At 56.4% G+C, this 922,746-nt stretch carries 822 protein-coding genes, 15 tRNA genes, 9 rRNA genes, 1 other RNA gene, 10 pseudogenes, 2 riboswitches and 2 other annotated features (2 of these 861 cut by a window edge); of the genes and pseudogenes, 360 read left to right on the top strand and 497 right to left on the bottom strand.

Translation table 11 applies throughout. The features are described 5' to 3' along the window. Window positions 1-162: the 5' portion of a DUF2625 domain-containing protein gene (locus BFV67_RS23200; protein WP_071965067.1), read on the bottom strand. Its footprint begins 528 nt before the window's first position; the window shows 162 of its 690 coding nt (coding positions 1-162); the start codon lies at window positions 160-162; the stop codon falls past the left edge of the window. A 625-nt stretch (window positions 163-787) separates the two neighbouring features. Between BFV67_RS23200 and BFV67_RS05295 the strand changes: the two genes are divergently transcribed. Beyond that, entirely contained in the window at window positions 788-1,222 is a 435-nt protein-coding gene (locus BFV67_RS05295) for a hypothetical protein (protein ID WP_235610622.1), read from the top strand. A 181-nt stretch (window positions 1,223-1,403) separates the two neighbouring features. Here BFV67_RS05295 and BFV67_RS05290 read toward each other — a convergent pair whose 3' ends face one another. Together BFV67_RS05290 and BFV67_RS05285 are read right to left on the bottom strand one after the other, a co-directional pair. Beyond that, window positions 1,404-1,787, bottom strand: a complete 384-nt coding sequence (locus BFV67_RS05290; RefSeq protein WP_023326846.1) for a SecDF P1 head subdomain-containing protein — start codon at window positions 1,785-1,787, stop codon at window positions 1,404-1,406. A 173-nt stretch (window positions 1,788-1,960) separates the two neighbouring features. Next, window positions 1,961-2,851 carry an oxidoreductase gene (locus BFV67_RS05285; RefSeq protein ID WP_032656089.1) on the bottom strand — a complete coding sequence of 297 codons (891 nt, stop codon included), beginning with the start codon at window positions 2,849-2,851 and terminating at the stop codon, window positions 1,961-1,963. Between the two features lie 104 nt (window positions 2,852-2,955). Here BFV67_RS05285 and BFV67_RS05280 point away from each other — a divergent pair, with 104 nt between their 5' ends. Next, window positions 2,956-4,077 carry a YbdK family carboxylate-amine ligase gene (locus tag BFV67_RS05280; protein WP_021242649.1) on the top strand — a complete coding sequence of 374 codons (1,122 nt, stop codon included), beginning with the start codon at window positions 2,956-2,958 and terminating at the stop codon, window positions 4,075-4,077. On the opposite strand, the gene BFV67_RS05275 is transcribed toward BFV67_RS05280, so the two are convergent. From BFV67_RS05275 to BFV67_RS05265, 3 genes are all read right to left on the bottom strand, one after another. Beyond that, entirely contained in the window at window positions 4,007-7,162 is a 3,156-nt protein-coding gene (locus BFV67_RS05275; protein ID WP_069597952.1) for an efflux RND transporter permease subunit, read from the bottom strand. The genes BFV67_RS05280 and BFV67_RS05275 overlap by 71 nt on opposite strands. A gap of 9 nt (window positions 7,163-7,171) precedes the next feature. After that, a complete protein-coding gene (locus BFV67_RS05270) occupies window positions 7,172-8,233 on the bottom strand; it encodes an efflux RND transporter periplasmic adaptor subunit (RefSeq protein ID WP_069597951.1) in 1,062 nt (353 codons plus the stop codon). Between the two features lie 105 nt (window positions 8,234-8,338). Beyond that, window positions 8,339-11,047, bottom strand: a complete 2,709-nt coding sequence (locus BFV67_RS05265) for a cation-transporting P-type ATPase (protein WP_069597950.1) — start codon at window positions 11,045-11,047, stop codon at window positions 8,339-8,341. Between the two features lie 488 nt (window positions 11,048-11,535). Here BFV67_RS05265 and BFV67_RS05260 point away from each other — a divergent pair, with 488 nt between their 5' ends. Continuing rightward, window positions 11,536-11,784, top strand: a complete 249-nt coding sequence (locus BFV67_RS05260; RefSeq protein ID WP_013097677.1) for a DUF1158 domain-containing protein — start codon at window positions 11,536-11,538, stop codon at window positions 11,782-11,784. Window positions 11,785-11,838: 54 nt separating this feature from the next. Here the strand turns inward: BFV67_RS05260 and BFV67_RS05255 are convergent, their stop codons facing one another. Next, window positions 11,839-12,180 carry a RamA family antibiotic efflux transcriptional regulator gene (locus BFV67_RS05255; protein WP_010428317.1) on the bottom strand — a complete coding sequence of 114 codons (342 nt, stop codon included), beginning with the start codon at window positions 12,178-12,180 and terminating at the stop codon, window positions 11,839-11,841. A gap of 32 nt (window positions 12,181-12,212) precedes the next feature. Then, a complete protein-coding gene (locus BFV67_RS05250) occupies window positions 12,213-13,316 on the bottom strand; it encodes an MBL fold metallo-hydrolase (RefSeq protein ID WP_021241583.1) in 1,104 nt (367 codons plus the stop codon). 190 nt (window positions 13,317-13,506) lie between these two features. On the opposite strand from BFV67_RS05250, the gene BFV67_RS05245 reads away from it, so the two are divergent. The 3 genes from BFV67_RS05245 (at window position 13,507) to nfsB (ending at window position 15,229) form a co-directional block, all read left to right on the top strand. Beyond that, a complete protein-coding gene (locus BFV67_RS05245) occupies window positions 13,507-14,097 on the top strand; it encodes a TetR/AcrR family transcriptional regulator (RefSeq protein WP_008499387.1) in 591 nt (196 codons plus the stop codon). Beyond that, window positions 14,087-14,455 (top strand): MmcQ/YjbR family DNA-binding protein, encoded by a 369-nt coding sequence (locus BFV67_RS05240; protein ID WP_023293103.1) that lies wholly within the window; start codon window positions 14,087-14,089, stop codon window positions 14,453-14,455. The genes BFV67_RS05245 and BFV67_RS05240 overlap by 11 nt, the downstream gene beginning before the upstream one ends. A 120-nt stretch (window positions 14,456-14,575) precedes the next feature. Then, window positions 14,576-15,229 (top strand): oxygen-insensitive NAD(P)H nitroreductase, encoded by a 654-nt coding sequence (gene nfsB, locus BFV67_RS05235; RefSeq protein ID WP_021241586.1) that lies wholly within the window; start codon window positions 14,576-14,578, stop codon window positions 15,227-15,229. Between the two features lie 27 nt (window positions 15,230-15,256). Here nfsB and BFV67_RS24580 read toward each other — a convergent pair whose 3' ends face one another. Then, the gene (locus BFV67_RS24580) at window positions 15,257-15,418 is read right to left on the bottom strand and encodes a hypothetical protein (RefSeq protein WP_223861895.1); all 162 of its coding nucleotides are present in this window, start codon (window positions 15,416-15,418) and stop codon (window positions 15,257-15,259) included. Window positions 15,419-15,547: 129 nt separating this feature from the next. Then, complete coding sequence (locus BFV67_RS05230) at window positions 15,548-16,417, bottom strand: helix-turn-helix transcriptional regulator (RefSeq protein ID WP_008499383.1); 870 nt, start codon at window positions 16,415-16,417, stop codon at window positions 15,548-15,550. A 107-nt stretch (window positions 16,418-16,524) separates the two neighbouring features. On the opposite strand from BFV67_RS05230, the gene BFV67_RS05225 reads away from it, so the two are divergent. Next, the gene (locus BFV67_RS05225; RefSeq protein ID WP_069597949.1) at window positions 16,525-17,961 is read left to right on the top strand and encodes an MFS transporter; all 1,437 of its coding nucleotides are present in this window, start codon (window positions 16,525-16,527) and stop codon (window positions 17,959-17,961) included. Window positions 17,962-18,026: 65 nt separating this feature from the next. After that, window positions 18,027-19,271 carry a mechanosensitive ion channel family protein gene (locus BFV67_RS05220; protein ID WP_021241588.1) on the top strand — a complete coding sequence of 415 codons (1,245 nt, stop codon included), beginning with the start codon at window positions 18,027-18,029 and terminating at the stop codon, window positions 19,269-19,271. Here the strand turns inward: BFV67_RS05220 and BFV67_RS05215 are convergent, their stop codons facing one another. The 13 genes from BFV67_RS05215 to BFV67_RS05155 form a co-directional block, all read right to left on the bottom strand. Continuing rightward, window positions 19,272-20,243: a LacI family DNA-binding transcriptional regulator gene (locus tag BFV67_RS05215; protein WP_069597948.1), complete on the bottom strand. Its 972-nt coding sequence runs from the start codon at window positions 20,241-20,243 to the stop codon at window positions 19,272-19,274. It lies immediately after the preceding gene. Window positions 20,244-20,318: 75 nt separating this feature from the next. Next, entirely contained in the window at window positions 20,319-21,461 is a 1,143-nt protein-coding gene (locus tag BFV67_RS05210) for a Gfo/Idh/MocA family protein (protein ID WP_069597947.1), read from the bottom strand. Next, window positions 21,454-22,479: a sugar phosphate isomerase/epimerase family protein gene (locus BFV67_RS05205; protein WP_008499378.1), complete on the bottom strand. Its 1,026-nt coding sequence runs from the start codon at window positions 22,477-22,479 to the stop codon at window positions 21,454-21,456. The genes BFV67_RS05210 and BFV67_RS05205 overlap by 8 nt, the downstream gene beginning before the upstream one ends. Window positions 22,480-22,494: 15 nt before the next feature. Continuing rightward, window positions 22,495-23,730: an MFS transporter gene (locus BFV67_RS05200; RefSeq protein WP_069597946.1), complete on the bottom strand. Its 1,236-nt coding sequence runs from the start codon at window positions 23,728-23,730 to the stop codon at window positions 22,495-22,497. A 244-nt stretch (window positions 23,731-23,974) separates the two neighbouring features. Further along, a complete protein-coding gene (pheP, locus tag BFV67_RS05195; RefSeq protein WP_003858894.1) occupies window positions 23,975-25,363 on the bottom strand; it encodes a phenylalanine transporter in 1,389 nt (462 codons plus the stop codon). 103 nt (window positions 25,364-25,466) lie between these two features. Further along, window positions 25,467-27,440, bottom strand: a complete 1,974-nt coding sequence (locus BFV67_RS05190; RefSeq protein WP_069597945.1) for a PhoX family protein — start codon at window positions 27,438-27,440, stop codon at window positions 25,467-25,469. Between the two features lie 126 nt (window positions 27,441-27,566). Next, on the bottom strand, window positions 27,567-29,750 hold the full coding sequence (locus tag BFV67_RS05185; protein ID WP_069597944.1) for a TonB-dependent receptor: 2,184 nt from the start codon (window positions 29,748-29,750) through the stop codon (window positions 27,567-27,569). Between the two features lie 185 nt (window positions 29,751-29,935). Next, a complete protein-coding gene (yahO, locus tag BFV67_RS05180; RefSeq protein ID WP_021241596.1) occupies window positions 29,936-30,211 on the bottom strand; it encodes a DUF1471 family periplasmic protein YahO in 276 nt (91 codons plus the stop codon). A gap of 149 nt (window positions 30,212-30,360) precedes the next feature. Next, complete coding sequence (locus BFV67_RS05175) at window positions 30,361-31,392, bottom strand: ABC transporter ATP-binding protein (RefSeq protein ID WP_023343527.1); 1,032 nt, start codon at window positions 31,390-31,392, stop codon at window positions 30,361-30,363. A gap of 1 nt (window position 31,393) precedes the next feature. Continuing rightward, window positions 31,394-32,968: an ABC transporter permease gene (locus tag BFV67_RS05170; protein WP_069597943.1), complete on the bottom strand. Its 1,575-nt coding sequence runs from the start codon at window positions 32,966-32,968 to the stop codon at window positions 31,394-31,396. A gap of 24 nt (window positions 32,969-32,992) precedes the next feature. Beyond that, complete coding sequence (locus BFV67_RS05165; RefSeq protein WP_069597942.1) at window positions 32,993-34,009, bottom strand: iron ABC transporter substrate-binding protein; 1,017 nt, start codon at window positions 34,007-34,009, stop codon at window positions 32,993-32,995. 356 nt (window positions 34,010-34,365) lie between these two features. Beyond that, window positions 34,366-35,196: a CPBP family intramembrane glutamic endopeptidase gene (locus tag BFV67_RS05160; RefSeq protein WP_023343525.1), complete on the bottom strand. Its 831-nt coding sequence runs from the start codon at window positions 35,194-35,196 to the stop codon at window positions 34,366-34,368. 102 nt (window positions 35,197-35,298) lie between these two features. Then, window positions 35,299-35,375, bottom strand: a tRNA-Arg gene (locus BFV67_RS05155). A gap of 278 nt (window positions 35,376-35,653) precedes the next feature. Here BFV67_RS05155 and BFV67_RS05150 point away from each other — a divergent pair. The 3 genes from BFV67_RS05150 (at window position 35,654) to fimZ (ending at window position 38,538) form a co-directional block, all read left to right on the top strand. Continuing rightward, complete coding sequence (locus BFV67_RS05150) at window positions 35,654-36,352, top strand: EAL domain-containing protein (protein ID WP_023343524.1); 699 nt, start codon at window positions 35,654-35,656, stop codon at window positions 36,350-36,352. Window positions 36,353-36,376: 24 nt separating this feature from the next. Then, window positions 36,377-37,105 (top strand): helix-turn-helix transcriptional regulator, encoded by a 729-nt coding sequence (locus tag BFV67_RS05145; protein ID WP_023326829.1) that lies wholly within the window; start codon window positions 36,377-36,379, stop codon window positions 37,103-37,105. 800 nt (window positions 37,106-37,905) lie between these two features. After that, window positions 37,906-38,538 carry a fimbria biosynthesis transcriptional regulator FimZ gene (fimZ, locus tag BFV67_RS05140; RefSeq protein ID WP_008499339.1) on the top strand — a complete coding sequence of 211 codons (633 nt, stop codon included), beginning with the start codon at window positions 37,906-37,908 and terminating at the stop codon, window positions 38,536-38,538. Window positions 38,539-38,589: 51 nt separating this feature from the next. Here the strand turns inward: fimZ and sfmF are convergent, their stop codons facing one another. The 6 genes from sfmF to fimA form a co-directional block, all read right to left on the bottom strand. Beyond that, the gene (gene sfmF / locus BFV67_RS05135) at window positions 38,590-39,111 is read right to left on the bottom strand and encodes a fimbria assembly protein (protein ID WP_008499338.1); all 522 of its coding nucleotides are present in this window, start codon (window positions 39,109-39,111) and stop codon (window positions 38,590-38,592) included. Between the two features lie 9 nt (window positions 39,112-39,120). Continuing rightward, window positions 39,121-40,128, bottom strand: coding sequence for a type 1 fimbria D-mannose specific adhesin FimH (gene fimH, locus BFV67_RS05130; protein ID WP_069597941.1), 1,008 nt, complete (start codon window positions 40,126-40,128; stop codon window positions 39,121-39,123). Beyond that, window positions 40,121-42,682 (bottom strand): fimbrial biogenesis usher protein, encoded by a 2,562-nt coding sequence (locus tag BFV67_RS05125; protein WP_008499336.1) that lies wholly within the window; start codon window positions 42,680-42,682, stop codon window positions 40,121-40,123. Before BFV67_RS05125 ends, fimH begins: the two co-directional genes overlap by 8 nt. A 14-nt stretch (window positions 42,683-42,696) precedes the next feature. Beyond that, window positions 42,697-43,389: a type 1 fimbria chaperone FimC gene (fimC, locus tag BFV67_RS05120; protein ID WP_023326827.1), complete on the bottom strand. Its 693-nt coding sequence runs from the start codon at window positions 43,387-43,389 to the stop codon at window positions 42,697-42,699. A 34-nt stretch (window positions 43,390-43,423) separates the two neighbouring features. Further along, window positions 43,424-43,969, bottom strand: a complete 546-nt coding sequence (gene fimI / locus BFV67_RS05115; protein ID WP_025912648.1) for a type 1 fimbrial protein subunit FimI — start codon at window positions 43,967-43,969, stop codon at window positions 43,424-43,426. Window positions 43,970-44,037: 68 nt separating this feature from the next. Further along, complete coding sequence (gene fimA, locus BFV67_RS05110; protein ID WP_008499333.1) at window positions 44,038-44,601, bottom strand: type 1 fimbrial major subunit FimA; 564 nt, start codon at window positions 44,599-44,601, stop codon at window positions 44,038-44,040. A 309-nt stretch (window positions 44,602-44,910) separates the two neighbouring features. Here fimA and folD point away from each other — a divergent pair, with 309 nt between their 5' ends. The 5 genes from folD to BFV67_RS05085 all read left to right on the top strand — a co-directional run bounded on the left by folD (window position 44,911) and on the right by BFV67_RS05085 (window position 49,468). After that, window positions 44,911-45,777, top strand: a complete 867-nt coding sequence (folD, locus tag BFV67_RS05105) for a bifunctional methylenetetrahydrofolate dehydrogenase/methenyltetrahydrofolate cyclohydrolase FolD (RefSeq protein ID WP_008499332.1) — start codon at window positions 44,911-44,913, stop codon at window positions 45,775-45,777. 1 nt (window position 45,778) lies between these two features. Then, window positions 45,779-45,991 (top strand): ribosome-associated protein YbcJ, encoded by a 213-nt coding sequence (gene ybcJ, locus BFV67_RS05100; RefSeq protein ID WP_004143016.1) that lies wholly within the window; start codon window positions 45,779-45,781, stop codon window positions 45,989-45,991. 282 nt (window positions 45,992-46,273) lie between these two features. Next, window positions 46,274-47,773, top strand: a complete 1,500-nt coding sequence (locus BFV67_RS05095) for a PTS transporter subunit EIIC (RefSeq protein WP_008499331.1) — start codon at window positions 46,274-46,276, stop codon at window positions 47,771-47,773. Between the two features lie 83 nt (window positions 47,774-47,856). Then, the gene (gene malI, locus BFV67_RS05090; RefSeq protein WP_008499330.1) at window positions 47,857-48,873 is read left to right on the top strand and encodes a Mal regulon transcriptional regulator MalI; all 1,017 of its coding nucleotides are present in this window, start codon (window positions 47,857-47,859) and stop codon (window positions 48,871-48,873) included. 73 nt (window positions 48,874-48,946) lie between these two features. Next, window positions 48,947-49,468 (top strand): metal-dependent hydrolase, encoded by a 522-nt coding sequence (locus BFV67_RS05085; protein WP_023326825.1) that lies wholly within the window; start codon window positions 48,947-48,949, stop codon window positions 49,466-49,468. An 86-nt stretch (window positions 49,469-49,554) separates the two neighbouring features. Here the strand turns inward: BFV67_RS05085 and cysS are convergent, their stop codons facing one another. Beyond that, on the bottom strand, window positions 49,555-50,940 hold the full coding sequence (cysS, locus tag BFV67_RS05080; protein WP_023293119.1) for a cysteine--tRNA ligase: 1,386 nt from the start codon (window positions 50,938-50,940) through the stop codon (window positions 49,555-49,557). Window positions 50,941-51,114: 174 nt separating this feature from the next. On the opposite strand from cysS, the gene ppiB reads away from it, so the two are divergent. The 6 genes from ppiB (at window position 51,115) to mnmH (ending at window position 55,581) form a co-directional block, all read left to right on the top strand. Further along, window positions 51,115-51,609 carry a peptidylprolyl isomerase B gene (gene ppiB / locus BFV67_RS05075; RefSeq protein WP_008499327.1) on the top strand — a complete coding sequence of 165 codons (495 nt, stop codon included), beginning with the start codon at window positions 51,115-51,117 and terminating at the stop codon, window positions 51,607-51,609. Between the two features lie 3 nt (window positions 51,610-51,612). Beyond that, the gene (lpxH, locus tag BFV67_RS05070) at window positions 51,613-52,335 is read left to right on the top strand and encodes a UDP-2,3-diacylglucosamine diphosphatase (RefSeq protein ID WP_069598941.1); all 723 of its coding nucleotides are present in this window, start codon (window positions 51,613-51,615) and stop codon (window positions 52,333-52,335) included. A 135-nt stretch (window positions 52,336-52,470) separates the two neighbouring features. Next, on the top strand, window positions 52,471-52,680 hold the full coding sequence (locus tag BFV67_RS05065; protein WP_008499325.1) for a YdgH/BhsA/McbA-like domain containing protein: 210 nt from the start codon (window positions 52,471-52,473) through the stop codon (window positions 52,678-52,680). Window positions 52,681-52,851: 171 nt separating this feature from the next. Next, the gene (purE, locus tag BFV67_RS05060) at window positions 52,852-53,361 is read left to right on the top strand and encodes a 5-(carboxyamino)imidazole ribonucleotide mutase (RefSeq protein WP_021241611.1); all 510 of its coding nucleotides are present in this window, start codon (window positions 52,852-52,854) and stop codon (window positions 53,359-53,361) included. Further along, entirely contained in the window at window positions 53,358-54,425 is a 1,068-nt protein-coding gene (gene purK / locus BFV67_RS05055; protein WP_008499323.1) for a 5-(carboxyamino)imidazole ribonucleotide synthase, read from the top strand. The genes purE and purK overlap by 4 nt, the downstream gene beginning before the upstream one ends. 85 nt (window positions 54,426-54,510) lie before the next feature. Further along, window positions 54,511-55,581: a tRNA 2-selenouridine(34) synthase MnmH gene (mnmH, locus tag BFV67_RS05050; protein ID WP_069597940.1), complete on the top strand. Its 1,071-nt coding sequence runs from the start codon at window positions 54,511-54,513 to the stop codon at window positions 55,579-55,581. Between the two features lie 87 nt (window positions 55,582-55,668). Here mnmH and BFV67_RS05045 read toward each other — a convergent pair whose 3' ends face one another. The 3 genes from BFV67_RS05045 to ybbA form a co-directional block, all read right to left on the bottom strand. After that, window positions 55,669-56,814 carry a porin gene (locus tag BFV67_RS05045; RefSeq protein ID WP_021241614.1) on the bottom strand — a complete coding sequence of 382 codons (1,146 nt, stop codon included), beginning with the start codon at window positions 56,812-56,814 and terminating at the stop codon, window positions 55,669-55,671. A gap of 182 nt (window positions 56,815-56,996) precedes the next feature. After that, a complete protein-coding gene (gene ybbP / locus BFV67_RS05040) occupies window positions 56,997-59,411 on the bottom strand; it encodes a putative ABC transporter permease subunit YbbP (protein ID WP_069597939.1) in 2,415 nt (804 codons plus the stop codon). Beyond that, window positions 59,408-60,094 (bottom strand): putative ABC transporter ATP-binding protein YbbA, encoded by a 687-nt coding sequence (gene ybbA, locus BFV67_RS05035; protein ID WP_008499319.1) that lies wholly within the window; start codon window positions 60,092-60,094, stop codon window positions 59,408-59,410. The genes ybbP and ybbA overlap by 4 nt, the downstream gene beginning before the upstream one ends. On the opposite strand from ybbA, the gene tesA reads away from it, so the two are divergent. Genes tesA through BFV67_RS05020 form a run of 3 tightly spaced genes read left to right on the top strand, consistent with a single transcriptional unit; the run spans window position 60,062 to window position 62,400 of the window. Beyond that, window positions 60,062-60,688 (top strand): multifunctional acyl-CoA thioesterase I/protease I/lysophospholipase L1, encoded by a 627-nt coding sequence (gene tesA / locus BFV67_RS05030; protein ID WP_122008371.1) that lies wholly within the window; start codon window positions 60,062-60,064, stop codon window positions 60,686-60,688. The genes ybbA and tesA overlap by 33 nt on opposite strands. A gap of 28 nt (window positions 60,689-60,716) precedes the next feature. Then, a complete protein-coding gene (locus tag BFV67_RS05025) occupies window positions 60,717-61,487 on the top strand; it encodes an SDR family oxidoreductase (protein ID WP_023343514.1) in 771 nt (256 codons plus the stop codon). 58 nt (window positions 61,488-61,545) lie between these two features. Beyond that, window positions 61,546-62,400 (top strand): co-chaperone YbbN, encoded by an 855-nt coding sequence (locus tag BFV67_RS05020; RefSeq protein ID WP_023293125.1) that lies wholly within the window; start codon window positions 61,546-61,548, stop codon window positions 62,398-62,400. A 49-nt stretch (window positions 62,401-62,449) separates the two neighbouring features. Here the strand turns inward: BFV67_RS05020 and fetB are convergent, their stop codons facing one another. Next, window positions 62,450-63,232 carry an iron efflux ABC transporter permease subunit FetB gene (gene fetB, locus BFV67_RS05015; protein ID WP_023293126.1) on the bottom strand — a complete coding sequence of 261 codons (783 nt, stop codon included), beginning with the start codon at window positions 63,230-63,232 and terminating at the stop codon, window positions 62,450-62,452. Further along, window positions 63,225-63,896 carry an iron efflux ABC transporter ATP-binding subunit FetA gene (gene fetA / locus BFV67_RS05010; protein ID WP_046091596.1) on the bottom strand — a complete coding sequence of 224 codons (672 nt, stop codon included), beginning with the start codon at window positions 63,894-63,896 and terminating at the stop codon, window positions 63,225-63,227. The genes fetB and fetA overlap by 8 nt, the downstream gene beginning before the upstream one ends. A 143-nt stretch (window positions 63,897-64,039) precedes the next feature. On the opposite strand from fetA, the gene BFV67_RS05005 reads away from it, so the two are divergent. The 3 genes and pseudogenes from BFV67_RS05005 to BFV67_RS04995 all read left to right on the top strand — a co-directional run bounded on the left by BFV67_RS05005 (window position 64,040) and on the right by BFV67_RS04995 (window position 66,298). After that, complete coding sequence (locus BFV67_RS05005) at window positions 64,040-64,891, top strand: hypothetical protein (protein WP_023326818.1); 852 nt, start codon at window positions 64,040-64,042, stop codon at window positions 64,889-64,891. 44 nt (window positions 64,892-64,935) lie between these two features. Next, on the top strand, window positions 64,936-65,850 hold the full coding sequence (locus BFV67_RS05000) for an SPFH domain-containing protein (protein WP_008499312.1): 915 nt from the start codon (window positions 64,936-64,938) through the stop codon (window positions 65,848-65,850). Continuing rightward, a pseudogene (locus tag BFV67_RS04995) lies at window positions 65,847-66,298 on the top strand (NfeD family protein). Before BFV67_RS05000 ends, BFV67_RS04995 begins: the two are co-directional and overlap by 4 nt. Here BFV67_RS04995 and cueR read toward each other — a convergent pair. Continuing rightward, the gene (gene cueR / locus BFV67_RS04990) at window positions 66,295-66,705 is read right to left on the bottom strand and encodes a Cu(I)-responsive transcriptional regulator (protein WP_008499310.1); all 411 of its coding nucleotides are present in this window, start codon (window positions 66,703-66,705) and stop codon (window positions 66,295-66,297) included. The pseudogene BFV67_RS04995 and the gene cueR sit on opposite strands and share 4 nt — an antisense overlap. A 108-nt stretch (window positions 66,706-66,813) precedes the next feature. On the opposite strand from cueR, the gene copA reads away from it, so the two are divergent. The 3 genes from copA to ybaK all read left to right on the top strand — a co-directional run bounded on the left by copA (window position 66,814) and on the right by ybaK (window position 70,835). Continuing rightward, entirely contained in the window at window positions 66,814-69,312 is a 2,499-nt protein-coding gene (gene copA / locus BFV67_RS04985) for a copper-exporting P-type ATPase CopA (protein ID WP_069597938.1), read from the top strand. Between the two features lie 50 nt (window positions 69,313-69,362). Beyond that, on the top strand, window positions 69,363-70,157 hold the full coding sequence (locus BFV67_RS04980; RefSeq protein ID WP_008499308.1) for a TraB/GumN family protein: 795 nt from the start codon (window positions 69,363-69,365) through the stop codon (window positions 70,155-70,157). A gap of 198 nt (window positions 70,158-70,355) precedes the next feature. After that, window positions 70,356-70,835: a Cys-tRNA(Pro)/Cys-tRNA(Cys) deacylase YbaK gene (ybaK, locus tag BFV67_RS04975; protein WP_021241623.1), complete on the top strand. Its 480-nt coding sequence runs from the start codon at window positions 70,356-70,358 to the stop codon at window positions 70,833-70,835. 92 nt (window positions 70,836-70,927) lie between these two features. Here the strand turns inward: ybaK and ushA are convergent, their stop codons facing one another. Then, on the bottom strand, window positions 70,928-72,580 hold the full coding sequence (ushA, locus tag BFV67_RS04970; protein ID WP_069597937.1) for a bifunctional UDP-sugar hydrolase/5'-nucleotidase UshA: 1,653 nt from the start codon (window positions 72,578-72,580) through the stop codon (window positions 70,928-70,930). Window positions 72,581-72,749: 169 nt separating this feature from the next. Here ushA and BFV67_RS04965 point away from each other — a divergent pair, with 169 nt between their 5' ends. Both BFV67_RS04965 and ybaL read left to right on the top strand, forming a co-directional pair. Then, window positions 72,750-73,958, top strand: a complete 1,209-nt coding sequence (locus tag BFV67_RS04965; RefSeq protein WP_045407951.1) for an MFS transporter — start codon at window positions 72,750-72,752, stop codon at window positions 73,956-73,958. Window positions 73,959-74,190: 232 nt separating this feature from the next. Then, the gene (ybaL, locus tag BFV67_RS04960) at window positions 74,191-75,867 is read left to right on the top strand and encodes a YbaL family putative K(+) efflux transporter (RefSeq protein ID WP_008499303.1); all 1,677 of its coding nucleotides are present in this window, start codon (window positions 74,191-74,193) and stop codon (window positions 75,865-75,867) included. Between the two features lie 93 nt (window positions 75,868-75,960). On the opposite strand, the gene BFV67_RS04955 is transcribed toward ybaL, so the two are convergent. The 9 genes from BFV67_RS04955 to BFV67_RS04915 form a co-directional block, all read right to left on the bottom strand. After that, the gene (locus tag BFV67_RS04955; protein ID WP_021241626.1) at window positions 75,961-77,265 is read right to left on the bottom strand and encodes an inosine/guanosine kinase; all 1,305 of its coding nucleotides are present in this window, start codon (window positions 77,263-77,265) and stop codon (window positions 75,961-75,963) included. Window positions 77,266-77,327: 62 nt separating this feature from the next. Beyond that, window positions 77,328-78,290 (bottom strand): ferrochelatase, encoded by a 963-nt coding sequence (gene hemH / locus BFV67_RS04950; protein WP_008499301.1) that lies wholly within the window; start codon window positions 78,288-78,290, stop codon window positions 77,328-77,330. Between the two features lie 124 nt (window positions 78,291-78,414). Then, window positions 78,415-79,059 carry an adenylate kinase gene (adk, locus tag BFV67_RS04945; protein WP_006809841.1) on the bottom strand — a complete coding sequence of 215 codons (645 nt, stop codon included), beginning with the start codon at window positions 79,057-79,059 and terminating at the stop codon, window positions 78,415-78,417. Window positions 79,060-79,254: 195 nt separating this feature from the next. Further along, window positions 79,255-81,129 (bottom strand): molecular chaperone HtpG, encoded by a 1,875-nt coding sequence (htpG, locus tag BFV67_RS04940; protein ID WP_021241627.1) that lies wholly within the window; start codon window positions 81,127-81,129, stop codon window positions 79,255-79,257. Window positions 81,130-81,239: 110 nt separating this feature from the next. Then, a complete protein-coding gene (gene recR / locus BFV67_RS04935; protein WP_008499298.1) occupies window positions 81,240-81,845 on the bottom strand; it encodes a recombination mediator RecR in 606 nt (201 codons plus the stop codon). Beyond that, on the bottom strand, window positions 81,845-82,177 hold the full coding sequence (locus BFV67_RS04930; protein ID WP_003858972.1) for a YbaB/EbfC family nucleoid-associated protein: 333 nt from the start codon (window positions 82,175-82,177) through the stop codon (window positions 81,845-81,847). The genes recR and BFV67_RS04930 overlap by 1 nt, the downstream gene beginning before the upstream one ends. A 53-nt stretch (window positions 82,178-82,230) precedes the next feature. Then, window positions 82,231-84,159, bottom strand: a complete 1,929-nt coding sequence (gene dnaX / locus BFV67_RS04925; RefSeq protein ID WP_069597936.1) for a DNA polymerase III subunit gamma/tau — start codon at window positions 84,157-84,159, stop codon at window positions 82,231-82,233. Next, window positions 82,837-82,901, bottom strand: a sequence feature (DnaX frameshifting element). Its footprint overlaps the gene before it by 65 nt. Window positions 84,160-84,247: 88 nt before the next feature. Then, complete coding sequence (apt, locus tag BFV67_RS04920; RefSeq protein WP_000127359.1) at window positions 84,248-84,799, bottom strand: adenine phosphoribosyltransferase; 552 nt, start codon at window positions 84,797-84,799, stop codon at window positions 84,248-84,250. Window positions 84,800-84,950: 151 nt separating this feature from the next. Beyond that, window positions 84,951-85,328: a DUF454 family protein gene (locus tag BFV67_RS04915; RefSeq protein WP_032664007.1), complete on the bottom strand. Its 378-nt coding sequence runs from the start codon at window positions 85,326-85,328 to the stop codon at window positions 84,951-84,953. Window positions 85,329-85,378: 50 nt separating this feature from the next. Here BFV67_RS04915 and priC point away from each other — a divergent pair, with 50 nt between their 5' ends. After that, on the top strand, window positions 85,379-85,906 hold the full coding sequence (priC, locus tag BFV67_RS04910) for a primosomal replication protein N'' (RefSeq protein WP_047074565.1): 528 nt from the start codon (window positions 85,379-85,381) through the stop codon (window positions 85,904-85,906). A gap of 14 nt (window positions 85,907-85,920) precedes the next feature. Beyond that, window positions 85,921-86,103 carry a pleiotropic regulatory protein RsmS gene (gene rsmS / locus BFV67_RS04905; RefSeq protein WP_008499294.1) on the top strand — a complete coding sequence of 61 codons (183 nt, stop codon included), beginning with the start codon at window positions 85,921-85,923 and terminating at the stop codon, window positions 86,101-86,103. Here rsmS and mscK read toward each other — a convergent pair. Together mscK and acrR are read right to left on the bottom strand one after the other, a co-directional pair. Further along, window positions 86,100-89,447, bottom strand: a complete 3,348-nt coding sequence (gene mscK, locus BFV67_RS04900) for a mechanosensitive channel MscK (protein WP_008499293.1) — start codon at window positions 89,445-89,447, stop codon at window positions 86,100-86,102. The two genes, rsmS and mscK, sit on opposite strands and share 4 nt — an antisense overlap. Before the next feature lie 113 nt (window positions 89,448-89,560). Next, complete coding sequence (acrR, locus tag BFV67_RS04895) at window positions 89,561-90,214, bottom strand: multidrug efflux transporter transcriptional repressor AcrR (RefSeq protein WP_008499291.1); 654 nt, start codon at window positions 90,212-90,214, stop codon at window positions 89,561-89,563. A gap of 140 nt (window positions 90,215-90,354) precedes the next feature. Here acrR and acrA point away from each other — a divergent pair, with 140 nt between their 5' ends. From acrA to BFV67_RS04865, 6 genes are all read left to right on the top strand, one after another. Next, entirely contained in the window at window positions 90,355-91,548 is a 1,194-nt protein-coding gene (acrA, locus tag BFV67_RS04890) for a multidrug efflux RND transporter periplasmic adaptor subunit AcrA (protein ID WP_008499290.1), read from the top strand. A gap of 22 nt (window positions 91,549-91,570) precedes the next feature. After that, window positions 91,571-94,717 carry a multidrug efflux RND transporter permease subunit AcrB gene (gene acrB / locus BFV67_RS04885; RefSeq protein ID WP_008499289.1) on the top strand — a complete coding sequence of 1,049 codons (3,147 nt, stop codon included), beginning with the start codon at window positions 91,571-91,573 and terminating at the stop codon, window positions 94,715-94,717. Window positions 94,718-95,226: 509 nt separating this feature from the next. Next, complete coding sequence (gene tomB, locus BFV67_RS04880; protein ID WP_008499288.1) at window positions 95,227-95,601, top strand: Hha toxicity modulator TomB; 375 nt, start codon at window positions 95,227-95,229, stop codon at window positions 95,599-95,601. A gap of 27 nt (window positions 95,602-95,628) precedes the next feature. Beyond that, window positions 95,629-95,847 carry an HHA domain-containing protein gene (locus BFV67_RS04875; RefSeq protein ID WP_008499287.1) on the top strand — a complete coding sequence of 73 codons (219 nt, stop codon included), beginning with the start codon at window positions 95,629-95,631 and terminating at the stop codon, window positions 95,845-95,847. A 206-nt stretch (window positions 95,848-96,053) separates the two neighbouring features. Further along, entirely contained in the window at window positions 96,054-96,605 is a 552-nt protein-coding gene (maa, locus tag BFV67_RS04870) for a maltose O-acetyltransferase (protein WP_069597935.1), read from the top strand. Window positions 96,606-96,722: 117 nt separating this feature from the next. Beyond that, window positions 96,723-97,190 carry a YlaC family protein gene (locus BFV67_RS04865; RefSeq protein WP_008499285.1) on the top strand — a complete coding sequence of 156 codons (468 nt, stop codon included), beginning with the start codon at window positions 96,723-96,725 and terminating at the stop codon, window positions 97,188-97,190. Here the strand turns inward: BFV67_RS04865 and pdxR (BFV67_RS04860) are convergent. Further along, window positions 97,162-98,622, bottom strand: a complete 1,461-nt coding sequence (pdxR, locus tag BFV67_RS04860) for a MocR-like pyridoxine biosynthesis transcription factor PdxR (protein ID WP_063453152.1) — start codon at window positions 98,620-98,622, stop codon at window positions 97,162-97,164. The two genes, BFV67_RS04865 and pdxR (BFV67_RS04860), sit on opposite strands and share 29 nt — an antisense overlap. 101 nt (window positions 98,623-98,723) lie before the next feature. Between pdxR (BFV67_RS04860) and BFV67_RS04855 the strand changes: the two genes are divergently transcribed. After that, complete coding sequence (locus BFV67_RS04855; protein WP_045352701.1) at window positions 98,724-99,434, top strand: GNAT family N-acetyltransferase; 711 nt, start codon at window positions 98,724-98,726, stop codon at window positions 99,432-99,434. Here BFV67_RS04855 and ykgO read toward each other — a convergent pair. Together ykgO and BFV67_RS04845 are read right to left on the bottom strand one after the other, a co-directional pair. Beyond that, the gene (gene ykgO, locus BFV67_RS04850; RefSeq protein WP_003859006.1) at window positions 99,431-99,571 is read right to left on the bottom strand and encodes a type B 50S ribosomal protein L36; all 141 of its coding nucleotides are present in this window, start codon (window positions 99,569-99,571) and stop codon (window positions 99,431-99,433) included. The two genes, BFV67_RS04855 and ykgO, sit on opposite strands and share 4 nt — an antisense overlap. Before the next feature lie 2 nt (window positions 99,572-99,573). After that, window positions 99,574-99,834 carry a type B 50S ribosomal protein L31 gene (locus BFV67_RS04845; RefSeq protein ID WP_006176933.1) on the bottom strand — a complete coding sequence of 87 codons (261 nt, stop codon included), beginning with the start codon at window positions 99,832-99,834 and terminating at the stop codon, window positions 99,574-99,576. A gap of 219 nt (window positions 99,835-100,053) precedes the next feature. Here BFV67_RS04845 and BFV67_RS04840 point away from each other — a divergent pair, with 219 nt between their 5' ends. Then, window positions 100,054-101,619: an EAL domain-containing protein gene (locus BFV67_RS04840; RefSeq protein WP_008499281.1), complete on the top strand. Its 1,566-nt coding sequence runs from the start codon at window positions 100,054-100,056 to the stop codon at window positions 101,617-101,619. Here the strand turns inward: BFV67_RS04840 and BFV67_RS04835 are convergent. Further along, complete coding sequence (locus BFV67_RS04835) at window positions 101,612-101,884, bottom strand: metal-sensing transcriptional repressor (RefSeq protein ID WP_008499280.1); 273 nt, start codon at window positions 101,882-101,884, stop codon at window positions 101,612-101,614. The genes BFV67_RS04840 and BFV67_RS04835 overlap by 8 nt on opposite strands. Before the next feature lie 131 nt (window positions 101,885-102,015). Between BFV67_RS04835 and BFV67_RS04830 the strand changes: the two genes are divergently transcribed. Further along, window positions 102,016-102,843: a nickel/cobalt efflux protein RcnA gene (locus tag BFV67_RS04830; RefSeq protein ID WP_039265850.1), complete on the top strand. Its 828-nt coding sequence runs from the start codon at window positions 102,016-102,018 to the stop codon at window positions 102,841-102,843. 39 nt (window positions 102,844-102,882) lie between these two features. Here BFV67_RS04830 and BFV67_RS04825 read toward each other — a convergent pair whose 3' ends face one another. From BFV67_RS04825 to yczE, 3 genes are all read right to left on the bottom strand, one after another. Next, on the bottom strand, window positions 102,883-105,972 hold the full coding sequence (locus BFV67_RS04825; RefSeq protein WP_069597934.1) for a beta-galactosidase: 3,090 nt from the start codon (window positions 105,970-105,972) through the stop codon (window positions 102,883-102,885). A gap of 103 nt (window positions 105,973-106,075) precedes the next feature. Next, window positions 106,076-107,146 (bottom strand): LacI family DNA-binding transcriptional regulator, encoded by a 1,071-nt coding sequence (locus BFV67_RS04820; protein WP_069597933.1) that lies wholly within the window; start codon window positions 107,144-107,146, stop codon window positions 106,076-106,078. Between the two features lie 78 nt (window positions 107,147-107,224). Beyond that, on the bottom strand, window positions 107,225-107,836 hold the full coding sequence (gene yczE / locus BFV67_RS04815) for a membrane protein YczE (RefSeq protein WP_021241642.1): 612 nt from the start codon (window positions 107,834-107,836) through the stop codon (window positions 107,225-107,227). An 86-nt stretch (window positions 107,837-107,922) separates the two neighbouring features. On the opposite strand from yczE, the gene yczR reads away from it, so the two are divergent. Then, entirely contained in the window at window positions 107,923-109,344 is a 1,422-nt protein-coding gene (gene yczR, locus BFV67_RS04810) for a MocR-like transcription factor YczR (RefSeq protein ID WP_069597932.1), read from the top strand. An 83-nt stretch (window positions 109,345-109,427) separates the two neighbouring features. On the opposite strand, the gene BFV67_RS04805 is transcribed toward yczR, so the two are convergent. From BFV67_RS04805 to ffs, 3 genes are all read right to left on the bottom strand, one after another. Continuing rightward, window positions 109,428-109,643: a hypothetical protein gene (locus tag BFV67_RS04805; protein ID WP_008503298.1), complete on the bottom strand. Its 216-nt coding sequence runs from the start codon at window positions 109,641-109,643 to the stop codon at window positions 109,428-109,430. Then, the gene (locus tag BFV67_RS04800; protein ID WP_021241644.1) at window positions 109,640-109,891 is read right to left on the bottom strand and encodes a hypothetical protein; all 252 of its coding nucleotides are present in this window, start codon (window positions 109,889-109,891) and stop codon (window positions 109,640-109,642) included. The genes BFV67_RS04805 and BFV67_RS04800 overlap by 4 nt, the downstream gene beginning before the upstream one ends. Before the next feature lie 262 nt (window positions 109,892-110,153). After that, an RNA gene (ffs, locus tag BFV67_RS04795) (signal recognition particle sRNA small type) lies at window positions 110,154-110,250 on the bottom strand. Window positions 110,251-110,420: 170 nt separating this feature from the next. On the opposite strand from ffs, the gene BFV67_RS04790 reads away from it, so the two are divergent. Further along, window positions 110,421-110,732 (top strand): MGMT family protein, encoded by a 312-nt coding sequence (locus tag BFV67_RS04790; RefSeq protein WP_032674266.1) that lies wholly within the window; start codon window positions 110,421-110,423, stop codon window positions 110,730-110,732. A 32-nt stretch (window positions 110,733-110,764) separates the two neighbouring features. Here BFV67_RS04790 and BFV67_RS04785 read toward each other — a convergent pair whose 3' ends face one another. Further along, window positions 110,765-111,292 carry a YbaY family lipoprotein gene (locus BFV67_RS04785; protein ID WP_008503301.1) on the bottom strand — a complete coding sequence of 176 codons (528 nt, stop codon included), beginning with the start codon at window positions 111,290-111,292 and terminating at the stop codon, window positions 110,765-110,767. Window positions 111,293-111,495: 203 nt separating this feature from the next. Between BFV67_RS04785 and tesB the strand changes: the two genes are divergently transcribed. Then, entirely contained in the window at window positions 111,496-112,356 is an 861-nt protein-coding gene (tesB, locus tag BFV67_RS04780) for an acyl-CoA thioesterase II (protein WP_023293157.1), read from the top strand. A gap of 95 nt (window positions 112,357-112,451) precedes the next feature. On the opposite strand, the gene amtB is transcribed toward tesB, so the two are convergent. The 5 genes from amtB to BFV67_RS04755 all read right to left on the bottom strand — a co-directional run bounded on the left by amtB (window position 112,452) and on the right by BFV67_RS04755 (window position 118,371). Then, the gene (gene amtB, locus BFV67_RS04775; protein WP_008503303.1) at window positions 112,452-113,741 is read right to left on the bottom strand and encodes an ammonium transporter AmtB; all 1,290 of its coding nucleotides are present in this window, start codon (window positions 113,739-113,741) and stop codon (window positions 112,452-112,454) included. A 35-nt stretch (window positions 113,742-113,776) separates the two neighbouring features. Further along, window positions 113,777-114,115, bottom strand: a complete 339-nt coding sequence (gene glnK, locus BFV67_RS04770) for a P-II family nitrogen regulator (RefSeq protein ID WP_008503304.1) — start codon at window positions 114,113-114,115, stop codon at window positions 113,777-113,779. 220 nt (window positions 114,116-114,335) lie between these two features. Then, complete coding sequence (locus tag BFV67_RS04765; protein ID WP_059360286.1) at window positions 114,336-116,117, bottom strand: SmdB family multidrug efflux ABC transporter permease/ATP-binding protein; 1,782 nt, start codon at window positions 116,115-116,117, stop codon at window positions 114,336-114,338. Further along, window positions 116,110-117,882 (bottom strand): SmdA family multidrug ABC transporter permease/ATP-binding protein, encoded by a 1,773-nt coding sequence (locus BFV67_RS04760; protein ID WP_069597931.1) that lies wholly within the window; start codon window positions 117,880-117,882, stop codon window positions 116,110-116,112. Before BFV67_RS04760 ends, BFV67_RS04765 begins: the two co-directional genes overlap by 8 nt. Window positions 117,883-117,912: 30 nt before the next feature. Continuing rightward, the gene (locus tag BFV67_RS04755) at window positions 117,913-118,371 is read right to left on the bottom strand and encodes an Lrp/AsnC family transcriptional regulator (RefSeq protein WP_008503307.1); all 459 of its coding nucleotides are present in this window, start codon (window positions 118,369-118,371) and stop codon (window positions 117,913-117,915) included. Window positions 118,372-118,486: 115 nt separating this feature from the next. On the opposite strand from BFV67_RS04755, the gene BFV67_RS04750 reads away from it, so the two are divergent. Continuing rightward, on the top strand, window positions 118,487-119,533 hold the full coding sequence (locus BFV67_RS04750) for a PLP-dependent cysteine synthase family protein (RefSeq protein ID WP_008503308.1): 1,047 nt from the start codon (window positions 118,487-118,489) through the stop codon (window positions 119,531-119,533). Window positions 119,534-119,573: 40 nt separating this feature from the next. Here the strand turns inward: BFV67_RS04750 and cof are convergent, their stop codons facing one another. Then, window positions 119,574-120,392 carry an HMP-PP phosphatase gene (cof, locus tag BFV67_RS04745; protein WP_025912629.1) on the bottom strand — a complete coding sequence of 273 codons (819 nt, stop codon included), beginning with the start codon at window positions 120,390-120,392 and terminating at the stop codon, window positions 119,574-119,576. A gap of 101 nt (window positions 120,393-120,493) precedes the next feature. Between cof and BFV67_RS04740 the strand changes: the two genes are divergently transcribed. Together BFV67_RS04740 and queC are read left to right on the top strand one after the other, a co-directional pair. Further along, window positions 120,494-122,194 (top strand): SgrR family transcriptional regulator, encoded by a 1,701-nt coding sequence (locus tag BFV67_RS04740; RefSeq protein WP_069597930.1) that lies wholly within the window; start codon window positions 120,494-120,496, stop codon window positions 122,192-122,194. A 66-nt stretch (window positions 122,195-122,260) separates the two neighbouring features. Further along, on the top strand, window positions 122,261-122,956 hold the full coding sequence (queC, locus tag BFV67_RS04735; RefSeq protein WP_025912627.1) for a 7-cyano-7-deazaguanine synthase QueC: 696 nt from the start codon (window positions 122,261-122,263) through the stop codon (window positions 122,954-122,956). 61 nt (window positions 122,957-123,017) lie between these two features. Here the strand turns inward: queC and BFV67_RS04730 are convergent, their stop codons facing one another. The 9 genes from BFV67_RS04730 to bolA form a co-directional block, all read right to left on the bottom strand. Next, entirely contained in the window at window positions 123,018-123,416 is a 399-nt protein-coding gene (locus tag BFV67_RS04730; protein WP_021241651.1) for a YbgC/FadM family acyl-CoA thioesterase, read from the bottom strand. A 99-nt stretch (window positions 123,417-123,515) separates the two neighbouring features. Then, window positions 123,516-123,896, bottom strand: coding sequence for a helix-hairpin-helix domain-containing protein (locus BFV67_RS04725; RefSeq protein WP_023343490.1), 381 nt, complete (start codon window positions 123,894-123,896; stop codon window positions 123,516-123,518). A 148-nt stretch (window positions 123,897-124,044) separates the two neighbouring features. Next, window positions 124,045-125,916, bottom strand: a complete 1,872-nt coding sequence (ppiD, locus tag BFV67_RS04720) for a peptidylprolyl isomerase (protein ID WP_023326792.1) — start codon at window positions 125,914-125,916, stop codon at window positions 124,045-124,047. Window positions 125,917-126,128: 212 nt separating this feature from the next. Continuing rightward, a complete protein-coding gene (gene hupB, locus BFV67_RS04715; RefSeq protein ID WP_002444653.1) occupies window positions 126,129-126,401 on the bottom strand; it encodes a nucleoid-associated protein HU-beta in 273 nt (90 codons plus the stop codon). Between the two features lie 210 nt (window positions 126,402-126,611). Next, the gene (lon, locus tag BFV67_RS04710; protein WP_008503315.1) at window positions 126,612-128,966 is read right to left on the bottom strand and encodes an endopeptidase La; all 2,355 of its coding nucleotides are present in this window, start codon (window positions 128,964-128,966) and stop codon (window positions 126,612-126,614) included. A gap of 182 nt (window positions 128,967-129,148) precedes the next feature. Beyond that, a complete protein-coding gene (gene clpX / locus BFV67_RS04705; RefSeq protein WP_008503316.1) occupies window positions 129,149-130,423 on the bottom strand; it encodes an ATP-dependent protease ATP-binding subunit ClpX in 1,275 nt (424 codons plus the stop codon). A 126-nt stretch (window positions 130,424-130,549) separates the two neighbouring features. Continuing rightward, on the bottom strand, window positions 130,550-131,173 hold the full coding sequence (gene clpP, locus BFV67_RS04700; protein WP_008503317.1) for an ATP-dependent Clp endopeptidase proteolytic subunit ClpP: 624 nt from the start codon (window positions 131,171-131,173) through the stop codon (window positions 130,550-130,552). A 260-nt stretch (window positions 131,174-131,433) separates the two neighbouring features. Continuing rightward, a complete protein-coding gene (gene tig / locus BFV67_RS04695) occupies window positions 131,434-132,732 on the bottom strand; it encodes a trigger factor (RefSeq protein ID WP_008503318.1) in 1,299 nt (432 codons plus the stop codon). 330 nt (window positions 132,733-133,062) lie between these two features. Then, on the bottom strand, window positions 133,063-133,380 hold the full coding sequence (bolA, locus tag BFV67_RS04690) for a transcriptional regulator BolA (RefSeq protein ID WP_021241655.1): 318 nt from the start codon (window positions 133,378-133,380) through the stop codon (window positions 133,063-133,065). Window positions 133,381-133,685: 305 nt separating this feature from the next. Between bolA and BFV67_RS04685 the strand changes: the two genes are divergently transcribed. The 8 genes from BFV67_RS04685 (at window position 133,686) to BFV67_RS04650 (ending at window position 142,561) form a co-directional block, all read left to right on the top strand. Continuing rightward, on the top strand, window positions 133,686-134,264 hold the full coding sequence (locus tag BFV67_RS04685; RefSeq protein WP_023310568.1) for a lipoprotein: 579 nt from the start codon (window positions 133,686-133,688) through the stop codon (window positions 134,262-134,264). A gap of 46 nt (window positions 134,265-134,310) precedes the next feature. After that, a complete protein-coding gene (gene ampG / locus BFV67_RS04680) occupies window positions 134,311-135,786 on the top strand; it encodes a muropeptide MFS transporter AmpG (RefSeq protein WP_023343488.1) in 1,476 nt (491 codons plus the stop codon). Between the two features lie 479 nt (window positions 135,787-136,265). Beyond that, on the top strand, window positions 136,266-137,213 hold the full coding sequence (cyoA, locus tag BFV67_RS04675; protein WP_008503322.1) for a cytochrome o ubiquinol oxidase subunit II: 948 nt from the start codon (window positions 136,266-136,268) through the stop codon (window positions 137,211-137,213). A gap of 16 nt (window positions 137,214-137,229) precedes the next feature. Next, window positions 137,230-139,221, top strand: a complete 1,992-nt coding sequence (gene cyoB / locus BFV67_RS04670; protein WP_008503323.1) for a cytochrome o ubiquinol oxidase subunit I — start codon at window positions 137,230-137,232, stop codon at window positions 139,219-139,221. Beyond that, a complete protein-coding gene (locus BFV67_RS04665) occupies window positions 139,211-139,825 on the top strand; it encodes a cytochrome o ubiquinol oxidase subunit III (protein WP_008503324.1) in 615 nt (204 codons plus the stop codon). Before cyoB ends, BFV67_RS04665 begins: the two co-directional genes overlap by 11 nt. Beyond that, window positions 139,825-140,151 (top strand): cytochrome o ubiquinol oxidase subunit IV, encoded by a 327-nt coding sequence (locus BFV67_RS04660; RefSeq protein WP_006176899.1) that lies wholly within the window; start codon window positions 139,825-139,827, stop codon window positions 140,149-140,151. The genes BFV67_RS04665 and BFV67_RS04660 overlap by 1 nt, the downstream gene beginning before the upstream one ends. An 11-nt stretch (window positions 140,152-140,162) precedes the next feature. After that, window positions 140,163-141,050 (top strand): heme o synthase, encoded by an 888-nt coding sequence (cyoE, locus tag BFV67_RS04655; RefSeq protein WP_008503325.1) that lies wholly within the window; start codon window positions 140,163-140,165, stop codon window positions 141,048-141,050. Between the two features lie 149 nt (window positions 141,051-141,199). Continuing rightward, window positions 141,200-142,561 (top strand): MFS transporter, encoded by a 1,362-nt coding sequence (locus tag BFV67_RS04650; RefSeq protein WP_032656550.1) that lies wholly within the window; start codon window positions 141,200-141,202, stop codon window positions 142,559-142,561. Between the two features lie 31 nt (window positions 142,562-142,592). Here the strand turns inward: BFV67_RS04650 and BFV67_RS04645 are convergent, their stop codons facing one another. After that, window positions 142,593-143,084: a YajQ family cyclic di-GMP-binding protein gene (locus BFV67_RS04645; protein WP_008503327.1), complete on the bottom strand. Its 492-nt coding sequence runs from the start codon at window positions 143,082-143,084 to the stop codon at window positions 142,593-142,595. 121 nt (window positions 143,085-143,205) lie between these two features. Here BFV67_RS04645 and panE point away from each other — a divergent pair, with 121 nt between their 5' ends. The 3 genes from panE to BFV67_RS04630 all read left to right on the top strand — a co-directional run bounded on the left by panE (window position 143,206) and on the right by BFV67_RS04630 (window position 145,990). Further along, the gene (gene panE / locus BFV67_RS04640) at window positions 143,206-144,117 is read left to right on the top strand and encodes a 2-dehydropantoate 2-reductase (RefSeq protein WP_008503328.1); all 912 of its coding nucleotides are present in this window, start codon (window positions 143,206-143,208) and stop codon (window positions 144,115-144,117) included. After that, window positions 144,080-144,673 carry a protein deglycase YajL gene (yajL, locus tag BFV67_RS04635; RefSeq protein WP_008503329.1) on the top strand — a complete coding sequence of 198 codons (594 nt, stop codon included), beginning with the start codon at window positions 144,080-144,082 and terminating at the stop codon, window positions 144,671-144,673. Before panE ends, yajL begins: the two co-directional genes overlap by 38 nt. Window positions 144,674-144,856: 183 nt before the next feature. Next, window positions 144,857-145,990: an integrase core domain-containing protein gene (locus BFV67_RS04630; protein ID WP_235610620.1), complete on the top strand. Its 1,134-nt coding sequence runs from the start codon at window positions 144,857-144,859 to the stop codon at window positions 145,988-145,990. Between the two features lie 74 nt (window positions 145,991-146,064). On the opposite strand, the gene thiI is transcribed toward BFV67_RS04630, so the two are convergent. After that, window positions 146,065-147,513: a tRNA uracil 4-sulfurtransferase ThiI gene (gene thiI, locus BFV67_RS04625; protein WP_045335394.1), complete on the bottom strand. Its 1,449-nt coding sequence runs from the start codon at window positions 147,511-147,513 to the stop codon at window positions 146,065-146,067. 191 nt (window positions 147,514-147,704) lie between these two features. Here thiI and xseB point away from each other — a divergent pair, with 191 nt between their 5' ends. The 4 genes from xseB to BFV67_RS04605 all read left to right on the top strand — a co-directional run bounded on the left by xseB (window position 147,705) and on the right by BFV67_RS04605 (window position 151,773). Further along, window positions 147,705-147,947 carry an exodeoxyribonuclease VII small subunit gene (xseB, locus tag BFV67_RS04620; protein WP_008503331.1) on the top strand — a complete coding sequence of 81 codons (243 nt, stop codon included), beginning with the start codon at window positions 147,705-147,707 and terminating at the stop codon, window positions 147,945-147,947. Then, a complete protein-coding gene (gene ispA, locus BFV67_RS04615) occupies window positions 147,948-148,847 on the top strand; it encodes a (2E,6E)-farnesyl diphosphate synthase (RefSeq protein WP_008503332.1) in 900 nt (299 codons plus the stop codon). It begins immediately after the preceding gene. 24 nt (window positions 148,848-148,871) lie between these two features. After that, on the top strand, window positions 148,872-150,734 hold the full coding sequence (gene dxs, locus BFV67_RS04610) for a 1-deoxy-D-xylulose-5-phosphate synthase (RefSeq protein WP_008503333.1): 1,863 nt from the start codon (window positions 148,872-148,874) through the stop codon (window positions 150,732-150,734). Window positions 150,735-150,798: 64 nt separating this feature from the next. Next, a complete protein-coding gene (locus BFV67_RS04605) occupies window positions 150,799-151,773 on the top strand; it encodes an aldo/keto reductase (protein WP_023293167.1) in 975 nt (324 codons plus the stop codon). Between the two features lie 61 nt (window positions 151,774-151,834). Here BFV67_RS04605 and thiL read toward each other — a convergent pair whose 3' ends face one another. The 5 genes from thiL to nrdR form a co-directional block, all read right to left on the bottom strand. After that, the gene (gene thiL / locus BFV67_RS04600; protein ID WP_021241664.1) at window positions 151,835-152,806 is read right to left on the bottom strand and encodes a thiamine-phosphate kinase; all 972 of its coding nucleotides are present in this window, start codon (window positions 152,804-152,806) and stop codon (window positions 151,835-151,837) included. Window positions 152,807-152,883: 77 nt separating this feature from the next. Continuing rightward, complete coding sequence (gene nusB / locus BFV67_RS04595) at window positions 152,884-153,303, bottom strand: transcription antitermination factor NusB (protein WP_006809908.1); 420 nt, start codon at window positions 153,301-153,303, stop codon at window positions 152,884-152,886. A gap of 21 nt (window positions 153,304-153,324) precedes the next feature. Then, window positions 153,325-153,795, bottom strand: a complete 471-nt coding sequence (gene ribH / locus BFV67_RS04590; RefSeq protein ID WP_003859098.1) for a 6,7-dimethyl-8-ribityllumazine synthase — start codon at window positions 153,793-153,795, stop codon at window positions 153,325-153,327. A gap of 87 nt (window positions 153,796-153,882) precedes the next feature. Continuing rightward, window positions 153,883-154,986 (bottom strand): bifunctional diaminohydroxyphosphoribosylaminopyrimidine deaminase/5-amino-6-(5-phosphoribosylamino)uracil reductase RibD, encoded by a 1,104-nt coding sequence (ribD, locus tag BFV67_RS04585; RefSeq protein WP_069597928.1) that lies wholly within the window; start codon window positions 154,984-154,986, stop codon window positions 153,883-153,885. Between the two features lie 4 nt (window positions 154,987-154,990). Then, window positions 154,991-155,440: a transcriptional regulator NrdR gene (gene nrdR, locus BFV67_RS04580; protein WP_008503337.1), complete on the bottom strand. Its 450-nt coding sequence runs from the start codon at window positions 155,438-155,440 to the stop codon at window positions 154,991-154,993. A gap of 152 nt (window positions 155,441-155,592) precedes the next feature. Between nrdR and BFV67_RS04575 the strand changes: the two genes are divergently transcribed. After that, complete coding sequence (locus BFV67_RS04575; RefSeq protein WP_008503338.1) at window positions 155,593-156,132, top strand: SadB/YajI family lipoprotein; 540 nt, start codon at window positions 155,593-155,595, stop codon at window positions 156,130-156,132. 270 nt (window positions 156,133-156,402) lie between these two features. Further along, window positions 156,403-157,287, top strand: coding sequence for a nucleoside-specific channel-forming protein Tsx (locus BFV67_RS04570; RefSeq protein ID WP_031275068.1), 885 nt, complete (start codon window positions 156,403-156,405; stop codon window positions 157,285-157,287). Window positions 157,288-157,374: 87 nt separating this feature from the next. Here the strand turns inward: BFV67_RS04570 and BFV67_RS04565 are convergent, their stop codons facing one another. The 7 genes from BFV67_RS04565 to queA form a co-directional block, all read right to left on the bottom strand. Beyond that, window positions 157,375-158,055 carry a helix-turn-helix transcriptional regulator gene (locus tag BFV67_RS04565; protein WP_023616119.1) on the bottom strand — a complete coding sequence of 227 codons (681 nt, stop codon included), beginning with the start codon at window positions 158,053-158,055 and terminating at the stop codon, window positions 157,375-157,377. A 14-nt stretch (window positions 158,056-158,069) separates the two neighbouring features. Next, window positions 158,070-158,435 (bottom strand): VOC family protein, encoded by a 366-nt coding sequence (locus BFV67_RS04560; RefSeq protein WP_008503341.1) that lies wholly within the window; start codon window positions 158,433-158,435, stop codon window positions 158,070-158,072. A 141-nt stretch (window positions 158,436-158,576) separates the two neighbouring features. After that, the gene (gene secF, locus BFV67_RS04555) at window positions 158,577-159,548 is read right to left on the bottom strand and encodes a protein translocase subunit SecF (RefSeq protein WP_063618520.1); all 972 of its coding nucleotides are present in this window, start codon (window positions 159,546-159,548) and stop codon (window positions 158,577-158,579) included. Window positions 159,549-159,558: 10 nt separating this feature from the next. Beyond that, entirely contained in the window at window positions 159,559-161,406 is a 1,848-nt protein-coding gene (gene secD, locus BFV67_RS04550; protein ID WP_021241665.1) for a protein translocase subunit SecD, read from the bottom strand. A 27-nt stretch (window positions 161,407-161,433) separates the two neighbouring features. Then, the gene (yajC, locus tag BFV67_RS04545) at window positions 161,434-161,766 is read right to left on the bottom strand and encodes a preprotein translocase subunit YajC (protein ID WP_000007630.1); all 333 of its coding nucleotides are present in this window, start codon (window positions 161,764-161,766) and stop codon (window positions 161,434-161,436) included. 22 nt (window positions 161,767-161,788) lie between these two features. Beyond that, window positions 161,789-162,916: a tRNA guanosine(34) transglycosylase Tgt gene (tgt, locus tag BFV67_RS04540; RefSeq protein WP_003859110.1), complete on the bottom strand. Its 1,128-nt coding sequence runs from the start codon at window positions 162,914-162,916 to the stop codon at window positions 161,789-161,791. 53 nt (window positions 162,917-162,969) lie between these two features. After that, window positions 162,970-164,040 (bottom strand): tRNA preQ1(34) S-adenosylmethionine ribosyltransferase-isomerase QueA, encoded by a 1,071-nt coding sequence (gene queA / locus BFV67_RS04535; protein WP_023326778.1) that lies wholly within the window; start codon window positions 164,038-164,040, stop codon window positions 162,970-162,972. A 92-nt stretch (window positions 164,041-164,132) separates the two neighbouring features. Here queA and acpH point away from each other — a divergent pair, with 92 nt between their 5' ends. Together acpH and BFV67_RS04525 are read left to right on the top strand one after the other, a co-directional pair. Then, window positions 164,133-164,714 (top strand): ACP phosphodiesterase, encoded by a 582-nt coding sequence (gene acpH / locus BFV67_RS04530; protein WP_021241667.1) that lies wholly within the window; start codon window positions 164,133-164,135, stop codon window positions 164,712-164,714. 127 nt (window positions 164,715-164,841) lie between these two features. Further along, window positions 164,842-165,444, top strand: a complete 603-nt coding sequence (locus tag BFV67_RS04525; RefSeq protein WP_008503347.1) for a peroxiredoxin — start codon at window positions 164,842-164,844, stop codon at window positions 165,442-165,444. Window positions 165,445-165,487: 43 nt separating this feature from the next. Here the strand turns inward: BFV67_RS04525 and BFV67_RS04520 are convergent, their stop codons facing one another. The 7 genes from BFV67_RS04520 to phoB all read right to left on the bottom strand — a co-directional run bounded on the left by BFV67_RS04520 (window position 165,488) and on the right by phoB (window position 176,748). Next, on the bottom strand, window positions 165,488-166,873 hold the full coding sequence (locus BFV67_RS04520) for a DUF3999 domain-containing protein (RefSeq protein WP_069597927.1): 1,386 nt from the start codon (window positions 166,871-166,873) through the stop codon (window positions 165,488-165,490). After that, window positions 166,870-169,491: a DUF2339 domain-containing protein gene (locus BFV67_RS04515; protein ID WP_069597926.1), complete on the bottom strand. Its 2,622-nt coding sequence runs from the start codon at window positions 169,489-169,491 to the stop codon at window positions 166,870-166,872. Before BFV67_RS04515 ends, BFV67_RS04520 begins: the two co-directional genes overlap by 4 nt. A gap of 86 nt (window positions 169,492-169,577) precedes the next feature. Continuing rightward, on the bottom strand, window positions 169,578-171,395 hold the full coding sequence (gene malZ, locus BFV67_RS04510; RefSeq protein ID WP_069597925.1) for a maltodextrin glucosidase: 1,818 nt from the start codon (window positions 171,393-171,395) through the stop codon (window positions 169,578-169,580). 162 nt (window positions 171,396-171,557) lie between these two features. Further along, complete coding sequence (proY, locus tag BFV67_RS04505) at window positions 171,558-172,931, bottom strand: proline-specific permease ProY (RefSeq protein ID WP_008503261.1); 1,374 nt, start codon at window positions 172,929-172,931, stop codon at window positions 171,558-171,560. 81 nt (window positions 172,932-173,012) lie between these two features. Next, window positions 173,013-174,332: a branched-chain amino acid transporter carrier protein BrnQ gene (brnQ, locus tag BFV67_RS04500; RefSeq protein WP_008503262.1), complete on the bottom strand. Its 1,320-nt coding sequence runs from the start codon at window positions 174,330-174,332 to the stop codon at window positions 173,013-173,015. A 409-nt stretch (window positions 174,333-174,741) separates the two neighbouring features. Then, the gene (gene phoR / locus BFV67_RS04495; RefSeq protein ID WP_045371764.1) at window positions 174,742-176,037 is read right to left on the bottom strand and encodes a phosphate regulon sensor histidine kinase PhoR; all 1,296 of its coding nucleotides are present in this window, start codon (window positions 176,035-176,037) and stop codon (window positions 174,742-174,744) included. A 21-nt stretch (window positions 176,038-176,058) separates the two neighbouring features. Further along, on the bottom strand, window positions 176,059-176,748 hold the full coding sequence (phoB, locus tag BFV67_RS04490) for a phosphate response regulator transcription factor PhoB (protein ID WP_008503265.1): 690 nt from the start codon (window positions 176,746-176,748) through the stop codon (window positions 176,059-176,061). A 187-nt stretch (window positions 176,749-176,935) separates the two neighbouring features. On the opposite strand from phoB, the gene sbcD reads away from it, so the two are divergent. Together sbcD and sbcC are read left to right on the top strand one after the other, a co-directional pair. After that, window positions 176,936-178,141, top strand: a complete 1,206-nt coding sequence (gene sbcD / locus BFV67_RS04485) for an exonuclease subunit SbcD (RefSeq protein ID WP_045371761.1) — start codon at window positions 176,936-176,938, stop codon at window positions 178,139-178,141. Then, window positions 178,138-181,269 (top strand): exonuclease subunit SbcC, encoded by a 3,132-nt coding sequence (gene sbcC / locus BFV67_RS04480; protein ID WP_069597924.1) that lies wholly within the window; start codon window positions 178,138-178,140, stop codon window positions 181,267-181,269. Before sbcD ends, sbcC begins: the two co-directional genes overlap by 4 nt. Window positions 181,270-181,379: 110 nt before the next feature. Here sbcC and mak read toward each other — a convergent pair whose 3' ends face one another. Then, window positions 181,380-182,285: a fructokinase gene (gene mak, locus BFV67_RS04475; RefSeq protein ID WP_059363687.1), complete on the bottom strand. Its 906-nt coding sequence runs from the start codon at window positions 182,283-182,285 to the stop codon at window positions 181,380-181,382. Between the two features lie 123 nt (window positions 182,286-182,408). Between mak and rdgC the strand changes: the two genes are divergently transcribed. After that, entirely contained in the window at window positions 182,409-183,323 is a 915-nt protein-coding gene (rdgC, locus tag BFV67_RS04470; RefSeq protein ID WP_008503269.1) for a recombination-associated protein RdgC, read from the top strand. A 48-nt stretch (window positions 183,324-183,371) separates the two neighbouring features. Here the strand turns inward: rdgC and ppnP are convergent, their stop codons facing one another. From ppnP to BFV67_RS04445, 5 genes are all read right to left on the bottom strand, one after another. Next, window positions 183,372-183,659: a pyrimidine/purine nucleoside phosphorylase gene (gene ppnP / locus BFV67_RS04465; RefSeq protein WP_008503270.1), complete on the bottom strand. Its 288-nt coding sequence runs from the start codon at window positions 183,657-183,659 to the stop codon at window positions 183,372-183,374. A gap of 71 nt (window positions 183,660-183,730) precedes the next feature. Then, the gene (locus tag BFV67_RS04460; protein ID WP_008503271.1) at window positions 183,731-184,408 is read right to left on the bottom strand and encodes an AroM family protein; all 678 of its coding nucleotides are present in this window, start codon (window positions 184,406-184,408) and stop codon (window positions 183,731-183,733) included. A 237-nt stretch (window positions 184,409-184,645) separates the two neighbouring features. Then, window positions 184,646-184,837 carry a protein YaiA gene (gene yaiA / locus BFV67_RS04455; protein ID WP_008503272.1) on the bottom strand — a complete coding sequence of 64 codons (192 nt, stop codon included), beginning with the start codon at window positions 184,835-184,837 and terminating at the stop codon, window positions 184,646-184,648. A 44-nt stretch (window positions 184,838-184,881) separates the two neighbouring features. Next, window positions 184,882-185,406, bottom strand: coding sequence for a shikimate kinase AroL (aroL, locus tag BFV67_RS04450; protein ID WP_008503273.1), 525 nt, complete (start codon window positions 185,404-185,406; stop codon window positions 184,882-184,884). A 141-nt stretch (window positions 185,407-185,547) separates the two neighbouring features. Further along, on the bottom strand, window positions 185,548-186,009 hold the full coding sequence (locus BFV67_RS04445) for a YaiI/YqxD family protein (RefSeq protein WP_021241674.1): 462 nt from the start codon (window positions 186,007-186,009) through the stop codon (window positions 185,548-185,550). Window positions 186,010-186,106: 97 nt separating this feature from the next. Between BFV67_RS04445 and proC the strand changes: the two genes are divergently transcribed. Beyond that, window positions 186,107-186,916 (top strand): pyrroline-5-carboxylate reductase, encoded by an 810-nt coding sequence (gene proC / locus BFV67_RS04440; RefSeq protein WP_021241675.1) that lies wholly within the window; start codon window positions 186,107-186,109, stop codon window positions 186,914-186,916. Between the two features lie 16 nt (window positions 186,917-186,932). Here proC and adrA read toward each other — a convergent pair whose 3' ends face one another. The 6 genes from adrA to BFV67_RS04410 form a co-directional block, all read right to left on the bottom strand. Beyond that, complete coding sequence (gene adrA, locus BFV67_RS04435; RefSeq protein ID WP_069597923.1) at window positions 186,933-188,036, bottom strand: diguanylate cyclase AdrA; 1,104 nt, start codon at window positions 188,034-188,036, stop codon at window positions 186,933-186,935. A 102-nt stretch (window positions 188,037-188,138) separates the two neighbouring features. Further along, on the bottom strand, window positions 188,139-188,459 hold the full coding sequence (gene psiF, locus BFV67_RS04430; protein WP_008503278.1) for a phosphate starvation-inducible protein PsiF: 321 nt from the start codon (window positions 188,457-188,459) through the stop codon (window positions 188,139-188,141). An 89-nt stretch (window positions 188,460-188,548) separates the two neighbouring features. Next, window positions 188,549-189,964 carry an alkaline phosphatase gene (phoA, locus tag BFV67_RS04425; protein WP_045408001.1) on the bottom strand — a complete coding sequence of 472 codons (1,416 nt, stop codon included), beginning with the start codon at window positions 189,962-189,964 and terminating at the stop codon, window positions 188,549-188,551. Window positions 189,965-190,063: 99 nt separating this feature from the next. After that, complete coding sequence (gene iraP / locus BFV67_RS04420) at window positions 190,064-190,324, bottom strand: anti-adapter protein IraP (RefSeq protein ID WP_023293178.1); 261 nt, start codon at window positions 190,322-190,324, stop codon at window positions 190,064-190,066. A 209-nt stretch (window positions 190,325-190,533) separates the two neighbouring features. Beyond that, window positions 190,534-191,748: a multidrug efflux MFS transporter gene (locus tag BFV67_RS04415; RefSeq protein WP_008503282.1), complete on the bottom strand. Its 1,215-nt coding sequence runs from the start codon at window positions 191,746-191,748 to the stop codon at window positions 190,534-190,536. 167 nt (window positions 191,749-191,915) lie between these two features. Beyond that, on the bottom strand, window positions 191,916-192,599 hold the full coding sequence (locus tag BFV67_RS04410) for an extensin-like domain-containing protein (RefSeq protein ID WP_069597922.1): 684 nt from the start codon (window positions 192,597-192,599) through the stop codon (window positions 191,916-191,918). 103 nt (window positions 192,600-192,702) lie between these two features. Between BFV67_RS04410 and ddlA the strand changes: the two genes are divergently transcribed. Then, window positions 192,703-193,803 carry a D-alanine--D-alanine ligase gene (ddlA, locus tag BFV67_RS04405; RefSeq protein ID WP_021241680.1) on the top strand — a complete coding sequence of 367 codons (1,101 nt, stop codon included), beginning with the start codon at window positions 192,703-192,705 and terminating at the stop codon, window positions 193,801-193,803. On the opposite strand, the gene BFV67_RS04400 is transcribed toward ddlA, so the two are convergent. Then, entirely contained in the window at window positions 193,800-194,036 is a 237-nt protein-coding gene (locus BFV67_RS04400) for a DUF2754 domain-containing protein (protein WP_008503286.1), read from the bottom strand. The two genes, ddlA and BFV67_RS04400, sit on opposite strands and share 4 nt — an antisense overlap. A gap of 247 nt (window positions 194,037-194,283) precedes the next feature. Here BFV67_RS04400 and BFV67_RS04395 point away from each other — a divergent pair, with 247 nt between their 5' ends. Next, window positions 194,284-194,583 (top strand): DUF2755 family protein, encoded by a 300-nt coding sequence (locus tag BFV67_RS04395; RefSeq protein WP_021241681.1) that lies wholly within the window; start codon window positions 194,284-194,286, stop codon window positions 194,581-194,583. Here BFV67_RS04395 and BFV67_RS04390 read toward each other — a convergent pair. The 3 genes from BFV67_RS04390 to BFV67_RS04380 form a co-directional block, all read right to left on the bottom strand. Beyond that, complete coding sequence (locus BFV67_RS04390) at window positions 194,580-195,677, bottom strand: DUF1615 domain-containing protein (RefSeq protein ID WP_045408005.1); 1,098 nt, start codon at window positions 195,675-195,677, stop codon at window positions 194,580-194,582. The two genes, BFV67_RS04395 and BFV67_RS04390, sit on opposite strands and share 4 nt — an antisense overlap. A 14-nt stretch (window positions 195,678-195,691) precedes the next feature. Beyond that, a complete protein-coding gene (gene sbmA, locus BFV67_RS04385; RefSeq protein ID WP_069597921.1) occupies window positions 195,692-196,912 on the bottom strand; it encodes a peptide antibiotic transporter SbmA in 1,221 nt (406 codons plus the stop codon). 114 nt (window positions 196,913-197,026) lie between these two features. Further along, the gene (locus BFV67_RS04380) at window positions 197,027-197,560 is read right to left on the bottom strand and encodes an isochorismatase family protein (RefSeq protein WP_069597920.1); all 534 of its coding nucleotides are present in this window, start codon (window positions 197,558-197,560) and stop codon (window positions 197,027-197,029) included. A 204-nt stretch (window positions 197,561-197,764) separates the two neighbouring features. Between BFV67_RS04380 and ampH the strand changes: the two genes are divergently transcribed. Further along, on the top strand, window positions 197,765-198,925 hold the full coding sequence (gene ampH / locus BFV67_RS04375; protein WP_008503291.1) for a D-alanyl-D-alanine-carboxypeptidase/endopeptidase AmpH: 1,161 nt from the start codon (window positions 197,765-197,767) through the stop codon (window positions 198,923-198,925). A gap of 2 nt (window positions 198,926-198,927) precedes the next feature. On the opposite strand, the gene BFV67_RS04370 is transcribed toward ampH, so the two are convergent. After that, on the bottom strand, window positions 198,928-199,551 hold the full coding sequence (locus BFV67_RS04370; RefSeq protein WP_008503292.1) for a helix-turn-helix domain-containing protein: 624 nt from the start codon (window positions 199,549-199,551) through the stop codon (window positions 198,928-198,930). Window positions 199,552-199,644: 93 nt separating this feature from the next. Continuing rightward, the gene (locus tag BFV67_RS04365) at window positions 199,645-202,419 is read right to left on the bottom strand and encodes an autotransporter outer membrane beta-barrel domain-containing protein (RefSeq protein ID WP_069597919.1); all 2,775 of its coding nucleotides are present in this window, start codon (window positions 202,417-202,419) and stop codon (window positions 199,645-199,647) included. Between the two features lie 453 nt (window positions 202,420-202,872). Here BFV67_RS04365 and hemB point away from each other — a divergent pair, with 453 nt between their 5' ends. Both hemB and olsF read left to right on the top strand, forming a co-directional pair. Then, window positions 202,873-203,847, top strand: coding sequence for a porphobilinogen synthase (hemB, locus tag BFV67_RS04360; protein ID WP_021241687.1), 975 nt, complete (start codon window positions 202,873-202,875; stop codon window positions 203,845-203,847). A 127-nt stretch (window positions 203,848-203,974) separates the two neighbouring features. Then, the gene (gene olsF / locus BFV67_RS04355; protein WP_069597918.1) at window positions 203,975-205,675 is read left to right on the top strand and encodes a bifunctional ornithine lipid synthase OlsF; all 1,701 of its coding nucleotides are present in this window, start codon (window positions 203,975-203,977) and stop codon (window positions 205,673-205,675) included. A gap of 106 nt (window positions 205,676-205,781) precedes the next feature. On the opposite strand, the gene tauD is transcribed toward olsF, so the two are convergent. The 6 genes from tauD to mmuP all read right to left on the bottom strand — a co-directional run bounded on the left by tauD (window position 205,782) and on the right by mmuP (window position 211,735). Continuing rightward, the gene (gene tauD, locus BFV67_RS04350; RefSeq protein ID WP_069597917.1) at window positions 205,782-206,630 is read right to left on the bottom strand and encodes a taurine dioxygenase; all 849 of its coding nucleotides are present in this window, start codon (window positions 206,628-206,630) and stop codon (window positions 205,782-205,784) included. After that, window positions 206,627-207,454 carry a taurine ABC transporter permease TauC gene (gene tauC, locus BFV67_RS04345; protein ID WP_032656513.1) on the bottom strand — a complete coding sequence of 276 codons (828 nt, stop codon included), beginning with the start codon at window positions 207,452-207,454 and terminating at the stop codon, window positions 206,627-206,629. Before tauC ends, tauD begins: the two co-directional genes overlap by 4 nt. Next, the gene (gene tauB / locus BFV67_RS04340) at window positions 207,451-208,218 is read right to left on the bottom strand and encodes a taurine ABC transporter ATP-binding subunit (RefSeq protein ID WP_023343464.1); all 768 of its coding nucleotides are present in this window, start codon (window positions 208,216-208,218) and stop codon (window positions 207,451-207,453) included. The genes tauC and tauB overlap by 4 nt, the downstream gene beginning before the upstream one ends. 10 nt (window positions 208,219-208,228) lie before the next feature. Further along, window positions 208,229-209,191, bottom strand: coding sequence for a taurine ABC transporter substrate-binding protein (gene tauA, locus BFV67_RS04335; protein WP_023293188.1), 963 nt, complete (start codon window positions 209,189-209,191; stop codon window positions 208,229-208,231). Between the two features lie 224 nt (window positions 209,192-209,415). Then, complete coding sequence (mmuM, locus tag BFV67_RS04330) at window positions 209,416-210,348, bottom strand: homocysteine S-methyltransferase (protein WP_069597916.1); 933 nt, start codon at window positions 210,346-210,348, stop codon at window positions 209,416-209,418. Then, window positions 210,335-211,735 (bottom strand): S-methylmethionine permease, encoded by a 1,401-nt coding sequence (gene mmuP, locus BFV67_RS04325; protein WP_008503244.1) that lies wholly within the window; start codon window positions 211,733-211,735, stop codon window positions 210,335-210,337. Before mmuP ends, mmuM begins: the two co-directional genes overlap by 14 nt. A 363-nt stretch (window positions 211,736-212,098) precedes the next feature. Here mmuP and BFV67_RS04320 point away from each other — a divergent pair, with 363 nt between their 5' ends. Both BFV67_RS04320 and BFV67_RS04315 read left to right on the top strand, forming a co-directional pair. Next, complete coding sequence (locus BFV67_RS04320; protein WP_069597915.1) at window positions 212,099-213,208, top strand: AI-2E family transporter; 1,110 nt, start codon at window positions 212,099-212,101, stop codon at window positions 213,206-213,208. 119 nt (window positions 213,209-213,327) lie between these two features. After that, window positions 213,328-215,112: a diguanylate cyclase gene (locus BFV67_RS04315; RefSeq protein WP_069597914.1), complete on the top strand. Its 1,785-nt coding sequence runs from the start codon at window positions 213,328-213,330 to the stop codon at window positions 215,110-215,112. Here BFV67_RS04315 and BFV67_RS23175 read toward each other — a convergent pair. Then, complete coding sequence (locus BFV67_RS23175) at window positions 215,109-215,402, bottom strand: hypothetical protein (RefSeq protein ID WP_071965065.1); 294 nt, start codon at window positions 215,400-215,402, stop codon at window positions 215,109-215,111. The two genes, BFV67_RS04315 and BFV67_RS23175, sit on opposite strands and share 4 nt — an antisense overlap. Window positions 215,403-215,677: 275 nt before the next feature. Between BFV67_RS23175 and BFV67_RS04310 the strand changes: the two genes are divergently transcribed. The 6 genes from BFV67_RS04310 (at window position 215,678) to catA (ending at window position 221,689) form a co-directional block, all read left to right on the top strand. Next, window positions 215,678-216,289 (top strand): flavin reductase family protein, encoded by a 612-nt coding sequence (locus tag BFV67_RS04310; protein ID WP_069597913.1) that lies wholly within the window; start codon window positions 215,678-215,680, stop codon window positions 216,287-216,289. 162 nt (window positions 216,290-216,451) lie between these two features. Beyond that, entirely contained in the window at window positions 216,452-217,525 is a 1,074-nt protein-coding gene (locus tag BFV67_RS04305) for a catalase family peroxidase (protein ID WP_045353590.1), read from the top strand. Beyond that, window positions 217,522-218,103, top strand: coding sequence for a cytochrome b (locus tag BFV67_RS04300; protein WP_069597912.1), 582 nt, complete (start codon window positions 217,522-217,524; stop codon window positions 218,101-218,103). The genes BFV67_RS04305 and BFV67_RS04300 overlap by 4 nt, the downstream gene beginning before the upstream one ends. A gap of 401 nt (window positions 218,104-218,504) precedes the next feature. Further along, on the top strand, window positions 218,505-218,999 hold the full coding sequence (locus BFV67_RS04290; RefSeq protein WP_008503255.1) for a putative pterin-binding protein: 495 nt from the start codon (window positions 218,505-218,507) through the stop codon (window positions 218,997-218,999). Window positions 219,000-219,016: 17 nt separating this feature from the next. Continuing rightward, window positions 219,017-220,948, top strand: coding sequence for a putative bifunctional diguanylate cyclase/phosphodiesterase (locus BFV67_RS04285; RefSeq protein ID WP_069597911.1), 1,932 nt, complete (start codon window positions 219,017-219,019; stop codon window positions 220,946-220,948). 63 nt (window positions 220,949-221,011) lie between these two features. Then, on the top strand, window positions 221,012-221,689 hold the full coding sequence (gene catA / locus BFV67_RS04280; RefSeq protein WP_032664042.1) for a type A chloramphenicol O-acetyltransferase: 678 nt from the start codon (window positions 221,012-221,014) through the stop codon (window positions 221,687-221,689). A gap of 51 nt (window positions 221,690-221,740) precedes the next feature. On the opposite strand, the gene BFV67_RS24860 is transcribed toward catA, so the two are convergent. The 6 genes from BFV67_RS24860 to BFV67_RS24120 form a co-directional block, all read right to left on the bottom strand. Then, window positions 221,741-221,923, bottom strand: a complete 183-nt coding sequence (locus tag BFV67_RS24860; RefSeq protein ID WP_071965063.1) for a thermonuclease family protein — start codon at window positions 221,921-221,923, stop codon at window positions 221,741-221,743. Window positions 221,924-222,004: 81 nt separating this feature from the next. Next, the gene (locus tag BFV67_RS04275) at window positions 222,005-222,304 is read right to left on the bottom strand and encodes a DUF6966 domain-containing protein (RefSeq protein ID WP_069597910.1); all 300 of its coding nucleotides are present in this window, start codon (window positions 222,302-222,304) and stop codon (window positions 222,005-222,007) included. A gap of 66 nt (window positions 222,305-222,370) precedes the next feature. Beyond that, window positions 222,371-223,363: a hypothetical protein gene (locus tag BFV67_RS24575; protein WP_235610618.1), complete on the bottom strand. Its 993-nt coding sequence runs from the start codon at window positions 223,361-223,363 to the stop codon at window positions 222,371-222,373. A gap of 687 nt (window positions 223,364-224,050) precedes the next feature. Next, on the bottom strand, window positions 224,051-226,057 hold the full coding sequence (locus BFV67_RS04265) for an AAA family ATPase (protein WP_069597909.1): 2,007 nt from the start codon (window positions 226,055-226,057) through the stop codon (window positions 224,051-224,053). A gap of 657 nt (window positions 226,058-226,714) precedes the next feature. Beyond that, window positions 226,715-227,224 (bottom strand): hypothetical protein, encoded by a 510-nt coding sequence (locus BFV67_RS04260; RefSeq protein WP_069597908.1) that lies wholly within the window; start codon window positions 227,222-227,224, stop codon window positions 226,715-226,717. A 34-nt stretch (window positions 227,225-227,258) separates the two neighbouring features. Beyond that, window positions 227,259-227,837 (bottom strand): hypothetical protein, encoded by a 579-nt coding sequence (locus BFV67_RS24120; protein WP_157888814.1) that lies wholly within the window; start codon window positions 227,835-227,837, stop codon window positions 227,259-227,261. A 214-nt stretch (window positions 227,838-228,051) separates the two neighbouring features. Here BFV67_RS24120 and BFV67_RS24570 point away from each other — a divergent pair. Both BFV67_RS24570 and BFV67_RS04245 read left to right on the top strand, forming a co-directional pair. Then, window positions 228,052-228,294: pseudogene (locus BFV67_RS24570) on the top strand (site-specific integrase); the annotation flags it as partial. 349 nt (window positions 228,295-228,643) lie between these two features. Then, window positions 228,644-229,450 (top strand): DUF4225 domain-containing protein, encoded by an 807-nt coding sequence (locus tag BFV67_RS04245; RefSeq protein ID WP_069597906.1) that lies wholly within the window; start codon window positions 228,644-228,646, stop codon window positions 229,448-229,450. Here BFV67_RS04245 and BFV67_RS04240 read toward each other — a convergent pair. The 4 genes from BFV67_RS04240 to proB all read right to left on the bottom strand — a co-directional run bounded on the left by BFV67_RS04240 (window position 229,447) and on the right by proB (window position 232,894). Then, entirely contained in the window at window positions 229,447-229,761 is a 315-nt protein-coding gene (locus tag BFV67_RS04240) for a hypothetical protein (protein WP_041911130.1), read from the bottom strand. The two genes, BFV67_RS04245 and BFV67_RS04240, sit on opposite strands and share 4 nt — an antisense overlap. 577 nt (window positions 229,762-230,338) lie before the next feature. After that, window positions 230,339-230,414 (bottom strand) — tRNA-Thr (locus tag BFV67_RS04235). A 111-nt stretch (window positions 230,415-230,525) separates the two neighbouring features. Then, window positions 230,526-231,779: a glutamate-5-semialdehyde dehydrogenase gene (proA, locus tag BFV67_RS04230; RefSeq protein WP_069597905.1), complete on the bottom strand. Its 1,254-nt coding sequence runs from the start codon at window positions 231,777-231,779 to the stop codon at window positions 230,526-230,528. 11 nt (window positions 231,780-231,790) lie between these two features. Beyond that, window positions 231,791-232,894: a glutamate 5-kinase gene (proB, locus tag BFV67_RS04225; protein ID WP_008501877.1), complete on the bottom strand. Its 1,104-nt coding sequence runs from the start codon at window positions 232,892-232,894 to the stop codon at window positions 231,791-231,793. 304 nt (window positions 232,895-233,198) lie between these two features. Here proB and phoE point away from each other — a divergent pair, with 304 nt between their 5' ends. Then, complete coding sequence (gene phoE / locus BFV67_RS04220; protein WP_069597904.1) at window positions 233,199-234,251, top strand: phosphoporin PhoE; 1,053 nt, start codon at window positions 233,199-233,201, stop codon at window positions 234,249-234,251. Window positions 234,252-234,387: 136 nt separating this feature from the next. On the opposite strand, the gene crl is transcribed toward phoE, so the two are convergent. The 3 genes from crl to gpt form a co-directional block, all read right to left on the bottom strand. Next, entirely contained in the window at window positions 234,388-234,789 is a 402-nt protein-coding gene (gene crl, locus BFV67_RS04215; protein WP_008500249.1) for a sigma factor-binding protein Crl, read from the bottom strand. Between the two features lie 57 nt (window positions 234,790-234,846). Beyond that, window positions 234,847-236,091 (bottom strand): esterase FrsA, encoded by a 1,245-nt coding sequence (gene frsA, locus BFV67_RS04210; protein WP_008500250.1) that lies wholly within the window; start codon window positions 236,089-236,091, stop codon window positions 234,847-234,849. Window positions 236,092-236,197: 106 nt separating this feature from the next. After that, window positions 236,198-236,656 (bottom strand): xanthine phosphoribosyltransferase, encoded by a 459-nt coding sequence (gene gpt, locus BFV67_RS04205; RefSeq protein ID WP_003863205.1) that lies wholly within the window; start codon window positions 236,654-236,656, stop codon window positions 236,198-236,200. Window positions 236,657-236,916: 260 nt separating this feature from the next. On the opposite strand from gpt, the gene pepD reads away from it, so the two are divergent. Continuing rightward, entirely contained in the window at window positions 236,917-238,374 is a 1,458-nt protein-coding gene (gene pepD, locus BFV67_RS04200; protein ID WP_069597903.1) for a cytosol nonspecific dipeptidase, read from the top strand. Between the two features lie 76 nt (window positions 238,375-238,450). On the opposite strand, the gene dinB is transcribed toward pepD, so the two are convergent. The 8 genes from dinB to BFV67_RS04160 all read right to left on the bottom strand — a co-directional run bounded on the left by dinB (window position 238,451) and on the right by BFV67_RS04160 (window position 245,658). Then, window positions 238,451-239,509, bottom strand: coding sequence for a DNA polymerase IV (gene dinB, locus BFV67_RS04195; protein ID WP_008500252.1), 1,059 nt, complete (start codon window positions 239,507-239,509; stop codon window positions 238,451-238,453). Between the two features lie 108 nt (window positions 239,510-239,617). Then, a complete protein-coding gene (gene nqrM, locus BFV67_RS04190) occupies window positions 239,618-239,821 on the bottom strand; it encodes a (Na+)-NQR maturation NqrM (protein ID WP_023615899.1) in 204 nt (67 codons plus the stop codon). Next, complete coding sequence (gene nqrF, locus BFV67_RS04185) at window positions 239,821-241,044, bottom strand: NADH:ubiquinone reductase (Na(+)-transporting) subunit F (protein WP_008500254.1); 1,224 nt, start codon at window positions 241,042-241,044, stop codon at window positions 239,821-239,823. Before nqrF ends, nqrM begins: the two co-directional genes overlap by 1 nt. Window positions 241,045-241,054: 10 nt before the next feature. Continuing rightward, entirely contained in the window at window positions 241,055-241,651 is a 597-nt protein-coding gene (gene nqrE, locus BFV67_RS04180; protein ID WP_008500255.1) for an NADH:ubiquinone reductase (Na(+)-transporting) subunit E, read from the bottom strand. Window positions 241,652-241,657: 6 nt separating this feature from the next. Then, complete coding sequence (locus BFV67_RS04175; protein WP_008500256.1) at window positions 241,658-242,296, bottom strand: NADH:ubiquinone reductase (Na(+)-transporting) subunit D; 639 nt, start codon at window positions 242,294-242,296, stop codon at window positions 241,658-241,660. Then, entirely contained in the window at window positions 242,289-243,083 is a 795-nt protein-coding gene (locus BFV67_RS04170) for a Na(+)-translocating NADH-quinone reductase subunit C (RefSeq protein ID WP_008500257.1), read from the bottom strand. The genes BFV67_RS04175 and BFV67_RS04170 overlap by 8 nt, the downstream gene beginning before the upstream one ends. Then, window positions 243,076-244,311: an NADH:ubiquinone reductase (Na(+)-transporting) subunit B gene (locus BFV67_RS04165; RefSeq protein ID WP_023293211.1), complete on the bottom strand. Its 1,236-nt coding sequence runs from the start codon at window positions 244,309-244,311 to the stop codon at window positions 243,076-243,078. Before BFV67_RS04165 ends, BFV67_RS04170 begins: the two co-directional genes overlap by 8 nt. A 3-nt stretch (window positions 244,312-244,314) precedes the next feature. Further along, window positions 244,315-245,658 carry a Na(+)-translocating NADH-quinone reductase subunit A gene (locus tag BFV67_RS04160; RefSeq protein ID WP_069597902.1) on the bottom strand — a complete coding sequence of 448 codons (1,344 nt, stop codon included), beginning with the start codon at window positions 245,656-245,658 and terminating at the stop codon, window positions 244,315-244,317. 298 nt (window positions 245,659-245,956) lie between these two features. Between BFV67_RS04160 and dpaA the strand changes: the two genes are divergently transcribed. Beyond that, window positions 245,957-246,697, top strand: coding sequence for a peptidoglycan meso-diaminopimelic acid protein amidase (gene dpaA / locus BFV67_RS04155; RefSeq protein ID WP_008500261.1), 741 nt, complete (start codon window positions 245,957-245,959; stop codon window positions 246,695-246,697). On the opposite strand, the gene BFV67_RS04150 is transcribed toward dpaA, so the two are convergent. Together BFV67_RS04150 and lpcA are read right to left on the bottom strand one after the other, a co-directional pair. Next, window positions 246,668-247,435, bottom strand: a complete 768-nt coding sequence (locus BFV67_RS04150; RefSeq protein ID WP_008500262.1) for a class II glutamine amidotransferase — start codon at window positions 247,433-247,435, stop codon at window positions 246,668-246,670. The genes dpaA and BFV67_RS04150 overlap by 30 nt on opposite strands. Window positions 247,436-247,482: 47 nt before the next feature. Then, window positions 247,483-248,061, bottom strand: coding sequence for a D-sedoheptulose 7-phosphate isomerase (gene lpcA / locus BFV67_RS04145; protein WP_021242877.1), 579 nt, complete (start codon window positions 248,059-248,061; stop codon window positions 247,483-247,485). Between the two features lie 239 nt (window positions 248,062-248,300). Here lpcA and fadE point away from each other — a divergent pair, with 239 nt between their 5' ends. Continuing rightward, window positions 248,301-250,745 (top strand): acyl-CoA dehydrogenase FadE, encoded by a 2,445-nt coding sequence (gene fadE / locus BFV67_RS04140; RefSeq protein ID WP_032664056.1) that lies wholly within the window; start codon window positions 248,301-248,303, stop codon window positions 250,743-250,745. A gap of 108 nt (window positions 250,746-250,853) precedes the next feature. Further along, the gene (locus BFV67_RS04135) at window positions 250,854-251,624 is read left to right on the top strand and encodes an amidohydrolase (RefSeq protein ID WP_021242875.1); all 771 of its coding nucleotides are present in this window, start codon (window positions 250,854-250,856) and stop codon (window positions 251,622-251,624) included. A 58-nt stretch (window positions 251,625-251,682) separates the two neighbouring features. On the opposite strand, the pseudogene BFV67_RS04130 reads toward BFV67_RS04135, so the two are convergent. The 9 genes and pseudogenes from BFV67_RS04130 to dnaQ form a co-directional block, all read right to left on the bottom strand. Next, a pseudogene (locus tag BFV67_RS04130) lies at window positions 251,683-253,283 on the bottom strand (gamma-glutamyltransferase family protein). Window positions 253,284-253,292: 9 nt separating this feature from the next. Next, entirely contained in the window at window positions 253,293-254,168 is an 876-nt protein-coding gene (locus BFV67_RS04125) for an ABC transporter permease (protein ID WP_021242873.1), read from the bottom strand. Between the two features lie 2 nt (window positions 254,169-254,170). Continuing rightward, complete coding sequence (locus tag BFV67_RS04120; protein WP_069597901.1) at window positions 254,171-255,112, bottom strand: ABC transporter permease; 942 nt, start codon at window positions 255,110-255,112, stop codon at window positions 254,171-254,173. A gap of 18 nt (window positions 255,113-255,130) precedes the next feature. Continuing rightward, the gene (locus BFV67_RS04115) at window positions 255,131-256,645 is read right to left on the bottom strand and encodes an ABC transporter substrate-binding protein (RefSeq protein WP_023343412.1); all 1,515 of its coding nucleotides are present in this window, start codon (window positions 256,643-256,645) and stop codon (window positions 255,131-255,133) included. A 2-nt stretch (window positions 256,646-256,647) separates the two neighbouring features. Beyond that, complete coding sequence (locus BFV67_RS04110) at window positions 256,648-257,730, bottom strand: ABC transporter ATP-binding protein (RefSeq protein WP_047748032.1); 1,083 nt, start codon at window positions 257,728-257,730, stop codon at window positions 256,648-256,650. Next, entirely contained in the window at window positions 257,727-258,740 is a 1,014-nt protein-coding gene (locus BFV67_RS04105; protein ID WP_055321984.1) for an ABC transporter ATP-binding protein, read from the bottom strand. Before BFV67_RS04105 ends, BFV67_RS04110 begins: the two co-directional genes overlap by 4 nt. Further along, on the bottom strand, window positions 258,737-259,456 hold the full coding sequence (locus tag BFV67_RS04100; RefSeq protein ID WP_021242871.1) for a FadR/GntR family transcriptional regulator: 720 nt from the start codon (window positions 259,454-259,456) through the stop codon (window positions 258,737-258,739). Before BFV67_RS04100 ends, BFV67_RS04105 begins: the two co-directional genes overlap by 4 nt. A 386-nt stretch (window positions 259,457-259,842) precedes the next feature. After that, window positions 259,843-259,919: transfer RNA gene (locus BFV67_RS04095), tRNA-Asp, on the bottom strand. A gap of 132 nt (window positions 259,920-260,051) precedes the next feature. Beyond that, entirely contained in the window at window positions 260,052-260,783 is a 732-nt protein-coding gene (gene dnaQ / locus BFV67_RS04090; RefSeq protein ID WP_025912581.1) for a DNA polymerase III subunit epsilon, read from the bottom strand. A 64-nt stretch (window positions 260,784-260,847) separates the two neighbouring features. Here dnaQ and rnhA point away from each other — a divergent pair, with 64 nt between their 5' ends. After that, complete coding sequence (gene rnhA / locus BFV67_RS04085) at window positions 260,848-261,315, top strand: ribonuclease HI (protein WP_069597900.1); 468 nt, start codon at window positions 260,848-260,850, stop codon at window positions 261,313-261,315. On the opposite strand, the gene BFV67_RS04080 is transcribed toward rnhA, so the two are convergent. Continuing rightward, window positions 261,316-262,032, bottom strand: coding sequence for a class I SAM-dependent methyltransferase (locus BFV67_RS04080; protein WP_008500277.1), 717 nt, complete (start codon window positions 262,030-262,032; stop codon window positions 261,316-261,318). A gap of 32 nt (window positions 262,033-262,064) precedes the next feature. On the opposite strand from BFV67_RS04080, the gene gloB reads away from it, so the two are divergent. Next, complete coding sequence (gene gloB, locus BFV67_RS04075) at window positions 262,065-262,823, top strand: hydroxyacylglutathione hydrolase (RefSeq protein ID WP_021242868.1); 759 nt, start codon at window positions 262,065-262,067, stop codon at window positions 262,821-262,823. 68 nt (window positions 262,824-262,891) lie between these two features. Beyond that, on the top strand, window positions 262,892-264,256 hold the full coding sequence (gene mltD, locus BFV67_RS04070) for a murein transglycosylase D (protein WP_023293221.1): 1,365 nt from the start codon (window positions 262,892-262,894) through the stop codon (window positions 264,254-264,256). Between the two features lie 52 nt (window positions 264,257-264,308). Here the strand turns inward: mltD and BFV67_RS04065 are convergent, their stop codons facing one another. The 3 genes from BFV67_RS04065 to BFV67_RS04055 form a co-directional block, all read right to left on the bottom strand. Then, entirely contained in the window at window positions 264,309-265,082 is a 774-nt protein-coding gene (locus BFV67_RS04065; RefSeq protein WP_069597899.1) for a class I SAM-dependent methyltransferase, read from the bottom strand. A 76-nt stretch (window positions 265,083-265,158) separates the two neighbouring features. Next, the gene (locus tag BFV67_RS04060; protein ID WP_069598940.1) at window positions 265,159-265,959 is read right to left on the bottom strand and encodes an endonuclease/exonuclease/phosphatase family protein; all 801 of its coding nucleotides are present in this window, start codon (window positions 265,957-265,959) and stop codon (window positions 265,159-265,161) included. A 136-nt stretch (window positions 265,960-266,095) separates the two neighbouring features. Further along, window positions 266,096-267,271, bottom strand: coding sequence for an MFS transporter (locus tag BFV67_RS04055; protein ID WP_032674203.1), 1,176 nt, complete (start codon window positions 267,269-267,271; stop codon window positions 266,096-266,098). Between the two features lie 104 nt (window positions 267,272-267,375). Here BFV67_RS04055 and yafC point away from each other — a divergent pair, with 104 nt between their 5' ends. Beyond that, complete coding sequence (gene yafC, locus BFV67_RS04050; RefSeq protein ID WP_021242864.1) at window positions 267,376-268,281, top strand: DNA-binding transcriptional regulator YafC; 906 nt, start codon at window positions 267,376-267,378, stop codon at window positions 268,279-268,281. Between the two features lie 29 nt (window positions 268,282-268,310). On the opposite strand, the gene dkgB is transcribed toward yafC, so the two are convergent. The 8 genes from dkgB to gmhB form a co-directional block, all read right to left on the bottom strand. Next, window positions 268,311-269,114 carry a 2,5-didehydrogluconate reductase DkgB gene (dkgB, locus tag BFV67_RS04045; protein ID WP_045335355.1) on the bottom strand — a complete coding sequence of 268 codons (804 nt, stop codon included), beginning with the start codon at window positions 269,112-269,114 and terminating at the stop codon, window positions 268,311-268,313. A gap of 160 nt (window positions 269,115-269,274) precedes the next feature. Further along, a tRNA-Asp gene (locus BFV67_RS04040) sits at window positions 269,275-269,351 on the bottom strand. A 56-nt stretch (window positions 269,352-269,407) separates the two neighbouring features. Continuing rightward, a 5S ribosomal RNA gene (gene rrf, locus BFV67_RS04035) occupies window positions 269,408-269,523 on the bottom strand. Window positions 269,524-269,589: 66 nt separating this feature from the next. Further along, window positions 269,590-272,494 (bottom strand): 23S ribosomal RNA (locus tag BFV67_RS04030). Between the two features lie 170 nt (window positions 272,495-272,664). Further along, a tRNA-Ala gene (locus BFV67_RS04025) sits at window positions 272,665-272,740 on the bottom strand. A gap of 43 nt (window positions 272,741-272,783) precedes the next feature. Beyond that, window positions 272,784-272,860, bottom strand: a tRNA-Ile gene (locus BFV67_RS04020). 69 nt (window positions 272,861-272,929) lie between these two features. After that, window positions 272,930-274,469: ribosomal RNA gene (locus tag BFV67_RS04015) — 16S ribosomal RNA — on the bottom strand. Together the 16S, 23S and 5S rRNA genes with 3 tRNA genes alongside form the textbook arrangement of a ribosomal RNA operon. Window positions 274,470-274,837: 368 nt before the next feature. Next, window positions 274,838-275,404, bottom strand: coding sequence for a D-glycero-beta-D-manno-heptose 1,7-bisphosphate 7-phosphatase (gene gmhB, locus BFV67_RS04010; protein ID WP_008501879.1), 567 nt, complete (start codon window positions 275,402-275,404; stop codon window positions 274,838-274,840). Window positions 275,405-275,592: 188 nt separating this feature from the next. Between gmhB and metN the strand changes: the two genes are divergently transcribed. From metN to proS, 6 genes are all read left to right on the top strand, one after another. Further along, window positions 275,593-276,624: a methionine ABC transporter ATP-binding protein MetN gene (metN, locus tag BFV67_RS04005; protein WP_008501880.1), complete on the top strand. Its 1,032-nt coding sequence runs from the start codon at window positions 275,593-275,595 to the stop codon at window positions 276,622-276,624. Then, window positions 276,617-277,270 (top strand): methionine ABC transporter permease MetI, encoded by a 654-nt coding sequence (locus BFV67_RS04000; protein WP_003856130.1) that lies wholly within the window; start codon window positions 276,617-276,619, stop codon window positions 277,268-277,270. The genes metN and BFV67_RS04000 overlap by 8 nt, the downstream gene beginning before the upstream one ends. A gap of 40 nt (window positions 277,271-277,310) precedes the next feature. Beyond that, on the top strand, window positions 277,311-278,126 hold the full coding sequence (gene metQ / locus BFV67_RS03995) for a methionine ABC transporter substrate-binding lipoprotein MetQ (RefSeq protein WP_014168729.1): 816 nt from the start codon (window positions 277,311-277,313) through the stop codon (window positions 278,124-278,126). 106 nt (window positions 278,127-278,232) lie between these two features. After that, on the top strand, window positions 278,233-278,637 hold the full coding sequence (rcsF, locus tag BFV67_RS03990) for an Rcs stress response system protein RcsF (RefSeq protein WP_008501883.1): 405 nt from the start codon (window positions 278,233-278,235) through the stop codon (window positions 278,635-278,637). After that, the gene (tsaA, locus tag BFV67_RS03985) at window positions 278,634-279,341 is read left to right on the top strand and encodes a tRNA (N6-threonylcarbamoyladenosine(37)-N6)-methyltransferase TrmO (protein WP_069597898.1); all 708 of its coding nucleotides are present in this window, start codon (window positions 278,634-278,636) and stop codon (window positions 279,339-279,341) included. The genes rcsF and tsaA overlap by 4 nt, the downstream gene beginning before the upstream one ends. A gap of 112 nt (window positions 279,342-279,453) precedes the next feature. Further along, on the top strand, window positions 279,454-281,172 hold the full coding sequence (proS, locus tag BFV67_RS03980; RefSeq protein WP_069597897.1) for a proline--tRNA ligase: 1,719 nt from the start codon (window positions 279,454-279,456) through the stop codon (window positions 281,170-281,172). 47 nt (window positions 281,173-281,219) lie between these two features. Here proS and nlpE read toward each other — a convergent pair whose 3' ends face one another. From nlpE to BFV67_RS03965, 3 genes are read right to left on the bottom strand one after another with little or no spacing between them, the layout of a single operon-like run. Next, on the bottom strand, window positions 281,220-281,918 hold the full coding sequence (gene nlpE / locus BFV67_RS03975) for an envelope stress response activation lipoprotein NlpE (protein ID WP_069597896.1): 699 nt from the start codon (window positions 281,916-281,918) through the stop codon (window positions 281,220-281,222). Between the two features lie 34 nt (window positions 281,919-281,952). After that, window positions 281,953-282,375, bottom strand: a complete 423-nt coding sequence (gene arfB / locus BFV67_RS03970; RefSeq protein ID WP_069598939.1) for an alternative ribosome rescue aminoacyl-tRNA hydrolase ArfB — start codon at window positions 282,373-282,375, stop codon at window positions 281,953-281,955. Further along, window positions 282,372-282,917, bottom strand: a complete 546-nt coding sequence (locus BFV67_RS03965) for a YaeQ family protein (protein ID WP_023293228.1) — start codon at window positions 282,915-282,917, stop codon at window positions 282,372-282,374. The genes arfB and BFV67_RS03965 overlap by 4 nt, the downstream gene beginning before the upstream one ends. 196 nt (window positions 282,918-283,113) lie before the next feature. Here BFV67_RS03965 and BFV67_RS03960 point away from each other — a divergent pair, with 196 nt between their 5' ends. Continuing rightward, the gene (locus tag BFV67_RS03960) at window positions 283,114-283,314 is read left to right on the top strand and encodes a YaeP family protein (RefSeq protein WP_008501889.1); all 201 of its coding nucleotides are present in this window, start codon (window positions 283,114-283,116) and stop codon (window positions 283,312-283,314) included. Then, entirely contained in the window at window positions 283,301-283,561 is a 261-nt protein-coding gene (gene rof, locus BFV67_RS03955; protein ID WP_008501890.1) for a Rho-binding antiterminator, read from the top strand. The genes BFV67_RS03960 and rof overlap by 14 nt, the downstream gene beginning before the upstream one ends. Window positions 283,562-283,589: 28 nt before the next feature. Here rof and tilS read toward each other — a convergent pair whose 3' ends face one another. The 20 genes and pseudogenes from tilS to rpsB form a co-directional block, all read right to left on the bottom strand. Then, complete coding sequence (tilS, locus tag BFV67_RS03950) at window positions 283,590-284,879, bottom strand: tRNA lysidine(34) synthetase TilS (RefSeq protein WP_069597895.1); 1,290 nt, start codon at window positions 284,877-284,879, stop codon at window positions 283,590-283,592. Window positions 284,880-284,937: 58 nt separating this feature from the next. After that, window positions 284,938-285,327, bottom strand: coding sequence for a VOC family protein (locus BFV67_RS03945; RefSeq protein ID WP_069597894.1), 390 nt, complete (start codon window positions 285,325-285,327; stop codon window positions 284,938-284,940). Window positions 285,328-285,392: 65 nt separating this feature from the next. Next, on the bottom strand, window positions 285,393-287,525 hold the full coding sequence (locus BFV67_RS03940) for a lysine decarboxylase LdcC (protein ID WP_069597893.1): 2,133 nt from the start codon (window positions 287,523-287,525) through the stop codon (window positions 285,393-285,395). A gap of 100 nt (window positions 287,526-287,625) precedes the next feature. Then, a complete protein-coding gene (gene accA / locus BFV67_RS03935; RefSeq protein WP_008501895.1) occupies window positions 287,626-288,585 on the bottom strand; it encodes an acetyl-CoA carboxylase carboxyl transferase subunit alpha in 960 nt (319 codons plus the stop codon). 12 nt (window positions 288,586-288,597) lie between these two features. Next, the gene (gene dnaE, locus BFV67_RS03930; protein ID WP_008501896.1) at window positions 288,598-292,080 is read right to left on the bottom strand and encodes a DNA polymerase III subunit alpha; all 3,483 of its coding nucleotides are present in this window, start codon (window positions 292,078-292,080) and stop codon (window positions 288,598-288,600) included. A gap of 38 nt (window positions 292,081-292,118) precedes the next feature. Continuing rightward, window positions 292,119-292,715, bottom strand: coding sequence for a ribonuclease HII (gene rnhB, locus BFV67_RS03925; RefSeq protein ID WP_008501897.1), 597 nt, complete (start codon window positions 292,713-292,715; stop codon window positions 292,119-292,121). Beyond that, complete coding sequence (lpxB, locus tag BFV67_RS03920) at window positions 292,712-293,860, bottom strand: lipid-A-disaccharide synthase (RefSeq protein ID WP_069597892.1); 1,149 nt, start codon at window positions 293,858-293,860, stop codon at window positions 292,712-292,714. Before lpxB ends, rnhB begins: the two co-directional genes overlap by 4 nt. Then, window positions 293,860-294,648: an acyl-ACP--UDP-N-acetylglucosamine O-acyltransferase gene (gene lpxA, locus BFV67_RS03915; protein ID WP_008501899.1), complete on the bottom strand. Its 789-nt coding sequence runs from the start codon at window positions 294,646-294,648 to the stop codon at window positions 293,860-293,862. Before lpxA ends, lpxB begins: the two co-directional genes overlap by 1 nt. Window positions 294,649-294,651: 3 nt before the next feature. Further along, complete coding sequence (gene fabZ / locus BFV67_RS03910) at window positions 294,652-295,107, bottom strand: 3-hydroxyacyl-ACP dehydratase FabZ (protein WP_010426706.1); 456 nt, start codon at window positions 295,105-295,107, stop codon at window positions 294,652-294,654. A gap of 102 nt (window positions 295,108-295,209) precedes the next feature. Next, complete coding sequence (gene lpxD, locus BFV67_RS03905; RefSeq protein ID WP_008501901.1) at window positions 295,210-296,235, bottom strand: UDP-3-O-(3-hydroxymyristoyl)glucosamine N-acyltransferase; 1,026 nt, start codon at window positions 296,233-296,235, stop codon at window positions 295,210-295,212. A gap of 3 nt (window positions 296,236-296,238) precedes the next feature. Then, window positions 296,239-296,733: a molecular chaperone Skp gene (gene skp / locus BFV67_RS03900; protein WP_008501902.1), complete on the bottom strand. Its 495-nt coding sequence runs from the start codon at window positions 296,731-296,733 to the stop codon at window positions 296,239-296,241. 122 nt (window positions 296,734-296,855) lie between these two features. Continuing rightward, window positions 296,856-299,273, bottom strand: a complete 2,418-nt coding sequence (bamA, locus tag BFV67_RS03895; protein ID WP_008501904.1) for an outer membrane protein assembly factor BamA — start codon at window positions 299,271-299,273, stop codon at window positions 296,856-296,858. A 31-nt stretch (window positions 299,274-299,304) separates the two neighbouring features. Further along, a complete protein-coding gene (gene rseP / locus BFV67_RS03890; RefSeq protein WP_008501905.1) occupies window positions 299,305-300,657 on the bottom strand; it encodes a sigma E protease regulator RseP in 1,353 nt (450 codons plus the stop codon). An 11-nt stretch (window positions 300,658-300,668) separates the two neighbouring features. Beyond that, a pseudogene (cdsA, locus tag BFV67_RS03885) lies at window positions 300,669-301,525 on the bottom strand (phosphatidate cytidylyltransferase). Between the two features lie 12 nt (window positions 301,526-301,537). Then, entirely contained in the window at window positions 301,538-302,296 is a 759-nt protein-coding gene (ispU, locus tag BFV67_RS03880) for a (2E,6E)-farnesyl-diphosphate-specific ditrans,polycis-undecaprenyl-diphosphate synthase (protein WP_032635546.1), read from the bottom strand. A gap of 186 nt (window positions 302,297-302,482) precedes the next feature. Next, entirely contained in the window at window positions 302,483-303,682 is a 1,200-nt protein-coding gene (ispC, locus tag BFV67_RS03875; protein WP_063616201.1) for a 1-deoxy-D-xylulose-5-phosphate reductoisomerase, read from the bottom strand. 93 nt (window positions 303,683-303,775) lie between these two features. Next, window positions 303,776-304,333, bottom strand: coding sequence for a ribosome recycling factor (gene frr, locus BFV67_RS03870; RefSeq protein WP_008501909.1), 558 nt, complete (start codon window positions 304,331-304,333; stop codon window positions 303,776-303,778). 167 nt (window positions 304,334-304,500) lie between these two features. Further along, on the bottom strand, window positions 304,501-305,226 hold the full coding sequence (gene pyrH, locus BFV67_RS03865) for a UMP kinase (RefSeq protein ID WP_008501910.1): 726 nt from the start codon (window positions 305,224-305,226) through the stop codon (window positions 304,501-304,503). A gap of 150 nt (window positions 305,227-305,376) precedes the next feature. Beyond that, a complete protein-coding gene (gene tsf / locus BFV67_RS03860; RefSeq protein ID WP_014830708.1) occupies window positions 305,377-306,228 on the bottom strand; it encodes a translation elongation factor Ts in 852 nt (283 codons plus the stop codon). A gap of 117 nt (window positions 306,229-306,345) precedes the next feature. Then, window positions 306,346-307,071 carry a 30S ribosomal protein S2 gene (gene rpsB / locus BFV67_RS03855; protein WP_003856207.1) on the bottom strand — a complete coding sequence of 242 codons (726 nt, stop codon included), beginning with the start codon at window positions 307,069-307,071 and terminating at the stop codon, window positions 306,346-306,348. A 321-nt stretch (window positions 307,072-307,392) separates the two neighbouring features. Here rpsB and map point away from each other — a divergent pair, with 321 nt between their 5' ends. The 4 genes from map to BFV67_RS03835 all read left to right on the top strand — a co-directional run bounded on the left by map (window position 307,393) and on the right by BFV67_RS03835 (window position 312,283). Next, the gene (gene map, locus BFV67_RS03850; RefSeq protein WP_008501913.1) at window positions 307,393-308,187 is read left to right on the top strand and encodes a type I methionyl aminopeptidase; all 795 of its coding nucleotides are present in this window, start codon (window positions 307,393-307,395) and stop codon (window positions 308,185-308,187) included. A gap of 62 nt (window positions 308,188-308,249) precedes the next feature. Beyond that, the gene (gene glnD / locus BFV67_RS03845) at window positions 308,250-310,925 is read left to right on the top strand and encodes a bifunctional uridylyltransferase/uridylyl-removing protein GlnD (protein ID WP_023345458.1); all 2,676 of its coding nucleotides are present in this window, start codon (window positions 308,250-308,252) and stop codon (window positions 310,923-310,925) included. Between the two features lie 32 nt (window positions 310,926-310,957). Beyond that, window positions 310,958-311,782, top strand: coding sequence for a 2,3,4,5-tetrahydropyridine-2,6-dicarboxylate N-succinyltransferase (dapD, locus tag BFV67_RS03840; RefSeq protein WP_008501915.1), 825 nt, complete (start codon window positions 310,958-310,960; stop codon window positions 311,780-311,782). Window positions 311,783-311,893: 111 nt separating this feature from the next. Next, a complete protein-coding gene (locus BFV67_RS03835) occupies window positions 311,894-312,283 on the top strand; it encodes a DUF3461 family protein (RefSeq protein ID WP_008501916.1) in 390 nt (129 codons plus the stop codon). A gap of 89 nt (window positions 312,284-312,372) precedes the next feature. Here the strand turns inward: BFV67_RS03835 and cdaR are convergent, their stop codons facing one another. From cdaR to dgt, 3 genes are all read right to left on the bottom strand, one after another. Next, entirely contained in the window at window positions 312,373-313,530 is a 1,158-nt protein-coding gene (gene cdaR / locus BFV67_RS03830) for a DNA-binding transcriptional regulator CdaR (RefSeq protein ID WP_008501917.1), read from the bottom strand. A gap of 147 nt (window positions 313,531-313,677) precedes the next feature. Then, window positions 313,678-315,114 (bottom strand): serine endoprotease DegP, encoded by a 1,437-nt coding sequence (gene degP, locus BFV67_RS03825; protein ID WP_008501918.1) that lies wholly within the window; start codon window positions 315,112-315,114, stop codon window positions 313,678-313,680. Window positions 315,115-315,244: 130 nt separating this feature from the next. After that, a complete protein-coding gene (dgt, locus tag BFV67_RS03820; RefSeq protein ID WP_008501919.1) occupies window positions 315,245-316,759 on the bottom strand; it encodes a dGTPase in 1,515 nt (504 codons plus the stop codon). Between the two features lie 82 nt (window positions 316,760-316,841). On the opposite strand from dgt, the gene mtnN reads away from it, so the two are divergent. The 3 genes from mtnN to BFV67_RS03805 are packed head-to-tail and all read left to right on the top strand — an operon-like array spanning window position 316,842 to window position 318,984. Beyond that, a complete protein-coding gene (gene mtnN / locus BFV67_RS03815; protein ID WP_008501920.1) occupies window positions 316,842-317,540 on the top strand; it encodes a 5'-methylthioadenosine/S-adenosylhomocysteine nucleosidase in 699 nt (232 codons plus the stop codon). After that, on the top strand, window positions 317,533-318,333 hold the full coding sequence (gene btuF, locus BFV67_RS03810) for a vitamin B12 ABC transporter substrate-binding protein BtuF (protein ID WP_008501921.1): 801 nt from the start codon (window positions 317,533-317,535) through the stop codon (window positions 318,331-318,333). Before mtnN ends, btuF begins: the two co-directional genes overlap by 8 nt. Window positions 318,334-318,360: 27 nt before the next feature. Beyond that, window positions 318,361-318,984: a TRIC cation channel family protein gene (locus BFV67_RS03805; protein WP_008501922.1), complete on the top strand. Its 624-nt coding sequence runs from the start codon at window positions 318,361-318,363 to the stop codon at window positions 318,982-318,984. 58 nt (window positions 318,985-319,042) lie between these two features. On the opposite strand, the gene erpA is transcribed toward BFV67_RS03805, so the two are convergent. Both erpA and clcA read right to left on the bottom strand, forming a co-directional pair. Next, window positions 319,043-319,387, bottom strand: coding sequence for an iron-sulfur cluster insertion protein ErpA (gene erpA / locus BFV67_RS03800; RefSeq protein WP_008501923.1), 345 nt, complete (start codon window positions 319,385-319,387; stop codon window positions 319,043-319,045). A gap of 79 nt (window positions 319,388-319,466) precedes the next feature. Further along, entirely contained in the window at window positions 319,467-320,867 is a 1,401-nt protein-coding gene (gene clcA / locus BFV67_RS03795; RefSeq protein ID WP_021240492.1) for a H(+)/Cl(-) exchange transporter ClcA, read from the bottom strand. A 177-nt stretch (window positions 320,868-321,044) separates the two neighbouring features. Here clcA and hemL point away from each other — a divergent pair, with 177 nt between their 5' ends. Further along, entirely contained in the window at window positions 321,045-322,325 is a 1,281-nt protein-coding gene (gene hemL, locus BFV67_RS03790; RefSeq protein WP_008501925.1) for a glutamate-1-semialdehyde 2,1-aminomutase, read from the top strand. Window positions 322,326-322,409: 84 nt separating this feature from the next. Here the strand turns inward: hemL and fhuB are convergent, their stop codons facing one another. The 6 genes from fhuB to hrpB all read right to left on the bottom strand — a co-directional run bounded on the left by fhuB (window position 322,410) and on the right by hrpB (window position 333,660). Then, window positions 322,410-324,392, bottom strand: coding sequence for a Fe(3+)-hydroxamate ABC transporter permease FhuB (fhuB, locus tag BFV67_RS03785; RefSeq protein WP_065102057.1), 1,983 nt, complete (start codon window positions 324,390-324,392; stop codon window positions 322,410-322,412). Then, complete coding sequence (fhuD, locus tag BFV67_RS03780; protein WP_023345453.1) at window positions 324,389-325,279, bottom strand: Fe(3+)-hydroxamate ABC transporter substrate-binding protein FhuD; 891 nt, start codon at window positions 325,277-325,279, stop codon at window positions 324,389-324,391. Before fhuD ends, fhuB begins: the two co-directional genes overlap by 4 nt. Further along, a complete protein-coding gene (fhuC, locus tag BFV67_RS03775) occupies window positions 325,279-326,076 on the bottom strand; it encodes a Fe3+-hydroxamate ABC transporter ATP-binding protein FhuC (RefSeq protein ID WP_008501928.1) in 798 nt (265 codons plus the stop codon). Before fhuC ends, fhuD begins: the two co-directional genes overlap by 1 nt. 50 nt (window positions 326,077-326,126) lie before the next feature. Next, a complete protein-coding gene (gene fhuA, locus BFV67_RS03770; protein ID WP_021240495.1) occupies window positions 326,127-328,337 on the bottom strand; it encodes a ferrichrome porin FhuA in 2,211 nt (736 codons plus the stop codon). 231 nt (window positions 328,338-328,568) lie between these two features. Then, complete coding sequence (mrcB, locus tag BFV67_RS03765) at window positions 328,569-331,088, bottom strand: bifunctional glycosyl transferase/transpeptidase (protein ID WP_069597891.1); 2,520 nt, start codon at window positions 331,086-331,088, stop codon at window positions 328,569-328,571. 142 nt (window positions 331,089-331,230) lie between these two features. Then, window positions 331,231-333,660, bottom strand: a complete 2,430-nt coding sequence (gene hrpB, locus BFV67_RS03760) for an ATP-dependent helicase HrpB (RefSeq protein WP_069597890.1) — start codon at window positions 333,658-333,660, stop codon at window positions 331,231-331,233. Window positions 333,661-333,733: 73 nt separating this feature from the next. On the opposite strand from hrpB, the gene thpR reads away from it, so the two are divergent. The 9 genes from thpR to panD all read left to right on the top strand — a co-directional run bounded on the left by thpR (window position 333,734) and on the right by panD (window position 340,673). After that, the gene (gene thpR, locus BFV67_RS03755; RefSeq protein WP_023293244.1) at window positions 333,734-334,288 is read left to right on the top strand and encodes an RNA 2',3'-cyclic phosphodiesterase; all 555 of its coding nucleotides are present in this window, start codon (window positions 333,734-333,736) and stop codon (window positions 334,286-334,288) included. Beyond that, a complete protein-coding gene (sfsA, locus tag BFV67_RS03750) occupies window positions 334,278-334,982 on the top strand; it encodes a DNA/RNA nuclease SfsA (protein WP_069597889.1) in 705 nt (234 codons plus the stop codon). Before thpR ends, sfsA begins: the two co-directional genes overlap by 11 nt. A gap of 176 nt (window positions 334,983-335,158) precedes the next feature. Beyond that, window positions 335,159-335,614: an RNA polymerase-binding protein DksA gene (gene dksA / locus BFV67_RS03745; RefSeq protein ID WP_001155232.1), complete on the top strand. Its 456-nt coding sequence runs from the start codon at window positions 335,159-335,161 to the stop codon at window positions 335,612-335,614. Between the two features lie 59 nt (window positions 335,615-335,673). Continuing rightward, window positions 335,674-336,564 (top strand): tRNA glutamyl-Q(34) synthetase GluQRS, encoded by an 891-nt coding sequence (gluQRS, locus tag BFV67_RS03740; protein ID WP_008501938.1) that lies wholly within the window; start codon window positions 335,674-335,676, stop codon window positions 336,562-336,564. A gap of 42 nt (window positions 336,565-336,606) precedes the next feature. Then, the gene (pcnB, locus tag BFV67_RS03735; RefSeq protein ID WP_072203850.1) at window positions 336,607-338,004 is read left to right on the top strand and encodes a polynucleotide adenylyltransferase PcnB; all 1,398 of its coding nucleotides are present in this window, start codon (window positions 336,607-336,609) and stop codon (window positions 338,002-338,004) included. After that, on the top strand, window positions 338,001-338,480 hold the full coding sequence (gene folK, locus BFV67_RS03730; RefSeq protein WP_023345448.1) for a 2-amino-4-hydroxy-6-hydroxymethyldihydropteridine diphosphokinase: 480 nt from the start codon (window positions 338,001-338,003) through the stop codon (window positions 338,478-338,480). Before pcnB ends, folK begins: the two co-directional genes overlap by 4 nt. A gap of 123 nt (window positions 338,481-338,603) precedes the next feature. Continuing rightward, on the top strand, window positions 338,604-339,395 hold the full coding sequence (panB, locus tag BFV67_RS03725) for a 3-methyl-2-oxobutanoate hydroxymethyltransferase (protein ID WP_008501941.1): 792 nt from the start codon (window positions 338,604-338,606) through the stop codon (window positions 339,393-339,395). 11 nt (window positions 339,396-339,406) lie between these two features. Next, on the top strand, window positions 339,407-340,258 hold the full coding sequence (gene panC, locus BFV67_RS03720; protein ID WP_008501942.1) for a pantoate--beta-alanine ligase: 852 nt from the start codon (window positions 339,407-339,409) through the stop codon (window positions 340,256-340,258). 34 nt (window positions 340,259-340,292) lie between these two features. Next, the gene (panD, locus tag BFV67_RS03715) at window positions 340,293-340,673 is read left to right on the top strand and encodes an aspartate 1-decarboxylase (protein WP_006173750.1); all 381 of its coding nucleotides are present in this window, start codon (window positions 340,293-340,295) and stop codon (window positions 340,671-340,673) included. A gap of 5 nt (window positions 340,674-340,678) precedes the next feature. Here panD and BFV67_RS03710 read toward each other — a convergent pair whose 3' ends face one another. The 4 genes from BFV67_RS03710 to BFV67_RS03695 all read right to left on the bottom strand — a co-directional run bounded on the left by BFV67_RS03710 (window position 340,679) and on the right by BFV67_RS03695 (window position 344,229). Beyond that, window positions 340,679-341,926: a polysaccharide deacetylase family protein gene (locus BFV67_RS03710; RefSeq protein WP_069597888.1), complete on the bottom strand. Its 1,248-nt coding sequence runs from the start codon at window positions 341,924-341,926 to the stop codon at window positions 340,679-340,681. Between the two features lie 64 nt (window positions 341,927-341,990). After that, a complete protein-coding gene (locus BFV67_RS03705; RefSeq protein ID WP_008501944.1) occupies window positions 341,991-342,431 on the bottom strand; it encodes a PTS sugar transporter subunit IIA in 441 nt (146 codons plus the stop codon). A gap of 104 nt (window positions 342,432-342,535) precedes the next feature. After that, window positions 342,536-343,306: an ABC transporter permease gene (locus BFV67_RS03700; RefSeq protein ID WP_008501945.1), complete on the bottom strand. Its 771-nt coding sequence runs from the start codon at window positions 343,304-343,306 to the stop codon at window positions 342,536-342,538. Next, entirely contained in the window at window positions 343,303-344,229 is a 927-nt protein-coding gene (locus BFV67_RS03695; RefSeq protein WP_069597887.1) for an ABC transporter ATP-binding protein, read from the bottom strand. Before BFV67_RS03695 ends, BFV67_RS03700 begins: the two co-directional genes overlap by 4 nt. Before the next feature lie 107 nt (window positions 344,230-344,336). Between BFV67_RS03695 and can the strand changes: the two genes are divergently transcribed. Then, window positions 344,337-344,999: a carbonate dehydratase gene (can, locus tag BFV67_RS03690; protein WP_008501947.1), complete on the top strand. Its 663-nt coding sequence runs from the start codon at window positions 344,337-344,339 to the stop codon at window positions 344,997-344,999. A gap of 91 nt (window positions 345,000-345,090) precedes the next feature. Here can and hpt read toward each other — a convergent pair whose 3' ends face one another. Continuing rightward, window positions 345,091-345,627: a hypoxanthine phosphoribosyltransferase gene (gene hpt, locus BFV67_RS03685; RefSeq protein ID WP_008501948.1), complete on the bottom strand. Its 537-nt coding sequence runs from the start codon at window positions 345,625-345,627 to the stop codon at window positions 345,091-345,093. 208 nt (window positions 345,628-345,835) lie between these two features. Here hpt and BFV67_RS03680 point away from each other — a divergent pair, with 208 nt between their 5' ends. Next, a complete protein-coding gene (locus tag BFV67_RS03680; protein ID WP_069597886.1) occupies window positions 345,836-348,226 on the top strand; it encodes a glucose/quinate/shikimate family membrane-bound PQQ-dependent dehydrogenase in 2,391 nt (796 codons plus the stop codon). Between the two features lie 74 nt (window positions 348,227-348,300). On the opposite strand, the gene cueO is transcribed toward BFV67_RS03680, so the two are convergent. Continuing rightward, the gene (gene cueO / locus BFV67_RS03675; protein WP_069597885.1) at window positions 348,301-349,869 is read right to left on the bottom strand and encodes a multicopper oxidase CueO; all 1,569 of its coding nucleotides are present in this window, start codon (window positions 349,867-349,869) and stop codon (window positions 348,301-348,303) included. A 145-nt stretch (window positions 349,870-350,014) separates the two neighbouring features. Between cueO and BFV67_RS03670 the strand changes: the two genes are divergently transcribed. The 3 genes from BFV67_RS03670 to speD all read left to right on the top strand — a co-directional run bounded on the left by BFV67_RS03670 (window position 350,015) and on the right by speD (window position 352,141). Beyond that, on the top strand, window positions 350,015-350,362 hold the full coding sequence (locus BFV67_RS03670; protein ID WP_069598938.1) for a YacC family pilotin-like protein: 348 nt from the start codon (window positions 350,015-350,017) through the stop codon (window positions 350,360-350,362). Window positions 350,363-350,476: 114 nt separating this feature from the next. After that, entirely contained in the window at window positions 350,477-351,346 is an 870-nt protein-coding gene (gene speE / locus BFV67_RS03665; RefSeq protein WP_069597884.1) for a polyamine aminopropyltransferase, read from the top strand. Continuing rightward, entirely contained in the window at window positions 351,347-352,141 is a 795-nt protein-coding gene (gene speD, locus BFV67_RS03660) for an adenosylmethionine decarboxylase (protein ID WP_008501953.1), read from the top strand. Between the two features lie 31 nt (window positions 352,142-352,172). On the opposite strand, the gene yacL is transcribed toward speD, so the two are convergent. Both yacL and acnB read right to left on the bottom strand, forming a co-directional pair. Then, a complete protein-coding gene (yacL, locus tag BFV67_RS03655) occupies window positions 352,173-352,535 on the bottom strand; it encodes a protein YacL (protein WP_039024350.1) in 363 nt (120 codons plus the stop codon). Between the two features lie 207 nt (window positions 352,536-352,742). Next, window positions 352,743-355,340 carry a bifunctional aconitate hydratase 2/2-methylisocitrate dehydratase gene (gene acnB / locus BFV67_RS03650; protein ID WP_069597883.1) on the bottom strand — a complete coding sequence of 866 codons (2,598 nt, stop codon included), beginning with the start codon at window positions 355,338-355,340 and terminating at the stop codon, window positions 352,743-352,745. Between the two features lie 398 nt (window positions 355,341-355,738). On the opposite strand from acnB, the gene BFV67_RS03645 reads away from it, so the two are divergent. After that, the gene (locus BFV67_RS03645) at window positions 355,739-357,292 is read left to right on the top strand and encodes a DUF3300 domain-containing protein (protein ID WP_069597882.1); all 1,554 of its coding nucleotides are present in this window, start codon (window positions 355,739-355,741) and stop codon (window positions 357,290-357,292) included. A 10-nt stretch (window positions 357,293-357,302) separates the two neighbouring features. Next, complete coding sequence (locus tag BFV67_RS03640) at window positions 357,303-358,094, top strand: DUF2950 family protein (RefSeq protein ID WP_069597881.1); 792 nt, start codon at window positions 357,303-357,305, stop codon at window positions 358,092-358,094. Between the two features lie 53 nt (window positions 358,095-358,147). Here the strand turns inward: BFV67_RS03640 and lpdA are convergent, their stop codons facing one another. The 4 genes from lpdA to pdhR form a co-directional block, all read right to left on the bottom strand. Beyond that, entirely contained in the window at window positions 358,148-359,572 is a 1,425-nt protein-coding gene (gene lpdA / locus BFV67_RS03635; protein WP_003856313.1) for a dihydrolipoyl dehydrogenase, read from the bottom strand. A gap of 175 nt (window positions 359,573-359,747) precedes the next feature. Further along, window positions 359,748-361,643 (bottom strand): pyruvate dehydrogenase complex dihydrolipoyllysine-residue acetyltransferase, encoded by a 1,896-nt coding sequence (gene aceF / locus BFV67_RS03630; RefSeq protein ID WP_008501958.1) that lies wholly within the window; start codon window positions 361,641-361,643, stop codon window positions 359,748-359,750. A gap of 14 nt (window positions 361,644-361,657) precedes the next feature. Then, window positions 361,658-364,321: a pyruvate dehydrogenase (acetyl-transferring), homodimeric type gene (gene aceE / locus BFV67_RS03625; protein WP_008501959.1), complete on the bottom strand. Its 2,664-nt coding sequence runs from the start codon at window positions 364,319-364,321 to the stop codon at window positions 361,658-361,660. Between the two features lie 123 nt (window positions 364,322-364,444). Further along, window positions 364,445-365,209 carry a pyruvate dehydrogenase complex transcriptional repressor PdhR gene (pdhR, locus tag BFV67_RS03620; RefSeq protein WP_008501960.1) on the bottom strand — a complete coding sequence of 255 codons (765 nt, stop codon included), beginning with the start codon at window positions 365,207-365,209 and terminating at the stop codon, window positions 364,445-364,447. A gap of 263 nt (window positions 365,210-365,472) precedes the next feature. Here pdhR and BFV67_RS03615 point away from each other — a divergent pair, with 263 nt between their 5' ends. The 4 genes from BFV67_RS03615 (at window position 365,473) to BFV67_RS03600 (ending at window position 369,640) form a co-directional block, all read left to right on the top strand. Then, window positions 365,473-365,700, top strand: a complete 228-nt coding sequence (locus tag BFV67_RS03615) for a hypothetical protein (protein ID WP_023293274.1) — start codon at window positions 365,473-365,475, stop codon at window positions 365,698-365,700. A 46-nt stretch (window positions 365,701-365,746) separates the two neighbouring features. Beyond that, entirely contained in the window at window positions 365,747-367,117 is a 1,371-nt protein-coding gene (gene aroP, locus BFV67_RS03610) for an aromatic amino acid transporter AroP (protein ID WP_008501961.1), read from the top strand. Window positions 367,118-367,281: 164 nt separating this feature from the next. Beyond that, window positions 367,282-368,679: a glycoside-pentoside-hexuronide (GPH):cation symporter gene (locus BFV67_RS03605; protein WP_069597880.1), complete on the top strand. Its 1,398-nt coding sequence runs from the start codon at window positions 367,282-367,284 to the stop codon at window positions 368,677-368,679. 10 nt (window positions 368,680-368,689) lie between these two features. Then, window positions 368,690-369,640 (top strand): glycoside hydrolase family 43 protein, encoded by a 951-nt coding sequence (locus tag BFV67_RS03600; protein ID WP_045335685.1) that lies wholly within the window; start codon window positions 368,690-368,692, stop codon window positions 369,638-369,640. Window positions 369,641-369,658: 18 nt separating this feature from the next. Here BFV67_RS03600 and ampE read toward each other — a convergent pair whose 3' ends face one another. Together ampE and ampD are read right to left on the bottom strand one after the other, a co-directional pair. Then, entirely contained in the window at window positions 369,659-370,513 is an 855-nt protein-coding gene (ampE, locus tag BFV67_RS03595) for a beta-lactamase regulator AmpE (protein ID WP_023326702.1), read from the bottom strand. Window positions 370,514-370,522: 9 nt separating this feature from the next. Next, window positions 370,523-371,074, bottom strand: a complete 552-nt coding sequence (gene ampD / locus BFV67_RS03590) for a 1,6-anhydro-N-acetylmuramyl-L-alanine amidase AmpD (protein WP_021240513.1) — start codon at window positions 371,072-371,074, stop codon at window positions 370,523-370,525. An 87-nt stretch (window positions 371,075-371,161) separates the two neighbouring features. On the opposite strand from ampD, the gene nadC reads away from it, so the two are divergent. The 4 genes from nadC to hofC all read left to right on the top strand — a co-directional run bounded on the left by nadC (window position 371,162) and on the right by hofC (window position 375,234). Further along, window positions 371,162-372,055, top strand: coding sequence for a carboxylating nicotinate-nucleotide diphosphorylase (gene nadC, locus BFV67_RS03585; RefSeq protein ID WP_021240514.1), 894 nt, complete (start codon window positions 371,162-371,164; stop codon window positions 372,053-372,055). Window positions 372,056-372,229: 174 nt separating this feature from the next. After that, window positions 372,230-372,667: a prepilin peptidase-dependent pilin gene (ppdD, locus tag BFV67_RS03580; RefSeq protein WP_023293279.1), complete on the top strand. Its 438-nt coding sequence runs from the start codon at window positions 372,230-372,232 to the stop codon at window positions 372,665-372,667. 10 nt (window positions 372,668-372,677) lie between these two features. Further along, window positions 372,678-374,060 (top strand): type II secretion system protein GspE, encoded by a 1,383-nt coding sequence (gene gspE, locus BFV67_RS03575; protein ID WP_069597879.1) that lies wholly within the window; start codon window positions 372,678-372,680, stop codon window positions 374,058-374,060. Beyond that, window positions 374,050-375,234, top strand: coding sequence for a protein transport protein HofC (gene hofC, locus BFV67_RS03570; RefSeq protein ID WP_069597878.1), 1,185 nt, complete (start codon window positions 374,050-374,052; stop codon window positions 375,232-375,234). Before gspE ends, hofC begins: the two co-directional genes overlap by 11 nt. A 41-nt stretch (window positions 375,235-375,275) precedes the next feature. On the opposite strand, the gene BFV67_RS03565 is transcribed toward hofC, so the two are convergent. Continuing rightward, window positions 375,276-376,319 (bottom strand): GMP reductase, encoded by a 1,044-nt coding sequence (locus BFV67_RS03565; protein WP_023293282.1) that lies wholly within the window; start codon window positions 376,317-376,319, stop codon window positions 375,276-375,278. Between the two features lie 228 nt (window positions 376,320-376,547). On the opposite strand from BFV67_RS03565, the gene coaE reads away from it, so the two are divergent. The 3 genes from coaE to yacG are packed head-to-tail and all read left to right on the top strand — an operon-like array spanning window position 376,548 to window position 378,115. Beyond that, on the top strand, window positions 376,548-377,168 hold the full coding sequence (coaE, locus tag BFV67_RS03560; RefSeq protein ID WP_008501971.1) for a dephospho-CoA kinase: 621 nt from the start codon (window positions 376,548-376,550) through the stop codon (window positions 377,166-377,168). Continuing rightward, window positions 377,168-377,911, top strand: coding sequence for a cell division protein ZapD (gene zapD, locus BFV67_RS03555; RefSeq protein ID WP_008501972.1), 744 nt, complete (start codon window positions 377,168-377,170; stop codon window positions 377,909-377,911). Before coaE ends, zapD begins: the two co-directional genes overlap by 1 nt. Window positions 377,912-377,920: 9 nt before the next feature. Then, window positions 377,921-378,115 carry a DNA gyrase inhibitor YacG gene (gene yacG / locus BFV67_RS03550; protein ID WP_021240519.1) on the top strand — a complete coding sequence of 65 codons (195 nt, stop codon included), beginning with the start codon at window positions 377,921-377,923 and terminating at the stop codon, window positions 378,113-378,115. Between the two features lie 25 nt (window positions 378,116-378,140). Here yacG and mutT read toward each other — a convergent pair whose 3' ends face one another. From mutT to leuO, 23 genes are all read right to left on the bottom strand, one after another. Then, window positions 378,141-378,542, bottom strand: a complete 402-nt coding sequence (mutT, locus tag BFV67_RS03545; RefSeq protein ID WP_069597877.1) for an 8-oxo-dGTP diphosphatase MutT — start codon at window positions 378,540-378,542, stop codon at window positions 378,141-378,143. A gap of 57 nt (window positions 378,543-378,599) precedes the next feature. Continuing rightward, entirely contained in the window at window positions 378,600-381,305 is a 2,706-nt protein-coding gene (gene secA, locus BFV67_RS03540) for a preprotein translocase subunit SecA (protein ID WP_021240521.1), read from the bottom strand. A 58-nt stretch (window positions 381,306-381,363) separates the two neighbouring features. Then, window positions 381,364-381,867 carry a secA translation cis-regulator SecM gene (secM, locus tag BFV67_RS03535; protein ID WP_072207144.1) on the bottom strand — a complete coding sequence of 168 codons (504 nt, stop codon included), beginning with the start codon at window positions 381,865-381,867 and terminating at the stop codon, window positions 381,364-381,366. Between the two features lie 278 nt (window positions 381,868-382,145). After that, window positions 382,146-383,063, bottom strand: coding sequence for a UDP-3-O-acyl-N-acetylglucosamine deacetylase (gene lpxC / locus BFV67_RS03530; protein WP_008501977.1), 918 nt, complete (start codon window positions 383,061-383,063; stop codon window positions 382,146-382,148). Window positions 383,064-383,164: 101 nt separating this feature from the next. Next, on the bottom strand, window positions 383,165-384,316 hold the full coding sequence (gene ftsZ / locus BFV67_RS03525; RefSeq protein WP_008501978.1) for a cell division protein FtsZ: 1,152 nt from the start codon (window positions 384,314-384,316) through the stop codon (window positions 383,165-383,167). A gap of 63 nt (window positions 384,317-384,379) precedes the next feature. After that, window positions 384,380-385,636 carry a cell division protein FtsA gene (ftsA, locus tag BFV67_RS03520; RefSeq protein WP_006173845.1) on the bottom strand — a complete coding sequence of 419 codons (1,257 nt, stop codon included), beginning with the start codon at window positions 385,634-385,636 and terminating at the stop codon, window positions 384,380-384,382. After that, window positions 385,633-386,475, bottom strand: coding sequence for a cell division protein FtsQ (gene ftsQ, locus BFV67_RS03515; protein ID WP_008501979.1), 843 nt, complete (start codon window positions 386,473-386,475; stop codon window positions 385,633-385,635). The genes ftsA and ftsQ overlap by 4 nt, the downstream gene beginning before the upstream one ends. Before the next feature lies 1 nt (window position 386,476). Then, window positions 386,477-387,397: a D-alanine--D-alanine ligase gene (locus BFV67_RS03510; protein ID WP_021240523.1), complete on the bottom strand. Its 921-nt coding sequence runs from the start codon at window positions 387,395-387,397 to the stop codon at window positions 386,477-386,479. Then, window positions 387,390-388,865: a UDP-N-acetylmuramate--L-alanine ligase gene (gene murC, locus BFV67_RS03505; protein WP_059365092.1), complete on the bottom strand. Its 1,476-nt coding sequence runs from the start codon at window positions 388,863-388,865 to the stop codon at window positions 387,390-387,392. The genes BFV67_RS03510 and murC overlap by 8 nt, the downstream gene beginning before the upstream one ends. A gap of 56 nt (window positions 388,866-388,921) precedes the next feature. After that, window positions 388,922-389,986 carry an undecaprenyldiphospho-muramoylpentapeptide beta-N-acetylglucosaminyltransferase gene (gene murG / locus BFV67_RS03500; RefSeq protein WP_021240525.1) on the bottom strand — a complete coding sequence of 355 codons (1,065 nt, stop codon included), beginning with the start codon at window positions 389,984-389,986 and terminating at the stop codon, window positions 388,922-388,924. Next, window positions 389,983-391,227 (bottom strand): cell division protein FtsW, encoded by a 1,245-nt coding sequence (gene ftsW / locus BFV67_RS03495; RefSeq protein ID WP_008501983.1) that lies wholly within the window; start codon window positions 391,225-391,227, stop codon window positions 389,983-389,985. The genes murG and ftsW overlap by 4 nt, the downstream gene beginning before the upstream one ends. Continuing rightward, window positions 391,227-392,543 (bottom strand): UDP-N-acetylmuramoyl-L-alanine--D-glutamate ligase, encoded by a 1,317-nt coding sequence (gene murD, locus BFV67_RS03490; RefSeq protein ID WP_023345434.1) that lies wholly within the window; start codon window positions 392,541-392,543, stop codon window positions 391,227-391,229. The genes ftsW and murD overlap by 1 nt, the downstream gene beginning before the upstream one ends. Window positions 392,544-392,545: 2 nt before the next feature. After that, window positions 392,546-393,628, bottom strand: coding sequence for a phospho-N-acetylmuramoyl-pentapeptide-transferase (gene mraY / locus BFV67_RS03485; RefSeq protein ID WP_008501985.1), 1,083 nt, complete (start codon window positions 393,626-393,628; stop codon window positions 392,546-392,548). Continuing rightward, complete coding sequence (gene murF, locus BFV67_RS03480; RefSeq protein ID WP_023326693.1) at window positions 393,622-394,980, bottom strand: UDP-N-acetylmuramoyl-tripeptide--D-alanyl-D-alanine ligase; 1,359 nt, start codon at window positions 394,978-394,980, stop codon at window positions 393,622-393,624. The genes mraY and murF overlap by 7 nt, the downstream gene beginning before the upstream one ends. Further along, the gene (gene murE, locus BFV67_RS03475; RefSeq protein ID WP_023326692.1) at window positions 394,977-396,464 is read right to left on the bottom strand and encodes a UDP-N-acetylmuramoyl-L-alanyl-D-glutamate--2,6-diaminopimelate ligase; all 1,488 of its coding nucleotides are present in this window, start codon (window positions 396,462-396,464) and stop codon (window positions 394,977-394,979) included. The genes murF and murE overlap by 4 nt, the downstream gene beginning before the upstream one ends. Next, complete coding sequence (locus BFV67_RS03470; RefSeq protein WP_008501988.1) at window positions 396,451-398,217, bottom strand: peptidoglycan glycosyltransferase FtsI; 1,767 nt, start codon at window positions 398,215-398,217, stop codon at window positions 396,451-396,453. The genes murE and BFV67_RS03470 overlap by 14 nt, the downstream gene beginning before the upstream one ends. 15 nt (window positions 398,218-398,232) lie before the next feature. After that, window positions 398,233-398,598: a cell division protein FtsL gene (gene ftsL / locus BFV67_RS03465; protein WP_008501989.1), complete on the bottom strand. Its 366-nt coding sequence runs from the start codon at window positions 398,596-398,598 to the stop codon at window positions 398,233-398,235. After that, the gene (gene rsmH, locus BFV67_RS03460; protein ID WP_021240527.1) at window positions 398,595-399,536 is read right to left on the bottom strand and encodes a 16S rRNA (cytosine(1402)-N(4))-methyltransferase RsmH; all 942 of its coding nucleotides are present in this window, start codon (window positions 399,534-399,536) and stop codon (window positions 398,595-398,597) included. The genes ftsL and rsmH overlap by 4 nt, the downstream gene beginning before the upstream one ends. Window positions 399,537-399,538: 2 nt before the next feature. Further along, a complete protein-coding gene (gene mraZ / locus BFV67_RS03455) occupies window positions 399,539-399,997 on the bottom strand; it encodes a division/cell wall cluster transcriptional repressor MraZ (RefSeq protein WP_021240528.1) in 459 nt (152 codons plus the stop codon). 600 nt (window positions 399,998-400,597) lie between these two features. After that, on the bottom strand, window positions 400,598-401,605 hold the full coding sequence (gene cra / locus BFV67_RS03450; protein ID WP_008501993.1) for a catabolite repressor/activator: 1,008 nt from the start codon (window positions 401,603-401,605) through the stop codon (window positions 400,598-400,600). Window positions 401,606-401,784: 179 nt separating this feature from the next. Beyond that, on the bottom strand, window positions 401,785-402,276 hold the full coding sequence (gene ilvN, locus BFV67_RS03445) for an acetolactate synthase small subunit (RefSeq protein WP_008501994.1): 492 nt from the start codon (window positions 402,274-402,276) through the stop codon (window positions 401,785-401,787). A 1-nt stretch (window position 402,277) separates the two neighbouring features. Continuing rightward, window positions 402,278-404,002: an acetolactate synthase 3 large subunit gene (ilvI, locus tag BFV67_RS03440; protein WP_008501995.1), complete on the bottom strand. Its 1,725-nt coding sequence runs from the start codon at window positions 404,000-404,002 to the stop codon at window positions 402,278-402,280. Window positions 404,003-404,382: 380 nt separating this feature from the next. Then, window positions 404,383-405,327 carry a transcriptional regulator LeuO gene (leuO, locus tag BFV67_RS03435; RefSeq protein WP_025912169.1) on the bottom strand — a complete coding sequence of 315 codons (945 nt, stop codon included), beginning with the start codon at window positions 405,325-405,327 and terminating at the stop codon, window positions 404,383-404,385. A gap of 606 nt (window positions 405,328-405,933) precedes the next feature. On the opposite strand from leuO, the gene leuL reads away from it, so the two are divergent. The 5 genes from leuL (at window position 405,934) to leuD (ending at window position 410,793) form a co-directional block, all read left to right on the top strand. Next, window positions 405,934-406,020, top strand: a complete 87-nt coding sequence (gene leuL, locus BFV67_RS24855) for a leu operon leader peptide (RefSeq protein ID WP_071530973.1) — start codon at window positions 405,934-405,936, stop codon at window positions 406,018-406,020. A 91-nt stretch (window positions 406,021-406,111) separates the two neighbouring features. After that, a complete protein-coding gene (leuA, locus tag BFV67_RS03430) occupies window positions 406,112-407,683 on the top strand; it encodes a 2-isopropylmalate synthase (protein WP_069597876.1) in 1,572 nt (523 codons plus the stop codon). Next, window positions 407,683-408,774 carry a 3-isopropylmalate dehydrogenase gene (gene leuB / locus BFV67_RS03425; RefSeq protein WP_021240531.1) on the top strand — a complete coding sequence of 364 codons (1,092 nt, stop codon included), beginning with the start codon at window positions 407,683-407,685 and terminating at the stop codon, window positions 408,772-408,774. Before leuA ends, leuB begins: the two co-directional genes overlap by 1 nt. 2 nt (window positions 408,775-408,776) lie before the next feature. Next, window positions 408,777-410,177 (top strand): 3-isopropylmalate dehydratase large subunit, encoded by a 1,401-nt coding sequence (leuC, locus tag BFV67_RS03420; protein ID WP_008501999.1) that lies wholly within the window; start codon window positions 408,777-408,779, stop codon window positions 410,175-410,177. 10 nt (window positions 410,178-410,187) lie between these two features. Further along, complete coding sequence (gene leuD, locus BFV67_RS03415) at window positions 410,188-410,793, top strand: 3-isopropylmalate dehydratase small subunit (protein ID WP_023616037.1); 606 nt, start codon at window positions 410,188-410,190, stop codon at window positions 410,791-410,793. A gap of 58 nt (window positions 410,794-410,851) precedes the next feature. Here leuD and BFV67_RS03410 read toward each other — a convergent pair whose 3' ends face one another. Both BFV67_RS03410 and sgrT read right to left on the bottom strand, forming a co-directional pair. Beyond that, complete coding sequence (locus BFV67_RS03410) at window positions 410,852-412,030, bottom strand: sugar efflux transporter (RefSeq protein ID WP_025912167.1); 1,179 nt, start codon at window positions 412,028-412,030, stop codon at window positions 410,852-410,854. A gap of 120 nt (window positions 412,031-412,150) precedes the next feature. After that, the gene (sgrT, locus tag BFV67_RS03405) at window positions 412,151-412,303 is read right to left on the bottom strand and encodes a glucose uptake inhibitor SgrT (protein ID WP_008502002.1); all 153 of its coding nucleotides are present in this window, start codon (window positions 412,301-412,303) and stop codon (window positions 412,151-412,153) included. An 88-nt stretch (window positions 412,304-412,391) separates the two neighbouring features. On the opposite strand from sgrT, the gene sgrR reads away from it, so the two are divergent. The 4 genes from sgrR to thiQ all read left to right on the top strand — a co-directional run bounded on the left by sgrR (window position 412,392) and on the right by thiQ (window position 417,467). Beyond that, window positions 412,392-414,047, top strand: a complete 1,656-nt coding sequence (sgrR, locus tag BFV67_RS03400; protein WP_025912166.1) for an HTH-type transcriptional regulator SgrR — start codon at window positions 412,392-412,394, stop codon at window positions 414,045-414,047. A 36-nt stretch (window positions 414,048-414,083) separates the two neighbouring features. Then, window positions 414,084-414,184: riboswitch (TPP riboswitch) on the top strand. A gap of 31 nt (window positions 414,185-414,215) precedes the next feature. Further along, the gene (thiB, locus tag BFV67_RS03395; protein WP_023293298.1) at window positions 414,216-415,199 is read left to right on the top strand and encodes a thiamine ABC transporter substrate binding subunit; all 984 of its coding nucleotides are present in this window, start codon (window positions 414,216-414,218) and stop codon (window positions 415,197-415,199) included. Beyond that, window positions 415,175-416,785 (top strand): thiamine/thiamine pyrophosphate ABC transporter permease ThiP, encoded by a 1,611-nt coding sequence (gene thiP, locus BFV67_RS03390; protein WP_069597875.1) that lies wholly within the window; start codon window positions 415,175-415,177, stop codon window positions 416,783-416,785. Before thiB ends, thiP begins: the two co-directional genes overlap by 25 nt. Beyond that, complete coding sequence (thiQ, locus tag BFV67_RS03385) at window positions 416,769-417,467, top strand: thiamine ABC transporter ATP-binding protein ThiQ (protein ID WP_063435572.1); 699 nt, start codon at window positions 416,769-416,771, stop codon at window positions 417,465-417,467. The genes thiP and thiQ overlap by 17 nt, the downstream gene beginning before the upstream one ends. Before the next feature lie 28 nt (window positions 417,468-417,495). Here the strand turns inward: thiQ and BFV67_RS03380 are convergent, their stop codons facing one another. Continuing rightward, window positions 417,496-418,263 carry a DedA family protein gene (locus BFV67_RS03380; protein WP_069597874.1) on the bottom strand — a complete coding sequence of 256 codons (768 nt, stop codon included), beginning with the start codon at window positions 418,261-418,263 and terminating at the stop codon, window positions 417,496-417,498. 128 nt (window positions 418,264-418,391) lie between these two features. After that, on the bottom strand, window positions 418,392-419,237 hold the full coding sequence (gene araC / locus BFV67_RS03375) for an arabinose operon transcriptional regulator AraC (protein WP_023293301.1): 846 nt from the start codon (window positions 419,235-419,237) through the stop codon (window positions 418,392-418,394). A 337-nt stretch (window positions 419,238-419,574) separates the two neighbouring features. Here araC and araB point away from each other — a divergent pair, with 337 nt between their 5' ends. From araB to BFV67_RS24565, 7 genes are all read left to right on the top strand, one after another. Further along, a complete protein-coding gene (gene araB, locus BFV67_RS03370) occupies window positions 419,575-421,284 on the top strand; it encodes a ribulokinase (RefSeq protein ID WP_069597873.1) in 1,710 nt (569 codons plus the stop codon). 10 nt (window positions 421,285-421,294) lie between these two features. Beyond that, window positions 421,295-422,797: an L-arabinose isomerase gene (araA, locus tag BFV67_RS03365; RefSeq protein WP_021240541.1), complete on the top strand. Its 1,503-nt coding sequence runs from the start codon at window positions 421,295-421,297 to the stop codon at window positions 422,795-422,797. 86 nt (window positions 422,798-422,883) lie between these two features. Next, window positions 422,884-423,579 carry an L-ribulose-5-phosphate 4-epimerase gene (gene araD / locus BFV67_RS03360; RefSeq protein WP_025758012.1) on the top strand — a complete coding sequence of 232 codons (696 nt, stop codon included), beginning with the start codon at window positions 422,884-422,886 and terminating at the stop codon, window positions 423,577-423,579. Between the two features lie 74 nt (window positions 423,580-423,653). After that, complete coding sequence (gene polB, locus BFV67_RS03355) at window positions 423,654-426,011, top strand: DNA polymerase II (protein ID WP_069597872.1); 2,358 nt, start codon at window positions 423,654-423,656, stop codon at window positions 426,009-426,011. A 128-nt stretch (window positions 426,012-426,139) separates the two neighbouring features. After that, the gene (gene rapA / locus BFV67_RS03350) at window positions 426,140-429,046 is read left to right on the top strand and encodes an RNA polymerase-associated protein RapA (protein ID WP_069597871.1); all 2,907 of its coding nucleotides are present in this window, start codon (window positions 426,140-426,142) and stop codon (window positions 429,044-429,046) included. A gap of 12 nt (window positions 429,047-429,058) precedes the next feature. Then, complete coding sequence (gene rluA / locus BFV67_RS03345; protein WP_008502014.1) at window positions 429,059-429,718, top strand: bifunctional tRNA pseudouridine(32) synthase/23S rRNA pseudouridine(746) synthase RluA; 660 nt, start codon at window positions 429,059-429,061, stop codon at window positions 429,716-429,718. Between the two features lie 308 nt (window positions 429,719-430,026). Beyond that, window positions 430,027-433,539 carry an autotransporter outer membrane beta-barrel domain-containing protein gene (locus BFV67_RS24565; RefSeq protein WP_071965059.1) on the top strand — a complete coding sequence of 1,171 codons (3,513 nt, stop codon included), beginning with the start codon at window positions 430,027-430,029 and terminating at the stop codon, window positions 433,537-433,539. Window positions 433,540-433,599: 60 nt separating this feature from the next. On the opposite strand, the gene djlA is transcribed toward BFV67_RS24565, so the two are convergent. Further along, window positions 433,600-434,415 (bottom strand): co-chaperone DjlA, encoded by an 816-nt coding sequence (gene djlA / locus BFV67_RS03330; protein WP_008502016.1) that lies wholly within the window; start codon window positions 434,413-434,415, stop codon window positions 433,600-433,602. Between the two features lie 239 nt (window positions 434,416-434,654). Between djlA and lptD the strand changes: the two genes are divergently transcribed. The 6 genes from lptD to apaH are packed head-to-tail and all read left to right on the top strand — an operon-like array spanning window position 434,655 to window position 441,384. Further along, window positions 434,655-437,006, top strand: a complete 2,352-nt coding sequence (gene lptD / locus BFV67_RS03325; protein WP_008502017.1) for an LPS assembly protein LptD — start codon at window positions 434,655-434,657, stop codon at window positions 437,004-437,006. 53 nt (window positions 437,007-437,059) lie between these two features. Continuing rightward, complete coding sequence (surA, locus tag BFV67_RS03320; protein ID WP_008502018.1) at window positions 437,060-438,346, top strand: peptidylprolyl isomerase SurA; 1,287 nt, start codon at window positions 437,060-437,062, stop codon at window positions 438,344-438,346. Continuing rightward, window positions 438,346-439,332, top strand: coding sequence for a 4-hydroxythreonine-4-phosphate dehydrogenase PdxA (gene pdxA, locus BFV67_RS03315; protein ID WP_069597868.1), 987 nt, complete (start codon window positions 438,346-438,348; stop codon window positions 439,330-439,332). Before surA ends, pdxA begins: the two co-directional genes overlap by 1 nt. Further along, window positions 439,329-440,150: a 16S rRNA (adenine(1518)-N(6)/adenine(1519)-N(6))-dimethyltransferase RsmA gene (gene rsmA, locus BFV67_RS03310; RefSeq protein ID WP_008502020.1), complete on the top strand. Its 822-nt coding sequence runs from the start codon at window positions 439,329-439,331 to the stop codon at window positions 440,148-440,150. The genes pdxA and rsmA overlap by 4 nt, the downstream gene beginning before the upstream one ends. A gap of 3 nt (window positions 440,151-440,153) precedes the next feature. Then, window positions 440,154-440,531 (top strand): Co2+/Mg2+ efflux protein ApaG, encoded by a 378-nt coding sequence (gene apaG, locus BFV67_RS03305; protein WP_069597867.1) that lies wholly within the window; start codon window positions 440,154-440,156, stop codon window positions 440,529-440,531. A gap of 4 nt (window positions 440,532-440,535) precedes the next feature. Further along, the gene (gene apaH, locus BFV67_RS03300) at window positions 440,536-441,384 is read left to right on the top strand and encodes a bis(5'-nucleosyl)-tetraphosphatase (symmetrical) ApaH (RefSeq protein ID WP_069597866.1); all 849 of its coding nucleotides are present in this window, start codon (window positions 440,536-440,538) and stop codon (window positions 441,382-441,384) included. 41 nt (window positions 441,385-441,425) lie between these two features. Here the strand turns inward: apaH and folA are convergent, their stop codons facing one another. From folA to BFV67_RS24560, 4 genes are all read right to left on the bottom strand, one after another. Further along, a complete protein-coding gene (gene folA, locus BFV67_RS03295) occupies window positions 441,426-441,905 on the bottom strand; it encodes a type 3 dihydrofolate reductase (RefSeq protein ID WP_008502023.1) in 480 nt (159 codons plus the stop codon). A gap of 114 nt (window positions 441,906-442,019) precedes the next feature. After that, complete coding sequence (gene kefC / locus BFV67_RS03290) at window positions 442,020-443,885, bottom strand: glutathione-regulated potassium-efflux system protein KefC (RefSeq protein WP_023345417.1); 1,866 nt, start codon at window positions 443,883-443,885, stop codon at window positions 442,020-442,022. Next, window positions 443,878-444,408, bottom strand: coding sequence for a glutathione-regulated potassium-efflux system oxidoreductase KefF (gene kefF, locus BFV67_RS03285; protein ID WP_045353204.1), 531 nt, complete (start codon window positions 444,406-444,408; stop codon window positions 443,878-443,880). The genes kefC and kefF overlap by 8 nt, the downstream gene beginning before the upstream one ends. 335 nt (window positions 444,409-444,743) lie before the next feature. After that, window positions 444,744-445,313, bottom strand: a complete 570-nt coding sequence (locus BFV67_RS24560) for a hypothetical protein (protein ID WP_235610616.1) — start codon at window positions 445,311-445,313, stop codon at window positions 444,744-444,746. 10 nt (window positions 445,314-445,323) lie between these two features. On the opposite strand from BFV67_RS24560, the gene BFV67_RS03280 reads away from it, so the two are divergent. Continuing rightward, window positions 445,324-447,537 carry an autotransporter family protein gene (locus tag BFV67_RS03280; RefSeq protein WP_235610614.1) on the top strand — a complete coding sequence of 738 codons (2,214 nt, stop codon included), beginning with the start codon at window positions 445,324-445,326 and terminating at the stop codon, window positions 447,535-447,537. Window positions 447,538-447,585: 48 nt separating this feature from the next. On the opposite strand, the gene BFV67_RS03275 is transcribed toward BFV67_RS03280, so the two are convergent. The 10 genes and pseudogenes from BFV67_RS03275 to BFV67_RS24555 all read right to left on the bottom strand — a co-directional run. Continuing rightward, on the bottom strand, window positions 447,586-447,819 hold the full coding sequence (locus BFV67_RS03275; protein ID WP_069597865.1) for a YgdI/YgdR family lipoprotein: 234 nt from the start codon (window positions 447,817-447,819) through the stop codon (window positions 447,586-447,588). A 139-nt stretch (window positions 447,820-447,958) separates the two neighbouring features. Continuing rightward, window positions 447,959-451,183 carry a carbamoyl-phosphate synthase large subunit gene (gene carB, locus BFV67_RS03270; protein WP_008502028.1) on the bottom strand — a complete coding sequence of 1,075 codons (3,225 nt, stop codon included), beginning with the start codon at window positions 451,181-451,183 and terminating at the stop codon, window positions 447,959-447,961. An 18-nt stretch (window positions 451,184-451,201) separates the two neighbouring features. Beyond that, window positions 451,202-452,350, bottom strand: coding sequence for a glutamine-hydrolyzing carbamoyl-phosphate synthase small subunit (carA, locus tag BFV67_RS03265; protein WP_010427050.1), 1,149 nt, complete (start codon window positions 452,348-452,350; stop codon window positions 451,202-451,204). A gap of 454 nt (window positions 452,351-452,804) precedes the next feature. Further along, window positions 452,805-453,626 carry a 4-hydroxy-tetrahydrodipicolinate reductase gene (dapB, locus tag BFV67_RS03260; RefSeq protein ID WP_008502030.1) on the bottom strand — a complete coding sequence of 274 codons (822 nt, stop codon included), beginning with the start codon at window positions 453,624-453,626 and terminating at the stop codon, window positions 452,805-452,807. Between the two features lie 205 nt (window positions 453,627-453,831). Further along, window positions 453,832-454,782, bottom strand: a complete 951-nt coding sequence (ispH, locus tag BFV67_RS03255; RefSeq protein WP_032654909.1) for a 4-hydroxy-3-methylbut-2-enyl diphosphate reductase — start codon at window positions 454,780-454,782, stop codon at window positions 453,832-453,834. A 1-nt stretch (window position 454,783) separates the two neighbouring features. Next, the gene (fkpB, locus tag BFV67_RS03250) at window positions 454,784-455,233 is read right to left on the bottom strand and encodes an FKBP-type peptidyl-prolyl cis-trans isomerase (RefSeq protein ID WP_008502033.1); all 450 of its coding nucleotides are present in this window, start codon (window positions 455,231-455,233) and stop codon (window positions 454,784-454,786) included. A gap of 117 nt (window positions 455,234-455,350) precedes the next feature. Next, a complete protein-coding gene (gene lspA / locus BFV67_RS03245) occupies window positions 455,351-455,851 on the bottom strand; it encodes a signal peptidase II (RefSeq protein WP_069597864.1) in 501 nt (166 codons plus the stop codon). After that, complete coding sequence (ileS, locus tag BFV67_RS03240; protein ID WP_069597863.1) at window positions 455,851-458,667, bottom strand: isoleucine--tRNA ligase; 2,817 nt, start codon at window positions 458,665-458,667, stop codon at window positions 455,851-455,853. The genes lspA and ileS overlap by 1 nt, the downstream gene beginning before the upstream one ends. Before the next feature lie 45 nt (window positions 458,668-458,712). Further along, complete coding sequence (gene ribF, locus BFV67_RS03235) at window positions 458,713-459,639, bottom strand: bifunctional riboflavin kinase/FAD synthetase (protein WP_069597862.1); 927 nt, start codon at window positions 459,637-459,639, stop codon at window positions 458,713-458,715. 7 nt (window positions 459,640-459,646) lie between these two features. Further along, a pseudogene (locus tag BFV67_RS24555) lies at window positions 459,647-459,853 on the bottom strand (DUF2575 domain-containing protein); the annotation flags it as partial. 115 nt (window positions 459,854-459,968) lie between these two features. Between BFV67_RS24555 and rpsT the strand changes: the two are divergent. Then, a complete protein-coding gene (gene rpsT / locus BFV67_RS03230; RefSeq protein WP_008502037.1) occupies window positions 459,969-460,232 on the top strand; it encodes a 30S ribosomal protein S20 in 264 nt (87 codons plus the stop codon). Between the two features lie 59 nt (window positions 460,233-460,291). On the opposite strand, the gene nhaR is transcribed toward rpsT, so the two are convergent. From nhaR to dnaK, 4 genes are all read right to left on the bottom strand, one after another. Next, a complete protein-coding gene (nhaR, locus tag BFV67_RS03225) occupies window positions 460,292-461,191 on the bottom strand; it encodes a transcriptional activator NhaR (RefSeq protein ID WP_008502038.1) in 900 nt (299 codons plus the stop codon). Between the two features lie 58 nt (window positions 461,192-461,249). Next, window positions 461,250-462,425: a Na+/H+ antiporter NhaA gene (gene nhaA, locus BFV67_RS03220; protein WP_023326672.1), complete on the bottom strand. Its 1,176-nt coding sequence runs from the start codon at window positions 462,423-462,425 to the stop codon at window positions 461,250-461,252. A gap of 173 nt (window positions 462,426-462,598) precedes the next feature. Further along, on the bottom strand, window positions 462,599-463,744 hold the full coding sequence (gene dnaJ, locus BFV67_RS03215) for a molecular chaperone DnaJ (RefSeq protein ID WP_008502040.1): 1,146 nt from the start codon (window positions 463,742-463,744) through the stop codon (window positions 462,599-462,601). A gap of 87 nt (window positions 463,745-463,831) precedes the next feature. Next, entirely contained in the window at window positions 463,832-465,745 is a 1,914-nt protein-coding gene (gene dnaK / locus BFV67_RS03210; protein WP_008502041.1) for a molecular chaperone DnaK, read from the bottom strand. 296 nt (window positions 465,746-466,041) lie between these two features. On the opposite strand from dnaK, the gene satP reads away from it, so the two are divergent. Next, entirely contained in the window at window positions 466,042-466,608 is a 567-nt protein-coding gene (gene satP, locus BFV67_RS03200) for an acetate uptake transporter (RefSeq protein ID WP_008502042.1), read from the top strand. Here satP and BFV67_RS03195 read toward each other — a convergent pair. The 3 genes from BFV67_RS03195 to tal all read right to left on the bottom strand — a co-directional run bounded on the left by BFV67_RS03195 (window position 466,585) and on the right by tal (window position 469,681). Continuing rightward, window positions 466,585-467,907, bottom strand: coding sequence for an MFS transporter (locus BFV67_RS03195; RefSeq protein WP_025912146.1), 1,323 nt, complete (start codon window positions 467,905-467,907; stop codon window positions 466,585-466,587). The two genes, satP and BFV67_RS03195, sit on opposite strands and share 24 nt — an antisense overlap. Before the next feature lie 122 nt (window positions 467,908-468,029). Then, entirely contained in the window at window positions 468,030-468,617 is a 588-nt protein-coding gene (mog, locus tag BFV67_RS03190; protein WP_008502044.1) for a molybdopterin adenylyltransferase, read from the bottom strand. Window positions 468,618-468,727: 110 nt separating this feature from the next. Continuing rightward, on the bottom strand, window positions 468,728-469,681 hold the full coding sequence (gene tal / locus BFV67_RS03185; protein ID WP_008502045.1) for a transaldolase: 954 nt from the start codon (window positions 469,679-469,681) through the stop codon (window positions 468,728-468,730). A 262-nt stretch (window positions 469,682-469,943) separates the two neighbouring features. On the opposite strand from tal, the gene BFV67_RS03180 reads away from it, so the two are divergent. Next, complete coding sequence (locus BFV67_RS03180; RefSeq protein WP_021240561.1) at window positions 469,944-471,374, top strand: alanine/glycine:cation symporter family protein; 1,431 nt, start codon at window positions 469,944-469,946, stop codon at window positions 471,372-471,374. A 66-nt stretch (window positions 471,375-471,440) separates the two neighbouring features. Next, on the top strand, window positions 471,441-472,214 hold the full coding sequence (gene yaaA, locus BFV67_RS03175; protein WP_008502047.1) for a peroxide stress protein YaaA: 774 nt from the start codon (window positions 471,441-471,443) through the stop codon (window positions 472,212-472,214). Window positions 472,215-472,246: 32 nt separating this feature from the next. Here yaaA and BFV67_RS03170 read toward each other — a convergent pair whose 3' ends face one another. The 7 genes from BFV67_RS03170 to yjjY form a co-directional block, all read right to left on the bottom strand. After that, window positions 472,247-472,528 carry a DUF2502 domain-containing protein gene (locus tag BFV67_RS03170; protein ID WP_023293318.1) on the bottom strand — a complete coding sequence of 94 codons (282 nt, stop codon included), beginning with the start codon at window positions 472,526-472,528 and terminating at the stop codon, window positions 472,247-472,249. Between the two features lie 308 nt (window positions 472,529-472,836). Next, complete coding sequence (gene thrC / locus BFV67_RS03165; RefSeq protein ID WP_023326668.1) at window positions 472,837-474,123, bottom strand: threonine synthase; 1,287 nt, start codon at window positions 474,121-474,123, stop codon at window positions 472,837-472,839. A gap of 3 nt (window positions 474,124-474,126) precedes the next feature. Then, window positions 474,127-475,056, bottom strand: a complete 930-nt coding sequence (gene thrB, locus BFV67_RS03160; protein WP_021240567.1) for a homoserine kinase — start codon at window positions 475,054-475,056, stop codon at window positions 474,127-474,129. Between the two features lies 1 nt (window position 475,057). After that, a complete protein-coding gene (gene thrA / locus BFV67_RS03155) occupies window positions 475,058-477,520 on the bottom strand; it encodes a bifunctional aspartate kinase/homoserine dehydrogenase I (RefSeq protein WP_069597861.1) in 2,463 nt (820 codons plus the stop codon). 24 nt (window positions 477,521-477,544) lie between these two features. Then, window positions 477,545-477,662 (bottom strand) — a sequence feature (Thr leader region). Further along, window positions 477,601-477,669, bottom strand: a complete 69-nt coding sequence (gene thrL, locus BFV67_RS23125) for a thr operon leader peptide (RefSeq protein WP_015572623.1) — start codon at window positions 477,667-477,669, stop codon at window positions 477,601-477,603. (Overlaps the previous feature by 62 nt.) Before the next feature lie 211 nt (window positions 477,670-477,880). After that, window positions 477,881-478,567, bottom strand: coding sequence for a tRNA/rRNA methyltransferase (locus tag BFV67_RS03150; protein WP_069597860.1), 687 nt, complete (start codon window positions 478,565-478,567; stop codon window positions 477,881-477,883). Between the two features lie 399 nt (window positions 478,568-478,966). Further along, window positions 478,967-479,107 (bottom strand): YjjY family protein, encoded by a 141-nt coding sequence (gene yjjY / locus BFV67_RS24100; RefSeq protein WP_085928893.1) that lies wholly within the window; start codon window positions 479,105-479,107, stop codon window positions 478,967-478,969. 95 nt (window positions 479,108-479,202) lie between these two features. On the opposite strand from yjjY, the gene arcA (BFV67_RS03145) reads away from it, so the two are divergent. Further along, a complete protein-coding gene (gene arcA, locus BFV67_RS03145; protein WP_003856501.1) occupies window positions 479,203-479,919 on the top strand; it encodes a two-component system response regulator ArcA in 717 nt (238 codons plus the stop codon). A gap of 46 nt (window positions 479,920-479,965) precedes the next feature. Here the strand turns inward: arcA (BFV67_RS03145) and creA are convergent, their stop codons facing one another. Next, a complete protein-coding gene (creA, locus tag BFV67_RS03140) occupies window positions 479,966-480,439 on the bottom strand; it encodes a protein CreA (protein WP_023293322.1) in 474 nt (157 codons plus the stop codon). Between the two features lie 211 nt (window positions 480,440-480,650). Between creA and robA the strand changes: the two genes are divergently transcribed. Next, window positions 480,651-481,520 carry an MDR efflux pump AcrAB transcriptional activator RobA gene (gene robA, locus BFV67_RS03135; protein WP_008502056.1) on the top strand — a complete coding sequence of 290 codons (870 nt, stop codon included), beginning with the start codon at window positions 480,651-480,653 and terminating at the stop codon, window positions 481,518-481,520. Here robA and gpmB read toward each other — a convergent pair. Next, entirely contained in the window at window positions 481,517-482,164 is a 648-nt protein-coding gene (gene gpmB / locus BFV67_RS03130; RefSeq protein WP_008502057.1) for a 2,3-diphosphoglycerate-dependent phosphoglycerate mutase GpmB, read from the bottom strand. The genes robA and gpmB overlap by 4 nt on opposite strands. Before the next feature lie 50 nt (window positions 482,165-482,214). Here gpmB and yjjX point away from each other — a divergent pair, with 50 nt between their 5' ends. Then, window positions 482,215-482,730: an inosine/xanthosine triphosphatase gene (yjjX, locus tag BFV67_RS03125; protein ID WP_008502058.1), complete on the top strand. Its 516-nt coding sequence runs from the start codon at window positions 482,215-482,217 to the stop codon at window positions 482,728-482,730. Here the strand turns inward: yjjX and trpR are convergent. Both trpR and sltY read right to left on the bottom strand, forming a co-directional pair. Next, window positions 482,727-483,053: a trp operon repressor gene (trpR, locus tag BFV67_RS03120; RefSeq protein WP_021240574.1), complete on the bottom strand. Its 327-nt coding sequence runs from the start codon at window positions 483,051-483,053 to the stop codon at window positions 482,727-482,729. The genes yjjX and trpR overlap by 4 nt on opposite strands. A 55-nt stretch (window positions 483,054-483,108) precedes the next feature. After that, the gene (gene sltY, locus BFV67_RS03115) at window positions 483,109-485,046 is read right to left on the bottom strand and encodes a murein transglycosylase (RefSeq protein ID WP_058657703.1); all 1,938 of its coding nucleotides are present in this window, start codon (window positions 485,044-485,046) and stop codon (window positions 483,109-483,111) included. Window positions 485,047-485,273: 227 nt separating this feature from the next. Between sltY and ettA the strand changes: the two genes are divergently transcribed. Next, window positions 485,274-486,941: an energy-dependent translational throttle protein EttA gene (gene ettA / locus BFV67_RS03110; protein WP_028015858.1), complete on the top strand. Its 1,668-nt coding sequence runs from the start codon at window positions 485,274-485,276 to the stop codon at window positions 486,939-486,941. A gap of 92 nt (window positions 486,942-487,033) precedes the next feature. On the opposite strand, the gene BFV67_RS03105 is transcribed toward ettA, so the two are convergent. Continuing rightward, the gene (locus tag BFV67_RS03105; protein WP_047747960.1) at window positions 487,034-487,933 is read right to left on the bottom strand and encodes a LysR family transcriptional regulator; all 900 of its coding nucleotides are present in this window, start codon (window positions 487,931-487,933) and stop codon (window positions 487,034-487,036) included. Window positions 487,934-488,041: 108 nt separating this feature from the next. On the opposite strand from BFV67_RS03105, the gene BFV67_RS03100 reads away from it, so the two are divergent. Continuing rightward, window positions 488,042-489,043: a zinc-binding alcohol dehydrogenase family protein gene (locus BFV67_RS03100; protein ID WP_069597859.1), complete on the top strand. Its 1,002-nt coding sequence runs from the start codon at window positions 488,042-488,044 to the stop codon at window positions 489,041-489,043. A 53-nt stretch (window positions 489,044-489,096) separates the two neighbouring features. Here BFV67_RS03100 and nadR read toward each other — a convergent pair whose 3' ends face one another. The 3 genes from nadR to serB all read right to left on the bottom strand — a co-directional run bounded on the left by nadR (window position 489,097) and on the right by serB (window position 492,793). Then, entirely contained in the window at window positions 489,097-490,329 is a 1,233-nt protein-coding gene (gene nadR, locus BFV67_RS03095) for a multifunctional transcriptional regulator/nicotinamide-nucleotide adenylyltransferase/ribosylnicotinamide kinase NadR (protein WP_006810194.1), read from the bottom strand. A 35-nt stretch (window positions 490,330-490,364) separates the two neighbouring features. Further along, complete coding sequence (radA, locus tag BFV67_RS03090; protein WP_003856523.1) at window positions 490,365-491,750, bottom strand: DNA repair protein RadA; 1,386 nt, start codon at window positions 491,748-491,750, stop codon at window positions 490,365-490,367. Between the two features lie 74 nt (window positions 491,751-491,824). Then, window positions 491,825-492,793 (bottom strand): phosphoserine phosphatase, encoded by a 969-nt coding sequence (gene serB / locus BFV67_RS03085; protein ID WP_021240580.1) that lies wholly within the window; start codon window positions 492,791-492,793, stop codon window positions 491,825-491,827. A 117-nt stretch (window positions 492,794-492,910) separates the two neighbouring features. On the opposite strand from serB, the gene BFV67_RS03080 reads away from it, so the two are divergent. Further along, entirely contained in the window at window positions 492,911-493,555 is a 645-nt protein-coding gene (locus BFV67_RS03080) for a YtjB family periplasmic protein (RefSeq protein WP_008502067.1), read from the top strand. A 39-nt stretch (window positions 493,556-493,594) separates the two neighbouring features. Beyond that, entirely contained in the window at window positions 493,595-494,611 is a 1,017-nt protein-coding gene (gene lplA, locus BFV67_RS03075) for a lipoate--protein ligase LplA (protein WP_069597858.1), read from the top strand. Window positions 494,612-494,696: 85 nt separating this feature from the next. Here the strand turns inward: lplA and deoD are convergent, their stop codons facing one another. The 4 genes from deoD to deoC all read right to left on the bottom strand — a co-directional run bounded on the left by deoD (window position 494,697) and on the right by deoC (window position 499,000). Further along, complete coding sequence (gene deoD / locus BFV67_RS03070) at window positions 494,697-495,416, bottom strand: purine-nucleoside phosphorylase (RefSeq protein WP_003856538.1); 720 nt, start codon at window positions 495,414-495,416, stop codon at window positions 494,697-494,699. A 103-nt stretch (window positions 495,417-495,519) separates the two neighbouring features. Next, window positions 495,520-496,743 carry a phosphopentomutase gene (gene deoB, locus BFV67_RS03065; protein WP_025912138.1) on the bottom strand — a complete coding sequence of 408 codons (1,224 nt, stop codon included), beginning with the start codon at window positions 496,741-496,743 and terminating at the stop codon, window positions 495,520-495,522. A 53-nt stretch (window positions 496,744-496,796) separates the two neighbouring features. Beyond that, window positions 496,797-498,119, bottom strand: a complete 1,323-nt coding sequence (deoA, locus tag BFV67_RS03060; protein WP_069597857.1) for a thymidine phosphorylase — start codon at window positions 498,117-498,119, stop codon at window positions 496,797-496,799. A 101-nt stretch (window positions 498,120-498,220) separates the two neighbouring features. Next, window positions 498,221-499,000, bottom strand: coding sequence for a deoxyribose-phosphate aldolase (deoC, locus tag BFV67_RS03055; RefSeq protein ID WP_003856543.1), 780 nt, complete (start codon window positions 498,998-499,000; stop codon window positions 498,221-498,223). 262 nt (window positions 499,001-499,262) lie between these two features. Here deoC and BFV67_RS03050 point away from each other — a divergent pair, with 262 nt between their 5' ends. Together BFV67_RS03050 and BFV67_RS03045 are read left to right on the top strand one after the other, a co-directional pair. After that, window positions 499,263-500,810 (top strand): YjjI family glycine radical enzyme, encoded by a 1,548-nt coding sequence (locus BFV67_RS03050; protein WP_069597856.1) that lies wholly within the window; start codon window positions 499,263-499,265, stop codon window positions 500,808-500,810. Beyond that, the gene (locus BFV67_RS03045) at window positions 500,785-501,645 is read left to right on the top strand and encodes a YjjW family glycine radical enzyme activase (protein WP_069597855.1); all 861 of its coding nucleotides are present in this window, start codon (window positions 500,785-500,787) and stop codon (window positions 501,643-501,645) included. Before BFV67_RS03050 ends, BFV67_RS03045 begins: the two co-directional genes overlap by 26 nt. Here the strand turns inward: BFV67_RS03045 and BFV67_RS03040 are convergent. From BFV67_RS03040 to BFV67_RS03005, 8 genes are all read right to left on the bottom strand, one after another. Continuing rightward, window positions 501,640-502,422, bottom strand: coding sequence for a TatD family hydrolase (locus tag BFV67_RS03040; RefSeq protein WP_157888812.1), 783 nt, complete (start codon window positions 502,420-502,422; stop codon window positions 501,640-501,642). The two genes, BFV67_RS03045 and BFV67_RS03040, sit on opposite strands and share 6 nt — an antisense overlap. Beyond that, window positions 502,419-503,471: a patatin-like phospholipase family protein gene (locus BFV67_RS03035; RefSeq protein ID WP_008502074.1), complete on the bottom strand. Its 1,053-nt coding sequence runs from the start codon at window positions 503,469-503,471 to the stop codon at window positions 502,419-502,421. The genes BFV67_RS03040 and BFV67_RS03035 overlap by 4 nt, the downstream gene beginning before the upstream one ends. Window positions 503,472-503,591: 120 nt before the next feature. Beyond that, window positions 503,592-503,753 (bottom strand): DUF1328 domain-containing protein, encoded by a 162-nt coding sequence (locus tag BFV67_RS03030; protein WP_003856556.1) that lies wholly within the window; start codon window positions 503,751-503,753, stop codon window positions 503,592-503,594. A 127-nt stretch (window positions 503,754-503,880) separates the two neighbouring features. Further along, window positions 503,881-504,498, bottom strand: coding sequence for a molecular chaperone OsmY (osmY, locus tag BFV67_RS03025; protein WP_008502075.1), 618 nt, complete (start codon window positions 504,496-504,498; stop codon window positions 503,881-503,883). A 299-nt stretch (window positions 504,499-504,797) separates the two neighbouring features. Continuing rightward, entirely contained in the window at window positions 504,798-506,387 is a 1,590-nt protein-coding gene (prfC, locus tag BFV67_RS03020; protein ID WP_008502076.1) for a peptide chain release factor 3, read from the bottom strand. 91 nt (window positions 506,388-506,478) lie between these two features. Further along, window positions 506,479-507,156, bottom strand: coding sequence for a pyrimidine 5'-nucleotidase (gene yjjG / locus BFV67_RS03015; RefSeq protein ID WP_008502077.1), 678 nt, complete (start codon window positions 507,154-507,156; stop codon window positions 506,479-506,481). A 20-nt stretch (window positions 507,157-507,176) separates the two neighbouring features. After that, window positions 507,177-507,620 (bottom strand): ribosomal protein S18-alanine N-acetyltransferase, encoded by a 444-nt coding sequence (gene rimI / locus BFV67_RS03010; protein WP_008502078.1) that lies wholly within the window; start codon window positions 507,618-507,620, stop codon window positions 507,177-507,179. Next, window positions 507,589-508,002, bottom strand: a complete 414-nt coding sequence (locus BFV67_RS03005) for a DNA polymerase III subunit psi (RefSeq protein WP_045907736.1) — start codon at window positions 508,000-508,002, stop codon at window positions 507,589-507,591. Before BFV67_RS03005 ends, rimI begins: the two co-directional genes overlap by 32 nt. A gap of 102 nt (window positions 508,003-508,104) precedes the next feature. On the opposite strand from BFV67_RS03005, the gene rsmC reads away from it, so the two are divergent. The 4 genes from rsmC (at window position 508,105) to BFV67_RS02985 (ending at window position 509,634) form a co-directional block, all read left to right on the top strand. Continuing rightward, a complete protein-coding gene (gene rsmC / locus BFV67_RS03000) occupies window positions 508,105-509,133 on the top strand; it encodes a 16S rRNA (guanine(1207)-N(2))-methyltransferase RsmC (RefSeq protein WP_069597853.1) in 1,029 nt (342 codons plus the stop codon). Window positions 509,134-509,305: 172 nt separating this feature from the next. Continuing rightward, window positions 509,306-509,392: transfer RNA gene (locus BFV67_RS02995), tRNA-Leu, on the top strand. A 28-nt stretch (window positions 509,393-509,420) separates the two neighbouring features. Continuing rightward, a tRNA-Leu gene (locus BFV67_RS02990) sits at window positions 509,421-509,506 on the top strand. Window positions 509,507-509,548: 42 nt separating this feature from the next. After that, window positions 509,549-509,634, top strand: a tRNA-Leu gene (locus BFV67_RS02985). Window positions 509,635-509,674: 40 nt separating this feature from the next. Here the strand turns inward: BFV67_RS02985 and BFV67_RS02980 are convergent. Next, window positions 509,675-509,944: a DUF1435 domain-containing protein gene (locus tag BFV67_RS02980; protein WP_072207143.1), complete on the bottom strand. Its 270-nt coding sequence runs from the start codon at window positions 509,942-509,944 to the stop codon at window positions 509,675-509,677. 215 nt (window positions 509,945-510,159) lie between these two features. Here BFV67_RS02980 and BFV67_RS02975 point away from each other — a divergent pair, with 215 nt between their 5' ends. Next, window positions 510,160-511,224 (top strand): GGDEF domain-containing protein, encoded by a 1,065-nt coding sequence (locus BFV67_RS02975; RefSeq protein WP_023293335.1) that lies wholly within the window; start codon window positions 510,160-510,162, stop codon window positions 511,222-511,224. A gap of 95 nt (window positions 511,225-511,319) precedes the next feature. Then, the gene (gene fhuF / locus BFV67_RS02970) at window positions 511,320-512,108 is read left to right on the top strand and encodes a siderophore-iron reductase FhuF (protein ID WP_069597852.1); all 789 of its coding nucleotides are present in this window, start codon (window positions 511,320-511,322) and stop codon (window positions 512,106-512,108) included. Between the two features lie 83 nt (window positions 512,109-512,191). On the opposite strand, the gene BFV67_RS02965 is transcribed toward fhuF, so the two are convergent. Then, complete coding sequence (locus tag BFV67_RS02965; protein WP_008502084.1) at window positions 512,192-513,538, bottom strand: PTS cellobiose transporter subunit IIC; 1,347 nt, start codon at window positions 513,536-513,538, stop codon at window positions 512,192-512,194. A 328-nt stretch (window positions 513,539-513,866) separates the two neighbouring features. On the opposite strand from BFV67_RS02965, the gene BFV67_RS02960 reads away from it, so the two are divergent. After that, a complete protein-coding gene (locus tag BFV67_RS02960; RefSeq protein ID WP_008502085.1) occupies window positions 513,867-514,325 on the top strand; it encodes a YbaK/EbsC family protein in 459 nt (152 codons plus the stop codon). 38 nt (window positions 514,326-514,363) lie between these two features. On the opposite strand, the gene bglJ is transcribed toward BFV67_RS02960, so the two are convergent. Next, window positions 514,364-514,999, bottom strand: coding sequence for a DNA-binding transcriptional activator BglJ (gene bglJ, locus BFV67_RS02955; RefSeq protein WP_032622978.1), 636 nt, complete (start codon window positions 514,997-514,999; stop codon window positions 514,364-514,366). Further along, window positions 514,996-515,733 carry a helix-turn-helix transcriptional regulator gene (locus BFV67_RS02950; RefSeq protein ID WP_008502087.1) on the bottom strand — a complete coding sequence of 246 codons (738 nt, stop codon included), beginning with the start codon at window positions 515,731-515,733 and terminating at the stop codon, window positions 514,996-514,998. The genes bglJ and BFV67_RS02950 overlap by 4 nt, the downstream gene beginning before the upstream one ends. Before the next feature lie 410 nt (window positions 515,734-516,143). Here BFV67_RS02950 and BFV67_RS02945 point away from each other — a divergent pair, with 410 nt between their 5' ends. From BFV67_RS02945 to BFV67_RS02865, 17 genes are all read left to right on the top strand, one after another. Further along, window positions 516,144-516,920 (top strand): threonine/serine exporter family protein, encoded by a 777-nt coding sequence (locus BFV67_RS02945; RefSeq protein WP_021240591.1) that lies wholly within the window; start codon window positions 516,144-516,146, stop codon window positions 516,918-516,920. Further along, window positions 516,911-517,384, top strand: coding sequence for a threonine/serine exporter (locus BFV67_RS02940; protein WP_020885295.1), 474 nt, complete (start codon window positions 516,911-516,913; stop codon window positions 517,382-517,384). Before BFV67_RS02945 ends, BFV67_RS02940 begins: the two co-directional genes overlap by 10 nt. Before the next feature lie 67 nt (window positions 517,385-517,451). After that, window positions 517,452-518,093, top strand: a complete 642-nt coding sequence (locus BFV67_RS02935) for a TetR/AcrR family transcriptional regulator (RefSeq protein WP_008502090.1) — start codon at window positions 517,452-517,454, stop codon at window positions 518,091-518,093. A 41-nt stretch (window positions 518,094-518,134) separates the two neighbouring features. Beyond that, window positions 518,135-518,587: a MarR family winged helix-turn-helix transcriptional regulator gene (locus BFV67_RS02930; RefSeq protein ID WP_023293337.1), complete on the top strand. Its 453-nt coding sequence runs from the start codon at window positions 518,135-518,137 to the stop codon at window positions 518,585-518,587. An 84-nt stretch (window positions 518,588-518,671) separates the two neighbouring features. After that, window positions 518,672-519,100 carry an organic hydroperoxide resistance protein gene (locus tag BFV67_RS02925; protein WP_008502092.1) on the top strand — a complete coding sequence of 143 codons (429 nt, stop codon included), beginning with the start codon at window positions 518,672-518,674 and terminating at the stop codon, window positions 519,098-519,100. 148 nt (window positions 519,101-519,248) lie between these two features. Next, window positions 519,249-519,794, top strand: coding sequence for a primosomal protein DnaT (dnaT, locus tag BFV67_RS02920; protein WP_069597851.1), 546 nt, complete (start codon window positions 519,249-519,251; stop codon window positions 519,792-519,794). After that, window positions 519,791-520,528 (top strand): DNA replication protein DnaC, encoded by a 738-nt coding sequence (gene dnaC, locus BFV67_RS02915; RefSeq protein ID WP_008502094.1) that lies wholly within the window; start codon window positions 519,791-519,793, stop codon window positions 520,526-520,528. Before dnaT ends, dnaC begins: the two co-directional genes overlap by 4 nt. Window positions 520,529-520,611: 83 nt before the next feature. Further along, a complete protein-coding gene (locus BFV67_RS02910) occupies window positions 520,612-521,094 on the top strand; it encodes a YjjA family protein (protein ID WP_021240596.1) in 483 nt (160 codons plus the stop codon). A 270-nt stretch (window positions 521,095-521,364) separates the two neighbouring features. Continuing rightward, on the top strand, window positions 521,365-523,656 hold the full coding sequence (gene opgB, locus BFV67_RS02905; protein ID WP_045409234.1) for a phosphatidylglycerol--membrane-oligosaccharide glycerophosphotransferase: 2,292 nt from the start codon (window positions 521,365-521,367) through the stop codon (window positions 523,654-523,656). Between the two features lie 180 nt (window positions 523,657-523,836). After that, entirely contained in the window at window positions 523,837-524,475 is a 639-nt protein-coding gene (locus BFV67_RS02900; protein ID WP_049121601.1) for an EAL domain-containing protein, read from the top strand. A 178-nt stretch (window positions 524,476-524,653) separates the two neighbouring features. Then, on the top strand, window positions 524,654-525,148 hold the full coding sequence (locus BFV67_RS02895; protein WP_023293340.1) for a Csu type fimbrial protein: 495 nt from the start codon (window positions 524,654-524,656) through the stop codon (window positions 525,146-525,148). A gap of 2 nt (window positions 525,149-525,150) precedes the next feature. Next, window positions 525,151-525,927 carry a fimbrial biogenesis chaperone gene (locus BFV67_RS02890; RefSeq protein ID WP_045371563.1) on the top strand — a complete coding sequence of 259 codons (777 nt, stop codon included), beginning with the start codon at window positions 525,151-525,153 and terminating at the stop codon, window positions 525,925-525,927. Then, window positions 525,908-528,136, top strand: a complete 2,229-nt coding sequence (locus BFV67_RS02885) for a fimbria/pilus outer membrane usher protein (RefSeq protein ID WP_069597850.1) — start codon at window positions 525,908-525,910, stop codon at window positions 528,134-528,136. Before BFV67_RS02890 ends, BFV67_RS02885 begins: the two co-directional genes overlap by 20 nt. Continuing rightward, on the top strand, window positions 528,127-529,083 hold the full coding sequence (locus BFV67_RS02880) for a Csu type fimbrial protein (RefSeq protein WP_025912122.1): 957 nt from the start codon (window positions 528,127-528,129) through the stop codon (window positions 529,081-529,083). The genes BFV67_RS02885 and BFV67_RS02880 overlap by 10 nt, the downstream gene beginning before the upstream one ends. Before the next feature lie 126 nt (window positions 529,084-529,209). Next, window positions 529,210-529,950: a winged helix-turn-helix domain-containing protein gene (locus tag BFV67_RS02875; protein WP_047747953.1), complete on the top strand. Its 741-nt coding sequence runs from the start codon at window positions 529,210-529,212 to the stop codon at window positions 529,948-529,950. Between the two features lie 2 nt (window positions 529,951-529,952). After that, window positions 529,953-530,426 carry a hypothetical protein gene (locus BFV67_RS02870; RefSeq protein WP_032635519.1) on the top strand — a complete coding sequence of 158 codons (474 nt, stop codon included), beginning with the start codon at window positions 529,953-529,955 and terminating at the stop codon, window positions 530,424-530,426. 29 nt (window positions 530,427-530,455) lie between these two features. Continuing rightward, window positions 530,456-530,962 carry a GNAT family N-acetyltransferase gene (locus BFV67_RS02865; RefSeq protein WP_069597849.1) on the top strand — a complete coding sequence of 169 codons (507 nt, stop codon included), beginning with the start codon at window positions 530,456-530,458 and terminating at the stop codon, window positions 530,960-530,962. Window positions 530,963-531,054: 92 nt separating this feature from the next. Here BFV67_RS02865 and tsr read toward each other — a convergent pair whose 3' ends face one another. After that, window positions 531,055-532,719: a methyl-accepting chemotaxis protein gene (tsr, locus tag BFV67_RS02860; protein WP_023293346.1), complete on the bottom strand. Its 1,665-nt coding sequence runs from the start codon at window positions 532,717-532,719 to the stop codon at window positions 531,055-531,057. Between the two features lie 83 nt (window positions 532,720-532,802). Next, entirely contained in the window at window positions 532,803-533,243 is a 441-nt protein-coding gene (hpaR, locus tag BFV67_RS02855) for a homoprotocatechuate degradation operon regulator HpaR (RefSeq protein ID WP_008502106.1), read from the bottom strand. Between the two features lie 269 nt (window positions 533,244-533,512). Here hpaR and hpaG point away from each other — a divergent pair, with 269 nt between their 5' ends. The 14 genes from hpaG (at window position 533,513) to yjiA (ending at window position 548,442) form a co-directional block, all read left to right on the top strand. Continuing rightward, complete coding sequence (hpaG, locus tag BFV67_RS02850; protein ID WP_063616340.1) at window positions 533,513-534,790, top strand: 4-hydroxyphenylacetate degradation bifunctional isomerase/decarboxylase; 1,278 nt, start codon at window positions 533,513-533,515, stop codon at window positions 534,788-534,790. Beyond that, the gene (gene hpaE, locus BFV67_RS02845; RefSeq protein WP_069597848.1) at window positions 534,787-536,253 is read left to right on the top strand and encodes a 5-carboxymethyl-2-hydroxymuconate semialdehyde dehydrogenase; all 1,467 of its coding nucleotides are present in this window, start codon (window positions 534,787-534,789) and stop codon (window positions 536,251-536,253) included. Before hpaG ends, hpaE begins: the two co-directional genes overlap by 4 nt. 2 nt (window positions 536,254-536,255) lie before the next feature. Continuing rightward, window positions 536,256-537,107: a 3,4-dihydroxyphenylacetate 2,3-dioxygenase gene (gene hpaD, locus BFV67_RS02840; protein ID WP_008502109.1), complete on the top strand. Its 852-nt coding sequence runs from the start codon at window positions 536,256-536,258 to the stop codon at window positions 537,105-537,107. 9 nt (window positions 537,108-537,116) lie between these two features. Next, complete coding sequence (locus BFV67_RS02835; RefSeq protein ID WP_008502110.1) at window positions 537,117-537,497, top strand: 5-carboxymethyl-2-hydroxymuconate Delta-isomerase; 381 nt, start codon at window positions 537,117-537,119, stop codon at window positions 537,495-537,497. 106 nt (window positions 537,498-537,603) lie between these two features. Next, on the top strand, window positions 537,604-538,407 hold the full coding sequence (gene hpaH, locus BFV67_RS02830) for a 2-oxo-hept-4-ene-1,7-dioate hydratase (RefSeq protein WP_021240607.1): 804 nt from the start codon (window positions 537,604-537,606) through the stop codon (window positions 538,405-538,407). Window positions 538,408-538,416: 9 nt separating this feature from the next. Further along, the gene (hpaI, locus tag BFV67_RS02825) at window positions 538,417-539,214 is read left to right on the top strand and encodes a 4-hydroxy-2-oxoheptanedioate aldolase (protein WP_045409209.1); all 798 of its coding nucleotides are present in this window, start codon (window positions 538,417-538,419) and stop codon (window positions 539,212-539,214) included. 21 nt (window positions 539,215-539,235) lie between these two features. Beyond that, window positions 539,236-540,588 (top strand): 4-hydroxyphenylacetate permease, encoded by a 1,353-nt coding sequence (gene hpaX, locus BFV67_RS02820; protein WP_063436326.1) that lies wholly within the window; start codon window positions 539,236-539,238, stop codon window positions 540,586-540,588. Beyond that, window positions 540,560-541,450 carry a 4-hydroxyphenylacetate catabolism regulatory protein HpaA gene (hpaA, locus tag BFV67_RS02815; RefSeq protein ID WP_039023937.1) on the top strand — a complete coding sequence of 297 codons (891 nt, stop codon included), beginning with the start codon at window positions 540,560-540,562 and terminating at the stop codon, window positions 541,448-541,450. The genes hpaX and hpaA overlap by 29 nt, the downstream gene beginning before the upstream one ends. 195 nt (window positions 541,451-541,645) lie before the next feature. Beyond that, window positions 541,646-543,208 carry a 4-hydroxyphenylacetate 3-monooxygenase, oxygenase component gene (gene hpaB, locus BFV67_RS02810; protein WP_014168483.1) on the top strand — a complete coding sequence of 521 codons (1,563 nt, stop codon included), beginning with the start codon at window positions 541,646-541,648 and terminating at the stop codon, window positions 543,206-543,208. Window positions 543,209-543,225: 17 nt separating this feature from the next. Beyond that, on the top strand, window positions 543,226-543,738 hold the full coding sequence (locus BFV67_RS02805; RefSeq protein WP_044597195.1) for a 4-hydroxyphenylacetate 3-monooxygenase reductase subunit: 513 nt from the start codon (window positions 543,226-543,228) through the stop codon (window positions 543,736-543,738). Window positions 543,739-543,915: 177 nt separating this feature from the next. Continuing rightward, window positions 543,916-544,833 (top strand): helix-turn-helix transcriptional regulator, encoded by a 918-nt coding sequence (locus tag BFV67_RS02800; protein WP_045335597.1) that lies wholly within the window; start codon window positions 543,916-543,918, stop codon window positions 544,831-544,833. A gap of 191 nt (window positions 544,834-545,024) precedes the next feature. Continuing rightward, complete coding sequence (locus BFV67_RS02795; RefSeq protein ID WP_008501310.1) at window positions 545,025-547,178, top strand: carbon starvation CstA family protein; 2,154 nt, start codon at window positions 545,025-545,027, stop codon at window positions 547,176-547,178. A 96-nt stretch (window positions 547,179-547,274) separates the two neighbouring features. Then, the gene (locus tag BFV67_RS02790) at window positions 547,275-547,478 is read left to right on the top strand and encodes a YbdD/YjiX family protein (protein ID WP_003856610.1); all 204 of its coding nucleotides are present in this window, start codon (window positions 547,275-547,277) and stop codon (window positions 547,476-547,478) included. Between the two features lie 10 nt (window positions 547,479-547,488). Next, on the top strand, window positions 547,489-548,442 hold the full coding sequence (gene yjiA / locus BFV67_RS02785; RefSeq protein ID WP_069597847.1) for a GTPase: 954 nt from the start codon (window positions 547,489-547,491) through the stop codon (window positions 548,440-548,442). A gap of 69 nt (window positions 548,443-548,511) precedes the next feature. Here the strand turns inward: yjiA and BFV67_RS02780 are convergent, their stop codons facing one another. After that, complete coding sequence (locus BFV67_RS02780; RefSeq protein ID WP_069597846.1) at window positions 548,512-549,870, bottom strand: esterase-like activity of phytase family protein; 1,359 nt, start codon at window positions 549,868-549,870, stop codon at window positions 548,512-548,514. A 411-nt stretch (window positions 549,871-550,281) separates the two neighbouring features. On the opposite strand from BFV67_RS02780, the gene BFV67_RS02775 reads away from it, so the two are divergent. Together BFV67_RS02775 and BFV67_RS02770 are read left to right on the top strand one after the other, a co-directional pair. Further along, the gene (locus BFV67_RS02775; RefSeq protein WP_008501313.1) at window positions 550,282-550,827 is read left to right on the top strand and encodes a YfaZ family outer membrane protein; all 546 of its coding nucleotides are present in this window, start codon (window positions 550,282-550,284) and stop codon (window positions 550,825-550,827) included. Then, the gene (locus BFV67_RS02770; protein WP_008501314.1) at window positions 550,827-551,147 is read left to right on the top strand and encodes a hypothetical protein; all 321 of its coding nucleotides are present in this window, start codon (window positions 550,827-550,829) and stop codon (window positions 551,145-551,147) included. The genes BFV67_RS02775 and BFV67_RS02770 overlap by 1 nt, the downstream gene beginning before the upstream one ends. 45 nt (window positions 551,148-551,192) lie before the next feature. On the opposite strand, the gene BFV67_RS02765 is transcribed toward BFV67_RS02770, so the two are convergent. Continuing rightward, on the bottom strand, window positions 551,193-552,563 hold the full coding sequence (locus tag BFV67_RS02765) for an NAD-dependent succinate-semialdehyde dehydrogenase (RefSeq protein WP_069597845.1): 1,371 nt from the start codon (window positions 552,561-552,563) through the stop codon (window positions 551,193-551,195). A gap of 151 nt (window positions 552,564-552,714) precedes the next feature. Between BFV67_RS02765 and BFV67_RS02760 the strand changes: the two genes are divergently transcribed. Further along, a complete protein-coding gene (locus BFV67_RS02760; RefSeq protein ID WP_069597844.1) occupies window positions 552,715-553,458 on the top strand; it encodes a helix-turn-helix transcriptional regulator in 744 nt (247 codons plus the stop codon). A 47-nt stretch (window positions 553,459-553,505) separates the two neighbouring features. Further along, window positions 553,506-554,144 (top strand): LysE family translocator, encoded by a 639-nt coding sequence (locus tag BFV67_RS02755; RefSeq protein ID WP_069597843.1) that lies wholly within the window; start codon window positions 553,506-553,508, stop codon window positions 554,142-554,144. 30 nt (window positions 554,145-554,174) lie between these two features. Here BFV67_RS02755 and BFV67_RS02750 read toward each other — a convergent pair whose 3' ends face one another. Together BFV67_RS02750 and BFV67_RS02745 are read right to left on the bottom strand one after the other, a co-directional pair. Then, window positions 554,175-554,477 carry a BrnA antitoxin family protein gene (locus BFV67_RS02750; protein WP_025912101.1) on the bottom strand — a complete coding sequence of 101 codons (303 nt, stop codon included), beginning with the start codon at window positions 554,475-554,477 and terminating at the stop codon, window positions 554,175-554,177. Beyond that, on the bottom strand, window positions 554,464-554,751 hold the full coding sequence (locus BFV67_RS02745; RefSeq protein WP_025912099.1) for a BrnT family toxin: 288 nt from the start codon (window positions 554,749-554,751) through the stop codon (window positions 554,464-554,466). Before BFV67_RS02745 ends, BFV67_RS02750 begins: the two co-directional genes overlap by 14 nt. A gap of 168 nt (window positions 554,752-554,919) precedes the next feature. Between BFV67_RS02745 and BFV67_RS02740 the strand changes: the two genes are divergently transcribed. Then, window positions 554,920-556,191 carry a DUF445 domain-containing protein gene (locus BFV67_RS02740; protein ID WP_069597842.1) on the top strand — a complete coding sequence of 424 codons (1,272 nt, stop codon included), beginning with the start codon at window positions 554,920-554,922 and terminating at the stop codon, window positions 556,189-556,191. On the opposite strand, the gene BFV67_RS02735 is transcribed toward BFV67_RS02740, so the two are convergent. From BFV67_RS02735 to BFV67_RS02710, 7 genes and pseudogenes are all read right to left on the bottom strand, one after another. Further along, window positions 556,188-557,264 carry a DUF2955 domain-containing protein gene (locus BFV67_RS02735; protein ID WP_069597841.1) on the bottom strand — a complete coding sequence of 359 codons (1,077 nt, stop codon included), beginning with the start codon at window positions 557,262-557,264 and terminating at the stop codon, window positions 556,188-556,190. The genes BFV67_RS02740 and BFV67_RS02735 overlap by 4 nt on opposite strands. After that, window positions 557,254-558,321: an HlyD family secretion protein gene (locus BFV67_RS02730; RefSeq protein WP_088728436.1), complete on the bottom strand. Its 1,068-nt coding sequence runs from the start codon at window positions 558,319-558,321 to the stop codon at window positions 557,254-557,256. Before BFV67_RS02730 ends, BFV67_RS02735 begins: the two co-directional genes overlap by 11 nt. Then, on the bottom strand, window positions 558,318-558,788 hold the full coding sequence (locus BFV67_RS02725; protein WP_008501325.1) for a MarR family winged helix-turn-helix transcriptional regulator: 471 nt from the start codon (window positions 558,786-558,788) through the stop codon (window positions 558,318-558,320). The genes BFV67_RS02730 and BFV67_RS02725 overlap by 4 nt, the downstream gene beginning before the upstream one ends. A gap of 145 nt (window positions 558,789-558,933) precedes the next feature. Next, window positions 558,934-559,629: an ArsR/SmtB family transcription factor gene (locus BFV67_RS02720; protein WP_069597840.1), complete on the bottom strand. Its 696-nt coding sequence runs from the start codon at window positions 559,627-559,629 to the stop codon at window positions 558,934-558,936. Beyond that, window positions 559,622-559,738, bottom strand: a pseudogene (locus BFV67_RS23115) (amino acid-binding protein); the annotation flags it as partial. The gene BFV67_RS02720 and the pseudogene BFV67_RS23115, both read right to left, overlap by 8 nt. Then, entirely contained in the window at window positions 559,717-560,046 is a 330-nt protein-coding gene (locus BFV67_RS02715) for an antibiotic biosynthesis monooxygenase family protein (RefSeq protein ID WP_069597839.1), read from the bottom strand. The pseudogene BFV67_RS23115 and the gene BFV67_RS02715, both read right to left, overlap by 22 nt. Window positions 560,047-560,197: 151 nt before the next feature. Then, window positions 560,198-561,613, bottom strand: a complete 1,416-nt coding sequence (locus BFV67_RS02710) for an aldehyde dehydrogenase family protein (protein ID WP_069597838.1) — start codon at window positions 561,611-561,613, stop codon at window positions 560,198-560,200. Window positions 561,614-561,713: 100 nt separating this feature from the next. Here BFV67_RS02710 and BFV67_RS02705 point away from each other — a divergent pair, with 100 nt between their 5' ends. Then, complete coding sequence (locus BFV67_RS02705) at window positions 561,714-562,616, top strand: LysR family transcriptional regulator (RefSeq protein ID WP_069597837.1); 903 nt, start codon at window positions 561,714-561,716, stop codon at window positions 562,614-562,616. Here BFV67_RS02705 and BFV67_RS02700 read toward each other — a convergent pair. After that, on the bottom strand, window positions 562,603-563,082 hold the full coding sequence (locus tag BFV67_RS02700) for a carboxymuconolactone decarboxylase family protein (RefSeq protein ID WP_008501331.1): 480 nt from the start codon (window positions 563,080-563,082) through the stop codon (window positions 562,603-562,605). The genes BFV67_RS02705 and BFV67_RS02700 overlap by 14 nt on opposite strands. 102 nt (window positions 563,083-563,184) lie before the next feature. Here BFV67_RS02700 and pdxR (BFV67_RS02695) point away from each other — a divergent pair, with 102 nt between their 5' ends. Further along, window positions 563,185-564,573, top strand: a complete 1,389-nt coding sequence (pdxR, locus tag BFV67_RS02695) for a MocR-like pyridoxine biosynthesis transcription factor PdxR (protein WP_069597836.1) — start codon at window positions 563,185-563,187, stop codon at window positions 564,571-564,573. Between the two features lie 86 nt (window positions 564,574-564,659). Here the strand turns inward: pdxR (BFV67_RS02695) and BFV67_RS02690 are convergent, their stop codons facing one another. Further along, window positions 564,660-564,821, bottom strand: coding sequence for a DUF1127 domain-containing protein (locus BFV67_RS02690; protein WP_069597835.1), 162 nt, complete (start codon window positions 564,819-564,821; stop codon window positions 564,660-564,662). A gap of 176 nt (window positions 564,822-564,997) precedes the next feature. Here BFV67_RS02690 and BFV67_RS02685 point away from each other — a divergent pair, with 176 nt between their 5' ends. After that, window positions 564,998-566,413, top strand: a complete 1,416-nt coding sequence (locus tag BFV67_RS02685) for an aminotransferase-like domain-containing protein (protein ID WP_069597834.1) — start codon at window positions 564,998-565,000, stop codon at window positions 566,411-566,413. 90 nt (window positions 566,414-566,503) lie between these two features. Here BFV67_RS02685 and BFV67_RS02680 read toward each other — a convergent pair whose 3' ends face one another. Both BFV67_RS02680 and BFV67_RS02675 read right to left on the bottom strand, forming a co-directional pair. Beyond that, window positions 566,504-567,625 carry a ribosomal protein uL16 3-hydroxylase gene (locus BFV67_RS02680; RefSeq protein ID WP_023326636.1) on the bottom strand — a complete coding sequence of 374 codons (1,122 nt, stop codon included), beginning with the start codon at window positions 567,623-567,625 and terminating at the stop codon, window positions 566,504-566,506. A 136-nt stretch (window positions 567,626-567,761) separates the two neighbouring features. Then, window positions 567,762-568,370, bottom strand: a pseudogene (locus tag BFV67_RS02675) (ATP-dependent Clp protease proteolytic subunit); the annotation flags it as partial. An 82-nt stretch (window positions 568,371-568,452) separates the two neighbouring features. On the opposite strand from BFV67_RS02675, the gene BFV67_RS02670 reads away from it, so the two are divergent. Continuing rightward, window positions 568,453-568,839 carry a VOC family protein gene (locus BFV67_RS02670; protein WP_023293372.1) on the top strand — a complete coding sequence of 129 codons (387 nt, stop codon included), beginning with the start codon at window positions 568,453-568,455 and terminating at the stop codon, window positions 568,837-568,839. A 179-nt stretch (window positions 568,840-569,018) separates the two neighbouring features. Then, window positions 569,019-569,636: a response regulator transcription factor gene (locus BFV67_RS02665; protein ID WP_045353149.1), complete on the top strand. Its 618-nt coding sequence runs from the start codon at window positions 569,019-569,021 to the stop codon at window positions 569,634-569,636. A 3-nt stretch (window positions 569,637-569,639) separates the two neighbouring features. On the opposite strand, the gene BFV67_RS02660 is transcribed toward BFV67_RS02665, so the two are convergent. From BFV67_RS02660 to BFV67_RS02640, 5 genes are all read right to left on the bottom strand, one after another. Beyond that, entirely contained in the window at window positions 569,640-575,228 is a 5,589-nt protein-coding gene (locus BFV67_RS02660) for a trifunctional serine/threonine-protein kinase/ATP-binding protein/sensor histidine kinase (protein ID WP_069597833.1), read from the bottom strand. 9 nt (window positions 575,229-575,237) lie between these two features. Continuing rightward, a complete protein-coding gene (locus BFV67_RS02655) occupies window positions 575,238-575,618 on the bottom strand; it encodes a response regulator transcription factor (protein ID WP_008501346.1) in 381 nt (126 codons plus the stop codon). A 20-nt stretch (window positions 575,619-575,638) separates the two neighbouring features. Continuing rightward, entirely contained in the window at window positions 575,639-575,902 is a 264-nt protein-coding gene (locus BFV67_RS02650) for a XapX domain-containing protein (RefSeq protein ID WP_069597832.1), read from the bottom strand. Continuing rightward, entirely contained in the window at window positions 575,899-576,120 is a 222-nt protein-coding gene (locus BFV67_RS02645) for a DUF1427 family protein (RefSeq protein ID WP_069597831.1), read from the bottom strand. Before BFV67_RS02645 ends, BFV67_RS02650 begins: the two co-directional genes overlap by 4 nt. Window positions 576,121-576,181: 61 nt before the next feature. Beyond that, a complete protein-coding gene (locus tag BFV67_RS02640; RefSeq protein ID WP_069597830.1) occupies window positions 576,182-576,868 on the bottom strand; it encodes a hydrolase in 687 nt (228 codons plus the stop codon). 218 nt (window positions 576,869-577,086) lie between these two features. Between BFV67_RS02640 and BFV67_RS02635 the strand changes: the two genes are divergently transcribed. From BFV67_RS02635 to BFV67_RS02620, 4 genes are read left to right on the top strand one after another with little or no spacing between them, the layout of a single operon-like run. After that, a complete protein-coding gene (locus tag BFV67_RS02635) occupies window positions 577,087-578,958 on the top strand; it encodes an amidohydrolase (RefSeq protein ID WP_069597829.1) in 1,872 nt (623 codons plus the stop codon). Then, complete coding sequence (locus BFV67_RS02630) at window positions 578,958-579,365, top strand: DoxX family protein (RefSeq protein ID WP_069597828.1); 408 nt, start codon at window positions 578,958-578,960, stop codon at window positions 579,363-579,365. The genes BFV67_RS02635 and BFV67_RS02630 overlap by 1 nt, the downstream gene beginning before the upstream one ends. Further along, the gene (locus BFV67_RS02625; RefSeq protein WP_069597827.1) at window positions 579,362-580,981 is read left to right on the top strand and encodes an MFS transporter; all 1,620 of its coding nucleotides are present in this window, start codon (window positions 579,362-579,364) and stop codon (window positions 580,979-580,981) included. Before BFV67_RS02630 ends, BFV67_RS02625 begins: the two co-directional genes overlap by 4 nt. A gap of 30 nt (window positions 580,982-581,011) precedes the next feature. Then, window positions 581,012-581,833, top strand: a complete 822-nt coding sequence (locus tag BFV67_RS02620) for an alpha/beta fold hydrolase (protein WP_039023958.1) — start codon at window positions 581,012-581,014, stop codon at window positions 581,831-581,833. A 39-nt stretch (window positions 581,834-581,872) separates the two neighbouring features. Here the strand turns inward: BFV67_RS02620 and BFV67_RS02615 are convergent, their stop codons facing one another. Both BFV67_RS02615 and BFV67_RS02610 read right to left on the bottom strand, forming a co-directional pair. Further along, window positions 581,873-583,267: an MFS transporter gene (locus BFV67_RS02615; protein WP_069597826.1), complete on the bottom strand. Its 1,395-nt coding sequence runs from the start codon at window positions 583,265-583,267 to the stop codon at window positions 581,873-581,875. A gap of 50 nt (window positions 583,268-583,317) precedes the next feature. After that, window positions 583,318-584,406, bottom strand: coding sequence for a cellulase family glycosylhydrolase (locus tag BFV67_RS02610; protein ID WP_069597825.1), 1,089 nt, complete (start codon window positions 584,404-584,406; stop codon window positions 583,318-583,320). A gap of 185 nt (window positions 584,407-584,591) precedes the next feature. Here BFV67_RS02610 and BFV67_RS02605 point away from each other — a divergent pair, with 185 nt between their 5' ends. After that, on the top strand, window positions 584,592-585,599 hold the full coding sequence (locus tag BFV67_RS02605; RefSeq protein ID WP_069597824.1) for a LacI family DNA-binding transcriptional regulator: 1,008 nt from the start codon (window positions 584,592-584,594) through the stop codon (window positions 585,597-585,599). On the opposite strand, the gene fosA is transcribed toward BFV67_RS02605, so the two are convergent. Further along, window positions 585,585-586,010: a FosA/FosA2 family fosfomycin resistance glutathione transferase gene (gene fosA / locus BFV67_RS02600; RefSeq protein ID WP_069597823.1), complete on the bottom strand. Its 426-nt coding sequence runs from the start codon at window positions 586,008-586,010 to the stop codon at window positions 585,585-585,587. The genes BFV67_RS02605 and fosA overlap by 15 nt on opposite strands. A 199-nt stretch (window positions 586,011-586,209) precedes the next feature. On the opposite strand from fosA, the gene trpS reads away from it, so the two are divergent. After that, window positions 586,210-587,211: a tryptophan--tRNA ligase gene (trpS, locus tag BFV67_RS02595; RefSeq protein ID WP_069597822.1), complete on the top strand. Its 1,002-nt coding sequence runs from the start codon at window positions 586,210-586,212 to the stop codon at window positions 587,209-587,211. A gap of 43 nt (window positions 587,212-587,254) precedes the next feature. Here the strand turns inward: trpS and BFV67_RS23825 are convergent, their stop codons facing one another. Beyond that, window positions 587,255-587,710, bottom strand: coding sequence for a SymE family type I addiction module toxin (locus tag BFV67_RS23825; protein WP_084833284.1), 456 nt, complete (start codon window positions 587,708-587,710; stop codon window positions 587,255-587,257). A 301-nt stretch (window positions 587,711-588,011) separates the two neighbouring features. Between BFV67_RS23825 and BFV67_RS02585 the strand changes: the two genes are divergently transcribed. Then, window positions 588,012-588,962 (top strand): HNH endonuclease, encoded by a 951-nt coding sequence (locus BFV67_RS02585; RefSeq protein WP_069597821.1) that lies wholly within the window; start codon window positions 588,012-588,014, stop codon window positions 588,960-588,962. Window positions 588,963-589,032: 70 nt separating this feature from the next. On the opposite strand, the gene BFV67_RS02580 is transcribed toward BFV67_RS02585, so the two are convergent. Beyond that, complete coding sequence (locus tag BFV67_RS02580; RefSeq protein WP_069597820.1) at window positions 589,033-592,551, bottom strand: AAA domain-containing protein; 3,519 nt, start codon at window positions 592,549-592,551, stop codon at window positions 589,033-589,035. Window positions 592,552-592,785: 234 nt separating this feature from the next. Here BFV67_RS02580 and BFV67_RS02575 point away from each other — a divergent pair, with 234 nt between their 5' ends. Then, window positions 592,786-594,180, top strand: a complete 1,395-nt coding sequence (locus BFV67_RS02575; protein WP_069597819.1) for an MrcB family domain-containing protein — start codon at window positions 592,786-592,788, stop codon at window positions 594,178-594,180. After that, complete coding sequence (gene mcrC / locus BFV67_RS02570) at window positions 594,180-595,226, top strand: 5-methylcytosine-specific restriction endonuclease system specificity protein McrC (RefSeq protein ID WP_069597818.1); 1,047 nt, start codon at window positions 594,180-594,182, stop codon at window positions 595,224-595,226. Before BFV67_RS02575 ends, mcrC begins: the two co-directional genes overlap by 1 nt. Before the next feature lie 135 nt (window positions 595,227-595,361). On the opposite strand, the gene brxL is transcribed toward mcrC, so the two are convergent. The 8 genes from brxL to BFV67_RS02530 are packed head-to-tail and all read right to left on the bottom strand — an operon-like array spanning window position 595,362 to window position 610,499. Next, window positions 595,362-597,437, bottom strand: coding sequence for a protease Lon-related BREX system protein BrxL (gene brxL, locus BFV67_RS02565; RefSeq protein WP_069597817.1), 2,076 nt, complete (start codon window positions 597,435-597,437; stop codon window positions 595,362-595,364). A gap of 10 nt (window positions 597,438-597,447) precedes the next feature. Further along, window positions 597,448-600,045: a BREX-1 system phosphatase PglZ type A gene (gene pglZ, locus BFV67_RS02560; RefSeq protein ID WP_069597816.1), complete on the bottom strand. Its 2,598-nt coding sequence runs from the start codon at window positions 600,043-600,045 to the stop codon at window positions 597,448-597,450. 2 nt (window positions 600,046-600,047) lie between these two features. Continuing rightward, a complete protein-coding gene (locus BFV67_RS02555; protein WP_069597815.1) occupies window positions 600,048-600,881 on the bottom strand; it encodes a DUF4435 domain-containing protein in 834 nt (277 codons plus the stop codon). Then, window positions 600,878-601,921, bottom strand: a complete 1,044-nt coding sequence (locus BFV67_RS02550; protein ID WP_069597814.1) for an AAA family ATPase — start codon at window positions 601,919-601,921, stop codon at window positions 600,878-600,880. Before BFV67_RS02550 ends, BFV67_RS02555 begins: the two co-directional genes overlap by 4 nt. Then, window positions 601,921-605,607: a BREX-1 system adenine-specific DNA-methyltransferase PglX gene (gene pglX, locus BFV67_RS02545; protein WP_069597813.1), complete on the bottom strand. Its 3,687-nt coding sequence runs from the start codon at window positions 605,605-605,607 to the stop codon at window positions 601,921-601,923. Before pglX ends, BFV67_RS02550 begins: the two co-directional genes overlap by 1 nt. 48 nt (window positions 605,608-605,655) lie before the next feature. Then, a complete protein-coding gene (gene brxC, locus BFV67_RS02540) occupies window positions 605,656-609,270 on the bottom strand; it encodes a BREX system P-loop protein BrxC (RefSeq protein WP_069597812.1) in 3,615 nt (1,204 codons plus the stop codon). A gap of 12 nt (window positions 609,271-609,282) precedes the next feature. After that, a complete protein-coding gene (locus tag BFV67_RS02535) occupies window positions 609,283-609,885 on the bottom strand; it encodes a DUF1788 domain-containing protein (RefSeq protein ID WP_058675377.1) in 603 nt (200 codons plus the stop codon). Then, window positions 609,882-610,499 (bottom strand): DUF1819 family protein, encoded by a 618-nt coding sequence (locus BFV67_RS02530; protein WP_069597811.1) that lies wholly within the window; start codon window positions 610,497-610,499, stop codon window positions 609,882-609,884. The genes BFV67_RS02535 and BFV67_RS02530 overlap by 4 nt, the downstream gene beginning before the upstream one ends. Before the next feature lie 216 nt (window positions 610,500-610,715). On the opposite strand from BFV67_RS02530, the gene BFV67_RS24095 reads away from it, so the two are divergent. Next, complete coding sequence (locus BFV67_RS24095; RefSeq protein WP_131775249.1) at window positions 610,716-611,117, top strand: hypothetical protein; 402 nt, start codon at window positions 610,716-610,718, stop codon at window positions 611,115-611,117. 213 nt (window positions 611,118-611,330) lie between these two features. Here the strand turns inward: BFV67_RS24095 and BFV67_RS02520 are convergent. The 4 genes from BFV67_RS02520 to rraB all read right to left on the bottom strand — a co-directional run bounded on the left by BFV67_RS02520 (window position 611,331) and on the right by rraB (window position 613,505). Next, window positions 611,331-611,415 (bottom strand) — tRNA-Leu (locus BFV67_RS02520). 106 nt (window positions 611,416-611,521) lie between these two features. Then, window positions 611,522-612,244: a topoisomerase II gene (locus tag BFV67_RS02515; RefSeq protein ID WP_069597809.1), complete on the bottom strand. Its 723-nt coding sequence runs from the start codon at window positions 612,242-612,244 to the stop codon at window positions 611,522-611,524. A 30-nt stretch (window positions 612,245-612,274) separates the two neighbouring features. Continuing rightward, a complete protein-coding gene (gene miaE / locus BFV67_RS02510; protein ID WP_003862942.1) occupies window positions 612,275-613,033 on the bottom strand; it encodes a tRNA isopentenyl-2-thiomethyl-A-37 hydroxylase MiaE in 759 nt (252 codons plus the stop codon). A 46-nt stretch (window positions 613,034-613,079) separates the two neighbouring features. Then, window positions 613,080-613,505 (bottom strand): ribonuclease E inhibitor RraB, encoded by a 426-nt coding sequence (gene rraB / locus BFV67_RS02505; RefSeq protein WP_008501374.1) that lies wholly within the window; start codon window positions 613,503-613,505, stop codon window positions 613,080-613,082. Between the two features lie 99 nt (window positions 613,506-613,604). Here rraB and argL point away from each other — a divergent pair, with 99 nt between their 5' ends. The 3 genes from argL to xynR all read left to right on the top strand — a co-directional run bounded on the left by argL (window position 613,605) and on the right by xynR (window position 615,624). Further along, window positions 613,605-613,700 (top strand): putative translational regulatory protein ArgL, encoded by a 96-nt coding sequence (gene argL, locus BFV67_RS24550; RefSeq protein WP_213014347.1) that lies wholly within the window; start codon window positions 613,605-613,607, stop codon window positions 613,698-613,700. After that, window positions 613,670-614,674: an ornithine carbamoyltransferase gene (argF, locus tag BFV67_RS02500; protein ID WP_069597808.1), complete on the top strand. Its 1,005-nt coding sequence runs from the start codon at window positions 613,670-613,672 to the stop codon at window positions 614,672-614,674. Before argL ends, argF (BFV67_RS02500) begins: the two co-directional genes overlap by 31 nt. Before the next feature lie 191 nt (window positions 614,675-614,865). Further along, window positions 614,866-615,624 carry a DNA-binding transcriptional repressor XynR gene (gene xynR / locus BFV67_RS02495; protein ID WP_069597807.1) on the top strand — a complete coding sequence of 253 codons (759 nt, stop codon included), beginning with the start codon at window positions 614,866-614,868 and terminating at the stop codon, window positions 615,622-615,624. 4 nt (window positions 615,625-615,628) lie between these two features. On the opposite strand, the gene BFV67_RS02490 is transcribed toward xynR, so the two are convergent. The 5 genes from BFV67_RS02490 to BFV67_RS02470 form a co-directional block, all read right to left on the bottom strand. Next, a complete protein-coding gene (locus tag BFV67_RS02490; protein ID WP_069597806.1) occupies window positions 615,629-617,239 on the bottom strand; it encodes a glycoside hydrolase family 43 protein in 1,611 nt (536 codons plus the stop codon). An 11-nt stretch (window positions 617,240-617,250) separates the two neighbouring features. After that, window positions 617,251-618,633: an MFS transporter gene (locus tag BFV67_RS02485; protein ID WP_069597805.1), complete on the bottom strand. Its 1,383-nt coding sequence runs from the start codon at window positions 618,631-618,633 to the stop codon at window positions 617,251-617,253. Window positions 618,634-618,859: 226 nt separating this feature from the next. Further along, window positions 618,860-620,827: a xylonate dehydratase YagF gene (gene yagF, locus BFV67_RS02480; RefSeq protein ID WP_069597804.1), complete on the bottom strand. Its 1,968-nt coding sequence runs from the start codon at window positions 620,825-620,827 to the stop codon at window positions 618,860-618,862. 14 nt (window positions 620,828-620,841) lie between these two features. Further along, window positions 620,842-621,750, bottom strand: coding sequence for a 2-keto-3-deoxygluconate aldolase (gene yagE / locus BFV67_RS02475; RefSeq protein ID WP_069597803.1), 909 nt, complete (start codon window positions 621,748-621,750; stop codon window positions 620,842-620,844). Window positions 621,751-621,973: 223 nt separating this feature from the next. After that, a complete protein-coding gene (locus tag BFV67_RS02470) occupies window positions 621,974-622,426 on the bottom strand; it encodes a YhcH/YjgK/YiaL family protein (protein WP_069598936.1) in 453 nt (150 codons plus the stop codon). A gap of 674 nt (window positions 622,427-623,100) precedes the next feature. On the opposite strand from BFV67_RS02470, the gene arcA (BFV67_RS02465) reads away from it, so the two are divergent. The 5 genes from arcA (BFV67_RS02465) (at window position 623,101) to BFV67_RS02445 (ending at window position 628,285) form a co-directional block, all read left to right on the top strand. Further along, window positions 623,101-624,321, top strand: a complete 1,221-nt coding sequence (gene arcA / locus BFV67_RS02465; protein WP_008501384.1) for an arginine deiminase — start codon at window positions 623,101-623,103, stop codon at window positions 624,319-624,321. Window positions 624,322-624,331: 10 nt separating this feature from the next. Next, window positions 624,332-625,243 (top strand): carbamate kinase, encoded by a 912-nt coding sequence (gene arcC, locus BFV67_RS02460; protein WP_023293410.1) that lies wholly within the window; start codon window positions 624,332-624,334, stop codon window positions 625,241-625,243. 26 nt (window positions 625,244-625,269) lie between these two features. After that, window positions 625,270-626,274: an ornithine carbamoyltransferase gene (gene argF, locus BFV67_RS02455; RefSeq protein WP_008501386.1), complete on the top strand. Its 1,005-nt coding sequence runs from the start codon at window positions 625,270-625,272 to the stop codon at window positions 626,272-626,274. Window positions 626,275-626,321: 47 nt separating this feature from the next. Beyond that, entirely contained in the window at window positions 626,322-627,725 is a 1,404-nt protein-coding gene (locus BFV67_RS02450) for a YfcC family protein (RefSeq protein ID WP_008501387.1), read from the top strand. An 80-nt stretch (window positions 627,726-627,805) separates the two neighbouring features. Then, on the top strand, window positions 627,806-628,285 hold the full coding sequence (locus BFV67_RS02445) for an arginine repressor (RefSeq protein ID WP_025912003.1): 480 nt from the start codon (window positions 627,806-627,808) through the stop codon (window positions 628,283-628,285). Window positions 628,286-628,288: 3 nt separating this feature from the next. On the opposite strand, the pseudogene BFV67_RS24090 reads toward BFV67_RS02445, so the two are convergent. Next, window positions 628,289-628,406 (bottom strand): annotated as a pseudogene (locus BFV67_RS24090) (hypothetical protein). Between BFV67_RS24090 and BFV67_RS23110 the strand changes: the two are divergent. The 4 genes from BFV67_RS23110 to ridA all read left to right on the top strand — a co-directional run bounded on the left by BFV67_RS23110 (window position 628,386) and on the right by ridA (window position 630,391). Next, entirely contained in the window at window positions 628,386-628,490 is a 105-nt protein-coding gene (locus BFV67_RS23110; RefSeq protein ID WP_022646880.1) for a pyrBI operon leader peptide, read from the top strand. The pseudogene BFV67_RS24090 and the gene BFV67_RS23110 sit on opposite strands and share 21 nt — an antisense overlap. Before the next feature lie 34 nt (window positions 628,491-628,524). Further along, window positions 628,525-629,457 (top strand): aspartate carbamoyltransferase, encoded by a 933-nt coding sequence (gene pyrB, locus BFV67_RS02440; protein ID WP_023326589.1) that lies wholly within the window; start codon window positions 628,525-628,527, stop codon window positions 629,455-629,457. A 12-nt stretch (window positions 629,458-629,469) separates the two neighbouring features. Then, window positions 629,470-629,931, top strand: coding sequence for an aspartate carbamoyltransferase regulatory subunit (gene pyrI, locus BFV67_RS02435; protein ID WP_008501390.1), 462 nt, complete (start codon window positions 629,470-629,472; stop codon window positions 629,929-629,931). Window positions 629,932-630,004: 73 nt separating this feature from the next. After that, on the top strand, window positions 630,005-630,391 hold the full coding sequence (gene ridA, locus BFV67_RS02430; protein WP_008501391.1) for a 2-iminobutanoate/2-iminopropanoate deaminase: 387 nt from the start codon (window positions 630,005-630,007) through the stop codon (window positions 630,389-630,391). Between the two features lie 52 nt (window positions 630,392-630,443). On the opposite strand, the gene BFV67_RS02425 is transcribed toward ridA, so the two are convergent. Together BFV67_RS02425 and mgtA are read right to left on the bottom strand one after the other, a co-directional pair. Then, the gene (locus tag BFV67_RS02425; protein WP_069597802.1) at window positions 630,444-632,828 is read right to left on the bottom strand and encodes a beta-N-acetylhexosaminidase; all 2,385 of its coding nucleotides are present in this window, start codon (window positions 632,826-632,828) and stop codon (window positions 630,444-630,446) included. 202 nt (window positions 632,829-633,030) lie between these two features. Then, window positions 633,031-635,739: a magnesium-translocating P-type ATPase gene (gene mgtA, locus BFV67_RS02420; RefSeq protein ID WP_025911996.1), complete on the bottom strand. Its 2,709-nt coding sequence runs from the start codon at window positions 635,737-635,739 to the stop codon at window positions 633,031-633,033. Between the two features lie 391 nt (window positions 635,740-636,130). Between mgtA and treR the strand changes: the two genes are divergently transcribed. From treR to nrdG, 5 genes are all read left to right on the top strand, one after another. Then, window positions 636,131-637,078 carry a trehalose operon repressor TreR gene (gene treR / locus BFV67_RS02415; protein ID WP_021240675.1) on the top strand — a complete coding sequence of 316 codons (948 nt, stop codon included), beginning with the start codon at window positions 636,131-636,133 and terminating at the stop codon, window positions 637,076-637,078. 129 nt (window positions 637,079-637,207) lie between these two features. Beyond that, window positions 637,208-638,626: a PTS trehalose transporter subunit IIBC gene (gene treB, locus BFV67_RS02410; RefSeq protein ID WP_023326583.1), complete on the top strand. Its 1,419-nt coding sequence runs from the start codon at window positions 637,208-637,210 to the stop codon at window positions 638,624-638,626. Between the two features lie 51 nt (window positions 638,627-638,677). Continuing rightward, window positions 638,678-640,321 carry an alpha,alpha-phosphotrehalase gene (treC, locus tag BFV67_RS02405; RefSeq protein WP_069597801.1) on the top strand — a complete coding sequence of 548 codons (1,644 nt, stop codon included), beginning with the start codon at window positions 638,678-638,680 and terminating at the stop codon, window positions 640,319-640,321. Between the two features lie 375 nt (window positions 640,322-640,696). Further along, a complete protein-coding gene (nrdD, locus tag BFV67_RS02400; protein WP_069597800.1) occupies window positions 640,697-642,835 on the top strand; it encodes an anaerobic ribonucleoside-triphosphate reductase in 2,139 nt (712 codons plus the stop codon). Between the two features lie 105 nt (window positions 642,836-642,940). Then, window positions 642,941-643,405 (top strand): anaerobic ribonucleoside-triphosphate reductase-activating protein, encoded by a 465-nt coding sequence (nrdG, locus tag BFV67_RS02395; RefSeq protein ID WP_008501398.1) that lies wholly within the window; start codon window positions 642,941-642,943, stop codon window positions 643,403-643,405. A 32-nt stretch (window positions 643,406-643,437) separates the two neighbouring features. Here nrdG and BFV67_RS02390 read toward each other — a convergent pair whose 3' ends face one another. The 12 genes from BFV67_RS02390 to pmbA form a co-directional block, all read right to left on the bottom strand. Beyond that, window positions 643,438-645,348: a BglG family transcription antiterminator gene (locus BFV67_RS02390; protein WP_069597799.1), complete on the bottom strand. Its 1,911-nt coding sequence runs from the start codon at window positions 645,346-645,348 to the stop codon at window positions 643,438-643,440. Between the two features lie 19 nt (window positions 645,349-645,367). Next, a complete protein-coding gene (locus tag BFV67_RS02385; protein ID WP_025911980.1) occupies window positions 645,368-646,504 on the bottom strand; it encodes a lactonase family protein in 1,137 nt (378 codons plus the stop codon). Window positions 646,505-646,529: 25 nt separating this feature from the next. Further along, window positions 646,530-647,270, bottom strand: a complete 741-nt coding sequence (dagF, locus tag BFV67_RS02380) for a 2-dehydro-3-deoxy-phosphogluconate aldolase (RefSeq protein WP_025911978.1) — start codon at window positions 647,268-647,270, stop codon at window positions 646,530-646,532. Beyond that, window positions 647,267-648,385: a DgaE family pyridoxal phosphate-dependent ammonia lyase gene (locus BFV67_RS02375; protein WP_025911976.1), complete on the bottom strand. Its 1,119-nt coding sequence runs from the start codon at window positions 648,383-648,385 to the stop codon at window positions 647,267-647,269. The genes dagF and BFV67_RS02375 overlap by 4 nt, the downstream gene beginning before the upstream one ends. Further along, complete coding sequence (locus BFV67_RS02370; protein WP_025911974.1) at window positions 648,369-649,502, bottom strand: amidohydrolase/deacetylase family metallohydrolase; 1,134 nt, start codon at window positions 649,500-649,502, stop codon at window positions 648,369-648,371. Before BFV67_RS02370 ends, BFV67_RS02375 begins: the two co-directional genes overlap by 17 nt. Before the next feature lie 42 nt (window positions 649,503-649,544). After that, entirely contained in the window at window positions 649,545-650,186 is a 642-nt protein-coding gene (locus BFV67_RS02365; protein WP_008501407.1) for a DUF4310 family protein, read from the bottom strand. A gap of 13 nt (window positions 650,187-650,199) precedes the next feature. Next, the gene (locus BFV67_RS02360) at window positions 650,200-650,976 is read right to left on the bottom strand and encodes a DUF4311 domain-containing protein (protein WP_008501408.1); all 777 of its coding nucleotides are present in this window, start codon (window positions 650,974-650,976) and stop codon (window positions 650,200-650,202) included. A gap of 22 nt (window positions 650,977-650,998) precedes the next feature. Then, window positions 650,999-651,298: a DUF4312 family protein gene (locus BFV67_RS02355; protein ID WP_006810338.1), complete on the bottom strand. Its 300-nt coding sequence runs from the start codon at window positions 651,296-651,298 to the stop codon at window positions 650,999-651,001. A gap of 2 nt (window positions 651,299-651,300) precedes the next feature. Next, on the bottom strand, window positions 651,301-651,663 hold the full coding sequence (locus tag BFV67_RS02350) for an SFCGS family glycine-rich protein (protein ID WP_006810339.1): 363 nt from the start codon (window positions 651,661-651,663) through the stop codon (window positions 651,301-651,303). Between the two features lie 10 nt (window positions 651,664-651,673). After that, on the bottom strand, window positions 651,674-652,012 hold the full coding sequence (locus BFV67_RS02345) for a glycine dehydrogenase (RefSeq protein WP_025911967.1): 339 nt from the start codon (window positions 652,010-652,012) through the stop codon (window positions 651,674-651,676). Window positions 652,013-652,327: 315 nt separating this feature from the next. Then, a complete protein-coding gene (gene cybC, locus BFV67_RS02340; RefSeq protein WP_008501412.1) occupies window positions 652,328-652,714 on the bottom strand; it encodes a cytochrome b562 in 387 nt (128 codons plus the stop codon). A gap of 38 nt (window positions 652,715-652,752) precedes the next feature. Beyond that, window positions 652,753-654,105: a metalloprotease PmbA gene (gene pmbA, locus BFV67_RS02335; protein ID WP_069597798.1), complete on the bottom strand. Its 1,353-nt coding sequence runs from the start codon at window positions 654,103-654,105 to the stop codon at window positions 652,753-652,755. A gap of 95 nt (window positions 654,106-654,200) precedes the next feature. Between pmbA and yjgA the strand changes: the two genes are divergently transcribed. After that, window positions 654,201-654,752: a ribosome biogenesis factor YjgA gene (yjgA, locus tag BFV67_RS02330; protein WP_008501414.1), complete on the top strand. Its 552-nt coding sequence runs from the start codon at window positions 654,201-654,203 to the stop codon at window positions 654,750-654,752. A gap of 77 nt (window positions 654,753-654,829) precedes the next feature. On the opposite strand, the gene mpl is transcribed toward yjgA, so the two are convergent. Continuing rightward, entirely contained in the window at window positions 654,830-656,209 is a 1,380-nt protein-coding gene (gene mpl, locus BFV67_RS02325; RefSeq protein WP_025911962.1) for a UDP-N-acetylmuramate:L-alanyl-gamma-D-glutamyl-meso-diaminopimelate ligase, read from the bottom strand. 197 nt (window positions 656,210-656,406) lie between these two features. On the opposite strand from mpl, the gene fbp reads away from it, so the two are divergent. After that, window positions 656,407-657,405: a class 1 fructose-bisphosphatase gene (gene fbp, locus BFV67_RS02320; RefSeq protein ID WP_008501416.1), complete on the top strand. Its 999-nt coding sequence runs from the start codon at window positions 656,407-656,409 to the stop codon at window positions 657,403-657,405. Between the two features lie 150 nt (window positions 657,406-657,555). Next, complete coding sequence (locus BFV67_RS02315; protein ID WP_008501417.1) at window positions 657,556-657,912, top strand: helix-turn-helix domain-containing protein; 357 nt, start codon at window positions 657,556-657,558, stop codon at window positions 657,910-657,912. Here BFV67_RS02315 and BFV67_RS02310 read toward each other — a convergent pair. The 5 genes from BFV67_RS02310 to ytfQ form a co-directional block, all read right to left on the bottom strand. Then, window positions 657,884-659,455, bottom strand: a complete 1,572-nt coding sequence (locus BFV67_RS02310) for a methyl-accepting chemotaxis protein (protein WP_021240693.1) — start codon at window positions 659,453-659,455, stop codon at window positions 657,884-657,886. The two genes, BFV67_RS02315 and BFV67_RS02310, sit on opposite strands and share 29 nt — an antisense overlap. An 84-nt stretch (window positions 659,456-659,539) precedes the next feature. Continuing rightward, window positions 659,540-660,541 (bottom strand): galactofuranose ABC transporter, permease protein YjfF, encoded by a 1,002-nt coding sequence (gene yjfF / locus BFV67_RS02305; RefSeq protein WP_023293434.1) that lies wholly within the window; start codon window positions 660,539-660,541, stop codon window positions 659,540-659,542. Further along, window positions 660,528-661,553 carry a galactofuranose ABC transporter, ATP-binding protein YtfT gene (ytfT, locus tag BFV67_RS02300; protein WP_021240695.1) on the bottom strand — a complete coding sequence of 342 codons (1,026 nt, stop codon included), beginning with the start codon at window positions 661,551-661,553 and terminating at the stop codon, window positions 660,528-660,530. The genes yjfF and ytfT overlap by 14 nt, the downstream gene beginning before the upstream one ends. Window positions 661,554-661,563: 10 nt before the next feature. Beyond that, a complete protein-coding gene (gene ytfR / locus BFV67_RS02295; protein ID WP_008501421.1) occupies window positions 661,564-663,066 on the bottom strand; it encodes a galactofuranose ABC transporter, ATP-binding protein YtfR in 1,503 nt (500 codons plus the stop codon). A gap of 105 nt (window positions 663,067-663,171) precedes the next feature. Continuing rightward, the gene (ytfQ, locus tag BFV67_RS02290) at window positions 663,172-664,128 is read right to left on the bottom strand and encodes a galactofuranose ABC transporter substrate-binding protein YtfQ (RefSeq protein WP_021240696.1); all 957 of its coding nucleotides are present in this window, start codon (window positions 664,126-664,128) and stop codon (window positions 663,172-663,174) included. Window positions 664,129-664,437: 309 nt separating this feature from the next. Here ytfQ and ppa point away from each other — a divergent pair, with 309 nt between their 5' ends. Then, window positions 664,438-664,968, top strand: a complete 531-nt coding sequence (gene ppa / locus BFV67_RS02285) for an inorganic diphosphatase (RefSeq protein ID WP_008501423.1) — start codon at window positions 664,438-664,440, stop codon at window positions 664,966-664,968. Between the two features lie 54 nt (window positions 664,969-665,022). Here the strand turns inward: ppa and BFV67_RS02280 are convergent, their stop codons facing one another. From BFV67_RS02280 to tamA, 3 genes and pseudogenes are all read right to left on the bottom strand, one after another. Then, window positions 665,023-665,367 (bottom strand): gamma-glutamylcyclotransferase family protein, encoded by a 345-nt coding sequence (locus BFV67_RS02280; protein ID WP_008501424.1) that lies wholly within the window; start codon window positions 665,365-665,367, stop codon window positions 665,023-665,025. A 2-nt stretch (window positions 665,368-665,369) separates the two neighbouring features. Then, entirely contained in the window at window positions 665,370-669,146 is a 3,777-nt protein-coding gene (gene tamB / locus BFV67_RS02275) for an autotransporter assembly complex protein TamB (protein WP_069597797.1), read from the bottom strand. Further along, window positions 669,143-670,875, bottom strand: a pseudogene (tamA, locus tag BFV67_RS02270) (autotransporter assembly complex protein TamA). Before tamA ends, tamB begins: the two are co-directional and overlap by 4 nt. 224 nt (window positions 670,876-671,099) lie before the next feature. On the opposite strand from tamA, the gene msrA reads away from it, so the two are divergent. Together msrA and paeA are read left to right on the top strand one after the other, a co-directional pair. Further along, window positions 671,100-671,741 carry a peptide-methionine (S)-S-oxide reductase MsrA gene (gene msrA, locus BFV67_RS02265; RefSeq protein ID WP_008501428.1) on the top strand — a complete coding sequence of 214 codons (642 nt, stop codon included), beginning with the start codon at window positions 671,100-671,102 and terminating at the stop codon, window positions 671,739-671,741. 211 nt (window positions 671,742-671,952) lie between these two features. Continuing rightward, window positions 671,953-673,290 carry a polyamine export protein PaeA gene (gene paeA, locus BFV67_RS02260; RefSeq protein WP_008501429.1) on the top strand — a complete coding sequence of 446 codons (1,338 nt, stop codon included), beginning with the start codon at window positions 671,953-671,955 and terminating at the stop codon, window positions 673,288-673,290. Between the two features lie 71 nt (window positions 673,291-673,361). On the opposite strand, the gene BFV67_RS02255 is transcribed toward paeA, so the two are convergent. Beyond that, window positions 673,362-673,568: a DUF1107 domain-containing protein gene (locus BFV67_RS02255; RefSeq protein ID WP_008501430.1), complete on the bottom strand. Its 207-nt coding sequence runs from the start codon at window positions 673,566-673,568 to the stop codon at window positions 673,362-673,364. 324 nt (window positions 673,569-673,892) lie between these two features. Here BFV67_RS02255 and BFV67_RS02250 point away from each other — a divergent pair, with 324 nt between their 5' ends. After that, window positions 673,893-674,450, top strand: coding sequence for a YtfJ family protein (locus BFV67_RS02250; RefSeq protein ID WP_069597796.1), 558 nt, complete (start codon window positions 673,893-673,895; stop codon window positions 674,448-674,450). Here BFV67_RS02250 and cysQ read toward each other — a convergent pair. Continuing rightward, entirely contained in the window at window positions 674,444-675,184 is a 741-nt protein-coding gene (gene cysQ, locus BFV67_RS02245; protein WP_069597795.1) for a 3'(2'),5'-bisphosphate nucleotidase CysQ, read from the bottom strand. The two genes, BFV67_RS02250 and cysQ, sit on opposite strands and share 7 nt — an antisense overlap. 190 nt (window positions 675,185-675,374) lie before the next feature. Between cysQ and BFV67_RS02240 the strand changes: the two genes are divergently transcribed. After that, window positions 675,375-677,318, top strand: a complete 1,944-nt coding sequence (locus tag BFV67_RS02240) for a bifunctional 2',3'-cyclic-nucleotide 2'-phosphodiesterase/3'-nucleotidase (protein ID WP_069597794.1) — start codon at window positions 675,375-675,377, stop codon at window positions 677,316-677,318. 91 nt (window positions 677,319-677,409) lie between these two features. On the opposite strand, the gene BFV67_RS02235 is transcribed toward BFV67_RS02240, so the two are convergent. After that, a complete protein-coding gene (locus BFV67_RS02235; RefSeq protein WP_008502885.1) occupies window positions 677,410-677,796 on the bottom strand; it encodes a winged helix-turn-helix transcriptional regulator in 387 nt (128 codons plus the stop codon). A gap of 84 nt (window positions 677,797-677,880) precedes the next feature. Here BFV67_RS02235 and BFV67_RS02230 point away from each other — a divergent pair, with 84 nt between their 5' ends. The 3 genes from BFV67_RS02230 (at window position 677,881) to BFV67_RS02220 (ending at window position 680,676) form a co-directional block, all read left to right on the top strand. Next, window positions 677,881-678,729, top strand: a complete 849-nt coding sequence (locus BFV67_RS02230) for an SDR family oxidoreductase (RefSeq protein WP_023293439.1) — start codon at window positions 677,881-677,883, stop codon at window positions 678,727-678,729. Between the two features lie 81 nt (window positions 678,730-678,810). Then, window positions 678,811-679,635 carry an AraC family transcriptional regulator gene (locus BFV67_RS02225; protein ID WP_008502887.1) on the top strand — a complete coding sequence of 275 codons (825 nt, stop codon included), beginning with the start codon at window positions 678,811-678,813 and terminating at the stop codon, window positions 679,633-679,635. Between the two features lie 75 nt (window positions 679,636-679,710). Further along, window positions 679,711-680,676 (top strand): DMT family transporter, encoded by a 966-nt coding sequence (locus BFV67_RS02220; protein ID WP_023326558.1) that lies wholly within the window; start codon window positions 679,711-679,713, stop codon window positions 680,674-680,676. An 87-nt stretch (window positions 680,677-680,763) separates the two neighbouring features. Here the strand turns inward: BFV67_RS02220 and BFV67_RS02215 are convergent, their stop codons facing one another. After that, complete coding sequence (locus tag BFV67_RS02215) at window positions 680,764-682,413, bottom strand: methyl-accepting chemotaxis protein (RefSeq protein ID WP_069597793.1); 1,650 nt, start codon at window positions 682,411-682,413, stop codon at window positions 680,764-680,766. 244 nt (window positions 682,414-682,657) lie between these two features. Here BFV67_RS02215 and ytfE point away from each other — a divergent pair, with 244 nt between their 5' ends. Beyond that, window positions 682,658-683,320: an iron-sulfur cluster repair protein YtfE gene (gene ytfE, locus BFV67_RS02210; protein ID WP_008502890.1), complete on the top strand. Its 663-nt coding sequence runs from the start codon at window positions 682,658-682,660 to the stop codon at window positions 683,318-683,320. An 86-nt stretch (window positions 683,321-683,406) separates the two neighbouring features. Here the strand turns inward: ytfE and cycA are convergent, their stop codons facing one another. After that, on the bottom strand, window positions 683,407-684,816 hold the full coding sequence (cycA, locus tag BFV67_RS02205) for a D-serine/D-alanine/glycine transporter (RefSeq protein ID WP_069597792.1): 1,410 nt from the start codon (window positions 684,814-684,816) through the stop codon (window positions 683,407-683,409). Between the two features lie 312 nt (window positions 684,817-685,128). Then, window positions 685,129-685,749 (bottom strand): FKBP-type peptidyl-prolyl cis-trans isomerase, encoded by a 621-nt coding sequence (gene fklB / locus BFV67_RS02200; protein WP_008502892.1) that lies wholly within the window; start codon window positions 685,747-685,749, stop codon window positions 685,129-685,131. 233 nt (window positions 685,750-685,982) lie between these two features. Between fklB and BFV67_RS02195 the strand changes: the two genes are divergently transcribed. Continuing rightward, window positions 685,983-686,627: an OapA family protein gene (locus tag BFV67_RS02195; RefSeq protein WP_008502893.1), complete on the top strand. Its 645-nt coding sequence runs from the start codon at window positions 685,983-685,985 to the stop codon at window positions 686,625-686,627. A 68-nt stretch (window positions 686,628-686,695) separates the two neighbouring features. Here BFV67_RS02195 and rplI read toward each other — a convergent pair whose 3' ends face one another. Genes rplI through rpsF form a run of 4 tightly spaced genes read right to left on the bottom strand, consistent with a single transcriptional unit; the run spans window position 686,696 to window position 688,135 of the window. Continuing rightward, entirely contained in the window at window positions 686,696-687,145 is a 450-nt protein-coding gene (gene rplI, locus BFV67_RS02190) for a 50S ribosomal protein L9 (protein WP_008502894.1), read from the bottom strand. 41 nt (window positions 687,146-687,186) lie between these two features. Continuing rightward, window positions 687,187-687,414 (bottom strand): 30S ribosomal protein S18, encoded by a 228-nt coding sequence (rpsR, locus tag BFV67_RS02185; protein WP_000135199.1) that lies wholly within the window; start codon window positions 687,412-687,414, stop codon window positions 687,187-687,189. A gap of 4 nt (window positions 687,415-687,418) precedes the next feature. Beyond that, on the bottom strand, window positions 687,419-687,733 hold the full coding sequence (gene priB, locus BFV67_RS02180; protein WP_008502895.1) for a primosomal replication protein N: 315 nt from the start codon (window positions 687,731-687,733) through the stop codon (window positions 687,419-687,421). A gap of 6 nt (window positions 687,734-687,739) precedes the next feature. Further along, entirely contained in the window at window positions 687,740-688,135 is a 396-nt protein-coding gene (gene rpsF, locus BFV67_RS02175) for a 30S ribosomal protein S6 (protein WP_008502896.1), read from the bottom strand. Window positions 688,136-688,476: 341 nt separating this feature from the next. Here rpsF and yjfY point away from each other — a divergent pair, with 341 nt between their 5' ends. Further along, window positions 688,477-688,752 carry a DUF1471 family protein YjfY gene (gene yjfY, locus BFV67_RS02170; protein WP_008502898.1) on the top strand — a complete coding sequence of 92 codons (276 nt, stop codon included), beginning with the start codon at window positions 688,477-688,479 and terminating at the stop codon, window positions 688,750-688,752. Window positions 688,753-688,892: 140 nt separating this feature from the next. Here yjfY and BFV67_RS02165 read toward each other — a convergent pair whose 3' ends face one another. Genes BFV67_RS02165 through ulaA form a run of 6 tightly spaced genes read right to left on the bottom strand, consistent with a single transcriptional unit; the run spans window position 688,893 to window position 693,300 of the window. Continuing rightward, on the bottom strand, window positions 688,893-689,579 hold the full coding sequence (locus tag BFV67_RS02165) for an L-ribulose-5-phosphate 4-epimerase (RefSeq protein ID WP_045335503.1): 687 nt from the start codon (window positions 689,577-689,579) through the stop codon (window positions 688,893-688,895). After that, window positions 689,572-690,432, bottom strand: coding sequence for an L-ribulose-5-phosphate 3-epimerase (locus BFV67_RS02160; protein WP_069597791.1), 861 nt, complete (start codon window positions 690,430-690,432; stop codon window positions 689,572-689,574). The genes BFV67_RS02165 and BFV67_RS02160 overlap by 8 nt, the downstream gene beginning before the upstream one ends. A gap of 9 nt (window positions 690,433-690,441) precedes the next feature. Further along, a complete protein-coding gene (ulaD, locus tag BFV67_RS02155; RefSeq protein WP_008502901.1) occupies window positions 690,442-691,092 on the bottom strand; it encodes a 3-keto-L-gulonate-6-phosphate decarboxylase UlaD in 651 nt (216 codons plus the stop codon). Window positions 691,093-691,104: 12 nt separating this feature from the next. After that, window positions 691,105-691,572 (bottom strand): PTS ascorbate transporter subunit IIA, encoded by a 468-nt coding sequence (gene ulaC, locus BFV67_RS02150; RefSeq protein WP_069597790.1) that lies wholly within the window; start codon window positions 691,570-691,572, stop codon window positions 691,105-691,107. A 9-nt stretch (window positions 691,573-691,581) separates the two neighbouring features. Beyond that, complete coding sequence (ulaB, locus tag BFV67_RS02145) at window positions 691,582-691,887, bottom strand: PTS ascorbate transporter subunit IIB (RefSeq protein ID WP_003856022.1); 306 nt, start codon at window positions 691,885-691,887, stop codon at window positions 691,582-691,584. Between the two features lie 12 nt (window positions 691,888-691,899). Further along, window positions 691,900-693,300, bottom strand: a complete 1,401-nt coding sequence (gene ulaA, locus BFV67_RS02140) for a PTS ascorbate transporter subunit IIC (RefSeq protein WP_021240705.1) — start codon at window positions 693,298-693,300, stop codon at window positions 691,900-691,902. Between the two features lie 359 nt (window positions 693,301-693,659). Here ulaA and ulaG point away from each other — a divergent pair, with 359 nt between their 5' ends. Further along, window positions 693,660-694,724 (top strand): L-ascorbate 6-phosphate lactonase, encoded by a 1,065-nt coding sequence (gene ulaG, locus BFV67_RS02135; protein WP_010427455.1) that lies wholly within the window; start codon window positions 693,660-693,662, stop codon window positions 694,722-694,724. 109 nt (window positions 694,725-694,833) lie between these two features. After that, window positions 694,834-695,589 carry an HTH-type transcriptional regulator UlaR gene (gene ulaR / locus BFV67_RS02130; RefSeq protein ID WP_008502904.1) on the top strand — a complete coding sequence of 252 codons (756 nt, stop codon included), beginning with the start codon at window positions 694,834-694,836 and terminating at the stop codon, window positions 695,587-695,589. On the opposite strand, the gene yjfP is transcribed toward ulaR, so the two are convergent. Then, complete coding sequence (yjfP, locus tag BFV67_RS02125) at window positions 695,586-696,308, bottom strand: esterase (RefSeq protein WP_069597789.1); 723 nt, start codon at window positions 696,306-696,308, stop codon at window positions 695,586-695,588. The two genes, ulaR and yjfP, sit on opposite strands and share 4 nt — an antisense overlap. Before the next feature lie 137 nt (window positions 696,309-696,445). Between yjfP and bsmA the strand changes: the two genes are divergently transcribed. The 3 genes from bsmA to BFV67_RS02110 all read left to right on the top strand — a co-directional run bounded on the left by bsmA (window position 696,446) and on the right by BFV67_RS02110 (window position 699,303). Beyond that, on the top strand, window positions 696,446-696,775 hold the full coding sequence (bsmA, locus tag BFV67_RS02120) for a biofilm peroxide resistance protein BsmA (protein WP_023616161.1): 330 nt from the start codon (window positions 696,446-696,448) through the stop codon (window positions 696,773-696,775). Window positions 696,776-696,911: 136 nt separating this feature from the next. Beyond that, the gene (gene yjfN, locus BFV67_RS02115) at window positions 696,912-697,199 is read left to right on the top strand and encodes a DUF1471 family protease activator YjfN (RefSeq protein ID WP_021240708.1); all 288 of its coding nucleotides are present in this window, start codon (window positions 696,912-696,914) and stop codon (window positions 697,197-697,199) included. Window positions 697,200-697,371: 172 nt separating this feature from the next. Next, entirely contained in the window at window positions 697,372-699,303 is a 1,932-nt protein-coding gene (locus BFV67_RS02110) for a methyl-accepting chemotaxis protein (RefSeq protein WP_069597788.1), read from the top strand. On the opposite strand, the gene BFV67_RS02105 is transcribed toward BFV67_RS02110, so the two are convergent. Then, on the bottom strand, window positions 699,300-700,922 hold the full coding sequence (locus BFV67_RS02105) for an isovaleryl-CoA dehydrogenase (RefSeq protein WP_069597787.1): 1,623 nt from the start codon (window positions 700,920-700,922) through the stop codon (window positions 699,300-699,302). The genes BFV67_RS02110 and BFV67_RS02105 overlap by 4 nt on opposite strands. A 194-nt stretch (window positions 700,923-701,116) precedes the next feature. Here BFV67_RS02105 and BFV67_RS02100 point away from each other — a divergent pair, with 194 nt between their 5' ends. Further along, a complete protein-coding gene (locus tag BFV67_RS02100) occupies window positions 701,117-702,391 on the top strand; it encodes an MFS transporter (RefSeq protein ID WP_023293450.1) in 1,275 nt (424 codons plus the stop codon). A 91-nt stretch (window positions 702,392-702,482) separates the two neighbouring features. Here BFV67_RS02100 and rlmB read toward each other — a convergent pair whose 3' ends face one another. The 14 genes from rlmB to nnr all read right to left on the bottom strand — a co-directional run bounded on the left by rlmB (window position 702,483) and on the right by nnr (window position 718,257). Further along, a complete protein-coding gene (gene rlmB / locus BFV67_RS02095) occupies window positions 702,483-703,214 on the bottom strand; it encodes a 23S rRNA (guanosine(2251)-2'-O)-methyltransferase RlmB (RefSeq protein WP_021240712.1) in 732 nt (243 codons plus the stop codon). Between the two features lie 66 nt (window positions 703,215-703,280). After that, window positions 703,281-705,722, bottom strand: coding sequence for a ribonuclease R (gene rnr, locus BFV67_RS02090; protein WP_069597786.1), 2,442 nt, complete (start codon window positions 705,720-705,722; stop codon window positions 703,281-703,283). Between the two features lie 38 nt (window positions 705,723-705,760). After that, the gene (nsrR, locus tag BFV67_RS02085; protein WP_023293453.1) at window positions 705,761-706,186 is read right to left on the bottom strand and encodes a nitric oxide-sensing transcriptional repressor NsrR; all 426 of its coding nucleotides are present in this window, start codon (window positions 706,184-706,186) and stop codon (window positions 705,761-705,763) included. A 192-nt stretch (window positions 706,187-706,378) separates the two neighbouring features. Further along, the gene (locus tag BFV67_RS02080) at window positions 706,379-707,677 is read right to left on the bottom strand and encodes an adenylosuccinate synthase (protein ID WP_006178975.1); all 1,299 of its coding nucleotides are present in this window, start codon (window positions 707,675-707,677) and stop codon (window positions 706,379-706,381) included. Window positions 707,678-707,781: 104 nt separating this feature from the next. Next, a complete protein-coding gene (locus BFV67_RS02075) occupies window positions 707,782-707,979 on the bottom strand; it encodes a DUF2065 domain-containing protein (RefSeq protein WP_003855996.1) in 198 nt (65 codons plus the stop codon). 71 nt (window positions 707,980-708,050) lie between these two features. After that, window positions 708,051-709,055 (bottom strand): protease modulator HflC, encoded by a 1,005-nt coding sequence (gene hflC, locus BFV67_RS02070; protein ID WP_008502916.1) that lies wholly within the window; start codon window positions 709,053-709,055, stop codon window positions 708,051-708,053. Between the two features lie 2 nt (window positions 709,056-709,057). Then, window positions 709,058-710,317, bottom strand: coding sequence for an FtsH protease activity modulator HflK (gene hflK, locus BFV67_RS02065; RefSeq protein WP_032675814.1), 1,260 nt, complete (start codon window positions 710,315-710,317; stop codon window positions 709,058-709,060). A gap of 56 nt (window positions 710,318-710,373) precedes the next feature. Continuing rightward, complete coding sequence (gene hflX / locus BFV67_RS02060) at window positions 710,374-711,654, bottom strand: ribosome rescue GTPase HflX (RefSeq protein ID WP_008502918.1); 1,281 nt, start codon at window positions 711,652-711,654, stop codon at window positions 710,374-710,376. Between the two features lie 74 nt (window positions 711,655-711,728). Further along, window positions 711,729-712,040 carry an RNA chaperone Hfq gene (hfq, locus tag BFV67_RS02055; protein WP_008502919.1) on the bottom strand — a complete coding sequence of 104 codons (312 nt, stop codon included), beginning with the start codon at window positions 712,038-712,040 and terminating at the stop codon, window positions 711,729-711,731. 85 nt (window positions 712,041-712,125) lie between these two features. Continuing rightward, window positions 712,126-713,076, bottom strand: a complete 951-nt coding sequence (gene miaA, locus BFV67_RS02050; protein ID WP_008502920.1) for a tRNA (adenosine(37)-N6)-dimethylallyltransferase MiaA — start codon at window positions 713,074-713,076, stop codon at window positions 712,126-712,128. Further along, a complete protein-coding gene (gene mutL, locus BFV67_RS02045; RefSeq protein WP_032655264.1) occupies window positions 713,069-714,913 on the bottom strand; it encodes a DNA mismatch repair endonuclease MutL in 1,845 nt (614 codons plus the stop codon). Before mutL ends, miaA begins: the two co-directional genes overlap by 8 nt. Before the next feature lie 9 nt (window positions 714,914-714,922). After that, window positions 714,923-716,263, bottom strand: a complete 1,341-nt coding sequence (gene amiB / locus BFV67_RS02040; RefSeq protein ID WP_069597785.1) for an N-acetylmuramoyl-L-alanine amidase AmiB — start codon at window positions 716,261-716,263, stop codon at window positions 714,923-714,925. Window positions 716,264-716,279: 16 nt separating this feature from the next. Next, complete coding sequence (gene tsaE, locus BFV67_RS02035; protein ID WP_008502923.1) at window positions 716,280-716,741, bottom strand: tRNA (adenosine(37)-N6)-threonylcarbamoyltransferase complex ATPase subunit type 1 TsaE; 462 nt, start codon at window positions 716,739-716,741, stop codon at window positions 716,280-716,282. Continuing rightward, a complete protein-coding gene (gene nnr / locus BFV67_RS02030; RefSeq protein WP_069597784.1) occupies window positions 716,734-718,257 on the bottom strand; it encodes a bifunctional ADP-dependent NAD(P)H-hydrate dehydratase/NAD(P)H-hydrate epimerase in 1,524 nt (507 codons plus the stop codon). The genes tsaE and nnr overlap by 8 nt, the downstream gene beginning before the upstream one ends. Here nnr and queG point away from each other — a divergent pair. Continuing rightward, complete coding sequence (gene queG, locus BFV67_RS02025; protein ID WP_021240717.1) at window positions 718,256-719,395, top strand: tRNA epoxyqueuosine(34) reductase QueG; 1,140 nt, start codon at window positions 718,256-718,258, stop codon at window positions 719,393-719,395. The two genes, nnr and queG, sit on opposite strands and share 2 nt — an antisense overlap. 270 nt (window positions 719,396-719,665) lie before the next feature. On the opposite strand, the gene BFV67_RS02020 is transcribed toward queG, so the two are convergent. The 4 genes from BFV67_RS02020 to orn all read right to left on the bottom strand — a co-directional run bounded on the left by BFV67_RS02020 (window position 719,666) and on the right by orn (window position 720,707). Further along, window positions 719,666-719,741 (bottom strand) — tRNA-Gly (locus tag BFV67_RS02020). Window positions 719,742-719,777: 36 nt separating this feature from the next. After that, window positions 719,778-719,853 (bottom strand) — tRNA-Gly (locus BFV67_RS02015). Between the two features lie 36 nt (window positions 719,854-719,889). Next, window positions 719,890-719,965 (bottom strand) — tRNA-Gly (locus tag BFV67_RS02010). Between the two features lie 196 nt (window positions 719,966-720,161). After that, window positions 720,162-720,707, bottom strand: coding sequence for an oligoribonuclease (gene orn / locus BFV67_RS02005; RefSeq protein ID WP_069597783.1), 546 nt, complete (start codon window positions 720,705-720,707; stop codon window positions 720,162-720,164). A 107-nt stretch (window positions 720,708-720,814) separates the two neighbouring features. Between orn and rsgA the strand changes: the two genes are divergently transcribed. From rsgA to mscM, 3 genes are all read left to right on the top strand, one after another. After that, window positions 720,815-721,867, top strand: a complete 1,053-nt coding sequence (gene rsgA, locus BFV67_RS02000) for a small ribosomal subunit biogenesis GTPase RsgA (RefSeq protein WP_008502927.1) — start codon at window positions 720,815-720,817, stop codon at window positions 721,865-721,867. Between the two features lie 97 nt (window positions 721,868-721,964). Beyond that, window positions 721,965-722,933 carry an archaetidylserine decarboxylase gene (gene asd / locus BFV67_RS01995; protein WP_021240718.1) on the top strand — a complete coding sequence of 323 codons (969 nt, stop codon included), beginning with the start codon at window positions 721,965-721,967 and terminating at the stop codon, window positions 722,931-722,933. 19 nt (window positions 722,934-722,952) lie between these two features. Next, window positions 722,953-726,276, top strand: coding sequence for a miniconductance mechanosensitive channel MscM (gene mscM, locus BFV67_RS01990; protein ID WP_008502929.1), 3,324 nt, complete (start codon window positions 722,953-722,955; stop codon window positions 726,274-726,276). Between the two features lie 37 nt (window positions 726,277-726,313). Here the strand turns inward: mscM and yjeM are convergent, their stop codons facing one another. Both yjeM and epmA read right to left on the bottom strand, forming a co-directional pair. After that, entirely contained in the window at window positions 726,314-727,813 is a 1,500-nt protein-coding gene (yjeM, locus tag BFV67_RS01985; protein ID WP_045337296.1) for a glutamate/gamma-aminobutyrate family transporter YjeM, read from the bottom strand. Window positions 727,814-727,990: 177 nt separating this feature from the next. Then, window positions 727,991-728,968 (bottom strand): elongation factor P--(R)-beta-lysine ligase, encoded by a 978-nt coding sequence (gene epmA, locus BFV67_RS01980; protein WP_008502931.1) that lies wholly within the window; start codon window positions 728,966-728,968, stop codon window positions 727,991-727,993. A gap of 310 nt (window positions 728,969-729,278) precedes the next feature. On the opposite strand from epmA, the gene frdA reads away from it, so the two are divergent. The 4 genes from frdA to frdD are packed head-to-tail and all read left to right on the top strand — an operon-like array spanning window position 729,279 to window position 732,572. Continuing rightward, entirely contained in the window at window positions 729,279-731,069 is a 1,791-nt protein-coding gene (gene frdA, locus BFV67_RS01975; protein WP_008502932.1) for a fumarate reductase (quinol) flavoprotein subunit, read from the top strand. After that, window positions 731,062-731,796, top strand: a complete 735-nt coding sequence (locus BFV67_RS01970) for a succinate dehydrogenase/fumarate reductase iron-sulfur subunit (protein WP_021240721.1) — start codon at window positions 731,062-731,064, stop codon at window positions 731,794-731,796. Before frdA ends, BFV67_RS01970 begins: the two co-directional genes overlap by 8 nt. 10 nt (window positions 731,797-731,806) lie before the next feature. After that, on the top strand, window positions 731,807-732,202 hold the full coding sequence (frdC, locus tag BFV67_RS01965; protein ID WP_008502933.1) for a fumarate reductase subunit FrdC: 396 nt from the start codon (window positions 731,807-731,809) through the stop codon (window positions 732,200-732,202). Between the two features lie 10 nt (window positions 732,203-732,212). Further along, window positions 732,213-732,572: a fumarate reductase subunit FrdD gene (gene frdD, locus BFV67_RS01960; RefSeq protein ID WP_008502934.1), complete on the top strand. Its 360-nt coding sequence runs from the start codon at window positions 732,213-732,215 to the stop codon at window positions 732,570-732,572. A gap of 29 nt (window positions 732,573-732,601) precedes the next feature. Here frdD and ampR read toward each other — a convergent pair whose 3' ends face one another. Further along, the gene (gene ampR, locus BFV67_RS01955) at window positions 732,602-733,477 is read right to left on the bottom strand and encodes a LysR family transcriptional regulator AmpR (protein WP_069597782.1); all 876 of its coding nucleotides are present in this window, start codon (window positions 733,475-733,477) and stop codon (window positions 732,602-732,604) included. Between the two features lie 132 nt (window positions 733,478-733,609). Between ampR and blaMIR the strand changes: the two genes are divergently transcribed. Together blaMIR and BFV67_RS01945 are read left to right on the top strand one after the other, a co-directional pair. Continuing rightward, window positions 733,610-734,755 (top strand): MIR family cephalosporin-hydrolyzing class C beta-lactamase, encoded by a 1,146-nt coding sequence (blaMIR, locus tag BFV67_RS01950; protein WP_084833283.1) that lies wholly within the window; start codon window positions 733,610-733,612, stop codon window positions 734,753-734,755. Window positions 734,756-734,885: 130 nt separating this feature from the next. Beyond that, complete coding sequence (locus tag BFV67_RS01945; protein WP_021240724.1) at window positions 734,886-735,416, top strand: lipocalin family protein; 531 nt, start codon at window positions 734,886-734,888, stop codon at window positions 735,414-735,416. Here the strand turns inward: BFV67_RS01945 and sugE are convergent. Beyond that, a complete protein-coding gene (sugE, locus tag BFV67_RS01940) occupies window positions 735,413-735,730 on the bottom strand; it encodes a quaternary ammonium compound efflux SMR transporter SugE (protein ID WP_008502938.1) in 318 nt (105 codons plus the stop codon). The genes BFV67_RS01945 and sugE overlap by 4 nt on opposite strands. Before the next feature lie 261 nt (window positions 735,731-735,991). Here sugE and BFV67_RS01935 point away from each other — a divergent pair, with 261 nt between their 5' ends. Then, window positions 735,992-736,591 carry a helix-turn-helix transcriptional regulator gene (locus BFV67_RS01935; RefSeq protein WP_021240725.1) on the top strand — a complete coding sequence of 200 codons (600 nt, stop codon included), beginning with the start codon at window positions 735,992-735,994 and terminating at the stop codon, window positions 736,589-736,591. 37 nt (window positions 736,592-736,628) lie between these two features. Here the strand turns inward: BFV67_RS01935 and ecnB are convergent, their stop codons facing one another. The 3 genes from ecnB to efp all read right to left on the bottom strand — a co-directional run bounded on the left by ecnB (window position 736,629) and on the right by efp (window position 737,640). Continuing rightward, a complete protein-coding gene (gene ecnB / locus BFV67_RS01930) occupies window positions 736,629-736,775 on the bottom strand; it encodes a lipoprotein toxin entericidin B (RefSeq protein ID WP_003025482.1) in 147 nt (48 codons plus the stop codon). A 108-nt stretch (window positions 736,776-736,883) separates the two neighbouring features. After that, entirely contained in the window at window positions 736,884-737,015 is a 132-nt protein-coding gene (locus BFV67_RS01925; RefSeq protein WP_024907352.1) for an entericidin A/B family lipoprotein, read from the bottom strand. 58 nt (window positions 737,016-737,073) lie between these two features. After that, window positions 737,074-737,640: an elongation factor P gene (efp, locus tag BFV67_RS01920; protein ID WP_008502940.1), complete on the bottom strand. Its 567-nt coding sequence runs from the start codon at window positions 737,638-737,640 to the stop codon at window positions 737,074-737,076. Window positions 737,641-737,680: 40 nt separating this feature from the next. Here efp and epmB point away from each other — a divergent pair, with 40 nt between their 5' ends. Next, window positions 737,681-738,709, top strand: a complete 1,029-nt coding sequence (epmB, locus tag BFV67_RS01915) for an EF-P beta-lysylation protein EpmB (protein ID WP_008502941.1) — start codon at window positions 737,681-737,683, stop codon at window positions 738,707-738,709. Window positions 738,710-738,774: 65 nt separating this feature from the next. Here the strand turns inward: epmB and BFV67_RS01910 are convergent, their stop codons facing one another. Further along, window positions 738,775-739,128 (bottom strand): DUF4156 domain-containing protein, encoded by a 354-nt coding sequence (locus BFV67_RS01910; RefSeq protein ID WP_008502942.1) that lies wholly within the window; start codon window positions 739,126-739,128, stop codon window positions 738,775-738,777. A gap of 234 nt (window positions 739,129-739,362) precedes the next feature. On the opposite strand from BFV67_RS01910, the gene BFV67_RS01905 reads away from it, so the two are divergent. From BFV67_RS01905 to iadA, 3 genes are read left to right on the top strand one after another with little or no spacing between them, the layout of a single operon-like run. After that, entirely contained in the window at window positions 739,363-740,028 is a 666-nt protein-coding gene (locus BFV67_RS01905) for a nucleoside recognition domain-containing protein (protein ID WP_069597781.1), read from the top strand. After that, a complete protein-coding gene (locus BFV67_RS01900; RefSeq protein WP_069597780.1) occupies window positions 740,009-740,470 on the top strand; it encodes a YjiG family protein in 462 nt (153 codons plus the stop codon). The genes BFV67_RS01905 and BFV67_RS01900 overlap by 20 nt, the downstream gene beginning before the upstream one ends. Window positions 740,471-740,480: 10 nt before the next feature. Then, window positions 740,481-741,644: a beta-aspartyl-peptidase gene (gene iadA / locus BFV67_RS01895; protein ID WP_045418078.1), complete on the top strand. Its 1,164-nt coding sequence runs from the start codon at window positions 740,481-740,483 to the stop codon at window positions 741,642-741,644. Between the two features lie 65 nt (window positions 741,645-741,709). Here iadA and groL read toward each other — a convergent pair whose 3' ends face one another. Both groL and BFV67_RS01885 read right to left on the bottom strand, forming a co-directional pair. After that, window positions 741,710-743,353 (bottom strand): chaperonin GroEL, encoded by a 1,644-nt coding sequence (gene groL, locus BFV67_RS01890; protein ID WP_008502946.1) that lies wholly within the window; start codon window positions 743,351-743,353, stop codon window positions 741,710-741,712. 31 nt (window positions 743,354-743,384) lie between these two features. Further along, a complete protein-coding gene (locus tag BFV67_RS01885; RefSeq protein WP_003855929.1) occupies window positions 743,385-743,678 on the bottom strand; it encodes a co-chaperone GroES in 294 nt (97 codons plus the stop codon). A 179-nt stretch (window positions 743,679-743,857) separates the two neighbouring features. Between BFV67_RS01885 and yjeH the strand changes: the two genes are divergently transcribed. Then, window positions 743,858-745,078 (top strand): L-methionine/branched-chain amino acid transporter, encoded by a 1,221-nt coding sequence (gene yjeH, locus BFV67_RS01880; RefSeq protein ID WP_059364613.1) that lies wholly within the window; start codon window positions 743,858-743,860, stop codon window positions 745,076-745,078. A 36-nt stretch (window positions 745,079-745,114) separates the two neighbouring features. Here yjeH and BFV67_RS01875 read toward each other — a convergent pair whose 3' ends face one another. Then, a complete protein-coding gene (locus BFV67_RS01875; RefSeq protein WP_023616652.1) occupies window positions 745,115-745,579 on the bottom strand; it encodes an FxsA family protein in 465 nt (154 codons plus the stop codon). 334 nt (window positions 745,580-745,913) lie between these two features. On the opposite strand from BFV67_RS01875, the gene aspA reads away from it, so the two are divergent. The 6 genes from aspA to BFV67_RS01845 all read left to right on the top strand — a co-directional run bounded on the left by aspA (window position 745,914) and on the right by BFV67_RS01845 (window position 751,699). Continuing rightward, complete coding sequence (aspA, locus tag BFV67_RS01870; RefSeq protein WP_003855923.1) at window positions 745,914-747,350, top strand: aspartate ammonia-lyase; 1,437 nt, start codon at window positions 745,914-745,916, stop codon at window positions 747,348-747,350. 115 nt (window positions 747,351-747,465) lie between these two features. After that, on the top strand, window positions 747,466-748,767 hold the full coding sequence (locus tag BFV67_RS01865) for an anaerobic C4-dicarboxylate transporter (protein ID WP_008502949.1): 1,302 nt from the start codon (window positions 747,466-747,468) through the stop codon (window positions 748,765-748,767). A 113-nt stretch (window positions 748,768-748,880) separates the two neighbouring features. Then, on the top strand, window positions 748,881-749,204 hold the full coding sequence (cutA, locus tag BFV67_RS01860; RefSeq protein ID WP_046092104.1) for a divalent cation tolerance protein CutA: 324 nt from the start codon (window positions 748,881-748,883) through the stop codon (window positions 749,202-749,204). Continuing rightward, window positions 749,180-750,871: a protein-disulfide reductase DsbD gene (locus BFV67_RS01855; RefSeq protein WP_023293470.1), complete on the top strand. Its 1,692-nt coding sequence runs from the start codon at window positions 749,180-749,182 to the stop codon at window positions 750,869-750,871. The genes cutA and BFV67_RS01855 overlap by 25 nt, the downstream gene beginning before the upstream one ends. A 49-nt stretch (window positions 750,872-750,920) precedes the next feature. After that, entirely contained in the window at window positions 750,921-751,496 is a 576-nt protein-coding gene (locus tag BFV67_RS01850) for a transcriptional regulator (protein WP_069597779.1), read from the top strand. Between the two features lie 127 nt (window positions 751,497-751,623). Beyond that, window positions 751,624-751,699, top strand: a tRNA-Phe gene (locus tag BFV67_RS01845). Window positions 751,700-751,938: 239 nt separating this feature from the next. On the opposite strand, the gene rrf (BFV67_RS01840) is transcribed toward BFV67_RS01845, so the two are convergent. The 4 genes from rrf (BFV67_RS01840) to BFV67_RS01825 form a co-directional block, all read right to left on the bottom strand. After that, window positions 751,939-752,054 (bottom strand): 5S ribosomal RNA (gene rrf, locus BFV67_RS01840). A 69-nt stretch (window positions 752,055-752,123) separates the two neighbouring features. After that, window positions 752,124-755,027 (bottom strand): 23S ribosomal RNA (locus BFV67_RS01835). A 183-nt stretch (window positions 755,028-755,210) separates the two neighbouring features. Beyond that, window positions 755,211-755,286 (bottom strand) — tRNA-Glu (locus tag BFV67_RS01830). A gap of 85 nt (window positions 755,287-755,371) precedes the next feature. Next, window positions 755,372-756,911 (bottom strand): 16S ribosomal RNA (locus tag BFV67_RS01825). A 493-nt stretch (window positions 756,912-757,404) separates the two neighbouring features. Between BFV67_RS01825 and BFV67_RS01815 the strand changes: the two genes are divergently transcribed. Next, window positions 757,405-758,358, top strand: a complete 954-nt coding sequence (locus BFV67_RS01815; RefSeq protein ID WP_069597778.1) for a nickel/cobalt transporter — start codon at window positions 757,405-757,407, stop codon at window positions 758,356-758,358. Window positions 758,359-758,390: 32 nt separating this feature from the next. On the opposite strand, the gene proP is transcribed toward BFV67_RS01815, so the two are convergent. Next, window positions 758,391-759,893: a glycine betaine/L-proline transporter ProP gene (gene proP, locus BFV67_RS01810; protein WP_008500072.1), complete on the bottom strand. Its 1,503-nt coding sequence runs from the start codon at window positions 759,891-759,893 to the stop codon at window positions 758,391-758,393. 650 nt (window positions 759,894-760,543) lie between these two features. On the opposite strand from proP, the gene kdgT reads away from it, so the two are divergent. Then, window positions 760,544-761,536, top strand: coding sequence for a 2-keto-3-deoxygluconate transporter (gene kdgT / locus BFV67_RS01805; protein ID WP_008500071.1), 993 nt, complete (start codon window positions 760,544-760,546; stop codon window positions 761,534-761,536). A gap of 57 nt (window positions 761,537-761,593) precedes the next feature. Here kdgT and BFV67_RS01800 read toward each other — a convergent pair whose 3' ends face one another. After that, on the bottom strand, window positions 761,594-762,469 hold the full coding sequence (locus tag BFV67_RS01800) for a diguanylate cyclase regulator RdcB family protein (RefSeq protein WP_008500070.1): 876 nt from the start codon (window positions 762,467-762,469) through the stop codon (window positions 761,594-761,596). After that, entirely contained in the window at window positions 762,466-764,811 is a 2,346-nt protein-coding gene (gene crfC, locus BFV67_RS01795) for a clamp-binding protein CrfC (RefSeq protein ID WP_069597777.1), read from the bottom strand. Before crfC ends, BFV67_RS01800 begins: the two co-directional genes overlap by 4 nt. Window positions 764,812-765,405: 594 nt before the next feature. On the opposite strand from crfC, the gene BFV67_RS01790 reads away from it, so the two are divergent. The 16 genes from BFV67_RS01790 (at window position 765,406) to phnP (ending at window position 777,337) form a co-directional block, all read left to right on the top strand. After that, on the top strand, window positions 765,406-765,741 hold the full coding sequence (locus tag BFV67_RS01790) for a zinc ribbon domain-containing protein YjdM (protein WP_008500067.1): 336 nt from the start codon (window positions 765,406-765,408) through the stop codon (window positions 765,739-765,741). A gap of 122 nt (window positions 765,742-765,863) precedes the next feature. Then, complete coding sequence (gene yjdN / locus BFV67_RS01785; RefSeq protein ID WP_045335202.1) at window positions 765,864-766,304, top strand: VOC family metalloprotein YjdN; 441 nt, start codon at window positions 765,864-765,866, stop codon at window positions 766,302-766,304. Window positions 766,305-766,477: 173 nt separating this feature from the next. Then, complete coding sequence (phnC, locus tag BFV67_RS01780) at window positions 766,478-767,266, top strand: phosphonate ABC transporter ATP-binding protein (RefSeq protein WP_048030283.1); 789 nt, start codon at window positions 766,478-766,480, stop codon at window positions 767,264-767,266. A 24-nt stretch (window positions 767,267-767,290) separates the two neighbouring features. Then, window positions 767,291-768,307 carry a phosphonate ABC transporter substrate-binding protein gene (gene phnD / locus BFV67_RS01775; protein ID WP_008500064.1) on the top strand — a complete coding sequence of 339 codons (1,017 nt, stop codon included), beginning with the start codon at window positions 767,291-767,293 and terminating at the stop codon, window positions 768,305-768,307. 102 nt (window positions 768,308-768,409) lie between these two features. Next, window positions 768,410-769,189, top strand: a complete 780-nt coding sequence (gene phnE, locus BFV67_RS01770; protein WP_008500063.1) for a phosphonate ABC transporter, permease protein PhnE — start codon at window positions 768,410-768,412, stop codon at window positions 769,187-769,189. A 20-nt stretch (window positions 769,190-769,209) separates the two neighbouring features. Beyond that, a complete protein-coding gene (gene phnF / locus BFV67_RS01765) occupies window positions 769,210-769,935 on the top strand; it encodes a phosphonate metabolism transcriptional regulator PhnF (RefSeq protein ID WP_008500062.1) in 726 nt (241 codons plus the stop codon). Then, the gene (phnG, locus tag BFV67_RS01760; protein ID WP_045407285.1) at window positions 769,936-770,388 is read left to right on the top strand and encodes a phosphonate C-P lyase system protein PhnG; all 453 of its coding nucleotides are present in this window, start codon (window positions 769,936-769,938) and stop codon (window positions 770,386-770,388) included. Next, entirely contained in the window at window positions 770,385-770,969 is a 585-nt protein-coding gene (gene phnH / locus BFV67_RS01755) for a phosphonate C-P lyase system protein PhnH (RefSeq protein WP_008500060.1), read from the top strand. The genes phnG and phnH overlap by 4 nt, the downstream gene beginning before the upstream one ends. Further along, a complete protein-coding gene (locus tag BFV67_RS01750; protein ID WP_032655331.1) occupies window positions 770,969-772,033 on the top strand; it encodes a carbon-phosphorus lyase complex subunit in 1,065 nt (354 codons plus the stop codon). Before phnH ends, BFV67_RS01750 begins: the two co-directional genes overlap by 1 nt. Next, a complete protein-coding gene (locus BFV67_RS01745; RefSeq protein WP_021242919.1) occupies window positions 772,026-772,871 on the top strand; it encodes an alpha-D-ribose 1-methylphosphonate 5-phosphate C-P-lyase PhnJ in 846 nt (281 codons plus the stop codon). The genes BFV67_RS01750 and BFV67_RS01745 overlap by 8 nt, the downstream gene beginning before the upstream one ends. Then, window positions 772,868-773,623: a phosphonate C-P lyase system protein PhnK gene (phnK, locus tag BFV67_RS01740; RefSeq protein WP_069597776.1), complete on the top strand. Its 756-nt coding sequence runs from the start codon at window positions 772,868-772,870 to the stop codon at window positions 773,621-773,623. Before BFV67_RS01745 ends, phnK begins: the two co-directional genes overlap by 4 nt. A gap of 157 nt (window positions 773,624-773,780) precedes the next feature. Then, on the top strand, window positions 773,781-774,461 hold the full coding sequence (phnL, locus tag BFV67_RS01735; protein ID WP_069597775.1) for a phosphonate C-P lyase system protein PhnL: 681 nt from the start codon (window positions 773,781-773,783) through the stop codon (window positions 774,459-774,461). Further along, entirely contained in the window at window positions 774,458-775,594 is a 1,137-nt protein-coding gene (phnM, locus tag BFV67_RS01730; RefSeq protein ID WP_023293497.1) for an alpha-D-ribose 1-methylphosphonate 5-triphosphate diphosphatase, read from the top strand. Before phnL ends, phnM begins: the two co-directional genes overlap by 4 nt. Then, window positions 775,591-776,142 carry a ribose 1,5-bisphosphokinase gene (gene phnN, locus BFV67_RS01725; protein ID WP_028015958.1) on the top strand — a complete coding sequence of 184 codons (552 nt, stop codon included), beginning with the start codon at window positions 775,591-775,593 and terminating at the stop codon, window positions 776,140-776,142. Before phnM ends, phnN begins: the two co-directional genes overlap by 4 nt. After that, on the top strand, window positions 776,135-776,569 hold the full coding sequence (gene phnO, locus BFV67_RS01720; RefSeq protein ID WP_069597773.1) for an aminoalkylphosphonate N-acetyltransferase: 435 nt from the start codon (window positions 776,135-776,137) through the stop codon (window positions 776,567-776,569). The genes phnN and phnO overlap by 8 nt, the downstream gene beginning before the upstream one ends. A gap of 9 nt (window positions 776,570-776,578) precedes the next feature. Beyond that, window positions 776,579-777,337 carry a phosphonate metabolism protein PhnP gene (phnP, locus tag BFV67_RS01715; RefSeq protein WP_028015957.1) on the top strand — a complete coding sequence of 253 codons (759 nt, stop codon included), beginning with the start codon at window positions 776,579-776,581 and terminating at the stop codon, window positions 777,335-777,337. Window positions 777,338-777,419: 82 nt separating this feature from the next. Here the strand turns inward: phnP and yjdP are convergent, their stop codons facing one another. The 3 genes from yjdP to BFV67_RS01700 all read right to left on the bottom strand — a co-directional run bounded on the left by yjdP (window position 777,420) and on the right by BFV67_RS01700 (window position 780,843). Then, entirely contained in the window at window positions 777,420-777,743 is a 324-nt protein-coding gene (gene yjdP / locus BFV67_RS01710; RefSeq protein WP_021242926.1) for a DDRRRQL repeat protein YjdP, read from the bottom strand. Window positions 777,744-777,818: 75 nt separating this feature from the next. Then, the gene (locus tag BFV67_RS01705) at window positions 777,819-778,445 is read right to left on the bottom strand and encodes a GNAT family N-acetyltransferase (protein WP_008500049.1); all 627 of its coding nucleotides are present in this window, start codon (window positions 778,443-778,445) and stop codon (window positions 777,819-777,821) included. A 121-nt stretch (window positions 778,446-778,566) separates the two neighbouring features. Beyond that, window positions 778,567-780,843 (bottom strand): ATP-binding protein, encoded by a 2,277-nt coding sequence (locus BFV67_RS01700; RefSeq protein ID WP_069597772.1) that lies wholly within the window; start codon window positions 780,841-780,843, stop codon window positions 778,567-778,569. 181 nt (window positions 780,844-781,024) lie between these two features. On the opposite strand from BFV67_RS01700, the gene BFV67_RS01695 reads away from it, so the two are divergent. The 7 genes from BFV67_RS01695 to lpxO all read left to right on the top strand — a co-directional run bounded on the left by BFV67_RS01695 (window position 781,025) and on the right by lpxO (window position 788,172). Then, the gene (locus BFV67_RS01695) at window positions 781,025-782,545 is read left to right on the top strand and encodes a sugar ABC transporter ATP-binding protein (protein WP_069597771.1); all 1,521 of its coding nucleotides are present in this window, start codon (window positions 781,025-781,027) and stop codon (window positions 782,543-782,545) included. Further along, window positions 782,542-783,537 (top strand): ABC transporter permease subunit, encoded by a 996-nt coding sequence (locus BFV67_RS01690; RefSeq protein WP_045407271.1) that lies wholly within the window; start codon window positions 782,542-782,544, stop codon window positions 783,535-783,537. Before BFV67_RS01695 ends, BFV67_RS01690 begins: the two co-directional genes overlap by 4 nt. A 30-nt stretch (window positions 783,538-783,567) precedes the next feature. Then, window positions 783,568-784,509 carry an ABC transporter substrate-binding protein gene (locus BFV67_RS01685; RefSeq protein WP_008500045.1) on the top strand — a complete coding sequence of 314 codons (942 nt, stop codon included), beginning with the start codon at window positions 783,568-783,570 and terminating at the stop codon, window positions 784,507-784,509. A 49-nt stretch (window positions 784,510-784,558) separates the two neighbouring features. Further along, on the top strand, window positions 784,559-785,245 hold the full coding sequence (locus tag BFV67_RS01680) for a D-lyxose/D-mannose isomerase (protein ID WP_069597770.1): 687 nt from the start codon (window positions 784,559-784,561) through the stop codon (window positions 785,243-785,245). A 10-nt stretch (window positions 785,246-785,255) separates the two neighbouring features. Then, window positions 785,256-786,116: a ketose 1,6-bisphosphate aldolase gene (locus tag BFV67_RS01675; protein WP_025912336.1), complete on the top strand. Its 861-nt coding sequence runs from the start codon at window positions 785,256-785,258 to the stop codon at window positions 786,114-786,116. Beyond that, window positions 786,116-787,120: a carbohydrate kinase family protein gene (locus BFV67_RS01670; RefSeq protein ID WP_032655361.1), complete on the top strand. Its 1,005-nt coding sequence runs from the start codon at window positions 786,116-786,118 to the stop codon at window positions 787,118-787,120. The genes BFV67_RS01675 and BFV67_RS01670 overlap by 1 nt, the downstream gene beginning before the upstream one ends. A gap of 143 nt (window positions 787,121-787,263) precedes the next feature. Next, window positions 787,264-788,172: a lipid A hydroxylase LpxO gene (lpxO, locus tag BFV67_RS01665; protein ID WP_023293507.1), complete on the top strand. Its 909-nt coding sequence runs from the start codon at window positions 787,264-787,266 to the stop codon at window positions 788,170-788,172. Window positions 788,173-788,175: 3 nt separating this feature from the next. Here the strand turns inward: lpxO and BFV67_RS01660 are convergent, their stop codons facing one another. Beyond that, the gene (locus BFV67_RS01660) at window positions 788,176-788,907 is read right to left on the bottom strand and encodes a response regulator (RefSeq protein WP_021242940.1); all 732 of its coding nucleotides are present in this window, start codon (window positions 788,905-788,907) and stop codon (window positions 788,176-788,178) included. A gap of 256 nt (window positions 788,908-789,163) precedes the next feature. Here BFV67_RS01660 and fdhF point away from each other — a divergent pair, with 256 nt between their 5' ends. From fdhF to BFV67_RS01620, 6 genes are all read left to right on the top strand, one after another. Continuing rightward, complete coding sequence (gene fdhF / locus BFV67_RS01650) at window positions 789,164-791,311, top strand: formate dehydrogenase subunit alpha (RefSeq protein WP_084833282.1); 2,148 nt, start codon at window positions 789,164-789,166, stop codon at window positions 791,309-791,311. 293 nt (window positions 791,312-791,604) lie between these two features. Beyond that, window positions 791,605-792,980 (top strand): IS3 family transposase gene (locus tag BFV67_RS23820; protein WP_418251751.1). Its coding sequence is split into 2 segments (ribosomal slippage): window positions 791,605-792,094 and window positions 792,094-792,980, totalling 1,377 coding nucleotides; the frame shifts between segments, so codons are not numbered across the junction. 156 nt (window positions 792,981-793,136) lie between these two features. Further along, the gene (locus tag BFV67_RS01635; protein WP_069597767.1) at window positions 793,137-794,177 is read left to right on the top strand and encodes an AAA family ATPase; all 1,041 of its coding nucleotides are present in this window, start codon (window positions 793,137-793,139) and stop codon (window positions 794,175-794,177) included. Continuing rightward, window positions 794,155-796,665: a S8 family peptidase gene (locus BFV67_RS01630; protein ID WP_071965055.1), complete on the top strand. Its 2,511-nt coding sequence runs from the start codon at window positions 794,155-794,157 to the stop codon at window positions 796,663-796,665. Before BFV67_RS01635 ends, BFV67_RS01630 begins: the two co-directional genes overlap by 23 nt. 383 nt (window positions 796,666-797,048) lie before the next feature. Continuing rightward, window positions 797,049-797,201 carry a Hok/Gef family protein gene (locus tag BFV67_RS01625; RefSeq protein WP_032650616.1) on the top strand — a complete coding sequence of 51 codons (153 nt, stop codon included), beginning with the start codon at window positions 797,049-797,051 and terminating at the stop codon, window positions 797,199-797,201. 121 nt (window positions 797,202-797,322) lie between these two features. Further along, window positions 797,323-797,997, top strand: coding sequence for a tetratricopeptide repeat protein (locus BFV67_RS01620; protein WP_023293510.1), 675 nt, complete (start codon window positions 797,323-797,325; stop codon window positions 797,995-797,997). An 83-nt stretch (window positions 797,998-798,080) separates the two neighbouring features. Here BFV67_RS01620 and gltP read toward each other — a convergent pair whose 3' ends face one another. Next, window positions 798,081-799,394 (bottom strand): glutamate/aspartate:proton symporter GltP, encoded by a 1,314-nt coding sequence (gene gltP, locus BFV67_RS01615; protein WP_008503398.1) that lies wholly within the window; start codon window positions 799,392-799,394, stop codon window positions 798,081-798,083. A gap of 423 nt (window positions 799,395-799,817) precedes the next feature. On the opposite strand from gltP, the gene acs reads away from it, so the two are divergent. The 3 genes from acs to actP all read left to right on the top strand — a co-directional run bounded on the left by acs (window position 799,818) and on the right by actP (window position 803,819). Next, the gene (gene acs / locus BFV67_RS01610; protein ID WP_008503397.1) at window positions 799,818-801,776 is read left to right on the top strand and encodes an acetate--CoA ligase; all 1,959 of its coding nucleotides are present in this window, start codon (window positions 799,818-799,820) and stop codon (window positions 801,774-801,776) included. Between the two features lie 82 nt (window positions 801,777-801,858). Then, complete coding sequence (locus BFV67_RS01605; RefSeq protein WP_008503396.1) at window positions 801,859-802,173, top strand: DUF485 domain-containing protein; 315 nt, start codon at window positions 801,859-801,861, stop codon at window positions 802,171-802,173. Next, window positions 802,170-803,819: a cation/acetate symporter ActP gene (gene actP / locus BFV67_RS01600; RefSeq protein WP_021242771.1), complete on the top strand. Its 1,650-nt coding sequence runs from the start codon at window positions 802,170-802,172 to the stop codon at window positions 803,817-803,819. The genes BFV67_RS01605 and actP overlap by 4 nt, the downstream gene beginning before the upstream one ends. A gap of 32 nt (window positions 803,820-803,851) precedes the next feature. On the opposite strand, the gene BFV67_RS01595 is transcribed toward actP, so the two are convergent. Then, entirely contained in the window at window positions 803,852-804,541 is a 690-nt protein-coding gene (locus BFV67_RS01595; RefSeq protein WP_032664712.1) for an LrgB family protein, read from the bottom strand. Next, window positions 804,534-804,944: a CidA/LrgA family protein gene (locus BFV67_RS01590; RefSeq protein WP_021242769.1), complete on the bottom strand. Its 411-nt coding sequence runs from the start codon at window positions 804,942-804,944 to the stop codon at window positions 804,534-804,536. Before BFV67_RS01590 ends, BFV67_RS01595 begins: the two co-directional genes overlap by 8 nt. A 102-nt stretch (window positions 804,945-805,046) precedes the next feature. Here BFV67_RS01590 and BFV67_RS01585 point away from each other — a divergent pair, with 102 nt between their 5' ends. After that, entirely contained in the window at window positions 805,047-805,934 is an 888-nt protein-coding gene (locus tag BFV67_RS01585; protein WP_069597765.1) for a LysR family transcriptional regulator, read from the top strand. 81 nt (window positions 805,935-806,015) lie between these two features. Here BFV67_RS01585 and BFV67_RS01580 read toward each other — a convergent pair whose 3' ends face one another. The 4 genes from BFV67_RS01580 to soxR all read right to left on the bottom strand — a co-directional run bounded on the left by BFV67_RS01580 (window position 806,016) and on the right by soxR (window position 810,961). After that, a complete protein-coding gene (locus BFV67_RS01580) occupies window positions 806,016-807,662 on the bottom strand; it encodes a Na+/H+ antiporter (RefSeq protein WP_008503391.1) in 1,647 nt (548 codons plus the stop codon). Between the two features lie 150 nt (window positions 807,663-807,812). Then, window positions 807,813-809,162, bottom strand: a complete 1,350-nt coding sequence (ghxP, locus tag BFV67_RS01575; RefSeq protein WP_008503390.1) for a guanine/hypoxanthine transporter GhxP — start codon at window positions 809,160-809,162, stop codon at window positions 807,813-807,815. Window positions 809,163-809,456: 294 nt separating this feature from the next. After that, entirely contained in the window at window positions 809,457-810,128 is a 672-nt protein-coding gene (locus tag BFV67_RS01570; protein ID WP_008503389.1) for a glutathione S-transferase family protein, read from the bottom strand. Window positions 810,129-810,502: 374 nt separating this feature from the next. Next, window positions 810,503-810,961 (bottom strand): redox-sensitive transcriptional activator SoxR, encoded by a 459-nt coding sequence (gene soxR, locus BFV67_RS01565; protein ID WP_008503388.1) that lies wholly within the window; start codon window positions 810,959-810,961, stop codon window positions 810,503-810,505. 98 nt (window positions 810,962-811,059) lie between these two features. On the opposite strand from soxR, the gene soxS reads away from it, so the two are divergent. Continuing rightward, entirely contained in the window at window positions 811,060-811,386 is a 327-nt protein-coding gene (gene soxS, locus BFV67_RS01560) for a superoxide response transcriptional regulator SoxS (protein WP_008503387.1), read from the top strand. 6 nt (window positions 811,387-811,392) lie between these two features. Here soxS and BFV67_RS01555 read toward each other — a convergent pair whose 3' ends face one another. Next, window positions 811,393-812,958 (bottom strand): EAL domain-containing protein, encoded by a 1,566-nt coding sequence (locus tag BFV67_RS01555; RefSeq protein WP_023293514.1) that lies wholly within the window; start codon window positions 812,956-812,958, stop codon window positions 811,393-811,395. 635 nt (window positions 812,959-813,593) lie between these two features. On the opposite strand from BFV67_RS01555, the gene BFV67_RS01550 reads away from it, so the two are divergent. Next, on the top strand, window positions 813,594-813,875 hold the full coding sequence (locus BFV67_RS01550) for a YjcB family protein (RefSeq protein WP_008503385.1): 282 nt from the start codon (window positions 813,594-813,596) through the stop codon (window positions 813,873-813,875). A 62-nt stretch (window positions 813,876-813,937) separates the two neighbouring features. Here BFV67_RS01550 and ssb1 read toward each other — a convergent pair whose 3' ends face one another. Then, the gene (ssb1, locus tag BFV67_RS01545) at window positions 813,938-814,462 is read right to left on the bottom strand and encodes a single-stranded DNA-binding protein SSB1 (RefSeq protein WP_008503384.1); all 525 of its coding nucleotides are present in this window, start codon (window positions 814,460-814,462) and stop codon (window positions 813,938-813,940) included. 251 nt (window positions 814,463-814,713) lie between these two features. Here ssb1 and uvrA point away from each other — a divergent pair, with 251 nt between their 5' ends. Next, on the top strand, window positions 814,714-817,536 hold the full coding sequence (gene uvrA / locus BFV67_RS01540) for an excinuclease ABC subunit UvrA (RefSeq protein WP_069597764.1): 2,823 nt from the start codon (window positions 814,714-814,716) through the stop codon (window positions 817,534-817,536). A gap of 3 nt (window positions 817,537-817,539) precedes the next feature. Here uvrA and BFV67_RS01535 read toward each other — a convergent pair whose 3' ends face one another. The 8 genes and pseudogenes from BFV67_RS01535 to dnaB form a co-directional block, all read right to left on the bottom strand. Further along, on the bottom strand, window positions 817,540-817,893 hold the full coding sequence (locus tag BFV67_RS01535) for an MmcQ/YjbR family DNA-binding protein (protein ID WP_008503382.1): 354 nt from the start codon (window positions 817,891-817,893) through the stop codon (window positions 817,540-817,542). Window positions 817,894-817,895: 2 nt separating this feature from the next. After that, on the bottom strand, window positions 817,896-818,312 hold the full coding sequence (locus BFV67_RS01530) for a secondary thiamine-phosphate synthase enzyme YjbQ (protein WP_008503381.1): 417 nt from the start codon (window positions 818,310-818,312) through the stop codon (window positions 817,896-817,898). 113 nt (window positions 818,313-818,425) lie between these two features. Next, window positions 818,426-819,139 carry an acid phosphatase AphA gene (aphA, locus tag BFV67_RS01525; protein ID WP_023293517.1) on the bottom strand — a complete coding sequence of 238 codons (714 nt, stop codon included), beginning with the start codon at window positions 819,137-819,139 and terminating at the stop codon, window positions 818,426-818,428. Between the two features lie 253 nt (window positions 819,140-819,392). Beyond that, window positions 819,393-820,586: an aromatic amino acid transaminase gene (gene tyrB, locus BFV67_RS01520; RefSeq protein WP_069597763.1), complete on the bottom strand. Its 1,194-nt coding sequence runs from the start codon at window positions 820,584-820,586 to the stop codon at window positions 819,393-819,395. Between the two features lie 75 nt (window positions 820,587-820,661). Then, window positions 820,662-821,672 carry an AAA family ATPase gene (locus BFV67_RS01515; RefSeq protein ID WP_032675779.1) on the bottom strand — a complete coding sequence of 337 codons (1,011 nt, stop codon included), beginning with the start codon at window positions 821,670-821,672 and terminating at the stop codon, window positions 820,662-820,664. After that, window positions 821,669-822,226, bottom strand: a complete 558-nt coding sequence (gene pnuC / locus BFV67_RS01510) for a nicotinamide riboside transporter PnuC (RefSeq protein ID WP_023293520.1) — start codon at window positions 822,224-822,226, stop codon at window positions 821,669-821,671. The genes BFV67_RS01515 and pnuC overlap by 4 nt, the downstream gene beginning before the upstream one ends. 22 nt (window positions 822,227-822,248) lie before the next feature. After that, window positions 822,249-823,327: pseudogene (alr, locus tag BFV67_RS01505) on the bottom strand (alanine racemase). Window positions 823,328-823,343: 16 nt separating this feature from the next. Beyond that, window positions 823,344-824,756, bottom strand: a complete 1,413-nt coding sequence (gene dnaB / locus BFV67_RS01500) for a replicative DNA helicase (RefSeq protein WP_008503375.1) — start codon at window positions 824,754-824,756, stop codon at window positions 823,344-823,346. 60 nt (window positions 824,757-824,816) lie between these two features. Here dnaB and BFV67_RS01495 point away from each other — a divergent pair, with 60 nt between their 5' ends. After that, window positions 824,817-825,800, top strand: coding sequence for a quinone oxidoreductase (locus BFV67_RS01495; RefSeq protein WP_008503374.1), 984 nt, complete (start codon window positions 824,817-824,819; stop codon window positions 825,798-825,800). Window positions 825,801-825,984: 184 nt separating this feature from the next. On the opposite strand, the gene pspG is transcribed toward BFV67_RS01495, so the two are convergent. The 4 genes from pspG to BFV67_RS01475 form a co-directional block, all read right to left on the bottom strand. Beyond that, window positions 825,985-826,227 carry an envelope stress response protein PspG gene (pspG, locus tag BFV67_RS01490; protein WP_008503373.1) on the bottom strand — a complete coding sequence of 81 codons (243 nt, stop codon included), beginning with the start codon at window positions 826,225-826,227 and terminating at the stop codon, window positions 825,985-825,987. Between the two features lie 136 nt (window positions 826,228-826,363). After that, on the bottom strand, window positions 826,364-827,359 hold the full coding sequence (gene dusA / locus BFV67_RS01485; protein WP_023293522.1) for a tRNA dihydrouridine(20/20a) synthase DusA: 996 nt from the start codon (window positions 827,357-827,359) through the stop codon (window positions 826,364-826,366). A gap of 82 nt (window positions 827,360-827,441) precedes the next feature. Further along, window positions 827,442-828,752 carry a conjugal transfer protein TraF gene (locus tag BFV67_RS01480; protein ID WP_021242754.1) on the bottom strand — a complete coding sequence of 437 codons (1,311 nt, stop codon included), beginning with the start codon at window positions 828,750-828,752 and terminating at the stop codon, window positions 827,442-827,444. 172 nt (window positions 828,753-828,924) lie between these two features. Continuing rightward, window positions 828,925-829,413: a cupin domain-containing protein gene (locus BFV67_RS01475; protein WP_069597762.1), complete on the bottom strand. Its 489-nt coding sequence runs from the start codon at window positions 829,411-829,413 to the stop codon at window positions 828,925-828,927. A gap of 115 nt (window positions 829,414-829,528) precedes the next feature. Here BFV67_RS01475 and zur point away from each other — a divergent pair, with 115 nt between their 5' ends. After that, the gene (gene zur, locus BFV67_RS01470; RefSeq protein WP_008503369.1) at window positions 829,529-830,041 is read left to right on the top strand and encodes a zinc uptake transcriptional repressor Zur; all 513 of its coding nucleotides are present in this window, start codon (window positions 829,529-829,531) and stop codon (window positions 830,039-830,041) included. A gap of 69 nt (window positions 830,042-830,110) precedes the next feature. Here zur and BFV67_RS01465 read toward each other — a convergent pair whose 3' ends face one another. The 4 genes from BFV67_RS01465 to BFV67_RS01450 form a co-directional block, all read right to left on the bottom strand. After that, a complete protein-coding gene (locus BFV67_RS01465; protein ID WP_014830284.1) occupies window positions 830,111-830,320 on the bottom strand; it encodes a CsbD family protein in 210 nt (69 codons plus the stop codon). A 120-nt stretch (window positions 830,321-830,440) separates the two neighbouring features. Further along, on the bottom strand, window positions 830,441-831,778 hold the full coding sequence (gene dinF / locus BFV67_RS01460) for an MATE family efflux transporter DinF (protein WP_069597761.1): 1,338 nt from the start codon (window positions 831,776-831,778) through the stop codon (window positions 830,441-830,443). Window positions 831,779-831,841: 63 nt separating this feature from the next. After that, a complete protein-coding gene (lexA, locus tag BFV67_RS01455) occupies window positions 831,842-832,450 on the bottom strand; it encodes a transcriptional repressor LexA (protein WP_008503366.1) in 609 nt (202 codons plus the stop codon). Window positions 832,451-832,558: 108 nt separating this feature from the next. Beyond that, on the bottom strand, window positions 832,559-832,927 hold the full coding sequence (locus tag BFV67_RS01450; protein ID WP_008503365.1) for a diacylglycerol kinase: 369 nt from the start codon (window positions 832,925-832,927) through the stop codon (window positions 832,559-832,561). A 154-nt stretch (window positions 832,928-833,081) separates the two neighbouring features. Between BFV67_RS01450 and plsB the strand changes: the two genes are divergently transcribed. Then, window positions 833,082-835,502, top strand: coding sequence for a glycerol-3-phosphate 1-O-acyltransferase PlsB (plsB, locus tag BFV67_RS01445; protein ID WP_008503364.1), 2,421 nt, complete (start codon window positions 833,082-833,084; stop codon window positions 835,500-835,502). Window positions 835,503-835,604: 102 nt separating this feature from the next. On the opposite strand, the gene gntU is transcribed toward plsB, so the two are convergent. The 5 genes from gntU to BFV67_RS01420 all read right to left on the bottom strand — a co-directional run bounded on the left by gntU (window position 835,605) and on the right by BFV67_RS01420 (window position 840,556). Beyond that, window positions 835,605-836,945, bottom strand: coding sequence for a gluconate transporter (gntU, locus tag BFV67_RS01440; protein ID WP_014833577.1), 1,341 nt, complete (start codon window positions 836,943-836,945; stop codon window positions 835,605-835,607). A gap of 3 nt (window positions 836,946-836,948) precedes the next feature. Beyond that, on the bottom strand, window positions 836,949-837,476 hold the full coding sequence (gene gntK / locus BFV67_RS01435; RefSeq protein ID WP_008503362.1) for a gluconokinase: 528 nt from the start codon (window positions 837,474-837,476) through the stop codon (window positions 836,949-836,951). A gap of 126 nt (window positions 837,477-837,602) precedes the next feature. After that, window positions 837,603-838,598: a gluconate operon transcriptional repressor GntR gene (gntR, locus tag BFV67_RS01430; RefSeq protein ID WP_021242747.1), complete on the bottom strand. Its 996-nt coding sequence runs from the start codon at window positions 838,596-838,598 to the stop codon at window positions 837,603-837,605. 101 nt (window positions 838,599-838,699) lie between these two features. Then, window positions 838,700-839,395 carry a pirin family protein gene (locus BFV67_RS01425; protein ID WP_008503360.1) on the bottom strand — a complete coding sequence of 232 codons (696 nt, stop codon included), beginning with the start codon at window positions 839,393-839,395 and terminating at the stop codon, window positions 838,700-838,702. A gap of 123 nt (window positions 839,396-839,518) precedes the next feature. Further along, on the bottom strand, window positions 839,519-840,556 hold the full coding sequence (locus tag BFV67_RS01420; RefSeq protein ID WP_069597760.1) for an oxidoreductase: 1,038 nt from the start codon (window positions 840,554-840,556) through the stop codon (window positions 839,519-839,521). Between the two features lie 256 nt (window positions 840,557-840,812). On the opposite strand from BFV67_RS01420, the gene yhhY reads away from it, so the two are divergent. Next, window positions 840,813-841,301 carry an N-acetyltransferase gene (gene yhhY / locus BFV67_RS01415; protein ID WP_069597759.1) on the top strand — a complete coding sequence of 163 codons (489 nt, stop codon included), beginning with the start codon at window positions 840,813-840,815 and terminating at the stop codon, window positions 841,299-841,301. Between the two features lie 86 nt (window positions 841,302-841,387). On the opposite strand, the gene ggt is transcribed toward yhhY, so the two are convergent. Further along, window positions 841,388-843,133: a gamma-glutamyltransferase gene (gene ggt / locus BFV67_RS01410; RefSeq protein WP_201258622.1), complete on the bottom strand. Its 1,746-nt coding sequence runs from the start codon at window positions 843,131-843,133 to the stop codon at window positions 841,388-841,390. A gap of 123 nt (window positions 843,134-843,256) precedes the next feature. Here ggt and BFV67_RS01405 point away from each other — a divergent pair, with 123 nt between their 5' ends. Continuing rightward, on the top strand, window positions 843,257-843,634 hold the full coding sequence (locus BFV67_RS01405; RefSeq protein WP_032664701.1) for a DUF2756 family protein: 378 nt from the start codon (window positions 843,257-843,259) through the stop codon (window positions 843,632-843,634). Here BFV67_RS01405 and ugpQ read toward each other — a convergent pair. The 10 genes from ugpQ to livK form a co-directional block, all read right to left on the bottom strand. After that, window positions 843,618-844,364 carry a glycerophosphodiester phosphodiesterase gene (gene ugpQ, locus BFV67_RS01400; RefSeq protein ID WP_055321158.1) on the bottom strand — a complete coding sequence of 249 codons (747 nt, stop codon included), beginning with the start codon at window positions 844,362-844,364 and terminating at the stop codon, window positions 843,618-843,620. The genes BFV67_RS01405 and ugpQ overlap by 17 nt on opposite strands. Then, complete coding sequence (locus BFV67_RS01395; protein ID WP_008503354.1) at window positions 844,361-845,431, bottom strand: sn-glycerol-3-phosphate import ATP-binding protein UgpC; 1,071 nt, start codon at window positions 845,429-845,431, stop codon at window positions 844,361-844,363. Before BFV67_RS01395 ends, ugpQ begins: the two co-directional genes overlap by 4 nt. 1 nt (window position 845,432) lies before the next feature. Continuing rightward, window positions 845,433-846,278 (bottom strand): sn-glycerol-3-phosphate ABC transporter permease UgpE, encoded by an 846-nt coding sequence (gene ugpE, locus BFV67_RS01390; protein ID WP_013099125.1) that lies wholly within the window; start codon window positions 846,276-846,278, stop codon window positions 845,433-845,435. After that, window positions 846,275-847,162, bottom strand: coding sequence for a sn-glycerol-3-phosphate ABC transporter permease UgpA (gene ugpA / locus BFV67_RS01385; RefSeq protein ID WP_021242739.1), 888 nt, complete (start codon window positions 847,160-847,162; stop codon window positions 846,275-846,277). The genes ugpE and ugpA overlap by 4 nt, the downstream gene beginning before the upstream one ends. A 106-nt stretch (window positions 847,163-847,268) precedes the next feature. Then, on the bottom strand, window positions 847,269-848,585 hold the full coding sequence (gene ugpB, locus BFV67_RS01380) for a sn-glycerol-3-phosphate ABC transporter substrate-binding protein UgpB (RefSeq protein WP_008500103.1): 1,317 nt from the start codon (window positions 848,583-848,585) through the stop codon (window positions 847,269-847,271). Window positions 848,586-848,832: 247 nt separating this feature from the next. Next, window positions 848,833-849,546, bottom strand: a complete 714-nt coding sequence (gene livF, locus BFV67_RS01375; protein ID WP_008500102.1) for a high-affinity branched-chain amino acid ABC transporter ATP-binding protein LivF — start codon at window positions 849,544-849,546, stop codon at window positions 848,833-848,835. Window position 849,547: 1 nt separating this feature from the next. Then, window positions 849,548-850,315: a high-affinity branched-chain amino acid ABC transporter ATP-binding protein LivG gene (livG, locus tag BFV67_RS01370; RefSeq protein ID WP_008500101.1), complete on the bottom strand. Its 768-nt coding sequence runs from the start codon at window positions 850,313-850,315 to the stop codon at window positions 849,548-849,550. Further along, window positions 850,312-851,589, bottom strand: a complete 1,278-nt coding sequence (livM, locus tag BFV67_RS01365; protein WP_008500100.1) for a branched chain amino acid ABC transporter permease LivM — start codon at window positions 851,587-851,589, stop codon at window positions 850,312-850,314. Before livM ends, livG begins: the two co-directional genes overlap by 4 nt. Continuing rightward, entirely contained in the window at window positions 851,586-852,512 is a 927-nt protein-coding gene (livH, locus tag BFV67_RS01360; RefSeq protein WP_008500099.1) for a high-affinity branched-chain amino acid ABC transporter permease LivH, read from the bottom strand. The genes livM and livH overlap by 4 nt, the downstream gene beginning before the upstream one ends. Window positions 852,513-852,558: 46 nt before the next feature. Then, a complete protein-coding gene (gene livK / locus BFV67_RS01355) occupies window positions 852,559-853,668 on the bottom strand; it encodes a high-affinity branched-chain amino acid ABC transporter substrate-binding protein LivK (RefSeq protein WP_069597758.1) in 1,110 nt (369 codons plus the stop codon). Between the two features lie 424 nt (window positions 853,669-854,092). Here livK and panM point away from each other — a divergent pair, with 424 nt between their 5' ends. Further along, on the top strand, window positions 854,093-854,476 hold the full coding sequence (gene panM / locus BFV67_RS01340) for an aspartate 1-decarboxylase autocleavage activator PanM (RefSeq protein ID WP_008500097.1): 384 nt from the start codon (window positions 854,093-854,095) through the stop codon (window positions 854,474-854,476). Between the two features lie 64 nt (window positions 854,477-854,540). Here panM and livJ read toward each other — a convergent pair whose 3' ends face one another. The 6 genes from livJ to ftsY all read right to left on the bottom strand — a co-directional run bounded on the left by livJ (window position 854,541) and on the right by ftsY (window position 861,526). Beyond that, window positions 854,541-855,641, bottom strand: coding sequence for a branched chain amino acid ABC transporter substrate-binding protein LivJ (livJ, locus tag BFV67_RS01335; RefSeq protein ID WP_072163886.1), 1,101 nt, complete (start codon window positions 855,639-855,641; stop codon window positions 854,541-854,543). A 197-nt stretch (window positions 855,642-855,838) separates the two neighbouring features. Beyond that, a complete protein-coding gene (locus BFV67_RS01330; RefSeq protein ID WP_069597757.1) occupies window positions 855,839-857,104 on the bottom strand; it encodes a 4-aminobutyrate--2-oxoglutarate transaminase in 1,266 nt (421 codons plus the stop codon). Window positions 857,105-857,240: 136 nt separating this feature from the next. Next, window positions 857,241-858,098, bottom strand: a complete 858-nt coding sequence (rpoH, locus tag BFV67_RS01325; protein WP_008500093.1) for an RNA polymerase sigma factor RpoH — start codon at window positions 858,096-858,098, stop codon at window positions 857,241-857,243. Window positions 858,099-858,349: 251 nt separating this feature from the next. Next, window positions 858,350-859,405 (bottom strand): permease-like cell division protein FtsX, encoded by a 1,056-nt coding sequence (gene ftsX, locus BFV67_RS01315; protein WP_023326488.1) that lies wholly within the window; start codon window positions 859,403-859,405, stop codon window positions 858,350-858,352. After that, window positions 859,392-860,063 (bottom strand): cell division ATP-binding protein FtsE, encoded by a 672-nt coding sequence (ftsE, locus tag BFV67_RS01310; RefSeq protein ID WP_008500091.1) that lies wholly within the window; start codon window positions 860,061-860,063, stop codon window positions 859,392-859,394. Before ftsE ends, ftsX begins: the two co-directional genes overlap by 14 nt. Before the next feature lie 2 nt (window positions 860,064-860,065). Then, a complete protein-coding gene (gene ftsY, locus BFV67_RS01305) occupies window positions 860,066-861,526 on the bottom strand; it encodes a signal recognition particle-docking protein FtsY (protein ID WP_039266986.1) in 1,461 nt (486 codons plus the stop codon). Window positions 861,527-861,653: 127 nt separating this feature from the next. Here ftsY and rsmD point away from each other — a divergent pair, with 127 nt between their 5' ends. Next, window positions 861,654-862,256: a 16S rRNA (guanine(966)-N(2))-methyltransferase gene (rsmD, locus tag BFV67_RS01300; RefSeq protein WP_008500089.1), complete on the top strand. Its 603-nt coding sequence runs from the start codon at window positions 861,654-861,656 to the stop codon at window positions 862,254-862,256. Next, entirely contained in the window at window positions 862,240-862,521 is a 282-nt protein-coding gene (locus BFV67_RS01295; protein ID WP_008500088.1) for a DUF1145 family protein, read from the top strand. The genes rsmD and BFV67_RS01295 overlap by 17 nt, the downstream gene beginning before the upstream one ends. A gap of 82 nt (window positions 862,522-862,603) precedes the next feature. On the opposite strand, the gene BFV67_RS01290 is transcribed toward BFV67_RS01295, so the two are convergent. Beyond that, complete coding sequence (locus tag BFV67_RS01290) at window positions 862,604-862,963, bottom strand: DUF2500 domain-containing protein (protein ID WP_008500087.1); 360 nt, start codon at window positions 862,961-862,963, stop codon at window positions 862,604-862,606. Window positions 862,964-863,092: 129 nt separating this feature from the next. Between BFV67_RS01290 and BFV67_RS01285 the strand changes: the two genes are divergently transcribed. Beyond that, window positions 863,093-863,719, top strand: coding sequence for a lysoplasmalogenase (locus tag BFV67_RS01285; protein ID WP_008500086.1), 627 nt, complete (start codon window positions 863,093-863,095; stop codon window positions 863,717-863,719). A 76-nt stretch (window positions 863,720-863,795) separates the two neighbouring features. Beyond that, window positions 863,796-865,967, top strand: coding sequence for a Zn(II)/Cd(II)/Pb(II) translocating P-type ATPase ZntA (zntA, locus tag BFV67_RS01280; RefSeq protein ID WP_069597756.1), 2,172 nt, complete (start codon window positions 863,796-863,798; stop codon window positions 865,965-865,967). A gap of 89 nt (window positions 865,968-866,056) precedes the next feature. Here zntA and ubiA read toward each other — a convergent pair whose 3' ends face one another. From ubiA to malK, 5 genes are all read right to left on the bottom strand, one after another. After that, a complete protein-coding gene (gene ubiA, locus BFV67_RS01275; protein WP_063436176.1) occupies window positions 866,057-866,926 on the bottom strand; it encodes a 4-hydroxybenzoate octaprenyltransferase in 870 nt (289 codons plus the stop codon). A gap of 12 nt (window positions 866,927-866,938) precedes the next feature. Next, a complete protein-coding gene (gene ubiC, locus BFV67_RS01270) occupies window positions 866,939-867,436 on the bottom strand; it encodes a chorismate lyase (RefSeq protein ID WP_021242729.1) in 498 nt (165 codons plus the stop codon). Between the two features lie 180 nt (window positions 867,437-867,616). Then, the gene (malM, locus tag BFV67_RS01265; protein WP_025912217.1) at window positions 867,617-868,570 is read right to left on the bottom strand and encodes a maltose operon protein MalM; all 954 of its coding nucleotides are present in this window, start codon (window positions 868,568-868,570) and stop codon (window positions 867,617-867,619) included. Window positions 868,571-868,682: 112 nt separating this feature from the next. Further along, entirely contained in the window at window positions 868,683-870,008 is a 1,326-nt protein-coding gene (locus tag BFV67_RS01260; protein WP_008500081.1) for a maltoporin, read from the bottom strand. A gap of 71 nt (window positions 870,009-870,079) precedes the next feature. Continuing rightward, window positions 870,080-871,189, bottom strand: coding sequence for a maltose/maltodextrin ABC transporter ATP-binding protein MalK (gene malK / locus BFV67_RS01255; RefSeq protein ID WP_008500080.1), 1,110 nt, complete (start codon window positions 871,187-871,189; stop codon window positions 870,080-870,082). A 369-nt stretch (window positions 871,190-871,558) separates the two neighbouring features. On the opposite strand from malK, the gene malE reads away from it, so the two are divergent. The 3 genes from malE to malG all read left to right on the top strand — a co-directional run bounded on the left by malE (window position 871,559) and on the right by malG (window position 875,320). Beyond that, complete coding sequence (malE, locus tag BFV67_RS01250; protein WP_008500079.1) at window positions 871,559-872,749, top strand: maltose/maltodextrin ABC transporter substrate-binding protein MalE; 1,191 nt, start codon at window positions 871,559-871,561, stop codon at window positions 872,747-872,749. A gap of 121 nt (window positions 872,750-872,870) precedes the next feature. Further along, window positions 872,871-874,415, top strand: coding sequence for a maltose ABC transporter permease MalF (gene malF, locus BFV67_RS01245; protein ID WP_021242728.1), 1,545 nt, complete (start codon window positions 872,871-872,873; stop codon window positions 874,413-874,415). A 14-nt stretch (window positions 874,416-874,429) separates the two neighbouring features. Then, the gene (gene malG, locus BFV67_RS01240) at window positions 874,430-875,320 is read left to right on the top strand and encodes a maltose ABC transporter permease MalG (protein WP_008500077.1); all 891 of its coding nucleotides are present in this window, start codon (window positions 874,430-874,432) and stop codon (window positions 875,318-875,320) included. 97 nt (window positions 875,321-875,417) lie between these two features. Here the strand turns inward: malG and psiE are convergent, their stop codons facing one another. The 6 genes from psiE to pgi all read right to left on the bottom strand — a co-directional run bounded on the left by psiE (window position 875,418) and on the right by pgi (window position 881,782). Then, on the bottom strand, window positions 875,418-875,828 hold the full coding sequence (psiE, locus tag BFV67_RS01235) for a phosphate-starvation-inducible protein PsiE (RefSeq protein WP_021242727.1): 411 nt from the start codon (window positions 875,826-875,828) through the stop codon (window positions 875,418-875,420). Between the two features lie 162 nt (window positions 875,829-875,990). Next, window positions 875,991-878,087, bottom strand: coding sequence for a YjbH domain-containing protein (locus tag BFV67_RS01230; RefSeq protein WP_008503426.1), 2,097 nt, complete (start codon window positions 878,085-878,087; stop codon window positions 875,991-875,993). Further along, window positions 878,087-878,824, bottom strand: a complete 738-nt coding sequence (locus BFV67_RS01225; protein ID WP_008503425.1) for a capsule biosynthesis GfcC family protein — start codon at window positions 878,822-878,824, stop codon at window positions 878,087-878,089. Before BFV67_RS01225 ends, BFV67_RS01230 begins: the two co-directional genes overlap by 1 nt. Next, window positions 878,821-879,459: a YjbF family lipoprotein gene (locus BFV67_RS01220; protein WP_069597755.1), complete on the bottom strand. Its 639-nt coding sequence runs from the start codon at window positions 879,457-879,459 to the stop codon at window positions 878,821-878,823. Before BFV67_RS01220 ends, BFV67_RS01225 begins: the two co-directional genes overlap by 4 nt. Before the next feature lie 63 nt (window positions 879,460-879,522). Beyond that, window positions 879,523-879,765: an exopolysaccharide production protein YjbE gene (yjbE, locus tag BFV67_RS01215; RefSeq protein ID WP_008503423.1), complete on the bottom strand. Its 243-nt coding sequence runs from the start codon at window positions 879,763-879,765 to the stop codon at window positions 879,523-879,525. A gap of 367 nt (window positions 879,766-880,132) precedes the next feature. Next, window positions 880,133-881,782 (bottom strand): glucose-6-phosphate isomerase, encoded by a 1,650-nt coding sequence (gene pgi / locus BFV67_RS01210; protein WP_008503422.1) that lies wholly within the window; start codon window positions 881,780-881,782, stop codon window positions 880,133-880,135. Between the two features lie 373 nt (window positions 881,783-882,155). Here pgi and lysC point away from each other — a divergent pair, with 373 nt between their 5' ends. Then, the gene (gene lysC / locus BFV67_RS01205) at window positions 882,156-883,505 is read left to right on the top strand and encodes a lysine-sensitive aspartokinase 3 (RefSeq protein ID WP_008503421.1); all 1,350 of its coding nucleotides are present in this window, start codon (window positions 882,156-882,158) and stop codon (window positions 883,503-883,505) included. 41 nt (window positions 883,506-883,546) lie between these two features. Here the strand turns inward: lysC and BFV67_RS01200 are convergent, their stop codons facing one another. Genes BFV67_RS01200 through BFV67_RS01190 form a run of 3 tightly spaced genes read right to left on the bottom strand, consistent with a single transcriptional unit; the run spans window position 883,547 to window position 886,698 of the window. Next, a complete protein-coding gene (locus BFV67_RS01200; protein ID WP_023293546.1) occupies window positions 883,547-884,335 on the bottom strand; it encodes a nucleotidyltransferase domain-containing protein in 789 nt (262 codons plus the stop codon). Window positions 884,336-884,339: 4 nt separating this feature from the next. Further along, a complete protein-coding gene (locus BFV67_RS01195; protein ID WP_032664694.1) occupies window positions 884,340-885,566 on the bottom strand; it encodes an RtcB family protein in 1,227 nt (408 codons plus the stop codon). A 4-nt stretch (window positions 885,567-885,570) separates the two neighbouring features. Next, window positions 885,571-886,698, bottom strand: a complete 1,128-nt coding sequence (locus tag BFV67_RS01190; protein WP_032654618.1) for a slipin family protein — start codon at window positions 886,696-886,698, stop codon at window positions 885,571-885,573. Window positions 886,699-887,140: 442 nt separating this feature from the next. On the opposite strand from BFV67_RS01190, the gene rtcR reads away from it, so the two are divergent. The 3 genes from rtcR to BFV67_RS01175 all read left to right on the top strand — a co-directional run bounded on the left by rtcR (window position 887,141) and on the right by BFV67_RS01175 (window position 890,088). Further along, window positions 887,141-888,715 (top strand): RNA repair transcriptional activator RtcR, encoded by a 1,575-nt coding sequence (gene rtcR, locus BFV67_RS01185; RefSeq protein WP_069597754.1) that lies wholly within the window; start codon window positions 887,141-887,143, stop codon window positions 888,713-888,715. Between the two features lie 105 nt (window positions 888,716-888,820). Continuing rightward, window positions 888,821-889,765 (top strand): ketopantoate/pantoate/pantothenate transporter PanS, encoded by a 945-nt coding sequence (gene panS / locus BFV67_RS01180; protein WP_023293551.1) that lies wholly within the window; start codon window positions 888,821-888,823, stop codon window positions 889,763-889,765. Between the two features lie 50 nt (window positions 889,766-889,815). After that, window positions 889,816-890,088 (top strand): YjbD family protein, encoded by a 273-nt coding sequence (locus BFV67_RS01175; protein WP_014830263.1) that lies wholly within the window; start codon window positions 889,816-889,818, stop codon window positions 890,086-890,088. On the opposite strand, the gene rluF is transcribed toward BFV67_RS01175, so the two are convergent. Continuing rightward, window positions 890,089-890,961, bottom strand: a complete 873-nt coding sequence (gene rluF, locus BFV67_RS01170; protein ID WP_008503414.1) for a 23S rRNA pseudouridine(2604) synthase RluF — start codon at window positions 890,959-890,961, stop codon at window positions 890,089-890,091. Between the two features lie 197 nt (window positions 890,962-891,158). On the opposite strand from rluF, the gene BFV67_RS01165 reads away from it, so the two are divergent. Then, window positions 891,159-891,476: a type II toxin-antitoxin system RelE/ParE family toxin gene (locus BFV67_RS01165; RefSeq protein WP_069597753.1), complete on the top strand. Its 318-nt coding sequence runs from the start codon at window positions 891,159-891,161 to the stop codon at window positions 891,474-891,476. Then, window positions 891,469-891,756, top strand: coding sequence for an addiction module antidote protein (locus tag BFV67_RS01160; protein WP_021242718.1), 288 nt, complete (start codon window positions 891,469-891,471; stop codon window positions 891,754-891,756). The genes BFV67_RS01165 and BFV67_RS01160 overlap by 8 nt, the downstream gene beginning before the upstream one ends. Here the strand turns inward: BFV67_RS01160 and BFV67_RS01155 are convergent. Both BFV67_RS01155 and metH read right to left on the bottom strand, forming a co-directional pair. After that, window positions 891,753-893,384, bottom strand: coding sequence for a Na/Pi cotransporter family protein (locus tag BFV67_RS01155; RefSeq protein WP_008503411.1), 1,632 nt, complete (start codon window positions 893,382-893,384; stop codon window positions 891,753-891,755). The genes BFV67_RS01160 and BFV67_RS01155 overlap by 4 nt on opposite strands. A 217-nt stretch (window positions 893,385-893,601) precedes the next feature. Further along, window positions 893,602-897,285 (bottom strand): methionine synthase, encoded by a 3,684-nt coding sequence (metH, locus tag BFV67_RS01150; protein ID WP_063436169.1) that lies wholly within the window; start codon window positions 897,283-897,285, stop codon window positions 893,602-893,604. Between the two features lie 193 nt (window positions 897,286-897,478). Between metH and iclR the strand changes: the two genes are divergently transcribed. Continuing rightward, window positions 897,479-898,309, top strand: a complete 831-nt coding sequence (iclR, locus tag BFV67_RS01145) for a glyoxylate bypass operon transcriptional repressor IclR (protein WP_023293555.1) — start codon at window positions 897,479-897,481, stop codon at window positions 898,307-898,309. Window positions 898,310-898,346: 37 nt separating this feature from the next. Here the strand turns inward: iclR and aceK are convergent, their stop codons facing one another. The 7 genes from aceK to BFV67_RS01110 form a co-directional block, all read right to left on the bottom strand. Next, window positions 898,347-900,083 (bottom strand): bifunctional isocitrate dehydrogenase kinase/phosphatase, encoded by a 1,737-nt coding sequence (gene aceK / locus BFV67_RS01140; RefSeq protein ID WP_032664690.1) that lies wholly within the window; start codon window positions 900,081-900,083, stop codon window positions 898,347-898,349. Window positions 900,084-900,134: 51 nt separating this feature from the next. After that, on the bottom strand, window positions 900,135-901,439 hold the full coding sequence (gene aceA, locus BFV67_RS01135; protein ID WP_008503407.1) for an isocitrate lyase: 1,305 nt from the start codon (window positions 901,437-901,439) through the stop codon (window positions 900,135-900,137). Window positions 901,440-901,470: 31 nt separating this feature from the next. Next, the gene (gene aceB / locus BFV67_RS01130) at window positions 901,471-903,072 is read right to left on the bottom strand and encodes a malate synthase A (RefSeq protein WP_069597752.1); all 1,602 of its coding nucleotides are present in this window, start codon (window positions 903,070-903,072) and stop codon (window positions 901,471-901,473) included. Window positions 903,073-903,342: 270 nt separating this feature from the next. Then, window positions 903,343-904,272 carry a homoserine O-acetyltransferase MetA gene (gene metA / locus BFV67_RS01125; protein WP_008503405.1) on the bottom strand — a complete coding sequence of 310 codons (930 nt, stop codon included), beginning with the start codon at window positions 904,270-904,272 and terminating at the stop codon, window positions 903,343-903,345. Window positions 904,273-904,454: 182 nt separating this feature from the next. Then, window positions 904,455-904,570: ribosomal RNA gene (gene rrf, locus BFV67_RS01120) — 5S ribosomal RNA — on the bottom strand. A gap of 69 nt (window positions 904,571-904,639) precedes the next feature. Next, window positions 904,640-907,543, bottom strand: a 23S ribosomal RNA gene (locus BFV67_RS01115). Between the two features lie 199 nt (window positions 907,544-907,742). Next, window positions 907,743-909,282, bottom strand: a 16S ribosomal RNA gene (locus tag BFV67_RS01110). Between the two features lie 559 nt (window positions 909,283-909,841). On the opposite strand from BFV67_RS01110, the gene purH reads away from it, so the two are divergent. Then, entirely contained in the window at window positions 909,842-911,431 is a 1,590-nt protein-coding gene (gene purH, locus BFV67_RS01105) for a bifunctional phosphoribosylaminoimidazolecarboxamide formyltransferase/IMP cyclohydrolase (RefSeq protein WP_069597751.1), read from the top strand. A gap of 15 nt (window positions 911,432-911,446) precedes the next feature. Further along, window positions 911,447-912,739 carry a phosphoribosylamine--glycine ligase gene (gene purD / locus BFV67_RS01100; protein WP_045409542.1) on the top strand — a complete coding sequence of 431 codons (1,293 nt, stop codon included), beginning with the start codon at window positions 911,447-911,449 and terminating at the stop codon, window positions 912,737-912,739. 90 nt (window positions 912,740-912,829) lie between these two features. Here the strand turns inward: purD and BFV67_RS01095 are convergent, their stop codons facing one another. The 6 genes from BFV67_RS01095 to nudC all read right to left on the bottom strand — a co-directional run bounded on the left by BFV67_RS01095 (window position 912,830) and on the right by nudC (window position 917,182). Next, a complete protein-coding gene (locus tag BFV67_RS01095) occupies window positions 912,830-913,522 on the bottom strand; it encodes a DUF1481 domain-containing protein (protein ID WP_084833281.1) in 693 nt (230 codons plus the stop codon). Between the two features lie 11 nt (window positions 913,523-913,533). Then, the gene (hupA, locus tag BFV67_RS01090; RefSeq protein ID WP_002445246.1) at window positions 913,534-913,806 is read right to left on the bottom strand and encodes a nucleoid-associated protein HU-alpha; all 273 of its coding nucleotides are present in this window, start codon (window positions 913,804-913,806) and stop codon (window positions 913,534-913,536) included. A gap of 186 nt (window positions 913,807-913,992) precedes the next feature. Next, window positions 913,993-914,583, bottom strand: a complete 591-nt coding sequence (locus tag BFV67_RS01085) for a YjaG family protein (protein WP_008503468.1) — start codon at window positions 914,581-914,583, stop codon at window positions 913,993-913,995. 41 nt (window positions 914,584-914,624) lie between these two features. After that, window positions 914,625-915,296, bottom strand: coding sequence for a deoxyribonuclease V (gene nfi / locus BFV67_RS01080; protein WP_021242964.1), 672 nt, complete (start codon window positions 915,294-915,296; stop codon window positions 914,625-914,627). A 9-nt stretch (window positions 915,297-915,305) separates the two neighbouring features. After that, the gene (hemE, locus tag BFV67_RS01075; protein ID WP_008503466.1) at window positions 915,306-916,370 is read right to left on the bottom strand and encodes a uroporphyrinogen decarboxylase; all 1,065 of its coding nucleotides are present in this window, start codon (window positions 916,368-916,370) and stop codon (window positions 915,306-915,308) included. Window positions 916,371-916,408: 38 nt separating this feature from the next. Beyond that, window positions 916,409-917,182: an NAD(+) diphosphatase gene (nudC, locus tag BFV67_RS01070; protein WP_008503465.1), complete on the bottom strand. Its 774-nt coding sequence runs from the start codon at window positions 917,180-917,182 to the stop codon at window positions 916,409-916,411. A 95-nt stretch (window positions 917,183-917,277) separates the two neighbouring features. Between nudC and BFV67_RS01065 the strand changes: the two genes are divergently transcribed. From BFV67_RS01065 to thiH, 7 genes are all read left to right on the top strand, one after another. Continuing rightward, window positions 917,278-917,763 (top strand): Rsd/AlgQ family anti-sigma factor, encoded by a 486-nt coding sequence (locus BFV67_RS01065; RefSeq protein ID WP_008503464.1) that lies wholly within the window; start codon window positions 917,278-917,280, stop codon window positions 917,761-917,763. 54 nt (window positions 917,764-917,817) lie between these two features. Continuing rightward, window positions 917,818-917,926, top strand: a riboswitch (TPP riboswitch). Window positions 917,927-918,005: 79 nt separating this feature from the next. Further along, entirely contained in the window at window positions 918,006-919,901 is a 1,896-nt protein-coding gene (gene thiC, locus BFV67_RS01060; RefSeq protein ID WP_045354606.1) for a phosphomethylpyrimidine synthase ThiC, read from the top strand. Next, a complete protein-coding gene (gene thiE / locus BFV67_RS01055; protein WP_021242961.1) occupies window positions 919,901-920,536 on the top strand; it encodes a thiamine phosphate synthase in 636 nt (211 codons plus the stop codon). Before thiC ends, thiE begins: the two co-directional genes overlap by 1 nt. Further along, window positions 920,529-921,284 carry a HesA/MoeB/ThiF family protein gene (locus BFV67_RS01050; protein WP_008503461.1) on the top strand — a complete coding sequence of 252 codons (756 nt, stop codon included), beginning with the start codon at window positions 920,529-920,531 and terminating at the stop codon, window positions 921,282-921,284. Before thiE ends, BFV67_RS01050 begins: the two co-directional genes overlap by 8 nt. Then, complete coding sequence (thiS, locus tag BFV67_RS01045) at window positions 921,268-921,468, top strand: sulfur carrier protein ThiS (protein ID WP_021242959.1); 201 nt, start codon at window positions 921,268-921,270, stop codon at window positions 921,466-921,468. The genes BFV67_RS01050 and thiS overlap by 17 nt, the downstream gene beginning before the upstream one ends. 1 nt (window position 921,469) lies before the next feature. Beyond that, the gene (thiG, locus tag BFV67_RS01040; protein ID WP_021242958.1) at window positions 921,470-922,240 is read left to right on the top strand and encodes a thiazole synthase; all 771 of its coding nucleotides are present in this window, start codon (window positions 921,470-921,472) and stop codon (window positions 922,238-922,240) included. After that, window positions 922,237-922,746, top strand: the 5' end (the start) of a protein-coding gene (gene thiH / locus BFV67_RS01035) for a 2-iminoacetate synthase ThiH (RefSeq protein ID WP_069597749.1). The gene runs 618 nt beyond the window's last position; only the first 510 of its 1,128 coding nucleotides appear in the window; its start codon is at window positions 922,237-922,239; its stop codon lies beyond the right edge, outside the window. The genes thiG and thiH overlap by 4 nt, the downstream gene beginning before the upstream one ends.

The following is a 922,746-nucleotide window of genomic DNA, read 5'->3' as shown; positions in this document are numbered from 1 at the left end:
AAGCGGAGAGAAAGTAGTTATCTGAAGCTGATGTAAATCAGCGCGAGCTTGCGCAAGGTTACAAGGTAAGGCTTCATAGCTATTGCTTGCTTCTTGCAGCCATTGTTTCACTGAATGCCAGCCAGATCTCTTTTTATCAATTAATTCAGCTAGTTCCCTCATCCTTTTCCCTCATTCAAACTACGCTAGTTTACATTATTTATCGGACGCTAAACCGATAACATGAGCATGAAATCAGAGAATTTGGTCGGCAACGGCCGTTATGTTTGAAGAGCGGACACGATCACCAACTTCAGCTATTATGGTTTACGAAGTTTTATTTGAGGCGCTCTTTCCCCTTCAGGTAGAAGCTCGCAAGAAACATCAGTTTTTTTCTTATCGCATCATGCCTGATTGGACAGCAATTTCGATTAAAGGAGGAATCAATGTCACATTCATCATCAAAAAGAAAAGTCTTAGACATAGAAGCTCCTCTTGCGCATAGAGCATCACACGCACGGAGTTGCGCAAACCACGTAGCGAATAGATTGGGAATCACCCGCAGCGAGCTACTGATGAAGGTTGAGAGTGATACAGGCGCAAGTCTGATATCGCCACTCACAGAAGATGAGTTAATGAATGCGTTTTATTATATGGAAAACCTTTAAGAGCGACAGCTATGAGCGAAAAACGGTCCTTTAATCCATTCTGTATCAGATGCAGGACTAACACTAGCATGTGATAATCAACAGGGGATAGGTCATCGCATCCGGTCAGGTAGTGGCGATGTGATTCTACGTTGTGAGAAATGAAAAAAGATATTTGGTGTAAAAAAATGACGAAAATGGACGATGACTTTTTACAATATGATCTGGACTGGTTTTTATCCAGCCAGGAAGGGTACTTAGCGCATTTTGCAACAGCAGGTCAGGGGCCGATTCCTGAAAGGATCAAGTCATCTGTCGAGGACTATAATTTTATTTTTGATTATATTTACTCGCTGGAACCCTTGTCAGAGGTGTATGTCATAGAAGGCAATTTGCCTGCATTTTCAAATGACAATCAGCGTTCTTGCTATCTGCGCTCATTTGTTGAGATGTCAAGTAAAGGATTGTTCAGCTACGACTATGAACAAGGTGGATATAAATTAATTTCGAAACCAAAAACACCATTGAAATATGAAATATTGCCAAATGAAGTGAAAGGCGTGATTTATGTTGCAGAAAGAGAAATTGACTTATAGATATGATGTGCTGATGCGACCTGTGCTCAATTTTTTGACAAATAATAGCCATAGAAAGTCCGATCTTGTCACAGCGCGGATCGGCTCGAAGATCGATGTCCGCTGTGAGCGTAGAGCGGAAATTGTCTTTATGAATGACTTTTACATTGCCAAATAAATTATTATTTTCCGCTTTTTCTGGTTAATCACGAACACCATCATAATCGTTAAGTATTTGCATTAACATTATTCTTGGTATGTCTTTTGTGGATATTCTGAAACTGGTACTCAGGCGCGAGGCAATCATAGCGGAAGTAATTTTATTATCATCGTAGGCGATGGTCATATGCTTTCCGATATTCTGTCGGGTCATGTCCGACAACCTTTTGCCACATTCATCGGAAAATCTAAAGACTAAATTCTCTGCACCTATCTCATCCTTCTCTACATAATCAATTGTCTTTACACATCCAGAATCAAACAAAGTTTTCTCATTACCGACCGAAAAAATAAAACTCCCTTTTGCTGCAGTCGATGTCAATGGCACAAGCACCACGAGTAACAACACCCCAAATTTGATTTGCATCTTCTTCTCCTTTTATTTGTTGACCTGCTCCCCATAAATTAACATATCTCAACATTATCCACGTCTGCTTTTGGCACAAAGCAGACATTCATATTCACATCTATCATCTTCCCCCTCTTTCGCCCCACAGCCACGCTAGCCCATTACTTTGCCGAACGGAAAAACAGTGGCCGTTAACCCGGCCCCTCGCTCCCCGCCGCCAGCAGCGGCACCACCACGTCGCTGATGGGCACCGCAATGCCGTGTTTGCGGCCGTAGCGCTGGATCACGCCGTTGCGGATGTCCCACTCCATCGGGCGATCCGCCTGACGGTCAGCGAGAATCGACGTGCCGAGGTCCTCAGGCGCGCGCTGAAAGTTCGCCAGAATCTCCTGCGCCACGTCATCGGCCAGCTTCGCCCCCTCGGCGCGGGCGACAGTAAGCCCTTCCCGCAGATAGGCCAGCGAAAGTTCGCTGATATCCTCGCGCCTGAACATCCCGGCACGGCGGTTAGCGAGCACCATGAGCCCGGCGACCGCGTTTTGCAGCAGCTTGCGCCAGGCGACGGTGGGGAAATCAGCCGAGAGTTCAACTTCACAGCGCGTACCGCGAAGCGCCTCGACCACCCGCTGCGCCTGCGGCACGTCCGGCAGCGTCAGGCGCGGCTTCGCCCGTAGCCAGACGGAGGCATCCGGCTCGCGCTGCGCCGGGAACCAGACCACCGACGGCAGCACCGTTGCGCCACTGACCAAAGGCTCAAGCTGCGCCTTCTGCTCTACGCCATTTTGCAGCGCGCAGACCACGGTATTTTCATCGCAAAGGGCGCGCAGCCACCCGGCGCTGTCGGCATTTTGCGTCGTTTTTACCGCGATAAACACGAGGTCAACGGGGCGCGTGATGGCCGCTGGATCGGTTAATACCGGACCGGGCACCACCGTTTCACCCTCATCGTGACGCAGGCGTAATTCCGGATGCGCGGTGCGTCCGCAGAGCAGCGGCGTGCGGCCCGCGTCATGCAACACCGCGGCAATGGTGGTGCCAATCGCACCGGGACCAATCAGCGCAATGGTTGGATAGTCAGACATGAGTCGCTCCCCTTTTGCTAAGCCTGCTATCAGTTATACCACCCTGAGGCGAGCGCGCTACACCCGTTGTCTATACTCAACATTCACAGACAACGGAGTGCGCCATGCCTTTACCCGATTTTAAATCCTCTGAACCGTTCACCCTTGGCATCGAGCTCGAACTGCAGGTGGTTAACCCGCCGGGGTACGATCTCAGCCAGGACTCCTCCGCGCTCATCGCCGCCGTCAAAGACGACATCAAAGGCGGTGAAGTCAAACACGACATCACCGAAAGCATGCTCGAAATCGCCACCGGCGTGTGTCAGACCATCGATCAGGCGGCGGCGCAGTTCTCGGTGATGCAGCAGAGCATCCTGCGCGCGGCGGCGGAGCAGCACATTCAGATCTGCGGCGGCGGGACGCATCCGTTCCAGAAATGGCAGCGTCAGGAGGTGTGCGACGACGAGCGCTATAACGTCACGCTGGAGCGCTTTGGCTATCTGATTTTGCAGGCGACGGTGTTCGGCCAGCACGTGCACGTCGGCTGCCGGACCGGGGATGACGCCATTTACCTGCTGCACGGCCTGTCGCGCTTCGTGCCGCATTTTATCGCCCTGGCGGCAGCCTCGCCGTACATGCAGGGCACGGACACGAAGTTCTCCTCGTCGCGGCTCAACATCTTTTCAGGGTTCCCGGATAACGGACAGATGCCGTGGGTCAACAGCTGGCAGGAGTTCGAAGGGCTGTTCCGCCGCCTGAGCGCCACCAGCATGATCGACAGCATCAAAGATCTGCACTGGGATATTCGCCCCAGCCCGCATTTTGGCACCGTGGAGGTGCGGGTGATGGATACGCCGCTGACGCTCGGCCACGCGATTAACATCGCCGGGCTGATTCAGGCCACGTCGCACTGGCTGCTGACCACGCGGCCGTATAAGCATCAGGAACGGGATTTTCTGCTCTACCGTTTTAACCGTTTTCAGGCGTGTCGCTACGGGCTGGAGGGGATCCTGACGGACGTGCACACCGGCGAGCACAAAACCGTGGCGGAAGATATCGCCTGGCTGCTGGAGCAGGTGGCGCCGTCGGCCGAGAAGCTCGGCGCGACAAGCGCAATCAATGAAATTGCCCTGCTGTTAAAGCAGGGCAAGAGCGAGGCGCAGCGCATGCGGGACTTTATCGCCGACGGCGGCTCGCTGATTTCTCTGGTGCAGAAGCACTGCGAGCTGTGGGCGACGAGTCCGTAAGGCCGTGGCCCCACTCCCGCAGGCGCTGGAACAGCACGAACAGGGCCGGGATGAACAGAATCCCCATCACGGTCGCCACCAGCATGCCGCTGAAGACCGTGGTGCCGATGATGCGGCGGCTCTGGGCACCCGCCCCGGTCGCCAGCATCATCGGCAAAACGCCGATAATGAACGACACGGCGGTCATCATCACCGCCCGGAAGCGGCGCGAGGCCCCTTCCCGCGCGGCATCGACAATCGCCATTCCGTCCATGCGCCGCGCGCGGGCGAACTCGACGATAAGAATCGCGTTCTTGGCCGCTAACGCGATCAGCAATACCAGACCAATCTGCACGTACACGTCGTTGGCGTAGCCCGCCAGCCACAGCCAGACCAGCGCCCCACCGAGGGCGAACAGCACCGAGAGCATCACGCTTGCCGGGAGCGTCCAGCTCTCGTACTGGGCGACGAGGAACAGCCACGCCATCACCACCGCCGCCAGCACGATCCAGATCGCCTGATTGCCGGTCTGCTGTTCCTGGTACGACATGCCGCTCCAGGCGTAGTCGTAGCCGGCTGGCAGGCTCTGCGCCAGAATCTCGCCCATCGCCGCCATGGCGGTGCTGCTGCTCACTCCAGCCGCTGCCGAGCCGCTCACCGACACGGACGGGAACTGGTTGTACTGCTGCAGGAACGGCGCGCCGACGGTTGGCGTGATGGTGACGAGGTTGCTCAGGCGCACCCGCTCGCCGCTGTTGCTGCGCACGAACAGCTCGCCGATCTGCTCGGCGCGCTCGCGCCACTGCATCTCGTTCTGCATCACCACGTGGTAGACGCGGTTGTTGATGCTGAAATCCCCGGCGCGGGTGCCGCCAAAAGCGGTTTGCAGGCTGCTGAAGATGCGCGATACCGGCACGTCGAGGCGGGCGGCGCGCTCGCGGTCAACGGTCAGCGTCAGCTGCGGCACGTTGCTGCTCCAGGTGGTGAACACGCGGCTCAGCTGCGGGTGCTGGTTGGCTTTCATCAGCACCTCGCGGGTGACGCGCTCCAGCTCCGCCGGGCTCTGCCCCGCCTGAGACTGGATACGCAGGTCGAAGCCCGAGGCGTTGCCCAGCCCCGGCAGCGTCGGCGGCGCGAAGGTCATGATGGTCGCTTCCGGCAGGGCAAGCAGCTGGCGCTGCAGGGTACCCATCACCTCATCCAGCGGCGGACGCGCGCTCCAGTCTTTGAGCATGATGGAGATAAACCCGCCGTTGGAGGCGCTGGTGCCGTTGAGGATGTTAAACCCGGAGACCTGAATCACGTCTTCCACCGCCGGATTTTGAGCGATCAGCTCCCGCGCGGTGGTCATCACCGCTTCGGTGCGCTCCAGCGAGGCCGCTTCCGGCAGCTGAACGCTGGCGAAGAAGTAGCCCTGATCCTCCTGCGGCAGGAAGCCTTTTGGCATCGACGTAAAGCTGAACAGCACGACGGCCGCCGCGCCTGCGGTGGCCAGCAGCGCCAGCCACGGACGCAGGTTTAAGACATGCACGAGGCTGGTGTACAAACCGCGCGTGGCGTCCAGCCCGCGGTTGAAGGCGCGATAAACGGCCGCCGGTTTCTCCGGGCGCGGACGCAGCAGCATCGCGCACAGCGCGGGCGTCAGGGTCAGCGCCACCAGGCTTGAGAGCGTCACGGCCGTCGAGAGGGTCACCGCGAACTGGCGGTACAGCTCGCCAACAATCCCCGGCAGCAGCGCCACCGGCACAAACACCGCCAGCAGCACCAGCGTCGTCGCGATGACCGGCCCGGCAATCTGGCGCAGCGCCAGCGCGGTCGCCGCCGTTCGGCTCTGCCCTTCCGCCATCAGCGTTTCGACGCTTTCCACCACCACGATGGCGTCATCCACCACCATGGTCAGCGCCAGAATAATGGCAAACAGGCTGAGGGTGTTGGCGGTGTAGCCGAGCGTATAGAGCACCGCGAAGGTCCCCACCAGCGACACCGGAATGGCAAGCGCGACAATCAGCGTCGCGCGCCAGCTCTGCAGGAACAGGGAAACGACCACCACCACCGCCAGCATCGTCAGCGCCAGCGAGACGCCGATCTCTTTAATGGTGGCGGCGACAAAGGTGGTGGTGTCGAATTTCACCTCATAGACCAGGTCGTCCGGGAAGCGCGTCGAGAGGCACTCCAGCTCCCCGCGCACCGCGTCGGCCACGCGCAGGGCGTTGGCGGACGGCGTCGGGTAGATACCCAAATAGGCGGAGTCGTGCCCGTTCAGCTGCGCGCCGGAGCTGTAGCTGCGCGAGCCGAGCTCGATGGTGGCGACGTCCTTCAGGCGCACCAGCTGGCCCATTTCCCCCGCGCGGATGATGATATCGGCAAACTCGTCGGCCTGGCTTAAGCGCCCCAGCCCGTTGATGGTCAGGGTCTGCTGCTGGCCGTTAAACACCGGCGGGGTGCCCACCTGGCCGGCCGCGCCCTGTACGTTCTGCTCGCGCAGCGCCTGCGCCACGTCATCGGTGGTGACGTTCAGGGCGTTCATGCGGTCCGGGCGCAGCCAGATGCGCATGCTGTAGTCGCGCGCGCCGAACATCTGCACCTGCCCCACGCCGGGCAGACGCGACAGCGCCTCGCGCACCTGGGTGCTGGCGTAGTTGCTGACGAACAGCGGCGTGTGGGTGTTATTCGGTGAGTAAAGACTTACCCCCATCATCAGGTTGGTGGCGCGCTTGCGCACCTGCACGCCGTTTTGCTGCGCCTCGGTGGGCAGCTGCGCCACGGCCTGCGCCACGCGGTTTTGCACGTCGATGGCGGCGAGATCCGGATCGGTCCCCGCCGCAAAGGTGATGTTCAGGCTGTAAGTGCCTTCGTCCGAGCTGGTGGACTCCATGTAGAGCATGTGGTCCACGCCGTTCAGCTGGGTCTCCAGCGGCGTGGCGATGGCCTCCGCCACGTCGGCCGAGCTGGCGCCCGGCCAGCTGGCAGAGACGTTCACCACCGGCGGCGCGATCTGCGGGTACTGCTCCACCGGGATAATCCTCAGCGCGATGGCCCCCAGCAGGGTGATGACCAGCGCAATCACCATCGCGAAGCGCGGGCGTTTGATGAAAAACGTCAGCATGATGGCTCCTTAATTGAGTATCTGGACGGCAGCGCCGGGCTGCACGCGCTGCGCGCCGTCAGTAATCGCTCGCTCGCCGGGCTTCACGCCAGAGGCAATCTGGAACTGCTGGCTAATCTGACCAGCCACGTTCAGCGGGCGCATTTCGGCGTTGCCGTCGGCATTAACCACCCAGGCAAAGAAGCCGTCGCCGTTCTGCTGGACTGCGGCGGCGGGGAGGGTCAGCACCGGCTGCTCGCTTGCCGGGCGCAAAAACACGTTCACATTGCCGCCGGGCAGGAGCTGATGGCGCGGATTGGCAAACTCGGCGCGCAGCATCACGCTGGCGGTGCGCGGGTCAACGCGGTTATCCACTGACGTCAGCTCGCCGCTGACGCGCTGGCCGTTGCTGTCGATCAGCGCCTGCCAGGCACGCTTCATGGCGTTGATATCCGCATGCTGTCCGGCTTTGGCCGCAAACGCCCTCTCTTCCAGCGCAAAGGCGATGCGGATCGGGTCAAGCTGCACCACCTCCACCAAAACGCCGCTCGCCGGGTTGACCAGGCTACCCACGTGGAAGCTGCTGTGCCCCACGCGGCCGTCAATCGGCGAGGTGATGCGGGTGTAGCCCAGGGTGACGCGGCGGGCGTCGAGCCGGGCCTTCGCCTGCTCGAGGGCTGCGCTGGCGACGTCGCGCTGCATGCGGGCGTTGTCCACGTCGTGACGGCTGATGGCGTTGCTGCTGCCGAGACTTTCAAAGCGGGAAAGCTGCTGCTGCGCCTGGCGCAGCGTGGCTTCGGCGCTTTTCACTTCGGCCTGCGCCAGGCGCAGGGCGGCACGCGGCTCGGCGTCGTCCAGCTCAAACAGCACGTCGCCCTTTTTCACGTACTGCCCGTCGCGGAAGTGGATTTTGGCAATCGTGCCCTCCGTGCGTGCGCGTAGCTCAACGGTGTGAATGGCTTCGATACGGCCCGGGATTTGGCGCTCGGCGGCGTGGGCGGTTTGCTCCACGGTGGCGACGCGAACGGGAATGGCGGCGAATGCGGGTTGCAGGGTACTGACAAGAAGTGCTAACAGGACCGGGAATTTCATGGGAGTACCTCAGGATTGTTGCCCTCACCCCGGCCCTCTCCCACAGGGAGAGGGCGGTCAGAGTCCCCTCTCCCCGTGGGAGAGGGTTAGGGTGAGGGCAAAAGGTTATGCAGCCTTACGGAACCTGCGGGTCAGTCGCTTCTCGATTTCGACGACGAAGAACATCACGCCTGCAACGGCCAGGGTCACAAACCAGTAGCGCAGCGGCAGGGCTTCGGTACCGAACAGCATCTGCATAAACGGCAGGTAGATAATCGCCGCCTGGAGCAGGAACAGCACGCCCGTCACCAGCCAGATCCCTTTGTTCGCCAGCAGGCCGCGGTTGAGGGAGAACCCTTCGGTGTTGCGGCAGTTAATCATGTACACCCACTGGGCGCAGACCAGCATCTGCAGCAGCACGGTGCGGATGAACTCCGCGCTGTGGCCGCGCGGGGCCAGCCAGGCTTCCAGCGCAAAGGCGGCGATGGCAATCATGGTGCCGACGAAGGCCACGCGCCAGACGGCGTAGGCGTCCATCACGTGCTGGCCGGTCTGACGCGGCGGACGGCGCATGATGTTGCGCTCGGCGGCTTCAAAGGCCAGGCCGAAGGAGAGCGTGGCGGAGGTCGCCATGTTCATCCACAGGATCAGCACCGGCGTCAGCGGAATGATGTTCCCCGCCAGCAGCGCAATCACAATCAGCAGCCCCTGCGCCAGGTTGGTCGGCATGATGAACAGGATGGTCTTCTTCAGGTTGTCGTAAACGCGACGCCCCTCTTTCACCGCGCTGGCGATGGTGGCGAAGTTATCGTCCGTCAGGACCATGTCCGCCGCCTCTTTGGTCACTTCCGTGCCCTTAATGCCCATCGCAATGCCCACGTCCGCCTGACGCAGCGCCGGGGCGTCGTTCACGCCGTCACCGGTCATGCCGACAATTTCACCTTTGTCCTGCAGCGCTTTCACCAGGCGCAGCTTATGCTCCGGGCTGGTACGGGCGAAGATGTCATACTTCACCGCGGCTTCCGCCAGCGCGGCGTCGTCCATCTTCTCCAGCTCATAGCCGGTGACCGCCTGCTCGCTGTTGCTGATCCCCAGCATCTGCCCGATGCTCATTGCCGTCTGCGGGTGATCGCCGGTGATCATCTTCACGCGGATCCCCGCCTGCTGGCAGGCGTTAATCGCGTCAATCGCTTCCGGGCGCGGCGGATCCATCATCCCGGCGATGCCGAGGAAGATCAGGCCGTGGCTCAGGTCATCGTGCGTCAGTTCCTGCTCGCCGTTCGCCGGCTTGAACGCCGCGGCGACCATGCGCAGCCCCTGACGCGCATAGCGCTCCATCTCACTTTCCCAGTACGCGCGGTTGAAGGCTTCCGCACCGTGACGGGTCTGCTGCTCGGCGCACAAGGCGAAAATGACGTCCGGCGCCCCGGTAATCAGGATCTGCTCTTCACCGCCAATCTGGTAGTGGGTGCTCATGTACTTGTACTGCGAGTCGAACGGGATTTTGTTAACCAGCGTGGTCGTGACCGGCTCAAGGTTGGCCTTCGCCGCCAGCACCTTCAGCGCGCCCTCGGTCGGTCCACCGGTGATGCCCCACAGCCCGCGATCGTCCTGAATCAGCTGGCTGTCGTTACACAGGTCGATGGTGCGCAGGTACTGCTCCAGCACGGTGCCCGGCTGGATGTGGACCGGCTCGTCGCTGCCTTCCAGGTAGAGGTTGCCCACCGGCTCGTAGCTGTTGCCGTCCACGCGGTAGCAGGCGTCGGCGGTGATGATAGCTTTGACCGTCATCTCGTTCATGGTCAGGGTGCCGGTTTTATCCGAGCAGACCACGGTCATCGCGCCAAGCGTTTCCACCGTCGGCAGCTTGCGGATGATGGCCCGCTTGCGCGCCATCGCCTGCACGCCCAGGGAGAGGATGATGGAGATAATCGCCGGCAGACCTTCCGGTACGGAGGCGACCGCCAGGCTGATCAGGGAGAGCAGCAGCTCGCCCATCGGGATCTCGCGGAACGCCAGGCTGAAAACAAACAGCGCGGCCATCATCGCCAGAATAATCGCGAAGATCGCCTTACCCAGCTTGTCCATCTGCACCAGCAGCGGCGTACGGTGCTTCTCGATACCCGCCATCATCTGGTTGATGTGGCCGAGTTCCGTATCCTGACCGGTGGCGGTGACCACGCCGACGCCGCCGCCCGCGCTGACGGTCGTCCCGGAGAAGACCATATTGGTGCGATCGCCCAGCGGTAATTCGCCGCTCAGCGGATTAACGTGTTTATCCACCACGGTGGATTCACCGGTCAGAATCGCCTCTTCCACGCGTAAATTATGCGCTTCAATTAAACGCATATCCGCCGGAATACGATCTCCCGCGCGTAATACAATAATATCGCCCGGGACTATTTCAGTTGTGGGAATTGTATCATGGTTGCCGTTACGAATAACGCGCGCCTCGCTGGCGAGCATATTACGAATACTCTTCAGGGATTTTTCCGCGTTGCTTTCCTGAATATGACCAATTAAGGCATTGATTACCGCCACGCCCAAAATAACCAGCGTATCAACCCAGTGGCCCATAACTGCCGTTAATACGGCGGCGGCCAGCAGGACATAAATCAGGACATCATTAAAATGGGCCAGGAAACGCAGCCAGGCGGGTTTGCCTTTTTTTTCCGGCAGCGCGTTCGGCCCTGTTTTTTGCAGACGCGCCTGCGCCTCTGCACGGTCCAGACCGCTGGCCTGGCTCTGCGCGTGAGTAAGCACCTGCTCTACGGTCTGCTGGTATGCCAGCCCGCCGGAAGGCGGCACGTTCGGAATCACTTTTTTTTCAGTCATCGTATTTTTCCTTCAATTTCCGGTGAACAGAAGCCTGAATTCCTTTCGGGCTTAAATAAATTCATTTTAAAGTCTTGCGGGTAAAATTGATCTACCGCAATATAATGACTTCTCGGTTATTCAAAACTGATTAAAACTATTTCGACGATCTGATTTTTACAAAATATTTCTAAACCAAAACTAAACGAGGGGGAACCATGTGGGGTATTTATCGCGGGCGCAGACTGGTGTTATACGTTATCGCGGCCATTGTTATTGCCACGTTAATTGGTTATAGCACCTATACATTTGTAAAATTATTTTCCTGATGCGGACGTTTATTTACACTACGCGATAATTATTTAATCGCGTCTGGGATATTTATCTTTTTCTGTTAATTATTCACAGAATAGCGCATTCGTTTTATCCGTAAACGTGCGCCGTGTTTATATTGCTTTACGTTCCGGGATGCCGGACAATGACATTTTTAACTGACGATTAACATTACGATGAAACACCCGCTAGAATCGCTGCTCACCGCAGGCGGCATTTTATTGCTGGCACTGCTTTCATGCCTGCTGCTCCCTGCGCCTTCGCTTGGGCTGGTACTGGCGCAGAAGCTGGTTCAGACCTTTCACATGGTCGATCTTAACCAGCTCTATACCATTCTGTTCTGCGTGTGGTTTTTACTGCTCGGGGCGATTGAATTCTTTGTGCTGCGTTTCGTCTGGCGACGCTGGTTTTCACTGGCGTCATGAGCCCATAAAAAGGCCGGGTGGCGGCTACGCCTTACCCGGCCTACACGCGACAAGTTAATGTGTCTGGCTATGGTTCTCTTTACGGTACGCGCCAGGCGGCTGGTTGAACGTGCGGGTAAAGATGCGGGTAAACGTCTGCTGCGAGTCAAACCCGTAACGCAGGCAGATGTCGTAGACCCGGGCGTCGGATTCACGGAGATCGCGCGCCGCCAGCAGCAGCTTGCGTTCACGGATATAGCGCCCCAGACTCTCCCCTTTGTACTGCATAAACAGCCGCTGCAGGTGCCACTTCGAGTAACCCGCGTGGCGGGCAATCTCTTCTATTCGTAATGGCTGGTGCAGATTGTCGTCGATCCATTCGACGATAGTGTCGATGACTTGAGCGGAAATGGTCATACTGCTGTCCCCCTCTGCTTCTCGCTTAAACATTATTCCCACCACGCACGAAAGGTTTGCGCGGTGTCGCTTACCCGGACGGGCTCGCCCAGTTCCGGCGTCAGCAACCGATAATTTTTATCCTGGCTGGCTTTTGCCAGCTGGATCAGCGGATCGTTCCAGGCGTGTTTCGCCAGCACGAAGCGTCCGTTATGCCCGGGCACCACGGCTTTCGCGTTCAGATCCGCCGAGGCCTGCGCCGTTTCCTCCGGCAGCATGTGGATGTACTTCCAGTCCTGGTCGTACTGGCCGTTTTCCATGATGGCGACGTCCACTTCGCCAAACTGTTCACCGATGGCCCTGAAGTGCGGGCCGTAACCGGAATCCCCGCTGTAGTAAACCTTCTGCTCTGGCGTGACGAACATGAAGCTGCCCCACAAGGTGCGATCGCGTTTGATGCCGCGGCCGGAGAAGTGACGCGCCGGCAGAACGTGCACCGTCAACGCATCGCTGATGCGCACCGACTGGTTCCAGTCGCGTTCGTCAATAATCTCGGGCTTCATCCCCCAGTAACGCAGGTGGGAGCCGACGCCCAGCGGCGTCACCACCCGCTTCACCTTCGGCAGTAACGCCCTGATGGTGGCGTAATCCAGATGATCGTAGTGATCGTGCGAGATAATCAGCAGGTCGATCGCCGGCATAATTTCTGCCCGCCACGGATACTCGCCGGCAAAGGCCTTATTGAGGAACGAGAACGGCGCGGCATAGTTGCCAAGAACCGGGTCAATGAGGATCCGTTTACCCGCGAGCTGCAGATACCACGAGGAGTGACCGAGCCACACCAGGGTGTCCTGCTCCAGCGGCAGGCTCGCAAGATCGGTTTTCACCAGCGGCAACGGCTGGGCCGGGCGAGCGTTTTCGGTTTTTTTGGTCAGAAACTCCCACATCGCGACCAGCATATTTTTGTCACCGTTATAACCCGGCGTCGGCAGCGTATTGTGGAATTTCCCCTCGCGATACTGTGGAGAGGCCTCCACTTCAGTAAGCCGTTCACCCTGCGGCGGCTGGCCGAATCCGGCATTCAGAACAAACGGTAAACTCGCGGCTGAAGCAATAATCATGATTAACACCACGCAGATGAAGAGAGGTTTTTTCATATCCTGACCCGAAAACGCGCCCCATCCGATAGCGTGCGCAGGGTAAACTTGATTATGAGTGAGTAAGCACTCATTATAGATGTGATGATAAAGTCGTCAAGACGTTTTCGATCTTTGACATTCCGCGTTGCAGCGTGTCAAAGCACGTGTTTCAATCAGGGTTTTTATAATTGACAGGAGGAAAAATTTAGTGGCACGTCCGAAGAGTGAAGATAAAAAACAGGCCTTACTGGACGCCGCAACCACGGCGTTTGCACAGTCAGGTATTGCCGCCTCAACGGCGCTCATTGCCCGTAAGGCGGGCGTCGCCGAAGGCACCCTGTTCCGCTACTTTGCTACGAAAGACGATCTGCTGAATGCCCTCTATCTGCACCTGAAGCAGGATCTCTGCCAGACCATGCTGGCGAACCTCGATCGCACCATCACGCTGCCCAAAGAACATACCCGCAATATCTGGAACAGCTATGTGGACTGGGGTATTCGTAACCCCGTTGCCCATGCGGCGATCCGCCAGATTGGCGTCAGTGAAAAGCTGAGCGCCGAAACGGAACAGGCGGTGAAAGAGATGTTCCCGGAGCTGCATGAGCTCTGCCGCCGCTCGGTGCGTCAGGTGTTTATGTCTGATGAATTTAAAACGTTTGGCGATGCGCTTTTCTTATCGCTGGCCGAAAGCACGATGGAATTTGCCACCCGCGATCCGTCCCGCGCCGTTGAGTTTAAAGCGCTCGGCTTTGAGGTAATGTGGCGCGGGCTTGCCCAGGAAGAGAGCGATGGACAGTAAAACGTTGCAGGAACACGCAAAACGCGTGGCGCTGGAACTGCCGTTCACCGAACACTGCTGGCCGTTTGGGCCGGAGTTTGACGTGTTTAAAGTGGGCGGGAAAATTTTCATGATTGTGGCCGTCGCGCACGGGCGGCCGCACGTTAGCCTGAAGTCAGACCCGGAAAAATCGCTGTTAAATCAGCAGATTTATCGCGGCGTTGAACCGGGCTATCACCTCAACAAAAAGCACTGGATTTCCCTTTACGGTACGGACGACGTGACGCCGGAACTGGTTACCGATCTCATCAATGATTCCTGGCATCTGGTGGTGGATAAACTGCCGAAAAAAGACCAGAAGTGGATCCGGCCGGTCTGATTGTTCGTCTGAGACGAACAGATTAAGCGCTCGAATTGCCCTTATCTTTTTCCGCGTCCCGCTGTAATCTGCTCACCTTTCGCGCCCGCACGCGGGCGAATTTCATCATCAGGAGTTGTTATGGATATCATTTCTGTTGCGCTGAAACGCCACTCCACCAAGGCGTTCGACGCAAGCAAAAAACTGACCGCTGAAGAAGCGGAAAAAATCAAAACCCTGCTGCAGTACAGCCCGTCCAGCACCAACTCCCAGCCGTGGCACTTTATTGTCGCCAGCACCGAGGAAGGAAAAGCGCGCGTGGCGAAGTCCGCGGCGGGCACCTATGTGTTCAACGAACGCAAAATGCTGGATGCTTCTCACGTGGTGGTGTTCTGCGCGAAAACCGCGATGGACGACGCCTGGCTGGAGCGCGTTGTCGATCAGGAAGAGGCCGATGGTCGCTTTAATACCCCGGAAGCGAAAGCGGCAAACCATAAGGGCCGTACCTACTTTGCCGACATGCACCGCGTGGATCTGAAAGATGACGACCAGTGGATGGCGAAGCAGGTTTACCTGAACGTCGGTAACTTCCTGCTGGGCGTGGCTGCGCTGGGCCTGGACGCGGTACCGATTGAAGGTTTCGACGCCGCGATCCTCGACGAAGAGTTTGGCCTGAAAGAGAAAGGCTTCACCAGCCTGGTGGTGGTGCCGGTTGGGCATCACAGCGTGGAAGATTTCAACGCCACGCTGCCGAAATCTCGCCTGCCGCTGAGCACGATTGTGACCGAGTGCTAAACAAAACGGGCCGCTCTGTGCGGCCCGTTACGCTTTACTGATGACTAACCTGCGATGTGGGTGCACATCACGATCGTGTCCCCAGGCAAACGCAATCCAGCGCTCTTCCAGCTCGGCATATGAGCTTACCGGCGTTAAGTGCCACTCTTCTCCTACCGTACCGTCAGCCACGCTTATCCGATAATTCATGCTGAACGCCCAGTCTATCATGCGTAACCAAAACCGCTGTCCGTCGCCGGTTTGTTCGCTGTCAGACACAACAATGTCGTATTCGCTTAGCAGAGACGGCTCTTATTCCCTGAAAGCCCCTCGCAAAAATTATTTCCCCTGCGCCGCCAGCCACGCCATCGCCCGCTCTCCCGCCTCATCCACCGGCAGATACACCAGCAGCCGCGATCCGTTTCGCGGCGCGGAATACCAGTACATCTGCTGCAGCGTAAAATCCCCCAGCTCGGGATGGGTAAACAGCTTGAGCTGGTTCTCCACGCCGCGCACGTCGTTGCGCTGGTGCCACAGGGTTTTAAACTCTTCGGACACTGCAAAGAAGCGCGCCAGCTTGGCCTCCCACAGCGGATCGCCCCGGTGTTCGGCCATCGCCGCGCGGAAATAGGAGACAAAGATGGGCAGCACGTCGTCGCGTCTGCCGAGGCGCGCGCGCCACGCCGGATGCGTGAGGAACAGATAAATACAGTTGCGATCTTCGGGAGGGATGTCATTGAAATCGACGCCCATCAGATGCCCGAAGCTGTCGTTCCACGCCACGATATCGAAGTTCGGTTTCTGAATGCTGGCGGGTTTCGGCATCAGCGTATCCAGCAGGCGTCGGGTGCCTTCGCTAATGCCCTCGCAGCAGACCGCCTGCGGCGCTTCACCCGGCGGTAAACCTGCTAACACAAACAGGTGCCGGGCCTCGGTCGGGGTACATTGCAGCGCTTTTGCCACGGCCGCCATCACCGCGCTGGACGGATTGACGTCCCTGCCCTGCTCAAGCCAGGTGTACCAGGTGACGCCCACATCAGCGAGCATCGCCACCTCTTCCCGGCGCAGGCCCGGCGTGCGGCGGCGACCGCTGCGCGGCAAACCTAAGCGCTGCGGATCGAGACTTTCCCGCCGGGCGCGTAAAAATGCCCCGAGCTGTTTTCGGGTGTCATCCTGACGTGAAACGACCGGTTCAGACATCAGCGCCATAAATCCCCCTGCATGGTAGTGCCAGTACCAGTATAAGCAAGAACTGGTACCCGTTTATCTGATGGTAGATGCTACGACCATCTGTTGAATGACGCAATGGAGTTACCATGAATACGTCAGTTGTTTCACCGGGTCGCGCTGGCCTGATATTGCTGTTGACCGGCCAGATGCTGCCGATGATTGATACCTCAATCACCAACGTGGCGCTGGACGCCATCACCCATTCACTGCATGCGACCGCTACCGAACTGGAGCTCATCGTCGCGCTCTACGGCGTGGCCTTTGCCGTCTGCCTCGCGCTCGGCAGCAAGCTGGGGGATAACTTTGGCCGTCGTCGTCTGTTCATGTGGGGTGTGGCGAGCTTTGGCCTGGCCTCGCTGCTGTGCGGAATGGCGGGGAACATTGAACAGCTGCTCGCCGCGCGCATCGTTCAGGGCGCGGGGGCCGCACTGATCGTGCCGCAAATTCTTGCCACGCTGCACGTCACGCTTAAAGGCACCGCCCACGCCAAAGCCATCAGCCTGTTCGGCGGCATCGGCGGGATTGCGTTTATCGTGGGACAAATGGGCGGCGGCTGGCTGGTATCGGCGGACATCGCCGGGCTGGGCTGGCGTAACGCCTTCTTTATCAACGTGCCGATTTGTCTGGTGGTACTGGCGCTGAGCCGCCGCTTCGTACCCGAAACCCGTCGCGAGACGCCGTCACGCATCGACTGGCCGGGTACCGCGCTGCTGGCGGTCATGCTTTGCTGCCTGCTGTTCCCGATGGCGCTCGGCCCCCAGTGGCACTGGTCCTGGCCGCTGAAGGCGATGCTGCTCGCCCTTGTCCCGCTGGCCTGGCTGATGGCGCTGAACGCGCGCAAAAAAGAGCGTGAGAATGCCCGCCCGCTGATCCCGCCGCGCCTGCTTGCGCTTCGCAGCGTGCGCTTTGGCGTCCTGATTGCGATGCTCTTTTTCAGCGCCTGGTCCGGGTTTATGTTCTGTATGGCGCTGACCATGCAAACCGGTCTGGGGATGGCGCCGTGGCAGTCCGGGAACAGTTTTATCGCCCTGGGCGTGACCTACTTTGTTTCGGCGTGGTTCGCGCCGCGGCTGATTGCCCGCTACAGCACCAGCACTATTCTGCTGACGGGTCTGGCGATCCAGATTACCGGCCTGCTGGCGCTGATCGCCACGTTCCGCGTTTGGGGCATGGAGAATACCACCCTGACGCTGGCACCCGCGACCGGACTGGTTGGCTACGGGCAGGCGCTGATCGTGAACAGTTTCTATCGCATCGGGATGCGCGACATTCAGCCTGACGACGCGGGAGCCGCGAGCGCCATTTTGAGCACCCTGCAGCAGGCCGCGCTGGGCCTTGGCCCGGCCATTTTTGGCGCCATTTTGCTGCACGCGCTTCAAAACCATCACGGGGATTACACCCAGGCGGTGAACGTCTTCCTGATGGTGGAAACAGCTATGATGGTGGTACTTGCTCTGGCGACGCTGCGTATCCGCCATAGCCTGTGCCTGCCGGTGGCGAAGATCTGTCAGGCCGCCAAATAAGTTCGTGAATTTGCATAATAGATCCGCAGCCGCCATTATGGGGCTGCAAAAATACAGGAGACGTTATGCAGGAATTGATTGCTCAGGTTGAAGAGTTAGGCATTGAAATTAATCACACCACCTCTTTAGTGATTATCTTTGGTATTATTTTTCTTACCGCCATCATCGTTCATTTTATTCTGCACAAAGGGGTACTTCGCGCATTCGAAAAGCGCGCGCAGGCCAGCAGCCATTTATGGCTGCAGATCATCACCCAGAATAAATTATTTCACCGTCTGGCCTTTACCCTGCAGGGGATAATCGTCAACGTCCAGGCGGTACTGTGGCTGCAAAAGGGCAGCGAAGCGGCGGAAATACTCACCACCTGCGCGAAGCTGTGGGTGATGGTCTATGCCCTGCTCTCCTTCTTCTCGCTGCTGGACGTGATTTTCAATCTGTCGCAGAAAATGGCCACCGCGTCGCAGCTGCCGCTGAAGGGGATTTTCCAGGGCATCAAGCTGGTGAGCGCCATTCTGGTGGGGATATTGATTATCTCCCTGCTGATTGGCCAGTCTCCGGCGATTCTGATCAGCGGTCTGGGCGCCATGGCCGCCGTGCTGATGCTGGTGTTTAAAGATCCGATACTTGGACTTGTAGCGGGTATCCAACTTTCCGCCAACGATATGCTCAAGCTCGGCGACTGGCTGGAGATGCCGAAATACGGTGCCAACGGCACGGTGACGGATATCGGCCTGACCACCGTGAAAGTGCGCAATTTCGATAATACGATTACGACCATTCCGACGTGGGCGCTGGTCTCCGACGCCTTTATCAACTGGAGCGGCATGTCTGCCTCCGGCGGACGACGCATTAAGCGCAGCCTGAACATTGATACCACCAGCATTCATTTTCTCGACGAGCAGGAGCAGCAGAAACTCATTCAGGCGAAGCTGCTGAAGCCTTATTTGGCCGCACGCCATGAGGAAATTAGCCTGTGGAATCAGAAAAACGGTGAAGGGGAATCGGTATTAAACCTGCGCAAGATGACCAATATCGGCACTTTCCGCGCCTACCTGAACGAATATCTGCGCAACCACCCGCGCATTCGTAAAGATATGACGCTGATGGTGCGTCAGCTCGCGCCTGACGCCAACGGCCTGCCGATTGAAATATACGCCTTCACCAACACGGTGGTCTGGGCAGAATATGAGGAGATTCAGGCCGACATCTTCGACCATATTTTCGCGGTGGTGGATGAATTTGGTCTGCGCATTCACCAGTCGCCAACCGGGAACGATATTCGCTCCCTGGCTGGCGTCATCGCGCAATAATCAGGCGCTGGCGCGGGAAATAAAGCGCCAGTCCATCATCACCCTTTCCGTGGGCGCGTCCGGGTTGTCGATCTTATTTAAGAGCAGATCGACCGCCTTGCGCCCGATATCCCGCGACGGCTGTTCGATGGTGGTGAGCGAAATCATGTCCGCCAGCTCCGTACCGTCAAAGCCGACCACGGCAATATCCTCCGGCACCCGAAGACCTGCCTGCTGAATGGCGCGCAGCGCGCCCGCCGCCAGCGTATCGGAAACGGCAAATACCGCATCCGGCGGATTATTTTTTAACAGGTTTTGCATCGCCGCCATGCCCGCCCCGGAGCTGAGATCGCTGGCATACTCCACCGCCTGATAGTCCAGATCCCGCAGGTGGATCACGCTCTTGTAGCCGCGTTCGCGCAGGCGGGCATATTTGTAGCTGAGATCGTGGTTGATCATCGCGATACGCTTGCGGCCGCCGTCGGCCAGCTGGCTGACGGCATGCTGTGAAGCGTCCACATCATTGATGCCGACGCAGGAGACCGCGCCCGCATCGGCATATTCGGCGCACTGCACCCACGGTGCAGAACCAATCAGCGCGGCAAGTTCCGGCAGCTTCGAGAAGGCGTCCATGGTGATAATGCCGTCGACGATTTTGCCGGAGAGCAGGCTTAAGCCCGAGCGGGAGCGCTCGATGTCCGAGCCGGAGTTGCACAGCAGAATGCGGTAGCCGTTTTTCTCCGCCTCGGCTTCGATGCCCTTCACCACTTCGGCGCAGAACGGGTTGGCAATGTTGGACACCATCACCAGGATCATATAGCTGCGAGCGGTGCGCAGCTGACGGGCGAGCAGGTTTGGCTGGTAGTTGCTCTCCTGAATCGCCCGCAGAACGCGCTCGCGGTTTTTCGCCTTCACGGTGTCGCTGTTATTCAGCACGCGGGAGACCGTCGCCACGGAGACCCCGGCCAGCTGAGCGATTTTCTGAATTGACATAGCGACGACACATCCTGCGGTTAGCGTTTTGTGCAGGCTACCATAAATTTATTGCCCGGCGAACCGGGCAACGCGTTATTGTTCCACGCGCACCCAGCGCTGCTGCTGATGGCTTTTCACAATGGCATCAATGATATACATCACGTTTGCGCCATCGTGAAACGTCGCAAACTGCGGCGTATCCGGCATCGCGCCCGCCTGCACGGCGCGGTAGAACTGCGCCATCATATTTTTGAAGGCGTCCGGCCAGCCTTCGATATGTCCGCCGGGGAAGTGGGCGCTGTCGGCCACGTCAGGGTTCATCAGCCCCGGATCGTCGGTAAGCGTCTGGTTGGCCTGCGCGCGATGGCCGATCCACAGCCGCTGCGGCACCTCCTGGTCCCACGCCAGCGAGCGCTCGCTGCCGTTGATCTCAAACGTCAGGCGGTTTTTACGCCCGGCGCTCACCTGCGAGATGCTAAAGCAGCCCTTGCTGCCGTCGTCAAAGCGGAACAGCACCGAGCCGAAGTCTTCGGTCGTGACCGGTTTGTCTACATACTCCGCCTGCTCGTCGTGGGAGAAGGTTTGATTCCCGACCTTGCTGGCCCTGCGCGTCGGCCAGACGATGGATAAATCAGCCATCACCTCGATAATGCGCCGCCCGGTAACGAACTGCACCGTGTCGCACCAGTGGGAGCCGATATCCGCCACCGCGCGCGACGCGCCGCCGAGCGCGGCATCCACCCGCCAGTTGTAGTCGGTTTCCAGCAGCATCCAGTCCTGCAGATAGCTGCCGTGCGAGGCAAACAGCCGCCCGACGCTGCCCGCACGCATCATGCTCGCCGCCTGGCGCACCATCGCAAACTGGCGATAGACAAAGCTCACGCCATGCACCACGCCCGTCTGATCCGCCAGCGCCACCAGCTCGCGCGCCTCGTCCGGGGTCATGCACAGCGGTTTTTCGGAAAACACGTGCTTGCCCGCGCGCAGGATCTGGCGGTTAATCTCCGCGTGCAGGTGGTTAGGCGTGCAGTTGTGCACCACGTGCAGATCGGGGTGTGCGAGCAGCTCCTCAACGCTGCCGTACGCGTGCGTCACGTTAAGCTGACGCGCTTTTTCCTGCGCTTTGGCAAGCGTGCCGTCGCAGAGGGCCACAACCTGCACGTATCCGAGACGCCGCAGCGCCTCGATATGCGCCGGGCCGATAAACCCGCTGCCGATAATTCCGACGTTAATCATGCTTGCCTCCAGCGGCGAAATCATCAAACGCGCGTCCGGAGACCGGAATGATGTGGCGGCGGATAAACTCGCTGCCTTCACTCGCCCCGGTATCGCCATCCTTCAGGCAGCACTCCCACTCCAGCACCGCCCAGCCGTCGTAGTCGTACTGGGTCAGCTTGCTGAAAATGCCCTTAAAGTCGATCTGCCCGTCGCCGAGCGACCGGAAGCGTCCGGCGCGGTTGATCCACGGCTGGTAGCCGCCGTACACGCCGCTGCGCCCGTTCGGGCGGAACTCCGCATCCTTCACGTGGAACGCCCTGATGCGCGCGTGGTAGATGTCGATAAAGGCCAGGTAGTCCATCTGCTGCAGCAGCATGTGGCTCGGATCAAAGAGAATGTTGCAGCGCGGGTGGTTATCCACCAGCGCCAGAAAACGCTCGAAGGTGACGCCGTCGTGCAGATCTTCCCCCGGATGCAGCTCAAAGCAGACGTCCACCCCCTGCTCGTCGAAGGTATCCAGAATCGGCCGCCAGCGGTTTGCCAGCTCCCCGAACGCTTCTTGAAAACGCTGTTCGTTATGCGGCGGCCACGGGTAGAAAAACGGCCAGGCCAGCGAGCCGGAGAAGGTGGCGTGCGCTTTCAGGCCTAATCTGGCCGAGGCGACCGCCGCCTGTTTCAGCTTCTCCGTGGCCCACGCCCGGCGCGCCGCATCGTTACCGCGCACGGACGTGGGCGCGAAGTGATCAAACGCGTCGCTGTAAATCGGGTTTACCGCGACAAGCTGCCCTTCCAGATGGGTCGACAGTTCGCTGATAACCAGCCCGTGCGCGGCCAGCTTAGCGGTGATGTCATCGCAGTAGGCCTGGCTCTCAGCCGCTTTCTCGACGTCAAAAATATGCGGATGGTTGCAGGGGATCTGCACCGCTTTATAGCCCTTTGAAGCCGCCCACCCTGCAAGCCCGTCGAGCGTGTTGAACGGTGCTTCCTCGCCGATAAACTGCGAGAGAAAAATGCCGGGTCCTTTTATCGTCCTCATACCACCTCCTGAACATTACGCCTTGTCATCGTCATACTTAAACGTGAGAAGGAAAATCAGCGCGATCGCCGCGGCAGCCACCGCCGGGATCCACCAGAATGTCACCCACGCCTGCGGCACGGTCTGCCCTGCCACCAGGCGGTTATAGAGCGCGCCGGAAATCTGCGAGCCGAGCAGCATGCCGATGCCGTAGGTGAACATCACGATCATGCTCTGGGCCTGGCCTTTCACCTTTTCGCCCGCCACGCGGTCGGTGTAGATAAAGCCGACGACAAAGAAGAAATCGTAGCAGACGCCGTGCAGCAGGATGCCGAGATACAGCAGAATGCGCCCCTCCTCGCTGACGCCCAGCGCGAACATGGCGTAACGCACAAACCACGCCAGCATGCCGATCAACAGCATGACCTTCACGCCCAGACGGCGGAACAGCAGCGGAATAACCAGCATGAAGACGATCTCGGACATCTGCCCGAAGGACATGGCGGTGCTGACGTCGGCAATTCCCGCATCCGCCAGATACGAGGCGGTGTAGGCGTAATAGGTGCCGAGCGGGACGGAGATCAGCATCGCGCAGACGGAGAAGACGAAAAAGTGGCGGGTTTTGAGCAGCGCAAAGGCATCCGCGCAGAAAAGATCGCGCACCTTCACCGGCAGGCCTTTCGCCGGAGCAGGCGTGTGCGGCAGCGTCAGGCTGTAAAGCGCCAGCAGCACGGAGCTGGCCGCCGCCACCTGAAAGATGGTAACGCTGGACGCCACGCCGGTGACGCCGATGAAAATGCCCGCCGCGATCCAGCCGATGGTGCCGAACACGCGCACCACCGGGAAGGTTTTATCCACGTTTGCCAGGCTGTGAAACGCGATGTTGTTGGTCAGCGCCAGCGTCGGCATGTAGCAGAGCGTGTAGCCAAACAGCAGGCCAATCAGCAGCGCGCCGTTCTCGGCAATCAGCGCCCCCGGCACGAACCAGAGGATCGCCGCGCCCGCCAGGTGCATCACCGCCATCACCTTCTGCGAGGCGAAGAAGCGGTCCACCAGCATGCCGAGCACGAACGGCGAGAGAATGGAGGCGATAGGCCCGGCGGAGAACGCATCGCCAATCAGCAGAGACATGTTGTGCTGGGTCATCACCAGGCCGAGCGTAACCGACCAGCTACCCCAGATAAAAAACTGCAGAAACATCATCAGCGACAGCCGCGGCACCAGCAGCCGATGCTGCGCTATCGTCTTTTCACTACTTTCAGTTGACACCATAATAAGCCTCACTCGGAAAAAGTAATCGATTACAAAATGATTCAAATAAAAAGTAATCGATTACAAAATAAAGATCCTGTGGATCGAAACAGATTTGGGAGGGGGGTCACGATAAAGATGAAGCAGTGTTTTGTAGGCCCGGTAAGCGCAGCGCCACCGGGCGTGAAGGCAGGTGCGGTCTGGTTTGGTGCGGTCTGTTGCCCTCACTCCGGCCCTCTCCCACAGGGAGAGGGAGAAAAACGGGCTACTTTTTACGTGAGAGCTTAAATGCGATAAACAGGAACACCACCCACACCGGCAGCAGCATCGCCGAGAGGCGCATCTCATCCATGGTGCACATCAGCACCAGAATCAGCCCCAGGAACGCGATACAGAGGTAGTTCCCCGCCGGGTAAAGCAGCGCCTTGAACTGCGTTTCGCGCCCCTTGCGGCGCATCGCGGCGCGGAATCGCAGGTGCGCGAGGCAGATCATGATCCAGTTCAGCAGCAGCGTAGCGACAACCAGCGCCATCAGCAGGCCGAAGGCCTCTTTCGGCAGCAGATAGTTGATCAGCACCACCAGCGAGGTAATCGCCCCGGAAAGGAACAGCGAGTTCACCGGCACGCCGCGACGGCTGACGCGGGTGAGGAATTTCGGCGCGTTACCCTGCACGGAGAGACCAAACAGCATGCGGCTGTTGGAGTAAACGCCGCTGTTATAGACCGACAGCGACGCCACCAGAATGACGAAGTTCAGCGCAGAAGCCACCACGTTGCTGTTCAGATCGTGGAAAATCATCACGAACGGGCTGCTGTCTGACTTCACTTCCACCCACGGGTAGAGCGCCAGCAGCACCACCAGCGAGCCGATATAGAACAGCAGGATACGGTACACCACCTGGTTAACCGCTTTCGGAATGCTTTTGTGCGGGTCGCGCGCTTCCGCGGCGGTGATGCCAATCAGCTCCAGCCCGCCGAAGGAGAACATGATCACTGCCAGCGAGAGGATCAGCCCTTTCCAGCCGGTCGCCAGGAAGCCGCCGTGCTGCCAGAGGTTATCGATCGTGGCGCGCTCGCCGCCGTGGCCGGAGAACAGCAGCCACAGGCCAAAGCCGATCATGCCGATAATTGCCAGCACCTTGATCAGCGCAAACCAGAACTCGGTTTCACCATACAGGCGCACGTTGACGAGGTTAACGGCGTTAATGATGATGAAGAAGGCCGCCGCCCAGATCCACGTCGGGACATCCGGCAGCCAGTACTGCATATAGATGCCTGCGGCGGTCAGCTCCGCCATCCCGACCAGCACGAACATCACCCAGTAGTTCCAGCCGGAGAGGAAGCCTGCGAACGGGCCCCAGTATTTATAGGCAAAATGCGCGAAGGAGCCTGACACCGGCTCTTCAACGACCATCTCGCCAAGCTGGCGCATGATCAGGAAGGCGATAATCCCGGCGATACCGTAACCCAGCAGCACCGCCGGACCGGCCATCTGAATAGCGGGGCCGATGCCGAGAAAGAGCCCGGTACCGATTGCGCCGCCAAGGGCAATTAACTGAATATGTCGATTTTGCAAACCACGTTGCAGCGTCGGATTCTGATCCGACGAGGCTTCAGCGCTACCATGGCCTGAAGCGGATGACGCGTCTTTCACGTCCTACCCCTGTCTCTTTTTTAGAAGGGGCACGTTTTAACACTTCATGCTGGCGGTAGCAAGTTTAACGCCGGGAGCACGGCATGCCCCCGGCGATGCAAGGTTATGAGCCGATGATCCCGCCGTCCGCTTTGACGATGACCACCGTTGAGGAACGCGGGCGTCCGTTCGGGTTCACGTCTGGCCAGTTGGAAACAGCGCGAGGGTTAGCAGGGTCGGTGATATCATCCCCGCCCTCCCCCGGATGCTGAATGTTGATGAACAGCGTCCGGTTATCCGGCGTAAACGCAATCCCGGTAATTTCACACCCGCGCGGTCCGGTCAGGAAACGGCGGTACTCGTTGGTGCCCGGAATGGTGGCCACCATCTGGTTATTGCCCATCCCCTCGTAGGCTTTCTTATTGATGGTGCTGGAAGAGACGTCGGTCTGGATCCACAGCACGCCCTGATGATCGAACGACAGGCCATCGGGGCTGCCGAAAGCCGCCCCCTGCATGGAACCTTTAGCCTTTGGATCGTCGCTGTCGGTCCGCCCGCCCATCACCAGAATATCCCACTTAAAGCGAGCGGCAGCAGGATCGGCCCCCTCTTCGTGCCAGTGCATAATATGACCAAACACGTTATTAGCGCGCGGGTTGGCGGCATCAACCGGTGCCTTACCCTCCTTCCCGCGATCGCTGTTGTTGGTGAGCGTACAGTAGACGCTGCCGCTGGCGTGCGGGTCGACCGCTATCCACTCGGGGCGATCCATCTTCGTTGCCCCCACCGCGTCTGCCGCCAGGCGGGTTTTAATCAGCAGATCGCCCTGGTTTTCAAACCCGCTGCTCTTATCCAGACCATTTTGCCCGAAGATCAGCGGCAGCCAGTCGCCGCTCCCGTCTTCGTTGAAGCGGGCAACGTACAGCGTGCCGGACGTCAGCAGCTGCATATTGGCTTCACGGTTAGCGGGATCGTATTTTTTGTCCGAGACAAACTTATAGATGTACTCGAACTTCTGGTCGTCCCCCATATAGACCACCACGCGGCTATCGGCGGCAAGCGTGACGGCCGCCCCCTCATGCTTGAAGCGGCCCAGGGCGGTGTGCTTGCGCGGCGTGGAGGTCGGGTTGTAGGGATCGATCTCCACGACCCAGCCGAAGCGGTTAGGTTCGTTAGGAGTTTTATCAACGCTGAACCGCTCGTCCACCTCGTTCCAGCGGTAGGATTCATCGCTGTCGCTGATCCCGTAGCGTTTTTCCAGCGGGTTGAGATCGGTTTTTTTGACAAAAATATCCGACCAGTTTTCCTCGCAGGTGAGATAGGTGCCCCATGGCGTATGGCCGTTGGCGCAGTTCTGCATGGTGCCCAGCACGCGCTCCCCCTGCGGGTCGGCGGCGGTTTTCATTAAGTCCTGATGCCGCGCCGGGCCGGTAAGCTGCATCGGCGTATTGACGGTAATGCGGCGGGCATACGAAGACGGGCGAACCACCTGCCAGTCGCTGCCCGATTTTTTCACTTCCACCACCGACACGCCCATCGCGTTCTGCCCCTTGCGGGCCTTGTCGAGGCTCCAGTTCGCCGTACCGTCGGTAAACAGCATCCCGTTGTCGATGTATTCATGGTTCATTGCCAGCAGGCCATGCTCCGGGTTTTGCTCCCCCTGCGGCAGGCTAAACCACGCCATGCCGTCGTGGTGCATGCCCGCCTGCGCAGCCTGTTCGTCTGCGGTGTTGCTGGCATCCGGCTTAAAGGCCGGCATGTTGTTTTTGAGCCCCGTCGGATCCCCCCAGCGATAAAACGGGCGGGCGATATAGCCTTCCGGCACCCTCACCGTATCTTCCGTGGAGACGTCGATGCTGGTAAAGCCCAGGGAAACCGCTTTTGCCAGTGCAGAAGGCTTTGATACCGCGGCAATCGCATTTTCGGGTTTGATCAGAAAGGGGAATGAAACGGCAGCGCCCGCCACGGCGCCCATCTGGAGAAAACGACGGCGGGAGAGGAACACCTCTGCCACCTCGGAGAATACCGGGTTCGCGCTGCGGTTAGCGATGTCGTCGCGATGTTCTTTTTTAAAAACGGATTTGAGGGGTCTGCCCATAGCGGCTTCCTGTCATTGGCCAAGAGGTAAGGAGTCGGCGACCAGTCTAAGAAGCTTTTATTACAATTTTATAACACAACGGCGGAGGTGTGGGGCGTCCCTGCCCCGGATAACGAGGTGGAACGCTTAGAACTCGTAGCCAACCGAGACCTTAAAGGTACGCGGCTCGCCCTGCGTGATGTAGGTGCCGGAATCGTCCACGCTGGCCCAGTAGTTTTCATTGGTCACGTTGTCGATGCCCGCGCGCACCGTCATCTGGTTTGCATTGTGGTTCACCGCGAAGCGATAGCGCATCCCCAGATCCAGCGTGGTGTAGCTGTCGATCTTTTTGGTGTTGGCAAGATCGGCGTACTGCGCGCCAGAGTGGTTGACGCGGGCGGTCGCCGTCAGGCCATCAATCGGCTTGATGTCATACTCTGCCCCCAGCACGGCGTAGACGTTCGGGACACCAATGGCATCGTTGCCCTGATTTACGCCGTTTTTGGTTTTGGTCAGCTCCGCCTGCAGCCAGGTGGCGCTGGCGTTGAGGCGCATCCCGAGCATCGGCTCGCCGAAGACGTTTAGCTCCACGCCGCGGTTACGCTGCTCGGCATCCAGGCCATAGTGATTGTTAGCATCGAGGATCGCCGACGGCATCTTGATCTCAAACAGCGCAAGCGATCCGCCCACGCGGCCAAAGTCCGCCTTCACGCCCACTTCGTTCTGCTTAGAGTGAACAATGCCGGTGCTCTGGCCGTAGTTGGTGGCGGTGTTAGGTGCGGTTTTGCCCGGCTGCAGCGCTTCGGTGTGGTTGGCGTAGAGGGAAATTTCCTCCCACGGCTTGTAGACCACGCCGTAGGTTGGCATCCAGCGGCTGCCGTCGAAACCGTCTGCCGCGTTTTCCGCACCGGTAACTTTGTTATACCCGCGAACGACCACCTTCTGATGGCGCGCGCCTGCGGTGAACAGCAGCTTGTCGTCAAGCACGCCCAGGGTATCGCTCAGCAGCCAGCCCTGGGTGCGGGTGCGCCCGCTGGTCAGCGGATCGCTGTATTTGCCGCCGGAGCCGTTGAAGTTAGTGCTGTCCGGCATATCGACGCCGGTGTTGTGGTAGATGTTGGTGGTCGGGTTATCCTTCGTCGCCGACATTTTCCACGCGATCTTTTCATTTTTGGTCATCGCAGAATAGCCAACGTTGACCTTGTGCGAGACGAAGCCGGTATTGAAATTACCGCGAATGCCCGCCATGCCGCTGACGGAATCGCTGATGCGGTTGGTATCAAGGCGGCTGACCGTTGCTTTACCGCTTTTATCCAGCAGCTTCGGCGCGCTGTAGATCCCTTCCTCGTGCGCGTGCTGCGCGCCCAGGCCGGTATAGGCGGTCCAGCCGTCGGTGATGTCGTACTCGCTGCGCCACATCCCAAATTCGTTTTCGATGTTGCTGTAGGCCCACTTCTGCGAGAAGTTGCGATCGTTTTTCGGCGGCTTGGGCACGAAATCCACCGCCGAAATATTGACGCTGGTCGGGCTGCCGTGGAAGGTTTTCTTCTGATAACCCAGATCCAGCGAGGTGCGGAAACGGTCGCCTTTGTAATCCAGACCGGTGGAGAGCAGCGTGGTGCGGCGGCGGTCGTTCGGTATGCCGGTTTCCCCTTCGCGGTGGACCAGGTTCACCCGCGCGCCAAACTGGTCGCTGTCGCCGTAGCGACGGCCCGCATCCAGCGTGGTGCCAATCTGGGAGTCCGAGGTGTAGTCGACGCCCACTTTCGCCTGCGGGAGTTCGCCCGCGTGTTTTGGCTCAAGGTTGATCATCCCGCCCACGCCCGAGCTCGCCGCGCCGTTCATCAGGGCGTTTGCCCCTTTGAAGATCTCAATGCGCTCAACCATCTGCGTATCCACCACCTGACGCGGCAGCACGCCGGACAGTCCGCCAAAGGTCATGTCGTCGCCGTCGAACTTCAGGCCACGGATGCGGTAGGTTTCCGCGCTGTTGCCGTACCCCTGAACGAACTGTACGCCCGCGTCGTTGGCGACCACATCAGCAATGGTTTTCGCCTGCTGATCTTCCACCAGCTTCGAGGTATAGCTGATGATGTTGAACGGCACGTCCATGGCGTTCTGCTGACCGAGCATCCCCATACGCCCGCCGTTCGCCACCTGTCCGTCAAGGAAGGCCGGTACCAGCTGGTCCCCACCGGGTTTGAAATCGCTGACCGGTGCAGAGTGCACAACGAGGGTATCTTCTTTTTGATCGTCCGCCGCGAAGGCGGAATGCGTTACCGCGCCAACGGCGAGCGCCAGCAGCGTTTTGTGTATTCTGGTGTTGTTCATCGTTAACTCATTTGAAAGTGCGCGCAAAAATAGCCCGTTGTCAGGCCTTAGAATGTATTGATAGCAATGCAAATGAGAACTATACGCATTATCCGTGCGTTAGCAAGCGTAACCGCGAACAACAGGAAGAGGTGGGGAGACAGGATGAGGAACAACCACCCCAAAATGGGGTGGCTGCAGTGACGTTATTTTTTCTTGTAGATATTAGCCGTACCGTGAATTTTATTGTTGGTGTTCCCTGAGGTGAGCACCAGAACATCCGCGCCTTGCTTATCGGCTTTCTCAATCAGTTCTTTTTTTGCATCATCAACCGATACTTCATTTGAGGTGCTTACCGTACCGATTTTTTGATACTGAGACTCGACTTTCTTGAACTCATTTTTAGTCAGCAGTTGGGCAGCAAAAGCATTGGTCGTAAACAGTAACGCCGTTCCCAACAAAATAGCAGTCGTCTTTTTCATAACCTTTTTCCTTGAGATTAATCAGCAACTACGAAAAACCTCACACATGATGGTGAGGTTTTATGAGCATGGTAGAGAATCTCAGGAAATGCCATATATTCTGGAAAATTCTTTTATAACAGTCCATTGCATGAAATTATTAATGAATATTAAGAATAGTCGAATACACGCGCGGTGCCAGCAATATCAATGCGAACCGCCGTGCCCGGGTTCCATCCTGGCTGGCTGACGGTCTTGAGGGTGACGGGCTGCGGCTGTCCGGTAAGCCCAAGGGTGAGCGTCGACAGGTGACCGGTAAAATCCACATCAAGAATGGAGATCGGGCTTTCATGTGAGGCGCATGCCGTCACGCTCAGCTGCTCCGGGCGCAGCATCACTCTGCCCTGCCCTGTCGCCAGCGGGTTGTCTGTGGGCACCTTACCCAGCGCGCAGAGGGCGTAGCCCGCGGTGAGCTGCGCAGGCAGGATCAGCGCATCACCAAGAAACAGCGCCGTCTCTTCGTCAACGGGACGGGTGTAAACCTCATAAGGCGTCCCGACCTGCGTGAAGCGTCCGGAACGCATGACGGCAACCTGAGTGGCAAAGGAGAGCGCTTCGTTCTGATCGTGAGTAACCAGAATCGAGGCCACGCCCGCTTCGGCCAGCAGATCGGCCGTGGCCTTACGCGTCATGGCGCGCAGGCCAGTATCCAGCGCCGAGAACGGTTCATCCAGCAGCATCAGTGAAGGACGCTGGGCCAGCGCACGGGCAAGGGCAACGCGCTGCTGCTGTCCGCCGGAAATCTCGTGAGGCCAGTGCGTGGCGAGCTGCCTGTCCAGCGAAACCATCTCCATCAGCGCCTCAACGCGCTGGCGTTTTTCGTGGCGGGTCCCGTCCAGCCCCCAGGCAATGTTGTCTGCCACGTTGAGGTGGGGGAACAGCGCGCCCTCCTGCGGCACAAAACCGATCCCGCGCTGGTGGGCAGGGACAAAACGGTTTTCATCAAACAGGGTTCTCCCCTGCATAACAATACGACCGGTGTCGGGCGTCTCAAACCCGGCAAGAATACGCAGCAGCGTGGTTTTACCTGACCCCGACGGCCCGACAATGGCCGTTCTGCTCCCCGGCGCAACGCTCAGGTTTAAGCTGTCGAGCACCTGCACATCAGCAAATGATTTAGAAATGGCGGTTAATTCAAGCATGTCATAGCCCTGCAATTTTCTTCGACTGCATATAGAGAATGGCGGTCAGCGGGAGGGAAATCAGGATCATCAGCATCGCGTAAGGCGCGGCGGCGACATAGTCAATTTCGCTGGTCAGCGCCCAGAATCCGGTAGAGAGCGTGCGCGTGCCCAGGGGAGAGAGTAACAGCGTGGCAGTCAACTCGTTGCTGACGCCGAGGAACACCAGCGCGGCCCCCGCCGCCGCACCCGGCGCGGCCAGCCGCATCGTGACGCTCCAGAGCGCCTTCGCGGGCGTGCTGCCAAGGCTGCGCGCCACGTTTTCCAGCTCAACCGGCGCCTGCGCAATCCCCGCCCGCAGGTTGATGAGCGCACGGGGCATAAACATCAGCAGGTAGGCAAGGAACAGGGTAATTTCCGTCTGGTAAATGGGACGGGCGTAATGAATGGTGACGCTGACCAGCGCCAGCGCCGTGACAATGCCCGGCAGCGAACTGGTGATATAGATGCACCCTTCCAGCATCCGGAAGATACGGTGCGGGTAGCGGATACCGAGCCACGCAATGGGGATCACGCACGTCGTCGTCAGCAGCGCGCCGCCCACGCCGAGCATCAGCGTCTGGCGCAGCGAGTGCCAGAGATCGGCGCTCATCCAGTTTTCCACCCCACCGAGCCAAATCCAGCGACACAGAACAGCTAACGGCACGCCCAGCGCCAGGACGATCAGCACCATGAAAAACAGCTGCCCCAGCGCGGCAGCCGCAGGCTTCAGCGGCCAGCGTTTCTGCTCGCGCGCAGCCCCGGCGCCAATGCGCGCGTAGCGTGCTTTTCCACGCGTCACGCCTTCCAGCACCAGGATAGCGAGGCAGCACAAAGCCAGCACGCCCGCCAGCATGTTTGCTGCCGGGCCGCTGAAGGTAGACTGAAACTGGTCATAAATGGCCGTGGTGAAGGTATCAAAGCGGATCATCACGTACAGACCATATTCCGCCAGCAGGTGCAGCGCCACCAGCAGCGCGCCGCCGCAGATAGCCAGCTTGAGCTGGGGTAGCACCACGCGGAAAAAGACCTTCCACGGCGGGGTGCCGAGCGACGCGGCGACATCTTCGAGCGTCGGGTCAAGGCGGCGCAGCACCGCCGCAACCGGCATGTAGATAAAGGGATAGTAGGCCAGAACGGAGAGAAACACGCCCGCGGAGAGCCCGTGCATGGACGGAACAACGCTCACCCAGGCATAACTTTGCACAAACGCGGGGATCGCCAGCGGGGCGACCGCCAGCGCGGACCAAATTCCACGACCGGCAAGCTGCGTGCGCTCTGTGAGCCAGGCTATCGCCACGCCCGTCACGATACACAGCGGAACCGCTAAAGCCGTCAGCCACAGCGTGTTGCTGAGCAGCTCAGCCACACGCGGGCGAAACACCAGCGCCTTTATCGTTTCCCAGCCCGTCTCAATGCCAATGGCAATGATAAAACCCAAAGGCAGAAGCGCCAGTAATGAAAACAAGACAGCTAACGCAACCATCGGCAGTGCAGGACGCCTGCGGGCAGGCTCCTGCACTCTGTTTTTTCCGATGTCGAGACTCAGACCAGACATAAGACGTTCACTTCACTCTCAGGATCACAGCAGACCGGCTTGCGTCATCAGCTCGATAACTTTCTTACTGTTGAGCGTTGAAGGTTCAACTTTCGGCGCATCAAGATCTTTCAGCGGAACCAGTTTCGGGTTAGAGGCCGCGTTCACACCCACGGCGTATTCAAAGGCGTTGTTGGTACGCAGACTTTCCTGACCTTCTTTGCCGGTAATGTATTTGATGAAGGCCTGCGCCTGCGCTTTGTGTTTGCTGGACGCCAGCACGCCACCGCCAGAAAGGCTTACGAACGCGCCCGGGTCCTGGTGTTTGAAGTAGTAGAGCTGGGTGTTTTTGCTGTTTTCACCGGTTTTGGACTGATCGACAAAGCGGTAGTAGTGATAAATCACCCCGCCATCAATCTGACCCGCATTGACCGCTTTCATCACGGTGCTGTTACCTTTATAGGCAACGAAGTTGGCTTTCATCGCCTTGAGCCATTCCAGAGTGGCTTTTTCGCCTTTCAGGGCCAGCATCGCGCTCACGATGGCCTGGAAATCCGCGCCTGACGGTGATGCCGCCCAGCGGCCTTTCCACTCGGGTTTCGCCAGATCCATCAGCGATTTAGGCAGCTGCTGTTCGCTCAGTTTCGCCGGGTTATAGACGAACACCGTGCTGCGGGCAGCAATGCCGATCCAGCGGCCATGCGCCGGACGATACTCTGCCGGTACCTGCTTCAGGGTGTCTGAATCCAGCGGGGCAAACAGGTTGGCGTTATCCACCAGCACCATGGACGGCGAGTTTTCCGTCAGGAACACGTCTGCCGGCGATGCGCTGCCTTCCTGCACCAGCTGGTTACCCAGCTCGCTGTCATCACCATTACGCAAAGTGACTTTAATCCCGGTTTCTTTGGTAAAACCGTCAACCCACGACTTCACCAGGTTTTCATGCTGCGCGTTATAAATAACGATACCGTCGTTGTTATCGGCGGCAACCGACTGTGTGGAAAGGAAAAGGGATGATGACAACAAGGCAAGCGAGAAGCAGGACAGCAGGCGAGAATTCATGAACATATCCTTAATAGACCAACGGGAGTAACCACTCATAGCTTTGTGGGACAGGATTAAAGCATACAACAACGCTAATGATAATTAGTATCAATCCAGTTTACGCGTAAAAGTGTAAAATTTCTTTTTAGCCGATTTTGTAATAATAAAAATCCAAATTTTAATGCGAGATAATTTCTAGATTAAGAAAACCTTAAGCCTGCCAACAACGAAATTCATTAGCCTTCTATTCATTATAGCGCGAAGGTAAAACTGTTATTCGCGCCCGGCAGATATAAAAAAGCCCCGATATTGCGGGGGCTTTTTATGCTTATCCGGAGGTAGCTAAATTTATTAGGCTACTCATTTAAAAAGCATCACATAGCCGCATGAGGGGCATACACAGGATAGGTGAAGAACAATAAATGCACGCAGTTCAGCCCAAAATGGAATAACGTTGCAACCCAGAGCCTGCCGCTCCACATCCACGCCAGGCCGTAAATAATGCCGGAGAGGCTGGCAAAAATAATCAGCAGTAAACCGCCGCTATAATGCATCAGCCCAAAGAGGACTGAGGCCATCAACAACGCGACAACAGGATGAACGATCCGGGACAAGCGCTGCTGCAGGTAGCCTCTGAACAGGGCTTCCTCGGCCAAAGAGACGAAGAAAATATTCGCAAGGGCAAATTGCGCGAACCATTCTGGCGCATGTGGCTCAATTCTCAGCCCGCCCAACGCCACAGCCAGAAGTAACAGCGCGGGTACCGCAAGTACCAATATTACCCAGCCGAGCTTGCCCATTTTATAGAGGGGTTTTGCTACGAATAGCGTTGGCATGCACGTAATTAAAAAGAACGGCACCACCGCCTTGTCCATATTAAAGTACATACTGAACGGTATGCTTTGCGGACCAACGACGACAGCATCCAGCACTTTGGGATTATGGAAGCCCGGGAGCACATGCATAACCAGGGCAACGGCGATGATCACACACAGGCCTTCAATCAGATAAGTATATTTATCATCCTTATTACGTAGCCATTCAACAACAGACCAGCCAATAACGATTGACGCAATAACCAGCAGCGCCGGGGCGTCAAGAATGCTCTGTTTCCAGCCGAGAAATGCCGTTAATCCCAGCAGCAGGTAAGCCAGGCTTTTATTAAGGGAAAGTGCGGCAAGCGAAATTGCGAGTAGATACCACATAAATGTCCTTCATGACCGATAAATTTTAGGGTCGATGTCCCAAATATGTCCCACAACGGAAATCAGGAGGATGTGAGTGAGGCGTAACTCTATGAAATGAAATGGCACGCCCTGTAGGATTCGAACCTACGACCTACGGCTTAGAAGGCCGTTGCTCTATCCAACTGAGCTAAGGGCGCACTGAGAAGCGTGTACTTCGCGGCGGTGAAACGCGAAGAATTATACGGTCAATGGCAGGTGAGTCAATGCCTTTTCCGTTTTCAGGGCCAATTACCGCTAGCCGATTGTAAATACGGCTATTTTCTCAACATTCCTCCCTGTTTTACCGTAAAATTTAGCGCTGCGAAAAGGCTTAGTTGCATTTAAGTAACGCCTGCTGTTTTCCTGAACGTCAGCTCGTCACACTAGAGCCAAGTATCCCGGCCGCCTGGAGGCTGACAGACAACAGGACAATGGAGTGACAGCGCAAAACCTGATCGATACGCCCCCCCGGTTACAGTACCTCTCTCAGGACATCGTCGGCATTAAGCTTGAGCCTATCGTCGCCCTCGCCTCTTTGCGTCAGGTTGGCGTCGAGGTCCTTAGCGTCCTGGCCGATACGCGGCACAGTGAGGATTTTTTTTGCGATCGGTCCGCTGGCTGGTCGCTAACGCTGCTTGAGGCGCAGCTTGCTGCGTTAAAAAATACGCCGCACGGTCATAACCTTTTTATTAATCTGCCGATAACCGTCCTGACAGAGCCTGCGTCCTTCCAGCGGCTCATCAGACTCCCCTACGTGCCGCTCAATATTGAGTTTGTCGACCTTGCGGCTTTTTTGGCGCTGTCCGTCGCGCAGAAGCAGCGCGTGGTTCAGAATCTGCAGCAGCTGAGCAGACAGGGGCACGCTATCTGGCTGGATGACATTGATGATGTCTTAGTGCAGTCGTTTTTATCCTGTCGACTTCCGTTAAGCGGCATCAAAATAGATAAGGAAGCATTCTGGCGTTTACGCGACACCCCTGCGCTGAGGCAACTGGTTTCCCTTTGCTTTCAGCTTGCCGGGAAAGTGCTTATCGAAGGTATTGAGACTGAACGCGATCGTACCTGGGCACTGCAGGCAGGCGCAGACTTCGGCCAGGGATATTACTGGCCGTCCTGGACATGGCCGGAGGATTAAAACGCCATTTCCAGGAGGGAGGCCATGCGAATGACAGTGCGCCGTTACCGGCGGCGGCGTACAGGAAGTGATGCACTGGGATTTACGCGCTCACCTTTTGCTCCCCCCTTTTTCGACCGGCTCGAATTTTTGAGCCAGTCCATCAGCCAGCCCCGCAAAACAGACGCCCCGTTTATTCTCCTGGTGACTGAGGATCATTTCCTGCGCACCGGTTTTCTCAACGGGCAGTTTCCCCTGAGCAGCTGCTGCGATTTCGCCACGCTGGACGACGCCCTTGTCGCACAGACGCAATGGCCCTCCGCCCGTCTGGTCGTGGATATTGAAAGCCGGTCAACGGGGCTTCTGGAGAAACTGGATCAGTTGAGAAGGCATAGCCTGTTTCCTCCGTTCCTGACGCCCTGGCTGTTAGTCCGGGCCGATAATTACGACACCCGCCTTTTCTGCAAAGCGGCAGGTCCCTTTCATGTGCTCGAGCGCCAGCTGAACGCCGCGGCACTCCAGCACAGCCTGCTGGATGCCCGCCCGCCACAGGGCTCCGACAAAGACTGGTTCAACCGCAATGAATGGCCGATCCTGCAGGAACTTTCCCGGGGCAAGACGTTACGTCAGATTGCCCTTATGCAGAATCGTCCCTATAGCCGCATTATCTATCGTCTTAGCTGCATCCTGGTGAAGCTGGGACTGAGTCATCGACAGGAATTGTTGCATCTTCTTAATAACCTCTCAGACTGCACGTTTTCACTCACGTCCTAACCCCTTATTTCCTAAAGCGCTTTAAGAATTTACTTACCATTCGTGTTTCAAAAATGTTAATTTTTAACAATAAAGTCGAAATTATAACTATTCCTAATTTATGGGCGAGAACCTTGTGAAATGCCACAAATTGAACGAACGGCAGCACTTTCCTCCATCCGTTAAGTGAATGCAGACAGCGTTAACAAGATGATAATGATGTAAAAACAAGCAGCTTAGCGACTGCGCCCTGGAGGGAAAAGCGAAGCAGATAGCATGTTCTCCTGTGCAGGAGTTGCGGAGCTGAAGGTCAACCTTCACGCTTTCAGATGAAGGTCTGACGGCCTGCGAGGGCAATTGTTCACCTCATCAGACCGGGCGAGTCCCCCAAAATGATGCGTACTTTTGTTAACAATTGATCAACATACAGAGATATCTGTTATTTTTTGTTATTACATAAAGATGAAAATATGCGGTAAATGGGATAACAGGATATTTCCGCTAAATTTAAAAAAATAGCGATTCAGATCCAGAAGATAATACAAACCAATATCCTGTGATTAATTTACAGGGTTTTCGGAAAAAACTTACCCTGTATAATAAGAAGCGTACCAAATCTGAATAAGAAAAACCTTTTTGCCAACACCAGCCAAATGAGATGACCGCGCTGAGGCATAGTTCTTTTCATTACGTAAACAAGGATGCTTTCGCTCTTTCCAGGGAAATACTACGGTATAGGGATCTGCACATTATATCCTTCCGGCATTTCGAGAGTTTTACCAAACTCTGCATAACGCTTTTAACAATCTGAGGCATTAAAAATGAAACCGGCATCCGTTATCATTATGGACGAACATCCTATCGTCAGAATGTCGATAGAAGTCCTGCTACAGAAAAATAAGAATATCACAGTCAAGCTCAAGTCTGGCGATAGCCATGAAGTCCTTGACTGTATCCGTAATCACCCTATCGATCTGGTGATCCTTGACATTGAACTCACGGGCACGGATGCTTTCGCTTTACTTAAGAGAATCAGAAACTTAAACAAAGACATTAAGGTTCTGTTCCTCTCATCTAAATCAGAGTTATTTTACGCGGGTCGCGCCATTCGCGCCGGGGCAAATGGCTTCGTCAGTAAACGAAAAGATTTGGGTGAGATCTACAACGCCGTAGAAATGATCCTGATGGGCTATTCCTTTTTCCCATCGGAAACGCTGAACTTTATAAACCATTTGGGTTCAGGGAAAGGGATGGCAGTCGATATGCCATTATCAAATCGCGAGGTCACGGTATTACGCTATCTGGCGAATGGATTATCCAATAAGGAAATTGCTGAACAGCTACTATTAAGCAACAAAACCATTAGCGCGCATAAATCCAATATTTATTCCAAGCTGGGCGTGCAAAGCATCGTGGAATTAATTGATTACGCCAAAGCGCACGAGCTGCTTTAACCTGAATTCACTCCCTGCAGCTTATCTGAGCTGCAGGGAGTGCGGTCAGTGCTAATTATAGTTAATCATAAAGGTGGCATCCGCATCGGCTCGTCCGGGCTGAGGGTTATCTGCAGTGGCAATATAATTGGCATAAAACGACAATGTTGCATTCCCCTGCGCATCAACCGAGACCGGCTGGCTGGCCTGCTGAAGAGCCAGACGCGTTTTATCCGCATCCCTGATCTCTACCGCGACACGGCTCGCTGTACTGGCGTCGTTCAGCGCCAGCAAACCGTTATTGCTCCCGTCGGCTTTGCCCGAAAACGTAATCGACGCGGCGCCCGGCGGACAGCCGGTCAGCTTCAGCGTAAACGGCATGGGCTGCGTGCGGCTCCCGGTGGTGCTGAGCTGTTTCGTGGGCCAGGTGCCCAGCGTGACGGTCTTGTCGCTGTCGCTGCCTTCCGCGACGCAGGTAAAATCAACAATATTGCCGTAGAGCCGAATGTTAATTTCGCCCAACGCGGTGTCCGCCTGAGCCTGTGTGCAAAGCGCAAAGAGCGCCACGGTGAGAAAACGGATCCCGTTTCGCATATCGGCTCCTTAGTCGTAATCCACGCGCAAATACCCGCGCGAGGTGAAACGCCCTTCCGCTGGCTTGTTGCCCGTCACGCTCACCGGCCAGACGCGGATCCCCACCTTTGCCTGCGCGCTGTCGTCGAGGCGGAACGGAATTTTGCTTGTCAGGTTGTTAGGCGTTAGCGGCGCATCGCTCTCGTTGGCAATGATGAACCCGACGTCCGGGTTATCCGACACCAGCACATTATCAGAGACTTTCTCCGCCTCTACGCGCATCGTCAGCATGGCGTTTGCCTCCACGTTGGTGCATTTGATCGCAATGGTTTTGCTTTGCGATGAGACGCCCTCCGGTTTGTTACCTACGCCCGCCTTGCTGAACAGGGAGGCGCCAATGTCGCCGAAATCAAACTCCACCACGTTCCCGGCGTTGATAGCGCAGCTTTGCGGCACCTGAATGGTACCGCTGTAGCTGATGGTATAGACCGGCGTGGTGAGCGGATCCGAGGAGGTGGTGGTGACGTAAACGCGGAACATGGTGGCGCGCGGGATCACGACCATATTAATAAAACGTCGGGTTACCTTAAGGCGGAAGACAAGGCTGGAGTCCTGAACGCCAAACGGCCTGTTTTTGGAGACGTTAGGATGGCTCCCCATCTGGATATAGTTTTTTGGCGGATAAAACACGCCAGCATAGCTGTCCGTGATTTTCATGGCTCCGTCCAGATAGTCGTTCAGCTTCAGATACTGATAGCCATCGCTCGTTCCCGTAACCTGATAATCGGTCACATAGCTACGCTTGGTGGTATTCCCGACCGTGCCCTTCGGGCAGACGGCATTGACCCCTACCCACTGCGACTTCTCGCTGAGCGTCACGACCTGTCCAATCTGGTTATTCGAGCTATTGAATTTGTCCGTCAGGTCGTAATGCACCTCCGTCGGCACGCCTTTTTCATTGACGCACACGGTGGCGAATGCATTTGCCGCAGGCAGTAGCGCCAGAAGCGACAAGCCTAAGATGTGGGTTTTATTCACAGCGAATCCCCTTCATTGTGATTGCCTGTTGCAGGCTCTTTTCAGGCAAGCTGTAAGGCGCGCGACACTGAGACTGCGCCCCGTCGCCCCACTGGATCAGCAGCTCGCCTTCCAGCGGCAGCCCGCTCAGGTAAATTTGCCCGTCATCCCCCACCATGCTGGTGACACCGCTCCGGGTCTCACGGACCACCGCGCCGAACGGCACGGGCTGGTTGCCGCGCGTTACCGTCAGCAGGGCGCGCACGCCAATGCGAGTATCAAAGCTGGCGCGCACCAGCGCGCCTTTGGTCGGCACCACGCTGCTCACGTTGTTTTCGATGTCGGTGTTGTTGCTCATGGTGTTGGTATCCAGCGCCACGCGGTTGTAGCGGTAGACGGTGGCATACGGCATCACCGCATAGCCTCGCCAGTCGGTTCTCACGCCGGTCTGGTTTTCCACGCTGACGCCGGATGCCCCCGGCGCTTTGATCAGCACGTTGGTGTCGCCCAGCGGCTGGCTGAAGGTCACGCCGTCGGCATGACCGACGACCCCGCCGGAGAGCTGCCAGTTGAGATCGTGTTGATCGTCGCTGTAGTTGTAGCCCACGCCCAACGTGCCGTAGGTCGCCTGCCAGTTGGCGCTGGCGCTTCCGCTTGACCCGTTGGTGCTGGTGTGTCCCTGAGTCACGCTGTAGTTCAGGTTGCGGTCCTCCAGCAGCGTGCCGCTGACGCCGGTTTGCCAGCTTGTGTCGCCATCGCTGTTCCGGCTGGCGGATGCCGTGGCGTAGGCACGGTCAATCGCGCTGTCCCGGCGATAGCCCTGACGGGTAAAGATACTGAACGGCACGGAGACGTTAAACGACGCGATCCGGTCGGTGCCGTCGATCCCGACGGATTTGTTCCACGACCACGAAACGGAGTAGTTGATCCCCTTCATGCCCCCCGCATACCCCAGCTGGTACCAGAGGTTCGACTCGTCGGTACCCCAGTAGGTCTGCTCGCTGCCGGAGATATAGACCGAGCCGTAATCCCCCAGCGACTGAGAAACGTTAAGCTGGAAGCGGCCTTTTTTATTCCACGTCAGGTTGTGATAGCTCTGCACGTCCGGCACATCGTTATCGTCCTGGCTGTCGGCATACTGATAGCCTTCCATTGAGCGCCATGCCACATCGTCCAGGGTGTAAAACCCTTTTGTGGAGTAACGGTAGCCCAGCAGCTGGAAGTTGGTGCCAAAGCCGTTAAGGGATTTCGCATAGAGGAAGCGCAGGGACTGTCCTTCATGCTTGCTGTCGTCCGCGAGCTGGCTGCGGGCGTGGGTGATATCGAGCGAAACCGCGCCCCAGTCGCCCAGGTTTTTTCCGGCCCCGACGGCGACCGCGGTATAGCGTGACGCCAGCTGCGTTCCGCCGTAGAGCGTAAAGCCGTTGGCAAGCCCGGTAATCAGGGTGCCCTGGGTGAAGAACGGCGTATCCTGATCGCTGTTACCGCTGCGGTAATCCCCCGCGACGAGGTCATACTTCCAGCGCCCTTCACGCTGCAGAAGCGGCACGGTGGAGTACGGCACGGTATAGCGCTGCTGGGTACCGTCTTTCTCTTCTACCGTCACTTCCAGGTCACCGCTTGAGGAGGTGGGGTTGAGATCGGTAATCGCAAATGCGCCCGGCTGCACATAGCTTTGATAGATCACGTAGCCATTCTGACGCACCACCACTTTGGCGGGCGTCCGGGCGATCCCGCGTACGGTGGGCGCGTAGCCCTGCAGGCTGTCCGGATACATGCTGTCAGACGAGAAGAGCCGTCCGCCGCGGAACCCCATGCTGTCGAAGACGTCATTACCGGTATTGCTGTCGCCCAGGACCAGTTCGCTTTTCAGCGGGATCACGGTGCGCTGCGCCCAGGTGCCAATATTCTGCCACTCGCTGTGCCGCTGCCCGTTGGTCTGCGTGTATCGCCATGCGCCGTTGTTGCGCAGGCGCCAGGCGCCATAGTTCAGCCCGCTCTGCAGGTTGAGGTAATAGCTGTCGTCTTCGCTGCCCCGGTTGCCCGTAAAGCTGTAGTTCAGCAGCGCGGCGGGAATGCCTTCATCCCACTGTTCCGGCGGAATGTAGCCCCGGGCGCTGTTCTGCAATGCCACCTGCGGCAGGCTAACGTTCAGGCGCTGTGAGGCAAAGTTGAATACCGTTTCGCTGCCGGGAATGGCCGTGGTCAACGGGACGCAGGCCTCACCCTGGACCTGAGCCAGCTCGGGAAACGCCGCAACGTTGACGCCAAAGCGGTCCAGCATCGCGCGCGTAATACACGGCGATAGCCCGCCCGCCACCGGCGGCGTGTTCTCTGCCTGCTCAAAACGCACGTCCTGAGTCCCGATAAATTCATCGTTACGCCAGATATCCACGCGATAAACGCCGGGTGCCTGCTGGTGTCCTTGTTCAAAACGCGACAAATCCGCCACGCTGGCGGTGTCGTCGGACAGGAAGGCCGGGTTGAAATAGCTTTCGCTCCAGCCAGCCTGCGGCCAGAGCGCAGCCATCAGCGCCAGTGCAACCGGGCAGTAACGTCCCTGATGGTTTTTCATCGCCCTGACTCTGCTCACAGGTTGACGCTACGCGCCGGCGTGATGGCACCGTAGTCATTCACGCTCTGCCAGGAGAGCGTGCCGCCGGCACCGGCTGGCAGCACCTGCTGTGCCGCGCTTTTCGGCGCCACCATCAGGTTATCCAGCGTCTTCCCGCCCAGCTTCAGATTGACGAGGGTGATGTAATACGGAGACGCGTTGCTGACTTTGAGATGGTTACCCGCGCGCTCAAACCGCAGCTGGGAAAGCGCCTCTTCCGGCTGCATTGCCAGGTTGTTCGGGCGCACAAACAGCTTGATGCGCGAGAGAATAGCCAGCTGCAGCACGTTATTGTTTTCCGTTTTGGCTTTGTTCACTGACGGGATCGCTTTCACGTTCATGTAAAACAGCGATTCACGGTCGGCAGGCAGCGCAGGCCCGGCGTAAATAATGCGCAGCGTGTTTTCACTGTCCGGCTCGCTAACAAACAGGGGCGGCGTGACGGCAAATGTTTTTTCTTTTTGCCCGTTCGCATTTTCGATCCACGCGTTAATTAAATAGCGCTCCTGTTTATTGCTGTTGGTGATCGCCAGCGACGTTTGCTTCGCGTCCGCCGGGTAAATAACGCGGGTGGCTCCCAGCGCAATACCGCCGGATGCATTCGCGCAGGCAGAAACCATCATTAAAATAAACGATAAAAAAAGTCCTGGTTTAATTAGGGTATTCATCACAACCGTACCTTTAATAATGTGTTCGCAGGTGTTATGGATAAATCAACGTAAACCAGACATCCGACTGAATTTTGCCTGGCTCGAGGTGTTCGGAAATAGCCCGATAGCGGGCGCTAAAATGGAACGCCAGCTCGCGGGTATCGATCGGCAGCCAGCTGACGGCCGTGGCATTTGGGATAATCTGACGCTGCTGCTCGTCAAAGAGCGCCAGCCCAACGCCGCTGCTGACAGGCGTTTCACCTGGTCGCGATGTCGCCAGAAAGACCTGAGGATCTTCTGCGGGTGTGGCCCCCTGAAACTGGATCCCCACGGTGCGCGAAACATCAACGCTGCAGTCCAGCAGCCGTACGGTGAAAGGCACATTCACCGTGGAAAAACTGCCCACGCCGGAAAATGAATTGGTTCGGTACTGCCCCATATCGATGCGCATATTCTGGCTGTCGGGCGCCACGGCGCAGCCGCCGTTCACCAGTTCACCTCTGAGATGAACCTTGCCGCCTTCGATCACCACGGTACGCGCCGATGCCGGGCAAGCCATCGCAAGGGTTAACAGCAGTAGTGTTCCTGTCCTTGTCATCCTTTGTTCCTGGCAATAGCGTATGACGGGCCTCGTCCCTGAGGCCTGAACATCCCTGTGCGGAGGAATTATTCGTATTTCATTACGAAGGTGGCGTCAGCGTTCGCCTGGCCTGGCTCGGTAGTCGCAGCCGTGGATTTATAACGCGCGGTGAACTTCAGGGTGTTCGTCCCTTCGATCAGCGTCTGCGCAGCAGAGAAGGTCGCACCGTCTGGGGTCAGAACGCTGGATTTGCTGTCGAGGATCTCAATACCCACGCCTTTCGCGGTGTTGTCGTTGCTGCCGGAGGTGACGGCCAGCAGGGTTTTGTCGGTTGGGTCGATCTGACCGGTGAACGCAACAGCGGCAGTTTTGGCCACCAGCGGATCGCAATCGTTCAGTTCAATGTTGAACGGAATATTAGAGGTGGTGTCGCCCACTTTGGTGAATTTCGCGGTACGATACTGACCCAGATTAACGGTCTGCTCGGAAGAATCAGTATTTACTGAACAAGCCGCATTAACCAGCTCACCTTTAAAATGTACGGTACCGCCATTTACGGAAACCGGCGCAGCAGGATCCGCTGCATTTGCGGCACCCGCAACCAGGGCCAAAGTTGCAATAACAGTAGAAGCAATGTTGCTGAGTTTCATGTCTATTCCTTTAAAATGTAAATAACCCTTCCCGCGAAAAATCGGGAATAAGAAATACGTTCAATTGAGTAATTGAAAGCTTATTTCGGAGGAGACAAAGTAGCTCAGGAGGTGATTTTTAAATATGTCAAAACGCTGCCATTTTACCAGGTCACATCCTAATCCCGCCTAAGAAATTGACCATCCCTTAAGAAGGGTTTTTGCGTCTTGCGGATAAAAACGCGCAAAGGGTGACTGACAGCGGGGCTCGCTTCTGACAAAATACACGCATCCCCCCTTTCGAACGTTACAGACGGAATCTTCTCTCTGATGGCAGCAAAGATTATTGACGGTAAAACGATTGCGCAGCAGGTGCGCTCTGAGGTCGCGGAAAAAGTGAAGGCGCGTAAAGCGGCCGGAAAACGCGCCCCCGGGCTGGCCGTTGTGCTGGTTGGCAGTAACCCGGCATCGCAGATTTATGTCGGCAGCAAGCGCAAAGCGTGTGAAGAGGTGGGGTTCGTCTCCCGCTCTTACGATTTGCCGGAAACCACCAGCGAAGCAGAACTGCTGGAACTTATTGACACTCTGAACGCCGATAAAGAGATCGACGGTATTCTGGTTCAGCTGCCGCTGCCCGCCGGTATCGACAACGTGAAGGTGCTGGAGCGTATTGCACCGGATAAAGACGTGGACGGTTTCCATCCGTACAACGTTGGCCGCCTGTGCCAGCGCGCGCCGCGCCTGCGTCCGTGCACGCCGCGCGGTATCGTGACGCTGCTGGAGCGTTATAACATCGATACTTACGGCCTGAACGCCGTGGTCATCGGCGCGTCCAACATCGTGGGCCGCCCGATGAGCATGGAGCTGCTGCTGGCCGGCTGCACCACCACCGTAACCCACCGCTTCACCAAAAACCTGCGCCACCACGTTGAGAACGCCGATCTGCTGATCGTCGCGGTCGGTAAGCCGGGCTTTATTCCGGGCGAGTGGATTAAAGAGGGCGCAATTGTCGTGGACGTCGGGATTAACCGTCTGGAAAACGGCAAAGTGGTCGGCGACGTGGTGTATGAAGATGCCGCCGCGCGCGCCTCTTACATTACCCCCGTACCGGGCGGCGTAGGCCCGATGACCGTCGCAACGCTGATTCAGAATACCCTGCAGGCATGCGAAGAATATCACGACGTAGAGGACGCGTAAGATGGCCACATTTTCATTAGGCAAACACCCGCACGTTGAGCTGTGCGATCTGCTCAAGCTGGAAGGCTGGAGCGAAAGCGGCGCGCAGGCGAAAATTGCCATTGCCGACGGGCTTGTCAAAGTGGACGGTGCGGTGGAAACCCGCAAGCGCTGCAAGATTGTCGCGGGCCAGACCGTGAGCTTTGAAGGCCAGAGCGTGACCGTGACGGCGTAAGCCGTTTGATGCCCGGTGGCGCTGCGCTTACCGGGCCTACGTACTGTCTCCGTTTGTAGGCCGGGTAAGGCGAAGCCGCCACCCGGCAATTTCTATCTCTATCCCCTCACACCCATCACGGTTATTTATCGATCCACTTCAAATAATCAGTATTTCGTCTGTTGAAAAGTGAAAATTCAGTTGCGCGTTTTTCACGCTTTGCCCACGATAAGTAGAACGTTCTACTAAAACGTTCTACTTACAATAACAGCGCCAAAAAAGCGCTACTCGGGGGAAATCAGCATGAGTCTGATATCAGGGTTTGTTAAATCGCTGTCTAAGTTATCGATGATTGGTCGCGCCTTAATGCTGCCAATTTCACTGCTTCCCGCTGCGGGCCTGCTGCTGGCCTTCGGCGATAAGTTCCATCTGCCGCTGATGATGAACGCGGGCGGGGTTATCTTTGATAACCTGCCGATGCTGTTTGCCATTGGCTCTGCCGTGGGCCTGGCGTCAGAATCCGGCATTGCGGCGCTGTCCGCGGCGGTGTCGGTGTTTGTCACCAATATCACCATCAGCACCGTGCTGAGCATCACGCCGGAAATGGCCTCTCAGGGCGGGAAATACGCCATGGTGGTGGGCATTCCGACGCTGCAGATGGGCGTCTTCGGCGGCCTGATCTGCGGTATTCTCGCGGCCTGGTGCTATAACCGCTTCCACACCATGCAGCTTCCGGAATTCCTGGGCTTCTTCTCCGGCAAGCGCTTCGTGGCGATTGCAACGGCGTTCCTCTCGTTCCTGATGGGGCTGCTGCTGCCGTACGTGTGGCAGCATATCCAGGCCGGTATCGACGCCCTCTCCGTGGTCGTTAACGGCGACAACCAGGCGGCCTCGACCTTTATCTTCGGTCTGGTGGAGCGCGCGCTGATCCCGCTCGGTCTGCACCATATCTGGTATCCGTCGTTCTGGTATTCGTTTGGGGATTACACCACCCAGGCAGGCCAGGTGATCCACGGCGACCAGACCATCTGGTTCAAGATGCTGGAAGAAGGGGTGAAATCCTTCAGCAGCGACACCTACCAGAACGCCGGTAAGTTCATGCAGGGTGAATTCCCGCTGATGCTGTTCGCGCTGCCTGCGGCGTGCCTGGCGATGTATCACGAAGCCCATACGAAGAATAAGAAAATCGCGGCCGGTATTCTGTTCTCCGCGGCGCTGACCTGCTTCCTGACGGGGATCACCGAACCGGTTGAGTTTACCTTTATCTTCGTGGCGCCGATTCTGTACGTCTTTAACGCCATCATGGCGGGTCTGGCCTACATGACCATGTACCTGCTGCATGCGCATATCGCCAAGTCGTTCTCTGCAGGCTTTATCGACTATCTGTCATTCGGGATCCTGCCGTCGTTTAACGGCTACCAGACCCACTTCCTGAGCGCCATTATCATCGGCATTCCAATGGGCCTGATTTATTACTTCACGTTCCGCTTTGTGATCCGTCGTTTCGACGTGAAAACGCCGGGCCGCACCGAAGTAACCGCCAACGCGGATGAAAAATCGGATTCTGAACTCGCGACCGAGATCATCACCCTGCTGGGCGGCGCGCATAACATTGACTCCGTCGGCGCCTGTATCACCCGCCTGCGTCTGGAAGTGGCAAAAAGCGACGCGGTAGATAAAGACGGTCTTAACGGACTCGGCGCGCGCGGCGTGGTGTTTGTCGGCGACAACGGCATTCAGGTGATTTTCGGTGCCAGAGCACAGTTTATCGCCCAGACCATGTCCACCATGATCGGCAAATAATAAGATGCCTGAACGACACGTCTCCTGTACGCTGGGAGGCGTGTTTTATCTGGCTGATAATCGGTAAATTTCAGGGAGCGGTTTTGAAGAAAGTCAGCATTATTGATGTCGCGAAGCACGCGGGCGTGTCGGTTTCCACCGTCTCGCTGGTGCTGCGCCAGAAAGGGAAAATCTCAGAGGCAACGATCGAGAAGGTCAACGCTGCCATCAATACCCTGGGCTATGTTCATAACGTTGCCGCTGCCAACCTTCGCGCCAATACCTCTAATCTGATTGGCCTGATCCTTCGCGACTTTAGCGACAGCTTCTCCATCAAGGTGATGGCGAGCATTGTTCAGGATCTTGAAAAACAGGGATATATGGTATTTCTCGGTCAGCCCCAGAACGACCATGACCAGCTTGAGCGCTGCCTGCTGTCGTTTAAGCAGCAGGGCGTCGCCGGGGTGATCTATCTGGCCTCGGATACCCGCACCTCTACCCTGCCGGAAAAGATTCGCCACTGCCCGCTGCCGCTGGTGGTGGTCTCGCAGTCGCTGCTGGATGAAAAATGCAATCTGGTGATGCGCGATAACCGACAGGCGGCCAGTCTGGCGGTGCGTTATCTTATCGAGCGCGGTCATCGTAATATCGCCTACATAGGCGGACGGGAAGGCTGCCTTATCCGCGAGCAGCGCCTGCTCGGCTTTCGCAGCGCGATGGCGCAAAACGGACTGGTCTGGCGCGATGAATACTCACCGGCCTGCAGCGATGACACGCTGGCAGCGGGTTTTGCCACCCGCCAGCTGCTGGAAAAAAACAATACCATCACCGCCCTGCTCTGCCACTCGCCGGATGCCATGATCGGCTCCATCTCCGGTATTCATCAGGTCGGGCGCACGGTGGGTAAAGATGTGTTTCTGACGCAGCAGGTCGCCCTGGTCGGTTTCGAAGATATGCTCCACGTGAACCTCACCTCACCCTCGTTTACCTACGTCTCGTCCGCCAGCGAAGAGACGGGGCGTCAGGCGGCCGGGCTGATTATTCGCACGCTGAAGGAGCCGACGCTGCAAACCCAGCGTATTACGCTTTCCGGACAGCTTATCGCACGCGAGTCGGCGTAAAATCAGAATTTAGCACAGGTCTTTTAGCGCGGAATGACTGCTATATTTCCATGATTTGCCATGGATAATCACAATGCCTACCGTCATTACACACGCTGCTGTTCCGCTTTGCCTGGGCTTAGGCCTGGGGACAAAAGTTATCCCACCCCGCCTGCTGTTTGCCGGGATTGTTCTCGCCATGCTGCCGGACGCCGACGTGCTGGCGTTCAAGTTCGGCGTCGCGTACGGCAACGTTTTCGGCCATCGCGGCTTTACCCACTCCCTGCTGTTTGCCTTCGTGGTGCCGATACTTTGCGTACTGACTGGACGACGATGGTTCCGGGCCAGCCTGACGCGGTGCTGGCTGTTTTTAACCGTGTCACTGCTGTCGCACAGCCTGCTGGATTCGATTACCACAGGCGGGAAAGGCGTCGGCTGGCTGTGGCCGTGGTCGGATGAACGCTTCTTTGCGCCGTGGCAGGTGATTAAGGTCGCGCCGTTTGCGCTCTCACGCTATACCACGCCGTACGGGCATCAGGTGATTATTTCAGAACTGCTGTGGGTGTGGCTGCCGGGGGTGGTGCTGATGGGAATGTTGTGGTGGAAAAGAAGGTAAAAAAAAGCCGGGTGGCGGCTGCGCCTTACCCGGCCAACTTTTGCCCGTAGGCCCGGTAAGCGTAAGCGTCACCGGGCGTTACAGACTTACTTACGGCGCCAGGTCGTTCCCTGCGGGCCGTCTTCCAGAATGATGCCCATCTCGGTCAGACGGTTACGCGCCGCATCGGCCGCCGCCCAGTCCTTCGCCTGACGCGCTTCCAGACGCGCTTTGATCAACGCTTCAATTTCCGCCACTTCACCGTCGTCCGCCTGCGCACCGCTCTGCAGGAACGCGTCCGGCTCCTGCTCCAGCAGGCCGAGCACGGCAGAGAGCTTACGCAGATGTGACGCCAGCGCATTCGCGGCCGCCATATCCTCGGACTTCAGGCGGTTCACTTCGCGCGCCATGTCGAACAGCACGGAGTAGGCTTCCGGGGTGTTGAAGTCGTCGTTCATCACCTCAACGAAGCGCGCTTCGAACGCTTCGCCGCCTGCCGCCGGAACAGACTTGTCGGTTCCGCGCAGCGCGGTGTAAAGACGCTCCAGCGCCGAGCGCGCCTGCTTCAGGTTCTCTTCGCTGTAGTTCAGCTGGCTGCGATAGTGGCCAGACATAAGGAAGTAGCGCACGGTTTCCGCGTCGTAATACTTCAGCACGTCGCGCACGGTAAAGAAGTTACCCAGCGATTTCGACATCTTCTCGCGGTCAACCATTACCATCCCGGAGTGCATCCAGTAGTTCACGTACTCGCCGCCGTGGGCGCAGGTGGACTGCGCGATTTCGTTTTCGTGGTGCGGGAACATCAGGTCTGAACCGCCGCCGTGAATGTCGAAGTGCTTGCCCAGCTGCTTGCAGTTCATCGCGGAACATTCAATGTGCCAGCCCGGACGGCCGTCGCCCCACGGGGATGGCCAGCTTGGTTCACCCTCTTTGGACATCTTCCACAGCACGAAGTCCATCGGGTTACGCTTCACGTCAACCACGTCAACGCGGGCACCGGCCTGGAGCTGGTCCAGATCCTGACGGGAAAGCGCACCGTAGGTTGGGTCCGTCGGCACGGAGAACATCACGTCGCCGTTGTCGGCAACGTACGCATGTCCGCGGGCGATCAGCTTCTCGGTGATGTCGATGATTTCGTGAATATGGTGGGTCGCGCGCGGCTCGCTGTCCGGACGCAGAATATTCAGGGCGTCGAAGTCTTTGTGCATCTCAGCGATCATGCGATCCACCAGCGCGACAAAGCTTTCGCCGTTTTCATTCGCGCGCTTGATGATCTTATCGTCGATGTCGGTGATGTTGCGCACGTATTTCAGCTTGTACCCGAGAAAACGCAGGTAGCGTGACACCACGTCGAAGGCGACAAAGGTACGGCCATGGCCAATGTGACAGAGATCGTAAACCGTAATACCACACACGTACATGCCGACTTCCCCGGCATGGATAGGTTTAAATTCCTCTTTTTGGCGCGTCATTGTATTAAAGATTTTTAACATCGAAGATTCCATGTAAACACGTGTGTGGTTGAAAACCGGCTATTCTACCCGTAATTCAAACCCGAAGCAGCACACAATGCAAGGTGATCGCATCCTGTGGTTATGCTATAACAAGCCCCTATAGATGACCCGAAGGCGGGTCGACGTACCACAATAACGGAACAGGATGCAAAAATGGTTACTTTCCACACTAATCATGGCGATATCGTAATCAAAACCTTTGATGACAAAGCGCCTGAAACAGTTAAAAACTTCCTGGACTACTGCCGCGAAGGTTTCTACAACAACACAATTTTCCACCGCGTGATCAACGGTTTCATGATCCAGGGCGGCGGTTTCGAACCTGGCATGAACCAGAAAGCCACTAAAGAGCCGATCAAGAACGAAGCGAACAACGGCCTGAAAAACACCCGCGGCACGCTGGCGATGGCACGTACTCAGGCACCTCACTCCGCTACTGCACAGTTCTTCATTAACGTGGCGGACAACGACTTCCTGAACTTCTCCGGCGAAAGCCTGCAGGGTTGGGGCTACTGCGTATTCGCAGAAGTGGTTGAAGGTATGGACGTGGTTGACAAGATCAAAGCCGTCTCTACTGGCCGCAGCGGTATGCACCAGGACGTTCCAAAAGAAGACGTTGTGATTACCAGCGTGACCGTCAGCGAGTAATTGGTGGCGACACTCTTTATTGCGGATCTTCATCTGCAAACAGAAGAACCGGCGATAACCGCCGGTTTTCTGCGTTTTTTACGCGGTGAAGCGAAAAGCGCTGATGCGCTGTACATCCTGGGCGACCTCTTTGAAGCCTGGATTGGCGACGACGATCCTAACCCGCTGCACCGTGAAATGGCCGCCGCCATTCACGCGCTGGTCGATTCCGGCGTCCCCTGCTGCTTCATTCACGGCAACCGTGATTTCCTGATCGGCAAGCGCTACGCCCGTGAAAGCGGCATGACGCTGCTGCCGGAAGAACAGGTGCTCGATCTCTACGGCCGCAAGGTGCTGATCATGCACGGCGACACGCTCTGCACCGACGATACCGGCTACCTGGCGTTTCGCGCCAAAGTCCACACCCCGTGGATCCAGAAGGTGTTCCTTGCCCTGCCGCTGTTTATCCGCAACCGCATCGCCGCCAGAATGCGCGCAGGCAGTAAAGCCGCCAACAGCAGCAAATCCATGACCATCATGGACGTCAATCCGCAGGCGGTCGTGAGGGTAATGGAAAAGCATGAGGTTCAGTGGCTGATCCACGGTCATACCCATCGTCCTGACGTGCATTCCCTCATCGCCAACGGCCAGCCCGCACACCGCGTGGTATTGGGTGCCTGGCACACCGAAGGTTCCATGGTCAAAGTCTCGCCTGAGGGCGTGGAGCTGATCGCGTTTCCGTTTTAACCCCTCCACATCATTCTATTTTTTTGAACAATATCGGCAAATTGTTTCGATTTTAATCCGCCCGTGGTCGGCCTATTATTTATCAAATCAGGGCAACACGCCCTATCCCAGACAAAACACTTAAGGATTACGACCATGAAATCCATCAAAACTTTCGTTGCAGTTGCGGCTCTCTCCCTGGTTTCTTTCGGTTCTTTCGCGCAGAGCGTGAGCGCAACCGCCTCTACCCTTGACCGCGCAGAAGCGAAAATCGCTGCACAGGCTGCTGAACAGGGTGCGTCTTATAAAATCACCAGCGCGAAGGTCGATAATCGCGTGTATATGACCGCAGAACTGACGAAATAATGATTGCCCCTCGACGAAAACAGACCGCCAGAATGCGGTCTGTTTTGTTATGAACTGATGGCAACAACGGCTCAAGATTTAACCGCGCAACCGTTTTCCTTGCCCGTATAACATGCTATTCTCTGTGCCCTCGAAAGCAGTGTGTTTCGCACCACAGGAGTTTTAAGACGCATGTCTTCCCGCAATAATCCGGCGCGTGTCGCCATCGTGATGGGGTCCAAAAGCGACTGGGCTACCATGCAGTTCGCCGCCGAAATCTTTGACATCCTGAATGTTCCGCACCACGTTGAAGTGGTCTCTGCACACCGTACGCCGGACAAACTGTTCAGCTTCGCCGAAAGCGCCGAAGAGAACGGTTATGAGGTGATCATCGCCGGTGCGGGCGGCGCAGCACATCTGCCGGGCATGATTGCCGCCAAAACCCTGGTGCCGGTTCTGGGCGTTCCGGTACAGAGCGCCGCGTTAAGCGGTGTGGATAGCCTCTACTCCATCGTTCAGATGCCGCGCGGTATTCCTGTCGGCACGCTGGCGATTGGCAAAGCGGGTGCCGCAAACGCCGCCCTGCTGGCCGCGCAGATCCTGGCGACGCACGATAAAGACTTACATGAGCGTCTGGCGGCGTGGCGTAAAGCCCAGACCGACGAAGTGCTGGACAACCCGGACCCGCGGGGTGCGGCATGAAGCAGGTTTGCGTCCTTGGTAACGGCCAGTTAGGCCGCATGCTGCGTCAGGCCGGTGAGCCGCTGGGTATTGCCGTCTGGCCCGTCGGACTGGACGCCGAGCCGGAAGCCGTCCCATTCCACCAGAGCGTGATCACCGCCGAGATTGAACGCTGGCCGGAGACCGCACTGACCCGCGAGCTGGCGCGTCATAACGCCTTCGTTAACCGCGACGTGTTTCCGATCGTTGCCGACCGCCTGACGCAAAAGCAGCTGTTCGACAAGCTCGGCCTCGCGACCGCACCGTGGCAGCTCCTGTCCGATAAAAGCGAGTGGAACGACGTCTTCGCCATGCTGGGCGAGCTGGCGATCGTGAAGCGCCGCGTGGGTGGCTACGACGGCCGCGGCCAGTGGCGCCTGCGCGCAGGCGACACCGCCGAGCTGCCGAATGACTGCTACGGCGAGTGCATCGTTGAGCAGGGCATTAACTTCAGCGGTGAAGTCTCGCTGGTTGGCGCGCGCGGGCATGACGGCCGCACGGTGTTTTATCCGCTGACGCATAACCTGCATCAGGACGGCATTCTGCGCACCAGCGTCGCCTTCCCGCACGCCAATGCCGACCAGCAGGCGCAGGCGGAAGAGATGCTCTCTGCCATCATGCACGAACTCGGTTATGTCGGCGTCATGGCGATGGAGTGCTTTATCACCCCGTCCGGTCTGCTGATCAATGAACTTGCGCCGCGCGTGCACAACAGCGGCCACTGGACGCAAAACGGCGCCTCCATCAGCCAGTTCGAGCTGCACCTGCGCGCCATTACCGACCTGCCGCTGCCGCAGCCGGTGGTGAACAGCCCGTCGGTGATGATCAACCTGATCGGCACCGATCTGAACTACGACTGGCTGAAGCTGCCGCTGGTGCATTTGCACTGGTATGACAAAGAGGTCCGCGAGGGTCGTAAAGTCGGCCATCTGAACCTGAACGACAGCGACACGGGCCGTCTGAGCGCCACGCTGGAAGCCATGATCCCGCTCCTGCCGCCGGAATACGCGAGCGGTATTGTCTGGGCACAATCTAAGCTTAAATAGTTCTCCCTCCGCCGGGGAGTTGACCTCCTCTTTCCCCGGCGTACAATTCCCGCCCATTGCTGCTTAGCTTTCTTCTGGAATAACCATGAACGATGGAACGGACTATCGCGCGATCCTCGCGTCCGATACCCCTTTAATCGACGTTCGCGCGCCGATCGAATTTGCCCAGGGCGCGATGCCAGCGGCAGTCAACCTGCCTTTAATGAACGATGACGAGCGCGCCGCCGTCGGCACCTGTTATAAACGTCAGGGACCGGACGCCGCGCTGGCGCTCGGCCATCGCCTGGTGAGCGGCGACACGCGTGACGCCCGCATCAACGCCTGGCGCGAAGCCTGCCTTGCCCATCCTGAGGGCTTTCTCTGCTGCGCGCGCGGCGGCCAGCGCTCGCATATCTCGCAGGCCTGGCTGAAAGAGGCGGGTATCGACTATCCGCTGATCCGCGGTGGCTATAAGGCCCTGCGCCAGACGGCGATTCAGGTGACCATCGAGCAGTCGCAAAAGCCGATGGTGCTTATCGGCGGCTGTACCGGGAACGGTAAAACCCTGCTGGTGAAGCAGCACGCGCAGGGTATCGATCTGGAAGGGCTGGCGCACCATCGCGGCTCGTCATTTGGCCGCACGCTCACGCCGCAGCTTTCTCAGGCCAGCTTTGAAAATCACCTTGCGGTTGAGCTATTGAAAAAAGACGCCGCGCGCTGGGTGCTGGAAGATGAAGGCCGGATGATTGGCTCTAACCACCTGCCGGCCTGCCTGCGCGACCGCATGGTTGAAGCCCCTATCGTGGTGGTAGAGGATCCGTTTGAGATCCGTCTTGAACGCCTGCGCGAAGAGTATTTCGACCATATGTGGGCGGATTTTTCTGCCGCCTACGGCGAGGAAGCGGGCTGGAAAGAATACAGCGAGTATCTGCATCACGGCCTGTTCGCCATACGCCGCCGTCTTGGGCTGCAGCGCTTTGCGGAATTTACCGCGCTGTTAGACTCCGCGCTGCTGGAACAGCAACGCTCTGGCCGCACTGACGCGCACTTCAGCTGGCTTGTACCGCTCCTGAACGACTATTACGACCCGATGTACGGCTATCAGCTGGAGAAAAAGGCGGAAAAGATTGTGTATCGCGGGACGTACGAAGAAATTGCTGAGTGGCTTGATCGCTGAAAAAAGCCGGGTGGCGGCTACGCCTTACCCGGCCTACGCGTACTGTTGTAGCCCCGGTAAGCGCAGCGCCACCGGGGAACAGACGGCTTAGAAGTCGTAACGCAGACGCACCAGGTTCATGTCGCCCAGGTTGTCGGTGCTGGAGGTGAACACGTGTTCGTAATCCACGCGGAAACCGTAATCCAGCTGGAAGCTGATCCCCACGCCGTTGTCGATGCGCTGGTAGTTACGGCCGTTCACGTACTCAATGCGGTCACCCATGAAGTAAGGCTGGATGGATTTCACCGCGTACTGACCGACTGGGAACTTGTACCCTGCGAAGTACTCAATACCCCACGCGTCGCCCGCAAAGTAGTCGTTAACAGACACTTTTTTGGTGGTCAGGAAGTTCTGGTACCAGCCGCCGCCTGCGGAGAAGGTCCAGTTGTCCGGGGTCCAGCTCAGCGCGGTACCGAGGATATTCTGGTCGTAGGTTTTGCTGTCGCCGTTGTCCGGGTTACGCATGTCGGCGCGGGTGTAGTTCCACGCGGCGCCCCAGGTCAGATCGGTGGTCAGGTGGTAATCGATACCCAGCGAGCCGCCGCCTTTGCGCTTGTAGCGCAGGCCGTTGCCCGGCAGGTATTCGCTGTCTTCAAACAGGTAGGATGCGTAAATGTCCGCATCGCCCACGGTTTTCTTATATTTCAGCATCTGGCGTGAACGGTAAGAGCCGTCGTAGTCGCCGTTGATCCCGTTACCCGGTGCCTGACCGATCATGTCGTAGTCCCAGATATCGGTTTTCGCACCTACCACATCATAGTAAACGCTGTTCTGTTGACCGAAGGTCAGCGTACCCCAGGTGTCGCTCTTCAGACCGGTATAGAGCATACGACGCGTGGTGTCGTGTGCGCCTTCGGCGTAGTGGTGATCCCAGTTAAACTGCGCAGGAATATTCACACCCAGCTCGTAGTAGCTGATCCAGCTGATGTCATCAAACAGGTAGTAATCTGCTGCGAAACGGAAGCGGGTGCCGCCGTCAAAGCCGTTACGCTTGTAGCTGTTTTTACCGTCGTCGCCGGTCATGTTCTGGAACTGAGGACGAATACTGCCGCCAACGGTGAAGTTCAGGCGGCTCAGCGGGTTACCCGCCTGAGGATCCTGCTTAAGAACGGTGATTTCCGCCTGAGAAGCGAAGGTCGTTAATGCCACTGCCGCGCCAATCGTTGCCGCCAGCGCTGATTTTTTTATAGTCATTATTTTTCCTTAATAGACACGCTGCTAAATATTTAGCGGGTGAATATTAACTGGAAATAATCGGGCTGTGTGGACGGGTTTTTAATGTTTTGTGCTACTAAATGAGTGGGTATTATCACTTTGTGCTATTTAAACACTACGCACCGGCATAAAAACCGGCGCGTAATTATCACCACGCTAAATCAACTCGCAAACTGACGGAACAGGGCTTTGCCCTTTAGCAGCCGCGTGCCGAGCCAGCCTCCGCAGAGGGAAAGCAGCCCCGCGCCGCACAGAGGCAGAGTCAACCAAAGACGCCAGTCAGGCTCCCACGGGAAGTCGAAGACCTTTGTCTGCAGCACCGCCAGCGCCGTCTCTGCGCCAATGGCCGCCACCAGACCAGCCACCAGCCCCAGCAGCGCAAACTCGCTCCAGAGCGTCATTCGCAGCAGCCGCTTACCGGCCCCCAGCGTGCGGTAAACCACCAGTTCCTGATGGCGCTGGCGCATGCCCACCTGAACCTGGGCCAGCAGCAACAGCACGCCGCAGATCGTCACCAGCACCACCATGACCTCCAGCGCGCGGCTCACCTGCTCCAGCACCTGCCCCACCTGTTTGAGGATCGCGCCGATATCCAGCAGGCTGACCGTCGGAAACTCCCGGTTGAGCTGGGTCAGCATGCCGTTGCCGTTTTCCCAGCGGAAGCTGGTCAGCCAGCTCTGCGGCTGCCCGTCCAGCGCCCCCGGCGGGAAGATAAAGAAGAAGTTGGGCCGCAGGCTTTCCCAGTCCACTTTACGCAGGCTGGTAACTTTCGCGGTGAAATCCTGGGTATCGCCGGTGAAGGTCACGCTGTCTCCCAGCTTCACGTTCAGGCGCGTCGCCAGCCCCTCCTCCATCGACACCTCCCCCGCTTTTGGCGGCCAGGTGCCGGAGGTTATCGGGTTGTGATCAGGGCGTTTATCCTGCCATGTCAGATTCAGCTCGCGGTTAAGCGACTCGTCCTTATTCCCCTCCGTTGGCTGGCCGTTGATCTGCGTCAGACGCGCGCGAACGATGGGATAGAACGACTCGGGGATGATGTGATGCTCCGACAGGAAGCCCTTCAGCGGCGTAACCTGCTCAGGGGCGATATTGATCAGGAAATAGTTCGGGCTTTCCGGCGGAAGCTGCTGCTGCCAGCGGTCGAGCAGATCGCCGCGCAGCACCAGCAGCAGCGCCAGCAGCATAAACGACAGCGAGAACGCCGACAGCTGGCTGAGCGTAGACCAGGGCTGGTGCAGCAGACGGTTGACCGCCAGGCGCACGGGCAGGGATTTTACCGTCACCCTTTTCAGGAGGTTGAGCAGTATCCAGCCCAGCACGCCGCACAGCAGCGCCAGCACAACCGCCCCGGCCAGCACCGCCCACAGCAGCGTGCTGCCCCCCATCAGCCACGCCAGCAGCCCCACCGCCACCGCAATAATCACCGGAAGGTATAACTTCAGCGGCCAGACGTTCGCCACCACATCGTTGCGAAGCACGCGCAGCGGCTGCGTGGCGAGCAGCAGGCGGTAGGGCCGGAGCCCCACCAGCACCGAGATCACCGTCATCGCGCCCATCGCCCACAGCCACGGCCAGAGGCTGGCCGGCGGCAAGGCGGCCGGGAGCACCGGTTTCAGCATCACCATCAGCAGTTTTTCAAACAGCAGCCCCATTATTCCGCCGGTCAGCGCCGACAGGACCAGCAGCATCAGCCACTGGCCGACAATCAGCTTGCGCAGCTGCGCCCGGCCCGCCCCGAGGGTTTTGAGGATCGCCACCAGGTCGTAGCGGCTGCGGCAGTAGTGCCCCATCGCCACGGCCACCGCCGCCACCGCCAGCAGCAGGGTCAACAGGGCCGACAGCAGCAGGAACTGCTGAGAGCGCTCCAGAGATTTACCGAGCGCCCCCTCGTCCTGCTCCAGCCCGTACCAGCGGTGTTCCGGTTTGAGCTGCGGCAGAAGCCATTTTTCATACGCGGCAAGCTGGGCGGGCGTGCCGCCAAACTTATAGCGCCAGGTGACGCGGCTGCCCGGCTGTACCGCATGGGTGGCCGCGACATCCGCGGTGTTCATCAGCAGACGCGGCGCAAGCTGGAACGGGTTAAATCCGCCGTCGGGCTCCTGCACCACTTCCCCGGCGATTTTCAGCGTGGCGTCGCCGACGTCGATACTGTCGCCGGGTTTGAGGTTCAGCAGCGCCATCAGACGCGATGCCAGCAGCACCGTACCGGGCGTCGGCTTTAACCCCGGCGGACTGGTCTGTAAGTTACCGTACATCGGGTAGATATCATCGACGGCCTTGACGCTCGCCAGCTGCGGCATGTCGCCCGCGAAGGTCATGGTCTGGAAGGTGAGCTGCTCTCCCACCTTCAGCCCTTCTTTGCGCGCTGCTTCAATCCAGCCCGGCGGCACGGGGCGGGAGCTTTCCAGCGCCCTGTCCCCCGCCATAAACTCCCGGCTCTGCTGGCTGAGCCCTTTTTCCATGCGGTCGCTGACGCTGCCGAGCGCCAGCACGCAGGCCACCGCCAGGCTGAGCGCCAGCCAGACAATCAGCAGCGAGGGCGAGCGCCACTCGCGCCAGAACCAGCGGGTAATCATGCTTCCTCCTGCAGAACACCGTTCACCAGCCGCAGGCGACGATCGCAGCGCGCCGCGAGCTGCGGATCGTGGGTCACGAGGATAAGCGTAGTGCCGTGCTCGCGGTTGAGCGAAAACAGCAGGTCGGCAATCCTGTCGCCGGTTTTACGGTCAAGGTTGCCGGTAGGCTCATCGGCAAACAGCACCTCAGGGCGGCCGTTAAACGCGCGGGCCAGCGCCACGCGCTGCTGCTCACCGCCGGAAAGCTGGGCGGGAAGATGGTCGAGACGTTTCCCCAGACCGAGCTGTTCCAGCAGCGCCTTCGCATGCGCGCGGCTTTCACGGCTGTTTTCACCGCGCAACAGCGCCGGGAGCTCGACGTTTTCCAGGGCGTTCAGGGTTGGGATCAGCATAAAGGACTGAAAGACAAAACCAACGTGACGCGCGCGCAGCGCGGCCCGCGCCTCTTCATCAAGCTGATGCAGCGGCTGCCCGACAAGGTGGACCTCGCCGCTGCTGCCGTCGTCCAGACCGGCTAAAATCGCCAGCAGCGTGGACTTACCGGAACCGGATTCGCCAATCAGCGCGATGGTTTCAGCGCGTTTGACAACGAGTTCAACTCCAGTAAGGATGGAAAGCTCGTGTTCCCCCTGACCGACGGACTTCTTAAGATGATGAACTTCAACACTGTTTTCCGCTGGCATTTGCCCTTCCTGTTTTTGATTCTGATGACCTTCCGCGCGGCGGCAGCGGACACGTTACTGGTTCTCGGCGACAGCCTGAGCGCAGGCTATCGCATGGCGGCTGGCGCGGCCTGGCCCGCTCTGCTCAATGACAAATGGCAGAGCAAAACGCCGGTAATCAACGCCAGCATCAGCGGCGATACCTCACAGCAAGGTTTATCGCGCCTGCCTGCGCTGCTCAAACAGCATCAGCCGCGCTGGGTGCTGGTTGAGCTCGGCGGTAATGATGGCCTGCGCGGTTTCCAGCCACAGCAAACGGAGGATACGCTGCGCACCATTTTGCAGGAGATCAAGGCGGCAAACGCCCAGCCGCTGCTGATGCAAATTCGCCTGCCCGCCAACTACGGTCGTCGGTATAATGAGGCCTTTAGCGCGATCTACCCCAAGCTTGCCAAAGAGTTTGATATTCCGCTGCTGCCATTTTTCATGGAAGAGGTCTATCTCAAACCCCAGTGGATGCAAGACGACGGGATCCACCCCAATCGCGATGCGCAGCCGTTTATTGCCGACTGGATGGCAACGCGGCTGGCTCCTTTAGTTAAACATGACTCCTGATTAAGCGGAGATCCTGACAGGTAAAGTTATGCAAAAATCGGTCTTAATTACAGGATGTTCCAGTGGAATCGGTCTGGAAAGCGCGCTCGAATTGAAGCGCCAGGGGTTTCGGGTTCTGGCGGCCTGTCGCAAACCCGACGATGTCGAACGCATGAACGGGCTGGGCTTTACCGGCGTGCTGCTGGATATGGACTCGCCGGAGAGCGTTGACCACGCCGCCGATGAGGTGATCGCCCTGACCGGTAATCGTCTTTACGGCCTGTTTAATAATGCCGGTTACGGCGTGTATGGCCCGCTGGATACCCTCTCCCGCGAAACGCTGGAGAAGCAGTTTTCGACCAACTTTTTCGGCGTACATCAGCTCACCATGCGTCTGCTCCCCGCGATGCTGCCGCACGGTGAAGGGCGCATCGTGATGACGTCGTCGGTGATGGGGCTGATTTCCACCCCGGGCCGCGGCGCCTACGCCGCCAGTAAATATGCGCTGGAGGCCTGGTCCGACGCCCTGCGCATGGAGCTACGCCACAGCGGCATTAAGGTCAGCCTGATTGAACCCGGCCCGATCCGCACCCGCTTTACCGAAAACGTTAACCAGACGCAGGCGGATAAACCGGTCGAGAACCCCGGCATCGCCGCACGTTTTACCCTCGGGCCCGAGGCGGTGGTGGCCAAAGTGCGCCATGCTTTTGAGAGTGAACATCCCAAAATGCGCTATCCGGTGACGCTGGTCACCCATGCCGTCGGCTGGTTAAAACGCCTGCTGCCGGGCCGGATAATGGACAAAATTTTACACGGTTGAGTTGAAGCGCCGACGCGCATCCCCATGTAAAGAACAAACCGACAAAAGAGAAAGCCGCATGTCCGTACAGAATATCGTCAATATCACAGAAGCTAACCTGCAACAGACTCTTGAACAGTCGATGACCAAACCGGTCCTGTTCTACTTCTGGTCTGAACGTAGCCAACACTGTCTGCAGCTGACGCCGGTGCTGGAAAGCCTTGCCGCCCAGTACAACGGTCAGTTCATTCTCGCGAAGCTGGACTGTGACGCCGAGCCGATGGTCGCGTCTCAGTTTGGTCTGCGCGCCATTCCTACCGTCTATCTGTTCCAGAACGGCCAGCCTGTTGATGGCTTCCAGGGGCCGCAGCCGGAAGAGGCTATCCGCGCCCTGCTGGATAAGGTGCTGCCGCGCGAAGAAGAGCTGAAAGCGCAGGAAGGCATGGCGCTGATGCAGGAAGGCAAATACGACGAGGCGCTGCCGCTGCTGAAAGAGGCGTGGCAGCTGTCAAAACAGAACAGCCAGATTGGCCTGCTGCTGGCGGAGACGCAGATCGCCCTGCACCGCTCAGAAGACGCGGAGGCCGTACTCAAGACGGTTCCGCTGCAGGATCAGGACACCCGCTATCAGGGGCTGGTTGCACAGATTGAGCTGCTGAAGCAGGCGGCGGATACCCCGGAAATTCAACAGCTGCAGCAGCAGGTTGCCGACAATCCGGCGGATGCCGCGCTGGCAAGCCAGCTTGCGCTGCAGCTGCATCAGGTGGGGCGTAACGAAGAGGCGCTTGAGCTGCTCTTCAGCCATCTGCAAAAAGATTTAGCCGCCGCAGACGGTCAGGCGCGCAAGATGTTCCAGGAGATCCTGGCCGCGCTGGGCACCGGCGACGCGCTGGCGTCGAAGTATCGTCGTCAGCTTTACGCGCTGTTGTATTGATAAAAAAGCCCGGTGGCGGCTTCGCCTTACCGGGCCTACAAAGACGATGTTACCCCGTCTTTTTCAACTGCGTCACCACCAGCTGGTGGCGCGCGTTGTAGAACTTCCGATAGGTCAGGTAGCAGGCAATGATGGTGGACAGGCTTGCCGTGGAAAGCAGCATAAACGTCACCATGATCTGATACTTAATCGCTTTTACCGGATCGATACCGGCAAAAATCAGCCCCGACATCATGCCCGGCAGGCTCACCAGCCCCACCGTTTTGGCGGAATCTACCGTTGGAATCAGCGATGAACGAATGCTCTCGCGAATCAGCCGCGCCGAGGCCACCTTTGGCGTTGCCCCCAGGCTTAGTTTCTCCTGCAGCTGCTGCTGTTCGCTGCTGAAACGCTGGCCGAGGTTGTTATAACAGAGCCCAACGGCCACCATCGCGTTCCCCGCGATCATCCCCGAGATAGGGATGACCTGCATCGGCGTAAACTCAATCGAGCCGGAGAGCACCAGCACCGCCAGCGTGAGCGCCGTTCCGGTGGTAATCGCAATAAACGATGAGACAAACGCCTTATCAATGTATTTACTGCGCTTTTGCGCATTCCACGCCGCGTTAAAGCAGATAAACAGCACCATCAGCAGCGTCAGCACCGCGTGGTTAACGTTGAAGATATACTTCAGCACATAGCCGACGATGATGAGCTGAATCACCGCGCGGCAGATACTCCACACGATATCTTTTTCCAGCCCCAGCTTTTCCCGGTAGCTGACCACAATCGCAATCAGCACCAGCACCATCGAAAAGGCCAGCGATTCGTTCGTAATGTTATGCTCACCCACGGTTTGCCTCCTGCATTTTCCCGCCGTGCGGCTGGAGCGTGATTACGTCATCCGCATGGGTTATTTCGTTAGCGTCGTGCGTCACCCACAGCACGGCAATGTTCTGCTCCCGGGCGTAACGATGAATAATCTCGTTAACGTTGCGCTTGTTGACGTCATCGAGCGCGCTGGTGATTTCGTCCAGCAACAACACCTTCGGTAAAAACTGCAGGTTGCGGATCAGCGAGACCCGCTGCTTTTCTCCGCCCGACAGCGCGTTGATGGATTTGCTCAGCGTCTCCTGCGCCAGGCCAAAGTGGGCCAGATCCTGGATAAACTTTTCCGGCTCCGGCGTTTTATTGCGGATTTGCCACGGAAAAATCAGGTTGTCATAGACCGTATCGCCAAAAAGCACGGGCGTTTGCACGCAGTACGAGACCTGCTGGCGATAGCTTTCCGGAGAAAGCGAGGCGATATCTTCGCCTTCAAACAGAATGGCGCCCTCCGTCGGGCTGAGGAGTGACGCCACAATCTTCAGCAGCGTGCTTTTCCCACAGCCTGAGGGGCCCGTGATTAATTTAAACTCGCCCGGCGACAGGCGAAACCCGACGTGCTGCAGGATCGTGTTTTCCCCGACTCGAAATCCGACATCCCTGAGCAGTAATACGTTTTTTTTATCGTTCATTGCGCTTCCGTTGACCGCTTTTTGTCATAACCGTCTGTAGCATAATCCTTTCGCCCGCGCAGCGCGAATAGCCTCACGCTGAAGCAAGTGTTAAGCTTTTTGTTTGTAAATTGTCACCACCATCACTACAGGAAGTATGCAGCATGGCACATATTTTTTATGAGTTTCCCTCCCTGAAGCCTGGTGTTCCTGATGTCGAAACATTAATGGACGTCATCAAATCGTCGGAACGCACGCGTTTTGTGATGGGTGAAGAGGTGGTCGATTTTGTTAAGAAGGCGCTCATCGTGAACACCACGATCGGCAGCTTCAAAAATTGCTATTTTGCCTTCGACAACGGGACACACTTCCTTGAATTTGACGGTAAAGGCAAATCAAAACGCTTCAATGAGGTGCCGGACTGGTTCGTCTCTCCGGCGGAATTTTCGCGCACCCAGTGGCTTATCAACCACAATCTTGCGGATGTGAAAGCCACCCAGTTCATTGACGTCCTGATGTCCTACCCGCTGAAAGCGCGCCGCGCGCACTGCAATTTGTTATTCGGGCTGGAGCTGGAAAAAGTCAACGCGGTTCCGGCCACGGCATCAGCGGCAGGTAAAATCGGCAATAAAAACGGTAAAACCACCAAGCCCCGCGTCACCGATCTGGGATCGTTCGAGCTGTTCAGCCAGTTCTTTGCGCGCATGAAAACCGCCGTGCAGGCCGATGAGTTCCCTACTCTGCAGATCCTGACGGGCATGGATAACCTGGCAAAAGCGCCGCATAATTTAAAGCAGGGCATCAGAACCTGGTTTAAAGCCATCGCGGGGGACCTTCCACCGAATAACAAACGCGTTGAGGCGGGAAATGCCGTTCTGTTCTGCGCCCCCCTTCGCGAACAGATCCAGCGTATCGAAGCGCGGGGGCTGGAGCATTACTACCAGGGATTATCCAAAGCCATTGCCGAAGCGGGTGATGGCTTCATCTCTGACTTTACCTATACTTACGAGCAATAAATACACACTTTCACTCATCACGGCATGCAAAACAGGAGGTTTTTATGCTTATCGTTGTTCCCGTCCTTATTTTCGTTGCGCTGGTTATCGTGGGCGCTGGCGTCAAAATTGTCCCTCAGGGTTATCAGTGGACCGTCGAGCGTTTCGGCCGTTACACCAACACGCTCCAGCCCGGCTTAAGCCTGATTGTCCCGTTCATGGACAGGATAGGCCGCAAGATCAACATGATGGAGCAGGTTCTGGACATTCCGTCCCAGGAAGTGATCTCCAAGGATAACGCCAACGTCACCATCGACGCCGTCTGTTTTATTCAGGTGATTGACGCGCCGAAGGCGGCCTATGAGGTCAGCAACCTGGAGCTGGCGATCGTCAACCTGACAATGACCAACATCCGTACCGTACTCGGCTCGATGGAGCTGGACGAGATGCTTTCCCAGCGCGACAGCATTAACACCCGCCTGCTGCACATTGTCGATGAGGCCACCAACCCGTGGGGGATCAAAGTCACCCGCATCGAGATCCGCGACGTGCGCCCGCCGGCGGAGCTGATTGCCTCCATGAACGCCCAGATGAAAGCTGAGCGAACCAAGCGCGCCTACATTCTGGAAGCCGAAGGGGTACGCCAGGCGGAGATCCTCAAAGCGGAAGGGGAAAAACAGTCGCAGATCCTGAAAGCGGAAGGCGACCGTCAGTCCGCGTTCTTACAGGCGGAAGCGCGTGAACGTTCCGCCGAAGCGGAAGCCCGCGCGACCCAGATGGTGTCCGAGGCAATTGCCGCCGGTGATATTCAGGCCGTGAACTACTTCGTTGCGCAAAAATATACCGACGCGCTGAAAGAGATCGGCTCGGCGAACAACAGCAAAGTGGTGATGATGCCGCTGGATGCCAGCAGCCTGATGGGCTCTATCGCGGGGATCGCCGAACTGATCAAGGACAGCGGAAACGAGCGTAAAAAATGATTGAGCTCATCGTTGCACATCCTCATGCCTTCTGGCTAAGTCTCGGTGGCTTATTGCTGGCGGCGGAAATGCTGGGCGGCAACGGCTACCTGCTCTGGAGCGGTGTGGCCGCCGTCATTACCGGTCTTCTGGTCTGGATCCTTCCCCTGGACTGGGCGTGGCAGGGGCGCTGTTTGCCGCGCTGACGCTGGTGGCCGCCTGGCTGTGGTGGCGCTGGCTTAACCGGCGGGTTAACGAGCAGAAACCGGTGGACGCCCACCTTAACCAGCGCGGACAGCAGATTGTCGGCAAGCGTTTTACCCTCGACACCGCGCTGGTGAACGGACGCGGACATATGCGCGTAGGCGACAGCTCGTGGCCGGTGGTGGCCGACGATGACCTCAGCGCCGGCACGCGGGTTGAAGTCATTGCGGTGGAAGGCATTACCCTGCGGGTAAAAGCCTGTTAAGCGTGGGTTTTGCGGTGGCAGCAGCCGGCAAGATTATCAATAATCGGGCAGTCGGCGCTGTCATCCCCCGGACAGGAGTCCGCGAGCTGCAGCAGCTGTTCGCGCATCGACTGTAGCTCGACGATGTGGCGTTCAATTTCGGCCACCTTTTCCAGGGTGCGTTTTTTCACGTCCGCGCTGTGACGCTTCGGATCGTTGAACAGGTTAACCAGCTCGCCGCACTCTTCCAGATTAAACCCGACCTGTCTTGCCTGGCGCAGCAGCGTCAGCTCATCGAGATGCAGCTGCGTGTAGCTGCGGTAGCCATTTTCACTGCGCAGCGGCGGCGTTACCAGCCCCTTCTCTTCATAAAAGCGGATCGCTTTGCTGGTTAAGCCGGTTTTTTTTGCCACGTCACTGATATTCACATTTCCCCCTTGACCTTCCCCTTGATGGAAGGTTTAACCTTCATAACAGTTAGCGAAAAGCGTTACTCCGGTCAACAACTGACCAATATATTATACGGGAGTTTTGTTATGTCTCACACTATCGACCTGACGCTGGACGGCCTCTCCTGCGGCCACTGCGTCAAACGCGTTAAAGAAAGCCTGGAACAGCGTCCTGACGTTGAAAGCGCTGAAGTGACTATCGACCATGCCGCCGTGACCGGCAGCGCCAGCGCGGACGCGCTGATTGATACCATTAAACAGGCCGGTTACGGGGCGGAGTTAAGCCACCCAAAGGCTAAACCGCTGGCAGAGTCATCATCCCCGTCGGAAGCACTGACAGCGGCCACTCCTGAGCTTCCGGCAGCGGATGATATTGATGACAGCCAACAGCTGCTGATCAACGGCATGAGCTGCGCCAGCTGCGTCTCCCGGGTACAAAACGCCCTGCAGGCGGTCCCGGGCGTCGCGCAGGCACGGGTCAATCTCGCGGAGCGCACTGCGCTGGTGATGGGCAGCGCCTCCGCCGCAGAATTAGTGCAGGCCGTTGAAAAAGCGGGCTACGGCGCGGAGGCCATCGAAGATGATGCCGAACGCCGCGAGCGCCAGCAGGAAACGGCTATCGCCACCATGAAACGCTTCCGCTGGCAGGCGATTGTCGCCCTGCTGGTGGGTATTCCGGTGATGGTGTGGGGCATGATGGGTGACAACATGATGGTCACCGACGACAACCGCACCCTGTGGCTGGTGATTGGTCTGATTACCCTTGCGGTGATGGTGTTTGCAGGCGGGCATTTCTATACCAGCGCCTGGAAGAGCCTGAAAAACCGCACCGCGACGATGGATACCCTGGTCGCCCTCGGGACCGGCGCGGCGTGGCTCTATTCCATGAGCGTGAACGTCTGGCCCCAGTGGTTCCCGATGGAAGCGCGGCATCTCTATTATGAAGCGAGCGCGATGATTATCGGCCTGATCAACTTAGGCCATATGCTGGAAGCCCGCGCCCGTCAGCGTTCCTCGAAAGCGCTGGAACGCTTGCTCGATTTAACCCCGCCGACGGCCCGCGTGGTCACGGACGAGGGGGAAAAGAGCGTTCCATTGGCCGAGGTTCAGCCCGGCATGACGCTGCGTCTGACCACCGGAGACCGCGTTCCCGTTGACGGCAAGATAACCCAGGGCGAAGCCTGGCTGGATGAAGCGATGCTGACCGGGGAGCCTATTCCCCAGCAGAAATCCGATGGCGACGCCGTGCATGCCGGTACGGTGGTGCAGGACGGCAGCGTGCTGTTCACCGCCAGCGCCGTCGGCAGCCACACCACGCTGTCGCGTATTATCCGCATGGTACGCCAGGCGCAGAGCAGCAAGCCGGAGATTGGCCAGCTTGCTGACAAAATCTCGGCCATTTTTGTGCCTGTGGTGGTCGGCATTGCCCTGCTAAGCGCGGCGATCTGGTACTTCTTCGGCCCCGCGCCGCAGATTGTGTATACCCTGGTGATCGCCACCACGGTGCTGATCATCGCCTGTCCTTGCGCCCTTGGACTGGCGACGCCGATGTCGATTATCTCCGGCGTAGGGCGCGCGGCCGAATTTGGCGTACTGGTGCGGGACGCGGACGCGCTGCAGCGGGCCAGCACCCTCGACACGCTGGTGTTTGATAAAACCGGCACGCTGACGGAAGGTAAACCGCAGGTGGTCGCCGTCACGACCGCAGGCATTGCCGAAGAGGAGGCGCTGCGTCTCGCCGCCGCGCTGGAGCAAGGCTCAAGCCATCCGCTGGCGCGCGCTATTCTCGATAAAGCCAATGCGTCTGCCCTGCCGCAAGTGAATCAGTTCCGCACCCTGCGCGGGCTCGGCGTGAGCGGTGAAGCAGAAGGCCACGCGCTGCTGCTGGGCAACCAGACATTGCTCAATGAAAACGGTATTGATACCGCCGCGCTGGACAGTGAGCTGAAGGCGCAGGCGTCACAGGGCGCCACCCCCGTTCTGCTGGCGGTGGATGGCAAAGCCGCCGCGCTGCTGGCCGTGCGCGATCCGCTTCGCCAGGACAGCGTGGATGCCTTACAGCGCCTGCACCATGCGGGCTATCGTCTGGTGATGTTGACCGGAGATAACCCGACCACCGCCAACGCCATCGCGAAAGAAGCCGGTATTGATGAGGTGATTGCGGGCGTACTGCCGGACGGCAAAGCGGACGCCATTAAAAACCTGCAACGTCAGGGCCGTCAGGTGGCAATGGTCGGCGACGGCATCAACGATGCCCCGGCGCTGGCCCAGGCGGATGTGGGGATCGCGATGGGCGGCGGCAGCGACGTGGCCATCGAAACCGCCGCCATTACGCTGATGCGCCACAGCCTGATGGGCGTGGCCGATGCGCTGGCCATTTCGAAAGCCACGCTGCGCAACATGAAGCAGAACCTGCTGGGGGCGTTCGTCTATAACACCCTCGGGATCCCAATCGCGGCCGGTATTTTGTGGCCGCTGACCGGTACGCTGCTGAACCCGGTGGTCGCGGGCGCGGCGATGGCGCTCTCCTCCATCACCGTGGTCAGCAACGCCAACCGGCTGTTGCGGTTTAAACCGAAGGATTGAACCTTGTACCCGTACGCGCTAGCATGAACCTTTCCGTTTATGGAGCGCGTATGGGTCTGTTTCATCGTATAAAAACATCGTTTCGCGCCCTTTTCCCTCGCCGTTACGCCTGGCCCGGTCTGGATATCTCGCTTCCCGGCGGGCAACACCTGCACCTGGTCGGCAGTATCCATATGGGCACGCAGGGTATGTCCCCTCTGCCGCCCGGTCTGATAAAGCGCCTGAAGCGCGCCGACGCGCTGGTCGTCGAGGCGGACATCTCGGGCCATGAGTCACCGTTTGCCGGGCTTGAAAGCGATCTCCCGCTGGCGGAACGTCTGAATGAGGCCCAGCTCGCAGAACTGACGCGCGTCGCCGAGGAAACCGGCGTATCGCTCTCCATGATTGACACCCTGCCGCTGTGGCAAATCGCAATGGTATTACAGGCCACGCAGGCCCAGCGTCTGGGTCTGCGGGGTGATTACGGCATTGATTACCAGCTGCTGAACGTGGCGCGGGCGCGCCGTATGCCGATCATCGAACTGGAAGGTACGGACAGCCAGATTGCGCTCCTGCGACAGCTTCCGGACGACGGTCTGATGCTGCTGGATGATACCCTCACCCACTGGCACACCAACGCACGCCTGCTGCAGACCATGATTGGCTGGTGGCTGGATGCACCGCCTGCGGACGGCAGGCTGGCGTTACCGTCGACGTTCAGTGAATCGCTGTATGATGTGCTGATGAATGCGCGTAACAAAGCCTGGCGAGAGACGCTGCATGCTCTGCCAGCGGGGGAATACGTGGTGGCGGTTGGGGCGTTACATTTATACGGCGAAGGGAATTTGCCGTCGTTGCTGAAATAAAAAAATGGCCAATATCTCTATTGGCCCGTCAAAGAGGAATTTCATCGTTTTTATTATACCGAAGTGACCTTCGGCTGAGCCGATTGTCGCTCAAAGTGACCATCACTGCCAACACTATTGCGCAAGATGGTGCTATTTTTTAGACAAACGTCAGGCGTATGCTGGCTGCATGAATTGTCTGTCGTAAGAAGGATAGCTATGACTCCCGCCGTTAAATTACTCGAAAAAAACAACATTTCTTTCCGGATCCACACCTACGATCACGATCCGAATGAAACCAACTTTGGTGATGAAGTGGTGCGTAAGCTGGGGCTGAACGCGGACCAGGTCTATAAAACGCTGCTGGTGGCGGTGAATGGCGATATGAAGCACCTCGCCGTGGCGGTGACTCCCGTGGCGGGACAGCTGGATCTGAAGAAGGTCGCTAAAGCGCTGGGGGCGAAGAAGGTGGATATGGCGGATCCGATGGTGGCGCAGCGCACCACGGGCTACCTGGTGGGCGGCATCAGCCCGCTCGGGCAGAAAAAACGCCTGCCGACGCTGATCGATGCCCCTTCACAGGAATTTGAGACCATCTATATTTCCGGCGGCAAGCGCGGGCTGGATATTGAGCTGGCCGCGGGCGACCTGGCAAAAATGCTGGACGCGAAGTTTGCGGATATTGCGCGACGGGATTGAGAAAATTGCCCGGTGGCGCTGCGCTTACCGGGCCTACGATTCGAATGTAGGCCGGGTAAGGCGAAGCCGCCACCCGGCACAAAAACCCCGCACTACTGCCAGCTCACCTCGCCTTTCGGCTCATACGCATTCACGTCAATCGGCGAATTCTGCTCGATATACTGCTTCAGCACTTCTGCATCGATAAAGCCGGTGTTCACGTAGCCCGGTTTATTATCAATATGCGGATAGCCGTCGCCGCCGGTAGCGTTAAAGCTTAACGTCGCCAGACGGTACGTTTTCGCCGGGTCAACCGGTTCGCCTTTGATCTTCAGGTCGTTAAGCTTGCCGTCTTTCGCTACGAAGCTCACGTTGGCAAACTGCGGATAGGCCCCGGAATCCGGCTTCATCTGCGCCACGGCAGTCAGGTAGTCAACGACCTCTTTTCCGCTCATGTCGGCATAGACCACCACGTTACCGAACGGCTGCACCTTCAGAACGTCTTTATAGGTGATGTTTCCACCTTCGATGGAATCACGAATACCACCGCCGCTCATCACGCCAAAATCAGCCCCGGTGCGCGCCATTTGCGCCGCCAGCACCAGGTGGCCCATGTTGGTCTGCACGAAGCGAACTTTACTGCGATCCCCCTCCAGACGACCGTTCAGCGTACCGATTTTCACATCCAGCTGCGCCTTGCCTTTGTTCTGGAACGGCGTCAGCAGGGAGAGCATCTGCTGGTTTTCTGGAATCTCTGGGGTGTAAAGTACGCGCTCGCTTTTCCCGTCCGGGTAAGTGACCTTCTTCTTCAGGTTGACCGGAATGAGTTGGTAGTGGACCAGCTTCATCTCGCCGTTCCGGAACTCAAAGTCCGCCCGGCCTACGTATTTGCCCCACTCGTGCGCCTGCACAATCCAGATACCGTTCTGACGATCTGGCGCACACGGCGTGCCCGGCACGTAGTCCACCTGCTTTTTATTCTCGGATGCCATGCAGACCGGATCCTGTGAGTGACCACCCACAATCATCGCCAGCGAGCCCGCCGGCAGGCTGCGCGCCATCTCCACGTCGCCCGGCGCATTGGAGCCGTGCTCACCGTTGTCGTAGTGCCCCATGTGCGTGGTGGCGATAATCACGTCCGGCTTTTCGTTTTGCTGCAGCTCCTGAATCACCAGCTTCGCTTCGTCTGCCGGTTTGCGGAATTCGATATCGGTGAAGAACTCTGGGTTGCCAATTTTCGCCGTGTCGTCGGTGGTTAGGCCGATGACCGCGATCTTCAGATCCTGACGCTTAAACAGCGCCCACGGCTTGAACAGGCGCTCGCCGGTGCTTTTCTGGTAAATGTTGGCAGAGAGGAACGGGAATTTGGCCCACTTCTCCTGCTGACGCAGGACGCTCAGCGGATTATCAAACTCATGGTTACCGACGGCCATCGCGTCGTAGCCAATCAGGTTCATGCCGCGAAAGTCGGGCTCGGCGTCCTGCAAATCGGATTCCGGCACGCCGGTATTGATATCGCCTCCCGACAGCAGCAGCACGCTGCCGCCCTGGGCTGCCACCTCTTTACGAATGCCGTCCACCAGCGTTTTTTGCGCCGACAGGCCATATTCGCCGTATTCACTGCGCCAGAAATGACCGTGGTGATCGTTGGTATGCAGAATAGTGATTTTATAGGTTTTGTCTTTTTCATACGCCTGCACGGGCAGGCTTACCAGCCCCCACGCCGCGATGAGCGCCAGCGCGACGCCCCGCTTCATTAACTTCATCTTCTCTCTCCCTGACCAATAGACAAAGGCAGAAATTACAGTGACTAATAAGAATAGACAAATAAGTTTTCAGAATTGCGACTTTCTTCAAATGTCCCGGGCGGGTATGTTAGTCGGATAATAATTACACCCTGCATCGCTAATAACTCAAGACGTGGTACTTCTCTCTATGGCAATCAGTGACTCAACCCAGCCCGTTCCGGGCGCGCCAGCGTCGCGCACCTCCTTTAAAGTCTTAGGCGCAATCAGTCTCTCGCACCTGCTCAACGACATGATCCAGTCGTTGATTCTGGCTATTTATCCGCTGCTGCAGTCCGAGTTCTCACTCACCTTCGTGCAGATTGGGATGATCACCCTGACCTTCCAGCTGGCTTCCTCGCTGCTGCAGCCGGTGGTGGGCTACTGGACGGACAAATATCCTATGCCGTGGTCGCTGCCAATCGGCATGTGCTTCACCCTAAGCGGGCTGGTGCTGCTGGCCATGGCGGGGAGTTTTGAAGCCGTGCTGATTGCCGCGGCGCTGGTGGGAACCGGTTCATCGGTGTTCCATCCGGAATCGTCCCGAGTGGCGCGTATGGCCTCCGGCGGTCGTCATGGCCTGGCGCAGTCACTTTTCCAGGTGGGCGGTAACTTTGGTAGCTCTCTCGGCCCGCTGCTGGCCGCGGTTATTATTGCCCCTTACGGTAAAGGCAACGTGGCGTGGTTTGTGCTGGCCGCGCTGCTGGCGATTATCGTGCTGGCGCAGATCAGCCGCTGGTATGCCGCTCAGCATCGGGTGAATAAAGGAAAACCTAAAGCGAAGGTTATCAATCCCCTGCCGCGCAATAAGGTTATCCTCGCGGTTGCCGTCCTGCTGGTGCTGATTTTCTCGAAATACTTCTATATGGCGAGTATCAGCAGCTATTACACCTTTTATCTGATGCAAAAATTCGGATTATCGGTACAAAACGCGCAGATCCACCTGTTTGCCTTCCTGTTCGCGGTGGCCGCAGGGACGGTAATTGGCGGGCCGGTGGGCGATAAGATTGGCCGTAAATATGTCATTTGGGGCTCTATCCTCGGCGTAGCGCCTTTTACCCTCATTTTGCCGTACGCCAGCCTTGAATGGACGGGGATTTTGACCGTGATTATTGGTTTTATTCTCGCCTCCGCGTTTTCCGCCATTCTGGTCTATGCCCAAGAGCTGCTGCCCGGACGTATCGGTATGGTTTCCGGACTGTTTTTCGGTTTCGCCTTCGGCATGGGCGGGCTGGGTGCAGCGGTGTTAGGAATGGTTGCGGATCACACCAGCATCTTCCTGGTTTATAAAATCTGCGCTTTCCTGCCACTTCTTGGCATGTTGACCATATTCCTGCCTGATAACCGTCATAAAGCGTGAATTACGGGTAGCTAAACTTATGCTTTAGCTACCTGATACCCTTATACCATAAGGGTTTCCTCTTCATCCCCGCGCTGAATTTATCAAAATGCGCTTTTTTACGTGCATATTGCTGTTTTATTCAAACTTCAACAATTATTCATAAACATAAGGGTAAAAATTGTCATAAACTATTACCTGGTTTTTTGGTATTCACGCCAAAAATGGAACACTCACCACGAAAGGAGACGGAATGCACCACGCCACACCGCTTATCACCACCATTGTTGGTGGACTTGTGCTCGCTTTTATTCTCGGCATGATTGCCAATAAGCTGCGTATTTCTCCTCTTGTCGGCTATCTGCTGGCAGGTGTGCTGGCGGGACCGTTTACGCCAGGTTTTGTTGCGGATACCAAACTGGCCCCTGAGCTGGCGGAATTGGGCGTGATTCTGCTGATGTTCGGCGTCGGCCTGCACTTCTCCCTGAAGGATTTGATGGCGGTAAAGTCGATTGCCATACCGGGAGCGATCGCCCAGATAGGGGTGGCGACGCTGCTTGGGATGGCGCTTTCGGCCGTGCTGGGCTGGTCGCTGATGACCGGTATCGTATTTGGGCTGTGTCTCTCAACCGCCAGTACCGTGGTGCTGCTGCGCGCGCTTGAGGAGAGACAGCTGATAGACAGCCAGCGCGGGCAGATCGCGATAGGCTGGCTGATTGTGGAAGATCTGGTGATGGTCCTGACGCTGGTGCTGCTGCCCGCCGTCGCCGGCATGATGGAAAAAGACAATATCGGCTTCGCCTCGCTGGCGCTGGATATGAGCATCACCATCGGGAAGGTGGTGGCGTTTATCGCCATCATGATGCTGGTGGGTCGCCGTCTGGTGCCGTGGATCATGTCCCGCAGTGCGGCGACCGGATCCCGCGAGCTGTTTACCCTCTCCGTGCTGGCGCTGGCGCTCGGTATCGCCTTTGGCGCCGTTGAGCTGTTTGATGTCTCCTTCGCGCTGGGCGCGTTCTTCGCCGGGATGGTGCTGAACGAATCCGAGCTGAGCCACCGCGCCGCACACGACACCCTGCCGCTGCGCGACGCCTTTGCCGTGCTGTTCTTCGTCTCCGTCGGGATGCTGTTTGACCCGCTTATTCTGATCCAGCAGCCGCTGGCCGTGCTGGGCACGCTGGCGATCATTATCTTTGGTAAGTCGCTCGCCGCCTTCTTCCTGGTGCGAATGTTCGGCCACTCTCCGCGGACGGCGCTGACCATTGCCGCCAGCCTGGCGCAAATTGGCGAGTTCGCCTTTATTCTGGCCGGTCTGGGCATGGCCCTGAATCTGCTGCCGCAGGCCGGACAAAACCTGGTGCTGGCGGGGGCGATCCTGTCAATTATGCTGAACCCGGTACTGTTTGCTCTGCTGGAAAAATACCTCGATAAAACCGAAACGCTGGAAGAGCAGACGCTGGAAGAGGCCATCGAAGAAGAGAAGCAGATCCCGGTCGATATTTGCAATCACGCCCTGCTGGTCGGCTTTGGCCGCGTCGGCAGCCTGCTTGGTGAGAAGCTGATGGCGCAGGGCATTCCGCTGGTGGTAATTGAAACGTCACGCACCCGCGTTGACGAGCTGCGCGAGCGCGGTATTCGCGCGGTGCTGGGCAATGCGGCGAACGAAGAGATCATGGAGCTGGCGCATCTGGACTGCGCCCGCTGGCTGCTGCTGACCATTCCCAACGGCTATGAGGCGGGTGAGATTGTCGCCTCCGCGCGCGCGAAGTGTCCAAACATTGAGATTATCGCCCGGGCGCACTACGACGACGAGGTAGATTACATTACCGAGCGCGGTGCGGATAAGGTGGTGATGGGCGAGCGCGAGATTGCGAATACGATGCTGACGCTGCTGGAAAAACCGCCGGTTGAAGAGGCGGTGACGGGGTAAGTTTGGTGCGGCCTGATGCCCTCACCCTGGCCCTCTCCTACAGGGAGAGGGAACAAACACTAAAAACGGCAACCACAGGTTGCCGTTTTGCTTTTACCTGTCCCAATAAGCCTCTTCGAGGCTGTCTTCCCGTTCCGGCAGGCCACGCGTTAAGCGCGGGGAGTGCTGGTTCAGCACCTGATAGCTTACGCGGTTGGCGTACTTGCATACCTGCGCCAGCGACGAATAGGTCAGCCAGCTGAACTTGTGCTTGCTGGAATTTGGCACGTTGGTTTTGTGGTAGGCGTTAGCGGTGATGTCGTGCAGCAGCGCGGCCAGCGCGCCGTCGCCCGCGCCGTTGGTGTTCATGATCTTCTCCGGCCCGCCCATGTAAGGGGCGATGTGCGAGTAGATACGCAGCGGATTAACACAGTCTTTAAAACGCATGCCGCGGCTGAACTCGTACTGGTTGAACTCGGCAATCGCGCCGGGCAGCAGCGGGTGCTGGGTTTTGCGTTTGCTCTCTTCTTCGGTGAAGCCTGCCATATACAGCCCAACCGGACCCGCGGTGCAGAGCACCAGATCCACCCAGTCCAGCGCTTTGTCAGACGCCAGCAGCGGATCGCTTTCACCGGTCAGCGCTTCGGCTTCTTCTTCGTTCATCGCCAGAATCGAGACGTGCTCTTTCAGGAACGCCTGCCACCATTCCGGGTTATCGGCAATCACGAATTTGGTGCCCAGCGTCAGAACGACCGGCACGTCGTACTTCTTCGCGTACTCAATCGCCTTCATGGTCGCTTCCGGCATCGGCTCGCCCGGCTTGCAGCGCACCAGGTAGGAGGTCAGCACCAGCGCCGAGGCGCCCGCGATCACCTCTTCGGGAATGCTGTCCGCGCGCAGCTTGTTCATGTGGCCCGGGCTGATGGCAAAGGTCCGCTCGCCGGATTCACCGATCAGCGTAAAGCAGCGGCCAATCGGGCCGTCGACGCCCTGGAGATAGTTCAGATCGGTACGGCTGGAGGTGTTGCACAGGTAGCGATAGGCGTAGCCACCGATTTCAATGTTGCTGCACATTACGCCGAGCAGGACAGAGCGGTCGTCCGCCAGCACGGAGTAGTTGTGCATGGTGTTGCCGATGGTGCCGCCGGCGAACTGATGGGTAATCAGGTTTTCGCGCACCAGCTCCTGGTACAGCGCTTCGGCAACGTCATCTTCAATCACCAGCGAGTGACCGGCGCTCAGACCGTAACGGGCGACAAACGCATCATCCACTTTCGCTTCAATGTCTACCAGCGTCTGGTCGATACCGACGACCCACGCCGCGCTGGTTTCATTTTCTGGCTGGATTTGCTGCAGGAGCGGATCGCGGGCATCGACGGGGAAGTAGTGTTTGGATTTGCGTTTACCGGGAAATTTCATGGTCTGAACTGTACGAAGAATATGGGCCGGGAATGGTAGCACAAACCCGGCCCGAAGTGCGATCAGCGACCGTTCGTTACCAGCGAGACCATCATGTCGATATGCTCAGGGGAGTCGTTAAGCGCCGGAATGTACTCGTACTTTTCGCCGCCAGCCTCCAGGAAGAATTCCCGGTTTTGCACCGCGATCTCCTCCAGCGTCTCCAGACAGTCTGCCGAGAAGCCCGGCGACATCACCTGAATGTGCTTCACGCCCTTCTCACCCAGCATTTTGAGGGTTTCATCGGTGTATGGCGTCAGCCACGGCTCGCGGCCGAAGCGCGACTGGAAGGTCATCATCACCTTCTCCGGCGGCAGGCCGAGGGCGGAAACCAGCTCGCGGGTGGTATCGCGGCAGCGCTGCGGGTAATCATCCCCTTCATTGGCGAAACGCTGCGGGATGCCGTGATAGGAGAGCAGCAGCAGATCCGGCTCGCCGTGTTTTTCAAACGACGCGCGCGCGCTGTTGGCGAGCGCCTTGATGTACAGCTCGTTATCCGCGTAGTCGCGAATAAAGGTCACGCCCGGAATGCGGCGGCGGGTCGCCAGAATGCGCGCCAGCTCGTCCCAGACGGCGGCCACCGTCGAGCAGGAGTACTGCGGGTAGAGCGCCAGCACCACGATATGGTCCACGCCCTGCGCCAGCAGCGAGTCCACCGCGCTTTCCAGTGACGGTTTGCCGTAGCTCATGCCGAGCGCGACGGGCATATCCGGCAGGCGGGCGGCCAGCGCCTTCTCCTGACGACGGCTGTAGACCATCAGCGGCGAGCCCTCTTCCATCCACACGGACTGATAGAGTTTGGCGACGCGCGGAGAACGGATCGGCAGAATGACGCCACGCAGCAGCGGCCACCACAGCAGTCGCGGAAAATCCACGACGCGCGTGTCGCTTAAAAATTGTCGCAGGTAGCGTTTTACCGCGTCTGATGTAGGTGCTTCTGGAGTGCCCAGATTGGCAAGCAGGATGCCGGTTTTCGCCTGACTCATTCACGCCTCTTAACCATTTGAATGGTTGTCAATTGTAGCGGAAATGCGTTTAAACGAAACCCATTGCTGTAATAGGTAAGATGAGAATTTTTCTCACCCGGTGGCCCGGGTGAGAGAGATGCGATTAGCCGAGGATTTTTTCCAGCTCAGCACGCACGTCAGCCACGGCTTTGGTGCCGTCGACTTTGGCGTATTTGGTGTTACCCGCCTGCGCTTCTTTGGTGTAGTAGCCGATCAGCGGCGCGGTCATCTGATGGTATTCCACCAGGCGCTTGCGCACGGTCTCTTCCTGATCGTCTTTACGGGTGGTCAGCTCTTCGCCGGTCACGTCGTCTTTGCCTTCAACCTTAGGCGGGTTGAATTTGATATGGTAAACGCGGCCAGAAGCAGCGTGTACGCGACGACCAACGATGCGGTCAACGATCAGCTCGTCCGGTACGTCGAACTCCAGAACGTAGTCCACGTTGATGCCCGCTTCCTTCATGGCGTCAGCCTGAGGAATGGTACGTGGGAAGCCGTCCAGCAGGAAACCGTTACGGCAGTCTTCCTGAGCAATGCGCTCTTTGACCAGAGCAATTACCAGCTCGTCGGTCACCAGCTTGCCTGCGTCCATGATGTCTTTCGCCTGTTTACCCAGCTCGGAGCCAGATTTTACAGCGGCGCGCAGCATATCACCGGTGGAGATTTGCGGAATACCGTATTTCTCCATGATGAACTGAGCCTGAGTTCCTTTACCCGCGCCCGGAGCGCCAAGCAGAATAATACGCATTGCGAAAATCCCCTCAAAAGTCGTTTCAATTTTTCAAAAGCGCTAAACAATACCACCAGAACGGGCATCGCTCAAGGAAGGCAGGAAGGCTGAAACGGTTAATGGGGGGAGATAATTTGGGATAGTGCGGTCTGGTGCCCTCACCCTGGCCCTCTCCCTCGGGGAGAGGGAGAAGACCAGGAGAGGCGTGGTCAGTTACGCCAGCAGCAGCGCATTCACACGTTTAATGAAGAGGTTAGGATCTTCCAGCGTGCCGCGTTCGGCCAGCAGGGACTGATCCAGCAGGAGTTCAACCCACTCGGCAAAGCGGGCGTCGTCCTGGGTATCCGCCGCGCGTTTCACCAGCGGATGATCCGGATTAAGCTCAAAGATATATTTCACTTCCGGTACCGCCTGGCCCGCCGCGGCGAACAGCTTCGCCATCTGGGTGCTCATTTCGTCGGCATCGGTGGTGACAATGGCCGGAGTGTCGGTCAGACGGTGGGTAAAGCGCACCTCTTTCACGCGGTCGCCCAGCAGGGTTTTCACGCGCTCAATGAACGGCTCCAGCGCCTTCTCGGCTTCTTTCGCATTTTCATCCACTTCATCTGCCAGCTTGTCGATGGACTCATCGGCTTTGGCAACGGACTGGAACGCCTTACCGTCGAACTCGGTCAGGTAGTTCATCATCCACTCGTCGATGCGGTCGGAAAGCAGCAGCACTTCGATGCCTTTCTTACGCAGCAGCTCCAGGTGCGGGCTGCTCTTCGCCGCGGCGTAGCTGTCGGCGGTGATGTAGTAGATCTTCTCCTGCCCTTCTTTCATGCGGGAGATGTACTCTTCCAGCGACACGGTCTGCGCGGAGGAGTCGGTGTGCGTAGAAGCAAAGCGCAGCAGTTTGGCGATGGTTTCAACGTTCGCCATGTCTTCAGCCGGGCCTTCTTTCAGCACCAGACCGAACTGTTTCCAGAAGGTCTGGTATTTTTCCGCATCGTCTTTCGCCAGTTTTTCCAGCATCTGCAGCGCACGTTTGGTCAGGGCGTTGCGCAGGTTACGGGTGACGGTGCTGTCCTGCAGAATTTCGCGGGAGACGTTCAGCGGCAGATCGTTGGAATCGATCAGGCCGCGCACAAAGCGCAGATAGTTCGGCATGAACTGCTCGGCGTCGTCCATGATGAACACGCGCTGCACGTACAGCTTCAGGCCATGCTTGTGATCGCGGTTCCACATGTCCCACGGCGCCTGTGCCGGGATGTACAGCAGGCTGGTGTACTCCTGCTTGCCTTCCACACGGTTGTGGCTCCAGGTCAGCGGGTCGGTAAAGTCGTGGGCGATGTGCTTGTAGAATTCGTTGTACTCGTCGTCTTTAATCTCAGACTTGTTGCGCGTCCACAGCGCCTGCGCCTTATTGATTTTCTCCCAGGAAACCACGGTTTCACCGTCTTTCTCTTCCTGTTTTTCAATCTCAACCGGCAGCGCGATGTGATCGGAGTACTTGCTGATGATGGAGCGCACGCGCCAGTCGTTCAGGAAATCATCTTCCCCTTCACGCAGGTGCAGGGTGATTTCGGTGCCGCGGTCCGCTTTGGTGATGTCATCAACGGTGTATTCGCCTTCCCCTTTGGATTCCCACAGCACGCCGTTCTCGGCGCTGTCGCCTGCCGCACGGGTGCGCACGGTGACTTTGTCCGCCACGATGAACGCCGAGTAGAAACCGACGCCGAACTGGCCGATCAGCTGGCTGTCTTTCGCCTGGTCAGAGCCCATGGACTCCAGGAACGCCTTGGTGCCGGATTTCGCGATGGTCCCGAGGTGGTCGATCACCTCGTCGCGGTTCATCCCGATGCCGTTATCGGCGATGGTCAGGGTGCGGTTCTCTTTATTAAACGAGACGCGCACGCGCAGCTCGCCGTCGCCTTCGTACAGATCCGGGTTAGACAGCGCGCGGAAGCGCAGCTTGTCCGCCGCATCCGAGGCGTTGGAAATCAGCTCACGCAGGAAAATTTCTTTGTTGGAATACAGGGAATGGATCATCAGGTGCAGAAGCTGTTTTACTTCTGACTGGAAACCACGGGTTTCTTGTCCTTTCATCTATGTCGACCTCAACAATGCCATTTAATGGGGTTTTAAAACGTTGAGGGAGAGATGGGGATACGGGGGGAAATTTTCAAGCGGAGGCGGCGCGCGCAGCCTCCGTTTGGTCAGAAAATAATCTTGTGACGTCCGGCCAGAGAGTGCGACAGCGTGGTGCCGTCGACCATCTCCAGCTCGCCGCCGACCGGCACGCCGTGGGCGATGCGGCTGGCGTCAACGCCATACTGCGAGCACAGCTCGGCGATGTAGTTGGCGGTTGCCTCCCCTTCCACCGTGGGGTTGGTGGCGAGGATCACCTCTTTGATGGTTTCGGACTCGAGACGCTGTTCAAGGCGGTCAAGACCGATATCGTCCGGGCCGATGCCGTCCAGCGGGGAGAGATGCCCCATCAGCACGAAGTAGCGCCCGGAAAACTGCCCGGTTTGTTCGATGGCGTAGATGTCCGCCGGACTCTCCACCACGCAAATCTGACCGTTTTCCTGACGACGCGGGTTCGTACAGATGTTACACACGTCCTGCTCGGTAAAGGTGCGGCAATCCGCACAGTGACCAATTTCTGACATGGCGCGGGTCAGAGCCTGCGCCAGGCGCATCCCGCCGCTGCGGTCGCGCTGCAATAGCGTAAACGCCATGCGCTGCGCCGACTTCGGGCCAACGCCCGGCAGACAGCGCAGTGCTTCCATTAACTGCGTGAGCAGCGGACTGGTTTGCATCAGAACGGCATCTTGAAGCCAGGCGGCAGCTGCATGCCGCTGGAAACGGAGGCCATTTTCTCTTTCTGGGTTTCGTCGATACGGCGAGCGGCATCGTTAAACGCGGCTGCAACCAGATCTTCCAGCATCTCTTTGTCGTCTTCGAGCAGGCTCGGGTCGATTTCCACGCGACGGCAGTTGTGCGCACCGTTGATGGTCACCTTGACCAGACCGGCACCCGATTCACCCGTGACTTCCAGCTGAGCGATCTCTTCCTGCATCTTCTGCATTTTTTCCTGCATCTGCTGAGCCTGCTTCATCAGGCCACCCAGACCGCCTTTTCCACCAAACATAGGCTTCTCTCTTCTTTCACGTTAAGGATTACAACCGTAAGTCAGACTCACGATCAAATGGGGCGAATACTCTCTTCATCCAGATCGGCGTCGAAGAACCGGCGCAGGGTCTGGATGTTGTTATCCGCAATAATTGCCTCGCGCGCCTGCGCGAGCTTCTCTTCATAAATGGCCTGGCGCCACTCCAGCGGCGTTTTCACTGCCGGATTATCATCTTCAATGATAGTCAATTCAACCGGCGCCCCCTGTAATGTGGCGAGCGCCTCGGCCAGCGCCTTTTGCGCGCCAGGGGAATTGAGGTGTCGCTGGCCCGGACGCAGGTGCAGACGCACCTGATTGCCGTCCTGCTCTTTCCAGGCGTTCAGCGCGACCTGCTCCACCAGCTTCGGCAGCTGGAGCTTACTGACCTCGGCGGCCCAGGCGTCGCGCGCAATGGACTCTTCGGCAAGCTTCGCGGAAAGCTCCGGCGTTTTTTCATGCTCCAGCGCCTTTTTCAACGCTTTCGGCGTGGCAACCTCTTCCTTCACCGTTTCGGTGATGGTGGTTGCCTTCCAGCGGTAAGCCTCTTCTTTCACCGGGGCTTTCTGCTCGAGCGCGGACGGTGCCGGACGCGACTGTACGCGCTCCGTTACCGAGGCCAGTCGTTCAAGCGCAGCGTTGTTCACCGGCCGCGCTCTTCCTGGCGCTGCCGGTTCACTCTTTTTTAGTTTGGTTACTCCCTGCGCACGCTGCAGCTGGCTGCGCGCGGCAAGCACCGAACTGGTGGCATCCGACAGCGGTACGTTCTGCTGCGGTGGCGGCGTCGGCTGCGGCGGCACCTGCTGCGGTGACATCACCGCCGTCGGCGCAACCGGGGCGAAAGACTGTCGGGGCACGTCCGGCTCCGGCAGCGGCATGCGCGGGTGGAACGCCAGCGCGCGCAGCAGCGTCATTTCAACGCCCATCCTCGGATCCGGCGCAAACGGTAGCTCTTTGCGACCAATCAACAGCGTCTGGTAATAAAGCTGCACGTCGGCAGGCGGCACGGTGCGGGCAAGCTCACGCATCCGCTGTTCAATGGCGGCCATATCCGCACCAATGGCGGAGGGAGAAAGCTGCAGCATTGCCACCCGGTGCAGCAGGCTGAGCATCTCAACAAGCAGCCCTTCCCACTCAATACCGCGGGCAGCGGCCGCGTTCACCAGCGACATCACGCGTTCGCCGTTAGCGGCAATCATCGCTTCGATAAGCGACAGCGCCTGATCGTCATCCAGCGTGCCGAGCATGGTGCTGACCGCCTCGGTGGAGAGTTTGCCGTCACCGCTGGCAATCGCCTGATCGGTCAGACTGAGCGCATCGCGCAGGCTGCCGTCCGCGGCGCGGGCCAGCAGCTGCAGGGCGCGCGGTTCGTGGACAATGTTCTCTTCATCGAGAATGTGCTCGAGCTGCGCGCGGATCTGCTCGACGTCCAGCGCCTTCAGGTGGAACTGCAGGCAGCGCGATAAAATCGTGACCGGCAGCTTTTGCGGATCGGTGGTCGCCAGCAGGAACTTCACGTGCGCGGGCGGCTCTTCCAGCGTCTTCAGCAGGGCGTTGAAGCTGTGGCGCGAGAGCATGTGCACTTCATCGATCAGGTAGACCTTGAAGCGGCCGCGCGCCGGGGCGTACTGGACGTTGTCCAGCAGGTCGCGGGTATCTTCAACTTTGGTGCGCGAAGCGGCGTCGATCTCGATCAGATCGACAAAACGCCCCTGTTCGATCTCCCGGCAGTTATCACACACGCCGCACGGCGTGGCGGTGATCCCGGTTTCGCAGTTGAGACCTTTTGCCAGCAAACGGGCAATAGAGGTCTTACCGACGCCGCGGGTGCCGGAAAAAAGATAGGCGTGATGGATGCGACCTAGCGACAAGCCGTTCGCCAGGGCCGTCAGCACATGTTCCTGACCGACAACGTCAGCAAAGGTTTGTGGTCGCCATTTACGGGCTAACACCTGATAACTCATGGGCAGGCTCTGCAACGCTGGAAGGTGAATTTATGGAGGGGAATGCTATCACAACCTCACCCATTGAGCGAGGTTGTGAAAACCGGGATTAGTGACCCGGGAAAGGCACCAGGCTGTAGCTGGTAATGCCCTGTTTTTCCAGGCGCTGTTCACCGCCGAGATCGAACAGGTTGATGATGAAGGCCGCGTCGGTCACTTCCCCACCCAGACGGCGGATCAGCTTCACGGTCGCTTCAATGGTGCCGCCGGTCGCCAGCAGATCGTCGACCACCAGCACTTTGTCGCCAGGCTTGATCGCGTCAACGTGGATCTCCAGCTGATCGGTGCCGTACTCCAGCTCGTAGCTTTCTGCGATGGTTTCACGCGGCAGTTTGCGCGGCTTACGCACCGGCACAAAACCCACGCCCATTGCCAGCGCAACCGGTGCGCCAAACAGGAAGCCACGGGCTTCGGTACCTACTACTTTGGTGATCCCGGCGTTTTTGTAACGCTCGACCAGCAGTTCAATGCTGAGTGCGTACGCTTTCGGGTCTTCCAGCAAGCTGGTGACATCACGGAAAAGAATGCCAGGCTTTGGGTAGTCCTGGATGCTTTTGATGCTGTTTTTCAGATATTCAAGCTGCTGTGCAGTTGCGGTCATCGGTTTGTGCCTAAATGAAACAGTGTTACTCACAGCGCGCAACGAGTCGGCCAAGGCAACAATTGTTTAACCTTTGACCAGGCGCACCTGTGCTCGAAAACGGTCGAATTTACTGGCTGCGCGTGATAATTGCAACAGCCATGATGAGGCTTCAGTGCTTTTGTTGCTTTTCATCAACCACGGGGATCCGCCACATAAAGATAAGCAGGCAGGAGAGAATGATCAGCAGCAGGATCCGCACCCACATGATTTTCACCAGCCATAATGAAATGGCGAAGGTAATGAGGATCACCGCGATCGCGCGCGGCTTCGCACCAGGCGGCATGGCACGGTGTTTTTGCCAGTGCCGCAGGTAGCCGCCAAACCATGAGCGGTAGAGCAGCCAGTGGTGAAAACGCGGCGACGAGCGGGCGAAGCACCAGGCCGCCAGCAGGATAAACGGCGTGGTCGGCAGCAGGGGTAATACTACACCCAGCGTGCCCAGCACTACCGCAAGCCAGCCAATGATGATTAAAATAGTACGCTGCATAATGCGAATCGTTATCAAACTGAACGGCTACTTTACCACTGGAGAGCGCCTTGAAAACAGCACTGCTTCTTGAGAGGCTGCAAAATCAGCTGATCGCTCTGCGGGCGCAGGCCACGCCGCTGATGGGGCACGCCACGCTGAAGCCGCGCTTTGACCGGCAGCTTTTTCGTACCCGCAGCACCGTCATTCAGGATTACCTGGCTGAAGCGCAGACGAACCTCGACGAGCTTCGCCATGCGGTTGAGAATGAACAACAGGAACAGGTGGCGTGGCTTGCAGAGCATCTCACCGAGCAGATCACCGCACTGCATCGCGAAATCGCCGCCTGGCCGCTGCGCGCCTGGGACAGCGCCTCGCCGGGGCTCGGCAAATGGCAGCGCAAGCGGCTCGAGAACCAGGAGTTTGAGCGCCGGCTGTTTGAGATGAAGCGTGAACGCGAGGTGCGTCTGAACAACAGCGAAACGCTGGAAGAGCAGCAGCTATTGATGCGCGAGATTAGCGCGCTGGAAGGACGCATCGTCCGCTGCCGTCAGGCGCTGGATGAGATTGAGCGCGTCATTGAACGTTTGACCCGTTAACAGGAGCCACACCCATGTCACTGGAAAATGCACCCGATGAGGTCAAGCTGGCCGTCGATTTGATTATGCTGCTGGAGAATCATGAGATCCCCGCCGAGACGGTGCTTAAGGCGCTGGAGATTGTGCGGCGGGATTTTGAGGGGAAACTTCCCCCTCACCCTGCCCTCTCCCCAGAGGGGAGAGGGAAAATAGATTAAGCCGGAGTCGGGTCATCACCCTTAATGTCGCGCTTCACTTCCGTATGCTCATCACCTTTCTCGTTACGCAGGTGAACCTCAAGCTGGTTAAAGGCGATATTAATATCGTTTTCACGGCACAGACGATCGATAGAGCGGTTAAGCTCATCCACCGTGTAGCTGCGGTCACGCAGTTCACGCACGTATAAACGCAGCTCGTGATCCAGCGTACTCGGCCCAAAGGTGGTGAAGAAGACCGCCGGGGCCGGATCGTGCATCACTTTCGGATGCTCAGACGCCGCCTTCAGCAGCACCTCTTTCACCTTATCCAGATCCGATCCATAGGCCACGCCCAGGCGGATCACCACGCGCGTCACCGTATCGGAAAGCGACCAGTTGATCAGACGCTCGGTCACGAACGCTTTGTTCGGGATGATCACCTCTTTGCGATCGAAGTCGGTGATGGTGGTGGCACGAATGCGGATCTTGCTGACCGTTCCCGAGAACGTGCCGATGGTGACGGTATCGCCGATACGTACCGGACGTTCGAACAGGATGATCAGGCCGGAGACAAAGTTACCGAAGATCTCCTGCAGGCCAAAACCAAGACCGACCGAGAGGGCCGCCGCCAGCCACTGCAGTTTATCCCACGAGACGCCAAGCGAGCCAAAGACCGTCATCGCTCCGACAATGATGATGACGTAGTTGAGGATCGTGGTAATGGCGTAGGACGCCCCCTGGCGAAGATTCAAACGTGACAGGAGCAGCACTTCGAGCAGGCCTGGCAGGTTGCGGATCAGCGCCCAGGCGACCACCGACGACACCAGCGCAAACAGCAGGCTGCCCATGGTCACGCTTTTCATGACCGCCGCGCCGGCTTCGGTTCCGTTGTATTGCCAGAGGGTAATACTGTCGAGATAGGCGAAAACGGTAATAAGATCGGACCAGATCGCCCAGAACATCACCGCAAACAGGGCGATCATCACCAGCATGGTGATACGCAGCGTCTGCTGGTTAACCTGCTCCAGCGCGATGGTCGGCTCTTCCTGCGGCTCAGCGCCTTCGGCCCCCTCTTTCACCTGATGCTGACGACGCGCGATGGCGCGGCGATAGGCAATACGGCGGGCCGCCACGCTCAGGCCGCGCAGTACGGTCTGATAGAGCAGGTTCCAGACGATCACCAGATAGACCGTTTCAATCCAGCGCCCGGACAGGCGCAGCGTGGTATAGAAGTAGCCCGTTGCCGTCAGCACCATCAGCGCCAGCGGAATGATCGCCAGCACCGTCACGGTGGCCAGACGAATATTGTGGGACTCTTTATCACGCCAGCTGTCGCGACACATCGGCCACATCAGGATCGCAATCAGCAGCAGGTTCAGCAGGATGACCAGCTGGCCCAGCACGTCATCCATCAGATGCAGCGGGGAAAGCTCAGAGACAACCGACCAGAAGTGCAGCGGCAGCAGCGCCAGGCTGATGCGCACGATCTGACGACGCCAGTGGCTGGTCAGCTGCGCTGGCATGTTGAAATGACGCACCGCCACGCCGTCTTTTTCCAGTACCTTCCAGCACAGGCCAAACACCAGCCAGAACAGCGCCAGTTTTTTACTGAACGCCCACAGCAGATCGCTGACGTTGAGCTGCATAGTGAGCAGAATCAGACCCACAGCCAGAATAATCAGGCACACCGGCAGGGCGCGAATAAGGTCAATCAGAATCGCTTTTGGCGTATGGAGCTGGCTATCGTTGCGCAGCTGCCCTACTTCGGAGGCCAGCTTCGCCTGGTATTTTTTCAGCCAGCCCAGACGCCAGCGGATGAGACCGGCAATCAGCAACAGCGGCAAACCGGCCAGAAAAGCAATCATTACCGCAGGCCAGGCTTTCTCCCAGTTTACGGTGACCTTCATGCTCTTAATCTGCGTTTTCAGCGTCTCAGGGAAGGATTTAACCCAGTCCCAGTCCATCGGCTTGTTGCTGTTTACCCAGAAAATCTGCTGGGTCAGGATCTCCTGCAGACTTTTCGAGACGCTCACCAGCTGCTGCTGGTTGATTTGCAGGTTAATGGCCATCATCAGCTGGTTACCCAGCTGTTTATTGAGCTGGTCCAGCAGCTCGCGACGCATATCCACGACCTGGAGCAGCGCGTCGTGCACTTCCGGGTTCACGTCGCTGGAATGCCCCTCTTCAATTTTGGCGACAAAGGTATCGCTCTGGAAAAGGGCATCGCGCTGCTGGTTGACGTCAAACTGTTCCAGACGTAAATCCGCAATGCGGTTGGTCATGTCCTCCAGCTCGTCGGCGGACGGAAGCGTCTGCTGCTGCTGGTAGAGAATACGCGACAGCAGGAGGCTGCCCTTCAGGACCGCGATCTGCTCTTTGATGTTGCGTTCCGCCTGAAGGGCGCGATCCAGCCAGTTTTTCACCTTGATATTTTGCTGAACCAGCGAGTTGCCGTTTTCCGTCGCCAGTATCAGGCGCTGACTGAGCTGATGGTTAGCCTCAAGCTCCTGTTTTACCAGCGGGTTGGCCTGAATACGGGCGGTTTCGTCAGGGGATACGGCCTCCTGGGCGGTTTTTTCCGTCAGGGTCAGGCGTTTGCTGTTAACCGCCTCCTGCAAAAGCTGAAGCTGATGCTCCAGACGATTAATGTTCGCGGTGACGTAATCACGCTGTTTCTGCAGAGTGTCCTGCAGCACCGTATTCCCTTCCAGGCTTTTACGCTGCTGTTCGATCTGCGCATTGAGCAACGACTGCTGAACCAGCAGCAGGGTTTGCTGCGTCGGGCGCAGCGTGCCTTCGCCCACCGTCGTGCCGTTCAGGCGGTTGCGGATCTGCTGCAGCTGCTGAGACGCGGTATACATCGCATTTTGCACGCGCTCGGGCTGGGTTTGCAGGGAGACAAGCTGGCTGTTGTAGGTCGCGAGATCGGACTGCGCGGTTTGCAGATCGTCGAGCAACTGGGCGACGCGCGATTCCAGCTGGCGTAAGGAGAGCGTGGCGAGCGTTTTGCGCGTTTCGTTGTCGTTATCAACGTCACTCAGGGCATTCAGCGACTCCGTCGCTTTGCGCATGTTTTCAGGGGCCTGCGCCACCTTCTGACGAAGCTGGGCGGTTTCAGCCTTAACGCGTTCAATTTTATCCAGCGTTTCCAGCGTTTCCGTCAGGTCCTGCTGCGTCAGTTTTTCCTGAGGAGAGAGTTCTTTTTGTTTGTTCAGCGTGTCGAGCTGCGACTGAACGTCAGCACGCGTGGGAATATCGTTGCTGTTATCGGCGCGGGCCCAGGTCAGCGGCGCCGTGGCGAAGAAAAACAGCATCGCAAAGAGCAATGCAAAAACAGGATGTTGCGAGCGATTGATGGGCAGCATAGTTGTGAATGATGTCAGAAGATGACCGAAAATAGTCCGGCGTGAAGAATATCACGCTCGTCAGATGCAGAATAGCGCGAACGTAAGCCTCTGAGATAAATCCTGGAAAGGGGTCAGGCCGTTAGCGAAGGCGCGTCGCTGCGCAGCGTCGGGCTGAGCTGTAGCATTTCCAGTAAAATCGCCACGTAGCTGCGGGCTTCCGCTTTAAGATCAAACGATTGTGGTGCAAAAAGCCAGTTTTCCATCAGACCAGAAATGTAGCTGCGCATCAGAATCGCCGCCCGACGGGTCAACAGATTGGCCGGTAGCAGTTTTGCCTCCATACAGAGGTTCAGGTTGTGCTCAATACGGTCATAGCTTTCCAGACTGAGGCTTCGTTGCGCCTGCTGCACGACCGCCATCTCGCCCACGAACTCGCATTTATGAAAAATAATCTCCATCATTAATCTGCGACGTTCTTCAACTACCGTTGCTTCAAGGATATATACTAATATTTCTCTCAATACTGAGAGTGGATCGTCTGGGAATTTTGCCCGATACTCACTCTCGAGATCGCTAATGCTGGACTCTGAAAGCTCCCAGATTTCACTGAACAGATCTGACTTGTTTTTAAAATGCCAGTAAATCGCTCCTCGCGTCACACCGGCGGCCTGAGCAATTTGCGCCAGCGAGGTTGCTGAAACACCTTGCTGCGAGAACAAACGTATCGCCACATCCAGAATATGTTGTCGGGTTTCCAGCGCTTGTTGTTTAGTTTTTCGTGCCATAGGTGAGTGAATTTACAGGAGTCAGATTTACATACATTTGTGAATGTATGTACCATAGCATGACGATAATATAAACGCAGCAATGGGTTTTAGACTCAGGACCCTTGATCAATTTGAAATCGGACACTCGAGGTTTACATATGAACAAAAACAGAGGGTTAACGCCTCTGGCGGTCGTTCTGATGCTTTCAGGCAGCTTAGCGCTAACAGGATGTGACGACAAACCGGCTCAACAAGGAGCTCAGCAGGCGCCAGAAGTAGGCGTTGTGACGCTCAAATCTGAACCTCTACAAATCACCACCGAATTACCCGGCCGTACAAATGCTTACCGCATTGCGGAAGTGCGTCCTCAGGTTAGCGGCATTATCCTGAAACGCAACTTCACCGAAGGCGGTGATGTGCAGGCCGGTGAGTCTCTGTATCAGATTGATCCCGCAACCTATCAGGCGTCTTATGAAAGCGCGAAAGGCGATCTGGCTAAAGCACAGGCCGCGGCCAAAATTGCCCAGCTGACGCTGAACCGCTATCAAAAACTGCTCGGTACCAAGTACATCAGTCAGCAGGATTACGATACCGCCCTGGCGGATGCCCAGCAGGCTAACGCCGCCGTGGTGGCAGCCAAAGCGGCCGTCGAAACCGCGCGCATTAACCTGGCCTATACCAAAGTGACCTCCCCTATCAGCGGTCGTATTGGTAAATCTTCCGTCACGGAAGGGGCCCTGGTACAGAACGGTCAGACCACTGCGCTGGCAACCGTGCAGCAGCTCGATCCGATCTATGTTGACGTCACGCAGTCCAGCAATGATTTCCTGCGCCTGAAACAGGAGCTGGCTAACGGCACCCTGAAACAGGAAAACGGCAAAGCCAAAGTGGAGCTGATTACCAACGACGGTATCAAGTTCCCGCAGGAAGGGACGCTGGAATTCTCTGACGTGACGGTCGACCAGACCACCGGTTCCATCACCTTACGTGCGATTTTCCCGAACCCTGACAAAAATCTGCTGCCAGGTATGTTCGTTCGCGCACGTCTGGAAGAAGGAACGAATCCAACCGCCCTTCTGGTTCCACAGCAGGGTGTGACCCGTACGCCACGCGGCGATGCGAGCGCACTGGTTGTTGGGGCTGATAACAAAGTCGAAATGCGCAATATCACCGCCACCCAGGCGATTGGGGATAAATGGCTGGTGACGGAAGGTCTGAAAGATGGCGATCGCGTGATTGTTACTGGTTTGCAAAAAGTTCGTCCTGGCGCGCAGGTTAAAGCACAGGAAGTGACATCTGACGATAAACAACAAGCTTCGGCCGCTGGCCAGTCAGAACAAACCAAGTCTTAACTTAAACAGGAGCCGTTAAGACATGCCTAATTTCTTTATCGATCGCCCCATATTTGCGTGGGTGATCGCCATTATCATCATGCTGGCCGGGGGACTTGCGATCCTGAAGCTGCCTGTCGCGCAATATCCAACGATTGCGCCACCGGCGGTGACGATTTCCGCGACCTACCCAGGGGCTGATGCAAAAACGGTGCAGGACACCGTCACTCAGGTTATCGAACAGAACATGAACGGTATCGATAACCTGATGTACATGTCCTCAAACAGTGACTCTACCGGTACAGTTCAGATCACCCTGACCTTCGAGTCAGGTACGGATGCTGACATTGCGCAGGTTCAGGTGCAGAACAAACTGCAGCTGGCGATGCCGCTGCTGCCGCAGGAAGTACAACAGCAGGGCGTGAGCGTCGAGAAATCGTCCAGTAGCTTCCTGATGGTTGTCGGCGTTATCAACACCAACGGCACCATGACGCAGGAGGATATTTCCGACTACGTGGGCGCCAACATGAAGGACGCCATCAGCCGTACGTCCGGTGTGGGTGACGTGCAGCTGTTCGGTTCTCAGTACGCAATGCGTATCTGGATGGATCCGAACAAGCTGAACAACTTCCAGCTGACGCCGGTTGACGTGATTAACGCCATTAAAGCGCAGAACGCCCAGGTGGCAGCCGGTCAGCTAGGCGGTACGCCGCCGGTGAAGGGCCAGCAGCTTAACGCCTCGATCATCGCGCAAACCCGTCTGACCTCCGCGGATGAGTTCAGCAAAATTCTGCTGAAAGTGAATCAGGACGGCTCGCAGGTTCGCCTGCGCGACGTGGCGAAAGTCGAGCTGGGCGGTGAGAACTACGACATCATCGCGAAGTTCAACGGTAAACCGGCTTCCGGTCTGGGTATCAAACTGGCGACAGGCGCGAACGCCCTGGATACCGCCACGGCGATCCGTGCAGAACTGAAGAAAATGGAACCGTACTTCCCGTCAGGCCTGAAGATCGTTTATCCGTACGACACCACGCCATTCGTTAAAATTTCGATTCACGAAGTGGTTAAAACGCTGGCAGAAGCGATCATCCTGGTGTTCCTGGTCATGTATTTGTTCCTGCAAAACTTCCGCGCGACGCTGATCCCAACCATCGCCGTTCCGGTCGTTCTGCTGGGGACCTTTGCTATCCTCGCGGCCTTTGGCTTCTCGATAAACACCCTGACGATGTTCGGGATGGTGCTTGCCATCGGCCTGCTGGTGGATGATGCCATCGTCGTGGTAGAGAACGTCGAGCGCGTGATGGCGGAAGAAGGTCTGCCGCCGAAGGAAGCCACCCGTAAATCAATGGGTCAGATCCAGGGCGCGCTGGTTGGTATCGCGATGGTACTGTCTGCGGTATTTATCCCGATGGCCTTCTTCGGCGGCTCTACCGGTGCGATTTACCGTCAGTTCTCGATCACCATCGTTTCCGCGATGGCGCTGTCGGTACTGGTCGCATTGATCCTGACGCCTGCGCTGTGTGCCACCATGCTGAAGCCGATTCAGAAAGGCGGTCATGGCGAGCATAAAGGGTTCTTCGGCTGGTTTAACCGCATGTTTGATAAGAGCACGCACCACTACACCGACAGCGTGGGCAACATCCTGCGCAGCACCGGTCGTTACCTGCTGCTCTATATCATCATCGTGGCGGGGATGGCGATTCTGTTCGTTCGTCTGCCAAGCTCGTTCCTGCCGGATGAAGACCAGGGCGTGTTCCTGACGATGGCACAGCTTCCTGCGGGTGCGTCGCAAGAGCGTACCCAGAAAGTGCTGGACGAAGTGACGGACTACTACCTCACCAAAGAGAAAGACAACGTTGAATCCGTGTTTGCGGTTAACGGCTTTGGCTTTGCGGGTCGTGGTCAGAACACCGGTATCGCCTTCGTTTCTCTGAAAGACTGGTCTGAACGTCCGGGCAAAGAGAACAAGGTTGAAGCCATTACCGGCCGTGCGATGGGCACCTTCTCGCAGATTAAAGATGCGATGGTGTTCGCCTTCAACCTGCCGGCGATTGTTGAACTGGGTACCGCGACCGGCTTCGACTTCCAGCTGATTGACCAGGGCGGTCTGGGTCACGAAAAACTGACGCAGGCGCGTAACCAGCTGTTTGGCGAAGTGGCTAAGCACCCTGACCTGCTGGTCGGCGTGCGTCCAAATGGCCTGGAAGATACGCCGCAGTACAAAATCGACATCGACCAGGAGAAAGCTCAGGCGCTGGGCGTATCCATCAGTGACATCAACACCACACTGGGCGCAGCCTGGGGCGGTAGCTACGTTAACGACTTCATCGACCGCGGTCGCGTGAAGAAAGTGTACGTGATGTCCGAGGCGCAGTACCGTATGTTGCCAAACGATATCAACAGCTGGTTCGTGCGCGGCAGCAATGGTCAGATGGTACCGTTCTCGGCATTCTCAACGTCACGCTGGGAATACGGTTCGCCGCGTCTGGAACGCTATAACGGTCTGCCATCAATGGAGATCCTGGGTCAGGCTGCGCCGGGCCGAAGCACCGGTGAAGCCATGAACCTGATGGAAGAGCTGGCGAGCAAACTGCCTTCGGGTGTTGGCTACGACTGGACCGGGATGTCCTATCAGGAACGTCTGTCCGGTAACCAGGCCCCTGCCCTGTACGCGATTTCACTGATCGTCGTCTTCCTGTGTCTGGCAGCGCTGTATGAGAGCTGGTCAATTCCGTTCTCCGTTATGCTGGTGGTACCGCTCGGGGTTATCGGTGCGCTGCTTGCGGCAACGTTCCGCGGACTGACCAACGACGTGTACTTCCAGGTAGGCCTGCTGACAACCATTGGCTTGTCGGCGAAGAACGCGATACTTATCGTTGAATTCGCCAAAGATCTGATGGAGAAAGAAGGCAAAGGTCTTATTGAGGCGACGCTTGAGGCTGTTCGTATGCGTCTGCGCCCAATCCTGATGACGTCACTGGCGTTTATCCTCGGCGTACTGCCGCTGGTTATCAGCTCCGGTGCGGGCTCCGGTGCGCAGAACGCGGTCGGTACGGGCGTTATGGGGGGTATGATCACCGCAACCGTACTCGCTATCTTCTTCGTACCGGTGTTCTTCGTGGTGGTTCGCCGCCGCTTCAGCCGTAAGAATGAAGATGTTGAACACGCGCATTCGGTAGAACCTCACTGATACCGGTTTCACATGATAAAAAGGCCGCATTAGCGGCCTTTTTCATTTTCAGAAAAAATCATAAATTACGCTTATTGTGATTCAATTTATTTTCTGCCATCTTAATTAGACATATCATAATTAACTGATAACTTAATCGGTGAATTCAGGATTTTTTTAATTTCATTTCCCCGCTTAAGCTATTAGGAATATTCCTAATAAGAAGTTCTGACAACGTGGAGTTCGAATCTGAACTTTTCTCGCTATTTTTGCTAAGCCAATGAAACGTAAGGAAGCGATAAAACAGCGCGTTAATTTGGATAAAAAAGGGGTGTCCAGGGTGGAACATTGCGTACATGCTCGCAGTCTACGGTTTTATTTGTAATTTTTCGTAATAGCGCGATGAAATCCAGGAAGGAGTGGCTTATAGTTAGGTTATCAGGAACACAGCACTCATGTAGCTAAGTCAGTTGTATCCATCCCGACAATGATGTTCGGTGAGTAAGAAATCACTCAGAAGGGGATGCGCTATGGACGAGTACTCGCCAAAAAGGCATGATATCGCGCAGTTGAAATTTCTCTGCGAATCCTTGTACCATGACTGCCTTGCCAACCTTGATGAAAGCAACCATGGCTGGGTAAACGACCCAACGTCTGCCATCAATTTACAGTTGAATGAGCTGATAGAGCATATCGCAACCTTCGCACTTAATTATAAAATTAAGTACAATGAAGATAATAAGCTCATTGAGCAAATTGATGAATACCTGGACGACACCTTTATGTTGTTCAGTAGTTACGGCATTAACGCCCAGGATTTGCAAAAATGGCGTAAATCGGGAAACCGGCTATTCCGCTGTTTCGTCAACGTGAGCAGAGCTAACCCGGTTAGCCTTTCCTGTTAAAATTATTACAATTACTAAGGTGAATTTATGTCTGATAAACCACTCACTAAAATCGATTATTTGATGCGCTTACGACGTTGTCAGTCAATTGACACCCTCGAACGCGTGATTGAAAAGAATAAATACGAGCTTTCTGATAATGAACTGGCCGTATTTTATTCAGCCGCTGACCATCGTCTTGCTGAGCTGACCATGAATAAGTTGTATGACAAAATCCCTACTTCTGTATGGAAATTTGTCCGTTAATCTTTGAAGGGTGTCTGTAGAGTTCTACGCCACGTTCTGAGTTTTTTACCTATCCCGTTATGTTCCCTGTGCCCAGGCCAGGTCTCCGTGTAAAACGTGTTCATCAGCAACAATGTTGTGACGACAGTCACATCGGCTTTTCGGGAACGTTCCCCTCTCGACCTGTTCCGATTACCCTGCGGTAATCATTTCCAGAGAGGTTTCCTATGAGCGTAGAAAAACAGAAGATGATTGCCGGTGAACATTATCGCCCCGGCGATGAGACGTTACGGGCCGACCGACTGCGGGCCCGCCATCTGGTTTACCGCTATAACCACACCGCGCCCGATGAAAAGACAGAACGCCAGAACATCCTGGCGGAACTTCTGGGGCAAAGCGAAGGCGCTTATATAGAACCAAGCTTCCGCTGCGACTACGGATACAATATTTATCTGGGCAAAAACTTTTACGCGAACTTCGACTGCGTGATGCTGGATGTCTGCCCTGTTCGCATCGGCGATAACTGCATGCTCGCGCCGGGTGTGCACATTTATACGGCCACCCACCCGCTGGATGCAGAGGAACGGAACAGCGGCGTGGAGTTTGGGAAACCGGTCAACATTGGGAATAATGTCTGGATTGGTGGCCGGGCGGTCATTAACCCCGGCGTCACGATCGGTGATAATGTGGTGGTGGCCTCCGGCGCCGTGGTGACAAAAGACGTCCCGGCTAACGTCGTCGTGGGCGGCAATCCGGCAAAAATCATCAAAATTTTATAAGGGCGCGGGGAGCCAACTGTTATGGTCTTTTAGCGCCTGACTGTTACTTTTTTCAGCCCGATGGCTCCCCTAAAATTGGCAGACACCCTGTATTGTCAACTCTTATGAAGGCAAAAAATGACCGAGATACAGCGCCTGCTTACCGCCACCATCGACGATCTTAACCTCCGCGAAAAGCGCGACAATCGCCCGCGCTTTAGCATTAGCTTTATTCGCAAACATCCTGGACTGTTTGTCGCCATGTATGCCGCCTGGCTGGCGACGCTGATTGTGATGCTGAAGTCCGAAACGCTGGTGGACTCCGTCTGGCTGCTGGTTGTGCTGTTTGTGGTCTTTAACGCCTTTTTCTTTTTCGACGTGAATCCGCGCTATCGTTACGAAGATATCGACGTTCTCGATTTCCGGGTCTGCTACAACGGTGAATGGTATAACACACGTTTCGTGCCCACGGAGCTGATAGACAGCATCATGCACTCTCCGGCCGTTGAAACAGCGCAAAAAGAGAAGCTGCAGAAAATGGTCTCCACCAAAGGCCAGCTCTCTTTCTATGATGTCTTTACCCTTTCGCGCCCTGCTGCTGCGTAATTAACGCCTGCAGACGCCGGATCCCCGGCGCAAACTGCGAAGCAGAGGTGTTGCCGTAACCTAAAACCAGACCGGTTTGCCCCTGCTTCGCCTCCAGGTAATACCCGCTCAGTGCAGCGGGTGCCAGCTGAAACGCCCTCGCCTGCGCCACCAGCGTCTGATCGTCAATATCGTCTATCGCCAGCGTCAGATGCATCCCGCCTTCACCGGCCAGTATACGGTGCGGCGTGTGAAGCTCTGCCCCCAGCACCTCCCGCAGCTGGCGGTATCGCTTACGATAGAGCCGACGCATGGCGGCAAGATGACGGGCATAGTGGCCTTCTTCAATGAACAGCGCCAGCGTACGCTGTTCGGCACGATGCCCGCCCCGCAACAGCGAGCCGATGGCCGGGCGAGCCGCTTTCGCCAGCGCTGGCGGCAAGACCATGAACCCCATTCTGAGCGACGGAAACAGTGTTTTACTGAACGTTCCCAGATAAACCACGGGCGCGTTGTTGACCATCCCAAGCATCGCCGGAACAGGCTCACCGGCATAACGGAATTCGCTGTCGTAATCGTCTTCAATGATCCAGGCGTTGTGCTGCCGGGCCAGTTCCAGCAGCGCCAGACGTCGCCGGGCGCTGAGCACGCTTCCGTAAGGGAACTGGTGCGAAGGCGAGGTAAAAATCAGCGAGGGAGCAGGCGCATCCCGTCCTTCCCAGCACATTCCCTCGTCATCAACAGGGATTCCCGTCATGGTCAGGCCTGTTTTAACAAACGCGCTCTTTGCCCCGCTATAGCCGGGGTTTTCCACCCACGCGACATCGCCAGGCTCACTCAACAGCATGGTGCACAGGTTAACCCCCTCAAGCGCCCCTTCCGTTATCACTATCTGGCTGGCGTCGCAGTCGATACCGCGGGACAGGGCGAGGTGTCGGGCAATTGCTGCCCGCAGCGACGGTTCACCGGCCGGGTCGCCATACCCTAGCAGGGCACTTCCCTCCTCGCGCATCACGCGATCGTACAATCGCCGCCACAGCGGTAGCGGAAAATAGTTGATAGCCGGGGTTCCCGGGGTAAACGCCAGCACCGGCGTGTCCCGGGGCACGGGCGCTGGCAGCAGGCCGACCCGCCGGGCGAGCCTGATGGCAGGGTCCGGCAATGTCCGGGCGACAGAGCGGTGAGCGAGCTGTGCCACCCGCGTTCCCTGGCGGTTACGCTGCAAATACCCTTCCAGCGTGAGCTGGTCCAGCGCCGCATTGACGGTATTGCGGGAAAGGGAGAGCTGCTGAGCCAGCGTTCGCGAACCGGGAAGCTGGCTGCCGGACAGTAGCCTTCCGCACAGTATGGCCTCCCGTAACGCAAGATAAAGCGCGCGCTGGCGCGTCTCTTTCCCACGTTTTTGCAGGGCAGCATTGAGCAAGGTATAAAATTCATCACCCGGTATATTCATCTCGCCTCCTCGTGGCACCATCAAAACATAGCGCAGTGGTTCTTTTTAAGGAACCAGCAATTCACTAGTCTGGAACTCTTTTCAACGTCACGGAAATTAAGATGAAGACATTCAATCAGTTCGGACAGCCCGTAGGCGAAGCGCTTAGCGACTGGCAGCCTCGTCAGCACCCGTCCCGGGTCGTGCTTCAGGGACGCTATTGTCGGCTTGAACCGCTGCGCGTGGAGCATGCCAACGCGCTGTTTTCCGCCTATTCCCTCGCTGAAGATACGCGCAGCTGGACGTGGCTGCTGCGTGAACCCGACGCTACCGCAGAGGAATTTGCCGAATGGGTGGCGAGCGTAAGCGAGTTATCCGACCCCATACACTTTACCGTTATCGATAACCAGACCCGGTCTCCGGTCGGGACGCTGTCCCTGATGCGGATCGATCCTAAAAACGGGGTCGTGGAGGTGGGGCACGTTCACTTCTCGCCTCTTTTAAGCCGCACGCCCATGTCAACAGAGGCGCAATATCTGCTGATGCGGTATGTGTTCGATACCCTGGGCTACCGGCGTTATGAGTGGAAGTGCAATAGTTTGAACGAGCCTTCCCGCAAAGCGGCACTGCGTCTGGGTTTTCAGTTTGAGGGGCGTTTTCGTCAGGCGCTGGTCATAAAAGGTCATAACCGGGATACCGACTGGTTTTCGATTCTCGACAAAGAGTGGCCGGCGCTGGCAAACGCCTTTGAAAGCTGGCTTGCCACCGACAATTTTACTGCCGATGGCAAACAGAAAAGATCCCTGGAAAGCTGGCGAGAAACGCGCGTTTAGCGTCTTTTTTTACGGCCCTGCACCGCCTTAAAGCGCGGATTGGATTTGCAAATCACGTACAAGCGTCCCTTGCGTTTGACTATCTGGCAATCCGGGTGACGCTGTTTTGCACTGCGCAATGAGTTAAGTACCTGCATGGTTAGCCCCGCTTCGCATTGAGAAAACCGCCAAAACGCTTGCGGAAGCGCGCTGCGCTGCCGTCCGTGGAGAACGTTTTCTGCTTACCGGTATAAAACGGGTGCGATTTTGAAGAAACCTCGATGGTAATGTACGGATACGTTTCACCGTCGAGTTCAATTTCGCGGTCGGTCTTAATGGTTGAACCCACTTTGAAGTATTCATTCGCGCTGGTGTCGTGGAATACCACGGTGCGATACGCTGGATGGATGTTTGGTTTCATCGTAAATCCCTTATGTTTTGTTATAACATAACAAAATAATATCCAGGCCAGGTTAAAAAAACAACCCCTTCCTTCTGACGATATTTTCTGGTTTACCTGAGATAAAATGAAAACCACGCCACCCACGTGCTATAACTATATCATTTCGCGGTAAAATCTTTCTCTTCAGGCAGGGAACTCAGTGCTCAGGAACGGGTATACGAGGAAGGAAACGACAGCATGAAAACCCGACATCTGGTCAGTCTGGTGACTGGCATACTTATCTTTTCCGTGCTGGTCCCCATTTGCCTGAGCATCTGGCTGGCTCATCGTCAGGCGGAAGATAAATTTGTCGATGCGCTGGATAATTATGCCTCACGCGTGCTGATACGTACCGACAAGGTCGTGGATCAGGCGAAGGAAGCGCTCAATCATCTGCAGGCCTTTGAGGGTGTGCCGTGCAGCCCCCTGCAGTTAAGGGAGATGCGACGGGTCGCTTTCTCGTGGCGATATGTGCAGGAAGTGATTTATATCGACAACCTCAGGCCACTCTGCTCCTCTCTTGAACAAACCAGCCATGCCGCCCCTTTCCCCCCGCCGATGCGCGTTACCGAAGATGGTTACAGCGCATGGCTGACCACGCAAAACGATCTGGGGTTTCATCGCTACATGGCCGTACTGGGGCAAGGTCATTACCTGGTTCTGGTCGATCCGGCCTCGCTTGTGGATGTGATCCCCTTCGGCGAGATAGCGATTGATGCTGCCCTGGTAGGAAATACCACACGCCGCATCTTTGCCAGCAGCAATACGCTCGATCCGCATATCCGTGACATGATCATGGGTCAGGAGATGACCAGCATACAGTACGATGGTTCAATGTACGTTATGAAGCCCGTCCCTGAACTGGGGTTTACCGTCGTTGCATGGGCTACGCTCAAACCGCTGGCTGAAACCTGGCACCGGCAGCTGCTTTTGTGGCTGCCCTTCGGCATCCTGATAAGCCTGCTTGCCGCGCTCTTTGTCCTGCGGATACTGCGTCGCATCCAGTCGCCGCGCAACCGCCTGCTTGATGCCATTAACAGCCGCGATTTTGTGGTTCACTATCAGCCCATCGTGGCGCTGTGTAGCGGAAAAATTGTCGGCGCAGAGGCGCTGACGCGCTGGCCGCAGCCGGACGGAAGCAGCCTCTCGCCTGATATTTTTATCCCTCTTGCTGAACAAACCGGGCTTATCTCCCAGCTGACGCAGCTCGTTATCGAAAAGGTGTTCGAGGATATGGGCAGCTGGCTGCATCTTCACCCCGATCAGCATATCTCCATCAACCTCGCGCCCGCCGATTTGACCTCCGGCACGCTGCCGCCGCTGCTGAGTCACTTGCTGAACAAATGGAAGGTCCACCCAGGCCAAATCGCCCTTGAGGTTACCGAGCGCGGCTTTGCCGATCCCAAAATCAGCGCGCCGGCTATCGCCGCATTCCGCCGTTCGGGGCACCCTGTCTATATTGATGATTTTGGTACGGGCTATTCCAGCCTGAGCTATCTGCAGGATCTGGATGTCGACACGCTAAAAATTGATAAATCGTTCGTGGATGCGCTGGAGTATAAAAACGTGACGCCGCACATTATTGAAATGGCGAAGTCGCTGAAGCTGGCGATGGTGGCGGAAGGCGTCGAGACCGCCGGGCAGCTCGCCTGGCTGCACCAGCACGGCGTGCAGTACGGACAGGGCTGGTACTACAGCAAAGCGCTACCAAAGACGGAATTTATTCTTTGGGCAGAGAATAACCTCGGCACGCACGCTACTTAAGGTAGGATTTCATCACCTGTAGCACCACGCCAAGATCGGCTTCACGCTGCGCCTCTTCGGGCTCTTTCACCACGTGATCGGTAAGGTGCCCTTCAATCACCTGCATCATCATGCCGTTGACCGCTCCACGGATCGCCGCCAGCTGCTGTAACACCTCGGCGCATTCGTGTTCGCTGTTGAGCATTTTTTCGAGCGCGGTGCTCTGCCCCTGAATTTTCTTCAGGCGAGTCAGTAACATCTTCTTGTCGCGAACGGTATGTGACATCTCTGTCTCCCTCAGTTTTGGCTTTTAGAGCATATCACGCTCTACTCCCCCTGAGTATTTTTCTACTGGGGGTAGTATTAAGCTACTGGGGGGGAGTACTATTTGCGCACGCTTCCATTCCGGAAATTTCAATGAACGATTTCGCCTCACTTCTGCAGCAGGGTAATGCCTGGCTGTTTGTTCCCAGCGCTATCCTGCTCGGTGCACTACATGGCCTGGAGCCGGGTCACTCAAAAACCATGATGGCCGCCTTTATCGTGGCTATCCGCGGCACGCTGAAACAGGCGGTCCTGCTCGGCCTGGCCGCTACGCTTTCGCATACGGCAGTAGTCTGGATTATCGCCATGGCGGGTTTATGGTTTGGGCGGGGATGGGATGCGCATACGTCTGAACCCTGGTTCCAGCTGATCTCAGGGGTATTGATCGTTGCGATCGCCCTGTGGATGGCGTGGCGAACCTGGAAAGAGAGCCAGCCACACGATCATCATCACGACCATGATCATCACCACCACCATGACCATGACCATGACCATCATCATGAACATCACCACCACGAACACCCGCTGGTTGAAGAAGAGTGGCAGGACGCCCACCAGCGCGCGCATGCGCAGGATATTAACCGGCGCTTCAGCGGCCAAAACGTCACCACCGGACAGATCGTGATGTTTGGCCTGACCGGCGGGCTTATCCCCTGCCCGGCGTCCATTACCGTTCTGCTGATCTGCCTGCAGCTGAAGCATTTCGCCCTCGGCGCGACGCTGGTGTTCAGCTTTAGCATTGGTCTGGCGTTAACGCTTGTCGCTTCCGGCGCGATTGCCGCCTTGAGCCTCAAGCACGCGACCAAACGCTGGCCCGGGTTTAGCGAATTCTCCCGTAAAGCACCGTGGATCTCCGCTGCGCTGATTACCGTGGTAGGGATTTATATGAGCCTGCATGGCCTGAGCGGCATTCTGGCGTAAGCCTGCGGCCACACTCTGTGGCCGCATCTCCAGGGTCAGTTAAGGGTTCTGCTGCCAGCTGAAGGTATAGCGAAGCTGGCGTGTCTGCAGGAGGAATTCCGGCGAGACGCTGGGGCTCCAGGAGTCGTCGCCGCCCACGCCCATATGGAACGCATCGAGATTGAGCCAGCATCCCGGCTCTTCGCGCAGCAGATGGTGATGGGTTGTCTCCCGCAGCTGCTGCTGGCCGTAGCGGCTCACCGAGAAATGGAACCGGCCGTTCAGCTGATGCGTTCCCAGCGCCAGCTCCCGCGTATCACAGCGCAAACCATTTTCCGTCGGGAAGATATACGGCGTATGCATCTCCGCCAGGGGTAATGTCCAGCGCCCCTGCTGTGCCGCCAGCGTTCTGTCCGGATAGTTTTCATGCGGCCCCAGCCCCAGCCAGGACACGTTTTCCGGCGTTTCGGCGAGATGAACGCTCAGGCCAACGCGCGCGGGTTCCGGGATATCAGACGCAATATCCACCTGAATATCGCCGTGGAGTACTCCTCGATCGTCCACCCGCCAGGTTTTACGACTCAGAAACAGCGCGTTGCCGCGATACGCAAGGACGTGCTGGGTTGTGACCACCACCTCGTCTGCGTGCTGCGCTGCCTCACAGTACAGAACGCGCGAGGTAAGATCGTACATGCCCGCCGCTTTCCAGCGCTCAACCCAGGCATTCGGATCGATCTTCGTCGCTTCACTCACCCCAATATCATTGTCCAGCGGCGCACGGCTGACGTTATCCGTCAGAGGCGATATCAGCGTTTCCACGCCATTTCGCCACCATTGAGCCAGGTTTCCGGTTGCGCGATCGAACTGCCAGCGCTGTTGACCATGCGCGATCTCAAGGATGCGGTCGTTTTGCGTCAAAACCGGCGGCTCGCCCGCAGAGGCTGGCGGTGCGACAAACAGCGGAGACGGAAGCAGCCACTGTTCCCACGCGCAGCGATGGTCAGCCGGTGACCACGGTGTTGCCCGCGGCTGGCGCACTTCAACATTCAGCCAGACTTCTCCCGGCTCGGCTTTCAATTCCGGCAGAGCGATCTCCAGACGCTGAACACCTTCAGGGGCTATCGCCAGCGTCACCTCGCCCGAAGCCAGTACCTTCCCATCCCGGGCAACCGTCCAGCTCAGCACTTCGTTATCGGTATGGCGGAACAGGTACCCGCTTTGCACCTCAATCACCAGCGGAGAGGTGCTGACCCGCGTAAAGGTGAAGAACTGCTGCGCGCGCTGCGCCTCGAACAGCGCCGGGTGCGGCGTGCGATCGGGGAAGACCAGGCCGTTAAGGCAGAACTGCCGATCGTTTGGCTTATCGCCAAAGTCCCCGCCGTACGCCCAGAACGCGTTGCCATTTTCGTCTTTCTTCGTTAATGCCTGATCGACCCAGTCCCAGACAAATCCCCCCTGCAGGCGAGGATGGCTGCGAAACGCCTGCCAGTATTTCGCGAATCCGCCGAAGCTGTTTCCCATCGCGTGGGCGTATTCGCAGAGGATCAGCGGACGCGTTTCATCCGGCATGCCGATCCATTTCTTGATTGACCATTTAGGCACCGCCGGGAAGGGCTGATCCTGATCGACCCGGGCATACATCGGACAGACAATATCGGTCGCCGCCGTGTTCGCGCCGCCGCCTTCATACTGCACCGGACGCGTCGGATCCGTGGATTTCACCCAGCGGTACAGTGCGTCGTGGTTTGCACCGTGCCCGGACTCATTGCCCAGCGACCAGATGATAATTGAGGGATGATGACGATCGCGCTGCACCATGCGGGTCACGCGCTCGCTCATGGCGGGCAGCCAGCGCGGATCGTCAGCAAGGCGGCTCATCGGCACCATTCCATGGGTTTCGATATTGGCCTCGTCAACGACGTACAGCCCGTAGCGATCGCAGAGCCGGTACCACAGCGGATGGTTCGGGTAGTGCGAGCAGCGCACGGCGTTGAAGTTGTGCTGCTTCATGATTTCGATATCGCGGCGCATCGTCGCTTCGTCCATCACCTGGCCGTTTTCCGGGTGATGCTCGTGCCGGTTAACCCCGCGGATCAGCAGCGGTTTACCGTTGAGCTTCAGCAGGCCGTTGCTGATTTCAATCCGGCGGAAGCCGACATCGCAGGCCTCCGTCTCCAGCACGTTGCCCTGCGCATCCAAAAGCGCGATCGTCAGACGATAGAGTTCCGGGGTTTCTGCACTCCATAACGCCGGGGCTGTAACCGGGATCGCCGCCGTTAACCGCTCGGCCCAGTTGCCGCGCTCGTCCACAATGGCAGATCCGGGCCGTTGGGTAGTACTGCCACACCGCTCGCCGTTGCGCCACAGCGTGATCGCCACCTCGCATTCCGGGTAGTTAGTGCCTGCCAGCGCGACGTCGACTTTCAGCACCGCGCGGTCCAGCTCGGCATTCAGATCGGTGACCACGTGATAATCCGCAATGTGCGTCTCCGGCTTATGCAGCAGGGAGACATCGCGGAAAATGCCGCTCATGCGCCACATGTCCTGATCTTCCAGATAGCTGCCGTCGCACCAGCGCAAGACCATGACCGCCAGGCGGTTCTGCCCGGGGCGTAATGCCGCCGAGAGGTCAAACTCGGCGGGCAATCGACTGTCCTGGGAATAGCCTATCCACTGCCCGTTGCACCACAGATGGAATGCCGAGTTCACGCCGTCAAAAATAATTCGGGTTTGCCCGCGCTGAAGCCAGGCGTCATCAACGTCAAATGTGAGCGAGTAACAACCTGTCGGGTTTTCCTGCGGCACAAAAGGTGGGTTAACGGGAATGGGATAGGTGACATTGGTATAGATGGGCGTGTCGAACCCCTGCATCTGCCAGTTCGACGGCACGGGCATCGCGACGGCATCCACGCAATCTTCGCTGACCCATGCCTCAGGAACCTGCTCGGGTGAAGAAAAATAGCTAAATCGCCACATCCCGTTAAGAGAGCGCCTGCTGATAGATCCAGCGTCATCTCTGGCGGAAGATTCATTACGCCAGCTGTCTAACGGCGCGTGTGCGGCCAGCCGGTTCCACTGGGTAACGCCGGGGTTTTCCCAGTCCCGACGGGCCAGGATGTCGCTGAGGGTCAGCGAGGATGTGTTGGACATAGTAACCTCTTTGCGAAGCGCTCACAATTTTGGTTAACATGCCCTGGCATTCTGCGACGGTAAAGCATTCAATCGCAGGGTAGCGAGTCCGATCACAAAAGTCTTATTTGCGCACAAGCTGCTCGGCCAGGAGAGCCAGGCTTCTGAGCTGCTGCGCCAGATCCTCGCGTTCGGCCTGCTGCGGCGCACGACGCGCGCTGGAATGGCGGGTAACCAGCGTCACCGGCAGCTGAACCTGCCAGCACGTCTCGCCTTCGGTGGGCGCCAGCAGCCACTCCACGCTGCGCTCGCCCGCCTCGCGAAACGCCTGGCGAATGGTCGTCAGCGGCGGGGAAAACCAGGCGCTGTCAGCCGTATCGTCGAACCCGACCACCGACATCTGACCTGGAATCGCGATCCCCTTTTCCGCGCAGGCGCGCATTACCCCCAGCGCCATTTGATCGTTCGCCACCAGAATGGCATCCGGCAATGCGGTACCCGACAGCAGCACATGTCCTTTCTCATAACCGCTGGCCGCGCTCCAGTCTCCGTAGGCCACCGCAGCGGCTTCATGCCCCGCGCGGGCCAGAGCCGCTTTCCACCCCGCCAGACGCGCCCGAGCAGAGACCGAGCTTTCCGGCCCGCTCAACAGGGCAATGCGCTGATGCCCCAGCGACAGCAGGTGCTCAACGCCCAGATGCGCCCCCTGTACGGCGTTAAATACGAGGCTGTTTACCTGTGCTGAAGGCGAGACATCAAGAAAAAGCACCGGAACGGGCGACGCCAGCGCCCTCAGCTGTTCGGCGTGTTCATCATCAAGCGGAACATTCACCAGCAGCGCGTCCACCCGCTGTGCCAGCAGCGCCTGAAGCGCGGCCTGACACTGCTGCGGTTGCTCCACCATGGAGATAAGGACGCTCGCCCCCTGTTCCGCCGCCCGGGATTTTACCGCCGACACAATTTGCGAGGGCGCATGCAGGGCCAGATCGGTGGTGATGAGTCCCAGCGTGCGGGTGCGTTTACCCGCCAGCTGCTGTGCCCGCAGGTTAGGCACGTAGTGCAGCTCCGCCATCGCCTGCTGCACCTTTTCCCGGGTACGGACAGAGACATGCTCCGCGTCGTTAATGACGCGAGAGACGGTCTGATAAGAAACCCCCGCAAGGAGGGCGACATCATAGAGAGTGATAGCTTTCATGCATTGTGGCATCGCGTGAGTCGGGGCCCATTATTGTGGCACAGCGACGCCGTTAAAACATGTGAGCGCTTCGCAAAATTAAACAACCCGCTCCGGCTGCGCAATTTCAGCAACGCTCGGCTTCTGGCGGAACCAGGGCAGACAGAGCTGGATAAGTGGGCCAATGGTCAGGGCGTATACTACCGTTCCCACCCCAAACGTGCCGCCAAGCACGCACCCAATCAGCAGGACGGACACCTCAATAGAGGTACGCACGCTGCGAATGGACCACCCCAGCCGGGCATGAATGCCGGTCATCAGGCCGTCGCGCGGGCCAGGCCCAAAACCGGCGCCAATGTACATGCTGGTCGCAATCGCGTTCATCACGATACCCGACACCAGGAAAGCGATGCGCACAGGTAACGAGTCCAGTTCCGGGATAAGCGCCATGCTGGCATCCGCCGCCAGACCGATACAAATCACGTTGCTGATGGTGCCCAGGCCCGGCATCTGGCGCAGGGGGATCCACAGCAGCAGCACCGCAGCACCGGTTAAAATGATCACCGTCCCGATAGTCATCCCCAGCTGTATCCCCACCCCAAGGTGAAAAACATCCCAGGGATCGACACCCAAATCGGAACGAATAAACATCGCGGTGGACAGGCCATACAGTCCTAAACCGACATAGAGTTGTAGCAGACGACGTACCATTTTTATCTTCTCCAGTGAACCAGGCTTTCATCCTGGCCTAAAATGGCACTATGATTAATGTCCAGTTTTCAAATAGTGGACTGCATATGTCGTCACGTCGCTTCGGAAGCCAGTCTCTGGTACGCCTTTTAGGCCACTGGCAGCAAACCTCATCCCGCACGCCGCTCTGGCGGCAGCTGGCCAATGCGCTGCGCCTGTTAATCCTTGACGGACGTCTGGCATTGAATACACGGCTACCGGGGGAGCGCGAGCTGGCCACGGCGCTGGACGTGAGCCGGACCACCATCAGCAGCGCCCTCGCCCATCTGCGCGAGGAGGGATATCTTGAAAGCCGCCACGGCAGCGGGTCACGCGTGATCCTCCCGGATACGCGCGCCGTTCCCACGCTTTCCGCGGCGAGTGCCGCACTGGATCTCTCCACTGCCGCCCTCAATGCCGGGCCGGAAATCCACCAGGCGTATACCCACGCGCTCACGGCCATTACGCAGCACCTCGCGCTGACGGGTTACGATCAGCTAGGGCTCCCGACGCTGCGGGAGGCCATCGCTGCGCGCTATACCGCGCGGGGCCTTCCCACCCGCGCGGACGAAGTAATGGTGGTCAATGGCGCCGTCAGCGGCTTCGCGCTGGTCCTGCGGATGATGGCCGGGCCCGGGGATCGCGTCGTGGTCGATCATCCCACCTATCCGCTGGCGATTGCCGCCATTCAGGGCGCGCAGTGTCGGCCCGTGGGGGTGTCGCTGCCGGAAACGGGCTGGGATACGGACGGCTTCGCCGCCACGCTTGCCCAGACCGCGCCGCGCCTGGCGTACCTGATGCCTGATTTTCATAACCCCACCGGGCGCTGCATGGATGTCGCGACCCGTCAGGCCATTACCGATATTGCTGCGCAAACCCGTACGACGCTGGTGGTGGATGAAACGATGGTGGATCTCTGGTTTGACGCCCCTCCTCCGCCCCCGCTGGCCTCCTTTAACCCGCAGGCCACCGTCATCACCTTAGGTTCTGCCGGAAAAAGCTTCTGGGGCGGGCTGCGTCTCGGCTGGATCCGCGCGTCCTCGCGCACGATCGCCACGCTTGCCCAGACGCGCGATACGCTGGATTTAGGCTCGCCGCTGCTGGAACAGCTGGCGGCGCTGTGGCTCATCAACAACAGCGAGACGTTTCTACCCGCACGCCGCAAAATGCTGGCGGAACGACGCGATCGATGCGGTGAACTGCTGCGTGAACATTTCCCGGAGTGGACATTCCATGAAGCAGAGGGCGGGCTCTCATACTGGATTGAGCTCCCCGGCATGCTGGCGACGCAGCTTGCCGCGCGGGCTGAGATTCTGGGGATAAATCTGGGGACCGGTACGCGGTTTGGTTTATCGGGTGCGTTTGACCGCTATTTGCGGATGCCCTTCTCGCTCGAGCCGACAGAGCTTGAACAGGCGCTGCTGAGGATTAAACCGTTATGGCTCGCCCTGAATAAAAACGTGCCAGCCGTTAAACGCAGCGTGATTTAATAGCAAAAAGTTTGAAGCCGATCATAAAAAATAAAAACTGCTGACTGTCATGGATACAGTCAGCAGTTTTCACCAGTCCGGAATTAATGCTGAGCAGGAATAGGAAACCCTTTCAGTGAAATAACGAAGTTTTCACCGTCTTTCTTTATTTTTGCGCCAGTATCACACCAGTCAGACGCAATACGAAAGAACTCATCACTTCCGACATTCCAGCCAAGACGTACATGCTTCACGTAGCCTGAACGCAACAAATCGCAGGCCTCTTTGTAGTCACTGGCAGTTGACAGTTGTTGTTTCATTTTCTCTTCTTCAGAAGTTTACGTAGAGCCTTGATTTCTTTAGGAGTAAAGGGAGAAACATTCTCTTCTTCCGTATGCTGATTATCAATATCCTCTTCCGATACTCCCGCCTCTTCTACTGCTTCGAATGCCAGCAGCAGCAGTTTCTCTGTCGTCACGCTTAAATTCTCGTTATTCACTTCCGCATAGTGGCGAAGCCTTTCTTTTAGCGCGTCATCAATCTTAACGTTTAATACCGCTGTAGCCATGTTTATCACTTCCCTTCGGAATAAGTACTTTATTTAATACACGAAGTTAACAATGTTATCCAGATATATATTTTTTTGAGTTTTGCCAGAAAATAGACGGCCAAGGATAAAATGCCCGACTATTATTACAAGTTTATGACATTAATATTTCAGCGCGATGAAATATATATTACATGCTATAGGCATAATCTTATTAGGGAATAACGACCAGGGAAGAGGCACAAATCAGGGAAGAACGCAGAGGCTCAGAAATGGGTGGGGGCCCTGCCAGCTACATCCCGGCACACACGTCGTCTGCCCTGGCTGCTTCCTTCCGGACCTGACCTGGTGAACAGAGTAGCGTTGCGGGAGAACCAACAGAGCCCCCATTGAGAGCGTTGATAACCAACGCGCTGGCGCATTATCCCTGTGCGAAGGCCCAATTGCAAGCCGCCAGGAACCGGATGCTGGTTTCTTGCGCAAACAGGCGCAGCAATCAGGGCGATCTTCGTTTACCATGGCTCTCCAGAAACTCCCCGCAGGTGAAGGTATGGACGAGCAGGACTCTTTTCCACAGCGCGTATGGCAAATCGTGGCTTCAATCCCGGAAGGCTATGTCACCACCTATGGTGATGTCGCGCGCCTGGCCGGTTCCCCGCGCGCGGCGCGACAGGTTGGAGGCGTCCTGAAACGGCTGCCGGAAGGCAGTACACTGCCCTGGCATCGAGTGGTGAACCGTCATGGCGCCATCTCACTCACCGGGCCGGATCTCCAGCGTCAGCGTCAGGCGTTACTTTCAGAAGGGGTGCAGGTGTCAGGGTCGGGTAAGATCGATTTACAGAAGTACCGGTGGGTGTACTGACCCCTCTCCCTAAGGAGAGGGGAATAACCCTATTACATCTGCGTCGGAGGGGTTGGCAGAGACGGCTGATTGGTTTGCGGTGCGACCGGCACTTCGGTCTGCTGTACTGGCACCAGGTTCAGGTCGATTTTGGTTCCACCGTTGTTAATCGCTTCCTGGACCGTATCGGTGATAAACACCAGCTTACCGTTGATGGTGACCGCTGCGCTCAGCAGAATACGGGCATTAGGCTGCACGTCCGACGGGTTATACGGCAACACGAAGCTAAACGGTGCCTGTTTGCCTTCAGTACGGACGGCACGCTGGGCCACGACTTTCGACGGCGCGTCGGCCAGGGAAGCATCAGACAGCGTCACCGTTAATACCGCATCCGGCGGCAACGCAACTTTCTGTTTAATCCAGATGGTACCGGAAACGTTAGGCTGCTGAATGGACTGCTGCGAAAGGGTATTAATCCCGTTCGGGTCAGCTGCTGGCACTGGCACCTGGGCGCTCTTACCGGCACAGGCGGACAACGCCACCGCAATCGCTACACCACTTAGCATAGGCACGAGTTTCATTGAAGTCTCCTTATCATCAATGCACCAGCGGGATCGATCCCATCCGATGTCGTTTCAATCACATAACGTTTTTAAGTGTGGCACAACTCACTGATTAATGCCTGAAATCATCCCGATATTCAGATTATTCTACCCATCGGACCACTTTCATTTCTGCGTTATACTCTGCCTATCTTTCGCTACGGCGTTTATTGAGGACAACTATGAGTCAGGCACTGAACAATCTGCTGACATTACTGAATCTGGAAAAAATTGAGGAAGGACTCTTTCGCGGACAGAGCGAAGATCTCGGCTTACGCCAGGTCTTCGGTGGGCAAGTCGTTGGACAAGCGCTGTACGCTGCAAAGGAGACTGTCCCGGCAGACCGTCTGGTGCATTCATTCCACAGCTACTTTTTACGCCCTGGCGATAGCGCCAAACCCATCGTGTATGACGTTGAAGTTCTGCGAGACGGCAACAGCTTCAGCGCGCGCCGCGTCGCGGCCATCCAGAACGGTAAGCCGATCTTTTACATGACCGCCTCTTTCCAGGCACCGGAGCCGGGCTACGAGCATCAGAAGGTCATGCCCCCTGCCCCCTCGCCGGACGATCTTAAATCGGAAACGGATATCGCTCGCGCATTGGCGCATCTGCTGCCGCCGCAGGTTAAAGAGAAGTTTCTCTGCGATAAGCCGCTTGAGATCCGCCCCGTCGAATTCCACAACCCGATGAAAGGCCACACCGCCGAGCCAAAACGCCAGGTGTGGATCCGCGCCAACGGCACCGTGCCGGAAGATTTCCGCGTCCATCAGTATCTGCTGGGCTATGCGTCTGACTTCAACTTCCTGCCGGTGGCGCTGCAGCCGCACGGCGTCGGCTTCCTCGAAAAAGGGATGCAGGTCGCGACGATCGATCACTCGATGTGGTTCCACCGTCCCTTCAACATGAACGAGTGGCTGCTCTACAGTGTGGAGAGTACGTCGGCATCCAGCGCCCGCGGGTTTGTACGTGGGGAGTTTTATACTCAGGACGGCGTGCTGGTCGCTTCAACGGTGCAGGAAGGGGTGATGCGTAACAGAGGTTGATGTAAAAAGCCCGGTGGCGCGACGCTTACCGGGCCTACGTTTTGTGCTGTTGTAGGCCGGGTAAGGCGAAGCCGCCACCCGGCAAGACACTCAGATCATGCGTTATACGCATTCTCGCCGTGGCTGTTCACATCCAGACCTTCGCGCTCCTGCTCTTCCGGTACGCGCAGGCCCACCGTCATGTCCGCCAGCTTGTAGCCGATGAAAGCGACGACCGCAGACCACACCACGGTGATAGCGATGCTTTCCAGCTGCACTAGCACCTGATGAACCATAGTGACGCCTTCTGCGTAGCCCACGCCACCGAGCGATTTCGCCGCGAAGATACCGGTCATGATACAGCCGACAATTCCGCACACGCCGTGCACGCCGAACACATCGCAAGGGTCATCCACGCGCAGAACTCGTTTCAGTGCGGTGACGCCCCACAGACCCGCCAGACCCGACACCAGGCCGACCAGCAGCGCACCGCCGACACCGACATAACCACACGCAGGAGTGATACCAACCAGACCGGCAATCGCACCTGAACAGGCACCCAGCAGGGAAGGTTTACCGCGCACCGCCCACTCGCCAAACACCCAGGAGAGGATTGCACCCGCCGTGGCCACAACGGTGTTCACGAAGGCCAGCGCGGCGATTTCATTGGCCGCACTTGCTGAGCCGGCGTTGAAGCCAAACCAGCCAAAGTAGAGGATCGCAGTACCGGTAAAGACCATCGGCAGGTTGTGCGGTTTGAACGCCTCTTTACCGAAGCCCACGCGTTTGCCAATCAGATAAGCGCCCACCAGACCCGCGACCGCGGCGTTAATGTGGACAACGGTACCGCCCGCGAAGTCCAGCGCGCCGTGCGTGGCCAGCAGACCACCGCCCCAGACCATGTGCGCAATCGGCACATAGGAGAGCGTCAGCCAGACCACCACGAAGATCAGGACCGCAGAGAAACGAATGCGCTCGGCGAGCGCGCCCACAATCAGCCCGACGGTAATGCAGGCGAACGAGCCCTGGAACGCCACGTGAATATACTGATAGAAGCTGCCCATCAGCGCGGTCAGTTCAATGTTTTTCAGCATCACCCAGTCGAAGTTACCAAAGAACGCGTTACCCGTGCCGAACGCCAGAGAGTAACCGTAAACCACCCAAAGCACGCAGACCAGTGCAAACGTCACGGCAACCTGCGTCAGCATGGAGAGAACGTTTTTGCCACGGATCAGACCGCCGTAGAACAGCGCAATGCCCGGAATGGACATGAACAGCACCAGCGCGGTGCTGATCATCATAAAGGCGTTATCGGCTTTGTCGGCCACCGCAGGGGCAGCAGCCAGCGCCAGGCCCGGCAGCAGCGCCAGCGAACCCAGACCCGTTTTAAGTGTTGCTATCTTCATTTTCTCGATCCCTATCACTGTGTGCCAGGCGTTAATTACAGTGCCGCTTCGTCAGATTCGCCGGTACGGATGCGAATGACGCGCTGCAGTTCGGCAACGAAAATTTTGCCGTCGCCAATTTTGCCGGTGTAGGCCGCTTTGCTAATGACATCAATGACTTCATCAAGCTGATCGTCAGCAATCGCGACATCAATTTTTACTTTTGGCAGAAAGTTAACGCTGTATTCCGCCCCGCGATAAAGCTCGGCATGACCCTTCTGACGACCAAAGCCTTTCACTTCGGTGACAGTCAGTCCCTGAATACCCATTGAAGACAATGCTTCACGCACGTCTTCGAGTTTGAATGGTTTGATTACAACCGTAACCAGCTTCATAGATCCCCTCCAGTCAGAATTCGGTAATGGCCGCAGCTTACCCGGAAGGTATTGCAAGGGATGTGCCAGAAATGAAAACGTGAGGGAATCGCGGCGCGATGTGCGTTACACGGTTCTGATAAATGAACCGGTGAAAAAAAACGCACCATGCCGGTGCAGGGTGCGTTTCAGTTTTGCACCAACAGGAATGACTGTTAGCGCGGCGCCTCATTTTAGTGCATCAGGCGCTAAGGGACTCTTCATCACGCACGCTGGCGGCCAGCTCTTCGCCCGCCAGCTGCAGCTGGTACATCTGCCAGTAGCGCCCTTGTGCTTCCAGCAGCTCGCGGTGCGTACCGCGCTCCACGGCCTGTCCGCGATGCAACACCAGAATCGTGTCCGCGTCGACGATGGTGGAGAGCCGGTGAGCAATCACCACCAGCGTCGTGTGGTCGCGTACGGCGGCCAGCGCCTGCTGAATCGCCTGCTCGGTTCCAGAATCTATGCTGGCCGTGGCTTCGTCCAGAATCAGCACCTGCGGTGTTTCAATCAGGACGCGCGCCAGCGCCAGGAGCTGTTTTTGCCCCACGGAAAGATTGTTGCCCTGCTCGCCCAGCTTCGTGTTGATCCCGTCGCTGAACCCGCGCGCCAGCTCTGCCAGCTGCACCGTTTCCAGTACCGCCCAAACCTGCGCTTCTGAATAGTCCCGTCCCAAGGTTACGTTGGCGTAGAAGGTATCGGCCAGCACGACCGGATCCTGCTGCACCATCGCAACGCCTTTGCGTAACACCGTGTGGCTAAGCGACGCGAGCGGACGTCCGTCGAGGCGGATTTCGCCTTGCGTGACCGGATAGTAGCCCATCAGCAGGCTGGCGAGCGTGCTTTTACCGCTGCCGGTGTGGCCCACCAGCGCGACGAAACCGCGTGACGGCACATCGAGCGTAATGTCCTGCAGCACCAGACGGTCTTCGCGATAGGCAAATGAGACCTTATCAAAGGCGATAGCCCCGCTTTGCAGAGGTCGCTCGTCATTGCCGTAGGCCTGGCGCGGCCTGTCCATCAGCTCAAAGACGCGCTCACCGGCGACAACCGCCTGTTGCAGCATCGATTGCTGCGTAGTGAGTTCGATCAGCGGCTCGTTAAGGCGTCCCAGATAGCTAATGAAAGCGTACAGCACACCCACTTCAATCGTACCGTTTGCGCTCAGGCCAAAGAGCATCAGCAGCCCGCACAGCACCAGCGCCGAGAACAGGCTCAGCAGCGGTCGCAGCAGGAAACCGTCCAGGCGCAGCGTCTGCATACGCGCCATATAGTGCGAACGGCTGGCTTCGCCCATGCGCTCGCCAAAGCGCGCCTGCTGGCGGAACTGCTGGATGACGCTCATGCCGTTGATCACTTCGTTGAAGCCATCGTTGATATCGGCCAGATAGGCGCGCACCCGGCGCACAATCGGCGTGCTGTAACGCTGGTAAATCACCATGACGATCAGCACCGCCGGGAAGATCGTTATCGCCACCAGCGCCATGCGCCAGTCGAGGCTGAACATCGCCACCAGCATCGCGCCAATCAGCGCCGCGCTGCGCAGCACGGTTGCCACCACGGTGACGTACAGATCGCGGATCACCTCGGTATCGTTGGTCACGCGCGAAATCACCTGCCCGACCGGCTGGGTATCAAATTCGCTGAGCGGCTGGCGAAGCGCCGCGTCCATCACATCGGTGCGCAACTGCTGAACCACGCCCACGGCGGCACGGTTAAACAGCAGCGACTGCGCATAGTGCAGCCCTGCCGCCGCCAGCTGCAACCCAACGTAGGCCACGCCTAACCCCGCCACCAGCCCGAGCGGCAGGTAGCTTTTGGCGACCATATTGTCGATGAAATAGCTGATGAGCAGCGGTCCGCTCACTTCGGCAATCGCCGCAATCCAGAGTAAAAGCACAGCAACGGAGAGCGGTTTACGCCACGGCGAGCCGTAGGCCAGCAGACGTTTGAGCGTCGGCCACATCGTTCCGAGCTTACGCATTGGCGGCCTCCTCATCCTGCTCCGGCGCATCGTCCAGCGCCGCCTCAAGCTGCTGATAGCGGTACATATCGCGATACCAGCCCGGCTGCTCGCTAAGCGTTTCATGCTGCCCGCGCTGGGCAATATGGCCGTGCTGCAAAACCAGAATTTCGCTGGCTTCGGTAAGCGCTGACAAACGGTGGGCACTGATAATTATCGTGCGTCCGTCGCCCCACTGGCGCAGGTTATGCAGGATCTGATGCTCGGTACGGCCGTCCACGGCGGAGAGCGCATCGTCCAGAATCAGGATCTCGGCATTGAGCAGCAGCGCGCGGGCAATGGAGATACGCTGTTTTTGCCCGCCGGACAGCATGACGCCGCGTTCCCCGACTTCGGTGTCGTACCCCTGCGGCAGGCGCAAAATGTCATCATGCACGCTGGCTAAACGCGCCACATGCTCGATCTCTTCCTGCGTTGCCGCAGGGCACCCAAGCGCGATGTTGTTCGCCACGGTGTCAGAAAAAAGAAACGGCGTCTGGCTGACGACCGCCAGGCGACCACGCCACTCATCCAGCAGCAGCCTGGTCAGCGGAATATCATGGAAACGAATATCGCCCTCGGTGACGTCAAAGTGACGCTGGAGCAGCGAGAGTACGGTACTTTTACCGGAGCCCGTCGGGCCGCAGATGCCGAGCATCTGGCCCGGCTGAAGGGTAAAACTGACGTTCTCCAGTACCGGATGTTCCGTTTGCGGATAGATAAACGTGCGGACGTCGACTTTCATGGCGCCGCGTCCTTCCGGCAACGCTTCGCTGCCGTCATTGACCACCGGCGCTTCGGCCAGCATGGCGCGAATACGGCTGTAGGCGGCGCTGCCGCGCTCCACGATGTTAAACATCCAGGCCAGCGCCAGCATCGGCCAGATCATCAGCCCCAGATACATGGCAAAGCTGGTCAACTGGCCCAGGGTGAGCGTGCCCTGCACCACCATCCAGCTCCCGCCGCCAATCGCCAGCATATTTGCCATGCCGATTGCGATATAAATCGTTGGATCAAATCGAGCGTCAATACGCGCGACGCGCATGTTTTTCGCCCCCGTGTCGGCCGCATCAGCGGCAAACAGCGCGGACTGCCGGTCTTCCAGACCAAACGCTTTGATCATGCGGATGCTGGTCATGCTCTCCTGGGTGCGATCGTTCAGCGACGAAAACGCCGCCTGCGCCAGCTTGAAGCGCTCGTGCAGCTGTTCGCCGTAGCGATTGATCGCCAGCGCCATGAGCGGCATCGGCAGCAGCGCCAGCAGGGTCAGCTGCCAGCTGATCTGCGTTGACATGACGATCAGCACCGCGCAGCCCATTACCAGCGAGTCCACCAGCGTCAGCACCCCTTCCCCGGCGGCAAAGACCACGCGATCGACGTCGTTAGTCGCGCGCGCGATAAGATCCCCGGTGCGATGGCGCAGATAAAATTCGGGATGCTGTCGACTCAGCTGGCGATAAAAATCTTCACGCAGCTCAACGGCCAGCTGATAGGACGCACCAAACAGAAGCACGCGCCAGACGTAGCGCAGCAGATAAACAATGACCGCCGTCAGTACCAGCGTGCCAACCCACATCAACACCCGTGCGGTGGTGTAATGCTGTTCGGTGACGCCATCCACGACGTAGCCCACCACTTTCGGCGGGATCAGCTGCAGGATAGCAATAATAATAAGCAGGGCGACTGCACCGAGGTAGCGTTGCCACTCCCGACGAAAGTACCAGCTTAATTGGGCAAATAATCGCACGCGGTTTGTTCCTGAAGGTATTTTACGAAGTTATTCAATGGGTAATGCTGTGGTGTATTTAATCTGTTCCATAGCGAAGCTTGAGGTGACGTCCGATAACCCCGGCACGCTGTTCACCAGCCGCTTGTAGAAGTCATCATAACGCTTCATGTCGGCCACCTGGACGCGCATCAGGTAATCGTACTCGCCGGCCATACGCCAGAAACCGAGCACTTCGGGCATCTCAGACACCTGGGTAACGAAGCGGCAATACCACTCGCTGCTGTGATGCTGGGTTTTTATCAGCACAAATGCCGTCAACCCAAGCCCCAGTTTTTCAGGATCTAACAGCGCGACGCGCCCCAGAAGAATACCGTCATCTTCCAGCTTCTTAAGCCGCTTCCAGCACGGGGTGGTGGTCAGATTAACGGCATCTGCCAGCGCCTGCAAAGAGAGGGTACAGTCACTTTGCAGCAATGAAAGGAGCTTGCGGTCAATTTTATCTAGCATACCCACCTCACAGAGAAAATTTTTCTCCCTTAATTCTATTTTAAAGGCCAGATAGCAACAATTTTTTCTGTGCTTTTCGCTATGCTAGGCACAAAATGACAAACGGATAACGACGATGAATAGCACCTGGGTTAAACATGCGATCAGCGAAATCAATGCCGACTATCAGCGCTCGGCGGATACGCACCTGATTCGCCTTTCCCTGCCGGGATTTGACGGCATTCAGCTCTATCTGAAAGATGAAAGCACCCATCCTACCGGCAGCCTGAAGCATCGCCTGGCGCGCTCGCTGTTTTTATACGGTTTATGTAACGGCTGGATTAAAGAAGGCACCACCATCATTGAATCCTCTTCCGGTTCAACGGCGGTGTCCGAAGCCTATTTCGCCCGCCTGCTGGGTCTGCCGTTTATTGCGGTGATGCCCTCCTGCACCGCAAAACGCAAAATCGAACAGATCGAATTTTACGGCGGTCGCTGCCACTTTGTGGAAAGCGCCTGCGAAATCTACGCCGCCTCTGAAATGCTGGCTCGTGAGCTGAACGGCCACTATATGGACCAGTTCACCTTCGCCGAGCGCGCGACGGACTGGCGCGGGAATAACAACATTGCCGACAGTATCTTCCGCCAGATGACCCACGAACCGCATCCGGTTCCGTCCTACATTGTGATGAGCGCCGGTACCGGCGGTACGTCAGCCACGATCGGACGCTATATCCGCTGTCAGGGTTACGATACCCAGCTGATGGTAGTTGACCCGCAGAACTCCGTGTTCCTCGACTACTGGCAAAACCGCGATGCCGGTCTGCGCAGCCCGGTGGGGAGTAAGATTGAAGGGATTGGCCGTCCGCGCGTTGAGCCCTCTTTCATCCCCGACGTTGTGGACGAGATGATGCGCGTGCCGGATGCCGCCAGCGTGGCAACGGCGCACTGGCTGGAAACGCAGCTGGGCCGCAAAGTGGGCGCCTCGACGGGCACCAATATGTGGGGCGCGCTGCAGCTTGCCGCACGTATGCGCGAAGCGGGACGCACCGGTTCCATCGTCACGCTGCTGTGCGACAGCGGCGAGCGTTATCTCGAGACCTACTACAATGCGGAGTGGGTGCAGGCCAACATCGGTGATATCGCCCCCTGGAAGGCGCAGATTGCTCAACTGCTGAAATAAAAAAAGCCAGACCGAAGTCTGGCTTGCTGGAAGGGTCTCACTATTCGGGGGAATATGGGAGGTTGTTATTGTCCAGCCAATGCGTCAAAAAATGGGACACTGCTTCATTACGGCAGTGACCGATAACCGGCAGATGGGGAAGTTCTGCTTTCAGCTGCGCCATCGCATTCCCCATGATCAGACCGCGACCTACGCTACCCAGCATTTCGCGGTCGTTCATGGCGTCACCGAACGCCATACACTCCTGCAGCGTTAAGCCCAGGTGGTCGCTCAGCACCGCCAGAGCGGAACCTTTGTTGCAGCCCACCGGCAGCACTTCCAGGCAATCCACCGCCGAGAAGGTCAGGTGCGCCCGGTCGCCCAGCGCCTCATTCAGTTGGATCCGTAAGCGACAGAGATCGTCGTGATCGCCGCAGAAGCAGATCTTGGTCACCGCATGGGCGGGGATCCGACGCAGATCGATAAGCTGGTATTTAAAACCGCTATACACATGCGCGTGCAATAATTCCGGGATGTCGCTTCCGGTAAACCAGCCCCGATCGTTAAAGACGTGGATGCTGGCGTGCGTGTCCCAGGTACTGTGCAGCACGATATCCGCCACTTCCGGGTTGAGATCCTGTCGGTACAGCACATCGCCTTCTACAGAGTGAATTCGCGTCCCGTTACCGGTGATCAGAAAGGCATCGAGGGCAAACGCGCCCAGCAAATGGCGCATTTCCAGAACATGACGCCCGGTGGCAAACGTCAGGGTGACATTACGCTCGTGCAGGCGCTTCAGCGTGTTCAGGGTTTTCTCCCCTAAACGGTGATCCGGCATTAACAGCGTACCGTCCATATCAAATGCAGCGAGCCGAGCCATGATTACTCCCGAAATGTGATGCGGTTAACTTGTGCATCAGTATCGTGTGAGATATACGGAAGTAATAGTGAATAGATGAGAATTATTGTTCCGGGTTTCTTATGCGCCAGCTTAACCGTCTTAACCAGTATCAACGCCTGTGGCAACCTTCCGCTGGCGCGCCGCAGCAGGTAACCGTAAATGAACTTGCCAGCCGCTGCTTTTGTAGCGAGCGACATGTCCGTACTCTGCTGCGTCAGGCCCAGGAGGCGGGCTGGCTGACCTGGCGCGCGCAATCCGGGCGTGGAAGGCGCGGTGCGCTGACGTTTCACGTCACTCCGGAATCACTGCGCAATACGATGATGGAAGAAGCGCTAAAAAGCGGGCAGCAGCATAACGCCCTCGAGCTGGCGCAGCTTGCTCCCGAAGATTTGCGTGCGCTGCTGCACCCGTTTTTGGGTGGGCAGTGGCAAAACGACACGCCGACGCTGCGCATTCCCTACTACCGCTCACTGGAGCCGCTTCAGCCGGGCTTTTTACCGGGTCGGGCAGAGCAGCATCTGGCAGGGCAAGTCTTCTCAGGTTTGACGCGATTTCACGGCAACAGCAGTGAACCTACGGGCGATCTGGCGCATCACTGGGATGTGTCGGATGATGGCCTGCGCTGGCATTTCTACATTCGCTCCACGCTGCACTGGCATAACGGCGATAAAATTGAAACGGCGCATCTCCAGCGAAGCCTGACCGCGCTATTGACGCTTCCCGCCCTGCGCACCCTGTTCCAGAGCGTCCTCTGTATCGAAACAACGCATCCGCAGTGTCTGACGTTTACGCTGCATCATCCGGACTACTGGCTGCCGCACAGGCTGGCAACCTACTGTAGCCGTCTGGCGCATCCCGACCATTCGACGATTGGCAGCGGCCCCTTTCGGCTGGTCGCCTTTGAACCCGACCTGGTTCGTCTGGAAAGCCATGAGCAGTACCACCTGAGCCATCCGCTGCTCAAAGCCATCGAATACTGGATCACACCCCAGCTTTTTGATCACAGGTTGGGTACCAGCTGCCGTCACCCGGTGCAAATCGCGATTGGTGAGGCCGACGAGCTGGAAAGTCTGCGGCTGGTAAGCAGCAGCACCAGCCTGGGGTTCTGTTACCTCACGCTAAAACAGAGCGCACGCCTGAGTGAGAACCAGGCAAAGCGGCTGATTAATATCATTCATCACTCCAGGCTTCTCCACACGCTTCCGCTAAACGAAGGGCTCATCACCCCCACCGGGGAACTGCTTCCCGGCTGGACAATCCCCGAATGGACTGATTTAACCGATGTTGCCCTGCCTGAAGCACTGACGCTGGTTTACCATCTTCCCGTTGAGCTTCACACCATGGCCAGCCAGTTGAAGACGTACCTGGCGCTACAGGGGTGTGAGCTGACCGTCATCTTTCATGACGCCAAGACGTGGGACGGATGCCAGCAGCTTGCCGAAGCAGACATCATGATGGGCGACAGGCTGATTGGCGAAGCGCCAGCGTATACGCTTGAGCAGTGGCTGCGCTGCGATACGCTTTGGCCACACGTGTTAAGCGCACCGGCGTACGCCCATTTGCAAGCCACGCTGGATGCGGTACAGACTCAGGCCGAAGCTCGGGATCGGCACGCGGGCCTGAAGGCCATTTATAGCCGATTAATGGAAAATGCAGTGCTGACGCCGCTCTTTAATTATCAGTATCAGATCAGCGCGCCGCCGGGCGTGAATGGGATTCGCCTCAACACCCGCGGCTGGTTTGATTTTACCGAAGCCTGGCTGCCCGCCCCCAAATCGTGAAGAAGCTGGTCGCCGCCACAGGCAGACGGTAACATAACGTTTTTACCGTAACAGTCGAGATGATTTATGAAACGTGCCGTCGTCGTGTTCAGCGGAGGACAAGACTCTACTACCTGCCTGGTCCAGGCTCTTCATCAGTACGATGAGGTTCACTGTGTCACTTTCGATTATGGTCAGCGTCATCGCGCTGAGATCGACGTTGCCCGTGAACTGGCCCTGAAACTGGGGGCACGCGCGCATAAGGTGCTGGACGTTACGCTGTTAAATGAACTGGCCGTGAGTAGCCTCACCCGGGACAGTATTCCCGTCCCGGACTACGAACCCGATGCCAGCGGCATTCCGAATACCTTCGTGCCGGGCCGCAATATTCTGTTCCTCACCCTGACGGCAATTTATGCCTACCAGGTAAAAGCCGAAGCGGTGATCACGGGCGTGTGTGAAACAGACTTCTCCGGCTACCCGGACTGTCGTGATGAGTTCGTGAAGGCGTTAAATCACGCCGTCAATCTGGGGATGGCGAAAGAGACGCGCTTTGAAACCCCGCTGATGTGGCTGGATAAAGCCGAAACCTGGGCGCTGGCCGACTACTGGGGCAAGCTGGACCTGGTTCGCAGCGAAACCCTCACCTGCTACAACGGCATTAAAGGCGACGGTTGCGGCCAGTGCGCCGCCTGTAATCTGCGCGCTAACGGGCTGAACCACTATCTTGCCAATAAAGCCGGCGTGATGGCCGCAATGCAGAAAAAAACCGGGCTTAAATAGGGCGACCTGACCGTGCTGTCGCATAACAGGTGTCGACAGCACGGGTAAGCCTGAACCTGTGTTACACGATCATCAGTTCCAGCTTTTCGCGCAATTCCCCTTCCAGCGGCAGCGCTTTCTGCGTTTTCAGATCGATACAGACAAAGGTGATCAACGCATCAGCCACCACCTGCCCTTCGGGATCGAGCGTAACCACCTGGCTTAACACGCCGCTTTTGCCATTGATCTGCTGCACCTGGCTGGTCACCGTGAGCACATCGCCCAACACGGCAGGGCGACGGTAGTTGATATTGATATTGACGACCACGAAGGCGATGTTGTGCGCGGTCATCCACTGAAAGCTTTCGCTGTTTTCCAGCCCGTCCCAGCGCGCTTCCTCAAGAAACTCCAGGTAGCGGGCATTGTTCACATGCTGGTAAACGTCGAGGTGAAAACCGCGTACTTTTATTTTTGTCTGCATAGCGCAATAGCCTTTACTGTTATTGTAGGATGAGAGGTCATAACTGGTATGACCTCTTTATCCTGGCAAAATTTTGCCGCTGTGCAAGTAATTGTGAGATTACAACGTCAGGTGTGCGAGGTTGCGCTCAACCAGCGCGCTCCCCATGCCCGGAACCTGCTTGAGGTCGTCGACCGTTTTGAAAGGACCATACTCTTCACGATAGCTTACGATGGCCTGCGCTTTTTTCAGCCCGACGCCGTTCATCACGCGGGCCAGCTCTTCCGCAGAGGCCGAATTGATGCTGACTCGCGTACCGTCATCATCCACGTTTTTACCAACGTCAGTCGCTTTGGTTTGCCCCTGCCCCGGCGCTGCGGCGTCGGTCTTACTCTGTACCGCCTGTGGTTTAGCGGCAGGTGCCGCCGCCAGTGCGCCCGCGCTCATACCGGTGGTGGCAATAGCCAGCGTAATTAACAGTGCTTTGATTCCACATTTCATGCTGTTATCTCCTTGTTTGTAGACAGCCACGTCACGATAGCCGCCCGATAAAAGAGGCACAAACAACAGAGTGCAGAAATGGAAAAGGCCGCGAAAGCGGCCTTTAGTTATTGCAGAGCGTTGCGAAAATCTGCGAGCAGATACGTAATTATTGCTGCTGAGTAATGATATCGCCCAGCTTAATTTTGGCCTCTTTACGCAGGTTGCTCATCATGGCTTCGAAGGCAATCTGGGCATTGTTCTGGGTAATCCCCTGGACCATCGCCTTCTTCTGCGCGTCTGGCAGAGTGCCGGCTTTCACTTCATCCAGCGCCAGCAGAACGACGTTACCCTGCATATCGGTAGTGGTGCCGAAGCTTGGCTTGTCTTTCGCCGGCAGAGTCAGGCCAAACGCGGCCTGGCTGATAGGGTCCTGACCGGTACGGCTCAGCGTTTTCGCTTCACCGAAGCTCAGGCCAGCCGCTTTCAGCGCGTCCTGTTTACCCGCTTTCAGATCGGCCAGAATCTTCTCAGCATCCAGTTTCGCCTGCTGTTCCGCTTTGTTGTGCTTAACCTGAGCGACGACCTGATCCTTCACTTCCGCCAGCGGTTTGACCGCTTCTGGCTTGTGCTCGCTGACGCGCAGCACAAACGCACGATCGCCATCGACGGTAATGATGTCTGAGTTACTGCCCGGCGTGCCGTTCTCACCAACCAGACCACCGTTGAAGATGGCATCAGAAACCGGTTTGAAGTTCAGCTCTTCCGGCAGGTTGTCACGACCAAACCAGCCCGTCTCAACCGCTTTCACCCCAGCCGCCTGCTCGGCACCCGCCAGAGATTCGTTGTCGTTGCTGGCAGCATCACTCACTTTCTGCTGCAGCGCATAGTAGGCATCCAGCGCTTTTTCCTGCTTCACTTTTGCCGCGATATCGTCACGAACCTCAGCCAGCGGCTTGGTTTTCGCCGCGGTGATGTCGTCCAGACGCACGACCAGGAAACCTACGGAAGATTTAATGACGCCAGACAGTTGGCCTTTCTCTTTCAGACCGGCATTTTTCAGCTCGTCCGGCGTGGTCGCGTCTTCCAGCCAGCCCATATCGCCGCCGTTTTTCGCAGAGATAATGTCGGTGGATTTCGCTTTCGCGACGGTCGCAAAATCAGCGCCTTTGTTCAGCTCATCCAGTACCGCTTTGGCATCCGCCTCGGTTTTGGTCTGAATCACGCTGTAGCGGTTACGCTGCGGCTGTGTGAACTGATCCTGATGCTGGTCGTAGTAAGACTGGATTTCCGCGTCAGACGCGCTTTCCTGCAGCGCAGCCGCATCCAGCTTGATGTAGCTCACGCGGAACTGTTCTGGAGAAACAAAGGTATTCTTGTTCTGCTCGTACCAGGCGTTAATGTCAGCGTCGCTCACCTGCTGTTTCGCCGCCAGGGCGTTAACATCAATGGTCGCTTCACGTACAACGCGCTGCTGCGCCACCAGCGCAGCCAGTTCATCCGTTTCGCCTTTGAGCATGAAATCGGTGCCAACAACGGCATTGATGAGCTGCTGGGTGGTCAGTTGGTTACGCAGCGCCTGCGCGTACTGATCGGCCGTCATCCCCATCTGGTTGACGATGCTGTTGTAACGCGCGTTGTCGAATTTACCGTTAGACTGGAAGGCTTGCGTAGAGAAGATGGCTTTTTTCACCTGCTCATCGCTAATGCCAAGGCCGAGTTTTTTGGCATACTGATCCAGCAGCGCTTCGTCGATAAGACGGTTCAGCGTCTGCTGACGCAGGGTCTTCATATACCCTTCGTTTGCTGCCAGTTCAGAGAATTGGTCGCCCAGCTGTTGCTGCATACGGTTACGTTCACCGGCAAAAGCATTCTCGAACTGGCCGCGGCTGATCTCCTGGCCATTCACTTTTGCGGCATAGTTCGCGCCACCGCCAATAAGGTAACTGCTCACGCCGGTCAATATGAACGACACGATAATGATACCGAAAATAATCTTGAGCACGAGACTGTTAGCAGCCGTGCGTAAGCTGTCCATCATGGTGTAACAACACTCCGCTGTAGGTGACTGGTTACCTGACGCTGACGGAAAATCCTGCCCGTCGCGCGTAAAGTCGTATTGTGACAAGAAAACGGGGCGATTGTCAGCCCACAACTCGCATAAACTCGCACAAATCAGGTCTGGACAAACAAAAAAGGCACATCAAACGATGCGCCCTTGTACTATCCGGCTTCCCTGAAACGGGAAAGCAATCAGTTTACTGCGTCTTTCAGCGCTTTACCTGCACGGAAACCCGGCACTTTAGCGGCAGCAATGGTGATCTCTTTACCGGTCTGAGGGTTGCGGCCAGTACGGGCAGCACGCTCTTTAACAGCAAAAGTACCGAAGCCTACCAGTGCAACGTCGTCCCCAGCCTGCAGAGATTCAGTAACAGAAGCAATTAATGCATCTAACGCACGTCCAGCTGCAGCTTTAGAAATATCAGCACCAGCAGCAATTTTGTCAATCAGTTGAGATTTATTCACTGTTCTCTTCCTCTCTTTATAATTTATATCGCGCCTGAATCCTTCACAACGCGACCGCGCAGCAGTTATATCAGGCCTGCCATGACCTTACAACACCCGTTGTTGATGGCTGACCTAATCAGCAATCTAAATTAGCTATACAAAAAAAGGCTGGCAAGTGCGAAATGACTTACCAGCCTTGTTTTTATTGACGCTCTTTGCGCGAGGTCACTATTTTGCGGTTACAACCTGCATTCCTGACGGTTCATTCTGCAATGCGAGACTAAGTACTTCCTCAATTCGCTTAACAGGATGGATCTGCAGATCGGCAATCACGTTGTCCGGAATCTCTTCCAGATCGCGTTTGTTTTCGTAAGGGATCAATACGGTTTTGATCCCACCACGATGCGCCGCCAGCAGTTTTTCTTTTAAGCCACCGATTGGCAGAACCTGACCGCGCAGGGTGATTTCACCGGTCATTGCCACATCAGCACGCACCGGGTTACCTGTCAGGCAAGAAACCAGAGCGGTACACATGGCAATACCCGCGCTTGGACCATCTTTCGGCGTCGCCCCTTCAGGTACGTGTACGTGGATGTCGCGTTTTTCGTAGAAATCCGGGTTGATACCCAGTTTCTCCGCGCGCGCGCGCACCACGGTCAGCGCCGCCTGAATGGACTCCTGCATCACTTCACCCAGCGAGCCGGTATAGGTCAGCTTGCCTTTACCCGGTACACAGGCGGTTTCGATGGTCAGCAGATCGCCGCCCACTTCCGTCCATGCCAGACCGGTGACCTGGCCAACGCGGTTTTCGTTATCCGCGCGACCATAGTCGAAGCGTTGAACGCCGAGATAGGCATGCAGGTTATCACCATTAATCGTGATGTGTTTCAGGCTCTTATCCAGCAACAGCTGTTTCACCGCCTTACGGCACAGTTTAGAGATTTCACGCTCAAGGCTACGCACGCCCGCTTCACGGGTATAGTAGCGGATGATGCCAATAATCGCGCTGTCCTCGACGGTCAGCTCGTTGGCTTTCAGCGCGTTACGCTCAATCTGTTTCGGCAGCAGGTGCTGTTTCGCGATGTTCAGCTTCTCGTCTTCGGTATAGCCGGAGAGACGGATCACTTCCATACGGTCCAGCAGCGGGGCCGGAATATTCATGGAGTTCGACGTCGCGACAAACATCACGTCGCTCAGGTCGTAATCCACTTCCAGGTAGTGATCGCTGAACGCCACGTTCTGTTCTGGATCAAGCACCTCCAGCAGCGCAGACGCAGGGTCACCACGCATGTCCGACGACATTTTGTCGATCTCATCGAGCAGGAACAGCGGGTTTTTAACGCCCACTTTCGCCATCTTCTGGATCAGTTTACCCGGCATAGAACCGATGTAGGTACGGCGGTGACCGCGGATTTCCGCTTCATCGCGTACGCCGCCCAGCGCCATACGGATATACTTACGTCCGGTCGCTTTAGCGATGGACTGGCCCAGAGAGGTTTTACCCACCCCCGGCGGTCCTACCAGGCACAGAATCGGGCCTTTAATTTTATTCACACGGCTCTGTACCGCAAGGTACTCAAGAATGCGGTCTTTCACACGTTCCAGGCCGTAGTGGTCGGTATCCAGGATTTCCTGCGCCTGACGCAGGTCTTTTTTGACCTTGCTGCGGGCGTTCCAAGGAACCTGTACCATCCACTCAATGTAGCCGCGAACCACGGTCGCTTCAGCCGACATCGGAGACATCATTTTCAGCTTCTGCAGTTCTGCTTCCGCTTTCTCTTTCGCCTCTTTCGGCATCTTCGCCGCATCGATCTTGCGCTTCAGTGCTTCGTTTTCGTCCGGCGCGTCGTCCATCTCGCCCAGCTCTTTCTGAATGGCCTTCATTTGCTCATTCAGATAGTACTCACGCTGAGATTTTTCCATCTGCTTTTTCACGCGGTTGCGAATACGCTTCTCAACCTGCAGCAGATCGATTTCAGACTCCATCATCGCCATCAGGTATTCCAGACGTTCGTTAACGTCGGACATTTCCAGCACGGACTGTTTGTCAGCCAGCTTCAGCGGCATATGGGCAGCGATGGTGTCCGCCAGACGTGCAGGATCGTCGATGCTGTTCAGCGACGTCAGCACTTCTGGTGGGATTTTCTTGTTCAGCTTGATATAGCCTTCAAACTGGCTAATCGCGGTGCGCACCAGCACTTCCTGTTCGCGCTCATCAAGTTCAGGCGAATCAAGGTACTCTGCCTTCGCAGAGAAGTGTTCGCCGTCGTCTGACAGAGTGGTAATACGCGCACGCTGCAGGCCTTCTACCAGCACCTTCACGGTGCCGTCAGGCAGCTTCAGCATCTGCAAAATAGAGGCCACGGTCCCGACGGTGAAAAGATCGTTTACACCCGGCTCATCCGTTGATGCTTCTTTCTGCGCCACCAGCATGATTTTTTTATCATGATCCATAGCGGCTTCGAGGCAACGGATAGATTTTTCCCGCCCTACAAATAAGGGTATGACCATGTGCGGATAAACCACCACATCGCGCAACGGCAATACGGGGATTTCAATGCGTTCAGAACGCTCAGGATTCATAGAGCTCTCTCTTAGTTAGTGTCCGCCAGGTAAGCTGGTCATGTCACTGTGCTTCACATAACCATTAACATGTATCCAGTATATGGGGATGTTTCCCACACATTCAACGCTATGAATACGGAAAAAGTAAAGGGGAGATAAAATCCCCCCTTTTTGATTAACTGCTTGTATGATTTGGTGAATTATTCGCCAGATGCCTGCTGGGCTTCCGGTTTGCCGTAAATCAGCAGCGGTTTGGTTTGACCGCTGATGACCGACTCGTCAATCACCACTTTCTCAACGTCTTCCATCGACGGCAGATCGTACATGGTGTCGAGCAGTGCCGCTTCAACGATAGAACGCAGGCCACGCGCGCCGGTTTTGCGGCTCATTGCTTTTTTGGCAATCGCATCCAGCGCTTCGTCGCGGAATTCCAGATCAACCCCTTCCAGATTGAACAGCGCCTGATACTGCTTGGTCAGCGCATTTTTCGGCTCTTTCAGGATCTGGATCAGCGCCTCTTCACTCAGCTCATTCAGCGTAGCCACAACCGGCAGACGACCGATGAATTCAGGGATCAGACCGAATTTGATCAGATCTTCTGGTTCAACCTGTGCCAGGAGCTCGCCTTCGTTCGGTTTTTCGGATGTGGATTTCACCGTTGCGCCAAAACCAATGCCGGAGCCGGTTTCAACACGGTGGGAGATGACTTTATCCAGACCAGCAAAGGCACCGCCACAGATGAACAGGATCTTGGAGGTATCAACCTGCAGGAACTCCTGCTGCGGATGTTTACGACCACCCTGTGGCGGAACGGCGGCAACCGTACCTTCGATCAGCTTCAGCAGTGCCTGCTGTACGCCTTCACCCGATACGTCACGAGTGATGGACGGGTTGTCGGATTTACGGGAGATCTTGTCGATCTCATCGATGTAAACAATCCCGCGCTGGGCTTTCTGTACGTCGTAATCGCACTTCTGCAGCAGTTTCTGGATGATGTTTTCGACGTCCTCACCCACGTAACCGGCTTCGGTCAGGGTGGTGGCATCCGCCATGGTGAACGGAACATCAAGCAGACGCGCCAGGGTTTCAGCCAGCAGCGTTTTACCGGAACCGGTTGGGCCGATGAGCAGAATGTTACTTTTACCCAGTTCCACGCCATTGCTGGTATCGCCGTTACGCAGGCGTTTGTAGTGGTTATAGACCGCTACCGCCAGCACTTTCTTGGCCTGCTCCTGGCCGATGACGTAGTCGTCAAGGTGATGACGAATTTCATGCGGCGTTGGCAGCGCGCTGCGCTCACGGTGCGGTGCGACTTCTTTAATCTCTTCGCGAATGATGTCGTTACATAAATCGACGCATTCGTCGCAGATATACACGGACGGCCCGGCAATCAGTTTACGCACTTCATGCTGGCTTTTGCCGCAAAAAGAGCAGTACAGCAGTTTGCCCGAACCATCTTTGCGTTTATCTGTCATGAGTCCAAACCTCTTTTTAAGTTCTTTGTGCCGCACATGACGACGCAAATGCCATTCTAAGACGCAAGCTGCATCAAGCAGCGTGCCGCCCTACCTTAGTATAGCGGCACACTCGCGTCGCGGGCATCAATTACGATGGGTCAACACGGAGTCGACTAAGCCGTACTCAACTGCCTCTGAAGCAGAGAGGAAGCGATCGCGCTCGGTATCGCGCTCGATCTGCTCGAGAGGTTGACCCGTATGCTGCGCCATAAGTTCATTCATGCGCGCTTTTACTTTCAGGATTTCGCGGGCGTGGATTTCGATATCCGTCGCCTGCCCCTGGTAACCGCCCAGCGGCTGGTGAATCATCACGCGGGAATTCGGCAAGCAGAATCGCTTACCCTTCGCCCCTGCAGTTAACAGGAACGCGCCCATAGATGCGGCCTGACCCATACAGATCGTGCTGACATCCGGTTTGATGAATTGCATGGTGTCATAAATGGACATCCCTGCGGTAATCACGCCACCCGGGGAATTAATGTACAGGTAAATGTCTTTTTCCGGGTTTTCCGCTTCCAGAAACAGCATCTGCGCCACGATCAGGTTAGCCATGTGGTCTTCCACCTGGCCGGTCAGAAAGATAACGCGTTCCTTGAGCAGACGGGAATAGATATCAAAAGAACGCTCACCACGTGAGGTCTGTTCAATAACCATTGGCACCAGAGCCATATGGGGTGCAAAGTTATCTCGTTCGCCACTGTATGACATTTCCGTCTCCTGGATCAAAATTGAAAACACCTGCTGTACTGATTGTAACCTTACGGACGGATTATCAGCCAGTCTCATTCATCATGATTACGTACTTATGGGGTTCACAGTGCCCTATTTCAAGCATAACAACCTTTTGTTGTTACGCTAACACCGAAAGGGCGTTTTAGCACTCTTCCTGGGCTCTGGCTGCGATAAAAAAAACCCGCTGCCGCAAGGCAACGGGTTTTCTGTTCAAACTTTAAACCGTTGGGGCGAAATTACGCCTGCTGGTTCATCAGTTCGTTGAAAGAGGTCGCTTTTTCGGTCACTTTCGCTTTCGCCAGTACCGCTTCAACAGCCTGCTCTTCCAGGGCAACGTTGCGCATGTTGTCCATCAGCTCTTTGTTCTTACCGTAGAACTCGATCACTTCTGATGGATCTTCGTATGCAGAAGCCATCTCTTCGATCAGGCCTTTCACACGCTCTTCGTCAGCTTTCAGCTCGTGGGTACGAATCACTTCGCCCAGCAGCAGGCCAACCACAACGCGGCGTTTTGCCTGCTCTTCGAACAGCTCGCGCGGCAGTTCCATCGCTTGCTGCTGGTTGCCACCGAAACGCTGTGCAGCCTGACGGCGCAGAACGTCGATTTCGCTGTCGATCAGGGCAGCAGGAACGTCGATTTCGTTGGCTTTCACCAGGCCTTCGATCGCCTGAGACTTCACGCGGTTACGCACAGCACCGTTCAGCTCGCGCTCCATGTTTTTACGCACTTCGGTACGCAGGCCAGCAACAGAACCGTCTTCCACGCCGAAACGTTTGATGAACTCTTCAGTCAGTTCTGGCAGTTCGCGCTCTTCCACTTTCTTCAGGTTGATGACGAACTTCGCTGCTTTACCTTTCAGGTTTTCAGCGTGGTACTCTTCCGGGAAGGTCACGTCGATGGTGAACTCTTCGCCAGCCTTGTGGCCTTTGATACCGTCTTCGAAGCCTGGGATCATACGACCCTGGCCCATTGCCAGTACGAAGTCAGACGCTTTGCCGCCTTCGAACTCTTCGCCGTCTACAGAACCGGTGAAGTCGATGGTTACGCGGTCTTCCGCGTCAACAGCGCCTTCTTTCTCTTTCCAGTTCGCCTGCTGCTTACGCAGGGTGTCCAGCATGCCGTCAACGTCTTCGTCAGTCACGGAGACAATCGGTTTTTCAACTTCGATAGATTCCAGACCTTTCAGCTCAACTTCCGGATACACTTCAAACTCTACGGAGTAGGTGAAGTCTTCGCCCAGTTTGTATTCGCCTGGAACGTAGTTTGGCGCACCGGCCGGATTGATTTTTTCTTTGATGATCGCATCGATAAAGTTGCGGCTCATCAGTTCACCCAGCACATCCTGACGCACGGAAGCGCCATAACGCTGAGCAACAACATTCATTGGTACTTTGCCCTTACGGAAGCCGTCAATACGTACTTTTTTTGCTACGTTGACCAGCTCGCTTTTCACAGCAGTTTCGATGCTGTCAGCAGCGATAGTAATCGTTACACGGCGGCCAAGGCCTTGAGTGGTTTCAACTGAAACTTGCATCTTGTTACCTCAAAAAAATCACAGTGCTCGGTCAACTCTGAATCTGTCTGTTATACCGGGATGCTCTCTTAGTGCAGATTCACATTCCCTGTCGCCAGAATCATCCCGAAGACATTCAATAAGACGCGGCATTATAGCGGCATCACTTAGGTGAGTCGAGAACGGTTGGGGCATGTTGCTGCGGCTTTTTTCACACTTTAAGGCTATTTTTAGCCTTAAAATCGCACCATCCGCTCAAAACTCAGACAAAACAAAACGGCCCGAAGGCCGTTTTGAGGAAATCTGTAAGCAACATACTGGAAAAGCTCCAGCCGTTGCAAATCCGATTTATCAGGCGATAGTGCCTGCACCGCGACAGGGCGGCGATGCGAAAACCGTATCCTGCAAGCCTTCCCATTCCTTAATGGTGTAGGTATGCAGTGCCAGCGCATGCACGGTCGTGGAGAGCTCTTCCGTCAAGGTGCTGTAGATCAAGCGATGTCGGTTCAGGAAACGTTCTCCCGTGAAGCGATCGCTAACCAGAACCACTTTAAAGTGGCTTTCAGAACCTGCCGGTACGTTATGACGATAGCTTTCGTCGACGACTTCGAGGAACACAGGGTTGAACGCTGCCCTTAATTTATCTTCTATATGCTCACGTATCATCATGAAATTACTCCTCCGACAACGCCAGGATGTCACCCATCCCTTTAAATATTAGCCGCTTTTACCGTTTCCATTACACATTGACAACAAATATTTAGCTTTCGTCCGATTTTCTCATTCAAACGAATGAAGTTAACTGTGAGGCTCATACCTTTTATCATCCGTGAAAGGAGAAAATGAGTGAGCTGGTCAGTTTTCAGACAAGACGATGAATTTACATGCGTTGACCACTTCCCCTGACCGTTGGCGATGTTATGATGGCGGCAATTTTTCTCTCTATTATGCTTACGATTCGTGAGAACTTAAAAATGTTAAAAAAACTCTTCTTTCCATTGGTAGCCCTTTTTATGCTGGCAGGCTGTGCTACCCCGCCTACCACCATTGATGTCTCACCAAAAATCACCCTGCCTCAGCAGGACCCAAGCCTGATGGGCGTCACCGTGAGCATTAACGGTGCCGATCAGCGTCAGGATCAGGCGCTGGCAAAAGTGACCCGCGATAACCAGCAGGTGACGCTCACCGCGTCCCGTGACCTGCGCTTCCTGCTGCAGGAAGTGCTGGAGAAACAAATGACCGCTCGCGGCTATATGATCGGCCCAAGCGGTGCGGTTGATCTGCAGATCATCGTCAACAACCTGTACGCTGACGTGTCACAGGGCAACGTGCGCTACAACATCGCCACCAAAGCGGATATCGCCATCATTGCCACCGCGAAGAATGGCAACAAGATGACCAAAAACTACCGCGCGAGCTACTCTGTTGAAGGTGCGTTCCAGGCATCCAACCAGAACATTGCTAACGCCGTTAACAGCGTGCTGACCGATACCATCGCCGATATGGCGCAGGACACCAGCATCCACGACTTTATCAAGCAGAACGCACGTTAATCCTGCTCACTGACCCGGTGTAACACCGGGTCAGTCTTATAAGAACATGTCCAGCCATTACTTACGCATTTTCCAGCAACCGAAATCAGCGATTCTGCTGATCCTCGGCTTTGCCTCGGGTTTACCCCTCGCGCTCACCTCCGGCACGCTTCAGGCGTGGATGACGGTCGAGAACATCGATCTCAAAACCATTGGTTTCTTCTCGCTTGTCGGCCAGGCCTATGTCTTCAAGTTCCTGTGGTCGCCGGTGATGGATCGCTATACGCCGCCGTTCCTCGGGCGTCGCCGCGGCTGGCTGGTGATGACGCAGGTCCTGCTGCTGCTGGCCATCGCGGCGATGGGGTTTCTTGAGCCCACCACGCAGCTGCGCTGGATGGCCGCGCTTGCGGTGGTGATTGCCTTCTGTTCCGCCTCTCAGGATATCGTGTTCGACGCCTGGAAGACGGACGTGTTACCTGCGGAAGAACGCGGTGCCGGTGCGGCCATCAGCGTGCTGGGCTATCGCCTCGGGATGCTGGTCTCTGGCGGGCTGGCGCTGTGGCTGGCCGACCGTTACCTCGGCTGGCAGGGCATGTACTGGCTAATGGCCGCCCTGCTTATCCCCTGCATTATCGCCACGCTCTTTGCCCCCGAACCGAGCGACGTTATTCCGGTTCCCCGCTCGCTGGAGCAGGCCGTGGCCGAACCGCTGCGCGACTTCTTTGGCCGCAACAACGCCTGGCTGATCCTGCTGCTGATCGTCCTTTATAAGCTTGGCGACGCCTTTGCCATGAGCCTGACCACCACCTTCCTGATCCGCGGTGTCGGTTTTGATGCCGGTGAAGTGGGGGTAGTGAATAAAACGCTGGGGCTGTTTGCAACCATTGTCGGGGCACTTTACGGTGGCGTGCTGATGCAGCGCCTGACGCTGTTCCGCGCACTGCTGATCTTCGGCATTCTTCAGGGCGCCTCTAACGCGGGCTACTGGCTGCTGTCGATTACCGACAAACATATGATCAGCATGGCCGCTGCGGTGTTCTTCGAAAATCTCTGCGGCGGTATGGGGACAGCAGCCTTTGTCGCCCTGCTGATGACCCTGTGCAACAAATCATTTTCCGCCACGCAGTTCGCGCTGCTCTCGGCGCTCTCTGCCGTTGGCCGCGTTTACGTAGGTCCGATTGCCGGCTGGTTTGTGGAAGCCCACGGTTGGCCAACGTTTTATCTTTTCTCCGTCGTGGCTGCCGTGCCGGGGATTTTATTGTTGCTGGTCTGTCGCCAGACGCTGGAATATACCCAGCGGACCGAACACTTTATGCCACGAACTGAATATCACCGCGCCTACCGTTTTGCGTTACGTCTGTTAATGATGGGCTGTGTTGCGCTGGCACTCTGGCTTATCGTGCTCATTATTAATGCCAGCACACCACTGGCGCTCCCGTTTGAGGCCCTTCTGCTGGACGCCGGAGCCCTGCTGGCCATCGTTGGGATCCTGACGGGCGGTCTGCTCGATTTCATGGCGTTGCGTAAAACGCAGCTGACCTGAAGAAAAATGCGAAAGGTTATTTCCCGTTGTAATCACCAACCGAAATTATAACGGTGAAATAGCCACCATCGACTAAAAAAAATATTTGTTGTTTTGTGCGGGATAGGATTTGGAAATTATTGGCTCTGGTCCCAAAACGCTATTTTTCATTAAACGATTCAGCATGCGATAGTTTGATTTTTCGTTTTTTAGATGTCTTTTTATTGATAATTAATTGTTAATTTTTTGTTTATTTTTAACAATGGTTATACCAATTGTCCCTTTTAGGGTATGCTTGGGGGTCCTTTCGTTATAAAGCCCATCTCATGCGGCTTCGGTCATAAAAACCGACATAATTTGCAACACTTGTGACACGTGCGGCAGAACCCGGTAACACCTTCCTGACACAGGCCTAATGATGTTTACAGTAATGTAACCTTCCCGTAAAATGCCCGCACACTTTAAACGCCACCAGACTCCCGTGGAATTGAGGTCGTTAAATGAGACTCAGGAAATACAATAAAAGTTTGGGATGGTTGTCATTATTCGCAGGCACTGTATTACTCAGTGGCTGTGATTCTGCACTACTAGACCCCAAAGGACAGATTGGACTGGAACAACGTTCACTGATATTGACGGCTTTTGGCCTGATGTTGATTGTGGTTATTCCAGCCATTTTGATGGCTGTTGGTTTCGCCTGGAAGTATCGTGCGAGCAATAAAGATGCGAAGTATAGCCCGAACTGGTCACACTCCAACAAAGTGGAAGCTGTGGTCTGGACGGTACCTATCCTGATCATCCTGTTCCTTGCCGTACTGACCTGGAAAACCACTCACGCACTTGAGCCAAGCAAGCCGCTGGTTCACGATGAAAAACCGATTACCATTGAAGTGGTCTCCATGGACTGGAAATGGTTCTTCATCTATCCAGAGCAGGGCATTGCTACCGTGAATGAAATCGCCTTCCCGGCGAACACTCCGGTTCAGTTCAAAGTGACCTCCAACTCCGTAATGAACTCCTTCTTCATCCCGCGTCTGGGTAGCCAGATTTACGCGATGGCCGGTATGCAGACTAACCTGCATCTGATCGCGAATGAAGCAGGCACCTACGATGGTATCTCCGCCAGCTATAGCGGCCCGGGCTTCTCAGGTATGAAGTTCAAAGCTATTGCAACGCCAGACCGTGCCGCTTTCGACCAGTGGGTTGAAAAAGCGAAACAGTCTCCAAACACCATGTCTGACATGGCGGCGTTCGAAAAAGTGGCTGCACCTAGCGAATACAACAAGGTGGAGTACTTCTCTAACGTGAAGCCTGATTTGTTCAAAGACGTTATTGGCAAATTTATGGATCACGGCAAGAGCATGGACATGACCCAGCCGGAAGGCGAGCACAGCGCGCACGAAGGTATGGAAGGCATGGACATGAGCCACGCGGAAACCGCTCACTAAGGGGCCGAGGAAGAAAATGTTCGGAAAATTGACACTGGATGCAGTGCCCTACCATGAACCGATTATCATGGTTACGGTGGCTGCAATTATCATCGGTGGCGCGGCCTTAGTTGGCCTGATCACTTACTTCGGTAAGTGGAGCTACCTGTGGAATGAGTGGCTGACTTCGGTTGACCACAAAAAACTCGGTATCATGTACTGCATCGTCGGTATCGTCATGTTAATTCGTGGCTTTGCGGATGCGATCATGATGCGTAGCCAGCAGGCGCTCGCGTCTGCGGGTGAAGCCGGCTTCCTGCCACCGCACCACTACGATCAGATCTTTACCGCCCACGGCGTTATCATGATCTTCTTCGTGGCGATGCCGCTGGTTATCGGTCTGATGAACGTGGTCGTTCCGCTGCAAATCGGCGCGCGCGACGTTGCGTTCCCGTTCCTGAACAACCTGAGCTTCTGGTTCACCGTTGTCGGCGTTATTCTGGTTAACCTGTCACTGGGTGTGGGCGAATTCGCGCAGACCGGCTGGCTGGCTTACCCACCGCTGTCAGGAATTGAGTACAGCCCGGGCGTTGGCGTCGACTACTGGATTTGGGCGCTTCAGCTCTCCGGTGTCGGTACGACCCTGACCGGTATCAACTTCTTCGTGACCATTATCAAGATGCGTGCCCCTGGCATGACCATGTTCAAGATGCCGGTATTTACCTGGGCATCTCTGTGCGCCAACATCCTGATTATTGCGTCCTTCCCAATTCTGACTGTTACCATCGCGCTGCTGACCCTGGACCGCTACCTGGGCACCCATTTCTTCACGAACGATATGGGTGGCAACATGATGATGTACATCAACCTGATTTGGGCATGGGGTCACCCGGAAGTTTACATCCTGGTTCTGCCTGTATTCGGTGTGTTCTCCGAAATCGCGGCAACCTTCTCGCGTAAACGTCTGTTTGGTTACACCTCTCTGGTGTGGGCAACCGTGTGTATTACCGTTCTGTCGTTCATCGTTTGGCTGCACCACTTCTTCACCATGGGTGCGGGCGCGAACGTAAACGCCTTCTTCGGTATTACCACCATGATTATCGCCATCCCGACCGGGGTGAAGATCTTCAACTGGCTGTTCACCATGTATCAGGGCCGTATCGTGTTCCACTCAGCAATGCTGTGGACCATCGGCTTCATCGTGACCTTCTCCGTAGGTGGGATGACCGGCGTACTGCTGGCGGTACCGGGTGCTGACTTCGTTCTGCACAACAGTCTGTTCCTGATTGCGCACTTCCATAACGTTATCATCGGTGGCGTGGTCTTCGGCTGCTTCGCTGGCGTAACCTACTGGTGGCCAAAAGCGTTCGGCTTCACGCTGAACGAAAAATGGGGTAAACGCGCGTTCTGGTTCTGGATCATCGGCTTCTTCGTCGCCTTTATGCCGCTGTACGTGCTGGGCTTCATGGGTATGACCCGTCGTCTGAGCCAGCAGATCGATCCGCAGTTCCACCCAATGCTGATGGTTGCAGCGGGCGGTGCCGTGCTGATTGCCTGTGGTATCGCGTCTCAGCTGATTCAGTTCTACGTGTCTATTCGCGACCGCGACCAGAACCGTGACCTGACCGGTGACCCATGGGGTGGCCGTACGCTGGAGTGGGCGACCTCTTCTCCACCGCCTTTCTATAACTTTGCCATCGTGCCTCAGGTTCATGAACGTGACGCATTCTGGGAAATGAAAGAAAAAGGTGAAGCGTACAAGCAACCTGCTCATTACGAAGAGATCCATATGCCGAAAAACAGCGGTGCGGGCATCGTGATTGCCGCCTTCGCAACGGTATTTGGTTTCGCAATGATCTGGCACATCTGGTGGATGGCGATTGTTGGCTTTGCTGGCATCGTAATCAGCTGGATTGTGAAGAGCTTTGACGAGGACGTGGACTACTACGTACCAGTCCGTGAAGTTGAAAAGCTGGAAAATCAGCATTTCGACGAGATTTCTAAAGCGGGGCTGAAAAATGGCAACTGATACTCTGGCGCACTCAACTGCCCACGCGCATGAACATGCGCACCACGATACAGGACCGACCAAAGTCTTCGGTTTCTGGATCTACCTGATGAGCGACTGCATTCTGTTCTGCTGTCTGTTCGCGACCTATGCCGTTCTGGTGAACGGCACAGCGGGCGGCCCGACCGGCAAGGACATCTTTGAACTGCCGTTCGTTCTGGTTGAAACCGCACTGCTGTTATTCAGCTCCATCACCTACGGCATGGCGGCTATCGCCATGTACAAAAACAACAAGAGCCAGGTTGTCTCCTGGCTGGCGTTGACCTGGTTGTTTGGTGCTGGATTTATCGGGATGGAAATCTATGAATTCCATCACCTGATCATGGAAGGCTTCGGCCCGGATCGCAGTGGCTTCCTGTCCGCGTTCTTCGCGCTGGTTGGCACCCACGGTCTGCACGTGACCTCCGGTCTGATCTGGATGGCAGTACTGATGTTCCAGATCTCCCGTCGCGGCCTGACCAGTACTAACCGTACCCGTATCCTGTGCCTGAGCCTGTTCTGGCACTTCCTGGACGTGGTGTGGATCTGTGTGTTCTCTGTTGTCTATCTGATGGGGGCGATGTAATGAGTCATTCTAACGATCATGGCGCTTCCCACGGCAGCGTAAAAACCTACATGACAGGTTTCATCCTGTCGATCATCCTGACGGTGATCCCGTTCTGGATGGTGATGAGCGGTTCTGCGTCTAAGCCGGTTATCCTGGGTGCAATCCTGGTGACCGCGGTGATTCAGATTCTGGTGCATCTGGTTTGCTTCCTGCACATGAACACCAAGTCCGATGAAGGCTGGAACATGACCGCCTTTATCTTTACCGTGATTATCATCGCTATCCTGGTAGTCGGTTCCATCTGGATTATGTGGAACCTCAACTACAACATGATGGTTCACTAAGAGCGGCGAGTATGTTTAAGCAATACCTGCAAGTAACGAAACCAGGCATCATCTTTGGCAACCTGATCTCCGTGATCGGAGGGTTCCTGCTGGCCTCTAAGGGCAGCATTGATTACGCCCTCTTTATCTACACGCTGGTCGGTGTGTCACTGGTTGTTGCGTCCGGTTGTGTATTTAACAACTACATCGACATGGATATCGACAAGAAGATGGAAAGGACCAAAAATCGGGTGCTGGTGAAAGGCCTGATCGCCCCTTCCGTCTCGCTGGTGTACGCCACCTTGCTGGGTATTGCTGGCTTTATGCTGCTGTGGTTTGGTGCTAACCCGCTGGCCTGCTGGCTAGGGGTGATGGGGTTCGTGGTGTATGTGGGCATCTATAGCCTGTATATGAAACGTCACTCCGTCTACGGCACGCTGATTGGTTCTCTCTCCGGCGCTGCGCCGCCGGTGATTGGCTACTGCGCGGTCACGAACGAGTTCGATAGCGGTGCGCTGATCCTGCTGGCTATCTTTAGCCTGTGGCAGATGCCGCACTCCTATGCCATCGCGATTTTCCGCTTTAAGGATTATCAGGCAGCGAACATCCCGGTTCTGCCGGTCGTGAAGGGCATCTCCGTTGCCAAGAACCACATCACGCTGTACATCATCGCCTTTGCCGTGGCAACGCTGATGCTCTCTCTGGGTGGTTACGCCGGATACAAATATCTGGCAGTAGCGGCTGCGGTGAGCGTCTGGTGGCTCGGCATGGCGCTGCGCGGTTACAAAGTGGAAGATGACAAAGTCTGGGCGCGCAAGCTGTTTGTGTTCTCGATTGTGGCCATCACCTCACTGTCCGTGATGATGTCCGTGGATTTCATGGTGCCAGATTCACATAACCTGCTGACTTACGTCTGGTAAGCCACAACAGGTGAATAAAGGGGTGCTTCGGCACCCTTTTTTATTCATAAAATCCATTAATAACGCATGTAATATTTGTTAAATAACCCTTTATTTACCCCGCCCCTTCCCCGCACTACACTATGGCCTGCTTTTGAACTGAGGTGGTAATGAACGATTATAAAATGACGCCAGGCGAGCTACGCGCGACCTGGGGCTTAGGGACTGTCTTCTCGCTACGGATGCTTGGCATGTTTATGGTCCTGCCTGTTCTGACCACATACGGTATGGCGCTGCAGGGGGCCAGCGAGGCGCTGATTGGCCTCGCCATTGGCATTTATGGTCTGGCGCAGGCGGTGTTCCAGATCCCGTTTGGCCTGCTCTCTGACCGGGTGGGCCGCAAACCGCTGATTGTCGGCGGGCTGCTGGTCTTTGTGCTCGGAAGCGTCATTGCCGCCCTCTCCCACTCCATCTGGGGGATTATTCTTGGCCGCGCCCTGCAGGGCTCCGGCGCGATTGCCGCCGCGGTGATGGCGCTGCTGTCAGACTTAACCCGCGAGCAGAACCGCACCAAAGCCATGGCCTTTATCGGCGTCAGCTTTGGCGTGACGTTTGCGATTGCGATGGTGCTGGGCCCGATAATCACCCATGCGCTCGGCCTGCACGCCCTGTTCTGGATGATTGCCGTGCTGGCAACCCTCGGCATTGCCTTAACCCTGTGGGTGGTGCCGGACAGCAAAAACCACGTTCTGAACCGTGAATCCGGCATGGTAAAAGGCTGCTTCAGCAAGGTGATTGTCGAGCCGCGCCTGCTTAAGCTGAATTTCGGCATTATGTGCCTGCACATTCTGCTGATGTCGACCTTTGTCGCCCTTCCCGGCCAGCTTGCCGCAGCGGGTTTCCCGGCGGCTGAGCACTGGAAAATCTATCTGGTCACGATGTTGATTTCGTTTGTCTCCGTCGTGCCGTTCATCATCTACGCCGAAGTGAAGCGCAAAATGAAGCGCGTCTTCGTGGGCTGCGTGGCGGTCCTGCTGATTGCCGAGATCGTGCTCTGGGGCGCCGGCCCGCACTTCTGGGAGCTGATTGCCGGCGTGCAGCTGTTCTTCCTGGCATTTAACCTGATGGAAGCCCTGCTGCCGTCGCTGATCAGCAAAGAGTCCCCCGCCGGTTACAAAGGCACGGCGATGGGTATTTACTCCACCAGCCAGTTCCTCGGCGTGGCAATCGGCGGCTCGCTTGGTGGCTGGGTGGACGGACTCTTTGATTCGCAAACCGTGTTTCTCGCGGGCGCGCTGCTGGCGACAGTCTGGCTGCTGGTCGCCGGCACCATGAAAGAGCCGCGCTACGTGAGCAGCCTGCGCGTAGAAATCCCGGATGATGTGGAGATTAGCGATGCGCTGAAACAGCGTCTGGAAGCAAAAGAAGGCGTCACGGAGGTGCTGATTGTTCCCGAAGAGCGCAGCGCTTACGTCAAAATTGACAGCAAGGTGACCAACCGCTTTGAGGTCGAGCAGACGCTGAAAGCCTGAAAAAAAGCCCGGTTAAACCGGGCTTTTTATATTAATCGCGGAAGTTTTTAAACTGGAACGGCTGCCCCAGATCGCCGCCGCGCACCAGCGCCATCACCGACTGGAGGTCATCGCGGGACTTACCGGTCACGCGAATCTCTTCGCCCTGGATCTGCGCCTGCACCTTCAGCTTGCTGTCTTTGATGAGCTTCACAATCTTCTTCTGCACCGCGCTCTCGATGCCCTGCTTCAGCTTCGCTTCAACAAACCACGTTTTGCCGCTGTGGACGAACTCTTCCGGCACGTCCAGTGAGGTCCCTTCGATGCCGCGCTTCAACAGCTTGGCGCGCAGAATGTCGAGCAGCTGATTCACCTGGAAATCAGACTCGCTCAGCACCTTAATGGTCTTATTTGCGTCGTTCAGCTCAAACGACGCCTCAACGCCACGAAAATCGAAACGTGACTCAACTTCGCGGGTTGCGTTCTCAACGCCGTTGCGAACTTCCTGGATATCAACTTCGGAAACAATATCGAAAGATGGCATCTTTTCTTCTCCCTTCACTTTTGTTGCGTTGCATAATACCCGCTACGAGGCATAACTCAACAGAAGCTTAGCTGTATAATTAAGCTGTAACACCTGGCGCAGTTGCAGGTGAGGAGGAACAATGAAAATTACGGTGCTCGGATGCGGAGCGCTTGGTCAGCTGTGGCTGACCGCACTGTGCAAGCACGGACATGAGGTTCAGGGCTGGCTGCGCGTGCCCCAGCCTTATTGCAGTGTAAACCTGATTGGTGAAGACGGAAGCATCTTTAACGAATCCCTCACCGCGAACGATCCTGATTTCCTGGCGCAAAGCGACCTTTTACTGGTAACGCTTAAAGCGTGGCAGGTCTCAGACGCGGTAAAAACGCTGGCCGCGCAGCTCCCCCCCACTTCGCCCATACTGCTGCTGCATAACGGCATGGGGACCCTGGATGAGCTGAAAAGCGTTCCGCAGCCCCTGCTGATGGCCACGACCACCCACGCTGCGCGCCGCGACGGCAACATCATCGTGCATGTCGCCAGCGGCGTGACGCACATCGGGCCTGCCAGAACGCAGGATGGGGACTACAGCTATCTTGCCGATGTGCTGCAGAAGGTGCTCCCGGACGTGGCCTGGCATAACCACATTCGCCCTCAACTCTGGCGCAAGCTGGCCGTCAACTGTGTGATCAACCCGCTGACGGCGCTGTGGAACTGCCCGAACGGTGAACTGAAAAACCATCCGCAGGAGGTGGCGTCCCTGTGTGCAGAAGTCGCGGCGGTCGTTGAGCGGGAAGGCTTGCATACCTCAGCAGACGATTTGCGCTGTTATGTCGAGCAGGTTATTGAGAGTACAGCTGAGAACATCTCCTCGATGCTGCAGGATGTTCGGGCATTACGCCACACGGAGATCGACTACATTACGGGATATCTGCTAAAACGCGCCCGCGCACACGGCATCGCGGTGCCGGAAAACGCCCGTCTGTATGACCTGGTTAAACGTAAGGAGAGTGAATATGAGCGCGTCGGCACTGATCTGCCTCGCCCCTGGTAGCGAAGAGATGGAAGCGGTCACCACCATTGATCTGATGGTGCGCGGCGGCATTAAGGTCACCACCGCCAGCGTCGCCAGCGACGGTAATCTGGCAATCACCTGTTCACGCGGGGTAAAAATCCTTGCAGATGCACCGTTGGTACAGGTGGCTGACGGAGATTACGACATCATCGTGCTGCCCGGCGGGCTGAAGGGCGCGGAATGTTTTCGTGACAGCCCGCTGCTGGTTGAGACCGTGCGTCAGTTCCATTTATCCGGCCGCATCGTCGCCGCCATTTGTGCCGCGGCCGGAACGGTTTTGGTTCCACACGATATCTTCCCCATTGGCAACATGACCGGCTTCCCGGGGCTGAAAGACACCATTCCGGAAGATCAATGGGTGGACAAGCGCGTCGTCTGGGATCCCCGCGTCAACCTGCTGACCAGCCAGGGCCCGGGCACCGCGATTGATTTTGGCTTAAAGATTATCGACCTGCTGGTCGGGCGCGAGAAGGCGTACGAAGTGGCGTCATCGCTGGTGATGCCAGCGGGGATTTATAATTACTATGAAGAGTAGTGCATAAAAAAAGCCGGGTAGCGGCTACGCCTTACCCGGCCTACAAATGCACGGTACCGTAGGCCCGGTAAGCGAAGGGTATGAACCGGAAACATGGGTAACACTTTAGACCGGATACATGGGTAACAGTTATAACTGGCATAGAAGAGGAGACTCGCTATGCCCTGGACTGAGACCCGACCTATGCAACGCCTTGATTTTATCCGTGCCTGCCATGCAGGTACGGACTCCTTCTCCGCTCTTTGCCGTCTTTTTGGTATCAGCCGCAAAACCGGCTACAAATGGCTTCAGCGTTTTGACCCTTTTGACCTGTCCTCTCTCTCTGACCGGTCGCGCGCACCATGCTCCCACTCCCGGACGGTTCCTGATGAGGTCGTCGGACACCTGACTGCCCTGCGTCAGAAACACCCTGACTGGGGCCCGAAAAAACTGCGGATGTGGCTCCTCAATCATCACGTCGATTTTACCGTTCCTGCTGCCAGCACTGTCGGCGATATCCTCAAGCGTGAAGGCCTGGTACCTGACAGAAAGAGAAAGCGCAGAACGCCGGGGAATCGCCGGCCCCTGACCAGCATCAGTGAAAACAATCAGGTCTGGAGCGCTGATTTTAAAGGCAAGTTCAGGCTGCTGAGCAGAGAGTACTGTCATCCCTTTACCCTGACCGACAACCACAGCCGGTATCTGCTGAGCTGCCGTGGAACAGACCGTGAGAGCGAGCCCTTCGTCAGGCACTGTCTGACGGAGGCGTTCCTGGAGTACGGTCTGCCGGACGTTCTGAGAACCGATAATGGTCAGCCCTTCGCAGGGACGGGTATCGCCGGGTTAAGTCGCCTTGCCGTCTGGCTGATAAAGCTGGGCGTCAGACCGGAGCGTATCCGGCGGGGCCATCCCGAAGAGAACGGGCGGCACGAACGCATGCACCGTTCCCTGAAAAGTGCGCTGGCGCAGGGGAACACCTTCATGACGATGGAAGAACAACAGCGGTGGTTCAGTGACTACCGGGAAGAATTTAACTACGAAAGACCGCATGAAGCCCTGGCGGGTGCAACGCCCGGAACGGTGTGGCACCCCTCGAAGCGCCAGTGGGATGGCCGTGTTCCTGACTATGCCTATCCGTCAGGAGGAACGGTCTACAGGGTGAAATCGAGGGGGACACTCTATATGGGGAAAAAGGGGACGGTGTTCCTGAGTGAAGCGCTGACTGATGAGTACATCATGCTGGAAGAACAGGATGATGGCCTGGAGGCCATCATCTTCAACGGAATAACGCTTGCGTACTACGACCGAAAAACCCAGAGTGTGGTGCGGATAGACTAAAAGTGTTACCTATGTTCCCGGTCTGATCTGTCACCTATGTATCCGGTCATACAGAAGCGCCACCGGGCGAGAAACTACGGACGATACACCTTCACATTGGCAAAGCCCTGCTCGCGCAGATACAGCGCCTGCAGGCGACTCATCACCCCGCGCTCACACCACAGCAGGTACGTTTTGCTCTGGTCGAGGTCGCCAAACTTCGTGCTCAGCTTGTAGAACGGCAGAGAAACCACTTCGACGCCGTCAACCTGCAGCGGCTTGTCATCCTGCTCGTCAATGGAGCGGATATCCAGAATCGCGTCGTTCGCGCCGAAACCGCTCACGGTCTCCACTTCTACCACTTCCTGCTCGGTCTGCTGGGCGATCTCGCGGATATCAATGTTGGACGCTTCTTCCACCACTTTATCAAGAATGCTGAAATCGAAGTTCTCTTCTTCCGCTTCGATCTTCGCCTTCACCGCTTTGACGGTCGGGCTTTTTGAGATCACGCCACAGTATTCCGGCATGGTGCGGGCAAAATCTTCGGTGCCGATTTCGCGCGCCAGGTCGATGATGTGCTCTTTGTCGTGGGAGATCAGCGGACGCAGGATCAGGGTATCAGACACGTTGTCGATCAGGCGCAGGTTGGTCAGCGTCTGGCTGGAGACCTGCCCCAGCGCTTCGCCTGTGACCAGCGCCTGCACGCCGTAGCGTTCAGCCACTTTGGATGCCGCACGCACCATCATACGCTTGAGGACAACGCCCATCTGACCGTCGTCCACTTTCTCAAGGATTTCGCCGACCACCGGTTCGAAATTGATTGCCACGAAACGCACGCGGTGAGAGCTGCCGAAGCGGTTCCACAGGTAATGCGCCACCTGACGAACGCCGATTTCGTGCGCCGCGCCGCCCAGGTTGAAGAAGCAGTAGTGTACGCGGCAGCCGCGGCGCATCAGCATATAGCTGGAGACGCCGGAGTCGAAGCCGCCGGAGATCAGGGACAGAACATCTTCCTGAGTCCCGATCGGGAAGCCGCCGATACCTTCATAACGGCCTTTCACCAACAGCAGGCGATCGTTTTCGATCTCCAGATTAACGGTCACGTCCGGGTTGGTCAGACGCACGCGCGCCGTCTCAACGTGCTGGTTCAAACCGCCGCCAACGTAACGTTCCACTTCAATGGAGCTGAATTCGTGCTTACCGCGACGCTTCACGCGCACGCAAAAGGTTTTGCCTTCGATCCGATCGCGGTACTGAACCAGCGCTTTTTCGAAGATGTCGTGCATATCGCTGAACGGGACATCTTCCACTTCCAGAATATGGTGGATCCCTGGAATACGGGTCAGCGCGTCGCGAATATCCTGACGTTTGTTTTCGTCTTTCGCACGGACCTCAACGTGGTCCCAGTGGCGCACCACGGCGAGGGTTTCGTCGTAGTGCTTTAAAACGTTACGAATGTTCCCGGTGAGAATTTTAATAAAGCGCAAACGCACAGATTGGCTTTTGATGGTGATTTCAGGGAACAATTTAATGATAAACTTCATGGCGGCAATGTTTCTTAGGCAAGCGTATTAAGGCTTGTAATGGAAAAGAGTACAGCAGCCCACACCCGTGGCTGCATCCAGGCGCGCAAGTATACCACCATCGCGCCGCTCCTGTGCACATTGCGCGTTATTTGATAATTGCCCTGAGTCCGTTACCATGTCGGGGCTGAGAATATAAGAGTCAATTCACTATGCCGAAGAAGAACGACGCACCGGCCAGTTTCGAAACTGCGCTGAGTGAACTGGAGCAAATCGTTACCCGTCTTGAGAGCGGCGATCTCCCGCTGGAAGAGGCGCTCAACGAATTCGAGCGCGGCGTGCAGCTGGCGCGCCAGGGGCAGGTCAAACTGCAGCAGGCCGAGCAGCGCGTGCAGATCCTGCTTTCCGACAGCGAAGACGCGAAAACCACGCCTTTCACACCGGACGCCGAGTAAATGGATTTTGCCAACGAGCTTCAGGCGCGCGTCGTGCGTGCCAACGACGCCCTGCGCCGATTTATTGCGCCACAGCCTTTTCAGAACACTCCTCTGGTTGAAGCCATGCACTATGGCGCACTCTTGGGTGGAAAGCGCCTGCGCCCGTTCCTGGTGTACGCCACCGGCAACATGTTTGGCATCAGCGATAACACGCTGGACGCCCCGGCAGCCGCCGTTGAGTGCATCCATGCCTACTCGCTGATCCACGACGATCTCCCGGCGATGGACGACGACGATTTGCGTCGGGGTCAACCCACCTGCCACATCAAGTTTGGCGAGGCGAATGCCATTCTGGCGGGTGATGCCCTGCAGACGCTGGCGTTCTCGATTCTGAGCGACGCGCCAATGGCCGAAGTGGCTGACCGTGACCGTCTGGCAATGATTTCCGAACTGGCCATGGCCAGCGGCGTGGCCGGCATGTGCGGCGGTCAGGCGCTGGATCTTGAAGCGGAAGGACGTCAGGTTAATCTGGAACAGCTGGAGCGTATTCATCGCCATAAAACCGGGGCATTGATTCGTTCCGCCGTTCGCCTGGGCGCGCTGAGCGCGGGTGAGCAAGGGCGCAAAGCCCTGCCGATTCTGGACAGATACGCAGAAAGTATCGGTCTGGCATTCCAGGTTCAGGATGACATTCTGGATGTGGTGGGCGATACTGCAACATTGGGTAAACGTCAGGGTGCGGACCAGCAGCTTGGCAAAAGTACCTACCCCGCCCTGCTGGGTCTTGAGCAAGCCCAACGTAAAGCCCGGGATCTGATTGACGATGCCCGCCAGTCACTGAATGAACTGGCTGCGCAATCGCTGGATACCTCGGCACTGGAAGCGCTAGCGGACTATATAATCCAGCGTGATAAATAAACTATATATCTCGATGAGCCTTTGATGAGTTTTGATATTGCCAAATACCCGACACTGGCGTTAGTTGACTCCACCCAGGAGTTACGTCTGTTGCCGAAAGAGAGCCTGCCGAAGCTGTGCGACGAACTGCGTCGCTACCTGCTCGACAGCGTAAGCCGCTCCAGCGGCCATTTCGCCTCCGGGCTTGGCACGGTAGAGCTGACCGTGGCGCTGCACTACGTCTATAACACGCCGTTCGATCAGCTCATCTGGGACGTGGGCCACCAGGCCTATCCGCACAAAATTCTGACCGGACGTCGCGATAAAATTGGCACTATTCGTCAGAAAGGTGGCCTGCATCCGTTCCCGTGGCGCGGTGAGAGCGAGTATGACGTGCTGAGCGTCGGCCATTCCTCCACCTCCATTTCTGCGGGCATCGGTATTGCCGTCGCCGCCGAGAAAGAGAACAAGCAGCGCCGCACCGTCTGCGTGATTGGCGATGGTGCCATCACCGCGGGTATGGCCTTCGAAGCCATGAACCATGCGGGCGACATCAAGCCGGACATGCTGGTTATCCTCAACGATAACGAAATGTCGATCTCCGAGAACGTTGGCGCGCTGAACAACCATCTGGCACAGCTGCTCTCCGGCAAGCTTTACTCCTCGCTGCGTGAAGGCGGTAAAAAAGTCTTCTCCGGCGTACCGCCGATCAAAGAGCTGCTTAAGCGTACCGAAGAGCACATCAAAGGCATGGTCGTGCCGGGTACCCTGTTTGAGGAGCTGGGCTTTAACTATATTGGTCCGGTTGACGGCCACGACGTACTGGGGCTGGTCACCACGCTCAAGAACATGCGCGACCTGAAAGGCCCGCAGTTCCTGCACATCATGACCAAAAAAGGGCGTGGCTACGAGCCGGCGGAAAAAGATCCGATTACCTTCCACGCGGTACCGAAATTTGACCCGTCCAGCGGCTGTCTGCCGAAAAGCAGCGGCGGCATGCCGAGCTATTCAAAAATCTTCGGCGACTGGCTGTGCGAAACCGCCGCAAAAGACAACAAGCTGATGGCGATCACCCCGGCCATGCGCGAAGGCTCCGGCATGGTAGAGTTCTCTAAAAAATACCCTGACCAGTATTTCGACGTGGCCATTGCCGAGCAGCACGCGGTGACATTTGCAGCGGGCCTGGCGATCGGCGGCTACAAACCGGTTGTCGCTATCTATTCCACCTTCCTGCAGCGCGCCTACGATCAGGTGATCCACGACGTGGCGATCCAGAAGCTGCCGGTGCTGTTTGCTATCGATCGTGCGGGCATCGTCGGTGCCGACGGCCAGACGCACCAGGGCGCGTTTGACCTGTCCTTCCTGCGCTGCATTCCAGATATGGTGATCATGACGCCAAGCGACGAGAACGAATGTCGTCAGATGCTGTTTACCGGCTACCATTATCAGGATGGACCAAGCGCCGTTCGCTATCCGCGCGGCAATGCGGTGGGCGTTGAGCTGCAGCCGCTGGAGAAGCTGGCGATCGGTAAAGGTCTGGTTAAACGTCGCGGTGAGAAAGTGGCGATCCTGAACTTCGGCACGCTGATGCCAGAGGCGGCTAAAGTAGCTGAAACGCTGAATGCCACCCTCGTGGATATGCGCTTTGTGAAGCCGCTCGACGAATCCCTGATCCTGAGTATGGCTGAGGCGCACGACGTGCTGGTCACGCTGGAAGAGAACGCGATTATGGGCGGTGCGGGCAGCGGCGTGAACGAGGTGCTGATGGCAAACCGTAAAGCCGTTCCGGTGCTGAACCTCGGCCTGCCGGACTATTTCATCCCGCAAGGTACCCAGGACGAAGCCCGCGCGGCGATTGGCCTGGACGCTGCCGGTATCGAAGCTAAAATCCGCGCCTGGCTGGACTGATCCCTCCCCCCTTTTCCGCTCCTGCTATGCTTAAACGTATTGTTTAAACAGCAGGAGCGGAACCGTGCAATACACAACATTAGGAAAAACGGACCTTAAGGTTTCCCGACTTTGTCTGGGATGCATGACCTTTGGCGAGCCCGATCGGGGGAACCACGCCTGGACGCTGCCGGAAGAGAGCAGCCGTCCGATCATCAAACGCGCCATCGAGGGCGGCATTAACTTCTTTGACACCGCCAATAGCTACTCCGACGGCAGCAGCGAGGAGATTGTCGGCCGCGCCCTGCGCGATTTTGCCCGTCGGGATGACATCGTCGTTGCCACCAAGGTGTACTACCCGGTGGGGGACCTGCCGCAGGGCCTTTCTCGCGCGCAGATCCTGCGTTCCATTGACGACAGCCTCAGGCGCCTGAACATGGATTACGTCGACCTGCTGCAAATTCACCGCTGGGATTACAACACACCGATCGAGGAGACGCTTGAGGCGCTCAACGACGTCGTCAAAGCCGGTAAAGCACGCTACATCGGCGCATCATCGATGCACGCGTCGCAGTTCGCTCAGGCGCTGGATCTGCAGGCGCAGCACGGCTGGGCGCGCTTTGTCACCATGCAGGATCACTACAATCTGATCTATCGTGAAGAAGAGCGTGAGATGTTGCCGCTGTGCCATCAGGAGGGCGTGGCGGTCATCCCCTGGAGCCCGCTGGCGCGCGGACGTCTGACCCGTCCGTGGGGGGAAACCACGGCCCGGCTGGTATCCGATGAGGTGGGGAAAAATCTGTACGGCGGAACAGAAGCCAGCGATGCGCTGATTGCCGAACGCCTGGCCGGGATTGCCGACGATACCGGCGCAACCCGCGCCCAGGTAGCGCTGGCATGGCTGCTGGGTAAACGCGGCGTCGCGGCTCCCATTATCGGCACGTCCCGGGAAGAGCAGTTGGACGAACTGTTAAACGCGGTGGATATCACGCTGACGCCCGAACAGGTTGCCGAGCTGGAGACGCCGTATCAGCAGCATCCGGTGGTGGGGTTTAAATAAGCCCCTCTTTTGTAGGCCGGGTAAGGCGGAGCCGCCACCCGGCAATACAGAGCGTACAAACTCACGCGAAGTGATCGTACCCTTTCCAGTCCAGCGTAACCGGCGCACCGTCTTTCACAAACTTCAGCCCTTCACTCTCCGGCATGATCTGCCCGATACAGGTGAATTTCGCGCCAAGATGCGCTAACGCCACGTCGAGCGTTCCACGGTTCAGCTCCGGAACGGTAAAGCACAGTTCATAATCTTCACCACCGGACAGCGCCCAGCGCAGCGCCTGCTCAGGTTCGACATGACGAAGCAGTTCCTCTGACAGCGGGAACAGATCCAGGTCAACGCGCGCGCCGACACCGCTCGCCTTCAGAATATGGCCAAGATCTGAGATCAGCCCGTCAGAGAGATCGATAGCCGAGCTTGCCCGCTCGCGCAGCGCCTGACCGTGCAGAATACGCGGCGTCGGGCGCAGATGGCGTTTCACCAGATACGCCGCATCGTCAGCGTTCTTCACGGTTAAGCGATCCTGAAGAATCGCCAGGCCCGCGGCGCTGTCGCCCGGTGTACCGGTCACGTAGATCCAGTCACCGGGTTTTGCACCCGAACGCTTCAGCGCGCGACCAAGCGGTACATAGCCATGGATCGCCAGCGTCATCGACAGCGGCCCGGCAGTGGTATCACCGCCAATCAGCTGCATATCGTAGTAGTTAAGCTGCTCAAACAGCGCATCGCTGAAAGCTTCAAGCCAGGCTTCGTCTACCTCAGGCAGCGTCAGCGCCAGGGTTAACCACGCGGGATCGGCCCCCATCGCCGCCAGATCGCTGACGTTAACCGCCAGTGCCTTATACGCCAGATCGGCAGGATCGATATCCGGTAAAAAATGACGTCCGCACACTAAGGTGTCGGTGCTGATTGCCAGCGTCTGTTTTTCGGGAATATTGAGAAGTGCACAGTCATCGCCGATGCCGGTTTCAACATCAAGACGAGAGGTTCTGACACGGTCGAAATAACGGGCAATCAGGGAGAATTCGCCGCATGCCATACGTTATGCCTCAGCAAATAAAAGAAAAAACCGGAGCCGCACTGCCCGTCAGGCAATGCAGAACTCCGGTTTGCGGATCACTTTTTGTGGGGACGGATCGCAGGTGCTGCTTTATCAAGTACGCCGTTTACAAACTTGTGGCTGTCTTCAGCGCCGAAGGTTTTCGCCAGTTCGATCGCTTCGTTGATGGCCACTTTATACGGCACATCATCACGTTTAGACAGCTCAAACAGCGCAATGCGCAACACTGCTTTTTCTACCTGACCCAGCTCTTCGAGCAGACGGGACAGGTAAGGTTTCATCAGACCATCGAGATACGCGCTATTAGTCGCCACTCCCGACAGCAGTTCACGGAAGTACAGAACGTCAACGTCTTTCACGTCCTGTTCTGACAGGAACTGGTATTCAACATCAGCGATGTCGTTCTGGGACAACTGCCAGGAGTAAAGTGCCTGGACGGCACATTCACGGGCGCGGCGACGAGCAGCAGGTTTCACGGAATTCCCCTTACAAAAAAATCAGGCCTTGATGGCTTTCAATACATTGATCATTTCAAGCGCGGTCAGTGCAGCTTCTGCACCTTTGTTACCGGCTTTGGTGCCAGCACGTTCGATGGCTTGTTCAATACTTTCGGTGGTCAGCACGCCGAACGCGACAGGAATTTCAGCATCCTGCGCAACGTGTGCCAGACCGTTGCTTGCACCGCCCGCAACGTATTCGAAGTGCGCAGTGCCGCCACGAATAACGGTACCCAGCGCAATCACCGCGTCATATTTACCGGTTTTCGCCAGCGCGCCCGCCGCCAGTGGCAGTTCGTAAGCGCCTGGAACCCAAACAACGGTAATGTTGTCATCTTTAACCTGGCCGATACGTTTCAGGGCGTCAACCGCACCTTCCAGCAGGCTATCGTTGATGAAGTTGTTGAAACGCGCAATGGTGATGGCGACGCGAGCGTCCGGGGTAGCTACAGCAGCTTCAATAATGTTCATACTCTTCCTTTACGGGTTCATTTGGCCCCGCAGGGGGGCGGATTTTATCATAATACTTTGCGCACTGCTTCCCTATTTCGGGAGCAATTACGCTGTCGTTAAGTGGAGGCAGACATCCGGACCTACCGGACGAATCTCGCTAAATTTGAGTTGTGGTGCATCGGCCAGTTTTTCAAGGCCGGGCAGCACAAACAGGCCGCGCGCGTCACTGCCCAACAGTTTAGGCGCAACGTAGACGAGAAGCTCATCCACCAGCCCCGCCTGAAGCAGCGCGCCGGCAAGCGTCGGGCCCGCTTCGACCCAGATGCTGTTCACCTGCTGCTTGCCGAGCAGCATCATCAGCACCACCAGATCCAGATGCCCGTTATTCTCCGGCACTATGATGCTGCGTACGCCTTCCGGCCATGCGCGCGTATCTTCTTTGGTGCGCGCAATCCAGGTTTCCCCTGGCTGCTGGACGATGCGGTGCTCCGGCGTCACGCGGTTCTGGCTATCAATGACAATACGCAGCGGCTGACGCAGGTTCTCCTGCGGATACAGAGCCTGGGTATCGGCATTCAGCTCGTCCCAGCGCACGGTCATGGCCGGATCGTCAGCCAGAACGGTTTCACTGCTGGTGAGAATAGCATGGCTTTGCGCACGCAGACGTTGCACATCGCGCCTTGCCTGCGGCGACGTGATCCACTGGCTCTCGCCGTTTGCCATCGCCGTACGACCGTCCAGCGAGGCACCCAGCTTAAGCTGGATATACGGGAACCCGGTACGCATGCGCTTCAGGAAACCTTTGTTGAGCGCTTCCGCGTCCTGCATCATCAGGCCATGGCTGACGTCAATGCCTTCCTGCTGCAGACGATACAGACCTCGTCCGGCCACCTGCGGATTCGGGTCCTGCATCGATGCAACCACGCGCGACACCCCCGCGGCAATCAGCGCGTCGCAGCACGGTGGCGTACGCCCGTGATGGCTGCAGGGCTCCAGCGTAACGTAGGCCGTCGCACCGCGCGCCTTCTCGCCGGCCATGCGCAGGGCATGAACCTCAGCATGCGGCTCGCCTGCACGATAGTGAAAGCCCTCCCCCACGATCTCGCCATCTTTAACGATAACGCACCCGACGTTCGGGTTGGGATGGGTCGTAAAACGACCGCGCTGCGCCAGCTTCATGGCTCGCGCCATGTACATCTCATCGTGCATGAGCTTAATCCTGTAAGCGGGCGATCTCTTCGCCAAACTCTTTGATATCTTCGAAGCTGCGGTAGACCGAGGCGAAGCGGATATAGGCGACCTTATCGAGCTTTTTCAGCTGCTCCATTACCAGGTTGCCAATCATCTTGCTGGGCACTTCACGCTCACCCAAACCACGAAGGTAAGATTTTATGTGGTTTAACGCCATCTCCACGTCGTCCGCGCTGACGGGACGCTTTTCAAGGGCCTTCAGCATTCCGCTGCGCAGTTTCTCTTCGTTAAACGGCTCACGTACGTCGTTACTTTTAACCACGCGCGGCATGACCAGCTCTGCCACCTCAAAGGTCGTGAAACGCTCGTTACACACCAGACACTGCCGACGACGGCGCACTGAAGACCCTTCGCCCACAAGGCGAGAGTCGATGACTTTGGTATCCACAGCGGAGCAGAATGGGCAATGCATACGGTATCCCTGTTATCTGGTTAACTGATTTTCATTTTACCCTGAACTGGCCTGACAACAAAGGAAGAGCTTTTTGAGAAAAAGGATCTATGTCTGACACAATGATGCTGGCTACCATTAGGACGATCCGTTATTTCAAGGAAATAAACGCAATGACAAGACGTTACCTGAAAATATTGCTGGTGGGGAGCCTCTTCACCCTTAGCGCCTGTGCACAGCAAACCGAAGTCCGTCAGATGAAACAGAGCGTCAATACGCTCAATACGGCGATGGACAAGCTAAACAAAGAAACGGTGAAGATCACCCAGCAAAATGCGCTGAACGCGAAATCTACCAGCGGGGTGTACCTGCTGCCGGGGGCGAATACGCCTGCCCTGCTGAACAGCCAGATTGGCACGCTAAAAATGTCTCTGGTGAATGTGGCGGCGAATGCCGATGGTACTCGCGCAACATTACGCATCAAGGGAGAGTCCAACGATCCGCTTCCGGCCTTCAGCGGCACCGTCGAGTGGGGCCAGATCCAGGGCACCACGGAGAACTACCAGGAGGTGAACGTGAAGAATCAGCTCTTCACCGCCCCGGCCAGTGTTTTAGCACCCAGTGATGTGGATATTCCGCTTCAGTTAAGTGGCCTTACGCCGGAACAGTTAGGCTTTATCCGCATTCACGACATTCAACCCGCCGCGCAGTAATCCTCTCTTTTTTAGCGGAGTGAAATGTCACTCCGCTAACATTTACATTTCGTATGGATTGGCAACATAAATGATTGCCGCTACAATCCCGGCCGTTTAAAGTACGCAAACGTGAACGCAATCGATTACGTGTATGAGAGATATGTGAAACAACACATATTTTTGTGAGCAGGGATTCCTATAATAGGCACCGCAGAAACACGAAATATTTAGAAACGCAATTCGCGCATTTTTCACTCCCGGAAGGGAATTTCAATCAGTGGCATGATTATGAAAAAAACATTACTCGCAGCTGGCGCCGTGCTGGCACTGTCCTCTTCTTTCACTGTTAACGCAGCGGAAAACGACAAACCACAATACCTCTCCGACTGGTGGCACCAGAGCGTTAACGTGGTCGGCAGCTACCACACGCGTTTCGGACCTCAGATTCGTAACGATACCTACCTGGAATATGAAGCGTTCGCCAAGAAAGACTGGTTTGATTTCTACGGCTACGTCGATCTGCCAGTATTCTTTGGTGGTAACACCGATGCGAAAGGTATCTGGAACAACGGCTCTCCGCTGTTTATGGAAATCGAACCACGCTTCTCTATCGATAAGCTGACCGGCACCGACCTAAGCTTCGGGCCGTTCAAAGAGTGGTACTTCGCGAATAACTACATTTACGACATGGGCCGCAACGATTCTCAGGAACAAAGCACCTGGTACATGGGTCTGGGTACGGACATCGACACCGGTCTGCCAATGAGCCTGTCTCTGAACGTGTACGCTAAGTATCAGTGGCAGAACTACGGTGCCGCGAACGAAAACGAGTGGGATGGCTACCGTTTCAAAGTGAAATACTTTGTGCCAATTACCCAACTGTGGGGCGGTAACCTGAGCTATATCGGCTTCACCAACTTTGACTGGGGCTCAGACCTGGGTGACAACGATTTCCGTGACCTGAACGGTAAGAAAGCGCGTACCAATAACTCCATCGCCTCCAGCCACATTCTGGCGCTGAACTACGATCACTGGCACTACTCTGTTGTGGCACGTTACTGGCACAACGGTGGTCAGTGGAACGACGACGCCAGCCTGAACTTCGGCAACGGCGACTTCAGCGTCCGATCTACCGGTTGGGGTGGTTACCTGGTTGTAGGTTACAACTTCTAATCAGTGCGGGTTTCGCCCGGTGGCGCTACGCAAACCGGGCCTACGAGCCAAATGTAGCCGGGTAAGGCGTAGCCGCCACCCGGCTTTTTACTGCCTCACCTTGCGCAAAAAATCCGCCAAAGACCTGTCCGCACTTTCGCTAAACCGCCTTTCCGTAGCCACAATATTGAGGCATCTGTCGAGCCGGAAACAGCGATAGTCATCGCGCCGTTCACACCACGCCGCCAGCAGCCAGCGCTCTCCCCAGAAGAACAGCCCCAGCGGCTGAACCTCACGATTAGACAGCTGTCCTGCTTCATCACGGTAATGCAGCGCCAGCACCTGCTGAGCGGAAATTGCCTGATGGATCCTGTCAAAATCGCTGCGGGAGTGGCTTTGCATGCAAAAATCCGGGGCGTAGATCCGCGTCTGCTCCGCCTTTCGACGACTCTCCTCGGGCAGAATCGCCAGCACCTTTTCCTGAGCCGACTCCAGCTCGCGCGACAGCGATTCCCCTCCCCAGGTTTTGAGCAGGCGAATCGCAACGATCAGCGCCTCGGACTCCTTATTTGTCAGCATCAGCGGCGGCAGGTCAAAGCCCGACATAAGCCGATATCCGCTCCCCGCCTCACCTTCCACCGGCACGCCGGAAAGCGACAGGTCGCGGATATCGCGGTAGACCGTGCGCTCGGACACGCCAAGCCGGTCCGCCAGATGCGCTGCCGTTGTCAGACGCCTGCCCCGCAGGATCTGCACAATCTGAAACAAACGGTCAGCGCGTCGGGTCATTTCTTAGTTCGCTCTCAGGCAGGTTGATGGAGGCCGACGCGGTTACCCTCGCTGTCGGTAAACAAGGCGATAGTGCCAATGCCATGCGGCAGTTCCAGCGGGCCAAACACGCACTCGCCGCCCGCAGAGGCGATGCGATCGAGCGTTGCCGCCAGATTGTCAGTATGCAGGTAAATAATAGCGCCCTGCAAAGACGGTGTAACGCCGTCAAATTTTGCCAGGGCGCCTCCGGTGGCGGGATCCTCATGCGGAAAAACGGCCAGCTCCGCACAGTCCATTTTCTCGCGACGCAGCGCAAGCTGCATCACCGGCTCATAAAATTTGATGGCGCGATCCATATCCGAGACCGGAATTTCAAACCAGTTAATGACGCTTTTCATACATCCTCCTGCCTGTTGTTTGGGTTCAGAAGGAGTCTACGACAGGGCTCCTGACAGCATACTGTCAGGAGTGTTTGTCAGGAGCAGATAAAAAAAATCCCGGTCAACCGACCGGGATTTTGATACGCAGTAAACGTCGCCTTACGGCAGAATGGACGGCTGATCCGCGCCTTCTTTTTCGACTTTCTGCTGGAGCAGGTGCTCACGCTTCATGCCGAGTTTCAGCGCCAGGGCGGACGCAACGTAGATAGACGACGCCGTACCGATGGTGACACCAATCAACATGGTCAGCGAAAAGCCTTCCAGAACCGGACCACCGAACAGGAACAGCATCAGGATCACCATCAGGGTGGTACCGGATGTGATCAAGGTACGGTGTAGCGTCTGGGTCAACGACACGTTAAAGATTTCGTACGGCGTGCCGCGACGGATCTTACGGAAGTTTTCACGGATACGGTCAGATACCACGATACTGTCGTTCAGTGAGTAACCGATGACGGACATCAGGGATGCCACAATCGTCAGGTCAATCTCAATGTGGAACAGCGACAGTATGCCCATGGTGATCACCACGTCGTGCGCCAGAGCGATAACCACACCGGCCGCCAGTCGCCACTCAAAGCGGAAACCGACGTACACCAGGATGGAGATCAGCGCCACCAGCAGCGCCATCGCACCGGTCTGCGCCAGGTCAGCACCCACGCTTGGGCCGACGAACTCAATACGCTTAACCGCCGCGTTCTGGTTGGTTGTTTCGTTAATCACGCTAACAACCTTACTGCCCAGCTCCTGGCTGCCGTTGGCATCGTGCACCGGCGGCATACGCACCATGATGTCGCGGCTGCTGCCGAAGTTCTGCAGCAGCGGCTCTTCAAAGCCCGCTTTCTGCAGCGATTCGCGCATCTGGTCCATATCGACCGGTTTTTCCAGGGAGATTTCAATTACCGTACCACCGGTAAAATCGAGACCCCAGTTAAAGCCTTTCACGCCCATAATGACGATGGACAGAATCAGCAGGAAACCTGAAATGCCGAAGGCCCAGTAGTCCCAGCGCATAAAGTCCCAGACTTTACGGCCGTGGTTCAATTGTTCAACAGTATATTCCTGTGCCACAACGCACTCCTCAGATAGACAGCTTTTTGACGCGCTTGCCGCCGTACAGCAGGTTCACGATGGCACGGGTGCCGACAATAGCGGTAAACATTGACGTTGCGACACCGATACCGGTTGTAATCGCAAAGCCTTTGATCGCGCCAGTACCCACTGCATACAGGATAAGAACCTTAATCAGTGTTGTTACGTTCGCATCGAAGATAGAGCTGAACGCGCCTTTATAACCTTCATCAATCGCCTGCTGAACAGAGCGACCGTTGCTCAACTCTTCTTTGATACGTTCGTTAATCAGTACGTTGGCGTCGACCGCCACCGCAAGGGTCAGAACGATACCCGCAATCCCCGGCATGGTCAGCGTCGCTCCCGGCAGCAGGGACATGATGCCGATAATCAGCACCAGGTTCGCGATCAGCGCGGAGGTCGCAATCAGACCAAACTTCTTATAGAAGAAGATCATGAACAGGATAGAGACCACCAGACCGGCCAGACACGCTTCCAGGCCCTGCTGGATGTTTTGCATACCCAGAGTTGGACCAATGGTACGTTCTTCAACAATCTGAATTGGCGCTATCAGCGCACCGGCACGCAGCAGCAGGGAGAGCTGACGCGCTTCGTTCGGGTTGTTAATACCGGTAATACGGAAGCTGTTACCCAGACGAGACTGGATATTGGCGATGTTAATCACCTCTTCCTCTTTCACCAGCACAGCACGGCCGTTTGCATCTTTCTTACCGCTGTCTTTGTACTCCACGAACAGGGTCGCCATCGGTTTACCGATGTTGTCCTTGGTGAAGTTAGACATGATGTTACCACCCGCGCTATCCAGCGAGATGTTAACCTGCGGCTGGTTGTATTCATCCTGGCTCGACGTGGAGTCGGTGATGTGGTCACCGGTCAGAATCACACGTTTGTACAGCACAACCGGCTGACCTTCGCGGGTCTGTTTCACTTCGGAGTCACCCGGAATACGGCCAGAAGCGGCAGCAGACTGGTCAACGTTGGTATTCACCAGACGGAATTCCAGCGTTGCGGTCGCACCGAGAATCTCTTTCGCACGCGCGGTGTCCTGGATACCCGGCAGTTCAACCACGATACGGTCAGCACCCTGACGCTGTACCAGCGGCTCGGCCACGCCCAGTTGGTTTACACGGTTACGCAGAATGTTGATGTTCTGCTGAACGGCATATTCACGCGCTTCTTTCAGGCGCGCATCGGTCATCACCGCGCGCAGCTGGTTGCTGCCCTGCGAGGAGATCACCAGGTCACGATGACGTTGGGTCAGGTAATCTACAGCCTGATCGCGCGCCGCGCTGTCGCGGAACGTGATGCTCATGCCGTAGTTATCTTCTTTACGCACGGTGGTGTAAGCGATGCCTTTATCACGCAGATCGCTGCGCAGGCTGTCGATATTCTGTTCCTGCAGCTTGCCGAGCGCGGTATCCATATCCACCTCCATCAGGAAGTGAACGCCGCCACGCAGGTCAAGACCGAGTTTCATTGGCTCTGCATTCATCGCAGCCAGCCAACGCGGGGTTGCAGGGGCAAGGTTAAGCGCCACGACGTATTTATCACCCAGCACGCCCATCAGCGCTTCACGTGCGCGAAGCTGCGTGTCGGTGGTGTCGAAGCGAGCAAGAATTGCGCCCTCTTCCAGTGCCACAGACTTAGCGGTAATTTTTTCTTCTTGTAACGTTTTCTGGACCTGGATCAGCGTTTGCTCACTGGCGGCGACACCGCGCGCGCCAGTGATTTGAACAGCCGGATCCTCACCATACAGGTTGGGAAGCGCGTACAGCAGGCCGACGAGAATCACGACGACCAGCATGATGTACTTCCACAAAGGATAACGGTTTAACACGGCAGTTCCCTTTGGGAAAAGTTGGGATTACAGCGCCTTCATGGTGCCTTTCGGCAGAACGGCAGCTACGAAGTCACGTTTGATGACCACTTCAGTGGTGTCGTTCAGGGCGATTGCAATGTAGCCACTTTCAGCCACTTTGGTTACGCGACCGACCAGACCACCGTTGGTCAGCACTTCATCGCCTTTCGCGATGGAGTCCATCAGCTTTTTGTGCTCTTTGGTGCGCTTCTGCTGTGGGCGCAGGATCATGAAATAGAAGATCAGACCGAACACAACCAGCATCAGAATCAGAGACATTGGGCTGCCCTGCGCTGGAGCGCCTGTTGCTGCTACCGCATCAGAAATAAAAAAGCTCATTCAAATTCCCTCATTATTAAAATTAATCAACGTTCAACGGTGGAACATCCCGCCCCTGACGTTGGTAGAAATCGGTCACGAAGCTCTCTAATTTACCCTCTTCGATAGCCTTACGTAAACCAGCCATTAAGCGCTGATAATAACGAAGATTATGAATGGTATTGAGACGCGCGCCCAAAATCTCGTTGCAACGATCGAGATGATGCAGGTACGCGCGAGAATAATTGCGACAGGTATAGCAATCGCACTCGGAATCGAGCGGGCTGGTGTCACTCTTATGCTTCGCGTTACGGATTTTCACCACGCCATCGGTAACGAACAGATGGCCGTTACGCGCGTTGCGGGTTGGCATGACGCAGTCGAACATATCAATGCCGCGGCGTACGCCTTCAACCAGATCTTCCGGTTTGCCCACGCCCATCAGGTATCGTGGTTTATCCGCCGGGATTTGCGGGCAGACGTGCTCCAGAATGCGGTGCATGTCTTCCTTCGGCTCACCCACAGCCAAACCGCCGACAGCGTAGCCATCAAAACCTATCTCTACCAGACCTTTAACAGAGATATCGCGTAAATCTTCGTAAACACTGCCCTGGATAATGCCGAACAGCGCATTTTTGTTCTGCAGGGAGTCAAAACGGTCACGGCTACGCTTCGCCCAGCGCAGAGACATCTCCATGGAACGCTTGGCGTAGTCCCAGTCGGCCGGATACGGCGTGCATTCGTCGAAGATCATCACGATGTCAGAGCCGAGATCGTACTGAATCTCCATTGATTTTTCGGGATCGAGGAAAATCGGATCGCCGTTGATCGGGTTACGGAAGTGAACGCCCTGCTCGGTGATCTTGCGGATATCCCCCAGGCTGAAGACCTGGAAACCGCCGGAGTCGGTCAGGATAGGGCCTTTCCACTGCATGAAGTCGTGCAGGTCGCCGTGGAGCTTCATGATCTCCTGACCCGGACGCAGCCACAGGTGGAAGGTATTGCCGAGGATAATCTGCGCGCCCGTGGCTTCAACTTCTTCCGGCGTCATCCCTTTTACGGTGCCGTACGTGCCCACAGGCATAAACGCGGGGGTTTCCACCACGCCGCGATCAAACACCAGGCGACCGCGGCGCGCGCGACCGTCGGTGGTATCGAGTTCAAATTTCATTTTTTCTCCGACGTCAGAAAAACAGTCCAACGTTGTAAAACGGTGCCGCGGACTTATTCCCCGACACGCTCATTCAAAGCCTGCGGATTGTACGTGATAAACATCGCGTCCCCGTAGCTAAAAAAGCGATATTTTTGTTCTACCGCAGACTTGTAGGCATTCATCGTATGCTGATACCCCGCGAACGCAGAGACCAGCATAATCAGCGTCGATTCAGGCAGATGGAAGTTGGTCACCAGCGCGTCAATCACTTTGTACTGGTAACCCGGGTAGATAAAGATCTGCGTATCGCCAAAGAACGGCTCAATCAACTCGCTTTTCGCGGCCTGCGCGGCGCTCTCCAGCGAGCGCACCGACGTCGTACCGACCGCCACGACGCGGCTACCGCGCGCTTTCGCCGCCAGCACCGCGTCCACGACATCCTGCGGCACTTCAGCATACTCAGAGTGCATGATGTGGTCTTCAATGCTGTCCACGCGCACCGGCTGGAAGGTTCCCGCCCCGACGTGCAGCGTTACAAACGCCATCTCAACGCCTTTCGCGCGCAGTTTTTCCAGCAGCGGTTCATCAAAGTGCAGGCCTGCCGTCGGGGCCGCGACCGCGCCAGGCTTCTGGCTGTAGACGGTCTGGTACAGCTCGCGGTCAGCCTCTTCGTCAGGACGCTCAATGTACGGCGGCAGCGGCATGTGGCCGATGGCGTTCAGGATATCAAGCACCGTGCGCTCGTCGTTGAACTCCACCTCGAACAGCGCGTCGTGGCGCGCGGTCATGGTCGCCTTGATGCTCTCGTCATCGCCCAGCAGCAGCTCCGCGCCCGGCTTTGGCGCTTTGGATGCGCGAATATGTGCCAGAATACGTTTATCATCGAGCATACGTTCGACCAGCACTTCAATCTTGCCGCCGCTGGCCTTACGGCCGAACAGGCGCGCCGGGATCACGCGGGTATTGTTAAAGACCAGCAGATCGCCAGGGTTGAGCTTGTCGAGCAAATCGGTGAAAGTACCGTGCGTCAGCTCGCCCGTTGGCCCATCCAGTGACAGTAAACGACAGCTGCTGCGCTCAGGCATGGGATAGTGAGCAATCAGGGATTCAGGTAGTTCAAAGGAGAAATCGGCGACGCGCATGACGTATACTCGTGACTTAAAAACAGGCGGCATAGTCTAGTGCTCACACCCTTTTGCTGCAACAACTAGCCGCCCCCGGACAAATAAAACGCATGAATTTTCTCGCTCACCTGCATCTCGCTCACCTCGCTGACAGCTCCCTGTCCGGCAATTTGCTGGCCGATTTCGTACGCGGCAACCCCGCGGAAGCGTACGCCCCTGAGGTTGTCGACGGGATTTTTATGCACCGCCGCATCGACGTGCTGACGGATAAGCTGCCGGAAGTGACGGAAGCCAAAGCGTGGTTTCGGCCGGAAACGCGCCGCGTCGCACCGATCACGCTTGATGTGATGTGGGACCATTTCCTGTCGCGCCACTGGGCACAGCTCTCGCCGGAGCTACCCCTGCCGGAATTTGTGCGTTATGCCCATCAGCAGGTGTCGATCATTCTGCCCGACTCGCCGCCGCGCTTTGTCAATCTGAATAACTACCTGTGGTCAGAGCGCTGGCTGGAGCGCTATCGCGAGATGGATTTCATTCAGAACGTGTTGAATGGGATGGCGAGCCGTCGCCCGCGCCTGGATGCGCTGCGGGATTCCTGGTATGACCTGGATGAACATTACGATGCGCTGGAGACCCGCTTCTGGCAGTTTTACCCGCGCATGATGGCGCAGGCGAAAAACAAACAGCTCTGACAGAATTCGTATTGATAGGTAAAAGCTGGCGGAACGATTGTCACCACCTCTTTGTCTTATCCATGAACACTCTCTATACTGGCTCGCGTTGCGTTCCAAATAACCTTAGTATCTACAGGAGAATCATATGGTTCTGGTAACTCGTCCGGCTCCAGATTTTACAGCTGCAGCAGTTCTGGGCAACGGTGAAATCGTTGAAAACTTCAACTTCAAACAGCACACCAACGGTAAAGCGACCGTTCTGTTCTTCTGGCCAATGGACTTCACTTTCGTTTGCCCGTCTGAGCTGATCGCGTTCGACAAACGTTATGAAGAATTCCAGAAGCGTGGCGTGGAAGTGGTTGGCGTCTCCTTCGACTCTGAGTTTGTACACAACGCATGGCGTAACACCCCTGTCGACAAAGGCGGCATCGGTGCGGTGAAATACGCAATGGTTGCGGACATCAAACGCGAAATCCAGCAGGCTTACGGTATCGAACATCCGGACGCTGGCGTTGCGCTGCGCGGTTCCTTCCTGATCGACGCAAACGGCATCGTTCGTCACCAGGTTGTGAACGATCTGCCGCTGGGTCGTAACATCGACGAAATGCTGCGCATGGTTGACGCGCTGCAGTTCCACGAAGAGCACGGCGAAGTGTGCCCGGCTCAGTGGGAAAAAGGTAAAGAAGGTATGGCTGCTTCCCCAGACGGCGTAGCTAAATACCTGTCTGAAAACGTATCCAGCCTGTAATCGGCACGGTTTACGAGAAAGGCCCGCTTATGCGGGCCTTTTTTTATGCCTTGCGCTGCGTTTCCCGCCAGATGCGCCAGGCCATGCCCGCCAGCAGGATTACGCCCGCGATCAGCACGCCCCACACCAGCAGGGCGTTCATCCAGCTCGCCCGCTCGCCTGCAGAGGTGGCGTTTAGCCGCCCCTCACCGCCCAACGCGACATCATCCAGAATATCGGCCTGCGGCAGGTTCGCCATATCATAGGTCTTGCGCAGATCGGCTGGGATCAGCATGTCAGGTTCCACCTGTGCAGGCTTTGCGGCGCCGTTGCCCCAGGCGAGCACGTACGGCGCTTTACCCTGCGCGTTGAACACCAGGTCATAGCGGTCGCGATGCCCCGTAACGCTCGGCAGGTATTCTGGCAGACGCGCATTCAGCGTCGTGATTTTCACGGCCTGCACCAGGTCCCCGTTAAGCGAAACCGGTCCGGATGTTTTCCCCTCCAGGCGGTAAATCACCTCTTTTTTCAGGGGATGCCATGTGTCTTTTTCCGTACGCCGCCAGGCGATCTCCACGGGAAGGACGCCATCACCGTTCAGCGAGATGCTGACAGCGCTCAGCGGCTGCGGACGCGTCCAGCGCCACTGCGCTTCGCTTGTCGATAGCTGCTCTCCTTCCCCCTCAAGATTGATCTCTTCCGGGGCCGCCTGCGCAGGTGCGCTAATTGCGTTTACGCCGGTCAACGTTACCCCCTGGCTCTGCGTATTCAGCACCACCATGAGATAGCGATTCGCCTCGGGAGATAAAACCGTGTCGGTATCGATCCGATCGAGCTTAAGGCGATCCTGGCCGCTGGCGACGTCCAGCAGCGGCATATCTTCGCGAAGGGTATACCAGCGCTTAAGATCCTCGCTGTAATAGACCGACGCCGTTCCCTGCCACGGCGTCTGCGGGGTATTCCAGAGCAGCTGCAGCTGGGATATGGCCAGCTCACCCGACGTCTGCTCCGGCAAGCTCAGCAGGTAATGTTGCCCGGCTGCGGCGGCTTTTTGCCCCTCCAGCACAATCTCAACGCCGTTTCGGGAACGGAGCCGGATCTTATCGCTGTCACCGGCGTCTGAGGCAGCCGCGAGCGGCGAGGCATCCAGCGGAAAGAGGCGCAGCGCCGTGGATTGCGCTGTGGCCTGCGGGCGCGTCGCGGCGATCAGGCTAAAGGGAACCGGCTCACCCGACTGGTTAAAGACGCGAACATCATGCAGATCCGCGGATGTGCTCTGCTCATAGACGGCAAGCGGCAGCATCACTCGATACCACCGGGAAGGAACGGACGTGTCGAGTGAACGACCAAAGGCGTAGTCCCGTGGCGATTCCGTTGGTACTTCGTCGCAGAACGCCGGGCCGGAAAGCGCCAGCAGCGCGGTACACGCTACCGCTTTCATCCATTTCATTTTTCATCTCCTGTTTTTGGCGGTAGCGGCGAGAAATAGCCCACGATCAGCACCAGTATCGCCACGCCGATAAACGCCACCGCGCGCGACAGACCGCCTCCGCCCGCGCTGTCCACCAGCATCAGTTTAACCATCACCACACCCAGCAGCGCGGCCCCACAGAGCCACTCCTGCCGGGAAGCCCGACGGGTGGCATGGATCATGACCACCAGCGCACTCAGCATCCAGAACAGGGCAAAGCTGGTCTGGATAAGCCGCGAATCCCACAGCGATGCCATATTCCAGGCCACGTCGCCGTACCAGGCCAGGGCGCGCATCAGCGCACCGTTCAGCCACCAGAAGCCAAACGCCATGAGCGCGACGGCAGGCCACGGACGCGCTTGCGCAAGCAATGCCGGGTAGTAGCGGTCCACCGCCCGATAAAAGACCACCAGCCCCAGCAACGCGAACGCTGCGCCTTCCTCAAGCGGGTTTACCAGCGGGAGCCAGGTTTGACGATAGACCACGCCGTCCTGGAAATTGGTCACCACCAGCAATACCAGCAGCGCCACGACGGCAGGGATCGGTGCCAGACACGCATAGAGCGCAGGCCATTCCCGGAACGGCCACGCGCGACGCCGTACCGCAGCAGAGAGCGCCATAATCACCCCGCCGCCTGCGGCCATCGCTAATCCGCTGCCCCAGGCAGCCATGCCCCACGGCAGAGACCGGGCAAACCAGTAAAGCTCGGCGGCCAGCGCCAGTAAAATCATCCAGCACAGCGACAGGTGTAGCCCCATCGCGATACGCGGCAGAACCCTTTCACCATCGCGCCGCAGCAGCATCAGCGCGGCAGGAAGCGCAACGCACCAGGCCAGGTTTGACCAGCCGGCGGCAACGATCTGCTGATGCCAGATCTGATACCCCACCATCAGCAGCATAACCGGCCACAGCAGCCATTTGCTGGCGTCCAGCTCTCGCCACGCCAGACGAGCGGCCACCTGCCGCCAGCCCCAGACCGACGCCGCCGTCAGCGCCAGCACGCCCGCCAGAACCGGTAATTCTTTCGTAAGTACAAGCTGCGACGCACCCAGCTGCGCTACCAGCCAGAACAGCAGCCCGCCTGCCAGCAGCGCCCAGCTGACCGGCAGAAAAAAAGTCCGCCACAGCCAGGCCGCTGCCAGCCAGCAAAGGCTGAGGATGGCGAAGATAAGGAGCAGGCTCAGCGACGTAACGCCGTCCGTTTGCGCCCACAGCGCGCTGCCGAGGGCCAGCACCAGCAGCGCCGTCCCGCTATAGCTCATGCGCCGCTGGTGCTGCTGCACGCCCAGCCAGAGGATACCCAGCCCCTCCAGCGCCCAGGCCATTGCCGTCCAGCGCGCCGACAGCGCCAGCGGAATGGCGAGCGTGGCAAACCCGCCGCCGATCGCCAGCGCTGCCATGACCAGCGGCCGTCCGAGGGAGGGATAGCGCCGCAGCGCGAGGTACGCGAGGGTGAGATAAAATGCGCCGTATCCCAGCGCGCTCAGCGCCGGGCCATATTCCCAGTGTCGGGTCATGCCGTACTGCATCCCGAAGCCGATCAGCGGCGGGGCAAACAGCAGCACGCCGTCAACGATCTGCTTCCCTTTCTCCTGCGCCCGCAGCGACAGCGCCACGCTCAGCACGCCGAAGATCAGCGTATTGGCAATCAGGAACAGCTGGCAGATCCAATAGTCTTCAGGCTGGTAATCACTCAGCCCCCACAGGCCGCCCACGCCGAACGTGAACAGCAGCCCGAGCAGGTTCAGCTCGCGCCAGTGCTGCCAGATGCTGATAGCAAGAATGCCGATGGACAGCAGGAGATAGAAAGAGAACAGCGCGACAAAGCTGCCGCCCCCGGTAGACAACAGCAGTGGCGCAAGATACCCGCCGAGGCTCGCCAGCATGGCAAGGCTCAGGGCCTTCTGCAGCACCGCCAGCCCGACGCTCGCCGCGCAGATCACCACCAGCAGCGCAAAAGCCAGCGTCATCGGCAGCATTTGCCAGAGCCGGAAGGCGCCAAACACCGTCAGGTAGAGCACGCCGGTCGCCCCGCCCTGGAGGATCAGCGCATAGACCCGCTGCCTGTGCCGCAGCCGCCACCCAATCGCCAGCAGAACAACGGCAAACAGCGCCGCTGCCACGAGGCGCAGCTCAAGCGGGAACAGGGAATGTTCGACGGTATAGCGCAGCAGGAAAGAGAGGCCGAGGAAGAGCAGCAGAATGCCCAGCTTCGCCAGCGGATTGCCCTGCATGAACCAGCGCGCCAGCGACGTCAGGATGCCGCCAAAGGCTGAAGGCTGTTTTGCCGCAGGGGTCGGGGCCTGAGAAGAAGCGGGTTCTGCCACCGCTGCGGGAATATCGGGTCGCCAGGGGTCGACAGGCGCGAGAGCGTCCTCCACCACTGGCGCGGTAATTGCCTCCGGCGCGGCGGTCTGCACCGGTTCCGACGCGTTCTCAGGCACGCCGCGCTGCTCAAGCGCCTCTATGCGCTGGCGCAGCCGAGCGATCTCCTGCTGCGCCGCCGTACTGCGATTAAACCCGATAACCGCAAGCACGGGCGCAACCAGCAGCGCAAAAACCAGGAATAAACAGCCAAGGATGTAAAGCTCGTCCATGTTTCCACCTTCACCGTAAACGATCTGTTAAGATTGACACAAATCGTTGCACTTGCGCCATCTTAAAAGGTGGAAACAATAGCGTATTAGCTGCCGAACCAGATCGTCGCGGATATTGCAGGCAGCGCCAGCACGCCGTCCTGTATTGTCGCCTTGCCCTCTTTACTCTTCCACGCAGCGACATTCAGCAGCGGTGAATCATCCAGCACCACTTCGCAGGCCTCGCCCCGGTTAATCGCCACCAGCACGCGCTGCTGGTTATAAACGCGGGCAAAGACCACGACGTTATCATGAGCGTATACCGCCTGGCAGCCGCCGTAGCGCAGGGCAAGACTCTGCTTACGCAGCTTCGCCAGCCGCTGATAGAGGCTGAACAGCACTTTGTCCTGTTTCTCTGGTGCCCACGGGAAGGTTTTGCGGCAGAACGGATCGTTGTTGCCGTCCAGCCCCACCTCGTCTCCGTAGTAGATGCACGGCACGCCCGGCCAGGTGAAGAGCCAGGTCACCGCCAGCGGCAGACGCGCGACATCCTTGCCCAGCAGGGATTTAAAACGCGCGGTATCGTGGCTATCGAGCTGGTTAAACATCCGCAGTTGCTGCTGATGCGACAGCCCGGCGCGGTAGTTCTCCATCCATGCCATGCAGGTTTCCGCGTCGATATGATTTGGATCGTAGGAGATATCGGTGTTGGCGAGGAATCCCCACAGCGGGAAGGTAAAGCCGCGATAGTTCATCGCCGCATCTTCCGCATCATTCTGCAGCCACTGGCGCGCGTCACCAAAGTGCTCGCCAAAAACGAACGCTTCCGGCTGTGCGGCTTTTGCCGAGCGCGTTATGCCGGCGACGTGCTGAAGATTGTTCCGCGCCCCGCCCGCTTCGCCGAGCATATGCACCACGTCAAGACGCCAGCCGTCCATATTCCACGGCGCCTTCAGCCAGTGTCGGACGATGCTGTCTTCGCCGCCGTAGATTTCATTAACGAGCGTTGGCGACTGGAAATCCAGCTTCGGCAGGCTCGGGTAGCCCAGCCAGTCCAGCGCGCGGCCCTCCTCGTTAAAGCTGTACCAGTCGCGCTGCGGCGAATCAGGGTTATGACATGCCCCGCCCATCGACTGGTTATGCCGATCAAACCACGCATGCGAATCGCCGCTGTGGTTGAACACGCCGTCCAGGATCAGGCGCATCCCCTCTTTTTGCGTATTCTTACGCAAGCGCAGCAGCGCCTCGTCGCCGCCAAACTGCTCATCAACGTGGCGATAATCTTCGGTATCGTATTTGTGTACGCTCGGGGCTTTAAACACCGGGTTGAGGTACAGCGCCGTCACGCCCAGTTTTTTCAGGTACGGCAGCTTTTCGCTGATACCGTCGAGATCGCCGCCGTAGAAGGTCGAGCCGCCCGCCTGCGCGGTCAGCGGCTCATCCCACGCTTTCAGGATAATGTCATGACCCGCGGCATGGTGGTAGTAGACCTTATCCTGGTCGGCAGTGCGCTTTTCGCTGCGCGCAAAACGGTCCGGGAAAATCTGGTAAAAGACCTGATCGTTAACCCACTGCGGGCCGTTATCCGGATAATCGACCGCAAACTGCTCCAGCCGTGCAGGCGGGAAACGGCTAAACCCCTGCGGGGTAAACCACAGCTGGCGGTTGTTCCACAAAAGCTTAAAGCTGTAGCGGCGGCGCGGCTGTCCGCTGTTCAGATCGATATTCGCCCGCCAGGCGGTGATCCCCGGCTGCGGCTGGCTGCGCAGCTTGTGCATTTTCAACCCGGTCTCTTCGTTATCGATTTCGGCGCGGAGCGTCACGCGATCGGGCTGGTTTTCCCCCGCCAGCCAGAGCGTAATCACAAGGTTGTCTTTGTTTTGCTTAACAAATGGGGCAACCGGAAGGTGCCAGGCGTTTAACATCACGAATCCCCTCTGATGAAATTGACGTCACCTTGCCACAGGGTGGTTAAGGATAGCTCACCATGATGGGATTTATTGGGGGAGGAGGACGGGGGAGGAGTTTTTTGGGGGGGAAAAGGGAGTGTAGGCCGGGTAAGCGCAGCGCCACCCGGCATTTTTACCTTACTGCGCTTCCGCCAGCTGACGGTCGCGGCGGCATTTGAACACCCAGCCCACCAGCAGCAGCACGATCCACGCGCAGCCCACGTAGAGCGAAATGCGGGTGTCCGGATGGTAGCCAATCAGGCCAATTATAAACACCAGGAAGATCAGCCCGACAACGGTCGTCGCAACGCCGCCCGGTACTTTGAACTTCAGCGCTTTCGCCTCATCCGGCGACAGGCGACGGCGGAAGGCAATCTGCGACAGCAGGATCATGATCCACACCCACACCGTCGCGAAGGTCGCCAGGGATGCAATCACCAGGAAGACGTTCTCCGGCATGATGTAGTTCAGATAAACCGAGAACAGCAGCGCCACGGTCATCACCACAACGGTCACCCACGGCGTGCCGCGGCGTGAGGTTTTGGCGAACACCTTCGGCGCGCTGCCCTGCTCCGCCATGCCGTGCAGCATACGCCCCACGCCAAAGACGTCACTGTTGATCGCCGAAAGCGACGCGGTCAGCACCACAAAGTTCAGAATGCTAGCCGCAAAGGCAATGCCCATATGCTGGAAGGTCAGGACAAACGGGCTACCGTTGGTACCCACCTGATTCCACGGGTAAATGGACATGATCACGAACAGCGTACCCACATAAAACACCAGAATACGCATCGGCACCGAGTTGATGGCGCGCGGAATGGATTTCTCCGGGTCTTTCGCTTCCCCAGCAGTAATACCGATAATCTCGATACCGCCGTAGGCGAACATCACCATCTGCAGCGACATCACCATGCCGAGCCAGCCGTTGCTGAAGAAGCCACCGTTGCTCCAGAGGTTATGGATCCCGGTCGGCTGCCCGCCGTTGCCAATCCCCCAGATGATGATCCCGAAACCGGCCACAATCATGATGATAATGGTGGCGACCTTGAAGAAGGAGAACCAGAACTCCAGCTCGCCGAACACCTTCACGCTCATCAGGTTGACGGCGCAAATGATCAGCACCACGCTCAGCACCCAAATCCAGTGCGGCACCGCCGGGAACCAGACGCCCATATAGATGCCAAACGCCGTCACGTCGGCTATTGCCACGATCAGGATTTCGAAGCAGTAGGTCCAGCCGGTGATAAACCCGGCCAGCGGGCCGAGGTTTTCCTGCGCGTAGCGCGAGAAGGAGCTGGCGGAGGGGTTATGAACCGACATTTCGCCGAGGGCGCGCATGATGATATACGCCGCCACGCCGCCGATGATGTACGCCAGCAGCACGCTTGGACCGGCCATTTTGATGGCATCTGCCGAGCCATAAAAAAGACCGGTGCCAATAGCAGAGCCCAGCGCCATAAAGCGGATGTGGCGCGTGCTCAATCCACGTTTAAGTTTGTTAGTGCTTTCCATTTAAATCTTGCCATTCAACACGAAAAAAACAAAAAACCACGGGGCCTTAAGCCCCGTGGTTAAACAGTTTGTTGCCGTTGATTAATGGGCGTTCGATGCGACCTGACGCCCTGCAGCACGATCCCAGATAACCGCCAGAACCAGTGCAACAACGGTAGGCATCAGCCAGGCCAGACCCTGCTCGGACAGCGGCAGACGCTGTGTCCAGGCTGGCAGAATTTCAGCGAACGCTGATGCTTTAATCCCGTCAAGGATACCAAAAATCAGGCTGATAAACATGGCTGGCGCAATAATTCGTGAGGAGTTGTTCCACCACGGGCGGGTGAAGCTCAGCACCACCAGCACGATGCACGGCGGATAGATCGCCGTCAGTACCGGAATAGAGACCTGAATCAGGTGGCTCAGACCGAGGTTGGATACCGCCATGGAGAAGATACCAAGGATAAACACCAGGGTGCGGTAAGAGAGCGGCAGGTACTGCGCAAAGAACTCAGCACAGGCGCAGGTCAGGCCAACCGCGGTAACCAGGCAGGCCAGGAAGATGAGCGCCGCCAGCAGCATACTGCCTGCACCACCGAAGGTGTGCTGGACATAGGCGTGCAGGATAGCCGCACCGTTGGCGTTCTGGTCGACCAGCATCGCGCTATCGGAGCCCAGGCGGAACAGAGCCAGATACAGCAGCGTCAGGCCTACACCGGCCATCAGGCCAGCCCAGATGGTGTAGCGGGTCAGCAGACGCGCTTCGGTCACACCGCGGGAACGCGCGGCGTTAACGATAACGATACCAAACACCATCGCGCCCAGCGTATCCATCGTCAGGTAGCCGTTCACAAAGCCGTTAGAGAACGCGGCGTTTTTATAGGCGTCCATCGCGTCGCTAATCGGGCCTGCAGGCCAGACGATAGCCGCCACCGCCAGAACAATCAGCGCCACAATTTTCAGCGGAGCCAGGAAGTTACCCACGGTATCCAGCAGCTTGCCCGGATAGAGGGAAACCAGAATCACGATAGCGAAGTAGATCAGGCTGTAGATGAACAGCGGCATCGCGCCGTCACCGGTCAGCGGAGCAATACCCACTTCAAAGGAAACGGTCGCGGTACGCGGGGTGGCAAACAGCGGACCCACGGCCAGATAGCATACGGTTGCCAGCAGAACGCCCGCCACTTTGCCAATCGGGGTGCTGAGGCTATCCACACCGCCGCCGACTTTCGCCAGCGCGATGACGGTCAGCACCGGCAGACCCACGGCAGTAATCAGGAAACCAAACGCGGCGGTCCAGACGTGTTCACCCGCCTGTAAGCCAACCATTGGAGGGAAAATGATGTTGCCTGCGCCAACGAACAGCGCAAATGTCATAAAGCCCAGCGCGATGATGTCACGCGATTTTAAGTGATGGGTCATAAAACCTTACTGCCTGTGGATGTGGTGTTGAAAACATTGAGATTTTCGCTGCCCCTGACGGGACGATACAGCCGAAAATTTGCTCAATTTTAGCGGGATATGCTCCCGTCCTGGCGTGGAGAAGAATAGTTTTTCGATTTACCACGCAAATACAGTCGGTCTGACAGTATCTGGGGGGCAATTTAAACGCTTATAACGTTTAAAGGCAAGGTGGGATCGTAAAACCAGAACAATATGCCAGCATGAAAATACACTCCAGCACAATACGCTAATTATAAGAAAAACCCATGGCTAATCATGCGAACAAAAAACAGCCAGCCGTATAAAATTCACACGCGTTTCGCTTGACTGCAAAGCAAACGGGCCAGCGATGGCTGACCCGTGGAAAGGTAAAATGACACACCTGCCGTCAGGCGATCTTTTTGGCAATTAATCGTTCCGGGATCACGAAGCTGAAGCGGGTTCCTTTACCCAGGGTACTCTGAATATCGAGACGGCTTTCATGGTGATTCACCGCGTGTTTCACAATCGCCAGCCCCAGGCCGCTTCCGCCCGTCTGCCGCGATCGCGCTTTATCCACGCGATAGAAGCGCTCGGTCAGACGCGGAATATGCTCCGGCGCGATCCCCGGCCCGTTGTCCTCCACGCTAAACTCGGCCCCCGTTGGGATATGCTGCCAGCGCACCACGATCTCCGTTCCTTCCGGCGTATGGTTTACCGCGTTATACACCAGGTTTGAGATAGCGCTACGCAGTTCATCTTCGCTGCCCAGCACCTTAAGCGTGTTGTCGACCTCAAAGGTCAGGTGATGCTTTTTGTGGCTTAACGTCTGCGCTTCACGCTCCACGACCCGCAGCATCATCGGCACATCGATGGTGTCATTCAGCGCGAGCGTGGGTGCCGCTTCAATCTTCGAGAGCGTCAGCAGCTGCTTCACCAGGCCTTCCATCCGGTGCGTTTGCTCGCGCATGGTGTGCAGCGCTTTTTCACGCGGCGCACCTTCCAGCGTTTGCTCCTGCATCATCTCCAGGTAGCCTTGAAGCACGGTCAGCGGGGTACGCAATTCGTGACTGACGTTGGCGAAGAAGTTGCGGCGCGCCCCTTCCAGCTGGTGCATCTGGGTGACATCGCGCGCCACCATCAGCCACTGCTTATCGCTGTAGGGCATCACGCGGATCTCCAGATGGCGACCGTTATTGAGCTTGAGATTGTGCGGACGGGTAAAATCACGCTTTTTCAGGTACAGCGTAAACTCGGGATAACGCAGAAGGTTGAGGATATTCTGGCCATTATCGTCCGGCCAGCGCAGGCCCAGCAGCTGCTGCGCCAGGCCGTTACACCAGAAGATCGTCCCTTCTTCGGTGGTCAGAATGACCGCATCCGGTAGCGACTCCGCACCGCTGCGAAAACGCTTAATCAGGCTTCCCAGCTCGCGGCGGCGCTTTTTATTTCGCATCTGCATCTGGTGCAGACCGTACAGCAGCGGCTCCCAGCTGCCGCTTCCGGGCGGCGGCGTCATGCTTCGGTCAACCCACAGCCACCAGGAGAGGCGCAGCAGGTTCCAGAAATGCCAGATCAGCAGCCCGGTGACCGACGCCAGCAGAAACCACGGCAGATGTCCAAGAAAGGCCCCCAGAATGAAGGCCGGAATACAGCATAAGATCAGTTCAAAGACGAGCCTTTTCCATGACAGACGTTCCAGCACGCGTCACACTCCTGTCATTGTTCAGAAACGGGTAGAAAAACGATAACCCGTGCCGCGGACCGTCTGCACCATGCGATCGTGGCCGCTCAGTTCCAGCGCTTTTCGCAGGCGGCGGATATGTACGTCAACCGTCCGGTCTTCGACATACACGTTAGTTCCCCAGACGTTATTCAGCAACTGCTCGCGGCTGTACACGCGTTCCGGGTGGGTCATAAAGAAGTGCAGAAGTTTAAATTCGGTAGGCCCCATGTCGAGGGGATTTTCACCGGTCATCACGCGGTGAGAAGTCGGATCAAGGCTCAGCCCCTGCATCTCAATCACCTCTTCCACCGCCATCGGCGAAATACGGCGCATCACGGCTTTAATGCGGGCCACCAGCTCTTTGGGGGAGAACGGTTTGGTAATGTAATCGTCCGCGCCGGTCTCCAGACCGCGCACACGATCCTCTTCTTCTCCGCGCGCCGTAAGCATCACAACCGGGATGTCGCGGGTCAGCGCTTCACGCTTCAGGTGTTTGATAAACTGCAGTCCGGAGCCGCCGGGCAGCATCCAGTCCAGCAGAATCAGATCGGGCCAGGGTTCATTCAGCTGGTTCACTGCGCTGTCATAATCTTCCGCTTCAACCGGCTGGAAGCCGTTTTGCTCGAGCACGAAGCACACCATTTCACGAATTGGAGCTTCATCTTCTACGACCAGAATACGTCTCGCCATACTTTGCCCTGTCTTATCTTATTTACGTTACAAGTTTGTAATTCGGCGCCATTATGCGTCAGATTTATGACAGATTTATGAAAAACAGTACCACTATAAATGGCAAACTGTTGTTTTATTACAGCGGTTATTTTCCCTTCTCTGAACGTTTATAATCCTGCTTTCTCTTTTTTGCCACGGATCAGCTATGCGCATACTTCACACCTCGGACTGGCATCTGGGTCAAAATTTTTACAGCAAAAGCCGTGCGGCTGAACATGAAGCGTTCCTGAACTGGCTGCTGGAAACGGCCCGGACGCATGAGGTGGACGCGATTATCGTGGCGGGAGATATTTTTGATACCGGCTCGCCGCCGAGCTATGCGCGTGAGCTGTACAACCGCTTCGTGGTGAATCTGCAGCAAACCGGCTGTCATCTGGTGATTGTCGCCGGCAACCATGATTCCGTCGCGACGCTTAACGAATCCCGCGACATCCTGGCGTTTCTCAATACCACCGTCGTCGCCAGCGCCGGGCACGCCCCGCAGATCCTGAAAAAGCGCGACGGGTCGCCCGGGGCGGTACTGTGTCCGATTCCCTTTTTGCGTCCGCGCGACATCGTGCAAAGCCAGGCGGGGCTGTCGGGCGCGGAAAAGCAGCAGCATTTGTTACAGGCGATCGCCGACTATTACCGCCAGCAGCACGCCGAAGCCTGTGCCCTGCGCGGTGACCAGCCGATTCCGGTGATTGCGACCGGGCACCTCACCACCGTCGGGGCCAGTAAAAGTGACGCCGTGCGTGACATCTATATCGGCACGCTGGATGCCTTTCCGGCGCAGCACTTCCCGCCAGCCGACTACATTGCGCTCGGACACATCCACCGGGCGCAGATCGTCGGCGGCTGCGAGCACATCCGCTACTGCGGCTCGCCCCTTTCGCTCAGCTTTGACGAAACGGGCAAAGCCAAATCCGTACATCTGGTGACCTTCTCCGACGGAAAACTCAGCGCCGTCGACACGCTGGAGGTGCCCGTTACCCAGCCACTGGCGGTGCTGAAAGGCGATCTCGATGCCATCACCGCCCAGCTGGAGCAGTGGCGCGGCGTCGAGCAAGATCCCCCCATCTGGCTGGACATCGAAATCACCACCGACGACTACCTGCACGATATGCAGCGGAAAATCCAGGCGCTGACCGAAGACCTGCCGGTAGAGGTCTTGCTGGTGCGCCGCAGCCGCGAGCAGCGCGAGAAAATTCTGCTAAGCGCTCAACGCGAAACGCTCAGTGAACTGGGGGTCGAAGAGGTATTTGAACGCAGGCTCTCACAGGAGGAGATTGACGATGCGAAGCGCGCAAGGCTCAGCGAACTGTTCAGCCATACCCTGCATGCGCTCAATGATGAGGAAGAAAACGCATGAAAATTCTGAGCCTGCGCCTGAAAAATCTCAACTCCCTCAAGGGCGAGTGGAAAATTGACTTTACCGCTGAGCCGTTTGCCAGCAACGGGCTGTTTGCCATCACCGGCGCAACCGGGGCAGGTAAAACCACCCTGCTCGACGCCATCTGTCTGGCGCTTTATCACGAAACGCCGCGCCTGAATAAAGTCTCCCAGGCGCAAAATGACCTGATGACCCGCGACACCGCCGAATGTCTGGCGGAAGTGGAGTTCGAGGTAAAAGGCACCGCCTATCGCGCCTTCTGGAGCCAGAACCGGGCGCGCAACCAGCCGGACGGTAACCTGCAGGCGCCGCGCGTGGAGCTGGCGCGCTGCGAAGATGGCAAAATTCTGGCCGACAAAGTGACGGATAAGCTGGAGCAAACCGCCGCGCTCACCGGGCTGGACTACGGGCGCTTTACCCGCTCGATGCTGCTCTCTCAGGGGCAGTTTGCCGCCTTCCTTAATGCCAAGCCGAGCGATCGCGCCGAGCTGCTGGAAGAGCTGACCGGCACCGAAATCTACGGTCAGATTTCCGCCATGGTGTTTGAGAAACACAAAGCGGCCCGCAGCGTGCTTGAAAAGTGCGAGGCGCAGGCGGCGGGCGTCGTGCTGTTGAGCGAAGAACAACAGCAGCAGTTACAGCAAAGTTTGCAGTCACTTACTGACGCAGAGAAAACCCTGCTGGAACAGCAGCAAAACCAACAGAAACATTTTCAGTGGCTTACGCGCCATGATGAGCTTGCGCACGAGCAACAGCGCGTCGCCGCAATGCAGCAGCAGGCGCAACAGGCGCTGACGGACGCTGCGCCTGAGCTGGCAAAGCTCCAGCTCGCTCTGCCCGCCGCCCAGCTTCGCCCGCTCTGGGAGCATCAGCAGGAGCAAACCGCGCGTCTGGCACAAACGCAGCAGCGAATTATCGAAGTAAATACTCGCTTACAAGCCAGAACCGCGCTGCGTTCACGTATTCGCAATACCGCTCTGCGTAACCACGAGCAGCTACAGGCCGAACTGACGGCGCTGGCGCAGTGGCTGACGGAGCACGAACGTTATCGTCTGCTGGGCCAGGAGATTGCAGGCTGGCGCGCCCAGTTCTCTCAGCTTAACCGTGATAAAACGCAGTTAGCCTCGCTTGCTGCGCGGATAGGTGAATTACGCAACAGGCTGGCTGCGATGCCGGAAAACGCGCTGACGCTGACGGCGGATGAGGTCAGTGCGGCCATGGAGCAGCAGTCCAGGTCCCGCACGCTGCGCCAGCAGCTGACGTCGCTGCATGCCCGCTATCAGCCGCTGCAAAAGCGCCTGCGCCAGAGCGGTGAAAGCGTTCAGAAGGCGCAGGCCGAACAAAATAAACTCAATGAAACGCTGACGCTGCGCCGCCAGCAGTACAAAGAAAAAAACCAGCACTATCTCGACCTGAAAGCCCTGTGCGAAACCGAAGCAACAATCAAGAAGCTGGAGCATTACCGTTCGCAGCTTGAGGCGGGTAAACCCTGCCCGCTGTGCGGTTCCTGCGAACATCCCGCCGTTGAGCAATATCAGTCGCTTGAGCTGACGGATAACCAGCGCCGCCGTGATGCCCTGGAAAAAGAGGTCGTCGCCCTTAAAGAGGAAGGCCTGCTGGTGCTGGGACAGGTCAATGCCCTGACTCAGCAGATCCAGCGCGAGACAGACGACGCGAAGACGCTTTCTCAGGAAGAGCAAGCGCTCACTAAAGAGTGGGTGGCAGCCTGCACGTCCCTGAACATTACCTTGAATATTCAGGACGATATCGCGCCATGGCTGAACGAACAGGAACAGTACGAGCGCCAGCTTTATCAGCTCAGTCAGCGTCTCACCCTGCAGAACCAGCTCAACGAACAGGACGCGCAGGAGCGGCAGTATCAGCAGCAGCTGGCGGCCACGCGGCAGGCGCTGGAACATGCCCTGCTCGCGCTCTCGCTTAACGCACCTGAAGAGGGTCAGGAAGCCGCCTGGCTTCAGGCCCGTGAAGCTGAATTCGCGCAGTGGCAGGAGAAGCAAACGCAGCACGGCGTGCTTCAGGAACGCATAAACGCCCTGAAGCCGCTGCTCGACGCGCTTCCGGCAGCGAACAGCGAAGACGCCGAACCGGTTATTCCTGATAACTGGCGCACCATCCACGACGAGTGCGTGTCGCTGCAAAGCCAGCTGACCGCGCAACAGCAGCAGGAAGCGCTGGAGCGAGAGCGCCTGCAGCAGTCGCAGACGCAGTTCACCGCGGCGCGCTCGGCGAGCTGCTTTGCCGACCTGGACGCGTTTCTTGCCGCGCTGCTGGATGACGATGCTATTCGCCACCTTGAACAGCTGAAACAGTCGCTGGAAAACCAGATCCAGCAGGCCGCGGCGCTGTCCGGGCAAGCGAACCAGCAGCTGCAGTCTCATCTGGCACTGCGGCCGGAAGGGCTCGACGCCGATGCCGCCACGCTGCAAAGCCAGCTGCAGCAGCTGGCGCAACAGCTGCGCGAGAACACCACGCATCAGGGGGAGATCCGCCAGCAGCTTAAGCAGGACAGCGATAACCGGCAGCACCAGCTGGCGTTGATGCAGCAAATTGAAGAGGCCGCGCGCCAGGCGGATGACTGGGGTTATCTGAACGCGCTGATCGGCTCCAGCACCGGCGACAAGTTCCGTAAGTTCGCCCAGGGGCTGACGCTGGACAATCTTGTCTGGCTTGCTAACCAGCAGCTTAACCGCCTGCACGGACGTTACTTATTGCAACGTAAGGCCAGCGACGCGCTGGAGCTGGAAGTGGTGGATACGTGGCAGGCGGATGCGGTCCGCGATACCCGTACCCTCTCCGGCGGCGAGAGCTTCCTGGTCAGCCTGGCGCTGGCGCTGGCGCTTTCCGATCTGGTGAGTCATAAAACGCGGATCGATTCCCTGTTCCTGGATGAAGGGTTCGGCACGCTCGACAGTGAGACGCTGGATACCGCGCTGGATGCGCTCGACGCGCTGAACGCCACCGGGAAAACCATTGGCGTGATCAGCCACGTAGAGGCGATGAAAGAGCGTATTCCGGTGCAGATCAAAGTGAAGAAAATTAACGGGCTGGGGTATAGCAAGCTGGATAAAGAATTTGCCGTGCAGTAAAGGTCCACTCCACATGTAGGCCGGGTAAGGCGTAGCCGCCACCCGGCTTTTTTATTGTGGCTGCCTGAATTCGCCCGCTGGCGCTTCGCTTACCGGGCTTACAGAGCCGTTTATTCTGGCCACAGCCACGCCGCGCCGCGCACGCCGCTGGAGTCCCCGTGGACGGCTTTGCGGATCGGCGTTTCACACTCGCCGCCGAAGACCCACTGCTTCACCAGGTTCGGCACCGTGGCGTACAGCCGGTCGACGTTGCTCATGCCGCCGCCCAGCACAATTACGTCTGGGTCGAGAATATTCACCACGTGCGCCAGGGATTTCGCCAGCCGCATTTCATAGCGGCTCAGGGCCAGCTCCGCCACCGGATCCTGCGCTTCGACCAGACGCATGATCTCATTTCCCTTGAGCGGCTGGCCGCTCAGGCGGTGGTAATCGGTTGCAAAACCGGTACCGGAGATAAAGGTCTCAATACAGCCCTGTTTTCCGCAGTAGCACGGCACTTCGGTGCGGTATTTGAGTTCGTCTTCATCCATCCACGGCAGCGGGTTGTGCCCCCACTCGCCCGCGGTGCCGTTACCGCCGGTATGGGCGCGCCCGCCGAACGCTACGCCCGCACCGCAGCCGGTGCCGATGATCACGGCAAACACGGTCTGGGCACCGGCCGCCGCGCCGTCGATGGCCTCAGAGACCGCCAGGCAGTTGGCGTCGTTGGCCAGACGCACTTCCCGCTTCAGGCGCGCGCTTAAATCTTTATCAAACGGCTGACCGTTGAGCCAGGTGGAGTTGGCATTTTTAACCACGCCGGTATACGGCGAGATCGACCCCGGTATCCCCATCCCGACGCTGCCGGTTTGCCCTGTCGCCTGCTCGGCCATCTCGACCAGCCTGGCAATCGTCTCGATAGTCTGGTGATAATCATCGCGCGGCGTTGGCAGACGATGGCGAAACAGCTGCTCCCCCTGCTCGCTCAGTGCGATGACTTCTGTTTTGGTGCCGCCCAAATCGATCCCAATACGCACAAGACTCTCCTCATTATTTTGATTATCAACAGAGTAGAAGCACGCTTCCCGATTAGCAATGCAAGCGATGCGACAATTCGTTATCATGCCCGCTGATTTAACGACAAGGCCGTGGAAATTATCATGCTGTGGTTCAAAAATTTGATGGTTTACCGTCTCAGCCGCGACGTTTCGCTGCGTGCAGAAGAGATGGAAAAACAGTTAGCCGCTTATACCTTTTCCCCTTGCGGTAGCCAGGATATGGCGAAAACCGGTTGGGTTCCGCCAATGGGTTCACAAAGCGATGCACTGACCCACGCCAGCAGCACGGGTCAAATCATCGTCTGCGCCCGTAAAGAAGAGAAAATACTGCCGACGCCGGTGGTTAAGCAGGCACTCGAAGCGAAAATTCTCAAGCTGGAAGCCGAACAGGGCCGCAAGCTGAAAAAGACCGAAAAAGATTCGCTGAAAGATGAAGTACTGCACTCCCTGCTGCCGCGCGCCTTCAGCCGCTTCAGCCAGACCATGATGTGGATCGACACCGTTAACGGGCTGATCATGGTGGACTGCGCCAGCGCCAAGAAAGCAGAAGATACGCTGGCCCTGCTGCGAAAAAGCATCGGATCTTTACCGGTCGTTCCGCTGGCGCTGGAAACGCCGATCGAGCTGACGCTGACCGAATGGGTACGCAGCGGTGCTGCGGCTCAGGGTTTCCAGATCCTTGATGAAGCCGAGCTGAAAGCCCTGCTGGAAGATGGCGGCGTGATCCGCGCGAAGAAGCAGGATCTGGTGAGCGATGAAATCGCCGTCCACATCGAAGCGGGTAAAGTGGTCACCAAGCTGGCGCTCGACTGGCAGCAGCGTATTCAGTTTGTGATGTGCGACGACGGCTCCGTGAAGCGTCTGAAGTTCTGCGACGAGCTGCGCGATCAGAATGAAGATATCGACAGGGAAGATTACGCTCAGCGTTTCGACGCGGACTTCATCCTGATGACCGGCGAGCTGGCGGCGTTGATTCAGAATCTGGTGGAAGGTCTCGGCGGCGAAGCGCAGAGATAACGGGCAAACCGTAGGCCGGGTAAGCGTTAGCGCCACCCGGCTAATTTTTTATTTCAGGTAGCGGCACAGATAAGAGGTAGGTTCTGCCACCTGCAGATGGAACTCACTGTGGCCAGGGACGTTGAAAACCTGTCCGGCTGCGTAAACTTTCCATTCCGTTTCACCCGGCAGTAAGACGTTCAGCGCCCCGCTGACGACCGTCATCTCTTCCGCTTCCGCCGTGCCGAAGGTGTATTCCCCTTCCGCCATGACGCCAACGCTGGCGCGGCCAGTGCTGCTGCTGGTAAAACCAATGGATTTCACTTTACCGGAAAAGTATTCGTTACTCTGAAGCATGAACTGGCCCTTATATTTTTAGATAAAAATTCACTATAGGGGCCATGCTCATCACCTGTCACGCAAAATCATTACATGAGCAGTTCCGAGGCCAGGCGAGCCATCAGAACGTTGGATAACAGCACCGGCACATCCAGCGCTTTTTGCAGTAAATCACGATGATGCTGGTGGAACCCCAGGCAGTCCAGAATCAGGACATCGGCCCCTCTTTCCAGCAGTTCCTTCCCGGCCGCAATGAGTTTGGCCTCGCTGTCCCAGAACGGATTCGCCAGCGCGTACAAGGGCACTTTTTCCAGCACGTGCCATTTTGCCTCCTGGTTATCCATGAGCTCCTCGATGGGGACAATCACCCCCACCTGATGACCATCCACGATGGAGGCCACCAGCGGCGGAATGATGCGCATCGGTTCCAGCAAAATCGCATTGCGCGCCGTAAGTCCCTTTATGGGGGCGGTGCTCATCAGCAAAATAACGTCATAGCCCTGATTATCGAGCACTTCTATTACGCCCTGCAGTGAGCGCTCGATCTTCTGGCGGGAAACATGCGCCAGTTTACCGTCACTTAATAACGTCGCCAGGGGATCCTCCCCCGCCTCGACAGCGTAGTCTTCCATGACCTCTTCCCGACTCATCTTGCCCAGCAGGCTGAGATGCGTAATCTGTTGTTCAGATACATGCTCGGTTAAGAGCGGTAACACTTCGCTTACAGGGACCACACCAATGGTGAGGATCGCCAACGTTGCCTTCATCTTTATCGCCTTCCATTACTCCAACATCGTGCACACAGGTACAGGCTCACTACGCTGCACAGTTCGTTTTTTCAACAAAACAGCACCAAGCGTAGCAGGTGATCCCGACACCGAAATGTAAAGATCGCCTGCCGATACCAGAGTTACTTGTATTAACTAAATATTAACTCCTGCTTAACTTTTACGATGAGTAAAAAGTGTGATTCAGGCACGATCCTGGAGCGTTTAGGAAACCGCTCAGGTTATGTCGGGATCTTCATAGCGCCGCTTCGCATCCAGCGCTTCCTGTTCCGTCTCGTGTTCACTGATCAGCGAGTCGGGTTTGGGGTGATCGGCACGCAGTTGATACCAGGTCACAGTGTGACCTGTCTGGCCTTTTTCAACGGTCACAATGCGCGCTTCACGCGGATAGGGAGGTCTTGTTGGCATAGCTCATCCTTTTTTTATGTCTGAGCTATAAGTATAGACGCCGCTTAGCTGGCACACGCCAAACGCAGGGCGGTAATAATCTGAATCACAACGTCTTCGGGAGAGGCGGACGCATCCACCACGTGGTGAGCCGCTTCGCGGTATAACGCATCGCGTTCGGCCAGCACTTCACTCACCTCTTCGTTCAGCGGCCTGGAGGTCAGCGCAGGGCGTTGCCCCTCTTCCGGAAAGGCTTCCAGACGCCCAACCAGGGCCGACACCGGCGCGCTGAGGTAAATCACAATCCCCTTTTCGCGCATAAAGTGACGATTACACTCCGCCAGAACAATGCCACCGCCGGTGGCGATCACCGCGGACGGGGTCGTGACCGCTTTCAGCGCGGCCGTTTCGCGTGCGCGAAAGCTCTCCCAGCCTTCCTGCTCAACAATGTCGGCGATGGTTTTTCCGGCCTCGGTTTGCAGCCAGTGGTCGGTATCCACAAACTGGCGATGACACACGCGTGCCAGCTCCAGGCCAACGGTGGTTTTCCCACAGCCGCGGGGGCCAACTAAAAAGATGGGTTGGGTCATAGCCAGGTGTTCCCCTTGATGCCGGAAGGCTGAAGAGTGTAAAGAAATAATTGCAGAAGATGTTGCGATTACTTTACTGCAAAGCGGTACGGGATGACAACCCTGTGGAGGCCACACTGTACCACACATTGACAATAATTATCATTTCGCTGTACGGCGCTTCACTTCCAGCAGCCATTTATCCAGCTCGGCAGCAAACTGCTGGCGATCTCGCTGTGACAGGCTGTCCGGCCCACCGGTCTGCACGCCGCTGGCCCGCATGGTATCCATAAAATCGCGCATCGTAAGCTTCTCGCGGATGGTCGACGGCGAGTATCGCTCTCCGCGCGGATTGAGCGCCGCCGCCCCTTTCTCCAGCACGTCGGCCGCCAGCGGAATGTCCGCCGTGATCACCAGATCTTCCGCGCTGCACAGGCGGACAATTTCGTTGTCTGCCACGTCGAATCCGGCAGGCACGCGCAAAGAACGAATGAAGCGCGAAGGCGGCACGCGAATGTTCTGGTTCGCCACCAGCGTCAGCGGCATCTGAACGCGCTCGGCGGCGCGAAATAAAATCTCTTTAATCACGTTCGGACACGCGTCCGCATCAACCCAAATCGCCATATTGTCTCCCCATAATGACTCTGCCGACTATTGTCGCCTGCATTTCGTTGTTAAGCTATCAATCAGAGAAAACAACGCATAATGACGGAGGATCGTGATGGACAAGAAAATCGGGTTTATCGGCTGCGGTAACATGGGCAAAGCCATTCTGGGCGGCCTGATCGCCAGCGGGCAGGTGCTGCCGGGTCAGATTTGGGTCTATACCCCGTCACCGGACAAGGTCGCCGCGCTGCGCGATCAATACGGGATTAACGCCGCCGAAAGCGCGCAGGAAGTGGCCCAGGTCGCCGATATCGTCTTTGGCGCCGTCAAGCCGAACATCATGATCAAAGTGCTGAGCGACATCACCTCCAGCCTGAATAAAGAGACGCTGGTGGTGTCGATTGCCGCGGGCGTGACGCTTGACCAGCTGGCGCGCGCGCTGGGCCATGACCGCAAAATTGTTCGCGCAATGCCCAATACCCCCTCGCTGGTTAACGCCGGCATGACCTCCGTCACGCCTAACGCGCTGGTGACCCCGGAAGACGTAGCCGATGTGCTGAACATTTTCCGCTGCTTCGGCGAAGCGGAAGTGATTGCCGAATCGATGATCCATCCGGTGGTGGGCGTGAGTGGTTCTGCGCCTGCGTATGTCTTCATGTTCCTGGAAGCGATGGCCGATGCCGCCGTGCTTGGCGGAATGCCGCGCGCCCAGGCGTATAAGTTCGCCGCGCAGGCCGTCATGGGCTCCGCCAAAATGGTGCTGGAAACCGGCAAACACCCGGGTGAACTGAAAGATATGGTTTGCTCCCCGGGCGGTACCACCATCGAAGCGGTGCGGGTGCTGGAGGAGCGCGGATTCCGCTCGGCCGTCATTGAAGCAATGGCAAAATGCATGGAAAAATCAGAGAAGCTGAGTAAATCCTGATCGTTTCAGTCGGGCGTCAGGCGGCCACTTCGGTGCGGCTGCGCCCGGCATTTTTCGCCCTGTACAGCGCCACGTCAGCCGCCTTTAGCCATTCCCGATAATGTGCAAACTGCGGCCCCCAGGGGGCAACGCCCACGCTGATGCGCAGCGCCTCTTTTGGCGCGCACGGTAGCGACAGCGTTTCCAGCCGCTCATGCACCCGGGACATGACGGCGATGGCGCTTTCCGCTGCGGTCTGCGACATAATAACCGCAAACTCATCCCCGCCAAACCGGCCGATAGCATCACCTGACCGTACCGACATCTGAAGCTGGCGCGTGATGGCAATGATCGCCTCATCCCCCACGGCGTGCCCCCAGGTATCGTTGATATTTTTAAAGTGGTCGATATCAATCAGTAAAATCGTGGCGGTGCAGCGATCGCGGCGGCAATGCTCAAATTCATTTCGCAGCAGCATTTCCCAGTGTCGGCGATTATAGACCCCGGTCATGCCGTCGCGGGTGCTCATCATTTCCAGCCGCTGTTTATGTTCCGCAAGCCTGACGGCGGTGCGGTGGCTGAGCCAGGCAAACAGCATGGGATAAAGCACCAGTACGGGAAGCGTTAAGCTCCACTCCACGAGGTCGGGGTTGAAGACGGCCACGCGCCCAACAATCGGCAGCGTCACCAGCGCGGAGAGCAGAGTCAGCAGGATCCCCGGGATAAACAGACGACAGCCCCCGGAGCCCATCATATTCATTCCGACCATCATCACCAGCGCTGCCGAGGGTAACGCGCTCATCCCCATCACGCCGATCCAGAGCCCGGCAATAATGGCATCGATCTTAAGATTGAACTCTTCCTGCTGATGAGGTGACGCGGCCCGGCAGGATAACTGCCAGGCGAAATGGGGCCAGACGAACGCCCACCCGACCAGTAAAAGCCACCAGCCGCCGGATAAAAAATGGGTGACCAGCATCCCCGCAACCGGGAAAAACATCGCCGCCAGCCCCACGGCGCGCGCCAGCCGAACGCGCCGGGCAAACTGAATGCCGGCGCGGTGTGGGTCATCCTGAGAAAGGGTTAAATTCCACTCTTCCCGAATGCGCTTTGTGTTGTAATACGTTTCATCATTCATCATTTTTGGGAATATTCTGAAACATTTTCCCAAATTATAGAGAGGGGGTCTGCGGGGAAAGTATGAAATTTCGGGTGAGCCGCCGGAGCCGCTCACCCGTTCGAACTACACTTTTTTCTTCAGGCAGGCACTCATGAACTTGCTGCGGTCATCCCCTTTCAGGGACTGCTCGGTTGCCTTGGCATTACACTCGCGCATCTTTTGCTGCTGAGGCGTCAGGCTTTTTTCAGCTGGCTTTGAAGCGCCGTTTTTGAGGCAGTCGCTCATGTAGGTCTTGCGGGCATCGCCCTTCAGACTCTGAGACGTCGCCTGTTGATTACAGGTGGTCATACGCTGCTGCTGCGGCGTTAACGTTTTCTCTTCCGCGTTCGCCGATGCGACCAGGAACAGGCCGGAGAGCAGAGTAACCAGTAATGTTGTTTTCATTGCACCATCCTTTTGTGAACATTCCCTGTAAGTCTGGTTCGTGACAGGAAAAAAACCACCCGGCAGATGTGATTTCCGCCGGGAATTTATCATTTCAGACCCAGCGCCGCCTTCATGGTGTAGAACAGATCCGTTTGATCGGTCAGGCCTACCACATTGGCCGCGTGCGGGCCGTAGGCGGCAATGCGCAGCTGGGTGCCGGTGTGCTCCATGGACTCTTCTTCAGAGTTGCCGTAGCTCATCACCATGACGGCGCCATCTTTGGTGTTGAGCGCCTGCGTCAGGCCAGGGGCTTTGGTATCTGGCGGAACGATCTGGCTGGCGTGCGCGTGATCCGCAGTGACGATCACCAGGGTGTTACCGTCTTTTTTCGCGAACGCGAGCGCCTTCTGCACCGCTTCGTCCAGATCGACGGTTTCGCCAATCTGACCGCACGGATTTGCCGCATGATCCTGCTTATCGATCGACGCCCCCTCAACCTGCAGGAAGAACCCTTTTTCGCTCTTGCTCAGCAGATCGATCGCTTTATCGGTCATCGCCGCCAGCGTCGGTAGGCTGTCCGTGCGTTTAGGGTTAGGCGTACAGGTCACTGCTGGGTTATCGATATTGCCGTGATATGAGGCTTTTGGACCTTCCCAGCGCACGGGCATGTTGCCGTCAGAGAACAGCCCCAGCAGCGGTTTGTCCTGGTTCGCCTCGGTTATCGCCGCCAGCGAATTTGCGTCACTCACCAGCTGATAGCCGCGCGCCTGCGCCTGCTCGCGCAGCGTTTTGCCCTGCCACTCGCCCGCCGTCGCGGTTTCCGCGAAGGTTTTCGCGCCGCCGCCCAGCGTCACGTCAGGACGCGCATTCAGCAGCTGTTCCGTAATCGAGCCTTTGCCACCTTTTTCCAGCGCGTTCGTTGGGCATTTTTCGCTGGTCACTGACGGGCCGTAGCATTTACGCGAGGTCACGTGTGCCACCAGCGCCGCAGGCGTCGCATCCTGAAGTTCAGCGGTGGAGACGTTCCCGGTCGCCAGGCCCGCCGCTTTTGCCATCTCCAGAAGGGTTTGACGATCTTTTTCGTGAATATCCACGCCCAGCGCGCCATTATAGGTTTTCACGCCGGTGGACCACGCCGTGGCCGAGGCCGCAGAGTCCGTTACGTAATCCGGTTTACCGGTTTTTTTATCCAGCGCGTAGTGGGTATATTGTCCGGTCAGCGGTAATGCGTCGATACCTTTAAAAAAGCCGCCCGCCCCCTCGGCATAATTTCGCGCCGCCGTGATTTCGGAATCACCCATTCCATCGCCAATCAGCAGAATAATATTTTTCGCCGGTTTTTCATTAAGCGAAGCGCGAATGGCGGCGGTTTGATCTTCCGACAATCGGCGCGCGCCGCCGGGCTGGGTGATATCCCCTTTTGCCGCACGATTATCCAGGACGCTGGTTTGCGTCGTGTCAGCATAAATGGCAGGGGTAATTAACAGAGGAAGTAATGCGATGAAAAGTGCGCTCTGTTTCAATTTATTTTCTCCATGTAAAAATACATAAAAATAAAAACAGAGCGACTATAGGCATCCTGCATGACAATTCTATGACACGTCGTTACGTCCTGTGACGGTTTAGCTGCGAGGATGCCTTAACAGCTTCTTTACGTACTGGTGGAGCATCTCAGCATCTTCAACCGGTACCTGCGATTCAGGCCTGACGCTCTCCAGCGCGCCTTCCACGCTCTCAATCAACGCCTGCTGATCGGTTTTCGCCATTTGTCGCAGCAGCGCGGTGACCACAATTTCAAGCGCTTCGACCTGGGCCACCAGCTCTTTTGACTCTTCTTCCTTTTGTGCCAGCTTGACCAGCAATTCAGCAATGAGGTTTTTCATCGTGCCAGTTCCTTTTCAGTTTTATCTGACGTTATCACTCTGAATCCATAATGCAAAGAGAAGAAATTAATTATGGTATGCAAAAGTGATACAGAAACGGAAATAAAGAGATCTCGCCGTGAGCGAAACGTTTTTCTATAAAAAGACGCCGCATTTTGTTATATAAAAATGCGGCTACCATAAGAATATATAATACATCTGAGAAAGCGTTATCTCGCCGATTTCGCCTCCGCCATTTGTCTGCGGCGTCGCAGCGCAATAGCCAGCTGGATAATATTGATTAAAACGACAATCGCCGTCGCCGCAAATACCCAACGAAAACCGGCCATCGCGGAAACGGAGGCGCCAATAAGCGGACCGGCAACATTCCCCAGATACATAAATGACTGGTTATATCCAAAAATACGCCCCGTCACCTGGTCGCTGGAATATTTGACCAGCAGGGTCTGTACCGCAGGCAACATGGCACCATCGGCAAAGCCGAGCAGAAATCGCAGTACGCCAAGCTGAAGCGGAGAGGTGACGAACGACATCGCAAAGAAGAGCACCACCGCAAAGATCAGCGTCGCCATCAGGATGCGCGCCGTACCGATCCTGTCACCCAGTTTTCCGAGACGCGGCGCGGAAATCAGGGCGGATACGCCCGGCACGGCGGCAATCATGCCGCTTAAAAAAGCGATGTTCGTGCTCTCCGGCTCCATTGACTTGATAAACAGCGCCAGTATCGGCCCCACCGAACCGTTACAGAGCTGGATCACCATGGTGGTGACAAACAGGCTGATCATCAGCCCCGGATAAGGCAGCGAGGCGAAAACGGCCTTGCCGCTCAGGCGTTCAGATTTACTGATAACCGGGCGGCCTCCCTCTTTAATCAGAAAGAGCGTGACCAGAAAACTGACCACCAGCAGAACCGCAGTGATGATAAATACCGCGCGCAGTCCGACGTGGTCCGCCAGAAAGCCCCCCAGCAGCGGGCCACCGATGACGCCGCTGATCTGCGCCGTGGAGAGCGTGCTCAGCGCCCAGCCGCTCCGCTCGCGCGGCACCTGAGAGGCGACCAGCGCCATGGCGTTTGGAATATACCCGGACGTCAGCCCCATCACCGCCCGCAGAAAGAACAGCTGCCAGACGTTGGTGGCGAAGGCCTGCAGCAGAATGGCTATTGCCATCCCGAGCGAGGCGCGCAGCAGCATCAGTTTTCTGCCTTTTCGATCGGCCAGGCTGCCCCACATGGGTGACACAATCGCGGAAACCAGAAAGGTGACGCTGAACGTCAGGCCGGACCACATGGAGAGCGCTTCGTGCGAGGTGACCCCCAGCTGCGAGACGTACAGCGGCAGGAACGGCAAAATCTGGCTGATGGCCAGCCCGGTGAAGAAGCAACCGAACCAGACCGAGATGAGATTAACTTTCCAGGATTCCATACAGAATAGTCTTCATTTTTAGGCGAATTCGCCGTCAGATTAGCAAGTTACGCGTGTTAACGTCGCACCAGAGATGCGGCCTGACCGACTTTGGTGTTTTATCTTCCCAGTCATCATATTTGTGAAATAAGTCACAATTCATCCATTTTCTGGCGGAATATTATGCTTCACCGGCACAGGCCAAAACCGCGCATTCCGAGATGAAAATGGTTGGCATGCGCCGCGTTGTACTCTGGCCCCAGACCGTTCCCGTAGTACCCGCAGCTTGCCGCCAGCATCGCCTTCAGCCAGGGCTGCGTCGTGGCCGCCTTCCAGCCGTTCAGCACCGTGACGCGGTCGCCGTTCGCCAGACGAAAAGCGGCAATATCCAGCGCCTCCGCCGTGGCATGCTCGCTGCGGCGCGCGTCAGGGCGGTGGTAAATATTGCGGCAGGCAAAGCTGCCGAGGTGATCGATACGCGCGAGGTCGCTGCCCGTATAGCGTTTTGTCAGCGGCCGGGCCTGCTGGCTGATAAAGAGGGCTGAGCTGAGCGCCAGCGGACAGCTGGCAAGAAAACTGCCGTTCAGGCCGACCGGGCCGAAGTTGCGCACGCGCACGACGTCGCTCAGCGGGCATTCCCCGGCGCTGTCAGCGACCGGCTGGGTGCGGATGAGATCGCGTTGATTAGCCTGCGCAAGCAGGCTTGCGCAGGCCTCGGGCGTTAAGCGCCGAAGCTTATACTGGGTGATTCGGCCTGGCGGATCGTCAAGCGTCAGCGGTATGAAAGGGTTGTAGTAAGGCGGCAACCAGCGGTAACCCACCGTTGCGACGGCGATAAGAATCAAAACGGTCAGCAGCGTTTTTCCTTTCACTCGCCCCCCTGAACATTCCCCCAAACATTATGGCAGAAGGTCGCGAAACCCGCCGGGCATCGTGGTATGTTATTGGCTTTTCGTCAGACTGGAAGAGAGTGAGATGGCTAAGCAGCGCGTAGGTATTGTCTTTGGGGGAAAATCAGCGGAACACGAAGTGTCATTGCAATCGGCTAAAAATATCGTTGATGCGATCGATAAAAGCCGTTTCGACGTGGTGCTGCTGGGCATTGATAAGCAGGGCCAGTGGCACGTTAACGATGCCAGCCAGTATCTGCTGAATGCTCACGATCCGGCCCATATCGCCCTGAATCCTTCAGAAATTAGCGTCGCCACCGTACCCGGCGTCGCGAAGGGGCAGCTTATCGATGCCGGCAATGCTCAGGCACTCGCCCAGATCGACGTCGTCTTCCCTATCGTTCACGGCACGCTGGGGGAAGATGGTTCCCTGCAGGGGATGCTGCGCATGGCCAACCTGCCGTTCGTCGGCTCGGACGTACTCGGCTCCGCCGCGTGCATGGACAAAGACGTCACCAAACGCCTGCTGCGCGACGCCGGGCTGAATATCGCGCCGTTTGTGACGCTCACCCGCGCCAACCGCGACAAGCACAGCTTCGCGCAGATTAGCGCTGAATTGGGTCTGCCGCTGTTTGTGAAGCCAGCAAACCAGGGCTCCTCCGTGGGCGTCAGCAAAGTGACAAGCGAAGCTGAGTTCACCCAGGCCGTCCGCCTGGCGTTTGAGTTCGACCATAAAGTGGTGGTTGAGCAGGGCATCAAAGGCCGTGAAATTGAGTGCGCCGTGCTGGGCAACGATTTTCCACAGGCGAGCACCTGCGGCGAAGTGGTCTTAAACAGCGACTTCTACTCGTACGACACCAAATACATTGATGATAAAGGCGCGCAGGTTGTCGTGCCTGCGGATCTCGATCCGGCGGTTAATGATAAGATCCGGGCGATCGCCATTCGCGCTTATCAGACGCTCGGCTGCTGCGGCATGGCGCGCGTGGATGTGTTCCTGACGGCGGAAAACGAGGTGGTGATCAATGAAATCAACACGCTGCCGGGGTTCACTAACATCAGCATGTATCCGAAGCTGTGGCAGGCGAGCGGCCTGAGCTACCCGGAACTGATCACCCGCCTGATCGAACTGGCGCTGGAGCGTCACGCTGCCGACAGCGCGCTTAAAAGTTCCGTAAACGGTTAGTCGGCGCGCTTCGCCGACGCTGCCTCATCCGCTGTCGTCTCTTCAGGACGGCGGCGGATAATCAACCCCGCCAGCCAGAAACTGATAACCCAGGTCACCAGCCCAACGGCATAGGTTTGCCAGCCTTTTGCCTCAAACCCCAGCAGGCCCACGACACCGTTAAGAATAAAGATCAGCCCGATAGCGAAGGCGTAGTAGTGCCAGTCACGGCGTAGTTTGGACGTGAGCTTCATAACAACTCCGGCAGGAAAAAAAGACATCCTCTCACAGTTTTACGGCCAGGTCTGTGGCAGATACGGAAATTCTGAAACGCGACGCAATTTCACTTAAGTTAATAAATTGTGACGTGCTGCAGAAATCAACAATCCAGGAGGATTCCGGCGCGTAAATTACCACGATTCTGATATTGACAAATGCGATGACCTGTCAAACTCACCCTGTACGAAGCGTATTAACAGAGCGATTTATCCGGAGGTCATCATGGCTGACTTTACATTGTCGAAACCGATTTTTGGCGGAAAACCAAAAACCTCCACGGCGGGTAATATCGCGTATGCCCTGTTTGTTCTGTTCTGCTTCTGGGCTGGCTCGCAGCTGCTCAATATGCTGGTCCATGCGCCTGGCGTTTATGAACACCTGATGCAGGTGCAGGATAACGGACGCCCGCGAGTTGAGATTGGCTTTGGCGTCAGCACCCTGTTCGGCCTGATCCCCTTCCTCGCGGGGTGCATGATTTTAGGCGTTGTCGCGCTCGTCCTGCGCTTTCGCCGTCGCCATTAAAGCCCCATACAGCGAGCCCGGCGATCGTCCACGCGTTTCGCGAACCACGCGGTGGTCAGGTTACGCGTGATCTTCGGGCTTTCCAGCTGAATACCCGGCAGGATAGCCCTCGGTAACGTTTTCCCGCTTTTCTGCTCTGCGAGCGCAAACACCTTCTTGTACAGATCCGTTTTCTCAAAGGCCAGGCTATCGCCTTTCTCAAGCTGGCGGCGAATGTCGCTATTGCTCAGGCCAAGCGTTGTCGATAATTTCCGTACGGCAAGCTCGGTGCTCCCTGCTTCGCTGCTGCCGTAGGCGATAAGATCGCCGTCCAGCGCCAGCTTAACGCCGCTTGCGCGGCTGACCGCACTCTGGAATGCCGCATTACGGCTGGCATACCAGCCTGCGTTAAAGTCGGCAAAGCGGTACAGCGGCTCATCGTAGTTCGCCGGGTAGTTCAGCAGGTGATACGTGCCGAACCACAGTCCGCCGCGCAGGGAGAAGACCTCCTGGCGCACCGTACCGTCGATTTTCCACGGATAGCCGTCGGTGTGTTTCTCCGCGAACGCGATGCTTACCTGCATTGGGCCACCGGTGTGGACCGGGTTCAGTGAGCCAAACAGCTTCTGCCCCATCGGCACCATGTTGATGAAATCATCGAAAATAGCGCTAAGCTGTTTTTCGGTTTTCACCGTATCCAGCCGTTCGCTGTAGCTTTTGCCGTTCGGCGAGGTGATTTTAAGCGCGGTATGCACGAGGAACACCGGGATATGCATGGACTCCGCGCGGCGGTCGATCTCTTTCCAGGCGATTTTATTCAGCCCCGGCACAGCCGGGTCTGACTGGTACATCGACTCCTGCTGTGCCACCGCCAGCACCGAACAGATGTTCTCCTCGGTCGGCGCAATCTTTTGGCTTTCAAAGGTTTTTGCCAGCGCGTCTGCCCACGCATTGCGATCTTTCACGCTGGCGGGCATTTTCTGCCGCACAACGCTCGCCACATCAACGGGCTTCTCGCCCTTTTTGAGCGGAGCGGCCCCCTTTTCGGCACAGCCTGCCAGCACAAAAGCGGCCAGTATGGTCAACGGTAACGCGCGCGGTACGGCAAAAGGCATAGCAACGTCCTGTATTAGCTCAATGTGTTGGTGACTTCCTGCAGGTCACGATCGTCCAGCTCGCGTTCAAAGCTGCGCAGACGTTTGTAGATGGACATCAGTTCCACCAGCGTGGTCCAGGAGCTGATCAGGTACTGGAATGAACTTCTGACCTGATCGAAAACGTTAGTAATTTGGGTCATCAGTCCCAGGGTAATTGTCCCTGCAACAATTGACGGGAACAACAGGACTATTCCAAAAACAGTATCGGCCTGAAGATATAAAATACGAGCTATGTTGAAATACATGTAGTGGAAGTAGAGCTTAAAGTAGTTAAAACGGACGTTCTGAAATAACTCTTTTACCGTTGGTGGCGCAGCTCGTGATGGGTCATCCTCACCGTAAACGAGTTCTTTACGGTAAGCCGCTTCCACGCGCTGATTTTTAAATTGTAACCCCGGTAATTTGATCCCCACCACAGCAAGAAGCCCCGTTCCCATAAGAGACCAGACCAGTGCGGCAATAACCAAACCATAGGGTAAATGACCAACAATTGGAAGTTCAGGCACATGGGGTGAAAGTGCAATCAGAATCGGTAAAAAAGCGATAAGTTTCATCACAGCATTAAGCAAGCTGACCCCCATGTCCTCCAGCGTTGAGGCAAAACGCATGGTGTCTTCCTGTACACGCTGTGCAGCACCTTCGATGTGCCGCAGTCGTTGCCAATTTGCCATGTAATATTCGTTCATAGCTGTACGCCAACGGAAAACGTAATGGCTAACGAAGAAATTGTTCAGCACTGCCACTGTTACTGCAATCATGGCAATGCCGGTAAAACTAACGAGACTGGCATAGAGTTCACCAATCGGAACCTTATTCGGGGCGCTTAGCGCTTTTTGGATCAAATCGTAGAAGGGTGCATACCATGCATTAATTGCAACACTCACTTCCACCATGAACCAGGTAACGAAAATGATCAGCGCAGATCCCAAAATCGACCAAACCTGCCAACGATGCGGAGAATACTTGAACCAGAAGAGTGCAAACAGCCCCACACATACCGTGTAGTAGGCATAAAATACGATAAAGCTGAGCGACCAGAAGCGCGCCGCGCTAATCGGCACCTCGCCTGTCGCCCCCGTGATGCGCGTCAGCCATGCGCCGCCGCCCGCCTGCCAGAAAATGACAGCGATCAGTGCCCAAATAAATGCCGACAGGAAAAAAGGTCCCGGCTTTGGGAAAAAAGACTTAAACATAATGCTTCCTTCTTGTTGTTATGGCTGTTGCTGTGTACAACACGTCACCACACGAAAACCTGCCCGAGCCAGCCTCCCGGCTCGGGCAAAAAGGTCAGACCCACGGGTTGATTATTAGTTCGCTTTCCAGTTTTCAAGAATTGTTTCGGTGCGTTTCACCGCGAGAGGATTCGCTGGCGCAATGAAGTTACGCCAGACGTCGTTGTGATGGTTAATCAGGATCTGTGCGTCAGCCGCCGGACGGTTGGCGGTGGTATGGGCATCTTCGGCAACGGTAATGTGATAACCCCGGCTGACGCCGTTCTTGATCGTCGCATCGACGCAGTAATCGGTGGCGCAGCCGCAGATGACAAACTCGCGAATGCCCTGCTCCCGCAGCAGCGCCTCAAGCCCGGTGTTGTAGAAGGCATCGCAGGCCGTTTTGGTCACGTAAAGCGCACCAGCAGGCTGATGGAGTTCAGGCAGTAGCGCAAACCCTGCACTCCCCTCTTCCAGCCCCCCGGCCTCGGTATGCTGTATAAAAATCACCGTATCGGCTGCCTGCGTAAGCTGGTTGATCAGAGAGACACACTTTTCGCGCTGATGACGAGGGGTTTCAAACACCCCGTTTTGCATATCGACAACCATAACCACACGCTTCTCAGACATACCGTTCTCCGTAAGATTGAGTGACACTGGTGCCTATCATAAGCCCGATGTCACAAAATGGGAGATGGCTCGCAAGTAAATTGTTCATATTTACCCATGGTTACGTTTTTCTCGCTATCGTTATGCAATTCGGGGCATTGCACGGTACCGATTAGTAGTATAAATACCCATTACTTTCCTCATTCACTTCATGGATGCTTTTCGTTGAAACGTTGTCTGCTCTCTTTTGCCGCGCTGTGTGCGGTGAGCTTTTCTACCGCCCAGGCAGCCCAACCGCTGACGGCTCCCGTTTTAGCTTCAGATATTGCCGATCGCTACGCGAACCTTATCTATTACGGCAGCGGCGCGACCGGTATGGCGATGGTCGTTATCGACGGAAACCAGCGTGTATTTCGCAGCTTTGGCGAAACGCGCCCGGGCAATAACGTTCACCCGCAGCTGGATTCCGTTATCCGCATCGCATCCTTAACCAAGCTGATGACCAGCGAAATGCTGGTGAAACTGCTCGATCAGGGCGTGGTGAAGCTCGACGATCCGCTCAGCAAATACGCGCCGCCAGGCGCCCGGGTACCCACGTATCAGGGTACGCCGATCCGGCTTGTGAACCTTGCTACCCACACCAGCGCCCTGCCGCGTGAACAGCCAGGCGGCGCGGCGCATCGTGACGTATTCGTCTGGCCAACGCGCGACCAGCGCTGGAGCTATCTGAGTACCGCCACGCTGAAGGCGGCGCCGGGTTCGCAGGCCTCATATTCAAACCTGGCGTTTGACCTGCTGGCGGATGCCCTCTCAACGGCGGCTGGCAAACCCTACACCCAGCTGTTTGAAGAGCAGATCACCCGTCCGCTCGGCATGAAAGACACCACGTTCACCCCGTCCCCGGACCAGTGTCGTCGCCTGATGGTGGCGGAGAAAGGCGCCAGCCCCTGTAATAACACGCTGGCGGCCGTGGGCAGCGGCGGGGTTTACTCCACGCCTGGCGACATGATGCGCTGGATGCAGCAGTTCCTTTCTTCGGATTTCTACTCTCGCAGCAGCCAGGCCGACCGTATGCAGACCCTGATTTATCAGCGTACTCAGCTGCATCGGGTCATCGGGATGGACGTGCCGGGTAAAGCCGATGCGCTCGGCATGGGCTGGGTCTATATGGCACCGAAAAATGGCCGGCCGGGGATTATTCAGAAAACCGGCGGCGGCGGCGGATTCATCACCTATATGGCTATGATTCCGCAGTCGAACGTGGGCGCGTTTGTGGTGGTCACTCGCTCCCCGCATACGCGTTTCGTCAATATGAGTGACGGTGTTAATAACCTGGTGGCGGAATTGAGTGCCAATAAAGCCCAGGTGCTTACCGCATCCAACTGAGATTAATATTCCGTGGGCAAGCGGTTGATGCTGACCAGCTTGCCCCGGCTCATATTGATATAATTTCCCTGTCGCAGGGCGGCCAGAACTTCGGCAACAACAGAACGTGAAATGCGTGTGCTTTGCTGAATATGATTCATCACACCGATTTTTGAACGCAGCGTTTCATCCCACTCGGCCATATTAAGCAGCATCGCGCGGATCTGGTGATAGGAGTTATTGCCAACCAGCTGCTTATCGCGCTTCTCAAGAATGTAATTTATCCAGGATAACCAGCTGAAGGCCTCTTTCCACAGTGAAAATTGCTGGATTTGTTGTCGGGTAGTTTCTGTGGATAAATAAAAACCGGTACAGGCCGTTTTAGCAATCACTCTGTATTCTTGTGAATGATTAATCATCACCGTAGCCAGACCAAAAATAAAGGGGGCAGTCGCAATCCCCACCAGAAGTTCATCAGAAGGGCGATAGATCTCAATAACGCCGGTTTGTAATACGATCGTGCGAGGCTCATTCGATTCGCCCGACGTAATTAATTGTTGGGGTGCACATGTAAAAGGGGTACTGGCTGCTATTAACCCCTGTTCGAGCCGGCGTAATTCAGAAAGTGGTTTCGCATTAACGTTCATGCAGACCTCAAGTCATCCGTATTTGTCGGTTCAATATTATTTTTATTGCTTCGCTAAAAAGCGGAGGAGATACCCCCTCCCCCGCTTTATTCATTACCAGGTATATTTCACACCCAGGTTTGCGCCCCAGTTCTGGTCAACGTCGCCGCCGCCAAGATATGTGGCATCCGTGTAAGCGCTGAAGTTCTTCGTGAAGCTGAACTGGGTGCCCAGCCCAACACGAACAGCTGAACCTTTCACGCCGTTATCAATGCTGTCACCGTTAATATCGGCATTGTTATCGGCGTCGTCATAAACCCAGGCCAGTTTGAAGTAAGGGGTCAGAGCCTGATCGCCGCCGTAGTTGAAGGTGTAACCCGTATCAACACCGAGTTCATAACGCAGGCTATCGTATGATTGTCCATCCATGCGCATGTCATTGCTGAGGCGATAATCATCGCCTGACTGGAACAGACCCGATACGGCTGCGTATGGCGTTACGTAGCCAGAGAGGTTTGGCTTCCAGTCATAGCCCAGCTTCAGACCAAAGCCAACAGCGTCACTGGTGGTATTGCCGTCAACATACTGACCGTTGCTCATGTTAGCGGAGAGATCGTTGTTGAAGCGGGTGTAGCTCAGGGAGCTGTCGAGGAAAAGATCGTTCATGAACTTCGCTGACGCGTAGATCATCGCCGTCTGGCTATCCTGATCGACCTGACCGGTACGATCGCTGATATCGCCCTTCGCGAAACCTGCCGCACCACCGACGATCCACTTCGCGTTATTACCGTCAATCTGGGTATCCAGACCCACCATAATACCGCTCACGTCCTGATCGTAGCTGATAACGCCGTTGTCACCGTCGAAGTTGCCGCCGAAGTAGCTCACCCACGCCCCGCCGTTATCCGCCAGGCCGTGACGGCTGTTGGTCAGACGCGCACCTACGGTATCCTGCTGCAGATTCCAGATATTGGTATTAGCAGAAGGGATGCTCAGCGCCATATTGGCATAGTCGGTCAGTTCTTTCTGCTGCAGAACGACGGTGTCACCCTGCTGCTGCGCCTGGTAGGTATAAGCACCTAAATCAGCTTTGTTTGCGGCAGTAAAGCTGGCCGCCGTATCCGCGTTATTGTCATAGACACGGACAATCTCTTTATTTTTGTAATCAGCGACGGAACCTGCTCCGGTCGCGTCGTCGATACGGACTTTATAGTTGCCTGCGACGTCACCGTTCACCGCCAGATGGCCGTCAGAGTGAATGGCCACTACGCCGTAGTCATAATCGGCGCTGCGCTTGTCGTTAGTGATATAGCGTGCGTTGTTCAGATCGCTGTTCAGCACGTAATCGCGGCTGGCAACATTCAGCACGCCGCCATCGGTCAGAACCATGGTGTGCGTATCAACCTGGCCCAGACCCAGCGCCAGCTCTGCACCGTTATCCACGGTGATGGTGTTGGCATACAGCTCGGCCGTTTCTTCCGTCAGTGCCGCACGGCTATCGCTGTCCAGATACAGATGGTCGGTGGCCACGCCGCCGTTGTCGCCGATGTTCAATGAGGACGCATTGGTCAGAGTGATGGTATCCGCCAGCAGGCCTGAGTTTTCAACATTGACCTGAGACTGGTTGTTTACCGTCAGCGTGTCAATGTTTGACATCTTGCGGGTATCCCACTCGGAGCCGTTATCCAGCGCAATGTTAAACAGACCGCTCTGATACACTGCTTCACCCGCAACATGTGCGTTGCTGTCATAGGTGGAATCCGGCCAAATGCTGTTCGGGGACAGCGTGCGCCAGTCTACGTTGCTGTAGCCCTGGCCATACATCTGCGTCGTGCCGATAGCCTCAACGCTGGACTGCGCAGCACCGACCCATTTGCTGCCGTTGGTCAGGGTGACATCCAGCTTATCGGTGCCGTCCCAGCCGTTGGTGGTAGGGTTATAGACGCCGTCTTCGGTGGTATCGGTTGCCGGATCGCCGTTCGGGTAGAAGTTGTTGTCGAAGGTGCTGGAGAACAGGATGTCGCCCGTAACGGTGGAGTGATCGAACGTGGCAGCGGTCTGCATCGCGTTATCAGACGCGCTGGCGGTAACAATCAGCGCGGCATCATCTGCCCCTGTCGCGTCGGTTTCACTATAGTCGCTCGGCTTCGCAGTCTGGCCGTAGAATCCGCTGGTACCTAAATCGCGGTACGCACCGGAAGTCAGTACCGAATCTTTTACCAGTAGCGTGTCGGTAAAGACCTTGCTGCTGTTGGCTACGCCTTCAACGCCGTCGTACGGGGTATTATCCCGTTCCTGATCCCCCTGCGTCAGGGTAATCCCCGCGACGTGAGAATTATTCTGGATAACAATATCTGATTCCACATCCAGGGTAATCGCATTACCCATATCATAGGTATCCAGATAGTGTCTTTCCGTATTTTCCCCATTCACAACATCATACGCATAATGTTCATACGTATCGTTAATGGTGGAATTATCAACGGTCAGGCTAAAACGATCGTATTGAGCATGTTGGGTGCCGTCGGCATCCAGACCATCAGCACAGGTGGCGGTCATACACTGAGAGGTAATCATGCCATTAATGGTGCTGTTGGAAATACTCAACGCATTCGCCCGACCATTGATGCCATCATCGAGATAGTACGTTGAAATAACACCATTCACGGTGGATTTATTAATCACCGGGTAAATATCACCATCGTGGATGGCATCTGAGAAATCCCAGTCGGCATAGCCATAATACCAGGGAGTGGTCGCTGTATTATCGTATCCGAAGGTATTATATGTCGTACCGGAAATATCCTTCGCATTGGCCTGAGAAGCGATAGCCAGGGTGCAGGCTAATGCAAGTTGAGATACAACGAGTTTCTTTTTCCATGTTTGCATTGGGTCATCCCTCCTCAGGGACGTAAGCAAGTTTGTCCATCAATGAATTTGCAATATTTAATTGCGGAGGGAATTATGCAGTTTCATTTCGAAAAGGTTCAATGAATGTTTCCATTAAGTCCGCATTCAGACAAAAAACAGTTCCAGACCACAACGCACAGGGCGTCATAAAATAAATATTATAAAAACAAAATGTTAATGCACGGGCAAAGCAATCAGGGAAATATCATAAAAAATAATAAATCATTTTTAATGATACATTCATTTCCATATAGAAATAACACAAATATCTCATTCTTCTCTCAGCGTTATACTGTCCTGCATTATATATTATTGGTAACTGGCAAACTCTTCTGCTGCATTTCGCAAAAGCAAAATGCCCACTTTAGTAAAACACCCGTCGCCACTTTGAGGTACACTAGCCCTCTTTGTTCCACAAACATCAGGCATACCATGACCGATTTAATTGCACGTCCCCGCCGCCTGCGCAAGTCACCTGCACTGCGCGCTATGTTTGAAGAGACAACCCTGACCTTAAACGATCTGGTGTTGCCGATTTTTGTTGAAGAAGAGATCGATGACTACAAAGCCATCGAGGCCATGCCGGGCGTCATGCGCATTCCGGAGAAATATCTGGCGCGTGAGATCGAACGTATCGCCAACGCGGGGATCCGCTCGGTGATGACCTTCGGCATCTCCCATCATACCGACGCCACCGGCAGCGACGCGTGGAAGGAAGATGGCCTCGTCGCCCGCATGTCCCGCATCTGCAAAGAGACGGTGCCGGAAATGGTGGTGATGTCCGACACCTGTTTCTGTGAATATACCTCTCACGGCCACTGCGGCGTGCTGTGCGATCACGGCGTGGATAACGATGCCACCCTGCTGAACCTCGGCAAGCAGGCGGTCGTCGCGGCCGCTGCGGGTGCGGACTTCATCGCACCGTCTGCGGCGATGGACGGACAGGTTCAGGCGATTCGTCAGGCGCTGGACGCGGCCGGTTTCACCGACACCGCCATCATGTCCTACTCCACCAAATTTGCCTCCTCCTTCTACGGCCCGTTCCGTGAAGCAGCCGGCACGGCGCTGAAGGGCGATCGTAAAACCTATCAGATGAACCCGCTGAACCGCCGCGAAGCGATTCGTGAATCCCTGCTCGATGAAGCCCAGGGCGCAGACTGCCTGATGGTAAAACCGGCTGGCGCGTACCTTGATATCCTGCGCGACATCCGCGAACGCACCGAGCTGCCGCTGGGCGCTTACCAGGTGAGCGGCGAGTACGCAATGATCAAGTTCGCCGCGCTGGCAGGGGCGATCGACGAAGAGAAAGTGATCCTTGAAAGCCTGGGCGCGATCAAACGCGCCGGCGCGGATCTGATCTTCAGCTACTTCGCCCTGGATCTGGCCGAGAAGAAAATTCTGCGTTAATCCGCTTTAGCGCCGGGTGGTGGCTTCGCCTTACCCGGCCTGCTCTCTGCTCAAATCTTCACCCAACTGCAATACAACCGACATCTGCGCCCTCTACTGTCTTCGCAAGACGGCAGGAGGAGTGACCATGTTTAGCCTCGATAGCGTTCTCGACGATCTTTGGCCTCAGGCGAGGCCCGCACCCTGGCAAAAAAGTCTGTTAAAAAGACTGTTCTACGAAGACGAGTTTCAGCAGTTTGCCGCCGCCCACCGCCATCTGAAAGGACTGGATATGGTGGAGCAGGTTCTGGAACACCTGGATATTCTCTGCACCGTTTCCGCCCGCGATCTCGAACAAATCCCCGAACATGGCCCGCTGGTCATCATTGCCAACCACCCGACGGGTACGCTGGACGGTCTGGCGTTGCTGTACGCCGTCTCCCGCGTGCGGCGCGACGTTAAAGTCGTGACCAACCGGATGCTGACCCACCTTGAGCCCCTCAGCTCGCTGTTTATTCCGGTGGACAATATGGGCGGCAGGACGGCGAAGTCGTCGCTGGTGCAGATGGAACAGCACCTGCAAAACGCGGGCGTACTGATCTTCTTCCCGGCAGGCGAAGTTTCCCGCCCCACGCGCAAAGGCATTCGCGATAAGAAATGGCACTCTGGCTTTATCAAACTCGCCGGCAAGCTGCGCGTCCCGCTGCTGCCGGTGCATATTCAGGCGCACAACAGCCTGCTCTTTTACGCCAGCACGCTGGTCTCTCCGACGCTGTCGATGCTGCTGCTGATGCAGCAGATGTTCCGCCGCCGCCACAGCCAGCTGCCGATTAAAATCGGCCAGCAGATTGCGTGGCATCACTGGCACAGCGCCACCCTTTCGTCGCGTGAGATGGCCGAACAGTGCCGTCAGCACGTGATGCGTCTTGGCAAGGGAGTGCCCGGCGTCTTTAAAACCCAGTGCGCGATTGCCCGTCCGGAAGACCGGGCCACTTTGAAGCGCGCGCTGGCGCAGGCCGAATCTCTGGGCAAAACCAGCGACGGTAAAACCATCTATCTTTGGCAGCGCAACGCTCAGGAAGACGCCCCGCTGCTGCGGGAGCTGGGCCGCCTGCGCGAGATTGCTTTTCGCGCGGTGGAGGAAGGGAGCGGCAAACGCCGGGACACCGACAGCTACGACGATGATTATCTGCACCTGATCCTGTGGGATGAGGAGGATCTGGAGATCGTCGGGGCCTATCGCTTTATGCCGACGGCCATGCAGATCGAAAAGCGCGGCGTTGAGGGGTTGTACAGCTATAGCCTGTTCCACTACGACGACAAAATGCAGGACGTGCTGGAACACGGCATTGAGCTGGGGCGCAGCTTTATTCAGCCGCGCTACTGGGGGCGCCGCGGCCTGGACTATTTATGGTCCGGCATTGGCGCTTATCTGGCGCGTTATCCGCACTACCGCTACCTGTTTGGCCCGGTCTCGATTTCCGGCGGCTTACCGCCTGCCGCGCGGGATCTGCTGGTCGCCTTTTACCGCCTGTGGTTCCCGGCGACGCATCCGCTCGCCGCCTCGCGCCAGCCCTATCCCGCATCCCTGCCGGACGTGCTGGCGCAGTTTGGCGGCGTGGATTACGTAGACGATCTGACGAAGCTGAAATCCCTGCTCGGCAATCTTGGCTGCGGCATTCCGCCGCTCTACAAGCAATATTCCGAGCTGTGCGAGCCCGGCGGCGTGCAGTTTATTGATTTTGGCAGCGACCCGGCGTTCAACAACTGCGTTGACGGGCTGGTGCTGGTGGATTTGTGTTACCTGAAGGCGAACCGCTATCAGCGGTATATTGAGGCGCACCTTTAAATGTGCGGTATTTTGTAGGCCGGGTAAGGCGTAGCCGCCACCCGGCAATTGTGCACCGTTTTCGCCGGGTGGCGCTGCGCTTACCCGGCCTACGGGTACTACAGGATCAGGGGCGGTAAAACGGCTTATCGCCCAAAATTGTCGCCCGCTGCATAATCCGGCGCTGCGGCAGATAGTCCGCATTGGCATAATGCTGCGTCACGCGGTTATCCCAGATCGCCAGATCGTTCTCCTGCCAGCGCCAGCGCACCTGGAACTCCGGCTTGGTGATATGCGCGAACAGGAAACCTAACAACGCCTCACTCTCTTTTTCCGTCACGTCCACAATGCGCGTCGTGAAACCTTCGTTCACAAACAGCGCCTGCTTGCCCGTGACCGGATGGGTGCGCACGACCGGGTGCAGCAGCGGAGGATGCTTCGCGACCGCCTCCTGCCAGCGCTGATGCTCCTCTTCCGTTTTACGGTACTTGTACTCCTGGAACGATTTTTTGAAGTCGTGCTCCGCCCGCAGCCCGCTCAGCAGCGTCCGGAACGGCTCGGAGAGCGCCTCATACGCCGCAATGCCGCTGGCCCACAGCGTATCGCCCCCCGTCTCCGGCAGCAGCTTCGCCGCCAGAATCGCCCCGGCGGGCGGCGTCTCGATAAAGGTCACATCGGTGTGCCAGTTATCGTTATCCGGCGGGTTATCGTTGTGGGTGTCGAGGACGATAATCTCCTCCACCCCTTCCGCATGCGGATAGACCGGGTGGATATGCAGATCGCCAAACCGCAGGGCCAGCGCGCGCTGCTGCTGCGGGGTGATCGCCTGTTCGCGCAGGAACACCACCTGATGACGCAGCACCGCGTGGTACAGCTGCTCGAACTGGTTATCGCTCAGCGGACGGGTCACATCCAGGCCCGACACCTGTGCGCCAATGTACGGCCCCAGCGGGGTAATGGTCAGACGTTCACTCATTGTATTTCTCCATGCCAGGGCGTCAGGCGGCGCTGTAACGCGCGCAGCCCCAGTTCTAATCCGAAGGCAATCGCGGCGATCACCGCGATCCCTGCCAGCACCACGTCAGTCGCCAGGAACTCACCCGCCGACTGCACCATAAACCCGAGGCCGCGCGTGGCTGCAATCAGCTCTGCCGCCACCAGCGTGGACCAGCCCACGCCGAGGCCGATGCGCAGCCCGGTTAAAATCTCCGGCAGTGCGCCCGGTAAAATCACGAACAGCAGCACCTGCGTACGGCTGGCCCCCAGCGACTGCGCCGCGCGGATCCGCACCTGCTGGGCGCTCTTCACGCCCGCCAGGGCCGACATGGCCACCGGGGCGAAAATCGCCAGATAAATCAGCAGGATTTTTGACGTTTCACCGATGCCGAACCAGATCACCATCAGCGGCAGATAGGCCAGCGGCGGGACCGGACGATAAAGCTCAATCAGCGGGTCGAGGATGCCGCGCACCGTCGGGCTCAGCCCCATCGCAATCCCCACGGGAATGCCGATAATCACCGCCGCCAGCAGCGCCACCAGAATGCGCGCCAGGCTGGCGCCTAAGTGCTGCCAGAGCGTGGCATCCATAAAGCCCTGCGGCCCGGCGATGGTAATAAGTTTGCTCAGCACCTGTCCCGGCGGCGGCAGAAACAGCGGGCTGACCCACTGCTGGGCAGCAACCGCCCACCACACCGCCAGCAGCACCAGCAGCGTACCGACGCTCAGCGTAATTTGGCGCGAGAAAGGCCAGCGCAGCGCCAGACGCGTGCGGCGCGTTTTTTCACTGAAGACGATACTCATGAGAAAGCCTCCCGTTGTTCAAACACGCGGCTTAAGACGTATTCACGCTGTTCGATAAACAGCGGATCGGATTTGATGCTGCGTACGGGTTCTCCCGCGACGTAGCGGCGGGCAAAATCCAGCGGCAAGCGCTCCAGCACGCGGCCCGGCCCCGGCGAGAGCAGCACCAGCTCGGTCGCCATAAACACTGCCTCTTCGATATCATGCGTAATCAACAGTACCTGCTTGCCCGTCTCATGCCAGAGGCGCAACAGCAGGGTTTGCATCTGCTCGCGAGTGAAGGCGTCGAGCGCCCCGAACGGCTCGTCCAGCAGCAACAGCTGCGGATTCGCTGCCAGCGCGCGGGCAATCCCGACACGCTGTCGCTGGCCGCCGGAAAGCTGCCAGATATAGCGTTTTTCCGCGCCTTCCAGCCCCACTTTTTTCAGCATCGCCCGCGCGGTTTCCAGCCGCTGTTCACGATGGATGCCCGCAAGCTGCAGCCCAAACGCCACGTTTTCCTGCACGTTGCGCCAGGGAAGCAGGCCTTCATTCTGAAAGACCACGCCGCGCTCGGCGCCGGGGCCCTCCACCTTTTTGCCTTCCAGTTGAATGGTGCCATGCTGATAAGGGACAAACCCGGCGATGAGATTCAGCAGCGTGGTTTTTCCGCACCCGGACGGGCCCAGCACCACCAGCAGCTCACCGCTGTCCAGCGTCAGGTTGATGTCCTGTAAGGCGGGTTTACCACCGTAATCGGCAGACAGATTTGTAATATTCAGCATGGCGAACTCCTTATTTCACAAAACGATCGGTCACGTACTGGCTGTAATCCGCCGCTACCGCGGGCACTTTGCCCTGCTCCTTCAGGAAGGTGGCGGTATCCACAATCGCTTTGTTAACCGGCCCGGTCAGCTGCTGCACCTGCTGCGCGGGGGTCAGATAGGTATTGCCCTTCACCAGCCCCGGCACGTCCGCTTCCGGCACGCCGCTCAGGCGGGAGAGTTTTTCCAGGTTGGCGGGCTGCTTCAGCCATTCATCCGGGTTACTGATGTACGGCTGCTGGGCGTCAATCGCGCTTTTCGCGAAGGCTTTCACCACCTCAGGATGTTTCTCGGCGAAGTCTTTGCGCACGACCCACACGTCGAGGGTCGGCGCGCCCCACTGGCCCACTTTTTCGGAGTCGGTCAGCACGGTGCCGTCTTTTTCCAGCTCGTTCACCGCAGGCGCCCACACATAGGCCCCGTCAATGTCGCCGCGCTGCCAGGCCGCGATAATCGCCGGCGGCTGGAGGTTGATGATTTGAACCTGGCCCGGCTTGATGCCCCAGTGTTTGAGCGCCGCCAGCAGGCTGTAGTGGGTGGTGGAGATAAACGGCACGGCGATGCGTTTGCCGATCAGGTCTTCCGGTTTGGTGATGTTTTTCTTCACCACCAGCGCTTCAGAGTTACCGAGCTGCGAGGCGAGCAGGAACACCTCAATCGGCACCTGCTGGCTGGCCGCAACCGCCAGCGGGCTGGAACCGATATTGCCGATCTGCACGTCGCCGGAGGCTAACGCACGCACCACGGACGCGCCGCTGTCGAACTTGCGCCAGTCGACCTTCGCGCCGCTCTCTTTGGCAAAGGTGTTATCCGCCTGCGCGACTTTCGCCGGTTCCGCAGAAGTTTGATACGCGACGGTGACGTCCACCGCCTGCGCCTGAAATGCCCACAGCGCCAGTGCGCCGAGTAGTGTGATTCGCGATGAAATTGCCATAGTGCCTGCTCCCCTTGTTGTTATGAGGGCAGTATTTCCAACGCGGGAATTTTGATAAAGGAATAAAAATGAATCGCTCATAACGATTCGTTTTTAGATAAAAAATGGGAAAGGATAGTTGGTTTTGTGCGGTTGTTTTATGCCGGGTGGCGCTGCGCTTACCCGGCCTACACATTGTGCGATCCGTAGGCCGGGTAAGGCGCAGCCGCCACCCGGCAAAAAACTCAGCGCTTCGCGTTAAGCTCAGCAATATCCTTCGGCGTGGTGCGACAGCAGCCACCAATCAGCTTCGCTCCGGCGTCCAGCCACTGGGGCAGATACCCCGCCAGCGTCTCGCACGCTTCGCCGTGGTGGTGCCAGGTTTTGGTCACCGCATCATAATGCTCGCCCGAGTTCGGGTAGACCACCAGCGGCAGCGACGTCAGGCTCTGCAGGTGCTTCAGTGCCGCCGTGGTATTTTCCAGCGCGATGCAGTTAATGCCCAGCGCGACGATATGCGGAGAGTCGGCCAGCACGCTGACCACGTCACGCAGCGGCGTGCCGTCGCTCAGGTGCTCGCTATCCCGCAGGGTAAAGGAGAACCACGCCCGGGCGCGGGGATACCCGGCCAGAAGGGCCGCCAGCGCCTTAATCTCAATAAAAGACGGCAGCGTTTCGCAGGCCAGCAGGTCAGCGCCCGCGTCCAGCAGCGCTTCCACGCGCGGGCGGTGGAAGGCCGTAAACGCCTCAGCGCTGCGCACGTAGTCACCGCGATACTCTGAGCCATCCGCCAGATAGGCACCATACGGCCCAACGGAGCCCGCCACCAGCAGCGTGCCCGCATGGGGATTTTCGGCCAGATACGCTTCACGCGCCTTACGCGCCAGCTCCACGCTTCTGCCAATTAGCGTTCGGGACTGCGCCTCATCCAGGCCGCGGGCCGCAAAGCCCGCAGGCGTGGCCTGGTAGCTGGCGGTGATCGCCACCTGTGCCCCCGCGCGGTAGTAATCAAGGTGCACTTCCCGGATAAGCTCCGGGTTTTCCATCAGCACTTTGGCAGACCAGAGGCTGTCTGCCAGGTTACAGCCGCGCGCTTCCAGCTCCGTCGCCATCGCGCCATCCAGCACCACAAACGGCTGCTTTTCAAGGAGGGCGGTAAGCGGATTATTCTGCGACATGTTCAGGCTCCTGCGATGTCATATTTCGGGTCAGGTAGTAGGCACCATAACACAGGGCGACAAACGGGATCCCGCAATAAAGGGCAATGCGCTGGCTTGGGTCAAACCACAGGCCGACGCAGGCCACCACGCAGAGAATAAACCCGAGTACCGGCACCAGCGGATACCACGGCGCGCGGTACTGCAGCGCAGAGAGCGGCTGGCCGGACTGCAGATGGCGACGACGGAAGACGAAGTGCGACGCACAGATGCTGATCCAGACGGCTACCACCGCAAAGCCAGAAATCGCCGAGAGCGCGACAAATACCGTGTCCGGTGCCACGACGCTTGAGAAGAGCGCCAGCACGCCGCCGAGCATAGAAACCGAGAGCGCCGTCAGCGGCACGCCGTTTTTGTTCACGCGGGCAAAGCAGCGCGGGAGCGTTTTCTCATTAGAGAGCGACCACAGCATGCGCCCGGAGGCGTACAGCCCGGAGTTCGCCGCCGAAAGGATCGCCGTCAGGATCACGAAGTTAAAAATATCCGCCGCGTAAGGAATACCGACCTTTTCAAACACCAGCACGAACGGGCTCTTTTCCACGCCCGCCTGCTGCATCGGGATCAGCGCCGCCAGCACAAACACGGTGCCGATAAAGAAGATGATCAGGCGCGCAATGGTGGTGCGGATCGCCACCGGGATGACCTTGTGCGGATTTTCCGTTTCCCCTGCGGCGATACCGATGAGTTCGGTCCCGGAGAAGGCAAAGTTCACCGCCACCATGGTCATCAGGATCGGCAGGCCGCCGTGCGGGAACCAGCCCTCGGCGGTGATGTTGCTTAAGCCCGGCGCGGGTGAACCGTCCTGCATCGGGATAAAGCCAAAGACCGCCGCGCCGCCAAGAATAATAAAGGCGATGATGGTGATGACCTTCACCAGGGAGAACCAGAACTCACCCTCCGCAAAGAAGCGCGTGGAAATGACGTTCAGGCCAAAAATCACCACGCAGAAGACCACGCACCACGCCCAGACGGGCACCTGCGGGAACCAGTACTGCATGCAGAAGCCCGCGGCGGTAAAGCTCGAGCCGAGCGCCACCGTCCAGGTGAGCCAGTAGAGCCACGCCACGGTGTAGCCCGTCGCCGGGCCAAGATAACGCGCGGCATAGACGTGGAACGCGCCGGTTTCCGGCATCGCCACGGAGAGTTCGCCCAGACACTGCATCACCAGCCAGACCACCAGCGCACCTATCAGGTAGGCCAGCAGCGTGCCCGCCGCCCCGGTCGTGGAAATGATGTAGCCGGTATTAAAGAATAACCCTGTCCCAATCACGCCACCCAGCGAGAGCATTATCAGGTGGCGTGTTTTCATGGTGCGCTTAAGCTGCCCATTTTCTTGTTGTGTTTGCATATTACCTTCTATACGTATGGACATCTAAACATCCAAAGAAGGTGTGTTATACCGCGATTGTTAATAAAAAGCTAGATGACCAGACGCAAACGGGCGCGCCGCGTGCTGAGTCTGGGGTGGGTTGTGAGGATCACATAGAGAATCGGACGCCAGGCCATAAGCACCTCCGCAAGCAGATACTTACAGCATGGTGCGGGAAAAGGCGATCTTCGGTCAGTCGAAAGTGGTATCCGTAAAGCGCGAAGTCATACCGTAACACTCCCCGTAGGTCGGGTAAGGCGCAGCCGCCACCCGACGCAAGGTTGGTAATTCTCACAATCGGTTCTATAGTCGTCACAGTTTCTTAGTAACCAGGACTGACTGATGCGCTTTAACGGACTGACTAAAGGTTTCTTTATTTTCATTCTCGCCCTTGTGACCTGGGCCTTCTTCGACGTGCTGTCGCCCTACTTCTCCGCGATACTGTGGGCCGCCATTCTGACCGTTATCTTCAATCCGGTAAAAAACAAGCTGCGCGCCGCGCTGGGGGATCGCAACGGGCTGGCCTCGCTGTTGACCATCGGTATTATCTGCCTGATCGTCTTTATTCCGCTGATGGTGATCCTCTCCTCGCTCGCCATTGAGCTGAACGTGGTTTACACCAAACTGCAGGAGAACAATACCCAGTTCCCGGAAGTGGTGGCGAGCATCTTCAACCACCTGCCTGGCTGGGCCAGCGGCTTCCTCGCGGATCACAACCTGACCAACGCGGCGCAGATCCAGAAAAAACTCTCCGACGTCGCGCTGCAGGGCGGACAGTATCTCGCCGGCAGCGCGTTCCTGATCGGCAAAGGCACCTTTGGCTTTGCGATTAGCTTCGGCATCATGCTGTATCTGCTGTTCTTCCTGCTGAAAGACGGCCCGTATCTGGTACGCCAGATCCTCGACTCCCTGCCCCTGTCCGATTTTGCCAAGCAGCATCTGTTCGCCAAATTCGTCGGCGTGTCACGCGCCACGGTAAAAGGGACGGCGGCGGTGGCCGTGGTTCAGGGCATCCTCGGCGGGATTGCCTTTGCCATTGCCGGTATCGACGGCAGCGTGCTCTGGGGCGCATTGATGGCCTTCCTCTCACTGGTGCCCGCCATCGGCTCGGCAATTGTCTGGGTGCCCGCCGCTATCTTCCTGTTCGCCACGCACCAGATCTGGCAGGGGCTGTTTATTGTCGGCTTCTTCGTGATCGTCGTCGGGCTGGTGGACAACATCCTGCGCCCGCTGCTGGTGGGGAAAGACACCAAAATGCCGGACTACCTGATTCTGATCTCCACCCTCGGCGGCATGGAGCTGTACGGCATTAACGGCTTTGTGATTGGGCCGCTCATCGCCGCGCTGTTTATCGCCTGCTGGAACCTCTTCTCCGGACGCGATCACGAAGGTAACGCCGAAGAGCTGGACGCGGATTTCATCGAAGAAGGAAAAAATCCTCCAGATTTGTAAGGACGTGACGATAAAGACCACACCAGGCGGCACTGTGCCGCCTTTTTTTTCGCCTTAAATCAGACGTTTTCTATAATTTGAAGAACGCCATCCTACTCATGTCGTAAAAGGATCATCTGGTGCGAATCGCGACGATAACAAACTGGGCCTATGGGGCCACGGTCTGCCTGACCATCGCCTCCGGCATCATCATGCTGATGGCGTCCAGTGCGGATACCCTCGAGCGTCAGGCCGTTGAACAACGGCAGAAATTTGATCAGCTGACGGAAGATATCGAAACCGATATCTGGGCGCAGTCTGATTTAGCGCGGCTATACGCCATTAAAAAAGATCCTCAGGTACTCAAGGAATATAACCAGGCAGAAAACAGCCTGAAGCGCATCGAGCTTCGGCTGGAAAAGCTGCAGGATAACGGCGCATCGGATGAAGAACTGGCCCTGCTGCATGAAGGAATAAAGATCGTCGATGAGCTGCAGGACGAGCAGCAAACCGCCCTCGAAAGCCTGGAACGCGGTGAAGACGCCCAGGCCGTAGCCTTGCTCTATGGTCAGCCCTATGAGCAGGAGCTTGAGCGCGCGCAGAATCAGCTCGATCACTTCCGCCAGATACTCGACAAGCGCGTCATCGCCGCCGTTCAGGAGGCGACCAAAAAATCGAAAGCGCTGCGTACCGCCTCTGAGCTGACGGTCGGCCTGACCGCCCTGCTGTTCCTGTTTGTGCTCGGCTTTATATTAAAACGCCGCGTGCTGCGCCCCGTGGTGCGCCTGAGCGACGTGGTGCACCGCCTGGCATCCCAGGATTACGCGGTTGAAACGCCCAATTTCAACCAGATTGATGAGATAGGCGATATGGCTCAGGCCATCAGCATCTTCCGTGAAAACGGCCTGGCGCGGCAGCGTCTGGAAAAAGAGCGCGATGCCGACTGGGCCATCCGCGAGCTGCTGGCGCGCATGACCCAGCGGCTGCAGGGGTGTGAGAACTTTAACGATGTGATTAACGTGGCGGAGCTGTTTGCCCCCAATATCGCGCCGGGGATCGCGGGCCGGCTCTACGTCCTTGACCGCGAGCCGTGGCAGATGCGCTGCGTCGCGCAATGGCTTTCGCCGGTGGGTGAAGAGACGACGTTCCACCCGGACGAGTGCTGGGCCGTGCGTCGCGGGCAGAGTCACCCGCCGGTGAACGGCGAGCCGGATATTGCCTGCTACCATCTTCCGGCATCCCAGGCGGAAAGCGCGCTTTGCGTGCCGCTTATCGCTCAGGGTGAGGCCATTGGCCTGCTCTCCTTCCAGAATATCACGGCGGATAATGCCCCTTCCCGCGCGTATCTGGAGCTGATGGCCGAGGCGCTCGGGCTGGCGCTGGCCAACCAGCGTCTGCGCGACGCGTTGCTGGAAAAAGCGTTGTTTGACCCGCTCACCGGCCTGCGTAACCGTCATCATCTGGAAGATACGCTGCAAACCCAAACGGCACAGGCGATACGCACCGGCGTGCCGTTAAGCTGCATGATGATTGATATCGACCACTTCAAGAGCATTAATGACCGTTTCGGCCATGAAGCGGGCGATCTGGTGATCAAAAGCGTGGCGTCAATTGTTCAGCGGGCCGCACATGACAACGGGCTGGCATTCCGCTATGGCGGCGAGGAGTTTCTGGTGCTGCTTTCCGGTGCCGATGAAGCAGAAGCGTACGCCTGCGCGCAGAAGATTTACACCGGCGTGCATGAGCTTTCGATTCGCTACGGGCTGACCGAGATTGGGCCGGTGGACGTGTCGATTGGCATTGCCAGCTACCCACAACATGCCCAGACCGACAACCTGCTGCGCGCTGCGGATGTGGCGCTATACCGGGCAAAAGAGCTGGGACGGGCGCGGATTGTGAGTTTTGGGATGCTGGAGGCGGGTTAGCTATTATTTTCACGCCACTCCTTTACCATCTCATCTGTTACTTCATTTTTATAACAAATGGGAGCATAGCCTCCCGCCTTACTCCATGCGCTGCGTCTCCCGCAAGCGCTTCCGTTTCTGGCCCGGTTAAAAGGACAAGCGCATACTCCGGGATAAGATGCTATCGACTCTGCAATAACGTTCTCTTTAACCTGTTCACTGGAAACTGAACTGTTTTTTGCCATGGCGATGTCCGCTACAAAAAAGCAGCACACAGCACAAAGCACCATCAGGAACGGTCTTTTTTTCATTTTTGATTCGTTTTAAGGAGGGGTGTACACGATAGGCGGCGAATGAAAGAGACATCATGATTTAAGTCAATAAATCTGTTCCGGCAGGGACAACGAACCTTACGCGTTCTCGCAAAAGGTGGACGCATTATGCACGTTCTCGCTCAGTTGGGTACAAGGCAGCTATTGCAGTTCCCCTGGGAATTTTAGCCTGGCGCGTTTTACTTCGCGCTTCACCGAAGTAACGCACGTTTGCACAACGTAGACTGGGTCTCCTCTAATCAGAGGATGATAAAATGAAAACCCAGCAGGTTGATTTTGCTTCTTTATATTTTGGTACACCGGTCGCCATTATCTCCAGCCAAAATCCTGACGGTTCAACCAACTTGAGCCCGGTTTCATCATGGTGGATCCTTGACCGGAATATCGTGTTCGGGCTTGGCACCTCCGGAAAATGTTATGAAAATATCACGGGTAACCCCGATATTGTTCTGAACATACCGGACAGCAGGCTCTGGCAGAATATTGAAGCTATCGCAAATAAAACGGGAAAAGCATCGCCACCGGAATGGAAGAAAAAGAGGGGGTATGTTTTTGAACAGGACAAATTTAGCTGCGGGAATTTCCATAAGGAAAAAGCGGTGACGATTAACTCGTGGAGAATTAAAGAGTGTCCTGTACAAATAGAGGCTAAGATTGGCGGGATAGCGCCCCTGACCGGTTCGCAGGGGAACCTGGTGTCCGTTGATGCCTCGATAACCTGCGTCCACATATCTGAGGCTTTATTAATTCGTACTCAGCGAGGGGTGAAATTTAATGTGGAGAAATGGAACCCCCTCTATTATCTATTTCGCCACTATTTCTCGCTGGGTCACCGACTCGGTCACAACTTCCGACACGATGAGTAACCCGGACTTTTTGACAGCGGAAAGGTTTAAACTTTTCGTGATATTCTTTCTTTACGCCCCTTAGTTCCTATACTCGAGCCATATTCGCCACTGTATTAACACCTGTCACGCACAATACGTTGCGCATGACAGGTGAAGATATTTTGTTCTGGAAAAACGTCTATGTCGAAACTGGATTTGAGGTCCAAAAAAACCTGGGGCGCGCTGGCAGCGATCGCCGTTGTCGCCGGTACGCTGGCATCTGCTTTTGCATGGACGGCGGGCTGGCTTGGGTCACGCACGGTCAGCCAGGCACTGGTGGGTGAAACACCGAAACCCTTCCCGCCGGGTTTTCGTCGCGCGCATGGAAAAGGCATCTGCTTTGCCGGCACCTTTACGCCAAACGGCTCGGCGGATTCCCTTTCAACCTCCCGCCTCTTCTCGCAGCAGGAAGTGCCCGTGGTGGGCCGATTCTCTATTGGTACTGGCGATCCCCATGCCCCGGATAGTACGACCAAAACCCTGAGCATGGCGCTGCTGCTGAAGACAGATGACAAGCAACAATGGCGAATGGCGATGAACAACGAGCCTTTCTTCGCCACGCACAGCCCGGAAGGTTTTCTGGCCTTGCGAAAAGCCACTGCCGTTGATGCAGCCACCGGAAAACCGGATCCGCAGCGTCTCAAAGACTTTTTAAAAGCGTACCCGGAGGCGGAGAAATACCTTAAATGGGCGGCACAAAAACCCGCTCCCGGCAGCTTCGCGGGCGCGACGTTTTACAGCATTAACGCCTTTTACCTTGTGAACGCGCAGGGGGAACGTCAAGCCGTTCGCTGGATGATGCGTCCGCACGAGCCTTTCCTGTCGATAAGCGATGAGCAACGGCAGAAAGCCGATGACAACTTCCTGTTCGAAAACCTGCGCCAGCGCCTGGCGCAGAAGCCACTCTACTGGGATTACGTTTTGCAGCTCGCACAGCCGGGCGATCCGGTGGATGACCCTTCCCAGCCATGGCCGGACGATCGCAAAAAGAGGGTGGCCGGTACGCTGGAAGTGACGCGCGTCGAAGCACAATCCACAGGCGCGTGCCGCGACGTTAACTTTGACCCTTCTGTCGTTCCTGCAGGCGTTGCGGTGTCTGACGATCCCATCTTAAACGCCCGTTCCGCTGCCTACTCCCACTCTTTCAGCCGCCGTGAGCGGGAAATTGGCTACGGCAAAGCCACCGAAGCCGTGCAAAAGCAGGAGGTAAAATGAGCTCAAATAAAGATAGGCGAGAGCACGCGCCGCAGCATTTCAATACCCTGGCGCGAAGCCTGCACTGGCTGATGGCGGTGATGATCCTGGCCATGCTGTTCATCGGTGCCGCGATGATGACGTCGTTACATCACCGGATTTGGTTAATCGATCTGCACCGGCCGCTGGGTATCGCCATTTTACTGCTGGCACTGGTGCGTCTGGTCAACCGACTCCTGAGCCGGACGCCCCCACTTCCTGCCGATTTGCCCGTCTGGCAGGTGCGTGCCGCAAAGGCATCACACTGGATGCTGTATGGGTTAATGCTGGCAATGCCGCTGCTGGGCTGGGCGCAGCTGTCGGCAGCGGGCCTGCCGATTGTGATGTTTGATGGCATCAACCTGCCGGCGATTGTCCCGACCAGTCCAGCACTGTATGCATGGTGTCACGACGCCCATAGCCTTCTGGCAAAATTGCTTTTTGCCGTGGTGCTGGTCCATCTCTCTGCCGCACTGATTCACGCGTGGATCTACCGGGACGCAGTGTTTGCCAGCATAGCGAAAGGGGCAAGTCGGCGTAAGCCATCCGGGAGGACCTGAAGTAAGGCAAGTGGTAGGGGACACGCACAGTCGAAATGTTCGTGTCCTCGCTTGTCATCATCCTGAAACAACGGACACAACCGGAGCACGTATTTGGTCTCCAGATTCGCGCGTCAATACGCCACGAACACCCCACAATTGTCTTAGAAGATAATATCCCTCAATTAAAGCGATTATTTTTTAATCAACAGAGCATTTATGCCCGCAATTTTAGCTTTTATCAAAAAGTTAAGTGTCGCTTGAGTATCAAATACTCTGTCACCTACACCATCTAACTCATTGATTTAATTGATATCACATCAATAAAAACGATAAAACCCCTGACTTCCCAACAAAATATATCAACTCGTGTGATATCTAAATTATAATTCTTATACTTCTGTTAAAAGGTGGAGGTCAAAATGCGATTAACCCTACTGCTGTTATGCTGTCTGGTACAGAGTGTAACCTGGGCTGGCGACCTGCCAAAACCAGTTGGTAAACCCATTTTAACGATTTCCGGTAATATAGAAAATACCAATGAAAATGGAAAAGCAGTGTTTGATCTCGCCAGCCTTGAAAAACTTGGTGTCGTGAGTTTCGAGACAACCTCCCCCTGGTATAACGGTCGTACGAAGTTTGAGGGTGTGCCAATGAGCAAGCTCATGGATTATGTGGGTGCAAAAGGTACGAACGTTAATGTTATTGCGCTTAATGATTACTCAACCATCATCCCTCTCAGCGACTTTAAAAAATACAACGCCATCCTTGCCTTAAAGGTCAATGGCGAATATATGCGCATCCGCGATAAAGGCCCATCGTTCATTGTATACCCCTATGACAGTCTTCCTGAGTTGAATAATCAGATTTATTACTCACGATCAGCATGGCAGGTAAGCAAAATGAAGATTGAGTAGTCGTTCAGGAGAACATAATGAACAGGATACTGGTTGGTATCATTTTTTCTCTTTTTATCACGACAGGATATATTGCATACCTTGTTTATGATCGTCAGCAAGAATTGCAAAAACTGACTCAATACACTGAGTCCTGGTCCGTGGCACAACTGGTATCAGAGTATTACCGTTTTGAATCATGGCTTGGTCTATACGCAACCGATACCGATGACGTTACGATAGACCAGGTCCGCATGCGTCTCGAAATTATGCTCAGTCAGGGCGATTTAATGAAGGGGGGCGATTTAGGTCGCTACATTGACAGCGATAAAACGCATCAGGAACTCGCTTTACGCTTAGAAAACATACTGGCCTATCTGGATAGCCATCTTGAAAATATGAGCCACCCGGCGTTAAAAGCATACCTGACAAATATGCATGAACTCGATGCACCGCTAAGCCAGCTTTCTGCCACGGCATTAACAAAAGATATTAACACAGTTAACGAATCCAATAAAAAAATACAGATACTGTATTATATCTACTCGGCACTTTCATTGCTCCTGGTGATTTTAAGCTTTATTCTCGGCTTCTTAATGATCTACCAGAATAAAAACATTCTGAAAGCACACATGCAGGTTAAGAGCCTGGCTGACGAGCTTCAAATATCAAAAGAAAAGCTGCAAATTCAGAACTCGAAGCTGGAGTATGATGTTTATCATGACTCCCTCACCGGCATGAAAAACCGCCTTTTCTTCTGGGACGATCTCAACAAAATTAATCTTCAGGCAGATAAAAACCACGACCCCGTCACGGTGATGTTATTTGATTTAGACCGTTTCAAAGAGGTCAACGATACCTATGGCCATGATACGGGAGATTTGCTGCTGAATCAGGTATCCCGACGGCTGACCTCGATGAGCAGCGCAACGGATACGTTTTACCGTTTGGGCGGCGATGAATTCGCCCTTCTCTCCAGCGGACTCACGGAAACCGCCGCCGTTTCGCGCGCCAAAGAAATCAGCGATCATATCAGCCAGCCCTATACGATTAATAACCAGCTGATAAAAATTGCCACCTGCGTGGGTATCGTTTTATCTGATAATGAACGACGCTCTGATTATCTATACAAATTTGCCGATCTGGCCCTTTACGAAGCGAAAAAAGAAGGTTCGCAGCAGATCAAAGTCTTCCGTCAGTGGATGCTGCAAAGACTGCAGGAAAGCAGAACCCTTGAACATGATATGGCTCTGGCGATCGATCACAATGAATTCGTTGTGTATTACCAGCCTATTGTCGATTCATTCAGCAATGAAATTTACGGCTATGAAGCGCTTATTCGCTGGATACACCCGGTGAAAGGGATACTCGCGCCAGATTATTTTATTTCCGTCGCTGAAAAAACGGGAATGATCAATGAGATCGGCAAGTCGGTGCTTGAGATGGCCTGCCGGGAAGCGGTGTCCTGGGCGGTACCGGCCAGGATCTCGGTGAACGTCTCACCCGTTCAGCTAGGCACGAAATCGTTTACCACGATGGTGCAGTCCATCCTGAAAGAGACAGGGCTACCGGCCAGCCGACTTGAGCTAGAGGTAACAGAGTCTTCGCTCTTCAGTGACAGCAACATGCCGATCACTATTCTCAAAAAACTCCGGGCACTGGGTGTCAAAATTTCTATCGATGATTTCGGAACGGGATATTCCTCGCTCTCGCGACTGAGTGAACTTAATTTTGATAAAATTAAGATAGATAAATCCTTTGTGAATCCGATATCCACGCAGGATGATGCCCTTAATATCGTTAAATTGATTACCGGCATGGCGAAGAGCCTCAACATGCGGGTCATTGCAGAGGGTGTTGAAACCGAAGCGCAGCTTGAACGGCTTCAGGCGCTTGGCTGCGATCTCGTGCAGGGATACCTGTTCGGAAAGCCACAGGCTGAGATTGACAGGAAGATTAGATACGGTTGAAATGGTTGTCCGGTTGTTTCTGGCCCAAAATCAGGTAGACGGTTGATAATCAAAGGTTAAATAATGAAAAAAACAGCCCCGGAGTATACGCCTGTTGATTTATCTCGTTGGCCAAGGAAGGAGCATTTTGAAGTCTTCCAGTCATTTGCTGAATGCACAATTAACCAAACCGTTCTCATCGACATTACCGCGCTGCGAAAACATATCAAAGCGGTGGGCTGGAAGTTTTACCCGACGATCATTTTTCTCCTGTCTAACATCATGAACCGGCATCCTGAGTTCCGTATGGCCATGAAGGACAATGAGCTTGTCATATGGAATGAAGTTCATCCCAGCTACACCATTTTCCACCCCGAAACGGAGACGTTTTCGTCATTGTGGAGCCACTATGACGGCAATATTCATCACTTCCAGAACACGTATGCAGAAGATACGGCCCGCTATGGAAATAGCCTTTCATACTGGCCTAAGGAAGAGTCACGGGAAAATGTCTTCTTCGTCTCGTCTATTCCGTGGGTAACGTTTACCAACTTTAATATGAACATTGCGCACATGAAGAACTTCTTTTCGCCTATGTTCACGTTTGGAAAATACTACGAGCAGGATGGAAAAGTGCTGCTGCCGCTCGCGGTGCAGGTGCATCATTCGGTGTGCGATGGCTTCCATGTGGCAAGGATGTTTAATGAGTTGCAGGAGATGTGTGATGGTTTGTCGGAGCTGTCAGAGGAACCTGGCGCATGATGCGTAAGAAGTGCTGATGGTTTCCATCTGGCGGGAGTGGGTGTGAGAACCCTACCGGGCTTTCATTATTTTATGCGCTTTCCATGTGAGGCCACAAGGGCCATAGAAATCTGCGTTCCTGCACGTTATGGAGACGGCACACTGCGCCACTATCGATGAGAATGTCTGCCGGGAACGCTGCCCAAAGGGCAGGTTCTTTTCGGGGGCATCGATGCTGACGAGACGAACACACATGAGCCTGTTTTAAGGTTCTGCGCTTCCCCTGTCAGGCTGGAGGCGTACCCAATAATTTACTGACGGCGCTGGAAACTAACGCTATGGTAAATCACCTGCTTTTAACAAAACGATTGCATGGTCAAGCTGCTTGTAGAGTTTGTGTCTCAAATCGTCTAACTCGTCATTTTCCCGAATGAGAGGTATGCCATTTTTATGAAGAACAATATCGTTAAATGATCCCATCCCGCCGTAGAGTTTTTTCAACGAGTAAATGGATGACTCACAATCAACATCGAGCTCGATGGCTAGTTTTTCGAATGTTTTTGCCCATGAATCCTCATCATTTGAGGAGAGGATTTTGATGATATCAGTTACCGTTTTCTTTATTTCATTATTCATTTCAAACCACCACTTCCAAGTATCTTAACGCCAGGTATTTTCCACGGGGTAGGTATCACAACTTGCTCAGAGCCACCGGGAAAAAGGTCTGTTTGATAGCCAACTTCTCCAACATATTTTCGTTCCAGCGGGTATTTGTATCTTGTGATAGCTATCAAGAGGGGATTCACTTCCGTTAGGCCATTTGGGGAGCAGGGCCTTATCTATTCTGGTCTGGAGCACTCCCTGAGGTTGTTCATATCCGAAAAACTGACCTAATGGTCGGCCCTCAATACCACCTCTGTAGAAACTCGTGTCTGTTGATAGCGTGATCTCTTTATATGTACCACTGGAGAAGGTTTCAGCCAGCTCTTTAGGTAATGGTCCGGGTTTTATCATCGAGTACTCACCCTCGACTTTTCCCAGAACATGAAGATTGCTAAGCTCACTCGCCGTCCCCAGTCTGCCCAGGCCAAGGCCCGCAGCAACAGAAGCACCAGCGATAATCAGCCCTTTATTATCCATAACCTGATCGTAACCCGCCGGTGCATCACCACCGAGCTGCTGCGCGGTCTGATGGAATCCCTCGATATTGCCATTATAGATCCCACCCGCGGCCAGCAACCGACCGGCAGTTTTGCTGTTGATGGTTTTTGCGGCCTGGGCATGTTGCACCGGTGCCGCATGGCGGACCTGATATCTCGGGCGATTCAGTTGCCGGGACAGAATGTGTCGGAGTCGGGTTTGAAGGAACAGAGGCAGGTCATTGCGAAGGTCACCGGATGTCGTGAGCACGCCCGAAATGGCATTGCCGGTGATGTCTTTTCTCAGCAGAACGAGCTTCCCGGATTTGATGTCGTCGAGCGTGTCACGGTATGCCATCCAGGGATGTTGCCAGTGGTACAGTTGATACCGGCTGACAAACCGGGTGTAGCCCTGTGGCAAATTCCACTCCTGAATGATGCGGTTAGGCCTTGCAGTATCTGCGAGGTCTCCTGCCGCCGTATCCGGGTGAATAATGTGAGAAATGTCCTCAAGGTAGATGTCATCCAGTGGCATTGCCTGGCTGTGATGAAGCATGTTGCCCCTTTTACGCTGCCGTTATGTGCCACATTATCGCTCATTCAGGAAACCTGGCAAAGACACGAATATAGCAGGTAATGGCCAGTTGTGTGGCTGTAAGCAACGGGTTCTGTACGCTAAGAAGAAAGCACACTGCTTGCGGAAGATGACAGACAGCCCACATTAGCGCCACATCCGAACGTAAATGACGATGAAGATCTGTTGGTTGTTTAACCACGGACGGCGCAGGCCGAACAGGAACATATACACAATCCTATACAGATTCAGCATCGATTTTACTGGAAGGTTACGGACAGCAACGGACTAAAAAAAAATAAAATCGTTATAAAGCAGGGTGTTTATGGATGAATACGGACGTTTGGGGAAGTTGAGATGGTGCGATAATAGGAACAAGACACACCAAAATAGGTTGTTGAATTATATGATATTAACCATGTTTTGTTTTGGTAGATACCCCCAAAAGTACCCCAATAAAATTTTCTGCTCCACCACCAGATCACAAAAAAGCTTTAGTGTGGTCTTCACAAGCTCACGAGGTACCTATTAGGTCGAACTCTAAGTTACAGAAGACACCATCTGACAGTTCTGAAGCCTAACTATCAACATTAGCCAGTCTATCAAAAAACATTTTTTAAAAGTGATTTAGAGTAATAATGGCTCATCAAATGATGAGCCATTTAAAACTTACTTCAAAGCCAAATTGATAGCATTAATCAAATTAGTACAACCCTGAATCTCATTTTCTGTTAAATCAGATAAAGTATGCTCTCTCGACCATCTTAAAAAAGCTTTAGCCAGTTTATACTTCGAAAACTCTTTGACTTCTCTTTGAAAAATATCGACAACTGGTCTATTCCCAGCACTAGCTAACGTTGATTCAACATCCCAATTTAGTTCTGATTTAGCAACAACTACCAATGTATCTCTAAGTAAATCCTCAATCTCAGCCTTCTCAATTTTTTGGACGGTAAAATCTGATGTTCGAAGAATCCTTTTGTTACCTAAACGATTAACTAAAATTTCTTGTTGTGCGGCTTGATTACCAGCATTATCTGAATCCAATAGTGCTGCAACCTTGAGATTATGTGAAGTCAAAATTGTAGCAAAGTAAACAACTTTACTAGCCGTATTTGCTGGAACAAGAGATATTTTTTCATTTAAAAATACCTTCCCTTCTTCTTTTAGCAGGTTAGATATAGCCTCTATATACCAGTAATCAGTTAGCCCTTCGAGTATTAAGTTTCTTTGATTAGCAAACAGACTTTGCGCTAAATCATAACCAAGCGCCTCTTGCAGAGGCAATAATGCTGCCGGGTCACTTGATGTTACAGTAGTATGTACTTTAGTACCCACTGTTCTATCGGTTAGCTCCACAACCCTCACCAAGTCAAGTTCATCAGGCCCAACAAGAAAAGGCGAATGTGTGGAATAAATTGTCTGGTTTTCATCAGCAAGCAATGAAATTGTCTTTCTAAACTCCCTTTGCTTGAGGGCATGAAGACTTACACCGGGTTCATCAAGCAGCAGGATAGTATTTTTATGCTTTCCTTTTGCTTCAGCAAAAAACACTATGAAAAACGAAACTAGCCACTGGAAACCTTCTGATCTTTGGTCTAGTTCTACTTCCACACCAATGTTATCCTCTACTACGACTTTAAGATATTGCCCATCTGCGGAAATCTTCAGTCGGCTAGCTTCCGCTTTTTTATCGTCAGGGTTCCATACTTTTATTATTTGTTGTGTTAGCTCAACACTCGCAGCATTTAGTTCATAGCTACGCTGGTCTAACTTTTCTCTGAAAGTATCTATATCTGTGGTAGTGTGGCTAGGATCGGATGTTTTACCTAACTCAGAAAGTTCTTGTGCTGAAAAACCAAGCAATCTCAATAAGCAGGTGTTACCGTAATCATATGCGTCATCGTCTAAACTATTGGTTTCGATCCTCTTTGCTAAGTTCCCTAAATGGATAATTGGCTTCACTCTGAAGTAATTGCTATAGAGGACAAAAACCGGTTTATTCTGATCTAGAAAATCAAGAAACGAACTCATTTCAACTGCTTTAGATAACTTTGATTCAATAACCTCCCACCTTTTATTTTCTTTCTCATCTTCCTCATCAATAAAAGGCAGTTTTTCTTCAAGCCATTTAATTAATATTGAAGCATCAGAATACAAATATTTTTGGGAACTCCATGATGCAGTAATTTTGTCAAGGCTAGCTTTATGTGGTTTTGCTTCTCCCTCAGCAGAGTCGCGATCTAAATGAGCAGCTAACCTTGTGAGATCCATTTTTATTTCGTTATAAATAAGTGGTTCAACACCTTCTAAACTATGACTCGCATTGTTGTTTAAGTAGCGAGTGAATTTATACTTCAATGAAACTTCCTTAAGAAAATCAGGAGCATGCCCATAATCAGAAGCTTCCAAGTCAAAGGTAGCGGTTACAACTGGAACAGTTTTCGGATCTAAATCCCCCCTGCTAATTTTTGTGTACTGAGCTCTCGGGTAGTCACGAAGCGGGACAAATTTCTTGACCCCTTCTGGGGGATTAATTTGCTGTATAGCTTGAAGAATGGCAGTCTTACCTGCCTCATTCGGCCCAACAAGTATTGTTTTAAGTTTCTCAATCTCAAACTCTCCAGTATCTATGATACTCCGATAGTTCTGTACGCGAACTTTACTTAAGCGCATAGTTAACCCTTTGACAGTGAGTGATATTTTTCTAGTAAAAGATATCTGAATTTAAATAAAAATCATGGTTACACGTCAAAAATATTGCAAATTCCCCAATTAATTCCCTTAAGAATCAACTCATACATAGAGCTATTTGAATTATAGACAGCCTCTGATTGATATCATTTCATAGCAACCTTTTCATTTAAGTCACTTACTGAAGCAACTGTAACTTAGAGCGCGTTCTGCCAAAAATCCCCACTGGCGCTGACGGTGGGTGACAACTTTTGACAACTCAATCTGAACGCCAGCATCCGGGCAAACCAGAACAGCGATCTGAAAGAGACTCGAGGATGGTTGCAAAGGGGGAGTGCTTAACACCTTTCCTTCACGAGTGCGTGTACCTGAAGTTTTCTGAAGCGGTAGCGGTTGACACTTTACCCCTAGTTTTCCCTAGTAAGACATAACAAACCATAACAGGCTTACACCTGCCCTGCTTCGCATCAGGATTAACAAAAGCTAACAGCCAGGGCTCAACAAATCTCAACGCCAGCCCTTTACACTTCTGCTGTAGCTGCTGTTCGTAGGCGTCAGGATCCGTTAGGTTGGGTTGACACTTTTCCCTGTTTTTCACGAAAAAGTGTCAAGTTAGAGGAGTTAGGTTTGGTCGGAGATTTACAGTTTTTCGCCGTCCAGCAGGCAGAGCGCCCTTAATCTTGTTTTGCTCCAGTCATCCGGCGTATCGGGGTGCATTGTGGCAACGTAAGCCAGCTCAGAACGAAGAAACCGTAAAGCGCCTGCTGCACGGTCTTTGCCATAGAAGCTGTGGGTTTCTTCATCCGGCCGGAAGAGAATCAGCAATTGTTCATCGGGCTCGTGCTGAACATCAAAACCCAGCTCAGCGGCTGCTGCCTCTATTCGCTGGCCAGCATTAATATCAGCCGGCAGCTCTTTCCCGCCGTCATGCCCCCATACCCACGCGGCGGCCTGCGCCCACGTCATTGCATTGTGATGATCACCAGCACCAGCACCAGCACCAGCACCAGCAGAATTTTGTTTAGCCTGCGATGCTTCGACATCCACTTTATCGCCTGAAATTACAATTTCACTGCGGGCTATCCAGTCGTAAACAGTTTGCCGGCTGACGCCCATATGCCTGGCGTAGGCTGATTTACTTAACAGCATCCTGTGTTTCCCTCCGGGCAGAAAAAAGCCGCCCTCAGGCGGCCTGCTTCTCTTCTGAATGTGTCTGCCGCTGGCTGCCTTTGAGCATCGCGCTGACATGTTCGCTTAACTGATCAAGGCCGGTCATGCGGGGCAGAACTTCTGATGGATCGTCGTTCTTCCCGTAAACGAGATTGTTATACCAGGTTCGGACAGCTGTAATTTGTGCGACGCCTTTCCTTACCGCATCGACCAGCTCGGCAACCGCGCTAATCACCTGCCCGTTCTCCGATGCGATACGGGAGAAGCCAAGACGTTTTAGCTGTTCCGTATCGAGTCCCGAACACACAGCATGCGCCCTTAGTAAGGCGTCCGCCAGCTCCTGATGCTTTCCACTGTGCATCGACAGCAGCATTTTTTCCTGGCTGCGGCGATCCAGTCGGGCGAATGCCTGGCGCATTTCACTGTCACGCATGAATCCGTGAACATCATCAGATGCCAGTGGATTAACCGGAGCGAGCTTGTTCTTCAGGTAATCGAGAATGTTTGCGGCCTGCTCGCTTACGGCTGCCACCCCGCGGGTAAAGTCTTTGAGCGTGTCCGGGTTAAGCTGATTAGCTGGCTTGAAAGCCATAACAAACAGCTATTCGCAGATGTAGCGGTAACAATGGCCTCTTTATGTTTGCATGTCGGTGACACGGTGAGTTTGTAGTTCAACCAGTTCAAGGAGGGAAACACGCAGGAAGTGCTTGAGAGTAAGACGAGCAAGAAAAAGGAGATCATAGAACGCCGCCCCGAAAGACGAATATGTTTTCACGTCACACTGCAACCGTGCATCTGGAAAAGCGCCCGTAAACCGTGAGCAGGTGAACAGTGAGATCAAACAGGCTGCGAAGAATGTCGGGATTAAAGGAACGGTAGGCTGCCATTCTTTTCGCAAGTTTTCTGCCACACAGGTGTGGGAGCAGTCTAACGGAAATTTAGCTTTAGCCATAAAAGCACTGAACCATTCAGACCCTAAAGTCACCATGAACCATTTGAATATTGACGTTAAGAGCGTGGGCGCTGCCCTTGCAAAGATTTGGGAGTGATCAACATGAAACATGTTGTGTACTAACGCTGGCACTATTCCCAGCCCTGGCGATTGCCGGACAAATTACGATGACCAACCCGCAGGAGGAACAGACGGAGAACGGGAAAACGCTATGCACGTATCAGAACAGCATCTACTTGTTTACAGTGGTGACGAGCTCACAGTCCTGCCCGTACTCCAAGACGTTTGATACGTCGAACAATGAAAAATAGAGAATTACCGTGTGGAGTTTCAGGGTTTGATTATGTATTCGTTCCGCTGAAATCAGATGTTGGGAAATCATTTCCTGTTGTCTTCGACCTTATTGCACGTAAAATGACCAGACACATTTTGGGAAGGAGTCTTTAATGGATATCGCGCTGCTCAACAGGGGCTGGAACAGAACATGGTCAGATACCATGGTGAATCTGGAAGCCCGGAAACTGGTCGAAACAGCAAATCGGCTATCAGCATTCTATTTGCTAGATGGGATAACGCGCATCAAGTTTGTTGGAGAGATAAAACAGGTTGTAGATAGAGAATTTGAAACAGCTCGACGAGCTAAAACCGATGAAGAATGTATTGTATGCATCAAAAATCTGCGCGCTGAAACAGACAATCTGCTTGAACAAGAGCGTCTGTTAAGAACCAAGTCCGCACAGCTTTACGCGAAGGTCGAGTTTGTTAAGGAAAATAATAAAATCGTCGGCTACATGATTTCAGCTATTCATATTGTGGTTTCTGGAATGGCAATTGCTGGCGGTGCGTTGATGCTCGCTACGATGACACCTTTAGGTATGCTGGCAGGGGCTATTCTTGTAACAGATGGCATTAACGGTCTGTCAAAAGAAATCATTCCTGGTATATATGGAAAACAATATAAAACAGAGGGATTTGTGGCTGATGGCACTATGGAAGCGGCCCAGTTTATGGGTTTCAAGCCTGAAACAGGACTGGCGATTTATAACGCTGTTACGTTAAGCGCAAGTGTTTACAGCATCTTTGGATTAGCCAGAAGACCCGAAGCATGGAGACTGTTTAAATGGATACCTCGTGATTTCTATCGTAAGGTTGATACAATGAGCCGTCCCAAATTAACAATGAAAATAGTAGGTTATGGACTTAAGGCCAAAGTAATATTTGACCTGCTTTCTACTGACACATCGAACCATTAGCCTCTGAATTTTCTCCAGAACCGCCAGGATTTGTAAGAAAGAACTGGCGGCTGAATAAATGCAACAATGACTATTGCGATCAGAATTGATATCCCACCACCCACGACGGTTTCTTTCGCAGAAAACAACACTAAAATGATAAAAACCATCAGACATGCCGATGTTATCCATAAAACAACCCTGAATCGATTAGCCAGATCCTGAATCGCTTCCCCCAAGGTTCCGCCGTAACTTTCAACGTTGTTTTTTATCTTCTGCAAATCCGATGGTGTAAACCCTGAACGTAACAACGCCTCATCAGTCACTTTCATATTGTATCGTCCTTTATCACTCGGAAGTTGTTTCTCAATCACTGATTGTGCCAGCAATCATACTGATGAACTTTATAGCAATCCAGCCGAAACTTTTGGCAGACTCCACCCCCTTTCATGTCGTCTGGGTGGCGCCAAGGCATTTCGACCATTCAAGGCTATCGATCACATGATGTTTGTACAATTTATTAGATTTCTAACAATACAAACCATTTAGTGCCGTGATCGGTAGTTTAAAACATGTTATTAGCCGCTCGCGCCAACTCTTCCCAACATTACGCCTGTTTATTTTCTGCAACGTCATCTCGACGTTTAACATCATTGAGCTCCGCACGAAGCGCGGAACGTATCGCTAAGGGTTCAAGTGATGTGTTTAGAGAGTCCGGCAACTCTTTCAGCTTCAAGGGATGGCTAGATTTCTAATGCTGTGCTGGCTTGAGCCCGGTAACTACTCACCAATACGTTGTACAATACTTGAGCCGATACAACGCAAAGGCGTTTACCAAGTGTTATCAAGAATGATAATTGAAGATACAACCGGTTAGATTTTTTACGCTAAGTGATTGATTTTCTTGAATGGTGCCGATAATAGGAGTCGAACCTACGACCTTCGCATTACGAATGCGCTGCTCTACCAACTGAGCTATATCGGCCCTGAGAGGCCGGTTACGAGTGTAACCACGGGGCAAAAGGTTAGATCTATCCGGGTGATGCGTCAATGCCCTTTTGAATCAAACGGCTATTTTTGCATCACCCGTGATTATTTACGCACGAATCGTATCGTCGCCGAAGCCGATCCACTTGTACGTGGTCAGCGCTTCCAGCCCCATCGGACCGCGCGCGTGCAGTTTCTGCGTGCTGACCGCCACCTCAGCGCCGAGGCCGAACTGGCCGCCGTCGGTGAAGCGGGTGGAGGCATTCACATACACCGCAGAGGAATCCACTTCGTTCACGAAGCGATCGGCATTGCGCATGGTGCGCGTCAGGATGGCGTCAGAATGCTGCGTGCCATGCTCACGGATGTGCGCAATCGCGTCGTCAAGATCGCTCACGATTTTCACGTTCAGATCCAGTGAGAGGAACTCGTCGTCATACTGCTCCGCGTTGACGGGAACGACGTTAGCCGGGCCATCCTGCAGCAGTGCGAGCGCACTGGCGTCAGCATGCAGCGTCACGCCGCTCTCTGCCATCTGTTTGCTCAGGGCCGGCAGGAAGGTGTTCGCTATGTCCTGATGCACCAGCAGCGTTTCAACGGTGTTACAGGTGCTAGGACGCTGGGTCTTCGCGTTCACGATAATCTTCAGCGCAGGAGCAATCTCAGCGCTGTCGTCTACCACGATATGACACACGCCAATACCGCCGGTGATCACCGGAATCGTCGACTGCTCGCGGCACAGTTTGTGCAGGCCCGCGCCGCCGCGTGGGATCAGCATGTCGATGTATTTGTCCATGCGCAGCATTTCGTTGACCAGCGCGCGGTCCGGGCTCTCAATTGCCTGCACGGCACCCGCCGGTAAGCCACACTCTTCCAGCGCCTGCTGAATGACTTTCACCGTCGCGGCGTTGGTGCGCCAGGTCTCTTTCCCACCGCGCAGAATGGCGGCGTTGCCGGTTTTCAGGCACAGGGAGGCAACATCCACCGTCACGTTTGGACGGGCTTCATAAATAACGCCGATAACGCCGAGCGGCACGCGACGGCGCTCCAGGCGTAAACCGCTGTCCAGCAGCCCACCGTCAATCACCTGCCCTACCGGGTCGGCCAGATTGCAGACCTGACGAACATCGTCGGCGATGCCTTTAAGGCGGGCCGGGGTCAACGCCAGGCGGTCGAGCATCGCTTCGCTCAGACCGTTGCGACGCGCTTCCAGTAAATCCTGCTCGTTGGCGAGCAAAATCTCCTGGGACTGAGATTCCAGATAATCAGCGATTTTTTCCAGCACGCGGTTTTTCTCGCGGCTGGAAAGGAGCGCCAGTTTGTAAGAGGCGGCCTTCGCGGCGGCGCCCATTTGTTCCAGCATGTTCTGGCTCCTTAACGAATAATCATGTCATCGCGATGCACGGCAACCGGGCCATATTCATAGCCCAGAATGGCGTCGATCTGCTGCGAATGGTGGCCCGCGATGCGGCGCAGGGCATCGCTGTTATAGCGGCTTACGCCGTGGGCGATGTCGCGGCCTTCGAGGTTACGGATACGGATCACTTCACCACGGGAGAAGTTGCCTGTCACGCTTTTAATTCCTTTAGGAAGTAATGAACTTCCTCGTTCCAGAATCGCGGCGGTCGCCCCTTCATCAACGACGAGTTCGCCCGCAGGTGGCGCGCCAAATATCCAGCGTTTACGGTTTTCCAGCGGGGATTCCTGAGCGTGGAAGCGGGTGCCGACGGAGATGCCTTCCATCACGTCGCCAATCACGCCAGGGCGGCTGCCCGCGGCAATGATGGTGTCGATACCGGCGCGGCACGCCACGTCGGCGGCCTGCAGCTTGGTCCCCATGCCGCCCGTTCCGAGGCCGGACACGCTGTCACCGGCGATGGCGCGCAGCGCATCGTCGATACCGTGAACGTCGGTAATCAGCTCGGCTTCCGGGTTGGAGCGCGGATCGGCAGTGAACAACCCCTGCTGATCGGTCAGAAGCAGTAATTTATCGGCGCCAGCCAGAATGGCGGCCAGCGCAGAGAGGTTATCGTTATCACCCACTTTGATTTCAGCGGTAGCAACGGCATCATTCTCGTTAATGACCGGAACGATATTATTGTCCAGCAGCGCGCGCAGGGTATCGCGGGCGTTCAGGAAGCGCTCTCTGTCTTCCATATCCGCACGCGTCAGCAGCATCTGTCCGACGTGGATGCCATAGATAGAGAACAGCTGTTCCCAGAGTTGAATGAGTCGGCTTTGTCCCACGGCGGCCAGCAGCTGTTTAGAGGCGATCGTCGCGGGGAGTTCGGGGTAACCCAGGTGTTCACGCCCGGCGGCAATCGCCCCGGAGGTCACAATTACAATACGATGCCCTGCGGCATGTAACTGAGCGCACTGACGTACAAGCTCAACAATGTGGGCGCGATTTAGGCGGCGCGATCCGCCTGTTAACACACTGGTACCGAGTTTTACCACCAGCGTCTGGCTGTCACTCATGATTCTCTGCCGTTCAACGATAAGGGAAAGTAATGTCGAACGAACGTTTTAGCAGGAGTCAGCCCCGTTGCCAACTGCCTTAGCACATCGCGAAACACTTTGTTGCGCGGGATCAGGAAGCGTAGCGGGAGAATTTGACACTTTTATTACCGAAATAATAAATCACAGTTTTTTAAAATTATTCTTAGTTTGTCATAAAAGTTTCATTCCAGAACGATAAAACCCTTCCTGTTTTTTCACGGGACTTAAGCATGAGCTTATCGTCCAGCGAATTTTTTAGCGCGTTTATAAGACAGGATCGAAAATGAAAAAGAGCACTCTGGCATTAATGGTTATGGGCGTAGTGGCTTCTGCATCCGTTCACGCAGCTGAAGTTTATAATAAAGATGGTAATAAGCTGGACGTGTACGGCAAAGTGAAAGCCATGCACTACATCAGCGATGATGCCACCAAAGATGGCGATCAGACTTACGTTCGTTTCGGTTTTAAAGGCGAAACCCAGATTAACGATCAGCTGACGGGCTATGGTCGTTGGGAATCTGAATTTGCGGGTAACAAAGCCGAGAGCGACTCCTCTCAGAAAACCCGTCTGGCGTTCGCGGGCCTGAAGCTGAAAAACTTTGGTTCTCTGGATTACGGTCGTAACCTGGGTGCGCTGTATGACGTCGAAGCATGGACCGACATGTTCCCTGAGTTCGGCGGCGACTCTTCCGCGCAGACCGATAACTTCATGACCAAGCGTGCGACCGGTCTTGCCACCTACCGCAACACCGACTTCTTCGGCGCGGTTGACGGCCTGGACATGACCCTGCAGTACCAGGGTAAAAACGAAAACCGTGATGCCAAGAAGCAGAACGGTGACGGTTTTGGTACCTCTCTGAGCTATGACTTCGGCGGCAGCGATTTCGCCGTCAGCGGTGCTTACACTAACTCTGACCGCACCAACGCGCAGAACCTGCTGGCGCGTGGTCAGGGGCAGAAAGCCGAAGCCTGGGCTACCGGTCTGAAATATGACGCGAACGATATTTATCTGGCAGCGATGTATTCAGAAACCCGTAATATGACGCCAATTTCTGGCGGATTTGCCAATAAGGCACAGAACTTTGAAATCGTCGCACAATATCAGTTCGATTTCGGTCTGCGTCCGTCCCTGGGTTATGTCCAGTCTAAAGGCAAAGATATCGAAGGTATTGGTGACGAAGATCTGGTGAAATATATTGACGTTGGCGCGACCTATTACTTCAACAAAAATATGTCCGCGTTTGTTGATTATAAAATTAACCAGATTGACGACGATAATAAACTGGGCGTGAGCAGCGATGATATCGTTGCCCTGGGTATGACCTACCAGTTCTAAGATTACCCGAATAAGAAAATCCCGGCAGATAAGCCGGGATTTTTTTTGCCCGGTAGCGCTGCGCCTACCGGGCCTACGGGATAGTGCATTTTGTAGGCCGGGTAAGGCGAAGCCGCCACCCGGCGCTGTGACGCTATCAGGCGGTCAGCTTCACCGCTTCGCTGGAAAAATCATCCGCTGGCTCGAACTTAAGGTCCAGGGTGGCCAGCAGTGCGCTCGCTTTGTCGTGAAACTCTTTCAGGGTATATTCCAGGCGATCGATCACTTCCTGATCTTTAATGGTGGTGGCCTGCCAGTTACCGTCTTTATTAAACAGGCCAAACTGGTAGCTATACGTAAAGCGTTTTTCCTCTGCTTCCATTTCCATCCACCAGCCCCAGAATTCACGTTTTTCGGGTGCAGGCTTCACGTTGACGCATACAGCCAGGCAGTCGAAAAAAAAGCGATTCTCTTCACACTGCTCTTCTCGAATATACGGGCCAAGAGCCATGAACTTCTTAATCAATCTACTTTTCGGGTGTCCACTCGGTAACGTCATTGCGATCTCCTTTTGTGAAGCCACTGTTTTACCAAACCAGCGAAATTTAGCAATCTATTAACACAATCTCTGAGCGATCCAGCGCGTAATCTCCTTCAGAGCTTTATCGAAATTCTGATAGACCGGGCTGAACGGCACCTCAAGCAGTTTGCCATCCGCAGATGACGACGTGATTAAGCGCGACTCTTCTTCCGGACTGAACGGATCGTTTTTCCAGAACCCCGACAGCATCGGCGTCGGGCAGCGACGTCCCAGCAACCCTTGCGTTTTTAACGAGTAGCGATTGAGCTCAACGCGCAGCGCTTCGTCTGATGCATCATGCATGCCAAGACGGCTGGCCAGCACATCAAGGTACATTTCGGGCACGCTCCCCTGGCGTGCGGGATCGCTGAGCAGGGCGTGAACGACCGGTCCAAGGCAGGCGACTGCTTTCAGGCGGGAGGATTCAAGGTAAGCCAGACGCACCGCGACGTTTGCGCCAAAGCGGAAGCCAAATGCCGCCACGCGGGTGTGGTCAACCCACGGAATGTTTTCCAGCGCTTTTAGCGCATGCTGGTGCAGCAGGCTGGAATCCTGAGTCAGTTTCCATTTGGAGGAGAAGCCAATTGAGGGCATATCCAGCGTCAGCATCGCGATCCCTTTTGGTGCGAAGTAGCGCTCATACAGGCTGTAATAGTCAATTTGCAGAGAGTCCAGCCCGCCGCACATCAGCACGGTCGGGAACGGGCCTTCACCTTCGGGCATATGCAGGAACCCGGTAACGGGCGCCCCGCCCGGAACAGCGAACTCAAGCTCGCGCATCTGGCCCGGCAGGCGTTGAGCCGCCTCTTCGTAGGCGCGATTCGCCAGCGCCTGCGCCTGTTCGGCCAGCTCATCGCCTTTTAAATGCGGGTAGGCGGCAATCGCATAGAGGTTGGCCGCATGCAGCCAGTGTTTGCCGCTGCGCGTGGCATCCTCTTCCTGGCTGGCTTTTTGCTGCCAGAGCATCGCCTGTTTAGACCACTCGTAGATCCAGTTTCCGCCACGGTAGCCCACTACCGTATCATAGAGCTCGCTGTCGGTACGCTCGGCTTCACTCATCACGATACGTGCCTGCACATCAAGGATTTCACGGGGATCGATACCGCGCCAGATCCACATCAGGCGGTTAATCATGCGATACCAGTGAGGCACGTTTTTACCGTCTAATGCAGACTGGACGGCAGGCTGAGTACCCGGATTGAAGCGACGCACCAGCGTCGACGTTTCAGGGTGTTTGAAACGGGGTTTGAAGAGAGTCTCGGTGAGATTCGCCTGCGTCATTGCATTGCCTCCATGAATACGTCGTATAGAGACTATTGTAACGCGCGTCAGACTAAAAAAAACAACGCCCGGCATCACCGGGCGTTAAATTAATTGCGGAACGTGATTAACGACCCGAGATTGGCGGTACGAAGACCACGCCCATATCCCATGGTTGTTCAATCCAGGTATCCTGCGGAATATCAATCACGTAATCGTCAACCAGCGGGCGGCCAGCAGGCTTTGCGAAGATAGTGACGAAATGTGCTTTCGGATACATTTCCCGGATAGCCACCGCGGTACCGCCGGTATCCACCAGGTCATCAATAACGATGAAGCCTTCACCGTCGCCTTCCGCGCGTTTCAGCACTTTCAGCTCGCGCTGGTTGTCATGGTCATAGCTGGAGATGCAAACGGTATCGACATGACGAATACCCAGCTCACGTGCCAGCAGCGCCCCCGGTACCAGACCGCCACGGCTGACGGCAATAATGCCTTTCCACTGTTCGGAAGGCATCAGACGCGCAGCCAGTTTGCGTGCGTGAATCTGCAACATGTCCCAGGTGACGACGTATTTTTCGCTCATGTGAAGTGTCCCAGCCTGTTTTTATACGGCTTAAAAAGTGTTCGAGGGGGAAATAGGTTGCGCGAGATTATAGAGATCTGACGCACTAAAAACCAGTGTTTAGCGCCCTCTGCCTGAGTTTTTACATGCTTTATGCTACCAGCCAGCAGAGAAAGTGGTATTCTCAGTTTCATCTCGCAAGCCTGACTTGTGGTAACTATTAACCTGCTAACCCTGTGACCTGCAACCCTGTTTGCAGCGCCTCGACAAGGAGACTTATCGTGTCTGAACTGTCTCAACTATCTCCGCAGCCGCTGTGGGATATTTTTGCCAAAATCTGCTCCATTCCACACCCTTCCTACCATGAAGAACAGCTTGCCGAACATATTATGGGCTGGGCGAAGGAAAAAGATCTGCATGCGGAACGTGACCAGGTTGGCAACATTCTGATCCGCAAACCCGCCACCGCAGGCATGGAAAACCGTAAACCGGTTGTGCTGCAGGCGCACCTGGACATGGTGCCACAGAAGAACAACGACACCGTTCACGACTTCACCAAAGACCCGATTCAGCCGTACATCGACGGCGACTGGGTGAAAGCGCGCGGCACCACCCTGGGTGCGGATAACGGCATCGGTATGGCCTCTGCGCTGGCCGTGCTGGCTGACGACAGCGTTGAGCACGGTCCACTGGAAGTGCTGCTGACCATGACCGAAGAAGCGGGCATGGACGGGGCGTTCGGTCTGCAGGCGAACTGGCTGCAGGCGGATATCCTGATCAACACCGACTCCGAAGAAGAAGGCGAGATCTACATGGGCTGCGCGGGCGGGATTGATTTCATCTCTACCCTGCCGCTGTCACGCGAAGCGATTCCTGCCGGTTTCCAGACCTTCAAGCTGACGCTGAAAGGGCTGAAAGGCGGCCACTCCGGCGGTGATATTCATCTGGGTCTCGGCAACGCCAATAAATTGCTGGCACGCTTCCTGGCAGGCCATGCGGCCGAGCTGGATCTGCGTCTGGTAGACTTCAACGGCGGTACCCTGCGCAACGCGATCCCGCGCGAAGCCTTCGCCACCGTGGCAGTGCCAGCGGCAAAAGCCGACGAGCTGAAAAAACTCTCCACCGTGTACCTGGATATCCTGAAAAACGAACTGTCGGCGAAAGAGAAGAACCTGACCGTGGTGCTGGAATCCGTCTCCACGGATAAAGCCGCGCTGACCGTGCAGTCTCGTGACACCTTCGTTCAGCTGCTGAACGCGACGCCAAACGGCGTAATCCGCAACTCTGACGTGGCGAAAGGCGTAGTGGAAACCTCACTGAACGTGGGCGTGGTGACCATGAGCGACGACAGCGCGGAGATCATCTGCCTGATCCGCTCCCTTATCGACAGCGGTAAAGAGTATGTGGTGAGCATGCTGGAATCTCTGGGCACGCTGGCGGGCGCGAAAACGTCTGCAAAAGGCAGCTACCCGGGCTGGCAGCCGGATGCAAGCTCTCCGGTGATGGCGCTGGTGCGTGAAACCTATCAGCGTCTGTTCAACAGCACGCCGAACATTCAGGTGATCCACGCCGGTCTGGAATGTGGCCTGTTCAAGAAACCGTATCCGGATATGGATATGGTGTCCATCGGGCCAACCATTACCGGTCCGCACTCGCCGGATGAGCAGGTTCATATCGAAAGCGTTGGTCATTACTGGACGCTGCTGACTGAACTGCTGAAGGCGATCCCAGTTAAGTAATACCCTCACCCCAGCCCTGTTCCACAGGGATAGGGTGAAAAACCCAGGCCCGGTAAGCGTAGCGCACCGGGCTTTTTTACAATCCCAATACCAGCTGTCGCTCTAACTGCGGATCCAGCAGCGTGACGTGCAATCCCACCAGCCTCACCCCTCGCCCTCCTCGTCGCTCTTCCCATGCCTTTTTTGCCGTCGCGATAAGATCGTCTTTGTTCAGACGCGGCCAGACGTGTTCCTGCGTGGTCTGCTGGAAATCGTTGAATTTGAGCTTGATGCCCTGACGGGCAATCAGCAGGTCCGGTTTTACCTTGCTTAAGCGTCGTTCCAGCTCAGGATAAAGCTGTTCCGTGATAATGGTTTCGCATTCGGACCAGTCATGAATATCTTCAATGAGGGTTCGCTCGACGCCGACGGATTTCCGCAGCCGTTCGCTGTTCACATCGCGATCGTCAATCCCCTGGCTGCGCTCCCACAGCACGCGGCCAAACTTCCCGAAGCGCTTGAGCAGCATGGCGAGGTCGCTTCGCTGCACGTCTTCGCAGGTGCGTAACCCCATGCTTTCCAGCTTTGCGGCGGAGACTTTCCCGACGCCGGGGATTTTGCCAAGCGGCAGCGTTTTTAAAAATGCAGGCACCTCTTCCGGCGTAATGACGTACTGGCCGTTGGGCTTATTTAAATCCGAAGCGATTTTGGCAAGGAATTTAACGGGCGCGACCCCCGCAGACGCCGTCAGATTCAGCTCGTTGAAAATCGTCTGGCGGATCTCCTGCGCCATCAGCGTGGCGGAGCCGTGGCAATGCACGCTGTCGGTCACATCGAGATAGGCTTCGTCCAGCGACAGCGGCTCTATCAAAGAGGTATAGCGGGAGAAGATTTCCCGAATATGAAGGGAAGCCTCTTTATAGGCGTCGAACCGCCCGGGCAGAAGCGTGAGATGAGGGCAAAGCTTTAAGGCCATCGCCGTCGGCATGGCGCTACGCACGCCAAATTTGCGCGCAGGGTAGTTGGCGGTGCTGATAACGCCACGCTGAACGCGGCTGCCGCCAATAGCGATGGGAATATCCCGCAGCGCCGGGTTGTCTCGCATCTCCACTGCGGCAAAAAAGCAGTCCATATCAACATGGATTATTTTGCGCATAGTAAGCCCTCACTCATCACTGGATAAGTATACAGTAAATAAATGAGGATTGAGAAGCAGATGTAAGAATGCCGGGTGGCGGCGTTGCCTTACCCGGCCTACAAAAACTTAAATAATGCGCTGCTGCTCGCGCGCCATGCGTTTTTTGCGGGCGTCGCACGGTTCCGGGCAGTCGCAGACCTTCTCCATGCCAATGGAGGAAATACCGCCGCAGCTGCCCTGAATGCTTTTCCGCTTAACGATCCAGCCTAAAGACATGCCAAAGATGACAAGTACAAAAACCACAAAGGTTGCCAGAAACGTCAGCATCATCAGCCTCCAAAGTCATCGAGCATGATGTTCTCATCTTCGACGCCGAGATCTTTCAGCATCTTAATCACGGCGGCGTTCATCATCGGCGGACCACACATATAGAACTCGCAGTCCTCGGGAGCCGGGTGCTGTTTAAGGTAGTTTTCATACAGCACGTTGTGGATGAACCCCGTATAGCCCGTCCAGTTATCTTCCGGCTGCGGATCGGAGAGCGCCACGTGGAAGGTAAAGTTCGGGTTTTCACGCGCCAGCTGTTCAAATTCATCATCGTAGAACATCTCACGCAGCGAACGCGCCCCGTACCAGAAGCTGATTTTACGCTTGCTGCCGAGCCGCTTGAGCTGGTCAAAGATGTGCGAGCGCATCGGGGCCATGCCGGCACCGCCGCCGATAAAGACCATTTCCGCGTCGGTATCTTTCGCGAAGAACTCCCCGAACGGGCCGGAGATGGTCACCTTATCGCCCGGCTTCAGGGACCAGATGTATGATGACATCACGCCCGGCGGCGCATCCGGCACATTCGGTGGCGGCGTGGCGATACGCACGTTGAGCATAATAATACCCTTCTCTTCCGGGTAGTTGGCCATCGAGTAGGCGCGCAGCGTCGGCTCTTTCACCTCAGATACAAAGCGGAAGAGATTGAATTTGTCCCAGTCGGCGCGGTACGCCTGCGGAACGTCAAAGTCCGCATACGCCACGGTATGCTCAGGGCACTCAATCTGAATGTATCCTCCGGCGCGGAACGGGACATCTTCCCCTTCCGGCACCCGCAGCTTCAGCTCTTTGATAAAGGTAGCTTTGTTATCATTAGAGATAACTTCACATTCCCATTTTTTGACGCCGAAAATCTCTTCCGGCAGTTCAATCTTCATGTTCTGACGCACTGCGACCTGACAGGCCAGACGGCAGCCCTCTTTTGCCTCACGCTTTGTGATATGCGACAGCTCGGTGGGCAGAATATCGCCGCCACCCTCTTTTACCGTCACGCGGCACTGTCCGCAGGAGCCGCCGCCGCCGCAGGCCGAGGAGACAAAAATTCCGTTACCGGACAGCGTGTTGAGCAGTTTATCTCCCGCAGGCGTGCGGATCTGATTCTGCGGATCGTCGTTAATATCAATCACCACGTCGCCGGAATTCACCAGCTTCGCCCGCGCCGCCAGAATGAGCCCTGACAGCACCAGTACAATCAGCGTGAACATCACCACGCCAAGAATAATTTCCATCTGTAAGCCCTTATAGCTGCACGCCGGAGAAGGACATAAAGCCCAGTGCCATCAACCCGGTGGTAATAAAGGTGATCCCTAAGCCACGCAGGCCTGCAGGCACGTTGGCATATTTCATTTTTTCGCGGATCCCTGCCATGGTGACAATCGCCAGCATCCACCCGATGCCGGAGCCGAAACCGTACACCACGGATTCACTGAAGTTGTAATCACGCTGAACCATAAACGAGACGCCGCCGAAGATGGCGCAATTCACCGCGATCAGCGGCAGGAAGATCCCCAGCGCGTTGTACAGCGACGGGAAGTACTTATCGAGGATCATCTCCAGGATTTGCACCAGCGCGGCAATCACGCCAATAAAGGTGATGAAGTTCAGGAAGCTGAGGTCAACCCCTTCCACCAGCGCGCCGTCCCGCAGCACAAAGTTGTAGACCAGATTGTTAATCGGTACAGATAAGCCAAGCACCACGGTGACCGCGATACCCAGCCCAAATGCCGTCGACACTTTTTTGGACACCGCAAGGAACGTACACATGCCGAGGAAAAACGCGAGCGCCATGTTTTCAACAAACACCGCGCGCACAAACAAACTCAGGTAATGAGCCATCGTCGGTTACTCCTTTTCCTGCTGTTCTGGTCTCAAGGTACGAATCAGCCAGATCAACAAACCGATAATGAAAAATGCGCTGGGAGCCAGCAGGAATAGGCCGTTTGGCAGATACCATCCACCGTTTTGCACCGTGTCCAGCACCGTGATGCCAAACAGCTTACCGCTGCCAATGAGTTCACGCAGGAAGCCAACGGTCAGCAGGATCACACCGTAGCCGAGGCCGTTACCGATACCGTCCATAAAACTCGCCAGCGGCGGCATTTTCATGGCGTAGGCTTCCGCACGCCCCATCACAATACAGTTGGTGATGATCAGCCCGACAAACACCGAGAGCTGTTTGGAGGTTTCATAGGCGAAGGCGCGCAGCAGCTGATCGACCACGATCACCAGCGAGGCGATGATCGCCATCTGCACGATGATCCTCACGCTGTTGGGAATGTGGTGGCGGATCATCGAGATAAACATGCTCGAAAATGCCGTGACCAGCGTGACCGCCAGCGTCATCACCACCGCCGTTTCCAGCTTGGTCGTCACCGCCAGGGCTGAACAGACGCCCAGCACCTGCAGTGTGATCGGGTTATTGGCCAGCAGTGGGCCAATGAGCACCTTTTTGACTTCTTTCAGTTCACCGGTATCAGCCATTGTTCAGCGCTCCTTCACGTACGTTTTTCAGGAAAGGACCAAAACCCAGCTCGCCCATCCAGAAATCAAAACTGTGCTGCACGCCTTTGGAGGTGAGCGTGGCGCCGGACAGCCCGTCGACAGCGTAGTCGTCACCGGGACGTGCCGCCCCTTTCATCACCTTCAGCGCAGGCAGACCGTTATCGTCGAGCACTTTCTTACCGATAAACTGTGCCCGCCAGTTCGGGTTTTCGACTTCGCCACCCAGCCCCGGCGTTTCGCCCTGGTCGTAATACGTAATGCCTTTTACGGTACGGCCATCCGTATCAAGCGCCACAAAGGCATACATCATTGACCACAGGCCGTTGCCGTAGACAGGAAGCACCACTTCCTGAATGCGTTTTTGGGGGTCACGCACCAGATAAATTTCGGCGAGATTGCTGCGGCGCTTAATCCCGGCGGGATCTTGCGATGCCTCGAGCGTCAGGCTCATCTGCGGATCTTTCAGCGCCAGCGCCTGGTTATACTTCGCCGGATCTTTATCCAGCAGATGGCCGGTTTTCAAATCCACCAGACGCGGTGAAATACGCTCCGCAAATACCGCCGAGACGTCGTCTGCACTCATCCCTTCCTGCATCAACCCGGCCACGGCCAGTATGTTGCGCTGTTTATCCAGCGCACGTTGCGCCTGCTGCAGGGGTTTTAACCCCACGGCAGAGCCGGCCACGACAATCGAACAGACCAGACAGAGCACCAGCACCACCAGCAGCGTTTTACTGATACTGTCGTTATTTTTAACTTCAGCCACGCGCCTTCCTCCGCTTAATGTTGGCCCGCACCACCAGGTAATCGAAGAGTGGCGCAAACAGGTTGGCAAACAGAATGGCCAGCATCATTCCTTCCGGGTACGCCGGGTTGACCACGCGGATCAGGACACACATCGCGCCAATGAGCACGCCATAGCTCCATTTACCTTTGTCCGTAAACGAGGCTGAGACGGGGTCGGTTGCCATGAACATCATGCCAAACGCGAAGCCACCCAGCACCAGATGCCAGTACCAGGGCATGGAGAACATTGGGTTGGTGGTCGAACCGATAACGTTGAACATCGTGGCGGTCAGCACCATGCCGATCATCACGCCCGCCACAATTCGCCAGGAGGCCACGCGCCCAAACAGGATGATCGCTCCACCAATCAAAATCATCAGCGTTGAAACTTCACCAATGGAACCCGGAATATTGCCAATAAAGGCATCAAACCAGGTTACAGGCTGACCCGTCGCGTTGTTCACCAGCGTTTCGCCGCCGTGTGCCGCCCACTGTGAAAGCGGCGTCGCGCCGGAAAAACCGTCAGCCGCCGTCCAGACCAGGTCGCCGGAGATTTGCGCCGGATAGGCAAAGAAGAGGAACGCACGCCCCGCCAGCGCCGGGTTAAGGAAATTCCGCCCGGTGCCGCCGAAGATCTCTTTAGCAATGACCACGCCAAAGCTGATGCCCAGCGCTGCCTGCCAGAGCGGTAGCGTCGGGGGAACAATCAGGGCAAACAGAATAGAGGTCACGAAGAAGCCTTCGTTGATCTCATGTTTACGGATGATGGCAAACAGCACTTCCCAGAAGCCGCCAACGATAAAGACCGTGATGTAAATCGGCAGGAAGAACACCGCCCCCAGCGTCATCATGCTCACCCAGCCCGCGTCTGGCGCAAAGCTCACCCCTAACGACTGGGCCAGACGGTAGTGCCAGTCAGACTGAAGCACCTGCGTCAGCTGCTGCGCATCGTACATGTGGTGCAGCGCCGGAATGGTCTGCAGACCGACGTTGTACATCCCCCAGAACATCGCCGGGAAGACCGCAAACCACACCAGGATCATCATCCGCTTAAGGTCGATGGCGTCACGGACGTGCGCCGCTCCTTTCGTCACCAGCCCCGGCGTGTAAAAAATGGTCGCCGTGGCTTCATACAGCGGGTAGTACTTTTTGAGCTTCCCTTCGGTAAAGTGCGGCTCAATTTTTTCAAAGAGGTGTTTTAAGCCCATCGGTTATCCTTCCTGCTCAATGCGGGTTAACACCTCGCGCAATACCGGTCCATATTCGTATTTTCCCGGACAGACATAGGTACAGAGCGCCAGATCTTCTTCGTCCAGTTCCAGACAGCCCAGCGCCTGCGCGCTGTCGGTATCGCCGGCGAGCAGATCGCGCAACAGCATGGTCGGCAGAATATCCAGCGGCATGACGCGCTCGTAGTTGCCAATCGGGACCATAGCGCGCTCGCCGCCGTGCGTACTGGTCGAAAAGCTAAACAGCTTATTACGCAGGAAGTGCCCCAGCGTGGTACGGGTGACGGAGTATTTTTCCGCACCGGGCAGCACCCAGCCGAACAGCTCTTTCTCGCGGCCTTCCTGCACAATGCTGACCTGCAAATGGAAACGTCCCAGATAGGCGTGCGCCTGCACGGCATGGCGGCCACTGAGGACCGAACCGGAAATCAGCCGGTTTTCGCCTGCCTTGGTTTCTTCGTTCAGCAGTTCATTGATATCCGCGCCAATCAGCGTCTTCACCAGACGCGGGTTTGCAGCCTGCGGCCCACCGATGGCGATGATGCGTTCCGCGCACAGCTCTCCTGAGGTGAAGAGCGTACCGATGGCGATGACGTCCTGATAATTAAGATGCCAGACCTGTTTCGTCAGGCTCACCGGCTCAAGGAAATGGATGTGCGTCCCGACCAGACCCGCCGGATGCGGGCCAGCAAACTCATTAAACGTGACCTGCCCCTGAGGATGACCGCCAAGCTTGCCGCCACCGGCCTGGCAAACGTGGACTTTTCCCGACGTCAGACGGGTTAAAACGGTAAGCCCGGCATCAAAGGCTTTGCGCTGTGCCAGGATAACCGGCTGCGGATCCACGCTGAGCGGGTTGGTATCCATTGCGGTGACGAAAATCGCGGCCGGTTCCGTGCCGGGAACCGGGGATTTACTGAAGGGACGCGTGCGAAGCGCGGTCCATAAACCGGACGCCAGAAGCTGAGCCTGAACAGCCTCACGGCTCAGCGACGCGAGGTCTGCGGCATCGTAACGGGCGAATTCACGCTGTTCATCGCCTTCAATGCGGATCACCACCGACTGCAGAACGCGCCGTTCGCCACGGTTGATCGCCACAACGGTGCCGCTCGCGGGGGCTGTAAACATCACGCCGGGATTTTTTTTGTCCTCAAAGAGCGCCTGGCCTTTGATCACGCGATCGCCTTCCTGTACCAACATCGAAGGACGCATTCCCAGGTAGTCGTCGCCCACAATGGCGACATGACGGACACTTGCGCCTGTCGAAACGCGCTGCGCGGGCACGCCTGCAATCGGCAGATCAAGTCCTTTTTTGATTTTAAACATGTGGTTAGCAGGTTTCCATGAACAACAATCCAGTGGCCGCGAAGTGTAACATTTTCCCCTTCTCGCGGGCAGCGAATCCGCCGTCGCGCGCGCCAAATTGCGAGCTAATGCGCAAAGTTCCTGGAGCCATCGCGATTTTGATGGTTTATAAAGTAAAACTAATTTGTAAACTCACCGCCCGGCTCTTGCGAAAATCTATAGCGGTGCTAATGTGAGCGCTCCTAACAGAATAATCTGATTTCGGGTCTCTTTTGCCGTCCTGGCAAGTTGGTCATGGTTTTATCAAGGAACTAGTAGTATGCGTAAAATCGCATTGTTCATTGCGATGCTTCTGATTCCGTGCATGTCGTTTGCCGGACTGCTCAGCAGTAATAGCTCAACGACGCCGATCAGCAAAGAATATAAACAGCAGTTAATGGGATCGCCGGTTTATATTCAGATCTTCAAGGAAGAACGCACTCTCGATCTGTTTGTAAAAATGGGTGAGACGTATCAGCTGCTTGATAGCTACAAAATCTGTAACTACTCCGGTGGATTAGGGCCAAAACAGCGTCAGGGCGATTTCAAAAGTCCGGAAGGGTTTTACAACGTTCAGCGTAGCCAGCTCAAACCAGACAGCCGTTTCTATAAAGCCATCAATATCGGTTTCCCGAATGCCTATGACCGTGCACACGGTTATGAAGGTAAATACCTGATGATCCACGGTGCCTGCGTGTCTATCGGCTGCTACGCGATGACCGATTCCGGCATTGATGAGATTTTCCAGTTTGTCACCGGCGCGTTGGTCTTTGGTCAGCCAAACGTTCAGGTCAGCATCTATCCGTTCCGCATGACGGATGCCAACATGGCGCGTCACAAGTACTCGTACTACGCGGATTTCTGGAAACAGCTGAAACCCGGCTATGACTACTTCGAGCAGACTCACAAGCCGCCTGTTGTCTCGGTTGTGGATGGCCGTTACGTGGTCAGCAAGCCGCTGAGCCACGAAGTTGTCCATCCACAGCTGGCGTCAAATTACACGGTCCCCGAGACAAAATAGCACCCACTCGCCTGGCATAATCTTTTGCCAGGTTTCGTTGCCCGTCAGCGGCTGCGTTGCAATAACAGTGACCACATCGTTCGGTGTGGTCTCCTTCTGAAAGTCTATCTCCACATCCTGATCGAGCAGCGTTGCCACGCCAAACGGCGCACGGCGGGTGATCCAGAACAAATTCGTCGAGCAGAACGCCATCACATAGCGGCCGTCTGAGAGCAGCATGTTGAACACGCCTTTTTCGCGTAGCTCGGTCGCCAGCGTCGCGATGTATTTAAACACGGCAGCCATATTGCCTGGCGTGCGGGGATAGCGCTCCGTCAGCTTGTGCAGCAGCCAGCAGAAGGCTTTTTCGCTGTCGGTTTCGCCTACCGGGCGGAAATTGCCCGTCTCCAGCGACTTATAGCCCGTGAGTTGCCCGTTGTGCGCGTAGGTCCAGTTTCGGCCCCACAGTTCCCGGGTAAACGGATGGGTATTTTCCAGCGCCACTTCGCCACGGTTAGCCTGGCGAATATGGGCGATCACCGAGCGGGACTTGATAGGATAGTCCTGCACCAGTTTGGCAATCGGTGAGTTAAAGCTGGGCTGTGGATCTTTGAACGTGCGACACCCTTTGCCTTCGTAGAAGGTGATGCCCCAGCCGTCTTTATGCGGCCCGGTTCCTCCACCGCGCTGCACCAGCCCGGTGAAACTAAAGCAGATATCGGTTGGCACATTGGCGCTCATCCCGAGCAGTTCGCACATACATCACCTCCACAACAGCGGGGGGCACCGGCGCCCCCAGCGAAGTCTTACTTAGCCATCTCTTTTTCGATCAGCTGGATCAGGATGTGGATCACTTTGATGTGAATTTCCTGAATGCGGTCAGCATAACCGAAGTGCGGAACGCGAATTTCAACATCCGCCGTACCGTCCATCTTACCGCCATCTTTGCCCGTCAGGGTGATGACTTTCATCCCTTTTTCACGCGCGGCGGCGATCGCTTTGATCACATTACCGGAGTTGCCGGAGGTAGAAATCCCCAGCAGCACATCGCCTTCACGGCCTACGGCTTCAACGTAGCGGGAGAAGATGTGGTCGTAACCGAAGTCGTTGCCTACGCAGGAGATGTGGCTCACGTCGGAAATCGCAATCGCCGGGTAGCCAGGACGGTTTTCGCGATAGCGTCCGGTCAGCTCTTCTGCGAAGTGCATCGCGTCGCAGTGAGAGCCACCGTTACCGCAGGAGAGCACTTTGCCACCCGCTTTGAAGCTGTCGGCCAGCAGGACCGCCGCGCGCTGAATAGCGTGAATATTGGCATCATCTTTCAGAAAGTTCGCCAGCGTTTCCGCCGCTTCGTTCAGTTCGTTACGAATAAGATCCTGGTACATGAGGATAATCCTTCAGTATTGATGAAATAACATAGTGGAGTGTACCGGATAGCGGGAAAAGCGAGAAGCTAAAGCCATGCGAAACGTCCGGCGTTTTGCTTTTTCGTGCCGGGTAAAACGCGAACAATGTGAACCAGGTTGTAATTATTTTGTAAACACATTGCTAAAGGAAATAACATCAACTACAACCATATCATCACAAGTGGTCAGACCTCCTACAAGCAAGGGAGCTTTTCTTTATGATGATTTTGAGCATTCTCGCAACCGTTGTTCTGCTCGGTGTGTTGTTCTATCACCGCGTAAGTTTATTCCTGAGCAGCCTGATTCTTCTGGCCTGGACGGCTGCGCTTGGCGTCGCAGGTCTCTGGACTATCTGGCTTTTAGTCCCTCTTGCCATCATCCTTCTGCCGTTTAACTTTGCCCCGATGCGTAAATCAATGATCTCTGCACCGGTGTTCAAAGGCTTCCGCAAGGTGATGCCGCCCATGTCGCGTACTGAAAAAGAAGCGATTGATGCGGGCACCACCTGGTGGGAAGGCGACCTGTTCCAGGGCAATCCGGACTGGAAAAAGCTGCATAACTACCCGCAGCCGCGTCTGACCGCGGAAGAACAGGCGTTTATTGACGGCCCGGTAGAAGAAGCCTGCCGTATGGCGAACGACTTTGCCATCACCCATGAAATGGCCGACCTGCCGCCAGAGCTGTGGGCCTACCTGAAAGAGCATCGCTTCTTCGCGATGATCATTAAGAAAGAGTACGGCGGTCTGGAGTTCTCCGCCTACGCTCAGGCTCGCGTGCTGCAAAAGCTGGCAGGCGTTTCCGGCATCCTGGCGATTACCGTTGGCGTGCCTAACTCCTTAGGCCCGGGCGAACTGCTGCAGCATTACGGTACCGAAGAGCAGAAAGATCACTACCTGCCGCGTCTGGCTCGCGGTCAGGAAATCCCTTGCTTCGCGCTGACCAGCCCGGAAGCAGGCTCCGATGCGGGCGCGATTCCGGATACCGGCGTGGTCTGCATGGGCGAGTGGCAGGGCGAGCAGGTGCTGGGCATGCGCCTGACCTGGAACAAGCGTTATATCACGCTGGCCCCTATCGCCACCGTGCTGGGTCTGGCCTTTAAGCTCTCTGACCCGGAAAGACTGCTGGGCGGCGAAGAAGATCTGGGCATTACCTGTGCGTTGATCCCAACCTCCACCCCGGGCGTTGAGATTGGTCGTCGTCACTTCCCGCTGAACGTGCCGTTCCAGAACGGCCCAACCCGCGGCCAGGATATCTTTGTGCCGATTGATTACATCATCGGTGGTCCAAAAATGGCCGGTCAGGGCTGGCGTATGCTGGTGGAATGTCTGTCGGTGGGCCGCGGCATTACCCTGCCGTCGAACTCAACCGGCGGTCTGAAGTCGGTGGCGATGGGGATTGGTGCCTACGCCCACATCCGTCGTCAGTTCAAAATCTCCATCGGCAAGATGGAAGGTATCGAAGAGCCGCTGGCGCGTATCGCGGGCAACGCCTACGTGATGGACGCTGCCGCCACGCTGATTACCTACGGCATTATGCTGGGCGAAAAACCAGCCGTACTGTCGGCCATTGTGAAGTACCACTGTACCCACCGCGCGCAGCAGTCAATTATTGACGCGATGGATATCGCGGGCGGTAAAGGCATTATGCTCGGCGAAGGCAACTTCCTGGCGCGCGGCTATCAGGGCGCACCGATTGCCATCACCGTTGAAGGGGCAAACATCCTGACCCGCAGCATGATGATCTTCGGTCAGGGCGCAATTCGCTGCCATCCATACGTGCTGGAAGAGATGGCCGCGGCGCAGAACAACGACGTGGATGCCTTCGATAAGCTGCTGTTCAAACATATCGGTCACGTGGGCAGCAACAAGGTGCGCAGCTTCTGGCTGGGCCTGACGCGCGGCCTTACCAGCGCCACGCCGACCGGCGATGCAACCAAACGTTATTATCAGCATCTGAACCGTCTGAGCGCCAACCTGGCCCTGCTGTCTGACGTTTCCATGGCGGTGCTGGGCGGCAGCCTGAAGCGTCGCGAACGTATCTCTGCCCGTCTGGGCGATGTGCTGAGCCAGATCTTCCTGGCCTCTGCGGTCCTGAAACGTTACGACGACGAAGGCCGTCAGGAAGCGGATCTGCCCCTGGTGCACTGGGGCGTACAGGATGCGTTGTATCAGGCTGAACAGGCGATTGACGATCTGCTGGCAAACTTCCCGAACCGCTTCGTGGCAGGCGCCCTGCGCGTGGTGATCTTCCCGACCGGTCGTCACCATCTGGCACCGTCCGACAAGCTGGACCACAAAGTGGCGAAGATCCTGCAGGTTCCGAGCGCAACCCGTTCCCGCATCGGCCGCGGTCAGTACCTCGCACCGACGCCGCATAACCCGGTGGGTCTGCTGGAAGAGGCGCTGCTTGACGTGATGGCCGCCGATCCGATTCACCAGAAGATCTGTAAACAGCTGGGCAAAAACCTGCCGTTTACCCGTCTGGACGAACTGGCAAAACAGGCGCTGGCCGGTGGCATTATCAATAAAGATGAGGCCGCTCTGCTGGTGAAAGCCGAAGAGAGCCGTCTGCGCAGCATTAACGTGGATGATTTCGAACCGGACGAGCTGGCGACGCAGCCGGTAAAGCTGCCGGAGAAGCACCGTAAACCTGAAGCGGCATAACGCGTTTCGCTTACCTAAACCCCGCCTCGCGCGGGGTTTTTTATTGCCACATTTTCTCGTTATGTCGTGCTACAGTGTCAAAAAGTGGTCGTTTGAGGAGCCTGTATCGTGCCTGGTCTGAAGATTTCTATTTTGCAGCAACCTTTAGTGTGGATGGATGGCCCCGCCAACCTGCGCCACTTTGATCGTCAACTCGAAGACATTACCGGGCGTGATGTGATTGTCCTGCCGGAAATGTTCACCACTGGCTTCGCCATGGAAGCGGCAAAACAGTCAATGCCGCAGGATGAGGTGGTTGCATGGATGCATGCCAAAGCGCAGCAGACCAACGCGCTGATTGCCGGTAGCGCCGCGCTGCAAACGGAGCGCGGCCCGGTGAACCGCTTCCTGCTGGTCGAGCCGGAAGGAAAGGTGCATTTCTACGACAAGCGCCACCTGTTCCGTATGGCGGATGAGCACCATCACTATGAAGCCGGTAACGCGCGCGTGGTGTTCGAATGGCGCGGCTGGCGTATTCTGCCGCTGGTCTGCTACGACCTGCGCTTCCCGGTGTGGTCTCGTAACCGCAACGATTACGACCTGGCGCTGTATGTTGCCAACTGGCCTGCACCGCGCTCCCTGCACTGGCAGTCGCTGCTCGTGGCGCGCGCGATTGAGAACCAGGCGTACGTGGTGGGCTGCAACCGCGTGGGGACGGACGGCAACGGGCATCACTATCGCGGCGACAGCCGGGTGGTGAATCCGCAGGGCGAGATCATCGCCACCGCCGAGCCGCATCAGGCGACGCGTATTGATGCCGAATTATCGTTAACGGCGCTGAAGGAGTACCGGGAGAAGTTTCCGGCGTGGCAGGATGCGGATCCTTTTAGCATTGAGTGAAAAAAAAAGCCGGGTGGCAGCTACGCCTTACCCGGCCTACCAATGTTGCTCGCTTCTTTTAACTCACCAACGCCTGCCCGTCTTTGCGGCTTTCCGTCGCCGCCACGTAGTGTCCTTCCGGCAGGCGGTAAATCACCTGTGCACCACCGAAGTTGTAATCCTGAAGCGGATCTTCCACCACAATTTGATGCCCGCGCTCGCGCAGCGCGGCAATCGTGTTGCGATCGAACGTCGATTCAACGATCACCTCCCTGCCCTGCACCACGCGCCAGCGCGGCGCATCGATTGCCGCCTGCGGGTTTTGCCCGTGCAGCATGATGCGTAGCGCCATCTGCATGTGCCCCTGCGCCTGCATCGGGCCGCCCATCACGCCGAAGGACATCAGCGGCTGGCCGTTGCCGTCCATCGCAAAGCCCGGAATGATGGTGTGGAACGGGCGCTTGCTGCCCGCCAGCGCGTTCGGGTGATTTGGATCCAGCACAAAGCCGCAGCCCCGGTTTTGCAGGCTGATCCCGGTATCCGGCACCACAATGCCTGAACCGAAGCCCATATAGTTGGACTGAATAAACGAGACCATCATCCCGCTGGCGTCCGCGGTGCTGATGTAGACCGTGCCGCTCTGCGTCGGGGAACCGTAGACAAAATCAGATGCGCTGTCGTGGTTGATCAGCGCCGCACGCGACTTCAGGTAATGGTCGCTCAGCAGTTCTTTCGCCGCAAACGCCATGTGTGCTTCGTCTGCCACGTAGCGGTCGAGATCCGCCAGCGCCAGCTTCATTGCCTCGATAGAGAGATGCAGAGACTGCACGGAATCCGGATGATGCTTCTCAATGCCGCACTGCTCAAGAATGCCGAGCGCAATCAGCGTGGCGATCCCCTGCCCGTTTGGCGGCAGCTCCTGCACCGAGCCGCCCGCAAAGTCGCGTGACAGCAGTTCTACCCAGTCCACGCGGTGGTTGGCCAGATCCTCGGCCGTCAGGTGCGCGCCATGCTCTCTGGCGAAGGCGGCAATTTTCTGCGCCAGCTCACCGCGGTAAAAGGCGTCGCCGTTGGTGCGGGCAATCAGCTCAAGCGAGTTCGCCTGCGCCGGGTTACGGAAGATCTCCCCCACGCGCGGGGCGCGGCCTTCCGGGGCGAAACAGGCGCTGAAGCCCGGCTGATCTTTCAGCTTGTTATAGCCGCGCTGCCAGAGATGCCCAATCAACGGGGAGACCGGGAAGCCGTTGCGCGCGTAGTCAATGGCGGGCTGCGCCAGGGTGGTCAACGGCAGCGTGCCGAAGCGTTCCGCCAGGGAGACCCAGCCGGATACCGCCCCCGGCACGGTCACCGCGTCCCAGCCGATTTCGGGCACCGCGGTTTTTCCGGCAAACAGATCCGCGTGCCAGCTCGCAGGCGAACGACCGGAAGCGTTCAGGCCGTGCAGCTTTTCACCGTCCCAGACGATAGCAAAGGCGTCGCTGCCGATGCCGTTGCCGGTCGGCTCGACCACCGTCAGCGCCATGGCGGCTGCTATGGCCGCATCCACGGCATTCCCCCCAGCTGCAGCATCTTCATTCCCGCCTGCGCCGCCAGCGGCTGAGACGTCGCAACGGCGTTATGGCCCAGCATCGGCGGACGGCGTGAAGCGTAACCGGACGTAAAATCTAGCGCTTTGGTCATCATGACTCCTTAGTCGTGGCGCGGATCGAGCGCATCGCGCAGCCCGTCGCCGAGTAAATTAAAGCCCTGCACGGCAAGGAAAATCGCCACGCCGGGGAAAATGGACATCCACGGGGCCTGCTCGAGAAAACCTTTGGCGGTGTTGAGCATGGACCCCCAGGACGGATTGGGCGGCTGCTGTCCCAGCCCCAAAAACGACAGGCTGGCTTCAGCAATAATCGCCGAGGCTATGGCCAGCGTGGCCTGCACCAGAATCGGCGACATCACGTTGGGCAGAACGTATTTGATGATGATCCAGCGATCCGGCAGGCCAATTGCCCGCGCGCCGTCGATATACTCTTCGTTGCGAATGGCGATCACCTGGCCGCGCGTCAGGCGGGCGAAGATCGGCATCGCGGAAAGGCCGATGGCGATCATCGCGTTCGTCAGGCTCGGGCCCAAAAACGCCCCCAGCGCGATCGCCATGATCAGGAACGGGCAGGCCAGCAGCGCCTCGATCACGCGCGAGATGACGCCGTCCCACATCTTCTGGAAGTAACCCGCCACCAGCCCCAGCGGTACGCCGATAACCACGGCAATCACCACAGACATACAGCCCGCCATCAGCGAGGTGCGCGCCCCCCAGATAATGCGGGATAGGATGTCTCGCCCCAGCTCGTCGGTGCCGAACCAGTACATCGCCGACGGCGCTTTGCGCACCGCCAGGAAGTTGGCTTTGACCGGGTCGAACGGGGCGATCCACGGCGCCAGCAGCGCCACCAGCACAAAGAACCCCACCACTGCCGCGCCAATGACCGCGCTTTTATTGGCGAGGAATTTTTTCAATACCCGGTTTTGCGCCCGCGGCAGTGCGGGCGCAACGGTTTGTGTCGTCAGTTCCGCCATCGTTAGCCTCGCATTTTCGGGTTGATAAGGACGTAAAGCACGTCGGCCAGCAGGTTGAGCATCAGGAAGCCGATGGCGACGATCAGCACCACGCCCTGCACCACCGCGTAATCACGGTTAAATACCGAATCGACGATCATCTTGCCGAAGCCCGGAATGGTGAACACCTGCTCGGTCAGCACCGCGCCGCCCAGCAGTTCGCCAAACAGCAGCGTGGTGAGGGTAATCACCGGCACCAGCGCGTTGCGAAAGGCGTGCTTTAAGATCACCGCCTTCGGCAGCAGCCCTTTCGCCCGCGCGGTGCGGATGTAGTCCGCCTTCAGTACCGCAATCATCGAGGCGCGGGTGTGGCGCATCAGCGTTGCCGCCAGGCCCGTTCCGAGCACGGACGCGGGCAGCAGCAGCGTGCGCAGGTTCTGGAGCGGATCTTCACTGAACGGCACGTAGCCGGACGCAGGGAGCCACTGCAGGTTTACCGAAAAGACCAGAATCAACAGGATCCCCAGCCAGAAGTGCGGGATCGAGATCCCCGAGATCGCCACGAAGTTCGCCCCGTGATCGACCCAGCTGTTTTTGTTCACCGCCGCGAGGATCCCCATGCTGATGCCAAACACCAGCGCGATAATCATCGCCAGCAGCGACAGCTCAAGCGTCACCGGTAGCTTGCTGGCAATCAGCTGCGTCACCGGCTCGTGCGTGCGTAAGGAGACGCCCAGATCGCCCTGCAGCGCCCGCGTCAGCCAGTGGAAATACTGCACCGGGATCGGGGCATCGAGGTTCAGCTCCGCACGCAGCTGGGCGATGACCGCCGGGTCGCGCTCCTCGCCTGCCATGGCGATCAGCGGGTCGCCGGGCAGCAGCTTTTGCAGCCCAAACACCATCATGCTCACCAGCAACAGCGTCGGGACGGCCAGCAGCAGACGTTTGCAAATCAGATCCAGCATGGGCTCTCCTCAGGACACTTATTTCGCAAGCGTCAAACCGGCCAGACGCACGATGCCGTCCGGGTACGGCTTAAAGCCCTGCACGCTTTTATTCAGGCCAAAAATACGCGGCTCGAAGTAGAGGTAGGCAATCGGCATGTCGGTTTGCAGCTGCTTCACCACCTTGTCGTACAGCGGCTGGCGCGCGGCCTGGTCGGTACTCTGGCGCGCCTGGGTCAGCCACTCATCGACCTGCGCGTTGCTGTAGCGGCCGTCGTTCAGGGTGCCTTTGCTGTTGATAAAGCCGTAGATGCTGCCGTCCGGATCCGGGCGCCCCGACCAGCCGGAGAAGCTCAGCTGATAGTCCCCGCTCTGCTGGCGGTCCAGCAGCGTGGCGAATTCGGTCATCTGCAGGTTCAGGTTAAAGCCCGCCTCGGCGACCATCGCCTGCAGCACCTGCCCCACCTGCTGCGAGGTTGGGTTGTTCGGCACCAGCAGGTTGACGGTCAGCGGCGCGGTGACGCCTGCCGCTTTGAGCAGGGCTTTGGCTTTATCGACGTCACGCGGCGGGACCGGCAGGTTGACGTGATACGGACTCACCGTGGAAAACGCCTGGTTGGCTGGCGTATACAACCCTTCAAAGACCACCTGGTTTAGCGCATCGCGGTCAATGGCCTGAGAAAACGCCTCGCGCACTCGAGCGTCCTTGAACGGATCGTTGGCGGGCACCTTGCCGTTATTGATGTTGAAAGTGATGCCCTGATAGCCCAGACCGGTCACCTTCGCCAGCGCCAGCTTGCTGTCGGCTTCGACGGTTTTAACGTCGCTGGCAGCAATCCCTTCGGTCAGATCAAGATCGCCCGCGCGCAGGTTCGCGAGGCGCACGGAGGCATCCGGGATCGGCAGATAGATAATTTTGTCAAAGTGGTAGGCGTCTTTGTTCCAGTAGTTGTCGAAGCGGGTCAGAACGATGCGGTCCTGGGACACGCGGCTGTCGAATTTATACGGGCCGGAACAGACCGGATGGGCGGCAAAGTCAGGCTTTTTTGCCGCTTCAGGGGCCATCATCGCGCCCGCGCGGTCGGTGAGCTGCATCAGCAGTGCCGCATCCGGCGTTTTCAGGTGCAGGGCAATCTGCATCGGACCGGTGACCTCGACCGATTCAACGGAGGAGATCTCGCTTTTACGCAGGGAGCCTTTTAAGGTCAGGGCGCGGTCGAGGTTGTATTTTGCCGCGGCGGCATCGAATTTCTCACCGTCGTGGAAGGTCACGCCTTCGCGCAGGTTGAGCGTCAGGGTTTTACCGTCGTCACTCCACGCCCAGTCTTTGGCCAGACCGGGGACGACCTTCAGGTTTTCATCCACATCCACCAGCCTGTCGCACAGGGAGGCAAAGACGAAGCGGCCATAGTAGGTGCGCGCCAGATGCGGGTCGAGCATGTCCGGGTCAGCCCCCAGGCCAATACGCAGCACGCTTTCAGAATGGGCGGGCAGCGCCGCGCCAAGCAACATAACACTTCCCAGTACGGTCAAAAGAGAATTACGCATTGTCATTATCATGAGTTCCTTGAAGGAAGGGACGAGTGGGTGGCCGCGTGTTCAAACAGCGCGCGGCGGCGCAGAAACGCAGCGGATGGCGGTGCGATCTGGATAACGCTGCGATCGCGGTTGATCTCCTGCCAGCGATGACAGGCAACCTGACGCCCGCCGTCGAGCACCTGATTAATCGGCTCGACCTGACGGCATTCGTCAGTGACGTACGGGCAGCGGGTGTGGAAACGGCAGCCGGACGGCGGACTGGCCGGGTTCGGTAAATCCCCCTGCAGCAGCGGCGCGTCGCGTTCAGCGCCCGGCTGCATCTGCGGCGCCGAGGCGATCAGCGCCTGGGTATAGGGGTGCAGCGGTGCGTCAAAGATCTCATCGACGCTGGCAAGCTCGACGATTTGCCCGAGGTACATGACCGCCACGCGGTCGCTCATGTGGCGGATCACCGCCAGACCGTGGGCGACAATCACCATCGTCAGACCCAGCTGGTGCTTCAGGCTTTCCAGTAAATTGACCACCTGCGCCTGCACCGATACATCCAGCGCGGATACCGGCTCATCGCCCAGCAGCAGCTTTGGTCCCGAGGCCAGCGCGCGCGCAATGCCGATACGCTGGCGCTGCCCGCCGGAAAACTCGTGCGGGTAGCGCCCGGCCCAGGCGGCGGGCAGGCCCACGGTCTTAAGCAGTTCGGCAACGCGGTACTGCCGGTCCCCTTTCTTCATGTTCTGGTGCAGCCACAGCGGCTCACCGACGATCTGCTCCACCGTCATGCGCGGGTTCAGGGAGGCGAAGGGATCCTGAAAGATGATCTGCAGCTCGCGGCGGAGTTGATTGAGGCGCGCGCCCGAGGCGTGGGTGATCTCTTCCCCCTGATAAAACACGCGCCCTTCGCTGGCGGCCAGCAGGCGCAGCAGCAGACGGCCAAGGGTGGATTTCCCGGAGCCGGACTCGCCGACAATCGCCAGCGTTTCGCCCGGCATGACGGCAAGCGACACGCGATCGACCGCCGTCACAAACCGGGCGGGGGTAAAGAGTTTTTTCGGGCCGGGGAACAGCTTGCTGAGGTCCCGAGCTTCCAGAATGGGCGTGGTCATGCGGTCTCTCCCAGGGCGATGTGGTGTTCGAGCGGCACGCGGAAGCAGGCAACCCGATGGCCCGCGCCGAGCGTGGTGAGCGGCGGTTTTTCATCATGGCAGCGCGACTGCGCAAACGGGCAGCGCGTTGCGAAACGGCAGCCTTGCGGCATGGATTCCGGCAGCGGGACCGATCCGGGAATAGTGGAAAGCGGGCCCTTGCGTGCGCCAAGGGAGGGGATCGAGCCCATCAGGCCGATGGTGTACGGGTGCTGCGGGTCGGCAAATATCGCCTCGACGCTTCCCTGCTCTACCACCTGTCCGGCATACATCACCGCCACCTGCTGCGCCACTTCGGCCACCACGCCTAAATCGTGGGTGATCATCAGCACCGCCGTGCCGGTTTCCTCTTTCAAGGTGTTGAGCAAGGCGAGGATTTGCGCCTGGATGGTGACGTCGAGCGCGGTGGTCGGCTCGTCGGCAATCAATAATTTAGGATGATTGATCAGCGCCATGGCAATCATCACGCGCTGGCGCATGCCGCCGGAAAGCTGGTGGGGATAGGCTTTCAATCGCATCTCTGCTGCCGGAATCTGCACTTTTTCGAGGATCTGCAGCGCGATCTTCATCGCCTCTGCGCGCGAGACGTCCTGATGACGCATAACCGCCTCGCTCAGCTGATCGCCCAGCGTAAACGCCGGATTGAGCGAGGTCATCGGCTCCTGGAAAATCATCGCCAGCTCGCTACCGCGCAGATCGGCATATTCCCGCGGCGAGAGCTTGCGCAGATCGTGGCGACGAAACTGCATCTCCCCGCTGACGATCCGTGCGCTGGCGGGCAATAATCCCATCAGCGCCAGGGAGGTGATACTTTTCCCACAGCCGGATTCTCCCACCAGCGCCAGCGTTTCGCCCGCCCTGACGGTCAACGAGATACCGTCAAGCACGCTTACCGGCGAGCCCGCGAACGTAACGTTGAGGTTTTTTACTTGCAATACGGGCGTGGCGTCCTTAAAGGGGATTGTCGTCATGGCGTGAAGTCGTCCTCGAGGTGGATCGCCTGAATCAGGGCGGTTTGCAGGCTGAGCAGGTGTTCGCGCATCGCGGTCGCGGCCTCGTTAGGCTGGCGATGGATAATGGCAGCCATGATCTTGTGATGGTGGTCGTTATAGCTATCGACACGCTCGGGGGTGCGTGCCAGCTCGCGCAGATGCTGCCAGCCCGGTTCACGCCGCACGGCATCAATGGCATCAAACAGGCCGAGCATCAGGCGGTTGCCCGCCGCTTCCGCAATGGCGCGGTGAAAAGCGCTATCCCACAGTTCGTTGAGATCGCGGTCATCCGGGCTGACCTTGTCGATGCGTTCCAGCATGCGCTGCATGAGCGCAAGGTTTTCCCTGGTGGCACGCAGTGCCGCAAGCCGGGCTAAGCCGGGTTCGAGCTGCAGACGAGCTTCCATCACTTCCAGAAGGTTGGTTTGCTGAACCAATCCCTGAAGGGCCAGCGGTTCAACGGGTGCAGCCGGGCCGATAAAGGTCCCTTTGCCCTGCTTACGCCAGATGCGCCCCTCTTCTTCCAGCACGTCCAGCGCGCGACGCACTTCACGTCGTCCTACGCCGAGTGTGTCCGACAGCTCACGTTCCGTGGGCAGCGGAGTGCCTGGTGTTGACTCGTGCTGGTTGATTAGCCCGCGCAGCTGTTCAAGCGCGGTGCTGGAATTTGCCAGAAACCGTGACGGTTTTTCCATATTGGTTCACTCGCTTTCATCATTGCTTTATTTTTATTAACGATAAGTTATTGATATGGAATGACGCTTATCGTGCTAATGATTAAGCAATAACCAAACCAATCTGCAATTGGTTCAGTAATTTTTTGCATAGCGGGTTATAAGCAGATGATTCTGTATGAATTCTTTTTTACAGAGAGACACAATCTGACTCGTGCCTGAATAGCCGGCGGTGGAAAAATGCACAACAGCAGTGCAAAGAATGCACTAATTCTGTGCAATTGTTAATTAATTGCACTATTGATATTAACTTTTTGTTAACTACAAGTCAGAAGAGAGGGAATGGAATCACAGCTGGCTGAAACGACGAAGGCCTGAATCATTTCTGATTCAGGCCTTCTGAATAGTGGCGGAACGGACGGGACTCGAACCCGCGACCCCCTGCGTGACAGGCAGGTATTCTAACCGACTGAACTACCGCTCCACTGTTCCCGTTTGGGGAACGAGGCGCATATTACGGTGCGCCTCCGATCTCGTCAACGCTTTTTCTCGCATTTTGAATCGTTTGCTGCAAAAATCGCCCAAACGATGATTTTACAGGCATTCCGGCGTTTTTTCAGGCACGCCACAGGCAGCTGCCGCCCTTCTTCTGCACCAGATCAAGACGGGATTCGTGGTTAAGCAGCTCTTCATCACTGGCTAAAACAACCCGCAGCCGGCTTGCCTGACGGACAACACGCTGAATACCCGCTTCGCCCTGCGTTTGCTGCGACTCATTTTCCATACTGAACTTCATAGACGTCTGCCCACCGGTCATCGTCAGATAGACATCGGCGAGGATCTGGGCATCGAGCAACGCCCCGTGGAGCGTTCGTTTGGTATTATCTATCTCGTAGCGCGAACACAGTGCATCCAGGCTGTTACGCTTGCCGGGGAACATTTTCCTCGCCAGCGCCAGACTGTCTGTCACCTTACAGAAGGTATTCGTCTTCGGGATATCACGATTAAGCTTGCTGAATTCATAATCCATAAAGCCGATATCGAACGAGGCGTTATGGATAACAAGCTCAGCGCCCCTGATGTATTCCAGGAATTCGTCAGCCACGTCCGCAAAAGTCGGCTTATCCAGCAAGAACTCATCGGCAATACCGTGAACGCCGAACGCTTCGGGATCCACCAGCCGATCGGGCTTGAGATAGACGTGGAAGTTGTTCCCCGTAAGACGACGGTTCACCACTTCAACGGCACCGATCTCAATGATCTTATGCCCTTCGTAGTGCGCGCCAATCTGGTTCATACCGGTGGTTTCGGTATCGAGGACGATCTGGCGAGTAATTGCAGTGCTCATAGCGGTCATTTATGTCAGACTTATCGTTTAACTGAACGTTTCAAATACAGGAAGTCTACCAGAGATGCGTAAACAGGTAGAAATTTTCACCGATGGATCTTGTCTCGGCAACCCGGGTCCCGGCGGCTACGGCGCGATTATGCGTTATCGCCAGCATGAAAAAACTTTTAGCGAAGGCTATTTTCTGACCACCAACAACCGGATGGAGCTCATGGCGGCCATTGTGGCGCTGGAGGCACTAAAAGAACAATGTGACGTGGTGTTAAGTACCGACAGCCAGTACGTTCGTCAGGGAATTACCCAGTGGATCCATAACTGGAAAAAACGCGGCTGGAAGACTGCCGATAAGAAACCGGTCAAGAACGTCGATCTCTGGAAACGGCTTGATGCCGCCCTGGGCCAGCACCAGATCAAGTGGGAGTGGGTTAAAGGGCACGCCGGTCATCCGGAAAACGAACGCTGTGACGAACTGGCGCGTGCGGCAGCCGCTAACCCTGCGCATGAGGACGCGGGCTATCAGCCTGAATCCTGATCAGGGCTTTCTGTACTGCCGCGTGGCGCCAACGGTCTGGCGGATCGGTGTTTTCGATTTGCTCTGCTTCATGGGATTAAGCGTAAGGGGAATTGTTCGCTTACGCGCGACGATAAACTGCATGCAGCCTAAGGCAGGCAAATGCGTGCTCAACAAGACGCCCCCCTGCCGCGCCCAGGGCAGCACCTGAAAACCGCCGTAGCAGAGCACTTCGAAGTTCAGCAGTGACAGCCAGTCGAGCTGGCGCATCATGGTGAACATCCGGCTGTTGTAAGGCGGCGTCCGGCGCAGCACCGGTACCAGCTTTCGCAGGCCCATCAGGCTCAGCGGGTTGAATCCGCTCAGCACCAGCCAGCCGTCATCAATCAGCACGCGATCGGCTTCGCGAAGCAGACGGTGCGGATCGCTGCACCAGGGTAACGTATGTGCGAGCAAACACGCATCAACGGATTTTTCCGCAAACGGCAGATGTAACGGGTCTGCTTTCACCTGAACCGGCGATCCGCCGAGAGAGACGTTCACCTGATGCGAGATAGCGCAGCTTTCGGTATTGATTTCCGCGCTGAGATTGCCAATCTTAAGCAGGTGAAAGCCATACATTTTCGCGAGCCAGGGCTTCAGCTGTTGCTCTAACGCCTCGCGATAGTATTCACCCCAGGGCAGTTCCGCCCAACGTTCCGGTGCTGCGACAGTCTGAGGTATCCTTGCCGGTTTCATCAACACACCCGCCACGCTATAAGAGGTAATGTATGAATCTTATCAGTATTTCTGCTTTTGAGGACAATTACATCTGGGTTTTGGTTGACGATGAACGTCGATGCGTCATTGTCGATCCCGGAGAATCCGCCCCCGTACTGCGCGCAATAGAAGAGAACGGCTGGCAGCCGGAAGCCATTCTGTTGACGCATCACCATAACGATCATACGGGCGGTGTACCTGAACTGCGTACCCATTTTCCGCATGTTGTGGTTTACGGACCGTCAGAGGCACAAGATAAGGGTGTCACGCAAGTAGTCGAAGAAGGCGAAAAAATCCTCATACGTGAGTGGGAGTTTTCCGTATTTGCCACACCGGGTCACACTTTGGGACATCTGTGTTTCTACAGTAAGCCTTATCTTTTTTGCGGTGACACGCTGTTCTCAGGGGGCTGCGGAAGGCTGTTTGAAGGAACACCAGCGCAAATGTATCAGTCTTTACAGAAGATTAACGCATTACCCGATGACACCGTTATTTGTTGCGCACATGAGTATACATTAGGAAATATGAAGTTTGCCGTCAGCCTGTTGCCTGAGGATCGGGCGATTCAGGATTATTATCACAAAGTGAAGGAGTTACGTGCAAAAAACCAAAACACACTCCCCGTAATTCTGAAAAACGAGCGCCAAATTAATTTATTTTTGCGAACAGATGATATTGATTTAATTAGCAAAATTAACCAAGAAACAAATTTGCAACAACCAGAACAGCGATTTGCATGGTTAAGGTCAAAGAAAGATAACTTCAGATAATTGCTGGTTGCCTTTTCAAAAATTCGCCGTTATCATCGCTCGTCTTTTAAGCAACTATTGACACACACATGAAGGCAAAAGCGATATTACTCGCCTCTGTCCTGCTTGTCGGTTGCCAGTCGCAGAACGGCAGCAACGTACAACAGCACGCACAGAGCCTTTCTGCAGCTGGTCAAGGGGAAGCAGGGAAGTTTACAAGTTCGGCGCGCTGGATGGACGATGGGACATCTTTCGCGCAGGAGCAAGACTTGTGGACCTCTATTGGCGACGAGCTAAAGATGGGAATTCCGGAAAACAGCCGGATTCGCGAACAGAAACAGAAGTATTTAAGTAATAAGAGCTATCTCCACGATGTAACGTTACGGGCAGAGCCGTATATGTACTGGATAGCCGGGCAAGTTAAGAAACGTAACATGCCTATGGAGCTGGTACTCCTACCCATAGTGGAGAGCGCTTTTGACCCACACGCGACGTCTGGCGCCAATGCCGCAGGCATTTGGCAGATCATTCCGAGCACCGGGCGAAACTATGGTCTAAAACAGACCCGCAACTATGATGCGCGTCGCGATGTTGTCGCTTCAACGACAGCCGCTCTCGACATGATGCAACGTCTGAACAAGATGTTTGACGGCGACTGGCTGTTAACGGTCGCAGCGTACAATAGCGGCGAAGGTCGTGTACTGAAGGCAATGAAAGCGAATAAAGCACGGGGTAAATCCACCGATTTTTGGTCGCTCTCACTGCCACAGGAAACAAAGATTTACGTACCGAAAATGCTGGCTTTGAGCGATATTCTCAAGAACAGCAAGCGTTACGGTGTACAACTGCCAACACCAGACGAAAGTCGTGCACTTGCGCGCGTTCGCCTCAGCAATCCCGTTGATATTCAACAGGTTGCTGATATGACGGGTATGTCGGTAAGTAAATTGAAAACCTTTAATGCTGGCGTTAAAGGCTCAACGCTGGGGGCGAGTGGCCCGCAGTATGTAATGGTTCCGCAGAAACATGCTGAGCAGTTACGTGAGTCTTTAGCTTCGGGTGAAATCGCCGCCGTTCAGTCAACGCTGATCGCGGATGCATCATCAGTTAACAGCCGCAGTTATAAGGTTCGTTCAGGTGATACGCTTTCGGGCATTGCGTCACGTCTTGGCGTGAATGCGAAAGATCTGCAGCAGTGGAATAACCTGCGCAGTTCAGGCCTGAAAGTGGGTCAAACTCTGACGGTGGGTGCAGGTAGCAGCGCACAGCGTCTCGCCAGCAACAGCGATAGCATAACCTATCGCGTGCGTAAGGGTGATTCGCTGTCCAGTATCGCAAAACGTCACGGCGTGAACATCAAAGATGTGATGCGCTGGAACAACGATACTGACAATCTGAAACCGGGCGACCAGCTGACGCTGTTTGTGAAGAACAGCGCGACGCCAGACTCCTGATAACACGACCGAAAGATAAAAAGGCACCGATTCCCCTCGGTGCCTTTTTTGTTTATCCCGCTTTTTGCGCTTCCGCCATGATGGTATCGCTGGTAAATGAACCATCGTCCTGCAGTTCAAAGTACGCCTTCACCTCTGCCGACGCACTCTCCTGATACAGCCTGATAGCCTGGCTTAATGCTTCCGGGGTGCGCATACGCGCTATCCACGAGCTAAATTCCAGCGGTAAACGGTCTGTGATTAACGAACGCGCTATCAGCCCCGCTTCCGTGATCAGCGATAACCACTCTCCGCTGGCGTAGTTTTGCACATGGGAGGTGTCGCGCAGCGCTTCCACCGTCTGCAGCCAGATATTACGTACCGGATGCCCAGGCGACATGACATCCATAATAATGAAGATGCCACCCGGCTTCAGAACGCGTTTGACTTCGCGTAATGCCTGGCCAACATCATGCCAGTGGTGCGCGGAATAACGGCTGATCACCACCTCAAACGAGGCACCATCAAAAGGTAAGGATTCGGCATAGCCCTGGCGCGTATCGATGTTGCCCAGTCCCTTCGCTTTCGCCGCTTCAGCAACCACCTCCAGCATCTGGCTGGATAAGTCATATGCGGTTACGTGCGCCACCTGCTGCGCAGCCGTGAAGCTGGCATGCCCTGCCCCGCAGCCTAAATCCAGCACGTGCGCCTGCGGGAATGCCGACAGACGTTCACCGAGACGCACCAGATCGCGACCTGAAGCGTGCACGGCGCTTCTCAGATAGGCATTTGCCTGAGAACCAAACTGTTTTTCTACGTTGTCATGATGGGAGTGTGTTGTTGTCATCGTACTGTCCTTTGTGGGTTAAAAATAGAAGGGCAGCACCCGCGCAGGTCTGCCCCACGGCAGACCTGACACACCATTATTTATCAGGTTTGCCGGGACTGAATTCGACTAGTAGAGGGTTATGATCGGAGGCGCGCGTCACCAGCACAGAGGCGTCGTGCACGCTTAAACCACGGTAGAAGACAAAATCGAGAGGACGACCAAAAGCTTTTTTGCGCTGGTCATCGCTAAAACGGACTTCACGCAGCGACATTTCGCGCGCAAAGCGGTACAGCGCATTCATGCGCGGGCGGCTCCAGGCATTGAAATCACCGGCCATAATGATCGGCCCACTGTGATGCGCAATCTGATCGCCGATCGGAAGTAACTGCTTACTATATACATCCACGCCCAGACTGAAGTTTACCGCGTGGATATTCACGACCATCAGCATACGGGTATCCGGCAGTGGATAGACCGTCACCAGTGCCGATTTCGCCAGACGCAGGATAGGCTCGCGTTCGCGCAATGGACAACAATAGACTGGATGTGCTGCTGAAAGCGTCATCACCCCCGAGGGGTGCTGAGGCAGAACAAAGGCCGGTACCTGGTCGGCGGCAAGATAGTGAGTGGTTGCAAACCGGACCAGCTCAGGGGTGGTCTGCGCCTCCTGGAGCAGAACCAGATGGGCATTTTTGCCAAAATTCTTGAGTACCGATAACCACTCCGCACGCTGCTGCTTAAAGATATTCCACACCAGTACGCGGATTTTTTCATCGCTGCTTAACGGTGTGCCGGCGGGTAATGCCTGACTGATGCTCGCAAACGACCCCGGAGGCAAGATCCTCTCCGCGGGCATTCCGGCAACATAACGCATGGCATAGGTATTTTTTCGCACTTTTGGAAACAGCCTCTGTAACATGAACCAGTCCGGAAAACGGACTGGTTCTAATGTTATAGGGACTTTAGGTCACACTTTCAACGCAATTTCTGAGAAACCGCTTTCCAGTCTTGTAAGCCAGCGCTTACTGATGTTACCCCAGCGCAACGCGGGCTGGCTTATCCAGACGTCCGCTCAGGCCAATCAGCAGGAAGGCGATCAGGACAATCACCGCGCCAATCCACGGGGTCTGGGTCAATCCGAAGTGCTCGACGGTTTGTCCGCCAATAATTGAACCCAGCGCAATACCAATATTAAATGCGGCAATGTTCAGCCCCGATGCCACGTCCACCGCATTTGGCGTATAAAGCTCGGCTTTCTGTACAACGTAGACCTGAAGCCCTGGCACATTACCAAAAGCGAAGATCCCCATGACCAGTACCGTGACCAGCGCGGCGTACTGTATCGAGGCGGTGAACTGGAAAATCATCAGCAGAACAACCAGCGCGGCGAAGATGAATTTCAGCGCCGGTACCGCACCATGCTTATCCGCAAGCTTGCCGCCCCAGATATTGCCAATCGCAACGGAAATACCGTACCCCAGCAAGATCCAGCTCACGGCGTTGGGAGAGAAGCCCGCCAGGTCCTGCATCATCGGTGCCAGGAAGGTAAAAGCAGTGAATACGCCACCATAGCCCAGCGCCGTAACCGCGTAGATGATCAGCAAACGCGGATGCGTAAGTACCTTCAGCTGATCGCTCAGGCTAGCGCTGGCCCGGCCTGGAATATTCGACGGCACCAGCAGCAGGCTGGTCACCAGGGCAATGACGCCCAGCAGGGAGACGGCCAGGAACGTTTCACGCCAGCCGAAGTGTTGTCCGATAAACGTGCCCAACGGTACGCCCGTAACGAGTGCAACGGTCAACCCACCGAACATGATCGCAATGGCGGATGCCGCTTTCTCTTTGGGTACCAGGCTGGTTGCAATAGTAGAACCAATCGAGAAGAACACCCCGTGAGCAAGGCCGGTCAACAGCCGAGCGATGACCAGCGTGGTGTAGTCCGGCGCCTGCCAGGCCAGCACGTTGCCGGCGGTGAACAGCACCATCAGTGCAACTAACAGCTGCTTACGCGGAAAGCGTCCGGTCAGGGCCGTCAGGACTGGCGCACCGACAGCAACGCCCAGGGCGTAGATGGACACCAGCAATCCGGCGGAGGGCAGCGAGATCGCAAGCTGGTTAGCAATGGTGGGAACCAGTCCCACGATAACAAATTCGGTCGTGCCAATTGCGAAGGCACTGATCGTCAGGGCAAGTAGCGCCAGTGGCATAAAATACTCCGTATCATCAGGATTAAGATGACAGGCAGTATGCGCCAGTGCTTAAATAACAAAAATGGTCAAAATCTCAATAGAATTTTGCGGGTGGTGCAACAATGAAAGCAACGTCAGAAGAGCTGACAATCTTTGTCGCCGTGGTTGAAAGCGGCAGCTTTAGCCGCGCTGCCGAACAGCTGGGACAGGCTAACTCAGCCATCAGCCGCTCGGTAAAAAAGCTGGAGATGAAGCTTGGGGTGAGTCTGCTCAACCGAACGACGCGGCAGCTGAGCCTGACGGAGGAAGGTGAGCGTTATTTTCGCCGCGTGCAGTCGGTACTGCAGGAGATGGCCGCAGCAGAGACCGAGATTATGGAGACCCGCAGCACGCCGCGTGGGTTACTGCGCATTGATGCAGCCACGCCGGTTGTGCTGCACTTTCTGATGCCGCTAATCAAACCTTTCCGTGAACGCTATCCGGAGATGACGCTCTCTCTGGTCTCGTCCGAGACGTTTATTAACCTCATCGAGCGAAAGGTAGATGTGGCGATCCGGGCGGGAACCCTGACGGATTCCAGCCTGCGGGCCCGCCCGCTGTTTGCCAGCTACCGTAAAATTATCGCGTCGCCACAGTATATTGCTGAACATGGCAAACCGGAGACGGTTGAGGAGTTGAAACAGCATTTGTGTCTGGGCTTTACGGAACCCGTCTCGCTAAATACCTGGCCCGTCGCCTGCCCTGACGGTCAGTTGCATGAGATCACCTGCGGGTTGTCGTCCAACAGCGGGGAGACGCTGAAGCAATTGTGTCTTGAAGGCAACGGTATCGCCTGTTTGTCTGACTATATGATTGATAAGGAGATTGCGCGGGGTGAACTGGTGGAATTGATGGCCGATAAACGCCTGCCAGTCGAAATGCCTTTTAGCGCGGTGTATTACAGCGACAGAGCGGTGAGTACGCGCATTCGTGCCTTTATCGATTTTCTGAGTGAACATATAAAAACAGCTCCCGGAGGAGCTGTGTGAGGGTTCAGGTTACAGAGGGTGGGTCAAACTTAATCCCAGTTTGGCGCTAAGCCTTCCGGGCTGACCAGGCGATCGTTGCACTCCAGGGCTGCGATCGCTTTTTTATCGTCAGCATCCAGATGAAGATCCATTGCTAACAGGTTGCTCGCCAGGTTTTCACGCTTAGTGGATGATGGGATCACGGCATAACCTTCACCCATTGCCCATGCCAGAATGACCTGCGCAGCCGTCGCATTATGCTTCTCGGCGATACGGATAATCACCTCATCTTTCAGCGCCTTACCGTAGGCCAGCGTCATGTATGAGGTGATGTGGATCCCATGCTGTTTTGCCCAGTCCACCACTTTGCGGTTTTGCAGATATGGAGAGAGCTCAATCTGGTTGGTCGCAATATTTTCTGCGCCAACAGCAGCAATGGCCTTTTCCATCAGCGGGATAGTGAAGTTGGAGATCCCAATTTCACGCGTTAAGCCCTGTTTTTTCGCTTCCAGCAGCGCCTGCATGAATTCTTCCACGGAGACGGCATCGTTCGGTGATGGCCAGTGGACCAGCGTCAGATCCACGTAGTCAGTACGCAGTTTTTTCAGGCTTTCTTTCAGGCTTGGGATCAGCTTGTCTTTGCTGAGATTTTCAATCCAGATTTTCGTGGTAATAAACAGCTCATTACGCGGCACACCGCTCTCTTCGAGAGCTTGGCCAACGGCAGCTTCGTTTTCATAGATCTGCGCCGTATCAACAGCGCGATAACCCAGTTCGAGTGCGGTTTTAACTGATGCGATAACAACGTCGTCTTTCAGGCGGAAAGTGCCCAGACCAAATGCAGGGAGAGTCATACTATTCCTCAATCATTATGTTCGTAAACTGAGGACGATTATCTCTGGCGGTGTTATAGAGAAAAAGATCGCAAAATGCAGAGGATTTTTGCTGATTTCGCAATAATTAAACGTCAGATAAGAAAAAAGCCCTGAGCGTTAGCTCAGGGCTTTTAATAAGTGGCGGAACGGACGGGACTCGAACCCGCGACCCCCTGCGTGACAGGCAGGTATTCTAACCGACTGAACTACCGCTCCACCGAAGACTGCTTGTAACCACCGGATTAATGCACCGGCTTACTACTAAATTTGATGCCTGGCAGTTCCCTACTCTCACATGGGGAGACCCCACACTACCATCGGCGCTACGGCGTTTCACTTCTGAGTTCGGCATGGGGTCAGGTGGGACCACCGCGCTAAAGCCGCCAGGCAAATTCTGTTAAATCTGTATCAAAGCTGAAAATCTGTCTCTTCGCCAAAACATCTTCGGCGTTGTAAGGTTAAGCCTCACGGTTCATTAGTATCGGTTAGCTCAACGCATCGCTGCGCTTACACACCCGACCTATCAACGTCGTCGTCTTCAACGTTCCTTCAGGAGACTTAAAGTCTCAGGGAGAACTCATCTCGGGGCAAGTTTCGTGCTTAGATGCTTTCAGCACTTATCTTTTCCGCATTTAGCTACCGGGCAGTGCCATTGGCATGACAACCCGAACACCAGTGATGCGTCCACTCCGGTCCTCTCGTACTAGGAGCAGCCCCCCTCAATTCTCCAGCGCCCACGGCAGATAGGGACCGAACTGTCTCACGACGTTCTAAACCCAGCTCGCGTACCACTTTAAATGGCGAACAGCCATACCCTTGGGACCTACTTCAGCCCCAGGATGTGATGAGCCGACATCGAGGTGCCAAACACCGCCGTCGATATGAACTCTTGGGCGGTATCAGCCTGTTATCCCCGGAGTACCTTTTATCCGTTGAGCGATGGCCCTTCCATTCAGAACCACCGGATCACTATGACCTGCTTTCGCACCTGCTCGAGCCGTCACTCTCGCAGTCAAGCTAGCTTATGCCATTGCACTAACCTCCTGATGTCCGACCAGGATTAGCTAACCTTCGTGCTCCTCCGTTACTCTTTGGGAGGAGACCGCCCCAGTCAAACTACCCACCAGACACTGTCCGCAACCCGGATTACGGGTCTACGTTAGAACACCAGCCATTAAAGGGTGGTATTTCAAGGACGGCTCCACGCAGACTGGCGTCCACGCTTCAAAGCCTCCCACCTATCCTACACATCAAGGACCAGTGTTCAGTGTCAAGCTATAGTAAAGGTTCACGGGGTCTTTCCGTCTTGCCGCGGGTACACTGCATCTTCACAGCGAGTTCAATTTCACTGAGTCTCGGGTGGAGACAGCCTGGCCATCATTACGCCATTCGTGCAGGTCGGAACTTACCCGACAAGGAATTTCGCTACCTTAGGACCGTTATAGTTACGGCCGCCGTTTACCGGGGCTTCGATCAAGAGCTTCGCGTTGCCGCTAACCCCATCAATTAACCTTCCGGCACCGGGCAGGCGTCACACCGTATACGTCCACTTTCGTGTTTGCACAGTGCTGTGTTTTTAATAAACAGTTGCAGCCAGCTGGTATCTTCGACTGATTTCAGCTCCACCCGCAGGGGCTTCACCTACATATCAGCGTGCCTTCTCCCGAAGTTACGGCACCATTTTGCCTAGTTCCTTCACCCGAGTTCTCTCAAGCGCCTTGGTATTCTCTACCTGACCACCTGTGTCGGTTTGGGGTACGATTTGATGTTACCTGATGCTTAGAGGCTTTTCCTGGAAGCAGGGCATTTGTTACTTCAGCACCGTAGTGCCTCGTCATCACACCTCAGCGTTAAAAGGTACCGGATTTACCTGGAACCTCCGCCTACATGCTTAAACCGGGACAACCGTCGCCCGGCTAACATAGCCTTCTCCGTCCCCCCTTCGCAGTAACACCAAGTACAGGAATATTAACCTGTTTCCCATCGACTACGCCTTTCGGCCTCGCCTTAGGGGTCGACTCACCCTGCCCCGATTAACGTTGGACAGGAACCCTTGGTCTTCCGGCGAGCGGGCTTTTCACCCGCTTTATCGTTACTTATGTCAGCATTCGCACTTCTGATACCTCCAGCATGCCTCACAGCACACCTTCAACGGCTTACAGAACGCTCCCCTACCCAACAACGCATAAGCGTCGCTGCCGCAGCTTCGGTGCATGGTTTAGCCCCGTTACATCTTCCGCGCAGGCCGACTCGACCAGTGAGCTATTACGCTTTCTTTAAATGATGGCTGCTTCTAAGCCAACATCCTGGCTGTCTGTGCCTTCCCACATCGTTTCCCACTTAACCATGACTTTGGGACCTTAGCTGGCGGTCTGGGTTGTTTCCCTCTTCACGACGGACGTTAGCACCCGCCGTGTGTCTCCCGTGATAACATTCTTCGGTATTCGTAGTTTGCATCGGGTTGGTAAGCCGGGATGGCCCCCTAGCCGAAACAGTGCTCTACCCCCGAAGATGAGTTCACGAGGCGCTACCTAAATAGCTTTCGGGGAGAACCAGCTATCTCCCGGTTTGATTGGCCTTTCACCCCCAGCCACAAGTCATCCGCTAATTTTTCAACATTAGTCGGTTCGGTCCTCCAGTTAGTGTTACCCAACCTTCAACCTGCCCATGGCTAGATCACCGGGTTTCGGGTCTATACCCTGCAACTTAACGCCCAGTTAAGACTCGGTTTCCCTTCGGCTCCCCTATACGGTTAACCTTGCTACAGAATATAAGTCGCTGACCCATTATACAAAAGGTACGCAGTCACACCACAAGGGTGCTCCCACTGCTTGTACGTACACGGTTTCAGGTTCTATTTCACTCCCCTCGCCGGGGTTCTTTTCGCCTTTCCCTCACGGTACTGGTTCACTATCGGTCAGTCAGGAGTATTTAGCCTTGGAGGATGGTCCCCCCATATTCAGACAGGATACCACGTGTCCCGCCCTACTCTTCGAGTTCACAACCTGTGTGCTTTCGTGTACGGGACTGTCACCCTGTACCGTGCGACTTTCCAGACGCTTCCACTAACACACAAGCTGATTCAGACTCTGGGCTGCTCCCCGTTCGCTCGCCGCTACTGGGGGAATCTCGGTTGATTTCTTTTCCTCGGGGTACTTAGATGTTTCAGTTCCCCCGGTTCGCCTCGTTAACCTATGTATTCAGTTAACGATAGTGTGTCGGAACACACTGGGTTTCCCCATTCGGACATCGCCGGGTCAAAGGTTCATATCACCTCGCCGGCGCTTTTCGCAGATTAGCACGTCCTTCATCGCCTCTGACTGCCAGGGCATCCACCGTGTACGCTTAGTCGCTTAACCTCACAACCCGAAGATGTTTCACTTCTGATTGCGAAAATTTGAGAGACTCGAACACACCTTAAAGATGTGTCGTTTCAATTTTCAGCTTGATCCAGATTTTTAAAGAGCAAAACTTCGCAGTGCACCTTTTCAGGTTCACTCTGAAGTTTTCTTGGGTTCGCAGTAAAAGATGGTGGAGCTATGCGGGATCGAACCGCAGACCTCCTGCGTGCAAAGCAGGCGCTCTCCCAGCTGAGCTATAGCCCCATCGTTTTGCAATCTCTGTACCGCTCATCCTTTAAAAGGAGTTTGGTAGGCCTGAGTGGACTTGAACCACCGACCTCACCCTTATCAGGGGTGCGCTCTAACCACCTGAGCTACAAGCCTGCAGAGATTTTTACTGCTGTTTTTCATCAGACAATCTGTGTGAGCACTGCAAAGGCAGGTTCTTTAAGGTAAGGAGGTGATCCAACCGCAGGTTCCCCTACGGTTACCTTGTTACGACTTCACCCCAGTCATGAATCACAAAGTGGTAAGCGCCCTCCCGAAGGTTAAGCTACCTACTTCTTTTGCAACCCACTCCCATGGTGTGACGGGCGGTGTGTACAAGGCCCGGGAACGTATTCACCGTAGCATTCTGATCTACGATTACTAGCGATTCCGACTTCATGGAGTCGAGTTGCAGACTCCAATCCGGACTACGACGCACTTTATGAGGTCCGCTTGCTCTCGCGAGGTCGCTTCTCTTTGTATGCGCCATTGTAGCACGTGTGTAGCCCTACTCGTAAGGGCCATGATGACTTGACGTCATCCCCACCTTCCTCCAGTTTATCACTGGCAGTCTCCTTTGAGTTCCCGGCCGGACCGCTGGCAACAAAGGATAAGGGTTGCGCTCGTTGCGGGACTTAACCCAACATTTCACAACACGAGCTGACGACAGCCATGCAGCACCTGTCTCAGAGTTCCCGAAGGCACCAAAGCATCTCTGCTAAGTTCTCTGGATGTCAAGAGTAGGTAAGGTTCTTCGCGTTGCATCGAATTAAACCACATGCTCCACCGCTTGTGCGGGCCCCCGTCAATTCATTTGAGTTTTAACCTTGCGGCCGTACTCCCCAGGCGGTCGACTTAACGCGTTAGCTCCGGAAGCCACGCCTCAAGGGCACAACCTCCAAGTCGACATCGTTTACGGCGTGGACTACCAGGGTATCTAATCCTGTTTGCTCCCCACGCTTTCGCACCTGAGCGTCAGTCTTTGTCCAGGGGGCCGCCTTCGCCACCGGTATTCCTCCAGATCTCTACGCATTTCACCGCTACACCTGGAATTCTACCCCCCTCTACAAGACTCTAGCCTGCCAGTTTCGAATGCAGTTCCCAGGTTGAGCCCGGGGATTTCACATCCGACTTGACAGACCGCCTGCGTGCGCTTTACGCCCAGTAATTCCGATTAACGCTTGCACCCTCCGTATTACCGCGGCTGCTGGCACGGAGTTAGCCGGTGCTTCTTCTGCGGGTAACGTCAATCGCTGTGGTTATTAACCACAACGCCTTCCTCCCCGCTGAAAGTACTTTACAACCCGAAGGCCTTCTTCATACACGCGGCATGGCTGCATCAGGCTTGCGCCCATTGTGCAATATTCCCCACTGCTGCCTCCCGTAGGAGTCTGGACCGTGTCTCAGTTCCAGTGTGGCTGGTCATCCTCTCAGACCAGCTAGGGATCGTCGCCTAGGTGAGCCGTTACCCCACCTACTAGCTAATCCCATCTGGGCACATCTGATGGCAAGAGGCCCGAAGGTCCCCCTCTTTGGTCTTGCGACATTATGCGGTATTAGCTACCGTTTCCAGTAGTTATCCCCCTCCATCAGGCAGTTTCCCAGACATTACTCACCCGTCCGCCGCTCGTCACCCAGGAGCAAGCTCCCTGTGTTACCGCTCGACTTGCATGTGTTAGGCCTGCCGCCAGCGTTCAATCTGAGCCATGATCAAACTCTTCAATTTAAGTTTGATGCTCGTGAATTAAACTTCGTAATGAATTACGTATGTTCACTCAGAGACTTGGTATTCATTTTTCGTCCGAGGACGTTAAGAATCCATGTCACTTTGAGTGCCCACACAGATTGTCTGATAAATTGTTAAAGAGCAGTGCAACGCGGCTTTCGCTCACCGTTGCGAGGTGGCGTATATTACGCCTTCCTCTTTCAGAGTCAACCCGTTATTTCAGGATTTTTTCTCTTCAACCGACTGCGTTGTCTGTGAAGTGCTTCACATCCGCCGTGTCGATGGAGGCGCATTATAGGGAGCCGCCGAGGAATGACAAGCGGAAAAATGCATTTTTATTTCAACCGCTCACCTTTTCACCAAAAAGGCTATTTTTGGTGCTTTTTAATCTCTTTTGGCAGATCGGCCAGACTATTAATCACCCAATCCGCCGCATTCTCAGCTTCTGGCGTCACTGGCTTGCCGGTACGCACTAATATTTTAGTCCCTACACCCGCGGCTGCGGCTGCCTGCATATCTTCCAGTTTATCGCCCACCATATAAGAAGCCGCCATATCAATGTGCAGGAACTCCTGCGCAGAGATAAACATCCCCGGATGCGGCTTACGGCAATCACAGGTCTGACGATACGCTTCTACGGTTCCCTGCGGATGATGCGGACAATAGTAGATGCCATCGAGATCCACACCGCGGTCGGCAAGTGACCAGTCCATCCATTCGGTCAGCGTCTCGAACTGCGCTTCGGTGAATTTACCGCGTGCAATACCAGACTGGTTCGTCACCACCACCAGTGCATAGCCCATCTCTTTCAGCTGGCGCATGGCATCTATTACGCCCTCGATAAACTCGAACTCATCAATCTCATGGACATAACCGTGATCCACATTAATAGTGCCGTCACGATCGAGAAAAATTGCGGGTACTGATTTTGCCACCGGTTTGCTCCTGAAAAAGGCATGTTCAGCTAGTATCTCATGAATCGCAGCGCAATAAAGTGCTCATCGTACAGAGTTGGATTGATTTAGACGTCTGGATGCCTTAACATCCGTTTTGTTTACGGTCATCACCCGTATCTGGCAGAAGAAAATGCCACGGCTAACTTACATACGATAAAAATAATCTAATGATTAAACTTTCCAATATCACCAAAGTGTTCCAGCAGGGGAACCGAACCATTCAGGCGCTGAACAACGTCAGCCTGCATGTTCCTGCCGGTCAAATTTATGGCGTCATTGGCGCATCGGGTGCAGGTAAAAGTACGCTGATCCGTTGTGTTAACCTGCTTGAGCGCCCAACCCAGGGCAGCGTAGAAGTTGGCGGCCAGGAACTTACCGCCCTTTCAGAGAAAGAACTCACCAAAGCGCGTCGTCAGATTGGCATGATCTTCCAGCACTTTAACCTCCTGGCTTCCCGCACCGTGTTCGGCAACGTTGCCTTACCGCTTGAGCTGGATAACACGCCGAAAGAAGAAGTGAAGCGTCGCGTCACCGAGCTGCTCGACCTCGTAGGTCTGGGCGACAAACAGGATAGCTACCCGGCAAATCTGTCCGGTGGGCAAAAACAGCGTGTGGCCATTGCCCGCGCGCTGGCAAGCAATCCTAAGGTGCTGCTGTGTGATGAAGCCACCAGCGCACTGGATCCGGCAACCACACGTTCTATTCTGGAACTTCTGAAAGACATTAACCGTCGTCTGGGCCTGACGATCCTCCTTATTACGCACGAGATGGATGTGGTGAAACGCATCTGCGACTGCGTGGCGGTCATCAGTAACGGTGAACTGATCGAGCAGGACACGGTAAGCGAAGTGTTCTCGCATCCGAAAACCCCGCTGGCGCAGCAGTTCATCCAGTCCACGCTGCATCTGGATATTCCGGAAGACTATCTGGAACGTCTGAAAACAGAAGCAACAGCTGACAGCGTCCCGATGCTGCGCATGGAGTTCACCGGTCAGTCCGTTGATGCTCCCCTGCTTTCCGAAACCGCACGTCGCTTTAACGTGAATAACAACATCATCAGCGCGCAGATGGATTACGCCGGTGGCGTGAAGTTCGGCATCATGCTGACAGAAATGCACGGCACACAAGAAGAAACCCAGGCAGCCATTGCCTGGCTGCAAGAACATCACGTAAAAGTAGAGGTACTGGGTTATGTCTGAGCCGATGATGTGGCTGCTGGTTCGCGGCGTTTGGGAAACGCTGGCAATGACCTTTGTCTCTGGTTTCTTTGGTTTTGTGATTGGCCTGCCGGTCGGCGTGTTGCTGTACGTGACGCGTCCGGGTCAAATCATTGAGAACGCGAAGCTGTACCGTACGCTCTCTGCGCTGGTGAACATCTTCCGTTCTATCCCGTTCATTATTCTGCTGGTGTGGATGATTCCATTTACCCGCGTGATCGTCGGAACGTCTATCGGTCTGCAGGCGGCGATCGTTCCGCTGACCGTTGGCGCTGCGCCGTTTATCGCCCGTATGGTGGAAAACGCCCTGCTGGAGATCCCAACCGGTTTGATCGAAGCGTCCCGCGCGATGGGCGCCACGCCGATGCAGATCGTCCGCAAGGTTCTGCTGCCTGAGGCACTGCCAGGGCTGGTGAATGCGGCAACCATTACGCTTATCACCCTGGTCGGTTATTCCGCGATGGGCGGTGCCGTAGGCGCGGGCGGTTTAGGTCAGATTGGTTACCAGTACGGCTATATTGGATATAACGCGACCGTGATGAATACCGTTCTGGTATTGCTGGTTGTTCTGGTTTACTTAATCCAGTTCTCTGGCGATCGCATCGTCCGGGCTGTTACGCACAAATAACGTTACACACAACATAAACTCTACGAGTTAAGGATAAAACATGGCGTTTAAATTAAAGACCTTCGCAGCAGTAGGCGCGCTGATCGGCTCTCTGGCACTGGTGGGTTGCGGTCAGGATGAAAAAGATCCGAACCACATTAAAGTGGGCGTTATCGTAGGTGCAGAACAGCAGGTTGCAGAAGTTGCTCAGAAAGTGGCGAAAGAGAAATATGGCCTGGACGTGGAGCTGGTGACCTTCAACGATTACGTTCTGCCGAACGAAGCGCTGAGCAAAGGTGATATCGACGCGAACGCCTTCCAGCATAAACCATACCTGGACCAGCAGATCAAAGATCGCGGCTATAAACTGGTGGGCGTGGGTAACACCTTCGTTTATCCAATTGCCGGTTACTCTAAGAAAATTAAATCCCTGGACGAGCTGCAGCCGGGCTCTCAGGTTGCCGTCCCTAACGACCCAACTAACCTTGGTCGTTCTCTGCTGCTGCTGCAGAAAGTGGGCCTGATCAAACTGAAAGACGGTGTTGGCCTGCTGCCAACCGTTCTGGATGTCACCGAGAACCCGAAAAATCTGAAAATTGTTGAGCTGGAAGCACCGCAGCTGCCACGTTCTCTGGACGATGCGCAGATTGCCCTGGCCGTTATCAACACCACGTACGCCAGCCAGATTGGCCTGACCCCAGCTAAAGACGGTATCTTCGTTGAAGATAAAGACTCTCCATACGTAAACCTGATCGTGACTCGCGAAGACAACAAAGACGCGGAAAACGTGAAGAAATTCGTACAGGCCTATCAGTCTGACGAAGTTTACCAGGAAGCCAACAAAGTGTTTAACGGCGGCGCTGTTAAAGGCTGGTAATCTCACCTCAGTGTAATATCATCAGGACGGGCTTATGCCCGTCTTGTCATTTGTGCAGTCAACTGATTCAATATCTGACGTTTTGATTATCCATTGAGGAAATATTATGCGTGCTTTACCGATCTGTCTTTTAGCACTCATGCTGAGCGGCTGTTCTATGCTAAGCAGATCTCCCGTTGAACCTGTTCAAAGCACGGCAACCCCGCCAAAGACCGAGCCTGCGAAACCGAAAGTGGTTCGCCCTGCGCCGGTTCGCATTATCACGAAAGCGGATGAACTCGTCGGTAAACCGTTCCGTGAACTGGGCGAAGTGAGCGGCGAATCCTGTCAGGCGACCAATCAGGACTCACCACCGAATATCCCGACAGCGCGTAAACGCATGCAGATTAATGCCGCAAAAATGAAAGCCAACGCGGTCCTGCTGCACAGCTGTGAAGTCACCAGCGGCACGCCGGGCTGCTACCGTCAGGCGGTGTGCATCGGTTCTGCGCTGAACATCACGGCGAAATGAGTGCATTTCAGTTCGAGCAGATAGGCGTTATCCACTCTCCTTACAAAGAGAAGTTCGCCGTCCCCCGCCAGCCCGGTCTTGTCGCCAGCGGACGCGGTGAGCTTCACCTGATTGCGCCTTACAATCAGGCTGATGCGGTACGCGGGCTTGAGGCGTTCAGCCACCTGTGGGTGGTGTTCGTGTTTCACCAGACGATGGAAGGCGGCTGGCGTCCTACCGTGCGTCCTCCTCGTCTTGGCGGCAATGCGAGAATGGGGGTGTTTGCGACGCGCTCGACCTTCCGTCCAAACCCGGTTGGCATGTCACTGGTTGAACTGAAAGGCATACGCTGCCAGAAAGATCGGGTGATACTGGAGTTAGGTAGCCTGGACCTTGTCGACGGCACGCCGGTGATCGACATCAAACCCTATTTGCCCTTCGCCGAAGCCCTTCCGGACGCGCGTGCAAGCTATGCTCAGGACGCCCCACAGGCGGACATGCCTGTATATTTTACGCCTGAGATAACCGCTCAGTTCGGCCAACTGGAGAAACGCTATCCTCGCTTACAGGATTTCATCACCGAAGTTCTGGCACAGGACCCGCGTCCGGCCTACCGTAAAGAAGAGGAAGCAGGTAAAACGTACGCCGTCTGGCTGCTGGATTTTAACGTTCGCTGGCGCGTCACCGAGGCAGGTTTTGAAGTGTTTGCCCTTGAACCCAGGTAATTTTGTTCTCCTCTCTTTTGGCATCTTTGCCACACTGGTAAACTAAACCACTTTTTTTGTGTCAGGCTGGTGTTTCAGCCTGTTCCAATCGTCGAAATGGAACCGTAACAACATGCGTACTAGCCAATATCTGCTCTCCACTCTGAAGGAGACGCCTGCCGACGCCGAAGTGATCAGCCATCAGCTGATGCTGCGCGCCGGGATGATCCGCAAGCTGGCCTCCGGGTTATACACCTGGCTGCCGACCGGCGTGCGCGTCCTGAAAAAAGTCGAAAACATCGTGCGTGAAGAGATGAACAACGCCGGTGCTATCGAGGTGTCCATGCCCGTGGTTCAGCCCGCTGACCTGTGGCAGGAGAGTGGCCGCTGGGAGCAATATGGTCCTGAACTGCTGCGCTTCGTCGATCGTGGCGAGCGTCCGTTCGTTCTCGGCCCAACGCATGAAGAAGTCATCACCGACCTGATTCGTAATGAGCTGAGCTCTTACAAACAACTGCCGCTGAACTTCTTCCAGATCCAGACCAAGTTCCGTGACGAAGTTCGCCCGCGTTTCGGCGTCATGCGCTCTCGCGAATTCCTGATGAAAGATGCCTACTCTTTCCATACCTCTCAGGAATCCCTGCAAGAGACCTACGACAAAATGTACGCGGCGTACAGCAAAATCTTCTCCCGCATGGGGCTGGATTTCCGTGCTGTGCAGGCTGATACCGGCTCCATCGGCGGTAGCGCATCTCATGAATTCCAGGTACTGGCGCAGAGCGGTGAAGACGATGTGATCTTCTCTGACTCTTCCGATTACGCGGCGAACATCGAATTCGCAGAAGCGCTTGCACCAAAAGAACCACGTGCTGCGGCAACGCAAGAGATGACGCTGGTTGATACGCCAAACGCGAAAACCATTGCCGAGCTGGTTGAGCAGTTCAACCTGCCGATCGAAAAAACCGTGAAGACGCTGCTGGTGAAAGCCACTGAAGGGAGCGCTTACCCGCTGGTTGCCCTGCTGGTGCGTGGCGATCACGAGCTGAACGAAGTGAAAGCAGAGAAGCTGCCGCAGGTTGCCAGCCCGCTGACTTTCGCAACGGAAGCGGAAATCCGCGCCGTGGTCAATGCTGGCCCAGGTTCTCTCGGTCCGGTGAATATGCCGGTTCCTGTTGTTATTGACCGCACGGTAGCCGCGATGAGCGACTTCTCCGCCGGTGCTAACATCGACGGTAAACACTACTTCGGCATCAACTGGGATCGCGACGTGGCGACGCCGGAAGTGGCTGACATCCGTAACGTGGTCGCAGGCGATCCAAGCCCGGACGGTCAGGGTACCCTGATGATCAAGCGCGGCATTGAAGTCGGTCACATCTTCCAGCTGGGCGATAAATACTCGCGCGCGCTGAACGCCGCTGTTCAGGGTGAAGATGGCCGTAACCAGATCCTGACCATGGGTTGCTACGGTATCGGGGTGACGCGCGTGGTAGCTGCCGCCATTGAGCAGAACTATGACGAGCGCGGCATCGTCTGGCCAGACAACATCGCGCCGTTCCAGGTTGCTATTCTGCCAATGAACATGCACAAGTCTTACCGCGTGCAGGAACTGGCCGAGAAGCTGTATGCCGAGCTGCGTGCGCAGGGTATCGAAGTGCTGATGGATGACCGTAAAGAGCGTCCGGGCGTGATGTTTGCCGATATGGAACTGATCGGTATCCCACACACCGTCGTGATCGGCGACCGTAACCTCGACAGCGACGAGATTGAATACAAATACCGTCGCAGCGGCGAAAAACAGATGATCAAGACCGGCGACATTCTTGATTACCTGGTGAAAGCCATCAAAGGCTAAACAAAAAACCCCGCTCAGGCGGGGTTTTTTAATGGCTCAGCGTCAGCTTATTTACTGTTACAGTCTTTACCCGCAACAAACTTCGCGTCTTTATCTGCCACCAGCGTTTTCACCATCTCTCCACTATCCGGGTTTGGCTCCAGCGTAAAGTGACCGTCCACCGTCAGCAATACCGGCTTGCTGTCATTGCCGCGCGCCACCGCGTAATCACGTTCAAGCTGCGCATTGTTTGCCACGCTGACCTTCTTACCGGTTGCGCAGTCGGTAAAGATCGCCGCATCCGCCATATAGAAGTACATCCCCCGCATCGCCATCGGCGTCGCGGGCAGAGCCGCTTTTACCGGCGCCAGCGTGTAGTTAAACTGGGATTCAATTGGATTGCCTTGACGATCCAGCATCTCCATCCCCTCGCCTTTGGCGCGGAAATAAGTTTTCTCGCCAGCGGTATCCGTCAGAACCAGCTTCTCCGCCGTTCGCGCCCATGTTCCATAAGTTGCAAAAGAAGAAGGCTCTTTTGCACCCTGATAGCGCTGGTTCATCACCCAGGTGCCGTCTTTTTGCAGGAACAGGGACGTTTCAATGCCTTCACAGTCCGCGCAAGGCAATACGCCGCGCCAGCTCTGCTGCATCGGTTTTAATTCTTCCGTCTGCGTGGGTTGTAAAACCTGCGTTTCGGAGCGGTTGTTACACCCGAAAAGCGCAAACAGCGTACTCACTGCCAGCGCTGACCATAATGCTTTTTTCACAATGAATTCCTTATGAAAAGTGTGTTCCCTTTCGTCACTCTGTGGGGCGACGAACTTTACCGCGTAGTGCTTTCACTGTGGATTTTTGGGCCTTCGAGGCCAGCCGACGCTCTTTCGATGCGCGGGTTGGCCGCGTTGCCCGGCGGCTTTTTTGTACTGCCGTTAATTCTTTGATGACCGCCACCAGCCTGGCGATGGCCGCTTTCCGGTTGAGCTCCTGGCTGCGGTATTCCTGGGCTTTGATCACCATCACGCCATCGCTGGTGATCAGGTGATGGCTGGCAGCAAGCAGACTTTCTTTATAATACTCTGGCAGGCTTGAGGCCCGAATGTCAAAACGCAAATGGATAGCCGTTGAGGTCTTGTTGACGTGCTGCCCACCTGCCCCCTGAGCACGGATGGCGGTGATCTCCAGCTCGTTGTCCGGAATGCTGACGTTTCGGGACAGGACGATCATGAGGCCGGTTGCCATGCCGTCAAATGAATTTCCAGATTATTCTGAGAATCAGAGAGCCAGATGGCACCGTCCTGAATCGTCGCCTGCAACACCATGGTCCGGCTGGCAAAGTCGCTCAGCTGCGCCAGCTGCTCATCATCCAGATACCAGACCGTGAGATTTTTATACTGTCCGCACTTGCTCTTGTTTTGCTGCCACCAAATCTCCGCAGCGCGCTGATTATACGCGAATAAGGCCACTTCAGCGGACTGAGTGCAGGCCTTCTTAATTCTGCGTTCGTCCGGCAGTCCAAGTTCGATCCACAAATCAATACCCAGATGATCGTTGCGCAGCCAGGCTTCTGGCTCGTCTTCTGCGCTTAACCCACGGGTAAACTGCAGACGCTCGTCAGCGTACTTAATCCACGCCAGCAGGCGCAGCATCATGCGCTCCTGGGTTTCGGAGGGGTGGCGAGCCAGCGTCAGCGAGGCGTCCAGGAACTGGTTGCGATCGAGATCGGCCACATTGACCACTGCTTTATAAATTGTCGCTTTCAGCGCCATGAGAGAACTCCATTCGAATCAGGCGCTCATTGTAGCGAAAACCGCGGCAAAAGGCTGTTGTAGGGTGATAAATACACCGCTATCAAGGCGCTGATATTGCTTAAATGAGTATGGTATAGTCACCTTGCTAAACCGAGTTTATCTTCGTAGGCTTAATGATATCTCACAGTAAGTCAGTGCGCTGGCGGGAGGGGATGTGAATAATTATTGTGAGTTAATTCGCAAACGGTATGCGGAAATCGCCAGCGGAGATCTGGGGTATGTCCCGGACGCGTTGGGCTGTGTATTGAAAGTGCTTAATGAAGTGGCCTCTGATGAGAGCCTTTCAGAGTCGGTCAGGGAAAAAGCAGCGTATGCTGCGGCGAATTTACTGGTGAGCGATTATGTCGATGAATGATACTTATCAACCCATCAATTGTGATGACTATGACAACCTCGAACTCGCCTGCCAGCATCATTTATTACTGACGCTGGAGCTAAAAGATGGCGAAGTGTTGAAAGCGAAGGCCAGCGATCTGGTTTCACGTAAGAATGTGGAATACCTGATAGTGGAAGATGCCGGTGCGACGCGTGAGCTGCGCCTGGATAAAATAGCCAGCTTCAGCCACCCGCAAATCGGCACCGTCGTGGTGAGCGAATCCTGATGACATTAACGGGCAGCCTGGCTGCCCGTTACGCTTTCTGCCACTCAAACCTGACCCCCTCTTCCGCCCATCCCGCTTCCGTGATGAAAATGCCCGCAGCAGCAATCAATGTTTCACCATAGAACAGCAGCGGCGTGGTGTCGCGCAGCCACGGCGGCACGTTGCACTCCTGCCAGATTTTCTTCAGCTTGCGTCCCCCGTTGCGCCCGACAACATGCAGCATGCCGCCAGCCTTAAAGCGTACCGTTACCGGTTCTCCTGCCTCTGGCAGCCTCACATGACCAGACGGTATAAGAGAAACACGTCCAGCGTCAGCGGGCAATATCAGCGGAAGCTCAGGTGAAAGCCAGTCGAGCACCACATTGGTCAGTGAGGGCGTTGATTTTACCCACCAGAGTTCCCCTTTGTAGCGCCTTACGTCAAAACCGTTCAGATGGACGCACGGGGAAGCATCCTCCCGCGCCAGGGCAACCTCGTCCCAGATACGGTTTAGCATCGCCCGCGACGGCATCGCGGCGTGATGAGAGGCCAGCCAGCGCCGTATCAGTGCGGCGCGACGCACCGGGCTCATCGCTTTCAGCGGTGCAATCGCCAGCGCTCCGTCTTCAGAAATCAGTTCAGCCAGCTCGTCACTCAACAGCTCGTCCAGCAGCGATTCCTGTTCGGCGCACAGCATAGCGCTTCTTGCCGTCGCGTCGGCGAAATGCGGCCAGCGCTCGCTCAATAGCGGGAGGACGCGCAGACGCAGAAAGTTACGGTCATAGCCGTCATCCTGGTTGCTCTCATCTTCAATCCAGCTGAGCTGATGTTCTCGCGCCCAGGCCTCAAGCGAGGCGCGCGTCTCGCCAAGCAGCGGACGCAGTAACGTTGTACCGGCAAACTCAGAACGCTCAGGCATGGCTGAAAGCCCTGCCGGTCCGCTGCCCCGCTTAAGCGCCAGCAGAAAGGTTTCACACTGATCGTCCAGGTGCTGGGCCGCGACCAGCGCTTCTCCTGTACGCAATGCCCCGGCAAAGGCGGCATAGCGAGCTTTACGCGCCTGCGCCTCAATGCCCAGCCCTTCCTCTGCAAGCGTGACGCGCTCGACGAGAAGCGGGATCGCCCACGCCGCACACAAGGCTTCGCAGTGCGCCACCCACTCCTCTGCGCGAGGACTTAATCCGTGATGAATATGTATCGCCCGCAGCTGGACGTCAGGCTCCCGATCGCGCCAGCACTTAAGGCGATGGAGCAGAACGGTGGAATCCAGGCCACCGCTAAACCCCACCAGCAGCTGGCGGTACGGTGAAACAGCGTGTGCGATAGCGGGTAAGGTCATAGGGAATTACACATAAAAAATGCCCGAACTGAGCGGGCATTATCACACAGGACGAAGATTACTGCTGATAAAGCTCCAGCGGCAGGCCGTCCGGGTCGTTGAAAAAGGTAAAGCGCTTGTCGGTGAACGGATCGACGCGGATTGCTTCACACGTCACGCCGTGCGCTTCCAGATGTTTTACTGCGCTATCCAGGTCATCGACGCTGAAGGCAAGATGGCGCAGACCGCAGGCTTCCGGGCGGGACGAACGCGCAGGCGGAAAAGGAAAAGAGAACAGTTCAATCACATACTGCCCGTTTAACGCCAGGTCGCCCTTCCAGGAGTCGCGCTCCTCACGGTAGGCCTCGCTCAACAGCGTAAAGCCGAGAATGTCGCAGTAGAAGGCCTTACTCTTCGCGTAATCGGTCGCAATGATCGCAATATGATGAACCTGTTTTAAACCCAGCATAGCTTCTCCTTTTTATGATGCCTGAACGTTACAACCGAAAACCCGCACCTGGCAAGCGGTCACCCTTATTTTAGGACTCGCACCCAGTACACGCCGTTTTCGTCGCGCTTCGCACCGTGGATATCCGTCTCAAAACCGGGATAGTGACGCCCTACCGAACAGAGCATCAGCAGGAAATCGAGCACGGCCCGACTCTCTTCGGTAATCATCTCTCCCGGCATCAGGAGCGGTACGCCCGGCGGATACGGCAGGATCATGTTTGCCGATACGCGCCCAACCAGATTTTCCAGCTCGACGGTTTCGACCTCCCCCCTCACCTGGCGCTGCCACGCCTTGTGCGGGGTAAACTTCATCTCCGGCAACACATCGAACGCCTGTAGCATCAGACGCGGCAGATCGTGCTGACGGATCAGCCTGTGGATCCCCTGGGCCAGATCCTGAATACGCATATTGCGGTAGAAGTCAGGATCTTCCGCGTAGAGATCCGGCAGCATGTTCTTCACCCGCAGGTTGAGATCGTAGGCGCGCTTAAATTCCATCAGACCGCGCAGCAGCCCCATCGCCCGGGTTTTATCGATCCCGATGCTGAACAGAAACAGCAAATTATAGGGGCCTGTTTTCTCCACCACCACGCCGCGTTCATCAAGGAACTTCGCCACCAGCGCAGCCGGGATCCCTTCCTCGCTCATCTTGCCCTGCTCATCCATACCCGGCGTCAGGATCGTCACCTTAACCGGATCGAGGAACATATGGTCACTATCGGCATCCCGGAAGCCATGCCAGTCTTCGCCGGGCGAAACCGGCCAGCATTCTGCTTCATCAATCTCTTCCGGCTGCCAGATATCAAAGAACCAGCCGTCGGCTTCCTCTTTGAGCCGCTGAACCTCTTTACGGAAATGCAGCGCGCGCTCCACCGAACGGTTGATGAGACGTTTACCGGGATTGCCGCGCAGCATCGCCGCAGCCGTTTCGATAGACGCCACCAGCGGATAGCTTGGTGAGGTGGTGGTATGCATCATAAAGGCTTCGTTAAAGGTCTCTTCGTCGTACTCGCCTTTGATATGAATCAGCGAAGCCTGGGAAAACGCGGCCAGCATTTTGTGCGTCGACTGCGTTTCGAAGAACACTTTACCCGGCACGCGTTCACCGCTCATGCCGCTTTTACCCGCGTAAATCGGGTGGAAATTGGTGTACGGTACCCACGCGGAATCGAAGTGGATCGACGGCACGTCCAAAGTCTTTTTGATCCAGTCCGTGTTGTACAGCAGACCGTCATAGGTCGAGTTGGTGATCACCGCATGGACAGGCCAGCCTGCGCCGGGCACTGCCGCGACCTTGCGTTCAATCGCGTCATGGGCGAACTCCCGGCGTGGAATGCCGCCCAGAATGCCGAGCGCGTTACGCGTGGGCGACAGCCAGAGCGGTACAACGTCGCTCATCATCAGCAGGTGCGCCAGCGATTTATGGCAGTTACGGTCAATCAGCAGGGTGCTCCCCGCAGGCGCGGCATACATTCCGACGATTTTGTTCGAGGTCGAGGTGCCGTTGGTCACCATATAGCTCTGCTCGGCCCCAAAGGTGCGGGCGATATACTCTTCGGCTTCCAGATGCGGTCCGGTATGATCCAGCAGAGAGCCTAGTTCGGTGACTGAAATGGACACGTCCGCTTTCAGCGTGTTGCCACCAAAGAAATCATAGAACAGGCAGCCCACCGGGCTTTTTTGGTAGGCCGTTCCCGCCATATGCCCAGGCGTACAGAAGGTATATTTCCCCTCCTTCACGTAGGTGAAGAGCGCCCGGGTAAAGGGCGGCGTAATGTTATCGAGATATTCATTCGTGTATTGCTGAATTCGCGTCGCAATGTCTTCCGCCACGCCGAGCGAATATTCAAAGAACCACAGCGCCATACGCATATCATTGGCGCTGACGTCCATGGTTGAGTGGGTATTAATAAACGCGTACAGCGGGAGATATTCGTTCAGCTTGTTGATATCGCTGCACAGTTCGAGGTCATATTCATCCCAGTCGAAGATCACGCCGCAGATACGCGGGTTATGCTCGATGAACTTCAGCAGATCGGCGCTGTTGTGCGGCCAAATTAGCTGATACCCGCGCGACTGCAGGGCTTGCTCCAGCTCCTTAATCGGCTCATCTTTATAAAAGACGCCGTGTGGCCCCATAACGGCAATGATATTCATGGGCTTCCTCCTTAAAAAACATTAGCTAAGCATAGTCCGGCTAAACCGCAGGTATAAAAAAAGCCGCAACATTGTGCGGCTTTTCAGATAATTGTGAGGCTTACGCGTAGCCGTAGGTCATCAGACGCTGGTAACGGCGGTTGAGCAGATCTTCTTTGCTCAGCACGTCCAGGTCTGCCAGATCGGCCAGCAGCTGCGCTTTCAGAGAAGCAGCCATCACTTCCGGCTTACGATGTGCCCCACCCAGTGGTTCCGGGATGATGGAATCGATCAGCTTAAGCTCTTTCAGGCGTGGCGCAATGATGCCCATCGCTTCTGCAGCCAGAGGCGCTTTGTCGGCACTCTTCCACAGAATAGACGCGCAGCCTTCCGGGGAGATTACGGAATAGGTGCTGTACTGCAGCATATTCACTTTATCACCCACGCCAATCGCCAGCGCGCCACCGGAACCACCCTCACCGATAACGGTACAGATGACCGGCACCTTCAGACGAGACATCTCGCGCAGGTTGCGCGCGATAGCTTCAGACTGACCGCGCTCTTCCGCGCCCACGCCTGGGTAGGCACCCGGGGTGTCGATGAAGGTGATGATTGGCATGTTGAAACGCTCAGCCATCTCCATCAGACGCAGGGCTTTACGGTAGCCTTCTGGTGCTGGCATACCAAAGTTACGACGGATTTTCTCTTTGGTTTCACGGCCTTTCTGATGACCAATGATCATCACCGGGCGTCCGTCCAGACGCGCGATACCGCCTACGATAGCTTTGTCGTCAGCGTATGCGCGATCGCCTGCCAGTTCGTCAAATTCGTCAAACGCCAGGCGGACATAATCCAGGGTGTACGGACGCTGCGGATGGCGTGCCAGCTGGGCCACCTGCCATGCGCCGAGATCGGCAAAGATTTTGCGCGTCAGTTCTACGCTTTTCTCACGCAGACGATGCACTTCTTCGTCGATGTTAATATCCAGTTTTTCATCCTGACGGCTTACCGCTGTCAGAGAATCGATTTTCGCTTCCAGCTCAGCAATCGGCTGTTCGAAATCAAGGAAATTCAGACTCATAGTATTCCTGTATTAGTCAAACTCCAGTTCCACCTGCTCCGAACCAATGAGGCCACGGAGATCGTTCAGTAAACGATCGCTCGGAGAGACACGCCACGTTGCACCAAAGCGCAACCGCGCACGTGCATCCGCCCTCTGATAGTAGAGATGTACTGGAATTGTCCCCGAGCGGTGGGGTTCCAGAGACTGACGGAGTCGGTTTAAAAGCTGGTCATCAATTTGCCTGTCCGTCAGCGAGATAGCAAGCCCGCGAGCATATTTTTCCCGGGCTTCGTCAATGTCCATCACTTCGCGGGCGGTCATTTTAAGCCCCCCACTGAAGTCATCAAAGCTGACCTGTCCGCTGACGATAAGTATGCGGTCTTTTTCCAGCAATTGCTGGTATTTATCCAGCGCATCGGTGAACAACATCACCTCCAGACGCCCGGAACGGTCATCCAACGTACAGATGCCGATACGATTGCCGCGCTTGGTGACCATAACCCTTGCAGCAATCACGAGCCCCGCAGCCGTGGTGATTTTACCACGTTCTGTCGGATGCATGTCTTTCAGCCTGTGGCCGCCGACATAGCGCTCAATTTCTTTAATGTACTGGTTGATCGGGTGACCCGTCAGGTACAAACCTAACGTTTCACGCTCGCCGTCCAGCACCACCTGTTCTGGCCACGGCTGGCAGTTGGAATAAGATTGCTCGATCTGCTCCGGCTCTTCCGCCAGCACGCCGAACATATCCGCCTGACCAATGGCTTCCGCTTTCGCGTGCTGATCCGCCGCTTTCAGGGCGTCGCCCAGCGAGTTCATCAGCGCGGCGCGGTGCGGCCCCAGCCTGTCGAACGCGCCGGACATGATCAGTTTTTCCAGCACGCGGCGATTCAGCTTTTTGGTATCGGTACGGGCGCAAAGATCGAACAGCTCGCGGAAATACCCGCCGTTGTTGCGCGCTTCGATGATCGCCTCGATCGGCCCCTCGCCCACGCCCTTGATCGCGCCGATCCCGTAAACGATCTCCCCGTCGTCATTGACGTGGAAATGGTAGAGACCTGAGTTAATATCCGGCGGCAGGATCTTCAGCCCCATGCGCCAGCACTCATCCACCAGGCCCACCACCTTCTCGGTGTTGTCCATATCGGCGGTCATTACCGCAGCCATAAACTCCGCAGGATAGTGTGCCTTCAGCCACAGCGTTTGATACGACACCAAAGCATAGGCGGCTGAGTGAGATTTGTTAAATCCGTACCCGGCGAATTTCTCCACCAGGTCGAAGATTTTCATCGCCAGCTCGCCGTCGACGCCGTTTTTCTTCGCCCCGTCTTCAAAGATGGAACGCTGCTTGGCCATCTCTTCCGGCTTTTTCTTACCCATCGCACGACGCAGCATGTCCGCGCCGCCGAGCGTATAGCCGGAAAGCACCTGGGCGATCTGCATCACCTGTTCCTGATACAGGATGATGCCATAGGTTGGCTCCAGTACCGGCTTCAGGCTTTCGTGCTGCCACTGAACGTCCGGGTAGGAAATCTCTTCGCGCCCGTGCTTACGGTCGATAAAGTTATCTACCATCCCTGACTGCAAAGGGCCCGGACGGAACAGAGCCACCAGTGCGATCATATCTTCGAAGCAGTCGGGCTGCAGACGTTTAATCAGATCTTTCATGCCGCGGGATTCAAGCTGGAAGACGGCGGTGGTCTCCGAGCGCTGCAGCATGTCGAAACTTTTCTTGTCGTCCAGCGGGATGGCCGCGATATCCAGCGGCGGCTCGCCGTTCTTCTCGCGGCGGGCGTTGATCATCTCCAGCGCCCAGTTGATGATGGTCAGCGTACGCAGGCCAAGGAAGTCGAACTTCACCAGCCCGGCGTATTCTACGTCGTTCTTGTCGAACTGGGTGACCGGATGCTGGCCCGCTTCATCGCAATACAGCGGCGCGAAGTCGGTGATTTTGGTCGGGGCGATAACCACGCCCCCCGCATGCTTACCGGCGTTACGCGTGACGCCTTCCAGCTTGCGCGCCATGTCGATCAGCGCTTTGACCTCTTCGTCCGCTTCATAGATTTCCGGCAGCTGCGGTTCAGCCTCAAAGGCTTTTGCCAGCGTCATGCCCGGATCGGGCGGCACCAGTTTAGAGATGCGATCGACAAACCCGTACGGGTGGCCCAGCACGCGGCCCACGTCGCGGATAACCGCTTTCGCCGCCATCGTACCGAAGGTAATGATCTGCGATACCGCATCACGGCCGTACATATCGGCCACGTGCTCGATCACCTGGTCACGTTTCTCCATGCAGAAGTCAACGTCGAAGTCGGGCATCGAGACACGTTCCGGGTTGAGGAAACGTTCGAACAGCAGGTCGAATTCCAGCGGATCGAGGTCGGTAATTTTCAGCGCGTACGCCACCAGCGAGCCTGCGCCGGAACCACGGCCCGGTCCAACCGGCACGCCGTTATCCTTCGACCACTGGATGAACTCCATAACGATCAGGAAGTAGCCCGGGAAGCCCATCTGGTTGATCACCTGGAGTTCAATGTCCAGGCGTTCGTCATACTCCGGACGACGCTTTTTACGCTCTTCTTCATCCGGGAACAGGAATTCCAGACGCTCTTCCAGACCTTCTTTCGATTTCATGACCAGGAAATCTTCCGTGGTCATGTCACCCGTCGGGAACTGCGGCAGGAAGTATTCGCCAAGGCGGACGGTGACGTTGCAGCGCTTGGCAATCTCTACGCTGTTTTCCAGCGCTTCGGGGATATCGGAGAAGAGCTCACACATCTCCTCCTCGCTGCGCATGTACTGTTGAGCGGAGTAATTACGCGGCCGCTTCGGATCGTCGAGGGTAAAGCCATCGTGGATCGCCACGCGAATTTCGTGAGCGTCAAAATCGCCCGCCTCAAGGAACCGCACGTCGTTGGTGGCCACTACGGGCAACCCGCGCTCTTCTGCGAGCGCCACCGCGGCATGAAGATAGCTCTCTTCATCCTGACGGCCGGTACGGATCAACTCCAGGTAATAACGATTCGGGAAATATTCTTCATAGAACGAGACGCATTGATCCACCAGCGCGCTGTTACCGCGCAGCAGGGATTTGCCGACGTCCCCCATCCGGCCGCCTGAGATCAGGAGCAGCCCTTCGTTCAGTTCAGCCAGCCAGTCGCGGTCGATCCACGGGCCCAGCGCGCCGTAACCGCGCTGATAGGCTTTGGAGATCAGCAGCGTGAGGTTTTGGTAACCCGTGTTGTTCATCGCCAGCACGGAGATTTGCGTCAGTTCATCCCCGATGAGGTCGCTCTGCACATGAAAATCTGCGCCGACGATCGGCTTCATCCCCGCGCCGTGCGCCGTTCCGTAGAACTTCACCAGGCCACACAGGTTGGTAAAATCGGTGATCGCCAGCGCAGGCATGCCAAGCGAGGCCGCCTTTTTTACCAGCGGCCCGGTCTTCGCCAGCCCATCGATCATGGAGTAGTCGCTATGCACCCGCAGGTGTACGAAACGTGGTTCAGCCATCTTCAGATTCCGCGTTACTTAATTGCTTGCGTAATGATTCAGGACACCCGTCCCAGGGCGCGTTTTACCGGGCCAAAACTGCGCCGATGGTGTTCGGTTGCGCCATGTTCAGCCAGCCTCTCCAGGTGGAAAGGTGTGGGATATCCCTTATGCTGGGCGAAACCATACTGAGGGTAAGTGAGGTCCAGCGCGGCCATTTCGGCGTCGCGTGTCACTTTGGCAATAATAGAAGCTGCGCTAATTTCTGCGACCCGGCTATCGCCTTTGACCACTGCCATTGAAGGCATGGGCAATGCCGGACAGCGGTTGCCGTCAATCAGGACATATTCAGGGGAAATTTTCAGCCCCGCCACCGCACGCTGCATCGCCAGCATCGTGGCATGCAAAATATTCAGCTCGTCTATCTCATGCGGTTCAGCACGCCCGAGGCTCCAGGCCAGCGCTTTCTCCTGAATCTCACTAAACAGCGCCAGCCGGCGCTTTTCAGACAATTTTTTTGAGTCGTTCAGCCCGACGATCGGCCGAGCCGGATCGAGGATCACCGCAGCGGTCACCACGGCTCCCACTAACGGACCACGACCCACTTCGTCCACCCCCGCCACAAGGTGGGTGTGAGGATAAACAAATTCCATCATTTTGCTAACTCCAGCACCGCATCGGCCGCTTGCTCATCAGCATTACAGCGGATCAGTTGATGCAGTTCGCGGAAGGTATCGTGCATCTGGTGGCTGGTTTTACCGTTGGCGAGCAGCGGCAGCAGGGACTCCGCCAGCGCCTGCGGCTGGCATTCATCCTGCAGCAGCTCTTTCACCAGCTCGCGCCCGGCAAGCAGGTTTGGCAGGGAGACGTAATCTGTTTTCACCAGACGTTTTGCCAGCCAGAAGGTAAACGGCTTCATGCGGTAACCGACCACCATCGGGCATTTCGCCAGCATACACTCCAGCGCCGCCGTGCCGGAGGCCAGCAGTGCGGCATCGCTCGCATACATCGCTTCCCGCCCCTGCCCGTCCAGAAGACGGACGTGAAGATCCGGGGCGACGTCAGCTTTGATGCGCTCAAACTGCTCGCGACGTTTGGCATTCACCAGCGGCACGACCACTTCAAGATCGGGATAGGTCTGGCGAAGAATTTGCGCAGTCTTAAGAAAATCGGCGCTCAGCATCTCAACTTCTGCGCCACGGCTGCCTGGCAGTAAGGCCAGACAGTGCACATCATGCGGGATGCCCAGCACGTCGCGCGCCGCGTTTTTATCCGGATCCAGTGGCATCGCATCCGCCATGGTATGACCGATAAAACGGCACGGAACATTAAATCTGTCGTAAAACGCTTTTTCGAAAGGCAGGAAAGCCAGCACCAGGTGGGTGGACCGTCCGATTTTGAAAACGCGTTTCTGTCGCCACGCCCAGACGGACGGACTGACGTAGTGAATCGTTTTAATGCCCTGCTTTTTCAGGTTACCTTCGAGGGTAATGTTGAAATCAGGTGCATCGATACCGACAAACACATCGGGTTTGAGTTCGGTAAAGCGGCGGGTGAGATCGGCACGGATGTGCAGCAAACGGCGTAACCGTCCCAGCACCTCAACGATCCCCATCACGGCCAGCTCTTCCATTTCATACCAGGCCTCACAGCCTTCGGCCTGCATCAGCGGGCCAGCAACACCGACAAAGCGAGCATTGGGTACGTGTGCCTTAAGCGCACGGATGAGACCGGCACCAAGAATATCGCCGGAGGTTTCTCCGGCGACCAGGGCTATCGTAAGCGGACGACTGTCGACCATTAACGAATCAGACCCCTTGTTGAACGGTCAAAGAACTCCATGAACGCGTCCACTTCCGGGTGCTTTTTCGCCAGTTCGGCAATTTCCGGCTTCGCCTCTTCCAGCGTTTTACCGCTACGGTACAGCAGTTTGTACGCGTTGCGGATGGCAGTAATCGCTTCGCGACTAAAACCACGACGCTTGAGGCCTTCGATGTTCACGCCAAACGGCGTGGCATGGTTGCCCTGCGCAATCACATACGGTGGGACGTCCTGCGCCACACCGGAGCATCCGCCGACCATCACGTGCGCACCAATGATGCAGAACTGATGGACTGCGGTCATGCCGCCAATAATTGCGAAGTCATCAACTGATACGTGTCCTGCCAGCGTGGCATTGTTGGCAAGGATACAGCGGTCACCCACGGTACAGTCGTGCGCGATATGCGCATTCACCATAAACAGGTTATCGCTGCCCACCTTCGTCAACCCACCACCCTGTACTGTTCCACGATGAATGGTGACGCTTTCGCGAATACGGTTACGATCGCCGATTTCCACACGGGTCGACTCACCAGCATATTTCAGATCCTGGTTAACTTCGCCGATGGAGGCGAACTGATAGATCTCGTTATTGCAGCCAATGGTCGTGTGACCATTCACCACAACGTGAGATTTCAGTACTGTACCCTCACCAATTTCGACATGGGGTCCAACAATACAAAACGGGCCAATGTGGGCGTTAGCACCAACGATGGCACCCGTTTCCACAATGGCGGTAGGATGAATAAAGGCGGATTTATCAATCACGTATCAGGACTCCCGGCTACGAGCACACATCATCGTCGCTTCGCAAACAACTTTACCGTCAACCAGCGCTACGCCTTTGAAGCGAGTCAGGCCACGACGCGTTTTTTCAAAAGTGACTTCCATGATCATCTGATCACCAGGCACGACAGGGCGCTTAAAGCGCGCTTCGTCAATACCCGCGAAGTAATACAGCTCACCGGGTTCCAGTTTACCGACGCTTTTAAACGCCAGAATACCGGTAGCCTGAGCCATCGCTTCCAGAATCAACACACCCGGGAAGATAGGTTTACCAGGGAAGTGCCCCTGGAAGAACGGCTCATTCACGGAAACATTTTTCACTGCGCGCAGAAAACGACCTTCTTCAAAATCCAGCACACGGTCTACCAGCAGAAACGGGTAGCGGTGCGGCAGAAGTTCTAAAATCTCTTCAATATGCAGAGTATGAGTGTCAGTAGTCAAAATACTCTTCCTGTCAAAATGTACTGATAACAATAATAACACGGCCTGCCGGTTTATTAGAAAGCCGACAGGCCGGGAAAAATAGCGTTAAACGGATGACGCTTAGTCTTGTTGATCGATCTTGCGCTCAAGGGACTTGAGGCGCTTGCTCATATCATCAATGTTCATCACCAGAGCTGCTGTTTTACGCCATACCTTGTTGGGCTGGAGCGGAATGCCGGAGGAATAGACGCCAGGTTCAGTGATAGGACGCATTACCATGCCCATTCCCGTCACGGTCACCTTGTCGCAGATTTCCATATGGCCATTAATCACGCTCGCACCGCCAATCATGCAATAACGGCCAATTTTCAGGCTGCCCGCCATGATGACGCCACCCGCAACCGCGGTATTGTCGCCAATCACAACGTTATGCGCAATCTGGCACTGGTTATCGATGATAACACCATTGCCAATGATCGTGTCGTCAAGCGCGCCACGGTCAATGGTGGTACAGGCGCCGATCTCCACGCGATCGCCAATAATAACGCGACCAAGCTGCGGGATCTTAACCCAGTTACCGCGATCGTTAGCGTAACCAAAGCCATCAGAACCAATCACGGTGCTGGACTGGACGAGGCAGTTTTCGCCAATTTCAACGTCATGGTATACGGACACATTGGCCCATAAACGGGTCCCGGCGCCGATTTTCGTATTTTTCCCAACGAAGCAGCCCGGGCCAATGACGACGTTATCGCCCAGCTCGACGCCGGATTCGATAACCGCATTCGCACCAACGGCGACGTTGTTACCCAGCCTGGCCGTCTCATCAATCGCTGCGCTGGCAGCAATGTTCTGGGCCGGTTGCGGCGTGGTATCAAGAATTTGAGCCATGCGTGCATACGTCAGGTAGGGGTTTTTCACTACCAGCGCGCTTACAGTGGCAAATGGAAGATCGTCCTGCGTCAGAACAACAGCTGACGCCTGGCATTGAGCCAGTTGCTCACGGTACTTAGGGCTTACCATGAAGGTAATCGTGCCAGCTTTAGCAGATTGCATGGACGCAACAGCGGTGATGACGATATCGCCATCACCGTGTAATTCTGCATCCAACTGCTGAGCTAAATCAGCCAGTCGAATTGAAGGCATTACTTATTTAACCTGTTTCAGAACGTCAGCAGTGATGTCTTTAACATCTTTGCTGTTGAAAGCGACGGCGTTCGCATCAACAACCAGATCGATGCTCTGATCGGCAGCCACTGCTTTAACAGCGGTCTGAATGCGAGTCACCAGCTTGCCGCGTTCTTCGTTAGAACGACGCTGACGATCCTGCTCGAAAGCCTGCGCTTTCTGGGAGAACGCCTGGCGCTGAGCCATTACGTCTTTTTCCAGCTTGCTGCGGTCGCTTGCCTTCATGGTAGAACCATCACGCTGCAGACGCTGCATTTTGGACTGAAGATCGTTTTCCATACCCTGCAGTTCGCTTGCACGGCCTTTGAATTCGTTTTCCAGAGTCGCAGAAACACCTGTTTTCTGTGCAACCTGCTGGAACAAATTACCCATGTTGACGATTGCAATTTTGTCTGCTGCCTGAGCAGAAGTTGCCATCGCTAAACCGAGACCTGCAGCTAATAACCACTTTTTCACAATTAACTCCTTACCATCCCATTGGCACCAGAAGGTACCGTTCTTTGCGTGGCAAGGCGACCGTATTACCGATCGCCAGTTGTCAGCGCTACACTGCCAACGCATTCCTTTGCAGCGGATTATTACCAGGTTTTACCAATGTTAAACTGGAATTGCTCCGCTTTGTCTCCATCATATTTCTTAAACGGCTGGGCGTAAGAGAAGACCAACGGCCCCAGCGGTGACATCCATTGTAATGCGATACCGGCAGACATGCGAATATTGCTCGGATCGCTGTAGTCAGGAACGCCAGCTGCACGCATCTGGGCAGTGTTCTCCCAGTTGGTATCCCACACCGTACCCGCATCCCAGAAGAAGGATGTACGGACGGAGTTCGCATATTTATCACTAATAAACGGCGTTGGCGTGATGAACTCCAGGCTCGCCACGGCCATAGCGTTACCGCCGACTGCGTCATCAGAACTACAGACTTCTGATGAGGAAGACTTATCGCAGTTATCTTTGTCGTTCCCGCCGTAGTAAACCGCTTTCGGACCAATGTTGTTGGACTGGAAGCCACGAACGGTACTGGAACCACCGGCATAGAAGTTTTCATAGAACGGCATCTCTTTGCCGCCTAAACCATCACCATAACCCCAACGGGTACGACCCAGAACCACCCACTTGTGATCGTCATCGATCGGGAAGTAGGACGCAGTATCGAGCGTCACCTTATAGAACTCGTTATCGGAACCCGGGACGGTAACTTTACCGTTCAGGTTGACGCGAGAACCTTCCGTTGGGAAGTAACCACGGTCGAGACGGTTATAGGTCCAGCCGTAGTTGAAGGTGAAGTCATCTGCAGCGAAACCGTTGTTATCGCTGTTTTTGCTCGCCGACTGGCCAATAGAGTCCAGGTAACGCCACATGGCCACCTGCGGTTGCATATTGGACAGGTCGTTATGCACGTAACCTAAGCCCGCTCGCAGGGTGTTGTATTCGTTAATCGGGAAGCCAAGCGTTCCGTCCACACCGTAACTCTTGTTGGTGTAGGAGGACAGATCCGCATCGTCTGCTTTAAAGTCGTTGTAGAAGATACGACCGCCCAGGCTCACACCGTCAACGGTGAAGTATGGGTTCGTTACAGAGAACTCAGAGTAGGTCTGGTAGTCGTTTTTGGTACCGTTAATGCCGACAGAGTAACCCGTACCCAGCCAGTTATCCTGCTGCACGCCAACCTGGAAGCTGACGCCGCTTTCAGTACCGTAGCCCACACCAAAGTTAAAGCTACCGGTGTTACGCTCTTTCACTTTATAAACGACATCAACCTGATCCGGGCTGCCCGGTACGCGCTGGGTATCAGTATCAACCGTTTCAAAATAGCCCAGACGGTTCAGACGCTCTTTACCCTGATCAACGAGATCGCTACCTAACCATGCGCCTTCCATCTGACGCATTTCGCGACGCAGAACGGAGTCTTTAGAGGTGTCGTTACCGACGAAGCGGATCTTACGCACGTAGAAACGGTTACCCGCGTCAACATTCACGTGCAGCTTAACGGTTTTATCCGCGTCATTGATTTCCGGCTGAGTCTGTACGCGCGGATAGGCATAACCATAGCGGCCGAGCAGCTTCTTAATGCTGTCTTCCATTTTGGTGACTTTGGATCCGCTATAGAGATCGCCTGGCTGAATTTTGGTCAGCGATTCGATTTCAGCAGAATGCCCCGCCAGGTTACCACTCACCTCAACACCCGAAAGCTTGTACTGATCGCCTTCCGTGATGTTGATCGTAATGTAGATGCCTTTCTTGTCCGGCGTCAGGCTCACCTGCGTCGAGTCGATGTTGAAACGCGCGTAACCACGATCCAGATAGTAGCTGCGCAGGGTTTCAAGGTCGCCCGCCAGTTTCTGTTTCTGGTATTTGCGATCGCCCACCACGTTCCACCACGGCACTTCATCGCGCAGCTGGAAGGTGGAGATCAGTTCGTCGGTGCTGAACGCGTGGTTACCCACGATGTTGATCTGCTGGATCTTCGCAGAGACACCTTCCTGGAAGACCAGCTTCAGGTCAACACGGTTACGCGGCAGCGGAGTCACAACCGCTTTCACGCTGGCGCTGTATTTACCGACGCTGTAGTAGAAGTCTTCCAGACCTTTTTCAATGTCTGAAAGGGTTGTGCGGTCCAGAGACTCACCCACACGAACACCGGATGCTTCAAGGTTTTGCTTGAGCATGTCATCTTTCACCGACTTGTTACCGGAGAAAGTGATACTGGCGATCGTTGGACGTTCTTTTACCTGTACCAGCAGGGTATCACCATCACGCAGGACGCGGACATCCTCGAAGTTGCCGGTGGCAAACAGAGCACGGATGGTATTACTGATATCATCATCATTAACCGTATCGCCGGGGCGCACAGGCATACTGAGGAGGGCCGCACCAACGGCGACACGCTGAAGGCCTTCGAAATGAATGTCTTTCACTACGAACCCGTCAGCACCGTATACGGTGGCGCTGCTAAACAGCAGCGACGCTATGAGCAACTTTTTCATCGCCATCGTTATTATGCGTTCTTCCTAACTAACTCTCTTACAACCGAGAGAAATCATTGAAAAGTGCAAGCCCCATTAACAGCACCAGCAAAATCGAGCCAATGCGATAACTAAAGTCTTGAACTCGCTCGGATACCGGCCCGCCTTTTAGCTTTTCAATCGCTAAAAACAGCAGATGACCCCCGTCTAAAACGGGAAGCGGGAACAGGTTGATTATCCCAAGGTTCACGCTAATGAGCGCGAGGAACATGAGATAGTAAATCACCCCGAATTCCGCTGACATCCCAGCCCCCTGGGCAATCGAAATTGGCCCACTGAGGTTGTTCAGTTTCACATCACCGGTTATCAATTTCCCCAACATGTTGACCGTCAGCTTCATCAGTTGCCATGTTTTATCCGTGGCTTCAAGGATGGCGCTGAACGGCCCATACTGGCGTATTGTCTTGTACTCATCTGGCAGCGGGATCACTTTTGGCACAACGCCTGCAAACCCTTCTGCCTTCTTGCCGACCGACTTCGTATCCGGGATCAGCGTCAGCGAAAGCGGACTGCCCTGCCTTTCAACTTCCAGCGCGAGAGACGTACCCGGATTATCGCGCACCAGAGTAACAAAGGTCATCCACTCTGTTAATGGTTGACCATCGACTTTAACGATCCTGTCGCCTGCTTGCAAACCCGCTTTGCTCGCCGCCGAGTTTGCCTGTACTTCGGCTAATACCGGCTCGATCTGCGCGCCGCGCGGACGAATGCCCAGCGCAGCGACGGGATCCTCTTTGTCTGGCTCGAAACGCCATTGACGTAAATCGAGCACTTTGTCCTGACGGGCGTCTGACCCAAATGGCGATACGCTGATGGTGGTCTGCGGATCGCCAATTTTAGCAACCAGCTGCAGTCGCACGGCATCCCAATCAGGGGTTTCGATGCCATCAATCGCTTTAAGTTCCATCCCGGATGTAATTTGCGCACTCGCCGCGATGGAGTTGGGGGCAATGTCACCTACTACCGGACGCACGCCAGGGACGCCGATGATAAACACCAGCCAGTAAGCGAAAATCGCAAAGATGAAGTTGGCTACCGGTCCGGCAGCGATGATGGCGGCGCGTTGTCCAACGGTTTTATTGTTGAATGCGCTGTGTCGCAGTTCAGGCGCGACAGGCTCGACGCGTTCGTCGAGCATTTTGACGTAGCCGCCCAGCGGGATAAGGGCGATGACAAATTGCGTACCGTGGCGGTCGGTGCGCGTCCAGAGTGATTTACCAAAACCGATGGAAAACCGCTCTACGCGCACGCCACATCGGCGAGCAACCCAGAAATGGCCAAATTCATGCACGGTAATCAGTACACCCAGTGCAACTATGAACGCCGCCAGATTCCAGAGAATGCTCAGCATAAAACCTTCCGTTAAATCGTCCCGAATACCAGTAAAAGCAAACACGCAAACACTGGAACAGCCGCTGTCAGGCTATCAATGCGATCCAGTATACCGCCATGCCCTGGAATCAGGTGTCCACTGTCCTTAATCCCTGCTTCACGCTTGAACATACTTTCGGTTAAATCACCGAGCACGGAGGCAAGCGCAGCAAAAATCGAGCACACCAGCAGTATTGATGGTGCCACTTCAAGATTCGCCCAGACGCCGTAGCCCCAGGAGATGATCGCGGCCGTAAACAAACCGCCGATAAATCCTTGCCAGGTTTTGCCCGGAGAAACCTTCGGTGCCAGCTTATGTTTGCCAAATAGTTTACCAAACATATAGGCCCCGGAGTCAGCCCCCCAGACGAGAATCATCACATAAAGCAGCCAGATCGCACCGCTGTAGTGGTTTTCGTCGTAGTGCCAGGCGCGCAGCGCAACCATACCCCAGAAAAAAGGAATAATAGTGAGCAAACCAAAAATCAGTCGCAGCACTTTTGAATGACGCCACAACGCCGCGGAGCCGGGATAAAACAGCACCAGCAACAGCGCGGCAACCCACCAGGCCAACGATATCCACAAGGAACCAGCCACCAGAGGCTGATGAATATCATGATGATATTCAGGCAACGTGAACAGCATTACGGCCAGAATAAAGCCACAAAGTACCGCAAGCCATACTCGCTGCGTACGCGAGGTAAAGCCGCTAAACTGTCCCCATTCCCACGCGGCGAGCATGCACACCACCAGCGTAACAATAGCGAATCCCACCGGGGCAGTAAAAACAGCGCCGCAATGACAATGGGTATTAATACAAAAGCGGAAATCAGGCGATACTTCAGCAAAAGCTACCCCCATCAGGCGTTGTCGCCACCAGGCTCGGTGCCGCCGAAACGACGCTCTCGATTGGCAAAGGCATGCAGCGCACCTTCAAAGTCTTGTTCATCAAAATCGGGCCAAAGAACATCTGTAAAGTAAAGTTCGGCATAGGCAATTTGCCATATCAAAAAGTTACTTATGCGATGTTCTCCCCCTGTCCTAATTACTAAATCCACAGGTGCCAGTTCATTCATGCAGATTTGCTTGCTCAGCGCTTCTTCATCAATTTGGTCGGGTCTCAATACCCCTTCCTGAACCTGTTCGGCGAGATGCCGAACGCCCTGGATAATATCCCAGCGTCCGCCGTAATTCGCCGCAATATTCAGCGTCAGACCGGTATTATTTTCAGTCAGCGCCTCTGCTTTACGAATCCGTTCCTGCAAACGTGAGTTAAAACGACTGGTATCGCCAATGATACGCAGGCGGACGTTGTGGCGGTGCAGGCTTTTTACTTCGCTGTCTAGCGCCCACACAAACAATTCCATCAACGCAGTCACTTCCTGCAGCGGTCGATTCCAGTTTTCACTGCTAAAAGCATAGAGCGTTAACGCATCAATGCCGTTATTGGCGGCAAAAGAAACGGCGCGGCGAACGGATTTCGCCCCAGCTTTATGCCCAAAGGCTCGTATCTTCCCTTGTCTTTTCGCCCAGCGGCCATTGCCATCCATAATGATTGCTACATGACGGCAGCCATGAGCTGGCAAGTTTTCGCTTATTGGTTGATTCGCAGACAACATAACGCGTTTTTTGTCCCTGAAAAGGATTTAACGGTACTCAGGAATACTGAAGCCGATACATAAAAAAGCCGTGTCAAACCACGGCTCACCTGACCACGTAAAGTCAAATACCTGCGATCAGGTGGCGCAGACTATATCACTGAAGCCCAACGCTAACAAATAGCACGACGACTAGTGGTTGCTTTATCACCAGCTTGCGAGACGTGTCACCTGTTGGCGCGCAATATTACGCGCAGCTGCATCCACCGCCAGCACCTCTTCCACGCTCTGTGGTTCGCGCAAATCCATCATCTCCAGTACCGATAAATTTAACGCCGCAATATCGGTAAAACGAATTTGCTGATTCAGAAATGCTTCAACGGTAATTTCATTGGCTGCATTCAGTGCCGTTGTCGCCGCCTGCCCCTGGTCAAAGGCCGTCATTGCAAGCTTCAGACAAGGGTAGCGGTCGTAGTCTGGTTCACTGAACGTCAGGGAACTTAGCTTGCAGAAATCAAGCGGCTTCACGCCGGACTTCACTCGATTCGGCCACGCCATGGAATGGGCAATCGGCGTACGCATATCCGGTTCACCCAGCTGCGCCAGCACGCTGCCATCCTGATAACGCACCATCGAATGAATCACCGATTGCGGGTGAATCAGTACTTCCATCTGTTTCGCTGACGCATTAAACAGCCAGCGCGCTTCAATGTATTCCAGACCTTTGTTCATCATGGTGGCAGAGTCAACGGAGATTTTACGCCCCATCGACCAGTTCGGATGACGGCACGCCTGATCCGGCGTCATCGCACGCAGTTCAGACAGTGGCGTTTCACGGAACGGGCCACCAGACCCGGTAAGCAGAATCGACACGACGCCATTCTGCTCCAGGTCAGCGTACCCCAGGTTCTGTTGAAAAGGTTGCGGTAAACTCTGAAAAATCGCGTTGTGCTCGCTGTCGACGGGCAAAAGACGCGCGCCGCGCTGCTTCACCGCCTCCATGAACAGGCGTCCGCAGGTGACCAGCGACTCTTTATTGGCCAGCAGAACGTCCTTACCGGCATCAATCGCGGCAAGCGTCGGCAATAATCCTGCCGCCCCGACAATGGCCGCCATCACCTGATCCACCTCATCCAGCGCCGCCATCTCGCAGGCCGCCTGTTGGCCACTCAGCACCTCGGTTCGACTGCCCTTCTCAAGCAGCTGTGCTTTCAGCAGGCGCGCGCTCTCTTCGTCATCCATCACCGCATAGCGGGGCGTAAACTCCAGGCACTGCTCAACCATTCGCTGCACATTCTTACCGGCCACCAGCGCTGTCACGGTGTAAAGTTCAGGATTATGGCGAACAACGTCGAGAGTGCTGCAACCGATGGAGCCGGTTGAGCCAAGGAGTGTTAAATGCTTCATGAGATGCCCGAAAAGTTAGACCAGATAAAAGCAAAACGCCGCCAGCAAGACCCAAAGTCCCTCTGAACGGCGTTTATCAGTGTACGACAGAAATCAGAACTGCATCAGTTCCGCTTCTTTATCTGCCAGCGCCGCATCAATTTTCTTGATGGCAGCGTCAGTCATTTTCTGAATGTCGTCCTGGGAACGACGATCGTCATCTTCACTGATCTCTTTTTCTTTCAGCAGCGCTTTTACTTTATCATTCGCGTCGCGACGGACGTTACGCACGGATACACGACCCTGCTCAGCTTCGCCACGTACCACTTTGATCAGGTCTTTACGACGCTCTTCGGTCAGCGGTGGCAGTGGAACGCGGATGTCAGCACCCGCAGAGCTTGGGTTCAGACCGAGGTCAGACGCCATGATCGCTTTCTCAACCGCCGGGCCCATAGAACGATCGAATACGTTGATTTTCAGCGTACGGGTATCTTCTACCGTCACGCTCGCCAGCTGACGCAGAGGGGTTGGCGTACCGTAGTACTCGACGATGATGCCATCCAGCAGGCTTGGGGAAGCACGGCCAGTACGGATTTTGCTGATTTGGGTTTTGAACGCTTCTACGCATTTTTCCATGCGTACTTCAGCATCTTTTCTGATGTCGTTAATCACGTTACGAATCCTTGAAAACTTGTCTCAGGCAGACTATCCGCCAGCACAGCGCTACAGGTGTGCTAAGTATAGTCGCGTTTAATTCATGACAACGCCAAAGGCGCGCCCGGGTAAGATACCACTACAAAATAAAGCGGAATCTTACCTGTATTTATCGTCAACGGAAATTATTCCGTGATCAAAGTGCCTTCTTTTTCGCCCATGACCACGCGACGCAGTGCGCCAGGTTTGTTCATGTTGAAGACACGAATTGGCAATTTGTGGTCGCGAGCCAGCGTGAAGGCGGCAAGATCCATCACTTTCAGCTCTTTATCCAGCACTTCGCTGTAGCTCAGCTGATCGTACATGGTGGCAGAAGGATCTTTTGCCGGGTCGGCAGTAAACACGCCATCGACTTTGGTCGCTTTCAGTACCACATCAGCTTCGATCTCGATACCGCGCAGGCAGGCAGCGGAATCGGTCGTAAAGAACGGGTTACCCGTACCGGCGGAGAGGATCACCACGCGGTTGTTGCGCAGCAGGCTGATAGCTTCTGCCCAGCTGTAATTATCGCATACGCCATTCAGGGGGATCGCGGACATCAGGCGGGCGTTCACATAGGCGCGATGGAGCGCATCACGCATCGCCAGGCCATTCATCACGGTTGCCAGCATACCCATGTGGTCGCCCACAACGCGGTTCATCCCCGCTTTCGCCAGACCAGCACCACGGAAAAGGTTGCCACCGCCAATGACCACGCCAACCTGGATGCCCAGTTCGACCAGTTCTTTGATTTCCTGTGCCATGCGATCAAGGATGCTTGCGTCAATACCGAAGCCTTCCGATCCCTGCAGCGCTTCGCCACTCAGCTTAAGCAGAATGCGTTTGTACACGGGTTTTGCATTGGTAGCCATGTTTCTTTCCTGAGACTGTCAACGATTAAGATGGGGGTTAATTCTGGCGACATGATATGCCGCAAATCAGTACAGCGATACTGGAGCCTGTCTGATTTCCTGTGACGGGTGACAAAAAGAAGCCGCCCTCAGGCGGCTCCTTTTCAATCATTAAGACTGCTTGGACATTGCAGCAACTTCTGCTGCGAAGTCAGTCTCAACTTTCTCGATGCCTTCGCCCACTTCGAAGCGGATGAAGCCAGTTACGTCAGCGTTGTGCTCTTTCAGCAGCTGAGCAACAGATTTGCTTGGGTCCATTACGAATGGCTGGCCAGTCAGAGAAACTTCGCCGGTGAATTTCTTCATGCGGCCTTCAACCATTTTCTCTGCGATTTCTTTTGGTTTACCAGACTGCATCGCGATGTCCAGCTGAACCTGGTACTCTTTCTCTACCACTTCAGCAGACACGTCTTCTGGCTTAACGAATTCTGGCTTGCTTGCAGCGATGTGCATTGCCAGCTGTTTAACCAGCTCTTCGTCAGCGCCTTTAGCCGCAACCAGAACACCGATACGAGCACCGTGCTGGTAAGAACCCAGAACGTCGCCTTCCAGAGAAGCAACGCGACGGATGTTGATGTTCTCACCGATTTTAGCAACCAGCGCAACACGCTCTTCTTCGAACTGTGCTTTCAGAACTTCAACGTCAGTGATTTTGCCAGCAACCGCTGCGTCCAGAACTTTGTTAGCAAATGCCTGGAAACCACCATCTTTAGCAACGAAGTCAGTCTGGCAGTTAACTTCCAGAATGATGCCGTAGGTGCCGTCGATCTTAGTGATGATCACGCCGTCAGCAGCAACGTTGCCTGCTTTTTTAGCTGCTTTGATCGCACCGGATTTACGCATGTTTTCGATTGCCAGCTCGATGTCGCCGTTCGCTTCAGTCAGCGCTTTTTTGCAATCCATCATGCCTGCGCCAGTACGCTCGCGCAGCTCTTTTACCAGGGATGCGGTAATTTCAGCCATTCTTAAATCCTCGGGAGATGTGAACTGCCCGGCCGGGGGCCAAACAGTGTAAATTGAAAAAAGGGGCCGGTAATGGGCCCCTATTCATACACGGTACTAATAAGGGGTAAAACCTTATTATTCAGCTTCTACGAAGCTTTCTTCCGCCTGAGAAGCCAGATCCTGGGAACGGCCTTCACGAACGGTAGCAGCTACAGCGCTCAGGTACAGGCTAACAGCACGGATTGCGTCGTCGTTACCCGGGATAACGAAGTCAACACCGTCCGGATCGGAGTTGGTATCAACGATAGCGAATACCGGGATACCCAGGTTGTTAGCTTCTTTGATAGCGATGTGCTCGTGGTCTGCATCGATTACGAACAGCGCGTCTGGCAGGCCGCCCATATCTTTGATACCGCCCAGGCTGTTTTCCAGCTTGTCCAGTTCACGAGTGCGCATCAGCGCTTCTTTCTTAGTCAGCTTGTCGAAAGTACCGTCCTGAGACTGGGTTTCCAGATCTTTCAGGCGCTTGATGGACTGACGAACAGTTTTCCAGTTGGTCAGCATGCCGCCCAACCAGCGATGGTTCACGAAGAACTGGTCGCAGCTGTTAGCAGCATCTTTCACAGCTTCGCTTGCAGCGCGCTTAGTACCAACGAACAGAATCTTACCTTTACGGGAAGAGATCTTGTTCAGCTCAGCCAGGGCTTCGTTGAACATTGGTACAGTTTTCTCAAGGTTGATGATGTGAACTTTGTTACGTGCGCCGAAGATGAAAGGCTTCATTTTCGGGTTCCAGTAACGGGTCTGGTGACCAAAGTGAACACCAGCCTTGAGCATGTCGCGCATGGAAACAGTTGCCATGTTTAAAACCTCTATATTGAAAGTTGGGGTTATGCCTCCACGTATCCCATATTACCGACCCCGAAGGGCACCCCGGAATATGTGCCGATACGTGTGTGTTGTTACACAAAGTGAGATTTGTCGCTCCCGTCCAGCCTGTGTATCTGAGATGGATCGGAAGTCCGGCGCGCTTTATACCACAAAACACGACCAGAAACCAACAGTTGTTGGCGGAGTGTGCTGTTAATGATTCTCAATTTGGCACGGAGCGTGCCTGACTGATACCATTGACGACACTTAGACTAGTATTGTCGAAAAAATCGACACCGATGGACAGATTACATGGCTATCTCTATTAAGACACCTGAAGAAATTGAAAAGATGCGCGTCGCCGGTCGTCTGGCCGCGGAAGTGCTGGAAATGATCGAGCCGTTCGTGAAGCCGGGCGTCAGCACGGGTGAACTGGACCGCATCTGTAACGACTATATCGTGAACGAGCAGCACGCGGTTTCCGCCTGCCTCGGCTACCACGGTTTCCCAAAATCCGTCTGCATCTCTATTAATGAAGTGGTGTGCCACGGCATTCCTGACGATGAAAAACTGCTGAAAGACGGCGATATCGTCAACATCGACGTGACCGTCATTAAAGACGAGTACCACGGTGACACCTCAAAAATGTTCATCGTTGGCAAGCCGACCATCCTGGGCGAGCGCCTGTGCAAAGTCACCCAGGACAGCCTCTACCTGGCGCTGAAAATGGTGAAGCCGGGTATTCGCCTGCGTACTATCGGCGCCGCAATTCAGAAATTTGTGGAAGCGGAAGGGTTCTCCGTGGTGCGCGAATACTGCGGTCACGGTATTGGCCGCGTCTTCCATGAAGAGCCGCAGGTTCTGCACTACGATGCAGACGACGGCGGCGTTGTGCTGCAAAAGGGCATGACCTTCACCATCGAGCCAATGGTCAACGCCGGTGACTACCGCATCCGCACCATGAAAGACGGCTGGACGGTGAAAACCAAAGACAGAAGCTTGTCTGCCCAGTACGAGCATACTATTGTGGTAACAGACAACGGCTGCGAAATTATGACGTTGCGCAAGGATGACACCATCCCGGCGATACTGACGAACATTGAGTGATAAGAAGCCGGCAAATGCCGGCTTTTTTAATGGCGATAGCTTTTTCTTATGGGTGGCGCACGATGAGTAATCTTTTACCCGAACAGTATGCTAACACAGCCCTTCCCACCCTCCCCGACCAGCCCGATAACCCGGGCGTCTGGCCGCCGCACGAGCTGACCTGCGCGCATATTAAAGCCCATATGGATGTTTTCCATCGCTGGCTGGGTAGCGCGTTCGATGCAGGCGTGTCTGCCGAGCAGCTCATTGAGGCGCGCACCGAGTTTATCGACCAGCTCCTGCAGCGTCTGTGGATCGACTACGGTTTCGGGCAGGTTAGCGACGTCGCGCTGGTTGCCGTCGGGGGCTATGGCCGCGGTGAGCTGCATCCGCTTTCCGATATCGATCTCCTGATCCTAAGCCGCAAAAAGCTGCCGGACGAACAGGCGCAAAAAATCGGCGAGCTTCTGACCCTGCTCTGGGACGTGAAGCTGGAAGTCGGCCACAGCGTGCGCACCCTGGAAGAGTGTCTGCTGGAAGGGCTATCGGACCTGACCGTTGCCACCAACCTGATTGAAACCCGTCTGCTGATTGGCGACGTCGCGCTGTTCCTGGAGCTGCAAAAACACATCTTCAGCGACGGCTTCTGGCCGTCAGAAAAGTTCTTCGCCGCGAAGGTCGAGGAGCAAAACCAGCGCCACCAGCGCTACCACGGCACCAGCTATAACCTTGAGCCTGACATTAAAAGCAGCCCCGGCGGCCTGCGCGACATCCACACGTTACAGTGGGTCGCCCGTCGCCATTTCGGCGCCACCTCGCTGGACGAGATGGTCGGCTTTGGCTTCCTGACCGAGGCCGAGCGTAACGAGCTCAACGAGTGTCTGCACCTGCTGTGGCGCATCCGCTTTGCCCTGCATCTGGAAGTCACCCGCTACGATAACCGTCTGCTGTTTGACCGCCAGCTCAGCGTGGCGCAGCGCCTGAATTACCAGGGCGAAGGTAACGAGCCGGTTGAGCAGATGATGAAGGATTTCTTCCGCGTCACCCGCCGGGTGACCGAGCTGAACCAGATGCTGTTGCAGCTGTTCGACGAGGCCATTCTGGCCCTGACGGCGGACGAAAAGCCGCGCCCGATTGATGACGAATTCCAGCTGCGCGGTACGCTTATCGATCTGCGCGACGAAACGCTGTTTATCCGCGAGCCGGAAGCGATCCTGCGGATGTTCTACACCATGGTGCGCAACAGCACCATCACCGGGATCTATTCCACCACCCTGCGCCATCTGCGCCACGCGCGCCGCCATCTGACGCAGCCTTTGTGTTACATCCCGGAAGCGCGCTCGCTGTTCCTGAGCATGCTCCGCCATCCGGGTGCCGTCAGCCGCGGGCTGCTGCCGATGCACCGCCACAGCGTGCTGTGGGCCTATATGCCGCAGTGGTCGCACATCGTTGGGCAGATGCAGTTCGACCTGTTCCACGCCTACACGGTGGATGAACACACCATCCGCGTGATGCTCAAGCTGGAAAGCTTTGCCAAAGAAGAGACGCGCTCCCGCCACCCGCTGTGCGTGGAGCTGTGGCCGCGCCTGACCCATCCGGAACTGATCCTGATTGCCGCCCTGTTCCACGACATCGCCAAAGGCCGCGGCGGTGACCACTCGGTGCTGGGCGCCCAGGACGTGCTGAAATTTGCCGAGCTGCACGGCCTCAACTCACGTGAAACGCAGCTGGTGGCCTGGCTGGTACGCCATCACCTGCTGATGTCGGTCACCGCGCAGCGTCGGGACATTCAGGACCCGGAAGTCATTAAGCAGTTCGCGGAAGAAGTTCAGACGGAAAACCGCCTGCGCTATCTGGTCTGCCTGACGGTGGCGGATATTTGCGCCACCAACGAAACCCTGTGGAACAGCTGGAAGCAGAGCCTGCTGCGCGAGCTGTACTTCGCTACCGAAAAACAGCTGCGTCGCGGGATGCAGAACACGCCGGACATGCGCGAGCGCGTGCGTCACCACCAGCTTCAGGCGCTGGCGCTGCTGCGGATGGATAACATTGATGAAGAGGCGCTACATCAGATTTGGGCCCGCTGCCGCGCCAACTATTTTGTCCGCCACAGCCCAAACCAGCTGGCGTGGCACGCGCGGCATCTGCTCAAGCACGATCTGTCCCAGCCGATGATCCTGCTAAGCCCGCAGGCCACGCGCGGCGGAACGGAGATTTTCATCTGGAGCCCGGACCGGCCTTATCTGTTTGCTGCCGTCTGCGCCGAGCTGGACAGGCGTAACCTGAGCGTGCATGACGCGCAGATTTTCACCACCCGCGACGGCATGGCCATGGATACCTTTATCGTGCTGGAGCCGGACGGCAGCCCGCTGTCGTCGGACAGGCATGAAGGGATACGTTTTGGTCTGGAGCAGGCGATTACCCAGCGCAGCTGGCAGCCCCCGCAGCCGCGTCGCCAGCCGGCAAAATTGCGCCACTTTACCGTGGATACCGAGGTCAATTTCCTGCCGACCCACACCGATCGTAAATCGTTCCTGGAGCTGATCGCGCTCGACCAGCCAGGGCTGCTCGCCCGCGTCGGCCAGGTTTTTGCCGATCTGGGAATTTCGCTTCATGGGGCCCGAATTACAACGATTGGCGAGCGAGTAGAAGATTTATTTATAATCGCCACCGCCGACCGGCGTGCCCTTAATAATGACCTGCAGCTTGAAGTGCAACAACGGTTGACAGCAGCCCTCAATCCAAACGATAAAGGGTGATATGTTTTTTAGTGAAATGGAAAGAGTAAACAATGCAGCAGTTACAGAACGTTATTGAGTCCGCTTTTGAGCGTCGCGCCGAGATTACCCCGGCAAATGTGGATACCGTGACCCGTGAAGCGGTAAACCAGGTGATTTCCCTGCTGGATTCCGGCGCACTGCGCGTGGCAGAAAAAATCGACGGTCAGTGGGTCACTCATCAATGGCTGAAGAAAGCCGTGCTGCTCTCTTTCCGCATCAACGATAACCAGGTTATCGACGGAGCAGAAAGCCGCTACTTCGATAAAGTGCCAATGAAGTTCGCTGACTACGACGAAGCGCGTTTCCAGAAAGAAGGTTTCCGCGTGGTGCCGCCTGCGGCGGTGCGTCAGGGTGCCTTCATCGCACGCAACACCGTGCTGATGCCATCCTACGTGAACATCGGTGCCTACGTTGATGAAGGCACCATGGTGGATACATGGGCAACGGTTGGTTCCTGCGCACAGATCGGTAAAAACGTTCACCTGTCCGGCGGCGTGGGCATCGGCGGTGTTCTGGAACCACTGCAGGCTAACCCAACCATCATCGAAGATAACTGCTTCATCGGCGCGCGTTCAGAAGTGGTGGAAGGCGTGATCGTGGAAGAAGGTTCCGTGATCTCCATGGGCGTTTACATCGGCCAGAGCACCCGTATTTACGACCGTGAAACCGGCGAAGTGCATTACGGTCGCGTTCCGGCGGGCTCCGTGGTGGTTTCCGGCAACCTGCCGTCCAAAGATGGCAAATACAGCCTGTACTGTGCGGTTATCGTGAAGAAAGTGGATGCGAAAACGCGCGGTAAAGTGGGCATCAACGAATTGCTGCGCACCATCGATTAATCGGGTATAACAAAAAGCGGGGGCAACCCCGCTTTTTTTATATCTGAGGGTGGCGAAAATAGATTTTTTCGTTAATTATTCAAAGGTTATGTTGAGATCAAGGGTACCGCTATGTACGATAATCTGAAAAGTCTGGGCATTACCAATCCTGATGAAATTGATCGTTACAGCCTCCGCCAGGAAGCCAATAACGATATTTTGAAAATCTATTTTCACAAGGACAAAGGAGAGTTTTTCGCCAAAAGCGTGAAGTTTAAATACCCACGCCAGCGTAAGACCGTTGTTGCTGACGGTGTAGGACAGGGATACAAAGAAGTACAGGAAATCAGCCCTAACCTGCGCTATGTGATCGATGAACTCGATCAGATCTGCCAGCGCGACCGCACCGAAGTCGATCTCAAGCGCAAGATCCTTGACGATCTGCGTCACCTTGAAAGCGTTGTTACCAATAAGATCAGCGAGATTGAAGCGGATCTTGAGAAGTTAACCCGCAACAAATAAGCCGTTTTATTGCCCGGTGGCGCTTCGCTTACCGGGCCTACGAACGCATGTAGGCCGGGTAAGGCGAAGCCGCCACCCGGCAAACAGCATCATCTCTGTTCATCCAACTGCAGCGCCACATACAGCAGCAGCCTGTCATCGAAATTTCCCAGATCTAACCCCGTCAGCTCTGAAATTCGATTTAACCGATACTCCAGGGTATTGCGGTGGATAAACAGCGCTTTTGACGTCGCCAGCGGCTGCACGTTATGACGGAACCACGCCTGCAGTGTCCGGCGCAGCAGGCCGTTGTTATCCATGGCTTTCAGACGCGCTAATGGCCGCGCCAGCTCATTGGCCTGCCAGCCCCCGCGCAGGCTGTCGAGCAGCACCGGCAGCATCAGGTCCTGATAAAAATAACTGCGGCTTTCCGGCATTCGCTGCTTGCCCACCATCATGGTGGTTCGCGCGGTACGCCAGGAGCGGGCGATACTGCCCGGCCCGGTAAAGTAGTTGCCCAGCGCAACGCGAAAACGCAGCTGACCATTCTCTTTCATACGGGAAATTAACTGCTCCACGCGACGGCGATGATCGTCCGCATCCCAGCGGCCAAACGCATTGAGCGCCGGTTTGAGCACCACCATCTCCGTCAGAGAGACGATCGCCACCAGGTTGTCGCGTTCCGGCGTCGCCAGTGCATTTTGCAGCTGCTGCAGCTCGGCCATCGCGCTGTCTACGCCCAGCTGGCCGCTGTCGACCTCAATGACCGCCACCACGCGCGGCTGGTTCAGATCGATCCCCAGACGCTGCGCCCACTCGCTCAGCGCAGGCGTATGCTCCTCTGCCTGAATAAGGTTCATCACCAGCTCTTCGCGCAGGCGGCTGTCCTGAGCCAGCAGGTGCATCAGCCGCGACTGCTCGAGCATCATCTCCGCCGTCATGCAGACCAGCTCACCGTATTTTCGCAGTGACTCGGGCTCGCCGGTGAGGCCGATGACCCCCACAATCTCGCCTTCAAGGCGCAGCGGTAAATTGATGCCCTGACGGACGCCGTGCAGATGTTTCGCTACCGCATCGTCTATATCAACCACGCGCCCCTGGGAGAGCACCAGCAGCGCGCCTTCGTGCAATTCCCCAATACGCTCGCGATCGCCACTGCCAATAATGCGCCCGCGGGCATCCATTACGTTGATATTGGTATCAATGATGCGCATGGTGCGCGCCACAATATCCTGCGCCATTTTGGTATCAAGATGCCAGCCAGCCATAGAACCCTCCCGTGAGCAGAGCTCAAGCATAGGGAAGTTCAGCGGCGCCCGCATTGTGCAGATGCACAAAGAGAGAGGAAGAAGTGTGGACTTGTGTGAAAGGTCACAGAAACGAGAAAAGCCCCTGCGAACAGGGGCTTCAGAGGATTACTGCATCAGCAGGTAAATAGAGGTGTCCCCACGCTGGATATTCAGCGCCAGCACGGAAGGTTTGCTGTCGAGGATCTTACGCAGTTCAGCGATGTTTTTCACCGGCTGCTGGTTAGCGCCCATGATCACATCGCCTTTTTTCAGGCCAATACGGGCTGCCGGTGAATTCGCTTTCACGTTATTCACCACTACGCCTTTATCTGCGCCTTTGTTGCTCATCTCGGCACCTTCAATACCGCTGAAGATGGTGCTGGAGTCCACCTGATTCTGGCTGCTCTGCTGCAGCTCCAGGCTGACGTTAACCGCCTTGCCGTCGCGCAGCAGACCAAGGGTCACTTTGCTGCCGATAGGCATAGAGCCGACTTCCGCACGCAGGGCAGCAAAGCTGCTGATCGGTTTACCGTTCAGGGAGGTGATCACATCCCCCGCTTTAATGCCCGCTTTCGCCGCAGAGGAGTTCGGCATCACCTGGCTGACGAATGCCCCGCGCTGGGCGTCAACTTTCATTGCCTTAGCCAGTTCGGAGTTCAGTTCCGTACCCAGGATACCCAGCTCACCGCGTTTCACCTGGCCATACTGCACCATCTGCGCGGTCAGGTTTTTCACCATGTTACTTGGGATAGCAAAGCCGATCCCGATGTTGCCGCCGTCCGGTGCCAGGATCGCGGTGTTGATACCGATCAGCTCGCCGTTCAGGTTCACCAGCGCGCCGCCGGAGTTACCGCGGTTGATCGCTGCATCCGTCTGGATGAAGTTTTCATAGTTTTCGGCATTGAGGCCGCTGCGGCCCAGTGCAGAGACGATACCCGAGGTCACGGTTTCACCCAGACCGAACGGGTTACCGATCGCCACGGTATAGTCACCCACGCGCAGCGCGTCGGAGTCGGCAATTTTAATCGCCGTCAGGTTTTTCGGATCCTGAATCTGGATCAGCGCGATGTCGGAGCGTGGATCTTTGCCGACCACTTTGGCGTCAAACTTACGGCCATCGCTCAGCTGAACCTTAATGCTGCTCGCGTTATCAACAACGTGGTTGTTGGTGACGACATAGCCTTTCGCTGCATCAATGATTACCCCCGAGCCAAGCGCCATGAATTTCTGTTGCTGGCCGCCGCCCTGGCTGTCATCCCCTGCGCCACCGCCCTGACAGAACGGAGAGCTCTGGAATGGCGAACCGTCCTGGCAGAACGGCGAGTTGTCGCCGAAGAACTGCTGGAAGTTACGCGGCATGCGCGGCGTATTGACGGTCGTGCTACCCTCAACGTTAATACTCACCACCGATGGCATCACTTTTTCGAGCATCGGTGCCAGGCTTGGCATCTGCTGCGCGGTTGCTGCCGACGACGCGGTCTCGGCTGCAGTAGCAGTCAGAGGAGACAGCGCTAAACCTAAACTCAGAGCCAGTGCACTCATTGCTAATGTGGTTTTTTTCATGTTTCTCAATCTCGATTTACAGGTAACGCAAAATTGCTGTGTAACTCAGATTCGTTTTATACCGCTTAGTTCCGGCGATAAGTTTATGGAAAAGGTAAAAATTTATTGGCCGTCTTTACAAAACTCCGGGTTATTCCACCGCCATCAGCTTGCGATATTCATCCCAGGCATACAAATCCGTCATGCCGCTGATATAGTCCTGGATAAGACGGCAGCGGTAATAATATTCCATCACCGGCCACTGCGGTGACTGGCGATCCAGCTTGCCAATCGCTTCGACATACGCCAGACGGTGTCGGGTAGAAAGTTTTTGATAAAGTCGTGATTCAATGGGAATACGGCGCACGCGCTCGTGTTCCACCAGCTCGCTGAATTCGTCGACCGACAGCTGGAGCAGCGGAGCATAAATTTCCAGTAACCCACTGATCACCCTATATCCCTGCAGCTCTAACTGTTCGACATCCGGATGGCTGAATACATGCCGCATCGCCACATGTTTATAAAGCTCGAGGAGCTGGCTGAAACTGCTGTCATCTTCCAGCAGGGCGTGGTTGAATTCCCCGCTGAAAATCAGCGGCAAATTATCAATAAAGCGTGACGCCGCGTACGGCACCAGCTTATTTAATGTATTGACCCGCAAATACATAAAGAACTGGTCTTCCGTACTGCGGCTTAATGTATTTGAGCGCGATTTTTCCCAGGCATTTTCGACAACCTGCGCAAACAGCGAGCCTTTTTCATGGGTGCCCCAGGCCGTATAAAGATGCTGATAAAGCTCCTCGACGCTGAAAATTCTTTTCTCAACGGCGTCTTCCAGATCGGCCACGCAATAGGAAATATCATCGGCGGCTTCCATAATCCAGGTCAATGGAAAACGGCCGTTTGGCGTCAATGAAAGTTCTTTACGTAACCGTTCAATATAAGCCTCTTCGGAAAGGTAATAGCCCGGTTTTTTCATTAAATAACTGTGGGACGCGGGCGTCTCCCCCATCCACCACGCGGGGCGCGTATATTTAAGAATGCAGCCGACCTGCGCCCAGGTCAGGTTCATACGCATCAGGGAATGCACCAGCCGGATCCCCTGCGCGTTACCCTCAAAGTGACAGAGGTCCTGGCGCACCTTGCGGCGCAGATCGTTCAGCCCCTCTTCACCTTCACGCAGGCGTAAATCGCGTACGATGCAGCGGTCGTCGCTCAGCGGCTGGCTTACCGCATCCGAAGGGTAAAGCCGTTGCTTAAACCAGTCATTGATAGCCGCCTCTCCAAAGTGACCGAAAGGCGGGTTGCCGATGTCATGCATCAGGCAGGCCATCTCAACGATGCTCTCAAAAGGCCCCGTCAGCTCGTCCAGACCATAGGTTTCCAGTAAGCGCTGCTCTTTGAGACGGCTTAAAATCTCTTTGGCGATGTAGCGCCCGACCTGCTGCACCTCCATGGAGTGGGTTAAGCGCGTGCGCACCGCGGCGTTACGCTCCAGCGGAAAGACCTGGGTCTTTTGCTGCAGACGGCGGATGGCGGGCGAGTTAATGATCCGCCCGCGATCGCTTTCGAAGATACGCAGGATCTCATGTTCGCTCTTGTCGCCCTGCGGCGAACGGAAACGTCGGTGCCAGTTAATTTTGGTGCGAAAATCGATTGGTGACATGTGCTCCCCCGCGTGAGAATGCGTTTCCCCTTAACCGCATGATAGACTATGCATCTTAACAAGGCACATCGCGAGTAAATCTATGAAAATCGGCATTATTGGTGCAATGGAAGAAGAAGTTACGCTTCTGCGTGACAAAATTGAGAACCGTCAGACCCTCTCTCTGGGGGGTTGTGAGATCTATACCGGTCAGCTAAACGGTGTTGACGTGGCTCTGCTGAAATCAGGCATCGGTAAAGTCGCTGCGGCGCTGGGTGCCACCCTGCTGCTTGAGCGCTGCAAGCCGGACGTGATCGTGAATACCGGCTCTGCGGGCGGCCTGGCGCCGACGCTGAAAGTGGGTGACATCGTTGTTTCCGACGAAGCGCGCTATCACGATGCGGACGTCACCGCGTTCGGCTACGAGTACGGCCAGCTTCCGGGCTGCCCGGCAGGGTTTAAAGCGGACGACAAACTGATTGCGGCGGCAGAGACCTGCATTGCGGAGCTCAACCTCAACGCGGTACGCGGTCTGATTGTCAGCGGTGATGCGTTCATCAATGGCTCCGTCGGTCTGGCGAAAATCCGTCATAACTTCCCTCAGGCGGTGGCCGTTGAGATGGAAGCGACCGCGATCGCGCACGTTTGCCATAATTTCAACGTACCGTTTGTAGTGGTTCGCGCCATCTCTGACGTGGCAGATCAGCAGTCCCACATCAGCTTCGACGAGTTCCTGACCGTTGCGGCAAAACAGTCCACCGTGATGGTGGAACGCCTGGTGCAGAACCTGGCACGTGGCTAAACATCCCCTCAGGGCGCTGGCCGCCCTGCTTCTGCTCGCACCGGCGTGGCTTTTTGCCGCGCCGCGTGTGATTACCCTCTCTCCCGCCAATACCGAACTGGCGTTTGCCGCCGGGATCACGCCCGTTGGCGTGAGCAGCTTTTCGGATTATCCCCCACAGGCTGCGGGCATTGAACAGGTGGCAACCTGGCAAGGGATGAACCTTGAGCGCATCGTGGCGCTGAAACCGGATCTCGTGCTGGCCTGGCGCGGCGGAAACGCCGAGCGGCAGGTCAACCAGCTTACCTCCCTTGGCATCAAGGTCATGTGGATTGATGCCGTCAGCATTGAGCAGGTCGCTCAGGCGCTACAGGCCCTGGCACCCTATAGCCCTACGCCCAAAAAAGCCGAGGCTGCAGCGAAACAGATGCTCAGCGACTATGCCGCGCTGAAATCCCGATACGATACCCCTGTTAAAAAGCGCATCTTCCTGCAGTTTGGCAGCCAGCCGCTGTTCACCACCGGTAAAGGGTCGATTCAGAATCAGGTACTGGAAGTCTGTGGCGGTGAAAACATCTTTGCAGCCAGCCGGGTACCGTGGCCTCAGGTAAGCCGTGAGCAGGTTCTGGCGCGCCAGCCACAGGCCATCGTGGTGGTCGGAAATGCGAGCGAAATTCCCAAAATCGAGCAATTCTGGCAAAAGCAGCTAAAAATACCGGTAATACCCCTCAACAGCGACTGGTTTGAACGCGCCAGCCCGCGTATTATCCTCGCCGCAAAACAGCTCTGTGCCGCGCTGGCAGAGAGTCACTAACATAAGACCCTTTTCGAGGATTTAACGATGCTCGTTTATTGGCTGGATATTCTTGGCACAGCCGTTTTTGCTATCTCCGGCGTCCTGCTCGCCGGAAAACTACGCATGGATCCGTTTGGCGTGCTGGTGCTGGGCGTGGTGACCGCCGTGGGCGGCGGGACAATCCGCGATATGGCGCTGGCCAATGGCCCGGTGTTTTGGGTGAAAGATCCGACCGACCTGGTGGTCGCGATGGTCACCTGTTTATTAACCATTGTGCTGGTTCGCCAGCCCCGCCGATTACCAAAATGGATATTGCCGGTACTGGATGCCGTCGGTCTGGCCGTGTTTGTCGGTATTGGTGTCAATAAGGCGTTTAATGCGGGCACCGGTCCGATGGTGGCGATCTGCATGGGCGTGTTAACCGGCGTGGGCGGCGGGATCATTCGCGACATTCTGGCACGTGAGGTGCCGATGATCCTGCGTACTGAAATTTACGCAACGGCCTGTATTGCGGGCGGCATTGTCCACGCGACCGCGTATTACACCTTTGCCATTCCGCTGGAAAACGCCGCGATGCTGGGGATGATCGTGACGCTGGCGATACGTTTAGCGGCGATACGCTGGCACCTGAAGCTGCCGACGTTTGCGCTGGATGAAACTTCAAGATAGGCGTCGTTTATAAGCCCGGTGGCGCTTCGCTTACCGGGCCTACAATCCGCATTCAGGCTTAAATGCTGAACGAAGACCCACACCCGCAGGTGCTTGTTGCATTCGGGTTGGTCACCACAAAGCGTGAACCTTCCAGACCTTCGGTGTAGTCGACCGAACCACCTACCAGATACTGCAGGCTCATCGGGTCAACCACCAGCGCGACGCCCTGTTTCTCAATGGTCATATCGCCATCGTTAACCTGATCGTCAAAAGTAAAACCGTACTGGAAGCCGCTGCAGCCGCCACCGGTAATATAGACACGCAGTTTCAGATCCGGATTGTCTTCGTCGGCAATCAGGGTTTTCACTTTGTTGGCTGCTGCTTCGGTAAATTCCAGCGGCACAGCTACGTCATCACTCATCTTATGCTCCCATGAATACTGCTATTGGGTAAAATTCACCCAATTCTTTTCGTCATTATCTAATACCCTGGTAATTCATTCAAGTATTCTGCGCGGCGGCCCGCTCCGCCTCTTGTTTTGCCAGGGTACGCGCGAGGATGGTGGAGTATAGCGGTTTTCCACCCAGGAACTGGGCTAATAGTGTCGCCCCGAGACAGGTAATGATCATTGGCAAAATGAGCTGGTAATTGTCCGTCATCTCCAGCACCAGCACGATCCCGGTCAACGGCGCGCGCAGGGAGGCGGCCAGCAGCGCCCCCATTCCGGCTACCGCAAAGGTCCCTGCATCAAGGTGATAGGCGGGAAAGCCCGCTTCAGCCGCCATACCAAACGCGGTGCCCAACAAGGTTCCCAGCGCCAGCATCGGGGCGAATATCCCGCCGGGCGCGCCGGAGGAAAAACACAATACCGTGGTGATGACGCGGGAGATAAACATAAACAGCAGCAGACCCACGCTGAAGTTCCCCGCCGCCGCAATGGGGATCAGCCCGAAGCCGCCGCCCGCGGCATTTGGCTCGATAAACCCGAGCACGCCACAGATTCCGCCAAGCAGGCCGCCCATCAGCACCCATTTAGTCGTATTCCCACCGTGAATACGTTGGAACATATCCTGAGCGCGCAGGATAAAGGTGTTAAACAGCGGTCCCACCACGCCAAAAATCATGCCGAGGATCAGGTAAAGCCACAGGGTGTTAACCGGCGCGTTGGTCAGTTTACCCACCTCAATGACCGCCCCTTCGCCATTAAAGAGGCGAAACACAATGCTCGACATAATGACGCCGGTAAACACCGCTTTAATGGAGATCAGGTTGTAGCGAAACTGCGCGCGCATCTCTTCGATGATAAACAAAATGCCCGCCAGCGGCGCGTTAAAGGCCGCCGACAGCCCCGCCGCCGCACCGGTTGCCAGCAGCGTATGGCGCGCTTCGGCGCTGCGCATCCGAAACAGATCGCCCACCATGCGGCCGACGTTCCCGCCCAGCTGAACCGTGGGTCCTTCCCGGCCAAGAACCATCCCCGCGCCCAGCGTACCCATGCCGCCGATAAATTTCACCGGAATGACTCGCCACCAGCGCACAGGACGCAGCTCCTCCAGCGCCCCTTCAATTTCCGGGATGCCGGACCCGCCCGCCTCCGGCGCAAATTTACGCACCAGAAAATACCCCACCATGGCAAACAGCGCCGACAGCCCGAACGCCGCAACCCAGACCAGCCATCGGCTGTCGGCGAAACCGGCCACGGTTCCCACTCGCCAGTTGAGCACGGCATTAACCGCTTTTTCAAACGCCACGCCCACCAGACCGGCGAGTGTTCCCACCACGGCAGCGGCCAGCAGGATCGCCAGCGGCGTTTTATCGCGATTGAGCAGCCGTCGAATACTGATTCGATGCTGGGCGCGCGTAAACTGTTGTTCTTCAAAAGACGGAGAATCTGATTTCATGTCCTGTACTTATTCGTCATACAAAAAGCCGCGTGGATTTTACCAGAGACAGCCCCACCGTCTCCTGAAAATTACTTAACAAATCTTAAAGCATTACCAGGCTAAAAATTTCATAACCTTCCCCGAATCACTTAGAATAGTGGGCTTAATCATTTTATACGAACCAGGAACGACGCCATGAGCAAGTCTGAAAACCTCTACAGTGCAGCCCGCGAGCTTATTCCGGGTGGCGTGAACTCACCTGTGCGCGCCTTTACCGGCGTGGGCGGCACGCCGCTGTTTATCGAACGTGCTGACGGCGCGTATCTGTATGATGTCGATGGCAAAGCCTATATCGATTACGTCGGCTCCTGGGGCCCGATGGTGCTGGGGCACAACCACCCGGCCATTCGTAACGCGGTAATTGAAGCCGCCCAGCGCGGCCTGAGCTTCGGTGCGCCTACCGAAATGGAAGTGAAGATGGCGGAACTGGTCACCGAGCTGGTCCCGACCATGGACATGGTGCGCATGGTGAACTCCGGTACCGAAGCCACCATGAGCGCCATCCGCCTGGCGCGCGGTTTTACCGGCCGCGATAAAATCATCAAGTTCGAAGGCTGCTACCACGGCCACGCGGACTGCCTGCTGGTGAAAGCGGGTTCCGGCGCGCTGACGCTCGGCCAGCCAAACTCGCCTGGCGTACCTGCGGATTTCGCGAAGCATACCCTGACCTGCACCTATAACGATCTGAACACCGTTCGCGCAGCGTTCGAGCAGTATCCGCAGGAGATCGCCTGCATCATCGTTGAGCCAGTTGCGGGCAACATGAACTGTATCCCACCGCAGCCTGACTTCCTGCCGGGCCTGCGCGCCCTGTGCGATGAGTTCGGCGCGCTGCTGATCATCGACGAAGTGATGACCGGCTTCCGCGTGGCGCTGGCGGGCGCCCAGTCTTATTACGGCGTGGAGCCGGACCTCACCTGTCTGGGTAAAATCATCGGCGGCGGCATGCCTGTCGGCGCGTTCGGTGGACGTAAGGACGTCATGGAAGCGCTGGCACCAACCGGCCCGGTTTACCAGGCGGGCACGCTCTCCGGTAACCCTATCGCCATGGCGGCGGGTTTTGCCTGCCTGACCGAAGTGGCTCAGCCAGGTATTCACGAAACCCTGACCGACCGGACCACGCAGTTGGCAAACGGCCTGCTGGAAGCGGCAGAAGAGGCCGGTATTCCGCTGGTAGTTAACCACGTAGGCGGAATGTTCGGGATTTTCTTCACCGAGGCGAAAACCGTGACCCGCTATCAGGACGTGGTGAAGTGCGACGTTGAACGCTTCAAGCGCTTCTTCCACCTGATGCTGGAAGAAGGCGTCTACCTGGCACCGTCCGCATTCGAGGCGGGCTTTATGTCCGTGGCGCACAGCGAAGAAGATATCAATAACACCATTGACGCGGCGCGTAAGGTGTTTGCCAAGCTCTAAGGGCATTGCCGGGTAGCGCTAACGCTTACCCGGCCTACGGTGTTCTCCCTCTCCCCGTGGGAGAGGGCATAAGGCCGCACCTGACTACCGACTCTGCTTTCTCAACAGATAAATAAAATACGGCGCACCAATAAAGGTCGACAGCAGCCCCGCCGGGATCTGATACGGGAACAGCACCATTCTTCCGCACCAGTCTGCAAACACCAGCATCACGCCGCCCGTGAGGGCCGACATGACAATATGCGGCATCGTCCGGCGGAACCCCATCATTCTGGCGATATGCGGCGCCATTAACCCCACAAAACTCAGCGGGCCAATCGTCATGGTGGCCGTCGCCGTCAGGCACGCGGCGAGCAGCAGCAGCGCTACACGCGCTGGCGTCAGCGCCATGCCCACCGCACGTGCGGTTTCACCGCCGAGCGGCAGAATAGTCAGCCAGCGTCGGCACAGCGGCACCATCGCCAGCAGCACGACCATCACGAGCCCGGACCCGATCGCCTGGCTGCCGGTCGCGCCGTACGTTGAGCCGGATATCCAGGTCAGGATCTTCGCCATACGCGGGTCGCCGCTTGCCTGCAGCATCATCAGCAGCATGGTGAACGCGGTGCTGAGCGCCATCCCCGCCAGCAGCATGCGGTGCGGTGAAAACCCGCCGCGACCGGCGGCAATCAGGATAATCAGCAGCGTAACGGCCGCACCGAGACTGCCGGCAGGCATCAGCCAGCCAAACGCATTGCCCGGCACAAAGAACAGCATCAGCACCACGCCAAAGGCGGCGCCAGAGCTGATCCCAAGCACTTCCGGGCTCGCCATCGGGTTGCCGGTCAGACGCTGAATAATGCACCCCGCCACCGCCAGCATTACCCCTGCAATCAGCGCAGCAAAGATACGCGGCCAGCGCCACTGCAGCAGGTCGTTGAGTAAATCGCCCGTTGCCCAGTGCCAGCCCGCGGCATCGCGACCGAATGAGAGCGCCGCGAACGAGGCGATAATCAGCACCGCCAGCCCGGCAAGGCTAAACCACAGTACCGACTGACGTTCAGCATGGACTTTATCGCCCGCATCCATCGCCGGCGCGCTCATGCTGCGCAGACGCGGCAGCAGCCAAAGCAGCAGCGGCGCACCGATAAGCGCCGTGACCGAGCCGGTAGAGACTTCCCGCCACACCCGCGCCAGCCAGAGAATAAGCTGATCGGAAAGCCAGAGGATCAGCGCCCCAATCAGCGAGGCCAGCAGCAGACGCGCCAGCAAACGACGCGCCCCAAGCATTTTCGCCAGCAGCGGCGCAAACAGGCCGATAAACCCGATGATGCCAACCGCATTCACCAGCAGGGCGCTCAATACAATCGCCAGCGTCAGCGCCGCCAGTCGAGCCAGCGACAGCGCCAGCCCCAGGTTACGCGCCACGCCATCATCCAGTCCCATCAGCGTAAGAGGGCGCAGGAGCAGCAGCGTCAGCACGACACCGCCAGCCAGCTGCGGCCACAGGCGCAGCACAACGCTCCAGTCGGTCTGGGTGAGCGTGCCGGTACTCCACAGGAACATGCTTTGCAGCCGATCGTGGTGGAAAAGCACCAGCAGCTGGTTAATCGCGCCACAGTAGAGGCTCACCACCAGCCCGGCCAGGATAAGCGTGACCGGTGAGAGGCGTTTACCCCAGGCCACGCCAAAGACCAGCGCGCCCACCACGCACGCCCCCGCGAGTGCCGCAAACTGCGAGGTTAACGCTCCCGGCAGCGCCCACAGCGTGGTGATAGTGATCCCAAGCTGTGCGCCGGTCGCGACGCCGAGCGTGGTTGGCTCCGCCAGCGGGTTACGTAACACCTGCTGGAACAGCACGCCCACCAGCCCTAAACCGGCACCGACTAAAAGGGAGATTGCCAGACGCGGCAGCAGGCTGTAGTGGAACAGCATCTGCTGAATATTGTCGATATCCGGCGAGGCCAGCGCGGCTCCCCATTGCGCGCGCGGTAACGCGGCAGAGAGGTTGAACCCGGTTAACGCCAGCGCGGCAAGAAAAATCAGCATCAGCAGAAGCGCCGGGAAACGGGCAATACGCGTACTCATGCTTTACCTCCCAGGGCGTTATCCAGCACGCGGGCAAAATGCATCGCCGACAGCGTCGCGCCGTAGAACCAGACCGCCGGAGCGCGCTGGAAGCGCCGCTCGCGCACAAACGGCATCGCCTGCCAGAGCGGAGTCGCCATCAGGGTTTGCATGTCGCGCTCGTTGCCGTGATCGAAGCACAGCACATCCACATCGCGAAACGCCGCGAGGCGATCGATACCCACAGCGGTACTGCCCCAGAACGTCATCTCCCCTTCCCAGGCGTTGCGAATGCCGAAGCTGTCCAGCACCTCCTGGAACAGGCAGTTTTTACCAAAGACCAGCATATGGCGGGCATCCAGCAGCGTCACCATCAGCAGCGGACGATCGCCCCGGTGAGCAAAACGCGGCTTGAGGGAGTCGATCAGGGCATCAAATTCGGCGAGATGCCGTTTGGCCTCCGCTTCCCGGTTAAGGAAATGCGCCATCTCGCCAATCGAATTTTTCGCTACGGCCAGCGGTTTTTTACCGTCGCTGAAAGCGAATCCGCGCCCGGGCGCAATGCGCGCCATCACCTCTTCTGACGGACCGTAGCCCGCGGACCAGAAGAGGAACGACGGTTTCATCTGGGTGAGCAGCTCGAGGTTTGGCTCCGTACGCAGGCCGACGTCGATCACCGAATCCGGCAGCTTCGGCTCGTTCACCCAGAGGTTATAGTTGGGAATGTCCGCGACGCCGTAGGGCGTAACGCCGAGCGCCATCATCAGCTCGACCGGCAACCACTCCAGCGCCACTATGCGGTGCGGATCGACGGCGGCGGCACGCGCCGTATTCATTTTTAACAGCAGCGGTGAGAGGGCCATCGCCGTCAGCAGGCGACGGCGGCTAATGCGCATGTTGTCCAGCATCAGTACACGAAGCTCACCGGTGCAGCCCCGGCCGGGTGAGGCAGAATACCCATCGGAATACCATAAATCTGTTCCAGCGTCTCGCTGCGCATCAGCTCGGACGGCGTTCCCTGCGCAATCATTTCGCCGCCGCGCAGCGCAACAAGGTAATCACAGTAGCGTGCCGCCATGTTGATATCATGCAGCACCGCAATCACCGTCAGACCGCGCTGCTGGCTCAAGCGGTGCACCAGCGCCAGAACATCGACCTGATGGGCGATATCAAGTGCTGAGGTGGGTTCGTCGAGGAGCAGGCAGCGGCTGTCCTGGGCCACCAGCATTGCAATCCACGCGCGCTGCCGTTCACCGCCGGACAGGCTATCCACCAGACGGTGCGCCAGCGGCTTAAGCCCGACCAGCGCAATCGCCTCTTCCACTTTCTCTCTGTCGGCCACGCCAAAGCGTCCAAGCGCGCCATGCCACGGATAACGCCCAATCGCCACCAGCTCTCGCACCGTCATCCCCTCCGCCTGCGGCAGCTGCTGCGGCAGATACGCCACTTTGCGGGCAAAGGCTTTGCTGCTCCAGCTCTCCAGCGGTTGGTCATCCAGCAGGATGTCGCCTTCTGACGGCGGCTGATGTCGTCCCAGCATCTTGAGCAGCGTGGACTTACCGGAACCGTTGTGACCAATCAGGCCAGTGACTTTACCTGCGGGAAACGTCAAAGAGAGCGGATGCAGCAAGGTGCGCCCGGGTACGCGAAAGGAGAGATGGTTGAGCGTAAAGGTGGTGTCGGGTTGCGTTTGATTATCCTGCATATCAGCCAACTTAAATAAAAAGGGCACGGCGAACCGTGCCCGAAGAGAGATTAGAAGCGGAAGGTCGCGGTAGCAACAACCTGACGTCCTGCTCCCCAGTAGCAGGCATATTCGCTGTAGCAGCTGGAGACGTATTCGCGATCGAAGATGTTGTTCACGTTGACGCCGACAGAAGAGCCGGGAAGTCCAAAGCGTGCCAGATCGTATTTCACGGTGGCATCCGCCAGGGCATAGCCCGCGACGTTGAACGACTGGTAGGCTTTTGGCGACGAAGCAGAGTAATAGGACACGGTGTTACCGATGTAACGGGTGCCAGCCCCTACCGTCAGACCGCTCAACGCCGTCTCGTGGAAGGTGTAATCTGCCCACAGAGACGCCATATTGCGCGGCACTTCCGCCGGACGACGGCCTTCATACCAGGTATCGTGGGTGTATTTGGCATCAGTAAAGCTATAGGAAGCCGTCACGTTCACGTTGGCAGAGACGGCAGCTTTCGCTTCCAGTTCGAAACCGCGAGAGCGAATTTCACCGCCCTGCACGCTAAAGCCGCTGGTCGGGTTCGCCGGATCGGCCGTCAGGTTGTTGTTTTTGGTTAACTGATAAACAGCAGCCGTGACCACAACAGGCAGATCTTTCGGTACGTACTTCACGCCCGCTTCATACTGCTTGCCGCGTGCAGGATCGAACGGTTTGCCGCCCTGAGTGGTACCTGAAATCGGTTCGAACGATTCGCTATAGCTGAAATAAGGCGTGATGCCGTTGTCGAACAGGTAGTTAATCCCGCCGCGCCACGTGAATGCCTGATCGTTGATTTCCGCGGTAGTACCGGTTGTACGCGTCAGTGCTGAGGTTTTCGCAAAGTCATAGCGGCCACCCATTGTGAGTACCCACTTATCCCATTCAGCCTGATCCTGCGCATAAAGGCCGGTTTGTTCCTGACGGTTGAGCACTTTGTAAAGGTAGTAAACGTCGACATTTGGATTGCCGTACGCAGGCTTCGTCATACTGATGGGATCGGCCGTGCCGTAGTCAGCATCAATATCATTACGCATGCGGAGGTAATCAACGCCCGTCAACAGGGTATGATCCACTGCACCCGTCGCGAATTTGGACTGAAGCTGAGTATCAACGGTAAACGAGTTGAGGTCCTCATCGGAGCGCACATACGCGCGGCTGATCTGAGCCGGTGCAATATAGCCGTTACCGTAGACGGAACGGTAAAGCGTATTGATTTTGGTGTAGCGCAGGTTTTGACGCACGGTAAAGGTGTCATCAAACTGATGCGAGAAGCTGTAACCCACCATTTTCTGACGACGGGAGATCTTGTTATCTTCTTCACCTTCGTTGAAATCGGTCGGCAGCTTGTGTGCTTTGCCGTTGGCATCGTAGTAAGGCACAACGGTACCTTCCCGCGGCAGCCAGCCGTAATAGCCTGCATCCGGATCGCTCTGGAAGTTGCTCAGGAAAGTAAAATCGGTTTTATCGTCAGGACGCCAGCTGAAAGCAGGTGCAATGGCGTAGCGGGAAGATTTCACCATCTCCTGCTGCGCATTTTCGCTGCGCCCCAGTCCGGTCAGACGGTATGACCACACGCCGTCATCATCAATCGCATCGCTGAAATCAAACCCGGTCTGCCACAGGTTATCGGTACCCATTTTGAACTGAATTTCTTTCAGTGGCTCGGTGGTTGGGCGCTTGCTGACCATGCTGACCACGCCGCCCGGGTGGCTTTTACCGTACAGAACGGACGTTGGGCCACGCAGCAGCTCGACGCGCTCAAGGAAATACGGATCCATGGACGCTTCAGAATAGTTATCTCCCTGCAGCTTCATCCCGTCCAGATACTGGTTAGTATTCACGGTACTGGAAGTGGTGAACCCACGAATAGAAACAACATCATACGTTGTAGACGCCCCGCGTGTTGCGAACACGCTCGGCGTATAGGCCAGCGCCTGTTTAACCGTCCCCGGCTGCTTCATGTCCATCTCTTCACGGGTGACGACAGAAATAGACTGCGGGGTTTTCTCAATCGGGGTATCGGTCTTGGTCGCGGTGGCGGTGCGTTTAGCCGCAATCGTGGGTGCCGGTCCCCAGGCACTTTCCTGTGCCGCAGGTGCTGCGGTTACCGTAATGGTTTCTTCTTTTTTCGGGGTTTCGGCAGCATGTGTATAAGCCGACATGCCGGCAACCGCTGTGGCGACGACGACCGCGATTTTACGCAGCGACGTATTGATTGGCTGAGCAGTATTGGAAAGCGCCATGGTGTATCTCTGATGGAAAAGTGAATGATAACGTAAACGAGAATTATTATTATGACCGCAGCATAATAGGCGAAACGCTGACTGCATAGCAAGCAGTAAGCGGCCCTACGAGAATTAAGGGTTTAAGAAATAACCAGGAGAGAACGAAGGGTTAATCAATATTAAAAAGAGGGTTAAAAAAAGGGGGGGAATGGGTAAAAAAATCCCCCCTTGCGGGGGGACCTCACGCGGTTAGTTACCGCCGAACATATCTTTAATCCAGCCTGCGACACCATCGCTGTCTTTCTTCTCGTTCTGCTGCTGCGGCTGTTGCTGCTGCTGTGGCTGAGAAGACTGCTCGAACGGGTTACCCGTTGGCTGTTCTGGCTGGCTTTGCTGGCACAGGGAATCCGGGTTGGTTGTCCAGACCGGCAGAGTACGCATTCCGCCGCCGCAGACGAAGTTACCGGAGCTGTCCACGCCCATATCGACGATATCTTCCGGCGCAACCAGGTTCAGCGGCACCGGGGACTGATTCGCCAGATAGCGCTGGTAAATCGACATCGCCCCGCTCGCGCCGTACAGCTTGGTCGGCTGGTTGTTGTCGCGGCCTACCCAGGTGATCACCACTTCACGACCATCAATACCGGCAAACCAGGTGTCAACGTTGTTGTTGGTGGTCCCGGTTTTACCCGCCAGATGCAGGCCCGGATACTTCGCTCCCAGCTGACGGCCGGTACCGCGCTGCACCACCTGCTGCATCGTCCACAGCGTCATATAGGCCGCCTGCGCAGGAACGGCACGTTCCGCCTGCGGGAAGCTCTGATACAGCACGGAGCCATCTTCAGCAATCACTGAACGCAGGGCGGAGAGCGGCGCGCGGTTACCGCCGCTGGCGATCGTCTGGAACGCCTGCGCCACTTCGATCGGCGTCAGGTTGAGCGCACCCAGGATCATCGCCGGTACCGGGCGCAGCTGATCTTTCGCCACGCCCAGCTTCTGCCAGGTATCGACAATCGCTGGCAGACCCAGCGACATGCCCAGGTTCACCGTCGGCACGTTCATGGAGCGCGTCAACGCATCCACCAGCATCACCTGACCGCTAAACTGCTTGTCGTCGTTCTGCGGTGACCACACCTGGCCGTTAGGCTGGCGCAGGGAGATCGGCGCATCCGCAATCCAGGTATTCAGACGATACTGGTTTGGCTGACTCAGGGCAGTGAGATAGGTTGCCGGTTTTGCCAGAGAGCCGATCGAGCGACGCGCCTGCATGGCACGGTTATAGCCAGCAAACTGCGGCTCGGCACCGCCCACCATCGCACGAACTTCGCCGGAGTTACGGTCAACCACCACCATCGCGGTTTCAAGATCGGAGAGCTTACGCTGTTTCTTCAGCGCCGGAATGCCTTCCACCGCCGCTTTTTCTGCCGCATCCTGCGCCACGGAGTCAAAGGTCGTAAAGATCTTCACGCCGGAGAGATCTTTCACTTTATCACCCAGCTTGCTCTGCAGCTCCTGACGCACCAGCTGCATAAACGCAGGCTGAGGCGAGATCACCCCACCGCGCGGCTGCACGCCAAGCGGACGTGCGCTCAGCATGTCGTACAGCTCCTGGTCAATCACCTGCTGCTGTTGCAGCAGACGCAGCACCAGGTTACGACGCTCAAGGGCCAGTTTCGGGTTACGCCACGGGTTATAAATGGACGCCCCTTTCACCATGCCCACCAGCAGCGCCTGCTGATCCAGGCTCAACTCTTCGACCGGACGACCAAAGTAGTACAGGCTCGCCAGCGGGAAGCCACGGATTTCGTTGTCGCCGCTCTGACCGAGGTACACCTCGTTCATATACAGCTCAAGGATACGATCCTTGCTGTAGCGCGCATCCATCAGCACGGCCATATACGCTTCGTTCGCTTTACGCCAGTAAGAGCGCTCGCTGGAGAGGAACAGGTTCTTCACCAGCTGCTGGGTCAGCGTACTTGCCCCCTGCACGGTACGGCCCGCGGTCAGGTTCGCCAGGACCGCACGGCCAATCGAGTAGAGGCTGATGCCGTCATGCTCGTAGAAGTGGCGGTCTTCGGTTGCCAGCAGGGTATCAACCAGCAGATCCGGGAAGCCGTTACGCGCCACGAACAGACGCTGTTCGCCGTTCGCCGACGAGAGCATGGTGATCAGACGGGGGTCGAGACGGAAGAAACCGAACTGACGGTTGTTATCCATGTTCTCGATGGTATCCAGACGATCGCCGTCAAAGGTCAGACGCGCGCGCACCTGACCCTCTTTGCTGTCCGGGAAATCAAACGGACGGCGGATCATCTCAATGCTGTTGGCCTGCACGGTAAATTCGCCAGGGCGCGTCATTTTTGACACCTGACGATACTGGGTGGCTTCCAGCAGTTTTACCATTTCGTTTTTCGTGATGGACATATCTGGCTCAAGGTTCACCATACGGCCATACACGGCCGCAGGTAACTGCCAGACTTTACCGTCGATACGGCTGCGGATCTTCTGATCCAGATAGACGCCGTAAATTGCCATCAGCACAACAAAAACAATAAAGAGCTTCAGCAGCAGCCAGAACCAGCCGCGTTTGCCCCGAGGCTTGCGCCCTTTGCCTTTCCCTTTACGCGGCATCGGTTCTTCATCCTCATCATCGTCTTCATAGTCATCGTCATAGTCCTCATCTCTGAGGCGACGACGGCTTACCTTTTCTTTCGCCGGACGCGTTGGTCTTCCCTTACGTCCTATTGGCTCGCGGTCATTCCCCGCCATGCTTTTTCTCCGCAACTTTCAGGCGCAAAGGCCCGATTCTCTTTTCTTCCACCGGTCTGTGAAAGAAGAAATCTCTCAAAATTAGTTTTCCCTCTCCCTGTGGGAGAGGGCCGGGGTGAGGGCATCAGGCCGCACATCCCTATCAGGAATACTTCTTCGTCCGCTTCGTCGGCGCCGTATTCGCCGGATCGTCCGGCCAGACGTGTTTGGGGTACCGCCCTTTCATCTCTTTCTGCACGTCACGGTAGCTCCCCGCCCAGAACGCCCCCAGATCGCGAGTGATCTGCAAGGGTCGATGCGCAGGCGACAGCAGTTCAAGCACCAACGGCACGCGCCCTTCAGCGATAGACGGCGTGGTTGCCTCACCAAACATCTCCTGCATTCGAACCGCCAGCGCCGGCGGATTATCCTCATGATAACGGATGGCAATCCGGCTTCCGGTCGGCACAGTGTAATGCCCTGGCAGTTCACTATCCAGACGTTGACGCAATGACCAGTCCAGTAAATTCTGTAACGCGACCTTAACATCAAGCGCTTTCAGCGCCCGCAGGGAGTGTACGCCGCTCATCTGCGGCAGTAGCCAGGTCTCCAGCGACGCGAGTAACGTTTCGTCATCCACCGCTGGCCAGGCGTACTCCGGCAACCAGCGAGCGGCGCAGTGCAGGCGAATGCGGTACTGCTCAGCCTCCGGCGTCCAGTTCAGCACGCTCAGCCCTTTTTCCCGAATGCCGTTCAGCATAGCCTGATGGAGCTCGTCTTCCGACGGCTTCGCCAGCGGCTTCGTTCCGAGTGTCAGTTTGCCAATCTGGCTACGACGAAACGCCTTCAGCGTGCCCTGGGCGTCATCCCACTCGACGATGTCCGATTGCTGGAGCAGATGCGGACAGGTACGGGTCAGGGCGTCAATATCGACGGCAATCGCCTGCAGGATACGCGCATCCGGGGAGTTGCTCCCCTGCAGCAGGAGCGGCGCAATCAGCCACTCATGACGCGTGAGGGCATCATCGCTGTCCAGCATCGCCCCCATACCGTTTGCCAGCTGGTAGCGACCGTCCAGCCCGCGCCGACGCGCAATCCGGTCCGGAAACGCCTGCGCTAACAGCCGGGAGATGCTCTCACTGTCTGGCACGCCGCCGCGGCTGTTAAGCCGCTTACAGAGCTGCTGCGCCCGCTGCTGCCAGTTCCCCTGATTGCGCGAAAACGCCTGCCCCAGATCGCTACTGCCTCCGCGCGGCGGCTCCTCAAGGATAGCCGCCAGTTTGGCTGCCGTGGCAATCTCATCTTCCCCCTGCGCGGCCACCAGCATCGCGGCCAGACGCGGATCGTTGCCCAGTGCCGCCATTTTCTGGCCGCGTACCGTCAGACGTTCGCCTTCCAGCGCACCAAGCTGGGTCAACAGGTTGCGCGCAGCGGTGAGGTTCACGGCTGGCGGGGAATCAAGCCAGGTAAGCTGTCCAGGATCCGGGCAGCCCCACTGCAGCAGATCCATCACCAGGCCAGACAAATCGCTTTGTAAAATTTCCGGTGTGCTTTGCTGCGTCGCGCGTTCCGCCTGCTCTGCGCTGGTCAAATGCAGGCAGATACCCGGCTCAAGTCGCCCCGCGCGGCCCGCGCGCTGCACCATTGATGCCTGGCTGATGCGCTGCGTCAGGAGTTTAGTCAACCCGGTGCGCGGGTCAAAGCTTGCCACCCTCTCCTGCGCGCTATCAACCACCAGGCGAATACCTTCGATGGTCAAACTGGTTTCAGCAATATTGGTTGCCAGTACCACCTTGCGCTGTCCAACCGGGGCAGGAAGGATAGCTTTACGCTGCTCCTGCAGCGACAGCGCGCCGTAGAGCGGGCAGAGCAGTACATCACCGCCTACGCGAGAGGAAAGCTGCTCCTGCACGCGCTGGATCTCCCCGACGCCCGGCAAAAACAGCAGCAGCGAGCCGGGTTCCTGACGCAGCAGTTCTGCGGTGGCAATGGCGACCGCTTCGTCAAAACGCTGATGGGAGGGAAGCGGTTGATAGCGGCGTTCAACAGGAAACGCCCGCCCTTCAGAGCTGATGACAGGCGCATCGGGTAGCGCCTGCCGTAGCCGCGCATTGTCCAGCGTGGCCGACATTATCAGCAGCCGGAGATCGTCACGCAGTCCCTGCTGAACGTCCAGCAACAGCGCGAGGGCCAGATCCGCCTGCAGGCTGCGCTCGTGAAATTCATCCAGGATCACCAGCCCGACGCCGGTCAGCTCCGGATCGTTTTGCAGCATGCGGGTGAGAATGCCCTCGGTGACCACCTCAAGGCGCGTTGTCGGACCCACGCAGGTCTCGGCGCGCATCCTGTACCCTACCGTTTCGCCCGGTTTTTCATTCAGCAGTTCCGCGAGGCGCTGCGCTACGTTGCGTGCAGCCAGCCTGCGCGGCTCCAGCAGGATAATTTTCCCGCTGATGTTCCCCTCTTTCAGAATCTGCAGCGGCAGCCAGGTGGACTTACCCGCCCCCGTCGGGGCATTCAGCAAAACCTGCGGGGAATGGCGTAAGGCAGCGAGAAGGTCAGGAAGAACAACGGCGACCGGCAATGAGGACACTAACAGCTCCAGAGGGTTAACATTCGTCGGCGTACATTGTAGCATCGGCGCATATCATTACCGAGTCCTCCGTATGCCTGAGTCGAAACGGCTGTTTTTTGCCATTGAATTGCCCACCCCCTTACAGCGTCAAATTGTTCGCTGGCGCGCTGACCACTTCCCGCCGGAGGCCGGACGCCCTGTCGCGGCGGCCAACCTGCACCTGACGCTGGCCTTTTTGGGCGACGTCAGTGCCGAAAAACAGCGGGCGCTAGCCGCCATGGCAGGGCGTATTGCCCAGCCGGAATTTACGCTGCACCTCGACGACGCGGGCCAGTGGCTGCGTTCGCGCGTGGTCTGGCTGGGTACGCGACAGCCTCCGCGCGGATTATTACAGCTGGCGAACATGCTGCGCGCGCAGGCGGCGCGCAGCGGCTGTTATCAAAGCCCACAGCCGTTTCATCCGCACATCACCCTGCTGCGCGATGCCGGTCAGGCCGTTGCCATCCCGCCGCCGGGTTTTCACTGGGCCTTTCAGGTCAACACATTCGCGCTTTATGAATCCGTCTTTATTCAGGGACGCACCCGCTATACGCCGCTACAGCGCTGGACGCTGGGCGACACCGAAAGGAATTCTGATGAAGTTTAGTCCTCCCCTGCAGCACGCTACGCTTGTCCAACGCTACAAACGCTTCCTCGCCGATGTGATCACGCCAGAAGGCGAACAGCTCACCCTGCACTGCCCCAATACCGGTGCCATGACGGGCTGTGCGACGCCGAGTGACAGGGTCTGGTATTCCACATCAGAAAATACTAAACGCAAATATGCTCATACCTGGGAAATGACCGAAACCCAAAACGGGGCATTTATTTGCGTTAATACCCTGCGCGCCAATCAGTTAGTTAAGGAAGCGCTGACCCATGGCGTTATTCCCGAACTGGTTGGTTATGGCACGCATAAAAGCGAAGTGAAATATGGCGATGAAGGCAGCAGAATTGACTTCATGTTACAGGCGGAAGACAGGCCGGAGTGCTATATTGAAGTAAAATCAGTGACGTTAGCGGAACAGGAAAATGGCTACTTCCCGGATGCGGTAACGCTACGTGGCCAGAAGCATCTGCGAGAGCTAATGAGTGTTGCGGCGGCGGGCAAACGCGCCGTATTGCTGTTTGCGGTATTGCATTCAGCCATTGAACGTTTCTCCCCTGCCCGCCATATTGATCCTAAATACGCGCAATTGTTGAATGAGGCACAAAAGCAGGGGGTAGAGGTTTTCGCTTATAAAGCGGAACTTTCTGCCGATAATATGACTCTGAGATCCTCTCTTCCCATTGTCTTATAAGGGATTAGACGATTGACTATTAAGTGTTCTGGCCGCGTGCGCAAATACGCTTTTCCTCACAGGCTTGTCAAGTGTTACGTTTAGATAATTGCCATACGGAAAAGCATCTGCTATTTATAGCGACCTGATTTTTCCCCCAACACGGGGATCGATAGTGCGTGTTAAGGAGAAGCAACATGCAAGAAGGGCAAAACCGTAAAACATCGTCCCTGAGTATTCTCGCCATCGCTGGGGTGGAGCCGTATCAAGAGAAACCGGGCGAAGAGTATATGAACGAAGCCCAGCTGTCGCACTTCAAGCGTATTCTTGAAGCATGGCGTAATCAACTCAGGGATGAAGTCGATCGCACAGTTACTCATATGCAGGATGAAGCTGCTAACTTCCCGGATCCGGTAGACCGTGCCGCTCAGGAAGAAGAGTTCAGCCTCGAACTGCGTAACCGTGACCGCGAACGCAAACTGATCAAAAAGATCGAGAAAACGCTGAAAAAAGTCGAAGACGAAGATTTTGGCTACTGCGAATCCTGCGGTGTTGAAATTGGCATTCGTCGCCTGGAAGCGCGTCCAACCGCCGATCTGTGCATCGACTGCAAAACGCTGGCCGAAATCCGCGAAAAACAGATGGCCGGTTAACACCAGCGCTGTTTACACACTCCAAAGGCGGGAGTCTCTCCCGCCTTGTTACTGTTGATATGTCTGAATCACACTATATTGGGCGCTTCGCGCCATCTCCTTCCGGTGAATTACACTTCGGCTCATTAATTGCCGCGCTCGGCAGCTACCTGCAGGCTCGCGCCCGTCAGGGAAAATGGCTCGTCCGCATTGAAGATATTGACCCTCCGCGTGAAGTTCCCGGTGCAGCAGAGACGATTCTGCGTCAGCTGGAACATTACGGTCTTCACTGGGATGACGAAGTTCTCTGGCAGTCAACACGTCACGAGGCGTATCGGGAACGTCTGGCCTGGCTTCGCGCTCAGGGGCTTTCCTATAACTGCACCTGCACCCGCGCGCGTATCCAGAGCGCAGGCGGCGTCTATGACGGCCACTGCCGCACGTTGAACAACGGTCCTGAAAATGCCGCCGTGCGAATACTGCAGCGCTCACCGGTGACGCGCTTTCACGATTTACTCTCCGGTGAGATTCATGCCGATGAACGTCTGGCGCGTGAGGATTTTATTATTCACCGTCGCGATGGCCTGTTCGCCTACAACCTGGCCGTGGTGGTGGACGATCATTTCCAGGGCGTGACGGAAATTGTGCGCGGGGCGGATCTGGTCGAGCCCACCGTACGGCAAATCTCGCTGTATCACCAGTTTGGCTGGACAGCACCGGACTACATTCATCTGCCGCTGGCGGTTAATGCGCAGGGCTTAAAATTATCAAAGCAGAACCACGCCCCGGCCCTGCCAGACGGCGATCCGCGTCCTGTTTTGATCGACGCGCTGCGTTTTCTCAACCAGAATGTAACCAACGAATGGCAGGATCTGCGTATTGACGAACTGCTGAAAATGGCCATCGCCAACTGGACGCTCAGGGCTGTGCCAAAAATCCAGCATTCTCAAATGCGTTGCGCTGAGCTATGATTAGCCGCTTTTTTCATAACAAAACACACTACGAGGTGTACCATTTTTACCCGAGTCGCTAATTTTTGCCGTAAAGTGCTAAGCCGCGAAGAGAGCATGGCGAATGATGCTATTGCACAGCCACACATGTCGGTTATTCCGCGTGAGCAGCACTCTATTTCCCGCAAAGATATCAGTGAAAATGCCCTCAAGGTACTCTATCGTCTGAATAAAGCGGGCTACGAGGCCTATCTCGTCGGCGGTGGGGTGCGTGATTTACTGCTGGGCAAAAAACCGAAAGATTTCGACGTGACGACCAGCGCCACGCCTGAGCAGGTGCGCAAATTATTCCGCAACTGTCGTCTCGTTGGCCGCCGCTTCCGTCTGGCTCACGTGATGTTTGGGCCGGAAATTATCGAAGTGGCGACCTTCCGCGGCCACCACGAAGCGGGCGCATCCGATCGCACCACGTCGCAGCGCGGCCAGAACGGTATGCTGCTGCGCGACAACATCTTCGGCTCTATCGAAGAAGATGCCCAGCGTCGCGACTTCACCATCAACAGCCTCTATTACAGCGTGGCGGATTTCACCGTGCGCGATTACGTCGGCGGCATGCAGGACCTGAAAGAAGGTCTGATCCGCCTGATCGGCACGCCGGAAACGCGCTACCGTGAAGATCCCGTGCGTATGCTGCGCGCCGTGCGTTTCGCCGCCAAGCTCAATATGCGCATCAGCCCGGAAACGGCCGAGCCGATCCCGCGTCTGGCGACGCTAATTAACGACGTGCCGCCTGCTCGCCTGTTCGAAGAGGCGCTGAAGCTGCTGCAGGCCGGCCACGGTTTTGAAACCTATAATCTTCTGCGCGAATACAACCTGTTCCAGCCGCTGTTCCCGACCATTACCCGCTACTTCACCGAAAACGGTGACAGCCCAATGGAGCGGATGATTGCGCAGGTGCTGAAGAATACCGATACCCGCATTCGCAACGACATGCGCGTGAACCCGGCGTTCCTGTTTGCCGCGATGTTCTGGTATCCGCTGCTGGAAACGGCCCAGCGCATTACCCAGGAGAGCGGGCTCGCCTATTACGATGCGTTCGCGCTGGCCGCCAACGACGTGCTGGACGAAGGCTGCCGTACGCTCGCCATTCCGAAACGTATTACCACTCTGGTGCGCGACATCTGGCAGCTTCAGCTGCGCATGTCCCGTCGTCAGGGCAAACGCGCCTGGAAGCTGATGGAGCATCCTAAGTTCCGTGCCGCCTTCGATCTCCTGTCGCTGCGCGCTGAAATTGAACGCAACCAGGAGCTGCAGCGTCTGGCGCAGTGGTGGGCTGAATTCCAGGTCTCCGCCCCGCCAGAGCAGAAAGATATGCTGACCGGGCTGGATGAAGAGCCGGAACCGCGTCGCCGTCATCGTCGTCCGCGCAAACGCGCGCCGCGTCGTGAAGGGACAGCATGACCCTCGCGTATATCGCCATCGGCAGCAATTTAGCCTCACCGCTGGAGCAGGTGAATGCTGCCGTAGAGGCGCTGGGTGAGATCCCGCAAAGCCGCATCGTGGCGGTCTCCTCGTTCTATCGCACCCCGCCGCTGGGGCCGCAGGATCAGCCAGACTACCTCAACGCCGCCGTGGTTCTTGAGACTGAGCTGGGTCCCGAAGCGCTGCTGGACAATACCCAGCGTATTGAGCTTCAGCAGGGCCGCGTACGCAAAGCTGAACGCTGGGGCCCCCGCACGCTCGACCTCGATATTATGCTGTTTGGTCACGAGACGATTAACACTGAACGCCTCACCGTTCCGCATTACGACATGAAAAATCGCGGGTTTATGCTCTGGCCACTGTATGAAGTTGCCCCTTCCCTTACCTTCCCTGACGGGCTCTCGCTAGAGGCCGTTCTCAACAGTCTCGGTGCGGAGAAACCCGCCCGCTGGTAAGGCTGTTTTTTTAGCGATTAACCATAAAATATTTATGGTTAATCGTTTACCTAAAATCATTGTTCCCTCGAATGTTACTGTTAGAATGCGCAAAGATTCGCTTTTGGGCTATCAGGAAACAGTATGAAACCAACCACCATCTCCTTACTGCAGAAATGCAAACAGGAAAAAAAACGCTTCGCCACCATCACCGCGTATGACTACAGCTTCGCCAAACTGTTTGCCGAAGAGGGGATCAACGTCATGCTGGTCGGGGACTCGTTAGGGATGACGGTACAAGGACATGATTCCACCCTGCCGGTAACGGTTGAGGATATCGCTTACCATACCCGCGCCGTGCGCCGTGGCGCCCCAGCCTGCCTGCTGCTTTCCGATCTGCCGTTTATGGCCTATGCCACGCCGGAACAGGCATTCGAAAACGCGGCGGCAGTGATGCGTGCCGGTGCCAATATGGTCAAAATTGAAGGCGGCGCCTGGCTTGTGGATACGGTGAAGATGCTCACCGAGCGCGCCGTGCCGGTGTGCGGGCATTTAGGCCTGACGCCGCAGTCCGTCAATATCTTTGGCGGCTATAAGGTGCAGGGCCGTGGCGATGCAGCCCAGACGCTGCTGGATGATGCCCTGGCGCTGGAAGCCGCAGGTGCCCAGCTGCTGGTGCTGGAGTGCGTGCCGGTTGAGCTGGCGAAACGCATCACCGACGCGCTGTCCATTCCGGTGATTGGTATTGGTGCAGGCAACGTCACCGACGGTCAGATTCTGGTGATGCACGACGCCTTCGGTATCACCGGCGGACACATCCCGAAATTTGCCAAAAATTTCCTCGCCGAAGCGGGCGACATGCGCGCTGCGGTCAGGCAGTATATTGCCGACGTTGAATCCGGTGTTTACCCGGGTGAAGAACACAGTTTCCATTAAGGAGTCTCGTTGTGCTAATCATTGAAACCCTGCCGCTGCTTCGCCAGCATATCCGCCGCGCGCGACAGGAAGGTAAACGTATCGCACTGGTCCCGACCATGGGCAATCTGCATGACGGCCACATGAAGCTCGTCGACGAAGCCCGTGCACGAGCAGATATCGTGGTGGTCAGTATCTTCGTGAACCCCATGCAGTTTGACCGCGCAGACGATCTGGCACGCTACCCGCGTACCCTGCAGGAAGATTGCGAGAAGCTCAAAAAACGCCACGCGGATATCGTTTTCTCACCTGCACCGGCGGATGTTTACCCGCAGGGTACCGAAGAGGCAACCTACGTTGACGTCCCGGGCATTTCCACCATGCTCGAAGGCGCGAGCCGCCCGGGCCATTTCCGCGGCGTTTCCACCATCGTCAGCAAGCTGTTCAACCTGGTACAGCCGGACGTAGCCTGCTTTGGCGAGAAAGATTTCCAGCAGCTGGCGCTGATCCGCAAGATGGTTGCGGATATGGGTTACGATATCGAGATTGTCGGCGTACCGATTGTACGCGCCAAAGACGGTCTGGCACTCAGCTCGCGAAATGGCTACCTGACTGCCGAACAGCGTAAAATCGCGCCGGGCTTAAGCAAGGTCATGAACACCATGGCAGAGCAGATGCTGGCAAAAGAGTTAACAGCAGAAGAGATTATCGCCCTTGCCGAGCAGGCGCTTAACGATAAAGGCCTTCGTGCTGACGACGTACAAATTCGTGATGCTGATACGCTGCTGGAATTAACCCAGAACAGCAAGCGCGCAGTCATCCTGGTGGCGGCCTGGCTAGGTCAGGCGCGTCTGATCGACAATAAAGTGGTTGAGCTGGCGTAGTTCCCTTCACCCCTGATAATGATAGGTAAACGTAATGATTCGCAAAATGCTGCAAGGTAAGCTTCACCGTGTGAAAGTCACGCAGGCCGACCTGCACTATGAAGGCTCCTGCGCCATTGACCAGGATTTCCTTGATGCAGCAGGTATCCTCGAAAACGAAGCGATTGATATCTGGAACGTGAACAACGGCAAACGCTTCTCCACCTACGCGATCGCCGCCGAGCGCGGGTCCAAAATCATCTCCGTTAACGGCGCTGCGGCGCACTGCGCGGACGTGGGCGATATCGTGATCATCGCCAGCTTCGTGATGATGTCTGACGAAGAAGCGCGCCGCTGGCAGCCTAAAGTGGCCTACTTCGAAGGCGAGAATGAAATGAAGCGCACCGCAAAGGCGATTCCGGTTCAGGTTGCATAAGCGCACTACCCCTGCGGCTGATTGCTGATCAGCCGCGACATCGTCTCCAGCGAATCCGTTCTTAAGATGTACAGGCGTTTCAGTAAGAACGGATTATCCCCCGGCTTCACCTTTCCTTTCACCGTCGTCACCGCCAGATGGAAACCGGCATCATTCGCCGCCTTTATCGCTTTATTGTCGTAGCCGCCGAAGGGGTAAGAGACATACAGCACGCGCGGGTTAAACTGCGCCAGCGCGCGACGCGAGCGTTCAAAATCAAACAAAATCACGTGATAGCTGCGGCTCAGTAAAATCGGATGCTTATTGGCATCCACGCGGTGCAGGAAGTGGGTATGAGACTGAATATCGAACACATCCTGAATCCCCTTAATCTCCTGCACGCTCATAAACTGCAGGGATTTAGGATCCCACTTCTGCGGATGGCCTTTTATGCGGGAAGAGATAATAAACGCGGTAGCCTTGAAGCCGTACTCTTTCAGCACAGGATAAGCATAGCGGCTGACAGATTTCAGGCCATCGTCAAAGGTTATCACCACCGATTTCGCAGGCAGGTTCATTTTGTTACGCACGTATCCTTCCAGCTGGTACATCGTCAGGGTGGTATAGCCCTGATCGCGAAGCCATGCCATCTGGTTATTGAACGCACGTACGCTGGTCGTCGTGGACGTATGTCGAAAGCGCGTGTCTTCTTCATCACGCAAAATATGATGGTAGGTCAGAACAGGAAGGCCGTTATCTTCCTGCGCATCCAGGCTGCTGATCCACGCCAGACGATTACCGATGCGGATCTGAAACCAGGTCTGGTTTAAACGGTCTTTAAGTTTGTTCAGGATCGGATAGCGAAGATTGGCGCTTAAGGTGCCGAAGGGTGCGCTGCCGTTGTTCGGGGCGTTATAAACGGGCGTGTCTTTCCACGTTATCAGGTTTTGATTGCTCAGCGGTTTATTCAAATCCCCCAGGCCATCCTCAACGCGCTGTTTGCCCTGAACCGGCTCCAGATGCCCCTTGTCGATAAAGCCCGTGCCAAATCCGAAGCGAAATTCATAGTAGTCCGCCGCCGCAGGCACCACCGCGAGGATCTGCCCTGCCCGCACGTTGCCAACGTTAATGACGCTGTTGCCGATCTGCGCCCAAATCGCCGCATCTTCGGTGGTTTGCATATATTGAGCAGGCAGTCTTTGCTGACTTAATAAACTGGCAGAAACAGTGCCGGACACGAACATCAATAGCAGGAAAACAATACGCGTGAACATGAGGGTCTTATTCGAAGCGGAAATACTTACGCCATTGTAGCAAAAGCGACATCAATACCAATGTTTAATTCTTATACAGGTCATGCAGCAGGACAAAGGGAGGATTTTTTTGCTGTTGATGCCACAAGCTGCTGACGCCCGGGGTACCCAGCGAAACGATAGCGTTACGGAACGCTGCGCTGGTTAAGGTCTCGCGATGGGGATACATCATTTCAAGCAGTGGAAAGCTAATACCGGAGATCACCTCGCAGCAGTCGTGCTTATGGCTCATCAGGGCCGCAGCACGGTACGGCGCCGCGCCGGATTTATCGGTAAGGAAAATCACGCCATCTCCGGTGTCGGTTTCATGAAGGGCATCGCACATCATCCGGCCAAGCATGTTGGTACTCAAGCCGCGCCAGTAGTTAACCGCGCGACACTGTGGCAGCGGACCAAACCTGGCTTCCAGCTTCAGCAGCATGTCCTGCGCCCGTTCATCGTGGCAGGTGATAACCCATCCCAGCATAACTCTCTCCTTAGCAGGCAAGTAGTTTAGCGGAGTGAAGGTTAGTTTTCGGTGATAACTGTCAAAGAAAGTGCCCGGCAGACAGAATGTCGCCGGGCTGAGGGCTAGCTGCGCAGACCGCGTCCGCGCTGGATCAGATACCAGCACAGCAGGTAGAAGACGATGATGAACACCACCAGCACCGCCACCGTGGTAAACAGCGGCACATCGGTGATGCCGAGGAAGCCAAAGCGGAAACCGCTGATCATGTAGACGATCGGGTTCAGGTGCGACAGCGCCTGCCAGAACGGCGGCAGCAGCGTCAGGGAGTAGAACACCCCGCCGAGATAGGTCAGCGGCGTCAGCACGAAGGTCGGGATCAGGCTGATGTCGTCAAACGTTTTGGCAAACACGGCGTTCAGCAGACCGGCCAGCGAGAAGAGGATCGCCGTCAGGAGCAGGGTCAGGGCCACGAAAAGCCAGGAGTGCACCTGGAACGGCACGAAGAACAGCGAGATGGCCGTCACCAGGATCCCAACACACAGACCGCGCGCCACGCCGCCACCGACGTAACCGGCAATGATCACATGCGTTGGCACCGGTGCCACCAGCAGCTCCTCAATATTGCGCTGGAACTTGGCGCTGAAAAAGGACGACGCCACGTTGGCATAGGCGTTGGTGATCACCGCCATCATGATCAGGCCAGGCACGATAAACTGCATATAGGTAAAGCCGTGCATCTCACCAATCCGGGAACCAATCAGGTTACCGAAGATGATGAAATAGAGCGTCATCGTGATGACTGGCGGCACCAGGGTTTGCACCCAGATGCGCATAAAACGGTTAATCTCTTTCGCCCAGATACTTTTCAGCGCGACCCAGTAAAGATGCGTCATGCCTTGTCTCCTTGTTTATCCTGCACCAGAGAGACAAACAGCTCTTCCAGTCGGTTCGCTTTGTTACGCATACTTAAAACCTGAATACCCTGCGCGCTCAGCTGGGAGAACACGCTGTTAATCCCCTGCTCACGCAGCACTTCCACTTCCAGCGTTGAGGTATCCACCAGACGATACTGGTACCCTTCAAGCTTCGGTAGCGGGCTCTTTGCCGCCAGATCGAGAATAAAGGTTTCCGATTTCAGCTTGGAGAGCAGGTTCTTCATCGAGGTGTTTTCCACCAGTTCGCCGTGCTGAATGATGCCGATGTTGCGGCACAGCATTTCCGCCTCTTCCAGGTAGTGGGTAGTCAGAATGATGGTGGTGCCTTTGTCATTGAGGTCTTTCAGGAAGCCCCACATGGAGCGGCGCAGCTCAATGTCTACGCCCGCCGTCGGCTCATCGAGGATCAGCAGCTTTGGCTCGTGCATCAGCGCACGGGCAATCATCAGGCGGCGCTTCATCCCGCCGGATAACATCCGGGCGCGTTCGTTACGCTTTTCCCACAGATCGAGCTGCTTGAGGTATTTTTCGCTCCGCTCCAGGGCCTCTTTACGCTCAACGCCGTAATAACCCGCCTGGTTAACGACGATCTGCTGCACCGTCTCAAACGGGTTGAAGTTGAATTCCTGCGGTACCAGACCCAGCTGGCGCTTGGCGTTGACCACATCTGTTTGCAGGTCGTATCCGAACACGCTGACGCGGCCGGAGGTTTTGTTCACCAGCGAGCTAATGATGCCGATGGTAGTCGATTTCCCCGCCCCGTTCGGCCCCAGAAGCGCGTAAAAATCACCGGCCTCTACTTTAAGATCTATTCCGCGCAGCGCCTGAACGCCGCCCGGATAGGTTTTTTTAAGCTGCTCAAGCTCCAGTGCAATTGCCATGAAATTAACTTACCTTCAGTTCTGACACACGTTGTGTGGTTTCATTAAAAGTCGGGTTACCCTATAGTAGCGCAACGCAATTACTCGGTTACAGGTCGCTAACCTCCATGAACAACATAGATACACTCATCAGCAACAATGCACTATGGTCAAAAATGCTGGTGGAGGAAGACCCCGGATTTTTTGGAAAACTCGCGCAGGCGCAAAACCCACGCTTTCTCTGGATTGGATGCTCCGACAGCCGCGTACCGGCGGAGCGCCTGACCGGCCTCGAGCCCGGCGAACTGTTTGTTCACCGCAACGTTGCCAACCTGGTGATTCACACCGATCTCAACTGTCTTTCTGTTGTTCAGTATGCCGTTGACGTTCTGCAAGTCGAGCACATCATCATCTGCGGCCACTACGGCTGCGGCGGCGTGCAGGCGGCGGTTGAAAACACGGAGCTGGGGCTCATTGATAACTGGCTGCTCCACATCCGCGATATCTGGTTCAAACATAGCTCACTGCTGGGCGAAATGCCGCAGGAGCGCCGCATGGATACCCTGTGCGAACTCAACGTGATGGAGCAGGTGTATAACCTGGGCCACTCAACGATCATGCAATCGGCGTGGAAGCGCGGGCAGAAGGTCTCGATCCACGGCTGGGCGTACGGTATTCACGATGGTCTGCTGCGCAACCTGGAAGTGACCGCCACCAACCGCGAAACGCTGGAGCAGCGTTACCGTTCAGGAATTGCCAACCTTCAGCTTAAGCACGTAAACCATAAATAAACAAAGCCGGGTGGCGGCTGCGCCTTACCCGGCCTACATGTGCCCATTCGTAGGCCCGGTAAGCGCAGCGCCACCGGGCAACAAACCGCAATTACTCGTCCAGCAATACCACTTTCCCAACATACGGCAGATGACGATAACGCTGTGCGTAGTCAATGCCGTAACCGACGACGAACTCGTCCGGGATAGAGAAACCAACAAACTCCACCGGCACCTGCACTTCACGGCGGTCAGGCTTATCCAGCAGGGTGCAAATCGCCAGCGATTTTGGCTCACGCAGGCTCAGGATCTCGCGCACTTTTGACAGCGTGTTGCCGGAGTCGATGATGTCCTCAACGATCAACACATCTTTGCCACGAATATCTTCATCCAGATCTTTCAGGATTTTCACATCACGGGTGGTGGACATGCCGCTGCCGTAGCTGGAGGCGGTCATAAAATCGACCTCATGGGGCACATGCACCTCACGGCACAGGTCTGCCATGAACATGAAAGAGCCGCGCAACAGACCGACCAGCACCATTTCGCTGCCGCTGTCCTTGTAATGTTCGGTGATTTGACGACCCAGTTCGGCGATACGCGCTTTGATCTCGGCTTCCGGGATCATCACTTCAACAGTATGTTTCATATTACTAACCAAATGATTTTAATGAAAATCTCTCAATACGGATGAGTTAATATCCAGCACTGATACGCAAGCCAGCCATTATATCAGCAAATGGATAACCCTGGCGTATGAGTTATAAAAAGCAAATATTGTGATTCCGATCACACTTGTTAATACCTATAATTAGTTGCTAGCAAATTATTAACAAAAACTGACGAGTACACTTTCTATGGCTGAAACAAACTCTAAACAGCCGCGTCTACTGGTGACATTAACAGCGCTATTCGCCGCCTTCTGCGGCCTGTACCTGTTAATCGGTGGCGTCTGGCTGGTCGCGATCGGCGGCTCCTGGTACTACCCGATTGCGGGCCTGGTTATGCTTGGCGTAACCGTCCTGCTCTGGCGTAGAAAACAATCTGCACTGTGGCTGTATGCCGCACTCCTTCTTGCCACCATGATCTGGGGCGTCTGGGAAGTCGGCTTTGACTTCTGGGCGCTGACGCCGCGCAGTGACATCCTGGTCTTCTTCGGCATCTGGCTGATCCTGCCGTTCGTCTGGCGTCGCCTGATCGTGCCGTCCAGCGGTGCGGTCGCGGCGCTGGTGGTAGCGCTGTTAATCAGCGGCGGTATCCTGACCTGGGCTGGCTTCAACGATCCGCAGGAGATCAACGGTACGCTGAACGCAGAATCGACGCCTGCGGCGGCGATCTCTCAGGTTGCTGACGGCGACTGGCCTGCCTATGGCCGTAACCAGGAAGGTCAGCGCTACTCTCCGCTGAAGCAGATCAACGCGGACAACGTTAAAAACCTGAAAGAAGCCTGGGTATTCCGTACCGGCGATCTGAAGATGCCGAACGATCCGGGTGAACTGACCAACGAAGTGACGCCAATTAAAGTCGGCGATATGCTTTATCTGTGTACGGCGCACCAGCGTCTGTTCGCGCTCGACGCGGCCACCGGTAAAGAGAAATGGCACTTCGATCCGCAGCTGAACTCCAACCCGTCCTTCCAGCACGTGACCTGCCGTGGCGTCTCTTATCACGAAGCGCGCCCGGATAATGCGAGCCCGGAAGTCATTGCCGACTGTCCTCGCCGCATCATGCTGCCGGTGAACGATGGTCGTCTGTTCGCCATCAATGCCGAAACGGGCAAGCTGTGCGAAACCTTTGCCAACAAAGGTATCCTGAATCTGCAGACCAATATGCCGGACACCACGCCGGGTCTGTATGAGCCGACCTCCCCGCCCATCATCACCGATAAAACCATCGTGATTGCCGGTTCGGTAACGGATAACTTCTCTACCCGTGAAACCTCCGGCGTTATCCGTGGTTTCGACGTGAACACCGGTAAACTGCTGTGGGCCTTCGACCCGGGCGCGAAAGATCCGAACGCGATCCCGTCGGACGAACACACCTTTACCTTTAACTCGCCAAACTCCTGGGCGCCAGCGGCGTATGACGCGAAGCTGGACCTGGTCTACCTGCCGATGGGCGTTACTACGCCAGATATCTGGGGCGGTAACCGCACGCCGGAGCAGGAACGTTATGCCAGCGCTATCGTGGCATTGAACGCGACCACCGGTAAGCTGGCCTGGAGCTACCAGACCGTTCACCACGATCTGTGGGATATGGATATGCCGTCCCAGCCGACGCTGGCGGACATCACCGTTGATGGCAAAACCGTACCGGTGATTTACGCTCCAGCGAAAACCGGCAACATCTTCGTGCTGGATCGCAGCAACGGCAAGCTGGTTGTGCCTGCACCGGAAAAACCGGTTCCGCAGGGTGCGGCGAAAGGCGATTACGTCAGCAAAACCCAGCCGTTCTCCGATCTGAGCTTCCGTCCGAAGAAAGACCTCAGCGGGGCAGACATGTGGGGTGCCACGATGTTTGACCAGCTGGTGTGCCGCGTGATGTTCCATCAGCTGCGCTATGAAGGCATCTTCACGCCGCCTTCTGAGCAGGGCACGCTGGTCTTCCCGGGTAACCTGGGGATGTTCGAGTGGGGTGGGATCTCCGTTGACCCTAACCGTCAGGTCGCGATTGCCAACCCAATGGCGCTGCCGTTCGTTTCCCGTCTGATCCCACGCGGTCCGGGCAACCCAATGGAGCAGCCGAAAGACGCGAAAGGCAGCGGTACCGAAGCCGGTATTCAGCCGCAGTATGGCGTACCGTTCGGCGTGACGCTGAACCCGTTCCTGTCGCCGTTCGGTCTGCCGTGTAAACAGCCTGCCTGGGGTTACATCTCCGGTCTGGATCTGAAAACTAACCAGATCGTATGGAAAAAACGTATTGGTACGCCACAGGACAGCATGCCGTTCCCAATGCCGGTTCCGGTGCCGTTCAATATGGGTATGCCAATGCTGGGTGGCCCAATCTCCACCGCCGGTAACGTGCTGTTCATCGCGGCAACCGCAGATAACTACCTGCGCGCGTACAACATGACCAACGGTGAAAAACTGTGGCAAGGCCGCCTGCCAGCGGGTGGCCAGGCCACGCCGATGACCTATGAAGTGAATGGCAAGCAGTACGTTGTCATCTCCGCGGGCGGTCACGGTTCGTTTGGCACGAAGATGGGCGACTATATTGTCGCGTATGCGTTGCCGGACGAAGGCAAATAAAAGCAAAACGGCAACGAAAGTTGCCGTTTTTAGCAATGCAGGCCGGGTAAGACGAAGCCGCCACCCGGCTTTTTTTATACGGTAAAGCCCAGCATCATCCCCGTATCTTCATGCTCCAGCAGATGGCAGTGCGCCATGTAGGCAAACTCCTTCGGCGCATCGTGGTCAAACTTCACCAGCACCTCGCTGACGCCGCCTTCCACCTTCACCGTATCCTTCCAGCCCGCGCGATGTGCGTCCGGGGCTTTGCCGTTCTCAGAGAGAATGCGGAACTGCGTGCCGTGGATATGGAACGGGTGCAGCATCATGTCCTCTTCACCTGAAATCACCCAGCGCTCAAGCTGCCCTTTTGTCGCAGCAAACATCGGCATGTTCATATCGAACGCTTTGCCGTTGATCATGTTGGCGTTGTGGAAATCAAAGCCATGGTCGCCGTGATTCATGTTCCCCATGCCGCCCATGTTGCCGTGGCCCATGTTCATGTGACCCCTCATCTGCCCGTGATGCATCCCCGCCATCGCCTTATCGCCATATTTCGCCATCAGCGCCTGCATGCCCATCATATCGAGCATCGGGTTCATGGAGAGCTGCAGTTTCCGTTGCGTAAGCCCATCAAGCGACGGAAGTGCCGGCAGCGTGGTTAACGTATCAGGCAGCGTGCCGGAAGCGGTCACCCGTAACGGCTGGATACGCAGCACCGGATGCGGCTTGTCAAACGGCGCGACCGCCATCCCCATCTGGCTAACCGGCAGGGTCACAAGATCGAACGGCTTGCCGTCGCTGATATCCACCAGCACCTCAAAGCGCTCCCCCATCAGCATCGGCAGTTCGTTGACCTTCACCGGCTCAGGCAGCAGCCCGCCGTCGCTGGCGACCACGTACAGCGGACGCTTATCGCTGGTGGCGAAGTTGAGGGAACGCGCGTTACAGCCGTTAAGCAGACGCAGGCGCAGCCAGCCTTTCGGCGCGGCGTGCTGAGGATAAATGGCGCCGTTGGTCAGCAGCGTGTCGCCAAACCAGCCGACCGCCGCGCTCATCACATCCAGCTGGTAGTCGATTTGCCCGTCAGCGGTGAATTTCTTGTCCTGCACAATCACCGGCACATCGTCGATGCCCCACTGCTTCGGCAGGCGCAGCAGGCGGCTTTCGTCGTCTTCAATCAGCACCAGCCCCGCCAGCCCCATGGCTACCTGATGGCCCGTTTTGCCATGCTGATGCGGATGGAACCAGCAGGTCGCGGCGCGCTGGTTGGGCGTAAAGGTGACGCTGCGCGTGCCGCCCGCTTTGATGATGCCCTGCGGCCCGCCGTCTACCTCGCCCGGCACTTCCAGTCCGTGCCAGTGCACCGTCGTCTCTTCAGCAAGCATATTGTGGATATCCACCGTCACCGCTTTACCTTTGCGCAGCTGTAGCGCAGGACCGAGAAGATTGCCGTTATAGCCCCAGGTTGTCGCGTTGTGCGCACCGAACAGCGTGTTACCGGACTGAACGACAAGCTGGATACGGCTGCGGGCGTCAGCGGTCAGCAAATCAGGGATGGGTAAGGCAGGCCTGTCAGCCGCGAAAACCGCACGGCTCCAGAGGGGTAAGGCGCTGGCAGCCCCCAGCGCCACGGAATATTTTAAAAAATCACGACGTTGCATGTTCATTTCCTTATTTCCAGCAGGCGATCTTTTGAGCATAAACCCTCCCCTTACCGGAAGGTCAAGTAAAGCGGCAATAATAAAGATCGTCGCACTGGCATCAAGTATGCTAACGTTAATTTTCCGTGAAGAAGTGGTAGAAGCAATGAAGACGTTTTTCAGGACAATTTTGTTCGGTAGCCTGATGGCAATGTGTGCGAACAGCTATGCGCTCAGTGAAAATGAAGCGGAAGATATGGCCGATTTAACGGCGGTTTTTGTATTCCTGAAAAATGATTGTGGCTACCAGAATTTACCCAACGGGCAAATTCGCCGCGCGCTGGTCTTTTTTGCCCAGCAGAACCAGTGGGATCTCAGCAACTACGACAGCTTTGACATGAAGACGCTCGGCGAAGACAGCTACCGTGACCTAAGCGGTATTGGCATTCCCACGGCTAAAAAATGCAAAGCGCTGGCTCGCGATTCGCTCAGCCTGCTCGCCTACGTCAAATAACCTTCCCGACGCCTCCTGTTAAACCTATAGCCGTGCAACCACGGTTATAGTTAGCTATCATGTTTCGCTCATTTTTGTGAGCGTAACGGATGTTAACAAAGGAGGAGTCCGCGTATGGCCGACCACACGTTGTGGCATGAAACACTGCATGACCAGTTTGGTCAGTACTTTGCCGTTGATAACGTGCTCTATCATGAAAAAACCGATCACCAGGATCTCATCATCTTCGAGAATGCTGCCTTTGGCCGCGTCATGGCCCTGGACGGCGTCGTGCAAACGACCGAGCGAGATGAGTTTATCTATCATGAGATGATGACCCACGTCCCGCTGCTGGCCCACGGTCACGCGAAGCATGTCCTGATTATCGGCGGTGGCGACGGCGCAATGCTGCGTGAAGTTTCCCGCCATCGCTCGATTGAAACCATCACCATGGTGGAAATCGATGCGAGCGTCGTCTCGTTCTGCCGCCAGTACCTGCCCAACCACAATGCCGGTAGCTATGACGATCCGCGTTTTAATCTGGTGATTGATGACGGGGTTAACTTTGTTAACCAGACAACCCAGACCTTTGACGTCATTATCTCCGACTGCACCGATCCTATCGGCCCTGGCGCGTCGCTGTTTACCTCCTCGTTCTACGAAGGCTGCAAGCGTTGCCTGAACCCGGGCGGGATCTTCGTCGCCCAAAACGGCGTCTGCTTCCTGCAACAGGATGAAGCGCTGGATAGCCATCGCAAGCTCAGCACCTATTTCGAGGATGTCAGCTTCTATCAGGCGGCCATTCCGACGTACTACGGCGGGATCATGACCTTTGCCTGGGCGACGGATAACGACGTATTACGTCATCTTTCCACCGAAATTATTCAGGCCCGCTTCCATCAGGCAGGTCTACAGTGCCGATACTACAATCCGGCTATTCATACCGCAGCGTTTGCTCTGCCGCAGTACCTGCAAGACGCATTATCCACTAAGGGGGTGAGCTAATTGAAAAAGCTTAAACTGCATGGCTTTAACAATCTGACCAAAAGCCTGAGTTTTTGTATTTACGATATCTGCTATGCCAAAACAGCGGAAGAACGCGATGGTTACATCGCCTATATCGACGAACTCTACAACGCCAACCGTCTGACCGAGATCCTGTCAGAAACCTGTTCCATTATCGGCGCCAACATCCTGAATATTGCCCGACAGGATTATGAACCCCAGGGCGCCAGCGTGACCATACTGGTCAGCGAAGAGCCGGTCGATCCGAAGCTTATCGACAAAACGGAACATCCGGGCCCGCTGCCGGAAGTGGTGGTTGCTCACCTGGATAAAAGCCATATCTGCGTCCATACCTACCCGGAGAGTCACCCGGAAGGCGGGCTGTGTACGTTCCGCGCCGATATTGAAGTGTCGACCTGCGGCGTGATTTCCCCGCTGAACGCACTGAACTATCTCATCCACCAGCTGGAATCGGATATCGTCACGATTGATTACCGCGTGCGCGGTTTTACCCGTGACGTCAACGGCATGAAGCACTTCATCGACCACGAGATCAACTCTATTCAGAACTTTATGTCCGAGGACATGAAGTCGCTGTACGACATGATGGACGTGAACGTGTATCAGGAAAACATCTTCCATACCAAGATGTTACTTAAGGAGTTCGACCTTAAGCACTATATGTTCCACACGAAGCCGGAAGATTTGAGCGAAGAAGAGCGTAAGGCGATTACTGACCTGCTCTGGAAAGAGATGCGCGAGATCTACTACGGCCGCAACATTCCGGCCGTGTAAGTGTTGCCCGGAGCAGGGATGCTTCGGGAAATTACCGCTGTTTCATGAACTCGCGGTAGGCATTCACCACCTGAAGGAAGTCTTCTACGCCGCACAGCGACAGGCTTTCTTCGTCATAGTAGCTCATCCCCTCTTCCATCTCGTCGCCTGAAAACTCGAGCTGGTTGGCACGCACCATGACCTCTTCACCGTCCATCCACAGCGTGTATTCGTGCCCGGCGCGTTGCCAGGAGCGCTCACTGCCTTTCACCGTTTTTGCCGCCTGTTCAACCTCATCAAGAAGGGCGAGATTTTCTTTCACCTCTTCGTTAAACCAGTGTCCAACGGCTTCGTGGCCCATCGACATACGCACTTTCACCACTCCGGTGATGTCGCGCAGAAATTCGTAATCCATAGTGTTTTCCTCTGCAAAGCCATTAAGGTAATTATCGCAGCAGCGAGGAAGAAAAAAAGCGTGGGAGGTGGGAGGAATGAAAATAAAAAACCCACCGTAGTTGCGATGGGTTTTGTAGGCCCGGTTAGCGTAGCGCCACCGGGCAATGGGTCAGGTGCGGTCTGGTGCCTTCACCCCCAGCCCCTCTCCCACGGGAGAGGGTAGCATTTATACTGCCGTCTGGAAGATAACCCCGTCGGCCTTCTCGGTGTACTGAGAGAGCTGGTCGAAGTTCAGATAGCGATAGGTATCCACCGCTGTCTTATCCACCTGAGCCACAAAGGTCTGGTACTCTTCCGGCGTTGGCAGTTTGCCAATCAGCGCCGCAACCGCCGCCAGCTCCGCAGAGGCCAGGAAGACGTTCGCACCGGTACCTAAACGGTTCGGGAAGTTACGGGTCGAGGTGGAGACCACCGTCGCGCCGTCGGCGACGCGCGCCTGGTTACCCATACACAGGGAACAGCCAGGAATTTCGATACGCGCACCGCTCTTACCAAACACGCTGTAGTAGCCCTCTTCGGTCAGCTGAGCCGCGTCCATACGGGTTGGCGGCGCCACCCACAGACGGGTTGGCAGCTGGCCTTTGTGGGTATCCAGCAGCTTACCGGCCGCGCGGAAGTGACCGATGTTGGTCATGCACGAACCAATGAACACTTCGTCGATCTTCTCGCCCTGGACCTCAGACAGCGGACGCGCGTCGTCCGGATCGTTCGGTGCACACAGGATTGGCTCTTTGATATCCGCCAGATCGATGTCGATCACCGCCGCGTACTCTGCGTCAGCATCGGCTTCCAGCAGCTGCGGATCGGCCAGCCATTTTTCCATGCCCTGGATACGACGCTCCAGCGTACGACGGTCGCCGTAGCCTTCTGCAATCATCCACTTCAGCAGCACGATGTTAGAGTTCAGGTACTCAACGATCGGCTCTTTGTTCAGCTTGATGGTACAGCCCGCAGCCGAACGCTCGGCGGAGGCATCGGTCAGCTCGAACGCCTGCTCTACTTTCAGATCCGGCAGACCTTCGATTTCCAGAATGCGGCCAGAGAAGATGTTTTTCTTCCCTTTCTTTTCAACGGTCAGCAGACCCTGTTTAATCGCATACAGCGGGATCGCGTGAACCAGGTCGCGCAGGGTAATACCCGGCTGCATTTTACCTTTGAAGCGCACCAGCACCGATTCCGGCATATCCAGCGGCATCACGCCGGTCGCGGCAGCAAACGCCACCAGACCGGAGCCCGCCGGGAAGGAGATACCGATTGGGAAACGGGTATGGGAGTCACCGCCGGTACCCACGGTATCCGGCAGCAGCATGCGGTTCAGCCAGGAGTGGATGACGCCGTCGCCCGGACGCAGGGAGACACCGCCACGGTTCATAATGAAGTCAGGCAGCGTGTGGTGCGTGGTCACGTCAACCGGCTTCGGATACGCCGCGGTGTGGCAGAAGGACTGCATCACCAGATCGGAAGAGAAGCCCAGGCACGCCAGGTCTTTCAGTTCGTCACGGGTCATTGGGCCAGTGGTGTCCTGAGAACCGACGGAGGTCATCTTCGGCTCGCAGTAGGCGCCAGGACGAACACCGGCGACGCCGCAGGCGCGACCCACCATTTTCTGTGCCAGCGAGAAGCCGCGGTTGCTTTCCGCCACGTCTTTCGCGTGACGGAATACATCACTGTGCGGCAGACCCAGCGCTTCACGCGCTTTGGTGGTCAGGCCGCGGCCGATGATCAGCGGAATACGGCCACCGGCGCGCACTTCGTCAATCAGCACGTCGGTTTTCAGCTCGAAGCTCGCCAGCAGCTCGTTGGTTTCGTGGTTACGCACTTCGCCTTTATACGGGTAGACGTCAATCACGTCGCCCATGTTCAGGTTAGAAACATCCACTTCAATTGGTAGTGCGCCCGCATCTTCCATGGTGTTAAAGAAGATTGGCGCAATCTTACCGCCCAGGCACAGGCCGCCGCCGCGCTTGTTCGGCACATGCGGAATATCGTCACCCATAAACCAGAGGACGGAGTTGGTGGCGGACTTACGGGAAGAACCGGTACCCACAACGTCACCCACGTAAGCCAGCGGGAAACCTTTCTTCTGCAGGGCTTCGATCTGTTTGATCGGGCCGACAACGCCCGGCTGATCCGGCTCAATGCCTTCACGGGCGTTTTTCAGCATCGCCAGGGCGTGCAGCGGGATATCCGGGCGAGACCACGCGTCCGGTGCCGGAGAGAGGTCATCGGTGTTGGTTTCACCGGTCACTTTGAAGACGGTAACGGTGATTTTTTCAGCCAGCGCTGGACGATTCAGGAACCATTCGGCATCGGCCCAGGACTGCATCACCTGCTTCGCATAGACGTTGCCTGCTTTGGCTTTTTCTTCCACATCGTAGAAGTTATCGAACATCAGCAGCGTAGACGAGAGCGCTTTAGCGGCAATCGGTGCCAGCTTGTCGTTATCCAGCGCGTCAATCAGCGGATGAATGTTGTAACCACCCTGCATGGTGCCGAGCAGTTCGATGGCTTTTTCAGGAGTAACCAGTGGGGAGGTGGCTTCGCCTTTGGCGATAGCAGCAAGGAATCCGGCTTTTACGTAGGCAGCTTCATCTACGCCAGGCGGTACGCGGTTGATCAGCAGATCTAACAGGAATTCTTCTTCGCCCTTAGGCGGGTTCTTCAGCAGCTCGACGAGCGCGGCCATTTGGGTTGCATCTAACGGTTTGGGTACAATTCCCTCGGCGGCACGTTCTGCTACGTGCTTACGGTATTCTTCTAGCACGACGGTTCTCCTCGCTCTCATTGTCATATGCGGCGGGCGTTCTCTTCACGCTCCTGTGAGACAGCAGTTTGTAGGGTAAATGCCCGATACCGCGTCGGGCAGCATAGCAGGATTTCTGCACAGTGTTAATCCGTTTACAAAAAAGCAACATTAAAAAGTTTGCTGAATCGTTAAGCATGGTGTAGCGGGGATTTAGGGCATCATTTTGCGGTTCTTCTGCACCGTGACGCTTCAGTTTTTTCTTCATCAGATATAATTGTGTAATAAATACTCACACTCTTTATCCGGACGTACCGGACGCTTCCCAATAAAAGTCAAAACAGTAAAAGACGGGTGAATAATACTCACGCCAACCGTAACGCCTCACGGCACAGCGCTGGTCTCGTTGGAGTCATTTTATGAAGTTGCCCTTTAAGCCACATCTGCTCATCCTTCTGTGCAGTGCCGGGCTGCTTGCCGCCTCAGGCGTCTTGTTTGTCAAAAGTCGTGCAACGGAACCCGTTGCGCCAGCCCCCGTCGCTCAACAACCGGCGGCACCTGCCGTAGCCCAGCCCGCCCCTGTGGTCGCGCCGACCTACACTGCCGCGCAAATCGATCAGTGGGTTGCCCCCATTGCGCTCTACCCTGACGCCCTGCTTTCGCAAATTCTGATGGCCTCGACTTACCCGGCCAATGTGATTCAGGCGGCTCAGTGGTCAAAAGACAACCCTAAAATGGAAGGGGACGCCGCCATTCAGGCCGTTGCCAGCCAGCCCTGGGATCCGAGCGTAAAATCGCTGGTCGCGTTTCCTCAGCTCATGTCGCTGATGGGTGAAAACCCGCCGTGGGTACAAAATCTGGGCGATGCGTTTCTCGCGCAGCCGAAAGACGTGATGGATTCCGTTCAACGCCTGCGCGCGCTGGCACAGAAGACCGGTGCTTTACAATCTACGCCTCAGCAGACGGTCACCACCGTGACAAAGCCAGCACCAGCGAAAACCCGCGCCACCGAGGCAACGACAACAACCGCGTCTTCGCCCGCCCCAACGGTGATCAAAATTGAATCTGCCGATCCGCAGGTCGTTTATGTTCCCACCTATAACCCCAATACGGTTTACGGGACCTGGCCCAACACCGCCTATCCTCCCACCTATCTCCCGCCTACGCCCGGAGAGCAGTTTGGCAACAGCTTCGTCAACGGCTTAGGCTTCAGCCTGGGCGTTGCCACAACCTATGCCATTTTCAGCAATATCGACTGGGATGACGACGATGACTGGGACCACCACCATGACGGTGACTGGGATAATCACGGCGGCTATAACCGCAACGGTGATAACAACATCAATATCAACGTTGAGAACTTCAATAAAATCAGCGGACAGCGTCTGACGGACGCCAACCGTACCTGGCAGCATAACCCGGCCTACCGGGAAGGTGTGCCCTATCCGACTAACCAGCTCAACACCCGTTTCCACTCCACCAGCACAGTCACCGGGCTAAGCTCAACGCAGCAAAAACCGGTTAACCGGGATAGCCAGCGTCAGGCGGCCCTGAGCCAGATGGAGAAATCCACGGGGAAAACCTTCCCGCAAACGGCACGTCCCGGCACGAAAGATGTGCAGCGTCAGGCCTCGAGTGAACAGCTGAAGCAAATTTCGCAGCGCAACAACTACCGTGGCTACGACACCAAACCGCAGACGGCGAAGCGGACCACCACGCAGCAGCGAGAAAATCGTCAGGCTGTAACCCAAAGACAGGAGAAACGCGTTTCACAGCCCGCGCAGCAACGCGCTCTGCAGCAGCGAAACGGTCAGCCCCGGGCCAATGCGCTGAGCGGCAACGACAGCCGTTCCGCGAACTGGCAGGCGCAGCAGCAGCGCGGTGCGCAAAGCAGGCAGCTTGCGGCTCGCCAGCAGCAGCCCCGTCAGGTGTCTGGTGGACGCGCTGAACGCCGTGAATTTAGACATCGCTAAGGGAACCGACATGAAAAGTAAACTACTCAGTGGAATGGTGTTGTTCATGCTTTCGGCCTCGGCGATAGCGCAGCAGTCCTTTAGCACGCCCGACCAGGCGACCGATGCGCTGGCCAGCGCCATTAGTGAGCATAATGAGCGCGCGATGAGCAATCTGCTTGGAGAGAACTGGCGCGATTTTCTCCCTCCCGAAGGCGTTGATCCGGATGCCGTCGATCGTTTCCTGCGCGACTGGAAAGTTCGTCATAACACCGTTGTCGAAGGAGATACGGCGCATCTTGTTGTTGGAGACAACGACTGGCAGCTTCCCATCCCGGTGATCAAAACCGCCGCCGGCTGGCAATTCGATATCAAAGAAGGGGCTGAAGAGATCCTGACCCGTGAAATCGGGCGTAACGAACTTGCCGCCATTGAAGCCCTGCATGCCTATGTTGATGCGCAGCAAAGCTACTTTGCGATGAACCAGAAATACGCGCAGAAGATTGTCAGCTCGGAAGGGAAGAAAGACGGTTTGTACTGGCCCGTCTCACCCGGCGAAACGCCCAGTCCGCTCGGACCGGCATTTAGCCCGAAAGAGCCGGGTGCCGGCTATCACGGCTATCGCTTCCGGATCCTGCCGGATAATAACGGTTTCGCGATGGTGGCGTGGCCGGTCAGCTACGGTCAAACGGGCGTGATGAGCTTTGTGATAAATCAGGACGACAAGGTGTATCAGTCCGATCTCGGCAAGGATTCTGAGCAGAAAGCCCGGGCGTTAACCGCCTATAACCCGGATAAAACCTGGCAACCCGTGGCTCCCTGAACGCAGCGCATAAAAAAAGCGGCCTCAGGCCGCTTTTTTTCATCTGAAGAAACTTATTTCTTCTTCGCTTTCGCGTTTGGCAGGTCGGTGATGCTGCCTTCAAACACTTCTGCCGCCAGGCCCACGGACTCGTGCAGAGTTGGGTGAGCGTGGATGGTCAGCGCGATGTCTTCCGCGTCGCAGCCCATTTCGATAGCCAGACCGATTTCACCCAGCAGCTCGCCGCCGTTGGTACCGACAATCGCACCACCGATTACGCGGTGAGTCTCTTTGTCGAAGATCAGTTTGGTCATACCGTCTGCGCAGTCGGACGCGATAGCACGGCCAGAAGCAGCCCACGGGAAGGTGGCGGTTTCGTAGCTGATGCCTTTCTCTTTCGCTTCTTTCTCAGTCAGACCCACCCATGCCACTTCTGGCTCGGTGTACGCGATAGATGGGATCACTTTCGGATCGAAGTAGTGCTTCATGCCGGCGATAACTTCAGCGGCAACGTGACCTTCGTGAACACCTTTGTGCGCCAGCATTGGCTGACCGACGATATCGCCGATAGCAAAGATGTGCGGCACGTTGGTGCGCAGCTGTTTGTCAACGCGGATAAAGCCACGGTCGTCCACTTCCACGCCAGCTTTGCCCGCGTCGAGGTTCTTACCGTTCGGCACACGGCCGATCGCCACCAGCACGGCGTCGTAACGCTGTGGTTCGGATGGGGCTTTTTTGCCTTCCATGGAAACGTAAATACCGTCTTCTTTCGCTTCAACGGCAGTCACTTTGGTTTCCAGCATCAGGTTGAATTTCTTGCTGATGCGCTTGGTGAAGACTTTAACGATGTCTTTGTCAGCAGCCGGGATAACCTGGTCGAACATTTCAACCACGTCGATCTCTGAACCCAGCGCGTGGTACACGGTACCCATTTCCAGACCGATGATACCGCCGCCCATCACCAGCAGACGCTTAGGAACGGTTTTCAGCTCCAGCGCATCGGTGGAATCCCACACGCGTGGATCTTCATGTGGAATGAATGGCAGTTCGATTGGGCGTGAGCCTGCCGCGATGATCGCGTTGTCGAAGTTGATCACGGTTTTGCCGTTTTCGCCTTCCACTTCCAGGGTGTTCGCACCGGTGAATTTACCCAGACCGTTTACCACTTTCACTTTACGGCCTTTGGCCATGCCCGCCAGACCGCCGGTCAGCTGAGTGATAACTTTCTCTTTCCAGGTACGAATTTTGTCGATGTCGGTTTTCGGCTCGCCGAAGACGATACCGTGTTCAGCCAGCGCTTTGGCTTCTTCGATAACTTTCGCTACGTGCAGCAGCGCTTTAGAAGGGATACAGCCGACGTTCAGACAAACACCGCCGAGGGTGCTGTAACGTTCTACGATGACGGTTTCCAGACCTAAATCCGCTGCGCGAAATGCTGCGGAGTAACCTGCCGGGCCTGCCCCAAGTACTACGACCTGAGTTTTGATTTCTGTGCTCATCATGACCTCTTAGTTTATACCCGTCGTCCACCGGGTCGTTCTATCCGCCCGCAGTTTACAAAATTGTTAACAATTTTGAAACAACAAACGGCTCACGAATTGTCGCTTTCGCCAATAACCTCACAAACGCCATGAGATTATCAGAAAAAAGCCGGCCGACTGGCCGGCTTTTCGATTACATCACCAGGCGGCGAATGTCGCTCAGCATGTTGTTGATGATGGTGATGAAACGCGCACCATCAGCACCGTCGATCACGCGGTGGTCGAAGGACAGAGAGATTGGCATCATCAGACGCGGCACGAACTCTTTGCCATTCCACACCGGCTCCATCGCGGACTTGGACACACCGAGGATAGCCACTTCCGGCGCGTTCACAATCGGCGCGAAGTGGGTGGTACCCAGGCCGCCGATGCTGGAAATGGTGAAGCAGCCGCCCTGCATTTCGCCGGCAGTCAGCTTACCATCACGCGCTTTCTTGGAGATGGTGGTCAGTTCACGGGACAGCTCAGTGATGCTCTTCTTGTTCACGTCTTTGAAGACCGGAACAACCAGACCATTTGGCGTATCAACCGCAACACCGATGTTGATGTATTTCTTCAGCGTCAGCTTCTGGCCATCTTCGGACAGGGAGCTGTTGAAGCGTGGCATCTGCTCCAGGGCAGCGGCAACGGCTTTCATGATGAAGACCACTGGGGTGAATTTCACGTCCAGTTTACGCTTCTCAGCTTCGGCGTTCTGCTGTTTACGGAACGCTTCCAGATCGGTGATATCGGTTTTGTCGAAGTGCGTAACGTGCGGGATCATGACCCAGTTACGGCTCAGGTTCGCACCAGAGATTTTCTGGATGCGGCCCAGTTCCACTTCTTCAATTTCACCGAACTTGCTGAAGTCCACTTTCGGCCATGGCAGCATGCCCGGGATACCGCCGCCTGCGGCTGCAGCTGGTGCAGCTTCAGCGCGTTTCACCGCGTCTTTCACATAAGCCTGAACGTCTTCGCGCAGGATACGACCTTTACGGCCAGTCCCTTTCACTTTCGCCAGGTTCACGCCGAATTCGCGCGCCAGGCGACGAATCAGCGGCGTCGCGTGGACGTAAGCGTCGTTTTCAGCGAACTCTGATTTTTCTGCTTTTGCAGCAGGGGCAGCGGCTGGTTTAGCAGCCTGAGCCGGTGCAGCAGCCGGTGCTGGAGCAGCCGCGGCAGCCGGAGCTGCGGCAGGCGCAGCGCCTTCCACTTCGAAGACCATGATCAGAGAGCCGGTAGACACTTTGTCGCCGGTGCTGATTTTGATCTCTTTAACGGTACCCGCGAACGGCGCAGGCACTTCCATGGAAGCCTTGTCGCCTTCAACGGTGATCAGTGACTGTTCAGCGGCAACTTTGTCGCCCACTTTTACCATCACTTCGGTGACTTCAACTTCGTCACCGCCGATGTCCGGTACGTTAACGTCTTTCGCGCCGCCAGCAGCGGCTGGTGCAGCGGCCGGAGCCGGAGCAGCGGCCTGTGCAGGCGCGGCAGCAGGTGCAGCACCTGCCACTTCGAAGATCATGATCAGAGAGCCGGTAGACACTTTGTCGCCGGTGTTAATCTTGATCTCTTTAACGGTACCTGCGAACGGCGCTGGCACTTCCATAGAGGCTTTATCGCCTTCTACGGTGATCAGTGACTGCTCGGCCGCAACGGTATCGCCCACTTTCACCAGGATCTCAGTGACTTCAACTTCGTCACCGCCGATGTCAGGCACGTTCACGTCTTTCGCGCTCGCGGCAGCGGCTGGAGCAGCGGCGGCCGGAGCGGCTTTCTTCTCTTCCTGCGCAGGTGCAGCAGCTGCTGCACCGTCGGCGGAATCGAAAATCATGATCAGTTTGCCAGTCTCGGTTTTATCGCCAACAGAGACTTTGATCTCTTTAACGATGCCAGCCTGAGGAGACGGGACTTCCATAGAGGCTTTGTCGCCTTCTACGGTGATCAGCGACTGTTCAGCTTCAACTTTGTCGCCTACTTTGACCAGGATCTCGGTGATTTCAACTTCATCAGCCCCGATGTCCGGTACATTGATTTCGATAGCCATTATTCTTTTACCTCTTACGCCAGACGCGGGTTAACTTTTTCTGCATCGATGTTGAATTTGGTAATTGCGTCTGCAACCACTTTCTTATCGATTTCGCCACGTTTAGCCAGTTCGCCCAGTGCTGCTACAACCACGTAAGAAGCATCAACTTCGAAGTGGTGACGCAGGTTTTCGCGGCTGTCAGAACGACCGAAGCCGTCAGTACCCAGAACGCGATAATCATCAGCTGGAACGTAAGTACGAACCTGCTCAGCGAACAGTTTCATATAGTCAGTAGACGCCACCGCTGGCGCGTCGTTCATCACCTGAGCGATGTACGGTACGCGTGGGGTTTCCAGTGGGTGCAGCATGTTCCAGCGCTCACAATCCTGGCCATCACGCGCCAGTTCAGTGAAGGAGGTCACAGAGTACACGTCGGAACCGACACCGTAGTCTTTCGCCAGGATCTGCGCTGCTTCACGAACGTGACGCAGGATAGAACCGGAGCCCAGCAGCTGAACTTTACCTTTGCTACCTTCGATGGTTTCGAGTTTGTAGATACCTTTACGGATACCTTCCTCGGCACCTGCTGGCATTGCCGGCATGTGGTAGTTTTCGTTCAGGGTGGTGATGTAGTAGTAAATGTTCTCCTGCGCTTCACCGTACATGCGCTGCAGACCGTCATGCATGATGACTGCCACTTCATACGCGTAAGACGGGTCGTAAGAGATACAGTTAGGGATAGTCAGAGACTGAATGTGGCTGTGACCATCTTCGTGCTGCAGACCTTCACCGTTCAGGGTCGTACGACCGGAAGTACCACCGATCAGGAAGCCGCGAGCCTGCTGGTCGCCTGCCTGCCAGCACAGGTCACCGATACGCTGGAACCCGAACATGGAGTAGTAAATGTAGAACGGGATCATCGGCAGGTTGTTGGTGCTGTAAGAGGTCGCAGCAGCCAGCCAGGATGCGCCTGCGCCCAGCTCGTTGATACCTTCCTGCAGGATCTGACCTTTCTCGTCTTCTTTGTAGTATGCAACCTGCTCACGGTCCTGCGGGGTGTACTGCTGGCCGTTCGGGCTGTAGATACCGATCTGACGGAACAGACCTTCCATACCGAAAGTACGCGCTTCGTCGGCGATGATTGGCACCAGGCGATCTTTGATCGACTTGTTCTTCAGCATCACGTTCAGGGCACGAACGAAAGCGATAGTGGTAGAGATCTCTTTGTTCTGCTCTTCCAGCAGCTGAGAGAAGTCTTCCAGCGCTGGCAGTTCCAGCTTCTCGGTGAAGTTAGGCTGACGAGCTGGCAGGTAGCCTTTCAGCGCCTGACGACGTTCGTGCAGGTACTTGTGCTCTTCGGAGCCTTCCGGGAAGGTGATGTAAGACAGGTTTTCGACCTGCTCATCGGTCACTGGAACGTTGAAACGGTCGCGGATATAGCGCACGCCGTCCATGTTCATTTTCTTAACCTGGTGAGCGATGTTTTTACCTTCTGCGGTATCACCCATGCCGTAACCTTTGATGGTGTGGGCCAGGATTACAGTCGCTTTACCTTTGGTTTCACGCGCTTTTTTCAGTGCAGCGTAAATTTTCTTCGGATCGTGACCACCGCGGTTCAGGGCCCAGATCTGCTCATCAGTCCAGTCTGCAACCAGGGCTGCGGTTTCTGGATATTTGCCGAAGAAGTGCTCACGCACGTAGGCACCGTCTTTGGATTTGAAGGTCTGGTAGTCACCGTCAACGGTTTCGTTCATCAGCTGGATCAGTTTACCGCTGGTGTCTTTACGCAGCAGTTCGTCCCAACGGGAACCCCACATGACTTTGATCACGTTCCAGCCAGCACCTGCGAAGATGCCTTCCAGTTCGTTGATGATCTTGCCGTTACCGGTTACCGGACCATCCAGACGCTGCAGGTTACAGTTGATGATGAAGCACAGGTTGTCCAGCTTCTCACGGGTCGCGATGGTGATCGCGCCTTTAGATTCTGGCTCATCCATTTCGCCGTCGCCCAGGAAGGCGTATACGGTCTGCTCAGAGGTGTCTTTCAGACCACGGTGTTCCAGATACTTCAGGAATTTCGCCTGGTAGATCGCACCGATTGGGCCCAGACCCATGGATACGGTTGGGAACTGCCAGAATTCAGGCATCAGTTTAGGGTGCGGGTAAGAAGACAGACCTTTACCGTGAACTTCCTGACGGAAGTTGTTCATCTGCTCTTCAGTCAGACGACCTTCCAGGAATGCACGTGCATAGATGCCCGGAGAGATGTGGCCCTGGAAGTACACCAGATCGCCGCCGTCTTTCTCGTTCGCTGCACGGAAGAAGTGGTTGAAGCACACTTCGTAAACGGTCGCAGAAGACTGGAAGGACGCCATGTGGCCACCCAGTTCCAGGTCTTTCTTGGATGCGCGCAGAACGGTCATGATGGCGTTCCAGCGGATTGCAGAACGGATACGACGTTCCAGATCCAGATTGCCCGGGTATTCCGGTTCGTCTTCAACGGCAATCGTGTTTACGTAGTTGCTAGCCCCTGCACCTGAAGCAACCTTCACGCCGCCTTTGCGGGCTTCAGAAAGCAGCTGATCAATCAGATACTGAGCGCGCTCAACACCTTCTTCACGGATGACCGATTCGATCGCCTGTAGCCAGTCGCGAGTTTCGATCGGATCCACGTCATTTTGGAGACGTTCTGACATGGGGGTATTCCTTATCTATCTAATACGTTGATTTGTCTGGAACCTGTCCCATTGTGCTCTTGGGCAAGAACACAATAAGACAGGTTCTGCGTTTAGTTGCCGCGCTCTAAAAGTACCTGGCGCTTAATCCTTTCGTTGCTGTATGCGGCGTAATGAACGTTCGCGACGCGATTGTTCACGGCTGCGGTCCAGCAAGATTTCCTCAATGAAAGCCAGATGGCGGTGCGACGCTTCGCGCGCCTGCTCCGGTTCCCCGGCCATTATCGCCTCGAATACTCGGGTGCGATGGTTGCTTACCAGTGGGAGCATGTCCCGACGGGCATACAACAATTCAAAATTTTGACGAACGTTCTGGGCCAGCATCGGCTCCATGCAGCGTAGCAGATGGAGGAGCACCACGTTGTGGGCCGCTTCGGTGACGGCAATTTGATACTGGACGACGGCGCTGGACTCGGCGTCTAAATCGCCGGACTGCTGTGCCCGTTCAATGGCCTGATGCAGCTCGCGGATACGCACGCGATCTTCATCAGTGCTGCGAAGGGCGGCGTAATAGGCCGCAATACCTTCCAGCGCGTGACGGGTCTCAAGCAGGTCAAACTGGGATTCTGGGTGGTCAGAGAGAAGTTCTACCAGCGGATCGCTGAAGCTCTGCCACAGGCTGTTTTGCACAAAGGTTCCGCCGCCCTGGCGACGAAGCAGCAAGCCCTTTGCTTCGAGACGTTGAATCGCCTCACGCAGAGAGGGACGTGAAACGTCGAACTGTTTTGCCAGTTCGCGTTCTGGCGGAAGTTTCTCACCCGGGCGCAGAGTCCCTTCGAGGATTAAAAACTCCAGCTGCTGCTCAATCACATCAGATAGTTTTGGTTGGCGAATTTTGCTGTAGGCCATATTCCCTGTCTTACGCCTTTTTGCCCGGAGTCAATTGGTCTTACCAATTTCTATTTCGTATCGCTAAAGTAACAAAGTATTCACCTTCTGTCCATATTGGTTTTGATTGAAATCAGTAAACCCTGCACATTTTAACAACCTTACAGAAATAACGTTTCAGAAATGTAACTTTGCACAAATGAGTTGATTACTCCTAAAGAGGGAGTTTTAACCATAATGAAACGAGGGTTTTTGCAATCTGAAGCGATTCAACAAGGCAAATAATGAAAATTCGCCCACTTAAGGCGCATTTCTATTCTATAGGTTGGGTGAGGAACAACGAGCGGGCCGATTTACAAATGCTTTCTTTTTATTCAAGTCGTCATCACCCCTTCATAAAGCAGGTGCATTCGCAGGCACTTACCACTATTCTGGCGCTTACGGAAGTCATCTCCGCTTTTTTCGGTCTCGTTTACCGTAAAGAAATAAATACAGAATATGGATTTTCATAATTACACACGCTCAGCGTGAACATAACAACCACACACGAGGTTTCAAATGGAAGCTCAACAGCACGGCGATCAGCTAAAGCGCGGGCTTAAAAACCGCCATATTCAGCTCATCGCACTGGGCGGTGCGATTGGTACCGGCCTGTTTCTGGGCAGCGCATCCGTTATCCAGTCTGCCGGTCCGGGCATTATTTTGGGTTACGCGATTGCGGGTTTCATTGCTTTTCTGATCATGCGCCAGCTGGGCGAAATGGTCGTGGAAGAGCCGGTCGCAGGCTCCTTCAGCCACTTTGCCTATAAGTACTGGGGCAGCTTTGCCGGTTTCGCCTCGGGCTGGAACTACTGGGTGCTGTACGTTCTGGTTGCCATGGCCGAACTGACCGCCGTCGGGAAATACATTCAGTTCTGGTATCCCGAAATCCCAACCTGGGCTTCTGCTGCAGCCTTCTTCGTCATTATCAACGCCATTAACCTGACCAACGTTAAAGTGTTCGGGGAGATGGAGTTCTGGTTTGCCATCATCAAGGTCATTGCCGTGGTGGCGATGATTATCTTCGGCGGCTGGCTGCTGTTCAGCGGCAACGGCGGCCCGCAGGCCACGGTGCGCAACCTCTGGGAACAGGGTGGCTTCCTGCCTCACGGCATGACCGGCCTGGTGATGATGATGGCGATCATTATGTTCTCCTTCGGCGGCCTGGAACTGGTGGGCATCACCGCTGCTGAAGCCGACAACCCGGAGCAGAGCATCCCGAAAGCCACAAATCAGGTTATCTACCGCATCCTGATCTTCTATGTGGGCTCACTGGCGGTGCTGCTCTCCCTGCTGCCGTGGACGCGCGTGACTGCTGACACCAGCCCGTTTGTGCTGATCTTCCACGAGCTGGGCGACACCTTTGTCGCCAACGCGCTGAACATCGTGGTGCTGACCGCAGCGCTCTCCGTTTACAACAGCTGCGTATACTGCAACAGCCGCATGCTGTTCGGCCTCGCCCAGCAGGGTAACGCGCCGAAGATGCTGCTTAACGTTGATAAACGTGGCGTGCCGGTGAATACCATCATTGTTTCCGCCATCGTGACAGCCCTGTGCGTGCTCATTAACTACATGGCACCGGAATCGGCGTTTGGCCTGCTGATGGCGCTGGTGGTCTCTGCGCTGGTCATCAACTGGGCGATGATCAGCCTGGCGCACATGAAGTTCCGCCGCGCGAAGCAGCAGCAGGGCGTCACCACGCGCTTCCCTGCCCTGCTCTATCCGCTGGGTAACTGGATCTGCCTGCTGTTCATGGCGGCCGTGCTGGTGATCATGCTGATCACCCCAGGTATGGCGATTTCCGTCTACCTGATCCCGGTATGGATTGCAGTACTCGGCGTTGGCTATCTCTTCAGTCAGAAAAGCCGTAATGCCATGAAGGCGCACTAAGCCTCCCACCGCGGTGCCTGCTTTTGCGGGTGCCGCGCGTTGTTACCTCCCTCACACTTTCACGCCCACAGCGCATTTATCCATATCACCGCCCTGATACTGCAACGCATATATCCCTTCGCCAGCAAATAATTCTCTCCATACCGTAACCCGGAGAGCAGTCTATGGATAACGCAAAGCTGTCAGTAAAAGAAAAGATCGGCTATGGGATGGGCGACGCCGGATGTAACATCATCTTCGGCGCCATCATGCTGTTTGTTAACTATTTTTATACGGATATTTTTGGTCTGGCCCCTGCGCTGGTCGGCGTGCTGCTGCTGTCCGTCCGCGTGATTGACGCCGTAACGGACCCGATCATGGGCGCGATTGCCGACCGCACCCGCAGCAAATATGGCCGCTTTCGTCCATGGCTGCTGTGGATTGCGTTCCCCTACGCGCTGTTCAGCATCCTGATGTTTACCACCCCGGAGTGGAGCTATAACAGCAAAGTTATCTATGCCTTTGTCACCTACTTCCTGCTGTCGCTCACCTACACCGCCATCAACATCCCCTACTGCTCGCTGGGCGGGGTAATCACTAACGATCCAAAAGAACGTGTGGCCTGCCAGTCGTACCGCTTCGTGCTGGTCGGCATCGCCACGCTGCTGCTATCCCTGACGCTGCTGCCGATGGCAGACTGGTTTGGCGGGGACAACAAAGCCAAAGGCTACCAGATGGCCATGACCGTGCTGGCGCTGATTGGCACCTGTATGTTCCTGTTCTGCTTCGCCACCGTGCGCGAGCGCGTGCGCCCGGCGGTGCAGACCAACGACGAGCTGAAAAACGATCTGAAAGACGTGTGGAAGAACGACCAGTGGGTGCGCATTCTGCTCCTGACGCTCTGCAACGTCTGCCCGGGCTTTATCCGCATGGCGGCCACCATGTATTACGTCACCTGGGTGATGGGCCAGAGCACCCACTTCGCCACGCTGTTTATCAGCCTGGGCGTTGTCGGCATGATGCTCGGCAGCGTGCTGGCAAAAGTGCTGACCGACCGCTGGTGCAAGCTGAAGGTCTTCTTCTGGACCAACATCGTGCTGGCGATTTTCTCCTGCGCCTTTTATTTCTTCGACCCGAAAGCCACCGTCACCATCGTGGTGCTCTACGTCCTGCTTAACATCCTGCACCAGATCCCGTCTCCGCTGCACTGGTCGCTGATGGCCGACGTGGATGACTACGGCGAGTGGAAAACCGGGAAGCGCATCACCGGCATCAGCTTCTCGGGCAACATCTTCTTCCTCAAGCTGGGTCTGGCGATTGCCGGGGCGATGGTCGGTTTTCTGCTCTCCTGGTACGGCTACGACGCGGGGGCGAAAGCGCAAAGCGCAGACGCCATCAACGGGATTGTGCTGCTGTTTACCGTTATCCCGGGGGTGGGTTATTTGATTACCGCGGGCGTGGTGCGCCTGCTGAAGGTGGATCGTGAAACCATGAAGCAGATCCAGGCCGATCTGGAAAAGCGCCGTACCAACTACCGCGAGCTGAATGACTATCAGGAACTGAAAGCCGCTGAGACTAAATAAGGAAAGCCGAATGCAAACCTGGCCAAACCCGTTTATTGAACAACGCGCCGACCCGTATATCCTGCGCCACGATGGGCAATATTACTTTATCGCCTCCGTGCCGCAGTACGACAGGCTGGCGATCCGCCGTGCAGACTCGCTGGAAGGCTTACGTCATGCCGCAGAGGTGGTGGTCTGGCGTAAACCCGACGCCGGCCCAATGAGCCAGCTGATATGGGCGCCGGAACTGCACCACATTGACGGAAAGTGGTACATCTATTTTGCCGCGACGCACACCCAGGCGCTCGACGCGCTCGGGATGTTCCAGCACCGCATGTTTGCCATTGAATGTACCGACAGCGATCCGCTCACCGGCAGGTGGGTAGAAAAAGGCCAGATCAAAACCCCGTTCGACACCTTCGCCCTGGACGCCACCACCTTTGTGCATCAGGGAAAACGCTGGTATCTGTGGGCGCAAAAAGCGCCGGATATCACCGGGAACTCCAACCTTTATCTGTGTGAAATGGCGAACCCGTGGACGCTAAAAGGCGAGCCGGTGATGCTCAGCAAGCCGGAGTATGACTGGGAGTGTCGCGGGTTTTGGGTCAACGAAGGCCCGGCGGTGTTGGTTCACGGCGATAAGCTGTTTATCAGCTACTCCGCCAGCGCCACCGACGAGAACTACTGCATGGGGCTGCTGTGGATAGACCTGAACGCCGATCCGCAAAACCCTGCAAACTGGCATAAATCCCCGCGTCCCGTATTCGCCACCAGCTACGAAAATCGCCAGTACGGCCCGGGACACAACAGCTTTACGCAAACGCCGGAAGGGGAAGATATGCTGGTGTATCACGCGCGGAACTACACCGAAATTGAGGGCGATCCGCTCTACGATCCAAACCGCCATACTCGCCTGAAGCTCGTCCGCTGGAATGAAAACGGGATGCCTGATTTCGGCATCCCGCCTGCGGACACGCTTTAATCGTTACGGCGCGCTGGCTTACACCAGCGTGCCGTAGATCGTCAGCAGCGCCACGATAACCACGACCACAAACGACGTTTTCTTCGCCATGGAGACAGCGGCTTTCGGCGTTTCAATCTTGTCGGTATGCGGCTCGCGCGCCAGCGAGAACTGCGCCAGACGCGTTAACACCTGATACTGCGACGTATGGCGGTCGGCAAGCGAGGCGAACCACGCGGGCAGCGCTTTTTCACCGTGGCCAATTAACGCGTACACCACGCCCACCAGACGCACCGGAAGCCAGTCAACCACGTGCAGGATGGCATCAATGCCGGACAGCAAACGCTCGTGCGGCGTCAGATAGCGGGCAAGCCAGGTCTGCCAGGCGCGCAGGAACGCATACCCCATCAGCAAGACCGGTCCCCATGGACCGCCCACCACAAACCAGAACAGCGGCGCCAGGTAGTAACGGAAGTTAATCCACAGCAGCGCGTTCTGCAGTTCGCGCAGGAACTCGCGTTCGTCGCAGTCCGGCGGCACGCCGTGGATCATCGTCAGCTCGCTCGCCATGGCATTGCGCGCATGGGCATCGTCACGGGAGGCAGCTTTCAGGTACGCGTGATAGTGCAAACGCACCTTGCCCGCACCAATGCACAGCACGCCGAGCAGGATCCACACCACCAGCAGCGGCACGTTGAAAAAGAGTCCATACAGCGAGCGCAGCAGCAGGAACGTAATCACCATCACGCCCGCCATCATCAGCAGCGTGCGCAGCATGGAAAAGTGCTTGATACGGCGGAATAACACCTCCAGCCGGTGATCCAGATGCCAGTGCTCACCGAGCTTGAACAGGCGTTCAGCGATGATAACCAGCAGCATGGTAAACAACGTCATGGTATCTCCTTATTCTGACGACGCGGTGAGCATGGCGCGGAACCGCGGCCAGTCAAATGCCGGGCCGGGATCGGTTTTTCTCGCCGGAGCGATATCGCTGTGCCCGGTAATATTGTCGGCAATGGCCGGGTAAAGTCCGATAAGCGTGCGGGTCAGAGCCGCTAGCTGTTGATACTGTGAATCGGTGTAGGGCGTGGTATCCGTGCCTTCCAGTTCGATCCCGATAGAAAAATCGTTGCACCGTTCGCGCCCGTGATACATCGATACCCCGGCATGCCAGGCGCGCTTATCAAAGGGAACATACTGAACCACTTCACCATCGCGACGAATCAGGCAATGAGCCGACACGCGCAGATGCGCAATCTCAGCAAAGAAAGGATGGGCATCGGGATCTATCGTTCCCGTGAATAACGCATCGATCCACGGGCCGCCAAATTCCCCCGGCGGGAGACTAATATTATGAACCACCAGCAGTGTGGGCTTTTCATCCTCCGGGCGGCAGTCGTGGTGCGGCGAAGGCACATGCCGCGCATCCACCAGCCATCCGTTTTCTAACAACATGCTGGAACTCCTTATGTATGGTGCTGTTACTCGGTTCAGAGTAGCATGTTTCAATATTATGATTCGTTACCAATTTGGAGTTTTATCATGCCGCCTCGCCGCTACAACCCCGACCACCGACGTGAAGCGCTTCTGGAACGTATTAATATGGATATTCCGGCAAGCGTTGCCCATGCTTTGAAAGAAGATCTGGGCGGTGACGTCAATGCCGATAAAGATATTACCGCACAATTGTTGCCGAAAGAGACGCGCTCCCACGCGGTCATTATCACCCGCGAAGAAGGGGTTTTTTGCGGTAAGCGCTGGGTTGAAGAGGTCTTTACCCAGCTGGCGGGTGATGATGTGCAGGTCACATGGCACGTGGAGGACGGCGATAGCGTCACGCCAAATCAGCCGCTGTTCGAGCTGGACGGCCCTTCCCGCGTCTTGCTGACCGGCGAACGTACCGCGCTCAATTTTGTACAAACGCTCTCTGGCGTCGCCAGCGAAGTGCGTCGTTACGTTGACCTGCTGGCCGGCACCCGAACCCAGCTGCTGGATACCCGCAAAACGCTGCCGGGCCTGCGCACGGCGCTGAAGTACGCGGTGCTCTGCGGCGGCGGCGCAAACCATCGTCTGGGCCTGTCCGACGCTTTCCTGATTAAAGAGAACCACATTATTGCATCGGGTTCCGTACGTCAGGCGGTGGAGAAGGCCTTCTGGCTGCATCCGGATGTGCCGGTTGAAGTAGAAGTGGAAAACCTGGACGAGCTGGAGCAGGCGATTAAGGCCGGGGCCGATATCATCATGCTCGATAACTTCGAAACCGAGCAGATGCGTGAGGCGGTAAAACTGACCAATGGCCGGGCCCAACTCGAAGTCTCCGGAAACGTCACCTTCGAAACGATCCGTGAATTCGCCGAAACCGGCGTGGATTACATCTCCGTCGGCGCGCTGACCAAGCACGTTCGCGCCCTCGACCTCTCGATGCGTTTTAAATAGTGATTCCTCCCCTCTCCGCCTGGAGAGGGGAATTTCAGCCCCGCTCGCAAATCCGCTGTTCTTTCCTGCAACACCGCATTAATTCTCTGAACGCGCTTTCCCGTTCCCTTTTTTGCCCCTCGTTTCTGCCCTTTTGCGCTGACAGAGTAGCGCCACTTAACGTAAGGAGCAGATATGAACAGACAACACGGATTCACTCTTATTGAGCTGATGGTGGTCATCGGCATTATTGCGATTCTGAGCGCCATCGGCATACCTGCCTATCAGAACTACCTGCGCAAAGCGGCGCTGACCGATATGCTGCAAACCTTCGTTCCCTACCGCACCGCCATTGAACTTTGCGCGCTGGATCACGGTGGTGTGGAGAGCTGCGATGCCAACAGCAACGGCATCCCTTCCCCCACCACGACACGCTACGTTTCCGGAATGAGCGTAGCGAAAGGGATCGTGACCTTAACAGGACAGGAAAGTCTTAACGGGCTGGAAGTGGTCATGACGCCGCAGTGGAGCGATGGTAACGGTATGACGGGCTGGACGCGCGTCTGCAACATCAGTGCTGATAGCGCTCTGAAGCAGGCCTGCGAAGACGTTTTCCGCTTCAGCAATAACTGAGGAGCGGAGAATGAATACCGATCAACTCGTGGCGCTTTGTCTTCGCCATCACGCACTGCTGTTATCCAGCGACAGTGAGAGGATCAACATTGCCGTCGTGGGAAAGCCCGCGGCCGAACTCATGGAGGCGCTGCGTTTCGCGACCCAGAAACGGATTGATATTGAGTGCTGGAGCGCGGAGCGCATGGAAAAACACCGGCAGCTGACGTCTCAATCGCATCTGCCCGGCGTTTCGCAAACACACTCTACGGTAGATGTCCTTAACCACACGCTGCAGCAGGCAATCAACCAGCGCGCCTCTGATATTCATATCGAACCGATGGAGCACGCGTGCCAGATTCGTTTACGTATCGACGGCGTACTTTGTCCGCAGCCTCCGCTTGCCGCTGAACTGGCTAACCTGTTAAGCGCACGTTTAAAAGTGCTGGGTAACCTGGATATTGCAGAACGCCGACTGCCTCAGGACGGCCAGTTTACGATTGAACTGGCCAATGAGCCGGTCTCGTTTCGGATCGCGACGCTTCCCTGCAGCGGCGGCGAAAAAATTGTGCTGCGCCTCCTGCATCAGGTTCCGCAGGCCCTTGAGCCGAAAGCGCTTGGCATGAATGCTGAACAGTTGGCCTGTTTTAATGCGGCTCTCCACCAGCCGCAGGGGCTGATTCTGGTCACCGGCCCTACCGGCAGCGGTAAAACCGTGACGCTGTACAGCGCGCTGCAGTCGCGTAACACCCCTGACGTCAACATCTGCAGCGTGGAAGATCCTATTGAGATCCCCCTTGCCGGATTAAACCAGACGCAGATTAATCCCCGGGCGGGTTTAACCTTCCAGAACGTGCTGCGCGCACTGCTACGTCAGGATCCCGACATCATTATGGTCGGCGAAATCCGTGACGGAGAAACGGCCGGGATTGCCATTAATGCTGCCCAGACCGGGCATCTGGTGCTGTCGACCCTGCACACCAACTCGACGACGGAAACGCTCATTCGCCTGGAGCAGATGGGCGTCGCGCGCTGGATGATTTCTTCCGCGCTGACGATGGTGATTGCCCAGCGACTGGTCCGGCGTTTGTGCCCACATTGTCGCCGGGAAACCCGCGATCAGGCTCAACTACCTCGCTCAGTATGGCCCAGGCCGCTTCCACGCTGGCAGCCCACCGGCTGCGATCGCTGTTATCACGGCTTTTATGGGCGCGTGGCCATTTTTGAAGTACTCGCCATCGACAATGCCCTCCGGCAGGCCATTGCCAGCGGGGCGGGAACTGACGTCATAGAGGCGAGCGCCCGGCAGGCGGGGATGGTTTCTCTTTTTGAACACGGCTGCAGAGCCGTCGAACAAGGGCTAACCACGATTGAAGAGTTGCTGCGCGTCCTGGGAATGCCCAATGGCGGCTAATCAGCTCTGGCGCTGGCGTGCGCTCACCAAAGATGGAGAACCCCGAAGCGGGACACTCTGGGCCACAGACCGCAATGCGGTCTTCACCCGGCTGATGCGTAACGACCTCTATCCTCTGACGCTGACCCGATGCACGCAGCGACACCGCTGGCGTCCACACCACTGCGACGAGATGTTTCATCAGCTCGCCTCGCTGCTGCAGGCTGGGCTGACGCTGTCCCACAGCCTGCAAATGCTGGCAGAGCAACATCCGTCAAAACCGTGGCAGGCGCTGCTGCAAAGCATTGCCGATGAGCTCAGTGAAGGATGCCCGTTTTCTGAGTCGCTAAAAAAGTGGCCAGCCGTTTTTAGCCCGCTGCATGTCTCGATGGTGAAAACCGGAGAGCTGACGGGGAAGCTGGAGGTGTGCTGTCGTCAGCTCGCGCAGCAACAAAAAGCGCAGCAGCAGCTCAGTGCAAAAGTGAAAAAGGCGCTGCGCTACCCGGCGATCGTCCTGACGCTGGCTGTGCTCGTCGTGCTGGCGATGGTCACTCTGGTCCTGCCCGAGTTTGCCGCGATCTACAAAACGTTTAATACCCCGCTTCCCGTGCTGACACAGATGGTTATGGGGATGGCCGCCTTTATGCAGTCATATGCCCTTGCGTTGTTCGTCCTGCTATTAGCCCCCTTATCCGTCGCCTGGGCTCTGCGGCAGAATCCTCGCTGGCAGTGCATCCTGCTGCATACGCCCGTGATGGGCGCACTGGCAAAAGGTCAAAAGCTGGGACACATCTTTACCGTGCTGTCACTCACGCAACAGGCGGGTATCCCCTTTTTACAGGGCCTTGAGAGTGCCGAGGAGACCGTTGAAAGTCAGTACTGGCAGGGAATACTGCGCGGCGTGCGGGAGGACATTGAAAAAGGCCTTCCCGTCTGGTCATCCTTTCAAAGAGCGGCAATCTTTACCCCGCTCTGTGTTCAGCTTTTACGAACCGGTGAAATGTCAGGTGCGCTGGATATCATGCTGGCAAACCTTGCCCGCCATCATACGGAACAGACCTTTCAACGTGCAGAGAATCTGGCGGCGCTTCTGGAGCCAGTGCTTCTGATAGTGACGGGGGTCATTATCGGTACGCTGGTGGTGGCAATGTACCTGCCGATATTCCACCTGGGAGATGCGATGAGCGCGGGATAGTACAACAGGGCTGGCGCACGGGCATGCGCCAGCGATAGCCATTACAGGCTGTTGAATACGCGGTTTTCTTGTTCCTGAACGCGAATAAACGTCGTACGCTTTGTCAGCTCTTTCAGGCGGGAGGCGCCAACGTAGGTGCAGGCAGAGCGCAGGCCGCCGAGGATATCGCGTGCGGTGTTTTCAACCGGGCCGCGCAGAGGCAGCTTGACGGTTTTACCTTCTGCCGCACGGTATTTTGCCACGCCGCCGACGTGACGGGTCATCGCAGACTCAGAGCTCATACCGTAGAACAGCATAAATTTCTCGCCGTTCTCTTCTACTACGGTACCGCCGCTCTCTTCATGGCCTGCCAGCATACCGCCGAGCATCACGAAGTCCGCGCCGCCACCGAAGGCCTTTGCGACATCACCCGGCATGGTGCAACCACCGTCGCTGATGATCTGGCCGCCCAGCCCGTGCGCCGCATCGGCACATTCAATGACGGCAGAGAGCTGCGGATAACCGACGCCGGTTTTGACGCGCGTGGTGCATACGGAGCCCGGACCGATGCCCACTTTCACGATATCGGCACCGGAGAGGATCAGCTCTTCACACATTTCACCGGTCACCACGTTGCCCGCGATGATGGTTTTCGTTGGCCAGGCCTCACGCGCCTTGCTGACGAACTGTACGAAGTGCTCGGAGTAACCGTTCGCCACATCAATACAAACGAAGTTCAGCGCCGGGTTAGCCTTCAGGATCTGTTTGGTCTTCTCGAAATCCGCATCGGAGGTACCGGTGGAGACCATCACGTGCTTCACCACATCAGCAGAGGCGGACGCCACAAACGCATCCCACTCTTCAGGGCTGTAATGTTTGTGCACGGCGGTGAGGATGTCGAACTGTGCCAGCGCGGTTGCCATCTCAAAGGTTCCCACAGTATCCATGTTGGCAGCGATGATCGGCACGCCAGACCAGGTCTGACCGGAATGCTTAAAGGTGAATTGACGTTCGAGTTCAACGTCTGAGCGACTTTTCAGTGTAGAGCGTTTAGGGCGGATAAGAACGTCTTTGAAACCTAACTTCAGATCTTCTTCGATACGCATGTGCGGATTCCTGGGGTTAGAGGCAAATATGTTAAAAGCACAACTCCAGTGACGCTATCATACGCACTAATACCTGCTCCGCAAGACTGCGAAATTCTCTTTTTTTACGCTACAATCCTATAAATTTACCTGGTAAAAAGCCGGTAAACAGGGCTAAACAGTTGCTGGCGCACCTGAGAGTTTTAATCAACTGATTTTAATAATGAATAATTCCCAGGATTTGATTTAATGGGGTATATCGTTGCATTAACCGGTGGCATCGGTAGTGGCAAAAGTACCGTTGCAGACGCGTTTTCTCGTTTGGGTATCACGATTATCGATGCCGATATTATTGCCCGCCAGGTGGTAGAGCCCAATACACCCGCGCTTAAGGCCATCGCAGAACATTTTGGCCAGGCAATCATCAATGCCGATGGCACGCTAAATCGCCGTCAGCTTCGCGAATGCATTTTTTCCGATTCAGCGGAAAAAGCCTGGCTTAATGCCCTGCTCCATCCCATTATCCACCAGGAAACACAGCGTCAGATAGCCGAAGCCCGCTCGCCCTATGTCTTGTGGGTGGTTCCGCTGCTGGTGGAAAATCAGCTGCATCAGAAAGCCGATCGGGTACTGGTGATTGATGTCGCACCCGAGACGCAAATCCAGAGAACCATGATGCGAGACCATGTCTCGCGCGAGCATGCTGAACATATTCTCGCCGCTCAGGCCACGCGCGCTCAGCGCCTTGCCGTAGCGGATGATGTTATTGATAATAACGGCGCACCAGATGCTATTGCATCGGATGTTGCCCGTCTGCACGCGCAGTATCTGACGTTAGCCGGGCAGGCCGTTGCACAGGAAAAACCATAATGTCGACTCACATCCTTTTTGAGCATCCGCTCAACGAAAAAATGCGTACCTGGCTACGCATCGAATTCCTCATTCAGCAGCTTTCACAACATCTGCCGGTTAACGATCACGCTACGGCGTTGCACTTCTTCCGCAATGTAGGCGATCTGCTGGATGTGATTGAACGCGGCGATGTCCGCACAGAATTGCTTAAAGAGCTGGAGCGCCAGCAGCGTAAATTGCAGGCATGGGCTGAGGTTCCGGGGGTGGACGTAAGCCGTATCGATTCCCTTCGTCAGCAGCTTAAAACCAGCAGCAGCATCCTGATGGCCGCACCGCGCGTCGGGCAGTTTTTGCGTGAGGACCGCCTGATTGGCCTGGTGCGCCAGCGCCTGAGCATCCCTGGCGGTTGCTGCAGCTTCGACCTGCCGACGCTGCATATGTGGCTCCATATGCCACAAGCGCAGCGTGACGCGCAGGTGAACAGCTGGCTGGCAAGCCTGGAGCCGATGCACCAGACGCTGTCGCTGATCCTCGATCTGATCCGTAACTCAGCGCCGTTCCGCAAGCAAACCAGCCTGAACGGTTTCTACCAGGACAACGGTGATGATGCCGATCTTCTGCGCCTGAATTTATCGCTTGGCGAACAGCTTTATCCGCAAATTTCCGGGCATAAGAGCCGCTTTGCGATTCGCTTTATGCCGCTGGACAGCGAAAATGGCACCGTGCCGGAACGCCTCGATTTTGAACTGGCCTGTTGTTAAGGAGTGCCGATGTCTGATGTCACCACCGTAAACTGCCCGACCTGTGGCAAAACCGTTGTCTGGGGCGAAGTGAGTCCATTCCGCCCATTCTGCTGCAAACGCTGCCAGCTTATTGACCTGGGCGAATGGGCGGCGGAAGAGAAACGCATTCCGAGTAAAGGCGATCTTTCGGACAGCGATGACTGGAGTGAAAGCCAGCAGTAATCTGTAAAGCCTGCTGGCGCGTCGCTTAGCAGGCCTTCGGTTGTTCGACTAACCGCAGGATCACAGGTACATTAGCTGGCGGGAATTTTTCGGCATCACTTGCCTGAAGCTCCACCCAGTTACCCGGCTGCCCCTCTTTCCCCCAGGGTTCACCTTCCCAGTTTTCCACCAGCCAGAACCACAGCGTGATGTGTCTGTCCGGAAACTGGTATTCAAGCTTATCAAACAGCGTTGCGCCAAGCGGGGTGATCCCCACCTCCTCCTGAAGCTCGCGAACCAGCGCCGCTTCCGGCGTTTCACCTGACTCGATTTTACCGCCTGGAAACTCCCACTTGTTCGCCATATGGGCGTCGGCAGCGCGCTGGGTGATGAAGATTTGATTTTGCGGGTTGCGAATAATCCCGACGGCAATTTGCAGTATTTTCATATTGTCACTTCCATAAAAAAGGCGCAGAAATCTGCGCCTTTTTGTTTTTTTATGAACTTAGCTCAGACGGCCGTGGCACGCCTTGTACTTTTTACCAGAACCGCACGGGCATGGATCGTTACGACCCACTTTACGATCGCCGGTTTGCGCGGCGATCGCCGCTGCGGCTTCGCTGTCGTCGGTCTGATGGCTCAGCTGTTGCATTTGTGCCAGACGCTCGGCTTCTTCACGACGCTGCTGCTCCATCGCTTCCACTTCTTCCGGCATGCGCACCTGAACCTTGCTCAGGGTGCTGATGACTTCATACTTCAGCGACTCAAGCATAGAGGCAAACATGGAGAAGGACTCACGCTTGTATTCCTGCTTCGGATCTTTCTGCGCATAGCCACGCAGGTGGATACCCTGACGCAGGTAGTCCATCGCCGCCAGGTGCTCTTTCCACAGGGAGTCCAGCGTCTGCAGCATCACGCCTTTTTCGAAGTGACGCATCATTTCAGCGCCAACCACTTCTTCCTTGCGCTTGTAGACGTCCAGCGCGGTTTCGTAGATACGCTCGCGCAGGGTCTCTTCGTGCAGCTCAGGCTCTTTATCCAGCCACTCTTTAATAGGCAGATCGAGGTCAAAGTCGTTTTTCAGACGTTCCTGCAGGCCTTCGATGTCCCACATCTCTTCCAGAGACTGCGGCGGAATGTGCGCATCAATCGTGGCTTTAAACACATCTTCGCGGATGCTGTTGATGGTTTCGCTCACGTCGGACACGTCCAGCAGTTCGTTACGCTGGGTGTAGATCGCACGACGCTGATCGTTAGCCACGTCGTCATATTCCAGCAGCTGCTTACGAATATCGAAGTTGCGGCTTTCCACTTTACGCTGTGCGTTCGCGATCGCTTTGGTAACCCACGGGTGCTCAATGGCTTCACCCGGCTTCATGCCCAGCTTACGCATCATGCCGGACACGCGGTCGGAGGCGAAAATACGCATCAGCGCATCTTCCATCGACAGATAGAAGCGGGAAGAACCGGCATCACCCTGACGACCCGCACGACCACGCAGCTGGTTATCGATACGACGCGATTCGTGACGCTCGGTACCAATGATATGCAGACCGCCGGATGCCAGCACCGCGTCGTGACGCACCTGCCAGTCGGCCTTAATCTGAGCAATCTGTTCAGGCGTTGGGTTTTCCAGCTCAGCCACCTCGGCCTGCCAGCTTCCGCCCAGCATAATATCGGTACCTCGACCCGCCATGTTGGTGGCGATGGTTACCGCAGCCGGATAACCTGCCTGCGCAACAATATCTGCTTCTTTGGCGTGGAATTTGGCGTTCAGTACGTTGTGCTTGATGCCCGCTTTCGTCAGCTCGTGAGAAACCACTTCGGATTTTTCAATGGAGATGGTCCCCACCAGAACCGGCTGGCCTTTAGCAGTACGCTCGCGAATATCTTCGATGATCGCCTGAATTTTTTCCGCTTCGGTCATGTACACCAGGTCCGGCATATCCTTACGGATCATCGGACGGTTGGTTGGAACGACCACGGTATCCAGCTTGTAGATAGAGCTGAATTCAAACGCTTCGGTATCGGCTGTACCGGTCATGCCCGCCAGCTTCTCGTACAGACGGAAGTAGTTCTGGAAGGTGATAGAGGCCAGCGTCTGGTTTTCGTTTTGAATATCCACGCCTTCTTTGGCTTCTACAGCCTGGTGCAGACCGTCTGACCAGCGACGTCCCTGCATGGTACGACCGGTGTGCTCATCGACAATGATCACTTCGCCGTCTTTTACGATGTAGTCGACGTCGCGGGTGAACAGCGCGTGGGCACGCAGCGCTGCGGTCACGTGGTGCATCAGCATGATGTTGCTCGGAGAGTACAGAGACTCGCCCTCTTCCATAATGCCTTCAGCCACCAGCAGCTCTTCGATTTTCACCAGTCCACGCTCGGTCAGGTTCACCTGGCGCGCTTTTTCATCCACGGAGAAGTGACCTTCACCCTGGAAGGTATCCGAGTCTTCTTTCTCCTGGCGCAGCAGATGTGGAATGATTTTGTCGACCTTACGGTACATCTCGGAGCTGTCTTCAGCCGGGCCGGAGATGATAAGCGGAGTACGCGCTTCATCGATCAGGATGGAGTCCACCTCATCCACCAGCGCGTAGTGCAGCTTACGCTGGACGCGCTCTTCGGGGCTGAACGCCATGTTGTCACGCAGGTAGTCGAAGCCGTATTCGTTGTTGGTACCGTAGGTAATGTCCGCGTTATACGCTTCACGCTTGGCTGGTGCAGGCAGGCCAGACATGTTGATGCCGACGGTCATGCCGAGGAATTCGAACAGTGGACGGTTGTTTTCGGCGTCACGCTGCGCCAGATAGTCGTTGACGGTAACGACGTGAACGCCTTTACCGGTCAACGCATTCAGGTAAGCCGGCAGCGTTGCGGTCAGGGTTTTACCTTCACCGGTACGCATTTCCGCGATGCAGCGTTCGTTAAGCACCATCCCGCCCAGCAGCTGAACGTCGAAGTGACGCATGCCGAACACGCGCTTACTTGCTTCACGCACGACAGCAAATGCTTCCGGGATCAGGCTTTCTAAGGTTTCACCTTTTTCCAGACGCGCACGAAATTCCGCCGTTTTCGCTTTCAGCTCATCATCAGAGAGCTTCTCCATCGCCGGTTCCATACCGTTGATGACGGCAACAGCTTTGCGCATACGGCGCAGGGTACGATCGTTACGACTACCAAAAACTTTAGTTAATAATTTGATTAGCATAATAAATTCTCAAACGCCCCATCATGGGCAGATAAATTAAGGTATTGAAAAAGTTAATTTAGCTGAGGCGTTGAGGCCCGGCGCGAATGCCGTGAACCTGGCTAATCCAGGTTGAAACAGAGAATGAAACAGGAGGAACGAGCGCGCGTTGCGCCGTCTGGCGAACCATGACCGGCGGCTGGCTATCCTGCGTGAGCAGCGCGTTGAGCGTGTCCAGCAGGGCAAGATGCTGCGCCTGCACCGGCAGCGCCTCTTCCGCAACAGGCATTGCCTGCGGCGCCATCGCGAAGGAGAGATGGCGGATAACCGTGCGGATAGCGTGCTGGTGCCAGTAATCAACGGAGAAATTCGGGCGGCGACTGGCTTCAAGCCAGGCGAGATTTGTAAAGTTAACCCGCGTATTGAGATCGTGTTTGCTGGTAGAGGTCTTCGTCGGCGTCGCCGCTTCGGCACCGTTGCTGAGCGCAGGCAAGCCGAAACTCGCCGCGACCATCCCTAATAAGAGATGCGGCCAGAAGTAACGTCTGCCAAATTGTCGCCAGCGCGTCAGTATTCCGCTCACTTGCTCCACCACATAAGCCAGCCTGTTACAGGCTATCTTCAGTTATTTTTTTAAGCGCCCAGATATTACCACTAAAGCCAATACACATCAGCAGGAATGAGGCGCCGCCGCGGGGAAAAACGGTCAAGAATGCAGCTAACGCACACACTTTCTGCGCAAGACAGACTAGAAATAACGCAGGGGCAAACAAAGAAGGGTAAAAATAAAAACGACTGGTCTTCCTGGCCGGAGAGAGTACCAGGTTAACCAGTCGATTTTTTACGAAACGGCGTGAACCGTTACGCCAGAACCATGCTTGGCGCTTTGAAAGCCAACGGCAATTCTGCTTCGTCTTCGAAGGTCACATATTCCCAGGCTTCCTGTTTTGCCAGGACGGCCTGCAACAGTTTGTTGTTCAGCGCATGACCGGATTTGAACGCGGTAAATGCACCAATGATGTTGTGACCACACATGAACAGGTCGCCGATAGCGTCCAGCATTTTGTGACGAACGAATTCATCTTCGAAACGCAGGCCGTCTTCGTTCAGTACGCGATAATCGTCAACAACGATGGCACAATCGAAGCTGCCGCCCAGGCACAGGCCGCGGGACTGCAGATATTCGATATCACGCATGAAGCCAAACGTACGGGCTCGGCTGATCTGGCGCATAAACGCATCGGCAGAGAAGTTCATCGCATAGCGCTGGGTGCTGGAATCAATCGCCGGATGGTTAAAGTCGATGGTAAAGTCCAGCGAGAAACCATTGTACGGTTTAAATTCGGCCCACTTGTCGCCATCTTCGACGCGAACGGTCTCTTTGATGCGGACAAATTTCTTCGCGCAGTTCAGTTCTTCGATGCCGGCATCCAGCAGCAGATAGACGAACGGTGCAGCACTGCCATCCATAATCGGGATTTCTGGCGCGTCGACTTCAACAATAATGTTGTCGATACCCAGACCCGCCAGGGCGGCGTTCAGGTGCTCTACGGTAGAAATCCGCACGTCATGCTCGTTCACCAGACAAGTACAGAGCATAGTATCACGCACAGATTTGGCATCGGCCGGAAAATCTACCGGTGGATTCAAGTCGGTGCGACGATAGATGACCCCGGTATTGGCCGGCGCAGGGCGTAACGTCAGCGTGACTTTCTTGCCGGTATGTAAACCGACACCCGTCGCCTGAACGATACGTTTAAGTGTCCTTTGTTTGATCATCGTATAATCTCGCCAAATTAACTATCCAACCGAGAGTGTATATCACTAACGGTGGGCCAGTTTAGCACAAAGAGCGCAAATCCCCTAATTCCAGCCAATTCTTAATCAGCTTGCTTACGCAGGAACGCCGGGATATCCAGATAATCTGGCTCTTTCGCCGTTTGCGGCGTTGGGTCGTTCACCACTTTCGCGGCCGGTTTCTGCTCCTGAGTCAGCGGAGACATACCGTGCTGCTGGTAACGATCCATTACCGGTTGCTGAGTCTGCTTGTTAGTCACTAAGGTGATCTCAGGACGCTTGTCCATACCGATACCGGTTGCCACAACGGTAACACGCAGCTCGTCGTTCATTTCAGGGTCAAGTGAAGTACCGATTACCACGGTAGCGTTGTCAGAGGCGAACGCACGGATGGTGTTACCCACGGTTTCGAACTCATCCAGACGCAGGTCAAAGCCAGCGGTAATGTTGACCAGCACGCCGCGCGCACCAGACAGGTCGATATCTTCCAGCAGTGGAGAAGAGATAGCCATTTCAGCCGCTTCTTCTGCACGGTCTTCGCCGCTCGCCACGCCAGAGCCCATCATCGCGTAGCCCATTTCAGACATCACGGTGCGAACGTCTGCAAAGTCAACGTTCATCAGGCCAGGACGGGTAATCAGTTCAGCGATACCCTGAACCGCGCCTTTCAGCACGTCGTTTGCTGCGCCGAAGGCGTCAAGCAGGGAGATACCACGACCCAGAACTTTCAACAGTTTGTCGTTCGGGATGGTGATCAGCGAGTCCACATGCTTGGACAGCTCGGTGATACCCTGCTCCGCGAAGGCCATACGCTTCTTGCCTTCAAAATTGAAAGGCTTGGTCACGACAGCAACGGTCAGGATACCTAAATCTTTAGCTACTTCAGCGACAACAGGTGCTGCGCCGGTACCGGTACCGCCCCCCATACCTGCTGCGATGAAGACCATGTCCGCACCTTCCAGTGCAGCGCGCAGGGCTTCACGATCTTCTTCAGCCGCATTGCGACCCACTTCCGGGTTAGCCCCAGCTCCCAGCCCTTTGGTGATACCACCGCCGATCTGGATAGTCTGGCCTACCGCCGTCTTACGCAGTGCCTGCGCATCGGTGTTAACCGCGAAGAATTCAACACCTTCAATGCGTTCACGCACCATATGCTCTACGGCGTTACCGCCGCCGCCACCGACGCCGATGACTTTAATCACCGCGTCGTTGGTCAGTTCCATAGGTTCAAACATAATTTCTCTCTCCGTTGTGCCTGTCGCCCGAGACCGCTAATTCTCTCCGGTCTCTTAAAAAAATTAAAACTCTTTTCGCAACCAGTTGTTCAGTCGTTTGACCCACGACCCCACTGAGACGCGTTTTTCCACTTCCGCTTCACCACTGAGATGAGATTCCTTCCCGTAGTGGAGCAGGCCCACAGCCGTTGAATAATACGGCTCCTGAGCATAATCCGTTAAACCGGTGATATTCAGCGGCGCCCCAATACGTACCTGCGTATGGAAGACGCGCTGCGCACAGGCCGCAAGACCTTCAATTTGCGCTGCACCGCCGGTTAATACAATCCCCGCCGCAAGATGATGTTTAACACCCTGCTGACGAAGCTGTTCCTGTAACTGTAAAATTTCTTCGTTGACCAGGTTGAGCAGCTCGGTATAGCGCGGTTCGATCACCTCTGCCAACGTTTGGCGCTGCAGGCTGCGCGGTGGACGACCACCGACGCTTGGCACTTCAACGCTCTCATCTTTGCCAACGATAGAACCCAGCGCACAGCCGTGGCGCACTTTAATCGCTTCTGCATCGCTCGGTGGCGTACCAAAAGCGTAAGCAATATCGCTGGTCACGACGTTCCCTGCGTACGGGATCACTTTGGTGTGGCGCAGCGCACCGCCGGTATACACGGCCATGTCCATTGTACCACCACCAATATCGACCACACAGACACCCAGTTCACGTTCATCTTCGGTCAGTACGGAATAACTTGCCGCCAGACCGGCGAAAATAAGTTGGTCAACTTTCAGGCCACAACGTTCAACGGCTTTTACAATGTTCTTCGCCATATCGTTGTGACATGTGATCAGGTGCACTTTTGCCTGCATACGAACGCCTGACAGACCAACAGGGTTTTTGATCCCTTCCTGGTAGTCAATCGCATATTCCTGCGGGATCACGTGCAATACGCGATGCTCATCGCGAACACGCACGGACTTCGCCGTATGCACAACGTTTTCAACGTCTTCCTGCGTCACTTCCTCTTCGGAAATCGGCACCATACCGATTTCGTTCTGGCAGCTAATGTGCTTACCAGAAAGGGCAAGATAGACAGAAGAAATCTGGCAATCTGCCATCAATTCAGCCTGATCGATGGCGCGCTGGACGCATTTCACCACCGATTCAAGATCGTTTACCCCACCTTTATCCATACCACGTGACGGGCAACTGCCCACGCCAATGATATTGACCATACCGTCGGGCAGAACTTCCCCTACTAAAGCGGCAACCTTCGCGGTGCCAATCTCCAGTCCAACTACCAGTTTTCTGTCCGTCGCCTTGATCATTGTTGTTCTGCCTGTACCTGTGCCTGATTCTGTTGCTGATTAGGTTCCTCGACCGGAGCCGGTACCCAACCGACTGCTGCGCCTGAGTCATAGCGCAAATCAACGTAGCTTATCCGTTTGCCGTCAGTCTGTGCCTGCTGCTGTAAAACCGGGTAAAGTTCGACAAAACGCGCCAGACGCTTCATGGTGTCCCCGCGTCCCAGGTTGAGCTTAATGCCGTTCGTTAACGTAAGCTGCCAGGAGCGGCGCGCCGTCATCGCAGCATCTTTTAACGTAAACCTGTCCTTCGCCAGCACCTGGCCCATTTCACGAAAACCCTGTAACACCTCGTTTTCGCTGCCTTCAGGGCCATACAACATCGGTAAATTCTGCTTGTTGACACGATCGGTCGGGACGCTGAAGGAATTTCCGTCGACGTCAACCATGTGCTGATCATTCCAACGCGCAATGGGCACATATTCAACCAGATGAATCTTCAATTCATCAGGCCATTGCTTTCTTACGCTCGCCTGTTTTATCCATGGCAGACGTTCAATCTGGCTTTGGATAATATTGACGTCCTGCGTCATAAAGGTGCCAGGCGAGCCCAGCGCCAGTATTGACTGGCGAATATCGTCGTTACGCGTGTAGTGACGCTCACCGGTGACCACCAGCTTAGAAAGCGGCAACCGCTGCGCATCTTCCATCCAGCCCAGGACCATCCAGCCGCTGATAAACACGGTGCACAGCACCCCGAGCAGGAAAATGATGCCTGCAAGACGCGTTCCATTACTGCGGCGTGAAGAGGTGTATTCTTCCTCGTCATCGCGGTTGCGCGTGTTCAATGCAGCCTGAGACATATCAGCCCGCCTGGTCCAGAATGCGTACGACTAACTGCGAGAAGCTCATCCCCGCCTGACGCGCAGCCATCGGCACAAGGCTGTGGCTCGTCATACCCGGAGAGGTGTTGGCTTCCAGCAGATAAAATTGTCCATCCCGGTCCTGCATCACGTCGATGCGTCCCCAGCCCTGGCAACCCAGAACATGCCAGGCTTTAAGCACCAGGGACTGTAAATCGGCTTCACGCTCAGCTTCAAGACCACTTGGGCAGAAATATTGCGTCTCATCAGAGAGATACTTCGCCTCATAATCATAGAAGACTCCGGCGGGTTGGATACGGATTGACGGTAAAATTTCTTCGCCAAGCATCGCGACGGTAAATTCCGGCCCGCTAAGCCATTTTTCTATCAGAACTTCATCATCATGTTGAAATGCCAGCGCTAAAGCGGACGCTAAATCGTCAGCTTTGTCGACTTTGGACATTCCCACGCTGGAGCCTTCCCGGCTGGGCTTTACAATAACCGGTAAGCCCAGCTCAGCAATGCGTGCATTAACGCTATCCGGCAGGCCCAATTCAAATTCGCGACGCGTCAGTGCCACCCATGGCGCAACAGGTAAACCTGCGCCCTGCCACAGCAGCTTGCTGCGCAGTTTATCCATAGAGATAGCAGACGCCATCACGCCGCTGCCGGTGTATGGCAGACCGATCAGATCCAGAAGCCCCTGCAGGGTGCCGTCTTCGCCGCCACGACCGTGTAAAGCGATAAAGACTTTATCGAAGCCCATGGCTTTTAACTGCGTCACGTCGACCTCTTTTGGATCGACCAGGTGCGCATTAACGCCACCTTCACGCAGGCCCGCCAGTACAGCGGCGCCGGAATTCAGGGAAACCTCGCGCTCGGCGGAGGTGCCGCCAGACAGGACAGCAATCTTATCAGCCATGATGCTCATCCTCCTGGTTTTGCGGCTTCAGTTTGATTTCAGCTAAGGTACGGGCGATTTTGCCGATATTTCCCGCGCCCTGAATCAGAATCAGATCGTTACCTGTCAGGACCGGTGCCAGAATTTCCGCCACCTGCGCAGGGTCAGAAACCAGAATAGGGTCAACTTTACCGCGTCCACGAATGGTGCGACACAGAGAACGACTGTCTGCACCAGGAATCGGCGTCTCGCCTGCGGCGTACACATCCAGCATTAACAGGGTGTCTACCTGTGACAGGACGCTGGCGAAATCGTCATACAGATCGCGCGTACGCGTGAAGCGGTGCGGCTGGAACACCATCACCAGATTTTTGTCTGGCCAGCCTGCACGAGCGGCTTTGATGGTGGCGTCCACTTCGGTCGGATGGTGGCCATAGTCGTCCACCAGCATCGCCGTACCGGCTTTACCGTTCACGGCATCCAGCGGGAATTCACCGAGGAAATCGAAACGACGCCCGGTGCCCTGGAAGCTTTCCAGTGCGCGCAGAATCGCATCATCATCAATGCCTTCTTCCGTCGCGACGGTCACTGCCGCTGCAGCATTGAGCGCGTTATGGCGCCCTGGCGCATTCAGCGTCACGTGCAGCAGCTCTTTGTCCTGACGCGCCAGCGTGAAGTGTCCCTGCGCGCCAATCTGTTTGTACTCTTCCACGCGGACGTCAGCGTCTTCGCTGAAGCCGTAGGTGGTGATTTGACGACCCACGCGCGGCAGCAACTCGCGGATCACCGGATCGTCCACGCACATCACCGCACGCCCGTAGAACGGCAGGTTGTGCAGGAAGTTGATAAAGGTCTGCTTTAAGTTCTCGAAGTCACCCTGGTAGGTATCCATATGGTCAGCTTCGATGTTGGTGACAATCGCCACCATCGGCTGCAGGTGCAGGAACGACGCGTCGCTCTCGTCCGCTTCAGCAATCAGATAACGACTGTGGCCCAGACGCGCATGTACGCCCGCGGCTTTGACCAGACCGCCGTTGACGAACGTCGGGTCGAGACCCGCTTCTGCATAAATACTGGAAACCATCGCCGTGGTCGTGGTTTTACCGTGGGTCCCGGCAATCGCGATGCCGTGGCGGAAGCGCATCAGTTCCGCCAACATTTCGGCACGGCGGATCACCGGAATGCGCGCGTCGTGAGCGGCAACGATTTCCGGGTTGTCAGAAGAGATGGCGCTTGAGACCACCACCACGCTCGCATCGCGCACGTTTTCCGGGCGATGGTTGAAATAGATAGTCGCCCCAAGCGACGCCAGCTGCTGCGTTACAGGGTTTGGCGCCAGGTCAGACCCGCTGATCTGATAGCCTTCGTTAGCTAACACTTCGGCAATACCGCCCATGCCGGCACCACCGATGCCAACAAAGTGAATGTGCCGGACGCGACGCATCTCGGGCACGATTGAACGCAGTTTTGCCAGTTGTTGTGTATTCATTCTCTAAACGCCATCGACTACTTAAAATTCGTGCCGCGCTTCACGCGCTGCGAGGGTTAAGCCTGGGCTGCCAGGCTCACTTCTTTTGCCACCCGTTCCGTCGCATCAGGGATAGCCGCCGCGCGCGCGCGTTCAGCCATCTCAAGCAATACGTCTCTGTTCCAGCCCGCCAGGGTGGTGGCGACCGCGTCGGCGGTAAATTGTGGCTGCTCAAAAATTTTCGCCGCACCGGCTTTCTCAAGCGGCAGGGCATTCCAGTACTGCTGTCTGTCTTTGTGCTGGAAAGGCACAAACAGGGCTGGCAGACCCGCGGCAGCGATTTCGCTTACCGTTAAGGCGCCAGAACGACAGACCACGACATCGGCCCAGGCATACGCTGCCGCCATGTCGTCGATAAATTCCGTCACGTTATGCTGCGGCTGCCCCGCCTCGGCGTAAGCCTGCTCAACGGTCTGCTGAGCGCCTTTTCCGCTCTGGTGCCAGATGGTGACGGCATCCCCCAGCTTTGCAGCAACCTGCGGCATCGTCTGGTTTAAAATGCGTGCCCCCTGAGAGCCACCGACGACCAGCACACGAACCGGCCCTTCACGGCCCGCCAGGCGAGCGTCCGGCAACGGCAGCGCCAGTACGTCCACACGGACCGGGTTACCTACCACGTCCGCTTTCGGGAACGCGCCGGGAAACGCCTGCATAACTTTGGTGGCGATTTTCGCCAGCCATTTGTTGGTCAGACCCGCAATACCGTTCTGCTCATGCAGGACGACGGGAATACCTAACGACCACGCTGCCAGCCCGCCCGGACCCGAGACATAGCCGCCCATGCCCAACACCACATCGGGCTTAAAGCGCTTCATAATGGTGCGCGCCTGACGCCAGGCGTTAAAAATGCGCACCGGAGCCAGCAGCATTGCCTTGAGACCTTTGCCGCGCAGGCCGGAAATACGAATAAAGTCGATCTCAATACCGTGTTTCGGTACCAGGTCGGCCTCCATGCGGTCTGCGGTTCCCAGCCAGCGTACCTGCCAGCCCTGATCCATTAAATGGTGCGCAACCGCCAGTCCCGGGAACACATGTCCGCCGGTACCGCCTGCCATCACCATTAACCGCTTCGGTTGATTCATCGTGAACCTCGTGTAAACGCCTGGGCTTTTTCCAGACGCGTTTCATAATCTATGCGCAACAACAGCATGATGGCCGTCGACATAATCAACAGACTGGAACCACCATAACTGATCAACGGCAACGTCAGACCTTTGGTCGGCAGCATACCCGCTGCGGCCCCGACGTTAACCAATGCCTGGAAACTAAACCAGATACCAATTGAGCAGGCCAGGAAGCCTGAGAAACGGTGATCGATCTCCAGCGCTTTCCGGCCGATGGACATGGCGCGGAAAGCGACGAAGAATACCATTAATAGCGCTAATACCACACCGATATAACCCAGTTCTTCCGCAATAATGGAGAAGATGAAGTCAGTATGCGCTTCCGGCAAATACTCCAGTTTCTGTACCGAGTTACCCAGCCCCTGTCCCCAGAGCTCACCACGACCAAAGGCCATGAGTGACTGCGTCAGCTGATAACCGCTGCCGAACGGGTCTTCCCACGGGTTCCAGAAAGAGGTCACGCGGCGAATACGGTAAGGCTCGGCGAGGATCAGCAGCACAACCGCTGAAATCCCCATCCCAATGATGGCGATGAACTGCCACAGCTTCGCGCCCGCCAGGAACAGCATGGCCAGCGTGGTCACAAACAGTACCACCACGGTACCGAGGTCAGGCTGCGCCAGCAGTAAGACCGCCAGCACCAGAATCACGCCCATCGGTTTTAAGAAGCCGCGCAGGTTGTTACGCACTTCATCTACTTTACGCACCAGGTAGTTCGCCAGGTAGCAGAACAGGGAGAGCTTGGTAAATTCCGCAGGCTGAATACGCAGCGGGCCAAAGGCGATCCAGCGTGATGCCCCGTTTACGGAGCTCCCCACCACCAGAACGATCAGCAGCATAATGATCGAGGCGATCAGCATCGCCGTACTGTGCCGCTGCCAGAACTCCATCGGTAGACGCAAGGTCACCAGCGCCAGGCAGAATGCCAGGATGATGTACAGACCATCACGTTTGGCAAACAGGAAAGGATCGTTCGCCAGACGCTGCCCGACGGGCATTGACGCTGACGTCACCATAATAAAGCCGACCGCCGCGAGCCCCATTGTGAGCCAGAACAGCGTGCGGTCGTACATGATCAGGCTGTCGTTATCTTTTTGACGAGAGCCCATCACCCAGCCTTTGAGCGCCGCAAACAACCACACCAGGATCCCAAATCCTGGCAGGCGCGGCATTTTCAGGCGAGGGAGAGATAAACGCATCAGCCTAACTCCTTCGCCAGGCGGGTAAAGACATCACCACGCTGTTCGAAATTCTTGAATTGATCCAGACTTGCACAGGCCGGAGAGAGCAGCACCATATCACCCGGCTTCACGCGAGGGGCAATCAGCCGCATCGCCTGTTCCATGGTTTCGGTTTGCTCGGCGATCTCAGGGCGCAGTTCAGCCAGCTCGCTGCCGTCACGGCCGAAGCAGTAGAGACGGATGTTATCGCCTGAGAGATACGGCTTCAGGGACGAGAAATCAGCAGACTTACCGTCGCCGCCCAGCAGCAGATGCAGGGTACCGTCAACGTGCAGCCCGTTCAGCGCGGCCTCCGTGCTGCCCACGTTGGTGGCTTTGGAGTCGTTGATCCAGCGCACGCCGTTGTGCTCCAGCGCCAGCTGGAAACGGTGCGCCAGGCCAGAAAACGTGGTTAACGCTTTCAGGCTCGAGGAGCGCGGCAGCCCCACGGCATCCGCCAGCGCCAGCGCCGCCAGCGCATTGGTATAGTTGTGCTGACCAGAGAGCTTCATCTCTTTCACGTTCAGCACTTTCTCACCTTTCACGCGCAGCCAGGTTTCACCCAGCTGGCGGTTCAGATGGTAATCCCCCATGGTGATGCCAAAACTGATGCAGCGCTCGTCTGCGCCACGCACCGGCATGGTCAGCGCATCATCGGCGTTCACCACGCAGACTTTGGCATTCTCATAAACGCGCAGCTTGGCGGCACGGTACTGCTGCAGACCAAAGGGATATCTGTCCATGTGATCTTCAGTCACGTTGAGGATCGTCGCAGCGGCAGCATGCAGGCTGGAGGTCGTTTCCAGCTGGAAGCTGGAAAGCTCGAGAACATACAGTTCACAGCCTTTGTCCAGCAGCATCAGAGCTGGCAAACCAATGTTACCGCCAACGCCGACGTTCATGCCCGCCGCTTTTGCCATTTCCCCCACCAGGGTGGTGACGGTGCTTTTACCGTTAGAACCGGTAATCGCGATAACGGGCGCCTGCGCTTCGCGGCAGAACAGCTCGATATCGCCAACAATCTCAACGCCTGCATCTGCGGCAGCGCTCAGGGAAGGATGCGCCAGCGCCATACCCGGGCTGGCGACAATCAGATCGGCTGCCAGCAGCCAGTCATCATTCAGACCACCCAGGTGGCGTTCAACCTGTTCCGGCAGCTTGTCCAGACCCGGCGGAGAGACACGCGTATCCATCACGCGCGGCGTCACGCCACGCGCGAGGAAAAAGTCCACGCAGGAGAGCCCCGTGAGGCCCAACCCGATGATAACGACTTTTTTGCCCTGGTAATCTGCCATGATTAACGTACCTTCAGCGTTGCCAGGCCAATCAGCACCAGCATCAGCGAAATAATCCAGAAGCGCACAATGACGCGCGGCTCCGGCCAGCCTTTCAGTTCATAGTGGTGGTGAATCGGCGCCATACGGAAGATGCGCTGACCGCGCAGCTTAAAGGAGCCGACCTGCAAAATCACCGACAGCGTCTCAACCACAAACACGCCGCCCATGATCACCAGCAGGAACTCCTGGCGCAGCAGCACGGCAATAATGCCCAGCGCGCCGCCCAAAGCCAGTGAACCGACGTCACCCATAAAGACCTGAGCCGGATAGGTGTTGAACCACAGGAAGCCAAGACCCGCGCCGACAATCGCCGTACAGACGATCACCAGTTCACCCGCATGACGCAGATAAGGGATGTGCAGGTAGTTCGCAAAGTTCATGTTACCGGTCGCCCACGCCACCAGCGCAAAACCGGCCGCCACGAAGACGGTAGGCATGATTGCCAGGCCATCCAGACCGTCGGTCAGGTTAACGGCGTTACCGGTGCCGACAATCACAAAGTACGCCAGCAGAATGTAGAACAGACCCAGTTGCGGCATTACGTCTTTAAAGAACGGCACGACCAGCTCGGTCGCTGGCGTGTCTTTCCCGGCAAGATACAGTGCGAAGGCCACGCCCAGCGCGATCACCGACATCCAGAAATACTTCCAGCGGGCAATCAGGCCTTTGGTATCTTTGCGGACGACTTTGCGGTAATCATCGACGAAACCGATGATCCCGTAACCCACCAGTACCGTCAGCACACACCAGACGTACGGGTTGGACGGGTACGCCCACAGCAGCACGGAAACGACGATGGCAGTCAGGATCATGATCCCGCCCATGGTCGGCGTACCGCGCTTGCTGAAGTGCGATTCCGGGCCGTCGTTACGCACAACCTGGCCGAAAGAGAGCTTTTGCAGACGGGCAATCATGCGCGGGCCCATCCACAACGAGATGAACAGCGCAGTCAGCAGGCTGACGATGGCGCGAAACGTCAGATATGAAAAGACGTTAAAGCCTGAGTAATATTTGACCAAATGTTCGGCCAGCCAAACTAACATGTCCCGTTCTCCTGTAATGCGTGCACAACCTCTTCCATGGCGGCACTGCGTGAACCTTTCACTAACACTGTCACAATTTGTTTTTCTGTCATTAATGCCTTAAGGCGCTCAATCAAGGCGGCTTTATCGGCAAAATGCTCGCCAACGCCGCTGGCCTGGCTAATCGCCTGGCTCAATTTTCCTGTGCTCAGTACACAGTCCAGCCTCGCCGCTTTCGCCGCTTCACCGACCTGGGTATGACAGGCTTCGCTTTCGTCGCCCAGTTCTGCCATGTCGCCAACCACCATGATGCGGTAGCCCGGCATTTCAGATAACACCTGCACCGCCGCCGTCATCGAGCCAACGTTCGCGTTGTAGGAGTCATCCAGCAGTAGCTTGTTTTCCGAAAGCTGAATCGGGAACAGGCGTCCCGGCACGGCTTTCAGGTTCGCCAGCCCGGCTTTGATTGCCGCATGTGAAGCGCCCACCGCCGTTGCCAGCGCCGCCGCCGCAAGGGCATTGGCGATGTTATGGCGACCCGGCAGCGGCAGCAGCACCTCCACGCCACCCGTTGGGGTAGTGAGGGTGAACTCGGTGCCGTGCGACGTCACATGGATATTGGTCGCCGTAAAATCACTGTTGGCCGCATTTGGTGAGAAGCGCCAGGTTTTACGCGCACCAATGATGCTCTGCCAGTTAAGCCAGTCGTTGTTATCGGCGTTCAGAATGGCAATACCGTTATCCGGCAGGCCGGTGTAAATTTCACCTTTCGCTTTCGCCACGCCTTCCAGCGAGCCAAAGCCTTCCAGGTGCGCAGCCGCGAGGTTATTCACCAGCGCCGCTTCCGGGCGAGTCAGGCTCACGGTCCAGGCGATTTCACCCTGGTGGTTTGCGCCTAACTCGATCACCGCATAGTCATGCTCTTTGGTCAGGCGAAGCAATGTCATCGGCACGCCGATGTCATTATTGAGGTTGCCCGCGGTAAAAAGCGTATTGCCGCACTGGCTGAGGATCGCCGCCGTCATCTCTTTCACTGACGTTTTGCCTGATGACCCTGTCAGCGCGACGACGCGAGCCGGCACCTGCTGACGAACCCAGGCAGCCAGCTCACCGAACGCGAGACGCGTATCTTTCACCACAACCTGCGGCAGATCGATATCAAGCTTGCGGCTGACCAGCAGCGCACCGGCGCCGTTCTCTTTGGCCTGCTCGGCAAAATCATGCGCGTCAAAACGCTCGCCTTTCAGCGCCACAAACAGACAGCCTGCGGTGACTTTACGGGTGTCCGTCGTCACGGCATCGATGGTCAGGTCTTGCCCGTGCAGGTCGCCGTGCAGTACTTCTGCGGCCTGGCTTAAGGAGAGGCTAATCATGCGACAACTCCCAGCAGGCGAGCTGCCGTTACGCGATCCGAGTAGTCCAGACGGCGATTGCCAACGATCTGATAATCTTCATGGCCTTTGCCCGCCAGCAGAACAACATCATTCTCCTGTGCCTGCATGATGGCGTTTGTCACGGCTTCAGCACGGCCTTCCACGACGCGCGCGCGGCCTGCGTCCAGCATACCCGCCAGAATGTCATTAATGATGGCGCGCGGCTCTTCCGTACGCGGGTTGTCATCGGTGACAACCGGAATATCCGCGAACTGTTCCGCAATCGCCCCCATCAGCGGGCGTTTGCCTTTGTCGCGATCGCCGCCGCAGCCAAACACGCACCAGAGCTTACCGGTACAGTGCAGGCGCGCCGCTTCCAGCGCTTTTTCCAGCGCATCCGGCGTGTGGGCATAATCAACCACAACGGTCGGCTTACCCGGCGCGCTAAATACTTCCATACGGCCACAAACCGGCTGCAGTCGCGCGGCGGTTTTCAGCAGTTCAGCCATCGGGTAACCCAGCGCCAGCAGCGTTGCCAGGGCCAGCAGTAGGTTGCTGACGTTAAACGCCCCCATCAGGCGGCTTTCAATTTCGCCTTCACCCCAGGAAGAGGCAAAGCGGATGGTCGCCCCGCTGTCGTGATAATTCACCTCAACCGCTTTCAGCCAGCGGCCGTGGCAGTTCGGATTGATATGGTCTTCCATCGAGACGGCAACTGCATCTGGCAGCTTCGCCAGCCAGCGGCGGCCCACTTCATCGTCGGCGTTGATGATGGCCTGACCGTAATGGTGAGTAGAGAACAGCAGCCATTTCGCGGCTTCGTAGTGCTCCATATCGCCATGATAATCAAGATGGTCGCGGCTCAGGTTGGTAAACACGGATGCAGCAAATTTCAGCGCCGCGACGCGGTGCTGTACCAGACCGTGCGAAGAGACCTCCATCGCGGCGAAGGTTGCGCCCTGCCCTGCCAGACCGGCAAGCACGTGCTGTACGTCAACCGCCGAGCCGGTGGTGTTTTCCGTCGGGCTCACTTTGCCCAGCAGACCGTTACCCACGGTTCCCATCACCGCACCGGTTTCACCCAGCAGCTGTGCCCACTGCGCCATCAGCTGCGTGGTGGTGGTTTTACCGTTCGTACCCGTTACGCCAACCAGACGCAGCTGGTCGGAAGGTTCGTGATAAAAACGTCCCGCCAGTGCGGAAAGACGTTCGTTTAACTGGCTGAGATAGATGACCGGCACGCCGTGCATTTCACGGATCTCACCGTCGGTTGCCTCATCTTTAGCCTCAGCAATAATGGCAGCCACACCTTGCGCAATCGCCTGCGGGATATAACGACGCCCGTCCGCCTGATGACCGACCACCGCCACAAAAAGATCGCCAGAAGCCGCTACGCGGCTGTCCAGAACCATCTCTCGCAGTGCTCGCTCCGGTGCATTTGGCACCCACGGAGCGAGAAGGTCGCGCAAATTACGATCTGCCACCTGTACCCTCGCCTTGATTAATTACAAATTCACTTTTTTCGCCCGTCGCCAGCGCATCCGGTTCAATGTTCATGGTGCGTAACACGCCGCCCATGATGGCCCCGAACACAGGCGCGGAGACGGCGCCGCCGTAGTATTTACCCGCCTGTGGATCGTTTATCACGACCACCAGCGCAAAACGCGGATTGCTTGCAGGCGCAACGCCTGCGGTATAGGCAATGTATTTGTTGATGTAGCGGCCGTCTGGCCCCACTTTTTTCGCTGTACCGGTTTTAATGGCGATACGATAGCCTTTAATCGCCGCCTTCACGCCGCCGCCGCCCGGCAGCGCCACGCTTTCCATCATGTGCACCACGGTACGAACGATAGATTCCGGGAAGATACGCTCGCCCGGGACCGGTGGATCAACTTTGGTAATCGACAGCGGGCGATAGACGCCATAGCTGCCAATCGTTGCGTAGACTCGCGCTAACTGTAACGGGGTTACCATTAGCCCGTAGCCGAAAGAGAAGGTGGCCCTCTCTATGTCAGACCACCGTTGTTTTTGAGGATATAAGCCACTGCGTTCTCCGACCAACCCCAAATTGGTCGCCTTTCCCAGTCCAAAACGTGAGTAAGTTTCTACTAACGCTGAGGACGGCATCGCTAACGCCAGCTTTGAAACACCGACGTTACTCGACTTCTGTAACACCCCGGTCAGGGTCAATTCGCTGTAGCGCGCCACGTCTTTTATCTCGTGGCCGTTAATACGGTATGGGACAGTGTTCAGGACCGTGTTTTCATTGACAATACCGCGCTGGAGCGCGGTCATCACCACCATCGGCTTCACCGTGGAGCCGGGTTCGAACACGTCGGTAATTGCCCGGTTACGCATGGCATCTTTTGCGGTGCCGGTAAAGTTGTTCGGGTTGTAGGACGGGCTGTTGGCCATCGCCAGCACTTCACCGGTGCTGACATCCACCAGCACGGCGCTGCCTGACTCCGCCTTGTTGAACGCCACCGCGTTGTTCAACTCGCGGTAGACCAGCGCCTGCAGGCGCTCGTCGATACTCAGGGCCAAGTTATGCGCTGCCTGACTGTCCGTGGAAGAGATATCTTCGATGACGCGCCCGTAACGGTCCTTACGCACGATTCGCTCGCCCGGCTGGCCGGTGAGCCACTTATCGAAGCTTTTCTCAACGCCCTCAATCCCCTGGCTGTCGACGTTGGTAAAGCCAATGAGGTGAGCGGTTACTTCGCCGGATGGGTAGTAACGGCGGGATTCTTCACGCAGATGAATACCCGGCAGCTTCAGTTTGCGAATGTAGTCCGCCATGTCAGGGTTAACCTGACGCGCCAGATAGATAAAACGTCCTTTCGGGTTCGCGTTAACGCGGGAAGCCAGCTGATCCAGCGGCATTTTCAGCGCATCAGACAGGGCTTTCCAGCGGTTATCAAGGGTAATGCCACCGGCGTCGTGCAGCTCTTTCGGATCGGCCCAGATCGCTTTCACCGGCACGCTCACCGCCAGCGGACGACCGGAGCGGTCGGTGATCATCCCGCGGGACGTGGAAACCTCCTGAACGCGCAGAGAGCGCATATCGCCCTGGCGTACCAGCATGTCAGGGGCGACGATTTGCAGCCAGGCCACGCGGCCCAGTAGAAAACCCAGCGCCAGTAAAATGCAGCCGCAAAGCAACGCAAAACGCCAACTGATAAAGTTGGCCTGTTCTTCCTGACGTTTTGGTTTTAGCGTTTTTGCCGCTGCTTTCATGCGTCGCGTTTTCCCTTATTTTTGTACTACGATATTTTCCTGTGAAGGATCAACATGCTGCAGCTGCAGCTTTTCCGTTGCGATCCGTTCAACCCGGCTGTGATCGCCGAGCGCGTTTTCTTCAAGGATCAGATTTCGCCATTCAATATCCAGCGCATCGCGTTCCAGTACCATCTGCTCGCGTTGCGCAGTCAATAAACGTGTGTGGTGGGCGGTGGTGACCACCGTCACAGCCGTGACAATGATGCAAATGAACAGACAGAGTGGCAGTTTCCCAAACCGCAAAAGATCGTCGCCGATCACGCCAGGCAAGGCATGGCGCTCGTTGCTTCCTAACGAATCCTTAACTTTGCTTAGGGTCTCTGTCACTCTGCCGATCATGCGTTCGTCCTCTCTGCAACACGCAGCACTGAACTACGGGCGCGTGGATTCTCTGCCACCTCTTCTTCGCCCGGCATCAACTTGCCTAATGCTCGCAACTGACGGCCACCCAGCTTCCTGAGTTGTTCTTCCGTCATCGGCAGCCCCGCGGGTACCTGTGGACCGCGGCTTTGTTCACGCATAAAGCGTTTAACAATACGGTCTTCCAGCGAATGGAAGCTGATGATGGATAACCGCCCACCCGGGGCCAGCACGTCGAGCGAGCTTTTTAGCGCCAGCTCTATTTCCTCCAGTTCACTGTTTACCCAGATGCGAACCGCCTGGAAGGTACGGGTCGCGGGATGTTTGTGCTTATCCTTCACCGGCGTTGCCGCCGCGATCACCTCGGCCAACTCTTTGGTGCGGGTCATCGGCTCAATGCGATTGCGCTCAACAATGGCGCGCGCAATACGTTTGCCAAAGCGCTCTTCGCCGAAGGTTTTGATGACCCATGCAATATCCGCTTCATCAGCGGTCTGTAACCACTCGGCGGCAGACTGGCCGCGAGTCGGGTCCATACGCATGTCCAGCGGACCATCGCGCATAAAGGAGAAACCGCGTTCAGCATCATCAAGTTGGGGTGAAGAGACGCCAAGATCGAGAAGAATCCCGTCGATCTTGCCCGTCAGGCCGCGCTCAGCCACATAGTCCGCGAGCGCAGAAAAAGGTCCATGCACGATGGAAAAGCGTGGGTCATTGATAGTCTGTGCAACGGCAATTGCCTGCGGATCGCGATCGATTGCCAGCAGACGCCCCTCCTCACCCAGTTGGGAGAGGATCAAACGCGAGTGACCACCGCGACCAAAAGTGCCATCAATGTAGATGCCATCCGGACGAATATTCAGGCCGTTAACGGCCTCGTCCAGTAACACCGTTTTATGTTTATAATTTTCCATCATATTTATAGAGACAAGTCCTGCAGCCGTTCCGATAATGTCGCGGAATCAGACTGCTCAGCGTCGATATCTTCCTTGACCTGTTGATACCAGGTCGTTTCATCCCACAGTTCAAATTTGTTGAACTGCCCGACCAGCATCACTTCTTTGGTCAGACCGGCATGTTGCCGTAACACAGGCGCGATCAGTAATCGCCCTGCGTTATCCATCTGACATTCACTGGCATGTCCCAATAACAACCGCTGCACGCGGCGTTCCTGCGGGTTCATGCTCGACAGTCGCGACAGCTTTTGCTCAATAATTTCCCATTCAGGCAGGGGGTAAAGCAGCAGGCAGGGGGAGTTAATGTCAATGGTGCAAACCATTTGACCCGCAGCGTTCTCAATCAGCTGGTCGCGGTATCGGGTTGGTACCGATAAACGCCCTTTACTGTCGAGATTGACTAACGTAGCTCCACGGAACATGCCAGTCTCACCCCTCCTCACCACTTTAACCCACAAATTCCCACCTAAAGGAGTTTACGGAGCGAGGGAAAAGCTTGTCAAGCCAGGACTCTCGGCATAAGGACTCGAAAGCCCTCTATTTACAGAGATAAACAGTCCTGGTTAATAACTGCACAACTGGCGAGGCAAAATTAACGTTATGAATATTTGTAAGAAAAAAACCGAATATGCACACTAGCGTTAAGGCTCACTCAATATCATCGCAGATAAATATAAAGTGTCAGTTTGCGACGCGGGCAGCATTTTATGACAGATTCTCAGGGGATGACAGCGCCAGATTCACTCAGGCGAGCGGTAAGCGCAGTGGTTATCGCGTAAGCTGTCAAAGGAAGAGGAAAAAACGTCTGAATATTCATCGACCGAAGAGGGTTTGTAACAAAATAATACAAAGAGTGCCGTTTAAAATCGCTGAGATGTTGTTTAAAGGGCAATTTAAAAGCCAAAATGAATAAAGAAAAATAGGCGATTATGATCTCCCAAGAATTATCCTAATTTCTCTCCGGGAATTATCTGCACGAATTATTGCAGCAAAAAGGGGCAGATTTCGCCGCCCCGGTCATTTCATTTTTGGCGGCTTAAAATTCCGCGATGGTAGAGATTACGTTTGATACGCGTCAGGCCCGGCTTCGGTTTGCGGGGTTCATCCAGACTTGCCAGCACAATCTCCAGCACGCGTTCAGCCACATCGCGATGGCGCTGTGCAACCGCCAGCACCGGGCACTGAAGGAAGTCGAGCAGCTCATTATCCCCGAACGTGGCAATCGCCAGATCGGAAGGCAGTTTACCTTCACGACGTAAGGTCACATCCATGACACCCTGCAAGAGCGCAAACGAGGTAGTGAACAGCGCCTGAGGCATCGGATGCGTTTCCAGCCATTTTTCGAACAGCTGCGCGGCGGCTTCACGTTCGTAGCTGTTGGCATAGAGGTAGTGAACCTCGCGCGGATCGTCTTTCCAGGCCGTTCTGAATCCCTGCTCGCGCAGGAAGCTCACGGAAAGTTCAGGCAGCGCGCCCAAATACAGTACCGTTTCCGCCGGGAACGTCCGCAGCTCTGCGGCCAGCATTTCGGCATCGTCCTGATCGGCACCCACCACGCTGGTGAAATGCTCGCGATCGAGGGCACGGTCAAGCGCAACGATCGGGAACGGATCATTCGCCCAGCGCTGGTAGAAAGGATGCTCCGGCGGTAAGGAGGTCGAAACAATAATGGCATCCACCTGGCGCTGAAGCAGATGTTCAATGCAGCGCATCTCGTTATCAGGCTGATCTTCCGAGCAGGCAATCAGCAGTTGATAGCCGCGCTGACGCGCCTGACGTTCAAGATAGTTGGCGATACGGGTATAGCTGGTGTTTTCCAGGTCCGGGATTACCAGACCAATAGAGCGGGTGCGCCCGGCGCGCAGACCGGCTGCGACAGCATTCGGATGGTAGTTATGTTCACGAACCACCGCCATAACTTTTTCAACGGTCTTGTCGCTGACACGGTACTGCTTTGCTTTACCGTTAATCACATAGCTGGCCGTTGTTCGTGACACGCCGGCTAGCCGGGCGATTTCATCCAGTTTCACAATTGCCCCTCAAAAAAAGAAAAGAGTCCATGGCCCTGTCAAGGTTATGGTTAAATCTTTTAACATCTAAACGCAGAAAAGCCTTCGCGGCAACCGCTTTTATCTGCGTTGTCGGCTGATTACGCAAAAAAAAGCCCGGCTTTGGTGACCGGGCAGAAAGAGGCGAACCTTTTTGACAACTAACGCATGATTTTCTCGCCGCGTGACAGACCCACAACCCCCGATCTCGCCACCTCGACAATTTTTGCGACATCCCGTACGGACGCCAGGAACGCATCCAGCTTGTCGCTCGTCCCGACCAGCTGAACGGTATAAAGAGAAGGCGTGACGTCGATAATCTGTCCGCGGAAAATATCCGCATTGCGTTTGACTTCTTCACGCCCGTAGCCGCTGGCCTGAATTTTCACCAGCATGACCTCACGTTCAACGTAGGCCCCTTGCCCCAGCTCGCTCACGCGCAGCACGTCGACCAGCTTATGCAGCTGTTTCTCAATCTGTTCAAGCACCTTAGCGTCGCCGACGGTTTGGATCGTCATGCGCGACAGCGTTGGGTCTTCCGTCGGGGCGACGGTCAGGCTTTCAATGTTATAACCGCGCTGCGCAAAAAGGCCAATGACGCGCGACAGTGCGCCAGACTCGTTTTCCAGTAAAACTGATAATATCCGGCGCATATCAGGTTCTCTCCGTTTTGCTTAACCACATTTCATCCATACCACCACCCCGAATATGCATCGGATAGACGTGCTCGGTTCCATCAACAATCACATCCATAAAGACGAGGCGGTTGTTTTTAACGTGCTCAAGCGCTTGTGCGAGCTTCGTTTCCAGCTCGGCCGGATCGGTTACCCGCATGCCAACATGGCCGTAAGCTTCAGCAAGACGAACAAAATCCGGCAGCGATTTCATGTATGACTGTGAGTGACGGCCAGAATAAATCATATCCTGCCACTGCTTCACCATGCCAAGGTAGCCGTTATTCAGGTTCAGCACGAGAACCGGCAGCTCATACTGCAGCGCGGTAGACAGTTCCTGAATGTTCATCTGGATACTACCGTCTCCGGTCACGCAGACGACGGTTTCATCCGGCAGCGCCAGCTTCACGCCCAGTGCGGCAGGCAGACCAAAGCCCATGGTGCCTAAGCCACCCGAGTTGATCCAGTGTCGCGGTTTATCAAACGGATAATACAGGGCAGCAAACATCTGATGCTGGCCCACGTCTGAGGTCACATACGCTTCACCTTTCGTCAGTCGCCACACCGCTTCGATGACCGCCTGCGGCTTAATGTTTTCGCTCTGCGTGTCATATTTCAGGCACTGACGCGCGCGCCACTGTTCAATCTGCTGCCACCAGTCGCGGATCTCATCCAGCGGCTGGGTCGCTTTCTCCTGGGCCAGCAGCTCCAGCATCTGTTCCAGAACCTGACGGGCATCACCGACGATCGGCACATCAGCCGACACCGTTTTAGAAATTGACGTCGGATCGATATCAATATGCAGCACGGTGGCATTCGGGCAATATTTCGCCAGGTTGTTGGTGGTACGATCGTCAAAACGCACACCGACGGCAAAGATCACATCGGAGTGATGCATCGTCATGTTGGCTTCATAGGTACCGTGCATACCCAGCATACCCAGCGCCTGGCGGTGGGTGGCGGGAAACGCCCCCAGCCCCATCAGCGACGACGCAACAGGAAGGTTGAGTTTTTCAATCAGTTCACGAAGCTGGGCTTCACAGGCTGCATTGATCGCTCCGCCCCCGACATAGACGACTGGTTTTTTGGCTGCCAGAAGCGTTTGCAACGCCCGCTTGATCTGACCTTTATGCCCCTGCGTTGTCGGGTTGTAAGAACGCATGCTCACCGATTCCGGCCAGACGTAAGGCAGCTTGTTTGCCGGGTTCAGAATGTCTTTAGGCAGATCGACCACCACCGGTCCCGGGCGTCCGCTTGCCGCCAGCCAGAAGGCTTTTTTCAGTACGCCGGGAATATCTTCGGTTTGCTTAACCAGGAAGCTGTGCTTCACCACGGGACGCGAAATCCCGACCATGTCGCACTCCTGAAAAGCATCGTAGCCAATCAGCGAGGTGGCTACCTGCCCGGAGAGGATCACCAGCGGGATAGAGTCCATATACGCCGTCGCAATGCCGGTAATGGCGTTTGTCGCGCCGGGGCCGGACGTGACCAGGACCACGCCCACTTCACCCGTCGCACGCGCCAGGCCGTCGGCCATATGTACGGCCGCCTGCTCGTGACGTACCAGAACATGGTCAATGCCCCCTACCGTATGGAGGGCATCATAAATATCGAGGACCGCGCCGCCAGGGTAGCCGAACACTTGCTTTACGCCCTGATCGATCAGCGACCGGACGACCATTTCCGCGCCAGACAACATCTCCATGCTTTGCCTCCAGGCATTTTGTTATAGACGGACTGCCGAATTCATTTCCGCACCGTCTTACGATTGGGATGAACCAATCTTATATTTTGCAGAGTGTTCTTTACCTTAACCGCTCGTTATGAGGCAGGCAATTAGCAAACCCGGGGAGATAAACGGTGCGTAAAGCAGAAAACGCAGCCGTTAACAGAAGATATGGTTAATTCCTCTGAGAATAGAGGACGGTGTGATAAATCATCGCTGAAAAGCAGGACAATGCAGGAAATCATCTATTTTTGCGTGCCGAAGAGCCGCCCGAAAAAAAGACTCACAGAACAAAATAGCAACTATCCAAAAAAACTCAGGATAAATCACATGATCCGATGCGATTTATCCCGATGCGTTTACCGGCGACAGATACCAACCAGCAACTCTTCCATCCACTGGTGTCCTTTATCCCGTCCGGCCGCTTCATGCCAGGAGAGATAACAGGTTCGGCTATTTAACTTGAGCGGCAGTGGCAAAATTTGCAGATTTAATGGGTCAGAAAACTCTTCTGCCAGCCAGCGCGGTGCAATCGCCACCAGCTGTGTCTGGGAGACCACGTTTAATACGCTGACCATGGCCATGCCCTGATAAGCCACGCAAGCCTGTTTATCCGCAGTGTCATACCACGGCAGGCTAAAGGAAGCATATCTGTCGAGAGCAACAACGGCGTGCTGTTCGTTATAAACATCGTGTTCTCGCAGCGGAGAATTCAGACGTGGGTGTTTTTTACTGGCGACGAGAACCATTTCATCTTTAAAGAGCGGTACGCAGGAAAATTCCGGACGACGGAACTCTTCATACCCCAGAACGAATTCGATCTCCTGATAGCGTAACTGATGTTCCGTGTTTTGATTCAGGGATGATTTAAAAACCAGATTGATATTTGGTGCGATTTCTTCGACTTTATTATAAATAATCGACGTTAAATAATTATCTAATGGACTGCAGACACAAAGATGGAATACGCGCTCGCTGCTCAAGGGTTCAAAGCCCGATCCCGGCAGCTCATTTTGCACCAACTGCAACGCCTGGCGGATGGAACCGAACAGCTGGAATGCGCGCGCCGTAGGCTGGATCCCCCTCCCGTAACGAACGAATAATTCGTCGTTAAACATGAGCTTGAGTCTGGCAACGGCATTACTCACAGCAGGTTGCGACATCCCCAACGCCTGGGCGGCACGGGTGATATTCTGTTCCTGCATGACCGCATCAAACACCGTCAGAAGATTAAGATCCACCGTGCGTAACTGCGGTTTAATCCCATCAGTAGCTTGAGGTTGTTTAATATTATTTTCTGGCACTTCTGACTCCACTGTCACGCTAAACTCCCTTTGCCAACGTACGCTAATCATCTCGAAAAATATGATTTATCATGCAAATACGATCAGCGAAAGAGAATTATTTAAAATTCAGAATATATAAAGACGCTATATAAACGAAAAGAAAATAGCGCAAATGATATGTTTGACTTTAGGATTGAAATGAAACCATAAACCAAACAAATACACAATGACCGCCAGGTTAATGATGACTTAAGTATTATTAAACTGTTATCGCCACCGCTCTGCAGTTAGTTAATAACATGTTATCTCTTTTCGTTTTTCAGCGAAGCGCAATAGATTCACCATAATTATAACTTAATGATATTAAAACCCTTTACGTACAGAACATTCTCAGTAACCCGCGTCACTCATTTGAAACAATTATATTTATTTGTTTCTGCAACTGTTTTCTTCAGTCCAAAATTAGACAATTAGTCGGGTCATAAAAGCCAAAACCAGCACAATTAGCTAAAGTAATTATCCTGCTGATTACGCCCGTCGGGCCCGTTTTTATCATCAGGGGTTGACATCAACTGGCGTATCCAGTACCACTAAAAGCATATTGAATTTAACGGAGCACGATTCATGATTCGCACCATTCGTTTCACCGGTCTACTACTACTAAACGCATCCACTGTGCGCGGTAGACTGGCGGGCGAAATTCAGCGTTGAATCGTCACCAGTAAGACTAAAAACCCGCGCCACTGCGCGGGTTTTTTTATGCTCGTAGCAAGGCGCCCTAAGACTGACAAGGACCTAACCCATGAGCCAGCAAGTCATTATTTTCGATACTACTTTACGTGACGGTGAACAGGCATTACAGGCAAGCCTGAGTGTAAAAGAGAAACTGCAGATCGCGCTGGCTCTCGAACGTATGGGTGTCGACGTGATGGAGGTGGGTTTCCCGGTCTCGTCTCCGGGCGATTTCGAATCCGTCCAGACTATCGCCCGCACCATTAAAAACAGCCGCGTGTGCGGTCTGGCACGCTGTGTTGAAAAAGATATCGACGTCGCGGCTGAGTCGCTGAAAGTGGCCGAAGCGTTCCGTATCCACACCTTTATTGCCACCTCACCCATGCACATCGCTACCAAGCTGCGCAGTACGCTGGATGAGGTGATTGAGCGCGCGGTATATATGGTGAAACGCGCACGCAACTACACCGATGACGTTGAATTCTCCTGTGAAGATGCGGGCCGCACGCCGATTGAAGATCTGGCCCGTGTGGTGGAAGCCGCCATCAATGCCGGCGCCAAAACCATCAACATTCCGGACACTGTCGGCTACACCATGCCGTTTGAGTTCGCCAATATCATCACCGGCCTGTATGACCGCGTACCGAACATTGATAAAGCGATTATCTCCGTCCACACCCACGATGATTTGGGTCTGGCCGTGGGCAATGCCATCGCAGCCGTCCACGCCGGCGCGCGTCAGGTAGAAGGCGCGATGAACGGTATCGGTGAACGCGCGGGCAACTGCTCGCTGGAAGAAGTGATCATGGCGATCAAAGTGCGCAAAGACATCATGGACGTGCACACCCGCATCCATCACAACGAGATCTGGCGCACCAGCCAGACCGTCAGCCAGATTTGCAACATGCCGATTCCGGCCAACAAAGCGATCGTCGGCACGGGTGCCTTCGCGCACTCCTCCGGTATTCACCAGGATGGCGTGCTGAAGAATCGTGAAAACTACGAAATTATGACCCCGGAATCCATTGGCCTGAATCAGGTCCAGTTGAACCTGACCTCCCGTTCCGGCCGTGCGGCGGTGAAGCACCGCATGGAAGAGATGGGTTATAAGGACAGCGATTACAACATGGATCAGCTGTACGACGCTTTCCTGAAGCTGGCCGATAAAAAAGGTCAGGTGTTCGACTACGACCTGGAAGCGCTGGCCTTTATTAACAAGCAGCAGGAAGAGCCAGAGCACTTCCGTCTGGATTACTTCAACGTGCAGTCCGGCTCCAGCGACATCGCCACTGCCTCGGTCAAGCTGGCCTGCGGTGATGAAATTAAGGCCGAAGCGGCGAACGGAAACGGCCCTGTGGATGCCATTTATCAGGCGATCAACCGCGTCACCGAGTACGACGTTGAGCTGGTGAAATATGACCTGACGGCCAAGGGCCACGGCAAAGATGCGCTGGGCCAGGTCGACATTGTTGTGAACCACAATGGCCGTCGTTTCCATGGCGTGGGCCTGGCGACCGATATCGTTGAATCCTCCGCGAAAGCGATGGTGCATGTGCTGAACAACATCTGGCGCGCCGCCGAAGTCGAAAAAGAGTTGCAACGCAAAGCTCAGAATAAAGAGAACAACAAGGAAACCGTGTAATGTCGAAGAATTACCATATTGCTGTGTTACCGGGCGACGGTATTGGCCCGGAAGTGATGGCACAGGCGCTGAAAGTACTGGAAGCCGTTCGCGCGCGTTTTGCGATGAAAATCACTACCAGCCACTACGATGTGGGCGGTATTGCGATTGATAACCACGGTACGCCACTGCCGAAAGCGACCGTGGAAGGCTGTGAAAATGCCGATGCCGTGCTGTTTGGTTCCGTCGGTGGCCCGAAGTGGGAACACCTGCCGCCTGCAGAGCAGCCAGAGCGCGGCGCGCTGCTGCCGCTGCGTAAACATTTCAAGCTGTTCAGCAACCTGCGTCCGGCGAAGCTGTATCAGGGCCTGGAAGAGTTCTGCCCGCTGCGCGCGGATATCGCCGCCAACGGCTTCGACATTCTGTGCGTGCGTGAACTGACCGGCGGGATCTATTTCGGTCAGCCAAAAGGGCGTGAAGGCAGCGGCCAGCATGAGAAGGCGTTCGACACTGAAGTGTATCACCGCTTCGAAATTGAACGTATCGCCCATATCGCCTTTGAGTCAGCGCGCAAGCGCCGCCATAAAGTGACCTCCATTGATAAAGCGAACGTGCTGCAGTCTTCCATCTTGTGGCGCGAGATCGTCAGCGAAGTCGCGAAGCAGTACCCGGACGTTGAGCTGTCGCACATGTACATCGACAACGCGACCATGCAGCTGATTAAAGATCCGTCCCAGTTTGACGTGCTGCTGTGCTCCAACCTGTTCGGCGACATTTTGTCAGACGAGTGCGCGATGATCACCGGCTCTATGGGCATGCTGCCATCCGCCAGCCTGAATGAAGAAGGTTTTGGCCTGTACGAGCCGGCAGGCGGTTCCGCGCCGGATATTGCGGGCAAAAACATCGCTAACCCGATTGCGCAGATCCTCTCTCTGGCCCTGCTGCTGCGCTACAGCCTGGATGCAGGCGATGCAGCAACCGCAATTGAAAATGCCATTAACCGGGCGTTAGAAGAAGGCGTTCGTACCGGTGATTTATCACGCGGCGCGGCGGCAGTCAGTACCGATGAAATGGGCGACATTATTGCCCGCTATGTCGCTGAAGGGGTGTAATCATGGCCAAAACGTTATACGAAAAATTGTTTGATGCGCACGTTGTCTACGAGGCACCAAACGAAACCCCACTGCTGTACATTGACCGTCATCTGGTACACGAAGTGACCTCTCCTCAGGCATTTGACGGCCTGCGCGCGCACAAGCGCCCGGTACGTCAGCCGGGTAAAACCTTCGCGACGATGGATCACAACGTTTCCACACAGACCAAAGACATTAATGCCTCGGGTGAGATGGCGCGTATCCAGATGCAGGAGCTGATCAAGAACTGCAACGAATTTGGCGTTGAGCTGTACGATCTGAACCACCCCTATCAGGGCATCGTTCACGTGATGGGGCCAGAGCAGGGAATTACCCTGCCGGGCATGACCATCGTCTGCGGCGACTCCCATACCGCAACCCACGGCGCGTTTGGCGCCCTGGCGTTCGGCATTGGCACGTCTGAAGTTGAACACGTGCTGGCGACGCAGACCCTGAAGCAGGGCCGCGCCAAAACGATGAAGATTGAAGTGAAGGGCAAAGCGGCACCTGGCATTACCGCGAAAGACATCGTGCTGGCGATCATCGGTAAAACCGGCAGCGCAGGCGGTACCGGCCACGTCGTTGAATTCTGCGGCGACGCGATTCAGGCGCTGAGCATGGAGGGTCGCATGACCCTGTGCAATATGGCCATTGAGATGGGTGCCAAAGCCGGTCTGGTCGCGCCAGATGAAACGACCTTCAACTATGTGAAGGGCCGTCTGCACGCGCCGAAGGGCCAGGATTTTGACGACGCGGTAGCGTACTGGAAAACCCTGAAAACCGACGACGGGGCAACGTTTGATACCGTTGTCACGCTGCAGGCAGAAGAGATTGCCCCTCAGGTGACCTGGGGAACCAACCCGGGCCAGGTAATTTCCGTCAACGACGCCATTCCCGATCCGGCCTCCTTCGCCGATCCGGTCGAGCGCGCCAGTGCGGAAAAAGCGCTGGCCTATATGGGGCTGAAACCCGGCGTACCGTTGACCGACGTGACCATTGATAAGGTATTTATCGGCTCCTGCACCAACTCCCGTATCGAAGATTTGCGTGCGGCGGCAGAGATTGCCAAAGGCCGTAAAGTCGCACCGGGCGTGCAGGCGCTGGTGGTTCCAGGCTCCGGTCCGGTGAAAGCCCAGGCGGAAGCCGAAGGTCTGGATAAGATCTTTATCGAAGCAGGATTCGAGTGGCGCCTGCCTGGCTGCTCCATGTGCCTGGCCATGAACAACGATCGCCTGAATCCGGGTGAGCGCTGTGCCTCCACCAGCAACCGTAACTTTGAAGGCCGTCAGGGCCGCGGTGGGCGTACCCATCTGGTCAGCCCGGCAATGGCCGCCGCTGCGGCAGTCACCGGCCATTTCGCCGACATTCGCAGCCTGAAATAAGGAGACAATCATGGCAGAGAAATTTACCCAACATACGGGCCGTGTTGTCCCGCTGGACGCCGCTAACGTTGATACAGACGCGATCATTCCTAAGCAGTTTTTGCAGAAGGTGACCCGCACCGGCTTTGGCGCGCACCTGTTCAACGACTGGCGTTTCCTGGACGATAAAGGCGAGGTGCCTAATCCGGAATTCGTTCTGAACTTCCCGGAGTACAAAGGCGCATCCATCCTGCTGGCGCGGGAAAACTTTGGCTGCGGCTCGTCGCGTGAACACGCCCCCTGGGCGTTGACAGACTACGGCTTTAAGGTGGTCATTGCCCCCAGCTTCGCGGATATCTTTTACGGCAACAGCTTCAACAACCAGTTGCTGCCGGTGACGCTGAGCGACGAACAGGTCGATGAATTGTTCGCGCTGGTTAAGGCAAATCCCGGCATGTCGTTTGAAGTGGATCTGGAAGCGGAAGTGGTGAAAGCCGGGGATAAAACCTACAGCTTCAGCATTGATGCCTTCCGCCGCCACTGCATGCTGAACGGTCTGGACAGCATTGGTTTGACGCTCCAGCACGAAGACGCCATCTCCGCGTACGAGAAAAAACAGCCTGCGTTTATGGGCTAAAGGCAATGGCCCGCAAAAAGCGGGCCATTGATTTGTTTTGTGAAGCCGCCTTCCAGAATCAGACATCCTTAACCCGGCAAGTCAGCCCAAGCGTAACCACCGAAATCGCGGCAATCATCCAGTAAACTGAGCCATGCCCGTAACTTTGCGCCAGCGCCCCCTGAATCACCCCCGCCAGGATCACTCCGGTCGAAATGCTGTTGGTAAAAAGCGTGGTCGCCGACCCGGCGCGGCCCGGCATTAAATCCTGGAACCAGAGCATGCCGATCCCGGCAACGATGCCAATAAACACAGCATTAAACAGCTGCAGCGCAAGCAGCGCTTCACGCGAATGGAAAAGGATCAGTCCCGCGTAAAACAGCACCCCGGCCGCCACGGCGACGATCATCATCCGACGCTTCCCAAAGCGCTTAACGTAGTAACCCGCCAGAATCATCGCCGGAATTTCCAGCCCGGCAGCGGTGCCCATTAAGATCCCCGCGAGCTTGTCCGGTAAGCCCAGATCGCTGCTGATCCACAGCGGCATGTCGATGATGTACATGGTGTTGCAGGTCCACATCAGCGTGGAGGCAATAAACAGCATGCGGACGTTTTTGTCCTGCCAGCCGCTCACCTGGGTGAGCGGTTTATCCGTTGTCTGTTCGACGCGCGCCACGGACGGCAGCGCAAAGGCTATCAGCGCCAGGCTGATGACAAAAATCCCGGCGGCGATGGAGAACATCGCGGTAAAGCCGTAGTTCAACGCCAGCATGAAGGCCAGCGGCGGGCCAATGACCCACGCCAGCGAGAGCTGGGCACGCATCACCGAGCTGAACATCACCACTTCCCGCGCCGAGCTATCCGCATATTCCCGGGCCAGCGCGAACAGCTGCGGCATGGCGGTGTTCGCCAGCGACGCCAGCAGCACGCCGCAGGTAATGAGCGTCAGGTAATGACGATTGAAAGCAAAGAGCAGCGCGTTGCCCACGGCCATGGCGCAGCAAAAGAGGATCAGCCTGCGGCGATCGCCCTGGCTGTCCGATCGCTTCGCCAGCGCGAGGCTGACCAGGATCCCGGCTATCGCGTTGACGGTATAAAACAGCCCCACCCAGAACGGCTGTGCCCCCACCTCGCGGCTGAGAAACAGGCTCAGCGTCGGCGCCTGCAGCGCTCCCGCCACGCCCATCATAAAGGCCACCAGCATAAAAGCGGCATACACGCCGTTCAGGCGTCGCCCCATCGTCATCAACCACAGCATGCGCAAGTCCTTGTGAAAGCGAATCGAAATTGGGTGAAAGAATAAACGAAAAAAGCCAGCAAAAACATTTTGCTGGCGGGTGATTAGCACCAATACTCAGTCACACATGATCGAGGCGAGTCAGCGAGAAGAGGCCGGTTTCGTAACGTCCCACTGCATCAGTTCTTCTAACATTTTCAGCCGTTGCTCTGCACACGGGCGGGCCAGCCAGGACGATCCTTTTGTCGCTGAAAAGTACTGCTGATAAAACTGACGTGCGGTAGACCTCTTCATCATTTACCTCCTCGCTTCATCGGGAAGCATTATTGGCCTAATATAGGGATTAATAAATTGCTGGTTTTTTGTCAGGAGTTCCTCTTTTATGCCTTCCGGTCGTCTGCAGCAACAATTTATCCGCCTCTGGCAGTGCTGCGAGGGGCAATCGCAGGAAACCACGCTCAACGAGCTGGCTGACCTGCTTAGCTGTTCCCGCCGCCATATGCGCACGCTGCTCAATACCATGCAGCAGCAGGGGTGGTTAAGCTGGGAAGCGGAGGCGGGACGCGGAAAACGCTCGCGGCTGACCTTTCTCTACACCGGGCTGGCATTGCAGCAGCAGCGTGCAGAAGACCTGCTCGAGCAGGACCGTATCGATCAGCTGGTCCAGCTGGTGGGCGACAAGGCCGCCGTGCGCCAGATGCTGGTCTCCCATCTCGGACGCAGTTTTCGTCAGGGCCGACACATTCTGCGGGTGCTCTACTACCGTCCGATGAAAAATCTGTTGCCCGGCACGGCGTTACGGCGTTCTGAAACCCACATGGCCCGACAAATCTTCAGCGGCCTGACGCGGATAAATGAGGAAAACGGGGAACTGGAGGCGGATATCGCGCACCACTGGCAACAGCTTTCCCCGCGCCACTGGCGCTTCTTCTTACGCCCGGGCATCCACTTTCACCACGGTCGCGAACTGGAGATGCACGACGTCATCGCCTCTCTGGAACGCGCCCGCAGGCTGCCGCTCTACTCGCATATTTCGCGCATCCACTCCCCCACGGCCTGGACGCTGGATATTGAGCTGTCGCAGCAGGACAAGTGGCTTCCCTGGCTGCTGGGCTATGTGCCCTCAATGATTTTGCCCGCCGAGTGGGAATCATTGAACAATTTTGCCAGCCAGCCGATTGGCACCGGGCCCTACTCCGTCTCCCGCAATAACAGCAACCAGCTGAAAATCCGCGCGTTCGATGACTACTTTGGCTATCGGGCGCTGATCGACGAAGTGAACGTGTGGGTATTGCCGGATCTCAATGAAGACCTGAGCTGCGGGCTGACGCTTGAAGGCCCCACCACCGGAGAAAAGGCCGTGGAGAGCCGCCTGGAGGAGGGCTGCTACTATCTCCTCTTTGACCGCCGCACCCACCGTGGGGCAAACCCGGCTGTCCGCAAGTGGATCAGCCACGTGCTGTCTCCTTCCAATCTTATCTACCATGCGGAAGAGCAATACCAGACATACTGGTTCCCGGCGTACGGCCTGCTTCCGCGCTGGCACCATGCCCGACCAACGCGCTGCGACAAACCCGCAGGGCTGGAGTCCATCACCCTGACCTACTACCGCGATCATGTTGAGCATCGTTTTATCGCGAGGATCATGACCCGCCTGCTGGCAGCGGAGGGAGTCAGGCTGGACATCAGGGAAGTGGACTATGACGAATGGCATCAGGGGGAAATCGCCAGCGATATCTGGCTCAACAGCGCTAACTTTACCCTGCCGCTCGATTTTTCCCTCTTCTCGCATTTGTATGAAGTCCCGCTGATCCAGCACTGCATCGACCGGGACTGGCAGCAGGATGCCGCCCTGTGGCGTGCGGGCGAGATGAATCTTGCCGTATGGTGCCAGCAGCTGCTGGCCGAACAGGCGATCGTCCCGCTGATCCACCACTGGCTGATGATCCAGGGCCAGCGCAGCATGCGCGGCCTGCGGATGAACACCCTGGGCTGGTTTGATTTTAAATCCGCCTGGTTTGCGCCCCCGGAGCCATAACGCTTTCGTAATATTCACCAAATCATTACAATAGCGCCGTTCTCAACGGGGTGCTGCATCACAGATGTGCGCTGAGATAATACCCGTCGAACCTGATCCGGATAACGCCGGCGAAGGGATTTGAGGCTGTCGCTCAAAATCCTTTGCCACTCAACCCTGAGGTGCAAAGTGTTAAAAAAAGTTCTCCCCCTGCTGGCGCTGTTCGCGCTGCCCGCTTTAGCCAAGCCCGTCCTGACGGTCTACACCTACGACTCCTTCTCCGCCGACTGGGGCCCTGGCCCGGTTGTCAAAAAAGCCTTTGAAGCCGACTGCAACTGCGAGCTGAAGTTCGTGGCGCTGGAAGATGGCGTTTCGCTGCTCAACCGCCTGCGCATGGAAGGCAAAAACAGCAAGGCCGACGTGGTGCTCGGACTGGATAACAACCTGCTTGAAGCCGCCTCGCAAACCAACCTCTTTGCCAAAAGCGGCGTCGCGGCAGAGGCCGTTAACGTGCCGGGCGGCTGGAAGAACGACACCTTTGTGCCGTTCGACTACGGCTACTTTGCTTTCGTCTACGATAAAAACAAGCTGAAAAACCCGCCGAAGAGCCTGAAAGAGCTGGTGGAAAGCGACCAGAAGTGGCGCGTGATTTATGAAGATCCACGGACCAGCACGCCGGGCCTGGGCCTGCTGCTGTGGATGCAGAAAGTCTACGGCGATAAGGCGCCGGAAGCGTGGCAGAAGCTGGCCGCCAAAACCGTCACCGTGACCAAAGGCTGGAGCGAAGCCTATGGCCTGTTCCTGAAAGGCGAAAGCGATCTGGTGCTGAGCTACACCACCTCCCCGGCCTACCACATTATCGCCGAGAAGAAAGACAACTATGCTGCGGCTGATTTTGCGGAAGGGCACTATCTGCAGGTGGAAGTGGCCGCGCGTACCGCCGCCAGCAAACAGCCGGAACTGGCCGAGAAGTTCCTGAAGTTTATGGTTTCACCGGCATTCCAGAATGCCATTCCAGCGGGCAACTGGATGTATCCGGTCACCAGCGTTGCGCTGCCCACAGGTTTTGAGCAGTTGACCAAGCCGAAAACCTCGCTGGAGTTTACGCCGCAGCAGGTCGCCGCGCAGCGTGCCGCATGGGTAAGTGAATGGCAACGCGCCGTCAGCCGTTAATTCCCGGCTGGTTACTCCCCGGATTGCTCGCCGCCGTCGTGATGGTGGCGGTCAGTCTGGGAGCCTTTCTTGCGCTGTGGTTTAACGCACCGGAGAGCGACCTGCTCGCCCTCTGGCACGACAGCTACCTCTGGCACGTTATCCGGTTCTCCTTCTGGCAGGCGTCTCTTTCTGCCCTGCTGTCGGCGATCCCGGCTCTTTTTCTTGCACGCGCGCTCTATCGGCGGCGTTTCCCCGGCAGGCAGGCCCTGCTGCGCCTGTGCGCCATGACGCTGATCCTGCCCGTGCTGGTAGCGGTATTTGGTATTCTGAGCGTTTACGGCCGCCAGGGCTGGCTGGCTTCGCTGTTCGGCCAGCTTGGTATTGAGTGGTCATTCTCGCCTTACGGACTGCAGGGCATTCTGCTGGCGCACGTGTTTTTCAATATGCCGATGGCAACGCGCCTCTTTTTGCAGGCGCTGGAGAACATTCCCGGCGAGCAGCGGCAGATTGCCGCCCAGCTCGGCATGCGCGGCTGGTCGTTCTTTCGTTTTGTCGAATGGCCGTGGCTGCGCCGCCAGCTCCCGCCCGTGGCGGCATTAATCTTTATGCTCTGCTTTGCCAGCTTTGCCACCGTGCTGTCACTTGGCGGCGGGCCGCAGGCCACCACCATTGAGCTGGCGATTTACCAGGCGCTGAGTTACGACTACGATCCCGGTCGCGCCGCGCTGCTGGCGATAGTCCAGATGGCGTGCTGTCTGGTGCTGGTGCTGTTGAGCCAGCGGCTGAGTAAAGCCATTCCCGCAGGTAGTCATCAAATAACCGGCTGGCGCGATCCGCAGGACAGCCTGCACAGCCGCATCAGCGATGTTATCCTGATCGCGCTGGCGCTGCTGCTGTTGCTGCCGCCGCTGCTGGCCGTTATCGTTGACGGCCTGAACCTCAATCTTATATCCGTCCTGCAACAGCCCGTTCTCTGGCAGGCGACCTGGACCTCGGTACGCATAGCGCTGGCTGCCGGACTGCTGTGCGTTATGCTGACCATGATGCTGCTGTGGAGCAGCCGTGAGCTCTACGCCCGCCAGGCGCAAAAAGCCGGACAAATGCTGGAACTGACGGGCATGCTGATACTGGCGATGCCGGGGATCGTGCTGGCAACGGGCTTCTTTTTACTGTTCAACAGCACCCTCGGCCTGCCGGAAAGGGCCGATGGCATTGTGATTTTCACTAACGCCTTAATGGCCATCCCCTACGCGCTTAAGGTGCTGGAAAACCCGATGCGCGACGTCAACAGCCGCTACGGTTTGCTGTGTCAGTCGCTGGGCATGCAGGGCTGGCAGCGGCTGAAGGTTGTGGAACTGCGCGCGCTAAAACGTCCGCTTGCTCAGGCGCTGGCGTTTGCCTGCGTGCTCTCCATTGGAGACTTTGGGGTCGTGGCGCTGTTCGGTAATGACGATTTCCGCACGCTGCCGTACTGGCTTTATCAGCAAATCGGCTCTTACCGCAGTCAGGACGGCGCGGTTACCGCGCTGTTACTGCTGCTGCTCTGCTTTGCCTTATTTACCGTTATCGAAAAACTCCCGGGGCGTGATGTTAAAACTGACTGATGTAACCTGGCTCTATCAGCATCTGCCGATGCGCTTTACGCTCTCCGTTCAGCAGGGCGAGCGGATTGCGGTGCTTGGCCCAAGCGGTGCCGGGAAAAGCACCTTGCTCAATTTGATCGCCGGTTTTCTGCAACCTGCCAGCGGGTCGATAGCCATCGATAATCGTGATTTCACCAACGCCCCTCCGGCTAAACGTCCTGTGTCGATGCTGTTTCAGGAAAACAACCTGTTTACCCATCTGACGGTGCGGCAAAACATCGCGCTGGGAATGCATCCGGGGCTCAGGCTGAACGATGCCCAACGCGAAAAACTTGAAGTGATTGCCGCACAGATGGGGATCGCTGAATTCATCGACAGGCTGCCGGGCGAGCTCTCCGGCGGCCAGCGTCAGCGCGTGGCGCTGGCACGTTGTCTGGTGCGCGAGCAGCCGCTGCTGCTGCTGGATGAGCCGTTCTCGGCGCTCGATCCCGCGCTGCGCCAGGAGATGCTCGCCCTGGTGCAGGACGTCTGTCAGCGCCAACAGCTGACGATGCTGATGGTGTCGCACAGTATCGAAGATGCCGCACGGATTGCGCCGCGATCGGTGGTGATCGCGGAGGGACGCATTTTGTGGGATGGAGCAACAGAAGCATTAATGAGCGGAAAAGAAAGCGCTTCTGGATTATTGGGTATAAAACCGTAGGCCGGGCAAACGCAGTGCCGCCCGGCGCTTAACGGCTCACAACTTTCAACAGGATCTCACCGTACACCGGCATCAGCGGGTGGCGAATCAGCGCCACAAGCGCCACCACGGCCACACCCAGCGTCAGCGGGGCCAGCCACAAAAGACGAGAGCGCGGAAGATAGCGCGTCAGGCGATCGACGCTCGCTTTCGCGCTGCGCCACATCCGCCAGCAGAGCCAGACCGCCAGCCACAGCAGGACCGCCGTGCCCAGCAGCAGCCACTTAAACTCACCGCTTTGCATACCGTCAGGAATATCAATCGCCGCACCGGCCAGAATACCCGGCAGGAAGTAGAACGGCGGCCAGAAGACGCAGCCGATAATGTTCGGCACCACAAATTTCGCGACGGGCAGATCCAGCATCCCGGCCACCATCGGCACCAGCGGACGCGTTGGCCCAACGAAGCGGCCCACGAGGATGGTAAACATGCTGTGCTGGTGCAGCGCATGCTCGGTTTTATCCAGCAGCGCTTTGTTCTTTTTCATGAACGACCAGCGGTGCAGCGGCTTCTTAAAGCGCCAGCCCAGCCAGAAGGAGATCCAGTCGCCCAGCAGACAGCCGATAATCCCGGCCAGCCATGCCTGCCAGAAATTGACCTCACCGCTGCCGATCAGCGCCCCAAGCCCCGCCATCATCACGGTGCCGGGCAGGATTAACCCGACAAGCGCCAGCGATTCCAGAAACGCCACCAGCGCCACGGCGATGAGCGAGTACATAACGGACTGGGTAATAAAGTGTTCTAGCAATGCCTGCATAACTATTCCGGTCAGAAAACGAATCAGCGATTCTGCTTAGCGCCCCGCACCGCGTCAAGGCAACAATTGTCTGAATAGTTTACAGGTTGCTTTCCGCATTCACCTGTTTGTTTATCTTTTTTTACCGTTTATTCACATCCCGCGCGAAATTCACTGGGGCTGGCACCGGTGCATTTTTTAAATACGCGGGAGAAATAGAGCTGATCCTCAAAGCCCACGTTGCGCCCCACGGTGGCGATGGGCATCCGGGTGGTGCTGAGCAGCAGCTTCGCCTGGCTGATGCGCTGATCCTCGCGCCAGCTCAGTACGCTGACGCCAAGCTGCTGGCGGAACAGGTGCGACAGCCGCGACGGCGACAGGCAGACGTGCTGGGCGACGCTGGCAATATCAAACTGGCTATCGGCCAGGTGGTCGCTGATGTACTGGCAGGCGTCGCGCACGCGGTTATCCAGCGGCGGATTCAGCGACGCGTTAATCGCCTCCATCCGTCGCAGCAGCAGCTGTTCAAGGAGGTTTATCGCCAGCAGTTCGGCATAGCGTCCACCAGCCTGCCCCGCCTCGATTATCTGGGCAAAAAGCTCGCGAAACTGCGCCAGATGCACCTCATCCGGGCGATAAAACCCGGTGTGTGCAAAAATAGCCGGCCAGGAAAGCCACTCCTGCCAGTAGGCGCGCGGACGGAAGTAGACCCACTGGTGATACCACTCTTTGGCATCCGGATGACGGCCATAGTGGTGGATCTCCCCCGGCGGGAACAGCAGGATATCCCCCGGGCGGCAGACGAACTGCTGGTCACCGTTCTTGATGATCCCTTCCCCCCGCACGGTCAGGTTGAGGATATACCCTTTCATCCCGAGCGGTCGGTCGACGTAAAAGTCGAGATATCCCTCAGCCTCGATAGGGGTCAGCCCCGCCACAAGGTGCGCGTTAAACGAGTATCCCGGCAGCAGGGGATCGTTCTGCGTTTCGGCCATAGATTCAGTTCTCCCAAGGGTCCTGAAGGAAACCAATTGTCCATATCACTAAATGCAGGTTAAAAATGGCCCGCGAAAAGATCCAAAAAGCATCACGCCGCTTTTACGTCCGCCATGTTTCAGCCTTTCCCCCTGATTTCTCCGCCAGAGCAGGCAGATAACCAGTAACAAAAGTGTCTATAAGTGCGGCAGAAATGTCCACATTGAATATTTGCACGGCGTCACACTTTCCGTTGTAACAGCAATTTAGTCCATAAGATTAGCGGATCCTGCCTGACGACTTTTGTCCCCAGTCTCTAATGTTCTTCCATACCTGTTTTTTCGATGGAGCAACACCATGGCAATTGCGATTGGCCTCGATTTTGGCAGCGATTCAGTTCGCGCGCTGGCAGTGGACTGTACGTCCGGCCAGGAGATAGCAACCAGCGTTGAGTGGTATCCGCGCTGGCAAGAGGGGCGCTACTGCGATGCGCCAAACAACCAGTTCCGTCACCACCCGCGGGACTACATCGAGTCGATGGAAGCGGCGATCAAAACCGTTCTGGCAGACCTGACCGACGCCCAGCGGGCCGATGTTGTGGGGATTGGCGTCGACAGCACCGGCTCTACGCCTGCCCCTGTGGATGCCGAAGGCCGCGTGCTGGCACTGCGCCCGGAGTTTGCCGACAACCCGAACGCCATGTTCGTGCTGTGGAAAGACCATACCGCCGTGGAAGAGGCCGAAGCCATCACCCGCTTATGCCATCAGCCGGGCAAAACGGACTACTCACGGTATATCGGCGGGATTTACTCCAGCGAGTGGTTCTGGGCCAAGATCCTGCACGTCACCCGCGCGGACGCGTCTGTCGCACAGGCAGCGGCGTCCTGGATTGAGCTATGCGACTGGGTTCCCGCCCTGCTCTCCGGCACCACGCGCCCGCAGGATATCCGCCGCGGCCGCTGCAGCGCCGGGCATAAATCCCTGTGGCATGAAAGCTGGGGCGGTCTGCCTCCGGCCGCGTTCTTTGATGAGCTCGACCCGATCGTCAACAAGAGCCTGTCATACCCGCTGTTTACCGACACCTTCACCGCCGATATTCCCGTCGGCACCCTCTGCGAAGAGTGGGCGACGCGTCTCGGCCTGCCGCAGAACGTAGCTATCTCCGGCGGCGCGTTTGACTGCCATATGGGCGCCGTGGGCGCGGGCGCGCAGCCAAACACGCTGGTCAAAGTGATCGGCACCTCCACCTGCGACATCCTGACGGCAGATAAATCCACCGTCGGCGACCGCGCGGTAAAAGGCATCTGCGGCCAGGTTGACGGCAGCGTGGTGCCGGACTTTATCGGCCTCGAAGCCGGTCAGTCCGCGTTTGGCGATATCTACGCCTGGTTTGGCCGCGTGCTCGGCTGGCCGCTGGATCGGCTGGCGGCGGCACATCCTGAACTGAAAACCCAGATCGCCGAGAGCAAAAAGCAGCTCCTGCCGCAGCTTACCGAAGCCTGGGCTAAAAATCCGTCTCTCGACCACCTCCCGGTGGTGCTGGACTGGTTTAACGGCCGCCGCACGCCGTTTGCCAACCAGCGCCTGAAAGGGGTGATTACCGACCTCAACCTGGCGACCGACGCGCCAGCGCTGTTCGGCGGTCTGATTGCCGCCACCGCCTTCGGCGCCCGCGCGATTATGGAGTGCTTCACCGAGCAGGGCATCGACGTGAACAACGTGATGGCGCTGGGCGGCATCGCCCGTAAAAACCCGGTAATCATGCAGGCCTGCTGCGACGTGCTGAACCGTCCGCTCCAGATTGTGGCCTCCGATCAGTGCTGCGCGCTGGGGGCGGCAATTTTCGCCGCCGTAGCCGCTGGCGTCCATGCGGATATCCCCACCGCGCAGCAGCATATGGCGAGTGCCGTCGAAAACACCCTTCAGCCGCGTGCCCAGCAGGCACAACGCTTTGAACAGCTTTATCAGCGCTACCAGCAATGGGCAAAAAGCGCCGAACTTCACTATCTCCCTGTCGCCGCCCCGGCCAAAAGCACCGCGGACACTACGGCAACCCTGACCCATTAAGGACACGATGATGACCATTTTTAATAACTATGAAGTGTGGTTTGTGATTGGCAGCCAGCATCTTTACGGACCGGAAGCGCTGCAGCAGGTAACGAAACACGCGGAGCACGTCGTTAACGCGCTGAACGCGGAAGCCAAACTGCCGTGCAAACTGGTGCTGAAACCGCTGGGCACGACGCCGGACGAAATCACCCACATCTGCCGCGACGCCAACTACGACGATAAATGCGCCGGTCTGGTGGTGTGGCTGCACACCTTCTCACCGGCAAAAATGTGGATCAACGGCCTGTCTATCCTCAACAAACCGCTGCTGCAGTTCCATACCCAGTTCAACGCCTCCCTGCCGTGGGACAGCATCGACATGGACTTTATGAACCTGAACCAGACCGCACACGGCGGCCGCGAGTTCGGCTTCATCGGCGCGCGTATGCGTCAGCAGCACGCGGTGGTCACCGGCCACTGGCAGGATGGCAAGGCGCAACAGCGTATCGGCGCCTGGATGCGTCAGGCGGTCTCTAAGCAGGATACCCGCCACCTGAAAGTGGTGCGTTTCGGCGACAACATGCGTGAAGTGGCGGTCACCGACGGCGATAAAGTCGCCGCGCAGATCAAGTTCGGCTTCTCCGTGAATACCTGGGCCGTGGGCGATCTGGTGCAGGTGGTGAATGACATCAGCGATGGCGACGTGAGCGCGCTGGTGGACGAGTACGAAAGCAGCTACCGCCTGACGCCTGCGGCACAAATCAACGGCGACAAGCGCCAGAACGTGCTCGACGCGGCTCGCATTGAGCTGGGCATGAAGCGCTTCCTGGAACAGGGCGGTTTCCACGCCTTTACCACCACCTTTGAAGATCTCCACGGTCTGAAACAGCTGCCGGGTCTGGCAGTACAACGTCTGATGCAGCAGGGCTATGGCTTTGCGGGCGAAGGCGACTGGAAAACTGCCGCTCTGCTTCGCATCATGAAGGTGATGTCGACCGGTCTGCAGGGCGGCACCTCCTTCATGGAGGACTACACCTACCACTTCGAAAACGGCAATGACCTGGTGCTCGGCTCGCACATGCTGGAAGTGTGTCCTTCCATCGCGGTAGAGGAAAAACCGATCCTCGACGTGCAGTACCTCGGCATCGGCGGTAAAGCCGATCCGGCGCGTCTGATCTTCAACACCCGCACGGGCCCGGCCATCAACGCCAGCCTGATCGATCTGGGCGATCGTTTCCGCCTGCTGGTGAACTGCGTCGATGCGGTTGAAACGCCACACTCCCTGCCGAAACTGCCGGTCGCCAACGCCCTGTGGAAAGCACAGCCGGATCTGCCGACCGCGTCAGAAGCCTGGATCCTGGCCGGCGGCGCGCACCATACCGTCTTCAGCCACGCGCTGGATCTGAACGACATGCGTCAGTTCGCCGAGCTGCATGATATCGAGCTGACCGTGATTGATAACGATACCCGCCTGCCCGCCTTCAAAGACGCGCTGCGCTGGAACGAAGTCTATTACGGTTCAAAACGCTAAGCCCTGAATGCCCGGTGGCGCTGCGTTTACCGGGTCTACGGTTCCGTAGGCCGGATATGTGAAGCGCCATCCGGCAGGAGACAACTATGTTAGACGATCTCAAACGTCAGGTGCTCGAAGCTAACCTGGCGCTGCCGAAACATAATCTGGTGACCCTGACCTGGGGCAACGTCAGCGCCGTTGACCGGGAAAAAGGCGTGTTCGTGATTAAGCCTTCCGGCGTCGATTACACGGTGATGACGGCGGACGATATGGTGGTGGTCAGCATCGAAACGGGTGAAGTGGTGGAAGGGAACAAAAAGCCCTCCTCCGATACGCCAACCCACCGGTTGCTGTACCGCTCATTCCCAACCATCGGCGGTATCGTGCATACCCATTCACGCCATGCCACCATCTGGGCGCAGGCGGGCCAGTCCATCCCGGCGACCGGCACCACCCACGCGGACTACTTTTACGGCACCATTCCCTGCACGCGTCTGATGACCGATGCGGAGATCAACGGCGAGTATGAGTGGGAAACCGGCAACGTCATTGTCGAAACCTTCGAAAAACAGGGTATCGATGCGGCGCAAATGCCCGGCGTGCTGGTGCACTCCCACGGCCCGTTTGCCTGGGGTAAAAACGCGGAAGATGCGGTGCATAATGCCATCGTGCTGGAGGAAGTCGCCTACATGGGGATCTTCTGCCGCCAGCTGGCGCCGCAGCTGCCGGACATGCAGCAGACCCTGCTCGATAAGCATTATCTGCGCAAGCACGGCGCGAAGGCCTATTACGGACAATAAACTGTATATATCCCCAGCATAAAACATTCAACCAGGCTATAATCAGGCCTGGTTTTGTTTTATGGGATAACGGCGTGGCGCAGGCGCAAGAAGGCTTTTTACTGACCCGACACTGGCGGGATACCCCTCAGGGCACCGAGGTCGCGTTCTGGCTGGCAACCGATAACGGTCCGCTATACGTTACGCTGCCGCCGCAGGAGTCCGTGGCGTTTATTCCTGAAGCGCACGTCGAAAAAGTGAAACAGCTGCTGCGCGGTGAAAACGGCTGGCGCATTACCCCGCTTGAACTGAAAGATTTCCACCGTCAGCCGGTTTACGGCCTCTACTGTCGCGCCCATCGTCAGCTGATGCGCTATGAAAAACTGCTCCGTGAAGCAGGCGTGACGCTCTACGAAGCGGATATCCGCCCACCCGAACGCTTTCTGATGGAGCGGTTTATTACCGCGCCCGTCTGGGTCGATGGTTCTCCGCAAAATGGCGGTCTCATCAACGCGCGGCTAAAGCCTAACCCACATTACCGCCCGCCGCTGAAGTGGGTCTCCCTGGATATCGAAACCACCCGTCACGGCGAACTGTACTGTATAGGACTTGAAGGCTGCGGCGATCGGGTTGTCTATATGCTCGGGCCACCGAATGGTGATGCCTCCGCGCTGGATTTCCGGCTTGAGTATGTTACCAGCCGGCCGCAGCTGCTGGAGAAGCTCAACCAGTGGTTTGCCGACTTCGATCCCGACGTTCTGATCGGCTGGAATGTGGTGCAGTTCGACCTGCGCGTGCTGCAAAAACACGCCGAGCGTTACCGCATCCCGCTGATGCTCGGGCGCGGCAACAGCGAGCTTGAGTGGCGCGAACACGGTTTTAAGAACGGCGTTTTCTTCGCACAGGCGAACGGCCGCCTGATTATCGACGGCATCGAGGCGCTCAAGTCCGCCTTCTGGAACTTCTCGTCATTCGCCCTCGAAGCGGTGGCGCAGGAGCTGCTTGGCGAAGGCAAATCCATCGACAACCCCTGGGACAGAATGGACGAGATCGACCGGCGCTTTAACGAAGACAAGCCCGCGCTCGCCACCTATAACCTGAAAGACTGTGAGCTGGTCACGCGGATTTTCCACAAAACCGAGATCATGCCCTTCCTGCTGGAGCGCGCGACGGTGAACGGACTCGCGGCGGACAGGCACGGCGGCTCCGTGGCGGCCTTTAGCCACCTCTATTTTCCCCGAATGCACCGGGCAGGATACGTTGCCCCCAACCTCGGGGACGTGCCGCCGCAGGCCAGCCCCGGCGGGTACGTCATGGATTCCCGACCAGGATTGTATGACTCCGTTCTGGTCCTGGACTACAAAAGCCTCTACCCGTCGATAATTCGCACCTTCCTGATCGATCCCGTCGGGCTGGTTGAGGGGCTGGCCCAGCCGGATGATGAACACAGCACCGAAGGCTTCCTCGGCGCACGCTTCTCGCGGGAAAAACACTGCCTGCCCGACATCGTAGGCAACATCTGGCACGGCCGCGACGAGGCCAAGCGCCACGGCAACAAGCCCCTCTCACAGGCGCTGAAAATCATCATGAACGCCTTCTACGGGGTGCTGGGCACCAGCGCCTGTCGCTTCTTCGACCCGCGGCTGGCGTCGTCGATCACCATGCGCGGGCACGAGATCATGCGTCAGACTAAAGCGCTGATTGAATCCCGGGGCTATGACGTCATCTACGGCGACACGGACTCCACCTTTGTATGGCTTAAGGGCGCGCATTCCGAAGACGATGCCGCGCAAATCGGCAAAGCGCTGGTTGCCTTCGTGAACGACTGGTGGCAGGAACATCTGCAGAAAGCGCGGTTAACCAGCGCGCTGGAGCTGGAATTTGAAACCCATTTTGCCCGCTTCTTAATGCCCACCATCCGCGGTACCGATCAGGGCAGCAAGAAGCGCTATGCCGGGCTGATTCAGGAAGGCGACGCGCAGCGGATGGTCTTTAAAGGGCTCGAGACAGTGCGTACCGACTGGACGCCGCTGGCGCAGCAGTTCCAGCAAACGCTCTATCTGCGGGTATTCCGCAATGAGCCGTATCAGGACTACGTGCGCGAGACGATCGCCAGCCTGATGGCAGGCGAACTTGACGCGCAGCTGGTGTATCGCAAACGCCTGCGCCGCCCGCTCGCGGAGTACCAGCGCAACGTTCCTCCGCACGTTCGCGCCGCGCGCCTCGCGGACGAAGAAAACGTCCGCCGTGGCCGCGCGCCGCAGTATCAGAATCGGGGAACCATCAAATACGTCTGGACGATAAACGGTCCGGAACCGGTGGATTATCAGCACTCGCCTCTGGATTATGAACACTATCTGACGCGTCAGCTTCAGCCGGTTGCCGACGGAATTTTGCCCTTCATCGACGATGATTTTGCTACACTAGTGACAGGGCAACTTGGCCTATTTTGACGCGTGACGAAATGGCTGCCATCCAGTACCATAGCGCCCTTTCCATTCCCGGACCCATTTTTCGATGACCGTCTTTTTTGACGGTGGTCGAACTATTGCCTGCAATTAAAGATTAGAGCCGAACAACTATGCCTTTTACACTTGGTCAACGCTGGATCAGCGATACAGAAAGCGAACTTGGATTAGGAACCGTCGTTGCCGTTGATGCGCGCATGGTTACCCTCCTCTTCCCTGCCACCGGTGAAAACCGCCTGTACGCCCGCAATGACTCCCCTGTAACCCGCGTGATGTTTAATCCGGGTGACACCGTGACCAGCCACGACGGCTGGCAGCTCAAGATTGAAGACGTAAAAGAAGAGAATGGACTGCTCGCCTACATCGGCACTCGCCTGGACACCGACGAGGCCAATGTCATCCTGCGCGAAGTGCTGCTCGACAGCAAGCTGGTGTTCAGCAAGCCGCAGGACCGCCTGTTTGCCGGGCAAATCGACCGTATGGATCGCTTCTCCCTGCGCTATCGCGCGCGTAAGTTCCAGAGTGAACAGTACCGCATGCCCTGGAGCGGCCTGCGCGGCCAGCGCACCAGCCTGATCCCCCACCAGCTGAACATCGCCCATGACGTGGGCCGTCGCCATGCGCCGCGCGTGCTGCTGGCAGATGAAGTGGGCCTGGGTAAAACCATCGAGGCGGGCATGATCCTGCACCAACAGCTGCTTTCCGGCGCTGCCGAGCGCGTGCTGATTGTGGTGCCAGAAACCTTACAGCACCAGTGGCTGGTTGAGATGCTGCGCCGCTTTAACCTGCGCTTCTCTCTGTTCGATGACGAACGCTACGCCGAAGCCCAGCACGATGCGGACAACCCGTTTGAAACCGAACAGCTGGTGATCTGCTCCCTGGACTTCGTGCGCCGCAGCAAGCAGCGTCTTGAGCACCTGTGCGATGCCGAGTGGGACCTGATGGTGGTCGACGAAGCGCACCACCTGGTCTGGAGCGAAGACGCGCCGAGCCGCGAATATATGGCTATCGAGCAGCTTGCCGAGCGCGTGCCTGGCGTCCTGCTGTTGACCGCTACGCCGGAACAGCTGGGTCTGGAAAGCCACTTCGCCCGTCTGCGCCTGCTCGATCCAAACCGTTTCCACGACTTCGGGCAGTTTGTGGAAGAACAGAATAACTACCGTCCGGTTGCAGATGCCGTCGCGCTGCTGCTGGCGGGCAAGCGTCTTTCTGATGATGAACTCAACACCCTGAGCGATCTGATTGGCGAGCAGGATATCGAGCCGCTGCTGCAGGCCGCTAACAGCGACAGCGACAACGCGGAATCCGCGCGTAAAGAGCTGATCGACATGCTGATGGATCGCCACGGCACCAGTCGCGTCCTGTTCCGTAACACCCGTAACGGTGTGAAAGGGTTCCCGAAACGCGAGCTGCATACCATTAAGCTGCCGCTGCCGACGCAGTATCAGACGGCAATTAAAGTTTCCGGCATCATGGGCGCGCGCAAAACGCAGGAAGAGCGCGCCCGCGACATGCTCTACCCGGAACAAATCTACCAGGAATTTGAAGGCGATACCGGCACCTGGTGGAACTTCGATCCGCGCGTAGAGTGGCTGATGGGCTACCTGACCGCGCACCGCTCCCAGAAGGTGCTGGTGATCTGCGCCAAGGCGGCCACCGCGCTGCAGCTGGAGCAGGTCCTGCGCGAGCGCGAAGGCATTCGCGCCGCCGTGTTCCACGAAGGCATGTCCATCGTTGAACGCGACCGCGCTGCGGCGTGGTTTGCCGAAGAGGACAGCGGCGCTCAGGTTATGCTGTGTTCTGAAATCGGTTCTGAAGGCCGTAACTTCCAGTTCGCCAGCAACCTGGTGATGTTCGATCTGCCGTTCAACCCGGATCTGCTGGAGCAGCGTATCGGTCGTCTGGATCGTATCGGTCAGGCGCACGATATTCAGATCCACGTGCCGTATCTGGAAAAAACGGCCCAGTCCGTGCTGGTGCGCTGGTTCCACGAAGGTCTGGATGCGTTTGAACATACCTGCCCGACGGGCCGCACCATTTACGATCAGGTGCACGGCGATCTGATCGGCTATCTGGCCGCGCCGGAAAACACCGACGGCTTTGACGATCTGATTAAGTCCTGTCGTGAGAAGCATGACGCGCTGAAAGCGCAGCTTGAACAAGGCCGCGACCGCCTGCTGGAGATCCACTCCAACGGCGGTGAAAAAGCGCAGGCGCTGGCTGAGAGCATTGAAGAGCAGGATGATGACACCAGTCTCATCAGCTTCTCCATGAACCTGTTCGACATCGTTGGCATTAACCAGGACGACCGCGGCGAGAACCTGATTGTCCTGACCCCGTCCGATCACATGCTGGTGCCAGATTTCCCGGGCCTGCCGGAAGATGGCTGCACCATCACCTTCGAGCGTGATGTGGCGCTGTCCCGCGAAGATGCTCAGTTCATCACCTGGGAACACCCGCTGATCCGTAACGGGCTGGATCTGATCCTCTCTGGCGATACCGGCAGCAGCACCATCTCGCTGTTGAAAAACAAGGCGCTGCCCGTAGGCACGCTGCTGCTGGAGCTGATCTACGTTGTGGAAGCGCAGGCGCCGAAACAGCTGCAGCTCAACCGCTTCCTGCCACCAACGCCGGTGCGTCTGCTGCTGGATAAAAACGGCACGAACCTCGCAGGACAGGTTGAATTTGAGAGCTTCAACCGCCAGCTGAGCGCGGTGAACCGCCATACCGGCAGCAAGCTGGTCAATGCGGTGCAGCAGGACGTGCATGCCATTCTCCAGCAGGGTGAAACCCAGATTGAAAAAGCGGCCAGAGCGCTGATTGACGCCGCGCGCGGTGAAGCCGACGAGAAACTGTCTGCAGAGCTGTCGCGTCTGGAGGCGTTAAAAGCGGTTAACCCGAACATCCGTGACGACGAGCTGGCGGCGATTGAAAGCAACCGTCATCAGGTGCTGGAGAGCCTGGATCAGGCAAGCTGGCGTCTGGATGCCCTGCGTCTTATCGTTGTGACGCATCAGTAAACGGAGCGCAAGATGGTGATGGAGCCGTACAATCCGCCGCAGGATCCCTGGCTGGTCATTCTGTATCAGGATGAACACATTATGGTGGTCAACAAGCCCAGCGGGCTGTTGTCCGTACCGGGGCGTCTGGATGAGCACAAAGACAGCGTGATGACGCGCATTCAGCGCGATTATCCTCAGGCGGAGTCTGTCCATCGCCTGGACATGGCGACCAGCGGCGTGATTGTGGTGGCGCTGAATAAGGCGGCGGAACGCGAGCTGAAGCGCCAGTTCCGCGAGCGTGAGCCGAAAAAGCAGTATGTCGCCCGCGTCTGGGGTCACCCCGCGCAGGCGGAAGGGCTGGTGGATTTACCGCTGATCTGCGACTGGCCGAACCGGCCAAAGCAGAAGGTGTGCTACGAAACCGGCAAGGCCGCGCAGACCGAGTATGAAGTGCTGGAGTACGCGCCGGATAATACCGCGCGCGTCCTGCTTAAGCCGATTACCGGACGTTCACACCAGCTGCGCGTGCATATGCTTGCGCTGGGTCATCCGATTCTGGGCGACCGCTTTTACGCGCCGCCTGAAGCGCTGGCCTTAGCGCCACGTCTGCAGCTGCACGCGCAGACGCTTACCATCACCCATCCGGCCTTCGGTAACGCGATGACGTTTAAAGCCCCGGTCGATTTTTAAATTCCTGATGTGAATATTTACTGTCAGCTCACTGTCGACGGTAAATATTCACACAGCATATATATCTCCCCTGCTCATCTGAAAACCCGCCCAAGTTCATTCACGATAATTATCTCTTCCTTAAATAACACTCAGTATTTTTAGAAAGACTAAGGTTTGGATTAAAAAATATTAAATTGAACACGATGCAATTTATTACTGATAATCCAGCTCATTTTAAGGAAATACTAACTCTACCCTATCCAAACGGAGTTATTTTTCTACTCAACAGCCACACTTAGTTTACTCATTGATTCACAAGGAAGTGTATGAACCGTTCGTATAACATCGTCTGGAATTGCGCCAGAAATATGTACATCGTTGCCTCGGAGTTTTCAAAAGGGGACAGCAAAGTTAAATCCTGCGTACGCGCCGGAGGCGCGATCGCAACGTTTATCTTGTCAGGTGTTGTGGGTACCGCACACGCCAGTGACACGACGTTTGTTGCAGTCCCGGGTAGTAATACCATCAGTGGTGAATATTCAACGACGAGCCCTAATACCTCGGCGGTATCCGCCTCTGGCTCTGATGTCATCGTCACCGATAACGGCGCCTTAACGATATCCACAACCGGGGATGCAGGCATGGGGCTATCCGTGTCGAATGGAGCGAAAATCACGCTCGATGATTCGGGATCCACAATCCGCACTTCCGGGGAAGGCAGTCATGCGATAACCATTGTCGGTGATAACTCAGAAGCCATGTTGAACAACCTTACCGTTTCGACGGAAGGCGAGATCGCCTCTGCCGTATTGTTTAGCTCTAATGCAAAAGGCACCATTGACGGGGGGAGCTATACGGCGACGGGAGAGGGTTCTTATGGTGTTGAGATATTGAATGGCGCAGACCTGACGATAAAAAACGCGACCATTACGACTTCCGGGTATGGCATGGCTAGGGCTATTGTTAACCGATATGCCACCCTTTCATTAGACAATGTGAATATAAACACCACGGGAGATTTTGGTAATGCAGGTATATATAACGACGGTGAATTGACCGGCTCAAACGTCACGATTACCACTACCGGAAGCCAGAGCTTTGGTATTCAAAACTATACCAACACATTTAATTTAGCGGCATCCCACGTTGAAACTTACGGTGAGCAGTCAGTTGGCATAATGAATACCGGACGCGCAGAACTCACTGATACTCATATCGTCACTCATGGGAAAAATGCTGACGCAATATCCTCTGACGGGGCAAAGAGCACATTCGTACTGAATAACGGTTCAACGATCGCGTCCGGAGAAAATTCGCGGGCAGTGGCGATGACTCACGGTGGAGCCCTTGAGGCGAACAGCACAGATATCACCAGCGAACAATCTGCTGCCATTGCCTTAGAAAGCGCCAGCAGCGCGACCGTCACCCACAGCAACGTTTCCGGTAGCAATGTCGCCTTCTCGTTCAGCGGTGGAAAAAATGTCGCTACGATTGACGGAGGGAGCATTACGGCAACCGCGTCAGGAGGAAGTGCTTTTGCGGTGGATTCCGGATCTGCCGATATTAACGTGAAGAATGTGCAAACGATGAACGCAGACAATCTGCTCACCGTGGCCAATACCACTGATGCAGTCACCCTTCGCGCTGAAAACAGCAAGCTGTCCGGCGCCGTTAAGGCCAGCGGTGATAACGTCAGCATGACGCTGGGTGCGAACAGCCAATGGCTGCTGACGGCCGATTCCAGCGTCGGTAATCTTACCAGCAGCGGACGCATCACACTCGGCGATGAAAACGGCAGTACTGGTACACTCAATGTCGGTAATCTCACCCTTCGGGCTAACAGCCAAACTGATGTCTATCTTGACGCAAACGCGACCGGTGCGCCGATTGTCGCTCAGAATGCGACGCTTGATGGCACACTAAATATTACAGGTTACGGTAGTGCCAGCACGCTTTCCGCGGATAGCGCCTTCACGGTGATTGACGCTGAAAATGCAATCAATGGCAATTTTACCAACCTCACCGTCGCGGGCATGGCATCTGGCTCCGTTGACTTCATCACCTTTAGCGGCACCATTGATCCCGCCGACGTGACCAATTACGTCCTGACACCGTCATTAACCTGGTATGCCAGCCAGAACCCAGCGGCAACAGCGGCTCACGGCACATTCACTCTGAACAATCCTGACGGCAGCTTTACGCTGAGCACGGCGCTTGTCGATCAAAATGCCGAAGCCACGACCGGATGGGACGGAAAATCGCTGACCAAAGAGGGGCAAGGTACGCTGATCCTTAATGCCGCAAACAGTTACAGCGGCACAACGGATGTGAACCAGGGCACGCTCTGGCTGGACGAGGCTGGCGTTATCGGCGTACAAAACAGCGAGCAGGCCGTGAATGTCGCGGCAGGCGCCACGTTTGGCGGTTCCAACGGTGTGGTGAACGGCAATGTTAATAGCAAGGGCACCGTTCAGTTCAACGACACGCTAACGATCAATGGTGATCTGAGCAACGCAGGCAGCATTGTCAGCGGCAATATTGAGGGAACCAATGGTGCGACGACCGGCAACACGCTGATCGTAAACGGCGATTACACCAGCAACCAGGGTTCTGTGACGCTAAATACGCAGTTAGGCGACGACACGTCTCCAACCGATATGCTTAACATTACGGGGAATACGTCCGGGAACACCACCCTGTACATTAACAACGTTGGTGGTCAGGGCGCACTGACCCAAAACGGTATTGAAGTGATTACGGTCGGCGGTGAATCAAACGGCACCTTTGTTCAGGGTAATCAGGTCCAGATTAACGCCTACGAATACCGCCTGTATCAGGACTCAGGGGACTGGTATCTTCGTTCCCAGGCCACGAGTGATAATGGCGACGTAACGCCTCAGTATCGTGCCGATATCGGTTCATACCTCAGCAACCAGTGGCTGGCTCGCGATCTGCAAATGCAGACCCTGTCAGACCGAGAAGGCAGTCAGTTCAAATCGGAAAACGGCACGACATGGGCGCGTTTCAAAGCAGGTAAGAACCAGTCTACTGCAGCAGAGAGCAATATTGATATCGACAGCAACTACTCCCAGTTCCAGATTGGGGGCGATGTTGCCGCCTGGAACAACGGCGAACAAAGCCTTGTGGTCGGGGTTATGGGTAGCTATATCAACGCCAGCAGCGACAGCACTGGCAATAAAGGTGCTGACGGCAGCCGCTTTAGCGCTGACGGTAAAGTCGATGGCTATAACCTCGGAGTCTATGCAACGTGGTTTGCCGATGCCCGACAGCATCAGGGTTTCTATGTCGACAGTTGGTATCAGTATGGGATGTACCACAACAGCGTAGATAACGGTGACGTTGGCTCAACGGATTACGATTCAAACGCCAACGCCGTTTCGCTGGAAACAGGCTACCGCTACGATATCGCACTCGGCGACAACACGCTGAGCCTCACGCCGCAGGCACAGGTCGTCTGGCAGGATTACAGTGCGGATGATATCAAAGACAGCAGCGGCACGACGATTGATGGGCAAAACGGCGAAAGCTGGACCACCCGTTTAGGCCTGCGCATTGACAGCAAGATGAATAAGTCGAACGACGCGGTTATCCAGCCGTTTGCGGAGGCCAACTGGCTGCATACCTCTGAAGACACGGCAGTCAACTTTGGTGACACACAGATCAAACAGGACCTTCCTGCCGATCGTGCGGAGCTGAAAGCGGGTATTCAGGCGAATGTGAGCAAGCAATGGAGCGTTATTGCCCAGGTCTCCGGACAGAAAGGTGATAATGATTACAGTGATGTAAACGGTAGCCTGAACGTGCGCTACAGCTGGTAACGCTGTATAAAGGGCCTGGCAGCTCATGCTGCCAGGCCCTTCATCATTCTAAAAAGGGGCTTATTTGAAGCCTTTCTTCTCTTTAATCAGCTCGTACGCTTTCTGAATTTCCTGCGCTTTTTGCTTCGCCATCTCCATCATTTCAGGCGGTAAGCCTTTTGCAACGAGCTTGTCTGGATGGTGCTCGCTCATGAGCTTACGATAGGCACGTTTGATAGTGGTCTGATCGTCAGAGGGTTTTACGCCAAGCACGTTGCAGGCATCTTCCAGCGTCGGACCACGCTGCGCCTGCTGCCAGGCACCGCCAGAAGACTGCTGGTGATACCCGCCGCCAAACTGCGCGCCACCCTGCATCATGCGCAGGAACTGATCGAACTGCATACGGGAGATACCCAGCTCTTCCGCAATCACGTATAAAACATCGCGTTCGTTAGGGTGAAGCGAGCCGTCGGCGAAGGCCGCCTGAATCTGAATTTCCAGAAACATCCGAATTAAATCAAAACGGCCGAAGCAGATACTGCGGAACTGGCGCATTTTTTCGCGAAGCGGGTAGTTATCGGATTTCCCGATGCGAAACGCATTTTGCGCCTCCAGGCGGGAGTCACCGTGCAGATTCATGCGATCCATAAAGACGCTGGCAATCTGAATATCGGCTTCCGTGACGCGCCCTTTGGATTTGGTTAAATGCCCCATCACCTCAAAAGTGGTGGAGAAAAAGAGTGACTGGCGCTCGCGCTGGTTGGCAAACCAGGCCATTTTACGGCTGCGCGCCTTATCAAACATATGGCCAATAATAAGCCCCAGCACTATTCCCCAGAACCCGGCACCCATGATGATGGCGAACGCAACGCCGATTATTTTACCCCAATACTGCATATACTCCCCGGATAGTCATATTCCTGGCCGACGCAACGTCATCATCACTGTGTTCAAGTCACGGTCAATTGAAGGACATCGCCTATAATTTGCTTTATCATACTCGTCATTCGATAGCGAGCCTAACACTCTGGCACGCAAACGGGCAGGATTAACGCTGGTACTGCGCAGATGAGTAAGATAGTCTCTGAGCGTTTGTAAGCCGTAGCCACTGATGACGGAACAATAAAATACAACGTATGAAAAAACGTATCCCCACCCTCCTGGCCACAATGATTGGCACCGCCCTGTACAGTCAACAGGGGCTGGCGGCCGATCTCGCCTCGCAGTGTATGCTTGGCGTCCCAAGTTATAATCGCCCACTGGTGAGTGGCGATACCAATAGCTTGCCGGTAACCATTACTGCCGACAGTTCAAAAGGGACTTATCCTGACAATGCCACCTTTACAGGCAATGTCGATATTAACCAGGGCAATAGCCGCCTGCAGGCAGATGAAGTGCAGTTGCACCAGAAGCAGCCGGAAGGTGCGGCCGAGCCGGTCCGAACGGTGGATGCGCTGGGTAATGTGCACTATGACGACAATCAGGTCATCCTGAAAGGTCCGAAAGCCTGGTCAAACCTGAATACCAAAGACACTAACGTCTGGAAAGGTGATTACCAGATGGTGGGTCGCCAGGGGCGCGGTGACGCAGACCTGATGAAACAGCGCGGTGAAAACCGCTATACGATCCTGGAAAATGGCACGTTCACGTCGTGTCTGCCGGGTTCAAATACCTGGAGCGTGGTCGGGAGCGAAGTTATCCATGACCGCGAAGAGCAGGTCGCTGAGATCTGGAACGCCCGCTTCAAGGTGGGTCCGGTCCCCATATTCTACAGCCCTTATCTGCAGCTTCCCGTGGGTGACAAACGTCGCTCCGGTTTCCTGATCCCGAATGCCAAATACAGCACCACGAACTACTTTGAGTTCTACCTGCCGTATTACTGGAACATCGCGCCTAACATGGATGCGACGATCACGCCGCACTATATCCACAAGCGCGGTAACGTCATGTGGGAGAACGAGTTCCGCTATCTGACTCAGGCAGGTGCGGGTCTGATGGAGCTGGATTATCTGCCGTCGGATAAAGTCTTCCAGGACGAGCATCCCACTGAAGGTGATAAGCACCGCTGGATGTATTTCTGGCAGCATTCCGGGGTGATGGATCAGGTGTGGCGTTTCAACGTCAATTACACCAAGGTCAGTGACCCGAACTACTTCAACGATTTTTCGTCAAAATACGGTTCGAGTACCGACGGTTATGCAACGCAGATCTTCAGCGTTGGCTATGCGGTGCAGAACTTCGATGCGACGGTAACCAGTAAGCAGTTCCAGGTGTTCTCAAGCCAGACGGCGAGTACCTATGGTGCCGAACCGCAGTTGGACGTTAACTGGTACCAGAATGACGTAGGGCCATTTGACACCCGTATTTATGGCCAGGCAGTGCATTTTGTAAACACCAATTCCTCTATGCCGGAAGCCACCCGTGTTCACCTGGAGCCCGTCATTAACCTTCCATGGTCGAATGACTGGGCTAGTCTGAACACGGAAGCTAAGCTGATGGCGACACACTATCAGCAGAAAAACATAGATGATTACAACGCGAACCCAAACAATACCGGTCACCTGGAAGAATCAGTAAACCGTACGCTTCCTCAGTTCAAAATGGACGGTAAGCTGATCTTCGAACGCGATATGGATCTTCTGGCGGATGGCTATACCCAGACGCTGGAGCCACGTATGCAGTATCTGTACGTGCCTTATCGCGATCAGAGCAACATCAATAACTACGACTCTTCTTTACTGCAGTCTGACTACAGTGGCCTGTTCCGCGACCGTACCTACGGTGGCCTTGACCGCATCGCATCAGCGAACCAGTTAACGACCGGGGTCACATCGCGCGTTTATGATGATGCTGCCGTTGAACGTTTTAACGTTTCTGTTGGTCAAATCTATTATTTCACCGAGTCTCGCACGGGCGATGACAACATTAAGTGGGAGAAAGATAATAAGACGGGTTCGCTGATTTGGGCTGGCGATACCTACTGGCGTATGACCGATCGTTGGGGCCTGCGTGGTGGCGTTCAGTATGACACCCGTCTCGACAATATCGCTAACAGCACGGCGGCTATAGAATATCGCCGGGATGAAGATCGGATGGTGCAATTGACCTATCGTTATGCCAGTCCCGAATATATTCAGGCGACATTACCAAACTATGGTACTGCCGAGCAGTATAAAGACGGTATTTCGCAGGTGGGTGGCGCAGCGAGTTGGCCTATCGCCGACCGTTGGTCAATCGTAGGCGCTTACTACTTTGACACTAACACCAATAAAGCTGCTGACCAGATGTTGGGGCTGCAATATAACTCCTGCTGCTACGCGCTGCGTGTTGGTTACGAACGTAAGCTTAACGGCTGGGAAAACAATCAGAGCAAATACGATAACGTGATTGGCTTTAACTTCGAGTTACGCGGCCTGAGTTCCAACTACGGTCTGGGTACGCAGAAAATGCTGCGCTCGAACATTCTGCCTTACCGCAGTTCCTTGTAATGTGCTTGATTTGCAACGTAATCCGCTTTGCGGTTAATTGAAATGGAAAAAGTATGAAGAACTGGAAAACGCTGCTGCTCGGTGTCGCTATGGTTGCGAATACCAGCTTCGCGGCCCCCCAGGTTGTTGATAAAGTCGCTGCTGTGGTTAACAACGGCGTCGTGCTTGAAAGTGACGTTGACGGTCTGATGAAATCGGTGAAGCTCAATTCGGGCGAAGCGGGTCAGCAGCTTCCGGATGACGCCACGCTGCGCCACCAGATCCTGGAACGCCTGATCATGGATCAGATCGTTCTTCAGATGGGGCAGAAAATGGGTGTGAAGGTCACTGACGAGCAGCTCGATCAGGCGATCGCTAACATCGCAAAGCAGAACAATATGTCTTTAGACCAGATGCGCAGCCGTCTGGCCTATGACGGCATCAGCTACGCTACCTATCGTAACCAGATCCGTAAAGAGATGCTGATTTCGGAAGTGCGTAACAACGAAGTGCGTCGCCGAGTCACTATCCTGCCTCAGGAAGTGGACGCGCTGGCAAAACAGGTGGGTAACCAGAACGATGCAAGCACAGAGCTGAACCTGAGCCACATTCTGATCCCACTGCCAGAGAACCCTACGTCCGATCAGGCTGCGGAAGCAGAAAGCCAGGCACGTTCAATTGTCGAGCAGGCGCGTAACGGCGGTGACTTTGGCAAGCTGGCCATCACCTACTCCGCAGACCAACAGGCGCTGAAAGGCGGCCAGATGGGCTGGGGACGTATTCAGGAGCTGCCATCCCTCTTTGCTCAGGCACTGAGCACGGCTAAGAAAGGCGATATCGTCGGTCCAATCCGTTCAGGCGTGGGCTTCCACATTCTGAAAGTGAACGATCTGCGCGGCCAGAGCCAAAATATCTCCGTTACCGAAGTTCACGCTCGCCACATTCTGCTGAAGCCGTCACCAATCATGACTGACGATCAGGCGCGTGCGAAGCTGGAACAGATTGCGGCAGATATTAAGAGCGGTAAAACCTCGTTTGCGAAAGCAGCAAAAGAGTTCTCTCAGGATCCTGGCTCTGCTAACCAGGGTGGCGATCTGGGCTGGGCAGCGGCGGATATTTACGATCCTGCCTTCCGTGACGCGTTGATGAAGCTGAACAAAGGCCAGATCAGCGCGCCGGTCCACTCTTCGTTTGGCTGGCATCTGATCGAGCTGATGGACACTCGTAACGTTGATAAAACGGATGCAGCACAGAAAGACAGAGCCTACCGCATGCTGTTTAACCGTAAGTTCTCTGAAGAAGCAGCCACCTGGATGCAGGAACAACGCGCCAGTGCTTACGTGAAAGTGCTGAGCAACTAATGAAACAGCATCGTGTTGTTATCACGCCCGGCGAACCCGCCGGGATTGGACCTGACCTCGTTGTCCAGCTTGCCCAGCGCAGCTGGCCAGTAGAACTGGTTGTCTGCGCCGATGCAACACTGTTACAAGACCGGGCAGCGATGCTCGGTCTGCCTTTAACGCTCATCCCTTACGTTGAAGGTCAACAGCCTGCACCGCAGCAAGCCGGTACCCTCACCCTTCTTTCTGTTCCCCTTCGTACGCCGGTCATTGCCGGCCAGCTCAGCACGGAAAACGGCCACTATGTCGTTGAAACCCTTGCGCGCGCCTGCGACGGTTGCCTGAAGGGCGAATTTGCCGCCCTGATTACCGGCCCCGTCCACAAAGGCGTCATCAACGAAGCGGGTATACCGTTTACCGGGCATACGGAGTTCTTTGAAGAGCGCTCGCACAGCCCGAAAGTGGTGATGATGCTGGCGACGGAAGAAATGCGCGTTGCGCTGGTGACCACCCATCTGCCGATCAAAGCGATTCCGGATGCGATCACGCCTGAACTCCTGCGCGAGATCATCGGGATTTTGCATCACGATCTGCAGACAAAATTTGGGATCTCGCAGCCGCATGTGCTGGTCTGCGGCCTGAATCCGCACGCCGGCGAAGGCGGGCACATGGGTACCGAAGAGATCGAGACCATCATTCCGGTACTCAACGAAATGCGGGCGAAGGGGATGAATCTCAGCGGTCCGCTGCCTGCTGATACCCTTTTCCAGCCGAAATACCTGGATAATGCCGACGCCGTGCTCGCGATGTACCACGATCAGGGCCTGCCCGTGCTAAAATACCAGGGCTTTGGCCGCGGCGTGAATATCACCCTCGGTTTACCCTTTATTCGAACGTCCGTTGACCACGGTACTGCGCTGGATCTGGCAGGCCAGGGGAAGGCGGATGTCGGCAGTTTTATTACGGCGCTTAATCTCGCCATCAAAATGATTGTTAATACTCAATGACTAATCGAGTCCATCAGGGCCACTTAGCCCGTAAACGTTTCGGGCAAAACTTCCTAAACGATCAGTTCGTGATCGAAAGCATTGTCTCGGCTATTAATCCGCAAAAAGGCCAGGCGATGGTCGAAATCGGCCCGGGTCTTGCCGCGCTGACCGAACCGGTAGGCGAGCGCCTCGACGAGCTGACCGTCATCGAACTGGACCGCGATCTGGCCGCACGCCTGCAAACGCACCCGTTCCTCGGGCCGAAGCTGACCATCTATCAGCAGGACGCCATGACCATGAACTTCGGCGAACTGTCAGAAAAAATGGGTCAGCCGCTGCGCGTATTCGGCAACCTGCCGTATAACATCTCCACACCGCTCATGTTCCACCTCTTTAGCTATACTGATGCCATTGCCGACATGCACTTCATGTTGCAAAAAGAGGTGGTTAACCGCCTGGTTGCAGGCCCGAACAGTAAAGCGTATGGTCGTTTAAGCGTGATGGCGCAATATTACTGCAACGTGATCCCGGTACTCGAAGTACCGCCGTCAGCGTTCACACCACCACCGAAAGTGGATTCAGCGGTTGTGCGCCTTGTGCCGCACAAAACGAAACCGTACCCGGTAAAAGATCTGCGTGTACTGAGCCGCATTACCACTGAAGCCTTTAACCAGCGTCGTAAAACGATCCGTAACAGCCTCAGCAATTCCTTCACCGTTGAGGTGCTAGCTGAGCTTGGGATCGACCCGGCAATGCGTGCGGAGAACATCTCCGTAGAGCAATACTGCAAGCTGGCTAATTACATCAGCGAAAATGCGCCGCCGAAGGAGAGTTAAGCCATGATTGATTCGCCCCGCGTATGTGTCCATGTACAAAGCGTTTATGTTGAATCACAGTCCTCACCGGATGAAGAACGTTTTGTCTTTGCTTACACCGTGACCATTCGCAATCTGGGGCGGACGTCCGTGCAGCTGCGCGGACGCTACTGGCTTATCACCAACGGCAATGGCCGCGAAATCGAAGTCCAGGGGGAAGGTGTGGTCGGTGAACAGCCTCATATCGCCCCTGGCGAAGAGTACCAGTACACCAGCGGCGCGGTGATTGAAACGCCGATGGGTACCATGCAAGGCCATTATGAAATGGTCGACGTCGATGGCAATGATTTCCTCGTTGCCATTCCTGTGTTCCGTCTCGCCGTAACCACACTCATTCATTAATCTAATGTCTACATATCTGATTGGCGACGTTCACGGTTGCTACGATGAACTGATCGCATTATTAAAACAGGTCGACTTTACGCCAGGACAGGACACACTCTGGCTGACGGGCGATTTAGTCGCGCGTGGCCCCGGCTCCCTTGAAGTATTACGTTTCGTCAAATCGCTAGGCGACAGCGTGCGCATGGTGCTGGGCAATCACGATCTGCATCTGCTGGCGGTGTTCGCCGGGATCAGCCGCAACAAGCCTAAAGATCGCCTCACCCCGCTGCTGGATGCGCCGGATGCCGACGATCTGATTAACTGGCTGCGCCGTCAGCCGCTGCTGCAGGTCGACGAAGAGAAAAAGCTGGTCATGGCGCATGCCGGGATCACGCCACAATGGGATCTTGAGACGGCGAAAACCTGTGCGCGCGACGTTGAGGCGGTGCTGGCGAGCGACTCCTATCCTTTCTTCCTCGATGCCATGTACGGCGATATGCCGAACCACTGGAGCGAGGGTCTCAGCGGTCTGGCGCGTCTGCGCTTTATTACCAACGCCTTCACCCGCATGCGTTTCTGCTTCCCGAACGGACAGCTGGACATGTATTCCAAAGAGACGCCGGAGAGCGCGCCCGCTCCGCTAAAACCGTGGTTTGCCATTCCGGGGCCGGTGACAAGTAAGTACAACGTGGTATTTGGTCACTGGGCTGCACTGGAAGGAAAAGGAACACCGGAAGGGATCTACGGTCTGGATACCGGATGCTGCTGGGGCGGAGAGTTAACCTGCTTACGCTGGGAAGATAAAACTTACTTTGTTCAGCCGTCCAACCGACAGCTGGACTTAGGGGAAGACGAGGCGGTTGCCTCCTGATATGCACTTCCCTCTCCCGGCCGGGAGAGGGAAAAAATCACTTAACGACGTTCCAGAATCTCGAAGCAGTAGCTGTGGGAGTTCTGTGCATCCGCGTCGTGGAATTCACTGAACACCGATTCCCACTCGTCCGGATCGTAGTCAGGGAAATGGGTATCCCCTTCCACTTCCGCATCAATGTGGGTCAGATACAGCTTCTGCGCTTTTGGCAGGAACTGCTCGTACACGCGCCCGCCGCCAATCACCATGATCTCTTCGGCATTGCCGCATGCAGCAATCGCCTCGTCGACTGATTTTACCCATTCGACGCGATCGTCAGTGCCCGGCTGGCTGCTGATAACGATATTTTTACGACCCGGCAATGGACGACCAATCGACTCCCAGGTCAGGCGGCCCATCACTACCGGCTTGTTTAACGTAGTACGTTTAAACCATGCGAGATCGGCAGGCAGGTTCCACGGCATGGCATTTTCCATACCGATAACGCGGTCCACCGCCAGCGCTGCAATCAGACTGATCATTGAAAATTTCCCGGATGCAAAAAATTGCCGCCACTATACGGAAAGCTTAATCTTTCGTCGACTGGCGGCAGGGTAAAGATAAAGAAATTTTTTATTATTGCTGGCAACTCCACTTCACGCGGAAGGTTTACTCTCCGGTTCGTCAGCCGGATCCCCGGTATGCTTGCCCTCTTCCGTTCCCTGCCAGCCGTGACGCTGGATCAGCGACAGGTGATTACGGTCCTCGTTAATGATTTCCGTCAGCATCGCGCTGGTGCGTTTAAACACCGCCGCACGCTCGGTGGCCGTACTCCCGGCCATCGCCGCCATCTCTTCGACCATCTCGGTGTTAAAGCGGCGGAACAGGTCCGCACGCTCGCGCGCTTCGTACGCGCCGAGCCCCAGATTTTCCAGCGCCATGCGGCCAGACTTCAGCGCACCTTCAAAGGTTTCACGCTCCGGTGCTTCTACCCCCGCCTGCCGCAGCCGGATATAGTGATCAACATCGCGGGCGCGTGAAATGATGGTCAGATTCGGGAAATGTTCTTTCGCCATTTCCACCATCTGCATGCTGGTCTCCGGATCGTCAATGGCGTTAATCAACACCTCCGCTTTTGCCGCCCCGGCAGATTCCAGCAGATCGACGCGGGTCGCGTCGCCGTAAAACACCTTCATATCAAATTTTCGCAGGGTATCGACATGGTCGGGGTCGTGATCGAGGATAACCATTTTCACTCCGCTGGACAGCAGCAGACGGCCAACGATCTGCCCGTAGCGGCCAAATCCGGCAATAATGACGCGCGGCTGCTCTTCGTCAATTTCATCGGCTTCGCGCTCCTGCTCGCTACCCGATTTTTCCAGACGCGTCAGCACCACCAGCAGAATAGGCGTCGCGGCCATCGACAGCGCGACCGCAAGCGTCAGCGCTTTCGCCCACTCTGGGTCGAGGACGTTTGCCATTTGTGCTGCGCCAAAGACCACAAACGCAAATTCACTCCCCTGCCCCAGCAGAACCGCAAACCAGCTGCGCTGCTTATTCGGCACCTTGAGCGGACGCGCAATCAGCCACAGCATCGCCATTTTAATGATCAGGAAGCCAACCAGCAGGATGACGATCCGCAGCGGGTGCGTCACCAGCGTGCCGAAGTCGACGGACATCCCCACGCCGATGAAAAACAGCCCCAGCAGCAAGCCTTTGAACGGCTCAATATCGCTTTCCAGCGCGTGACGGTATTCGGAACTCGCCAGCAGAACGCCTGCGAGGAACGCCCCCATCGCCATCGACAGCCCGGCTTCCTCCAGCAGCAAACCAAAGCCAAACACCAGGAAGAGCGCCACGGCGCTGAACACTTCGCGAAGGCCCGAGCGGGCAACGAACCGCAGCAGCGGACGGGTGACGTAGCGACCAAGCAGCACCACCAGCGCCAGCGCCCCCACCACTTTTAATGCCGACAGCGCAAACGCCCCCAGCGTCGTGGCGGAACCGCTGGCCGCCAGCAGTGGGATCATCGCCACCAGCGGGATAGCGGCAATGTCCTGGAACAGCAGCACCGAGAACGCGCTGCGTCCCATCTGGGAGACCGTCAGATTGCGCTCGTTCATGGCCTGCATGGCAATGGCGGTCGAGGAGAGCGCCAGCGTCATGCCGATAAGCTCTGCCACTTTCCAGTCCATGCCCAGCAGGATGCAGAACCCACCCAGCAGCAGGCCGCAGGCCACCATCTGCAGCGCCCCGCCGCCAAACACCGAGGCGCGAAGCTTCCACAGGCGCTGCGGATCGAGTTCCAGACCAATCACAAAGAGCATCAGTACAACGCCGATTTCAGCGAAATGGAGGATTGCCTCTGCATCCGTCACCAGTCGAAAGCCCCACGGCCCAATGACGCAGCCCGCAATCAGATAGCCGAGAACAGAGCCCAGTCCCAGGCGAACCGCCACGGGTACAATCAGCGCCGCCGCGCCGAGGTATATCAGCGCCTGTATCAGCGTATGGCTATCCATGGTGCGCCTCCTGCCACTCAAGTAAGCGTTGTTTATAATGGCGCGCCTGCGCCTGCAGCGTTTCATCGTCGCAGACAAAGGTGCAGTGCATCGCAAAAGGCGGGAGCCAGTTCAGCCCGCAATAAAGTGCGGTCGCCTGCAGCGGCTGTGCCAGAACCTCAAACCCCGGGAAGGAACCAATATCAAAGTGGCTTTCCCCTCCACCCGTGGTGACCGCCCACATCAGGCTTTTCCCATTTAGCGCATTGCCGTTGTGGCCGTAAGCCCAGCCGTGGGAGAAGACTTTATCAATCCACAATTTCAGGAGTGGGGGCGTGCTGTACCACTGCATAGGATGCTGCCAGACGATCAGATCGGCACGGGAGAGCGCCTCCTGTTCGGCGGCAATATCGATGTTGAAATCGGGATAGAGTTGATAGAGGGAACGTATCTCGACGTTTTCAAGCGTCCTTACCTGCTCAAGCATCCGCTTATTCGCATGCGAGTGCTGCGGATAGGGGTGCGCATAAATTATGAGTATCATCAAATGGCCTGTCTTCTTCTCTTCTTGTAGCAGTGAGTGTAGACAGTTAACCCGCCCGGTGAAAGGGGCGCAGCAGCCATGAAAAGGAAAGCGCAGCTATTGGTAATCATCATTCGTTGGACGATTTTTCCTCTCCAAAAAATCCAGGATGTGAATATCTCACTTCAATCCATATAGGAATGAGATATTTTAAGAAAATCTAAAATAATTATTTAATAAATCGATCTATACATAAAACATTGAAAAAATAATAATTTTACGCTCTTTGTAGCGAGCTCATTCTTTTTCTCCGCATACTGACGTGATTTTAATACGTCGTATCGCGCCTTTCTAATTCAAATGGATGTGTAAATGAGCAACAAAAATTTCAGACTCAATAAAACGACTAAAACTCTGGGAAGTCTCTTTCCTGCCCTATTGTTATTCACCCCCGCCGTCGCTTTTGCCAGCACGATTGACCAATCAACCTCAATTCCACAAAACTTCTCCACCGACGCTGAATACGTCATTAATAAAGACGTTACGATAACCTCTTCCGGGAATGAAGCTGCCGTCTCCGTTACAGGATTTAACGTAAAAACGGTCACCAACCAGGGTAATATTTCTGGAATGGAAAATGGTCTGGAGATTAATACTCGTGCGCAACATGTCATTATTAATAACGATCTCAACGCAAATATTACATCTACAACTGGCAACGCCATTAACATCGAGTCAATGCTGGGAGATTTAAATAATGAGGGGAATATTTCCGGTTCTGAAAATGGAATCTTTGTCAGTGAGTCCTCTTCTGCAATAAATATTAACAACAAGTCATCGGGAGTGATAAAAGGCAAGACAGGTATCAACGCCCAAACAGGTGCCGGTATAAATAACAGCGGTACAATAAGCGGTACAAGTGACAATGGTATTACCGTGAGCGAAGGCAATTCAAAAATCACCAATACTGGAACCGTTCAGGGTGCGCAAAACGGCATCAACGTAACGGATACGGCGAAAGTTGATATCATTAACAACGGTTCGATCGGTGGTGGCGGTACGGCTATTACGTTTGCCAGCAGCAAAAATAATACGTTGGTGCTTGACACTGGCTCGTCACTGAAAGGCGACGTCATTTCGAGCATCTCTAAAGGAAATACGATAACCCTGGCAGGAACCGGCACAGAAGACAGCAATTTTGTTGGCTTATCGGAAGGCGATGGCTTTGCTTCTTTAGAAATGGACGGCGAAAGCTGGGCGCTCTCAGGGAATATCGACATTATCGGTTCTGGCAATTCGCTGCTGGTTAACAGCGGTGATTTAATCCTGTCGGGGAATGTGTCTAATGCAGGTACGACTCTCGTTGCCAAAGATGCTTCTCTCCAGCTGGGTGATGGTACGAAAACCGCGACGCTGAGTGGTGGACTGACCAACAACGGCACACTTATTTTTAATCAGGGCAGTAATACGGCGTTCGCCACCGGCATTACCGGTAGCGGCAATGTTGAAAAAGTGGATTCCAACACCCTGACGCTAACCGGCAAAAACACCTACACGGGTGATACCGTTCTGCATAGCGGCACCACGCTGGTCGCTGTTGGTTCAACGCTTGGTACAAAGAGTAGCAACGCGACGATTACTGTCGAAAATGGCGCTCAGTTTGCCACTGCTGGCGAAGTAAACGACAATATCAACATCCTCACGGGTGGTACGCTGGCAGCATGGAATGCGATTCAGGGTAACGATACGCTGAGCGTTTCAGGTATCGATACGGTCAACGGCAACGTCACCAATGGTGGCACACTGTTACTCAGCGCCGCCAATCACAGCGTTGGCAATAATTTCACTATTAACGGCGACTATACCGGCTCTGCGGGCAGTCAGATCGTGATGAACAGTACCCTGGGTGAAGACAACTCGCCAACCGATCATCTCACCATTACCGGCAGCAGCTTTGGCCAGTCCGACGTCAGCGTGAACAACATTGGCGGCCTGGGCGCGCAAACCGTTAACGGCATGGAAATTGTCAGCATTGGCGGCAGCTCCGAAGCCAAGTTGACCCTTGCCAAACCGGTGGTTGCCGGTGCGTGGGAATATAATCTCTATCAGCACAGCAACGGCAACTGGTACCTGGAGTCAAAGGCCACGCCTTCCGATGAACCGTCTGATAATACCGACAACGGTGGTAACACCGACAACGGCAGCAATAGCGGTCCCGAAGTCATGGCTCCTGAGGTCGGCGCTTACTTAGGTAACTACCTTGCCGCGCAGAGCATGTTCCTGCACAAGCGTGACGATCGCGATCAGATCACCTTCCGTAACGAGGAAGATCTCAACACCTGGATGTACGTCAAAGGTCGCTACCATGAAAACAATGCGGGCGGTGACAAAGTCAGCTATGACACCACCACCACTGTCCTTCAGGTAGGCAGCGACTTCATGAGTAAGCCAATGGACAACGGCATCCTGCGTGCGGGTGGCATGTTCGGGGCAGGCCAGGCGAAGACCCACTCTGATGCAAAACACAACGTACGTGATGCGCAGGGCAAAGTGGATGGCTTTAACGTCGGCCTGTATGCAACCTGGCAGGAAGATCAGAAGCTGCGTCTGGGCAGCTACGTTGATACCTGGGCCGCCTATAGCTGGTACAACAATAAAGTGACCAGCAACCGTAATGATGAAGATTACGACAGTGAGGGCTTCGCGGCATCCGTCGAAGTGGGCCATGCATGGGTGATTGATTCAGAAAATGAGCGCACCTGGAAAATCGAACCTCAGGCGCAGGTTATCTACAGCTATCTGGATCAGGAAAACCATACCGATCGCGACGGCGTGCGGATTACCACGCTGGACAACGACGGTCTGTTTGGTCGTCTGGGCGTCAAATCAAGCTACTTCGAACAGAAAGACGTGAAAGCCTGGCAGCCGTACGTTGCCGTGAACTGGCTGAAAGGCGCAGGTCAGAACGATCTGGCGTTTAACGGCGAGGCCGTCAGCAACGATACGCCGGAAGATCGTGGTCAGTTAGAGCTGGGCGTCACCGGCAACCTGAACGAAACCACGACGCTCTCCCTGCGCGCCAGCGGCGAGTGGGGTGAGAACAGCTATGCTGCTTATGGCGGTCATATCCTGCTGAACCACCGCTGGTAATCGTTCCTGAAAGACTAAAAGCCGTGGCAAACGCCACGGCTTTTTTTATTAGTTATCCAGCTCGCCCATTGATTTCACCTGATCGCGGTTGATCTGCTCGGTCTGACCCGTTTCCGCATTTTTATACGACACCAGACCGGTATCGTCATCGACCTGTGGTTTTCCGTCGGTGACAATGGTTTTGCCATCGGTGGTTTTCACTGCCTGGTTAGAGGAACAGCCCGCGACGGTAAACGTTGCAGTGGCGGCAATAAGGGTGGCGATCAGTAATTTATTTTGCATGGTGTTTTCCCCTGCTCTCAGTTGAATTTCGTTATCGACCTAACAATTTTAGGCTAACTGACTGAAAGAGGATGAAAAACCAGAAGGTTCTGAAGATGGGGTGAATGCCCGGCAACCGAACGGCACCGGGCATTTTTACTTACTTGCTAATCTGCGCGTGCATTTCCTGAACCGAAATCACCTTCTCGGTGGCATCCGCGTTCAGCGCCATGGCCGTTGCGAAACCGCCGTTCAGGGTGGTGTCGTAATGCACTTTGTACTGCAGCGCGCTGCGGCGAATCAGCTTGGAGTCTTCAATCGCCTGGCGGCCTGCGGTGGTGTTGATGATGTAGGTGTATTCGCCATTCTTGATACGATCCTGAATGTGCGGACGACCTTCATGCACCTTGTTCACCAGACGCGGGTTGATACCCGCTTCGCCCAGCACAATTGCCGTACCGTGGGTCGCGTCCAGCTCAAAGCCCTGCTTCAGCAGCTTGGCCGCAAGGTCAACCACGCGCTCTTTATCGCCTTCGCGAACAGAGAGCAGCGCACGGCCCGATTTTCTCATGGTGGAGCTGCTGCCCAGCTGCGCCTTCGCAAACGCTTCTGCGAAGGTACGGCCCACGCCCATCACTTCCCCGGTTGAGCGCATTTCTGGCCCTAACAGCGGGTCAACGCCCGGGAATTTGTTGAACGGCAGCACCACTTCTTTCACCGAGTAGTACGGTGGAATGATCTCTTTGGTCACGCCCTGCTGTGCCAGCGTCTGGCCTGCCATCACGCGCGCCGCCACTTTCGCCAGCGGAATACCGGTGGCTTTAGAGACGAACGGGACGGTACGTGCCGCACGCGGGTTGACTTCAATCAGGTAGACTTCGTTATCTTTCACCGCGAACTGGACGTTCATCAGGCCGCGAACCTGCAGCTCGAAGGCCAGCTTCTGCACCTGCTGGCGCATCACGTCCTGAATTTCCTGGCTCAGGGTGTACGCTGGCAGAGAACAGGCGGAGTCGCCGGAGTGTACGCCCGCCTGCTCGATATGCTCCATGATGCCGCCAATCAGCACCATTTCGCCGTCGCAGATGGCGTCAACGTCCACTTCTACCGCATCGTCGAGGAAGCGGTCAAGCAGCACTGGCGCATCGTTGGAGACGCTCACCGCCGTCTGGAAGTAGCGGCGCAGGTCGGCTTCGTCGTAGACGATTTCCATCGCGCGGCCGCCCAGCACATAAGAAGGACGCACCACCAGCGGGTAGCCAATCTCTTTCGCCTTCTCTACGGCCTGTTCGATGGCCGTCACCGTGGCGTTCGCCGGCTGTTTCAGCTTCAGACGGTCAACCGCCTGCTGGAAACGCTCGCGGTCTTCCGCGCGGTCAATCGCGTCCGGGCTGGTACCGATAACCGGCACGCCCGCCGCTTCCAGCGCGCGCGCCAGCTTCAGCGGAGTCTGGCCGCCGTACTGCACGATAACGCCTTTTGGCTTCTCGATGCGCACGATTTCCAGCACATCTTCCAGGGTAACCGGCTCGAAGTAGAGGCGGTCGGAGGTGTCGTAGTCGGTGGAGACGGTTTCCGGGTTACAGTTGACCATGATGGTCTCGTAACCGTCTTCACGCAGCGCCAGCGAGGCGTGTACGCAGCAGTAGTCGAACTCGATGCCCTGGCCGATACGGTTTGGACCGCCGCCCAGCACCATAATCTTGTCGCGGTCAACTGACGGATTCGCTTCGCACTCGTCTTCATAGGTGGAGTACATGTACGCGGTGTCGGTAGAAAACTCTGCCGCACAGGTATCGACGCGCTTGTAAACCGGGTGCAGGTCATACTGGTCGCGCAGCTTGCGGATTTCCGCTTCGCGCACGCCCGCCAGCTTAGCCAGACGCGCGTCGGCGAAGCCTTTACGCTTCAGCATGCGCAGGAAGTCTGCGTCCAGGCCGTTGATGCCCAGCTCTGCCACTTTCTCTTCCAGACGCACCAGCTCTTCAATCTGTACCAGGAACCAGCGGTCGATGTTGGTCAGGTTGAACACGCCGTCGACGGACAGGCCGGCACGGAAGGCATCGGCGATGTACCAGATGCGCTCCGCACCCGCGTCTTTCAGCTCGCGGCGGATTTTGGTCAGCGCTTCAGGGTCGTCCAGGCTCACTTTCGGGTCAAAGCCGGTCGCGCCCACTTCGAGGCCGCGCAGCGCTTTCTGCAGGGATTCCTGCTGCGTGCGGCCAATCGCCATCACTTCACCGACGGATTTCATCTGGGTGGTCAGACGGTCGTTCGCGCCAGCGAATTTCTCAAAGTTAAAGCGTGGAATTTTGGTCACAACGTAGTCGATGGACGGCTCGAAGGACGCAGGGGTGCGGCCACCGGTGATGTCGTTCATCAGCTCGTCGAGGGTATAACCCACCGCCAGTTTCGCCGCCACTTTCGCAATCGGGAAGCCGGTCGCTTTAGAGGCCAGCGCGGAGGAACGGGACACGCGCGGGTTCATTTCGATAACAATCAGACGGCCGGTTTTCGGGTTCACGGAGAACTGCACGTTAGAACCGCCGGTTTCCACGCCGATTTCACGCAGTACCGCCATCGAGGCGTTACGCATGATTTGGTACTCTTTGTCGGTCAGCGTCTGGGCTGGCGCAACGGTGATGGAGTCGCCGGTGTGGATACCCATCGCATCGAAGTTTTCGATGGAGCAGACGATGATGCAGTTGTCGTTTTTATCACGCACCACTTCCATCTCGTACTCTTTCCAGCCAATCAGCGATTCATCAATCAGCAGCTCTTTGGTTGGGGAAAGATCCAGACCGCGTTCGCAAATCTCTTCGAACTCTTCGCGGTTGTAGGCAATACCGCCGCCGGTGCCGCCCATGGTGAACGATGGACGGATGATGCACGGATAGCCCACCTCAGCCGCAACGGCCAACGCCTCTTCCATGTTGTGTGCGATACCGGAACGCGCGGTGTCGAGGCCGATTTTCTTCATCGCCACGTCGAAGCGGCGACGGTCTTCGGCTTTATCAATCGCGTCGGCGGTCGCGCCAATCATGGTCACGCCGAACTCGGCCAGCACGCCCTGACGCTCCAGCTCCAGCGCGCAGTTCAGCGCCGTCTGGCCGCCCATGGTTGGCAGCACCGCGTCCGGACGCTCTTTTTCGATGATTTTACGCACCACTTCCCAGTGAATCGGCTCGATGTAGGTTGCATCAGCCATTTCCGGGTCGGTCATGATGGTCGCCGGGTTAGAGTTCACCAGGATAACGCGGTAGCCCTCTTCACGCAGGGCTTTACACGCCTGCGCGCCGGAGTAGTCGAATTCACAGGCCTGGCCGATGACGATCGGGCCAGCGCCAAGGATCAGGATGCTTTTTATGTCTGTACGTTTTGGCATTGTCTTCTCGGCTCCTGATTATTTAGCGGTCTTACGGTATTGCTCGATAAGTTCGATGAAGTGATCGAACAGCGGCGCGGCGTCGTGTGGGCCCGGGCTCGCTTCCGGGTGGCCCTGGAAGCTGAATGCTGGCTTATCGGTACGATGAATCCCCTGCAGGGTGCCATCGAACAGCGACTTATGGGTCACGCGCAGGTTAGCCGGCATTGAGGCTTCATCGACGGCAAAGCCGTGGTTCTGCGCGGTGATCATCACCGTGTTGTTATCGATGTCTTTCACCGGGTGGTTACCACCGTGGTGGCCGAACTTCATCTTGACGGTGTTCGCACCGCTCGCCAGCGCCAGCAGCTGATGGCCGAGGCAGATGCCGAATACCGGGATATCGGTTTCCAGGAAGGACTTAATGGCGGCGATGGCGTAATCGCACGGCGCCGGGTCGCCAGGACCGTTGGACAGGAAAATACCGTCCGGATTCATCTTCAACACGTCTTCGGCAGACGTTTGTGCAGGCACCACCGTCAGGCGGCAGCCGCGGTCAACCAGCATGCGCAGGATGTTGCGCTTGGCGCCAAAATCGTAGGCCACCACGTGGAACGGCAGCTCGCTCTCTTTTTTCGCTTCCGGCAGGTCGCCTTCCAGCGTCCAGCTACCCTGAGTCCAGCTGTAGGCTTCAGCGGTAGTCACTTCTTTCGCCAGGTCCATGCCGTTCAGGCCCGGGAAAGCTTTCGCTTTTTCCAGCGCCAGCGTCGCATCGAGGTTATCACCTGCGATGATGCAGCCGTTCTGTGCACCCTTCTCGCGCAGCAGACGCGTTAACTTACGGGTATCGATATCGGCAATCGCCACGATGTTATGGCGCTTCAGGTAAGAAGAGAGATCTTCAGTGTTGCGGAAGTTGCTGGCAATCAGCGGCAGGTCACGAATGACAAGGCCTTGCGCATGTACCTGAGAGGATTCTTCGTCAGCCGCATTGGTGCCGACATTGCCGATATGAGGATAAGTAAGAGTAACGATTTGGCGAGAATAGGAAGGATCAGTGAGGATTTCTTGATAACCGGTCATTGAAGTATTGAAAACGACTTCCCCAACCGCCGAACCCGTTGCCCCTATGGCCCGACCGATAAACTGGGTTCCGTCTTCCAGAACCAATAGCGCTGACTTAATCAAAACACCCTCCAGAGAATATTCACTCACTTTATTTGCATATTAATTCATAACCATGTCATGGATCAATGCAAATGTGTTGCCAGCGGATTTTTGGCAAACGGCGGCATTCTGGAGATTTGGTGGGTAAAAGTCAACTTAAAACCGATATTTTGTTTAGTCTTTTGCGTATCTGGCGAGGCGAGTGAAGCTTAAGCGACAAAAAGATCAGGTAAATCACGGCGGAAAACGCTTGCGCGCCGGGTTTAATGAAAAATGAGTCGACGAAGCATCAAAAAGTGGACCAAATGGTCAAAATTTACATTTCAGTAACGAGAATCAAGAGGAACAGCTATACTTTCAAGGCTAAATGAACAAAATAATCACGAAACAGATAAAATAAAAGGGCAATAAATTATTGCCCTATGCAATCAAGTAATTACGACTGCAATAACCACATCACGATGGGTAATAATGCTTACAAATTGTTGAGATCCAGCACATCTCTCATATCAAAAAGACCATTTTTCTTCTCTTTAAGCCACAAAGCGGATCGAACGGCACCATTGGCAAACGTCATTCGGCTGGACGCTTTATGCGTAATTTCGACGCGCTCGCCAATATCGGCGAACATCGCGGTATGTTCGCCGACGATGTCACCCGCCCGGACGGTTGCGAAACCAATGGTGCCTGGCACGCGCTCCCCGGTGTGGCCTTCGCGGGCATAGACCGCACAGTCTTTTAAATCTTTATCAAGTGCATGAGCAATCGCTTCGCCCATCGCCAGCGCCGTGCCGGATGGCGCATCAACCTTATAGCGGTGGTGAGCTTCAACAATCTCAATATCGGTGTAGTTGCCCATCACCTTCGCGGCCTTCTCCAGCAGCTTCAGCATGACGTTAACCCCCACGCTAAAGTTTGCGGCGAAGACAATCGCAATCTCTTTGGATGCATCCTGGATAGCCTGCTTGCCCGCATCGTCAAAACCGGTGGTGCCGATCACCATCCCCTTGCCGTGCTGGCGGCAAAATGCCAGATGCGCGAGCGTCCCTTCCGGGCGGGTAAAATCGATGAAGACATCGAAGTCCTCTTTAACCGCATCCAGGCTGCTTTGTACGGTGACGCCGGTCTTTCCCGCGCCCGCCAGCTCGCCAGCATCGGTCCCCAGAAGTGATGAACCGTCACGCTCCAGCGCCGCGCCAAGTGCTACGCCATCCATCTGAAGTGCCGCCTGAATCAGCTGACGGCCCATACGTCCACCCGCGCCCGCAATGGCGACACGGATCTGTGCATCATGCATAGTTATTCTCTTACGTTAAAATGATGTAAACCGTTTTCAGATTAACCAGCCTTTCTGAGCACTGCCAACTGAAAACACCAATAATTAGAATTTAACGTGAAACCGACTTAAATATCAGTAAAAGACATGATTTTGTCGTCACGATAAAGTAACGGGTAAAAAAAAGGCCAGCACAGGAGGTGCTGGCCTTTCATCAGAAAAGGGACTATTCGACTTCGCGGGCGTCGATTCTCAGTTCTTTCGGCACTTCGAAAACAATGTTCTCTTCACGTCCTTCCAGCGGCACCGCTTCGCCGCCGCCCAGCTCCTGCAGGCGGGAAATGACGTTTTGTACCAGAATATCCGGCGCGGACGCCCCGGCCGTCACGCCAACGCAGGCCGCGTCTTTAACCCACGCTTCCTGAATATCCGTGGCATCGTCGATCAGGAACGCCGCTTTGCCCATTCGCTGTGCCAGTTCAGCCAAACGGTTAGAGTTGGAGGAGTTCTTAGAGCCGACCACCAGCACCACGTCCGCCTGTTCAGCCAGCGCGCGCACCGCTTCCTGACGATTAGTGGTGGCGTAGCAGATGTCATCCTTGCGCGGCCCGACGATTTTCGGGAAGCGCTGACGCAGGGCGTCAATCACGTCTGAGGTATCGTCGACGGAGAGCGTGGTCTGGGTCATAAACGACAGGCGCGCTTCGTTTTTCACGTTCAGCGTCAGGACATCTTCCGGCGACTCCACCAGATACATTCCCCCTTCCGGGTTGCTGTACTGGCCCATGGTGCCTTCGACTTCCGGATGCCCGGCATGGCCAATCAGAATCGACTCTTCACCACGACGGCTGGCGCGCGCCACTTCCATATGCACCTTGGTCACCAATGGGCAGGTGGCATCGAAGACGGTCAGATCGCGACTTTTCGCTTCGTTACGGACCGCCTGAGAGACGCCGTGCGCGGAGAAGATCAGGATCGCACCGTCAGGCACTTCGCTGATCTGCTCGATAAAGATGGCACCGCGTTCGCGCAGGCTGTCGACCACGTAGCGGTTATGCACCACTTCGTGACGCACATAAATCGGCGCGCCGTAAATCTCCAGCGCGTTTTCAACAATGCTGATAGCGCGGTCTACACCGGCGCAAAAGCCGCGCGGGTTAGCCAACAGGATCTGCATTTCAGGCCTCCAGTACCGGATCGATTTCCAGCACTTCAACATCAAAATGAACGGTACGCCCGGCAAGCGGATGGTTGAAGTCAACGGTAATCGAGTCACCGTTGATTTCGCGGATCACGCCAGGCATTTCGCTGCCGTCCATAGCGGTAAAGAGCATAATTGCCCCGATCTCCGGTTCACCCGCGTCCATAAACTCACGACGGGAGAAGTACTGGATCAGATCCGGGCTCGGGACACCAAACGCGGCATCCGGCTCCAGCGAAAAGGCTTTTTTCTCACCCTCTTTCAGACCGAGAAGCTGCTGCTCAAGACCTTCAGACAGGGAGGTATCGCCAAGACGAAACAGGGCCGGTTTGCCGTTGTTGCGGGTGGATTCGGCCGTTGAGCCGTCATCCAGCTTCAGCGTAAAGTGAACGAGAACCGCGCTGTTGCTCTGTACGGATTTAGACATGCAAATTGCTCGCTTGTTTTGGGTCACCTGTTGCCCGGTGGCGCTACGCTTACCGGGCCTACGGGAAGCCACAAATTCTGTAGGCCGGGTAAGCGTAGCGCCACCCGGCATTGATGCTTACGCCTGCTCTTTCGCAGCGGGTTTAGGCAAGAAGCCTTCCAGCACGATTAACGCCGCACCGATGCAAATGGCGCTATCAGCGAGGTTAAAGGTCGCGAAGTGCCAGTCGCCGACGTAGAAGTCGATCATATCGACCACAAAGCCGTGCCACAGGCGATCAAACAGGTTGCCCAGCGCGCCGCCAATGATCAGCGCGTAGGCGATGTTATTCAGCTTTTGCGTTGCCTTCGAGCGGTACATCAGCACCGCCAGGATCACGCAGATACCGAGAGCGATACCCGCAAAGAACCAGCGCTGCCAGCCACCGCTGTCAGCAAGGAAACTGAACGCCGCACCGTAGTTGCGCGCGTAGTGCAGGTTAAGCGACGGGAACAGCGGCACCGTCTCCCCCAGAGCGAAATTCTGGAGGATCAGGAACTTGCTGCCCAGATCGATAATCAGCACCACCACAACCAGCCACAGCCAGCGCAGTCCTGTTAAACAGAGAGTTTTACTCATCAGGCAAACTTACGTTTTTCGCCGTCACCGGCGACGTTGCTTACACAGCGTCCGCAGATGTCTGCGTGTTCCGCCACCTGACCGACATCGGTGGTGTAATGCCAGCAACGCGGGCATTTCTCACCGTCGGCTTTGCTCAGCGCGACTTTCAGTCCTTTGAGCAGTTCGCTCTGCTGAGCATCAGCAGACGCGTGAGCATAATCCGCAACTTTCGCACCGGAGGTCAACAGGACAAATCGTAATTCATCGCCCAGCGCCGTCAGCTTCGCCGCCAGCTCTGGCTCCGCGTACAGGGTCACCGCCGCTTCCAGAGAGCCACCGACTTTCTTGTCAGCACGCGCCTGCTCGATAACCTTGTTCACTTCGCCACGCACTTTCAGCAGCTCGTCCCAGAAGGCATCGTTCATCGCTTCGGTGCTGGAGAGATCGAACAGACCTTCGTACCACTCGCCCGTGAAGACATACTTCTCACGATCGCCCGGCAGGTAACCCCAGATTTCATCCGCGGTGAAGGACATGATCGGCGCCATCCAGCGTACCAGCGCTTCTGCGATATGGAACAGCGCGGTCTGGCAGCTGCGACGCGCCACGCTGTCCGCTTTCGCGGTGTACTGGCGGTCTTTGATGATGTCGAGGTAGAACGAGCCCATCTCGATGGAGCAGAAGCGCATCAGGCGCTGCACCACTTCGTGGAAGTCATAAGACTCATAGGCCTTCAGGATATCTTCCTGCGCCGCTTTCGCGCAGCCTACCGCCCAGCGGTCCAGCACCACCATCTCTTCCGGTTTCACCATGTCTTTTGCCGGATCAAACCCGTTCAGGTTCGCCAGCAGGAAGCGCGCGGTGTTACGGATACGACGATAGCTGTCGGCAGCGCGTTTCAGGATCTCGTCAGACACCGCCATTTCGCCGGTGTAGTCGGTCGACGCCACCCACAGACGCAGAATGTCTGCGCCCAGCTTGTTCATCACGTCCTGCGGAGAAACGGTGTTACCGATGGATTTGGACATCTTACGGCCCTGACCATCCACGGTGAAACCGTGAGTCAGTACCTGACGGTAAGGCGCTTTACCCTTCATGGCGGTAGAGATCATCAGAGATGACATGAACCAGCCGCGGTGTTGGTCAGACCCTTCCAGATACATATCGGCAGCGTGACCGGCAAATTCCGGACGCACGTCAACCACGGAGGAGTGGGTAGACCCGGAATCGAACCATACGTCCAGGGTATCCGGCACTTTCTCGTAGTTATCCGCATCAGCGCCCAGGATGTCACGGGCGTCGAGATCCCACCACGCCTGGATGCCGTCAACTTCGACGCGCTTCGCCACTTCTTCCATCAGTTCCAGGGTGTTCGGGTGCAGCTCATGCGTCTCTTTATGCACGAACAGCGACATCGGCACGCCCCAGGTACGCTGACGGGAGATACACCAGTCAGGACGGTTAGCCACCATGGATTCGATACGCGCCTGGCCCCAGTCCGGGATCCACTGCACGCCTTTGATCTCTTTCAGAGACTGCTCGCGCAGGCCTTTCTGATCCATGCTGACGAACCACTGCGGAGTCGCACGGAAGATGATTGGCGTCTTATGACGCCAGCAGCACGGATAGCTGTGCTGCATTTTTTCAACGTGCAGCAGCGCGCCGCTGGTGCGCAGCATGTCGACAATAATGTCGTTCGCTTTGAAGACGTTGATACCGTCCAGCGCCGGGTAGGCGCCAGGCAGGTAGGAACCGTCCGGCCCCACCGGGTTAGCGATTTCCAGACCGTACTTCAGGCTGATGTTGTAGTCGTCAGGACCGTGGCCACCGGCGGTATGTACCGCACCGGTACCCGCGTCCAGCGTTACGTGGTCGCCCAGGATCGCCGGAACGTCGAAGTCCAGGAACGGGTGTTTGAAGCGCATCAGCTCCAGCGCGTCGCCTTTTACTGTGCCCAGCACGGTGTAATCGGCGATGTTCGCGCGCTTCAGCACGCTTTCAACCAGATCTTTCGCCAGGATAACCGCCTGGCCGTCAATCTGCACCAGCGCGTATTCGAATTCACCGGACAGGGAGATCGCGCGGTTGGCTGGCAGGGTCCACGGGGTGGTGGTCCAGATCACCAGCGAGATCGGGCCGTTAACGGACGACACGCCAAATTTAGCTTTCACCGCATCCTGATCGACGGCATGGAAGGCTACGTCGATAGATGGAGAGGTTTTGTCGTAATACTCCACTTCCGCTTCTGCCAGCGCAGAACGGCAGTCCACGCACCAGTGCACCGGCTTCGCGCCTTTGTGCAGGTGGCCGTTACCGATGATTTTGCCCAGCGCACGGATGATGTTGGCTTCGGTTTTGAAGTCCATGGTCAGGTACGGATGCGACCAGTCGCCCAGTACGCCCAGACGGATGAAGTCAGCGCGCTGACCGTCAACCTGGGTGGCTGCGTATTCGCGGCACTTCGCACGGAACTCAGCGGCGGTGAATTTTTCACCAGGCTTGCCAAATTCCTGCTCAACTTTCAGCTCGATTGGCAGGCCGTGGCAGTCCCAGCCCGGAACGTAAGGCGAGTCATATCCCGCGAGTCCTTTGGACTTCACGATAATGTCTTTCAGAATCTTGTTTACAGAGTGACCAATATGAATGCTGCCATTCGCATAGGGAGGGCCATCATGCAGAATGAAGGTTTTTTTGCCTTTTTTGGCTGCACGAATGATGCCGTACAGGTCATCATCGGTCCAACGCGCCAGCATTCCCGGTTCACGCTTGGCGAGATCGCCGCGCATCGGGAACCCTGTTTCCGGCAAATTCAGGGTTGATTTATAGTCACTCATCAGATTCTCGGTTCCGTATTTATCACGTAGGCAGTTAAGCCGGGTTCAAAGCCCAAAAAACTCGCGGGCTGTTAATTCATCTCGCGCAATTTGCGCTTTGAGTTCATCCAGCGAACCAAATCGCTGCTCGTTGCGTATTTTTTTACGCAGTATCACATCTATATGGCGACCATACAGGTCCATTACAACGTCCAGCAGGTGCACTTCTAGCTGTTGACGCACACCGGCAACGGTCGGACGCGTGCCAATATTGGCGACGCCGTAGAACGGCTTATCGCCCAGTCCTGCCACTTCTACCGCATAGACCCCTTTAACCGGGGAAACCTGACGACGCAGCGGTATATTCGCCGTCGGGAAACCTATCGTGCGGCCCAGCGCATCGCCATGGACCACGCGACCAGAGATGGTGAACGGATGTCCCAGCAGGTTTTCTGCCGTATCCAGTTCATCGTTGGCCAGCGCCTGCCGCACTGCCGTGCTGCTGACGCGCACGCCGCCTTCACAGAAGGTCATCGCGCTGGTGACGTCAAAACCGTACTCCAGACCAGCCTTCTGTAATAGCAAGAAATCACCCTGACGACCAGCGCCAAAGCGGAAATCATCGCCCACGGCAAGAAACTGCACGCCAAGACGCTTCGCCAGCAGGTCGCTGACGAAATTTTGTGCTGTCAGCGCGGCAAAGCGGCGATCGAAACGTACGCACAATACATAGTCCACGCCGGACTCAGCCAGATAGCGCAACTTCTCGCGCAGGCGTGTAAGACGGGCGGGAGATTTATCGCCCGCAAACAGCTCCAGCGGCTGCGGTTCGAAAATCATCACTACAACGGGCAGGCCGCGGGCCTCCCCTTCTTTACGCAATCCCTGCAACAGCGCCTGATGACCACGATGCACGCCGTCGAAATTACCAATGGTCAGCACGCACCCGTGCGGGGCTCTGCTGAGATTATGTATGCCGCGTATCAGCTTCATGTCTGGCTCAAAACAGTGAAAATCGCCAAAGTATACCTTGTACAGCGGTTAAGGTTAACCGGCGATTGTTCGTGCAAAACAGAAAGCCGTAATGATTTCATCAGGCTGACCTTTCGCAGCGAAAAAATCTGCTCGCGAACTGCGATTTTTATGCCGAAAAGCTGTATTCACGGACAACAAGCTGGTAGAATCCTGCGCCATCACTACGTAACGTAGCGTCGCCACACTAACGGCGCTTATTTGCACAAATCCATTGACAAAAGAAGGTATAGAGGGCATATTCCTCGGCCTTTGAATTGTCCACATAGATCATATTTGGGAGTTGGACCTTGGCTAATATCAAATCAGCTAAGAAACGTGCTATTCAGTCTGAAAAGGCTCGTAAGCACAATGCAAGCCGTCGCTCTATGATGCGTACTTTCATCAAGAAAGTATACGCAGCTATCGAAGCTGGCGACAAAGCTGCTGCGCAGAACGCATTTAACGAAATGCAACCAATCGTGGATCGTCAGGCTGCTAAAGGTCTGATCCACAAAAACAAAGCAGCGCGTCATAAAGCAAACCTGACCGCGCAGATCAACAAACTGGCTTAATCGCCGCTTGTTGTTGCTTGTTTTAAAAGAACCCGCTTAACGCGGGTTTTTTTATATCTTCAGATTGCCGGTGGCGTAAACAGCGCCGAGTAGTCACGGTTACAGATTCGCTGTACCGCCGGATGCTGAATCATCCTTTCAGCAAAGATGGCGTGATACTCCTCCATCACGTTATCCACTCTGCCTATCTCCGTAATCTTGTCGTCCGAATAGAGATCGTGCGCGTAGAGCGTCGGCGCAACGAAGATGGCGTTGTGGGCTTCACCAAAGGCTTTCATCAGCGCCGCATCGTCAAATTCGCCGAGGATTTCCACGTTCAGCCCCTGCGAGTTAAACCAGTTCAGGAGCTTGCGCCCCAGCATGGAACGTCTTCCCGGCACCAGCAGTCGACGCTCTTCCAGGCAGGCCGGGAAGGGTTTCTCCGGCGGCGGATTAATGCACCAGAAGCTCACGCCGCATTCCCCAATTTTCACCGAGAACAGCCCTTCCTGCTGCGTGGAGTCGATCGGACAATCCGAGATAATCATGTCCAGCTTGTGCTGGCTCAGCTGTTCCAGCAGCATCTCGTGGGTGGATTCAAAGCAGCGAAGATGAATTTGTTCATCTTCAACCACCGCCGCATCCAGCACGCCGCTCACCAGCCGTTTGGACAGCGCATCCGCCACGCCAACATCAAAGAGCAGGTTCGACTCTTTGCGGTAGTTGACGATATCCAGCATCTCCTGGCTAAGGGTAAACATTTTGTCCGCGTAGCGGAAAACCAACTCACCCAGCTCGCTGGGTTCAATCCCGCGCCCCTTACGCTTGAACAGCTTGCCCTGCAAACGTTCTTCCAGCGCCTTGATTTGCCCGGTGATGGTTTGCGGCGTCAGGTAGAGCGCCTCTGCAGCCCCGACCACCGAGCCCTGTCTATAGACGTGCCAGAAGTAGTAAAGATGGTTGTAATTCAAATGAGACATCGCGTCTTCGCTCCTTGAGTGTGTTTCGGGAGAAGGATCGCCTCCTCCCGGTGTTCCGTTATGCCTGGACGGCCTGTCCGGACAATTTCACCTTCAACAAGGTATAACCAATTACGGCGGCCAGTAATGACCCGATGAGAATGCCGAGTTTCGCCCAGACGATCAGCTCAGGCGCATGCGCGCCAAACGCCAGCGTCGAGATAAAGATCGACATCGTAAACCCTATTCCACACAGCACGCCGACGGCCATAATCTGCTTAAACGTGGTGCCGTGCGGCAATGACGCCAGCTTCAGTTTCGTCGCCAGCCAGCAAAAGAGGCTAATACCCAGCGGCTTACCGATAAACAGACCGGCAATAATGCCCAGCGGCAGCACGGACGTCAGCCCGTCCAGCGTCACGCCGCCCAGCGAAACCCCGGCATTGGCAAACGCAAACAGGGGCAGGATCATAAAGGCGACCCACGGGTGCAGTACATGCTCCAGCTGTTTGGCCGGCGACTTGCCGTCCTGCGGCTTAAGCGGCACGAAGAAGCCGACGATCACCCCAGCCAGCGTGGCGTGCACGCCGGATTTCAGCACCGCCGTCCACAGCACCATCCCCACGAGGATGTAGATACCAATGCGGCGCACATTAAAGATATTCAGCAGCGCCAGCACCGCAATCGCGCCTGCGGCCACACTCAGAGACAGGATCGACAGATCGCTGGTGTAGAACAGCGCGATAATCACAATGGCGCCAAGATCATCGATGATCGCCAGCGCCATCAGGAAGATTTTCAGCGCAACCGGCACGCGGCTTCCCAGCAAGGCCAGCACCCCGAGCGCAAAGGCGATATCCGTCGCGGCCGGGATCGCCCAGCCGTGACGTGCAACCGGATCCTGCCAGGTGAACGCCAGGAAGAGCAGCGCCGGCACCACCATCCCACCGAGCGCGGCAATGACCGGGAACGCCGCGCGCTGGCGGCTGGCAAGCGAGCCCAGAACCAGCTCACGCTTAACTTCAAGCCCCACCAGCAGGAAGAACACCGCCATCAGCGCATCGTTGATCCACAGCAGCATGTTCTTGTTAATTTCCAGCGCCCCGACCTTCAGCTCAACGGGCGTTTCCAGAAATGCATGATAGAGATCCCGCGTGATGCCAAGATTAGCCAGCACCATCGCGGCCGCTGCGGCAATAATCAGGAGCACGCCACCGGACGCCTCACTGCTAAAGAAACGGTGTAGTAATTTCATTTAAGTTCTCTCTTTTACAACAATACCTCGATAAAACCATAATACCAGGCCAAATAGCTCGACAAAAACAGATTAATATTGAGTATAGATTCACTTTTACCGAGCAATACCCGTAAATAAAAAAAGCCCGGAATCGCTTCCGGGCTTTTTGAAGATGGAAACCAGCTAACGGATTAGCGGGTCAAATCATCGAAGAATTTTTTGACGCCATCGAAGAAGCTTTTGGAACGCGGGCTGTTTTTCTCACCCGTCGGACCACCAAAGCTTTCCTGCAACTCTTTCAGCAGCTGTTTCTGCTTATCGTTCAGGCCAACCGGTGTTTCCACGACGACGCGGCACAGCAGGTCGCCCTGCGCACCACCGCGAACGGATTTAACGCCTTTCCCGCGCATGCGGAACAGCTTACCGGTCTGGGTCTCGCCCGGGATCTTCAGATTGACGCGACCATCCAGCGTCGGCACTTCGATTTCGCCGCCGAGAGCCGCCATCGCGAAGTTGATCGGCACTTCACAGTACAGGTTGTTCCCTTCGCGCTCGAAGATAGCGTGCTGTTTCACCTGCACCTGAACGTACAGATCGCCTGCCGGTGCGCCGTGTTCGCCAGCTTCACCCTCACCCGCCAGACGGATGCGGTCGCCCGTATCCACGCCAGCCGGGATTTTAACGGACAGGGTCTTGGTTTTCTCAACGCGACCGTGGCCGTGGCATTTGGTACACGGATCTTTAATCAGCGTACCGCGACCGTGACAGTGAGGACAGGCCTGCTGTACCGCGAAGAAGCCCTGACGCATCTGGACCTGACCGGAGCCGTGACAGGTTGGACAGGTCTGCGGCTGGGTACCCGCTTTCGCGCCGCTGCCGTGGCAGACGTCACACTCTTCCAGCGTCGGAATACGGATCTCTTTGGTAACACCGCGAACGGCCTCTTCCAGCGTCAGATCCATGTTGTAGCGCAGATCCGCGCCGCGCGCCGCGCGCTGACGACCACGACCGCCGCCGAAGATGTCGCCAAACACATCACCAAAGATATCGCTGAAGTCGGCACCGCCGCCAAAGCCGCCGCCACCGAATCCACCGCCGCCCATGCCGCCCTGTTCAAAGGCTGCGTGACCGTACTGGTCATAGGCTGCACGTTTTTGTGCATCGGTCAGGACTTCGTAGGCTTCTTTGATCTCTTTAAATTTGGCTTCAGCCTCTTTGTCACCCTGATTACGGTCCGGGTGGAATTTCATGGCCAGGCGCTTATACGCCTTTTTGATTTCACGCTCTTCCGCAGTTTTCGGAACGCCTAAAATCTCGTAATAGTCTTGCTTTGCCATTGGTTTTTTTAAGCCCCTTAACATGCGAGCACGGGCGTGGAGAGTTCTCCTACGCCCGTGCCGATAAATTACCCTGCATCAGGGCGATTATTTTTTATCTTTAACTTCTTCGAACTCAGCGTCGACAACGTCGTCGTCTTTCGCGTTGTTCGCCGAAGCGTCAGCGCCCGCCTGCTGTTGAGCGTGCTGCTGCTGAGCGATTTCCATCAGCTTCTGAGAAGCCTGTGCCAGTTCCTGCATCTTCGCTTCGATGTCCGCTTTATCTTCACCTTTCAGTGAGGATTCCAGCGCACTCAGTGCAGCTTCGATAGCAGTCTTGTCTTCCGCTGGCAGTTTATCGCCTGCTTCTTCAACCTGCTTACGGGTGCTGTGCAGCAGATGGTCACCCTGGTTGCGGGTCTGAACCAGCTCTTCGAACTTACGGTCGGATTCCGCGTTAGCTTCGGCATCGCGAACCATTTTTTCGATTTCCGCTTCGTTCAGACCAGAAGATGCCTTGATGGTGATCTTCTGCTCTTTACCGCTGTTTTTGTCTTTCGCAGACACGTGCAGGATACCGTCAGCATCGATGTCGAAGGTGACTTCGATCTGTGGCATGCCGCGCGGTGCCGGGTTAATACCGTCCAGGTTGAACTGACCCAGAGATTTGTTATCCGCCGCACGCTTACGCTCACCCTGCAGCACATGGATGGTTACCGCAGACTGGTTGTCTTCAGCGGTAGAGAACACCTGGCTGTGCTTGGTTGGGATGGTGGTGTTTTTGTTGATGAGCGCAGTCATCACACCGCCCATGGTTTCGATACCCAGAGACAGCGGGGTAACGTCCAGCAGCAGTACGTCTTTCACTTCACCGGTCAGTACGCCACCCTGAACCGCAGCACCGATAGCCACTGCTTCGTCCGGGTTAACGTCTTTACGTGGCTCTTTACCAAAGAACTCAGCCACTTTCTTCTGCACCATTGGCATACGGGTCTGGCCACCAACGAGGATAACGTCGTTGATATCAGACACGGACAGGCCAGCGTCCTGCAGAGCAACTTTCAGCGGCTCGATAGAACGGTTCACCAGGTCTTCTACCAGGCTTTCCAGTTTCGCACGGGTCACTTTGATGTTCATGTGTTTAGGACCGGTCGCGTCTGCAGTGATGTACGGCAGGTTCACGTCGGTCTGCTGAGCGGAAGACAGTTCGATCTTCGCTTTCTCAGCGGCTTCTTTCAGGCGCTGCATAGCCAGCGGGTCGTTACGCAGGTCAATGCCCTGATCTTTCTTGAACTCGTCAACGAGGTAGTTGATCAGACGGGTATCGAAGTCTTCACCACCCAGGTGGGTATCACCGTTGGTTGCCAGAACTTCGAAGGTTTTTTCGCCGTCAACTTCGTCGATTTCGATAATAGAGATATCGAAGGTACCACCACCCAGGTCGTAAACCGCGATAGTACGGTTGCCGACTTCTTTATCCAGACCGTAAGCCAAAGCAGCCGCGGTTGGTTCGTTGATGATACGTTTTACTTCCAGACCTGCGATACGGCCAGCATCTTTGGTTGCCTGACGCTGAGCATCGTTGAAGTATGCAGGAACGGTGATAACAGCTTCAGTTACCGGCTCACCCAGGTAATCTTCAGCGGTTTTCTTCATTTTTTTCAGCACTTCAGCAGAAATCTGCGGTGGTGCCGTTTTGGTGCCTTTCACATCAAGCCATGCATCGCCGTTATCTGCCGCGATGATTTTGTAAGGCATGATGGAAACGTCACGCTGAACTTCTTCGTCCTGGAAGCGGCGACCGATCAGGCGTTTAATCGCAAACAGAGTGTTTTGCGGGTTTGTCACTGCCTGACGTTTAGCCGGCTGACCAACCAGAGTTTCACCGTCCTGGGTATAAGCAATGATAGAAGGCGTGGTGCGATCGCCCTCGGCGTTCTCCAGCACGCGTGCAGTAGTGCCATCCATAATCGCTACACAAGAGTTGGTAGTACCCAGGTCGATACCAATAATTTTACCCATCTAAACGTCTCCACTAAAAATTCAGTCAACATGTGGTTGTGTACCTGTAATAAGGGCAGAACGTGCTTTTTCAACTGCCCAGATTTGATTTTTTTCAGGTCCACACACTGCGGTTGACTACAAGATGGGGTCGCGACGGCATCCATCAAGGGGCAAGCATAAAAAAAATTTTAATTTCACCCTGATGAGATCATAGACGCCATCGATTGCGCCCATTATGATGCCGCGCCCCGTCAGGGAGAACTGACGCGGGTTTAACCATTTCACCATATTAATGATGATTTTTTTGAGGACTTATGGGCAACACTAAGTTGGCTAATCCGGCTCCGCTGGGCCTGATGGGTTTTGGCATGACCACTATTCTGCTGAACCTGCACAATATCGGGATGTTCCCGATGGATGGCATCATCCTGGCGATGGGCATTTTTTATGGCGGTATCGCGCAAATCTTTGCGGGCCTGCTGGAATATAAGAAAGGCAATACCTTCGGCTTAACCGCCTTCACCTCTTACGGTTCTTTCTGGCTGACCCTGGTCGCCATTCTGCTGCTGCCTAAAATGGGCATGGCAGACGCGGCAAACGCCCACTTCCTGGGCGTCTACCTGGGCCTGTGGGGCGTCTTCACCCTGTTCATGTTCTTCGGTACCCTGAAAGGCAACCGCATGCTGCAGTTCGTCTTCCTGAGCCTGACCGTGCTGTTTGCCCTGCTGGCAATCGGTCACCTGGTGGATAACGAAGGCATCGTTCACGTTGCCGGCTGGATTGGTCTGGTTTGCGGTGCAAGCGCTATCTACCTGGCAATGGGTGAAGTGCTGAACGAGCAGTTTGACCGCACAGTGCTACCGATTGGTGAAAAACACTGATCCCTCTGTCGTGCCCGCCTCGCGGGCACGACATCCCCCCGCCTGACGAAGCCAAAATCCCAATACCAGCCCCATCACCGACAGCGCCAGCACGTACCAGGCCGGAGCCATGGGAGAGACGCTCATCAGGACCGTCACCGCAATCGGCGTCAGCCCACCGAAAATGGCATACGACACGTTGTAGGAAAATGAGATCCCGGTGAAGCGAACCTCCGGCGGGAACGCGCGCACCATGACGTAAGGCACCGCGCCGACAACGCCCACGCACAGCCCTACCACGCCGTACAGCAGGAACAGCTGTTCAGGATGGCTGCCTGCCAGATGGTAAAACGCCCAGCTTGATGCGGCCAGTAGCAGGCTGCCGACAATAAAGGTAACGCTGGCCCCGAAACGATCTGCCGCCAGCCCGGCGGCCAGGCAGCCAAAGCAGAGCATGATTGTCGCGATACTGTTCGCCTGTAGCGTCACGGCTGGGGCGAAACCGTACTGCTTTTGCAGCCACACCGGAGACATCAATATCACCACCACAATCCCGGCCGAGAGTAGCCAGGTGAGCAGCATCGACACCACCACCGCCTTTTTATGACGTACCACAACCGCCTTCACCGGCAGCTCCTGCGCCAGCGCTTTACGCTGCTGCATCTCCAGGAAAATCGGTGTCTCCTGCAGCCAGCGGCGCAGGTACATCGCCACCAGGCCAAACGCCCCGCCCAGCAGGAACGGAATACGCCAGCCCCAGTCGTGTACGGCCTGCTGCGTCATGCTGGTATTCACAATGGTGGCGACCACCGAGCCGAGCAGGATCCCGATGGTCAGCCCCGCGGTTAAGGTTCCGCAGGCGATACCAATGCGGCGCGCCGGAACATGCTCTGCGACAAACACCCACGCGCCCGGCACTTCACCGCCAATCGCCGCGCCCTGAAGCACGCGCATCAGCAACAGCAGCAACGGCGCGAGAATGCCCATCGAGGCATAGGTGGGCAGCAGACCAATGGCCAGCGTGGGTACCGCCATCAGCAGGATGCTGAGGGTAAACATCTTTTTACGCCCGACCAGATCGCCAAAGTGGGCCATGATAATGCCGCCCAGCGGACGCGCCAGATACCCGGCAGCAAAAATGCCGAAGGTTTGCACCTGACGCAGCCACTCCGGTATATCTGCCGGGAAGAAGAGCTCCCCCACTACGGCAGCGAAGAAGACGAAGATAATGAAATCGTAAAACTCCAGCGCACCGCCTAAGGCCGCGAGCGTGAGGGTTTTATAGTCCTGTCGATTCAGAGGTCGGGTGTTATGTGACATAGCGAACCATTATGCGTGTATTGTGGATTTATTTTTACAGCAATCGTAAAGAAAAAATTACTATACCGTAAAACCGTTACCACGCTATCGCCGCTTCAGCTTATGTCACATATTGATTAATTTCAGGAGATTGTTTCGCGACGCGCGTTTTTAGGACGAAAAGCTGCTACCACTTTCTCATCAGTTTCGACATACGGGCCGTCAAGCAGCTGTATACAATACGGTACACTTGCAAAGATGCCGTGAACGATGACGCTGCCGTCTTCCGCTTTTAGCCCTTCCAGCGTCTCTTTGATCGACTTCGGCTGCCCCGGGAGGTTCAGAATCAACGCCTGCTTGCGGATCACCCCTACCTGGCGGGAAAGAATGGCCGTCGGGACAAAGTGTAGACTGATCTGGCGCATCTGTTCGCCGAAGCCCGGCATTTCACGATCGGCAATCGCCAACGTCGCGTCCGGCGTCACATCACGGCGCGCGGGCCCGGTTCCGCCGGTGGTTAACACCAGGTGACAGCTCATCTCATCCACCAGCTCACACAGGGTCTGCTCGATAATCGGCTGTTCGTCGGGAATAAGGCGAGTCTGGATCTCAAACGGGGTAGTCAGTGCACTGGCCAGCCACGCTTCCAGAGCGGGGATGCCTTTATCCTGGTAAACACCGCTGGAGGCGCGGTCAGAAATCGACACTAAGCCGATGCGTAAGGTATTCATATCCATTCCATTCAAAGAGTACTGATTAAAGGGAATGATACACGCAGAGAGGAAATTCAGACAGGGTACGAAAGCAGTCGCGTGACCGGGAGCCCGGTCACGCGGAATGATTACAGCAGGTCGCCGATCATTTTTTCCAGTTTTTCCTGGTCAACAGCAAACTTACGGATACCGTCCGCCAGCTTGTCTACCGCCATTGGATCCTGGTTGTGCTGCCACAGGAACTCGGATTCAGTGATGCGCTCTGGGCGTGCTTTCACTTCACCGGTGTAAGACAGTTTACGCTCCAGGGTGCCTTCGCTTTCTGCCAGCTCTTTCAGCAGCGCTGGCGCGATGGTCAGGCGGTCACAGCCAGCCAGCTCGATGATTTCACCGACGTTACGGAAGCTTGCGCCCATAACCACAGTCTCATAGCCATGCTGTTTGTAGTATTCGTAGATTTCAGTCACAGAAATCACGCCTGGATCTTCAGCCGGTGCGTACTCTTTCTTATCGGTGTTGGCTTTGTACCAGTCCAGAATACGGCCCACGAACGGAGAAATCAGGTATACGCCGGCTTCTGCACATGCACGCGCCTGTGCGAAGGAGAACAGCAGGGTCAGGTTACAGTTGATACCCTCTTTTTCCAGCTGCTCTGCCGCGCGGATACCCTGCCAGGTAGAAGCCAGTTTGATCAGGATACGATCGTTGCTGATGCCCGCATCGTTGTACAGTTTGATCAGACGTTTTGCTTTCGCGATAGACGCTTCGGTGTCGTAGGAGAGACGTGCGTCTACTTCGGTAGAGATACGGCCCGGAACCAGTTTCAGGATCTCCAGACCGATGTTCACGGCCAGTTTATCAGTAGCGTCCACAACCTGCTGCGCGCGGTCGTTGCTCTGCGCTTTCGCCCAGGTCACAGCCTCGTCAATCAGTTTGCGATACTCAGGGATCTGTGCGGCGTTAAGGATCAGAGAAGGGTTGGTTGTGGCATCCTGCGGCTGGTACAGCTTCATTGCCGCGATATCTCCGGTGTCAGCTACGACAGTGGTGAACTGACGAAGGGAGGTCAATTTATCCGTCATGATAGTGTTTCTCTTTTAACGTGCCCTGGATAATTCACGCTACCGACAGCATGCCTGCAGCGGAAAAATGACAGGTTTACTTGTTAGGGGGATGTAACCGGTCTGCCCTGATGATAACACGACGGAGGGGTAGCGCAACCGCAGACAGTGCGCTTAGGCAGAGTATGATAAACTCAGAATATTAACAGGCTGCTAAGCAACAGCATGCCCAATCAGTGGTAGCGCTTACATATTCACGTTGGCATCAACAAGAGGGACGTTAATGCCTGATTTCTTTTTCTTTATTAACGAAGTCCTCTGGGGTTCGATAATGATTTACCTGCTTCTGGGAGCAGGTATTTGGTTTACGCTACGCAGTGGGTTTATCCAGTTTCGCTATATTCGCAAGTTTGGCAGAAGTCTGAAAAACAGCGTCACGCCCCAGCCGGGCGGATTAACGTCGTTTCAGGCGCTCTGTACCAGCCTTGCGGCACGCCTGGGCAGCGGGAATCTGGCGGGGGTAGCACTGGCCATCAGCGCCGGTGGGCCAGGCGCGGTCTTCTGGATGTGGATGACGGCACTTCTCGGTATGGCCACCTCCTTTGCCGAAAGTTCGCTTGCGCAACTCTACAAAGAGAAAGATAAGCGCGGCCAGTTTCGCGGTGGTCCAGCCTGGTACATGGCGCGTGGCCTGGGGATGCGCTGGATGGGCGTCCTGTTCTCGCTTTTTTTACTGCTCGCGTACGGTCTTATTTTTAATACCGTCCAGGCGAACTCGGTCGCCCATGCCATGCGCTATGCCTTCTCCTGCCCCGAGTGGCTCGCGGGTCTCGCTTTAGCTTCGATCGTTCTGCTTACCATTTCATTCGGTCTCAAGGGTATCGCTCGCCTGATGCAGTGGCTGGTGCCCATTATGGCGCTGCTCTGGGTTGCCGCGAGCCTGTTCGTCGCCGCACTGCATCTCGACCAGGTGCCGGGCGTGCTTGCCACCATCGTCAAAAGCGCCTTTGGCTGGCGCGAAGTGGCATCCGGCGCGCTGGGCTACACCTTCAGCCAGGCGCTGATGGCGGGTTTTCAGCGGGGCATGTTCTCCAATGAAGCCGGTATGGGGTCAACCCCCAATGCGGCAGCCGCCGCCTCTTCCTGGCCGCCACACCCGGCCGCACAAGGCATTGTGCAGATGATTGGCGTCTTTACCGATACCATTATTATCTGTTCCGCCAGCGCCATGATTTTGCTGCTGGCAGGCCCCGTCCCCCACGCGTCGGGAACCGTCGGGATACAGCTTCTCCAGCAGGCGCTGGTGACCCTGACCGGCGGCTGGGGAGCCGGATTTGTCTCTCTCATCCTGATCTTGTTTGCCTTCAGCTCGATTGTGGTGAATTACCTCTACGCCGAAAATAACCTTATTTTCCTGAAGCTCGACTCCCGCGCCGCGATCGGAACCCTGCGTCTTGGGGTTATCCTGATGGTGGTAGCAGGCTCCCTGCTCAGTATGCCGCTGGTCTGGCAGCTGGCCGATATCATTATGGCGCTGATGGCAATCACTAACCTCACGGCGATCCTGCTGCTCTCGCCCGTGGTGACCCTGATTGCCAGAGACTATCTGCGTCAGCGCAAACTCGGCGTTCCGCCGGTATTTGATCCCGCCCGCTATCCCGATATCAAGGCGCAGCTTGCCCCCGGCACGTGGGATGATTTGCCGCGGCAATAACAGCTATCGATCAATTCAGGGCGATTTTTTGCTAAAGTCGCTCTAAATTTCCTGCAAGGACTGGATATGCTGATTCTGATTTCACCTGCAAAAACGCTCGACTACCAGAGCCCGCTCGCCACCGAACGCTATACCCAGCCTGAACTGCTGGACTACTCGCAACAGCTGATCCGCGAAGCGCGTAAGCTCTCAGCGCCGCAAATCGCCTCGCTGATGAGCATCAGCGACAAGCTGGCCGATTTGAACGCGACCCGCTTTCACGAGTGGCACCCGGATTTCACCCCGGCTAACGCTCGCCAGGCGATTCTGGCGTTTAAAGGCGATGTGTACACCGGCCTGCAGGCGGAAGATTTTAGCGAAGCCGATTTTGATTTTGCCCAGCAGCATCTGCGCATGCTGTCGGGCCTGTACGGCGTACTGCGCCCGCTGGATCTGATGCAGCCTTATCGTCTGGAGATGGGGATTCGTCTTGAGAATGCCAAAGGCAAAGACCTGTACCATTTCTGGGGCGATATCATCACCGATAAGCTGAATGCGGCGCTGCGCGCGCAGGGCGATAACGTGGTGATTAACCTGGCGTCCGATGAATACTACAAGTCGGTGAAGCCGAAAAAGCTGGATGCCGACATCATCAAGCCGGTGTTCCTCGACGAGAAGAACGGCAAGTTCAAAGTGATCAGCTTCTACGCCAAGAAAGCGCGCGGTCTGATGAGCCGCTACATCATTCAGAACCGCCTGACGAAGCCGGAGCAGCTGACCGCCTTCAACAGCGAAGGCTATTTCTTTGACGAGGCGTCGTCAGGGAAAGGCGAACTGGTGTTTAAGCGCCACGAGCAGTAAAAACAAACCCCGCCGGCTGGCGGGGTTTTGCATTAGTGGTGTTTCCAGTCCGGACCTGGACGATGATCGTCATGATGATGGTCACGCTCGCGATGCTCATCGTGAGGACGCCAGCGGTTATCGCGCCAGTCATAATGCGCCTTCCACCAGTCATGGTCGCGCCAGCGGCCACCGTCCCAGTAGTGCCCGTTATTATCCCGGTCGCCAATCTGCAGTTTGACCGCAGGTACGAGGGTAATTTCAGATGCCTGAACCGCCATGGGAGCGACCAGCATCAGTGAAAGCGCAATCAGCGCAGGTTTCAGTTTTGACATCGGTGACTCCTTATTATCGTTGCCCAACGTGGGCCGTTGTAAGGAGAGTACGCGAGGGGAACGGGGGATGTTATTCTCTGCAATCCTAAACGCTAAGTGACCGCATTTATTGAGAATTTCTGCTTTTTCCCTGCTATTTTTCTCCTTAATTTCTTCACAAAAAAAGCCGGGTGGCGCTTCGCTTACCCGGCCTACGATTTGTTCATCTTGGTAGGCCCGGTAAGGCGAAGCCGCCACCGGGCAACACAATCACGCACGCGTCATCATCAGTTGTAGGTCGGGTAAGGCGTAGCCGCACCCGACAAAAATCACGCGCGGGTCATCATCAGCTTACGCAGCGCCGCAAAGTCCGCCGGCAGCTCATGGGACAGCAGCGGCAGGTCGGCACGCTCGGCCAGTTCTTTCGGCAGCGGCAGCGTTTCGCCCAGGATCGCCTCCACGCTCTCTTTGAACTTCGCCGGATGTGCGGTTCCCAGGAACAGGCCGTATTCACCCGGATTAAGCTGATCGCGCAGCGCGCGGTAAGCAATCGCCGCGTGCGGTTCAGAGGTATACCCCACCGCCTTCAGCTCGCGCATGGTGGATTTGGTGGTCTCATCCGTCACCGCAGCATAGCCCAGGTCACCCAGACGCCAGATCTTACGGCGGAACAGCTCTTCCACGCGCGGCCAGTTGTTCGGCTGAGACACATCCATCGCATTGGAGAGCGTGGCCTGAGTCGCGTTCGGTGCCCATTTTCCGTCCTTCAGGAAACGCGGCACGGTGTCGTTGGCGTTGGTGGCGGCGATAAAGCGTTTCACCGGCAGACCCAGGGATTTTGCCAGCAGGCCCGCCGTCAGGTCACCGAAGTTACCGCTCGGCACGGAGATCACCAGTTGGTTGCGCGCTTCCTGCGGCAGTTGCGCCACCGCTTCGAAGTAGTAGCAGATCTGCGCCAGCAGACGGCTGATGTTGATGGAGTTGGCGGAGTTCAGACCCAGCGCCACCTTCAGCTCTTCGTCGTCGAAGGCCTGCTTGACCAGCGCCTGGCAGGCATCGAAATCACCGTCAATTGCCACGGTTTCAATGTTGCCGCCGAGGGTGCAGAACAGTTTCTCCTGCAGCGGGCTGATTTTACCTTTCGGATAGAGGATCACCACGCGGACGTTTTTCAGGCCGTAGAACGCGTGGGCGACCGCCGCGCCGGTATCCCCGGAGGTCGCGGTCAGGATGGTCACCGGCTTGTCGCCACTGATGTGGGTCAGCATCTGCGCCATAAAGCGGCCGCCGAAGTCTTTGAACGCCAGCGTCGGACCGTGGAACAGCTCCAGGCAGCCAACATCAGGCTCAACCTGCTGAACCGGCGCCGGGAACGCGAATGCCGCGCGTACGCGCTCTTCCAGCAGCTCCTGCGGAATTTCATCGCCGATAAACGCGGACAAAATTTTGGTGCTGCGGGTGACAAAATCCTGCTTCAGCAGGTCATCAATCTCGGTCAACTGGAATTCCGGCAGGTCATGCGGGAAAAACAGCCCCTGATTTTTGCCCAGTCCCTGAGTCACCGCCTGCGCGAAGCTGACCTGCTCGTTATGATCTTTAAGGTTGTAGAGTTTCATTAATTATCCCAGTACTCGTGCGCCAGCCGTGTCCAGACGGCAAATATGAACAAAGCCTTCCTGATTTTGCAGGTAGTGTTTAGAGAGCCAGTCCGCCACGCGCTGCGCAGTGTCAGGCTTGTCGCACAGGGCGAACAGCGTCGGGCCGGAGCCGGAGATGCCGCACGCCTGCGCGCCGATATCCATGGACGCCTGTCGCGCCTCGTTAAAGCCGGGCAGCAGCTTCGTGCGGTACGGCTCGGCAATGACGTCCTTCATCAGTTTGGCCGCCAGCTGCGGCTGACGGGTGTAGCAGGCGTGGATAAAGCCCGCCAGATGACGCCCGTGGGCGATACAGTCCTGACGGCGATACTGCGCAGGCAGGATCGCACGCGCTTCCGCGGTTGATACCTTGATACCCGGATAGGCCAGCACCCACAGCCACTCATCAAACCCTGGCACCTGCTGGCTGATGATGCCATTTTCTTCGATCATCAGCTGCATGCCGCCGAGGAAGCATGGCGCGACGTTGTCATAATGAATGCTGCCGGAGATACGCCCTTCCAGCTCGCCCATTAAGGCAAGCAGGCGGTTGTTGTTCAGCGGCTTGCCGCAGTGCTCGTTCATCGCCACCAGCGCGGCGACCACCGAGCAGGCGCTGGAACCCAGCCCGGAGCCAATCGGCATACTTTTTTCCAGCGTCATGGCAACCGGCACGTTTTTACCGATCTCCTGACAGAAACGCTCCCAGCACTGATAGACGATATTCTCGCGTGGCTCAGACGGCAGTTTGCTGGCGAAGCGGCCTACGTTATTCAGGCTGAAGCTGTCTGCCGCTTCCACCGTCACCGTATCGCCCAGCAGCGAACCGTCTACCGGCGTCACCGCCGCACCCAGCACGTCAAATCCGACGCTCATATTCGCGCTGGAAGCCGGGGCATAAACTTTGACCATGTTAAACTCCTAACTTCCATGACAGGGTACGCAGCAGATCGGCAAAGACACCCGCCGCCGTAACGTCGTTCCCTGCGCCATAGCCGCGAAGCACCAGCGGCAGTGGCTGATAATAGTGGCTGTAAAACGCGAGGGCGTTTTCGCCGTTTTTGACTTTGTACAGCGGATCGTTGCCATCCACTTCGGCAATCTTCACCCGGCACACGCCATCTTCTTCAATGTTGCCAACATAGCGCAATACCTTACCTTCATCACGGGCTTTCGCCACGCGGGCGGCAAACGCGTCGTCAAGCTGCGGCAGCCTGGCCATAAAGGCGCCGACATCGCCGCTGCTGTCAAATTCTGCCGGCAGAACAGGTTCAATCACAATATCGGAAAGCTCAAGCTCACGGCCCGTTTCGCGCGCGAGGATCAGCAGCTTGCGCGCCACGTCCATGCCGGAAAGATCGTCACGCGGATCCGGCTCGGTATAGCCCAGCTCGCGCGCGGCGCGGGTGGCCTCCGAGAGGCTCATTCCTTCGTCCAGCTTGCCGAAGATAAACGACAGCGATCCGGAGAGAATGCCGGAGAAACGCTGCAGCTCATCGCCCGCGTTAAGCAGGTTCTGCAGGTTCTCGATAACCGGCAGGCCTGCCCCCACGTTGGTGTCGTAGAGGAACTTGCGGCGCGACTTGCTCGCCGCCAGACGCAGCTGGTGATAGTAATCCATCGACGAGGTGTTGGCCTTTTTGTTCGGCGTCACCACGTGGAAACCTTCGCGCAGGAAGTCCGCGTACTGGTCGGCCACCGCCTGGTTCGAAGTACAGTCAACGATCACCGGGTTAAGCAGATGATACTCTTTTACCAGACGGATCAGCCGACCCAGGTTGAACGGCTCTTTTGCCTCATTCATCTCGGCCTGCCAGTTTTCCAGGTTCAGGCCGTGGACGTTGGTCAGCAGCGCTCTGGAATTCGCGATCCCGCAGACGCGCAGGTCGATGTGTTTCTTCTTAAGCCATTCCTGCTGACGCTTCACCTGCTCCAGCAGCGCACCGCCGACGCCGCCCACGCCAATCAGGAACAGCTCGATAACCTGATCGGTGTTGAACAGCATCTGGTGAACCACACGAACGCCGGTAGTGGCATCGTCGTTATCCACAACAACAGAAATTGAACGCTCTGACGAGCCCTGGGCAATCGCCACGATATTGATATTGGCGCGCGCCAGCGCGGCAAAGAATTTGGCGGAGATACCGCGCAGGGTGCGCATACCGTCGCCCACCACGGAGATGATCGCCAGACGCTCCTGAATCGCGAGCGGCTCCAGCAATTCTTCTTTCAGCTCCAGATAGAACTCTTCCTCCAGCGCGCGGCGGGCGCGAAGGCAGTCAGCCTGCGGCACGCAGAAGCTGATGCTGTACTCGGAGGAAGACTGGGTGATCAGCACCACCGAAATACCGTTGCGGGACATGGCCGCAAACACGCGTGCCGCCATGCCGACCATCCCTTTCATCCCCGGACCTGAGACGCTGAACATCGCCATGTTGTTCAGGTTGGAGATGCCTTTCACCGGCAGTCCGTCCTCATCGGTACTCGCGCCAATCAGCGTACCCGGCGCCTGCGGGTTACCGGTGTTTTTAATCAGGCAAGGGATCTGGAACTGGGCAATCGGGGAGATGGTACGCGGGTGAAGTACTTTGGCGCCGAAGTAGGAAAGCTCCATCGCTTCCTGGTACGACATCGACTTCAGCAGCCTGGCGTCCGGTACCTGGCGCGGATCGCAGGTATACACGCCGTCAACATCAGTCCAGATCTCACAACAGTCCGCGCGTAAACAGGCGGCCAGCACGGCGGCGGAGTAGTCGGAACCGTTACGGCCCAGCACCACCAGCTCGCCCTTCTCGTTACCGGCGGTGAAGCCTGCCATCAGGATCATGTGGTCAGCGGGAATTTTGCTGGCGGCGATACGGCGGGTTGATTCGGCAATATCAACGGTGGATTCGAGGTAGTGGCCCACCGCCAGCAGTTTTTCAACGGGATCGATCACGGTCACGCTATGGCCGCGCGCTTCCAGCACGCCGGCCATGATGGCAATAGAGAGTTTTTCACCGCGACAAATCAGCGCTGCATTGATGCTGTCCGGGCACTGGCCGAGAAGGCTGATGCCGTGCAGGACATGTTTAATTTGCGCGAATTCTTGTTCAACAAAAGACTTCAGTTGCGCATGCGGGAAGCCAGGCAGCGCTTCTGCCAGGCCTTGCAGTAAGTCAGAGAAGATACGCTCTGCGTCGCTGATGTTCGGAAGTGCATCCTGGCCACCGATGGTTTTTTCAATCATCGCCACCAGATGGTTCGTGATTTTTGCCGGGGCAGAGAGCACGGTCGCAACCTGCCCCTGCCTGGCGTTGCTTTCCAGGATATCGGCAACACGCAGAAAACGTTCTGCATTTGCCACTGATGTACCGCCAAACTTCAACACTCGCATGGTTCTACCTCGTTTCCTTTAGCCGAAAAAAAAGCCCGCACTGTTCAGGTGCGGGCTTTTTTCTGTTTTTCCTGTACGCGTCAGCCCGCATCGTTACCTGTGGTAATGATGATGGTTGTGGTAATGGTGGTGATGCTGATGCGTTTCATGGATGTTGTGTACTCTGTCATTATTATCTGTCTGTGCTGTATTCTTTTAGGGTTAAAGGATCGGGCCCCTTAAGTCAATGGATTTTTAATTTGATCACATTTTGGGAGACTCTCAGGTCCCGCTGCGTGCCGCTTTATTTTCATCCAATTCCCCCAAACGCAACCCGTTCAGACAGACTTATTCGCCATAATAAAAACTTATGGCAGTATTTTACTCGGTAAATTTTTTTTCAATATCGTGCAGCAAACGGTGCAACATGGCGGTGTCCCGTTGCTCAAGACGACCAAGACGCTGCTGCAGCCAGTCGGCCATTTTCTGATCGTCCGCGACGCCAAGGCTCGATAACAGCCCCTGCACGCGAGTTCGCAGCGCGGCCAGCTGATTTTCATTTGCCGCTTCTGGCTGAGGTTGAGGGATTTGCATTAGGGAGGCTAATTGATAGCAATAGACCATGACCGCCTGGCCCAAATTCAGGGAAGGATAATCGGCCACCATCGTCGCACCGGTAAGAACGTCCGCCAATTCCAGCTCTTCGTTGGTTAATCCGGAATCTTCACGTCCAAATACCAGCGCGGCTTTCTCCAGCCACTGGCTTTTCTCTTCGAGCATGGGTACCAGTTCAGCAGGCGTGGCGTAATAGTGGAACTTCGCCCGGCTGCGCGCGGTGGTTGCAACGGTAAACGAAATGTCATGCAGCGCGTCGGCAAGCGTAGCGTAAGTGGTTATATTATCGAGAATATCTCCCGAACCGTGCGCCACCCACCGGGCGGCTGGCTCCAGATGGGCCGTGCTGTCCACAATACGTAAATCGGTAAAACCCATGGTCTTCATCGCACGCGCCGCTGCGCCTATATTTTCTGCTCTGGCTGGTGCAACCAGTACAATCGACAGATGCATTTATGCTCTCTTTTTAATCAGTTAGCCGGTAAAAATGTGATGCACTTCAACATATTACGCAGCGCGAATTTACAAAATTGCAACACAAATCACCGAAATAGCGTTTCATAACAAATTAAAAACGCTAAACTATTCTGTGTCTGAACAATCAGTTAGAATGTTAACAGAACACTATTATCCCTATGTTTTATAATGATAATAGTAACATGAATACTCTATTCTGATTGGATTCGCTTCGTTTATAAATCAATGTCCGCAACTAGTTGGTTTATTGAAAAATTGTGACAAAGGCTAGCATTCGGCTACGATGATTTCATCAAACTGTTAACGTGCTACAATTGAACTTGATATATGTCAACGAAGCGTAGTTTTATTGGGTGTCTGGTGTCACTTAGCCTGTTATGTTGCTGTTAAAATGGTTAGGATGACAGCCGTTTTTGACACTGTCGGGTCCAAAGGGAAAGTACCCAAGACCAAGCTAATGATGTTGTTGACGTTGATGGAAAGTGCATCAAGAACGCAATTACGTACTTTAGTCACGTTAAGCCGATCATGTTAATTTGCGACATGCATCAGGCAGGTCAGGGACTTTTGTACTTCCTGTTTCGATTTAGTTGGCAATTTAGGTAGCAAACATGCAGACCCCGCACATTCTTATCGTTGAAGACGAGTTGGTAACACGCAACACGTTAAAGAGCATTTTCGAAGCAGAAGGCTACGATGTCTTTGAAGCGACCGATGGCGCAGAGATGCATCAGATCCTTTCTGAAAATGATATCAACCTGGTGATCATGGATATTAACCTGCCGGGCAAAAACGGTCTTCTTCTGGCGCGCGAACTGCGCGAGCAGGCGAACGTCGCGTTAATGTTCCTGACGGGCCGTGACAACGAAGTTGATAAAATTCTTGGCCTGGAAATCGGTGCGGATGATTACATCACCAAGCCGTTCAACCCTCGCGAGTTAACCATTCGTGCACGCAACCTGCTGTCCCGCACCATGAACCTGGGCACGGTCAGCGAAGAGCGTCGTAGCGTCGATAGCTACAAATTCAACGGCTGGGAACTTGATATCAATAGCCGTTCGCTGATTAGCCCGAACGGCGAGCAGTATAAACTGCCGCGCAGTGAATTCCGCGCGATGCTGCACTTCTGCGAAAACCCGGGCAAGATCCAGTCCCGTGCAGAGCTGCTGAAGAAAATGACCGGCCGTGAGCTGAAGCCGCACGACCGTACCGTAGACGTCACCATCCGTCGTATTCGTAAGCACTTCGAATCTACGCCAGATACGCCGGAAATCATCGCCACGATCCACGGCGAAGGGTACCGTTTCTGCGGTGACCTGCAGGAGTAATCCCGCAGTTAACGCAATAAAAAACGGCGCATTTGCGCCGTTTTTTTTATTCCCGCCACGGCATAATCGGCACCGCGCTGATCGCGTTTTTCGGTGAACCTTCTACCACTTTATCGGAATAGGCCAGGTAAGCCAGCGTATTGCGTTTGGCATCATAGAAACGCACAACCTGCAGCTTTTTGAACACCAGCGAGGTTCGTTTCTGGAATACCACGTCGCCCTGCGCTTTGCCGTTTTTAATTTTATCGCTCAATTCAACCGGGCCCACCTGCTGACAGGAGATCGCCGCATCGGAGGTGTCTTCCGCCAGCCCCAGACCGCCCTTGATACCGCCCGTTTTCGCACGGCTGACATAGCAGGTGACGTTTTTCACGTCCGGATCGTCAAACGCCTCCACCACGATTTTGTGGTCCGGGCCAAACATTTTGAACACGGTGTCGACAGAACCAATCTGTTCCGCCTGTGCGACGCGCCCGGCCATCAACATCAGCGCGGTGAAGAGCAAAGTCTTGTATTTCATATTGTTACCATTCTTTAAAATTACACTGAGCGATTATTCAACACTTTAGACAAAAATGTAGCAAGATCACAGGATTAGAATATATTTACCCATAATGCCCTACAAAAAGCATGAAAGCGCAAAAAAAACACTGAATGCTAAAACATCAAAAAATGCTATTATCCGCTAACCTGTTATCAGGCACCTGCTGTTTTAAGGATGAGGATAGTATATGGATCAGGCTGGAATTATTCGCGACCTGCTCACCTGGCTGGAAGGTCATCTCGACCAGCCTTTGTCACTGGATAATGTGGCGGCTAAAGCAGGCTATTCCAAGTGGCATCTGCAAAGGATGTTCAAGGATGTCACCGGTCATGCTATCGGGGCCTATATTCGCGCACGTCGTTTATCGAAATCTGCTGTGGCTCTGCGCCTGACCGCGCGCCCGATTCTGGATATCGCCCTGCAATATCGTTTCGATTCGCAGCAGACCTTCACCCGCGCCTTTAAAAAACAGTTCTCGTTGACGCCAGCGCTGTATCGTCGCTCGCCTGACTGGAGCTCGTTTGGCATGCGTCCGCCGCTGCGTCTGGGCGAGTTCGCGATGCCGAAGTATGAAATTATTACCCTGCCGGAAACCCATCTGATCGGCACGACGCAGAGCTACTCCTGTTCGCTGGAGCAGATTTCCGAGTTCCGTCATCAGATGCGCGTCCAGTTCTGGCGCGACTTCCTGAGCCACGCACCGGCGATCCCGCCTATTCTGTATGGTCTCAACGAAACGCACCCAAGCCAGGAAAAGGACGACGAGCAGGAGGTGTTCTACACCACCGCGCTGACGCCAGAGATGGCCAATGGCTACATTCAGGGTTCAAAACCTGTCGTGCTGGAAGGCGGTGAATATGTGATGTTCGCCTATGAAGGGCTGGGAACGGGCGTTCAGGAGTTCATCCTGACCGTTTACGGAACCTGCATGCCGATGCTGAATCTGAATCGCCGTAAAGGTCAGGACATTGAGCGCTACTACCCGGCGCAGGATGCCAAACCGGAAGAAGGCCCCATCAATCTGCGTATGGAATTCTTGATTCCGATACGTCGTTAACGCTGCAGTTCGTCAAGCGCAGGGGCATCAAGATGCGAAATGTCCCCTGCCATCTCCACCACCCAGCCTGACGCCAGCCACGCGCTCTCCTGATAATCAATTCGGGAAATAGAGCAGTTGCGCAGACGCAAACGGCGCTCAGCGTAAGCCGGTAGTCCCAGAATGGTGCTCACCAGGCATCCCAACGCAATCCCATGACTCACCAGCAGCGGACGGCTTCCTGCCGGGAGCTTCAGGCATTCCGCCAGGGCGGCATGCATACGTACGCTGAGCTCCTGCATGGATTCGCCCTCAGGAATACGGCCATCTTCGGTACCGTTTACCAGCGTGCGGCGCCAGCCCTCTTCCGTTTCCGTCAGCGTATCGATATGCCGTTTTTCCAGCACGCCCATATCCAGCTCGCGCAGGCGCGGCTCAAGCATGACGTCACAGCCGCAGGCGTCTGCGATGATGCGCGCCGTCTGCTGTGTGCGACCTAAGTCGCTGGTAATCACGTGGGTAATGCCCAGCGTTCTGGCACGCTCTGCCACCTGCCACGCTTGCTGCACACCCTTCTCAGTGAGAGGACTGTCTGACTGGCCTTGAATACGTCGCTCGGCGTTCCACTGCGTTTCACCGTGGCGAACAAGGTATACCTGTAACATGCTTTTTTTCCGTTATACTGCGATGAGTTTTTTTTGAATCGAGCTTAATTATGCACCATGTTGTCTCTGCTACCACTAATCCTGCCAAAATTCAGGCAATTCTAAGGGCATTTGACGAGATCTTCGGCGCAGGATCCTGCCATATTGAGGCCATCGGCGTCGAGAGTGGCGTTCCTGAACAGCCGTTTGGCAGCGAGGAAACGCGCGCTGGCGCACGAAATCGCGTGGCAAATGCCAGGGCTGCGGCCCCGGATGCGGACTTTTGGGTGGCGATTGAAGCCGGTATCGACGAAGGCGCAACCTTTAGCTGGGTGGTGATCGAAAGCCGTGAACAGCGCGGCGAAGCGCGTTCGGCCACCCTGCCCCTGCCGGAGATCATTCTGGAAAAAGTGCGTGCGGGTGAAGCGCTTGGGCCGGTGATGTCGCAGTACACCGGCATTGATGAGATTGGCCGTAAAGAAGGGGCGATTGGCGTCTTTACCGCCGGCGCGCTGACGCGTTCAGGCGTTTACCATCAGGCGGTGATCCTGGCGTTAAGCCCGTTCCATAACGCGATCTATCGTTAGGCGTTTTTCAACAACACCGCTTCCAGCCACTGGCGCAGCTCAACGGGCGCCGACTTCAGGCTGTTCGATCCGCGGGTAATCGTCGCAATGCCCGCGCCGAGCTCATTTTTCAGCTCGCGCTGGCTCATCTCGCCGCGCAGCAGCTCTTCAATGATCCGCACGCGCGTGCCCAGCGCCTCACGCTCGTCTGGCGTGAGCATTAGCTGCATCAGGGGTAAATGCAAATCCTGCTCGTAAGACTGGCGAAGCAGCTCCACAAAACGAAGCCACTCCTGATGACGTTGTTCGGCCATTGCCGAGGAATACGGGGAATGCTGGGTCATGTTATGCTGCCTCTTGTACTCTTTAGCGAGTACAGCATAACACAACCCACGCCGATCAGTAACGTCTCTGCCACTCGGCATCGCTCATCAGGGTATCTTTCTGCCCCATGAAGTAGCGATAGTAGGCGTCATAAGCCAGCACGTTCTTCACGTAGCCGCGCGTTTCCGAGAACGGGATGCTCTCGACAAACGCAACGGCGTCGATGCGTCCGGCGCTGTTGCCGAGCCAGGTGCGCACGCGACCCGGTCCCGCGTTGTATGCCGCCGACGCGAAGATACGGTTATTGCCGAACTGCTGGTACACATACTGCAGGTAGCTGGTACCGATGTTGATGTTGGTATCCGGATCGAGAAGCTGTGACGGGCTACTGTATCCAGGGATGTTAAACATCTTCACCGTGTGCGTCGCCGTGCCCGGCATGATCTGCATCAGGCCGCTGGCACCCACCGGGGAACGGACTTTCGGGTTCCAGGCGCTTTCCTGACGGGCAATCGCCATCGCGTAACTTTGCGGGATATCTTTGCCGCTGGTGTAGCGATCGAACAGATCCTTGTAAGCCAGCGGGAAACGCTCTTCGAGATGATCCCACAGCTTACCGGCGATCGTCGCCTGCACGCTCAGATCCCACCAGTGGTTATCAAACGCATAGCGGGCAAGCTGAGCTTTTTCATCGGTGGTGCGGCTGGTCACCAGATTCGCCCACTCGCTGCGCGCGGTGTTGTCCATATTCCAGTACATCAGCTCGCGAACGCGCGCCATTTCTGGCCCCTGGGTCAGCGCCGGATTCGCGTTAGCGGGCGCTTTATCGATGCGGAAGGTGTACTCCTCGCCCAGGCGCTGCGCGGCCGCCATCGGGTAGAACCCGCGCTGCTGCATCAGCGTATGAAGAATTTCTTTGGCCTCATCATCACGACCGCGCTCCAGCAGCAGATCGGCCTGCCAGTAACGCCATTCATCTTTCTCTTTGGCCTCCATAGGCAACCGGGCGAGCCAGGTATTGAGCCCACGACGGTCGCCCGTACCCAGCGCCATTCGCACGCGGCGTTCCACCAGCGACGTGGAGTTCGAACGCATAATCGCATCGTCTCGCCAGCGCGCCTGCTCGTCGGTCACATCGGTGCCCATCAGTCGCCACGCCACGATATCGCGCAGCTCCTGCGTTTGCTCCTCATTAAGCTGCTGCGCCTGCACCAGCTGCGGGATCATCAGCCGCGCGTTTTCCACATCGTCACGCGCCACGCTGGCAAAAGCCACCGCCGCCATCTGGCGGGTAAAATCGGTCGCGCCCGTACTGCGGGCAAAGGTCAGGACGCTGTTGGGATCGTTTGCCAGCGAGATAACTGCCGTGGAAATCGTCTGGTAATCGGACGGCATCTGCCCCGCCAGCGCAGTCACCAGACGCGTATTACCGGCTTTCATCGCCAGGCGGATACGCTCGAGGTAGGACAGCGGATCCTGCTTGCCGGAAGCACGCCACGCGCCGAACAGGGAATCACAGGCGTTCGGCTGGTTTTTCCCGGTCAGCCAGAGCTCTTTCGCCCCGGCCCAGGCCTCTTCCTGCTGGCCGGTCGCCCATTTCGCGTAGTAGTAGTTACACTGCGCTTCGGTGGTATTCGGCTTTTCAGGGCTAAACGCCAGCAGTCCGCGCCAGTCTTCGCGTCGCGCCAGTTCGTTCACAAATCGAGACTGGAGATTTCGGGCAGGCGGCAGGGTCGGGTTCGCCTGAATGAAGTTATTCACGGTAACGGTGGGCTGGTTCATGAGATCGTCCGTAATTTGACGATACTCCAGATACGGATACAGCGGATAATCCTTGAGCGTCGGCATCAGCGCCTGCACGGTATCCATCTGCTTGTTGTCCCATGCCTGCTTAATCTGGGCATACCGGTTACGTTGTTCATCCAGTGAATCGGCATGCACCGCCTGGCTTACCGCCATTACGCATACGCTGGCAGCCAGCAGACGCCAGACCACCCGTTTGGCTTTTTCCACAAGCTCTTCCTCATTGTTTTTTCGTCAATTGCAGCGTCTTGCCACGTCAAAGTCTCATTAACTTATGCTAACCAGGCATCCTGCAACGCGCCACGTCATGGACACTTTTTTACCTTTCTTGCGCGTTTTAACACTCCCGACGTTCCTGGCTGGGATTAGGGCGGGAAAAAGGCTACACTTCGAGGCTGAAATTCCTTCTCATTACGATAAAAGAGGCGAAGTCCAACGTGGCTCAATTCGTTTATACCATGCATCGTGTCGGCAAAGTTGTCCCGCCGAAACGTCATATTCTTAAAAATATCTCGCTGAGCTTCTTCCCGGGCGCAAAAATCGGTGTTCTGGGTCTCAACGGTGCCGGTAAGTCCACCCTGCTGCGCATCATGGCCGGCATTGATACAGACATCGAAGGTGAAGCCCGTCCGCAGCCTGGCATCAAGATTGGCTACCTGCCGCAGGAACCTCAGCTGAACCCGGAACACACCGTTCGCGAATCCGTTGAAGAAGCGGTGTCCGAAGTGGTTAACGCCCTGAAAGGTCTGGATGAAGTGTATGCCAAATATGCCGAACCGGATGCGGACTTCGACAAGCTGGCCGCACAGCAGGGCAAGTATGAAGAGATCATCCAGGCGCACGACGGTCACAACCTGAACGTGCAGCTGGAGCGCGCGGCGGATGCCCTGCGTCTGCCGGACTGGGATGCAAAAATCGCGAACCTCTCCGGTGGTGAACGCCGCCGCGTGGCGCTGTGCCGCCTGCTGCTGGAAAAACCAGACATGCTGCTGCTCGACGAACCGACTAACCACCTGGATGCGGAATCCGTGGCGTGGCTGGAGCGCTTCCTGCACGACTTCGAAGGCACCGTTGTGGCGATTACCCACGACCGTTACTTCCTCGACAACGTCGCCGGCTGGATCCTGGAGCTGGACCGCGGTGAAGGTATTCCGTGGGAAGGCAACTACTCCTCCTGGCTGGAGCAGAAAGATCAGCGTCTGGCTCAGGAAGCGTCTCAGGAAGCGGCGCGCCGTAAGTCTATCGAGAAAGAGCTGGAGTGGGTGCGTCAGGGCACAAAAGGCCGTCAGTCTAAGGGCAAAGCCCGTCTGGCACGCTTTGAAGAGCTGAACAACACCGAATACCAGAAACGTAACGAAACCAACGAACTGTTTATTCCACCTGGAGCTCGTCTGGGGGATAAAGTGGTTGAAGTGACCAACCTGCGTAAGTCCTACGGCGACCGCGTGCTGATCGACGATCTGACCTTCTCCGTACCGAAAGGCGCTATCGTGGGCATCATCGGTCCGAACGGCGCGGGTAAATCGACCCTGTTCCGCATGATGTCCGGTCAGGAACAGCCAGACAGCGGCTCTATCACCCTGGGTGAGACCGTGAAGCTGGCCTCCGTTGACCAGTTCCGCGACGCGATGGATAACAGCAAAACCGTGTGGGAAGAAGTCTCCGGCGGTCTGGATATCATGCGTATCGGCAACACCGAGATGCCAAGCCGCGCCTACGTTGGCCGCTTTAACTTCAAAGGCACCGACCAGGGCAAACGCGTGGGCGAGCTGTCCGGCGGTGAGCGCGGTCGTCTGCATCTGGCGAAGCTGCTGCAGGTGGGCGGTAACGTTCTGCTGCTCGATGAACCAACAAACGACCTGGATATCGAAACCCTGCGCGCGCTGGAAAACGCCCTGCTGGAATTCCCGGGCTGCGCGATGGTTATCTCGCACGACCGCTGGTTCCTGGACCGTATCGCGACCCACATTCTGGACTACCAGGATGAAGGTAAGGTGGAGTTCTTCGAAGGTAACTTCACCGAATACGAAGAGTACAAGAAACGCACGCTGGGCGCCGACGCGCTGGAGCCGAAGCGTATTAAGTACAAGCGTATTGCGAAATAAGTGCCTGAGTGCCGGGTGGCGGCTTCGCCTTACCCGGCCTACGGTACTGCGCAGTTTGTAGGCCGGGTAAGCGTGAGCGCCACCCGGCTTTTTTATTTGCCCACGTAATACCGCTTCACCTCGTCAAACTGCATCGCAAACTCGATATAGCTCATCAGCGCGGGCGAATTCAGCTTGCGGCTCGGGTAGGCCAGCCAGAGGTCGTTGCCTTCAACATTCCATTCCGGCAGCACCTGAACCAGCGCCCCTTTCTCGACCTTATCTTCCAGCAAAAAAGCCGGAAGGAGCGTAATCCCCGCACCGGCAATCGCACATTCGCGGGCGTATACCAGGTTATCGGTCATGTGCGCGTTATCCGGCAGGTAGCGGTAATCCTCGCTCTCGCTTCGCAGAAGCCACTCTGACCACGCCCGATGCGTAATGCTGCGGTGCTCCACCAGCTGACGGGGATGCGTTAGCGGCCCACGGCGCGCCAGATAGTCCGGCGAGGCCAGCATGTAGCGCGGGCAGTGCCCGATCATGCGGCCAATCAGGGAGGAGTCCTGCGGCTTGCCGGTACGCAGCGCCACGTCAAAGCCGGCCTCGACCAGATCCACCACGTCATCAGAGATCGACACGTCCAGCGAAACCTCGGGATAGCGAAGCTGGAACTCGGCATTCATATGCGCCAGCAGCGTCGCGCCAATCCCCGCCGGGCAGGTGATGCGCAGCCGCCCGCTGGGGTTTTCGCGCAGGCGCTGGATGGCGTACTCCGCCCGCTCGCTGGCCGCCAGCATTTCACGGCAGTGCACCAGATAGTGCTCGCCCGCAAACGTCAGGTTCAGCCTGCGTGTGGTGCGGTTAAGCAGGCGAATGCCCACCTGCTGCTCCAGCTGGCTAATCCGCTGGCTTACGCTGGATTTTGGCAGCTCCGCCTTCTGGGCTGCCGCGGTAAAGCTGCCCATCTCGGCCACCAGCGCGAATAGCGCCATATCCTGCAGCTGTTTAAACATGATTGTTCATCCTGTACGAACGCTGAGTTCTTAATTGTCCATCTTATCACGCAGATGGCCACTTAATAGACTAGCCTCAACAAAACGCATGCCATTGAGGAGCACACCATGTCAGTTAAAGCCATCGCCGTTAACCCTGAAAATCCCTCTACTTTCATTGAAATCACTCCACCGATGCCGCAGCCCGGCGAGCACGATCTGCTGGTGGAGGTGAAAGCCGTCTCCGTTAACCCGGTCGATACCAAAGTCCACGCGGGCATTGCTAAGAACGGGCTGAACGAGCCGCGCGTGCTGGGTTGGGATGCCAGCGGAATCGTCAAAGCCGTTGGGGCTGGCGTCACCGGATTCAAACCGGGAGATGAAGTGTGGTACGCAGGCGACATCACCCGTCCGGGCAGCAACGCTACGCATCAGCTGATCGATGCACGCATTGTCGGGCACAAACCGTCAAGCCTCGGCTGGGCGGCTGCCGCCGCGCTGCCGTTGACCGCGCTCACCGCGTGGGAAGGCCTGTTTGAACGGCTGAACATTCAGGACGCCGGTGCGGACAAAACCCTGCTGATCGTCGGCGGTGCGGGCGGGGTGGGATCGCTGGCGATCCCGTTTGCGAAGCACAACAGCAAGGTAAAGGTGATCGCAACCGCGTCCCGAGAAGATTCCGCCCGGTGGTGCCGCGATCGCGGTGCAGATGTGGTGGTGAACTACCGCGATCTGAAAGGCGAACTGGCGAAGCACGGGCTGACCTTTGTGGATTACATTTTCATCCTCAACGACACCGACGGGCACTGGGATGCGGTCAGCGACCTGATTGCACCGCAGGGGCATATCTGTTCCATCGTGGAGAATGAACACCCGCTGAACCAGGACAAGCTGAAGTCCAAATCCGCCGCCCTGCACTGGGAATTTATGTACACCCGCAGCATGTACCAGACCGCTGATATGGCGCGTCAGGGTGAGATCCTCAATGAGGTGGCGAAGCTGGTGGATAACGGCGTGGTGGAAAGCTCACTGAGTGAAACGCTGCACGGGCTGAGCGTGGAAAGCATTACCGAGGCGCACCGCAAGGTGCTGGACGGGCATATGCGTGGGAAAGTGGTGGTTGAGTTCTGAGTGGACTGATTCCCTCACTCCGGCCCTCTCCAAAGGGAGAGGGCGGTTAACGCTTACCCCTGCTCCCCCATCATCTCCTTCACCAGTTCGACGCAGCGCAGGAAACGGGAATCGTAGTCTGACTCTTCAACGTGCACAAACTCAACGTTGTTTTCGTTGAGCATCTCCACCAGCATGGACTGGAATTCCCGCCTGTCCACCGAGCTGCCGAGGCTGCGCATGCCGTCGGCCACCCACGGGGTGTTGTTTTCCAGCAGGATCACCAGGTCAAAGCGGTATTCGTCAATCAGCGCCTGCACGAACGGGTGCTCGCGCCCTTCGTACTTTTTGCAGAACGCCTGGGTGGTGACAAAATCGGTATCGATGAACGCCACCTTGTTGGCGTATTTCACCGCGAAATCAATGTACTGAGCGTGACCGAGCGCGATTTTGTCGTAGTCGGAATACTGCAGCGCCATCTCGTCGCCGCCCAGGTGCGAGAAGACATAGTCGCGGCCGTACTCCCACGCGCTGGTCGTGTTGAAGATGTTAGCGAGCTTGTTGACCAGCGTTGATTTACCGCTCGACTCGCCGCCCAGGATCGCGACGGTGCGCACAAAGAACGGCTTCACCTCGGTCGGGATGTAATCCCAGTAGCGGAACGGGTTTTCGCGGATCTGCGCTCCGCTGATGTTCATGAAGGTGCGTTTCGGGTCGATCAGCACCGTCTCGATGCCCAGATGCTCGCGGAACTGCGGCGCGTCGGACTCTTCAGAGGTGTAGATCCAGTTCGGCGCAATGCCCTTCTCTTCCATAAACGCTTTGATGCCGTTGCTCCACACGTCCCAGCCGTGTGGGTACGGCTCCATACCCTCTTCGTTAAAGGCATGAATGCGAATGTTTTTCTGGTACTTGAAGGTCTGAAGCAGCCAGCGCAAACGGTCCGGCACGGTCGGCTGCTGCGACATGGCGCTGTCTTCAAACAGCTGACGATCGCGGGTTTCGTCGTACCCCATGATGATGTGCAGCTCGTCCACCTGGCTACAGGCGCGCTGGATCAGATAGATATGCCCGGTATGCAGCGGGTAAAACTTGCCAAACACCACGCCGATGTTCTTTTGCATACGCGGGAATTCCAGCCCCAGAAAGCGGTGCAGCGCTTCCAGCTTCTGCGCGCTGGGGCTTTTGATTTTGGCGTTCAGCAGTTGGCTCAGGTAGCCTTTGGTCATACCGCTGGCGTCTGCCACCTGCTGCAACGTGCAGCCTTTCTGGCGGATAGCGGTCTTGATGTAGTCAAATGATGACATAAATTACGGTGCCTCCTGCAAAATCGAATACGTAATTATAAGTCGTCAAAGACATTTAACGCATCTGCGAGTTTCTTCACGCCAAAGACCTGCATCCCTTCCGGGATTTTTTTCGGCACGTTGGCGGCGGGAACGATAGCCCGACGGAAACCGTGTTTTGCCGCCTCGGAGATACGCTCCTGGCCGCTCGGCACCGGACGGATTTCCCCGGCGAGGCCCACTTCGCCAAAGACGACCAGATCCTGCGGCAGCGGTCTGTCGCGCAGGCTGGAGACCATCGCCAGCAGCAGCGCCAGGTCTGCGCTGGTCTCGGTGACTTTGACGCCGCCGACCACGTTCACGAAGACGTCCTGATCCGCCATCTGCAGCCCGCCGTGACGGTGCAGCACCGCCAGCAGGATTGCCAGGCGGTTCTGTTCCAGACCGACCGCCACGCGTCGCGGGTTGCCCATCATCGAGTGATCCACCAGTGCCTGAATTTCGACGAGCAGCGGGCGCGTCCCTTCCCACAGCACCATCACCGAGCTGCCGGAGGTGATTTCATCTCCCCGGCTCAGGAAGATGGCCGACGGATTGCTGACTTCGCGCAGCCCCTGTTCGGTCATGGCAAACACGCCCAGTTCGTTAACCGCCCCAAAGCGATTTTTATGGCTGCGCAGGGTACGGAAGCGAGAGTCTGCGTCGCCGTCGAGCATTACCGAGCAGTCGATACAGTGTTCGAGCACCTTCGGTCCCGCCAGCGAGCCGTCTTTGGTCACGTGGCCGACCATCACAATCGCCACGCCGCGCGTTTTGGCAAAGCGCGTCAGGTAGGCCGCGGTTTCACGCACCTGCGCGACGCTGCCCGGCGAGGACTGGATGTCCGCCATGTGCATCACCTGGATGGAGTCGATCACCATCAGCTTCGGCTGCTCTTCTTCGGCGATCATGCAGATCTGCTCGATGCTGGTTTCCGACAGCATATTCAGGTTGCCGGTCGGCAGGCCGAGACGGTGCGCGCGCATTGCCACCTGCTGGAGTGATTCTTCGCCCGTGACGTACAGGGTTTTCATCTGTTCGGCGAGCTTGCAAAGCGTTTGCAGCAGCAGAGTCGATTTACCCGCGCCCGGGTTACCGCCGATCAGGATCGCGCTGCCCGGCACCACGCCGCCGCCGAGCACGCGGTCAAATTCCTTGAAGCCGGTGGAGAAGCGCGGCAGCGCCTCCAGGCTGATGTCTGAAAGTTTTTGTACCTTCGACACGCCTGCATTGCCCGCATAGCCACTCAGGCGTTCATTGCGCGCCACGCTCGGCGAAGCCGCCACACCACGCACTTCGGTGATGGTGTTCCAGGCATGGCAGGCGCTACATTGCCCCTGCCAGCGCGGATAATCCGCACCACATTCATTACAGACAAATGCGCGTTTTGGAGCTTTCGCCACGGTTTACCTCGTTATTTCTCTGCGGCCTGCGAGCCGGGTGGCGCTTACGCTTACCCGGCCTACAAAGCAGACCGTTATTTCTGATTAAGGCTGCCGGAGAGAATGCAGAACACCCCCATCAGGTCAGCGTGACGGATAGTCACTTCCGTCTTTTCATTCACTTTTGGCTTGGCATGGTAGGCAATGCCCAGGCCGGCCGCTTTGATCATCGGCAGGTCATTCGCGCCGTCACCGATGGCGACGGTCTGGACAACCGGAATTTCATATTTTTCCGCGAGGCGCGTCAGCGTATTGGCTTTGTACTGGGCATCCACAATATCGCCGATCACCTGGCCGGTCAGCTTGCCGTCCATGATCTCCAGCTCGTTGGCCACCACGGTGGTCAGATGCAGTTTTTCCCGCAGATAATCCGCGAAGAAGGTGAAGCCACCGGAGGCGATCGCCACCTTCCAGCCGAGGGACTGCAGCTTCAGCACCAGCTGCGTCAGCCCTGGCATCAGGGGCAGTTCATCGCGCACCTGACGCAGAATGTTGGCATCGGCCCCTTTCAGGGTCGCCACGCGCTGTCGCAGGCTGGCGGTGAAATCCAGCTCGCCGCGCATCGCACGCTCGGTGACTTCAGCCACCAGCTCGCCGCTGCCCGCCAGCTTCGCAATTTCGTCGATACACTCGATCTGAATGGCGGTAGAGTCCATGTCCATGACCAGCAGGCCAGGCGTTTTCAGGTGCGGAATTTTACCCAGCGGTGCGACATCCAGCCCGGCGTCATGCGCCAGGCGCGTGGCGCGCTGGGTCAGAGAGCCCGCCAGGCGAATGACCTGGTAGTCTTCCACGCACCAGGCGGCGACGATGACCATCGCGGCCCCCAGTTTGGTTTGATACTGGGTCAGGCGTTGCTTATCCAGACCGCGTCCGTACAGCAGCCAGCCGCTACGACCGGCGTGGTAATCCAGAGGCATCACCTCATCGCCACTTAAAGAGAGCGGCAATCCTGGCCATAAAGAGACATCCGTTGGCAGGTCACACCAGGTAATGTTCGGCATTAAAGCTCCTGTAATTTCGTTCGCGCCGGAAGGTTGCAGAGGGAAAATAACGCATGAGGCTACCCTGTAACCATCACTTCTGGCAACATTAAGCCGTAAATTTTCAGCAGGTGGAATATGGCTCGCGCAAAACTGAAATTCCGGCTCCATCGCGCCGTGATTGTCCTTTCCTGTCTCGCACTCTTAGTGGTGCTGATGCAAGGGGCATCGTGGTTTAGCCAGAACCATCAACGGCAACGCAACCCGCAGTTTGAAGAACTGGCCCGCACGCTGGCACGCCAGGTCACGCTCAACGTCGCGCCGTCCATGCGTAACGAAACGCCTGACGAGAAGCGGATAGGCCAGGTTTTACGCCTGCTCACGGAGAACAGCCGCATTCTTGATGCCGGTGTCTATGATGAGCAAGGCAACCTGATTGCCCGAGCGGGTGAGCACGTCGACGTGCGAGACAGGCTGGCGCTGGACGGCAAAAAAGCCGGCGGCTACTTCAACCAGCAGCTTGTTGAACCTATTCAGGGGAAGAATGGCCCGCTGGGCTATCTGCGCCTCACCCTTGATACCCACACCCTGCCCACTGAAGCCAAACAGGTCGATAATACCACCAACATTCTGCGCCTGATGCTGCTGCTTTCACTCGCCATCGGCGTTGTGCTGGCACGCACTCTGCTTCGGGGCAAGCGCACGCGCTGGCAGCAATCCCCGTTCCTGCTGACCGCCAGCCGGTCAGTCCCCGAAGACGAAGAGAGCGAGAAGAAAGAATAGTGATAAAGTAGGCGAATGATTCGGAAAAGGAACTCTGCCATGTCGACGTTACGCCTGCTTATCTCTGACTCTTACGATCCCTGGTTTAACCTGGCAGTGGAGGAGTGCATCTTCCGCCAGATGCCTGCCACCCAGCGCGTACTGTTTCTCTGGCGCAATGCCGATACGGTGGTTATTGGTCGTGCGCAAAACCCGTGGAAAGAGTGCAACACCCGCCGTATGGAAGAGGACAACGTCCGTCTGGCGCGCCGCAGCAGCGGCGGCGGCGCGGTATTCCACGATCTGGGCAATACCTGCTTTACCTTTATGGCGGGCAAACCGGAATACGACAAAACCATCTCAACGTCCATCGTCCTCAACGCGCTCAATTCGCTCGGCGTGACGGCGGAAGCCTCCGGACGTAACGATCTGGTGGTCAAAACGCCCGATGGCGACCGCAAGGTATCCGGCTCTGCCTATCGCGAAACGATGGATCGCGGATTCCACCACGGTACCCTGCTGCTGAACGCCGATCTCAGCCGTCTGGCTAACTACCTTAATCCAGATAAGAAAAAGCTACAGGCTAAGGGCATCACCTCCGTGCGCGGGCGCGTGGCGAATCTGGTGGAACTGCTGCCCGGGATTACTCACGAGCAGATTTGCGATGCGATTCGTGAAGCCTTCTTCGAACATTACGGCGAGCGGGTAGAAGCTGAAGCGATCTCCCCTGACAAAACCCCGGACCTGCCCAACTTCGCGGAAACCTTTGCGCGCCAGAGCAGCTGGGAGTGGAACTTCGGTCAGGCCCCTGCCTTTTCCCATCTGCTGGACGAACGGTTTACCTGGGGCGGCGTGGAGCTGCACTTCGACGTGGAGAAAGGCCATATCACCCGCACGCAGGTCTTTACGGATAGTCTCAATCCGGCACCGTTAGAGGCGCTGGCCGCGCGTCTGCAGGGCTGTTTGTATCGGGCGGATATGTTGCAGCAGGAGTGTGATGCGCTGATCGGCGATTTTCCGGAGCAGGAAAAAGAGTTAAGGGATTTGTCAACATGGGTTGCACAGGCCGTGCGCTAGTAAAAAAGCCCGCTTGCGCTGCGCTTAGCGGGCTTACAAAACCGTAGGCCGGGTCAGGCGAGGCTGCCACCCGGCACAACAGCTCTTACTCTTTATCGCCCAGCAGAACGGATTCCAGCGCGATTTTGATCATGTCGTTGAAGGTGGTCTGACGCTCGGCAGCGGTAGTCTGCTCGTGGGTACGGATATGGTCAGATACGGTGCAGATGGTCAGCGCTTTCGCACCGAATTCAGCCGCTACGCCGTAGATACCGGCCGCTTCCATTTCCACGCCCAGGATGCCGTATTTTTCCATCACGTCGAACATGTCGCCTTCTGGCGAGTAGAACAGATCGGCAGAGAACAGGTTGCCCACGCGCGCGTCAACGCCCAGCGCTTTTGCCGCGTCAACCGCGTTACGCACCATGTCAAAGTCAGCGATGGCCGCAAAGTCATGATCCTTAAAGCGGATGCGGTTGACTTTAGAGTCGGTACACGCGCCCATGCCGATCACCACGTCACGCAGCTTAACGTCCATGCGCACCGCACCGCAGGAGCCTACGCGGATGATTTTCTTCACACCGAAATCGGTGATCAGCTCTTTGGTGTAGATGGAGCAGGATGGGATACCCATGCCGTGGCCCATAACGGAGATTTTGCGGCCTTTATAAGTACCCGTGAAGCCCAGCATGCCGCGAACGTTGTTCACTTCACGCACGTCTTCCAGGAAGGTTTCTGCAATGTGCTTCGCGCGCAGCGGGTCGCCCGGCATCAATACGACGTCAGCGAAATCACCCATTTCTGCATTAATGTGAGGAGTTGCCATCTTCAGTTCCTTTTAACTTGTTGTTTTTGCCGGGTGGCGGCTACGCCTTACCCGGCCTACAAAACCGTAGGCCCGGTAAGCGAAGCGCCACCGGGCAATGACATCAGAACATGGCTTTGCCATATTCCATGTCAGACGTACCAAAGTATTTCGCCAGGGTCTGGCCGATGTCCGCGAAGGTTTCACGGTGACCCAGCGAACCCGGCTTCACTTTCGGACCGTACACCAGCACCGGAATGTGCTCACGGGTGTGGTCGGTACCGGTCCAGGTCGGATCGCAGCCGTGGTCCGCGGTCAGGATCAGAATGTCATCTTCACCCACCAGCTCCATCAGCTCCGGCAGGCGGCGGTCGAACAGCTCAAGACCCGCAGCATAACCCGCTACGTCGCGACGGTGACCCCAGGAGGAGTCGAAGTCGACGAAGTTGGTGAAGACAATGGTCTTGTCGCCCGCTTCTTTCATCTCTTTGATGGTGGCATCGAACAGCGCATCGAGTCCGGTCGCTTTGACCTTTTTGGTGATGCCGCAGTTAGCGTAGATATCCGCGATTTTACCTACAGAAACCACGTGACCGCCTTTCTCATCAACCAGCTTCTGCAGCACGGTTGGCGCCGGCGGCTCAACGGCCAGATCGTGACGGTTACCGGTACGCTGGAAGTTACCCGCTTTGTCGCCAATAAACGGACGCGCGATCACGCGGCCAATGTTGTAGCCGCCTTCGGTCAGCTCTTCACGGGCGATTTCGCACAGCTCGTAGAGTTTATCCAGGCCAAAGGTCTCTTCGTGGCAGGCAATCTGGAACACGGAGTCAGCAGAAGTGTAGAAAATCGGCTTGCCGGTTTTCATATGCTCTTCGCCGAGCTGGTCAAGAATCACGGTACCGGAGGAGTGGCAGTTGCCGAGGTAACCCGGCAGGTTGGCACGCTTCACCAGCTTATCGAGCAGCTCCTGCGGGAAGCTGTTCTCGTGATCGGAGAAGTAACCCCAGTCGAACAGCACCGGCACACCGGCGATTTCCCAGTGGCCAGACGGGGTGTCTTTACCGGAGGAGAGCTCGTGCGCCCAGGCATAGGCGCCCACGACTTCCGCATTGCCGTCCATACCGGCTGCGATTTTACCGGTAGAGCCTTCATGCGCTTTCACCAGCCCGAGGCGGGTCAGGTTAGGTAGAGTCAGAGGGCCTTTACGACCGTTGTCCGCTTCGCCTTTCGCACAGGCTTCCGCGATGTGACCCATGGTATCGGAACCCACGTCACCAAAACGTTCCGCATCTTCGGTTGCGCCGATGCCGAATGAGTCCAGCACCATAATAAATGCACGTTTCATAATTGTTCTCCGTACGTAGTGCTTCAAAAATTATCGATCAGATCAGTATACCGCTATTCGGTGATACGGCGATAGACAGTCGGTGTGGTTTCCGGCGCTTTATTGTCAAGCGTAATAGCCGCCTTCACCGCTTTCGCCGCTTCCTGCCAGCTGGCTTCATCTTTGGCGTGGATCACCGCCAGCGGACGTTGGCCGTCAACGCTGTCGCCCAGACGGGCCATATCGGTAAAGCCGACGCTGTAATCAATGGTATCTGACGCCTGACGACGGCCGCCGCCCATAGACACGACCGCCATACCCAGCGCGCGGGTGTCCATGGCGGAGACAAACCCTTCGCTGTCGGCATACACCGCTTTGCTGAGCGTCGCGGTCGGCAGGTACTTCGCGTAATTTTCGACGAAGTCGGTTGGGCCTTTCTGCGCCGCAACCATGCGGCCAAAGATCTCCGCCGCTTTGCCGTTGTCCAGTACCGCCTGTAGCTTCGCGCGGGCGTCGGCGTCGTCTTTGGCAAGCTTGCCGGAGATTAACATCTCCACGCACAGCGCCATGGTGACGTCGAACAGACGCGGGTTGCGGTATTCGCCTGTCAGGAACTGGACGGCTTCACGCACTTCGACGGCGTTACCGGCGCTGGAAGCCAGCACCTGGTTCATGTCGGTGAGCAGTGCGGTAGTGCGCACGCCCGCGCCGTTGGAGACGCCAACGATCGCTTCGGCCAGCGCCTCAGAGAGTTCATAGGTTGGCATAAACGCGCCGCTGCCTACCTTCACGTCCATCACCAGCGCGTCCAGCCCTTCTGCCAGCTTCTTCGCCAGGATAGAGGCGGTGATCAGCGGGATGGAGTCAACGGTCGCGGTGATGTCGCGGGTCGCGTAGAAACGCTTGTCTGCCGGAGCAAGAGAGCTGGTCTGGCCGATAATCGCCACACCAACGTCTTTAATAATGTCGCGGAAGCGGTTGTCATCCGGGAAGATATCGAAGCCCGGAATGGCTTCCAGTTTGTCGAGCGTACCGCCGGTGTGGCCCAGGCCGCGCCCGGAGATCATAGGAACGTAACCGCCGCAGGCTGCCACCATAGGGCCGAGCATCAGGGAGGTCACGTCGCCCACGCCGCCGGTGGAGTGTTTGTCCACAATCGGGCCGTTGAGGTTGAGGCTTTTCCAGTCCAGAACGGTTCCTGAATCTCGCATCGCCATGGTCAGCGACACGCGCTCAGGCATCGACATATCGTGGAAGAAAATGGTCATCGCCAGAGCCGCAATCTGCCCTTCTGAGACGGTGTTATCACGAATGCCGTTGATGAAGAAGCGGATCTCATCGTCGCTTAATGCATGACCATCACGTTTTTTACGAATAATTTCTTGTGCGAGAAACACGGTAACCCCCATGAGGAATCGGGTGAATGGTGGCGGGTACGGTTTACCCGACCACGATCCGGGTAGGCCGGGTAAGCGTAGCGCCACCCGGCAATTCAAACTTAGTAGCTGCTTGCGCTCTTACCGTCGCCGTGACCCAGCGCTTTCAGCAGGCTGGCCAGCAGGCTGGAGGCGCCAAAACGGTAGTGACGGGAATCGGCCCAGTCGGCGCCGAACAGCTCGTCGGCAATCGCCAGGAACTGCTGCGCGTCTTCCGCGGTACGCACGCCGCCCGCAGGTTTGAAGCCCACGGTTTTGGACACGCCCATGTCGCGGATCACTTCCATCATGATGCGCGCGCTTTCCGGGGTCGCATTTACCGGTACTTTACCGGTAGAGGTTTTAATGAAATCCGCACCGGCTTTGATGGAGATTTCAGAGGCTTTACGAATCAGCGCCTCTTCTTTCAGCTCGCCGGTTTCGATGATCACTTTCAGCAGCACGTTTGCCGCCGCACACGCGTCTTTACAGGCCTTCACCAGGTCAAAACCGACCTGCTCGTTGCCGGCGATCAGCGCGCGGTACGGGAACACCACGTCCACTTCGTCTGCGCCGTAGGCAATCGCCGCGCGGGTTTCTGCCAGCGCAATCTCGATATCATCGTTGCCATGCGGGAAGTTAGTGACGGTTGCAATGCGCACGTCCGGGGTGCCCTGCTCTTTCAGCGTCTTACGGGCAATCGGGATAAAGCGCGGGTAGATACAGACGGCTGCGGTGTTGCCCACCGGCGTTTTCGCCTGATGGCACAGGGCGATGACTTTCTCATTGGTGTCGTCATCGTTCAGGGTAGTCAGGTCCATCAGTTTCAACGCGCGCAGGCTGCTTGCAGTTAAATCGGTCATAACATTCTCCAACGGCAGTGCCGTATAAATTTTACCTTGTGGGTCTGTGAGTATTCTAACATCCACCCGCATCCACACTTCGACATTCATCACAGTTAATGAAAACTGCGTGCAAATTTGCATTGCTGTAATGAGATCTTATTCAAACTTTAGCGCGCATATTGCGGACTAAAGCAGCGATACCCCCTGTCGGATCAAAAGTGCCGACAGGCAGGCTTTCTACAATCCGTTCATCATCCGCAGAACACTCAAGGAAGCGAACATGTCCCACTCCAGCCCCGACGCCCTGCAACAACGTTGCCAGCAGATTGTGACAAGCCCGGCGTTAACCCCGGAACAAAAACGTCACTTTCTGGCGCTGGAAGCGGAAAACAACCTGCCGTATCCGGCACTTCCTGAAGCTGCGCGCGCCGCGCTGGACGAGGGGTTCATCTGCGACATGTTCGAAGGCCATGCGCCTTACAAACCCCGTTACGTTCTGCCGGATTACGCAAAATTTCTGGCTAATGGTTCAGAATGGCTGGAGCTGGAAGGGGCAAAAGATCTCGACGACGCCCTCTCACTGTTAACCATCCTCTACCACCATGTTCCGTCCGTCACATCGATGCCGGTCTATCTCGGTCAGCTTGATGCGTTGCTGCAACCTTATGTTAGAATTCTAACACAAGAAGAAATCAATAGCCGAATAAAACGTTTCTGGCGCTATCTCGACCGTACGCTGCCCGATGCCTTTATGCATGCCAATATCGGGCCGGAAGATACCCCCGTCACGCGTGCCATTCTGCGTGCCGATTCAGATCTGAAGCAGGTCGCGCCGAACCTGACCTTTATTTATGATCCAGCGATCACCCCGGATGATTTGCTGCTTGAGGTGGCGAAAAACATATGTGAATGCAGCAAACCGCATATTTCTAATGGCCCGGTGAATGATAAAATTTTCACAAAAGGCCATTACGGCGTAGTGAGCTGTTACAACTCCCTGCCTCTGGCAGGCGGTGGCAGCACCCTGGTGCGCCTCAACCTTAAGGCCATCGCCGAACACAGTACGTCAATGGAAGACTTCTTCAGCCGCGCCCTCCCGCATTACTGCCAGCAGCAAATGGCCATCATCGATGCCCGCTGCGATTTCCTGTATCAACAATCCGGCTTCTTTGAGAATAGCTTCCTGGTGAAAGAGGGGCTGATTGATGCCGATCGGTTTGTGCCGATGTTTGGCATGTACGGCCTGGCAGAAGCGGTAAACGTGCTCTGTGAGAAAGCCGGGATGACTGGGCGTTACGGCAAAGACGAGCAGGCCAACGCGCTGGGCTATCGCATCAGCGAACAGCTTGCGGCGTTTGTCGAAAACACGCCGGTGAAACACGGCTGGAAGCAGCGCGCGATGCTGCATGCGCAGTCGGGGATCAGCTCTGACTCGGGCACCACGCCGGGCGCACGCCTGCCCTACGGCGACGAGCCGGATCCCATCAGCCACCTGCTGGCGGTGGCGCCGCACCACAAGCACTACGCTTCCGGGATCAGCGATATTTTGACGCTGGATGAGACGGTAAAACGTAACCCGCAGGCGGTGGTCCAGCTCTGTCTCGGCGCGTTCAGGGCGGGGATGCGCGAGTTTACCGCCAACGTCGCGGGTAACGATCTGGTGCGCGTCACCGGTTATATGGTGCGGTTGTCGGATCTGGAGAAGTACCGGGAAGCCGGATCGCGCACCAATACCACCTGGCTGGGTGAAGAAGCCGCGCGCAATACCCGTATTCTGGAACGTCAGCCGCGCGTGATAAGCCATGAACAGCAGATGCGCTTTAGTTAGTCAGGTCATCCCTTTTTCCTGCGTGGACGGGCCGGGCAGCCGCCTGGCCCTGTTCCTGCAGGGCTGCAACCTGCGCTGTAAAACCTGCCACAACCCGTGGACGATCGGCCGCTGCAACGACTGCGGGGACTGCGTGCCCCACTGCCCGCACGACGCACTGACCATACAGGCGGGACGCGTCTGGTGGCAGGAGAGTGACTGCCAGCAGTGCGACACCTGCCTGCACCTGTGCCAGCAGCAGGCGACGCCCATGGCGCACCGCCTGAGCGTGGAGGAGATCCTCACCCAGGTCCGCAAATCCGCACCGTTTATCGAAGGGATCACCGTAAGCGGCGGTGAAGCCACAACGCAATTACCGTTTTTAGTGACGCTGTTCACCGCGATCAAAGCCGATCCCGCCCTGCGTCATCTGACCTGTCTGGTCGACAGCAACGGTTTGTTAAGCGAAACCGGCTGGCGAAAGCTGCTGCCGGTACTGGATGGCGCGATGCTGGATCTCAAGGCCTGGGGGAACGCGCATCACCGCTTCCTGACCGGGCGCGACAATCCGCAGATCAAGCAGAGTATCCGCTGGCTGGCAGAACGCCACCGTTTGACGGAGCTCCGCTTGCTGGTGATTCCGGGGCAGTGTGATTACCTAGAACATCTGAAGCCGCTGACGGCGTTTATCCACGGGCTGGGAAACGTGCCGGTACGCCTTAACGCGTTTCATGCGCACGGCGTATACGGTGAGGCAGCGTCATGGCGCAGCGCCACGCCCGAGGACGTTGAACCGCTGGCGCGGGCGCTGGAAAAACAGAGGATAACGGTGATCCGCCCGGCGCTTTATCTATAGCGTGATGCCAAATACCGAACGCGTATTTTCCAGCAGCGCATCGGCAATCACCGCTTCCGGCTCCTGTCGCAGTTCACACAGGGTGGTGAACACGCGCGCCGCCTGTTCCGGGCGATTCGGCTGTCCCTGAAAACCGTTCAGCGGCATGTCCGGCGCGTCGGTTTCCAGCAGAAGCGCCGACAGCGGCAGCTGTGCCATCACGTCCCGGGTTTTGCTGGCGCGCGGATAGGTGATGGTGCCCCCAACGCCGATTTTGTAGCCCAGCTCGATAAAACGCTGCGCCTGCTGCAGGCTGCCGGAGAAACCGTGCACGACGCCCTTACGCGGCAAATCGATACGCTTCAGGTGCATTGCCAGCTTATCGTGCGTGCGTCTTGAATGAAGGATCACCGGCAGATCGTGACGCTTCGCCAGCCTGAGCTGCGCGTCGAGGATCGTCTGCTGGCGCTCAAAATGCGGCTCCTCGCGATAAAGATCGAGGCCGATCTCACCGATGGCGACAAGCTTGTCGCCTGCGGTCTGCACTATCTCATCAAGTCGCTCAATGTCCTCATCCCGATGCCGCTCAATCACGATCGGATGCAGGCCGAGCGCCGCATAGAGCGCGGGGTGCTGTGCAGCAAGATCCAGCACCCGGGAAAAGTAAGCCGCTTCCACTGAAGGCACAATAATGGCCTGAACGCCTGCCTCGGCCGCTTTCGCAATGCTTTGCTCTTCATCTCCCGTAAACGGCGGGAAATCAAAGTGGCAATGGGTGTCGACAAAGCGGTGCATCACGCCAGATCCTCGTTATCCAGTAAAGCGTCATTCGCCTGCGGAATGTCGACCAGCGGCACCGTCAGGGCGTCGTTGGCGACAATCGCAGGCGGCGTAATAATGCGTTTATGGCGATGAAGCGGCGGCTGCTCCGCCAGCATTTTCCCCACCGTCGCCAGGAAGTAGCGCCCGCACAGCCGCCCCGTTTTGTAATCCATACGCAGCGCAGGAACGCGGCTGCCCAGCGCCATGCTCAGCAGCGGCTTAGGCGGATAAATTTCAAAAATACGCAGCTTGCCCGGCGGTTTCTCAATGAAGCGCTGCATCGCGCCGTAGGTGGTTTCATGCTGCTTCGCGATATTCACCAGCGGCTGCAGGCTGCTGTCGCCCAGCCAGCGCTCCATCCGCTTAAACCACTGCGGGGTGTAATACATTTGCGACGGTACGGTACGGATCACCACAATGGTTTTCGCCCCGCGACGGGCAGCTTCCTGCACCGGCACCGCGTCACTGATCCCCCCGTCCAGATAGCTAATACCGTCCAGCAGGGCACCGGTACGATAAAAGCCGGGGATCGCGCTGGAGGCGCGGATAATGTCCAGCCAGTTCTCTTTCTGAGGCGAAAAATAGCCCGGCGAATAGTCATCGCCCCGGCTGGCACACATCCAGAATTCTTTACCGCTATCAAACAGACGGGCGGCAGTATCCATGGCCAGCGGCATCTGGCTGGAGGTTGACTCCAGCAGCCAGTCGAGATCGATCAGGTTGCCGCCGCGCACAAACCGCACCGGGTTAAAAAATTCTTTCGCCGTGGTGTAGCGCATGATGACCTTTCGCGCGTAGCCGGGCTGGTTACAGACATAGGCAGAGAGGTTCTGCGCCCCGGCAGAGGTGCCGAAGTACAGGTCAAACGGATTGAACTGCGCGCGCATAAATTCGTCCAGCACGCCAGCGGTGAAAATGCCGCGCTGTCCGCCACCCTCGCAGACCAGCGCGAGTTGACCTGCGCGAAACGGTTTTAACGTCAGCGGCGCAATGTTGCCGAGCGTAACGGGAATTCGTTGCCCCACCTCTGCTTTCCTGTTTTGATTATTTTATAACACCACAGTAACGCACCCGACCTGTTACGCAAATAAGAAAAAGCCAGTCACAGTGACTGGCTTTATTTTGTTGACGGAATATTGCGTTTGCTACGGACGTCGACGCCCCGTAAACAGGCTGACCAGGAACAGAATAATACCGACAACGAAGACAATTTTAGCTGCCCATGCCGCTGTACCTGCCAGTCCACCAAAGCCCAATGCGGCGGCAATTAACGCGATAACCAGAAATATAATGCCCCAACGAAACATAAGCTTCTCCTTTACCATAGTTAATGTCGGCCGCTAAACGTGAGCGCTCAGGTCACTCACCGGCGTTTTTCCAGAGTCGTTCTTATTTCGCCCGCAGGGTTTAGCCAGACGGGCGAATGGTCGAGATTTACTTCGTTTTCAGATCGTTTTTAACGCTTTTCACACCATCAATCGCCTTCGCGATGGACTCGGCACGTTCACTTTGCGCCTGCGAATCTACCGTACCGGAAAGCTGAACCACGCCATCGGTGGTTTCAACTTTCACCTTACGGGACGGCACGATGTCATCTGCTAAAAGTTTAGCTTTGATTTCGCTGGTGGTGGCTGCATCACCGGCATAACCTTTCACCGACGCGTTTTTGCCGTCACGGACGTGCAGCTTATCGCTGACGGAGGCGACGCCTTCGACGCCTTTCGCCACTTTCACCGCCTGTTCAGCCTGAGCCTGGCTTTCAACAAAGCCGCTCAGCGTGACCACTTTCTTGTCGGTCTTAACGGAAATATCGGTGCTCTTGATGGCTTCATCATCCACCAGTGCGGCCTTCACTTTTGCTGTGATAGAGCTGTCATCCATGAAATTGCCGACTTTATTCATAGAGCTATCGATTTTTTGCCCTGCGCTATCGGCCGTGGATTGTGCTTTATCCATGGTGCTGCTTTCCGCCAGGGCGGAGCCGCTCACCAGAACGCTACCCAGTGTTACAGCCAGCAGAGTTTTAGAAATCTTCAGTCTTGTCATATTCATCGATCTATTCCTGTGTTGACCCGTTATTCGGGCTACATACTTCCTTAGTAGTGATATATATTGCGAATAAACACGCGAGCAAATTGGATAACCTAAAGCCATGCATTGAACAGTTAATTTATCCACGCCCGGTGTTAAACACTGAGTTAAATATAGATCACTCTCACAGAGCCGCTTTCAGAATTGGGTAAAAAATGGGCGAATAGCGTGAAATTGCGTTGAATTAAGAACATTCCGCAAGGGATTAATAAGACAGGAAATAAAGAAGAGCACGGCGAATGCCGTGCTCTGAGAGGGGATTAGTGCTCGCGGGTTTTACGGAACTGAACGTCCGGATAACGTTCCTGCGTCAGGTTCAGGTTGACCATCGTTGGCGCGATATAGGTCAGGTTATCGCCGCCATCCAGCGCCAGCTGAACTTCATTCTTACGCTTAAATTCTTCGAATTTCTTCACGTCAGAACACTCAACCCAGCGCGCGGTCGCGACGTTCACCGATTCGTAAATCGCTTCTACGTTGTATTCGCTCTTCAGGCGCGCAACGACCACGTCAAACTGCAGCACGCCGACCGCACCCACGATCAGATCGTTGTTCGCAATCGGGCGGAACACCTGCACGGCACCCTCTTCGGAGAGCTGAACCAGGCCTTTCAGCAGCTGTTTCTGCTTAAGCGGATCGCGCAGACGAATGCGACGGAACAGCTCCGGCGCGAAGTTCGGAATACCGGTGAACTTCATCATTTCGCCCTGCGTGAAGGTGTCGCCAATCTGAATGGTGCCGTGGTTGTGCAGACCGATGATGTCGCCCGGATAGGCCTCTTCAACGTGCGAACGGTCGCCCGCCATAAAGGTCAGCGCGTCGGAGATGACAACGTCTTTCCCGATACGCACCTGGCGCAGCTTCATGCCCTTTTCATATTTACCGGACACCACGCGCATAAAGGCCACGCGGTCACGGTGTTTCGGGTCCATGTTGGCCTGAATCTTAAACACGAAGCCGGTGAACTTCTCTTCTTTCGCTTCCACTTCACGGGTGTCGGTTTTGCGCGGCATCGGCTGCGGCGCCCACTCCACCAGACCGTCGAGCATGTGGTCAACGCCGAAGTTACCCAGTGCGGTACCGAAGAAGACCGGGGTAATTTCGCCGCTCAGGAACAGCTCTTTGTCGAATTCGTGAGACGCGCCCTTGACCAGCTCCAGCTCGTCGCGCAGCTGCGCGGCCAGCTCTTCGCCGACCGCCGCGTCCAGATCCGGGTTGTCCAGACCTTTCACGATGCGCACTTCCTGAATGGTGTGGCCTTTACCGGTCTGATACAGGTAGGTTTCGTCTTTATAGAGGTGATAAACGCCCTTGAACAGCTTACCGCAGCCAATCGGCCAGGTGATAGGCGCACAGGCGATCTTCAGCTCGTTTTCCACTTCATCCATCAGCTCCATCGGATCGCGGATGTCACGGTCGAGTTTGTTCATAAAGGTGAGGATCGGCGTATCGCGCAGACGGGTAACTTCCATCAGCTTACGGGTACGATCTTCTACACCTTTCGCGGCGTCGATCACCATCAGACAGCAGTCCACCGCCGTCAGGGTACGGTAGGTATCTTCGGAGAAGTCTTCGTGGCCCGGGGTGTCCAGCAGGTTCACCAGGCAGTCGTGATAGGGGAACTGCATCACGGAGGTGGTAATCGAAATACCACGCTGCTTTTCCATCTCCATCCAGTCGGATTTTGCATGCTGGCTGGAGCCACGGCCTTTAACGGTACCCGCAGTCTGGATCGCCTGTCCGAACAGCAACACCTTCTCAGTGATGGTCGTTTTACCGGCATCCGGGTGCGAGATAATGGCAAAAGTGCGGCGCTTGGCCACCTCTTGCAGATAAGGAGACAACGTCATAATTAAATCTTCTTTTATAAGCGCGGCAGCACGCCACGCATCATGGAATACAAAATTGCGGCTATTTTACCCATCAACGGGGGGCAGGCAATCATTGTTTACACAGGAGTTGCTCCAGTTCGTTCAACGACGTCACGGTCCAGGTCGGCTCGATGCCTTCAGGCTTCACGCGGCCATGCGCATTGAGCCAGACGGTCGACAGACCAGCCTTCATGCCGCCCAGAATATCTGACTCTGCCGTATCCCCCACCATCAGGACACGATCGCGGTCGGGATTGCCAGCCTGCGCCAGCGCGTAGTCGAAAATTCGCGGATCCGGCTTCGGCACGCCAACCTCTTCCGAGATCACCAGCGCGTCAAAATGATCGCGCAGGCCGGTGCGCTCAAGGCGGATCTGCTGCAGGGCGGTAAAACCGTTGGTGATGATCCCCAGTTTCACCTTACCTTTCAACGCATTCAGCAGGGAAACCGCGCCCGGCAGGGGCGCACAAATATCGGCCATGGCGTTGAGGAAAGCCTCGTTCAGCGTTCCCGGACTGACCTTTAAGCGTTCCGCCCAGACGTCAAAGCGCTGGTGCTGAAGCTGTAACGCAGTGATGGCACCGTTCTGGTAATCCACCCACAGCGGTTTGTTGACCGCCTGATAGTCCTGAAAATCTTCAGCGGTGAAGGTTACGCTATAGTCGAGAAACATCCGCTGCAGGCCGCCGAACGAGTCGAACGTAAACAGCGTTTCGTCGGCATCAAAGAAAATCCAGTCCCATTTCATCGTTACAACCTTATTTTTTATTATCCAATCGGCAGAGCCATTATGATGGCGTCTTCACGTCCCTCTGCGGTGGGGTAGTAGTTACGGCGGATTGTCGCCTCGTTAAAGCCTAAGCTTTCATAGAGCGCGATGGCGGCGACATTCGACGCGCGCACCTCCAGCCACAGGGTGAAAACGTCACGGGTTTCGAGCTCACGGATGAGATGCTCAAGCAGTTCTCTTCCCAGCCCGCGGCGCTGAAACGCGGGATCAACCGCGATATTAAACAGCGTCGCTTCATCAAGAACAACCTGCGTGATCGCGAAAGCGGCCATGGTGCCGTCAACGTCCAGGCGGTAGTTCAGATACCGTTCGCCCTGATTGCTGGCGAAGGTTTTTTCGCTCCACGGAAACGCGTGGGCGCGTGTTTCAATCGCGAACGCGGTGGACAGGTCAGGCGTCGTGAGGGAAGAAATCGTGTTCATATTCGCAGATTTGTTGCCATAGCGCGCTGCGCGCTTTTGGGTTGGCTTTCAGTTCGTCCAGCGCTGGCGAGCAGATCTGGCTCCCCTGAAGAGAGATCTCATTTGCCTCTCCGATACGCCAGCTGTTACAGCGGCTATCAGGAGGCAGCATCGCGACACGCTCTGGCGTCAGCGGTAAAACCTGGTCGGCCGTCAGCTTCAGGCTGCGAAGGACATCATCGATCAGGGGGTCATTCAGGGCAGGCAGTTCTTCCGCCACCATCACCAGGCGAACGTGCGCCGGTATGGAGATGGCGATTTCGCCCTGCAACGCCGTCGGGCGACGCAAAGCCCACTGGGTAATGCCCAGCTGCTGCAACTGCCAGTCTCGTCGGGATGTCATAGGGAAAACTCCTGTCTCTCAGGCGCGCAAATATAGCAAATGTGTCGAAAGTGCGCCATCTACCTACTATAATCCCCGCCTGAGTTTATTGAGGAACAATTCATGTCTGCATTTACCCCGGCAAGTGAAGTCTTGCTGCGTCACAGTGATGATTTCGAAGAAAGCCGTATTCTGTTTGCCGGAGATATGCAGGATGACCTGCCCGCGCGTTTCGACTGTGCTGAAAGCCGTGCCCACACCCAATACTACCACCACTGGCAGGTGCTGAGCCGCCAGATGGGCGAGCGCGCGCGCTTTAGCCTGGTGGCAGAGCAGAGCGATATCGCCGACTGCGATACGCTGATCTACTACTGGCCGAAGAATAAACCGGAAGCCCAGTTCCAGCTGATGAACCTGCTCTCCCTGCTACCGGTCGGCTGCGATATTTTCGTGGTCGGTGAAAACCGCAGCGGCGTGCGTAGCGCGGAACAGCTGCTGGAAGGCTACGCGCCGCTGAATAAAGTCGACAGCGCTCGCCGCTGTGGTCTGTACCATGGCCGTCTGGAAAAACAGACAACGTTTGATGCGCAGGCATACTGGGACGAGTACCAGCTTGAGGGCCTGACCATCAAAACCCTGCCGGGCGTGTTCAGCCGTGACGCGCTGGATACGGGCAGCAAGCTGCTGCTTTCCACCCTGACGCCGCACACCAAAGGCAAAGTGCTGGACGTGGGCTGCGGCGCGGGCGTGCTCTCTACCGTGCTCGCCAGCCATTCGCCAAAAGTGCGCTTAACCCTGTGTGACGTGAGCGCCCCGGCGGTTGAAGCCAGCCGCGCAACGCTTGCCGCAAACGGCATTGAAGGCGAAGTCATTGCCAGCAACGTCTTCTCCGACATCACCGGTCGCTTCGACATGATCATCTCTAACCCGCCGTTCCACGACGGTATGGAGACCAGCCTGGAAGCGGCACAAGCGCTGATCCGTGGCGCAGTTCGTCACCTCAACAGCGGCGGTGAGCTGCGTATCGTCGCGAACGCCTTCCTGGCATACCCGAAAGTGCTGGATGAAACTTTTGGCTTCCACGAAGTTATCGCCCAGACCGGCCGCTTTAAGGTCTACCGCACCGTGATGACGCGTCAGGCCAAAAAGTAATCGCCTCCCCTGTAGGCCGGATAAGCGAAAGCGCCATCCGGCTATACACGGCGCGTCCATCGGCCATTTTTGCATCAATCAAGGCATCACGCGCACTTTTCTGTTGACGTAAAGCTGAAAACATCTAGAATGCGCCTCCGTGGTTACGATACTTTTACAGTATCGATGGTATGCGAAGGTGGCGGAATTGGTAGACGCGCTAGCTTCAGGTGTTAGTGTCCTTACGGATGTGGGGGTTCGAGTCCCCCCCCTCGCACCATAAATCACGATGATATTGCTCGCACTGGGCGAAGGTGGCGGAATTGGTAGACGCGCTAGCTTCAGGTGTTAGTGTCCTTACGGATGTGGGGGTTCGAGTCCCCCCCTCGCACCAACGAGGCGATATCAATATAGCAATAAAGAGTAAGATGACTGTGCGAAGGTGGCGGAATTGGTAGACGCGCTAGCTTCAGGTGTTAGTGTCCTTACGGATGTGGGGGTTCGAGTCCCCCCCTCGCACCAATTATCTTACAACCCCCTCTGAATTTCTTCTTTTTCCCTGTTATTTCAAACTCATCAGTATCACCAGAATTCCGCTGACCAGCGCGACACAGGATGGCAGTAAAACAAAGTGACGTAGCTGCTTATGCCAGATCATGCCTGACGTGGCTAACAGTCCTGACGCGATGATGGCTTTCCAGGTATCGAGAGAGAGATCGGCAAACGTCAAACCGCCGAGAATGGTTCCCGGTAGCAGTACCCCCCAACCACTGCCCAGCGCTCTGTTCAACATGATTTCCCCTCTTTCAACGATAATGATAACCAATATCATATAACAAAAATTATCATTTGCCAGCTGAATGAATCAAAATCCATCGACCTTTACCTTTCCCGTAATGACAGGAATTGTCTAAGGTGATAAATTGCGCACCTGTTAACAACGTCTAAAGATTTTCTGATAATTACTCTTTGAGTTTTTTGCATATTTTATTGCGAAATAACACCTATTTATCTGTTTTAATTAAATTTTAATAAAAACACGCGACTATGACATCACAATCCTGGCGGTCTTTGGTTCACAGAAAATATCAATTATCGTTACGTTTATTTTTATTTCTGAACGCAACCTCGGCAGTGTTCTCGGTAACAAATCCGCTCAATTCTGTACGCCTGTTTTCTGCCCCTCTGATTGCTATTTTCGCCATCAGTACTGGCCTGTTCGTCTGGCACTGGAGAAAGCGCGCGCGGAAGATAAATATTCCTGTCGTTTCAGCGATCTTCGGTATTTTATGGGCCTGGCAAATTGTCTCCAAATTCGCCTTAATTACTCAGGACCATGCGACGTATTTGCTAATTGCTCTTTTAACGGTACTTTTTATCGGCACGCTGGCGTTCGCCAGTAATATCAAAGCGTTTACGCTGCATTCATTGCCCACCTTTATTGTCTGCCTGTGGTTAAGCGATCACGATATATGGCTGCGAATGACCTATTCTTTCGCACTTCCTGTGGTGGCAATTGCTATTCATAACATTTTGCAAAGACGCAACGACCGTTTCGCTCAGGAGCTGCTCTCTCGCCTTCTGGAAGAACGAGAAACCCTTACCGACCTCAGCATGATGGACCCGCTTACCGGGCTCTATAATCGTCGCGGTCTGCAAAGCCGTCTGGAGAATCTGCCCACGGTAGAAAATGGCGAACACTTTGTCCTGCTGATGGATATCGACCACTTCAAAGCCTATAACGACCATTACGGCCATATGATGGGCGACCAGGCGCTGAAGCGCGTCTCTGCGGCAATCCGTGACGCCGTACGTTCTCGCGATATTGTGGCGCGTTTTGGTGGGGAAGAGTTTATGGTGCTGCTGACCAACATTTCACTCGAACACGCTCGCCAGACGGCCGAGCGGATCCGTCAGAAAGTGTATGATTTGAAAATCCCGCATCTGTTTAACGAAAGCGTCGCGACAAACGTCACTATTAGCATTGGCATCGCCATTTTTGAGGATGAAGACGTGGAAGGCGCGCTGGAAAAAGCGGACAAAGCCCTCTATGAAGCAAAGCATATGGGACGCAATAACATTCTGTTAAGCGAAGAGATTCAGACGGCATAAACCTACCGACGAGGTCACCAGGACAAAAGTCTTGCCATTGGTATGAGCAATAGTTAGGATTGGCAATCATTATCATTTAGATTTCTATCTATACTATGGCCACGCATACCGCACACATCGTCGAACCTCTCCTCTGGCGAGCGCCGCTCACCAGCGGGAATGCTTCGCTTGCAGATGCGATACGGGAAAAGATTGCGGAAACGCGTGCCCACCTGCTGGACTTTATCCGGCTTGATGAAGCGCCCCCGTCCCACGCGATGACGCTCTCAGAGTGGCGCCAACCGTCTAAGCTGCAATCACTGCTGGCCACCTATTCCGACCATATCTATCGCAACCAGCCTACCCTTACGCGGGAAAATAAACCCCTGCTCTCCCTCTGGGCGCAGTGGTATATCGGGCTGATGGTGCCTCCGCTCATGCTGGCGCTGTTAACACAGAAGAGCATGCTTGAACTCTCGCCGGATAATTTCCACGTCGAGTTTCACGAAACCGGACGTGCGGCCTGTTTCTGGATTGATCTCCACGAAGACCACAGCGCTGAACGCCTCACTGCTCAGGAACGTATGGAGCGGCTCATCACGCAGGCCCTGATCCCGGTGGTGGAAGCGCTGGAAGCGACGGGAGAGATTATTGGGAAGCTTATCTGGAGCAATACGGGCTATTTAATCCACTGGTATTTAACGGAAATGAAGCCGCTTCTCGGTGATGAGAACGTTGAGGCCCTGCGTCAGTCCTGTTTCTTTGCAAAGCAGCTTTCCGATGGCCGTGACAACCCGCTATTCCGCACCGTCGTGCTCCGTGATGGGCTTCTGGTTCGCCGCACCTGCTGCCAGCGCTATCGCCTGCCGGACGTTAAGCAGTGTGGGGATTGCACGCTGAAGTAGAGCAGTGATTTGCCCGGTGGCGCTTCGCTTACCGGGCCGACAAACACTAAAAACGGCAACCTGCGTTGCCGTTTTGCTTTTACCTAGGCCACCTGCTGATTGTCCTCTTCCGCGCTACGCTGCGCTTCTTCCGCTTCCTGCTCCAGCAGCTGCTTCTCATACACTTTGAAGAACGGGAAGTAGATGATCGCCGATACGCAGGCCAGAACCACAACCAGAATCGCCGCGCGGAAATCCCAGCCCAGGGCCCACGCTGCGCCTATCGGCGCCGGTGCCGTCCAGGGAACCACGGAGATGACGCGGCCGATCAAATCAAAGGTCATCGCCGCCCACGCCAGCACGGCGTTAACCATCGGTGCCAGCAGGAACGGGATAAAGAACACCGGGTTCATCACGATTGGCGTACCGAAAATGACCGGCTCGTTGATGTTAAAGAAGCTGGGTACCACGCTCAAACGCCCGATAGAGCGTAAATGCGCTGAACGGCTGCGCAGATAGCAAATCACCAATCCCATCGTGGCGCCCGAGCCGCCAATCACGATAAAGAACGTCCAGAACGCTTCCATAAAAATATGCGGCAAAGGCTGACCGGCGGCCAGCGCGGTCTGGTTTGCGCCAAGGTTCGTCAGCCAGAACATCTGCAGCATCCCGGAGACGATAGCGGCACCGTGGATCCCGGCGAACCAGAGCAGATGACCAATCAACACGGCCAGCAGGATCGCAGGCAGGGAATCTGCCGCGGAAACCAGAGGTTTAAAGACCGACATAATGGCCTGCGGGATCAGCATGCCAAACTGAGACTGAATCACCAGGCTCAGAGGATAAAGGGTCACCACCACCACCAGCACCGGGATCAGCAGATCAAAAGAGTTTTTGATCATCGGCGGGACCTGGTCCGGCAGACGAATGCCGATGTTATGCGCTTTGAGGAAACGCATCATCTCAACGCAATAAATCGCCACCAGAATCGCGGTAAAAATGCCCGTTCCCCCCAGGCTGTCGACAGGGAGCGTGCCTTTGGTTTTCGGTGCCGCGACCAGCAGAAACGCCATCAGCGACAGCATGGCGCACATAAAGGGGTCCAGCTGATGAGATTTGACGTAGTGTTTGCCAAGGTTATAGGCAATGGCGGCACAGATATAAATGGACATGATGCCCATCGTCATATCAAACGGCGTCAGGATTTGGCCTTCAAACTGCTTCGCCATATCCAGCCAGGCGCGGGCGAAACCCCAGGTGGTATCAGGCGAAAAAGGTGGGTAAGCAAAGACTAACAAAAACGAACCCACAATCATAAACGGCATCGCGGAGATGAACCCGTCACGAATCGCCATAACGTGACGCTGGGAAGAGATCCGCCCGGCTATCGGGCTGACGTAATTTTCGACGAAACGGAATATCAGATTAAACGCAGCATGGTTGGCAGACATGGCAGATCTCCTGTCAGACGTTTGTTACGGGCACATACGCGCCGCACGTTGTTCCATACATCAGCTTCACAACCTTGCTGGCTTGCCAACCAGCGGTACTGCTCAGACGAAATGGTTTCATATTTGGCTCTTATTATTGGATACAGGGGTCGTTACGTACTCAGTATTAATCTACGCTCTCCGCTCTGCAACCGGTTACTGTAACCGGTTTCTTTGATTGTGAAGAGGATCCAGAAATCAGCCGTTTGGGGTATTTGTTACTTAAGAGATATTTACAGAGCATAAATTCTTATGACAGATTACGCAGGATATTTGTCAGGAGGAAACAATGAGTTTGCAGTCTGTACAGCAGTTTTTTGCCGACAACGCGCCGGATATAGACGTTATTGAGCTTAGTCAAAGTACTGCTACCGTTGCGTTGGCTGCTGCCGCCCATCGTGTCGAGCCGGGACAAATCGCCAAGACCCTTTCACTCAAGGTTAAAAATGAGGTGATCCTGGTGGTGGCGAAAGGCGACGCGCGTCTGGATAACAAAAAGCTCAAAGACACGTTCGGTGCGAAAGCGCGCATGCTCAGCAGTGATGAAGTGGTGACCATTACCGGTCATCCCGTTGGCGGTGTATGCCCGTTCGGACTGGAAAACCCGCTCGCGGTATATTGCGATATCTCTTTGAAGCAGTACGCCGAAGTGCTGCCCGCCGCAGGCGCAATTCACAGCGCTGTGCGCATTTCACCTGACAGAATGGCAGAACTGACTTCCGCAAAATGGGTGGATGTCTGTATCTGATTGACGCGCCAGAGTGTATCTGGCGCGCAAAAGACGGGTTATAAAAATGTGGGCGTGAGGAGAGCCAAACATTGCGGCTCTCTTGCAGGAAGATGCGTAATAATATCCGCCGCATCGAGCAACCCTACGTCTGAATTCACGCCCAGTTTCACCATCGCATTAAACTTATGTGCCCGAATGGTCTTAATATTCCGTTCAAGCTGTGCCGCGATTTCAGGGATGGAATACCCGCAGGACATATAACGCAATATTGCCCGCTCTGTGGGGCTTAGCATCCTGTTCTGACTCCGGTACCAGTGATTCAGCATATTGTCATTGATGCGCAGCGTTTCGCTCAGCAACTCCACGAGTTCCTTCTGCAGATGCTCAAGCGTCACCGATTTACTGACTACTCCGTGCAGGCGCGATGGCGAAAGATGGCTAATTAACCGTGCTTCCATCTCGTCAGAAACCAAAATGATGCGCTGGATATGACCGTGCGTAAACGCCAGATCCCGCAGGTGCGCCAGGCAGTTACGGCGCTCCTCTCGCGCATCGGAAAGGGAGTAGATCAGCGAGAAAAAATTAACGTGATGAAGTGCATTCTTAAAACTGTCAAATTCACTAAACAGGTGTAGCTGATAATGGCTCAGGCCGGGCATCGCAAAAAGATGCTGTAGCCCGACGGCACTCATCGCGCAATTTTCGATGATGGCGATATGTCTTGTTGAATCGGTTTTTTCCATTCCTCGAACTCTCCATAGGCTGATAGCAAACTCAGCTCTCTCATTCCCTGTGTACTGTTGATCCAGGCATACATATCCGCATTACTTCGTAATGACAGCCGTCGCATCGCACTGTTTTTCTGCGCACTGATGGTTTTATTGCTCTTCTTGAGCAATGTGGCGATTTGGTTAATCCCCCATCCTTTCCCTAACAGACGCAGGACCTTACGTTCGGAGTGCGTGAGCGCGATAACGTGTTCATTTTCATTCTCCGTACTCTGAGGTTCCGGAGTTAATAACGTCTGGCTAATCCGCTCTGCCCGCTCGCTACCGGCCCGAATAGCGTTAACCACGCCTTCAATAGGCTCCATGTCAGAAAGCAACGTGCTTTCCGGGCGCATAAGTAACTCAACCGCAATAGGGTAAAGCGGCCGCGAGACTAAAAAGATCCAGTGAATATCCCGGTATTGATTCAATAAACCGTAATACTCTTCAAGCGCACCCCGAGGGTTTCTGTATTCGCCTGAAATATCGGCAATAATGACGTCCGCGCGGCGCAACTGGAGCAGCGTTAATTCCTGCAATGAGCGGCAATAGCTCAATTCAAATTCGGGGAAATGACGTGCCATCAGGCCCCCTAACCCGTTTTGCATCACGGGCATCCGGCTAATGACAACGCCATGCTTACCATGCAATGACAACATAGACCCTCCGTGTCCATTTTTCATTTGATGAGTAACGTTAAAACGCATCAACGTATGAGTATTTTCGTCCCTGAGTGTAAGACTGGTTAATACAAGCAGAAGATGAGATGTATGCTTAGTTTAAGAAATGCCTAAACAGCAGTAATATCTCACAAAGCGAAACAAAAATTAATTGTGGAGACATTAAAATAACGACAATATAAAATTAGAATAACTAAATACAAATATTTTATATTTTGGTATTTATAATTCACGGTATTGATAAATTAATCCCTTCCCCCTTCCACGACACGGACCGCAACTGTTTGCACAAACCTTGATCTGGCCCACAGCAAGAGGGACTGCACTCTGTGCTAAAAGTACCCACTATGGGTTAACAGATAGCTATCCATCTTTTTCCAGGACAATACATGCAGGCAGAGCGGTCAACGCAGCGTGCTATCACGCGGCTATGTATTCAGTGCGGTCTTTTTCTGCTCCAGCACGGCGCGGAAAGCGCGCTGGTTGAGGAGCTTTCCACCCGGCTGGGGCTGGCGCTAGGGATGGACAGCGTCGAAAGCGCAATCTCATCCAACGCCATTGTGCTGACCACAATCAAGGACGGTCAGTGCCTGACCTCCACGCGCAAAAACCATGACCGCGGCATCAACATGCACGTCGTGACCGAAGTGCAGCACATTGTCATCCTTGCAGAACATAAGCTTCTCGATCTCAGTGACATTGAAAAACGATTCAACCAGATCAAGCCATTACGTTATCCGCGCTGGCTCGTCGTGGTGATGGTAGGGCTCTCGTGCGCCTGCTTTTGTAAGCTCAACAAAGGCGGCTGGGATGGTGCAATCATCACCTTTTTCGCCAGCAGTATCGCCATGTATGTTCGCCAGCTGCTGACGCATCGGCAGCTGCATCCGCAAATTAACTTCTGCATTACCGCGTTTGTCGCCACCACGGTTTCCGGTCTGCTGCTGCGCCTGCCGCAGTTTGCCAACACGCCGACCGTTGCCATGGCCGCCAGCGTGCTTCTGCTGGTCCCGGGCTTTCCGTTGATCAACGCCGTCGCCGACATGTTTAAAGGGCACATCAATACCGGCCTGGCTCGCTGGGCTATCGCCAGCCTGCTGACGCTGGCGACCTGCATCGGCGTGGTCATGGCCATGACACTTTGGGGGTTACGCGGATGGGCGTGATCGATTTTCTGCTGGCGCTTGCTCAGGACATGCTTCTGGCCGCCATTCCTGCCGTCGGCTTCGCGATGGTATTTAACGTACCGCAACGCGCGCTGCCGTGGTGTGCGCTGCTGGGCGCGATTGGCCATGGCTCGCGAATGGTGATGATGACGGCGGGTTTTAACATCGAATGGTCAACATTTATGGCATCCATGCTGGTCGGCAGTATCGGCATCCAGTGGTCGCGCTGGTATCTGGCGCATCCCAAAGTATTCACCGTTGCGGCCGTGATCCCCATGTTTCCGGGGATATCGGCCTATACCGCGATGATTTCCGCGGTGAAAATCAGCCATTTCGGCTATACCGAGCCTCAGATGATCCTTCTTCTCAGCAACTTTCTTAAGGCGTCATCCATCGTCGGCGCGCTCTCCATCGGGCTGTCGATCCCCGGCCTGTGGCTGTACCGTAAACGCCCACGCGTTTGATATTTGTGTTATTTCGCTGCCGTGGAGATAATCCGTCTGGTCCGTTTGGTGAAAATAAGGAAAGGATGTGGCTAACCCTGGCAGCGAACACCCCGAGCACAGTGAAGAATCCAGCCTGAAAGAGAAAATCTTTCAGAGCGCCATCGCGCTTTTTGCCGAGTATGGATTGAACGGTGCACGGATGGAGCAGATCGCAGAGAAAGCGGGCACCACCAAACGCATGGTGGTTTACCATTTCAAGAATAAAGAGAACCTCTATCTACTCGTACTTGAACATGTTTACACCCAGATTCGCGCCAGCGAAAAAGCGCTAAGCCTGACGGGAATGCCCCCGGTCGAAGCGCTGGTCAATCTGGTTGAAGCCACCTTTGACTATCATGCCGACCACCCTGACTACATCCGGATTATCTGCATGGAAAACATGCAGCGCGGCCGCTTTATGCAGCAGTCGAGCTATCTCCGCCAGGTCAACCGCAGCGCGCTCGATCTGCTGGAGGAGATCCTGCGCCGGGGGAAAGAAAAACAGCTTTTCAGTGAGACGGTTGACGCCCGCGATCTTCATCGTCTGATAAGCAGCTTCAGCTTTCACTACGTTGCCAACAGCTACACCTTTACGCTGCTGTTTGAAGAAGGCGCAGACGAGCAGGCGCAGCGCCAGCACTACCGTAAAATGGCCGTTCAGGTGGCGCTCCGTTACACCTGCCCATAAAATTGCTTGCAATTAAATCGCACACTATCTATATTCATCTCATGAACGCGAAAACGAACGATGCAACCGCTGCGCTCAAGCTGGATAACCAGCTCTGCTTTGCCCTCTATTCGGCAAACCTGGCGCTTAACAAGCTGTACCGGCAGCTGCTGGCACCGCTGAACCTGACCTATCCACAATATCTGGTGATGCTGGTGCTGTGGGAGCAGGATGATATGACGGTGTCGGACATCGGTGAACGGCTGTTCCTTGACTCTGCGACCCTGACGCCGCTGTTGAAACGTCTGGAAAGCGCCGGGCTCATCAACCGCCACCGTTCGCGCAAAGACGAGCGTCAGGTCGCCGTCACCCTGAGTGAAGCGGGACGTGAACTCCAGCAGCAGGCATTGGGTATCCCCCATGCGGTGGGTTGCGCAGCGCAGTGTGATACAGACACCTTGCTGGCGCTCAAACAGCAGCTCGAACTTTTGCGACAACAGCTACACCGCGCGTAACGCTATACTTTACGCGTCATTATTTACCTATATATATCGCACGCTATTTAATAGCACGAATTAAAACAAAATGAGGAACCTGCCATGTCTTTAGAAAAAGTTGTTTATACCGCCAAAGCAAAAGCCACCGGTGGCCGTGACGGCCGTGCCACCTCCTCCGATGGCGTACTGGACGTCAAACTGGGTGTGCCAAAAGAGATGGGCGGCATGGGGGGAGACGTGACCAACCCTGAGCAGCTGTTTGCCGCGGGCTACTCTGCCTGCTTCCTGGGCGCGATGAAGTTCGTGGCCGCACGCGACAAATTTACCCTGCCAAAAGATGCCTTTATTGAAGGCGAAGTGGGTATTGGCCCGCTGCCTACCGGTTTTGGTATCGAAGCAAAACTGAACATCCATGTTGAAGGTATGGATCCTGCGGAAGCTAAAAAGCTGGTCGATGCGGCACACATTGTGTGCCCGTACTCTAACGCGACCCGCGGCAACATCGACGTCACGCTGAACATCATTGCGTGATAACTGCCTGATGGCGCTGCGCTTATTCGGCCTACGACTGTAGCCCCGGTAAGCGCAGCGCCACCGGGGAAATCCCCTCCTTTCCTTTCCCCTCTCTGTGCTACCATAAGCCCCTATCACGCCCGTAGTCATCAGTAGAGTAAGCGTTATGTCCTCCAGAATTCTGACCACCAGCATTGCTGGTATTGATGCCTTTATGCGCGACCCACGCGGTGTGTTGACCCACGCCGAAGGCGGCACGGTTGCGGTTTTTGCCGACAACGCGCCGGCGTTTTACGCAATCACACCGGAACGTCTGGCACAGCTTCTGGAGATCGAAGCGCAATTGGCACGCCCGGCAAGCGATGTCACGCTGGATACCCAGTTCTTTGATGAACCGGTTAACGTTCCCGTGACCGTTCCGATGGGTAAATTTGCCCTCTATGCGGGCTGGCAGCCGGATGCAGATTTTCAGCGGCAGGCCGCGCTGTGGGGCATTGCGTTAACCCAACCCGCCACAGCGGAAGAGCTTGCCGCGTTTACCGCCTGGTGGCAGGCGGAGGGTAAAGTGTTCACCCATATTCAGTGGCAGCAAAAGCTCGCGCGTCATCTTCAGATTACCCGCGCCGGCAACAACGGCCAGCCAAAACGTGATATCAATGCCTTTTCAGAACCGGATAAACAGATCCCCCGCGGATTCCGAGGTGCGAAATGAAGAACGTCGGCGACCTGATGAAACGTTTGCAAAAAATGATGCCTGCCAACGTGAAGCCTGCTTTCACCACCGGTGAAGAGCTGCTGGCGTGGCAAAAAGAGCAAGGCAAGATCCGCGCCGCCGCGCTCGCCCGCGAAAATCGGGCGATGAAAATGCAGCGCACCTTTAACCGTTCCGGTATTCGTCCCCTGCACCAGAACTGCTCGTTCGATAACTATAAAATTGAGACCACCGGGCAGATGAACGCGCTCGCTGCCGCGCGGCAGTACGTGGATGAGTTCGACGGCAATATCGCCAGCTTCATCTTTAGCGGCAAGCCCGGCACCGGCAAAAACCACCTTGCTGCCGCCATCTGCAACGAGCTGCTTCTGCGCGGTAAATCGGTCCTCATCATCACCGTGGCCGATATCATGTCCGCGATGAAAGACACCTTCAGCAACCGTGAAACCAGCGAAGAACAGCTGCTTAACGATCTGAGTAACGTCGACCTGCTGGTCATCGATGAGATTGGCGTTCAGACGGAATCCCGCTATGAAAAAGTCATCATCAACCAGATTGTCGATCGCCGCTCCTCGTCCAAACGCCCCACCGGCATGCTGACAAACCACAACATCGACGAGATGACCCGCTTGCTGGGGGAACGCGTCATGGACCGCATGAAGCTGGGTAACAGCCTCTATGTCATCTTCGACTGGGACAGTTACCGCAGCCGCGTCACCGGGAAAGAGTATTAAGACAGTTCCAGGAATCGCCGACAGGTCGCAGGTATATACTGGAACCCCTTCGGCCCAAAACGGACCTTTTTGAGAGAGCCATGATGAAAAAACAGATTCTAATCAGCACCTTTTTAGGCGCGCTGCTGGTAACCGGCGCAGCGCAGGCGGCGTCCTGGCAGGAATCCCTGTCAAGCGCAGCAAATGAGCTGACCAAAGAGAGCAGCAGCACGCAGGGCGGACTCTCCGCCTCTTCCCTCACCAGCCTGCTGGGCAACAGTTCCCAGAGCCTGAGCGCGGGGACGATGAACAACGCGGCGGGGATTCTGGAATATTGCGCGAAGCAAAAGCTGGCCTCCGTGACCGACGCGCAAAATGTAAAAAACCAGGTGCTGGGTAAACTGGGTCTGGATACTCAGGAGCAAAAAGCGGACACCAACTACATGGACGGCATTCAGGGCCTGCTTAACGCGCAGAACGGTCAGCAGCTTAACCTGAGCACCCTCGGCAACTCTTCTCTGGCCAAACAGGTGAAAACCAAAGCCTGCGATCTGGTGCTGAAACAAGGCGTTAATTTCATCTCCTGATCCACCCCATTTTCTGCCACAACACGCCGCGTTTAGTGCGATAGTCTTGCAGCGCGGCGCTAAATGAGCGTTTTTCCTGCCTGCCACCGTCTCAGCGTCCGTTTGTCAGGATGTGCACATCTTCATAAAAACGATTTTCTAAACCAAATCCTAACAACAGCACACTTTCGTGACACTAAAATTGCAGCTTAACGACATCGCAATTACATTGTATCACCCAAAAAATAAACAGTTAGCCAGCGAAGCACCTGGCGTCATGAGGATATGCTGTTGTCAGAATTCATGTCTCTTATCCTTTTTCTGGCTTCTGTCGGCGTTTACGCCTGGAAAGCCGGCCGTCACACCTGGTGGTTTATCGCCACGCTGGTGGTGCTCGGCATTTTTATTATTTTAAACATTACCTTATACGCCAGCGATTACTTTACCGGTGACGGTATTAACGATGCGGTGCTCTACACTCTGACGAACAGCCTGACGGGCGCAGGTGTGGGTAAGTACATACTTCCGGGGCTCGGCCTTATCGTCGCGCTGGTGATGATTTTTGGCGCGCTGGCCTGGGTGCTGCGTCGCCGTCGCCATCATCCACACCATCATGGCTACAGCCTGCTGGCGTTATTCCTGGCGCTGGCCTCCGTCGACGCCAGCCCGGCGTTCCATCAGATCACCGAGCTGGTGAAATCCCAGTCGCGCGACGGCGATCCGGATTTCGCGGCTTACTACAAAGAGCCGTCGAAAACGATCGCCAACCCGACGCTCAATCTGGTCTATATCTACGGTGAAAGCCTGGAGCGCACCTACTTTGATAACGATGCCTTCCCGGACCTGACGCCAGATTTGGGCGCGCTGAAAAATGAAGGTCTCGATTTCAGCCACACCATGCAGCTGCCCGGCACGGATTATACGATTGCCGGGATGGTTGCCTCCCAGTGCGGTATCCCGCTGTTCGCGCCTTTTGAAGGTAACGCCTCAGCCTCCATGTCGACCTTCTTCCCGCAGAATATTTGCCTCGGCGATATCCTGAAAAACTCCGGCTACGAAAACTATTTTATGCAGGGAGCAAACCTGCGTTTCGCCGGAAAAGATGTGTTCCTGAAATCCCACGGTTTTGACCACCTGTACGGCTCAGAAGAGTTAAAAACGACGGTTGCCGATCCGAGCTACCGCAACGACTGGGGCTTCTATGACGATACGGTACTCGACGAAACCTGGAAGAAATTCGAGGAGCTGTCCCGCGCGGGCAAGCGTTTCTCTCTCTTTGCACTGACGGTGGACACCCACCATCCGGACGGGTTTGTCTCGCGCACCTGTAAGCGCAAAAGCTATGAGATTGATGGCAAAAACAACAAATCATTCAGCGCCGTCACCTGCAGTCAGGAGCACATCGCCGCACTGGTCGAGAAAATCAAAGCCTCGCCCTGGTTTAAAAACACCGTCATTGTCGTCTCATCTGACCATCTGGCGATGAAAAACAGCGCGTGGGATCAGCTCAACAAGCAGGATCGCAGCAACCTGTTCTTCGTCCTGCGCGGCGACCAGCCGCAGCAGGAGGAGATCGCCACCAAACGCAACTCCATGGATAACGGCGCCACCGTGCTGGACATTCTGGGCGGCGACAACTTTATTGGCCTGGGCCGCAGCACGCTGTCGGGGCAATCCCTGTCGGAAGTGTTCCTCAACATGAAGGAAAAAATTCTCGCCTGGAAGCCAGACATCATCCGCCTGTGGAACTTCCCGAAAGAGATGAAGGACTTCACCGTCGATCGGGATAAAAACACCATTGCCTTCTCGGGTAGCAACTTCCGTCTGCCGCTGCTGCTGCGCGTATCGGAAGGACGCGTTGAGCCGTTGCCGGAAAGCGAGTATTCCGCGCCGCTGCGCTACCAGCTGGCCGATTTTGCGCCACGCGATAACTTCGTCTGGGTCGACCGGTGCTACAAAATGGGCCAGCTCTGGTCGCAGCCGCTGGCTCTCTCGACCGACTGGTGCGTCTCGCAGGGCCAGCTTGGCGGAGAGCAAACCGTGCAGCACGTGGATAAGGCGCAGTGGAAGGGCAAAACCGCCTTTAAAGATACGGTGATAGATACCGCGCGCTATCAGCGTAACGTCGACATGCTGAAAATCGTCGACAACGATATTCGCTACAAAGCGGACAGCTTTATCTTTAACGTGGCCGGCGCGCCGGAGGAAGTGAAACAGTTTAGCGGCATCTCGCGGCCGGAGTCCTGGGGACGCTGGTCCAACGCGCAGCTGGGCAATGAGGTGAAAATTGAGTACACCCATCCCCTGCCTGAACAATTTGATCTGGTGATCACCGCCAGGGCTTATGGGCCTAATGCTAACAAGCCCGTACCCGTGCGCGTGGGCGATCGGGAGCAGACGTTAACGCTTGGAAACGACGTGAGCACACAAACGCTGCATTTTGAGAACCCTTCGCGCAGCAATACCCTGGTGATTGTACCGCCGGACCCGCAGTCGACGAATGAGGGAAATATTCTTGGGCATTCGCCGCGCGAGATCGGAATTGGCATGGTCGAAATCAAAATCATCAGCAAAGCGGGTTAATGCGCGTCGCGCCCGGCGTTCTGCCGGGCGCTTATGAAAATAAATAATCCTTTATAAATCTTATAAAACAGATAAAAACACTTTATATGAGCCATTTTTATCTATAAGTATCCTGCCAAAAACCAAATCCATAAAATGTGCAGCTCCTGAAATCACCACGGAGCGTTACGCACTTTTATCATGCTAACCGGCTATAAGTTCGAATCCATCCGGGCACTGCGCAGTGAAAATGTGATTGCCTGGGAGGTATTGTCCACGGCAAAGCCCCACGTCAATCTTGAAGATTACTTTGGCTCGATGACCGCGAGGCAGCGTAAAGCGCACTTCTTTGCGCAGCTTCGTCACGCCATGTTTTGCAAGGATGGCGACAAGTATTACCTCAATGCGACATCGGATTTACTGCTGGACACGGACTTCCTCGACAGGCTCAAAGAAGAAACCCCCTGCCCGGAGAGACTTGCTATCGAGGTCACCGATCTCCATTCGATGATACAACTCGACGATACGCAAAGCCGGGCGCTGCGGAAATGCATCGCAACGCTCCATCAGTGGGGGATAGAAGTGTGGGCAGACGATGTTTGCGAAGACCTTCTTCCCGAACTTCTGACCAGCCAGATCCGCTTCTGCGGCATCAAAATTGACAAACATACCTTCTGGAACGGACGGACCGAGCAGGCGAAGTTTCTGCATCTCACCCGCCAGTGCAAGCGCGTCGCCAGCAAGGTGCTGATCGAAGGCATTGAAACCGCGGGTGATTTCGCACTGGCCCGCGCCAGCGCGGCCGATTACGGCCAGGGCTATCTGTGGGGCAGAAAATGACCCCTCTCATTCCGAATGCTGGCGATATGGTCATCGTTCTGCGCGGCAATGCCTGTTTATGGCCTTGCCCCACTTGTTGCTGCCACAACCTGGCGGCATTCCATCAAAAACGCTGCCTGCTGGACGCTCAGTCATTCGCTTTGTAATTGCACTGTTACTCACGTCAGGAAATAAGATCATGAAAATTATTCCCACCGTTGTATGTTGTTCCGTTCTCCTGCTTCCTGCTGCTGCGATCGCCGCAGACAGCACCGCAAGCGCGACGATGCACGTATCACTTGAGGTCGTGAAGTCGTGCACCCTCAAAGCCAACGACCTCAACTTCTCGCGTCACGGCTCCGATGAGTCGAGCGAAATCCAGGCCAAAACGCAGGTCGATATCGTCTGTACCAACGGCACGCCGTTCACTCTGACCGCCACCAGCAACGACGGCGAAAATGGAACCTTCTGGCTGAAGCCGGAAAACGGCGACACGGGCGCGCAGAAGATTGCGTGGAAGCTCTTTGCTGACGAAGGCAAACAGACGCAAATCACCGGCACGAATGGCCTGGACGATACCGGCAACGGTGCGGAACAGGAAGAAACGCTGTATGGCGTGATTGACGCCGGGGCGCTGACAACCGCCCAGGCAGGTACCTACAGCGACGATATCACGTTAAAACTGGAGTACTGATCGTGCGTCGCTATCTTTCCTGCTTCATTCTGTGGCTCATGATGCTGGCGCTGCTGTCACGCTACGCGCTGGCCGCCACGCTTCAGGTGGCCCCGGTAACGCTCGATCTGCAGAGCGACCAGCGGGCAGCGGCGGTCTATCTCACTAACAGTGGGAAAGCGGCCATCCATGCGCAGATTCGGGTGTACGAATGGACGCAAAAAAACGGTAAAGATGTGCTGGTGGCCACCGGGGAGGTGGTCAGCAGCCCGGCGATGACATCACTGGCGCCGGGCCAGCAGCAGCTGGTGCGTATTATCGTCATGCAGCCCGGCATCCGTGCACAGGAGCAAAGTTACCGGCTGGTTATCGACGAACTGCCGGACGCCACGTCCCGTGCCGCCAATCCCACCGCGGTGCACTTCCTGCTGCGCTACTCGATTCCGGTGTTTATTGCCGGTAACCAGAGCGCGCCCGTCAGCCACGATGCCCTGAGCTGTGAGCAGTCTGAAATACCGGCCACCCTTCGCTGCTTTAATGCCGGAAACCGCCACATCCGTCTGAGCCACCTTGAGGCCCTGACGGCCGATGGGCAGGTTGTAGGGTCGATTAAAGGCCTGGCGGGCTATGTGCTCCCGGGACAAACCGCCCTTTTGCCGCTTAAACACGCTTCACGTCACGCGCTCAGCACGCTGCGCGTCTATCTCAATGATGACCACCATGCCAGCCAGATACCCCTGCGCCCGCTCGCTTCTCGCGCTCCTGTTTTGGCTACCGCTCATGCTGTCAGCCCGGACTGAACCCGCCGACACCGTACAATGGCTGGCCATTACCGTGAACCACGCCCCGCGAGGCGAGCTCTGGGCCTGCCGGGTGGTGGATAATGCGTTATGGATAAGCCGCAGCGACATGAAAAAGCTGGGGCTTCACGCCCCGGACGATCGCGCCGAATGGGTTGAGCTGACGTCCCTGCCGGGCCTGAAGGTTAATCTCGACGTGCTGTCCCAGCAGGTGTCGATTACCGCTGAGGCAGAGGCGCTCGAGGGCCAGCAGCATCTCACCGCCTCAAAGCCCGCGCCGATGTATCGCTACCCTGATGCGCAACCCGTCAGCGCCTATACGCTCGGATACGCGCTCTACGCCAGCGATGCGCAGGGGAAGCGCCAGCTCAACGCCCAGACCATGCTGACCGCATCCGAAGGATTACCCGGAACGTTCAGCAGCAGTTTCTCAAGCCATGCCGGGGAGGAAAACAGCGCCGGTCGACCGACCCACACGCGTCTCGAAACCCGCTGGCAGTGGGACAACACCGACTCGCTGACCACGCTGGCGCTGGGCGACAGCATCACCACCGGCACCCGCTGGAGCCGACAGGTGCGCTTTGGCGGGCTGCACTGGGCACGTAATTTTGAGCTCAATCCGCAACTCAATACTGAACCGCGCAGCCGCTACAGCGACACGGCCGTACTGCCTTCCACGGTCGATTTGTATATCGACGGCCTTAAGCAGAGCAGCCAGCGCGTCACGCCGGGTGACTTTCTGCTGGATACCCTGCCCTCCTTCACCGGAAGCGGGCAGGCGGAGGTGGTCATTACCGATATCAACGGCCAGCGTCGCACCGTACAGCTCGATCTCTACGGCGCGCCGGGCATGCTGGCGGAAGGGCTCAGCAGCGGTTCGCTGGACATCGGCTGGATGCGGGAAAACTACGCCCTGCACTCCGACGACTATGCCGCCTCGCCGCTGCTGGACGCGGGCTGGCGCTATGGGGTGAATAATCACCTGACGCTGGCGCTGCATACGGAGCAGCAGCGCAGGCTGCACAACGTGGGCACGGGCGCTGACTGGCTGGTCTCTCCCGCCGTAGGGGTGGTTAGCCAGCACGTTGCCGTGAGCGACAGCCCTTACGGTCAGGGCGTTCAGTGGGGCCTCGGCTGGCAGTGGAACGGCAGAGGAACGGGCATTTCTGCCAGCACCGTCCGCACCGAGGCGGATTTCGCCGACAACGCCCACATGAGCGGTGCCGCCCCCGTCAGACGCAGCGACAGCGTTTGGGTAAGCCAGTCCGTCCCCCACTTCGGCACCGTGGGCGCGGGCTGGGTACAGCAGAACATTCAGGGCAGCACGCAGCGCTACCTCAATGCCTCCTGGTCGGTGTCGCTGCCGGCACACATCTCCACCACGCTGAGCTATACCCGCTCGTTTACGGATGCGTCGAGTCAGGTTCAGCTACTGCTTTCCGTCCCATTGGGTCGCGAGGACACGCTCTCCGTTCAGGCCAGCCGGGATAAACCACGCATGGATTACCGCCACCAGCCGGACGATGAGGCCGGCGGCTGGTCATGGGAGCTGGGCCAGGGCTTTGGCGAACGACGTGAAAGATATGCAGACGCAGGCTATCTGGGCCGCGCGGGCGAATGGCACGTTGGGCTGCAGCAAGGTGCCAGCCAGCGCAACCAGTACGCCTCAGCCGAAGGGAGCCTGACGCTGCTGGACGGCAGCCTGCACGCGCTGCGCTACATCCAGCAGGGCATGGCGCTGGTCTCCACGCACGGCATTGGACACGTACCGGTGATGCTGGAAAACCGCCCGGCCGGTGAAACGGATGAGGACGGTTATCTCCTGCTGACCGACCTGCCGCGCTACCACAACAGCAAAGTCAGCATTAACCCGCTCGATCTGCCCGCCGATGTGATCGCCCCCGTCACCGACATGCATGCCAGGCCGGGCAACAACAGCGCGGTCAAAGTCGATTTTAACGTCCATCACGCCGTCACGGTTCAGGCCCGGCTGGTCGACAGCCGCCGCAGGCCGCTCCCGCTGGGCAGCGTCGTGTCAACGCCGCAGGGTGCCACCATCGTGGGCCGCGATGGCTTTATCTGGCTTGAAGATCCGCCCCTGCCGGGTGAACTGGTGGTGAAGACCGGTGAGGGAGAGTGCCGGGTCGCGCTTCCGGCGCCCCGTACCGCGTCATCTATACAGAATATGGGAGAACAACTGTGTCATTAAGAGCGCCGTTATTATTGCTGCTCGTCCTGTCCGTAAAGGCGATGGCGGCAGCCTGCTGGATAACCTCCATGCCCGCCATTAACTTTGGCAACGTCGTGGCGGGCAATACCACCTCCGTCAACACCGAGGTCAAGTTTAGCTGCCAGGCCGACAACGAGGGCAGGACGGAATATCTCAACGTCTGCCTGAGCAGCGTAGACGCCCCGCCCTTTGAGATGATCTCGCCGGGGGACCAGGAGGGAAAACAGTACACCCTCCTCTTCCGCCTGCTGAACGGCGCAGCACGCTCTCAGGAGCTGGGGCCTGCCAGCAGCGGGAACCTGATTCAGCAGACTCTGGCCGCGCAAAGCAATGCCAACGTCAGCGGTACCTTTCCGCTTATCGCTACCATTCCGGCAGGGCAAAGCCAGCTTCCGGCCTACCACTATTACAACTACAACATGAATCTGCGCATCGCCTGGCACAGCGCCCTGCGTCAGGATGCCCTGCAAAACTGCTCGGACGGTTCCGCAGAGGGGGAGCAGGTGCAGGGCGGCACCAGCGCGCAGGCCGAAATCAGCCAGGGATGCTACATCGAGCGCGTGACGCCCCTTAACTTCGGCACCCTGACCAGCACCGCGACCCTGCGTCCGACGCGTTCCACCGCCACCCTGACCACGCGCTGCCCGGCCGGAACCGCATTCACCCTTGCCATGGGCAAAGGCAACCATGCCAGCGGTAATCAGCGGCAGCTCTGCAACAACGAGGGCCAGTGCCTGCGCTACGGGCTCTGGCAGGATGAGGCGGCCACGCAACGCTGGGGAGATCAAAGCAGCGGCGATGCGCTGCAGGTCACCAATCCCGCTGGCGGCACCCAGAACTACACCGTTTACGGCGAGGTCCCGGCACAGCCGCTAACCGGTACCGGGGAATTTATTGATGACGTGATTATCACGCTGACTTATTAAATCACCCAAAAACCTGTCTGGATCAATGTTATCGGTAACAGTGGCGTTAAAATAGCCAGCAATGCAGCCCGGAAGGCGTAGACCTTCTCTTTTTATTTTTTATCTCTGTTTTTATTACAACAACTTATGAAATACCTGCTTGCTGACGCCATCGTCTATAACGACGAGGACGGTTCTGTTTCTCTTATCAATGCGCCGGATGAGGATGCGCAGCTCCTCACCTGTACGGCCAATACCATCATGAAGCTGCTGGTTCAGCATCATGGGAACGTGGTTGAACGGGAAACCTTTCTCCAGGAAGTCTGGGATCGGCGAGGGCTTCAGGGATCTAACAACTCCTTAAACCAGTACATCAGCATTTTGCGCAAGATGCTGGCGGCCCTGCTTCCCGACGCGCTGCTTATCGTTACCGTACCGAAAACGGGCTTTATGCTCAGCGCGGACGTTACGGTCACTCCGCTGGAGGAGGCTCCACCGACCGCCGAAACGGCGAAACCTGCATGGCGCGTTCGCCCTGAATGGCTGTTCTGCGGCGCGCTCACGCTGGTCGTCGTTGCGCTATGCCTCTGGATCGTGCTGATCAAGCCAGAAAATTCACAAAGGGAGATCCATCTGCTGACGCATATCGGCACCTGCCCGGTCTACACCTTTACGCCGCTGGCGGACGTATTTCACGGGAAGGCAATAACGCTGGCGCAAACGCTTCAGAAGGACGGCCATCTTCCGTGCCTGAAAAATTCAATTTTCTACATGCACATTCAGAGAACGCTTTTCTACGGCCACGAAGGGCGGCTGGTGCTCTCCCAATGTTCCCTCACGCAGGGTAAAGCCAGCGCCTGTCGTACGCTTTACTATTACGAGTGGTGATGATGAGACACAAAAAAGTTTGGCTAATCCTGATCCTCAACCTGCTGCTGCTGGGCACCGTGCTGGCGTGGTACTTTCACACGCCCCCGCTGTCGGTGGCCTGCGACGGAAACCTGACCTTTTCCGACCGGCGCGACAACCACGATTTCACCTTTGACGGTGAGATCATTATGCGTTTTCATCCCGACAAAACCGGGTACATCACGGTTAACGGCAGCGTGGTGAATGCCCCACGCAGCTGGGAGGTTTCCCGCCAGGAGATGTTTAAATGGCGTCACGTGGAGGGCGAACTGTATGAGATCGCTATTCAAAAAGTGGAGCGTTTTAGCCATGACGCCATGCCGCCCGGGGTCTTTGAAAAATACGTTGCCGGCCTGACGCTGGGCAATAAAAGGCTTCTGACGATCGAGCGCACGCCGGAAGACGCGCTGGTGATCAGCAATTTCTATTCGCCGGTGCTGATCTGCTCGGAATAATGTCGACGGGTCAGGCTATACTTGCCGCCATGACTCTTCGCATTCGCCCCACCACCCTCAACGACATTGCCGCCCTGCCCGCCATTGAACGCGCGGCGGCCGGGCGCTTCCGTGACTTCCCGGCACTCGCCTGGCTTGCCGATGGCGAGGTCATTTCCGCTGAGCAACACCTCGACTATGTCGAACGCGGGTTAAGCTGGCTGGCGCTGGCAAACGACCAGCCCGTCGGGTTTATCCTTGCCGAAGCCCATCCGTCTTCACTGTTTATTGTCGAACTCTCGGTTGATCTGGACTGGCAGGGAAAAGGGATCGGCAGGCAGCTCATCGCCTGCGTGGCAGACCATGCCCGCAGAAAGGGGCTGACAGCGCTGACGCTGACGACGTTCAGGAACGTCCCGTGGAATGCGCCGTTCTATGCGCGGCTGGGGTTTGAAAAAATGACGACGCTGACGCCTGAACTGCGTCAGAAAAGGGAAGAAGAGACGGCGCACGGTTTCGCGTATGAAACGCGCTGCGCCATGCGCCTGCCTCTGTAATATCGCCCGGTGGCGCTGCGCTTACCGGGCCTACAAAACCCTGAACCGTAGGCCGGGTAAGGCGCAGCCGCCACCCGGCACAACATACGGCGTTAGAACGTTTCCCAGTTATCACCTGCATCAGCGGTAACCGTTTTACGCGCCATCGCCGGTGCTGCAACGGTTTTCGCAGAAGCGAACTCACGCGCTTTCATCTGCTCCTGCTGAATGCGGAACACCGCCACGGCCTGCGTCAGACGGCTTGCCTGCTCTTCCAGTGCGGCTGCCGCTGCGGCAGACTCTTCCACCAGCGAGGCGTTCTGCTGGGTCACGCGATCCATCTCTGCCACCGCCAGACCGACCTGGTCGATACCGCGGCTCTGCTCGTCAGACGCAGAGGCGATTTCACCCATGATGTCCGTGACGCGGGTGACCGCATTCACGATCTCACCCATGGTTTCACCGGCGCTTTCGACCAGCGTTGAACCCACTTCCACGCGACCCACGGAGTCTTCGATCAGGCTCTTGATCTCGCGTGCCGCCTGGGCGCTGCGCTGGGCCAGGTTACGCACTTCACCTGCTACCACCGCAAAACCACGGCCCTGCTCGCCCGCACGCGCCGCTTCTACCGCCGCGTTCAGTGCCAGGATGTTGGTCTGGAATGCAATGCCGTCGATCACGCTGATAATATCGGCGATTTTCTGCGAACTTCCGGCGATATCACGCATGGTCTGCACCACGTTATCCACCACTTTGCCGCCTTTCTGCGCGGTTTCAGAGGCGCTCAGCGCAAGATGACTCGCCTGACGGGCATTCTCGGCGTTCTGCTTAACGGTCGCCGTCAGCTGCTCCATGCTGGCAGCGGTCTCTTCCAGGGAAGCGGCCTGCTGTTCAGTACGGGAGGAGAGGTCGTTGTTGCCCATCGCGATTTCACTCGCGCCGCTGTAGATCGCATTCGCGCCGTTACGCACGTCGCCAACGGTACGCACCAGTTCGCCCTGCATATGACGCAGCGAGTCGGCCAGTTCACCCATCTCGTTGGTGCCCTGAACCTCAATGCGCTTCACCAGATCGCCGCTGGCGATATGGCGAATGTTGTCGATCAGACGATTCAGCGGGGAGATCAGCGTCTGCTTGATGTTGAGCCAGACGGCCACAATCACCACCAGCACCGCAATCAGGACGCCGATCAGCACCCAGATAGCCTGGCTGTAGGAGCTGTTGCTGTCTTCGACCGCCATCTGGTACAGCTTGTCGTTCTGCTGCAGGTAGCTCACGTACTGCTTCTCAAAACCGTCCTGGTAACTCTGGGTTGGCTGGTCGAAGAAGGCGTTGATTTTGCCCGCGCCAAGCAGCTGGATCAGCTCCGCCAGCGCGCCGTGGTAAATATCATAGTTACGCTTGATCTCCATGGCATCCGCATCGCTTTGACGCGGATCGCGCGGCAGGGCTTCGTAGGCAGCCCAGTTTTTTTCCGCCTGCTTCAGAGACGCAGACGCGATTTGCATCAAATCGTTCACGGTCGCGCCGCTACCGATATTGCTCTGATCCATCATGTAGCGGATACCCGCGCGGTTCAGGGTATTACGGGTTTGCAGCAACGCAACCCAGCTGCCGTTCAGCGTGGACTGTTGCTGGCGAATGGTTTGCAGGACGGTGAAATTCTCTTTGTCATTCTTCAGAGCATTAAAGAAAAGACCACCGGATGTGAGTTGTAAAAGGCCAAATATCGCTAAAACCAGCATTAAGCTGGTGACAATCTTGATACGGTTTAACATGTTTTCTCTTTCCTCAGACAGATACAGAATTTTCGGCCTGGAAAGGGAAAACTTTACGAAATTCATCCTGAAATTTGTGGTTTTTACTCTTCTTCCCGCGCTGCGTTATGTCGGTTTCCGAGTTCAATAAACTCTTCCAGCAGCGCCGTCAGCTGTTTCATCTTCTCCGGCGTATATTCCGCCTCAATCTGCTGATACGCCTCCTCCACCTGCGCCTGGGCGTGCTCATACAGCGCATTGCCCTCTTTGGTCAGCGAGACGTACAGCTTGCGCTGGTCGTTCAGCGGCTTTAAGCGCAGCACCAGGCCGTCGCGCTCCATGCGCGTCAGAATGCCGGTCAGGCTCGGGCGCAGGATGCAGGTGCGAAACGCCAGATCGTGAAAATCCATCGACGGATGTTCAGCCAGCACGCGCACAATACGCCACTGCTGCTCGGTCAGATTATGGCGCTTCACAATCGGGCGGAAGTAGGACATCGCCGCTTCCCGCGCCTGCAGCAGCGCGATGGTTAATGAATCATGCATAGCCTCTCCCCGCCAATCATTAACAAGTAAACAATCACCAAAAGATGTTTTTATAAACAACACGTTTTCTGCCCAAAAGTCTAACAGAAACCCATTAATTTTATTAAACACCTGATTTTACTTTACATAAAAAAGAATATGTAAATTTATTGTTATTCATATCACAAATTCTTCACTTCTGATTGCGAAATAATCAGCAAAAGCATAAAACCAGATCATTAACATATTAATGAAATCCAAACCGGACCTCCGGCCTGAGGAGTATGTGAATGAAAGGTACCGTCTTTGCCGTCGCCCTCAACCATCAGAGCCAGCGCGAAGCCTGGCGAGAGGCGTTTGAAAAAGCCCCCTACAACACGCCGCCGAAAACGGCGGTGTGGTTTATCAAACCGCATAACACCGTGATTCGCGCGGGCGACCCCATTCCGTACCCGCAGGGGGAAACGGTGCTGAGCGGCGCCACGGTAGCGCTGGTGGTCGGTAAAACCGCCAGCAAGGTGCGCGTGGAGGACGCCGCGGCGTACATCGCCGGATATGCGCTGGCCAACGAGGTGAGCCTGCCGGAAGAGAGCTTCTACCGCCCGGCCATCAAGGCCAAATGCCGGGACGGATTCTGCCCGCTTGGCGAACCGGTCGCCGTTGATAACGTGGATAGCCTGACCATCATCACCGAGATCAACGGCCGCGAAGCGGACCACTGGAACACCGCCGATCTGCAGCGTAACGCTGCCGAACTGCTGAGCGCCCTGAGCGAGTTCGCCACCCTTAATCCCGGTGATGCGATCCTGCTCGGTACCCCGCACAGCCGCGTTGAGATCCGCCCGGGCGATCGGGTGCGTATTCTGGCGGAAGGATTTCCACCGCTGGAAAACCCGGTGGTGGACGAGCGCGATGTCACTATTGCGCGCAGCACGCCGCCGCACGCCACGCTGTTTGCCCTCGGCCTGAACTATGCCGATCACGCCAGCGAGCTGGACTTCAAGCCGCCCACCGAGCCGCTGGTCTTTATCAAAGCGCCTAACACCTTCAACGGCGACAACCAGACCTCGGTGCGCCCGAACAACGTCGAGTACATGCACTATGAAGCGGAGCTGGTGGTGGTCATCGGCAAAACCGCCCGCAAGGTGAGCGAAGCCGAGGCGATGGACTATGTTGCGGGCTACACGGTCTGCAACGACTACGCCATTCGTGACTATCTCGAAAACTACTACCGCCCGAACCTGCGGGTAAAAAGCCGCGACGGGCTGACCCCCATTTCCCCCAACATCGTGCCAAAAGAAGCCATTCCCGACCCGCACAACCTCGCCCTGCGCACCTTCGTTAACGGCGAGCTGCGTCAGGAAGGCACCACGGCGGATCTGATCTTCAGCATCCCGTACCTGATCGCCTACCTGAGCGACTTTATGACCCTGCAGCCGGGCGACATGATTGCCACCGGCACGCCGAAGGGGCTGTCCGACGTGGTGCCGGGCGATGAGGTGGTGGTGGAAGTGGAAGGCGTGGGACGCCTGGTGAACCGAATTGTGAGTGAGGAGACGGCAAAATGAAAAAGATAAACCATTGGATCAACGGTAAAAACGTCGCGGGCAGCGACTACTTCCACACCACTAACCCGGCCTCCGGCGAGGTCCTGGCAGAAGTGGCCGCCGGCGGCGAAGCCGAAATCCATCAGGCCGTTGCCGCCGCCAAAGAGGCGTTTCCGAAGTGGGCCAACCTGCCGATGAAGGAGCGCGCGCGCCTGATGCGTCGTCTGGGCGATCTGATCGACCAGAACGTACCGGAGATCGCCGCCATGGAAACCGCCGACACCGGGCTGCCGATCCACCAGACCAAAAACGTGCTCATTCCGCGCGCCTCGCACAACTTCGAATTCTTCGCCGAGGTGTGCCAGCAGATGAACGGCAAGACCTACCCGGTCGACGACAAGATGCTCAACTACACCCTGGTGCAGCCGGTGGGCGTCTGCGCGCTGGTGTCGCCGTGGAACGTGCCGTTTATGACCGCCACCTGGAAGGTCGCGCCCTGTCTGGCCTTAGGCAATACCGCGGTGCTGAAGATGTCCGAGCTCTCCCCTCTCACCGCCGACCGTCTGGGCGAACTGGCCCTCGAAGCGGGTATTCCGGCGGGCGTGCTCAACGTGGTGCAGGGCTACGGCGCGACGGCAGGCGATGCGCTGGTGCGGCATCACGACGTGCGCGCCGTCTCCTTCACCGGCGGCACCGCCACCGGGCGCAACATCATGAAAAACGCCGGGCTGAAGAAGTACTCCATGGAGCTGGGCGGCAAATCCCCGGTGCTGATTTTTGAAGACGCGGATATCGAGCGCGCGCTGGACGCCGCCCTCTTCACCATCTTCTCCATCAACGGCGAGCGCTGCACCGCGGGCTCGCGCATCTTCATCCAGCAGAGCATCTACCCGGAATTCGTGAAGCGCTTTGCCGAGCGCGCCAGCCGCCTGCGCGTGGGCGACCCGACCGATCCGAACACCCAGATTGGCGCGCTCATCAGCCAACAGCACTGGGAAAAAGTCTCCGGCTATATCCGCCTCGGCATCGAGGAAGGCGCAACCCTGCTGGCGGGCGGCCCGGACAAACCGACCGACCTGCCTGCACACCTGAAGGGCGGCAACTTCCTGCGCCCGACCGTGCTGGCGGATGTTGATAACCGCATGCGCGTGGCGCAGGAGGAGATCTTCGGGCCGGTGGCTTGCCTGCTGCCGTTTAAGGACGAAGCGGAAGGGCTGCGCCTGGCCAACGACGTGGAGTACGGCCTGGCGTCGTATATCTGGACCCAGGACGTCAGCAAAGTGCTGCGCCTGGCGCGCAATATCGAAGCGGGCATGGTATTCGTCAACACCCAGAACGTGCGCGACCTGCGCCAGCCGTTTGGCGGCGTGAAGGCCTCCGGCACCGGCCGCGAGGGGGGCGAGTACAGCTTCGAGGTATTCGCGGAGATGAAGAACGTCTGCATCTCCATGGGCGACCATCCGATTCCAAAGTGGGGGATCTGAAAATGGGCAAATTAGCGTTAGCGGCAAAAATCACCCACGTGCCGTCGATGTATCTCTCCGAACTGCCGGGCAAAAACCACGGCTGCCGCCAGGGCGCCATCGATGGGCATAAAGAAATTAGCAAGCGCTGCCGGGAGCTGGGCGTCGACACCATTATCGTCTTCGACACCCACTGGCTGGTGAACAGCGCGTATCACATCAACTGTGCGGACCATTTCTCGGGCGTGTACACCAGCAACGAGCTGCCGCACTTTATCCGCGACATGACCTACGACTACGACGGCAACCCGGAACTCGGCCAGCTGATTGCCGACGAAGCGGTGAAGCGTGGCGTGCGCGCCAAAGCGCACAACATTCCGAGCCTCAAGCTTGAGTACGGCACGCTGGTGCCAATGCGCTACATGAACGCGGATAAGCACTTCAAGGTGGTCTCCATCTCGGCGTTCTGCACGGTTCACGACTTCGCCGACAGCCGCAGGCTGGGCGAGGCCATCGTCAGCGCCATCGAAAAATATGACGGCACCGTGGCGGTGCTCGCCAGCGGCTCGCTGTCGCACCGCTTTATCGACGACCAGCGCGCCGAGGAAGGGATGAACAGCTACACCCGGGAGTTCGACCGCCAGATGGACGAGCGCGTGGTCAAGCTGTGGCGCGAAGGCCAGTTTAAAGAGTTTTGCAGCATGCTGCCGGAGTACGCCGACTACTGCTACGGCGAGGGCAACATGCACGACACGGTGATGCTGCTGGGGATGCTCGGCTGGGACAAATACGACGGCAAGGTGGAGTTTCTCACCGAGCTGTTCGCCAGCTCCGGCACCGGCCAGGTCAACGCCGTTTTCCCCCTGCCCGCGTAAGGAGCCTCCATGCCGCACTTTATTGCTGAATGTACCGACAACATCCGCGAGCAGGCCGACCTGCCGGGGCTGTTCGCCAAAGTGAACGAGGCGCTCGCCGCCACGGGCATCTTCCCTATCGGCGGTATCCGCAGCCGCGCCCACTGGCTGGACACCTGGCAGATGGCCGACGGCAAGCACGATTACGCCTTTGTCCATATGACGCTGAAGATTGGCGCGGGGCGCAGTCTGGAGAGCCGGGAAGAGGTCGGTGAAATGCTGTTTGCGCTGATTAAAACGCACTTCGCGGCGCTGATGGCGAGCCGCTATCTGGCGCTGTCGTTTGAGCTGGACGAACTGCACCCAACGCTCAATTACAAACAAAACAACGTGCACGCGTTGTTTAAATAGACATCTTTTCCGCCCGGTGGCGCTTCGCTTACCGGACCTACAACGGCTCGAACGTAGGCCGGGTAAGCGCAGCGCCACCCGGCAACAGCCGCATAAAGGATACGCCATGCTCGATAAACACACCCATACCCTGATCGCCCATCGTCTGCATCAGGCGGAGCAGTCCCGGGAGCAGATCCGCCAGATCTCCCTCGACTACCCGACGATCACTATCGACGACGCCTACGCCGTCCAGCGCGAATGGGTCAGCCTGAAGATCGCCGAAGGCCGCGTGCTGAAGGGCCACAAGATCGGCCTCACCTCTAAAGCGATGCAGGCCAGCTCGCAGATTAGCGAGCCGGACTACGGCGCGCTGCTGGACGACATGTTCTTCCACGACGGCAGCGACATCCCGGTCGACCGCTTTATCGTCCCGCGCATTGAAGTGGAGCTGGCGTTCGTGCTGGCAAAACCGCTGCGCGGCCCGAACTGCACGATCTTCGACGTCTATAACGCCACGGACTACGTGATCCCCGCGCTGGAGCTGATCGACGCCCGCTGCCACAACGTCGACCCGGACACCCAGCGCCCGCGCAAGGTGTTCGACACCATCTCCGATAACGCCGCCAACGCGGGGGTGATCCTCGGCGGCCGTCCGATTAAGCCCGACGAGCTGGACCTGCGCTGGATCTCCGCCCTGCTCTACCGCAACGGCGTGATCGAAGAGACCGGCGTCGCCGCAGGCGTGCTTAACCACCCGGCCAACGGCGTGGCGTGGCTGGCTAACAAGCTTGCGCCGTACGACGTGCAGCTTGAGCCTGGCCAGATCGTTCTCGGCGGCTCGTTTACCCGCCCGGTGCCCGCCAGCAGAGGCGACACCTTCCACGTCGACTACGGCAACATGGGCTCCATCAGCTGCCGCTTTGTCTAGGAGATAACCATGCAAAACGCATTCAAAGCGGCGCTGCAGGCGGGCCGCCCGCAAATTGGGCTATGGCTGGGGCTGACCAGCAGCTACAGCGCGGAGCTGCTGGCCGGAGCAGGCTTCGACTGGCTGCTGATCGACGGCGAGCACGCGCCGAACAGCGTGCAGACCGTCCTGACCCAGCTGCAGGCCATCGCCCCTTATCCCAGCCAGCCGGTGGTGCGCCCGTCGTGGAACGACCCGGTGCAAATCAAACAGCTGCTGGACGTGGGTGCGCAAACCCTGCTGGTGCCGATGGTGCAAAACGCCGACGAAGCGCGGCAGGCGGTACGTGCCACCCGCTACCCGCCCGCGGGCATTCGCGGCGTCGGCAGCGCCCTGGCGCGCGCCTCGCGCTGGAACCGCATTCCGGATTACCTGCAGCAGGCCAACGACGCCATGTGCGTGCTGGTGCAGATCGAAACCCGTGAGGCGCTGAAAAACCTGCCGCAGATCCTGGACGTGGAAGGCGTCGACGGCGTGTTTATCGGCCCGGCGGATCTCAGCGCCGACATGGGCTTTGCCGGCAATCCGCAGCACCCGGAGGTGCAGGCCGCCATTGAACAGGCGATCGCACAGATACGCGCTGCGGGTAAAGCCCCCGGCATCCTGATGGCGAACGAGCCGCTGGCAAAACGCTATCTTGAACTCGGCGCGCGGTTTGTCGCCGTCGGGGTCGACACCACCCTGCTCGCCCGCGGCGCGGAAGCGCTGGCGGCACGCTTTATCGAAAAACCGGTTACGTCAGTTAATAACAATAAATCCGTCTACTAAACGTAAGATCTGGAGCGCACCATGACGACCTCTACCCTGCAAGCCCATGATAATAAAGACGTTGAACACCGCGTCATTCACAAGCTGTTCCGACGCCTGATCGTCTTTCTCTTTATCCTGTTTGTTTTCTCGTTTCTCGATCGCATCAACATCGGCTTCGCCGGGCTGACGATGGGCAAAGATCTGGGCCTCACCTCAACCATGTTTGGCCTGGCCGCGACGCTCTTTTACGTCACCTACGTGCTGTGCGGGATCCCGAGCAACATCATGCTGGCGAAGATCGGCGCGCGCCGCTGGATCGCCGGGATCATGGTAGTGTGGGGTATTGCCTCCACCTGCACCATGTTCGCCACCAGCCCCGAAACCCTCTACGTCCTGCGCATGCTGGTGGGCATTGCCGAAGCGGGCTTCCTGCCGGGGATTCTGGTCTACCTCACCTGGTGGTTCCCGGCCTATCACCGCGCCCGCGCCAACGCGCTGTTTATGATTGCCATGCCGGTGACCATGATGCTCGGCTCGATCCTCTCCGGGTACATTCTGGCGATGGACGGGCTGTGGAACCTCAAGGGCTGGCAGTGGCTGTTCCTGCTGGAAGGGCTGCCGTCGGTGGTGCTCGGCGTGGTGACCTGGTTTTACCTCAACGACACGCCGGATCAGGCCACCTGGCTGGATGAGGACGAAAAGCAGGCGCTCAAAACGATGATCGCCCGCGAGCAGGAGGTTGCCATTGCCCAATCCGTCACGCCGCGCTCGACGCTGCGCGAGGTGCTGACCCCGGCGGTGCTGCTCTACACGCTGGCCTACTTCTGCCTGACCAATACGCTGAGCGCGATCAACATCTGGACGCCGCAGATCCTGCAGAGCTTCAACACGGGGAGCAGCAACATCGTCATCGGCCTGCTGGCGGCGATCCCGCAGTTCTGCACCATCCTCGGGATGATCTGGTGGAGCCGCCGTTCCGACAGGCTGAAAGAGCGAAAAAAGCACACCATCCTGCCGTACCTGTTCGCCGCGGCGGGATGGATGCTGGCCTCCGCGACCGATCACAGCCTGATCCAGCTGCTTGGCATCATCATGGCCTCAACCGGATCGTTTACCGCCATGGCGATATTCTGGACCACGCCGGATCGGGTGATTAGCCTGCAGTCCCGTGCGGTGGCGCTGGCGGTGATCAACGCCATCGGCAACGTCGGCTCCGCCGTCAGCCCGCTGCTGATTGGAATCCTGCGCGACGCGACCGGCAGCTTCAGCTCGGGGCTGTGGTTTGTGGCCGGGCTGCTGGTGGTCGGCGCGCTGGTGCTGACGCGTATCCCGATGACGCAGCGGGATCAACAGAGGAACGATCGTGTGCCAGAGCCCTATCGCCAACATTGATATCAGCAAGGAGTACGACGAAAGTCTGGGCACTGACGATGTGCACTACCAGTCGTTCGCCCGCATGGCGGCCTTTTTTGGCCGCGACATGCAGGCGCATCGTCACGACCAGTATTTTCAGATGCACTTTCTCGATACCGGGCAGATTGAGCTCCAGCTCGACGATCACCGCTATTCGGTGCAGGCCCCGCTGTTCGTCCTCACGCCGCCGTCGGTGCCGCACGCGTTTATCACCGAATCCGACAGCGACGGACACGTGCTGACGGTGCGCGAGGATCTGATCTGGCCGCTGCTGGAGGTGCTCTACCCCGGCACGCGGGAGGCGTTTGGCCTGCCGGGGATCTGCCTTTCGCTTGCCGACAGGCCGGACGAGCTGGCGGCGCTGAAGCACTACTGGCAGCTGATTGCCCGGGAATCCACGGAGCAGCTGCCCGGGCGCGAGCATACGCTGGTCCTGCTGGCCCAGGCGGTGTTTACCCTGCTGCTGCGCAACGCGAAGCTCGACGACCACGCGTCAGGCGGCATGCGCGGCGAGCTGAAGCTGTTCCAGCGGTTTACCCAGCTGATCGACAGCCACTACCACCAGCACTGGACGGTGCCGGAATACGCCAGCGAGCTGCACCTGACCGAATCCCGCCTGACCGATATCTGTCGCCGCTTCGCCAACCGGCCGCCAAAACGCCTGATCTTCGACCGCCAGCTGCGCGAGGCCCGACGCCTGCTGCTCTTCTCCGACAGCACCGTCAGCGAAATTGCCTGGCAGCTGGGGTTCAAAGATCCGGCCTATTTCGCCCGCTTTTTTAATCGCTTAGTGGGGTGCTCGCCGAGCGCGTATCGGGCGCAGAAAGTACCGGTTTCCTGAACGCATCACGGTTCGTAGGGCGGGTAAGCGCAGCGCCACCCGCCGAAAAGCCGCACAGTTCACAAAACCACAACCCACCCGAAAAGTACCCGTCGTTGTCCCAATCGTCCCTTCACGTAACGCCCCTCTCAGGCTTCAATTAAACAACAAAAACAAAACATAAATTTAACAAATCTATTCCGATACGAGGTCCCTATGAAGCCTGAAGATTTCCGCGCTGATGCCAAACGTCCGTTAACTGGTGAAGAGTATTTAAAAAGCCTGCAGGACGGTCGTGAGATTTATATCTACGGCGAGCGCGTCAAAGACGTCACTACCCATCCGGCGTTTCGCAATGCGGCGGCCTCCATCGCGCAGATGTACGACGCGCTGCACAAGCCGGACATGCAGGACACGCTGTGCTGGGGCACCGACACCGGCAGCGGCGGCTATACCCACAAGTTCTTCCGCGTGGCGAAAAGCGCCGACGACCTGCGCCAGCAGCGCGACGCCATCGCCGAGTGGTCGCGCCTGAGCTACGGCTGGATGGGCCGCACGCCGGACTACAAAGCCGCGTTCGGCTGCGCGCTGGGCGCCAACCCGGCCTTCTACGGCCAGTTCGAGCAGAACGCCCGGAACTGGTACACCCGCATTCAGGAAACCGGCCTGTACTTCAACCACGCCATCGTTAACCCGCCGATCGACCGCCACAAGCCGGCGGACGAGGTGAAAGACGTCTACATCAAGCTGGAGAAAGAGACCGACGCCGGGATTATCGTCAGCGGCGCGAAAGTGGTGGCGACCAACTCCGCCCTGACCCACTACAACATGATCGGCTTCGGCTCCGCGCAGGTGATGGGCGAAAACCCGGACTTCGCGCTGATGTTCGTCGCGCCGATGGACGCCGAGGGCGTGAAGCTGATCTCCCGCGCCTCCTATGAGATGGTGGCAGGCGCAACCGGCTCCCCTTACGACTACCCGCTCTCCAGCCGCTTTGACGAGAACGACGCCATTCTGGTAATGGATCACGTGCTGATCCCGTGGGAAAACGTGCTCATCTACCGCGATTTCGACCGCTGCCGCCGCTGGACGATGGAGGGCGGCTTTGCGCGAATGTACCCGCTGCAGGCCTGCGTGCGTCTGGCGGTGAAGCTCGACTTCATCACCGCCCTGCTGAAGAAATCCCTGGAGTGTACCGGCACCCTGGAGTTCCGCGGCGTGCAGGCGGATCTCGGCGAAGTGGTGGCCTGGCGCAACATGTTCTGGGCGCTGAGCGACTCCATGTGCTCCGAAGCCACCCCGTGGGTCAACGGTGCGTATCTTCCTGACCACGCGGCGCTGCAGACCTACCGCGTGATGGCCCCGATGGCCTACGCCAAGATCAAGAACATCATCGAGCGTAACGTCACCTCCGGGCTGATCTACCTGCCGTCCAGCGCCCGGGATCTGAACAACCCGCAGATCGACCAGTATCTGGCGAAATACGTGCGCGGCTCCAACGGCATGGACCACGTCGAACGCATCAAGATTTTGAAGCTGATGTGGGACGCAATCGGCAGCGAGTTTGGCGGCCGTCACGAGCTGTACGAAATTAACTACTCCGGCAGTCAGGATGAAATTCGCCTGCAGTGTCTGCGCCAGGCGCAGAGCTCCGGCAATATGGACAAGATGATGGCGATGGTCGACCGCTGCATGTCCGAATACGACCAACACGGCTGGACGGTGCCGCACCTGCACAACAACAGCGATATCAACATGCTGGACAAGCTGCTGAAATAGCGCAGCGGGAGGTTGCAATGCATTCAGATGAACAACGCCTGCGTTTTCGCGACGCAATGAGTAGCCTGTCGGCGGCGGTTAACGTGGTCACCACTGAGGGCGAGGCGGGCCGCTGCGGCATCACCGCCACCGCCGTCTGCTCGGTCACGGACACCCCGCCGTCGGTCATGGTATGCATCAACGCCAACAGCGCCATGAACCCGGTATTCCAGGGCAACGGCAGGCTGTGCGTTAACGTGCTGAACCACGAGCAGGAGATCATGGCGCGCCATTTCGCCGGGATGACCGGTATGACGATGGAAGAGCGCTTTGCCCTCTCCTGCTGGCAGAAAGGGCCGCTGGCGCAGCCGGTACTCAAGGGCGCGCTGGCCAGCCTTGAAGGCGAAATAAGCCAGGTGCAAACCATCGGCACGCATCTGGTTTATCTGGTTGAAATTAAAAACATCATTCTGAGTGACGCGGGCCACGGCCTGATCTACTTCAGGCGCCGCTTCCACCCGGTCATGCTGGAGACGGAAGTCGCCGTGTGACCCCCCTCGCGCTGGCCTTTTTTCCGGCCAGCGCCGCTTTCTGCAAAAACTCCTAAGGTTTCCGCTAAATCACGCCGTTATATACCCATAAGAGAAATTTTCTGTGCCTGAATACTGACGCCGCCTGTCAGTGCACCCGCATCATTCAGCGCATACCTATATATACAGGATGACCTTATGGCTAAAACGACGCGGAGCCGCTCGGCTGAACGTCTGGTCGATATTCTCCTTGAGCTACATTTAAACGGTGTGGTAAACCGCGGTGCGCTAATGGAGAAATTTAAAATTACCGAACGCACCGTCTACCGGGATTTAAATGCCCTCTCGCCCATTGTTGAACATACCGGTAACGGTCTATATCGGCTGATTCATTCCGCACAATCGCCGGGTGGGCAAGGATTGCATCACACTCTGGCTAACTTTCTGAATGCCGACAGCTTTTTCCCTGAAAGAAATATGGAATTCTGGCAAAAGCTTGAAAGGCGCGTAGACGAAAACCATATTCTTATTCTTGGCAATGAAGCGGAACATACGGTAGAACGCGATATTCGCCGTCATTTAACGAAAATCGAGAAATCGATTAAAAACCATAATGTTTGCCAGATCGTTTATAAGGGTAAAACCCGCCTGATTAATCCCTATAAACTCATTAACAAAAAAAATATATGGTATTTACAAGCCACCGAAAATAGCCGGCTGAAATCCTTCTCATTGAGCCAGATTAGCTGGTTTGATATTCAGAAAACGACCTTCACTCCCGAAGAAAATGTTCTTGAGCTGCTGGAGAAAAGCCTCGACCCCTGGGTGTCCGAAGATACTTTCGCGGTGAAAATATTCATCAAAGATAATATTTCACATTACTTCCTGCGCCGGGATCTTCTGCCGGAACAGGAGCTGCTGGAGGAGCAGCAGGACGGCGTCACGCTGCGCTGCCAGGCGGCCCATGAGAACCAGATCCTGCCGCTGCTGTTCTACTGGCTCCCCCATATTCAGATCCTGGAACCGAGCTGGCTGAAGGAGAAACTCATCAGGACGCTGGAGAGCTATCTGGCCGTAGAGCGCAACCCGAATAATCAAGTGATCTCAATCACATAATTTCGCCCTCCGGCGGCGCACCGAAACCGCTCGTCGCCGCCTTTGACCGCTCACCCGGCACTTTCAACCACTCATTCATTTACCGTCCTTTACGCGCGCGGGGATCTGGCACGATCGCTCCAGCATTAATCAATACCTCCTCACAACGAACCCTGACCCTTTTTTCTTTACATAAAAAACCAGGTCTTACTATGGATACTAAAAAACTACTGAAGCACGTGCCCTGGGCCTTACTCGGGATCCTCGGTGCTTTCTGTCTGGCGGTTGTCGCATTACGCCGGGGCGAACACGTCAGCGCCCTGTGGATCGTGGTCGCGTCGGTTTCCGTCTACCTTGTGGCTTATCGCTACTACAGCTTATACATCGCGCAGAAGGTCATGAAGCTCGACCCGACGCGTGCCACCCCGGCGGTCATTAACAATGACGGCCTGAACTACGTGCCTACCAACCGCTACGTGCTGTTTGGTCACCACTTTGCCGCCATCGCAGGCGCTGGCCCGTTGGTCGGCCCGGTACTGGCTGCGCAGATGGGCTACCTGCCGGGTACGCTCTGGCTGCTGGCGGGCGTGGTGCTGGCGGGTGCGGTGCAGGACTTTATGGTGCTGTTTATCTCCTCGCGCCGTAACGGTTCGTCGCTGGGTGAGATGATCAAAGAAGAGATGGGCCGCGTGCCGGGCACCATCGCCCTCTTTGGCTGCTTCCTGATCATGATCATCATCCTCGCGGTGCTGGCGCTGATCGTGGTGAAAGCGCTGGCCGAAAGTCCGTGGGGCGTCTTCACCGTCTGCTCTACCGTACCGATTGCGCTGTTCATGGGCATCTACATGCGCTTCCTGCGCCCTGGCCGCGTTGGTGAGGTGTCGGTGATCGGTATCGTGCTGCTGGTCGCCTCCATCTACTTCGGCGGCGTGATTGCGCACGACCCGTACTGGGGCCCGGCGCTGACCTTTAAAGACACCACCATCACCTTCGCGCTGATCGGTTACGCATTCGTTTCTGCCCTGCTGCCGGTGTGGCTGATTCTGGCTCCGCGCGACTACCTGGCGACCTTCCTGAAAATCGGCGTGATCGTCGGGCTGGCCATCGGGATTGTGATCATCAACCCTGAGCTGAAAATGCCGGCGGTAACCCAGTACATTGACGGTACCGGTCCGCTGTGGAAAGGCGCCCTGTTCCCGTTCCTGTTTATCACTATCGCCTGCGGTGCCGTGTCTGGCTTCCACGCGCTGATCTCCTCCGGCACCACGCCGAAGCTGATGGCCAATGAAACCGACGCGCGCTTCATCGGTTACGGCGCAATGCTCATGGAGTCCTTCGTGGCGATCATGGCGCTGGTTGCGGCGTCGATTATCGAGCCTGGCCTGTACTTCGCGATGAACACGCCACCAGCGGGTCTGGGCATCACCATGCCTAACCTGCATGAGATGGGAGGCGAAAATACCGCGCTGATCATGGCGCAGCTGAAAGAGGCCAGCGCACACGCGGCGGCGACCGTCAGCTCCTGGGGCTTTGTGATTTCGCCTGAGCAGATCATGCAGACCGCGAAAGACATCGGCGAACCGTCCGTGCTGAACCGCGCAGGTGGTGCGCCGACGCTGGCGGTAGGTATCGCACACGTGTTCCACAAAGTGCTGCCGTGGGCGGACATGGGCTTCTGGTACCACTTCGGTATTCTGTTCGAAGCGCTGTTCATCCTCACCGCGCTGGATGCCGGTACCCGTGCGGGCCGCTTCATGCTGCAGGATCTGCTGGGTAACTTCGTGCCGTTCCTGAAGAAAACCGACTCTCTGGTGGCGGGCGTACTCGGCACCGCGGGCTGCGTAGGCCTGTGGGGTTACCTGCTGTATCAGGGCGTGGTTGACCCACTCGGCGGCGTGAAGAGCCTGTGGCCGCTGTTCGGTATCTCTAACCAGATGCTGGCTGCCGTGGCCCTGGTGCTGGGTACCGTGGTCCTCGTGAAAATGAAACGTACCAAATACATCTGGGTTACCGTGGTGCCTGCGCTGTGGCTGCTGCTCTGCACCACCTGGGCGCTGGGTCTGAAGCTGTTCAGCACCAACCCGCAGCTGGAAGGCTTCTTCTTCATGGCTAACCAGTACAAAGAGAAGATTGCCGCAGGTGGCGCGGATTTAACCGCGCAGCAGATTGCCAACATGAACCATATCGTGGTGAACAACTACACCAACGCGGGTCTGAGCATTCTGTTCCTGGTGGTGGTGTACAGCATCATCTTCTACGGCATCAAAACCTGGATGAAAGTGCGCAACATCGATGGCCGCACGGATAAAGAAACCCCGTACGTGCCGGTACCGGAAGGCGGCGTGAAGACCTCTTCACACCACTAAAACAATGGCGGGCGGCGCTGCGCTGACCCGCCCTACAACGGTGCTGTAGGCCCGGATCGCTGCGCGCCACCGGGCTTTTTCTTATCAGGACACGTTATGTTTGGTAACTTAGGCGAAGCAAAAAAATACCTCGGTCAGGCGGCGAAAATGCTGATTGGCATCCCGGACTATGACAACTACGTTGAGCACATGAAGACCAACCATCCGGATAAGCCGTACATGACCTACACCGAATTCTTCCGCGAGCGCCAGGAAGCGCGCTACGGCGGAAGTGGAGAAGGCGGCGTCCGCTGCTGCTAAAGGAGAGACCATGACCCCGATTGCCGTTACCCTGCTGACCGGTTTCCTCGGCGCCGGTAAAACCACCCTGCTGCGCCACATCCTGAACGAGCAGCACGGCTTCAAAATCGCCGTCATCGAAAACGAATTTGGCGAAGTCTCCGTAGACGACCAGCTGATTGGCGATCGCGCCACGCAGATCAAAACCCTGACCAACGGCTGCATCTGCTGCACCCGCTCTAACGAGCTGGAAGATGCCCTGCTGGACCTGCTCGACAGCCGCGACCGCGGCGACATCGACTTTGACCGCCTGGTGATCGAGTGCACCGGCATGGCCGACCCCGGCCCGATTATTCAGACCTTTTTCTCTCACGAGATCCTTTGCCAGCGCTACCTGCTGGACGGCGTCATTGCCCTGGTCGATGCGGTCCACGCCGATGACCAGATGAACCAGTTCACCCTCGCCCAGTCTCAGGTGGGCTACGCCGACCGCATCCTGCTGACCAAAACCGACGTGGCGGGCGAAAGCGTTAAGCTTCGCGAGCGCCTGACGCGCATCAACTCCCGCGCGCCGATTTATACGGTGACGCACGGCGATATCGACCTGTCCCAGCTTTTCAACACCAGCGGCTTTATGCTGGAAGAGAACGTCACCACAAAACCGCGCTTCCACTTTATGGGAGACAAGCAAAACGACGTGGCGTCGATTGTGGTGGAGCTGGATTACCCGGTGGATATCAGCGAGGTCTCCCGCGTGATGGAGAACCTGCTGCTGTCGTTTGCCGACAGGCTGCTGCGCTACAAAGGCATGCTGTGGATTGACGGCGAGCCGAACCGCCTGCTGTTCCAGGGCGTGCAGCGCCTGTACAGCGCCGACTGGGACCGACCGTGGGGCGATGAAGCGCCGCACAGCGTGATGGTGTTTATTGGTATCCAGTTGCCGGAAGAGGAGATTCGGGCGGCGTTTGCGGGTCTGAAGAAATAGCCTCCCCGCTTAACTATGCGCTCCGAACAATCCCCCTCTCCCCTGTGGGGAGAGCGGTGAGCGGTAAACTTATTTCACCGCCTCCGGCAGCGTCACAATCCAGAGCTCGCTGTCGGACTCCGGCTTCTTCAGCGGCTTCACGCTGAGCGTGGTTTCCACCGGTTTATCCTCCAGCGTCAGCTTGCCTTCCGCGTTCACCCGGTAATCCTTAAGCTTCTTGCCCTCGACCGGGTTTTGCATCGCGACCTTCACGCCAAAATCGTTATCGTTCGCCACCGCAAGCGTTTTGCTGTCGATCAGCGCCAGTCCTTCAGCCTTCTCCTGCTGCCAGCCCAGCGCGCGAAGATCGACCACCTGCGTTTTTGCCGCAAGGCTAATGCCGCGCTGCGCCAGGGTTTTCTCATCATCAAACTCCGGGTACTCGCCCGGCTTGTCGAAGGCGGAAAGATCGCTCGCCTTGCTGAGATCCACCTTGTAAATCAGGTTGCGCATCCCGTCGTTTTTATCGCTTCCCTGCTCAATCAGCAGGATGTGCTGATTATCGAGCGCCACGATGTCGCCGATTTTGGCATCGCTGTTTTTGTCGTAGGCCGCGCTGTCGATAGGGTAACCGTACATCGCGGTTTTGCCGGTCGCCGGGTCGAAGCTCACCAGACGGGTGAACAGCGCCTGCTTTTTGCTCTTCCCGTCGATGTCCAGCGTGCTTTGCACGGCGGCGATAATCCGCCCGTCCGGCATCCGGGTCAGGCCTTCAAAGCCCCGGTTGGGCTGGCGCCATTTGATGATGTTTGGCAGACCGCCCGCGATAGATTTTTCCCCTTCCGCGGCCTGCGGCCCGTGGATCGCGAGGATTTTCCCTTTGCTGTCGACGTTAATCAGGAACGGGCCGTACTCGTCGCACAGCCAGTAGCCGCCTTTGCCGTCCGGCGTGATGCCTTCCGTATCCAGTCCGCGGTTATCACCTTTCAGGACCTTGAGGGTGTCGCTGAACGCCACTTCATTGGTGGAGCCAATCACGCCGCTTTGCAGCGGGAGACCGTTAATCTCGCCTTTATCGTCATGCAGCGGGCGGGCATCAACCGCCTCCGCTTTGCCGTTCTGGACGCGGATGGTCATCAGGAGCGGCGCGAAATCCGGCGTAACAAAGATTTTGGCTTCGTTTTTACCCATTTTTGGCGCATCGGCGTTGGGACCGCGATCGGTCACGGTCGCAAACGTCAGGGCATCGCCCTGCTTGCCCGTAAACAGCAGGCCAGAGCCAATCCCCACCGGAAGCCCGTTCGGGAACGCATCGGCAAACGCGCCGCTGTATTTCACATGGGAGCCGTCAGGGAAGCTGACGATATAGCGCTCAGCGGTAGGCTGCGCAGCCAGGCCAGAGAAAGAGAGCGCACAACCGATAAGCACAGGAATAATTTTTCTTTTCATATTGTTAGTGTCCAGTGAGTGAAGCCAACAACGTAAAGAATAAACGTGTCAGAAAAATGACATAGAAAGGCAACCGACGTGCGCGGGTGAACGTATATTCATTGCCCAGAAATGTAAGGTTGTGTTGTATTATGTGACATCTGAAATACTTCTGGAAATTATTAGAAACCCAATTAATTCACCTCTAATCACTATCCCTTCCTCGTTCAGTTTATGTTTAGTCAAAAAATTAAACGGTGCCTAAACGTCCGAACATCACGCGTTGACACCTCGACAATCAAACATCGATGCAACATTTCAAATAAAAAAGTTAACAATATCAGCATAAAACAGCGACCTTCATCACATTTGCAGTCATAAACATCGCTTGTTAAGGTGCCCCCAGATGAATTTAATGACGAGGCATAAAACATGAAAAAACTGAATATCCTTCTTCTTTCTGCTCTGACCGCCCTCTCGGGTTCCGCTCTGGCAATGGGCGGCAGCATTGAGCAGGGTAAAAACTTTACCAACCTCAACCTCGAGATGGGGAAATCCTCATCCGGCCTGTATGCCGAAAGCAACTGGCTTAAAAACACCGATGACGGTACCCAGACCGGCGGCGTGGGCGCAGGCTACAACCTGGAAGTGGGCCCGGTAATGCTGAATGCGGGTGCCAAAGCCATCTACATCGGCCCGAAGAAAGGCGATAACGGCGTGGCGTTCCCGATCGGCGGCGGTGTGAACGTTGCCCTGACCGACAGCATCCACGTGTACGGTGAAGGCTACGTGGCGCCAGAAGGGCTGAACAACAGCGTGAAAAACTACGTGGAAGCCAACGGCGGCGTAAGCTGGACGCCGATTACGCCTGTGACCCTGAAAGTGGGTTACCGCCACGTGAGCGTTGATGGCAAGGACGGCCGCCCTGGCCACACGCTGATTGACGGCGCATATGTAGGCGGTGGAGTCACCTTCTGATGAAACACCGCATGACCGCGCTTTGCGTTCTGAGCCTCACGCTGATGCTCACCGGCTGCGTCCAGTACAAATGGGTGAAACCGGGCGTCAGCGATGCGGAAATGAATAAAAAGCTCACGGAATGCGAAGCGCAGGCGCTGATCGATCTTCCCCCGGATAACGTGGTGACCGGTTCGAGCTCGGAAAAAACGGACAAATCGAAAAAGAAAAAGGATATTTCCACGAGCTACACGGTTGAAGACGCGAATGAATATCGCCGGGATACGCTGGTTGACAGCTGCATGTTCAAAAGCGGCTGGGACAAGATCGAAGTGCAATAACTCCATAAAAAAACCTGCCGGTTGGCAGGTTTTTTTTATGGCCTCTTACTGACGCACCACCACCAGCTTCTGGTTCACAAACTCTTTGATCCCCAGATCCGACAGCTCGCGTCCGTAACCGGAGCGCTTCACGCCGCCGAACGGCAGCTCTGGCGCGGTATCGGTGAGCCAGTTGATATACACCATCCCGGTCTCGATCCGCGACGCCATCTTCTTCGCGCGCTCGATATTCTGGCTGAATACCGCCCCACCCAGGCCGTAGTGTGAGTCGTTCGCCAGCGCGACCGCCTCGTCATCGTTTTTTACCACGTACATCTGCGCCACCGGGCCGAAGAACTCTTCAAAGTACGCCGGGTTGTCGCGCGAGATATTCGTCAGGATCGTCGGTTCGAAGAAGCTCCCCTCACGCTGCACCGGCTTGCCGCCATAGTGCAGCGTCGCGCCGTTTTTCACCGCCTCGTTGACCTGTTTGGTCAGCGTTTCCAGCGCATCTTTCGACGACAGCGGCCCCAGCGTGGTGCTTTCGTCGAGCGGATCGCCAATCTTCACCTGCTTAAATGCCTCGGTGAATTTGCTCAGGAAGGTGTCGGCAATCTTTTCATGCAGGATAAAGCGCTTCGCCGCGGTACAGACCTGCCCGGCGTTGTTGAGCCGCGCATTCACGCCAATCTTGACGGCTTTGTCCAGGTCCGCATCGTCCAGCACCACGAACACGTCGTTACCGCCCAGTTCAAGGGTGGATTTCTTGATGTGCTTCGCCGCCTGCGCGGCCACCACGCTGCCGGCTTTTTCAGAGCCGGTCAGCGCTGCACCCTGCACGCGATCGTCGGCAATGATGTTTGCCACCTGCTCGGACGAAATAAACAGGTTAGTCCATGCACCTTCCGGCGCGCCCGCCTCGCGGACCAGGTGGGCAAAGGTCTCGGCGCAGTGCGGCACGATGCTGGCATGCTTGGCGATCACCGGGTTGCCCGCCGCCAGGTTTGGTGCCAGGACGCGCATCAGCTGGTAATACGGGAAGTTCCACGGCTCAACGGCCATCAGCACGCCGATGGGGTGATGCTCCACCCACGCTTCCCCGAGTTCGGATTGATACTTCACCGGGGCCAGGAACTGCTTCGCGTTGTCGGCGTAGTAGCGGGCGATCTGCGCGCACAGCTTCACCTCGCCGCGGCTCTGTTCGATGAGCTTGCCCATCTCCTGACTGGCAATTTTCGCCAGCTCCTCGGTGCGCTCGTCGATCAGGTCGGCAAGCTTATGCAGCACCGGCAGGCGCTGATTGATGTCGCCTTTCGCCCAGTCCGAATGGTAAAGCGCATCGGCCGCCTTCAGCGCCGCTTCGATATCCGCGTCGGTATGCGAGGGGTATTCTTTGATGAGCTGGTTAGTGGCAGGATTTACTGTCTGATAAGCCATGTCGAATCTCCTTGTTTTACCGCTTAGGGTATTAAGGGTAGTCAACATGACTGGCTGTGGACGTAAAGTTGGGTATATCCGGAAGGTTCTTAATGAAGCGCTGCCAGACGGTTCGCTGACGTGGTATAAAAAACGTCCAGAAGGAGTTCATATGACCGATACCCGACACATCCGGCAGACTTTTCACCGCGCCTCAGGCCTTGAGCTGCGCAGCACGTGGCAGAGCACGCAGGCGTACAAGCGCCACAGTCACCCTCAGCTCTCTATCGGCGCGATTATGGAAGGCCAGACCTGCTGCGTGTGCCATGACAGAGAATACATCCTTAACCCCGGGGACCTCATTGTGATCCCGGCCTCTGCGCCGCACAGCTGCAACCCCGTCGCCGGGCAACCGCGCAGCTACCATATGCTCTATATCGACACCGATATTCCTCTGGCGTTACAGGTGATTCGCGACCCTGCGCTGTTTAAGCGCTACCTGGATATTGTTGAGGCGATGTCGCCTGTATCCGTGGACACGCTGCTTTCAGCCCTGCCCCGCTGCGTGACAAACGCCGACGCGCTTCGCTCAACCAGCCAGCACGTGCGGCAGGCGTTTCTTGCCGACCTGGCCGCACCGCCTTCGCTTGACGAACTTGCCCAACGATTCTCGCTGCGCAAGGAGACGCTGATCCGCACCTTCCGGCAGGATACCGGCCTGACGCCGGGCAGCTTCCTCAACATCTCCCGCGTGGAGTTCGCCAAAGCGCGGCTACGAGCCGGGGACGACATCGCCGACGTTGGCTACCAGAGCGGGTTTGCCGACCAGAGCCATTTTCATAAGACCTTCGTCAGCTATACCGCCGCCACGCCGCGCCAGTACGCGACGGGCCGATCAATATCTGACAATAAATAACGTTGGCATCACCGTAGCCTGACCTCAGATTGTTAACCGAGGCTGCTATGGAACTGTTCTTCCCTTCCGCTTTTCTCGCCCTGGCGCTGGCGCATTTTGTCGCCCTGTTAAGCCCGGGGCCGGACTTCTTCCTGCTGGTGGGCTACGCGGCGCGCTACCGACTGCGCGGCAGCGCCGGATTGTGCGTCGGCATCGCCGCGGGTAACGCGCTTTATATTGTTCTGGTGATTATCGGCTGGAGCGCGCTGCGGCAGTTTGCCTGGCTGTTTACGCTGATAGAGCTTTGCGGGGCGCTGTACCTGCTGTGGATCGGCTCGCATCTGGTACGAAGCCAACCGCAGGCGATGAGGCTGCATGAAACCCATCAGCGCTGCCCCTCGCTGCGCAAGCAGATCCTGCTGGGGCTCGGCTCGGCGCTGCTTAATCCGAAGAACGCGCTGTTCTATCTGGCGCTGATGACGGCATTGCTGGGGCCGGACGTGACGCTGCTTCAGCAGGCAACGTGCGGCGTCTGGATGGTGACGGTGGTGCTGGCGTGGGATCTGGCGCTGGTGACGCTGATGGGGCTATCGTCGGTGCAACAGAAGCTCAGCCGTGCGCTGTGGCTGATAGAGCGCACGGCGGGGGTGGTGTTGATGGGGTTTGGCGGGTGGGTGCTGTGGCGGCTGCTGGAAAATATACGCTGAGATAGCGGGCAGCCAAACGCTGCCCGCTATTTATTTTTTGTTTTGATCGCGCAGCATTGCTTCACGCAAAATGGCATTGAGCCGCGTCTGATAACCTTTCCCAGGCCGTTTAAGCCACTCCATCACATCGGCGTCAATGCGTACAGATGCCTGAGTTTTGAGTGGACGATAAAACTTTCCTCGCACCGCACCTGACCACTGTTCATCGTCCGTAGCAGGGATATCGCTGTAATCAATCTCTGCTTCTGGTTTTTCAGCTAATGCTTTGAGCTCAGCCTCACGACGAGCGCTTACCTCAGGCGCACTACCGCGTTTATGTTTAACGATGCTCATAACGGCTCCTCTCTTTGCGGTCCGCCTTTCGTGCGCTAATGATACGGATGATTTCTCCTCCGCTTTCAAAACGTACCGTATGTGCGACCAGAATAACAAGAAGACCTTGCACAAGGCCGATGGTTTGCCAGCGAAATTCACCGTTCTCATAGCGATCCTGAACAGACAAATGATAAGGATCGTCAAAAACCATAACCGCATCCTCAAAGCGTATGCCATGTTTTTGCAGGTTACTTTTCGCCTTATTGCTATCCCACTCATACTCCGTTGGCATAGTGTACCCTTCCCTGATTGTATATACAAAAAAGCATATACAAATTGCACAATGATTAAACCAAATATGTAAAAAGGTGTTTAATTCCGGAAGGTAGATTCCAGAAGCTGGAATGACATAACGCTCCCTGCTTTGCACTTTCCCCCCGCTTCCCTCTATCCTTAACCCATGGAAAAAATAGCTGAACTCAAACGCGCCAAGCTGCTGGCGCTGTCGCTGCTGCTGGTTGCCGCCGCGGCCTTTATCACCACCCTGTTCCTGCCGCAGACCTTCTGGGTGCGCGGCGTCAAGGCCATTGCCGAGGCGGCGATGGTCGGCGCGCTGGCGGACTGGTTTGCGGTCGTCGCGCTGTTCCGCCGGGTGCCGATTCCCTTTATCTCCCGCCATACGGCGATCATCCCGCGCAATAAAGACCGGATTGGCGACAATCTCGGCCAGTTCGTGCAGGAGAAGTTTCTGGATACCCAGTCGCTGGTGGCGTTGATCCGCCGCTATGAGCCCGCCCAGATGATTGGCGCCTGGTTCAGCAAGCCCGACAACGCCCAGCGCGTCGGGCTGCATCTGATGCAGGTGATGAGCGGTTTTCTCGAGCTGACCGACGACGGGCGCATTCAGCGCCTGCTTAAACGGGCGGTACATAAGGCCATCGACAAGGTCGACTTCACCGAAACCAGCGCCGTGATGCTGGAGAGCATGACCAAAAACAACCGCCACCAGGTGCTGCTGGACGCCATCATCAACCGGTTGATTACCCTGATTCAGCGGGAAAGCACGCGGGACTTTATTGCCGACCAGATTGTCCACTGGCTGAAGACCGAGCACCCGCGCAAGGCGATGGTGCTACCCACCGAGTGGCTGGGCGATCAAAGCGCGGAGATGGTATCGAACGCGGTCAACACGCTGCTGGACGATATCAGCCACGACCGCACGCACCAGATCCGCCAGGCGTTTGACCGCGCCACGCTGAAGCTTATCGACAAGCTGAAAAACGATCCGGAGATGGCGGCAAAAGCCGACAACATTAAGCACTACCTGAAAAACGACGAGGCGTTTAACCGCTATCTGGGGGAGATGTGGGCCGACCTGCGCCAGTGGCTGAAGGCGGATATGCAGAGCGAGGATTCGCGCGTGAAGCAACGCATCGCCAACGCCGGGCTGTGGTTTGGCGAAACGTTGACAAACGACGCCAGCCTCCGGGCATCTCTGAACGAGCATCTGGAGCAGGCCGCGCATCGCGTGGCGCCGGATTTCGCGGCGTTCCTGACGCGCCACATCAGCGACACGGTCAAAAGCTGGGACGCCAAAGACATGTCCCGCCAGATTGAACTGAACATTGGTAAAGATCTGCAGTTCATCCGCGTCAACGGTACGCTGGTGGGCGGGACGATTGGCCTGATCCTGTTTTTACTCTCGCAGCTGCCTGCCGTGCTGGGACATTAATCTACTTTGGGCGGCGCGATGACGTAGCGCGTCGCCTCGAAGCGGTTGAGGATCAGGTGCATCAGAAAGACCATCGTCAGCGTCGCCACCAGCGAAAAGGTAACGGAGGTGATGCGGTACAGATCGCTGAACACCAGGTCAGTGTCCGGGTGCATGTTCTGCCCGAACATTATCCCGATGGTGGTGATGCTGGAGAAGCCTACGCCCGCCCCGACCTTCTCCATCACGTGGAGTCGCGCGCCAAACGCCAGCCCAAGGCCGATCAGCGGCATCATCAACAGCATATGGCTGCTGTGATCGTAGAGGAGCAGCTGCACCACCAGAATATAGAGGCAACCCAGCACCACGCCGACCACGCGCCAGATGGAGCTCATCACCGCGCCGCGATAGTGCATCGGGAACAGGATCAGAATCCCCGCCATCAGCGCCGAAAGCGAATCGCTTAAGTCGCTAATCTGAAACACGACGAATATCAGCGTCGCGACGGTGCCGGAGAGCAGCGACTCGTGGCGCACGCGGGCGTCGTCTTTCTCGATCAGCGGCGGCGGCTTGCGGGGCTCCACGTCCGGCAGGAGGTAGTTCATCAGCGCGCTCAGGCACACCGCCATCACGCTGGCTTCGATGTTCGAGAACAAAAGCGTGTGCCAGTTGGTGGTGGGGTAGCTCATAAAGTTGAGCATCACGCTCTGGCACACCACGCCCATCGAACCGAACAGAAACAGCGGGCCTTTACTCATAAAGCGAAAGCGCATCACGTACAGGGCAAAGACCACCAGCGTCATGATGACCGGCCATTGCGACAGATAGCCGATGATAATCACCATTTCGACGCAGTTGAGCGATGCGCTGAAGATAAACTGCTTCGCCACGTGGCGGTTAAACACCGGCACCAGCGAGAGCAGCATGATCGGATAGACCACGAAAAAGACGCCGTAGCTGGTGTTGTAGAAACTGGAGATGCTGAGCGCAATCATCCCGGCAAAGACGATGCGCAGGGTCTGGCGAAAGTCGTTTGCCGTGTAGACGATGTTGCCGTGCGGGGTAAAGACCCGCGCCAGGGTACTAATAGACATAGTGAAGCAGGCTTACCAGGTGGATCTGCATCCCGGAGAAAAAGCGCGCAAACGGCCCTTCGCTGTTATAGAGCTGTACGGTCGCGCGGGCGCCGGTCGGCAGATGCTTCGGCAGCGGCTCGTCCAGCGTCACGTGAATGCGCATCCGCTGGGCATCGCGTACCCAGCGGTTAGAGGTTTCCGGCTCGGAAAGCTGGCCGTTAACGGCCTCCTGACCGGCGAGGATCCCCGCGTCGCTGCTGGTGACGTGGGCGCGGAAAACGTGTCCCGGGAAGGCGTCAAACACCACGGCCGCATCGGTGCCCTGATGGGTATGGCGCAGGCTCTTCTCACGGAAATCGGCCACGATATCGGTCTGGTTGTTTACCAGCGCCAGCGCGGCTGAGCCCGAGGAGGCGTAAAAGCCCGGGCTTAACTGCAGGTTACTGACCGTGCCGTCCGCCTGGGCGTAAACCTTCGTCCAGCCGAGATTGAGTTCCGCTTCATCCAGCGCGTTACGGTATTTTTGCAGCGTCACGTTGCGGTGTTCTTCGCGCTCACCACGCTGGATGCGCAGGTTGCGGATGTTGGCCTGAATCGTGCTGACGGACTGCTCGCTGCTCTGCCAGGTGGTGCGAACCTTATCCAGATCCGCCTGCGAGACGTTCTGCAGCGTGCTCAGCTTCTGGTAGCGATCAAAGGTCACTTTGTCGTTACGCGCGGTCAGCACGGCGGTTTTCAGGCTGGCCTGCGCGGCGGCGATCTGCGCATCCAGCTGTTCGTTGGACAGGCGTGCCTGCTCGAGCGCGATTTGCGCCGCTTCCACCTTATTGCGAAACGGCGTGTCGTCGAGTTCAAACAGCAGATCGCCTTTCTTCACCTGGCTGTTGTTATGGACATGTACCGCCGCCACGTAGCCGGAAACGCGCGGAGACACCGGCGTCACCACGCGCATCACAGTGGAGTCCGGCGTCAGCGGGATCCAGATATCCGCGACGATAAAGTAGACAAACATCAGCAGGAAAGAGGCAATACTCACCCTTACCCAGCGGGCAAACTTTTGTTCAGGGGTCATTATTTTTCGGTCTTGTTATCTTCTTCGCGGATTGTCCGCAAATTGCAGGCGATTTGATTCAACGTGGCGCTGAAAATGTCGAGATGTTCCGGCGCGATGTTTTGCGATACGCGCGCCTGATACGTCTCAATCACCTGAGTGAGCCTTTTTAATATGGCTTTTCCCTCAGGCGTCAGCGTCAGAAGCCGGATGCGCTTGTCATAAGGCGATGTGGTGCGCAGCAGGTAACCCTGTTTTTCCAGCTGTGTCAGGGTGCGCATCAGCGGCGGCAGTTCAATGCCCTGCACCTCCGCAAGCTCACTCATTGAGACGTTATCCCCGAGCTGATGAAGCTGCATCATCACCGTCCAGCTCGACTGGGTTAACCCGGTATCGAGAATGGCGTCGTCGATGACGGCACGCCACTGGCGCACGATCATCGCCATCCGCATGCCCATCGGCCTGCGGCAGAACAGTTCTTCTTCACTCATGGGGAACCTCTCGTCACACGCGGTCAAGATAATAGTTATCAGGGTAACTATCAAGAAACGAGAAGTTAAAGCGCAGGAATTGCGAAAGGTGTTACTGGAGGCGATGTACACGTAGGCCCGGTAAGCGCAGCGCCACCGGGCGTTTTTAGCGGCTAAAAAGCCTCTTAACAGCAGCCTTTCCCGACGCCGTCACCACCACCTCCCGATACCCCGCCACCCGCTGGATCCAGCCTTTACTTTCCAGATGGTCGAGCAGCAACGCACCGGCTTCTCCGCCCAGGTGAAACCGTCGCTCGCTCCAGTCCAGGCAGGCGCAGCAGGCCTTCCGGCGCGGATGCGCGCTTAACGGAATACCGAGCGCCAGGAACTGCTCCCGGCCATAGAGTGTCATCGCTGAACCGTCAGCCTCCAGCCAGCCTTCCGCCTGCATGAAATCATAGATCTGCACCGCCACGACGCCTGCGAGGTGGTCGTAGCAGGTCCGGGCTTCACGCATGGCTTTCGGCGCGCTGGTTTCCGGCGGGGTAATGCGGCTCCACGAAAGCCCCATCATCTGTTCCACCAGCGCCGCCACGTCGTGCCCGGCAAGACGATAATAACGATGCCGCCCTTGCGACAGGCAGGTAATCAGCTGCCCTTCAACCAGCCGGGCAAGATGCCCGCTGGCGGTCGACGGCGCAACGTCTGCCGCCGCGCTCAGTTCAGTGGCCGTCCACGCCCGCCCGTCCATTAGCGCACAGAGCATCTTCACGCGCGACGGATCGGCCATGGCAGCCGCCACCGCGGCAATCGCCTTTTCCAGCATCGCGCTGTTATCGGGGGGTAAACTCGTCTTAAGCATGGGCCGCCCAGGGTTCGGTGATCTCTGCGGCCAGCTTATCATCATCCGTCAGCAGAATAAGGTGATTCGCATGGTCGCTGTACTGTGTCAGGATAGACACGCCGCGTGCCCTCCGGTTTCGAAACTGTATTCCCGCACCAGCTGCGCCACCCGAATACGGTAAAAAGAAAAAATCGACGCCCGCCCTTCGGCCTGCGCCGCCTGATGAAAGACGTTCTGCTTCCAGCGGCGGACGGCCTCTTCATCCCGCCACCAGGAAAGAGAGAGGATTTTGCCGTCGGTCGTCAGGCTCTGGAACCGTTCGATATCAATAAAGCCGTCGATGTCGGCCAGTAAAGGCTTAAGCTCTGCGGCAAGCTGAAGATAGCGCGCCTGATGGGCAGGCGCGGCTTTGGCTTCGAAAAGGACTGCGATCATGGTTTTCTCTCCGTTGTGATGTTGGGGAGAGAATGCAGAGTGGAGAGATACAATGCTTCGGCAGGGAGCGAAACGTTGTGCCGGATGGCGCTGCGCTTATCCGGCCTACGGCTCATGTAGGCCCGGTAAGCGCAGCGCCACCGGGCAGGTTTTAGCCCACCATCGACCTCGGCTCCATAAACGCCCGAATTCCCCACTCGCCCATCTCGCGCCCCACGCCGGAGTGTTTGAAGCCACCAAATGGCGCTTTCGGTTCATGAGCCAGGGTGTTCACCAGCACGCGACCGGAAACAATCTGCTGTGCCACGCGTCGCGCGCGGGCCACATCGCAGCCCAGCACCATCGCGCTCAGGCCGTACTCGGTATCGTTGGCAATGGCGATCGCCTCCGCCTCGTCACGATAGGGGATCACGCACAGCACCGGGCCGAATATCTCGTCACGGGCAATCGTCATCCGGTTGTTCACGTCGGCAAACAGCGTCGGACGCACAAACCAGCCGTCCCGCGTGCCTTCCGGTCGCCCTTCACCGCCTGCCAGCAGGCGCGCCCCTTCTTCGATTCCTTTGCGGATATAGCCCTGCACCCGCAGCCACTGCTTTTCGCTGACCATCGGGCCGACGTCTGTCGCACTGTTGCGCGGGTCGCCGGATTTCACCGCCGCCACGGCCTGCGCCAGCGCGGTTTCGATCTCCGCCTTGCGCGAGTGAGGCACCAGAATGCGCGTCCCGGCCACGCACGCCTGCCCGCTGTTCATAAACCCGGCCTGGATCACCAGCGGGATCGCCTGCGCGATATCCACATCATCCAGCAGGATCGTCGGCGATTTACCGCCCAACTCCAGCGTGACGCGCTTAAAGCTTTCCGCCGCGTTGCGCAGGATCGCCTTGCCGGTATTCGTGGAACCGGTGAACGAGATTTTCGCGACGTCCGGATGGCGGCTGAGGGTTTCGCCCACCGTCTCGCCGCTTCCGGTGACGATGTTAAACACGCCCGGCGGCAGCGCGGCGTCGCGCAGCGCTTCGGTGACAATCTGCGTTTGCAGGGCGCTTATTTCACTCGGCTTGATGACCGCCGTGCAGCCCGCCGCCAGCGCGGCCGCCAGTTTGCCGCAGATAAACCCCGCATCGCTGTTCCACGGGGTAATCAACCCGGCCACGCCGAGCGGCGTCATCTGCACCGTTGCGGCACCTGCTGGGGTGACAAACTCAAACGCCTCAAGCGCCTCGATGGCCTGAGCAATCACCTCTGCCGGATAGCTTGCCATCCACGCCGAGCGCGAGGCGGGCGCGCCGTACTCCTCAACAATCGCATCCAGCAGCGCATCGTGACGGGCGGCCACGGCGGCGTGCATGCGCTTCAGCGCGGCGATGCGTTCCTGCTTTGTGGTCCGGGACCACGCCGGAAACGCCGCTTTTGCCGCCGCGATAGCGCGTTCAGCGTCAACCTCATCCGCCAGGCGAACCTGACCCATAACCTGCGCCGTCGCCGGGTTGTACAAATCAAACCACTCGGTACCGTGCGGGGTAACAAATTCGCCGTTAATAAAGATCTGTTCGATGGTGTGCATATAAACCTCCTCAGGCTTTGTGAGCACAGTCTGTCATGGCTTCTCCGTTGCGATAATCCACGCTATGCTGCAAGGGTTGTTTCGATTTTCAGGATAATCTATGCATCGTTCAGGTCTGACAGAGCTGGAAGTGGTGATGGCGGTGGTACGACGCGGCAGTTTTCGCGGTGCCGCCCAGGAGCTGGGGATGTCCGCCACGGCGGTGAGTAACGCCATCGCCGGGCTGGAGAGCCGCCTCGAGACGCGTCTTTTTAACCGCACCACCCGCAGCGTGGCGCTCACCGACGCCGGGCAGCGCTACGTGGCGCGTATCGGCCCGGCGCTGCAGGAGATCCGTCTCGCCGGGGAGGCGATCCACAGCGACACCGGGGAACCCGCCGGCACGCTGCGCCTCAACGTGCCGAACCATATCGGCACGCTGTTTCTGGACCAGCTGCTGATCGACTTCATGATCCGCTACCCGAAAATGCGCGTGGAAACGGTGAGCGAAGCAAGGATGATCGACATCGTCGCAGAAGGCTATGACGCGGGGATCCGCCTCGAAGAGTCCGTTCCGCAGGACATGATCGCCGTGCCGCTGACCGGTGAGATCCGCCAGCTCGTCACCGCCACGCCGGACTATTTCGCCCGTCACGGCATACCCGAGACGCCGGACGATCTGCTTTCACATCAGGGGATCGGCATGCGTATGGCCCACGGCGGGATCTACCGCTGGGAGCTGGCACGTCGGGGTGAAACGTACGCGCTTGCCGTGCCGCCGCGCTTTGCGACGTCCGATCTTTTTGCCTCGATCCGCGCCGTAAAAGCGGGGTTAGGGGTGGGATTTTTACCGGAACTCTATATTCAGGACGAGCTGAAAAGCGGGGAGCTGGTGAGCGTCCTAAACGACTGGACGCAGCCGTTTGCCGGGCTGCGCCTGTACTACCCGGGCCATCGCCACGTCCCGCCGGGACTGCGGGCGCTGGTGGCGATGATCCGCGAGCGCGGGATTATTCCAGGTTAGCCTTATTCAGCCCGTACGCCGCGTCCAGCGAGCCGGGCGCCATGCGGGAGGTGATCCCCAGACGGTTCCAGGCGTTGATCGCCACGATGGCGAAGTTCAGCTCTGAAATCTCCACGTCGGAGAAGTGCTCCGCCACGCTGCGGTAGAGCGCATCGCTCACGCCGTGAACGCCAATCTGGGTTAGCGCTTCGGTGAAGGCCAGCGCCGCTTTTTCGCGGGCGCTAAACAGCGGGGACTCGCGCCAGGCCGCCAGATGGTACAGGCGCAGCTCTCGTTCCCCGGCGATTTTGGCCTCTTTAGAGTGCATATCCAGACAGAACGTACAGCCGTTCAGCTGCGACACGCGAATGTCGATCAGGTGCTTCAGCGCCGGGTCGATGGAGGTTTTTGCCACCTCCATGCTCAGGGCAGACAGCGCGTTGGCGAGGGCAGGTGTAGCTTTATGGTGGTTAACGCGAGTGCTCATGGTCTTTCCTCTTTTTTGTGCGGCATGTGCCGTGCGATGAGGCAAATCTACGCCGTTAATGACATAGTAAAAAGACACAAAAAGCGTGAAACGAGGTAGGACATGAAGCCGGGCTATCACGAGATTTATTCCCGCTACCGCGACAACATCACGCGCGGCGTGCTGAAGCCGGGCGACAGGGTGCCTGCTATCCGCATGCTGGCGGAAGAGCTGAAGGTGGCGCGTAAAACCGTCGAAACGGCGTATGCCATTCTGACGGGTGAAGGGTATCTGGTGAGCCAGGGGGCGCGCGGCACGCGGGTTAACCCGGACCTCCTGCTGCCGGACAAGCATGCCCCGGCGGAGCAGCCCACCGGTACGCTTCCGGCCTCGCTCATCAGCCAGCGCGAGCGGGCGGGGTTTCTGCGCCCCGGCATCCCCGCCCTCGACAGCTTCCCGTATAAAAAGTGGCTGCTGCTGGCGGGCCAGGCGACGCGGGCCATGCGTCAGGAGGAGATGCTCAACCCGCCGGTGCTGGGCTGGTATCCGCTGCGGCAGGCCATCGCCAGCTACCTCAACATCTCGCGCGGCTTGTCCTGCACCGCTGAACAGGTGTTGATCACCAGCGGCTACAGCGGCAGCCTGCGGCTGATCCTCGATACCCTCGCCAGCCGCAGCGACAAGGTGGTGTTTGAGGATCCGGGTTATTTTATGGGCCAGCAGCTGCTGAAGCGGATCGTGCCGCGCCTGCACACCGTGCCGGTCGATCGCTGCGGCATCGACACGGACTACCTGCTCCGCCACCATCGCGACGCCCGTTTTGCCATCGTCACCCCGTCGCACCAGAGTCCGCTGGCGGTCACGCTCTCGCTGCCGCGTAAACAGCAGCTGCTCGACTGGGCCAGCCAGAACGAGGCGTGGATTATCGAAGACGATTACGACGGAGAGTTTCACTACACGCGCAAGGTGCTGCCGTCGCTGAAAAGCCTCGACCAGCACGACCGGGTGATTTTTATGGGCTCCTTCAGTAAAACCATTATGCCGTCGCTGCGCATGGGCTACGTGGTGATGCCCGCCAGCACCGTCGGGGCCTTTACCGACTGCGCGGACATCACCACCAGCGGCCAGCCGGTGCTGACGCAAAAGATCCTCACCGCGTTTCTCAACGAAGGGCATTTTTTCCGTCATCTGAAAAAGATGCGCGCGCTGTATCAGACCCGCCGCGACTGGATGATTGCCGCCCTGCAGGAGGTATATGGCGATCTGTTTTTCACCGAGCAAAACGACGGCGGGATGCATATCGTGGCGTTCCTGACCAAAGGAAGCCGTGACCGGGAAATCGCGCGCTGCTGGCAGGAACAGCAGCTGCAGGTCAATGCGCTCTCGGAGTGGTATCGCGGGTCGGGCAAACGCTACGGGCTGGTGATGGGCTATAACAACGTGCGGTCGTATCAGGAGGCGCTGGATTTACTGGAAAGGCCGAAGCGGCAGACGTTTGCGCTGTTGCGCTAAACATCGCCGGGTGGCGGCTTCGCCTTACCCGGCCTACTCGATCCCGTAGGCCCGGTAAGCGTAGCGCCACCGGGCGATGACGCGGCTCATACATCATGCCGCGATAACCCGACGTCCTTGAGCTGCTCGTCGCTCATCTGGCTCAGGATGCGGCGGGTGCGGTTGATGCGATACCAGTTACGCAGCGTTTTCGCGATCCAGACAAACACAACAAACGGACGTTTTGAACGATTCTCGTAGAATTCCATGATGCTCTCCTCACTGTGTCAGTGGGGTTATCATCCCGGAAATCGGCCTGTGCAATACAGATGCAAAAACAACTTTTGTTTAACATACAGATCCGCTAAAACAGTATCTGCATGGCCATTTTCGCAGCAATCTGTACTGGTTTTATAATCTGTATGGTGAAAACAGAGGATACAGCATGACGCGCTATCAACATCTCGCCAACCTTCTGGCAGAACGCATTGAACAAGGGCTGTATCGCAGCGGCGAACGTCTGCCGTCAGTGCGCGCGCTGAGCCAGGAGCACGGCGTGAGCATCAGCACCATACAGCAGGCCTACCAGATCCTCGAAAACCTCCAGCTGATCACGCCTCAGCCGCGCTCCGGCTATTTTGTCTCGCCGCGCAAGGCCCAGCCGCCCGTCCCGGCAATGACGCGCCCGGTGCAGCGCCCGGTGGACGTTACCCAGTGGGATGAGGTGATGATGCTGCTGGACGCCCGCGCCGACAAAGAGATGATCTCCTTTGGCGGCGGTTCGCCGGACATTAACCAGCCGAGCCTGAAGCCCCTGTGGCGCGAGATGAGCCGCATCGCGCAGCATAACCCCAGCGAGATGCTGAGCTATGACGTGCTTGACGGGCGCCTGGAGCTGCGCGAGCAGATCGCCCGCCTGATGCTGGACGGCGGCTCCACCGTCTCGGCAAGCGACATTGTGATCACCAACGGCTGCCACGGCGCGCTGTCGATCGCCCTGCTGTCGGTGTGCAAACCGGGGGATATCGTGGCGGTGGAATCACCGTCGTTTCACGGCACGATGCAGATGCTGCGCGGGTTTGACATCAAGGCGATTGAAATTCCCACCGACTCTGAAACCGGGATCAGCATCGAAGCGCTAGAGCTGGCAATGGAGCAGTGGCCGATCAAGGCGGTGATCCTGGTGCCCAACTGCAATAACCCGCTCGGGTTTATCATGCCGGAGGCGCGGAAAAAGCAGGTGCTGGCCCTCGCCCAGCGGCACGATATCGTGATTGTCGAGGATGATATTTACGGCGAGCTGGCGGCGGAGTACCCGCGCCCGCGCACCATTCATTCCATGGATATCGACGGCCGCGTGATCCTCTGCAGCTCGTTTACTAAAACCGTGGCGCCGGGCCTGCGCGTCGGCTGGATTGTGCCGGGACGCTACTACGACCGGGTGATGCACATGAAATACGCCGCGGGCGGGTTTAACGTGCCGGGCACGCAGATGGCGGTGGCGGCGTTTATTCGCGACGGCCATTACCATCGCCACGTGCGCCGTATGCGCCAGATTTATCAGCAGAATATGGAAACCTACACCTGCTGGGTGCGGCAGTATTTTCCGGCAGAGATTTGCGTCACGCGCCCGCAGGGCAGCTTCCTGCTGTGGGTGGAGCTGCCGGAAAATGTGGATATGGTGTGCGTCAGCAAGCAGCTGTGCCGGCTGAAAATCCAGGCCGCGGCCGGGTCGCTGTTTTCCGCCTCCGGGAAGTACCGCAACTGCCTGCGGATCAACGTGGCGCTGCCGCCAACGGAGAAACATCGCGAGGCGTTGAAGAAGATGGGTGAAGCGATTGTGATTGCGATGGAGGAGTAGTTTTTGCCGGGTGGCGGCTTCGCCTGACCCGGCCTACGTTCTCGCCGTTGTAGGCCCGGTAAGCGCAGCGCCACCGGGCAACAGGCCGCACTACTCGTCGAAGTACCAGTATCCCTGGTTAATCAGCCCGGTGAGCTCCTCGACAAACGCCGGGTTTTTCAGCGCATCGCCCAGCTCGGCCTGACCGAGTTCGGTGTAGCGGCACAGCGCATCCGCCGCCTTCGCGTCTACCGTCTCCAGCTGTTCGCTGTTGATGAAGAAGCTGCCGTTGATGTTCAGCACGCGCAGGCCGCTCAGGCGAGACAGCGTTTCGCCGCCCTGCAGCGCGTCCAGCACCTCTTCCGGCGCGTACGGCGGCTCGGCGGCGGCAATATCCAGCTCGTGACGCGGCGTGGAGACAAAGCTGCCGAACCATTTTGTGAAATCATCAGGCTTGCCGATCATGTCGATCATCATCTGACGAATGCGATCCAGCTCGTACTGCTCCACGCGGCCCGGGTGTTCGCGGCAGGTCAGATCCGGATCGCTGTAGTGCTCGCCGCCCAGATCGTTTTCCAGCGCATAATCGGCGAAGCTGCTGATCAGATCGCGGCCGTTCGGCCCGCGGAAGCCGACGGAGTAGTTGAGCGCCGTTTCATGGGTAAATCCGTCGTGCGGGAATCCTGGCGGGATGTAGAGGATATCGCCCGGGGCCAGATCTTCGTCAATAATCGGCTCGAACGGATCCACATGCAGCAGCGCCGGATGCGGGCAGAACTGACGCATCGGCAGCTTGTCGCCCACGCGCCAGCGGCGGCTGCCCATCCCCTGAATGATAAACACGTCGTACTGATCGATATGCGGACCCACGCCGCCGCCCGGCACGGAGAAGGAGATCATCAGATCGTCCAGACGCCAGTCCGGCAGAACGCGGAACGGACGCACCAGCTCCGCGGCGGGCATATGCCAGTGGTTCACCGCCTGCGCCAGCAGCGACCAGCCGGTTTCGCCCAGATCGTCGAAGTGCTCAAACGGGCCATTGCTGGCCTGCCATTTACCGTTGAAATGGCTCACCAGACGGCTATCGACCTCCGGCTCCATCGCCAGCCCTGCCAGCTCGTCCGGGGTAATCGGATCGACAAAATTCGGAAAGGCATTTTTCAGCACAACGGGTTGTTTTTGCCAGTATTTCTCAAGAAATTCCGGCCAGTTCAGGTTCAGTTGATACGCCATGGGTAGCACCAGTGAGAGGGGAAACAGGCGCGATTATAGGTAAGAAAGCAGAGGGGGAACTTGTCATGGGTCAAACGAGGGCGTGTAGGTCGGGTAAGGCGTAGCCGCCACCCGACACGTACACGGCGGTAAAAACTTAGTCCAGCTTCAGCTCGTCATAATGGGTGATCAGCTTGCCCACGATGCCGTAGTCCAGCGCTTCCGCCGGGGACATCCAGAAGTTGCGGTCGGTGTCTTTTTTCACTTTTTCCAGCGGCTGGCCGGTGGCGTCAGCGATCAGCTTGTTCACGCGATCCAGCATGCGGATGATCTCGCGCGCTTCGATCTCAATATCCGTCGCCTGGCCGCGCACGCCGCCCAGCGGCTGGTGGATCATAAAGCGGGTATTTGGCAGCGAGTAGCGGTGCTCTTTTTTCGCGGCCAGGAAGATGGTGATCCCGGCGCTCGCCACCCAGCCGGTGCCGATGACGTGCACTTCCGGGCGAATGAATTTGATGAAGTCGTGGATGGTGTCGCCCGCTTCCACATGGCCGCCCTGGCTGTTGATGTACAGCTTGATCGGATCGTTGCTGACGCTTTGCAGCAGGATCATCTGGGTGATCACTTTCTGCGCCAGCTCCTGGTTGATCTCACCGGAGATCACAATCGAACGGGACTCCAGCAGTTTTTGCTGCAGAGCGCCCGCGCCGTTTGACCCTTCCGCTTTATCCTTGTCGCTTTCTTTCAGTGTGTAGTGCATTGTCTTTTCCTCAGCTTGTCGCGCTCAAAACCAGAGTGTAGCCTGTTTTACCGGTGAAAGTCCTCACCGACACATCACGAGGGAACTTATGCATATTGCCCATGTTGCACTCTGGACCCGCAGCCTGAACGCCCAGGTTCAGTTCTGGGAAACGGTTTTTAATGGCCGCAGTAACGAACGCTACGTCAGTAAAAATCGTCCGGGGTTTGAATCACACTTTATTACGCTGGATGACGGTCCGACCATCGAGCTCATGACGCTGCCGGAGCTGCCCGACGCCCCGCTGCACCCGGAGTTTATCGGCTGGGCGCATATCGCCATCAACGTCGGCAGCAAGGCAAAAGTGGACAGCATGGCCGAGCGAGCCCAGGCCAACGGCACGCTGCTCAGCGCTCCGCGCCTGACCGGAGACGGCTTTTATGAGGCGGTGATCGCGGACCCGGACGGCAACCGCATTGAGCTTGTCGGTGCATAAAAACAGCGTTTCGTTCCTTCACCGCCCCCGCCCCGGCTCGCTATACTTCATACGGTTATCATATTGTTAAATGATAATGATAGTTAATGTGTTAAGATGAAAGGCAGCATAAACAGTCTCTTACGTCGCCGTAGTGACTGTTTGCATCCTCGACATGTCAATCAGCACCGGGGCGGTGAATGGAACACATTGTGTATGTGGTAGATGACGATGACGCCGTCAGACAGTCCGTGATCGGGCTGCTGGAATCGGCAGGCCTGAACGCCATCGGCTTTTCATCGGCAGAAGCGTTTCTGCAATATCGCTTTGAGGATCTGCCGTCGTGCGTGATCCTCGATATGCAAATGCCCGCCATTTCGGGTTTTGAGGTAGCAGACGCCCTCAAGGAAAGCGGGCGCGAAATCCCGATTATTTTCCTCACCGGCCACGGCACCATCCCGATGTCGGTGCGCGCCATCAAAGGCGGCGCGTACGAATTCCTCACCAAGCCCGTCGAATCTAACGCGCTGATCGACGCCATCGAATCCGCACTGCAGCTGGCGGAAAACAACGCCGTGCGCAATAAAGAGCACTACGCCCTGAAGCAGCGCCACATGTCCCTCACGCCGCGCGAGCACGAAGTGCTGACGCTGGCGATAAGCGGCATGCTGAACAAGCAAATTGCCGCCGAGCTGGGCGTCAGCGAGATCACGGTGAAGGTGCACCGCCGCCGCGTGATGGAAAAAATGCAGGTGCGCTCCGTGGCCGAGCTGGTCAGGGCCGTTGAGCGCCTGACCAAAAGCCAGCCCGCGGAGTAACGTTTACGCTTCCTGCGCGGCCAGCGGCAGCGCGAAGGCAAATACCGTGCCGTGCGGCTCCCGGCGGCGCGCGCTTAGCTTCCCGCAGTGGCGCTCGATAATGCTGGCGCTGATGGTCAGCCCCATCCCCATTCCCTGCGGCTTGGTGGAATAGAACGAGTCAAAAATCTGCTCCAGCCGCTCGGGCTCAATGCCGCTGCCGGTGTCGGCGATCTCAACGATCACCTTCCCGTCCGCGTTGCTGGTGCTGAGGGTGATGGTGCTGGCACGCTCCTTCACCTCGGCCATCGCCTCTACCGCGTTCATCACCAGATTCAACAGCACCTGCTGGATCTGCACGCTATCGCCGGTGATAAAGCTGTCGCTGGCGTTCAACAGATAATCAACGCTTATGTGTCGCTGCTCCAGCTCGCTGCGCGAAAGCGTGATGATATGGTGGATCAGGGAGTGCATGTCGATGCGCGAGAAGGTGGGATCCTGCTTGCGCGTCAGGGACTGAATGCTGCGAATGATCTCCCCCGCCCGCGCGCCTTCGGCGGCGATCTCCTCCAGCCCTTCCCGCACTTTATCCAGCCGGGCGGGCTCGCGGCTGAGCCAGCGCAGGCTCGCTCCGGCGTTCGAGACGATCGACATCAGCGGCTGGTTGATCTCATGGGCGATGGAGGAGGTCAGCTGTCCGACGGTGGTGGCCCGGGACACCCGCGCCAGATCCGCCTGCGCCACCCGCATGGCATCCTCCGCGGCGCGCTGGCTGGTGATATCGGTGATGATACCGTAATACTCGTTCACCTCGCTGCCCACTCCCACCGGATCGCCAATGCCGAGGATGTAGCGCGTTGAGCCGTCGGGACGCTTAACGCGAAACTCCGCGCGCATCGAGAGCCCGTCGCGCACGCTTTGGGTAACAATGGCGCTGATGCGGGCGTAATCGTCCTCATGGACGAAGGTCAAAAACTCCGCCATGGAGATCGTCTTTTGCTGCTCGGGCAGGCCGAGAATGCGGGCGTACTCGTCCGAGACAAACATCAGATCCTGCTCCAGCTCCCAGCGCCAGCTGCCGGTGTGGCTGATCTGCTCGCCCAGCATCAGCGAGGTCTGGCTGGCGCGCAGCTCTTTCTCCACCCGGCGGCGCTGGATGTTCTCCGTCAGCAGCTCGGCGTACAGCCGCGCCGTCTCCAGGGAGACCGCCGCCTGCGCGCCCAGCAGGCTGACCACGCGCGAGTGTTCGGCGGTAAACACTTCCGGCATCAGGCGGTTTTCCAGGTACAGCACGCCCACCAGCCGCGCCTGTTTGAACATCGGGACGCACATCACCGCCGCCCCCGAGGTCACCAGATAGGGGTCCTGGCTGAAGGGGTGAAACTCCTCCGGCCTGCCGGTGCGGATCTCCTGCCCGGTGCGGATCACCGCCGCGAGCACCGACAGCGGCAGGTCGGTCGCCGTCGGCACGTCTTTGAGGATCCTCACCCGCACGCCGTCGGTGCTGGTCCAGGCGCTGGCCTCGATCTCCGGAATGAGGCTATCGCTCACGCGAAGCAGCAGGCCGCGCTGCGCCCCGGCGCGTTCGAGGAGGATCGTCATCAGGTTTTCGATTAAGCGCTCAAGGTTGATCTCTTCCGACAGCGCGCGGGAGGCTTTGATCACGCTCTGCAGATCGCGGATGGTCTCGTTCTGGGCGAACGCTACCGTGTCATAGGCGCTCGCCTGCCCGGAGGCCAGCAGGTGCGGAAAATCCTGCTCCAGCTGGCGCACCTTGGCCTGCGCGCCCGCGCGGCCCCAGGCGGAGATGGCCCCGCGGAAGTGTGCGTCCGAGGCGGTTGGATAGCCGCAGGCCAGCGCAAAGCGGCCCGCCAGCTCGTGGGCCAGGGCGTTAATCGGATTAAACCCGCCCTCGCGGGAGAGCCGGACCGCCTTCTCGTACTGCTCAAGCGCGATGCTGTTCATCCCGTCCAGACGCACGATTTCGGCGTAGATCAGCGCCTCTTTATCCGCGAACGTGCCGGGATTAATGCGCGCCCAGAGGGCGATTTTGTCGTAGTGGGCGTGAATGCTGCGGCGGTGGTTCGCCGAGAAGGTCTCCGGCGTCAGCTGACGCGAAAGCGCCAGCGCGCTGTAGAGATGGTAATCCAGCAGATGGATGTGCCCCGGCGCGGACCACGCGTACCACCCCGCCATCTCCAGATCCGCCTGCGCGTCGGCGTACTCGCCGCAGGTAAAGTGCGCCATGCCGCGATAGAGCCAGTACCAGAACAGCATGGTGGAGGTCTGCTCCGGGGCCTGCTCCGGCGACGCGGGAAGCAGCGCCTCGGGCAAGACCTGCGACGCGGTCCAGGTGCCGATGACCGGCGTGCGCAGGAACTCAACGTAGCTGCGCTGCACCATCAAAATGCTTTCCACGTCCTGGAAGTGGGTTTTACGCACGAACGCCAGGCCGCGATCGATGCTGGTCAGCACCCCGTCCAGGTGATCGCCCCGCGAGAGGAAGTTGATCACCTGGTGGCAGGCCGCAAAGCAGGCCATCGTCATATCCCCGTGGGTGACCGCCGCGCTGAAGCAGGCTTTCGCGCACTCGATGGTGAACGACAAAGGCTGGGTCCAGACGCTGAGCTGGTCGAGCGGCAGCAGGGTCTTGGCTTCAAAGGCATCGTAGCCGTGGCGGGTCACCAGCTCGCGGGCCAGCGTGCCGTACTGAAACCCGAGGCGATACTCGGCGTAGCGGTGGCCCATCAGCACGCCAAACCAGGCCATCGCCGTGGTGGAGGCGCCGGTGATGCCGTGGTCGAGGGTCAGGTGCATCATGCGGCAGAGCAGTAAGAAATGCAGGCGCGGGCAGATGAAGCTGGCGCAAATGCTGGCGCTGTAGAGCAGGTTCATCACCGCTTCCGTTTCCGGGTTCTCCATCCGCGAGAGCGGGGCAAAGAGATGTTGCGGCGCGTCATTTGCGCGGTTGCAAAAGCGTTCCCAGGCCTCGTCGCAGTCGGCATCTTCCGGATAGCGGCCAATCTGGATGCCAAACACCCCCAGCCAGCAGAGCGCCGCCTCCAGCGCCAGACGGCTGTCCGACTGGCGAATGTACACTTCCACCAGCAGGTTGGCCGCCAGCGCCTTTTCGGTCAGCCCGCCGGGGCAGCCGAGGATGGCGTCACACAGCTCGCGGGTCCGCTCCAGGTGCCCCAGCGCAAACTCGCAGCCCGCCTCTTCGATATCGAGCATAAAGTCCGACACCGTCCCGGCGTTGCCCAGCGCTCTGGCGGTCTGGATATAGCTCAGCGCCGAAAGATAATCTCCCGAACGCTTCGCGCGTCGCGCGGCCAGCAGGCTCAGCTCGCGGAACCTCTGGCGCTGCGGGGCGGGCTGGATGCTGTCCAGCGCGGCCGTGACGTGATGTACGGCGCGGAACAGCAGCTCATTCCCCGCCGCCTGGCGCGCGGCGTCGGCCAGCAGGCTGGCGGTGGTCAGGTGAAGATGGCTTTTCTCATGCCGATCCAACAGCGCAAAGGCGGCCTCCTGCACCCGGTCGTGGGTGAAGGAGTACGCTTTCTCCGTCAGCACGATAAGCTGCGCCATCACCGCCGGGTGCAGCGCATAGCGCATTTCCGCCATCGACATGCCGACCACGCGGCACATCATCTCCATCTCGCCCGTTCCGCCGAGACAGGCGATGCTGCCCAGCAGGCGGCGCGTCTCGTCGGGCAGCTCTTCGAGCTGCTCCAGCACCAGGGTGACCACGTTTTCGGTGTAATGCCGGGCGCGGATCGCCTGCAGATCGTAATGCCACTTGTCCTGGTATTTGTTATGCACCACCAGCCCGTCGTCGACGATGCGGCGGAAAAATTCATGCACAAAAAGCGGGTTGCCGCCCGTTTTCTCGTGGATCAGGGTGGCAAGGTCGGTCGTCGCCGCGCTGCGGGTGCGAAACACCGTTGCCAGCCAGCGCGCCACGGCTTTAACCGAGAGCGCCTGCGGGACAATCTCGCTCGCGTGCTGTGCCGCCTCCGGCAGGCTCGCCAGCTGCTGTTGCAGCGTGGGGTCGGACAACGAGCCGATATCGCGGTGAGCGACAACCACCAGCAGCGGGATGGCGCCGCAGTTCACCAGCAGCGCGTTGAGCGTTTGCAGGCTGGCGGCGTCGCTCCACTGAAGATCGTCCAGCACCAGCACCAGCACCAGCGGGCAGCCCAGCGAGGCAAAGGTTTTCACCAGCGCCAGCACCATATGGCTGAAGCGCGCCCGGGCATCAATAGAAAACGTATCCGCCGAGAAGCGCGGCTTGCGCTCAAGCAGCAGGCCCAGCTCGGGCACCAGGCTGACGGCCAGTTCTTCATAGCCTTCAAGGGCGCGCGAGAGGCGGATTTTCCACTTCGCCACCTCGTCTGCCGGCAGCCCCAGCAGGTGGAGCGTCAGGGTGCGGAACGCGGAGCTTAATACGCCGTAGGGCAGCGACGGTGAAAACTGATCGACTTTGCCCACCGCCAGCAGCACCGTGCGCTGCTGCAGCGTTTTAAGCGCCGTCGCAATGATCGAGGATTTGCCGATCCCCGACGGCCCGCCGATGGTCACCAGCTCCGGCACGCGGTTCTGCCCCACCCGCTCAAACGCGGCAATGACGTCGTTCGCCTGCGGATGGGTCGCGAACAGGGAGTCCGCCAGATGGATCGCCGGGGTACGGTCCTGCTGGCCGGGGGTAAAGGCGACGATTTCGCCCTCGCAGGTCAGCGTCGCCTGGCAGCGGCGGAGGTCGGCAATCAGCCCGTTGACCGTCTGGTAGCGGTTATCGGGGTGCTTCTCCAGCAGCTTCAGGATGATGGTTGACAGCATCCCCGGCACGTCCGGGCGTATCGCGTCCGGGGCCAGCGGCGCCGAGGCGATGTGGTAATGCGCCCAGTTGGTCTGGTCGTCCTCTCCCAGCTCAAACGGCAGGCGGCCGGTCAGGAGTTCATACAGCACCATGCCGAGGCTGTAGAGATCGCTGCGGTTATCCACGGGACGCTGGGTGCGGGAGGTGTGTTCCGGCGACATCCACGCAGGCGTACCGCCCGAAACGGCAAGCCGGGTCTGGGAGAAAGCATCGGAGAGCGTGCAGGAGAGGCCAAAGCTGCCCAGACGGCAGGTGGCATCGTGCTGAACAAAAATGCTGCCGGGCTTGATATCGCCGTGGATCAGGTTTTGCAGATGCATCTGGCGCAGAGGGACGCAGATCTGGATCGCCAGCTCGATAAAGCGCGCGATCCCCGAGATCGCCCTGCCCGCGCGCCGCGCCAGTAGCTCAAAGGAAAACGGGGCGTACACCAGCGCGAAGCGTCCCCGGTACTGGGTGGAGGCGACGGCGCGAATGGCCCAGCTGTCCTGCAGCATATCGCGCAGCGCAAACTCGTTTTTGAGCAGCCGGGTGGCCCGCTCTTCCTCTTCGTCGCTCACCGCGGTGGCGATAATGAACGAGCCGCCGGAATGAGGATGTCGCGCGTGCATCCAGGCGATTCCGCCCTCCTGCGCCAGCACGGTAAAAATCACATCCTCTTTAAGGACAAAAACCCGCCCCTGGTGAAGATTCCCCTGGGCGGGCCAGAATGCAGGCTGCTCGTTTTCGTTCATCCGCGATCCTTATTGTCGGCGGGCCAGCTCCCGCTGGATATGATCCAGCAGAATATCGATGTTAATGGGCTTACGCAAAAAAGCAGCGGCGCCCAGACCGAGAGCGTACCGCTGCATATTTTCATCAGCATGACCGGAGATAAAGAGCACGGGCGGAGGCGGTACGGCCAGCAGCCGCAGCTTGTCAAACAGCTCAAGGCCGCTCATGCCCCGCAGCTTGATATCGGTGATCACCAGCGCCGCGCCGGACAGGGCGAGCGGATGGCTCAGAAATACCTCTGCCGAATCAAACGTATCGGTCGAATAGCCTTCCGACTCCAGGAGATTACTCAACCCGCTGCGGACGGAACGTTCGTCATCAATGATGGCAATGCGCCACGGCAGCGTCATGCTGTTATTCCTCTAACCAGTCATTTAACGTCGCGGGTATCCTTCGCGGGCGCAGGGGGCGCCGCGCCGCTGATTTTCGGTACGCATTCGTGACGAAACCAGGCGAGGGTAAGCGGTTCGCGACTCAGTAAACGCCGTCCCACCGGGATGAGCTGTTCACCCACCAGCATGCCAAACAGGCCAAGCAGGGCGACAACCGGCGGCGCCGGGGAATGGACGTCGAGCAGAGCGTAAATTACCCCAGCACCCACGCCGCACACCAGCGAAATTATCCATGCTTTCATGACGACGCTCCCGTCTGCGAGTTGGCCTGCGGAACGATTACCTGAGGCGGCGGCGCGCCGTCGCGGGATAACAGATGGCGCGTCGCCTGTTCACCCGCCAGCATCCCCAGCAGGCCAATCAGCGCCAGCGCGGGCGGCGCGGGGGAGCGCACCTTCAGTACGGCATACATCAGGCCAATCAACACGCCTGCGGCAAGGGATATCAGCCCAGTACTCATCGTGAACTCCAGAGAAAGAGGCAGCGGCGAGCCGGATGAGGGACCAGCCCGCCGACGGGACTTAGCGAGCCGGGACCGGCGCTAAGGTGCGGTGCTCGCTCTTCTGGCGAGACGGCGCTTTGCGCACCATAGTGTAGGCGTAATCCACGCCCATGCCGTACGCGCCGGAATGCTCGCGCACGATGTCCATCACCGCGGTGTAGGTCTCTTTACGCGCCCAGTCGCGCTGCCACTCCAGCATTACCTGCTGCCAGGTCACCGGGATCACGCCCGCCTGGATCATGCGCTGCATCGCGTAGTCGTGGGCTTCTTTGGAGGTGCCGCCGGACGCGTCCGCCACCATATAAATTTCGTAGTCGCCTTCCAGCATCGCGCACAGGGCGAAGCTGTTGTTGCACACTTCGGTCCACAGGCCGGCCACCACGACCTTCTTCTTGCCGTTGGCCTTCAGCGCGTCGCGCACCTTCTGGTCATCCCAGGAGTTCATGGAGGTACGCTCCAGAATGTCCTGGCCCGGGAACACGTCCAGCAGCTCCGGATAGGTGTTGCCGGAGAAGCTTTCGGTCTCTACGGTGGTAATGATGGTCGGGATGTTGAATACCTTAGCCGCTTTCGCCAGCGCCACGGTGTTGTTTTTCAGCACCTGACGGTCAATCGACTGCACGCCAAACGCCATCTGTGGCTGGTGATCGATAAAGATGATCTGACAGTTCGCAGGGGTTAACACTTCGAGCTTTGAAGAGGTCATAGCATTTTCCAGTGGTTAAGGGTAGAAATCGCCGCGAGCGCCGCGACGATAAAGTCACCTTCATCCTGCGGTTTTCTCTCTCCGCGCGTAATTATCTCTTCGTATAGTTAACCTTAGGTATAGTTATACTTTGGTATACCTATCCTATTGTATAACTGGATCTTTGCCGAAACCGGTTCCCATAATCCTGACCATTCCCCTCTCAGTCAGGAGCAGTTATGGTTACCCTCGGTAAAGCCGATCTCATTCTGGTTAACGGCCAGTTTCACACCGTCGATCGCGAGAACCCCGTCGCGGAAGCCGTTGCCGTGCGCGACGGAAAATTTCTGGAAGTGGGTACCGTCGCCGAGGTGATGCAGCACCACGGCGACGGCACCAAAGTGGTCGACTTAAAAGGCCACACCGCCATCCCCGGCCTCAACGACTCGCACCTGCACCTGATTCGCGGCGGGCTGAACTACAACCTCGAGCTGCGCTGGGAAGGCGTGCCCTCCCTGGCCGACGCCCTGCGGATGCTGAAAGAGCAGGCCCTGCGCACCCCGTCGCCCCAGTGGGTGCGCGTGGTGGGCGGCTGGACCGAGTTCCAGTTTGCCGAGCGCCGCATGCCGACCCTGGACGAAATTAACGACGCCGCGCCGGATACCCCGGTCTTCATCCTGCACCTCTACGACCGCGCCCTGCTCAACCGCGCCGCGCTGAAGGTGGTCGGCTACACCAAAGACACGCCAAACCCGCCGGGCGGCGAGATCCAGCGCGACGCCAACGGCAACCCGACCGGGATGCTGATTGCCCGTCCGAACGCCATGATCCTCTACGCCACGCTGGCCAAAGGGCCGAAGCTGCCGCTGGAGCAGCAGGTTAACTCCACCCGCCAGTTCATGCGCGAGCTGAACCGTCTGGGGCTGACCAGCGCCATCGACGCGGGCGGCGGCTTCCAGAACTACCCGGAAGACTATGAGGTGATTGCCGAGCTGCACGCGAAAAAGCAGATGACCATCCGCATCGCCTACAACCTGTTTACCCAGCGTCCGGGCCACGAGCTGGAAGACTTTGAAAAATGGACCGACATGCTCACGCCGGGCCAGGGCAGTGACTTCTTCCGCCACAACGGCGCGGGCGAGATGCTGGTCTTCTCTGCCGCCGATTTTGAAGATTTCCTCGAGCCGCGCCCGGACCTCGCGCCGGGCATGGAGGACGAGCTGGAGCGCGTGGTGCGCCATCTGGTGGAACACCGCTGGCCGTTCCGCCTGCACGCCACCTATAACGAATCCATCAGCCGCATGCTGGACGTCTTCGAGAAGGTGAACCGCGACATTCCGTTCAACGGCCTGCACTGGTTCTTCGACCACGCGGAAACCGTCACCCAGGCCAACATCGACCGCATCAAAGCGCTCGGCGGCGGCATTGCCGTGCAGCACCGCATGGCCTTCCAGGGCGAATACTTCGCCGAGCGCTACGGCATCGAAGCCACCCGCCACACGCCGCCGGTGGCGAAAATGCTCGAGACCGGCGTGCCGGTGGGCCTGGGAACGGATGCCACCCGCGTGGCGAGCTACAACCCGTGGACCGCGCTCTACTGGCTGGTCTCCGGCCGCACCGTCGGCGGGATGCAGATGTACGATCACAGCGCCCGTCTGGACCGCGATACCGCCCTGATGCTCTGGACCCAGGGCAGCGCGTGGTTCTCCAGCGAGCAGAATCAGAAGGGGCAGATCAAGGTCGGCCAGCTCGCCGACCTGGCGGTGCTCAGCAAAGACTACTTCCGCGTGCCGGAAGAGGAGATCAAGGGCATCGAGTCCGTTCTCACGGTGGTCAACGGCGATATCGTCTACGCCGCGGGCAGCTTTGGCCCGCTCGCGCCGCCGGCCATTCCGGTTCTGCCCGAGTGGTCCCCGGTGGTCAAGGTGCCGGGCCACTACCGCAGCGCGCCGCCGCAGGCCGCACGCGTCGGCATGAGCCCTATCCACCACTGCAGCGGGCCGTGCGGGGTTCACAGCCACCAACATGACTTCGCCCGCACGTCAGCGATGCCGGTGTCCGACGATAACGCTTTCTGGGGGGCGCTGGGCTGCAGCTGCTTTGCATTCTGATGAAAAACACCACTATGCCGCCCCGGGTCGACCTGGGGCTGTTCTTCCTGCGCCTGACCGGCAGCCTGCTGCTGCTGTACGTCCACGGCCTGCCGAAGGTGCTGCACTTCAGCGAAGAGCTGACGCGCATTGAGGATCCGTTCGGCTTCGGGCCTTACGCCAGCCTGATCCCGGCGATTGTCGCCGAAGCGATCTGCCCGCTGTTGATCATTGCGGGCGTGTACACCCGCCTGGCGTGCCTGCCGATTATCGCCGTGCTGCTGGTGGCGATGCTGGCGGTCCACCCCAACTGGTCGATTGCCGAAGGGCAGTTTGGCTGGCTGCTGCTGATTATCTTCACCACTCTCGCCCTCACCGGGCCGGGCCAGTGGCGGCTGCAGCGTAAGGCAACGGAGAGGTTCGCATGACCCAGGTTAACGACGTTCGCGACGCACACGTCGAGACGACGCCCGCACCGACGGTTTCACCCTGGCAGCCGCTGAGCCAGCCGGTGTTCCGCATGCTGTGGATCGCCACGGTGGTCTCTAACGTCGGCTCATGGATGAGCGACGTCGGCATCAACTGGAGCATGCTGACCCTGAGCGCCGACCCACTGGATATCGCGCTGGTGCAGGCGGCCAGCAGCCTGCCAATGTTCCTCTTCGCCCTGCCGTCCGGGGTGATGGCGGACATCGTCGACCGACGTAAATATCTCCTCTTCTCCCAGCTGTGGGTATTCATCGCCGCCGCCGGGCTGACGGTGCTCGCCTTCACCGGACACGTCACCCCCGCCGTGCTGCTGGTGGCGACGTTTCTGCTGAGCGTGGGGGCGGCGATGAGCTCGCCGCCGTTCCAGGCCGTGGTGCCCGATCTGGTGAGCAAGCCGGAGCTGGGCGCCGCCGTGGCGCTGAACTCGCTCGGGGTGAACATCAGCCGGGCGATTGGCCCCGCGCTGGGTGGTTTCCTGCTGTCGCTCGCCGGGCCGTGGATGGTGTTTGCCCTGAACGCGCTCTCCGTGGTGGGCGTGGCGTGGGTGCTGTGGCGCTGGCGTCCGGCCCCGTCCATTCAGCGTCTGCCGCCGGAGCACTTCTTCTCGGCGGTGCGCACCGGCATCCGCTACGTGCACGCCGCCCCGGTGCTGCGCAACGTGCTGGTGCGCACGGTGGCCTTCTTCGTTTTCGGCAGCGCGGGCTGGGCGCTGCTGCCGCTGGTGGCGCGCCGCGAGCTGGGCCTGGGCCCGGCGGGCTACGGCGTGATGCTGGCGTGCATTGGCCTGGGGGCCATTGCCGGGGCCATCCTGCTGCCGCGCCTGCGCCAGCGGCTGAACGCCGACCGCCTGATGGTGGCCGCGAGCCTGACCTTTGCCCTCACCATGCTGGCGCTGGCGTTCGTGCGCCACGTCTGGCTGCTCAACCTGTTTGAGTTCTTCACCGGCTTCGCGTGGATTGCGGTGCTCTCTACCCTCAATCTCGGCGCCCAGCGCAGCGCCGCCCGCTGGGTGAAGGCCCGGGCGCTGGCGGTCTACCTGACGGTGTTCTTCGGCTCGATGACCACGGGCAGCGCCATCTGGGGGCAGATTGCCTCCCGGTTCGGCACCCCGGCCGCGCTGGTTGTCGCCACGCTGGGGATGGTGCTGGCAAGCGCCACCGTGTTCCGCTGGAAGCTGGAGAAAGACCCGGACCTGAACCTCGACCTGAGCGGTCAGCCGCTGGACGGCGTGGAGATCGACCTGCCGAACGAGCGTGGCCCGGTGCTGGTCTCGCACGAGTACATCATCGACCCGCACAACGCGAAGGCCTTCCTGGAGGCGGTCCACGAGCTGCGCCGGGTACGCCGCCGCGCCGGGGCGATGAGCTGGGCGGTGTACGAGGATATCGAGCGCCCCGGCCTGTTTATCGAGACCTTCCTGATGGGCTCCTGGATTGAGCATCTGCGCCAGCAGGAGCGCCACACCATGAATGACCTCCTGCTGCAGAGCCGCGTTCTGGCTTTTCATCAGGGCACAACATCACCGGCCATTCGCTACCTGGTCGCGCCGGTATAACCCTAACCATCACCTGTACAGGAACACACTATGGCAACGTTTAAGGCAAAAGACGGCACGCAGATTTACTACAAAGACTGCGGCGCGGGCAAACCGGTTCTCTTCAGCCACGGCTGGCCGCTGGACGGCGACATGTGGGACAGCCAGCTGAACTACCTGGCCGAGCGCGGCTTCCGCGCCATCGCCTTTGACCGCCGCGGCTTTGGCCGCTCGGATCAGCCGTGGAACGGCTACGACTACGACACCTTTGCGTCCGACATCAACGACCTGATCACCACCCTGGACCTCCAGGACGTTACGCTGGTGGGCTTCTCCATGGGCGGCGGCGACGTGACCCGCTACATCAACAACTACGGCAGCGCGCGCGTGGCCGGTCTGGCGCTGCTGGGCGCGGTGACGCCAATCTTCGGCAAATCCGACTCCTTCCCGCAGGGCGTGGATCAGAGCGTGTTCGACGGCATTCGCGACGGGCTGCGCAAAGATCGCGCCCAGTTCATCAGCGACTTCGCCACCCCGTTCTACGGCATCAACGCCGGGCAGACCGTTTCCGCCGGTGCCCTGACCCAGACGCTGAACATCGCCCTGCTGGCGTCCCTGAAGGGCACCATCGACTGCGTGACCGCGTTCGGCGAAACCGACTTCCGCCCGGATATGGCGAAAATCGACGTGCCGACGCTGGTTATTCACGGCAGCAACGACCAGATCGTGCCGTTTGAAAGCACCGGCAAGCTGGCGGCAGAGATGATCAAAAACGCCACGCTGAAGGTGTACGACAACGCGCCGCACGGCTTCGCGCTGACCCACCAGGACCAGCTCAACGAAGATCTGCTGGCGTTTGTGAAGGCGCTGTAAGTCATTACGCGAAGCCTGATGGCGCTTCGCTTATCAGGCCTACAAGGGCTGATCCTGTAGGCCGGGTAAGGCGCAGCCGCCACCCGGCGCTTTCGCAGACGCGTTCCGCTCCGCCAGCAGCCGACAAATCTCCGCGTGCTTCTCCTCGGTAAAGGTAAAGCGCGACATAAAGCCCATGCGGATCAGCGACCCTATTGCCGGCAGCAGACAAATCCCGAAGAACAGCCCCGACAGCACGCTCTCACTCTGAATTTGCGCCTGCGGCACGTAGCCGATCATCGTCAGAAACACGCCGATTAACCCGCCGCCCACTGCCACCGACATCTTGCCGGTAAAGGTCTGCCCGGAGAAGGTGATCGCCGCGCAGCGCTTGTGGGTGTGGTACTCCGCGTACTCGATGGTGTCGGCAATCATCGACGAGGTGAGGATGTTGGTCATCATCACGAACAGCGTGCTCAGGCCGAGGAGAATAAACAGCATCGTCACCTGCTGATACCCGACAAACCACATCACCACGCGCACCGCCACGTCCAGCCCGCAGAGGATCATAAACAGCTTCCGCTTCTGCATCCGGCGCGTCAGCATCGGGGCGACCAGGCACAGCACCGCCGCCACAATCCCCATCACGCCAATCGCCATTTGCAGGCTGCCGTCGCCCAGATTGTTGATAAAGAAGTAGATATAGAGCCCGCCCGCCACGTTGTGGAACACGCAGAAAAAGAACGACAGCAGGACGATAAACAGCGGCTTGTTCTGGCGCAGGTTGTGGAAGGTGTCGCGGATGGTCACCTTTTCCGGGCTCGGCGGCACGCGCTCTTTGATCTGCATAAAGCCGTTAAGCATCAGCGGCAGGCCCACCAGCATCATCACCAGCGCCGCCATAAAGTAGCCTTTATCGTTGCTGTACTGGGCGAAGAACGCCGCCAGCTTCGGGAAGAAGATGTTGGCGCAGGCAATCCCCGCGTTCACCCCGAGCATCGCCGCCGTCACCGCGCGGGTGCGCTGGGCGGAGTCGTTGGTCATCACCGACGACATCGACCAGAACGGGATATCGGAGATGGCGTACAGCGTCCCCCACAGGATGTAGGTCACCCCGGCGTAGAGGATTTTGGTGGTCATGTCCACTTCGATTTTATAGAACGACAGCAGCGTGACGCCGGTGATCAGCAGCGGGGCGATCAGCAAAAAGTGGCGAAACTTGCCGAACCGGCTGTTAATGGTGTCCATAATGCTGGCAAACAGCGGATCGTGAACCGCGTCCCACGCGCGGGCAATCAGGAAGATGGTGCTCGCCGCCAGCGCCGAAATCCCCAGCACGTCGGTGTAAAAATAGTTAATAAACGAACCCACTAAACCAAAGCTAAAACACTGACCTAAACCATAGCCAAAATAAGACCACAGCTCGCGAGACGGTATTTTCATTGTCATTGCCATTGTTATATGCCTGCCTGGTTGCCCGGCGGTCGGCCGCCGGGTCGATATTATTAGCCCTGAAGTTTCGGGGCGATCTTGCGCAACTGCTGCATCAGGGCGATTTCACGGCGCGAGAACGGAATACCGTTCTCCTCGAACACGTCGTGGAACCAGAGGCGGCAGTAATCCGTGGACTCCTTCATCACCACCGGCCACGGCAGCCACGTCTGGGTTTTGCCGCGCACCAGCCCCCACTGATACGGCGCGACCTTCGCCGCGTACATCAGCGGGAGCTGCTCTTCGATGGTGCTGCCCACGTGGCGCGCCAGCCATTCGGTGCAGAACAGCGGGCGACCGAGCTGTTGCAGCTGCTGGATAATCGCCGTCATGCGGCCGGTGTGGGTGTAGGCGTGGAAGCTCACCACGTCCGAGAGCGCCAGCGCGGTCTGGTCCAGCGGATGCTGGAAGAACGTCTCGCCCTCCTCTTCCGGCGGCAGGCGCCACGCGCAGACGGTGAGCGGCTGGGTCGGGTCTTCTTCACGTACCCACTGGAACGCCAGCTTCATCAACTCGTGCGCGCAGGTCTCCAGCTTCGCGTCGTACTGCACCTCCTGCGTGCCCGTCGCGAAAATACCGCGGTTGCCCGGCTCGTTGTAGAGATCCCACAGCAGCACGCGCTTATCGTCGCGGAACTGGCGCACAACGTCGCGGATATAGCGCTCAATGTCTGCCCAGCAGTCGGGATCGCACACTTTGTCGCGCCCCGGGCTCGCCGCCGCCTGACTGTTGTGCTTGCCCGGCACGGGCGGCTTTTGCGGGCCGAGGTACGGCTCGTCGCCGGAGAAACCGCAGTCGTCCATCAGGGTCAGCATGGTGCTGAAACCGCGGCCGTCGGCAATCGTTAAAAACCGGTCGATGCGCGCCATCAGCCCGTCGCGGTCGTGCTCCCAGACGATAAACGGCAGGTTGATGCGCAGGGTGTTGTAGCCCGCGTCCGCCGCCCAGCCCAGCTCGCGCTCGATGGTAGCGGCATCAAAGGTCTCTGCCTGCCAGATATCGGTCCAGTTCACCGCCGTCGACGGCAGGTAGTTAAACCCGCACAGCCAGCCCTTCTGCTGATACCAAGCCTGTGCCTGCTCCCTGCTCCACTGCTCTTTCATTACGCGTCCTCTTACTGATAATATTTAGCTAATAAATATTAGCTGCGGGATAAATGCGCAAATTACGGCGTTGAGAAAAGCGATGCCCCTCACAAAGTTCGCGCTTCGATGAATGAGAAACGTGATCGACGGCGCGTAAGCGTGCGGTTAGGGTATGATGCGAATTCGCGAAAGGGAGAGGACGGATGAAGCGAAAAACGAAAGTGACGATGAACGATATTGCGCGGGCGGCCGGGGTGTCGCAGGCGACGGTATCGCTGGTGCTTAACCAGTCCCGCAACATCAAGCTCAGCGACGACACCCGTCATAGGGTGATTAGCGTCGCCACCGAGCTCGGCTACGACCGCCTCCCCGCCGTTCACGCCCCGCGCAACCAGGAAGAGATCGCCCTGCTGGTGAGCTCCATGCAGAGCTTTGACCCGTTTATCGACGCCATCAGCCAGGCGCGGGAAGCGGCGTGGCGCAACGAGACCCTGCTCACCGTCTACGACTACGGCGACGACATCGAGCTGGCGCTGAACATCATCCGCCAGCTGGAGAAGCGCAACTGCATCGGGATTGTCCTCGCCTCACCGGTCACCACGCTGGTGGACATGACGGCATTCCAGGACTGCACCCGCATCCCGCTGGTGCTGCTCAACCAGCGCGACCCCGGCTCGCCGCTGCTGCCGTCATTTATCCCGGACGACTACGCCAACGCCTTCCAGGTGACTAAACACCTCATCGCCTGCGGGGCCACGCGCATCGCCCACATCACCGGCGAGAGCTGGATGGAGGCCTCGCGCCAGCGTCTGGCAGGCTACCAGGCGGCGCTGCAGCAGGCCGGACTCGCGTGCGACGACGGCCTGGTGCGCCAGACCAACTGGCAGTTCAGCGAGTCCTTTACCGCGACGGCTTCGCTGCTTGAACTGGCCGAGCGCCCGGACGCCATCTTCTGCGCCAGCGACTGGCTGGCGATTGGCTGCTATCAGGCGCTCGCGGTGAACGGCGTGCGCATCCCGCAGGATATGCTGCTGGCGGGCTACGACGACCAGAAGATCTCCGAGCAGCTCACCCCGCCGCTGACCAGTATCCAGCTGCCCTACAGCGAGCTGGGACGGCTGGCGGTGGAGTACCTGTGCAATCAGGAAGATGCCGCCACGCACGTGACGCTGGCGGGCAGGCTGAAGGTACGCGCCTCAAGCCTCGTCTGAGGTAAACACCATACCCGCGTAGGGCTTCTCGCGACACGCCGCCAGCCGCGCGGCGAGGCTGCCCACGTGCAGCTCCAGCTTGTGCCCGTCCGGGTCGAGAAAATAGAACGACGCCCCCGCGCTTTTGTTCTGCTTCCAGACGGTGACGCCCGCCTGCTCCAGCCTTTGCGAGAACGGTTCAAAATCTTCTTCCGTGACGGTAAACGCGTAGTGGGTGTAGTCGCTCTCCTGCGGCGGCACGTACTGGCGCGCCTCGTCGTACGACAGGCAGACCCACAGCTCGCCGCAGGTGAGATAGGCCCCGGTATTCCAGCGGGCGTGCAGCGTAAGCCCCAGCAGCTCGTGCCAGAAGGTGACGCTTTTTTGCAGGTCGCTGACCGCGAGAGTCAGGTGGTTGAGTGATTGCAGCATAACGTGCCCTTTTGTTTTTCGCGCCGGACGTGGTACGGTAAAGAGATGAACATAAACCACGCCGTGCTCACCGTAAACCGCTGGTGGCTGCCTTCTTAAAGGCGGCACGGAGTAGTTTTTCCCATTTTCAGATAGCCGCCGAAAGGCGGCTTTCTCACATCTAAGACCCCTTTCGGCATTACAACGTTAAGGAGTCTTTATGAACACGCAAACCATCCTCACCGGCGACCGCCCAACCGGCCCGCTGCACCTCGGCCACTTCGTCGGATCGCTGCGCCAGCGCGTGGCGCTGCAGCAGACGCACAGCCAGTTTGTGCTGATTGCCGACCTGCAGGGGCTGACCGACAACGGCAGCAATCCGCAGAAGATCCGCGACAACATCCCCGAAGTGCTGGCCGACTACCTCGCCGCCGGCATCGACCCGAACCTGACCACCATCTGCCTGCAGTCCGCCCTGCCCGCCCTCGCCGAGCTGACGATGCTGTACATGAACATCGTCACCGTCGCCCGCGTGGAGCGTAACCCGACGGTGAAAAACGAGATTGCGCAGAAGGGCTTCGCCCGCTCGCTGCCGGTCGGGTTTATGGCCTACCCTATCAGCCAGGCGGCGGACATCACCGCGTTTAAGGCCGAGTGCGTGCCCGTCGGCGACGACCAGCTGCCGATGATTGAGCAGACCAACGAGATTGTGCACAAGATGAACAGCCTGCTGCCCGCCCCGGTGCTGCGCCACTGCAAGGCGATGCTGAGCGACACCAGCCGCCTGCCCGGCATCGACGGCAGCGCCAAGATGTCGAAATCGCTGGGCAACACGCTGCACCTTTCAGCCAGTGAAGAGACCATTCACCGTGCCGTCAGCGCCATGTACACCGACCCGAACCACCTGAAGGTGAGCGACCCGGGGCAGATTGAGGGGAACGTGGTGTTTACGTATCTCGACGCGTTTCTTCCCGATAAGGACAAGGTGGCGGCGATGAAGGCGCACTATCAGGCGGGTGGGCTGGGCGACCGGGCGTGTAAGAACGAACTGGAGGCGTGTTTGCAGGAGCTGATTGCGCCGATGCGGGAGCGGAGGGCGATGTATATGCGGGATAAGGGTGAGTTGATGGCGATGCTGAAGCGCGGGACCGAACGGGCGCAGGGGGTGACGCAGGAGACGTTGAGGGAGGTGAAGGTTGGGCTGGGGGTGCCGGTGTTTTGAAAGTGGTTTAAATAAATATCCCGGCGCAGGGCCGGGATATTTATCAGGCGTTGCGCTTAATTACCGGAATATCGCCGGTATCATTTAACGCGCCCGGAAACGTTTTTAACCACTGTGCGACTTTCTGCTTATTAATATTCACCACGCTCATACCTTCCAGGCATCCCCATAATTCTCTTGTATGCTGCGGGGTAATCACAATGCAGTCTTTCATGGCGCGGATTTTCACCGGCATACCGTTGATAAAACCTGCCCGGGTTAGCCAGTCGCCGCCCAGAAGAAGGTATTTCATGTCTATGCGGGCATACAGTTCGCAGCAAGCGGCACTGTCCTGCGGCGTCTCCGCGCGGGGATGGACGGGCGCCGCATTGAGCTGGTTGCCGTGAAGTCGGCGGGCGCTGTTTTTGCGCACCAGCTCGCGGTTTTCAATCATGCCGGTGAAAGCGTCTGATTCTGTTTTGCAAACAGTAAACTCTGGCTTAAAATTCGTCACAGCCATATACAACTCCTATCAAGTTGGTTGTGGTTAGCGGTATGGGGGTGTTGCAGCACCTTCATATCGCGAATTGTTCATTAAATATTCTTCAATATTTCTTTTGCCGTTCGGCGTAATTTCTGGTGCTCATTATACAGGGCTGAATATAAATACAGCGGTTTTGGAGGGGGTAAATTTGGAATTTGCGAGAGGGATTCAGGAAATAGGGTTGTGTGCGGTAAGGTCATGTTTTTGTTGATTGCGGGTTGATTGGTCTGGGTTTTGCGAGCATCATCGCAGAACTACTGGCTCCTGTAACCGAACTATGACCATCGCAAAATCTCTTAGTCAAAAAATTGCCGGGATGAAAACAGCTTGGTACAACAAAGCACCAGCGTTGAATAAACCCTTACTTGTTCTGTATGTTCTTTCCCAGTACAAGAAAGGCCATGAGCGGCTTTTCCAGTTCCAGGATGAAATACAAGATCAACTACGAGATTTGCTAAAACGCTACGGGCCAAAACGCAGCAACTATGAAGTTCTTATGCCATTCTGGCGGTTAAAGCATGATGGCTTCTGGGCACTGGAAGGAACAGACCCTGCTCTACTTAAAAGCCCTGATGAACCGAGGCTGCAGACGGTCTTAGATAACAACGTGCACGGTGGCTTTGATGTTGCTTCCTTTTCTCTATTACAGGCTAAGAAACGCTTAATTGACTCGTTGGCAAAACAGGTGGTTGAACAATATTTACCCGTTGAATTTCACTCTGCGTTGTTCCAAGAGCTGGGATTTGAAACACCTGAGCCATTTGAGGTAAATGAAAGCCAGAACGATCGTATCGCTTTCGTTCAACCAGACATTGATATTATCACTCATGACCTCTCGATAGATGAAACAACCCGAACAGCATTGATTCATGCCAGAATCGGACAGGGTATTTTTCGGGCTGAGTGCTTAAAACTTTACCCTGCCTGCCCTGTAACAGGGATTACCTTTCAGCCATTACTGAGAGCGAGCCATATCAAGCCCTGGTCCGTATGCCAAACTGCGAAAGAAAGATTAGATCCGCATAACGGTCTCATGCTGGCGGCTCATATTGATACTTTATTTGACTCTGGCTGGATTTCATTCGCTAATGAAGGTGACGTTCTGATAAGCAATCACCTTGATTTTGGTACATGCGACAAGCTGAGTTTGCCAGAAAAAATCATTGCGTTACCGAAACCTTCATACAACTATTTACAATGGCATAGGCAAAATGTTTTTAAGGGTTAATTGATGTGATCGTATTAAATATCCTGAGCACCCTATGGTTTATACGGGTGCTCAGGTAATTCACATCATTTTATAACTGCCGCTGCTCAAGGCTGGAATAAATCGTTTTGATCTCAGCTCTTAAACTATCGCCATGGTAGACCATGGATGTGTCATATCGCTGGTATCTTTCCTCCCGCGCAGCGCTGAACCAGTTAAAGGAACCGACGCAGAGTAGTCCCTCATCGCCAATTACAATCTTACTGTGAACACGGTTGACCAACTTCGTCGTGATGCCCATTTCAGTTAACTTTTCCACGGCCTCATTAAGACGCTGATTTTTCTCTTTGCGCTTTTCAAAATCCACATCTGCAGTATTAGATGATTTGTCCGTTACTAAAGTGATATCAATACCACGTGCACGTGCCTGCATCATCGATGCAAGAAAACCGGTCTGTTCCAACTTTTCCCAGGTAAGCCACGGCGAAACGATAGTAATGCTCTCATTGATTGAGTTAAAAGTCTGATTCAGAAACACATCATGTTGCTCCACACCGTGCAGGATAGAGGTCTGCGTTTGCGAGGAACTTAAATCCTGGCGCTCCTGAAAATCAAACTGCAACGCATTATCAGTGGAAGCAAACAGGTATTTCGCCAGCAGTCCCCGAGGTGAAGAACCGGGTTGGATCTCAAACAAGTCCATGTCGCCAAAGACCAGGAAGCTATCTTTAGGACGTGAAACGGCAACGTTCAGAATGCTGCTGTCGTTGTCTATAAATTCGCCATCTTCGTGTTTCGAATACACAGAAGAAAACAGCACAATCTCCCTTTCCGCGCCCTGCAAGGAGTGGACTGTCCCCACTGTCAGCCCGTTTTTATCATCATTACAGTTGATATCCACCTTACGCAATGACGATTCAATTGCGCTGACTTGCGCAGAAAAAGGGGTCACAATCCCTACGACTTCATGGAGCAGCTTATTGTAATGACGCTCAATATCTTGTTTGTGCGCCGCAAGCCATGCAGCTACTGTCTCAGCTTCGAAGAGGTTATAGCGGCTTCCGCCGCTTGCCTGTACACATTTACCATCTATGTGCAAATAACCGATTGCAGGATATAACGTGCCATTTGCTATACCCCGCTTGGGAAATAATTTGCCGTCATAGCACAACTCATTACAGAAGCCAATGATGTTATCGAAGCAACGACGATGCTCATATAAATACATGCCACGCGCAAAGTTTGGGTCGTAATGATAGCGGGAATTAAACTGGGCGATCTTCATGACACTCCCAGATGCCGCGCTTTTACCTGAATCACCTATCGTGATATAAGCGTCGTGAAGCTCATCCTGAGTATCGCCAGTAAGAAGTTTCTGCTCTAACAGATTCCCTATATCAATGGTAGGGTAACTATTCCAGATTGGCGCAATCTGTGCTGTATCACCAATAACTAACGCTTTTTTTGCCAGAGCAAAGGAGGCCGCAGCCACTTCCGGAAGTACTTGGCCTGCTTCATCGACAATGAGCAGATCTGCAAAATTATAAAAATAGCTTTCCGCATACTTTTTCAATTTTTCATCCCGGATACCAATTTTCATATGATGCGGCAGCATATAACAGGTCATCACCACACAAGGGGTAAGTTTCATTCTGCGCTGCCAGCGGGCCTGAACATAATTTATTCTGTTGCGTTTTTTTTCATCCTGAAGATCTTCAATGGCAGCCATATCCATTAACCACCGGCCTTCCCAATAATGCGTCGCCAGCAAAAATGCAGGAAAACGGAGCCGCGTATCAGCGAGCTGATCGGCTTCATTCAGACTGAGCTCCGTTTCACCCGGACTTCCCAGCGAATGAGTGATCTCGCGCCAGCGTATGGCTGCTTCACTTTCACGTTGGGAAATGTCCTCGGCAAGACCAATCTGCTGCTGGTACTCGGCCTGCTCTTTAAGTGCTTCTGCTATCAGGCCTTCGATAAAGGCATCAATTCCATCAGGCAAAGTTCCCTGGAATGCTGTCATTCTTTCGCCAAACGTAGCCTCCAAAAACAGCTTCATTTGATAGTGACGCTTAGTACGAACGGCGGGAAGCCAGGAGAAGAGAGCGAACATGATCGACTCACCAGCTCGATATTGTTCCCATTGTTTTTTGCCCTGTGTTAATAGCGAGATTTCATTTGTGCTATTGAGCAGTAACGTTCTCTTAGCCTGAATATACTGTTCGAGATCGTCGCTGATGGCGCACCGCTCCTGACGGATTGCGTTCAGGTTGTCCCACGCAGGCTCGATTTGCTCAAGCTTTGCAGAGAGTTCAACTAAACGCTGATGTAAGAGATCCACAACGTGTTCAGGTGAATGACATTCCTGAGTCGGAAAAGCCAACCTTGCCTTTTCAAGGAAGAAGAGCCGGGCATCTTCTACATATTCAAGGGATTCAACGCGGTTAAAAAAGTCTTCTGTCTGGTATTTTTTTGCGGCCTCGGCTTTTCGGCGCGAAGAAGGGAAATAAGCCCCAAAGCTTGTTACATCAGGCAGCCAACGCCCAGCCATAGGCCCGGTGCCCGTAGCAAAATCTTTTCCGAAGGCCTCAATAATGTTGGTAACCGCCTGGTTGTTGGTTGATGCCGCAATGACAACCGGTGGTTCGGTTTTGTTTAAAGCCGCCCTCGTCCACTCTGTAGCTATGATGGAGAGCACAAGAGTAGTTTTCCCTGTTCCCGGAGGACCGTTTACGGCAAGAATATCGCCCGGCTGTTGAGTGAGATAATGGCTCAGGGCATCACGCTGTGCAGTAGCCAGAGGGAATTTGTCGCCAGAATGGCCCAGACGCTCACTGAACATGGCATTACTGGCAAGAAGCGGCTCAACAGGAGATTTATCTTTTGAAGCAAAACGCGCCAGCAATGGCACCTCTTTTTTGCACGACAGCAGGTGGTCGTACATGGGCAAAATATGAATGCTGGCGCCGCCGGGCTGGTTGGCTTTGATAATAAAGCCATAACCAGCTGACTCATATTGCTCTGGTGACTCGAGCCATTTCCCGGCCACATTGTTTAAAAGCTCATCTGCCTCTTTAAGGTATTTTTGCCATAATAGCTTATAGCGAGCATGTCGCTCAGTCCGTTGTTCGTCTGTTTCCTCACGCTGCTCATCCTCGTCGCCAGGACCAAAAGTTAATGAATCATGGGAGGTTTTATATTTGTCATATTCCGCCATCTCACCAATAGAAAAGGAACCTTTGGGCAGTGGTTCAAGCAGGTCACGGGGAATGGTGGCAGGAAATGCAGGGAATAGAAAGCCTTCGCGGTTCATCAGCGCGGAAGTAACCAAAGGCGTAACTATACCTGGTGCGCCAGCCATGCGCTCCTTGCCATGCTTTAACAAGTGGATCCATACATGCGGCCGTAACAACACTTTTACGGTCTGAACCTTCTCGTTTTCACCTACGAAGAACGATTGCACGATCTCTTCATCCAAGCGCCCCTTATCGATATTCATCCATTGAGTGAATGACTCTTCATCTTTACGCTCAAATGCCCCTTTTCCAGACTCGGCATCAGCTAAGGTATTACGCCAGTATGAAGTGAATCCCTGAGTATTACTGTCCATTCCCCATCCCGTGACTTAAATGAAATTATTGATTTCGTTGATATTAATTCATCACATGATTAAGTATTGTCCACGTTGCGAGCGCGATCGCAATAATTATTTGGTATGCACGAAGAAATTGATTTCAAAGACAGAATATATTCATTGAACGAGTTCGAACTGTTACGATTAACAGTAGCGATTCGTCCTGGTGGGCTGCATAATGCACTATGAACTTCTCGTAAGGAGTAAGAGATGCAATCGGTACAGACTTGGCTTGAAAAATTCGTTGAACAAGCCGATCAGAAAATCTCACAATCAACTAAAGACTACCCAGAAACACTTCATGGACTTAAGGTGAAAGTAAGTTTCGGCTTTGGTAATTACAGTTCTGTTCCCTGGATTGCATTTCTAGCTGAGGGTCAAGAAGTGTCGCATGGTATCTATCCTGTCATACTTTATTATAAAGATTATGACGAACTTATACTTGCTTATGGGATAAGTGATACAAAGATACCACTACATCAATGGCACTTTAATTCTGATATACCAGTGACGATTAGAGAGTATTTACATACCAACCTTGGGATATACCCAAAGAAATATGGTCAATCTTACTATGCGTTCTCACAAAAAGTTTCCAATGGTATCGATTACGCAAAATTTGATGAAGAAATAGAACAAACAATAAATGTGTATAAAAAATTATTCTCCAGTTCCGAAACATTTCCCCATCCAGATCCTCACTCCAAAACTACGGTCAAAAAACCATATGATATAAACGATGCATTGAATGACCTCTTTATTCCTCAATCAACAATAGAAACGATTATTAAACGTTTGGTTGTGAAGAAAAATGTTATTCTGCAAGGTCCCCCCGGAGTAGGTAAGACCTTCGTAGCCCGCCGCCTGGCTTATCTGCTAATGGAAGAAAGGGATTCACACAGAGTTGGTATGGTCCAGTTTCATCCATCTTATAGTTATGAAGATTTCGTACAAGGTTATCGCCCAAATGGTGATAGCTTCCAACGAAAAGATGGAATTTTTTATAGTTTCTGTCAGCAGGCCCTGAAAGAACCAGATAAAAAACATGTTTTTATCATTGATGAAATAAATCGAGCGAATTTAAGCAAGGTTTTTGGCGAAGTCATGATGCTTATTGAACATGATAAGCGTAATGCGAACTGGGCAGTACCTCTTACCTACTCGGAAAACTACAGTGACCGATTTTATATACCTGCTAACGTCTATATTATTGGTTTAATGAATACAGCAGACCGTTCTCTGGCAGTCGTCGACTACGCTCTCCGCAGACGCTTTTCATTTATTGATATTGAACCCGGATTTGGAACAGAGCAATTTCGTAGTTTTTTACTGGATAACAAAGCCAAGCCTGGATTTGTCGAATCATTATGTTTCAAAATGATGCAGTTAAATAACGAAATCAGTAATGACTCAGAAATACTCGGGAAGGGTTACAGGATCGGGCACAGCTATTTTTGCAATGGTTTAGATGATGGCAATCAACCAGATGTTGAATGGTTCAGAACAATCGTTTTTTCAGATATAGCGCCGTTGCTTGAAGAGTATTGGTTTGATAACCCTGGTAAAAGACAAAACTGGCTCGATCTGTTACTTGAGGACATATAATGAATAAGCCAGCGATTCCAATACGTAACATCTATTATATGCTGACTTACGCATGGAATCATTTACAGGATGCTAAAATAGTTAACCTTGATGCGATACCGGCCAATAACTTACTAGATATACTCGGGCATGCTTTAAATAAATGTGTTCTTTATCTTTGTCGTCGGGGATTCGAGCTGAATTATCAGTCAAATACAGAGTTAATCACAGGAGTAAAAGGACGGGTGAATCTCACTCAAACACTCCGCAGTTTACATATGACACAAGGAAAAACAGTCAGTACTTTTGATGATTTAAATCCGGATACGCTTGCAAATAAAATCATTAAAAGTTCTCTGGCTGTATTAATCAAAAATGAAAATTTAAATAAAACCATCCGAGAAGAATCGCGCTCTATCCGAGCAAGAATGCCAGAAGTGAAAGAAATTAACCTCACTCCTCTTCACTTCAATAAAGTGAAAGTTAGGGCTAGTAGTCGTTACTACAAATTCGCAATCAGTTTATGCAAGTTTATTGCAGACAATTCGATAAGTAATCAAAACAATGGTAGTTATCGTTTTTATGATTTTGAACGTGACGAACGCAAAATGTCACTTCTTTATCAGGAATTTTTATATTGTTTTTGCATGCGAGAATTAAAAAATGCTAACGTTAAACGCTCATATTTGAAATGGGATGCATATAGCGACAGTGATAAAAGTTTATCTTTTCTACCGCGAATGGAAACAGACATAACGATAAGCAGTAATAACAAAACTTTAATCGTTGATGCAAAATATTATAAGAATATATTTTCCAGCCGTAACGAAACATCGAAGTTTCACTCGTCTAACCTATACCAGCTGATGAATTATTTATTGGCTTGTAAATCAACTCCAGCCCAAAAAATCAGTGGGTTGCTGATCTATCCTCATGTAACGAAGGCTGTAAAGCATCGTTATAATGTTAGCGGTTTCGATATCGGATTATGTACTATAAACTTGGATCAAGAATGGACACTGATTCATCAGGATTTACTGTCTATCTTTACCGAGTTTCTGGAATGAACAACCATGCTTAAATTAAGCATCAGGATATTAAGTTTCAATTTGAAAATATAATAAGTAAATTAAGCTGCACTATTATTTTTGGAAATGAGATTACCAGTAACACAACTCATACATCACTGGTAATCATTGCATTTAATTTACCCCGAGAGCCTTGTACACCGCATCTACAGGATCAGCATAAAAGCTTACCTGGAACTTGGTAAACAATTCAGTCGGTACGGTCGGGATATCAATAGCTGAAGCCATAGGGAGTAAAACTCTTTTCGCGCCGCTATCGAATGCAACCTGCAGACATGCAGCCAGATCCTGAACGGGATTCGTTACCCCTCCCAACGTCATACTGCCTAAAACGACCATTTGTTCCTGAACCGGTTTTGCCAGCAATATGGAACAGAACGCGATTAACGCGGCCAGACTGGTGGTTGTACTCGGCCCTGTGCTGTGCAGCTCCACTACATGAAGATGGTACTCATGTTCAGAGAATTTTGCCGCAGCACTGATACGACCTAAGTTACCTTTGAAGTAGTCAAAACCCACGCGGATCGCTTCTTTCGCTGCTGTATTCGACCCTAAACCTGATACCGCATGTTTGCCATTACCGGCAGTCATCTGCGTTTCAAAACGATAGAGGCCCGTCATACCTGAATCAGCTTGCGTGACCAGATGCACTACGCCAGGTTTCGGCATACCGGCAGGAATCAATTCACTGCCACCCTGCTCCGGTACGCTCACGAAGAACTCTTCCAGGCTCTCATTATCGATATAACTGAAGTTCACATCAAAGAATTCTAGGCCACCGAGTTTCTTAAGCTGCTCTTTAACGCGACGGCGGACCTCCAGTGCATAGGTCAGGCAAACCCGTACATCTTCTTTGTCGTAAGCGCCGTCTGGGTGCATTAGCTTCAACAAGCCGGATACCGTGCGGCGTACGGCAATCACGTCACGCTGATTGAGGTTATTTCCCAGCTTGAAGAATTTATCAATTGCATCGGAGAAGCTACGTTTACGCATCTCGCGCATATATTCAGCGAGGTAATCCGTAATCAAACCATAGCGATTGGTGAAAAACTCCGGACGCATCTTTGGAATTTCCCAACCAGGAATATAAGCATGGAAGCGGTCAAAAAATGCAGTATCAATCATCGCATCTGGAAACGGTGCAAGCAGATGACTGGTTTTGACCAGCGTGTCCACGCTCTGGTTAATGTTGCCGACAAACACCATGGAGGCTTTACCTTCGATGGAGTCACGACCACGAGAGAACGAACCTGACGCCATGTAGTCTTTCATGATCTGCACGCCATCTTTGTCTTTGAAAGTGATCCCTGCCACTTCGTCGAACGCGACGACGTCCCACATACCCACAAGACCAATCTGGCGGCTGGCCATGTTATAAAACAAGTTCGCTACCGTGGTTTGCCCGCCAGATACCAGCAGAGAGTTAGGGGAGCATTCTTTATAAACATGGCTCTTACCGGTACCACGTGGTCCAAGCTCACAGACGTTATAGTTGTTTTCCACAAAGGGAATCATGCGAGTAATCAGATGCCACTTGGTACGCTGTTCAATATTCGCAGGCTCCATCCCGACAGAACGTAACAGCACGTCAATCCACTGGTCACGATCAAACTGCTTGCGGGCCTCAAATACCTCGTCCATATCCATATTTGGCATCTGGATCGGCTTCAGTGTGAACAGCGAGAAAGGAGACGTTTTTTGTCCTTCTTCATAAAAGTAGTTCACGGTGATCATGCACCAGATGCCACCCGTCAACAGTTTCTCATTGTCTTTCACCATCTGAGACGGCACCAGGGCATCTTTAATACCGAGGTTAGAGAGTTGGGCTTCGTAAACGTCTTTCTTCTGGTTTAGCTTTACCGTGACCTTATCGATAATTTTGTAAGAACCACGCTCGCGAATCAGTGATTTCACTTTTTCTGCTTCATCCGGGCGGACGTAGTTATCAGAAAGAATACGCTTAACCGACTGTAGCCCCTGCTCGACAACCTCATCGTCATCGGAGGCACAGTACATACCGAGTAGATATTCCAGTACGTAAACCGGAACATTAGCCCCTTCTTTTAGTTGCTTAGTCAGATCCTTACGCACCACGCGACCGCGAAAGTGCTGATTCAACAATGAATCCAGGTCCTGAGCCAACGCAGAGGCCGTTTCCATGTTACTGGCTGAGTTATCCTGCTGTTGCATAACGCCTCACTTAAAAGAAGTCATCCTGAAATGCCAGGTCGATCGTGATCGGGTAGCGACCATACTCTGTTGCGCTGTCCGCATTCTCCAGGATCAGAACATATTTGTTTTTACGATTGAATGCCGTCCCCATGAGTTTCATGGTTACATCGCGGGTGCGTTTACCCATATCGTCGTTATCACTGTCGAAGCAAACCGTTTCCGTGCCGGAGACGACCTGGTTGTTTTCATCTACGACAAAAATATTGAGCGTGCGCGGCTCATTTAAATCATTCACTGCCGAAGTCTGAATAAAACCAACTTTATCAATGCTGTTAACCAGTTTGATCACCTGATCCCGCGCAACGACGGACACGGGCTGCCGCTGGGGTTGCTTCTCAGCCACTTTCTTTTCAAGCGCGCGAATCTTCAACACAGGAACACACACCTCCTGCAGCATGGCTCCGCCATGAACGAAACGCGCGCCCCCTACGAAGTGAAAACGCTGTACTCCTTTAGGTAACAGGAACTCACTCTCATCGCTTGCGCCTGCAGTATCAGCAAGTTTGCCGTGCCAGCAAAATTCACTTTCAGGCAGCTTATGACCCACAATAAAGCGTTTATTCGCTTCAATTGTGTCTTTGGCTTTGCTTTCCAGCTTCGTTTTATCCTGCTCCACCAGCGCCTGTTGCTGGAACAGGAACCCATGATCGGCGGTAACAAATATTCGGCTGGCATTAAATCGGCTACGCAGGCGTGAGACCAGATCTTTGAGCTCGGTAATAGCGCTTCGACAAGCCTCGAATGTTTTATCTTCGGTAGCCGCCTTATCACCCATGGCATCTATAGTGTCGTGCCAGATATAAACCACGGAAGCGTTGCGAATTTGCTCGTTAACTTCCTGGTTATTGGCGTTCTGCAAGTCCTTTGCTTTCAGCGCTACACCATTCACCTTCGCCAGAATAGCGGCGCGTTTATCGAACCCGGAAGTGGATATTCCATCGGCGTACACTACGCCAGAATTATCGGGAAGATAGCTCAACGACTCATGGGGTAACAGTGCGGCCATGCCCAGCTGAGTATAGCTTGGGAGCACTCCGGTCTGGGAGCGCAGCTCTGCACTGAAGTGCTTCTCATGGTTGATATGCCTGCCCAGCTCTTCCGCCACTTCATAGCGCAGTGCATCTGAGATCACGACAAAAACGCGTTTCACCTGAGAGGTGTCAAACTGACGTTTAACATTCTCTTTATAGAAATTGCGCTGCAGGGGTATGCCACTAAACTGCCATGTCTGCATGCGTTTTTCCGCTTCCAGCAGTTTGTTCCAGCCACGACTTAGCTCGGCCAGATACCAGTTGCTGTATAACTCTTCGATGAACTTATCCAGTTCATGCAGGATCATCGCCCCTTTGCTGTGCACTGGTGCGGCATATTCATTGAATAAACGATAGGTCTGATCGAAGCGATAAATTTCGTCGCAGTAGGCTTTCCAGAACGCGCCCGTATCGGGGAAATTAAACCCATCGGTGTAACGGTTACGCAAATTCAGCAAGTGTTCTGCCTGACGAATGGCATTCCAGATAGAGAGATACTCTGGACGTGTCTGGCTCCAGTATTTCGCACTGCGCTCTGAAACCAACGCTTTAAACGCGTCTCTGTCCAGAGTGGTGCTCTCTTCCTGCAGCTGGGTCACCAGACCACGGATAATAAGTTGTTCAATGGCCTCGAAGGTTTCACATTTTGCCAGGGCGTACGGTGAGCTGTAGTTGTAGTGCTCTTTTGGCTGCAGTGTTTGTTGCAAATCCTCTGCACAATAATCGTATTCTGCTTTATAGCGACGATCGTTGCGCCACGCCCCCATAAAGGCCAGTGAAGAGGCTCGTCCAGCCGCAGTTGCCAGCACATTTTTACTCAACCAGTCACGATGCGCTTCATCACCCTGCGCCCAGAGATCGGTACAGAACAGTTTCAGCAGCAGGTTTTCCAGTGAAGGAGATTCAAACTGGTACCCGAGCTCAACACGAAGAATCTCCCAGAGTACCTCATCCAGGCCAAGTTTCTTCAGTACGGCGAAGGTGTTCTCCAGCGCGCTGTCATCCTGCTGCCGTGCCGCGACAAATTGCTGAACCAAAGCAAATAGAATCTCTTTGGTTTCAAAGGTACTGGCTCCGACCACCACCGCAAGCATTTTCTTATCGAGAGAGTTTTCCGTTTCGCGCTCGGTAACCCATCCCTTCAGGATCTGAGTTCGCTTGACGGTAAAGAAGGCTTTGCGAAGTTGAATATGTTCGCGTAAACCAAGTTGCGGGATACCTAGCGAATTCAGGGTGATCGCCGCATAATCAGCGTGGAATTCGGTGCTATAGAGGCGAATATCCAGCAACCAGTCCTGCTCGAGAGCGGGAACCTCACTGGTGAAATAGAGTAAAAATTTTTGTTCAGGCTCGTCGATTTCGAGTCGTTTTTTTGTTGCTAGCACAGAAATGCCGCGCATATCCAGCAGCACAACGTTGTCGAGATCCAACTCATTGAGCGAATCAGTGAAACGTTGTTCTGGGTCGTGCCAGAAGACGATACGGTTGTCGGTAAACTTCTGACGAAGCCCGGATTCCAGTTCTTTAAATTGCATAATTAATTTTCTTCTACAGGCAAATTCATTTCATGCCATATAAAGTCAAGGTCAGTTGGCACCGGCATTTCCCTGAACCATACATCAACTGAAATCGCTTTCGTAATTGTAAGTAACTGCATGAATGCAGGGGTCACAACGGCTTTATAAAATTTTTTGCCGTGAACAATTTTGCGTAACTGTTCATCAACTGGCAAATCGCGGATTTCGGCCAGTTTGCTCTGGTATCTTTGTAACAGTACTGCAGGATCCAGATGTGCATGCCAACGTTCGCAATGCGCCAAAAACCCGGGCTCTGTAATCACCTGTTGAAGATCAAGAAGGTCTCGGTTAAATCCGAGCAATCGCAGTTCATCCCAAAGCGGGTTGATAATGGCCCATGCGGTACCAAACTGAATCCAACTTTCAAGATTTGCGGTAATCGATGACGTAATAGCCTCTATCGCCGCTGCGCTCTCTCCGGGGAGTTTGGCTCTTTGCTTGGGTGGCAGTCCAGGTAAAAGCTCACTTGGGACAACAAGATAGTTTTCGATACAGAATCTGGGTAAAACTAACAGGTTAGGCAATTGTTGTTGCCGTTGGCCCAACTGGGCATCATCCCACTCATCGCGATCAACAATGCCCAACCAAGTCGGTTGTTTTGACAAAATTTCTACCACATTACGTTTCCCGCCGACTTCGGCAAGAACCCAGTTGGTTTCCCATTGGGGATCAACTTTTTTTAAGAGCTGGGTAAAAACAAGTTCATCCGTTTTACCTTCAACGATCAACGCTCGTTTGCCTTCAGTGATTTTTGTCTCAAGGATGGTCTTGATATGCCACTCAAACTCCTTCATTGCTCATCATCCTTTTCAACAGAAAGAGGATAACGCAGCCCCAACGTTTCGTAGCGCTGCCAGACGTCGGTCGCATGGGAAGTCAAAATAAGCTGCCCCTGCTTTTTCTGGATAATGTTTTCCAGAGTCGCAAGCAGGGGGGAAACCAGCGAAGGGTGCAGATGCAGGTCCGGCTCGTCGATTAAAACGACACCGCCGGGCTGAAGCCAGCGTTGAACCATAAAGAGCATGATCAAGACCTGATGTTCACCAGAACTCAGTTCATCCAACGTATGAGTTTCACCGTTAGCAAGTTTGACCTGCTGACGCTGCCCTGGCTGAATCTCTTCTTCAATGACTTTTCCTGAGAAGAACTGATTCAGCGTTTTCATCATCTCTGGATACAGCTCAGGGAGCGTCGCTTTCATATTGAACAGCGAAGCTTCAAGCTGCCCTTTCCAGTCGGAGGTAGGGGTATAGGTTGCCAGCCAGCGCTGGCTAAGATCATCCTGTGCAAGTGAGGAAATATTCTTTTTAGGCGCAAGCCATCTGCGTGCCTCAGCATCCAGATAAATGACATTAGGGGATGAAACTCTCTCAGTGGTGATCACCATTTTTTGGTAGTAGTGACCCCATTTCTGGAACCAGGCATCTTCAAAAATCCTTAGCGTCAATTTACGCCCAGCACGACTTTCACCAATCCACTCAACATCTTTATAGGATTCAATTAATTCCTCAGACCATTCATCAGAGCCAAAAAATAGCCCCAAGCGAGATGGCGTTGTTGATGTGAAGTCATCTATAACAATCGCGACACCGTTCCATCGTTCTAACCATTTCCGGGATTCGTGAGATGATGGAAGCGGCTTGGATTGCTCTAGCCAGAACCCAAAAGCCCCCCAAAGCATCGCAATAGTGCGAAGCAGCGTCGATTTACCGCAGCCGTTCGGGCCGGTAAGGAGAACGTTTTCCTCTACCGCTCCCGTCCAGTTGTTTTTAAAGCTAATTTCCGCATTGCCCAATGGGCCAACACTCTGCGTATAAATCGCCGCTATTTTCATCAAATCTCCTCAGGTGCGCTACCGGTAATGGCTTTTACATCCGCCAGCAGATCGCCAAACTTGCCGTAGTTAACCTTAACGCCGTCATCCAGATCAATAGTGATACGTCTATCAGCATAGTGACGCAAGCGGTCATCGAAGCTACGCAGCTCGTTGAATTTCTTGGTCAGCCCATCCAGTTCTTTTTTCAGACGCGTGGTAGCAGCTCCCGATTCAGCACTCTTAAGCTGATCGTTTACCAGGTCGATATTGCCCTGGTAGCGCGCCAGCAGCGGAACTACGTATTCGGTACGCATACGCGACAATGTGCCTTCATTATAACGGTGCAGATACACCAGGCACTCAAATGCTTTCTCTTTACCAGAGCTGAACAGCCAGTAAATCGGGCGTTTTTTGTACATTTTCATATGATCTTTCCAGAACTGCGTGGAAAGATAGCGGCGGATAGTATCAAGTGAAGATTCGCCTTTTTTCGGCTTTATCGCGTACAAACAGAGACTTTCGGCGATAAAGTCGAGGTTTTCCTGCTGGTGTTCTTCCCCCCAGACGGTACGGACAAATTCTTTGATACGGGCGGTTACATCGTCGCCGAACCAGTCAGAATCCATTAACGGCAAGATGCCGTCTTCATCGGCAGGGAAGCTTTTGTAGACACCGTCTTCTGCAAGGTCAGAAAAGCCTTTGTTGCCTTCGTGGGCGTAGACCAGACCTTCACGATCGAGGGAGTAGCGACCCATCATGCAACCTATTGCATATGAGAGAAGATCAGATATAGTCTCGCCTTTAATTAATTCAGATTTTTCTTCAATCGAAAGGTCATTACCATATCGATAGGCAGCATTACAGAATAATGTTATTTCATCAAGAGAGACGTTATTATCAATTTCAGAAGAGAGGCTATACGCCGCTGCAAATAAATTATTATTTTCTTGTTCGAGATATCTCATTCTCTCACTACAGGACAACCAGTTTTCTTCGATTCTATCATATACATCTTTAAGTAGGGATGCATTGCCACCTTGTATTAATTGATGGCACATGAAATCGTAAGATATTTGAGTTGAGTCCCAGTCTTTCCTCGATAAAGAAATACATTCACGCCATATGTCTGTAGCGTCAGGCGCTATACATAGTGGAATTCTAGAAATATTACCAGCTTCAAAATTTAAAGTTTCGCTGAGGCATGATAAAAGATGAGCGAATACTTTTGAACTCAATAAACCCTGTACAAAAAGTGCTTTTTCGTGATCGCAAACAACTTTCATCCCTGCATCGCTAAAAATACTCCCAGCAGGTGAAAATCTTGATGAAAAGTTCCCCGATGTGACTTTGCTCCAGGTCACCCCAGGCTTAAAATATTCACCAGCATTTTTAGCTACAAAATCTGGATTTCCATTAAGATAAGGGTATTTAGAGTTAATACTGTCTTTTATTCTTTCTCCATCAAGCTCCCAATCGACTATGTATATATTATTCCCATACCATTTCCGATAGTCGCCACCTTTATCCATAGGGAACCAGCGTTTGCTAGAGTTAATGGCCTCTTCGCGTGAAGCCATATTAAAACCAATATTTCCGAAGGATACTTCAAACCAGAATCTAACAAAACGATTGTTATCGGTGGTTGCAAGACCTTGTCTCGCTTTTAACTCATGGCCTAAAAGTGAAAATTTTGAAAAAGACTTACGCGAACTTTCGCTTGCCCAATAAGCTAACGGCGCGCCAGGAATTATTCTGAAGTCATTCTGCTTAGTATTGTCAAAACAGTTTTTTCGTGCAAGCAAAGCGTTTTGTTTTTGCTCTTCACTGCCTTCAATTAAACGAAAAAATACAGGTTGGTAACTATCTGTACGAGAATTATTAATCACCCATGCAGTTGTCTGAACTACCTCTCCCGAAATTTGCCCAAAGGCTCTCGCCCCCAAATGCGCCATCGTAATAAAGGTTTTATTATCCAACAGCCAGCTACGAAGCGCTTCATAGCTCGACAGGAACATCCACGACTGCATATTCACTTGCGCATTAAAACCATTCTCTTTGAGCAAAGAAAACGCATGCTGCATAAACATCGCAAACAAATCTGACTTGCTGTCCGGGAATTGTTTTTTAGCAAACTCTTTCAGCTCGCCATTCATCCCTTTCCCGCCCATATATGGAGGGTTTGCCACCACAGCGTCATAGCGCTGTGCCAAGATCCACGCCTGCTGGATATACGGGAGCAGCTCCGCCGCTGCTTCCTTCTGCTGAATATCACCTTCAACCACCAGACGATACAGCCCATCCAGAAACGCTTTCAGCGCCGCTTCATCTTCATGTGAAACCTGAATCAGCGATCCCAACGTTTTTGCGCTGGTAAACAATGCCAGCGTTCGCATCAGCAGCTTATATTCCGCGCTGTCGGTATTGGTCAGTGCCGCCCCTTCTGCAAACATATCTCCCATGCTGCCGCGCTGCACCTGTTGATGGAAGTTCAGCTTGGTCCAGAGCTCAGCGACATCCAGCTTACTTTCCTGCAGGGAAACGATATTCAGGCGAACGCCACGGCCTGGACTCAGAATGCGGCGATCGTCCTGGCGGGCCAGCATCAGCATTGCAAAACCAGACAGCTGTGCGGCACGGTCGTCGATATCGAGGCCGAAGATATTGTTTTCCAGAATCAGCTGCGGAATATCACGGGTACGATAGCCGCGCTCTTCGTAAATGGCCTTCAGTACGTTATAGGCTTCAGTCAGGATATGCCCGGAGCCGCAGGCCGGATCCAGCACTTTAATGCTTTCAGGCTCAATGCTGGATGGGGTGATAGCTGCCAACTGTGCCCGCACTTCCGGCGTTTGCTCTGCTGGCTCAATGTAGTACGGCATTTTGCCTTTCAGGCTCGAGTCCGGGTAGGTTTGCAGCCACTGGCGACCCACCGAGTTCTGCACCAGGTACTGCACAATCCAGTTCGGGGTAAACAGCTGAGTGGCGGCGGGAATATCTTCGCTCTTCACCACCTTGCCGATCACATCATCTTTTTTCTCGGAAATATAAAACTGATACAGCCAGCCAATCACTTCGACCTGTTCCCAGTCCTCCTCAGGAATAATATCTACCAGCCCACGCAGAATGGAGTCGGTGCGAGTCAGGTTATCCGGCAGTACCAGTTCGATATCATCATTGACCGCTTCGAACAGGAAAGGCATTGCACCGTGCAATGCATGGCACTGGGCCAGCAGCAGTTCGCGGTACAGTTCTTCGTCACGATCGCCCGCCAGCTTCATCTCCACCAGGCGTGCTTTGTCCAGCTCCAGAGCATCAGCCACTTCCGGCACATGATCCAGAACCTCAAAACCGCCTTGCAGCGTCGGGTGAGACAGCATACGGAAACCGTGATCAAGATAGCCATGCAGCTCCATATAGCGAATAGCGCAAAAGCGGTTAAACCAGGTGTAAGCGATGTGCTCCACCAGCACGTCGTAGCCCTGCTTTTCTGCACGCTTGACCAGACGCTCACGGCGTGACACCAGTGCTTTATCCAGCGAGAACTGACCATAACGCACCTGGTCGCCAAGATCGGTTGCTTGCGCAATTTGCAGGTTGCCCTTTTTATCGGCCTCAATACCCAGCGTGGTCAGTTTTTGCATGACCGCATCGCGGAATTGTTTACGTGCCACCGGGGCGTATTTTTTGATATTTGACGTATTCATGTGAAGTCCTGAAAAGGGCAGACAACGTCTGCCCTGAAAATGGGGAAATTACTGAAGCTGTACGCGTTCACCTGCGTTAATGGCATCCATGAGCGTTTTACGGAGTTGCTCCAGGGCTTTGTCTACCTGTTCGGCGTTATCCAGCGTTGTCACACCCGCAGCTCGTTCCATCGTTTTACGCGTGTTCACGTAGATGGTCTTTTTCAGCTTGGGTTCAGGCTTAGCTACTGGATCGATAATCCCTGGCTGAGGGACAGTTTTTGGTTCAGGCACTTTCTTACGCTGTTCTTCAACCCAGCTGTTCAGCCGTTCGTTTGCTTTGAATTGTAGCGCCCGAACCTCAGCCTGTTCTTCCATAATCTGTGGGATCAGGCCGTTCTGCTCCACTTTCTTACGCGATTGCTGCATCGGGTGTAAAAGCGAGTGCTGCAAGTCAGCAGGGACGTGCATCTCCTGCATGCTTTGCTTCAGCTCATTGATATGGTTATCTATCTGCTGCAGCGCATGGCTTCGGTATTCTTCCACCAGACGCTGGTTGATGGTTTCAACGGTTTCAATCAGCGGAATAATCCGGTGCAGCTCTCCGTAAGGTCGTGCCTTGCTGTAGATAGCTTCCAACTCCTGCAACGCCTTTTGGGCCGTTTCGTCTTTATCCAGCGCGTTACGGTTAGCTTTAAAACTTCCATTGAACGCCGTGCTCAAGCGCTGCCATGTGGCGTATTGGTTTTTGTAGAAGCTGACCAAATCGTCCCAGTCTTCCGAGAAATCTTTAAGATCGTCGGCCGCTGTGGTGATTTTTTCAATGACCGCGTATTCCTCTTTCTCGTTAAGGATCCCGTTCAGCAATACCAGGCCTTCTTCTATCTCTTTACGGCCAGGGTTTTGTCCACTCTCTGCACGAGTTTTAAAAACAGTCAACTCGCTCTTCCAGCGGCCAAAGAGTTCGCGAATATGAGATACCAACGACTGTTCTTCACGCTCGTTAAACGGCTCTCCGGCAATCTCAGCCATCAGTTGCGCGGCTTTAGTCAGCTGCGCTTCGTCATGGCGACGTACTTTATGCAAACGCAAATCGCTGTAACGACGTGAATTATTAAACGCGTCCCACGCCTGCTTCAGTGCGATTTCACTGCCTTGCAGAGTGAAGCTGTATTTTCCGCTGCGCGCCAGCCGAGCAACCAGCAATTTGACCTCATCTTCCGGCCAGCCAAATGGGCGACGGCCAAAAGTGGTGAGGATATCCCGCAGGTAAACTGGCTTATGAGTCTCAATACTCATACTGATCCAGTTATCCACTTCACGCATCGCCTCTGGGTTGGATTCTTCCATATCCCCGAGATCGAGCTGGGTATCATTTTCTACTGTCAACAGCGCGTGAGTTTCACGATTTACGTCTCCGGTACTAAGACGCAGCAATTTTAGTTTGGAGAAACTGTTCTCGATAACGTAACCGCAGGCTGCATCCACGATAGCTAACGGCGAAGAGGATTTCTTATCCAGCCGTTCGCCCAGCGCCCAGACATCAGCTTGAGCCAGCAAGCCTTCAATCTGCGCCTTCAGCGTTTTTTCGCGCATGCCATTTTCACGGCCTTTTTCTGCCAACAGAGTTGCCTGTTCCGGACGCTGTCCACTTTGCTTGCTAAGGAAGGCTTTGGTCTGCGCGTACATGGTCAGGTCTTGCCAGGTACGAGCCTCATCAGGCAGACAAATTAAGATGCAGTCCTTACTGTCCGTCATCAGCAGACTATTAGAATGCGCGCCCTTATAGCTCTCGTAGTTCGAGTCCAGTGGTGTGAGCACCTTAACCACCAGATCGTTAAGATTCGCACCATCCAGCGGATGTCCGTTACAAAAACGACTGATATCAAAATCCTGCTTATTGGCCGGATAGCGATATCTTTTGTTCTTCAGGATCTCTTCGAAAATGATGGTTGAGAGTTGCTTATTGATGATGGTGAATTCCACGTCAATATTGCGGATTTCGTTTTCAATCTCTTTTTCTTCGTTAGTGAGAAAAACAAATTTGTCATCAATACGCGAGATCAGCATCTCAGCCTGCAGACGATTAAGACTGGCTTCAATCTGTCGACGGAGTTCCACTTTATCAGTATCAATACGCTCAATAGAGAGCGTGACGAGATTGTCGAGAGTACTTTTCAGCACATCGACGTAGCGGATCAGGAACAGCGTCTTTAGTAGTTTGCCGTCAAACTCCGTCAGTGACGGAGACTGGCAGGCCTGAATAATAGTGCGGCTAACTGCAGGTTCCAGGAAGCTTTCGATCGCGGAGTAAAAGCGCCAGAACGGGACCAGACTATCCAGACCCTCTGCAGAGATTTGCACAGCTGCCGACTGGAAGGCATCCAGCAGAGAGCGCTCCCCCATTGCCAACTGTTTACCTGCGGCCCCTTTGGTTCGGATTGATTCAAAGACCTTTTGCAGGATCTGGTAATGCCACGGTACAAACGGATAGTTATCCACGAACTCGCGGCTGTTTGTATAGGCTCGCAGCGTAGCTGTCGTTGTCGTGTCAAACGCCAACTGGTTACGCAGAATATCGCCTTTTTCCTGCCAGATAGCTTCCAGCTCCGGTATTGCCGCATCGGTTTTCACCAGCAAACGTTTTTGTATAACTTCTGAGGTATTCGAGCTGGAGAGTTGTAAGCGCGTTGAGAAACGCCCCTGAATCTTGGAGAAATCCTGACCGTCGCGACTGCTCATACCACCAATGGCGGCATTAATGTCGGCCTGGGAGGTCACAATCACCCATGCGCGTCCACCGCAAATAACGCCCAGGTTTTCGGTGATGGTTTGCAGCTTCAGCATCATCTGTGCATCTTTACCAATGAACTGCCCAACTTCATCGACCATAAACAGAATGTTGCGGTTGCCTTGACTATCCAGCCACTCTTTAACCCACGTACAGAAATTTTTGATATCCAGAGGGAAGTTCTTATCAAGTTGCTCGATCCACTGGCGAGAAGACTCTTCACTCTGGCCTGTAGCAACACTCAGCGCCTTAGCCATCTGATCGTTTATCATCAGATAAACATCACGTTCATCTTCCCAACGAGAGCCAGTGATATCCGCAAAGGCGGCTTTAAAGGTATCAAACTGCCCACGCTTATCGAGCTCACGTTCCAGGTGTGCAATATGTGGGAAGTCCCCACAATAACCAGCCAGTTCGTTAAAGACTTTCAGAAAGACTTTGAGAATGGCATCAACGCCATCTTCGACATTAGCGCGTGAGTCAATATTGAATAGAACGACATCAGTCGGATGCTGAACCGATTTCCGAATATCGGCCAACAGCAGTGCATCATCAATTTTCTCTTCAAAGAAGGAGAGCGCATTACGCGTGACGCCATTGTGGCTAACTTCGCGGTTCGCCAGCAGATAGGAAAGGATCTTAATGAAGTGTGATTTACCGGACCCAAAGAAGCCTGAAACCCAGACGCCCATTTTATCGGCAAGCTGTAATCTGCCTGGTCCAGTAGCTGGGGCATAGACTTCAAAGAACTGACGCAGGTGGCCATCGAGCTCCCGAGTGATGACGTACTCATCCAGTTCTATCCAGGCGCTTTCGTCGTCGGTCTGCTCGGCTTTAACTACGCCGTTAATATTACGTTTTAGCGGTTTCTCAAAAATTTTTTCTATATTCATTGCTGTCGTCTTTTAACGAGGAGTCAAAGTCGCCGCAGGTCCGGTTTCTGGTACCAGTCTGAAGGCGCGGTAATAGTTACGCGAATTAATGCCTGAGAGTGGAGAAAGATCATATCCACTGTAGGTGCCAGGATAGAACATCAGCAGTGGTGTAAACCCCATCACGTCCTGAAGTGCGCTCATAAGCTCATGACCGCGAACCAATGGCCAGGCGTTACCGAGGCCCGTCAGAATGACAAATTGCTGTGCCGGAAGATCGACCGTACGCGCAATATATTCCGCGATTTTTTTTTGGCTCAGCGGGGCTGCCAGATGCTTTTTCAGTGTCTCAAGGCCAAGCTCAGGCTCTCGCTGGCAGATACGGTCAAAGAGCTTACGTTCTTCAAGCATATCGATGATGACCTGGAAGATATTGAGTGTTTTATAGGTATATTTTTTATCCAGTTTTTTGAATAAAAAGTGTAAATACTCGCGGACCTGAAGCTCCTGCTTCGCCGGATAGTCAAAGATCCAGAAGCCAATCTCGTTGCCGGAGCCTTGGTTTTTCAAAAAACGGTCGTCGCCGATACGTTCTTCTAACTGTTTTAAACGATATTCAAGGATCGGATCATTCATGCTTTACCCTCCAGAACAGGAAGCAATTCGGCTTTGTTTAAACGATGCAAGGCCGTTGCAACATCTGGTAGAAGGAAAACGTTTTGTAAGTTCCGGCGGCGTGGGCTATCCAGGTAACCTGCTTCTGCAAGCGCCTTAATCAGATTGTTACCCATTTTTTGGATAGATGAATCAGAGAATGCAGCCAGCTCCGGGTGCAAACGAAGATTCTCATCCACAAAATCACCCCAGCAATTTAAACCAAGCTTTTCTTTAAACTGTTGGCGAGCCGGATTTACAACCTCAGCGATAAACTCCGCAACAATTGGAGACTGGATCATCAATGCAACCAATAGCATTTGTAGACGTTCGCTTTCACTGCCATCAGCAATCAGTTTCCAGCACACCCGATCCAAGGTCATCAATCGCAGCCTTAAGGTTCGGGCATAACGATTTGCAGTGCTTGTGGAGGAAGCCTGAAGAATATTTTCATTGATTATTTGCTGCTGCCAGGTTGTTTCATCTGGTTCAGAAAGCAACAGTTCAGCAATGGTTCGGCTCTCTCGGACCATCAACGAACCGCCCAGCAGATCGCCAATCCAGCGTTTGTCATTTTTTTTCATGGTGTTTGTCATCAAAAATCCGGAATGCTGCTCGCAAAAAATCAAGTAATGATTGTAATCGGCCCGCAGGTGATATGCCATGGTTAAGACCCGAACAATGATGTGATTTATTGATGCAGATTATCGACTGATCCTGATCATAGATTTAGAGCGTAATTTCCGGTTTGATGCCTTCACGAAAGTCTCGTATTGAGTGAGTTAATGGATCGTAACCAGAGGTAAACTACAATGTCGAAAGTAAATAATCCGGGATTTGTCTTGTCACCTTACTCGCAGAAGAAAATCCTCAAGGCACTAGGAAGTCGCCAAGAAAAGACGGACGCTACCGCTAAACGGCATGGAAAACCGACCCGCTATAATATTGCCACCAGCGATTATGATAATCTTGTCAGCGGTGAGCACGGTCCGCTGATCCTGAAGGTCAGAAGGGGGAAAATCGTTACAGAAAAACATTACTGTGCCGAATGCCACAGTTACATCAGCCCAATCAGGGCATATGCCGACAGCAACTATGGGAAAGTGCATCTTTGTACACCTTGCCATCTTGCAGCGTTCAACCGTAGCTTTGGACACGCGGATGCTATGCCGCTCAAGCTGGACCATGCTCATGCACATAGGGGAAAGTGGTAACGATAATATTGCCAGGGATTGTTAAGCGTCCTGTTTAACATTCTGCTTTTCAAACTCAGCCGGGAAAGAACCAGTTATATGCAGAATGTTTACGCAATATCTATTGTTATCTATCACCAATAAACTTGATTTTATTACATTTTGAGATGAGTAAATTCAGATGAATATGGACACAAAAAAAGCCACCCTTAGGCAGCTAATTATTGCATCACTTGGTGCCGAAGGCCGGACTCGAACCGGCACGTATTTCTACGGTTGATTTTGAATCAACTGCGTCTACCGATTTCGCCACTTCGGCACTGAAGGGGATGCGGAAACGTTGTGGATTATACCTGTCGCGCGCCGCCATGCAAGCGACGACGCGCTAAACCCGCGCTAAGTGCCCAAAAAACCAGCGCCCTTTGTCACTCCAGCTCAGACACCGCCAGCCGTATCACCCTCGCCGCCTTTTGCTCCGGCAGCGCCAGCACCTTGGCCCACATCTCCTGCACCATATCGCAGGAGAGCTTCTCTTTGCCCGCCGCCTTTTCCGGCATCTGCAGCAGCTGGATGTCCTCGCCGTACTTATCGGCAAGTTCCTTCATAATCGGCCGCACGTCTTCGACAGCCGCCTCGCGTTCGGCCGGGGTCACGGTGTGGCGGTTTTTGCCGTAGGCCGCGCGCATCATGTCGGCATCGGCCTGCATGCGCCGCGCCATCAGGTCTTTATCCAGCATGCGCATCGGGTTCACGCCGCCCTTCACCATCGGGTAGAGGAAGCGGAAGCAGGCGTCGTCGCTCACCTTCTGGATGGCGGCGGTCTGCTCCATGTTGATGGTCATGTAGTTCACCACGTTGGCGTCCGGGGCGTTCTGCAGGCGCGACATCTGCAGATGCAGGATCTGCGGCTGGATGGTGTCGATAATCTGCTGCTCCGGCTCGCCCGCTTTTTGCAGGGCGGCCATCTGGTCGAGGATGCGCTGATGCAGCGCGGGCTCCTGCTCCTTAATCACCTGCCAGGCGGGCATCGCGTTAAGGGCGTTATCCATCTGCCGTTCCGGGGCGCGCTGCCTGTCGAAAAACACCCAGAACGCCACGGCGGCAGCCGCAATGACGACAATCACAATACGGGTCCACGTTTTATTCATCTCGCATCCTTATCCTTGAGTTATGCCGGTTTACACCGGCACGCCGCTGTGGAAGCGAAACTCGTTGTCCGGTGTCGAGATAAGTGTGGCTTCAATTTCGCCAAAAAGCTTTATGCGCGGTGAGATATCGTCGTCGCTCACCTGCTGGGCCAGCGTCAGGTAGTCCTGATAGTGGCGCGCTTCCGAGCGCAGCAGCGAGAGATAGAACTTCTGCAGGTCGTCGTCGAGGAACGGAGCCAGCGCGGCGAAGCGTTCGCAGGAGCGGGCTTCGATGTAGGCGCCGCAGATGAGCTTGTCGATCAGCGTCAGCGGTTCGTGGGTGCGCACTTCCTTCAGCATCCCTTTGGCGTAGCGGCTGGCGGTGATTTTGACGTACGGAATGTCGCGCGCCAGCATCGCCTCGCGCACCTGCCAGAAGTGGTGCAGCTCCTCTTTAATAAGCAGCACCATGCTGTCGATGAGCGCCTGGCCCCACGGGTCGTCGGTTTTGGGCATCACGCTTTTGCCAATCTGCCTGTGCAGGGCGATGAAGTCCGGCTCCGGGCCGTCGCGGAAGGTGAACTGTTCGTAGGGCTTGAGCCAGTCGAGCAGCGCGTCGGCACCGCTTTCGTCGGCGACGTATTTGCGCACCAGCAGCAGCGCGGTCTGGGCGGCCTTGAGCTCGCACACCATGTGGTCGGTGAGCAGCAGCGGCAGGTTCGCCGGGTCGCGGGCTTTATCAATCCATGCTTGCGGGGTCGGGCACTGGAGGAAGTTGAGTACGGGGGCGAGTATCTGCGGGTAATCCATGGTTCTGCCTTGAAAAAGCGGTGGCGCGCGCCACCGCCTGAAACGCTTAGTGACGCACGCCGTCGTCGTCTTCGTCGACGTAATCTTCGTCGTCGCCTTCTTCGCCGTCTTCACCGTTCGGATCTTCGAAGTAGGTTCCCCAGCCGTCGTATTCCACGTCAAACTTCTCGGCCAGGTTCATCAGCTGTTCTACCTGCGCGTCGATCAGCTCCGCCTTCAGCGCGCCTTCGCTCAGGATATCGCAGCAGATGACGGTGTCGCCCTCTTCCACTTCCAGCTCTTCCGGCTCGGTCACTTCGTAACCCAGCTTGAAGGCTTCCACGGCCATTTTTTCCAGCGCGTCGAAATCATCCGCAGAGAAATGGTGCTCGATGGTGTACAGCGCGTCCGGATCGCTACCGTCTTCCAGCAGCTCTTCAATAATCAGACGCGTCTCTTCGCGTTGCTCTTCCAGTAATTCCGGGTTTGCCATGGCTCAATCCTCTTTAAAGTGCGGCAGATACTTCTATTTTCACACACGGACGGGTTTGCCTCCACCTTTGTTGGAAAGATTTGTGAAACGGGGTTGCAAATGAATAATTACACATATAAAGTGAATTTTAATTCAATAAGTGGCGTTCGCCATGTGAGGATAAAATGTCTGATCTGTACAAGAAACACTTTCTGAAATTGCTCGACTTTACCCCTGCACAGTTCACTTCTCTGCTGACCCTTGCCGCACAGCTCAAAGCCGATAAGAAAAAGGGCAAGGAAGTACAAAATCTTACCGGCAAAAACATCGCGCTCATCTTCGAAAAAGACTCGACCCGTACCCGTTGCTCTTTCGAAGTTGCCGCATTTGACCAGGGCGCTCGCGTCACGTATTTAGGGCCGAGCGGCAGCCAGATTGGGCATAAAGAATCAATTAAGGACACCGCGCGCGTGCTCGGGCGGATGTACGACGGCATTCAGTATCGCGGTCACGGCCAGGAAGTGGTCGAAACGCTGGCGCAGTATGCGGGCGTTCCGGTGTGGAACGGGCTGACCAACGAGTTCCACCCGACGCAGCTGCTGGCGGACCTGCTGACCATGCAGGAGCACCTGCCGGGCAAGGCGTTTAACGAGATGACGCTGGTCTACGCGGGCGACGCGCGCAACAACATGGGCAACTCGATGCTGGAAGCGGCGGCGCTGACCGGGCTGGATCTGCGCCTGGTGGCCCCGAAAGCCTGCTGGCCGGAAGAGAGCCTGGTGGCAGAGTGCAGCGCGCTGGCGGAGAAGCACGGTGGGAAAATCACGCTGACGGAAGACGTGGCGGCGGGCGTGAAGGGCGCGGACTTTATCTATACCGACGTGTGGGTGTCGATGGGCGAAGCCAAAGAGAAGTGGGCGGAGCGGATTGCGTTGCTGCGCGGGTATCAGGTGAACGCGCAGATGATGGCGCTGACCGGCAACCCGGACGTGAAGTTCCTGCACTGTCTGCCGGCGTTCCATGACGACCAGACCACGCTCGGCAAGCAGATGGCGAAAGAGTTCGACCTGCACGGCGGGATGGAAGTGACGGACGAGGTGTTTGAGTCGGCGGCGAGCATCGTGTTTGACCAGGCGGAAAACCGGATGCATACGATTAAGGCGGTGATGGTGGCGACGCTTGGGGAGTGATCCTTTCTCCCACTTTATTGATTCGGTGCGCTCTTCTTGCCGGGTGGCGCTGCGCTTACCCGGCCTACACAACCCGTAGGCCCGTGCAAGCGTAGCGCCGCCGGGCGAATCAGGCCAGCTCCATTTCATTGATTTTTCACCCCGAAAAAGGTACGTTTTCGCCTTAATTCCAGCGTGGACATACCAGCATTATGCCGATTATTCAGTCTGTTGAACGTGCGTTGCAGATCCTCGACCTGTTCAACGAGCAGGCCACCGAGCTTAAGATCACCGACATCAGCAAACTGATGGGGCTGAGCAAGAGTACCCTCCACTCGCTGCTAAAAACCTTGCAGCTACACGGCTATATCGATCAGAACCCGGAAAACGGTAAGTATCGCCTCGGCATGAAGCTGGTCGAGCGCGGCCATTTTGTCGTGGGCTCCATCGATATTCGTCAGAAGGCGAAAGGCTGGCTGACGGAGCTGTCCCAGCGTACCGGGCAGACCACCCATCTGGGGATACTGGACGGGCGTGAAGGGGTTTATATCGAGAAGATTGAAGGCAAGCTGGCCGCCATCGCCTATTCGCGCATTGGCCGCCGCCTGCCGGTTCACGCCACCGCCATCGGCAAGGTGTTGATTGCCTGGCTGGGCGAGACCGAGCTGAACGCCCTGCTGGAGGGTTATCAGTACACCACCTATACCCCTTCCACCCTCGCCTCTCGCGAAGCATTAATGGCCGCTCTGGCGCTGACCCGCGAGCAGGGCTATGCCCTGGATAGCGAAGAGAACGAGCAGGGCGTGCGCTGCGTGGCGGTGCCGGTGTGGAACCACGAGTCCCGCGTGATTGCCGCCCTGAGCCTGTCGACGCTGACCTCCCGCGTGGACGACGCAGAGCTGGCTGATTTCCGCGAGCAGCTTCAGCAGGCCGGGCTCCAGCTCTCACGCGCGCTGGGCTACCCGGCCTGAGCCATTAAACCGGCTCGTAGGTGAAGTAGTCGAAGTCCGCGTGGCAGCCGTCGCCGCTGATGTCCTCGCAGTGCAGCCCCACAAACGCGCCGGTGAAGAAACCGCGCCCGCCAATGTAGTCGTCCGATAGCTTCCACGCCTCATACGTGACCGGCACGGTGTGCCACGTCTCGCCGTCGAACGAGTAGCTGTAACGGTAAACCAGCGTATCCACGTCCACGCGCAGCCAGATGCTCTCTGCACTCTCCGGCACCGGAATCGGCTGCTCGTGCAGCGGCCATGACGGCACGTTGTGGTCGAGCTGGATCACCTTGATGGTTCTCCCCTGCCCCTCCTCGTAGTCCACAAAGCAGTAGCTCCAGTTTTTGCTGTTGTAGTAGCAGGTCAGCCCCGCGCTCTGCTGGAAGTGGACCGGCGAGAACTGCATCCGCGTTTCCGCCCGGAAGGCAAAGTGCTGCCAGCGGCGCGCCACGGTCGACTGGGTAAAGGTCGAGTTGAGCGAGTCGTTGCCGTAGAGCCGTAAATAGCCCGGGCGCGCGGTGAGTGAGCCGAGAGTGTCGTCGAACGGAATGCGCAGGGTCTGCAATTCAGGGTCAAGCGTGCTGCCGTCGAAGTCCTCTCGCCAGCTACCCTGAGCGGCGCCAGGCTGCTCGGCCACCTGCGGGCCTTTCACGGTCAGCTGCGCGTGCTTGCCCCCTTCCACGTACGGCCAGCCGTCGCGCCATTCAATGCGGGCGATACCGGTCTCGCGCCCCAGCGGACAGTAGCCGCGCCCGCCGGAGGCCAGCAGCGGCACGCCGGGCAGGCGCAGCGGGCGGCTGGTGAGATAGGCCATGTACCACTCCCCGGTGTGGGTCTGCAGCAGCGAGCCGTGGCCGCTCTTCTGCAGCGGGTTCTCCGGCAGGTGCCAGCTGGTCATCATCGTCACGTCCGGGTGCAGCTCGTACGGCCCGTCGATATTTTTGGAACGCAGCACCACGACGGCGTGCTCGTAGCTGGTGCCCCCTTCGGCCACCATCAGGTAGTACCATCCCGCGTGCCGATAAAGGTGCGCCCCCTCGGTGTAGCAGAGCGGCGTGCCGGTAAACAAGGTTTTGCGCTCGGGCGAGAGGGTGCCGGTCTGCGGGTCAAACGCCTGCAACACGATGGTGTTGTGCGGGTTGCTGTGGTGGCGCGGCCCCCACGGACGGTAGAGGTAGTACTTGCGGCCGTCGTCGTCGTGGAACAGGGACGGATCAAACCCGCCGTTGCCCATCGGGATCGGCTCGCTCCATGGCCCCTCAATGGACGGCGCGGTGACGAGGAAGTTGCGGCCGTTTTTCCACGGCGAGTCGACAATCTTTACGTCGGTGTAGAGCAGCCAGAATTTGCCGTCGGCGTAGCTCAGACACGGTGCCCAGATGCCGCCGGAGTCCGGGTTGCCCTTCATGTCGAGCATCGACACGCGGTCCAGCGGCGTGCTGACCAGCGACCAGTTTTTCAGGTCGCGGGAGTGGTAGATGCGCACGCCGGGGAACCACTCGAAGGTCGAGGTGGCGATGTAGTAGTCCTCGCCCTGACGGCACAGGGACGGGTCCGGGTTGAAGCCGGTGAGTATTGGGTTGGTGATTTCCATATTGCCTCCGGTTAATGGGATGCGGCTGTCGCAGCGTCGGGAACGGCCTCGCCCTGCGCCGCGCGGTGCTTGATCAGCTGCTGGCTGATGGCCTCCACGCGGGCATCGGTGAGCTTATAGAACGACAGCATGATGAACATGCCCGCGTAGAGCACCACCGGCACCACGCAGAACAGAATTTTGATGGTGGTCAGCACTTCCACCGGCTGCGCGCTGCTGCTGGCGGAGTAGTTCACGTACGCCAGGATCCAGCCCACCACCGCTCCGCCAATTGCCAGGCCAATCTTCAGGCTGAACAGGTAGGTGGAGAACACCAAGCCGTCGAGGCGGCGCCCGCTGCGGCTCTCTTCGTAATCCACCACGTCAGAGGCCATCAGCCACTGCAGCGGCGTGGTGGTGTTAAAGACGAACAGGAACAGGATGTTGAGGGCGAAAATCAGCGCGATGTGCTCCGCCGGGGTGACGAAAATCAGCAGGCTGATCAGCGAGTAGGCGACGATGATCCACTTGAAGGCGGTGACGCGGTCGAAGCGGCCCAGCAGGCGAGAGGAGCAGAGCGAGCCGAACATGGTGGCGAGGCTGCCGTAGAGTAAGAACTGGGTCGCCATCTCCGGGTGATCCATCACGTATTTCACGAAGTAGAGCGTCGCCCCGCCGCGCACCACGTTGGAGCAGGTCGCCATCATCTTGAACGCGCACATGATGCGCCACTGGCCGTTGCCCAGCAGCAGCCTGAGATCTTTCGCCACCGACGAGCCCGGCTGCACCTCAAAGGTGTAACGCTCTTTGGTGGTAAAGAAGCAGACGTAGAGCAGCACCACGCCGGTCAGGCCCAGCACGCACATGGCGCCGAAATAGCCCACCTGCTCGTCCCCCTTGCCGATGATGCTCACCAGCGGCAGGGCAATGCCGCTGATGGCGAGCGATCCCGCCGCAGCCAGGAAGAAGCGCCACGACTGCAGGGCGTGACGCTCTTTCGGGTCGGCGGTGATGACGCCGGGCATGGCGCAGTAGGGCACGTTAACGAAGGTGTAGACCAGGGTCAGAAGAATGTAGGTCACGCAGGCGTAGATGATTTTGCCCTGCGCGGAGAAGTCCGGCGTGTAGAAGGTCAGCACGCAGACGATGCCAAACGGGATGGCGCCCCACAGCAGGAACGGGCGGAACTGGCCGTGCCGCGTGCGGGTGCGGTCGACCAGTAGCCCCATCAGCGGGTCAGTCACGGCGTCGAGCACGCGGGAGATTAAAAACAGCGTTCCCATAATGCCCGCCGACAGGCCGAAGACGTCGGTGTAGAAATAGGCCAGCAGGAACATCGTGGCCTGCCAGACGAAGCCGCAGGCGGTGTCACCCAGCCCGTAGCCAATTTTGTCTTTCATGGTTAATTGCGTCATCAGAATTACACCCTTATGTAGTGTGCTGAATTACAACATCGTGTTAATGGAGTGTAATGAGCTGTTCAATTAACCAGCAATGGTCATATCTTATTTCCGAATTACGTTATTTTGCTTTTGTGACGCCAACGATATATCGCAACGTATTGTTTAAATTAGCAAATTACAGACATGCGAAAACCGTCCGCGGAATATTTCCCGCAGACGGTTTTATCTTAGAAAATAATTAAATGCCGAGCGCTTTTTTACCGGCGTTAATTACCTCGATAATTTTATCGGTGTCATAAATACAGCCTTTCCAGGTGCCGCCGCTCACCGACTGCAGCGCCGCCCACAGCCGGGTATCGTCCGGCAAAAAGTCGTGGGCGTGCAGGTCCGGGTGCGTCTGCCGCATTGCCAGCTCGCGCGCGCCCTCCTCCGGCGTCAGCGGGTTATCCGCGGTGCCGATAAAGTTCACGCTGCCCGTTAATGTCAGTCGGTCGACGGCTATCTCGATGATGTCGTTATCGCGCAGCTTGCCAATCGGCCCGCCCGCCAGCGCCTCCGGCGACACGTGGCCGAAGCAGGCGCCCGTCGACACGCCCGAGAAGCGTGCATCGGTGATTAACGACACCGTCTTGCCCCACGAGATATGCTTCAGCGCGGAGGTAAGCTGGTAGGTCTCTTCCATGCCGGTGCCGGACGGCCCGCCGCCGATCACCACCATGATATCGCCCTGCTTAATCTCTTCCCGCTTGATGGCCTTGATCGCCTGCGCTTCCGAGACAAACACCCGCGCCCGGCCGGTGTGGCGGTAAACGCCATCTTCACCGACGACCGACGGGTCGATCGCCGTGGCCTTGATCACCGAGCCTTCCGGCGCGATGTTGCCCGTCGGGAAGCAAACCGTTGAGGTCAGCCCTTTCGCTTTTGCCTTCTCCGGCGGCAGGATCACGTCATCCGGATCCACGCCGTCCTGCTCGCGCAGGCACTGGCGGAAGCGCGCCCGGCGCTCGGAGGCCTGCCACCAGTCGAGGTTTTCGCCCACCGTCTGGCCGGTCACGGTCATGGCGTCCAGGTGCAGCAGACCGAGATCGCGCAGGTGGAGCATCACCTCCGGCACGCCGCCCGCGAGGAACGCGCGCACGGTCGGGTGATAGTCCGGGCCGTTGGGCAGCACGCTGACCAGGCGCGGCACCTTACGGTTGACGCGCGTCCAGTGCTCTACGTCTGGGATTGTGCAGCCCGCCGCGTGGGCAATGGCCGGAATGTGCAGCAGTAAATTCGTCGAGCCGCCGAACGCCGCGTGGATCACCATCGCGTTTTCGATGGCTTTGTCAGTCAGGATATCGCGCGTGTTGATGCCGCGGTTATCCAGCTCGCTCACCGCGCGTGCCGACTGGCGGGCGATCTCCAGCCACACCGCCTGCCCGGACGGGGCCAGCGCGGAGTGCGGCAGCGCCAGGCCCAGCGCTTCCGCGACCACCTGCGAGGTGCCCGCCGTGCCGAGGAACTGACACCCGCCGCCCGGCGAGGCGCAGGCGCGACAGCCCAGCTCGGCGGCCTCCTGCAGGGAGAGTTCGTGGTTGGCAAAGCGCGCGCCGATGGTCTGCACCTTGCCCGCATCTTCCCCCACGGTCGGCGGCAGCGTCGCCCCGCCCGGCACCAGAATGGTCGGCAGGTCGTGCATCGCGGCCAGGGCAATCATGGTGGCGGGCAGCCCTTTATCGCAGGTTGCCACGCCTATTACCGCCCGGCGCGTCGGCAGGGAACGGATCAGGCGGCGAAACACGATCGCCGCGTCGTTGCGGTACGGCAGGGAGTCGAACATGCCGTGCGTGCCCTGAGAACGGCCGTCGCAGGGATCGCTGACGAAGGCCGCAAACGGGATCCCGCCGTTGCGGGTGATCTCCTTCGCCGCCGCCTGCATCTGCATGCCGATCTCCCAGTGGCCGGTGTGGTAGCCCAGCGCAACCGGGCGTCCGTCCCCGGCGCGAATGCCGCCCTGGGTGCCGATGATCAGCACCTCTTTGCCGGTCAGCTTGTTGGCATCCCAGCCCATCCCGGCGTTCTGCGTCATGCCGAACAGGTTGCCGCTGGGGGATTCCATCAGCATCTGCGGGGTCAGCGGCAGCGCGCCCTGCGGCCCCGCCGCGTGGGTGATGACGGCATAAAACGCCTCGTCCTGCGGGGTGAAAATCTTCTCGATGGTCATGGTTATCGTCCGGCTCAGCAGAGCTTGAGCTGTTGCAGCAGGGTTTTCAGCTGCGCCTTGCGCGGCTCGTCCAGCGGCGAGGCGGGCGGCAGCACGTGCGTGGAAATCGGGCGGCCGCAGAGCACGATCGCCTCTTTAATGACGTTCACAAACGGCGTATCCAGCTGATACATCTGAGGAATTTGCAGCAGGGTCTGATGATACTCAGCCGCTTTCGCCACGTCTTTCTCCCGCCAGGCTTTCAGAAGATTCACCGACACCTGCGGGGCAAAGTTGCCGCTCGCCGATATCGCCCCGTCGCCGCCGAGCAGCAGGGTATTAAACAGATGATCGTCGTAGCCGCAGAGCACGGTGAAGTGCGGATGGGCACCTTTGACGGTGTGGATCATGCTGCGCAGGTGGGCAACGGAGTCGATGGTGTCTTTGATGCCGACGATGTTACTGCGCGAGTCGGCCAGGGTTTTCACCAGCGCCGGGGTCAGATCCTGCCCGGTCAGCGCCGGGAAGTTATAGAGCATTACCGGCAGCGTAACGCTGTCCGCCACCTGTTCGAAATAGCGGATCAGGTTCGCTTCCGACACTTTCCAGTAGTAAGGGTTGATCACCACGATGCCGTCCGCCCCTGCCTGCTGCGCGTGCTGGCTCAGCGCAATGGTTTCCCGGGCGTTGGTGCCGCCGGTGCCGATCAGGACCGGTACGCGACGATCGACATGATCGATAGCAAATTGGGCAATGGTTTTACGCTCTTCGGCGCCGAGCTGGGAGAACTCGCCGCCGCTGCCCAGGAAGAACAGGCCGTCAACGCCTGCTTTGATGAGATCGTCGATCAGCGCGGCGGTGCCCTGCTTATCGAGCTGGCCATCGGCGGTAAAAATGGTGGAGACAGGGGGAATGATTCCCGTGAACAACGCGGACTGCGGCATGAGATCTCCTTGCTGAATCATTTTGTTCTACATTATAGAACAGCGTTCATTAAAGTAACGATCATACTATGACGCAGGAAAAGCGCAGGTAAATGAGAGATGAGGAGGGAGTGCGGGAAATTTAAGCTGGATCACATATTGGAAGGTGCGGCCTGATGCCCTCAACCTAACCCTCTCCCACAGGGAGAGGGGACTTTTACACCCTCTCCCCTTGGGAAAGGGGTTACTCTACAAGCATCTTCACCACCACTTTCCTGACCTTAGCAGGCGCCCCCACCGCGCACAGCGGCTTGTGCACCTCACCCGGCCAGAACACCACAAAATCCCCTTCGCTCAGCACCACGGTTTTCTCCTGCTCGCCTTCCGGCAGGAACGCGATGTCTTTGTCCGCCAGCCAGTCGGTGTCCGGCGTGCCGGGCGGCAGGCTGCTGAATGTCATCCCTTCCTGTCCCTTCATCACGATCTGAATATCCAGATAGCGCGCGTGGTACTCGGCGCGACGCTCGGCGAACGGCTGGGTTGTATCTTCGGAGACCAGATAAAACAGGCTGTTGCCGTTGACGTCGTGCTTGCCGAGCGGCGTGGTGTCGGTGACGTGAGTTTTAACGTGCTCAATGGCCTGACGCAGATCCTCAGGCAGCCAGGACTGCAGATGGTGGATGTTGCCGATAATCATCAGAATACCCTCAATATAAAACAACGTTTCATTTTTATCTTTTATACGAGAATCCCGACTGCCATACCAGTCCTTTTTAGGCGGGATTTGCGCGAGCGCATGTTTATCGGGAATGGTGTTAATTTGCTGTTAAGCCCTCGCAGGCATTTATGCAGTCATTATGCATATCTTCAGTTCTTCGTTATCACGGCCTTGCGCTAACTTACTGATCGTCATGCCTTAACAACAAAACTCGCTACAGCTTCACATTTTATCACTTTGATAATTTGCTATTAAATTCAATAAATATTTATTGATTTTCCTTAAGCCAAAAATAGTTAATTAGCAATATTGCATAGCCATTCCCTGCCGCCTTTAAAAACAATTAAAATCAATGGCTTAACAAAATATTTCAAAGCATGAAATTCTACAAAACACTAACAACTGCAAATAATGACAACGGATAGTGCTTAGCTATTCACCTCGCCAGAATAGCCAATTAATCATTATCTGATGCGAATCATGCAAATGAAAACAAACCGCTTAATATCCATTTACGCGTGAGCAATATCACAATACGGATTATTTAACTGCCTAGTATGAACCACGAAATCAATTGAGCTTAGCCGCCATGCAATTAAATACATGACATGGCGCATGCCCTTTTTATTCTGAAAAAAGTTAAAGGAATAATTATGGAAAAGCATTACGTCGGTTCTGAAATTGGTCAATTGCGTAGCGTTATGCTGCACCGCCCAAATTTAAGTCTGAAACGCTTAACGCCATCAAACTGTCAGGAGCTGCTTTTCGATGACGTGCTCTCGGTTGAGCGGGCGGGTGAGGAGCATGACATCTTCGCCAACACGCTGCGTGAGCAGGGGGTGGAAGTCCTGCTGCTGACCGACCTGCTGACACAAACCCTTGATATCGCTGAGGCGAAAGCCTGGCTGCTGGAGACGCAAATCTCTGACTACCGCCTCGGCCCAACCTTTGCAGGCGACGTGCGCGGCTGGCTGGCGGATATGCCGCACCGGGAACTGGCGCGCAGATTAAGCGGCGGATTAACCTACGGTGAAATTCCGGCAGCCATTAAAAATATGGTGGTGGATACCCACACGGCGAATGATTTTATTATGAAGCCGCTGCCAAACCATTTATTTACCCGCGATACCTCCTGCTGGATCTATAACGGCGTCTCTATTAACCCAATGGCCAAACCGGCGCGTCAGCGTGAAACCAATAACCTGCGGGCAATATATCGCTGGCACCCGGCGTTCGCCGACGGCGATTTTATTAAGTATTTCGGCGACGAGAATATTAATTACGACCACGCCACCTTAGAAGGCGGCGACGTATTAGTCATTGGCCGCGGTGCGGTATTGATCGGCATGTCCGAGCGCACGACGCCGCAGGGCGTGGAGTTCCTCGCCAACAGCCTGTTCAAACACCGCCAGGCCGAGCGCGTCATCGCCGTTGAGCTGCCAAAACACCGCTCCTGCATGCACCTCGACACCGTCATGACCCACATCGACGTGGATACCTTCTCCGTGTACCCGGAAGTGGTGCGCAAAGACGCCCAGTGCTGGACGCTCACCCCGGACGGCCGCGGCGGCCTGCTGCGCACCCAGGAAACCGACCTGCTGCACGCCATCGAGAAGGCGCTCGGCATTAATCAGGTACGTCTTATCACCACCGGCGGCGACGCCTTTGAGGCCGAACGCGAGCAGTGGAACGACGCCAACAACGTGCTCACCATTCGCCCGGGCGTGGTGATCGGCTACGAGCGCAACGTCTGGACCAACGAGAAGTACGACAAAGCGGGTATCACCGTGCTGCCTATCCCGGGCGACGAACTCGGACGCGGCCGCGGCGGCGCGCGCTGCATGAGCTGCCCGCTGGAACGCGACGGAATTTAAAGGAGCCATCATGGAACGAAAACCCACTCTGGTTGTGGCCCTGGGCGGCAACGCGCTGCTCAAGCGCGGCGAGCCGCTGGAAGCGGAGATCCAGCGCCAGAACATCGAGCAGGCCGCCCGCACCATCGCCGGCTTAACGGCGCAGTGGCGCGTGGTGCTTGTGCACGGCAACGGCCCGCAGGTCGGACTGCTGGCGCTGCAAAACAGCGCCTACGACAAAGTCACGCCCTACCCGCTGGACGTTCTTGGCGCCGAAAGCCAGGGAATGATCGGCTACATGCTCCAGCAGGCGCTGAAAAACAGCCTGCCGCAGCGGGAGGTGAGCGTTCTGCTCACCCAGGTGGAAGTGGACGCCGCCGACCCGGCCTTCAGCAACCCGACCAAATACATCGGCCCGGTGTACAGCGAAGCCCAGGCAAAAACGCTGGCCGCAGAGAAAGGCTGGGTGTTTAAGGCCGACGGCAGCTACGTCCGCCGCGTGGTGCCGTCGCCGCAGCCGAAGCGCATCGTTGAGAGCGACGCCATCACGGCGCTGATCCAGCGCGATCACCTGGTGATCTGCAACGGCGGCGGCGGGGTGCCGGTGGTGGAACAGGCCAACGGCTATCGCGGGATCGAGGCGGTAATCGATAAAGACCTCTCCGCCGCCCTGCTGGCGCGCCAGATCGAAGCCGATGCCCTGCTGATTTTGACCGATGCCGACGCGGTGTACCTCGACTGGGGCAAACCAACCCAGCGTCCGCTGGCGCAGGTAACGCCGGAGCTGCTCAGGGGCATGCAGTTCGACGCCGGATCGATGGGGCCGAAGGTGGCCGCCTGCCGCGAGTTCGTTGAAGCCTGCAACGGGATAGCCGGGATCGGCGCGCTGGCCGACGGCGCGGAGATCCTCGCGGGCGAGAAAGGCACGTTGATTCGTAACTGAACACTCATTTTAAAAAGGATTTACCCATGACCATCAACCTGAAAAACCGCAACTTCCTGAAACTGCTGGACTACACCCCGGCGGAGATCCAGTACCTGATCGACCTCGCCATCGAGCTCAAGGCCGCCAAAAAAGCCGGGCGCGAGAAGCAAACCCTGGTCGGGAAAAACATCGCCCTGATCTTTGAAAAAACCTCCACCCGCACCCGCTGCGCCTTCGAAGTGGGCGCGTTCGACCAGGGCGCGCAGGTCACCTATCTCGGCCCAAGCGGCTCGCAGATTGGCCATAAAGAGTCGATGAAAGACACCGCCCGCGTGCTGGGCCGCATGTACGACGGCATCGAATACCGCGGCTACGGCCAGGCCATCGTCGAAGAGCTGGGCGAGTACGCGGGCGTGCCGGTATGGAACGGCCTGACCGACGAGTTCCACCCGACCCAAATTCTCGCCGACCTGATGACCATGCTGGAGCACTCCCCGGGCAAAACCCTGCCTGAGCTGAGCTTTGCCTATCTCGGCGACGCGCGCAACAACATGGGCAACTCCCTGATGGTCGGTGCGGCCAAGATGGGGATGGATATCCGCCTCGTTGCGCCGAAATCCTTCTGGCCGGAAGCGGGGCTGGTTGAGCAGTGCCGCGCCATTGCGAAAGAGACGGGCGCGCGCATCACCCTCACCGACGACGTGGAAGAAGGCGTGCAGGGGACCGATTTCCTCTACACCGACGTGTGGGTCTCCATGGGCGAGCCGAAGGAAGCCTGGGCCGAGCGCGTCAGCCTGATGAAGCCGTATCAGATTAACGCGCAGGTGATGAAGGCCACCGGCAACCCGAACGTCAAATTCATGCACTGCCTGCCGGCATTCCACAACGAGCACACTAAGGTGGGCCGCGAGATCGAGATGGCGTACGGGCTGAAGGGGCTGGAAGTAACGGAAGAGGTCTTCGAATCACCGAACTCCATCGTCTTCGACGAAGCAGAGAACCGCATGCACACCATTAAAGCGGTCATGGTGGCGACACTCGGCGACTAATCACCGCCCGGCGCGCCGCGGGGTGCGCCGGGTTTCAGGAGAACATCATGGGCAAGTTCAAGTTTCCCTCCGCTTACACCATTCTCTTTTTTCTGATTGCCGTCGTGGCCGTGCTGACGTGGATTGTCCCGGCCGGGCAGTACCATATGGCAATGAACGAGGCGCTCGGCAAAGACGTCCCCGTTGCAGGCACCTACGCGCACGTCGCGGCGCATCCGCAGGGGCTGGTTTCGGTGCTGATGGCGCCGATTGCCGGGCTGTACGATCCGGAATCCGGCCAGGCCGGGGCGATCGACGTGGCGCTGTTTATTCTGATCATCGGGGGATTCCTCGGGATCGTCACCAAAACCGGGGCGATTGACGCCGGGATCGAGCGTGTAACCACCCGGCTGCGCGGACGCGAGGAGTGGATGATCCCGATCCTGATGGCGCTGTTTGCCGCAGGCGGCACGATTTACGGTATGGCCGAAGAGTCGCTGCCCTTCTATACCTTACTGGTGCCGGTGATGCTGGCCGCGCGGTTCGATCCGGTTGTCGCCGCCTCTACCGTGCTGCTCGGGGCGGGGATCGGCACCCTCGGCTCCACCATTAACCCGTTTGCCACGGTGATCGCCGCCAACGCCGCCGGGATCCCCTTCACCAACGGCATCGCCCTGCGCGTGGCGCTGCTGGTCATCGGCTGGATCATCTGCGTGGCGTGGGTGATGCGCTACGCCCGCAAGGTACGCAAGGATCCCTCGCAGTCCATCGTTGCAGACAAGCAGGAGGAGAACCTCGCCCATTTCCTCGGCAACAAGGGCGAACAGTCCCTGGAATTCACCCCGGTGCGCAAAATCATCCTGGTGATTTTCGCTCTGGCCTTCGCGGTGATGATTTACGGCGTGGCGGTGCTGGGCTGGTGGATGGCGGAGATTTCAGCGGTGTTTCTCGCCAGCGCGATCATCGTCGGCCTGATTGCCCGCATGAGCGAAGAGGAGCTGACGTCGACGTTTATCAACGGCGCGCGAGATTTGCTGGGCGTCGCGCTGATTATCGGCATCGCGCGCGGTATCGTAGTCATCATGGATAAGGGCATGATTACCCACACCATTTTGCACAGCGCGGAAGGGCTGGTCAGCGGGTTGTCCACGGTAGCGTTTATCAACGTGATGTACTGGCTGGAAGTCGTGCTGTCGTTTCTTGTGCCTTCTTCATCCGGCCTGGCCGTTCTGACGATGCCGATCATGGCGCCGCTTGCTGATTTCGCTAACGTCAACCGCGACCTGGTGGTTACGGCTTACCAGTCGGCCTCCGGCATCGTTAACCTCGTCACGCCGACCTCTGCGGTGGTCATGGGCGGGCTGGCTATCGCCCGGGTACCTTACGTGCGCTACCTGAAATGGGTGGCGCCGCTGCTGGCGATCCTGACGGTGGTGATTATGGTGGCGTTAAGTCTGGGGGCGTTGTTGTAATTTGCCGGATGGCGCTGCGCTTATCCGGCCTACGGATCGGTGCGGTGTCACCGGTTATTTCGGGAACTGATATGGGAAACATGATGGATTACGAAGAGTACTCTCCCAAAGAACAGCTGCAGCTCACGGTGTGCCAGCGTTTGATCGCCGAAAAGAGTTACCTTTCGCAGGAAGAGATTCGCCGCGACCTGCAGGAGAGAGGGTTTGACAGCATCAGCCAGTCGACCGTTTCGCGATTGCTGAAGTTGCTCGGAGTCATAAAAATTCGAAATGCCAAAGGGCTAAAGATTTATTCGTTGAATCCTCAGCTGCGCCCTGCCCCCGACGCCGCGCGTACCGTTTCGGAAATGGTGGTCAGCGTTGAGCATAATAGCGAGTTTATCCTTGTCCATACCGTCGCCGGATATGGCCGCGCGGTGGCGCGTATTCTGGATTATCACCAGCTTCCGGAAATTTTAGGCGTGGTGGCCGGCAGCAGTATTGTCTGGGTCGCCCCCCGGGTGGTAAAGCGCACCGCGCTGGTGCATAAGCAAATTAATTATTTACTCAGAACGCATTAATATTCACAAAGAACCGTTTGCATTGAGTAAAGCGTGCATTAAATCGCTTGATCCGAAAAGCGAGCTGCGTATAATGCCCGACAATTTGCCGGGAGGAAGCATGGTCAAGCGTGTACGACATAACGTCTTACCGCGTCTGAAATCAGACGCTGGCCTGCCGTTTTTCTTCCCGTTGCTAAACCTATTCCCAGAGCCCCTCATTTGAGGGGCTTTTTTTTGCCCGGCGTCAGGAGATAAACATGAATCCGCTTTATCAAAAACACATCATTTCCATAAACGACCTCAGCCGCGAAGAGCTGGAACTGGTTCTGGAAACCGCGGCAAAACTGAAGGCCAATCCGCAACCGGAGCTGCTGAAGCACAAGGTGATTGCGAGCTGCTTCTTTGAAGCCTCGACCCGCACCCGCCTCTCCTTTGAGACCTCCATGCACCGCCTGGGCGCGAGCGTGGTGGGCTTCTCTGACAGCAGCAACACGTCGCTGGGTAAAAAAGGCGAGACCCTGGCGGATACCATTTCAGTGATCAGCACCTACGTCGACGCGATTGTGATGCGTCACCCGCAGGAGGGCGCGGCGCGCCTGGCAACCGAGTTTTCCGGCGGCATTCCGGTGCTGAACGCCGGTGACGGTGCCAACCAGCACCCAACGCAGACGCTGCTGGATCTGTTCACCATTCAGGAGACGCAGGGCACGCTTGAGAACCTGAATATCGCCATGGTTGGCGACCTGAAGTATGGCCGCACCGTCCACTCCCTGACCCAGGCGCTGGCGAAATTTAACGGCAACCGCTTCTACTTCATTGCCCCGGAGGCGCTGGCGATGCCGCAGTACATTCTCGACATGCTGGACGAGAAAGGCATTGCGTGGAGCCTGCATGCCAGCATCGAAGAGGTGATGAGCCACGTGGATATTCTGTACATGACCCGCGTGCAGAAAGAGCGTCTGGACCCGTCCGAATACGCCAACGTGAAGGCGCAGTTCGTGCTGCGCGCCAGCGACCTGGAAGGCGCGCGCGACAACATGAAGGTCCTGCATCCGCTGCCGCGCATCGATGAGATCACCACAGACGTGGATAAAACGCCGCACGCCTGGTACTTCCAGCAGGCCGGGAACGGCATCTTCGCTCGCCAGGCGTTACTGGCACTGGTTCTGAATCGCGAATTAGCTCTGTAAGGGGAGACGACCATGACACACGATAACAAACTCCAGGTTGAAGCCATCAAGCGTGGCACCGTGATTGACCACATCCCTGCACAGGTGGGCTTTAAGCTGCTGACGCTTTTCAAACTGACCGAAACCGACCAGCGCATCACCATCGGCCTGAATCTGCCGTCGGGTGAAATGGGCCGCAAGGACCTGATTAAAATTGAGAACACCTTCCTGACCGACGAGCAGGTTAACCAGCTGTCGCTGTACGCACCGGACGCCACGGTCAACCGCATCGACGAGTACGAAGTGGTCGGCAAATCCCGCCCGAGCCTGCCAGAACGTATCGAAAGCGTGCTGGTCTGCCCGAACAGCAACTGCATCAGTCATGCTGAACCGGTTTCCTCCAGTTTCGCAGTGAAAAAGCGCGCGAATGACATCGCGCTCAAATGCAAATACTGCGAAAAAGAGTTTTCTCATTATGTGGTGCTGGCCAACTAATTGAGGTTGGTAATGAAATCCCGGCTGTTATAATGGCCGGGAACATTCTTAACGCTGTAATTCTGGAGAAAACATGAGCAAAGTACTCGCGACGGAAAATGCACCAGCCGCTATCGGCCCTTACGTTCAGGGCGTTGATCTGGGCAGCATGATCATCACTTCAGGTCAGATCCCCGTAAACCCAAAAACCGGCGCGGTGCCGGAAGATGTCGCGGCGCAGGCGCGTCAGTCGCTGGAAAACGTGCAGGCTATCGTTGAATCTGCCGGCCTGAAAGTGGGTGATATCGTGAAAACCACCGTGTTCGTGAAGGATCTGAACGATTTCGCGACCGTTAACGCCACCTACGAAGCGTTCTTCACCGAGCATAACGCCACCTTCCCGGCGCGCTCCTGCGTGGAAGTGGCGCGTCTGCCAAAAGACGTGAAAATTGAAATCGAAGCGATTGCCGTTCGTCGCTAATTCGCTTTGGCGATGAAAAAAGGCAGCCCAGGCTGCCTTTTTTTATGGCCCGCTACTGATTCCGCGTGGCGCGAAGCAGCGTCTCCAGCGGGTACACCGCCGCAATCACCACTTCGTCCTGCACCTTCGCCGCGTTATCCAGCTCGCTCTGAATCGAGGCGATCTCTTTGTCATCCAGCGTGCCCTGACGCGCCACCAGGTCGGTGAGCCGCAGGCCAATCGACGCCAGCTTATCCACCTCCTGGATCACCGGCTTTATCGCCTTCAGCTGATAGCTGTTTTCGCTTAAGGCCAGCGCGTCGCTGGTGTTGCTCTGCCAGCGGTTAAAGACGTGGCGCAGGGCGTCGGCGCTTTCCGTGTCTTCCGCATCGCTCACCAGGCGGTCCGCCCACTTGTGCATCTGGCGCACGGTGGTGCTTTCGGCGTTCAGCGCATCCGCAAAGCGGTTGAGCGGCTCGAACTGATGGTAGTTTCCGGCCCGGAACTTCAGGTGCTGGCGGGTGTAATACTGAGCCGGTTCAATCGCCTGCGCGAGGACCTGCAGCGGCAGGGTGTCGGCATTACCGGCGAGGCGCGTGAACTGCACCTGCTGCTGGGTATGCTGCTGCAGCCCGACCGACACCGTCGACCAGCTGTCCATCGCCTGCAGGCGGGTGTACATGTTGTCGACGTCGTTGACGTCCTGCGCGGACCAGAGCCGCTCCGCCACCGCAAACGTACGCGGCCACAGGCGAATATCCAGCACCGGCGCCACCACGTTTTCCGCCCACAGCGCCGCTTCGCCGCCGAGCAGGTTGGACTGGTTCGCCACGTCCGGCACGACGGGCGGAACGCCTTTCGGCACGTCGTCCAGACGCGTGCCGCTAATCGGGTAGCGCGTATTCCCGACGAGGAAATAACCGGAGAGTTTGTCGTTATCAACGGTGACAACCGGGCGCGTTTCGCCCATCCAGGTATCGACGGTGAAGGTCACCTGATTGTCATCCCGCCATTCAATATCCTGCACCGCGCGGCGGGATTTCCCGGCAAAATCAATAAACCCGCGCCAGCCGGCATCCCCTTTCACCAGCGTGAAGCTCCCCTCCACCGGCTTGCCCTTCAGGCGCGGCATGGAGAAGGCCCAGCTCTGGGCGCTGTCGGTATCCGCTATCACGTCCACGCCGTTTAACCCCTGCGGGACGATCTCGTTGCGGTAGTGATAGGCGGTGGACTGGGGCTGGTCGAGATAAAAGCCGGTCGACAGAATGCCCTTGTAGCCGCTCTGCGCCACCTGCCCCAGCGCGTCCTGGCCCTGCCAGGACTGGATCAGAATGCTTTTCGGCAGATCGGGATGGTAGATCTCATCCCAGCCGACCATCTGGCGGTGATGCTTCTCAAGGATCGTTTCCAGCCTGCGGTTGAAGTACGCCTGCAGCGCGTGGCTGTCCGCCAGCCTGTTGTCGCGCATAAACTGCTGGATGGCCGGATTCGCTTTCCACTGGCTGTCGTCCACCTCGTCACCGCCGATGTGCAGATACGGATCGGGGAAGATCGCCGCCAGTTCGCTGACCATCGCGTCGGCAAAAGCGTAAGTAGCGTCTTTTGTGGGATCCAGCACCGGCTTCAGCACGCCCCAGTGGCGTTCCATGGCGTACGGCCCCGGCGCGCTCATTAGCTCCGGGTAGGCCACGGCAATCGCCGAGGCGTGGCCCGGCATGTCGATCTCCGGCACCACGCGAATACCGCGCTCGGCGGCGTAACGCACCACCTCGCGCATCTGCTCAGGCGTGTAGAACAGCCCGTCGCTGGCAAGCTGGGTTAATTTTGGATAACGCTTCGAGCTGAAGCGCCAGCCCTGGTCGTCGGTCAAATGCCAGTGCAGCACGTTGAGCTTCGCCGCGGCCATGCCGTCGATCTGGCGTTTGATATCCGGCAGCGGGAGAAAGTGGCGTGCCGAATCGAGCAGCAGCCCGCGCCACGGGAAGCGCGGTGAATCTTCAATGGTCACCCACGGGATCGAGGTGTTTTCCGCCCCGTTCTGCACTAGCTGGAGCAGGGTTTCCATGGCGCGCAAGGCACCGAAGCGGGTGTTGGCGGAGATGTTCACGCCGTTGGCGTCCACCGTGAGCTTATAGCTTTCATCGCTGTCCGGCAGCGGCTGCGGCTTCACCTTTTTAGCGATGGCGATGCGGATAGTTGGTTTGTCTGGCTTTTCAGCCTGAGGCTGCAGCGTCCAGCCGGTTTGCAGGGCGATGCGCTGGCGCAGTCGGTTCACCGCATCACCGAGATCGTCCCCGCTGACGCTTACAGAAACGTTGTTGCTGAGCACCAGTGCGCCCTGGGTGGTCGGGCGTTCGACCTTCGCAGGCCAGGGCATTAAGGGGAGATCCCCTGCCGGGGCGGCAAAGGCAGAGGCGCCGAGCATCAGCCCGGCGGTTAAGAGACTGTACCGTAACATGAATGTTCCTTATCTGACGGGCCAAATAAAGGCAAAACATTCTGTTAACATGCGCTCAATTTGTCGTCAAGCGAATGCGCCGACGGAGATCACAGGTTGTTGAATTTGGGAGGAAAGCTATTGCCCGGTGGCGCTGCGCTTACCGGGCCTACGTTTCGGGAGTAGGCCGGGCAAGGCGAAGCCGCCACCCGGCAAACATAACTTACTGCCACCCATACCGACGCGCATAGAACCCTTTCACCATCTGGGTCAGCACCATATAACCGGCGAGGATCGCCACCAGCCACGGGAAGTAGCTCAGCGGCAGCGCCTGCAGCTGCAGGTAGCTTGCCAGCGGTGAGAACGGCAGCGCGATGCCGAGCGCCATCACAATCCCCGTCATCACAATCAGCGGCCACGCGGCGCGGCTCTGGATAAACGGAATGCGGCGGGTGCGGATCATGTGCACAATCAGCGTCTGCGACAGCAGCCCGACCACGAACCAGCCGGACTGGAACAGCGTCTGATGTTCCGGGGTGTTGGCATGGAACACAAACCACATCAGGCAGAAGGTCAGGATGTCGAAGATGGAGCTGATCGGGCCAAAGAACAGCATAAAGCGCCCAAGATCTGCCGGGTTCCAGTGCTGCGGCTTCTGGATCTGCTCGTCGTCCACGTTATCAAACGGGATCGCCACCTGAGACACGTCATACATCAGGTTCTGGATCAGCAGGTGCAGCGGCAGCATCGGCAGGAACGGCAGAAACGCGCTCGCCACCAGCACGCTGAAGACGTTACCGAAGTTGGAGCTGGCGGTCATCTTGATGTACTTGAGCATATTGGCAAAGGTACGGCGCCCTTCGATCACGCCCTCCTCCAGCACCATCAGGCTCTTTTCCAGCAGAATGATATCCGCCGCTTCGCGGGCAATATCGACCGCCCCGTCTACGGAGATACCGATATCCGCCGCACGCAGGGCGGGCGCATCGTTGATGCCGTCGCCCATGAAGCCCACCACGTGCCCTTCTCGCTTAAGCAGGGTGACGATGCGCTCTTTGTGCATCGGCGTCAGGCGGGCAAACAGCGTGGTGCGCTGGGCCAGCTTCGCCAGTTCGTCATCAGAGAGATGTTCAATATCGCTCCCCACCACCACGTCGCCCGCGTCCAGCCCAACCTCGTGGCACACTTTGGCCGCCACCAGCTCGCTGTCGCCGGTGAGGATTTTCACGGTAATACCGCTCGCCTTCAGCGCCTTCAGCGCCGGGGCGGTGGTCTCTTTCGGCGGATCGAGGAAGGCGATGTAGCCCTCGAGGATCAGATCGGATTCGTCAATACGCTGGTAATCCCCCTCCCGCGCGGGCAGGAACTTGCTCGCCACCGCCACCACGCGCAGCCCCTGACGGTTGAGGTTGTCGGTGACGCGCTTGATGCGGCGCAGCATGGTGTCGTCCAGCGGCACGATGTCGCCGTTATAGCGTACCTGCGTCGACACGTTGAGGATCTCCTGCAGCGCCCCTTTGCAGATCAGCTGATGCACGTTCGGCTGCTCGCTCACCACCACCGACATACGGCGGCGCTCGAAGTCGAACGGGATCTCATCCACCTTCTGCCAGCGGCCGGAGAGCGTGCGGGCGGCCTCCTCGTCCACGCCTTCCAGCACGGCGACGTCGAGCAGGTTTTTCAGCCCGGTCTGGTAATGGCTGTTCAGCCACGCGCTGTGCAGCACGCGCTCGCTGGTTTTGCCGGAGATATCGGTGTGGTTCTCCAGCACGATTTTGTCCTGCGTCAGAGTGCCGGTTTTATCGGTGCAGAGAATGTCCATCGCGCCAAAGTTCTGAATGGCATCAAGGTGTTTGACGATCACCTTTTGTTTAGAGAGCTTCACCGCCCCGCGCGCCAGCGTAGAGGTCACAATCATCGGCAGCATTTCCGGCGTTAAGCCGACCGCCACGGAGAGCGCGAACAGCGCCGCCTCCCACCAGTCGCCTTTGGTGTAGCCGTTAATCAGCAGCACGATTGGCGTCATCACCATCATAAAGCGGATCAGCAGCATGCTGACGCGGCCAATCCCTTTCTGGAAGGCATTCGGCTCGCTCTCCTGCTCGCTGACGCGCCCGGCAAGCTGACCAAACCAGGTGTTTCCCCCGGTGGCGGTGACAATCGCCTGCGCGGTGCCGCTGACGACCGTGGTGCCCATAAAGCACAGGGTGTCGCACTCGAGCGGGTTCATCTGCTGCGGGTCGCGGCTGCGCGCCACCTTTTCAACGGGCAGGGATTCGCCGGTCAGGGAAGCCTGCGCCACAAACAGATCGCGCGCCTGGATGATGCGTAAATCCGCCGGGATCATGTCCCCCGCGGCCAGCTTCACCAGATCGCCCGGCACCAGCTGGTCGATAGGCAATTCCACCCAGGCGTTTTCGCCGAGATCGTTGATCACGCGCGAGACGGTCGCGGTGTTGCTGACCATCGCCTTCAGGGCGTCCGCCGCTTTGGTGGAGCGGGCCTCCTGAATAAAGTTCAGCAGCGTGGAGATGCCCACCATCAGGGCAATCACCCCTGCGGCAAACAGATCTTCCGTCGCGTAGGAGATGAGGCCAAGCACGGTCAGCAGCAGGTTGAACGGGTTGCGGTAGCAGAGCCACAGATGCACCCACCACGGAGAGGGCTTTTGCGCCGGAATGAGGTTATCGCCATGCACGGCGCGGATTTTTTCCACTTCTGCCGCGTTCAGCCCTTCCGGGTGCCCGCCAAAGGCGCGCCAGACTTCGTTTTCATCCATCGCCGCCACGTTCAGGCAGCGTTCGGTCAGGGACGCGGGGATCGCCGCCCCCGCTATGTTTTTGGCGTTTGGCAGCGGGTCGCGCTGAACAAGACGGTGTGGCAGGTGGCGGCTCAGCAGGGCCTGCAGCTGCCGGGTGATATTTTTAAACATCGTCATTCCTCCGCATCCGCAAGGGCGGACGCAGCATTTCCTTCAGGCGTGGCAAAACCGTACCTGAGAGGCACTCAATTTTTCAAGCAGGAACGTTTGGGACGCTGCTGCCTCACATCACCGGTGAGTCAGCAGCAGGCTGGCTTACCGGAAAGAACGCATTCTCCCGTTCAGGAGAGGTGTGGGATCGGGATCCATGAAGCCTCCGGTAAGTAAAAAGTAGGGTGTCGCCGCGCAGTATAAGGATTTAAGCGTACCCTTTTTGATGATTCGGGCGGTATTATACCCCCCTGCAAATAAACCGAACGTAAACCAGATTTAGCCCATAGCGAAATCGCGCTATAGCATTAGGCTCAATTCATTACATTGTCGTTGTTACAGGGAATACAGCATGCAGAACCGCCTTACGATTAAAGACATCGCGCGTTTAAGCGGCGTGGGGAAATCGACCGTCTCACGCGTGCTGAACAACGAAAGCGGCGTCAGCGAACGCACCCGCGAGCGCGTTGAGGCGGTCATGAATCAGCACGGCTTTTCCCCTTCCCGCTCCGCGCGCGCCATGCGCGGGCAAAGTGACAAAGTGGTCGCCATCATTGTCTCGCGTCTGGATTCTCTGTCTGAAAACCTCGCCGTGCAGACCATGCTGCCCGCCTTCTATGAGCAGGGATATGACCCGATCATGATGGAGAGCCAGTTCTCGCCGCAGCTGGTGGAAGAACATCTGGGCATGCTTCAGCGGCGCAATATTGACGGCGTGGTGCTGTTCGGTTTTACCGGCATCAAAGACGAGATGCTGAAACCCTGGCAGCCGTCGCTGGTGCTGCTGGCGCGCGATGCCCACGGTTTTGCCTCCGTCTGCTATGACGACGAGGGCGCGATTATCACCCTGATGCAGCGCCTGTTTGACGAAGGCCATCGCCACATCAGCTTCCTCGGCGTACCGCACGCGGACGTTACCACCGGCAAGCGGCGCCATGAGGCCTATCTGGCGTTTTGCAAAAAGCACAACCTCTCCGCCGTGGCCTCCCTGCCGGGGCTGGGCATGAAGCAGGGCTACGAGCAGGTCGCCAGCGTCCTGACGCCGCAGACCACCGCGCTGGTGTGCGCCACGGATACGCTGGCGCTGGGCGCGAGTAAATATCTGCAGGAGCAGCGTATCGACGGTCTGCAGGTCGCGAGTGTCGGCAGCACGCCGCTGATGAAGTTTTTGCACCCGGAGATCATCACCGTCGATCCGGGCTACGCTGAGTCCGGCAGACAGGCCGCCGCGCAGCTGATCGAGCAGATCAACGGGCGCGCAGAGCCACGTCAGATCGTTATTCCTGCCCACCTTTCATAACCCCCACCAATCGGTTTATTGTGATCTTCGCCCGATTTCGGGAACGTTCCCATTTTCGCCGTCGCGCTGAAGGAGTAGGCTTGCGCTCAGGTCATTACACCCTTTCACCATCTGTCATGAGGTTTCATGATGAGTAAAGTCAAACAAGCAGATATCGATCAGCTGATCGTCCTGGTCGGCGGCCGCGAAAACATCGCAACCGTTAGCCATTGCATTACCCGCCTGCGCTTCGTTCTGAACGATCCGGCCAAAGCGAACCCGAAGGCGATTGAAGAGCTGAAAATGGTAAAAGGCTGCTTCACCAACGCCGGTCAGTTCCAGGTGGTGATTGGTACCGAAGTGGGCGATTACTATCAGGCTCTGCTGGCGACCACCGGGCACAGCGCGGCGGATAAAGAGCAGGCCAAAAAGGCTGCGCGCCAGAATATGAAGTGGCACGAGCAGCTGATTTCCCACTTCGCGGAGATCTTCTTCCCGCTGCTGCCGGCGCTGATCAGCGGAGGCCTGATTTTAGGCTTCCGTAACGTCATCGGCGACGTGCCGATGAGCGACGGCAAGACCCTGGCGCAGATGTACCCGGCGCTGAAAACCGTGTACGACTTCCTGTGGCTGATTGGCGAAGCGATCTTCTTCTATCTGCCGGTCGGGATTTGCTGGTCCGCAGTGCGCAAGATGGGCGGTACGCCGATCCTCGGTATTGTACTCGGCGTCACGCTGGTCTCTCCGCAGTTAATGAACGCTTACTTACTTGGTCAACAGGTGCCAGAGGTGTGGAACTTCGGCCTGTTTAGCATCGCCAAAGTGGGCTATCAGGCGCAGGTCATTCCGGCCCTGCTGGCGGGCCTGGCGCTGGGCTTTATTGAAACCCGACTGAAACGCATCGTGCCGGATTACCTTTATCTGGTGGTGGTGCCGGTGTGCTCGCTGATTCTGGCGGTCTTCCTGGCGCATGCCTTTATCGGTCCGTTTGGCCGCATGATTGGCGACGGCGTGGCCTTCGCGGTGCGTCACCTGATGACCGGCAGCTTCGCCCCGATTGGCGCCGCGCTGTTTGGCTTCCTGTACGCCCCGCTGGTGATCACCGGCGTGCACCAGACCACGCTGGCGATTGATATGCAGATGATCCAGAGCCTCGGCGGCACGCCGGTCTGGCCGATTATCGCCCTGTCGAACATTGCTCAGGCGTCCGCGGTGACCGGCATCATTATCGTCAGCCGCAAGCACAACGAACGCGAGATCTCCGTTCCGGCGGCCATCTCCGCCTACCTCGGCGTCACCGAACCGGCAATGTACGGTATCAACCTGAAATACCGCTTCCCGATGCTCTGCGCGATGATCGGTTCCGGTCTGGCAGGCCTGGTGTGTGGACTGAACGGCGTGATGGCGAACGGGATTGGCGTCGGCGGCCTGCCGGGCATCCTCTCCATCCAGCCCGCTTACTGGCAGGTGTTTGCCCTGGCAATGGCCATCGCCATCATCGTCCCAATGGCGCTGACCACCGTGGTTTACCAGCGTAAGTTCCGTCAGGGCTCGCTGCAGATTGTTTAACTTCATCTTTCGGGGCGCAGTTGCGCCCCTTCGCATTTGCAGGAACGCATTATGAATACCCTTCCTCACTGGTGGCAGAACGGCGTCATCTACCAGATTTACCCAAAGAGCTTCCAGGACACCACCGGCAGCGGCACCGGCGATTTACGCGGCGTGACGCAGCGTCTGGACTATCTGAAAACCCTCGGCATTGACGCCATCTGGCTGACGCCGTTTTATATCTCTCCGCAGGTGGACAACGGCTACGACGTGGCGAACTACACCGCCATCGATCCGGCCTACGGCACGCTGGATGATTTCGACGAGCTGGTCGCTGAGGCGCACGCGCGCGGCATTCGCATCGTGCTGGACATGGTGTTTAACCACACCTCCACGCAGCACGCCTGGTTCCGCGAGTCGCTGAACAAAGCGAGCCCGTACCGCCAGTTCTACATCTGGCGAGACGGCACGCCGGAGCAGCTTCCCAACAACTGGCGCTCCAAGTTTGGCGGCAACGCCTGGCGCTGGCACGCCGAGAGCGAGCAGTATTACCTGCACCTGTTCGCGCCAGAGCAGGCGGACCTCAACTGGGAAAACCCGGCGGTGCGCGCCGAGCTGAAAAAGGTGTGCGAGTTCTGGGCCGATCGCGGCGTGGACGGCCTGCGTCTGGACGTCATTAACCTGATTTCAAAAGATCAGGATTTCCCTGATGACAACATCGGCGACGGTCGCCGCTTCTATACCGACGGGCCGCGCATTCATGAATATCTCCAGGAGATGAGCCGCGACGTCTTTACGCCGCGCAACCTGATGACGGTAGGCGAGATGTCCTCGACCTCGCTGGAGAACTGCCAGCAGTATGCTTCTCTCGACGGGCGCGAGCTGTCGATGACCTTTAACTTCCATCATCTGAAGGTGGACTACCCGGGCGGCGAAAAGTGGACGCTGGCGAAGCCGGACTTCGTGGCGCTGAAAACCCTCTTCCGCCACTGGCAGCAGGGGATGCACAACAAAGCCTGGAATGCGCTGTTCTGGTGTAACCACGATCAGCCGCGCATCGTGTCGCGCTTCGGTGACGAAGGAGAATACCGGGTTCACGCCGCGAAAATGCTCGGCATGGTGCTGCACGGGATGCAGGGCACGCCGTATATCTATCAGGGTGAAGAGCTTGGCATGACCAACCCGCACTTCAGCCGCATCACCGATTACCGCGACGTGGAAAGTCTGAACATGTTCGCCGAACTGCGCGCCAGCGGCCGCGAGCCGGAGGAATTACTGGCGATTCTGGCGAGCAAGTCCCGCGACAACGGGCGAACCCCAATGCAGTGGGACGCGTCGCACAATGCGGGCTTTACCGAGGGCGAGCCGTGGATTGGGGTCTGCGATAACTACGAAACCGTGAACGCCCGCGCGGCGCTGGACGATGCGGATTCGGTGTTCTACACCTATCAGTCGCTGATTCGCCTGCGCAAAACCCTCCCGGTGCTGACGTGGGGGGATTATGAGGATCTCCTGCCGGAACACCCTTCCCTGTGGTGCTATCGCCGCCAGTGGCAGGGGCAGACGCTGATGGTGGTGGCGAACCTGAGTCCTACTCCGCAGGAATGGCAGACAGAGGCTCTCAGCGATAAGTCGCAGGTGCTGATGAGTAACTACCCGGCACCGCAAACGACGTCACTCCGTCCGTTTGAAGCCGTCTGGTGGTTGCAGCAGTAACTTTCCCTGCCGGGTGCGGCTCAGCACCCGGCTTACTTTACTGTTTTTGTTGAATAATTAATCAGATTTTTCTCGCCCGCCTTTACAATCGCTGAAGCGCCCGTCGTTTGTACTCTCGTCTTTTTACTTTGTTCTGCATCAAATAAATCGCAAACATGTTTGATGCAAATCACTATATGTAGCACTTAAAATGCACGCCGACCCAACATCTTGTATTTATCGTCTACTATTCCAACAACAAGACGGCGCTTACGCTGGCCGGAATTGTGGATAACACGAGCTGGGAACGCGGGAAGTCTTTGGCCTGGCGGGAAATGCGTCCGGTGAATACTTCTCCACCTCTGTGGATAACCTGTTTTTAATAATGGAGTGATCATGACACCGCATGTGATGAAACGTGATGGCTGTAAAGTGCCGTTTAAATCAGAGCGCATCCAGGAAGCCATTCTGCGTGCAGCTAAAGCAGCGGGAGTCGATGACGCAGATTACTGCGCCACCGTCGCAGAAGTCGTTAGCAGCCAGATGAATGAACGCAGCCAGGTTGATATCAACGAGATCCAGACCGCGGTTGAGAACCAGCTCATGGCAGGGCCCTACAAGCAGCTGGCGCGCGCCTACATTGAGTACCGCCACGATCGAGACGTGCAGCGCGAGAAGCGCGGCCGCCTGAACCAGGAGATCCGTGGCCTGGTGGAGCAGACCAACTCTGCGCTGCTCAATGAAAACGCCAATAAAGACAGTAAAGTGATCCCCACCCAGCGCGACCTGCTGGCCGGTATCGTCGCCAAACACTATGCCCGTCAGCATCTGCTGCCGCGCGACGTGGTCTCGGCGCACGAGCGCGGCGAGATCCACTACCACGATCTCGACTATTCGCCGTTCTTCCCGATGTTCAACTGCATGCTGATCGATCTGAAAGGCATGCTGACCCACGGCTTTAAAATGGGTAACGCGGAGATTGAACCGCCTAAGTCAATCTCCACGGCTACCGCGGTCACGGCGCAGATCATCGCTCAGGTCGCCAGCCATATTTACGGCGGCACCACCATTAACCGCATTGACGAAGTGCTGGCCCCGTTCGTGACGGCGAGCTTCAACAAGCACCGTAAAACCGCCGAAGAGTGGCAGATTCCGGACGCGGACGGCTATGCGCATTCCCGTACCGAGAAAGAGTGCTACGACGCCTTCCAGTCGCTGGAATATGAGGTGAACACGCTGCACACCGCCAACGGCCAGACGCCGTTTGTAACCTTCGGCTTTGGGCTGGGCACCAGCTGGGAATCACGCCTGATCCAGCAGTCGATCCTGCGCAACCGTATTTCCGGCCTCGGCAAAAACCGTAAAACCGCCGTGTTCCCGAAACTGGTGTTCGCGATTCGCGACGGCCTGAACCACAAGTTTGGCGACCCGAACTACGACATCAAACAGCTGGCGCTGGAGTGCGCGAGCAAGCGCATGTACCCGGACATCCTTAACTACGATCAGGTCGTCAAAGTCACCGGTTCGTTTAAAACGCCAATGGGCTGCCGCAGCTTCCTCGGCGTCTACGAAGACGAAAACGGCGAGCAGATCCACGACGGGCGTAACAACCTGGGCGTGATCAGCCTCAACCTGCCGCGCATCGCGCTGGAGGCAAAAGCTAATGAAGCTGAATTCTGGAAACTGCTGGATGAGCGCCTGCAGCTGGCGCGTAAGGCGCTGATGACCCGCATTGCGCGCCTCGAAGGGGTCAAAGCCCGCGTGGCGCCGATCCTCTATATGGAAGGGGCCTGCGGCGTGCGCCTGAAGGCGGACGATGACGTATCCGAGATCTTCAAAAACGGCCGCGCGTCGATTTCGCTGGGCTACATCGGCATTCACGAGACCATCAACGCCCTGTTTGGCGACACGCACATGTACGACAGCGAAGCACTGCGTGAGAAAGGCATCGCCATCGTTCAGCGCCTGCGCGACGCGGTAGACCAGTGGAAAGAGGAAACCGGCTACGGTTTCAGCCTGTACAGCACCCCAAGCGAGAACCTGTGCGACCGCTTCTGCCGTCTGGACACCGCCGAATTCGGGATTGTGGAAGGCGTGACCGATAAAGGGTACTACACCAACAGCTTCCACCTCGACGTCGAGAAAAAGGTAAACCCGTACGACAAGATCGACTTCGAAGCGGCCTATCCGCCGATCGCCAGCGGCGGCTTCATCTGCTACGGCGAGTACCCGAACATTCAGCACAACCTGAAGGCGCTGGAGGACGTGTGGGACTATAGCTACCAGCACGTGCCGTATTACGGGACCAACACGCCAATTGATGAGTGTTACGAGTGCGGCTTCACCGGTGAGTTTGAATGTACCAGTAAAGGCTTCACCTGCCCGAAATGCGGCAACCACGATGCGGCTCGCGTCTCCGTGACCCGTCGCGTATGCGGCTATCTCGGCAGCCCGGACGCCCGTCCGTTTAACGCCGGCAAGCAGGAAGAGGTGAAGCGCCGCGTGAAGCATCTGGGAAATGGGCAGATCGGTTAATCCGCTGCCACGTTAATGCCCGGTGGCGCTGCGCTTACCGGGCCTACGGACCGCTCTCTTTTGTAGGCCGGGTAAGCGCAGCGCCACCCGGCGTGGTTATTCACAATGAACTATCACCAGTACTACCCTGTCGACATCGTCAACGGCCCCGGCACCCGCTGCACCCTGTTTGTTTCAGGCTGCGTCCACGAATGCCCCGGCTGCTACAACAAAAGCACCTGGCGACTCAATTCCGGCATGCCGTTCACCGCGGAGATGGAAGATAAAATCATCAACGACCTGAACGACACGCGCATCAAACGCCAGGGGATCTCGCTCTCCGGCGGCGATCCCCTGCACCCGCAAAACGTGCCGGATATGTTGAAGCTGGTGGAGCGCATTCGCGCAGAATGTCCGGGAAAAGATATCTGGGTCTGGACGGGCTACAAGCTGGATGAACTGAATGCGCAGCAGATGGAAGTCGTGGATCTGATTAACGTGCTGGTCGACGGCAAGTTCATGCAAGATTTAAAAGACCCGGCACTCATCTGGCGAGGCAGCAGCAACCAGGTTGTGCATCATCTGCGTTGATCAAAGGCGGATATTATCCATCCGCCCTTATCTCAAAAACGACTCAAACTCTCCATCGCCACCGCCTTAAACCCGGCAAAATCCTCGCAGCTACAGAGCCGTGACATCGCCCGCTCGCGCAGGAAAGTGACGAAAATATCGTAAATCGCCATCGCCTCTTCGTACTCGCTTTTGCTGATGGCGAGCAGGAAGATAACGTGCGCGGTTTCGTCGCCCCACTGCACGCCGTGCGGGGCGAGCACGGTGTAGACCACCGTTTTCTGCGCCAGCAGGCCGAGGGAGTGCGGCAGCGCGATGCCGTCGCCGAGCATGGTGCTGACGATAGCTTCACGCTCAACAACCGAATCCAGAAACTCCGCGCCGACAAAGCCTTCGGCCTCAAGCTGTTCACATAGCTCGCGGAACAGCGTCTGCTGATCGATCGGCTTGTTGATAATGCGGAAATGGGCCGCGTCGAAGTATTTATCCAGCATCCACGGGCGGGTGCGGTCCACCAGCACCAGTTTGCCAATCTGCTCTAACTGGTAGTCGGTCGGGAATGGGGCGATCATCACCACCGGTTTTGACTTTTCGCTGACGCGGGCGGTCGCGATCACAAAGTCTTCGCTAATGGTTTCCGCCAGCTCGTACTCGCGCAGGGTGAGCGTGCGCGTCACCTCAATCTGCGGGTATTTACGCTGCAGTACCGCCTCAATCATGCGCACCATGGCGTTACCGGCGTCGCATACCAGCAGCACGCGCGGCTGACGCTGGTAGCCGATGTTGTAGTGGCGCTCAAGCCCGACGCCAATATGCAGCACCAGGAAGCCAATCTCGTTTTCGCTGATCACATACGGCGTGTATTTGCCCCAGCTCGACACCGCGGCCAGCGTCATGTCCCACGCCATCGGGTAGTGCTGCTTGATGTTATCCAGCAGCGGATTGGGGATCATGATTTGATACCGCACGCGGGTGATCATGGTTTTGATGTGCGTGAGCAGGTCCGCGTGCAGCTGCGCGTCGCTGAGCAGGTTGTAGTTATAGTGAGCGTTGATATAGCGCAGGATGTAGTTGACCAGCGCCTCGTCGTCGTCAGCGTTAATGGCGCTGGGCGCGATCTCCTGAATCTGCCGCGCCGCAATGTGCACGCACAGCCAGCTCTCCTCCGACGGCGAAAGCGCCTTGCCCGCCAGCTGCTGGATGGTCACCGCGATATCCTTCGCCGCCTCGCGCACGTTCTCTTCCACGTCTTCGGCATGGAATTCCGGCAGCGGGTAACCTTCGCTGATGCGACGTACCGATACCGCGCAGTACAGGCGCAGGAACAGCTCGCCTTCATCGGTCAGGCGAATGTGGTGACGGGTCAAGGCGTCGTGCAGCACCGGCACCATCTGCTCCGCCACGCCCGCATTCAGCGCCACGTCGGTTACCAGCGGGTTCAGGCTGTCCTGCTGCGCCAGCTCCCAGAGCAGATCGGTCAGGCAGGCGCGGGTCGACATCTCGCTGCCAAACAGCTTCATGCCGTGGCGCGGACGGGTTTCCAGCGTCAGGTTGTAGCGATGAAACCACTCGCGCACCTCCGCCATATCGCTTTGCAGCGTGGCGCGGCTGACGAACCACTCGTCCGCCAGATCCTCCAGCTTAAGCGAAAACGCAGAGGTCAGAAAACGCACCACCAGATAATGCACGCGCTCCGGCCCGGTCCGCGGGATACGCAGCGCGCGCGGGTGGGATGCCTGAAGCTGCTGATAGCGCTCGGCATCCTCAATTTTGAGCTGGTAGCCGTTGCCCCGGCTCAGGATGAACTGCGCGCCGTGGCTGGCCAGCAGCGCGTTCAGGGCGGTGATGTCCGCACGGACGGTTCGCGTGGAGACCGACAGCCGCTGCGCCAGCTCGTCCTGCGGCAGCGTCTCGTTTTGCAACAGGTCGAAAAGTTGCGCCAAACGTTGGTTCGGAAATCGCACGTCGTTGTCCTCTTACGGCTTAAGGTGAAATGACCATCTGGGATGGGCTGCCGACCGGGGTATAGTCCGGTTCGAAGGTTAATTTCCCGTCCGGCGCCACGCGGAAACGGGTAATGTTGTCGCTGCGCTGGTTCATGACGTACAGCCAGCGCCCCTGTTTATCGAGCGTCAGGGTGCGCGGGTAGTCACCGCGCGTCCACACATCGTCCTGATGCGTCAGCGTGCCCTCCGCCGTTACGGTAAAGTGGCCGATGCTGTTATGCAAACGGTTAGCCACATACAGCTGCTTACCGTCGGCGCTTAATGCGAGCCCGGCAGCAAAGCTGGTGCCTTTGTAACCTTCCGGCAGAGCAGAAACCGTTTTACCCTCTTTCAGGGTGCCGTTGGTATTCACGGTATACCGGGTGAGCGTAGACGCCTCTTCGTTAATCAGCCACAGGGCATCGCCCTTCGGCGTAAAGACAAAGTGGCGCGGCCCGGCGCCTTTCGAGGAGGCGCTGATAAACGGCGGATCGTTCGGCGTCAGCTTTCCTGTCCGATCGTCAAAGCGATATTGGTAGATGCGATCCAGCCCAAGATCGGTGGAAAACACGTATTTCCCGCTCGGATCGGCGGCGATCATATGCGCATGGGGGCCGTTATGATCGCTGATCGCGAAACTGCCCTCGACGGCAGCTTCCGGCTTCGCCGCGCCCGGTTCGCCTTGATCCTGATGTGTGTCCGTGGCGTCACCCAGGCTGCCGTCTGCGTTAACGGGTAAAACGGCAATGGAGCCGCTGACGTAGTTCGCCACCAGCAGATGCTGGCCGTTCGGCGTCAGGGAGAGATACACCGGCCCGGCACCGCCGGAGGCCACCTGACTGAGCTCGCTCAGCTCACCGTTATCGCCGACGCGCAGCGCCTGCACCACGCCCTGCTCCACTTCGCTTGCCAGATACAGCGTTTTGCCGTCCTGTGAAAGGGTCAACTGCGCCGCATTCGGCAGTTTGCTTACCCGCGTTTTATCGTTCAGCGCGCCGGTTTGCGGGTTAACAGTAAAACGGTACAGCCCTTCACCGTTTGGATTATAGGTACCCACCCAGGCGTATTGCGTCTGGGCGACAGCGGCGGTGGCGAACATTGAGAGTGAAGCGACAAGCAAGGTACGGGTGTGCATGGTGGCTCCTGTATAGGTGTGAGTTCTACTTCACCAGCTTCTTCGTCATCGCCAGCAGGGTACGCACATCTTCCGGACGCGTATCGCCGCTGGCTTTGTCGATAATCGAGCTGTAGATATGCGGGATGATTTTGCTCACGCCCGCGTCGAGGGCGATCTGCAGGATCGCCTCATAGTTTTCCAGATCGATACCTCCGGTCGGCTCCAGCCAGAAGTCGTGACGGGCGCAGGCTTCCGCTACCGCTTTGTACTCGTCACGGCACTTCAGGCCGCCCATCGGGAAGTATTTGATAGAGCTGCCGCCGAAATCTTTCAGCAGAGCAATCGCCGTTTCCACCGGCACAATGCCGTCCGGCGCCGCGCTGCTCAACGGGCCGGTGGAGATTTTCACCATCCCGACGGTACCGGTCGGAGAGACCAGACCGTTGACCACGGAGTCGTTCTGCCCCAGCAGCGCGCGGCTGGTGGCCACGCCGGTAAAGACCTGGTTAACGTGCTGCGGCTGCACCTGGCGGGAGATTTCACTCACCATCGCCGACTGGTTCGGATCGCCCGCGCCCAGGCCAACGGAGAGCGCGTTATCAATCAGCTTCGCGTATTCGCGCATATCGGCAACGGCGCTCGCCACGTCCGGGTAATTTTTGGAGAGCACGCCCACCAGCACGTGGCCTTCCGCCGCCTCGTAGATGGCGCTGGCGTTGGCCTTTGAGCCAGCCAGCACGTTCAGACAGACGCGGTCACGGTAAAAGTTGGGGGTCAGTTTCATGCGTTTTTCTCCTGTCCTAATACTTCACTAATGCGGCGGTACACAATGTTCAGCTGGTCAGCATTCACGCTGCGCACGTCCGCCTCGATAATCCCTTCGTTGGCCTTGTAGCCACGGAAGTAAATGGCGTACTCGCCCTGCTTGAGCTTCGCCACCAGGTCCCCCGTGCCGAGGCCGGTGGTGGCTTCGTCAAACTTAATCTCGGTGCGGGCGATGTCGCGTCCGGCGCTGTCCCAGACCACGCGCGCGGTCACACCGTTCAGGGTGTTGAGCGCCTCGATAAACGGCGTCATTTTCGCCACCATCTCGGCACCGCTCTCTTTGGTGGCCGTCAGATAGTGTTCGATGGCGCAGGTCAGGCCAAGAATGCCCTCTTTACCCACCTTCATGGCGCGGCCAATCCCCGCCGTCTGGCGCTTCACCCACTCAACGTACTGGGTCTTGCCGATCACCAGCCCGCTGGTTGGGCCTTCGATCGCCTTCGCACCGCTGTAGATCACCAGGTCCGCGCCGGCGCGGTAGTACACGTGCAGATCTTCTTCCGCCGCGGCATCGACGATGAGCGGCAAGTCGTGTTTACGTGCGACAACCGCCGCCTGCTCGACGCTGAGCATGCTTTTCTGCACGCAGTGGTGAGATTTGATGTACATGATCGCCGCCGTGCGCGGGGTAATCGCCGCCGCCAGCTGATCGGCGGAACATTCGTTGGCGTAACCCGCTTCCACCAGCCTGCCGCCGCCAAGCGCCACCATGGTGCCCACCGGCGCGCCAAAGTTCACGTTGTGCCCTTTCGGCAGGACGATCTCGTTGTTCTCAATCGGGGTCACGTGCAGGTTTTCCAGCAGCCAGTCGCTGTCTTTCACCAGCACCGCGGCCACGGACTGGGCAATGCCCGCCGACGCGCAGGAGACCACCGTCGCCCCTTCCACGTCCAGCAGCTTCGCGATGTATTCTCCGGTTTTATTGACCAGATCCTTCATCTCGAAATAGTGATTCATGCCGTCCATCGCCGCCTGTACCACCTCCGGACGCGGCGTGGAGACGCCCAGCGCCGTCATGCGGCCAGAGGTGTTGATAACCTGCTTTAAGCGGTACTTCTCATAAATCGAAGGCATGTTCCGTGCTCCCTTGTTCAGTCATGTAGCCCTTGCCCGCGCGGATCGCGGCAAGCGGCACCAGTATGTGTTCAGCCTGTAGGCTGTCGTTTTCGGCATCCGTCAGCACCGTCGGCTGACGTTTAAGGGTGAACAGCGTCAGGTCGGCATCGAGACCCGGCTGAATGCGGCCTTTGCGCGTCAGGCGCAGGCCGTCGGCGGCGTTCGCCGTGACGCAGTCAATCACCTGCGGCAATGACATGCCGATGGCGAGGAATTTCGACATCACGCTTGCCAGCGAGCCCACCGGGCCGTTGATGCGGTTGCGGCAGTAGATGTCCGAGCTGATGGTGTGCGGCAGAATGCCCATCGCGATGGCGCGTTTCGCCACCTCAAAGCTGAAGCTTGCCGTGCCGTGGCCGACGTCCAGACGCACGCCGCGCTTCAGCGCAGACGTAATGGAGGCGCGCAATTCGCCGGAGGGCGTCAGAATGCGATTAGGCTTGCCGTTGTAGCAGTGGGTGATGATGTCGCCAGAGCTCAGCAGCTCGGCAATTTCGTCGAGGTTCGGCGGGTTGTTGCCAATGTGCACCATCAGCGGCAGGTCGCCGTTCTCTTTCTGAATGGCTTTGGCGCGCGCCAGCGGCGTGATGCCGTTGTCACCGACCACGCTGCTGCTCATGCGCGCCTTCAGGCCGACGATAAAATCAGGATGGCGTTTCACCGCCTCTTTCACCGCGTCGGCGTCAATATTGGCCATGTTGGCCAGCTCGTTCTGGGCAATCAGCCCCACGCGGGAGATGTTCAGCAGGGCAAAGACCTCGGTGGAGGCCTTGCGGGTAATCGCGTAGAAATCGTCCACGTCGTCGGCCCCGGTGCTGCCCGCGTCTACCACGGTGGTCACGCCGGTGGCAACGCCCACGCTGTCCGGTTCGTCGTGGTAAATCGGGGAGTTCGGATAGCAGTGTACGTGGGAGTCAATCCAGCCTGCGCTGACGAACACGTCACCGTTTAGCTCCACCGTTTTGCGGGCGGGAGCGTCTATGTCGCCCGTCGCGGCGATCTTCCCGTCCTGAATGGCGATATCGGTCAGGGTATCGTCGGCGAGGCGCGCACGGCGCAGGAGTAAATCAAACATGAGGATCTCCTGAAAAGGCAGGCGCCGGAGCGCCCGCGGGTATTAAAGGGCAACCGGGAACAGCCAGCCCAGAATCATTGCGCCGAGGATAGCGCCACCGGTAATGGGCTTCTGCCAGATGTAGAACAGCAGCGCACCCAGCAGAGAACCCACGCCAATCGGAATGGAGGCGGTCATGGCGCTGAGGATAATCAACGGTCCGAGGAAGCGGCCGGAAGCGTTGCCCGCGCCCATCATCACGTCTGCGCCGTAGGTGGAGTTGCTCTGGTTGATGGTGAACTTACGCGCCAGGATGATGACGTAGCCAATCGCAAGGCCAATCACCAGGCCGGTGATCAGCGCGGCAATGAAGTTGGTCACCGGGAACATGATCCCCGCGCCCAGCAGCAGCGCCGGAACCCCGAGGCCCACGCCGGTCTGGATCGCCCCGCCGATGTCGAGAATACCGACCAGCGAGCCTTCGATAATACGGGCGAACAGGAAGCTCGCGCCGAACGCCGCCACCGCGCCGTAAACGCCGGTGTCAATTCCCGCTTTCAGCATCGCCACGAAGGCCACTTCGTTAAACGCGCCGATGCCGTAGAGGTAGTACATGTGCGTCCCGGCAAACACGCCGGAGGAGAGCAGGCCAACGAAGATCGGGAACGACCAGTCGGCATACCAAAAACCTTTATTCTGTTCCATTTAGAGGCTCCTGTTATTTACCGCTGAGCGAGTTGTGGATCATGTCGAGCCAGTTGGGCACGGTCAGATGGAAGGATTCGATCATCTTCATGTCGAAGCCGCGGAAGAAGCCGCTCAGCACGAACAGCAGAACGATCGCCGCCATCATCACTTTGGTGACGTGGTTCCAGCCGCTCTCTTCCACGCCTTTACCGATCAGGATCCCCAGCACCAGGCCCGGTACGGCGTTGCCCATAATCAGCTGCGCCGCGCCGCCAAAGATGGTGGCCCAGAAGCCCGATTTTTTACCCGCATCGATGGCCGCCAGCCAGAAGATCACCGGCATCACGGTGTTGACCAGCAGGTTCGCGGCAGGCACCAGCACCTTCACGGCGGTGACCTGAAGCGCAGCGGGCACGGAGGAGGCAGTCAGGTTAAGGAAGGTCACGACGATCATGCCGATCACGCCGCAGGCAATCGCCATTTTGCGCGGATCGTGCAGCGTTTCGCCGACGTTACGGTTTTTGATCATCAGCGCGGCCGCACCCCAGTTCGGGATGATGCGGTGGTCAACGTCCTGTGTGAAAGCCCCTGCGGCCACGGAAGAGGCCCAGGCGTTAAAGAAGAAGCCTAACCCAAAGGAGAAGTGGGACGCCGGATCCCCTTCGCAGGAGTTCAGTTCCCCCAACGTACGAAACGCGCCCATACCCTGAGTGGTAGGCGCATGAAACATGCGTGCAGCCCCGGCCCCGACACCGACGCCTACCAGGCCGCCGATGATGAGCGATTTTATTAATATAATTAAGAACATCAGTCTGCCCTTTTATGAATAATCAGCGTTGCGTGACGAAATCCACCTGGTCGAGATTGATGGCGGTCACGTTGACGGTCACATCCAGCTCCACGCTGTAGGTGCGTCTTTCCCGGCGCAGAAAGAAGAACAGAAACGCTTCTTTTCGCACCGCTTCTTGCGCCTGAACGACCTGCACATCCTGTGGCTCAATACGCAGTAAGATATGCGGTGAGGCTTTCATCACCGCGGCCTGAACGTGGTTGAGCGCGTCGGCAAAGGCGCGCGCTTTGGCGTCGCCCTTCCCCTTCACTCTCACCGTGGTTGTGAACTGTTCTTTCATGCTTATGCGCCGTATTTTTTCTGCCACGCCTGTACCAGACGCTCGCCCAGCTCTTCTTTATCCATAAAGCCAAAGCCCAGCACGTTGCAGCCTTCGTTGATGGCGGTGACGCCTTCATCCACGGAACGCATACCGTATTTGGCCTTGTAGCCATATTTGGTCTGGGCGGTGATGGCACCCGCGCCGCCGCTGCCGCAGAAGGAGATGCCGAAGGTGGCGTTTTCTGCTTTCATCACGTCACCGAGCTTCATGTCTGCCGCCATGCCCGGTACGACAACCGCGCGTCCACCTGCTTTTTCCACACCGGCCGCCACTTTCTGACCTTTACCCAGGCGATCGCCAATCACGACTGTAATCTGTTCCATGTGTTGCTCCTTAAAGGTTGTCTTTCGCGACTTCAAAGTGAACGGAGAGCAGCCAGGCCTCTTCATCTGGAAGGTTGCCAAACTGCGCCACCACTTCACGGGCAAGCCGCATTGAATCCGGTGAAATTTCGTCAAACAGCTCTGCTTCAACCTCCGGCAGCGGCTCGCCGGTCACGGACCGGTGCGCCATGGCGCGCACGTGGGAAGTAAGCATCTGCTCCTGTACCGCATTGGGGATGATGTTGTTCCGGGCCAGCAGGGCATAAACCTGCTGCAGCATGGTGTTCGCGAGCTGTTCTGTTTGCTCTGCCTGTTCCCCAACGTCGTTCATTACCGCTCCGTTAATCACTGGTCTTACCCCGTTAATGGCTCTGGAATAAAACTAACGTTGGGGGGGAATTGTTTGTAGCGAGTTGTTTTCCACTTCGAAGTGGAAAGGGGAGCCGCAGCAGTGATCTGTGCCACATAAATACGGTGAATCTGGATTAATCACGGCATTTGCGTGATGAATATCACGTATTCCAGCGGCAAAACGCGCGCCGGGGAAGCGAAAACGTTCAGGCGTGGTGACGCAAAAATGTGATGGCGATAGGGTTTACTTATTACCGCGCAAAAAAACGGGGGCCACTGGCCCCCGCTGATTATTTGTCAGATGCGCGATCGGTTAACGGTATTTCTTGTGATACGTATTACGGGTCGTCACAAACTGCTCGGCCGCCGCCTGGGCTTCCTTCACTTTGCCTTCGTTAGCGAGCTTCAGCGCGCCGTCGATCTGGCCGACCAGCACGTCAAAGCCGTGGCGGTAGTCTTTCATCTCTGCACTGTCTGCCGCTTTGCTTTCCAGTTTAGGAGGCGTCGCTTTTTGTGCGTCCAGCGCCGCTTCACGCATTTTGGTCAGCGCGTCTTTCATTTCCGCCGCATTGTCGGTTTTCTGCACCACCTTCAGGTTTTGCCCGAGGATGCCCATGTCGTCTTCAAGATCGGCAGCAAACGCAGAAGAGCCAAGAACCAGCGTTGAAGCCGCGACGATCGCTAACAGATGTTTACGCATTGCTCACTTCCTTTTTTATTATTAACAAAACGCTATCTCTATTGTCCGGCGATTTTCATTTCCGGGAGTAATACAGAACCACACTGTATATTGCTGCGTGTTTCAATATCGTTACCGACCGTAACGATATTGCGCCACATATCCTTCAGATTGCCAGCGATGGTAATTTCGCTCACCGGATACTGGATTTCGCCGTTTTCAACCCAGAAGCCCGCCGCGCCGCGAGAGTAATCGCCGGTGATGCCGCTGACGCCCTGACCCATCAGCTCGGTCACCACCAGACCGGTGCCCATCTCTTTCAGCATCTGCTCAAAGTTGAGGCCCAGCCCGGCAATGCGCCAGTTGTGAATGCCGCCCGCGTGCCCGGTGCTTTTCAGCCCCAGCTTGCGCGCGGAGTAGTTGGTCAGAAGCCACTGGGTCAGAATGCCGTCTTTCACGATGTCACGACGCTCCGTGCGCACGCCTTCGCTGTCGAACGGCGTGGAGGCCAGGCCTTTCAGCAGGTGCGGATGCTCTTCGATGGTGAGCCATTCCGGCAGGATCTGCTTGCCCAGCGAGTCGAGCAGGAAGGTCGATTTACGGTACACCGAACCGCCCGCGATAGCGCCCACCAGATGGCCAAACAGACCGGTCGCCACTTCGTTGGCAAAAATCACCGGGGCTTTCATGGTGGAGAGTTTACGCGGCGACAGGCGAGACAGCGTGCGTTCGGCGCACGCTTTACCCACCCACTCCGGAGACTGCAAATCCCCCAGCGCGCGGCCAATGGTATAGGCGTAGTCGCGCTCCATGTCACCGTTCTCTTCGGCGATGACGCAGCTGGAGAGCGAGTGGCGGGTAGAGCAGTAGCCCTGCAGCATGCCGTGACTGTTGCCGAAGACTTTGATGCCGTAGTGGCTGTTAAAGCTGCCGCCTTCGGTATTGGTGATGCGCTTGTCGGCCTGCAGGGACGCCTGCTCGGCGCGGGCAGCCAGCTCAATCGCTTCGTCCGGCGTCACTTCCGCCGGATGGAACAGGTCGAGATCCGGCGCGTCAAACGCCAGCAGATCTTTATCCGCCACGCCGGCGTAAGGATCCGGTGAGGTGTAACGGGCGATATCCAGCGCGGCCTGCACCGTACGGGCGATGGCATCCGGACTGAGATCGGTGGATGACGCACTGCCTTTGCGATTCTGGTGATATACCGTGATACCCAGCGCGCCGTCGCTGTTGAATTCAACATTCTCCACTTCGCCATAGCGGGTGCTCACGCTAATGCCGGTGGTTTTGCTGACCGCCACTTCGGCGCCATCTGATTTTTCTGAAGCAAGCATCAGCGCGGTGGAGACGGCTTCTTCCAGAATCTTACGCTGCGCTTCAACTTGTGAGGTTACTTTCATCGCAAATGCCATACTGTAAGAGAGAGTTAACTGAAGTCTAACAGAGAACCGTTTTTCAGTGCGCGTCTTAACTGGTAACATTAGCCTCTTTTTTTAAGGAGCCTGACATGACTAAGCAGCCCGAAGACTGGCTCGACGACGTTCCCGGTGATGACATCGAAGACGAAGATGATGAGATCATCTGGGTCAGTAAAAGTGAAATTAAACGTGACGCCGAAGAGTTAAAACAGCTTGGCGCGGAAATGGTAGAACTGGGTAAAAACGCGCTGGATAAGATCCCGCTCGACCAGGATCTGCGCGATGCCATTGAACTGGCACAGAAAATCAAAAAAGAAGGCCGTCGTCGCCAGCTTCAGCTTATCGGGAAAATGCTGCGTCAGCGCGATGTTGATCCGATCCGCCAGGCGCTGGATAAGCTGAAAAACCGCCACAACCAGCAGGTTGCGCTGTTCCATAAGCTGGAGCAGATCCGCGATCGTCTGATTGAACAGGGTGATGACGCCGTACCGGAAGTGTTGAACCTGTGGCCGGATGCCGACCGCCAGCAGCTGCGTTCCTTGATCCGCAACGCGAAGAAAGAGAAAGAAGGGAATAAGCCGCCGAAGTCTGCGCGCCTGATTTTCCAGTATCTGCGCGAGCTGTCTGAGAACGAAGAGTAATCCGTTCCCCTCACCCCGGAGGGGCGAGGGGGAAAAGAACGTAGGCCCGGTAAGCGCTAGCGCCACCGGGCTTTTTTTTACGCCTCGGCGGCCGCTTCCGCTTTCTTCGCCAGCCCGTCCAGCAGCTTCTGATGGATCCCACCAAAACCGCCGTTGCTCATCACGAGAATATGGTCGCCGGGCTGAGCGGCTTTCACCACCATATCCGCGAGCGCATCCACATCCGCGCTCCAGTGCGCAGGCTGGATGCAGGCATCGGCCACTTCCGCCACCTGCCACGGAATATGCTGCGGCTGCAGCAGGAAGACTTCATCGGCACGTCCTAACGACGGCGCGAGATCGTCTTTGCAGATGCCCATCTTCATGGTGTTCGAGCGCGGTTCCAGCACCGCCAGAATGCGCGCGGTACCGCCAACTTTGCCACGCAGGGCGGCAAGCGTCGCCAGAATGGCCGTTGGGTGGTGCGCGAAATCGTCATACACGGTGACGCCGTGGGCTTCACCGCGCAGCTCCAGACGGCGGCGGGCATTGATAAACGAACCCAGCGCATTCGCCGCATCCGCAGGCTGAACGCCCACGTGACGCGCTGCCGCAATCGCCATCAGGCCGTTGTGCATGTTGTGTTCGCCCACCAGGCCCCACTTCACCTCGCCCACTTTTTCGCCGTCGAGCAGCACTTCCCACTCGGAGGCATCGGCGTTGAGTTTCTTCGCCTGCCAGTGGCCCTGCTCGCCCACCAGCTCCTGCTCGCTCCAGCAGCCCATTGCCAGGGTCTGCTTCAGGTTGATGTCGTTTTCCGGCAGGATGATGCGGCCCTGGCCCGGCACGATGCGCACCAGGTGGTGGAACTGTTTCTGTATGGCTTTCAGGTCGTCAAAAATATCCGCGTGGTCAAACTCAAGGTTGTTGAGGATCAGCGTGCGCGGGCAGTAGTGCACGAACTTGGAGCGCTTGTCGAAGAACGCGCAGTCATACTCGTCGGCTTCGATCACAAAGAACGGGCTGTCCCCCAGGCGCGCAGAGACGTCGAAATTACCCGGTACGCCGCCGATGACGAAGCCCGGCTTGTAGCCGCAGGCTTCGAGGATCCAGGTCGCCATGCCCGCGGTGGTCGTTTTGCCGTGAGTACCGGCAACGGCAACCACCCAGCGGTCGCGCAGGACGAAGTCATGCAGCCACTGCGGGCCGGACATGAACGGAATATTGCGTTCCAGTACCGCCTCAACGCACGGATTGCCGCGGGTCATGGCGTTGCCAATAATCACCAGGTCCGGCTCGGGATCCAGCTGGCTGGCATCGTAGCCCTGAATAAGAGAGATGCCCTGTTTCTCCAGAAGTGTGCTCATTGGCGGATACACATTGGCGTCCGAACCTGTCACCTCATGGCCCAGCGAGCGCGCCAGCATTGCCAGTCCGCCCATGAAAGTGCCACAAATCCCCAATATATGAATGCGCATACGTCACTATCCTTCTTCAATGTGGCGCACATTTTACTCACATGTTAGCGGCTGTGAAACGCATTTCAGGTAAATCCGTATGTTGCTGGCGCGATTCACCTCTGCGCTACTATTTGAATATTTGTTAAGATTGTTGGGCTTTAGTCGTTTTAGTGAACATACAATCGCTCTACTCACAAAGATGCAGGGAAAGTGTTATGAAAACGTTAGGTGAATTTATTGTCGAAAAGCAGCACGAGTTCTCTCATGCTACCGGTGAACTCACTGCTTTGCTGTCGGCAATAAAGCTGGGCGCTAAGATCATCCACCGTGATATCAACAAGGCCGGTCTGGTCGATATCCTGGGTGCCAGCGGTGCCGAGAACGTTCAGGGCGAGGTTCAACAGAAACTCGATCTGTTCGCAAATGAAAAACTGAAAGCTGCACTGCGCGCGCGCGACATCGTTGCGGGTATCGCCTCCGAAGAAGAAGATGAAATTGTTGTTTTCGAAGGGTGTGAACACGCGAAATACGTTGTTCTGATGGATCCGCTCGACGGCTCCTCCAACATTGATGTTAACGTTTCTGTCGGTACCATTTTCTCCATCTACCGCCGCGTCACGCCTGTTGGCACGCCGGTGACCGAAGAAGATTTCCTGCAGCCGGGCATTAATCAGGTTGCTGCCGGTTACGTCGTCTATGGCTCCTCCACCATGCTGGTCTACACCACCGGTTGCGGCGTACATGCCTTTACGTACGATCCTTCCCTGGGCGTTTTCTGTCTGAGCCAGGAACGCATGCGCTTCCCGGAGAAGGGCAATACCTACTCCATTAACGAAGGTAACTACATCCGCTTCCCGAACGGCGTGAAGAAGTACATCAAATTCTGCCAGGAAGAAGATAAAGCGACGCAGCGCCCGTACACGTCCCGCTATATTGGCTCTCTGGTCGCGGATTTCCACCGTAACCTGCTGAAAGGCGGCATCTACCTCTACCCAAGCACCGCCAGCCACCCGGACGGGAAGCTGCGTCTGCTGTACGAATGCAACCCGATGGCGTTCCTGGCCGAACAGGCGGGCGGTAAGGCGAGCGACGGTAAAGAGCGTATTCTGGAGATCGTGCCGGAAAGCCTTCACCAGCGCCGTTCGTTCTTCGTCGGCAACAACCACATGGTTGAAGACGTTGAACGGTTTATCCGCGAGTACCCGGACGCGTAATCCCTCTCTTCAGGGGAGCCGATCCGGCTCCCCTGTTCATTTATATATTTTACCGTATAAGTGTTTATAAAAAACACGCTTTAATATTCGCCACTGCTCCTGCATTATTTCCATAACAGTTTGACAGATATTTCGTGGAGCAGAAACGCAATGAAAAATTATTCCCGTGCTAATACCGGCATTGATTTAAATCTTATCCCTGTATTTATTGAAATCGTCCGCTGCGGCAGCATGGCAAAGGCCTCTTTGCGTCTGGAGATGTCACGCCCTGCGGTGAGTCTGGCATTAAAGCGTTTTAATCAACTCTTTGATGAGCCGTTATTTCTCCGCAAAGGCTTATATCTTGAGCCGACGGAAAAAGCATTAGCCTTAACCAGCTCGCTGGAAATATTAATGGGCGAAATTCACGATAATATCGGGGCGCTTAATTCCGGAAGGAATAAAACCCCGGCACAGAACGTACCGGGGCTGGGTAATATTATGCCGCGTTCTGAGTCGTCACTTTGAATGATGACATAGCTTCCATCAGCTGACGCGACTGCTCCTCAAGGGAGCGGGTCGCGGCGGAGGATTGCTGCACCAGCGCCGCATTCTGCTGCGCGGTTTCATCCATCTGGTTTACCGCAATATTCACCTGCTCAATGCCGCGGCTCTGCTCCTGAGACGCGGTCGCAATCTCACGCATCAGTTTGGTCATGCGCAGCACTTCTGTTGCGATCTCATCCATCGTTTCGCCCGCCTGCTGGGCCAGCTCGCTGCCCTCGTTAACGTGGGTTTGCGAATCACTGATAAGAGAACGAATCTCCTTCGCCGCGTCGGCGCTGCGGCTGGCCAGGTTTCGCACCTCGCCCGCGACGACGGCAAACCCGCGCCCCTGCTCGCCCGCGCGCGCCGCCTCTACGGAGGCGTTAAGCGCCAGGATATTGGTCTGGAAGGCAATGCCGTCGATCACGCTCAGGATGTCAGCGATGCGCGCCGAGCTGCCGGAGATATCGCGCATTTTTTCAATCACGTAGCAGACCATTTCGCTGCCGTGATCGGCCGTGTCGGACACCGACTTCGCCAGCTGGTGCGCCTGCTCGGCGTTATCGGCGTTGAGCTTCACCGTGGCGGTGATCTGTTCCATGCTCGCCGCCGTCTGCTCCAGCGACGTGGCGGTGGATTCCGTTCGCTCGGCGAGATCCCGGTTCCCCAGCGTCAGCTCGCGGCTGCCGGTGTCAATCTGCGCGCTGGCATCGCGTACCCGCAGAACCGAGTTCATCAGCGACTGACGCATCTCCTCAATGACCGCGTTAAGGCGGTTAAACTCCTGGCTCGCGGGCGCGGCCAGCGTATGGGTTAAATCGCCCGCCGCCACGTTCTCCAGCTGAGCAATCGACGCCGAGAGCGGCTTGAGCAGCATATGGCGCAGCGCCAGCCAGGCCAGCACGATAATGCCCGCCGTCAGCAGCGCGGCGACGATAATCAGGATCAGGACGCGGGTTTTGCTCGCCTGCACGGCGCTCACTTCCGCCTGACCTCGCGCTTCGCTCCATTTCTGAAACGCCTGCATGTCGTTATCAAACGCTGACGCCAGCGGGATCAGCGTCTTCTCCAGCAGATCGTAATACCCGTCCGCGCTCTGGTCGTTGAGGGTTTTCAGCATCGGGTTGATCCCCTGCTGGTTATACGCCGCCAGGCTGGCTGCCACTTTATCGAGCAGCTGCTGCCCCTGCTCGTCAGCCACGCCGCCGTCGATCACGCCCTTCAGCGTTTTCTGGGCCAGGGCAACTTCCTGATTGATGTTTTTTACCGCGCTGGCCGCATCGTCCAGCATGCCGATTTCCATCATGCGGACGGCCTGACCCGCTTCATTGCGCGCGCGGAGGATCAGCGTATAGCCTGAATTAAGCTGCACCATCTGCTCACCCTGAAGGTGATTAATGCGCTGCAGCGAAGAAGAACTCTGTGTGAGGGCATAAATGCCAATGCCGCTGACAATCAGCAGCAGAAGGGTCATAACGGCCAGTAAAGAGAGCAAGCCGGTACGAATCGATAGCGTTTTCAGCATGATATTATTTCCGGTAGCGAGATATTTCTGGGCATAAAAAAAGAGTATCGGCCGCTACCGGAAAATGTTTAGACTTTCAGCATGTTATCGCTCTGTTACCGATGTGTTCACGCGGGTAACAGGCGAGCTTTGACGGTTCTCCCAGAGCACCGTCAGGCCGCGCTGCAGGGCAATAAAAATAAACAGCAGAATGCCGATGGCGATCTTCGTCCACCAGGAGCTGAGCGTGCCGTCAAAGTTGATATAGGTCTGGATCAGCCCCTGAATCGCCACGCCGAACAGCGTCCCCAGCACCGTCCCCACGCCGCCGCTGAGCAGCGTGCCGCCGATGACCACAGAAGCAATCGCATCCAGCTCCACGCCAACGCCTGCAAGGGCATAGCCCGCCTGGGTATACACCGAGAAGACGATCCCCGCCAGCGTCGCCAGGCCGGTCGAGAGCATATAAATGCGGATGGTGGTGCTGCGGGTCGAGATCCCCATCAGGTTGGCCGACGTGGCGTTGCCGCCAATAGCGTAAACCTGATTGCCAAACCGGGTACGGTGGGCGAGGAAGATGCCAATCACTACCACGCCCAGCATCAGCAGCCCCATCGCGCTCAGGCGGCCGCCGCCGGGGATTTTCCACGCCAGGCTGGAGAGCGTGTCGTACACCGGATGGTTAATGGGAATCGACTCTTCCGACACCAGGTAGCTCACCCCGCGCAGGAAGAACATCCCCGCGAGGGTAATGATAAATGCCGGAATTTTTAACGCGTCGATCAGCAGCCCCATAAAGGCGCCAAACGCACAGCCCATCGCCAGCACCAGCGGAAACGCCACCAGCGGAGAGATGCCCCAGAAGCCGATCGCTTTCGCGAGGAACACGCCCGTAAACGCGATCACCGAGCCGACGGAGAGGTCGATCCCGCCGGAGAGGATCACAAAGGTCATGCCGACGGCGATGATGCCTAAAAAGGCGTTATCGGTCAGGATATTGCAGATCACGCGCGTCGAGGCAAACCCCGGGAACTGGGTCAGGCAGTAGAGATAGCCCAGCACAAACACGCCCAGCGTGATCATTAACGGTAAATTACGTTTTATCATGGCCACGGATCCCCTTAATGATGCTGACAAAGCGCGGCGACTGGACGATCAGCACGCAGAGCACGACCACCGCTTTCACCACCTGGTTGAGTTCCGGCTGGAATCCCGAAAGCAGGATCCCGGTGTTCATGCCCTGAATGATCAGCGCGCCGATCGCCGAGAGCAGCAGGTTAAAGCGCCCGCCCATCAGCGACCCGCCGCCGATCACCACCGCCAGGATCGCATCCAGCTCCAGCCAGAGCCCGGCGTTGTTGGCATCGGCTCCGCGAATATCCGCCGCGACGATCACGCCGGCGATGGCGGCGCAAATACCGCTCAGCACGTAGGTCAGCATAACCATCAGCCGCGTGTTGACCCCGGCGTTGCGCGCGGCGCGGATGTTGATCCCGACGGCCTCAATGAACATGCCCAGCGCCGTTTTGCGGGTGAAAAGCCAGAACACCACGAGCGTCACCAGGGCAATCATCACCGGCGTCGGGAAGAACAGAAGGTTGCCGCTGCCGAGCCACGCCAGGCTCGGGGAGTTAAAGGTGACGATCTGCCCGGACGTAATCAGCTGCGCCACGCCGCGCCCGGCCACCATTAAAATGAGCGTGGCGACAAAGGGCTGGATTTTCAGCACCGCCACCAGAATGCCGTTCCATAATCCGGCCAGCACGCCAGTGCCTAAGGCTGCAAGCAGGACCACCGGCAGGCTATGCCCGGCCACGGTCATGGAGGCTGCCGTGGCCCCGGCGATAGCCATCACCGCGCCGACGGAGAGATCAATCCCGCCGGTGGCGATGACCAGCGTCATCCCGATGGCCAGCAGCGCCACGGGCGCGGCGCGGTTTAAAATGTCTATCGGGCTGCCAAACAGGCGGCCATCCTGCACGATAATCTGGAAGAAATGCGGCGCGACCAGGCTATCCACCAGTAAAACCACCAGCAGCGCCGCGATTTGCGGCGTGCCGGTCGGCCAGCTGAAGCGGCGCTTTGACTCACCGGTTTGCGAAAGCGAACGGGACATCACGATTCACTCCTTATGCCGCGATGGCATTCATGATCGCCGGAACGGACAGCTTATCCAGCGGGATCTCTGCCACCTGTTTACGATCGCGCATGATGATGACGCGATCGGCATAGCCCACCAGCTCTTCCAGCTCGGACGAAATGACCAGCAGGGCCAGACCGTCTGCGCACAGGGTTTCGATAAGCCGGATAATTTCGGCGTGCGCCCCTACGTCAATGCCGCGGGTCGGTTCGTCGAGGATCAGGAACTGGGGTTTGGTCAGCAACCAGCGGGAGAGCAGCACTTTCTGCTGGTTACCACCGGAGAGGAACTCGATGGGCTGTTCCGCGCTCGGGGTGCGGATGCCGAGCTGGCGGATAAAGCGCTCAGCAATGGCGTTCTGCTCTTTGCGTGGGATCGGCCGCAGCCAGCCGCGCTGCGCCTGAAGCGCCAGAATGATATTTTCCCGCACCGAGGCGGCGGCAATAATGCCGTCCGTTTTCCTGTCTTCCGGGCAGAAGCCCACCCCCAGGCAGGAGGCCTGATGCGGCGATCGCAGGGTTTGCGGTTTGCCCTTGATCAGCGCGCTGCCGCTGTCGGCGGGCTTGATCCCGAAGATCACCTCGGCGGTCTCGGTACGCCCCGAGCCCAGCAGGCCCGCCAGCCCGACAATTTCGCCCGGCCGCACCTCAAGGTTAAACGGCGAAATGACCCCTTTTTTGCCGTAATCGCTGAACGCGGCGACCGGCTTCTCGCTCAGCAGCGTGCGGCCCGCGCGCTGAAGGGCGTTGGTCTCCAGCTCGCGGCCCAGCATCATTTTGACCAGCTCGATCTGCGGCAGCTCGCGGGTTTCGCGGCAGCCGACAAAGCTGCCGTTGCGCAGCACCGTAATGCGATCGCTCACCTCATACACCTGATCGAGGAAGTGGGTAACGAAGATCAGGCTGACGCCCTGATCGCGCAGCTGGCGCATCAGGGTAAAGAGCATTTCCACCTCCTGGGTATCGAGGCTGGCGGTGGGTTCGTCGAGGATCAGCACCTTTGCCGAGAGATCGATCGCGCGGCAAATGGCGACGATCTGCTGCATCGCCACGGAAAAGCGGTTCAGCGGCTCGCGGACGTCGAGAGAGAAGCCGTAGGATTCCATCAGCTTTGTTGCCCGCGCCTCCATCTCTTTACGGCGCAGCAGCCCAAAGCGTCGTGGCTCACGGCCAATAAACAGGTTATCCGCCACCGACATATTCGGCAGCAGGTTCACTTCCTGGTATACCGTCCCGATCCCCAACTGCTGGGCATGGGCGGTGTTTTTGGGCGAAATGGCGTTGCCTTCCAGCCAGATGGTGCCGCGGTCGGCATGATAAACGCCGGTCAGAGATTTAATCAGCGTCGATTTTCCCGCGCCGTTTTCCCCCAGCAGCGCCATGATCTCCCCGCGCCGCAGGCTGAAATCAACGTTATCCAGCGCCTTTACGCCGGGGAAGAATTTACTCAAGCCCTCTGTGCGGAGGATTTCCTGGTGTTGTTCAGTGGTCATGGTTTCCCCCTGCATCAAGCCGGATGGCGCTACGCTTATCCGGCCTACAAAAGAGCGTATCGTAGGCCGGGTAAGCGCAGCGTCACCCGGCATGTTCAGACAGGCTTAGTAGCCCATATTTTTCTTCTTCTCTAACTCTTCTTTCGCCGTGTCAGGCAGGTAGAGCGTGGATTTGGTGACCGTCACTTTCTCCGGCATCGTGCCGTCTTTCTTGAATTTCTCCAGCGCGTCGAATGCCGGGCCGGCCATGTTTGGCGTCAGCTCCACGCTGGCGTTGGCTTCGCCGTCGATCATCGCTTTGTAGATATCAGGCACGCCGTCGATAGAGCCGGTGAGGATATCTTTGCCCGGCTTCAGGCCCGCTTCTTTAATTGCCTGAATCGCGCCGATCGCCATGTCATCGTTGTGGGCGTAAACCATGCAGATGTTCTTGCCGTTGTTTTCAGCCTTAATGAAGCTCTCCATCACCTCTTTACCTTTGCTGCGGGTAAAGTCGCCGGACTGAGAGCGGATAATCTTGATGTTTGGCGCTTTCGCGATGGCTTCAGCAAAGCCTTTTTTACGATCGATGGCCACGCTCGCCCCGACGGTGCCCTGCAGTTCAACAACGTTACACGGCTTGCCGTCGACCTGTTTTATCAGCCAGTCGCCAATTAGCTGCCCTTCCAGCACGTTGTTGGCCGTCACGGTGGTCATATAGAGAGATTTGTCTTTGACGTCGATGGAACGATCGAGCAGGAAGACCGGGATTTCAGCGTCTTTCGCTTCCTTCAGGACGGGTTCCCAGCCGGTCGCCACGACGGGTGCAATAAAGATGGCATCCACGCCCTGGGCGATAAAGGAGCGCACGGCTTTGATCTGATTCTCTTGTTTTTGCTGACCATCGGCGATTTTCAGGGTAATGCCGCGTTTCTGAGCTTCGCTTTTCGCCACGTTGGTTTCTGCCGCTCGCCAGCCAGATTCAGAGCCGACCTGCGAAAAACCTACGGTTAAGGGAGCGGCCATCGCCATAGACGACATGGCTGCCGAAACTGCTGTGACAAGGAGTAAGCGCTTCCACATATGAACGTCCTCGTAGGGTGAGTTATTGTTGGTTAAAAGATGTTCTGCGGAATGACTATAGCCCATGAAATATGTAACGAATTGCGTTACATCACACTTCAGAAAAGTGAATAAAACGTTAATCACAAGTTTGTAATCGTTTTCATTTCTCCATGAAAAATGCGGCTGAGTTTATGGATTTTTCTGTCATGGAATCGGTCTGAAAAGTGGGAAGAACGTGGAGAGAAGGCGAAAACAGGCGGAGACATTCAGCGCGAGTTGGCTATAATACCTGCCACTTGTTTACCATCCATTTTAAAGGACACCGACATGAGCTTACTCAACGTCCCAGCGGGTAAAGAACTGCCAGAAGACATCTACGTAGTTATCGAAATCCCGGCTAACGCAGATCCGATCAAATACGAAGTGGACAAAGAGAGCGGCGCCCTGTTCGTAGACCGCTTCATGTCTACCGCGATGTTCTATCCGTGCAACTACGGTTACATCAACCACACCCTGTCTCTGGACGGTGACCCGGTTGACGTGCTGGTCCCAACGCCATACCCACTACAGCCAGGCGCAGTGATTCGCTGCCGTCCAGTTGGCGTGCTGAAAATGACCGACGAATCCGGTGAAGATGCGAAGCTGGTTGCGGTACCGCATACCAAGCTGAGCAAAGAATACGATCACATCAAAGATGTGAACGACCTGCCAGAGCTGCTGAAAGCGCAGATCACTCACTTCTTCGAGCACTACAAAGACCTCGAAAAAGGCAAGTGGGTTAAAGTTGACGGCTGGGACAACGCAGAAGCAGCGAAAGCGGAAATCATCGCCTCTTTCGAACGCGCTGCTAAGAAGTAATTCTTACTGCCAGACACAAAAAACAACGCCACCTTACGGTGGCGTTGTCGTTTTTCAGTACTGGTCTCTGTCTAACCAGTTACCGCTTACGATCCGCGTTAACCCGTCGACTGGACGCTGGTAGACATACATCCACGCGCTTCCGTACGGCGTCTGGATCAACTGGCGTGCGTATTCACCGCCCCTGGTGCGCAAGGCATCAAGTTCGGCAAGCGTCGCGTTATCAATACGATAAACTTCACCCTGTACTGTTCCTTCGCCCGGAACCGCGCCTGGATAGTGGCCCAGGCTGTACAACTGGTAGTTCTCGATATTGTAATTCCCCAGTAGCTGGGCATTGGTCATCCAGTGACTGTTGCCTTGCCTGGTTCGTAAACTGCCGTAGACAAATATTCGCATTGCTAAAACTCAAACTGATAGAGCAGATCAAGTGCCTGGTCTACGCCGGACACTGCTTCCAGATATAGCTTAGGCATCAGGCGATAGCGTAACGTGAGTGTTGCCAGTGAGTCAAAGATCCCCACACCATATTTTACCTGCAGACCCGGCAGTACATAGCCGCTGACCACCACCTGCGAGGAGTCACCCACGCCCTGGGTGTCCAGCGCCAGATTGCTTACGCCGAACGTCTCGCCGATTTTACCCACAACCTGCCCACTTTGTGCAACCCCCAGCCCCACTAACATCGAAGTCATCGCCGCGCTGTCGCTCTGACCGCTGTCGAGACCTTGACCACGCAGCAGGTAAGAGAGGGCTTCCTGCTGGGACATCGCCGGGTCAGAGAAGATCTCCGCCTTCGGTTCGTCGGCGGAACCGGTGACGCGTACCCCGGCAATGACGTCGTTTTCCGTCGCTTCCGGGTTACGAATCGCTTCGATGTTCAGCAAGGGTTGATCCGGTGGACCGGAGAACAGCAGCTCGCCTTTGCGGACAATCAGATCCTGACCATAGGCGTGGAATCGCCCTTCAGGGATATTGATCTGCCCGTTCAGGCCAAGCCCTTGTTTATCCTGCGCCACCTTCAGGTCGCCCGTAAGCCTCGCCTTCAGCCCAAACGCATCCAACCGCACGTTATTCCCCACGTGCACGATAAGGTTACTATTAATCGGGATGCCCGCGCTCTTCTGTTCGACCGGTTTCAGATTTTCATTGAGCATAACTTCATCACTTGAGACGCCGACCGCACTTTCCGGCACGTCGTGAACCACGATGCGCGCCCACGGCACGTCAACGCGACCGTCAAGCGTGAAGAGGCTTGGCGTAGCTTCAAAGACCACATCAGGCGAGACGTCCAGTCGCACCATCGGCGGTACGGTGATGCGCACCTTACTGCCCTTCGCGGCAATACGGGCGCGCCAGTTGTCGAGCTGGCTCCAGTCCGCGTCGCCGCTCAGATTGATTTGCCCCTGCTGCGTCAGTACCGATCCGCTCAGCGTCGAGCTCATGCCGTTGAAGTTCATCGCGATCTGGCTGGGCTGCATGTCAAACGGCATAAAGTTGCCGTCAATATCCACGCCGCTGAGGCGCAGCTGGCCGAACAGCTGTGGGCTTTGCGCATTGCCCGCCAGGCGCAGGTTGGCATTTACCATGCCCTCGGCTTTTTCCCCGCGTGCGAAAATCGGGTTCACCATCGCCAGGTTGAAGTTGCGGATAGTGACGTTGCCGCCCAGATTTCGCCGTCCCTGTGGGTCGGTAATTTGAACCTTGCCGTCAAACTGACCGTTGTTGGTGAGACGAATCAGCCAGCCCAGCTCCGCACGGTTGTTATGCAGGTCTGCGCTCAGGTTCAGGGTGTCGAAGGCCACCGGCAGCGGCGCGTCATTCACCTCCTGCGTCACCTTCACGTTACGCCCGGACAGCGTGACGCTGCCCTGCGGCAGCCCCTCTTTGGTGGTGTCCCAGGCGACATCGGCTTTTCCGCTGAAGACGCCGCTGGCCTGGGTAGTATCCGGCATAAACGGTTTCAGCATCGCCAGATCGAAGCGGTTGAGGTTGATCTGCGCGCGTCCTTCCGCGCCCGCGTCGATGGTCTGCGGCACGCACAGTTCCGCATTCGGGTTGGTCCAGCAGTGCGGCCCAATGCTGATCTTCTGCTCGGCGTTGCGGTAGTCCAGCGCGATGGCGCGCGACAGCGCCAGCGGCCCGACCGGCGTATTAAACCGGGTGTTATCCAGCGTCCCTTTCCAGCGCTCCTCTTTGCGGTCGAAGCTGCCGGTCAGGTGAAGCTGGCCGGAGACCGGCTCGCCCTGCACGCGCAGCTGGAGATCGTGCTGCTTTTCGTTCCCTTTGGCGTCCAGGGTCACCAGGTTAATGTTGACGTCCGGCTGAGAAATGCGATCCACGCGCAGGTTCAGGTTTCCGCCGATCTGGTCAGTGGATTTCACATCCCCTTCCACGCGAACGCGGGCAACGCTCAGCGCCTGCCAGCGCAGGTTATTGGCGGTAATGTCCGCCAGCAGCTGCGGCGCGTCTACCGTGCCGCGCACCTTCAGGAGCCCCTTCGCCGTACCGCCCAGGCCCGGCAGGGCGTTATCCAGATTCGGCGCATCGATGGTGGCGTCCAGATTGAGATCTTTCACCCCCAGCTCGCCTTTGATATCCGCCGTGTTGCGGCCCAGCGCCACGTGCAGACCCGGGATAATCCACTGCAGGTAGCTGTTGCCTTTCACCGAGCCTTCAACGTTTACCTTGTTCTGCTTCACGTTCCCGGTGAGCTTGATCTCCGGCACGTCCATCTGCCACGTGCCGCCGTACAGGCTGCCGCGGGTTTTGATCAGGCCATCCAGCTTCGACGGCCAGTCCGGCACCTCTTTGGCGGTGTTAATGCCCGTCAGCTTCAGCTCGCCGCGCCAGCTGATCGCCTGCTGCCAGTCGAGCAGTGCGGTTAACTCGGTTTTGCCTTCCAGCGCCGCGACGGTCAGCTTGTCGAGGTTAACCTGCTGTTCATTGCCCTTCGCATCCAGGGTGATGTTCGCGGGCGGCACGCCCTGCCCCTTCACTGCGGTGCGGAACGAGAGCGTATAGTCGGTCATCTTGCCGCTCAGCTTCAGCTTCAGGTCATCGGCCTGGTACTGTTTTTCGCCGGTGAATGGCCAGTAAAGCTGCTTGCTGACCACCTCAAGATTGAGCGGCAGCCCGGCTTCCGCCAGCTGGGTTTGCGCACGCAGGACCATGTCTACCGGGCCGGAGAGATTGACCCCGACATCCAGCTTCTCGCGCAGCGCCCCGCCCACTTTGACCTTCACCTTCTCGCCTTTGAGCGGGTCGATGTTCAGGGCGCTATTCAGCGTGATATCCACCGGCCAGTTGTCGCGCAGCAGGGCGTTGCCTGACGCGTTCACCGAGCCCTGATTGGTGTCGATATCCAGCGCGTCGAGCTTCATGTTGCCGTCAATGCTGCTGACTTTCAGCAGCATGTTATAGACCGTCAGGTCGGTATCGCCTGTCAGGCGCAGCTGCTCGCCTTTGAACTCTTCAATATTGAGGTTCAGCGGCAGATGCACATCGGTCATTTCCGGCAGGACAGGCTTCGAGAAGAGGTCTTTCAGCGTTTCGCCCAGCGGCTTCTCTTCCGGCTGCGGGTTCTGGATCTTCGGCTCGACGATCTCTTCCTGCGCCACGTCGGCCACTTTCGGCAGCGCGATCAGCAAGCCCTGCAGGGAGGTTGGCGTCAGGGTGAGGTTTTTCTCCTGCCAGCGCAGGCCGGAGCTGAAATCCATCACGGACACGGTGGTGTCGTCGATTTTGACATTGACGTTATCAAGCGCCACCCGATAAAGCGCGATAGGGTACGGCGTGGAGAGATTCAGCGGACCGCTGTCCTCTTCCTCTACTGGCGCAGACTTCGGCATTTTCTTCGAATCTATCGCCACGTTGACGTCTTTTAGCGACAAGTCGTTGACGCAGAGCTTGCTGTCACGCAGACAGCCCAGCTTCACCGCCAGGTGAAACTCCCCGGCGTTCACCGCCACGCCCGGCTGCTCATAGCGGATGTTCTTCAGGCGCAGGTCGCGCCAGCCGCCCGTCACCTGGCCAATCTCCAGCCCCGGCACCCAGCGGTTCGCGGCATTAAACAGCAGATGCAGCCCGGTCGTCGTTCCCACCAGAAACGCCACCGTACCGAGCAGCAGCACGATAAAAATCAGCACCCCGAGGCTTATCTTCTTCCATAAACTCATAATTCAGGCCCCAGACCGATGTAAAACTGTAATCCGTGTTCTTCTTTGTCGCCCACCGGCACGGCGAAATCGAGCTTGATGGGCCCGACGGGTGACTGCCAGCGTACGCCGACGCCCGCGCCGGTTTTAAACTCGCTGCGGCGGATATCGCTCACCGCTTCGCCGCCGTCGACGAACATGGCGCCCCACCATTTTCCGCTGACGTTGTACTGGTACTCCAGCGAGCCGGTAGCCAGCTTAGAGGCACCGATCAGCTTGCCGTCATCGTCCTTAGGCGCGATGGATTTGTATTTATAGCCACGGATGCTGCGATCGCCCCCGGCGAAGAAGCGCAGGTCCGGCGGGACCTTGTCGAAGTCGCCGGTTTCAATCCAGCCGAGGTTGCCGCGCACCACAAAGCGGTGTTTGTCATACAGCGTGCGGATCCAGACGTTCTGCGCCTGAATCACCGAGAAATCCACGTCGGAACCCCACATGGTGTTGGAGTAATCGATAGAGTAACGCTGGGAATCGCCCCAGGTCGGCATCAGGCCGCCGCGCGAGCGGGTGCGGCTGATCATCACCCCAGGATAGAGCAGCATGGTGGTGTTGGTGACGTTGGCCTGGGTAAAGTGATCCAGGCTCCAGCGCAGGTTGATGGCGCGCTGCCAGCCGCTGGAGAGATCCCAGTAACGCGACACGGCAAGCGTGGTGGAATCGGACTCGGTATCGTTCAGGTCGGTGCGCTTAAAGCCCCCCTGAACCAGGTAATATTGCTCAAGCGGATTTTTCAGCAGCGGCATTTTATAGCTGAAATCGAGCTGCTGTTCCGGGGCGGAAATGCTGGCGCTGGTGGTCAGGCTATGGCCGTAGGAGTTCATCCACGGCTTTTTCCAGGTGGCCTTCACGCGCGGGCCAACGTCCGTCGAATAGCCCACACCGGTTTCAATGGTGTTCTCGGTGCGCGGCGAAACAACGCCGTGCAGCGGCAACACCTTGGTTTTTCTAGACTTATCAAATTCAGGGGCGACAACCACGGAGTTAAACCAGCCGGTGGCTGAGAGCCGTCGGTTCAGCTCACCCAGGTCGCTCGACTGGTAGTAATCCCCTTTTTTAAAGGGCACGAGGTTTTGCAGGTACTCTTCACGAATTTGCGACCCTTCGAACGTCACGTCGCCAAAGCGGTAGCGTTCTCCGCTATCGTAGTCGATATCCCAGAAGGCCTGACGTCGCGCCAGCGCAATGCCCAGCTGGCTTTTATTGAACTGGCTGTCAAAGTAGCCCTTACGCAGGGAAACGCTGGTCAGCTCTTTTTTGAAGTGGTCGTAGTCACCGTGGTTGAGCACGGTGCCGATTTTCGGCCGCGTGCTGAGCAGGTCCAGGTAATCCCGGTCGGTACGCGCCCCGCCGCGCAGGATGACGTTGGTGCCGCCAATCAGCACCGGCTCGCCCGGCGAAACGCGGGCAATAAGCACCTGGCGCCCCTTCTTTGGGGCGGGCGGAGATCGAAATCAATGGTGGGTTCGTAATACCCTAGCGCTTTTAGTCCTTCACGGATGGCATCATCGACGCGCGCGCGGAAACGCCGGTCCGGCGTCACCTCATCACTCTGGATGGTCGATAGCTGCGCACGCACGTTTTTTTGTAGCGCCCCGGATAACCCCTCAACCTGCAAACGGACATTCGCCGCGCTGGCAATCCCGCTTGTCAGCAACAGACTGACTAAACATAACTGGCGGATTTTTGTCACGTTTTCTCCTGAATATCCCTGTTTCCACCCTGGAAGCAAATGAAGTGCCGCTCCGCGGCAAAATACGGCCTGTTGGCCAAAAACCCGAATCTCGGGTTGAAAATGGGTGTAACACCCAAATATTTCTTATGATTAAATCTAGACTCATTCAGCGCATTTATTGTGTTCAATTAAACGCGCCGTGACAACCTTAACCGAAACATCGCACCCCGGGAGGCCCCACCGTGAGTTTATTCGACAAAAAGCATCTGGTTTCACAAGCTGATGCATTACCGGGACGCAACACCCCTATGCCTGTGGCAACTTTACACGCCGTCAATGGCCATTCCATGACTAACGTTCCTGATGGCATGGAAATCGCCCTGTTCGCTATGGGCTGCTTCTGGGGCGTTGAGCGCCTCTTCTGGCAGCTGCCTGGCGTTTACAGCACGGCAGCCGGCTACACGGGCGGTTACACGCCGAATCCAACCTACCGCGAAGTCTGCTCCGGCGAAACCGGCCATGCGGAAGCGGTACGCGTAGTGTACGACCCGACGGTAATCAGCTACGAACAGCTCCTGCAGGTCTTCTGGGAAAACCACGACCCGGCGCAGGGCATGCGTCAGGGCAACGACCACGGCACGCAGTACCGCTCGGCTATCTATCCTCTCACCCCTGAGCAGGATGCCGCCGCGCGCGCCAGCCTTGAGCGTTTCCAGCAGGCCATGCGTGAAGCGGGCGATACGCGCGAGGTGACGACGGAAATCACCACCGCGAAACCGTTCTACTACGCCGAGGACGATCACCAGCAGTATCTGCATAAAAACCCGTACGGCTACTGCGGAATCGGAGGTATCGGCGTCTGCCTGCCGCCACAGCTGGCCTGATTATCAGCCGTTAGATCGTCGCCCGTACCGGGCAGCACCCGCTGTCCGGTCTGTTTTATGTAAAAATGTGACCTCTGGCAGATTTACATCTCTTTACGCTATACTAGCCGCTGAAATAATCGGCTCAACGCTACGAGCTGATGTTCAATGTGTTTCCACACAAATGGTATCAACTCCCCTTCTGAGGATCTGGCGAGAAGCCGGATAAACTATGTTAAACAGTATTTTAGTAATACTTTGTCTGATTGCCGTCAGTGCATTTTTCTCGATATCCGAGATCTCGCTGGCCGCGTCCCGTAAAATCAAACTGAAGCTGCTCGCCGACGAGGGCAACATCAACGCCTCTCGCATTCTCAAAATGCAGGAAAACCCCGGTACGTTCTTTACCGTGGTGCAAATTGGTCTGAACGCGGTGGCTATCCTGGGCGGTATCGTGGGCGATGCGGCATTTTCCCCGGCGTTTTATAGCCTCTTTGCGCAGTACATGTCCGCCGAACTGGCCGAACAGCTGAGCTTTATCCTCTCCTTCTCGCTGGTGACCGGGCTGTTCATCCTCTTCGCCGACCTGACCCCGAAACGCATCGGTATGATTGCGCCAGAAGCCGTGGCTTTGCGTATCATCAACCCGATGCGCTTCTGCCTGTTTGTGTTCCGCCCGCTGGTGTGGTTCTTCAACGGCCTGGCAAACGTCATTTTCCGCATCTTTAAGCTGCCGATGGTGCGTAAAGATGACATCACCTCTGACGACATTTATGCGGTCGTGGAAGCCGGTGCCCTGGCCGGGGTACTGCGTAAGCAGGAACACGAGCTGATTGAGAACGTATTCGAACTGGAATCCCGTACCGTGCCCTCTTCCATGACGGGCCGTGAAAGCATTATCTGGTTCGATTTACATGAAGATGAGCAGAGCCTGAAGAACAAAGTGGCGCAGCATCCGCACTCCAAGTTCCTGGTCTGTAATGAAGATATTGACCACATCATCGGTTACGTCGACTCCAAAGACCTGCTGAACCGCGTGCTGGCGAACCAGAGCCTGGCGCTGAACAGCGGCGTGCAAATCCGCAATACCCTGATTGTGCCGGACACCCTGACGCTCTCAGAAGCGCTGGAAAGTTTCAAAACCGCCGGGGAAGACTTCGCGGTGATCATGAACGAATACGCGCTGGTGGTGGGTATTATCACCCTCAACGACGTCATGACCACGCTGATGGGCGACCTGGTAGGCCAGGGGCTGGAAGAGCAGATTGTTCAGCGTGACGATAATTCATGGCTGATTGATGGCGGCACGCCAATTGAAGATGTGATGCGCGTGCTGGATATCGACGAGTTCCCGCAGTCCGGAAACTACGAGACCATCGGCGGTTTTATGATGTTTATGCTGCGTAAGATCCCGAAACGTACCGACTCGGTGAAGTTCTCCGGCTACAAGTTTGAAGTGGTGGATATTGATAACTACCGCATCGACCAGCTGCTGGTGACGCGCATCGACAACAAACCGACCGTACTGGTGCCGAAGCTGCCGGATGCGGAAGAGAAGGTGTCGGCGTAAGGTTCCTGTCCCCACAAACATCAACGGCTCCCATCGGGAGCCGTTTTTTTAACTACTGCATAGCACGTTGGTTAAGCCATCTCAGTTTGCAGACGCATAACCTGACGGTTGACTTCGGACATCACAGACAGGTGCTGTTTGTCCTTCACTTTTGGGACAAGGATTTTGCCCTTATCAAACTCAAAAGCGCCAACATCCTTGATATACAACCGTCCACGGAACAGGATCTTCACGTACTTCGCCACCTGAAGCGGGTTGTAGCGTTGGAAAATTTTCATTCTTGTATCTCCTGCGAATCATACGCTCTTGCGGTGCCACAATCGGCCCGACTGTCCTGAGCGCAAATTTTAATGCCCAATGACTATAGACCAGAACTACGGTGTTACCCAGTGTGCATAAGTTTATTTACCGTTTGATTACAATTATTCAGAATAATCTTTGCAAAGCGTGACTGAGCGCAGTATAAGCCGTCGTTTTTTCATGGATATGTGCGTTCACCCGCAAAGTGGCATCGGGATTGCGGGAAAACCACATTGATCGCACTTATCATTAAAAGTGCATGACCAAGTGGTCGGATCACCTGCAAATAATAAGGAAACGCCATGACCCTACGTACTATCCTTGCAGCAGCCAGCCTGCTGCTGCCCCTGTGGGCGAGTGCTCACAACATTGAAAAAGGACAACGTGTACCGCCAGTCGGCATTGTTGACCGGGGAGAATTGATTCTCGACAATGATAAGTTTAGCTATAAAGCCTGGAATAGCGCGCAGCTCGCGGGCAAAGTGAGAGTTGTACAACATATTGCCGGTCGTACATCTGCAAAAGAGAAAAATGCCAACCTGGTGGAGGCCATCAAGGCGGCAAAATTCCCACACGATCGTTACCAGACCACCACGATCGTGAATACCGATGACGCCATTCCGGGCTCCGGGATGTTTGTGCGTTCAAGCCTTGAGAGCAATAAAAAGCTCTATCCGTGGTCGCAGTTTATCGTCGACAGCAACGGCGTCACCCGTAAGGCCTGGCAGCTGGAGGAAGAGAGCTCTGCGATTGTCGTGCTGGATAAGAACGGCCGCGTACAGTGGGTGAAAGACGGGGCGCTGACCCAGGAAGAGGTGCAGCAGGTTGTCGACCTGCTGCATAAGCTGCTGGCTCAATAAATAGAGACGCGGAAGCCGGGATTGAGGAAGGATTCGCGCGGGGTGTAGTCCAGCGGCTTGCCCTGCCAGTCATGAACATGCGCCCCGGCGGCCGCGGCAACGGCGTGCCCGGCGGCGGTATCCCAGACGTTCGTCGGCCCAAAGCGGGGATAGAGCTGAGCTTGTCCTTCCGCCACCAGGCAGAATTTCAGCGATGAGCCAATCGAGGTGGTCTGGTGTTCACCCAGCTGCTGCAGATACTCCTGCAGCTCGCTGTCGCTGTGCGAGCGGCTAATCACCACCAGCGGCGGACGCGCGTCGCGCACCTGGATCTGCTTGCGCACGCCGCACTCTTCCTTCCACGCCTTTCCTTCCGCAGCACTGTACATCACCTTCATGACCGGCGCGTAGACCACGCCCAGCACCGCTTTACCCTTCTCAATCAGGGCGATATTGACGGTGAATTCACCGTTGCGCTTGATGAACTCTTTTGTCCCGTCCAGGGGGTCCACCAGCCAGTAGCGCTGCCAGTGCTGGCGCTCTTCCCAGCTTTGCGGCGCTTCTTCTGACAGGACGGGGATGTCCGGCGTTAAGGCCTGTAACCCTTTCAGGATCACCTTATGCGCCGCGATATCTGCCGCCGTGACCGGAGAGTCGTCCGCTTTGCTGACAACCTCCATGGGTTTACTACCGTCATACACCTGCATGATGGCATCCCCCGCATCCCGTGCGAGCTGACAAATTTTATCTAGCATTTTCCACCTCTTTGTTAACGCAGTGAGGTTAACTCTTTGTTTTAGTTATATCGTAATGTGAACAATTCCGCTATCTGTGAAGCAATTCCGGTTTCAGGTTGCTTTTTTCTGTCAGGATTCACATTTATGTAAGCAACACGTTATAGATACATACTCTTTTGTGGCCTGGATCGAAAAAAGGACTCTTCTGATGATTAAGTTTAGCGCAACGCTCCTGGCGACGCTGATTGCGGCGAGCGTGCAGGCAGCGACGGTCGATTTACGTATTCTGGAAACGACCGATCTGCACAGCAACATGATGGATTTCGATTACTACAAAGATACCCCGACGGAAAAATTCGGACTGGTACGCACGGCGAGTTTGATCAATGCGGCGCGTGGCGAAGTGAAAAATAGCGTGCTGGTCGATAACGGCGATCTCATTCAGGGCAGTCCGCTCGGGGACTACATGGCGACCAGGGGGCTGAAAAAAGGCGAGATCCATCCTGTTTATAAAGCGATGAACACCCTGGACTATACCGTCGGTAACCTCGGCAACCATGAATTCAACTACGGTCTGACATACCTGCACGATGCCCTGGCAGGCGCAAAATTCCCGTACGTTAACGCCAATATCATCGACGTTAAGACCCAAAAGCCGCTTTTTACGCCTTACCTGATTAAAGAGACTGAGGTTGTCGATCAGGACGGGAAAAAACAGACGCTGAAAATCGGCTATATCGGTTTTGTCCCGCCGCAGATCATGACGTGGGATAAGGCCAACCTCGACGGTAAGGTGACCGTTAACGACATCACCGAAACCGCGCGTAAATACGTGCCGGAAATGCGTGAGAAAGGCGCCGATCTGGTGGTCGTTCTCGCCCACTCGGGCCTCTCCGCCGATCCATACCAGGCCATGGCAGAAAACTCCGTTTACTACCTGAGTGAGATTCCGGGCGTTGATGCAATCCTGTTCGGCCACGCCCACGCGGTCTTCCCGGGCAAAGACTTTGCCAGCATTAAAGGGGCGGATATTGAGAAAGGGACGCTTAACGGCGTGCCGTCGGTGATGCCGGGCATGTGGGGCGACCATCTTGGCGTGGTGGATCTGGTGCTGAATAACGACGGCGGCCGCTGGAAGGTCACGCAGTCAAAAGCAGAAGCGCGCCCAATTTACGACGCTGCGGCGAAAAAATCGCTGGCGGCGGAAGATAAAAAACTGGTCGACGTGCTGAAGCACGATCACGACGCCACGCGCGAATTCGTCAGCAAGCCGATCGGCAAATCCGCCGACAACATGTACAGCTTCCTGGCGCTGGTGCAGGACGATCCGACCGTTCAGGTCGTCAACATGGCGCAGAAAGCCTATGCCGAACACTTTGTGCAGGGCGATCCGGATCTGGCGAAACTGCCGGTACTCTCCGCCGCAGCGCCATTCAAAGTGGGCGGGCGTAAGAATGACCCGGCAAGCTATGTGGAGGTCGAAAAGGGCCAGCTCACCTTCCGTAATGCCGCCGATCTCTATCTCTACCCGAATACGCTGGTGGTGGTTAAAGCCACCGGGAAAGAGGTAAAAGAGTGGCTGGAGTGTTCTGCCGGACAGTTTAACCAGATTGACCCACACAGCAGCAAGCCGCAGTCGCTGATTAACTGGGACGGCTTCCGCACCTACAACTTCGACGTGATCGACGGCGTGAACTACCAGATTGACGTCACCCAGCCGGCGAAATATGACGGCGAGTGTCAGGCGATCAACCCGCAGGCGGAGCGCATTAAAAACCTGACCTTCAACGGCAAGGCGATCGACCCGAATGCCACTTTCCTGGTGGTGACCAATAACTACCGTGCCTACGGCGGTAAGTTTGCCGGTACGGGAGATGGCCACATCGCCTTTGCCTCGCCGGACGAGAACCGCTCTGTGCTGGCGGCGTGGATCAGCGCCGAGTCGAAAAAGGCCGGCGAAATTCATCCGGCGGTGGATAACAACTGGCGTCTGGCGCCGATCCACAGCGATACGCCGCTGGATATCCGCTTTGAAACGTCACCGACCGAGAAGGCAGCCGCGTTTATTAAGGAGAAGGCGCAGTATCCGATGAAACAGGTGGCGACGGATGATATTGGGTTCGCGATTTATCACCTGGATTTAAGTAAGTAGCGGCGATTGTGCCGGGTGGCGCTTCGCTTACCCGGCCTACGGGATGGAAGATTATGGGTAGGCCGGGTAAGGCGAAGCCGCCACCCGGCTTTTACGCCGCGCGATCGTCCCGATTCGCCATCACCTTCGGCGTATTCACCTCAATCCAGTCCGCCAGCGCGGCGACTTTCTCGCTGACCTCGATCCCCATCGGGGTCAGGCTATACTCTACGTGCGGCGGCACAACCGGGTACGATACGCGATCGACAAACCCGTCCTGCTCCAGCGCCTGAAGCGACTGGGACAGCATCTTTTCGCTCACCCCGCCCATTTTACGGCGCAGATCGCTAAAGCGATGCGTTCCCTGGCGCAGCGCCAGCAGAATCAGTACCCCCCAGCGGCTGGTAACGTGTTTGAGCACCTCTCGTGAAGGGCACTGTTCCGCGAAGAGATTGCCATCGCGCAATTGTTCGCTGAGCGTCGGTATCGTTGTTTTCATACTTACCTTTTTGTACGTACTTACTAAAAGTTAGCTATGGTGCTAGTGTGCCACAACACCAGACAAACACGAAGGAGATTCATCATGATCGCGATCACCGGCGCCACCGGCCAGCTTGGCCATCTCGTTATCGAACAGCTGTTGAACACCGTACCGGCTAATCAGATTGTGGCCATCGTACGTAACCCGGCAAAAGCTGAAGCCTTAAGCCAGCAGGGAATTGTGGTTCGTCAGGCGGACTACACGGATGAAGCCGCATTCACTGCCGCGCTGAACGGCGTGGATAAGCTGCTGCTGATCTCGTCCAGCGAAGTCGGCCAGCGCGCGGCCCAGCACCAGAACGTGATTAACGCCGCCAAAGCGGCAGGGGTGAAATTTATCGCCTACACCAGCCTGCTGCATGCGGATACCTCGCCGCTCGGTCTGCACGTTGAACACGTTGCCACTGAAAAAGCGCTGGCGGCGTCCGGCATTCCTTATGCCCTGCTGCGCAACGGCTGGTATACCGAAAACTATCTGGCGAGCGCGCCGCCTGCGCTGGAACACGGCGTGTTTATTGGTGCGGCAGGCGAAGGCAAAATTGCCTCTGCCACCCGCGCAGACTATGCCGCGGCGGCAGCGAAAGTGATTGCTGAAGAGGGCCATGCGGGCAAGGTGTATGAACTGGCGGGCGACCACGGCTGGACGCTGAGCGAACTGGCGGCTGAACTGAGCAAACAGAGCGGAAAGCCGGTCACCTACCAGAATCTCAGCGAAGCGGAGTTTGCTGCCGCGCTGAAGAGCGTCGGCCTGCCTGCCGGGCTGGCCGATATGCTGGCGGACTCCGATATCGGGGCCTCCAAAGGCGGGCTCTTTGACGACAGCCATACGCTGAGCAAACTGATCGGGCGCCCAACCACTACGCTGGCGGAGAGCATTAAAGCCATCCTGTAATGGTTACGGGATGGTTATTTTTTGTGGCATCCCCTCGGGTCATCTTTGATAATGAAAAGATGACCCACGAGGAGGCTCACCGTGCAAGGCGTACCGGAACAGTTTAATGATGAAAGAGACAGCGCGCGCTTTCGCCATCTGGCGCAGCTGCCGGGCCTGGAGCTGTATCACGCGCATATTTCTGACTACGCCTTTGAGCCTCACACCCATGAAGCCTTCGGCATCGGCACGATTGAAACCGGTGCCGAACGCTTTCGCTATCGCGGCAGCCAGCATCTCGCGGCGGAGAAATCCGTCGTTACCATGAACCCGGACGAGATCCACACCGGCGAATCCGCCACCGAGGGCGGCTGGCGCTACCGGATGGTCTATATCGAACCCGATCTGCTGGAAGAGGTGACCGGCCTCCGACACTGGTGGTTCAGCGACGTGACCCGTCATGATCCGTTACGCTCACAGCAAATCGGCAGGCTTATTTACGGCTTGTGGCACACGGACGATCCGCTTGCGCAAAAAGGTTTACTGCTGGATCTGATTGAGACCTTCCAGCCGTTTGCCCACCACGCGCCACGGGTCCAGGAAGGCGCGCACCGCTTCGAACGGGTACGCGAGTACCTGCACGACAACTATATGCGCGCTCTGACGCTGGACGAGCTGGCCAGCGTCGTCTCGCTCAGCCCGTATCATTTCCAGCGCCAGTTCAAAGCCCATTTTCACGTGACGCCGCATCAGATGCTGATGGCCATTCGACTCTGGCGCGCCAAAGCGTTTCTCACCCACGGCATGCCCGCCGCAGAGGTTGCCGCCGCAACCGGGCTGACCGATCAGTCACATCTGACCCGCGCGTTTACCCACCGCTACGGCATTACGCCCGTGCGCTACCAGAAGCAGGTTACACGGCGCTAATGCGCAATCTCATACAATACGCGCGCATTCGCCCCTCCTACACTGACTACAGCGTAAATACCTGTGGATGGAAAAATGATTAGTGGAGTGTTGTATGCCCTGCTGGCCGGGATGATGTGGGGACTGATTTTTGTCGGCCCGCTGATCGTGCCCGAGTATCCGGCAATATTACAGTCGACCGGACGTTATCTGGCGCTGGGGCTGATTGCCCTGCCCCTGGCGTGGCTGGGACGCGCGCGCTTGCGCCAGCTCAGCCGTCAGGACTGGGGGACCGCGCTGGCGCTGACCATGATGGGCAATCTTATCTATTACGTTTGCCTCGCGAGTGCCATTCAGCGTACCGGTGCGCCGGTATCGACCATGATTATCGGCACGCTGCCGGTCGTCATCCCCGTCTTTGCTAACCTGCTCTACAGCCAGCGCGATGGCAAACTGGCGTGGTCAAAAATGGCCCCGGCGCTGGTCTGCACCGCCCTGGGGCTGATATGCGTTAATATTGCCGAGCTGCGCCATGGGCAGGGCGATGTTGACCTGTGGCGGTACGGTTCTGGCATTCTGCTGGCGTTCATTTCCGTGGCGTGCTGGGCATGGTATGCCCTGCGCAACGCGCGCTGGCTGCGTGAGAACCCGGACAAGCACCCGATGATGTGGGCGACGGCGCAGGCGCTGGTCACGCTGCCCGTATCCGTCGTGGGGTATCTCGGCGCATGCCTCTGGCTGGGCCATCAGCAGCCGGACTTCGCCCAGCCCTTCGGGCCAAGACCGTGGGTGTTCATTGGCCTGATGGTTGCGATCGCGGTGCTGTGCTCATGGGTGGGCGCGCTGTGCTGGAACATTGCCAGCCAGAAGCTGCCGACGGTGATCTTAGGGCCGCTGATTGTTTTCGAAACCCTGGCCGGACTGCTTTATACCTTCCTGATGCGCCAGAGCGTGCCGCCGCTGTTCACGGCCTGCGGGATCGTTCTGCTGGTGGTGGGGGTAGTGATGGCGGTGAGAGCGAAGCCGGAAAAACCGAGGGTCGTTCCGGCGTCGGAGGTGTGATATTTGCCGGGTGGCGGCTCCGCCTTACCCGGCCTACAAGGAGCCGTTTCGTAGGCCGGGTAAGCGCCAGCGCCACCCGGCATGATGTTAAAACGTTTCCCAGTTTGCTTCAGACGCCGCCGCGACAGGCTGCGCTTTTGGCACATAGGTTTTTACCGGCGCCGCTTTGACCGCCTGGTTGCGGGTAATTTTGAACACCGCCACCGCTTCGTTCAGGCGTGCAGCCTGATCTTCCAGCGCCGCCGCCGCGGCCGCAGACTCCTCCACCAGTGAGGCGTTCTGCTGGGTCACGCGGTCCATCTCGGCTACCGCCTGGCCCACCTGGTCGATACCGCGGCTCTGCTCGTCAGAGGCCGAAGCAATTTCGCCCATAATGTCGGTGACGCGAGTAACCGCATTGACGATCTCAGCCATCGTCTCCCCGGCTTCGTTAACCAGCTGCGAGCCCGCGTTCACGCGTTCGCCGGAGTCATCGATCAGCGCTTTGATCTCTTTCGCCGCCTGAGCGCTGCGCTGGGCAAGGGTACGCACTTCCCCTGCCACCACCGCAAAGCCACGGCCCTGCTCGCCTGCACGAGCCGCTTCCACCGCCGCGTTCAGCGCCAGAATATTTGTCTGGAAGGCAATCCCGTCGATCACGTTGGTAATTTGCGCGATTTTGCTGGAGCTGGTGGCGATTTCGTCCATCGTCCGCACGACGCCTTCCACCACGTTACCGCCCTTCTTCGCCGTGGAGGAGGCATCCAGCGCCAGACGGGAAGCCTGACGCGCGTTATCGGCGTTCTGCTTCACGGTCGCCGTCAGTTGCTCCATGCTGGCTGCCGTCTCTTCCAGAGACGCGGCCTGCTGCTCGGTACGGGAAGAGAGATCGTTACTGCCTGCGGAGATTTCGCCTGCACCGGTGTAAATGGTATCTGCGCCTTCGCGCACCACGCCCACGGTGTTCGCCAGCGAAGTTTGCATCTCCTGCACGTTACGCGCCAGGATGGCCATTTCATTTTTACCGTCGGCCTGAATCGGCTGGGTGAGATCGCCTGCCGCAATGGCGCGAATATGGTTAATCACCTCTTCCAGAGGCAGCAGCAGCACGCGGCGCATCGCAATCCAGCTGGAGATAATCACCACGATCACCAGCAGCATGACCGCAGAGAGGATCCACAGGATGCGTTTGTAATCACTTTCGTTATCCTGAATGCCTTTATCCGTGAGCGCGGCCTGCGCTTCACGCCATTCACGATAAACCGTCTGCATCGCATTCTGTTTTTGTTCGGCATTCTGCTTGAACATATCTTCCAGATTGCCCTGGCTCAGCAGAACGTTCATTTGCGTCAGCGTTGCAGAGTAAATGCGGTACTGCTCTTCGAGTTGGTTGGTCAGGTTCTCATCCAGGCCTGGCGTATTCGGCAAGGCATAGTATTTATCGTAATGAACCTGGGCTTCAGTCAGCAGATTTTTCGCCGTGCTCACCAGCTCATTCAGCTGACCGCCGTTAATTTGCGAGGCCATGCTGCTTTGCAGGCGCAGCATCCCGCGGTTCAGGGTGACGCGCGCCTGGTTCAGACTGATCCACGCATCGGTAAACTCCGCCACGTTCTTGCTGGAGAGCTGCGACACGGTAAAGTTGTCTTTATCGTTATTCAGGGCGTTGATAAAGATACCGGCGGAAATCACTTGCATGATGCCGAGCACAAGCAGCACCGAAATCAGAAGGGTAATGACTTTTATACGTTTAAACATGCGTTGCCTTTGTTATATGCAGGTTTGTCTGACGTGGATATATCGGCAGGTGCAGCGGGTTGTTTACTGTTTCTCCACCTTTAAAAAGTTTCGAAACCACTTTCCTGAACCCATTCAGAGAGTTAAATCGGATATTTTTTTGTGATCTGCATCTCACTTTTACCCGTTCCTCTAAAGGGTTATAGCGTCGCTTAAAAGATGCATTTAATATGCACTTTATATTATTGATGATGAGGTAACTGCTATGGCCTTTCGCGACCAACCCCTGGGCGAGCTGGCGCTCTCCATTCCTCGCGCTTCTGCGCTGTTTCGCAAATACGATATGGACTACTGCTGCGGCGGTAAGCAAACCCTGGCACGGGCGGCCTTACGCAAAGAGCTGAACGTTGAGGTGATTGAAGCCGAGCTGGCGAAGCTGGCCGAGCAGCCCGTCGACAAAGACTGGCGAACCGCTCCGCTCGCAGAAATCATCGACCACATCATCGTGCGTTACCATGACCGTCACCGTGAACAGCTGCCGGAGTTGATCCTGCAGGCGACCAAAGTCGAGCGCGTGCATGCCGACAAACCTTCCGTTCCGCGCGGTCTGGCGAAATACCTGACCCTGCTGCACGAAGAGCTTTCCAGCCACATGATGAAAGAAGAGCAGATCCTCTTCCCGATGATTAAACAGGGAATGGGAAGCCAGGCGATGGGGCCCATCAGCGTGATGGAAAGCGAGCATGATGACGCGGGCGAACTGCTGGAAGTGATCAAACACACCACCCACAACGTCACGCCGCCGCCAGAAGCGTGCACAACGTGGAAAGCGATGTACAACGGCATTAACGAGATGATTGACGACCTGATGGAACACATCAGTCTTGAGAACAACGTTCTGTTCCCGCGGGCACTAGCGGGGGAATAAAAAAGCCCGGTGGCGCTAGCGCTTACCGGGCCTGCAACGTCCTCGAACGTAGGCCGGGTAAGCGTCAGCGCCACCCGGCAACATGCTTAACGCATGCCAGCCATCCGTTTCTTACCGATAAACATCCAGCCCAGCCCCAGGGCGATAAACCACAGCGGCGTGACGATCAGCGCCTGACGGGTATCATCTTCCAGCGTCAGCAGAACCAGCACGAAGACGAAGAACGCCATGCACACCCAGCACATCAGCTTGCCCAGCGGCATCTTGTAGATCGATTTTTCATGCAGGTGTGGGCGCTGTTTGCGGTACACCAGATAGGAACAGAGGATGATGGTCCAGACGAACATAAACAGGATCGCTGAGACCGTGGTAATCATGGTGAACGCGCCAATCACGCTTGGGTTTACGTAGAGCATCACCACGCCGCCCAGCAGGCACATGCAGGAGAAGGTCAGCCCTTTCGCAGGTACCGCACGCTTAGACAGCTTGGCGAACGCGCTCGGCGCCACGCCTTCCTGCGCCAGACCAAACAGCATACGGCTGGTTGAGAACACGCCGCTGTTCGCGGAAGACGCCGCTGAGGTCAGCACCACGAAGTTAATCAGGCTCGCCGCCGCAGGCAGCCCCACCAGCACGAACAGCTCAACGAACGGGCTCTTGCTTGGCACCACCGAGCTCCACGGCGTCACGGACATAATGATGATCAGCGCGAAGACGTAGAACATGATGATACGCACCGGAATGGAGTTGATGGCGCGCGGGAGAGACTTCTCCGGATCTTTGGTTTCCGCAGCGGTCGTTCCGACAAGCTCAATCCCTACAAACGCGAACACCGCAATCTGGAAGCCGGCAAAGAAGCCGCTGATACCTTTCGGGAACCAGCCTCCATCATTCCACAGATGGGTAAACGACGCCTGAACGCCGGTTGGTGACTGGAAGTAGGTGAGCACCATCACCAGGCCCACCACGATGAGCCCGACAATGGCCACGATTTTGATCATCGCGAACCAGAACTCCATCTCACCGAACATTTTAACGGTGGCGAGGTTCAGGCTCAGCAGCAGAACAATAACCGCCAGCGAGGCCACCCAGTCCGACAGCCCGGGGAACCAGAACTGCGCATAGGCGGTTATCGCCACGACGTCCGCCATACCGGTCACGACCCAGCAGAACCAGTAGGTCCAGCCGGTGAAATAGCCCGCCCATGGCCCGAGCAGGTCTGAAGCGAAGTCGCTGAAGGATTTGTATTCGAGGTTCGAGAGCAGCAGCTCACCCATTGCACGCATCACGAAGAACAGCATAAAACCGATAATCATATAAACGAATATGATTGACGGTCCGGCGAGACTGATGGTTTTGCCTGACCCCATAAACAGCCCGGTACCGATGGCACCCCCAATAGCAATGAGCTGAATATGACGGTTTGTGAGATTGCGCCGTAGCGACTGTTCAGACGACGCCTCTTCGTCGGCGACGACTTTGACCTGATCTACCATGTGATATTTTCCTGTTTATGCCTGTCTGTGTTGTTAAGGCTCTTCTGGCCTTTAAATACGTCAAAAAAATGACGTTCCCTTGTTAGGGCTAATCGATATTAGGTAAGAATCGGCGGGATGAATACTATGATTTAGATATTATGTTAATAATATGTTGAAAGTGAGTGTCATATCACTCATGCAGCGCGAAACAGCTCACAAAAATACACGCAACAGTTTCGTTTGCAAGATAAAATATTGATTCCGTCTTAACTATAGGTTTTCACGCTATTTTCCCCTCCCCAACCGGGGAGAGGAAATAAGAAAAGTCGATTACAGAATTTCCAGCAGCTCGACTTCAAAGACCAGAGTGCTGAATGGCGGGATGGACGCGCCAGCGCCGCGCTCGCCGTAAGCCAGGTTATGCGGGATAGTCAGTTCCCATTTGGAACCGACTGGCATCAGGGTCAGCGCTTCGATCCAGCCTGCGATAACGCCATTCACCGGGAACTCAGCCGGTTCGCCGCGCGCGACGGAGCTGTCGAAGACGGTACCGTCGATCAGCTTACCGGTGTAGTGTACGCGAACGTGGTCGGTACGCGCCGGGATTGCGCCATCGCCCTGATTGATCACACGGAACTGCAGACCAGACTCGGTGCTGTTCACGCCTTCACGCTCACGGTTCTCTTCCAGATATTTCACACCTTCGGCGGCCATCTCTTCAAAGCGCGCGCGACGCACGGCGTCAGCACGCTCGTGGATTTCACGCAGCGCACGGTGCACAACGTCAACCGGAACGGCAGGCTGTTTACCTTCCAGCGCGTCAGCGATACCCGCCACCAGCGCTTCAGGTAACAGACCTTCCAGGCCGGATTCGCTCAGCTGCTGTCCTACCTGCAAGCCGATACCGTAACTTGCCTGCGCTTCGATAGTGTCAAAAGTCGGGGTGGTCATGGGTTTTCCTTCCATCACATTTAAAGTAGCGGGCAGCATATCAGCCATGCCCTTATGGGTAAAACTTTGTCTGAAGTTAAGGTGACAAACCGCGACGAAACAGAAACAATAGAGAGAACCAGGATTAATCCCGAACTGATGTCACGGATGTCGGGTTTACTACGCCGTTCAGGCAGTTAGCAAACTATACTTCGGGGCACAGGATAAAAAATACGCGGAGCAGGAGGAGTGCCATGCCCGGGCGATTTGAACTGAAACCTACCCTGGCGAAAATCTGGCAGGCGCCGGACAATTTTCGCATCATGGATCCGCTGCCTCCTCTGCATCGCAGAGGGATCATCATTGGTGCGCTGATGGTGATTGTGGGCTTCCTGCTTCCTTCCGGTGGCGATGATGTTGATACTGCCCCCGTCACCCGCAATGCTCAGCTGGACCTTCAGTCGCAAACGCGACCGCAGCCTGACGCACAGCCGATGCAGACGCAGCTCGTTACCCCGTCTAACGATCCGGGTCAGGTCGCGCCGGTTGAGCCAGAGCCGATTCAGGACGAACAGCCACAGGAACAGGCCGCCGCCCCGTCTCAGCCTCAGACCCAACAGCCCACCGGCATTGAGCAACAGTGGCGTTCCTATCGCGTAGAGCCAGGTAAAACGCTGGCGCAGCTGTTCCGTGACCACAACCTGCCGCCGACAGACGTGTATGCCATGGCGAAGGTGGAAGGCGCGGGTAAACCGCTCAGTAACCTGCAGAATGGCCAGATGGTGCAAATTCGCCAGAATGCCAGCGGGGTGGTGACAGGATTAACGATTGATACCGGAAATGGACAACAGGTGCTGTTTACCCGCCAGACAGACGGCAGCTTTATCAGGGTACGTTAAGGGCGGGGTTCTGTAAAAAGCAAAACGCCGGCACAAGGCCGGCGTTTCAACGTGAGCAGAGTAAAAAATTACTCAGCTACAACGTTAACAACCAGTTTAGCGAACACTTCGCTGTGAACCTGGAAGTCAACTTCGTGCTCACCAGTGGTACGCAGAACGCCGTTCGGCAGACGAACTTCGCTCTTAGCCACTTTAACGCCTGCTGCAGAAACTGCATCAGCGATATCGCGGGTACCGATGGAACCGAACAGTTTACCTTCGTCGCCAGCTTTGGACGCGATGGTAACGGTGCCCAGTGCGTTGATTGCTTCAGCGCGAGCGTTAGCAGCCGCCAGAACGTCAGCCAGTTTGGCTTCCAGTTCAGCGCGACGTGCTTCGAAAAACTCTACGTTTTTCTTGGTAGCTGGAACAGCTTTACCCTGTGGAACCAGGAAGTTACGAGCGTAACCCGCTTTAACGTTTACCTGATCACCCAGGCTGCCCAGGTTTGCTACTTTATCAAGCAGAATAACTTGCATTACCTTATCCTCTTAAAGTCGTATTAATGGACCGTGCCCGATTACTGATGACGATCAGTGTACGGCAGCAGGGACAGGTAGCGAGCGCGTTTGATAGCGCGAGCCAGCTGACGCTGATATTTTGCACGAGTACCGGTGATACGGCTTGGGACAATCTTACCGCTTTCGGTGATGTAGTTTTTCAGCGTTGCGATATCTTTATAGTCGATCTCTTGAACGCCTTCCGCGGTGAAACGGCAGAACTTGCGACGACGGAAATAACGTGCCATATGGCTAGTCTCCAGAATCTATCAAATCAATCTGCTCGGCATGCAGAACCATTTTGCTCAGACCGTTCTTTGCCTTGTGGCAAGAGATGAACCCCTGAACGATTACTGCACTACCGACCGTTAAACTGTGAGTAATGGCCTGGTTTTCGTGTCCGCTAATAATAACGGGCATTTGGCACCACGCCTGCCGGTGAAACCCGGCTTCCTCTTGCACAGAACGATGCTCAAGCACGAACTGGCAATGCGGAATTCCTGATGGACTGACCTTTCGAAGGGGAGCCCTGCATACGATGCCGGACAACGCCAGACGGTTGGTCATCAGAAATTACTCTTCAGAATCCCCAGCATCAGAATCATCTGCGGTTTCGTTTGCGAAATCATCGCGACGCTCACGGCGCTCGTCTTTCGCTTTAACCATCGGAGATGCTTCGGTCACTGCGTTTTTGGTACGCATAACCATGCTGCGGATAACGGCATCGTTGAAGCGGAAGTTAGTTTCCAGCTCATCGATCACTTCCTGCGGCGCTTCAACGTTCATCAGAACGTAGTGTGCTTTGTGCAGTTTGTTGATCGGATAAGCCAGCTGACGGCGGCCCCAGTCTTCCAGACGGTGGATCGTGCCCGCTGCTGCAGTGATTGCACCAGTGTAGCGCTCGATCATACCCGGAACCTGTTCGCTCTGGTCAGGATGGACCATAAAAACGATTTCGTAATGACGCATCGAATTGCTCCTTACGGATTATTCAGCCTCCTGTCTGGGTCAGCCGAGGCCCGGGGAGGCAAGGAACGTGTTAAAGGTCGGCTGAAAAATTGACGCGTCATAATACTTGCGCGCCCCTGGAAACTCAAGCTGATTGCACAAATAATTCGCACAAAGCGCGAAGCGGGTCTAAGTGGGTGATTTAAAATTACTCACACCCGTAAGCGGTGTTTTTTTGAACAACTGCATCAGAAATGGTCACGCATCCCCGCCGGAGGAGTGATTACACTTTAATCAGAGATAACCGAAACAGAAGAAGGAGCATCCCCCCTCTCACAGCACGCAGTCGTGGAGCGCATATCATGAAAAAAATCGCATTAGCCATAATGGCGGCGCTTTTGCTCAGTGCAAACGCGATGGCAGCCATCAAGATAGACAGCCGACAGGCCAGAAACATGGATGATGTGCACAGCTTAGGCGTAATCTATATTAATCATAATTTCGCCACCGAAAGCGAAGCAGATCAGGCACTAAATGAAGAGACCGACGCCCAGGGCGCAACTTATTACCACGTGATGTTAATCCGTGAGCCCGGCAGCAACGGCAATATGCACGCCAGTGCAGATATTTACCGATAACGCCTTAACGCTAGCACCAGGAAAGCCAACAACGAGAACATAGCCATAGTTGACGTTGCCCCCTGCCCGGGGGCTTTTTTTGTGAATGGCTCCGGAATACCACCGGTTACAACTGTTTTTCGGTATTCCAGAGCACTTATTCACTTCTGCCCGTAATAGGCATTCGGGCCATGCTTGCGCATGAAATGCTTGTTCATCAGGTAATCATCAATGCCCTGAAGCTGTGGGTTAATGCCGCGGGCAATCCACGCCATACGTGCCACTTCCTCCATGACGACCGCATTATGGACGGCGTCGTGGGCATCTTTTCCCCAGGCGAACGGGCCGTGCTGATACACCACAATCCCCGGCGTATGCAGCGGCTCGCATTCTCCCAGCGTGTCGATAATCACCTTTCCGGTGTTGAGTTCGTACTCTCCTTCCACTTCATCCTGCGTTAATGCGCGCGTGCAGGGGATGTCGCCAAAGAAGTAGTCCGCATGTGTCGTGCCCAGCGCCGGAATCGCCAGCCCCGCCTGTGCCCAGGCGGTCGCGTGCGTGGAGTGAGTATGCACCACACCGCCAAGGGACGGATAACGCCGATACAGCGCCAGATGGGTCGCCGTGTCCGAAGAAGGACGCCATTTACCGTCAACGACGTTTCCTTCAAGATCGACCACCACCATATCGTCAGCGTTCATGGTGTCATACGCCACACCGCTCGGCTTAATCACGATCAGCCCCTGCTCGCGATCGATAGCGCTGACGTTACCCCAGGTGAAGGTGACCAGGCCATAGCGGGGCAGATCCATGTTGGCTTCAAAGACCTGCTGTTTAAGCTTAAGCATGTTCAGCCTCCAGTAATCCCGCGCGCGCCATACGCTCGCGCACCCAGTCCCGCGCCTTTGCTACTTCCGCAGCAGGGTTGTCCGACGTTTCGCTCCACATCTCAATCAGGTAAGGCCCGCAATAGCCTGTCTGCTTGAGCGTCTCGAAGCACCGTTCGAAATCCACCACCCCGGCGCCGAACGGTACGTTTTTAAACACGCCAGGACGGGTATCTTTGACGTGCACCGCCACGATATGCCCTATGCCTGCCTGCAGCTCCATCTGCACGTCGTTATCCCATGCCGACAGGTTGCCGATATCGGGATAAAGCTGGAACCACGGGTTGTTCAGATAGTGCGCGTAGCCCAGCGCCTTACTGATGGAGTTCATCAGCGGGTAATCCATGATCTCCATTGCCAGCGTGACCTGCGCACGGCTGGCCATCTCAACGCTCTCTTTCAGACCATCACGGAAACGACGGCGCGTTTCATTGTTGGCTTCCTGATAGTAAACGTCATAACCCGCCAGCTGGATCACGCGGATACCCACGTCCTGCGCAAAGCGGATGGCTTTACGCATGATCTCCAGCCCCTGCGCGCGCACGGCATCATCTTCGCTGCCGAGCGGAAAACGACGATGAGCGCTCAGGCACATGGACGGCACGCGCACGCCCGTTTCCGCGATGGCGCTTACCAGTGCCAGGCGCTGTTCGCGGCTCCAGTCGAGGCGAGCAAGACGCTCGTCCGTCTCATCCACCGACATTTCGACAAAATCGAAGCCCAGCTGTTTTGCGAGCTGTAACCGCTCCAGCCAGCACTCCCCCGCAGGGAGTGCCTTTTCATAGATGCCAAGCGGGACCTGTTTTGACAACATACCCGCTCCTTAGCCCCAAAGCTGAGCGATTGAGCGTTTGAACTGACGCGCCGCTTCCACCGGGGACGCCGCATCACGAATGCTGCGACCGGCAATAAAGACGTGAATCGGGATGCCCTTGAACAGCGGCAGATCTTCCAGCGCCAGACCGCCAGTGACGGTCACTTTGAAGCCCATATCGGCCAGACGTTTGATGGCGCTGATATCCGCCTCGCCCCACGCCACACCTGCGGCCTGCGCATCACGGCTGCGGTGATACACCACCTGCTGAATGCCTGCGTCACGCCATTCTTGCGCCTGCTCCCAGGTCCAGAAGCCGGTCAGCTCAATCTGCACGTCGCCATTAAACTCTTTTGCCACGTCCAGCGCGCCTTTGGCGGTGTTGATATCCGCACAGCAGATCACGGTGACCCAGTCGGCGTTGGCTTCGAAGCACATGCGGGAGAGGATTTTGCCTGCGTCGGCGATTTTGGCATCCGCCAGCACGATTTTATGCGGATAGAGCGCTTTCAGGTCACGAACCGCACGAACGCCTTCGCCCACGCACAGAATGGTACCCACTTCAATGATGTCCACTTCTTCCGCAATCAGGCGGGTGGTTTCGTAAGCGTGAGACAGCGTTTGGTTATCCAGCGCAACTTGCAACATGGGTAATGACATATTCAATTCCTCTTAAACGGCCGCCGCAGGGGCGTTATCAATTAAATCCAGCACGTCCTGCGCGGTGCGGCAGGCGCGTAAACGGTCAAAATTGGCTTCGTCATCAAACAGATTGACGATCTGCATGATGCCCACCTCCTGGTGGGTATTGGCATCGACAGCCGCCATAGTGATAAGGATGTCGACCGGGTCGTTATCTTCGTGGTTAAACACCAGCGGCGTTTTCAGCGTCACCAGCGCGAAGCCGGTTTTCTTGACGCCCTCTTCCGGGCGGCCATGCGGCATCGCCAGGCCTGGCGCAATCACAAAGTAAGGGCCATGCTGCGCTACGCCATCCAGAATCGCCTGGTAGTAACGAGGCTCGACAACGTCAGCCTTAACCAGCAGATCCACACTCAGCTTCACCGCTTCCTGCCAGGTACTGGCTTCGGCCTGTAAAAGGATGGAGTTATTCTCTGCCAGCGAATCACGTAGTTTCATATGGCGTCCTTACTTCACGTCTTGTGGGAAGTGTTCTTTGATCACTTCCAGCAGTTTTGGTCCGAAATCCGCAGGCGACAGCATGTTACGTACGCCCACCACATATTTATTACCCGACACACTAATTTCGCCGGCGATATGAGTAGAGGCGATGATGATGTCCGCGCCGTTCAGCTCACTTTTGTATTCACCCACTGCGCAGCTGTTCACCGTGTGGTCGATGTTGGACTGGGTTAAAAACTGGTCCACTTTCATCTTCATGATCATGGAGCTGCCTTGCCCATTACCACACACAGCCAGGATACGTACGGTCATAATCGAAACTCCTTAATGAGCAGACACTTCTGCTGTTTGTTTTTCCGCATCTTCTTCAGCTCGCAGCGAACGGCCAGCGAAGAACATATAAGCCAGAGCAATCAGGATGATGATGGCCATAAAGATCAGTCCGATGGAGGCAAAACCCTGCATCATCGGCGGTGCCAGAATTGACCAGTCCGCCATGCCCATCCAGGCGCTCATACCGGTGAGCTTGACCGCCCACACGCAGCCAAAGATTTCAACCATGCCCATTACCAGGCAGATCTTGAGCGCCGCGCGCCAGCCGCCGAAGTGGTTAGCGAATACGCCGATGGTGGCGTTGGAGAAGAACATCGGGATAAAGCCCGGAATAATCAGGATTGAGGAGCCGCAGCCGACCAGGATGCCCACCGCAATCAGCTGGCCGATGGTGCCCCACATAAAGCCCCAGACCACCGCGTTTGGCGCGAAGCTATAGATAGCGGCACAGTCGATGGCCAGTACCGCGCCAGGAATCAGGCGCTGAGAGATACCGTTGAAAGCTTCAGACAGTTCGGCGACGAACATACGCACGCCCTGAGTAATGATGAAAATAGCCACGGCGAAAGAGAAACCGGTCTGCAGGATGTAAACCGTCCAGTGGGTTTTCCCCGCCATCGCCTGCACCACATCAATACCGAAGGAGAGCAGAATGGCGCCGAAGAAGAGGGTCATCACAATCGCGGTCGACACGATGTTGTCATGGAAGATATTCAGCCAGCCAGGCAGCTTAAGGTCTTCAACACTCTCTTCTTTTTTGCCCAGGTACGGCGCAACTTTATAAGCAATCCAGGCAGCAAACTGTTGCTGGTGACCGATGGAAAAACCGCAACCGTCGGTCACTATCTGGGTTGGCTTGTACATCATGTTGGAGGTGATACCCCAGTAGAGCGATACCAGCACCGCGGTGCAGATAATCGTGGTCCACATTGGGTAACCGAAGATATAGAGAGAAACCGCAATCAGCCCCGCCTGCTGGAACATAATGTGCCCGGTGAGCATGATGGTGCGAATACCGGTAATGCGGCGCAGCAGAACATAGATAATGTTCAGCGCCAGCGCGAGCAGAACGGCGTAACCTACCCAGCTATAGGCATCGCCCATACGATCGATGGTCGCCATCATTGAGGCGTAGGTATCAGAGATAGCCCCATTAATGCCATACACTTCCGACATTTTGGCAACGACTGGCTTAAACGTGCTGGTCAGTATGCCCGACCCCGCCTGCAACAGCATGAAACCGATAATGGTTTTGATGGTGCCTTTAATAATCACGCTGACGCTTTTACGCAGCAGGATATATCCCAGGCACGTCACGATACCCAGCAACAGCGGGGCGTTGGTCATTACCTGATTAAAGAAAACGGTAAAGACGTTGTAGAGGATCTCCATAACTCTCTCCAGAAATGAGAACACGAGGGGCAATCCCTGTGCGGTTGGTGCCATCACTCTATTAATCACAAATAATCACCACAAGATTGAATTTGATTATTTGTGACGCATCACGCAATTTATTTCCCTTCAGTTAGTAATGATTTTCACTACCGCACAAATGAAATAAATTAGTCCTTATAATTCATGAAATTAATGTTTATTACGCGATAATCTAACAAGTAACAAGCAGAGAGTCTGTGACGTTGAGCAGATAAAATTCCGCATTTTCGCTATTGCAAAGCGCGTAAAATGGTGCCAGCATTAATCACAACGAATCACAATGTGATTACTTTTGATTAAAACCAGGAGTCAAAACGATGAGTAAAGTGAACACCATCACCCGTGAATCATGGATTCTGAGCACCTTTCCGGAGTGGGGTAGCTGGCTGAACGAAGAAATCGAGCAGGAACAGGTTGCTCCTGGCACGTTTGCAATGTGGTGGCTGGGCTGCACCGGGATCTGGCTGAAATCAGAAGGTGGCGCCAATATCTGCGTCGATTTCTGGTGCGGCACCGGCAAACAGAGCCACGGTAACCCGCTGATGAAAAAAGGCCACCAGATGCAGCGTATGGCCGGCGTTGAAAAACTCCAGCCGAACCTGCGTACTACACCGTTTGTGCTTGATCCTTTTGCCATTCGTCAGATCGATGCCGTACTCTCTACCCACGATCACAACGACCATATTGATGTAAACGTGGCGGCAGCGGTGATGCAAAACTGCGCGGACGATGTGCCGTTTATCGGGCCGCAGACCTGCGTGGATCTCTGGATTGGCTGGGGTGTGCCGAAAGAGCGCTGCATCGTGATGAAACCGGGCGACGTGGTGAAAATCAAAGACATTGAAATCCATGCCCTGGATGCCTTTGACCGTACCGCTCTGATTACGCTGCCGGCCGATCAAAAAGCGGCAGGTGTACTGCCAGACGGCATGGACGAGCGCGCGGTGAACTACCTGTTCAAAACGCCGGGCGGCTCCCTGTATCACAGCGGTGACTCCCACTACTCCAACTACTACGCTAAGCACGGTAACGAGCATCAGATTGACGTGGCCCTGGGCTCCTACGGCGAGAACCCGCGCGGTATTACGGATAAAATGACCAGCGCCGACATGCTGCGCATGGCGGAAGCGCTGAACACCAAAGTCGTTATTCCGTTCCACCACGATATCTGGTCAAACTTCCAGGCCGATCCGCAGGAAATTCGCGTGTTGTGGGAGATGAAAAAAGACCGCCTGAAGTACGGCTTCAAGCCATTTATCTGGCAGGTAGGCGGCAAGTTCACCTGGCCGCTGGACAAAGACAATCTTGAGTACCACTACCCGCGTGGTTTCGATGATTGCTTCACCATTGAGCCTGACCTGCCGTTTAAGTCCTTCCTCTGATTCCGAGGCCACATCGCCAGACTTGTGTCTGGCGATTTCATATTTATTTTAGTAATTTCACGCTATTTCAAATATCATCTTTTCAAATCAATTCTTATCGGAATAGCTCATGACGGAAGCGCAACGGCATCAAATTTTACTGGAACTCCTGGCGCAAACAGGGTTTATCACCGTCGAGAAAGTGATCGAACGTTTAGGGATTTCCCCTGCCACCGCGCGGCGAGACATTAACAAGCTGGATGAAAGCGGCAAGCTGAAAAAAGTTCGCAACGGTGCGGAAGCCATTAGCCAGCAGCGCCCCCGCTGGACGCCGATGAACATTCATCAGGCGCAGAATCACGATGAAAAAGTGCGGATCGCCAGAGCCGCGTCGCAGCTGGTGAATCCCGGTGAGAGCGTCGTTATCAACTGCGGCTCTACGGCGTTTTTGCTGGGCCGCGAGATGTGCGGCAAGCCGGTGCAAATCATCACGAACTACTTACCGCTCGCCAACTATCTCATCGATCAGGAGCATGAGAGCGTGGTGATCATGGGTGGTCAGTACAATAAAAGTCAGTCGATTACGCTTAGCCCACAGGACAGCGAAAACAGTCTCTACGCCGGACACTGGATGTTTACCAGCGGCAAAGGCCTGACCGCTGAAGGTTTGTATAAAACCGATATGCTGACCGCGATGGCGGAACAAAACATGCTCAACGTGGTAGGCAAACTCGTGGTGCTGGTCGACAGCAGTAAAGTCGGTGAACGCGCAGGCATGCTGTTCAGCCGCGCAGAACAGATCGACCTGGTGATCACCGGCAAAGGGGCTAACCCCGAGATCCTCCAGAAGCTGGAAGATCAGGGAGTAAAAGTGCTGCGCGTTTAAAGGTGCTGGCGGAAAAACGCTACCGTGGCGTCCAGCGCCGCTGGCGTAATGCGGTGGCGAACGCCTGATTCCCACAAACAAGTCAGATTACCGTCCAGCCCGTCCTTCTTTAACGCCTGCTGCAGGCGGAAGGTACCGTCAGGTGGCACCACATCATCCGCATCACCGTGCCACAGCAAAAGCGGGCGATCTGCGAGGCGCGGCAATGCCCGGGTTACTTCCCACTCTTCCAGCCTCGCAGTGATTTCCGCTAAATCCTGAGGGGGAAAAAGGGTCTTCGCCAGCGAGGTAAAATAACCCGAGCCCATCAGACAGGCGACCGACTTCACTTCTGGATGGTGCGTCATGATCCCCAGGGCTGTCATACCGCCCATCGACGCCCCGGCCACGGCCAGACGATGCTCGGCCACCAGCCCTGCCTCATAAAGCGCATCGCGCAATCCGGCAAACTCGGTCAGACTCCCGTGCAGTATGTGCCAGAACTGCCCAAGGCGCGCCTGCTCATTACCCATAAATCGTGCGCCGTGGTCAGGCGCATCCGGCATCACCACGCGAAAACCTGCCTGCGCCAGCGCGACCGCAAAGTAACTGTAAACCAGCTTCGATGAGGTAAACCCATGATAAAAAACCACAACAGGCAGCGGTTTATCACGTTTACCCGCTGGCATAGCGTGTAAAATTTCATGGTCGCCGAGATGGCGTATTTCAATTTCAATCATTGTCGACCCTGCACGAATGGATGATTCATAATGTTGAGAACTGGATTACGGTTTCAGGCTATTTTCATTCGAAAATTACGTCCCAGCTAACACTTCGGGAACATTCCCCCAAAACTAAATTCACAGACAACTACACTATGGCTATCAGGAAACGAGATATGGTTATGCACAGGTTTGCTGCTTTATTGCTGGTGTTTCTGCTCAGCGGCTGTAGCGCACTGCAGGGAACACCGCAACCCGCTCCCCCGGTTGCCGATCATCCGCAGGAGATTCGTCGTAATCAGACGGAAGGATTACAACGAATGGGCACCGTCTCCGCGCTGGTTCGCGGTTCGCCGGATGACGCAGAAGAGGCAATAAAGGCACAAGCCGTCGCCGCCAAAGCAGATTATTACGTCATTATTATGATCGACGAAACCATCATAACGGGGCAGTGGTATTCACAGGCCATTTTGTACCGAAAATAATGGTTTACCTTTGAACGACATTTACACTGCTTTGCGTCCATAGACATTTTCCTGTCCACAATAAACTCCATGCCAGCGACAAGGGATGGGAGTTTATTCGCGAAGGATTGCCCGGCGGATACCGGAAATATGTGAAATGGAGCTGACGATGAAACGAACTCTTGCTTTGACCTCTCTGTTGCTCTCCGCAGGCCTGGTGAGCACCACCGCGCAGTCAGCAGAATTCGCCAGTGCTGACTGTGTAACTGGCCTGAATGAAATTGGCCAGATCTCCGTGAATAATATCTCGGGGAGCCCGCAAGACGTTGAACGCGTCGTGGCATTAAAGGCCGATGAGCAGGGTGCTTCCTGGTATCGCATCATCCAGATGCAGGAAGATAACCATATCGACCACTGGCGGGTACAGGCCATTCTCTACGTGTAAACTCCCTCCTGATAAAAGCCACTTATTTTTAGTGGCTTTTCGCTTTTGCAAATTTTTTATCTTATGAAAAACCAATCAATAACAACAAAATAACATTTTGTTACATTAATTCAGTAAACGTAATCTCCGCTCTGCCGTTGAAGAACCATACCTATTCAATGATGAGCAATTTATGATCAACGTTTTTCGCCGTGCAGGCCTGGGGGCGAAGCTGTCGCTGCTGACGGGCGTCAGTGTCGCCACGCTGTTTCTGCTTTTCACTTTTCTGCTCAGTCAAAAAGCCAGCCAGCAGCTTGAAGCCCTTGCGGTAGAAGACCTGCACAATCAGTCCACCGGCATGGTCGACATGGTGCAGATGTTTAACACCAGCCTGAGTGAAGAGGTTGAGAGTTATACCCGGCTGTTTACCACCTTTTTACCGCAGCCACTGAATATTGATACTTCCCAGGCTCAGACGATTAACGGACTCAGCGTCCCGCTTCTGAAAGGCGGTGACACCGGACTGCATCAAAACAACACCCTGTCTGACGAGTTCCTGAACCGTACGGGAGCCATTTCGACGCTGTTTGTACGCAGCGGTAATGACTTTGTTCGCGTAGCCACCTCCCTGCGCAAAGAGAATGGCGAGCGGGCGATGGGCACCGTGCTGGATACCGCCAGCCCGGCCTTTGCCGCCGTCAACAGAGGGGAAGTCTACCGCGGACTGGCGCTGCTGTTTGGCAAACGCTATATCACCCAGTATCAGCCGGTTAAAAACGCCGAAGGACAGGTCATTGCGATCGTCTTTGTTGGCGTGGACATTACGCACTCCTGGAACGTCATGCGCGAGAAAATCCTCACCCGCCGCCTGGGCGAGAGCGGTCACTTCTTCGTGCTGGATCGCAGCAACGGCAAAACGCGCGGGCAATACCTGTTCCATGCCGGTGAAGAGGGGCAGTTGCCGAAGTGGGACGACGCGACGCAGCAGCAGCTTCTGGGTGACAAGCCCGGCACCCTGGAACGCGTAAGCGACGACGGCCGCACGCTTAAAATGGCGTATACCCCGCTGCCAGGCTGGAACTGGACTATCGTGGGCGAAGTGGATAAATCGGTGCTGCTCTCAAGCGTTAACGCCATGCGCGATCGCTTCCTGCTGGCCGGCGTGGTCTTATCTATCCTGTTTGCTGGTCTGTTCGTGGTCCTTATTCGCCGTGTGCTGACCCGACCGCTGAGCCATGTGATCCATCTTGCCCGGCAATATGCTGCAGGGGATCTCCGTTCCAGCCTGCCCGTGACGCGTCAGGACGAGGTCGGCCAGCTGATCGACGCCATTAACGGCATCGGCGGCGGCCTGCAAAAAATTGTTCTTCAGGTTCGCGAGGCCGCAGGCGAGATCCATTTGGGCACTAACGCGCTGGCGTCCGATACCGGCGAGATTTCTGAGCAGATCAACAAGCAGGCCAGCAGCGTGGAAGAGACCTCCGCCAGCATGGAGCAGCTGGCCGCCACCGTACAGCAAAATGCCGCCAACATGGAGCAAACGCAGCAGCTGGTGTGTGAAACCTCCCTCGCGGTCCATCAGGGCGGTGAGACGGTCACCCATGCCGTGTCGACCATGGACGACATTCGCGAGGCGTCAAAACGCATCGAAGACATCACGCGCGTGATTGAGTCCATCGCTTTCCAGACCAATATCCTGGCGCTGAATGCGGCAGTGGAAGCGGCCCGCGCGGGCGAGCACGGGAAAGGGTTTGCGGTGGTTGCGCAGGAAGTTCGCGCCCTGGCCGGACGCAGCGCCAACGCGGTGAAGGAGATTGAACAGCTGATTGGCGATACGCTCAGGAAAGTGAGCGAAGGCCATGCGCTGTCTGAACAGACGCGCCTGGCGATGGATGACATCATCATTCATATCGATAACATCAGCCAGCTGGTCACCGAGATTAACCATGCCTCACGCGAGCAGTCCGCAGGGATTGGCCAGGTGAATCTCGCCATGACCCACATTGGCGAAGCGTCGCATATTAATGCGGATCGTATCTCACGCAGCGAACAAACCGCTCAAACGCTGCGCGAGAAGGGGTCACATCTGGCTCAACTGGTGAGTCTGTTCCAGCTAAAAGACTAACCGACTCTGCCCGTCGCACGCAGCAGCAGGTCATTTTGCACCTGCTCGCTCATCAGCGTACCGCCACGGGTATCCAGCATCATGCGGCACCACGCCTGCGCCACCGGGGGCGATGCGTGCCGCAGCATTTCGCTTCCGGCACCCAGCAGGAAAAGCTGCTGCGTAATTTCCCGCCCCTGCGCCTCCTGCGGTTTACGCAGTTTTTGCTGAAGCTGTCGCCAGCTGCGGTCGAAGTGTCTGTCCTGCCCTTTTACCTGTGCAAACTCATCGGCAAGCAGATCGTGAATACCCGGCTGCTTCGCCAGCACGCGCAGCACGTCCAGGCACATGATATTGCCGGACCCTTCCCAGATGCTGTTCACCGGCATCTCGCGATACAGGCGGGGAAGTTCGCTCTCCTCGCAGTACCCGACTCCGCCCAGCACCTCCATCGCTTCCGCCACAAACGGGATGCCCGCTTTGCACACGCTAAATTTCGCGGCGGGGGTAAACAGCCGCGCCCATGCCGCTTCCTGGGGATCCGCGCGTTTATCCCACGCCCGGGCCAGGCGGAACAGCAGCGCCGTTTGCCCCTCCAGCACCAGCGCCATCCGGCTTAACACCTCACGCATGAGCGGCTGATCGATAAGATTTTTGCCGAAGGTCTGACGCTGATGCGCGTGGTACAGCGCCACGGACAGCGCACGACGCATCAGTCCGTGGCTGCCCAGCGCGCAGTCAAAGCGCGTCAGGCCACCCATTTTGAGGATCTGCCTTACCCCTTCGCCCTCTTCCCCCAGCAGCCAGCCGGAGGCATCAAGAAACTCTACCTCGCTGCTGGCGTTGGAGCGGTTCCCGAGCTTGTCCTTAAGGCGCTCCAGTCGGACGGCGTTGCGCTGTCCGTCAGGTAAAAAGCGCGGCACAAAAAAGCAGGACAACCCGCCCTTCGCCTGTGCCAGCACCAGATGCGCATCGCTTTGCGGGACGGAGAAAAACCATTTATGGCCCACCAGCCGGTAGCTGCCGTCGCTGCATTTTTCCGCTTTGGTGGTGTTGCTCAGCACGTCCGAGCCGCCCTGTTTTTCCGTCATCCCCATACCGATCAGCAGGCCGCGTTTTTGCGCGCCAGGCGCCAGATGAGGATCGTAGCGATCGCTGAGCAGAGGCGTCAGCCAGTCGTGAAATAGTTTAGGGAGTGCCTGCTGCAGGAGCGGTGTCGCGGCAAACGTCATGGTGACGGGACAAAGCGTGCCTGCCTCAACCTGAGCATGAAGCACAAAGCGTGCGGCCCGGGCGACAAACGCCCCCTTACGCGCCTCCTCTTCCCATGCCAGGTTATGTACCCGATTGGCACACAGCCCCTGCATCAGCAGGTGCCATGCCGGGTGAAAGCGAACGTCATCCAGTCGCTCTCCGGTGGCGTCATAGCGAAGCAACTCCGGCGGATTCACGTTCGCCAGCCTGCCCAGCTCCAGCGACTCTGCGGTACCTAACTGCTGCCCGATGCTGGCGAGCAGTTCGATATCCCACTCGGCACCCTCACGCGAGACTGCGTCACGCAGCGCGCAGTCCGAGAGAAAAAGGTTGCTGTTAGAGAGTGGTGCAGGTTGATTGAAAACGGTATGAGTCTGCCAGTGCATACTGTCTCCCTCCTTCAGTGGCAATGACGATAAGTATGGACAGACCGCGCACACGCTGCATGGGAGGGGAGTCACACGTTCACGATCCCGCTGATATCATTCGTGAAATAGCTCACAGAACATAAGAATAAACTATTTCATGACTTCGCTTTTGTTGAATAATTTATTCTCTCCCCCTTTCAGTGAGGAAAGTTATGCAACCGGATGCGCACAAGCGAGCATTAATTGCCGGCTCCATTGGTAACTTTATCGAGTGGTATGAGTTTGCGGTCTACGGTTTTCTGGCGACCGTCATTGCGAAGAACTTCTTTCAGCTTGAAGGGGAAGCGGGGCTTACCAGCCTGATCCTCACCTACGCCTCATTTGCCATCGCCTTCTTCTTCCGCCCGCTGGGGGCGGTGGTGTTTGGCCGCATCGGCGACCGGATTGGCCGTAAGCCGACGCTAATCATTGTGCTGGTGCTGATGACGCTCGCTACCGCCGCCATCGGCATTGTGCCGGTCTACGCCAGCATCGGGATTGCCGCCCCGCTCATTATTACACTGCTTCGCATCCTGCAGGGACTGTTCGCGGGCGGCGAGTACGGCGGTGCGGTCTCGCTGATGACGGAGTTCGCCCCGCGAGGCAAGCGCGGGCTCTATGGTGCCTGGCAGTCCTTTACCGTGGCGCTGGGGCTGTTAGCGGGTGCCGGCATCGTGGCGCTGCTCTCCGCCCTTCTCACGCCTGAAGCCCTGCACGACTGGGGCTGGCGCATTCCTTTCTTCCTGGCGCTGCCCATGGGCGCTGTTGCGCTGTGGCTTCGCGTCAGCATGGAGGAGACACCCAGCTTTGTGCAGCAGCAGGACAAACCGGCCGTCGCTCAGGCGGACATTGCCGCCACGCTCCGGGCCATCGTGATGGGGATTGGCCGCGTGATGGTCTGGTCTGCGGCGGGGTACACCTACCTGGTCATTATGCCGACCTATCTGCAGTCGGCGCTGCACACCGGGTTTAATCAGGCGCTGTTGATCGCAGTGATTTCGAACGTTGGGTTTGCGCTGACAATCATTCCGTCGGGGATCCTGAGCGATCGGATCGGGCGTCGCACGGTGATGATTATCGCCACCGCGCTGCTGCTGATCCTCGCCCTGCCGCTGCTGAAACTTCTGCAGGCGGAGTCCAGCACGCTGGCGGTGAAAGCGATAGTAGTATTGATTGCGGGCGGTCTGGTGGGCATGCTGGCGGGGCCGGGCCCGGCGATGCTCTCTGAGATGTTCCCGACCCGCGTGCGCTATACGGGGCTGGGGCTGGCCTACTCGTTATCGAACGCGATTTTCTCGGGATGCGCAGGGTTAATCATAACCGGGCTGATTAAGCAGACGGGCAATCTGGATATTCCGGCGTACTACGTGATGGCGACGGCAGTAGTGAGTATTTTCGCGCTGATGACGCTGAGGAAGGATGACCATTTGCGGTCACTGGAAGAATGAGGTTAATGCCCGGTGGCGCTACGCTTACCGGGCCTACGGTACCGTGCCTTTGTAGGCCGGGCAAGGCGAAGCCGCCACCCGGCATAACAGGCTACCCGCGCTGACGCACCGCTTCAAACAGGCAGATGCCCGTCGCAACAGACACGTTCAGAGAGGACACGCTGCCCGCCATCGGGATGCTGATCAGCTCGTCGCAGTGCTCGCGCGTCAGGCGACGCATACCTTCACCTTCCGCTCCCATCACCAGCGCCAGACGGCCGGTCATTTTGCTCTGATACAGGGTATGATCCGCTTCACCGGCAGTACCGACGATCCAGATGTTCTCTTCCTGCAGCAGACGCATGGTGCGCGCCAGGTTGGTCACGCGGATCAGCGGAACGTTTTCCGCCGCGCCGCAGGCCACTTTCTTCGCCGTCGCGTTCAGCTGCGCGGAGCGATCTTTCGGCACGATCACCGCATGCACGCCCGCCGCATCCGCGCTGCGCAGACACGCGCCGAGGTTGTGCGGATCGGTAACGCCATCGAGGATCAGGAAGAACGGATTCTCGAGCTCAGCGATCAGATCCGGCAGATCGTTTTCCTGATACTGACGGCCCGGCTTCACGCGGGCAATGATCCCCTGGTGAACAGCACCTTCACTTTTCTCATCCAGGAACTGGCGGTTAGCCAGCTGGATCACCACGCCCTGCGCTTCCAGGGCGTGGATCAGCGGCATCAGACGTTTGTCTTCACGCCCTTTCAGAATAAACACTTCCTGAAAACGCTCCGGTGCGCGCTCGAGAAGGGCCTGCACCGCGTGGATGCCGTAAATCATTTCACTCATTGATGGTTCTCGTAATAAGTATTTCCCCTCTCCCGGTTGGGGAGAGGGTCAGGGTGAGGGGAGAATTTACTCCGCCTGCTTTTTCTTAGCCGCGCGCTTCGCTTTGGTGGCGGCCGCTATTTTCTGTGTCTTCGCGGAAGGTTTCTTCGCGGCACGGGCTTCTTTCTTTGCCGCCTTCGGCTTCTGCTTCTTCTCGACGCGGAACGCGCTGTCCGGCTCGAAGTTCACCTTCTTACCGGCCTGACGGCGCTTGCCGCTCGTTTTGCCGTTTCCGCCTTTTTTCGCTCTTTCGCGCTCGGTTTTACCGACGTTACGCGGCGCGCGCTCGCTGGAGATCAGGCTGAAGTCGATTTTACGGTCGTCCATATTCACGGCCTCAACCTTCACTTCCACACGGTCGCCCAGACGATAGGTCTGGCCGCCAGATTCGCCGATCAGACGCTGGCCGACCTGGTCGAAGCGGTAGTAGTCGTTATCCAGGCTGGAGACGTGCACCAGACCGTCGATAAACAGCTCGTCCAGACGAACGAAGAAGCCAAAGCCGGTCACGCTGGCAATCACGCCTTTGAAGACGTTACCGACCTGGTCCAGCATAAAGTCACATTTCAGCCAGTCCGCCACGTCGCGGGTGGCTTCATCGGCACGGCGTTCGGTCATGGAGCAGTGCTGACCCAGCTGCAGCATCTCTTCCATCGAATAGTGGTAGCCACCGGTTTCAGTGGTGTTCCCTTTATGGCCTTGCTCCTGCGCCAGCAGATACTTGATCGCACGGTGCAGAGAGAGGTCAGGATAACGACGGATCGGCGACGTAAAGTGGGCGTAAGACTGCAACGCCAGGCCGAAGTGACCGCGGTTTTCCGGATCGTAAATCGCCTGCTTCATCGAGCGCAGCAGCATTGTCTGCAGCATTTCTGCATCAGGACGATCGCTAATGGATTCCAGCAGCTCGGCGTAATCGCGCGGCTCTGGCTTATTGCCGCCCGGCAGCTCCAGACCGAGCTCGGCCAGTACGGAGCGGAACGCGGTGATGGCTTCCGTCGACGGTTTATCGTGAATACGAAACAGCGCAGGCTCTTTGGCTTTCTCAACGAAGCGTGCCGCCGAGATGTTCGCCAGGATCATACACTCTTCAATCAGCTTGTGCGCATCGTTACGCTGAGTCTGCTCGATGCGCTCAATGCGGCGCTCGGCGTTGAAGATAAATTTCGCCTCTTCGCTCTCAAAGGAGATCCCGCCGCGCTCTTCGCGCGCCTGATCCAGCGTTTTGTAGAGGTTATGCAGCTCTTCGATGTGTTTGACCAGCGGCGCGTACTGTTCGCGCAGATCCTGGTCACCCTGCAGCATATGCCAGACCTTGGTGTAGGTCAGACGCGCGTGCGAGCTCATCACCGCTTCGTAGAATTTATAGCCAGTTAAGCGCCCTTTGTTGGAGATGGTCATCTCGCACACCATACAGAGGCGGTCAACCTGCGGGTTCAGGGAACACAGGCCGTTAGACAGCACTTCCGGCAGCATCGGTACAACCTGCGACGGGAAGTAGACCGAGGTACCGCGGCTGCGCGCTTCGTTATCCAGCGGGGTATGCGGACGAACATAGTAGCTTACGTCTGCAATCGCTACCCACAGACGCCAGCCGCCGCCGCGTTTTTTCTCGCAGTAGACGGCGTCATCGAAGTCACGGGCGTCTTCACCGTCGATCGTAACCAGCGGCAGGGAGCGGAGATCCACGCGGCCCACTTTGGATTCTTCCGGCACTTCTTCACGCAGGCTTTCGATCTGCTCTTCAACCGCTTTTGGCCAGATGTATGGAATTTCGTGGGTGCGCAGCGCCATATCAACGGCCATGCCGGTGCCCATATTATCGCCCAGCACTTCGACGATTTTACCTACCGCTTTAGTGCGACGGGTTGGGCGCTGGGTGAGTTCCACCACCACCACAAAGCCCATGCGGGCGCCCATCACCTCTTCAGGTGGGATCAGAATGTCGAAGCTCAGACGGCTGTCGTCCGGCACCACGAAGCCCACGCCCGCGTCGGTAAAGTAGCGGCCAACAATCTGGCTGGTTTTTGGCACCAGGACGCGCACGACGCGCGCTTCTCGGCGACCTTTACGGTCAGCGCCCAGCGGCTGCGCCAGAATTTGGTCGCCGTGGATGCACATTTTCATCTGTTCAGATGAGAGATACAGATCGTCTTTACGGCCTTCCACGCGCAGGAAGCCGAAGCCATCGCGGTGACCAATGACGGTCCCTTTCAGCAGATCGAGGCGTTCTGGCAGCGCGTAGCACTGGCGGCGGGTAAAGACCAGCTGCCCGTCACGCTCCATCGCGCGCAGGCGGCGGCGAAGGGCTTCAATTTGCTCTTCACCTTCAATGTTTAATTCAACAGCAAGTTCTTCACGATTGGCGGGTTTTTCGCGTTTTGTTAAGTGTTCAATGATGAACTCGCGGCTGGGGATAGGATTCGCGTATTTTTCGGCTTCGCGTTCCTGGAAAGGATCGTGTGACATGTCGGTTCCTCCGTTGTCAGCTCCGGTGGAAATTTTCTTCATTCCACCAGCAATAATTTATAAAGCGGTTGATTCTCTTCAACCAAATCGGCCAGCGTGTAGTTATCCAGCTCCTTGAGAAAACTTTGCACGGCCTTAGAAAGCGCCTTTTTCAGGCGGCAAGCGGGCGTGATGTGGCAGAACTCGCTGCTGCAGTTCACCAGAGACAGCGGCTCAAGTTCACGTACCACATCGCCAACACGAATACTCTGTGCCGGTTTACCGAGACGGATCCCACCATTCTTCCCGCGGACGGCAGCAACGTATCCGGCACGACTAAGTTGATTGATTATTTTGACCATATGATTACGGGATACGCCGTAGACCTCTGTGACTTCAGAGATACTGGTCATTTTCCCATCGGGTAACGACGCCATATAGATCAGGGCGCGTAAGCCGTAATCGGTGAAACTTGTTAACTGCACATCAACCTCAGGAAAAAGGGAAATCGCGGACAAACCGCAGAGATATTCATTAATGATGATAAACCAGCCAGATAGTTAGCGGCTAATTTATTTGACAGACGGGGCGAAAAAGCGGAGATCCAGGAGCGGTCGCCGGATGGCGCTACGCTTATCCGGCCTACGGGTCTCCCCGCAGGCCAGCAGTCACGAAGATTATGCGTCGAACGGGTCGCGCAGGATCATCGTTTCAGTACGATCCGGACCGGTAGAAATAATATCGATCGGCACTTCGGTCAGTTCTTCAATACGCTTGATGTAATCCAGCGCCGCCTGCGGCAGGCCGCTACGCTCTTTCACACCGAAAGTGGTCTCAGACCAGCCCGGCATGGTTTCGTAGATTGGCTCAATGCCTTCCCAGTCGTCAGCAGCCAGCGGCGTGGTGGTCACTTCGCGGCCATCAGGCATACGGTAGCCTACGCAGATTTTCACTTCTTTCAGGCCGTCCAGTACGTCCAGCTTGGTCAGGCAGAAGCCAGACAGGGAGTTGATCTGCACTGCACGACGCACGGCAACCGCATCCAGCCAGCCGGTACGACGACGACGACCGGTGGTCGCGCCAAACTCGTTACCCTGCTTGCACAGGAACTCGCCGGTTTCATCAAACAGTTCGGTCGGGAATGGACCTGCACCCACGCGAGTGGAGTACGCTTTGATGATGCCCAGAACGTAATCCACATAACGTGGACCCAGGCCAGAGCCGGTCGCCACGCCACCCGCGGTGGTGTTGGAAGAGGTTACGTACGGATAGGTACCGTGGTCGATGTCCAGCAGCGTACCCTGCGCACCTTCGAACATGACGAAATCGCCACGCTTGCGCGCCTGGTCCAGCAGATCGGACACATCAACAACCATACCGGTCAGAATGTCTGCAATCGCCATGACGTCATCCAGCACTTTCTGGTAGTCAACAGCGTCAGCTTTGTAGAAGTTCACCAGCTGGAAGTTGTGATATTCCATCACTTCTTTCAGTTTTTCAGCGAAGGTTGCTTTGTCGAAGAGGTCACCCACGCGCAGACCGCGACGAGCCACTTTATCCTCGTAAGCCGGGCCGATACCACGACCGGTGGTGCCGATCGCTTTCGCGCCGCGTGCTTTTTCACGCGCAACGTCCAGCGCCACGTGATAGTCCAGGATCAGCGGGCAGGCTTCGGAGAGCAGCAGACGCTCGCGAACCGGGATACCACGGTCTTCCAGACCTTTCATCTCTTTCATCAGCGCCGCTGGAGACAGCACAACGCCGTTACCGATGATGCTGGTGACGTTTTCGCGAAGAATGCCTGATGGAATAAGATGGAGGACGGTTTTTTCACCGTTGATTACGAGAGTATGGCCTGCGTTGTGACCGCCCTGGTAGCGCACAACATATTTAGCCCGTTCAGTCAGAAGATCAACAATCTTCCCTTTACCTTCGTCACCCCATTGGGTGCCCAGTACGACGACGTTGTTACCCATTTTTTTCAAAATCACCGTTTGCTTAAAAATGGATTCTACCATCGCTTTTTCAGATATACAGCACTTTTTGACCTCAGAATATCCCAAATCCGACCACTTTTTGATCAGCCAATCGTTTTCCTCAACATGTAGTAGATCACGATGCCCGCAACCACAAGACCGCCGCCAAAACGACGTAAAATATTATCCGGCAGTTGGCTCATGGTGGCGATCATTCGACGCCAGGCGCGTGGATAGAGCATCGGTCCCAGACCTTCCAGCACCAGGACCAGGGCCAGCGCGAGCCAGATCGTTGAATTCATTTTTGTTCCTTATAAAAGAAAACCACCGCTCCGTGGGGAGCGGTGGTTTGAATACTCAAACGAGCCTGAGTTTATCGCGTTGCGTTAGTCGGCGTCTTCATATAACGGAAGAAATCGCTGTCCGGGCTGAGCACCATCACATCCTGGTTGCTCTGGAAGCTATTCTCGTAAGCACGCAGGCTACGGATAAAGGCATAGAAGTCAGGATCCTGACTGAAGGCATCGGCAAACAGCTTCGCCGCCTCGGCATCACCTTCACCACGCAGGATACGGCCCTGACGCTCAGATTCCGCCAGCGTTTTGGCCACTTCGTAGTCCGCAGCAGCACGCAGCTTCTCCGCCTCTTCCTGGCCCTGTGAACGGTGACGACGGGCGACCGCTTCACGCTCGGCGCGCATACGGTTGTAAATCGCCTCGGACACTTCGACCGGCAGGTTGATCTGCTTGATACGCACGTCTACCACTTCAATACCCAGTGCAGCCATACTGTTCGGGTTGATCACCGGCACTTTACCGTTGGTTTCAGCCTGAACGCGCTCAGCCGCTTTGGCAATCGCATCATCTGCTGCCGGCGTTGAAACTTCATCTTCAGTGCCCGCTGTGCCGGAGTTCAGCGCATCGCGAACTTCCAGGGTCAGACGGCCACGGGAGTCGGTCACGATGTCTTTCACATCCAGACGACCAATCTCAGAACGCAGACGGTCAGAGAACTTACGTTTCAGCAGCACTTCTGCCTGAGAAACGTCACCGCCGCCCGTTGCCAGGAAGTAACGGCTGAAATCGCTGATGCGCCATTTGATATAGGAATCAACGATCAGGTCTTTCTTCTCTTTGGTCACGAAACGGTCGGCCTGGTTATCCATGGTCTGGATACGCGCATCAAGCGTTTTCACTGACTGAATGAACGGCACCTTGAAGTGCAGGCCCGGTTCGTAGATCACCGGGCGTTTGTCGCCATCACGCACGACGCTGCTGAACTGGAACTTGATCCCACGCTCGCCCTCTTTCACCACAAAGATCGAGGTATAAAGCACGACCAGTACGATGACGATGATCGCAATAACTGACTTACGCATCCTTATTCCCCCTGACGCTGGTAGTCGTTACGCTGCGCGTTAGCACGGCGTTGGTCCATAATGTCACCATCGCTCGAAGAAGACGTGGTTGTTGCGCTTGTGCTACCGGATGACGCAGGTGGCAGACGCAGCAGGTTGTTCGCACCGCTGTTGTCTTTTGCTGCCGATGCAGAACTGCCTTTCAGCATCTGATCCAGCGGCAGCACCATCAGGTTTCCGCCTTTACTGTCGTTAACCAACACTTTGCGGGTGTGGCTCAGCACTTTTTCCATGGTCTCAATATAGAGACGCTCACGGGTAATTTCCGGCGCCGCTTTATATTCCGGCAGGATCTTCGCGAAGCGAGCCACTTCACCCTGTGCTTCCAGGATGGTCTGGGTCTTATACGCACGCGCTTCTTCCAGAATACGCTGCGCCTGACCGTTAGCACGTGGCTGAACTTCGTTGGTGTAGGCTTCTGCTTCACGGATGTACTGCTGTTCGTTTTCACGTGCAGCAATCGCATCGTCAAAGGCCGCTTTTACCTCTTCCGGCGGACGTGCAGCCTGGAAGTTGACGTCCAGCAGGGTAATCCCCATGTTGTATGGACGAATGGTCTCTTCCAGCTCACGCTGGGTATCGCTACGGATAACGGTACGACCTTCGGTCAGGATACGGTCCATGGTGTATTTACCGATCACCCCGCGCAGGGCGCTGTCGGTCGCCTGGCGCAGACTGTCATCGGCGCTGGTCACGCTAAACAGATAACGCTCAGGATCGGTCACGCGGTACTGCACGTTCATCTCAACGCGCACCACGTTTTCATCAGACGTCAGCATCACACCAGACGCCGCCAGTTCACGGACCGATTCCACGTTGACCGCGGTCACGTCGTCAATGAAGGTCGGTTTCCAGTTCAGGCCCGGCTCAACCAGATGGCTGAACTTACCAAAACGCGTCACGACACCGCGTTCCGCTTCTTTAATGGTGTAGAACCCGGTAGCAGCCCAGATGATTACCACTGCAGCGGCAACAATACCGACTACGCGGCCACCCATTTGCGGGCGCGGCCCCTGGGTGGAATTTCCACCTGAGCCAGAACCTTTACCTCCGCCAAGACCACCAAGCTTCTTGCTCAGCTTGCGGAAGATATCATCCAGATCCGGCGGCCCCTGCTCGCGACCACCTTTGTTGCCATTTCCCCCAGAGTTGCCGCCTTGATTATTGCTGCTTCCCCACGGGTCGCGGTCCTGTCCGTTATTACCGGGCTGATTCCACGCCATGTATATGCTCCATATTTGTTATGCAAGGGCGAATTATTCAGGCATCCCCTTTCTGATCAGACGATATAGTCGACCAGCGCAGGTTCTTGTTTACAGAGGCGACGCCAGTCAACGATCGGCATACGCACCTGCATCCCCACGCTGCCGTCATCCTCCATCCACTCTTTTTCTATCGCCTGAAGCTGATAAAACCGGCTGCGCAGCCTGCCTTCCTGTGGCGGCAGTCGCAGCGTGTGCTGAGCTACCTCACCGGAAAGACGTTCTGTCAAAGCCTGGAAAAGCAGTGGCACACCAAGACCGGTCTGGGCAGAAAGCCAGACCCGAATCGGTTTGTTCTCTTCATCTCTGTCGATACGCGGTTCGAAATCGTCCAGCATATCGATCTTGTTCATCACCAACAGCGTTGGGATTTCGTGGGCGTCGATCTCTTCGAGCACCACGTTCACCGCGTCGATGTTCTCCTGCACGCGCACGTCTGCCGCATCAATCACGTGCAGCAGCAGGGTCGCCTGTCGCGTCTCCTGCAGGGTGGCCTTGAACGCCGCCACCAGGTCATGCGGCAGGTGACGGATAAACCCTACGGTATCCGCCAGCACCGTTTCACCGACGTCTGCAACGTCAATACGGCGCAGCGTCGGGTCCAGGGTCGCAAACAGCTGGTCTGCGGCGTAAACCTGGGCCTCGGTTATCTGGTTAAACAGAGTGGATTTACCGGCGTTGGTATACCCCACCAGCGACACCGTCGGGATGTCGGCTTTGGTGCGTGCCCGACGCCCCTGCTCACGCTGTTTCTCGACTCTTTCCAGACGCGAGAGGATCTGGGTAATTCGGCCACGCAGCAAACGACGGTCGGTTTCGAGCTGGGTTTCACCCGGGCCGCGCAAACCAATCCCGCCTTTTTGTCTTTCAAGGTGGGTCCAGCCACGCACCAGACGCGTTGCCAGATGACGCAGCTGCGCCAGCTCAACCTGCAGTTTCCCTTCGTGGGTACGTGCACGCTGAGCAAAAATGTCTAAAATCAATCCCGTGCGATCGATAACACGGCATTCGCAGAGAGCTTCCAGGTTGCGCTCCTGGGCTGGAGACAGCGCATGATCAAACAACACGACTGACGCGCCGGTTGCTTTTACGGCATCCGCAATTTCGACTGCTTTACCTTCACCAACAAAATACTTTGGGTGCGGCGCTTTACGGCTACCGGTAATCACCTGCATTGCTTCGACACCGGCGGAAGAGACCAGAGATTCAAACTCCTGGAGGTCTTCCATATCTTTGTCTTGCGAAAAATAGATGTGTACCAGCACCGCCTGCTCACCGGCATCATAACGGTCAAACAAGCGTAAACCTCTCTAAAAAGATCAGCGGGGAACGCAGGATCCCTGGCTCCCCGTGTGGATAACAGTGCGAAACCTTATTCGGTCTCGTCGCTGTCCTGCGCTGGCGTTGAAGAACCCTGCGCGTTGCTGCCATGATGGTAGTTACTACCTGTGCCGCCGCCAGCGTTATTGCTGTGATGAGATACCGGACGGGACGGAACAACTGTAGAAATAGCGTGCTTATAGACCATCTGACTGACCGTGTTTTTCAACAGAATCACGAACTGATCGAAAGACTCAATCTGACCTTGCAGCTTAATACCATTCACCAAATAAATAGAAACTGGAACACGTTCCCGACGCAATGCGTTCAGGAACGGATCTTGTAAAGATTGCCCCTTAGCCATTCTATCTTTTCCTTATATGCTTGTTTTGTACTTAGAACCTTGCGATTCTGAAAAATTGCGCACGATACGCCTCAATTGTACACATTCAGTGAGCGATATCACCAACAACCTCAATCACGTCGCTTAACGCCTGTTGTGGTTTTTCACTGTCTAACCAGTGAACCCCTTCCCAACCGCGCAACCAGGTGATCTGGCGCTTCGCTAACTGTCTCGTGGCGCAAACACCTCGATAAACCATTTCATCGTATGAAATCTCACCTTCAAGGTACGACCACATCTGGCGGTATCCCACACAACGAATGGAAGGCATGTCCGTATGCAAATCTCCACGGGCAAATAGCGCCCGCACTTCTGCTTCAAAATCTGAAGCTAACATCTGATGAAAACGCTGCTCAATTCGCTGATGGAGCAGTTCACGGCTCGCCGGGGCGATGGCGAACTGATGCACCTGATACGGCAGAGCGTCTCCTGACGTTTGCGTCAGTTCCGTTAAAGTTTTACCCGAAATGAAAAAAACTTCCAGTGCCCGGGAAAGCCTTTGCGGATCATTTGGATGGATCCGCGCTGCGGCAACCGGGTCAATCTCCGCCAGTTGCTGATGCAAAACGTCCCACCCCTGCTCTGCCGCCTGCTGCTCAATTTTCGCTCTTACTTCCGGGTCCGCGGATGGCAGAGGTGATAACCCCTCCAGCAGCGCCTTGAAGTAGAGCATGGTTCCGCCAACCAACAGCGGTATACGCCCCGCCGCCGTTATCTCGGCCATCTCGGCTAAGGCATCCCGGCGAAAATCCGCTGCGGAGTAAGCCTGAGCCGGGTCGAGGATATCCAGCAAACGGTGCGGTGCCGCGCGCAGTTCTTCTGCGTCAGGCTTCGCCGTGCCGATGTCCATCCCTCGGTAGATGAGGGCGGAGTCGACGCTAATCAACTCTACCGGCAAAACTTTACGCAACTCAATGGCGAGCGCCGTTTTGCCGGAGGCCGTTGGGCCCATTAAAAAAATTGCCTTAGGCAGGCTCGCCTTACTTACGTCAATCATGTTTCAGGGCGTTCATCGCCGTTTTTAAATCAACAGGTTGTAATAACCCACCCGGCGGCGCTTTCACCAGATGCGGACAGAGGCGTTCCACCTCCGCCAGCACGCTGATGGCCTGTGCCATGCTCCACGGCGCGTGTTCGCTGGCCAGATGGCGGGCGATCCACTGCGCGGTGTTAGCGGCATCAAACGATGTTTGCTGCGCCAGGTAGCCTATCAGTTCAGGAATCAAGTTTTGTAAATTTTGTTGGCGTAAGGGTAAAGGCACTGCACGAATTGTCACATGTTGTGGTTCGAGCACAATTTCAATACCCATTTGCGCCAGCTGTGCTTCGGCACGCTGCAATACCCTTGTTTCATCAGGGGATATTTTCAGGCGAACCGGAATTAACAGCGGCTGCGCACAGGCGGCATTTTCGCCCGGCGTGAGCTGCACCTGTTTAAGCCAGCGTTCGGCAACCGGCAGTGCCAGAAGCATCAATTTGCCGTCACGTTCCAGCAGTGCCATATCCGGCGCGATAATCGTCAGCACCCGGCCAAAACTCTGGCTATGGCCGTCCAGAGAAGGCTGAGGTGCCGGAATGGGTTCTTTACGCTCTACGGCTGGCGTCTCCAGCAGTTTGCGGTACAACGCGCCCTGCTGCTTTTGATAGCCAGGCTGGGCATTCGGGTAGTTGGCACCCGTTGGACGCGGCGCGGCCCCTGCGGAGGAAAAGCGCGGCGCTTCCGGTTCACGCGCAACGGCGGGCTCCGCAAAATGGTTGCGGCCCGCAGCGACACGGTTTTCAGGAATTGGGCGCGGCGCAGGTTCTGCGTGTTCCAGCGGCAACGGCGTTTCACCCTGCTGCTGCAGCACGCTCAGCACGCCCTGATAGATAAAATCATGCACCAGTCGCGACTGGTGGAACCGCACTTCATGCTTGGCAGGATGGACGTTCACATCCACCTGATGCGGATCGATGTCCAGATAAAGCACGAAAGCAGGCTGCTGATCGGCCCCGAGCTTGTCTTCGCAGGCCTGGCGAATGGCGTGATTGATGAGACGGTCGCGCATCATGCGGCCGTTGACGTAGCAATACTGGATCTCCGCAAACGCAGCGCTGCTCGCGTTCGGATCGGCTACCCAGCCGCGCAGCGCCAGATCGCCGTGCTGCCACTCAATGGCCAGCGCCTGTTCCAGAAACGGGGTCCCGCAAATGGCGCCCAGGCGACGCTCTTTCTGCCCACCTTCCGCCACCGCGCGATACTGGCGCATCACCTTGCCGTTGTGGCTGAGGTTGATGGTGACATCGAAACGCGCCAGCGCGATACGGCGGATGATCTCGTCGATGTGTCCGAATTCGGTCTTCTCGGTACGCATGAACTTGCGTCGGGCGGGAGTGTTGTAGAAGAGATCTAATACTTCAAGCGTCGTGCCGACAGGGTGCGCCGCGGGTTTGACCGTCACATCCATATCGCGCCCTTCGGCGTAAGCCTGCCAGGCTTCCTGCTGTTCGGCGGTACGGGAGGTCAGCGTTAAGCGCGAAACCGAGCTGATACTGGCCAGCGCTTCACCGCGAAAGCCGAGGCTAATAATCGCTTCCAGGTCATCCAGAGAAGCAATTTTACTGGTGGCGTGACGGGCCAGCGCCAGCGCCAGCTCCTCTTTTTTAATGCCGCAGCCGTTGTCGCGAATGCGGATAAGCTTCGCGCCACCGCGCTCGATATCAATATCGATGCGGGTCGCGCCCGCATCGAGGCTGTTTTCCACCAGCTCCTTCACGACCGACGCAGGGCGTTCCACCACCTCACCGGCGGCGATTTGGTTCGCAAGCTGCGGCGGCAGAACCTGAATCGGCATGAATTCTCCTTAGTTGGTCGCGGTCATCTCACCCGGTAGCGCTGCGCTGGCCGTCTGGGCAGCGCCGCTCTGTGGCGCAGACTGCAGCGGATGGGCATCAAAGTATTTACGCAGACCGTTATAAATCGCTTCAGCAATTTGCTGCTGATAGCTGTCGCTTCCCAGCAGACGCTCTTCACCGTTGTTACTGATAAAGCCCGTCTCTACAAGGATGGACGGGATATCCGGCGAGCGCAGAACGCCGAGGCTGGCATGTTCAGGACGACGCTTATGCAGCACACCAATGCTTTGCAGCTGGTTCAATACGTTAGTGGCCACATCATACCCGACGCGCTGAGAATGACCGAACTGTAAATCCAGCACCGCCTGGCTGAGATACGGGTCTGACTGGCTGTTTGCCAGCACATCGCCCGCGCCGCCTAACAGTTCAGACTGCTTCTCATGCTCTTCCAGCCAGTTGGCCATTTCACTGTTGGCGCGACGGTTCGAGAGTACCCATACCGAGGCGCCGGTCGCGTTACGGTTTGGCGCAGCATCCGCGTGGATGGAGACCAGGAAGTTCGCATTCTGCTTGCGCGCGACGTCCGAACGCCCCATTACCGAAATGAAGTAATCCCCGTCGCGGGTCAACACGCCTTTGAACGTAGGGTCGTCGTTGAGCAGTGCACGCAGCTTACGGGCAATGGCGATGGTGACATTTTTCTCTTGCGTCCCACCCGGGCCAATCGCACCCGGGTCCTGTCCACCGTGACCTGCATCAATGGCGATAATCACTTTGTCACCGCTGGTCGCAGCACGGCGCGTACTCACCGCCGGACGGGTCACCGTATTGCTGCTGGTTGCCGCAGTGATGCGATCGTTCTGCGATTTAAACGGATTACGCGCGGGTTCAGCAGGACGCGGCGTATACACCGGTTCTTCCACGCGTTTGGCAACGACAGGCGGCGGTGGAGGCGGCGGCGGGACATCGGCATTGATGGTAAAGACCACCGTATAGTTCGCCCCGTTTTGCTGCTTCACCGCCTTCGTTTTGCCCTTTTCGGTCAGACCGACCACCAGGCGTAACGACTGGCTATCCTGCGGCGTACCCGAACGGATACTTTTCACCAGGTTGTTGCCGCTGAACTGCAGCGGTAATCCCTGGATCACGCCTGTCTGTTTGATATCCAGCGCCACGCTGTGGCTGTCTGGCTGTGAAAACGCATACTCAGGATCGCCCATAAAGCTGAACGTGATTCGAGCCTGGCTTTCGCCGTTCGAGACCTGAATATCTGAAAGATTTGCCGCCCCGGCCTGCGCGCACAGCAGCACGGTGGCAGCCAACAACCAACCTTTAACGCGATTTATCATCCCGTCATCCCTACGCTTAACCGGCCAGACGCGCCAGTAAGGAACTGCCTGATGAGGAAACAGCACTGATGCGTGCCTCACGCCCTTGAGCCTGGTAATCTAAGTGAATTTCGACATCCGGGTCAGGCAGCACACCCGCACCTTGTTGCGGCCACTCCACCAGGCAAATGGCGTCGTTGGCAAAATAATCACGGATCCCCATAAATTCCAGCTCCTCAGGATCCGCAAGGCGGTATAAATCGAAGTGGTACACCATGAGATTTTCAAGGGTGTACGGTTCTACCAGCGTGTAGGTTGGGCTTTTCACATTCCCGTTATGCCCTAACGCCTGCAAAAAACCCCGGCTGAAGGTGGTTTTACCCGCCCCTAAATCACCATACAGATAAATGACGGTTGCCCCCTGACAGGCCTGCGCCACGCGCTTGCCGAGATCTAAAGTGGCTTGTTCATCAGGTAAAGGAATCGCTCGATTAGTCATTTTCTACGTCAATCACATCCGGGTTAACTACACGCCGCAGCGTGCAAAAGAGATCGGTGGCCAGCATACCGCGCGTACCGTAACGCGCAGCCAGTTTATCTGCCGCAACGCCGTGGGCCACGCAGCCCGCACAGGCTGCATCATAAAGGGGAAGTTTCTGTCCAAGCAATGCGCCAATAATACCGGAAAGCACATCGCCCATGCCGCCGCTCGCCATGCCCGCATTTCCGGCATCAATAACGCCCTGCGTCTCGTCACTGGCAACAACGGTTCCTGCCCCTTTTAAAACGGCAACACCTCCGTAACGTTTTACCAGACGCTGAGCAGAAAGTAAGCGATCGCTTTCAATTTCTGCCACGCTGCAGTTAAGCAGCCGCGCCGCTTCGCCGGGGTGTGGCGTCAGAATGCGATTGTGACGCTTATCCGGGTTTATTGCCAGAAGGTTAAGCGCGTCGGCATCCCACAGCATCGGTTTGCGAAAATTCTCGACCTTTTGCAGAGCCTGTTTACCCCACGCCTGCTGCCCAAGCCCGGGACCGATCACCACCACGTCCGCCCATTCGAGGCTTTCCTCCAGCGTCTGGAGCGTAAGCTCATGGACCATCAGCTCCGGTCGGGCCGTGACGATCGGCGCAATATTCTCAATGCGAGTGAGCACTCGCACTAATCCGGCGCCGCTGCGCAGAGCCGCTTCACCAGTCATGCGAATCGCACCCGCCGTACCATGGTCACCGCCCACAATCACCAGCCTGCCGTGATCGCCCTTATGTGACGTTGGTCGTCGCGGCGGGAGCCACGCTGCAAGCTGCGACGCATCATAACGCGCGAGGTGCGTTTCCTGCCCGGCGAGCCAGCTCTCCAGCCCCAGCGCACTGTGGTGCAACACGCCGACGACATCCCGCGCTTTGCCGGTCAGTAAACCCGGCTTCAGGGCAATGAAGGTCACCGTATGCGCTGCCTGCATCACCGCCCCCGGCGTTGCACCCGTTTGTGCAATCAGGCCAGAGGGAATATCCAGGGCGACTACCGGCGCGGAATGTCTGTTAGCGTGTTCAATAAGCGCGGCAATGTTTTCGCGAGGCGCGCTGCGCAGCCCGGTGCCCAGCAGCCCGTCAACAATCAGATCAACATCCTCTGGCCAGACGATATCAGGCGCATGAATCACACCGCCGGCGTTCAGCCATGCCTCCCGCGCCGCGCTGGCCTCTTCCGGCAGCGGTTTATCACTTTCGAGAGCCAGCAAGGTCACGCGGATACCCGCAGCCACCGCGAGACGGGCGACGACGTAGCCGTCACCGCCGTTGTTGCCGTGCCCGCATAGAATCAGCCAGTGGGCGGCCTGCGGCCAGGCGCTACGGGCAACGTCAAACGCTGCCTCACCCGCGCGGAGCATCAGTTCATACAGGGTAATCCCGAGGCTGTCTGCAGCCTCTTTTTCGGCGCGCCGGAGGTCATCCGCATGCCAGATGGAATGTGGTATACTTGCGGGGTTTTTCTTCACCGTATGGTCCGTCATGTCACAGCCCCTCGATCTCAATGAATTAGCGCAAAAAATCAAACAGTGGGGTGCTGAGCTTGGCTTCCAGAAGGTAGGCATTACCGATACCGACCTCTCCGCCAGCGAGCCCAAACTGCAGGCCTGGCTGGACAAACAATACCACGGCGAAATGGAGTGGATGGCACGTCATGGCATGATGCGCGCCCGTCCACACGAGCTTTTGCCGGGCACATTACGCGTCATCAGCGTGCGCATGAACTACCTGCCCGCCAACGCGGCCTTTGCGCGCACGCTCAAAGACCCCTCGCTGGGTTACGTTAGCCGGTACGCCCTCGGTCGTGATTACCATAAGCTTCTGCGTAACCGTTTAAAAAAACTCGGGGAAACTATTCAGCAGCACTGTGTTTCGCTGAATTTTAGACCCTTTGTCGATTCCGCGCCTATTCTTGAGCGTCCGATCGCCGAAAAAGCCGGGCTTGGCTGGACAGGTAAGCACTCACTTATTCTTAGCCGCGACGCCGGATCGTTCTTCTTCCTCGGTGAACTGCTGATTGATTTACCGCTGCCGGTAGACGGCCCGGTAGAGGAAGGCTGTGGCCGCTGCGTGGCCTGTATGACCATCTGCCCCACCGGCGCCATCGTCGAGCCTTACACCGTTGATGCGCGCCGCTGTATCTCCTACCTCACCATTGAACTGGAAGGCGCCATTCCAGAGGAGTTCCGACCGCTTATCGGCAACCGCATCTACGGCTGCGACGATTGCCAGCTCATCTGCCCGTGGAACCGCTATTCACAGCTCACCGACGAAGAGGATTTCAGCCCGCGCAAGGCGCTCCATGCCCCGCCGCTCGCTGAACTGTTCGCCTGGACCGAGGCCTGGTTCCTGAAAGTGACGGAGGGTTCGGCCATCCGCCGTATCGGCCATCTGCGCTGGCTGCGAAATGTGGCCGTCGCGTTGGGAAATGCCCCGTGGGATGAAGCGAATATTCGGGCGCTTGAAAGCCGTAGAGGTGAGCACCCACTTCTTGATGAACACATAGAATGGGCGATTGCGCAGCAAATTGAGAAACGTAATGCCTGTGTGGTCGAGGTGCAGCTACCGAAGAAACAGCGTCTGGTGAGGGTGATTGAAAAAGGGCTTCCGCGGGATGCCTGAACTATTCACAGCCTGTGAATAAAATTACAAACTCAAGCGCCATCTGGGCTGGAGAAGAGATCAAGTGATCTCAATAACATTTTGAAATCAAATTTTATGAAGTAAATACAGTATCTTATGAAGATATTATTCACCCTGCTAAGTTTTAACCCTGTTTCGGTTAAGCGCAGTTTCTGTGGATAACTCTGTTCACAAGAGTATTTCAGAGAAAACAGAAAACGTCCCCAGCGATTCTTTTCGCTGTGGATATTTTAGAGATGAAGAAGAATTTGGAGCGGGAAACGAGACTCGAACTCGCGACCCCGACCTTGGCAAGGTCGTGCTCTACCAACTGAGCTATTCCCGCTTGGGTGGTCCGTGCTGTGGAAGCACTTTCAAATTTTGGAGCGGGAAACGAGACTCGAACTCGCGACCCCGACCTTGGCAAGGTCGTGCTCTACCAACTGAGCTATTCCCGCTTGGGCAGTCCGTGCTGTGAAAGCACTTTCAAATTTTGGAGCGGGAAACGAGACTCGAACTCGCGACCCCGACCTTGGCAAGGTCGTGCTCTACCAACTGAGCTATTCCCGCAAATCTGCACTGCTTTTGTTGCTGTCGTAACGTGTAATTCTCTGTCGTTACGGGAGGCGCATTATACGAGAAATCCTTTTAGCTGCAACCCCCCTTAAAGCGATTTTTTCGAAATTCAGTTCAAATGCTTATTTAATCGGCAAGCTGCACAATTTAACGACAAAAACCCGGCCACGCAAGGCGCCGGATCTCAAAATCACAGCTTAATAAAGTTTTCGCGGTAGTATGAAAGCTCCGCCACGGACTCTCGGATATCGTCCATCGCCTGATGCGTCCCCAGCTTTTTAAAGCCGTCGAGAATTTCAGGCTTCCAGCGACGCGCCAGCTCTTTCAGCGTGCTGACATCCAGATAGCGGTAGTGGAAGTAAGACTCGAGCTCCGGCATGTACTTAAACAGGAAACGACGATCCTGGCCGATGCTATTCCCACAAATAGGTGATTTGCCCGCCGGAACCCACTGTTTCAGGAACTCAAGCGTCGCCAGCTCCGCCTCACGGTCACCCATGGTGCTCGCCTTCACGCGCTCCACCAGGCCACTGCCGGTGTGGGTACGCACGTTCCACTCGTCCATCAACGCCAGCTGGTCATCAGACTGATGCACCGCAATCGTAGGCCCTTCCGCCAGGATATTCAGGTTGGCGTCCGTCACCAGGGTTGCAATTTCAATGATGCGATCGCGCTCGGGATCCAGCCCGGTCATTTCGAGATCGATCCAAATCAGGTTGTTTTCATCCGCGCTCATGTTATTTTCCACCCTTCTCGCATAACCGGCAGTAGCAGGTTAACTAGTATTAATTAGAGTGTATCATAGAGGTTTTGCCCCCTACGGGCGACCAGGAGCCAGTGCGATTGAGTAAAAATAAACTCTCCAAAGGGCAGCAGCGCCGCGTGAATGCCAATCACCAGCGCCGTCTTAAAACCACTGCGGAGAAGGTCGATTACGACGACAACCTGTTTGGCGACCCAACGGAAGGCGTAGTCATCAGCCGTTTCGGTATGCACGCTGACGTGGAATCCGCCGATGGTGCGATTCACCGCTGCAACATCCGCCGGACCATTCGTTCTCTGGTGACCGGCGACCGCGTCGTCTGGCGACCGGGTAAAGAGGCGGCGGAAGGCGTAACGGTAAAAGGTATTGTTGAAGCGGTCCATGAGCGCACGTCCGTATTAACCCGTCCCGATTTCTACGACGGGGTCAAACCGATTGCCGCCAACATTAACCAAATCGTTATCGTATCGGCGATTTTGCCCGAACTGTCGCTCAATATTATCGACCGATACCTCGTCGCCTGCGAAACGCTGCAGGTTGAACCGATCATCGTGCTGAACAAAATCGATCTGCTGGACGACGACGGGATGGCCTTCGTCAATGAGCAGATGGATATCTATCGCAAAATTGGCTATCGCGTCCTGATGGTCTCCAGCTACACCAAAGATGGCCTGAAACCGCTTGAAGAAGCACTGACCGACCGCATCAGCATCTTTGCGGGCCAGTCCGGCGTGGGCAAATCGAGCCTGCTGAACAACCTGCTTGGCCTTCAGCAAGAGATCCTCACCAACGATGTGTCTGACGTCTCGGGCCTCGGCCAGCACACCACCACCGCGTCACGCCTGTATCACTTCCCACATGGCGGCGACGTGATCGACTCCCCGGGCGTGCGAGAGTTCGGTTTATGGCACCTGGAGCCGGAACAAATCTTTAACGGATTTGTCGAATTCCATGATTATTTAGGCGCTTGCAAGTACCGCGACTGTAAACACGATAACGATCCAGGCTGCGCTATCCGTGAAGCGGTTGAGAAAGGCGAAATCGCGGAGACCCGCTTCGAGAATTATCACCGCATTCTTGAGAGCATGGATCAGGTAAAAACGCGTAAAAACTTTTCTGATTCTGATAACTGACAACTAAGCTAAGCATCGCTAAAATCGTCCCCTTTTTTCAGGTTCCGGTGGCTTACCGCCGGATCAGGAACGACAAAACAATGGCCTGGAGGCTACCTTGTTAAACGCATTTAAACTTTCGCTTCAATACATTCTGCCAAAACTGTGGCTCACTCGCCTGGCGGGCTGGGGCGCGAGCAAACGCGCAGGCTGGCTGACCAAACTGGTCATCGACCTTTTCGTAAAATATTACAAGGTCGACATGAAAGAGGCGCAGAAGCCGGATACCGCCAGCTACCGCACCTTCAACGATTTCTTCGTGCGCCCGCTGCGTGACGACGTGCGCCCGGTGAACACCGACCCTAACGTCCTGGTGATGCCGGCAGACGGCGTGATCAGCCAGTTGGGTAACATCGAAGACGACAAAATTCTGCAGGCGAAGGGCCATAACTACAGCCTGGAAGCGCTGCTGGCGGGGAACTACCTGATGGCGGATCTGTTCCGCAACGGTACCTTTGCCACCACCTATCTGTCACCGCGCGACTACCACCGCGTGCACATGCCGTGTAACGGCATCCTGCGTGAAATGATTTACGTCCCGGGCGATCTGTTCTCCGTGAACCACCTGACCGCGCAGAACGTGCCAAACCTGTTTGCCCGTAACGAGCGCGTCATCTGCCTGTTCGATACTGAATTTGGCCCTATGGCCCAGATTCTGGTCGGTGCGACCATCGTTGGCAGCATCGAAACCGTCTGGGCAGGCACCATCACCCCGCCGCGCGAAGGCGTGATCAAACGCTGGACCTGGCCTGCCGGTGAAGCGGAAGGTTCCGTGGCCCTGCTCAAAGGTCAGGAGATGGGCCGCTTTAAGCTGGGCTCCACCGTGATCAACCTGTTTGCGCCGGGCAAAGTGAAGCTGGCTGAACAGCTTGAAAGCCTGTCGGTGACAAAGCTGGGCCAGCCGCTGGCGGTCTCTACTGAAACCTTCGTGACGCCAGAAGCAGAACCGGCTCCGCTGTCACAGGAAGAGATCCAGGCCGAGCACGACGCCAGCCCGCTGGTTGACGACAAAAAAGACGAAGGCTAACAACAGAAGGATCGCTGACGTGCGCCCGATTATCGTTCTACTGATGGCCTGGTGCCTCAGCATGGGGGCGTACGCAGCGACAGCCCCCGACGCCAAACAGATAACCCAGGAACTGGAGCAGGCAAAAGCGGCCAAACCCGCTCAGCCAGAGACCGTCGAGTCGCTCCAGTCCGCACTGAACGCGCTTGAGGAGCGGAAAGGCTCTCTTGAGCGCGCTCAGCAGTATCAGCAGGTTATCGACAACTTCCCCAAACTCTCGCAGACGCTGCGCGCTCAGCTCAATAACTTGCGCGACGAACCGCGCGATGTGCCGGCAGGGATGACCTCCGACGCGCTGAACCAGGAGATCCTGCAGGTCAGCAGCCAGCTTCTGGAAAAGAGCCGCCTTGCTCAGCAGGAGCAGGAGCGAGCGCGCGAAATTGCCGACTCCCTCAGCCAGCTTCCGCAGCAGCAAACCGACGCCCGCCGCCAGCTTAATGAAGTTGAGCGCCGCGTGGGGACACAAAACGGCAACACGCCACAGGCGCAGGCCCAAAATCTGGGCCTGCAGGCAGAATCGGCTCGCCTGAAGGCCCTTGTCGATGAGCTCGAGCTGGCGCAGCTTTCCGCCAATAACCGCCAGGAGCTGTCGCGGATGCGCTCAGAACTCGCTCAGAAGCAGAGCGAGCAGTTGGACGCCTATCTTCAGGCCTTGCGCAACCAGCTCAATAGCCAGCGCCAGCGTGAAGCGGAGCGAGCGCTGGAAAGTACCGAGCTGCTGGCAGAAAATAGCGATAACCTGCCTGCCGGCATCGTTGAGCAGTTTAAGGTCAACCGTGAGCTTTCGGCCGCGCTGAATCAACAGGCGCAGCGTATGGATCTGGTGGCCTCGCAGCAGCGTCAGGCCACTAATCAAACCCTTCAGGTTCGCCAGGCGCTCAACACCCTGCGCGAACAGTCCCAGTGGCTCGGATCGTCAAACCTGCTGGGCGAAGCGCTACGCGCCCAGGTCGCGCGCCTGCCGGAGATGCCGAAGCCGCAGCAGCTGGATACCGAAATGGCCCAGCTACGTGTTCAGCGACTGCATTTTGAAGATCTTCTCAATAAGCAGCCGCAAATCCGCCAGATCCGTCAGGCTGACGGACAGCCTCTGACCAGCGAGCAAAGCCGCATTCTGGAAGCCCAGCTGCGTACCCAGCGTGAACTGCTGAACTCTCTGCTCCAGGGCGGGGATACGCTGATTCTTGAGCTGACCAAGCTAAAAGTGTCCAACAGCCAGCTGGAAGATGCGTTGAAAGAGGTGAACGAGGCGACGCACCGTTATCTCTTCTGGACGTCCGACGTGCGTCCGATGACCTTCTCGTGGCCAATTGAGATTGTCCAGGATCTGCGCCGTCTGATTTCGCTGGATACCTTCAGCCAGCTGGGACAGGCCAGCGTGATGATGCTCACCAGCAAAGAGACCATTTTCCCGCTGCTGGGGGCGTTAATTCTGGTGGGCTTCAGCATTTACTCGCGCAGACATTTCACCCGCTTCCTCGAGCGTTCCAGCTCCCGGGTGGGGAAGGTTACCCAGGATCACTTCTGGCTGACGTTGCGCACCGTATTCTGGTCGATTCTCGTCGCCTCCCCGCTGCCGGTGCTGTGGATGACGCTGGGCTATGGCCTGCGGGAAGCCTGGCCCTATCCGCTCGCGGTAGCGATTGGCGATGGCGTCACCGCCACGGTACCGCTGCTGTGGGTGGTAATGATTTGCGCCACCTTTGCGCGACCCAATGGCCTGTTCATCGCCCACTTTGGCTGGCCGCGTAATCGCGTGGCGCGCGCCATGCGTTACTATCTGATGAGCATCGGGCTGATTGTGCCGCTGATTATGGCGCTGATCATGTTCGATAATCTCAACGACCGGGAGTTTTCAGGCTCGCTGGGCCGCCTCTGCTTTATGCTGATATGCGGAGCGCTGGCCATCGTCACGCTCAGCCTGAAACGCGCGGGTATTCCGCTCTATCTGGATAAAACCGGCAGCGGCGACAACATGTTCAACCGGCTGCTCTGGAACCTGCTGCTCAGCGCACCGTTGATTGCGATGCTGGCAGCCGCGGTGGGTTACCTGGCGACGTCGCAGGCGCTGTTGGCACGTCTCGAAACCTCGGTGGCCATCTGGTTCCTGCTGCTGGTGGTGTATCACGTTATCCGCCGCTGGATGCTGATTCAGCGCCGCCGTCTGGCGTTTGACCGTGCCAAGCATCGCCGGGCGGAGATCCTCGCCCAGCGCGCGCGGGGTGAGGAGGAGCCAAACCACGTTAACAGTACGGAAGGTACGACGGAGGCGGATGAGGTCGAGCTGGATCTGGATGCCATCAGTACCCAGTCCCTGCGTCTGGTTCGCTCCATCCTGATGCTGATTGCCCTCCTGTCGGTCATCTTCCTGTGGTCGGAGATCCACTCGGCATTTGGCTTCCTGGAGAACATCTCGCTGTGGGACGTGACCTCTACGGTGCAGGGCGTTGAAAGCCTGGAGCCGATTACCTTAGGGGCGGTGCTGATTGCCATTCTGGTGCTGATCATCACCACCCAACTTGTGCGCAACTTCCCGGCACTGCTGGAGCTGGCGCTGCTGCAGCATCTGGATTTAACGCCGGGTACGGGCTATGCGATCACGACCATTACCAAGTATCTGATCATGCTGTTTGGCGGTCTGGTTGGCTTCTCGATGATCGGCATTGAGTGGTCGAAGCTCCAGTGGCTCGTCGCAGCGCTCGGCGTTGGGTTAGGTTTTGGTTTACAGGAGATCTTCGCCAACTTCATCTCGGGCCTGATTATTCTGTTCGAAAAACCGATCCGCATTGGCGATACCGTCACGATCCGCGATCTGACCGGCAGTATCACGAAGATCAACACCCGAGCGACGACGATCAGCGACTGGGATCGGAAAGAGATCATCGTGCCAAACAAGGCGTTTATTACCGAGCAGTTCATCAACTGGTCGCTCTCAGACTCCGTTACCCGTGTGGTGCTGACAGTACCGGCACCGTCGGACGCGAACAGCGAAGAGGTCACCCAGATCCTCTACACTGCCGCGGAGCGCTGCTCGCTGGTCATCGACAACCCGGCACCAGAAGTCTTCCTTGTGGATTTACAGCAGGGGATTCAGATTTTCGAGCTGCGTATCTACGCCGCCGAAATGGGCCACCGTATGCCGCTGCGCCATGAGATCCACCAGCTGATTCTGGCGGGCTTCCGCGAGCACGGTATTGATATGCCGTTCCCACCGTTCCAGATGCGTCTGGAAAGCCTGGACGGGCGTAAAACGGGAAGAACGCTGACGTCAGCGGCGCGTACGCGCCCGGCGGGCAGCTTATAACGCGTCTCCCCTCCCTTTCGGGAGGGGAATATTCCCGCTACGCCACTTCTGCGATGTACGCCGTCGCGCGTCGACGGTAATTCTCATAAATTCCCATCGCTAACAGCGAGAAGAAAATTGGGCCGCCCACCATCCACAGCGCGCTGCTCCAGTCGTTCGCCTCAATCACCGGCTGAATGATGGTGAAAATATTGGCAAACGCCACCACCAGCAGCACCACCGTGGTGGCCAACAGCGTTGCCGCGCGGGTTTTGAAGATCACAAACGGACGCTCAAGATCCTGCTTTGCCTTAAAGAACGGGAACGCCAGGGTCAGGAACAGGTACGGCAGGGTCATCGACACGTTCGCCATCAGGGTCAGCTTGTTATAGAACGCCGATGCGGTATCACCGCCAAATGACACCAGCAGAATAAACACGCACACCAGCAGACACTGCATCCACATGGCGTTGGCAGGCATGCCTGCGGTATTGAGCTGGGTCATGCGTCCCGGCCACAGCGCTTTTGGCGTACCCTGGATGATCGCTTTCAGCGGCGAGTAGATCAGCGTGAAGAATGCGCCGGTATAGGCAAGGAACATCGACAGGCCGGTAATGCGCGCAAACCAGATCCCCATGGTGGCCGATGCTTCCGGCGTCAGGTGCATGGCGTTACCCAGCGTCATCCCCAGGCTTTTCATCAGCACGTAGGTAATGTTCCCGAGGTTGGTGGTGTTGTTACTCAATACCTGCTGCCAGTTGGTGCTGACGCCCCAGAGGAAAATCGCCAGTGAATAGCCGATGGAAATCACGATAGCGGCAAAAATAATCCCTTTGGCAAAGTTCTTTTCCGGGTTCTCGGTCTTGTCGACCAGCCCGCCCACCGCTTCAATACCGCCGTAGGCGAAGATGGCAAACACCACGAAGGAGAGCATGGCCAGCCCGGACTGGTAACCTGGATTAGGCGAGGAAACGAAGTTCACCTCCTGCGCAAAATGACCACCGTTCAGGCACAGAATGGCAATACTCACCAGCAGCAGCACCAGGTTCAGACACATCACGGAAATACCGCCAACGGCAGTGATACGGGCAATTTTGTTGATGCCTTTTGACGCCACCAGCGTGACCACCACCATCCAGCATACCGCCAGAATCCCGACGACCTGCGTGGAGCTCAGCCCGGCTAACGACCAGACCTGCGTTTTATCGGCACCGAAAAGAAACGTGGAGAATGGCACCCAGACTTTGGCCGCCGTGCTGACCATCCAGACGACATAAGAGGAGAACCACATAAACGTGCCGATAAAGGCATAACGCGGGCCGACGCTGTTGTTCATCCATGAGTAGATCCCGCCCTCTTCTTTCCGGTAAGCCGAGCCCATCTCCGCCATCATCAGCGCAAACGGGATAAAGAAGAACAGAGCCGAAACGATATAAAACGGCGTCGCGCTGTAACCCATCAGATAGAACGCTGACGGGCTGTTGGCAAAACCAAAGACTGAGGTAAATATCATCAGGATGAGCCCGGTGAGGGTCATTTTTTTGAGTGACTGGGACATAGAACCATCCGAAAAGGAATTAAACTGCGCGGATGGTAGCAGATGACCAGACTAATATTGTGGCTATAAGGGGCAAATTAAGAAAAAGACCCGTATATTAATAATATGGCAGTTTTTAATGTGGCAGGGCCAATGACCGAGTAGGCCGGGTAAGCGACAGCGCCACCCGGCAATTCTTTAAGCGCGATCGACCGTAAAGGCAATCACATCGCCAAGCTGCTCTGCGCCCAGAGCCAGCATGACCAGACGGTCAACACCCAGCGCCACGCCGGAGCAATCTGGCAGACCTGCTTTTAATGCTTCAAGCAGATTAACATCAATAGGCTGCTGCGGCAGGCCGCGCGCGGCGCGCTTGCGGTTATCCTGCTCGAAACGCTGCGCCTGCTCGCGGGCGTCGGTCAGTTCGTGGAAGCCGTTCGCCAGCTCAATACCTTTGTAATAGACCTCAAAACGCTCTGCCACACGGTGGTCTTCGGTACTGATCTGCGCCAGTGACGCCTGGCTTGCCGGGAAGTGATAGACAAACGTCGGACGGTCTTTGCCAATCTGCGGTTCCACGCCGAAGGTGAACAGCAGCTGCAGCAGCGTGTCGCGGTCCTCTTCGGTATCTGCCACGTTGCTCAGATCCAGTTTTGCCGCCACTTCGCGCAGCAGGGTTTTGTCCGCCGACAGCGGATCGATTTCCAGATGGCGCTGGAAGGCCTGCTGATAAGAGAGCGTTTCCGCTTCTGAGCAATCCAGAACCTGCTGAAGCAGATCGTCCACCTCATTCATCAGGCGGTACATATCATAATGCGGGCGGTACCACTCCAGCATGGTGAATTCCGGATTGTGGTGACGACCCATCTCTTCGTTGCGGAAGCTACGGCACAGCTGATAGACCGGACCACATCCCGCCGCCAGCAGGCGTTTCATGTGGTATTCCGGGCTGGTCATCAGATACAAATTCATGCCCTGAGAGTGGCCGGGGCCAACAAAACGGGTTTCAAACGGGACCAGATGAATATCCGTTACCGTTGCCTGACTCATGCACGGGGTTTCCACCTCCAGGACGCCGCGGTCGGCAAAGAAACGGCGGATCTCCGTCATAATTGCAGCGCGTTTTAACAGATTAGGGATGGATGCGCTCGGCTCCCAGGTGGCCGTTTCGCTCATGAGTTGTTCTCCGATTTCAGACAAGGGCACGAAGTCTACTCGTTAGCAGGGACAGAGACAAATTTTGCGCAGTAAAAAAGCGCATTTCATTTAGGTGAACAATTGCGTGATGCAATTCATCAATCTCAATGATAAATCGCCGGACAGAACAGCAAAAAAATCGAACACGTCAAATTTCCCTGACATCTACACGGTTATACTGTTTTACCCATAAAGGAGCAGTGGAAACGCTTTCGCAATCGTCCTTTTGGACGGGTGAACTACCTTTAGTTTGTCGCGTTGCGAAATAACAAAAATCTGGAGGAATGTCGTGCAAACTTTTCAGGCCGATCTTGCCGTAATAGGCGCTGGCGGGGCTGGATTACGTGCTGCGATTGCTGCAGCGCAAGCTAATCCCAACGCTAAAATCGCATTGATTTCAAAAGTCTATCCAATGCGCAGCCACACGGTGGCCGCAGAAGGAGGATCCGCCGCCGTTGCGCAGGATCATGACAGCTTTGAATACCATTTCCACGACACGGTTGCAGGGGGCGACTGGCTTTGCGAACAGGATGTCGTTGACTACTTTGTGCACCATTGTCCAACGGAGATGACCCAGCTTGAGCAGTGGGGATGTCCGTGGAGCCGCCGCCCGGACGGCAGCGTCAACGTTCGTCGCTTCGGCGGCATGAAGATCGAACGTACCTGGTTCGCCGCCGATAAGACCGGCTTCCACATGCTGCACACCCTGTTCCAGACCTCCCTTCAGTTCCCACAAATCCAGCGCTTTGATGAGCATTTCGTCCTCGACATTCTGGTGGATGATGGACACGCGCGCGGCCTGGTGGCGATGAATATGATGGAAGGCACGCTCGTCCAGATCCGCGCCAATGCGGTGGTGATGGCGACGGGCGGTGCGGGCCGTGTTTATCGTTATAACACCAACGGCGGCATCGTCACCGGCGATGGTATGGGTATGGCGCTCAGCCACGGCGTGCCGCTGCGCGATATGGAGTTCGTGCAGTATCACCCAACCGGTCTGCCGGGCTCCGGCATTCTGATGACGGAAGGCTGCCGCGGTGAAGGCGGTATCCTGGTCAACAAAAACGGCTACCGCTACCTGCAGGATTACGGCATGGGCCCGGAAACCCCGCTCGGCGAGCCGAAGAACAAGTACATGGAGCTCGGCCCGCGCGACAAAGTCTCTCAGGCCTTCTGGCACGAGTGGCGCAAAGGCAACACCATCTCCACACCGCGTGGCGACGTGGTTCACCTCGACCTGCGTCACTTGGGCGAGAAAAAGCTGCTGGAACGTCTGCCGTTCATCTGCGAGCTGGCGAAAGCCTACGTCGGCGTCGATCCGGTGAAAGAGCCGATTCCGGTCCGCCCAACGGCGCACTACACCATGGGCGGGATCGAAACCGACCAGCAGTGCGAAACCCGTATTAAGGGTCTGTTCGCCGTCGGTGAATGTTCCTCCGTGGGCCTGCACGGTGCTAACCGCCTCGGCTCAAACTCGCTGGCCGAGCTGGTGGTCTTTGGCCGCATGGCGGGCGAGCGCGCGATGGAACGAGCGGCAACCGCAGGCGAAGCTAACGGTGCCGCGCTGGATGCGCAGGTCGCAGACGTTGAAAAACGCCTGAAAGATCTGGTGAACCAGGAAGGTAACGAGAACTGGTCTAAGATCCGCGACGAAATGGGCCTGTCGATGGAAGAAGGTTGCGGTATCTACCGTACCCCTGAGCTGATGCAAAAAACCGTCGATAAGCTGGCGGAACTGCAGGAGCGCTTCAAGCGCGTGCGCATCACCGACACCTCCAGTGTCTTCAACACCGACCTGCTCTATACCATCGAGCTGGGCCACGGCCTGAACGTGGCGGAATGTATGGCGCACTCTGCGCTGGCGCGTAAAGAGTCGCGTGGGGCGCACCAGCGTCTTGATGAAGGCTGTACCGAACGTGATGACGTCAACTTCCTGAAACACACTCTCGCCTGGCGCGATGCGGATGGCACCACACGTCTGGACTACAGCGACGTGAAAATCACCACGCTGCCACCGGCTAAACGCGTGTACGGTGCAGAAGCAGAAGCCGCCGAGAAGAAGGAGAAGGCGAATGGCTGAGATGCAAAAACTGAAAGTTGAAGTGGTGCGCTACAACCCGGAAGTGGATGCCGCACCGCACAGCGCTTTCTATGAAGTTCCTTACGACGAGCAAACCTCCCTGCTGGACGCGCTCGGGTATATCAAAGACAACCTGGCGCCAGACCTGAGCTACCGCTGGTCCTGCCGCATGGCGATCTGCGGCTCCTGTGGCATGATGGTCAACAAGGTGCCGAAGCTGGCCTGTAAGACCTTCCTGCGTGACTACACCAAAGGCATCAAGGTCGAAGCCCTGGGCAACTTCCCTATCGAGCGCGATCTGGTGGTCGATATGACCCACTTTATCGAAAGCCTGGAAGCCATTAAGCCTTACATTATTGGCAACCCGCGCACGCCGGATCAGGGGCCAAACAATCAGACTCCAGCTCAGATGGCGAAATACCATCAGTTCTCCGGCTGCATCAACTGCGGTCTTTGCTACGCCGCCTGTCCGCAGTTTGGCCTGAACCCCGAGTTCATCGGCCCGGCCGCCATTACCCTGGCGCACCGCTATAACGAAGACAGCCGCGACCACGGTAAAAAAGAACGTATGGCGCAGCTTAACAGCCAGAACGGCGTCTGGACCTGTACCTTTGTGGGTTATTGCTCCGAAGTCTGTCCGAAGCACGTCGACCCGGCCGCCGCCATTCAGCAGGGTAAAGTGGAAAGCTCGAAAGACTTTCTTATCGCTACCCTGAAACCACGCTAAGGAGTGCATGATGACGACTAAACGCAAAGCCTATGTGCGGCCTGTGCCGTCCACCTGGTGGAAAAACCTGCCGTTTTATCGCTTCTACATGCTGCGTGAAGGCACAGCGGTACCGGCGGTCTGGTTCAGCCTTGAGCTGATGTACGGCGTTTTTGCCCTCAAGCATGGCCCGGAAACCTGGGCCAGCTTTGTCGGTTTCCTGCAAAACCCGATCATTGTCATTCTGAACCTGATCGTGCTTGCGGCCGCGCTGCTGCATACCAAAACCTGGTTTGAACTGGCGCCAAAAGCGGCGAACATCATCGTAAAAGGCGAGAAAATGGGGCCAGAGCCGGTGATTAAGGGGCTCTGGGCGGTGACGATTCTGGTCACTGTGGTCATTCTGTTTGTCGCACTGTTCTGGTAAGGAGACTACTGTGATCAATCCAAATCCAAAACGTTCTGACGAGCCGGTCTTCTGGGGCCTCTTTGGCGCAGGCGGCATGTGGAGTGCCATCATTGCCCCCGTCATCATTCTGCTGGTGGGCATTATGCTGCCGCTGGGGCTGTTCCCGGGCGATGCGCTGAGCTACGAACGCGTACTGGCGTTCGCGAGCAGCTTTATCGGCCGCGTGTTCATCTTCCTGATGATCGTCCTGCCGCTGTGGTGTGGCCTGCACCGTATTCACCATGCGATGCATGACCTGAAAATCCATGTACCGAGCGGGAAATGGGTATTCTACGGTCTGGCGACCATCCTGACCGTGGTCACGTTGATTGCCGTGATCACTATCTGACGCCTCTGGCCCGCCATCCGGCGGGCCTTTTATTTCTGCATCTTCCCCACCAGCCACTGGGCAAACTCGCGCATTGCGGGCGTTTCTGCGCGTGACTGCAGCCTCGTGAGCCAGTAGCTGCCAAGGTCAATCTGCGTCGCGAAGGGTTGCACAATGCGCTCACTGTTCAGCAGATGGGTGAACATATCGACAGGTGCAATCGCGATGCCCGTACCTGCCTGCGCGGCTTCCAGCATGGTCACGGACGAATCAAATACCATTACCCGGTGCGTCGGTGAAGGCGGGTTTTCTCCCGCGGCCTGCATCCAGGCGGTCCACTCGTCGCGCCGGTAAGAACGCAGCAGGGTAAACTTCAGGATATCGGCAGGGGTGTGCAACGCGGCTGCAATGTCAGGCGTGCAAAGCGGCGCAAGCGGCGCAGAACAGAGAAACGTCGCTTCCGTGCCGTGCCACGCCCCACCACCATAGCGAATGGCGTAATCAAGCCCCTCGGCTGCCGGATCGACACGATTGTTGTGCGTCGACAGCTGAAGATCGATATGCGGATAGCAGCGACGAAAGTCAGCGAGCTGCGAGAATAACATCCCGGTAGCAAAGGTACCCACCACGCCAATTTTTAGCTTCTCCTGGGCGCGCTGGCTGGCAAAGCGATCCAGCATTCCGGCAATTCGGTCGAACGAGTCATTCAGCACCGGCAGCAAATTCTCGCCTTCCGTGGTCAGCATCAGCCCACGGGAAACGCGGACAAACAGCTGGCAATTAAGGTGCTGCTCCAGCGCCTTTACGTGCTGGCTAATCGCGGAATGGGTGACATTCAGCTCAATAGCGGCATGCGTAAAACTGAGGTGCCTTGCGGCAGCTTCGAAGGCGCGAAGCGAATTAAGCGGAAGATAGCTGCGGGTCATGGTCCCATCCGTTAGAAAAATTAACAGCTAATGCTAAATTTAACCGTTTGTCAGCCACAGTCAAATCCAACAGACTACAGCGGTCTGACGGGCCCGGACACTCCCTTGAACTGCTATTACGGAAGATAACCGATGATGACAAAATCCCTAAGCTGTGCCCTGCTGCTCAGCGTCACCAGCGCTGCATTCGCCGCACCGATGTCCGAAAAACAGCTGGCTGAGGTGGTGGAACGTACCGTTACGCCGCTGATGAACGCGCAGGCCATTCCGGGTATGGCGGTGGCGGTAATTTATCAGGGTCAGCCACACTACTTTACCTTCGGTAAAGCCGATGTTGCGGCGAACAAACCCGTCACCCCGCAAACCCTGTTTGAGCTGGGCTCTATAAGTAAAACCTTCACCGGCGTACTGGGCGGCGATGCCATTGCCCGAGGTGAAATAGCGCTGGGCGATCCGGTAGCAAAATACTGGCCTGAGCTCACGGGCAAGCAGTGGCAGGGCATTCGCATGCTGGATCTGGCAACCTATACCGCAGGCGGTCTGCCGTTACAGGTGCCGGATGAGGTCACGGATACCGCCTCTCTGCTGCGCTTTTATCAAAACTGGCAGCCGCAGTGGAAGCCGGGCACCACGCGTCTTTACGCTAACGCCAGCATCGGTCTTTTTGGTGCGTTGGCGGTTAAACCTTCCGGCATGAGCTATGAGCAGGCCATGACGACGCGGGTCTTTAAACCCCTCAAGCTGGACCATACCTGGATTAACGTCCCGAAAGCGGAAGAGGCGCATTACGCCTGGGGATACCGTGAGGGTAAAGCGGTCCACGTTTCGCCAGGGATGCTGGACGCGGAAGCCTATGGCGTAAAAACTAACGTGAAGGATATGGCGAGCTGGCTGATAGCCAACATGAAGCCGGATTCTCTTCAGGCTTCCTCACTCAAGCAAGGCATTGCTCTGGCGCAGTCTCGCTACTGGCGCGTGGGGGCCATGTATCAGGGGTTGGGCTGGGAGATGCTCAACTGGCCGGTCGATGCCAAAACCGTCGTCGGAGGCAGTGATAACAAGGTGGCGCTGGCACCATTGCCCGTGGCAGAAGTGAATCCACCCGCGCCGCCGGTTAAGGCCTCCTGGGTCCATAAAACAGGCTCGACGGGTGGGTTTGGCAGCTACGTGGCATTTATTCCTGAAAAGCAGCTCGGCATTGTGATGCTGGCGAATAAAAGCTATCCGAACCCGGCACGCGTTGAGGCGGCATACCGTATCCTTGACGCGCTGCAGTAAAACATTGCCGGGTGGCGGCTTCGCCTTACCCGGCCTACAAAACCACGATGTGCGGCGAAATTCGCCGCACAATCTTCCGCATTTTTCCTGCTGTCATCTACACTTAACAAAAAACAGTAAGGAAACTCCTATGCGCATTCTGCCTGTTATCGCCGCGGTGACAGCCGCGTTTTTAGTGGTTGCCTGCAGTTCCCCTACCCCGCCTCCTGGCGTCACCGTCGTCACGCCTTTTGATGCACAACGCTTCCTTGGAACATGGTATGAAATCGCGCGCCTCGACCATCGGTTTGAGCAGGGTTTAGAGAAGGTCACGGCGAATTACAGTCCGATGGATGATGGCGGTATTCAGGTGATCAACCGGGGCTATAATCCCGATCGGGAGATGTGGCAGCAGTCGGTGGGAAAAGCGTACTTCACTGGCGACCCGCGACGGGCCGCGCTTAAGGTCTCTTTCTTTGGTCCGTTTTATGGCGGTTATAACGTGATAGCGCTCGACAAAGCGTATCGCCATGCGCTGGTCTGTGGGCCGGATCGCGACTACCTGTGGATACTCTCCCGCACGCCAACTATTTCACCCGAAATGAAGCAGCAGATGCTGGACGTCGCGACCCGGCAAGGGTTTGATGTATCAAAACTTATCTGGGTAAAACAGCCCCATTAGTGGGTGCTGAGCTTAAGCCCAACGATCCCGGCCACAATCAGAGCGAGGCTGGCGATACGCGCCAGACTCGCTGACTCGCCAAGCAGCAGAATGCCGGTGATGGCGGCCCCCACCGCGCCAATACCCGTCCAGACGGCATAAGCCGTTCCCACAGGCAAAGAGCGCATCGCCCAGGATAGCAGAACAATACTGACGATCATGGCGGTAACGGTAATGACGCTGGGCGTCAGGCGGGTAAATCCGTGGGTGTACTTGAGACCAATCGCCCATACCACTTCGAGCAGGCCAGCAATAAAAAGAATGATCCAGGACATGTCAGGCTCCTTAACTTAATGCAAGTTGGGGCCGTCCCCGGTGAAAGAAACGCTTACGGGTCGTCCCGTAAGGCAGAGATTACGCCACCTATTGTGGTTAGCGTGCTATTTTTTTTCAATCCTTTTTTGCTGAACACGTTAAGGCAAGAAATAGCCGCAGTATGGCGCGGAGTTCCGGCTTTTAGCACTCATCCGACTTCTCTATGATGATGTGCTTTCTGATGGCAGGAAGCCAAACCACTAGCCGACTGCGAATAAAATATGTTCAAAATTCTTTTGATTGACCGTTGTCACTTCACCCGCGCGGGGTTTGAAGCATGGCTCAATCATTCCGGTTTGTTCCCGGGACACTACGTTGTGACCGGGCTGAATAATCTGTTTCTTGCCAGAGAACACATTCTGCAATGGAAACCGACGCTGGTTATCGCTGACCTGTACGGCTTCAGGCAGGATATTCACCATTTTCAGCAGCTCTCTTCCCTGCTTAACGCCAGTGAACGATTACCGTTTATTTTGCTGCAGTCGGGAGAGGATAGCGGCATGACCGACTGGCTTGGGAAGTTTCCGGTCTGGTCGTCGCTGTTGAAAAACGCCAGTCTCGAAGAGGTGGCAACGGTTATCAACGACGCGTTAATTTCGCGCGCCAGCGCTGACAGGCCAACGGCGGCAGCCCCTTTGCTGACCCGACAGGAAGAGAAGGTGCTGACATTATGGATGGACGGCGCGAGCAATCAAAAAATTGCCGCTCACCTGAGCATCAACGGAAAAACGGTTTATACCTATAAACGCAATATCCGCATGAAATTACATATGGATACGCGATTTTCTCCGTTCTTATCCCTGCAGGAATCAGAAAGCTGACGGTACGAAACCCGGCTGGTCCCGTACCGTTTATTCATTACTGCTGAGCTTTTGTTGCCGCACCAGAGATCGCGCTACCACCTTCAGAAATATCCTGACCGACGCCACGCGTGGTATTACATGCCGTTAACACTGAAGAAAGTACCAGGACTGAAAAGATCGCTGCAATTGTCTTCTTAACCATAATATCTTCCTTTTATAGCCAAAGTTGTTTTGTGTATAGCAACTTAAGAATAGACAAAATCCCGCCGGTTGACGGAAGAGGAAGCATTTTTAGGAAAATTAGACGAACTTAGCTGGCGGCGTGAGAAATGATATGACCCAGATCCTGGATATCTTGTCCCATTCCACGCGTGGTGTTACAGCCAGAAAGCAATGCACTGGAGAGCGCTAACAGAAGCAGAATTTTAACGGTACGTTTCATCATCCCTGCCTGCAAAAAATCGGGCGCAGCGGGCGCTGCGCCTTCAATCATACGTAAATTACTTCACGCGGGATACGTATTCGCCGGAGCGGGTATCCACTTTGATCACTTCGCCAGTCTGTACGAACAGTGGCACTTTCACCACTGCGCCGGTAGACAGTTTGGCTGGCTTACCGCCGGTACCTGCGGTATCACCCTTCAGACCTGGATCGGTTTCAACGATTTCCAGTTCTACGAAGTTTGGTGGGGTCACTGCGATAGGCTGGCCGTTCCACAGGGTCACGATGCACTCAGCCTGATCCAGCAGCCATTTAGCGCTGTCACCTACCGCTTTCTCATCAGCAGACAGCTGTTCGAAAGTGGAGTTGTTCATGAAATGCCAGAACTCGCCATCGTTGTACAGATAGGTCAGGTTCATATCAACAACATCAGCGCCTTCAGCAGAGTCAGTAGACTTGAAGGTTTTCTCAACACGGGTACCGGTCAGCAGACGGCGCAGCTTAACGCGTGCGAATGCCTGGCCTTTACCTGGTTTAACGAATTCGCTGGCTTCAACCGCGTACGGTTCGCCGTCCATCATGATTTTAAGACCAGCACGAAAATCGTTGCTATAGTACGTTGCCATAAGGCCCTCTAAATTTGTTAACTGGTAGCTAAGCCACAAAATGGCGCATATTGTAACCCTAAACACCCCGTCCAGAGAAGATTGGTTATCGCAACTTGCCGATGTAATCACCAGTCCTGATGAATTGCTGCGTCTTTTAGACCTCGATCAGCACCCAGAGTTGCTTGCAGGCCGCGAGGCAAAGCGCCTTTTCGCCCTGCGCGTTCCCCGTGCGTTTGTGGCGCGGATGGAGAAAGGTAACCCCGACGATCCGCTATTAAAACAAACGCTTACTTCGCAGGATGAATTCATTACTGCGCCGGGATACAGCACCGATCCGCTGGAAGAGCAGAATAGCGTGGTGCCGGGTTTACTGCACAAATATCTCAACCGCGCCCTGCTGCTGGTAAAAGGCGGGTGTGCGGTAAATTGTCGTTATTGCTTCCGTCGGCACTTCCCCTATGCCGAAAACCAGGGCAATAAACGCAACTGGCAGGTCGCGCTGGACTATATCGCCGCCCATCCGGAGCTGGATGAGATTATTTTTTCCGGCGGTGACCCGTTGATGGCGAAAGATCATGAGCTGGACTGGCTGCTGACTCAGCTTGAAGCCATCCCGCACATTAAGCGCCTGCGCATTCATAGCCGCTTACCGATTGTTATTCCGGCACGTATCACCGACGGTCTTGTGGCACGCCTGGAGCAATCTCGCCTGCAGGTGCTGCTGGTGAATCATATTAATCACGCGAACGAAATTGACGATGCGTTTCGCGCGGCGATGGCGCGACTGCGTAAAGCGGGCGTGACGCTGCTGAACCAGAGCGTGCTGCTGCGCGGCGTGAATGATAGCGCCCGCGTGCTGGCCGATCTGAGCAATGCCCTGTTTGATGCGGGCGTGATGCCGTATTACCTGCACGTGCTGGATCGCGTTCAGGGCGCGGCGCATTTCATGGTGACGGATGAAGAAGCCCGGCAGATTATGCGCGAACTGTTAACGCTGGTTTCAGGCTATATGGTGCCGAAGCTGGCACGCGAGATTGGCGGAGAGCCGAGCAAGACGCCGCTCGATTTGCAGCTGCGGCAGCACTAAAAAGGCAGGTGGCGCTACGCTTACCTGCCCTACAGGGCCGGGCGTAGCGCCATTAGCACATTACATCAGTTCGGGCACTTATAGACCTGGCCCGTCATCTGGCTGGCGGTCGGCACGAAGCTGGACAGCATACTCTGCGTTGGGCTACTTACGCCGTAAATCACGTTGCCGCCCATTGCCGCAGCCTGATTACGCAGGGCATTCGCCGCTCCGCGCATAGAACCGCCTTCCTCACCGTGCTGACCCGACATCCAGTTACTTTGTTCACCGGTTGCCGTGCCTAACAGCTGGCATTCACTGCCAGGCTTATCTTCCACAAAGCGAACGCCCTGGCCCGCTGCCGACAGCTCATTGCTGGAGCTACAACCCGCCAGCAGCAGTGCTGCCCCTACAATCCCTGCACAGACTTTTACGCGCATGTTATTCCTCGTTTTCAATAAGCTGGACAGTAATTGTCCGTGTGTAAATCTTATACCTAAAAGATGACTAAAAGAAAAACCCCCGCGCATTTCTGCGAGCCAGATTCCGCGAGGCACTCCTCCGACATCTTAAATGAATTCTGATAATAACCTTTGGGATATCGTGTTTTAGCCCCCGATCGTTTTTAGTGATGCAACGTACAACTTTTGTACGCGACTAAAAAAGGAGGTTTTATGAGTGCATCATCCTCAGGAGAGGAAAAAGTGACATGGGTGGGTTATGTGGCGTTTGTACTTACCATCGTTTTTTTCTCGGGCTTTTTCGCCAAAAGCACCGAATGGTGGCGCGTGCTGGATTTTACCGTCTTAAACGGCAGCTTTGGCCCGGTCAACGGCGCCCTGACGTTTCGCGGAACGGGCGGAACGGGGGCGAAAGACGGTTTCCTCTTTGCCCTTGAGCTGGCTCCCTCGGTCATTTTATCGCTTGGTATCATCGCCGTCACCGAAGGTCTGGGCGGGCTGCGTGCCGCACAGCAGCTTATGACCCCCATTTTACGTCCGCTGCTGGGTGTGCCGGGCGTTTGCTCCCTGGCGCTGATTGCCAACCTGCAAAACACCGATGCGGCGGCAGGGATGACCAAAGAGTTAACCGATGAAGGCGCGATTACGGACCATGAGCGCGCTATTTTCGCCACCTTTCAGACCAGCGGTAGCGCCATCATTACCAACTATTTTTCTTCCGGTGCCGCGCTCTTCACCTTCATTACCATCCCGGTGATTACACCGCTGGCCGTTATTCTGGTGTTTAAATTCGTTGGCGCGAACGTCCTGCGCCTGTGGATCGCCCACATGGAAGATCGCCGCATTCAGGAGGAAGAACATGATCGCCCAGCAGCGTAAAAATATCATGGATATGTTTATTGACGGCGCCCGCCGCGGCTTTACCATCGCCACAACCAGCCTGTTGCCGAACGTCGTCATGGCGTTTGTCATCATTCAGGCGCTCAAGGTCACCGGCCTGCTGGATATTGTCGGCAAGATATGCGAGCCAATTATGGCGCTGTGGGGCCTTCCGGGTGCGGCGGCAACGGTTCTTTTGGCCTCGGTGATGAGTATGGGCGGCGGCGTGGGCGTCTGCGCCAGCCTGGTCGCCGCCGGCACGCTCAACGGCCACGATGCCACCATCCTGCTGCCCGCCATCTATCTGATGGGCAATCCGGTGCAAAACACCGGCCGCTGCCTGGGTACCGCCGGCGTAAACCCGAAATATTATCCGCATATTATTACTCTTTGTGTCATTAATGCCCTGCTCTCAATGTGGGTGATGCAGCTACTCTTCTGAGGAGATAAAAATGGATTTTTCAGTGCTGAACCCTCACCTTTTCCGCAACGCACATCTCTACGCCCCGGAGGATAAGGGACGTTGCGATCTGCTGATCGCTGCGGGAAAAATCGTGGCGATCGAAAAAGCGAACCACGGAACAACGAGGCCAGACTGCCCGGAAAGCGATCTGGCTGGGGCGGTGGTTTGCCCGGGGTTTATCGACCAGCATGTGCATTTGATCGGTGGCGGCGGCGAGGCGGGCCCTCACACCCGCACGCCAGAGGTTCGCCTGTCTGCACTCGTTGCCGCAGGCATCACCTCGGTTGTTGGCCTGCTAGGCACCGACGGCGTGACCCGGCATCCTGAATCGCTGCTGGCAAAAACGCGGGCCCTTGAACATGAAGGGATCAGCGCATGGATGCTGACGGGGGCGTACGGGCTGCCTTCGCCGACCATCACCGGCAGTGTCGAAAAAGACGTGGCGCTGATTGATAAAATCATTGGCGTGAAATGCGCGATCTCTGACCATCGTTCTTCCGCGCCAGCCGAGGACCAGCTCGCCAGTATGGCTGCCCAGTCACGCGTAGGCGGGCTGTTGGGTGCCAAAGCGGGTATCTCCGTGTTTCACCTCGGCAACAGCCCAAAGCTGCTGGAGCCGCTATTTAGCATCCTGAATAACGCCGACGTTCCCCGCGTAAAACTGCTGCCAACCCACGTTAACCGCGCCCAGGCGCTGTTCGATGCCGCGCTGAGCTATGCCCGCGAAGGCGGCTTTATCGACATCACGACCAGCATCAGTGAACCGATTGACGCCGCCAGCGCCATCGTGATGGCCCGCGAGGCGCAGGTGCCGTTTAACCGGCTTACGCTCAGTTCGGACGGCAACGGCAGCCAGCCGAAATTTGATGAGCGCGGCAATCTGGTGGGTATGGGCGTGGCGGGGTTCGAATCCCTGCTCGAAACGCTGCAGCAGCTGGTCAGCCGACATCAGCTGCCGCTGGAAGAGGCGCTTCTTCCCTTTACGCGAAACGTGGCGGCGTTTCTCGGGCTGGAGCATAAGGGACGGATAGCGCCCGGATGCGACGCGGATTTCCTGGTACTGACGGACGATCTGAAGATTCGCGAGGTCTGGGCCAAAGGCCGCCAGATGGTGCGTGAAGGTGCCGTGTGCGTCAAAGGGACTTTCGAATAGCACGCAATAAAAAACCCCGGGCATTTCTGCCCGGGGTTCGTTCTGAGAGGTTCAGAACAACATGATTACATCATGCCGCCCATTCCACCCATGCCGCCCATGCCAGCAGCACCTAAGTCAGGCGCATCGCCTTTAGGCAGGTCGGTCACCATGCACTCGGTGGTGATCATCAGACCAGCAACAGAGGCCGCGTACTGCAGAGCAGAACGGGTCACTTTAGTTGGGTCCAGGATACCGAAGTCGATCATGTTGCCGTATTCTTCAGTTGCCGCGTTGTAACCGTAGTTACCTTCGCCCGCTTTAACCTTGTTTGCTACCACAGATGGCTCTTCACCGGCGTTAGACACGATCTGACGCAGAGGCGCTTCCATTGCGCGCAGCGCAACTTTGATACCCACGTTCTGGTCTTCGTTCTGAGCGGTCAGGCCAGCCAGTTTAGCGGCAACGCGCACCAGCGCAACGCCACCACCCGCAACCACGCCTTCTTCTACCGCAGCACGGGTCGCGTGCAGGGCATCGTCAACGCGCGCTTTTTTCTCTTTCATTTCAACTTCGGTCGCAGCACCGACTTTGATTACCGCAACGCCACCTGCCAGTTTCGCTACGCGCTCCTGCAGTTTTTCACGGTCGTAATCGGAAGTCGCTTCTTCGATCTGCTTACGGATCTGACCAACGCGGCCCTGAATAGCGGCTTCTTCACCCACGCCATCGATGATGGTGGTGGTGTCTTTGTTGATCACAACGCGTTTCGCCTGGCCCAGGTCTTCCAGGGTCGCTTTTTCCAGCTCCATACCGATCTCTTCAGAGATGACGGTACCGCCGGTCAGGGTAGCGATATCCTGCAGCATCGCTTTACGACGATCGCCGAAGCCAGGTGCTTTAACCGCAGCCACTTTCACGATGCCGCGCATGGTGTTAACCACCAGGGTCGCCAGCGCTTCGCCTTCAACATCTTCAGCGATGATAACCAGCGGTTTGCCTGCTTTCGCAACGGCTTCCAGCACTGGCAGCATTTCGCGGATGTTGGAGATTTTTTTGTCAGCCAGCAGGATGAACGGGCTTTCCAGCTCAACAGCGCCAGTCTCTGGCTTGTTGATGAAGTATGGGGACAGGTAACCGCGGTCGAACTGCATACCTTCAACCACGTCCAGTTCGTCTTCCAGACCGGTACCGTCTTCAACGGTGATTACGCCTTCTTTACCGACTTTGTCCATCGCTTCCGCGATCAGTTTACCTACGGTTTCGTCGGAGTTAGCGGAGATGGTACCAACCTGAGCAATCGCTTTAGAGTCAGAGCACGGTACGGACAGCGCTTTCAGTTCTTCCACAGCGGAGGCGACAGCTTTGTCGATACCACGTTTCAGATCCATTGGGTTCATGCCCGCCGCAACGGCTTTCAGACCTTCGGTGATGATGGCCTGCGCCAGAACGGTCGCGGTGGTGGTACCGTCGCCTGCAGCGTCGTTCGCTTTAGAGGCCACTTCTTTCACCATCTGCGCACCCATGTTTTCGAACTTGTCTTCCAGCTCGATTTCACGTGCTACGGAAACACCGTCTTTGGTGATGGTTGGCGCGCCGAAGGATTTATCCAGCACTACGTTACGGCCTTTCGGGCCCAGGGTCACTTTAACTGCATCTGCCAGTACGTTTACGCCGCGGAGCATTTTTACACGAGCGTCGTTACCGAATTTTACGTCTTTAGCTGCCATGTTCTTATTTCCTCAAATTCTCGTGCGTAAATTACGCTTCAACAATTGCCAGAATGTCGCTCTCGGACATGATCAACACTTCTTCATTGTCGATCTTCTCGGATTTCACGCCGTAGCCATCGTTGAAAATTACGATGTCACCAACTTTAACGTCCAGTGGCTGCACAGTTCCGTTTTCCAGGATGCGGCCCTTACCGACAGCGATGATTTCGCCACGCGTTGATTTGGCTGCTGCAGAACCGGTCAGAACGATGCCGCCAGCAGACTTGGTTTCAACTTCTTTACGTTTGACGATCACACGATCATGTAACGGACGAATACTCATTGATAGCTCTCCTTTGAGAAAGTCATTATCAGTTATGGATGACGCCGGCCCGCATGCGGTTTTCCGACTAGTGCCCTGAGAGATGGGGATAGCTTTTTACCCCTTCAAGGGGGAGCTGAAAAAAAATTTTGCGAAAGTGTTACCATCGCCTCTCTTTTGGAATTGGCAGGACGATGTCAATGAGTGGACTCAAGCAGGAGTTGGGGCTGGCGCAGGGCGTCGGCCTGCTCTCAACCTCCTTGTTAGGAACGGGCGTGTTCGCCGTACCTGCACTGGCGGCACTGGTAGCCGGAAATAACAGTCTGTGGGCGTGGCCCGTTCTGATTGTATTGGTTTTCCCGATTGCCATTGTGTTTGCCATCCTGGGGCGGCATTTCCCCAGCGCGGGCGGCGTGGCGCATTTTGTCGGGCTGGCATTTGGCCCGCGACTGGAGCGTGTGACCGGCTGGCTGTTTCTCTCCGTTATTCCGGTTGGGCTTCCTGCGGCGCTGCACATTGCAACCGGCTTTGGCCAGGCGCTGTTTGGCTGGCATGACGAGCAGTTGCTGTTGGCCGAACTGGGTACGCTGGCTATCGTCTGGTGGGTGGGTTCACGCGGAGCCCGCTCCAGCGCCAACCTGCAGACACTGGTTGCGGTGCTGATTGTCGCGCTCGTTGCCGCTATCTGGTGGGCGGGCGATATCACCGTAAAAGAGATTCCCTTCCCGGCCGTGACAGACGTCGACCACTCACAGCTTTTTGCCGCGCTCTCCGTCATGTTCTGGTGTTTTGTCGGTCTGGAGGCCTTTGCCCATCTGGCGTCGGAATTTAAGCAGCCTGAACGTGATTTCCCCCGCGCACTGATGATCGGCCTGCTGCTGGCAGGCACGGTGTACTGGGCGTGTACCGTGCTGGTGTTGCACTTCAAGGCTTTCGGAGCCGATCTCGCCGCCGCGGCATCGCTGCCGGGTATCGTGGTTGAACTGTTTGGTGTGAAGGCGCTGTGGATCGCCTGCGTTATCGGCTATCTGGCCTGTTTTGCCAGCCTCAACATTTATATCCAGAGCTTTGCCCGTCTGGTGTGGTCGCAGGCGCTGGATAAACCTGATAACCGCCTCGCGCGCCTGTCTAAACGCCAGCTGCCGCTGAATGCCCTGAATGCCGTACTGGGCTGCTGCGTGCTGAGTACGCTGTGCATTTACGCCCTGAAGATCAATCTGGATACGCTGCTCGTCTACGCTAACGGCATTTTTATTATGATCTACCTGCTGTGCATGCTGGCGGGATGCCGTTTGCTGAAAGGCCGTTATAAAGCACTGGCGTTTGTTGGTGGGCTGCTGTGCCTGCTGTTGCTGGCAATGGTGGGGTGGAAAAGTATGTACGCCATCGTCATGCTGGCGGTGTTGTGGCTGGCGCTTTAGTAGGCCCGGTAAACGAAGCGCCACCGGGCAACAAAATCACCGATCGTCTTTGTGATCCAGACGGTCGTGCTGTTCATCCTTACGCTGATACTCCCCTTCAAACGTGTCGCCTGGCCCGGTGCTGAACCCACCGCCCGGCATACGGCTAAAGCGCAGATGCGGCAGCAGCTTCATGGTCAGGTGCTTTTGCACCGGCGGCAGAAGCAGCAGAAGGCCGAGGAAGTCGGTGAAGAATCCGGGCAGAATCAGCAGCAGCCCCGCAATAATCAACGACACGCTTTTGATCATCTCTTCCGCCGGGCTTTCGCCTGCGGCCATCTTTTGCTGCATTATCAGGAAATTTTTGAAACCCTGATTACGCACCAGCGACATGCCGATGACGGAGGTGAAAATCACCAGAATCAGCGTCAGCAGGACGCCCAGCACATGGGCAACCTGGATGAAAATGGAAATCTCAATGTAAACATAGAGAAAGAAAGCAATAAACGGTATCCAGCGCACTGGCATCTCCTGTGTGGCAGAGGCCATCGGCCCCTGTCTGAATGTGTTCGCGACGCGCGTTTGTATGAGATGGTGACGGTTAGCGAAAATTCAATCAGTTTGCACGGATATTTTTTTTGGAAATATTAAAGCGGTGACCCATTTCACAGATTAATAATTATCATGGAATCGGCTCGATAATAAGTGATCCAGCTTACGGCAATTCGCTATCATCAGCATATGATCTCGAGCATCTGGCTGATTGAGGGAATAATCGTCGGTCAGAAAATATTCAAAACCACATAAATACTGTGTGTTTAGTACAATCCATCGGCAGCTTGAAAAGAAGGTTCACATGTTAAACAACATTCGTATCGAAGAAGACTTGTTGGGTACCAGGGAAGTTCCAGCGGATGCCTACTACGGTGTCCACACTCTGAGAGCGATTGAAAACTTCTACATCAGCAACAGCAAAATCAGCGACATCCCTGAATTTGTTCGTGGCATGGTGATGGTGAAGAAAGCCGCAGCCCTGGCCAACAAAGAGCTGCAAACCATTCCTAAAAGCGCGGCAAATGCGATTATCGCAGCCTGCGATGAAGTGCTGAACAACGGCAAATGCATGGATCAGTTCCCGGTTGACGTCTATCAGGGCGGCGCGGGCACCTCCGTCAACATGAATACCAACGAAGTACTGGCAAACATTGGCCTGGAGCTGATGGGTCACCAGAAAGGTGAATACCAGTACCTGAACCCGAACGACCACGTCAACAAATGCCAGTCCACCAACGACGCGTACCCTACCGGCTTCCGTATCGCGGTGTATGCCTCCGTGGTGAAACTGGTGGATGCGATCAACCAACTGGGTGATGGCTTCCAGCGTAAAGCGGTTGAGTTCCAGGACATTCTGAAAATGGGTCGTACCCAGCTGCAGGATGCGGTGCCGATGACCCTCGGCCAGGAATTCCACGCGTTTAACGTCCTGTTGAACGAAGAGACTAAAAATCTGCTGCGCACCTCCGAGCTGCTGCTGGAAGTGAACCTGGGCGCTACCGCCATCGGTACGCGTCTGAACACCCCGGATGGCTATCAGCAGCTGGCGGTACAGAAGCTGGCTGAAGTGTCCAACCTGCCGGTTGTGCCTGCAGAAGACCTGATTGAAGCGACCTCCGACTGCGGCGCCTACGTCATGGTACACAGCGCGCTGAAACGTCTGGCGGTGAAACTGTCCAAAATTTGTAACGACCTGCGCCTGCTCTCTTCCGGCCCGCGCGCTGGCCTGAACGAAATCAACCTGCCAGAACTGCAGGCAGGTTCGTCCATCATGCCAGCCAAGGTGAACCCGGTCGTGCCAGAAGTAGTGAATCAGGTTTGCTTCAAAGTCATCGGTAACGATACGACCGTGACCATGGCCTCTGAAGCGGGTCAGCTGCAGCTGAACGTGATGGAGCCAGTCATTGGCCAGGCGATGTTTGAATCTATCCACATTCTGACCAACGCCTGCTACAACCTGCTGGAAAAATGCATCAACGGCATCACGGCGAATAAAGAAGTCTGCGAGGGTTATGTCTATAACTCCATCGGGATCGTCACCTACCTCAACCCGTTCATCGGGCACCATAACGGCGACATCGTCGGTAAGATTTGCGCTGAAACCGGTAAGAGCGTGCGTGAAGTGGTGCTGGAGCGCGGGCTGTTGACCGAAGCCGAGCTGGACGATATTTTCTCAGCCCAGAACCTGATGCACCCGGCCTATAAAGCGAAACGATATACCGATGAAAGCGAACAGTAACCGTTCAGGCTAGGCTTCTTAAGGCACGTCACTTGTGACGTGCCTTTTTTCTTTTTAGGCGTTACCAAAATACAACAATTCAATATCAACTTGTTAATAAGCAAGGCAGGTCCTTATGTTTGGAGCAGAACTCGTCATCGTCTTGTTGGCGATTTATTTGGGAGCACGACTCGGGGGTATCGGCATCGGTTTTGCCGGCGGTCTTGGAGTGCTCGTTCTTACCCTTATCTTTCAGATTAAACCCGGCGCAATCCCGTTCGACGTTATCGAAATCATCATGGCAGTCATTGCCGCTATTGCCGCCATGCAGGTGGCAGGCGGTATGGACTACCTGGTGAGCCTGGCGGAGCGCATGTTACGCCGCCACCCGAAATACATAACCTTCCTTGCTCCGCTGGTGACCTGGTTTATGACCATTCTCGCCGGTACTGGCCACACCGCTTTCTCCACGCTGCCGGTGATTACCGAAGTGGCGAAAGAACAGGGTATCCGTCCGTCGCGTCCGCTCTCTATTGCCGTCGTCGCGTCCCAGATCGCGATTACCGCCTCGCCGATTTCCGCGGCGGTGGTCTTCTTCGCCGGTATCCTGGAGCCGATGGGCGTGAGCTACCTGACGCTGCTGGCGATCTGCATTCCGGTGACGCTGATTGCGGTGATGATTACCGCCGTGCTGTGTAACTTCCTCGGTGCTGAACTGAAAGACGATCCGGTTTATCAGGAGCGTCTGGCAAAAGGTGAAGTGAGCCTGCGCGGCAGCCAGGTCTTCGAACTGAAGCCACATGCGAAACGCTCCGTGCTGCTGTTCCTGATTGGTATTGTCGCCGTCATGTTCTATGCGACCGCCATCAGCGATACCGTGGGGCTGATCCAGAACCCGGTCCTGCCGCGTAACGAAGCGATTGTGGTGTTCATGCTGACCATCGCGACGCTGATTAGCATCACCTGTAAAATTGATACCAGCGAAGTGCTGAACGCCAGCACCTTCAAATCCGGTATGAGCGCCTGCGTGTGCGTACTGGGTGTGGCGTGGCTTGGTGATACCTTCGTGAAAGCGCACATCAGTGATATCCAGACCGTCGCTGGTGACCTACTGCACAACTATCCGTGGCTGCTGGCTGTCGTGCTGTTCTTCGCGGCGACCCTGCTTTACTCCCAGGCGGCGACCACCAAAGCGCTGATGCCTGCGGCGCTGATGCTGGGTGTGACGCCGCTGACGGCGATTGCCTCTTTTGCGGCGGTTTCTGCCCTGTTCGTATTACCAACCTACCCAACCCTGCTGGCGGCGGTGGAGATGGACGACACCGGCTCAACCCGTATCGGTAAGTACGTGTTTAACCACGCGTTCCTCATCCCGGGCGTGGTGGCGATTACGCTTTGCGTGGTCCTCGGCTTTATCATCGGCGGCATTGTGCTGTAAACGGTTAGCCGTTGTAAAAATAGTTAAAATCGGGCCGCTCAGCGGCCCGTTTCATTAATGACCAATCGTCTTGCGTGATATAGTGAAGACTTTCGTGATGAGGAGGTCGACTTGTGAACACGCCTGATGCCGTTGTCGTACTGTGCACCGCCCCTGATGAAGCTTCTGCCCAGGATCTCGCCGCCAAAGTGCTGGCCGAAAAACTGGCAGCCTGCGTCACGCTCCTCGCCGGCGCTACCTCTCTTTACTATTGGGAAGGTAAGCTGGAGCAAGAGTACGAAGTCCAGATGTTGCTTAAAACCAATCTGGCGAATCAGCAGGCACTCCTGGACTGCCTCAAATCTCATCATCCTTACCAAACCCCGGAACTGCTGGTTCTGCCAGTGGTCCACGGCGATAACGACTATCTCTCATGGCTCAACGCTTCCTTACGCTGATCCTGCTGCTTTGCAGCACATCAGTTTTTGCCGGGCTGTTTGACGCGCCCGGCCGTTCGAACTTCATTCCTGCCGATCGGGCGTTTGTTTTCGATTTCCAGCAAAACCAGCACGACCTTACGCTCAACTGGCAGGTGAAAGAGGGCTATTACCTCTATCGCAAGCAGGTGAGCATTACGCCTGCTCAGGCCAGCGTGGGCGCATTACAGATGCCCGCTGGCGAGTGGCATGAAGATGAGTTTTACGGCAAAAGCGAAATCTATCGCCAGCGCCTGAGCGTGCCCGTTACGGTGAACCAGGCGGATAAAGGCGCGACCCTGACGGTGACCTATCAGGGGTGCGCGGATGCCGGATTCTGCTATCCGCCGGAAACAAAGGTGGTTCCGCTTAGTGAGGTGAAAGCGTCGCCCACGATTTCACCTCTTCCTTCAGGCGAGAAGCATGAGGATACCGCTGACCTTCCGTTCTCCGCGCTGTGGGCCTTACTGATTGGCATTGGCATTGCCTTTACCCCCTGCGTGCTGCCGATGTATCCGCTCATCTCTGGCATCGTGCTGGGCGGCAAACAGCGCCTTTCCACCGCACGCGCGCTGCTGCTGGCCTTTATTTACGTGCAGGGTATGGCGCTGACCTACACGGCGCTCGGCCTTGTGGTCGCCGCTGCCGGGTTGCAGTTCCAGGCCGCACTTCAGCACCCGTACGTGCTGATTGGCCTGTCGGCGATATTTATCCTGCTGGCACTGTCGATGTTTGGCCTGTTCACGCTGCAGTTACCGTCAGCTCTGCAAACCCGCTTAACGCTGATGAGCAATCGTCAGCAGGGTGGTTCGGCAGGCGGCGTGTTTATGATGGGGGCCATCGCCGGACTGATTTGCTCCCCTTGCACCACTGCCCCGCTGAGCGCCATCCTGCTCTATATTGCCCAGAGCGGCAATCTGTGGCTCGGCGGCGGTACGCTGTACCTTTACGCGCTGGGCATGGGCCTGCCGCTGATTCTGGTCACGGTTTTCGGCAACCGCCTGCTGCCGAAGAGCGGCCCGTGGATGGAGACGGTGAAAACCGCATTTGGTTTTGTGATTCTGGCGCTGCCGGTGTTCCTGCTGGAACGCATTACGGGTGACGTCTGGGGCACTCGCCTGTGGGCGATGCTCGGCGTAGCGTTCTTCTCCTGGGCATTTATCGTCAGTCTGGGGGCCAAAAAAGCGTGGATGCGCCTGGTGCAAATTCTCCTGCTCGCCGCCGCGCTGGTGAGCGTGCGTCCTCTGCAGGATTGGGCGTTCGGCTCGCCGGTCGGCCAGACGCAGGCGCATTTGAACTTTATGCAGATTAAGAACGTCGATGAGCTCAACAGCGCGCTTGCGCAGGCGAAGGGCAAACCGGTGATGCTCGATCTCTATGCCGACTGGTGCGTCGCCTGCAAAGAGTTTGAAAAATACACCTTTAGCGATCCACAGGTGCAAAATGCCCTGAAAGAGACGGTTCTGCTCCAGGCGAACGTAACCGCCAATAATGCGCAGGATAAGGCTCTGCTAAAACAGCTTAACGTGCTCGGGCTGCCAACCATTCTGTTCTTCAATCAACAGGGTCAGGAGCAGCCAGAACAGCGTGTAACCGGGTTTATGGATGCAGCGGCATTTAGCGCGCATTTGCGCAATCGCCAACCGTAAACAACACTTTAAACGGAACATACCGTTGGGAATAGCGGAGGAGATAACCGTGCAACGTGAAGACGTACTGGGACAAGCCCTGCAATTACTTGAGATTTATGGGATCGCCAGCACCACGCTTGAGATGGTAGCCGACCGTATCGATTACCCCCTGGATGATCTTAAGCGCTTCTGGCCGGTTAAAGAGGCGCTCGTTTATGATGCTCTGCGCTATCTCAGCCAGCAGGTTGATATCTGGCGCAGGCAGCTGATGCTGAATGAAGAACTGACTGCGGAACAAAAGCTGCTGGCGCGCTATACCGCCCTGACGGAATGTGTCAGCAACAACCGCTATCCGGGCTGCCTGTTTATTGCGGCCTGTACGTTCTATCCCGATCCCGACCATCCTGTCCATCAGTTGGCGGATCAGCAAAAACGGGCTGCGCATGACTTCACTCACGAGCTGCTGACCCGTCTTGAAGTGGATGACCCGGCAATGGTGGCGAAACAGATGGAGCTGGTGCTGGAGGGCTGCCTGAGCCGCATGCTGGTGAACCGTAGCCAGGCCGATGTGGATACGGCGCACAGACTGGCGGAAGATATTCTGCGCTTAGCTCAGTGCCGTATGGGCGGGGCGTTGACGTAAGCGAACCGGTTAAATTTGCCCTATTCGACGCGTAAACCATCAGATTGCCGCAAAGTTAAGCAATTGAACAGCTTTTCCCGAAATAATGTTGACGATAAGGCGCGATTGCGGTTTAATGCGCTCCGTTGCCCGGATAGCTCAGTCGGTAGAGCAGGGGATTGAAAATCCCCGTGTCCTTGGTTCGATTCCGAGTCCGGGCACCACTATTTAAAGAACCCAGCCTATGGCTGGGTTTTTGCTTTTCTGCGTTTATAAATCCCTTCTTTAGTATTCTTGATTCTTTTTACCGTGGGATCGTGCGGTCTGCCATGCCCGGTGGCGCTGCGCTTACCGGGCTACAGGTTTTGTAGGCCGGATAAGGCGAAGCCGCCATCCGGCATGATTTCTGACGCACAAAGCAAAAAACCCCGCACCTTTCGGTACGGGGTTCTTCTTATTTGATGCCTGGCAGTTCCCTACTCTCACATGGGGAGACCCCACACTACCATCGGCGCTACGGCGTTTCACTTCTGAGTTCGGCATGGGGTCAGGTGGGACCACCGCGCTAAAGCCGCCAGGCAAATTCTGTTAATCTGTATCAGGCTGAAAATCGTGTCTGTCTCTTCGCCAAAACATCTTCGGCGTTGTAAGGTTAAGCCTCACGGTTCATTAGTATCGGTTAGCTCAACGCATCGCTGCGCTTACACACCCGACCTATCAACGTCGTCGTCTTCAACGTTCCTTCAGGAGACTTAAAGTCTCAGGGAGAACTCATCTCGGGGCAAGTTTCGTGCTTAGATGCTTTCAGCACTTATCTTTTCCGCATTTAGCTACCGGGCAGTGCCATTGGCATGACAACCCGAACACCAGTGATGCGTCCACTCCGGTCCTCTCGTACTAGGAGCAGCCCCCCTCAATTCTCCAGCGCCCACGGCAGATAGGGACCGAACTGTCTCACGACGTTCTAAACCCAGCTCGCGTACCACTTTAAATGGCGAACAGCCATACCCTTGGGACCTACTTCAGCCCCAGGATGTGATGAGCCGACATCGAGGTGCCAAACACCGCCGTCGATATGAACTCTTGGGCGGTATCAGCCTGTTATCCCCGGAGTACCTTTTATCCGTTGAGCGATGGCCCTTCCATTCAGAACCACCGGATCACTATGACCTGCTTTCGCACCTGCTCGAGCCGTCACTCTCGCAGTCAAGCTAGCTTATGCCATTGCACTAACCTCCTGATGTCCGACCAGGATTAGCTAACCTTCGTGCTCCTCCGTTACTCTTTGGGAGGAGACCGCCCCAGTCAAACTACCCACCAGACACTGTCCGCAACCCGGATTACGGGTCTACGTTAGAACACCAGCCATTAAAGGGTGGTATTTCAAGGACGGCTCCACGCAGACTGGCGTCCACGCTTCAAAGCCTCCCACCTATCCTACACATCAAGGACCAGTGTTCAGTGTCAAGCTATAGTAAAGGTTCACGGGGTCTTTCCGTCTTGCCGCGGGTACACTGCATCTTCACAGCGAGTTCAATTTCACTGAGTCTCGGGTGGAGACAGCCTGGCCATCATTACGCCATTCGTGCAGGTCGGAACTTACCCGACAAGGAATTTCGCTACCTTAGGACCGTTATAGTTACGGCCGCCGTTTACCGGGGCTTCGATCAAGAGCTTCGCGTTGCCGCTAACCCCATCAATTAACCTTCCGGCACCGGGCAGGCGTCACACCGTATACGTCCACTTTCGTGTTTGCACAGTGCTGTGTTTTTAATAAACAGTTGCAGCCAGCTGGTATCTTCGACTGATTTCAGCTCCACCCGCAGGGGCTTCACCTACATATCAGCGTGCCTTCTCCCGAAGTTACGGCACCATTTTGCCTAGTTCCTTCACCCGAGTTCTCTCAAGCGCCTTGGTATTCTCTACCTGACCACCTGTGTCGGTTTGGGGTACGATTTGATGTTACCTGATGCTTAGAGGCTTTTCCTGGAAGCAGGGCATTTGTTACTTCAGCACCGTAGTGCCTCGTCATCACACCTCAGCGTTAAAAGGTACCGGATTTACCTGGAACCTCCGCCTACATGCTTAAACCGGGACAACCGTCGCCCGGCTAACATAGCCTTCTCCGTCCCCCCTTCGCAGTAACACCAAGTACAGGAATATTAACCTGTTTCCCATCGACTACGCCTTTCGGCCTCGCCTTAGGGGTCGACTCACCCTGCCCCGATTAACGTTGGACAGGAACCCTTGGTCTTCCGGCGAGCGGGCTTTTCACCCGCTTTATCGTTACTTATGTCAGCATTCGCACTTCTGATACCTCCAGCATGCCTCACAGCACACCTTCAACGGCTTACAGAACGCTCCCCTACCCAACAACGCATAAGCGTCGCTGCCGCAGCTTCGGTGCATGGTTTAGCCCCGTTACATCTTCCGCGCAGGCCGACTCGACCAGTGAGCTATTACGCTTTCTTTAAATGATGGCTGCTTCTAAGCCAACATCCTGGCTGTCTGTGCCTTCCCACATCGTTTCCCACTTAACCATGACTTTGGGACCTTAGCTGGCGGTCTGGGTTGTTTCCCTCTTCACGACGGACGTTAGCACCCGCCGTGTGTCTCCCGTGATAACATTCTTCGGTATTCGTAGTTTGCATCGGGTTGGTAAGCCGGGATGGCCCCCTAGCCGAAACAGTGCTCTACCCCCGAAGATGAGTTCACGAGGCGCTACCTAAATAGCTTTCGGGGAGAACCAGCTATCTCCCGGTTTGATTGGCCTTTCACCCCCAGCCACAAGTCATCCGCTAATTTTTCAACATTAGTCGGTTCGGTCCTCCAGTTAGTGTTACCCAACCTTCAACCTGCCCATGGCTAGATCACCGGGTTTCGGGTCTATACCCTGCAACTTAACGCCCAGTTAAGACTCGGTTTCCCTTCGGCTCCCCTATACGGTTAACCTTGCTACAGAATATAAGTCGCTGACCCATTATACAAAAGGTACGCAGTCACACCACAAGGGTGCTCCCACTGCTTGTACGTACACGGTTTCAGGTTCTATTTCACTCCCCTCGCCGGGGTTCTTTTCGCCTTTCCCTCACGGTACTGGTTCACTATCGGTCAGTCAGGAGTATTTAGCCTTGGAGGATGGTCCCCCATATTCAGACAGGATACCACGTGTCCCGCCCTACTCTTCGAGTTCACAACCTGTGTGCTTTCGTGTACGGGACTGTCACCCTGTACCGTGCGACTTTCCAGACGCTTCCACTAACACACAAGCTGATTCAGACTCTGGGCTGCTCCCCGTTCGCTCGCCGCTACTGGGGGAATCTCGGTTGATTTCTTTTCCTCGGGGTACTTAGATGTTTCAGTTCCCCCGGTTCGCCTCGTTAACCTATGTATTCAGTTAACGATAGTGTGACGAATCACACTGGGTTTCCCCATTCGGACATCGCCGGGTCAAAGGTTCATATCACCTCGCCGGCGCTTTTCGCAGATTAGCACGTCCTTCATCGCCTCTGACTGCCAGGGCATCCACCGTGTACGCTTAGTCGCTTAACCTCACAACCCGAAGATGTTTCACTTCTGATTGCGAAAATTTGAGAGACTCGAACACACCATTTAAGATGTGTCGTTTCAATTTTCAGCTTGATCCAGATTTTTAAAGAGCAAATATTTCAAACGTGACTCGTAAGTCAGTTTTGAGATATGACGGCAGGTGACTTTCACTCACGAACCAGCAAGTGGCGTCCCCTAGGGGATTCGAACCCCTGTTACCGCCGTGAAAGGGCGGTGTCCTGGGCCTCTAGACGAAGGGGACACTGAAGTCTCAATCGCAAGACGCCTTGCTATTTACTTTTCATCAGACAATCTGTGTGAGCACTGCAAAGGCAGGTTCTTTAAGGTAAGGAGGTGATCCAACCGCAGGTTCCCCTACGGTTACCTTGTTACGACTTCACCCCAGTCATGAATCACAAAGTGGTAAGCGCCCTCCCGAAGGTTAAGCTACCTACTTCTTTTGCAACCCACTCCCATGGTGTGACGGGCGGTGTGTACAAGGCCCGGGAACGTATTCACCGTAGCATTCTGATCTACGATTACTAGCGATTCCGACTTCATGGAGTCGAGTTGCAGACTCCAATCCGGACTACGACGCACTTTATGAGGTCCGCTTGCTCTCGCGAGGTCGCTTCTCTTTGTATGCGCCATTGTAGCACGTGTGTAGCCCTACTCGTAAGGGCCATGATGACTTGACGTCATCCCCACCTTCCTCCAGTTTATCACTGGCAGTCTCCTTTGAGTTCCCGGCCGGACCGCTGGCAACAAAGGATAAGGGTTGCGCTCGTTGCGGGACTTAACCCAACATTTCACAACACGAGCTGACGACAGCCATGCAGCACCTGTCTCAGAGTTCCCGAAGGCACCAATCCATCTCTGGAAAGTTCTCTGGATGTCAAGAGTAGGTAAGGTTCTTCGCGTTGCATCGAATTAAACCACATGCTCCACCGCTTGTGCGGGCCCCCGTCAATTCATTTGAGTTTTAACCTTGCGGCCGTACTCCCCAGGCGGTCGACTTAACGCGTTAGCTCCGGAAGCCACGCCTCAAGGGCACAACCTCCAAGTCGACATCGTTTACGGCGTGGACTACCAGGGTATCTAATCCTGTTTGCTCCCCACGCTTTCGCACCTGAGCGTCAGTCTTTGTCCAGGGGGCCGCCTTCGCCACCGGTATTCCTCCAGATCTCTACGCATTTCACCGCTACACCTGGAATTCTACCCCCCTCTACAAGACTCTAGCCTGCCAGTTTCGAATGCAGTTCCCAGGTTGAGCCCGGGGATTTCACATCCGACTTGACAGACCGCCTGCGTGCGCTTTACGCCCAGTAATTCCGATTAACGCTTGCACCCTCCGTATTACCGCGGCTGCTGGCACGGAGTTAGCCGGTGCTTCTTCTGCGGGTAACGTCAATCGCTGAGGTTATTAACCTCAACGCCTTCCTCCCCGCTGAAAGTACTTTACAACCCGAAGGCCTTCTTCATACACGCGGCATGGCTGCATCAGGCTTGCGCCCATTGTGCAATATTCCCCACTGCTGCCTCCCGTAGGAGTCTGGACCGTGTCTCAGTTCCAGTGTGGCTGGTCATCCTCTCAGACCAGCTAGGGATCGTCGCCTAGGTGAGCCGTTACCCCACCTACTAGCTAATCCCATCTGGGCACATCTGATGGCAAGAGGCCCGAAGGTCCCCCTCTTTGGTCTTGCGACGTTATGCGGTATTAGCTACCGTTTCCAGTAGTTATCCCCCTCCATCAGGCAGTTTCCCAGACATTACTCACCCGTCCGCCGCTCGTCACCCAGGAGCAAGCTCCCTGTGTTACCGCTCGACTTGCATGTGTTAGGCCTGCCGCCAGCGTTCAATCTGAGCCATGATCAAACTCTTCAATTTAAGTTTGATGCTCGTGAATTAAACTTCGTAATGAATTACGCATGTTCACTCAGAGACTTGGTATTCATTTTCGTCTTGCGACGTTAAGAATCCATGTCACTTTGAGTGCCCACACAGATTGTCTGATAAATTGTTAAAGAGCAGTGCAACGCGGCTTTCGCTCACCGTTGCGAGGTGGCGTATATTACGCTTTCCTCTTTCAGAGTCAACCCGTTATTTCAGGATTTTTTCTCTTCAACCGACCGGGCTGTTTGTGAAGTGATTCACATCCGCCGTGTCGATGGAGGCGCATTATAGGGAGTTCGCGAACGACCGCAACCGAAAAGTTGCAAAAAAATGACTGACTGCTGCATTCCCCAGCAAAACCCCGCCTTATACCCATTTATGCACAAAGTTATCCACAATTCTGCACGGATCCCAATGCGATCCCACGAACTGAGCGGGAAGATCAACTATACTGGCGGCAAATACTCTTCTCTGTGCAGGCCGCTTCATGACCACACAACGCCTCACCCGTGACTGGCGTCTCCCTACCGCTGGGTTGATGCTGCTGGCAATTCTCTTTGCCGGTTTTACCCTGCATGCGCACTGGAACGCCTTTATCCAGTGGTGTCTTGCCACGCAAATTACCCTGCACCGCTATCTGGTGATGTACCTGCTGCAGCTGAATAACCACCAGTACAGCGGCGGAATATGGTTGTTAACGGGGGCTTTCCTTTATGGCGTACTCCACGCCATTGGCCCCGGGCACGGAAAATTCATTGTGACGACCTATCTGACTACCAATAAGGAAAGCGAGCTGGCCGCCCGGGTCGTCCCTTTCCTGGGCAGCCTGATGCAGGGCGTCAGCGCCATTCTGTTTGTCTTTATCCTGGCGGTAGGATTTAACCTCGCCTCAGGGGATATCAGTACCAGCCGCTGGTATGTGGAGAAGGTCAGCGCAGTGCTTATTGGCGCATTCGGCGCATTCATCATTTACCAGGCGCTGAAGAGCCTGCGCCCGCGCAGGATGTCTGTCTCTGCCATTAAGCCCCTTCATCAGCACGACGAACACTGTGGCTGCGGTCATCACGGCGTAGGTGCAGACCTGACGCAGGGCGACTGGAAAACCCGTCTGGGCGTGATACTGGCGATTGGCGCACGCCCGTGCAGCGGGGCGATCATGATTCTGATGTTTTCGAACGCGCTGGGCATTGTTACCTGGGGGATGGCCGCAGTCATGACCATGTCTCTGGGAACCGCGCTCTCTATTATGGGGCTTTCACTGGCTGTACGTTACGCCCGCGAACGCACGGTGGCCTGGTTCGGAGAAAGCGCCTCGTTAAAATGGCTGGTGCCGACCGTCAAAATAGCCGGAGGGATAGTCCTGATCCTGTTCGCGACGGTGCTGTTCCTGACGGTGATCCCCATCAGCGCCAATGGCGACTACATCGCCGCAGGATGCTAATAAAAGAAAACCCGCCAGCGGCGGGTTTTTTGTTACTCATTGATGCGTGGATGCTGATCCACCAGTCGGGAACGTTTTTTCTGCAGCTCTTCAATCTCGGCGTCAATATCCTCAATCTTCTGCTCTACATTATCGTAGTGCTCACGGAGGATCTCTTTCGCTTCCTGGATATCCGATGCCGCAGGCGTTGCGCCTTTCAGAGGGCGATTCGCCGTCTCCTTCATAGTAATACCGGTAATCAAACCAATCACCGCGATCACCATCAGGTAATAAGCAGGCATCATCAGGTTCTGCGTGCTCTCCACCAGCGAGGCGGCAAGCGTCGGGGTCAGACCGGCAATCAGCACCGAGATGTTGAAGGCCGCGGCCAGCGCGCTGTAGCGAATATGGGTCGGGAACATCGCGGGCAGCGTTGAGGCCATCACCCCGATAAAGCAGTTAAGGATCACCGCCAGCATCAGCAGACCGGCAAAAATCAGCCCCAGTACATTACTGTTGATCAGAATAAATGCCGGGATGGCGAGGGCAAACAGCGCAACGCTTCCCAGAATAATGAACGGTCGACGACCAAAGCGGTCACTCAACAGGCCCATAATCGGCTGCACAAACAGCATACCCACCATGATGGCGATAATGATCAGCACACCGTGATCTTCCGAGTAGTGCAGGTTATGCGACAGATAGCTCGGCATGTAGGTCAGCAGCATGTAATAGGTCACGTTGGTAGAGATCACCAGACCGATACAGACCAGCAGGCTTCGCCAGTGCTTAGTGGCAATCTCTTTGAACGATACCTTCGGACCGTCCTGCAGCCCTTCGCGGTCACCCTGCTCCAGCTTATCAACGTGCTGCTGGAACGCAGGCGTCTCTTCAAGCGCATGACGCAGGTAGAGGCCAATGATCCCCAGCGGCAGAGCCAGGAAGAACGGGATACGCCAGCCCCAGTCGAGGAAGTTTTCTTCCCCCACTACGGTTGAAATCAGGACCACCACACCCGCGCCCAGGACAAAACCGGCAATGGAGCCGAAGTCCAGCCAGCTTCCCATAAACCCGCGCTTACGGTCAGGAGAATACTCGGCAACGAAGATCGAGGCGCCAGTATATTCACCGCCCACGGAGAAGCCCTGTGCCATCTTACAGATCAGCAGCAGAATCGGCGCCCAAATGCCGATAGTGGCGTAAGACGGTATAAGACCGATACAGAATGTGCTGATCGACATAATGACGATGGTGATAGCCAGGATCTTCTGACGACCATATTTATCACCGAGCATACCGAAGAACAGACCACCCAGCGGGCGAATCAGGAAGGGAACGGAGAACGTACCCAGTGCCGCAATCATCTGCAGGCTGGGATCGGCCCCGGGGAAAAACACTTTACCTAACGCATAGGCCACAAAGCCGTAGACACCAAAATCGAACCATTCCATCGCATTACCGAGCGAGGCTGCGGTAATCGCTTTACGCAGTTTGGCGTCATCAATAATGGTGACGTCGCGAAGCGTGATGGGTTTAATCTTTTTCCTTCTCAGCATAGCTATCCTCGTTGACTCGGCCCTGTCTGTTTCACAGTCCAGCGTGCGTTCTGTGAACCATGGGATCCGCTCCATGCGAATCGCCTTATTCAAGCGTAGCAGGTTTACTTACATTGACGTTTTACGTCGATACAACCGAACCTGTTGACGCCTGCCTGGGCAGTTAATGACCTTTTTACCCTACCAGCGTTTATATTTGTGATCAACTTCACACATATTTCAGCATCAGGTCAACTCAGTCCAGTATTTGTCAATCAGTGCAAATAAGCCCTTTCTCATCCCCGCCTCATGAGCTCTCTCACGCACGTCATGAGTTCTTTCGCAACAAAAAAACAAACCACGTTTACTCACATTCAATTTACATAAATTTTCTTCATCAGGAAGCCGCCGATAGTTTTACATTGAATATGTGACAAAGATAACTAAAACGATGTTTTATTTTGATTGAATCAATATTCCAATGATCGCATGATAAATCCGCATACAGCATTTCATGTGTTTTCTAAGGAAGTTAATCGAGAGAAAACATTTATTTTCCTGGCAGGGTAATCGAGACACACCTCTCAAAAACAAATGCCAATCAATTGAATTTATTGACTAATTTTTAACACCGAACGCCCGTCCTGCGGGATCAGATGTGAGGATTGTCCATGAAGATTAAAGCCACGATAGAACGCATACCCGGCGGTATGATGCTGGTTCCGCTGGTGCTGGGCGCCATCCTGAATACCCTTGCCCCTGATACCGGGGCATATTTTGGTGGTTTCACAAAAGGCATGATAACGGGCACGGTTCCAATTCTTGCCGTCTGGTTTTTTTGTATCGGTGCATCCATTAATTTGCGGGCGACCGGTACCGTATTACGGAAATCCGGCACGCTGGTAATAACCAAAATAGCGGTAGCCTGGGCGGTGGCGATGATATGCGCGATGTTCATCCCGGAGAATGGAATTCAGACCGGGTTCTTCGCGGGGTTATCGGTGCTGGCGATTGTCTCCGCGATGGATATGACTAACGGCGGATTGTACGCCAGCCTGATGAACCAGTACGGGACGAAAGAAGAGTCCGGCGCATTTGTCTTGATGTCTCTCGAATCAGGCCCGCTGATGACGATGCTGATCCTAGGGTCCGCTGGCCTGGCCTCTTTTGAACCCCACCACTTTGTCGGCGCAATCCTGCCCTTCCTGATCGGCTTTGCCCTTGGCAACCTCGATCACGATCTGCGTGATTTCTTCAGCAAAGCCACGCCGGTGCTGATCCCGTTCTTCGGCTTTGCGCTGGGGAACACCATCAACCTGAAGGTTATCCTTGATACCGGCCTGCTGGGTATTGTGCTGGGTGTCGCCGTAATCGTCATTACCGGTATTCCGCTGATCGTTGCCGACCGCGTGATCGGGGGAGGAAACGGCACGGCGGGCGTCGCCGCCTCTTCAGCCGCAGGCGCTGCCGTCGCCAACCCGGTGATTATTGCCCAGATTAACCCGGCCTTCGAACCGGTAGCCGCTTCAGCGACGGCGCTGGTTGCCGCCAGCGTGATTGTCACTGCGCTACTGGTGCCGATCATCACGGCGCTATATGCGAAACGCTACGCCAATGCCCCCGAGCAGAATATCGAACGAAAAGCGGTCGAACTCCGCCATTAACACACTGCACCAAACCCTCCCCTCTTCCCTGCGGGGAGAGGGTGAGGGGTAAGGGATTTACCCAAAAATCTCTTCTACCATCCCGTCCACCAGCCGTTTTGCCGAACAGAGCCTCGGCATCCCCAGTGCGACGGTCTGCCAGTTTTGCGTCACTGACCAGCTCACCGGATGCTTATCCGCCTGACACCAGTCCCCCAGCCAGCCCAGCATGTCTTTATGATCGATCGATCCGGGAGAAGCAGGCGCTGTCAGCCACTGGTGATAAAAATGGCGGGTCGTGGGTGAGGCATTAATGCCCTGCGCCAGATAGTTAGCCGCCATGCTGCGCAGGTTATCCTTAAGCATGGCCGCCACATCTTCTTTCGCGAGGCGGCATGCGTCGCCAAATGCTCCCCAGCGCAGTTCTTCCAGAACGATAAAACAGCGCCCGGCCAGCGACCAGCCATCATAATGTCCGGCCCGCCAGCGGGTAAAAATTTGCTCGCTGTGCTCACCTGCCTGCACCGTTAGCCCGCGCTGGGTCAGCGCCTTTTCTTTCCAGGCTGCGCGTTGGGTAAAATGAGACACGAGATCGGCGTACTGCTGCGTCAGTCCGGGAGACTGCAGGGTGCGTGGGTGAGTCTGCTGACGCAGCGCAATCAGCTTCTCTGCCATCAGCGTCAGCGCGAGATGGCCCGGATCAAGCATCCCGGCCAGCTTTTCCGCCAGCCCCAGGCGCAGCGCCGCATTTTCATTGAGCATCCCCGCCATCGCCCAGGGGCGTAGCCGGGTATGCGTCATGATTTCCTGCGTCAAACGCTCGCGAAACTGCAGCTGCTGTGGTCCCAGGCGAGGATGACGCGCCGCGTCTCCCCCCTGCACCAGATCGACCATAAATTTTGGATTAATACACTCCAGCGTTCGCCCGGGGCCGTCCAGTAGTGGTGTTGTCATGGTTGCTCTGCCGCGAATAGAGTTTGAATATCATCGCGTAACAGTCGGGTATCTTCCTGTATCCACGTCGCAGTAGTGATGCTTTGCTTCAACAACTGGCAGAGCGCTCGGGTTGAGTGCTCATTTTGCTGACGCACTGCGAGGCTATCACGCAAGCTTTCCTGTAACCCGGTCAGGCACAACGAAAATTCTGCAAAGAACGTCGCCATTCCTGCCGTAACAGAGACATCGACCTGCGCGGACAAAGCTTTACGTATTTGTTCACAAAACTGATCAATATGTTGCTTAAATTTGTCATGTAGCTGCGCAATGTCGATAACATAGCGCGTGCGCGTTTCCACATACTCGTCCCAGCCCCAGCCAGGATTATTGAGCCAGCGAGAGACCGTTTCGCGCATGCTGCTCCCGCCGGAAGGCGGGGCGGCCTGGCTATCGTCCTGCGCAATCGCATCGTTAAACAGCGCTCGCGTATTGAAGTTAAGCTGGCTTGCCTGAAACGCCGGGAAGCTGATCCGCGCCCGAAAACCCGCATGGCTCAGATGCTCTTTAATACGCGTTTCGATGGGACGCATGGCTTCGTTAAGAGAACGCGCCAGCGTGGACTCCAGCTGATCGAAGCGTAACGCCAGCTCCCGGCCGATCTTCGTCTGGGCATCCAGCATCACCCGCTCGCAGGAGGCGCGTAATTTACTCAGCGCAATCTGCGCCTGCCCTTCATCGTCCAGCACCAGCTGCTTCACCCTCTCACCGCGAAGTTGCTGCCGTTCGGTGCCTGCCGAATCAAGAATCGGGGGCGTGCTGAACACCTGGTCAATAGCCTGGTGAAGCGCGGTTTTTTGGGATCCCATAAAGTCCGCGGTGGCGTTCAGCGCTTCCTCAACCTCGTGTTTCACCTCATCGCTCACCACGCGCTGACGCGTCTGCAAAAGCGCCATGTCCTCTTCCAGACGTGCGATATTCACCTCCAGCGCCTCAAAGGCCACCGTCAGCCCCTGATATCGGAAATCGAGATACTCGCGGGCGTTTTGCGCGTAGTTAAGAAGCTTATGCGAGGCTGAACGCAGCGCGTAGAGCGAGGCATTGGCATAGGCGGCGTAAATCAGTTTCCGTATCGGTTGCTCGAAGAGCGAATCTTCCCAGAGCAAATCGGCAGAATGTCGGATATGGTCGATATCGTCCAGGTCCGCCGTACGCCAGCGTCGCCCGAGCGCCGCTTCGGCAAAATCCTGCACCCAGGGTTGCTCCTGATGATCCGGCAGTCGTCCATGCGAACTTAGCTCATAGCGCGCGCGGTTGGCCAGATACGCCCACATGGACGACACGGGGTAAATCTGGCCGGGCGAAATATTGCCTTTCATTAAGGTGCCGGAGATCATCGCCCGAATCTGTTCTTCATCATCGCTATTGCGATCTTTCTGATCGAATTTATTGACCAGCGCATACAGCGGCACCGATTTTCCCGCCGCGGAAATCGCCTGGCGGACTTCTTCATCAGAAATGGATTTAAGCTGGGTATAATCCATCACGGCCAGCACCGCCGATGCGCGGGACAACTGCTCGCTGAGCATTTTTTGCAGATGCGGCTGTCCGGCCTCGTTCGGCCCGGGCGTATCGAGCAGCGTCAGCTGCCCGAGGTGGGCATCCAGGCCCGCAAGATGCACGAACTCCACTTCAATTACCGGGATATGTTCAATAGCCGTATATTCAGAGAACGGAAACTCCACACCCAGCGCCTGGGAAAGTCTCACCAGATCGTTGAGGCTTTTCAGACAATGAAATATCGGCTGCGCGCCCAGGTGATGCTTCTCAAACGCTTCCCCTTTTTCAATGCGCTCCAGCAGCGTATTCATGTCTTTATCAATTTCAAGACGCTGAGCCAGCTTCCCGCGGTCGTAATCACAGAGCTGTTTCTGAAGCAGTTGGATCAATTCATCAATCGGGGAGGCATGAGAGAAATGCAGCACCGGTTCCTTCTGGCCCGGCGTGTGGCGAATCAACGTCGGAAGCGCCGTCATTGGACGATTGCGGTTCGGCAACACTTCGGTACCCACAATCGCATTAATGGTGGTCGATTTCCCCGCTTTCATGGTGCCAACAATGGCCAGGACCATTTCCAGCCGGGTTATTTTGCGTAATTCATTATTCAGCATCGCCTGCTGGGCGTCGACACCGCGCGCGCTAAAATGCAAAGGTAAAACGTTGTTTGTTTCGCCAGTAATAGCAGCCTCTGTGCTCTCCAGCATCTCAGTGGGCATTGATTTCAACGTATCAAGATTTTGCAGGGCAAGCTGTAACAAACGCTCGGCTTCCTGGCTTAATTCAAAAATGGTCTGTGTGTGCATGATAAAAGCCTTTCCTTAACGCAAATTTATTACTTTTATTAAGCCACTGGTTTTAATTATGTTGTTCAGGCTTATATGATCACGTGTGGAAAACATGTTCGCCGAAATATAACTGATTGAAGATAATCAGGAATAATTCCCTATCCTTGCATGGCGTGTAGAACTCTTCTCCAGGCCTGATAGCCAAAAGAAAAAAGCGTAGCCCATTTTTAAGAAACTTCAGGATATATCACCATTATTTACCCACCTAAAAAGAGAGGTAATGCACCACTGCCATAAGATATGTATGGCAGCAAAGTCCGGAGATAAATAACAATGTGTCGCTTCACCTTATCCGAAATGGCAGAGCGTAGCAATTTGCTGCAATAAAATATTCGATATATTTATCGTCATTTCTTCCCACCGTGTTAATGGACATAAGCTTCGCGTAACTGACTGACAGAACGTGTCACTCCCGATACGCTTTTTGGCTTTTTTAATTCACAATATCACCGACAACGGTGTGGATTTGCGCTATACTTGCCGCCTTTTTCGGCACCCTGCCGTCATTTAGCTGGCACTTTCCAGCGCGTTTACACTTTTGAGGATACCGATATGTCTCTCCCACACTGCCCAAAATGCAATTCTGAATACACCTATGAAGATAATGGCATGTTCATCTGCCCGGAATGCGCTCATGAATGGAATGATGCCGAGCCGGCTCAGGATGCTGATGCGCTCATCGTAAAAGATGCGAACGGCAACCTGCTGGCGGACGGTGACAGCGTTACCGTCGTTAAGGACCTGAAGGTGAAAGGCAGTTCTTCCATGCTGAAGATCGGCACCAAAGTGAAGAATATCCGTCTGGTTGAAGGCGATCATAATATCGACTGCAAAATTGACGGCTTCGGTCCAATGAAACTGAAATCTGAGTTCGTGAAAAAGAACTGATTTTTCACCTGTACGCCCGGTAAGCGAAGCGCCACCGGGCGCTTTTGCCGGATGCGCTACGCTTATCCGGCCTACAAAAAAGAACTAAACTTAACGGGCTTTTCTTACGTGAGGTAAAGATTATGCCGTTAAGTCCCTACATCTCTTTCGCCGGCAACTGCGCTGAGGCGACCGCCTTTTACCAGCAAGCCGTCGGCGCAGAACTTCTCTATAAAATTACTTTCGGCGAAATGCCAAAAAGCGATAACAGCGAAGAAGGCTGTCCGTCCGGTATGCAGTTTCCGGATTCGGCTATCGCCCACTCCAACGTCCGCATTGCGGGCAGCGATATCATGATGAGCGACGGGATGCCGCCCGGCAGCAACGCGCAGTACGCGGGCTTTACGCTGGTTCTCGACACGCAGGATGTGTCAGAAGGCAAGCGCTGGTTCGACAACCTTGCCGATGGCGGGAATATCGACATGGCGTGGCAGGAGACCTTCTGGGCGCACGGTTTCGGTAAAGTCACCGACAAATACGGCGTGCCGTGGATGATTAACGTCGTCAAGCAACAAACGTCGTAGGCAGGACACGCGCAGCGCAGCCGGCAACAGCGACCGGTGGCGCTGCGCTGACCGGGCCTACGATGATTGTCATCAAACTCCGCTCAACTCTTCAAACTCCCGCAACCTGCACTTAACCCAAATGTCACATTGATGCGCCAGCATGAGGCCACATTTATCGTGAGGCCCAGCACATGCAAACTGTCATCCGCGTCGAGAAACTGAGCAAGACCTTCAATCATAACAAGGCTCTGCATGCCGTTGATCTGACCGTCTGGCAGGGCGACATGGTGGCGCTTCTCGGGCCTTCTGGCTCGGGTAAATCCACCCTTCTGCGCCATTTAAGCGGGCTTATCACCGGCGATAAAACGCCGGAAAGCCACGTCGAGCTGCTGGGCAATACCGTGCAGCGCGCCGGGCGTCTGGCGAGCGATATCCGCAAGAGCCGCGCCCAGACGGGCTACATCTTCCAGCAGTTCAACCTGGTAAACCGCCTGACGGTGCTGGAGAACGTGCTGATTGGCGCGCTCGGCAGCACCCCGTTCTGGCGCACCTGTCTGCGCTGGTTCACCCCTTCCCAGAAGCAGGAAGCTTTACAGGCGCTGACCCGCGTCGGCATGGCGCATTTCGCCCACCAGCGCGTCTCCACCCTGTCCGGTGGACAACAGCAGCGCGTGGCGATTGCGCGCGCGCTGATGCAAAAAGCGCAAATCATTCTTGCTGACGAACCCATCGCCTCGCTGGACCCGGAGTCCGCCCGCATCGTGATGGAGACCCTGCGCGACATTAACCAGAACGACGGCATTACCGTGGTGGTCACGCTCCATCAGGTGGATTACGCCCTGCGCTACTGCGAACGCATCGTCGCCCTGCGTCAGGGGCACGTGTTCTTTGATGGCGCGAGCCATCAGTTTGATAACGAACGTTTTGACCATCTCTACCGCAGCATTAACCGCGTCGAAGAGAACGCGCAGGCTGCTTAAATAAACCCGATCCGAGGAAAGTACATGAGCTACAAAGCCGTTGCCGCGCTGGCCTTTACCAGCATGTTCAGCCTCAGCACCCTGTTAAGCCCGGCGTATGCGGAAGAGCAGGAAAAAGCGCTGAACTTCGGCATTATTTCGACGGAATCACAGCAAAACCTGAAACCTCAGTGGGAACCGTTCCTGAAAGATATGGAAACCAAACTGGGGATCAAAGTGAACGCCTTCTTCGCCCCGGACTACGCGGGCATCATCCAGGGGATGCGCTTTAATAAAGTGGACATCGCCTGGTACGGCAACCTCTCCGCCATGGAAGCGGTGGACCGCGCGAACGGCCAGGTCTTTGCCCAGACCGTCGCGGCAGATGGCTCCCCGGGCTACTGGAGCGTGCTGATCGTCAACAAAGACAGCCCGATCAACAACCTCAACGACATGCTCGCCAAACGCAAAGAGCTGACTTTCGGCAACGGCGATCCGAACTCTACCTCCGGCTACCTTGTCCCTGGCTACTACGTCTTCGCCAAAAACAACGCCTCTGCCAGCGACTTCAAGCGCACGGTAAACGCCAGCCATGAAACCAACGCTCTGGCCGTGGCCAACAAGCAGGTGGACGTTGCCACCAACAACACCGAGAACCTCGACAAGCTGAAGACGTCCGCCCCGGACAAGCTGAAAGAGCTGAAGGTTATCTGGAAATCCCCGCTGATCCCCGGCGACCCGATCGTGTGGCGTAAAAACCTGTCCGAAAGCACCAAGGACAAGGTGTACGACTTCTTTATGACCTACGGCAAAACGCCGGAAGAGAAAGCAGTTCTGGAACGTCTGGGCTGGGCACCGTTCCGCCCGTCAAGCGACCTGCAGCTGGTGCCGATTCGCCAGCTGGCGCTGTTTAAAGAGATGCAGGGCGTGAAGGACAACAAAGGCCTGAAGGACGAGGAGAAGACCAGCAAAGTGGCCGCGATTCAGGCCCAGCTTGAAGACCTCGACCGCCTGACCGCCGCGCTCGGCGCGATGACCAGCGTGAATAAAGCGGTGCAGTAACGCTTTTCGCCCGGTGGCGCTGCGCTTACCGGGCCTACATTTTGGATCGTAGGCCGGATAAGCGTAGCGCCATCCGGCACACAAAGACCTGCGGAGTTACACATGCAAACCATCACCCTCCCGCCGCCGAAGCGCAGCTGGTTCTCGCTCATAAGCTGGGCCATCCTGCTGGCGGTGCTGGTTATCTCCTGGAAGGGCGCGGAAATGGATCCGCTGCTGCTCTTCAAAGACGCGGGCAATATGGCGACCTTCGCCGCCGACTTCTTCCCGCCGGACTTCAGCCAGTGGCAGGACTACCTCAGTGAAATGGCGGTCACCCTGCAAATCGCCGTCTGGGGCACCGCGCTGGCCGTTATTCTCTCCATTCCGTTTGGCCTGATGAGCGCTGAAAACATCGTGCCGTGGTGGGTATACCAGCCCATGCGCCGCCTGATGGACGCCTGTCGTGCGATCAACGAAATGGTCTTTGCGATGCTGTTCGTGGTCGCCGTCGGCCTCGGTCCGTTCGCGGGCGTCATGGCGCTGTTCATTCACACCACCGGCGTGCTCTCCAAGCTGCTTTCCGAGGCGGTCGAAGCCATCGAGCCCGGTCCGGTGGAAGGCATTCGCGCCACCGGCGCCAATAAAATCGAAGAGATCCTCTACGGTGTCCTGCCGCAGGTGATGCCGCTCCTGATCTCCTACTCCCTGTACCGCTTTGAGTCCAACGTCCGCTCCGCCACCGTCGTCGGCATGGTCGGCGCAGGCGGGATTGGCGTCACCCTGTGGGAAGCGATTCGCGGTTTCCAGTTCCAGCAAACCTGCGCCCTGATGGTGCTCATCATCGTCACCGTCAGCCTGCTGGATTTCCTCTCTCAACGTTTGCGTAAGCACTTCATCTGAGAAGCGAGGCTTTGTTTTCTATGCACTTATCCAGACATCCGACCAGTTTCCCCACCCGCTGGCAAGAGATCGCGGCAAAGCTCGAAGTGGAGCTGCGCACGCACTACCGCTGCGGAGACTACCTTCCTGCCGAGCAGCAGCTTGCCGACCGCTATGAGGTGAACCGACACACACTGCGCCGCGCCATTGACCAGCTGGTCGAGCGCGGCTGGGTGCAGCGCCGTCAGGGCGTGGGCGTGCTGGTGCTGATGCGCCCGTTCGACTACCCGCTTAACGCCCAGGCGCGCTTTAGCCAGAACCTGCTGGATCAGGGCAGCCACCCGACCAGCGAAAAGCTGCTCTCGGTGCTACGTCCGGCCTCCAGCCACGTGGCGGACGCGCTGGGTATTCAGGAGGGCGACAACGTCATCCACCTGCGCACGCTGCGCCGGGTCAACGGCGTGGCGGTGTGCCAGATCGATCACTACTTCGCGGATCTCACCCTCTGGCCGGTGCTGCAGAATTTCTCCAGCGGTTCGCTACATGATTTTCTCCAGAATGCGACAGGCATTGCGCTGAAACGCACCCAGACGCGCATCAGCGCCCGCCGCGCACAGGCGAAAGAGAGCAAGGTGCTGGAGATCCCCAATATGGCCCCGCTGCTCTGCGTGCGCACCCTCAACCACCGTGACGGCGAGATCGACGCGACGGAATACTCCGTCAGCCTGACCCGCGCCGACATGATCGAATTCACCATGGAGCACTGAATGCACTTCGACACCGCCACCCGACAGCGCTGGATGCGCGTGCTGGCCCACAGCCAGCCTGCTGCGCTCTCTGCCCGCATGAACGCCCTCAGCCTGGCTCCCGGGTACGACCTCCTCCGCGCGCCGGAGATCGGCCTCGTTCAGATCCAGGCGCGCATGGGCGGTACCGGCGCGCGCTTCTTCGCCGGGGATGCCACCCTCACCCGCGCCGCGATCCGCCTGCACAGCGGCACGCTGGGCTACGGCTACGTGCTGGGACGTGATAAAGCCCACGCCGAGCGCTGCGCGGTCATCGACGCGCTTTTACAGGAACCCCCGCATTTCCAGACGCTGATGGAAACCCTTATTTCCCCGCTGGAGGCCGACCGCGCCGCACGTCTTGCCGCGCGTCAGGCCGAAGTGAATACCAGCCGGGTCGACTTCTTTACGCTCGTTCGCGGAGACAACGCATGACGCTTCAACCTGCTTTTACCCTGGCCGTCCAGGATGCCCAACACAGTTTCCGTCGCCTGCTGAAGGCCATGAGCGAGCCGGGCGTGATTGTCTCGCTGCATCAGCTCTCTCAGGGCTGGCTGCCGCTGAACCTGGCGACAACCAGCGTGCTGCTCACCCTGGCCGACAACGATACCCCGGTATGGCTTTCGGGCGCGCTGTCGAACGATATCGCCAACCAGAACCTGCGTTTTCACACCGGCGCCCCGCTTGTTGAACAGCCGCAGCAGGCAATCTTTGCCGTGGCCGACGAACAAATCAGCCATGAACAGCTGAATGCCCTGAGCGAAGGCACCGCCGTCGCCCCGGAAACCAGCGCCACGCTGATTTTGCAGGTCGCCAGCCTGAGCGGCGGTCGCATGCTGCGCCTGACGGGCGCAGGCATCGCCGACGAGCGCATGGTCGCGCCGCAGCTGCCGGAGTGCATCATTCACGAGCTGACCGAGCGCCCGCACCCGTTCCCGCTGGGCATTGACCTGATCCTGACCTGCGGCGAGCGCCTGCTGGCCATCCCGCGGACCACCCACGTGGAGGTGTGCTGATGTACGTTGCCGTCAAAGGGGGCGAGAAGGCCATCGCCGCCGCCCATGCGCTGCAGGCGCACAGACGACGGGGCGATGAACAGCTCCCCGAGCTGAGCGTCGCCCAGATTGAACAGCAGCTTAATCTCGCCGTCGATCGGGTGATGACCGAGGGCGGTATCGCCGACCGCGAGCTGGCGGCGCTGGCCCTCAAGCAGGCCAGCGGCGATAACGTGGAAGCCATCTTCCTGCTGCGCGCCTACCGCACCACGCTGGCGAAGCTGGCGGTCAGCGAACCCATCAACACGGCACAGATGCGCCTGGAGCGTCGCATTTCTGCCGTTTATAAAGACATTCCCGGCGGCCAGCGGCTCGGCCCTACCTATGACTACACCCATCGCCTGCTGGATTTTACCCTGCTGGCGAACGGCGAGGCGCCACGACTCAGTACCTCTGACGCCGAACAGGAACCGTCTCCGCACGTCTTCAGCCTGCTGGCGAAACAGGGTCTGGCGAAGGCGGAAGAGGACTCCGGCGCGCAGCCGGATGACATCACCCGCACGCCGCCGGTTTACCCGTGCTCGCGCTCGTCCCGCCTGCAGCAGCTGATGCGCGGCGACGAAGGCTATCTGCTGGCGCTGGCCTACTCCACCCAGCGTGGCTACGGGCGCAACCACCCGTTTGCCGCCGAAATTCGCAGCGGCTATATCGACGTCGAAATCGTGCCGGAAGAGCTGGGTTTTGCCGTAAACGTCGGCGAACTGCTGATGACCGAGTGTGAAATGGTGAACGGTTTTGTCGCGCCCGAAAATGAAGACCCGCACTTTACCCGCGGCTACGGGCTGGTGTTTGGCCTCGGCGAACGCAAGGCGATGGCCATGGCGCTGGTCGACCGCGCCCTGCAGGCACCGGACTACGGCGAGCACGTTGCTGGCCCGGCGCAGGACGAAGAGTTTGTGCTGGCCCACGCGGATAACGTCGAGGCCGCGGGCTTCGTCTCGCACCTCAAGCTGCCGCACTACGTCGATTTCCAGGCCGAACTGGAACTGCTGAAACGCCTGCAACGGGAGCGCAAACATGGCTAACTTAAGCGGCTACAACTTTGCCTATCTGGACGAGCAAACCAAACGCATGATCCGGCGCGCCATCTTAAAAGCGGTGGCGATTCCTGGCTATCAGGTGCCGTTCGGCGGCCGAGAAATGCCGATGCCCTACGGCTGGGGGACGGGCGGCATCCAGATTACCGCCAGCGTGATCGGCGAGGCGGACGTGCTGAAGGTCATCGACCAGGGCGCGGACGACACCACCAACGCCGTATCGATCCGCACCTTCTTTCAGCGGGTAACGGGCGTCGCGACCACCGAAAAAACCGAAGACGCGACGCTGATCCAGACCCGCCACCGCATTCCGGAAACCCCGCTGGCTGAAGATCAGATTCTGATTTTCCAGGTGCCGATCCCGGAGCCGCTGCGCTTTATCGAGCCGCGCGAAACCGAAACCCGCACCATGCACGCGCTGGAAGAGTACGGCGTGATGCAGGTGAAGCTGTATGAGGATATCGCCCGCTTCGGCCATATCGCCACCACCTACGCCTACCCGGTGAAGGTCAACGGCCGCTACGTGATGGACCCGTCGCCGATCCCAAAATTCGATAACCCGAAGATGGACATGATGCCCGCCCTGCAGCTGTTCGGTGCCGGACGTGAAAAACGCATCTACGCCGTACCGCCGTACACCCGCGTGGAAAGTCTCGATTTTGACGATCACCCGTTTACGGTGCAGGAGTGGGACGAGCCGTGCGCCATCTGCGGATCCAAACACAGCTACCTGGACGAAGTGGTGCTGGACGACACGGGCAAACGGATGTTTGTCTGCTCCGACACCGATTTCTGCCGCCAACAGAGCGAGGCGAACGGCCAATGAAACCGCTGCTTTCGGTAAATCACCTGACCCACCTGTATGCGCCGGGCAAAGGCTTCAGCGACGTGTCGTTCGAGCTGTGGCCGGGCGAAGTGCTGGGGATCGTCGGCGAGTCCGGCTCCGGCAAAACCACCCTGCTGAAATCCATCTCCGCGCGCCTGACGCCGCAACACGGCGACATTTTGTATGAGGGCGCTTCGCTCTACGGCATGAGCGAGGCCGAGCGTCGCCGCCTGCTGCGCACCGAGTGGGGCGTGGTGCACCAGCATCCGATGGACGGCCTGCGCCGTCAGGTCTCTGCCGGAGGCAATATCGGCGAACGCCTGATGGCCACCGGCGCGCGTCACTACGGCAACATCCGCGCCACGGCGCAGCACTGGCTGGAAGAAGTGGAAATCCCCGCCTCGCGTATCGACGACCTGCCCACCACCTTCTCCGGCGGCATGCAGCAGCGTTTACAGATTGCCCGCAACCTGGTCACGCACCCGAAGCTGGTGTTTATGGATGAACCCACCGGTGGGCTGGACGTCTCCGTGCAGGCGCGCCTGCTCGACCTGCTGCGCGGCCTGGTGGTAGAGCTGAACCTGGCAGTGGTGATTGTCACCCACGATTTGGGCGTCGCGCGCCTGCTGGCGGACCGCCTGCTGGTGATGAAGCAGGGCCAGGTGGTGGAAAGTGGGTTAACCGACCGCGTGCTCGACGATCCGCATCATCCGTACACCCAGCTGCTGGTGTCGTCGGTGTTGCAGAACTGAGGCCGCTGTCGCCGGGTGGCGCTGCGCTTACCCGGCCTACGAATAGCGCACCTGTAGGCCGGGTAAGGCGAAGCCGCCACCCGGCAACGCGAACACCGCACCTTGTAGGCCGGGTAAGGCGAAGCCGCCACCCGGCAAAACGAATCGCGAGGCCAACATGATCCACGTACAAAACGTAAGTAAGACCTTTGTGCTCCACCAGCAAAACGGCGTGCGCCTGCCGGTGCTGCAAAATGCCTCGCTGGAGGTTAATCGCGGCGAATGCGTGGTGCTGCACGGCCACTCCGGCAGCGGAAAATCGACCCTGCTGCGCTCCCTCTACGCCAACTATCTGCCCGACGAAGGCCATATTCATATTCGCCACGGCGATGAATGGATCGACCTGGTGCAGGCCCCGGCGCGTAAGGTGCTGGAAGTACGCCGCTCGACGATCGGCTGGGTGAGCCAGTTTCTGCGGGTGATCCCGCGGATCTCCGCCCTGGACGTGGTGATGCAGCCCTTACTGGATCTTGGCATACCGCGCGAAACCTGTGCCGCCAAAGCCGCCAGCCTGCTGACGCGCCTGAACGTGCCCGAGCGCCTGTGGCACCTTGCCCCGTCGACCTTTTCCGGCGGCGAGCAGCAGCGCGTCAACATCGCCCGCGGCTTTATCGTCGACTACCCGATTTTACTTCTGGATGAACCCACCGCCTCGCTCGACGATAAAAACAGCGCGGCCGTGGTGGAGCTGATCGAACAGGCCAAAGCGCGCGGCGCGGCGATCGTCGGGATCTTCCACGACGAGAGCGTTCGCACCCGCGTCGCGGACAGGCTGCACCCAATGGGGACTCCCGCATGATTATCAATAACGTCAAGCTGGTACTGGACAATGAGGTGGTTGACGGCTCGATTGAGATCCAGGACGGAACAATCCGCGCGTTTGCTGAAACCCAGAGCCGCTCGCCCGAGGCGATGGACGGCGACGGCGGCTGGCTGCTGCCGGGGCTGATCGAACTGCATACCGATAATCTGGACAAGTTCTTCACCCCCCGCCCGAAGGTGGACTGGCCCGCGCATTCAGCGATGAGCAGCCACGACGCGCTGATGGTCGCCAGCGGCATCACCACCGTACTGGACGCGGTGGCCATCGGCGACGTGCGCGACGGCGGCGACCGTCTGGAGAACCTGGAGAAGATGATCAACGCCGTCGAGGAGACGCAAAAGCGCGGCCTCAACCGCGCCGAGCACCGCCTGCACCTGCGCTGCGAGCTGCCGCACCACACCACCCTGCCGCTGTTTGAAAAGCTGGTCGGCCGCGAGCCGGTGTCGCTGGTCTCCCTGATGGACCACTCGCCGGGGCAGCGTCAGTTCGCCAACATTGAAAAGTATCGCGAATACTACCAGGGCAAATATTCTCTCAGCGACGCGGAGATGGCCCGTTATGAAGAAGAGCAGCTGGCGCTTGCGGCACGGTGGTCGCAGCCTAACCGTGTCCGAATTGCGGCGATGTGCCGGGACCGCAATATCGCGCTGGCCAGCCATGACGATGCCACGCACGATCATGTCCTTGAATCCCACCATCTTGGCAGCGTGATCGCCGAATTCCCCACCACGTTCGAGGCGGCTGAAGCCTCCCGCAAGCACGGCATGAACGTCCTGATGGGCGCACCGAACATCGTGCGCGGCGGCTCGCACTCCGGCAACGTCGCGGCAAGCAAGCTCGCGTCCCTCGGCCTGCTGGATATTCTCTCGTCCGACTACTACCCCGCCAGCCTGCTCGACGCGGCGTTCCGGGTGGCCGACGACGAGGGCAACCGCTTTACGCTGCCCCAGGCGATTCGCCTGGTGACGAAAAACCCGGCCTCGGCGCTTAATCTGCAGGATCGCGGCGAGATAGCCGAAGGCAAGCGGGCGGATCTGGTGCTGGCCCACCGCAGGGGCGAACACGTCCATATCGACCACGTCTGGCGTCAGGGAAAGAGGGTGTTCTGATGGGAAGACTTATCTGGTTAATGGGGCCGTCCGGCTCCGGTAAGGACAGCCTGCTGTCCGCCTTACGGCAGCAGGAGCATCCGCAGCTGCTGGTGGCGCACCGCTACATTACCCGCGCGGCCAATGCGGGGAGTGAAAACCATATCGCCCTGAGCGAGCAGGAGTTTTTTACCCGTGCCGGGCAAAATCTGCTGGCGCTGAGCTGGCACGCCAACGGCTATTACTATGGGATCGGCATCGAGACCGATCTGTGGCTGCATGCGGGGTTCGACGTGTTGGTCAACGGTTCACGGGCGCATCTTCCGCAGGCGCGCGCCCGCTATGGGGCGGCCCTGCTGCCGGTCTGCCTGCAGGTTTCACCGGACGTCCTGCGCAGCCGGTTGCAGAGCCGGGGTCGTGAATCCGCCCGTGAGATCGATCAGCGGCTTGCGCGTGCGGCGCGCTACGCCCCGTCCGACTGCCATATCCTTAATAACGACGGAAGTTTGCTACAGTCAGTCGAGACCTTTTTATCGCTTATCCGTCAGAAGGAGAAACAGCATGCCTGACTGCACGCTTCGCCCCGCCACCGCCGACGATGCGCAAATCGTCTATGCGTTAATCTGCGAATTAAAGCAGGCCGAATTTGATCGCCAGGCGTTTCACGCGGGCTATCTTGCCAATCTGCAGGATCACAACATGCGCTACCAGCTTGCCGAACTGGACGGGCAGGTCATCGGCATGATCGGCCTGCACATGCAGTTTCACCTCCACCACGCACGCTGGATCGGCGAGATCCAGGAGCTGGTGGTGATGCCGCAGGTGCGCGGGTTAAAGGTGGGCAGCCAGCTGCTGGCCTGGGCGGAAGGGGTGGCACGAGAGGCCGGCGCGGAGCTGACCGAGCTCTCCACCAGCGTGAAGCGCGTGGACGCCCACCGTTTTTACGTCCGTGAAGGATATACGCAGAGCCATTTCCGATTCACCAAACCGCTGTAGAGGTGCGTTATGAGTCTGACAATCACGTTAACAGGAACCGGAAGCGCGCAACTCGTGCCGGTCTTTGGCTGCGACTGCGCGGCGTGCCGCCGGGCGCGCCTGCAGGAGACCTATCGCCGTCGCCCCTGTAGCGCGGTGGTCAAATTCAACGATGCGGTGACCCTGCTGGATGCCGGTATTCCACACCTGATGGACGACTGGGCTGCAGGCAGCTTTCAGCAGTTTTTGCTGACCCATTACCATATGGATCACGTCCAGGGGCTCTTCCCCCTGCGATGGGGCGTGGGCGCGACGATCCCCGTCTACGGTCCGCCGGATGACGTGGGCTGTGACGACCTGTTTAAACATCCGGGGATTCTGGATTTCAGCCATACGGTCGACCCCTTTGTCATGTTTGAGCTTCAGGGTATGCGGGTTACGCCCCTGCCGCTCAACCATTCGAAACTGACCTTCGGGTATTTGCTGGAGTCGGCCCACAGCCGCGTGGCCTGGCTGTCCGACACCGCCGGGCTGCCGGAAAAAACGGTGAAGTTCCTGCTCAACAATCAGCCGCAGGCGATGATTATCGACTGCAGCCACGAACCGCGCGACGAGACGCCGCGAAACCATTGCGACTTAAATACCGTGATTGCGTTAAACGAAGTGATTGGCTGCCCGCAGGTGATCCTGACGCACATCAGCCATCAGTTTGACGTGTGGATGATGGATAACCCGCTGCCTGACAGCATTGAAGCGGGGTATGACGGAATGGTGTTGGTTCTCGACTGAGTTTTGCCGGGTGGCGGCTGCGCCTTACCCGGTCTACGCGCCAGGGTTTCGTAGGCCTGCGTCAGCGAAGCGCCACCAGGCTTTAGCCTCGATCGTAATCGTCTTCTAACCTGCGCTCATCCTCTTCCAGACGGCGTCTGTCGTCATCCAGCTGGCGCTGACGCTCGTCTAAACGGCGGCGTCTGTCTTCAAGCTGCCGACGGCGATCGTCATACTGACGGCTATCCATGCGACGGTTATCGTCATAACGATCGTCATCATCGTTGCTGCGGCTGCTGCTGGGGTTATAGGCGTCGTTGATTGCCTGTTGAATGTTGCCAATAGCATCATCAACGATATCGGCATGCGCCAGTTGGCTGGTGAGTGACAGCAGACCAAATAACAGAGCGGTAGAGTAACGTTTCATAATGCCAGACTCGCAGGTGAACTGGCCTTAAGGTAATGAACAGCAGGGTGTGGGGGTAGCGGAGGAATCTCAAATTCAGTTGTGTCCTGGGACTTCCATCAGTTGATTCGCACGCTGTTTATTTTCTGCGACCAGGACGATGCCGTAGCATTTTTGATCCGGCGAATGGCTCCAGATACGATCTTCGGGGATACACCCTCCGTCATAGATAACCTTGCTACCATCATACGGCCAAAATGCGCCCTGCTCGGTATCAAGAACAAATACAGCGATTTGGTCAGACTCGCGGGCAATTTTCTGCCAGAGCATCTTCCCACCCTCATATTGTTCAAAGTCGCTGACAAGTGTCACGCCACATTGTAATACCAGGGCTTCATACAGGCGAGTTGCCAGTCCCTTGTCACGCTCGGCGGGATCAACACAGATACCTTCTACCTGAATAACATTGGCATCTTCCCAACAGCGCTCGACGGCAATGATATCTTCACCCAAATGCGTTTTACGTTGTAAATCCAGGGCAGCAACAACCCGATGCCGGGGTACCCCATCGAAGGTTTCGATATCCGCTTCAATAATCGCAGCTCTTGGCGTCTGGCTATCAAAAATAACATGTAGCACTCGCCCGGAAAGCTCAAACTCATCAACGAGTTTAAACGACCTGGCAATTGTGCTCGGGCTGTATGTTGTAGGCATCACGATCATTTGTGAGTCCCCCTTTGTGAGTACCGGCATAATTCCTTTTATATCCCAATCTGCTAAATTTTGCGCAGATTAACATCACCGGCGTCAACGTTGCTCTTGATGAAATCCTAAACAGGGGCATTTAAAAACATATTTTCCGCAGCGCCTGCGCCAGCTGCACCCGCGTAAACGGCTTGCGCAGTAGCTGAACGTCCGGCAGCTGAGGATTATGCGTGGGCCGTAAATCCTGTCCGCTGATCAGCAGCACCGGAAGCTGCGGATAGTGGCTGCGCACATGGCTAATCACCTCGGCCCCGCTCAGGCTTCCCGGCAACATCAGGTCGCTGATAAACATGCCAATATCCGGCGACGCCGCCAGCATGTTCAGCGCCTGCTCGCCGTTTTCCGCTTCGAGCGTCAGGTAGCCAAGCTGGTGCAGCTGCTCGCACAGGGTCTGACGGACATCGGCTTCATCTTCCAGCACCAGTACCAGCCGCTCGTTATCGACGGAGGCGGTGGCAGAGAGCGTTTCATCTTCAGGAACTACGGGTAGCGTCGATCGCGGAAGGTGAAGCCGGACGGTCGTCCCCTGCCCCGGTGCGCTCTCGATCTCCACGCGACCGCCGGACTGGCGCACAAAGCCGTAGACCATCGACAGGCCTAACCCGCTCCCGCTCCCGGTCTGTTTGGTGGTGAAGAACGGCTCAAAGACGCGGGATTTCACCTCCTGAGACATCCCGCAGCCGCGGTCAATGACCTCCAGCGCCACCATATCCTGCCTGCGCCCGTCGCTGCGGGTGACGCGCTGATTCCAGGTGCGGATTTTTATCACCCCGCTTTGCCCTTCCATTGCATCGCGCGCGTTCATCACCAGGTTTATGATGGCGTTTTCCAGCTGGCTAACGTCTATCCAGGCGGGCCATGCCGGGGATTGCGCTTCGATCTCCAGGGTCAGGGTGGCAGGGAGGGAGTGACGCAGCAGTTCCCGGAGGTTCTCCAGCAGCGGCTGCATCTCTACCGCATGCGGGGTCAGGGATTGCTTGCGGGAAAACGCCAGCAGGCGCTGGGTCAGCAAGGCGCCACGCTCGGCCGCCTTCAGCGCCCGGGTAATGCGCGGCGCGTCGTTTGATTCGGGGTCGGTCAGCTCAAGGCTGCCGATGATCACCGCCAGCAGGTTATTAAAATCATGCGCCAGCCCGCCCGTCAGCTGTCCGACGGCCTTCATTTTCTGGCTGTGCAGGAGCGCCTCTTCCAGCCCCTGACGCTCAATGCGGTCGATCTCCATCTGCGTGGTTTTTTCTTTCAGCAGACGCGTGGTGTGCTCAAGCGAGGCGGTGTTGCGGGCAAAAACGTTGAACGCGCGCGCCAGTTCACCCAGCTCATCACGCCGCTGCAGCGCGGGAACGGAAACATCCTGTTCGCCATGCGCAAGGCGTGACATCGCCCGGGAAATGGCCGTCAGGTTGGAGGCCAGATGGCGGTAGATATACCAGCAGGCACACCCGGTGATGATCAGCGCCAGCACGGCGAAAATGGTGATAAATACGCTGATGGATTGCAGCTCGTGATGGCTCTGGGCCGTGCGAAGCCGGGAGGCCTGCGCCACCTGCTCAACGTACTGATTAATATCGCTGTTGAGGATCGCCACCAGCGCCTTGATGTGGAACATGTACCAGCTTATCGCCAGATCGCTCTCTTCCAGCTGCTTCGACAGCGGGGCGAGCTGACCTAGCTCGGCATTAAAATCAGGCAGAACCGCCTTCACGACCGGCTGTGCGGCACTCCGGGGCAGCGTTGCGGCCACCGCGTCCAGCTGCTGAACGGTTGCGCGCGGCGAAGGGGTGTCGATGGCGGCGGCGATCAGCCGGTCCATCTCCATCAGCTGCTGCGCATCCGGAACATTGCTGCCATAGCGGCGGTTGATGTCCTGCAGATGACGCAGGTAGCTCTGGCTTTGGTACAGCGAGCTCAGCAGCGCGTTACGCTCCAGATGGCGTCGCTGTCCGCGCTCCAGCATCTCCGTCACGCTCTGCTGTAGCTCATTGCTTCGTTGAATAATACGCGCCACCAGGGCTGGCTCCTGCTGCGCCAGCGGCGCCTCCGCAAGCTGCTCCAGCGAGTGGCGCAGGGCCATTTGCGTCTGCTTCAGGCGCTCGGCTTCACCTTTGTACTCGAGCGCCCCGACCACCTGCGAGAGCCGCACCGCCGCCGTCGCCACGCTGGCGGTGTCGCGGGCCAGGTTCATGCTGCCGGTCATATCGTCCAGCGTTTGCTGCTGGACCTGCTCCTGGATTTGGCTGGCGTGGCGGAAGCCGAGCACCGCCACGCCGCTCACCATCAGCGTCACGGCGACCACCAGCAGATTGAAAATCAGCAGGCGGCCTCGGGCGCTGGCGAAGAACGGGGGGCGTGATGGCATGGGGTTGGGCTCCTGTGCGGTTTGGTGCCCTCACCCTGGCCCTCTCCCAAAGGGAGAGGGAAAAGGAAAATGTGATGGCGATTAGCTATTCATAACTATGACAAATATGAACAGCTTCTGACATTTTGCATTTACGCACCTGTGATGAAGTGCAGAAATCGGCATTCACAGGAGATCCGCCATGAGCAGAACCCCGGTATTAGAGATGCGCAGCATTGCCAAAACGTTTGGCAGTTTCCACGCGCTCAAGGGTGTGGATTTGACGGTCTTTGCCGGTGAGATCCACGCGCTGATGGGTGAAAACGGCGCAGGCAAAAGCACGCTGATGAAAATCCTTGCGGGCGCCTATACCGCCACCGGCGGCGAGATCCTGATCGACGGCCAGCCGTTTCACATTAAAGGGCCGAAGGATGCCCTGGCCGCAGGCATCACGCTGATTTACCAGGAGATGCAGCTCGCGCCCAATTTGACCGTAGCCGAAAATATCTTCCTCGGCAGCGAGCTGTCGCGCGGCGGGCTGGTCCAGCGCAAGGAGATGGCCACCCAGGCACAGGCGGTGATTGACCGCCTCGGCGCGCAGTTTAGCGCCACCGATCTGGTGATGAAGCTCACCATCGCCGAACAGCAGCAGGTGGAAATTGCCCGCGCACTGCACCGCAACAGCCGCATTCTGGTGATGGATGAACCCACCGCCGCCCTCTCCTCCCGCGAAACCCATCGCCTGTTTGAACTGATTTTGCGCCTGCGCGATGAAGGGATGGCGATCATCTATATCAGCCACCGCATGGCGGAGGTCTATGAACTCTCTGACCGCGTCAGCGTTCTGCGCGACGGGCAGTACGTCGGGAGCCTGACGCGCGACAAGCTGAACGCGTCGGAACTGGTGAAGATGATGGTGGGCCGCCCGCTAAGCGACCTGTTCAACAAGGAGCGTGATATTCCCCTCGGCAGCCCGCGTCTCAACGTCCACCACCTCACCGACGGTAAAAAAGTACAGCCGTGCAGCCTGCAGGTGCGTTCCGGCGAAATCGTCGGGCTGGCAGGGCTGGTCGGGGCCGGACGTTCCGAGCTGGCACAGCTTATCTTCGGCGTGCGTAAAGCCACGGGCGGCATGATTGAGGTCGACGGCGAGCCGGTGGTGATCCACTCCCCGCGCGCGGCCATCGAAAACGGCATCGGTTTTCTCACCGAGAACCGCAAGGAGCAGGGGCTGTTTCTGGAGCTGGCGGCGCAGGAGAACATCACTATGGCGACGCTGGAGCGCGACGCCACCTTCGGCTGGCTGAACCGCAAAAAAGCCCAGTCCATTTCCGATGACGCCATTGCCCTGCTCAATATCCGCGTGCCCCATTCGCAGGTGCGCGCAGGCGGTCTTTCCGGCGGCAACCAGCAAAAACTGCTCATCTCCCGCTGGGTCGCCATCGGCCCACGCATTCTGATTCTGGACGAACCCACGCGCGGCGTGGACGTCGGCGCAAAAAGCGAGATCTACCGCATCATGAACCAGATGGCGCGCAAAGGCGTGGCGATCCTGATGATCTCCAGCGAGCTGCCGGAAGTGGTGGGCATGAGCGACCGGGTTTACGTGATGCGGGAAGGCAGCATCGCGGGCGAGCTTCACGGGCGCGACATCTCTCAGGAAAACATTATGACGCTGGCAACCGGCGTGAACGACACTCATCATCAGGCGGTGCAATCATGACAACTCCAACCCATCCGCAGCAGGTGGCGAAATCCGCCTCCGCCAAAAAAATGCTGATGAGCGATCTGATGCAAACGGTCGGTATTTTGCCGATTTTGATCCTGATTGTGGCGGTTTTTGGCTTTATTGCGCCCAACTTCTTCACTGAGAGCAACCTGCTCAACATCACCCGTCAGGCGTCGATCAACATCGTGCTGGCGGCGGGAATGACCTTTATTATCCTCACCGGCGGGATTGACCTCTCGGTGGGGTCGATTCTCGGCACCACGGCGGTGGCGGCGATGGTGGTGTCGCTCATTCCCGAATTCGCCGGGCTGTCCATTCCGGCCGCGCTGATGCTCGGCATGGTGCTGGGCCTGTTCAACGGCGCGCTGGTGGCCTTTGCCGGGCTGCCCCCCTTCATCGTCACGCTCGGCACCTATACGGCGCTGCGCGGCGCGGCCTATCTGCTGGCCGACGGCACCACGGTCATTAACTCCAACATCAACTTCGAGTGGATCGGCAATAACTACCTCGGCCCGATTCCGTGGCTCGTAGTCATTGCCCTGGCGGTCATTGCTATCTGCTGGTTCATCCTGCGCCGCACCACGCTCGGCGTTCATATCTACGCGGTCGGCGGCAACATGCAGGCGGCGCGCTTAACCGGCATCAAGGTCTGGCTGGTACTGCTGTTTGTCTACGGCATGAGCGGTCTGCTCTCCGGCCTCGGCGGGGTGATGAGCGCCTCGCGCCTCTACAGCGCCAACGGCAACCTCGGCACGGGTTACGAGCTGGATGCAATTGCGGCGGTGATCCTCGGCGGCACCAGCTTCGTCGGCGGGATCGGCACGATCACCGGCACGCTGGTCGGTGCCTTGATCATCGCCACCCTCAACAACGGCATGACGCTGATGGGCGTCTCCTACTTCTGGCAGCTGGTGATCAAAGGGGCGGTGATCATCATTGCGGTGCTGATCGACAAATACCGTACCCGACACCATCAAAGTGCATAACAACAATACCCTACGAGTGAGGAAGACAAGATGCGTTTGAAACCCTTAGTGACCGCGCTCTGTGCTGGCGCGCTGCTTGCCGCAACGCCGTTTGCGCAGGCGAAAGATCTGAAGTCCATCGGCGTGACGGTGGGCGACCTGGCTAACCCGTTCTTCGTGCAGATCACCAAAGGTGCCGAGCTGGAAGCGCGCAAGCTGGCGGGCGATAACGTCAAGGTGACGCTGGTCTCCAGCGGTTACGACCTGGGCCAGCAGGTTTCGCAGATCGACAACTTCATTGCCGCGAAAGTGGACATGATCATCCTCAACGCCGCGGACTCCAAAGGGATCGGCCCGGCGGTGAAGCGCGCGAAGGACGCCGGGATCGTGGTCGTGGCGGTTGACGTGGCGGCGGAAGGGGCTGATGCCACCATCACCTCCGATAACACCCAGGCGGGTGAGATGGCCTGTAAGTACATTACCGACCGCCTGAAAGGGAAAGGCAACGTGGTGATCATCAACGGACCGCCGGTCTCTGCGGTACAAAACCGCGTAGAAGGTTGCCAGACGGAGTTCAAAAAACATCCTGATATCAAGGTGCTCTCGGATAACCAGAACGCCAAGGGCAGTCGTGAAGGCGGTCTGGAAGTCATGACCTCCCTGCTGGCGGCCAATCCGAAGATCGACGGCGTGTTTGCGATTAACGATCCGACCGCGATCGGCGCCGATCTGGCCGCGAAACAGGCTCAGCGCAATGAGTTCTTTATCGTTGGCGTGGATGGATCGCCGGACGGTGAGGAAGCGCTGAAGCGTGAAAACTCGCTGTTTGTTGCTACCCCGGCGCAGGATCCGCAGGTCATGGCGGCAAAAGCGGTGGAGATCGGCTATGACATTCTTCAGGGCAAACCCGCGCCGAAAGCGCCCGTGCTGATCCCGGTGACGATGATCGATAAAAAGAACGTCGGCACGTATAAGGGGTGGACGGTTAAATGATCCTTTTCCCTCTCCCGCAGGGAGAGGGTACTGTTTTCAAGGAGTCCCCATGAAACGCTCCGACATCAATGAAATCCTCGGCCACACGCGGCAGTTTTTCTCCATACACGACGTTCATCTCCCGCCTTTTGCCAGCTTTCCGCCAACGAAATGGCAGCAGCTTGACCAGGCCGCATGGCAGGAAGTGTTCGACCTCAAGCTCGGCTGGGACGTGACGGCGTTCGGCGGCAACAACTTTGCCGCTGAGGGCCTGACGCTGTTTACCCTGCGCAACGGCTCGCCCAACGGCGTGCCTTATGAAAAAAGCTATGCCGAAAAAATCATGCACGTGCGCGACGGCCAGGTGACGCCGATGCATTTTCACTGGCGCAAGCGCGAAGACATCATCAACCGGGGCGGCGGGAATCTGATCATTGAGTTATGGAATGCCGGAGCGCATGAAGAGACGGAAAACACCGACGTGACCGTCACCGTCGACGGCTGCCGCCAGACCCACGCCCCCGGCAGCCAGCTGCGCCTCACGCCAGGGGAAAGCATCTGCCTGACGCCCACTCTTTACCATAGCTTCTGGGGCGAACGCGGCTTCGGCGACGTGCTGGTGGGCGAAGTTTCCTCGGTTAATGACGATGAACACGACAACCACTTTTTGCAGCCGGTTGCCCGCTATAACAACATCGAAGAAGACGAACCGGCGCTGCTGGTGCTGTGCAACGAGTACAACCTGTTCCGGATATAAGGGGTGAATGATGCCATTGATTTCTCTTGCCGACGGTCTTGCGCACGCCAGACAACACCGCTATGCGCTGGGCGCGTTTAACGTGCTCGACTCCCACTTCCTGCGCGCGCTATTCGCCGCCGCAAAGCAGGAACGCTCGCCGTTTATCATCAACATCGCGGAAGTGCATTTTAAGTACGTGTCGCTGGATTCCCTTGTCGAAGCGGTGAAGTTCGAGGCCGCTCGCCACGCTATTCCCGTGGTGCTCAACCTCGATCACGGCCTGCATTATGACGCCGTCGTGCGCGCCCTGCGCTTAGGGTTCAGCTCCGTGATGTTCGATGGCTCTACGCTGAGCTATGAGGAAAATGTTCGCCAGACGCGAGAAGTGGTGAAGATGTGCCATGCGGTGGGCGTCTCCGTGGAGGCAGAGCTGGGCGCGGTCGGGGGGGATGAAGGGGGCGCGCTTTACGGACATGCGGATGAAGCCTTCTTCACCGATCCGCAGCTGGCGCGCGAATTTGTTGATTCAACCGGCATCGACGCGCTGGCCGTCGCCATCGGCAACGCACACGGCAAGTATAAAGGCGAGCCGAAGCTCGATTTCCCGCGTCTGGACGCCATTCGTCAGCAGACGGGGCTGCCGCTGGTTTTACACGGCGGCTCCGGGATTAGCGATGCCGACTTCCGCCGCGCCATCGAGCTGGGCATTCATAAAATCAATTTCTATACCGGGATGTCGCAGGCCGCGCTCGCCGCCGTGGAGCAGCGCATGGCGAACCGCCAGCCGCTGTACGACGAGTTTGCCGAACTGCTGCTCGGCATTGAAGAAGCGATTACCGATACGGTCGCCGAACAGATGCGCATCTTCGGCAGCGCGGGGCAGGCATGATGGAACGCAAAGGCATCATCGCCGCAGGCAATATGCTGGTGGACCACGTCCACCAGATCGTGCAGTGGCCGGAGCGCGGCTGGCTGGCGGAAATCACCCACAGCGAACGCTCAACCGGCGGCGCGCCGCTCAACGTCCTGCTGACGCTGGCAAAAATGCACGTTGGCCTGCCGCTGCAGGCGGTGGGGCTGATTGGCGAAGACGGCGACGGGGACTACATTCTGGCGATGCTCGACCAGTACCACGTCAACCGCCAGCGCGTACAGCGCACCACCTTTGCGCCAACCTCCATGTCGCAGGTGATGACCGACCCCAGCGGACAGCGCACCTTTTTCCACTCGCCGGGGGCCAACCGCCTGCTGGATCTTCCCGCCTTCGATCGCTTAGACGGATCGATGAAGATCTTCCATCTCGGCTATCTCCTGCTGCTCGACAGCCTGGATATGCCCGATGACGAGTTCGGCACCCGCAGCGCGCGGCTGCTGGCGCAGATGCGCGACCAGGGGTATGAAACCTCGCTCGATCTGGTTTCCCGCAAGGGCGACCCGCGCTATCAGCCGCTGGTGCTCCCTGCCCTTCGCCATCTCGACTATCTGGTGATTAACGAGCTGGAGGCCGGTGAGTTTAGCGGCCTGACAATGCGTGACGAAAACGACGCCCCGCACATTGCCCATATCGCGGACGCCGCAGCGCAGCTGCTGGCGGCCGGGGTACGCCAGCGGGTGGTGATCCACTGTCCGGAAGGCGCATGGGGAGAAGCGCGCGGTGAAGCGGGTCGCTGGATCCCGTCATGGATGCTGGAGCAGGAAGAGATTATTGGCAGCGTCGGCGCGGGCGATGCCTTTTGCGCGGGCTTTTTATACGGCTGCCATGAATCGCTCCCGCTGACAGAAAGTATTTATCTGGCGCACGCCTGCGCGCGGGCAAGCCTGCTGGCCGCCAATGCGATTGACGGCGCAAAAACGCTGGCCGAGCTGCAGGCGTTTATTCGCGAGAGCATTTAATTTAACAATAATTGCGATTTTTCATTACAGTTCTATGAATTTTATATTCCCGAACTACACTCTCTCCATCTGGCATATTCGGCGTGGGCAGCACTCTGTCCGCACGCTTTTCCGAAATGAGATAGAAAGAGGACAAGGGAAAAATGTTCGCAGTCATCATCATCGGTATTTTCATTATCAGCGTTATTTATGCGCATTCCCGCGGCAAAGAAAAACAGACGCTTTCCCGTCAGCTCTTCGACCATTCGACGTTTATGGCGCCCATCAATATGTTTATGACGGCGTTTTCTTCCCTGCCCGCCAGGCAGCCTTTCTTTGAAACAGAGCGCTTCCCGGAATTAAATAAGCTGACGGAAAACTGGCTGGTTATTCGCGAAGAGGCGCTGCGTTTGCAGCATCATATTAAGGCAGCGGAAAATAATAACGACGCTGGCTTTAACACCTTTTTTAAACGCGGCTGGAAACGTTTTTATCTGAAGTGGTATGCCGATGCCCATCCCTCCGCGCAGTCTTTATGCCCGGTGACGACCCGGCTGGTGAGTGAAATCCCTTCGGTGAAGGCGGCCATGTTTGCCGAGCTGCCGGCGGGTGCAAAGCTTGGCAAGCACCGGGATCCGTATGCGGGCTCGGTTCGTTACCATCTGGGCTTATTCACCCCGAATGACGATCGCTGCTTTATTGAAGTCGACGGGCAGCGCCACAGCTGGCGGGATGGTGAAGCCGTTATTTTTGATGAGACCTACGTCCACTGGGCAGAAAATAAATCGGATCAAACGCGCATTATTCTCTTCTGCGATATCGAGCGTCCGATGAAATGGCGCTGGGCGCAGGCGGTTAACCATTGGGTGGGAACCACGCTGATGTCTGCGGCCAGCTCACCGAATGACGAGAATGACAGCACCGGCGGCATTAACCGCATTTTTAAATACGTTCATGCGGGCCGCGAACGGGGGCAGCGCCTGAAAAAAAGGAACCGTAAGGCCTATTACGCCCTCAAGTATTTGTGCATCATTGCGATTTTTGCCGCCATCATTGTTCCGGCGATAACGTAAGCCTTATGCCGCCTGTTCGGGCCGGCTCACGTCAGTGGCAAACACGTAACCCAACCCGCGGATGGTTTTGATGAGCGCAGGCTGATGCGGGTTAGCCTCTATTTTCCGGCGCAGGCGCATGATCAGCACGTCAATCGTGCGGTCGAACACGTCGGCGCTTTCGCTGTGGGTCAGCTCAAGCAGCCGATCGCGGCTCAGCACCCGGCGGGCATTTTGCGTGAGCGCCAGCAGCAGGCCGTACTCGCCCTGGGTTAAGGGCACGGTATTACGCTGCGGATCAATCAGCTCACAGCGGGTGGTATCAAGCGTCCATCCATTAAACGCAATGCCCGCGACGGGCGCTGCGGGGGCTTCTGCCGCCAGCGCGCCCGTTCGGCGCAACACCGCTTTCACCCGGGCGACCACCACGCGCGGGTTGAACGGTTTGCCAATATAATCGTCGGCCCCCATCTCCAGCCCCACCACCACGTCTGACTCACTGCCCAGGCCGGTTAACATCACAACCGGTAGCGCCGGACGCTGCTTTTGCAGCTGCAGCAGAACCTGCAGGCCGTTGATATCCGGCAGCATCATATCCAGCAGCACAAGCGCGATATTCGGCTCCTGCTGCACCTGGCGCAGCGCATCCTGGCCGTTATGGCAGACAAGCACGCTAAAGACGTGCTCGCTCAGCACGTCCTGAAGCAGTTCGCAGACTGCCGTATCGTCATCAACCACCAGAATCGCCGGTTTCATCGTATGCTTCCGTCAGGGGATTATGTTAAGTCTGAACTATTCTGCCGTCGGCTCCAGTCAAAAGGTTTTTTCAGTGACGGAAATTCAACCCATGTCACATCCGCCGCCCTGTCGACACGTCAATTTTGACGATTGACTGCTTTTTGTCAGGGTTTTCACCCCGGATGGGCCGTAAAGTCAGGGGATACCCATACAAAAAACATGGCATAGAAGCTGCATAGTGGGTGCGAACGATTCGATTAACTGGAGCAGACTGATGAAAAAAGTCGTCACGGTTTGCCCTTATTGTGCCTCAGGTTGCAAGATCCACCTGGTGGTCGATAACGGCAAAATCGTCCGGGCGGAGGCCGCACAGGGGAAAACCAACCAGGGCACGCTGTGCCTGAAAGGTTACTACGGCTGGGATTTTATTAACGATACCCAAATTCTTACCCCGCGCCTGAAAACCCCTATGATCCGCCGCGAGCGCGGCGGCAAGCTGGAAGCCGTCTCCTGGAACGAGGCGCTGGATTATGTCGCCACGCGCCTGAGTGCCATTAAGGCCAAGTATGGCCCGGATGCGATTCAGACCACCGGCTCTTCCCGCGGGACGGGAAATGAAACCAACTATGTGATGCAAAAATTCGCGCGCGCCGTTATTGGTACCAATAACGTCGACTGCTGCGCTCGCGTCTGACACGGCCCATCGGTTGCAGGTCTGCACCAGTCGGTCGGTAACGGCGCAATGAGTAATGCCATCAACGAGATAGATAATACCGATCTCGTCTTCATCTTTGGTTATAACCCGGCGGATTCTCACCCTATCGTCGCGAACCACGTTATTCGCGCTAAACAGAATGGGGCGAAAATCATCGTCTGCGATCCGCGCAAAATTGAAACCGCGCGCATTGCGGATATGCACATTGCATTGAAAAACGGCTCAAACATCGCGCTGTTGAACGCAATGGGGCACGTCATTATTGAGGAGAACCTGTACGACCAGGCGTTTGTCGCGACCCGTACAGAAGGCTTTGAAGAGTATAAGAAAATAGTCGAGGGCTATACGCCTGAATCCGTCGAAGCGATAACCGGCGTCAGCGCACAGGAGATTCGTCAAGCGGCCAGAATGTATGCCGGGGCAAAAACCGCCGCCATTCTCTGGGGCATGGGCGTGACCCAGTTCTACCAGGGCGTGGAAACCGTGCGCTCGCTCACCAGCCTCGCGATGCTGACCGGTAATCTGGGTAAAGCGCACGTTGGCGTGAACCCGGTGCGTGGTCAGAATAACGTGCAGGGCGCCTGCGATATGGGCGCGCTGCCGGATACTTATCCGGGCTACCAGTACGTGAAGTTCCCGGAAAACCGCGCCAAGTTCGCGAAGGCGTGGGGCGTGGAAAGCCTGCCGGAACACACCGGGTATCGCATCAGCGAGCTGCCGCACCGCGCGGCGCATGGCGAAGTGCGTGCGGCCTATATCATGGGTGAAGATCCGCTTCAGACCGACGCCGAGCTTTCTGCAGTGCGTAAAGGGTTTGAGGATCTGGAGCTGGTGATTGTCCAGGATATCTTCATGACCAAAACCGCGGCGGCGGCGGATGTCATTTTACCGTCGACCTCCTGGGGCGAGCATGAAGGCGTCTACACGGCGGCCGACCGCGGATTCCAGCGCTTCTTCAAGGCGGTCGAGCCGAAGTGGGATCTGAAAACGGACTGGCAGATCATCAGTGAAATCGCCACCCGCATGGGCTACCCGATGCACTACAACAACACCCAGGAGATCTGGGATGAGTTGCGCAGCCTGTGTCCGGACTTCTACGGCGCCACCTATGAAAAAATGGGCGAGCTGGGATACATCCAGTGGCCGTGTCGGGATGAGTCAGAGGCCGATCAGGGGACGTCCTATCTCTTTAAGGAGAAATTCGACACCCCGAACGGGCTGGCGCAGTTCTTCACCTGCGACTGGGTCGCGCCGATCGATAAACTCACCGATGAGTATCCGATGGTGCTCTCCACCGTACGCGAAGTGGGCCACTACTCCTGTCGTTCGATGACCGGCAACTGCGCCGCGCTGGCCGCGCTGGCGGACGAGCCCGGCTACGCGCAAATCAACACCGCCGATGCGCAGCGCCTTGGTATTGAGGACGAGGCGCTGGTGTGGGTGAACTCGCGCAAAGGGCGGATCATCACCCGTGCGCAGGTCAGCGATCGTCCAAACAAAGGGGCGGTCTATATGACCTACCAGTGGTGGATTGGTGCCTGCAACGAGCTGGTAACGGAGAACTTAAGCCCGATAACCAAAACGCCGGAGTATAAATACTGCGCCGTAAACGTTGAGCCGATTGCGGATCAGCACGCGGCGGAACAGTACGTGATCGACGAATATAACAAGCTAAAAGCCCGACTGCGCGAAAGCGCAATGGGTTGAAGCCGTTAATTTATCGTTGAATAAAGGGAGTGATATATTCACTCCCTTTTTATTTCCGATTAATTCATAAGAAATAGAAATTATCATTCTGGAAAGCGGCTCGCAGAAATAATGTAATTTTCGCGAAAAGGAATTACATCTTTGCATTTTAATTCAGAGGGATAAGATGTGCGGCGGGTGCTTAAGACTTTCTGTCTTGAGCATTGTTGAGGGACAGAAAGTGGAAAGCCCCGGGAAATTTGCATTCACCTGCACTGCACCCATTTAGTTGGACTCTCAAATTGGAGAGTCCCATGTCCAGACGTAAGTACACCTTTGAACAGCGCCTCGCAGTGGTTATGCATTATTTCACTACTAATGAAGGTTATCGCTTAACATCAGCTCGCTTCAACGTCCCACGAACCCAGGTAAGATTATGGGTTGCAGCCTATGATTCTTATGGAGAAGAAGGTCTGAAGCCCAGAGATAAAGGCGTATCAATCGACCCCGATATCAGAGTTGAAGCCGTGAGGGCTGTGCTTACGGGGAAAATTTCCCAGACGCAGGCTGCGGCTAAATTTAAAGTCGCTGGTGCGGCTTCTATCGGGAAGTGGATGAAAGTATTCAGCGAGCATGGAGAGGAAGGACTTCGTTCTCTGCGTGTTGGCAAAAAAAGGTCACCTCATATGATTGATGATCCCGCTGTACTTGAAGAAGCACTGGAGCGTTCGAAGGATAAACGCATTCAGGAACTGGAAAGAAGAGTTAGGTTCCTTGAGTTACGGGTACTTTATCTAAAAAAGCTGAAAGCCTTAGTTCGGTAAGAGATAAAGTCAAAGTTATCGACGAATTAAGGCAAAACTATCCATTCGACCAGCTTTTGCAGATTGCTCAGATACCCAGAAGTACATTTTATTATCATTTAAAAGCGCTAAAATCCACAGACAAATATAGCGAAATTAAAAGTAGAATCAAAGAGATATATAATGAGAATTGTGGTCGCTACGGCTATCGTAGAGTCACGCTGGCACTCCGGCAAGAGATAGGGATAATCAACCATAAGGTTGTTCAACGGCTGATGAACCTGCTTTCCCTGAAAGCAGCTATCAAAGTTAAGCGATACAGTTCGTGGCGGGGAGAGTTGGGTGAAATTGCTGATAACGTTTTAAAGCGGAATTTCAAGGCAACCCGACCCAATGAGAAATGGGTCACTGATGTCACCGAATTTGCCGTCAATGGACGAAAACTCTATCTTTCTCCCATTATCGATCTCTTTAATAACGAAGTGATTTCCTACAGTATCTCAGAGCGCCCGATCATGGCGATGATTGATGAGATGCTGGACAAAGCGTTTGCAAAATTGGATGCGAAGAGTTCACCAGTGCTCCATTCTGACCAAGGTTGGCAATACCGTCACCGCTGGTATCAGTATCAACTTAAAGCAAGTGGTGTTGTACAAAGCATGTCACGAAAGGGGAACTGCCTCGATAACGCCTGCGCAGAATGCTTTTTCGGTACACTAAAGTCTGAATGCTTCTATCTCAACAAATTCAATGACATTGAAGAGCTAAAAGTAGCAATTTCGGATTATATTCACTATTACAACAACAGGCGAATCAGCCTAAGACTAAAAGGTCTTAGCCCGGTAGAATACCGTCTGAAAGCCTGTTCCCACCCACTCAGAATTTAGATAGGAGAGAGCCCGAACTTTCTGTATGCTTTCGGTCACCCGGGCCGGCTTTAGGTGTTCGTTTAGCACAGAATTCGTTTACTCAGCCTATACTTAATTGCTACACTCTCACGTATATGCGGGTCAATTTCAGGCACATAAAACAGGATTACTTACGTGGCTAGCGCAGAGCAACTTAAGGCACTTATCAAATCGCACATTAGTCGCGATGATAGTCACTTTTATTCAGTGGCTATGCAGGTTGCTGCGCATGAGGCAAAACAAGGTCATGGTCGATTAGCTGAGGAGCTTTTAACACTTCTTGACAAAGCAAAAGCAAAACTGGCCAATGACAAAAATGGTAAGTTGGTCCCCCTGTCCAGTGCTGCAAAAAATCGTACTGATCTTGGTAACTTATTAAGTGTTAGCCAACCAGAATATCGATTGGCTGATGTTGTTCTGGAGCATTCAGCACATACTCAACTCCAGCGACTAATACGTGAACAGCGTATGATGTCTCGAATTAAAGAACATGGGCTTTCCCCAAGACGAAAAGTTTTATTAGTTGGTCCTCCTGGAACGGGAAAAACTTTGACGGCATCGGCATTGGCTGGTGAGCTTGGTATTCCTTTGTTTCAAGTTCGCTTTGATGCATTGATTACAAAGTTTATGGGAGAGACAGCAGCCAAGCTACGGCAAGTATTTGATGCTATTGCTGATATTCGTGGTGTTTATTTTTTCGATGAATTTGATGCTATAGGCTCCCAGCGTAGCCTCGCAAATGATGTAGGTGAAATTCGCCGCGTTCTCAATAGCTTTTTGCAGATGATTGAGCAAGACAATTCAAATAGCATCATTATTGCAGCTACCAATCATCCGGAAATTCTGGACTATGCGTTGTTTAGACGTTTTGATGATGTTATTGAGTACCATTTACCAACGTTAGAACAAGCACTCGATTTAATAAAGTCTCGACTAGGGGTATTTGCGCCTAAACCTTTTCGTAAAAATGGACTAGAAAAACAGGTTGCCGGCTTAAGCTATGCTGAAATTTGCCGAGCTGTCGATGAATCAATCAAAGATGCCATCATGAGCGATCGCATACAGGTCGATGTTGCTCTTTTAAAGCTTGCCTTAGAAGAGCGTCGTTTGATCGGTAGTAAGTTATCACTTAACGAAAAAAATAAGTTAAAACATGACGGAACAAACCAACGATAAAAGGCTTCATCTCTCCCTTCCAAAAACGTCTACAGCACAGCCCTATACAGCACACTCTCTTGGTGGGAGAGGTTCCACCACGCTACCTGAGCGAGACCGACAAGCCCATGGTTCTGCCTTAAGAGAGCAATTGCAGCAGGTTAAAGGGATGGCGCCCCAAATTCGAGAAGGACAAGAAAATCTCGAATTAATTAGCGGCCTTGGCATGCAACTTGAATTTATTGGACAACCAGATGTTCCATTGGCATTTGAAAGCTTGGGTAATGAGAGGGGGCGGAACAAAGCTCAATATATAGAAGTTTTAAGTATTCATAAAGATGGAGATATAACGTCCGCGAATGTATTCGTTCCTGATGGAAAGATATCTCATTTTGAAAATTATATTCAGGACTATTTAACTGAAAAACGTCGTGCGGACGGAGCTTCCGCTGACCATAAATCGCTTATCAATACGCTGTCAGGAATACGTCTTGCAGACATTCATTCCCTTTGGACAGACGATTTGGATTTATTACCATCTGATCCAGATGAGGCATTCTGGTGGGAAGTTTGGCTACCGGTGAGAGATAATAGAAATGCGGTTGTTGCTGATTTTCATCGAATCAGCCATGCAACCGGATGCCGTGTCAGCGAGCATAAAGTTGATTTTCCTGAGAGAACCATAACTTGGATGTATGGTTCCCAGAGCCAATTTTCTCAAGCCAGACTAGTTTTAAACTGTGTAGCAGAATTGCGGCGTGCTAAAGACACCGCTGAGTTTTTCGAAGGATTACCGGCCGCAGAACAGCAGCTTTGGGTTGATGATGCGCTTCAACGCCTTCAGGTTCCCTCTCCCGAAGACAATGTCCCTTACATTTGTTTGCTAGATTCAGGCATTAACCGTGGACACGCCATGCTTGCACCTGTTTTGCAACAGCAGGATATGCATACAGTCAACGATGCGTGGGGAGCTAATGACACTGCTAACCATGGTACGGGGCTGGCTGGAGTTGCAATCTATGGCGATATGTTTGACGTCTTGGCTTCAACTGGTGCAATAGAAATAGGGCATCGGCTGGAGTCAGTCAAACTTACTCCAAATCATGGGGCCAATGCTGGCGATGCACAACAGCATGCATATCTATTTAGCTCTGCAGTTACACGCCCTGAAATCCTCAATGGCCAACGCAAACGTATTTTTAGTTCCGCAGTGACAGCAACGACCTACCGTGATTTTGGCCGCCCTTCGGCCTGGTCTTCGATGGTCGATTCATTAGCAGTAGATGCATTAGCCGACGTTCCTTTTCCCCGTCTATTTGTTCTTTCCGCTGGAAACATAGTTAATCGCGATCATTGGAGAAACTATCCCGCTAGTCTCTCGGCTAATCAAATTCATGACCCGGGTCAATCATGGAACGCAATCACTGTGGGCGCATTTACTGACAAGGTTGAGTTAAATGAGCCTGAATTTACTCCAGTCGCGGCTCAAGGTGAATTAAGTCCTTTCACCACCACCTCAGTAGGATGGGAGCCTATCTGGCCGTTTAAACCTGATGTTGTTTTTGAGGGCGGTAACGCAGCTGCTAATACAGAATTTGTCGATAACTTTGCTAGTTTAGAGTTACTTACAACAAGTGCTTCAGCGCACCGCCAATTCTGGACAACTAATGCAACTAGTGCAGCCTCTGCTCTGTGTGCCAGAATGGCTGCACAGCTAATGGCTCAGTATCCTGAGTATCGTCCAGAAACAATTCGAGCCTTGATCACTCATTCTGCACAATGGACCCCGGCCATGTTGCAAATGTATCCGGCTCGTAATAAAAGTGGTTTCGCACAACTTATACGCCATTGTGGCTGGGGGTCACCAGATGTTGAGCGTGCACTCTGGAGTGTAAAAAATAGCCTAACTCTGGTAGCTGAAGACAGCTTGTATCCCTATCGTAAGACGCGAGACGGTATTAAGACCCGCGACTTAAATTTACATGTATTACCGTGGCCACTGGAACAGCTCCAAGAGTTACAGAATACGCAGGTAGAGCTCAGGGTTACATTGTCTTATTTCATTGAACCGAACCCTTCAGCTCGGGGGAGTTCATCAAGATATCACTATCCCTCTCACCGCCTTCGTTTTGCGATGAAAAGACAAACAGAGTCTTTAGACGAATTTGAAGCACGCATTAATGCCGCTGCTGAGTCTGAAGAGAGTGAGCATGGTTTTATTGGTAATGATGATAACTGGTCATTAGGTGCAACACAGCGACATAAGGGGTCGTTACATCAGGATATATGGAAGGGCTCTGCAGCCGAGTTGGCTAGTTGTGGCTATTTGGCTGTATATCCTGCACAAGGTTGGTGGAGAACCAGAAGTGCTTTGCAACGATATGATTCCGAAGCCAAATACAGTCTGGTTGTATCGATTCATGCACCAGAAACTGATGTAGACCTTTATGCCGCAGTGAAAACCTTGGTTGAAAATATGGTAGAGAACTCTATTGAAACAATGAGTTAAGTGACCATACACATCAATAAGATACGGCCGTAGAACATAACGATATTTTCGTTATGTTCTTGTCTAAAATAATTAATATGGGTCATGTATCAGCGTCCACTCCAGGCCTTTTAATCGATTACTCAAGGGATTGAGAACAAACTCTACATAGAAACTGAAATGATCGGAGTACTGCTAATTAGTGATATGGATATTTCGATTGTTTAAAAGTTAATTTATACGTATCCAGAAACAAAAAAGAGCCCACATTTCTGTGAACTCTTTTCGTCAAACCTCGTTTATTCTGTCCAACTTTTTGGGGTCAGTACAACCCGAGGCTACCCCTCAACACCCAACAGGTTGAGAGTAGCCTCTTATTCTTTTTTACACAAGGAGTAAAAGGCATGACGCCATTAAAAACTGCGTTAGGCATCGTCTTTATTATTTGCCTGACGATAGTGATCTTTACCTTTATTACTCGCGGCAGGCTCTGCGAGTTTTCAATAAAGAGTGAGCATCAGGAGGTGGCGGCTAAATTAGCCTGCAACCCAGGCTAACCTCTACGGGCGGAACAACGGTTCCGCCCGGCTTGTAGGATGCTGAGGTCTTAATGCACCCATTTTTTTCTTTTGCGCCCGCGATTATACTGCGCGGCGTGTACCCAGATGATAAGAATCCATGAAAGCCATTTTTCTTTTGTTAGTGTTTTTAACGTCCTTCGCCCGCGCCGATGAGATAGGCAGCCAGTATCGGAAACAGGCGGAAGCCGGTGATGCGCGTGCCCAGTATTATCTTGCCGATACGTACTTCAGCTCCGGCGACAGCAAGCAGGCCGCGCTGTGGGCCGAGAAAGCCGCGAAAGGCGGCGATGTCGACGCCATGGGGTTGCTCTCGCAAATCCTCTTTACGCAGGGCGATTACACACAGGCCAAAGCCCTGGCACAGCAGGCAAACATTGCTGGCAGCAAACGCGGCGCGATCATGCTGGCGCGCATTCTGGTGAATACTCAGGCGGGGAAAACGGACTATCCCCAGGCCATCAGACTGCTGCATACGGCAACCGAAGATATCGACAGCGACTCTGCGGTCGATGCACAGCTGCTGCTGGGGCTGATTTATGCCAACGGCGTCGAGGTAGCGCAGGATGACGTGCAGGCCGCCTCGTGGTTCAAGCGGAGTTCAGCCCTTTCGCGCACCGGCTACGCCGAGTACTGGGCTGGGATGTTGTTCAGGCAGGGTGAGAAAGGCTTTATCACGCCTAATAAACAGAAAGCGCTGTACTGGTTAAACCTGAGCTGTACGGAAGGGTTTGATACGGGGTGCGAAGAGTTTGATGCGTTGAGCGGGGAGTAAACCATTGCCCGGTGGCGCTGCGCTTACCGGGCCTACGGCTTGTGTAGGCCGGGTAAGGCGAAGCCGCCACCCGGCTTTTTACATCACTGGTCAGCCGTCTTATCAAAACGACCCAGCACCTCGCGTTCATACGCCAGCGCCTTTTTACGGTCGAATTTGTGTTCCCACTTGGCGATAACCAGCACCGCCAGCGCATTCCCCACCACGTTCAGCGCCGTACGCGCCATGTCGAGGATACGGTCCACACCCGCGATAAAGGCCAGGCCTTCCAGCGGAATGCCTACGCTGCCCAGCGTCGCCAGCAGTACCACGAACGAAACGCCCGGTACGCCTGCGATACCTTTAGACGTCACCATCAGGGTCAGCACCAGGACGATCTCCTGCCACAGCGACAGGTCAATGCCATACAGCTGCGCAATAAAGATAGCGGCGATACTCTGATACAGCGTGGAACCATCCAGGTTAAAGGAGTAACCGGTCGGCACCACGAAGCTGGTGATCGACGCTGGCGCGCCGTAGGCTTCCATCTTCTCAATAATACGCGGCAGCACGCTCTCAGAGCTTGCCGTGGAGTAGGCCAGAATCAGCTCATCTTTCAGGATACGAATCAGGATCCAGATGCTCAGCCCACACAGACGCGCCACAATTCCCAGCACCACCAGCGCAAAGAACAGGATGGCAAAGTGCACCAGGAGCACCAGCTTCGCCAGCGGCCAGAGGGAGGCAAAACCGAAGTTCGCCACGGTGACGGCGATAAGCGCAAACACCCCTACCGGCGCGTAACGCATCACCATGTGGGTCACTTTAAACATGGTTTCGGAGATCGAGCGGAACACGGTCACCAGCGGTTCGCGGTGCGTCGCGGGCAGTGAAGAGAGCCCCAGACCAAACAGGACCGAGAAGAAGATAATAGGCAGCATCTCGCCCTTCGCCATCGACGCCACGATGTTGGTCGGCACCAGAGAAAGGATCGTGCCCATCAGGCCGTGTGCATGGCTTTGCACGTCAGCGGTCGTACTTTGGTATTTCGAAATATCCACCGTCGCCAGCTGCGACATATCAATCCCGGAACCCGGCTGGAAAACGTTCGCCAGGGTGATACCGAGAATGATCGCAACCGTAGTGATCACTTCGAAATAGATAATGGTTTTCGCACCAATACGGCCTAACTGCTTCGCATCGCCGACGCCTGCAATACCCACTACCAGCGTCGAGATCACAATCGGTACCACGATCATCTTGATCAGGTGAATAAAGATATCCCCTGCCGGTGAAAGCAGGTTCGCAATCAGCCAGTCGCGGCTGTCGCTGTGATAGTGGAGGTAACTGCCCAGCAGGATGCCCAGCACAAGGGCGATTAAGATCTGCCAGGCCAGGCTGACTTTAACGTTTTTCATAGAAACTGACTTCCTCAATGAAGCGCCTTATTCACTCAAACTGCATGAATATGGGGACATACTGAAAGGGTATGAATTGTGTTGCGTCGATTTATGGGATTTTTTAACGCGGCGTATGAGTATCATTTGCGCGGCCTGTTGCGCAAGCCTTAAAGAACGACGCATTTCACTCGTAAAAGCGTCTGTGATGGGAGTTTCTCCTGATTCTAATAAATAACCTTTTGTTATAAAAAACCTTTTTTAAACATAAATATGAATAATCGTCAGCATAAATTATTTTCCTTCAAAGTTTCATTCGCTCATTTTTCAACCTGTTCAAACAATGCGTGATCTGTCGCCCAAATAATAAACAAAGCTTGTAAAGCCCCTACTATTAACGTTTTTGCGACATATTATTAACATCTTACAAGGAGAAAAAAAGCCATGAGCCAAATACACAAACATGACATTCCCGCAAACATTGCGGACCGTTGCCTGATCAACCCGGAGCAGTACCACGAGAAATATCAGCAATCTATTACCGCCCCGGACACCTTCTGGGGTGAGCAGGGCCATATCCTTGACTGGATCAAACCTTATCAGAAGGTAAAGAACACCTCCTTTGCGCCCGGTAACGTCTCCATTAAATGGTATGAAGATGGCACGCTGAACCTGGCGGCAAACTGTCTGGACCGTCACCTTGCCGCGCGCGGGAACGAGACGGCGATTATCTGGGAAGGCGATGATGCCTCGCAGAGCAAACACATTACCTATAAAGAACTGCACCGCGACGTGTGCCGCTTTGCCAACGTCCTGCTGGATAAAGGCATTAAAAAAGGCGACGTGGTCGCTATCTATATGCCGATGGTGCCGGAAGCGGCGGTGGCCATGCTGGCCTGTGCGCGTATCGGCGCGATTCATTCCGTTATTTTCGGTGGGTTCTCGCCAGAGGCGGTTGCGGGTCGTATTGTCGATTCAAGCTCAAAACTGGTGATCACCGCCGATGAAGGCGTGCGAGCAGGACGCAGTATCCCCCTGAAGAAAAACGTCGACGAAGCGCTGAAAAACCCGAACGTCAATACGGTCAGCAACGTCATCGTCCTTAAGCGTACCGGCGGCAAAATCGACTGGCACGAGGGGCGCGACCTGTGGTGGAGCGACCTGATTGAAAAGGCGAGCGACCAGCATCAGCCGGAAGAGATGAACGCGGAAGATCCGCTCTTCATTCTTTATACCTCTGGCTCAACCGGCAAACCGAAAGGCGTGCTGCACACCACCGGCGGTTATCTGGTCTACGCGGCCACTACCTTCAAATACGTCTTCGACTACCACCCGGGCGACATTTACTGGTGTACCGCCGACGTCGGCTGGGTCACCGGGCACAGCTACCTGCTGTACGGCCCGCTGGCCTGCGGCGCAACGACGCTGATGTTTGAAGGCGTACCGAACTGGCCGACCCCGGCGCGTATGTGCCAGGTGGTCGATAAACACCAGGTCAACATTCTCTACACCGCGCCTACGGCGATCCGCGCGTTAATGGCGGAAGGCGACAAAGCCATCGAAGGCACCGACCGCTCTTCATTGCGCATCCTCGGTTCCGTGGGTGAGCCCATTAACCCGGAAGCCTGGGAGTGGTACTGGAAGAAAATCGGCAACGAGAAATGCCCGGTCATGGACACCTGGTGGCAGACCGAAACCGGCGGCTTTATGATCACCCCGATGCCGGGCGCCACGCAGCTGAAAGCGGGCTCGGCAACGCGTCCGTTCTTCGGCGTACAGCCTGCGCTGGTGGATAACGAAGGCAACCCGCTGGAAGGGGCCACCGAAGGCAACCTGGTGATCACGGACTCGTGGCCAGGTCAGGCGCGTACCCTGTTCGGCGATCACGATCGCTTCGAGCAGACCTACTTCTCGACCTTTAAAAACATGTACTTCAGCGGCGACGGCGCGCGTCGTGATGAAGATGGCTATTACTGGATCACCGGACGCGTGGACGACGTGCTGAACGTCTCCGGCCACCGTCTGGGCACCGCGGAGATTGAATCGGCGCTGGTGTCGCATCCGAAGATTGCCGAAGCCGCCGTTGTCGGCATTCCGCACAACATCAAGGGCCAGGCAATTTACGCTTACGTCACCCTGAACCACGGGGAAGAGCCGTCGCCAGAACTCTATGCTGAGGTGCGCAACTGGGTGCGTAAAGAGATTGGCCCGCTGGCGACGCCGGACGTGCTGCACTGGACCGACTCGCTGCCGAAAACCCGCTCCGGCAAAATCATGCGCCGTATCTTGCGCAAAATCGCGGCAGGGGACACCAGCAACCTCGGTGATACCTCAACGCTCGCGGATCCTGGCGTGGTGGAAAAACTGCTCGAAGAGAAGCAGGCCATCGCAATGCCTTCCTAGTGTTTTCTCCCTCTCCCCTCACCCTCTCCCCATAGGGGAGAGGGGATAAAAACAAACCAACCTTACCTTTGGAGACTCTGTGATGAATGACCATATTTGTCAGCAGATAGAGAATAGTGCGCACTACAGGGAGCTCGTCGATAAGCGGCAACGGTTTGCCTTCACCCTTTCCATCATCATGCTGATTATCTATGTCGGCTTTATTCTGCTGATCGCCTTTGCGCCGCACTGGCTGGGCACCCCGCTGCACGAGGGCACCAGCGTGACGCGCGGTATTCCGATTGGCATTGGCGTCATCGTGATTTCATTTGTGCTGACCGGCGTTTACGTCTGGCGCGCGAACGGTGAATTCGATCGCCTTAATAAAGCGGTACTGCAAGAGGTAAAAGCATCATGAAGAGAATTCTGACGGCGCTCGCCGCCACGCTTCCCTTTGCCGCCCACGCGGCAGATGCGATTACCGGCGAGGTACAGCGCCAGCCAACCAACTGGCAGGCGATTGTGATGTTCCTGATTTTCGTGGTGCTGACGCTGTACATCACTTACTGGGCGTCGAAACGCGTGCGCTCCCGTAACGATTACTACACCGCAGGCGGCAACATTACCGGCTTCCAGAACGGGCTGGCGATTGCGGGTGACTTTATGTCCGCCGCCTCGTTCCTCGGGATCTCCGCGCTGGTCTACACCTCCGGCTATGACGGCCTGATTTACTCCCTCGGCTTCCTCGTCGGCTGGCCGATCATTCTGTTCCTGATTGCCGAGCGCCTGCGCAATCTGGGCCGCTACACCTTCGCCGACGTGGCCTCGTATCGCCTGAAGCAGGGACCGATTCGCACCCTCTCCGCCTGCGGTTCGCTGGTGGTGGTGGCGCTGTATCTGATTGCGCAGATGGTGGGCGCGGGTAAACTGATTGAACTGCTGTTCGGCCTGAACTACCACATCGCGGTGGTGCTTGTGGGCGTGCTGATGGTGATGTACGTGCTGTTCGGCGGCATGCTGGCGACGACCTGGGTGCAGATCATCAAAGCCGTGCTGCTGCTGTTCGGCGCCAGCTTTATGGCCTTTATGGTGATGAAGCACGTCGGGTTCAGCTTCAATAACCTGTTCACTGAAGCCATGGCGGTCCACCCGAAAGGGGAAGCCATCATGAGCCCGGGCGGGCTGGTGAAAGACCCGATATCGGCCCTGTCGCTCGGTCTGGGCCTGATGTTTGGTACCGCAGGCTTACCGCATATCCTGATGCGCTTCTTCACCGTGAGCGACGCGCGTGAAGCGCGCAAGAGCGTCTTCTACGCGACCGGCTTCATGGGCTACTTCTATATCCTGACCTTTATTATCGGCTTTGGCGCGATCATGCTGGTGGGGGCGAACCCGGCGTTTAAAGATGCGGCAGGCGCGCTGATTGGCGGCAATAACATGGCGGCGGTGCATCTGGCCGACGCGGTGGGCGGCAACCTGTTCCTCGGCTTTATCTCCGCCGTGGCCTTCGCCACCATTCTTGCGGTGGTTGCGGGTTTAACGCTGGCCGGGGCGTCGGCGGTTTCGCATGACCTCTACGCCAACGTCTTCCGCAAAGGCGCGAGCGAGCGCGATGAGCTGAAGGTTTCTAAAATCACCGTGCTGGTGCTGGGCGTCGTGGCGATCCTGCTGGGCATTCTGTTCGAGAAGCAAAACATCGCCTTTATGGTGGGGCTGGCCTTCTCCATCGCGGCAAGCTGTAACTTCCCGATCATCCTGCTCTCCATGTACTGGTCGAAACTGACCACCCGTGGCGCGATGATTGGCGGCTGGCTGGGGCTGCTGACGGCGGTGATCCTGATGATTCTGGGCCCAACCATCTGGGTGCAGATCCTCGGTCACGCCAGCGCCATCTTCCCGTATGAATATCCGGCGCTGTTCTCGATTGCCGTGGCGTTTATCGGTATCTGGGTCTTCTCGGCTACCGACAATTCGCCGGAGGGTAACCTGGAGCGCGAGAAATTCCGCGCCCAGTTTATTCGTTCACAAACCGGTCTTGGCGTTGAGCAGGGCCGCGCGCACTAAACCTTTCTCCCCGGCCGCTCTGGCCGGGGAGTTCAAAACATCACCCACGCCACCAGCGGCGCAATCAGCACCATCGTCACGCCCGAGAGCATCATCACCAGGCTTGCGACAACCCCCTCCTGCTGACCGAGTTCATACGAACGCGCCGTCCCCGCGCCGTGCGACGCCGCGCCAAACCCCGCGCCTTTGGCCATCCCTTCCCGGATGGAAAGCCGCAGAAAGAGCATATCGCCCACCGCCATCCCAAAGACGCCCGTCACCACCACAAACAGCGCCACCAGGTCCGGCTGTCCGCCGAGGGGTTTCGCCGCCGCGAGCGCAAACGGCGTGGTCACCGAGCGCACGGCCAGGCTGCGCTGAATTTCGTCGGGCAGCGTAAACAGTCTCGCCAGCCAGACGGAGCTACAGACCGCGACCACCGTGGCGGTGATGACGCCTGCGCTGAGCGACATCCAGTGGCGCCTGATAATCGCCAGGTTGTCGTAAACGGGCACGGCAAAGGCGATGGTCGCCGGGCCGAGCAGCCACAGCAGCCAGTGGGATTCACCAATATAGTTCTGCCAGGAGATGTGGCCGAAGACCAGCATCAGCACCAGCAGGATCGGCGTGAAGACCAGCGGCATCAGCGGCAGCGCATGAAACCGGCGATACAGCCGCTTGTTGGCAAAGTAGATCGCCAGCGTCGCGATCAGGCACAAGACGCTGATCTGAAAGTTAGTCATGTTTGTGCCTGCTGATTTCAAAGCGATACACTTTATCCACCACCCAGGCGGTCGCTCCCAGCACCATCAGCGTACTCAGCGCGATCACCGCGAAGATGCGCCAGCCGTCCACCATCAACAGCTGCGCATAGTTCACCACCGCCACCACGGCAGGCACAAAGAACAGCAGCATCTCCGCCAGCAGCCAGCGCGCCCCGGCGCGCACCCAGTTAAGGGGGATCACGCGACAGAGGATGAGCGTCAACATCAGCAGCATCCCCACCAGGTTGGCAGGCAGCGGCAGGTGGAGCCAGCCGACAAGATATTCGGCGAAAACAAACAGTCCCGCGTAAAGCAGTACCTGAACCGGGACCTGGAGTCGTTGCACAACGGCAGGCGTAACACGGCTTAACGCCACGGCCATGGGGGTTTTCCTCAAAAATGAGACGAGGCGCCAGTATAGTGAGCGCACGGTATGGACTGAAATGAATTAAAATCATCACAGGTATAGTTTCGAGGAATAATCATGGACATAAGAACGCTGCGCTATTTTGTCGAAGTGGTTCGCCAGCAAAGTTTTACCCGCGCAGCGGAGAAGTTGTTTGTTACCCAGCCCACCATCAGCAAGATGCTGAAAAACCTCGAAGATGAACTTAACTGTACCCTGCTGATCCGCGACGGGCGCAAGCTGCTGCTGACCGACACCGGACGCGTGGTGTTCGAACGCGGGCTGGCCATTCTGGCGGAGTTCCGCCAGCTGGAAGCGGAGCTGGACGATATTAATCATCTGACCAAAGGGGTGCTTCGCCTCGGCATTCCCCCGATGGTCGGCATGATGATGGCCGGGCCGATCGGCCTGTTTCGCCAGCGCTATCCTGGCGTAGAGCTGAAGATTTCGGAGTTTGGTGGCTTAACCGTCCAGCAGGCCGTCACTAACGGCGAGCTCGACGTGGCCATGACCGCCCTCCCCGTTGAGGAAGAGAGCGGCCTGGCGACGCTTCCGCTCTTTAGCCACCCGCTGTGCGTGCTGGTTCCCCGCTCCGGCGACTGGCTGAAAAGGGACGCGGTGAAGCCTGAGCTGCTCGGCGAACACCCTCTGCTGATCTACAACGAAGACTTCGCCTTAAGCCGCCAGCTGATGACGCTGTTTAACCACCATAACGTGAAGCCGCGCATCGCGGTGCGCAGCGGTCAGTGGGATTTCCTGGCCGCGATGGTGCAGGCAGGCGTGGGGATTGCCATTCTGCCGCAGCCGATTTGCGAGCGTCTGGATAAAAACACGCTGCGCTGGATCCCGCTGGAGAGCGATCTGCACTGGCAGTTAGGGATGATCTGGCGTGAAGGGGTCTATTTGTCGCAGAGCGCGCAGGCGTGGCTGCAGTGTTGTAAGGGGTTTTGGGTGCGGTCTGAATAGTGCCCGGTGGCGCTGCGCTTACCGGGCCTACGTTCGAACCGTAGGCCCGGTAAGGCGAAGCCGCCACCCGGCAAAACAGCGCTACTGATTCTCTATCAACAGCGCTTCCAGCAGGTCCAGATCGTGCAGCAGCTTTTGCAGCGTCTCGTTGCTGATCTGGCGCGTGGCGCGCAGGTGATACAGTTCGGCACGCTCTGAGCGCAGCGCGGCCAGACGGAACCGGCGTTCCAGGTTCTCCTCCTGCAGCGAGCTTTCTACATCGTTACGCCCGTCCGCGCGGCGACGCAGGTTACCAATTACGCGGGAACTCACCTCCGTCAGCAGCTGATTGTCGATGTTCTCTTCCGCATCCGCGGCCAGGCGCTCTTCCATTTTCTGGATGGCGACAATCGCCACTTCGGCGGTCGCAGCACGCGCAATACGCTCTTCCTTGTGCTGCTGGGTCGAATCGCCAACATCAATATGCTGGAGCAAAATCGGCAGCATAATCACGCCGACGAACAGGGAGAACAGAATCACCCCCGCCGCCAGGAACACCAGCTCGTAACGCGCCGGGAAGACATCGCCCGTCGGCAGCAGCAGCGGAATGGAGAGCACACCGGCGAGGGTTATCGCCCCGCGTACGCCCGCAAAAGAGGCGATCAGCAGTTCACGCGTTGTCCACGAGCCGAACTCCATCGGTTTTTTCTTCAGGAAGCGGACGCTGAAGTTTTTCATCGTCCACAGCCAGCCGAAACGCACCAGCATCAGCGCCAGGTAGATCAGCACGATGTCGGTAAACAGCATCCAGACCTCAACGTTCGGATCGGCCTCCGCCGCCACCAGCGAGGATTCCATAATGCCCGGCAGCTGCAGGCCCAACAGCAGGAACACCATGCCGTTAAAGACAAACTCCAGCATCGCCCAGGTGCTGTTGGCACGCAGGCGCATCGCCAGCGGCGCGCGGCGCATCACGCCGGAGCGGGTGATGGTCATCCCTGCCGCGACCGCGGCCAGAATGCCCGACACGCCGATGTGTTCGGCAATCAGATAAGAGGCGAACGGCAGCAGGAACAGCAGCACGATCTGCGTCGCGGGTTCATCGCCGCCCCAGCGGCTGAGGAAGCGCAATGAGCGGCCGTACAGCCAGCTCACCACGAAGCCCGCCAGGATACCGCCGATGGCTACCTTAAAGAACTCCAGCGTCGCGCCGCCGACGGTAAAGACCATCGTGCCCATCGCAACGGCCACGGCAAACTTCAGAGCAACCAGGCCGGAGGCGTCATTCATCAGCGCCTCACCCTGTAAAATCCCCATGATTTTCTTCGGAATGCGGCCTTCGCCCACAATGCCGGACAGCGCCACGGCATCGGTTGGCGACAGCACGGCGGCCAGCGCAAAGGCAGGAATTAACGGGATACCCGGTACCGTCCAGTAGATCAGAAAACCAATCCCGACGACGGTGACCACCACCAGCGCAAGCGCCAGGCCGAAGATCTCTCGCCCGTGCTCAAGGAACTCGCGCGTGGGCGTTTTCCAGCCATCGGCAAACAGCAGTGGCGGGATGAACAGCACGAGGAACAGTTCGGGGTCAAATTCCACGTGCAGGCCAAACGTTGGCCACGCCAGCAGCGCGCCGATGGCAATTTGCATTAATGGCAGGGGGACCTGAAAGGGCAGTACGCGTGTAACCACCCCGGATAGCGAGACCACAAGGGTCATGATGAGTATTGTGAAGAAGATTTCCATGCGTTCCCTGTTTGCTGTGTTGCTTATGTACTCCGGAAGGCGTCGTGCCTTTTATTCTATCTTCCCCAGAGTAACGCAAAAGGCAACAGGATGAGTCCTGAAAATAAAAACGGGCGGCCTGAGCCACCCGTTTTCGCATCAAAGGACAACTCAGATTGCCCAGCCGCCCGCGTAAAACGCCACCAGCGCAACGGCAATCACAACGGTGCCAACGTTCAGCTTGCGCCATTCACCGGAGACCAGACGACCAATCACCAGCGACGCGAAGCCGATCATAATGCCGGTCACGATGTTACAGGTCAGTACGATGAAGACCGCGGTAATCAGGCCAGACATCGCGTCAACGAAATCCGCAAAGTCGATTTTCGCCACGTTGCTCAGCATCAGCAGGCCAACGTACATCAGCGCTGGCGCGGTCGCGTACGCCGGAACCAGATAGGAGAGCGGGGAGAGGAACAGGATCAGCATGAACAGCACGCCCACGGTGATCGCCGTCAGGCCGGTTTTACCGCCCGCCGCCGTACCCGCTGCGGACTCGATGTACACCGCCGCAGGCGCTGCGCCCACCAGGCCCGAGAAGACGCTGCTCAGGGAGTCCGTAGTCAGCGCTTTGCCGCCGTCAATAATCTGACCGTCTTTATCCAGCAGGTTCGCCTGACCGGCCACCGCACGAATGGTACCGGTCGCGTCAAACACGGCGGTCATCACCAGCGCCAGCACGCTTGGCAGGATCACCGGGTTGAGCGCGCCAACGATATCCAGGCTGCCAATCAGAGAGTTGCCTTTGTCATCGCTCAGCGACGGCATGGCGAAAATGCCGGAGAAGTGGACGTTCGGATCGAAAATCAGGCCCACAATGGACACGCCGATAATAGTCAGCAGAATGCCGCCCGGGACTTTCAGTTTTTCCAGACCGATAATCACCGCCAGGCCGATCAGCGACATGATCACCGGGAAGCTGGCGAAGTGGCCCAGCGCAACCGGCAGGCCGTCCAGCGGGTTCTTGATAACCAGACCGACGCCATTGGCGGCGATCAGCAGCAGGAACAGGCCGATGCCGATGCCGGTACCGTGCGCCACGCCCTGCGGCAGGTTGCGCAAGATCCAGCTACGGATGCCGGTCGCTGAAATAACGGTAAACAGCACACCCATCAGGAACACGGCGCCAAGCGCAACCGGTACGCTGATGTGCTGGCCCAGCACCAGGCTGAACGCGGTAAACGCGGTCAGGGAGATGGCGCAACCAATCGCCAGCGGCAGGTTCGCCCACAGGCCCATCACGATAGAGCCCACGCCGGCCACAAGGCAGGTCGCCACAAAGACAGCCGCTGGCGGGAAGCCCGCTTTGCCCAGCATACCCGGCACAACGATGACGGAATAAACCATCGCCAGAAACGTTGTCAAACCGGCAACGATTTCCTGGCGCACGGTGCTGCCGCGGGCCGAAATTTTAAACATGGCGTCAAGTGAACCGCCAGTACGCGCAGATGGCGTAGACATAGAAAACATCCCCTGAGAGTTTTTTAGGAAGTCCGTAAGCGAGGTGGAGACGCCACTGCCAGCTAAACGTCAAATCCTTGTGTTGCGTTTGCGACGAAAGGGCGTCACAGAAAAAGCAAACGTTTAGCTCCGCGCTTACAAACGGGTGGTCAAATTAAGGCAAACGATTATCTAGCCTAATCCCCGCCCTTTTCAACTGAACTTTATCGTTTTTCGCTAAAATTCCCTTATGACGCTGAAGAAATAAACAGAGGATGCGCAAACGTTATCGTCCATGCGCAATTTGTTTACATTTCAATCCTCACCCGGAATGGATAACGGTCCCCCTTGTGCCAGGGTTCGTTGCCAGCCGGGGCTGTTTTCAACTTTCGTTTTCCATGCCTGACTATGCGGCAGGTTGTCGATACCGCCGCGCGCCAGCAGGGCAAAGATCGGGAAGCTCATTTGAATGTCGGCCATGCTGAGCGAATCCCCGGCAAACCAGCTGTTTTTAGCAAGGTGCGACTCAATAAAGCGCGCATGGGTTTCCAGTTGGCGGTTAAGGTACGCTTTCTGCACCCCCTGCCCAAGCGCTTTGCCCAGGGTTCGGATACCAAACGGCACCGGCGGCTTGCCGAGACTGCTGAAGACCAGCTTCATTAGCAGCAGCGGCATCAGCGATCCTTCCGCGTAGTGCAGCCAGAAGCGATACTGCACCTTATGCGCCGGATCTAAAGGCTTAAGCCGCGACTCGGCATCGTATGTTTCCTGCAGATACTCCAGAATGGCGCCAGACTCCGCGAGGATCAGCCCGTTATCTTCGATGACCGGCGATTTGCCCAACGGATGCACCTTTTTGAGAGCCTCCGGCGCAAGCATGTTCTTTTCGCGCTGATAGTGAACGATCTCATAAGGCAGACCGAGTTCTTCCAGCGCCCAGATCACGCGGTGCGAGCGCGACTGGTTAAGGTGGTGTACCGTGAGCATGGTTTTCTCCTGTTATTCATACTTTTTAACTATAGAAAATCGAACAACACCGCGAAAAAAATTCGGCTAAAAACCGGTCAGCGACGCTGGCGAAAAAACGGGTCTTGCATAGAATTAAAGTGTCAGCACAATCCGGAACCTCCCCAACCAGCTCGACATGAGGGGTGCTGACGTCGGGGGAAACCCTCCCGTGAACCAGCGGGATAGAGAGAAAGACAAAGACCGGGAAAAACTAAAGCGCCCTTTGTGGCGCTTTAGTTCTTTATGTATGTGGGGTTTTGCCGGGTGGCGGCTGCGCCTTACCCGGCCTACATTTGACGGTTTGGTAGGCCGGGTAAGCGAAGCGCCACCCGGCGAATGGGCTACACGCACGCTCAATCCTCTTCCAGCAACCGCGCTCCCGTCCCCTGCTCGCCCAGTTTGTCGCCGGGGTTACGCAACGGGCAGTCGCTGCGCGACAGGCAGCCGCAGCCGATACAACCGTCCAGCTCATCACGCAGCGCGACCAGCGTATGGATACGCCTGTCCAGCTCTTCTCGCCACTGGGATGAAAGCTCTTTCCACTCTTTCGGGCTCAGCGTATGCCCTTCCGGCAGCACGCCAAATGCCTCGCCAATGGTAGCCAGGGGAATGCCGATTCGTTGCGCAATTTTGATAATCGCCACGTAGCGGAGCACGTCGCGGGTATAGCGACGCTGGTTGCCGCCGTTGCGGATGCTTTTAATTAACCCTTTGCTTTCATAGAAGTGGAGCGCCGATACCGCAACGCCGCTTCGCTTTGCCACTTCGCCGGGGGTTAACAGCGCTTTAATGCGCGGCAATCTCTTTTCCATAAAACCTCTTTACCTCAAGTTAACTTGAGGAATTATACTCACCCGCAGAGAAAACGACGAATCAACCGAGAAAGTTGTATCTACAGAGGGGCAACCTTATGTCGCATCAGCAGATTATTCAGACGCTTATTGAATGGATTGACGATCATATCGACCAACCGTTGAACATTGATGTGGTCGCGAAAAAGTCGGGCTATTCGAAATGGTATTTACAGAGAATGTTCCGCACGGTCATGCACCAGACGCTGGGTGAGTACATTCGTCAGCGCAGGCTGCTGCTGGCGGCGCAGGCGCTACGCTCAACGCAGCGGCCGATTTTTGATATCGCGATGGATCTTGGCTATGTGTCGCAACAAACCTTTTCCCGCGTGTTTCGCCGCGAGTTTGACCGCACGCCGAGCGACTATCGCCACCAGTTGAATTAATTACTCTCAGTGCAAAGGTTGCTGCTGCCAGGTCATAAATTCCTGGGGCGGCATCGCTTTCGCGAAGTGCCATCCCTGACAAAACTGGACGCCGCGCTTCAACAGCCAGCTCACCTGCTCTGCCGTCTCGACCCCTTCCGCAATGGTTTTCAGCCGCAGGCTTTGCGCCATCTCGATAATATGCTCGGCGATCAGGTGGCTGGTGCTGTTGGTCGTTAAGGTATCGATAAACGATTTATCGATTTTCAGAATATCGACGTTCAGCGAGTAGAGGTTGTGCAGGTTCGAATAGCCGGTACCGAAATCATCGATCGCCACTTCATACCCCGCCTGACGGAAAGCCTGAATCACCGGCGTGGTTTTAGGCACATCGATAAAACCGCGTTCCGTCACTTCAATTTTGATTTGCTGCGCGCGGACGGCGTAGTGGCGAGCCTTCTCAGAAATCATGGCGATCAGCCGCGAGGAGTGGAAATCCGTGGCCGACAGGTTAATCGAAATATAGAGATGCGGATGCTCGGCCAGGAAATGGCCCAAATCGCTGAACACTTCCTCAACGACGTAATCCGTAATCCGCTCGCTCATCCCCTCATTTTCAGCCAGCGGAATAAACTCAGCCGGGCTCATCACCTGACCGTTAAAACCCGGCCAGCGTAACAACGCCTCCGCGCCGACACACCGGTTGTTCTTAATATCAATAATCGGTTGATAGTGCACGCAAAGCTGGCGTTTGTTCAGCGCCCGGTGCAGTAAACGCCCCGGCGAATTAAGCTCACGATGAGTACGGGACCAGACCAGCAAAATAATAATGCTGCAGATCATGCCCAGCGGCAGCGTTAATGTCGCCTGATGATAAAGCGTTTCATAAAAGCGTTTATTCGATGTCGACACGATGGCCGCAATCGGTCTTTTAGGGGATGTGACGATCGTATAAAAGCGGTTATCTTTTTGAAATACCGATTCCTTATCCCGAATCAGCGAATTTAATAACGAAACGTTGGCTTTCTGACTGACGGAAAAGAAAGCATTGGTTACCGTGTCGTATACCCCCCACGAGAGAGAATGATCCGCGGACATGACTTCGCTGTATGAAAGTGGATTAACGACCACTACATAATTTCCGCGCTGCATATATGTCATTTTATAGCCAGTATAAAATGGGGTGTCGCGATAATAATAGATAGCGACGTCAGGTTTTCGCGTGTAATTAGCGACGGGTATGGCGTAGGGTTGATCCGGTGTAAAAACGGTCGAACAAAGAAAATTCTGACCTTCAGCATAAATTAAATCGGCAACAAACAGGCGACCACGAACAACGTTCAACATATATTGACGGTGTCCCGGGGTACAGAGCTCGCCCCGATATTTTTCTGCCTCGTCCCGGGCCAGATCAACCTGTTGTATAACCAGCTCAGTTTTGTCTAAAGCCAGTTCAGCAAATGTCCGTAGCTGGGCGCTTGTTTCAGACACGGCTCTTAGCTGGGCAAACCATAGCGCAAGCATCACCGGCAGCATAACTACCATGATGATCCCTACCACCCTGAGCATCTTGCGCCGCGCGCTACGATTCATTTCCCGCCCTATATCCCTGCATGTTGTACGCCTGTAGTAATGAAGGCCGGATGCTGTGTTAAACAGGTGATTACGTTGCATGAATCATGCGAAGTTAGCAACTGACTTTTCGTATTAAAAATCTTAAATTTCGTTATGACGATAATATTTTCCCGTAAGTGAAACTGTAAGTATTCGTTCCGTTTCAATTAAGGAAAATAATTATCCAGCCCTCGAGGACGGAGGGAAGATAACACAACAGACGATCGTTGATTAAGCCAAACTTCTGGCAGCATGAAAAAAGCGCACCTTTATCATGACGTTTTATGCTATTTACTGTGGGGCATTGTGTGCGTTGATTTATAAATAATCAGTCTTCGCCGCACTATTTTATGATTCGACTGAGCCCCTCTTATAAAAACCGAATTTGAGGTATCACCACTAGCCCGATGGACGTTTCCGGCACGCTGGAGGGCGCCTCCTCGCGCGCCGAAGGCAGGGCCAGCCTGCACACACTCTTTACCTGAGGAATAAAAACCGTTTTTTGATCGCACAGACACTGGCGAATAAATCAACAAATGTGATATAGTTCACACATATTCTGTAACGAGAAACACCGTTTCATTCAGGTCGTCTGTTTTGTAGAGGATGGGTTTATGGCAACCATTACTACCAGCATGGTTCTCCTGCGCTGGCCTTTGTTGAGTGCGGTACTGATGTTTTTGGCCAGCACGCTGAACATTCAGTTTCGTAAATCTGACTACGCGGGTCTCGCTGTCATCAGCACGCTGTTGGGGCTGGGTGCAGCATGTTGGTTTGCAACGGGGCTGCTTGGCATTACCCTGCTGGATATCGCCGCCGTCTGGGAAAATATCAAAGTGGTGATGGTTGAAGCGATGAGTCACACGCCACCAGACTGGCCAATGGTGATTACCTGATCCCTTTATGGAATAAAAAAACCCAGACGATGTCTGGGTTTTTTGTTTGAAGGACGCACAAATCAGAACGGAATGTCGTCGTCGAAATCCATTGGCGGTTCGTTAGACGGCGCCGGAGCAGACTGCTGCTGCGGACGAGACTGCGCGCCGCCGCTGAACTGGTTGCCGCCCTGTGGCTGCTGAGGCTGACCCCAACCGCCCTGCTGCTGGCCGCCACCTGCTGGTGCGCCACCGCCCTGACGGCCACCCAGCATCTGCATGGTGCCGCCGACGTTAACCACGACTTCAGTGGTGTACTTCTCAGCACCGGACTGATCGGTCCATTTGCGGGTACGCAGCTGGCCTTCGATATAGACCTGAGAACCTTTACGCAGATACTCACCGGCCACTTCTGCCAGTTTGCCAAACAGCACAACGCGGTGCCATTCGGTCTGCTCTTTCATCTCACCGGTCGCTTTATCACGCCAGGATTCGGAAGTAGCCAGCGTAATGTTGGCAACTGCGCCACCACTCGGCATGTAGCGTACTTCCGGGTCCTGGCCCAGATTACCGACGAGAATCACCTTGTTTACGCCTCTGCTGGCCATGTTCGTGTCTCCTGAATACGTTTCTTAATAGTGTAAACGCGCGAGTGTACCATTTCCACGCTGCATTTTGATAGCTGCGAGATGGATTCCAGAGTTCTCGTGCGAACATAACATTGTTACACAGTCCGTCAGAAAATGCATTCCAATACTGTATATTCAAACAGGTCAAATTGTGTCATAATTAGCCGTTTCTGACAGCCGTTTGTCCTTCAAACAAACCAGGCAATCCGTGTTCCAACCGGGAAAGGTGAATGGATAAGATCGAAGTTCGGGGCGCCCGCACCCACAATCTCAAGAATATCAACCTCATAATCCCTCGCGACAAACTCATTGTCGTGACCGGGCTTTCGGGGTCTGGCAAATCCTCACTGGCTTTCGACACTCTGTATGCCGAAGGACAGCGCCGTTACGTTGAATCGCTCTCGGCGTACGCGCGTCAGTTCCTGTCGCTGATGGAAAAACCGGATGTCGACCACATTGAAGGGTTGTCTCCTGCTATCTCTATCGAGCAGAAGTCCACGTCGCATAACCCGCGCTCCACGGTCGGTACCATTACTGAAATTCATGACTACCTGCGTCTGCTGTATGCCCGCGTGGGTGAGCCGCGCTGCCCGGACCACGACGTCCCGCTGGCGGCACAGACCGTGAGCCAGATGGTGGATAACGTGCTGTCTCAGCCGGAAGGCAAACGCCTGATGCTGCTGGCGCCAATCATTAAAGAGCGTAAGGGCGAACACACCAAAACGCTGGAGAACCTGGCAAGCCAGGGCTATATCCGCGCCCGTATTGACGGCGAGGTGTGTGACCTGTCCGACCCACCCAAGCTGGAACTGCAGAAGAAGCACACCATCGAGGTGGTGATTGACCGCTTTAAGGTGCGTGACGATCTCGCCACGCGTCTCGCAGAATCGTTTGAAACGGCGCTGGAGCTCTCCGGCGGCACGGCCGTGGTTTCCGACATGGACGACCCGCAGGCGGAAGAGCTGCTCTTCTCCGCCAACTTTGCCTGCCCGATTTGCGGCTACAGCATGCGCGAGCTGGAACCGCGCCTGTTCTCGTTTAACAACCCGGCGGGCGCCTGCCCGACGTGTGACGGTCTGGGCGTCCAGCAGTATTTCGACCCGGACCGCGTGATCCAGAATCCGGAGCTGTCGCTGGCGGGTGGCGCCATTCGCGGCTGGGACAAGCGTAACTTCTATTACTTCCAGATGCTGAAGTCGCTGGCGGAGCACTACAAGTTCGACGTGGAAGCGCCGTGGGCGAGCCTGAGCCCGAACGTACACAAAGTGATCCTGTTCGGTTCTGGCAAAGAGAACATCGAGTTCAAGTATATGAACGATCGCGGCGATACCTCCGTGCGTCGCCACCCGTTCGAAGGGGTGCTGCACAATATGGAGCGCCGCTACAAAGAGACCGAATCCAGCGCGGTGCGCGAGGAGCTGGCGAAGTTCATCAGCAACCGCTCCTGCGCCACCTGCGAGGGCACGCGCCTGCGTCGCGAAGCGCGCCACGTGTTTGTGGAAAATACGGCGCTGCCGACCATCTCAGACATGAGCATCGGCCACGCGATGGACTTCTTCAATAACCTGAAGCTGTCCGGCCAGCGCGCCAAAATTGCCGAAAAAGTCTTGAAAGAGATTGGCGATCGCCTGAAGTTCCTGGTGAACGTCGGCCTGAACTACCTGACGCTTTCACGCTCGGCAGAAACGCTCTCCGGCGGTGAAGCCCAGCGTATTCGTCTGGCGAGCCAGATTGGTGCGGGCCTGGTGGGCGTGATGTACGTGCTCGATGAGCCGTCCATCGGCCTGCACCAGCGCGATAACGAACGTCTGCTCGGCACCCTGGTCCACCTGCGTAACCTCGGCAACACGGTGATTGTGGTCGAGCACGACGAAGACGCGATCCGCGCCGCAGACCACGTGATCGACATCGGCCCGGGCGCTGGCGTGCACGGCGGCCAGGTGGTGGCGGAAGGCACGCTGAAGGACATTATGGCGGTGCCCGAGTCGCTGACCGGCCAGTACATGAGCGGCAAGCGCAAGATTGAAGTACCAAAACAGCGCGTGGCGGCGAACCCGGGAAAAGTGCTGAAGCTGACCGGCGCGCGCGGCAACAACCTGAAAGACGTTACCCTGACGCTGCCGGTGGGCCTGTTTACCTGTATCACCGGCGTGTCCGGTTCCGGTAAATCGACGCTGATCAACGATACGCTGTTCCCGATTGCGCAGACGGCGCTGAACGGCGCGACGCTGGCCGAACCTGCACCGTACCGTGACATTCAGGGGCTGGAACATTTCGATAAGGTTATCGATATCGACCAGAGCCCGATTGGCCGTACGCCACGCTCTAACCCGGCAACCTATACCGGTGTTTTCACGCCCGTACGTGAACTGTTTGCCGGTGTGCCGGAAGCGCGTTCACGTGGCTACACGCCGGGACGTTTCAGCTTTAACGTGCGCGGCGGCCGCTGTGAAGCCTGCCAGGGCGACGGCGTGATCAAGGTTGAGATGCACTTCCTGCCGGATATCTACGTGCCGTGCGACCAGTGCAAAGGCAAGCGCTATAACCGCGAAACGCTGGAGATTAAGTACAAAGGCAAGACCATTCACGAAGTGCTGGATATGACCATCGAAGAGGCGCGCGAGTTCTTTGACGCCGTTCCCGCGCTGGCGCGTAAGCTGCAGACGCTGATGGACGTCGGCCTGACCTACATTCGTCTGGGGCAGTCCGCCACGACGCTGTCCGGCGGTGAAGCGCAGCGCGTGAAGCTGGCGCGCGAGCTGTCAAAACGCGGTACCGGCCAGACGCTGTATATCCTGGATGAGCCGACCACCGGTCTGCACTTTGCCGACATCCAGCAGCTGCTGGACGTGCTGCATCAGCTGCGCGATCAGGGCAACACCATCGTGGTCATCGAGCATAACCTGGACGTGATTAAAACCGCGGACTGGATTGTCGATCTTGGCCCGGAAGGCGGCAGCGGCGGCGGTGAAATCCTCGTCTCCGGTACGCCAGAGACCGTTGCAGAGTGCGAAGCCTCGCACACCGCGCGCTTCCTTAAACCGTTGCTGTAATTGTCACACGGAGAGTTGCTGTCGGGTCGTTTCCGGCAGCAGCTCAACCGCCTGCTGATAGGACGCGTCCACCAGGTAGTAAATTTGCGAGCCTGGAATCGATCCATCCAGATAGACGGTGCTCCAGTGCGCCTTATTGAGGTGCTGGCTCGGCCTCACGTCATCATGCTGCTGACGCAGTAAATCCGCCAGTTCAGGGCTGGTTTTCAGCGACGCCGCCGGACGGCCCTCCACCTCTTTCACCATCGCAAACAGCACATCCCCCACCTTAACCTGCGTGGCTTTCCAGTCGCTATGGACGCTCTGCTCCGCGCCGGGCTTGCTCATGCAGTACTGAAGTATCTCCGAAATTGTCATCTTTATTCCCCTTGTAGCGTGGCGATAATTTTACGCGAACCACCGTGAATGCGATGCTCTCCCAGCCAGATCCCCTGCCACGTGCCCAACAGCAGCCGTCCGTTGTGGACCGGCAGCATCAGCGATACGCCCAGCAGGGAAGATTTGATATGCGAAGGCATATCGTCCGCCCCCTCATAGTCATGCTCGTAGGGCGCGTTGTCCGGGACGCTCTTCAGAAAATGACGCTCCATGTCAGACCGGACGGTGGGATCGCAATTTTCATTCAGCGTGAGAGAGGCTGACGTGTGCTGAAGCAGCAGATGCAGCAAACCCGTTTTGACCCGCGACAGGTCGCGGAGCTGCCCGATGACTTCATCCGTCACCAGGTGAAAACCGCGTGGTTTAGCGCTTAAGGTCAGGGTCTGTTGGTACCACATCTGCTGCTCCGTAATGAAAAATGAATCTTTCTAAGTGTGCAGCAAGAAGGCGAAAGGTAAAACCCGCAGCAGCGAGATTTGATTAAAAAAGAGTCAAACTCGCTGCCAGAGGCTTAATACTCCGAGTTGACGATCACCTCTTCACCAAACTTTCCGGCCATCGGCAGCGGTCGATAGGTCGAGTTAGACGCGCGTAACACCCTGATCCCTCTGGCACCTGCATCCTGCGCGGCGGTAATGTCGTTATCCGAATCGCCATAAAACACTTTGATGTTTTTCTTTTCCAGCCACTGGATTTTGGTGTTTTGCCCCTCTTTGTCACCCGCAAAAATGACCGGATTCATATTGGCAGCCGGGATCTGGAAATCGTCCTGCAGTGTTCTGGAGACGGTTTCCGTTTTGGTCTGGCTACGGCCGGTAACGAAGTAAATGCTGTCACCGCGCTTAACGTGCATAGCAATAAGCGCCCGGGCGACCTCTTTCGGGATGCTGTAATCGTCCCAGCCGTTATTCATTTTTTCCCAGAACTCCGGATTCTTCAGATACGCTTCGCTGTCCGGTGAATACATTTTTTTGCCGCGCCAGAAGCCAGGGCTTGAGAACAGCACGGTATCGTCAATGTCGAAGCCCACGGCCATTGGCGCGCGTCCCATCAGGCTGTTTTCGATTTGGGCCACGGAGACCCAGTGAATGGGCGCCTGTTCGGCAAGCATGGCGGCGGTGGTGCCGGTGTAAAGCGGCGTCGGCGCCGAGGCACGTGCGACGACGGCGCTATTAAGTGAGAACAATAAGCAGGCGGCGCTGAGCGCCAGTGTGATCTTGCGCATATTTTCCCCTGAATATTCAGCTTGTTATCGTTTTATTTTGAGTGAATGGTCAAAAAACTATCCGACCTTAACCCCAGCGGAAGGTGAAGGGAAGGAGTTTTTGCTTATGAAGCGGAATAAAAAGAAGACGATCACAAAGTGTGGATGAGTGATGTAGGCCCGGTAAGGCGCAGGCGCAGCCGCCACCGGGCAAGATTTTCTGCGGCCTGATGCCCTCTCCCACAGGGAGAGGGCGATAATAAGTAGTGAGTACTTACATCACAGCTGCAAACGCCTGCGCCACGCGTTGAAAGTTGCTGGCATTCAGGCCCGCCACGCACATACGGCCGCTGGCGATCAGGTAGACACCGAACTCTTCGCGCAGGCGATCGACCTGTGCCGCGCTCAGTCCGGTATAGCTGAACATCCCGCACTGCTTGAGCAGATAATCAAAGTTATGCCCTGGCACAGCCTCTTTCAGGACGTTAACCAGCGCCTGACGCATCGAAAGGATGCGCTTACGCATCGCTTCCACTTCGGCAAGCCAGGACGCTTTCAGCGTTTCGTCACCGAGAACCGTCGCCACCACCTGAGCACCAAAGTTTGGCGGGCTGGAGTAGATACGGCGCACCGTCGCTTTCAGCTGGCCCAGCACGCGGCCCGCCGCTTCGGCGTCTTCACACACCACGGACAGGCCACCAACGCGTTCACCGTACAGGGAGAAGATTTTAGAGAAGGAGTTACTCACCAGAACAGGCAGCCCCGCGCTGGCAGCGGCGCGGATGGCATAGGCGTCTTCTTCCATACCTGCGCCAAAGCCCTGATAGGCAATGTCGAGGAACGGGATTAGGTCGCGGGTCTTCAGCACCTCGATCACCGCATCCCACTGGGCATGGGTGAGATCCGCCCCGGTTGGGTTATGGCAGCATGGGTGCAGCAGCACAATACTGCGCGCTGGCAGCGTGTTCAGCTTTTCCAGCAGCGCGTCAACGCGCACGCCGTTCGTTTCGCTGTCGAACCACGGATAGGTCGCCACCTTAAAGCCCGCGCCCTCGAAGATCGCAACGTGGTTTTCCCACGTCGGGTCGCTGACCCATACGCCTGAATCCGGGAAGTATTTTTTCAGGAAGTCTGCACCCACTTTCAGCGCACCCGAGCCGCCCAGCGTCTGGATAGTCGCCACGCGTTTTTGCGCGAGCACAGCGTGATCGGCGCCGAACAGCAGCGGTGCAATGGTGTTGCGATAAGCGTTTAGCCCTTCCATCGGCAGATACAGAGACGCGCCGTGTGGAACCGCGTTCAGACGCGCTTCGGCTTCGGCAACGGCTTTTAATTGAGGAATAATGCCCTCCTCGTTGTAATACAGACCGATGCTGAGGTTCACTTTGTCGCTGCGAGGATCTTCTTTGAAACGCTCCATTAAGGAGAGGATAGGGTCGCCGGCATAGGCGTCAACTTTCTGAAACACGCGATGGTTCTCCGGAATTCGATGAGGCAGGGATTTCAACAATAAACCGGAAGCAGATGAAGGTCGAGAGCGATATCAGATCGGTCCCTGGATATATCGGCAAATGTGATCGATTCGCTCAGGCAGTGAGCCCCGCACGCGCAGAAAAGGAATATTTCGTGCCGACAGCTCTGCTTCATACCATACTTGCTGTCGGTGGCGAAACGCCTCGCCCTGCCGGGTGCCATCCTGCACAAACGGAAATTCATCTCCGCAAAGTACGACCAGTGCATAGTCTCGTTCAGCTAACTCCTTTAACGCCTGCGGCGCGCTGCCAAACTGATCGAGTGCGTAAAACAGGGTCGTTAAAGGTGAGGTATCACAGACCAGATAAGGCGCCGTGCAGGCTAATGCTTCCCGACGTACTTGCTCGCGGGCAATATGCAGCAAATCCTCCCGATCCAGGATACCGTTCTTCGCTTCCCAGTGTTCACGGCCATACTCTGCAACGTACGGAACGTTTAGCGTCTGCGCCAGAGCCTTTGCTAACGTGCTTTTGCCCGTCGATTCTCCACCTAATAAGCAGATACGAAAAACAAAGCTGCGGTACACCTCTGGGGACATCATCTTACGATAACGATGAACATCAGAACGGATGAGCGTTCCCGAAGGGGCCTCTGGTCCCCGTTGACGCTGGAGACGCACGTGCGCAACCGGTCGTCCGAAACGCTGGCTCAGGACAGCAGCAAACCCGTCTCCATAGTCTTCGGCAGTAAATACCGCCTCTGGCTGACAGTGCAAAATGTCCTCACACAGCGTTGCAACATAATGCCGGTGAAGATCGTCATCAGCGTCATTCGGTGGCGGTGGCGCAAGGCTATATGCAGCCAACACATGCGGCGAAAGCACGAGGTGGCGACATTGCGGAAAGCGCGTTGTTAACCAGTTAAGCCGCTTTTCAGGTTCGTAACCGCGTATTTCCGGCGACGAATAGCTGATGATACAGACCGTCTCGCACTGCTCAAGTGCCGTATTGATAAGCGCTTCATGGCCTGCATGTAATGGTGCGAATTTGCCTACCACCAGGCCGTTGGCATACAGCGTCATTGCGCACGGATCTCCTTGCGCCACTGATACAGTCCGTGCCACGCATTAAACCAAAACACCAGATATAAACCGGCGGTCAGGTACAGTTCTCTCGTCGCGTACAGCGGTACTGCCAGCGTGTTAACGGCAAGCCAGATGTACCAGTTTTCCAGACGCCGTCCCATCAACATAAACTGAGCAAGAATGCTGAATGTCAAAATGATGGAGTCCAGCCAGGGGGCCCATGCATTGGTATAGAGATGCAATATCCACCCGTACGCCGCTGCTACGCTTACGGCGCAGGCTAAAAGCATAAAAAAATGACCCGGTCTGGTACGACGAACAGGCAAGACCTCTCCATGATTGCCTTTAAGCCAATGCAGCCAGCCGGTTATGCTCGTTATGATGAAAAAGAACTGAAGGGTAACGTCAGCATAAAGCTGCACAGAATAGAAGACCCAGGCATAAAGCCCGCTACCGATGATGCCTATCCACCACGTATGGATATTGTTTCTGGCGGCCAGCCAGACGGAGAGAGCATAGGCCAGACATGCAGCGATTTCTGAAGGGGACATTATCCTTCCCTGGAATGAAATGTTAGTCGAGGTACTTCATCGCCACCCGCGACGTCAGGCGGGTGATAAGTTCGTAAGCACTCACTTTAGTGATTTCAGCAATACGTTCAACGGGTAAACCTTCCCCCCACATCACCACATCGTCGCCGGGTTTATCCTGCGCTTCTGGCCCCAGATCGACGCAAATCATGTCCATCGCCACGCGGCCAACGATCTTCACCTCGCGACCGTTAACCAGCACCGGCGTACCCGTTGGTGCAGCGCGCGGATAGCCGTCGCCGTAGCCCATCGCCACCACGCCGAGACGCGTGTCGCGCTCGCTGGTCCAGGTGCCACCATAGCCCACCGGTTCACCGGCTTTGTGTTCACGCACGGCAATCAGAGTAGACACCAGAGACATGACTGGCTGGAAACCCATGTCCGGTCCCCAGGGTTTATTCTCCAGCGGCGACACGCCGTAAAGAATGATGCCCGGTCGCGCCCAGTCGAAATGCGACTGCGGCCACAGCAGAATACCGCCGGATGCGGCGATCGAGCGCATCCCCGGCTTGCCTTCGCAGAAGGTATTAAAGATATCCAGCTGTCGCTCGGTCGCACCGCACTCGGGCTCATCGGCACGGGCGAAGTGGCTGACAATATTCACCGGCTGGCGCACGTTTTTGCACCGGCATAAACGCTGATAAAACGCTTCGGCGCTTTCCGGACGTACGCCCAGACGGTGCATGCCCGTATCAAGCTTCATCCACACGGTCACCGGCTCGCTCAGCTCAGCGGTTTCCAGCGCGGCCAGCTGTTCTTCGTTGTGTACCGCCGTGTGCAGATGCTGATCCGCGATAGTTGGCAGATCGGCGGCTTCGAAAAAGCCTTCGAGGAGCAGAATCGGCTGGGTAATCCCCCCGCGCGCAGGCGGAGGGCTTCTTCAAGACGGGCGACGCCAAAGGCGTCGGCATCGGGGAGCGTTCGCGCGGTCTCAAGAAGACCGTGTCCGTAAGCGTTCGCTTTCACGACTGCAACGAGCTTGCTGGCGGGTGCCAGTTCACGCAGACGTTGCAGGTTGTGTCGCAGAGCGCGGCGGTTAATGACAACAGTTGCCGCTTGCATTTGAATTCCTTAGAAATTACTCATCATCATATTGAGGACCGGCATAGTTGTCGAAACGCGACCACTGGCCGTTAAAGGTCAGACGCACCGTCCCGATCGGGCCGTTACGTTGTTTACCAATAATAATTTCGGCGATCCCTTTCAGGTCGCTGTTCTCGTGATAAACCTCATCACGGTAGATAAACATGATTAAGTCGGCATCCTGCTCGATCGAGCCGGATTCACGCAGGTCGGAGTTGACCGGACGTTTGTCGGCACGTTGTTCCAGAGAGCGGTTAAGCTGCGACAGCGCCACCACCGGCACGTGCAGCTCTTTGGCTAACGCCTTGAGCGAGCGGGAAATTTCGGCGATCTCCAGCGTACGGTTGTCGGAGAGCGACGGGACGCGCATCAGCTGAAGGTAGTCGATCATGATAAGGCCGATACCGCCGTGTTCGCGGGCGATACGACGCGCGCGGGAACGGACTTCCGTCGGCGTCAGGCCGGAGGAGTCATCAATATAGATGTTACGTTTTTCCAGCAGAATGCCCATGGTGCCGGAGATGCGCGCCCAGTCCTCATCGTCGAGCTGACCGGTACGGATGCGGGTCTGGTCCACGCGCGACAGCGATGCCAGAGAACGCATCATGATCTGCTCTGAGGGCATCTCAAGGCTGAAAATCAGTACCGGCTTATCCTGCAACATCGCCGCATTTTCGACGAGGTTCATCGCAAATGTCGTTTTACCCATCGACGGACGCGCGGCGACGATAATCAAATCCGACGGCTGCAGACCGGCGGTTTTCTTGTTGAGATCGTCATAGCCGGTGTTCACCCCGGTCACACCGTCGTGCGGCTGCTGGAACAGCTGTTCGATACGGGCAACGGTGGCGTCGAGGACGTCGGCGATATTTTTGGGGCCTTCGTCTTTGTTGGCGCGGCTTTCGGCGATTTTGAAGACGCGAGACTCGGCAAGGTCGAGCAGGTCTTCACTGGTGCGACCCTGCGGATCAAAACCCGCTTCGGCGATCTCATTCGCCACCGAGATCATCTCGCGGACAACGGCGCGTTCACGCACGATGTCAGCATAAGCGCTGATGTTCGCCGCACTTGGCGTGTTTTTTGACAGTTCTGCCAGATAGGCAAACCCGCCGACGCTGTCCAGCTGTCCCTGACGCTCCAGCGATTCCGCGAGCGTGATCAGGTCAATCGGGCTACCCGACTCCTGCAGGCGCGCCATTTCGGTAAAGATATGACGGTGCGGACGGGTGTAGAAATCCTCAGACACCACGCGCTCGGCGACGTCGTCCCAGCGCTCGTTATCCAGCATTAAACCGCCCAACACCGACTGTTCCGCTTCAATCGAGTGCGGCGGGACTTTTAACCCTGCGACCTGGAAATCACGCTCGCGAGGTTCAGTCTGTTTGTTGAAGGGTTTGTTTCCTGCCATAGTGAATGGAGTTACCGAGATAAAGAGTGGGTCGAAAGATTACCACATTCTGGAGGAAGCATGGCAACACGTATTGAATTTCACAAGCATGGTGGCCCTGACGTACTCAACGCGGTGGAGTTCACCCCCACCGCGCCTGGCGAAAACGAAGTGCAGGTTGAAAACAAAGCCATCGGCATAAACTACATCGACACCTATATTCGCGGCGGGCTCTACCCGCCTCCGTCGATGCCGAGTGGACTGGGCACCGAGGCGGCCGGCGTCGTCGTCAAAGTGGGCAGCGCGGTTAAGCATATTAAAGAAGGCGACCGCGTGGTGTACGCGCAATCTCCGCTGGGCGCTTACAGCTCCGTCCACAACGTCCCGGCGGATAAAGCCGCCCTGCTGCCCAACGCCATCTCCTTTGAGCAGGCGGCGGCCTCCTTTCTGAAAGGTTTAACCGTTTACTACCTGCTGCGCAAAACCTATGAAATTAAACCCGACGAGCAGTTCCTGTTTCATGCCGCGGCGGGTGGCGTCGGACTCATCGCCTGTCAGTGGGCAAAAGCGCTGGGCGCAAAACTGATCGGCACCGTGGGCAATGCCCAAAAAGCCCAGCGCGCGCTGCAGGCGGGCGCCTGGCAGGTGATTAACTACCGTGAAGAGAGCATTGTCGAACGGCTGAAGGAGATCACCAGCGGCAAAAAGGTGCGCGTGGTGTATGACTCGGTAGGGAAAGATACCTGGGAAGCGTCGCTGGACTGCCTGCAGCGTCGTGGGCTGATGGTGAGCTTCGGGAATGCGTCAGGTGCTGTCACCGGCGTGAATCTGGGCATCCTTAACCAGAAAGGCTCGCTGTACGTCACGCGCCCTTCCCTGCAAGGCTACATCACCAACCGGGAAGAACTTGAGGAAGCCAGCAACGAGCTGTTCTCGCTGATCGCCAGCGGCGTCATTAAGGTGGATGTGGCAGAAGCGCAGAAATACCCGCTAGCCGACGCGCAGCGCGCGCATGAGGTGCTGGAGAGCCGGGCAACGCAGGGATCGAGCTTGTTGATTCCCTGAGCCCCAAAAAGAAATTGGGCTTCCCGTGGGAAGCCCTTTCTTTTTTTAGTTCGGCTGTATGTAGGGTACAGCGCGATGAATTCTTTAACGGCAGTCATAGTGACAGATTCGATAAGTAAATCCTATTCTGTTCTAAGCCAGGCTGCCGGAAAAGTTACAACTCTGTGACGAACCCCTCAATACCTTAGTAACGGAAGCGGTTATTGCGCTGATAACTGGGCACTTTTGGCGATTTAATCGCCCGTATCACCCATACCACCGCCACGGCCAGCAGTAACCACGGCAGCAGTTTGATCGTCAGGGCAAACAATCCGCCAATAAACATGACGACCGTCGCCACCACGATAGCCGCCAGAATGCCGAGCAGCGAAATGCCCGTTGCTAACAGCATGACAAAAAAGCCAATCACAAAAAGTAGTTCCAGCATGGTGCTCTCCCACGAGTTCCCGAATGATGCAGCAAACATTACAAGAATCATGCCAGACATAACGTGTTGTTCTTAAAGCAAAACGCCCCGCGAGAATTCGCAGGGCGTGGTGAATTTGACGAACTTTTAGCGAAAGTTATCGCTTGTCCGCCACCAGGCGCAACGCATGTTCCAGCACCTCAATATCGGCCCCGGCTTTATGGGCGTTTTCGCTCAGGTAGCGACGCCACTGACGCGCGCCCGGAATGCCCTGGAACAGCCCAAGCATATGGCGAGTGATATGGCCGAGATACGTACCGTTGCTCAGCTCGCGTTCAATGTAAGGATACATCGCACGCACGACGCCAACCGGATCGGTGTCTGCACCTTCGATGCCAAAGATTTCGCGATCGACCGTCGCCAGAATGCCCGGGTTCTGATACGCCTCGCGCCCGACCATCACCCCATCCATATGTTCAAGATGCGCTTTGGCCTCTTCCAGCGACTTGATGCCGCCGTTAATGGACATGGTCAGGTGAGGGAAGTCACGCTTCAGCTGATACACGCGCGGGTAGTCCAGCGGCGGGATTTCACGGTTCTCTTTCGGGCTCAGGCCGGAGAGCCAGGCTTTTCGCGCATGGATGATGAACATCTCGCATTCGCCCTTGCCGGAGACCGTATTGATGAAATCGCACAGGAATTCGTAGCTGTCCTGGTCGTCAATGCCGATGCGGGTTTTGACCGTCACCGGAATGGAAACGACGTCGCGCATCGCCTTGATACAGTCCGCCACCAGCTGCGCGTTCCCCATCAGGCAGGCGCCGAACATGCCGTTTTGCACGCGATCGGACGGGCAGCCAACGTTGAGGTTGATCTCGTCGTAGCCGCGCGCTTCAGCCAGCTTCGCGCACTGCGCCAGGGCGGCCGGATCGCTGCCGCCCAGCTGCAGGGCAACCGGATGCTCTTCTTCGCTATAGGCCAGATAGTCGCCCTTGCCGTGAATGATTGCGCCTGTGGTCACCATTTCGGTGTACAGCAGCGTATGGCGGGAGAGCTGGCGCAGGAAATAGCGGCAGTGTCTGTCCGTCCAGTCGAGCATCGGCGCAATGGAAAAACGGTGTGCAGGGAAAGCGGTCTGTAATTCTGACGACATGGCGAAGTTTTAAGCATCTGGTGGAAAAGGGGCGCTACTATAGCACAAAGAAAAGCCGGAGGCGCAGCGCCTCCGGTGGACTTTAGAACGTCATGCTCAGCTGAGCCCCTGCGCCCCAGGTTTCGTCTTCACCGTACAGGCCCATCAGGTCAACATGCACGGTGCTAAACGGCGCGAAACCGACACCGCCGGTAAAGACATTGCTGTCGTTACCCTTCACGTCGGCACGATAACCCGCACGCACCGCCAGCCAGCTCAGCGGCGTCACCTCGGCACCGACACCCACGTATTGCGACGTATCTTCGCTCTTGAAGCCTTTGGTTTCGGTCAGATCGCCATCGGCGGTCAGCGTCACCAGGTCGTTGTGCCAGGCAGCACCGGCGGTCACCAGCGGACGGATCTGGTAGGTGTCTTTATAGCTCACCACTTCTCCCGTACGGCCGTTGCGAATACGGATGTCTTTGGTGTCGATATCACGCGACATCAGGTTTTGTCCGCTCACGCCCACGGTCCAGTGTTCGCCGAAATCGGCCGCAATACCGGCATCCACGTTGAAGCCCGTATCGTCAGTGCGGTAGCGGCTGTCGTTCCACTTGTTACTGTCGTAATCGTAGATTGACGTGGTGTAGTTATAGACCCAGGTTTTTTGCAGTTTTGGCGTAACCCCCACGGAAACCGGGACGCCACCCAGATCGAACTGACGGGCAACAGCAACACCGTAATCGGAGACTATCGCCGCCCGGCCGGATGCCGTTGAGTTGAGGTTTTTGGTGATCTGATCCGTACCATTCAGCGCAGCGTCCAGCGCGACACCGGCAGCCACGACATTGCTTCGTTGAATACGGCGAAGGTAATCAATATCTTGCTGATCGATAGACGAGCTCACCCGGCCATGGGCATAGCCTTTCGCCATGAAGGCTACCGAAAGGACATCGTTAGGGATACTCACCGCAAGCCCTGCCCCTGCCGTTGCGCGTGCGGTTTTGCCTTTGAGATAGTCCAACTCATCGGCCAGATCTTTGGCCGCGCCCTGGAATTGATTAATGGAACCTAATGGATTGGTGATAATTTCTCGTGGCGTGAGATTATCAACCACATCCTTGTAGTGATTAATTTTGTCGTTGATGTTATCAATCTCGTCCTGAAGATTGTCTTCATCCGTGATTTGCGCGCCAACCGAAGGCAATATGACCGTCACATCATCGTCCGGCTTTGCCTTTGCCAGCAGCGCGGGGTTGATTAACGCCCCACTACCATAGCTCCCCGAAGCCACGCCGGTGCCACCCATTGCGTCGCTGCGTGATTCTGTCCAGGTATTGGCTGCTCCCGCCTGATTTGCCATAAACAAGGAGACAGCAATGCTAACCACCGAAAATTTAAAATTTTTTTTCACAGTATGCCCGTTATAGTCTGTTATGAAATAACCCCTGTCTGTTATCACCCAAACAGGAACGAACTATTGCTGTGAATAAGTAGTAAAAGACCCGCTATTTCTTTCCCTAAGTAAAACTCCCTTACGGCCTGTTATATTTTGTGACGGCCCTCAATATTTATAGAAGAGGAAATTATTTTTTCCCAGGTTTTCCATCATGCGGCCCAAAAAACTGCGGGGGATGATCTACCCAGCGATCTTCCCGCGTGGCGGCATACACGGGGTTGAGCGGGTAGTAGATACGGTTGTGCTTCTTGTTGGCCTCGCCAACGACCAGGAGCTGAACCTCATCGTCCGTGTTGTTGATAAAGGTATGACAGATGCCGGTTCCGGCGGGAAAACCTACGCTGTCGCCAGGCTCCAGCTTCCACAAGTAGCCGTTAATCCAGGCTTCAGGGTAGCCTTCGAGCACGTAAACAAACTCTTCTTCGTCGCTCTCCGCATGCGGATAGGACGTTCTGCGCCCAGGCGGCAGGCGCTCATGATGGATGCCAATACGCCCGAGCCCAAGCTTGCGAGCCAGCGGAGCACCAATGGAAAACAGCTCATCGCTGTCGGGGTAGGTCGAGTCATCCGCGCCTTCCACGTCGCGCCAGTGTCGAATGCAGTCAGGTCTTTTCATTCTGGTTCTCCCGGTTTTCGATGGGTCAGGTATAGCACAGACTGGCGGATCTCGGTGTTTTTAGCAGAACATGATAAAGTGAAGGTTTTCCGTCCTATAACATCCGGGGTGCTACATGGATAAGTCCACAAAAGAGCTGTTAGCGCAGGCCGAAAAGCTGTGTGCGCAACGCAATGTGCGCCTGACTCCGCAGCGCCTTGAAGTATTACGTCTGATGAGCCTGCAGCAGGGTGCCATCAGCGCCTACGATCTGCTGGATCTACTCCGCGAAAGCGAGCCGCAGGCAAAGCCGCCGACGGTCTATCGCGCGCTGGATTTCCTGCTTGAACAAGGGTTCGTGCACAAGGTGGAATCCACCAACAGCTATGTGCTATGCCATCTGTTCGATCAGCCCACCCACACATCGGCGATGTTTATCTGTGACCGCTGCGGCGTGGTGAAAGAAGAGGCTGCGGAAGGCGTGGAAGATATTATGCATACGCTGGCAGCGAAAATGGGCTTTGCCCTGCGTCATAACGTGATTGAAGCGCACGGGCTCTGTTCCGCGTGCGTGGAGGTGGAAGCCTGTCGCCATCAGGACGCGTGTCAGCACGACCACTCTATCCTGGTGAAGAAAAAGCCGCGTTAGCGGCAAAAGAAAAGGCGGCTCATGGCCGCCCTCAGGGTGTACTTCCTTATACTTTCGGGTGTAGCCCGGTTACCAGCGGTAGTCGTTGCGTTTTTCCCAGTCGCCCACTTCTTTTTCCGCCTGGTCTTTTGCGTAGCCGTAACGCTCCTGGATTTTACCGACAAGCTGATCGCGTTTACCTTCGATGACGGTCATGTCGTCATCCGTCAGCTTACCCCACTGTTCTTTCGCTTTACCTTTGAACTGCTTCCAGTTGCCGCCGATTTCGTCTTTATTCATCATCGTGTCCTCTTCGTTAAGCGTCGGGTCGTAACGTCCGTTACGTTCTTTTCTGCTGGACGTGATAATTATTGTAGTTAAGGATTCCGTGGTTAATTTCATATTCGGAATCTTTAACCGTCACGATATATCGGAGCGCGAGGGAAACCAGGTATTGTTTTGCCAGTGCCGGTGCCAGATAAACGCCAGCGATAACCCGCGCAGCGAGAGGAAGACGGCCAGGGCCAGCCACAGGCCATGATTACCCAGCCAGGGGAGCGTCAGCAGCGTCAGGCCAAATCCGGCCGCCGCGACAGCCATACTGTTGCGCATTTCGGCTCCGCGCGTCGCCCCAATAAACATGCCGTCCAGCAGATAACACCAGACGCCAACCACCGGTAAGACGACTTGCCAGATGAGATAGTGGCTCGCCAGCTCGCGCAGCGCAGGGAGAGAGGTAAGCAATGCAACGATTTGCTCACCGAAGCAGGCGTAAACCAGACCAAAGGCCAGCGCCACCAGCCCCGACTGACGGCAGGCAGCCCGCCACACCTCCCGAAGCTGCCCGCTTTCGCGCGCGCCGTACGCCTGCCCGGAATGCGCTTCGACCGCGTAGGCAAATCCGTCCAGCGCATAGGCGGTAAAGGTCAGAAGCGTCAACAATACCGCATTCACCGCAACGATTTCCGGCCCCAGTCGAGCCCCGAAAACCGTCAGCGCACCGAAGCAGAGCTGAAGAAGAAGCGAGCGCAACATGATGTCACGGTTGAGCGCCAGCAGCTTACGGATATTGCCGCGCCATGCGGTTTTGAGCAGCGCCAGGGAGATCCCGCGCATGGCCAGCACACGCCGGACCATCCACAAGCCAATGATAAAGGTCCCGTATTCGGCAATCGCCGTCGCCAGCGCCGCGCCCTGCACGTTCATATGCAGACCCATGACCAGCCAGACGTCCAGAACAATGTTGAGCAGGTTACCCACCACCAGCAAAATCACGGGCGCGCGGGCGTACTGCACGCCCAGTAGCCACCCCAGCAGAACCAGGTTTGCCAGCGAGGCGGGTGCGCTGAGCCAGCGGATTTCCAGGAACCGTCGCGCCTGCGCCAGTACCGCTTCGCTGCCACCGACGATATGAAGCGCAAGATCGATCAGGGGGGCCCGCAATACAACGATTAACGCACCCGCGCCAAGCGCGAGGATCAGCGGCTGCACCAGTGCGCGCGCCAGACGCAGCGGATCTTTCGCGCCATAAGCCTGTGCGGTAAGACCGGTGGTACTCATGCGCAAAAAGAGCAGCAGCATAAACAGGAAGCTGGTTGCCGTCGCGCCAATCGCCACGCCGCCAAGATAAACCGGTGAATCAAGATGGCCTATAACGGCAGTATCAACCAGCCCCAGCAAGGGCACGGTAATATTGGAGAAAATCATCGGCAGAGCAAGACGCCACAATGCCTTATCGGATGCCGTCAGCAGTGACATGAAAGATACCGGGAGTGGGGAATGAATCAGGCTACAGCGGTGCCATAGCCTGTCAGGAAGAGATTACAGCCATTCACCGTTGCGAATCACGCCTACCGCCAGACCTTCAATAGAGAAGCTCTGTTCGCGGAGGTCGACCACAATCGGGGTGAACTCGCTGTTTTCGGGCAGCAACTGAACAGTGTTACCCTGCTTTTTCAGACGCTTAACGGTCACTTCGTCATCAATGCGTGCGACCACGACCTGGCCGTTTCGCACGTCCTGGGTTTTATGCACCGCAAGCAGATCGCCATCAAGAATGCCGATGTCTTTCATCGACATGCCGCTGACGCGCAGCAGGAAATCAGCGCTCGGTTTGAACATGCCGGGATCGACCTGGTAGTGACCTTCAATATGCTGTTGTGCCAGCAGCGGCTCACCTGCAGCAACACGCCCTATCAGCGGAATGCCCGTCTCTTCTTCCACCAGCAGGCGGATACCACGCGACGCGCCTGACACAATCTCAATCACACCCTTACGCGCCAGCGCTTTCAGGTGTTCCTCGGCAGCATTCGGAGAACGGAAGCCCAGACGCTGCGCGATTTCCGCACGCGTGGGTGGCATACCCGTCTGGCCGATATGATCCCGAATGAGATCAAACACCTCTTGCTGCCTGGTCGTTAACGCTTTCATTCCGCCCCCTGGGTGTATATACAGTTATGCTGTGAGTATATACAGTCAAAGGCGATTTTGGAACCAAAAACTGCACAAAAAACCAGGGACTTAATTATTCCTCGAGGCTCATAGGAAATGTGACCAAAGCAGGGTGACCCAGGTGATAACGGCAGTGATAATCGCCAGCAACACGGCAGCAGAGCCCATGTCTTTTGCACGGCCAGAAAGCTCATGGAAATCGGAACCAATGCGATCAACAACGGCCTCAATAGCGCTATTAAGAATTTCCACTATCATCACCAGAAGTACGGAACCGATAAGCAGTACGCGGGTAATCGCATCAACATCAAGGAAACAGGCGACGATCACCGCGATGATTGCGGCGACGCCCTCCTGGCGAAAAGCGGCTTCGTTGACCCATGCGGCACGGAAACCTTTCCATGAATAGCCGGCGGCTTTGATGATACGCGTTAACCCAGTGGTATTATTGGCCATTAAAAGAACCTTTTTTAAAAAAGAGCGTCATTAACATGAGGCGGAGCGCGTTTCGCTACAGCCTGAAGTATGACGGGTAACAACAGAAATTTTGCGCGCTTTCTGTTATCCTTGCGCCGCAATTGCATTATTAACCAGAGGCTTTACATCGTTTATGTCCGGCTGGCCACGAATTTACTACAAATTACTTAATTTACCATTAAGCATCCTGGTAAAAAGCAAGTCTATCCCAGCAGAACCCGCGCTGGAACTGGGGCTCGATACGTCGCGCCCTATTATGTACGTTTTGCCTTATAACTCGAAGGCAGACTTACTGACGCTTCGCGCCCAGTGTCTGGCGCATGACTTACCTGACCCGCTTGAACCGCTGGAAGTTGACGGTACGCTGCTGCCGCGCTACGTCTTCATCCACGGCGGGCCGCGCGTATTTACCTATTACACGCCGAAAGAAGAGTCCATCAAGCTGTTCCATGACTATCTCGACCTGCACCGCAGCAACCCCGAGCTGGATGTGCAGATGGTGCCGGTATCGGTGATGTTTGGTCGTCGTCCGGGTCGTGAAAAAGGCGAAGAGAATCCGCCGCTGCGCATGCTTAACGGCATCCAGAAGTTCTTCGCGGTCTCCTGGCTGGGACGCGACAGCTTTGTGCGTTTCTCCCCTTCCGTTTCGCTGCGTCGCATGGCGGACGAGCACGGCACCGACAAGATCATCGCGCAAAAACTGGCGCGCGTGGCGCGTATGCACTTCGCTCGTCAGCGCCTGGCGGCCGTAGGGCCACGCCTCCCGGCGCGTCAGGATCTGTTCAACAAGCTGTTGGCTTCAAAAGCGATCGCCCGCGCCGTTGAAGACGAAGCGCGCAGCAAGAAAATTTCGCATGAGAAAGCTCAGCAGAACGCCATTGCGCTGATGGAAGAGATCGCAGCGAACTTCTCTTACGAGATGATTCGCCTGTCCGATCGTATTCTCGGCTTTACCTGGAACCGCCTGTATCAGGGCATCAACGTCCATAACGCCGAGCGCGTGCGTCAGCTGGCGCACGATGGCCATGAGATTGTCTATGTCCCCTGCCACCGCAGCCACATGGACTACCTGCTCCTTTCCTACGTGCTCTATCACCAGGGGCTGGTGCCACCGCACATCGCAGCCGGTATCAACCTGAACTTCTGGCCCGCGGGCCCGATTTTCCGTCGCCTGGGCGCGTTCTTTATTCGTCGTACCTTCAAGGGCAACAAGCTCTACTCCACCGTGTTCCGCGAGTATCTGGGCGAGCTGTTCAGCCGCGGCTATTCCGTGGAATACTTCGTGGAGGGCGGTCGTTCCCGTACAGGTCGTCTGCTCGATCCGAAGACCGGCACGCTGTCGATGACCATCCAGGCCATGCTGCGCGGAGGTACCCGTCCGATCACGCTGGTGCCTATCTACATCGGCTACGAGCACGTGATGGAAGTGGGCACGTACGCGAAAGAGCTGCGTGGCGCGACCAAAGAGAAAGAGAGCCTGCCGCAGATGCTGCGCGGCTTGAGCAAGCTGCGCAATCTCGGTCAGGGCTACGTGAACTTCGGCGAGCCGATGCCGCTGATGACCTACCTGAACCATCACGTGCCGGAGTGGCGCGAGTCCATCGATCCTATCGAAGCGGTGCGTCCGGCCTGGCTAACGCCAACGGTTAACGGCATCGCGTCCGAGCTGATGGTGCGCATTAACAACGCCGGTGCGGCTAACGCCATGAACCTGTGCTGTACGGCGCTGCTGGCTTCACGTCAGCGCTCGCTGACCCGTGAACAGCTCACGGAGCAGCTGGATTGCTATCTGGACATGATGCGTAACGTGCCGTATTCGGTTGACTCGACCGTGCCTTCTGCAACCGCCAGTGAACTTATCGATCACGCGTTGCAGATGAACAAGTTTGAAGTGGAGAAGGACACGATCGGCGACATCATCATTCTGCCGCGCGAGCAGGCGGTGCTGATGACCTACTACCGCAACAACATCACGCATATGCTGATGCTGCCGTCGCTCATGGCCGCCATTATTACCCAGCATCGTCATATCTCCCGTCAGGAGCTATTGCGCCATCTTGAGACCATCTATCCAATGCTGAAAGCGGAGCTGTTCCTGCGCTGGAGTAAGGATGAGCTGGCGACAGAACTGGATAAGATGACGGAAGAGATGCGTCGCCAGGGGCTGATTACCCTGAACAACGACGAGCTGCACATCAATCCGTCACGCTCCCGCACCCTGCAGCTGCTGGCGGCCGGTGCGCGCGAAACGCTGCAGCGCTACGCCATCACGTTCTGGCTGCTGAGCGCGAACCCGTCCATCAACCGCGGTACGCTGGAGAAAGAGAGCCGGACGCTGGCCCAGCGCCTGTCCGTTCTGCACGGTATTAACGCCCCTGAATTCTTCGACAAAGCGGTCTTCAGTTCTCTGGTGCTGACGCTGCGCGATGAAGGCTTCATCAGCGATACGGGTGATGCCGAGCCGGAAGAGACGTTGAAGGTGTACCAGATGCTGGCAGAGCTGATTACCTCGGACGTGCGCTTAACGATTGAGAGCGCCACGCAGGGCGAGTAACACAATGCCGGGTTATGGCCCGGCCTGACGCCCTGGATAATAAAAAGGCCCGGTAAGCGCTGACGCTACCGGGCCTTTTTTTTCCTTGTTAAATCATTGCATTTAGCTGAGCAGCGTAAAGGCAATCATCCCGACAATTGCACCCGTCGTGCCGAGGATAGTTTCCATCAGCGTCCAGGTTTTCAGGGTTTGCGCTTCGGTGGCACCGGTAAACTTACCGAACAGCCAGAAGCCGGCGTCGTTAACGTGAGAGACCACAATCGAACCGCCCGCGATACAGATAGAGAGCGCGGCCATCTGGGCACCGGAGTAGTTCAGCTGTTCAATCACCGGCATCACCAGACCCACGGCGGTTAAACACGCCACGGTGGCGGAACCCTGGATGATACGCACCGCCGCAGCCAGCACAAAGCAGGTGACCGCAATCGGCAAGCCCATCCCGGTCAGCGCTTCGCCCAGAGCCGGGCCCACGCCGGAATCCACCAGCACCTGCTTGAACACGCCGCCTGCACCGATAACCAGCAGGATAATCCCCGCAGGCTGCAGCGCCGCACCGCAGATCTCCATCACCCGGTCTTTTGGCATCCCCTGACGCATCGCCAGACCGTAAATCGCCACCAGGCACGCCACCAGGATCGCCGTGAACGGATGACCAATGAACTCAAACCATTCGTAGGCGGTAGAACCGACCGGCACAAAGCGCGCGGCGATGGTTTTCAGGCCCACGAGCACCAGCGGCAGCAGGATCAGCGACAGGCTGAAGCCAAAGGATGGCATTTTGCCCTCGCCCAGGTGCGGCTCGGTAATGTCGTCCGGAATGTGCAGCTCAACGTAACGGCTGATGAAGTTGCCCCACAGCGGACCGGCGATAATCATCCCCGGGATTGCCGCGCACAGGCCAATCAGGATCATCCAGCCAAAGTCGGCGTGCATCTGGGAAGCCAGCAGCATCGGGGCAGGCCCCGGCAGCAGAAACGCTGCGGCTGCCGCCACGCCCGCAAACAGCGGAATGACCAGCTTCACGAGGTTAGTGCCGGTATGGCGCGCCATGGAGAATGCGACGCTTATCAACAGCACAACGGCCACTTCGAAGAACAGCGGCAGCGCGCAAATCAGACCGGCCAGGCCAATCGCGTAATGCGCACGGCTGTGGCCGAAGGATTTCAGCATCTTGACGGCAATCTGGTCGACCGCGCCCGTCTCGTGCAAAATCTTGCCAAACATCGCGCCCAGCGCGACCACAATCGCCAGGAAGCCCAGCGTACCGCCCATCCCTTTTTCCATTGTCGCGGCGATCTTGTCGAGCGGCATACCGGAAAAGAGACCAGCACCAATAGAAACCACCATCAAAGCAACAAAGGCATGCATGCGCGCCTTCATCACTAAAAACAGCAGCAGCAATACCGAACCCACTGCTGTCAAAACTAGCGTTAATGTACTCAAAACTTACTGCCTTTTATTAATGACCTCGATGGTGCTGGCAACAACACCCTCCAGTGACTGATCGATATCAACCACTAAGACGTCTTTTTCGTCTTCACCCGGCTCCTGCAGCGCTTCAAACTGCGTCACCAGCATCTGGGTTTTGAAGAAGTGACCTTTACGCGCCTTCAGGCGGCTTTCAATCACCTCGAAATCCCCTTTCAGGTAGATGAAGGAGAGGTTCGGATTGCCGTCACGCAGCAGATCGCGGTAGGTTTTTTTCAGCGCGGAGCAGACGATCAGGGAGACTTTATTGGTGCGCTGCATCGCGAACGCGGCGTCGTTCAGCGCCTGCAACCACGGTTTACGGTCGTCGTCGTTCAGCGGCTCGCCGGAGGCCATTTTCATGATGTTGCTGCGCGGATGGAGGAAGTCGCCATCAAGAAACGCAGCCTGGAGTTGATGCGCCACTTCGCTGGCCACGGCTGATTTCCCGCTACCGGAAACGCCCATCAGGACGTAGACGTGGTGATCGTGATTAGTCGTGCTCAAAGGGTGTCCCTCAGTCAATTGTTACGGGTAACAGTTATCGGTAACATTGTCCTGCCGGGGCAAAAGAGAAGCAATATCCAAACGTGCGCGAAGTGAATAAGTGTGAGCTACTTCAAATTTGTCAGTTCAAATAGATCCACCCGGTGACAAGGTGAAACCTAAATCTAACATTTTCGGCGTAACCGTCTCGCCACGAATGCGCGCCAGCAGGCGTTCTGCGCCAATGCGGCCCATACGTTCACGCGGCGTCAGGACGCTCGCCAGACGCGGCTCCATCACCTGACCGATGTCATGGCCGTGGAAACCGGCGATCGCCATATCATCAGGGATCTTCAGCCCCAGACGCTGGCACTCAAACGCTGCGCCGACCGCAAGGTCATCGTTGGTACAGAAAATACCGTCCAGTTGCGGATACTCGCGTCGCGCCTGACGCATCAGCTCAATACCCGACGTATAGGAAGAGGACTGCTCCACCATCACGCTGTACGGGGTTAAGTTCGCGTCGAGCATCGCCTGCTCGTATCCCTTCTGTTTGATGATAGTACGTTCATCAAGACGCGCGCCCAGATAGGCGATATGACGATGCCCGCGGGCGATAATGGCCGCCGTCATCTGGCGCGCCGCTTCGAAGTTATCAAAGCCGACGGCGATGTCGAGGCACGGCGACTGGCTGTCCATCAGCTCCACGACCGGAATACCGGCCACTTCAATCATTTTGAGCGTGCGGGCAGTGTGGGTACGTTCGGTTAAAATCAGGCCGTCAATGTTCCAGGAAAGCATCGATTCAAGACGTTCCTCTTCGAGTTCCGGCTTGTACCCGTAGTGGGCGAGCATGGTCTGGTAGCCAAACGCATCGGTGACGCTTTCAATTCCACGTAATACTTCGGCGAAAACCTGGTTGGTCAAAGAAGGAAGCAGAACGCCCACCGCGCGGCTGGTCGCATTCGAGAGAATATCGGGTGCACGGTTGGGGATGTAACCCAGTTCATCAAGGGCAGCGGCAATCTTGCCACGTAACGCCACGGAAACCTGTTCCGGGTTACGTAAAAAACGGCTGACCGTCATTTTGGTCACACCGACGCGATCGGCGACATCCTGAAGTACGGGGCGTTTCTTTTTCATCGTCCTGAGAAATCTTGAAGTGGGAGATTTGCTCAGTTTACCACGGACAAAGCCCATCCTTCCCCTGTCAAAGGGAAGGATGGGGATTTATTTATGTTTTATTACACCGGCGGCAGGTCAAACAGCAGAATTTCGCTTTCGCTGTCGGCATGCACCGAGATCGCCTGCTCATCCCAGATCGCCAGACCATCGGCGGTTGTCGCTTTGGTGCCGTTGATGGACACCTCCCCTTTCACCACCTGGATCCAGACGCGGCGGTTAGCGGCAATCTGATGCACGGACTGTTCATCTTTCGCCAGCGCCCAGCGGTACAGCTCCATATCCTGATGCACTTTCAGGGAGCCTTCGCGCGCATCCGGGGAGAGCACCAGCTGTTTACCCTGTTTGGCGTCGAAGCGGCGCTGCTCGTAGCGCGGCGTGATGCCGGTCTCTTCTGGAATGATCCAGATTTGATACAGGTGCAGTTTTTCCGTTTTGCTTGGGTTGTACTCGGAGTGACGCACCCCGGTACCCGCGCTCATAATCTGGAACTCGCCCGCCGGAACCTGCTCTTTGTTGCCCATGCTGTCCTGGTGCTCAACCGCGCCTTCCAGCACATAGGTCAGGATTTCCATGTCTTTGTGCGGGTGGGTACCAAAGCCCTGGCCTGCATCAATCACGTCGTCGTTAATCACGCGCAGTGCGGAGAAGCCCATGAAGTTCGGGTCGTAGTAGTCGGCAAACGAGAATGAATGCCATGAGTCCAGCCAGCCATGATTCGCGTGACCACGTTCGTTTGCTTTGCGTAAGTAGATCATTGTTTTCACCCTCAGTTCGTTTCGATGGAGTAAGTGTGGACGCAAACGGCCTGGGATCATAGGGGGTGAAAATTGACTCCTCTGTTCAAAAATTGTGAACAAGTGCAGAGGAGCCGTTTTTGCTTATTTTGCGAGGGTTATCGTGGCAGGAGAAGCCTGTTCGAAGGCCCGCTCAAGGATTTCGAGGTTGGTCAGAACGTCAGATTCCTTGACGTAATTCGCCGTGCCGTTTGTGAGGGTCTCAAACAGCGCATCATAGACGCGGCCATAGTCGCCGGTTTCCGGCTTCAACGTTTCTTTGACCGTCACGCCCTCGTCGTTCACATACTCCAGCACGCCCACGGAATCGTCCGCGGCAAAGCCTGGTTCACCCGGCATGATATTGGCCTTCAGGCTGGTCTCCTGCTGGTCGATACCGTATTTGATAAACGAACCTTTAGTGCCGTGAACGATAAATTTCGGGTAGTCGATCTTCACCAGGTGGCTGGTTTTGACGATGGCCTTCAGGTCGCCGTAGAACAGCTGGGCTTCGAAGGTATCGTCCGGGTTGGCTTTATTGCGCAGGCTGCGAATGTCATACGCCACGTGGTCCGGGCGGCCAAACAGGGAGATGATCTGGTCCATGGTATGCACCCCCAGCCCGTAGAACGAACCATCCTGCGGCAGTCCGGGTTGCGTTTCCGCCACCGGGCGGTAGTAATCGAAGTGACTTTCGATTTCCACGATCTCGCCGAGCTTGCCGCTTTCAATCGCTTTTTTCGCCGTCAGGAAGCAGCTGTCGAAGCGACGGTTCTGGTACGGCGTGACGGTCAGCCCTTTACTTTTCGCCAGCGCGAACAGCGCTTTCGCTTCGGCGATGGTCGGGGTGAACGGCTTTTCTACCAGCACGTTTTTACCCGCATTGAGCGCGCGTTTCGCATAGTCAAAATGGCTGTCGGCGTGGGTGCAGACAATCACCAGCGTGACCTGCGGATCGTTAAGCACGTCATCGAGATCGCTGGTGAAGTGGATGTGGGAATACTGAGGAGATTGCTCTTCCGGCTTCGCGCGGCGGCGGTAGATATGGGCCACATGCCAGGTATCTTTACGGTTGAGGACATACGGCAGGTGATAGCGGGTGGTGCTTTTGCCAAATCCAATAAATGCACAGTGTAGTGTCATGGCTCAGTCCTTTTGGAAGGTTACTGAGTCTAACCATAACAAAAAAAAAGCCAGCTAAAAGCTGGCTAAAGTAATACTGGAAGCAATGTGAGCAATGTCGTGCTTTCAGGTTCCCGTAGCGGTCTTCCTGAATGCAGAGCAATAATAATCATTCTCATTCGCACTTGTCCAATACTTTTTGCAAAAAATAGCGGTTGACTCAAATTTTAAAGTCATTGATGTTGGAAGGGACGTTTAACTGACTGAGGGACAAGGAATGAGTGAGATAGTGATACGCCATGCGGAACCGAAAGATTATGACGCCATTCGTCAGATCCACGCCCAACCGGAGGTGTACCACAACACACTACAGGTTCCTCATCCATCTGAGCAAATGTGGCAAGAACGACTCACCGACCAGCCCGGCATTAAGCAACTGGTCGCCTGTATAGACGGTCATGTCGCCGGGCATCTGTGCATCGCCGTCGCGCAACGCCCACGCCGCAGCCATGTGGCTGATTTTGGGATTTGTGTCGGCGCGCAGTGGCAAAACCGGGGCGTTGCCAGCGCGCTGATGCGCACCATGATTGATATGTGCGATAACTGGCTGCGCGTTGACCGCATTGAGCTGACGGTGTTTGTCGATAACGAGCCGGCGATTGCGGTGTACAAAAAATACGGGTTCGAAATTGAAGGCACCGGCAAGCGCTATGCCCTGCGCAACGGCGAGTATGTGGACGCGTATTATATGGCGAGAATGAAGTAGTGATTTGCCGGGTGGCGGCTTCGCCTTACCCGGCCTACGTTCGTGTAGTTGTCGGCCCGGTAAGCGCAGCGCCACCGGGCAATACATCAATACCCCGCCGTCAAATCATCCACCGAACGCGGGTCTGATGCGCCAAACAGCGCTCCGTCCGGCCCCACCATAATGCTCTGGGTGCTGCCCATCGCCTCCTTCACCGCCACCTTCTGCCCACGCTGCTCAAGCAGTTTAATGGTGTCCGGGCTAAAGCCCTTCTCGACGCGCAGCTCGTCCGGCAGCCACTGGTGGTGGAAACGCGGGGCGTTAGTCGCTTCGGCGACGTTCATCCCAAAGTCGATGCTGTTCACCACCATCTGCAATACGGTGGTGATAATCCGGCTGCCGCCCGGGCTACCGGTTACCAGCCAGGTTTTGCCCTCTTTCACCACGATGGTGGGCGACATGGACGACAGCGGACGTTTCTTCGGCCCTACCGCATTCGCATCGCCGCCGACCAGCCCGTAGACGTTCGGCACGCCCGGCTTGGCAGAGAAGTCATCCATCTCGTTGTTCAGCAGAATGCCGCTATTGCCCGCCACAATCCCGGTGCCGAAGGTGGTGTTGAGCGTATAGGTCACCGCCACCGCGTTACCGTCTTTATCCACCACCGAGAAGTGGGTGGTCTGGTTGCTTTCATACGGTGCCAGCTTGCCGGGACGGATCTCGCTCGACGGCCTGGCCTTGTTGATGTCGATCTGATCGGCAATCGATTTGGCGTACGCCTTGTTGGTCAGCGCCTGCCACGGCACCTTCACGAAGTCCGGATCGCCGAGATATTCCGAGCGGTCGGCGTAGGCGCGTTTTTCCGCTTCCGCCATCACCTGCATGGCATCCGCGCTGCCGAAGCCGAACTTGTGCATATCGAAGTTTTCAAGAATGTTGAGGATCTGCACGATGTGAATGCCCCCGGAAGACGGCGGTGGCATGGAGAAGACCTCGTACCCGCGGTAGGTGCCGCTAATCGGCTCGCGCTCCACCGCCTTGTAGTCCGCCAGATCCGCTTTGGTGATGAGCCCGCCGCTCTTCTGCATCTCTTGTGCAATCTGGTCGGCAATCGCCCCTTTGTAGAAGGCGTCCGGGCCGTGCTCCGCAATCAGCTCCAGGCTTTTGGCGAGGTTCTTCTGCACCAGCTTATCGCCCTTCTTCAGCGGTTCACCGTCTTTCCAGAAGATCGCCTTGCTGTTTTCGTGATTCGGAATGACTTCGCTACCGTAGGTTTTGAGGTCGTCTGCCAGGGCGTCATTCACCACAAAGCCCTCCCGCGCCAGCTTGATAGCAGGCTGAACCACCTTGTTCAGCGGCATCGTGCCGTATTTTTCCAGCGCCAGCGAGAAGCCCGCAACGGTGCCCGGCGTGCCGGAGGCCAGGTGCGAGGTCAGGGATTTTTTACTGTCCGGGTTGCCCTGGTCATCGAGGAACATGTCCCGTGACGCCTGAGAAGGCGCCATTTCACGGAAGTCGATGGCGGTGGTTTTCCCGTCTTTGGTGCGCAGCATCATAAAGCCGCCGCCGCCCAGGTTCCCCGCCTGCGGGTGCGTCACCGCCAGCGCATAGCCGACGGCGACCGCCGCATCCACCGCGTTACCGCCCTGCCTGAGAATATCGACACCCACGCGTGTCGCCAGCGCATCCACCGACGCCACCATGCCGTGGGTTGCCCGCACGGGATGAAAGACATCTTCCTCCACGCCGTAAGAGACCGGAGGCGCCGCGGGCGGGTTGGCCGCCACGCTAAATGTACCGCCTGCCATCAGCGCGGCGAGGGCGACCCAGCGCAAAAACGTTGGTTTCATCATTATTGTTCTCCAGGTGAAGGGATCCATATTCCCCGCTTAAGCCTGGTTCACAACTCCTAAAAAATCATCGTCATGGTGAAATCAGGGTAAACTTAAGAGAGACCTCAAAAGGAGGAAATGACAATGAAACGCTTATTGATTCTTACGGCGCTGATCCCCTTTGCCGCGCTCGCACAGCCACTCAATACGATGAATAACCCGAACCAGCCGGGTTACGTTATCCCGAGCCAGCAGCGTATGCAGACCGAGATGATGAGCCAGCAACAGCAGCAAAAAGGGATGCTGAATCAGCAGCTGAGAACGCAGACCCAGATGCAGCAGCAAAGCCTGCAAAATCAGATGAACGCCAACACCCAGCGCGTGCAGCAGGGGCAGGTTCGCGAGCAGCCGCTGCCGAACAAAAATGGCGGAATGTTAGGTGGAATGACCTCGTCAGGCAGCGGACAGCAGCATATGCTGCCGCCGCAGTCGAATGGCAGTATGCTTAATCCGCAGAACTAAAGTCCGGGCCGATCAGGTCAATCGCATCGGTACAGATGCTGTCCACGCCCCAGCGCAGCAGTTCGGCTGCACGCTGGGGTTTATTGACGGTGTAAACCAGAATATGCAGACCCGCGTCTTTCAGCACCTTCACCCGCGCCTCATCCAGCAGCTTGTGATTAAGATGAATAGAGACACACGCTAAGCGCGTCGTCAGCTCGCGCCAGTCCTCGCGCCACTCGTCCAGCAATAGCCCGCGCGGCAATTCCGGCACGGCCGCCTGCGCCGCCTCCAGGGCATCAATTTCAAACGAGGAGAGCAGCGGCGCGGTCATCCCTTCCCACAGCTCGCGCGCGGCCAGGGCAATGACTTTGCCCGTCAGCGGCCCGGTGCCGGTGGTCGGTTTGATTTCGATATTGGCCATCATGCCGTGCTGGCGACAGCGGTCGGCCACTTCCGCCAGCAGCGGCAGCGGTTCGCCTTTGAATTCGCCGCTGTACCAGCTTCCGGCGTCGATTTTCAGCAGATCGCGCCACGGCAGCTCGCCCGCCACGCCCCAGCCGTTGCTGGTGCGTTCGAGGTTATCGTCATGCAGCAGGAAAATCTCGCCGTCTTTCGACAGCTTGGCGTCGAACTCGATCATGGTGTGGCCGTAACGCGCGCCAACATCAATCGCCGCCAGGGTGTTCTCCGGCGCCAGCTTACCGCCGCCGCGGTGGGCGACGACGTGGGGATAAGGCCAGTTGCTCATACTCGTTGTCCTGTTTCACCGTCAAAAAGGTGCAGATGATTTTCCGGCAGGTGCAGCCACAGCGTGCTGCCCGCTTTCGGGCGCTCCTGATGCGCCAGACGCACCACCATCTTTTGCTCGCCCCAGCGCCCGTGCGCCAGGTTATCTGCACCCAACATCTCCAGCGTGTCCATCACCAGCGGCACGCCGCCTTCCGCCTGAGAGGTTAAACCGATATGTTCCGGGCGGATACCGAGCGTCATCTTACGCCCGGCGTAGCCACGATAGTACCAGTTGATCGGCAATGCCATCCCGCTTTCCAGCTCAAAGTGCGTGCCCGTGCTGCTGATGCGCCCTTCGAGCAGGTTCATCGCCGGGCTGCCGATAAAGCTCGCCACAAAGCGGGTGGCCGGTTTCTCGTAGACTTCCACGGGGGTACCAATCTGCTCGGCAACGCCTTTGTTCATCACCATCACGCGCTGGGCGAGGGTCATGGCCTCAACCTGATCGTGGGTAACGTACAGTGACGTGGTTTTCAGGCGACGGTGCAGCTGCTGCAGCTCAAGACGCATCTGCACGCGCAGCTTGGCGTCGAGGTTAGACAGCGGCTCGTCGAACAGGAATACCGCCGGATCGCGCACGATGGCGCGCCCCATCGCCACGCGCTGGCGCTGGCCGCCGGAGAGTTCGCGCGGGCGGCGCTTGAGCAGGCCGTCCAGCTCCAGAATTCGCGCCGCTTCTTTCACGCGCTCCTCAATATGGCCTTTGCCCATGCCGCGGATTTTCAGCCCCCAGGCCATGTTCTCCTCCACGCTCATGTGCGGGTAGAGAGCGTAGTTCTGGAACACCATCGCGATGCCCCTGTCTTTCGGCTCCATCTCGGTGACGCGCTGGCGGTCAATCCAGATATCCCCGGACGTTACGCGCTCCAGCCCCGCCACCATGCGCAGCAGCGTAGATTTGCCGCAGCCGGACGGGCCGACCATCACGATAAACTCCCCGTCCGCCACGTCGAGCGTGAGCGGCTGAATCACCTGGGTTTTGCCGTCCCAGCTTTTGGTTACTGCCTGAAGTTTTAAACCTGCCATCTTATTTCTCGCTATCGACCAGGCCGCGGACAAACGCGCGCTGCATGGCTAAAACAATGACTACGGGTGGGATGAGGGTGAGCAGCATCGCCGCCATCACCTGGTTCCAGAGGGTGGTGCCTTCGCCGGTGGCAATCATGCCTTTGATGCCCGCCACGGCGGTGCCGAGATTGACGTCCTGAATAATCAGCAGCGGCCACAGGTACTGGTTCCAGCCGTAGATAAAGGTGATCACAAACAGCGCCGCAAGGTTGGTTTTCGACAGCGGCAGCACGATGTCGCGGAAGAAGCGCATCGGCGACGCGCCGTCGATGCGCGCGGCTTCAATCAGCTCGTCCGGCAGGGTCATAAAGAACTGGCGGAACAGGAAGGTGGCGGTCGCCGAGGCCATCAGCGGCAGGGTTAGGCCCGCGTAGCTGTCGAGCATCTTCAGGTTGGCGATCACTTCCACCGTCGGGAAGATACGCACCTCCACCGGCAGCATCAGGGTGATAAAAATCATCCAGAAAAAGAGGTTGCGCAGCGGAAAGCGGAACCAGACGATGGCGAAGGCCGAGAGCATCGACACCGTAATTTTGCCGACCGTAATGCCGAACGCCATGATGAAGCTGTTGAGCATCATCAGCCAGAACGGCGCGCTGTTGGCGCCCACGCCCTGGGTCCAGATGGTCTTCATGTTTTCGAACAGATGCGTGCCTGGGATCAGCGTCATCGGCGTGTCGAACACCGCTTTGGTGTCCAGCGTGGCGGCGACAAAGGCCACGTACAGTGGAAACAGGATGACGATAATCCCCAGAATCAGCATGGTGTGGCTGAAAATCGTCAGCCCGCGACGGTTCTCAATCATTGGTAGCGCACCTTACTTTCAACATAGCGGAACTGCACCACCGTGAGGATGATGACGAGGAACATCAGCACCACCGACTGCGCGGCGGAGGCCGAGAGATCCAGCCCGGCGAAGCCTTCGCGGTAGATTTTATAAATCAGCGTGGTGGTCGCCTGCACCGGACCGCCTGCGGTCGCCGCATCGATCACCGGGAAGGTGTCGAAGAAGGCGTAGACGAGGTTAACCACCAGCAGAAAAAAGCTCACCGGGGCGATCAGCGGCAGCGACAGCCTGAAGAAGCGACGAATCGGCCCTGCCCCGTCAATGGCGGCGGCCTCCACCAGCGAGCGCGGGATGGACTGCAGCGCGGCAAAGAAGAACAGGAAGTTGTAGCTGATCTGCTTCCACACCGAGGCGAACACCACCAGGAACATGGCCTGACCGCTGTTCTGGGCGTGGTTCCAGTCGTAGCCGAACTCTGCCAGGAAATGGGTAATCAGCCCGCGACCGGGGTTAAACAGGAAAATCCACAGTACGGCGGCGACGGCGGGTGCCACGGCGTACGGCAGCAGCATCAGGGTCTGATAAATACGACTGCCGCGCACCACGTAGTCCACCAGCGCGGCGAAAAACAGCGAGGCGACAAGGCCGCTGACGGTGACCAGCGCGCTGAACCTGATCGTCGTCCAGAAGGCGTCCAGGTAGTAGCTGTCATGGAACAGCGCGGTAAAGTTGTCCAGCCCGACAAACTGGCTGGAGAGCCCAAACGGATCGACGCTTTGTACCGAGTACCACAGCGCTTCGCCCGCAGGCCAGATAAAGAAGATAACGGTGATGACCAGCTGAGGCGCGACCAACAGGTACGGCAGCCAGCGGGAACGGAACACCGGACGGGATGATGACATTGAGATTGGGTTCCTGAGCAATGCCGGGTGGCGGCTACGCCTTACCCGGCCTACATGGGGCACATCGTAGGCCCGGTAAGCGCAGCGCCACCGGGCGAATCACGGATTACGATTTCGTCGACTGCTCAAAGCGGCGCAGCAGCTGATTCCCGCGCTCTACCGCGGAATCCAGCGCCTGCTGTGGCGTTTTCTTCCCGGTCCAGACGCTTTCCAGCTCTTCATCCACGATGGTGCGGATCTGCGGCATGTTGCCCAGACGCAGGCCTTTGGTGAACGGCAACGGCGGCTTGTTCAGCATCTGACGCGTCGCGATATCCGCGCCCGGGTTCTTACTGTAGAAGCCCTGCTCGCGGGTCAGGTCATACGCGGCTTTGGTGATCGGCAGGTAGCCGGTCTTCTGGTGCCATTCGGCCGCGTTTTCCGGCTTCGCCAGGAAGTCGAGGAACTCGGCCACCCCTTTGTAGGTGCCCTTGTCTTTACCCTGCATCACCCACAGGCTCGCTCCGCCGATGATGGCGTTCTGCGGCGCGCCCTTCACGTCGGCATCGTACGGCATCATGCCCACGCCGTAGTTGAATTTGGCGTAGTGGCGGATATCCGCCAGCGAGCCGGACGAGGCGGTGGTAATGGCGCAATCGCCGTTGTAGAACTTCTCGGTGGATTCGTCTTTACGCCCGAAGTAGCTGAAGTCGCCCTTCTTGTTGAGTTCTTCCAGCAGCGCAATGTGCTTCACCTGCTCCGGCTTGTTGAACTCCAGTACCGCATCGGTGCCGTCGAAGCCGTTGTTTTTGGTCGCCACCGGCAGGCCGTGCCAGGCGCTGAAGTTTTCAATCTGGATCCAGCCCTGCCAGCCGCTGGCGTAGCCGCACTTCATCCCCGCCGCTTTCAGCTTCGCGGTGTATTCGGCCAGGTCCTGCCAGGTTTTTGGCGGCTGCTCCGGGTCTAAACCGGCTTTCCTGAAGGCGTCTTTGTTGTAGTACAGCACCGGCGTGGAGCTGTTAAACGGCTGAGACAGCAGATGTCCGGTTTTGGAATCGGTGTAGTAACCCGCTACGGTTGGCACGAACTGGGATTCATCGAAGTTAATACCCGCTTCTTTGAACACTTCATAGACCGGCTTGATGGCTTTGGAGGCCATCATGGTGGCGGTGCCCACTTCATAAACCTGTAACAGCGCAGGCGCGTTGCCGGTACGGAAGGCGGCGATGCCCGCGCTCAGGCTCTGCTCGTAGTTACCTTTGTACACCGGCACAATTTTGTAATCCGGATGGGTGTCGTTGAAACGCTGCGCCAGGGAGTCAACTTCTTTACCCAACTCCCCTTCCATGGAATGCCAGAACGGAATGGTCGTCACAGCCATTGCGTTCGTCGCAAAAGCCAGACCCAATGCCAGACCCAAAGCTGTGTGTCGTAACGATGTCATTGTCATCTCTCTTATTGTGCCGGATGCGCGATATCACGCGTTTTATGCTCGCGAGGTAACATGACATGCTCGAATGACAGAAAAATAACTGTTTGTTTACAGATAAGTGACAGCAAAGGGTCAGGGGGATGATGGTTGTGTGAAGGGGTGTAGTGGTTAAAAAAGCCGGGTGGCGGCTACGCCTTACCCGGCCTGGTCGATCCCAGTAGGCCCGGTAAGCGCAGCGCCACCGGGCGATACAGACGGCTCAGCCGCCCAGGTAAGCGCTCCGCACCGCTTCGTTCGCCAGCAGTGCGTCTCCGGTATCCTCAAGCACCACGCGGCCGTTCTCCAGCACGTAGCCACGGTCAGCCAGCTTCAGCGCCTGGTTGGCGTTCTGCTCAACGAGGAAGATGGTCATCCCCTCTTTACGCAGCTGCTCAATGGTGTCGAAGATCTGCTGGATGATGATCGGCGCCAGGCCGAGCGACGGCTCATCCAGCAGCAGCAGGCGCGGCTGACTCATCAGCGCGCGGCCGATCGCCAGCATCTGCTGTTCACCGCCTGACATGGTGCCTGCACGCTGGATGCGACGCTCCCACAGGCGCGGGAAGAGTTCGTACACCCACTTGATGCGGGTCTGGTATTCATCGCGGTGGGCGAAGAAGCCGCCCATCGCCAGGTTCTCTTCCACCGTCATACGCGAGAACACGCGACGCCCTTCCGGAACAATCGCCACCGCCTCGCGCATGATTCTGGCGGTCTGCCAGTCGGTAATGTCTTTGCCGTCAAACACAATCCGCCCGCTGGTGGCGCGCGGGTCACCGCACAGGGTGCCGAGCAGCGTGGTTTTACCCGCGCCGTTGGCGCCAATCAGGGTGACGATTTCACCCTGGTTGATATGCAGGCTGACGTCGTGCAGCGCCTGGATCTTGCCGTAGTGCGCATTGACCTTGTCGAACGTTAACATCGCTTTTTCCATCTTATGCCTCACCCAGGTATGCGCGGATCACGTCCGGGTTGTTGCGGATCTCTTCCGGCGTGCCGTTTGCCAGCGGCGTGCCCTGGTTGACCACGTAGATACGGTCGGAAATGCCCATCACCAGCTTCATGTCATGCTCAATCAGCAGAATGGTGGTGTCGTGGTGATCGCGCAGTTCGGCAATCAGCTCGTCCAGCTCTTTGGTCTCTTTCGGGTTGAGCCCTGCCGCCGGTTCGTCGAGCATGAGGATTTCCGGCTGCGTCACCATGCAGCGCACAATCTCCAGGCGACGCTGATCGCCGTAGGCCAGGTTGCTCGCCTGACGGTTGGCGTGCTGCAGCAGGCCAATGCGGTCGAGCCAGGTGGCGGCGCGATCGAGCGCTTCATCCTGGGCGCGGCGGAAGGCTGGGGTTTTCAGCAGGCCGGAGAACAGCCCGGTTTTCAGCTGCTGATGCTGCGCCACCAGCAGGTTCTCAATCACCGTCATCTCGCGGAACAGACGCACGTGCTGGAAGGTACGCACCACGCCCATGCGGGCAATCTGCTGGCCCGGCAGCCCTTCAAGATGCTGATCGCGCAGCATGATGGTGCCGCCCGTCGGCTTGTAGAAGCCGGTCAGGCAGTTAAAGACCGTGGTTTTCCCCGCACCGTTCGGGCCAATCAGGGAGACAATCTCTTTCTTGTGCAGATCCAGATTCACGTTGTTGACCGCCAGCAGGCCGCCAAAACGCATCATCAGACCGTTAACGGATAATAATGGCTGACTCATGCCTGTTCTCCTTTCGCTTGCCCGTTCTTCAGCTTCAGCTGTGGACGGGTCATCGGCAGCAAGCCCTGCGGACGCCAGATCATCATCAGCACCATCAAACCACCCAGCATTAACATGCTGTATTCGTTAAAGTCGCGCATCAGCTCGCGCGAGACCACCAGCAGGATGGCCGCCAGGATAACGGCGAACTGCGAGCCCATCCCGCCCAGCACCACAATCGCCAGCACAAAGGCGGATTCGGCAAAGGTGAACGATTCCGGGCTGACGAAGCCCTGACGCGCGGCAAACAGCGTCCCGGCGAAACCGGCAAACGCGGCGCTGATGGTAAACGCGGTCAGCTTGATGCGGGTCGGGTTCAGGCCCAGGGAGCGGCAGGCGATCTCATCTTCGCGCAGCGCTTCCCACGCGCGGCCAAGCGGCATGCGCAGCAGGCGGTTAATCACGAACAGGGTGATCACTACCAGCAGCAGCGCCACCAGATAGAGCCAGATGACGCGGTCGGACGGGTCATACTTCACGCCGAAGAAGTTACTGAAGGTGTCCCAGCCGCCTTCGCGGGCGGTGCGGCTGAACTCCAGGCCGAAGAAGGTCGGTTTCGGGATCTGGCTGATGCCGTTCGGGCCGCCGGTCACTTCGGTGTTGTTCAGCAGCAGGATACGCACGATTTCACCGAAGCCTAAGGTCACAATCGCCAGGTAGTCACCGCGCAGGCGCAGCACCGGGAAACCGAGCAGGAAGCCTGCGGCGGCAGAGACCAGCCCTGCCAGCGGCAGGCAGGTCCAGAAGCCGAGCCCGTAATAGTGGTTCAGCAGCGCGAAGGTGTAGGCGCCGATGGCGTAGAAGCCGCCGTAGCCCAGCACCAGCAGGCCTGAGAGCCCCACCACCACGTTCAGACCGAGACCGAGGATCACGTAGATCATGGTCAGGGTAGCGATATCCACGGTTCCACGAGACACCACGAACGGCCAGGCCACGGCAGCCACCAGCAGCGCCACGAGGAACAGCTTCTGCTTAACGGTAGACCCGTCGATTGCCGGCAGGACGAATTTCGGCCCGGAGACGTTTTTCAGCGACTTCTGGAACAGCGGACGCAGCAGCTGGAACAGGAACACCACGGCGGTACCGATAAACACCCACTGCCAGCGGATGTCGGGGGCGGTATCCACCACCAGTTTGGTGCCATTCAGCTCAAGCTGGACGCCCATAAAGACGCCCGCCAGCACGAAGAACATGGCGGCAGAGAGCAGCGCCATTGCAAAATGCATCGGTTTCATACTTTCTCTACCTCCGGACGGCCCAGAATACCGGTAGGCATGACCAGCAGAACCAGAATCAGCAGGGCAAACGACACCACGTCTTTATATTCCGTGCTCAGGTACGCCGAAGAGAGCGCTTCCGCCACGCCCAGGATCAGGCCGCCAATCATCGCGCCCGGAATACTGCCGATACCGCCCAGCACCGCCGCGGTAAAAGCTTTCATCCCGGCCATAAAGCCGATGTACGGGTTGATCACGCCGTAGAACTGGCCGAGCAGCACGCCTGCGACGGCAGCCATCGCGGCGCCAATCACGAAGGTCAGGGCAATCACGCGGTCAGTGTTGATGCCGAGCAGGCTCGCCATCTTCAGGTCTTCTGCGCACGCGCGGCAGGCGCGTCCCATCCGCGAGTAGCGGATGAACAGCGTCAGGGCCAGCATCGCAATAAAGGTCACGACCCAGATAACCAGCTGCATGGTAGTGATAGAGGCCGCGAAGTTTTCGCTGGCTCCCACAATCCATTGGCCGTTAAACAGGCTTGGCAGCGCCACGTCGCGCGAGCCTTCGGTCAGGCTGACGTAGTTTTGCAGGAAGATCGACATCCCGATGGCGGAAATCAGTGCAATCAGACGCTTGGAGCTGCGCACCGGCCGATAGGCCACGCGCTCGATGCTCCAGCCGTAGGCGCTGGCAATCACAATCGCGCCGACAAACCCGGCGGCGACCAGCAGCCAGCTGCTGTCGATGCCCATCATCATCAGGGCGGCGATAATCATAAAGGAGACATAGCTACCGATCATGTAGACCTCGCCGTGGGCGAAGTTGATCATGCCGATAATGCCGTAAACCATCGTATAGCCGATGGCGATCAGCGCGTAGGTGCTTCCCAGCGTGACGCCGTTAAACATCTGCTGCAGGAAATAGAGAAACTGCTCGGACATATGCAAACCTTTTTATACCCGCCCGTCATGCCGGGCGGTGGGATAATTATTTGGCGGCCGAAGACGAACCGTCGGCGTGCCACTTAAAGACACCAAACTCAAATCCCTTCAGATCGCCTTTCTCATCCCAGTTCAGCGGCCCAATCACGGTGTTCGCCCCGTGTGCTTTTAAATCTTTCACCAGATCCAGCGGTTCTTTGCTGCCGGTACGATCCAGCGCGGTGGCCAGAGACTGTATGGCGGCATAGGTGATCCAGACGTACGGACCACTCGGATCTTTCTTCTGCGCCTTGAGCGCATCCACGATAGCCTTGTTGGCCGGATCCTGGTCATAGCGTTTTGGCATCGTCACCAGCATGCCTTCGGCAGAATCCCCGGCGATGTTGGACAGGGAGGCATTGCCCACACCCTCTGGCCCCATAAACTGAGTTTTCAGACCGGTGGCGCGCGCCTGACGCAGCATCTGCCCCATCTCCGGGTAGTAGCCGCCGTAGTAAACAAAGTCGATATTCTCTTTTTGCAGACGGGCGATCAGCGCGGAGAAGTCTTTCTCACCGGCGGTAATGCCGTCGAAGAAGACGATGTTCGCGCCGCCTTTTTTCAGGCCGTCCTGAACGGAGCGCGCCAGGCCTTCGCCGTACTGCTGCTTGTCATGAATAATGGCGATACGCTGCGGCTTGACGGTTTCAAGGATGTATTTGGCGGCGGTAGGCCCCTGAGAGGAGTCCAGACCGGCGGTGCGCATGATGTGCTGGTAGCCGCGCTGGGTCAGCTCAGGGTTAGTGGCGCCAGGGGTGATCATCAGAATGCCTTCGTCTTCGTAGATGTCAGACGCGGGCTGGGTGGACGATGAGCACAGGTGGCCGATCACATACTGGATGCCATCGTTGACGATTTTGTTGGCGACCGCGACGGCCTGTTTCGGATCGCAGGCGTCGTCATACTCCACGCCCACCAGCTTGTCGCCCTTGATGCCGCCCTTAGCGTTGATGTCTTTGATGGCCTGGCGCGCACCGTTGAACTCCATGTCACCCCACTGGGCAACAGGGCCGGACATCGCACCCACTACCGCAACTTTTATGTCTTCCGCCATGGCGGCATGCGAGATCGACAGTGCGACCATCCCCGCGATTAACGTCTTCGCGTTCCTTTTCATCTCTGAATCCCCATTCGTGATGTCGTGTTTATATTTTGTTTTATTATGGTTAAAAAGCATTCTGTACTTTTAATGAACAACGCTATTTTTACCAGTGCCTTTAATGGTTTAGCGCAGGTTTTTGTCAAAAACCAGACTAAAATCTCTATTTTTCAGGCGATTAAGCAAAGATAATATTCTGAAATCAGGCAGAGATAAACAAATAAAAGTGCAGTTTGCAGCATAAAATAACGGTACAAAGCGCCGAATAAATCACTGCCATTCAGGTTAAAATCCTGCTTATTTTTCGATCCATGTGTTTTCAAACTGCCCAACGCGCTGCCAAAAAACTAATCACCTGGCAAACGGCGATAAAAAGAGGAAGCCGCTGAGCGAATAAATTGAGTACACTGCCCCTACTCAATTTGATTTGGACAAGCAGCTAATGAAACTGACTATCGTGCGTCTGGTGACCTTTAGCGACCAGGATCATATCGACCTGGGCAAGATCTGGCCGGAATATTCCCCTTCGTCGCTGGCCGTCGACGAAAATCACCGTATCTATGCCGCGCGCTTTAACGAGCGTCTTCTGGCCGCCGTTCGCGTAACGCTGAGCGGCACGGAAGGGGCGCTGGACTCGCTGCGCGTGCGTGACGTGACCCGCCGTCGCGGCGTGGGGCAGTATTTAATTGAAGAAGTGCTCCGCGAAAACCCGGGCGTGACCTCATGGTGGATGGCCGACGTGGGCGTGGAAGACCGCGGCGTCATGGCGGCGTTTATGCAGGCGTTAGGGTTTACGGCGCAGGAGAGCGGGTGGGAGAAGCGCTAAAAGAAAGCCGGGTGGCGGCTGCGCCTTACCCGGCCTACAATTTCTACCGCATTTTCCCAGGGTATTATTTGGCGTCAGTTGCCGTGCCGTTAGCATGCCAGTCAAACACGCCGAACTCAAAGCCCTTCAGATCGCCCTTCGCGTCCCAGGAGAGCGGCCCCATCACGGTTTCCACCGTGTTGGCTTTCAGCCAGGTGGCAATCTCAGCCGGATCGGCTGACTGATTCAGACCTGCCTGCAGAGACTGCAGCGCTGCGTAGGTGGTCCAGACGAACGCGCCGCTTGGATCCTGCTTCTTCGCCTTGATGGCATCTACGATAGGTTTGTTCGCTGGCACCTGGTCGTAGTTCTTCGGTTTGGTCACCAGCAGGCCTTCGGCGGATTCACCCGCGATGTTAGACAGAGAAACGTTCGCCACCCCTTCCGGGCCCATGAACTGGGTTTTCAGACCGGCCGCGCGCGCCTGGCGCAGGATCTGGCCCATTTCCGGGTGGTAGCCGCCGTAGTAAACAAAGTCGATATTCTCTTTCTTCAGACGCGCAACCAGCGTGGAGAAGTCTTTCTCACCGGCGGTGATCCCGTCGAAGAACACCACGTCGGCATTGGCTTTCTTAAGGTTGTCCTGCACTGAACGCGCCAGACCTTCACCGTACTGCTGCTTGTCATGAACAATGGCAATGCGTTTCGGCTTCACTTTTTCAACGATGTATTTCGCCGCGGTTGGGCCCTGGTCAGAGTCCAGACCGGTGGTGCGCAGAGTCAGCTTGTAACCGCGTGCGGTCAGCTCTGGTGCGGTCGCCGCCGGGGTGATCATCAGAATACCTTCGTCTTCGTAGATGTCAGACGCCGGCTGGGTAGAGGAAGAGCACAGGTGACCGATAACGTATTTGATCCCGTCGTTCACCACTTTGTTCGCGACCGCGACCGCCTGTTTCGGGTCACAGGCATCATCATATTTTACGATCTGCAGTTTTTCGCCCTTGATACCGCCCTTAGCGTTAATGTCTGCAACCGCCTGTTCTGCGCCAGTAAACTCCTGGTCGCCGTACTGCGCTACCGGACCGGACATGGCGCCAACCACAGCCACTTTGATGTCTGCCTGCGCCATGGTGCTGAATGCCAACGCGATACATCCTGCCAGTAACGCTTTACCCTTCATGTTCATCCTGAGATTCCCCATTATTATGGTTATTACGATTGTTGTGATGTTGTTGTGCAGCGCTTTATTTCAGTTATAGGTGTGCTGTTCGCGCTTTTTCAGCATACTCTGCTAAAACATACCCCATTTTTATGATTTTGGAATAGCAAATTTGAAATGAATATATGATAAGCCCGGCAGAGAGTTCCGCCGGGCATGTGGCTTTAACGTGTCAGCGACGCGGAGATAATGTCCAGCGCTTTACGGAACTGCACTTCGGGAATCGTCAGCGGATAGAGGAAACGAATGACGTTGCCGTAGACGCCGCAGCTCAGAAGCAGCAGACCTTCCTGCAATGCACGCTCCTGCACCTGGCGGGTAAATTCCGGCGAAGGCTGACCCGTTTGCGGATCGTTAAACTCCACCGCCACCATCGAGCCCTGCGCGCGAATATCCGCGATATACGGGCAATGTTCCTTCGCCTTGTTCAACACTTCCACCAGGTGATGGCCAAGATGCGCCGATCGCGTGCAGAGATCCTCTTCGTCAATCACGTCCAGCACGGCGTGCGCCGCCGCAATCGCCAGCGGGTTACCCGCATAGGTACCGCCCAGCCCACCCGGCGCGGGGGCATCCATCACTTCAGCACGGCCCGACACCGCCGAGAGCGGCATCCCGCCCGCCAGGCTTTTCGCCATAGTGATCAGATCGGGCTTCACGCAGTGATGTTCCATCGAGAACAGCTTGCCGGTGCGGGCGAAACCGCTTTGCACCTCGTCGGCAATCAGCAAAATGCCGTGGGTATCGCACAGGGCGCGCAGCGCCTGCATAAAATCAGCCGGGGCGATGTTGAAACCACCCTCTCCCTGAACCGGTTCGAGAATAATCGCCGCGACCTGGTCAGGGGCAATATCCGCTTTAAAGATACGTTCCAGGCTTTTTAACGCCTCAGCGGTGCTGACGCCGTGCAGTTCATTCGGATACTGGGCGTGATAAACCGAGCCGGGGAAAGGTCCAAAGCCGAGCTTGTAGGGCGCGACTTTGCCGGTCAGCGCCATGGTCATAAAGGTGCGGCCGTGGAACGCGCCGCCGAAGGTGATAAGGCCGGGGCGTTTGGTAAAGGCGCGGGCAATTTTCACCGCGTTTTCGACCGCCTCAGCCCCCGTCGAGAAGAACGCGGTTTTGGCCGGGCCGTCAATCGGCACGCGCTGGTTGATGCGCTCGGCAAGCGCCACGTAGCCTTCGTACGGCACAATCTGGTAGGCCGTATGGGTAAACGCGTGGAGTTGTTTTTCGATGGCGGACATGACTTTGGGATGGCGATGGCCGGTATTCAGCACCGCGATCCCGGCGGCGAAGTCGATGTACTCATTGCCTTCCACGTCCCACACCGTGGCGTTTTCGGCTTTATCGGCATAGAAGTTACACATCACGCCGATGCCGCGCGGCGTCGCCTGTAACCGCCGGTCGTTCAGTTCGTTGTTTTTCACCCTGTCCCCCTGAGAAAGTCGCCTGCTTAGCGCATCAGTAAGTGTTTGCCAGGGGGAGGGAATTCGCCAGAGCGGGCGCTAAAAAAACAAAACCCCCAGACTCTCATCCAGGGGTTCTCGGTGTACTTCGCGTTAATTACGCTTCGATAGCGGCGCGAAGTTTCTTCATGGCGTTCTTTTCAAGCTGACGGACACGTTCCGCAGAGACGCCGTAGCGGTCGGCCAGCTCCTGCAGCGTTGACTTGTTGTCTTCGTCCAGCCAGCGGGCTCGGATAATATCCTGGCTACGTTCGTCGAGGCCTTCCATCGCATAGCTCAGCTTGTTCGCGGCCTGATCTTCCCAGTTGTCCTCTTCGATGCCGTCGGCAAAGTTAGAGGTTTTATCCTGCAGATACAGAACCGGTGCCATCGGCTGGCTGTCAGATGCGTCGTCGTCGGAAGACATGTCAAAAGTCATGTCCTGCGCGGCCATACGGGATTCCATCTCACGCACGTCTTTGCTGGATACGCCCAGCTCGCGCGCGACCATTTCCACTTCATCCTGATTGAACCAGCCCAGACGCTGCTTGGTTTTACGCAGGTTGAAGAACAGTTTGCGTTGCGCTTTTGTCGTGGCGACTTTCACGATACGCCAGTTGCGCAGCACGTATTCATGAATTTCTGCTTTGATCCAGTGGACGGCGAAGGAGACCAGTCGCACCCCCACTTCTGGGTTAAAGCGACGCACAGCCTTCATCAGGCCGATGTTACCTTCCTGAATCAAGTCCGCCTGCGGCAGGCCATAGCCCGCATAATTACGAGCAATGTGAACAACAAAGCGCAGGTGAGACAGGATCAGCTTTTTCGCTGCTTCCAGATCGCCCTGGTAATGCAGCTTTTCAGCAAGCTCCTTTTCTTCCTCGGCCGTTAACATCGGCCAGGTGTTCGCAGCCCGGATATAGGATTCCAGGTTACCAACAGGGGCTAAAGCTAAAGTTTGCATTTCTTTGGTCATTCATTCCTCTCAGTGTTTCTTCTGGTCCAGGCTGTCCCCGTCAGGCAACAACCATGCCAAAGCGTTTGAGCAACGAGATTAGCATTCACTCTTTTATCAGACAGTGATTTTATCCACAAGTTCCAGGTGCAAAGGTGAATAAATTACGCACAAAATGTGACATGGAGATGATAACAGGGGAAGAGACAACAGGGACGCTTTCCCTGCAGAGCGAACATCTCGGTGCAGGGAAAGATTATATCACGCTTTTATTAGTCGGGAGTAAAGTGACGTAAATGTTGAACGGTTGCCAGCCACGCTGCCACCCACCCAATCATCGAACACACCAGCAGCAGTAACAGGCACTCATCGAACCCTAAACCACTGATATCAAACTTGGTTCCGAAAACCTGCGCCACTTCAGTCACGGCAGAGGAAAGCCGCATCACCAAAATTTCTGACAATATCAGTGAAAGAAATGCGCCGGAAAAACCGAGCAGTGCGCCACCGTAAAGGAACGGTCGGAGGATGAAGCCATCCGTCGCACCAATCAGTTTCTGCACGTTGATGGTATCGCGACGAGCGAAGATGCTGAGGCGTACGCTGTTGCCGATGACGAGGAAGACCGCCGCCACCATCAGCACGCCAATCATCGCCGCGACGCGGCCTACCAGCCCGGTCAGAGCAGCGAGACGCGCAAACCAGCTGTCATCCATGCGCACTTCATCAATGCCCTTAATGCGCGTGATGCGATCGCGCAGGGTGTTAAGCGAATCGGTCCCCTGGAAATCCAGCTTCGGGATCACCACCGCCACGGCGGGCAGCGGGTTCTCTTCAAGCATATCCAGCGCACCGCCAAAGCCTGACCAGTTGCGGAACTCGCCCAGCGCGTCTTCACGTGAAAGATAGTTGACCTTCTCCACGCCCTGCTCGGCCTGAATTTGCCCAACCACCTGCGCCGCCGCGTTATCGTCGAGCGCTTTATCCAGATAGACCGTGATCTGCGGAGACGGATAATACTGCGACGCTGCCTGGTTGACGTTCTTGTAAACCATGTAGCAGACGCTTGGCAGCGTCAGGGAGATGGCAATCACCATCACCGTCAGGAACGTCGCCAGCGGTTTGCTTTTCAGGTCCTGCAGCGCGCCGTGGAACGCGTAGCGCACCTGCTCGTTAAAGACGTTGGTTTTGCGGGAGGCCGGTTTTGGCGCGGCCTTCTGGCGCTTCGGCGCATTACGATTGCCGTCACCCCCGCCCTGCGGCTTACGGAAACGGTCAAACCGGTTCCCGAACTGCCGAATCTGGTTTATTGCATCACGCTTGTTCACCGTGGCCTCCGTGCAAATGCCCGTCGCTCAGGGTCAGCATGCGGTACGAACGACGGGAAATCAGCCCGATGTCGTGCGTTGCCATCAATACGGTAACCCCTACGCGGTTAAACTCCTCAAACAGACGCAAAATCCCTTCTGACAGGGCATCGTCCAGGTTACCGGTCGGTTCATCCGCCAGCAGCACGGCAGGCTTGTTCACCACCGCGCGGGCGATACCCACGCGCTGCTGTTCACCGCCGGAGAGCTGGATCGGGAAGTTCTTCGCTTTGTCCAGTAGCCCGACCTTATCCAGCGCCGCAGAGACGCGGCGGCGGATATCGTCATAGCTGGCGCCGGCAATAATCAGCGGAATGGCCACGTTATCGAAAACGGTGCGATCCATCAGCAGGTGGTGATCCTGGAAAATCATGCCGATCTGACGACGCAGGAACGGCACCTCACGGTTTTTCAGACGGCTGATCTCATGGCCGCTGAAAAAGATTTTTCCGGCGCTTGGCCGCTCGATCCCACAGATAAGCTTGAGCAGGGTACTTTTCCCCGCGCCGGAATGGCCGGTCAGGAATGCCATCTCGCCCGGCTGCAGGTGGAAGGTCACCCCCTGCAGCGCTTGTCTCCCACCGAGATAGGCCTTGCTGACGTGTTCAAAGCGAATCATTGTTAGTCCTCTCGGGCAAATAATGCCTCAATAAAGTCGTCCGCCTTAAACGGACGTAAATCCTCAATACGCTCGCCCACACCGATGTAACGGATAGGAATGCCGAACTGGTCGGCTACGGAGAAGATCACCCCGCCTTTCGCGGTGCCGTCCAGTTTGGTCAGCGTGATCCCCGTCAGTCCTACCGCTTCATGGAACAGCTTCGCCTGGCTGATGGCGTTCTGTCCGGTGCTGGCGTCAATGGTCAGCATAATTTCATGCGGTGCGTCTTCGTCCAGCTTCTTCATGACGCGAACGATCTTCTTCAGCTCTTCCATCAGATGCGATTTGTTCTGCAAACGCCCTGCGGTATCGGCAATCAGCACGTCCACGTTGCGCGCCTTCGCCGCCTGGATGGCGTCAAAGATCACGGATGCGGAATCCGCGCCGGTATGCTGAGCAATCACCGGGATGTTGTTGCGCTGGCCCCAGACCTGCAGCTGCTCAACCGCCGCCGCACGGAAGGTGTCGCCCGCCGCCAGCATCACCGATTTGCCCTGCTGCTCGAACTGACGCGCCAGCTTGCCGATGGTGGTGGTTTTACCCACGCCGTTCACGCCGACCATCAGAATAACAAATGGCGTTTTGCCTTCAATATTAAGCGGTTCGTCAACTTTTGCGAGAATTTCACCCATCTCGTCTTTCAGCAGGCCGTACAGCGCTTCGGCGTCACGCAATTGCTTGCGGCTCGCCCCTTCGGTCAGATTAGTGATGATCTTACGGGTGGTTTCCACCCCAACGTCCGCAATCAGCAGCTGCTCTTCCAGCTCTTCAAACAGATCGTCGTCGATCTTCTTGCCGCGGAACAGACTGATAAATCCGGAACCTAAGTTTTCTTTGGTTTTAAGCAGGCTGCGCTTCAGGCGCGCGAAGAAACCCTCTTTGGTCGGTTTTTCCTGCTCCTGAACGATCTCTTCTTCGGCCTGCTCTTCTACCGGCACAACGATGACCGCTTCTTCAGCCGCTTCCGCCGCCAGCGCCTGGGCTTCCAGCTCTTCGTCGGTCAGCTCCGGCTCGAGCGCCGCTTCTTCTTCCACCGCCTCAACGATTTCAACGGTTTCCGCTTCGGCCTGCCACTCTTCGGCAGACACCGCTTCGTCTTTGACCTCTTCCGGCAGCGGAAGCTCTTCGTGTTCGATAGCAGCCTGTGGCGCTTCGATAGCGGCTTCTACGACAACCGGTTCTGGCTTCTCGCTCTCCTGAACCTGTTCAGTGACCTCAACCACCTCTTCAGCAAAGGTTTCAACCTCTTCTTTGCTGTGCGCCGTTTCTTCCGCATCGACAACCGCGGCGGTTTCTACTGGCGTTTCAGGCTGCGATGGCTCTTCAACGGCTTGTTGCTCTTCGGTTTTCTGTTCTGTTTCTTGCTCTTTTTCACCGAAGCCCAGCCAGGAAAAGAAGCCACGTTTTTTTTGTTTTGCCATCTGCGACTACACTCCTCGCGGCGCTATATACATGGAAGCTAAAAAAATGATGAAATAGTCTAACACTTTACTTAATTGACATCACCGCCCGCAATCGCAGGCCAATTGTTAACAGAGCTTTCCTGAGATGAAGAAACCCAACCGCGCCCCGGCCGGTCAAATTCGTATTATCGGCGGTCAGTGGCGAGGCCGGAAATTACCGGTGCCGGACAGCCCCGGTTTACGCCCCACTACCGACCGCGTGCGCGAGACGCTGTTTAACTGGCTGGCCCCGTCAATGGTAGACGCCCGCTGCCTGGACTGCTTCGCCGGTAGCGGCGCGCTCGGGCTGGAAGCGCTTTCGCGCTATGCTGCCAGCGCCACGCTGCTGGAGATGGAGCGCGGCGTGGCGCAGACGCTGCAGCAAAATCTGGCGACGCTGAAAGCGAGCAACGCGAAAGTGGTTAACACCAACACGCTGAGCTTCCTCGCGCAAAAGGGCACGCCGCACACCGTGGTGTTTGTCGACCCGCCGTTCCGCAAGGGGCTGCTGGAAGAGACGTTATCCCTGCTGGAGCAAAACGGCTGGCTGGCGGATGACGCATTGATTTATGTGGAAAGCGAAGTGGAGAACGGTTTGCCGCCGGTTCCCGCTCACTGGGATCTGCACCGTGAAAAAGTGGCAGGTCAGGTTGCTTATCGTCTGTATCACCGTCAGGCACAAGGAGGATCCGATGCCGGTACTGATTAATCTGGGACGTCTGCTGATGCTGGGCGTCTGGGCGTTTTTGCTGCTCAACCTGGTGCACCCGTTCCCGCGCCCGATGAATATTTTCGTTAACGTGGCGCTGATTTTCACCTCGTTCATGCACGCCCTGCAGATGGTGATGCTGAAAAACGGTCTGCCGAAAGATGGCCCGCAGATGACGGGCTGGCAGCAGCTGCGCGTGTTTATTTTCGGCGTGTTTGAGCTGCTGGTGTGGATGAAGAAGTTTAAGGCGCAGGTGAAGAAGTAAGGTGCGTTTAGTCGCCCGGTGGCGCTTCGCTTACCGGGACTACGAAACCACGTAGGCCGGGCAAACGCAGTGCCGCCCGGCGTTACAACTCCGGAACAAACCCCTCAAACCGCGATCCTTTGTAACTCAGCGTTCCTTTTTCCCCCACCGTCAGCTGGTGGTACTGCTGCGCCTCCAGGCGGAAGGTCATCTCCAGGCCGCCCGTTTCGGGCTTAAAGCTCGCTTCATAACGCATTGTTGTGCCCGCAGGCGTCACCTGCTGCTGGCGCGAGCGGCGGTCATTGAGCGGCTTTTCGCGTTTGTTCGTCACCACCACGCGCTTTTGCATCAGCGGCGCGGCATCGTTATCCGCCTTCTCGCGGCGCTGCTGCACGAAGCGGAACGAGGCGGCAATGACGATAATCGCCACCACGATAATGAAAAACAGCGGCATCTTGCTCATTCAACTATCCCATCAGATTATGCGGAATTCAGGATACCCTGCCTTCCCCGGCATTGCCAAACGCCCGCCCGCGTCACTACACTGGATCAGAAACTGATTATTCAGACTTAACAGATACAGGGAGTTAATATGCTTTGGTCATTTATCGCTGTCTGTTTTTCCGCATGGCTTTATGTCGATGCGTCGTACCGTGGTCCCACCTGGCAGCGCTGGCTGTTTAAACCCGTCACGCTGTTGCTGCTCCTGCTGCTGGCCTGGCAAGCACCGATGTTTAATGCCGTCAGCTATCTGGTCCTCGCCGGGCTGTGCGCCTCTCTGATTGGCGATGCCTTAACCCTGCTGCCGCGCCAGCGCCTGCTGTATGCCGTAGGGGCATTTTTCCTGTCGCATCTGCTGTATACCATTTACTTCGCCAGCCAGATGACGCTCTCTTTCTTCTGGCCGCTGCCGCTGGTCCTGCTGGTGATTGGTGCCCTGCTGATCGCGGTGATCTGGTCGCGTCTGGAAGAGATGCGGTTGCCGATCTGCACGTTTATCGCCATGACGCTGGTGATGGTATGGCTGGCAGGTGAGCTGTGGTTCTTCCGTCCGACCGCTCCGGCAATGTCCGCATTCTTCGGGGCCGCGCTGCTGCTGATTGGGAATATCGTGTGGCTGGGCAGCCACTATCGCCGCCGTTTCCGGGCGGATAACGCGATTGCCGCCGCCTGCTACTTTGCCGGGCACTTCCTGATTGTGCGTTCGCTGTATATCTAAATAACGCTTGACTCTGGAGTCGACTCCAGAGTGTATGCTGCGGTTAATGAGAAAATTATCATTGCCGGAGACTGCCATGTCGACTCCAGAAACACCCAAAAAAGTCCCTCAATTCTCGGCGCTTAAGCTCAGTCCCGTTCCGTCGAAAGATGACTGCTGCTGCGAAGGCGCGTGCGAAACGCAAACTCAAACGCTTCCTGAAAGCGGCAACCGCTACAGCTGGGTCGTTAACGGCATGGACTGCGCCGCCTGCGCCCGCAAAGTGGAAAATGCGGTGAAACAGGTGCCGGGCGTCAGCCACGTTCAGGTGCTGTTCGCCACCGAAAAGCTGCTGGTTAGCGCCGATAGCGACATCAGCAAACAGGTTGAGGACGCGGTAAGCAAGGCGGGTTACAGCCTGCGTAGTGAAGCCGCGCCCGCGGAAAAAGCCTCTTCACTGAAAGAAAACCTGCCGCTCATTACCCTGATCATCATGATGGCCCTGAGCTGGGGGCTGGAACAGATCAACCATCCGTTCGGCAACCTGGCGTTTATCGCCACCACACTGGTCGGGCTGTTTCCGATTGCCCGCCAGGCGCTGCGTCTGATGAAAAGCGGCAGCTGGTTCGCCATTGAAACGCTGATGAGCGTGGCGGCCATCGGCGCGCTGTTTATTGGCGCGACGGCAGAAGCGGCGATGGTATTGCTGCTGTTCTTAATCGGTGAACGTCTTGAGGGCTGGGCGGCGAGCCGGGCGCGTAAAGGGGTCAGCGCGCTGATGGCGCTGAAGCCGGAAACCGCCACGCGCGTAGTAAACGGCACGCGTGAAACGGTCGCCATCACGACCCTGCGTCCGGGCGACGTGATAGAAGTTGCGGCAGGCGGACGCCTGCCTGCCGACGGCGCGCTGCTTACCGCCACCGCGAGCTTTGATGAAAGTGCCCTGACCGGTGAGTCCATTCCGGTTGAACGTGCCGCAGGTGAAAAAGTGCCTGCTGGCGCCACCAGCGTCGACCGTCTGGTGCAGCTCACCGTGCTTTCCGAGCCGGGTGACAGCGCCATCGACCGCATCCTGAAGCTGATTGAAGAGGCCGAAGAGCGCCGCGCGCCGGTCGAACGCTTTATCGACCGCTTCAGCCGCATCTACACGCCCGCCATTATGCTGGTTGCCCTGCTGGTCACCGTCGTCCCACCGCTGTTCTTTGGCGCGCCGTGGGAGGGGTGGATTTATAAAGGGCTGACGCTATTGCTGATCGGCTGCCCGTGCGCGCTGGTGATTTCCACCCCGGCGGCCATTACCTCCGGGCTGGCGGCTGCGGCACGTCGCGGGGCGCTGATTAAGGGCGGCGCGGCGCTGGAGCAGCTGAGCCAGGTCCAGCATATCGCCTTCGATAAAACCGGTACGCTGACCGTCGGCAAGCCGCAGGTCACCGGTGTGTATCCGCAGGAAATCAGTGAAGACGAACTGCTGATCCTGGCCGCCGCCGTTGAGCAGGGCTCCACTCACCCGCTGGCGCAGGCGATAGTGCGGGAAGCGCAGTCGCGCGGGCTGAATATCCCACCGGCAACCGCTCAGCGGGCGCTGGTAGGCTCCGGGATTGAGGCCACCGTTGACGGTAAAAAAGTTCTGATTGTCGCGGCGGGCAAGTCTTCTCATCCTGAGGTGGAGGCGTTAGAACAGACCGGACAAACTGTCGTGACCGTCATGCAGGACGGCGTCGCAAAAGGGATGCTGGCGCTGCGCGACACCCTGCGCGATGACGCAAAAGAAGCCGTGGCGGCGCTGCATCAGCTGGGCGTGCAGGGCGTGATTCTCACCGGCGATAACCCTCGCGCGGCGGCAGCGATTGCCGGTGAGCTGGGGCTGGAGTTTAAGGCCGGATTACTGCCGGCGGATAAGGTCAGCGCGGTAACGGAGCTGAACGCGCACGCCCCGCTGGCGATGGTCGGAGACGGGATTAACGATGCCCCGGCGATGAAGGCATCCACCATCGGCATTGCGATGGGCAGCGGCACCGACGTGGCGCTAGAGACGGCGGACGCGGCGCTGACCCACAACCGCCTGACCGGACTGGCGCAGATGATCGCTCTTGCGCGGGCGACGCGTGCCAACATCCGCCAGAACATCGGCATTGCGCTGGGGCTGAAGGGGATTTTCCTGGTGACCACCCTGCTGGGCATGACCGGACTGTGGCTGGCGGTGCTGGCGGATACCGGCGCGACGGTGCTGGTGACGGCGAACGCGCTGCGGCTGCTGCGTCGCCGGTAAAAAAACGCCCGGTGGCGCTGACGCTTACCGGGCCTACATATCCTGCTAAAACGTAGGCCGGGTAAGGCGAAGCCGCCACCCGGCTTTTTTTATATGAAGTAGCTCATCGCCAGCCCTAAAAACAGCACCAGACCGACGTAGTTATTGTTCATAAACGCCTTGAAGCAGGCGTCGCGTTCGCGCTTCGCAATCAGCTTTTGCTGGTAAGCAAAGAGCAGCCCCGCCACCAGCACGGACCAGTAAAACTCCCAGTTCAGCCCGTTCAGGCGGCCAATCGCCACCATCAGCGCCAGCACGGCGACCTGCAGAATCCCGATAATCAGCTTGTCCTGACGGCCAAAGAGGATGGCGGTGGATTTGATGCCAATTTTCAGGTCATCGTCGCGGTCAACCATCGCGTATTGCGTGTCGTAAGCCACGGCCCAAAGTATGTTCGCCAGGAACATCAGCCAGCAGCTGAGCGGTAAGGACTCACTAACTGCCGCAAACGCCATTGGAATCGACCAGCCAAACGCTGCGCCCAGCACCACCTGAGGCAGGTGGGTATAGCGCTTCATAAACGGATAAACCCAGGCCAGTGCCAGCGCCGCAACGGAAAGCAGTATGGTCATGGTGTTCAGGGTTAACACCAGCAGGAAAGAGAGCAGCACCAGAACAGCAAACAGCACGCGGGCTTCTTTCCCGGTCACCTGCCCGCTGGGTAACGGACGACCGGCAGTCCGCTTTACATGGCCGTCGAATTTACGATCGGCATAATCATTGACCACGCAGCCCGCTGCGCGCATCAGCCAGACGCCAGCAACAAACACGCCGAGGATCCACAGCGGCGGCACGCCCGGCGTGGCGACCCACAGCGCCCATAAGGTCGGCCACAGCAGCAGTAACGCGCCAATCGGTTTATCGGTACGCATTAAGCGGTGATACGCCAACAGCTTATTCTGCGTCAGGCTCCACTCCATTTTTTCTTCCTCTTAGTACAACGGTGATGCCGGTAAAAAAAGCTCCGTCAGAATTAACGGTTTACCGCTCAGGCGAAGGCGGGAACGACGCCCCCACAGTTCGGCATCACGACCAATTTCAATAAAATCCCGGGTAAGTTCTGACGAGGTGAAGAGGTAACGCCCCAGCGGCGTTTTCCCCAGACGCTGCAGCGCCAGCTCGGGCCCGGAAAGGGTGGACTCGGGCACCACCGTCCGTCCGGCAAGCCACGGCTCGCCGTCAGCGCAGAGTAAAATTTCACGCAGCCAGTAACGTGGCTCGTGCGGCAGCAGCGGCAGCTCGTTGGCGATCTCATCGCCGGAGACAAACCCTTCCTGAATCAGGGTCACCGTGACCGTTTTTCCCTGCTGCTCAAAACGCTTTGTCATGGAATCTTCCAGCAACAGCCAGTCCAGCTGCTGCGGATCAAGCGCAGGTATTTGGTCGAAATAGCGCAGCGCACGCAGTTGCGTTAGCGCAGGGTGTGACATGCCAGACTCTCCGATACATAACGTACAGGCATTGTATCGCAGAAACGCGGATTGAGGGGGGCCAAACGTTATTTAACGATCACGATCGCAACAAGAGTGCAACAGCCCGGCGGAGACGAAAAAAAGTGCGCCCACTCAGGCGCACCAAACGACTAACAAATCAGCATTGTGGGGAAACGGTTACCCCTTGCCTTTTACACTGCTGATAAAGGTGGAACGGGCAGTGGTTGAACCTAAACGTTCGGCTTCATCAAGCAGCTTCAGCGCTTTATCGACATCGCCGCGCTTCACCGCCTGCTTGATGGCGTTGTTGAAGTATTCTTCGGTGTCGTTCAGTACCGGCTCCGCTTTCTTCGCCGGGGCCGGCGCTGCGGTCGCTACCGGTGCGGCTGCCGTGGAAGCTGGCGCAGTATAGGCAGGCGCAGCGGTGTTGCCCACGGTGACAGGGCCGGTACCGGAGGAGCCAAACAGCGGGCCGACCAGGACGCTGGACGCACTGCTGGTCGACACTTTCAGCTTCACAAGGCCGTCAGTGGTGTGGCGGGCAATCGGATCCGGGATATCCGGTGCGGCGTTACCTACGCCTTTGGCATAGGCCTTCGCAGGATCAAGCAGCGTGGTGGTTTGCTGCAAATCTTTTTCCGTGGTGAAGACGAGTACATAAATTTTCTGCTGACCCAGCGCAGGCGTCAGGCGCATTACCCCTTCCAGGCGATCGGCGCTCATGACACCCGGTTCCTGATAGGTAAAATATTCGCTCGGGAAGAACGCAGAAGGCGTCATGTTCTGGTCAAGAATCAGCACGTTCGGCGCAAAGACGCTGGTCTGTTTATTGACTTCACTGGAGAGCGTTAACGTCAGTTCGCCAATGTTAGCGGGCACGCTGTACGCGACCACTGGACCACTAATACCCGGAACATTAAGCGGTTGCCCACCCGTCGAGAGCTGGGTCGTTTGGGCTTTAGATTGATCGACAGGCGTCCAGACCAGCTGTTGCAACGCAGCTGCCGGAATGGCCGGCGCGGATGTTGTGTTTTGCGGAACGAAATTCACATTAGCGAGCGTTACAGCAGGCGCGCTCGCCAGCAACCCTGCGGATAAACAAAGGGCAAGGAGAGTTTTGTTCATTTTCATTGTTATCACCTCAAAATGCACAGGTCAGCGGTAGCCAGGCAATAGCGCGCCGTCCCAAGGATTGAGGGGCTTGCGCCCCTCAGTTTGGTCATTACGTCAGATTAAGACGGGATTACCACCAGATTTCCATCTGGGCGCCGAAGGACCACTCATCGTTGTCACCACGGCTGTAGGTTGTGGCTTTGGTATCGCTTTTTGCAATGCCGTTGTCATAACCCCATTTCTCATCCCACTTCGCGTAAGTTGCGAAGACACGGATCGCTGGACGGGACCAGATGCTGTTACCGGCCTGCCATTGCTGTGCAAGGGTAATTTTGTACTGGTTGTTGGTATCGTCAGTTTTCTGCGACTTAACGTTGTCGTAGCCAACTTCAAGCAAGGTGCTCATGATTGGCGTCCATTTATACATTGGGCGCACACCCACGGTGTACCAGGTCGTACCGTTGTTGTCGTCACGATCGATATCCTGATACATACCGACGTACATCAGATCCCAGCTATCACCCAGAGAGATCGCACCGTGGTCGAGAATACGAACCAGGGAACCGTTGTTGTTAATCTTGTTATTTACAACACCAATTTCAGCGTCTTTGTCATAGTTGTTGCCGGTGAAGGAACCCTGCGGAATACCTTTGCCCTGAGTGGTCATTGCATCGGTAGCGTACTGGACAACAAACTTGTTGTAGCCTTTCAGCATGCTCTGGGTATGTTCAGCGGTGAACATCCAGCCATCTTTAGATGCGCCGTCAGCGAAGCTGTAACCGTCAGTTTTGTTAGCTCGGCCATAGTCAACACCCAACTCCAGCGTGCCGCCCGGGTTGATTTCCATCTGCGCTAAGCGCACATCGAAGACGTCGTTAGCGGTGTCTTTGAAGTCATGATAGATATCGTTGCTGGTGAAGATGTATGAGCCACCTGCTTCCTGAGAACGGGTCGCTGCCAGAGACAGTTTACCGAAGCCCAGATCGACGTTTTCGATACCGGCACCAGGACCTGAAATATCCCAGTAATAGAAGTCGATCATGTGAACGTCATGACGCTGATAGAAGCGCTTACCGGCCCAGATGGTGGAACCTGGCAGCCACTCAATCAGGTTTTTACCCTGCACGTTGGCTTCACGGAACGCCGGGTCGGTAGCTTCCCAGTCGTTCTGTTGCGCCACGGAGTACGCTACGTTGGTGTCGAAGTAGAAGCTCTTGTCGCCTTCTTTCCACACTTCCTGGCCCAGCTTCAGTTCCGCATAGGTTTCACATTCGTTACCCAGACGGTATTTACTTTGGGCACCGGTTGCCTGGAAGCACTGCTGTTCGCCGCCACTACCCGTCCAGCCGATACCGGAACGAGCATAACCATGGAAATCCACGGCCAGTGCCTGAGCAGACATTACGCCCGCTGCGACGGCAACTGCCAGAGGAAGTTTGCGCAGAGTAATCATCATTCTATCTCCTGAGATCATTGCTTTTCTTTGAACACTTCACCTGTCGGTTTCGTGTCTTCTTTTGGGATTGCTTAAACGCCTGGCTCTTTGTGCAACCGACGACATGCGGTGCCATCCTCACGGAACAGATGGCAGCGCTCTGGCGGCAAGCCGATAGCGAATGTGGCACCCTCTTCTACCAACACCACGTCATTCTGGCGGTAGACCAGGTTCTGACGGATGGCGGGGATCTGGATATGAATCTGTGTTTCGTGACCAAGCTGTTCGACGACCTGAACCTCACCTTCCAGCGTCACATCGGCAATGTGGCTCGGCAGTAAATGCTCAGGACGAATACCGAGGGACATGTTTGCCCCCACCTGTACGTTGGCGCTGTCGACCGGCAGCCAGACCTGCTGGCGGTTTGGCAGCTCCACCTGTACCTGTTCAATGGCTGTCGCGGTCACTTTGACGGGCAGGAAGTTCATCTTTGGCGAGCCAATGAAGCCCGCAACAAAGCGGTCTGCCGGGTAGTGATACAGCTCCAGCGGTTTGCCCACCTGCGCCACGCGACCGGCATCCAGCACCACGATTTTGTCGGCGAGGGTCATCGCTTCGACCTGATCGTGGGTGACGTAAATCATCGTGCGGCCAAGACGCTTGTGCAGACGGGAGATTTCGATACGCATCTGGACGCGCAGGGCGGCATCCAGGTTGGAAAGCGGTTCGTCGAGCAGGAAGACGCGCGGCTCGGCGACCAGGGTACGGCCAATCGCCACACGCTGACGCTGACCGCCGGAAAGCGCTTTCGGCTTACGCTCCAGCAGGTGCGCCAGCTGTAATACTTCCGCCACCTGCGTCACGCGCTGGTTAATCACCTCTTTCTTCGCGCCGGCCAGCTTCAAACCAAAGGACATGTTCTCGGCGACGGAAAGATGGGGATAGAGTGCATAAGACTGGAACACCATGCCTACGCCACGTTCGGCAGGCGGGATGTCATTCATTCGGGTATCACCGATCAGCAGGTCGCCGCTGGTGATGGTTTCAAGACCGGCAATCATACGCAGCAGGGTTGATTTACCGCAGCCTGATGGGCCGACAAATACCACGAATTCACCTTCGTGGATGTCCAGATTGATGTCTTTCGACACCACAACGTCACCCCAGGCTTTCGTTACATTACGCAGCTGTACGCTCGCCATGCCCTTCTCCCTTCGTTACAACCTGTCACCGACAGAAACATTCAAGATAAGGTGACTATGGGGGATCCATTACTTTCACGAATCCTCCACCCCCGGCTTTTTTATGGGGGAGGAGGCGGGAGGATGAGAGCGCAGGCTCTGCGACCGGCGTGGGCGGGCTGAGGCAAAATTCGTGAAGCCGCCTGCAAAATTCAGTGCGTTTTTATGTGCGCCAGCACTCATAACTTAAATTTATGCAACGGAGATCACACAAACGGGGGGTGGGGCGTAGGGGTTGGGAGGATGGAAAGAGGATGTCAAATAAGGAGACTGAGTCACGTTGAACCACTGAAGTCATACCACGAGACATCACCAAAAAGGATGGCAGATATGAATATCAAGACTGGCGCACGCGTTTTCGCATTGTCCGCCCTTGCAGCAATGATGATTTCCGCACCGGCGCTCGCCAAAATTGAAGAAGGCAAGCTGGTTATCTGGATTAACGGCGACAAGGGCTATAACGGCCTGGCCGAAGTGGGCAAAAAATTCGAGAAAGACACCGGCATCAAAGTGACCGTAGAGCACCCGGACAAACTGGAAGAGAAATTCCCGCAGGTTGCGGCAACCGGCGACGGCCCGGACATCATCTTCTGGGCGCATGACCGTTTTGGCGGTTACGCACAGTCTGGCCTGCTGGCTGAAGTCACCCCGGACAAAGCTTTCCAGGACAAACTGTTCCCGTTCACCTGGGACGCCGTTCGCTATAACGGCAAGCTGATCGCTTACCCTGTCGCGGTTGAAGCCCTGTCTCTGATTTACAACAAAGACCTGGTCCCTAACCCACCGAAAACCTGGGAAGAGATCCCGAAACTGGATAAAGAGCTGAAGGCGAAAGGTAAATCTGCCCTGATGTTCAACCTGCAAGAGCCGTACTTCACCTGGCCGCTGATTGCTGCCGACGGCGGTTACGCGTTCAAGTTTGAAAACGGCAAATACGACGTGAAAGACGTAGGCGTCGACAGCGCGGGCGCGAAAGCGGGCCTGACCTTCCTGGTCGACCTGATCAAGAACAAACACATGAACGCGGATACCGATTACTCCATCGCGGAAGCGGCGTTCAACAAAGGCGAAACCGCGATGACCATCAACGGTCCGTGGGCCTGGACCAACATCGACAAGAGCAAAGTCAATTACGGCGTGACGCTGCTGCCAACCTTCAAAGGCAAGCCGTCTAAACCGTTCGTTGGCGTGCTGAGCGCAGGCATCAACGCCGCCAGCCCGAACAAAGAGCTGGCGAAAGAGTTCCTGGAAAACTACCTGCTGACCGATCAGGGTCTGGATGAAGTGAACAAGGACAAACCGCTGGGTGCCGTTGCGCTGAAATCCTTCCAGGATCAGCTGGCGAAAGACCCACGTATCGCGGCCACCATGGATAACGCCCAGAAAGGCGAAATCATGCCGAACATCCCACAGATGGCCGCATTCTGGTACGCCACCCGTACCGCGGTTATCAACGCTGCAAGCGGTCGTCAGACTGTCGATGCCGCACTGAAAGATGCTCAGGGTCGTATTACTAAGTAAGTCTGAAAAACGGCGGGTAGCGCGTGCGCTTACCCGCCCTACGACTACGGCACGATCCGTAGGTCAGGTAAGCGCAGCGCCACCTGACGATAAGATTCCACCGTTGTAGAGGAAGAACCCCATGGATGTCATTAAAAAGAAACGCTGGTGGCAAAGCGACGCGCTGAAATGGTCAGCGATCGGTCTGCTGTGTCTGCTGGTGGGTTACCTTGTTGTTTTAATGTACGTACAAGGGGAATATCTGTTCGCCATCATGACGCTGATTTTGAGCTCTGCTGGCCTGTATATTTTCGCCAACCGTAAAGCCTATGCCTGGCGCTATGTCTACCCGGGCGTGGCCGGGATGGGGCTGTTTGTCCTGTTCCCGTTGATTTGTACCGTCGCCATTGCGTTTACCAACTACAGCAGCACCAACCAGCTTGCGCAGGAACGCGCGCAGCAGGTCCTGCTGGACCGCTCATACCAGGCAGGCAAGACCTTTAACTTCGGCCTGTATCCCGCAGGCAACGAATGGAAGTTAGCGCTTACTGACGAAGCAAGCGGGAAATACTATGTCTCTGACGCCTTCAAATTTGGCGGCGAGCAGAAGCTGGCCTTAAAAGAGGCCCAGGCCCTGCCGGAAGGTGAACGTGCCAACCTGCGCGTCATTACCCAGAACCGTCAGGCGCTGACCCAGCTCACCGCCGTGCTGCCAGACGACAGCAAAGTGATCATGAGCTCGCTGCGCCAGTTCTCCGGCACCCAACCGCTCTATACCCTGGCGGATGACGGCACGCTGACCAACAACCAGAGCGGCGTGAAGTACCGTCCGAATAACGACATTGGTTTCTATCAATCCATTACTGCCGACGGCAAATGGGGTGATGACAAACTCAGCCCGGGCTATACCGTCACCATCGGCTGGGACAACTTTACCCGCGTATTTACCGACGAAGGCATTCAGAAACCGTTCTTCGCCATCTTCGTCTGGACGGTGGTCTTCTCCGTACTGACCGTGATCCTCACCGTAGCCGTGGGCATGGTGCTGGCCTGTCTGGTCCAGTGGGAATCCCTGAAGGGCAAAGCGATTTACCGCGTGCTGCTGATTCTGCCGTATGCCGTACCGTCGTTTATCTCGATTCTGATTTTCAAAGGGCTGTTTAACCAGAGCTTCGGTGAAATCAACATGATGCTGAGCGCGCTGTTTGGCATCAAACCGGCCTGGTTCAGCGACCCGACCACCGCCCGCTCAATGATCATCATCGTGAACACCTGGCTCGGTTATCCGTACATGATGATCCTGTGCATGGGGCTGCTGAAGGCCATCCCGGATGACTTGTACGAAGCTTCGGCGATGGACGGCGCGGGTCCGTTCCAGAACTTCTTTAAGATTACGCTGCCGCTGCTCATCAAGCCGCTCACCCCGCTGATGATTGCCAGCTTCGCCTTTAACTTTAACAACTTCGTGCTGATTCAGCTGTTGACCAACGGCGGCCCGGACCGTCTTGGCACCACCACGCCGGCAGGCTATACCGATCTGCTCGTGAGCTACACCTACCGTATCGCCTTCGAAGGCGGCGGCGGTCAGGACTTCGGTCTGGCGGCAGCGATTGCCACCCTGATCTTCCTGCTGGTGGGCGCCCTGGCGATTGTGAACCTGAAAGCCACACGTATGAAATTTGACTAAGGAGGGCACTGAACATGGCTATGGTACAACCCAAATCTCAGAAACTGCGCCTCCTGGCGACGCACCTGGGCCTGCTGATTTTTATCGCGGCGATCATGTTCCCGCTGCTGATGGTTATCGCCATCTCCCTGCGTTCGGGTAACTTCGCCACCGGGAGCCTGATCCCGGACGAAATCTCCTGGGAGCACTGGAAGCTCGCGCTGGGCTTCAGCGTGGAACACGCGGATGGCCGCGTCACGCCGCCGCCGTTCCCGGTGCTGCTGTGGCTGTGGAACTCGGTGAAAATCGCAGGTATTACCGCCATTGGTATCGTGGCGCTGTCCACCACCTGCGCTTACGCCTTTGCCCGCATGCGTTTCCCGGGCAAAGCGACGCTGCTGAAAGGGATGCTGATTTTCCAGATGTTCCCGGCGGTGCTGTCGCTGGTGGCGTTATATGCCCTGTTTGACCGCCTGGGCCAGTACATTCCGTTTATCGGTCTGAACACCCACGGCGGCGTGATCTTCGCCTACCTTGGCGGTATCGCACTGCATGTGTGGACCATTAAAGGCTATTTCGAAACCATCGACGGTTCGCTGGAAGAAGCGGCTGCGCTGGATGGGGCTACCCCGTGGCAGGCGTTCCGCCTGGTGCTGCTGCCGCTGTCGGTGCCGATTCTGGCGGTAGTGTTTATCCTGTCGTTTATCGCTGCGATCACCGAAGTACCGGTTGCCTCACTGTTACTGCGTGATGTGAACAGCTACACCCTGGCCGTAGGGATGCAGCAATACCTCAACCCGCAAAACTACCTGTGGGGCGACTTTGCCGCGGCGGCCGTACTCTCTGCCATCCCGATTACCGTGGTGTTCCTGCTGGCGCAGCGCTGGCTGGTGAACGGCCTGACGGCGGGCGGTGTGAAAGGTTAAGTTTCATTTTGTTATGCCACTGCAACCCTCAACTTTAGACGTATTGTATTGACCCAACTTGTGACTGTTGTTAGGCGGCCTCCGGGCCGCCATTTTTTTATTCGCGTTTCAGCCGCTTCGAGTTACACAGCCAGAGGGTGATCACCAGCAGCAGGATCGCCGCCGAGTAGATCAGCACATCGAGCGGGGATTTATGATCGACGATGATCAGCCGCACAATCGCGGTGATCCCAATGTAGACAAAATAACGCAGCGGGAAGTGAAAGCCGGACTGAAAATACTTCACAATCAGGGCGATAAATTCAAAGTAGAGAAAGTAGACCACCAGGCCTTCCACCAGCGCATATTTGCTGGTTTGTTCAGGGGCGAACAGCACATCCGCCAGATGCACCGTCTCCTTACCCAAAAAGACGACCAGGATCAGGCCAAGGCTCAGCAGACCGAGGTTCAGCACGGTCTGGAGGACAGTTGAGATAAACTCAACGCGCGGGCGAGTCAGGGATGTCATACAGCACCTCATTCTCCAGGGCGAGGTTTCTGTATAACGCAAAAATGTGACGGGGATCTATATTTTTTGTTTATGTTTGGCGCATTCGCCCGGTGGCGCTGCGCTTACCGGGCCTACAAAAACCGTAGGCCGGGCAAACGCAGTGCCGCCCGGCGTGAAGCATCAGCGGAAGTTAATGTTCTTATCGCTGGTCATGTCGTACAGCTGGAACTTACGTCCAAGCTGCTGACCGCCGTCACGCGTCAGCGGCGTCCAGCCGATGGCCGCGCGGCTACGGGTTGGACCGGATGAGAACAGATCCAGCGGAATCGACACGTAAACTCCTTTGGTGAAGTCCCCTTCCCCATATTCGTCCGGCGAGACGTTGGTAATGGTGGCGTAGCCGCCCACCACGACGCCGCTGTCGAAGTGTTTGGAGATATCCAGCGTGCCGCCTTTATCGCCCGCCAGGTACTGGCCGACGCTGGCTTTCACCAGCACGTCAGGCGCGAACGACGGCGTCCAGTAGGCGGTCAGGTGACCGGTTTTAACGCTGTAGTCGGTGAACTTCATCATGTCCTGGGCGCTGCGCCAGTCACGCTGTTTGACGTAGTTGGCATCAATCCCGAACGCCCAGTTGCTGTCGACAGGACGATAAAGCACTTCTGCCCCCGCGCCGCCGTACATGGTTTCCAGATACCCGCCGTACACCTGGCCGTAGAAGCCGTTGCCGAAGTACTGGAAGTAGTTGGCCTGCAGGTTGTTCACGTAAGCATCGTTCTGTACGTACTCACGCACGCGGGTACGCACGCGCGGCAGCGTCGAGTCTTTTGGCGGGTTGGTGTAGTTGAACTTGTCGTAGTTGTTGGCGATGTTGCCGAACAGGCTGCCGGTGGTCAGCAGGTGGTCGGTCAGCCACAGATCCGCCGTCGCCATGACGCCCAGCTGATACATGTAGAAGTTTTCCGGCCCGCCGACGGACTGGTTCAACACCGGATCGATATGGAAATCGAAGCGCGACTTGTCGATATACCAGCCCTGCTCGGTGGTCTCCGGCACGATCGGCTCAACGCGCTTTTGCACCAGCTCGGTTTCATGTCCGAGCGGTTCGCCTTCCAGATGGCGCTTCAGGCTGGCAACGTCCGTTTCCGTCGTCACCTGCGGCAGGTTGAGACGGTTCTCCGTCACGCGGATCGTACGGATCCCGTCCGGGAGATCGTTCATGACGATCCGGTTGGCGCGCTCGATCCCTTCCCGCGAGTCGCGGTATTTCACTTGCTCGCCGGTGACGTACAGCGTATCGCCTTTCACCTGAATTTTTGGATCCGCCAGGCCGGCGTTGTATTTCAGCAGCGTCAGCTGGTTTGCCACCACGGAGTGCTGCAGAATCGCATCCTGCGGCTCCGGCTGGTATGCAGGCCGCGCGTTGTCGTTGTAGTGCGGCCGCATGTCGTTGAAGTTGGTGCGCAGCGTAAAGCCAAACATCACCGTATTGCCGCGCTCGTAGCTGAGGTTAACGTCGGCCCAATCGGTGACGCGATAAATGGCGCCGACGTTAAACTTGCTCTTCTGCTCAATCTTCCCGGCGAAGTCCTGCGAGTAGTCATTCCCCTCGTACTCCAGCTTCAGGCGCAGTGGCTGCCAGGGCGTCTGATACTCCACGCCGCCAAACAGCGAGGCCGGGCCGTGGAACATCTGGTCGCCGTTGATGGAGCCCGCTTTCTGATAGCTGTTATCGCGGTAGCAGTATTTATCGCTGTAGGAGCAAAACGGGTTTTTCACGTTGCCGCTGGTGCCGAGATAGCCCCATCCCAGACCGAGCGAGAAGTCGAACGGCCCCCAGGCCTTGCTGGCCACGATGTATTCCGCATCAAACAGGCCGGTACCGCCAATATCTTTGGCGCCCACGGAGACCTGCGGCATCCAGTAGCTCTCTTCCCACAGGCGCAGCTTGACGTCGAAGGCTTTATCTTTGTAGGTCTGATCGCCTGAGAACGCCTCGACGCTGCTGTATTGTTTCGTACGGACGTCGGTATAGCGCAGCGTGGTTTCAAGCCACGGGAACAACTGCACCGACGCCGAGTAGTAACGATACTGGTCGTTATCACGGTAGTTAAGGCTAATTTCCCCTTCGCGCGCCATACGCGCGGTGGGCGTTTGCAGTAAACCGACGCCGCCGAAGTCTGACTGAGACGGGCCAATGGGTGCCGGATACGTTTCTGCATGGCAGGCGGCACTCACGCAGAGCGCCAGCATGCTGTAGAGATAGGTTCTTTTCATTATTCCGGTATCCGCTGAATCAGGGAGTGAAGGATATCGGCGTTAAGCCCGTCATACGCCTTCGTCCAGAAATGGTCGGCAAAACCGACAAAAATAATGCTGCCCGGCATGGGTTCGATATGGCGTTTATTCCAGTAAGCAACGGGGGCTTTTTGCGTGTGGCCGTCAGGGTAAACCACCCAGGCGTAGCTGTTATCCGCACCGCTCAGCAGACTCTGCTCGTCGAGGTAGCTCGCCACGTCGCGGCCGGGAGTAAAGGGCTTGTTACCCGGGCTGCCGATCAGCCCCATCACGGTCACCGTCGTCGGCTTCGCCGGAAGCCAGAGCGTATAGTCCCCTTCCAGGGTCGGGTTGCCGTTTTCCGTGACGCGCACCTCATCCGGGTCAAGATTGACGTTCTGTCGGCCCGTCACCTTCAGCGCCTGCAGCTGCTGACGGACGCTGTTAATGGCCGCCGCGTCGTCGCCGTCTTCCTGTTCCGCGAGTCCCGTTAGCCTGGCAAGAAGCGCCTTGTGCTGCTGTTCCGCTTCCACGGTCTTCTGCCGTTCAGCGATGACCGCGCCTGGCCACCAGCTGTTGGCAAGCCTTGGCTGTCCGACGAGATCGAGCAGACGTTCGGCGTGGGTTAAGGTTTTAGGTTTTTCACTGTCCGGCGTGTAGACCTTTACCGTTCCCGCGGACCATGCCAGCGGCGCGGCAAAACTGGCGATAAGCGCAGCGTGGATGAGCGTTTTCATGATTTCGCCGCCTTGATCAGGGTGGTTTTGACCGGGAAGAATCCGGCACCGAGATACTGTAAGGACTGGCGGATCTGCCCTTCCTCGTCGATCCAGAAGCGGTTGTGCCAGGTGGCCTGGTCGGTGGTGACCTCTTCATCCAGCACGCGAACCTGCGTTTCGTCGCTGCCGACCTTCACTCTGTCGGTGCCGTCCCAGCGGAAGGTCGAGCGTGCCGTGGCGTAACGCACCTGTTTGTGTTCGGTCCAGCCCATCGTGCGCGTCCAGCCCGCGCCGTCGGCGATCTGGTTCGGCTTGATCAGCGGATCGTCAGCGAGATTATTCACCTCCAGCAGGTTATCGCCGCCCAACAGGGTTTTCACGATACGGCCATGCTGCGTCACGATGGTGGCCTGATCCTGCGTCACCCATTTCTGCTGCCCGTTTTCATCGAAAGCGAGCACCACAAACAGTTGCGGGCCATCGTTAAGCTGCATGTACTGACTGGCATAAGGCATGTTCTGAAGCTCGTCATCGGTCAGATGCACGCCCGGTGTGCCGAACAGGCTTTCCCACAGTGAGTTTCCCAGCCCTTTAGTGGTGGCCGAGCATGCCTGCAGCAGCAGGCAAATCAGAATGATTGCTGGTCGCTTCACGACTCTTCTCCGAAGGGGCGAAATAACCACACCGAAGTGTGGTTATGATTAAAACACCCGCTATTACTGGGTGCTGGTTGTCGTGGTGGTCGTGGTTCCGGTGTTGGAGCCATCACCGCCACCGGTTGCCGCCAGCGCGACACCCACGGCTGAACTTACGGTGCTGGCGCTGGCTGCGGTAGAACTCCCCGCAGACGCAGACGTCGCAGCCGACCCTGCCGCTTCCCCGACCTGAACCGGAGCTGCATAAACAGATGTCGCCGCAAGCGCAGATATGGCAAAAATGCCATACAGTACTTTCTTCATAACAATTTCCCTTCAATGAATGAATGGAGATTTGCCCGAAAAGAATTTCAGGCGGAATCGAGTATACACAACTCATGCCGTGGGTTTGCCGTAAGGGGAAATAGAGGGTGGGTTTTCAGACTAATGGATAAAATCGAAATGAAAGACAAAGAGGGAAAATATTAAATAACTATAAAACAATAACTTATAATATTGATATATTAAGTTCCTTCTGCGTATTTTCTTAAAATAAACCGCAGCAATTAACGGGTTAAACGTCTTTTTCAGATTAAACTCAGAACCAGAATTTGCGTTAACTAACAGACATCAGGAATTATCTGATAAAAAAATGCCGGCATTAAGCCGGCACGTTTTCATGGCGTTTTAATTACGCACGCCATGCTTTATAACGGTTGATCAACCCATTGGTCGAGCTGTCATGGCTGGTAATCGCGTTATCGTCACCCAGCTCTGGCAGAATACGGTTTGCCAGCTGTTTACCCAGCTCAACGCCCCACTGGTCAAAGGTGAAGATGTTCAGGATCGCGCCCTGCGTGAAGATTTTGTGCTCGTACAGGGCAATCAGCGCGCCAAGGCTGAACGGCGTGATTTCGCGCAGCAGGATGGAGTTGGTTGGACGGTTGCCTTCGAACACTTTGAACGGCACCACGTGCTCCAGCGTTGCCGGATCTTTACCCTGGTCGCGGTATTCCTGCTCAACCACCTCGCGGGATTTACCGAACGCCAGCGCTTCGGTCTGGGCGAAGAAGTTGGACAGCAGCTTCGGATGGTGGTCGGACAGCGGATTATGGGTGATAGCCGGGGCGATGAAATCGCACGGTACCATTTTGGTGCCCTGGTGAATCAGCTGATAGAATGCGTGCTGACCGTTAGTGCCCGGCTCGCCCCAGATGATTGGGCCAGTCTGGTAATCCACCGCGTTGCCGTTACGGTCCACGTATTTACCGTTGGATTCCATGTTGCCCTGCTGGAAGTAAGCCGCAAAGCGGTGCATGTACTGGTCATACGGCAGGATCGCTTCGGTTTCAGCGCCAAAGAAGTTGTTGTACCAGATACCGATCAGCGCCAGCAGCACCGGCAGGTTTTTCTCTGGTGCGGTGGTGGAGAAGTGTTTGTCCATCGCGTGCGCGCCGGAGAGCAGCTCAACGAAGTTGTCGAAGCCCACGGACAGGATGATAGACAGACCGATTGCAGACCACAGAGAGTAGCGGCCACCGACCCAGTCCCAGAATTCGAACATGTTCGCGGTGTCGATACCGAACTCGCTGACGGCTTTACCGTTGGTAGACAGCGCAGCGAAGTGTTTCGCCACGTGCTTGTTGTCGCCCGCGGTTTTCAGGAACCAGTCGCGCGCGCTGTGGGCGTTGGTCATGGTTTCTTGGGTGGTAAAGGTTTTAGACGCAACCAGGAAAAGGGTGGTTTCCGGGTTCACGTTTTTCAGCACTTCGGCGATGTGGGTACCATCGACGTTAGACACAAAGTGCATATTCAGGTGGTTTTTGTACGGGCGCAGCGCTTCGGTCACCATGAACGGGCCGAGGTCAGAGCCGCCGATACCGATGTTAACCACGTCGGTGATCGCTTTGCCGGTGTAGCCTTTCCAGCTTCCGGAGATGATCGCTTCGGAGAAGGTTTTCATCTTTTCCAGCACCGCGTTCACTTCCGGCATGACGTCTTTGCCGTCAACGATGATTGGGGTATTGCTACGGTTACGCAGGGCTACATGCAGCACGGCACGGTCTTCGGTGCGGTTGATCTTCTCACCGGAGAACATGGATTTGATGGCGTCCGCCAGTTCGGTCTCTTTCGCCAGATCCTGCAGTTTTGCCAGCGTCTCTTCGGTAATGCGGTTTTTAGAGAAATCCACCAGCATCAGGTCGTCGAAGGTCGCGGAGAACTTGCTGAAACGATCGGCATCTTTCGCGAACAGGTCCGCGATGGTGACGTCTTTCATTTCATCAAAATGTTTCTGGAGTGCCTGCCAGGCAGCGGTCTGCGTTGGGTTGATGTTTTTCATTAGCAATACTCTTCTGATTTGAGAATTGTGACTGCGGTCGATTGTAGCGCCTGCAAATAAAAATTGTGATGGTTTTTATGCCATTGCCCTGGCCTGCATCAAACACAGGTGAAAAGACCCGAAAAGTATAGCTGCTGAAGCGCCCTCCTGGAGCGGAGAAATGTCGGTCAAAATGCCCTAAAACGAAGCATAAAATCTGGCCCTGTTATAAGTCCTGTTTCTCAGGGGTACCCCCCATAAAAAATCCGCATAATCCCAGCATTGACAGGACCTCCCCCACATTTTATTTATAGGGCCGTATTTTGCGCCTGCACCTGTTTTCGTTTCATTCTTGTGCCATGGTCGCTTATTCATTCCCTGACACGAGGTTGTTATGACGAGTTTTGTGGTCGCCAAGTTTGGCGGCACCAGTGTGGCCGATTACGATGCCATGAACCGCAGCGCCGATGTGGTGCTGGCCGATCCGAATACCCGCCTGGTGGTGCTGTCTGCATCCGCCGGCGTGACGAACCTGCTGGTTTCTCTGTCTGAAGGACTGGAAGCGACAGAACGTTTCGTGAAACTGGATGCACTGCGCAAAATTCAGTTCGACATCCTTGAGCGTCTGCAGAACCCGAACGTCATCCGCGAGGAAGTGGAACGCCTGCTGGAAAACATCACCACGCTGGCAGAAGCGGCCTCTCTGGCCACCTCCACCGCCCTGACCGATGAGCTGGTCAGCCACGGTGAGCTGATGTCCACCCTGCTATTTGTGGAAATCATGCGCGAGCGTAACGTTCAGGCGCAGTGGTTTGACGTACGCAAAATCATGCGTACCAGCGACCGCTTTGGCCGCGCCGAGCCGGACGTTGAAGCGCTGGCCGAGCTGACCAATCAGCAGCTGGCCCCGCGCCTGGCAGACGGCATCGTGATCACTCAGGGCTTTATCGGCAGCGAAGCAAAGGGCCGCACCACCACGCTTGGCCGTGGCGGCAGCGACTATACCGCCGCGCTGCTGGGCGAGGCCCTGCATGCTACGCGCGTCGATATCTGGACTGACGTTCCGGGCATTTACACCACCGACCCGCGCGTTGTTTCCGCGGCGAAACGTATTGATGTGATCGCGTTTGAAGAAGCGGCGGAAATGGCCACCTTCGGCGCGAAAGTGCTGCACCCGGCCACGCTGCTGCCTGCTGTGCGCAGCGATATTCCGGTCTTCGTCGGCTCCAGTAAAGATCCAAAAGCCGGCGGCACGCTGGTCTGCAAGAAAACGGAAAACCCGCCGCTGTTCCGCGCCCTGGCCCTGCGCCGTCGCCAGACGCTGGTGACGCTCCACAGCCACAATATGCTGCACTCCCGCGGTTTCCTGGCGGAAGTGTTTGGTATTCTGGCGCGCCACAACATCTCCGTGGATCTGATCACCACCTCTGAAGTGAGCATTGCGCTGACGCTGGACACCACCGGCTCCACATCAACCGGTGACACCCTGCTGACGCAGTCGCTGCTGATTGAGCTGTCCGAGCTGTGCCGCGTGGAAGTCGAAGAAGACCTGGCGCTGGTTGCCATCATCGGCAACAAGCTGTCGCGCGCCTGCGGCGTGGGCAAAGAGGTGTTTGGCGTACTCGACCCGTTCAACATCCGCATGATTTGCTACGGTGCGTCCAGCTATAACCTCTGCTTCCTGGTGCCAGCCGATCAGGCTGAGCAGGTCGTGCAGAAACTTCATCAGAATTTGTTTGAATAAGCGCAAGAATGGCCCGGGCGTTTTCACCACCGGGCCATTCTTTAGCTTTTCATTACTGTTCTCATCAGCAGCGAATCCAGATCTTTTAAATTTCCTTCTCTGCTGTCGGGTAGTACCGGCGGCACTTCTCCTCTCACCAGCTCACTTTGCAAAAAAGCGTGGAGTAAGGGCCGTTTAGGACCATATTCCGCTTCACCTGCGCGCTGTTTTATTTCCAGCAATGCATCGATTTCCGCACGTAACGGCGCACACAGTTCGCTCCCGGCAAGCAGTTCGTCAAAACGCATCGGTGGAACGCCTTTCCCCGCTTCTACCCACCGCGCCGCCAGCAAAGGTCGTAGAACATAAAAGTACTTTTTCAGCCGAACCGTTTCCCCCTGTAAATATCCACGGAAGTTTTTTCGGGCCATCGAGTAGTAATGCCAGCGGGCGCGCAATGGCGAAAACCACGCAGGTATTAGCGCGCGCAACTCGGCCACTACCGTCTCATCCTCCTGATAAACAACAGGGGAATCCAGCCACTCGATAAGCGTCGGGTTTGCCCCCTTCAGCAGGCCCAGTGCCTTGCGCCATTCCCAGCCACAAACGTCCAGTTCATCATCTATCGGCAGCTCGATCACATCCCGCTGGGCTTCGACGCGCAAATACCATTCTGGGCGGTGAACGTACAAAAACCGCACATCATAATCGCTATCCGGTGAGGCAAAACCCCATCCCCGGCTGCCCGATTCACAGGCGTAGAGCACGCGCACGTTATAGCGCTGCTCTATAGCGCGAAGTTGCGCGCAGACACGTGCGCGCATCGCGCTATCAACATCGTTGTTGCTCATTTTTTTATCCTTTTACACACACTACCTGACGCAGGATGTGAACGATCTCCACCAGCGACGATTGCGCGGCCATCACGGCATCAATGTCTTTATAGGCCATCGGCGTTTCATCGATCACCTCATTGTCTTTGCGACACTCTACGTGAGAGGTCGCCTGAATATGGTCGCTAAGGGTATAGCGTTTTTTTGCCGCCGTTCGGCTCATCACTCGCCCGGCGCCGTGGCTGCAGGAACAGAAGCTTTGCTCGTTGCCGAGGCCACGCACGATGAAGCTCTTTGCGCCCATTGAGCCCGGAATAATCCCCATCTGCCCTTTCTGCGCCGACACCGCACCTTTGCGCGTGATCAGTACCTCTTCCCCAAAGTGATGTTCTTTCTGCACATAGTTGTGATGGCAGTTAACCGCCTCCTGCTGCGTAATAAAGGGCTTTGTCACTTCGCGAGAGAGCGCCGCCAGCACGCGCGACATCATCACTTCCCGATTGTGGCGGGCAAAATCCTGCGCCCACTCCACCGCCTCGATGTAGTCCTCATAGTGACGACTCCCCTCCTGAAAATAGGCCAGATTTTTATCCGGCAGATGTCCCAGGTGATGCTGCATATCCTGCTGTGCCAGGGCGATAAACACATTACCGATGGCGTTTCCTACGCCGCGCGAGCCGCTGTGCAACATCACCCAGACGCGCTGCTGCTCATCGAGGCAAATTTCAATAAAGTGGTTTCCGGTACCCAGCGTGCCCAGATGCTGGTAGTTGTTGGTTTTCAGCAACTGCGGGTATTTATCCGTGAGTTGTTTAAAACGTGGGGCCAGCACCCACCAGCGATCGTCCACTTCTTTCGGTGGCGTTTCCCACGCGCCTTTATCCCGTCGAGAACGCGTATTGGTTCTCCCATGCGGTACTGCCTGTTCAATGGCGCTACGTAAACCGCTGAGATTATCCGGCAAATCACCCGCCACCAGCGACGTGCGAACGGCAATCATCCCGCAGCCAATATCCACGCCAACCGCCGCAGGAATAATTGCCCCTTTGGTCGGAATCACGCTGCCGATGGTTGAGCCTTTACCGAGATGAACGTCGGGCATCACCGCAAGGTGTTTGAAAATAAACGGCATCTTTGCAGTATTCAGTAACTGCGCCTGTGCCTCTGGTTCCACGGGCACACCGTGAGTCCACATTTTGATCGGGGCGCCGTTTGACGCCGTCAGTAATTCAAAATCATTCTGTTGCATTGCGTTATCCTTTCAGGTTAACAAGGCCGTGTAATACCTGGTCCAGGCCACCAAATACTGAAATTTTGTCGATACGCTCCGCGACCCTTTCCAGGGTTTCCAGCTCTTTTAAACGCAGCGCCACCGGGTTGTTCTCCATCACCTTTGCGGTGTTTAACAGCGATCGTGTCGCCGCCGTTTCTTCACGTCGGCGTATAACATTCGCCTGGGCCGATTTTTCGGCCTCTACCAGACGGGATAAAATCGTTTTCATATCACCAGGTAAAACAATATCTTTTACCCCAAGCGACGCAATTTCCATTCCAAAGGATGACAGGCGGCCTTGCACCTGTTTGCTGACCACCTCGTCAATGATCTGCTTATCTTCCAGTAACTCATCGAGCGTGCGGGTGCCGACCGCCTCACGCAGTGCGAACTGGAGTTCGCGGTACAAATGTTCCAGCGGTTTCGTAAGCTGCCCGCAGGCCTGCAGCACGTCGCTGTAGCGCCAGTTAGCCGCCAGGTTCAGGCGCAGGTTAACTTTGTCCTTCGTCAGGATCTCCTGCCCGCTCACTTCCACCACCTGAAGGCGCGTATCCACTATCTCTGCCTCAACCAGATGGTTAATTTTCCAGTAAGCCGTCAGTCCCGGCGGTAACAGTGCCTGAATTTCTCCGTCGATTTTCACCACCCCGACGTGCCAGGCAGGTACCTGTACGACCAGCATCGCGTCGCGCCCCTTTAGCGCGCCATTGCGACGCGGTTGCAGAGCAGCATTCATCACGTCCACCGGTACCCGCACGTCGCGGGTATCAATTCTTTGCAGGGTCAACGCCGCATCCTGCTGCCAGTACAGACGACGAGTCGAAGGCGGCACAATTTCCTGCAATACGCCGTTGTTCGATAACACCCCGATTTCATCCGCAGTAAGGTCGACCGCCAGGCAGTAACGTACCACCCAGTCAGGCTGAAAGCGGCGCAGATAATCCGCCAGCGCATCCGGCACCTCGCTGCCATCCTGGCTCACCACCAGCACGTCGTCAGTATTGAACCAACCCAGACGGTGTTCACCCGCCTCCAGTACCCGGTAATAATCGCCAGCTTTTGCTACCAGTCCTAACTGACCTTTTTTTATCGTGATTTTTTTAGCCATTTTATATTCCTTAAAGTCAGGCGCGGGTGCAGGCACGAAATCACAGGGGAATGCCTTTTCGCCTGCGATCCGGCGCCATTACCGGCGACCTTCATTGGGATTGCTGACTGCGCAATCCCCGTTTTTACTTTGATGTTTACAACCAGTTTTCATTGGGAGAATGAATCGGGAATCGAACCCTTCTGTCTGTCATTGGTTGACGGAACGCCCCCGGAAAACAGCCTTGCCGTTCCTGGTGCGCCGACGGGGCCTTAACCCCCAGTGTGCTCAACGTCGTGACGTTATCTGTATTGCCAGAAGCGTGCCAAAAACAAAAATCGCCGTTTTATTTTTTTTATTTTATTGATAATTAATGATTTTTATTTATCACGCTTTTCATGCATTGCCGTTCGGCTCAACATTTCTTATCCTGCTATATCGACAATTATCTTTTCGGATAAACATGAAGAAGCGGAAGGTGGTGATCGGGGTGCTTGGCACCGTGATGGATAAACGGGGAAAGCGGGCTAATCGCTTTCGCAAATGGCGACCGACCGTCGGGCTGTGCCAACAGCCGGATTTCCCGGTCGACAGGCTGGAGCTGCTACATCAACCGCGAGATCTCGGCATGGCTCAGCAACTGGCGGAAGATATTGTGCTGGTTTCCCCCCACACCGAGGTGCGTCCCAGCACGGTAACCATTGAAGACCCGTGGGATTTCGAAGAGGTTTATGCCGCGTTTCTCGATTTCGCCACCCAGTACACGTTTGATACCGATCGCGAAGAGTATTTCATCCACATCACCACCGGCACGCATGTGGCGCAGATCTGCTGGTTCCTGCTGACGGAAGCCCGCTATCTTCCCGCCAGCCTTTTGCAGACTGGCCCTGCCAGAAAAGAAGCCTCTGCTGAGGAGACTGCAGCCGGAACTTACTCAATTATCGACCTGGATTTAAGCCGCTACACGACCCTTACCAACCGTTTTCAGCGCGAGCAGCAGCAGTCAATCTCATTTCTGAAAGCGGGCATTGAGACGCGAAACGCCACCTTTAACAGTCTGATCGACAAGATTGAACGCGTGGCGCTACGTTCTACAGCCCCGATCCTGCTGACCGGCCCCACCGGCGCGGGCAAGTCGTTCCTCGCGAACCGCATTTATCAGCTTAAGCAGTCACGCCATCAGGTTTCCGGCAAACTGGTTTCCGTCAACTGCGCGACCCTGCGCGGTGATAACGCCATGTCCACGCTGTTCGGCCATGTGAAAGGAGCCTTTACCGGCGCACTGTCGGCGCGCAGCGGCCTGCTGCGTGAAGCCGATGGCGGCGTCCTTTTCCTCGACGAGATTGCCGAACTAGGCCTGGATGAACAGGCGATGCTGCTCAAAGCCATTGAAGAGAAAACTTTTTTCCCGTTTGGCTCCGATAAAGAAGTTCACAGCGATTTTCAACTTATCGCCGGAACCCACCGTGATATGCGCCAGTGGGTGGCAGAAGGACGTTTTCGTGAAGATCTCTATGCCCGTATTAATATGTGGAGCTTTGCCTTACCCGGCCTTGCCCAACGGAAAGAAGACATCACGCCGAATGTTGACTACGAACTTCAACGTTTCTCTCGCGAAAGCCAGACGCAAATCCGCTTCGATAAAGAGGCACGCGAAGGCTATCTGGCCTTTGCCTGTTCCAGCAGAGCGCTGTGGCGGGGCAACTTTCGCGAACTGAGCGCCAGCGTCGCACGCATGGCGACGCTGGCGGAACGAGGGCGTATTACTCAGGATCTGGTGCTGGAGGAGATCTCACGTCTTCAGACCGACTGGCAAACTGACGTGACGCAGCCTGCAACTGACATGGAGATTGACCTCTTTGACCAGCGGCAACTGGAAACGGTGCTGGAGGTATGTCGCCGCAGCGCATCGTTGTCTGAAGCCGGACGTGAGCTGTTTGCCGTTTCACGGCTCAAAAAAGCCAATCCTAACGACGCCGACCGACTGCGCAAATATCTGGCTCGCTTTAGTCTGAGCTGGGAAAGCATCCGGTCATAATTCATTTGAATATTACTTCCTTACGCGATAAACAATAACTATAGCCGGGCTCGATCCCGGCTTTTTATAACAAACACACGCAACATTCATCGCAAGGAAATCATTATGTTATCCGCTATTACGCGGCTGTTCCCGTTATGGGCGCTGCTGCTCTCCGTACTCGCGTATTACACGCCCACCACGTTCACCGGTATTGGTCCGTGGGTCGCCACGCTGCTGATGCTGATCATGTTCGGTATGGGTGTGCATCTGAAAGTAGACGATTTTAAGCGCGTGCTGTCTCGCCCTGCGCCCGTCGCGGCAGGAATATTCCTCCACTACCTGGTGATGCCGCTTGCAGCGTGGCTGCTGGCGATGGTCTTTAAGATGCCGCCCGACCTCTCCGCCGGGATGGTGCTGGTGGGCAGCGTCGCCAGCGGCACGGCATCCAACGTCATGATCTATCTGGCGAAAGGCGACGTGGCGCTCTCCGTCACTATCTCGTCCGTCTCCACGCTGGTTGGCGTGATTGCCACGCCGCTGTTAACCCGCCTGTACGTGGATGCGCATATTCAGGTGGACGTGATGGGGATGCTGCTGAGCATTCTGCAGATTGTTGTAATCCCGATTGCGCTGGGGCTGGTCATTCACCACCTGTTCCCGCGCGTGGTGAAGGCCGTTGAGCCGTACCTGCCCGCGTTTTCGATGGTCTGTATTCTGGCGATCATCAGCGCAGTGGTGGCGGGTTCCGCCTCGCACATAGCTTCCGTAGGCTTTGTGGTGATCGTTGCGGTGGTGCTGCATAACACCATTGGCCTGCTGGGCGGCTACTGGGGCGGGAAACTGTTTGGCTTCGACGAATCGACCTGCCGCACGCTGGCAATCGAGGTAGGGATGCAGAACTCCGGCCTGGCGGCGGCGCTCGGCAAAATCTACTTCTCGCCGCTGGCGGCCCTGCCGGGTGCGCTGTTCTCTGTCTGGCACAACCTCTCCGGCTCGCTGCTGGCGGGCTACTGGTCCGGCAAACCGATTGAGGAACAAACGAAAAAAGATGCGGTGAAACAGGGTTAATTGACTCAGCTTGCTTTACACTGAAGCCTCTCTCTCATGAGGCTTCAGCAATGGCGACACCACGTTTGACCCAGAAAGACATGACGGAAGCCGAGCAGCGCGAACTGAAAACGCTTCTCGACCGCGCCCGCATCGCGCATGGCCGTACGCTGACCAACGCCGAAACCAATCAGGTGAAAAAAGAGTACATCGACAAACTGATGGCGCAGCGTGACGCCGAGGCGAAAAAAGCCCGCAAGCTGAAAAAGCAGCAGGCTTATAAGCCGGATACTGAAACGACCTTTTCCTGGTCGGCCAATACCTCTACCCGTGGAAGGCGCTAGCTAGCGCCCTTTCTTTTTACGGCCAGGCTGGGTAAATCGCTTCCCGTTACCCGGTTTGCCGCGTCCTTTCTCTTCCGCCTGCGGCGCCTTCACGACCGGACGTTTAATCGCCTGGGTTTTCGGTTTGGCTTTGGCCTTCGGCTTCGCTTCGGACGAGGAGTTCTCGATAAGCTTGAACAGCTCAATCAGTTCGTCATCCGTCAAGTCGCGCCATTCGCCCAGCGGAATGCCGGACAGGCTGACGTTCATGATGCGCGTGCGCTCCAGCTTCGTCACTTCATAACCGAAGTACTCGCACATGCGGCGGATCTGGCGGTTTAAGCCCTGCACCAGGGTAATGCGGAACGCGAACGGCGCTTCTTTCTTCACCTTACACTTTTTCGTGACGGTACCGAGGATCGGCACACCGGCGCCCATGCCGCGAATAAAGTCGTCCGTGACCGGCTTATTCACCGTCACAATGTACTCTTTTTCGTGATCGTTACCGGCACGCAGGATCTTGTTGACCAGATCGCCGTGGTTGGTGAGGAAAATCAGCCCCTGAGAGTCTTTATCCAGACGGCCAATCGGGAAGATACGGCTGCTGTGGTTCACGAAATCAACGATGTTGTCCCGCTCACCGTCTTCCGTGGTGCTGACAATCCCAACCGGTTTGTTCAACGCGATAAACACCAGGTCTTCGGCATCACGCGGTTCGATGAGCTGACCATTCACTTTAACCACGTCGCCAGGCATCACCTGGTCACCAATCGTGGCGCGCTTGCCGTTGAGGAACACATTACCTTGTTCAATGTAACGGTCCGCCTCGCGACGTGAGCAGATCCCGCTCTCGCTAATGTATTTGTTTAATCGGGTTGATTGAGTTGGCAGCATAGTTTCTCCTGTGAAGGGCGAAATATACCTTAGGTATGGACTGGAAAAAAAGATTAGCCGACGGTAACTGAGACGGGTTTTTTAGTTTGCGAGACGCTTTCAGGATTTTGCATCCTGTCATTTACCCATGTGTTCAAGCCTTTTAGTTTTACTCTCCATGGAGAAGTGTTTGTAGTTTATAAATCACAGGGAGTAATATGAAGGAGATTGTTCAGACAGAATCCTTCCGACGCTGGGAGCAAAACTTAAAAGCTCGACGAGCGAAGACCATTATCGCTTCCCGCCTCTTTCGGTTGGCAAATGGCTTAGCGGGCGACGTTAAACCCGTGGGAGAAGGTATAAGTGAGCTAAGGATCCACTTTGGTCCGGGCTACAGGATCTATTTTAAAGACCAGGGCAATTACATCATCGTGCTGTTATGTGGTGGTGACAAAAGCAGCCAGGCCAGAGACATACTGATGGAAAAAAATGCTGAGCAATGTATCCCAATGGCAGGAGTGAATGAGCATGCATAAATTAACACCTTACGATCCCGCCAACGCGTTGGTGGATGACGAGGAAATCGCCGTGTTTATCGCTGATGCACTAGAAACAGGCGACTCGACATATATCGCTAAAGCCCTTGGTGTTGTCGCGCGAGCCAAAGGCATGTCGAACATTTCACAGCAAACCGGTTTATCACGTGAGCAGCTTTATCGGTCATTCAGTGATAAAGGAAACCCAACGCTCAAAACCACGCTCGCGGTCATGAAAGCATTGGGTTTTGGGCTAACACTCAAACACGCCGGGGATTAATACTCATCCCGCTGGTCATCTTCATCCGGCTGTTCCATCACGCTGTAGGCCACCGCACAGAACAACGAGTTGAGGCGCTTCATATCCCCCAGCAGCCCCAGGTGGAGTGAGCTGGTCTCGATACTCTGCACGTTCTGCTGATGCAGGCGCTCAACGTGGGCGTGCGAGTAGCGGCGGTTAAGAATGCGGAAGCGATGCTTGTTGCGGCGCAGGCGGCGCGCGCTCGGCACGTCGCTGGAGAAGAAGACCAGCATCGCCAGCTTGAGGTTGCTGACCAGCTGTTCGTGCAGCGCTTCAAGCTCTTTTAAGCCTTCAACGGAGAACGCCCGGCGGGCGGCCAGCGACTTATCGGCAATCTCGCTGCCCATGCGCTCAACAATATCGGAGGCCTGCTCAAGGTTGAGCGACATCTCAATGATTTCCGCCCAGCGGCGGGACTCCTCCTCCGCCAGCTCGTCCTGCGGCATGCGGGCCAGGTAAAGCTTAATGGCGGTATAGAGCACGTTGATATCGTCCGCCAGTCTGCGCAGCTCTTTCTCCTCTCGCGGCTCGCCGTGCATCACCTTTTGCAGCCCTTCGAGCATGGTTTCCATGGCGTCGCCCATGCGCAGCGTCTCGCGCGCGGCATTCGCCAGCGCCAGGGCCGGGGTGTCCAGCGCGGAGGTATCCAGATGCTTTGGCTTCAGGCGGGCGTCCAGCTCCGGTTCGTCCTGAATGAGTCGCTCGCAGAAGCGAGCCATCGACCCGGCAAAAGGGACCATCGCCAGGCAGCGCACCAGGTTGTAGAACACGTGGAAGTAGATCACCAGCTCCGCCTTCGGCAGCGGGAGGTTATCCATCAGGTTCGCCAGCGGATGGATAAAGGGCAGAATAATCAGGCTGCCCACCAGCTTAAACAGCAGGCTACCGAGCGCCACGCGGCGGGCGGCAGCGTTGGCGGCGCTGTTATTGAGCATCGCCAGCAGGCCAGAGCCGAGGTTGGCACCGATCACCAGACACAGCGCGACCGGGAAGGAGATCGCCCCGGCGGCGGTGAGCGTGGCCGTCAGCAGCACGGCGGCCAGGCTGGAGTAGCTGACGATGGCAAACACCGCGCCAATCAGCGCGTCGAGCATGATGTCACCGGTCAGGGAGGCGAAGATGACCTGCACGCCGTTGGCCTCGGTAATCGGGGTGACCGCCTGCACAATCAGCTCCAGCGCCAGCAGAATCAGCCCCAGGCCAATCCCCACGCGACCAAGCTGCCCGGCCCGCGTCTGTTTGCGGCCGAGGAAGAAGATAACGCCGACAAAAATCAGCAGCGGCGACAGCCAGGAGAGATCGAAGGTCAGGATACGCGCCATCAGCGCGGTACCCACATCAGCCCCCAGCACAATCACCAGCGCCGGGGCCAGCGCCACCAGATCCTGCGCCACAAAGGAGGTGACAAGCAGGGTTGTGGCGTTGCTGCTCTGAACGAGTGCCGTTACGCCAATGCCTGCGCAGAAGGCGAGCGGCTTCTTCTCAACGCTGCTGCTGAGAACGGTACGTAAACGGGCGCCAAATACGCGCATCACGCCGGTACGGACGATATGGGTGCCCCATACGAGCAGTGCGACTGCAGAGAGCAGATGTAACAGGGTCAGCACGGATGGTTTTCCTCCTTATCTTTATCGGTTTTCCTGAGGTTCCCTGCGCGTTGCCATGTCGGATGACGGCGACGCCTTATCTGACCTACGCACAGGCCCGGTAAGCGCACCGCCACCGGGTGCCAGGGATAGAACCTTATTTCAGTATAAGGGGTTAAGCGTAAGAAAGAGACAAGGCACCCATGAGGTGCCCTGTTTGTTGTAAGGAAAAGTGACGTTAGTCTGCGTCGTAGCCTAAATTCGGTGCCAGCCAGCGCTCTACTTCTGACACGCTCATGCCTTTGCGCAGGGCGTAATCTTCAATCTGATCGCGCTGAAGCTGCGCCACGGCGAAGTACTTGCTGTCCGGGTGGCTGAAGTACCAGCCGGAGACGGACGCGCCCGGCCACATGGCGTACGACTCGGTGAGCTTCATCCCGGTATGGGCTTCGACGTCCAGCAGTTGCCAGATCGTGCCCTTTTCGGTGTGTTCCGGGCAGGCCGGGTAGCCCGGCGCCGGACGAATCCCCTGGTAGTTTTCGCGGATCAGCTCCTCGTTGCTGAGGTTTTCGTTCGCCGCGTAGCCCCAGTGCACCTTACGCACGCGCTCGTGCAGGTACTCGGCGAAGGCTTCCGCCAGGCGGTCGGCGATCGCTTTCACCATGATTTTATTGTAATCATCGTGCTGCGCTTCGAACGCGTCCGCCAGCGCATCTTCTTCCAGACCGCCGGTTACTGCAAAGGCGCCAATATAGTCGGCTTTACCGCTCAGCTTCGGCGCGACAAAATCGGCCAGGCAGTAGTTGGCAAAGCCCACTTTCTCGGTTTGCTGGCGCAGATGGCGGCTGACTGCCAGCACGTGAGTGCGGGTTTCATCGCGGTAAATTTCGATGTCGTCGCCCACGCGGTTGGCCGGGAACAGCCCCACCACGCCGCGTGGGTTGAGGGTTTTCTCCGCGCTTAGCCTGTCGAGCATGTCGTTGGCATCGTTAAACAGGCGTTTCGCCTCCTCGCCCACCACCTCATCTTCCAGGATGCGCGGATATTTGCCCGCGAGCGACCAGGTCATAAAGAACGGCGTCCAGTCGATGTAGTTACGCAGCGTTTCGATGCTGGCACTGACCTCCTGAACGCCCAGGCGATGCGCGACCGGCGGCGTATAGCTCGACCAGTCAAACGCCAGATCGTTATCGCGCGCCGCCTGGAGTGAAACGGGCGGGGTGCGCGGTTTCTTGCGCCCGTGCTGGATGCGAACGGTTTCGTACTCTTTGCGGGTGCGCTCAACAAACTCGTCGCGCTGGGTGTCAGAGAGCAGCGCGGAGACCACGCCCACCGTGCGCGAGGCGTTCTGCACGTAGACCGTCGGCCCGCTGTAGTTCTGCTCGATTTTCACCGCCGTGTGCGCCTTGGAGGTGGTCGCGCCGCCAATCAGCAGCGGAATGGTGAAGCCCTGACGCTCCATCTCCTTCGCCACGTTAACCATCTCGTCCAGCGACGGGGTGATCAGCCCGGAGAGGCCAATCAGGTCGGCATTCACTTCGCGCGCGGTCTTGAGGATTTTATCCGCCGGGACCATCACGCCAAGGTCGATAATCTCGTAGTTATTGCACTGCAGCACCACGCCGACGATGTTCTTGCCGATGTCGTGCACGTCGCCCTTCACGGTGGCGATGACCATTTTGCCGTTGCTGGAGCCTTTCTCTTTGCTGGCTTCGATAAACGGCTCCAGGTACGCCACGGCCTGCTTCATCACGCGCGCGGATTTCACCACCTGCGGCAGGAACATTTTGCCCTCGCCGAACAGATCGCCCACCACGTTCATGCCGTCCATCAGCGGCCCTTCGATCACTTCAATCGGGCGGGCTGACTGCTGACGCGCCTCTTCGGTGTCCTGCTCGATAAACTCGGTGATGCCTTTTACCAGCGAATATTCCAGACGTTTTTTCACGTCCCAGGCGCGCCACTCGGCCTGCTGAACGTTGGCTGCGTCATCCGACTTGCTGCCGCGGTATTTTTCTGCCAGGTCAAGCAGCCGCTCCGTGGCGTCGTCGCGGCGGTTGAGGATCACGTCTTCCACCGCGTCGCGCAGCTCGGCGGGCAGGTCGTCGTAAATCGCCAGCTGTCCGGCGTTAACGATCCCCATGTCCATCCCGTTGCGGATGGCGTAGTAGAGGAACACGGCGTGGATCGCTTCACGCACCGGGTCGTTGCCGCGGAACGAGAACGAGACGTTCGACACGCCGCCGGAGATGAGGGCATGCGGCAGCTCGCGCTTGATGTCCTCGCACGCGCCGATAAAGTCCTGGGCGTAGTTGTTGTGCTCTTCGATGCCGGTCGCCACGGCGAAGATGTTCGGGTCAAAGATGATGTCTTCCGGCGGGAAGCCTACCTCTTCGGTCAGTATTTTGTACGCGCGGCGGCAAATCTCAATTTTACGCGCGCGAGTGTCGGCCTGGCCCACTTCGTCAAAGGCCATGACCACCACGGCGGCACCGTAGCGGCGGACCTGCTTCGCGTGATGAATAAAGGTATCAACGCCCTCTTTCATGGAGATGGAGTTGACGATGCCTTTACCCTGAATGCACTTCAGCCCCTTCTCGATCACCTCCCATTTGGAGGAGTCGATCATGATCGGCACGCGGGCGATGTCCGGCTCACCGGCGATCAGGTTGAGGAAACGCACCATCGCCGCTTCGGCGTCGAGCATCCCCTCATCCATGTTGATATCGATAATCTGCGCGCCGCTCTCCACCTGCTGGCGGGCAACGTCCAGCGCTTCGCTGTATTTCTCTTCTTTGATCAGGCGTTTGAACTTCGCGGAACCGGTGACGTTGGTACGCTCACCCACGTTCACAAACAGGCTGTCGTCGCCGATGGTTAACGGCTCAAGGCCGGAGAGGCGACAGGCAACCGGCAGTTCGGGCAGCTTGCGCGGCGGCAGTCCGGCCACGGCGTTGCTCATGGCGGCGATGTGCTCCGGCGTGGTGCCGCAGCAGCCGCCGACGATGTTGAGAAATCCAGACTCGGCCCACTCGCGGATTTGTGCCGCCATGGTGTCGGCATCCAGATCGTATTCACCGAAGGCGTTCGGCAGACCGGCGTTCGGGTGCGCGGTAACGTAGCATTCCGCAATGCGCGACAGCTCCTGCACGTACTGGCGTAGCTCGTCCGGGCCCAGCGCGCAGTTCAGGCCGAAGGAGAGCGCGTCGGCGTGGCGCAGGGAGTTATAAAACGCTTCGGTGGTCTGGCCGGACAGGGTACGGCCGGAGGCATCGGTGATGGTGCCGGAAATCATGATCGGCAGGTCAACGCCCAGCGCCTCGAACTCCTCTTTCACCGCGTAAATCGCGGCCTTGGCGTTGAGGGTGTCGAATACCGTTTCAATCAGGATCAGATCGGAACCGCCTTCCACCAGCGCTCTGGTCGATTCACGGTAGGCAACAACCAGCTGGTCAAAGGTGATATTACGGAACGCCGGGTCGTTGACGTCCGGTGAAATCGACGCGGTGCGGTTCGTCGGGCCAAGCACCCCGGCAACGTAGCGCGGCTTATCCGGCGTGCGGGCCGTCCACTCGTCGGCGCAGGCGCGCGCAAGCTTTGCGGCTTCAAAGTTGATCTCCGCCGACAGGGATTCCATCTGGTAATCCGCCATGGCGATGGTTGTCGAGTTAAAGGTGTTGGTTTCAACGATATCCGCACCCGCTTCGAAGTAGGCGTTGTGGATATCCTTGATCACGGACGGCTTGCTGAGCACCAGCAGGTCGTTGTTCCCTTTCAGGTCGCAGGGCCAGTCGGCGAAGCGTTCGCCGCGGAAATCGCCTTCACTCAGACGATAGCCCTGGATCATGGTGCCCATGCCGCCGTCCAGCACCAGAATTCGTTCATTTAACTGCGCACGCAGTTGCTCTACTTTGCTGCTCACACTTGCTCCCGACAACGCTCAACAAGGCCAAAAGGCTGCGTTCCATACTGGCACAATCTCGCAGGGTGGAAAAGTCGCTCAGCGGTAACATGAGACATGTTCACTATCACTCCTCCGATCAGTCAGGATAACGGTTGCAAATTCACCAAATAAAACGAAAATGATTTCCACGATACAGAAAAAGGAGATCGTCATGGTCGCGACCGTTCCCGCTAAACGCGGCAGAAAACCTGCTGCCACCACCGCTGCCGCACAACAGGGTGGACAGGTTCAATCGCTCACGCGCGGTCTGAAGCTGCTGGAGTGGATAGCCGAGTCGCACAGCAGCGTGGCCCTGACGGAGCTGGCCCAGCAGGCTGGCCTGCCGAACTCCACGACGCACCGCCTGCTGACCACCATGCAGCAGCTGGGCTTTGTCCGCCAGGTAGGCGAGCTGGGGCACTGGGCGGTGGGCGCGCATGCGTTTATCGTGGGCAGCAGCTTCCTGCAGAGCCGTAACCTGCTGGCGATTGTGCACCCGATTCTGCGCAAATTGATGGAAGAGTCGGGCGAGACCGTGAATCTGGCCGTGCTCGACCAGAGCGACCATCAGGCGATTATCATCGACCAGGTTCAGTGCACGCAGCTGATGCGCATGTCCGCGCCGATTGGCGGCAAGCTGCCGATGCATGCCTCAGGGGCGGGTAAAGCGTTCCTCTCGCAGCTGACCGAGGAGCAGGTGACGGGGCTGCTGCACCGTAAAGGACTGCATGCTTATACCCACGCCACGCTGGTTTCGCCGGTGCATCTGAAAGAAGACCTGGCCCTGACCCGCAAGCGCGGCTATTCGTTTGACGACGAGGAGCACGCCCTAGGCCTGCGCTGTATCGCAGCCTGCATTTTTGACGAGCACCGCGAGCCGTTTGCCGCCATCTCTATCTCCGGGCCGATTTCGCGTATGACCGACGATCGGGTCACTGAGTTGGGTGCGCTGGTGATTAAGGCGGCGAAAGAGGTCACGCTGGCGTACGGTGGGATTCGTTAAGCATGCATTGCCGGATGGCGGCTTCGCCTTACCCGGCCTACATGATGCCCTCTGAAAACCGGATGCAAAACCGCTGCTTACGGCGGTAAGCGTACACATCTTCCACGTGCCCGTTTTTGATCCGCGTTTGCAGTCCCCGCCAGTAGCTGGCGCGAAACAGATCGGCATGCATCTCTTCGAATAGCGGCCCGATGCGCGGATCGGCGCAGAGCCAGTGGCGAAACTCTTCGGGAAACACATCGCCCGGCGAAACGCTGTACCACGGCTCGCTGGAAAGCTCATCTTCCGGGTAGCGGGGCGGTGGGATGTCGCGGAAGTTCACCTCGGTCATGTAGCAAATTTCGTCGTAATCGTAGAACACTACCCGTCCGTGACGGGTGACGCCGAAGTTTTTGAACAGCATATCGCCCGGGAAGATATTGGCGGCGGCAAGCTGGCGAATCGCGTTGCCGTACTCTTCAATCGCATCTCTTAAAGCCTGACCGTCGGACTGCTCCAGCCAGATATTCAGCGGCACCATGCGACGTTCAATGTAGAGATGGCTGATTGCGATTTTATCGCCAAGATCGGTGATTTTGGCGGGTGCTTCCTGCAGTAAAAGCGCCATGAGCGCCGGATCGATCTGCTGCTTATCCAGCACAAAGTTTTCGAATTCCTGAGTATCCGCCATGCGCCCGACGCGGTCGTGCTCCTTAACCAGCTGGTAGCAGGCGCGGACGTGCGCGGCGGTCATCTCTTTCTGCGGCGCGAATCTGTCCTTAATCACCTTAAAGACCCGGTCGAAGCCCGGCAGCGTAAACACCAGCATCACCATGCCGCGAATGCCGGGCGCTTCGATGAACTGCTCATCGGCCGTGGTGACATAGCGCAGGTACTCCCGGTAGCTTTCCGTTTTAGCGTGCTTCTGGCAGCCAATGGCCATATACAGCTCGGCCGTGGTTTTGCCCGGCAGGATCTCGCGCAGCCACTCCACCAGCGCGGCGGGCAGCGGAGCGTACACCATAAAATAGGAACGGGCGAAGCCAAACACGATGCTGGCCTCGGCGCTGGTAGTCAGGCAGGTATCAACAAACAGTTCCCCGTCGTCGGTACGATGAATGGGCAGCAGAAACGGCACAATAGCCGTCGGCGTAACCAGTTTGCCCACCAGCCAGGCGGCTTTATTGCGGTAGAAAAGCTCGTTGGCCACCTGCAAATGGCTGTGGCTGAGCACCTCCGCGCCGAATGCTTCTTTGAGATGGGCGTGGATATACCCGATATCCCGGGTTTTATTCTCCCAGGGCAGGCGCAGCGGCAAATCCGTCAGCACGCGGTGCAGGAGCTTTTCCCATCCGTGCTCGGGAAAGAAATCTTTCGCCAGCGGACGGGGAATGGTACGAAAGCGCCGTTCAGGCTGGGAGCTAAAGATAAATAACCGCTCAGGAGATAATGAGCGGTGGTCAAATAACCGGCAATAGACGGAGTTGAAAAAGCTCTCCGCAATCTCGAAGCGCGGGTAGTCGGGTAACAGATGGGTGTAATGCTCTTTTACGCGCAGTAAAAATTCCGCGTCCGGACTTTTACCGTCGGTAATACAGCGCAGCTGCTCCACCACCAGACCCACGTGGTGGTCATAAAGATGGATACGCTGCTTCATGGCCTGCTGAACCGCATGCCAGTCTGCGTGTTCGAAGCGCTGCTGGGCGCCGGAGGTTACTTCCAGAAAACGACCATACTGGGCATCGAAGCCCTGCAAAATAGTTTGGGCAATCAGTAATTCCAGGCCACGCGACATATATTCCCCCTCACCACCAACCCTCTCCCCAGGGGGGAGAGGGGGAAAAGATTAGAACTGTGCTTCTTCCGTTGAACCCGTTAAGGCGGTGACGGAGGAGGTGCCGCCCTGAATAATCGTGGTCACATTATCAAAGTAGCCGGTGCCCACCTCCTGCTGGTGAGACACGAAGGTGTAACCGTCTTTGCCTGCCGCAAATTCCGGCTGCTGCACCTTCTCAACGTAGTGCTTCATGCCCTCACCCTGCGCATAGGCGTGCGCCAGGTCGAACATGTTGAACCACATGCTGTGGATGCCTGCCAGCGTAATGAACTGGTATTTGTAGCCCATGTCGGACAGCTGCTGCTGGAAGCTGGCGATGGTTTTGTCATCCAGCTTTTTCTGCCAGTTAAAGGACGGCGAGCAATTGTAGGCCAGCAGTTTGCCCGGGTACTTCGCATGAATGGCGTCGGCAAAGCGTTTTGCCAGCGCCAGATCCGGCGTGGAGGTTTCACACCAGACCAGGTCCGCGTACGGCGCGTACGCCAGACCGCGGCTGATCGCCTGCTCGATACCCGCGTGGGTACGATAGAACCCTTCGCTGGTGCGCTCGCCGGTGATGAACTCGCTGTCGTACGGATCGCAGTCAGAGGTGATCAGGTCAGCCGCGTCCGCATCGGTACGGGCAATGACCAGCGTCGGCACGCCGAGCACGTCAGCAGCCAGACGCGCGGCAACCAGCTTCTGAACCGCTTCCTGTGTAGGAACCAGCACCTTACCGCCCATATGTCCGCACTTCTTCACTGACGCCAGCTGATCTTCGAAGTGAACGGCCGCTGCACCGGCTTCAATCATCGATTTCATCAGCTCAAAGGCGTTCAGCACGCCGCCGAAGCCCGCTTCCGCATCCGCAACGATCGGCAGGAAGTAGTCAATAAAGCGCGGATCGTTTGGCTCAATACCCGCCGCCCACTGGATCTGATCCGCACGGCGGAAGGTGTTGTTGATCCGATCCACGACCGACGGCACGGAGTTAGCCGGATAGAGCGACTGATCCGGGTACATGCTGGAGGCCAGGTTGGCGTCCGCCGCGACCTGCCAGCCGGAGAGGTAGATAGCCTCAATACCGGCCTTCGCCTGCTGCAGCGCCTGACCGCCGGTCAGCGCGCCGAGGCTGTTGATGTAGCCCTTTTTAGAGCCACCGTGCAGCAGCTTCCACATTTTAGCCGCGCCATTTTGCGCCAGCGTGCATTCCGGATTGACCGAGCCGCGTAATTTCACCACGTCTTCCGCGCTGTACGGGCGGCGGATGCCTTCCCAGCGAGGTTGTGTCCACTCTTTCTTTAATTCTTCGATTTGTTGGGTACGGGTTTTCATGTGCAGATGCTCCATATTGTTATGTGGTGAGTTACGCCAGGAAGCGGTAGCCCGGCAGGGTCAGGAAGTCGATTAAGTCATCTGATGTGGTGATTTGCTCCATCAGGCGCGCAGCGTCGTCAAAACGCCCGCTGCTGAAGCGGTGTTCGCCCAGCTCGTCCTGGATCACCCGCATCTCTTCGGCCAGCATCTGGCGGAACAGGGTCTTGGTCACCGGTTTGCCGTTGCTAAGCGTTTTTTGATGGTGGATCCACTGCCAGATAGAGGTACGTGAGATCTCCGCCGTCGCAGCATCTTCCATCAGACCGTAGATCGGCACGCAGCCGTTGCCGGAGATCCACGCTTCGATGTACTGCACCGCGACGCGGATATTGGCCCGCATGCCCTCTTCCGTCCGTTCGCCCGCGCACGGCGCCAGCAGCTGTTCTTCTGCGATTGGTGCATCGTCTTCACGGGTGACAAACAGCTGGTTTTTGTTGTCGCCGAGCACGCGGTTAAAGACCTCCATCGCCGTATCGGCCAAACCCGGATGGGCGATCCACGTCCCGTCGTGGCCGTTATGTGCTTCAAGCTCTTTGTCGGCTTTCACCTTGTTGAGCACCTGATTGTTGCGCTCTGCGTCTTTGCTCGGGATAAAGGCTGCCATGCCGCCCATCGCAAAGGCACCGCGCTTGTGGCAGGTTTTGATCAGCAGACGCGAATAGGCGCTCAGGAACGGTTTGTCCATGGTGACAACCTGACGATCGGGGAGCACGCGATCGGGATAATTTTTCAGGGTTTTGATATAGCTGAAAATATAGTCCCAGCGTCCACAGTTCAGACCGACAATGTGGTCGCGCAGCGCATGCAGGATTTCATGCATCTGGAATACGGCGGGCAGCGTTTCAATCAGCAGGGTGGCTTTGATGGTGCCGCGCGGCAGGTTGAAACGATCTTCCGCATAGCTGAAGACCTCGCTCCACCAGGCCGCTTCCTGCCAGGCCTGCGTTTTAGGCAGGTAGAAATACGGGCCGCTGCCTTTCGCCAGCAGGGCTTTGTAGTTGTGGAAGAAATAGAGGGCAAAATCAAACAGGCTTCCTGGAATGGCTTCTCCACGCCAGGTGACATGTTTTTCGGGCAGGTGCAGGCCGCGCACGCGACAGATCAGCACCGCCGGGTTCGGTTTGAGCTGGTATATTTTGCCGGCTTCATTGGTATAGCTGATGGTGCCGTTTACGGCGTCGCGCAGGTTGATCTGCCCCTCGATGACCTTACGCCAGTCCGGTGCCAGCGAGTCTTCAAAATCGGCCATAAAGACTTTAACGTTCGCGTTCATGGCGTTGATCACCATTTTGCGTTCTACCGGACCGGTGATCTCAACGCGACGATCCTGTAAATCTTCAGGGATGCCGCGGATTTTCCACTCGCTACGACGAATGGAAGCAGTTTCCGAAATAAAACCAGGCAACTTGCCGTTATCAATTTCCTGCTGCTGATGAATACGTGCCGCCAGCAGCTTATTGCGCTGCGGCGTAAAGCGGGTCACCAGTTCAGTCAGAAATTCTACCGCTTCTGCCGTTAATACTTGCTGTTCTTGCTCGCCATACGGCTGGGTAAAGGCCAGTTCATCGACCGTCGTTGCCTGTTGAGTCATTACTCTGCTCCTCATCAAAGATCCAAAATCACGCTCCCGACGCGAACGAAAGATCGTTGGGTAGTTTTCGCTCAGCAGAATTAAGACTATCTCTATTTTTTCTAAAATCAAAAACTATTTCCATTTTAATTATAAGTTGCAATTAATTGATTGATTTTATTGAAATTAAAGTTTTAAAGAATGATGAGTGGCATTTCGGAAATAAAAAAGGCACCCGAAGGTGCCTGATTTGAATAGCTGAAACGCTTTAGGATCGTTTAGTGCAGACGATTACTCCAGCGTTGGATTCATGTGACGCAGATCGTATGGTGTTATCTGGTAGACGTAATAGTTGAGCCAGTTAGTAAAAAGCAAATTCCCGTGGCTGCGCCAGGTCGCTCTCGGTTTGTTTTGCGGATCGTCTTTCGGGAAATAGTTGTAAGGGACATCCGGGTTAAGACCCGCTTCAACATCACGGAAATACTCTGACGCCAGGGTGTGCGGATCGTACTCAGGATGTCCGGTCACAAAGGCAATGCGCTTATCTTTACTGGCAAACAGGTAAGCGTCCCCATCTTCCGTTTCGGCCAGGATCTCCAGATCGGTGTAATCACGAATCAGCTGGGCCGGGAAATCGGCGTAGCGAGAATGCGGAGCCAGGAAAGAATCATCAAACCCGCGCGTCAGCAACGCATGGGGATGGAGAATATGATGTTCGTATACGCCGGAGAGCTTTTCAGTGCGGGTTTGCTTGGGGATGCCATACAGAATATTCAGTGCGGCTTGTACCGCCCAACAGACAAACAGCGTGGACGTGACGTGATCTTTTGCCCATTCCAGCACCTGTTTGATCTGCGGCCAGTAAGCGACATCGTTAAATTCCACCAGGCCGAGCGGCGCGCCGGTCACAATCAATCCGTCGAAGTTTTCACCCTGAATGTCATCAAAGTTGCAGTAGAAGTTGTTCAGGTGCTCAGAAGGCGTGTTGCGAGACTCACGAGCGTCGATCCGCAGCAGTTGAATATCAACCTGCAGCGGGGAGTTCGACAGCAGACGCAGGAACTGGTTTTCTGTTTCGATCTTTTTGGGCATCAGATTGAGAATAAGCACCTTCAGCGGGCGAATTTCCTGACCTGTCGCACGTGAAGTCGTCATCACAAAGACATTTTCTTCACGCAAGAAATTGACGGCTGGTAGCTCGTCCTGCACCCGAATCGGCATAACTTTATATCCTCACAACATACGTATAAACGTTTAGACATCCAGACAGCTAACGATACCCAGAAATGATCGGAATGTCGAGTCTGCAAGGCGAAGGTGAGAAAGTTTCAGGGAGAGGGAGAGGAAGAAAAACAAAAGCAAAAAACCCCGCACCTTTCGGTACGGGGTTCTTCTTGTTTGATGCCTGGCAGTTCCCTACTCTCACATGGGGAGACCCCACACTACCATCGGCGCTACGGCGTTTCACTTCTGAGTTCGGCATGGGGTCAGGTGGGACCACCGCGCTAAAGCCGCCAGGCAAATTCTGTTAATCTGTATCAGGCTGAAAATCGTGTCTGTCTCTTCGCCAAAACATCTTCGGCGTTGTAAGGTTAAGCCTCACGGTTCATTAGTATCGGTTAGCTCAACGCATCGCTGCGCTTACACACCCGACCTATCAACGTCGTCGTCTTCAACGTTCCTTCAGGAGACTTAAAGTCTCAGGGAGAACTCATCTCGGGGCAAGTTTCGTGCTTAGATGCTTTCAGCACTTATCTTTTCCGCATTTAGCTACCGGGCAGTGCCATTGGCATGACAACCCGAACACCAGTGATGCGTCCACTCCGGTCCTCTCGTACTAGGAGCAGCCCCCCTCAATTCTCCAGCGCCCACGGCAGATAGGGACCGAACTGTCTCACGACGTTCTAAACCCAGCTCGCGTACCACTTTAAATGGCGAACAGCCATACCCTTGGGACCTACTTCAGCCCCAGGATGTGATGAGCCGACATCGAGGTGCCAAACACCGCCGTCGATATGAACTCTTGGGCGGTATCAGCCTGTTATCCCCGGAGTACCTTTTATCCGTTGAGCGATGGCCCTTCCATTCAGAACCACCGGATCACTATGACCTGCTTTCGCACCTGCTCGAGCCGTCACTCTCGCAGTCAAGCTAGCTTATGCCATTGCACTAACCTCCTGATGTCCGACCAGGATTAGCTAACCTTCGTGCTCCTCCGTTACTCTTTGGGAGGAGACCGCCCCAGTCAAACTACCCACCAGACACTGTCCGCAACCCGGATCACGGGTCTACGTTAGAACACCAGCCATTAAAGGGTGGTATTTCAAGGACGGCTCCATGCAGACTGGCGTCCACACTTCAAAGCCTCCCACCTATCCTACACATCAAGGACCAGTGTTCAGTGTCAAGCTATAGTAAAGGTTCACGGGGTCTTTCCGTCTTGCCGCGGGTACACTGCATCTTCACAGCGAGTTCAATTTCACTGAGTCTCGGGTGGAGACAGCCTGGCCATCATTACGCCATTCGTGCAGGTCGGAACTTACCCGACAAGGAATTTCGCTACCTTAGGACCGTTATAGTTACGGCCGCCGTTTACCGGGGCTTCGATCAAGAGCTTCGCGTTGCCGCTAACCCCATCAATTAACCTTCCGGCACCGGGCAGGCGTCACACCGTATACGTCCACTTTCGTGTTTGCACAGTGCTGTGTTTTTAATAAACAGTTGCAGCCAGCTGGTATCTTCGACTGATTTCAGCTCCACCCGCAGGGGCTTCACCTACATATCAGCGTGCCTTCTCCCGAAGTTACGGCACCATTTTGCCTAGTTCCTTCACCCGAGTTCTCTCAAGCGCCTTGGTATTCTCTACCTGACCACCTGTGTCGGTTTGGGGTACGATTTGATGTTACCTGATGCTTAGAGGCTTTTCCTGGAAGCAGGGCATTTGTTACTTCAGCACCGTAGTGCCTCGTCATCACACCTCAGCGTTAAAAGGTACCGGATTTACCTGGAACCTCCGCCTACATGCTTAAACCGGGACAACCGTCGCCCGGCTAACATAGCCTTCTCCGTCCCCCCTTCGCAGTAACACCAAGTACAGGAATATTAACCTGTTTCCCATCGACTACGCCTTTCGGCCTCGCCTTAGGGGTCGACTCACCCTGCCCCGATTAACGTTGGACAGGAACCCTTGGTCTTCCGGCGAGCGGGCTTTTCACCCGCTTTATCGTTACTTATGTCAGCATTCGCACTTCTGATACCTCCAGCAACCCTCACAGGCCACCTTCAACGGCTTACAGAACGCTCCCCTACCCAACAACACATAGTGTCGCTGCCGCAGCTTCGGTGCATGGTTTAGCCCCGTTACATCTTCCGCGCAGGCCGACTCGACCAGTGAGCTATTACGCTTTCTTTAAATGATGGCTGCTTCTAAGCCAACATCCTGGCTGTCTGTGCCTTCCCACATCGTTTCCCACTTAACCATGACTTTGGGACCTTAGCTGGCGGTCTGGGTTGTTTCCCTCTTCACGACGGACGTTAGCACCCGCCGTGTGTCTCCCGTGATAACATTCTTCGGTATTCGTAGTTTGCATCGGGTTGGTAAGCCGGGATGGCCCCCTAGCCGAAACAGTGCTCTACCCCCGAAGATGAGTTCACGAGGCGCTACCTAAATAGCTTTCGGGGAGAACCAGCTATCTCCCGGTTTGATTGGCCTTTCACCCCCAGCCACAAGTCATCCGCTAATTTTTCAACATTAGTCGGTTCGGTCCTCCAGTTAGTGTTACCCAACCTTCAACCTGCCCATGGCTAGATCACCGGGTTTCGGGTCTATACCCTGCAACTTAACGCCCAGTTAAGACTCGGTTTCCCTTCGGCTCCCCTATACGGTTAACCTTGCTACAGAATATAAGTCGCTGACCCATTATACAAAAGGTACGCAGTCACACCACAAGGGTGCTCCCACTGCTTGTACGTACACGGTTTCAGGTTCTTTTTCACTCCCCTCGCCGGGGTTCTTTTCGCCTTTCCCTCACGGTACTGGTTCACTATCGGTCAGTCAGGAGTATTTAGCCTTGGAGGATGGTCCCCCCATATTCAGACAGGATACCACGTGTCCCGCCCTACTCTTCGAGTTCACAACCTGTGTGCTTTCGTGTACGGGACTGTCACCCTGTACCGTGCGACTTTCCAGACGCTTCCACTAACACACAAGCTGATTAAGACTCTGGGCTGCTCCCCGTTCGCTCGCCGCTACTGGGGGAATCTCGGTTGATTTCTTTTCCTCGGGGTACTTAGATGTTTCAGTTCCCCCGGTTCGCCTCGTTAACCTATGTATTCAGTTAACGATAGTGTGACGAATCACACTGGGTTTCCCCATTCGGACATCGCCGGGTCAAAGGTTCATATCACCTCGCCGGCGCTTTTCGCAGATTAGCACGTCCTTCATCGCCTCTGACTGCCAGGGCATCCACCGTGTACGCTTAGTCGCTTAACCTCACAACCCGAAGATGTTTCACTTCTGATTGCGAAAATTTGAGAGACTCGAACACACCATTTAAGATGTGTCGTTTCAATTTTCAGCTTGATCCAGATTTTTAAAGAGCAAAACTTCTTAATGCACTCAAAAGTACATTCAGAAGTTCATCATTCATCAGACAATCTGTGTGAGCACTACAAAGGCAGGTTCTTTAAGGTAAGGAGGTGATCCAACCGCAGGTTCCCCTACGGTTACCTTGTTACGACTTCACCCCAGTCATGAATCACAAAGTGGTAAGCGCCCTCCCGAAGGTTAAGCTACCTACTTCTTTTGCAACCCACTCCCATGGTGTGACGGGCGGTGTGTACAAGGCCCGGGAACGTATTCACCGTAGCATTCTGATCTACGATTACTAGCGATTCCGACTTCATGGAGTCGAGTTGCAGACTCCAATCCGGACTACGACGCACTTTATGAGGTCCGCTTGCTCTCGCGAGGTCGCTTCTCTTTGTATGCGCCATTGTAGCACGTGTGTAGCCCTACTCGTAAGGGCCATGATGACTTGACGTCATCCCCACCTTCCTCCAGTTTATCACTGGCAGTCTCCTTTGAGTTCCCGGCCGGACCGCTGGCAACAAAGGATAAGGGTTGCGCTCGTTGCGGGACTTAACCCAACATTTCACAACACGAGCTGACGACAGCCATGCAGCACCTGTCTCAGAGTTCCCGAAGGCACCAAAGCATCTCTGCTAAGTTCTCTGGATGTCAAGAGTAGGTAAGGTTCTTCGCGTTGCATCGAATTAAACCACATGCTCCACCGCTTGTGCGGGCCCCCGTCAATTCATTTGAGTTTTAACCTTGCGGCCGTACTCCCCAGGCGGTCGACTTAACGCGTTAGCTCCGGAAGCCACGCCTCAAGGGCACAACCTCCAAGTCGACATCGTTTACGGCGTGGACTACCAGGGTATCTAATCCTGTTTGCTCCCCACGCTTTCGCACCTGAGCGTCAGTCTTTGTCCAGGGGGCCGCCTTCGCCACCGGTATTCCTCCAGATCTCTACGCATTTCACCGCTACACCTGGAATTCTACCCCCCTCTACAAGACTCTAGCCTGCCAGTTTCGAATGCAGTTCCCAGGTTGAGCCCGGGGATTTCACATCCGACTTGACAGACCGCCTGCGTGCGCTTTACGCCCAGTAATTCCGATTAACGCTTGCACCCTCCGTATTACCGCGGCTGCTGGCACGGAGTTAGCCGGTGCTTCTTCTGCGGGTAACGTCAATTGCTGAGGTTATTAACCTCAACACCTTCCTCCCCGCTGAAAGTACTTTACAACCCGAAGGCCTTCTTCATACACGCGGCATGGCTGCATCAGGCTTGCGCCCATTGTGCAATATTCCCCACTGCTGCCTCCCGTAGGAGTCTGGACCGTGTCTCAGTTCCAGTGTGGCTGGTCATCCTCTCAGACCAGCTAGGGATCGTCGCCTAGGTGAGCCGTTACCCCACCTACTAGCTAATCCCATCTGGGCACATCTGATGGCAAGAGGCCCGAAGGTCCCCCTCTTTGGTCTTGCGACGTTATGCGGTATTAGCTACCGTTTCCAGTAGTTATCCCCCTCCATCAGGCAGTTTCCCAGACATTACTCACCCGTCCGCCGCTCGTCACCCAGGAGCAAGCTCCCTGTGTTACCGCTCGACTTGCATGTGTTAGGCCTGCCGCCAGCGTTCAATCTGAGCCATGATCAAACTCTTCAATTTAAGTTTGATGCTCGTGAATTAAACTTCGTAATGAATTACGCATGTTCACTCAGAGACTTGGTATTCATTTTCGTCTTGCGACGTTAAGAATCCATGTCACTTTGAGTGCCCACACAGATTGTCTGATAAATTGTTAAAGAGCAGTGCAACGCGGCTTTCGCTCACCGTTGCGAGGTGGCGTATATTACGCTTTCCTCTTTCAGAGTCAACCCGTTATTTCAGGATTTTTTCTCTTCAACCGACCGGGCTGTTTGTGAAGTGATTCACATCCGCCGTGTCGATGGAGGCGCATTATAGGGAGTTCTCCGCAGGCCGCAACCGCTAAATGACAGAAAAATGACTGACTGCTGCATTCCACAGCAAAACCCCGCCTTATACCTTTTTACACACAGACTTATCCACAATGATACGAAAAAGTGAAAATGTGCGAGCGTTGCGCAAACGTTTTCGTTAAAATGCTCGCGCTTTACAAGGATGCCTCGTCAGGTGTGTTAGATGAGTTTTTCACAGGAAAATTCATCTAACGCTCTCTGTAATCGTGAAATCCAGGGGATTTACCATGCAACAACGTCGTCCAGTCCGCCGCGCTCTGCTCAGTGTTTCTGATAAAGCCGGTATCGTCGAATTCGCTCAGGCACTTTCTGCACGCGGTGTAGAGCTGCTTTCCACAGGTGGAACCGCTCGCCTGTTAGCAGATAAAGGTCTGCCGGTAACCGAAGTGTCCGATTACACCGGTTTCCCGGAAATGATGGATGGACGCGTCAAAACCCTGCACCCGAAAGTCCACGGCGGCATTCTGGGCCGTCGCGGTCAGGACGACGCCATTATGGAACAGCACGACATCGCGCCGATCGACATGGTTGTCGTTAACCTCTACCCGTTCGCCCAGACCGTTGCCCGTGAAGGCTGCTCTCTGGAAGATGCCGTAGAGAATATTGATATCGGCGGCCCGACCATGGTGCGCTCTGCGGCCAAGAACCATAAAGATGTCGCCATCGTGGTAAAGAGCAGCGATTACACCACCATTATTAATGAGATGGACGCCAACGATGGGTCGCTGACCCTGGAAACGCGATTCGACCTCGCCATCAAAGCCTTCGAACACACCGCCGCGTACGACAGCATGATCGCCAACTACTTCGGTAGCCTGGTGCCGGCTTACCACGGTGAAAGCAAAGATCCTTCAGGCCGCTTCCCGCGCACCCTGAATCTGAACTTCATTAAGAAGCAGGATATGCGCTACGGCGAGAACAGCCACCAGCAGGCGGCCTTCTATATAGAAGAAGAGGTAAAAGAAGCTTCTGTCGCTACCGCACAGCAGGTTCAGGGCAAAGCGCTCTCCTATAACAACATTGCTGACACCGACGCCGCGCTGGAGTGCGTGAAAGAGTTCAGCGAGCCGGCCTGCGTTATCGTTAAGCACGCCAACCCATGCGGCGTCGCGGTAAGCACCTCCATTCTTGACGCCTACGATCGCGCCTACAAAACCGACCCGACCTCCGCGTTCGGCGGCATTATCGCTTTCAACCGCGAGCTGGATGCTGAAACCGCTCAGGCCATCATCTCCCGCCAGTTTGTTGAAGTGATCATCGCGCCATCGGCCTCCGAAGACGCGCTGAAAATCACCGCGGCAAAACAGAACGTGCGTGTACTGGTTTGTGGCCAGTGGGCGGAACGCGTGCCGGGCCTGGACTTCAAGCGCGTGAACGGCGGCCTGCTGGTTCAGGACCGCGATCTGGGGATGGTGACAGAAGCCGACCTGCGCGTGGTGACCAAACGTCAGCCGACCGAACAGGAGCTGCGTGACGCGCTGTTCTGCTGGAAAGTGGCGAAGTTTGTGAAATCCAACGCCATCGTCTACGCGAAAGAGAACATGACCATCGGGATAGGCGCAGGCCAGATGAGCCGCGTTTACTCGGCGAAAATCGCGGGTATTAAAGCAAGCGATGAAGGCCTGGAAGTCAAAGGCTCCGCCATGGCCTCTGACGCCTTCTTCCCGTTCCGTGACGGTATCGACGCCGCAGCCGCGGTAGGCATCACCTGCGTGATCCAGCCTGGCGGTTCAATCCGCGACGACGAAGTGATTGCCGCTGCCGACGAACACGGCATTGCGATGATCTTCACCGACATGCGTCACTTCCGCCATTAATTCCCGGAGCAGAAAATGAAAGTATTAGTGATTGGTAACGGCGGACGCGAGCACGCGCTGGCGTGGAAAGCGGCCCAGTCTCCGCTGGTTAAAACGGTCTTCGTGGCACCGGGCAACGCCGGTACCGCCCTGGAACCCGCGCTGCAGAACGTGGCTATCGGCGTGACCGACATTCCAGCGCTGTTAAGCTTTGCTCAGCAGGAGAAAATCGACCTGACCATCGTCGGCCCTGAAGCGCCGCTGGTGATTGGCGTGGTGGATGCGTTCCGCGCAGCGGGCCTGAAAATCTTTGGCCCAACGGAAGGCGCCGCGCAGCTGGAAGGCTCCAAGGCCTTCACCAAAGATTTCCTCGCGCGTCATAACATCCCGACGGCGGAATATCAGAATTTCACTGAAGTGGAGCCTGCTCTGGCCTACTTACGTGAGAAGGGCGCGCCGATTGTTATCAAGGCCGACGGTCTGGCCGCGGGTAAAGGCGTGATCGTCGCGATGACGCTCGAAGAAGCCGAAGCCGCGGTTCAGGATATGCTGGCAGGTAACGCCTTTGGCGATGCGGGCCACCGCATCGTGATTGAAGAGTTCCTCGACGGTGAAGAGGCGAGCTTTATCGTCATGGTCGACGGCGAGCACGTTCTGCCGATGGCCACCAGCCAGGATCACAAGCGTGTGGGCAATGGCGACACGGGGCCTAATACCGGCGGGATGGGCGCTTACTCCCCTGCGCCGGTCGTGACTGACGACGTCCACCAGCGCACCATGGATCGCATCATCTGGCCTACCGTGAAGGGGATGGCGGCAGAAGGCAATACCTACACCGGTTTCCTTTATGCAGGCCTGATGATCGACAAGCAGGGTAACCCTAAGGTCATCGAATTCAACTGCCGCTTTGGCGATCCAGAAACCCAGCCAATCATGCTGCGCATGAAATCCGATCTGGTGGAGCTGTGCCTGGCTGCCTGCGATGGCAAGCTTGATGAGAAAACCTCCGAGTGGGACGAGCGTGCGTCTCTCGGCGTGGTGATTGCTGCGGGGGGTTATCCGGGCAACTACAGCACCGGTGATGAGATCCACGGTCTGCCGCTGGAAGAGATTGACGGTGCGAAGGTGTTCCACGCCGGTACGAAGCTGGCTGAGGACGATCGCGTTCTGACCAACGGCGGACGCGTGCTGTGTGCGACCGCGCTGGGCCATACCGTGGCAGAAGCACAGAAGCGCGCCTATGCGCTGATGGCGGATATTCACTGGAACGGTAGCTTTAGCCGTCAGGATATCGGCTATCGCGCGATTGCGCGTGAGCAGGGGGAGTAATTCCTCCTCGCCCTCACCCTCTCCCACAGGGAGAGGGAATCGTTCGTAGGCCGGATAAGCGTTAGCGCCATCCGGCTTAATCCACAGAACTCAAAAACTCTTCTCTGTCGGCTGCCAGGTGCAGAAATCTTCGTTCGCCACCAATAGCAATTGAGAGCCTTCCGGCGCCTCAAGCCACGCCACGCTCACGTCCATTGATGAATGACGCTGACGGCGTTGAATGTGTTCGGTCGCCCAGGATTCAAGCTCAGGCTTCACCGTTTGCCCTTCGCAGGTCGTCACCGTTCCATCGTTATGCCAGCGCCCCTGGCGCAGCACGACGCGTCCCAGACGAAGCGCATCGCTGGTCTGGCGGATTTGTTCGGCACGGTAACGGTAGAGGGCGATTTGGTCGCTGGAAAGCTGCTGTTTTTGACCGCTGACTTCACGCTGCATAAAGCTCAGCTCGCCATGGTCGTCAAAACGCACTTTCACGTGTTCGGGGGTCTTGCTGTAGACGTTCAGCTCAATCAGCGAGAGAGCATCTCCCTGCCAGCGATATTCTGCCGTCGACGTATTGCCGCTATGCCACGGGCTGAAGGCAGACAACAGATGAACTTCATTGCCGGAATCTTTACGCCAGATCCTGACCGCGCCCTGGTTGTCAGCGTAGCCGCTGGCGGTAAACGGCGGCAGAGTGGTGTCGTGACTACAGGCTGACAGCAGCAGCGCACCTGCCAGCGCGAGCGTTCCGCGCCAGAAAGACAAAAGGGGCGTTGCCGCCCCTTCGCTAAAACTGTTCACTGCCACGCGTCTTACTTAACTGCGTCTTTCAGTGCTTTACCAGAAACAAATGCCGGCACGTTCGCTGCGGCGATTTTGATTTCTTTACCGGTCTGCGGGTTGCGGCCAGTACGCTCAGCGCGGTGGTTCACTTTGAAGGTACCGAAACCAACCAGTTGTACAGCATCGCCTTCTTTCAGAGACTCAGTAATAGCAGCCAGGGTAGATTCCAGAGCAGCTTTAGCCTGCACTTTAGACAGATCAGCCTTGTCCGCAATTACATCAATCAGTTGAGTCTTGTTCATAAGTTATCCTTTCAATGTGTTTATCGCTTGCTAAGCATCGAGTGCGACGAAAATGCCAAAAAAGCACTCTCCTGCATACACGCACCGATAGCCACTTTTTTTCGCCCCCCAAATGTAGACCAGACAAGGGTCGAAAGGGAAGAGTCGAGGAGCGACAAAACGGGCGTTATCTCAAGTTTTCTTATCTCATTGGTTAAAAATTATACCAATATTACTCTCACCGGCCTCACGTAAGTCCGCGCGCAGCCCTTTTATCAGCTCAATGTCGCGTTCTTCACACTCTGCCAGCAGGCGGAAAATCTCCCACTGGATATCCCATTCTTGCTCAACGGCCGGATTTGCACGCAGCTCTTCGTCGGTCATCTCGCGACCTTCCTGGGTCATTTCCAGCATCGCCACGGTGGTGATAGAGGCCTTACTGACTTCGATAGCGTGCTCCAGCGTCTCACCGCTCAGGCGGGAGTGGAGCAATTCGCTTAACGCCACACAGGCATCAATTGCCGGGTAGACGCCGTACAGGTCAAAATCATCCGCCACCGGGATCGCCTCTTCCAGCTTTTCGAGCTGAGAGTCGAAATTCACCTTCGCGTCTTTCACCGTCAGCGTTTCCCAGATCAGATCCAGAATGCGGCGGTAGATATGGCCATCACCAAAGCCGGTCTGCTTGCAGAACGCGGCATAGTTGGGATACATGCGCTCGCACAGGCAAGCCATAAAGGTGACGTGCTGCCAGCTTTCCAGCTTTTCAAGGCGCAGGTGAATCGGGTTTTGTAGCATGATGATCTCTCGAATCGAAAATTAGGCGCAGTTTACCTGAATCATCGCTGAATTTCCTGCCAACGAACAAAAGCCGGACGCGAAGAGGCCACCGCGTCAGCCCAGCGCGTTGGCTCCGGTAAGCGGTAGCCCTTCATGCAGCGCTGTACCCACGCCAGGGCGCTGTCCATACTCACCCGATGGCCGGTGGCGATGAACAGCGGATTACAGCGCGCCTTGCTGCGCCAGACCCACGCCAGCTGCTCGCCTTTATGGATAAGCGGTGCCAGCGCACCCGGCTCGGCTGAAAGAGGTTCAAAGGCGCCGCAGAGGCGTTTCTTGGCGACGCCGATGGTCGGCACATCCACCAGCAGCCCAAAGTGGCTGGCAACGCCTAAACGGCGCGGGTGTGAGATACCGTGCCCATCGACAAAAAGCAGGTCAGGTTTTTGCGAAAGCTGCTCCCACGCTGCCAGCAGCGCGGGATATTCGCGGAAGGAGAGAAAGCCCGGAATGTACGGCATGGTGGTGGCAATACGCGCGACCTTGTACTCCACCAGCTCGAGCGAAGGGTATTTCAGGACCACCATCGCCGCTCGCGTCACGTCCCCACCCTGCTCAAACCCGACGTCGGCTCCGCCAATGTACTGCGGAGGATCCTTATCCAGACGATCCTCGCGGATCACCGATGAGGCCAGTTCGATTTGTTGAGCGCGTAGCGACGCGAGATCCATAACGACTCCTTACTTGTGATACTGGGCAGAAAGCCGATGCACCGCCTCCACAAATACGCCTGCGTGCTCTGGCGGTACATCCTGATGAATACCGTGGCCGAGGTTAAAGACGTGGCCTTCCCCCTGGCCGAAACCAGACAGTATAGTCGACACTTCTTCTTCAATGCGGGCAGGCGGCGCATAGAGCATGGACGGGTCCATATTGCCCTGAAGCGCTACTTTGTCGCCCACGCGGCGGCGGGCATCAGCGATATCGGTAGTCCAGTCGAGCCCCAGCGCGTCGCAGCCGGTGGCCGCCATCGCTTCCAGCCACTGGCCGCCACCTTTGGTAAACAGCGTCACCGGCACGCGGCGACCTTCGTTTTCACGCAGCAGGCCGTCGACGATTTTATGCATGTAGTACAGGGAGAACTGCTGATAATCGCGGCCGGTCAGCACGCCGCCCCAGGTGTCGAAAATCATCACCGACTGTGCACCTGCCTTAATCTGCGCGTTCAGATAGAGCGTGACGCTCTTCGCCAGCTTGTCGAGCAGCGCATGCAGGGCCAGCGGCTCGGCGTACATCATCTTTTTAATCAGGGTGAAGGCTTTGCTGCTGCCCCCTTCCACCATATAGGTCGCCAGCGTCCACGGGCTGCCGGAGAAGCCAATCAGCGGCACCTCACCTTTCAGCTCGCGGCGAATGGTGCGCACAGCGTTCATCACGTAGCCCAGCTCGCCTTCCGGATCGGGGATCGGCAGCTTGTCCACGTCGGCTTTGCTTCTGATCGGAGAGGTAAAACGCGGGCCTTCACCGGTTTCGAAGTACAGGCCAAGGCCCATCGCATCCGGAATGGTCAGAATATCCGAGAAGAGGATCGCCGCATCCAGCGGGAAGCGGCGCAACGGCTGGAGCGTCACTTCACAGGCCAGCTCGGCGTTTTTGCACAGCGACATAAAATCGCCCGCCTGCGCGCGCGTGGCTTTGTACTCTGGCAGATAGCGTCCCGCCTGGCGCATCATCCACACCGGGGTGACATCAACGGGCTGGCGCAGCAGCGCACGCAGATAACGATCGTTCTTCAGTTCGGTCATTTTTGCAGTTCCTTAAGCGTCATGGCCTCAGTGTAACACTACTCATACTCGGCCCGACACATCGCTACGGTATCTTCTATCAGCCGACGCGCCACGGTACCCGGCGGAGGTAACAGGGGTAAATCGTCGTAGCGATACCAGTTCGCGTCCAGCAGCTCTTTCTGATCGATAACGATCTCGCCGCTGTCATAGTCGGCCATAAAGGCCGTCATCAGCGACTGCGGGAACGGCCACGGCTGGGAGGTGACGTAGCGCAGGTTCTTCACTTTGATTCCGCTCTCTTCCATCACCTCGCGCGCCACTGCCTGCTCCAGCGTTTCGCCCACTTCGACGAACCCGGCCAGCACGGTATGAATGCCGTTGCGATGGCGGGTATGCTGTGCAAGCAAAATAGAGTCATCCCGACGGATAGCGACGATAATGCACGGCGCAATTTGTGGGTAATAACGTTCGCGGCAGTGGCTGCAGAGCATCGCCCACTCGGTTTTACTCGGGTGCATGGTATGGCCGCAATAGCCGCAGTATTTGTGCGAGCGGTAAAACTCCGCCAGCTGCACGCCCCGCCCCGCCAGCTGGAACAGGCCTACGTCCAGATCCAACACCTGGCGAACGGATCCCATATCCTGACGACGCGATTGTTGGATCAACCACACGGGTTCACCCTGCCACTCGCCGATCTTCAGCGCAGGCTGGCCCACGAGATCAAACGTTTCCGCCGCACCGTAGGGCAGCTCTCCACCGGGCAACCATAATTTTTGTTCGTGACTGACGATCCACCAACCCAGATCTGATTTTTCAATAATACGATCCATATCTATTGCACTACCTTCGCTTCACTGACATGTTGTTAGCATTGTGGTTACATTCTGGATGAGCAGATTCAATCCTACACTTTGCGGAGTCGACCATGTTAAACCAGCTAGAAAGCCTGACTGAGCGCGTTAGAGGAAGTAACAAACTGGTGGATCGCTGGCTACATGTGCGCAAGCATCTACTCGTGGCTTATTACAATCTGGTCGGTCTTAAGCCTGGCAAAGAATCGTTTATGCGGCTGAATGAAAAAGCGCTGGATGATTTTTGTCAGAGCCTGGTCGACTATCTGTCCGACGGCCATTTCAATATTTATGAACGCATTATCCGCGAAATGGAAGGGACAACGCCGTATTTAGCGGCCAGCAAGCTTTGTCCGCTGCTGGAAGCCAACACCCAGCAGATCATGGATTACTACGATTCCACGCTTGAGAACGCCATCGATCACGATAACTATCTTGAGTTCCAGCAGGCGCTTTCCGACCTTGGCGAAGCGCTGGAAGAGCGATTCACGCTGGAAGATAAGCTGATTAGCCTCGTCCTGGACGCCAGCCCCGAAGATAACATCGCGCGCCCGGCTTGAGTTCTTAATCGTTAACGAGTAATTTACAACCATTCGCCCCTCTCACGAGGGGGATTTTTCTTGTCGGAGTGCCCAGAGCGAAAGCCGGGCTGAGACCGTTAATTCGGGATCCGCGGAACCTGATCAGGCTAATACCTGCGAAGGGAACAAGAGTCACACTGCTGTTGTATCGCCCCCCGGGCGATCCTCTCTTGCTTCATCCGTCGTCTGACAAGCCATGTCCTTCACTTTTGGAATGAGCTATGTCTACTGCAAAACTGACCCGCCGCGAACAGCGTGCACAGGCCCAACATTTCATCGACACCCTGGAAGGCACCGCTTTCCCGAACTCGAAACGCATCTACATTTCCGGCTCGCAGGCCGATATCCGCGTCCCGATGCGCGAAATCCAGCTCAGCCCGACCCTTATCGGCGGCAGCAAAGAGAATCCGCAGTATGAAGACAACGAAGCCGTGCCGGTGTATGACACCTCCGGCCCGTACGGCGATCCTGATGTGGCTATTAACGTCCAGCAGGGTCTGGCAAAGCTGCGCCAGCCGTGGATAGAGGCGCGTAACGACTGCGAAGAACTGAGCGTACGCAGTTCTGCATACACCAAAGAACGCCTGGCCGACGACGGTCTGGACGCGCTGCGCTTTACCGGCCTGCTGACGCCAAAACGCGCCAGAGCGGGCAAATGCGTGACGCAGCTGCACTACGCCCGCCAGGGGATCGTCACGCCGGAGATGGAGTTCATCGCCATCCGCGAGAACATGGGCCGCGAGCGTATCCGCAGCGAAGTGCTGCGCTACCAACACCCAGGTGAAGGCTTTGGCGCGCGCCTGCCGGAGAACATCACGCCGGAGTTTGTGCGTGACGAAGTGGCCGCAGGCCGCGCGATCATCCCCGCCAACATTAACCACCCGGAATCCGAGCCGATGATTATCGGCCGCAACTTCCTGGTGAAGGTCAACGCTAACATCGGTAACTCGGCCGTCACCTCCTCCATCGAAGAAGAGGTTGAAAAGCTTGTCTGGTCAACGCGCTGGGGCGCGGACACGGTAATGGATCTCTCCACCGGCCGCTATATTCACGAAACCCGCGAATGGATCCTGCGTAACAGCCCGGTTCCGATTGGCACCGTCCCGATTTATCAGGCGCTGGAGAAGGTCAACGGCATCGCCGAAAACCTTACCTGGGAAGCGTTCCGCGACACGCTGCTGGAGCAGGCGGAACAGGGCGTGGACTACTTCACCATTCACGCGGGCGTGCTGCTGCGCTACGTGCCGATGACCGCGAAGCGTCTGACCGGCATCGTCTCGCGCGGCGGTTCGATCATGGCGAAGTGGTGCCTCTCCCATCACCAGGAGAACTTCCTCTACGAACACTTCCGCGAGATCTGCGAAATCTGCGCCGCGTACGATGTCTCTCTGTCGCTGGGCGACGGCCTGCGCCCGGGCTCCATCCGCGACGCTAACGACGAAGCACAGTTTGCCGAGCTGCACACGCTGGGCGAGCTGACCAAAATCGCCTGGGAGTATGACGTGCAGGTGATGATTGAAGGCCCGGGACACGTGCCGATGCAGATGATCCGCCGCAACATGACCGAAGAGCTGGAGCACTGCCACGAAGCGCCGTTCTACACGCTGGGGCCGCTGACCACCGACATCGCGCCGGGCTATGACCACTTCACGTCAGGCATTGGGGCGGCGATGATCGGCTGGTTCGGCTGCGCCATGCTCTGCTACGTGACGCCGAAAGAGCACCTCGGCCTGCCTAACAAAGAGGACGTGAAACAGGGGCTGATCACCTACAAAATTGCCGCCCACGCGGCGGATCTGGCCAAAGGCCACCCGGGCGCGCAAATCCGTGATAACGCCATGTCGAAGGCGCGCTTTGAATTCCGCTGGGAAGACCAGTTCAACCTGGCGCTGGATCCGTTCACCGCCCGCGCCTACCACGACGAAACCCTGCCGCAGGAATCGGGCAAAGTCGCGCACTTCTGCTCCATGTGTGGGCCGAAGTTCTGCTCGATGAAAATCAGCCAGGAGGTGCGCGACTACGCCGCCACGCAAACCATTGAAGTGGGTATGGCGGACATGTCCGAAACCTTCCGCGCCAAAGGCGGCGAAATCTACCTCAAAAAAGAGGAGGCATAATGTACCAGCCCGATTTCCCACCCGTTCCCTACCGTTTAGGGCTCTATCCGGTGGTGGACAGCGTGGCGTGGATAGCGCGCCTGCTGGAAGCAGGCGTTCGCACCCTCCAGCTGCGCATCAAGGATAAACGCGATGAGGAGGTGGAAGCCGATGTGGTTGCCGCCATTGCGCTGGGGCGTCGGTATAACGCCCGCCTGTTTATCAATGACTACTGGCGGCTGGCCGTTAAGCACCGGGCGTACGGCGTGCATCTGGGTCAGGAGGACCTGGAAACAACGGATCTGAGCGCAATCCGTGACGCCGGGTTGCGTCTTGGTGTGTCAACACACGATGACATGGAAATCGACGTGGCCCTGGCGGCCCGTCCCTCTTACATCGCGCTCGGTCACGTCTTCCCGACGCAAACCAAGCAGATGCCCTCCGCTCCGCAGGGTCTGACGCAACTGGCGGGTCACGTTAAACGCCTTGCCGACTACCCCACCGTCGCCATCGGCGGAATCAGCCTTGAACGCGCCCCGGCGGTGCTGGAGACCGGCGTGGGCAGCATCGCCGTCGTCAGCGCCATCACCCAGGCCGCAGACTGGCAGGCCGCCACCGAACAGCTTTTACAGCTGGCAGGAGCAGGCGATGAATGATCGCGACTTTATGCGCTACAGCCGTCAGATTCTGCTGGAAGATATCGCCATCGACGGGCAGCAAAAACTGCTCGCCAGCCGGGTGCTGATTGTTGGCCTGGGGGGATTAGGCGCACCCGCCGCGCTCTATCTGGCAGGCGCGGGTATCGGCACGCTGGTGCTGGCCGACGACGACGAGGTCCACCTCAGCAACCTGCAGCGACAAATCCTCTTTACCACCGAGGATATCAACCAGCCGAAAGCGCAGATCACCCGGCAGAGGCTGCATCAGCTTAACCCGGATATCGAACTGATTGCCCTACAGGAGCGGCTTGGCGGTGAAAGCCTGCACCGTGAAGTCGCCCTTGCCGACGTGGTGCTGGACTGTACCGACAACATGGCGACGCGCCAGGCGATCAACGCCGCCTGCGTGGCAAACCATACGCCGCTTATCACCGCCAGCGCGGTGGGGTTCGGCGGGCAAATGATGGTTCTGACGCCACCGTGGACGCAGGGCTGCTATCGCTGCCTGTGGCCGGACGATGCCGAGCCGACGCGCAACTGCCGTACGGCGGGCATTCTGGGTCCGGTGGTCGGCGTGATGGGCACGATGCAGGCGCTGGAGGCCATCAAGCTGCTCAGCGGCATGGAGACGGAACGCAATACGCTGCGGCTGTTTGATGCCCGCTCCAGCGGCTGGCGTCATCTGGCGCTGCATCGCGCCAGCCACTGCCCGGTGTGCGGAGGCCGCGATGCGCATTCTGTTTAACGATGAGCCGATGAGCTGCGACGACGGGCTCACCGTTGCCGCACTGCTCGACAAGCTGCGTCAGCTCAAGCCGGGAACGGCGCTGGCGCTCAATCAACAGATCCTGCCGCGCGAGCAGTGGGAACATCAGCAGGTCAATGAAGGCGACCAGATCCTGCTGTTTCAGGTTATCGCAGGGGGCTGAAATGTTACGTATTGCCGATAAAGTCTTTGATTCACATCTGTTTACCGGAACCGGAAAATTCGCCTCGCCGCAGCTGATGGTGGAGGCCATTCGCGAAAGCGGCAGCCAGCTGGTGACGCTGGCGCTTAAGCGCGTGGATCTGCGCCATCACAGCGATGCCATTCTGGCTCCGTTGCTGGAAGCGGGCGTCACGCTGTTGCCCAACACCTCCGGCGCCAAAACGGCAGAAGAGGCGATTTTTGCCGCACAGCTGGCACGGGAGGCGCTCGGCACCCGCTGGTTGAAGCTGGAAATCCATCCGGATGCCCGCTGGCTGCTGCCCGATCCGATCGAAACGCTGAAAGCGGCTGAAAAGCTGGTTCAGCAAGGGTTTACCGTCCTGCCTTACTGCGGGGCCGACCCTGTCCTGTGCAAACGGCTGGAAGAGGTCGGCTGCGCCGCCGTCATGCCGCTGGGGGCCCCCATTGGCTCCAACCAGGGGCTGGAGACCCGCGCGATGCTGGAAATCATTATTGAGCAGGCTACCGTACCGGTGGTGGTGGATGCGGGCATTGGCGTGCCCAGCCATGCCGCGCAGGCGCTGGAGATGGGCGCCGACGCGGTGCTGGTCAATACGGCTATCGCGGTTGCCGACGATCCGGTCATGATGGCGCGTGCGTTCCGCCTGGCCGTAGAGGCCGGCCTGCTGGCAAGAGGATCCGGCCCCGGCTCGCGCAGTTTCCAGGCGCAGGCCACCAGCCCGCTGACCGGTTTTCTGGAGGCGATCTCATGAGCACGTTTACCGAGCGCTGGCGCCAGCTTAGCTGGGACGACATTGCCCTGCGTATCAACAGCAAAACGGCGGCTGACGTGGAGCGCGCGCTGCAGGCCCGTCATCTGACCCGCGAGGATCTGATGGCCCTGCTCTCTCCGGCGGCCAGCGCCTACCTCGAACCGATGGCCCAGCGAGCGCAGCGGCTTACCCGCCAGCGGTTTGGCAACACGGTGAGTTTCTACGTGCCGCTCTATCTCTCCAACCTGTGCGCCAATGACTGCACCTACTGCGGTTTCTCCATGAGCAACCGCATCAAGCGTAAAACGCTCGATGAGGCTGAGATTGCCCGTGAGTGTGCGGCCATCCGTGAAATGGGCTTTGAACATCTTTTGCTGGTCACGGGCGAACATCAGGGGAAAGTGGGAATGGACTATTTCCGTCGGCACCTTCCCACCATTCGTCGTCAGTTTGCGTCGTTGCAGATGGAAGTGCAGCCTCTGTCGCAGGAGGAGTACGCGGAGCTC

The sequence above is a fragment of the Enterobacter roggenkampii genome (assembly GCF_001729805.1).
In the GTDB taxonomy this organism is placed as follows: Bacteria; Pseudomonadota; Gammaproteobacteria; order Enterobacterales; family Enterobacteriaceae; genus Enterobacter; species Enterobacter roggenkampii.
This window is presented reverse-complemented; position numbering and strand designations above follow the sequence as displayed.

Excerpts from the sequence above, each read along its gene's own strand:
- trpS (WP_069597822.1), top strand. The coding sequence starts at position 586,210 with ATGAACACGCAAACCATCCTCACCGGCGACCGCCCAACCGGCCCGCTG.
- BFV67_RS04830 (WP_039265850.1), top strand. The coding sequence starts at position 102,016 with ATGAACGATTTCGCCTCACTTCTGCAGCAGGGTAATGCCTGGCTGTTT.
- proC (WP_021241675.1), top strand. The coding sequence starts at position 186,107 with ATGGACAAGAAAATCGGGTTTATCGGCTGCGGTAACATGGGCAAAGCC.
- ytfR (WP_008501421.1), bottom strand. The coding sequence starts at position 663,066 with ATGACCACTGAACAACACCAGGAAATCCTCCGCACAGAGGGCTTGAGT.
- BFV67_RS04175 (WP_008500256.1), bottom strand. The coding sequence starts at position 242,296 with ATGGCTGATACCGGTGAACTGAAAGAAGTCAAAAAGGTGCTCATTGGC.
- BFV67_RS02315 (WP_008501417.1), top strand. The coding sequence starts at position 657,556 with ATGAAAAATTATTCCCGTGCTAATACCGGCATTGATTTAAATCTTATC.
- BFV67_RS02635 (WP_069597829.1), top strand. The coding sequence starts at position 577,087 with ATGGTTACCCTCGGTAAAGCCGATCTCATTCTGGTTAACGGCCAGTTT.
- mscK (WP_008499293.1), bottom strand. The coding sequence starts at position 89,447 with ATGCTGCCCATCAATCGCTCGCAACATCCTGTTTTTGCATTGCTCTTT.
- treR (WP_021240675.1), top strand. The coding sequence starts at position 636,131 with ATGCAGAACCGCCTTACGATTAAAGACATCGCGCGTTTAAGCGGCGTG.
- dxs (WP_008503333.1), top strand. The coding sequence starts at position 148,872 with ATGAGTTTTGATATTGCCAAATACCCGACACTGGCGTTAGTTGACTCC.
- ybbP (WP_069597939.1), bottom strand. The coding sequence starts at position 59,411 with ATGATTACCCGCTGGTTCTGGCGCGAGTGGCGCTCGCCCTCGCTGCTG.
- lptD (WP_008502017.1), top strand. The coding sequence starts at position 434,655 with ATGAAAAAACGTATCCCCACCCTCCTGGCCACAATGATTGGCACCGCC.
- BFV67_RS05250 (WP_021241583.1), bottom strand. The coding sequence starts at position 13,316 with ATGAAAAAACCTCTCTTCATCTGCGTGGTGTTAATCATGATTATTGCT.
- lysC (WP_008503421.1), top strand. The coding sequence starts at position 882,156 with ATGACGAGTTTTGTGGTCGCCAAGTTTGGCGGCACCAGTGTGGCCGAT.
- BFV67_RS04915 (WP_032664007.1), bottom strand. The coding sequence starts at position 85,328 with ATGCAGCGTACTATTTTAATCATCATTGGCTGGCTTGCGGTAGTGCTG.
- rraB (WP_008501374.1), bottom strand. The coding sequence starts at position 613,505 with ATGGCAAACCCGGAATTACTGGAAGAGCAACGCGAAGAGACGCGTCTG.
- ulaA (WP_021240705.1), bottom strand. The coding sequence starts at position 693,300 with ATGGAGATCCTCTACAACGTCTTTACCGTTTTCTTTAATCAGGTAATG.
- lplA (WP_069597858.1), top strand. The coding sequence starts at position 493,595 with ATGTCGACGTTACGCCTGCTTATCTCTGACTCTTACGATCCCTGGTTT.
- BFV67_RS04105 (WP_055321984.1), bottom strand. The coding sequence starts at position 258,740 with ATGACGACAATCCCCTTTAAGGACGCCACGCCCGTATTGCAAGTAAAA.
- BFV67_RS01935 (WP_021240725.1), top strand. The coding sequence starts at position 735,992 with ATGTTCAAAATTCTTTTGATTGACCGTTGTCACTTCACCCGCGCGGGG.
- tauD (WP_069597917.1), bottom strand. The coding sequence starts at position 206,630 with ATGAGTGAACGTCTGACCATTACCCCGCTGGGGCCGTACATTGGCGCA.
- phnD (WP_008500064.1), top strand. The coding sequence starts at position 767,291 with ATGAGCTACAAAGCCGTTGCCGCGCTGGCCTTTACCAGCATGTTCAGC.
- amtB (WP_008503303.1), bottom strand. The coding sequence starts at position 113,741 with ATGAAGATAGCAACACTTAAAACGGGTCTGGGTTCGCTGGCGCTGCTG.
- argF (WP_069597808.1), top strand. The coding sequence starts at position 613,670 with ATGTCTGATCTGTACAAGAAACACTTTCTGAAATTGCTCGACTTTACC.
- BFV67_RS04100 (WP_021242871.1), bottom strand. The coding sequence starts at position 259,456 with ATGGAAAAACCGTCACGGTTTCTGGCAAATTCCAGCACCGCGCTTGAA.
- malF (WP_021242728.1), top strand. The coding sequence starts at position 872,871 with ATGGATGTCATTAAAAAGAAACGCTGGTGGCAAAGCGACGCGCTGAAA.
- BFV67_RS05175 (WP_023343527.1), bottom strand. The coding sequence starts at position 31,392 with ATGCTTGAATTAACCGCCATTTCTAAATCATTTGCTGATGTGCAGGTG.
- BFV67_RS02725 (WP_008501325.1), bottom strand. The coding sequence starts at position 558,788 with ATGAGTGAAGAAGAACTGTTCTGCCGCAGGCCGATGGGCATGCGGATG.
- nhaA (WP_023326672.1), bottom strand. The coding sequence starts at position 462,425 with ATGAAATTACTACACCGTTTCTTTAGCAGTGAGGCGTCCGGTGGCGTG.
- purK (WP_008499323.1), top strand. The coding sequence starts at position 53,358 with ATGAAGCAGGTTTGCGTCCTTGGTAACGGCCAGTTAGGCCGCATGCTG.
- ulaC (WP_069597790.1), bottom strand. The coding sequence starts at position 691,572 with ATGAAACTACGTGATTCGCTGGCAGAGAATAACTCCATCCTTTTACAG.
- BFV67_RS02235 (WP_008502885.1), bottom strand. The coding sequence starts at position 677,796 with ATGAAAACAACGATACCGACGCTCAGCGAACAATTGCGCGATGGCAAT.
- BFV67_RS01200 (WP_023293546.1), bottom strand. The coding sequence starts at position 884,335 with ATGAGCAACAACGATGTTGATAGCGCGATGCGCGCACGTGTCTGCGCG.
- BFV67_RS01450 (WP_008503365.1), bottom strand. The coding sequence starts at position 832,927 with ATGGCCAATAATACCACTGGGTTAACGCGTATCATCAAAGCCGCCGGC.
- lpxB (WP_069597892.1), bottom strand. The coding sequence starts at position 293,860 with ATGGTCGACAGTCGTCCGCTTACGATAGCCCTGGTCGCCGGAGAAACC.
- yczE (WP_021241642.1), bottom strand. The coding sequence starts at position 107,836 with ATGGTACGTCGTCTGCTACAACTCTATGTCGGTTTAGGACTGTATGGC.
- BFV67_RS04160 (WP_069597902.1), bottom strand. The coding sequence starts at position 245,658 with ATGTTTAAAATCAAAAAAGGACTTGATCTGCCGATTGCAGGCGTGCCC.
- fbp (WP_008501416.1), top strand. The coding sequence starts at position 656,407 with ATGAAAACGTTAGGTGAATTTATTGTCGAAAAGCAGCACGAGTTCTCT.
- ilvI (WP_008501995.1), bottom strand. The coding sequence starts at position 404,002 with ATGGAGATGTTGTCTGGCGCGGAAATGGTCGTCCGGTCGCTGATCGAT.
- yafC (WP_021242864.1), top strand. The coding sequence starts at position 267,376 with ATGAAAGCAACGTCAGAAGAGCTGACAATCTTTGTCGCCGTGGTTGAA.
- BFV67_RS01230 (WP_008503426.1), bottom strand. The coding sequence starts at position 878,087 with ATGAAAAGAACCTATCTCTACAGCATGCTGGCGCTCTGCGTGAGTGCC.
- lpdA (WP_003856313.1), bottom strand. The coding sequence starts at position 359,572 with ATGAGCACAGAAATCAAAACTCAGGTCGTAGTACTTGGGGCAGGCCCG.
- livJ (WP_072163886.1), bottom strand. The coding sequence starts at position 855,641 with ATGAACATGAAGGGTAAAGCGTTACTGGCAGGATGTATCGCGTTGGCA.
- olsF (WP_069597918.1), top strand. The coding sequence starts at position 203,975 with ATGTTTAGCCTCGATAGCGTTCTCGACGATCTTTGGCCTCAGGCGAGG.
- malM (WP_025912217.1), bottom strand. The coding sequence starts at position 868,570 with ATGAAAATGAACAAAACTCTCCTTGCCCTTTGTTTATCCGCAGGGTTG.
- gluQRS (WP_008501938.1), top strand. The coding sequence starts at position 335,674 with ATGTCTGAATCACACTATATTGGGCGCTTCGCGCCATCTCCTTCCGGT.
- mnmH (WP_069597940.1), top strand. The coding sequence starts at position 54,511 with ATGAACGATGGAACGGACTATCGCGCGATCCTCGCGTCCGATACCCCT.
- BFV67_RS24095 (WP_131775249.1), top strand. The coding sequence starts at position 610,716 with ATGTCGAAAGTAAATAATCCGGGATTTGTCTTGTCACCTTACTCGCAG.
- rpsF (WP_008502896.1), bottom strand. The coding sequence starts at position 688,135 with ATGCGTCATTACGAAATCGTTTTTATGGTCCATCCTGACCAGAGCGAA.
- BFV67_RS02425 (WP_069597802.1), bottom strand. The coding sequence starts at position 632,828 with ATGTTACGGTACAGTCTCTTAACCGCCGGGCTGATGCTCGGCGCCTCT.
- BFV67_RS04645 (WP_008503327.1), bottom strand. The coding sequence starts at position 143,084 with ATGCCATCTTTCGATATTGTTTCCGAAGTTGATATCCAGGAAGTTCGC.
- murC (WP_059365092.1), bottom strand. The coding sequence starts at position 388,865 with ATGAATACACAACAACTGGCAAAACTGCGTTCAATCGTGCCCGAGATG.
- ugpE (WP_013099125.1), bottom strand. The coding sequence starts at position 846,278 with ATGATTGAGAACCGTCGCGGGCTGACGATTTTCAGCCACACCATGCTG.
- hpaB (WP_014168483.1), top strand. The coding sequence starts at position 541,646 with ATGAAGCCTGAAGATTTCCGCGCTGATGCCAAACGTCCGTTAACTGGT.
- BFV67_RS04825 (WP_069597934.1), bottom strand. The coding sequence starts at position 105,972 with ATGTCCAACACATCCTCGCTGACCCTCAGCGACATCCTGGCCCGTCGG.
- hemE (WP_008503466.1), bottom strand. The coding sequence starts at position 916,370 with ATGACCGAACTGAAGAACGATCGTTATCTGCGTGCGCTGCTGCGCCAG.
- BFV67_RS05220 (WP_021241588.1), top strand. The coding sequence starts at position 18,027 with ATGCAGGAATTGATTGCTCAGGTTGAAGAGTTAGGCATTGAAATTAAT.
- glnD (WP_023345458.1), top strand. The coding sequence starts at position 308,250 with ATGAGTAATCTTTTACCCGAACAGTATGCTAACACAGCCCTTCCCACC.
- BFV67_RS01690 (WP_045407271.1), top strand. The coding sequence starts at position 782,542 with ATGACAACTCCAACCCATCCGCAGCAGGTGGCGAAATCCGCCTCCGCC.
- treC (WP_069597801.1), top strand. The coding sequence starts at position 638,678 with ATGAATACCCTTCCTCACTGGTGGCAGAACGGCGTCATCTACCAGATT.
- BFV67_RS04790 (WP_032674266.1), top strand. The coding sequence starts at position 110,421 with ATGGACGAGCAGGACTCTTTTCCACAGCGCGTATGGCAAATCGTGGCT.
- hemL (WP_008501925.1), top strand. The coding sequence starts at position 321,045 with ATGAGCAAGTCTGAAAACCTCTACAGTGCAGCCCGCGAGCTTATTCCG.
- sbcC (WP_069597924.1), top strand. The coding sequence starts at position 178,138 with ATGAAAATTCTGAGCCTGCGCCTGAAAAATCTCAACTCCCTCAAGGGC.
- BFV67_RS01420 (WP_069597760.1), bottom strand. The coding sequence starts at position 840,556 with ATGACACTACACTGTGCATTTATTGGATTTGGCAAAAGCACCACCCGC.
- trpR (WP_021240574.1), bottom strand. The coding sequence starts at position 483,053 with ATGACCCAGCATTCCCCGTATTCCTCGGCAATGGCCGAACAACGTCAT.
- acpH (WP_021241667.1), top strand. The coding sequence starts at position 164,133 with ATGAATTTTCTCGCTCACCTGCATCTCGCTCACCTCGCTGACAGCTCC.
- BFV67_RS04855 (WP_045352701.1), top strand. The coding sequence starts at position 98,724 with ATGAAGACATTCAATCAGTTCGGACAGCCCGTAGGCGAAGCGCTTAGC.
- kefF (WP_045353204.1), bottom strand. The coding sequence starts at position 444,408 with ATGATACTCATAATTTATGCGCACCCCTATCCGCAGCACTCGCATGCG.
- ilvN (WP_008501994.1), bottom strand. The coding sequence starts at position 402,276 with ATGCGCCGGATATTATCAGTTTTACTGGAAAACGAGTCTGGCGCACTG.
- ushA (WP_069597937.1), bottom strand. The coding sequence starts at position 72,580 with ATGAAGTTAATGAAGCGGGGCGTCGCGCTGGCGCTCATCGCGGCGTGG.
- sbcD (WP_045371761.1), top strand. The coding sequence starts at position 176,936 with ATGCGCATACTTCACACCTCGGACTGGCATCTGGGTCAAAATTTTTAC.
- BFV67_RS05170 (WP_069597943.1), bottom strand. The coding sequence starts at position 32,968 with ATGTCTGGTCTGAGTCTCGACATCGGAAAAAACAGAGTGCAGGAGCCT.
- rdgC (WP_008503269.1), top strand. The coding sequence starts at position 182,409 with ATGCTGTGGTTCAAAAATTTGATGGTTTACCGTCTCAGCCGCGACGTT.
- ulaR (WP_008502904.1), top strand. The coding sequence starts at position 694,834 with ATGACGGAAGCGCAACGGCATCAAATTTTACTGGAACTCCTGGCGCAA.
- rseP (WP_008501905.1), bottom strand. The coding sequence starts at position 300,657 with ATGCTGAGCATTCTCTGGAATCTGGCGGCGTTCATAGTTGCACTGGGT.
- BFV67_RS01535 (WP_008503382.1), bottom strand. The coding sequence starts at position 817,893 with ATGACAATTTCGGAGATACTTCAGTACTGCATGAGCAAGCCCGGCGCG.
- mpl (WP_025911962.1), bottom strand. The coding sequence starts at position 656,209 with ATGCGCATTCATATATTGGGGATTTGTGGCACTTTCATGGGCGGACTG.
- apaH (WP_069597866.1), top strand. The coding sequence starts at position 440,536 with ATGTCTACATATCTGATTGGCGACGTTCACGGTTGCTACGATGAACTG.
- BFV67_RS01745 (WP_021242919.1), top strand. The coding sequence starts at position 772,026 with ATGGCTAACTTAAGCGGCTACAACTTTGCCTATCTGGACGAGCAAACC.
- recR (WP_008499298.1), bottom strand. The coding sequence starts at position 81,845 with ATGCAAACCAGTCCGCTGCTCACGCAGTTAATGGAAGCACTGCGCTGT.
- ytfQ (WP_021240696.1), bottom strand. The coding sequence starts at position 664,128 with ATGTGGAAGCGCTTACTCCTTGTCACAGCAGTTTCGGCAGCCATGTCG.
- can (WP_008501947.1), top strand. The coding sequence starts at position 344,337 with ATGAACAACATAGATACACTCATCAGCAACAATGCACTATGGTCAAAA.
- map (WP_008501913.1), top strand. The coding sequence starts at position 307,393 with ATGGCTATCTCTATTAAGACACCTGAAGAAATTGAAAAGATGCGCGTC.
- glnK (WP_008503304.1), bottom strand. The coding sequence starts at position 114,115 with ATGAAGCTGGTTACGGTTGTAATCAAACCATTCAAACTCGAAGACGTG.
- BFV67_RS04305 (WP_045353590.1), top strand. The coding sequence starts at position 216,452 with ATGTCGAAACTGGATTTGAGGTCCAAAAAAACCTGGGGCGCGCTGGCA.
- yjeM (WP_045337296.1), bottom strand. The coding sequence starts at position 727,813 with ATGTCCCAGTCACTCAAAAAAATGACCCTCACCGGGCTCATCCTGATG.
- ubiA (WP_063436176.1), bottom strand. The coding sequence starts at position 866,926 with ATGGAGTGGAGCCTGACGCAGAATAAGCTGTTGGCGTATCACCGCTTA.
- livG (WP_008500101.1), bottom strand. The coding sequence starts at position 850,315 with ATGAGTCAGCCATTATTATCCGTTAACGGTCTGATGATGCGTTTTGGC.
- brnQ (WP_008503262.1), bottom strand. The coding sequence starts at position 174,332 with ATGACCCATCACTTAAAATCGCGTGACATCATCGCGCTGGGCTTTATG.
- BFV67_RS04400 (WP_008503286.1), bottom strand. The coding sequence starts at position 194,036 with ATGAAGCTCACGTCCAAACTACGCCGTGACTGGCACTACTACGCCTTC.
- aceA (WP_008503407.1), bottom strand. The coding sequence starts at position 901,439 with ATGAAAACCCGTACCCAACAAATCGAAGAATTAAAGAAAGAGTGGACA.
- sfsA (WP_069597889.1), top strand. The coding sequence starts at position 334,278 with ATGAAGTTTAGTCCTCCCCTGCAGCACGCTACGCTTGTCCAACGCTAC.
- BFV67_RS02705 (WP_069597837.1), top strand. The coding sequence starts at position 561,714 with ATGCATCGTTCAGGTCTGACAGAGCTGGAAGTGGTGATGGCGGTGGTA.
- BFV67_RS05265 (WP_069597950.1), bottom strand. The coding sequence starts at position 11,047 with ATGACTGAAAAAAAAGTGATTCCGAACGTGCCGCCTTCCGGCGGGCTG.
- tig (WP_008503318.1), bottom strand. The coding sequence starts at position 132,732 with ATGCAAGTTTCAGTTGAAACCACTCAAGGCCTTGGCCGCCGTGTAACG.
- BFV67_RS04875 (WP_008499287.1), top strand. The coding sequence starts at position 95,629 with ATGTCTGATAAACCACTCACTAAAATCGATTATTTGATGCGCTTACGA.
- BFV67_RS04955 (WP_021241626.1), bottom strand. The coding sequence starts at position 77,265 with ATGAAATTTCCCGGTAAACGCAAATCCAAACACTACTTCCCCGTCGAT.
- ecnB (WP_003025482.1), bottom strand. The coding sequence starts at position 736,775 with ATGGTTAAGAAGACAATTGCAGCGATCTTTTCAGTCCTGGTACTTTCT.
- treB (WP_023326583.1), top strand. The coding sequence starts at position 637,208 with ATGAGTAAAGTCAAACAAGCAGATATCGATCAGCTGATCGTCCTGGTC.
- arcA (WP_008501384.1), top strand. The coding sequence starts at position 623,101 with ATGGAAAAGCATTACGTCGGTTCTGAAATTGGTCAATTGCGTAGCGTT.
- mutL (WP_032655264.1), bottom strand. The coding sequence starts at position 714,913 with ATGCCGATTCAGGTTCTGCCGCCGCAGCTTGCGAACCAAATCGCCGCC.
- BFV67_RS01195 (WP_032664694.1), bottom strand. The coding sequence starts at position 885,566 with ATGCAACAGAATGATTTTGAATTACTGACGGCGTCAAACGGCGCCCCG.
- BFV67_RS04300 (WP_069597912.1), top strand. The coding sequence starts at position 217,522 with ATGAGCTCAAATAAAGATAGGCGAGAGCACGCGCCGCAGCATTTCAAT.
- thiP (WP_069597875.1), top strand. The coding sequence starts at position 415,175 with ATGGCAACGCGCCGTCAGCCGTTAATTCCCGGCTGGTTACTCCCCGGA.
- ftsY (WP_039266986.1), bottom strand. The coding sequence starts at position 861,526 with ATGGCAAAACAAAAAAAACGTGGCTTCTTTTCCTGGCTGGGCTTCGGT.
- ppnP (WP_008503270.1), bottom strand. The coding sequence starts at position 183,659 with ATGCTTCAGAGTAACGAATACTTTTCCGGTAAAGTGAAATCCATTGGT.
- BFV67_RS04285 (WP_069597911.1), top strand. The coding sequence starts at position 219,017 with ATGAACAGGATACTGGTTGGTATCATTTTTTCTCTTTTTATCACGACA.
- BFV67_RS01050 (WP_008503461.1), top strand. The coding sequence starts at position 920,529 with ATGAATGATCGCGACTTTATGCGCTACAGCCGTCAGATTCTGCTGGAA.
- robA (WP_008502056.1), top strand. The coding sequence starts at position 480,651 with ATGGATCAGGCTGGAATTATTCGCGACCTGCTCACCTGGCTGGAAGGT.
- ispC (WP_063616201.1), bottom strand. The coding sequence starts at position 303,682 with ATGAAGCATTTAACACTCCTTGGCTCAACCGGCTCCATCGGTTGCAGC.
- nadC (WP_021240514.1), top strand. The coding sequence starts at position 371,162 with ATGCCGCCTCGCCGCTACAACCCCGACCACCGACGTGAAGCGCTTCTG.
- BFV67_RS03150 (WP_069597860.1), bottom strand. The coding sequence starts at position 478,567 with ATGCATCTGTCGATTGTACTGGTTGCACCAGCCAGAGCAGAAAATATA.
- hpaD (WP_008502109.1), top strand. The coding sequence starts at position 536,256 with ATGGGCAAATTAGCGTTAGCGGCAAAAATCACCCACGTGCCGTCGATG.
- folD (WP_008499332.1), top strand. The coding sequence starts at position 44,911 with ATGGCAGCAAAGATTATTGACGGTAAAACGATTGCGCAGCAGGTGCGC.
- araA (WP_021240541.1), top strand. The coding sequence starts at position 421,295 with ATGACCATTTTTAATAACTATGAAGTGTGGTTTGTGATTGGCAGCCAG.
- BFV67_RS04650 (WP_032656550.1), top strand. The coding sequence starts at position 141,200 with ATGAACGATTATAAAATGACGCCAGGCGAGCTACGCGCGACCTGGGGC.
- BFV67_RS02710 (WP_069597838.1), bottom strand. The coding sequence starts at position 561,613 with ATGCACACCATCGAACAGATCTTTATTAACGGCGAATTTGTTACCCCG.
- yahO (WP_021241596.1), bottom strand. The coding sequence starts at position 30,211 with ATGAAAAAGACGACTGCTATTTTGTTGGGAACGGCGTTACTGTTTACG.
- phnG (WP_045407285.1), top strand. The coding sequence starts at position 769,936 with ATGCACTTCGACACCGCCACCCGACAGCGCTGGATGCGCGTGCTGGCC.
- dnaB (WP_008503375.1), bottom strand. The coding sequence starts at position 824,756 with ATGGCAGGAAACAAACCCTTCAACAAACAGACTGAACCTCGCGAGCGT.
- BFV67_RS02515 (WP_069597809.1), bottom strand. The coding sequence starts at position 612,244 with ATGAATAAAACGTGGACCCGTATTGTGATTGTCGTCATTGCGGCTGCC.
- BFV67_RS03170 (WP_023293318.1), bottom strand. The coding sequence starts at position 472,528 with ATGTCAAAACTGAAACCTGCGCTGATTGCGCTTTCACTGATGCTGGTC.
- osmY (WP_008502075.1), bottom strand. The coding sequence starts at position 504,498 with ATGAATATGACAAGACTGAAGATTTCTAAAACTCTGCTGGCTGTAACA.
- fhuC (WP_008501928.1), bottom strand. The coding sequence starts at position 326,076 with ATGCAGGATAATCAAACGCAACCCGACACCACCTTTACGCTCAACCAT.
- BFV67_RS03410 (WP_025912167.1), bottom strand. The coding sequence starts at position 412,030 with ATGCTGTGGTTGATGACGATGGGGCGACGCCTGAACGGCGTGTATGCC.
- lexA (WP_008503366.1), bottom strand. The coding sequence starts at position 832,450 with ATGAAAGCGTTAACGACCAGGCAGCAAGAGGTGTTTGATCTCATTCGG.
- malG (WP_008500077.1), top strand. The coding sequence starts at position 874,430 with ATGGCTATGGTACAACCCAAATCTCAGAAACTGCGCCTCCTGGCGACG.
- pyrH (WP_008501910.1), bottom strand. The coding sequence starts at position 305,226 with ATGGCTACCAATGCAAAACCCGTGTACAAACGCATTCTGCTTAAGCTG.
- BFV67_RS05200 (WP_069597946.1), bottom strand. The coding sequence starts at position 23,730 with ATGGTGTCAACTGAAAGTAGTGAAAAGACGATAGCGCAGCATCGGCTG.
- dksA (WP_001155232.1), top strand. The coding sequence starts at position 335,159 with ATGCAAGAAGGGCAAAACCGTAAAACATCGTCCCTGAGTATTCTCGCC.
- BFV67_RS02720 (WP_069597840.1), bottom strand. The coding sequence starts at position 559,629 with ATGCTTAAGACGAGTTTACCCCCCGATAACAGCGCGATGCTGGAAAAG.
- sgrT (WP_008502002.1), bottom strand. The coding sequence starts at position 412,303 with ATGAAGAGGTCTACCGCACGTCAGTTTTATCAGCAGTACTTTTCAGCG.
- rluA (WP_008502014.1), top strand. The coding sequence starts at position 429,059 with ATGGTGATGGAGCCGTACAATCCGCCGCAGGATCCCTGGCTGGTCATT.
- BFV67_RS01465 (WP_014830284.1), bottom strand. The coding sequence starts at position 830,320 with ATGAATAAAGACGAAATCGGCGGCAACTGGAAGCAGTTCAAAGGTAAA.
- murD (WP_023345434.1), bottom strand. The coding sequence starts at position 392,543 with ATGGCAGATTACCAGGGCAAAAAAGTCGTTATCATCGGGTTGGGCCTC.
- mgtA (WP_025911996.1), bottom strand. The coding sequence starts at position 635,739 with ATGTTTAAAAATATCACCCGGCAGCTGCAGGCCCTGCTGAGCCGCCAC.
- BFV67_RS05275 (WP_069597952.1), bottom strand. The coding sequence starts at position 7,162 with ATGCTGACGTTTTTCATCAAACGCCCGCGCTTCGCGATGGTGATTGCG.
- BFV67_RS05215 (WP_069597948.1), bottom strand. The coding sequence starts at position 20,243 with ATGTCAATTCAGAAAATCGCTCAGCTGGCCGGGGTCTCCGTGGCGACG.
- BFV67_RS02620 (WP_039023958.1), top strand. The coding sequence starts at position 581,012 with ATGGCAACGTTTAAGGCAAAAGACGGCACGCAGATTTACTACAAAGAC.
- BFV67_RS02645 (WP_069597831.1), bottom strand. The coding sequence starts at position 576,120 with ATGAGTACTGGGCTGATATCCCTTGCCGCAGGCGTGTTGATTGGCCTG.
- yjgA (WP_008501414.1), top strand. The coding sequence starts at position 654,201 with ATGACTAAGCAGCCCGAAGACTGGCTCGACGACGTTCCCGGTGATGAC.
- tilS (WP_069597895.1), bottom strand. The coding sequence starts at position 284,879 with ATGACCTTACCCGCTATCGCACACGCTGTTTCACCGTACCGCCAGCTG.
- queG (WP_021240717.1), top strand. The coding sequence starts at position 718,256 with ATGTCACAGCCCCTCGATCTCAATGAATTAGCGCAAAAAATCAAACAG.
- dinF (WP_069597761.1), bottom strand. The coding sequence starts at position 831,778 with ATGTCACTGCTGACGGCATCCGATAAGGCATTGTGGCGTCTTGCTCTG.
- BFV67_RS04310 (WP_069597913.1), top strand. The coding sequence starts at position 215,678 with ATGAAAACCCAGCAGGTTGATTTTGCTTCTTTATATTTTGGTACACCG.
- BFV67_RS03670 (WP_069598938.1), top strand. The coding sequence starts at position 350,015 with ATGAAGACGTTTTTCAGGACAATTTTGTTCGGTAGCCTGATGGCAATG.
- BFV67_RS04980 (WP_008499308.1), top strand. The coding sequence starts at position 69,363 with ATGGGTCTGTTTCATCGTATAAAAACATCGTTTCGCGCCCTTTTCCCT.
- BFV67_RS03470 (WP_008501988.1), bottom strand. The coding sequence starts at position 398,217 with ATGAAAGCAGCGGCAAAAACGCTAAAACCAAAACGTCAGGAAGAACAG.
- BFV67_RS01865 (WP_008502949.1), top strand. The coding sequence starts at position 747,466 with ATGTTTGGAGCAGAACTCGTCATCGTCTTGTTGGCGATTTATTTGGGA.
- BFV67_RS04370 (WP_008503292.1), bottom strand. The coding sequence starts at position 199,551 with ATGAACGTTAATGCGAAACCACTTTCTGAATTACGCCGGCTCGAACAG.
- ybbA (WP_008499319.1), bottom strand. The coding sequence starts at position 60,094 with ATGCCAGCGGAAAACAGTGTTGAAGTTCATCATCTTAAGAAGTCCGTC.
- nnr (WP_069597784.1), bottom strand. The coding sequence starts at position 718,257 with ATGACGGACCATACGGTGAAGAAAAACCCCGCAAGTATACCACATTCC.
- ulaD (WP_008502901.1), bottom strand. The coding sequence starts at position 691,092 with ATGTCATTACCCATGTTGCAAGTTGCGCTGGATAACCAAACGCTGTCT.
- BFV67_RS02750 (WP_025912101.1), bottom strand. The coding sequence starts at position 554,477 with ATGAGCATCGTTAAACATAAACGCGGTAGTGCGCCTGAGGTAAGCGCT.
- livH (WP_008500099.1), bottom strand. The coding sequence starts at position 852,512 with ATGTCCGAGCAGTTTCTCTATTTCCTGCAGCAGATGTTTAACGGCGTC.
- soxR (WP_008503388.1), bottom strand. The coding sequence starts at position 810,961 with ATGGAAAAGAGATTGCCGCGCATTAAAGCGCTGTTAACCCCCGGCGAA.
- BFV67_RS04845 (WP_006176933.1), bottom strand. The coding sequence starts at position 99,834 with ATGAAACCAAACATCCATCCAGCGTATCGCACCGTGGTATTCCACGAC.
- BFV67_RS02795 (WP_008501310.1), top strand. The coding sequence starts at position 545,025 with ATGGATACTAAAAAACTACTGAAGCACGTGCCCTGGGCCTTACTCGGG.
- aceE (WP_008501959.1), bottom strand. The coding sequence starts at position 364,321 with ATGTCAGAACGTCTCCAAAATGACGTGGATCCGATCGAAACTCGCGAC.
- deoD (WP_003856538.1), bottom strand. The coding sequence starts at position 495,416 with ATGGCAACTCCTCACATTAATGCAGAAATGGGTGATTTCGCTGACGTC.
- BFV67_RS02445 (WP_025912003.1), top strand. The coding sequence starts at position 627,806 with ATGATGGATTACGAAGAGTACTCTCCCAAAGAACAGCTGCAGCTCACG.
- zntA (WP_069597756.1), top strand. The coding sequence starts at position 863,796 with ATGTCGACTCCAGAAACACCCAAAAAAGTCCCTCAATTCTCGGCGCTT.
- fimC (WP_023326827.1), bottom strand. The coding sequence starts at position 43,389 with ATGAATACCCTAATTAAACCAGGACTTTTTTTATCGTTTATTTTAATG.
- BFV67_RS01425 (WP_008503360.1), bottom strand. The coding sequence starts at position 839,395 with ATGATCTACTTACGCAAAGCAAACGAACGTGGTCACGCGAATCATGGC.
- metN (WP_008501880.1), top strand. The coding sequence starts at position 275,593 with ATGATTAAACTTTCCAATATCACCAAAGTGTTCCAGCAGGGGAACCGA.
- apt (WP_000127359.1), bottom strand. The coding sequence starts at position 84,799 with ATGACCGCAACTGCACAGCAGCTTGAATATCTGAAAAACAGCATCAAA.
- nqrE (WP_008500255.1), bottom strand. The coding sequence starts at position 241,651 with ATGGCTCATTACCTGAGTTTGTTTGTGCGCGCGGTGTTTGTTGAAAAC.
- BFV67_RS03645 (WP_069597882.1), top strand. The coding sequence starts at position 355,739 with ATGAAGTTGCCCTTTAAGCCACATCTGCTCATCCTTCTGTGCAGTGCC.
- BFV67_RS02670 (WP_023293372.1), top strand. The coding sequence starts at position 568,453 with ATGCATATTGCCCATGTTGCACTCTGGACCCGCAGCCTGAACGCCCAG.
- aroL (WP_008503273.1), bottom strand. The coding sequence starts at position 185,406 with ATGACCCAACCCATCTTTTTAGTTGGCCCCCGCGGCTGTGGGAAAACC.
- BFV67_RS04865 (WP_008499285.1), top strand. The coding sequence starts at position 96,723 with ATGACCGAGATACAGCGCCTGCTTACCGCCACCATCGACGATCTTAAC.
- ugpA (WP_021242739.1), bottom strand. The coding sequence starts at position 847,162 with ATGTCATCATCCCGTCCGGTGTTCCGTTCCCGCTGGCTGCCGTACCTG.
- BFV67_RS02745 (WP_025912099.1), bottom strand. The coding sequence starts at position 554,751 with ATGCCAACGGAGTATGAGTGGGATAGCAATAAGGCGAAAAGTAACCTG.
- efp (WP_008502940.1), bottom strand. The coding sequence starts at position 737,640 with ATGGCAACGTACTATAGCAACGATTTTCGTGCTGGTCTTAAAATCATG.
- cyoE (WP_008503325.1), top strand. The coding sequence starts at position 140,163 with ATGTTTAAGCAATACCTGCAAGTAACGAAACCAGGCATCATCTTTGGC.
- BFV67_RS04000 (WP_003856130.1), top strand. The coding sequence starts at position 276,617 with ATGTCTGAGCCGATGATGTGGCTGCTGGTTCGCGGCGTTTGGGAAACG.
- BFV67_RS03640 (WP_069597881.1), top strand. The coding sequence starts at position 357,303 with ATGAAAAGTAAACTACTCAGTGGAATGGTGTTGTTCATGCTTTCGGCC.
- BFV67_RS04265 (WP_069597909.1), bottom strand. The coding sequence starts at position 226,057 with ATGCGCTTAAGTAAAGTTCGCGTACAGAACTATCGGAGTATCATAGAT.
- phoE (WP_069597904.1), top strand. The coding sequence starts at position 233,199 with ATGAAAAAGAGCACTCTGGCATTAATGGTTATGGGCGTAGTGGCTTCT.
- kefC (WP_023345417.1), bottom strand. The coding sequence starts at position 443,885 with ATGGATAGCCATACGCTGATACAGGCGCTGATATACCTCGGCGCGGCG.
- BFV67_RS01555 (WP_023293514.1), bottom strand. The coding sequence starts at position 812,958 with ATGAATCGTAGCGCGCGGCGCAAGATGCTCAGGGTGGTAGGGATCATC.
- BFV67_RS01945 (WP_021240724.1), top strand. The coding sequence starts at position 734,886 with ATGCGCATTCTGCCTGTTATCGCCGCGGTGACAGCCGCGTTTTTAGTG.
- BFV67_RS02250 (WP_069597796.1), top strand. The coding sequence starts at position 673,893 with ATGACCCTACGTACTATCCTTGCAGCAGCCAGCCTGCTGCTGCCCCTG.
- araD (WP_025758012.1), top strand. The coding sequence starts at position 422,884 with ATGTTAGACGATCTCAAACGTCAGGTGCTCGAAGCTAACCTGGCGCTG.
- BFV67_RS05095 (WP_008499331.1), top strand. The coding sequence starts at position 46,274 with ATGAGTCTGATATCAGGGTTTGTTAAATCGCTGTCTAAGTTATCGATG.
- nrdG (WP_008501398.1), top strand. The coding sequence starts at position 642,941 with ATGAACTATCACCAGTACTACCCTGTCGACATCGTCAACGGCCCCGGC.
- tauB (WP_023343464.1), bottom strand. The coding sequence starts at position 208,218 with ATGCTGAATATTACAAATCTGTCTGCCGATTACGGTGGTAAACCCGCC.
- BFV67_RS02580 (WP_069597820.1), bottom strand. The coding sequence starts at position 592,551 with ATGGACAGTAATACTCAGGGATTCACTTCATACTGGCGTAATACCTTA.
- BFV67_RS02605 (WP_069597824.1), top strand. The coding sequence starts at position 584,592 with ATGAAGCGAAAAACGAAAGTGACGATGAACGATATTGCGCGGGCGGCC.
- panM (WP_008500097.1), top strand. The coding sequence starts at position 854,093 with ATGAAACTGACTATCGTGCGTCTGGTGACCTTTAGCGACCAGGATCAT.
- BFV67_RS04665 (WP_008503324.1), top strand. The coding sequence starts at position 139,211 with ATGGCAACTGATACTCTGGCGCACTCAACTGCCCACGCGCATGAACAT.
- ytfE (WP_008502890.1), top strand. The coding sequence starts at position 682,658 with ATGGCCTTTCGCGACCAACCCCTGGGCGAGCTGGCGCTCTCCATTCCT.
- BFV67_RS03105 (WP_047747960.1), bottom strand. The coding sequence starts at position 487,933 with ATGTTTAAACAGCTGCAGGATATGGCGCTATTCGCGCTGGTGGCCGAG.
- araB (WP_069597873.1), top strand. The coding sequence starts at position 419,575 with ATGGCAATTGCGATTGGCCTCGATTTTGGCAGCGATTCAGTTCGCGCG.
- sbmA (WP_069597921.1), bottom strand. The coding sequence starts at position 196,912 with ATGTTTAAGTCTTTTTTCCCAAAGCCGGGACCTTTTTTCCTGTCGGCA.
- pglX (WP_069597813.1), bottom strand. The coding sequence starts at position 605,607 with ATGAATACGTCAAATATCAAAAAATACGCCCCGGTGGCACGTAAACAA.
- dkgB (WP_045335355.1), bottom strand. The coding sequence starts at position 269,114 with ATGACTCTCCCTGCATTTGGTCTGGGCACTTTCCGCCTGAAAGACGAC.
- hofC (WP_069597878.1), top strand. The coding sequence starts at position 374,050 with ATGGCGGCTAATCAGCTCTGGCGCTGGCGTGCGCTCACCAAAGATGGA.
- BFV67_RS02665 (WP_045353149.1), top strand. The coding sequence starts at position 569,019 with ATGGAACACATTGTGTATGTGGTAGATGACGATGACGCCGTCAGACAG.
- BFV67_RS01695 (WP_069597771.1), top strand. The coding sequence starts at position 781,025 with ATGAGCAGAACCCCGGTATTAGAGATGCGCAGCATTGCCAAAACGTTT.
- thrA (WP_069597861.1), bottom strand. The coding sequence starts at position 477,520 with ATGCGAGTGTTGAAGTTTGGCGGTACATCAGTGGCAAATGCAGAACGT.
- BFV67_RS01750 (WP_032655331.1), top strand. The coding sequence starts at position 770,969 with ATGTACGTTGCCGTCAAAGGGGGCGAGAAGGCCATCGCCGCCGCCCAT.
- BFV67_RS01160 (WP_021242718.1), top strand. The coding sequence starts at position 891,469 with ATGCATAAATTAACACCTTACGATCCCGCCAACGCGTTGGTGGATGAC.
- BFV67_RS23825 (WP_084833284.1), bottom strand. The coding sequence starts at position 587,710 with ATGGCTGTGACGAATTTTAAGCCAGAGTTTACTGTTTGCAAAACAGAA.
- BFV67_RS04575 (WP_008503338.1), top strand. The coding sequence starts at position 155,593 with ATGACAAGACGTTACCTGAAAATATTGCTGGTGGGGAGCCTCTTCACC.
- pglZ (WP_069597816.1), bottom strand. The coding sequence starts at position 600,045 with ATGCAATTTAAAGAACTGGAATCCGGGCTTCGTCAGAAGTTTACCGAC.
- BFV67_RS03695 (WP_069597887.1), bottom strand. The coding sequence starts at position 344,229 with ATGGCAATTGCACTGGAGCTTGAGCAGCTTAAAAAAACCTATCCGGGC.
- sfmF (WP_008499338.1), bottom strand. The coding sequence starts at position 39,111 with ATGCGAAACGGGATCCGTTTTCTCACCGTGGCGCTCTTTGCGCTTTGC.
- ampG (WP_023343488.1), top strand. The coding sequence starts at position 134,311 with ATGTCCAGCCATTACTTACGCATTTTCCAGCAACCGAAATCAGCGATT.
- BFV67_RS01675 (WP_025912336.1), top strand. The coding sequence starts at position 785,256 with ATGCCATTGATTTCTCTTGCCGACGGTCTTGCGCACGCCAGACAACAC.
- proB (WP_008501877.1), bottom strand. The coding sequence starts at position 232,894 with ATGAGTGACAGCCAGACGCTGGTGGTAAAACTCGGTACCAGTGTGTTA.
- aphA (WP_023293517.1), bottom strand. The coding sequence starts at position 819,139 with ATGCGCAAGATCACACTGGCGCTCAGCGCCGCCTGCTTATTGTTCTCA.
- rpoH (WP_008500093.1), bottom strand. The coding sequence starts at position 858,098 with ATGACCAAAGAAATGCAAACTTTAGCTTTAGCCCCTGTTGGTAACCTG.
- dapD (WP_008501915.1), top strand. The coding sequence starts at position 310,958 with ATGCAGCAGTTACAGAACGTTATTGAGTCCGCTTTTGAGCGTCGCGCC.
- BFV67_RS01290 (WP_008500087.1), bottom strand. The coding sequence starts at position 862,963 with ATGAGCAAGATGCCGCTGTTTTTCATTATCGTGGTGGCGATTATCGTC.
- BFV67_RS02165 (WP_045335503.1), bottom strand. The coding sequence starts at position 689,579 with ATGCTTAAGCTTAAACAGCAGGTCTTTGAAGCCAACATGGATCTGCCC.
- arcA (WP_003856501.1), top strand. The coding sequence starts at position 479,203 with ATGCAGACCCCGCACATTCTTATCGTTGAAGACGAGTTGGTAACACGC.
- BFV67_RS02310 (WP_021240693.1), bottom strand. The coding sequence starts at position 659,455 with ATGCTGAAAACGCTATCGATTCGTACCGGCTTGCTCTCTTTACTGGCC.
- BFV67_RS02160 (WP_069597791.1), bottom strand. The coding sequence starts at position 690,432 with ATGTTGTCAAAACAGGTCCCGCTTGGCATCTATGAAAAGGCACTCCCT.
- iadA (WP_045418078.1), top strand. The coding sequence starts at position 740,481 with ATGGATTTTTCAGTGCTGAACCCTCACCTTTTCCGCAACGCACATCTC.
- yaaA (WP_008502047.1), top strand. The coding sequence starts at position 471,441 with ATGCTGATTCTGATTTCACCTGCAAAAACGCTCGACTACCAGAGCCCG.
- BFV67_RS01685 (WP_008500045.1), top strand. The coding sequence starts at position 783,568 with ATGCGTTTGAAACCCTTAGTGACCGCGCTCTGTGCTGGCGCGCTGCTT.
- BFV67_RS04630 (WP_235610620.1), top strand. The coding sequence starts at position 144,857 with ATGCAACGCCTTGATTTTATCCGTGCCTGCCATGCAGGTACGGACTCC.
- arfB (WP_069598939.1), bottom strand. The coding sequence starts at position 282,375 with ATGATCGTCCTGTCCCGAAACGTCAGCATTCCGGACAACGAGCTGGAG.
- mraY (WP_008501985.1), bottom strand. The coding sequence starts at position 393,628 with ATGTTAGTTTGGCTGGCCGAACATTTGGTCAAATATTACTCAGGCTTT.
- aceF (WP_008501958.1), bottom strand. The coding sequence starts at position 361,643 with ATGGCTATCGAAATCAATGTACCGGACATCGGGGCTGATGAAGTTGAA.
- BFV67_RS01905 (WP_069597781.1), top strand. The coding sequence starts at position 739,363 with ATGAGTGCATCATCCTCAGGAGAGGAAAAAGTGACATGGGTGGGTTAT.
- BFV67_RS03005 (WP_045907736.1), bottom strand. The coding sequence starts at position 508,002 with ATGACATCCCGACGAGACTGGCAGTTGCAGCAGCTGGGCATTACCCAG.
- actP (WP_021242771.1), top strand. The coding sequence starts at position 802,170 with ATGAAGAGAATTCTGACGGCGCTCGCCGCCACGCTTCCCTTTGCCGCC.
- BFV67_RS05165 (WP_069597942.1), bottom strand. The coding sequence starts at position 34,009 with ATGAATTCTCGCCTGCTGTCCTGCTTCTCGCTTGCCTTGTTGTCATCA.
- bolA (WP_021241655.1), bottom strand. The coding sequence starts at position 133,380 with ATGATGATACGTGAGCATATAGAAGATAAATTAAGGGCAGCGTTCAAC.
- BFV67_RS03080 (WP_008502067.1), top strand. The coding sequence starts at position 492,911 with ATGGCTCGCGCAAAACTGAAATTCCGGCTCCATCGCGCCGTGATTGTC.
- rlmB (WP_021240712.1), bottom strand. The coding sequence starts at position 703,214 with ATGAGTGAAATGATTTACGGCATCCACGCGGTGCAGGCCCTTCTCGAG.
- BFV67_RS02760 (WP_069597844.1), top strand. The coding sequence starts at position 552,715 with ATGACCGATACCCGACACATCCGGCAGACTTTTCACCGCGCCTCAGGC.
- BFV67_RS03030 (WP_003856556.1), bottom strand. The coding sequence starts at position 503,753 with ATGTTTCGTTGGGGCATTATATTTCTGGTTATCGCGTTAATTGCCGCC.
- mtnN (WP_008501920.1), top strand. The coding sequence starts at position 316,842 with ATGAAAATCGGCATTATTGGTGCAATGGAAGAAGAAGTTACGCTTCTG.
- tesB (WP_023293157.1), top strand. The coding sequence starts at position 111,496 with ATGAGTCAGGCACTGAACAATCTGCTGACATTACTGAATCTGGAAAAA.
- mltD (WP_023293221.1), top strand. The coding sequence starts at position 262,892 with ATGAAGGCAAAAGCGATATTACTCGCCTCTGTCCTGCTTGTCGGTTGC.
- BFV67_RS04765 (WP_059360286.1), bottom strand. The coding sequence starts at position 116,117 with ATGCGTAAGCTCGGAACGATGTGGCCGACGCTCAAACGTCTGCTGGCC.
- BFV67_RS04365 (WP_069597919.1), bottom strand. The coding sequence starts at position 202,419 with ATGCAAACATGGAAAAAGAAACTCGTTGTATCTCAACTTGCATTAGCC.
- mrcB (WP_069597891.1), bottom strand. The coding sequence starts at position 331,088 with ATGGCGGGGAATGACCGCGAGCCAATAGGACGTAAGGGAAGACCAACG.
- BFV67_RS04515 (WP_069597926.1), bottom strand. The coding sequence starts at position 169,491 with ATGGACGAGCTTTACATCCTTGGCTGTTTATTCCTGGTTTTTGCGCTG.
- leuB (WP_021240531.1), top strand. The coding sequence starts at position 407,683 with ATGTCGAAGAATTACCATATTGCTGTGTTACCGGGCGACGGTATTGGC.
- fadE (WP_032664056.1), top strand. The coding sequence starts at position 248,301 with ATGATGATTTTGAGCATTCTCGCAACCGTTGTTCTGCTCGGTGTGTTG.
- livF (WP_008500102.1), bottom strand. The coding sequence starts at position 849,546 with ATGGAAAAAGCGATGTTAACGTTCGACAAGGTCAATGCGCACTACGGC.
- rsmA (WP_008502020.1), top strand. The coding sequence starts at position 439,329 with ATGACTAATCGAGTCCATCAGGGCCACTTAGCCCGTAAACGTTTCGGG.
- amiB (WP_069597785.1), bottom strand. The coding sequence starts at position 716,263 with ATGATAAATCGCGTTAAAGGTTGGTTGTTGGCTGCCACCGTGCTGCTG.
- thiI (WP_045335394.1), bottom strand. The coding sequence starts at position 147,513 with ATGAAGTTTATCATTAAATTGTTCCCTGAAATCACCATCAAAAGCCAA.
- mmuM (WP_069597916.1), bottom strand. The coding sequence starts at position 210,348 with ATGTCGCAGAATAATCCGCTTACCGCCCTCCTTGAAAAGCAGCCGTTT.
- acs (WP_008503397.1), top strand. The coding sequence starts at position 799,818 with ATGAGCCAAATACACAAACATGACATTCCCGCAAACATTGCGGACCGT.
- mutT (WP_069597877.1), bottom strand. The coding sequence starts at position 378,542 with ATGAAAATACTGCAAATTGCCGTCGGGATTATTCGCAACCCGCAAAAT.
- lspA (WP_069597864.1), bottom strand. The coding sequence starts at position 455,851 with ATGAGTAAAACTCTCTGTTTAACAGGACTGCGCTGGCTGTGGCTGGTT.
- fhuD (WP_023345453.1), bottom strand. The coding sequence starts at position 325,279 with ATGCTGGACAACATGCGCATTAGCCGCCGTCGCCTGCTGACGGCGATG.
- speE (WP_069597884.1), top strand. The coding sequence starts at position 350,477 with ATGGCCGACCACACGTTGTGGCATGAAACACTGCATGACCAGTTTGGT.
- BFV67_RS02625 (WP_069597827.1), top strand. The coding sequence starts at position 579,362 with ATGACCCAGGTTAACGACGTTCGCGACGCACACGTCGAGACGACGCCC.
- BFV67_RS02585 (WP_069597821.1), top strand. The coding sequence starts at position 588,012 with ATGACCATCGCAAAATCTCTTAGTCAAAAAATTGCCGGGATGAAAACA.
- rplI (WP_008502894.1), bottom strand. The coding sequence starts at position 687,145 with ATGCAAGTTATTCTGCTTGATAAAGTAGCAAACCTGGGCAGCCTGGGT.
- BFV67_RS04320 (WP_069597915.1), top strand. The coding sequence starts at position 212,099 with ATGCGCTTTAACGGACTGACTAAAGGTTTCTTTATTTTCATTCTCGCC.
- adrA (WP_069597923.1), bottom strand. The coding sequence starts at position 188,036 with ATGATGAATGATGAAACGTATTACAACACAAAGCGCATTCGGGAAGAG.
- ybcJ (WP_004143016.1), top strand. The coding sequence starts at position 45,779 with ATGGCCACATTTTCATTAGGCAAACACCCGCACGTTGAGCTGTGCGAT.
- dinB (WP_008500252.1), bottom strand. The coding sequence starts at position 239,509 with ATGCGCAAAATAATCCATGTTGATATGGACTGCTTTTTTGCCGCAGTG.
- dnaJ (WP_008502040.1), bottom strand. The coding sequence starts at position 463,744 with ATGGCAAAGCAAGACTATTACGAGATTTTAGGCGTTCCGAAAACTGCG.
- malZ (WP_069597925.1), bottom strand. The coding sequence starts at position 171,395 with ATGTTAAACGCCTGGCACCTTCCGGTTGCCCCATTTGTTAAGCAAAAC.
- BFV67_RS04560 (WP_008503341.1), bottom strand. The coding sequence starts at position 158,435 with ATGAAAAGCGTCATTAACTGGTTTGAAATTCCGGTCTCGGATATGGAT.
- livK (WP_069597758.1), bottom strand. The coding sequence starts at position 853,668 with ATGAAAAGGAACGCGAAGACGTTAATCGCGGGGATGGTCGCACTGTCG.
- proS (WP_069597897.1), top strand. The coding sequence starts at position 279,454 with ATGCGTACTAGCCAATATCTGCTCTCCACTCTGAAGGAGACGCCTGCC.
- BFV67_RS04150 (WP_008500262.1), bottom strand. The coding sequence starts at position 247,435 with ATGTGCGAACTGCTCGGGATGAGCGCCAATGTGCCAACCGATATCTGC.
- BFV67_RS01625 (WP_032650616.1), top strand. The coding sequence starts at position 797,049 with ATGACGCCATTAAAAACTGCGTTAGGCATCGTCTTTATTATTTGCCTG.
- BFV67_RS03680 (WP_069597886.1), top strand. The coding sequence starts at position 345,836 with ATGGCTGAAACAAACTCTAAACAGCCGCGTCTACTGGTGACATTAACA.
- bglJ (WP_032622978.1), bottom strand. The coding sequence starts at position 514,999 with ATGAGTGCCGTCGGGCTACAGCATCTTTTTGCGATGCCCGGCCTGAGC.
- BFV67_RS02075 (WP_003855996.1), bottom strand. The coding sequence starts at position 707,979 with ATGAATTCAACGATCTGGCTCGCGCTGGCCCTGGTCCTGGTGCTGGAA.
- ribF (WP_069597862.1), bottom strand. The coding sequence starts at position 459,639 with ATGAAGCTGATACGCGGCATACATAATCTCAGCAGAGCCCCGCACGGG.
- BFV67_RS04380 (WP_069597920.1), bottom strand. The coding sequence starts at position 197,560 with ATGTCTGAGAAGCGTGTGGTTATGGTTGTCGATATGCAAAACGGGGTG.
- BFV67_RS04820 (WP_069597933.1), bottom strand. The coding sequence starts at position 107,146 with ATGAAAGCTATCACTCTCTATGATGTCGCCCTCCTTGCGGGGGTTTCT.
- bamA (WP_008501904.1), bottom strand. The coding sequence starts at position 299,273 with ATGGCGATGAAAAAGTTGCTCATAGCGTCGCTGCTGTTTAGCAGCGCC.
- cyoB (WP_008503323.1), top strand. The coding sequence starts at position 137,230 with ATGTTCGGAAAATTGACACTGGATGCAGTGCCCTACCATGAACCGATT.
- BFV67_RS02910 (WP_021240596.1), top strand. The coding sequence starts at position 520,612 with ATGAAAAAACAGATTCTAATCAGCACCTTTTTAGGCGCGCTGCTGGTA.
- BFV67_RS01885 (WP_003855929.1), bottom strand. The coding sequence starts at position 743,678 with ATGAGTATTCGTCCGTTACATGATCGTGTGATCGTCAAACGTAAAGAA.
- rsmS (WP_008499294.1), top strand. The coding sequence starts at position 85,921 with ATGTCACTGGAAAATGCACCCGATGAGGTCAAGCTGGCCGTCGATTTG.
- BFV67_RS01855 (WP_023293470.1), top strand. The coding sequence starts at position 749,180 with ATGGCTCAACGCTTCCTTACGCTGATCCTGCTGCTTTGCAGCACATCA.
- fklB (WP_008502892.1), bottom strand. The coding sequence starts at position 685,749 with ATGACCACCCCGACTTTTGACACTATCGAAGCGCAGGCAAGTTACGGT.
- cybC (WP_008501412.1), bottom strand. The coding sequence starts at position 652,714 with ATGCGTAAACATCTGTTAGCGATCGTCGCGGCTTCAACGCTGGTTCTT.
- BFV67_RS01605 (WP_008503396.1), top strand. The coding sequence starts at position 801,859 with ATGAATGACCATATTTGTCAGCAGATAGAGAATAGTGCGCACTACAGG.
- yhhY (WP_069597759.1), top strand. The coding sequence starts at position 840,813 with ATGAGTGAGATAGTGATACGCCATGCGGAACCGAAAGATTATGACGCC.
- ssb1 (WP_008503384.1), bottom strand. The coding sequence starts at position 814,462 with ATGGCCAGCAGAGGCGTAAACAAGGTGATTCTCGTCGGTAATCTGGGC.
- thiE (WP_021242961.1), top strand. The coding sequence starts at position 919,901 with ATGTACCAGCCCGATTTCCCACCCGTTCCCTACCGTTTAGGGCTCTAT.
- lpxC (WP_008501977.1), bottom strand. The coding sequence starts at position 383,063 with ATGATCAAACAAAGGACACTTAAACGTATCGTTCAGGCGACGGGTGTC.
- proY (WP_008503261.1), bottom strand. The coding sequence starts at position 172,931 with ATGGAAAGCACTAACAAACTTAAACGTGGATTGAGCACGCGCCACATC.
- thiQ (WP_063435572.1), top strand. The coding sequence starts at position 416,769 with ATGTTAAAACTGACTGATGTAACCTGGCTCTATCAGCATCTGCCGATG.
- BFV67_RS01530 (WP_008503381.1), bottom strand. The coding sequence starts at position 818,312 with ATGTGGTACCAACAGACCCTGACCTTAAGCGCTAAACCACGCGGTTTT.
- yajC (WP_000007630.1), bottom strand. The coding sequence starts at position 161,766 with ATGAGCTTTTTTATTTCTGATGCGGTAGCAGCAACAGGCGCTCCAGCG.
- livM (WP_008500100.1), bottom strand. The coding sequence starts at position 851,589 with ATGAAACCGATGCATTTTGCAATGGCGCTGCTCTCTGCCGCCATGTTC.
- ridA (WP_008501391.1), top strand. The coding sequence starts at position 630,005 with ATGAGCAAAGTACTCGCGACGGAAAATGCACCAGCCGCTATCGGCCCT.
- tgt (WP_003859110.1), bottom strand. The coding sequence starts at position 162,916 with ATGAAATTTGAACTCGATACCACCGACGGTCGCGCGCGCCGCGGTCGC.
- yjbE (WP_008503423.1), bottom strand. The coding sequence starts at position 879,765 with ATGAAGAAAGTACTGTATGGCATTTTTGCCATATCTGCGCTTGCGGCG.
- BFV67_RS04395 (WP_021241681.1), top strand. The coding sequence starts at position 194,284 with ATGGCTGACTTTACATTGTCGAAACCGATTTTTGGCGGAAAACCAAAA.
- queC (WP_025912627.1), top strand. The coding sequence starts at position 122,261 with ATGAAACGTGCCGTCGTCGTGTTCAGCGGAGGACAAGACTCTACTACC.
- rsmC (WP_069597853.1), top strand. The coding sequence starts at position 508,105 with ATGTCTGCATTTACCCCGGCAAGTGAAGTCTTGCTGCGTCACAGTGAT.
- hpaI (WP_045409209.1), top strand. The coding sequence starts at position 538,417 with ATGCAAAACGCATTCAAAGCGGCGCTGCAGGCGGGCCGCCCGCAAATT.
- BFV67_RS01395 (WP_008503354.1), bottom strand. The coding sequence starts at position 845,431 with ATGGCAGGTTTAAAACTTCAGGCAGTAACCAAAAGCTGGGACGGCAAA.
- BFV67_RS03965 (WP_023293228.1), bottom strand. The coding sequence starts at position 282,917 with ATGGCGCTGAAAGCGACAATTTATAAAGCAGTGGTCAATGTGGCCGAT.
- yaiA (WP_008503272.1), bottom strand. The coding sequence starts at position 184,837 with ATGCCAACAAGACCTCCCTATCCGCGTGAAGCGCGCATTGTGACCGTT.
- hpaH (WP_021240607.1), top strand. The coding sequence starts at position 537,604 with ATGCTCGATAAACACACCCATACCCTGATCGCCCATCGTCTGCATCAG.
- mraZ (WP_021240528.1), bottom strand. The coding sequence starts at position 399,997 with ATGTTCCGTGGAGCTACGTTAGTCAATCTCGACAGTAAAGGGCGTTTA.
- BFV67_RS02790 (WP_003856610.1), top strand. The coding sequence starts at position 547,275 with ATGTTTGGTAACTTAGGCGAAGCAAAAAAATACCTCGGTCAGGCGGCG.
- acrA (WP_008499290.1), top strand. The coding sequence starts at position 90,355 with ATGAACAAAAACAGAGGGTTAACGCCTCTGGCGGTCGTTCTGATGCTT.
- clpP (WP_008503317.1), bottom strand. The coding sequence starts at position 131,173 with ATGTCATACAGTGGCGAACGAGATAACTTTGCACCCCATATGGCTCTG.
- xseB (WP_008503331.1), top strand. The coding sequence starts at position 147,705 with ATGCCGAAGAAGAACGACGCACCGGCCAGTTTCGAAACTGCGCTGAGT.
- BFV67_RS01190 (WP_032654618.1), bottom strand. The coding sequence starts at position 886,698 with ATGGCTAAAAAAATCACGATAAAAAAAGGTCAGTTAGGACTGGTAGCA.
- BFV67_RS02870 (WP_032635519.1), top strand. The coding sequence starts at position 529,953 with ATGAGACACAAAAAAGTTTGGCTAATCCTGATCCTCAACCTGCTGCTG.
- BFV67_RS03380 (WP_069597874.1), bottom strand. The coding sequence starts at position 418,263 with ATGCAGGCATTGCTAGAACACTTTATTACCCAGTCCGTTATGTACTCG.
- rsmD (WP_008500089.1), top strand. The coding sequence starts at position 861,654 with ATGAAGAAACCCAACCGCGCCCCGGCCGGTCAAATTCGTATTATCGGC.
- ybaK (WP_021241623.1), top strand. The coding sequence starts at position 70,356 with ATGACTCCCGCCGTTAAATTACTCGAAAAAAACAACATTTCTTTCCGG.
- BFV67_RS05285 (WP_032656089.1), bottom strand. The coding sequence starts at position 2,851 with ATGTCTGACTATCCAACCATTGCGCTGATTGGTCCCGGTGCGATTGGC.
- catA (WP_032664042.1), top strand. The coding sequence starts at position 221,012 with ATGAAAAAAACAGCCCCGGAGTATACGCCTGTTGATTTATCTCGTTGG.
- BFV67_RS02100 (WP_023293450.1), top strand. The coding sequence starts at position 701,117 with ATGCAACCGGATGCGCACAAGCGAGCATTAATTGCCGGCTCCATTGGT.
- djlA (WP_008502016.1), bottom strand. The coding sequence starts at position 434,415 with ATGCAGTATTGGGGTAAAATAATCGGCGTTGCGTTCGCCATCATCATG.
- folA (WP_008502023.1), bottom strand. The coding sequence starts at position 441,905 with ATGATCAGTCTGATTGCAGCGCTGGCGGTGGACCGCGTTATCGGTATG.
- BFV67_RS01590 (WP_021242769.1), bottom strand. The coding sequence starts at position 804,944 with ATGGCCGTGGCGTTAAGCCGTGTTACGCCTGCCGTTGTGCAACGACTC.
- BFV67_RS02960 (WP_008502085.1), top strand. The coding sequence starts at position 513,867 with ATGAGTTTGCAGTCTGTACAGCAGTTTTTTGCCGACAACGCGCCGGAT.
- gpt (WP_003863205.1), bottom strand. The coding sequence starts at position 236,656 with ATGAGCGAAAAATACGTCGTCACCTGGGACATGTTGCAGATTCACGCA.
- BFV67_RS04415 (WP_008503282.1), bottom strand. The coding sequence starts at position 191,748 with ATGGAATCCTGGAAAGTTAATCTCATCTCGGTCTGGTTCGGTTGCTTC.
- BFV67_RS02240 (WP_069597794.1), top strand. The coding sequence starts at position 675,375 with ATGATTAAGTTTAGCGCAACGCTCCTGGCGACGCTGATTGCGGCGAGC.
- tesA (WP_122008371.1), top strand. The coding sequence starts at position 60,062 with ATGATGAACTTCAACACTGTTTTCCGCTGGCATTTGCCCTTCCTGTTT.
- ampR (WP_069597782.1), bottom strand. The coding sequence starts at position 733,477 with ATGACCCGCAGCTATCTTCCGCTTAATTCGCTTCGCGCCTTCGAAGCT.
- copA (WP_069597938.1), top strand. The coding sequence starts at position 66,814 with ATGTCTCACACTATCGACCTGACGCTGGACGGCCTCTCCTGCGGCCAC.
- argL (WP_213014347.1), top strand. The coding sequence starts at position 613,605 with ATGAATAATTACACATATAAAGTGAATTTTAATTCAATAAGTGGCGTT.
- BFV67_RS04835 (WP_008499280.1), bottom strand. The coding sequence starts at position 101,884 with ATGTCACATACCGTTCGCGACAAGAAGATGTTACTGACTCGCCTGAAG.
- crfC (WP_069597777.1), bottom strand. The coding sequence starts at position 764,811 with ATGCACACACAGACCATTTTTGAATTAAGCCAGGAAGCCGAGCGTTTG.
- BFV67_RS04260 (WP_069597908.1), bottom strand. The coding sequence starts at position 227,224 with ATGCTGTTAAGTAAATCAGCCTACGCCAGGCATATGGGCGTCAGCCGG.
- BFV67_RS02530 (WP_069597811.1), bottom strand. The coding sequence starts at position 610,499 with ATGACAAACACCATGAAAAAAAATGACAAACGCTGGATTGGCGATCTG.
- BFV67_RS01585 (WP_069597765.1), top strand. The coding sequence starts at position 805,047 with ATGGACATAAGAACGCTGCGCTATTTTGTCGAAGTGGTTCGCCAGCAA.
- BFV67_RS04290 (WP_008503255.1), top strand. The coding sequence starts at position 218,505 with ATGCGATTAACCCTACTGCTGTTATGCTGTCTGGTACAGAGTGTAACC.
- ftsL (WP_008501989.1), bottom strand. The coding sequence starts at position 398,598 with ATGATCGGCAGAGTGACAGAGACCCTAAGCAAAGTTAAGGATTCGTTA.
- thrC (WP_023326668.1), bottom strand. The coding sequence starts at position 474,123 with ATGAAACTCTACAACCTTAAAGATCATAACGAGCAGGTCAGCTTCGCG.
- murG (WP_021240525.1), bottom strand. The coding sequence starts at position 389,986 with ATGAATCAACCGAAGCGGTTAATGGTGATGGCAGGCGGTACCGGCGGA.
- tsr (WP_023293346.1), bottom strand. The coding sequence starts at position 532,719 with ATGTTAAACCGTATCAAGATTGTCACCAGCTTAATGCTGGTTTTAGCG.
- metA (WP_008503405.1), bottom strand. The coding sequence starts at position 904,272 with ATGCCGATTCGGGTGCAGGACGAGCTACCAGCCGTCAATTTCTTGCGT.
- BFV67_RS01165 (WP_069597753.1), top strand. The coding sequence starts at position 891,159 with ATGAAGGAGATTGTTCAGACAGAATCCTTCCGACGCTGGGAGCAAAAC.
- thpR (WP_023293244.1), top strand. The coding sequence starts at position 333,734 with ATGCCTGAGTCGAAACGGCTGTTTTTTGCCATTGAATTGCCCACCCCC.
- ppdD (WP_023293279.1), top strand. The coding sequence starts at position 372,230 with ATGAACAGACAACACGGATTCACTCTTATTGAGCTGATGGTGGTCATC.
- hemH (WP_008499301.1), bottom strand. The coding sequence starts at position 78,290 with ATGAGTCAGGCGAAAACCGGCATCCTGCTTGCCAATCTGGGCACTCCA.
- miaA (WP_008502920.1), bottom strand. The coding sequence starts at position 713,076 with ATGATTGACGTAAGTAAGGCGAGCCTGCCTAAGGCAATTTTTTTAATG.
- miaE (WP_003862942.1), bottom strand. The coding sequence starts at position 613,033 with ATGGATTACCCGCAGATACTCGCCCCCGTACTCAACTTCCTCCAGTGC.
- BFV67_RS02685 (WP_069597834.1), top strand. The coding sequence starts at position 564,998 with ATGACGCGCTATCAACATCTCGCCAACCTTCTGGCAGAACGCATTGAA.
- BFV67_RS02280 (WP_008501424.1), bottom strand. The coding sequence starts at position 665,367 with ATGCGAATATTTGTCTACGGCAGTTTACGAACCAGGCAAGGCAACAGT.
- BFV67_RS01175 (WP_014830263.1), top strand. The coding sequence starts at position 889,816 with ATGGCGACACCACGTTTGACCCAGAAAGACATGACGGAAGCCGAGCAG.
- ftsA (WP_006173845.1), bottom strand. The coding sequence starts at position 385,636 with ATGATCAAGGCGACGGACAGAAAACTGGTAGTTGGACTGGAGATTGGC.
- BFV67_RS04685 (WP_023310568.1), top strand. The coding sequence starts at position 133,686 with ATGTTAAAAAAACTCTTCTTTCCATTGGTAGCCCTTTTTATGCTGGCA.
- BFV67_RS02365 (WP_008501407.1), bottom strand. The coding sequence starts at position 650,186 with ATGGAACAGAATAAAGGTTTTTGGTATGCCGACTGGTCGTTCCCGATC.
- aspA (WP_003855923.1), top strand. The coding sequence starts at position 745,914 with ATGTTAAACAACATTCGTATCGAAGAAGACTTGTTGGGTACCAGGGAA.
- erpA (WP_008501923.1), bottom strand. The coding sequence starts at position 319,387 with ATGAGTGATGACGTAGCTGTGCCGCTGGAATTTACCGAAGCAGCAGCC.
- cueO (WP_069597885.1), bottom strand. The coding sequence starts at position 349,869 with ATGCAACGTCGTGATTTTTTAAAATATTCCGTGGCGCTGGGGGCTGCC.
- fimI (WP_025912648.1), bottom strand. The coding sequence starts at position 43,969 with ATGACAAGGACAGGAACACTACTGCTGTTAACCCTTGCGATGGCTTGC.
- tomB (WP_008499288.1), top strand. The coding sequence starts at position 95,227 with ATGGACGAGTACTCGCCAAAAAGGCATGATATCGCGCAGTTGAAATTT.
- BFV67_RS01295 (WP_008500088.1), top strand. The coding sequence starts at position 862,240 with ATGCCGGTACTGATTAATCTGGGACGTCTGCTGATGCTGGGCGTCTGG.
- BFV67_RS04055 (WP_032674203.1), bottom strand. The coding sequence starts at position 267,271 with ATGCCACTGGCGCTACTTGCCCTGACGATCAGTGCCTTCGCAATTGGC.
- ppiD (WP_023326792.1), bottom strand. The coding sequence starts at position 125,916 with ATGATGGACAGCTTACGCACGGCTGCTAACAGTCTCGTGCTCAAGATT.
- crl (WP_008500249.1), bottom strand. The coding sequence starts at position 234,789 with ATGACGTTACCGAGTGGACACCCGAAAAGTAGATTGATTAAGAAGTTC.
- rsmH (WP_021240527.1), bottom strand. The coding sequence starts at position 399,536 with ATGATGGAAAATTATAAACATAAAACGGTGTTACTGGACGAGGCCGTT.
- BFV67_RS23110 (WP_022646880.1), top strand. The coding sequence starts at position 628,386 with ATGGTCAAGCGTGTACGACATAACGTCTTACCGCGTCTGAAATCAGAC.
- BFV67_RS24120 (WP_157888814.1), bottom strand. The coding sequence starts at position 227,837 with ATGGCTTTCAAGCCAGCTAATCAGCTTAACCCGGACACGCTCAAAGAC.
- phnH (WP_008500060.1), top strand. The coding sequence starts at position 770,385 with ATGACGCTTCAACCTGCTTTTACCCTGGCCGTCCAGGATGCCCAACAC.
- ileS (WP_069597863.1), bottom strand. The coding sequence starts at position 458,667 with ATGAGTGACTATAAATCAACCCTGAATTTGCCGGAAACAGGGTTCCCG.
- BFV67_RS02940 (WP_020885295.1), top strand. The coding sequence starts at position 516,911 with ATGGGCGTGATCGATTTTCTGCTGGCGCTTGCTCAGGACATGCTTCTG.
- hfq (WP_008502919.1), bottom strand. The coding sequence starts at position 712,040 with ATGGCTAAGGGGCAATCTTTACAAGATCCGTTCCTGAACGCATTGCGT.
- BFV67_RS02875 (WP_047747953.1), top strand. The coding sequence starts at position 529,210 with ATGAAATACCTGCTTGCTGACGCCATCGTCTATAACGACGAGGACGGT.
- hpaX (WP_063436326.1), top strand. The coding sequence starts at position 539,236 with ATGACGACCTCTACCCTGCAAGCCCATGATAATAAAGACGTTGAACAC.
- orn (WP_069597783.1), bottom strand. The coding sequence starts at position 720,707 with ATGAGCGCGGATGAAAACAACCTGATTTGGATCGATCTCGAAATGACC.
- pdhR (WP_008501960.1), bottom strand. The coding sequence starts at position 365,209 with ATGGCCTACAGCAAAATTCGCCAACCAAAACTATCTGATGTGATTGAG.
- dnaQ (WP_025912581.1), bottom strand. The coding sequence starts at position 260,783 with ATGAGCACTGCAATTACTCGCCAGATCGTCCTCGATACCGAAACCACC.
- yjiA (WP_069597847.1), top strand. The coding sequence starts at position 547,489 with ATGACCCCGATTGCCGTTACCCTGCTGACCGGTTTCCTCGGCGCCGGT.
- BFV67_RS02930 (WP_023293337.1), top strand. The coding sequence starts at position 518,135 with ATGAACGCGAAAACGAACGATGCAACCGCTGCGCTCAAGCTGGATAAC.
- thiL (WP_021241664.1), bottom strand. The coding sequence starts at position 152,806 with ATGGCATGCGGCGAATTCTCCCTGATTGCCCGTTATTTCGACCGTGTC.
- tauC (WP_032656513.1), bottom strand. The coding sequence starts at position 207,454 with ATGAGTATCGTCTTCAGTGAAAAAACGCGCCGCACGCGTCTGGCGCTG.
- thiC (WP_045354606.1), top strand. The coding sequence starts at position 918,006 with ATGTCTACTGCAAAACTGACCCGCCGCGAACAGCGTGCACAGGCCCAA.
- BFV67_RS02080 (WP_006178975.1), bottom strand. The coding sequence starts at position 707,677 with ATGGGTAACAACGTCGTCGTACTGGGCACCCAATGGGGTGACGAAGGT.
- BFV67_RS01970 (WP_021240721.1), top strand. The coding sequence starts at position 731,062 with ATGGCTGAGATGCAAAAACTGAAAGTTGAAGTGGTGCGCTACAACCCG.
- iclR (WP_023293555.1), top strand. The coding sequence starts at position 897,479 with ATGGTCGCGACCGTTCCCGCTAAACGCGGCAGAAAACCTGCTGCCACC.
- nadR (WP_006810194.1), bottom strand. The coding sequence starts at position 490,329 with ATGTCATCATTTGACTACATCAAGACCGCTATCCGCCAGAAAGGCTGC.
- BFV67_RS02195 (WP_008502893.1), top strand. The coding sequence starts at position 685,983 with ATGCCCGGGCGATTTGAACTGAAACCTACCCTGGCGAAAATCTGGCAG.
- BFV67_RS02660 (WP_069597833.1), bottom strand. The coding sequence starts at position 575,228 with ATGAACGAAAACGAGCAGCCTGCATTCTGGCCCGCCCAGGGGAATCTT.
- purH (WP_069597751.1), top strand. The coding sequence starts at position 909,842 with ATGCAACAACGTCGTCCAGTCCGCCGCGCTCTGCTCAGTGTTTCTGAT.
- hpaR (WP_008502106.1), bottom strand. The coding sequence starts at position 533,243 with ATGCATGATTCATTAACCATCGCGCTGCTGCAGGCGCGGGAAGCGGCG.
- surA (WP_008502018.1), top strand. The coding sequence starts at position 437,060 with ATGAAGAACTGGAAAACGCTGCTGCTCGGTGTCGCTATGGTTGCGAAT.
- bsmA (WP_023616161.1), top strand. The coding sequence starts at position 696,446 with ATGGCTATCAGGAAACGAGATATGGTTATGCACAGGTTTGCTGCTTTA.
- BFV67_RS24860 (WP_071965063.1), bottom strand. The coding sequence starts at position 221,923 with ATGTGTGTTCGTCTCGTCAGCATCGATGCCCCCGAAAAGAACCTGCCC.
- BFV67_RS02925 (WP_008502092.1), top strand. The coding sequence starts at position 518,672 with ATGTCTTTAGAAAAAGTTGTTTATACCGCCAAAGCAAAAGCCACCGGT.
- phnC (WP_048030283.1), top strand. The coding sequence starts at position 766,478 with ATGCAAACTGTCATCCGCGTCGAGAAACTGAGCAAGACCTTCAATCAT.
- ulaG (WP_010427455.1), top strand. The coding sequence starts at position 693,660 with ATGAGTAAAGTGAACACCATCACCCGTGAATCATGGATTCTGAGCACC.
- BFV67_RS02650 (WP_069597832.1), bottom strand. The coding sequence starts at position 575,902 with ATGAAAGCATGGATAATTTCGCTGGTGTGCGGCGTGGGTGCTGGGGTA.
- BFV67_RS01550 (WP_008503385.1), top strand. The coding sequence starts at position 813,594 with ATGGCAACCATTACTACCAGCATGGTTCTCCTGCGCTGGCCTTTGTTG.
- BFV67_RS02450 (WP_008501387.1), top strand. The coding sequence starts at position 626,322 with ATGGGCAAGTTCAAGTTTCCCTCCGCTTACACCATTCTCTTTTTTCTG.
- BFV67_RS02575 (WP_069597819.1), top strand. The coding sequence starts at position 592,786 with ATGCAATCGGTACAGACTTGGCTTGAAAAATTCGTTGAACAAGCCGAT.
- serB (WP_021240580.1), bottom strand. The coding sequence starts at position 492,793 with ATGCCGAACATTACCTGGTGTGACCTGCCAACGGATGTCTCTTTATGG.
- rimI (WP_008502078.1), bottom strand. The coding sequence starts at position 507,620 with ATGAACACGATTTCTTCCCTCACGACGCCTGACCTGTCCACCGCGTTC.
- BFV67_RS04445 (WP_021241674.1), bottom strand. The coding sequence starts at position 186,009 with ATGGCGATTTGGGTTGATGCGGACGCGTGTCCGAACGTGATTAAAGAG.
- BFV67_RS02350 (WP_006810339.1), bottom strand. The coding sequence starts at position 651,663 with ATGGAACAGATTACAGTCGTGATTGGCGATCGCCTGGGTAAAGGTCAG.
- maa (WP_069597935.1), top strand. The coding sequence starts at position 96,054 with ATGAGCGTAGAAAAACAGAAGATGATTGCCGGTGAACATTATCGCCCC.
- ribH (WP_003859098.1), bottom strand. The coding sequence starts at position 153,795 with ATGAACATTATTGAAGCTGCTGTAGCTACCCCGGACGCTCGCGTCGCC.
- secA (WP_021240521.1), bottom strand. The coding sequence starts at position 381,305 with ATGCTAATCAAATTATTAACTAAAGTTTTTGGTAGTCGTAACGATCGT.
- leuC (WP_008501999.1), top strand. The coding sequence starts at position 408,777 with ATGGCCAAAACGTTATACGAAAAATTGTTTGATGCGCACGTTGTCTAC.
- priB (WP_008502895.1), bottom strand. The coding sequence starts at position 687,733 with ATGACCAACCGTCTGGCGTTGTCCGGCATCGTATGCAGGGCTCCCCTT.
- yacG (WP_021240519.1), top strand. The coding sequence starts at position 377,921 with ATGTCTGATGTCACCACCGTAAACTGCCCGACCTGTGGCAAAACCGTT.
- BFV67_RS01475 (WP_069597762.1), bottom strand. The coding sequence starts at position 829,413 with ATGAAAAGACCTGACTGCATTCGACACTGGCGCGACGTGGAAGGCGCG.
- cyoA (WP_008503322.1), top strand. The coding sequence starts at position 136,266 with ATGAGACTCAGGAAATACAATAAAAGTTTGGGATGGTTGTCATTATTC.
- BFV67_RS01595 (WP_032664712.1), bottom strand. The coding sequence starts at position 804,541 with ATGACTAACTTTCAGATCAGCGTCTTGTGCCTGATCGCGACGCTGGCG.
- groL (WP_008502946.1), bottom strand. The coding sequence starts at position 743,353 with ATGGCAGCTAAAGACGTAAAATTCGGTAACGACGCTCGTGTAAAAATG.
- BFV67_RS02885 (WP_069597850.1), top strand. The coding sequence starts at position 525,908 with ATGCTGTCAGCCCGGACTGAACCCGCCGACACCGTACAATGGCTGGCC.
- BFV67_RS01515 (WP_032675779.1), bottom strand. The coding sequence starts at position 821,672 with ATGACGCTGTATGCCAACGGCCTGGTGGTAGGCAAATTCGCACCATTA.
- BFV67_RS02375 (WP_025911976.1), bottom strand. The coding sequence starts at position 648,385 with ATGCCTTCGATTTATGAGAAGTACCGCTTAAAGCAGGTTATCAACACC.
- BFV67_RS01680 (WP_069597770.1), top strand. The coding sequence starts at position 784,559 with ATGAAACGCTCCGACATCAATGAAATCCTCGGCCACACGCGGCAGTTT.
- pgi (WP_008503422.1), bottom strand. The coding sequence starts at position 881,782 with ATGAAAAACATCAACCCAACGCAGACCGCTGCCTGGCAGGCACTCCAG.
- phnM (WP_023293497.1), top strand. The coding sequence starts at position 774,458 with ATGATTATCAATAACGTCAAGCTGGTACTGGACAATGAGGTGGTTGAC.
- BFV67_RS23175 (WP_071965065.1), bottom strand. The coding sequence starts at position 215,402 with ATGAAAAAAAGACCGTTCCTGATGGTGCTTTGTGCTGTGTGCTGCTTT.
- BFV67_RS03565 (WP_023293282.1), bottom strand. The coding sequence starts at position 376,319 with ATGCGTATCGAAGAAGATCTGAAGTTAGGTTTCAAAGACGTTCTTATC.
- BFV67_RS04740 (WP_069597930.1), top strand. The coding sequence starts at position 120,494 with ATGCGCCAGCTTAACCGTCTTAACCAGTATCAACGCCTGTGGCAACCT.
- dnaK (WP_008502041.1), bottom strand. The coding sequence starts at position 465,745 with ATGGGTAAAATTATTGGTATCGACCTGGGTACTACCAACTCTTGTGTA.
- BFV67_RS05230 (WP_008499383.1), bottom strand. The coding sequence starts at position 16,417 with ATGGCGCTGATGTCTGAACCGGTCGTTTCACGTCAGGATGACACCCGA.
- BFV67_RS01620 (WP_023293510.1), top strand. The coding sequence starts at position 797,323 with ATGAAAGCCATTTTTCTTTTGTTAGTGTTTTTAACGTCCTTCGCCCGC.
- BFV67_RS04730 (WP_021241651.1), bottom strand. The coding sequence starts at position 123,416 with ATGCAGACAAAAATAAAAGTACGCGGTTTTCACCTCGACGTTTACCAG.
- BFV67_RS05260 (WP_013097677.1), top strand. The coding sequence starts at position 11,536 with ATGAAACACCCGCTAGAATCGCTGCTCACCGCAGGCGGCATTTTATTG.
- BFV67_RS05205 (WP_008499378.1), bottom strand. The coding sequence starts at position 22,479 with ATGAGGACGATAAAAGGACCCGGCATTTTTCTCTCGCAGTTTATCGGC.
- BFV67_RS02980 (WP_072207143.1), bottom strand. The coding sequence starts at position 509,944 with ATGATATTGGTTATCATTATCGTTGAAAGAGGGGAAATCATGTTGAAC.
- BFV67_RS01700 (WP_069597772.1), bottom strand. The coding sequence starts at position 780,843 with ATGCCATCACGCCCCCCGTTCTTCGCCAGCGCCCGAGGCCGCCTGCTG.
- argF (WP_008501386.1), top strand. The coding sequence starts at position 625,270 with ATGACCATCAACCTGAAAAACCGCAACTTCCTGAAACTGCTGGACTAC.
- dgt (WP_008501919.1), bottom strand. The coding sequence starts at position 316,759 with ATGTCACCAATCGATTTTCGCACCAAAATTAACTGGCACCGACGTTTC.
- nhaR (WP_008502038.1), bottom strand. The coding sequence starts at position 461,191 with ATGTCTCATTTGAATTACAACCATCTTTACTACTTCTGGCACGTCTAT.
- BFV67_RS01670 (WP_032655361.1), top strand. The coding sequence starts at position 786,116 with ATGGAACGCAAAGGCATCATCGCCGCAGGCAATATGCTGGTGGACCAC.
- BFV67_RS04460 (WP_008503271.1), bottom strand. The coding sequence starts at position 184,408 with ATGAAGGCAACGTTGGCGATCCTCACCATTGGTGTGGTCCCTGTAAGC.
- tamB (WP_069597797.1), bottom strand. The coding sequence starts at position 669,146 with ATGAGTTTATGGAAGAAGATAAGCCTCGGGGTGCTGATTTTTATCGTG.
- rof (WP_008501890.1), top strand. The coding sequence starts at position 283,301 with ATGTCGATGAATGATACTTATCAACCCATCAATTGTGATGACTATGAC.
- BFV67_RS02215 (WP_069597793.1), bottom strand. The coding sequence starts at position 682,413 with ATGTTTAAACGTATAAAAGTCATTACCCTTCTGATTTCGGTGCTGCTT.
- folK (WP_023345448.1), top strand. The coding sequence starts at position 338,001 with ATGACCCTCGCGTATATCGCCATCGGCAGCAATTTAGCCTCACCGCTG.
- ampD (WP_021240513.1), bottom strand. The coding sequence starts at position 371,074 with ATGTTGTTAGAAAACGGATGGCTGGTGGATGCGCGGCATGTGCCTTCG.
- sugE (WP_008502938.1), bottom strand. The coding sequence starts at position 735,730 with ATGTCCTGGATCATTCTTTTTATTGCTGGCCTGCTCGAAGTGGTATGG.
- BFV67_RS01065 (WP_008503464.1), top strand. The coding sequence starts at position 917,278 with ATGTTAAACCAGCTAGAAAGCCTGACTGAGCGCGTTAGAGGAAGTAAC.
- ugpQ (WP_055321158.1), bottom strand. The coding sequence starts at position 844,364 with ATGAGCAACTGGCCTTATCCCCACGTCGTCGCCCACCGCGGCGGCGGT.
- BFV67_RS05225 (WP_069597949.1), top strand. The coding sequence starts at position 16,525 with ATGAATACGTCAGTTGTTTCACCGGGTCGCGCTGGCCTGATATTGCTG.
- mog (WP_008502044.1), bottom strand. The coding sequence starts at position 468,617 with ATGAATACCTTACGCATCGGCTTAGTGTCGATTTCTGACCGCGCCTCC.
- phnK (WP_069597776.1), top strand. The coding sequence starts at position 772,868 with ATGAAACCGCTGCTTTCGGTAAATCACCTGACCCACCTGTATGCGCCG.
- rtcR (WP_069597754.1), top strand. The coding sequence starts at position 887,141 with ATGAAGAAGCGGAAGGTGGTGATCGGGGTGCTTGGCACCGTGATGGAT.
- plsB (WP_008503364.1), top strand. The coding sequence starts at position 833,082 with ATGTCCGGCTGGCCACGAATTTACTACAAATTACTTAATTTACCATTA.
- mcrC (WP_069597818.1), top strand. The coding sequence starts at position 594,180 with ATGAATAAGCCAGCGATTCCAATACGTAACATCTATTATATGCTGACT.
- phnE (WP_008500063.1), top strand. The coding sequence starts at position 768,410 with ATGCAAACCATCACCCTCCCGCCGCCGAAGCGCAGCTGGTTCTCGCTC.
- BFV67_RS24575 (WP_235610618.1), bottom strand. The coding sequence starts at position 223,363 with ATGCTTCATCACAGCCAGGCAATGCCACTGGATGACATCTACCTTGAG.
- murF (WP_023326693.1), bottom strand. The coding sequence starts at position 394,980 with ATGATTAGCCTCTCCTTAAGCCAGGCCGCAGAAGTACTGCACGGCGAC.
- pyrB (WP_023326589.1), top strand. The coding sequence starts at position 628,525 with ATGAATCCGCTTTATCAAAAACACATCATTTCCATAAACGACCTCAGC.
- iraP (WP_023293178.1), bottom strand. The coding sequence starts at position 190,324 with ATGAAAAACCTCATTGCTGAATTGCTGGTCAAGCTGGCACAAAAGGAA.
- BFV67_RS02470 (WP_069598936.1), bottom strand. The coding sequence starts at position 622,426 with ATGATTATCGGCAACATCCACCATCTGCAGTCCTGGCTGCCTGAGGAT.
- cysS (WP_023293119.1), bottom strand. The coding sequence starts at position 50,940 with ATGTTAAAAATCTTTAATACAATGACGCGCCAAAAAGAGGAATTTAAA.
- pyrI (WP_008501390.1), top strand. The coding sequence starts at position 629,470 with ATGACACACGATAACAAACTCCAGGTTGAAGCCATCAAGCGTGGCACC.
- mmuP (WP_008503244.1), bottom strand. The coding sequence starts at position 211,735 with ATGCAAACACAACAAGAAAATGGGCAGCTTAAGCGCACCATGAAAACA.
- epmB (WP_008502941.1), top strand. The coding sequence starts at position 737,681 with ATGGCGCATATTGTAACCCTAAACACCCCGTCCAGAGAAGATTGGTTA.
- rnhA (WP_069597900.1), top strand. The coding sequence starts at position 260,848 with ATGCGTAAACAGGTAGAAATTTTCACCGATGGATCTTGTCTCGGCAAC.
- fosA (WP_069597823.1), bottom strand. The coding sequence starts at position 586,010 with ATGCTGCAATCACTCAACCACCTGACTCTCGCGGTCAGCGACCTGCAA.
- BFV67_RS05125 (WP_008499336.1), bottom strand. The coding sequence starts at position 42,682 with ATGAAAAACCATCAGGGACGTTACTGCCCGGTTGCACTGGCGCTGATG.
- sgrR (WP_025912166.1), top strand. The coding sequence starts at position 412,392 with ATGCCTTCCGGTCGTCTGCAGCAACAATTTATCCGCCTCTGGCAGTGC.
- rapA (WP_069597871.1), top strand. The coding sequence starts at position 426,140 with ATGCCTTTTACACTTGGTCAACGCTGGATCAGCGATACAGAAAGCGAA.
- metQ (WP_014168729.1), top strand. The coding sequence starts at position 277,311 with ATGGCGTTTAAATTAAAGACCTTCGCAGCAGTAGGCGCGCTGATCGGC.
- hflK (WP_032675814.1), bottom strand. The coding sequence starts at position 710,317 with ATGGCGTGGAATCAGCCCGGTAATAACGGACAGGACCGCGACCCGTGG.
- ubiC (WP_021242729.1), bottom strand. The coding sequence starts at position 867,436 with ATGTCACACCCTGCGCTAACGCAACTGCGTGCGCTGCGCTATTTCGAC.
- ispH (WP_032654909.1), bottom strand. The coding sequence starts at position 454,782 with ATGCAGATCCTGTTGGCTAACCCGCGCGGCTTTTGCGCCGGTGTAGAC.
- BFV67_RS05065 (WP_008499325.1), top strand. The coding sequence starts at position 52,471 with ATGAAATCCATCAAAACTTTCGTTGCAGTTGCGGCTCTCTCCCTGGTT.
- queA (WP_023326778.1), bottom strand. The coding sequence starts at position 164,040 with ATGCGCGTCGCCGATTTCTCCTTTGAACTACCTGAATCCCTGATTGCT.
- BFV67_RS02490 (WP_069597806.1), bottom strand. The coding sequence starts at position 617,239 with ATGGAAATCACCAACCCAATACTCACCGGCTTCAACCCGGACCCGTCC.
- tal (WP_008502045.1), bottom strand. The coding sequence starts at position 469,681 with ATGACGGATAAATTGACCTCCCTTCGTCAGTTCACCACTGTCGTAGCT.
- ispU (WP_032635546.1), bottom strand. The coding sequence starts at position 302,296 with ATGTTGTCTGCGAATCAACCAATAAGCGAAAACTTGCCAGCTCATGGC.
- BFV67_RS05190 (WP_069597945.1), bottom strand. The coding sequence starts at position 27,440 with ATGGGCAGACCCCTCAAATCCGTTTTTAAAAAAGAACATCGCGACGAC.
- BFV67_RS02630 (WP_069597828.1), top strand. The coding sequence starts at position 578,958 with ATGAAAAACACCACTATGCCGCCCCGGGTCGACCTGGGGCTGTTCTTC.
- thrB (WP_021240567.1), bottom strand. The coding sequence starts at position 475,056 with ATGGTCAAAGTTTATGCCCCGGCTTCCAGCGCGAATATGAGCGTCGGA.
- acrR (WP_008499291.1), bottom strand. The coding sequence starts at position 90,214 with ATGGCACGAAAAACTAAACAACAAGCGCTGGAAACCCGACAACATATT.
- BFV67_RS02700 (WP_008501331.1), bottom strand. The coding sequence starts at position 563,082 with ATGAGCACTCGCGTTAACCACCATAAAGCTACACCTGCCCTCGCCAAC.
- yjdN (WP_045335202.1), top strand. The coding sequence starts at position 765,864 with ATGCCGTTAAGTCCCTACATCTCTTTCGCCGGCAACTGCGCTGAGGCG.
- gntR (WP_021242747.1), bottom strand. The coding sequence starts at position 838,598 with ATGAAAAAGAAACGCCCCGTACTTCAGGATGTCGCCGATCGCGTCGGT.
- lon (WP_008503315.1), bottom strand. The coding sequence starts at position 128,966 with ATGAATCCTGAGCGTTCTGAACGCATTGAAATCCCCGTATTGCCGTTG.
- BFV67_RS01910 (WP_008502942.1), bottom strand. The coding sequence starts at position 739,128 with ATGCGCGTAAAAGTCTGTGCAGGGATTGTAGGGGCAGCACTGCTGCTG.
- carB (WP_008502028.1), bottom strand. The coding sequence starts at position 451,183 with ATGCCAAAACGTACAGACATAAAAAGCATCCTGATCCTTGGCGCTGGC.
- tsf (WP_014830708.1), bottom strand. The coding sequence starts at position 306,228 with ATGGCTGAAATTACCGCATCCCTGGTAAAAGAGCTGCGCGAGCGTACT.
- BFV67_RS02950 (WP_008502087.1), bottom strand. The coding sequence starts at position 515,733 with ATGTTGTCATTGCATGGTAAGCATGGCGTTGTCATTAGCCGGATGCCC.
- BFV67_RS02975 (WP_023293335.1), top strand. The coding sequence starts at position 510,160 with ATGACATCACAATCCTGGCGGTCTTTGGTTCACAGAAAATATCAATTA.
- BFV67_RS03835 (WP_008501916.1), top strand. The coding sequence starts at position 311,894 with ATGTACGATAATCTGAAAAGTCTGGGCATTACCAATCCTGATGAAATT.
- BFV67_RS04930 (WP_003858972.1), bottom strand. The coding sequence starts at position 82,177 with ATGTTTGGTGGAAAAGGCGGTCTGGGTGGCCTGATGAAGCAGGCTCAG.
- yjdP (WP_021242926.1), bottom strand. The coding sequence starts at position 777,743 with ATGAAACGTTACTCTACCGCTCTGTTATTTGGTCTGCTGTCACTCACC.
- leuL (WP_071530973.1), top strand. The coding sequence starts at position 405,934 with ATGATTCGCACCATTCGTTTCACCGGTCTACTACTACTAAACGCATCC.
- ggt (WP_201258622.1), bottom strand. The coding sequence starts at position 843,133 with ATGATGAAACCAACGTTTTTGCGCTGGGTCGCCCTCGCCGCGCTGATG.
- BFV67_RS02945 (WP_021240591.1), top strand. The coding sequence starts at position 516,144 with ATGCAGGCAGAGCGGTCAACGCAGCGTGCTATCACGCGGCTATGTATT.
- BFV67_RS01285 (WP_008500086.1), top strand. The coding sequence starts at position 863,093 with ATGCTTTGGTCATTTATCGCTGTCTGTTTTTCCGCATGGCTTTATGTC.
- xynR (WP_069597807.1), top strand. The coding sequence starts at position 614,866 with ATGCCGATTATTCAGTCTGTTGAACGTGCGTTGCAGATCCTCGACCTG.
- BFV67_RS05280 (WP_021242649.1), top strand. The coding sequence starts at position 2,956 with ATGCCTTTACCCGATTTTAAATCCTCTGAACCGTTCACCCTTGGCATC.
- BFV67_RS03100 (WP_069597859.1), top strand. The coding sequence starts at position 488,042 with ATGTCAGTTAAAGCCATCGCCGTTAACCCTGAAAATCCCTCTACTTTC.
- BFV67_RS02965 (WP_008502084.1), bottom strand. The coding sequence starts at position 513,538 with ATGTCTGCCAACCATGCTGCGTTTAATCTGATATTCCGTTTCGTCGAA.
- BFV67_RS05185 (WP_069597944.1), bottom strand. The coding sequence starts at position 29,750 with ATGAACAACACCAGAATACACAAAACGCTGCTGGCGCTCGCCGTTGGC.
- lpxO (WP_023293507.1), top strand. The coding sequence starts at position 787,264 with ATGTTCGCAGTCATCATCATCGGTATTTTCATTATCAGCGTTATTTAT.
- thiG (WP_021242958.1), top strand. The coding sequence starts at position 921,470 with ATGTTACGTATTGCCGATAAAGTCTTTGATTCACATCTGTTTACCGGA.
- BFV67_RS05025 (WP_023343514.1), top strand. The coding sequence starts at position 60,717 with ATGCAAAAATCGGTCTTAATTACAGGATGTTCCAGTGGAATCGGTCTG.
- BFV67_RS03615 (WP_023293274.1), top strand. The coding sequence starts at position 365,473 with ATGAAAATTCGCCCACTTAAGGCGCATTTCTATTCTATAGGTTGGGTG.
- dagF (WP_025911978.1), bottom strand. The coding sequence starts at position 647,270 with ATGAAACTGACCCCCAACTTTTACCGTGACCGCGTCTGTCTGAACGTG.
- BFV67_RS04120 (WP_069597901.1), bottom strand. The coding sequence starts at position 255,112 with ATGCTGGATCTGATTTGCAAACGTCTGCTGCTGGCCGTCCCGACGCTG.
- lpcA (WP_021242877.1), bottom strand. The coding sequence starts at position 248,061 with ATGTACCAGGATCTTATTCGTAACGAACTGAACGAAGCGGCGGAAACG.
- aceK (WP_032664690.1), bottom strand. The coding sequence starts at position 900,083 with ATGTCGCGTGGCCTGGAATTACTGATTGCCCAAACTATTTTGCAGGGC.
- BFV67_RS04110 (WP_047748032.1), bottom strand. The coding sequence starts at position 257,730 with ATGACCACGCCCATTCTGGAAGCTCGGGACCTCAGCAAGCTGTTCCCC.
- BFV67_RS04660 (WP_006176899.1), top strand. The coding sequence starts at position 139,825 with ATGAGTCATTCTAACGATCATGGCGCTTCCCACGGCAGCGTAAAAACC.
- BFV67_RS02690 (WP_069597835.1), bottom strand. The coding sequence starts at position 564,821 with ATGGAATTCTACGAGAATCGTTCAAAACGTCCGTTTGTTGTGTTTGTC.
- nqrM (WP_023615899.1), bottom strand. The coding sequence starts at position 239,821 with ATGATGCTGACGTTTCTGGCAACCTTTGTGGTTTTTGTACTTGTCATC.
- aceB (WP_069597752.1), bottom strand. The coding sequence starts at position 903,072 with ATGACTCAACAGGCAACGACGGTCGATGAACTGGCCTTTACCCAGCCG.
- BFV67_RS05210 (WP_069597947.1), bottom strand. The coding sequence starts at position 21,461 with ATGATTAACGTCGGAATTATCGGCAGCGGGTTTATCGGCCCGGCGCAT.
- gltP (WP_008503398.1), bottom strand. The coding sequence starts at position 799,394 with ATGAAAAACGTTAAAGTCAGCCTGGCCTGGCAGATCTTAATCGCCCTT.
- adk (WP_006809841.1), bottom strand. The coding sequence starts at position 79,059 with ATGCGTATTATTCTGCTTGGCGCTCCGGGCGCGGGTAAAGGAACTCAG.
- BFV67_RS02550 (WP_069597814.1), bottom strand. The coding sequence starts at position 601,921 with ATGAAAATAGCGGCGATTTATACGCAGAGTGTTGGCCCATTGGGCAAT.
- leuD (WP_023616037.1), top strand. The coding sequence starts at position 410,188 with ATGGCAGAGAAATTTACCCAACATACGGGCCGTGTTGTCCCGCTGGAC.
- BFV67_RS24565 (WP_071965059.1), top strand. The coding sequence starts at position 430,027 with ATGAACCGTTCGTATAACATCGTCTGGAATTGCGCCAGAAATATGTAC.
- nrdR (WP_008503337.1), bottom strand. The coding sequence starts at position 155,440 with ATGCATTGCCCATTCTGCTCCGCTGTGGATACCAAAGTCATCGACTCT.
- BFV67_RS01800 (WP_008500070.1), bottom strand. The coding sequence starts at position 762,469 with ATGACAACACCACTACTGGACGGCCCCGGGCGAACGCTGGAGTGTATT.
- BFV67_RS02535 (WP_058675377.1), bottom strand. The coding sequence starts at position 609,885 with ATGAATGATCCGATCCTTGAATATCGTTTAAAACAGTTAGAAGAACGT.
- acrB (WP_008499289.1), top strand. The coding sequence starts at position 91,571 with ATGCCTAATTTCTTTATCGATCGCCCCATATTTGCGTGGGTGATCGCC.
- ftsE (WP_008500091.1), bottom strand. The coding sequence starts at position 860,063 with ATGATTCGCTTTGAACACGTCAGCAAGGCCTATCTCGGTGGGAGACAA.
- pnuC (WP_023293520.1), bottom strand. The coding sequence starts at position 822,226 with ATGTCCCCTTCAGAAATCGCTGCATGTCTGGCCTATGCTCTCTCCGTC.
- BFV67_RS02755 (WP_069597843.1), top strand. The coding sequence starts at position 553,506 with ATGGAACTGTTCTTCCCTTCCGCTTTTCTCGCCCTGGCGCTGGCGCAT.
- ftsW (WP_008501983.1), bottom strand. The coding sequence starts at position 391,227 with ATGCGTTTATCTCTCCCTCGCCTGAAAATGCCGCGCCTGCCAGGATTT.
- BFV67_RS04080 (WP_008500277.1), bottom strand. The coding sequence starts at position 262,032 with ATGAAACCGGCAAGGATACCTCAGACTGTCGCAGCACCGGAACGTTGG.
- BFV67_RS03940 (WP_069597893.1), bottom strand. The coding sequence starts at position 287,525 with ATGAATATCATTGCCGTTATGGGGCCACACGGCGTCTTTTATAAAGAT.
- zapD (WP_008501972.1), top strand. The coding sequence starts at position 377,168 with ATGTCGACTCACATCCTTTTTGAGCATCCGCTCAACGAAAAAATGCGT.
- BFV67_RS05270 (WP_069597951.1), bottom strand. The coding sequence starts at position 8,233 with ATGAAATTCCCGGTCCTGTTAGCACTTCTTGTCAGTACCCTGCAACCC.
- purD (WP_045409542.1), top strand. The coding sequence starts at position 911,447 with ATGAAAGTATTAGTGATTGGTAACGGCGGACGCGAGCACGCGCTGGCG.
- ppa (WP_008501423.1), top strand. The coding sequence starts at position 664,438 with ATGAGCTTACTCAACGTCCCAGCGGGTAAAGAACTGCCAGAAGACATC.
- ghxP (WP_008503390.1), bottom strand. The coding sequence starts at position 809,162 with ATGTCTACGCCATCTGCGCGTACTGGCGGTTCACTTGACGCCATGTTT.
- phnF (WP_008500062.1), top strand. The coding sequence starts at position 769,210 with ATGCACTTATCCAGACATCCGACCAGTTTCCCCACCCGCTGGCAAGAG.
- BFV67_RS03045 (WP_069597855.1), top strand. The coding sequence starts at position 500,785 with ATGAACAGCAGATGCGCTTTAGTTAGTCAGGTCATCCCTTTTTCCTGC.
- pmbA (WP_069597798.1), bottom strand. The coding sequence starts at position 654,105 with ATGGCATTTGCGATGAAAGTAACCTCACAAGTTGAAGCGCAGCGTAAG.
- rluF (WP_008503414.1), bottom strand. The coding sequence starts at position 890,961 with ATGCTGCCAACTCAATCAACCCGATTAAACAAATACATTAGCGAGAGC.
- panB (WP_008501941.1), top strand. The coding sequence starts at position 338,604 with ATGAAACCAACCACCATCTCCTTACTGCAGAAATGCAAACAGGAAAAA.
- dapB (WP_008502030.1), bottom strand. The coding sequence starts at position 453,626 with ATGCATGATGCACAGATCCGTGTCGCCATTGCGGGCGCGGGTGGACGT.
- ykgO (WP_003859006.1), bottom strand. The coding sequence starts at position 99,571 with ATGCAGGTACTTAACTCATTGCGCAGTGCAAAACAGCGTCACCCGGAT.
- purE (WP_021241611.1), top strand. The coding sequence starts at position 52,852 with ATGTCTTCCCGCAATAATCCGGCGCGTGTCGCCATCGTGATGGGGTCC.
- pdxR (WP_063453152.1), bottom strand. The coding sequence starts at position 98,622 with ATGAATATACCGGGTGATGAATTTTATACCTTGCTCAATGCTGCCCTG.
- ybaL (WP_008499303.1), top strand. The coding sequence starts at position 74,191 with ATGCACCACGCCACACCGCTTATCACCACCATTGTTGGTGGACTTGTG.
- BFV67_RS02615 (WP_069597826.1), bottom strand. The coding sequence starts at position 583,267 with ATGGCAATGACAATGAAAATACCGTCTCGCGAGCTGTGGTCTTATTTT.
- yjfF (WP_023293434.1), bottom strand. The coding sequence starts at position 660,541 with ATGATAAAACGTAATTTACCGTTAATGATCACGCTGGGCGTGTTTGTG.
- BFV67_RS04565 (WP_023616119.1), bottom strand. The coding sequence starts at position 158,055 with ATGACCCGACGCGCTGACCGTTTGTTTCAGATTGTGCAGATCCTGCGG.
- yjfN (WP_021240708.1), top strand. The coding sequence starts at position 696,912 with ATGGAGCTGACGATGAAACGAACTCTTGCTTTGACCTCTCTGTTGCTC.
- paeA (WP_008501429.1), top strand. The coding sequence starts at position 671,953 with ATGTTAAACAGTATTTTAGTAATACTTTGTCTGATTGCCGTCAGTGCA.
- BFV67_RS03805 (WP_008501922.1), top strand. The coding sequence starts at position 318,361 with ATGCTCGTTTATTGGCTGGATATTCTTGGCACAGCCGTTTTTGCTATC.
- dnaE (WP_008501896.1), bottom strand. The coding sequence starts at position 292,080 with ATGGCTGAACCACGTTTCGTACACCTGCGGGTGCATAGCGACTACTCC.
- BFV67_RS05240 (WP_023293103.1), top strand. The coding sequence starts at position 14,087 with ATGGACAGTAAAACGTTGCAGGAACACGCAAAACGCGTGGCGCTGGAA.
- prfC (WP_008502076.1), bottom strand. The coding sequence starts at position 506,387 with ATGACGTTGTCTCCTTATCTGCAAGAGGTGGCCAAGCGCCGCACTTTT.
- BFV67_RS05295 (WP_235610622.1), top strand. The coding sequence starts at position 788 with ATGAAAAAAGATATTTGGTGTAAAAAAATGACGAAAATGGACGATGAC.
- satP (WP_008502042.1), top strand. The coding sequence starts at position 466,042 with ATGGGCAACACTAAGTTGGCTAATCCGGCTCCGCTGGGCCTGATGGGT.
- yacL (WP_039024350.1), bottom strand. The coding sequence starts at position 352,535 with ATGGATTACGAATTTCTGCGCGACATCACCGGAGTGGTGAAAGTGCGT.
- aroP (WP_008501961.1), top strand. The coding sequence starts at position 365,747 with ATGGAAGCTCAACAGCACGGCGATCAGCTAAAGCGCGGGCTTAAAAAC.
- BFV67_RS04800 (WP_021241644.1), bottom strand. The coding sequence starts at position 109,891 with ATGGCTACAGCGGTATTAAACGTTAAGATTGATGACGCGCTAAAAGAA.
- BFV67_RS02110 (WP_069597788.1), top strand. The coding sequence starts at position 697,372 with ATGATCAACGTTTTTCGCCGTGCAGGCCTGGGGGCGAAGCTGTCGCTG.
- BFV67_RS03275 (WP_069597865.1), bottom strand. The coding sequence starts at position 447,819 with ATGCAAAATAAATTACTGATCGCCACCCTTATTGCCGCCACTGCAACG.
- BFV67_RS02385 (WP_025911980.1), bottom strand. The coding sequence starts at position 646,504 with ATGCACACCCGTACCTTGCTTGTCGCTTCACTCTCAATGTTCGCCACC.
- frdC (WP_008502933.1), top strand. The coding sequence starts at position 731,807 with ATGACGACTAAACGCAAAGCCTATGTGCGGCCTGTGCCGTCCACCTGG.
- BFV67_RS02220 (WP_023326558.1), top strand. The coding sequence starts at position 679,711 with ATGATTAGTGGAGTGTTGTATGCCCTGCTGGCCGGGATGATGTGGGGA.
- BFV67_RS02770 (WP_008501314.1), top strand. The coding sequence starts at position 550,827 with ATGAAACACCGCATGACCGCGCTTTGCGTTCTGAGCCTCACGCTGATG.
- apaG (WP_069597867.1), top strand. The coding sequence starts at position 440,154 with ATGATTGATTCGCCCCGCGTATGTGTCCATGTACAAAGCGTTTATGTT.
- BFV67_RS02640 (WP_069597830.1), bottom strand. The coding sequence starts at position 576,868 with ATGACCTCTTCAAAGCTCGAAGTGTTAACCCCTGCGAACTGTCAGATC.
- BFV67_RS02895 (WP_023293340.1), top strand. The coding sequence starts at position 524,654 with ATGAAAATTATTCCCACCGTTGTATGTTGTTCCGTTCTCCTGCTTCCT.
- BFV67_RS02230 (WP_023293439.1), top strand. The coding sequence starts at position 677,881 with ATGATCGCGATCACCGGCGCCACCGGCCAGCTTGGCCATCTCGTTATC.
- yagE (WP_069597803.1), bottom strand. The coding sequence starts at position 621,750 with ATGCCGCAGTCCGCGTTGTTCACGGGAATCATTCCCCCTGTCTCCACC.
- soxS (WP_008503387.1), top strand. The coding sequence starts at position 811,060 with ATGTCGCATCAGCAGATTATTCAGACGCTTATTGAATGGATTGACGAT.
- phoB (WP_008503265.1), bottom strand. The coding sequence starts at position 176,748 with ATGGCGAGACGTATTCTGGTCGTAGAAGATGAAGCTCCAATTCGTGAA.
- BFV67_RS02105 (WP_069597787.1), bottom strand. The coding sequence starts at position 700,922 with ATGCACTGGCAGACTCATACCGTTTTCAATCAACCTGCACCACTCTCT.
- yajL (WP_008503329.1), top strand. The coding sequence starts at position 144,080 with ATGAGCGCGTCGGCACTGATCTGCCTCGCCCCTGGTAGCGAAGAGATG.
- clcA (WP_021240492.1), bottom strand. The coding sequence starts at position 320,867 with ATGAAATCAGATTCTCCGTCTTTTGAAGAACAACAGTTTACGCGCGCC.
- malE (WP_008500079.1), top strand. The coding sequence starts at position 871,559 with ATGAATATCAAGACTGGCGCACGCGTTTTCGCATTGTCCGCCCTTGCA.
- BFV67_RS01660 (WP_021242940.1), bottom strand. The coding sequence starts at position 788,907 with ATGAAACCGGCGATTCTGGTGGTTGATGACGATACGGCAGTCTGCGAA.
- phnP (WP_028015957.1), top strand. The coding sequence starts at position 776,579 with ATGAGTCTGACAATCACGTTAACAGGAACCGGAAGCGCGCAACTCGTG.
- brxL (WP_069597817.1), bottom strand. The coding sequence starts at position 597,437 with ATGCAACAGCAGGATAACTCAGCCAGTAACATGGAAACGGCCTCTGCG.
- BFV67_RS03050 (WP_069597856.1), top strand. The coding sequence starts at position 499,263 with ATGTCCCACTCCAGCCCCGACGCCCTGCAACAACGTTGCCAGCAGATT.
- gpmB (WP_008502057.1), bottom strand. The coding sequence starts at position 482,164 with ATGTTACAGGTATACCTTGTTCGCCACGGTGAAACGCAGTGGAACGCC.
- hpaE (WP_069597848.1), top strand. The coding sequence starts at position 534,787 with ATGAAAAAGATAAACCATTGGATCAACGGTAAAAACGTCGCGGGCAGC.
- BFV67_RS01225 (WP_008503425.1), bottom strand. The coding sequence starts at position 878,824 with ATGAAAACGCTCATCCACGCTGCGCTTATCGCCAGTTTTGCCGCGCCG.
- fimA (WP_008499333.1), bottom strand. The coding sequence starts at position 44,601 with ATGAAACTCAGCAACATTGCTTCTACTGTTATTGCAACTTTGGCCCTG.
- BFV67_RS01495 (WP_008503374.1), top strand. The coding sequence starts at position 824,817 with ATGGCAACACGTATTGAATTTCACAAGCATGGTGGCCCTGACGTACTC.
- phnL (WP_069597775.1), top strand. The coding sequence starts at position 773,781 with ATGATCCACGTACAAAACGTAAGTAAGACCTTTGTGCTCCACCAGCAA.
- ppiB (WP_008499327.1), top strand. The coding sequence starts at position 51,115 with ATGGTTACTTTCCACACTAATCATGGCGATATCGTAATCAAAACCTTT.
- yagF (WP_069597804.1), bottom strand. The coding sequence starts at position 620,827 with ATGACCATCGAGAAGATTTTCACCCCGCAGGACGAGGCGTTTTATGCC.
- fhuF (WP_069597852.1), top strand. The coding sequence starts at position 511,320 with ATGGCCACGCATACCGCACACATCGTCGAACCTCTCCTCTGGCGAGCG.
- BFV67_RS02775 (WP_008501313.1), top strand. The coding sequence starts at position 550,282 with ATGAAAAAACTGAATATCCTTCTTCTTTCTGCTCTGACCGCCCTCTCG.
- BFV67_RS03600 (WP_045335685.1), top strand. The coding sequence starts at position 368,690 with ATGCAAACCTGGCCAAACCCGTTTATTGAACAACGCGCCGACCCGTAT.
- BFV67_RS04520 (WP_069597927.1), bottom strand. The coding sequence starts at position 166,873 with ATGAAATGGATGAAAGCGGTAGCGTGTACCGCGCTGCTGGCGCTTTCC.
- pspG (WP_008503373.1), bottom strand. The coding sequence starts at position 826,227 with ATGCTGGAACTACTTTTTGTGATTGGCTTTTTTGTCATGCTGTTAGCA.
- kdgT (WP_008500071.1), top strand. The coding sequence starts at position 760,544 with ATGAAGATTAAAGCCACGATAGAACGCATACCCGGCGGTATGATGCTG.
- dnaT (WP_069597851.1), top strand. The coding sequence starts at position 519,249 with ATGTCCTCCAGAATTCTGACCACCAGCATTGCTGGTATTGATGCCTTT.
- nudC (WP_008503465.1), bottom strand. The coding sequence starts at position 917,182 with ATGGATCGTATTATTGAAAAATCAGATCTGGGTTGGTGGATCGTCAGT.
- rcsF (WP_008501883.1), top strand. The coding sequence starts at position 278,233 with ATGCGTGCTTTACCGATCTGTCTTTTAGCACTCATGCTGAGCGGCTGT.
- frsA (WP_008500250.1), bottom strand. The coding sequence starts at position 236,091 with ATGACGCAGGCGAATCTCACCGAGACTCTCTTCAAACCCCGTTTCAAA.
- hupA (WP_002445246.1), bottom strand. The coding sequence starts at position 913,806 with ATGAACAAGACTCAACTGATTGATGTAATTGCGGACAAGGCTGATCTG.
- dnaX (WP_069597936.1), bottom strand. The coding sequence starts at position 84,159 with ATGAGTTATCAGGTGTTAGCCCGTAAATGGCGACCACAAACCTTTGCT.
- BFV67_RS04115 (WP_023343412.1), bottom strand. The coding sequence starts at position 256,645 with ATGACAATGCGTAATTCTCTTTTGACCGTACTGGGAAGTGTTATGTTG.
- malK (WP_008500080.1), bottom strand. The coding sequence starts at position 871,189 with ATGGCGAGCGTACAGCTGCGTAATGTAACGAAAGCCTGGGGTGACGTT.
- BFV67_RS03705 (WP_008501944.1), bottom strand. The coding sequence starts at position 342,431 with ATGCTGGGATGGGTTATCACCTGCCACGATGAACGGGCGCAGGACATG.
- BFV67_RS03945 (WP_069597894.1), bottom strand. The coding sequence starts at position 285,327 with ATGCTGGGTTTAAAACAGGTTCATCATATTGCGATCATTGCGACCGAT.
- pdxA (WP_069597868.1), top strand. The coding sequence starts at position 438,346 with ATGAAACAGCATCGTGTTGTTATCACGCCCGGCGAACCCGCCGGGATT.
- BFV67_RS02765 (WP_069597845.1), bottom strand. The coding sequence starts at position 552,563 with ATGGCTTATCAGACAGTAAATCCTGCCACTAACCAGCTCATCAAAGAA.
- rnhB (WP_008501897.1), bottom strand. The coding sequence starts at position 292,715 with ATGATGGAATTTGTTTATCCTCACACCCACCTTGTGGCGGGGGTGGAC.
- uvrA (WP_069597764.1), top strand. The coding sequence starts at position 814,714 with ATGGATAAGATCGAAGTTCGGGGCGCCCGCACCCACAATCTCAAGAAT.
- ftsQ (WP_008501979.1), bottom strand. The coding sequence starts at position 386,475 with ATGTCTCAGGCTGCATTGAACACGCGCAACCGCGATGACGAGGAAGAA.
- htpG (WP_021241627.1), bottom strand. The coding sequence starts at position 81,129 with ATGAAAGGACAAGAAACCCGTGGTTTCCAGTCAGAAGTAAAACAGCTT.
- ugpB (WP_008500103.1), bottom strand. The coding sequence starts at position 848,585 with ATGACATCGTTACGACACACAGCTTTGGGTCTGGCATTGGGTCTGGCT.
- rnr (WP_069597786.1), bottom strand. The coding sequence starts at position 705,722 with ATGTCACACGATCCTTTCCAGGAACGCGAAGCCGAAAAATACGCGAAT.
- fkpB (WP_008502033.1), bottom strand. The coding sequence starts at position 455,233 with ATGTCTAAATCCGTACAGAGCAACAGCGCGGTTCTCGTTCACTTTACG.
- gloB (WP_021242868.1), top strand. The coding sequence starts at position 262,065 with ATGAATCTTATCAGTATTTCTGCTTTTGAGGACAATTACATCTGGGTT.
- panD (WP_006173750.1), top strand. The coding sequence starts at position 340,293 with ATGATTCGCAAAATGCTGCAAGGTAAGCTTCACCGTGTGAAAGTCACG.
- cycA (WP_069597792.1), bottom strand. The coding sequence starts at position 684,816 with ATGGTAGATCAGGTCAAAGTCGTCGCCGACGAAGAGGCGTCGTCTGAA.
- BFV67_RS04805 (WP_008503298.1), bottom strand. The coding sequence starts at position 109,643 with ATGAAACAACAACTGTCAACTGCCAGTGACTACAAAGAGGCCTGCGAT.
- BFV67_RS05255 (WP_010428317.1), bottom strand. The coding sequence starts at position 12,180 with ATGACCATTTCCGCTCAAGTCATCGACACTATCGTCGAATGGATCGAC.
- BFV67_RS01260 (WP_008500081.1), bottom strand. The coding sequence starts at position 870,008 with ATGATGATTACTCTGCGCAAACTTCCTCTGGCAGTTGCCGTCGCAGCG.
- BFV67_RS04755 (WP_008503307.1), bottom strand. The coding sequence starts at position 118,371 with ATGCTAGATAAAATTGACCGCAAGCTCCTTTCATTGCTGCAAAGTGAC.
- BFV67_RS04065 (WP_069597899.1), bottom strand. The coding sequence starts at position 265,082 with ATGACAACAACACACTCCCATCATGACAACGTAGAAAAACAGTTTGGT.
- tsaE (WP_008502923.1), bottom strand. The coding sequence starts at position 716,741 with ATGACTAATCGAGCGATTCCTTTACCTGATGAACAAGCCACTTTAGAT.
- BFV67_RS02715 (WP_069597839.1), bottom strand. The coding sequence starts at position 560,046 with ATGATCGCAGTCCTTTTCGAAGCCAAAGCCGCGCCTGCCCATCAGGCG.
- tauA (WP_023293188.1), bottom strand. The coding sequence starts at position 209,191 with ATGGCAATTTCATCGCGAATCACACTACTCGGCGCACTGGCGCTGTGG.
- BFV67_RS02610 (WP_069597825.1), bottom strand. The coding sequence starts at position 584,406 with ATGAAAGAGCAGTGGAGCAGGGAGCAGGCACAGGCTTGGTATCAGCAG.
- ddlA (WP_021241680.1), top strand. The coding sequence starts at position 192,703 with ATGGCTAAGCAGCGCGTAGGTATTGTCTTTGGGGGAAAATCAGCGGAA.
- yjjG (WP_008502077.1), bottom strand. The coding sequence starts at position 507,156 with ATGAAATGGGACTGGATTTTCTTTGATGCCGACGAAACGCTGTTTACG.
- BFV67_RS02735 (WP_069597841.1), bottom strand. The coding sequence starts at position 557,264 with ATGTCTATTAGTACCCTGGCGCGGGTCTTTACCCCGCACGGCAACATC.
- BFV67_RS04570 (WP_031275068.1), top strand. The coding sequence starts at position 156,403 with ATGAAAAAAACATTACTCGCAGCTGGCGCCGTGCTGGCACTGTCCTCT.
- accA (WP_008501895.1), bottom strand. The coding sequence starts at position 288,585 with ATGAGTCTGAATTTCCTTGATTTCGAACAGCCGATTGCTGAGCTGGAA.
- BFV67_RS04165 (WP_023293211.1), bottom strand. The coding sequence starts at position 244,311 with ATGGGCTTAAAACACCTCTTTGAAAAAATTGAGCCGCACTTTACCGAA.
- BFV67_RS02485 (WP_069597805.1), bottom strand. The coding sequence starts at position 618,633 with ATGACGCAATTAACCATGAAAGACAAAATTGGCTACGGGCTGGGTGAC.
- BFV67_RS02805 (WP_044597195.1), top strand. The coding sequence starts at position 543,226 with ATGCATTCAGATGAACAACGCCTGCGTTTTCGCGACGCAATGAGTAGC.
- psiF (WP_008503278.1), bottom strand. The coding sequence starts at position 188,459 with ATGAAAACAACATTACTGGTTACTCTGCTCTCCGGCCTGTTCCTGGTC.
- BFV67_RS05290 (WP_023326846.1), bottom strand. The coding sequence starts at position 1,787 with ATGCAAATCAAATTTGGGGTGTTGTTACTCGTGGTGCTTGTGCCATTG.
- rpsR (WP_000135199.1), bottom strand. The coding sequence starts at position 687,414 with ATGGCACGTTATTTCCGTCGTCGCAAGTTCTGCCGTTTCACCGCGGAA.
- BFV67_RS01570 (WP_008503389.1), bottom strand. The coding sequence starts at position 810,128 with ATGCTCACGGTACACCACCTTAACCAGTCGCGCTCGCACCGCGTGATC.
- yczR (WP_069597932.1), top strand. The coding sequence starts at position 107,923 with ATGTCGTCACGTCGCTTCGGAAGCCAGTCTCTGGTACGCCTTTTAGGC.
- tsaA (WP_069597898.1), top strand. The coding sequence starts at position 278,634 with ATGAGTGCATTTCAGTTCGAGCAGATAGGCGTTATCCACTCTCCTTAC.
- ispA (WP_008503332.1), top strand. The coding sequence starts at position 147,948 with ATGGATTTTGCCAACGAGCTTCAGGCGCGCGTCGTGCGTGCCAACGAC.
- blaMIR (WP_084833283.1), top strand. The coding sequence starts at position 733,610 with ATGATGACAAAATCCCTAAGCTGTGCCCTGCTGCTCAGCGTCACCAGC.
- BFV67_RS01900 (WP_069597780.1), top strand. The coding sequence starts at position 740,009 with ATGATCGCCCAGCAGCGTAAAAATATCATGGATATGTTTATTGACGGC.
- fhuA (WP_021240495.1), bottom strand. The coding sequence starts at position 328,337 with ATGGCGCTTTCCAATACTGCTCAGCCAATCAATACGTCGCTGCGTAAA.
- BFV67_RS02740 (WP_069597842.1), top strand. The coding sequence starts at position 554,920 with ATGGAAAAAATAGCTGAACTCAAACGCGCCAAGCTGCTGGCGCTGTCG.
- creA (WP_023293322.1), bottom strand. The coding sequence starts at position 480,439 with ATGAAATACAAGACTTTGCTCTTCACCGCGCTGATGTTGATGGCCGGG.
- BFV67_RS02835 (WP_008502110.1), top strand. The coding sequence starts at position 537,117 with ATGCCGCACTTTATTGCTGAATGTACCGACAACATCCGCGAGCAGGCC.
- BFV67_RS03605 (WP_069597880.1), top strand. The coding sequence starts at position 367,282 with ATGGATAACGCAAAGCTGTCAGTAAAAGAAAAGATCGGCTATGGGATG.
- BFV67_RS24580 (WP_223861895.1), bottom strand. The coding sequence starts at position 15,418 with ATGAATTATCGGATAAGCGTGGCTGACGGTACGGTAGGAGAAGAGTGG.
- BFV67_RS05000 (WP_008499312.1), top strand. The coding sequence starts at position 64,936 with ATGCTTATCGTTGTTCCCGTCCTTATTTTCGTTGCGCTGGTTATCGTG.
- hpt (WP_008501948.1), bottom strand. The coding sequence starts at position 345,627 with ATGAAACATACTGTTGAAGTGATGATCCCGGAAGCCGAGATCAAAGCG.
- yjeH (WP_059364613.1), top strand. The coding sequence starts at position 743,858 with ATGAGTGGACTCAAGCAGGAGTTGGGGCTGGCGCAGGGCGTCGGCCTG.
- BFV67_RS02555 (WP_069597815.1), bottom strand. The coding sequence starts at position 600,881 with ATGAAGGAGTTTGAGTGGCATATCAAGACCATCCTTGAGACAAAAATC.
- BFV67_RS03710 (WP_069597888.1), bottom strand. The coding sequence starts at position 341,926 with ATGTTCACGCGTATTGTTTTCCTGCTATTGATGTTCGTGTCCGGCACT.
- psiE (WP_021242727.1), bottom strand. The coding sequence starts at position 875,828 with ATGACATCCCTGACTCGCCCGCGCGTTGAGTTTATCTCAACTGTCCTC.
- BFV67_RS04240 (WP_041911130.1), bottom strand. The coding sequence starts at position 229,761 with ATGAAAGTGACTGATGAGGCGTTGTTACGTTCAGGGTTTACACCATCG.
- panS (WP_023293551.1), top strand. The coding sequence starts at position 888,821 with ATGTTATCCGCTATTACGCGGCTGTTCCCGTTATGGGCGCTGCTGCTC.
- BFV67_RS05020 (WP_023293125.1), top strand. The coding sequence starts at position 61,546 with ATGTCCGTACAGAATATCGTCAATATCACAGAAGCTAACCTGCAACAG.
- coaE (WP_008501971.1), top strand. The coding sequence starts at position 376,548 with ATGGGGTATATCGTTGCATTAACCGGTGGCATCGGTAGTGGCAAAAGT.
- BFV67_RS02680 (WP_023326636.1), bottom strand. The coding sequence starts at position 567,625 with ATGGCGTATCAACTGAACCTGAACTGGCCGGAATTTCTTGAGAAATAC.
- gspE (WP_069597879.1), top strand. The coding sequence starts at position 372,678 with ATGAATACCGATCAACTCGTGGCGCTTTGTCTTCGCCATCACGCACTG.
- BFV67_RS02655 (WP_008501346.1), bottom strand. The coding sequence starts at position 575,618 with ATGACGCTGCCGTGGCGCATTGCCATCATTGATGACGAACGTTCCGTC.
- cysQ (WP_069597795.1), bottom strand. The coding sequence starts at position 675,184 with ATGCTAGATAAAATTTGTCAGCTCGCACGGGATGCGGGGGATGCCATC.
- BFV67_RS04275 (WP_069597910.1), bottom strand. The coding sequence starts at position 222,304 with ATGAATAATGAAATAAAGAAAACGGTAACTGATATCATCAAAATCCTC.
- ulaB (WP_003856022.1), bottom strand. The coding sequence starts at position 691,887 with ATGACCGTACGTATCCTGGCTGTGTGTGGTAATGGGCAAGGCAGCTCC.
- nqrF (WP_008500254.1), bottom strand. The coding sequence starts at position 241,044 with ATGGAAATTATTCTTGGCGTGGTGATGTTCACGCTGATTGTACTGGTG.
- brxC (WP_069597812.1), bottom strand. The coding sequence starts at position 609,270 with ATGAATATAGAAAAAATTTTTGAGAAACCGCTAAAACGTAATATTAAC.
- proP (WP_008500072.1), bottom strand. The coding sequence starts at position 759,893 with ATGCTGAGAAGGAAAAAGATTAAACCCATCACGCTTCGCGACGTCACC.
- BFV67_RS03180 (WP_021240561.1), top strand. The coding sequence starts at position 469,944 with ATGCCTGATTTCTTTTTCTTTATTAACGAAGTCCTCTGGGGTTCGATA.
- thiS (WP_021242959.1), top strand. The coding sequence starts at position 921,268 with ATGCGCATTCTGTTTAACGATGAGCCGATGAGCTGCGACGACGGGCTC.
- arcC (WP_023293410.1), top strand. The coding sequence starts at position 624,332 with ATGGAACGAAAACCCACTCTGGTTGTGGCCCTGGGCGGCAACGCGCTG.
- BFV67_RS04840 (WP_008499281.1), top strand. The coding sequence starts at position 100,054 with ATGAAAACCCGACATCTGGTCAGTCTGGTGACTGGCATACTTATCTTT.
- BFV67_RS01630 (WP_071965055.1), top strand. The coding sequence starts at position 794,155 with ATGACGGAACAAACCAACGATAAAAGGCTTCATCTCTCCCTTCCAAAA.
- BFV67_RS01925 (WP_024907352.1), bottom strand. The coding sequence starts at position 737,015 with ATGAAACGTACCGTTAAAATTCTGCTTCTGTTAGCGCTCTCCAGTGCA.
- BFV67_RS02800 (WP_045335597.1), top strand. The coding sequence starts at position 543,916 with ATGGCTAAAACGACGCGGAGCCGCTCGGCTGAACGTCTGGTCGATATT.
- BFV67_RS04525 (WP_008503347.1), top strand. The coding sequence starts at position 164,842 with ATGGTTCTGGTAACTCGTCCGGCTCCAGATTTTACAGCTGCAGCAGTT.
- nfi (WP_021242964.1), bottom strand. The coding sequence starts at position 915,296 with ATGGATCTCGCGTCGCTACGCGCTCAACAAATCGAACTGGCCTCATCG.
- BFV67_RS04725 (WP_023343490.1), bottom strand. The coding sequence starts at position 123,896 with ATGAAATGTGGAATCAAAGCACTGTTAATTACGCTGGCTATTGCCACC.
- BFV67_RS04390 (WP_045408005.1), bottom strand. The coding sequence starts at position 195,677 with ATGCCTTTTGCCGTACCGCGCGCGTTACCGTTGACCATACTGGCCGCT.
- proA (WP_069597905.1), bottom strand. The coding sequence starts at position 231,779 with ATGCTGGAACAAATGGGCGCCGCCGCGAAGGCCGCCTCTTACAAACTG.
- BFV67_RS05145 (WP_023326829.1), top strand. The coding sequence starts at position 36,377 with ATGCGAATGACAGTGCGCCGTTACCGGCGGCGGCGTACAGGAAGTGAT.
- BFV67_RS03510 (WP_021240523.1), bottom strand. The coding sequence starts at position 387,397 with ATGGCTGATAAGATTGCTGTCCTGTCTGGCGGCACCTCCGCCGAGCGC.
- yjfY (WP_008502898.1), top strand. The coding sequence starts at position 688,477 with ATGAAAAAAATCGCATTAGCCATAATGGCGGCGCTTTTGCTCAGTGCA.
- BFV67_RS02370 (WP_025911974.1), bottom strand. The coding sequence starts at position 649,502 with ATGTTTGATTTACTCCTGCGCCGTGCGCGCCTCGCCGACGATACCCTG.
- BFV67_RS01815 (WP_069597778.1), top strand. The coding sequence starts at position 757,405 with ATGACCACACAACGCCTCACCCGTGACTGGCGTCTCCCTACCGCTGGG.
- dpaA (WP_008500261.1), top strand. The coding sequence starts at position 245,957 with ATGCGTAAAATCGCATTGTTCATTGCGATGCTTCTGATTCCGTGCATG.
- yjjX (WP_008502058.1), top strand. The coding sequence starts at position 482,215 with ATGCACCATGTTGTCTCTGCTACCACTAATCCTGCCAAAATTCAGGCA.
- nrdD (WP_069597800.1), top strand. The coding sequence starts at position 640,697 with ATGACACCGCATGTGATGAAACGTGATGGCTGTAAAGTGCCGTTTAAA.
- BFV67_RS05045 (WP_021241614.1), bottom strand. The coding sequence starts at position 56,814 with ATGACTATAAAAAAATCAGCGCTGGCGGCAACGATTGGCGCGGCAGTG.
- BFV67_RS05085 (WP_023326825.1), top strand. The coding sequence starts at position 48,947 with ATGCCTACCGTCATTACACACGCTGCTGTTCCGCTTTGCCTGGGCTTA.
- araC (WP_023293301.1), bottom strand. The coding sequence starts at position 419,237 with ATGGCCGAAACGCAGAACGATCCCCTGCTGCCGGGATACTCGTTTAAC.
- BFV67_RS01580 (WP_008503391.1), bottom strand. The coding sequence starts at position 807,662 with ATGGAAATCTTCTTCACAATACTCATCATGACCCTTGTGGTCTCGCTA.
- BFV67_RS02360 (WP_008501408.1), bottom strand. The coding sequence starts at position 650,976 with ATGTTCTTAATTATATTAATAAAATCGCTCATCATCGGCGGCCTGGTA.
- degP (WP_008501918.1), bottom strand. The coding sequence starts at position 315,114 with ATGAAAAAAACCACATTAGCAATGAGTGCACTGGCTCTGAGTTTAGGT.
- fetA (WP_046091596.1), bottom strand. The coding sequence starts at position 63,896 with ATGAACGATAAAAAAAACGTATTACTGCTCAGGGATGTCGGATTTCGA.
- epmA (WP_008502931.1), bottom strand. The coding sequence starts at position 728,968 with ATGAGCGAAACGGCCACCTGGGAGCCGAGCGCATCCATCCCTAATCTG.
- deoB (WP_025912138.1), bottom strand. The coding sequence starts at position 496,743 with ATGAAACGTGCATTTATTATGGTGCTGGACTCATTCGGCATCGGCGCA.
- cdaR (WP_008501917.1), bottom strand. The coding sequence starts at position 313,530 with ATGGCTGGCTGGCATCTTGATACCAAAATGGCGCAGGATATTGTGGCG.
- BFV67_RS03195 (WP_025912146.1), bottom strand. The coding sequence starts at position 467,907 with ATGTCACATAACACCCGACCTCTGAATCGACAGGACTATAAAACCCTC.
- phnO (WP_069597773.1), top strand. The coding sequence starts at position 776,135 with ATGCCTGACTGCACGCTTCGCCCCGCCACCGCCGACGATGCGCAAATC.
- ampE (WP_023326702.1), bottom strand. The coding sequence starts at position 370,513 with ATGACGTTGTTTACCATGCTGCTGGTTATCATCGCTGAACGCCTGTTC.
- hflC (WP_008502916.1), bottom strand. The coding sequence starts at position 709,055 with ATGCGTAAGTCAGTTATTGCGATCATCGTCATCGTACTGGTCGTGCTT.
- BFV67_RS04245 (WP_069597906.1), top strand. The coding sequence starts at position 228,644 with ATGGATATCGCGCTGCTCAACAGGGGCTGGAACAGAACATGGTCAGAT.
- BFV67_RS02900 (WP_049121601.1), top strand. The coding sequence starts at position 523,837 with ATGCTAACCGGCTATAAGTTCGAATCCATCCGGGCACTGCGCAGTGAA.
- clpX (WP_008503316.1), bottom strand. The coding sequence starts at position 130,423 with ATGACAGATAAACGCAAAGATGGTTCGGGCAAACTGCTGTACTGCTCT.
- BFV67_RS01085 (WP_008503468.1), bottom strand. The coding sequence starts at position 914,583 with ATGCTACAAAACCCGATTCACCTGCGCCTTGAAAAGCTGGAAAGCTGG.
- BFV67_RS05160 (WP_023343525.1), bottom strand. The coding sequence starts at position 35,196 with ATGTGGTATCTACTCGCAATTTCGCTTGCCGCACTTTCCCTTAATAAA.
- lpxD (WP_008501901.1), bottom strand. The coding sequence starts at position 296,235 with ATGCCTTCAATTCGACTGGCTGATTTAGCTCAGCAGTTGGATGCAGAA.
- BFV67_RS05005 (WP_023326818.1), top strand. The coding sequence starts at position 64,040 with ATGGCACATATTTTTTATGAGTTTCCCTCCCTGAAGCCTGGTGTTCCT.
- leuA (WP_069597876.1), top strand. The coding sequence starts at position 406,112 with ATGAGCCAGCAAGTCATTATTTTCGATACTACTTTACGTGACGGTGAA.
- rpsB (WP_003856207.1), bottom strand. The coding sequence starts at position 307,071 with ATGGCAACTGTTTCCATGCGCGACATGCTCAAGGCTGGTGTTCACTTT.
- nfsB (WP_021241586.1), top strand. The coding sequence starts at position 14,576 with ATGGATATCATTTCTGTTGCGCTGAAACGCCACTCCACCAAGGCGTTC.
- hemB (WP_021241687.1), top strand. The coding sequence starts at position 202,873 with ATGACCGATTTAATTGCACGTCCCCGCCGCCTGCGCAAGTCACCTGCA.
- BFV67_RS02780 (WP_069597846.1), bottom strand. The coding sequence starts at position 549,870 with ATGAAAAGAAAAATTATTCCTGTGCTTATCGGTTGTGCGCTCTCTTTC.
- yjfP (WP_069597789.1), bottom strand. The coding sequence starts at position 696,308 with ATGATTGAAATTGAAATACGCCATCTCGGCGACCATGAAATTTTACAC.
- dusA (WP_023293522.1), bottom strand. The coding sequence starts at position 827,359 with ATGTCGTCAGAATTACAGACCGCTTTCCCTGCACACCGTTTTTCCATT.
- panE (WP_008503328.1), top strand. The coding sequence starts at position 143,206 with ATGAAAATTACGGTGCTCGGATGCGGAGCGCTTGGTCAGCTGTGGCTG.
- BFV67_RS01705 (WP_008500049.1), bottom strand. The coding sequence starts at position 778,445 with ATGATCGTGATGCCTACAACATACAGCCCGAGCACAATTGCCAGGTCG.
- BFV67_RS01405 (WP_032664701.1), top strand. The coding sequence starts at position 843,257 with ATGAAACGCTTATTGATTCTTACGGCGCTGATCCCCTTTGCCGCGCTC.
- BFV67_RS02865 (WP_069597849.1), top strand. The coding sequence starts at position 530,456 with ATGACTCTTCGCATTCGCCCCACCACCCTCAACGACATTGCCGCCCTG.
- pdxR (WP_069597836.1), top strand. The coding sequence starts at position 563,185 with ATGAAGCCGGGCTATCACGAGATTTATTCCCGCTACCGCGACAACATC.
- fhuB (WP_065102057.1), bottom strand. The coding sequence starts at position 324,392 with ATGAGTACGCGTATTGCCCGTTTCCCGGCGCTTCTGCTGATGCTGATT.
- ribD (WP_069597928.1), bottom strand. The coding sequence starts at position 154,986 with ATGCACGATGAGATGTACATGGCGCGAGCCATGAAGCTGGCGCAGCGC.
- deoC (WP_003856543.1), bottom strand. The coding sequence starts at position 499,000 with ATGACCGATTTAACTGCAAGCAGCCTGCGCGCGTTGAAACTGATGGAC.
- dnaC (WP_008502094.1), top strand. The coding sequence starts at position 519,791 with ATGAAGAACGTCGGCGACCTGATGAAACGTTTGCAAAAAATGATGCCT.
- BFV67_RS01790 (WP_008500067.1), top strand. The coding sequence starts at position 765,406 with ATGTCTCTCCCACACTGCCCAAAATGCAATTCTGAATACACCTATGAA.
- cof (WP_025912629.1), bottom strand. The coding sequence starts at position 120,392 with ATGGCTCGGCTCGCTGCATTTGATATGGACGGTACGCTGTTAATGCCG.
- hpaG (WP_063616340.1), top strand. The coding sequence starts at position 533,513 with ATGAAAGGTACCGTCTTTGCCGTCGCCCTCAACCATCAGAGCCAGCGC.
- BFV67_RS04785 (WP_008503301.1), bottom strand. The coding sequence starts at position 111,292 with ATGAAACTCGTGCCTATGCTAAGTGGTGTAGCGATTGCGGTGGCGTTG.
- BFV67_RS02355 (WP_006810338.1), bottom strand. The coding sequence starts at position 651,298 with ATGAAAGAACAGTTCACAACCACGGTGAGAGTGAAGGGGAAGGGCGAC.
- ftsZ (WP_008501978.1), bottom strand. The coding sequence starts at position 384,316 with ATGTTTGAACCTATGGAACTGACCAACGACGCGGTGATTAAAGTCATC.
- BFV67_RS04965 (WP_045407951.1), top strand. The coding sequence starts at position 72,750 with ATGGCAATCAGTGACTCAACCCAGCCCGTTCCGGGCGCGCCAGCGTCG.
- BFV67_RS04125 (WP_021242873.1), bottom strand. The coding sequence starts at position 254,168 with ATGGCGGAACTGACGACACAAACCGTTGCGCCCGCACTGCCGCGGGCG.
- BFV67_RS02255 (WP_008501430.1), bottom strand. The coding sequence starts at position 673,568 with ATGAAAATTTTCCAACGCTACAACCCGCTTCAGGTGGCGAAGTACGTG.
- zur (WP_008503369.1), top strand. The coding sequence starts at position 829,529 with ATGGATAAGTCCACAAAAGAGCTGTTAGCGCAGGCCGAAAAGCTGTGT.
- BFV67_RS03700 (WP_008501945.1), bottom strand. The coding sequence starts at position 343,306 with ATGACGCATCTTTACTGGGTCGCGCTGAAAAGTATCTGGGCGAAAGAG.
- fimZ (WP_008499339.1), top strand. The coding sequence starts at position 37,906 with ATGAAACCGGCATCCGTTATCATTATGGACGAACATCCTATCGTCAGA.
- BFV67_RS04750 (WP_008503308.1), top strand. The coding sequence starts at position 118,487 with ATGAATAGCACCTGGGTTAAACATGCGATCAGCGAAATCAATGCCGAC.